At 43.0% G+C, this 922,746-nt stretch carries 875 protein-coding genes, 3 tRNA genes, 1 other RNA gene, 9 pseudogenes, 3 riboswitches and 1 other annotated feature (2 of these 892 running past the window's edge); of the genes and pseudogenes, 675 read left to right on the top strand and 213 right to left on the bottom strand.

Annotated elements, in window-relative coordinates; all coding sequences use genetic code 11:
* Positions 1-358, bottom strand: partial view of an RNA polymerase sigma factor gene (locus tag QNH28_RS09550; RefSeq protein ID WP_283911152.1) — the start only. Its footprint begins 617 nt before the window's first position; the window shows 358 of its 975 coding nt (coding positions 1-358); it begins with the start codon at positions 356-358; its stop codon lies beyond the left edge, outside the window.
* Between the two features lie 116 nt (positions 359-474).
* On the opposite strand from QNH28_RS09550, the gene clpP reads away from it, so the two are divergent.
* Positions 475-1,056: an ATP-dependent Clp endopeptidase proteolytic subunit ClpP gene (clpP, locus tag QNH28_RS09555; RefSeq protein WP_042126154.1), complete on the top strand. Its 582-nt coding sequence runs from the start codon at positions 475-477 to the stop codon at positions 1,054-1,056.
* A gap of 21 nt (positions 1,057-1,077) precedes the next feature.
* Entirely contained in the window at positions 1,078-1,284 is a 207-nt protein-coding gene (locus tag QNH28_RS09560) for a hypothetical protein (protein WP_060624458.1), read from the top strand.
* 39 nt (positions 1,285-1,323) lie between these two features.
* On the opposite strand, the gene QNH28_RS09565 is transcribed toward QNH28_RS09560, so the two are convergent.
* A complete protein-coding gene (locus QNH28_RS09565) occupies positions 1,324-2,319 on the bottom strand; it encodes a LacI family DNA-binding transcriptional regulator (protein ID WP_283911153.1) in 996 nt (331 codons plus the stop codon).
* 272 nt (positions 2,320-2,591) lie between these two features.
* On the opposite strand from QNH28_RS09565, the gene QNH28_RS09570 reads away from it, so the two are divergent.
* Positions 2,592-4,313 carry a glycoside hydrolase family 13 protein gene (locus QNH28_RS09570; RefSeq protein ID WP_283911154.1) on the top strand — a complete coding sequence of 574 codons (1,722 nt, stop codon included), beginning with the start codon at positions 2,592-2,594 and terminating at the stop codon, positions 4,311-4,313.
* Between the two features lie 64 nt (positions 4,314-4,377).
* Here QNH28_RS09570 and QNH28_RS09575 read toward each other — a convergent pair whose 3' ends face one another.
* Positions 4,378-6,267 (bottom strand): LTA synthase family protein, encoded by a 1,890-nt coding sequence (locus tag QNH28_RS09575; protein ID WP_283911155.1) that lies wholly within the window; start codon positions 6,265-6,267, stop codon positions 4,378-4,380.
* 352 nt (positions 6,268-6,619) lie between these two features.
* On the opposite strand from QNH28_RS09575, the gene QNH28_RS09580 reads away from it, so the two are divergent.
* From QNH28_RS09580 to nspC, 5 genes are all read left to right on the top strand, one after another.
* Entirely contained in the window at positions 6,620-8,107 is a 1,488-nt protein-coding gene (locus tag QNH28_RS09580) for an RCC1 domain-containing protein (RefSeq protein ID WP_283911156.1), read from the top strand.
* Positions 8,108-8,187: 80 nt separating this feature from the next.
* Positions 8,188-8,583: a GntR family transcriptional regulator gene (locus QNH28_RS09585; protein WP_283911157.1), complete on the top strand. Its 396-nt coding sequence runs from the start codon at positions 8,188-8,190 to the stop codon at positions 8,581-8,583.
* A 15-nt stretch (positions 8,584-8,598) separates the two neighbouring features.
* Positions 8,599-9,975, top strand: a complete 1,377-nt coding sequence (locus QNH28_RS09590) for a DUF5808 domain-containing protein (RefSeq protein WP_283911158.1) — start codon at positions 8,599-8,601, stop codon at positions 9,973-9,975.
* Positions 9,976-10,258: 283 nt separating this feature from the next.
* The gene (locus QNH28_RS09595; protein WP_042126167.1) at positions 10,259-11,458 is read left to right on the top strand and encodes a saccharopine dehydrogenase family protein; all 1,200 of its coding nucleotides are present in this window, start codon (positions 10,259-10,261) and stop codon (positions 11,456-11,458) included.
* A 9-nt stretch (positions 11,459-11,467) separates the two neighbouring features.
* Positions 11,468-12,604, top strand: coding sequence for a carboxynorspermidine decarboxylase (gene nspC / locus QNH28_RS09600; protein ID WP_283911159.1), 1,137 nt, complete (start codon positions 11,468-11,470; stop codon positions 12,602-12,604).
* Between the two features lie 67 nt (positions 12,605-12,671).
* On the opposite strand, the gene QNH28_RS09605 is transcribed toward nspC, so the two are convergent.
* Positions 12,672-14,192: a stalk domain-containing protein gene (locus QNH28_RS09605; RefSeq protein WP_283911160.1), complete on the bottom strand. Its 1,521-nt coding sequence runs from the start codon at positions 14,190-14,192 to the stop codon at positions 12,672-12,674.
* Positions 14,193-14,491: 299 nt separating this feature from the next.
* Between QNH28_RS09605 and QNH28_RS09610 the strand changes: the two genes are divergently transcribed.
* From QNH28_RS09610 to QNH28_RS09740, 27 genes are all read left to right on the top strand, one after another.
* Complete coding sequence (locus tag QNH28_RS09610; RefSeq protein WP_283911161.1) at positions 14,492-15,115, top strand: deoxynucleoside kinase; 624 nt, start codon at positions 14,492-14,494, stop codon at positions 15,113-15,115.
* Positions 15,112-15,765 carry a deoxynucleoside kinase gene (locus tag QNH28_RS09615; protein WP_283911162.1) on the top strand — a complete coding sequence of 218 codons (654 nt, stop codon included), beginning with the start codon at positions 15,112-15,114 and terminating at the stop codon, positions 15,763-15,765. The genes QNH28_RS09610 and QNH28_RS09615 overlap by 4 nt, the downstream gene beginning before the upstream one ends.
* A gap of 341 nt (positions 15,766-16,106) precedes the next feature.
* A complete protein-coding gene (locus QNH28_RS09620) occupies positions 16,107-17,462 on the top strand; it encodes a collagen-like protein (RefSeq protein ID WP_283911163.1) in 1,356 nt (451 codons plus the stop codon).
* A 157-nt stretch (positions 17,463-17,619) separates the two neighbouring features.
* The gene (locus QNH28_RS09625) at positions 17,620-19,029 is read left to right on the top strand and encodes an extracellular solute-binding protein (RefSeq protein WP_283911164.1); all 1,410 of its coding nucleotides are present in this window, start codon (positions 17,620-17,622) and stop codon (positions 19,027-19,029) included.
* Between the two features lie 570 nt (positions 19,030-19,599).
* On the top strand, positions 19,600-21,258 hold the full coding sequence (locus tag QNH28_RS09630; RefSeq protein ID WP_283911165.1) for an extracellular solute-binding protein: 1,659 nt from the start codon (positions 19,600-19,602) through the stop codon (positions 21,256-21,258).
* 109 nt (positions 21,259-21,367) lie between these two features.
* On the top strand, positions 21,368-22,333 hold the full coding sequence (locus tag QNH28_RS09635; RefSeq protein WP_481858361.1) for an ABC transporter permease: 966 nt from the start codon (positions 21,368-21,370) through the stop codon (positions 22,331-22,333).
* A 48-nt stretch (positions 22,334-22,381) separates the two neighbouring features.
* The gene (locus QNH28_RS09640; RefSeq protein WP_283911166.1) at positions 22,382-23,260 is read left to right on the top strand and encodes a carbohydrate ABC transporter permease; all 879 of its coding nucleotides are present in this window, start codon (positions 22,382-22,384) and stop codon (positions 23,258-23,260) included.
* Positions 23,261-23,324: 64 nt separating this feature from the next.
* Positions 23,325-24,389, top strand: coding sequence for a zinc-dependent alcohol dehydrogenase (locus QNH28_RS09645; RefSeq protein WP_283911167.1), 1,065 nt, complete (start codon positions 23,325-23,327; stop codon positions 24,387-24,389).
* On the top strand, positions 24,386-26,254 hold the full coding sequence (locus QNH28_RS09650) for a WD40 repeat domain-containing protein (protein ID WP_283911168.1): 1,869 nt from the start codon (positions 24,386-24,388) through the stop codon (positions 26,252-26,254). The genes QNH28_RS09645 and QNH28_RS09650 overlap by 4 nt, the downstream gene beginning before the upstream one ends.
* Before the next feature lie 31 nt (positions 26,255-26,285).
* Positions 26,286-27,353, top strand: a complete 1,068-nt coding sequence (locus QNH28_RS09655; protein WP_283911169.1) for a glycosyltransferase family 4 protein — start codon at positions 26,286-26,288, stop codon at positions 27,351-27,353.
* A gap of 47 nt (positions 27,354-27,400) precedes the next feature.
* Positions 27,401-28,306 carry a Gfo/Idh/MocA family protein gene (locus QNH28_RS09660; RefSeq protein ID WP_283911170.1) on the top strand — a complete coding sequence of 302 codons (906 nt, stop codon included), beginning with the start codon at positions 27,401-27,403 and terminating at the stop codon, positions 28,304-28,306.
* 32 nt (positions 28,307-28,338) lie between these two features.
* Positions 28,339-29,337, top strand: a complete 999-nt coding sequence (locus QNH28_RS09665; RefSeq protein WP_283911171.1) for a Gfo/Idh/MocA family protein — start codon at positions 28,339-28,341, stop codon at positions 29,335-29,337.
* Positions 29,337-30,341, top strand: a complete 1,005-nt coding sequence (locus tag QNH28_RS09670; protein ID WP_283911172.1) for a Gfo/Idh/MocA family protein — start codon at positions 29,337-29,339, stop codon at positions 30,339-30,341. The genes QNH28_RS09665 and QNH28_RS09670 overlap by 1 nt, the downstream gene beginning before the upstream one ends.
* A 42-nt stretch (positions 30,342-30,383) precedes the next feature.
* Entirely contained in the window at positions 30,384-31,040 is a 657-nt protein-coding gene (locus QNH28_RS09675) for an RraA family protein (protein ID WP_283911173.1), read from the top strand.
* A gap of 24 nt (positions 31,041-31,064) precedes the next feature.
* Positions 31,065-31,826, top strand: a complete 762-nt coding sequence (locus tag QNH28_RS09680) for an SDR family NAD(P)-dependent oxidoreductase (protein ID WP_283911174.1) — start codon at positions 31,065-31,067, stop codon at positions 31,824-31,826.
* Between the two features lie 21 nt (positions 31,827-31,847).
* Positions 31,848-32,741 (top strand): SMP-30/gluconolactonase/LRE family protein, encoded by an 894-nt coding sequence (locus QNH28_RS09685; RefSeq protein WP_283911175.1) that lies wholly within the window; start codon positions 31,848-31,850, stop codon positions 32,739-32,741.
* A 17-nt stretch (positions 32,742-32,758) separates the two neighbouring features.
* Complete coding sequence (locus QNH28_RS09690; RefSeq protein ID WP_283911176.1) at positions 32,759-33,529, top strand: SDR family NAD(P)-dependent oxidoreductase; 771 nt, start codon at positions 32,759-32,761, stop codon at positions 33,527-33,529.
* 20 nt (positions 33,530-33,549) lie between these two features.
* Positions 33,550-34,449: a fumarylacetoacetate hydrolase family protein gene (locus QNH28_RS09695; RefSeq protein WP_283911177.1), complete on the top strand. Its 900-nt coding sequence runs from the start codon at positions 33,550-33,552 to the stop codon at positions 34,447-34,449.
* Between the two features lie 12 nt (positions 34,450-34,461).
* Positions 34,462-35,301, top strand: a complete 840-nt coding sequence (locus tag QNH28_RS09700) for an amidohydrolase family protein (protein ID WP_283911178.1) — start codon at positions 34,462-34,464, stop codon at positions 35,299-35,301.
* Positions 35,302-35,350: 49 nt separating this feature from the next.
* Positions 35,351-37,138, top strand: coding sequence for an IlvD/Edd family dehydratase (locus tag QNH28_RS09705; protein WP_283911179.1), 1,788 nt, complete (start codon positions 35,351-35,353; stop codon positions 37,136-37,138).
* Positions 37,139-37,541: 403 nt separating this feature from the next.
* A complete protein-coding gene (locus QNH28_RS09710; protein WP_283911180.1) occupies positions 37,542-37,685 on the top strand; it encodes a hypothetical protein in 144 nt (47 codons plus the stop codon).
* A 450-nt stretch (positions 37,686-38,135) separates the two neighbouring features.
* On the top strand, positions 38,136-39,152 hold the full coding sequence (locus QNH28_RS09715; protein WP_283912102.1) for an NAD-dependent epimerase/dehydratase family protein: 1,017 nt from the start codon (positions 38,136-38,138) through the stop codon (positions 39,150-39,152).
* Positions 39,152-40,222, top strand: a complete 1,071-nt coding sequence (locus QNH28_RS09720) for a dihydrodipicolinate synthase family protein (protein WP_283911181.1) — start codon at positions 39,152-39,154, stop codon at positions 40,220-40,222. Before QNH28_RS09715 ends, QNH28_RS09720 begins: the two co-directional genes overlap by 1 nt.
* A gap of 126 nt (positions 40,223-40,348) precedes the next feature.
* On the top strand, positions 40,349-41,530 hold the full coding sequence (locus QNH28_RS09725) for a MalY/PatB family protein (RefSeq protein WP_283911182.1): 1,182 nt from the start codon (positions 40,349-40,351) through the stop codon (positions 41,528-41,530).
* 117 nt (positions 41,531-41,647) lie between these two features.
* Positions 41,648-41,956 (top strand): hypothetical protein, encoded by a 309-nt coding sequence (locus QNH28_RS09730; RefSeq protein WP_283911183.1) that lies wholly within the window; start codon positions 41,648-41,650, stop codon positions 41,954-41,956.
* Positions 41,957-41,998: 42 nt separating this feature from the next.
* Positions 41,999-42,949, top strand: coding sequence for a nucleoside hydrolase (locus QNH28_RS09735; RefSeq protein ID WP_283911184.1), 951 nt, complete (start codon positions 41,999-42,001; stop codon positions 42,947-42,949).
* 157 nt (positions 42,950-43,106) lie between these two features.
* Positions 43,107-44,360 carry a stalk domain-containing protein gene (locus QNH28_RS09740; RefSeq protein WP_283911185.1) on the top strand — a complete coding sequence of 418 codons (1,254 nt, stop codon included), beginning with the start codon at positions 43,107-43,109 and terminating at the stop codon, positions 44,358-44,360.
* Positions 44,361-44,532: 172 nt separating this feature from the next.
* Here QNH28_RS09740 and QNH28_RS09745 read toward each other — a convergent pair whose 3' ends face one another.
* A complete protein-coding gene (locus tag QNH28_RS09745; RefSeq protein WP_283911186.1) occupies positions 44,533-45,081 on the bottom strand; it encodes a hypothetical protein in 549 nt (182 codons plus the stop codon).
* Positions 45,082-45,210: 129 nt separating this feature from the next.
* Here QNH28_RS09745 and QNH28_RS09750 point away from each other — a divergent pair, with 129 nt between their 5' ends.
* The 4 genes from QNH28_RS09750 to QNH28_RS09765 all read left to right on the top strand — a co-directional run bounded on the left by QNH28_RS09750 (position 45,211) and on the right by QNH28_RS09765 (position 50,195).
* Positions 45,211-45,630 carry a hypothetical protein gene (locus QNH28_RS09750; protein WP_283911187.1) on the top strand — a complete coding sequence of 140 codons (420 nt, stop codon included), beginning with the start codon at positions 45,211-45,213 and terminating at the stop codon, positions 45,628-45,630.
* A gap of 165 nt (positions 45,631-45,795) precedes the next feature.
* A complete protein-coding gene (locus QNH28_RS09755; protein WP_283911188.1) occupies positions 45,796-46,743 on the top strand; it encodes a radical SAM protein in 948 nt (315 codons plus the stop codon).
* Between the two features lie 176 nt (positions 46,744-46,919).
* A complete protein-coding gene (locus tag QNH28_RS09760) occupies positions 46,920-47,945 on the top strand; it encodes a bile acid:sodium symporter family protein (RefSeq protein ID WP_283911189.1) in 1,026 nt (341 codons plus the stop codon).
* A 216-nt stretch (positions 47,946-48,161) separates the two neighbouring features.
* The gene (locus QNH28_RS09765; protein WP_283911190.1) at positions 48,162-50,195 is read left to right on the top strand and encodes a methyl-accepting chemotaxis protein; all 2,034 of its coding nucleotides are present in this window, start codon (positions 48,162-48,164) and stop codon (positions 50,193-50,195) included.
* A 155-nt stretch (positions 50,196-50,350) separates the two neighbouring features.
* Here the strand turns inward: QNH28_RS09765 and QNH28_RS09770 are convergent, their stop codons facing one another.
* Positions 50,351-51,631, bottom strand: coding sequence for a histidine--tRNA ligase (locus QNH28_RS09770; RefSeq protein ID WP_349655040.1), 1,281 nt, complete (start codon positions 51,629-51,631; stop codon positions 50,351-50,353).
* A gap of 352 nt (positions 51,632-51,983) precedes the next feature.
* Here QNH28_RS09770 and QNH28_RS09775 point away from each other — a divergent pair, with 352 nt between their 5' ends.
* Both QNH28_RS09775 and QNH28_RS09780 read left to right on the top strand, forming a co-directional pair.
* Complete coding sequence (locus QNH28_RS09775) at positions 51,984-52,637, top strand: HD domain-containing protein (protein WP_283911191.1); 654 nt, start codon at positions 51,984-51,986, stop codon at positions 52,635-52,637.
* Between the two features lie 85 nt (positions 52,638-52,722).
* Complete coding sequence (locus QNH28_RS09780; RefSeq protein WP_283911192.1) at positions 52,723-54,168, top strand: DEAD/DEAH box helicase; 1,446 nt, start codon at positions 52,723-52,725, stop codon at positions 54,166-54,168.
* Positions 54,169-54,767: 599 nt separating this feature from the next.
* Here the strand turns inward: QNH28_RS09780 and QNH28_RS09785 are convergent.
* The gene (locus QNH28_RS09785) at positions 54,768-56,483 is read right to left on the bottom strand and encodes an ABC transporter ATP-binding protein (protein WP_283911193.1); all 1,716 of its coding nucleotides are present in this window, start codon (positions 56,481-56,483) and stop codon (positions 54,768-54,770) included.
* Between the two features lie 268 nt (positions 56,484-56,751).
* Between QNH28_RS09785 and QNH28_RS09790 the strand changes: the two genes are divergently transcribed.
* A complete protein-coding gene (locus QNH28_RS09790; protein ID WP_283912104.1) occupies positions 56,752-57,975 on the top strand; it encodes a CynX/NimT family MFS transporter in 1,224 nt (407 codons plus the stop codon).
* A gap of 113 nt (positions 57,976-58,088) precedes the next feature.
* Here the strand turns inward: QNH28_RS09790 and QNH28_RS09795 are convergent, their stop codons facing one another.
* Positions 58,089-58,850 (bottom strand): class I SAM-dependent methyltransferase, encoded by a 762-nt coding sequence (locus tag QNH28_RS09795; protein WP_283911194.1) that lies wholly within the window; start codon positions 58,848-58,850, stop codon positions 58,089-58,091.
* Positions 58,851-59,120: 270 nt separating this feature from the next.
* Here QNH28_RS09795 and QNH28_RS09800 point away from each other — a divergent pair.
* The 5 genes from QNH28_RS09800 (at position 59,121) to QNH28_RS09820 (ending at position 64,397) form a co-directional block, all read left to right on the top strand.
* Positions 59,121-59,204 (top strand) — tRNA-Leu (locus QNH28_RS09800).
* Positions 59,205-59,704: 500 nt separating this feature from the next.
* Complete coding sequence (locus QNH28_RS09805; protein ID WP_283911195.1) at positions 59,705-60,034, top strand: PadR family transcriptional regulator; 330 nt, start codon at positions 59,705-59,707, stop codon at positions 60,032-60,034.
* Positions 60,031-60,588: a DUF2812 domain-containing protein gene (locus QNH28_RS09810; protein WP_283911196.1), complete on the top strand. Its 558-nt coding sequence runs from the start codon at positions 60,031-60,033 to the stop codon at positions 60,586-60,588. The genes QNH28_RS09805 and QNH28_RS09810 overlap by 4 nt, the downstream gene beginning before the upstream one ends.
* Before the next feature lie 221 nt (positions 60,589-60,809).
* Positions 60,810-63,899 carry a PAS domain S-box protein gene (locus tag QNH28_RS09815; protein ID WP_283911197.1) on the top strand — a complete coding sequence of 1,030 codons (3,090 nt, stop codon included), beginning with the start codon at positions 60,810-60,812 and terminating at the stop codon, positions 63,897-63,899.
* A 15-nt stretch (positions 63,900-63,914) separates the two neighbouring features.
* On the top strand, positions 63,915-64,397 hold the full coding sequence (locus QNH28_RS09820) for a NusG domain II-containing protein (RefSeq protein ID WP_283911198.1): 483 nt from the start codon (positions 63,915-63,917) through the stop codon (positions 64,395-64,397).
* Here the strand turns inward: QNH28_RS09820 and QNH28_RS09825 are convergent.
* From QNH28_RS09825 to QNH28_RS09835, 3 genes are read right to left on the bottom strand one after another with little or no spacing between them, the layout of a single operon-like run.
* Positions 64,390-65,265 (bottom strand): TIGR03943 family putative permease subunit, encoded by an 876-nt coding sequence (locus QNH28_RS09825; protein WP_283911199.1) that lies wholly within the window; start codon positions 65,263-65,265, stop codon positions 64,390-64,392. The genes QNH28_RS09820 and QNH28_RS09825 overlap by 8 nt on opposite strands.
* Positions 65,266-65,312: 47 nt before the next feature.
* Positions 65,313-66,323 carry a permease gene (locus QNH28_RS09830; RefSeq protein WP_349655041.1) on the bottom strand — a complete coding sequence of 337 codons (1,011 nt, stop codon included), beginning with the start codon at positions 66,321-66,323 and terminating at the stop codon, positions 65,313-65,315.
* Entirely contained in the window at positions 66,299-67,327 is a 1,029-nt protein-coding gene (locus tag QNH28_RS09835) for a CobW family GTP-binding protein (RefSeq protein WP_283911200.1), read from the bottom strand. Before QNH28_RS09835 ends, QNH28_RS09830 begins: the two co-directional genes overlap by 25 nt.
* Before the next feature lie 200 nt (positions 67,328-67,527).
* Here QNH28_RS09835 and rpmG point away from each other — a divergent pair, with 200 nt between their 5' ends.
* The 4 genes from rpmG to QNH28_RS09855 all read left to right on the top strand — a co-directional run bounded on the left by rpmG (position 67,528) and on the right by QNH28_RS09855 (position 70,254).
* Positions 67,528-67,677 carry a 50S ribosomal protein L33 gene (rpmG, locus tag QNH28_RS09840; RefSeq protein WP_076283195.1) on the top strand — a complete coding sequence of 50 codons (150 nt, stop codon included), beginning with the start codon at positions 67,528-67,530 and terminating at the stop codon, positions 67,675-67,677.
* Positions 67,678-67,727: 50 nt separating this feature from the next.
* Positions 67,728-68,939, top strand: coding sequence for a GTP-binding protein (locus QNH28_RS09845; RefSeq protein WP_283911201.1), 1,212 nt, complete (start codon positions 67,728-67,730; stop codon positions 68,937-68,939).
* Between the two features lie 133 nt (positions 68,940-69,072).
* A complete protein-coding gene (locus QNH28_RS09850; protein WP_283911202.1) occupies positions 69,073-69,498 on the top strand; it encodes a DUF6157 family protein in 426 nt (141 codons plus the stop codon).
* 15 nt (positions 69,499-69,513) lie between these two features.
* On the top strand, positions 69,514-70,254 hold the full coding sequence (locus QNH28_RS09855; RefSeq protein WP_283911203.1) for a GNAT family N-acetyltransferase: 741 nt from the start codon (positions 69,514-69,516) through the stop codon (positions 70,252-70,254).
* Positions 70,255-70,312: 58 nt separating this feature from the next.
* Here the strand turns inward: QNH28_RS09855 and QNH28_RS09860 are convergent, their stop codons facing one another.
* Both QNH28_RS09860 and QNH28_RS09865 read right to left on the bottom strand, forming a co-directional pair.
* Complete coding sequence (locus tag QNH28_RS09860; protein ID WP_283911204.1) at positions 70,313-71,116, bottom strand: MBL fold metallo-hydrolase; 804 nt, start codon at positions 71,114-71,116, stop codon at positions 70,313-70,315.
* 144 nt (positions 71,117-71,260) lie between these two features.
* A complete protein-coding gene (locus QNH28_RS09865; RefSeq protein WP_283911205.1) occupies positions 71,261-71,845 on the bottom strand; it encodes a helix-turn-helix domain-containing protein in 585 nt (194 codons plus the stop codon).
* A gap of 164 nt (positions 71,846-72,009) precedes the next feature.
* Between QNH28_RS09865 and QNH28_RS09870 the strand changes: the two genes are divergently transcribed.
* The 9 genes from QNH28_RS09870 (at position 72,010) to QNH28_RS09910 (ending at position 77,776) form a co-directional block, all read left to right on the top strand.
* The gene (locus QNH28_RS09870) at positions 72,010-72,297 is read left to right on the top strand and encodes a Dabb family protein (RefSeq protein WP_042126253.1); all 288 of its coding nucleotides are present in this window, start codon (positions 72,010-72,012) and stop codon (positions 72,295-72,297) included.
* A gap of 210 nt (positions 72,298-72,507) precedes the next feature.
* Entirely contained in the window at positions 72,508-72,948 is a 441-nt protein-coding gene (locus tag QNH28_RS09875; RefSeq protein WP_283911206.1) for a DUF86 domain-containing protein, read from the top strand.
* A 59-nt stretch (positions 72,949-73,007) separates the two neighbouring features.
* The gene (locus tag QNH28_RS09880) at positions 73,008-73,673 is read left to right on the top strand and encodes a helix-turn-helix transcriptional regulator (protein WP_042126257.1); all 666 of its coding nucleotides are present in this window, start codon (positions 73,008-73,010) and stop codon (positions 73,671-73,673) included.
* Positions 73,674-73,770: 97 nt separating this feature from the next.
* On the top strand, positions 73,771-74,229 hold the full coding sequence (locus tag QNH28_RS09885; RefSeq protein ID WP_283911207.1) for a YtxH domain-containing protein: 459 nt from the start codon (positions 73,771-73,773) through the stop codon (positions 74,227-74,229).
* 254 nt (positions 74,230-74,483) lie between these two features.
* Positions 74,484-75,290, top strand: a complete 807-nt coding sequence (gene racE / locus QNH28_RS09890) for a glutamate racemase (protein WP_283911208.1) — start codon at positions 74,484-74,486, stop codon at positions 75,288-75,290.
* Positions 75,291-75,500: 210 nt separating this feature from the next.
* Complete coding sequence (locus tag QNH28_RS09895) at positions 75,501-76,706, top strand: M14 family metallopeptidase (RefSeq protein WP_283911209.1); 1,206 nt, start codon at positions 75,501-75,503, stop codon at positions 76,704-76,706.
* A 110-nt stretch (positions 76,707-76,816) separates the two neighbouring features.
* Entirely contained in the window at positions 76,817-77,080 is a 264-nt protein-coding gene (locus tag QNH28_RS09900) for a hypothetical protein (protein WP_283911210.1), read from the top strand.
* 112 nt (positions 77,081-77,192) lie between these two features.
* Entirely contained in the window at positions 77,193-77,495 is a 303-nt protein-coding gene (locus QNH28_RS09905; RefSeq protein WP_042126263.1) for a HesB/IscA family protein, read from the top strand.
* A 41-nt stretch (positions 77,496-77,536) separates the two neighbouring features.
* Complete coding sequence (locus QNH28_RS09910; RefSeq protein WP_283911211.1) at positions 77,537-77,776, top strand: YuzB family protein; 240 nt, start codon at positions 77,537-77,539, stop codon at positions 77,774-77,776.
* Positions 77,777-77,862: 86 nt separating this feature from the next.
* On the opposite strand, the gene QNH28_RS09915 is transcribed toward QNH28_RS09910, so the two are convergent.
* The gene (locus QNH28_RS09915) at positions 77,863-79,833 is read right to left on the bottom strand and encodes an LTA synthase family protein (RefSeq protein WP_283912106.1); all 1,971 of its coding nucleotides are present in this window, start codon (positions 79,831-79,833) and stop codon (positions 77,863-77,865) included.
* 203 nt (positions 79,834-80,036) lie between these two features.
* On the bottom strand, positions 80,037-81,176 hold the full coding sequence (locus tag QNH28_RS09920) for a THUMP domain-containing class I SAM-dependent RNA methyltransferase (RefSeq protein WP_042186795.1): 1,140 nt from the start codon (positions 81,174-81,176) through the stop codon (positions 80,037-80,039).
* A 197-nt stretch (positions 81,177-81,373) separates the two neighbouring features.
* Between QNH28_RS09920 and QNH28_RS09925 the strand changes: the two genes are divergently transcribed.
* Positions 81,374-82,003, top strand: a complete 630-nt coding sequence (locus QNH28_RS09925; protein WP_283911212.1) for an O-methyltransferase — start codon at positions 81,374-81,376, stop codon at positions 82,001-82,003.
* Between the two features lie 7 nt (positions 82,004-82,010).
* Here QNH28_RS09925 and QNH28_RS09930 read toward each other — a convergent pair whose 3' ends face one another.
* Positions 82,011-83,231, bottom strand: coding sequence for an MFS transporter (locus tag QNH28_RS09930; protein ID WP_283911213.1), 1,221 nt, complete (start codon positions 83,229-83,231; stop codon positions 82,011-82,013).
* 280 nt (positions 83,232-83,511) lie between these two features.
* Between QNH28_RS09930 and hemE the strand changes: the two genes are divergently transcribed.
* The 10 genes from hemE to QNH28_RS09980 all read left to right on the top strand — a co-directional run bounded on the left by hemE (position 83,512) and on the right by QNH28_RS09980 (position 93,921).
* On the top strand, positions 83,512-84,573 hold the full coding sequence (hemE, locus tag QNH28_RS09935; RefSeq protein WP_283911214.1) for a uroporphyrinogen decarboxylase: 1,062 nt from the start codon (positions 83,512-83,514) through the stop codon (positions 84,571-84,573).
* A 35-nt stretch (positions 84,574-84,608) separates the two neighbouring features.
* Positions 84,609-85,565 (top strand): ferrochelatase, encoded by a 957-nt coding sequence (gene hemH, locus QNH28_RS09940; RefSeq protein WP_283911215.1) that lies wholly within the window; start codon positions 84,609-84,611, stop codon positions 85,563-85,565.
* Positions 85,562-86,983, top strand: a complete 1,422-nt coding sequence (gene hemG / locus QNH28_RS09945; RefSeq protein ID WP_283911216.1) for a protoporphyrinogen oxidase — start codon at positions 85,562-85,564, stop codon at positions 86,981-86,983. The genes hemH and hemG overlap by 4 nt, the downstream gene beginning before the upstream one ends.
* A 180-nt stretch (positions 86,984-87,163) precedes the next feature.
* Positions 87,164-88,552 (top strand): CapA family protein, encoded by a 1,389-nt coding sequence (locus QNH28_RS09950; protein ID WP_283911217.1) that lies wholly within the window; start codon positions 87,164-87,166, stop codon positions 88,550-88,552.
* Positions 88,553-88,573: 21 nt separating this feature from the next.
* Positions 88,574-89,305 carry a glycerophosphodiester phosphodiesterase gene (locus tag QNH28_RS09955; RefSeq protein WP_481858384.1) on the top strand — a complete coding sequence of 244 codons (732 nt, stop codon included), beginning with the start codon at positions 88,574-88,576 and terminating at the stop codon, positions 89,303-89,305.
* 36 nt (positions 89,306-89,341) lie between these two features.
* Positions 89,342-89,965, top strand: a complete 624-nt coding sequence (locus QNH28_RS09960; protein ID WP_042126285.1) for a fumarylacetoacetate hydrolase family protein — start codon at positions 89,342-89,344, stop codon at positions 89,963-89,965.
* A gap of 23 nt (positions 89,966-89,988) precedes the next feature.
* Positions 89,989-90,792, top strand: coding sequence for a DUF92 domain-containing protein (locus tag QNH28_RS09965; RefSeq protein WP_283911219.1), 804 nt, complete (start codon positions 89,989-89,991; stop codon positions 90,790-90,792).
* Between the two features lie 11 nt (positions 90,793-90,803).
* Positions 90,804-91,406 carry a TetR/AcrR family transcriptional regulator gene (locus QNH28_RS09970; RefSeq protein WP_283911220.1) on the top strand — a complete coding sequence of 201 codons (603 nt, stop codon included), beginning with the start codon at positions 90,804-90,806 and terminating at the stop codon, positions 91,404-91,406.
* A 54-nt stretch (positions 91,407-91,460) separates the two neighbouring features.
* Positions 91,461-93,398 (top strand): ABC-F family ATP-binding cassette domain-containing protein, encoded by a 1,938-nt coding sequence (locus tag QNH28_RS09975; RefSeq protein ID WP_283911221.1) that lies wholly within the window; start codon positions 91,461-91,463, stop codon positions 93,396-93,398.
* A gap of 52 nt (positions 93,399-93,450) precedes the next feature.
* The gene (locus QNH28_RS09980) at positions 93,451-93,921 is read left to right on the top strand and encodes a tetratricopeptide repeat protein (protein WP_283912107.1); all 471 of its coding nucleotides are present in this window, start codon (positions 93,451-93,453) and stop codon (positions 93,919-93,921) included.
* A gap of 237 nt (positions 93,922-94,158) precedes the next feature.
* On the opposite strand, the gene QNH28_RS09985 is transcribed toward QNH28_RS09980, so the two are convergent.
* The 6 genes from QNH28_RS09985 to QNH28_RS10010 form a co-directional block, all read right to left on the bottom strand.
* Positions 94,159-94,989 (bottom strand): hypothetical protein, encoded by an 831-nt coding sequence (locus QNH28_RS09985; RefSeq protein ID WP_283911222.1) that lies wholly within the window; start codon positions 94,987-94,989, stop codon positions 94,159-94,161.
* On the bottom strand, positions 94,973-96,013 hold the full coding sequence (locus QNH28_RS09990) for a M42 family metallopeptidase (protein ID WP_283912108.1): 1,041 nt from the start codon (positions 96,011-96,013) through the stop codon (positions 94,973-94,975). Before QNH28_RS09990 ends, QNH28_RS09985 begins: the two co-directional genes overlap by 17 nt.
* A 2-nt stretch (positions 96,014-96,015) precedes the next feature.
* The gene (locus QNH28_RS09995; RefSeq protein WP_042186819.1) at positions 96,016-96,327 is read right to left on the bottom strand and encodes a LapA family protein; all 312 of its coding nucleotides are present in this window, start codon (positions 96,325-96,327) and stop codon (positions 96,016-96,018) included.
* Positions 96,328-96,414: 87 nt separating this feature from the next.
* A complete protein-coding gene (gene pepF, locus QNH28_RS10000; RefSeq protein ID WP_283911223.1) occupies positions 96,415-98,205 on the bottom strand; it encodes an oligoendopeptidase F in 1,791 nt (596 codons plus the stop codon).
* A 205-nt stretch (positions 98,206-98,410) separates the two neighbouring features.
* Positions 98,411-98,581, bottom strand: coding sequence for a hypothetical protein (locus QNH28_RS10005; protein ID WP_167348490.1), 171 nt, complete (start codon positions 98,579-98,581; stop codon positions 98,411-98,413).
* Positions 98,582-98,587: 6 nt separating this feature from the next.
* Positions 98,588-98,821: a hypothetical protein gene (locus QNH28_RS10010; protein WP_036689271.1), complete on the bottom strand. Its 234-nt coding sequence runs from the start codon at positions 98,819-98,821 to the stop codon at positions 98,588-98,590.
* Between the two features lie 174 nt (positions 98,822-98,995).
* Here QNH28_RS10010 and QNH28_RS10015 point away from each other — a divergent pair, with 174 nt between their 5' ends.
* The gene (locus QNH28_RS10015; RefSeq protein WP_283911224.1) at positions 98,996-99,193 is read left to right on the top strand and encodes a cold shock domain-containing protein; all 198 of its coding nucleotides are present in this window, start codon (positions 98,996-98,998) and stop codon (positions 99,191-99,193) included.
* Positions 99,194-99,385: 192 nt separating this feature from the next.
* Here QNH28_RS10015 and QNH28_RS10020 read toward each other — a convergent pair whose 3' ends face one another.
* Positions 99,386-100,639: an MFS transporter gene (locus QNH28_RS10020; protein WP_283911225.1), complete on the bottom strand. Its 1,254-nt coding sequence runs from the start codon at positions 100,637-100,639 to the stop codon at positions 99,386-99,388.
* A gap of 201 nt (positions 100,640-100,840) precedes the next feature.
* Between QNH28_RS10020 and QNH28_RS10025 the strand changes: the two genes are divergently transcribed.
* Together QNH28_RS10025 and pfkA are read left to right on the top strand one after the other, a co-directional pair.
* Positions 100,841-101,923 (top strand): tetraprenyl-beta-curcumene synthase family protein, encoded by a 1,083-nt coding sequence (locus tag QNH28_RS10025; RefSeq protein ID WP_283911226.1) that lies wholly within the window; start codon positions 100,841-100,843, stop codon positions 101,921-101,923.
* A gap of 66 nt (positions 101,924-101,989) precedes the next feature.
* The gene (gene pfkA, locus QNH28_RS10030) at positions 101,990-102,961 is read left to right on the top strand and encodes a 6-phosphofructokinase (RefSeq protein ID WP_042126307.1); all 972 of its coding nucleotides are present in this window, start codon (positions 101,990-101,992) and stop codon (positions 102,959-102,961) included.
* A 68-nt stretch (positions 102,962-103,029) separates the two neighbouring features.
* Here pfkA and QNH28_RS10035 read toward each other — a convergent pair whose 3' ends face one another.
* From QNH28_RS10035 to QNH28_RS10050, 4 genes are all read right to left on the bottom strand, one after another.
* Positions 103,030-104,403 (bottom strand): MATE family efflux transporter, encoded by a 1,374-nt coding sequence (locus QNH28_RS10035; RefSeq protein WP_283911227.1) that lies wholly within the window; start codon positions 104,401-104,403, stop codon positions 103,030-103,032.
* A gap of 140 nt (positions 104,404-104,543) precedes the next feature.
* The gene (locus tag QNH28_RS10040; protein ID WP_283911228.1) at positions 104,544-105,752 is read right to left on the bottom strand and encodes a putative glycoside hydrolase; all 1,209 of its coding nucleotides are present in this window, start codon (positions 105,750-105,752) and stop codon (positions 104,544-104,546) included.
* A 230-nt stretch (positions 105,753-105,982) separates the two neighbouring features.
* Entirely contained in the window at positions 105,983-106,171 is a 189-nt protein-coding gene (locus QNH28_RS10045) for a hypothetical protein (protein ID WP_036689649.1), read from the bottom strand.
* A gap of 192 nt (positions 106,172-106,363) precedes the next feature.
* The gene (locus QNH28_RS10050; RefSeq protein WP_283911229.1) at positions 106,364-107,185 is read right to left on the bottom strand and encodes a YitT family protein; all 822 of its coding nucleotides are present in this window, start codon (positions 107,183-107,185) and stop codon (positions 106,364-106,366) included.
* Between the two features lie 332 nt (positions 107,186-107,517).
* Here QNH28_RS10050 and cshA point away from each other — a divergent pair, with 332 nt between their 5' ends.
* Entirely contained in the window at positions 107,518-109,164 is a 1,647-nt protein-coding gene (gene cshA, locus QNH28_RS10055; RefSeq protein WP_042186833.1) for a degradosome RNA helicase CshA, read from the top strand.
* A 120-nt stretch (positions 109,165-109,284) separates the two neighbouring features.
* On the opposite strand, the gene QNH28_RS10060 is transcribed toward cshA, so the two are convergent.
* Entirely contained in the window at positions 109,285-109,380 is a 96-nt protein-coding gene (locus QNH28_RS10060; RefSeq protein WP_042186834.1) for a hypothetical protein, read from the bottom strand.
* Positions 109,381-109,565: 185 nt separating this feature from the next.
* On the opposite strand from QNH28_RS10060, the gene QNH28_RS10065 reads away from it, so the two are divergent.
* From QNH28_RS10065 to QNH28_RS10075, 3 genes are all read left to right on the top strand, one after another.
* A complete protein-coding gene (locus tag QNH28_RS10065) occupies positions 109,566-110,390 on the top strand; it encodes a YesL family protein (protein ID WP_283911230.1) in 825 nt (274 codons plus the stop codon).
* 103 nt (positions 110,391-110,493) lie between these two features.
* A non-coding RNA gene (ssrS, locus tag QNH28_RS10070) (6S RNA) lies at positions 110,494-110,685 on the top strand.
* 159 nt (positions 110,686-110,844) lie between these two features.
* Positions 110,845-111,234: a DUF1499 domain-containing protein gene (locus QNH28_RS10075; RefSeq protein ID WP_036689295.1), complete on the top strand. Its 390-nt coding sequence runs from the start codon at positions 110,845-110,847 to the stop codon at positions 111,232-111,234.
* Between the two features lie 297 nt (positions 111,235-111,531).
* Here QNH28_RS10075 and tpx read toward each other — a convergent pair whose 3' ends face one another.
* The gene (gene tpx / locus QNH28_RS10080; protein ID WP_042186841.1) at positions 111,532-112,050 is read right to left on the bottom strand and encodes a thiol peroxidase; all 519 of its coding nucleotides are present in this window, start codon (positions 112,048-112,050) and stop codon (positions 111,532-111,534) included.
* A 116-nt stretch (positions 112,051-112,166) separates the two neighbouring features.
* Between tpx and QNH28_RS10085 the strand changes: the two genes are divergently transcribed.
* Positions 112,167-112,802, top strand: coding sequence for a rhomboid family intramembrane serine protease (locus tag QNH28_RS10085; protein WP_283912109.1), 636 nt, complete (start codon positions 112,167-112,169; stop codon positions 112,800-112,802).
* Positions 112,803-112,806: 4 nt separating this feature from the next.
* Positions 112,807-113,721, top strand: coding sequence for a glutamate biosynthesis transcriptional regulator GltC (gltC, locus tag QNH28_RS10090; protein ID WP_283911231.1), 915 nt, complete (start codon positions 112,807-112,809; stop codon positions 113,719-113,721).
* 36 nt (positions 113,722-113,757) lie between these two features.
* On the opposite strand, the gene QNH28_RS10095 is transcribed toward gltC, so the two are convergent.
* Positions 113,758-114,429 carry a zinc metallopeptidase gene (locus QNH28_RS10095; RefSeq protein ID WP_283911232.1) on the bottom strand — a complete coding sequence of 224 codons (672 nt, stop codon included), beginning with the start codon at positions 114,427-114,429 and terminating at the stop codon, positions 113,758-113,760.
* A gap of 35 nt (positions 114,430-114,464) precedes the next feature.
* Positions 114,465-114,899: a MerR family transcriptional regulator gene (locus tag QNH28_RS10100; protein ID WP_283911233.1), complete on the bottom strand. Its 435-nt coding sequence runs from the start codon at positions 114,897-114,899 to the stop codon at positions 114,465-114,467.
* Between the two features lie 547 nt (positions 114,900-115,446).
* Here QNH28_RS10100 and QNH28_RS10105 point away from each other — a divergent pair.
* The 3 genes from QNH28_RS10105 to QNH28_RS10115 are packed head-to-tail and all read left to right on the top strand — an operon-like array spanning position 115,447 to position 118,700.
* Positions 115,447-116,841, top strand: coding sequence for an ammonium transporter (locus tag QNH28_RS10105; protein ID WP_283911234.1), 1,395 nt, complete (start codon positions 115,447-115,449; stop codon positions 116,839-116,841).
* 39 nt (positions 116,842-116,880) lie between these two features.
* Entirely contained in the window at positions 116,881-117,954 is a 1,074-nt protein-coding gene (locus tag QNH28_RS10110; protein WP_283912110.1) for a DUF294 nucleotidyltransferase-like domain-containing protein, read from the top strand.
* Complete coding sequence (locus QNH28_RS10115) at positions 117,951-118,700, top strand: exonuclease domain-containing protein (protein WP_283911235.1); 750 nt, start codon at positions 117,951-117,953, stop codon at positions 118,698-118,700. Before QNH28_RS10110 ends, QNH28_RS10115 begins: the two co-directional genes overlap by 4 nt.
* Here QNH28_RS10115 and QNH28_RS10120 read toward each other — a convergent pair.
* The gene (locus tag QNH28_RS10120; protein ID WP_283911236.1) at positions 118,682-119,158 is read right to left on the bottom strand and encodes a M67 family metallopeptidase; all 477 of its coding nucleotides are present in this window, start codon (positions 119,156-119,158) and stop codon (positions 118,682-118,684) included. The genes QNH28_RS10115 and QNH28_RS10120 overlap by 19 nt on opposite strands.
* A gap of 151 nt (positions 119,159-119,309) precedes the next feature.
* On the opposite strand from QNH28_RS10120, the gene QNH28_RS10125 reads away from it, so the two are divergent.
* Positions 119,310-119,873 carry a TlpA family protein disulfide reductase gene (locus tag QNH28_RS10125; RefSeq protein WP_283911237.1) on the top strand — a complete coding sequence of 188 codons (564 nt, stop codon included), beginning with the start codon at positions 119,310-119,312 and terminating at the stop codon, positions 119,871-119,873.
* Positions 119,874-119,969: 96 nt separating this feature from the next.
* On the opposite strand, the gene cimA is transcribed toward QNH28_RS10125, so the two are convergent.
* The gene (cimA, locus tag QNH28_RS10130) at positions 119,970-121,589 is read right to left on the bottom strand and encodes a citramalate synthase (protein ID WP_283911238.1); all 1,620 of its coding nucleotides are present in this window, start codon (positions 121,587-121,589) and stop codon (positions 119,970-119,972) included.
* Between the two features lie 179 nt (positions 121,590-121,768).
* Here cimA and QNH28_RS10135 point away from each other — a divergent pair, with 179 nt between their 5' ends.
* The 3 genes from QNH28_RS10135 (at position 121,769) to QNH28_RS10145 (ending at position 125,072) form a co-directional block, all read left to right on the top strand.
* Positions 121,769-123,100, top strand: a complete 1,332-nt coding sequence (locus QNH28_RS10135) for a DNA polymerase IV (RefSeq protein WP_481858362.1) — start codon at positions 121,769-121,771, stop codon at positions 123,098-123,100.
* A gap of 160 nt (positions 123,101-123,260) precedes the next feature.
* Positions 123,261-123,503 (top strand): ferredoxin, encoded by a 243-nt coding sequence (locus QNH28_RS10140; RefSeq protein ID WP_283911239.1) that lies wholly within the window; start codon positions 123,261-123,263, stop codon positions 123,501-123,503.
* 135 nt (positions 123,504-123,638) lie between these two features.
* Positions 123,639-125,072: a L,D-transpeptidase family protein gene (locus QNH28_RS10145; protein ID WP_283911240.1), complete on the top strand. Its 1,434-nt coding sequence runs from the start codon at positions 123,639-123,641 to the stop codon at positions 125,070-125,072.
* On the opposite strand, the gene QNH28_RS10150 is transcribed toward QNH28_RS10145, so the two are convergent.
* On the bottom strand, positions 125,069-125,206 hold the full coding sequence (locus QNH28_RS10150; protein ID WP_167348489.1) for a hypothetical protein: 138 nt from the start codon (positions 125,204-125,206) through the stop codon (positions 125,069-125,071). The genes QNH28_RS10145 and QNH28_RS10150 overlap by 4 nt on opposite strands.
* Positions 125,207-125,417: 211 nt before the next feature.
* On the opposite strand from QNH28_RS10150, the gene QNH28_RS10155 reads away from it, so the two are divergent.
* The 10 genes from QNH28_RS10155 (at position 125,418) to QNH28_RS10200 (ending at position 135,408) form a co-directional block, all read left to right on the top strand.
* Positions 125,418-126,512: a quinone-dependent dihydroorotate dehydrogenase gene (locus QNH28_RS10155; protein ID WP_283911241.1), complete on the top strand. Its 1,095-nt coding sequence runs from the start codon at positions 125,418-125,420 to the stop codon at positions 126,510-126,512.
* A gap of 29 nt (positions 126,513-126,541) precedes the next feature.
* Complete coding sequence (gene yjbM, locus QNH28_RS10160) at positions 126,542-127,354, top strand: GTP diphosphokinase (protein ID WP_283911242.1); 813 nt, start codon at positions 126,542-126,544, stop codon at positions 127,352-127,354.
* A gap of 10 nt (positions 127,355-127,364) precedes the next feature.
* Entirely contained in the window at positions 127,365-127,796 is a 432-nt protein-coding gene (locus QNH28_RS10165) for a DUF309 domain-containing protein (protein ID WP_349655043.1), read from the top strand.
* 102 nt (positions 127,797-127,898) lie between these two features.
* Positions 127,899-129,419 (top strand): RsmB/NOP family class I SAM-dependent RNA methyltransferase, encoded by a 1,521-nt coding sequence (locus tag QNH28_RS10170; RefSeq protein WP_283911244.1) that lies wholly within the window; start codon positions 127,899-127,901, stop codon positions 129,417-129,419.
* A gap of 2 nt (positions 129,420-129,421) precedes the next feature.
* Positions 129,422-130,186: a pseudouridine synthase gene (locus QNH28_RS10175; RefSeq protein WP_283911245.1), complete on the top strand. Its 765-nt coding sequence runs from the start codon at positions 129,422-129,424 to the stop codon at positions 130,184-130,186.
* A gap of 273 nt (positions 130,187-130,459) precedes the next feature.
* Positions 130,460-131,260 carry a Cof-type HAD-IIB family hydrolase gene (locus tag QNH28_RS10180; protein ID WP_042186870.1) on the top strand — a complete coding sequence of 267 codons (801 nt, stop codon included), beginning with the start codon at positions 130,460-130,462 and terminating at the stop codon, positions 131,258-131,260.
* A 319-nt stretch (positions 131,261-131,579) separates the two neighbouring features.
* Complete coding sequence (locus QNH28_RS10185; protein WP_283911246.1) at positions 131,580-132,752, top strand: serine hydrolase domain-containing protein; 1,173 nt, start codon at positions 131,580-131,582, stop codon at positions 132,750-132,752.
* 49 nt (positions 132,753-132,801) lie between these two features.
* Positions 132,802-133,623 (top strand): ABC transporter permease, encoded by an 822-nt coding sequence (locus QNH28_RS10190; protein WP_283911247.1) that lies wholly within the window; start codon positions 132,802-132,804, stop codon positions 133,621-133,623.
* Positions 133,620-134,402: an ABC transporter permease gene (locus QNH28_RS10195; RefSeq protein ID WP_283911248.1), complete on the top strand. Its 783-nt coding sequence runs from the start codon at positions 133,620-133,622 to the stop codon at positions 134,400-134,402. Before QNH28_RS10190 ends, QNH28_RS10195 begins: the two co-directional genes overlap by 4 nt.
* Positions 134,403-134,424: 22 nt before the next feature.
* Positions 134,425-135,408, top strand: coding sequence for an ABC transporter ATP-binding protein (locus QNH28_RS10200; RefSeq protein WP_283911249.1), 984 nt, complete (start codon positions 134,425-134,427; stop codon positions 135,406-135,408).
* 5 nt (positions 135,409-135,413) lie between these two features.
* Here QNH28_RS10200 and QNH28_RS10205 read toward each other — a convergent pair whose 3' ends face one another.
* Positions 135,414-135,983, bottom strand: a complete 570-nt coding sequence (locus tag QNH28_RS10205) for a TetR/AcrR family transcriptional regulator (RefSeq protein WP_283911250.1) — start codon at positions 135,981-135,983, stop codon at positions 135,414-135,416.
* 163 nt (positions 135,984-136,146) lie between these two features.
* On the opposite strand from QNH28_RS10205, the gene QNH28_RS10210 reads away from it, so the two are divergent.
* From QNH28_RS10210 to QNH28_RS10220, 3 genes and pseudogenes are all read left to right on the top strand, one after another.
* The gene (locus QNH28_RS10210) at positions 136,147-137,082 is read left to right on the top strand and encodes a ketopantoate reductase family protein (RefSeq protein ID WP_283911251.1); all 936 of its coding nucleotides are present in this window, start codon (positions 136,147-136,149) and stop codon (positions 137,080-137,082) included.
* Between the two features lie 24 nt (positions 137,083-137,106).
* On the top strand, positions 137,107-137,748 hold the full coding sequence (locus QNH28_RS10215; RefSeq protein ID WP_283911252.1) for a histidine phosphatase family protein: 642 nt from the start codon (positions 137,107-137,109) through the stop codon (positions 137,746-137,748).
* Positions 137,749-137,763: 15 nt separating this feature from the next.
* A pseudogene (locus QNH28_RS10220) lies at positions 137,764-138,353 on the top strand (class I SAM-dependent methyltransferase).
* A gap of 70 nt (positions 138,354-138,423) precedes the next feature.
* On the opposite strand, the gene QNH28_RS10225 reads toward QNH28_RS10220, so the two are convergent.
* Both QNH28_RS10225 and QNH28_RS10230 read right to left on the bottom strand, forming a co-directional pair.
* Positions 138,424-138,516 (bottom strand): YjcZ family sporulation protein, encoded by a 93-nt coding sequence (locus QNH28_RS10225; RefSeq protein WP_218832587.1) that lies wholly within the window; start codon positions 138,514-138,516, stop codon positions 138,424-138,426.
* Positions 138,517-138,627: 111 nt separating this feature from the next.
* Positions 138,628-140,031 (bottom strand): RsmB/NOP family class I SAM-dependent RNA methyltransferase, encoded by a 1,404-nt coding sequence (locus QNH28_RS10230; protein ID WP_283911253.1) that lies wholly within the window; start codon positions 140,029-140,031, stop codon positions 138,628-138,630.
* A 157-nt stretch (positions 140,032-140,188) separates the two neighbouring features.
* On the opposite strand from QNH28_RS10230, the gene QNH28_RS10235 reads away from it, so the two are divergent.
* Genes QNH28_RS10235 through QNH28_RS10250 form a run of 4 tightly spaced genes read left to right on the top strand, consistent with a single transcriptional unit; the run spans position 140,189 to position 145,879 of the window.
* Complete coding sequence (locus QNH28_RS10235) at positions 140,189-141,325, top strand: glycosyltransferase family 4 protein (RefSeq protein WP_283911254.1); 1,137 nt, start codon at positions 140,189-140,191, stop codon at positions 141,323-141,325.
* 6 nt (positions 141,326-141,331) lie between these two features.
* Positions 141,332-142,642, top strand: coding sequence for a metallophosphoesterase family protein (locus QNH28_RS10240; RefSeq protein ID WP_283911255.1), 1,311 nt, complete (start codon positions 141,332-141,334; stop codon positions 142,640-142,642).
* The gene (locus QNH28_RS10245) at positions 142,632-144,446 is read left to right on the top strand and encodes an AAA family ATPase (protein WP_283911256.1); all 1,815 of its coding nucleotides are present in this window, start codon (positions 142,632-142,634) and stop codon (positions 144,444-144,446) included. Before QNH28_RS10240 ends, QNH28_RS10245 begins: the two co-directional genes overlap by 11 nt.
* 17 nt (positions 144,447-144,463) lie before the next feature.
* Positions 144,464-145,879, top strand: coding sequence for an ATP-binding protein (locus QNH28_RS10250; RefSeq protein ID WP_283911257.1), 1,416 nt, complete (start codon positions 144,464-144,466; stop codon positions 145,877-145,879).
* Here the strand turns inward: QNH28_RS10250 and QNH28_RS10255 are convergent.
* Positions 145,866-146,978, bottom strand: a complete 1,113-nt coding sequence (locus QNH28_RS10255; protein WP_283911258.1) for a YkvI family membrane protein — start codon at positions 146,976-146,978, stop codon at positions 145,866-145,868. The two genes, QNH28_RS10250 and QNH28_RS10255, sit on opposite strands and share 14 nt — an antisense overlap.
* 175 nt (positions 146,979-147,153) lie before the next feature.
* On the opposite strand from QNH28_RS10255, the gene QNH28_RS10260 reads away from it, so the two are divergent.
* The 3 genes from QNH28_RS10260 (at position 147,154) to QNH28_RS10270 (ending at position 148,480) form a co-directional block, all read left to right on the top strand.
* Positions 147,154-147,726 (top strand): xanthine phosphoribosyltransferase, encoded by a 573-nt coding sequence (locus QNH28_RS10260; RefSeq protein WP_283911259.1) that lies wholly within the window; start codon positions 147,154-147,156, stop codon positions 147,724-147,726.
* A 101-nt stretch (positions 147,727-147,827) separates the two neighbouring features.
* Entirely contained in the window at positions 147,828-148,145 is a 318-nt protein-coding gene (locus QNH28_RS10265; RefSeq protein ID WP_283911260.1) for a hypothetical protein, read from the top strand.
* A gap of 116 nt (positions 148,146-148,261) precedes the next feature.
* Positions 148,262-148,480, top strand: coding sequence for a hypothetical protein (locus QNH28_RS10270; protein ID WP_042186900.1), 219 nt, complete (start codon positions 148,262-148,264; stop codon positions 148,478-148,480).
* 74 nt (positions 148,481-148,554) lie between these two features.
* On the opposite strand, the gene QNH28_RS10275 is transcribed toward QNH28_RS10270, so the two are convergent.
* On the bottom strand, positions 148,555-149,001 hold the full coding sequence (locus QNH28_RS10275) for a YhjD family protein (protein ID WP_283911261.1): 447 nt from the start codon (positions 148,999-149,001) through the stop codon (positions 148,555-148,557).
* 187 nt (positions 149,002-149,188) lie between these two features.
* Here QNH28_RS10275 and QNH28_RS10280 point away from each other — a divergent pair.
* A tRNA-Leu gene (locus QNH28_RS10280) sits at positions 149,189-149,272 on the top strand.
* Positions 149,273-149,355: 83 nt separating this feature from the next.
* Here the strand turns inward: QNH28_RS10280 and QNH28_RS10285 are convergent.
* Genes QNH28_RS10285 through QNH28_RS10300 form a run of 4 tightly spaced genes read right to left on the bottom strand, consistent with a single transcriptional unit; the run spans position 149,356 to position 151,869 of the window.
* On the bottom strand, positions 149,356-149,886 hold the full coding sequence (locus QNH28_RS10285) for a hypothetical protein (protein WP_283911262.1): 531 nt from the start codon (positions 149,884-149,886) through the stop codon (positions 149,356-149,358).
* Between the two features lie 41 nt (positions 149,887-149,927).
* On the bottom strand, positions 149,928-150,611 hold the full coding sequence (locus QNH28_RS10290; RefSeq protein WP_283911263.1) for a hypothetical protein: 684 nt from the start codon (positions 150,609-150,611) through the stop codon (positions 149,928-149,930).
* On the bottom strand, positions 150,608-151,501 hold the full coding sequence (locus QNH28_RS10295; protein ID WP_283911264.1) for an ABC transporter ATP-binding protein: 894 nt from the start codon (positions 151,499-151,501) through the stop codon (positions 150,608-150,610). The genes QNH28_RS10290 and QNH28_RS10295 overlap by 4 nt, the downstream gene beginning before the upstream one ends.
* Positions 151,498-151,869 (bottom strand): GntR family transcriptional regulator, encoded by a 372-nt coding sequence (locus QNH28_RS10300; protein WP_076119637.1) that lies wholly within the window; start codon positions 151,867-151,869, stop codon positions 151,498-151,500. The genes QNH28_RS10295 and QNH28_RS10300 overlap by 4 nt, the downstream gene beginning before the upstream one ends.
* A gap of 341 nt (positions 151,870-152,210) precedes the next feature.
* Here QNH28_RS10300 and QNH28_RS10305 point away from each other — a divergent pair, with 341 nt between their 5' ends.
* Complete coding sequence (locus tag QNH28_RS10305; protein WP_283911265.1) at positions 152,211-152,333, top strand: hypothetical protein; 123 nt, start codon at positions 152,211-152,213, stop codon at positions 152,331-152,333.
* Here the strand turns inward: QNH28_RS10305 and QNH28_RS10310 are convergent.
* Positions 152,325-153,335, bottom strand: a complete 1,011-nt coding sequence (locus QNH28_RS10310; RefSeq protein WP_283911266.1) for a S8 family peptidase — start codon at positions 153,333-153,335, stop codon at positions 152,325-152,327. The genes QNH28_RS10305 and QNH28_RS10310 overlap by 9 nt on opposite strands.
* A 405-nt stretch (positions 153,336-153,740) precedes the next feature.
* On the opposite strand from QNH28_RS10310, the gene QNH28_RS10315 reads away from it, so the two are divergent.
* The gene (locus tag QNH28_RS10315; protein WP_283911267.1) at positions 153,741-154,112 is read left to right on the top strand and encodes a hypothetical protein; all 372 of its coding nucleotides are present in this window, start codon (positions 153,741-153,743) and stop codon (positions 154,110-154,112) included.
* A gap of 86 nt (positions 154,113-154,198) precedes the next feature.
* Here QNH28_RS10315 and QNH28_RS10320 read toward each other — a convergent pair whose 3' ends face one another.
* Positions 154,199-154,336 (bottom strand): hypothetical protein, encoded by a 138-nt coding sequence (locus QNH28_RS10320; RefSeq protein WP_283911268.1) that lies wholly within the window; start codon positions 154,334-154,336, stop codon positions 154,199-154,201.
* A gap of 154 nt (positions 154,337-154,490) precedes the next feature.
* On the opposite strand from QNH28_RS10320, the gene QNH28_RS10325 reads away from it, so the two are divergent.
* The 12 genes from QNH28_RS10325 to QNH28_RS10380 all read left to right on the top strand — a co-directional run bounded on the left by QNH28_RS10325 (position 154,491) and on the right by QNH28_RS10380 (position 164,479).
* On the top strand, positions 154,491-154,763 hold the full coding sequence (locus QNH28_RS10325; protein ID WP_283911269.1) for a polysaccharide biosynthesis C-terminal domain-containing protein: 273 nt from the start codon (positions 154,491-154,493) through the stop codon (positions 154,761-154,763).
* A 129-nt stretch (positions 154,764-154,892) separates the two neighbouring features.
* On the top strand, positions 154,893-156,164 hold the full coding sequence (locus tag QNH28_RS10330) for an alcohol acetyltransferase (RefSeq protein WP_283911270.1): 1,272 nt from the start codon (positions 154,893-154,895) through the stop codon (positions 156,162-156,164).
* Positions 156,161-156,835, top strand: coding sequence for a DUF6320 domain-containing protein (locus tag QNH28_RS10335; protein WP_076298519.1), 675 nt, complete (start codon positions 156,161-156,163; stop codon positions 156,833-156,835). The genes QNH28_RS10330 and QNH28_RS10335 overlap by 4 nt, the downstream gene beginning before the upstream one ends.
* A gap of 312 nt (positions 156,836-157,147) precedes the next feature.
* Complete coding sequence (locus QNH28_RS10340) at positions 157,148-158,185, top strand: ABC transporter substrate-binding protein (RefSeq protein ID WP_283911271.1); 1,038 nt, start codon at positions 157,148-157,150, stop codon at positions 158,183-158,185.
* Positions 158,186-158,201: 16 nt separating this feature from the next.
* Positions 158,202-159,191: a FecCD family ABC transporter permease gene (locus QNH28_RS10345; RefSeq protein WP_283911272.1), complete on the top strand. Its 990-nt coding sequence runs from the start codon at positions 158,202-158,204 to the stop codon at positions 159,189-159,191.
* A 1-nt stretch (position 159,192) separates the two neighbouring features.
* Positions 159,193-159,972 carry an ABC transporter ATP-binding protein gene (locus QNH28_RS10350; RefSeq protein ID WP_283911273.1) on the top strand — a complete coding sequence of 260 codons (780 nt, stop codon included), beginning with the start codon at positions 159,193-159,195 and terminating at the stop codon, positions 159,970-159,972.
* 45 nt (positions 159,973-160,017) lie between these two features.
* The gene (locus tag QNH28_RS10355; protein WP_283911274.1) at positions 160,018-160,545 is read left to right on the top strand and encodes a HugZ family pyridoxamine 5'-phosphate oxidase; all 528 of its coding nucleotides are present in this window, start codon (positions 160,018-160,020) and stop codon (positions 160,543-160,545) included.
* Between the two features lie 3 nt (positions 160,546-160,548).
* Positions 160,549-160,977, top strand: a complete 429-nt coding sequence (locus QNH28_RS10360) for a DinB family protein (protein WP_283911275.1) — start codon at positions 160,549-160,551, stop codon at positions 160,975-160,977.
* Between the two features lie 123 nt (positions 160,978-161,100).
* The gene (locus tag QNH28_RS10365; RefSeq protein ID WP_283911276.1) at positions 161,101-161,508 is read left to right on the top strand and encodes a MerR family transcriptional regulator; all 408 of its coding nucleotides are present in this window, start codon (positions 161,101-161,103) and stop codon (positions 161,506-161,508) included.
* 67 nt (positions 161,509-161,575) lie between these two features.
* Positions 161,576-162,487 (top strand): alpha/beta hydrolase, encoded by a 912-nt coding sequence (locus QNH28_RS10370; RefSeq protein WP_283911277.1) that lies wholly within the window; start codon positions 161,576-161,578, stop codon positions 162,485-162,487.
* Positions 162,488-162,956: 469 nt separating this feature from the next.
* A complete protein-coding gene (locus QNH28_RS10375; RefSeq protein ID WP_283911278.1) occupies positions 162,957-163,547 on the top strand; it encodes a TetR/AcrR family transcriptional regulator in 591 nt (196 codons plus the stop codon).
* Between the two features lie 188 nt (positions 163,548-163,735).
* Positions 163,736-164,479, top strand: a complete 744-nt coding sequence (locus tag QNH28_RS10380; protein WP_283912112.1) for an SDR family oxidoreductase — start codon at positions 163,736-163,738, stop codon at positions 164,477-164,479.
* 881 nt (positions 164,480-165,360) lie between these two features.
* Here QNH28_RS10380 and QNH28_RS10385 read toward each other — a convergent pair.
* Positions 165,361-166,098, bottom strand: coding sequence for a LytR/AlgR family response regulator transcription factor (locus tag QNH28_RS10385; RefSeq protein ID WP_283911279.1), 738 nt, complete (start codon positions 166,096-166,098; stop codon positions 165,361-165,363).
* Positions 166,099-166,568: 470 nt separating this feature from the next.
* Between QNH28_RS10385 and QNH28_RS10390 the strand changes: the two genes are divergently transcribed.
* The 12 genes from QNH28_RS10390 (at position 166,569) to QNH28_RS10445 (ending at position 178,597) form a co-directional block, all read left to right on the top strand.
* The gene (locus QNH28_RS10390) at positions 166,569-168,119 is read left to right on the top strand and encodes a radical SAM/SPASM domain-containing protein (RefSeq protein ID WP_283911280.1); all 1,551 of its coding nucleotides are present in this window, start codon (positions 166,569-166,571) and stop codon (positions 168,117-168,119) included.
* A 66-nt stretch (positions 168,120-168,185) separates the two neighbouring features.
* Entirely contained in the window at positions 168,186-168,401 is a 216-nt protein-coding gene (locus QNH28_RS10395) for a hypothetical protein (RefSeq protein ID WP_283911281.1), read from the top strand.
* 96 nt (positions 168,402-168,497) lie between these two features.
* Positions 168,498-169,751, top strand: coding sequence for an insulinase family protein (locus tag QNH28_RS10400; RefSeq protein ID WP_283911282.1), 1,254 nt, complete (start codon positions 168,498-168,500; stop codon positions 169,749-169,751).
* Positions 169,752-169,765: 14 nt separating this feature from the next.
* Positions 169,766-171,601 (top strand): ABC transporter ATP-binding protein, encoded by a 1,836-nt coding sequence (locus QNH28_RS10405; RefSeq protein ID WP_283911283.1) that lies wholly within the window; start codon positions 169,766-169,768, stop codon positions 171,599-171,601.
* 53 nt (positions 171,602-171,654) lie between these two features.
* Entirely contained in the window at positions 171,655-172,251 is a 597-nt protein-coding gene (locus QNH28_RS10410; RefSeq protein ID WP_283911284.1) for an RNA polymerase sigma factor, read from the top strand.
* Positions 172,187-172,972 (top strand): hypothetical protein, encoded by a 786-nt coding sequence (locus QNH28_RS10415; protein WP_283911285.1) that lies wholly within the window; start codon positions 172,187-172,189, stop codon positions 172,970-172,972. The genes QNH28_RS10410 and QNH28_RS10415 overlap by 65 nt, the downstream gene beginning before the upstream one ends.
* A 51-nt stretch (positions 172,973-173,023) precedes the next feature.
* Positions 173,024-173,914: an ABC transporter ATP-binding protein gene (locus tag QNH28_RS10420; protein ID WP_283911286.1), complete on the top strand. Its 891-nt coding sequence runs from the start codon at positions 173,024-173,026 to the stop codon at positions 173,912-173,914.
* A gap of 12 nt (positions 173,915-173,926) precedes the next feature.
* On the top strand, positions 173,927-175,165 hold the full coding sequence (locus QNH28_RS10425) for a DUF2705 family protein (protein WP_283911287.1): 1,239 nt from the start codon (positions 173,927-173,929) through the stop codon (positions 175,163-175,165).
* A 12-nt stretch (positions 175,166-175,177) separates the two neighbouring features.
* Positions 175,178-176,416 (top strand): ABC transporter permease subunit, encoded by a 1,239-nt coding sequence (locus QNH28_RS10430; protein ID WP_283911288.1) that lies wholly within the window; start codon positions 175,178-175,180, stop codon positions 176,414-176,416.
* A 130-nt stretch (positions 176,417-176,546) separates the two neighbouring features.
* Positions 176,547-176,999: an iron-containing alcohol dehydrogenase gene (locus QNH28_RS10435; RefSeq protein ID WP_283911289.1), complete on the top strand. Its 453-nt coding sequence runs from the start codon at positions 176,547-176,549 to the stop codon at positions 176,997-176,999.
* Positions 176,993-177,631, top strand: a complete 639-nt coding sequence (locus QNH28_RS10440) for a dehydroquinate synthase/iron-containing alcohol dehydrogenase family protein (protein ID WP_283911290.1) — start codon at positions 176,993-176,995, stop codon at positions 177,629-177,631. Before QNH28_RS10435 ends, QNH28_RS10440 begins: the two co-directional genes overlap by 7 nt.
* 105 nt (positions 177,632-177,736) lie before the next feature.
* Positions 177,737-178,597 (top strand): divergent polysaccharide deacetylase family protein, encoded by an 861-nt coding sequence (locus QNH28_RS10445; protein ID WP_283911291.1) that lies wholly within the window; start codon positions 177,737-177,739, stop codon positions 178,595-178,597.
* Here QNH28_RS10445 and QNH28_RS10450 read toward each other — a convergent pair.
* Positions 178,584-179,336 carry an N-acetylmuramoyl-L-alanine amidase gene (locus tag QNH28_RS10450; RefSeq protein ID WP_283911292.1) on the bottom strand — a complete coding sequence of 251 codons (753 nt, stop codon included), beginning with the start codon at positions 179,334-179,336 and terminating at the stop codon, positions 178,584-178,586. The genes QNH28_RS10445 and QNH28_RS10450 overlap by 14 nt on opposite strands.
* Positions 179,337-179,517: 181 nt before the next feature.
* Here QNH28_RS10450 and QNH28_RS10455 point away from each other — a divergent pair, with 181 nt between their 5' ends.
* Positions 179,518-179,706: a YqzE family protein gene (locus tag QNH28_RS10455; RefSeq protein ID WP_234541790.1), complete on the top strand. Its 189-nt coding sequence runs from the start codon at positions 179,518-179,520 to the stop codon at positions 179,704-179,706.
* A gap of 172 nt (positions 179,707-179,878) precedes the next feature.
* On the opposite strand, the gene QNH28_RS10460 is transcribed toward QNH28_RS10455, so the two are convergent.
* The 3 genes from QNH28_RS10460 to QNH28_RS10470 form a co-directional block, all read right to left on the bottom strand.
* Positions 179,879-180,910, bottom strand: coding sequence for a hypothetical protein (locus QNH28_RS10460; protein WP_283911293.1), 1,032 nt, complete (start codon positions 180,908-180,910; stop codon positions 179,879-179,881).
* Between the two features lie 155 nt (positions 180,911-181,065).
* Positions 181,066-182,130: a YqhG family protein gene (locus tag QNH28_RS10465; protein ID WP_283911294.1), complete on the bottom strand. Its 1,065-nt coding sequence runs from the start codon at positions 182,128-182,130 to the stop codon at positions 181,066-181,068.
* On the bottom strand, positions 182,127-183,872 hold the full coding sequence (locus QNH28_RS10470; RefSeq protein WP_283911295.1) for a DEAD/DEAH box helicase: 1,746 nt from the start codon (positions 183,870-183,872) through the stop codon (positions 182,127-182,129). Before QNH28_RS10470 ends, QNH28_RS10465 begins: the two co-directional genes overlap by 4 nt.
* A 397-nt stretch (positions 183,873-184,269) precedes the next feature.
* On the opposite strand from QNH28_RS10470, the gene QNH28_RS10475 reads away from it, so the two are divergent.
* Positions 184,270-186,930, top strand: coding sequence for an adenosylcobalamin-dependent ribonucleoside-diphosphate reductase (locus QNH28_RS10475; protein WP_283912113.1), 2,661 nt, complete (start codon positions 184,270-184,272; stop codon positions 186,928-186,930).
* A gap of 265 nt (positions 186,931-187,195) precedes the next feature.
* On the opposite strand, the gene QNH28_RS10480 is transcribed toward QNH28_RS10475, so the two are convergent.
* The 3 genes and pseudogenes from QNH28_RS10480 to QNH28_RS29730 form a co-directional block, all read right to left on the bottom strand.
* A complete protein-coding gene (locus QNH28_RS10480) occupies positions 187,196-187,540 on the bottom strand; it encodes a hypothetical protein (RefSeq protein WP_283912300.1) in 345 nt (114 codons plus the stop codon).
* Positions 187,541-187,577: 37 nt separating this feature from the next.
* Positions 187,578-187,883 (bottom strand): annotated as a pseudogene (locus QNH28_RS10485) (YheC/YheD family protein); the annotation flags it as partial.
* Between the two features lie 24 nt (positions 187,884-187,907).
* A complete protein-coding gene (locus QNH28_RS29730; protein ID WP_481858385.1) occupies positions 187,908-188,264 on the bottom strand; it encodes a YheC/YheD family protein in 357 nt (118 codons plus the stop codon).
* Positions 188,265-188,660: 396 nt separating this feature from the next.
* On the opposite strand from QNH28_RS29730, the gene QNH28_RS10490 reads away from it, so the two are divergent.
* Genes QNH28_RS10490 through QNH28_RS10500 form a run of 3 tightly spaced genes read left to right on the top strand, consistent with a single transcriptional unit; the run spans position 188,661 to position 189,864 of the window.
* Positions 188,661-189,116, top strand: a complete 456-nt coding sequence (locus QNH28_RS10490) for a hypothetical protein (RefSeq protein ID WP_283911297.1) — start codon at positions 188,661-188,663, stop codon at positions 189,114-189,116.
* Position 189,117: 1 nt separating this feature from the next.
* Positions 189,118-189,471, top strand: a complete 354-nt coding sequence (locus QNH28_RS10495; RefSeq protein WP_283911298.1) for a hypothetical protein — start codon at positions 189,118-189,120, stop codon at positions 189,469-189,471.
* 21 nt (positions 189,472-189,492) lie between these two features.
* Entirely contained in the window at positions 189,493-189,864 is a 372-nt protein-coding gene (locus QNH28_RS10500) for a hypothetical protein (RefSeq protein WP_283911299.1), read from the top strand.
* Between the two features lie 46 nt (positions 189,865-189,910).
* Here QNH28_RS10500 and QNH28_RS10505 read toward each other — a convergent pair whose 3' ends face one another.
* The gene (locus QNH28_RS10505; RefSeq protein WP_036689594.1) at positions 189,911-190,309 is read right to left on the bottom strand and encodes a cytidine deaminase; all 399 of its coding nucleotides are present in this window, start codon (positions 190,307-190,309) and stop codon (positions 189,911-189,913) included.
* Positions 190,310-190,575: 266 nt separating this feature from the next.
* Here QNH28_RS10505 and QNH28_RS10510 point away from each other — a divergent pair, with 266 nt between their 5' ends.
* Positions 190,576-191,535: a methylenetetrahydrofolate reductase gene (locus QNH28_RS10510; protein ID WP_283911300.1), complete on the top strand. Its 960-nt coding sequence runs from the start codon at positions 190,576-190,578 to the stop codon at positions 191,533-191,535.
* Between the two features lie 351 nt (positions 191,536-191,886).
* Positions 191,887-193,875 carry an elongation factor G gene (locus QNH28_RS10515; RefSeq protein ID WP_283911301.1) on the top strand — a complete coding sequence of 663 codons (1,989 nt, stop codon included), beginning with the start codon at positions 191,887-191,889 and terminating at the stop codon, positions 193,873-193,875.
* Positions 193,876-193,890: 15 nt separating this feature from the next.
* On the opposite strand, the gene QNH28_RS10520 is transcribed toward QNH28_RS10515, so the two are convergent.
* Positions 193,891-194,229: a winged helix-turn-helix transcriptional regulator gene (locus tag QNH28_RS10520; RefSeq protein WP_042126439.1), complete on the bottom strand. Its 339-nt coding sequence runs from the start codon at positions 194,227-194,229 to the stop codon at positions 193,891-193,893.
* Positions 194,230-194,381: 152 nt separating this feature from the next.
* On the opposite strand from QNH28_RS10520, the gene QNH28_RS10525 reads away from it, so the two are divergent.
* On the top strand, positions 194,382-195,293 hold the full coding sequence (locus tag QNH28_RS10525) for a DsbA family oxidoreductase (protein WP_283911302.1): 912 nt from the start codon (positions 194,382-194,384) through the stop codon (positions 195,291-195,293).
* Between the two features lie 52 nt (positions 195,294-195,345).
* Here QNH28_RS10525 and QNH28_RS10530 read toward each other — a convergent pair whose 3' ends face one another.
* Positions 195,346-195,861: a TetR/AcrR family transcriptional regulator gene (locus tag QNH28_RS10530; RefSeq protein ID WP_283911303.1), complete on the bottom strand. Its 516-nt coding sequence runs from the start codon at positions 195,859-195,861 to the stop codon at positions 195,346-195,348.
* Between the two features lie 98 nt (positions 195,862-195,959).
* Between QNH28_RS10530 and QNH28_RS10535 the strand changes: the two genes are divergently transcribed.
* Positions 195,960-196,784 carry an SDR family oxidoreductase gene (locus tag QNH28_RS10535; protein ID WP_283911304.1) on the top strand — a complete coding sequence of 275 codons (825 nt, stop codon included), beginning with the start codon at positions 195,960-195,962 and terminating at the stop codon, positions 196,782-196,784.
* Between the two features lie 163 nt (positions 196,785-196,947).
* On the opposite strand, the gene QNH28_RS10540 is transcribed toward QNH28_RS10535, so the two are convergent.
* Positions 196,948-197,844 carry a helix-turn-helix domain-containing protein gene (locus QNH28_RS10540; protein WP_283911305.1) on the bottom strand — a complete coding sequence of 299 codons (897 nt, stop codon included), beginning with the start codon at positions 197,842-197,844 and terminating at the stop codon, positions 196,948-196,950.
* A 141-nt stretch (positions 197,845-197,985) separates the two neighbouring features.
* Here QNH28_RS10540 and QNH28_RS10545 point away from each other — a divergent pair, with 141 nt between their 5' ends.
* The 23 genes from QNH28_RS10545 (at position 197,986) to QNH28_RS10655 (ending at position 235,620) form a co-directional block, all read left to right on the top strand.
* Entirely contained in the window at positions 197,986-198,606 is a 621-nt protein-coding gene (locus tag QNH28_RS10545; protein ID WP_283911306.1) for a DapH/DapD/GlmU-related protein, read from the top strand.
* Positions 198,603-199,955, top strand: coding sequence for an MATE family efflux transporter (locus tag QNH28_RS10550; protein ID WP_283911307.1), 1,353 nt, complete (start codon positions 198,603-198,605; stop codon positions 199,953-199,955). Before QNH28_RS10545 ends, QNH28_RS10550 begins: the two co-directional genes overlap by 4 nt.
* Before the next feature lie 62 nt (positions 199,956-200,017).
* Entirely contained in the window at positions 200,018-200,401 is a 384-nt protein-coding gene (locus tag QNH28_RS10555; RefSeq protein WP_283911308.1) for a VOC family protein, read from the top strand.
* A gap of 12 nt (positions 200,402-200,413) precedes the next feature.
* Positions 200,414-201,061 carry a sugar O-acetyltransferase gene (locus QNH28_RS10560; RefSeq protein ID WP_283911309.1) on the top strand — a complete coding sequence of 216 codons (648 nt, stop codon included), beginning with the start codon at positions 200,414-200,416 and terminating at the stop codon, positions 201,059-201,061.
* Positions 201,062-201,659: 598 nt separating this feature from the next.
* Entirely contained in the window at positions 201,660-203,660 is a 2,001-nt protein-coding gene (locus tag QNH28_RS10565; RefSeq protein WP_283911310.1) for an RICIN domain-containing protein, read from the top strand.
* A gap of 216 nt (positions 203,661-203,876) precedes the next feature.
* Positions 203,877-205,901, top strand: a complete 2,025-nt coding sequence (locus QNH28_RS10570; RefSeq protein ID WP_283911311.1) for a glycosyl hydrolase 115 family protein — start codon at positions 203,877-203,879, stop codon at positions 205,899-205,901.
* A gap of 235 nt (positions 205,902-206,136) precedes the next feature.
* On the top strand, positions 206,137-207,441 hold the full coding sequence (locus tag QNH28_RS10575; protein ID WP_283911312.1) for a glycoside hydrolase family protein: 1,305 nt from the start codon (positions 206,137-206,139) through the stop codon (positions 207,439-207,441).
* Positions 207,442-207,708: 267 nt separating this feature from the next.
* On the top strand, positions 207,709-209,709 hold the full coding sequence (locus tag QNH28_RS10580; protein ID WP_283911313.1) for an RICIN domain-containing protein: 2,001 nt from the start codon (positions 207,709-207,711) through the stop codon (positions 209,707-209,709).
* 53 nt (positions 209,710-209,762) lie between these two features.
* A complete protein-coding gene (locus QNH28_RS10585; RefSeq protein ID WP_283911314.1) occupies positions 209,763-210,833 on the top strand; it encodes a Gfo/Idh/MocA family protein in 1,071 nt (356 codons plus the stop codon).
* Between the two features lie 84 nt (positions 210,834-210,917).
* On the top strand, positions 210,918-214,052 hold the full coding sequence (lacZ, locus tag QNH28_RS10590) for a beta-galactosidase, LacZ type (protein WP_349655061.1): 3,135 nt from the start codon (positions 210,918-210,920) through the stop codon (positions 214,050-214,052).
* A gap of 270 nt (positions 214,053-214,322) precedes the next feature.
* Positions 214,323-215,240, top strand: coding sequence for an ABC transporter permease (locus QNH28_RS10595; RefSeq protein ID WP_283911316.1), 918 nt, complete (start codon positions 214,323-214,325; stop codon positions 215,238-215,240).
* 48 nt (positions 215,241-215,288) lie between these two features.
* Entirely contained in the window at positions 215,289-216,173 is an 885-nt protein-coding gene (locus tag QNH28_RS10600; RefSeq protein WP_283911317.1) for a carbohydrate ABC transporter permease, read from the top strand.
* A 144-nt stretch (positions 216,174-216,317) separates the two neighbouring features.
* Positions 216,318-218,045 carry a type 2 periplasmic-binding domain-containing protein gene (locus tag QNH28_RS10605; protein WP_283911318.1) on the top strand — a complete coding sequence of 576 codons (1,728 nt, stop codon included), beginning with the start codon at positions 216,318-216,320 and terminating at the stop codon, positions 218,043-218,045.
* Between the two features lie 106 nt (positions 218,046-218,151).
* Positions 218,152-219,600 (top strand): response regulator transcription factor, encoded by a 1,449-nt coding sequence (locus QNH28_RS10610; protein ID WP_283911319.1) that lies wholly within the window; start codon positions 218,152-218,154, stop codon positions 219,598-219,600.
* Positions 219,587-221,386, top strand: a complete 1,800-nt coding sequence (locus QNH28_RS10615) for a sensor histidine kinase (protein ID WP_283911320.1) — start codon at positions 219,587-219,589, stop codon at positions 221,384-221,386. Before QNH28_RS10610 ends, QNH28_RS10615 begins: the two co-directional genes overlap by 14 nt.
* Before the next feature lie 37 nt (positions 221,387-221,423).
* Positions 221,424-223,457, top strand: a complete 2,034-nt coding sequence (locus tag QNH28_RS10620; protein ID WP_283911321.1) for a hypothetical protein — start codon at positions 221,424-221,426, stop codon at positions 223,455-223,457.
* Positions 223,458-223,485: 28 nt separating this feature from the next.
* Positions 223,486-224,259, top strand: coding sequence for a sugar phosphate isomerase/epimerase family protein (locus tag QNH28_RS10625; protein ID WP_283911322.1), 774 nt, complete (start codon positions 223,486-223,488; stop codon positions 224,257-224,259).
* A gap of 34 nt (positions 224,260-224,293) precedes the next feature.
* On the top strand, positions 224,294-225,316 hold the full coding sequence (locus QNH28_RS10630) for a Gfo/Idh/MocA family protein (RefSeq protein WP_283911323.1): 1,023 nt from the start codon (positions 224,294-224,296) through the stop codon (positions 225,314-225,316).
* A gap of 308 nt (positions 225,317-225,624) precedes the next feature.
* Positions 225,625-226,929 (top strand): ABC transporter substrate-binding protein, encoded by a 1,305-nt coding sequence (locus QNH28_RS10635; RefSeq protein WP_283911324.1) that lies wholly within the window; start codon positions 225,625-225,627, stop codon positions 226,927-226,929.
* Between the two features lie 27 nt (positions 226,930-226,956).
* Entirely contained in the window at positions 226,957-227,877 is a 921-nt protein-coding gene (locus tag QNH28_RS10640) for a cache domain-containing protein (protein ID WP_283911325.1), read from the top strand.
* Positions 227,874-228,677: a sensor histidine kinase gene (locus tag QNH28_RS10645; RefSeq protein ID WP_283911326.1), complete on the top strand. Its 804-nt coding sequence runs from the start codon at positions 227,874-227,876 to the stop codon at positions 228,675-228,677. The genes QNH28_RS10640 and QNH28_RS10645 overlap by 4 nt, the downstream gene beginning before the upstream one ends.
* Positions 228,674-230,158 carry a response regulator transcription factor gene (locus QNH28_RS10650; RefSeq protein ID WP_283911327.1) on the top strand — a complete coding sequence of 495 codons (1,485 nt, stop codon included), beginning with the start codon at positions 228,674-228,676 and terminating at the stop codon, positions 230,156-230,158. The genes QNH28_RS10645 and QNH28_RS10650 overlap by 4 nt, the downstream gene beginning before the upstream one ends.
* Positions 230,159-230,337: 179 nt before the next feature.
* A complete protein-coding gene (locus QNH28_RS10655; RefSeq protein WP_283911328.1) occupies positions 230,338-235,620 on the top strand; it encodes a glycoside hydrolase family 97 N-terminal domain-containing protein in 5,283 nt (1,760 codons plus the stop codon).
* A 207-nt stretch (positions 235,621-235,827) separates the two neighbouring features.
* Here the strand turns inward: QNH28_RS10655 and QNH28_RS10660 are convergent, their stop codons facing one another.
* Positions 235,828-237,114 carry an MFS transporter gene (locus tag QNH28_RS10660; RefSeq protein WP_283911329.1) on the bottom strand — a complete coding sequence of 429 codons (1,287 nt, stop codon included), beginning with the start codon at positions 237,112-237,114 and terminating at the stop codon, positions 235,828-235,830.
* Between the two features lie 120 nt (positions 237,115-237,234).
* Here QNH28_RS10660 and QNH28_RS10665 point away from each other — a divergent pair, with 120 nt between their 5' ends.
* A complete protein-coding gene (locus tag QNH28_RS10665; protein ID WP_283911330.1) occupies positions 237,235-238,173 on the top strand; it encodes a LysR family transcriptional regulator in 939 nt (312 codons plus the stop codon).
* A gap of 132 nt (positions 238,174-238,305) precedes the next feature.
* Here QNH28_RS10665 and QNH28_RS10670 read toward each other — a convergent pair whose 3' ends face one another.
* The 3 genes from QNH28_RS10670 to QNH28_RS10680 all read right to left on the bottom strand — a co-directional run bounded on the left by QNH28_RS10670 (position 238,306) and on the right by QNH28_RS10680 (position 240,835).
* The gene (locus tag QNH28_RS10670; protein WP_283911331.1) at positions 238,306-238,737 is read right to left on the bottom strand and encodes a Zn-ribbon domain-containing OB-fold protein; all 432 of its coding nucleotides are present in this window, start codon (positions 238,735-238,737) and stop codon (positions 238,306-238,308) included.
* A gap of 17 nt (positions 238,738-238,754) precedes the next feature.
* Complete coding sequence (locus tag QNH28_RS10675; protein WP_283911332.1) at positions 238,755-240,029, bottom strand: thiolase family protein; 1,275 nt, start codon at positions 240,027-240,029, stop codon at positions 238,755-238,757.
* Positions 240,030-240,217: 188 nt separating this feature from the next.
* Positions 240,218-240,835 (bottom strand): TetR/AcrR family transcriptional regulator, encoded by a 618-nt coding sequence (locus QNH28_RS10680; RefSeq protein ID WP_283911333.1) that lies wholly within the window; start codon positions 240,833-240,835, stop codon positions 240,218-240,220.
* A gap of 302 nt (positions 240,836-241,137) precedes the next feature.
* Between QNH28_RS10680 and QNH28_RS10685 the strand changes: the two genes are divergently transcribed.
* The 4 genes and pseudogenes from QNH28_RS10685 (at position 241,138) to QNH28_RS10700 (ending at position 244,992) form a co-directional block, all read left to right on the top strand.
* Entirely contained in the window at positions 241,138-242,829 is a 1,692-nt protein-coding gene (locus tag QNH28_RS10685; RefSeq protein WP_283911334.1) for a CocE/NonD family hydrolase, read from the top strand.
* Positions 242,830-242,990: 161 nt separating this feature from the next.
* Positions 242,991-243,341, top strand: a pseudogene (locus tag QNH28_RS10690) (ZIP family metal transporter); the annotation flags it as partial.
* A gap of 63 nt (positions 243,342-243,404) precedes the next feature.
* Positions 243,405-244,343 (top strand): magnesium transporter CorA family protein, encoded by a 939-nt coding sequence (locus QNH28_RS10695; protein WP_283911335.1) that lies wholly within the window; start codon positions 243,405-243,407, stop codon positions 244,341-244,343.
* 166 nt (positions 244,344-244,509) lie between these two features.
* Positions 244,510-244,992: a DinB family protein gene (locus QNH28_RS10700; RefSeq protein ID WP_283911336.1), complete on the top strand. Its 483-nt coding sequence runs from the start codon at positions 244,510-244,512 to the stop codon at positions 244,990-244,992.
* Positions 244,993-245,125: 133 nt separating this feature from the next.
* Here the strand turns inward: QNH28_RS10700 and QNH28_RS10705 are convergent, their stop codons facing one another.
* Positions 245,126-246,736, bottom strand: coding sequence for a response regulator (locus QNH28_RS10705; protein WP_283911337.1), 1,611 nt, complete (start codon positions 246,734-246,736; stop codon positions 245,126-245,128).
* A 30-nt stretch (positions 246,737-246,766) separates the two neighbouring features.
* Positions 246,767-248,494, bottom strand: coding sequence for a sensor histidine kinase (locus QNH28_RS10710; protein WP_283911338.1), 1,728 nt, complete (start codon positions 248,492-248,494; stop codon positions 246,767-246,769).
* 402 nt (positions 248,495-248,896) lie between these two features.
* On the opposite strand from QNH28_RS10710, the gene QNH28_RS10715 reads away from it, so the two are divergent.
* The 3 genes from QNH28_RS10715 to QNH28_RS10725 all read left to right on the top strand — a co-directional run bounded on the left by QNH28_RS10715 (position 248,897) and on the right by QNH28_RS10725 (position 252,106).
* Positions 248,897-250,240, top strand: coding sequence for an ABC transporter substrate-binding protein (locus QNH28_RS10715; protein WP_283911339.1), 1,344 nt, complete (start codon positions 248,897-248,899; stop codon positions 250,238-250,240).
* A gap of 72 nt (positions 250,241-250,312) precedes the next feature.
* Positions 250,313-251,251: a carbohydrate ABC transporter permease gene (locus QNH28_RS10720; RefSeq protein WP_283911340.1), complete on the top strand. Its 939-nt coding sequence runs from the start codon at positions 250,313-250,315 to the stop codon at positions 251,249-251,251.
* Between the two features lie 15 nt (positions 251,252-251,266).
* Positions 251,267-252,106 carry a carbohydrate ABC transporter permease gene (locus tag QNH28_RS10725; protein ID WP_081392974.1) on the top strand — a complete coding sequence of 280 codons (840 nt, stop codon included), beginning with the start codon at positions 251,267-251,269 and terminating at the stop codon, positions 252,104-252,106.
* A gap of 99 nt (positions 252,107-252,205) precedes the next feature.
* Here the strand turns inward: QNH28_RS10725 and QNH28_RS10730 are convergent, their stop codons facing one another.
* Entirely contained in the window at positions 252,206-253,042 is an 837-nt protein-coding gene (locus tag QNH28_RS10730) for an AraC family transcriptional regulator (protein ID WP_283911341.1), read from the bottom strand.
* A gap of 188 nt (positions 253,043-253,230) precedes the next feature.
* On the opposite strand from QNH28_RS10730, the gene QNH28_RS10735 reads away from it, so the two are divergent.
* The 5 genes from QNH28_RS10735 to cls all read left to right on the top strand — a co-directional run bounded on the left by QNH28_RS10735 (position 253,231) and on the right by cls (position 261,035).
* A complete protein-coding gene (locus QNH28_RS10735; RefSeq protein WP_283911342.1) occupies positions 253,231-254,376 on the top strand; it encodes a DUF2264 domain-containing protein in 1,146 nt (381 codons plus the stop codon).
* 37 nt (positions 254,377-254,413) lie between these two features.
* Complete coding sequence (locus QNH28_RS10740; RefSeq protein ID WP_283911343.1) at positions 254,414-256,228, top strand: heparinase II/III family protein; 1,815 nt, start codon at positions 254,414-254,416, stop codon at positions 256,226-256,228.
* Between the two features lie 46 nt (positions 256,229-256,274).
* Positions 256,275-257,411 (top strand): glycoside hydrolase family 88 protein, encoded by a 1,137-nt coding sequence (locus tag QNH28_RS10745; protein WP_283911344.1) that lies wholly within the window; start codon positions 256,275-256,277, stop codon positions 257,409-257,411.
* An 8-nt stretch (positions 257,412-257,419) separates the two neighbouring features.
* Positions 257,420-259,303, top strand: coding sequence for a DUF2264 domain-containing protein (locus tag QNH28_RS10750; RefSeq protein WP_283911345.1), 1,884 nt, complete (start codon positions 257,420-257,422; stop codon positions 259,301-259,303).
* Positions 259,304-259,580: 277 nt separating this feature from the next.
* Entirely contained in the window at positions 259,581-261,035 is a 1,455-nt protein-coding gene (cls, locus tag QNH28_RS10755; RefSeq protein WP_283911346.1) for a cardiolipin synthase, read from the top strand.
* 86 nt (positions 261,036-261,121) lie between these two features.
* On the opposite strand, the gene QNH28_RS10760 is transcribed toward cls, so the two are convergent.
* Complete coding sequence (locus QNH28_RS10760) at positions 261,122-261,910, bottom strand: YheC/YheD family protein (RefSeq protein ID WP_283911347.1); 789 nt, start codon at positions 261,908-261,910, stop codon at positions 261,122-261,124.
* A gap of 59 nt (positions 261,911-261,969) precedes the next feature.
* Between QNH28_RS10760 and sbnA the strand changes: the two genes are divergently transcribed.
* Positions 261,970-264,288: a 2,3-diaminopropionate biosynthesis protein SbnA gene (gene sbnA / locus QNH28_RS29635; RefSeq protein ID WP_349655044.1), complete on the top strand. Its 2,319-nt coding sequence runs from the start codon at positions 261,970-261,972 to the stop codon at positions 264,286-264,288.
* Between the two features lie 31 nt (positions 264,289-264,319).
* Positions 264,320-265,285 carry a 2,3-diaminopropionate biosynthesis protein SbnB gene (locus QNH28_RS10770; RefSeq protein ID WP_283911348.1) on the top strand — a complete coding sequence of 322 codons (966 nt, stop codon included), beginning with the start codon at positions 264,320-264,322 and terminating at the stop codon, positions 265,283-265,285.
* A 72-nt stretch (positions 265,286-265,357) separates the two neighbouring features.
* Here QNH28_RS10770 and QNH28_RS10775 read toward each other — a convergent pair whose 3' ends face one another.
* The gene (locus QNH28_RS10775; protein WP_283911349.1) at positions 265,358-266,239 is read right to left on the bottom strand and encodes a LysR family transcriptional regulator; all 882 of its coding nucleotides are present in this window, start codon (positions 266,237-266,239) and stop codon (positions 265,358-265,360) included.
* A 151-nt stretch (positions 266,240-266,390) separates the two neighbouring features.
* On the opposite strand from QNH28_RS10775, the gene QNH28_RS10780 reads away from it, so the two are divergent.
* Positions 266,391-267,755 carry an MATE family efflux transporter gene (locus QNH28_RS10780; protein WP_283911350.1) on the top strand — a complete coding sequence of 455 codons (1,365 nt, stop codon included), beginning with the start codon at positions 266,391-266,393 and terminating at the stop codon, positions 267,753-267,755.
* Between the two features lie 52 nt (positions 267,756-267,807).
* Here the strand turns inward: QNH28_RS10780 and QNH28_RS10785 are convergent, their stop codons facing one another.
* From QNH28_RS10785 to QNH28_RS10800, 4 genes are all read right to left on the bottom strand, one after another.
* Positions 267,808-268,293 carry a hypothetical protein gene (locus QNH28_RS10785; protein ID WP_283911351.1) on the bottom strand — a complete coding sequence of 162 codons (486 nt, stop codon included), beginning with the start codon at positions 268,291-268,293 and terminating at the stop codon, positions 267,808-267,810.
* Positions 268,294-268,378: 85 nt separating this feature from the next.
* Entirely contained in the window at positions 268,379-268,999 is a 621-nt protein-coding gene (locus QNH28_RS10790) for a TetR/AcrR family transcriptional regulator (protein WP_283911352.1), read from the bottom strand.
* 44 nt (positions 269,000-269,043) lie between these two features.
* Positions 269,044-270,234, bottom strand: a complete 1,191-nt coding sequence (locus tag QNH28_RS10795) for a pectin acetylesterase-family hydrolase (RefSeq protein WP_283911353.1) — start codon at positions 270,232-270,234, stop codon at positions 269,044-269,046.
* A 172-nt stretch (positions 270,235-270,406) separates the two neighbouring features.
* Entirely contained in the window at positions 270,407-273,538 is a 3,132-nt protein-coding gene (locus tag QNH28_RS10800) for an alpha-mannosidase (RefSeq protein ID WP_283911354.1), read from the bottom strand.
* 249 nt (positions 273,539-273,787) lie between these two features.
* Between QNH28_RS10800 and QNH28_RS10805 the strand changes: the two genes are divergently transcribed.
* From QNH28_RS10805 to QNH28_RS10840, 8 genes are all read left to right on the top strand, one after another.
* On the top strand, positions 273,788-275,602 hold the full coding sequence (locus QNH28_RS10805; protein ID WP_283911355.1) for a sensor histidine kinase: 1,815 nt from the start codon (positions 273,788-273,790) through the stop codon (positions 275,600-275,602).
* The gene (locus QNH28_RS10810; RefSeq protein ID WP_283911356.1) at positions 275,602-277,167 is read left to right on the top strand and encodes a response regulator transcription factor; all 1,566 of its coding nucleotides are present in this window, start codon (positions 275,602-275,604) and stop codon (positions 277,165-277,167) included. The genes QNH28_RS10805 and QNH28_RS10810 overlap by 1 nt, the downstream gene beginning before the upstream one ends.
* Positions 277,168-277,505: 338 nt before the next feature.
* Positions 277,506-278,387 carry an ABC transporter permease gene (locus QNH28_RS10815; RefSeq protein WP_042193664.1) on the top strand — a complete coding sequence of 294 codons (882 nt, stop codon included), beginning with the start codon at positions 277,506-277,508 and terminating at the stop codon, positions 278,385-278,387.
* An 18-nt stretch (positions 278,388-278,405) separates the two neighbouring features.
* A complete protein-coding gene (locus QNH28_RS10820; RefSeq protein ID WP_283911357.1) occupies positions 278,406-279,329 on the top strand; it encodes a carbohydrate ABC transporter permease in 924 nt (307 codons plus the stop codon).
* An 84-nt stretch (positions 279,330-279,413) separates the two neighbouring features.
* Positions 279,414-280,931, top strand: coding sequence for an ABC transporter substrate-binding protein (locus tag QNH28_RS10825; RefSeq protein ID WP_283911358.1), 1,518 nt, complete (start codon positions 279,414-279,416; stop codon positions 280,929-280,931).
* Positions 280,932-281,043: 112 nt separating this feature from the next.
* Positions 281,044-282,363, top strand: a complete 1,320-nt coding sequence (locus QNH28_RS10830; protein ID WP_283911359.1) for a glycoside hydrolase family 125 protein — start codon at positions 281,044-281,046, stop codon at positions 282,361-282,363.
* Positions 282,360-285,509 carry a beta-galactosidase gene (locus QNH28_RS10835; protein ID WP_283911360.1) on the top strand — a complete coding sequence of 1,050 codons (3,150 nt, stop codon included), beginning with the start codon at positions 282,360-282,362 and terminating at the stop codon, positions 285,507-285,509. Before QNH28_RS10830 ends, QNH28_RS10835 begins: the two co-directional genes overlap by 4 nt.
* A 45-nt stretch (positions 285,510-285,554) precedes the next feature.
* Positions 285,555-288,308, top strand: coding sequence for an alpha-mannosidase (locus tag QNH28_RS10840; RefSeq protein ID WP_283911361.1), 2,754 nt, complete (start codon positions 285,555-285,557; stop codon positions 288,306-288,308).
* 96 nt (positions 288,309-288,404) lie between these two features.
* On the opposite strand, the gene QNH28_RS10845 is transcribed toward QNH28_RS10840, so the two are convergent.
* The gene (locus QNH28_RS10845; protein WP_283912115.1) at positions 288,405-288,842 is read right to left on the bottom strand and encodes a MarR family transcriptional regulator; all 438 of its coding nucleotides are present in this window, start codon (positions 288,840-288,842) and stop codon (positions 288,405-288,407) included.
* Between the two features lie 229 nt (positions 288,843-289,071).
* Between QNH28_RS10845 and uvrA the strand changes: the two genes are divergently transcribed.
* Positions 289,072-291,576: an excinuclease ABC subunit UvrA gene (gene uvrA / locus QNH28_RS10850; protein WP_283911362.1), complete on the top strand. Its 2,505-nt coding sequence runs from the start codon at positions 289,072-289,074 to the stop codon at positions 291,574-291,576.
* A 248-nt stretch (positions 291,577-291,824) separates the two neighbouring features.
* Positions 291,825-292,355 carry an HAD family hydrolase gene (locus tag QNH28_RS10855; RefSeq protein WP_283911363.1) on the top strand — a complete coding sequence of 177 codons (531 nt, stop codon included), beginning with the start codon at positions 291,825-291,827 and terminating at the stop codon, positions 292,353-292,355.
* Between the two features lie 136 nt (positions 292,356-292,491).
* On the opposite strand, the gene QNH28_RS10860 is transcribed toward QNH28_RS10855, so the two are convergent.
* The 3 genes from QNH28_RS10860 to QNH28_RS10870 form a co-directional block, all read right to left on the bottom strand.
* Positions 292,492-293,061, bottom strand: coding sequence for a YdeI/OmpD-associated family protein (locus QNH28_RS10860; RefSeq protein WP_283911364.1), 570 nt, complete (start codon positions 293,059-293,061; stop codon positions 292,492-292,494).
* 3 nt (positions 293,062-293,064) lie between these two features.
* Entirely contained in the window at positions 293,065-293,580 is a 516-nt protein-coding gene (locus QNH28_RS10865) for a DinB family protein (protein ID WP_283912116.1), read from the bottom strand.
* A gap of 79 nt (positions 293,581-293,659) precedes the next feature.
* Positions 293,660-294,571, bottom strand: a complete 912-nt coding sequence (locus QNH28_RS10870; RefSeq protein ID WP_283911365.1) for a helix-turn-helix transcriptional regulator — start codon at positions 294,569-294,571, stop codon at positions 293,660-293,662.
* Positions 294,572-294,717: 146 nt separating this feature from the next.
* Here QNH28_RS10870 and QNH28_RS10875 point away from each other — a divergent pair, with 146 nt between their 5' ends.
* Genes QNH28_RS10875 through QNH28_RS10890 form a run of 4 tightly spaced genes read left to right on the top strand, consistent with a single transcriptional unit; the run spans position 294,718 to position 297,632 of the window.
* Positions 294,718-295,344, top strand: a complete 627-nt coding sequence (locus QNH28_RS10875) for a TetR/AcrR family transcriptional regulator (protein ID WP_283911366.1) — start codon at positions 294,718-294,720, stop codon at positions 295,342-295,344.
* A 1-nt stretch (position 295,345) separates the two neighbouring features.
* Positions 295,346-296,200, top strand: coding sequence for an ABC transporter ATP-binding protein (locus tag QNH28_RS10880; RefSeq protein ID WP_283911367.1), 855 nt, complete (start codon positions 295,346-295,348; stop codon positions 296,198-296,200).
* Complete coding sequence (locus QNH28_RS10885) at positions 296,197-296,910, top strand: fluoroquinolone export ABC transporter permease subunit (protein WP_283911368.1); 714 nt, start codon at positions 296,197-296,199, stop codon at positions 296,908-296,910. Before QNH28_RS10880 ends, QNH28_RS10885 begins: the two co-directional genes overlap by 4 nt.
* Positions 296,907-297,632 (top strand): hypothetical protein, encoded by a 726-nt coding sequence (locus tag QNH28_RS10890; protein WP_283911369.1) that lies wholly within the window; start codon positions 296,907-296,909, stop codon positions 297,630-297,632. The genes QNH28_RS10885 and QNH28_RS10890 overlap by 4 nt, the downstream gene beginning before the upstream one ends.
* A gap of 1 nt (position 297,633) precedes the next feature.
* On the opposite strand, the gene QNH28_RS10895 is transcribed toward QNH28_RS10890, so the two are convergent.
* From QNH28_RS10895 to QNH28_RS10910, 4 genes are all read right to left on the bottom strand, one after another.
* On the bottom strand, positions 297,634-298,803 hold the full coding sequence (locus QNH28_RS10895) for a KamA family radical SAM protein (RefSeq protein ID WP_283911370.1): 1,170 nt from the start codon (positions 298,801-298,803) through the stop codon (positions 297,634-297,636).
* A gap of 136 nt (positions 298,804-298,939) precedes the next feature.
* Positions 298,940-299,083, bottom strand: a riboswitch (cyclic di-AMP (ydaO/yuaA leader).
* A gap of 48 nt (positions 299,084-299,131) precedes the next feature.
* Positions 299,132-300,799, bottom strand: coding sequence for an ABC transporter substrate-binding protein (locus tag QNH28_RS10900; protein WP_283911371.1), 1,668 nt, complete (start codon positions 300,797-300,799; stop codon positions 299,132-299,134).
* Between the two features lie 138 nt (positions 300,800-300,937).
* The gene (locus QNH28_RS10905) at positions 300,938-301,963 is read right to left on the bottom strand and encodes an ABC transporter substrate-binding protein (protein WP_283911372.1); all 1,026 of its coding nucleotides are present in this window, start codon (positions 301,961-301,963) and stop codon (positions 300,938-300,940) included.
* A 207-nt stretch (positions 301,964-302,170) separates the two neighbouring features.
* Positions 302,171-303,631 (bottom strand): alpha-L-fucosidase, encoded by a 1,461-nt coding sequence (locus tag QNH28_RS10910; RefSeq protein ID WP_283911373.1) that lies wholly within the window; start codon positions 303,629-303,631, stop codon positions 302,171-302,173.
* A gap of 119 nt (positions 303,632-303,750) precedes the next feature.
* On the opposite strand from QNH28_RS10910, the gene QNH28_RS10915 reads away from it, so the two are divergent.
* Positions 303,751-304,581 (top strand): AraC family transcriptional regulator, encoded by an 831-nt coding sequence (locus QNH28_RS10915; RefSeq protein WP_283911374.1) that lies wholly within the window; start codon positions 303,751-303,753, stop codon positions 304,579-304,581.
* A gap of 62 nt (positions 304,582-304,643) precedes the next feature.
* On the opposite strand, the gene lacZ (QNH28_RS10920) is transcribed toward QNH28_RS10915, so the two are convergent.
* Complete coding sequence (gene lacZ, locus QNH28_RS10920; RefSeq protein WP_283911375.1) at positions 304,644-307,757, bottom strand: beta-galactosidase, LacZ type; 3,114 nt, start codon at positions 307,755-307,757, stop codon at positions 304,644-304,646.
* A gap of 99 nt (positions 307,758-307,856) precedes the next feature.
* On the opposite strand from lacZ (QNH28_RS10920), the gene QNH28_RS10925 reads away from it, so the two are divergent.
* From QNH28_RS10925 to QNH28_RS10935, 3 genes are all read left to right on the top strand, one after another.
* A complete protein-coding gene (locus tag QNH28_RS10925; protein ID WP_283911376.1) occupies positions 307,857-308,696 on the top strand; it encodes an AraC family transcriptional regulator in 840 nt (279 codons plus the stop codon).
* A 206-nt stretch (positions 308,697-308,902) separates the two neighbouring features.
* The gene (locus tag QNH28_RS10930) at positions 308,903-309,808 is read left to right on the top strand and encodes a hypothetical protein (RefSeq protein ID WP_283911377.1); all 906 of its coding nucleotides are present in this window, start codon (positions 308,903-308,905) and stop codon (positions 309,806-309,808) included.
* Positions 309,809-310,049: 241 nt separating this feature from the next.
* Positions 310,050-312,431: an alpha-L-arabinofuranosidase C-terminal domain-containing protein gene (locus QNH28_RS10935; protein WP_283911378.1), complete on the top strand. Its 2,382-nt coding sequence runs from the start codon at positions 310,050-310,052 to the stop codon at positions 312,429-312,431.
* 117 nt (positions 312,432-312,548) lie between these two features.
* Here the strand turns inward: QNH28_RS10935 and QNH28_RS29735 are convergent.
* Positions 312,549-312,643, bottom strand: a pseudogene (locus QNH28_RS29735) (alpha-L-arabinofuranosidase C-terminal domain-containing protein); the annotation flags it as partial.
* Between the two features lie 210 nt (positions 312,644-312,853).
* Here QNH28_RS29735 and QNH28_RS10945 point away from each other — a divergent pair.
* The 9 genes from QNH28_RS10945 (at position 312,854) to QNH28_RS10985 (ending at position 321,225) form a co-directional block, all read left to right on the top strand.
* Entirely contained in the window at positions 312,854-313,141 is a 288-nt protein-coding gene (locus tag QNH28_RS10945) for an ArsR/SmtB family transcription factor (RefSeq protein WP_149644052.1), read from the top strand.
* Between the two features lie 135 nt (positions 313,142-313,276).
* Positions 313,277-314,287 (top strand): LacI family DNA-binding transcriptional regulator, encoded by a 1,011-nt coding sequence (locus tag QNH28_RS10950; RefSeq protein WP_283911380.1) that lies wholly within the window; start codon positions 313,277-313,279, stop codon positions 314,285-314,287.
* Between the two features lie 178 nt (positions 314,288-314,465).
* Positions 314,466-315,407 carry an ABC transporter permease gene (locus tag QNH28_RS10955; protein WP_283912117.1) on the top strand — a complete coding sequence of 314 codons (942 nt, stop codon included), beginning with the start codon at positions 314,466-314,468 and terminating at the stop codon, positions 315,405-315,407.
* Between the two features lie 14 nt (positions 315,408-315,421).
* Positions 315,422-316,309 (top strand): carbohydrate ABC transporter permease, encoded by an 888-nt coding sequence (locus QNH28_RS10960; RefSeq protein ID WP_042187049.1) that lies wholly within the window; start codon positions 315,422-315,424, stop codon positions 316,307-316,309.
* 119 nt (positions 316,310-316,428) lie between these two features.
* A complete protein-coding gene (locus QNH28_RS10965) occupies positions 316,429-318,066 on the top strand; it encodes a type 2 periplasmic-binding domain-containing protein (protein WP_283911381.1) in 1,638 nt (545 codons plus the stop codon).
* 92 nt (positions 318,067-318,158) lie between these two features.
* Complete coding sequence (locus tag QNH28_RS10970; RefSeq protein ID WP_283911382.1) at positions 318,159-319,502, top strand: glycoside hydrolase family 30 protein; 1,344 nt, start codon at positions 318,159-318,161, stop codon at positions 319,500-319,502.
* Positions 319,503-319,616: 114 nt separating this feature from the next.
* Positions 319,617-320,045 carry a hypothetical protein gene (locus QNH28_RS10975; protein WP_283911383.1) on the top strand — a complete coding sequence of 143 codons (429 nt, stop codon included), beginning with the start codon at positions 319,617-319,619 and terminating at the stop codon, positions 320,043-320,045.
* Positions 320,046-320,172: 127 nt separating this feature from the next.
* Complete coding sequence (locus QNH28_RS10980; protein WP_283911384.1) at positions 320,173-320,604, top strand: RrF2 family transcriptional regulator; 432 nt, start codon at positions 320,173-320,175, stop codon at positions 320,602-320,604.
* Positions 320,605-320,850: 246 nt separating this feature from the next.
* Positions 320,851-321,225, top strand: coding sequence for a DoxX family protein (locus tag QNH28_RS10985; RefSeq protein ID WP_283911385.1), 375 nt, complete (start codon positions 320,851-320,853; stop codon positions 321,223-321,225).
* Positions 321,226-321,314: 89 nt separating this feature from the next.
* Here QNH28_RS10985 and thiD (QNH28_RS10990) read toward each other — a convergent pair whose 3' ends face one another.
* On the bottom strand, positions 321,315-322,127 hold the full coding sequence (thiD, locus tag QNH28_RS10990; protein WP_283911386.1) for a bifunctional hydroxymethylpyrimidine kinase/phosphomethylpyrimidine kinase: 813 nt from the start codon (positions 322,125-322,127) through the stop codon (positions 321,315-321,317).
* A 132-nt stretch (positions 322,128-322,259) separates the two neighbouring features.
* On the bottom strand, positions 322,260-323,084 hold the full coding sequence (locus tag QNH28_RS10995; RefSeq protein ID WP_283911387.1) for a DUF4850 domain-containing protein: 825 nt from the start codon (positions 323,082-323,084) through the stop codon (positions 322,260-322,262).
* Positions 323,085-323,295: 211 nt separating this feature from the next.
* On the opposite strand from QNH28_RS10995, the gene QNH28_RS11000 reads away from it, so the two are divergent.
* Positions 323,296-324,390, top strand: a complete 1,095-nt coding sequence (locus QNH28_RS11000; protein WP_283911388.1) for a glycosyltransferase family 2 protein — start codon at positions 323,296-323,298, stop codon at positions 324,388-324,390.
* Positions 324,391-325,611: 1,221 nt separating this feature from the next.
* Here the strand turns inward: QNH28_RS11000 and QNH28_RS11005 are convergent.
* Both QNH28_RS11005 and QNH28_RS11010 read right to left on the bottom strand, forming a co-directional pair.
* Positions 325,612-327,222: a response regulator transcription factor gene (locus QNH28_RS11005; protein WP_283911389.1), complete on the bottom strand. Its 1,611-nt coding sequence runs from the start codon at positions 327,220-327,222 to the stop codon at positions 325,612-325,614.
* 14 nt (positions 327,223-327,236) lie between these two features.
* Positions 327,237-328,901: a sensor histidine kinase gene (locus tag QNH28_RS11010; RefSeq protein ID WP_283911390.1), complete on the bottom strand. Its 1,665-nt coding sequence runs from the start codon at positions 328,899-328,901 to the stop codon at positions 327,237-327,239.
* Between the two features lie 314 nt (positions 328,902-329,215).
* Here QNH28_RS11010 and QNH28_RS11015 point away from each other — a divergent pair, with 314 nt between their 5' ends.
* From QNH28_RS11015 to QNH28_RS11035, 5 genes are all read left to right on the top strand, one after another.
* Entirely contained in the window at positions 329,216-330,820 is a 1,605-nt protein-coding gene (locus QNH28_RS11015; protein ID WP_283911391.1) for an extracellular solute-binding protein, read from the top strand.
* 79 nt (positions 330,821-330,899) lie between these two features.
* Positions 330,900-331,823: an ABC transporter permease gene (locus tag QNH28_RS11020; protein WP_283911392.1), complete on the top strand. Its 924-nt coding sequence runs from the start codon at positions 330,900-330,902 to the stop codon at positions 331,821-331,823.
* Positions 331,824-331,841: 18 nt separating this feature from the next.
* Positions 331,842-332,765 (top strand): carbohydrate ABC transporter permease, encoded by a 924-nt coding sequence (locus QNH28_RS11025; RefSeq protein ID WP_283911393.1) that lies wholly within the window; start codon positions 331,842-331,844, stop codon positions 332,763-332,765.
* 45 nt (positions 332,766-332,810) lie between these two features.
* Positions 332,811-334,415 carry an extracellular solute-binding protein gene (locus QNH28_RS11030; protein ID WP_283911394.1) on the top strand — a complete coding sequence of 535 codons (1,605 nt, stop codon included), beginning with the start codon at positions 332,811-332,813 and terminating at the stop codon, positions 334,413-334,415.
* 20 nt (positions 334,416-334,435) lie between these two features.
* Positions 334,436-336,853, top strand: a complete 2,418-nt coding sequence (locus tag QNH28_RS11035) for a glycoside hydrolase family 31 protein (protein WP_283911395.1) — start codon at positions 334,436-334,438, stop codon at positions 336,851-336,853.
* A 74-nt stretch (positions 336,854-336,927) separates the two neighbouring features.
* Here the strand turns inward: QNH28_RS11035 and QNH28_RS11040 are convergent, their stop codons facing one another.
* The gene (locus QNH28_RS11040; RefSeq protein ID WP_283911396.1) at positions 336,928-338,271 is read right to left on the bottom strand and encodes a glycoside hydrolase family 30 protein; all 1,344 of its coding nucleotides are present in this window, start codon (positions 338,269-338,271) and stop codon (positions 336,928-336,930) included.
* Positions 338,272-338,348: 77 nt separating this feature from the next.
* Between QNH28_RS11040 and QNH28_RS11045 the strand changes: the two genes are divergently transcribed.
* Positions 338,349-339,200 carry an AraC family transcriptional regulator gene (locus tag QNH28_RS11045; protein ID WP_283911397.1) on the top strand — a complete coding sequence of 284 codons (852 nt, stop codon included), beginning with the start codon at positions 338,349-338,351 and terminating at the stop codon, positions 339,198-339,200.
* 50 nt (positions 339,201-339,250) lie between these two features.
* On the opposite strand, the gene QNH28_RS11050 is transcribed toward QNH28_RS11045, so the two are convergent.
* The 3 genes from QNH28_RS11050 to QNH28_RS11060 all read right to left on the bottom strand — a co-directional run bounded on the left by QNH28_RS11050 (position 339,251) and on the right by QNH28_RS11060 (position 342,200).
* On the bottom strand, positions 339,251-340,279 hold the full coding sequence (locus tag QNH28_RS11050; protein WP_283911398.1) for a glycosyltransferase family 4 protein: 1,029 nt from the start codon (positions 340,277-340,279) through the stop codon (positions 339,251-339,253).
* Between the two features lie 116 nt (positions 340,280-340,395).
* A complete protein-coding gene (locus QNH28_RS11055) occupies positions 340,396-341,217 on the bottom strand; it encodes a sugar phosphate isomerase/epimerase family protein (protein ID WP_283911399.1) in 822 nt (273 codons plus the stop codon).
* Between the two features lie 74 nt (positions 341,218-341,291).
* The gene (locus tag QNH28_RS11060) at positions 341,292-342,200 is read right to left on the bottom strand and encodes an alpha/beta fold hydrolase (RefSeq protein WP_283911400.1); all 909 of its coding nucleotides are present in this window, start codon (positions 342,198-342,200) and stop codon (positions 341,292-341,294) included.
* A gap of 353 nt (positions 342,201-342,553) precedes the next feature.
* Between QNH28_RS11060 and QNH28_RS11065 the strand changes: the two genes are divergently transcribed.
* The 9 genes from QNH28_RS11065 (at position 342,554) to QNH28_RS11105 (ending at position 352,563) form a co-directional block, all read left to right on the top strand.
* Entirely contained in the window at positions 342,554-344,623 is a 2,070-nt protein-coding gene (locus QNH28_RS11065) for a bifunctional aldolase/short-chain dehydrogenase (RefSeq protein WP_283911401.1), read from the top strand.
* Positions 344,624-344,663: 40 nt separating this feature from the next.
* Positions 344,664-345,422, top strand: a complete 759-nt coding sequence (locus tag QNH28_RS11070; protein ID WP_283911402.1) for a DeoR/GlpR family DNA-binding transcription regulator — start codon at positions 344,664-344,666, stop codon at positions 345,420-345,422.
* Positions 345,423-345,448: 26 nt separating this feature from the next.
* Positions 345,449-346,177 carry a (Fe-S)-binding protein gene (locus QNH28_RS11075; protein ID WP_283911403.1) on the top strand — a complete coding sequence of 243 codons (729 nt, stop codon included), beginning with the start codon at positions 345,449-345,451 and terminating at the stop codon, positions 346,175-346,177.
* On the top strand, positions 346,174-347,727 hold the full coding sequence (locus tag QNH28_RS11080; RefSeq protein WP_283911404.1) for a LutB/LldF family L-lactate oxidation iron-sulfur protein: 1,554 nt from the start codon (positions 346,174-346,176) through the stop codon (positions 347,725-347,727). Before QNH28_RS11075 ends, QNH28_RS11080 begins: the two co-directional genes overlap by 4 nt.
* A complete protein-coding gene (locus tag QNH28_RS11085) occupies positions 347,720-348,448 on the top strand; it encodes a LutC/YkgG family protein (protein WP_283911405.1) in 729 nt (242 codons plus the stop codon). The genes QNH28_RS11080 and QNH28_RS11085 overlap by 8 nt, the downstream gene beginning before the upstream one ends.
* Positions 348,449-348,475: 27 nt before the next feature.
* A complete protein-coding gene (rhaB, locus tag QNH28_RS11090; protein ID WP_283911406.1) occupies positions 348,476-349,963 on the top strand; it encodes a rhamnulokinase in 1,488 nt (495 codons plus the stop codon).
* 84 nt (positions 349,964-350,047) lie between these two features.
* On the top strand, positions 350,048-351,322 hold the full coding sequence (gene rhaA / locus QNH28_RS11095) for an L-rhamnose isomerase (protein ID WP_283911407.1): 1,275 nt from the start codon (positions 350,048-350,050) through the stop codon (positions 351,320-351,322).
* 119 nt (positions 351,323-351,441) lie between these two features.
* Positions 351,442-352,080, top strand: a complete 639-nt coding sequence (locus QNH28_RS11100) for a Vat family streptogramin A O-acetyltransferase (protein WP_283911408.1) — start codon at positions 351,442-351,444, stop codon at positions 352,078-352,080.
* Between the two features lie 111 nt (positions 352,081-352,191).
* Complete coding sequence (locus tag QNH28_RS11105) at positions 352,192-352,563, top strand: YkvA family protein (protein WP_283911409.1); 372 nt, start codon at positions 352,192-352,194, stop codon at positions 352,561-352,563.
* Positions 352,564-352,579: 16 nt separating this feature from the next.
* On the opposite strand, the gene QNH28_RS11110 is transcribed toward QNH28_RS11105, so the two are convergent.
* Positions 352,580-352,972 carry a winged helix-turn-helix transcriptional regulator gene (locus tag QNH28_RS11110; RefSeq protein WP_283911410.1) on the bottom strand — a complete coding sequence of 131 codons (393 nt, stop codon included), beginning with the start codon at positions 352,970-352,972 and terminating at the stop codon, positions 352,580-352,582.
* Between the two features lie 150 nt (positions 352,973-353,122).
* Between QNH28_RS11110 and QNH28_RS11115 the strand changes: the two genes are divergently transcribed.
* The 12 genes from QNH28_RS11115 (at position 353,123) to QNH28_RS11170 (ending at position 360,232) form a co-directional block, all read left to right on the top strand.
* Complete coding sequence (locus QNH28_RS11115; RefSeq protein WP_283911411.1) at positions 353,123-353,797, top strand: NAD(P)H-dependent oxidoreductase; 675 nt, start codon at positions 353,123-353,125, stop codon at positions 353,795-353,797.
* Between the two features lie 209 nt (positions 353,798-354,006).
* Positions 354,007-354,417 (top strand): CidA/LrgA family holin-like protein, encoded by a 411-nt coding sequence (locus QNH28_RS11120; RefSeq protein ID WP_283911412.1) that lies wholly within the window; start codon positions 354,007-354,009, stop codon positions 354,415-354,417.
* The gene (locus tag QNH28_RS11125; protein ID WP_283911413.1) at positions 354,417-355,103 is read left to right on the top strand and encodes an LrgB family protein; all 687 of its coding nucleotides are present in this window, start codon (positions 354,417-354,419) and stop codon (positions 355,101-355,103) included. Before QNH28_RS11120 ends, QNH28_RS11125 begins: the two co-directional genes overlap by 1 nt.
* 91 nt (positions 355,104-355,194) lie before the next feature.
* Positions 355,195-355,374: a hypothetical protein gene (locus QNH28_RS11130; RefSeq protein WP_042126589.1), complete on the top strand. Its 180-nt coding sequence runs from the start codon at positions 355,195-355,197 to the stop codon at positions 355,372-355,374.
* Positions 355,375-355,549: 175 nt separating this feature from the next.
* Positions 355,550-355,738, top strand: a complete 189-nt coding sequence (locus tag QNH28_RS11135) for a hypothetical protein (protein WP_283911414.1) — start codon at positions 355,550-355,552, stop codon at positions 355,736-355,738.
* Between the two features lie 161 nt (positions 355,739-355,899).
* On the top strand, positions 355,900-356,466 hold the full coding sequence (locus tag QNH28_RS11140; RefSeq protein WP_283911415.1) for a putative ABC transporter permease: 567 nt from the start codon (positions 355,900-355,902) through the stop codon (positions 356,464-356,466).
* A 145-nt stretch (positions 356,467-356,611) separates the two neighbouring features.
* Positions 356,612-357,076 (top strand): 2-thiouracil desulfurase family protein, encoded by a 465-nt coding sequence (locus tag QNH28_RS11145; RefSeq protein ID WP_283911416.1) that lies wholly within the window; start codon positions 356,612-356,614, stop codon positions 357,074-357,076.
* A gap of 418 nt (positions 357,077-357,494) precedes the next feature.
* Positions 357,495-357,968: an NUDIX domain-containing protein gene (locus QNH28_RS11150; RefSeq protein ID WP_283912118.1), complete on the top strand. Its 474-nt coding sequence runs from the start codon at positions 357,495-357,497 to the stop codon at positions 357,966-357,968.
* Positions 357,969-358,004: 36 nt separating this feature from the next.
* Entirely contained in the window at positions 358,005-358,574 is a 570-nt protein-coding gene (locus QNH28_RS11155; protein ID WP_283911417.1) for a histidine phosphatase family protein, read from the top strand.
* On the top strand, positions 358,571-358,996 hold the full coding sequence (locus QNH28_RS11160) for a hypothetical protein (protein WP_283911418.1): 426 nt from the start codon (positions 358,571-358,573) through the stop codon (positions 358,994-358,996). Before QNH28_RS11155 ends, QNH28_RS11160 begins: the two co-directional genes overlap by 4 nt.
* A gap of 3 nt (positions 358,997-358,999) precedes the next feature.
* Positions 359,000-359,416: a ribosomal maturation YjgA family protein gene (locus QNH28_RS11165; RefSeq protein ID WP_481858363.1), complete on the top strand. Its 417-nt coding sequence runs from the start codon at positions 359,000-359,002 to the stop codon at positions 359,414-359,416.
* Between the two features lie 24 nt (positions 359,417-359,440).
* Entirely contained in the window at positions 359,441-360,232 is a 792-nt protein-coding gene (locus tag QNH28_RS11170) for a lipid II flippase Amj family protein (RefSeq protein ID WP_283911419.1), read from the top strand.
* Positions 360,233-360,250: 18 nt separating this feature from the next.
* Here the strand turns inward: QNH28_RS11170 and QNH28_RS11175 are convergent, their stop codons facing one another.
* Entirely contained in the window at positions 360,251-361,027 is a 777-nt protein-coding gene (locus QNH28_RS11175; protein WP_283911420.1) for a hypothetical protein, read from the bottom strand.
* 198 nt (positions 361,028-361,225) lie between these two features.
* Here QNH28_RS11175 and QNH28_RS11180 point away from each other — a divergent pair, with 198 nt between their 5' ends.
* Together QNH28_RS11180 and QNH28_RS11185 are read left to right on the top strand one after the other, a co-directional pair.
* Positions 361,226-362,083: an SDR family oxidoreductase gene (locus tag QNH28_RS11180; RefSeq protein WP_283911421.1), complete on the top strand. Its 858-nt coding sequence runs from the start codon at positions 361,226-361,228 to the stop codon at positions 362,081-362,083.
* A 368-nt stretch (positions 362,084-362,451) separates the two neighbouring features.
* Positions 362,452-362,847 carry a DUF4265 domain-containing protein gene (locus QNH28_RS11185; protein WP_042187136.1) on the top strand — a complete coding sequence of 132 codons (396 nt, stop codon included), beginning with the start codon at positions 362,452-362,454 and terminating at the stop codon, positions 362,845-362,847.
* A gap of 138 nt (positions 362,848-362,985) precedes the next feature.
* On the opposite strand, the gene QNH28_RS11190 is transcribed toward QNH28_RS11185, so the two are convergent.
* Entirely contained in the window at positions 362,986-363,924 is a 939-nt protein-coding gene (locus QNH28_RS11190) for an alpha/beta hydrolase (RefSeq protein ID WP_042193683.1), read from the bottom strand.
* A gap of 207 nt (positions 363,925-364,131) precedes the next feature.
* On the opposite strand from QNH28_RS11190, the gene lepB reads away from it, so the two are divergent.
* Both lepB and QNH28_RS11200 read left to right on the top strand, forming a co-directional pair.
* The gene (gene lepB, locus QNH28_RS11195) at positions 364,132-364,629 is read left to right on the top strand and encodes a signal peptidase I (protein WP_283911422.1); all 498 of its coding nucleotides are present in this window, start codon (positions 364,132-364,134) and stop codon (positions 364,627-364,629) included.
* Positions 364,630-364,755: 126 nt separating this feature from the next.
* Entirely contained in the window at positions 364,756-365,793 is a 1,038-nt protein-coding gene (locus QNH28_RS11200) for an HD-GYP domain-containing protein (RefSeq protein WP_283911423.1), read from the top strand.
* A 62-nt stretch (positions 365,794-365,855) separates the two neighbouring features.
* Here QNH28_RS11200 and QNH28_RS11205 read toward each other — a convergent pair whose 3' ends face one another.
* Entirely contained in the window at positions 365,856-366,173 is a 318-nt protein-coding gene (locus QNH28_RS11205) for a MazG nucleotide pyrophosphohydrolase domain-containing protein (RefSeq protein WP_283911424.1), read from the bottom strand.
* Between the two features lie 97 nt (positions 366,174-366,270).
* Between QNH28_RS11205 and QNH28_RS11210 the strand changes: the two genes are divergently transcribed.
* From QNH28_RS11210 to QNH28_RS11230, 5 genes are all read left to right on the top strand, one after another.
* A complete protein-coding gene (locus tag QNH28_RS11210) occupies positions 366,271-366,849 on the top strand; it encodes an LOG family protein (RefSeq protein ID WP_283911425.1) in 579 nt (192 codons plus the stop codon).
* A 430-nt stretch (positions 366,850-367,279) separates the two neighbouring features.
* Positions 367,280-368,029, top strand: coding sequence for a GTP pyrophosphokinase (locus QNH28_RS11215; protein WP_283911426.1), 750 nt, complete (start codon positions 367,280-367,282; stop codon positions 368,027-368,029).
* 157 nt (positions 368,030-368,186) lie between these two features.
* Positions 368,187-369,812 (top strand): glycoside hydrolase family 9 protein, encoded by a 1,626-nt coding sequence (locus tag QNH28_RS11220; protein ID WP_283911427.1) that lies wholly within the window; start codon positions 368,187-368,189, stop codon positions 369,810-369,812.
* A 124-nt stretch (positions 369,813-369,936) separates the two neighbouring features.
* Positions 369,937-370,686 carry an ABC transporter ATP-binding protein gene (locus QNH28_RS11225; protein ID WP_283911428.1) on the top strand — a complete coding sequence of 250 codons (750 nt, stop codon included), beginning with the start codon at positions 369,937-369,939 and terminating at the stop codon, positions 370,684-370,686.
* Positions 370,683-371,429 carry an ABC transporter permease gene (locus QNH28_RS11230; protein ID WP_283911429.1) on the top strand — a complete coding sequence of 249 codons (747 nt, stop codon included), beginning with the start codon at positions 370,683-370,685 and terminating at the stop codon, positions 371,427-371,429. The genes QNH28_RS11225 and QNH28_RS11230 overlap by 4 nt, the downstream gene beginning before the upstream one ends.
* Positions 371,430-371,456: 27 nt before the next feature.
* On the opposite strand, the gene QNH28_RS11235 is transcribed toward QNH28_RS11230, so the two are convergent.
* Positions 371,457-371,726 carry an excalibur calcium-binding domain-containing protein gene (locus QNH28_RS11235; RefSeq protein ID WP_283911430.1) on the bottom strand — a complete coding sequence of 90 codons (270 nt, stop codon included), beginning with the start codon at positions 371,724-371,726 and terminating at the stop codon, positions 371,457-371,459.
* A gap of 188 nt (positions 371,727-371,914) precedes the next feature.
* On the opposite strand from QNH28_RS11235, the gene QNH28_RS11240 reads away from it, so the two are divergent.
* Positions 371,915-372,403, top strand: coding sequence for a hypothetical protein (locus QNH28_RS11240; protein ID WP_283911431.1), 489 nt, complete (start codon positions 371,915-371,917; stop codon positions 372,401-372,403).
* Between the two features lie 450 nt (positions 372,404-372,853).
* Here the strand turns inward: QNH28_RS11240 and QNH28_RS11245 are convergent, their stop codons facing one another.
* Positions 372,854-373,711: an alpha/beta hydrolase gene (locus tag QNH28_RS11245; protein WP_283911432.1), complete on the bottom strand. Its 858-nt coding sequence runs from the start codon at positions 373,709-373,711 to the stop codon at positions 372,854-372,856.
* A 172-nt stretch (positions 373,712-373,883) separates the two neighbouring features.
* Here QNH28_RS11245 and QNH28_RS29640 point away from each other — a divergent pair.
* A pseudogene (locus QNH28_RS29640) lies at positions 373,884-374,471 on the top strand (cupin domain-containing protein); the annotation flags it as partial.
* A 319-nt stretch (positions 374,472-374,790) separates the two neighbouring features.
* On the opposite strand, the gene QNH28_RS11255 reads toward QNH28_RS29640, so the two are convergent.
* Positions 374,791-375,786, bottom strand: coding sequence for an acrylyl-CoA reductase family protein (locus tag QNH28_RS11255; protein WP_283911434.1), 996 nt, complete (start codon positions 375,784-375,786; stop codon positions 374,791-374,793).
* 224 nt (positions 375,787-376,010) lie between these two features.
* On the opposite strand from QNH28_RS11255, the gene QNH28_RS11260 reads away from it, so the two are divergent.
* The 7 genes from QNH28_RS11260 to QNH28_RS11290 all read left to right on the top strand — a co-directional run bounded on the left by QNH28_RS11260 (position 376,011) and on the right by QNH28_RS11290 (position 381,391).
* On the top strand, positions 376,011-376,511 hold the full coding sequence (locus tag QNH28_RS11260; RefSeq protein WP_283911435.1) for a GNAT family N-acetyltransferase: 501 nt from the start codon (positions 376,011-376,013) through the stop codon (positions 376,509-376,511).
* Positions 376,512-376,595: 84 nt separating this feature from the next.
* A complete protein-coding gene (locus QNH28_RS11265) occupies positions 376,596-378,014 on the top strand; it encodes an NAD-dependent malic enzyme (RefSeq protein ID WP_283911436.1) in 1,419 nt (472 codons plus the stop codon).
* A 247-nt stretch (positions 378,015-378,261) separates the two neighbouring features.
* Entirely contained in the window at positions 378,262-379,491 is a 1,230-nt protein-coding gene (locus QNH28_RS11270) for a sensor histidine kinase (RefSeq protein WP_283911437.1), read from the top strand.
* Positions 379,484-379,930: a hypothetical protein gene (locus tag QNH28_RS11275; RefSeq protein WP_283911438.1), complete on the top strand. Its 447-nt coding sequence runs from the start codon at positions 379,484-379,486 to the stop codon at positions 379,928-379,930. The genes QNH28_RS11270 and QNH28_RS11275 overlap by 8 nt, the downstream gene beginning before the upstream one ends.
* 52 nt (positions 379,931-379,982) lie before the next feature.
* A complete protein-coding gene (locus tag QNH28_RS11280; RefSeq protein ID WP_283911439.1) occupies positions 379,983-380,426 on the top strand; it encodes a GNAT family N-acetyltransferase in 444 nt (147 codons plus the stop codon).
* 14 nt (positions 380,427-380,440) lie between these two features.
* On the top strand, positions 380,441-380,947 hold the full coding sequence (locus tag QNH28_RS11285) for a DinB family protein (RefSeq protein WP_283912120.1): 507 nt from the start codon (positions 380,441-380,443) through the stop codon (positions 380,945-380,947).
* Positions 380,948-381,004: 57 nt separating this feature from the next.
* A complete protein-coding gene (locus tag QNH28_RS11290) occupies positions 381,005-381,391 on the top strand; it encodes a YhfM domain-containing protein (protein WP_283911440.1) in 387 nt (128 codons plus the stop codon).
* 16 nt (positions 381,392-381,407) lie between these two features.
* Here QNH28_RS11290 and QNH28_RS11295 read toward each other — a convergent pair whose 3' ends face one another.
* Positions 381,408-383,099, bottom strand: coding sequence for an ABC transporter substrate-binding protein (locus QNH28_RS11295; RefSeq protein WP_283911441.1), 1,692 nt, complete (start codon positions 383,097-383,099; stop codon positions 381,408-381,410).
* Between the two features lie 111 nt (positions 383,100-383,210).
* Here QNH28_RS11295 and QNH28_RS11300 point away from each other — a divergent pair, with 111 nt between their 5' ends.
* The 10 genes from QNH28_RS11300 (at position 383,211) to QNH28_RS11345 (ending at position 396,659) form a co-directional block, all read left to right on the top strand.
* Positions 383,211-384,710: a DUF4153 domain-containing protein gene (locus tag QNH28_RS11300; RefSeq protein WP_283911442.1), complete on the top strand. Its 1,500-nt coding sequence runs from the start codon at positions 383,211-383,213 to the stop codon at positions 384,708-384,710.
* A gap of 24 nt (positions 384,711-384,734) precedes the next feature.
* The gene (locus tag QNH28_RS11305; RefSeq protein ID WP_283911443.1) at positions 384,735-385,259 is read left to right on the top strand and encodes a hypothetical protein; all 525 of its coding nucleotides are present in this window, start codon (positions 384,735-384,737) and stop codon (positions 385,257-385,259) included.
* Between the two features lie 110 nt (positions 385,260-385,369).
* Positions 385,370-386,068, top strand: coding sequence for a Crp/Fnr family transcriptional regulator (locus tag QNH28_RS11310; protein WP_076283011.1), 699 nt, complete (start codon positions 385,370-385,372; stop codon positions 386,066-386,068).
* 162 nt (positions 386,069-386,230) lie between these two features.
* Positions 386,231-387,925, top strand: a complete 1,695-nt coding sequence (locus QNH28_RS11315; RefSeq protein WP_283911444.1) for a methyl-accepting chemotaxis protein — start codon at positions 386,231-386,233, stop codon at positions 387,923-387,925.
* A 360-nt stretch (positions 387,926-388,285) separates the two neighbouring features.
* Complete coding sequence (locus QNH28_RS11320) at positions 388,286-392,182, top strand: discoidin domain-containing protein (protein ID WP_283911445.1); 3,897 nt, start codon at positions 388,286-388,288, stop codon at positions 392,180-392,182.
* A 152-nt stretch (positions 392,183-392,334) separates the two neighbouring features.
* Complete coding sequence (cysK, locus tag QNH28_RS11325) at positions 392,335-393,255, top strand: cysteine synthase A (protein WP_283911446.1); 921 nt, start codon at positions 392,335-392,337, stop codon at positions 393,253-393,255.
* 20 nt (positions 393,256-393,275) lie between these two features.
* Positions 393,276-394,235 carry a hypothetical protein gene (locus QNH28_RS11330; RefSeq protein WP_283911447.1) on the top strand — a complete coding sequence of 320 codons (960 nt, stop codon included), beginning with the start codon at positions 393,276-393,278 and terminating at the stop codon, positions 394,233-394,235.
* 245 nt (positions 394,236-394,480) lie between these two features.
* A complete protein-coding gene (locus QNH28_RS11335) occupies positions 394,481-395,299 on the top strand; it encodes a sensor histidine kinase (RefSeq protein WP_283911448.1) in 819 nt (272 codons plus the stop codon).
* The gene (locus tag QNH28_RS11340) at positions 395,296-395,961 is read left to right on the top strand and encodes a response regulator (protein ID WP_283911449.1); all 666 of its coding nucleotides are present in this window, start codon (positions 395,296-395,298) and stop codon (positions 395,959-395,961) included. Before QNH28_RS11335 ends, QNH28_RS11340 begins: the two co-directional genes overlap by 4 nt.
* A gap of 50 nt (positions 395,962-396,011) precedes the next feature.
* The gene (locus tag QNH28_RS11345) at positions 396,012-396,659 is read left to right on the top strand and encodes a DUF1775 domain-containing protein (RefSeq protein WP_283911450.1); all 648 of its coding nucleotides are present in this window, start codon (positions 396,012-396,014) and stop codon (positions 396,657-396,659) included.
* Positions 396,660-397,347: 688 nt separating this feature from the next.
* Here the strand turns inward: QNH28_RS11345 and QNH28_RS11350 are convergent.
* From QNH28_RS11350 to QNH28_RS11360, 3 genes are read right to left on the bottom strand one after another with little or no spacing between them, the layout of a single operon-like run.
* Positions 397,348-399,396, bottom strand: a complete 2,049-nt coding sequence (locus QNH28_RS11350) for a CotH kinase family protein (protein ID WP_283911451.1) — start codon at positions 399,394-399,396, stop codon at positions 397,348-397,350.
* A 29-nt stretch (positions 399,397-399,425) separates the two neighbouring features.
* Positions 399,426-400,154: a DUF4956 domain-containing protein gene (locus tag QNH28_RS11355; RefSeq protein WP_283911452.1), complete on the bottom strand. Its 729-nt coding sequence runs from the start codon at positions 400,152-400,154 to the stop codon at positions 399,426-399,428.
* A gap of 2 nt (positions 400,155-400,156) precedes the next feature.
* The gene (locus tag QNH28_RS11360) at positions 400,157-400,870 is read right to left on the bottom strand and encodes a polyphosphate polymerase domain-containing protein (protein ID WP_283911453.1); all 714 of its coding nucleotides are present in this window, start codon (positions 400,868-400,870) and stop codon (positions 400,157-400,159) included.
* Between the two features lie 217 nt (positions 400,871-401,087).
* Between QNH28_RS11360 and QNH28_RS11365 the strand changes: the two genes are divergently transcribed.
* The 3 genes and pseudogenes from QNH28_RS11365 (at position 401,088) to QNH28_RS11375 (ending at position 406,605) form a co-directional block, all read left to right on the top strand.
* The gene (locus QNH28_RS11365) at positions 401,088-402,329 is read left to right on the top strand and encodes a purple acid phosphatase family protein (RefSeq protein ID WP_283911454.1); all 1,242 of its coding nucleotides are present in this window, start codon (positions 401,088-401,090) and stop codon (positions 402,327-402,329) included.
* A gap of 367 nt (positions 402,330-402,696) precedes the next feature.
* Positions 402,697-405,819 (top strand): annotated as a pseudogene (locus QNH28_RS11370) (X2-like carbohydrate binding domain-containing protein); the annotation flags it as partial.
* Positions 405,820-405,834: 15 nt separating this feature from the next.
* Complete coding sequence (locus QNH28_RS11375) at positions 405,835-406,605, top strand: cellulose binding domain-containing protein (RefSeq protein ID WP_283912121.1); 771 nt, start codon at positions 405,835-405,837, stop codon at positions 406,603-406,605.
* A 241-nt stretch (positions 406,606-406,846) separates the two neighbouring features.
* Here QNH28_RS11375 and QNH28_RS11380 read toward each other — a convergent pair whose 3' ends face one another.
* Positions 406,847-407,587: an SDR family NAD(P)-dependent oxidoreductase gene (locus QNH28_RS11380; protein ID WP_283911455.1), complete on the bottom strand. Its 741-nt coding sequence runs from the start codon at positions 407,585-407,587 to the stop codon at positions 406,847-406,849.
* A 131-nt stretch (positions 407,588-407,718) separates the two neighbouring features.
* Here QNH28_RS11380 and QNH28_RS11385 point away from each other — a divergent pair, with 131 nt between their 5' ends.
* The 3 genes from QNH28_RS11385 to QNH28_RS11395 are packed head-to-tail and all read left to right on the top strand — an operon-like array spanning position 407,719 to position 409,708.
* On the top strand, positions 407,719-408,612 hold the full coding sequence (locus tag QNH28_RS11385) for a LysR family transcriptional regulator (RefSeq protein ID WP_283911456.1): 894 nt from the start codon (positions 407,719-407,721) through the stop codon (positions 408,610-408,612).
* Positions 408,613-408,661: 49 nt separating this feature from the next.
* A complete protein-coding gene (locus QNH28_RS11390) occupies positions 408,662-408,961 on the top strand; it encodes a hypothetical protein (protein WP_283911457.1) in 300 nt (99 codons plus the stop codon).
* A 42-nt stretch (positions 408,962-409,003) separates the two neighbouring features.
* Complete coding sequence (locus QNH28_RS11395; protein WP_283911458.1) at positions 409,004-409,708, top strand: SAM-dependent methyltransferase; 705 nt, start codon at positions 409,004-409,006, stop codon at positions 409,706-409,708.
* A gap of 103 nt (positions 409,709-409,811) precedes the next feature.
* Here the strand turns inward: QNH28_RS11395 and QNH28_RS11400 are convergent, their stop codons facing one another.
* Complete coding sequence (locus tag QNH28_RS11400; RefSeq protein ID WP_283911459.1) at positions 409,812-411,026, bottom strand: MFS transporter; 1,215 nt, start codon at positions 411,024-411,026, stop codon at positions 409,812-409,814.
* Positions 411,027-411,199: 173 nt separating this feature from the next.
* On the opposite strand from QNH28_RS11400, the gene QNH28_RS11405 reads away from it, so the two are divergent.
* The 7 genes from QNH28_RS11405 (at position 411,200) to QNH28_RS11435 (ending at position 415,494) form a co-directional block, all read left to right on the top strand.
* Positions 411,200-411,646, top strand: coding sequence for a GyrI-like domain-containing protein (locus tag QNH28_RS11405; RefSeq protein WP_283911460.1), 447 nt, complete (start codon positions 411,200-411,202; stop codon positions 411,644-411,646).
* Positions 411,643-412,605 (top strand): phosphotransferase enzyme family protein, encoded by a 963-nt coding sequence (locus QNH28_RS11410; protein ID WP_283911461.1) that lies wholly within the window; start codon positions 411,643-411,645, stop codon positions 412,603-412,605. The genes QNH28_RS11405 and QNH28_RS11410 overlap by 4 nt, the downstream gene beginning before the upstream one ends.
* Before the next feature lie 60 nt (positions 412,606-412,665).
* The gene (locus tag QNH28_RS11415; protein ID WP_283911462.1) at positions 412,666-413,151 is read left to right on the top strand and encodes a DUF3888 domain-containing protein; all 486 of its coding nucleotides are present in this window, start codon (positions 412,666-412,668) and stop codon (positions 413,149-413,151) included.
* Positions 413,152-413,292: 141 nt separating this feature from the next.
* Positions 413,293-413,595, top strand: a complete 303-nt coding sequence (locus QNH28_RS11420; protein ID WP_283911463.1) for a hypothetical protein — start codon at positions 413,293-413,295, stop codon at positions 413,593-413,595.
* 17 nt (positions 413,596-413,612) lie between these two features.
* On the top strand, positions 413,613-413,894 hold the full coding sequence (locus QNH28_RS11425; RefSeq protein WP_283911464.1) for a DNA polymerase III subunit beta: 282 nt from the start codon (positions 413,613-413,615) through the stop codon (positions 413,892-413,894).
* A 24-nt stretch (positions 413,895-413,918) separates the two neighbouring features.
* Complete coding sequence (gene dnaN / locus QNH28_RS11430) at positions 413,919-414,743, top strand: DNA polymerase III subunit beta (protein ID WP_349655063.1); 825 nt, start codon at positions 413,919-413,921, stop codon at positions 414,741-414,743.
* A 127-nt stretch (positions 414,744-414,870) separates the two neighbouring features.
* Positions 414,871-415,494 carry a DUF8426 domain-containing protein gene (locus tag QNH28_RS11435; RefSeq protein ID WP_283911466.1) on the top strand — a complete coding sequence of 208 codons (624 nt, stop codon included), beginning with the start codon at positions 414,871-414,873 and terminating at the stop codon, positions 415,492-415,494.
* A gap of 107 nt (positions 415,495-415,601) precedes the next feature.
* Here the strand turns inward: QNH28_RS11435 and QNH28_RS11440 are convergent, their stop codons facing one another.
* Positions 415,602-416,219, bottom strand: coding sequence for a nitroreductase family protein (locus tag QNH28_RS11440; protein ID WP_283911467.1), 618 nt, complete (start codon positions 416,217-416,219; stop codon positions 415,602-415,604).
* A 264-nt stretch (positions 416,220-416,483) separates the two neighbouring features.
* Between QNH28_RS11440 and QNH28_RS11445 the strand changes: the two genes are divergently transcribed.
* The 22 genes from QNH28_RS11445 (at position 416,484) to QNH28_RS11550 (ending at position 436,345) form a co-directional block, all read left to right on the top strand.
* Complete coding sequence (locus QNH28_RS11445; protein ID WP_481858386.1) at positions 416,484-417,326, top strand: DUF2785 domain-containing protein; 843 nt, start codon at positions 416,484-416,486, stop codon at positions 417,324-417,326.
* Positions 417,327-417,533: 207 nt separating this feature from the next.
* A complete protein-coding gene (locus QNH28_RS11450) occupies positions 417,534-417,977 on the top strand; it encodes a helical membrane plugin domain-containing protein (protein WP_283911469.1) in 444 nt (147 codons plus the stop codon).
* Positions 417,978-418,016: 39 nt separating this feature from the next.
* Positions 418,017-419,195 (top strand): NAD(P)/FAD-dependent oxidoreductase, encoded by a 1,179-nt coding sequence (locus QNH28_RS11455; RefSeq protein WP_042126690.1) that lies wholly within the window; start codon positions 418,017-418,019, stop codon positions 419,193-419,195.
* A 157-nt stretch (positions 419,196-419,352) separates the two neighbouring features.
* Positions 419,353-419,988, top strand: coding sequence for an SGNH/GDSL hydrolase family protein (locus QNH28_RS11460; protein ID WP_283911470.1), 636 nt, complete (start codon positions 419,353-419,355; stop codon positions 419,986-419,988).
* A 265-nt stretch (positions 419,989-420,253) separates the two neighbouring features.
* Entirely contained in the window at positions 420,254-421,174 is a 921-nt protein-coding gene (locus QNH28_RS11465) for a YhfM domain-containing protein (RefSeq protein ID WP_283911471.1), read from the top strand.
* A gap of 32 nt (positions 421,175-421,206) precedes the next feature.
* Positions 421,207-421,953: a type I methionyl aminopeptidase gene (gene map / locus QNH28_RS11470; RefSeq protein WP_283911472.1), complete on the top strand. Its 747-nt coding sequence runs from the start codon at positions 421,207-421,209 to the stop codon at positions 421,951-421,953.
* A 16-nt stretch (positions 421,954-421,969) separates the two neighbouring features.
* On the top strand, positions 421,970-422,551 hold the full coding sequence (locus QNH28_RS11475; RefSeq protein WP_283911473.1) for a DJ-1/PfpI family protein: 582 nt from the start codon (positions 421,970-421,972) through the stop codon (positions 422,549-422,551).
* A gap of 24 nt (positions 422,552-422,575) precedes the next feature.
* Positions 422,576-423,610, top strand: coding sequence for a phosphotransferase (locus QNH28_RS11480; protein ID WP_283911474.1), 1,035 nt, complete (start codon positions 422,576-422,578; stop codon positions 423,608-423,610).
* Positions 423,611-423,665: 55 nt separating this feature from the next.
* Positions 423,666-424,949 (top strand): DUF1963 domain-containing protein, encoded by a 1,284-nt coding sequence (locus QNH28_RS11485; RefSeq protein WP_283911475.1) that lies wholly within the window; start codon positions 423,666-423,668, stop codon positions 424,947-424,949.
* A 142-nt stretch (positions 424,950-425,091) separates the two neighbouring features.
* Positions 425,092-426,351, top strand: a complete 1,260-nt coding sequence (locus QNH28_RS11490; protein ID WP_283911476.1) for an MFS transporter — start codon at positions 425,092-425,094, stop codon at positions 426,349-426,351.
* Complete coding sequence (locus QNH28_RS11495) at positions 426,348-427,652, top strand: alkaline phosphatase family protein (protein ID WP_283911477.1); 1,305 nt, start codon at positions 426,348-426,350, stop codon at positions 427,650-427,652. Before QNH28_RS11490 ends, QNH28_RS11495 begins: the two co-directional genes overlap by 4 nt.
* 84 nt (positions 427,653-427,736) lie before the next feature.
* Positions 427,737-428,819, top strand: coding sequence for a nucleotidyltransferase domain-containing protein (locus QNH28_RS11500; RefSeq protein WP_283911478.1), 1,083 nt, complete (start codon positions 427,737-427,739; stop codon positions 428,817-428,819).
* 230 nt (positions 428,820-429,049) lie between these two features.
* On the top strand, positions 429,050-429,925 hold the full coding sequence (locus tag QNH28_RS11505) for a YitT family protein (protein ID WP_283911479.1): 876 nt from the start codon (positions 429,050-429,052) through the stop codon (positions 429,923-429,925).
* 122 nt (positions 429,926-430,047) lie between these two features.
* Complete coding sequence (locus QNH28_RS11510) at positions 430,048-430,470, top strand: Rrf2 family transcriptional regulator (RefSeq protein WP_283911480.1); 423 nt, start codon at positions 430,048-430,050, stop codon at positions 430,468-430,470.
* A gap of 323 nt (positions 430,471-430,793) precedes the next feature.
* Complete coding sequence (locus QNH28_RS11515) at positions 430,794-431,531, top strand: metallophosphoesterase family protein (RefSeq protein ID WP_283911481.1); 738 nt, start codon at positions 430,794-430,796, stop codon at positions 431,529-431,531.
* A gap of 57 nt (positions 431,532-431,588) precedes the next feature.
* Entirely contained in the window at positions 431,589-432,173 is a 585-nt protein-coding gene (locus QNH28_RS11520) for a GNAT family N-acetyltransferase (protein WP_283911482.1), read from the top strand.
* Positions 432,174-432,191: 18 nt separating this feature from the next.
* Positions 432,192-432,938: a Type 1 glutamine amidotransferase-like domain-containing protein gene (locus tag QNH28_RS11525; protein WP_283911483.1), complete on the top strand. Its 747-nt coding sequence runs from the start codon at positions 432,192-432,194 to the stop codon at positions 432,936-432,938.
* Complete coding sequence (locus QNH28_RS11530) at positions 432,935-433,300, top strand: hypothetical protein (RefSeq protein ID WP_283911484.1); 366 nt, start codon at positions 432,935-432,937, stop codon at positions 433,298-433,300. The genes QNH28_RS11525 and QNH28_RS11530 overlap by 4 nt, the downstream gene beginning before the upstream one ends.
* Before the next feature lie 30 nt (positions 433,301-433,330).
* A complete protein-coding gene (locus tag QNH28_RS11535; RefSeq protein WP_283912122.1) occupies positions 433,331-433,669 on the top strand; it encodes a low molecular weight protein tyrosine phosphatase family protein in 339 nt (112 codons plus the stop codon).
* A 143-nt stretch (positions 433,670-433,812) separates the two neighbouring features.
* Positions 433,813-434,688, top strand: coding sequence for a VOC family protein (locus tag QNH28_RS11540; protein WP_283911485.1), 876 nt, complete (start codon positions 433,813-433,815; stop codon positions 434,686-434,688).
* Positions 434,689-434,793: 105 nt separating this feature from the next.
* On the top strand, positions 434,794-435,687 hold the full coding sequence (locus QNH28_RS11545) for a beta-1,6-N-acetylglucosaminyltransferase (protein WP_283911486.1): 894 nt from the start codon (positions 434,794-434,796) through the stop codon (positions 435,685-435,687).
* A 22-nt stretch (positions 435,688-435,709) separates the two neighbouring features.
* Positions 435,710-436,345: an NAD(P)-dependent oxidoreductase gene (locus tag QNH28_RS11550; RefSeq protein WP_283911487.1), complete on the top strand. Its 636-nt coding sequence runs from the start codon at positions 435,710-435,712 to the stop codon at positions 436,343-436,345.
* Between the two features lie 76 nt (positions 436,346-436,421).
* Here the strand turns inward: QNH28_RS11550 and QNH28_RS11555 are convergent, their stop codons facing one another.
* Positions 436,422-437,177, bottom strand: coding sequence for an MBL fold metallo-hydrolase (locus tag QNH28_RS11555; protein ID WP_283911488.1), 756 nt, complete (start codon positions 437,175-437,177; stop codon positions 436,422-436,424).
* Between the two features lie 254 nt (positions 437,178-437,431).
* On the opposite strand from QNH28_RS11555, the gene QNH28_RS11560 reads away from it, so the two are divergent.
* From QNH28_RS11560 to QNH28_RS11570, 3 genes are all read left to right on the top strand, one after another.
* Positions 437,432-439,450, top strand: coding sequence for a Na+/H+ antiporter (locus QNH28_RS11560; RefSeq protein WP_283911489.1), 2,019 nt, complete (start codon positions 437,432-437,434; stop codon positions 439,448-439,450).
* A 132-nt stretch (positions 439,451-439,582) separates the two neighbouring features.
* A complete protein-coding gene (locus QNH28_RS11565; protein ID WP_283911490.1) occupies positions 439,583-440,044 on the top strand; it encodes a DIP1984 family protein in 462 nt (153 codons plus the stop codon).
* 520 nt (positions 440,045-440,564) lie between these two features.
* On the top strand, positions 440,565-441,461 hold the full coding sequence (locus QNH28_RS11570; protein ID WP_283911491.1) for a DegV family protein: 897 nt from the start codon (positions 440,565-440,567) through the stop codon (positions 441,459-441,461).
* Between the two features lie 91 nt (positions 441,462-441,552).
* On the opposite strand, the gene QNH28_RS11575 is transcribed toward QNH28_RS11570, so the two are convergent.
* The 5 genes from QNH28_RS11575 to QNH28_RS11595 all read right to left on the bottom strand — a co-directional run bounded on the left by QNH28_RS11575 (position 441,553) and on the right by QNH28_RS11595 (position 446,911).
* Positions 441,553-441,978, bottom strand: coding sequence for a threonine/serine exporter family protein (locus QNH28_RS11575; protein WP_060622204.1), 426 nt, complete (start codon positions 441,976-441,978; stop codon positions 441,553-441,555).
* Positions 441,979-442,006: 28 nt separating this feature from the next.
* Positions 442,007-442,771: a threonine/serine exporter family protein gene (locus QNH28_RS11580; RefSeq protein WP_283911492.1), complete on the bottom strand. Its 765-nt coding sequence runs from the start codon at positions 442,769-442,771 to the stop codon at positions 442,007-442,009.
* A 155-nt stretch (positions 442,772-442,926) separates the two neighbouring features.
* Positions 442,927-444,189 carry a DNA polymerase IV gene (locus tag QNH28_RS11585; RefSeq protein WP_283911493.1) on the bottom strand — a complete coding sequence of 421 codons (1,263 nt, stop codon included), beginning with the start codon at positions 444,187-444,189 and terminating at the stop codon, positions 442,927-442,929.
* Between the two features lie 80 nt (positions 444,190-444,269).
* Positions 444,270-444,878 carry a YitT family protein gene (locus QNH28_RS11590; RefSeq protein ID WP_283912123.1) on the bottom strand — a complete coding sequence of 203 codons (609 nt, stop codon included), beginning with the start codon at positions 444,876-444,878 and terminating at the stop codon, positions 444,270-444,272.
* Between the two features lie 1,166 nt (positions 444,879-446,044).
* Positions 446,045-446,911: a helix-turn-helix transcriptional regulator gene (locus QNH28_RS11595; RefSeq protein ID WP_283911494.1), complete on the bottom strand. Its 867-nt coding sequence runs from the start codon at positions 446,909-446,911 to the stop codon at positions 446,045-446,047.
* 166 nt (positions 446,912-447,077) lie between these two features.
* Here QNH28_RS11595 and QNH28_RS11600 point away from each other — a divergent pair, with 166 nt between their 5' ends.
* Together QNH28_RS11600 and QNH28_RS11605 are read left to right on the top strand one after the other, a co-directional pair.
* A complete protein-coding gene (locus QNH28_RS11600; RefSeq protein ID WP_283911495.1) occupies positions 447,078-449,042 on the top strand; it encodes a glycoside hydrolase family 127 protein in 1,965 nt (654 codons plus the stop codon).
* 95 nt (positions 449,043-449,137) lie between these two features.
* A complete protein-coding gene (locus QNH28_RS11605) occupies positions 449,138-449,446 on the top strand; it encodes a hypothetical protein (protein ID WP_283911496.1) in 309 nt (102 codons plus the stop codon).
* A gap of 89 nt (positions 449,447-449,535) precedes the next feature.
* On the opposite strand, the gene QNH28_RS11610 is transcribed toward QNH28_RS11605, so the two are convergent.
* Both QNH28_RS11610 and QNH28_RS11615 read right to left on the bottom strand, forming a co-directional pair.
* Positions 449,536-451,971, bottom strand: a complete 2,436-nt coding sequence (locus tag QNH28_RS11610) for a glycoside hydrolase family 94 protein (RefSeq protein ID WP_283911497.1) — start codon at positions 451,969-451,971, stop codon at positions 449,536-449,538.
* 183 nt (positions 451,972-452,154) lie between these two features.
* Positions 452,155-453,210: a LacI family DNA-binding transcriptional regulator gene (locus QNH28_RS11615; protein ID WP_283911498.1), complete on the bottom strand. Its 1,056-nt coding sequence runs from the start codon at positions 453,208-453,210 to the stop codon at positions 452,155-452,157.
* A 232-nt stretch (positions 453,211-453,442) separates the two neighbouring features.
* Here QNH28_RS11615 and QNH28_RS11620 point away from each other — a divergent pair, with 232 nt between their 5' ends.
* Positions 453,443-454,471, top strand: a complete 1,029-nt coding sequence (locus tag QNH28_RS11620) for an ABC transporter substrate-binding protein (protein ID WP_283911499.1) — start codon at positions 453,443-453,445, stop codon at positions 454,469-454,471.
* Positions 454,472-454,585: 114 nt separating this feature from the next.
* Entirely contained in the window at positions 454,586-456,181 is a 1,596-nt protein-coding gene (locus tag QNH28_RS11625) for a helix-turn-helix domain-containing protein (RefSeq protein ID WP_283911500.1), read from the top strand.
* Between the two features lies 1 nt (position 456,182).
* Here the strand turns inward: QNH28_RS11625 and QNH28_RS11630 are convergent, their stop codons facing one another.
* Complete coding sequence (locus tag QNH28_RS11630) at positions 456,183-456,374, bottom strand: DUF6199 family natural product biosynthesis protein (RefSeq protein ID WP_283911501.1); 192 nt, start codon at positions 456,372-456,374, stop codon at positions 456,183-456,185.
* Between the two features lie 550 nt (positions 456,375-456,924).
* On the opposite strand from QNH28_RS11630, the gene QNH28_RS11635 reads away from it, so the two are divergent.
* The 3 genes from QNH28_RS11635 (at position 456,925) to QNH28_RS11645 (ending at position 459,342) form a co-directional block, all read left to right on the top strand.
* Positions 456,925-457,821, top strand: a complete 897-nt coding sequence (locus QNH28_RS11635; protein WP_283911502.1) for an SDR family oxidoreductase — start codon at positions 456,925-456,927, stop codon at positions 457,819-457,821.
* 272 nt (positions 457,822-458,093) lie between these two features.
* Positions 458,094-458,399: a hypothetical protein gene (locus QNH28_RS11640; RefSeq protein ID WP_283911503.1), complete on the top strand. Its 306-nt coding sequence runs from the start codon at positions 458,094-458,096 to the stop codon at positions 458,397-458,399.
* Positions 458,400-458,529: 130 nt separating this feature from the next.
* Complete coding sequence (locus tag QNH28_RS11645) at positions 458,530-459,342, top strand: YncE family protein (RefSeq protein WP_283911504.1); 813 nt, start codon at positions 458,530-458,532, stop codon at positions 459,340-459,342.
* Positions 459,343-459,392: 50 nt separating this feature from the next.
* On the opposite strand, the gene QNH28_RS11650 is transcribed toward QNH28_RS11645, so the two are convergent.
* The 3 genes from QNH28_RS11650 to QNH28_RS11660 all read right to left on the bottom strand — a co-directional run bounded on the left by QNH28_RS11650 (position 459,393) and on the right by QNH28_RS11660 (position 460,766).
* Positions 459,393-459,620 carry a DUF2642 domain-containing protein gene (locus tag QNH28_RS11650; RefSeq protein WP_283912124.1) on the bottom strand — a complete coding sequence of 76 codons (228 nt, stop codon included), beginning with the start codon at positions 459,618-459,620 and terminating at the stop codon, positions 459,393-459,395.
* A gap of 138 nt (positions 459,621-459,758) precedes the next feature.
* Positions 459,759-460,436, bottom strand: coding sequence for a DUF1796 family putative cysteine peptidase (locus QNH28_RS11655; protein ID WP_349655045.1), 678 nt, complete (start codon positions 460,434-460,436; stop codon positions 459,759-459,761).
* Positions 460,437-460,517: 81 nt separating this feature from the next.
* Positions 460,518-460,766 (bottom strand): hypothetical protein, encoded by a 249-nt coding sequence (locus QNH28_RS11660; protein ID WP_283911505.1) that lies wholly within the window; start codon positions 460,764-460,766, stop codon positions 460,518-460,520.
* A 217-nt stretch (positions 460,767-460,983) separates the two neighbouring features.
* Between QNH28_RS11660 and QNH28_RS11665 the strand changes: the two genes are divergently transcribed.
* The 4 genes from QNH28_RS11665 to QNH28_RS11680 all read left to right on the top strand — a co-directional run bounded on the left by QNH28_RS11665 (position 460,984) and on the right by QNH28_RS11680 (position 462,741).
* Positions 460,984-461,469 (top strand): NUDIX domain-containing protein, encoded by a 486-nt coding sequence (locus QNH28_RS11665; RefSeq protein WP_283911506.1) that lies wholly within the window; start codon positions 460,984-460,986, stop codon positions 461,467-461,469.
* Positions 461,466-461,906, top strand: coding sequence for a hypothetical protein (locus QNH28_RS11670; RefSeq protein WP_283911507.1), 441 nt, complete (start codon positions 461,466-461,468; stop codon positions 461,904-461,906). Before QNH28_RS11665 ends, QNH28_RS11670 begins: the two co-directional genes overlap by 4 nt.
* A gap of 4 nt (positions 461,907-461,910) precedes the next feature.
* On the top strand, positions 461,911-462,177 hold the full coding sequence (locus QNH28_RS11675) for a hypothetical protein (protein ID WP_283911508.1): 267 nt from the start codon (positions 461,911-461,913) through the stop codon (positions 462,175-462,177).
* A 324-nt stretch (positions 462,178-462,501) separates the two neighbouring features.
* Positions 462,502-462,741, top strand: a complete 240-nt coding sequence (locus QNH28_RS11680) for a hypothetical protein (protein WP_283911509.1) — start codon at positions 462,502-462,504, stop codon at positions 462,739-462,741.
* A 98-nt stretch (positions 462,742-462,839) separates the two neighbouring features.
* Here the strand turns inward: QNH28_RS11680 and QNH28_RS11685 are convergent, their stop codons facing one another.
* Positions 462,840-462,980, bottom strand: a complete 141-nt coding sequence (locus tag QNH28_RS11685; protein ID WP_283911510.1) for a hypothetical protein — start codon at positions 462,978-462,980, stop codon at positions 462,840-462,842.
* Positions 462,981-463,491: 511 nt separating this feature from the next.
* On the opposite strand from QNH28_RS11685, the gene QNH28_RS11690 reads away from it, so the two are divergent.
* From QNH28_RS11690 to QNH28_RS11700, 3 genes are read left to right on the top strand one after another with little or no spacing between them, the layout of a single operon-like run.
* A complete protein-coding gene (locus QNH28_RS11690; RefSeq protein WP_283911511.1) occupies positions 463,492-465,477 on the top strand; it encodes an AraC family transcriptional regulator in 1,986 nt (661 codons plus the stop codon).
* On the top strand, positions 465,464-466,513 hold the full coding sequence (locus QNH28_RS11695) for a FecCD family ABC transporter permease (protein WP_283911512.1): 1,050 nt from the start codon (positions 465,464-465,466) through the stop codon (positions 466,511-466,513). Before QNH28_RS11690 ends, QNH28_RS11695 begins: the two co-directional genes overlap by 14 nt.
* Positions 466,510-467,517 carry a FecCD family ABC transporter permease gene (locus QNH28_RS11700; RefSeq protein WP_283911513.1) on the top strand — a complete coding sequence of 336 codons (1,008 nt, stop codon included), beginning with the start codon at positions 466,510-466,512 and terminating at the stop codon, positions 467,515-467,517. Before QNH28_RS11695 ends, QNH28_RS11700 begins: the two co-directional genes overlap by 4 nt.
* A gap of 328 nt (positions 467,518-467,845) precedes the next feature.
* Here the strand turns inward: QNH28_RS11700 and QNH28_RS11705 are convergent.
* The 3 genes and pseudogenes from QNH28_RS11705 to QNH28_RS11715 form a co-directional block, all read right to left on the bottom strand.
* Positions 467,846-468,103, bottom strand: a pseudogene (locus QNH28_RS11705) (GNAT family N-acetyltransferase); the annotation flags it as partial.
* A gap of 307 nt (positions 468,104-468,410) precedes the next feature.
* Positions 468,411-468,482 (bottom strand) — tRNA-Val (locus tag QNH28_RS11710).
* Positions 468,483-468,612: 130 nt separating this feature from the next.
* Entirely contained in the window at positions 468,613-468,915 is a 303-nt protein-coding gene (locus QNH28_RS11715; RefSeq protein WP_283911514.1) for a phosphatidylinositol kinase, read from the bottom strand.
* Positions 468,916-469,186: 271 nt separating this feature from the next.
* Here QNH28_RS11715 and QNH28_RS11720 point away from each other — a divergent pair, with 271 nt between their 5' ends.
* The 4 genes from QNH28_RS11720 (at position 469,187) to QNH28_RS11735 (ending at position 471,456) form a co-directional block, all read left to right on the top strand.
* The gene (locus tag QNH28_RS11720) at positions 469,187-470,263 is read left to right on the top strand and encodes a site-2 protease family protein (RefSeq protein ID WP_283911515.1); all 1,077 of its coding nucleotides are present in this window, start codon (positions 469,187-469,189) and stop codon (positions 470,261-470,263) included.
* 104 nt (positions 470,264-470,367) lie between these two features.
* The gene (locus tag QNH28_RS11725; protein ID WP_283911516.1) at positions 470,368-470,580 is read left to right on the top strand and encodes a hypothetical protein; all 213 of its coding nucleotides are present in this window, start codon (positions 470,368-470,370) and stop codon (positions 470,578-470,580) included.
* A 107-nt stretch (positions 470,581-470,687) separates the two neighbouring features.
* Positions 470,688-471,131, top strand: a complete 444-nt coding sequence (locus QNH28_RS11730; RefSeq protein WP_042187292.1) for a GNAT family N-acetyltransferase — start codon at positions 470,688-470,690, stop codon at positions 471,129-471,131.
* A gap of 85 nt (positions 471,132-471,216) precedes the next feature.
* Positions 471,217-471,456: a DUF3892 domain-containing protein gene (locus tag QNH28_RS11735; protein WP_283911517.1), complete on the top strand. Its 240-nt coding sequence runs from the start codon at positions 471,217-471,219 to the stop codon at positions 471,454-471,456.
* An 87-nt stretch (positions 471,457-471,543) separates the two neighbouring features.
* Here the strand turns inward: QNH28_RS11735 and QNH28_RS11740 are convergent, their stop codons facing one another.
* Positions 471,544-472,281, bottom strand: a complete 738-nt coding sequence (locus QNH28_RS11740; protein WP_283911518.1) for an MBL fold metallo-hydrolase — start codon at positions 472,279-472,281, stop codon at positions 471,544-471,546.
* 164 nt (positions 472,282-472,445) lie between these two features.
* On the opposite strand from QNH28_RS11740, the gene QNH28_RS11745 reads away from it, so the two are divergent.
* Together QNH28_RS11745 and QNH28_RS11750 are read left to right on the top strand one after the other, a co-directional pair.
* Positions 472,446-473,000: a copper amine oxidase gene (locus tag QNH28_RS11745; protein WP_042187298.1), complete on the top strand. Its 555-nt coding sequence runs from the start codon at positions 472,446-472,448 to the stop codon at positions 472,998-473,000.
* An 80-nt stretch (positions 473,001-473,080) separates the two neighbouring features.
* Positions 473,081-473,392, top strand: coding sequence for a DUF1292 domain-containing protein (locus QNH28_RS11750; protein WP_042187300.1), 312 nt, complete (start codon positions 473,081-473,083; stop codon positions 473,390-473,392).
* 130 nt (positions 473,393-473,522) lie between these two features.
* On the opposite strand, the gene QNH28_RS11755 is transcribed toward QNH28_RS11750, so the two are convergent.
* Positions 473,523-474,998 (bottom strand): aminotransferase class I/II-fold pyridoxal phosphate-dependent enzyme, encoded by a 1,476-nt coding sequence (locus tag QNH28_RS11755; RefSeq protein ID WP_042126789.1) that lies wholly within the window; start codon positions 474,996-474,998, stop codon positions 473,523-473,525.
* Positions 474,999-475,094: 96 nt separating this feature from the next.
* Here QNH28_RS11755 and QNH28_RS11760 point away from each other — a divergent pair, with 96 nt between their 5' ends.
* The 4 genes from QNH28_RS11760 to QNH28_RS11775 all read left to right on the top strand — a co-directional run bounded on the left by QNH28_RS11760 (position 475,095) and on the right by QNH28_RS11775 (position 479,770).
* Positions 475,095-476,384, top strand: coding sequence for an MFS transporter (locus QNH28_RS11760; protein WP_283911519.1), 1,290 nt, complete (start codon positions 475,095-475,097; stop codon positions 476,382-476,384).
* A gap of 290 nt (positions 476,385-476,674) precedes the next feature.
* Positions 476,675-477,271 (top strand): hypothetical protein, encoded by a 597-nt coding sequence (locus QNH28_RS11765; protein WP_283911520.1) that lies wholly within the window; start codon positions 476,675-476,677, stop codon positions 477,269-477,271.
* A gap of 267 nt (positions 477,272-477,538) precedes the next feature.
* Complete coding sequence (gene gndA, locus QNH28_RS11770; protein WP_283911521.1) at positions 477,539-478,954, top strand: NADP-dependent phosphogluconate dehydrogenase; 1,416 nt, start codon at positions 477,539-477,541, stop codon at positions 478,952-478,954.
* A gap of 267 nt (positions 478,955-479,221) precedes the next feature.
* A complete protein-coding gene (locus QNH28_RS11775; RefSeq protein ID WP_283911522.1) occupies positions 479,222-479,770 on the top strand; it encodes a shikimate kinase in 549 nt (182 codons plus the stop codon).
* 4 nt (positions 479,771-479,774) lie between these two features.
* On the opposite strand, the gene QNH28_RS11780 is transcribed toward QNH28_RS11775, so the two are convergent.
* Positions 479,775-480,080 (bottom strand): rhodanese-like domain-containing protein, encoded by a 306-nt coding sequence (locus QNH28_RS11780; RefSeq protein ID WP_283911523.1) that lies wholly within the window; start codon positions 480,078-480,080, stop codon positions 479,775-479,777.
* Between the two features lie 109 nt (positions 480,081-480,189).
* Between QNH28_RS11780 and aroA the strand changes: the two genes are divergently transcribed.
* The 7 genes from aroA to QNH28_RS11815 all read left to right on the top strand — a co-directional run bounded on the left by aroA (position 480,190) and on the right by QNH28_RS11815 (position 489,723).
* Positions 480,190-481,482 carry a 3-phosphoshikimate 1-carboxyvinyltransferase gene (gene aroA / locus QNH28_RS11785; RefSeq protein WP_283911524.1) on the top strand — a complete coding sequence of 431 codons (1,293 nt, stop codon included), beginning with the start codon at positions 480,190-480,192 and terminating at the stop codon, positions 481,480-481,482.
* A gap of 75 nt (positions 481,483-481,557) precedes the next feature.
* Complete coding sequence (locus tag QNH28_RS11790) at positions 481,558-481,992, top strand: CoA-binding protein (RefSeq protein WP_283911525.1); 435 nt, start codon at positions 481,558-481,560, stop codon at positions 481,990-481,992.
* A 424-nt stretch (positions 481,993-482,416) separates the two neighbouring features.
* Complete coding sequence (locus QNH28_RS11795) at positions 482,417-483,085, top strand: PDDEXK family nuclease (RefSeq protein ID WP_283911526.1); 669 nt, start codon at positions 482,417-482,419, stop codon at positions 483,083-483,085.
* Between the two features lie 860 nt (positions 483,086-483,945).
* The gene (locus tag QNH28_RS11800; RefSeq protein ID WP_283911527.1) at positions 483,946-485,832 is read left to right on the top strand and encodes a glucose PTS transporter subunit IIA; all 1,887 of its coding nucleotides are present in this window, start codon (positions 483,946-483,948) and stop codon (positions 485,830-485,832) included.
* Positions 485,829-487,598: a phosphoenolpyruvate--protein phosphotransferase gene (gene ptsP / locus QNH28_RS11805; RefSeq protein ID WP_283911528.1), complete on the top strand. Its 1,770-nt coding sequence runs from the start codon at positions 485,829-485,831 to the stop codon at positions 487,596-487,598. The genes QNH28_RS11800 and ptsP overlap by 4 nt, the downstream gene beginning before the upstream one ends.
* Before the next feature lie 174 nt (positions 487,599-487,772).
* The gene (locus QNH28_RS11810) at positions 487,773-488,303 is read left to right on the top strand and encodes a sigma-70 family RNA polymerase sigma factor (protein WP_283911529.1); all 531 of its coding nucleotides are present in this window, start codon (positions 487,773-487,775) and stop codon (positions 488,301-488,303) included.
* On the top strand, positions 488,296-489,723 hold the full coding sequence (locus tag QNH28_RS11815) for a hypothetical protein (RefSeq protein ID WP_283911530.1): 1,428 nt from the start codon (positions 488,296-488,298) through the stop codon (positions 489,721-489,723). The genes QNH28_RS11810 and QNH28_RS11815 overlap by 8 nt, the downstream gene beginning before the upstream one ends.
* A gap of 99 nt (positions 489,724-489,822) precedes the next feature.
* Here the strand turns inward: QNH28_RS11815 and QNH28_RS11820 are convergent, their stop codons facing one another.
* Positions 489,823-490,347 carry a type 1 glutamine amidotransferase domain-containing protein gene (locus QNH28_RS11820; protein WP_283911531.1) on the bottom strand — a complete coding sequence of 175 codons (525 nt, stop codon included), beginning with the start codon at positions 490,345-490,347 and terminating at the stop codon, positions 489,823-489,825.
* 206 nt (positions 490,348-490,553) lie between these two features.
* On the opposite strand from QNH28_RS11820, the gene QNH28_RS11825 reads away from it, so the two are divergent.
* The 3 genes from QNH28_RS11825 to QNH28_RS11835 all read left to right on the top strand — a co-directional run bounded on the left by QNH28_RS11825 (position 490,554) and on the right by QNH28_RS11835 (position 493,067).
* The gene (locus QNH28_RS11825) at positions 490,554-491,006 is read left to right on the top strand and encodes a hypothetical protein (protein ID WP_283911532.1); all 453 of its coding nucleotides are present in this window, start codon (positions 490,554-490,556) and stop codon (positions 491,004-491,006) included.
* A gap of 264 nt (positions 491,007-491,270) precedes the next feature.
* Entirely contained in the window at positions 491,271-492,281 is a 1,011-nt protein-coding gene (gene ccpA, locus QNH28_RS11830) for a catabolite control protein A (protein WP_042187330.1), read from the top strand.
* A 90-nt stretch (positions 492,282-492,371) separates the two neighbouring features.
* Positions 492,372-493,067, top strand: a complete 696-nt coding sequence (locus QNH28_RS11835) for a 5'-methylthioadenosine/adenosylhomocysteine nucleosidase (RefSeq protein ID WP_283911533.1) — start codon at positions 492,372-492,374, stop codon at positions 493,065-493,067.
* Between the two features lie 7 nt (positions 493,068-493,074).
* Here the strand turns inward: QNH28_RS11835 and QNH28_RS11840 are convergent, their stop codons facing one another.
* Positions 493,075-493,707: a GNAT family N-acetyltransferase gene (locus QNH28_RS11840; protein ID WP_283911534.1), complete on the bottom strand. Its 633-nt coding sequence runs from the start codon at positions 493,705-493,707 to the stop codon at positions 493,075-493,077.
* 160 nt (positions 493,708-493,867) lie between these two features.
* On the opposite strand from QNH28_RS11840, the gene acsA reads away from it, so the two are divergent.
* Positions 493,868-495,592: an acetate--CoA ligase gene (gene acsA / locus QNH28_RS11845; RefSeq protein ID WP_283911535.1), complete on the top strand. Its 1,725-nt coding sequence runs from the start codon at positions 493,868-493,870 to the stop codon at positions 495,590-495,592.
* A gap of 82 nt (positions 495,593-495,674) precedes the next feature.
* Here the strand turns inward: acsA and QNH28_RS11850 are convergent, their stop codons facing one another.
* Positions 495,675-498,587 carry a transglycosylase domain-containing protein gene (locus tag QNH28_RS11850; RefSeq protein WP_283911536.1) on the bottom strand — a complete coding sequence of 971 codons (2,913 nt, stop codon included), beginning with the start codon at positions 498,585-498,587 and terminating at the stop codon, positions 495,675-495,677.
* 145 nt (positions 498,588-498,732) lie between these two features.
* The gene (gene rpsD, locus QNH28_RS11855; protein ID WP_042126823.1) at positions 498,733-499,332 is read right to left on the bottom strand and encodes a 30S ribosomal protein S4; all 600 of its coding nucleotides are present in this window, start codon (positions 499,330-499,332) and stop codon (positions 498,733-498,735) included.
* Between the two features lie 399 nt (positions 499,333-499,731).
* Here rpsD and QNH28_RS11860 point away from each other — a divergent pair, with 399 nt between their 5' ends.
* From QNH28_RS11860 to QNH28_RS11880, 5 genes are all read left to right on the top strand, one after another.
* Positions 499,732-501,726 carry a sensor domain-containing diguanylate cyclase gene (locus QNH28_RS11860; RefSeq protein ID WP_283911537.1) on the top strand — a complete coding sequence of 665 codons (1,995 nt, stop codon included), beginning with the start codon at positions 499,732-499,734 and terminating at the stop codon, positions 501,724-501,726.
* A gap of 154 nt (positions 501,727-501,880) precedes the next feature.
* Positions 501,881-502,753, top strand: a complete 873-nt coding sequence (locus tag QNH28_RS11865) for a hypothetical protein (protein ID WP_283911538.1) — start codon at positions 501,881-501,883, stop codon at positions 502,751-502,753.
* A gap of 95 nt (positions 502,754-502,848) precedes the next feature.
* Complete coding sequence (locus QNH28_RS11870) at positions 502,849-503,964, top strand: aminopeptidase (protein ID WP_076282932.1); 1,116 nt, start codon at positions 502,849-502,851, stop codon at positions 503,962-503,964.
* A gap of 106 nt (positions 503,965-504,070) precedes the next feature.
* Positions 504,071-504,316 carry an HPr family phosphocarrier protein gene (locus tag QNH28_RS11875; protein ID WP_042126831.1) on the top strand — a complete coding sequence of 82 codons (246 nt, stop codon included), beginning with the start codon at positions 504,071-504,073 and terminating at the stop codon, positions 504,314-504,316.
* A 212-nt stretch (positions 504,317-504,528) separates the two neighbouring features.
* The gene (locus tag QNH28_RS11880; RefSeq protein WP_042126833.1) at positions 504,529-504,825 is read left to right on the top strand and encodes an Fpa/YlaN family protein; all 297 of its coding nucleotides are present in this window, start codon (positions 504,529-504,531) and stop codon (positions 504,823-504,825) included.
* Positions 504,826-504,919: 94 nt separating this feature from the next.
* Here the strand turns inward: QNH28_RS11880 and cax are convergent, their stop codons facing one another.
* The gene (gene cax / locus QNH28_RS11885; RefSeq protein WP_283911539.1) at positions 504,920-505,990 is read right to left on the bottom strand and encodes a calcium/proton exchanger; all 1,071 of its coding nucleotides are present in this window, start codon (positions 505,988-505,990) and stop codon (positions 504,920-504,922) included.
* Between the two features lie 154 nt (positions 505,991-506,144).
* Here cax and QNH28_RS11890 point away from each other — a divergent pair, with 154 nt between their 5' ends.
* Positions 506,145-506,510: an Asp23/Gls24 family envelope stress response protein gene (locus QNH28_RS11890; protein WP_042126837.1), complete on the top strand. Its 366-nt coding sequence runs from the start codon at positions 506,145-506,147 to the stop codon at positions 506,508-506,510.
* A gap of 91 nt (positions 506,511-506,601) precedes the next feature.
* Here the strand turns inward: QNH28_RS11890 and ftsW are convergent, their stop codons facing one another.
* Positions 506,602-507,846 (bottom strand): putative lipid II flippase FtsW, encoded by a 1,245-nt coding sequence (gene ftsW, locus QNH28_RS11895; protein WP_283911540.1) that lies wholly within the window; start codon positions 507,844-507,846, stop codon positions 506,602-506,604.
* Positions 507,843-508,190: a YugN family protein gene (locus tag QNH28_RS11900; protein WP_042187352.1), complete on the bottom strand. Its 348-nt coding sequence runs from the start codon at positions 508,188-508,190 to the stop codon at positions 507,843-507,845. The genes ftsW and QNH28_RS11900 overlap by 4 nt, the downstream gene beginning before the upstream one ends.
* A gap of 238 nt (positions 508,191-508,428) precedes the next feature.
* Here QNH28_RS11900 and QNH28_RS11905 point away from each other — a divergent pair, with 238 nt between their 5' ends.
* The 9 genes from QNH28_RS11905 (at position 508,429) to QNH28_RS11945 (ending at position 517,304) form a co-directional block, all read left to right on the top strand.
* Positions 508,429-509,610: a M20 family metallopeptidase gene (locus tag QNH28_RS11905; RefSeq protein WP_283911541.1), complete on the top strand. Its 1,182-nt coding sequence runs from the start codon at positions 508,429-508,431 to the stop codon at positions 509,608-509,610.
* A 62-nt stretch (positions 509,611-509,672) separates the two neighbouring features.
* On the top strand, positions 509,673-510,104 hold the full coding sequence (locus QNH28_RS11910; RefSeq protein ID WP_283911542.1) for a CBS domain-containing protein: 432 nt from the start codon (positions 509,673-509,675) through the stop codon (positions 510,102-510,104).
* A 186-nt stretch (positions 510,105-510,290) separates the two neighbouring features.
* Positions 510,291-512,003: a DNA repair helicase XPB gene (locus QNH28_RS11915; RefSeq protein ID WP_283911543.1), complete on the top strand. Its 1,713-nt coding sequence runs from the start codon at positions 510,291-510,293 to the stop codon at positions 512,001-512,003.
* Positions 512,000-513,934, top strand: a complete 1,935-nt coding sequence (locus tag QNH28_RS11920) for a helicase-associated domain-containing protein (protein ID WP_283911544.1) — start codon at positions 512,000-512,002, stop codon at positions 513,932-513,934. The genes QNH28_RS11915 and QNH28_RS11920 overlap by 4 nt, the downstream gene beginning before the upstream one ends.
* A gap of 15 nt (positions 513,935-513,949) precedes the next feature.
* Positions 513,950-514,387 carry a YlbF/YmcA family competence regulator gene (locus QNH28_RS11925; protein WP_283911545.1) on the top strand — a complete coding sequence of 146 codons (438 nt, stop codon included), beginning with the start codon at positions 513,950-513,952 and terminating at the stop codon, positions 514,385-514,387.
* Positions 514,388-514,427: 40 nt separating this feature from the next.
* On the top strand, positions 514,428-514,691 hold the full coding sequence (locus QNH28_RS11930) for a YlbG family protein (RefSeq protein ID WP_042126853.1): 264 nt from the start codon (positions 514,428-514,430) through the stop codon (positions 514,689-514,691).
* Between the two features lie 164 nt (positions 514,692-514,855).
* Positions 514,856-515,293 (top strand): hypothetical protein, encoded by a 438-nt coding sequence (locus QNH28_RS11935; RefSeq protein WP_283912126.1) that lies wholly within the window; start codon positions 514,856-514,858, stop codon positions 515,291-515,293.
* A 130-nt stretch (positions 515,294-515,423) separates the two neighbouring features.
* Entirely contained in the window at positions 515,424-516,323 is a 900-nt protein-coding gene (locus tag QNH28_RS11940) for a selenium metabolism-associated LysR family transcriptional regulator (protein WP_283911546.1), read from the top strand.
* 54 nt (positions 516,324-516,377) lie between these two features.
* Positions 516,378-517,304 (top strand): PHP domain-containing protein, encoded by a 927-nt coding sequence (locus QNH28_RS11945; RefSeq protein WP_349655046.1) that lies wholly within the window; start codon positions 516,378-516,380, stop codon positions 517,302-517,304.
* Between the two features lie 284 nt (positions 517,305-517,588).
* On the opposite strand, the gene QNH28_RS11950 is transcribed toward QNH28_RS11945, so the two are convergent.
* Entirely contained in the window at positions 517,589-519,478 is a 1,890-nt protein-coding gene (locus QNH28_RS11950) for an Rqc2 family fibronectin-binding protein (protein ID WP_283911547.1), read from the bottom strand.
* Positions 519,479-519,771: 293 nt separating this feature from the next.
* Here QNH28_RS11950 and QNH28_RS11955 point away from each other — a divergent pair, with 293 nt between their 5' ends.
* From QNH28_RS11955 to spoVM, 18 genes are all read left to right on the top strand, one after another.
* Entirely contained in the window at positions 519,772-522,600 is a 2,829-nt protein-coding gene (locus tag QNH28_RS11955; RefSeq protein WP_283911548.1) for a calcium-translocating P-type ATPase, SERCA-type, read from the top strand.
* 137 nt (positions 522,601-522,737) lie between these two features.
* Positions 522,738-523,574, top strand: a complete 837-nt coding sequence (dapF, locus tag QNH28_RS11960; protein ID WP_283911549.1) for a diaminopimelate epimerase — start codon at positions 522,738-522,740, stop codon at positions 523,572-523,574.
* A 220-nt stretch (positions 523,575-523,794) separates the two neighbouring features.
* Positions 523,795-525,666: a bifunctional homocysteine S-methyltransferase/methylenetetrahydrofolate reductase gene (locus QNH28_RS11965; protein WP_283911550.1), complete on the top strand. Its 1,872-nt coding sequence runs from the start codon at positions 523,795-523,797 to the stop codon at positions 525,664-525,666.
* Positions 525,667-525,704: 38 nt separating this feature from the next.
* Positions 525,705-526,598, top strand: coding sequence for a YicC/YloC family endoribonuclease (locus QNH28_RS11970; RefSeq protein ID WP_283911551.1), 894 nt, complete (start codon positions 525,705-525,707; stop codon positions 526,596-526,598).
* Positions 526,599-526,646: 48 nt separating this feature from the next.
* The gene (remA, locus tag QNH28_RS11975; protein ID WP_006209218.1) at positions 526,647-526,907 is read left to right on the top strand and encodes an extracellular matrix/biofilm regulator RemA; all 261 of its coding nucleotides are present in this window, start codon (positions 526,647-526,649) and stop codon (positions 526,905-526,907) included.
* A 19-nt stretch (positions 526,908-526,926) separates the two neighbouring features.
* On the top strand, positions 526,927-527,496 hold the full coding sequence (gene gmk / locus QNH28_RS11980) for a guanylate kinase (protein WP_076282916.1): 570 nt from the start codon (positions 526,927-526,929) through the stop codon (positions 527,494-527,496).
* A 52-nt stretch (positions 527,497-527,548) separates the two neighbouring features.
* Positions 527,549-527,749: a DNA-directed RNA polymerase subunit omega gene (rpoZ, locus tag QNH28_RS11985; RefSeq protein ID WP_036686188.1), complete on the top strand. Its 201-nt coding sequence runs from the start codon at positions 527,549-527,551 to the stop codon at positions 527,747-527,749.
* A gap of 229 nt (positions 527,750-527,978) precedes the next feature.
* Positions 527,979-529,214 carry a bifunctional phosphopantothenoylcysteine decarboxylase/phosphopantothenate--cysteine ligase CoaBC gene (gene coaBC, locus QNH28_RS11990; protein WP_283911552.1) on the top strand — a complete coding sequence of 412 codons (1,236 nt, stop codon included), beginning with the start codon at positions 527,979-527,981 and terminating at the stop codon, positions 529,212-529,214.
* Complete coding sequence (gene priA, locus QNH28_RS11995; RefSeq protein ID WP_283911553.1) at positions 529,214-531,745, top strand: primosomal protein N'; 2,532 nt, start codon at positions 529,214-529,216, stop codon at positions 531,743-531,745. The genes coaBC and priA overlap by 1 nt, the downstream gene beginning before the upstream one ends.
* 84 nt (positions 531,746-531,829) lie before the next feature.
* Positions 531,830-532,315, top strand: coding sequence for a peptide deformylase (def, locus tag QNH28_RS12000; RefSeq protein ID WP_094868543.1), 486 nt, complete (start codon positions 531,830-531,832; stop codon positions 532,313-532,315).
* Positions 532,316-532,319: 4 nt separating this feature from the next.
* Positions 532,320-533,255 carry a methionyl-tRNA formyltransferase gene (gene fmt, locus QNH28_RS12005; RefSeq protein WP_283911554.1) on the top strand — a complete coding sequence of 312 codons (936 nt, stop codon included), beginning with the start codon at positions 532,320-532,322 and terminating at the stop codon, positions 533,253-533,255.
* Between the two features lie 77 nt (positions 533,256-533,332).
* Positions 533,333-534,727, top strand: a complete 1,395-nt coding sequence (gene rsmB / locus QNH28_RS12010; RefSeq protein ID WP_283912128.1) for a 16S rRNA (cytosine(967)-C(5))-methyltransferase RsmB — start codon at positions 533,333-533,335, stop codon at positions 534,725-534,727.
* 151 nt (positions 534,728-534,878) lie between these two features.
* Positions 534,879-535,919, top strand: a complete 1,041-nt coding sequence (gene rlmN, locus QNH28_RS12015) for a dual-specificity RNA methyltransferase RlmN (RefSeq protein ID WP_283911555.1) — start codon at positions 534,879-534,881, stop codon at positions 535,917-535,919.
* A gap of 6 nt (positions 535,920-535,925) precedes the next feature.
* The gene (locus QNH28_RS12020) at positions 535,926-536,699 is read left to right on the top strand and encodes a Stp1/IreP family PP2C-type Ser/Thr phosphatase (protein ID WP_283911556.1); all 774 of its coding nucleotides are present in this window, start codon (positions 535,926-535,928) and stop codon (positions 536,697-536,699) included.
* Positions 536,699-538,990 carry a Stk1 family PASTA domain-containing Ser/Thr kinase gene (gene pknB / locus QNH28_RS12025; protein ID WP_283911557.1) on the top strand — a complete coding sequence of 764 codons (2,292 nt, stop codon included), beginning with the start codon at positions 536,699-536,701 and terminating at the stop codon, positions 538,988-538,990. Before QNH28_RS12020 ends, pknB begins: the two co-directional genes overlap by 1 nt.
* A 100-nt stretch (positions 538,991-539,090) precedes the next feature.
* A complete protein-coding gene (gene rsgA, locus QNH28_RS12030) occupies positions 539,091-539,996 on the top strand; it encodes a ribosome small subunit-dependent GTPase A (protein WP_283911558.1) in 906 nt (301 codons plus the stop codon).
* A 3-nt stretch (positions 539,997-539,999) separates the two neighbouring features.
* Positions 540,000-540,665 (top strand): ribulose-phosphate 3-epimerase, encoded by a 666-nt coding sequence (rpe, locus tag QNH28_RS12035; RefSeq protein WP_283911559.1) that lies wholly within the window; start codon positions 540,000-540,002, stop codon positions 540,663-540,665.
* A gap of 178 nt (positions 540,666-540,843) precedes the next feature.
* Positions 540,844-540,924, top strand: coding sequence for a stage V sporulation protein SpoVM (spoVM, locus tag QNH28_RS12040; RefSeq protein WP_020431362.1), 81 nt, complete (start codon positions 540,844-540,846; stop codon positions 540,922-540,924).
* Positions 540,925-541,026: 102 nt separating this feature from the next.
* Here the strand turns inward: spoVM and rpmB are convergent, their stop codons facing one another.
* A complete protein-coding gene (rpmB, locus tag QNH28_RS12045) occupies positions 541,027-541,215 on the bottom strand; it encodes a 50S ribosomal protein L28 (RefSeq protein ID WP_042187400.1) in 189 nt (62 codons plus the stop codon).
* 191 nt (positions 541,216-541,406) lie between these two features.
* Between rpmB and QNH28_RS12050 the strand changes: the two genes are divergently transcribed.
* From QNH28_RS12050 to QNH28_RS12065, 4 genes are all read left to right on the top strand, one after another.
* Positions 541,407-543,191 carry a DAK2 domain-containing protein gene (locus QNH28_RS12050; RefSeq protein ID WP_283911560.1) on the top strand — a complete coding sequence of 595 codons (1,785 nt, stop codon included), beginning with the start codon at positions 541,407-541,409 and terminating at the stop codon, positions 543,189-543,191.
* Between the two features lie 84 nt (positions 543,192-543,275).
* Positions 543,276-544,139: a DegV family protein gene (locus QNH28_RS12055; RefSeq protein ID WP_042187404.1), complete on the top strand. Its 864-nt coding sequence runs from the start codon at positions 543,276-543,278 to the stop codon at positions 544,137-544,139.
* 9 nt (positions 544,140-544,148) lie between these two features.
* Positions 544,149-546,200, top strand: coding sequence for an ATP-dependent DNA helicase RecG (gene recG, locus QNH28_RS12060; RefSeq protein ID WP_283911561.1), 2,052 nt, complete (start codon positions 544,149-544,151; stop codon positions 546,198-546,200).
* A gap of 66 nt (positions 546,201-546,266) precedes the next feature.
* Positions 546,267-546,554, top strand: a complete 288-nt coding sequence (locus tag QNH28_RS12065; RefSeq protein WP_283911562.1) for a stage VI sporulation protein F — start codon at positions 546,267-546,269, stop codon at positions 546,552-546,554.
* A gap of 306 nt (positions 546,555-546,860) precedes the next feature.
* On the opposite strand, the gene QNH28_RS12070 is transcribed toward QNH28_RS12065, so the two are convergent.
* The 3 genes from QNH28_RS12070 to QNH28_RS12080 are packed head-to-tail and all read right to left on the bottom strand — an operon-like array spanning position 546,861 to position 549,493.
* Complete coding sequence (locus QNH28_RS12070; RefSeq protein ID WP_283911563.1) at positions 546,861-547,718, bottom strand: YitT family protein; 858 nt, start codon at positions 547,716-547,718, stop codon at positions 546,861-546,863.
* A gap of 31 nt (positions 547,719-547,749) precedes the next feature.
* Positions 547,750-549,012 carry a cation:proton antiporter gene (locus tag QNH28_RS12075; RefSeq protein WP_481858364.1) on the bottom strand — a complete coding sequence of 421 codons (1,263 nt, stop codon included), beginning with the start codon at positions 549,010-549,012 and terminating at the stop codon, positions 547,750-547,752.
* Entirely contained in the window at positions 548,999-549,493 is a 495-nt protein-coding gene (locus tag QNH28_RS12080) for a cation:proton antiporter regulatory subunit (protein WP_283911564.1), read from the bottom strand. Before QNH28_RS12080 ends, QNH28_RS12075 begins: the two co-directional genes overlap by 14 nt.
* Before the next feature lie 791 nt (positions 549,494-550,284).
* On the opposite strand from QNH28_RS12080, the gene QNH28_RS12085 reads away from it, so the two are divergent.
* On the top strand, positions 550,285-553,011 hold the full coding sequence (locus QNH28_RS12085; RefSeq protein ID WP_283911565.1) for a cation-translocating P-type ATPase: 2,727 nt from the start codon (positions 550,285-550,287) through the stop codon (positions 553,009-553,011).
* A gap of 79 nt (positions 553,012-553,090) precedes the next feature.
* Here the strand turns inward: QNH28_RS12085 and QNH28_RS12090 are convergent, their stop codons facing one another.
* A complete protein-coding gene (locus tag QNH28_RS12090) occupies positions 553,091-554,026 on the bottom strand; it encodes a C40 family peptidase (RefSeq protein ID WP_283911566.1) in 936 nt (311 codons plus the stop codon).
* Positions 554,027-554,350: 324 nt separating this feature from the next.
* Here QNH28_RS12090 and QNH28_RS12095 point away from each other — a divergent pair, with 324 nt between their 5' ends.
* The 12 genes from QNH28_RS12095 to QNH28_RS12150 all read left to right on the top strand — a co-directional run bounded on the left by QNH28_RS12095 (position 554,351) and on the right by QNH28_RS12150 (position 568,097).
* Positions 554,351-555,421 (top strand): ABC transporter substrate-binding protein, encoded by a 1,071-nt coding sequence (locus tag QNH28_RS12095; protein ID WP_283911567.1) that lies wholly within the window; start codon positions 554,351-554,353, stop codon positions 555,419-555,421.
* 61 nt (positions 555,422-555,482) lie between these two features.
* On the top strand, positions 555,483-556,406 hold the full coding sequence (locus QNH28_RS12100; RefSeq protein WP_283911568.1) for an ABC transporter permease: 924 nt from the start codon (positions 555,483-555,485) through the stop codon (positions 556,404-556,406).
* Positions 556,399-557,193, top strand: a complete 795-nt coding sequence (locus QNH28_RS12105) for an ABC transporter ATP-binding protein (RefSeq protein ID WP_283911569.1) — start codon at positions 556,399-556,401, stop codon at positions 557,191-557,193. The genes QNH28_RS12100 and QNH28_RS12105 overlap by 8 nt, the downstream gene beginning before the upstream one ends.
* A gap of 182 nt (positions 557,194-557,375) precedes the next feature.
* A complete protein-coding gene (locus tag QNH28_RS12110; protein WP_283911570.1) occupies positions 557,376-559,151 on the top strand; it encodes a sensor histidine kinase in 1,776 nt (591 codons plus the stop codon).
* Positions 559,144-560,712 (top strand): response regulator transcription factor, encoded by a 1,569-nt coding sequence (locus QNH28_RS12115; RefSeq protein ID WP_283911571.1) that lies wholly within the window; start codon positions 559,144-559,146, stop codon positions 560,710-560,712. The genes QNH28_RS12110 and QNH28_RS12115 overlap by 8 nt, the downstream gene beginning before the upstream one ends.
* A 120-nt stretch (positions 560,713-560,832) precedes the next feature.
* The gene (locus tag QNH28_RS12120) at positions 560,833-562,170 is read left to right on the top strand and encodes an extracellular solute-binding protein (RefSeq protein ID WP_283911572.1); all 1,338 of its coding nucleotides are present in this window, start codon (positions 560,833-560,835) and stop codon (positions 562,168-562,170) included.
* A 142-nt stretch (positions 562,171-562,312) separates the two neighbouring features.
* Positions 562,313-563,233 carry a carbohydrate ABC transporter permease gene (locus QNH28_RS12125; protein ID WP_042132108.1) on the top strand — a complete coding sequence of 307 codons (921 nt, stop codon included), beginning with the start codon at positions 562,313-562,315 and terminating at the stop codon, positions 563,231-563,233.
* Between the two features lie 3 nt (positions 563,234-563,236).
* Positions 563,237-564,076, top strand: a complete 840-nt coding sequence (locus tag QNH28_RS12130) for a carbohydrate ABC transporter permease (protein ID WP_042126927.1) — start codon at positions 563,237-563,239, stop codon at positions 564,074-564,076.
* Between the two features lie 30 nt (positions 564,077-564,106).
* Positions 564,107-565,219, top strand: a complete 1,113-nt coding sequence (locus QNH28_RS12135; RefSeq protein ID WP_283911573.1) for a rhamnogalacturonan acetylesterase — start codon at positions 564,107-564,109, stop codon at positions 565,217-565,219.
* Between the two features lie 113 nt (positions 565,220-565,332).
* Positions 565,333-566,124, top strand: a complete 792-nt coding sequence (locus tag QNH28_RS12140) for an SDR family oxidoreductase (protein WP_283911574.1) — start codon at positions 565,333-565,335, stop codon at positions 566,122-566,124.
* A 181-nt stretch (positions 566,125-566,305) separates the two neighbouring features.
* The gene (locus QNH28_RS12145) at positions 566,306-567,022 is read left to right on the top strand and encodes an MgtC/SapB family protein (protein ID WP_283911575.1); all 717 of its coding nucleotides are present in this window, start codon (positions 566,306-566,308) and stop codon (positions 567,020-567,022) included.
* A gap of 85 nt (positions 567,023-567,107) precedes the next feature.
* On the top strand, positions 567,108-568,097 hold the full coding sequence (locus QNH28_RS12150) for an aldose 1-epimerase (RefSeq protein WP_283911576.1): 990 nt from the start codon (positions 567,108-567,110) through the stop codon (positions 568,095-568,097).
* A 92-nt stretch (positions 568,098-568,189) separates the two neighbouring features.
* On the opposite strand, the gene thrS is transcribed toward QNH28_RS12150, so the two are convergent.
* Positions 568,190-570,103 (bottom strand): threonine--tRNA ligase, encoded by a 1,914-nt coding sequence (gene thrS / locus QNH28_RS12155; protein ID WP_283911577.1) that lies wholly within the window; start codon positions 570,101-570,103, stop codon positions 568,190-568,192.
* Between the two features lie 471 nt (positions 570,104-570,574).
* Here thrS and QNH28_RS12160 point away from each other — a divergent pair, with 471 nt between their 5' ends.
* Together QNH28_RS12160 and QNH28_RS12165 are read left to right on the top strand one after the other, a co-directional pair.
* The gene (locus QNH28_RS12160; protein WP_283911578.1) at positions 570,575-571,243 is read left to right on the top strand and encodes a TraX family protein; all 669 of its coding nucleotides are present in this window, start codon (positions 570,575-570,577) and stop codon (positions 571,241-571,243) included.
* Positions 571,244-571,337: 94 nt separating this feature from the next.
* Positions 571,338-572,858 carry a copper amine oxidase N-terminal domain-containing protein gene (locus QNH28_RS12165; RefSeq protein WP_283911579.1) on the top strand — a complete coding sequence of 507 codons (1,521 nt, stop codon included), beginning with the start codon at positions 571,338-571,340 and terminating at the stop codon, positions 572,856-572,858.
* Between the two features lie 101 nt (positions 572,859-572,959).
* On the opposite strand, the gene QNH28_RS12170 is transcribed toward QNH28_RS12165, so the two are convergent.
* A complete protein-coding gene (locus QNH28_RS12170; protein WP_283911580.1) occupies positions 572,960-574,375 on the bottom strand; it encodes a metallophosphoesterase in 1,416 nt (471 codons plus the stop codon).
* Positions 574,376-574,583: 208 nt separating this feature from the next.
* On the opposite strand from QNH28_RS12170, the gene QNH28_RS12175 reads away from it, so the two are divergent.
* A complete protein-coding gene (locus QNH28_RS12175) occupies positions 574,584-575,183 on the top strand; it encodes a nitroreductase family protein (RefSeq protein WP_283911581.1) in 600 nt (199 codons plus the stop codon).
* 72 nt (positions 575,184-575,255) lie between these two features.
* Positions 575,256-575,450 carry a DUF2188 domain-containing protein gene (locus QNH28_RS12180; RefSeq protein ID WP_060622303.1) on the top strand — a complete coding sequence of 65 codons (195 nt, stop codon included), beginning with the start codon at positions 575,256-575,258 and terminating at the stop codon, positions 575,448-575,450.
* A 74-nt stretch (positions 575,451-575,524) separates the two neighbouring features.
* On the opposite strand, the gene QNH28_RS12185 is transcribed toward QNH28_RS12180, so the two are convergent.
* Both QNH28_RS12185 and QNH28_RS12190 read right to left on the bottom strand, forming a co-directional pair.
* Positions 575,525-576,694 carry a peptidylprolyl isomerase gene (locus tag QNH28_RS12185; protein ID WP_283911582.1) on the bottom strand — a complete coding sequence of 390 codons (1,170 nt, stop codon included), beginning with the start codon at positions 576,692-576,694 and terminating at the stop codon, positions 575,525-575,527.
* Between the two features lie 185 nt (positions 576,695-576,879).
* The gene (locus QNH28_RS12190; RefSeq protein WP_042126947.1) at positions 576,880-577,215 is read right to left on the bottom strand and encodes a hypothetical protein; all 336 of its coding nucleotides are present in this window, start codon (positions 577,213-577,215) and stop codon (positions 576,880-576,882) included.
* Between the two features lie 182 nt (positions 577,216-577,397).
* Between QNH28_RS12190 and QNH28_RS12195 the strand changes: the two genes are divergently transcribed.
* Entirely contained in the window at positions 577,398-578,504 is a 1,107-nt protein-coding gene (locus tag QNH28_RS12195) for a lactonase family protein (RefSeq protein ID WP_283911583.1), read from the top strand.
* Between the two features lie 124 nt (positions 578,505-578,628).
* Here QNH28_RS12195 and hfq read toward each other — a convergent pair whose 3' ends face one another.
* On the bottom strand, positions 578,629-578,850 hold the full coding sequence (gene hfq / locus QNH28_RS12200; protein WP_042126951.1) for an RNA chaperone Hfq: 222 nt from the start codon (positions 578,848-578,850) through the stop codon (positions 578,629-578,631).
* A gap of 110 nt (positions 578,851-578,960) precedes the next feature.
* Here hfq and QNH28_RS12205 point away from each other — a divergent pair, with 110 nt between their 5' ends.
* A complete protein-coding gene (locus QNH28_RS12205; RefSeq protein WP_283911584.1) occupies positions 578,961-579,602 on the top strand; it encodes a phosphatase PAP2 family protein in 642 nt (213 codons plus the stop codon).
* 32 nt (positions 579,603-579,634) lie between these two features.
* Here QNH28_RS12205 and QNH28_RS12210 read toward each other — a convergent pair whose 3' ends face one another.
* Positions 579,635-580,132, bottom strand: a complete 498-nt coding sequence (locus tag QNH28_RS12210) for a hypothetical protein (RefSeq protein WP_283911585.1) — start codon at positions 580,130-580,132, stop codon at positions 579,635-579,637.
* A 188-nt stretch (positions 580,133-580,320) separates the two neighbouring features.
* Here QNH28_RS12210 and QNH28_RS12215 point away from each other — a divergent pair, with 188 nt between their 5' ends.
* From QNH28_RS12215 to bcbE, 3 genes are all read left to right on the top strand, one after another.
* A complete protein-coding gene (locus tag QNH28_RS12215) occupies positions 580,321-581,367 on the top strand; it encodes an FUSC family protein (protein ID WP_283911586.1) in 1,047 nt (348 codons plus the stop codon).
* Between the two features lie 161 nt (positions 581,368-581,528).
* Positions 581,529-583,880, top strand: coding sequence for an RNA polymerase recycling motor HelD (helD, locus tag QNH28_RS12220; protein ID WP_283911587.1), 2,352 nt, complete (start codon positions 581,529-581,531; stop codon positions 583,878-583,880).
* A 129-nt stretch (positions 583,881-584,009) separates the two neighbouring features.
* Positions 584,010-585,323 carry a bacillibactin exporter BcbE gene (gene bcbE, locus QNH28_RS12225; protein WP_283911588.1) on the top strand — a complete coding sequence of 438 codons (1,314 nt, stop codon included), beginning with the start codon at positions 584,010-584,012 and terminating at the stop codon, positions 585,321-585,323.
* Between the two features lie 55 nt (positions 585,324-585,378).
* Here the strand turns inward: bcbE and fsa are convergent, their stop codons facing one another.
* A complete protein-coding gene (gene fsa / locus QNH28_RS12230; RefSeq protein ID WP_149644213.1) occupies positions 585,379-586,026 on the bottom strand; it encodes a fructose-6-phosphate aldolase in 648 nt (215 codons plus the stop codon).
* A 235-nt stretch (positions 586,027-586,261) separates the two neighbouring features.
* Between fsa and QNH28_RS12235 the strand changes: the two genes are divergently transcribed.
* From QNH28_RS12235 to QNH28_RS12270, 8 genes are all read left to right on the top strand, one after another.
* On the top strand, positions 586,262-586,714 hold the full coding sequence (locus QNH28_RS12235; RefSeq protein WP_283911589.1) for a hypothetical protein: 453 nt from the start codon (positions 586,262-586,264) through the stop codon (positions 586,712-586,714).
* Positions 586,715-586,720: 6 nt separating this feature from the next.
* On the top strand, positions 586,721-587,302 hold the full coding sequence (locus QNH28_RS12240) for a GNAT family N-acetyltransferase (protein WP_283911590.1): 582 nt from the start codon (positions 586,721-586,723) through the stop codon (positions 587,300-587,302).
* A 64-nt stretch (positions 587,303-587,366) separates the two neighbouring features.
* Positions 587,367-588,047, top strand: a complete 681-nt coding sequence (rpiA, locus tag QNH28_RS12245) for a ribose-5-phosphate isomerase RpiA (protein ID WP_349655064.1) — start codon at positions 587,367-587,369, stop codon at positions 588,045-588,047.
* Positions 588,044-588,523: a VanZ family protein gene (locus QNH28_RS12250; RefSeq protein ID WP_283911592.1), complete on the top strand. Its 480-nt coding sequence runs from the start codon at positions 588,044-588,046 to the stop codon at positions 588,521-588,523. Before rpiA ends, QNH28_RS12250 begins: the two co-directional genes overlap by 4 nt.
* A 3-nt stretch (positions 588,524-588,526) precedes the next feature.
* The gene (locus QNH28_RS12255; protein ID WP_283911593.1) at positions 588,527-588,967 is read left to right on the top strand and encodes a GNAT family N-acetyltransferase; all 441 of its coding nucleotides are present in this window, start codon (positions 588,527-588,529) and stop codon (positions 588,965-588,967) included.
* A 175-nt stretch (positions 588,968-589,142) separates the two neighbouring features.
* Positions 589,143-589,598, top strand: coding sequence for a MarR family winged helix-turn-helix transcriptional regulator (locus QNH28_RS12260; protein WP_076282879.1), 456 nt, complete (start codon positions 589,143-589,145; stop codon positions 589,596-589,598).
* Positions 589,595-592,756, top strand: a complete 3,162-nt coding sequence (locus QNH28_RS12265; protein WP_283911594.1) for an MMPL family transporter — start codon at positions 589,595-589,597, stop codon at positions 592,754-592,756. Before QNH28_RS12260 ends, QNH28_RS12265 begins: the two co-directional genes overlap by 4 nt.
* A gap of 296 nt (positions 592,757-593,052) precedes the next feature.
* Complete coding sequence (locus QNH28_RS12270; RefSeq protein ID WP_283911595.1) at positions 593,053-594,441, top strand: lytic polysaccharide monooxygenase; 1,389 nt, start codon at positions 593,053-593,055, stop codon at positions 594,439-594,441.
* 94 nt (positions 594,442-594,535) lie between these two features.
* Here QNH28_RS12270 and QNH28_RS12275 read toward each other — a convergent pair whose 3' ends face one another.
* Positions 594,536-595,207 (bottom strand): tetratricopeptide repeat protein, encoded by a 672-nt coding sequence (locus tag QNH28_RS12275; RefSeq protein WP_283911596.1) that lies wholly within the window; start codon positions 595,205-595,207, stop codon positions 594,536-594,538.
* Positions 595,208-595,456: 249 nt separating this feature from the next.
* Here QNH28_RS12275 and QNH28_RS12280 point away from each other — a divergent pair, with 249 nt between their 5' ends.
* The 5 genes from QNH28_RS12280 to QNH28_RS12300 all read left to right on the top strand — a co-directional run bounded on the left by QNH28_RS12280 (position 595,457) and on the right by QNH28_RS12300 (position 597,819).
* Positions 595,457-595,675 carry a hypothetical protein gene (locus tag QNH28_RS12280; RefSeq protein WP_283911597.1) on the top strand — a complete coding sequence of 73 codons (219 nt, stop codon included), beginning with the start codon at positions 595,457-595,459 and terminating at the stop codon, positions 595,673-595,675.
* Positions 595,614-595,799, top strand: a complete 186-nt coding sequence (locus tag QNH28_RS12285; protein WP_283912301.1) for a hypothetical protein — start codon at positions 595,614-595,616, stop codon at positions 595,797-595,799. The genes QNH28_RS12280 and QNH28_RS12285 overlap by 62 nt, the downstream gene beginning before the upstream one ends.
* 88 nt (positions 595,800-595,887) lie before the next feature.
* Positions 595,888-596,481, top strand: coding sequence for an LOG family protein (locus tag QNH28_RS12290; RefSeq protein WP_283911598.1), 594 nt, complete (start codon positions 595,888-595,890; stop codon positions 596,479-596,481).
* Positions 596,482-596,611: 130 nt separating this feature from the next.
* The gene (locus tag QNH28_RS12295; RefSeq protein WP_283911599.1) at positions 596,612-597,505 is read left to right on the top strand and encodes a polysaccharide deacetylase family protein; all 894 of its coding nucleotides are present in this window, start codon (positions 596,612-596,614) and stop codon (positions 597,503-597,505) included.
* Positions 597,506-597,654: 149 nt separating this feature from the next.
* On the top strand, positions 597,655-597,819 hold the full coding sequence (locus QNH28_RS12300; RefSeq protein WP_283911600.1) for a hypothetical protein: 165 nt from the start codon (positions 597,655-597,657) through the stop codon (positions 597,817-597,819).
* A 73-nt stretch (positions 597,820-597,892) separates the two neighbouring features.
* Here QNH28_RS12300 and QNH28_RS12305 read toward each other — a convergent pair whose 3' ends face one another.
* Positions 597,893-598,105 carry a hypothetical protein gene (locus tag QNH28_RS12305; protein WP_042187476.1) on the bottom strand — a complete coding sequence of 71 codons (213 nt, stop codon included), beginning with the start codon at positions 598,103-598,105 and terminating at the stop codon, positions 597,893-597,895.
* Positions 598,106-598,288: 183 nt separating this feature from the next.
* Between QNH28_RS12305 and QNH28_RS12310 the strand changes: the two genes are divergently transcribed.
* From QNH28_RS12310 to QNH28_RS12375, 14 genes are all read left to right on the top strand, one after another.
* A complete protein-coding gene (locus QNH28_RS12310) occupies positions 598,289-598,897 on the top strand; it encodes a manganese efflux pump (protein WP_283911601.1) in 609 nt (202 codons plus the stop codon).
* A gap of 119 nt (positions 598,898-599,016) precedes the next feature.
* Positions 599,017-600,372 (top strand): ABC transporter substrate-binding protein, encoded by a 1,356-nt coding sequence (locus tag QNH28_RS12315; RefSeq protein ID WP_283911602.1) that lies wholly within the window; start codon positions 599,017-599,019, stop codon positions 600,370-600,372.
* A 201-nt stretch (positions 600,373-600,573) separates the two neighbouring features.
* On the top strand, positions 600,574-601,527 hold the full coding sequence (locus QNH28_RS12320) for a carbohydrate ABC transporter permease (RefSeq protein WP_283911603.1): 954 nt from the start codon (positions 600,574-600,576) through the stop codon (positions 601,525-601,527).
* Positions 601,524-602,387 carry a carbohydrate ABC transporter permease gene (locus QNH28_RS12325; RefSeq protein WP_094868591.1) on the top strand — a complete coding sequence of 288 codons (864 nt, stop codon included), beginning with the start codon at positions 601,524-601,526 and terminating at the stop codon, positions 602,385-602,387. Before QNH28_RS12320 ends, QNH28_RS12325 begins: the two co-directional genes overlap by 4 nt.
* An 83-nt stretch (positions 602,388-602,470) precedes the next feature.
* Positions 602,471-604,195 carry a cache domain-containing sensor histidine kinase gene (locus QNH28_RS12330; protein WP_283911604.1) on the top strand — a complete coding sequence of 575 codons (1,725 nt, stop codon included), beginning with the start codon at positions 602,471-602,473 and terminating at the stop codon, positions 604,193-604,195.
* A gap of 31 nt (positions 604,196-604,226) precedes the next feature.
* Complete coding sequence (locus QNH28_RS12335; protein WP_283911605.1) at positions 604,227-605,573, top strand: ABC transporter substrate-binding protein; 1,347 nt, start codon at positions 604,227-604,229, stop codon at positions 605,571-605,573.
* Positions 605,574-605,589: 16 nt separating this feature from the next.
* The gene (locus tag QNH28_RS12340; protein ID WP_283911606.1) at positions 605,590-607,188 is read left to right on the top strand and encodes a response regulator; all 1,599 of its coding nucleotides are present in this window, start codon (positions 605,590-605,592) and stop codon (positions 607,186-607,188) included.
* Positions 607,189-607,359: 171 nt separating this feature from the next.
* Positions 607,360-608,424 (top strand): Delta(5) desaturase DesA, encoded by a 1,065-nt coding sequence (gene desA, locus QNH28_RS12345; RefSeq protein ID WP_283911607.1) that lies wholly within the window; start codon positions 607,360-607,362, stop codon positions 608,422-608,424.
* A gap of 161 nt (positions 608,425-608,585) precedes the next feature.
* Entirely contained in the window at positions 608,586-609,722 is a 1,137-nt protein-coding gene (locus QNH28_RS12350; protein WP_283912130.1) for a sensor histidine kinase, read from the top strand.
* On the top strand, positions 609,722-610,324 hold the full coding sequence (locus tag QNH28_RS12355; RefSeq protein ID WP_283911608.1) for a response regulator transcription factor: 603 nt from the start codon (positions 609,722-609,724) through the stop codon (positions 610,322-610,324). Before QNH28_RS12350 ends, QNH28_RS12355 begins: the two co-directional genes overlap by 1 nt.
* Positions 610,325-610,449: 125 nt before the next feature.
* Positions 610,450-611,535: an aspartate-semialdehyde dehydrogenase gene (gene asd / locus QNH28_RS12360; RefSeq protein WP_283911609.1), complete on the top strand. Its 1,086-nt coding sequence runs from the start codon at positions 610,450-610,452 to the stop codon at positions 611,533-611,535.
* Between the two features lie 122 nt (positions 611,536-611,657).
* Positions 611,658-612,056 carry a hypothetical protein gene (locus QNH28_RS12365; protein WP_283911610.1) on the top strand — a complete coding sequence of 133 codons (399 nt, stop codon included), beginning with the start codon at positions 611,658-611,660 and terminating at the stop codon, positions 612,054-612,056.
* A 114-nt stretch (positions 612,057-612,170) separates the two neighbouring features.
* On the top strand, positions 612,171-612,353 hold the full coding sequence (locus QNH28_RS12370) for a DUF3934 family protein (RefSeq protein WP_042187505.1): 183 nt from the start codon (positions 612,171-612,173) through the stop codon (positions 612,351-612,353).
* Positions 612,354-612,467: 114 nt separating this feature from the next.
* A complete protein-coding gene (locus tag QNH28_RS12375; RefSeq protein WP_283911611.1) occupies positions 612,468-613,160 on the top strand; it encodes a pseudouridine synthase in 693 nt (230 codons plus the stop codon).
* On the opposite strand, the gene thiE is transcribed toward QNH28_RS12375, so the two are convergent.
* Genes thiE through QNH28_RS12405 form a run of 6 tightly spaced genes read right to left on the bottom strand, consistent with a single transcriptional unit; the run spans position 613,141 to position 617,959 of the window.
* Entirely contained in the window at positions 613,141-613,806 is a 666-nt protein-coding gene (gene thiE / locus QNH28_RS12380) for a thiamine phosphate synthase (RefSeq protein ID WP_283911612.1), read from the bottom strand. The genes QNH28_RS12375 and thiE overlap by 20 nt on opposite strands.
* On the bottom strand, positions 613,787-614,617 hold the full coding sequence (gene thiD / locus QNH28_RS12385) for a bifunctional hydroxymethylpyrimidine kinase/phosphomethylpyrimidine kinase (RefSeq protein ID WP_283911613.1): 831 nt from the start codon (positions 614,615-614,617) through the stop codon (positions 613,787-613,789). The genes thiE and thiD (QNH28_RS12385) overlap by 20 nt, the downstream gene beginning before the upstream one ends.
* Positions 614,618-614,640: 23 nt before the next feature.
* A complete protein-coding gene (gene thiM / locus QNH28_RS12390) occupies positions 614,641-615,435 on the bottom strand; it encodes a hydroxyethylthiazole kinase (protein ID WP_283911614.1) in 795 nt (264 codons plus the stop codon).
* A 40-nt stretch (positions 615,436-615,475) separates the two neighbouring features.
* Entirely contained in the window at positions 615,476-616,510 is a 1,035-nt protein-coding gene (locus tag QNH28_RS12395; RefSeq protein ID WP_283911615.1) for an ABC transporter substrate-binding protein, read from the bottom strand.
* Positions 616,507-617,283: an ABC transporter permease gene (locus tag QNH28_RS12400; protein WP_283911616.1), complete on the bottom strand. Its 777-nt coding sequence runs from the start codon at positions 617,281-617,283 to the stop codon at positions 616,507-616,509. The genes QNH28_RS12395 and QNH28_RS12400 overlap by 4 nt, the downstream gene beginning before the upstream one ends.
* Positions 617,264-617,959, bottom strand: coding sequence for an ABC transporter ATP-binding protein (locus QNH28_RS12405; RefSeq protein WP_283911617.1), 696 nt, complete (start codon positions 617,957-617,959; stop codon positions 617,264-617,266). The genes QNH28_RS12400 and QNH28_RS12405 overlap by 20 nt, the downstream gene beginning before the upstream one ends.
* A gap of 258 nt (positions 617,960-618,217) precedes the next feature.
* Positions 618,218-618,321: riboswitch (TPP riboswitch) on the bottom strand.
* Between the two features lie 223 nt (positions 618,322-618,544).
* On the opposite strand from QNH28_RS12405, the gene QNH28_RS12410 reads away from it, so the two are divergent.
* The 3 genes from QNH28_RS12410 to QNH28_RS12420 are packed head-to-tail and all read left to right on the top strand — an operon-like array spanning position 618,545 to position 620,867.
* Positions 618,545-619,381 (top strand): amino acid ABC transporter substrate-binding protein, encoded by an 837-nt coding sequence (locus tag QNH28_RS12410; protein ID WP_283911618.1) that lies wholly within the window; start codon positions 618,545-618,547, stop codon positions 619,379-619,381.
* 51 nt (positions 619,382-619,432) lie between these two features.
* Positions 619,433-620,101 carry an amino acid ABC transporter permease gene (locus QNH28_RS12415; RefSeq protein WP_283911619.1) on the top strand — a complete coding sequence of 223 codons (669 nt, stop codon included), beginning with the start codon at positions 619,433-619,435 and terminating at the stop codon, positions 620,099-620,101.
* Between the two features lie 13 nt (positions 620,102-620,114).
* Entirely contained in the window at positions 620,115-620,867 is a 753-nt protein-coding gene (locus QNH28_RS12420; RefSeq protein ID WP_283911620.1) for an amino acid ABC transporter ATP-binding protein, read from the top strand.
* A gap of 95 nt (positions 620,868-620,962) precedes the next feature.
* Here QNH28_RS12420 and QNH28_RS12425 read toward each other — a convergent pair whose 3' ends face one another.
* Positions 620,963-621,625 (bottom strand): S-layer homology domain-containing protein, encoded by a 663-nt coding sequence (locus QNH28_RS12425; RefSeq protein WP_283911621.1) that lies wholly within the window; start codon positions 621,623-621,625, stop codon positions 620,963-620,965.
* Positions 621,626-621,946: 321 nt separating this feature from the next.
* Between QNH28_RS12425 and QNH28_RS12430 the strand changes: the two genes are divergently transcribed.
* On the top strand, positions 621,947-622,420 hold the full coding sequence (locus tag QNH28_RS12430; RefSeq protein ID WP_283911622.1) for a Fur family transcriptional regulator: 474 nt from the start codon (positions 621,947-621,949) through the stop codon (positions 622,418-622,420).
* Positions 622,421-622,566: 146 nt separating this feature from the next.
* Here QNH28_RS12430 and QNH28_RS12435 read toward each other — a convergent pair whose 3' ends face one another.
* On the bottom strand, positions 622,567-623,247 hold the full coding sequence (locus QNH28_RS12435) for a TIGR00266 family protein (RefSeq protein ID WP_042187527.1): 681 nt from the start codon (positions 623,245-623,247) through the stop codon (positions 622,567-622,569).
* 145 nt (positions 623,248-623,392) lie between these two features.
* Here QNH28_RS12435 and QNH28_RS12440 point away from each other — a divergent pair, with 145 nt between their 5' ends.
* On the top strand, positions 623,393-623,599 hold the full coding sequence (locus tag QNH28_RS12440; RefSeq protein ID WP_283911623.1) for a hypothetical protein: 207 nt from the start codon (positions 623,393-623,395) through the stop codon (positions 623,597-623,599).
* Positions 623,600-623,661: 62 nt separating this feature from the next.
* Positions 623,662-624,393 carry a class I SAM-dependent methyltransferase gene (locus QNH28_RS12445; protein ID WP_283911624.1) on the top strand — a complete coding sequence of 244 codons (732 nt, stop codon included), beginning with the start codon at positions 623,662-623,664 and terminating at the stop codon, positions 624,391-624,393.
* 86 nt (positions 624,394-624,479) lie between these two features.
* Here the strand turns inward: QNH28_RS12445 and QNH28_RS12450 are convergent, their stop codons facing one another.
* Positions 624,480-625,298 (bottom strand): AraC family transcriptional regulator, encoded by an 819-nt coding sequence (locus QNH28_RS12450; RefSeq protein WP_283912131.1) that lies wholly within the window; start codon positions 625,296-625,298, stop codon positions 624,480-624,482.
* 320 nt (positions 625,299-625,618) lie between these two features.
* On the opposite strand from QNH28_RS12450, the gene QNH28_RS12455 reads away from it, so the two are divergent.
* From QNH28_RS12455 to QNH28_RS12475, 5 genes are all read left to right on the top strand, one after another.
* Entirely contained in the window at positions 625,619-626,392 is a 774-nt protein-coding gene (locus QNH28_RS12455; RefSeq protein ID WP_283911625.1) for a sugar phosphate isomerase/epimerase family protein, read from the top strand.
* Positions 626,385-627,482, top strand: coding sequence for a Gfo/Idh/MocA family protein (locus QNH28_RS12460; RefSeq protein WP_283911626.1), 1,098 nt, complete (start codon positions 626,385-626,387; stop codon positions 627,480-627,482). Before QNH28_RS12455 ends, QNH28_RS12460 begins: the two co-directional genes overlap by 8 nt.
* A gap of 31 nt (positions 627,483-627,513) precedes the next feature.
* Positions 627,514-628,590, top strand: a complete 1,077-nt coding sequence (locus QNH28_RS12465; RefSeq protein ID WP_283911627.1) for a Gfo/Idh/MocA family protein — start codon at positions 627,514-627,516, stop codon at positions 628,588-628,590.
* A gap of 26 nt (positions 628,591-628,616) precedes the next feature.
* Positions 628,617-629,585, top strand: coding sequence for a sugar phosphate isomerase/epimerase family protein (locus tag QNH28_RS12470; RefSeq protein WP_283911628.1), 969 nt, complete (start codon positions 628,617-628,619; stop codon positions 629,583-629,585).
* A gap of 98 nt (positions 629,586-629,683) precedes the next feature.
* Complete coding sequence (locus QNH28_RS12475; RefSeq protein WP_283911629.1) at positions 629,684-629,941, top strand: DUF2164 domain-containing protein; 258 nt, start codon at positions 629,684-629,686, stop codon at positions 629,939-629,941.
* A gap of 20 nt (positions 629,942-629,961) precedes the next feature.
* Here QNH28_RS12475 and fabV read toward each other — a convergent pair whose 3' ends face one another.
* Positions 629,962-631,152 carry an enoyl-ACP reductase FabV gene (fabV, locus tag QNH28_RS12480; protein WP_283911630.1) on the bottom strand — a complete coding sequence of 397 codons (1,191 nt, stop codon included), beginning with the start codon at positions 631,150-631,152 and terminating at the stop codon, positions 629,962-629,964.
* A gap of 129 nt (positions 631,153-631,281) precedes the next feature.
* Here fabV and QNH28_RS12485 point away from each other — a divergent pair, with 129 nt between their 5' ends.
* The 3 genes from QNH28_RS12485 to abnB all read left to right on the top strand — a co-directional run bounded on the left by QNH28_RS12485 (position 631,282) and on the right by abnB (position 635,474).
* Positions 631,282-632,244 carry a phosphotransferase family protein gene (locus tag QNH28_RS12485; protein WP_283911631.1) on the top strand — a complete coding sequence of 321 codons (963 nt, stop codon included), beginning with the start codon at positions 631,282-631,284 and terminating at the stop codon, positions 632,242-632,244.
* A 507-nt stretch (positions 632,245-632,751) separates the two neighbouring features.
* The gene (locus QNH28_RS12490; protein ID WP_283911632.1) at positions 632,752-633,819 is read left to right on the top strand and encodes an ABC transporter ATP-binding protein; all 1,068 of its coding nucleotides are present in this window, start codon (positions 632,752-632,754) and stop codon (positions 633,817-633,819) included.
* 188 nt (positions 633,820-634,007) lie between these two features.
* Positions 634,008-635,474: an arabinan endo-1,5-alpha-L-arabinosidase AbnB gene (abnB, locus tag QNH28_RS12495; RefSeq protein ID WP_283911633.1), complete on the top strand. Its 1,467-nt coding sequence runs from the start codon at positions 634,008-634,010 to the stop codon at positions 635,472-635,474.
* Between the two features lie 88 nt (positions 635,475-635,562).
* Here abnB and fabF (QNH28_RS12500) read toward each other — a convergent pair whose 3' ends face one another.
* Complete coding sequence (fabF, locus tag QNH28_RS12500) at positions 635,563-636,801, bottom strand: beta-ketoacyl-ACP synthase II (RefSeq protein WP_283911634.1); 1,239 nt, start codon at positions 636,799-636,801, stop codon at positions 635,563-635,565.
* A 124-nt stretch (positions 636,802-636,925) separates the two neighbouring features.
* Between fabF (QNH28_RS12500) and QNH28_RS12505 the strand changes: the two genes are divergently transcribed.
* Entirely contained in the window at positions 636,926-637,780 is an 855-nt protein-coding gene (locus QNH28_RS12505) for a helix-turn-helix transcriptional regulator (protein ID WP_283911635.1), read from the top strand.
* A 75-nt stretch (positions 637,781-637,855) separates the two neighbouring features.
* On the opposite strand, the gene QNH28_RS12510 is transcribed toward QNH28_RS12505, so the two are convergent.
* Together QNH28_RS12510 and QNH28_RS12515 are read right to left on the bottom strand one after the other, a co-directional pair.
* Positions 637,856-638,143: a hypothetical protein gene (locus tag QNH28_RS12510; RefSeq protein ID WP_283911636.1), complete on the bottom strand. Its 288-nt coding sequence runs from the start codon at positions 638,141-638,143 to the stop codon at positions 637,856-637,858.
* Positions 638,144-638,343: 200 nt separating this feature from the next.
* On the bottom strand, positions 638,344-639,513 hold the full coding sequence (locus tag QNH28_RS12515; protein WP_283911637.1) for an MFS transporter: 1,170 nt from the start codon (positions 639,511-639,513) through the stop codon (positions 638,344-638,346).
* 138 nt (positions 639,514-639,651) lie between these two features.
* Between QNH28_RS12515 and QNH28_RS12520 the strand changes: the two genes are divergently transcribed.
* Positions 639,652-640,416: an exodeoxyribonuclease III gene (locus tag QNH28_RS12520; protein WP_283912132.1), complete on the top strand. Its 765-nt coding sequence runs from the start codon at positions 639,652-639,654 to the stop codon at positions 640,414-640,416.
* Positions 640,417-640,483: 67 nt separating this feature from the next.
* On the opposite strand, the gene QNH28_RS12525 is transcribed toward QNH28_RS12520, so the two are convergent.
* Both QNH28_RS12525 and QNH28_RS12530 read right to left on the bottom strand, forming a co-directional pair.
* Positions 640,484-641,926: a serine hydrolase domain-containing protein gene (locus tag QNH28_RS12525; protein WP_283911638.1), complete on the bottom strand. Its 1,443-nt coding sequence runs from the start codon at positions 641,924-641,926 to the stop codon at positions 640,484-640,486.
* Positions 641,927-642,013: 87 nt separating this feature from the next.
* Positions 642,014-643,150, bottom strand: a complete 1,137-nt coding sequence (locus tag QNH28_RS12530; RefSeq protein ID WP_283911639.1) for a VanZ family protein — start codon at positions 643,148-643,150, stop codon at positions 642,014-642,016.
* A 125-nt stretch (positions 643,151-643,275) separates the two neighbouring features.
* Here QNH28_RS12530 and QNH28_RS12535 point away from each other — a divergent pair, with 125 nt between their 5' ends.
* The 3 genes from QNH28_RS12535 to QNH28_RS12545 all read left to right on the top strand — a co-directional run bounded on the left by QNH28_RS12535 (position 643,276) and on the right by QNH28_RS12545 (position 645,847).
* Positions 643,276-643,647 carry a hypothetical protein gene (locus tag QNH28_RS12535; protein ID WP_481858365.1) on the top strand — a complete coding sequence of 124 codons (372 nt, stop codon included), beginning with the start codon at positions 643,276-643,278 and terminating at the stop codon, positions 643,645-643,647.
* Between the two features lie 165 nt (positions 643,648-643,812).
* Positions 643,813-645,045 carry an aminopeptidase gene (locus QNH28_RS12540; RefSeq protein ID WP_283911640.1) on the top strand — a complete coding sequence of 411 codons (1,233 nt, stop codon included), beginning with the start codon at positions 643,813-643,815 and terminating at the stop codon, positions 645,043-645,045.
* A 256-nt stretch (positions 645,046-645,301) separates the two neighbouring features.
* Positions 645,302-645,847, top strand: a complete 546-nt coding sequence (locus tag QNH28_RS12545; protein WP_283911641.1) for a cation:proton antiporter regulatory subunit — start codon at positions 645,302-645,304, stop codon at positions 645,845-645,847.
* 75 nt (positions 645,848-645,922) lie between these two features.
* On the opposite strand, the gene trpS is transcribed toward QNH28_RS12545, so the two are convergent.
* Positions 645,923-646,918, bottom strand: coding sequence for a tryptophan--tRNA ligase (gene trpS / locus QNH28_RS12550; RefSeq protein WP_283911642.1), 996 nt, complete (start codon positions 646,916-646,918; stop codon positions 645,923-645,925).
* 105 nt (positions 646,919-647,023) lie between these two features.
* Positions 647,024-647,311, bottom strand: a binding site (T-box leader).
* Between the two features lie 195 nt (positions 647,312-647,506).
* Here trpS and QNH28_RS12555 point away from each other — a divergent pair.
* Positions 647,507-647,932, top strand: coding sequence for a hypothetical protein (locus QNH28_RS12555; protein ID WP_283911643.1), 426 nt, complete (start codon positions 647,507-647,509; stop codon positions 647,930-647,932).
* Positions 647,933-648,081: 149 nt separating this feature from the next.
* Here the strand turns inward: QNH28_RS12555 and QNH28_RS12560 are convergent, their stop codons facing one another.
* Positions 648,082-648,456, bottom strand: a complete 375-nt coding sequence (locus QNH28_RS12560; RefSeq protein WP_283911644.1) for a winged helix-turn-helix transcriptional regulator — start codon at positions 648,454-648,456, stop codon at positions 648,082-648,084.
* A gap of 225 nt (positions 648,457-648,681) precedes the next feature.
* Here QNH28_RS12560 and QNH28_RS12565 point away from each other — a divergent pair, with 225 nt between their 5' ends.
* The gene (locus QNH28_RS12565) at positions 648,682-649,218 is read left to right on the top strand and encodes a sigma-70 family RNA polymerase sigma factor (protein ID WP_283911645.1); all 537 of its coding nucleotides are present in this window, start codon (positions 648,682-648,684) and stop codon (positions 649,216-649,218) included.
* Positions 649,211-650,332, top strand: coding sequence for a DUF4179 domain-containing protein (locus QNH28_RS12570; RefSeq protein ID WP_283911646.1), 1,122 nt, complete (start codon positions 649,211-649,213; stop codon positions 650,330-650,332). The genes QNH28_RS12565 and QNH28_RS12570 overlap by 8 nt, the downstream gene beginning before the upstream one ends.
* 434 nt (positions 650,333-650,766) lie before the next feature.
* Here the strand turns inward: QNH28_RS12570 and QNH28_RS12575 are convergent, their stop codons facing one another.
* The 3 genes from QNH28_RS12575 to kdpB all read right to left on the bottom strand — a co-directional run bounded on the left by QNH28_RS12575 (position 650,767) and on the right by kdpB (position 656,321).
* Complete coding sequence (locus QNH28_RS12575) at positions 650,767-652,767, bottom strand: pectate lyase family protein (protein WP_349655048.1); 2,001 nt, start codon at positions 652,765-652,767, stop codon at positions 650,767-650,769.
* Between the two features lie 180 nt (positions 652,768-652,947).
* On the bottom strand, positions 652,948-654,237 hold the full coding sequence (locus tag QNH28_RS12580) for a methyl-accepting chemotaxis protein (RefSeq protein ID WP_283911647.1): 1,290 nt from the start codon (positions 654,235-654,237) through the stop codon (positions 652,948-652,950).
* Positions 654,238-654,278: 41 nt separating this feature from the next.
* A complete protein-coding gene (gene kdpB / locus QNH28_RS12585) occupies positions 654,279-656,321 on the bottom strand; it encodes a potassium-transporting ATPase subunit KdpB (RefSeq protein WP_283911648.1) in 2,043 nt (680 codons plus the stop codon).
* 498 nt (positions 656,322-656,819) lie between these two features.
* Here kdpB and QNH28_RS12590 point away from each other — a divergent pair, with 498 nt between their 5' ends.
* Positions 656,820-658,391 carry an ABC-F family ATP-binding cassette domain-containing protein gene (locus QNH28_RS12590; RefSeq protein ID WP_349655049.1) on the top strand — a complete coding sequence of 524 codons (1,572 nt, stop codon included), beginning with the start codon at positions 656,820-656,822 and terminating at the stop codon, positions 658,389-658,391.
* Between the two features lie 2 nt (positions 658,392-658,393).
* Here the strand turns inward: QNH28_RS12590 and QNH28_RS12595 are convergent, their stop codons facing one another.
* The gene (locus QNH28_RS12595; RefSeq protein ID WP_283911650.1) at positions 658,394-660,199 is read right to left on the bottom strand and encodes a cache domain-containing sensor histidine kinase; all 1,806 of its coding nucleotides are present in this window, start codon (positions 660,197-660,199) and stop codon (positions 658,394-658,396) included.
* 6 nt (positions 660,200-660,205) lie between these two features.
* Positions 660,206-661,834 (bottom strand): response regulator, encoded by a 1,629-nt coding sequence (locus tag QNH28_RS12600; protein WP_283911651.1) that lies wholly within the window; start codon positions 661,832-661,834, stop codon positions 660,206-660,208.
* A gap of 293 nt (positions 661,835-662,127) precedes the next feature.
* Between QNH28_RS12600 and QNH28_RS12605 the strand changes: the two genes are divergently transcribed.
* From QNH28_RS12605 to QNH28_RS12635, 7 genes are all read left to right on the top strand, one after another.
* Positions 662,128-663,516 (top strand): ABC transporter substrate-binding protein, encoded by a 1,389-nt coding sequence (locus QNH28_RS12605; RefSeq protein ID WP_283911652.1) that lies wholly within the window; start codon positions 662,128-662,130, stop codon positions 663,514-663,516.
* A gap of 125 nt (positions 663,517-663,641) precedes the next feature.
* A complete protein-coding gene (locus tag QNH28_RS12610; protein WP_481858366.1) occupies positions 663,642-664,538 on the top strand; it encodes a carbohydrate ABC transporter permease in 897 nt (298 codons plus the stop codon).
* A gap of 12 nt (positions 664,539-664,550) precedes the next feature.
* A complete protein-coding gene (locus QNH28_RS12615) occupies positions 664,551-665,438 on the top strand; it encodes a carbohydrate ABC transporter permease (protein ID WP_081951104.1) in 888 nt (295 codons plus the stop codon).
* 59 nt (positions 665,439-665,497) lie between these two features.
* Positions 665,498-666,415, top strand: coding sequence for a dihydrodipicolinate synthase family protein (locus tag QNH28_RS12620; protein WP_283911653.1), 918 nt, complete (start codon positions 665,498-665,500; stop codon positions 666,413-666,415).
* Positions 666,416-666,432: 17 nt separating this feature from the next.
* Positions 666,433-667,104 (top strand): N-acetylmannosamine-6-phosphate 2-epimerase, encoded by a 672-nt coding sequence (locus tag QNH28_RS12625; RefSeq protein ID WP_283911654.1) that lies wholly within the window; start codon positions 666,433-666,435, stop codon positions 667,102-667,104.
* 19 nt (positions 667,105-667,123) lie between these two features.
* The gene (locus QNH28_RS12630; RefSeq protein WP_283911655.1) at positions 667,124-668,119 is read left to right on the top strand and encodes an ROK family protein; all 996 of its coding nucleotides are present in this window, start codon (positions 667,124-667,126) and stop codon (positions 668,117-668,119) included.
* Positions 668,120-668,316: 197 nt separating this feature from the next.
* Positions 668,317-669,720 carry a GNAT family N-acetyltransferase gene (locus QNH28_RS12635; protein ID WP_283911656.1) on the top strand — a complete coding sequence of 468 codons (1,404 nt, stop codon included), beginning with the start codon at positions 668,317-668,319 and terminating at the stop codon, positions 669,718-669,720.
* 323 nt (positions 669,721-670,043) lie between these two features.
* Here QNH28_RS12635 and QNH28_RS12640 read toward each other — a convergent pair whose 3' ends face one another.
* Positions 670,044-670,580, bottom strand: coding sequence for a GNAT family N-acetyltransferase (locus tag QNH28_RS12640; RefSeq protein ID WP_283911657.1), 537 nt, complete (start codon positions 670,578-670,580; stop codon positions 670,044-670,046).
* A gap of 242 nt (positions 670,581-670,822) precedes the next feature.
* Between QNH28_RS12640 and QNH28_RS12645 the strand changes: the two genes are divergently transcribed.
* Together QNH28_RS12645 and QNH28_RS12650 are read left to right on the top strand one after the other, a co-directional pair.
* On the top strand, positions 670,823-672,019 hold the full coding sequence (locus QNH28_RS12645; RefSeq protein ID WP_283911658.1) for a stalk domain-containing protein: 1,197 nt from the start codon (positions 670,823-670,825) through the stop codon (positions 672,017-672,019).
* A gap of 190 nt (positions 672,020-672,209) precedes the next feature.
* On the top strand, positions 672,210-672,398 hold the full coding sequence (locus QNH28_RS12650; protein WP_076121390.1) for a hypothetical protein: 189 nt from the start codon (positions 672,210-672,212) through the stop codon (positions 672,396-672,398).
* A 142-nt stretch (positions 672,399-672,540) separates the two neighbouring features.
* Here QNH28_RS12650 and QNH28_RS12655 read toward each other — a convergent pair whose 3' ends face one another.
* On the bottom strand, positions 672,541-673,827 hold the full coding sequence (locus tag QNH28_RS12655) for an adenylosuccinate synthase (protein ID WP_283911659.1): 1,287 nt from the start codon (positions 673,825-673,827) through the stop codon (positions 672,541-672,543).
* Between the two features lie 113 nt (positions 673,828-673,940).
* On the opposite strand from QNH28_RS12655, the gene QNH28_RS12660 reads away from it, so the two are divergent.
* The 6 genes from QNH28_RS12660 (at position 673,941) to QNH28_RS12685 (ending at position 680,794) form a co-directional block, all read left to right on the top strand.
* Positions 673,941-674,819, top strand: coding sequence for a LysR family transcriptional regulator (locus QNH28_RS12660; RefSeq protein ID WP_283912135.1), 879 nt, complete (start codon positions 673,941-673,943; stop codon positions 674,817-674,819).
* Positions 674,820-674,864: 45 nt separating this feature from the next.
* Positions 674,865-676,106 (top strand): molybdopterin-dependent oxidoreductase, encoded by a 1,242-nt coding sequence (locus QNH28_RS12665; protein ID WP_283911660.1) that lies wholly within the window; start codon positions 674,865-674,867, stop codon positions 676,104-676,106.
* Positions 676,107-676,293: 187 nt separating this feature from the next.
* Positions 676,294-677,079, top strand: a complete 786-nt coding sequence (locus tag QNH28_RS12670) for a hypothetical protein (RefSeq protein ID WP_283911661.1) — start codon at positions 676,294-676,296, stop codon at positions 677,077-677,079.
* A 13-nt stretch (positions 677,080-677,092) separates the two neighbouring features.
* On the top strand, positions 677,093-678,781 hold the full coding sequence (locus QNH28_RS12675; protein ID WP_283911662.1) for a vWA domain-containing protein: 1,689 nt from the start codon (positions 677,093-677,095) through the stop codon (positions 678,779-678,781).
* 24 nt (positions 678,782-678,805) lie between these two features.
* On the top strand, positions 678,806-679,945 hold the full coding sequence (locus QNH28_RS12680) for a toxic anion resistance protein (protein ID WP_283911663.1): 1,140 nt from the start codon (positions 678,806-678,808) through the stop codon (positions 679,943-679,945).
* Between the two features lie 126 nt (positions 679,946-680,071).
* A complete protein-coding gene (locus tag QNH28_RS12685) occupies positions 680,072-680,794 on the top strand; it encodes a sensor domain-containing protein (protein WP_283911664.1) in 723 nt (240 codons plus the stop codon).
* Positions 680,795-680,881: 87 nt separating this feature from the next.
* On the opposite strand, the gene QNH28_RS12690 is transcribed toward QNH28_RS12685, so the two are convergent.
* A complete protein-coding gene (locus QNH28_RS12690) occupies positions 680,882-681,670 on the bottom strand; it encodes a tyrosine-protein phosphatase (protein ID WP_283911665.1) in 789 nt (262 codons plus the stop codon).
* 217 nt (positions 681,671-681,887) lie between these two features.
* Here QNH28_RS12690 and QNH28_RS12695 point away from each other — a divergent pair, with 217 nt between their 5' ends.
* Complete coding sequence (locus QNH28_RS12695) at positions 681,888-682,709, top strand: DUF2785 domain-containing protein (protein ID WP_283911666.1); 822 nt, start codon at positions 681,888-681,890, stop codon at positions 682,707-682,709.
* Between the two features lie 90 nt (positions 682,710-682,799).
* Here QNH28_RS12695 and QNH28_RS12700 read toward each other — a convergent pair whose 3' ends face one another.
* On the bottom strand, positions 682,800-683,528 hold the full coding sequence (locus tag QNH28_RS12700) for an SDR family oxidoreductase (RefSeq protein WP_283911667.1): 729 nt from the start codon (positions 683,526-683,528) through the stop codon (positions 682,800-682,802).
* Positions 683,529-683,683: 155 nt separating this feature from the next.
* Here QNH28_RS12700 and QNH28_RS12705 point away from each other — a divergent pair, with 155 nt between their 5' ends.
* From QNH28_RS12705 to QNH28_RS12745, 9 genes are all read left to right on the top strand, one after another.
* A complete protein-coding gene (locus QNH28_RS12705) occupies positions 683,684-684,022 on the top strand; it encodes a winged helix-turn-helix transcriptional regulator (protein WP_042187604.1) in 339 nt (112 codons plus the stop codon).
* Positions 684,023-684,049: 27 nt separating this feature from the next.
* Positions 684,050-684,496, top strand: a complete 447-nt coding sequence (locus QNH28_RS12710; RefSeq protein WP_283911668.1) for a hypothetical protein — start codon at positions 684,050-684,052, stop codon at positions 684,494-684,496.
* 142 nt (positions 684,497-684,638) lie between these two features.
* Positions 684,639-685,001 (top strand): BlaI/MecI/CopY family transcriptional regulator, encoded by a 363-nt coding sequence (locus QNH28_RS12715; protein ID WP_283911669.1) that lies wholly within the window; start codon positions 684,639-684,641, stop codon positions 684,999-685,001.
* A 2-nt stretch (positions 685,002-685,003) separates the two neighbouring features.
* On the top strand, positions 685,004-687,067 hold the full coding sequence (locus tag QNH28_RS12720; protein ID WP_283911670.1) for a M56 family metallopeptidase: 2,064 nt from the start codon (positions 685,004-685,006) through the stop codon (positions 687,065-687,067).
* A gap of 1,137 nt (positions 687,068-688,204) precedes the next feature.
* Positions 688,205-689,218 (top strand): ABC transporter substrate-binding protein, encoded by a 1,014-nt coding sequence (locus QNH28_RS12725; RefSeq protein WP_283911671.1) that lies wholly within the window; start codon positions 688,205-688,207, stop codon positions 689,216-689,218.
* A gap of 13 nt (positions 689,219-689,231) precedes the next feature.
* Positions 689,232-690,248, top strand: a complete 1,017-nt coding sequence (locus QNH28_RS12730; protein WP_283911672.1) for a FecCD family ABC transporter permease — start codon at positions 689,232-689,234, stop codon at positions 690,246-690,248.
* Positions 690,241-691,278, top strand: a complete 1,038-nt coding sequence (locus QNH28_RS12735) for a FecCD family ABC transporter permease (protein ID WP_283911673.1) — start codon at positions 690,241-690,243, stop codon at positions 691,276-691,278. Before QNH28_RS12730 ends, QNH28_RS12735 begins: the two co-directional genes overlap by 8 nt.
* 19 nt (positions 691,279-691,297) lie before the next feature.
* Positions 691,298-692,098 (top strand): alpha/beta hydrolase, encoded by an 801-nt coding sequence (locus QNH28_RS12740; protein WP_283911674.1) that lies wholly within the window; start codon positions 691,298-691,300, stop codon positions 692,096-692,098.
* A gap of 19 nt (positions 692,099-692,117) precedes the next feature.
* Positions 692,118-692,861, top strand: coding sequence for an alpha/beta hydrolase (locus QNH28_RS12745; protein WP_283911675.1), 744 nt, complete (start codon positions 692,118-692,120; stop codon positions 692,859-692,861).
* Between the two features lie 57 nt (positions 692,862-692,918).
* On the opposite strand, the gene QNH28_RS12750 is transcribed toward QNH28_RS12745, so the two are convergent.
* Positions 692,919-693,452: an SRPBCC domain-containing protein gene (locus QNH28_RS12750; RefSeq protein ID WP_283911676.1), complete on the bottom strand. Its 534-nt coding sequence runs from the start codon at positions 693,450-693,452 to the stop codon at positions 692,919-692,921.
* Between the two features lie 18 nt (positions 693,453-693,470).
* On the bottom strand, positions 693,471-693,803 hold the full coding sequence (locus QNH28_RS12755) for an ArsR/SmtB family transcription factor (RefSeq protein WP_283911677.1): 333 nt from the start codon (positions 693,801-693,803) through the stop codon (positions 693,471-693,473).
* Between the two features lie 344 nt (positions 693,804-694,147).
* Between QNH28_RS12755 and QNH28_RS12760 the strand changes: the two genes are divergently transcribed.
* The 9 genes from QNH28_RS12760 (at position 694,148) to ltrA (ending at position 702,649) form a co-directional block, all read left to right on the top strand.
* Positions 694,148-694,786 carry a universal stress protein gene (locus QNH28_RS12760; protein ID WP_231573438.1) on the top strand — a complete coding sequence of 213 codons (639 nt, stop codon included), beginning with the start codon at positions 694,148-694,150 and terminating at the stop codon, positions 694,784-694,786.
* A 127-nt stretch (positions 694,787-694,913) separates the two neighbouring features.
* Positions 694,914-697,778, top strand: a complete 2,865-nt coding sequence (locus QNH28_RS12765; RefSeq protein WP_283912136.1) for a Na+/H+ antiporter subunit A — start codon at positions 694,914-694,916, stop codon at positions 697,776-697,778.
* The gene (locus QNH28_RS12770; RefSeq protein WP_076121569.1) at positions 697,778-698,113 is read left to right on the top strand and encodes a Na(+)/H(+) antiporter subunit C; all 336 of its coding nucleotides are present in this window, start codon (positions 697,778-697,780) and stop codon (positions 698,111-698,113) included. Before QNH28_RS12765 ends, QNH28_RS12770 begins: the two co-directional genes overlap by 1 nt.
* Positions 698,110-699,588 carry a Na+/H+ antiporter subunit D gene (locus QNH28_RS12775; protein ID WP_283911678.1) on the top strand — a complete coding sequence of 493 codons (1,479 nt, stop codon included), beginning with the start codon at positions 698,110-698,112 and terminating at the stop codon, positions 699,586-699,588. The genes QNH28_RS12770 and QNH28_RS12775 overlap by 4 nt, the downstream gene beginning before the upstream one ends.
* Before the next feature lie 5 nt (positions 699,589-699,593).
* Positions 699,594-700,067: a Na+/H+ antiporter subunit E gene (locus QNH28_RS12780; RefSeq protein ID WP_042187625.1), complete on the top strand. Its 474-nt coding sequence runs from the start codon at positions 699,594-699,596 to the stop codon at positions 700,065-700,067.
* Entirely contained in the window at positions 700,067-700,360 is a 294-nt protein-coding gene (locus QNH28_RS12785) for a Na(+)/H(+) antiporter subunit F1 (protein WP_042187626.1), read from the top strand. The genes QNH28_RS12780 and QNH28_RS12785 overlap by 1 nt, the downstream gene beginning before the upstream one ends.
* Positions 700,335-700,739 (top strand): monovalent cation/H(+) antiporter subunit G, encoded by a 405-nt coding sequence (gene mnhG, locus QNH28_RS12790; protein ID WP_283911679.1) that lies wholly within the window; start codon positions 700,335-700,337, stop codon positions 700,737-700,739. Before QNH28_RS12785 ends, mnhG begins: the two co-directional genes overlap by 26 nt.
* Positions 700,740-701,044: 305 nt before the next feature.
* On the top strand, positions 701,045-701,206 hold the full coding sequence (locus tag QNH28_RS12795; protein ID WP_179085742.1) for a hypothetical protein: 162 nt from the start codon (positions 701,045-701,047) through the stop codon (positions 701,204-701,206).
* Positions 701,207-701,386: 180 nt separating this feature from the next.
* On the top strand, positions 701,387-702,649 hold the full coding sequence (ltrA, locus tag QNH28_RS12800; protein ID WP_283911680.1) for a group II intron reverse transcriptase/maturase: 1,263 nt from the start codon (positions 701,387-701,389) through the stop codon (positions 702,647-702,649).
* Positions 702,650-702,748: 99 nt separating this feature from the next.
* Here ltrA and QNH28_RS12805 read toward each other — a convergent pair whose 3' ends face one another.
* Positions 702,749-703,126 carry a PilZ domain-containing protein gene (locus tag QNH28_RS12805; protein WP_283911681.1) on the bottom strand — a complete coding sequence of 126 codons (378 nt, stop codon included), beginning with the start codon at positions 703,124-703,126 and terminating at the stop codon, positions 702,749-702,751.
* 118 nt (positions 703,127-703,244) lie between these two features.
* Entirely contained in the window at positions 703,245-703,826 is a 582-nt protein-coding gene (locus QNH28_RS12810; protein ID WP_283911682.1) for a TetR/AcrR family transcriptional regulator, read from the bottom strand.
* Between the two features lie 327 nt (positions 703,827-704,153).
* On the opposite strand from QNH28_RS12810, the gene QNH28_RS12815 reads away from it, so the two are divergent.
* Positions 704,154-705,317 (top strand): MFS transporter, encoded by a 1,164-nt coding sequence (locus QNH28_RS12815; protein WP_283912137.1) that lies wholly within the window; start codon positions 704,154-704,156, stop codon positions 705,315-705,317.
* Between the two features lie 166 nt (positions 705,318-705,483).
* Here the strand turns inward: QNH28_RS12815 and QNH28_RS12820 are convergent, their stop codons facing one another.
* Entirely contained in the window at positions 705,484-707,049 is a 1,566-nt protein-coding gene (locus tag QNH28_RS12820; RefSeq protein ID WP_283911683.1) for a 4-hydroxyphenylacetate 3-hydroxylase family protein, read from the bottom strand.
* Between the two features lie 215 nt (positions 707,050-707,264).
* Here QNH28_RS12820 and QNH28_RS12825 point away from each other — a divergent pair, with 215 nt between their 5' ends.
* The 8 genes from QNH28_RS12825 (at position 707,265) to QNH28_RS12860 (ending at position 714,423) form a co-directional block, all read left to right on the top strand.
* Positions 707,265-707,642: a BlaI/MecI/CopY family transcriptional regulator gene (locus tag QNH28_RS12825; protein WP_283911684.1), complete on the top strand. Its 378-nt coding sequence runs from the start codon at positions 707,265-707,267 to the stop codon at positions 707,640-707,642.
* A 5-nt stretch (positions 707,643-707,647) separates the two neighbouring features.
* Complete coding sequence (locus QNH28_RS12830; protein WP_283911685.1) at positions 707,648-709,885, top strand: M56 family metallopeptidase; 2,238 nt, start codon at positions 707,648-707,650, stop codon at positions 709,883-709,885.
* Between the two features lie 227 nt (positions 709,886-710,112).
* Positions 710,113-710,442: a PadR family transcriptional regulator gene (locus tag QNH28_RS12835; RefSeq protein ID WP_283911686.1), complete on the top strand. Its 330-nt coding sequence runs from the start codon at positions 710,113-710,115 to the stop codon at positions 710,440-710,442.
* Positions 710,435-710,788 carry a DUF1048 domain-containing protein gene (locus QNH28_RS12840; protein ID WP_052404266.1) on the top strand — a complete coding sequence of 118 codons (354 nt, stop codon included), beginning with the start codon at positions 710,435-710,437 and terminating at the stop codon, positions 710,786-710,788. Before QNH28_RS12835 ends, QNH28_RS12840 begins: the two co-directional genes overlap by 8 nt.
* Before the next feature lie 11 nt (positions 710,789-710,799).
* Positions 710,800-711,744, top strand: coding sequence for an ATP-binding cassette domain-containing protein (locus tag QNH28_RS12845; RefSeq protein ID WP_283911687.1), 945 nt, complete (start codon positions 710,800-710,802; stop codon positions 711,742-711,744).
* A complete protein-coding gene (locus QNH28_RS12850) occupies positions 711,741-712,505 on the top strand; it encodes an ABC transporter permease (protein WP_283911688.1) in 765 nt (254 codons plus the stop codon). The genes QNH28_RS12845 and QNH28_RS12850 overlap by 4 nt, the downstream gene beginning before the upstream one ends.
* 404 nt (positions 712,506-712,909) lie before the next feature.
* Positions 712,910-714,163, top strand: a complete 1,254-nt coding sequence (locus QNH28_RS12855) for an MFS transporter (protein WP_283911689.1) — start codon at positions 712,910-712,912, stop codon at positions 714,161-714,163.
* Positions 714,164-714,237: 74 nt separating this feature from the next.
* Positions 714,238-714,423, top strand: a complete 186-nt coding sequence (locus QNH28_RS12860; RefSeq protein WP_283911690.1) for a hypothetical protein — start codon at positions 714,238-714,240, stop codon at positions 714,421-714,423.
* Between the two features lie 23 nt (positions 714,424-714,446).
* Here QNH28_RS12860 and QNH28_RS12865 read toward each other — a convergent pair whose 3' ends face one another.
* The 6 genes from QNH28_RS12865 to QNH28_RS12890 all read right to left on the bottom strand — a co-directional run bounded on the left by QNH28_RS12865 (position 714,447) and on the right by QNH28_RS12890 (position 721,002).
* The gene (locus QNH28_RS12865; protein WP_283911691.1) at positions 714,447-716,720 is read right to left on the bottom strand and encodes a preprotein translocase subunit SecA; all 2,274 of its coding nucleotides are present in this window, start codon (positions 716,718-716,720) and stop codon (positions 714,447-714,449) included.
* A 311-nt stretch (positions 716,721-717,031) separates the two neighbouring features.
* Positions 717,032-718,114, bottom strand: coding sequence for a hypothetical protein (locus tag QNH28_RS12870; RefSeq protein WP_283911692.1), 1,083 nt, complete (start codon positions 718,112-718,114; stop codon positions 717,032-717,034).
* 61 nt (positions 718,115-718,175) lie between these two features.
* Positions 718,176-719,579: a HAMP domain-containing sensor histidine kinase gene (locus QNH28_RS12875; protein WP_283911693.1), complete on the bottom strand. Its 1,404-nt coding sequence runs from the start codon at positions 719,577-719,579 to the stop codon at positions 718,176-718,178.
* Between the two features lie 2 nt (positions 719,580-719,581).
* Complete coding sequence (locus QNH28_RS12880) at positions 719,582-720,241, bottom strand: response regulator transcription factor (protein ID WP_283911694.1); 660 nt, start codon at positions 720,239-720,241, stop codon at positions 719,582-719,584.
* Positions 720,242-720,437: 196 nt separating this feature from the next.
* Positions 720,438-720,596 carry a hypothetical protein gene (locus QNH28_RS12885; protein ID WP_283911695.1) on the bottom strand — a complete coding sequence of 53 codons (159 nt, stop codon included), beginning with the start codon at positions 720,594-720,596 and terminating at the stop codon, positions 720,438-720,440.
* Positions 720,597-720,744: 148 nt separating this feature from the next.
* On the bottom strand, positions 720,745-721,002 hold the full coding sequence (locus QNH28_RS12890; RefSeq protein ID WP_042187657.1) for a hypothetical protein: 258 nt from the start codon (positions 721,000-721,002) through the stop codon (positions 720,745-720,747).
* Positions 721,003-721,677: 675 nt separating this feature from the next.
* Here QNH28_RS12890 and QNH28_RS12895 point away from each other — a divergent pair.
* Entirely contained in the window at positions 721,678-722,361 is a 684-nt protein-coding gene (locus QNH28_RS12895) for a hypothetical protein (protein ID WP_283911696.1), read from the top strand.
* Positions 722,362-723,424: 1,063 nt separating this feature from the next.
* Here the strand turns inward: QNH28_RS12895 and QNH28_RS12900 are convergent.
* The 3 genes from QNH28_RS12900 to QNH28_RS12910 form a co-directional block, all read right to left on the bottom strand.
* On the bottom strand, positions 723,425-724,261 hold the full coding sequence (locus QNH28_RS12900) for a sulfurtransferase (RefSeq protein ID WP_283911697.1): 837 nt from the start codon (positions 724,259-724,261) through the stop codon (positions 723,425-723,427).
* A 99-nt stretch (positions 724,262-724,360) separates the two neighbouring features.
* Positions 724,361-724,732 (bottom strand): hypothetical protein, encoded by a 372-nt coding sequence (locus tag QNH28_RS12905; RefSeq protein WP_283911698.1) that lies wholly within the window; start codon positions 724,730-724,732, stop codon positions 724,361-724,363.
* 130 nt (positions 724,733-724,862) lie between these two features.
* On the bottom strand, positions 724,863-725,234 hold the full coding sequence (locus QNH28_RS12910) for a hypothetical protein (protein WP_283911699.1): 372 nt from the start codon (positions 725,232-725,234) through the stop codon (positions 724,863-724,865).
* A gap of 198 nt (positions 725,235-725,432) precedes the next feature.
* Here QNH28_RS12910 and QNH28_RS12915 point away from each other — a divergent pair, with 198 nt between their 5' ends.
* The 5 genes from QNH28_RS12915 to QNH28_RS12935 are packed head-to-tail and all read left to right on the top strand — an operon-like array spanning position 725,433 to position 728,942.
* Positions 725,433-726,389 carry an ABC transporter ATP-binding protein gene (locus QNH28_RS12915; protein WP_283911700.1) on the top strand — a complete coding sequence of 319 codons (957 nt, stop codon included), beginning with the start codon at positions 725,433-725,435 and terminating at the stop codon, positions 726,387-726,389.
* Positions 726,382-727,128 (top strand): ABC transporter permease, encoded by a 747-nt coding sequence (locus QNH28_RS12920; RefSeq protein WP_283911701.1) that lies wholly within the window; start codon positions 726,382-726,384, stop codon positions 727,126-727,128. Before QNH28_RS12915 ends, QNH28_RS12920 begins: the two co-directional genes overlap by 8 nt.
* Positions 727,129-727,130: 2 nt before the next feature.
* Positions 727,131-727,505 carry a GntR family transcriptional regulator gene (locus tag QNH28_RS12925; RefSeq protein WP_283911702.1) on the top strand — a complete coding sequence of 125 codons (375 nt, stop codon included), beginning with the start codon at positions 727,131-727,133 and terminating at the stop codon, positions 727,503-727,505.
* 13 nt (positions 727,506-727,518) lie between these two features.
* Positions 727,519-728,220, top strand: a complete 702-nt coding sequence (locus QNH28_RS12930) for an ABC transporter ATP-binding protein (RefSeq protein ID WP_283911703.1) — start codon at positions 727,519-727,521, stop codon at positions 728,218-728,220.
* Complete coding sequence (locus QNH28_RS12935; RefSeq protein WP_283911704.1) at positions 728,214-728,942, top strand: hypothetical protein; 729 nt, start codon at positions 728,214-728,216, stop codon at positions 728,940-728,942. Before QNH28_RS12930 ends, QNH28_RS12935 begins: the two co-directional genes overlap by 7 nt.
* A 114-nt stretch (positions 728,943-729,056) precedes the next feature.
* Here QNH28_RS12935 and QNH28_RS12940 read toward each other — a convergent pair whose 3' ends face one another.
* Positions 729,057-729,437 carry a PilZ domain-containing protein gene (locus QNH28_RS12940; protein WP_283911705.1) on the bottom strand — a complete coding sequence of 127 codons (381 nt, stop codon included), beginning with the start codon at positions 729,435-729,437 and terminating at the stop codon, positions 729,057-729,059.
* Positions 729,438-729,560: 123 nt separating this feature from the next.
* Between QNH28_RS12940 and QNH28_RS12945 the strand changes: the two genes are divergently transcribed.
* The 6 genes from QNH28_RS12945 (at position 729,561) to QNH28_RS12970 (ending at position 732,918) form a co-directional block, all read left to right on the top strand.
* Entirely contained in the window at positions 729,561-730,169 is a 609-nt protein-coding gene (locus tag QNH28_RS12945) for a pentapeptide repeat-containing protein (protein WP_283911706.1), read from the top strand.
* Positions 730,170-730,756: 587 nt separating this feature from the next.
* Positions 730,757-731,566 carry a glycoside hydrolase family 73 protein gene (locus tag QNH28_RS12950; protein ID WP_283911707.1) on the top strand — a complete coding sequence of 270 codons (810 nt, stop codon included), beginning with the start codon at positions 730,757-730,759 and terminating at the stop codon, positions 731,564-731,566.
* A gap of 20 nt (positions 731,567-731,586) precedes the next feature.
* On the top strand, positions 731,587-731,871 hold the full coding sequence (locus QNH28_RS12955; protein ID WP_076282784.1) for a holin: 285 nt from the start codon (positions 731,587-731,589) through the stop codon (positions 731,869-731,871).
* Positions 731,872-731,982: 111 nt separating this feature from the next.
* Complete coding sequence (locus QNH28_RS12960) at positions 731,983-732,405, top strand: hypothetical protein (protein ID WP_283911708.1); 423 nt, start codon at positions 731,983-731,985, stop codon at positions 732,403-732,405.
* Positions 732,406-732,528: 123 nt separating this feature from the next.
* Complete coding sequence (locus QNH28_RS12965; RefSeq protein ID WP_094874345.1) at positions 732,529-732,633, top strand: sporulation protein YjcZ; 105 nt, start codon at positions 732,529-732,531, stop codon at positions 732,631-732,633.
* 126 nt (positions 732,634-732,759) lie between these two features.
* Positions 732,760-732,918 (top strand): hypothetical protein, encoded by a 159-nt coding sequence (locus QNH28_RS12970; RefSeq protein WP_283911709.1) that lies wholly within the window; start codon positions 732,760-732,762, stop codon positions 732,916-732,918.
* Positions 732,919-733,035: 117 nt separating this feature from the next.
* Here the strand turns inward: QNH28_RS12970 and QNH28_RS12975 are convergent, their stop codons facing one another.
* Positions 733,036-733,167, bottom strand: a complete 132-nt coding sequence (locus QNH28_RS12975; RefSeq protein WP_283911710.1) for a hypothetical protein — start codon at positions 733,165-733,167, stop codon at positions 733,036-733,038.
* 564 nt (positions 733,168-733,731) lie between these two features.
* Between QNH28_RS12975 and rsmD the strand changes: the two genes are divergently transcribed.
* Entirely contained in the window at positions 733,732-734,340 is a 609-nt protein-coding gene (gene rsmD, locus QNH28_RS12980) for a 16S rRNA (guanine(966)-N(2))-methyltransferase RsmD (RefSeq protein ID WP_060624086.1), read from the top strand.
* Positions 734,324-734,842, top strand: coding sequence for a pantetheine-phosphate adenylyltransferase (gene coaD, locus QNH28_RS12985; RefSeq protein WP_234541163.1), 519 nt, complete (start codon positions 734,324-734,326; stop codon positions 734,840-734,842). Before rsmD ends, coaD begins: the two co-directional genes overlap by 17 nt.
* On the opposite strand, the gene QNH28_RS12990 is transcribed toward coaD, so the two are convergent.
* Positions 734,814-736,040 (bottom strand): nucleoside recognition domain-containing protein, encoded by a 1,227-nt coding sequence (locus QNH28_RS12990; RefSeq protein ID WP_283911711.1) that lies wholly within the window; start codon positions 736,038-736,040, stop codon positions 734,814-734,816. The two genes, coaD and QNH28_RS12990, sit on opposite strands and share 29 nt — an antisense overlap.
* 152 nt (positions 736,041-736,192) lie before the next feature.
* Here QNH28_RS12990 and QNH28_RS12995 point away from each other — a divergent pair, with 152 nt between their 5' ends.
* A complete protein-coding gene (locus tag QNH28_RS12995) occupies positions 736,193-737,230 on the top strand; it encodes a SepM family pheromone-processing serine protease (RefSeq protein ID WP_283912138.1) in 1,038 nt (345 codons plus the stop codon).
* Here QNH28_RS12995 and QNH28_RS13000 read toward each other — a convergent pair.
* On the bottom strand, positions 737,220-738,458 hold the full coding sequence (locus tag QNH28_RS13000; protein ID WP_283911712.1) for a nucleotidyltransferase: 1,239 nt from the start codon (positions 738,456-738,458) through the stop codon (positions 737,220-737,222). The genes QNH28_RS12995 and QNH28_RS13000 overlap by 11 nt on opposite strands.
* A 223-nt stretch (positions 738,459-738,681) precedes the next feature.
* Between QNH28_RS13000 and QNH28_RS13005 the strand changes: the two genes are divergently transcribed.
* From QNH28_RS13005 to ftsY, 12 genes are all read left to right on the top strand, one after another.
* Positions 738,682-739,194 carry a YceD family protein gene (locus QNH28_RS13005; RefSeq protein WP_283911713.1) on the top strand — a complete coding sequence of 171 codons (513 nt, stop codon included), beginning with the start codon at positions 738,682-738,684 and terminating at the stop codon, positions 739,192-739,194.
* 69 nt (positions 739,195-739,263) lie between these two features.
* Complete coding sequence (gene rpmF / locus QNH28_RS13010; protein WP_019911234.1) at positions 739,264-739,437, top strand: 50S ribosomal protein L32; 174 nt, start codon at positions 739,264-739,266, stop codon at positions 739,435-739,437.
* A 422-nt stretch (positions 739,438-739,859) separates the two neighbouring features.
* Positions 739,860-740,456, top strand: a complete 597-nt coding sequence (gene fapR, locus QNH28_RS13015) for a transcription factor FapR (RefSeq protein ID WP_042127208.1) — start codon at positions 739,860-739,862, stop codon at positions 740,454-740,456.
* On the top strand, positions 740,440-741,429 hold the full coding sequence (plsX, locus tag QNH28_RS13020) for a phosphate acyltransferase PlsX (protein WP_283911714.1): 990 nt from the start codon (positions 740,440-740,442) through the stop codon (positions 741,427-741,429). The genes fapR and plsX overlap by 17 nt, the downstream gene beginning before the upstream one ends.
* Positions 741,430-741,437: 8 nt before the next feature.
* Complete coding sequence (locus QNH28_RS13025; RefSeq protein ID WP_283911715.1) at positions 741,438-742,427, top strand: beta-ketoacyl-ACP synthase III; 990 nt, start codon at positions 741,438-741,440, stop codon at positions 742,425-742,427.
* 37 nt (positions 742,428-742,464) lie between these two features.
* Positions 742,465-743,388 (top strand): ACP S-malonyltransferase, encoded by a 924-nt coding sequence (fabD, locus tag QNH28_RS13030; RefSeq protein ID WP_283911716.1) that lies wholly within the window; start codon positions 742,465-742,467, stop codon positions 743,386-743,388.
* Between the two features lie 52 nt (positions 743,389-743,440).
* Positions 743,441-744,190 carry a 3-oxoacyl-[acyl-carrier-protein] reductase gene (gene fabG / locus QNH28_RS13035; protein ID WP_283911717.1) on the top strand — a complete coding sequence of 250 codons (750 nt, stop codon included), beginning with the start codon at positions 743,441-743,443 and terminating at the stop codon, positions 744,188-744,190.
* A 223-nt stretch (positions 744,191-744,413) separates the two neighbouring features.
* Positions 744,414-744,647 carry an acyl carrier protein gene (locus tag QNH28_RS13040; RefSeq protein ID WP_036686493.1) on the top strand — a complete coding sequence of 78 codons (234 nt, stop codon included), beginning with the start codon at positions 744,414-744,416 and terminating at the stop codon, positions 744,645-744,647.
* A 218-nt stretch (positions 744,648-744,865) separates the two neighbouring features.
* A complete protein-coding gene (gene fabF / locus QNH28_RS13045) occupies positions 744,866-746,104 on the top strand; it encodes a beta-ketoacyl-ACP synthase II (protein ID WP_283911718.1) in 1,239 nt (412 codons plus the stop codon).
* Positions 746,105-746,116: 12 nt separating this feature from the next.
* The gene (gene rnc / locus QNH28_RS13050) at positions 746,117-746,821 is read left to right on the top strand and encodes a ribonuclease III (RefSeq protein WP_042127220.1); all 705 of its coding nucleotides are present in this window, start codon (positions 746,117-746,119) and stop codon (positions 746,819-746,821) included.
* Positions 746,822-746,992: 171 nt separating this feature from the next.
* Entirely contained in the window at positions 746,993-750,562 is a 3,570-nt protein-coding gene (gene smc, locus QNH28_RS13055) for a chromosome segregation protein SMC (protein WP_283911719.1), read from the top strand.
* 104 nt (positions 750,563-750,666) lie between these two features.
* Positions 750,667-751,668, top strand: a complete 1,002-nt coding sequence (gene ftsY / locus QNH28_RS13060; RefSeq protein ID WP_283911720.1) for a signal recognition particle-docking protein FtsY — start codon at positions 750,667-750,669, stop codon at positions 751,666-751,668.
* Between the two features lie 127 nt (positions 751,669-751,795).
* On the opposite strand, the gene QNH28_RS13065 is transcribed toward ftsY, so the two are convergent.
* Both QNH28_RS13065 and QNH28_RS13070 read right to left on the bottom strand, forming a co-directional pair.
* Positions 751,796-752,173, bottom strand: coding sequence for a DUF3658 domain-containing protein (locus tag QNH28_RS13065; protein WP_283911721.1), 378 nt, complete (start codon positions 752,171-752,173; stop codon positions 751,796-751,798).
* A gap of 153 nt (positions 752,174-752,326) precedes the next feature.
* Positions 752,327-752,592, bottom strand: a pseudogene (locus QNH28_RS13070) (DUF1835 domain-containing protein); the annotation flags it as partial.
* Between the two features lie 443 nt (positions 752,593-753,035).
* Between QNH28_RS13070 and QNH28_RS13075 the strand changes: the two are divergent.
* From QNH28_RS13075 to QNH28_RS13090, 4 genes are all read left to right on the top strand, one after another.
* Positions 753,036-754,499 (top strand): circularly permuted type 2 ATP-grasp protein, encoded by a 1,464-nt coding sequence (locus QNH28_RS13075; protein WP_042127226.1) that lies wholly within the window; start codon positions 753,036-753,038, stop codon positions 754,497-754,499.
* Positions 754,500-754,579: 80 nt separating this feature from the next.
* A complete protein-coding gene (locus tag QNH28_RS13080; protein WP_283911723.1) occupies positions 754,580-755,533 on the top strand; it encodes an alpha-E domain-containing protein in 954 nt (317 codons plus the stop codon).
* Complete coding sequence (locus QNH28_RS13085) at positions 755,530-756,396, top strand: transglutaminase family protein (RefSeq protein WP_283911724.1); 867 nt, start codon at positions 755,530-755,532, stop codon at positions 756,394-756,396. Before QNH28_RS13080 ends, QNH28_RS13085 begins: the two co-directional genes overlap by 4 nt.
* 138 nt (positions 756,397-756,534) lie before the next feature.
* Complete coding sequence (locus tag QNH28_RS13090) at positions 756,535-757,344, top strand: SDR family oxidoreductase (RefSeq protein WP_283911725.1); 810 nt, start codon at positions 756,535-756,537, stop codon at positions 757,342-757,344.
* Here QNH28_RS13090 and QNH28_RS13095 read toward each other — a convergent pair.
* Positions 757,336-757,812 carry an SRPBCC family protein gene (locus QNH28_RS13095; RefSeq protein ID WP_283911726.1) on the bottom strand — a complete coding sequence of 159 codons (477 nt, stop codon included), beginning with the start codon at positions 757,810-757,812 and terminating at the stop codon, positions 757,336-757,338. The two genes, QNH28_RS13090 and QNH28_RS13095, sit on opposite strands and share 9 nt — an antisense overlap.
* 1,317 nt (positions 757,813-759,129) lie before the next feature.
* Here QNH28_RS13095 and QNH28_RS13100 point away from each other — a divergent pair.
* Complete coding sequence (locus tag QNH28_RS13100) at positions 759,130-759,528, top strand: DnaJ family domain-containing protein (protein ID WP_283911727.1); 399 nt, start codon at positions 759,130-759,132, stop codon at positions 759,526-759,528.
* Positions 759,529-759,647: 119 nt separating this feature from the next.
* Here QNH28_RS13100 and QNH28_RS13105 read toward each other — a convergent pair whose 3' ends face one another.
* Complete coding sequence (locus QNH28_RS13105; protein ID WP_283911728.1) at positions 759,648-759,860, bottom strand: GNAT family N-acetyltransferase; 213 nt, start codon at positions 759,858-759,860, stop codon at positions 759,648-759,650.
* Between the two features lie 2 nt (positions 759,861-759,862).
* Complete coding sequence (locus QNH28_RS13110) at positions 759,863-760,030, bottom strand: hypothetical protein (protein ID WP_283911729.1); 168 nt, start codon at positions 760,028-760,030, stop codon at positions 759,863-759,865.
* Between the two features lie 280 nt (positions 760,031-760,310).
* Between QNH28_RS13110 and hrpB the strand changes: the two are divergent.
* The 8 genes and pseudogenes from hrpB to QNH28_RS13150 all read left to right on the top strand — a co-directional run bounded on the left by hrpB (position 760,311) and on the right by QNH28_RS13150 (position 768,573).
* Positions 760,311-762,802: pseudogene (gene hrpB / locus QNH28_RS13115) on the top strand (ATP-dependent helicase HrpB).
* Positions 762,803-762,898: 96 nt separating this feature from the next.
* Positions 762,899-763,483: a general stress protein gene (locus QNH28_RS13120; protein ID WP_283911730.1), complete on the top strand. Its 585-nt coding sequence runs from the start codon at positions 762,899-762,901 to the stop codon at positions 763,481-763,483.
* Positions 763,484-763,714: 231 nt separating this feature from the next.
* The gene (locus QNH28_RS13125) at positions 763,715-764,581 is read left to right on the top strand and encodes an NAD-dependent epimerase/dehydratase family protein (RefSeq protein WP_283911731.1); all 867 of its coding nucleotides are present in this window, start codon (positions 763,715-763,717) and stop codon (positions 764,579-764,581) included.
* A 26-nt stretch (positions 764,582-764,607) separates the two neighbouring features.
* Entirely contained in the window at positions 764,608-764,736 is a 129-nt protein-coding gene (locus QNH28_RS13130; RefSeq protein ID WP_283911732.1) for a hypothetical protein, read from the top strand.
* 369 nt (positions 764,737-765,105) lie between these two features.
* Entirely contained in the window at positions 765,106-765,387 is a 282-nt protein-coding gene (locus QNH28_RS13135; RefSeq protein WP_283911733.1) for a hypothetical protein, read from the top strand.
* Positions 765,388-765,492: 105 nt separating this feature from the next.
* Positions 765,493-766,869, top strand: a complete 1,377-nt coding sequence (locus QNH28_RS13140) for a winged helix-turn-helix domain-containing protein (RefSeq protein ID WP_283911734.1) — start codon at positions 765,493-765,495, stop codon at positions 766,867-766,869.
* Complete coding sequence (locus QNH28_RS13145) at positions 766,862-767,539, top strand: LuxR C-terminal-related transcriptional regulator (protein ID WP_283911735.1); 678 nt, start codon at positions 766,862-766,864, stop codon at positions 767,537-767,539. The genes QNH28_RS13140 and QNH28_RS13145 overlap by 8 nt, the downstream gene beginning before the upstream one ends.
* An 89-nt stretch (positions 767,540-767,628) precedes the next feature.
* On the top strand, positions 767,629-768,573 hold the full coding sequence (locus QNH28_RS13150; RefSeq protein WP_283911736.1) for a GNAT family N-acetyltransferase: 945 nt from the start codon (positions 767,629-767,631) through the stop codon (positions 768,571-768,573).
* 53 nt (positions 768,574-768,626) lie between these two features.
* On the opposite strand, the gene QNH28_RS13155 is transcribed toward QNH28_RS13150, so the two are convergent.
* Positions 768,627-769,517, bottom strand: a complete 891-nt coding sequence (locus QNH28_RS13155) for a GNAT family N-acetyltransferase (RefSeq protein ID WP_283911737.1) — start codon at positions 769,515-769,517, stop codon at positions 768,627-768,629.
* A 122-nt stretch (positions 769,518-769,639) separates the two neighbouring features.
* Between QNH28_RS13155 and QNH28_RS13160 the strand changes: the two genes are divergently transcribed.
* The 11 genes from QNH28_RS13160 to QNH28_RS13210 all read left to right on the top strand — a co-directional run bounded on the left by QNH28_RS13160 (position 769,640) and on the right by QNH28_RS13210 (position 778,850).
* Entirely contained in the window at positions 769,640-770,209 is a 570-nt protein-coding gene (locus QNH28_RS13160; RefSeq protein ID WP_283911738.1) for a GNAT family N-acetyltransferase, read from the top strand.
* A gap of 514 nt (positions 770,210-770,723) precedes the next feature.
* On the top strand, positions 770,724-771,083 hold the full coding sequence (locus QNH28_RS13165) for a replication termination protein (RefSeq protein WP_042187753.1): 360 nt from the start codon (positions 770,724-770,726) through the stop codon (positions 771,081-771,083).
* Between the two features lie 93 nt (positions 771,084-771,176).
* Complete coding sequence (locus QNH28_RS13170) at positions 771,177-771,563, top strand: DivIVA domain-containing protein (protein ID WP_283912139.1); 387 nt, start codon at positions 771,177-771,179, stop codon at positions 771,561-771,563.
* Positions 771,564-771,776: 213 nt separating this feature from the next.
* Complete coding sequence (locus QNH28_RS13175) at positions 771,777-772,649, top strand: PRD domain-containing protein (protein ID WP_076286418.1); 873 nt, start codon at positions 771,777-771,779, stop codon at positions 772,647-772,649.
* Between the two features lie 22 nt (positions 772,650-772,671).
* On the top strand, positions 772,672-773,178 hold the full coding sequence (locus QNH28_RS13180) for a PTS sugar transporter subunit IIA (protein WP_283911739.1): 507 nt from the start codon (positions 772,672-772,674) through the stop codon (positions 773,176-773,178).
* A 48-nt stretch (positions 773,179-773,226) separates the two neighbouring features.
* The gene (gene nagE, locus QNH28_RS13185) at positions 773,227-774,681 is read left to right on the top strand and encodes an N-acetylglucosamine-specific PTS transporter subunit IIBC (RefSeq protein ID WP_283911740.1); all 1,455 of its coding nucleotides are present in this window, start codon (positions 773,227-773,229) and stop codon (positions 774,679-774,681) included.
* 144 nt (positions 774,682-774,825) lie between these two features.
* A complete protein-coding gene (locus QNH28_RS13190) occupies positions 774,826-775,143 on the top strand; it encodes a hypothetical protein (RefSeq protein ID WP_283911741.1) in 318 nt (105 codons plus the stop codon).
* 173 nt (positions 775,144-775,316) lie between these two features.
* Positions 775,317-775,835, top strand: a complete 519-nt coding sequence (locus QNH28_RS13195) for a sigma-70 family RNA polymerase sigma factor (RefSeq protein ID WP_283911742.1) — start codon at positions 775,317-775,319, stop codon at positions 775,833-775,835.
* Positions 775,836-775,888: 53 nt separating this feature from the next.
* A complete protein-coding gene (locus QNH28_RS13200) occupies positions 775,889-777,010 on the top strand; it encodes a hypothetical protein (RefSeq protein ID WP_283911743.1) in 1,122 nt (373 codons plus the stop codon).
* Positions 777,007-777,969 carry an ABC transporter ATP-binding protein gene (locus QNH28_RS13205; RefSeq protein WP_283911744.1) on the top strand — a complete coding sequence of 321 codons (963 nt, stop codon included), beginning with the start codon at positions 777,007-777,009 and terminating at the stop codon, positions 777,967-777,969. The genes QNH28_RS13200 and QNH28_RS13205 overlap by 4 nt, the downstream gene beginning before the upstream one ends.
* Positions 777,966-778,850 (top strand): ABC transporter permease subunit, encoded by an 885-nt coding sequence (locus tag QNH28_RS13210; RefSeq protein ID WP_283911745.1) that lies wholly within the window; start codon positions 777,966-777,968, stop codon positions 778,848-778,850. The genes QNH28_RS13205 and QNH28_RS13210 overlap by 4 nt, the downstream gene beginning before the upstream one ends.
* Before the next feature lie 91 nt (positions 778,851-778,941).
* On the opposite strand, the gene QNH28_RS13215 is transcribed toward QNH28_RS13210, so the two are convergent.
* Positions 778,942-779,268, bottom strand: coding sequence for a catDE operon transcriptional regulator CatR (locus QNH28_RS13215; RefSeq protein WP_042127276.1), 327 nt, complete (start codon positions 779,266-779,268; stop codon positions 778,942-778,944).
* A 194-nt stretch (positions 779,269-779,462) separates the two neighbouring features.
* Between QNH28_RS13215 and QNH28_RS13220 the strand changes: the two genes are divergently transcribed.
* The 16 genes from QNH28_RS13220 (at position 779,463) to QNH28_RS13295 (ending at position 792,617) form a co-directional block, all read left to right on the top strand.
* Complete coding sequence (locus QNH28_RS13220) at positions 779,463-780,242, top strand: GTP cyclohydrolase II (RefSeq protein ID WP_283911746.1); 780 nt, start codon at positions 779,463-779,465, stop codon at positions 780,240-780,242.
* Positions 780,243-780,320: 78 nt separating this feature from the next.
* Entirely contained in the window at positions 780,321-781,376 is a 1,056-nt protein-coding gene (locus QNH28_RS13225) for an ABC transporter ATP-binding protein (protein ID WP_283911747.1), read from the top strand.
* Positions 781,377-781,503: 127 nt separating this feature from the next.
* Positions 781,504-782,253, top strand: a complete 750-nt coding sequence (locus tag QNH28_RS13230) for an ABC transporter permease (RefSeq protein ID WP_042193809.1) — start codon at positions 781,504-781,506, stop codon at positions 782,251-782,253.
* A gap of 6 nt (positions 782,254-782,259) precedes the next feature.
* Positions 782,260-783,045 carry an ABC transporter permease gene (locus tag QNH28_RS13235; protein ID WP_036686696.1) on the top strand — a complete coding sequence of 262 codons (786 nt, stop codon included), beginning with the start codon at positions 782,260-782,262 and terminating at the stop codon, positions 783,043-783,045.
* A gap of 113 nt (positions 783,046-783,158) precedes the next feature.
* A complete protein-coding gene (locus QNH28_RS13240) occupies positions 783,159-783,788 on the top strand; it encodes a hypothetical protein (protein ID WP_283911748.1) in 630 nt (209 codons plus the stop codon).
* 34 nt (positions 783,789-783,822) lie between these two features.
* Positions 783,823-784,293, top strand: a complete 471-nt coding sequence (locus QNH28_RS13245) for a GNAT family N-acetyltransferase (RefSeq protein ID WP_283911749.1) — start codon at positions 783,823-783,825, stop codon at positions 784,291-784,293.
* A gap of 191 nt (positions 784,294-784,484) precedes the next feature.
* Positions 784,485-785,162: a response regulator transcription factor gene (locus QNH28_RS13250; protein ID WP_283911750.1), complete on the top strand. Its 678-nt coding sequence runs from the start codon at positions 784,485-784,487 to the stop codon at positions 785,160-785,162.
* Positions 785,159-786,166, top strand: a complete 1,008-nt coding sequence (locus QNH28_RS13255; RefSeq protein ID WP_283911751.1) for a sensor histidine kinase — start codon at positions 785,159-785,161, stop codon at positions 786,164-786,166. The genes QNH28_RS13250 and QNH28_RS13255 overlap by 4 nt, the downstream gene beginning before the upstream one ends.
* An 83-nt stretch (positions 786,167-786,249) precedes the next feature.
* Positions 786,250-786,972, top strand: a complete 723-nt coding sequence (locus QNH28_RS13260; protein ID WP_481858367.1) for an ABC transporter ATP-binding protein — start codon at positions 786,250-786,252, stop codon at positions 786,970-786,972.
* Entirely contained in the window at positions 786,969-787,742 is a 774-nt protein-coding gene (locus QNH28_RS13265) for an ABC transporter permease (protein ID WP_283911753.1), read from the top strand. The genes QNH28_RS13260 and QNH28_RS13265 overlap by 4 nt, the downstream gene beginning before the upstream one ends.
* Positions 787,739-788,506 (top strand): ABC transporter permease, encoded by a 768-nt coding sequence (locus QNH28_RS13270; RefSeq protein WP_283911754.1) that lies wholly within the window; start codon positions 787,739-787,741, stop codon positions 788,504-788,506. The genes QNH28_RS13265 and QNH28_RS13270 overlap by 4 nt, the downstream gene beginning before the upstream one ends.
* A gap of 208 nt (positions 788,507-788,714) precedes the next feature.
* Positions 788,715-789,026 carry an ArsR/SmtB family transcription factor gene (locus QNH28_RS13275; RefSeq protein ID WP_283911755.1) on the top strand — a complete coding sequence of 104 codons (312 nt, stop codon included), beginning with the start codon at positions 788,715-788,717 and terminating at the stop codon, positions 789,024-789,026.
* Between the two features lie 81 nt (positions 789,027-789,107).
* On the top strand, positions 789,108-790,283 hold the full coding sequence (locus QNH28_RS13280; protein WP_283911756.1) for an MFS transporter: 1,176 nt from the start codon (positions 789,108-789,110) through the stop codon (positions 790,281-790,283).
* 168 nt (positions 790,284-790,451) lie between these two features.
* Complete coding sequence (locus tag QNH28_RS13285) at positions 790,452-791,072, top strand: thermonuclease family protein (RefSeq protein WP_283911757.1); 621 nt, start codon at positions 790,452-790,454, stop codon at positions 791,070-791,072.
* A 162-nt stretch (positions 791,073-791,234) separates the two neighbouring features.
* On the top strand, positions 791,235-792,011 hold the full coding sequence (locus QNH28_RS13290) for a (S)-benzoin forming benzil reductase (protein WP_283911758.1): 777 nt from the start codon (positions 791,235-791,237) through the stop codon (positions 792,009-792,011).
* A 150-nt stretch (positions 792,012-792,161) separates the two neighbouring features.
* On the top strand, positions 792,162-792,617 hold the full coding sequence (locus QNH28_RS13295) for an NUDIX hydrolase (protein ID WP_283911759.1): 456 nt from the start codon (positions 792,162-792,164) through the stop codon (positions 792,615-792,617).
* 74 nt (positions 792,618-792,691) lie between these two features.
* Here the strand turns inward: QNH28_RS13295 and QNH28_RS13300 are convergent, their stop codons facing one another.
* Positions 792,692-793,228, bottom strand: coding sequence for a TetR/AcrR family transcriptional regulator (locus QNH28_RS13300; RefSeq protein ID WP_283911760.1), 537 nt, complete (start codon positions 793,226-793,228; stop codon positions 792,692-792,694).
* 122 nt (positions 793,229-793,350) lie between these two features.
* Here QNH28_RS13300 and QNH28_RS13305 point away from each other — a divergent pair, with 122 nt between their 5' ends.
* The 10 genes from QNH28_RS13305 to QNH28_RS13350 all read left to right on the top strand — a co-directional run bounded on the left by QNH28_RS13305 (position 793,351) and on the right by QNH28_RS13350 (position 801,966).
* On the top strand, positions 793,351-794,451 hold the full coding sequence (locus QNH28_RS13305; RefSeq protein WP_283911761.1) for a hypothetical protein: 1,101 nt from the start codon (positions 793,351-793,353) through the stop codon (positions 794,449-794,451).
* Positions 794,452-794,624: 173 nt separating this feature from the next.
* Entirely contained in the window at positions 794,625-795,728 is a 1,104-nt protein-coding gene (locus QNH28_RS13310) for a PRK06851 family protein (protein ID WP_283911762.1), read from the top strand.
* A gap of 149 nt (positions 795,729-795,877) precedes the next feature.
* Positions 795,878-796,621, top strand: a complete 744-nt coding sequence (locus QNH28_RS13315; RefSeq protein ID WP_283911763.1) for an AzlC family ABC transporter permease — start codon at positions 795,878-795,880, stop codon at positions 796,619-796,621.
* Complete coding sequence (locus tag QNH28_RS13320; RefSeq protein WP_283911764.1) at positions 796,618-796,929, top strand: AzlD domain-containing protein; 312 nt, start codon at positions 796,618-796,620, stop codon at positions 796,927-796,929. Before QNH28_RS13315 ends, QNH28_RS13320 begins: the two co-directional genes overlap by 4 nt.
* A gap of 32 nt (positions 796,930-796,961) precedes the next feature.
* Positions 796,962-798,470 carry a MocR-like pyridoxine biosynthesis transcription factor PdxR gene (pdxR, locus tag QNH28_RS13325; RefSeq protein WP_283911765.1) on the top strand — a complete coding sequence of 503 codons (1,509 nt, stop codon included), beginning with the start codon at positions 796,962-796,964 and terminating at the stop codon, positions 798,468-798,470.
* Positions 798,471-798,576: 106 nt separating this feature from the next.
* Positions 798,577-799,551, top strand: coding sequence for an ROK family protein (locus tag QNH28_RS13330; protein WP_283911766.1), 975 nt, complete (start codon positions 798,577-798,579; stop codon positions 799,549-799,551).
* Between the two features lie 98 nt (positions 799,552-799,649).
* Positions 799,650-799,919 (top strand): PQ-loop domain-containing transporter, encoded by a 270-nt coding sequence (locus tag QNH28_RS13335; protein ID WP_283911767.1) that lies wholly within the window; start codon positions 799,650-799,652, stop codon positions 799,917-799,919.
* A 26-nt stretch (positions 799,920-799,945) separates the two neighbouring features.
* Positions 799,946-800,428 (top strand): GNAT family N-acetyltransferase, encoded by a 483-nt coding sequence (locus QNH28_RS13340; protein WP_283911768.1) that lies wholly within the window; start codon positions 799,946-799,948, stop codon positions 800,426-800,428.
* Positions 800,429-800,451: 23 nt separating this feature from the next.
* Positions 800,452-801,330 carry a serine/threonine protein kinase gene (locus QNH28_RS13345; RefSeq protein ID WP_283911769.1) on the top strand — a complete coding sequence of 293 codons (879 nt, stop codon included), beginning with the start codon at positions 800,452-800,454 and terminating at the stop codon, positions 801,328-801,330.
* Positions 801,331-801,432: 102 nt separating this feature from the next.
* On the top strand, positions 801,433-801,966 hold the full coding sequence (locus QNH28_RS13350; RefSeq protein WP_283911770.1) for a hypothetical protein: 534 nt from the start codon (positions 801,433-801,435) through the stop codon (positions 801,964-801,966).
* Positions 801,967-801,978: 12 nt separating this feature from the next.
* Here the strand turns inward: QNH28_RS13350 and QNH28_RS13355 are convergent, their stop codons facing one another.
* Positions 801,979-802,410 carry a DUF4395 domain-containing protein gene (locus QNH28_RS13355; RefSeq protein ID WP_283911771.1) on the bottom strand — a complete coding sequence of 144 codons (432 nt, stop codon included), beginning with the start codon at positions 802,408-802,410 and terminating at the stop codon, positions 801,979-801,981.
* A gap of 435 nt (positions 802,411-802,845) precedes the next feature.
* Between QNH28_RS13355 and QNH28_RS13360 the strand changes: the two genes are divergently transcribed.
* Together QNH28_RS13360 and QNH28_RS13365 are read left to right on the top strand one after the other, a co-directional pair.
* Complete coding sequence (locus tag QNH28_RS13360) at positions 802,846-803,415, top strand: TetR/AcrR family transcriptional regulator (RefSeq protein ID WP_283911772.1); 570 nt, start codon at positions 802,846-802,848, stop codon at positions 803,413-803,415.
* 49 nt (positions 803,416-803,464) lie between these two features.
* Positions 803,465-804,919: a DHA2 family efflux MFS transporter permease subunit gene (locus QNH28_RS13365; protein ID WP_283912140.1), complete on the top strand. Its 1,455-nt coding sequence runs from the start codon at positions 803,465-803,467 to the stop codon at positions 804,917-804,919.
* Between the two features lie 161 nt (positions 804,920-805,080).
* On the opposite strand, the gene QNH28_RS13370 is transcribed toward QNH28_RS13365, so the two are convergent.
* Positions 805,081-805,899 carry an SDR family oxidoreductase gene (locus tag QNH28_RS13370; protein ID WP_283911773.1) on the bottom strand — a complete coding sequence of 273 codons (819 nt, stop codon included), beginning with the start codon at positions 805,897-805,899 and terminating at the stop codon, positions 805,081-805,083.
* A 58-nt stretch (positions 805,900-805,957) separates the two neighbouring features.
* Positions 805,958-806,491 carry a PadR family transcriptional regulator gene (locus QNH28_RS13375; protein WP_283911774.1) on the bottom strand — a complete coding sequence of 178 codons (534 nt, stop codon included), beginning with the start codon at positions 806,489-806,491 and terminating at the stop codon, positions 805,958-805,960.
* Positions 806,492-806,724: 233 nt separating this feature from the next.
* Between QNH28_RS13375 and QNH28_RS13380 the strand changes: the two genes are divergently transcribed.
* From QNH28_RS13380 to QNH28_RS13395, 4 genes are all read left to right on the top strand, one after another.
* Positions 806,725-807,633, top strand: coding sequence for a hypothetical protein (locus tag QNH28_RS13380; RefSeq protein WP_283911775.1), 909 nt, complete (start codon positions 806,725-806,727; stop codon positions 807,631-807,633).
* 14 nt (positions 807,634-807,647) lie between these two features.
* Entirely contained in the window at positions 807,648-808,412 is a 765-nt protein-coding gene (locus QNH28_RS13385; RefSeq protein ID WP_283911776.1) for a M15 family metallopeptidase, read from the top strand.
* Between the two features lie 126 nt (positions 808,413-808,538).
* The gene (locus QNH28_RS13390; protein ID WP_283911777.1) at positions 808,539-809,288 is read left to right on the top strand and encodes a stalk domain-containing protein; all 750 of its coding nucleotides are present in this window, start codon (positions 808,539-808,541) and stop codon (positions 809,286-809,288) included.
* Positions 809,289-809,766: 478 nt separating this feature from the next.
* Positions 809,767-811,266, top strand: coding sequence for a DHA2 family efflux MFS transporter permease subunit (locus tag QNH28_RS13395; RefSeq protein WP_283911778.1), 1,500 nt, complete (start codon positions 809,767-809,769; stop codon positions 811,264-811,266).
* Between the two features lie 83 nt (positions 811,267-811,349).
* Here QNH28_RS13395 and QNH28_RS13400 read toward each other — a convergent pair whose 3' ends face one another.
* Positions 811,350-812,243 (bottom strand): DMT family transporter, encoded by an 894-nt coding sequence (locus tag QNH28_RS13400; protein ID WP_283911779.1) that lies wholly within the window; start codon positions 812,241-812,243, stop codon positions 811,350-811,352.
* A 129-nt stretch (positions 812,244-812,372) separates the two neighbouring features.
* Here QNH28_RS13400 and QNH28_RS13405 point away from each other — a divergent pair, with 129 nt between their 5' ends.
* From QNH28_RS13405 to QNH28_RS13430, 6 genes are all read left to right on the top strand, one after another.
* Positions 812,373-813,248, top strand: coding sequence for a LysR family transcriptional regulator (locus QNH28_RS13405; protein ID WP_283911780.1), 876 nt, complete (start codon positions 812,373-812,375; stop codon positions 813,246-813,248).
* A 110-nt stretch (positions 813,249-813,358) separates the two neighbouring features.
* Positions 813,359-814,459, top strand: a complete 1,101-nt coding sequence (locus QNH28_RS13410; protein WP_283912141.1) for a LacI family DNA-binding transcriptional regulator — start codon at positions 813,359-813,361, stop codon at positions 814,457-814,459.
* Between the two features lies 1 nt (position 814,460).
* The gene (locus QNH28_RS13415; protein WP_283911781.1) at positions 814,461-815,621 is read left to right on the top strand and encodes a Gfo/Idh/MocA family protein; all 1,161 of its coding nucleotides are present in this window, start codon (positions 814,461-814,463) and stop codon (positions 815,619-815,621) included.
* Positions 815,622-815,829: 208 nt separating this feature from the next.
* Positions 815,830-816,552 carry a ThuA domain-containing protein gene (locus QNH28_RS13420; protein WP_283911782.1) on the top strand — a complete coding sequence of 241 codons (723 nt, stop codon included), beginning with the start codon at positions 815,830-815,832 and terminating at the stop codon, positions 816,550-816,552.
* Between the two features lie 20 nt (positions 816,553-816,572).
* Positions 816,573-817,676, top strand: coding sequence for a Gfo/Idh/MocA family protein (locus QNH28_RS13425; protein ID WP_283911783.1), 1,104 nt, complete (start codon positions 816,573-816,575; stop codon positions 817,674-817,676).
* 75 nt (positions 817,677-817,751) lie between these two features.
* Positions 817,752-818,579: a hypothetical protein gene (locus tag QNH28_RS13430; RefSeq protein ID WP_283911784.1), complete on the top strand. Its 828-nt coding sequence runs from the start codon at positions 817,752-817,754 to the stop codon at positions 818,577-818,579.
* 64 nt (positions 818,580-818,643) lie between these two features.
* On the opposite strand, the gene QNH28_RS13435 is transcribed toward QNH28_RS13430, so the two are convergent.
* A complete protein-coding gene (locus tag QNH28_RS13435; protein WP_283911785.1) occupies positions 818,644-819,528 on the bottom strand; it encodes a helix-turn-helix domain-containing protein in 885 nt (294 codons plus the stop codon).
* A gap of 123 nt (positions 819,529-819,651) precedes the next feature.
* Between QNH28_RS13435 and QNH28_RS13440 the strand changes: the two genes are divergently transcribed.
* From QNH28_RS13440 to QNH28_RS13455, 4 genes are all read left to right on the top strand, one after another.
* The gene (locus QNH28_RS13440; RefSeq protein WP_283911786.1) at positions 819,652-820,539 is read left to right on the top strand and encodes a sugar phosphate isomerase/epimerase family protein; all 888 of its coding nucleotides are present in this window, start codon (positions 819,652-819,654) and stop codon (positions 820,537-820,539) included.
* Positions 820,540-820,557: 18 nt separating this feature from the next.
* On the top strand, positions 820,558-821,604 hold the full coding sequence (locus tag QNH28_RS13445) for a Gfo/Idh/MocA family protein (RefSeq protein ID WP_283912142.1): 1,047 nt from the start codon (positions 820,558-820,560) through the stop codon (positions 821,602-821,604).
* 78 nt (positions 821,605-821,682) lie between these two features.
* Positions 821,683-822,378: an HAD family hydrolase gene (locus tag QNH28_RS13450; RefSeq protein ID WP_283911787.1), complete on the top strand. Its 696-nt coding sequence runs from the start codon at positions 821,683-821,685 to the stop codon at positions 822,376-822,378.
* Positions 822,379-822,402: 24 nt separating this feature from the next.
* Positions 822,403-822,876 (top strand): GNAT family N-acetyltransferase, encoded by a 474-nt coding sequence (locus tag QNH28_RS13455; RefSeq protein ID WP_283911788.1) that lies wholly within the window; start codon positions 822,403-822,405, stop codon positions 822,874-822,876.
* A gap of 72 nt (positions 822,877-822,948) precedes the next feature.
* Here the strand turns inward: QNH28_RS13455 and QNH28_RS13460 are convergent, their stop codons facing one another.
* Together QNH28_RS13460 and QNH28_RS13465 are read right to left on the bottom strand one after the other, a co-directional pair.
* A complete protein-coding gene (locus QNH28_RS13460; protein ID WP_283911789.1) occupies positions 822,949-823,707 on the bottom strand; it encodes a hypothetical protein in 759 nt (252 codons plus the stop codon).
* 97 nt (positions 823,708-823,804) lie between these two features.
* Positions 823,805-824,299 (bottom strand): hypothetical protein, encoded by a 495-nt coding sequence (locus QNH28_RS13465; RefSeq protein ID WP_283911790.1) that lies wholly within the window; start codon positions 824,297-824,299, stop codon positions 823,805-823,807.
* Between the two features lie 147 nt (positions 824,300-824,446).
* Here QNH28_RS13465 and QNH28_RS13470 point away from each other — a divergent pair, with 147 nt between their 5' ends.
* From QNH28_RS13470 to QNH28_RS13535, 15 genes are all read left to right on the top strand, one after another.
* Positions 824,447-825,433 (top strand): phosphotransferase, encoded by a 987-nt coding sequence (locus QNH28_RS13470; protein WP_283911791.1) that lies wholly within the window; start codon positions 824,447-824,449, stop codon positions 825,431-825,433.
* Complete coding sequence (locus tag QNH28_RS13475; protein ID WP_283911792.1) at positions 825,430-826,191, top strand: class I SAM-dependent methyltransferase; 762 nt, start codon at positions 825,430-825,432, stop codon at positions 826,189-826,191. The genes QNH28_RS13470 and QNH28_RS13475 overlap by 4 nt, the downstream gene beginning before the upstream one ends.
* An 11-nt stretch (positions 826,192-826,202) precedes the next feature.
* Entirely contained in the window at positions 826,203-826,838 is a 636-nt protein-coding gene (locus tag QNH28_RS13480; RefSeq protein ID WP_283911793.1) for a pyridoxamine 5'-phosphate oxidase family protein, read from the top strand.
* Between the two features lie 20 nt (positions 826,839-826,858).
* Positions 826,859-827,716: a S66 family peptidase gene (locus QNH28_RS13485; protein ID WP_283911794.1), complete on the top strand. Its 858-nt coding sequence runs from the start codon at positions 826,859-826,861 to the stop codon at positions 827,714-827,716.
* A gap of 30 nt (positions 827,717-827,746) precedes the next feature.
* The gene (locus QNH28_RS13490) at positions 827,747-828,079 is read left to right on the top strand and encodes a DUF3024 domain-containing protein (protein WP_283911795.1); all 333 of its coding nucleotides are present in this window, start codon (positions 827,747-827,749) and stop codon (positions 828,077-828,079) included.
* A gap of 25 nt (positions 828,080-828,104) precedes the next feature.
* Positions 828,105-828,632 (top strand): ClbS/DfsB family four-helix bundle protein, encoded by a 528-nt coding sequence (locus tag QNH28_RS13495; RefSeq protein ID WP_283912143.1) that lies wholly within the window; start codon positions 828,105-828,107, stop codon positions 828,630-828,632.
* A 134-nt stretch (positions 828,633-828,766) separates the two neighbouring features.
* Complete coding sequence (locus QNH28_RS13500; protein ID WP_283911796.1) at positions 828,767-829,282, top strand: TlpA family protein disulfide reductase; 516 nt, start codon at positions 828,767-828,769, stop codon at positions 829,280-829,282.
* A gap of 10 nt (positions 829,283-829,292) precedes the next feature.
* Entirely contained in the window at positions 829,293-829,628 is a 336-nt protein-coding gene (locus QNH28_RS13505) for a hypothetical protein (RefSeq protein WP_283911797.1), read from the top strand.
* Between the two features lie 111 nt (positions 829,629-829,739).
* The gene (locus tag QNH28_RS13510; RefSeq protein WP_283911798.1) at positions 829,740-830,006 is read left to right on the top strand and encodes a hypothetical protein; all 267 of its coding nucleotides are present in this window, start codon (positions 829,740-829,742) and stop codon (positions 830,004-830,006) included.
* A gap of 9 nt (positions 830,007-830,015) precedes the next feature.
* Positions 830,016-830,456, top strand: a complete 441-nt coding sequence (locus QNH28_RS13515; RefSeq protein WP_283911799.1) for a hypothetical protein — start codon at positions 830,016-830,018, stop codon at positions 830,454-830,456.
* Between the two features lie 112 nt (positions 830,457-830,568).
* Positions 830,569-830,808 carry a DUF7674 family protein gene (locus tag QNH28_RS29740; RefSeq protein ID WP_481858368.1) on the top strand — a complete coding sequence of 80 codons (240 nt, stop codon included), beginning with the start codon at positions 830,569-830,571 and terminating at the stop codon, positions 830,806-830,808.
* Positions 830,809-830,862: 54 nt separating this feature from the next.
* The gene (locus tag QNH28_RS13520) at positions 830,863-831,504 is read left to right on the top strand and encodes a DUF5071 domain-containing protein (RefSeq protein WP_283911800.1); all 642 of its coding nucleotides are present in this window, start codon (positions 830,863-830,865) and stop codon (positions 831,502-831,504) included.
* A 35-nt stretch (positions 831,505-831,539) separates the two neighbouring features.
* Positions 831,540-832,433 carry a PhzF family phenazine biosynthesis isomerase gene (locus tag QNH28_RS13525; protein WP_283911801.1) on the top strand — a complete coding sequence of 298 codons (894 nt, stop codon included), beginning with the start codon at positions 831,540-831,542 and terminating at the stop codon, positions 832,431-832,433.
* Positions 832,424-832,858: an NUDIX hydrolase gene (locus QNH28_RS13530; RefSeq protein WP_283911802.1), complete on the top strand. Its 435-nt coding sequence runs from the start codon at positions 832,424-832,426 to the stop codon at positions 832,856-832,858. Before QNH28_RS13525 ends, QNH28_RS13530 begins: the two co-directional genes overlap by 10 nt.
* Positions 832,859-832,891: 33 nt before the next feature.
* Positions 832,892-833,107, top strand: a complete 216-nt coding sequence (locus tag QNH28_RS13535; RefSeq protein WP_283911803.1) for a sulfurtransferase TusA family protein — start codon at positions 832,892-832,894, stop codon at positions 833,105-833,107.
* A 2-nt stretch (positions 833,108-833,109) separates the two neighbouring features.
* On the opposite strand, the gene QNH28_RS13540 is transcribed toward QNH28_RS13535, so the two are convergent.
* Positions 833,110-833,994, bottom strand: a complete 885-nt coding sequence (locus QNH28_RS13540; RefSeq protein WP_283911804.1) for a LysR family transcriptional regulator — start codon at positions 833,992-833,994, stop codon at positions 833,110-833,112.
* A 174-nt stretch (positions 833,995-834,168) separates the two neighbouring features.
* Between QNH28_RS13540 and QNH28_RS13545 the strand changes: the two genes are divergently transcribed.
* The 9 genes from QNH28_RS13545 to QNH28_RS13585 all read left to right on the top strand — a co-directional run bounded on the left by QNH28_RS13545 (position 834,169) and on the right by QNH28_RS13585 (position 844,471).
* A complete protein-coding gene (locus tag QNH28_RS13545; RefSeq protein WP_283911805.1) occupies positions 834,169-834,858 on the top strand; it encodes a YeeE/YedE thiosulfate transporter family protein in 690 nt (229 codons plus the stop codon).
* Positions 834,859-834,922: 64 nt separating this feature from the next.
* Positions 834,923-835,150, top strand: a complete 228-nt coding sequence (locus QNH28_RS13550; RefSeq protein WP_283911806.1) for a sulfurtransferase TusA family protein — start codon at positions 834,923-834,925, stop codon at positions 835,148-835,150.
* A gap of 22 nt (positions 835,151-835,172) precedes the next feature.
* Entirely contained in the window at positions 835,173-835,733 is a 561-nt protein-coding gene (locus tag QNH28_RS13555) for a YeeE/YedE thiosulfate transporter family protein (RefSeq protein WP_256716256.1), read from the top strand.
* An 82-nt stretch (positions 835,734-835,815) separates the two neighbouring features.
* The gene (locus QNH28_RS13560) at positions 835,816-837,036 is read left to right on the top strand and encodes an FAD-dependent oxidoreductase (RefSeq protein ID WP_283911807.1); all 1,221 of its coding nucleotides are present in this window, start codon (positions 835,816-835,818) and stop codon (positions 837,034-837,036) included.
* 263 nt (positions 837,037-837,299) lie between these two features.
* Entirely contained in the window at positions 837,300-838,268 is a 969-nt protein-coding gene (locus QNH28_RS13565) for an ABC transporter permease (RefSeq protein ID WP_042127372.1), read from the top strand.
* A 29-nt stretch (positions 838,269-838,297) separates the two neighbouring features.
* A complete protein-coding gene (locus QNH28_RS13570) occupies positions 838,298-839,194 on the top strand; it encodes a carbohydrate ABC transporter permease (protein ID WP_042127373.1) in 897 nt (298 codons plus the stop codon).
* A gap of 72 nt (positions 839,195-839,266) precedes the next feature.
* Positions 839,267-840,952: an extracellular solute-binding protein gene (locus QNH28_RS13575; protein WP_283911808.1), complete on the top strand. Its 1,686-nt coding sequence runs from the start codon at positions 839,267-839,269 to the stop codon at positions 840,950-840,952.
* 173 nt (positions 840,953-841,125) lie between these two features.
* Positions 841,126-842,706, top strand: a complete 1,581-nt coding sequence (locus tag QNH28_RS13580; protein WP_283911809.1) for a response regulator — start codon at positions 841,126-841,128, stop codon at positions 842,704-842,706.
* 16 nt (positions 842,707-842,722) lie between these two features.
* Entirely contained in the window at positions 842,723-844,471 is a 1,749-nt protein-coding gene (locus tag QNH28_RS13585; protein WP_283911810.1) for a sensor histidine kinase, read from the top strand.
* Between the two features lie 85 nt (positions 844,472-844,556).
* Here the strand turns inward: QNH28_RS13585 and QNH28_RS13590 are convergent, their stop codons facing one another.
* The gene (locus QNH28_RS13590) at positions 844,557-844,763 is read right to left on the bottom strand and encodes a DUF1657 domain-containing protein (protein ID WP_036678243.1); all 207 of its coding nucleotides are present in this window, start codon (positions 844,761-844,763) and stop codon (positions 844,557-844,559) included.
* A 209-nt stretch (positions 844,764-844,972) separates the two neighbouring features.
* Here QNH28_RS13590 and QNH28_RS13595 point away from each other — a divergent pair, with 209 nt between their 5' ends.
* The 11 genes from QNH28_RS13595 to QNH28_RS13645 all read left to right on the top strand — a co-directional run bounded on the left by QNH28_RS13595 (position 844,973) and on the right by QNH28_RS13645 (position 859,203).
* Entirely contained in the window at positions 844,973-845,833 is an 861-nt protein-coding gene (locus QNH28_RS13595; protein ID WP_283911811.1) for a DUF421 domain-containing protein, read from the top strand.
* Positions 845,834-845,990: 157 nt separating this feature from the next.
* Positions 845,991-847,433: a spore germination protein gene (locus QNH28_RS13600; RefSeq protein ID WP_283911812.1), complete on the top strand. Its 1,443-nt coding sequence runs from the start codon at positions 845,991-845,993 to the stop codon at positions 847,431-847,433.
* The gene (locus tag QNH28_RS13605) at positions 847,430-848,584 is read left to right on the top strand and encodes a Ger(x)C family spore germination protein (protein ID WP_283911813.1); all 1,155 of its coding nucleotides are present in this window, start codon (positions 847,430-847,432) and stop codon (positions 848,582-848,584) included. Before QNH28_RS13600 ends, QNH28_RS13605 begins: the two co-directional genes overlap by 4 nt.
* A 20-nt stretch (positions 848,585-848,604) precedes the next feature.
* The gene (locus QNH28_RS13610) at positions 848,605-849,693 is read left to right on the top strand and encodes a GerAB/ArcD/ProY family transporter (RefSeq protein ID WP_283911814.1); all 1,089 of its coding nucleotides are present in this window, start codon (positions 848,605-848,607) and stop codon (positions 849,691-849,693) included.
* A gap of 140 nt (positions 849,694-849,833) precedes the next feature.
* Entirely contained in the window at positions 849,834-850,811 is a 978-nt protein-coding gene (locus QNH28_RS13615; RefSeq protein WP_283911815.1) for an AAA family ATPase, read from the top strand.
* A gap of 3 nt (positions 850,812-850,814) precedes the next feature.
* The gene (locus QNH28_RS13620) at positions 850,815-851,903 is read left to right on the top strand and encodes a DUF58 domain-containing protein (protein ID WP_283911816.1); all 1,089 of its coding nucleotides are present in this window, start codon (positions 850,815-850,817) and stop codon (positions 851,901-851,903) included.
* The gene (locus QNH28_RS13625; protein WP_283911817.1) at positions 851,900-853,234 is read left to right on the top strand and encodes an OadG family protein; all 1,335 of its coding nucleotides are present in this window, start codon (positions 851,900-851,902) and stop codon (positions 853,232-853,234) included. The genes QNH28_RS13620 and QNH28_RS13625 overlap by 4 nt, the downstream gene beginning before the upstream one ends.
* A 136-nt stretch (positions 853,235-853,370) precedes the next feature.
* Positions 853,371-855,956, top strand: a complete 2,586-nt coding sequence (locus QNH28_RS13630; RefSeq protein WP_283911818.1) for a hypothetical protein — start codon at positions 853,371-853,373, stop codon at positions 855,954-855,956.
* Positions 855,957-855,995: 39 nt separating this feature from the next.
* Positions 855,996-856,715, top strand: a complete 720-nt coding sequence (locus QNH28_RS13635) for an ABC transporter ATP-binding protein (RefSeq protein WP_283911819.1) — start codon at positions 855,996-855,998, stop codon at positions 856,713-856,715.
* Positions 856,705-858,084 carry an ABC transporter permease gene (locus QNH28_RS13640; protein ID WP_283911820.1) on the top strand — a complete coding sequence of 460 codons (1,380 nt, stop codon included), beginning with the start codon at positions 856,705-856,707 and terminating at the stop codon, positions 858,082-858,084. The genes QNH28_RS13635 and QNH28_RS13640 overlap by 11 nt, the downstream gene beginning before the upstream one ends.
* A gap of 30 nt (positions 858,085-858,114) precedes the next feature.
* Positions 858,115-859,203, top strand: a complete 1,089-nt coding sequence (locus tag QNH28_RS13645; RefSeq protein WP_283911821.1) for an efflux RND transporter periplasmic adaptor subunit — start codon at positions 858,115-858,117, stop codon at positions 859,201-859,203.
* 17 nt (positions 859,204-859,220) lie between these two features.
* On the opposite strand, the gene nagZ is transcribed toward QNH28_RS13645, so the two are convergent.
* A complete protein-coding gene (nagZ, locus tag QNH28_RS13650) occupies positions 859,221-860,291 on the bottom strand; it encodes a beta-N-acetylhexosaminidase (RefSeq protein WP_283911822.1) in 1,071 nt (356 codons plus the stop codon).
* A gap of 49 nt (positions 860,292-860,340) precedes the next feature.
* Between nagZ and QNH28_RS13655 the strand changes: the two genes are divergently transcribed.
* The gene (locus QNH28_RS13655) at positions 860,341-860,550 is read left to right on the top strand and encodes a hypothetical protein (RefSeq protein WP_283911823.1); all 210 of its coding nucleotides are present in this window, start codon (positions 860,341-860,343) and stop codon (positions 860,548-860,550) included.
* A gap of 96 nt (positions 860,551-860,646) precedes the next feature.
* Positions 860,647-861,150: a ferritin gene (locus QNH28_RS13660; RefSeq protein ID WP_042127399.1), complete on the top strand. Its 504-nt coding sequence runs from the start codon at positions 860,647-860,649 to the stop codon at positions 861,148-861,150.
* 43 nt (positions 861,151-861,193) lie between these two features.
* On the opposite strand, the gene QNH28_RS13665 is transcribed toward QNH28_RS13660, so the two are convergent.
* Complete coding sequence (locus QNH28_RS13665) at positions 861,194-862,528, bottom strand: outer membrane protein assembly factor BamB family protein (RefSeq protein ID WP_283911824.1); 1,335 nt, start codon at positions 862,526-862,528, stop codon at positions 861,194-861,196.
* Positions 862,529-862,843: 315 nt separating this feature from the next.
* Here QNH28_RS13665 and QNH28_RS13670 point away from each other — a divergent pair, with 315 nt between their 5' ends.
* From QNH28_RS13670 to QNH28_RS13700, 7 genes are all read left to right on the top strand, one after another.
* The gene (locus tag QNH28_RS13670; RefSeq protein WP_283911825.1) at positions 862,844-863,713 is read left to right on the top strand and encodes a cation diffusion facilitator family transporter; all 870 of its coding nucleotides are present in this window, start codon (positions 862,844-862,846) and stop codon (positions 863,711-863,713) included.
* A 142-nt stretch (positions 863,714-863,855) separates the two neighbouring features.
* Positions 863,856-864,266 carry a bacteriohemerythrin gene (locus QNH28_RS13675; RefSeq protein WP_283911826.1) on the top strand — a complete coding sequence of 137 codons (411 nt, stop codon included), beginning with the start codon at positions 863,856-863,858 and terminating at the stop codon, positions 864,264-864,266.
* A gap of 190 nt (positions 864,267-864,456) precedes the next feature.
* Positions 864,457-865,650, top strand: coding sequence for a metallophosphoesterase (locus QNH28_RS13680; protein WP_283911827.1), 1,194 nt, complete (start codon positions 864,457-864,459; stop codon positions 865,648-865,650).
* Positions 865,651-865,833: 183 nt separating this feature from the next.
* Complete coding sequence (locus QNH28_RS13685) at positions 865,834-866,511, top strand: response regulator transcription factor (protein ID WP_283911828.1); 678 nt, start codon at positions 865,834-865,836, stop codon at positions 866,509-866,511.
* 47 nt (positions 866,512-866,558) lie between these two features.
* The gene (locus QNH28_RS13690; RefSeq protein ID WP_349655051.1) at positions 866,559-867,884 is read left to right on the top strand and encodes a sensor histidine kinase; all 1,326 of its coding nucleotides are present in this window, start codon (positions 866,559-866,561) and stop codon (positions 867,882-867,884) included.
* Positions 867,885-868,007: 123 nt separating this feature from the next.
* Entirely contained in the window at positions 868,008-869,072 is a 1,065-nt protein-coding gene (locus QNH28_RS13695) for an ABC transporter permease (RefSeq protein ID WP_283911830.1), read from the top strand.
* Complete coding sequence (locus tag QNH28_RS13700) at positions 869,069-869,761, top strand: ABC transporter ATP-binding protein (protein WP_283911831.1); 693 nt, start codon at positions 869,069-869,071, stop codon at positions 869,759-869,761. The genes QNH28_RS13695 and QNH28_RS13700 overlap by 4 nt, the downstream gene beginning before the upstream one ends.
* 10 nt (positions 869,762-869,771) lie before the next feature.
* Here QNH28_RS13700 and QNH28_RS13705 read toward each other — a convergent pair whose 3' ends face one another.
* The 3 genes from QNH28_RS13705 to QNH28_RS13715 form a co-directional block, all read right to left on the bottom strand.
* On the bottom strand, positions 869,772-870,662 hold the full coding sequence (locus QNH28_RS13705; protein WP_283911832.1) for a LysR family transcriptional regulator: 891 nt from the start codon (positions 870,660-870,662) through the stop codon (positions 869,772-869,774).
* Between the two features lie 31 nt (positions 870,663-870,693).
* On the bottom strand, positions 870,694-871,125 hold the full coding sequence (locus QNH28_RS13710) for a GNAT family N-acetyltransferase (RefSeq protein ID WP_283911833.1): 432 nt from the start codon (positions 871,123-871,125) through the stop codon (positions 870,694-870,696).
* Between the two features lie 78 nt (positions 871,126-871,203).
* A complete protein-coding gene (locus tag QNH28_RS13715; protein ID WP_349655052.1) occupies positions 871,204-872,040 on the bottom strand; it encodes a helix-turn-helix domain-containing protein in 837 nt (278 codons plus the stop codon).
* Positions 872,041-872,195: 155 nt separating this feature from the next.
* Here QNH28_RS13715 and QNH28_RS13720 point away from each other — a divergent pair, with 155 nt between their 5' ends.
* The 23 genes from QNH28_RS13720 to QNH28_RS13830 all read left to right on the top strand — a co-directional run bounded on the left by QNH28_RS13720 (position 872,196) and on the right by QNH28_RS13830 (position 890,374).
* Positions 872,196-873,359, top strand: coding sequence for a Gfo/Idh/MocA family protein (locus QNH28_RS13720; protein WP_283911834.1), 1,164 nt, complete (start codon positions 872,196-872,198; stop codon positions 873,357-873,359).
* Between the two features lie 24 nt (positions 873,360-873,383).
* Complete coding sequence (locus QNH28_RS13725; RefSeq protein ID WP_283911835.1) at positions 873,384-874,145, top strand: sugar phosphate isomerase/epimerase family protein; 762 nt, start codon at positions 873,384-873,386, stop codon at positions 874,143-874,145.
* A gap of 31 nt (positions 874,146-874,176) precedes the next feature.
* Entirely contained in the window at positions 874,177-875,265 is a 1,089-nt protein-coding gene (locus QNH28_RS13730) for a Gfo/Idh/MocA family protein (RefSeq protein ID WP_283911836.1), read from the top strand.
* Between the two features lie 31 nt (positions 875,266-875,296).
* Complete coding sequence (locus QNH28_RS13735; RefSeq protein WP_283911837.1) at positions 875,297-876,298, top strand: Gfo/Idh/MocA family protein; 1,002 nt, start codon at positions 875,297-875,299, stop codon at positions 876,296-876,298.
* Between the two features lie 207 nt (positions 876,299-876,505).
* The gene (locus tag QNH28_RS13740; protein ID WP_283911838.1) at positions 876,506-876,766 is read left to right on the top strand and encodes a hypothetical protein; all 261 of its coding nucleotides are present in this window, start codon (positions 876,506-876,508) and stop codon (positions 876,764-876,766) included.
* A gap of 246 nt (positions 876,767-877,012) precedes the next feature.
* Positions 877,013-878,509: a malate:quinone oxidoreductase gene (locus tag QNH28_RS13745; RefSeq protein WP_283911839.1), complete on the top strand. Its 1,497-nt coding sequence runs from the start codon at positions 877,013-877,015 to the stop codon at positions 878,507-878,509.
* Between the two features lie 117 nt (positions 878,510-878,626).
* Positions 878,627-879,094, top strand: coding sequence for a DUF2691 family protein (locus QNH28_RS13750; RefSeq protein WP_283911840.1), 468 nt, complete (start codon positions 878,627-878,629; stop codon positions 879,092-879,094).
* A 133-nt stretch (positions 879,095-879,227) separates the two neighbouring features.
* Positions 879,228-879,623 (top strand): VOC family protein, encoded by a 396-nt coding sequence (locus tag QNH28_RS13755; protein ID WP_283911841.1) that lies wholly within the window; start codon positions 879,228-879,230, stop codon positions 879,621-879,623.
* A 202-nt stretch (positions 879,624-879,825) separates the two neighbouring features.
* Positions 879,826-880,308 carry a DUF2975 domain-containing protein gene (locus QNH28_RS13760; protein WP_283911842.1) on the top strand — a complete coding sequence of 161 codons (483 nt, stop codon included), beginning with the start codon at positions 879,826-879,828 and terminating at the stop codon, positions 880,306-880,308.
* A gap of 10 nt (positions 880,309-880,318) precedes the next feature.
* Positions 880,319-880,534 (top strand): helix-turn-helix domain-containing protein, encoded by a 216-nt coding sequence (locus QNH28_RS13765; protein WP_283911843.1) that lies wholly within the window; start codon positions 880,319-880,321, stop codon positions 880,532-880,534.
* Between the two features lie 222 nt (positions 880,535-880,756).
* Positions 880,757-881,413 carry a CatB-related O-acetyltransferase gene (locus QNH28_RS13770; protein ID WP_283911844.1) on the top strand — a complete coding sequence of 219 codons (657 nt, stop codon included), beginning with the start codon at positions 880,757-880,759 and terminating at the stop codon, positions 881,411-881,413.
* A 155-nt stretch (positions 881,414-881,568) separates the two neighbouring features.
* A complete protein-coding gene (locus QNH28_RS13775) occupies positions 881,569-881,805 on the top strand; it encodes a DUF3977 family protein (RefSeq protein WP_283911845.1) in 237 nt (78 codons plus the stop codon).
* Between the two features lie 14 nt (positions 881,806-881,819).
* A complete protein-coding gene (locus QNH28_RS13780) occupies positions 881,820-882,704 on the top strand; it encodes a GNAT family N-acetyltransferase (protein WP_283911846.1) in 885 nt (294 codons plus the stop codon).
* A gap of 36 nt (positions 882,705-882,740) precedes the next feature.
* Positions 882,741-883,394 carry a uridine kinase family protein gene (locus tag QNH28_RS13785; protein ID WP_283911847.1) on the top strand — a complete coding sequence of 218 codons (654 nt, stop codon included), beginning with the start codon at positions 882,741-882,743 and terminating at the stop codon, positions 883,392-883,394.
* A complete protein-coding gene (locus QNH28_RS13790; RefSeq protein ID WP_283911848.1) occupies positions 883,378-883,830 on the top strand; it encodes a CDP-alcohol phosphatidyltransferase family protein in 453 nt (150 codons plus the stop codon). The genes QNH28_RS13785 and QNH28_RS13790 overlap by 17 nt, the downstream gene beginning before the upstream one ends.
* A 477-nt stretch (positions 883,831-884,307) precedes the next feature.
* Positions 884,308-884,724 (top strand): GntR family transcriptional regulator, encoded by a 417-nt coding sequence (locus tag QNH28_RS13795; RefSeq protein ID WP_283911849.1) that lies wholly within the window; start codon positions 884,308-884,310, stop codon positions 884,722-884,724.
* Complete coding sequence (locus QNH28_RS13800) at positions 884,721-885,407, top strand: ATP-binding cassette domain-containing protein (RefSeq protein WP_283911850.1); 687 nt, start codon at positions 884,721-884,723, stop codon at positions 885,405-885,407. Before QNH28_RS13795 ends, QNH28_RS13800 begins: the two co-directional genes overlap by 4 nt.
* Positions 885,404-886,249 (top strand): hypothetical protein, encoded by an 846-nt coding sequence (locus QNH28_RS13805; RefSeq protein ID WP_283911851.1) that lies wholly within the window; start codon positions 885,404-885,406, stop codon positions 886,247-886,249. The genes QNH28_RS13800 and QNH28_RS13805 overlap by 4 nt, the downstream gene beginning before the upstream one ends.
* A 24-nt stretch (positions 886,250-886,273) precedes the next feature.
* Complete coding sequence (locus QNH28_RS13810) at positions 886,274-887,473, top strand: hypothetical protein (RefSeq protein WP_283911852.1); 1,200 nt, start codon at positions 886,274-886,276, stop codon at positions 887,471-887,473.
* 300 nt (positions 887,474-887,773) lie between these two features.
* Positions 887,774-888,301, top strand: coding sequence for a GNAT family N-acetyltransferase (locus tag QNH28_RS13815; RefSeq protein ID WP_283911853.1), 528 nt, complete (start codon positions 887,774-887,776; stop codon positions 888,299-888,301).
* Between the two features lie 107 nt (positions 888,302-888,408).
* On the top strand, positions 888,409-888,807 hold the full coding sequence (locus QNH28_RS13820) for an RrF2 family transcriptional regulator (RefSeq protein ID WP_283911854.1): 399 nt from the start codon (positions 888,409-888,411) through the stop codon (positions 888,805-888,807).
* Positions 888,808-888,881: 74 nt separating this feature from the next.
* A complete protein-coding gene (locus tag QNH28_RS13825) occupies positions 888,882-889,511 on the top strand; it encodes a class I SAM-dependent methyltransferase (protein ID WP_283911855.1) in 630 nt (209 codons plus the stop codon).
* A 56-nt stretch (positions 889,512-889,567) separates the two neighbouring features.
* Positions 889,568-890,374: a class I SAM-dependent methyltransferase gene (locus QNH28_RS13830; RefSeq protein ID WP_283911856.1), complete on the top strand. Its 807-nt coding sequence runs from the start codon at positions 889,568-889,570 to the stop codon at positions 890,372-890,374.
* A 56-nt stretch (positions 890,375-890,430) separates the two neighbouring features.
* Here QNH28_RS13830 and QNH28_RS13835 read toward each other — a convergent pair.
* Together QNH28_RS13835 and QNH28_RS13840 are read right to left on the bottom strand one after the other, a co-directional pair.
* Positions 890,431-891,764 (bottom strand): IS3 family transposase gene (locus tag QNH28_RS13835; RefSeq protein WP_481858369.1). Its coding sequence is split into 2 segments (ribosomal slippage): positions 890,431-891,375 and positions 891,378-891,764, totalling 1,332 coding nucleotides; the frame shifts between segments, so codons are not numbered across the junction.
* 131 nt (positions 891,765-891,895) lie between these two features.
* Entirely contained in the window at positions 891,896-892,804 is a 909-nt protein-coding gene (locus tag QNH28_RS13840; RefSeq protein ID WP_283911858.1) for an aldo/keto reductase, read from the bottom strand.
* A gap of 162 nt (positions 892,805-892,966) precedes the next feature.
* Between QNH28_RS13840 and msrA the strand changes: the two genes are divergently transcribed.
* The 4 genes from msrA (at position 892,967) to QNH28_RS13860 (ending at position 896,964) form a co-directional block, all read left to right on the top strand.
* Positions 892,967-893,479, top strand: coding sequence for a peptide-methionine (S)-S-oxide reductase MsrA (gene msrA / locus QNH28_RS13845; RefSeq protein ID WP_283911859.1), 513 nt, complete (start codon positions 892,967-892,969; stop codon positions 893,477-893,479).
* Positions 893,480-893,641: 162 nt separating this feature from the next.
* Complete coding sequence (locus tag QNH28_RS13850) at positions 893,642-894,832, top strand: cell wall-binding repeat-containing protein (RefSeq protein ID WP_283911860.1); 1,191 nt, start codon at positions 893,642-893,644, stop codon at positions 894,830-894,832.
* Between the two features lie 21 nt (positions 894,833-894,853).
* Positions 894,854-895,561, top strand: a complete 708-nt coding sequence (locus QNH28_RS13855; protein ID WP_283911861.1) for a response regulator transcription factor — start codon at positions 894,854-894,856, stop codon at positions 895,559-895,561.
* The gene (locus QNH28_RS13860; protein ID WP_283911862.1) at positions 895,558-896,964 is read left to right on the top strand and encodes a sensor histidine kinase; all 1,407 of its coding nucleotides are present in this window, start codon (positions 895,558-895,560) and stop codon (positions 896,962-896,964) included. Before QNH28_RS13855 ends, QNH28_RS13860 begins: the two co-directional genes overlap by 4 nt.
* A gap of 59 nt (positions 896,965-897,023) precedes the next feature.
* Here QNH28_RS13860 and QNH28_RS13865 read toward each other — a convergent pair whose 3' ends face one another.
* Positions 897,024-897,572: a PadR family transcriptional regulator gene (locus tag QNH28_RS13865; protein WP_283911863.1), complete on the bottom strand. Its 549-nt coding sequence runs from the start codon at positions 897,570-897,572 to the stop codon at positions 897,024-897,026.
* A gap of 152 nt (positions 897,573-897,724) precedes the next feature.
* Between QNH28_RS13865 and QNH28_RS13870 the strand changes: the two genes are divergently transcribed.
* From QNH28_RS13870 to QNH28_RS13880, 3 genes are all read left to right on the top strand, one after another.
* A complete protein-coding gene (locus tag QNH28_RS13870) occupies positions 897,725-899,173 on the top strand; it encodes an MDR family MFS transporter (protein ID WP_283911864.1) in 1,449 nt (482 codons plus the stop codon).
* 149 nt (positions 899,174-899,322) lie between these two features.
* Positions 899,323-900,003, top strand: a complete 681-nt coding sequence (locus tag QNH28_RS13875; RefSeq protein ID WP_283911865.1) for an HAD family hydrolase — start codon at positions 899,323-899,325, stop codon at positions 900,001-900,003.
* The gene (locus QNH28_RS13880; RefSeq protein ID WP_283911866.1) at positions 900,000-900,596 is read left to right on the top strand and encodes a GNAT family N-acetyltransferase; all 597 of its coding nucleotides are present in this window, start codon (positions 900,000-900,002) and stop codon (positions 900,594-900,596) included. The genes QNH28_RS13875 and QNH28_RS13880 overlap by 4 nt, the downstream gene beginning before the upstream one ends.
* A gap of 79 nt (positions 900,597-900,675) precedes the next feature.
* Here QNH28_RS13880 and QNH28_RS13885 read toward each other — a convergent pair whose 3' ends face one another.
* Positions 900,676-901,728: a 2,3-butanediol dehydrogenase gene (locus QNH28_RS13885; protein ID WP_283911867.1), complete on the bottom strand. Its 1,053-nt coding sequence runs from the start codon at positions 901,726-901,728 to the stop codon at positions 900,676-900,678.
* 326 nt (positions 901,729-902,054) lie between these two features.
* Here QNH28_RS13885 and QNH28_RS13890 point away from each other — a divergent pair, with 326 nt between their 5' ends.
* The 18 genes from QNH28_RS13890 to QNH28_RS13975 form a co-directional block, all read left to right on the top strand.
* A complete protein-coding gene (locus QNH28_RS13890) occupies positions 902,055-903,080 on the top strand; it encodes a LacI family DNA-binding transcriptional regulator (protein WP_283911868.1) in 1,026 nt (341 codons plus the stop codon).
* A 70-nt stretch (positions 903,081-903,150) separates the two neighbouring features.
* A complete protein-coding gene (gene cysK / locus QNH28_RS13895) occupies positions 903,151-904,089 on the top strand; it encodes a cysteine synthase A (protein ID WP_283911869.1) in 939 nt (312 codons plus the stop codon).
* Between the two features lie 247 nt (positions 904,090-904,336).
* Entirely contained in the window at positions 904,337-904,699 is a 363-nt protein-coding gene (locus QNH28_RS13900; protein ID WP_283911870.1) for an acylphosphatase, read from the top strand.
* Between the two features lie 70 nt (positions 904,700-904,769).
* Positions 904,770-905,282 (top strand): hypothetical protein, encoded by a 513-nt coding sequence (locus tag QNH28_RS13905; RefSeq protein ID WP_283911871.1) that lies wholly within the window; start codon positions 904,770-904,772, stop codon positions 905,280-905,282.
* Between the two features lie 129 nt (positions 905,283-905,411).
* Positions 905,412-906,971 (top strand): TPM domain-containing protein, encoded by a 1,560-nt coding sequence (locus QNH28_RS13910; protein WP_283911872.1) that lies wholly within the window; start codon positions 905,412-905,414, stop codon positions 906,969-906,971.
* A 175-nt stretch (positions 906,972-907,146) separates the two neighbouring features.
* Positions 907,147-908,262, top strand: coding sequence for a phosphodiester glycosidase family protein (locus QNH28_RS13915; protein WP_283911873.1), 1,116 nt, complete (start codon positions 907,147-907,149; stop codon positions 908,260-908,262).
* A gap of 122 nt (positions 908,263-908,384) precedes the next feature.
* Positions 908,385-909,317, top strand: a complete 933-nt coding sequence (locus tag QNH28_RS13920) for a LysR family transcriptional regulator (protein ID WP_283911874.1) — start codon at positions 908,385-908,387, stop codon at positions 909,315-909,317.
* A 16-nt stretch (positions 909,318-909,333) separates the two neighbouring features.
* Entirely contained in the window at positions 909,334-910,443 is a 1,110-nt protein-coding gene (locus QNH28_RS13925) for a 5-methyltetrahydropteroyltriglutamate--homocysteine S-methyltransferase (RefSeq protein WP_283911875.1), read from the top strand.
* 134 nt (positions 910,444-910,577) lie between these two features.
* Positions 910,578-911,705, top strand: coding sequence for a 5-methyltetrahydropteroyltriglutamate--homocysteine S-methyltransferase (locus QNH28_RS13930; RefSeq protein ID WP_283911876.1), 1,128 nt, complete (start codon positions 910,578-910,580; stop codon positions 911,703-911,705).
* Between the two features lie 165 nt (positions 911,706-911,870).
* The gene (locus QNH28_RS13935) at positions 911,871-912,590 is read left to right on the top strand and encodes a YebC/PmpR family DNA-binding transcriptional regulator (protein WP_283912145.1); all 720 of its coding nucleotides are present in this window, start codon (positions 911,871-911,873) and stop codon (positions 912,588-912,590) included.
* A 7-nt stretch (positions 912,591-912,597) separates the two neighbouring features.
* Positions 912,598-912,659: riboswitch (Fluoride riboswitch) on the top strand.
* Positions 912,660-912,728: 69 nt separating this feature from the next.
* Positions 912,729-914,039 carry a voltage-gated chloride channel family protein gene (locus QNH28_RS13940; protein ID WP_283911877.1) on the top strand — a complete coding sequence of 437 codons (1,311 nt, stop codon included), beginning with the start codon at positions 912,729-912,731 and terminating at the stop codon, positions 914,037-914,039.
* 442 nt (positions 914,040-914,481) lie between these two features.
* Positions 914,482-916,032 (top strand): ABC-F family ATP-binding cassette domain-containing protein, encoded by a 1,551-nt coding sequence (locus QNH28_RS13945; protein WP_283911878.1) that lies wholly within the window; start codon positions 914,482-914,484, stop codon positions 916,030-916,032.
* Between the two features lie 10 nt (positions 916,033-916,042).
* Complete coding sequence (locus QNH28_RS13950; RefSeq protein WP_283912146.1) at positions 916,043-917,248, top strand: MFS transporter; 1,206 nt, start codon at positions 916,043-916,045, stop codon at positions 917,246-917,248.
* Positions 917,249-917,579: 331 nt separating this feature from the next.
* Positions 917,580-918,035, top strand: a complete 456-nt coding sequence (locus tag QNH28_RS13955) for an RNA polymerase sigma factor (protein ID WP_283911879.1) — start codon at positions 917,580-917,582, stop codon at positions 918,033-918,035.
* Positions 918,013-919,638: a DUF4179 domain-containing protein gene (locus QNH28_RS13960; protein ID WP_283911880.1), complete on the top strand. Its 1,626-nt coding sequence runs from the start codon at positions 918,013-918,015 to the stop codon at positions 919,636-919,638. The genes QNH28_RS13955 and QNH28_RS13960 overlap by 23 nt, the downstream gene beginning before the upstream one ends.
* A gap of 89 nt (positions 919,639-919,727) precedes the next feature.
* Entirely contained in the window at positions 919,728-919,955 is a 228-nt protein-coding gene (locus tag QNH28_RS13965; protein ID WP_042187971.1) for a hypothetical protein, read from the top strand.
* Between the two features lie 544 nt (positions 919,956-920,499).
* Entirely contained in the window at positions 920,500-920,889 is a 390-nt protein-coding gene (locus QNH28_RS13970) for a DUF4265 domain-containing protein (protein WP_283911881.1), read from the top strand.
* Positions 920,890-921,598: 709 nt separating this feature from the next.
* On the top strand, positions 921,599-922,746 hold the 5' portion of the coding sequence (locus QNH28_RS13975) for an alanyl-tRNA editing protein (RefSeq protein WP_283911882.1). Its footprint extends 13 nt past the window's final position; 1,148 of the gene's 1,161 nt are visible here — the first part of the coding sequence; its start codon is at positions 921,599-921,601; the stop codon falls past the right edge of the window.

Raw genomic sequence — 922,746 nt, forward strand, 5'->3', positions numbered from 1 at the left:
GATTTGACTTGTTCATATGATCTGAATTGTTCAGTTTACCTGTATTGTTCAGTTTACCTGTATTGTTCATTTTGCCTGTATCGTTCATTTGGTTGTGTTCATTCATTTCCTTCGTATGTTCGGAAGTCTTCATATAGCCCAGTGCTTTGACCCACGTATCCTGAGCCAAATCTTCGGCTTCCCACGGGGATTGTGTCAGTGCAAGGCAATACCGCTTCAGGGCCATTTGCAAAGACGTGGTATGATTTTCATCCGGTTCATGGCCGGCGCTAAGCTTCTCAAGGCTGATCACTCTGCATAACCCCTTTTCCGGTAAAGTGCTTTCGGTTACTTCTAATAATAAACGAATGAGCTCCAAATTAAGATACGCAATAATAAAAATAATATTTTTCCCGCTTAACGTATCCTATCCATAGACTAATCCGTTTACAGGGTAGATTTCAAATAAAATAAACGGATGGAGGTCGCATACGCATGGCGTACATTCCTTATGTCATTGAACAAACGAATCAAGGGGAAAGATCCTACGATATTTATTCGCGGCTGCTAAAGGACCGCATTGTGTTTGTAGGTGCGGAGATTGAGGATCAATTGGCGAATAGTGTTGTTGCACAGCTGCTGTTCTTATCAGCAGAGGATCCAGATAAAGATATACACATGTATATCAATAGTCCAGGGGGCTCCATAACGGCGGGGTTCAGTATTTATGACACGATGCAGCTTATTAAACCGCAGGTGAACACGATATGCACAGGTATGGCAGCTTCCTTTGGTTCACTTCTATTGTTAGCTGGGGCCAAGGGCAAACGTTATGCTCTGCCAAACAGTGAGATCATGATTCATCAGCCGCATGGTGGGGCACAGGGGCAGGCCAGTGATATTGCGATTAGAGCTAAACGCATTTTGAAGCTAAGGGAAGTGCTTGTCCAAATTACAGCGGACCGAACCGGACAGACGGTGGAAAAGGTACTACAAGATATGGATCGGGATTATTTCATGACAGCCGATGAAGCGGTAGAGTATGGGATTATCGACAAAGTCATCACAAATCTGTAAGACGAAGGAGTGAAGTGAGTTATGCTGGAAGCTTTGCAGGGCAAAGAGGTAACCATTTATTTTGTAGATGGCTCTAACGCCAGAAAAGGCATTTTAGAAACGGTAAGTGAGAAGTTTATCAAATATCGGACAGAATTCGAAGAGCTGTATATTCCTATTACTTCCGTTTGCTCCATCACACTAGATACTAAAGGACGGGAACGCGCTCGAGTTGGATTTACACAATAAGATCATCAGAGAAAAAAATAGGGTTAGGGGATGTTTCCCCTAACCTGTACTTTCGCGAATCGCTAAATAATGAGCTACATTTGCATGATGCTGAATTTCTGTCTCCCCCTTGATTAGCTTGATCAAGGTTCGGGTAGCCGTCATTCCAATCTCCGTTCCGGAATATTCCACCGAGGATAACTTGGGCCGAATGACAGAAGCGATAAAGCTATTATCGAATCCGAACACCGCAACATCCTCTGGCACCCGGATACCGTTATCGTTCAGGAAATTCATCGCCCCTACAGCTATCCAATCTGTGGAGCAAAATACCGCAGTAGGTAGCTCCCCGCTATCCTTAATTCGGCGCATTGCGTCACTTCCATCTTCTACGGCCATTCCACTTTCTACTACCCATTCTTCTCTTAAGGTAATACCTGCATCCATAAGCGCTTGTTGATAGCCGCGATATCGATCGCCACCCACTGCATTATCTCCAGATACCCGGATCATGCCGATACTTCTATGTCCTTTTTGAATCAGATAAGTAACGGCTTCATAGGAAGCGGTAACATTATCCAGATGCACTGAAGGGATCGAATCAATCTGAGATTGTTCTCCAACTAACACGCAAGGTGATCCGGATCTCTGAATAATCTCCAAGTGTTCCTTACTCGGAACCGAGCCTACATATATATAACCCTCAGTCCCCATATGGTGGAATAAGTTCAAATAATGAAGTTCACTATTAACACTTCCGTCTGTTAATCCGACCAAAACATCATAACCATAAAGTTCGGCGAGATCACGTATGCCAATATTGAAATCATCAAGCACGGTATTACTGTTCTGCGGAATAATGACACCTATCAGAGGTGTATCCGATCTACCTGCATCTGAACCGATGACATTAGGACGGTAATTCATTTGTTTCATGGCTTCCAATACACGCTTACGGACTTCCTCGTTCACCGGTTTGCTGTTATTGATAACCCTTGATACGGTAGCTATCGAAACGTCAGCCATTTTGGCTATATCTTTAATTTTTACCTTCAAGAATATCACCATAACTTTCCAAGCTTGTATTCGTTCTAGAATATATCGCAAGCATATCACGGATAGCATCAAGAATCCAAAAGATTGTTATTGACCAGGAAAATAAAAGATCCTATAATGATCGCATAGGAAAATAATTTCCTTGAATAAATCCTGAAAAGATGATTTTTTGGTCGATAATCTTAAGTTTTATAATGAGAGTCACTAATTCGCGAGTTAATTAGGAAAATATTTTCCTGAGAGGGTATATGAATACGAAGGAGCTGCATACATTGAACAGAACATGGTGGAAAGAAGCCACAGCGTATCAAATTTACCCACGGAGCTTTATGGACAGCAATGGCGATGGGGTTGGAGATCTGCAGGGAGTTATCTCTAAACTTGATTATTTACAGGATCTTGGCATCAATGTCATTTGGATCTGTCCTATCTATAAATCCCCGAACGATGATAATGGATATGATATTTCGGACTACCAAGATATTATGGCGGAATTCGGCAGTATGGCCGACTTCGATCAGTTATTAAGCGAGGTTCATGCACGGGGCATGAAGCTGATTCTGGATCTTGTGATTAACCATACATCTGACGAACATCCTTGGTTTGTAGAAGCACGTTCCAGCAAGGACAATGCGAAACGCGATTATTATATTTGGAGAGATCCTAAGGACGGTAAGGAACCGAATAACTGGGAGAGTATTTTTAGCGGCTCGATCTGGGAGTTCGACCCTGCTTCAGAGCAATATTTCATGCATGTGTTCTCCAAAAGACAGCCTGACCTCAACTGGGAGAATCCTGAAGTACGTCAGGAATTATACGGTATGGTTAATTGGTGGCTGGATAAAGGGATCGACGGTTTCCGAGTGGATGCTATTTCACATATTAAGAAAATTCCAGGTCTTCCTGATCTGCCGAATCCACAGAATCTTCCATACGTTTCCTCCGGTGAGGGTCATATGAATCGGGAAGGAATACACGATTTTTTACAGGAGCTCAAAGAGGAAACCTTTGATCGTTATGACATTATGACTGTTGGTGAAGCTAGTGGTGTTAGTGTTGATCAAGCGGATATGTGGGTAGGTGAGGAGCAAGGTAAATTCAACATGATTTTTCAGTTTGAGCATTTAGCCCTTTGGAATAAGAGTGTTACGGGTGGCTTGGATGTTCTTGCGCTGAAATCAGCACTTTCCCGTTGGCAAAAAGGTCTTGAGGGTAAAGGCTGGAATGCACTCTTTATCGAGAACCACGATCAGCCGCGTTCAGTTTCTACTTGGGGTAATGATGGGGAGTACTGGAAGGAGTCGGCCAAATCGCTGGCTACGATGTATTTTCTGATGCAGGGAACACCTTTTATTTATCAAGGCCAAGAAATTGGGATGACCAATGTAAGATTCGATTCGATGGATGATTATGATGATGTGGCGATGAAGAACCTGTATCGTTTAGAGACAGCGGCCGGAAAATCACATGAAGAAGTCATGGAGGTTATCTGGAAGAATGGTCGCGACAACTCCAGAACGCCGATGCAATGGGATGACTCTGAGAACGCTGGTTTCAGTAGCGGAAAGCCTTGGATGAAGGTGAATCCTAATTTTACGGAGATCAATGTGGAGCGTGCGAAACAGGACCCACATTCCATCTACCATCATTATAAAAAGCTTATCGCTCTGCGGGCTGCCAATCCGATTACGGTTTATGGAACCTATGATTTGATTCTGCCTGAAGATGAGCGAATCTACGCTTATACTCGGACACTTGGCAATGAGAAATTGCTGGTCATGTCAAACCTTTCTTCAGAGGAAGCGTTGTTCGACCTTCCGTTTGACTTGGAATTTGACTCCAGTGAGTTGCTGTTGAATAACTATGAAGTTGACCCTGCTGAGAAAATCGAGACAGTGGCATTACGCCCTTACGAATCTCGTGTGTATATGCTGGTTAACGCACCTGTAGAGCAAGAGGCAATTCTTGAGAGTGTGCCTGCAACAACGGTTTAATTATTTTAATAAACGCAAGAATGCCCCTCGGCCAATGGCTGAGGGGCATTCTTTTTATTAAATATCAATTATTGCCCTGTTCGCCATCATCCGTAGAAGGTAAATCCGGCCGTTGCAGAATATAACTATTAGACATATTTAGAAGCCGCTGAACGGCATCAAATTGCGCTTGTGTCGAACCGCCCTCAGTTTCAGAGCCATCGATTAGGTTATAGTTGCTTCCATCATCATAATCTACACCAGTTAAGTACAAGCTTGTGTCATTAATAAAAGAACCAGTGGGAAGAAAGTGTCTAACAGGTAGCAGGTTGGTCTGTTGATTCATTAGGTCTTCTCCGAAGTGGAGCTGATCCTTCATAGAAATCCCTAGCAGATTTGCTACAGTTGGTAAGATATCAATCTGACCGCCAGTTTGCGTGTGCACAGTGGGTTGATCTACGCCTGGGGCATGAACTATGAAAGGAACGTTGAACATATCTGTATATCCATACTCGTGTCCGACCATTTCCTCCATTAATGATTTCTCATTGCCGTCAAGGGAATACAGTGATACACCTTGATGATCTCCATAGAAGACAATAACGCTATCTTCCCATAACCCGCTGGACTTCAATTGATCTAGGAATTGTCCCATAGCGTAATCCGCGTAATTTTGGGCTAAAATATAGTTACCGACTAAGGTCCCTTCGTACCGTTTAGGCAGCGTCATCTTATATTTTGATGCTGGCATTTTATAAGGGTGATGCGCGCTCATAGAGATGACCATCGCGTAAAAAGGATCGTCTTTAGCATCCATTTTGACTAATTCAGGAACGGTCTTGGCATACAGCACCTCATCAGAAGATCCAAATGCGATATGATCATCATCTCCATAGAAGGACTGATCGTAGTATTTATCAAAGCCTAGCACCTTGTATAAGGTTTTTCGGTTCCAGAACTCCACGCTGTTGGTGTGAAAGGTAGCCGTATTGTATCCATTAGCTTTCATCAGCTTGGGCAGGCTCGGAAGCTCCTTAGTCATATAGTTGGACGAAGTGGCTACTTCGTGATGAGGAACATATAGCGAGGTGTTCACTACAAATTCAGCATCCGATGTTGTTCCTTGCCCCGCATTTGTATAGAAGTTATTGAAATAATGTTCGCTTGCAAGAAGTTTATTTAGATTTGGAGTTACTTCCTGTCCGTCAATGCTTAAGCCAAGCAGGAAATTCTGAAAAGATTCCATTTGTACTACAATTAGATTTTTACCTTGAGCCGCTGCCCAATACTTTGGAGAGACTGGCTCCATAATTCCTTTTGTAGCGTCCACGGACTGCTGCGTAATTTCTTTGCTGTCAATCATTTCTTCCTTTTCCGTACTGTCAGCAAAGATGGTATATACCTCGTAATTGAGAATCCCCATACTCTCCGCTTTTTTATTTTCGTTCATACTGGCGTGATTCGGCCAAATATTAAAGACACAGATCGCAAGAGAAACGCTGATGATCCCAAGCAAAGCGGTTCGGTTCATGCGACGGTTCATGCCTCTTTCTTTCCAGATCGCAATATATTTGGGACGGAACATAAAGAACATGAAGACTACAATATCCACAAAAATGAATAAATAGTAAGGGTCCAGCAAGGAGTACGTGCTTTCACCAACCTTGGTTACTTTATCCGCTTGCTCCAAGGCATGGTAAGTAGCGATTACGCCATAATACTTGTAATACATCAGGACGGCAAAATAAATCACTGAAATCAATAGGTTCGCAATCATATAATACAGAAACTTCCGCTTGGAAGCCATCCACTCAATGAGTCCAAATACGATAAAGAAGAACGGAATCTCTGTGAGCAACATACTCCAATTTGGACCGTCACTAAATACCACAAACCAAGCCACTGCGCATTTTAAGAGCAGGATGAAGCTAAAAATTAGAAAGGGCTTGTTTTTGATTTGAAAATCTTTTTTCACTCGTTATCATCCTCTCTGGTGCAGAACACACTAATACCCTGCATAACCTTGTACGTTGTGGGAATCCGTTGCAATATGCCGATGCTTATTATGCTCTTGAAGTTTTCGTGTGTCAAAAGACGGACGAGAGACCTAGAGCGCAGCAACAAGCGATTTATGGCATATAAACAGGTGAAATCAGCTTCAATCCTAAACTACAGGTTAAACCAGTATAAATTGATTAAAAAAAATTACAGTTTCTCGCAACTTTACATAATATTCCACAGTCTATATAAGGAGAGTGAATACAGTGGAGGTCCAGTTGGTGCTGACCAATGGTTTGACGCCTCTAATTCTTAAGGAGTGATTTTAAGTGGGAAGAGGAACTTTAAACTCTAAGGTTCAGGTAAGACGGATATGCAAAACGGTTGCAGTGGCTGTAATTAGCTTAACTATGGTCTCTCCATTAATAGTAAAAGCGGACAGTGTTGTGAATTCACCTGAAGAAAAGAAATTATTGTCTGGCATTACTGGGCTGGACGCTGGTGATAGAAGTGCTTATGCCATCACTGCGGATGGAACAGCCTGGGCTTGGGGTGGTGGATACGGCTCTATTGGTAATGGGGCAACCACACCAGCGTATACTCCCGTCAAAATGCGTATCGATCATGTAAAGCAAGTTTCAGGTGGCTACCGTCATAACTTGATGTTGAAAGACGATGGAACAGTGTGGGCAGTAGGGGGGAATGAACATGGACAACTTGGCACTGGAGCGCAGTCCTTGACAGTCCTTGTAGAGCCGGTTCAAGTGAAGGGGCTAACGGATGTGATTTCTGTTTCGGCAGGAGACACACATAGCTTAGCGCTTCGAAAAGATGGAACGGTCTGGGCGTGGGGAGGCAATGAGCAAGGAGAACTCGGTGACAATTCGGGGAAAAATGGGCTAACACCAGTGCAAGTGAAAGGACTACCCTCTATTTTAGCTATAGCTGCAGGATCGAACAATTCAGTGGCGCTTGGTAACGGCGGAGAGGTGTGGGTGTGGGGATCTTCTAAAACTATAGGCATTAAAAAGGATACGGTCTTAAAGCCTACCCAAATTAAGGGGAGCGGGGAGTATAAAGCTGTAGATATTGATGGGCAGTATGGAGCAGCTTTGAGATGGGATGGTACCGTTTGGTTATGGAATAATTACACAGATATGAATCAGGGTGAAACTTTACAGCCGATTCAGATTCCAGGACTCACAAATGTTGTATCAATGACAACGGACTCCGCAGTAAAAGCTGATGGGACCTTATGGCAGTGGACAGTTGGTGATAAAAATAAGATGAATGTTAAGCAGATTGGTGGTATTCAAAATGCAGCTTCCATTACCAGCGGGAACAGAAATCATTATGTACTTTTAAAAGACGGTCATGTTCTTGCATGGGGAACGAATGAATTTGGACAGACTGGGTTGGGGGTTAGAGATTTTATGATTGACACGCCTCAACCCGTGAAGAAATCGATTCAGGTGCTGTTGAACAGTAGCGAAATGGAACTGACCATGCCCCCCTTATTGATCAATAATTCTACGTATGTTCCGTTAAGAGGAATATTTCAGCAAATGGGAGTGAATGTACGTTGGGACGTTCCATCGAGATCAGTTATTGCCGTGAAGGAATCTACATCTACTACGCTAATCTTAAATTCGGTTAATGGACAAACGACAGTGAATGGAAAAGTAATAGCCACAGACCAAAAGCCAGTCTTTATTAATGATAGTGTATATGTACCTTTAAGACTGGTCAGTGAAATGTTAGGCGCTAAGGTAGAGTGGGATGCAGAAGCTTATGCTGTTCAAATCCATTCGAATTAAATAGGGGTATTTTGACATTAAGTATTGTTTGTATTAGTGTAACTAATACAAACAATACTTTTTTTGAATGGAAGGATAAAATGATTATTACGCTTGATTTTAAAAGTGATACGCCAATCTATGTACAGCTTCGAAATGAGATCGTGATTGGAATAGGCTCAGGTGAACTGGCGGATGGGGAGAAATTACCGACGGTGCGCCAAATGGCTGAAGATTTAGGGATAAATGCAATGACCGTGAACAAAGCGTACGCGATTTTGAAGAATGAAGGCTTCATATCGATAGATCGCAGGCATGGTGCTACAGTTGCTCCTATAGGGAATGGACAGCCAGAGTTTAAGGAGAAGCTGGAAAATGAACTACGGCTAGTTATCTCGGAGGCAAGTGTAAAAGGGATTGGGCGGGAGGAGTTTATGCAAATGTGTGCTGGAATCTTTTCATCCGTATCGTTTAAGTCTGCATCCATCACGGAATAGGGGGGGGACACTCAGATGGCTATCGTCTTCTTTTGTATAGCTATATTTATTTTAGTTATTTTGTTTTTTACGTATATGAGTACTTTGAAGCCGAAGGATAATCTATGGTTTGGAGTTAGTCTTCCGGCGTTTGCTCTTAAGGATGAACGTCTGCGCGAACTGCAAAATTCAACTGAGAAGAGGTACAAAAAGTATGGACTCCTATCATTTCTGGCTTTGATTCCTATCTTGTTCTTAAGCTCCTATCTCTCTTTCACACTGATCTTTTTTTATGTTTGGACGTGTGCAATGATGCTCCTGCTTCGAATTCCATTTGTTAAGGCTCATCATGCAGCCGCAGCACTGAAACGAGAGAACGAATGGTTTGTGGGAGAGAAACGGATGGTTCGGATGGATACCAAGCTATCCCTGCTAAAAAAGAAAATGAGTCTTTCTATATACTGGTACATAATCCCTGCGCTAATTTCTGCGTTATCATTTATGATCCCAGTTCCGGCGGATAGTATTGAAATTCTGCGAGTGGCTGGCGGCACAGCGTTAGGGTTGACCGTATTTTTCTTTGTTATCGCTATATCCTTCAATAGAATGAAGCCTAAAGTATATACAGACAACACCGAGATCAATATTCAGCTTAATCAGGCTAATCGCAGGTACTGGTCTCTGCTATGGTTTGGCATGGCTATCATCAATAGCTGTATCGCCGTAATTACGGCGTATGCCTTATCCTTAAATGGAGCGGCTTCAACTATAGTATGGGGTTTGGGGATCTTTTTTTTCTCCGTTATTCCGGTGATAGGCATTTTTTATGTACATAATAAATTGAAACAACTTGAAGCTATGCTGCTTAAAGGTGAACATGAGGTACTGTACACGGATGATGATGAATATTGGATCCATGGGACAACGTATAATAACCCCAATGATCGCTCTGTTATGGTTCCGAAGCGTCTTGGGATTGGTACTACGATTAATATTGGGACAAAAACGGGTAAGAGTATATATTACGGCCTCTTTGTATTCGTTGCATTGCTGTTGATCGGGACGGGTTGGATGGGCGTTCAGACTGATTTCTCAACACCTACCTTAACTACAGATTCAAATGGAAGGGTTTCGATTGAATATCCGATGTACAATTACAGCTTCGCTATGAAGGATGTGCAAGAACTGACGCTTGTGGACAGCTTGCCAAGAGGTCGAAGAACAAATGGCGTAGCGACGGATACAGTAGCCATAGGAAACTTTAAGTTTGACGAGTTTGGAAAGAGTAAGGTCTACCTTGTGAAAAATTCTCCGCCGTACATTGTGATCAAATTGCCAGATATATATGTGCTCTACAACAATAAGGATGCCACTGAAACTGAACGTCTCTACGCGGATTTGAAAGGGTGGTGAGGTTTCTCATTGAGTTTAAAATAAATCGTATGAAGTAGCCCCCTATTGTGATAGAATAATCTAGTTGTCCTAGTTTCCGGAAATTCACTCCATTCCAGCCATTTTCATGAGATATATGGGTGGATAATCGAGGAAATATGAGCATTCAAGAGTATTAACAAGAATCCTTGAAGGTTTTACACAATAAACATCATTTTTTGTCGGTTTTTATTGATTTATTCAAAAATATTATGTATAATCAGCCTTGTTGATTTTGCAAATGGAATTTTAGGAGGTTTTTATTTTGGGAAAAGCGTTAATTATTGGCGCTGGCGGTGTTTCCAGTGTTGTTGTTCACAAATGCTGCCAGAACCCGGATGTATTTGAAGAGATCTGCATAGCTAGCAGAACTGTCGCGAAATGTGACGCTCTGAAAGATAAATTAGCCGGAGGCCGCACGAAGATTTCTACTGCTCAGGTCGATGCAGATAATACGGACGAAGTCATTGAACTGATCAAGAGCTTTGAGCCGGATGTCGTTATTAATGTCGCTCTCCCATATCAGGACCTGACAATCATGGATGCGTGCCTGGCAACAGGAGTGCACTATGTGGATACTGCCAACTATGAACCACAAGATACAGCGAAATTCGAATACTCCTGGCAGTGGGCTTACAAAGAAAGATTCGAAAAAGCAGGCCTTACCGCGTTGCTTGGTAGTGGATTTGATCCAGGTGTAACGGGCGTGTTCACAGCTTACGCTCAAAAGCACTATTTTGATGAGATTCATACCATTGATATTGTAGATGCCAATGCGGGTGATCACGGATATCCATTTGCAACAAACTTTAATCCTGAAATCAATATTCGTGAAATTACAGCCAATGGCCGCTATTTCGAGAATGGCGAGTGGATTGAAACTGCACCGCTTTCTGAGAAAAAAGTATACGATCTTCCGGAGATTGGTCCAAAGGATATCTATCTTTTGTATCATGAAGAATTGGAATCCTTGGCGGTTAACATCAAGGGCGTGAAGAAGATCCGTTTCTGGATGACCTTCTCGCAGAACTACCTAACTCACTTGAAAGTGCTTGAGAATGTGGGTATGACTTCTATCGAGCCTATCATGTATGAAGGTAAAGAGATTGTTCCTCTGCAATTCTTGAAGGCGATTTTACCGGATCCAGCTTCCCTGGGACCAAGAACAAAAGGTAAAACGAACATTGGATGTATCATCCAAGGAACTAAAGACGGAAAGCCAAAAACTTATTATGTATACAATGTTTGCGATCATGAAGAGTGCTATGCAGAGGTTGGCTCCCAAGCCATTTCCTACACTACAGGCGTTCCTGCAATGATCGGAGCGATGTTAATTATAAAAGGTATCTGGAAGAAGCCAGGCGTATTTAACGTTGAAGAGTTCGATCCAGATCCATTCATGGAAGCTTTAAATAAACATGGTCTGCCTTGGCAAGAAGATTTCTCGCCAACGCTGTTAGACTAAGGCGCGATAATGGATATAGATATCAGCGCAATCCCGTCACCATGTTACCTTGTAGATGAAAGATTGCTTACTCGTAATCTTGAGATTATGAATTCTGTACAGGAACGCACTGGAGCAAAGATTTTGCTCGCGCAAAAAGGCTTCTCCATGCATTCCTTGTATCCGTTAGTTGGGAAGTACTTGCATGGTGTAACCTCGAGCTCCTTGTTCGAAGCCAGACTTGGCTATGAAAAGATGGGCAAAGAGGTTCATGTGTACGCACCAGCTTATATAGATAGTGAATTCGATGAGCTTCTAGGATACTCCGATCACATTGTGTTCAATTCTTTTGACCAGTGGAATCGATTCAAGGATCGCGTTAAGAATGCACCGAAGCACATCAGCTGCGGCATTCGAGTGAATCCGGAATATTCCGAGATCGAAGTTCCGCTGTATGATCCGTGCTACAATTATTCCAGAATGGGAGTAACCCTCCCTAACTTCAGACCGGAAGAGCTTGAGGGCATTGATGGACTCCACTTCCATACCATGTGCGAACAGAATTCAGATACCCTTGAGCGTACGCTCAAGGTAGTCGAAGAGAAGTTCGGACCTTATCTCAAAGGAATGAAATGGCTTAATTTCGGGGGCGGTCATCATATTACACGTCCTGATTATGATCTGGAGACCTTGATCAAGTGCATTCTGCACATGAAAGAGACTTACGGTGTGGAAATTTATCTGGAGCCGGGAGAGGCAGTAGCTCTTAATACCGGATATCTGGTAGCTACCGTTCTCGATGTGATGCATAACGGAATGGACATTGCAATTCTCGACACCTCGGCAGAGTGCCACATGCCGGACGTACTGGCAATGCCGTACCGTCCGAACATTATCGATGCTGGACAACCTGGGGAATATCCTTATACGTACAGATTAGGTGGAATGACTTGCCTAGCTGGAGATGTTATTGGAGATTATTCCTTTAAGGAACCTTTGAAATACGGCGATAGACTCGTATTCCTCGATATGGCCCATTATTCCATGGTGAAGAATCATATGTTTAACGGTGTGAATCTGCCTTCCATTGTTAGTTACAATGAAGAAGAGGGAATCAAAGTAATCAAGCAGTTCGCTTTCGAAGATTTTAGCGGACGTTTATCTTAATAGTAAAAAGGTGTCCCTTAGTGGGACACCTTTTTTGATGTAAAGAAGTTATGCGTAGGATTACTCCTTATTGCATCGTAATGGCGATACGCTCCTCCTGCGGGAGCCACTCAACATTTGCTCCGAGTTGCTCACTTATAAAGCGAAGCGGCAGATACATCGAACCGTTTACGATGAAAGGGAGAGTAGGAAGATCCACGGATTTATTGTTCACCATCGTCGCTCCAGTTACACCGTTAATACTGATGGCAAGAGCCGGTTTATCTGTAGCAGAGCGTGTAATCATAATTTGTTTATCTATGGTTTTCGCTGCTGTAATGTTCTCTTTATAGGTAATTGTGGCTCCTAATTTTTCGAAAAGCGATCGAAGGGGGACGAAATTTTGTCCGTTTCGAGTAATAACTCCATTTGAGAGAGGGATAGATTCTCCGTTTAAGGAGATTGAAATCGGTTTTTGCACTGGAACGGGTGCATCATGGTTGAATTCATAGTCGCCGTAGCCCAGCTGTGCGTCCTTATTGACACCCCAGCCCCAGAGTGAGCCGTCTTTCTTTTGCATGATGATGTGTCGTCCGCCTTTCTTTAGGCTACTTACTTCTTTTTCGAGAAGTGTGAATTTTGAATCTGCGGGCATCATTTCGTTTTCAATAGAAGTTTGATAGACGTTTCCTTCCCCTGTTAATGCAACAATAGAGCGCTCTACGATGTAAGTATCGACTACATTTTTGATTCCTTTTAGAAGCATCGGTGGTTGCTCATGATAGGTTGTTCCGTCTGAGGAACCTGTAATGGTAGCGCCCCAGAACCATAATTGAGAGGCCCCATCAATGGCTAATAGGCTGTTCTGATTTCCTTTTAAACTCTTAATGGTACTGATTCCCTTGATTGGGGTCGCAGATAGATCTATTTGAGCTCCTTGGTTCTTGTAATAATCTTGGACTGGCCAACTCCATAAGGAGCCGTCCTTCTTAAGTGCAAGATTGTTTTTGATTTGAATAACATCCGTTAAATTCTGGATGGTTTCGAAGCTTTCAAAGTCATCGCGTGTAGTAGAAATAGTTCCATCTTTCTTTAAGAACACGTAACGTGTCCAGTTCTTATGAAGATCAGACTCATAGTAACCACCCACAGCTGCCACGTTGTCGACGCCGGAAACCGTTGTGAAATCAGAGGTTGTGAGGCCATCGGACGAAAGGGTGGCGCTCAGAATCGTCCCGTCTCCTTTAAGGGCTATCGTTCTATTTCCCACCGTGAACATATCGACCAGATTGTCTAGCTCTTGAACGGGGGTCACTTTAACCGTTTCAGAGTATGCCGATGTTCTCCATTGCCAGACCGAAAGGTCTTTCTTCATTACATATTGGGAACCAAAGTATGCTTGTACCTCATTCAGGTCATGGATTTGAGTAGGGACGGAGCGATTCCCTCCCCATACCCAGAAGGAACCATCCGTTTTGGTCAGATAATCCGCGCCATACGAAGTGAGGTTGGTAGTCGGGGTTGTTTTCTCTGCAACTGCAACTGCGCTTACATTAGAGGCGAAGCTTAATACTAGAAGAGCACTAACCATGCTGAGCCATTTTTTCATAGGAATACCTCTCTTTTTCTTATTAGATTATCTCAATATGAACATGCTATATACCATTATATTACATTTAGACGTTAGTACTACTGGAAAAGTTTCTTCATATTATCCGCTCACAAGAAAGGTCTCATGTGATACAATAATTTAGTCTGTTTTTTAAAATGTAAGAAAGTATAAGTTTCACACTATACTTTATTTTTATATTTCCCGCTTAAACACTTACCGTCCTTATAAGGACGCCGATGGCGTTTATGCTTGATTAGCTATTGAAGGGTTCGTATCTGAGGAGGAAGTCAGCGTCAATGAAACATGCACCGTTTATTGCAGTGGAAGGCCCAATCGGGGCTGGGAAAACAACATTAGCTTCTATGCTAGCAGAGGAATTAAATTTGCCGATCATTAAAGAGATTGTCGATGAGAATCCGTTTCTGGCTAAATTTTATGAGAACATGGACGATTGGAGCTTTCAACTGGAGATGTTTTTTCTCTGTAATCGGTATAAGCAGCTTGAAGATACCGTCACACAGTACATAGATAAAGGGATGCCGGTCATTTCGGATTACCATATTTATAAGAACCTCATCTTTGGAGAACGAACGCTGAATGGGACAAAACGTGAAAAGTATCGGCAAATCTATCATGTGCTTACGGATGATCTGCCGAAGCCGAATATCATTCTCTATATTAGAGCCAATTTAGATACGTTATTAACAAGGATTGAAAAACGTGGGCGGCCCTTTGAAGAGGGAATGGATACTGCTTATTTAGAGCAATTAATTAAAGATTATGATGACGCGATGGCCTCTCTAACGGTTCAGGAGCCTTCGACCGTAATTATTACCATTGATGGAAATGCAGTCGATTTCGTGGAGAATCCAGAACACTTCACTGAAATTGTCTCTTATATAAAGGAGCTAATGAAATGAATTCATATCATATCCCGGAAAATGCCATAATTACCGTGGCTGGAACTGTTGGGGTGGGAAAATCCACTTTAACAGGCGCTTTGGCTAAAAGACTTAATTTTCAAACCTCGCTAGAGCAGGTCGATCACAATCCTTATCTCGAAAAGTTCTATCATGATTTTGAGAGATGGAGCTTTCACTTGCAAATCTACTTTCTTGCTGAACGTTTTAAAGAGCAGAAGAAGATGTTCGAACTTGGCGGTGGTTTTGTTCAGGATCGTTCCATCTATGAAGATACCGGTATTTTTGCGAAAATGCATGCAGATCAAGGTACGATGTCCAAAACGGACTATGAAACCTACACCAGCCTGTATGAAGCTATGGTTATGACACCGTACTTCCCGCACCCTGATGTGCTGATTTATATTGAAGGCAGCCTGCCCTCCATCCTGACTCGAATTAATGAACGTGGTCGTGAGATGGAAATTCAAACGGATGTTTCCTACTGGGAGCATATGCATGGCAGATATTCGAAATGGATCAACGAGTTTACAGCATGCCCAGTGCTCCGTTTGAACATTGATGATTATGATGTGAATGATGAGACTTCGATGTCGGATATTCTTGTGAAGGTTGGCGAAGCGATTCATAAGCCTACTGATAAAATATAATAATTGATGATTAGAAGCTCCCAGGGTTTGGGGGCTGTTTTTTATGAGATCAGAAAGCGAACTAAGCGATATAAACTGAGTTTGAGGGGTGAATTGTAAAATAAAAAAAGACCCAAATCATAGATATGGGTCTAATAGGGAAGTGTCCGTTGTCCTAGTAATAAAATACGAAAAACAATCCAAATTGGTGTGGACATTGTAGTGTGCTCAAAGGTGACGGCCTATATTTATAGCCCTTTTTTATGGATATGTATTCCAGTCTAGTAAAAACTAGTTATTTGTCCATGACTAAAATTAATAAGATGCGTACACTGAACTATCTTTATAGGGAGGTGTACGTATTGAGTTGTCCAGACGATAAAAAATGTCATAAGAAAAAAATCGTCACTGTTTTTCCTTCGAAAAGAAAAAGAAAAGAACATCGTCGAAAAGTTATTAAGAAGATTGTGCAAGTCACATGTCCTCCACCTGAAGTGAACGTTACCACTCCAACAGTAGTTGGTGCTACAGGACCTCAAGGAGCACAAGGAATCCAAGGAATACAAGGGGCCCAAGGAGTACCAGGACCCCAAGGAGCACGAGGCCTCCAAGGAGCAGAAGGACCTCAAGGTCCCGCCGGTGGGCCTCCAGGACCCCAAGGACCTCAAGGTCAACCTGGGCCAGCGGGAGCAATGGGTCCACAGGGTGTAGCGGGACCCGTTGGTCCTCAAGGTGAGCAAGGAGTACCGGGTGCACAAGGACTCGTGGGTCCTCAGGGTCCACAAGGTATACCTGGTCCTGCTGGAGTTGTAGGACCACAAGGCTTTGTAGGAGCAACCGGAGCAGCAGGAGCGCCGGGAGCAGCGGGAGCGACAGGAGCAACCGGAGCGGCAGGAGCGCCGGGAGCAGCGGGAGCGACAGGAGCAACCGGAGCGGCAGGAGCACCGGGAGCAGCGGGAGCGACAGGAGCAACCGGAGTCGCAGGAGCGCCGGGAGCAGCAGGAGCGACAGGGGCAACTGGAGTCGCAGGAGCGCCGGGAGCAGCGGGAGCGACAGGGGCAACCGGAGTCGCAGGAGCGCCGGGAGCAGCGGGAGCGACAGGAGCAACCGGAGCGGCAGGAGCGCCGGGAGCAGCGGGAGCAGCAGGAGCGACAGGGGCAACCGGAGTCGCAGGCGCGCCGGGAGCAGCGGGAGCGACAGGGGCAACTGGAGTCGCAGGAGCGCCGGGAGCAGCGGGAGCGACAGGGGCAACCGGAGTCGCAGGCGCAACGGGAGCGACCGGAGCAGCAGGAAGTGTATTAGGATTTGCTGATTTCTTCGCCCTGATGCCCCCTGATAATGCAGCAACTGTAGCACCGGGCACAGACGTGAGTTTTCCTCAAGATGGTCCTACTAGTGGAACTACTATTACCAGAACCGGTCCTAGCTCTTTTAATTTAGCGGCAATAGGGACTTATCAGGTGATGTTCCAGGTCAGTGTATCCGAAGCGGGGCAATGGATATTAACGCTGAATGGTGCTGATCTGGCTAATACGGTGGCCGGACGAGCGACAGGAACTTCTCAGATCGCTGGGATGGGCCTTGTGACTACAACAGTCATCAACTCAATACTCACTGTACGAAATCCTGCAGGAAATTCAACGGCACTGACGATCACTCCTCTTGCTGGAGGAACAAGATCTGTTTCAGCACATCTCGTTATTACACAATTAGCTTAGCGAAATCTCTTGCGTATAGATAATTTGGAAGTTTGCCACCTTAATTAGGTGGCTTTTCTTATGGCATTTTCTGGTATTTTTATTTGACTTCAAATCAGAGTTGACGCAAAATAAGAAGGAGATGATGTAAAATTGAATTTTTCGGGGAGAATTGTACATGAATAATAAATCAGGTCGTCATTCCTTCCGAGAGCGACTGGATCATATGGTGGGTAAGCTTCGTACGGATATCCTAAGTGGAGTGCTACAGCCAGGTGCTTATCTGCCAGCAGAGAGTATGCTAGCCAAGCAATTTGAGTTAAGCAATAAATCGGTCAGAAGAGGGCTGGATGTGTTAGTCCAAGAAGGCCTTATCGTCAAAATCGACCGTGTCGGAAGCAAGGTTATGGAGTCCGTGCAGGAGAGAATCCGTATTCATTTTGGCTGCAGTGCCTCGCTGTCCAAGGACTTTCTGCTGGATGATCTAATTGGTGAATTTCATCGACTGCATCCCGGTATTCATATTCTTCCGCTGGCGCTGAATGATTTTGACCATGTGAATTCTGCCGTAGAGATGATCAATAATGGGATGCTTGATGCCGTATCTCTGAATAGCACGCAATTTCAGGAAATGGCTGAAAATGGCTCGGCTGAGCTGCTGGAATCGCTTGATCCTGATCCTGAATTATATCCAATCGCGACAGAAGCTTTCTATCATGAAGAACAGTTGTATGCTTATCCGATTTCCTTCTCCCCCGTGGTGCTGTGCTACAACAAGGCTCATTTTCGGGAAGCGGATCTTCCTGAGCCGGATAGCTATTGGACCTGGGATGACTTAATTGAAGCGGCTCGTCAGTTGGCAGAGAATCGTGGACGCCATGCTATTTATTTTGTGCCTGCTTCCGAGAACCGTTATTCTGTATTCCTGCTGCAGAGCGGGATTCAAACCGTGGCAGACGGGACCGAACACCGTACACTTAGTCCAGAGACGGCAAATAGTCTCAGTGTGTATAGCCGGCTCGTGAACAACCATCAGATTTTCCCTAAATATCTTGCTGGCAATCATGAAGATGAGACGATCTCCTTGTTTGTTCAAGAACAAGTTTCCATGATTCTGACGACATTTTTTAATTTAAATGAATTCAAGGAATTAACACTGGACTATGATCTTGCGCCGTTACCTAGGCTAAAAACAAAAGATCCACAGAAGACGCTGCTAGTGACGATCGGAGCGGCTGTAGTCGGAAATTCAAGACAAAAGGAAGCGGCTCGTCAATTCGTGAACTTCCTTGCATCCGTAGAAGCACAGAAAATTATCCGGGAACGCACAGTGAGCATTCCAGTTCGAAAGCGGATCGCTGAGATGAGCACTACGGATCATTTGAATCGTCCTTCGAGATATCTGATGTACAGAGAGTTATTTCCAACCTTCTCCTACCTTAAAGATTTAGGGCTTCCCATAGCCGTTCTAAAAAGCTTTCGTAAATTGTTGAACGCTTATTGGTCAAAGATGATTGATGAGGAAACGCTTCATGAGGAATTGAGTCTCTTAATTTCGGAACAGGGTGATACCGAGCAGAAGCTTTGAAAGGTGTTTTTCTGCGATGGATGTTCTCGGTAGAATAAATGTAACGCGTGATAATGGTGCTGGTGGGCCATTATCACGCATTTTTTTCAAAAAAAAAGAAAGTTTAAGTTGCGCGCTATATCTTATCTATATAAGATCAGAGTCGGCTTATTTGAAGCGTCTAAATGCAGGTGTTTTTGTAAGCGTTTTCTATTAAATTTGAGGGGTTTCTACATTTTGCGACAGGTACATGTTATATAAGGTTACACTTATTAGAGATATTTCTTATTATTATATTGACATCATGTAGGCTGGAAAATATAATAAAATACATCAGATATATATCAGTTTAGCGAAATGAAAGATCTGATGATCTGAAATGTAAATCAAAAAGAAGTCAGAACAGATGTTTTCGTCTAATTAAAGTAGAAAAAAAGCAGTTGAAAGGAGGATATCCCCTATAAAAGGTAATTTTTAGAGTGATTTCTCATTTAAAAATTTATTAATGTATCTTTGATTCCTTCTGATTTATGTTAGTGAATATATCATAATGATTATCTTATTTTTTAGTTATTAATAGGGGGTTGAATTATGAATGTTGCTAAAAGGAAATTAGTTCTGCTGCTGCCTGTCCTGTTGTCATTAGTTACACTCGTATCTGCTTGCGGCGGTTCGAATACTAAGACAGGCAATACCGCAGATCCTACTGCGGAAGTTCAGAAGGCTACGCAAGCTCCCGCTAAGGAAGGTAAAACAGTAGGTGGTCTGCAGCTCCCGATTGTTTCAGATAAGCTTGAACTGTCACTTTGGTCACCCAGCGGCGGCAATTTCAGAGGAACTAATTTTAATGAGAAATTATCCTTTCAGCAAATGGAAGAGAACACTAACATTCATATCAACTTTCAACATAGTACGGAAGCCAGTGCGGAAGCCTTCAGCTTATTAATGTCATCTGGCAAGCTGCCGGACATCATCTACAATGATCTGTGGGGCACGGATTCCGGAAAATATGGTACACAAGGCGCACTGCTTCCTCTGGAAGATTTAATTGAGAAAAATGCGCCAAACTTCAAGAAAATCCTCGACGACAACCCGGATATCCGGGGACAAATCACTTCGCCTGAAGGCCACATTTTTTACCTGCCTAATCTCGTTCTTGATTCACAGGATCTTACTCAAATGTTCCCGCAAGTGCGGAAAGACTGGATCGATAAGCTGGGTCTATCAATGCCAGAAACTACCGAAGATTGGTATAACATGCTCAAGGCTTTTAGGGAGCAGGATGCCAACGGAAATGGCAAGAAGGATGAAATTCCACTAGTCACAGTCAACTTGGAAAATATCATGATGTTATTCGCTCCTGCTTTTGGCGTCGACTACGGATTCTTCGTGGATAATGGTCAAGTGAAATATGGTCCGAATGATCCAAGATTCAAGGATGTCGTGACCTATCTGCACCGTCTTTATGATGAACAATTGCTTGACCCGAACTATCTGGTAGATACCACATTCCAGACGCTGACTGAGAAGGTGACTACCGATGTGGCAGGGGCTTGGTTTGGTTGGTCTGGCTCCTACATGGGGAACTTTACTACCCTAATGGAGGGCAAACATCCAACCTTTAAAATTGCACCAGCCATTCCACCTAAAGGACCGAACGGTGATCAACGTCATGTCTCCTTCCGCTGGCAGGCAGCAGCACACGGATTAGCGGTTTCCTCGCGGACGGAGCATCCTGAGGAAGTGATGAAATGGCTGGATTATCAATACTCAGAAGAAGGCATTCTGCTGAACAACTTTGGGGTTGAAGGCAAGTCATATGATCTGGTAAACGGAGAACCGATTTATAAGAAAGAAGTAACTCATCCGACCAATGGCCTCACGAATACACAAGAGCTGCTGAACCATACGATCGGGGGCGGAAGCTGGGCTACGGTAGCGGATACCAGATATGCTGAACAAATCCGAGAAGCTAACGGGCAAACGGAGAATCCGCTCGAGCTATACAGTGACTATATCGATTTTGATAGCAAGTTGCCTCCAGTCCAATTCACAACAGAGGAAAATGATGTAGTGGTTCCGTTAATGGCCGATATTCAGACTTATGTAGCCGAAACAATCAATGCCATGATCATGGGGCGCCAAAAGATTGAGGAATATGACAAAGTAACGAAGCAGCTTGAAAAGATGGGAATTAACGATGTGTTAAAAGAGTATCAGGTGGCATACGAGCGATTTAAAGGGAAATGATTCAGCTTGTGAGTAGTTTGTCGTGGGTCGAGCGGTTCAGAGATTGCTTTGTGACCGCTCGCCACATGACAGCTATGACAAACGCCAGTATCCGGGAGAGGAGAACTATATGGCTATACCTTTAAAAGTCGCTAAAGTTGAAAGCAGGAAGCTTCCGGTCAAAAGGAGTCCGATTCCCTGGAAGCGGATAGCCTCTAATCGCTATCTCTATCTCATGCTCCTCCCTACGGTTTTGTATTTTCTGATTTTTGAATACAAGCCGATGTATGGGGCGATCATTGCCTTTAAGAATTTCAACCCCTACTTGGGAATCACGGATAGTCCTTGGGTAGGCTTCAAGAATTTCGAGAAGTTTTTCGAAAGCTATTATTTTCTCAGACTGCTTAAAAATACCTTCTTAATGAGTTTCTACTCATTGATCTTCATTTTTCCTGCTTCACTTGCTTTTGCTCTGCTGCTTAATGAGCTGCGGCTCAAAAAGCTGAAGTCCTTTCTACAGACCGTGTCTTATTTGCCGCATTTTATTTCGCTGATCGTCATCTGCGGGATGATTATTGATTTCACCAAGCCCGGAGGGATTATTAACAGCCTGTTGCTTGGCATCGGCCTGATCTCGGAGCCTATTCAGTTCCTGATTCTGCCGGAATGGTTTCGAACGATCTATGTGGGTTCTGGCATGTGGCAGAGCCTAGGCTGGAACTCAATTATCTACTTAGCGGCGCTATCTGGCATCAATCCGAGCTTGTACGAGGCTGCCGTTGTTGACGGAGCAGGGCGATGGAAACAGCTAACGAATATAACGCTGCCCGGGATTCTGCCTACGGTGCTAATTCTCTTGATTCTGAATGTGGGTACCCTGCTGAATGTGGGCTGGGACAAAATTATATTGCTTTACAATCCAGGAACGTACGTCACTGCAGATGTTATTTCAACATTTGTGTATAGACGAGGTGTGATGGAGGCGAATTACAGCTTTTCTGCTGCAGTAGGATTATTCAATTCCGTAATTAACTTCTCATTGCTCGTTCTAGCCAACCGTATCAGCCGGAAAACAACTGAAAGCAGCCTATGGTGAGCATAAGCTTCCGATGCGAGTTTTGTACGATTTTTAGGAGGGTAGACAATGGTTGTGAAACGCAGTATGAGTGAAATCATTTTCGACAGCTGCAATGTGCTGTTTCTAATCTTGTGTTCTTTCCTGTTCCTGTACCCGATGTGGTACGTGCTGGTCTCCTCATTCAGCGATGCGCATGCGATTGCTGCGGGGAAGGTGAGCTTCTTTCCAATCGGCTTTAATCTAGATGCTTACAAGCTGGTATTTGAGGACACGCGGGTATGGACGGCTTATGGAAACACTTTCTTTTATGTCATTGCCGGTACGTTGATTAATCTGGTGCTAACTACACTTGGTGCTTATCCTCTGTCCAGAAAGAATCTGGAGGGGAGAAATGTCATTATGGCCTTCATTGTGTTCACGATGTTTTTCAGTGGTGGTCTAATTCCTGCATATCTGAATGTCCGTGAGCTTGGCTTGTATGATACGCGGTGGGCGCTGCTGTTACCTGGTGCGGTTAGTGCTTTTAATTTGATAGTGATGCGGACCTTTTTTCAGTCTATTCCTGATAGTTTGATAGAGTCTGCCAAAATAGACGGCGCCCACGATTTCAGAATTTTACTGCGGATCGTGCTTCCGCTCTCCATGCCGGTTCTGGCAGTGATGACCCTCTTCTATGCGGTAAGCCACTGGAATAGTTGGTTCTCGGCCATGATTTATTTACAGGATCGGAATTTGTTCCCGCTTCAATTGATTTTGAGGGAAATCCTGATTCAATCCTCTGCGCAAAATATGCTGGCTGGCGTTACTCAAGATGAGGTGTTTCGGATCAGTGAATCTATTAAATTCGCTACGATTATTATTGCTACCATACCGATTTTGATGATCTATCCATTTTTGCAGAAATATTTTGTAAAAGGCGTAATGATCGGTGCGTTGAAGGAGTAACAGCCATAGAGAAGATGCTGCATGTGACGGAATCGTTTCTGAAGCAGTCGGGAGGAGAAGACATATGAAGGCGGTAATATCTCAGGAAGGACAGATTCGCATGTCGGATGTTCTGACACCAGTCATTGAAGATGGATTTGTACTAGTCCAGACTGAATATTCGGCGATTAGCCCCGGAACGGAAATGATGATGAATGGCCTGCACCGTACGCAACAAATTGTACTTGGATACAGTGCAGCGGGTGTAATCCGAACACGTGGGAACGGAATGGAACACTGGCCTGAGGGGCTTCGGGTAGCTTGTTACGGCGGACCTTATGCGAAGCATGCAGAATGGCTGCTAATGCCTCAGCATCTGATGGTGCCCATTCCTGACCATGTTAGTTCGGAGGAAGCATCAACTGTAGGGCTTGGAGCTATTGCAGTACATGCAGTAAGGCAGGTTGCACCGCAGTTTGGGGAGACACTTGTCCTGATCGGTGCCGGAATTCTTGGGCAGTTGATTGCTCAAATTGCTAAGGCGGCAGGATGCCGGGTGATCGTCTATGATTTGCTTGCAGAGCGCTGTGAGATGGCTGAGCGCCTTGGAATTAGACATATCGCTACTAGCCCAGAGAAGGTTAAGGAACATCTTGCTAACCTGACGGAGGGCATGGGAGCGGATGCAGTCATCGTATGCGCAGGCGGTAAAACCGGAGACCTTATTGATCAAGCGCTAGAGTGGGTACGGGATCGCGGCAAGGTACTGTTGGTTGGAGATGTTAAGCCGGATTTCTCTCGTGATCTGATGTTCGGTAAGGAAGCCCAAGTGCTGATTTCTAGAGCCGGAGGTCCCGGACGATATGATCCTATCTATGAGCGGAAGGGGATTGACTATCCTTACGGCTACGTGCGGTGGACGGAAGGGCGTAATATGGCTGAATATATTCGGTTAATTTCTGAAGGGGACATTCAGGTGAAGCCGTTAATTAGCGCGATATTCCCGGTTGAACGCTGTGAAGAAGCCTTTCGGCGTTATGCAGAGGATCCAGTGGATCTGTTGGGAGCAGTATTAGCTTATCCTGCGGCAGTTTCAGGGGGAGATGCGAAGGTTAAGGAACAGCTGACGAAAGAAGGCGGAAGCAGATGAAGGCGCTGCGGATCGGTGAGCCACTGAACGGTCTGGCGGTTTGGGCCTCAGCTTATGGAACATGGCAAGGGGCAGACCGGATCTACGCTGTTTCTTCCGGGAGTCCTTGCATCTTATTTGTTCTAGACCCGAGCGGTGAACAAGCGGTGGAACGGTATGCGCTGGAAGGCTCGGATCATTGCTGGGGTGTAGTCTTAACAACCAGCGGAGTGTATATCGGGGGAAGTGGCGTTTTGTACAGGTACACTCATGAGAATGGTGTGGAGAACCTGGGTGAGATGATTCCCGGTGAATTCTATACGTGGCGGTTGGCAGCAGATACGCAAGGCAGGATCTATGGGGGATGTTATCCTGGGGGGAAAGTGTTCCAGTATGACCCAGCGACAGGAGTGTTTAGGGATTACGGTGCTATGGTAGCTGGAGAACAGTATGCGCGTTCTATGGAAGCATGGAACGGTAAGCTCTATGTGGGAGTTGGTACACAAACCCCACATATTGTTGTACTGGATACGGAGACGGGAGAACGCTCGGAAATCAGGCTACCAGATGAATGTAAAAGCGAGCAACTGGTGTATGACTTGAACATCGTTCAGGGCAAGCTTTTTGCTCGAATTACACCGTCTGCACGGTTGTACATTTATGATCTGGAACTGCAGGAGTGGGGAGACACTTTGGATCATGTGAGTGGACTTAGTGTTTCGCCGCCGGATGAGCTGGGAAATGTGTATTTCATTAAAGATGACTATTTGCAGCGTTATGATGTCCGGACTGGAAGCCTGTTCGTTACTTCACTAGCTATGCCGGAGCCTGCAGGTGATTATGGCTGGCTGAATAACCATGCTCTAAATCGGAAAGAGCGCTGCTTAACGGGTGTATACAGGGACGGGAGTTGCTGGATTTACGATCCGGCGACGGATCGGTATACGGTCAAAGACTTCGGCCTGCAAGGTCAATCGGTCCATTTGCAGTCTATGACCTATGGACCTGATGATGCTCTCTACATCGGAGGGTATTTCGCAGGTGGGCTGTCCAGATTCGATAAGGCAGCCGATGAGATCATTTCATATCGGGGCATTGGTCAGACGGAAGGTATGCTAGCTGGTAGAGATTGTCTTTATCTAGGTGTATATCCGCGAGCGAATATTTTCAAATATGACCCGAACGAAGATTGGAAGCCGGGTGAGAATCCAGAGCTGCTATTTTCCTTGCAGGAAGAGGAGCAGGACCGTCCTTTTGCTTGGGCTTGGGCAGGAGAAGTGCTGGCAATTGGAACGGTCCCTTCCTATGGTCGGCATGGAGGAGCGTTGACACTGTACAATCCTGCGAGCGGTGCGCGTGAGGTGTTTAGAAATCTTTTGTCGCAGCAGAGTGTTGTTTCCTTGGCGATTAGTGATCAGCTGTTGTTCGCTGGAGGGTCCGTTTGGGGTGGACTTGGAATTGCTCCTCAGCGTGCAGATGCGTCTCTAATGATTTGGGATATGCAGAAGCGCTGCAAAGTATGGGAAGGCGTACCTGTGCAAGGAGAAAGGGCTATTTCTGCTTTGGTTCTAGATGATGTAGGGCATCTTTGGGGTTTGACGGCGGGACTGTTATTTCGGTTCGATCCACAGCAGAAGCGGACTGTGAAGACTTATTCTTTGTTCTCCATGGACTGGAATGTGGTGACTCATTTTTGGCGTAGCGGCAATGAATTGCTCTACAAGGAAGGCTTGTTGTACGGGGTGTCGATGAATCGATTGTTCAAGTTTGATGTGCGGAGTGAGGAGCTTGAGGTGTTGAATGACGATGCGCGGCTACTGACGATGAACCGTGAGGGCGATCTTTATTTTGCAAGAACTACAGCATTATATCGGATGCACAAGTAAGTTTTGCACTATCCTTGGCGAAGGGTGAGGGATGATGAAAATCTTATATTTTTATAAATTCTGTATTCTAGGTGGGGTAACCACTCAGCTTGCAAATAGACTTAAATTTTTGCGCCACCACTCGGAAGTGCATTTTGCCTTTCTAGAGGATTACGGCGGGGCGAGCGCTTTTGAAGGCTATGAGCATGTCCGAATTCTGGGGACGGTTGAAGAAATTAAGAGCTATATTGAAGCCTTTGATTTCGATGTCATTATTACTATTGATACCTACGAGCTGTATGAAGCGCTTGGGCCTGTACAAGAGGGAAAGGTTATTATTCATGAGGTACATACCACCTATTCTGAACCCTTGCAGAAATTGGCCGCAACGAAAGATAGTCTGCCTTTTCACTATGTGATCACTCCATCTGCTTACATGAAGGATTATTTAGAGAGCATTGGCATAGCGGGTGCTTATCATATTAATAATTGCCTGGATACCAATTTATTCCGATATGAAGCGGGGATTGAGCAGGAGCCTGCCACTATTTTGTGGGTGGGTAAACTGGATGATCACAAGAACTGGTCGTCCTATTTGAACATTGCTGGAAAGCTGAATGCCAAGATGCCAGAGCTGCAATTTATGCTTATTGGGGGATATACTGCTCCCGATGAGATCAAGAAACAGCTGATGGTAAAGGTGGAACAGCAGGGGATTATGCATTTCAAGTGGATTCCCAAAGTGGAATACGATGAGATGTACCGCTATTATTCATCGGTTGCGCAGAATGGTGGGTTATATATTAGTACCACAACCAATGAATCTTTTGGGATGACTGTACTGGAAGCGATGGCCTGCAGGTGTCCGGTAGTGGTTCCGAGTGTAGGGGCGTTGCCGGAACTATTGGATGGTCTGATAAGTGTTTCCCTATACGAATCAGGCAATGAAGAGGAGTGTGTGGACAGATTGAGCGCACTGCTGGAGCAGAATAGTCTGAGGGAAGGCTTGAAGTCATTGGGAGAACAGAAAGCTAGAACTGCTTACAGCATCGAACAAGTGGGAAAAGAATACATGGAACTACTTGAGCGTTTCAGAGAAGAACGCTTATTTCCTAAATAAGTGGATCACTCCATGGGGTTGTCAACCGAATAAGAGGTGTTGTTGAAATGGAAGAGCTGCAGATCGGTATGGTAGGATTGGACACTTCGCATAGCAGGATCTTCGCGGCGCTGCTAAATGATGAATCTCATCCGCTATATATTCCGGGTGGCAGGCTACACTGCGGTTATCCGGGGGGGTCTCCTGATTTCGAGCTAAGCTATTCACGTGTGAGACCGATTAGCAGTGAATTGCAGGAGCGCTATGGGGTTGAATTGCTCGATTCTATAGCAGAAGTTGCGGAGAGATCCCATGCGATTCTATTGACTTCTGTAGATGGGAGAGTGCACAAGGAACAATTTGCGGTGCTGGCTCCTTACGGAAAGCCGGTATTCATTGACAAGCCGTTAGCGGTTTCTTCTGAAGATGCGAAGGTGATTGTGGAATTGGCGGAGAGGTATGGAACGCCATTTTTCTCCAGCTCTATGGTTCGATTTGGGGAACCGTTAGTGGCACTTTTGAAGGATGATAGCGCAGGTGCTATTCTGGGTGCGGATTGCGCTGGACCACTCGATCTACAGCCGACACAACCGGGGTTGTTCTGGTACGGCATACACGCTGCTGAGATGTTATACGCCGCCCTTGGAGAAGGCTGCCATTCGGTACGTGCCGTTAGTAACGATACGCAAGAATGGGTAGTCGGCCAGTGGAAGGACGGGCGAATCGGGACGATCCGCGGAAACCGTACAGGCGGCTCTGATTTCTATATCGTACTGCACCGTGAACGGGGGAGTAACGGAATTAACGCGCTCGGAGCAAATTACAACGCAGGACATCAGCAATTACTGAAGAAATTTATAGCTATGGCGCGAGGGGACTCTCCACCGGTACGATCTTCCCTAACATTAGAGTTGATTCGCTTCATCGAAGCGGCCAACGAAAGTCGGGTAAGCGGTGCTGATGTTCGTCTGTAAAGGAAAGCGCAATCTGAAAGGAGTGTAGTGTATTGATTAGGACAGCAGTGATCGGATGCGGTGGCATGGGGACTGTTCATGCGGATCGCTACAAGTCCATGCCCGAAGCTGAGCTTGTCGCCGTATGTGACATCGTTGAAAAAGCCGCTGAGGTGCTAGGAAATTTAGTGGGCGTTAGCTATTTTACATCTGTACAAGAAATGCTAGAGCAGGTAAAGCCAGAGGTGGTCAGTATTGCTGTGCCGACCTATTTGCATGTAGAACTGGTACGGATTGCGGCTGACCATGGTGCGCATGTGATCTGTGAGAAGCCGCTCGCACTCACTTCGCAGGAAGCGGAAGAAGCAATTCGTTACTGCAACGAGCGCGGTGTACGTTTGTTTGTGGGCCATGTCGTTCGTTTCTTTCCTTCTTACAGACAGCTTGCGGCGGGAATAACGCAGCTTGGCAGTGATCAAGGCGGAATATACCATGCTAAGCGGGCGGGTTCACATCCCGGAATCGTGCAAGAATGGTTTCGAGATCCACTCCTTAGCGGTGGTGTCATTATGGATTTAATGATTCATGATATTGATTACATTCGTGGGACCTTTGGAGAAGCCCGTGAAGTGTATGCATTCCAGCATCAGTCGGAAGATATAAATTATGCCTCAGCCACTTTCCGGTTCAAGAATGGAACCATTGCTCAGCTTGAAGCATTTTGGGGGTATCCCGGGTCGTTCCATTCCTCCTTTGAATATGCGGATGCGGAAGGGATCATCTCAGGTGGAACCGGCGATGGCGAAAGTCTGCATATTCGGAAGTCGATTACGACGGGCTCAACATCGGGATTTGTGGAGACGCCTTCGAGTGTGATGCTGAAGGATCCGTATTATTTAGAACTGGAGCATTTTCTAAGCTGTCTAACAAGTGGGGAAGAGCCGATAGTCACTGCACAGGATGCGCTGGAAGCTGTACGCTGGGCTGAAGCCGCTCAGCAATCGGCAATGACCCATCAACCAGTGAAGCTTGAAGTGAAGGGGGATATTTAATGAGCCGTTTGAATATTGGCATGATCAGTTTCGCGCATGCGCATGCTTTTGACTATTTGGCAAGTTTACTGCACATGTCTGAAGTGACGGTCATTGGAATTGCTGATGAGGTGCCGGAGCGCACACAGGCGCTCGCAGAACGCCATTCGATTCCCTATTATTCTGACTACAAGGAACTTCTGGCTGATGGGGATATAGATGCCATAATTATTTGCTCAGAAAATGTCTATCATGCTGAGTTAACCATCGCTTCGGCTCGAGCAGGCAAGCATGTACTGTGCGAGAAGCCGCTAGGTCTGTCAGTGGAAGAAATGCAACGCATGATTTCAGTCTGCTCTGAAGAGGGAGTGCAGCTTATGACAGCCTTTCCTTGCCGCTTCCTGACTCCGGTTGTGCGGGCTAAGGAAGCGCTAGAACGCGGTGATATCGGTGAAATTATTGCTTTTAAAGGCACTAACAGAGGTTCTTTTCCGGGACCAAAATGGTTCTCTGATGAAGCCTTATCGGGGGGCGGTGCTGTTCTAGATCACACTGTGCATGTGATGGACCTGATGAACTGGTTCTCTGGTTCTTCTGTAGAACAGGTGTATGCCTATGCGGATACCTTATTTGATCCAGAACGCAAGCGGACAATCGATGATGCAGGAATGGTGCATGTAACTTTTGAGAATGGTGTGTTCGGAGTGCTGGATCCTAGCTGGTCACGCAATCCCGGCTTCCCCACATGGGGGGATGTGACCCTAGAAATCATTGGAACTAAAGGTGTCATCTCCATTGATGCTTTTAACCAAAAAAACAATGTATTCGGAAGAGCATCTGGCAAAGGGAACTGGTCCTTCTGGGGAGATGACATGAATGAACTGATGCTGAAGGCTTTTGTACAGGCGCTTCTAGAAGGGGTGGAGGTACCAATTTCGGGAATAGATGGACTCCGATCCACAGAGGTTGCACTTACCGCTTATCAATCTGCTCATGCAGGCCAACCGGTGCGCTTAAATAAATGAGGATGCTGTAAGCACAAAACTTTGAGGAGGATGGAACCGCCTATGAAGGATCAGGAATTGTTCGACAGCATGTGTGAAAGACTCTACTCTGCGGTAATCTCTGATACGCTGGATCAACTGGGCTATCGTAATCAGGTGATGCGGGAAAATATCAACCCGATAGATCCTACCTGGATCGTCGCCGGAAGAGCAAAGACCATTCTGTCTGTGGATATTCATCATTTGCCGGAAGATCCTTACACGAAAGAGATTGAGGCTGTGGACAGCGTTAAACCCGGCGAGATTGTTATCGGGTGTACGAATGAGTCGCGGCAGAACGGACTTTGGGGAGAATTACTGTCTACGGCCTCGAAAATGAGAGGTGGCCGCGGAGCGATAGTAGATGGATTAATCCGCGATACTGCCAAAATTCTAGAGCTTGGTTTTCCTGTCTTTGCTACCGGGACCAAACCCGTTGATTCTCAAGGGCGGGGGATTGTTATCGACTATGACATTCCTGTGCTGTGCGGTGGCGTATTGGTCCATCCCGGAGATGTAATCTTTGGTGATCGTGATGGTATCGTTGTGATTCCGGGCGCCATCATCGATGAAGTGTTCCAATTAGCTATGGATAAGGTGACTCGCGAGAATCATACACGGGATGAACTGCTCGAAGGATACACCTTGCGACAGGTCTATGATAAATACGGGGTGCTCTGATCAAGAACCGTGGGAGTGATAAACATGAGGCTGTCTGGCAAAAGAGCGCTGATCACAGGTGCAGCAAGAGGAATTGGATTGGGAATCGCCCTTCGATTTCTGGAAGAAGGTGCTCAGGTGGTTTTGCTGGACCGAAGTGAAGAGGAGCTTCTTACTGCACTGGAAACCGTGAAGGATTATGGTGAAAAGGTTTCAGTGGAGGTGTGTGATCTTCGCGATGTGGCACAGCTGGAGCAATCTGTTGCCCGAGCCTTTGAAAGGTTTGGCGGGATAGATATTGTAGTGAACAATGCTGGAATCGCCTTTCGTGAACACTTTCTCGATATCTCGGCGGAGCACTGGAATGCAGTGTTTGATATTAACGTAAGGGCCGTTTATTTAATCGGTCAGCTTGCAGCAAGACAAATGATTTCTCAGGGTGGCGGAGGCGTCATTCTCAATATGAGCTCCAAAAATGGTCTGACGGCAAGCTCCGAGCTCGCGCATTACAATGCTTCTAAGGCTGCTGTTATATTACTAACCGAATCTATGGCAGTGGAGTTGGCGGCTTATGGGATCCGGGTAAAAGCAGTAGCACCGGGATTCGTGGATACGCCGCTTGACCGCAAGCTGCGTGAAGCTTCGAAGCTCCCAGCGTATTCGGAGCATACACCGATGAAGCGGGCGGCAACCATAAGGGAAGCTGCCAATGTATTTCTTTTTCTGGCTTCTGATGAAGCCTCCTATGTAACGGGAGAAACCATTCGTGTGGATGGTGGACATTTGGCTAATGGTAGTGAACTGTAAATAGAAGAAGGAGTGAATTTTTTGGAAAGTACAGAACTTCAGGCAGAATTGATGATTGATGCTCAGGCTGAGCTTGGTGAAGGACCGCATTGGGATGCCGAATCCAAACAGTTGTATTGGGTGGATGTTACGAGAAGGAAGCTTAGAATATACAACCGGATCACGGGTAATGAAGTAGTCCGCTCCTTCGACCGGATGATCAGCGCAGTGATTCCAACCACTGCGGGAGGACTTGCATTGGCCATGGAGGATGGAGTCTATCTCTCTCAAGCTGAGAATTCTCCTGTCTTATTGACTTCGATAGAAGCAGAGCTACCACTAAACCGATTAAATGATGCCAAATGCGATCGACAAGGCCGACTGTGGGTGGGAACGATAAGCTTGAACAATGATGCGCCGGATTCCGGAGGCTTCTACGTCGTGGAGCCTGATGGCTTCACTCGCCAAGTGTTATCTGGCATCGGCTGCTCGAACGGAATGGCTTGGGACTACTCGCGGAGCAAGATGTATTACATTGATACGCCGACTAGGCAAGTGGATGTCATTGATTACGAAGAAGAGTCTGGAAGGATAAGTAACCGAAGATTAGCGTTCCGAATTCCTACAACGACTGGCTATCCAGATGGAATGACAATAGATAGTGAAGGCATGCTTTGGGTTGCCCATTGGGGTGGTGGCTGTGTGTCACGATGGAACCCAGATACGGGTGAGCAGCTTGGACTCATTCGAGTTCCAGCACCACTGGTGACCTCATGTACTTTTGGAGGTGACGATCTAACGGAACTCTACATTACAACAGCAAGGATAGGGATGCACGAGAAGGAGTTGCGCGATTATCCTTTTGCAGGTGGTTTGTTTATGGTTAAGCCCGGAGTGAGCGGCTTGCTGCCCGGAAACTTTCAGGGTAAGGAGTAGGAGGAGGAGGCGAAGCGATGCGACTCAAAGATAAGATCGTCATTATAACCGGAGCAGGCTCGGGGATTGGAAAAAGCACGGCCGCACTATTCGCTTCAGAAGGAGCGACGGTAATCATTGCAGATGTCCAAGAGGAATCAGGAAACGCAGCTGTTGCTGAAATAGAAGCGTCGGGTGGGAAAGCGCTATTCATCCCCTGTGATGTTAGCAATGCTAGCAGTACTACTGCAATGGCTGATCAGGTAATCCATGCTTTTGGTCGAATCGATGTGCTTTTTAATAATGCTGGGATCAGCGGCGTAGGTGCAGTACATGTGGTCGACGAGGAAGTGTGGGAGAGGGTCATGCAGGTCAATGTAACAGGCGTGTTCTTAACCTGCAAGGCAGTTCTTCCTTATATGATGAAGAGCAAGACGGGTTCTATCATTAATATGTCCTCTGGCATCGCCGAAATCGGAGTCGCAGAGCGAGCTTCCTACAGTGCTTCTAAGGGCGCGGTTCTATCTTTAACTAAAGCTATGCAGGTCGATTATGCACCTTACGGCATTCGTGTAAATGCGCTGCTGCCAGGTACGATTATGACTCCGTTTGTAGAAGGTTATTTGAAGACTTCTCTGGATCCAGAGGCTTCGGTTGCGGCCATTAAGCGTAGACAGCTTAGTGGTGAGCTTGGCAAACCTGAGGATGTGGCACGAGCCGCATTATTTCTCGCTTCCGATGAGTCCGAGTTTGTGATGGGTTCGCCGCTATATGTGGATGGTGGCCTTGTCTTCGGCAAAAATGCATAAAGTGAAGGAGAGTTTTATAGATGAAGCTAATTACCTTTTTGCAAAAAGAGGATGATCATATGGGCATTCTAACCGACCTTGGGGTGGTGGATATTGAGGCGGCAAAGACTGCATTATCCACTCGGACGGAGGTTCCAGTAACGGTTAGGCAATTGCTTGACGGTGGGGAGGAAGCGCTTAACCAACTGAGGATGTTTGTGAATGAGCTGCCTGAAGGAGAAGTGAATCCATCCTGGCTCAAGCAGGAAGAAGATTTGACCTTCGGTCCCTGTGTTGCTGATCCTGGCAAAATCATCTGCATTGGCCTGAATTATCGCCGGCATGCGGAAGAGACTGGGATGGCTATTCCCGAATATCCCATCCTGTTCAATAAGTTTAACAATACACTAACCGGACATGGCTCAGAGGCTCCGCTTCCGCGGACCAGCCAGAAGGTGGACTACGAGGCAGAGCTTGGCATCGTCATCGGTCGAACCGCGAAATATGTGGCTGAGGAAGAGGCACTGGATTATGTCTTCGGCTATTGTACGGCTAATGATCTGTCGGCGCGTGATTTACAGATGCGGACGAGTCAATGGCTTGCGGGAAAGTCTTGCGATAAATTTTCACCCCTTGGGCCGTACCTAGTCACTGCGGATGAAGTGGGCGATCCAAATCAACTCGATATTCAGTGCACGGTGAATGGGGAATTACGTCAGAACTCCAACACTTCGGACATGATTTTTAATTGCAAGCAGATTGTCAGCTATGTGTCCCAGTGTATGACGCTTTCGCCGGGGGATATTATCTTGACTGGAACACCAGAAGGCGTCGTGATGGGTTACCCTCCAGAGGATCAGGTCTATTTGCAAGCTGGTGATGTGGTCACGGTGCAGATTGAGAAGCTTGGTGCCATTACAAATAAGATGGTTAGCGAATAGGAGGGACTTGGGATGATCTTCGATTGTCATACCCATTTGTTTGGACCAGGAATGGTTTCAGGACCTACGGATGAGGCGATCAAACGAGCTTGGGGGCCAGATATGAATATCGAAGCAACCCCTGAGCAGCACCGCCGTAATCTGGAAGGCTTCTCTGGTGCGATTGTACTGGCCTTGGCAGCGCATGCAACGGGACTTGTTGTGCCCAATGCGTATGTCGCAGATTACTGTCGCACGGATCCAAATCGGTTATTCGGTTTTGCTAGTGTAGATCCCAATCATCTGGATTGTGTTGCTGAATTTGAGACTGCGATCCGGGAGATGGGATTAAAAGGGCTGAAGCTTGCACCTATCTATCAGAATTTTTACCCTGATGATCCCAAGCATTATGCTCTCTACGCCAAAGCAGAACAGCTGGATGTACCTATTCTTTGGCATCAGGGAACCTCTTTTGTACCGGAGGGATATTTGGATGCTTCAAGGCCGGCGATGCTGGATCCGATTGCCCGTGCATTTCCGAAGCTGAAGATGATTGTGGCACATATGGGCCATCCCTGGATTGATGAATGTATTTCACTGGTGCGCAAGCATCCTAACCTATATATGGACATTTCAGCGTTAGGAAGCAGGCCTTGGCAATTCTACAATGCACTGGTATCTGCGATGGAATACGGGGTGCAAGATAAAATACTGTTCGGGTCGGATTATCCTTTCTTTGGGACACAGAAGATGCTAGATGCTCTCTACCATATCAATGATCTAGCGGAGGGAACGAAGCTGCCACAAATACCACAAAAATTTATCGAGGACATAATACATCGTCTAACACCGGAGATTATTGGTTTTACATGAGGGATTTATGCTTGGTTTATAAGCGAGGTTGTTAAAAGGAGATGGGGTCATGGCGGAGTGCAGGGACAGCGAGGAGAGTGTGGCTGAATCCGGTGATAAGTTGAAGAGCGAGTTCTATTTTCAGGAAAAAGATTTATGGGGATTTATCCATCGTTCCTTCACGAAGTCTATGGGGTACACCGAAGAAGATCTCCGCAAGCCAGTGATCGGTATTTGCAACACGTTCAGTGAGCTGAATAAATGCCATTCCCATTTTAATGAATTGGTGGATTATGTGAAGCGTGGTGTTTGGCAGGCAGGGGGAGTGCCGATGGAATTCCCGACGATCTCGATTGGTGAGCCTTATGTGAAGCCTACAACGATGCTGCTGCGTAATTTGATGGCGATGGATACGGAAGAAATGATGAAAGGGCATCCCATTGATGGCGTAGTGCTGCTAGGGGGTTGCGACAAAACGGTACCCGCTCAGCTGATGGCAGCCGCTAGCGCCAATATTCCAGCCATTGTGCTGACAGGTGGCCCTATGCTAAACGGTCGATTGGGCGGCCGTAGCCTTGGAGCGTGCACGGATTGTTATGGCTTTACGCTGGAGCATAAAGCCGGAAATATAAGTGACGAAGAGCTGGCTGTTGCAGAGAATGCAATTTGCCGCAGTGATGGTCACTGTATGGTGATGGGCACAGCCAGCACGATGGCCTCGATCGCCGAAGCGATCGGCATGGCGTTACCAGGCTGTGCAGCAATCCCGGCGCCGGACAGCAGACGCAGACATATGTCCGAGCGAACGGGCAAGCAGATCGTAGAGCTGGTTCGCCAGGGCATCCGTCCCCGCGACATTATGACGGCGGCGGCGATCGAGAATGCGATCACAGTTACGATGGCGAGCGGCGGATCGACGAACGCTATCATCCATCTCATAGCGATCTCCCAGCGGCTGGGGATGAAGCTGCCTTTAGAGACGTTTGACCGGATTAGTAGCCAGACACCGTTCATTTTGAACCTGCGTCCTTCGGGCAAATATCAGATGGAGGAGTATTTCGAGGCAGGTGGTGTCCCCGCGCTGATGAAGGAGCTGGAGCCGCTGCTGCATGGGGATTGCTTGACTGTAACGGGCAGAACGGTTGCAGAAAATCTGGTTCAGGCAGTAACGCTGGACAGAGATGTGATTCGTACCTTGGAGGAGCCGCTGGACAGCCAAGGTGGGATTGCCGTATTGCGTGGGAATCTGGCGCCGGATGGGGCGTTGATTAAGCAAACCGCTGTATCCGCTCATCTCAAAAAGCATATCGGACGCGCAGTAGTGTTCGAGAGTCCGGCCGATCTAAATGAGCGAATCGATGATCCTGATCTGGTCGTGGATGAGAACAGTGTGCTAGTGCTAAAAAACGCAGGACCGAAGGGGGCTCCAGCGATGCCGGAAATTGGGCAAATCCCGATTCCGCAAAAGCTGCTGAAGCAGGGCATACGCGACATGGTCCGCATCTCTGACGCGCGGATCAGCGGTACTTCCTATGGCGCATTGATTGTACATGCGGCTCCGGAAGCGGCTATTGGCGGAACGCTGGCTCTTGTGCAGGATGGCGACGAAATCGAGTTGGATATTTCCGTGAGGCGCTTGGAGCTGAAGGTGTCGGATGAGGAATTGGCGCGACGGAGGGTCTCATGGCAAGCGCCTAAGCCGCACTACGACAGGGGTTATGGCTTACTGTTTCATGAGCGGGTACTTCAGGCCAACCTTGGTTGTGATTTTGATTTTTTACTCCCTGCTGAGCTTAGGGAAGAGTTGCTGGGTGAGATGGAATCAGTTCGCAAGATGGAGTCACCGAGACTGAATTAATCTAATGCTTGTGAAGATGAAATAGCTGCACTTTATACAACTACAGTTTATCGTAATCGTCTAATTTAGATTTTAATTGCACTTCATACAGTTAAATCTTATCAAATCGCTGTTTTTAGGCTCATTTTGGATTTTTAATTGCAGAAAGTACAACTAAATTGCTATCTATGGGAACAGGAGTTGATATAAGTGTACGAAATACACTTATATCGCACGAATTGCACGAATTGCACGAATTGCACGAATTGCACGAATCGCAAGTATCGCACGCATGGTACGTTCGCACGTATCGAATGTATCTGAGGCGTCGGAAGCAGCTATTGGCGGAACACTGACCCTTGTGCAGGATGGCGATGAAACAAGTTGGATATTTTCTCGAGGCGATTAGAGTTGAAGGTATCGGATGAGTAACTGCCCTAACGTCGGTTTGCGTGGCGAGCGCCTAAGTTACACTACGACAAAGGTTAGTATGAGTTTCCTGGATTGTCTGACTAAACTGGATGGATTGAATGGATTGATTAGGCTGGATTGGACTGAGCTGGGTTGATTGTTTTGCTTTACGTTGCTTTAAGTTGATTGTACTTTCTGCAATAGATCCCGCTTTAGAGAGGCTGGATTTTGATTCTATTGCACTTTCTGCAATGGAATTTCAGATAATCATCACTATACGAGCTTGTGGCCAGAATCTGATGTATGAAGTGCAATAGATTCATTTTTTAGCGATGTATTGGGAGATTCTATTGCACATTCTGCAACCAGGGAGATAGTTTCTGATTGCGGCGAGCTTGGTTTGTGAATGTACCTAGCTAGTTTTCTGAATGTAGCTAGCTTGGCTTACGATGGCGGCTAGCTGGTTTTCGAATACGGTGAGTTTGGATTGTGATTACTGCGATTTTGGTTTCCAATTACAGCATGTATTGTTTTCATTTACACCAAGCAATAAGGTCGTTTGTGGCAAAAGCAACAAACCAGAGTCAATGGAGAGGAGAGTTCAATGATGCGAACCGTTCAAGAGTTGGAGGAGCGCTTGGCAAGTCCGTCCACAGCACTGATTGAGGAGCTTAGCCAGCTCGATGGAGATATTATGCTTCTAGGCGTGGGGGGTAAGATGGGACCCAGTCTTGCAAGGCTAGCGGTGAATGCAATTCGCCAAGCGGGGCTAGACAAAAAAGTCATCGGTGTATCCCGCTTCTCTAATAAGGAGCTAAGACGAGAGCTTGAAGAGGCTGGTGTCGAGATTATCTCCGCTGATTTGTCTGACGATAAGGCGCTGCAGGTACTCCCTGAAACCCAAAATATTCTCTACATGGCCGGAAATAAATTCGGCACAACCGGGAATGAACATTTCACTTGGATGATGAATGCCTATCTTCCGGGACGCGTTGCAGAACGGTTCCGTAATTCACGAATGGTTGTGTTCTCGACAGGCAATGTTTACCCTTTTACTCCGGTCAGTCAAGGAGGCGCAACGGAGAGAACTTCTCCGAACGCAAATGGGGAGTATGGGCAATCCTGTCTGGGACGGGAGCGTATATTTGAACATTTCTCTCATGAAAATGGAACGCCGATGTTCATTTATCGGCTGAATTACGCCATTGATCTGCGGTATGGCGTGTTGCTGGAGCTTGCTCGGTCGGTTAGGGAAGGACTTCCCATCGATATCACGATGGGCCATGCCAATGTGATCTGGCAAGGGGATGCGAATGAAATCGCATTGCGAGCACTGCTACGTTGCAGTTCGCCGCCTAATGTCATGAACATTACCGGGCCTGAGACATTATCCCTGCGCTGGGCAGCGAATGAATTCGGCCGAAAGCTAGGCATAGAGCCTATCTTTACAGGTATAGAAGCGCCTACTGCGCTGCTAAGCAACGCAGCGAAAGCCGCTGCCGCCTTTGGCTATCCACGGGTATCGCTGGCCGAAATGATCGACTGGATTGGCGATTGGGTAGGACGAGGCGGAGAAACCTGGAATAAACCCACGCATTTTCAGGAGCGGGAGGGCAAATATTAATGACACTGACAAGAGTACCTTTGACTTCGGAATTACATGCCGCGCTTCATGATGGGTTGGCTATTCCCGCACATCCTCTCGCCTTAACGAAAGAGCGCAAGCTGGATGAGCGACGTCAACGGGCACTTACCCGTTATTACGTTGCTTCTGGAGCGGGTGGAGTTGCGGTAGCCGTACATTCCACTCAATTCAAGATCAGGAATCCAGAAGTAGGGTTGCTGGAGCCTGTGTTACGTCTAGCTGCGGAAGAGGTGGAACGAGCTCAGTTAGATCGACCTTTCATGAAAGTAGCGGGTATTTGCGGTGGGACGGAGCAGGCTGTTCTTGAAGCGCGCCTTGCTGCAAGCTTTGGTTATGAATCAGGACTGCTCAGTATGGGAGGCTTGCAAGACTTAAGCGAGGAAGAACTGCTGGAACGAACACGCAGAGTGGCGGATGTGATTCCGGTATTTGGTTTCTACCTTCAGCCATCGGTGGGAGGACGGATTTTAAGCTTTGATTTTTGGAAGGCATTTGCTGAAATAGAAGGCGTAATCGCCATCAAAATGGCACCGTTCAATCGTTATCAAACGCTGGATGTAGTCAGAGCCGTACTTGAATCCAGCCGCCGCGAAGAAATTGCCCTTTATACAGGAAATGATGATAATATTATCAGCGATCTGCTCACGACCTTCCGATTTAAGGTGAACGGCAAGACCGTTGAGAAAAAAATAGTCGGCGGCCTACTTGGCCACTGGGCGGTCTGGACGAGCAAAGCAGTGCAGCTGCTTAATGAGATTAAAAAGGTCAGAAATGAACCCTCGCTGGCATCCAATTGGTTGACGCTTGGGGCTGAAGTGACGGATAGCAATGCGGCGATATTTGATCCCGCGCATCATTTTCATGGCTGTATTCCGGGTATTCATGAGGTGCTTCGCCAACAAGGATTGCTTGAAGGCTTATGGTGTCTAAATCCGGAGGAACGATTATCCCCGGGGCAAGTAGAGGAAATCAACAGAGTGCGCAGAGACTATCCCCAGCTGGTGGATGATGAATTTGTGGCATCGCATTTGGAAGAGTGGCTGCAATAACACGTAGTTGTGTAAAAGTTAAGGAGGGCGCACTTTCGACTAGTGCGTTCTTTCTTATCCAGAGTGCGATATCCTCCTCCTCATGATACAATAAGGGACAAGTTTATAAGGATGAGGTGACTTTAATTGAAGTATGATTTCGATCGCGTAATTGACCGCCGTAATACACGTTCTTACAAGTGGGACCAGTCCGAGAAGTTGTTTGGTGAGAAGGATATTATGCCACTTTGGGTGGCAGACATGGATTTTGAAAGTCCTCCCGCAGTGAAGGAAGCGATTCTGCGCCGCGCAGAACAAGGGGTTTACGGATATAGTGTACCTAGTGACTCTTATAAAGAAGCTATCACGTCGTGGTTCAGAAGACGGCATGATTGGGAAATTAAACCGGAATGGATTTCGGATTCTCCCGGAATCGTAACCTCCTTAAGTTTTTCTGTAGAGCTGTTTACCGAGCCAGGGGACGAGGTTATTTTACAGTCGCCAGTTTACTATCCCTTCTATGATGTCATCCAAATGAATGATCGCAAGGTCGCCAAGAATCCGCTTGTAGTTCGTAACGGACGCTTCGAAATGGATTATGAGCAATTGGAAGGGCTGATGCAAGGTGGAGCCAAGCTGCTGCTCTTATGCAGTCCGCATAATCCGGGTGGTAGAGTATGGGAAAGAGAAGAGCTGCTGAAGCTTGGTGAGCTCTGTCTGCGTTATGGAGTGACCGTAATCTCTGATGAGATTCATTGTGATTTGGCGCTTCCAGGTTATGAGCATATCCCTTTTGCATCCTTATCTGAGGAAATTGCGAATATTACAATAACCACACTTGCCGCGACCAAAACCTTCAATCTACCGGGGTTACAATCTTCTTTTATCGTGTCTTCCAATCCGGAATTGAAGCTTAAATTTGATCGAAAAATGAAAGCCTTGAGTTTACATATGGCTAGCTTCTTCGCCCAAGGTGCAGTAGAAGCTGCCTATAATGATGGTGAAGAATGGTTGGATGAGCTTTTAGAGTACGTGTCAGGCAATGTGGACTATGCGATTAGCTATTTGTCGGAGCATTTACCACAGGTCCAAGTGATGCAGCCACAAGGCACATACCTGCTATGGGTTGACTGCCGCGGTCTGAATCTGGATATTGATGGACTTAAACAGCTGATGTACAAAGAGGCTAAAGTTGCTTTTAATGAAGGCTCTGTCTTTGGAACTGAGGGACAAGGTCATCTGCGGATCAATCTAGCTTGTCCTAGATCTATTCTAGTTGAAGCGTTAGAACGCTTTAGTCGAGCGGCTGTAGCTTATACTGCGAAATAAAAGGTATGCCTGAAGCTTGATGATTCCTTCTAAGGGGATCGTCGAGCTTCTTTATTTTGCAAAAAGGTAAAAAGAATAATAAAATGGAGTCCATTACGTCAAGCAGGAGGACTTCAAATGAAATGGGTAGCTCAGCTTCCGTATTATAAGATACAGCGAGAAATTAAGGATGGAGAACAACGAAGTTTTCCATGTAATAGGCAAATGTATCTCTACAAAGATAGAGTCGTGACTCGTCATCGTGAATTTCCAATAAAAGATATTTTAGATATGTCCTATCGCTCAATGGGAGGTTCAGAGGGGATGTTCTATTTGTACACGAGTAAGGGTGTATATTCTTATTTGGTAGAGTGTGATCCTGAAAGCTTTATTAATACTTTTAAAGAACAGCAAATGAATAAAATTGAGCGTACTGGTAGGCCGTGATATGATAATCCATAAGACATTGCAGGGTGGGAGAGAACATAAATGAGAAAAACACGAATTATTATTGATGCAGACACAGGTATTGACGACGCACTGGCGATTCTATATGCCTTACGCGCTCCAAACGTAATTGTAGAAGGAATTACAACTGTTTTTGGAAATATTGATGTCGAAAAGGCGGCGGACAATTCACTGCGACTGATTGAGCTTGCTAAGCCCGGCTATGAGATTCCTGTAGCGATCGGAGCATCCAAGGCACTCGTTCGTGAGAGCTCAGGCTACGCCACTCATGTGCATGGTGAGAATGGTATCGGTAATGTGGAAATTGCTCCATCCAGCCAGCGTCCCATTAGCGAAACTGCACCTGAGTTTATTGTCCGGATGGCCAATGAGAATCCCGGAGAGATTGTATTAGTTACACTGGCACATCTAACCAACCTTTCGATGGCGCTTGATATGGACCCTGGTATTAAGAATACTTTGAAAAAAGTAGTGGTGATGGGCGGTACGATCTTCAATCCCGGCAATAGAACACCGGTTGCGGAAGCGAATATTGCTGGAGATCCAGAAGCTGCTGATCATGTATTTACATCTGGACTTCCCATTATGATGGTGGGGCTAGACGTTACGCTTAAGACGCGGATCACCCAAGAGCATATCGATTTATTAAACCGTTTTGGACGTGAAGAGAATAAAGCGATCATTTCGTTTATGGAACAATCGCTCACTCATTATTTTAATTTCTATCGTGAAGCGAACTTTTTGATTAACAGTGCACCGCTGCATGATCCACTCGCGCTTATGGTTGCGCTGCAACCAGATCTAGTAACCTATAAAGAGATGAATGTTCGTGTGGAGCACAAAGGTGAGTTTACATCAGGAATGGTCGTAGCGGATTTGCGGGCTCAGCCAAAAGTGGGTAAACCCATACAAGTTGCTGTGGATGTAGATGTTGAACGAGCAGTGGGAACCTTTTTGAGTGTGTTTATGTAGTTAATCGATCTTTTCTAATATGAAAAATAATCTCGAAGCTCATAGATGACAATCTATTAATTTTACAATTGGATAATCTTTGGTAAAATGGTAGAAGACATATAAAGAGTTTAATAGATTACACTTCATATCATGGAAGATGGGAGACTTAACAGTCATGAACAAACGGATTGGTAAATTAGTCTTATGTCTGGCGATTTCGCTAGGCGGCACCACAGCTTTATTCCACAATACTTCACAAGCAGCCTCCGCAGGGGGAGTTAGTATTGTGCTGGATGGTTATGCACTACCGTTTCCAGTAGAGCCTGTTGTGATGAACGGAACAACGATGGTTCCATTCCGGGCGATATCTGAAGCGCTGGGAATCAATGTAGAGTGGAATCAAGCGCTTAAGAAAATTACCGCGACCAAGACGGATACAGCGGGCACTAAAGTGGTAACGTTGACCCTTGGTAGCAAAAATGCAGGCGTAAACGGCGAAATTGTGAAGCTAGGGGTTGCCCCGCAAACGATCCGTAATAACACGATGATTCCGCTCAGCTTCTTCGGACAGCAGTTTGGTGCGGGCGTAGCTTGGGATCAAGCGACGAAGACGGTATCGATCACCTCACCGAAGACGGATATGTACAAGCTGGGTTTCTATGCGCTTAGCTCATACAGTGAAATTTCGTTACTTCCTAGCTTTGATGCTGTAGCTTTTGGGTGGAGCGGGATTGATAAGAGTGGACAATTCACCACGACAGGTACTGACTTTAGATGGCCTCAAGCAGCTGGAGATGTAACCCCAGAGTCTATTATCTCGAATGCAGCAGCAGGTGGCACAGCACCTTATCTGATGGTCTTTTCTGGTGATACTGCATCCGAGCTGACAAAGAACCTGGAAGATAAAGTGCTTCAAGAGCAGACGATTTCAGGAATCGTTGATCTGGCTACACAAAAGGGATTCCAAGGCATCACGCTGGATCTCGAGGGACTGGGTCTAACGGGAGATAAAGCAAAGGTGCAAGCCGATTATAATGCTTTTGTGAAGAATCTGTCTCAAAAAGTACATGCAGCAGGTCTTAAGCTCACGGTTATTCTTCATCCATTAAACAGCTCTTATAAAGGTTATGATTACAAGACGCTAGGCAGCCTGGCTGACGATTTGGTCATTATGGCATATGATTATTTGCAAGAGAAAAAAGTTCCAGAGCCGATGAGTTTAGTTGATGAAGGCATCCGGCTTGCACTTCAGCAAGTGAGTAAGGATAAGCTGATTCTCGGCATTTCCGTTTATAGTGAAAATGAAACTTCAGTAAATTCCAAGGTTGGGCTTGCCAAACGTTATGGTCTTAAAGGGATTGCGATCTGGCGTGTGGGCTTGATTGGACAGCCTGTCTGGAATGAGATGGGCAAGTCGGTGGAGTTGTAGGGGATTTATGATACGTTATCAAAAGAAAAGGGCTGCCATTTGGCAGCCTTTTTTCTTGAAAAGAAAAAAATTATATGCTTGCGCAATAAATTATCCTTATCTTTCTCACATAAAGCTAGTATGTAATGGATAGGTGGCATAAATGATCTTTCTCTTACGGAGGGGGATATGCCTATTCATACGTACCATTCTCTATGGACTCGATGGTAGTGAACATCCGTGAGTATACATCTTTAATGTTGGGTTCATTTACTTTGCCGTTGTAAAGTCCGTATCCCCAAGTTTTATATGTTTCACCAGTTTGAAGATAGCAAGTAACATACATATCACTATTAAAATTTGTTAAAGATGAGTGCTCATACGATACATCTTCAAGAACAAACGGCATAAAAGATTTCGTAGCTCCAATAAAGAAGAAAGGAACATCTGCATTTGTATATACTTTAACAAACTTGTTGTCGTCCGCTTCTTTCAGATGCTCTTTCGTAATCACTACGGCATCATATTGGGAGGAGAGCTTTGTATAATCTGCTAATTCATCAAAGGAAATACTTGTGAAGTGCACATGTTCTTCTCTTATTTTAGGGACCTCACGAACAACACCTATAAATAAGCTTTTCCCTGAGTACAGCGGTGTATCAACCGTATCGGCATTAGATGTACAGCCTGTAACAAAAATGACGATTAAAATAATGAGTGCGTTTAGGATGATTTTCCTCATCTTTTGATTCCTTTCAAGCGTTCTGCATGAGTTGTATCTGCTTACAATAAAGTATTATAGTGGAAATTATTGGTGCAGACCAGTAAATGGGTCATGGACCTCGAAAGAAGCCTGATTCAGAGGAGGGTTATGTTGCATCCAATTACTGCAATAGAAATCATATTTTCGGTTGTTTTTGTCCTCATTATATTTGGAGTAGCCTTGTTTTTACCCCGTAAGATTAGGAAGTCTGGTTTAATTATAGTATCTTCAATAACTGTATTTTTGCTATTATCGTTCGCTATTCGCCCCTACTGGATTGATTATCAAGTATCCCGAAAAACAGAACAACTCAATCACTATTTGGAGGAGAAATACCCTAATCAAGAATGGGAAATTAGTCGACAAGAAGGTAGACAATATAATCCTTATCATTTACAAGTTAGATTTAAAAACGAAGAAGGTTGGATTTATATTTATTCAGTCATAAATGAGAAGAAAATTCACCAGAGTGTGTGGATACCATCAGGTGGCAACTCTTTCGAAGAAGGAAAGCATTACGAAAAATGAGATCAGCTGAGTAGTGACGAAGTTACGTCCGAAAGCTGATGACGTGGATTTCTTAAACACACTTCGACTGTTATAAACCTCACATTAACCTAAGCCATATACCTTTATAATCTCTAAGGTTGAACCCTTGAACCAAAATCATTTTTTTCAGGAGGACTTTAGCGTATGAGATATAAAGCATTGGAATTAGACAAACCGCTTACTTATGAGCTGGAAGGCTTAGAAATAGGAGTCACCTCGAACTGTAATTTCCGCTGCGATTATTGTTGTGCATATAATAGAAATGATGGACAAAGCATCAAAGCTAAAGAGGTTATCCGAATTCTTGAAGAGCTTCCTGGTCTGAAAAGAGTACGCTTGTCAGGTGGCGAGGTCACTTTAAAGTTTGATGACTGTGTGGAGGTTGTAAGCTACTGCTCATCCAGAGGGATTCAGACGCAGCTTAACTCCAACGGCAGTCTTTTAAATGCTGAACGAATTGATCAGCTGGTCGCGGCAGGACTAACGACGATACATATTTCCTTCAATTTTACTACTGCGGACGCTTTCTCTCGTTATTATAATATTCATCCAAGCATCTATGAAAAAATAAGAGACAACATTACTTTGTTCGCGGCCACAAGTGTAGATACGGTGCTGGAGACGCTGTTGTTCAGCGAAACTCAGGATAACATGAAGGAAATCAGCGATCATGTCTACGCGATGGGTGTTAGAACACATGAGATTCAGAACAGTATTATCATGGATCATACAGGCTGGAAGTCTATAGCTGCCCGCGAACAATTAAAGAATGCCGTGAGTGAACTGATCGCTATGAAAAAAGAAGACACGATCTTGTATTTTACTTGCATGGACCGTTTTATGGATGCGCTTGGTTTTGAAGAGCAGCCGGGTGTTTATTTTCCACACTGCATAGAGGGTAAGAAACAGCTTCATTTACATGGAAATGGGGACATTCTGATCTCTGAATTATGTCATCCCGTTTTTATTGGCAATATTTATCAGGGAACCTCACTAAAGGATCTGTACATTAACATGCCAGCGCCATTGGCTCAGTTCCTGGATAAGCTGCCATGCCCAGCGCTGGATGCATTGTTTCCACAAGGGGTTTAAATCGTTAAGTATTTTCTATAAAAATTACTACTAGGAGCCAATTTAAATAATTGGTTCCTTTTTGTGTAGTAGATTTATGGAAAGTCCTGTATGATTTCTGTAAGCTTATAGAGACTGCTACAACTTAAAATAACGGATAAGGAATGTATGACATCCATACATAAGGTGTGCGACACATGCTTACGAATATAAGAAATGGACTCATCAAATCTAATGTAGTTCTCGAAAAAATCATGCCAATATTAACACCTACTGCCATCGTGGTTGGCGTGCTTAATGAAAGCAGACTACTGCCGTTCACATGGCTAGTTCCTTGGATATTCGCCTTCATGACATTGATCGGAAGTTTGAAGTCCAATCTCAAAGATCTGCTGGGCGTACTGTTGAAACCACAAAAGTTGATAGTGTTGCTGATTATTCTCCATATCGTGATGCCGCTCATTGGTTGGCTCGTTGCAAGTGCTGTTTTTCCGGGAGATCCCTACACAGTGACTGGATTTGTACTGCTATTTGCGATCCCTACAGGTGTTGTTAGTGTGGTGTGGGTATCTATATACGGCGGGAATATTGCACTGACTTTGGCACTTATTCTGATCGATACGCTCTTGTCACCGATTGTTGTTCCGGGTACCTTGTATTTGCTCATGGGAGCGAGTGTGGAAATTCAGCTAGGGGAAATGATGAAAGGTCTTCTATGGATGATTGTGATTCCTTCGGTGGTCGGGATGCTTCTGAATCAATGGACAAAAGGAAAGGTGAATACGGTATGTGGACCACCGCTTTCCCCATTTGTAAAGGTTGGCTTGTTCATGGTCGTTTCCATTAATGGTGCTAGCATTGCACGATATCTGAAACACCCGGATAGTAAATTAGCGATTATTATTGGAGTAACCTTTATAACCGTAGTTCTTGGATATGTAATCGGGGCAATGGTATCACACCGCTTCCACTTTAGCTATGAAGATTCTGTGGCCGTTCAATTTAATTCCGGTATGCGTAATTTAAGCGCGGGAGCAGTACTCGCAGTAAAATATTTCCCTCCAGCAGTTGCGCTCCCTGTGATTTCAGGAATGTTATTCCAGCAAATTCTTGCTGCAATGTCTGGTCTGTTTTTACGTAGCAGAACTAAACAACCCATAACTGATGGTGCAATAACGCAAGTTACTCCTTCATCCCAGTCAGAACCGCCTATTTCATCATAATAATAAAACAGGTCTTATTGACTATTCTATAAAAGATGTCCGAACTAGAAGAACTAGATTTTTCTACATTTATATGCAAAAATTCGACATTTTTTGATATTTTCCGTATTTTCACTTAGACGATATTCACTAATTTACCATCATATCCGATAGTAGTTGTATTATTTACAATTGCATTGTTCTCAAATGAACAAGTAGTCGGAAGGGTGAAGAAAAATGAAGATTCGTCTTAAACTATCACTTATGATGATAGGTGTGACCCTACTATGTATTGCAGTAATGGGGGTTTTTACATATTTAAGGTCAACTCAGGCAATTGTGAGCCTTACTGAGAATTCTATGAAGCAGGTCAATACGAATAAAGCTCAGACCATATCATCCATGATTTCGAAAGAGCAGAGAAGTATTGAGCTTATTGCCGGAAGGTCGGAAATTGTCGAATTATTACTCCAAGCAGAGAACGGTGGAGTCGCAAAGGGGAATGAGCTACAGAATGAGGTAAATATCAGCCTTCAAGAAATTGTGAAGGATGCTGGGAACCTTGAACATGCTTTTGTCAGTGATATGAGAGGCATCGCTGTGGCTGACAGTGATATTAAGCTTATAGGTACGGATTTTAGCGAAAGAAATTATACGAAGAAAGTAATGGAGACCGCGGCGCCGGTAATTAGCGAAACGCTGAAATCAAAATCTACTGGGGCTTATGTGGTGGCTTTTGTACATCCGGTTAAGAGTAACGGGAAGATGATTGGATATGTGGCTTCAGCGGTTTCCGCAGATAGTATGATTAAGTATTTAGCAGATGCAAAAGTAGTGAACACAACGACCTCGTATGCTTATCTTCTCGATGAGAATGGGAATACACTTTACCATCCGGATAAGAAGCAAGTAGGACAACCCGTGGCGAATGATCAGATCATGGCTGTTGTAGAGCGTGTGAAATCTGGTGAGAAAGTAGAAGATAGCCTGCTAAACTATACATATAATGGTGTGGATAAAAAATCAGCCTATACAGTTATGCCGGAGACCCACTGGTTGCTTGGGCTTACGGCTAATTTAGATGAAATTACGAAACCAGTGAATGAAATGAGAAATTTTAATCTGGTGCTTGGTGTGGTAAGTTTGATTATAGCTTTGCTGATCGCTTTATATTTTGCCAAAAAAATCTCCTCACCGATTATTAAACTGACAGAGTTGATAAATAGAACGGCAGAACTGAATTTGACGTATGACTCCCAGTATGAGTATCTGAAGAAAAACAATGATGAAACAGGTACGATAGCCATAGCAATGCTCCGAACACGGGTTATTCTTCGTGATATGGCGGGTAGTCTAATCACAATCTCTACCAAGGTGCTAGATAATGCGGAAACTCTTGAAAAGCTATCTATAGATGTACGTGAGAATGCTCACGATAATTCGGCAACTACACAGCAGCTATCGGCAGGCATGGAGGAGACAGCAGCTTCAACACAAGAGATGACGGCAGCGATTACTGAAATTGATATTAATGTGTCCGAGATCTCCAGTAATGTGAAGGAAGGCTCAGAAGTTTCCAAACAGATCAGTGAGCGAGCGATGGCGTTACAAGATGAGGCGTTAGAGTCTACGGATAATGCTAAGCGAGTGTATGAATCTGTTCGTGTCGATATGGAAAAAGCAATTGCGCAGTCGAACGCGATCTCGGAGATTAATGTACTGGCGGATACGATTCTATCGATTACTAGTCAGACCAATCTGCTTGCTTTGAATGCAGCGATCGAAGCGGCTAGAGCAGGTGAGGCAGGTAGAGGGTTTGCTGTTGTAGCTGGTGAGATCCGTAAGTTGGCTGAGAAATCGTCAGAGACCGCTGCTGGGATCCAAGGGGTCGTTTCAGGTGTATATGCTTCTGTTGAACTAATGAAGGAAAATTCAGAGGCGTTACTTGCTTTTATTGACCAGAATGTTCTTGGAGATTATGAGCGGTTAACGGAGGTAAGTCAGCAGTATAACAGAGATGCTACTACAGTGAATTTGCTGATGAATCAATTCGAGACCGCAGCTGATCATCTAAGTATGGCGGTATCTAGTATTTCTATAGCGGTCAATGAAGTGGCTGCTACAGTAAACGAGGGAGCTATTGGGATTCAGGATATTGCGGTGAAAACGGCTGATATCGTGGAAAAAACATTCTTAGAGGTTACTATGGCTGATGAAAATACTCAAAGTGCTAAAGAGCTTCAGGGATTGGTAGACAAGTTTAAGATCTAAACTGTAAGAATTATTAAGGGTATCCTTATCTTTTTTTCATAAAATATTAAGCTTGCAAGGTTATAGTACATATATAACCTCCCTTAAATATAAACCTTGCCCCGCCGGCCGTCGGCGGGGTCTTTTTTATGCTTGGCAGTATTTAAGGATGCTCTTTATCCGGTGATGAGGTAAATAGCTTCATCCAGTGGAACGATAACCTCTGTTTGTTCCTCCATATCTTTCAAACGTACCTTCTCAACACTTGATTCGCTTTCGCCGATCAGTATAACGTATCGGATGTTTTTGGATGAGGCTGTGGCGAGCTGCTTTTTTAATTTTCTTTTACTGGATACGAGAGTGGTTCTTATAGAACAGGCACGCAGCTCGGCTGCTGCAATTAAAGCTTGTGGTAGTGTCTCACCAATGGGAATGACCATAACATTAGCTGCTTTATTTTCTTCGGTAGGTCTTTCTGCTAGGAGCGCCATGATTGACTCCATACCAAAAGACAACCCAACCGTAGGATATTGAATATCTTCTCTACCCACTAGCTGTCCGATAATCGCGTCATATCTGCCTCCACCACCCAAGCTTGAGGTAAAGGAGCCGGAAGCATCGAAGATCTCGTAGACTGTTCCAGTGTAGAACGAAAGGCCTCGGGATAAGAAAGGATCAAAGCGGCAAGTATCCTGTAATCCAATGTCTTGGATTAGATTTTGTAGGACGAGAACCTCTGACGCACCCGGTTGTGCTGTGAGATCGTACTTTTGGCATAACTGTTCAAAGCTTGGATTGTCCATTTCGATAAGCGCTAGAATCGCTGCGATGGTTGCAGATTCTAGCCCTTTGCCAATCAACTCGTTCTTCACTCCACTAAGGTTGATTTTCTCAAGTTTATCAAGGGTTAACATAACGGATAGTTGCTCCTCAGCGGGTACGCCGATGGACTCCAGAATCTCACCGAGAAAACGTCGGTTGTTCCATTTTAGGATGATAGGGATGTCTAGCTTGCGGAAAGCTTCGGTAGCTAGTTGCATTAGCTCAGCTTCAGCCTCAGGGCCGGAAATGCCGACCACATCGACATCACATTGCAGGAATTCACGCAGACGCCCACGTTTCACAGGTCCATCTCGGAACACTTTTCCGATCTCATACCGCTTGAATGGAAGCTCAATTCCAGGGTTTAAAGCGATGACTTTGGCAAAAGGGATGGTCAGATCATAACGTAACCCTAGCTTGCGGTTGCCTTGATCTGTGAGTTGGTACATTTCCTTGAGGATTTCGTCCCCGCCTGCATATTTTGAGGTTAATAACTCCAATTCATTTAATAATGTCGTATCCATCGATTCAAAATCATAGAGCTCGAACAAGTCCTGCAGCGTATTTTGAATGTTCTTTCTGAGCGCTTGCTCTTGACCGAAGTAATCATAAGTTCCTTTAATGTTTTGCATCATTAGTAGCTCCTTTGAATTGGCATAGTTTAGAAAATAAAAAAACGCGCAGGACCTCTTGGTCCTGCGCGTGATCTATGCCGCAGGGAGGCCAACGCGAGTAGCGTTAGCCTCCCTGAAAAATTCAGGAATGCTAACGCTGTTTGTGATAATAATGAAGTTGATTCAGCATGATTGTATTTGTATTCATCAGAACCAATTCCCTTCGAAATTTAGATTACTGCCGATTATAGCGGATCATTTGGAGTCGTGCAAGTAAGAATTTATAATTGGTTCGTTTTCTTGTGGGCGAATGGACAAGTTATCAGCTATAATAGGGCTTCGATATTCCTTAAGGAAAGGGAGTTTTTCTACGATGAATGAATCTTTAATTATAGCTCGGACCGAAGATTTTGTTAAAGAACAACTTGGACAAGATACTACGGGGCATGACTGGTGGCATTCCGATAGAGTGCGCAACACCGCCGCTGAAATTGCTAAGATCGAGAGCGCAGATGTATTTGTCTGCACAATGGCTGCTTTGCTGCATGATGTTGCTGACGAGAAGCTTAATCCGTCTAAAGAAGAAGGTTTGCATAAAGTACGTACTTGGCTTTCTTCAAACCTTACAGATGAGGAACAAATTAATCATATTATGATGATTATTGAGACGATGTCCTTTAGTGGTGGCGGGGGAGAACCGATGCAGACGCTTGAAGGCCAAGTGGTCCAAGATGCCGATCGACTTGATGCGCTTGGTGCGATTGGCATTGCCAGAACCTTTATTTTCTCAGGAGCAAAAGGTCGTCCAGCTTATGATCCGGAAGTGTCTCCAAGAGATGAATCGCTTCAGAAGGAGTACAGGGATTACAGCAAAGGGACGGCTATCAATCATTTTTATGAGAAGTTATTAAAATTAAAATATCTGATGAACACAGCCTATGGACGCAAGTTAGCAGAAGAACGGCATGATTTCATGTTGAATTTTCTGGACCAGTTCTATAAGGAGTGGAATCAAGGGAACCAATAGCTGTTATAATGATAAGTATGCACAAGATGAAGGATCGCGGAGTTTCCGCTTTAACCAGAACAATCGGCATAGAAGAGGTTGAACAATGAGTGAATTGCAATTTAGAGATTATGAGTTAAACGAAGACATTATTAAAGCGCTGGATGTCCTGAAATATGAGACGCCAACAGAAGTTCAAAGCAAAGTGATCCCTGTAGCGCTCCAGCAAAAGGATCTGATCGTTAAATCGCAAACGGGTAGCGGAAAGACGGCAGCTTACGGAATCCCAGTCTGTGATTTGGTGGATTGGGCGGAGAATAAACCGCAGGCTTTGATTCTTACGCCTACTCGGGAGCTTGCCATGCAAGTAAAAGAGGATATAACCAACATTGGACGATTTAAACGGGTTAAGGCCGTGGCTCTTTTCGGTAAGCAGCCTTTTGCTCCACAAAAAATTGAACTTACCCAAAAAACACATGTTGTCGTAGGTACGCCTGGCCGTGTGTTCGACCATATTGAAAGAGGCACGCTTCCGCTAAATCGGATCAAGTATTTGATCATTGATGAAGCAGACGAGATGCTGAGCATGGGATTTATTGAGCAGATTGAGAAGATCATCAAGCAGCTGCCAAAAGAACGAGTGACTTGTGTTTTCTCGGCTACTTTACCGGAAGTGATTAAGAATTTATGCCGGAAATATATGAGCGATCCAACGGAAATCGAGATTCAGGCAAGTGGAATTACCACTGCTACAATTGAGCATGCTCTGATCGAAGTGAGACAAGCTGCCAAGTTCTCGTTACTGAGCGATATTATTACGGTGGAGAATCCAGATAGCTGCATTATCTTTTGCCGTACGCAAGAGCAGGTAAATGCCCTGTTTAGAGGTCTGGCTGATTTGGAATATCCTTGTGATAAAATCCATGGGGGTATGGAGCAGGATGAACGTTTTGAGGTCATGAATGCTTTTAAAAGAGGGCAGTTCCGTTACTTAATCGCTACCGATGTGGCGGCAAGAGGCATTGATATCGAGAACATCACGCACGTGATTAATTACGATATTCCGCTGGAAAAAGAAAGCTATGTGCACCGTACAGGCAGAACCGCACGTGCAGGCAAGACGGGTAAAGCGATCACTTTTGTCACTCCGAATGAGCAAAAGTGGGTCAAGGAGATCGAAGGCTATATTGGCTTTACCATCCCGAATATGAAAGCTCCTTCGGACGATGCTGTTGCTTACGCGAAGGAAGCTTTCGAGCAGAAGATTAACAAGCAGCCTGTCCGTAAAAAGGACAAAAGCGAAAGCTTGAACAAAGAAATCATGAAGCTGTACTTCAACGGCGGTAAGAAAAAGAAGCTAAGAGCCGTGGACTTTGTCGGTACAATCGCGAAGCTTGAAGGGATGTCTGCGGAAGACATCGGGATTATCTCGATTCAAGACAATGTGACTTACGTGGATATTTTGAACGGTAAGGGTGCAATGGTGCTGCAAGCGATGAGAGAGACGACCGTGAAGGGCAAGCAGCTTAAGGTGCATATTGCGAAGAAATAAACGGTATAAATCCCGTATATTAAGCTGATTTGGCTGGAAAAGCTGAAAAGAACGGTATAAATCCCGTAGATTGAGCTGATTTGGTTGGAAACGCCGAAATGAACGTTAAAAATCCCGTAGATAGAAATCCCGCATATTGGGCGGGCAGGTAGGGGAAACTTCGGGGGAATAAGAGCCGGATACACAAGCCGGATTGAATATAGTTACTTTATCGGTGCGGAGAGTTGCTATAGTGTACAGATCCGTGTTTGTGTATGGTTTTTAGGGAAAACCTCCCTAAAAAATAGCTGATTTCGCTAGATTTTAAGCTTTTTAGGGAATTCCTCCCTAAAAATTACCTAAAATCCACTGTTATGAGCTAATTGGGTGAAATTAAGGGGAGGAATTCCCTAATCTCATCCCCACGAATCCATAGAAGCATAACTCCCTAGTACTTTGTAACTCCAATACTCCCTAACTAACCAATTTAGCATCTCATGCTGGAAACACATGAGAAGCACGAAAAAACAAGCCCAGTCACCATTAATATGGAGACTGGGCTTGTTATTGTTGAAAATCCCAGCAGCTGCATCAATCTGCAGAAGCTCTGGATAACGCCCTTAGGCGTTATACTGCGCCTGATGCAGCCGGCTGTATATGCCACCGGCATGAACTAACTCTTCATGGCGGCCTTGCTCAGCGATGCCTTCTTCATTCACGACCATGATCCGGTCGGCATTTTTTATCGTCGTCAATCGGTGGGCGATGACGAGTGTGGTTCTGCCCACGGACAGATCCGCCAATGATTGCTGAATCGCTGCTTCCGTTTCTGTATCTAGCGCGGAAGTGGCTTCATCCAGAATCAGGATTGGTGGATTCTTCAGGAACATGCGGGCGATCGCTAAGCGCTGCTTCTGTCCACCGGACAGCTTCACGCCTCGCTCGCCGATCACTGTATCCATGCCTTCTGGCAGATTCTGAATGAGATCTTCCAGATGGGCGCGTCGAGCGGCTTCCCAGATTTCAGGCAGCTTCGCATCGAGCTTTCCGTAGGCAATATTCTCTCGAATCGTACCCGAGAACAGGAACACATCCTGCTGCACGATCCCGATCTGCTTACGTAACGACTCCAGCTTCATGTCACGGATATCGATGCCATCTATGGTGATAGCCCCGCCTGTGACATCATAGAAACGAGGGAGCAGGCTGCAAATAGTTGTTTTGCCAGCGCCAGAAGGTCCAACAAAGGCGATCGTTTCGCCGGCTTTTACTTTCAGGCTAATATTTTGTAGAACCGGACGGTCCTCGTCGTATCCAAAAAATACATTCTGGAAGGTAATATCACCGCGCAAAGCATTGATCTCCACAGCATCTGGCTTGTCACTGATGTCAGGTTCCGTGTCAATGATCTCCAGATAACGTCTGAAGCCGGCTATTCCTTTTGGATAACTCTCGATGACGGCATTGATCTTTTCGATCGGACGGAAAAAAACATTGGACAACAGAATAAATGCCACAAATTCTCCAATTTGGAGCTCTCCATTGATGAAGAACCACGCACCGCTGATCATCACAAGGACTGTAATGAGGCGGGTCATCATATAGCTGACGGATAAGCTTTTGGCCATGAATTTATAAGCAAGAAGCTTTGTTTTACGGAACATTTGATTATCTACTGCGAATAGCTCTTGTTCATGCTGCTCATTGGCAAAAGATTGCACGACCCGGATTCCACCCACATTGTCTTCGATACGGGCGTTGAAACTACCTACATTTCCAAAAAGCTGGCGGTAGGTGGAAGTCATGTTGCGTCCGAAGTAGATGATCACCCAAGCCATAATTGGAACGATAATAAAAGTAATAATTGCTAGCTTCAGATTAATATCAGCCATAAGGATGAAGGCACCGACAAGTGTCATGATGGCGATAAACACATCCTCAGGACCGTGATGCGCCACCTCGCCGATATCATTTAAGTCGTTGGTGATGCGTCCGATGAGGTGACCTGTTTTATTGTTATCAAAGAATCGGAAGGATAGTTTCTGGATGTGGTCGAACATTTTTTTACGCATATCGGTCTCGATGTTAATACCAAGCATGTGACCCCAGTAAGTAACGACATATTGCATCACCGTATTCAAGGCGTAAATAGCTAGAAGCGCGACACAAGCAATAAGAATTAGCGGCCAATCTTGACCTGGGAGCAAATCATCAATGAACTTATTGACAGCTACCGGAAAAGCTAGTTCTAGCAGACCTGCAAAAACAGCGCAGGAGAAGTCCAATATAAATAGTTTTTTATACGGACGATAGTAGGAAAAAAACCTTCGAAGCATTCTGTTCACTCTTTTCTATAGGATTATGTAGGCGTTCGATTGAAATTGATTCTCAATTGACCTGATTATATGGATACTAAAGATACCGTTCGATTTTGTCAATAATTTGGATATAAAATTACTTAAGGGTTGTAACTTTTATAATAATAGTGGATGATAGGTCTTAATGCCATGTAATAAACATTTTTATATTTCTGGCTTAATCGCTCACCGTCCTTACAGGGATGTCAAAGGCGTTTATGCTTGTTGCAATTTAGGAGGATACATGATGAAAGCATCGCAACGAGAAGGAAACATTCAGAATAGAGGTTTAACGGATACCAAATATGATCGCTGGCTGCTAGTGTTGGGGATTGTATTTATCGCAGCGGCACTTAGAGCGCCTTTCACATCCGTCGGTCCACTGGTACAAATGATTCAGGATGATTTAGGCTTATCGAACACTTTAGCAGGAGCTATTACCACTCTACCATTATTGGCTTTTGCCATCTTGTCCCCGTTTGCTCCAAAGCTAGCCCGCCGCTTCGGCTTGGCTAATGTGCTATTAATTGCCATGGTTATGCTCGCAATGGGGATTCTAGTTCGGTCGGGGGCGGGAACGGGACTTTTGTTCACAGGTACGGCGATACTCGGACTTTCTATTGCAGTATGTAATGTGCTGCTTCCGGGTCTGATTAAAGGGAAGTTTCCTCACAAAATTGGATTAATGACAGGTGTTTATACCGTTTCTATGAATTTATGCGCAGCCGTCGCTTCAGGTATAAGTGTACCGCTGGCCAGTAATGCTGGATTTGGCTGGAGAGGGACTCTGGCGATTTGGTTTATGATCGCTGCGCTAGCAACCTTGTTCTGGATTCCGCAAATGCGCAAGCTCGATCAAGGGACTGGAGCGAAGGGTTCGGTCTCTAGTGGAAATATGTGGCGCTCTTCGCTTGCTTGGAAAGTAACGATTTTTATGGGCTTACAGTCGCTGCTCTATTATGTCTTTATTGCTTGGTTCTCTGTTCTCCTTGGTGAGCGAGGGATGTCATCAAGCCATGCAGGCTGGTTACTATCGCTGATGCAAATGGCGCAGCTGCCGTTTACTTTCTTCGTGCCGTTGTGGGCAGGACGGATGAAGAACCAACGCATTTTAGTAATAATCACTGCTATACTGTATTTCATCGGAATAAGTGGGATTTGGCTGGGCAGCAGCGCTTTAATGGCTGTTTGGGCGATATGCTTTGGGATTGCCGGAGGCTTTGCCTTCGGTCTTGTGATGATGTTCTTCAGTCTACGGACCAGAAGCACTCAAGAAGCAGCGGAGCTGTCAGGAATGGCTCAATCCGTAGGTTATGTGCTTGCTGCAATGGGTCCAGCATTATTCGGATGGCTGCATGATGTGACGAATAGCTGGACAATGCCGTTAGTTTTATTGCTGGGGGCAAGTGTATTGCTGCTGGTTGTCGGACTTGGTGCTGGTAGCGATCGATATGTGGGAGATAAAAGATAGATGGTCGGTGGCTTTCAATTTTATCACCATGAACAATTTGAAAAGAGTGTATTGGCGCGGATACTGCACCAGTACACTCTTTTTTATGGCATAGGAAGAAACGCCCCTCATTCTTAGGCTCGTTTATAAGCGACGACCCGGATTCTTCGATAATCCATCACCCAGCGGCCATCCTGAAATAATGTCGGTCTAAGTTTCTGTTCCATATAAGAGAGGACTTCTTCTCGTTGAGATGGTGTTAGGACACTTAAGATTCCATTTGCAAAAGTGTTCAGCCAGGACTGGAACCCTTGCTCTCCAGCCTCTAGTGGGGTTGGACGGTCGAAACAAAGGGCGAGGTCTACAGTCAGTCCGTGTTGTTCTAGTAGTGTTGCATATTGTCCAATGCTTGGGAAGTACCAAGGCAACTGAAGTTTACCACTACATCCTATAGCGGCAAAAGCATTTGGAAGTTCAGTAACGATGGATGCGATATTGCCCAGCCCACCGAATTCAGCGACAAAACGTCCGCCTGTTCGAAGGCTAGCTGCAATAGAAGCGGCAGCTCCATTCGCGTCGGTCAACCAGTGTAGAGCAGCGTTGCTGAACACAGCATCGACCGGCTGTTCCGCAACATATCTTTGTCCGTCAGCTAAGACGAAGCTTTGCTTGGGATGCTTGGTGCGGGCAGTCTGAATCATTTCATCAGAGGCATCAATCCCTGTTACAGTGGCACCACTGGCAGCGATGGCTGCTGCCAAATCGCCAGTTCCGCAGCCCCAATCTATAATTTGTTCACTAGGCTGGGGCCGAAGAAGCTCAATCAAAGATTCTCCAAACTGAGACACAAAGGCCATGTCAGTATCATAGGTTCCGGTATTCCACTGCTGGTTCATAAGTATTCGTCCTTTCTAGTTTAGAATTATAGTGACATTTCTGATGTAGCTTCATTCTTTAATTATGTTGTATCATACCAGTCTCTTATAAGTGAAATATATAAACTGAATAACTGTGATCGGTTATGCCTATGGACATTTGAATTTGTTATCTCGCTTATATTGCTACAGTTAATTTCGCAGTATATCGTTTTAAAAATATATTGCTTTTTATCTGAAAAAGGAGTATATTATTATTTACGGTGATTATTTCACTGATGTACATAATGTGCGGTCGTGGCGGAATTGGCAGACGCGCACGGTTCAGGTCCGTGTGGTAGCAATATCGTGGAGGTTCGAGTCCTCTCGACCGCATCATCAAATAGGCTTATACAATTGCTCTTGAGCAGGTGTATAAGCCTATTTTTTATTTCTGAAGAAAATTTTGCTGGTCTTACTGATCAAATACTTGCTGTAACTAAACTTCGTAGAATGACATTGAGACGATATCGGACTGTAATGCAGCTATATTTGCTTTTTGGCTCATTTCTCTGGGGTTATGGACCGTATAGCTCTTATCGGGCTTCATTTGCCACTATATGGAACTTTTTTGGGTGAATAGCTTCATCATGAGTCCCAATGCATGCTAAAACCCCGTATTTTTAGAAAATAGGGGCTCTTCAGTCCGAAACAACTAAATGAACTATCTTTAACCGTCCATAGCTATGTACTATAGGCGGTTTTTTTTTTGCGTTCATGATCGGATTAGAATACAAAAATTAGGTATTTTTGTATTGACAGTTATATCGGCTTCCGTAATAATGATATTACGGTAACCGATATATCGCTAACAGTAATAGAATGGAGATGGAATCATGCCTGAAAGCTCAGAAAGAGGAGCCTTAACGGAAGCAGTATTTTACATTTTATTGTCTCTATACACCGCAATGCACGGATACGCGATTATGCAGAATGTGAAGGATTTGAGTCATGGGCGAGTGGAGCTTGGAGCGGGCACTTTGTACGGAGCTATTAACACCTTGCTTGAGAAAGACTGGATAAGAGCTGTAGAGGGGGAAGAAGGCTCCCGAAGAAAGGAATACGAAATTACTGAATTAGGGAAGACGGTGATTCAGGGTGAGCTTATCCGCTTGGAAGAGCTGATTGCCAATGGAAAGAGAATAGCTGGAGGTGAGTCCAAATGAAACATATGGTTCGCAAGCTGTTTTGGGATTTTGAGAAGGAAGAAGAGTGGCTTAATGAAATGTCTGCCAAAGGGCTGGCCCTTTCAAGCTACTCATGGTGCAAATATGTATTTACTGAGTCGTCTAAGAACGAGTATACGTATAGAATTGAGCTTTTAGATAATGTGCCTACTCATCCGGAAAGCATTGCTTACATCAAGTTTTTAGAGGAAAACGGAGTGGAATTTGTTAGCAGCTATGTTCGTTGGATTTATCTACGCAAGAAGTCATCCGAAGGTGCGTTTGATATTTACACGGATCTGGAATCTAAAATAAAACACTTTAAGCGAATCAACACGCTATGGAATTCTGTTATGTGGTTAGAGTTCATTGTTGGTTTAGCCAACATTCTCATTGGGGTAACGAATTATTTCAATTCATCCAGCAGCATTAGTTTGGTAAACGTTATTCTAGGCGGATTTTTAATCCTTTTAGGACTTGTTTTTTTTAGAGCTGGAGCTCCTATTCGTAAGAAAATTAAGAAGCTTCAACAAGAAAATTTAATAAGAGAATAGTCCTTAAAACTTGTGAGTTGTACTAACAGCAAGCTTCCTGATCGCTCGGGACTTGCTGTTTATTTTATGTCTATGACGTTAACACGCAATCTCGTTGATTTATACCAATCTATCATTTAGGACTCAACTATCAAGCTTAATCACCGAAAAAAAGGTATACTGGAATAGATCATGAGACTGTACAAATGTTTGTCCCCATCTCAAAAGAGGAGGCTGCACAGGTGTCTGAATTTCTTTTTAAGCAACTATACTTACGGTCTTCTATAGGGGTTGCTGTAGTCTCTCCCAAGGAAGGGACCTTGATTCAATCCAATCCAGCGCTTTGCCGTATGCTTGGTTATTCTGAAGAAGAGCTTTTAAATATGCATTATCTAGATCTTATTTATCCAGACGATGAAGCTGATGATGATCATTACGTTATCCTGAACAATCTCTTATTAGATCCTGAGACCGCAATTGAGTTAGAAAGACGGTTCTTACGTAAGGATGGTGAGATAATCTGGGTAGCACAACATATATTTCTGATTCTTCAGGAGGACTCCAGTGAACCTCTTGTCTTGATCTCAGAACTAACAGATATCACAAACAGAAGGCTTGCTGAAGATAAGATTCAGGAAGATCAACATTTATATAATTTGATCACACAAAATACGCCAGATATGATTTCTTTTGGCGGACCTGACGGTACACTGCACTATGTATCTCCTTCAGTGGAGTTGTTACTAGGATATCCACCAGATGAAATGATCGGCACGAAAAGACCTGAGTATTATCACGTAGAAGATGCTCTAGAGATGACAGAACACGGAAAGCTCTATTCTGATACGGATGTGTATACACGCAGGGCCCGGCATAAGAACGGGCATTATTTGTGGATTGAGAGCAGTTCACAGGTGGTACGTGATGAGCTGGGGGAAATTAAGCAGATATTAACCATCGGCCGCGATATTACGCAGCGTAAGAAATATGAGGATATGTTGGCCCAAGCCCAATACCTTGCGAAAATGGGATCTTGGGAATGGGATGCGACAAAAACGCGGTTGACGGTTTCTAGAGAGATGCGTAATATTTTCGGCTTTTCGTTGGACGACAGCAATCATTCCTATTTTGATTACAAACGTGTTCTTTCCTGTATTGATCCAGCTGATTTCATAAGACTTCAAAAGCTAGTTCACCAATCTTTAGCGAATGGTACGAATGGCGAAGCTATGGTTCGAATTAAGAGCGCGGATGGGAAATTGAAGTTTCTTTATGCACACTGGGAAGTGGTTAAAGATGAAGAAGGAAGAGTGCTGCTGATCAGCGGGATTGCCCAGGATGTGACGGAACGTCATCGAATGGAGGAACAGCTTCGTGATAGCGAGCAGAATTACCGTCTTCTCTCGGAAAATTCTATGGATTTCATTTCACGAAATACAGCGGACGGACACCTCACCTATCTGTATGCATCACCTATTTGCCAGACTATGTTCGGCTATACACCGGAAGAAATGTACGAAACCAGAGGTATAGATTACATACATCCTGAGGACAAGGAGAAAGTGGTGTCGTATCTTAGCAGTTGTATGGAAGGGAAGAAGCTCGAACCTGTAACCTTCCGGTTTCTGTGCAAAGATGGAACGTACATTTGGACGGAGACAACACTTCGATATATCTACTCCGAGACCTTTGGAGGTCACGAGCTAGTGTGTGTGACCCGTGACATTGCGGAGCGGACGCGTCATTTTGAAGAAATAGAGAAGTTAAGTAACGAGCATGCTCTAATATTGAATTCGGTATCTGAAGGTATATTTGGGATGAACCTTGAAGGGAATACGATGTTCATCAATCCTGCGGCCATTACTATGCTAGGATATGATCCAACGGAATGGTTGAACAGCAAATTCCATACGATTCATCAGACCTGGCTGGATAACGAGCCATTTTTGGGAATTCAGAAGACGCTGATTCCCTCACACTTCAATAATCGCTCTATTGATGAGAAGGAGGGCGTATTTTGGAGGCAAGATGGTTCCAGCTTTCTGGTCAGATATCGCATGACTCCACTTTTTGATAGTGATGAGCGGATCGGGGCTGTCGTGGTTTTCCGAGATATCACTGAAGAGAAGGAGATTGTGCGAGCGAAGGAGTCTGCTGAGGAAGCGGACCGGGCGAAATCGGAGTTTTTAGCCATTATGAGCCATGAATTGCGTACGCCTATGAACGGTATTATCGGAATGGCAGACCTGCTCTCAGGTACAGAACTGGATGAAGAGCAGAGCTATTATACACAAATCATTAACAGTAGCGGGGAAGCATTGCTTCATATTTTGAATGAAGTGCTGGATTTCAGCAAAATTGAAGCAGGCATGATGACGCTTGAACTGCAAATGGTGGATTTGCGTGAAGTGATTCAGAACGTTAGTGAGCTATTCTATCCGAAGGTCAAAGAAAAAGGCTTGTTATTGACTATTGATATTGCAGCTGATCTTCCATTTGTCATTGTGACGGATGAGGCGAGATTACGCCAAATTCTCGTAAACTTGGTCGGGAATGCGGTGAAATTTACGGAAACAGGTGAAATCAGTATTTCTGCCAGCCTGGAGGCTTCACAAACGTCAGGAAATATTATCGTGAAATTCATGGTTAAAGATACGGGTTTGGGTATCCCAGCTGCCAGTCAGGGGTTATTGTTTCAATCGTTCTCGCAATTGCATCCTTCTATCAATCGTAAGTATGGGGGAACCGGACTTGGACTGGCCATTAGCAAAAAGCTGGTGGAGCTGCTCGGAGGAACGATTGGTGTGAGGAGCTGTGAGGAACATGGCTCAGAGTTCTATTTCACAGTGGAGGTCTCTTTGCCAAAAGAGGAGTGGAACCAGAAGATTTCAGTCCACCCTTCAGTGAAAGCAGACAAAAGCGATATACCTAACGCGATAGCGTCTGTTAAGGGACAATATGGACCGATGTCCATTCTCATTGCTGAAGATCATCCTGTGAATCAGCAACTGATGCTGGCTTATCTGAAGAAACGGGGATACGTTCCAGACATCGTAACCAATGGCGAGGAAGCGGTTCGGGCTGTGCTGTCCAAGGACTATGACCTCGTATTTATGGATGTTCAGATGCCTATTATGGATGGGATAGAAGCAACAGGAATCATACGTGAGAAGCTCGGGCTGTCTCCGATTATTATTGCGGCCACAGCCTTTGCCAGAAATGAAGATAAAGAAATGTGTCTGAGAGCAGGAATGCAAGATTTCATATCTAAGCCTATTTCAATCAAGGAGCTCGACAGAGTATTAAAAGATTGGTCTACTCGGATTCAGTAAGGATGAGGAGTGTCATTGACAAAAAGAGTAATGATTACTATATTATTAATCGTAATAATTACGTATATTAATGTCGATGAAAGGATCCATACCTTGTTAAAAATGAAGCGCGGCGATTTTGTAATCATTTTTTTAGCTCTATTCGCAGCTGGTTTGATTTACGGAATCAAGTGGTGGGACACACACAATGAACAGTATCAGCAAGGAGATTTGAAAGCTATAATTACGGTCGATGGTAAGGAATACAAGACCGTTTCTTTGACTAAAGAAGAGCAAATTATAGATATTCAAACGAAGTTTGGCCACAATACTTTAAAGGTATTTGATTACGGGATCCAAATGACGTATTCTGACGCTCCTTTACGAATCGCTTTGGAAATGGGGTTTATTTCTAGGCCAAAGCAGCAAATCATCTGTATACCGGCCCGTATTATGGTTGAAGTATTTAACCCTAACCGATCTGTGAATGATGAGGATGAGCTGGACGCAATTATTTAGTAGGGTTAGCCGTACTCTGCAAAGCTTTCCATGCGGCTATGGAGTCAGCACTCGTGTAAATGTAGGGTGTTGTTGGTTGCGCGATAGGTGTAATTGCTTCTGCGCGTATTTGCATCATTTCTTGGCCCTTGTATTGCACAACTTGAAGCTTGCCACGGACCTCTATCCAGGTATCCGTGGGCAAGCTTTTTAATTTGCCGGAATCAACTAACATCCCAAACGGAGTAGCATCGGCGGTACAGCACTGAACCAGAAATCTGCCAATGGCAAAAGCATTCTCTGGCGTTTCACTGTCATCGCGATATAGAAAACCGGATACGGAAATCTCTTTACCTTCAAATTGCTGTTTATACAAGTCAATAGCACCTAGTGTTTCAGAGAAAATATCAGAATACACAGGAATAGTAGGCTGCGCATATAGAAGCTTAGCTAGCTCGGTGAGCTCCTCATGATAAGGATCAATCGATTCGAATCTAACAGCGTTGTTAATCTCTGATGGTGATGAGGTTAATGAAATCCCCTTTTTGCTAGCGGCCATACTCCCCAAGGCTCGGTCAGGAAGTGCAAATCCAAGCAGCAGCGGAAAAAGAAATAATCCATAAAGCGCTGTGGTTTTAAAAAAGGAATGTGGGAGGCGATGCTCGCAGTCACATAGCACACTTCCCTTACCAAACAAGGCCTGAATGGCCAAGCTGAGCGCCATAAGAGTCAAAGGAATCGGACATAATTGAACCCAGCGTGCTAGCTTGGGCGCTACATAATAATGCAAAGCGTCCTGCTGCACTAGATGCCCAATATAGAGAGCAAAGGCGAGCAGAATGACCGCCCTTAATAAATAATGAAATCGGATGCTTCGAGCGTCATTCATGCTCTTCCTCCTAACAATGCGGAAGCCTCTGTTTGCTACCTCTATGATTACAGCCATAAGGACATGACTACAGCCCCGATAAATACGCTCGAAAAGATAAGAAAGAACAAATAAAGCGCAAATTTGGTCTTAAACAGTGAGAGTAACATCAATGAATTTTTGAAATCCAGCATCGGTCCAAATACCATAAAAGCGAGCAGTGCTCCTCCCGGAAAAGAATGTACAAAGGTGGAAGCTACAAAGGCATCTGAGGTGGAACAGAGCGAAAGCACAAATGCCAGTCCCATCATGAAAAAATAAGACCCGAGCGGCTTGTCTCCGATTGCAGCCAGACTGTCCTGAACCATAAACGTCTGAATGCCAGCGGTCAATAGGCAGCCGATGATTAAGTATTTGCCCATCTCAAAAAACTCATCCGAGGTGTGCACAAAGACAGCGGCTAACTTTCCTCCACGTGAATTATTGTGATGAGAATCCTCGGTTTCGCGCTGAACGCTTAGGCGTATTGGGGACTTTTTTACCGTTGCATAAATAATCAAGCCTATAATACAGGCGACAGCAAAAGCTAGCCCCATCCGGGCATAGGCCAGTTCTGAGTGGTTGCGAAATGCTGTCAGTGTTGCTCCATAGACGACTGGATTTAGGATCGGTCCGGATAAAATAAACACGATCGCTACGTAGACCGGCATCCCCTTATGGATTAGTCGGCGGACAAGAGGGATCATTCCACATTCGCATACCGGAAAAATAATTCCGAGCAGGCAAGCGAATAAAATGGCCGGAAGCGCCTGCCGTGGAATCCAGCGGGAGATCATTTCATCTGGGATAAAGACGCGAAGCAGCGAGGACAATAAAGCTCCTGCTAATACAAACGGCAAGGCTTCTAACAAAATCCCGATAAAACCAGTTTTGAACGTGTCAATGTAGGCGTTGTCGAGTAACGCCAGTTGATTCGGCACCCATATAAAACCAATGATAAACAGGAATGAGATTGGTAGGAGCAGCGGCAGTATTTTTAAAGGTGAGAGGGTAGTCAAGGTGCGAATAAGGCGGTCCACCGATCTGCCAGCAGTTCCTCATCTAAATTTAACCCGATGAACACCACATAAGGCATTCCAGGGTAACGTGACGCTTCCCAGCTCGTACGCATTCCCGCATATTGGACAAGTTGAACCGGCTCCTGTTCGGACAAAAGAATATGCCCTTTGGCACGGAGCAGGTTGTCACCCCATTCTTGAAAGAAAGCCTCAAGCTGTTCTTTGGTAGGTATTGTAGTTCCTGCTTGTGGAATGGTTAACGTGATGGCGGTCACTTGAGAAAAAGAAGTATGGGGCTCTTCTTGCCGTTCTTTTACAGCTGTAGCTCCCTGATCTGAATTCATTTGTTTAAGTGTTGCGCCTTTAAAGGTTTGAGGTGCTCGTTGTGGCGCGGGAGCGATGATTTTACGTGGGATGATTCCTGATAATATCGGAGAAAGGTTGATCTCGCTGTAATGGGTATATACGATTTCAGCCTCTGTATTTTGTTTTCGGACTCCCTTTTCAATTCGCCATAAGGTTTCAGGCTCTACAAGATCGCTCTTATTAACAACAATGAGATCGGCGGTGGACAGCTGCTTGCGAAGGGTACGAACCAGCTGTTTGTCAGAGGAAAGTCTGCTGTTATATTCCAAGGCATTTTCTGCATCCAATAAGGTGATCGTAAAATGCAATTCGACTCTATCCTGAAGAGAGGTCTCTTGAAGTGTTTTAGCGATTTCTTCAGGATCTGCAACGCCAGTAAGCTCGATATAAATAGCATCAGGCCGCCCTCTTAGCAGTACCAGCAGGCTATCCGCTAGATCCTCTTTACGGCTACAGCATACACATCCGTCCAGCAGCTTAGTCACGGTTGTACCCGTGTGCTCCTGCAGAATATACCCATCTACATCTCTCTTTCCCAGCTCATTCATGACTACGCCAGGGTTCAGACCTCTTACCTTGCTCTCTTTCAGCAGGGACAACAGCAGAGTTGTCTTCCCGCTCCCCAGAAACCCGCTCAAAATAATTACTGGTATCTTCATGATCTCCACTCCTGCCTGATTCTCTTGGAATTACAAGAATCATATTTTTATATTTCCATCTATACGTGATTTGTCCGCAAGAAAGACCACAAAATTAAGAGAGTTGGAATTTTTACAAGACAATAGTTGACAGAGTGTGAATAAAACGTGTACGATATGTTAATCGTAATTATTACGATTTAAAAAAGGAGATGGAACCGATGAGAGTAATCATTACTTTGGCATGCACGGAAACAGGAGATCGTAACTATACCACTACCAAGAATAAGCGAAATCATCCAGAACGGATGGAAATGAAGAAGTATTGTCCACGTCTGAAAAGAGTTACATTACACCGCGAAACCCGGTAAGAGCTATGAATGACAAACCTAAACGCTAATTCATAATAGGAGTGATCTGAATGAAAAAAATCCCCGTTACTGTACTCAGTGGCTACTTAGGCTCTGGAAAAACAACACTGCTAAATCATGTCTTGCACAACCGTGAAGGCTTGAAGGTTGCTGTTATCGTAAACGATATGAGTGAAGTGAATGTGGATGCCAATCTGGTGAAGTCCGGAAATACGCTGTCTAGAACTGAAGAGAAATTAGTGGAGATGTCTAACGGCTGTATCTGCTGCACTCTCCGTGATGATTTGATTGTTGAAGTGCAAAAGCTGGCTGCTGAGGGTCGTTTTGATTACATCCTCATTGAATCTTCTGGCATAAGTGAGCCTGTGCCGGTGGCGCAGACCTTTACCTATGCGAATCCCGAGCTGGATATCGATTTAACTACCCTTGCTCAATTAGACACGATGGTTACCGTTGTGGATGCGGGCCGATTCTGGCATGACTTCTCTTCTGGTGATAGTCTGATGGATCGTAGTCAAACGGCTGGCGAAGACGATTTTCGGGATATTGTGGATTTGCTCATAGACCAGATCGAAACTTGTGATGTGTTGCTGCTTAATAAATGTGATCTGCTGGAAGAAGAAGAGCTCAACAAGCTTGAAGCGGTTCTCCGTAAACTTCAGCCGAGCGCCAAGCTGATCCGAACGGTTAACGGAGTAGTAGATCCGAAGGAGATTCTTAATACAGGACTGTTTGATTTTGAAAAAACAAGCTTATCCTCCGGTTGGATCACGGAGCTGAATAAGGATTCGCATACGCCTGAGACGGAGGAATACGGGATATCTTCTTTTGTTTATCGCCGGAGAACACCCTTTCATCCGCAAAGGTTAAGCTTGTTCTTTAGTCATTGGCCGGAGGAAGTTGTCAGAGCGAAAGGGATTGTATGGGTTGCCGCGGAGGGTGATCTTGCAGCGAGTATCAGCCAGGCTGGACCCTCTATTCAGTTCGGACCTGCCGGCTACTGGCTAGCTACAATGCCTGAGGATGAGCAGCTCGAGGTACTGGAAAGCGAACCTGAAATGAAGGCCAAATGGGACAATCAGTGGGGCGATCGAATGAATGAAATCGTGTTTATCGGTGTTAGTATGGACCCGGCACAGATCGAAGGCAGATTAGATCGATGTTTGTTGACGAAAGATGAGTTGAAGCAGGATTGGACAACGTTTAATAATCCGCTTCCTTGGCCCGTTGAGGAGCTCCTTGCGGCAGCGGCTGAGGAGTAGAATTCTAGATGAAATAGCAGGTAGGAAATCCGGAATCCAGGAGGCTGAGATTCCGGATTTTTGCTGTGCAATTATAGTGACTATGAATTATCATAGAAGGAATATATTTCAATTGAAAATAGAGGTGATGTACATGAGTTATACAAACACTTTCGTTCGGGTTGCAGAAGATTGTCCGGAGGAAACGGGGATACCCCCAATGTCTTGTCGTACACTCCCGCCTGCGCATGTAATTCAATATGAGCTGCTTATTAATGAGCCTTACAAATACAATCATGAAGAGCTTCTATTTGAGGTTCATGTACGTCATAAACAAATTCCGCTAGAAGATCGTGTGACCCGGAGGGAAGAAATATGGAAAGAGCTATTCTCTAGAAACCATCCATGCCTACGAGCCTCTCTACTTCCGAAGCGTTTCGGTTGGGGTGTCCATTACAACAATGAGGGGAAAATAGCTATTTATGGCAAGGAGTCTCCCGAATACGACTATTTTACTTCAGATGGTGATGAAGCGGTGAAGCTGCTGCCAGCGATGCGGAATAAGCGGGGAAGTAGCTGATAAGGGGGGGATAGCATGTATAAATCGATAGAAGAAATAACACTTAATACTTGGCCAGCAGAGCAGAGTACTCTCCTAAATGGCTGGATTCTGCGCACGGCTGCTGGATATACGAAAAGGGCCAATTCGGTCAATCCGTTATATGGAGAAGAAAGCTCTCTTACCGATCTTACAAACCAAATTAAGCTGGCTGAGCAGTACTATAAGGCTGCTGGATTAAAGCCAGTGTTTAAAATAACACCGTATATCCAGCCTGCGAACCTGGATGAGGTGCTTGCAGATCGTGGATACACAATCGTCGAGCCATCATCTGTAAGGCTACTAGATCTGGAGGGATTAGCTGCTCCTGATCTTCGTTATGAGATACAAGTTCAGGAGAGCTTGACTGAAGAGTGGCTAAATGCCTTCACAGAGCTCTCTGCGCTCTCATTTGACAATCGGAGCACATTAACTAAAATGTTATCAGCTTCGTATTTACAGCAAGGCTATGTCCTATTATTTAACGATGGCGTTCCTACAGCTTGCGGTCTTGGTGTTATTCAGAACGGATACATAGGTCTCTTTGATATTATCACTGCTTCAGATCAGCGTAGACAAGGTATGGCGGAACAACTGCTGCTTGCATTGCTTCACTGGGGGAAGATACAGGGAGCGACAACGGCTTTTTTGCAGGTCGTACAAGCTAATGCTGGTGCTTCGGCTTTGTATGACAAGCTCGGTTTTAAGGAGATATACCAATATTGGTATAGAGTGTAGTCTTGCATGAAGCGGGGTCGCACTGGCTGTTTCAGCGAAATGAGACCCCGCAAGGAAATTAAACGAACTTCCCTTGACCCGGTAACGCCATTTCTTTGAAATTTTTGCATAAATGAGCGAGCTGAGTAGATAACTTCTCACCTTCCATGGGCACCCCATGTCCAGAAAGAACGATGTGAGGATCTAGCAGTGCAAGGGTACGGACTGACTTTTCCGCGTCTTCCCAGTCCGTCGTGAAATAGGAGGGAGGGCCGTGTACAACCTGATGCTGTGTAGCCACTGCGAATACAGACTCTTGTTTGACTGTAAGAAAGGTATCACCAGCAATCAGAACCTTATCCTCTGGTCTGAATAGGGAAATATGTCCTGGACTATGTCCAGGTGTATGGATCCATTTCCAGCCTATCGCGCCAGGGACGGTTCTGTCTTCCGGCAATGGATGTATGGCTGATCCAAGGTCGATGCCATGATGTGAAAATAAGGAGGACACCATACTCATCAGCCCGCCGCCTACGGCCGGATCCGCTGGAGGATAATCCGCTTTACCTGTTAGATAAGGAAGCTCTAGTGGATGAGCGTACACAGGCACATTCCATTCCTCAATAAGCTTTTTTACGCCCCCGATATGGTCAAAATGCCCATGAGTCAGGATAATTGCCACCGGAGGCTTCTCGTACTTTTCCTTAGCAAAATCAATAATACTGTTAGTGTAAGAGCTGAGTCCCGTATCTACAATGATCCAGTCCGAATTGGGCTGGCCGATGAATGCACAATTTACGAACATGGTTCGTAGTCCGATGACACCGGGGGCCACGTTCCAAGTATCGGTGTAGCCTTCAGATAGTATTCCGTCAAGTCTCATCTTACGCCTCCTGTTCCGTTCTTAAGTTCTGAACAAAGTACCTAAACAGTAGTATGACCCGTTTTCAAGAAAAAAATATGGCAAAAAACCCTTCTCCTTATTAAGGAAGAAGGGCTGACATTGAACTTATTAAGCGATATCACATTAGAGCGTTCCGCAGTCTGCAAATAGAATATGGCGTGGAATCCGGAAGAAGGTCTCGGCTTTTTCCTGCAAAGCAGGGGTAGGTAGATGGCTGCTATGCAACCATTTTCTAAACGTTCCGGGATGAATCCCTATCCAAATACTTACATCGGTTACGGAAAAATCATAAACCATACAGAGGCCGGTCAGAATCACATTGCTACGAGGTGAACTGGTAATACTTCTTTTCATAAATCGTGAAGGTGTTGGTTGACATACAATTGGACTTTGACGAATCAGTGCTTCATTGAACAAAATGTGGGGCGGGTACCCGAGTAGGCGGCAGGTCTTGTCAATGTTATTGTTGGAAGGGATACGACCTTCGTATACCCAGGCGCTTACACTGCGTGAGGATATACCAAGATCTTCTGCGAGTCGTGAAAGTTTGATATCCTTAGCCATCAATACTGCAAGTAACACACGGTTTCTAATCTGGCTACGCTTTGGACGGCGGAATCTTTTTACACGAACGCCTTGTCCAAGATATTTGCGGTTGATCAGAGACCACGCCTGGATATTATGAGTTTCTTGTTGGTTACTAGGCATAATTCCTCCGATTTTTTAAAAATATACTACAACACTTTCATATCAGACGGCAATGGTTAATGCTTCTATTTCTGACATCACTTTTTAAGTTTCTTTCAGAACGCGTACGCTTATGATATATTTTTAATATCTAATTACAATATTACAACAGGGAGCGAGATAGAATGATCAAGCATATTGTGTTTTTTAAATTGAAGGATCGGTCCGAAGAAAGCGTTGCGGCAACGGTAGCCGTACTGCGAAATATGGAAGGGAAAATCCCGCAGCTCCTTTCGATTGAAGTGGGTGCTGATATCATTCATTCTGATCGGTCCTTTGATATTGCTTTAGTTACGGTCGTAGCTTCTCTAGATGATTTACAGGCTTATCAGGTTCATCCGGCGCACAAGGAAGTTATAGCTCATATTAATGAAGTTAAAGAACTTTCAATTGCAGTGGATTACGTAATTTAAGGTATCTACTGAATAAAAAGCATCATCATTTTATACCGGAAGCGGTGACAGGAATGCGTGAGCTCGAGTATCCGATGGAAGCGTTAACTTATTTGGTCGTTTTTCTTGCGGCATGTTTCATTATGTTCTTCTGGCTGAAACGCCGCGGCAAACGCGGTAAGTAGGGATAATGCAGATTTCTCTAACTATTTTCGACATGGGGGTATTGCTGTGTATTATGTCAACCGCAAACAAATCGAAACCATTCTTGCTCAAATCCCAGATATAACCACGGGTCTTCGGACTGTAGCAGCTTCATGGGATGGCAATACTTTAACCGGACTAATACAGGAACGCTGCCTTCATCTGGCGATAGAGGTGGTAACGGACGTTGGCAGTTGTCTGATTGATGGTTTTATTATGCGTGATGCTGGAAGTTATGAGGATATTATTTCTATCATCCATGAAGAAAAAGTGCTAGGTAAAAGTGAGATCTACGAGAGATTGATAGAGCTTGTCGCACTTCGTAAACCGCTCGTGCAGGATTATTTTGCTTGGGAAAGAGATACACTACACCCACTCACACCAATCCTTTCAGAGGTGCTAGAGCAGTTTGCTTTTGAAGTAGGGAATTATTTGGATCAGGAACTTGGGTCCGGTGTAACGCTATAATAGCATAAGATAGAATCATATAAAATAGGCGGTAGCCGTGAAAGAGAGGGGGTTCCTTTATGATGAAGATGGGGCAGGAAAATGGATCGACAAGGCACTTGATTATGACGCTCCTGAAGACGAAAGGACCACTGACCATCGGCGCGCTGGCAGAAGAATTGGGAATAACAGAGATGGGTGTCCGTCGTCATGTGCTACAGCTGGAGCAGGAGGGGCTTGCTAAGACTAAAGTGGTTCGGCAAGCAATGGGGCGGCCTTTACATATGTATTCTTTAACGGAGAGGTCCGAAGATTATTTTCCAAAAAGCTATCACAATCTGGCGTTGGAGCTTCTGCGTGAATTGGATTATGGCAGTGGGTTGGAAGCTGTTAATACATTATTTGAGGGACGCCGTCGCCGGATGCTCACCCAGTATGCACCGATGATGGAACGCCGGAATTTGGAAGAACGAGTAGCAGAATTATCGTCGATCCAAAATGCTGGTGGATATATGGCGGAGTGGAACCGTGAAGAGGATGGCTCGTATGTCATAAGAGAATACAATTGCCCGATTCGCCAGGTAGCTACTCAGTATCGTAAAGCTTGTCAATGCGAGCATAGCCTGTTTGAAGAATTGCTGGATGCTAAGGTTACGCGCAGTGAATGTATGGCAGAAGGCGGACAATGCTGCCGATACGCTATTGCACCCAAAAATGTAACAGACAAAACTTCAGAAAAGTCGTAATAATTAGTCACAAGACAAACTCCTGCTGCTTATGATATAGCAGATATAGGCATTAGCCCGGTAGAGCGGGAAGCAATGAATTCAAAGGAGAGATGAAATGATGAAAAAGGACACTAAGGGTTTGTTATGGGGAGCTTTAGTCGGAAGTGTGGTTGGATCGGTGACAGCACTTCTGTTTGCGCCTAAACCAGGTAAAGAGCTGCGCAAGGATATTGCGGAAGGAACAGCTGCTGGCATTGAAAAGGTACAGGGAATTGCCGTGCAAGCAGGTGACAAGAGCATCGAGCTGTATGACAAAGCTAAGGATTCTATAGGTCATGTAGTACATGAGGTCCGCGAATGGAGCAAATCATGTTCGAATGCTGTTGATGAAGAAGATACAGCTACGGTAGCTGTAAGTGGAATTGCTGCTGAAGAGACTATTCAAGAGGCTGCGGCCACTTTGGAAGAGGTAACGGAGCTAGAAGAATCGTTTGTTGATGATGAAGCAAGTAGTGAAGAAGCTAGTCTTGAAGATGCTCAGCCAGAAGACAAGGACAATAACGAAATCGCATAATGAAACAGTGGATGGAGTGTTTGGTTTTAAGGTCAAAAAGTACTTATTCTCTTTTAATAGAGCCGCTTTTTCGCATTGGGCGGAAGGTGGCTTTTTTATTTCATTCTTATAGACATGTCAAATGATGGAAAAAGTCTTGGCTTGAACTAAGAGTACAAAAGGAGTATTATCTGCAATTGGGGCTGAAAGTCAGGTACATTTTGTTTTCGGCTTACATAAGCTACACAAAACAAGTAAAAGGAAGCGGTGTGTTCGTGCAGCAAGCTATTGCAATATTAGACTCAGGTGTGGGAGGGCTAACAGTTGTCAAAGAAGTGATGAGGCAACTCCCGCGGGAGAAGATCATTTATTTCGGAGATACGGCCCGAGCTCCGTACGGACCCCGTTCGACCGAGGAAGTAACACTCTTTACAGAACAAATTGTAGATTATTTGATCCAGTTTAATCCTAAAATGATTGTTATCGCTTGTAATACCGCAACAGCTGCGGCACTCGATTATATCTCGGCCAAGGTTTCTATCCCTGTCATTGGGGTGATCCATCCTGGAGCCCGTGCTGCAATTAGCGCGACCAAAAGCGGACATGTCGGTGTGATCGGTACAATAGGAACTATCAGCAGCGGGGCTTATACTAACGCACTAAAGCAGCTGTCTCCTTTTGTTGAGGTTGTAAGTCAAGCCTGCCCAGCGCTTGTCCCGCTTGTTGAGCAAGGCATGTTCCGCTCAGAGAAAAGTTATGATATTGTAGAGCAGGCATTGGAAGGCATTAAAGATAATAACATCGATACTTTAATTTTAGGATGCACTCATTATCCATTTCTTGTTGAGCCTATTGGAGAGACCATGGGACCGGGAGTCAAACTGATCAGTTCTGCAGATGAGACAGCTCGTGAGATCAGCACGATTTTATATGATAAAGGCAAGCTGTCCATCGGGGATGAAAGTCCAATTCATCAGTTCTTTTGCAGTGGTGATGCTGAAATGTTTCAGAGAATTGCCCGAGACTGGCTTGGAGAACAAATTAGACGTACCCCAGTAGTATGGCAAGTATCTACGTTATAAGCAGAGCGATGTTGAATTGAATAGGGACAAACTCCATGGAGTGTAAGATAAAATAGGCTGGGAAGCACATTTCCCAGTCTATTTTCTTGTTGTGATTCATTTCTCCTTCATGCAGGGTAGTGGCGCTTGCATACAATAGAGTTAAGTGCTGTTTGCTGCTATTTTTGTATCCACCGTATCAGCAATTTAAGGCCGAGAGGATGAGACCTAATGCGACAATACATTGCAAGCAGGGGAGATACCGTAAGCCGAATTGCCGCCCTGCATGGATTAACCCCTGAGCATGTTATTCAAGGCAATCCATGGGTTGGGAGACAGTCTTATTTATATCCCGGTCAGGTTTTATTTCTACCGTCTTCACCACGTAAACGGTATGCGGTGCAAGAAGGAGACGATCCTGAACGCATAGTCTCATTATTCAATGTGAGCTTAGATGATTTGGAGAAGCTTAACCCAGGTGTGACCTCAGGGCGCTGCACACCGGGAAAAGTGCTCGTCATTCCACCTTCAATTCCAGAGCGCGTGGTATTCTTGCGTGGAGAGTATGGCCCGGTTGATCTTGAGAACGACATCAGCAGTCTGATTACGCAATATCCTTTTATACAAGCGCATCCGATTGGCAACAGTGTGCTTGGTAAGCCAATTCATGTGCTTAAAATAGGCAATGGAACCCGTCATCTACATGTTAACGCCGCTCTGCATGCTAATGAATGGCTGACCTCGCCTTGCCTGATGTCGTTTATAGAAGAGTACGCAACAGCTTATGCTGAAGGTGTGGCATGGAATGGTCATCGGCCAGAGGAATGGTACAATAACTGGACTCTATGGGCTGTACCAATGGCCAACCCTGACGGCGTGGAGTTAGTACAGGAAGGTGTTTTGCCTGGCCACCCTTATTATGCGGACCTTATGAAATGGAACGGTGGACGGCGTAGTTTTCGCCATTGGAAGGCCAATATACGCGGTGTGGATCTCGGCGATCAATTCCCCGCGCATTGGGAAGAGGAACGTGAACGCCGTGGTGTAAAGCTGCCCTCTCCGCGTGATTACAGTGGTCCTGAGGCGCTTAGTGAACCAGAAGCAGCCGCATTGGCAGAACTTGCTGAGAGCGTACCAGGAGAAGCTGCAGTGTCTTTGCATAGCCAAGGGGGAGAGATCTACTGGAACTACCGGGGATATGAGCCTCCCGAAAGCCGCGAATTAGCAGCACGGCTGGCCACTGCGAGCAGCTATCGTGCAGTTGAATTAACTGGCAGTGATGCTGGATATAAGGATTGGTTCATTCAGACCTTTCGCAAACCTGGATTTACAGTAGAGCTGGGAATCGGTAAAAATCCGCTGCCGATGGCAGATTTTGAGGATATGGCACTAGAAACGGGTCTAATTTTGGGAACGATACTATCCAATGTGAAATAATTATGAAACAATTACAGTAAACTTGCGTAACATAAACCATAGGGTATGGCCGCTGTCGTCTCTACACGTTATCCGCGGCTGTATCCTTTTTACTTGGGAGGAGGGCAACTATGAAACTGAAGAAACTGCTGTCACTGAAACAATGGTCTACTATCTTCAGTAGTTCCTGGCGATATGTAATCTCCCCTAAAGTCGCAATTGGGGACAAGCTATTATTCACAATTCCAGTGCTGCTCTACTGGGTGCTGCCGGATTTCATGCCTTTTTTGCCGATCGATGATATTGGTGTGACGATGCTTCTTATGGGCTGGTTCGTGTCACGAATGGGACGAAAATACCCGGCACTTCAGGTCGGGAATGAGGCAATTAAGTAAGATTCGCTTCGGATTGTGTATCTAATTTGTTAATATAGTTGCTTTTAGATATCATTTACCTTTAAAATAGGTAATTGAGTATTTAATTTAAGTACTAGGAGATGGATGATAGATGAAGGTCAAAATTACCCGCAATGCGGCTAAAGTGATAAAGAAACAAATGGAACTTGAAGGAAACAGCGAGTTGAAGCTTCGCGTAGCGATTACGCATGCTCACGGTGATCATGCTCACTACGGACTGGATTTGGACACGCCTAACGAGAATGATGTTGTTGTCTCGACAGATAAAGAAATCGATGTTATTCTTGATCCGAATCAGCCGCTCCTTGATGGTGTGGTCGTTGATTATTTGTATCTTCCTGAAGAAGGTTTTGTCATTACTAATCCGTCTAAAGGTAATCACGGCGATCACTAAACGCTTCGCCTTAAATTTGGGACATAAAGAAGGGTTGCTCCATGGCTAACGATATACAAGTGTGCGATGAATGTAATTTTATGAAATTGAAGAGTATCATACCCAAACTGCAAAAGATGGCGCCTGATGCTGAGATCAAGGTCGGCTGTAAGTCGTACTGTGGTCCTTGTGGCAAACGGGCCTTTGTATATGTTAATGGTCGTTATGTGAGTGCTCCAACAGAGGAAGAAGTGTTGAAGAAGGCTGAAGCTTTTATCAAACAACCGGCCGTTCAGAAATAATGCAGAGGTCTTATCCATCAACTTAAAAAGCCCTAAACCCGTGTTGATCACGGAGTTTAGGGCTTTTAGTTTATAAAATGAAATTTTTATGGTGTAGATTCTTCTTTTCGGAGCATCTTGATGCCATCGTATTTCATGATATCGTCTGAGATTTGCAGCCGTTGCTTGCTTGTCTCGAACCCGGTGCTGCAACCCGCAACATCAATGGCTTCGCGGCTGTCAAGGCTATAACAGGTGCCGCTGTCGAATTGTCCATTTTCGCTGGGGAGATAGGATCTCTTTGCATCGGCAAAGGCTCCGGTTCGCAGTGTCACAAGTCGATCTCTGCCACTGAACAGATTATTACCCATAAGATAATAAGGATCACTTGAGATCCCCAGCAGATGGAGTAAAGAAGGTGTGAGATCCATTTGACCAGCCGGATTAGAATCAATGGCCGAGGTTTTAGTGCCCGGCAGATGAATGAGCAATGGAACTTGGTGCATGATTTGATGCATGTCGAGCTTACTTAGGCTTTTGCCAAGAAATCGTTCGTAATAAGAGGTCTCTTGGATGGAGTTATCATGATCCCCATAAAAGGCAAGAATCGTATTATCCCACAGCCCACGCTGTTTCATATCGCTTACTAATTCCCCTAAAGCTTCATCCGTATAGTGAACAGCCTGCAAATAATCTCCGAAGATGGTTCCTTTAAATTCGCCGGTATCTAGCCCTTGCTTGTCCGCAGGGAGAGAATAAGGATGATGACTAGATAGTGTAGTCACAAAAGAGTAAAAAGGCTTCTGTATGGATTCTGCAGTATCCATAATATTCAGTGATTGTCTTAAGAACGATTTATCTCCCAATGACCAGCCTAGTGGCTCGTCGATCTTATAGTCTTTTTTGCTATAAAAATGGTCATATCCCATCGCCTTATACATGATCTGCCGATTCCAGAAGCTTCCCTCATACGCATGGAAGGCATTGGTGCTGTAGCCCTTGGACTTCAAAATGGCAGGCAGCGTATCAAATTGATGATCCGGGTAACGGACAAATACCGAGCCGGAGACCAGTGGATACAGTGAACCATTCGAGGCGAAATCTGCATCGGAGGTTCGTCCTTGTGAGGTCTGATGATAATAATTACTGAAGTAGGTGTTCTCTTTGATTAGCGCGTTCAAATTAGGTGTGACCTCTTGTCCATTGATCGAACGTCCTATTACAAAATTCATAAAAGCTTCAGCTTGAATAACAACGATGTTGCTTCCGCTGTATTTTCCAAAGCTGTCGTTAATAGCACTTTGCTCAGCGTTGTGTTCATTGAACCAGAGCTTCATGGAGCTGGCTTCCTTTTGTGAAAGCTCAGGCTGCGGGCCTAAATGATCTTTGGCATACAAGTAAATATCATAACCGTGAAATCCAATGAGTCCTGTGACGTTATACATCGCCAAGCTCCACCAGTTCCCTGTGAATAAGCTCTTGGCCCAGGTAGTGGCATAAGAGTGGATAGGACCAAAGGTCAGAATGCAGCCCAGTACCAAGGCTACGATCCCATTAGCGCTTCGTTTCAGTACTCTCATTAAGCGTGAAGAGGTGCGGAAATGACTTGTACGAGCATAATAGGAAGGCTGCCCATTGTTATAGTTATGGGTGTTCCGGAGGAATAACGCTACGCCAATGGTGTAAACCAGAAACAGCAGCCAATCCGCGAACAAGTAGAGATCAGAAGGACGGAGCAATGCAAAGATACTTCCGCCAAGTGCATCCATCTGTCCGGCTTGAAATAGAACGGGAACAGTGATGAAATCCTGAAAGTAGCGATAGTAGACAATATCAGAATATATAAGTAGTGTCAGGAGCAGGTTTATACATACCAAGGCTATAGTTTGTCCACGTCGTGGGAGCCATAATACCCAAAAAGATAACAGCATAACTGAGCCGAGAGCAATCAGCTTGTCGAGACGGTTCATATCAATATTAGGGGCATGCAGCCCGCTGTGAAGAAACATTAGCTTCGCGAACATAATGCCAAGAAAAAGGATATAACCGATATAACGGGAACGGACAATTGTGATCATTCTATCCGTTAAGGATGAATTGCTCCTAGTAAGTGGATCTCGTGACACATTAAAGCCTCCTAGCCTTGTAAATGAGTATGTAAGAAGAAACGGACACCGTCCTCCATTCGAGGTAGATGTCCGCTCTTAATTTAAAATATAAGAAAGTATAAGTTTTACACCATACTTTATGTCTTATATTTCTCGCATAATTGTCTTCCAAATTATTTTGGATTTCTAGGTGGAAGTGGACCCAGGTATTGATAATATTGACACTCAATACGTCCGTTATACAGCTTACGGCGCTTGTCCGCTTTACGGCCGTAATATTGTTCGAATTCCTTATAAGGACTAATCGCGAAGAATGACCAAGTCGGTAGATACAACATCATTTCACCAAATTGGCGAGTCAGCTTCTCAACCTCTTTATCATTACTGATCCGTTCACCATATGGCGGGTTGGTGATGATACAACCATATTCGCCTTGGGGTCTTGCTTTGGCGGCAGCCATCACGGTGAAGGTGATCTCTCCGGACAGACCGGCGCTTTTTGCAGCGGCTTCAGCAATTTCTATAGCAGCAGGATCGATATCCGTGCCGGTTAGCTGCAACGGATAATCATCTCGCACGGCATCAAAAGCTTCTTCGCGAGCTTCTTCCCATAGATGCTTAGGAATGACTGGCCAATGTTCCGAAGGGAAGGAGCGACGTAGTCCCGGTGCGATGTTCCAAGCGATCATAGCGGCTTCGATCAACAGTGTTCCCGAACCACAACAAGGATCATATAGGGGTCGGTGGCCATTCCAGCGGCTAAGTTGAATTAGCGCAGCAGCCATCGTTTCCTTCAGTGGCGCTTCTGTTGCCTGTCTGCGGTATCCACGTTTGTGAAGAGCAGGTCCAGTGGTGTCTAGTGTAATGAGCGCGATATCGTTTAACAAAATCACTTCGATCACATATCGCGGTCCATTCTCTGGAAACCAATCCGTATGATAGGAGAGCTTCAGCTTCTCGACGATAGCTTTTTTGACAATCCCTTGGGAAGCGGGTACACTCGTTAGTTGTGATTTATGGGATCGTCCTTCAACCGGAAATTCTCCATTCTCGGGAATCCAGTCTTCCCAAGGCAGTGCTTTAACACCCTCAAATAGCTCATCGAAGGTTTTGGCGGGGAATTGGCCCATTTTTACTAATACGCGGTCGGATGTACGCAGCCATAAATTACAGCGACAGATGTCGATATAATCACCGCTGAACAATACACGACCGTTCTCGACCGTGGTCTCATAACCCAGTTCGTTTAATTCGCGCGCTACTACAGCTTCTAATCCCATAGGGGCAGTAGCGATTAATTGTAATTTGCTCAAATACTCTCAACTCCGTTTAACTTGTAGATAAATACAAAAAACCAGTACAATAAGAAAAGCCAGTACCATAAGAAAAGCATCCATACAAGTATAGGGGAATGTGGGACACATCACAATGCCCAGCATTCCATAAACCATAAAATCTTGCCCGTCATCCCTTCATTCGAGAAAACGGGGATCATCAAAGGAGAATTTTTATGCTTACCCAAGAAGAATATAGTGAACAACTTTATACCGAGGATGAAATTCTGCTTCAAGTAAAAGAAGCTATCGTCCAAGCAGGTATGCCGGAGGTGTCTGTCGAGCCGGGGTACGGAAGACTGCTCACCATGCTTGTTAGACTGTCCCGCTCCAAGCATATTTTGGAGATTGGCGCACTTGGCGGCTACAGCGGGATTTGCTTATCTCGCGGTTTCGCTGAAGGTGGCACGCTGACTTCGCTAGAGCTGAGGGCCGATTATGCCGAGCTTGCTCGCCGTAATTTAGAGCTGGCCGGATTCGGGGATTCTACAGAGTATAGAATCGGTCCTGCTATGGACAGTCTGAAGGTACTGGAAGCAGAGGGTGCTAAATTCGATTTCTTTTTCATTGACGCAGATAAGATGAACTACCCTAATTACTTGGAGTATGCCATCAAGCTGGCTAACCCAGGAGCGATTATTGCTGGCGATAATATCTTTCTCCGCGGACGGACGCTAAATACAGATCGAAATGGACCTGCCATTTTGGCTGTACGGCATTTCAACGAAATGATCGCCACCGATGACCGTTTGATCAGCACTTGTCTACCAGCTTATGATGGACTGGCGCTGGCAATGGTGAAATAGCAGAAGATTAGCGAAATAGCCGTGGCGGAGTAGCTTTGTATAGCTTAACCCGGACCCATACGGTGTTTAACAGCAACAAGCTTCCGGAGATGATAAAGAGTCCCTCAATACCAATATAACCAGATAGAAAGCCGCCTATGATAGCTCCCAGCATATTGCCCAGTGACAATGTGCTGCCGTTGAAGCCGAATGCGCGGCTTTCTTTCCCGTCAGGGGTATAAGACCGGATAAGCGCATTTACGCTGGGCAATAGGCCGCCCATAAAAATCCCCATAAGAAAACGGACAATGATTAGCTGCCAAACGCTAGTAACGAATGCCTGCGGAATCAGGAACAGTGAAGCCCCGATTAACGCGTAGGTCAGAATGCGATGTGCACCGACTTTATCACTTAGCTTACCGAGTAAGGGGGAAGCCAGCATGTTGGATATCCCTGTAACTGCGCTGACCATTCCGGCTAAAAAGGCTATATTCGCAGCAGGCCCATTTAACTTTTCAACATAAAGTGGCAGCAAGGCCATGGGGCTGATCATTGCAAATTGCAGCAAAAAGGTTACACCAAACAGCGCCGGGAGCTGAGGGATTTTGATCAATTCCTTCAGGCCCTCCATTACTGAAACCTGTGGCTCTTGTGCGGCTTCAGCACGATCGAATTTCTCTTTAACGAGAAATAACGCCAGCAGTGAGGCGATAAAGAGCAAAGCGCCAACGACATAAAAGATCGGACGAAATCCGATTAAATCAGCAAGAAAACCACCAATAAGTGGTCCAAGAATGGTACCTGCAACAGAACCCGACTGCATCAGCCCCATCGAAAAACCCATACGTGCTTTCGGAGTAGTACCCGAAACGAGTGCGATGGAAGCGGGATTGAAGCCGGAGATTGTACCGTTTAGCAGTCGCAGTAAGAGCAGCTGCATAGGGGATTGTGCGAAGCCCATCAATACCATAACGATAGCCATGCCAAAGCTGGAGCGCAGGAGCATGATTTTACGTCCATATTTGTCAGCAAGTTTCCCCCATAGTGGCTGGAAAATGAAAGAAGTTAAAAAGTTTGCGGCAAAAATAAGGCCCGCCCAAATTCCAATTTCATGCTCACCCTGAACGCCAAGATCCTTAGCAAGATACAAGGTCAGGAACGGTGTAATCATCGTCATTCCGGCATTTACCAAGAATTGTCCGAACCAAAGCACTAAGAGGTTGACCTTCCATGTCTCCCATTTCTTCAAAGTGCTTTCACTTCCTTTCAAAGAATTTCAGAAAATACATGATTCACAGAAAAATAGACATTTTATCAGTATATCATTTTTTTAGCTTCAAAAGTGCAATACATGTCATAGTAATGTCATAGGATTGTCATTCCAAGATCTTCGATTTGCTTGTTACAACCTTTTAAAAAGGGCATAATAGTAAGTATGTCGATCAAGCATAAACGCCATCGACGTCCTTATTAGGACGGTAAGCGTTTATTTTTTAAAAAATCTTATAAAATATAATGGAGATCTTATCATGACCTACAACGACACTTTTATCCGCGCCTGCAGAAAGCAGGATACGGAGCACGTTCCCGTATGGTACATGCGGCAGGCCGGCCGTTATGATCCCGAGTACCGTAAAATCAAGGAAAAGTACTCATTGCTTGAAATCTGCAAACAGCCTGAGTTGGCGGCTGAAGTAACCTTGATGCCTGTGCGCAAGCTAGGTGTGGACGCGGCCATTTTGTATTCAGACATTATGAATCCGGTCGCTTCTATTGGTGTGAAATTTGATATCGTCAAAGATATTGGCCCTGTGATCGAGAATCCGATTCGCTCTGCAGCAGATGTCGAGAGACTGAAGCCCATTGATGTTGAAGGCGATCTCGGACATATTTTGGAGACGATTGCCATTCTGGATAAGGAGCTGGACGTGCCCTTGATTACTTTCGCAGGCGCACCGTTTACAATTGCCAGCTATCTGATCGAAGGCAGACCTTCCAAAGGATATATTCGTACTAAAGAGCTAATGTACAGTGAACCCCGTGTATGGGAAATGTTGATGGACAAGCTCGGCGATATGATTATCGCTTACCTCCGCAGCCATGTACGCAGTGGTGGAAAAGCGTTTCAATTGTTCGACAGCTGGGTCGGTGCTCTTGCGCCACGTGATTTTGAGAAATATGTGTTGCCGACGGTTTCTCGTATTTTTTCCGAATTATCTGATCTTGATGTACCGAAAATATATTTTCCTGGCGTAAGCTCTGGAGAATTACTACCTAGCCTTACGAAGCTTCAAGCGGATGTGATCGGGGTCGACTGGCGTGTAAGCTTGACTGAAGGTCGACGGAGAACGGGCGGAAAATTTGCGATTCAAGGAAACTTGGATCCATATTTACTTACAGCGCCGATGGACGTCTTGAAAGAGCACGCGAAAGATTTGATTGATGAAGGAATAAAGGAGCCTGGATATATTTTCAATTTGGGTCATGGCTTATTCCCAGAGGCTTCCTTAGAGAAGCTTAGAGAATTAACGGAATATATTCACGATTATTCACAGGAAGTATTGAAAGAATCAGCAAAACTGCGTTCTTAAAGGCAACCTATTAAATCTTAAAGGGGATGGAATCCGTGACAGCAAAAATAGGTGTTCTCGTCATGTCGTATGGCACTCCTAAAAGCTTAGAAGACGTTGAAGCATACTACACACATATTCGGCGAGGGAATCCGCCGACAGCGGAGCAACTTAAAGAATTAACAGATCGCTATGAAGCGATCGTCGGGGGCGTATTCCCTCTGCGGGAGAACACAGACCGTCAAGTAGCAGCATTACAGGCAGCACTAAACGCGGATAAAGCTGGGGCAGATGTTGAATTTGTCTGCTATCAGGGGTTGAAGCATGCATACCCGTTTATTGAGGACGGCGTGGAGGCGATGGCGAAGGACGGCATTACCCAAGCGGTTGGTGTTGTGCTTGCCCCTCACTATTCAAGCATGAGCGTGGGTGGCTACATCAAACGTGCTCAGGAAAAGGCTGATGCATGTAAGATCGACATGGGATTTGTGGAGAGCTATCATATGCACCCAGTATTAATTGATGTTCTAAGCCGGAGAGTAACGGCGAAACTGGATCAATATATCGAAGCAGGCGCTACTCGCGATGAGATACGGGTATTATTTAGCGCTCATAGTCTCCCGGAGCGTATTCTAGCTATGGGGGATCCGTATAAAGATCAACTATTGGAGACCTCAAAGGCTATTGCGGATCAAGCGGGGATAACCAATTGGCAGTTTACGTGGCAAAGTGCAGGACGGACCGCGGAACCATGGCTTGGGCCGGATATTCTGGATACACTTCAGCAGCTTAGCAAGGAACAGGTAGAGTATGTTCTAGTGGCACCAATCGGGTTCGTATCCGATCATTTAGAAGTGCTGTACGACCTTGATATCGAGGCGACAGCCGTAGCTTCAGAGCTGGATATGCGTCTTATGCGGATTGAATCATTGAACAGCGATCCTGCGTACATGTCCGTATTAAGCGATGTTGTTCGTACAAGACTGAATCAAATGTCGGCCGGCCAGTCATGACTGGTCCCTCTAGGCGAATTGTAATCATAGGCGGTGGGCTGAGTGGACTCAGCGCCGCCTTTTACATTCGTAAGTTTTACAAAGAAGCTGGCATGAGGCCTGATATTGTACTGCTAGAGAAAAATAAGACTCTTGGTGGGAAGATCGAAACATTGCATCGGGATGGATTTGTGATTGAGAAAGGCCCGGATTCTTTTTTAGCTAGCAAAACAGAGATGATTGAACTGGCTAAGGAATTAGAGCTAGATCACGAGCTGGTGAACACAAATCCAAAGGCAGAGAAGACCTATATACTGCAGCGGGACAAGCTTCATCTTATGCCTTCCGGTCTTGTGCTTGGAATTCCTACTGAACTAAAGCCATTTCTATCAAGTGCTCTGGTTTCATTCGGTGGCAAAACACGCGCGCTGATGGACTTAATCTTACCTTCTAAGCGGAGTAATGAAGATGAATCCCTTGGACAGCTGATTGAGCGTCGTTTAGGTACTGAAGTGATGGAGAATTTGACCGAGCCGCTATTAGCCGGAATGTATGCTGGAGATATACGAAAAGTCAGCCTACAGGCTACCTTTCCGCAATTTGGAGAAGTAGAGCGGCAGTATGGTGGTCTTATTCGTGGAATCATCAAAGAGCGAAAGTCGACCAAGGCAAATACGAGCACAAAGAGCAGCACTTTTCTGACCTTTCGAAAAGGACTACAAAGTCTCGTGCATGGCTTGATTCATGAACTACATGATGTAGAACAACGAACTGAGGCTGCTGTGGTCTCTATACATGCTATAGAAACTAATGCTCCTCATTATGAGCTAGAACTGGAAAGTGGCGAACGGCTGCTTGCGGATGAAATATATATCACCACACCAAATTCTTTTGCTGCCGAACTGTTGCGTCCACATGTGGATGTCTCAGCACTCGATGCGGTAAATTATGTTTCGGTTGCGAACTTAGTCATGGCCTTCAACAAGAAGGATATCCAAATTGATGAGGATGGAGCAGGTTTTCTTGTGCCACGTAAGGAAGGACGCAATATTACTGCCTGCACATGGACATCTACGAAGTGGCCGCATACGAGTCCTGATGATAAAGTGCTTATGCGCTGTCATGTAGGTCGTTCAGGAGATGAGCAGAATGTTCAGCTTCCGGATGAGGCACTTACGGAGCTAGTGAGTAAGGATTTGCGAGAGATTATGGGGATTACAGCGAAACCCATATTCACGGAAATTACGCGTTCGGAACATTCGATACCGCAGTATCCTGTAGGACATCTTGACAACCTTTCTAAATTTCATAGGGAGCTTGAGACAACACTTCCTGGGATATATGTCTTTGGAGCTGGATATGATGGAGTGGCAATGCCCGATTGTGTTAAGCAGGCTAAGCTTACAGCACAAAGCGCTGCTAAGCGCATATCGAATTAAATGTACATGTACGATCAATCTAGAATTATCAATTGAACGGTGAAGCGAAGATTATTTTGCTTCACCGTTTCTTTTTAAATATTAGATTATACTATCTTAATGGACTCTCGTATTTGGAGGGACAGGTGCTAGGTATGCTATAATAGAACCAATTTGAGAGTAGAGGAGATCATAGAATCAATGTATCCGCCGCGATCGCGTTCTAGACAGAAGAACAAACATAAGAGCAAGCGTAAGCGCAGAACGGCCTGGATGTGGATCAATGCAGGTCTTCTTCTGATGATTATTGTGGCGCTCAGCTATAGTTTTATGGATGACAAATTCAAGGGGAGTTCTGAGCCGCCTCCGGTGGCGCAAGTCACAGCTTCTCCTACACCGGAAATTACTGCTCAGGAGACAGCGCCTACAGTGACTGTAACGCCTGAAGCCACGGAGTCTCCCGTGCCTTCTCCTACGGCAACCCCTAAGGCTACACCTACACCAGAGCCAGAGAAGGAAGAGATTGTTGAAACACAAGCGCCTGAAGCAACTGAGCCCCCTTCGTCAGATGAAGGTAGCTCCCAAGTCGCAGATGGTGGTTCTGTGTCTGGACTTCCATCGGATGATCAGGCTGCTGGCAATACAGTGACCTTGAATTTTGGTGGAGATGTTATTTTTTCGGGGAAAGCCGGGGAATTGCTTGAAAAGAAAGGCTACGACTATTCGTATGCTGCGCTCGATGGAATGTTCAAAAAGGATGACCTTACGGTCGTGAATCTGGAGACCCCTGTGACCACGGGTGGGGTTGGCGCCGCTAATAAACAATATGTATTCAAAGGCTCACCGAAAGCGTTAGATGCTCTTAAGGCAGCCGGAGTGGATGCAGTAAATATGGCGAACAATCATACGCTGGATCAAGGGGAGGAAGGTCTGCGAGACACGCTTAGTCATCTCTCGGAAAGAGGCATTCCTTATGTTGGTGCTGGACTCAACAGTAAAGAAGCATTCTCGGCGCAATATTTTGAGCGTAAAGGGATTAAGATCGCCTTGCTGGGGTTCACACGCGTGATTCCTGCATCGGATTGGATGGCGGGAAAGAACAAACCAGGGCTTGCTTCAGTATATGACAGTAGAGAAGGACTTAAAGCGATCGCTGCAGCCAAACAGAAAGCCGATTTAGTAGTCGTAGTTGTCCATTGGGGCAAGGAACGGGTAGAGCAGTTCGATAATATCCAGCAGACCCTTGGACGTAGCTTTGTCGATGCGGGAGCTGATCTTGTCATTGGTGGTCACCCACATGTATTGCAAGGTGTGGAGCCATACAAAGGCAAGTGGATCGCCTACAGCACTGGTAATTTTATTTTTACGAGATCAACGGTACCTGCCACTTGGGAAACTGCTGTTTTTCAGGCGGAATGTAGTAAAAAAGGTCAATGCTCATTACAGCTGAAGCCTATGACTGCTGAGCTAGCTCAGCCCGTGCCAATGAACCAGGTGAACGGACAGCTTTTGCTGAAAAAAGTAGAGTCTTTATCTGCTGGTCGAGTTAAGATCGACAGTGACGGAAAAGTCACTCAAGTTACAAAATAGGGTTCCTGGGAGGTCCTTATGATGAACAATTTATGTGTTGCCCATCGGGGATTTTCCGGTAAAGCTCCGGAGAATACATTAGCAGCAATCCGGATGGCCATTGCCATGCCATTTGTGCACTGGATGGAATTGGATGTCCAGCTCTCCAAGGACGGTGTTCCTGTTGTTATTCATGACTTTACGCTGGACCGTACAACCAATGGTCATGGTAAGGTGAAAAACATGGATTGGGAGCATCTCCGTCGTCTCGACGCGGGTAGCTGGAAAGGGCGTTCTTTTCGGGGAGAGCGGGTGCCTTCATTGGAAGAGGTGCTCACATTAGCCTCCGGTAGACTGCATCTGAATATTGAACTAAAAACAGTGGGCGATATGTATCCTGACATCGAGAAGAAGGTGACAGATCTTATTTCCTCTAAAGGCATGCGGGACGACGTGATTTTGACCTCTTTTGACACAAATGTGTTGAAAAAAATCAAGGCAATCGACCCCCACTTTCGCACAGGCTTAATTTTTGATTCAAGGTTTGGTAATCCTGCTCGAAGGCTGCATGAACTGGAGTGTTCTCTTTTATCGATCAGCTTTTCACGTCTGAATCCCAGATTGGCTAAGCTTTTGACGGCGCAAGGTGTGAAGATTATGGCTTGGACTGTGAACAAAGGGAAAGAGATGCGTCGCTTAGCAGATATGCATTCTGATATAATGATTTGTACAAACCGTCCGGATATTTGGGGCGATACATTTCTAAAAGTATAAACAATCCAATTCGATGGGAAAGAGAGCTGATTGTCTGTGTGCGCTGCTGTTAATAATTTGTATTGTGTTGGACGGAACTACAAGCTACATGCGGAGGAATTAGGAAATAATATTCCCGTGGAGCCACTCATTTTTTTGAAGCCCTCACATGCGGCGGTTTCCCTCGATAAAGCAGTCATTCAGCTTCCAAAGGATTCAGGTCAGGTTCATTATGAAGGAGAACTTGTGCTACGTATCGCGCGTGATTATGTACCGGGTATGAGTGTGGAGGATCTGGTGGATGTTATGGCTCTGGGACTGGATTTCACACTGCGTGATGTGCATAATGATCTGCAGAAGAAAGGGCTACCTTGGACGCCAGCTAAAGGCTTTAAGAACGCTGCTCCACTTACACCTTACATCGCCTTTCCTGACAAGGAAGAGCTGGAGGGAACAGATTTTACAGTATTGAAAAATGGTGTGGAAGTTCAGCGAGGTAATGTCAAAAACATGATTTTTTCGCTCCAAAAAATTGTCGATTTTATCGCTGCGCGTTACGGGCTGGGTAAAGACGATGTGATATTCACGGGAACACCAGCAGGCGTAGGTCCTACCGTATCAGGAGATTCGTTTGAATTATACTGGGGTGACAAGCTGATGGGAACTTGCCTGATCGGCTAAAAACATCTGTTGGAGATGAATCTATGCTATGGATTATTGGCGCTCTTGGCGCTTTGTTAGTTGCGGGAGCGGCTTATAGGAAACAATCCTTAAGCCTGTCCGGTATGCTTGCCGCGGTAGCGATGGGGACCATTTATTTTGGTGCTGGAAATGCCTTTTGGTTTGGAATATTGTTGATTTTTTTCATCTCATCAAGCCTGCTGTCTAAGCTTCATCATGACAATAAGGCTGAGCTTGAGCTGACTTATGCCAAGACAGGTCGCCGAGATGCTGGGCAGGTCTTTGCTAATGGTGGGCTCGGGATGGTTTTTGTTCTACTGAATGCGATTGTTCCGATGGAACTTTGGGGATTTTTATTTATCGGCGTTATGGCAACGGTAACCTCTGATACATGGGCTACGGAGATTGGTACACTCAGCAAGAAGCCACCACGGTCGGTCCTGACAGGGAAAATACTTCCGGCAGGTGCCTCGGGTGGCGTATCCAGCCTTGGTACGCTGGCGGCCGCCGCAGGAGGCGCACTTATTGGTGCAGCTTCATGGCTGCTGCGGATGATATCCGGCATGCCGGATCAATCCTTCATGCTGCTTACATTGGCTGGACTCGCTGGAGGACTTGCAGGTGCGTTCACGGATTCTATTCTAGGGGCAACCGTGCAGCAGATGAATCGCTGCACGGTATGCGGACGCGAAGTGGAAAGTACACATCACTGCGGTAAAAAGGTTGAATACGCACGTGGCTGGAAGTGGATGACCAATGATGCAGTTAATGCTATCAGCTCTATCGTTGGAGGGGCCATTGCCTTACTGTGTGGGATGATGATTTAAAGGAGGAACCGATGAGCAGCACGTCCAATCATAAACATACTGCTATTCTGGATGCCGCATACGAGCTCTTCGGTTCAGGTGGATTTTACGAAACGAAGATGTCGGAAATTGCGGAGCAGGCAGGGATTGCTAAGGGCACCGTTTATTTATACTTCAAGAGTAAGGAAGAATTGTTCATGGCGGTAACTCGCCGGGATTGTGAGGGATTCCTCCAGCAATTGCAGGAAAGGCTGAAGGCTAGTGATACTTTAGCGGGTAAGCTGTCCATCATCGCCAAACATCATCTTTACTATTATTTTGAGCGTAAGCGACACACGAAGCTCTTTTTCCGCGCACCTAACAATAACCCAGAGCTTGTGGCGTATATGACGCTTTTTATGGAAGAATATATGCAAGCAGTGGTGAAGGTATTGCTGGAGGGCGGAGCGTCCGAGCCAGAGCTCATGGCGCAGTCCTACATAGGGATGTTGGATCGACTGAAGATGGATATTTTGTTCGATCCGTCTTTTAAGGAAGAGGACGCGTATAAACGCGCTGGTTTCGCTGCTGGTCTTTTTATTAAAGGGGCTATGGATTACTTGAATTTAGGTCAGGATGATAGACCGGTGGAATAGCAGTCCTATGCTGCGACCGGTTTTATGAAAATATAAGGCAAGCGAGGAAATAGCATGAATATTATGACCGTGGAACATCTTTCCAAGAGTTATGGAGAGAAAGTACTCTTTAGTGATGCTTCATTTGGTATGGACGATCGGGACAAAATTGGCTTGATCGGTGTAAATGGAACGGGTAAATCTACATTTTTACGTATTATTGCCGGTCTGGATACCCCGGATGGCGGGCAAATTGCGATCGGAAATAATGTACGAGTGCAGTACTTGGCACAGAACCCTCCTTATGAGCCAACAAACACGGTACTGCAACAGGTTTTCGCCGGAGATGATCCAGATCTTGCTACCATGCGTGAATATATGGAGATCATGTCTCGTCTTGAAAAAGACCCAGGCAATGCAGAACTTGAAGGCAAGCTGGTGCGGATTGGGCAGGCTATCGATGCAGCAGGTACTTGGCATTTGGAGAGTGAAGCTAAGAGCGTGCTAACTAAGCTAGGCATAGTGAAGTTCGATGCGCTGATGGATACGCTGTCTGGTGGTCAACGAAAACGTGTAGCACTTGCGGCTGCCTTAATTACGCCATCTGAGCTTCTTATTCTGGATGAGCCTACGAACCATATTGATACGGACTCCGTGGCTTGGTTAGAGCAATATTTACAGAAACGGCGCGGCGCCCTCTTAATGGTAACGCATGATCGTTACTTCCTGGAGCGTGTCGCAAGTGTAATGCTGGAGCTGGACGGAGGGCAGTTATACCGTTATGAAGCCAACTATTCCCGTTTTCTAGAGCTAAAAGCCGACCGCGAAGAGCGTGAAGCCTCTGCGGAGCAAAAGCGTAAGAACCTGCTTCGTACGGAGCTTGCTTGGATTCGTCGTGGAGCTAAAGCTCGATCAACAAAACAAAAGGCGAGAATCGACCGTTTTGAGAAGCTGAAAGAAAGTACAGGAAGCAGTTCGAACGGTTCGCTGGATATTTCGGTGGCATCCACACGTTTGGGTCGTAAAATCATTGAAATCAATGAACTGTCGAAATCGCTGGATGGTCGTCAGTTGATTAAAGATCTAACTTACATTGCTGTACCACAAGATCGTGTAGGTATCGTAGGTCCTAATGGTAGCGGTAAATCAACACTTCTGAATCTGATTGCAGGTAAGCTGCAGCCGGATAAGGGAGAGGTTCAGCTCGGCGCGACGGTTAAGTTGGGGTACTTTACGCAAGAACATCAGGATATGGATGACAGCATGCGAGCCATTGAATATGTGAAGGAAGAAGCGGAAATCATACGTACGGCTGATGGTAGTGTCATTACGGCAGGCCAAATGCTCGAACGGTTCTTGTTCCCTCCTGCCATGCAGTGGACGCCGATCTCCAAACTGTCAGGTGGCGAAAAAAGACGCCTATATCTACTTCGTGTATTGATGGGAGCACCAAACGTATTGCTGTTGGATGAGCCTACGAACGACTTGGATATCGGCACGTTGGCTGTGTTAGAAGACTATCTGGATGAATTCCCGGGCGTCGTCTTTACAGTATCCCATGACCGTTATTTCCTGGATCGTACTATAGATAAGCTGATCGCTTTTGAAAATGGTGATATCCGGATTCATGTTGGCGATTATACGGAATATGAAGAATGGCTGGCCAAAAATGTTTCCTCACGCAATGCAGAATCTAACAAAGATGACGGAAGTGCAAAGCGTAAAGAGACAACAGATACGGATAGTAACACTGCGGGGGCATCAGCACCCAAGACTAAACTCAAATTCAGCTTTAAGGAACAGCGTGAATATGAGGGAATTGACGAGCAGATCGAGCTTGCAGAGCAGCGCTTGACGGATATTAGTGTGGAGATGGAAGCAGCGTTTGCTGACTCAGGCAGGCTCCAAGAGTTAGTGGAAGAACAGCGTCTTGCTGAAGCCGAGCTGGAGCGTCTAATGGAGCGCTGGACCTATCTGAATGAGCTTGCAGAGAAAATCGCTGGTAAAGCATAAACAATTTGTCCTTAAATGACAATAAGGAGGGCTCAGTTTGGAAAATCAACTCATGGCAGCTGTAGCCCTGCGAAACGAAGGTAAAGCTGAAGAAGCCAGAGTGATGCTGTTAGAGCTATATGAGCAGAATGGTAATAACGTAGAACTTCTGTATCAATTAGCATGGACACATGATGTGCTTGGTCGGGAGCGTGAGGCAGTACCCTTTTATGAGAAAAGCTTAGCTCTAGGCTTACCTTCGGAGCAGAGAGTCGGCGCTCTATTGGGACTGGGCAGCACCTACCGAACACTCGGAGAATATGAGAGCTCCAAAGCAATACTGGAGCAGGCCGTTTTCGAGTATCCAGAAAATAAGGAATTTCCAGTATTTCTAGCGATGACTATGCATAATCTTGGAGATCATAGTTTGGCTATGGGGATGTTGCTTAAATTGCTGGCTGAAACCTCAGCGGATGAAGGGATAAGAAGCTACAGTAAGGCCATTTCATATTACTCAGATAAGCTTGAGCAAGTCTGGGATTGAATCTGCGGACAGAAGCCACTACTCGGACACAGTTGACCTTAAATACAGGATTATCCCCAGTTTGTTATGCTATCGGACTCCATAGTCGCTATTTGCGAATAACTTCATCTGAGTCCGAAGCATTAGCGATATTATGACGAGCTTACTGCTAATAAATAAAAAAACAGAGTAGAGTTCTCCGGTTATTGGAGAATTCCTACTCTGTTTTTAATTGCAGTGGGCTGCCTCAGCATTACTTTATTTCGTTCCGTCCACGGCTATCATTTGCACCACAGCACGAGAGTCACCGGGTAAGATGATTTCATCAGCATTCATCTGAGAGGAGCCATCTCCATCTAGAAAGATACCTTCGAGACCTTCAGCAGGAACGGTCTGTAGGAGGGCTGAGCGGAACTCTGCCGCCGTCGAGGGCGTTGGCGTAACAATCAGCCACAGCTTGCCATTATCGTCATACAGCATGCCTGAGCGCATTCGTTTCTCATCCGCATAAGGAAGATGTTCTTTCTCTATCACATCTTCCCAGATATCCTCATTCTGCAGATTCATACTAATGCCACCTTGCGCAAAATAATGCTGGCGATCCGTAACGTTTAATTCTTCTCCTGAAGAGACAACTTGCACGGAGAAGCTGCGACTGGCACCATCCCAGATCAGGGTTCCGCGCGCATATTTAGCGTTAAACCAGCCTGAGCCATATGCTTTTTTAGCACCGTTAGTGGGGATGTCATTCATGATAGCAATGGAGAGAAGTGCATCTTCATAGAAGAAGCCTCCATTAATCCCATAAGCAATCACTTGCTGAAGGGGGGCACCTGCGGCTCTGAGTTTAATATCTTCTGGCGAAAGCGACATCATATAGAGTTGTACATTTTCTGGACTCACGGTCTCAAAATAAGTGTAAGCGTGTGGAAGACCGTCAAAGGGATCTTCGTTGTGACTTTTGGATAACAGGAACATCGAGATCGCTGATGCTGCTATCAGGAGCAGCAGAAGTGAAACGATTAGCCATTGTCTACGTCTCCAGAGCTGCTTTATCTTGCTGGTGTTAGACTCAGTTAGTACCCACATAAGCAGCGAGAAGCTTAGCAGTGTTTACTACAGCTTGCTTATGTGTGCGTTCCATGGAGTGGGAAGCGTGTACGCCTGGGCCGATCAGTGCGGCACGAATATTGTTGCCGCCTCGAAGGGCAGCGGAAGCATCGGAGCCGTACATAGGATAGATATCAACGGCATAAGGAATTGTGAGTGCTTCGGCCAGCTCAATCAAACGGCCAGTCATAACATAATCGTAAGGGCCGGAAGAATCTTTTGCACAGATGGACACATCGGTTTCTTTACAGCTAAGATCGTCGCCCATGGCGCCCATATCGACTGCTATCATTTCATTAATCTCGCCAGGAATCCAAGCTGTGCCATGTCCTACTTCCTCGTAGTTGGAGATGAGGAAAGAAAGGTTGTGGAGCGGTTTCCAGCCCTCACGCTTCATACTTTCCAGCAGGCCAAGAAGGGCAGCAACGCTTGCTTTGTCATCCAGATGTCGGGATTTAATATACCCGCTAGGTGTAATCACCGCACGTGCATCGAAGGAAATGAAATCACCAACGGAGATGCCGAGCTTAAGTACATCTTCTTTGTTAGATACTAGCTCGTCAATCCGTACTTCCATGTTCTCCTCAGAACGCTTGAAATCACGAGCATCTGGATATACGTGAACGGATGGATGGCTGGTTAAGATGGTTCCAGTATAGGTTCTGCCGCTGCGGGTATGGATCACACAGTATTCATTCTCGATGCTGTGCATAGTGAAGCCACCAACAGAGGTCAGTCGCAGTGTGCCATCAGATTTTATAGAGCGAACCATGCCTCCAAGTGTATCCACGTGAGCGCTGATGCCGATTGTGCGTGAAGGATCTAGGCCCGGAACGGTCAGAATTACGCCGCCTTTTTCATTCCAGCTTAACGGTACGTTCAGCGCAGCTGCTTCTTCGGCAACTAGAGTCATTACCTGTGCTGTGAAGCCGCTAGGACTCGGTGTATCAAGCAATTTTTTAAGGATTGAGAGTATGTAATCTTCGTTTGGATGAATAGTAATCATTAGTTAAGTCCTCCTGTTAGGCCATCATTGTCTGTGTTAAAAGAATCTAAAGAAGTGTCGGCATCACGAAGTTTGGTTAGCTCAGCATTTAAACTTTTAATTTGTTTTTGTAGTTTGTACTGGCGAAAAATACCATAAGAACCCACGATGATTCCACCAATTAACGCGCAGCCCAGAATAACTAGGATCAGCGGTATATTAACTACATCAAAACCAAAATTGACTTGAACGGGATCTACGTTGATGACTGCAAATATGGCTGTTAGCAGCGCGAAGATTAGACCTGCAATTAAAGACCATTGAATTCTCATTGAATTCTTCCTCCTCAAGGGATATAACAGTATAAAATCCCTTGCCCAGATAGGGCAAGGGATTAATGCAATACTAAGCTCTCTGCCTTATTTGGTCAACTGTTCCATTTGAGCGATAACATCTTCGAATACACTCATCGCTTCGCGAATCGGCTCAGGAGAAGACATGTCAACGCCAGCTTTAGACAGAATATTAATAGAGTAGTCACTGCCGCCACTCTTCAGGAAGCCGAGGTAACGATCCACCGCCGGTTTGCCTTCTTCAAGGATTTGTTTGGCAAAGCTAGTCGCCGCTGAGAAGCCGGTTGCGTATTTGTAAACATAGAAGCTGTTATAAAAATGCGGAATCCGTGCCCATTCCATTTCGATATCCTGATCTACAACCATATCTTTACCGTAGTATTTAACATTCAGGTCGTAGTAGATGCTCGAAAGATCTTGCGGAGTAAGCGATTCGCCCTCTTCCACACGCTGATGAATGATTTTCTCAAATTCTGCGAACATCGTTTGCCGGAATATCGTAGTACGGAACTGATCTGCATAGTAGGTGAGCAGATACATTTTTTCCTTAGGATCTGTAGACTTTTTGAGTAAATAATCCATAAGAAGTGCCTCGTTAGTAGTAGAAGCAACCTCTGCTAGGAAAATCGTATATTGCGCATCCCGATAATTAAGAGCGTTATCCGAAAAATACGAGTGTAATGCATGGCCCATCTCATGTGCCAGTGTAAACATACTGTTAAGATTATCATTATGGTTCAACAGTACGAACGGATGCGTGCCATATGGCCCCCAGCTGTAAGCCCCGGACCGTTTGTTCTCGTTCTCATACACATCGATCCATCCGTTGTCGTAGCCTTTTTGCAGCACATTCAGATAATCTTCACCGAGCGGTTTGAGACCCTCTTTAGTGATTTTCTTGGCTTCTTCATAGGTGATATCTAATTTATACTCATCAACAAGTGGTGCAAACAGATCATACATATGTAACTCATCGACACCCAGCAGCTTCTGACGCAGTTTCATATAACGGTGCATCAATGGAAGGCTTTCGTGAATCGTATCAATCAAGTTGGTGTAAACCTCTTTAGGAATGTTATCACCATACAGTGACATTTCCATTACAGAAGGATATTTGCGAATACGTGAGTAAAACACATTTTTATTCACATTGGCGCTAAGCGTTGCTGCGATAGTATTTTTCTGCTTCCGGTAGGTATCGTAGACTGCCTTAAAAGCATTTCGGCGAACCTCACGGTCGTTACTTTCGAGAAACTTGATGTAGTTGCCATGAGTGAGCTCAACTTCTTTGCCATCTTCATCTTTAATCTTAGGGAATTTCAGATCCGCATTGTTCAGCATACTGAAAATATTCTGAGGCGCTTGAGCTAAATTTCCTACCTGAGCTAGCAATGCTTCTTCAGTTTTAGAAAGCACATGGGCTTTTTCGCGTTTCATTTCAGTTAAGGTGAATTTATAAGCGGATAGATTCGGATCAGCGATGAACTGGTCCAACTTCTCGACAGGCAACGCCAGAATTTCTGGGGTTACAAAAGATAAGGCTTCACCTGCTTCAATACCAAGCTTTTTCGCTTTGGAGGACAAAGCTTGATAGTCAGGATTAGCTGTGTCTTCATCTTGACGCATATGTGCATACACATAGAGTCGTTCAGTTAGGATGGACAGCTTGTCATCCAGCTCAAAACATTTTTTTAGAGCATCCGCGGAATCTAGTGTGCCCTGAAAATCAGCAGCTTTTTTGATTAGGGATTTAGACTCAGCAAATTCTGCATCCCAATCCTTCTGAGAAGCAAACACATCTTCAAGCTTCCAACGATTCTCAGCAGGTACTTCGCTTCTCTTCAATAATTGTTCCATAGAAACCCTCCTAGAATGATGAGATGTAGTAGGCATAATCTCCCTCGGCAATACTGTAGATGATAAATCACCCGGTAGCAAGCTGAGCACAAGTAGAAGAGGGATGGACTTTGATAAAATAGGCATAACGTCCTCCTCTTGAAAAGTAGAGTCAGCTTATTATGCCCTGTTAAGTCCTGATTATTAATATTTACTTGTATGGTAGTTATGCCAATAAGCTATAAATAACAAAGATGAAGGCAAACAGAATCATAATGACTGCAGTTAAGGCCATGCCCCGCTTAAACTGCGGCGGGACACGATCCTTGGTCATAATTAGAACTGCGCCTAGACATAAGACTAGGACAACATAAATCGCGATATTTTCTGTATTCATATTCTGTTATACCTGTTTGAAAGCTGCGATAATATTTTTGTACTCTTCTTCATTATCTTTATAAGATTCTTTGTTGAATCGGTTGTTCACCCACTGCATCATAGCTGGACGACTAAGAAAAGTATGTGTTTCTTCTCCCCATTGATCGGAGATTTCGCGAAGTACGATATAACGTCCTTGAACTTCTACCGTCATCATATTCCATTTGTCTGTTTTGTATATTTCATGTTTTTTGATCATTATCATTACCACCCTGGCGATTTTTGGCTTTTGGCTCAATGATAACGCACTGGTCAAGGGAAAAGCAAATTAAATCACATATTTAAAGGTCCAGAAAGATTGATTTGAGCAGAATGTTGCAGTATAATATAGTTATACGCCATATATGGCGGTTATTTTTAGGAGGTTGTTTAAGTGAAAGGTACAGTAAAATGGTTTAACGCAGAAAAAGGTTATGGTTTTCTTCAAGTAGAAGGCGGCGAAGATGTATTCGTACACTTCTCAGCAATTCAAGGTGACGGATTCAAAACTTTGGACGAAGGTCAAGAAGTAGAATTCGATATCACTGATGGTAATCGTGGACCGCAAGCTGAAAACGTAGTAAAATTATAAGTAACGGCAAAGACAGTTAAGCTGTCTGCTATAAATATATAATTTACTTGGCAAGCCCTTGCAAGAGTGGTTACCAACTATAGAACACAGTTCTTTCGGGAACTGTGTTTTTTTACGTCTAATAGGCGTTCACCTGGATAAAAAAAGGTCTCCGCATTCCCAAGTGAAGGGATAGCAAAGACCTTTTCTATATTATAGTGAAGCTTTTTTGTTCTTATTCTTGAAATAGCGTATTGAATCTCGATATGTATCCAATAAATGCTGTCCTAAAAAGCCTACAAAAGCAAGAAGGCTGAAGCCAACCGCTACCATATAAAAGATGAAGCGTCCAGCTTCCTGATAGATCATTCCACCAAATGTACCACTTAGCAGTCCAGCTGCACTTGACCAAACAACCGTGTAGATTGCAAGACCGGTTGCTCTGAGACGATCAGGAATAATCCGAGTGATATAACGGACACATGTTACAAAAAAGACGCCAAATGTCAGGCTATGCAAGGCTTGAATCGCGATTATAGAGCCTGGATGATCGGCGAGCGCCATTAGTAGAAAACGAAGGGCATACATGAGACTGGCTAAAACTAATAAGGGCAGTTCTTTAAATTTGTCGCCGTATTTGCCGAGTATAAATAATACAGGGATTTCACTTAGTGCTGAGGCAAGCAATGCCCAGCCGATCACTTCCTCACCAGCACCCAGGTTCTTTAAACTGATGGTGAGAAAAGCTTCGTTCATTCTATGGCCCAGTGCGAGTACAAAGACACATCCGAAGAACCACAGCACTTCTTTTCGCAAAAGGATATCTTTAAGCCCATGCTCTTTCTTGTCTGGTTTGGTAGTAACAGCTTTCTGATTGGGGAGCTCTAGCTCTGGAATAGGCTTTTTGACATCCTTTAGGCCAATTGTAATTAGAAGTGCGATTATAATGATAATAATACATAAGGTAAGACTCCAAGTAGCACCTAAAGCTCTAAGCGCATAACCGACTGTTAGAGCAAAGAAAGAATAGCCTAATGAGCCAAATACACGAATGGTAATGAAATTCCGTCGGTGACGTTCTGCGATTTTAATGGCCATTGTATCAGCAAGCGGAAAAACAGGGTAATAGAAGAAGTAGAAAAAGGACAAAATAAGCATTACGGAAGAAAATTCGGTCGCTCTAGCTAATAGAAGTCCGGTCACTAATTGCCCCGCGAGCAAAATAAACATGATTTTTCGAATGGTACCTAGCTTATCGCTCATCATACTCCAGAAGAGATTGGATAGGATGGAAATGAGGGGACCGAGGGAATACAAGTAACCCACCTGAGAACTGCTAAACCCCAGATGTGTGTAAAATAAAGGAAAATAGGATACTACAAGAACGCTAGTGCCATAAATCGTAAATAGAAAGGAACGAAGCCAATTCTGATCACTGTAAGGGCTTCCGGTCCGTTTTGAAAACATGAAAGTGCACTCCTCTGAGATTGAAATATGGCTAGTATAGCATAAAGCAATGGAGGGTTATGTGTTTTATTCTTGAATTGCGTTATTTCTGAATCTTTCATAATTTTACGAAAGTGATTTTGTTGTTTGTACAAATACGTCTGATCATATTATAATAAGTGGTGATTTGGATAAGGAGACAACAATGTGGAGGCACTATCATTGAGTGAATTAGAGCAAGGCCGTTACCTTAGCCCGCGTGGCCCTATTGGGCTTATGAACAGGGTCTATAAGTACGTGCTGCCTGAAGTGAGAGAAAGTCTGCACTTCTGGCGCCAAGATGCGAATGGGATTCCCGATCCCGAGCTCCGGAAGCAAGCACTTGCCAGCATTGAAACAAAGGAGTTTCATTGCATAGGTGGAGGTATTTATGCCGCCGGCAATTTATCGATGAGACATATACTTATTCCGCTTATTGTTGCTTATCAAACTATCAGTGATTATCTAGATAACTTATGTGATCGCAGCACTTCGCTTGATCCTGCAGATTTCAGGCTGCTGCATCAATCTATGCTGGATGCCATTGATCCAAACGCTGAACCTGTCAACTATTATGCGCTTCGCGATGAACAGAATGACGGCGGGTACTTGTATAGGCTAGTTCGAAAATGCCAGGAGATGATCTCTTTGCTGCCAGGTTATTCCGCTGCTGCAGCGGAGATTCGTGACTTGGCTGTGCTGTATACAGATTTGCAGGTATATAAGCATATCCGCCCGGAACTCAGGGAAACAGCCCTGAAGGAATGGTGGGAGCAGCAGGGTAGCCGTGCTCCGCATCTGCACTGGAACGAGTTTGCGGCTGCGACGGGCTCTACTTTAGGCGTATTCATGCTTTTTCTATCCGCATGTGATCCGAAGCTAAGTAAGTCTTCTTCGGAATCGATTCGAGCTGCATACTTTCCACATGTGTGTGGATTGCACATTATGCTGGATTATTTGATTGATCAGGAAGAGGACCGAGCAGGCGGCGATCTTAATTTCTGCAATTATTATGACGACACGGATACCATGTTAAGTCGGATCGCTTCCATGGTTGAGTGGGCCCGTAAGGATGTACGTGAACTTCCGGAATCATCTATGCATCGTATGGTGATTGAGGGATTGCTGGCACTTTATTTATCTGATCCGAAAGTTAGCGAACAGCGGGAAGTTCGCACTGTGTCTAAAAGCCTGATGAGAGGAAGTCCGCTTACAAGGCTGTTCTTCTTCGCTAATAGCCGCTGGATACGCAATCGTTTTTTGTAACAATGCTGCGAAGCTTCACCTATACAACGGATGGGGCATTGCACAACTTTAAGGAGGAACAACAGAATGTCAAAAATCAAAAAAATTGCAGTACTGACTAGTGGTGGAGATTCACAAGGTATGAACGCCGCTGTTCGTGCGGTTGTAAGAAGTGCACTTTATTACGGTATTGAAGTTTTTGGTGTGCAACGTGGATATCAAGGACTTTTGAATCGCGACATCTTCCCAATGGATCTACGTAGTGTCGGCGACATTATCCAACGCGGGGGCACAATTCTGCAGTCAGCAAGATGTCTGGAGTTCACTAAGCCAGAAGGCCAACAAAAGGGCGCAGATATCCTTAATGAAATGGGCATCGATGGCCTAGTTGTTATAGGTGGAGATGGTTCTTATAAAGGTGCTAATAAACTAAGTAAACTGGGTATTAAGACGATGGCTCTGCCGGGAACTATTGATAATGATATTTCCTATACGGACTACACCATTGGATTTGATACAGCGGTTGGTGTCGTTGTAGATGCCATTAACAAGCTGCGTGACACAATGTCCTCCCATGAACGCTCTTCAATTGTAGAAGTTATGGGTCGTCACTGTGGAGATATCGCACTGCATGCAGGTCTGGCTTCTGGAGCAGAAACAATTCTTGTACCAGAAATGCCATATGACTTGAATGAAGTTGCGGATCGGATGCGCGACAACTTTGTCAGAGGTAAACGTCACAGTATCGTCATCGTTGCTGAAGGTGTAGGTAAAGGCGAAGACGTGGCCCAAGCCCTGAAAGACCGTCATGCTTCTTTGGATGCACGTGTTACTGTGCTTGGACATATTCAGCGTGGAGGAACACCAACCCCTGGAGACCGGAACCTAGCTAGCCGTCTTGGTGATTTTGCCGTTCGTAAATTAATTGAAGGTGAGTCTGATAAAGGTTGCGGAATCATCAAGGGAGAACTGACCCTTACAGATATCGATCTAGTAGTGAATACAAAGAAGGATTTTGATGTGGAGTTGTACGAGCTTGCATCCCGTCTTTCTCAATAATTAGCTACACAAAAAAAGGAACAGCTGCGAATTTCGCACTGTTCCTTTTTTTTGTTTGTTTTTGATTATTAATGGAGTACTTGAGTGTCTGTATATTGTGTAGCATAACGGCGTTGAACTTTTACAAGTCGAGTCAAGAGCAGTGTGGCACCAATGGCAAGGCCGGTGATCAGGCCAATCCAATAACCATATGCCCCTAGATCCGTGTAAGTAGCAATTACATAGCCGGTAGGAAGCCCTATAACCCAATAAGCAATAAAACAAATAATGAAGGCTGGGTTAACATCCTTATATCCACGAAGCGCCCCTTGTGTAGGTGTGGCAATCGCATCGGAGATCTGGAAAAAGATCGCGTAGATTAAGAAATGCTGGATTAATGAAATGACATCAGGCTCATCAGTGTATAAACCAGCTACAAGGTGGCCAGCAAATAAGAGTAGGAGTGCTGTTGCCAGAGAGAGAATAGTCGCTAGTCCAATTCCCATAGTGGCATATTGACGGGCATCCTTTTGTCTACCAGATCCAGTCTCGAAGCCGACAAGAATAGTAAGGCTCATACAGATACTGAGCGGAATCATATATAACGTAGTTGCAAAATTAATGGCAGCTTGATGAGCTGCAATCGTTACGGTGTCGAACCGACTCATCAACAAGGTTACAGCAGAAAAGACTGCAGTTTCAAAAAAAATCGAGAAGCCAATAGGTACACCGATCTTCAGTAGGTCTTTGAAGCTTTTTAGTGATATAAAGTAGAATTTTCGGAAGATTCTAAGGCTTGCAAAGGGTTCAGCTCGATAAATGAACAGCAGGGCAACGGAAAAGATTACCCAGTAGGTGATGGCGGATGCCACCCCAGCGCCAACACCACCAAGTCGAGGAAATCCGAATTTCCCGAAGATCAGCAAGTAGTTCAAGCCAACATTCACGGGTAGGGCTATTAATGTAATCAACATGGATACGCGCGTTTGCCCAAGAGCATCTATACAACTACGAAGAACCGTATATCCAAACAGCGGGATAATTCCGAAGGAGATCGCACTAAGGAAACGAAATGCAACATCTCTTACAGTCGGCTCCAAATTCATAAAATTAAGGATAGGTGACAAGGCGAGGCTGCCGATTAGTAAGACAATTACAGAGACGATCAGTGATAACCAGATTCCCTGCGTGACTTGATAGGCTACATCCTTTTCTTTTTTGCTTCCAATGAGCTGAGAGACGATGGGGGTAATTCCCATAAGAATACCACTTAAGCCCGTTTGAATGGGAATCCAGAGACTGGTTCCTATCGCCACGCCTGCCAGATCGGCTGTTCCAAATTTACCTGACATGTTTGTATCAAAGAAGGTTATCGCCGATAAAGCAATTTGTGTAACTAGAATTGGAAATAAAATATGAAAAAATTGTCCTGCTTTTTGTTTTAAAGTGGTGGTTTGTATCATAGTTCTTTGCCTCATTCTTTATTGGTTTTAAATGATCATAGTAAAAGTTCCTTTTTTCTCCATTAAAAAACCCGGCAGACGCCGGGCCTTTATGGTGTATTATACCTGATTTCAATTATAAATAATAAGGGCTGTATACATTATTTCTCATAATCGACATCGGAGGTATAGCGGTTATTGGCGTTCCAGAGTAGGAACTCCTCCACATTTTCATCTTTTAAAGCGCGAATTTGATCTTCCACCTGTTTTTTGCCGTATTTAATATAATGACCTTTTCCGAGCCAGCTTGCTGTAAAGTCTTGAATCCAAGGACGAATAACGGGTTTGTAGCTGCCCAGAGGATCAAGCTTCTTATGAGTATCAACCATGGAGCCTTTAATGGTAGCATACGGATCTAAGTCAGGCTCTTTTACTCCAAACCATCCTGTTGAATAATGACTTGGATAAACCATCGGACTGATGACATCCACATTCTTGGATATTTTAACAAAGTCTTGTCCTATACCCTCAGCAGGGGCAGATGCTGCATATCCAAAAATATCTACGGATACACGAACACCCAGTGGAGCAAGCTCTGCTTTGGCGTATTTCACAAAATTAGAAATGATATCTACGCGAGAATCGCTGGTTTTGGTGTATTTAAGTGTATCTGCACGTTTTTCGAATCCTTCTGGAAAGCGCACATAGTCGAATTGAATTTCTTTAAAGCCGAGTTTGACAGCTTCTTTAGCAATATCGACATTGTATTTCCAGACATCTTCATTATAAGGATTAACAAAGCTATCGCCGCCTTTATTCTTCCATACTGTGCCGTCTGCATTAATAAAGGATAATTGCGGATTCTTTTTGGCGAGTATAGAGTCTTTAAAGACAACAATTCGAGCAATAGGATAAACATCATGTTTTTTCAATCTTTCCATAAGCTTGTTGATGTCCCCAATAAATGGCTGCGGATTACCGAGTTTCTGAAGTTCAGGATTATCGGTTTTATACGTGATGTAACCTGCATCATCCTTAATGTCGATGACCATAGAATTTAATTCCGTCTGATCAAGTAAAGAAAGAAGCTTTTCCATTCGTTCTCCACCGGCACTGTATGCGGTAACATAGATGCCTTTTACTTTTGGTGCATCCGGCTGAGGATCTGCGTGTAGCATACTTTGTGAGTCGTTTGTCTCTGTTGTAGCATTTGGAGCTGGAGTTGTAACATTTGAATTATTGTTTTGTGTAGCGATGATGGGGGGATTCATGGCGGACTTCAATGCGATTGCCACTTCAGCGTCATGTTGATTCTGTTGCACGCCTACACTTCCCAAGGCCATCATCAGTAGAGCCCAGGTGATGTTCATTCGTATTCTCTCCCTTTATGTACATTTCCTAAATTATATAGGAACGTTTGCTCCAAAAAAGAACAGTGTTGTAACAATGTTGTCTCAGAAGGAGTCTGAAAAACGATCCTTGTTGTTTATAACCGGGACGCACAATTTCTAAACGTTTTGTTAAAAAGTAAATGCCGCCTCAAATCGGCAACATGGCCGAACTTAAGGCGGCAACTATCAAGACTTCTCTTGCGGCTTACTCATTGAAGATACGCAGAATTCTGATGTTCGCAGATACTGTAATGGATGATATCCATGGCATCCGCAGGTTCCAGAATACTAAGCCCGTCACGCAGAACGATTACGGAATTTAATTCGTCCTGCTTGAGAAACGGCATCATATCAGGATACCACCTCATGACGATTGCTGACAGCTTTACCGTTTCCATTTCCACAAAAATCACCCTTTCCTTTTTCGATAGGTCTGAATGGAATTCAGTATTCATCGGAAAACGAAGTGCTTGGAAAAAAGAGGGGTAAATCTCAATCTTTATGAAATTGTTAGGGTTCTGCGTGATTATAATATATCACAATTCTTTGATTGGTGCATTTTCCAATTCAATCCTGTTTATTTCCAAATATTATCTTTTCCGGAAGGAACCCATAACGCCAACTGTCTCGACAATATTTACAAACGCTTGAGGATCTGTCGTGCGGATAATACGTTGCAGTTCAGCAAGTTCGTAGCGGGTTGTTACTGTCATTAGCATGTCCTTTTCAACATGAGAATAAGCGCCTTCTGTTTTAATCTTTGTAACACCACGCTGGAGTCCCATTAGATGCTGCAGGAGCTCATCTGTACGATTTGTTACTATATATACGGTTACCTTTAAATGACTGATGTGAATCATGTCCAGAACTTTACCAGTTACGTATATAGATACCATCGATGCAAGAGCCAGGTTCCAGTTGTTATCAAAATATGCCGCGGCAAGAATAACGAGTCCGTTTAAGCTTACTACCACGTTTCCAACGGGGAAATCGCGGAATTTAGTGATGATGGATCCCAGGATATCAAAACCTCCGGATGAACCACCTGCACGGAAGCTGAAGCCGCAGCCAATACCGACCAATACTCCACCAAATACAGAAGAAAGCAGCATATCAGTAGCTACCAAATATTCGGGAATGATCGTCAAGAACCAGGTTGTTGCCACAACGGATAACATGCTTAGCATAATAAATCTCCGGCCCAGCTGGAACCAACCAGCTACAAGCAAAGGAATATTAAAGAGCAAGTACAAAAGGCTTATGTTTAATGGTGTAAAGTAACCAACTAACATCGAAAGCCCAGATACTCCTCCGCTGAGTAAGCGATGAGGGATTAGAAAAAGATTAAATCCACTGGCAATCAGCGCTGCTCCAAAAATCACTGCAATACAATTCCAAATCTGTCTTAACAAGCAAATCCACCTCTATAAATAAATTTAAAAATAAACCATGTATGCAATGAAAAGAAAGGAACCCACTGGTATTCCTACTTAGAGTTGTGATATAATGTACAGGATATTCTTGAGTAGGACGTTACAATGGTATTTTTGCATTGCATCGGATGTAAAGCTACAGTTGCTCAGGTACAATGAAGTACCTGATGAAAGGGAGGCTTTTCGTCCCAAAAGCGCTATATCATGCAGAAAAAAGAGCATGATTGGACAGCATATAAATGTGTTTACCGCTACTTAAGAATACAGACAAGCATGTGGAATGTCCACTGTATAGAAGGAGCATGAATAATTTGAAAACATTCGCAGAATTTGGCTTGGAGCCAAAAGTGCTACAAGCAATCACAGAGTTAGGATTTGAGGAGGCAACACCGATACAGGAGCAGTCAATTCCATTGGCATTGACTGGGTCGGATCTGATCGGTCAAGCACAGACTGGTACAGGTAAGACTGCTGCTTTTGGTATCCCCCTCATTTCGAAGATTAATCGCGAAGACGAAAAAATCCTGGCGCTTATTATGGCACCAACACGTGAGTTGGCCATTCAAGTATCAGAAGAAATCGGTAAGCTAAGCCGTTTTAAAGGTCTTCGCTCGTTGGCAATTTATGGCGGACAAGATATTGGTCGCCAAATCCGTGGTCTTAAGAAGAAACCGCAAATTATTATTGGTACACCAGGACGCTTGCTTGACCATATCAACCGTAAGACCATTCGTTTGGACGATGTTCAAACAGTTGTATTGGATGAAGCAGATGAAATGCTGGATATGGGCTTTATGGAAGATATCCAGACAATCCTCAAGCTCGTTCCTGAAGAGCGTCAAACTATGTTGTTCTCGGCTACAATGCCTCCAAACATTCAACGTCTTGCACAGCAATTCCTGAACAACCCGCAACACGTCTCCGTTATTCCGAAACAAATCAGTGCTCCGCTGATTGATCAAGCATATGTTGAAGTACCTGAACGTCAAAAGTTCGAAGCACTTAGTCGTTTGATTGATATGGAATCTCCTGAGCTTGCAATCGTGTTCGGACGTACGAAACGCCGGGTTGATGAGCTTGCAGAAGCTTTGCAAAAACGTGGATACTCTGCTGATGGATTGCATGGCGACCTGTCTCAGAACCAACGTGATGCTGTAATGCGTAAATTCCGTGATGGCAGCATTGATGTGCTGGTAGCTACTGACGTAGCGGCTCGTGGTTTGGACGTATCCGGCGTTACTCATGTAATTAACTTTGACTTGCCACAAGATCCAGAAAGCTATGTACACCGTATTGGTCGTACTGGTCGCGCTGGTAAAGAAGGTACAGCTTGGTCTTTCGTTACTCCACGCGAAATGGATCACCTGCATTTGATCGAACGCGTTACTCGTCATCGTATTACTCGTAAACCATTGCCAACTATGGCTGAGGCTATTGAAGGTAAACAACGCGTAACAGCTGAGCGTTTGCTTGAGATGGTTGAGAACGGTGAATTGAACGAGTACAAAGGTATTTCTATTCAATTGCTTGAGCAATATGATTCCGTACAATTGCTGTCGGCTGCAATGAAGCTTCTGACTGGTGATAAGAAGGATTCTGCAATTGAGTTGACTCCTGAAGATCCAATCCGCGCTAAACGTCGTGGGGGTAAGAACGACATCCGCAGTGGCCGTAAACCTAATGGTGGTTATGGTGGCAACCGTGGTACTTCTGGTGGCAGCACTGGCGGATACCGTGGAAACCGTGACAACAACGGTGGCGGTAGTCGTGGTGGCTACAGCAGCGGTGGCAGTAACTATGGTAGCGGCAGTGGCGGTTATGGCGGTGGCTATAAAGGCAACCGTGATGGCGCAGCAGGCCGTGATGGTGGAGCGAATCGCAGTGCAGACCGCAAACCATCTACTCGTCCAAGCAGCACAAGCACACGTCCTGCAAAACGTGAAGATTTCGATAATTAATACTTGATCAGAACCTTAGGGTGATGATTTATCAAGATACAAAGAAGACGAGATGCCGAATAGCGGTTCTCGTCTTCTTTTTGCTTAAATATAAGGGTGTTTATTGAATTAGTAGCTTATTTAAATGAAAGTACGAGTGATGATAACGAGCAGGATAAACAATACGAGGATCGTACCAGTGGAAGTCCAGCCGCCGTAGCCAACAGGTGAGGACATACAATAACCTCCTTTAAAATGTGGTGATTTTGAAATTCTTCTGATTACAATCCCAATATATGGACTTTATAGCCATAATGTATAGACGATGACCTAGAATTCAGAAAGTTGGGCTATGGAAAAGAGTAGGTCATATGAGGTATAGTTAAGATAAGCAGTATGCAAGAGACAGAGGAGGAAGGGAATTGGAGTTTAAAGGAGCAATGGGCGGTTTATACCGCATCACAGAATGGATTACACGTATCGCAGCTAGTAATATCTTATGGGCACTATGTTCCGCCCCGTTTTTGTTTTTTGGATTAATGAAATTGATGATGTTTGGAACAAACTCAGGTGGAGTGAATGAACAGCTCACATTGAACTGGGCTATGGGGATTCTGGCGCCATTCACAGTATTTCCTGCTTCGGCGGCTTTATTTACCGTTGTGCGCAAATGGGTTATGGGGAACACGGATGTAGGAACTTTTCGTACGTTTTTTCAGGGGTATAAAGAGAATTATTTAAAAAGTATGCTCGGTGGAATTATCTACACATTGATGTTCGTTATTATGTACGTCGATGTAACGGTTTACATGACACAAATGCCTAACTTCAGAATTGTTGGTATTTTGATGTTAGTGCTGATGATTATTTTGTCGGTGTCTATGTTTAACTTCTTTTCTATTGTTGTTCATTATCAAATGAGCTTTAAACAAGTAATGACTAACTCGATTTTGCTGACTATAGCACGTCCAATTCGTGTGTTCTCAACTTTGATTGCGGCTGGAGTGCTAGCTTATATTGGTCTTAGATATCCAGCACTGTATTTCATCTGTATTCCATCGTTGATTGCGATGGCTGCTTTCTTTAACTTCTATGCTACCTATAATAAACTGCAATTGCAGGTGGAGCAGAAGAAACTGAAAGAGGAAGAAGAGCGAGAAGCTGCTTTGAACAATCAAGATGATGACGACGACGATGACGATGATTATGAAGATGATGTTACGGATAAAGATGTAAAACGTATTTAATAAAGACAAGCTTTGTGCTTAGGAAATCGTCAGTAATTTAATTCCAGTATAAAATAAAGCGCATACAGGTTTACTTTTTCGTTAAAACGCAATATAATAATAACAAATCCTGCGATGTTCGTTACGGTTGCTCGTTGTTTTGAACCAATGATAATGTCTTGGGAGATCTATACGAAGCGCAGCTGAACAGCCCTGTCTATATGACCTGGGGAATTCAAAAACGTTTTCTGCGGTCACCCACCTGCTATAGCAGGTTCAGAAGACACTGTAGCCGGACGGCATAAGCGGGTTTTCCATTGTTTAGGCCAAGCGCCTCTGTTTCCCGTGAAAGTTGGGAGCGGGCGCTTTTTTGTATGTCTGGAACAAGGAGAAAGTGAGTAATACCCTTTTGTTCCTGAGACAAGAGTGTTACACTTAGAATAATGAACTTGGGATTTGTAGAGGGGGAAGAATTTTGTCGTTAAAAAGAACCTTGGTTGGTTTATTCCGTAGTCATGATGGAACAAGCGACCGCGCAAAAGATCCGACATTGAAAACGCGTTATTACAATCTTACGAAAGACAAAGCTTGGGAGGAAGTTTCATCAACGCTTAAGAAGGTTCCTGGATTCAAGGTGCTTCATGAAGTAGAGTCAGTAGGTGAGATTACTCTGGAGAAGAGAACGGCATTCGGCCGTACACTGGACATTACCGTCTCAGTGCTTAATACCACACCTGTACGTTGTGGCGTAGATATGTACTCTGCATCTAGGGGTTCGCTAGGTGATCTGGGTGCTAATTACCGTGTGATTCAGCGGTTGTATGCGTCTTTGGATAAAAAATTAGGAAAATACAAAGCAGACTAATTTTCAGGGATCCGTATAAAACCTTCTTACTTAGGAATAGTATGAATGCGTTTACGCAATTGATGGCTGCTCTGGATATTATCGATAAATCTTTCTATTACAAAAAAAGCGGGAGAAGGATGGACCTTCTTCCGCTTTTTTCAAAATATAAGAAAGTATAAGTTTTATACCTATACCTTATGTCTTATATTTCTCGCATAAACGCTTGTCGACCTTATAAGGACGACAAGGGCATTTATGCTATCAGTGATAAGTAAGTATTGTCGAAAATGGCCGCTAACTTACTGTTCTAAAGAATTAGAGCAGACTCTTCACAGCGGCTATAGCATCTTCATAGTTAGGGTGCTCAGTCATTTCACTCAAATATTCAACATAGGTGAGTGTGTTGTTCTTGTCTAGTACAAAAATAGAACGCATATCTAACCGGAATTCTTTGATTAGAACGCCATAAGCTTGTCCGAATGAGGCTGCTTTGTGATCGGATAGTGTGATTACGCGATCGATTCCTGCAGCGCCACACCAGCGGGCTTGAGCGAATGGTAGGTCCATACTTACCGTAAGGATAACTACATCGTCACCTAGCTCTGCAGCTTCGCTATTGAACCGGCGGGTCTGTGCATCACATACACCAGTATCAAGAGAAGGTACAACACTGATCAGCTTGATTTTACCGGCATAATCGCTAAGAGATACTTCTTCCAGTAGATTCTTACTTAGAACAAAATCAGGAGCGGGATCACCAGCTGTAAGCTTGGGTCCTACGAGAGTGATGGGGCTGCTTTTGAAAGTAGCTACGCCTGTTCTTTCTTGCGTCATATCCTTGTTTGCCTCCTCGAATTGTAATATTGGCTCTTCCTGCCACAATAAATTATAATCTTATTTACAGGGAGATGTCCAACAGGGCAAGATATAAATGTAAAGGGATGGGTGTAATGATATTTATTCGGTATGAAAATTGGAAAAGTTATCTCCGGTATTACCCGGTAACATGTCTTCTCATTGTGGCTAACGTGATTATGTTTGTGCTCATGACGTTCAATGGAGGATCCACCAATATACAAACGCTTGTTGATTTTGGTGCTATAGTTGATGTTAGTCCGTATAAAGAGGAACTGTGGCGCTATGTAGCGGCTGTTTTTTTACATAATGGGTTTTCCCATCTATTCTTTAATAGCTTCGCTCTGCTGGTATTTGCACCGCCTCTGGAGCGCCTGCTTGGCTGGTGGCGATATGCGATTCTTTATGTGGTAGGTGGAGTTCTAGCAAATATTCTAACGATTGCAATCAGCAGTCGCTCAGCATTAGAGGTAGGCACGGTCTCGGTAGGTGCTTCTGGAGCAATCTACGCCGTCTACGGCGCATTTTTATACATTGCTGTTATTCAACGGGCGATGATGGATGAAGGATCACGAAAGACGTTATACGGATTGCTTGTAATCGGGATCATTATGTCGTTTGCAACACCAAATGTGAATTGGGTTGCACATATTGGAGGCTTGGTTTCTGGCTTTTTCCTATATGGACTTATTATTCGGATATTTAATAAAAGCCTAAGACAGGGGCGATGATGGAGTGGAGTTAAGACAGCTGCAATATTTTCTAAAGGTGGCCCAAAAAGAACATGTAACAAGAGCGGCGGAGGAACTGCATGTAGCGCAGTCAGCGGTAAGCCGTCAGATTCATCAATTGGAGCAAGAGCTTGGAGTTGACTTGTTCATGCAAAAAGGGCGTAATTTGCAGCTTACGCCGGTTGGTCAGCTCTTTTGCAAACGGGTGGATAGTATTCTTAAAGAATTGGAACATTCGGTAAATGAAGTGCATGAATTCTTGGATCCTGAACGTGGAGAGATTCGTATAGGATTTCCTCACAGTCTTGGAACGCATCTTATCCCGACGATCGTTGCAGAATTCCGCCAATTCTATCCCCATGTTAAGTTTCGTTTTAAACAAGGGTCTTATCCTTCTTTGATAAAGGATGTATTATCTGGTGAGGTGGATTTAACATTTATTTCGCCTTTTCCAGAAAATGATGAGCATGTCTCTGGAGATATTGTGATGACTGAAGAGTTATTTGCAATCCTTCCTCAGAATCATCAGCTGGCAGGAGAATCTGAGATCCGACTGGAACAGCTTCAAAATGAAAAGTTTGTGCTATTCAGTCAAGGCTATTCTCTAAGACCGATCGTTTGGCAAGCGTGCTTGCAGGCGGGATTTCAGCCGCAGATTGCATTCGAAGGTGGGGAGACCGATACCATACGTGGTTTAGTGGCGGCAGGGATGGGTGTAAGCCTTCTTCCGGAGATGGCGTTCTATCAGACAAATCCTCTCCAACCAGCTCAGGTAAGGGTTGTGGAGCCTGCTGTGACGAGGACGGTTGGTTTGATTTACCGAACAGATAGTAAGTTGCCGCTGGTTGCGCGTTCGTTTCGGACTTTTTTGATATCCTATTTTAAAGCTAGACAAAACAATACCCCGGTTGGCTCTTAGCCTTCCGGGGTTTCTTTTTGTAAGGTTAGTTTTGTATTAGTCGCGGTTACCTAAAAAGACGGTAATCAAGCGAAGCAGTTCGAGTAAGGAGACTAGCGCGGCGGCAACGTACGTTAATGCAGCTGCGTTTAGGACTTTGGCTACTCCGCGTTCCTCTTCGTTACGAATGTAGCCTTGCTCTACCATGACTTGACGTGCCCGGTTGCTGGCATTGAATTCAACAGGCAGTGTCACAAGCTGGAAGGCAACGGCGGCCGAGAAGAAGATGATACCAAGGCCTACAAGATTAAAGTAACCGAATATGAATCCTGCCATAAGCATGAATGGTGCTATACCTGATGCAAAATTAACTACTGGGAACATCCGGTGACGGAGTGTTAACATTGGATAACTTACTTTATGCTGAATGGCATGACCCACTTCGTGACAAGCGACAGAAACTGCTGCGATAGAACTCTCATAATATACAGGTTCTGATAAGCGTACAACTCTGTGAATCGGATCATAATGGTCAGAAAGCGTACCTCTTACAGGCTCAATCGGAACATCGTGAAGGCCGTTTGCATCGAGCATACGTCTTGCTGCTTCATATCCTGTCAGACCGTTTAAGTTGGGCACCTTGGACCATTTGCTGAATGTCCCTTTAACTCTGAACTGGGCCCATAATGAAAAAATAAAAGCGATAATTACTAATAGATACATTCCCATAGCTGCATTCCTCCACTGTATTGTAAATATGGTATTTACATTGGCGGTCCTTGCGTAAGCAATAGAAGCCGAATCGCCTCCATGCAGGCCACTCCTTGTGGGAGCAAGTTAGAGAGCGCGCGTCTGGCCTGTCCCGGCTTCAAACCGCTTATAATTGGTTCAAGTGCCTTTACTTCACGTTCTAGTCGTTGCATATGCTGCTCAAGCTCGACTAATTTATCAGATACGTCAGTTTCAGGAGTAGCCTCGCTCCATTTGCTCATCATGGATTTGATTTCTTCCAATGAATACTTGTCATGCTTTAATTGATTAATACGTTCTAAGGCGACCAAGGTTTCATGACTATATAGTCGGTAATTTTTGGTGCTTCTTGACTCTGGGGAGATTAACCCCAATTTCGTGTAATAATCAATGGTTCGCTCACTGATCTGAGCAGCCTTAGCTAATTCTCCAATTCGATATAGAATCATATCCCCATGCTACCTCGCCTCACTAATCGAATTCGACTGTCCATAAAGGGTAGTCGTCTCCTATATTGGTGGTTTCTTTTATGCTATCTGTAATGATAACAAACTGGAAACCATACAGTCAAACGTCATACTTTCATAAAGTATATGCATTAAAGAGAGGTTAATTCATGAAAGGTGATGCGCTGTTTATATACAATACACTCAAACTCCCCGTGATATCAAATTTGGAGCGTTTATAATCATAAATATAGTCCGACTATAAACATGACATTAAATGTTATGTTTATTATAGAATTAATAAGGGGAATTCTCTAAAAAGTAATATCAGAGCGGATATTCAAGTATTTTTTTAAAAATGGGATCATAGCTAAATAGGCTTAAATTAATGAGATAGTCCAAGCGTACTATGAAGAATTTGTGAGCTTGATGAAAATAAAATAAAAACATTCCCAAAAATAGTCTTGTCAATTTACCTGACTTCTGATTATAATGACATTAAGAGTTTCACGCTTTGTTAGAAAATATAACATTGGGGAGTGGGGTAAAGATGAAAAAGAAATGGTTGATGATGTTACTGGCCATGATTACGCTGATGGTTTATCCGGTAAGTGCTTTTGCGGCGGACGGTCCAACAAATGCAGATTTGCAGGTAGGGTTGGACACCGCGTTTACCTTCCTGGCATTCATCTTAGTTTTCTTTATGCAAGCAGGGTTCGCGATGCTTGAAGCAGGATCAGTTCGAATGAAGAATGCAGGTCACGTAGCCGGTAAGACGGTACTGACTCTGGCCATTGCGAGTGTTTGTTTCTGGGCCGTTGGTTTTGGACTTGGCTTCGGTAACGGTAATAGCTTCTTCGGTACTACAGGCTTCTTGTACGGCGGAGATTCAACAGCATCTTCATTTGAATCACTTGCATTTTCTGATGTTACTTTAAATGTTAAATTCTTATTCCAAATGGCCTTTGCAGCAGTTTCCTTAGCTATCGTATCTGGAGGTATGGCAGAACGTGCAAAGATTAGTGTGTACATTATATTCGGAATTTTATTCTCAATCGTAATTTATCCTGTCGTAGCACACTGGGTATGGGGCGGCGGTTGGTTGGCTGAGCTGGGAATGCAAGATTATGCAGGTTCCACGGTTGTCCATCTAACAGGTGCCACTGCAGCAGTAGTAGCAACCATATTGCTTAAGCCACGTCTTGGTAAGTTTAATAAAGAAGGCAAACCTGTTATTATTCCAGGACATAACCAAGTATTCACTGTACTCGGTGTGATTATCCTCTGGTTTGGTTGGTTCGGATTCAACCCAGGTAGTGCTTTGTCTCCAATGGGAGGTTTCTTCGGACACGTGGCATTAACCACGAATATCGCAGCAGCAGCAGGCGGCTTGGCGGCATTGATTGCTTCTTGGTTGTATTTTGGTAAATCTGATATTCCTGCAATGCTGAATGGTGTTCTAGCTGCACTAGTTGCGATCACTGGAGCATGTGCTTACGTTGAACCATGGGCAGCGATTATTATTGGACTAGTAGCAGGTGCGTTCACATTCATGACTTCCCAATGGCTGGAACGTGCAGGGCTTGACGATCCGATCTATGCTTTCTCGGTACATGGTATTGCAGGGATGTGGGGTGCGGTTTCTACAGGTCTATTCGCTGCACCGGACCTTATTACTAAAGGTGCTTTGGTAGGGGAAGCAGGATTGTTCTACGGTGGAGGTTTCCACCAACTGGGTGTTCAAGTGCTTGGGGTAGTAGGAACTTTTGCTTTCGTAGCCGTGCTTTCGTTCATTATCTTATATGTAATGAAGGTAACAACAGGACTTCGTGTTACGGAGGAAGAAGAATTGATGGGTCTGGATATCAGTGAGCATGGTACTTACGGATACCCTGAACAAATGAAATTAATCGCAGAATCGGAATCCAAAACCCTTAAACAATAATATGAATCCTCAGATAGGGAGGCGGACCGTGTGGCATCGATGGAGTTACCGGATGGGTATGATGAAGAAAGCTTTAGGACCATCGTTTTAGCCGGTTCGCCACAGGAACTTAGGGAGAGGCGAATTGCCTGCCAAAGTATTCTAATGGAACAGTTGAATGTAATTCCAATTGAGGAATGGATGTTCCTTGTGAATACGATGCATGATCTTATTGCACAGACTGCAGTACTCATATGTGAGGCGCAGATGAAAGAGGCGGGCTATGGCCCGCCTCCCTGTGCTTATTCCTTTATTGTGTTCGGCAGTGGTGGAAGGCGAGAAGCCACACTGTGGAGCGATCAGGATAATGGTTTGATCCTTGAGGGTGAACCGGATGGAGAGAAGAATAGATACTTTGAATTTTTTGGAATGATGTTATCCGATCTGCTTGAAGAAGTAGGATATGAGAAATGTGCAGGCAAGGTAATGTGCTCCCAAGGGATGTGGAGGAAGACGTTATCTGAATGGAAGGAGCAGCTGAAGGAATGGAGAACCCAGTTGGAATGGGAGCCAATCCGGTATCTTATCATTTCTTCGGATATGCGCCATGTTGCGGGAAGTACGGAGTTATCAGCATTGTGGCAAGAGGCTTTCTATGAGGGTTTTATTGACAATGAGCAGTTGTCTGTGGCTGTTCTTCGCAATACGGTCCGCCATAAAGCGACTTTAAATCTGCTGGGACAGGTGTTAACAGAGCGCTTTGGGGATTATGCAGGTGGATTTGATATTAAGTATGGGGTCTATATCCCCTTAGTTAACATTGTTAGACGCTTGTCGTTATTGCATGGTATTAGAGCTAGCTCGACGTTAGACCGAATTGAAGAGCTTGAAAGGCTTCACAAGTATCAACATTTGGATGATATTCGGCGAGCTTTCTTGTTGGCGATGCGGATGCGAGTGAACACGCCATTTAGTGTCCAGAATGGCTTGTTAATCAGCAGTGATTATATTGCTGAGAGTGAACTGAAGAATAAGCAGCTGTTGTCTGAGCTGCGTGAAGGTCTGCTGCTTGTTAGACGCCTTCATCGGGTGTTGCAGCGTCAGCTCCGCTCAGCGGAAAGGTGGCGAACATGAGGGAGCCAAACAAGAATGGAGGATTCTGGAATAACCTAAGGCAAGGTGGAATGCCGTCGGCAATCGCTTCGATGAGAGGTGGAGAAACGGCTCAACAGACTGCGCAGCAAATGGCTTATCTCCGATCACTTATGCGTGAGAAGCGTCGTCCTGAGGTGTTACGTACTCCGCTGTCTGAACTGGAGACGGTTATATTTGATTTAGAGACGACGGGATTTTCTCATCAGCATGGGGATGAAATTATGTCGTTTGGTGCAATTAAGGTTGTGGGACAGGTAATTAAGGAAGATGAAATCTTTTATACCTTGGTGAATTGTCAGACGGCGATTCCAGAGGATATTACAAGGTTAACAGGGATAACGGAAGAAATGACACAATCCGCCCCCTCCTTAATCGATGGTCTTCATAATTTCATGTCCTTTGTCGGGCAGAATGTGTTGGTAGCACATGCAAGCTCACATGATAAAGCTTTTCTAAATGCTGCGCTATGGAAAACTTCTAAAGTTCAGCTAACACACCGGGTGCTGGACACGATGATGCTTGCACGTTGGCTTGAGCCACAGCGAAGTAACTATACGCTCGATGAGCTGTTATATGTCCATGAAATTCCGATTCGTGGACGTCACAATGCGTTAGAAGATGCCAAAATGACTGCCCAGCTGTGGGTGGCTTATCTTCGAGAAATTTCGGAGCGGGGCCAAGTAGATACCTTAGGTGATTTATATGCTTATTTAAGTAGAACGTGAAGCGGGGCTTGAGTTAGTTCAGGGAAAGAGCTTCCTTGTTCATTTGGCAACCGCTCAACATAAAATCCATTCAGAAATGGAGAGTGGCCATCTTCAGTTCTGGGAGAACCAATAAGGTAGACCTTAAATTCAGGCCCTAGTGCTGCTAATCCTTTATAATCGGCGACCGAAGGTATAGGTTCTGAATTTGGGTGGGAATGAAATAAACCGATGAGTGTCGGCTCATTGTAAAGAACATGAATCCACTCTTCGGGGTGAGGAGTAAATGTGTGCAGCGGGTCTGGCGCTACGTTGCGCATAGGTACGTAAGTATCAATGAGCATGCCACCCGCTGCGGCAGCACCCAGCAGGACTCCACATGCTTCATGAGGATAACTGGACAGCAGGTGCTTCCCCAGTGCTTGCTGTACGGAATATTTCAGTCTTATAGGCTGGACATTTCCCTGTGCTGCTGCCATTTGTTTACCCCTCTCTCTTCATTAGGGTTTCGTCGCTGACGAAGCCCTCTTTTTATATTTCTTTTTTGTCTAAAAAATGGATGGTTTGAAATTGAAGTTAATGGGGGTACAATAGTAGAAAACTATTCCATTAGAAAAGGAACAGATCCCTATGAAAGCAGTCAATAAATTGAATATCACGATAGTGATTCTTATTGCATGTGTGGCTGTGTTTGCGGTGTGGCATAATCGTGAGCCGAAGGCTACCGCTGTTTTTGGACAACAAGATGAGCCACCAATGAAAATAGGGCCTAAGGCCGGACTGCTCGCTCCTTCATTTTCACTCCAAGGAACGGATGGGACTACCTATGTAGTTGATGGACCACGAGAGAAGGCGGTCCTCGTTAATTTCTGGGCATCTTGGTGTGATCCCTGCCAGCAGGAGGCTCCAGAGCTTAATGCCATGGCTACTAAGTATAAGGATGTTCTAGATATTTACGGGATTAATGTGAGTAGTCAGGATTATAAACCTAATGCAGAACGTTTTATCAAGAAATACGGTCTTGTATTCCCGGTTATGTTTGATGTGAAAGATGAAGTGTATAGCAAATATAACGGAGCTGTATTTCCTACCAACGTGCTTATAGACAAGAATGGCGTGATCTCAGAAATTATTCTGGGCATTCTTAGTGCTGAAGAGCTGGAGAAGAAAATTATCAAGCTTACCGAATCATAAAGAATCTACACCTAAGCATTATAAAAGGCCCCCTTCATTACAGTTAGACTGTTGAAGGGGGTTCTTTGTCATATAAATGCTTATGAACGGTATGAATTAATGATTTACCAGGCCTCTAGGTTCATTACTGCCAGACTTTTCATTCTCCAGCGAGAGCTGATTCAGTAGTGCGTAACGCATACTGTCAACAAGCGCCTCCCAGCTGGCTTCGATTACGTTACTGGAGACGCCAACGGTACTCCAGGTGTCTGTGAAATTCTTAGATTCAATCAATACCCGTACCTTCGCAGCAGTCTGATCCTGTTCATCTATTACACGGACTTTATAGTCGGATAGATGCATATCTTTCAACTGCGGGAAGTAGGTCTGCAGTGCTTTACGAAGAGCGTTGTCGAGTGCGTTGACCGGACCGTTACCTTCAGCAGCGGTATAAAGGTTCTCATTGCCAACCTTCAGTTTAACGAAGGCTTCGGATACTACTGGATGCTCTGCGTTTTTTTCGACTAACATCTTAAAGGATTCAAAAGTAAAGGTTTCATTCATCTCGCCAGTAGCTTCACGAAGCAGCAGCTCCAGTGAGGCGTCGGCACCTTCAAATTGATAACCTTGATGCTCCATCGTTTTGATCTTCTCGATCACCCGCCGAGCTTGCTCGCTGCTTGGGTCTAAATTCAAACCCATGTCCTGCGCCTTGGAGAGCACATTGCTCTGTCCAGCCAGCTCAGAGACTAGCACACGTTGTTTGTTCCCAACAAGCTCAGGAGCGATGTGCTCATAGGTCCGTGAATCACGCATGATAGCGGAGACGTGGATTCCGCCTTTGTGTGCGAAAGCTGCATTTCCGACATAAGGCTGATTTACCGGCAGATTAACATTCGCGACTTCGCTGATGTAGCGGGCGGTGTTGGTAAGCTGTGGTAAAGAATCACCTGGAATACAGTGGTATCCCATTTTGAGCTGAAGGGTAGGGATGATAGAACATAAATTAGCATTGCCGCATCGTTCACCGTAACCATTAATGGTACCTTGAACCTGCCGTGCTCCAGCACCGATAGCGCTAAGAGTATTAGCTACCGCCAGCTCACAGTCATTGTGAGTGTGAATTCCGAGATTTGCCCCAGGTAATTGCCCAGCCAAAGCAGTAACAATCTCATGAATTTCAAAAGGTAACGTTCCACCGTTGGTATCGCACATTACAAGCCAATCTGCTCCGGCTTCCCGGGCTTTGGACAGAACGGCCGCTGCATATTCAGGATTGTTCTTGTATCCATCAAAGAAATGCTCGGCATCAAAAATTACTTCAAGGCCTTTACGTTTCAAGTAGGATATGGAGTCGCCAATCATGGCGAGATTCTCCTCAAGTGTAGTCTGTAATGCAGTGTGTACATGAAAATCCCAAGATTTTCCGACGAGTGTAGCAGCAGGAACTCCTGCATCAATCATACGTTTTAAATTGTCATCGTTTTCGGCCAAGGAATTCTTCCGCCGTGTGCTGCCAAACGCTGTGATTTTGGCGTTCAGATGAAGCTCCTTGACTCTTTTGAAAAATTCAATGTCTTTATTGTTGCTTCCCGGGATGCCACCTTCAATATAGTGCACACCCAGATCATCGAGCTTCTTGGCAATCTTCAGCTTGTCGTCAGCCGACAGACTGATGCCTTCACCTTGGGTGCCGTCGCGTAATGTAGTATCGAAGATGGAGATGGACTTAGACATGAGTGTCCTCCTAAAAGTTTTGTAAGCTTCGTCTTCCGGATTCACTTCGTGCAAAACTCACATCGGAAGCATTGGCAAGGGAAATGAATTTATACATTATAGCATTTTTACGCGGGAATGTAACAAAGAACTTTACAGCCTCTTAAGTTGACCTAACCGCAGCGTAGAGGTATTCTAAATTGGACAATAGAGACCCTGAGGATAAGAAGGTAGATATTGTGCAGAATGTTGATCAGTATTATCCAACGAGTGGCAGGGTTATCCTGCATGTGGATATGAATGCTTTTTATTGCTCAGTGCATGAGGCAGAGGACCCCGACCAATTCAGAGGTAAAGCTACAGCGGTTGCAGGTAGTGTTGAATTACGGAAAGGGATTATTGTTACTTGTTCGTATGTCGCCCGCAGATTGGGGATTTCGACGGGTATGCAAGTTCAGAAGGCGCTTCGTATTTGTCCATCGCTTATCGTTATTAAGCCGGACTTCCATTTATACCGTAAATATTCTAATGCGTTTATGCAGATTGCTTACAGCTATACACCGTTATTGGAAGCAGTGTCGATAGATGAATGTTACTTAGATATAACCGGCTCCAGGCAATTCGGTACTCCCATGGAAATTGCGGAAACCATTCAACGCCGTATAATGGAAGAATTGGGCTTGCCATGCTCCATTGGTATTGCTCCAAATAAGCTCCTGGCGAAGATGGCCTCGGATTTAAAAAAACCAAATGGCATTTCGGTGCTGCGGCTGCGGGATGTACCTAAGATTTTATGGGACAAGCCATGTAATGAAATGTTCGGTATCGGTGGAAAAACGGCAGAGAAGCTCCGTAAGCTGGGAATTTACAGCATTGGTCAATTAGCGGCGTCTGATGAGAAAATGCTGGTTGAGAATTTTGGAGTTATGGGCTCATGGCTAAAGCGTGCAGGGAACGGCATCGATCATGGGATAGTAAATCCTGAGCGAGAGCAAAGTAAGTCGATCGGACACACCACTACACTACCGCGGGATGTTATTGGCCTTGCTGAGGTACGCCCCATTTTGCTGAATCTAAGTGATCAGGTAGCGCGGCGCTTGCGAAAGCAAGGGCTTGTGGCTTCAGGTGTGCAGCTTACCATTCGGACGCCGGATATGAAGACGATTACTCGTTCGCGGCAGCTTGAGGCGCCTTCAGAGAGTGGAGAAGATATCTACAAGTCTGTCTGTGACCTGTATGTTCGACATTGGAATGGCGAGAAGCCAGTGAGACTGCTTGGTGTGACCTTGCAAGGATTAATCGCAAAAGAGGATTCTGCAATTCAGCTGGATTTGTTCGATTACGAACAGCAGCCTAAGAAAGAGTCACTGACCAAGGCCATGGATATGCTTCGCAATAAGTTTGGTGAAAATGCAGTTTTGACCGCTGGGATGTTAAGTGACACCCATTCTGCAAGACTCCGAAATCATAAGGAACGGGGTACCTCGCTGCAAAAGGATAACCTGCTGTCTGTAGAGTCAGATAATGAGTGACAAGAACGTTCTGCGACGTGTCGAAATAGAGGCTTCAGAATGCGTCAGAAATGCAAACGTATTGAAAATCAATTGAAATTGTATGCTTTTTATATTAATATGAGAAAAATAAGACGCTGGTTCAACAGCGCAGTATTGCTTAACGGGAGGCAGAGAAAAAATGGCTAAGTACACTTGGGTCGAAAAAGACACTTGTATCGCTTGCGGTGCATGTGGCGCGACGGCTCCTGATATTTTTGATTACGATGATGAAGGTTTGGCAGAAGTTATTTACGAAAATGACAGAAACTGCGGTATGACAGCGATTCCGGACGATTTGTTTGATGATCTTCAAGATTCCTGTGATGGTTGCCCAACCGACTCCATTAAAATTGCGGACGAACCTTTTAACAAAGAAGGTTAATTACTCGATAAAGAGTAACGTGCGACACCACATAAAGACATCTCCTGCGAACTTTTTTGTTCAGCTAGGGATGTCTTTTTTGCTATGTCTGACCGATATTAATAAGGAAGGAATTATAAACTCTCGGAGGTACCGATGAAGAACTCACAGCACCTCAAAGCATATGTACAGATGCACCCAGATAATAAAATGGCATGGTACTTGCTGGGGAAGGAATACTATAAGAACGGTCAACATGGAAAAGCTAATTATTGCTTCAATCAGGCCGGTGAAGTGTATGAGGCTTTCGAGCATAGTAAGGTACCTGCTGAAATGCTACGCGAATACGAAGAGGGATTGCTGCAGGCGAGTCGCCAGCGTGAGCGCGGCCAACATAGATTGAGATACATATCACTGGCGCTAATGCTTCTTATACTATTAATGGTACCTTCAGCAGTGGCTCCAGGTATTGGTGTTACAGAAGACCAGGAAGTGTTTCAAGATACGCCTGTTTCAGAAGTCAAGAATCTGCCAGATCCAAAAGACTCCGCCCAAGAGCCTGTTATCGAGGTGGAAAAAGTGAGATATACAGCGCAAGAGAATGTAGCTGCGGCTTCGCAAGGGAAGGTAATGGCGAAGATGCTGATGCGTAAAGAACCTTTTCAAGCTGCTGCATTAGGGCTGGGGCGAGAAGGAAAGTGGCTGCTCTGGAAGGAGAAGCTTCCGCTAAATTTCACGCTGCAAAAGAATGGAAAGGGACGGATGGTGTACCAGTCTTACGATCCTAAGACATGTGCTTGTGAGCCGCCAGAGCAAGGGCAGCTCGCCAAGGATGCAGCAGAATGGCAGGGTGATCAAGAGGAGCTTGCCACACTATGGAGTGCAATCCGGGCTTATCAAGATGATAAAGGGAAGCTTCCAAATACATTAGCGGATTTGACAGGATCTTTTCCTGAGAACTGGATTGGTGGAACGACTACCGTCATGAAGCGGGAATTCAGCCCTCTTAAAGCGGTGGCTACGAACAAAATGGCATTGGGAACAGAAGACACAACGGAGCCTCCAAGCTCAACTAAATATGGTGTGAGGGGTATACCGACAGCATTAAGTGTGAGTGGAAGTGTTGCGAATGATGTTCCTTTTTTTGATCAGCCGCTAAGGGTCGTTGTGGATAAACAAAATCATCGATTGGCCGTAGTCAGCGGTTCTATTATTCTACGAAATTATGCGGTAGGACTTGGCGGAGATAAAACACCGGAGGGTAACTTCGTTATTACAGATAAAGTAGTCAATCCGAATGGTCGAGATGATGGGGATTTCGGAAGCAGAGGACTTCAGCTTTCGGATAGTAATTATGCTATTCACGGCACGAATGAACCTGAGAGTGTTGGGAAGGATGAATCCCTTGGATGTATTCGAATGGGGCGAGAAGATGTGGAGGAGCTATTCGCGCTGATTCCTAAAGGTACAGAAGTAGTAATTAGTAAAGGGGTTCTGCCTGAAAAGCAGATTGTGCCGGCTAAACGATTCAGCTCTACTGCTAAGCATGATCAGACCAACCCCCACAAAGTATACCACTGGCTGAATTAGTTTCCTGCAACGATAAACAGAACGATGATTAGAAGAATTAGTAAAGTTAAACTGACGCCAATCCACATCAGCGCTTTACGGTTAACTTCTTCTTTCTTTTGCTGCAAAGTTGGTGGTTTACGTTTAGTTGACATACTGGGCATACCTTCTTTCTCTCTTAATCGCTGATTACACCTATATTGTAATGCGTTTACAAGAAAATTACTATACTCTCCGTTATGTACTCTGCATACTCGCACTGTAAAATACTTTTCTTTTGTTCAAGAAAAGGCTAAAATTAAGAAGAAACCTACAGAAACGGGTAGACACGTGGATTAGTGAAGTACCCCTTAAGGAGCGAGAGCGGTGTTGTATCGTAATTTTGGTAAACCAATTTTCTTCAAGATTGATCCCGAGAAGGCTCACCATCTCGTCATAGGTGGATTGGATAAATCGTCATCAGTACCCGGCGGAAGCGCGGCGCTACGTTTAATGTACGGAGTTCCTGAAACGGCGGATTTAGCGGTTGATTTGTTCGGTACGCATTTCCCAACACCAGTTGGACTTGCTGCAGGCTTGGATAAAAATGCCGAAGCTGTACTCGGATTCTCTTCGATCGGGTTTGGATTTATGGAAGTGGGCACGGTTACCCCTAAGGGTCAACCGGGTAATGATAGCCCACGTTTGTTCCGTCTTCCTTCGGATGAAGCACTGATTAATCGAATGGGCTTCAATAATGAAGGGGCTGATGCTATGGCACAGCGTCTGAAGAAATTAAAGAATCGGAGAATTCCTATAGCAGTTAATATTGGACGGAATAAGATAACTAGTAATGAAGCGGCTCATGAAGACTATCGTCAGTGCATCCGTACGCTTTATCCGTACGGTGATTTTTTTGTGGTCAATATCAGCTCGCCGAATACACCTGGTCTACGCAATCTCCAGCATGGCAGTGAATTATCGTTCCTGCTGGCTCAAGTGAAGGAAGAAATGGAGATTCAGCGTAAAGCGACCGGGATTACCAAAAGCTTGTTGGTTAAGATAGCACCAGACGTAAGTGACGAAGAGCTGGAGTATATGGTTCAGACACTGACAGAAGCTGGTATGGATGGTATTATTGCTACGAATACTACATTGAACCGTGATGGACTTAGTCATGAAAAGGCTAATGAGACGGGGGGCTTAAGCGGCAAGCCGCTGCGCGACCGCTCAACGGAGATCATTCGCAGTATTTATCGCCAGACCGAAGGGAAGATGCCGATCATAGGATCAGGCGGCATTTTCACCAGTCAGGATGCGTATGACAAGATAAGAGCAGGTGCAAGTCTGGTCGAAATTTATACAGCTCTCATCTACGAAGGACCGGAGGTTAACCGCAAATTGCATGCCGGATTACGGCAGCTCTTACGGCGGGATGGATTCAGTCATATCTCTGAAGCAGTGGGCGCTGATCATCACTGAGGAGACGAAAGGACAGGAGGACGAAGGCGATGGACGGCAGGGACTGGGGAACTTTTTTGCTTCCATATGAACAGACTGTGGAAGAATTGAAAGTTAAATTCAAAACAATGCGTTCGGAGTTGAAGAAAAGAGAGGAATACACGCCGATAGAATTCGTAACTGGACGTGTAAAGCGGCTGTCAAGCATTCTGGAAAAGGCTAAACGGCTGAATGTGAAGATGGAAGATCTGGAGACGGGGATTGAAGATATTGCAGGAATTCGGATCATGTGCCAATTCGTCGAGGATATCCGCAGAGTGGCCGAATATATCCGGGCCCGTAAGGATCTTGAAGTACTCTATGAGAAGGATTATATCACTAATTATAAAGAGAGCGGCTACCGCAGCTTCCATATGATTATTAAATATCCTGTGCAGACAGCACTTGGTCAGAAAATTGTGCTCGCGGAGATCCAAATTCGCACGCTAGCTATGAATTTCTGGGCAACCATAGAGCATTCCCTGAACTATAAATATCGGGAAAGTCTACCCGATGAAATGCGTGTTCGACTAAAGACGGCAGCTGAAGCAGCATCGATCCTCGACAGCGAAATGTCCAGTATTCGGGAAGAGATTCTGGAAGCACAGAAGACATTCGAGGAAAACTCGAATATGACCACTCAGATTCTCAAAGCCATTCATCAATTGTATTTCTATCACTTGGTGAATGAGGCTATAAATACGCAGGCTCGCTTTAACGAAATATGGCAGGTTCAGGATATGGAAGCGATGAAGGAGCTTCTGGATCATGTACGGGGACTTCTTTCCGCAGCTAAAAAGGATAGTTTGCCGGATGGCTTATGAACCGTTGTACTTGGAATACCTAGTGTACTTTAATCGTGACAGGGATTATTTCGAATGTCACGAGGTGCTCGAAGAACTGTGGCTTGCGCAGAAACGAGATCCTTTGTACAAAGCTCTTCTCCAAGTAGCAGTAGGGCTATACCATTTTCGCAATCAGAATGTGCGAGGTGCAGCTATTATGCTGAGTGGAGCTTCTGCCAAACTGGAGGAATATCCAGCGGCGACACTCGGCATTAATCTGGCGAAGCTCGTGGAGGAAGTGAAAGATTATGTTCGGCGCTTAGCGTCATATGATGAGCGGCCATTTTCTTATTACGATCTGACCATAGATATTATTGATCCAAGTCTAGCGGACCAAGTGGAGACTGCAGCTGTAGCTATCACACCGAATAACCCTCAACGACGCGGTCCTCAGAGACCGACATCCTTTCATCGTAAGTAATAGATCCTCTATATATGAGTATTGTATAAGGGACACCCGTAGGGGTGTTCCTTGAATCTTTAAACACCTAAATTTTTGCAATACTATCAGGAGGACGGCATCATGGCGGCACAATTGCCCAGTTCTTTCAGCGAGCGTATGATGGAAATGCTGGGAACAGATTATAATCAATTTGCGGATTCCTACAAGGAGACCCCTTACGGAGGCGTCCGTGTTAACACATTAAAAATTTCCGTGGAGAGTTTAAAAGCCATAACTACTTTAGGGTTGGAACCTATTCCTTGGTGTCCGACAGGGTTTTATACAGAGACTGGGGCTAGACCTGGTAAGCATCCTCACTACCATGCGGGATTGTATTACATTCAAGAGCCAAGTGCGATGGCACCTGTGGAGCTGCTTAATGTTGAGCCGGGAGATCGTGTACTTGATTTATGTGCCGCCCCTGGAGGAAAATCTACACAGATTTCTGCCAAGCTGTTAGGTGAAGGGTTATTGGTTAGTAATGATCTTCATCCAGAACGGACTAAAGCCCTAGCCAAAAATCTGGAGCTGTATGGGGTTCGAAATGGTATTGTACTGAACGAAAGTCCAGATCATATCGCGGCTGCATTCCCGCTTTTTTTTGACAAAATCTTAATTGATGCTCCCTGCTCTGGTGAAGGGATGTTCCGTAAAGATGAAGACATGGTGAAACAGTGGGATTCGAATACACCTGCCAAATACGCTGCAATGCAGAAGGATATTTTACGTTCAGCAGCAGCGGCGCTGGCACCGGGAGGTAGACTTGTCTATTCAACCTGTACATTTGCTACAGAAGAAAATGAGGAAATTATAGCGGAGTTTCTGTCTAGTCACTCACAATTCTCGGTGGTAAAGGTAGGCGGTACAGGCTCATTCGCTCCTGGCTTCGGAGAACTCTCAGGAACGGCAAGATTGTGGCCGCATAAGGTGAAAGGCGAAGGACATTTCATGGCTGTACTGCAACATGAGGGAGCTAAGCTTTCTATGGAGGAACGTGATCATTTAGAGGTCAAGTTAAATGAATCTACAATAAACACTACTCCAAAAGGTGCAGCACACGTTAAATCATCCAATAAATCAGAAGGAAGACGTGGGAAAGAAGGGAAACCTTCTCGCAAACCTACCGGTGGAGCTGACCGTGGCCGTCAGGGCTCAGGGGAAGAGCAAGCGTTGGCTGCATATGGTGATTTTATAAAAGATCAGCTTGGCTGGGAGCCAAAAGGGTATCCGATTTTCTTCGGTGATCATCTGTACATCTCCCCATTATCTAAGGAAAGATTAAATGGTTTAAAGACGATTCGTCCGGGATGGTATGTAGGACAAATTCGTAACGGAAGATTTATTCCAGGGCATCCGATGGCTACAGCTTTGCATCCGGGTGAAAGCTGCCGAAGTGTCTCACTCTCCAGCACGAATCATGAAGCTATTTCCTATCTTAAAGGAGAGACGTTGTCGATTGCTCAAGAACGTCTCTCTATTAGAATAGGAAGTGCCCAAAAGGGATACGTTCTGGTCTGCATTGATGGCTACAGTGCAGGCTGGGGTAAGTGGCAGGATGGCATACTCAAGAACGAATATCCCGCAGGCTGGAGGTGGATGTAACGATGAGCCAATCAGGAAAGCCCGCTAAAAAACAACGTTTAGATAAAGTGCTGTCCCATATTGGAGTGGGGTCGCGCAGTGATATCCGTAAACAAGCTAAACAAGGCTTAATATTGGTGAACGGGACAGTGGTTAAAGATAGTGGGTTCCATGTGGATCCTTATGCCGATAAAATAGAGGTAGGGGGAGAGGTTGTTACCTACCGTGAATTCATATATCTTATGATGAACAAACCCCCGGGTGTCCTGTCAGCAACGGAGGACAAGCGGGATCGGACAGTCTTGGATCTTTTAAAGCATGAATATGCACAATTTGAGCCGTTTCCTGTAGGAAGACTAGATAAGGATACTGTGGGCCTGCTGCTGATCACTAACGATGGGAAGCTTGCCCATGAATTACTGTCGCCACGTAAGCATGTCCCGAAAACGTACGAGGCAACCATCGAGGGCGAGGTAGATGCGGATGATGTCGCGGCCTTTGCAGCAGGGGTGGAGCTGGAAGATGGCTACGTTACTTTACCTGCACACTTAACCATTCTTGGAAGAGAGCGCGGAAGTAAAGTGATTTCTCATATTTCACTTATCATCACTGAGGGGAAATTTCATCAGGTGAAGCGTATGTTTCAGGCGGTTGGCAAAAAAGTCACTTTTCTGAAACGTGTATCTATGGGAGAATTGAAGCTGGATGAAAGTCTGCCGCTGGGAGCTTGTCGGGAACTGACGTTAGAGGAACTGGCACTCTTAGGCACAGATGGGTCAGAAGGATAGTAGAGAAAATGATATATAAATTGATATATATATATTGAATTTGGAAACTTGGGATAAGAGAAGGGAGAGACGGAGGGGAATTTTGGAACTGTAAGAGCGATAGCGACCGCCTTTGTTTCCGGATTTCATCCGCTTTTAAACGGTATAAATTAAGAAATCTGGAAACAACAGCGGCTGGAAGTCCAAACATTCACCATAGTTGCGACTGACACTTAACACAAAAAGCCTCAAGTTCAATTATATATAGAAAAAGAAAGACAAGGATGGTGGAGTATGAGATACAAACTGATTGCACTAGATGTGGACGGTACGCTATTAAATGATGATCACCACTTAAGCTCTGAGAATAAGGAAGCTATTGCTGAGGTTACACGTCTTGGCGGTCAAATCGTATTGTGTACGGGACGCAGTCCACAGAACTCGATTCCTTTCATGGAGGAAATGGGGCTGACTGGTTACGTGCTTGGTCACAATGGAGCAGCGACGGTACGAGTGGAAGATCGAGAAGTGCTGCACCAATATGGTATGGATGCACGTGGTCTTGACCCCTATATTGACTATTGCCGTAAGCACAATATTCATTATGATGTGAATACTGCTTTTGATATGTATGTTGATAATGTAGAGAATCTGACTAAAGAAGCTAATTATATGTATGAGCACTTCCGTATTGTGCCAGCGACGCTGCCCGCATGGGAAGATTTCCGTGAACCGGTTGTTAAGTTTACTGTATTTACACAGCCAGAAATCCTTGACGAAGCTGAACGGGAATGGCGTACTTGGGCTCCTGAGTACAATATTTTGCGGAGTGGTGAATTTTTCGTTGATTTGATGCATCCCGAATCTTCTAAGGGAAACGCATTAAGAAATCTCGCTGTGAAGCTGGGAATTCCGCAAGAAGAAGTCCTCTCAATCGGTAATTATTTTAATGATATTTCTATGCTTACCTATGCGGGGATGGGCGTGGCGATGGATAATTCTCCTGTAGAGGTAAAAGCGGCAGCGAATGCTGTTACGGGTTCGAACAATGAGCATGGTGTGCGTGATGCGCTCGTTAAATATTGTTTATCCTAATCTTTTTGAGCTTGTAAAATAAGTTTACATGCAAAGCATAAAGCGGACTGAAGTCTGTTTTATGCTTTTTTTTGCTCGATTCATGGCAGCAGCGAACTGGAAGTGAGATCCGTAAAGAATAGTTAAATATAAAATCGACCTACCAATTATTAGGGTTTTAGTACATGCTATTTATGTGATTAATAATCTGAATGAATTTAATAGTGTATGAAATATCATGTTGTAACTATTATATTGAAAAGGTATTATAGGTTAGGTGTAAATTTACATTTTTGAGAATTAACTATTCTTTTTAATGAATGATAGGGGAGTGCGAATCATGTTATCATCCACAGAGCTTAGCAAGCTGAACGAAGTGAATTACAGGGAGGACCGATTAGAGGCACTTAATCATTTTTATGAGGATCTCTGTAATAAGAAAGTAGCCGATGGCTATATTTATTCTCTTAGTCGTTATGGAAAAATATTTGCTAATGGAGCGGGGGGACGCTTCAGTTACGAAGAAGATAGCGACCAAAAGTTGAAAACGGATACAATTTTTCGAATCGCTTCTATTACTAAGCTGTTTACGGCAACAGCGATCTGGCAGCTAGCAGATGATGGTAAAATTTTTATGGGGCAGCCAGTTAGTTCTATTCTTCCGGAGTTTGATGCCGATCCTTTTAAGCCGATTACAATTGCTCATTTACTGACTCATACCTCCGGCATCGCACCTGATCATGGCACTATAAGTGATACCTACTATAAAAGTGCATGGTGGTATATTTATGAATCAGAGCTTGGAAAAGAAAACTGGATTAAAGCTGGACTTTCCTATGGCATTCGTTTTCCGGTAGGGACTCAATGGATGTATTCATCGTTCGGATACGTGGTTCTTGGTGCAATTATCGAGAAAATAACAGGTGTTTTTGCAGAAGATTACATAATGGACAACATTGTAAAACCGTTAGGCATGACAGATACTTTCTTTGATATACCGCCTGAGAAAGCTGGTAGGATCGCTATTCGTTCGGAAGAGGCCAAGGAATATCTTCAGAAGCTGCAAAACGGGGCAATTACGGATGAAGAACAAAGGTCTGAGGAAGAAATCAAGACACCCGGAACTGGTGGGGGACTGTACTCAACCGTTAATGATCTACAGAGGTTCGGAATTATGCTGCTTAACCAAGGGGAATACGAAGGTGGTCATATCTTAAGTCGAATGGCTGTTCAGAGAATGACCAAGCGGTTCAATTCTGAGAAACTTCCAAACTACGCATGGGGAGATGGAGGAGCGGATAGACCATACGGTCTTGGGCCAGACCTTCGATATAATGAAAGTACTTCTTATTCTGAAGGTACTTTTTTTCACGAAGGATGGGGGTCTTGTTCCTTGGTCGTTGATCCGGTAGAAAAGCTGATTGCCGTTTGGTATATCCCTTTTCATAAAAATATATGGGACGGTAGAGGGATTTTCGGCACAAACAATGTGATCTGGTCCGGACTCGAATAAGAAAAAGGTTAAATGTTGTGAGATATCAAAGATGGGCAGGATGTGACTTATGTTTGAGATGATAAAGCACCGCTTTCGCGTTATGAGAGCGGTTGCTTTTGTTACGTATAAGGAATGGAGTGCGTACAGAACGCATTCGATGGTTTCTATTTTTGTAGGCCCGGTATATTTTTTAGTGCAGTATTATATATGGAGCGCTGTTTATAGTGGGGAATCCTCTATTAACGGGATGTCGCTCTCGCAGATGCTCTCTTATTTTTGCGCCACGATGTTGATCAACTACTTGACCATGGATTTTGCCGATTGGAACTTGCAAATGCTCATTCGCACCGGGAAATTCATTACGTTCTCTTTAAGACCAATGAATCATATGTTCTATGCATTGTCTCAGAAGGCAGGACATAGGGTACTTGGGCTTCTATTTGAATTTATACCCTGTTTTATGATCTTCTTCTTTATTTTTCATATTGATGTTTTACCCGCAAATTTACTATACGCAATGCTATCGATAGCTATGGCGTTCATGATGAATTTTTTCATCCACTATAGTATTGGAATGGTGGCCTTTTGGTTGGTGCAATCCTCCAGTATTCGTAATTTTTTCAGTCTTTGTGAGGGGATATTCTCAGGATCACTGATTCCATTAGTCTTTTTTCCAAAGTCCCTACAGATGGCTTCCTTTTTCTTACCGTTTCAATATACGACCTTTCTGCCTGCAATGGTCTATACGGGTAGCTATACTTTAGCTGATATAACCTTACCTATTCCTCAAGTTTTGTTACTGCAGTTTGCAGCCGTTATTATTGCTGGAATAGTCTGCCGGGTGCTGTATGCGGTATCGCTTAAGCATTTTACGGGGGTGGGTGCATGAAACGTATATATCTAATCTACAAAACTTGTATGAAGGCGAATATTGCTTCTGCGATCACCTATCGCGTGAATTTTATTCTAAATAGCCTTATCATGCTCATAGGGAATGTGTTGTTTCCGCTAGTAACGGTGTTCATCTATAATTCGAATGCTTCATTTGAAGGATGGACCTTTAAAGAGGCACTATTAATTCAATCGGTTTTCATTTTGTCTACGGCTTGTGCCGGGATTTTTTTCAACGGAATCATGTGGAATACGATGTCCCATGTAGTAGAAGGGACTTTGGAAGTGGTATTAATTAAACCAACCTCGAGCCTTTTTTTACTGTTGGCCAGATCTTTTGAATTCGAAAGTATCGGGCTTTTAGGTGGAGGAGTAGTCATGTTCGTATATGCACTTAGTGGAATCGAAGGGATGACTTTTAGCTCTTGGTTGTTGTTCCTATTGTTGTTTGGAGCTGGGCTATTGGTCATGTTTGGCGTGGCGCTCATTGTTGCAGCGATTTCCTTCAAATGGGTAGCAAATTCTCGTTTGCCGGAGATGTTTGAGAGCGTTAAATCTTTTGGACGGTATCCGGGGACGATTTTCCCTAAAGCAGTCGTAGCCGTAAGTTCGTTTTTGTTCCCGGTTTCCATGATTGCCTATTTTCCAGCTTCTACACTGATCGGACGGTCGGAAGGTTATTTTTTCATAGCGATTATTCCTTGTGTGTTATTTGCTGCCTTCGGAATTTGGCTCTATACGTACATGCTTCGTAGTTACAAAAGTGCCGGAGGATGAATTTGTATGAAGGAGAATTACATTGGACATTATCACCGTCAAGAACTTAACTAAACAATATGAAACCTATCACCGTGGACAAGATGCTAAAAGCGTATTTAAAAGTCTGTTTCACCGTGAAAAATCGATTATCACCTCTGTAGAGGATCTTTCGTTCAGTGTTGGAAAAGGAGAGATCATTGGCATTCTGGGGCCAAACGGTGCGGGGAAATCTACGACGATTAAAATGCTGACAGGCGTTCTCTATCCCACATCGGGAGAAATAAATGTTCTAGGATACAACCCTCATAAGCAAAAAAATCAATATGTAAAACAAATCGGGGTATTGTTCGGACAGAAATCGCAGTTAATATGGGACATACCCCCTTTGGATAGCTTTTATATGAACAAGGAAATTTATGATATTCCTACGAATGACTTTCGTACAAGACTAGACCGATTTGTAAGTATGTTTGAGATTGGTGATATTATCACTAAGCCTACGCGCACCCTTTCACTGGGGGAACGAATGAAATGCGAGTTTATTATGGCAATGCTTCATTCTCCGCCAGTGGTTTTTTTGGATGAGCCGACGATCGGGCTGGATGTTATAGCTAAACAAAGAATCAGAGAATTCATTAAGCAAATGAATCAGGAAGGCACCACATTTATTCTAACGACACATGACTTGGAAGACGTGGAGCGTTTGGTGCAAAGAGTACTAATTATTCATCAAGGTAAAAAAGTATATGACGATAAGTTCTCTGAACTTCGACTTCATCTAGGTGCTAAAAAAGTGGTCAGGCTCTCTGCAGCTACACCGATTGGAGATATTGACCTGCCTGGGACTCTGATATCGGAAAGAATATCGGATTACGAAGTGGAATTAGAGATCGATACCGAGCAGTGTAAAATGGGGGAGTTTCTTCATATTCTTAGCGAAAAGGTAGAGATTCTTGATATATCCATTAAGGAGATCCAAATTGAAAAGATCATCAGCTCCATTTATGAGATGGATAGGGGATAACATTTTCAAGCTTGAGAACGGATCATTTGCAGATTCAGATCGAGCATTGACCATAACTTTTCAGTAATTTCTTTTGCAGAACAAGGATTACTATGGGTAAACCACCATTCAATCACTCCGACCGTCGCCGAACTCAAAAATTGTACAGATATATCCTTACTCCATCCATCTAGGTTTAAATTGTTTTCTGAGAATTGTGCCTTGATTTGCTCATTTATCATTTCTTGTAATTGGTTTCTAAAAGAGAGCAAAGCTTTGTTTCTTAATAAAGTCTTATAAAAGAAAGCATTCTCCTCCAATTGTTCCAGCGTGCGGAGCAATGACGCCTTAGAGGGATTGGGTTCGGTTTCATCTTCCATTGCGGAGCAGCTTTCGATTAGTTGTTGGAGCTGAGCTTCCAGGCATTTATCCATCAGATCGTATTTATCCGCATAATGGGAATAAATCGTTCCGCGGTTTACATCAGCGCGCTCTGCAATTTCGTTAATCGTTATTTTTTCAAAATCTTTTTCAGCCATCAGTTGAATTAATGCATTCATGATGGCTGTTTGGTTTTTTTTAATTCTTCTATCCATGGTAATACTCCCTTTTTATTAAACAATGTATTGTATTCTGTTGGAAAATCAACAAAACCGATCAAACTAACGATTGAACCCTACCGGGGATGTGATAATCTGATTTTATCGAACAGTTGATCGAAATTCAACAAATGTCTAAAAAGGGATAGAGGAGTTAAACATGAGAATATTAGTTTTCGGAGCGGGAGTTTTAGGCAGCTATCTTGCGCATGTTCTAGTGCGTGGAGGAAATGATGTCACCGTGCTTGCCAGAGGGAAGAGAGCAGAGCAATTGACGAAAGACGGACTAGTTCTTCGCCATTATTTTCAATATAAAAACACTGTGGATGCTGTAAAAGTCATCTCTGAGCTTCAACCGGATGATCGCTATGATCTTATTTTTGTTGTTATGAAATACAATGATTTTCCGGCGGTATTACCTATTCTAGCTAAAAATCAGAGTCAGAATATAATTCTTGTAGGTAATAATGGCGATGCCCATGGAATGCAGACAGATTTACAGGAAATGAGCCATGTGAGGAAAAATATAGTCTTTGGATTTCAGCTTAGTGCAGGAATTCGTGAATCGAGTGGTCGCGTTATCAAAATACACGCAGGAGGGCAAATGGTACTTGGCAGCTTAGATGGTGAGATTCCAATAAAGCCTGTACTGGAAAATGCCTTTAAAAACGTTAAGTATAAGTTAACTTATCATGAGGATATGGATGCTTGGCTCAAAAGTCATATCGTGCCTATAGTGGCTTTGAACTCCCTTAATTATCTTCATGACGGGGATTTGAAAAAGGTATCTAAGGATAAGAAGCTATTAAAACAAGCCATTTCAGTAATGGACGAAGGATTTCAAATGATGGAGAAGTTAGACTATACGATTACTCCAGCAGGTCAAGTTGACTTTGTTCGAAAACATAAACATGTCGTATACTACGTTTTGAAAGTAATTCATAAATTACCGTTTATGAAATTAGTGGACGGTTCTTTCAGCGAAATAGCAGCTTTGTTTGATTCGTTCGATATTTTGAAGCAACAAGCAAACATTTCAACGCCCCATTGGGATCAACTTCAAAACCAAGCGATCTCGAAGTTAAAAGCAAAATAATCATTTTTTGGAGGTATGCAAGCGATGGCTATGTATTTTATACGGCATGGAATAGATGATGAAGGTTATCGTGGGGGTTGGAGTCAACGTGGACTTGTCCTAGAGGGATATAGACAAGCCGAACGACTTGGTTGTTATCTTAGGGAAAATCAGTCTTGCTTTAACATCACTCGTATTCTTAGCAGTGATTTGCAGCGTGCGTTAGATACAGCAAATGAGATCGCCAGAGAGCTTAGCTTGCCTGTTGAAAGCAGCCAGTGTTGGAGAGAAACGAACAATGGTGTAATTGCTGGAATGCCCCATGAAATTGCAAATGAACGATACCCGGGTCTCTATTTTTCTGCTTTAAGAATGGATGAGAGATTTCCAGGAGGAGAAAGTCCTCAGGAATTTTTTACGCGAATAAGTTCAAGTTTCTCGAAACTATGTAATGAACTGGAGAGTACTGATCCAAATGAAAATGTAATTGTGGTCACTCATGGTGGCGTAATCAATGTTATATACCATATTTTAAAAGGGCTAACATGGACGAATAAGAATGCCCATTTCCCGACTTCATATACTAGTATTCATAAAATAGAGTATCAAGTAGATGAGTGGTTAGTTACAGCTGAAAATCTTACGGAACATATATCAAGTGGTCAGGTTACCGGTATGGCCAATTGATGGGGAGGTACAAATATGGGATTATTGAATACGCTGATCGATCAAGCCAAGAACCCGAGAGGGCTCGTGGGGAATATCATGATCAAGATCATGAACCAGGCACATACCAGCATAACAGCGTGGGGATTAAAAAAATAGAAATGATAAACAACGCACCTATTTTGGACATAGGCTGTGGGGGCGGTCAAACTATACATACGCTTACAAAACAAAATAATCAACATGAAATTTACGGCATAGATTATTCACAACAAGCTGTAGAGACGTCTATTCAAAAAAACAATAAAGCTGTCGCCGCTGGTAGGGTGAAAATTAGTCAGGGAGATGTGTCGACGTTACCGTTCAACGATGGATTTTTCGGGACGATTACGGCTATTCAGACGCATTATTTCTGGCCCGATCTTGAACATGATATCAGTGAAGTGTTTAGGGTGCTGAAGGCAGGCGGAACGTTTGTTATTATTTCTGAAATCTATAAAATCAATTATCACATGAATCAACACACAAAGAACGAAGAGATAGATCAGCTTTTTCGGAAAGCTGGATTTCAAACGGTGAATATTCACGAGAACAATAAATGGAGATGTTATATCGGAAAGAAATAAAGCGGCCGCACCGCCCTAAAAAGGACGACACAGCCGCTTTAATTTCACCGACTATTTAGCCGGGTTGGTATTAAACGAACAACGAACGGGAGATGATTACGAGCAAGATAAAAAGTACCAAGATCGCACCAGTCGAAGTGAAGCCTCCTCCAAATTCACCCATGATATATTCCTCCTTAACGTATGACTTATTCTCATTGCTGCGGCGGGTGTCGCAGCTTTCTGAGATAATGACATCATATGCCAAAGTGGACTAGATGAACTGGTCAATGGCCTATTGCTCGTCAATATGGGCTTTTAGGATGCGAAGTCCTTTAGGAAGATGATTCTTAAGTTGGCCTGCACTCGCTTTGCCCCAACTAATCGGCAAACCATCTAAAGTTACAAGTGTCCAACCATGTAATTCCACGGGCACAGGTAAGCTTTCGCCCCGGAGCCAAGCATGAATTTCTAGCCCCCCACTACTGAGATCAAAACTACGCGTTACTTGTGTGTCTTGAATCGCCATTGCAAGGGCGTGAGCAGGCTCAATCCGATTTTTCTTCAAATGGGCAATATGTAGCCCGGCTCGTGGAATACGCAAACCATCCAGCAGCCCAGTATGGAGGTTGCCATTAAAGGATTCAGGTAGCAAATAAAGGGATTCTCCGAACAATAGAGGGACGCCTTGATATGAGAAACCAGGCAGTTCTACCGCTGCCCAGTCTTGGAATAACTGGTACGCATCGCGAACGGAAGAATTAATTTTTGGGTTACTTTTGCCTCGACGTTTATTGGTGCTGCGTTTGGCATCATCATTAACGTCGTTTTCGATGTCACTTTGTTTACGTAGGAGTGCAACAAAGTGGCCTTCGCCTTTTTCTAAATGTGGCCAAAGGCGCTTGTGGGTAAGAAGTTCCATATCGGGGTATCGATCCGTCAATCGGGAAATGATCTCCTCATTCTCTTGGCGGTTAAAGGTGCAAGTAGAGTAGGCTAGAGTCCCCCCAGGCTTAAGCATCAGGTAGGCGTCTTGCAGAATGTCCCATTGTCTCGCCGCACACATAACCACATGATCAGGAGACCACTCTTGAACGGCTTTTGGGTCTTTTCGGAACATGCCTTCTCCTGAGCAAGGTGCATCTAACATAATACGGTCAAATGCTTGCGGGAAGCGCGAAGATAGCTGTTCTGGCGTTGCACAGGTTACGAGGGTATTCTTAATGCCTAGACGTTCTACGTTCTCAGCTAGGATTTTTGCGCGTTCCGGATGAATTTCATTAGAGATTAAGAGACCTTGTCCTTGCATTAAACCCGCGATATGCGTAGTTTTACCTCCAGGGGCTGCTGCAAGGTCGAGGACGGTTTCCCCGGGTTTAGGCGCAAGCAGTTCGGCTGCGGACATTGCGGAAGGCTCCTGAATATAATATAGTCCAGCAGCATGGTAAGGATGCCTGCCTGGTCGAGCGGGTTCTTCATAATAATAACCAACTGGACACCATGGGATAGGTTTCAGATTAAATTGTGAGACCGTGCGCTCAACTGCGACTTGACCTGCATCAGAGATACTTTTCAGTGGATTAAAACGAAGTCCCTGCGTTCGTGGTGCTGAATAACTTTCTAGAAAAGCATTTGCCTCTTGCCCCAGCATTTCTTGTATATATGCGGTGTAAGAGGCAGGCAGCTGTTCTTCCTTCATAGATCATTCTCCTTTTTCTTAGTTGCTGTTTCATGTTTATACCGATAAAATCAAGGTATGGGGAACGTAATCGTACCTGAAATCCTACATATACACAACTATATCATAATTGCCAAGACTTACTGTACGTAAGGCAATTGTAAAGGGGATGTACCATATGAATTTGCTGCAAGCGCTCTTCTTCCCGCCGGAGCAACCCGGTGGTGTATCATCCATGATCCCTTATCTTCAGGAAAGATTCCGTTCAAGCCGTTGGGAGATGGATTTGTTTTGGTTGCCTAAGCGGATTCGCAACAAGGGGCATGAAGAAGTTCTGTTTGAGACCTTTGATTGGACTCAGTTTGGGGAAAGTCCGATCGTTCAGAAATATATTCAGACTTATCGTGATTATCTATGGTGGACTAAACTGCGGATGAGCAAGACATACGATCTTATCCATTCCCATCATCCAATTGCTGGTTTAGCGATGAAAAAAGTGTTTCCAGATACTCCGTTAATTCAAACCTTGCATTCCAGTTATGAGCGAGAGCTGATTCTGAATGGAGCTATTTCTGAGGGTGGGCTGGAGCATCAGTTTCTAGTTTCGCTATACCGTGAACTCGAGCATGTTAGTGATCGGTTAATGACTGTGTCGCAAGCTTTTGCAGAGTATGTGGCGCCTTATATTCTAGATCCTTCTAATATAGGAGTAATACCGAATGGTTTTGATGAGAAAAGGTTTAAGCCAGTCCCGCATGACAACGCTGTACCCCAGCTAGTGACTGTGACACGTCTAGTACCAGCCAAAGGAATTGATACTTTACTCAAGGCTTGTGCTGAGCTTAAAAATCGCGGCCATGAATATGTACTGCATATTATTGGCGACGGACCTTCCCGTGCGGATTTGGAAAATATGGCTAAGCAATTAGGGATTTATAATGAAACGATTTTTTATGGATATACGCTCCATCCGGAAGAATTCATGCCTTTCTTTGATATTTTCGTGCTGCCTTCTCGGGCGGAGGCCTTCGGATCGGTGTTTGCAGAAGCGGCGCTTAGCTGCTTGGCTTTAGTTGGGACGAATGTAGGCGGAATACCGGAGCAGATTGAAGATGGTGTGAATGGCCTGCTCGTCAGTCCTGATGATGAGATTGCTCTTGCTGACGCTTTAGAGAAGGTGATATCCGATCCGGCTTATCGTTATGAGCTTTCCCGTTCAGCTTGGGATAAAGCGAAAAGCTTGTATTCGCTGACTCGTGTCGCGAATGAACTTAAAAAGACATACTTACAGTATCCCTCAGGAACGAAAGGGTGAGCAGCTATGATTCCATTTCGATTTCTACATGCTGCTGACTTACATCTGGATAGCCGTTTTGCTGGGCTGGCGCATATTTCGCCAGCCATTCGTTCTTATTTACGTGAGTCAACCTTCGCCGCCCTCGGGCGGCTTGTCCGCGTTGCCATCCAAGAGAACGTTGATTTTATTGTCATCAGTGGAGATGTGTACGATGTTTCTGACGCTTCCTTACAGGGTCAGCTCCGATTTCAGGAAGCACTCAAGGAACTTGGTCAGCACGGAATACATGTGTTTCTGATCCATGGCAACCATGATCCACTTGACGGATTGCGTCTGACAATGGAAATGCCAAAGCATGTTACTGTGTTTGGCGGGGAGAAGCCAGATCACGCTACAGCTTATCGTCGTAAAGATGGCCAAGAAGTAGCCGTTGTTAGTGGGATTTCCTATCCGACAGCGAAGGTAATGGACAACACAGCAGTGACCTTTACTCGAAAGCCTGGCAGCCGTTTGTTTCATATTGCTATGCTGCATGGAAATGTAGACGGTGATTTGTTACACGAGACTTATTCGCCTTGCAGTCGTAGAGATCTTATCGAACGGGGTTTTGATTATTGGGCACTTGGACATATCCATAAACGTAGTGTATTGCATGAAAAACCGGCGATTATATACCCGGGCAATATACAAGGACGTAGCATTAAGGAAACCGGACCAAAAGGTTGTTATGTTGTGGATGTTGATGAGGCTGGAAGTGCCACGCCCCAGTTTCATGAGCTTGATTATGTCCGCTGGCAGGTACGGGATCTATCCATTGAGGGATTGAGTAATGAAGCAGAATGGATACAAAGGGTGGAGCAGGTGATTGACGATATCAGGGAGGAGCTCCCGGAGCTGATGTCAGTGGTCAGATTTCGTCTGATCGGACGCGGGGACGTACATAAAGTATTAGCTGAAAAAGGAGCGGCAGAGGATCTGCTATCTGAGCTCCAGCGCCGTGAGGCGGTTCGGGCTGAGCGTAAAGATTATAAGGGCCTTGTCTGGGTGGAAGGATTCGCTGTAGAGTCCGGGTTAGCTATTGACCGTGAACGGTTATTAAAGGAGGATAGCTTTCTTGGAGAAATGCTGCGAATTACAGAGCATACGGAACATTCAGCAGAAGCGCTTGAAGAATTAATAAACAGTGCGCTTAAGCCGCTCATGGAGAATCAGGAGCTGCGACAGCTGCTCTCGGTGACGAGTCAAGAGGAGAAGTTAAGTTGGCTTCGTAGCGCAGCGGAACAGGGAATCACAATGCTCGGTGGAATGGAGGGTGCTCCAGAAGATGAGAATTGAACATTTGCAGATCCATGGCTTCGGACGTTTGCATAACCGAGAGATTGATCTAACGGATGGAGTTACTACACTCTATGGACGTAATGAAGCAGGAAAAAGCACGACGTTGCAGTTTATTCGCTCCATGCTGTTTGGAATTCCAAGTCGTGGTAACCCTACGGAGAGGTATGAACCTATGCAAGGCGGATTACATGGGGGAATACTGAAGGTACGTGATAGTAATGGTGCCCTATGGAGCATTCGTCGCCATACAGCTGGTGGTGAGGGTTCAGGAAGAAATGAGAAGCTGAACATCACGGTTAACCAACCGAATGGAACCACGCAAGAGCTAGGACAAGCTGAAATGGAGCGTCTTTTGCTTGGTGGTATCTCTCGGAGCATGTTCCATCAATTGTTCGCGGTCTCTCTCGATGAACTGCAGGAGCTTGCTGCGCTTCAATCAGAAGAGATGAGCAGCTTTCTCTTCCATGCGGGTATGGGCGGCGGTGGAACGATCATGCGGGCGGAACGCCGATTGGTACAGGAAGCTGAGAAGCTATATAAGCCTCGGGGCAAGCTGCAGGAAGCTGCTAAAATCGTTCAGGCTATTGAGAAACTAGAGCGCCAGATGGGGGAGAGCCGCTCTTATCTTCCACGTTATAACGGTAATATAGCAGCATTAAAGGTTACGGAATCTGAGCTAGATCAATTGGAACAGCAACGTAAGCTTACTGGAGACAAGCTCGTGATGCTTCGCAAAGCTCAGGATGTTCGTGAATTGTGGTTAAAATGGAGCGATGCGACGTTAGAGCTGCAAGGTCTGCCAATGATTTCAACCTTTCCTGAAGATGGAGCGACTCGATTTCAGGCACTTGAAGGAGAAATTCGAAATGCTCAAGGAGCTGTAGCTCGTTATGAACGTCTACAAAGTGAGCTTACGGCTGAGCTGGCACAGAATCCACCGGATGTAGTGTTGACTGTGCAGGGACCTGCTCTGGAGCGGTTGGACCGTCATCGGAGCAGCTATGAAAACCTGCGAGCGGAAAGACAGCGGCTGGAAGGTGAATTGACCGCGCTGAATGAGCATTTGCGGCGAATTCTGCGAGGCATTGATGTCAGCTGGAGCGCGGCAGAGCTGACTGCATTTTCCGGTGCAGCCGCAGATCGTGAAGCTGCACGGAGGTTTGCGGCGGCGTTCGCGAGTTATGATCGCCGGATGGAAGCGGAGGGCGCAGCGCGGCAGACGCTGCGATCCCGCTTGGCTGCTGCCTCAGCTTCGCTGCAGGCAGCAGAACGGGCGCTGGCGCGTGAGCACGCTACCGGCGCCGAATCTTTTGCGCAGCTGGCTCCGCGCAGCGCTAGAGAAGTGCTGCAGCTGTGGGACGAGCTGCAGCAGGCGGCCGAGCGCTGGCGCGAAGCGCAGCTCAGCGAAGGGCCGCAGCGCGGCCCCGGCGCCGGAAGTGACGGCCTTAGCGCGCAGCGCATGGCCGCGCTCTACCGGCGCCTGCTGTGGGCTGGGGCAGCACTAACTGTGCTGCTGCCCACAGCGCTGTGGCTGACCGGTGCTCCGCCGGTCAGCGCAGTGCTCGCGATCGGCCTGCTTGGCGCGGCCGATCTGGCCCTTGGGCCGGCCTCAGCGGAGCGCGCCGGCCGGAAGCGTCCCCGCCAGGGCATGGCGGGGACGTGGGCACAGCCGCAGCCGAGATGCTACGGCTGCGGGGGCAGCTGCTCTCCGGGGCGGAGCCGGAGAGCGCGATCACCCCGGGGCGGCGATCTGCTGCCCCGGGGTCCAGCCCTGACGCAGGCGGGCTGGAGGCCTCCATGAGGGAGCTTCGCAGGCTCATGGAGGCTTGGACAGCATGGCGGCAGCGCATTGAACGCTATGCGGCTGAGCGGGATGCCTGCCGCACGGAGCTGGAGACGCTGGCAGGCCAAGAGAAGCTGCTCGCCGAAGAAATGAGCCGAGCGGAGCTGGCTTTCACGCAAACTGCTGAGCAATATGAAGAATGGCTGCGTGAGCGCAAATTGCCCGAAGGGTTGTCTCCGGAAGGGCTGCCGGATATCTTCGCTATGGTGGAGCAGGGAAACGAACTGCTGCGCCAAGAGAATAAGCTCTCTTTACGACTGAAAGAGCTGGAAGATGAGTGTAACGTGTTCGAGGAGGAGCTGCTTGCCCTTATTTATGAATCAGGTACTGATCCTTTAGGTGAGTCTGGCGTAGCGGCAACTAGCTTGGATATGGATCCGCAGGATGGACAGCGACGATCTGCACTAACATTACTAAGCTGGCTGGAGCTTCGAAAAAGAGCTTGGGATGAACTGAAAAAGGACCTGATTCGCCGGGAAGGTATTCAGTCACGGTTACAAGAGCTTCTGGAAGAGCTTAAGGAGAGTCATAGGGTATTAGGTGAACTTAGAGAACAGCGTGACCTACTGTTGCATGAAGGTGGAGCAGCAGGCGGAGAGGATTTCTTGCGAAGATCGGCTGCTGTACAGCGGCGTAGTGAGCTGAATAAATCCATTCGTCAGTGGGAACTGGCTATGTTTGGAGGCTGGGAGGATGAGCGGGTTGCCGCCCTCCAAGTATTATTAGATCATCATGATGCCTCAGCACTCCAGAAAGAGCGGACGGCGGCTGAAGAGCTAGCTGCACGAGAGGAAGAAATGTGGAACAGTCTGCTGGAGCAACGAGGGAAGCTGCTTCAGGAAAGGGAGTATTTGAAAGAGCGGTGTATGGAGGACTCTGTTATTCAGCAATTGGAAGAGCAGAGAGCCGCCCTGCGAATCGTGGCTGATAAATATGCGGTAGCAGCCTTAACTGCCGAATTAATCGGAAGAACCCGCCGTATTTATGAGCAGGAGAAGCAGCCGCAGGTACTACTACTTGCATCTGAATATTTCTCCAAGCTGACTCAAGGGGAATACAAGAGAGTAGTTATGACTTTAGGCCATAAAGAGCTTAAAGCGGAACACAAAGATGCTGGACTGCTCGACAGCGGACTGCTTAGCCGTGGGACGGCAGAACAGCTGTACCTTTCCATCCGCTTGGCATTAGCAGAGACGATGTCCCGGCAAGTATCGCTGCCACTGCTGTTCGATGATCTATTCGTCAACTTTGACGAGGCTCGTCTTCATGCTGTGCTTTCACTGCTTGGTGAACTGTCGGTCTCCCGCCAGATTGTGATGATGACCTGTCACAAGCATGTGGCGGAAGCGGCAGCACGAATTATTCCAACAGGAGCAGTTATTTCCGTGTAACTGGTTTTATGGATACAAGACTGTTCCCTTTGCCACTCGAACCCGATGAGGAATCGATACGTGGTGGAGTAGACCATGGCGTACGTAGTAACATGACAGCCCAGACCAGTGACAAAGCTCCGAAGATCGGGTAGAACACGGAGAGAAGAGAGCTAAAGCCAAACTGGCTCAGTAAATAGCACAGCAACATCAGAATCGGCGTAATCAATGCGGGTTTAACGGGAATTCGTTGTTTAAGCTGCATGGTGACGCCATAAATGTCGGCGACAAAAGTGCTAAAGATCTCCAAAAAGATCAGCAGCAAATATATAGTTTGCACTACGGTACCCAACCGGATGGCGATGTTGCCCATAGGGATTTCAAATTGGAGAATATCAGGCATCTGTGAGCTCATCGCGAAATGCGCGGCGATCAACATAAAACCGATTCCCGCACCACCAAAAATACCGCCCCAGACAAGAGATTTTTCTTCCTCTGTATGACGAGCCATTGGAACTAATACGGCTTGAGCCATACCTAAATTGAAGGCGGTGTAGAGCAGCGGCGACATCCAAGCTCCAAAGATAGACCGATCCGTTTCTAGGAAAAAGAACCGTTCAGCACCTGGAATTTGAAAGGTATTAAAAATAATGATGAGCGACAGCGTAAGCATTAATGGTACGATCAGACTGTTCATTTGCAGAATACCGGAAATTCCCCGTTTAAGCAGAAAATAAGAACCAACCAGCGTCAATATTAGCCCTGTTTGATAATGAAATCCAAGATGCTCTTGAAAAATAGCACCAGCCCCTGCAAGCATAATACTGTTGACACCGATCAGGATGACCATCGTGAACAAACTGATGGTGCTTCCGACTTGGTCACCAAAGAGGTGACGGTTAAAGTCCTCATAAGACTCTGCTTCTATGCGCCGAGCGATGACCATCATTTTCGTACCCAGCCATATGAACAGTATAGTAGAGAGCAGGATGGTCAGAACTGCCCAGTGTCCGTAACGAGTGAAGAATTTTAAAATTTCTTGTCCGGTGGCGAATCCGGCTCCTACAATGGTGCCAATGTAAGTGAAAGCGATCTGTAATGTTCGGACATGTGATTTCATGGCTCCCCTCCTAATAGTTTTAAGAAGCAAAAGAAAAATCATAAAGCGTGCTATGCAGGATTGCCTTGTGCACTCTGTATAGTACAGGTTATGATGAGGATCAGTAGGACATGACTTCCGTGATTCATTTGTACGGAGCGTCTGCGATTATAAAGGGTATTGGAGGTTCAAAATCATGGAAGTGTTGAAACAGCGGATTTTGGAGGAAGGTGTCGTCGTTTCGGATGAAGTGCTGAAGCTGGATGCACTGTTGAATCATCAGGTAGATCCACAGCTTACGATGGAAATGGGACGGGAGTTTGCCGGGAGGTTTGCGGACTGCGGAATTACACGTATTGTGACCGTGGAATCCTCGGGCATTGCCGTGGCATTTGCCACCGCATATGAGTTAAAGGTGCCGTTAGTTTTTGCACGTCGCAAAAAAACGCTATTAGCAGATCCGGACGCACTTTGTGAAAGAGTTCCTTCTTTTACGAAAGGCATCGTTACCGACATTATGTTGTCTCGCCAATTCATCTCTCCAGAGGATAAAATCCTCTTTATCGATGATATTATTGCTAATGGTGATGCAGCGCGTGGATTAATTAAGATCATTCAACGCTCTGGCGCTGAGCTGGTAGGTCTTGGTGTTGTAGTGGAAAAAAGCTTTCAGGCTGGAGCTCGGACGATCAAAGAACAAGGCATCCGACTGGAGTCACTCGTAAGAATTACCTCTCTTACTGGAGGCACCATTGAATTTGGGGAATAACCCGAATTATAAATAAGAACATGCCTATTTTTAAAACAACTGCTTTTCACCCTATAGATTTTCCTTTATAATAAAATCAGACATAGGGAGGAGGCGTCACAATGGGGAAAGAACCGGTGACTGAGCAATTTTTTATTGATAAATTAACCGAGGCCAAGGATCACTTCGAGCGTGCGCTGGATTGCAAACACACGGATTTCGACGATCTGTATCCCTATATGATTGAACATCCTCAGTTTTTTTGGTACAAACGCTATGTAGCTTGGTCAGAGCTTCTGACAATTAAAGGTTTATGTGAGGAACTTTCCTTCCCTTGGAGGGAGAAATTCACAACGAACCAAGTGGAGTATCTGGAGCAACGTGTGATGTCCGCTAAAGTTCTTGATTTCTGGTTTGAGAAGAATGAAGCGCTGATATAAGAATGCTTTAGTAGACATGCAATTGGTCAATTGCTTATATGAGACCCAGATGATTTTTCATTTGGGTCTTTTTTCTTAATGAAAATAGGATAAGCTATATAGAGGGAGGGATCATGATGATTAGCGATGAACAATTGGATGCGTACCGAATTTCCGGCGAGAAAATTCGTGTGGTGCGCGATGGCATAGAAAGTAATGATGTAAAAGGAATTGTTCTGGCTTGGGATGATTCGCAGGTGATGATACGTCGTCAGAATAGACGAGTAGTAAAGCTAGATCGGAATTATTTATTCCAACCCTTCAGCGAACCAAGGAAAGAACCTGATAATATATAGTTTCCGCAGCAAAAACAGCTCCTTACCCAAATTGGGTGGGGAGCTGTTCTGCTAACATCTATGCCTCTGACGGATTAAATACTTAAAGCTAGCTGGGAGTCGCTTTCTTCTCTGGAGAGTATGGAGAGCTCTGTGGACAGTCCGAGATACGCACGCATTCGCAGCATCATCTCTCTACGGAATCCTGGCCATAATATATTCATCTCACCTTGATATCCTCTACAGGAGTACAAGGCCTCGACTCCTCGTTGATCTTGGCGAACGGTTGTGATCTTCAGATCATGTGAGCTTAATTCGCGCGTAACCTCTTGGAGCATTAATGAGGTCTTCTTAGTGGCGCCAGACACGAGCTCCATATAAAGCTGAGGGGTCTTAAACAGGCCACTCTTGCTGATTACACGGCAGTCACGCTCGAAAACTTTATGAATAAACGTTAGCAGCAAATAGCTTCTGACCAGGGACAGTTCTTCTTTAGTAATATCTTCATCAACAATGGATGTCTTCAACTTTGTAGTCGCCATTATAAATCACCTCATTTATATTATGCGAACTTTTGTTCTCATTATACCTTATATTCGGAAGTAAAAGCAATAATTATCCATAAAATAATGATCGATAAGAAAAATCGGAAAATATATTGACGCTTTAATCTCAGCATGATATGATATTTCTTGTGACCGCAAGATTGATATGTAGTCATTATGATGTGCGGTCGTGGCGGAATTGGCAGACGCGCACGGTTCAGGTCCGTGTGGTAGCAATACCGTGGAGGTTCGAGTCCTCTCGACCGCATCACTAGAAACTCCCTTGAGAAATCAAGGGAGTTTCTTTTTTGTGAATATAATTATTCCAAGATAACTTTAGCATAATCGTATCTAGATCGATAAATATCGAATTAACCCTAATAGAGCGAAGGCGAACAAAACTGTCCCAGCACCCATGCCTGTAATTGCACTGTTCGCGACCTTAAGTTTTCTAGATATGAATAGTGAAGCGATAGACACTGTAACAAGAAGCGCTGCTAAAAGGTATAAACTAAAATCGTTAAACACACTTTTTAAGCCAATAAAATGAATACCTACAACAAAGGCAATCCAAGGAGCAACGTAATCATTATACTTACATTTCATCAATATAGAAGCTCCGGCACCAGCCAAAAATAATTCAATATAGACAGAAATTAGATAATTATCAAAAGAGGTCTTGTCATTTAATACGGAGGGAGCATCCCAGTTCGTCACACTTAAATAGACACCAATCAAGCAGACGAGAAGGGATACACCAGAAGCTATGCCAATATATTTTCGCCAGCTGGATCTGGGATTTTCTTGTGCCCAGCCAAACCAACTAAAACTAAACATACCGAATATAGAAGCATACATGGCGTAATCCCTCACATAATCCATACAGTACCCCCTATAATATTAACAATATTCCAGGCAGCGTCTTATACTGTAGACTTCCGAAGCATCCAGAACGATAAGAGGGCATACAAGACCGTCAAGGGCATGGTCCACAAGGCAAGTTCAAATGCGGTATGGCTAGCAAACCAGTTAAATAGATCTCCCCACCACTGATAATATGTCATTAACAATCCAGCGACACTGTACAGAATAAACATGACTGCTGCGAAAATGAATAGGCCACTTCTACCAAATCTACGGAAGATGCTGGATATAACAAATCCCCAATAAAACATATGCAACATAATCATGAAATAGATCCACAGCTGCTCTAGGACAGTACCATCATTCAAGTATGGTATGTGAAAATAATGTAGCTGCACACCCCATCCAGATGTTAATTTGGTTTCTACAATAGATAGCAGGAACAAAAGGAGTGAGAAACCGGCACTTGTTAAAACGGCCATCAAGGATGTGCCGATGAAATAATCTGTCCTCCGTAGGCTTAAGCCCAAGGCAAAGGGGAAGGTCTGTACTAAAATGATGATACCTATGACAAACATATAAATAAAGATTGAGACTAGGCCGCCGGTATACATTGGTTCTTGCAGGAAAAAAGCTATGACAAGATTAACCAAAAAGCTGGACAATAATATAATCCAAGGCATAAACAACCAAAACCATTTATCCTTATAGTGCATTTTTAATATCCCTGTCATTTGGTTCATTGCACTGCAACTCCCTTCCCTTGGGATTTTCTGTTTGTAAGATGAACAATTAACTGTTGTAAAGATATCGGGGAGATCTCCAGACCAAGCATCTCAGCACGTGATAGATCTGTTGAGTTTAAGCTAATAACAGTGGCAGAAAGTAATCCGCCAAAGGATTCACGAGAGATGATCTCTTTACCGGTGATTAAATCTTCGACCTTCGCAGCCGCACCGATAACTTTAGCAGCCCGCCCGCGAAGAGCTTCAGCATCCTCATTGATAATCAGCTTACCGTTGTCGATAACAATGACATGCTCTAATAGCTGGCTTACCTCGTCAATTAAATGTGTAGACAAGACAACTGTTCGCGGATATTCTGAATAATCCTCAATTAATCGATCGTAAAACAGGCTTCTTGCCACAGCATCCAGACCTAAATAAGGCTCGTCAAAAATAGTCAGCGGAGCGCGGCTAGCTAGACCTATTACAATACCCACCGCCGAGAGCATTCCTCTGGACAGCTTCTTCATTCTTCTTTTTAGGGGGAGATTGAAGTCCTTGATTAAGGAATGGGCGTAGTCTCGATCAAAGTTAGGGAAAAATAACGCAGATACCTCTAGAACGTCGATAATACGGTACGTATCCGGATACTTTTGGCTTTCCTTAATGAAGCAAATCTGATTGAGTACGCGGTTATTCTCGTAGGGATGTTCCCCGAATACTCTAAGCTCACCACTTGTAGCGAATAACTGTGCTGTAATCATGTGCATGATCGTTGTTTTTCCTGCACCATTTCTGCCAAGCAGACCATAGATTTTGTTCTTTTCTAAAGAAAAATTAATGTCTTGGATGACGGTTACCTTTCCATACGACTTGGTCAGTCCCTTGACCTCAACGACTTCATTCATGACCGATTATCTCCCCTCTGAATCATCTTCGTTAATTGATCCAACGTAATTCCTAATTTCTCTGCTTCACGGATCATAGTTACAACATATTGCTCATAAAATTGTTCTTTTCTCTTCTCCATCAATACTGCGCGCGCTCCAGAAGCTACAAACATGCCAATTCCTCGCTTTTTGTATAAAATCCCTTGATCCACAAGCAAATTCACACCTTTCGCAGCCGTCGCCGGATTGATCTGGTAGAAAACAGCAAACTGATTTGTTGAAGGAACCTGTGATTCCTCCAGCAGCGTTTCTTCGATGATGTCATTTTCTATGCGTTCGGCGATCTGCATAAATATCGGTCGAGTATCATCCATTAAGCTTCCCATGTATTCACCGCCAAGTTCTTTGGTTAGTTAGTTATGTAATTAACCATATAGGTAATGGACTCATTTGTCAATGATTTCTATGTAAATTGGTCGATTCACCAAGCCCAAATACAGCGTGTTCAGACGTATCGACATACAAAAAAAACTGTTCGGATTTGCTCCAAACAGCCTTTTATTGATACGTTTAATGTTGAGCAAGAGCCATTATCTTGGCAGCTTAAGGTTAATGAAGTAGTGAAACACTGGTTTTACCAAGTTATTCAATCACATGGACCTTGGATTCGATTCTTGGAAATTTGTATTCCACATCCTATGCTTCAAAGCGCTTATTTGGAGATCACTTGGAACGATTTAAAGCGGATTTGAAATCTTCTTTATTAGAAATTGAACCTACGGGTAAATTTACTGAAGTGTTATCAGTTTCTGTTATCACAGCTTTAAAGAAGGAAGCAAAATCACAATAAGAATCTTGCATTGATCTCACCAGAGCCCGCTGTGTTAGGGGGGAGTTTCAGAGAGAATGTGTTCTTTTTCAATATGTTTTTCACTTGCTTAGGAGTTAGTGAGGGATTTCTCTGCAGCAATTGAGCAATGACACCAGAGACTATAGGTGTTGAGACACTGGTACCGGACAACACATAGTAATTTTTAGCGATTCGCAAGTAAGGAAGCTCGCGATCTAGCTTGGAGCGAGGAGCGCGAAGAGAAATAACGGTCTCGCCAGGAGCTACGAGGTCCGGTTTCTTCCGTCCTCCGGGTGCAGGCCCACGGCTGGAATATGAGGTAATCCGGTCGTCCTTTTGTGTGAGCGTACGGCGATCATCCACTGCACCTACAGTAATTGCAGAAGGACTAATCCCAGGCGATTCGATCGTCCTGCGTCCAGGGCCGCTATTTCCAGCTGCTATCACAACAGTGAGTCCGGCCTTAATTGCTTTTTCTACGGCTTGGCACAAAGGGTCGTCTGCACAAGTTGAATTTACCGTACCCCCTAATGACATTGAAAGGATACGCAGTTTTAGCCGCTTTCGATTCACAATACACCACTCGATTCCTTTAATAATCGTGGAGTCATATCCGTCACCATTTTTATCAAGTACTTTAACACCAACGATCCCTGCCTTTGGAGCAGGGCTTTTGTATTTTCCTTTACTCATCCATCCGTTGCCTGCCGCGTCCCCTGCGATATGAGTCCCATGGCCGTTATCGTCGTAGGGAAGTTTTCTGTGATTGATAAAATCTTTAAAAGCTACGATACGGTTACAGGGCTGAATCAGATCAGGGTGCCTATACACTCCTGTGTCAAGAATGGCAATGTTGATTCCTTTTCCAGTAAGTCCCTGTTTCTTTTGGATGGTGGTAGAACCGATGGAGGGCGTCGCTATATAAAGTGATGTTCTTTTTATTCCGTCTACATAGATTTTCTCGATCCCATGCCAACTGCACATCTGTTTCAGACATTTCATTGAAACTCGTGATGATACAGAATTTAGTATGGGGAGATGATGTTTGATAGGAAAGTTGTGTGATTCTAGATGTTTTTTTAATGACTTCAGCTGTGCTGGGGCCATTTTTTGTTTGAATTTGATAATGATAGGAATTTTAGCGGATGTACCGCGACGGACTTGGGAGTGTTGAATTCTTTTTCTTAGCGCGCTATGGATCCTTGAACTATATTGCTCTATCCACAATTGTCGGCTCATTTATTAATGGATCACCTCACAAGTGCATTATATGCACCACCGATCCAGTGGGTACGAATCTATGAATCTAGGAATAAAGTACATTTCTAAAATCGTAGGTAATAGTGAGGTCAGGAAGCGCCAATCTCGCATCTACTATCGTATCCTAAAAAGAAAGTGGTGAAGTAAATGGCAATGATTAATAAGCCAGTCAATAAACAAGCCGTTATGGCGGCCAAAGCCCTCGCAGCTAAAAGAGTGAAGGCAGCTGCAACCCGAAAGAAACGGAGAATCAGACAGACATTGGACAGATTTGTGGTTCTCGCTACAAGTTTAGGTACGAATAGCAGACCTAAAGATTCTTCGGGCTGGACCGCTACATTAAAAAATGGTACCACAACTGTGAACGCTGATTTCGATGATTTCGGTGTGGCCAGATTCCCTACGATTAGCACATTAACTTCAGTACCTTATCTGCTGACAATAAGAGACGAGAATGGAGTAGTTTTGAAGAGTTTTAACGTCCCAGCAGACCGTGAATTTTTTGTCGCTAGATTTTAGTTTGGACAAGTCAGCTTTAATTCTGTAGTAAACAGCACGTGTCGATCCTATTTCGCCGCGTGCTGTTTTATTTGTCTTATTTTAGATCATGCAGATTTTAACCATACTTGAATCTCATAAACCCACTGAAACATTCCGGTGAAAATGACTGTCTGGATGACAAATGGAATCTCCGTATTATATTCGGCTTTAGCATATGCAGCGATATTCTGTATCGTTTCCATTCTCTGCTCCTCCGAGCAATAACCATAGAGATAAATTCCTTTAGGTAATATTGAAATACAGCCGGCCTGTTCAGGGTATTTCTCACAAACTACAAAAAAGACAGATGGATTCTCACTTGGCTCTAAAGTTGGAGCAAATTCAGTGCTTTTTTCTATGGTTGTTGATTACATACAGACTTTTGGTGTATTTGTCGTGCCTGTAATTTTTAATATTTTACTTGGTATTTCATTGCAGTCTATGGGGAAACCTCAGCTTTATATGGTTGGTAATTTACTGAGTGTAGTCTTGAAAATCATCTTGGATTTGATTTTTCTCTGCGTTTTCGATATGGGGATTACCGGTGCTGCTTTGGCATCCGATTTTGGCGATTTTACGGTATGTCTTGTTGATGGGGAATTTCTTTATCCTTCCTTTAATGCTTGGTAACATCGGCTTATGGCTTTCCTTTGTAGTGGCAGAGATAATCTGTGTCGTGGTAAGCTATGTTTGTTTGAGGAAGACAATGCAAAAGTGGAGTATCAACCAGTAACAGCAGAATAATAGAGGAGTTTTGAAGTGAAAAAGTGGTACAAACTTGATAACGCAGCAAAACTATTTCCATCCGTTACAAACACAAAAAACACTTCCGTTTATCGGATCTCAGCTGTTCTGACAAATCCTGTAGATGTGGATGCGTTACAGCAAGCCGCCGATACGGTATTCGACAGATTTCCGATGTTCACTGTGAAGCTTCGCAGGGGTGTGTTTTGGAATTATTTAGAGTCTAGCACGGATAAAATTGTGATCGCTGAGGATCAGCAGTATCCTTGTCGTAACATTGATCCAACTACAAACAATGGATATTTATTCAAGGTTTTATACTACAAAAATAGAGTCTCTGTTGAAGTGTTCCATGCGCTTACGGATGGTAATGGGGCTGTCGAGTTTTTAAAATCACTGCTGTACTATTATCTAATGTATATGGGACATGAAATTGACACTGAGGACCGGATTTTACTCGCTGATTCAGGCGTGGATATCCATGATATGGAGGATGCTTTTCGCAGATACTACAAGGATTGTTATGTTGAATCGGTTAGAAACAGCCGAGCGTACCACATTAAAGGTACAGCTTTCGAACAGTTCGGAAATAACGTGGTACACGGGGTCATAAGTGCCTCCCAATTAAATGCCCTCGCTAAGCAAAAAGAAAGTACGATCACTGCTTATTTATCCGCATTACTGAGTTATTCTATTTATCAAACAAGAATTAAATATAGCAAAAGTAATGCTCCCGTGGTTATCGCAGTGCCTGTCAATTTGCGCAAAGCATTCCCTTCACGTACTCTTCGTAACTTCTTTGGCGTAGTTAATCTTGGCGCGCGGATTACGGAAGATACCACACTGGATGAATTAATTTTTAGAATGAATGAGATGCTGAAGTATAAGACGGGGAAAGAAAATTTGCAAAATATCATTTACAATAATGTGGCGCTTGAACGGAACAAAGCTACGTTGTTTGTCCCGTTATTTTTGAAGAACTGGTTCGTGAATTTAGGGTTTCATATGCTTGGGGAAAGTAAAAGAACACTGACCTTGTCCAATATCGGCAATATTATGTTGCCACAGCAAATGTACAAGCACGTAGAGCTAATCGAGGCATTAGTCTATCCATCCAATAAAAGCCCTATGAACTGTGGGATCAGCTCAGTCAATGATAAGCTGGTGATCACGTTTACCAGAAATATAGTGGAATCCGATATATTGCAATATTTCTTTTCGACCTTAGCGGGTGAGGCTGGACTTGAAGTTAAAATCTACTCAAACGATTGGGGGATTAGCGAATGACCAAATGTATTCGTTGCAACGTGACGGTTGATAATCAACATTATCGTTGTCCACTATGCTCCAAGCCAATTAAGATCAGGGGAGAGAGCACGACAGAATACCCGTCCTATAAAGAGATCTATCAGGAAACCAAACCATTTACGGTAGCTAAATTGTTCCTCTTTTTGACTATATCTGCGATCGTGCTTTCGATTACAATTAATGCGTTGACCTATCATATCAATCCGAGAATATGGTCAATTATCGTAAGTACAGGTCTTATCTATGCGTGGATCGTTGTTAAAGACACCATTTTATCTAATAAACATATCGGCAGAAAAATTTTATACCACTATGTCATGTTGTCCATTTTCCTTTTGGTGATCGATATATTTGTTGGTTTTAGGGGATGGTCTACCAACTATGCAATCCCACTGTTTGGAGTGGCAGCTACATTTATTATGACTGTGCTCGCAATTGTTCAAAAATCATTATGGCGTCATGATATAGGCTATATTTTAGCGATGTTTTTTATTAATTTATGTCCAATGCTTCTATTTGTATTTAATTTGTCTCATGTCATTTGGACCAGTGTTTTCTCTATCGTATACTCACTCCTAACCATTATTGGGATGATAATTTTTTCTGACCGGAAATTTATAAGCGAAATCAGAAGAAGATTCCATTATTAATAATCGAGATAGATTTATTCCAATCTATAATTAAATATTTAGGTTTATTATGCATATTGACCACGTCCTTTGGATGTGGTTTTTTTGTGGATTTAAGAAAGTGAAGGGTTCATACGACACCGAATTCCTATTTTTCTACAAGAAAGGTTGTACTTTTTAATGGGATGTTTAAGGCATTTTTTCTAGTTTAAAATTAAAATAAAATTCTTGACACTTCCTAATGATAACCATTATCATAGGAATGGTAGATGAAAATGAAAATCATTATCACTACTTGGAACGTATAATTATACATACTCGGAGGGATAGATTTTGAAGAAATTATTAGTACTTCTGGTTGTTGCAGCGCTTACTGCAATGACTGCATGTTCGTCCACCAATACAGCGGACAATCAAACCAAGAATGAAGCCGTAACGAATACAGCTGCTAATGAAACGAAAGAAGCAAATGCAGCGAATACAACAGAAGCAGCGAAAACAGCGGATGCTGGAAAGGAATACAGTCTGGAGAATGATGGTGTAGATGAAGCATTGTTCAATGAAGCATTAAGCCAGTTTCCAGCCACAGTTCCACAGCGAATTGTAACTACATCTGTACCATTAACAGAAATGCTCTACTTGCTTGGAATCACACCAGTTGGGGTGCCAACCTCCACCAATCCAATCCCTGCTGATTTTGAATCGATAGATAAAATTGGTTCGCCAATGGCACCGGATCTTGAAGTAGTAACAAAGCTTGAGCCAGACTTGCTGCTGGGAGCAGAATCACTTCGAAGCACACTGGATAAGACACTGGAAGGCATGGATTTGCAAAAAGCGTATCTACGCACAGAATCCTTCGAGGATTTAAAGCTTAGCCTTAAAGTATTAGGTACTTATTTTAATAAAAAAGATGAGATGAATGCGGCTTTGAGTAAGATATTGGATAAAGAAAATGAGCTAAGTAAATTAGCCGAAGGAAAAGAACTGCCGAGCGTGATGCTCGTTATTGGAACCTCTGATTCCTTCATGGTTATGAGTGAGAAATCTTATCTAGGTAGTTTGGTGAAAAAGCTTGGCGCTGATAACATTGCTACATCTGTACTTAAAGTTACGGACACTTACTCCCCGATTAATATGGAGAACATTGTAGCCGCTGATCCAGACATTATTCTTGTACTCGCTTCAGGTGATCATGGAGCGACAAAGGATAAGTTCAAAAAAGAAATCGAGAAGAATGAAACTTGGACCAAGCTCTCCGCTTATACAAACGATAAAATTCACATGTTAGATTACAGCGTGTTCGGTGTGACTTCGATTATTAATGCAGAGACAGCACTAACTGAAATTGCAAAATACTTCTATGAATAATTAAAGGAGACGGCAAGTGATAAAAACATCTCGTAGCAGAATAGTTGTTATTGTAACGGTTCTATTAGCGCTCGTTGCCGCGATTATCGCAATCGGACTAGGCTCTGTATTCATTTCGGTATCTGACATACTCAGCACGATCTTTAGTTCATCGTCTAAGGCGGTGAATGCCACCATCATATGGGATATTCGATTACCACGCGTATTACTGGCGATGGTCATCGGAGCGAATATAGCGATCTCGGGCGCACTGCTGCAAGCTGTGATGGGTAACCCACTTGCTGATCCTGGATTGACAGGTGTAACTAGTGGGGCTGCTGCATGTGTTCTTGTCATAATGCTTGCTGCACCACAGTATACTCAGTTCATTCCGATTGCTGCTTTTGTTGGTGGACTAATCGCTGCCGGCATTGTATATGCATTGGCGTGGAGACGAACCGGCATTTCGCCGGTTACCATTATTTTATCTGGTGTTGCTGTGAATGCGCTCTGCGGAGGCGTTATCGGACTCTTAACCATCATGTACAGCGATAGACTTCCTGCAGCGGTTCAATGGCTTAACGGTAGTCTTGCGGCTAAAGGGAATAATGCCTTGATGATGGTTTTGCCCTATGCCATTGTAGGTTGGATCTTATCGTTCTTCGCGATTCGTAAGGCAAATATCATTCGTCTGGGTGATCAGGTGGCTTCGAATCTGGGTGAGAATGTGAACCGAATTCGTATCTTACTCTCCTTACTGGCAGTATTTCTAGCGGCTATTTCTGTAGCAGCCATTGGAATGATTGGATTTGTTGGTCTAGTTGTACCGCATATGGCGAGAATGCTTGTTGGTTCTGACTATAAATATCTTTTGCCGATGAGTATGGCTCTTGGCGCTTTAGTACTGTTGATTGCGGATACAGGTGGTCGTACTCTATTTGCACCACTAGATATTCCTTCGGGTATCCTTATGGCTGTGATTGGTGGACCTTATTTTCTATACCTGATGAGAAAGAAGGCATTCTAACATGTTTACTGTCGACTCCATTTCGATTCGGTATGAGCAGAAAAGCGTGATTAACAACTTCTCTTTTTCCGTAAAAAAAGGCGAGATCGTCTCGATCATAGGACCAAACGGCTCCGGTAAATCCACTTTGCTCAAAGCGGTATCACGGCTAATTCCTTATCACACGGGTACGGTCATACTCGATGGTACGGATCTGAAGACCATGAGCGCCAAACAAGTCGCACGAAAAATGTGCATGCTGAGCCAGAAGAATCAAGCGCCGAGTGATATGACTGTGATCGATCTGGTCTCTTATGGCAGGTATCCACATAAAAAGTGGTTCGAAAGATTGAACCAAGAAGATATGGATATTGTACAGTGGGCTCTTGAGAAGACACATTTGATGGAATATAAGGACCGAGCCGTAGCTTCATTGTCAGGTGGAGAATCACAACGTGCATGGATTGCAATGGCTTTAGCACAACGCCCTCTGATCATGTTGCTTGATGAACCGACCACGTACTTGGATATTTCCCATCAGCATGAAGTGCTAGAGCTTGTTCGTGAGTTAAATCAAGATATGGGTATGACCGTAGTGATGGTGCTGCATGATCTCAATCAAGCTTCTACTTATAGCGATAGTATTGTTGTAGTGCAGGCTGGTGAAAAAGCGATGTATGGCACACCCAATGAAGTCATGACAGCAGACATGATCCGGGATGTCTACCGAATGGATGCGGAAGTCCAGTATGTGCCTACAGAGAAGAAACCTCGTATTCATTTGTTGAGTACCGTTCGATAGATTCTTAGTGTTATTACATAACCTATTCATGGAGGGATTTTTTTAATGAAGAAGCCTGTAGATGTAGAAAAAAATAAAGAAAATTACTTACAATTTATTAATAAACGTAAAAATCTGATTTTGAGTTTAATCGATGATGAAGGTAAGCCTTTTATTAGTTATGCGCCTTTCGTAAAGAAAGATGGCAAGCTGTATATCTATATTAGTAAGATTGCAGAGCACTATGGCTATATGGAAAATAATGATTTTGTAGACGCTTTTCTAATTGCGGATGAGTCTGAAACAAATAATAAATTTGCAACTGAGCGTGTGCGTTGGAGTTGTACCTCAAGCAATATCGGCAATGATGGACATGAGGATATTTTTGAGTTGTTCAATGCGGATCATGGTGAAGCTATGCTGAAATTGCTGCGTGGACTGGATTTTTCATTGTTCGAACTGACCCCATTGAAGGGTCGTTATGTTGTAGGATTTGGATTGGCTTTTGATATTGATGTGGATGCGAATATATTTAATCACGTTGTTATTGATAAGAAGAAAGACGAAGAAGCAACTGTACAAGGGAGCAAATAGCCGATGACTATTACTTCAGTACTGCCTATCTGGCAAGCGGTTCAAGAGCGATTTCATAAAATGGTGAAGGCATTGCCGGAAGAAGACTTAAATCTTAAATTAGGCAATTCGTCCATCGGAGGTTTGATTTCTCATAATGCCGAGGTAGAGTTTATGTTTGCAGAGTGGTTCTTTGGTAGACCTAAACCCCAAGCCGATGATGCAGCATATACTACATTAAGTGAACTGGTGGATCTGCTAACGGCCTCCAATGAGAATTTAATTGCAGCGATGCGTGAGCTTCCGGAAGATGCTTGGCATGTGAGTGTAGAGTCGTCTTTTGGCACATCTACTCCGCTTGAAGCGGTAGGAAGACTTATGTATCACACAGGCATTCATGCCGGACAGATTTCTCTGATTCAGAAAAATGCGGTTCGAAGTGAAGCGCTGTAAGGTAAAAGAGTAGAGTAGACATGGGGAAACGGCAGAAATGCCGTTTTTTTTGTGCGTTCTTTTGAAGTCCTATGTAACCTGTTGATTTGGTATAATATAGGTGATTCCAAGGGGGCGTAAATCATGACGGAGTACTTGCGAGGACAAATGGCCAAGATGGCGAATGTGAACATGGAGACGTTAAGGTATTATGAAGAGCTTGGACTGATTAGCATACCTTTACGATCGGAAGCGGGGTACCGTCTCTATTCGGATGAGGTACTTAGCCGACTTGTTTTTATACAAAATGCTAAACTCTGTGGATTCACATTAAAGGAAATCAAAAAGGCGCTCACAAAATCGGAAAGCAGCGGCATTAGCATAGATGATTTTGTAAACGTTGTAGATAAAAAAATGGATAAAGTTCGTAGCGAAATTGCTAAACAGGAAATAAAGCTCACTGCTCTTGCAGATTTGCGAAAAAATTTGTTGGCTGCAGATAAGCATCCAGGCGTGCAGTCAACGCTAGAAATATTAAAAATGGAATCTTAACTTGACCTTGTAGTCACCTACAGGCTTTACACTCTGAGTTGAAAAGACCTGTGGGAGGGATCGAGATATGGAAAAAACGAGTGTAGAACAGCTTGCAGCGATCAAAAATTATTTGAAACAAACAAATCGGTTTGAAAGTAAGTCTGTAGAGCAAATTCGGCAAGAAATGGTTGAAGCGGCTGCGAAGCTGCCCAGTCATACCGATGTCACAGTTGAACGGGTCATGATTGGGCCATTAAGCGGAGAGTGGATCATTCCTATGGAATCTGATCCACCTGATGATAAAGTGATTCTTTATTTTCATGGTGGTGGTTTTATTTCAGGAACCTGTGAATTTTATCGCGATTTAGCAGCACGAATTGCAAAAGCTAGTGGCATGAAAGTACTAATTATTGAGTATCGCCTTGCGCCTGAGTATCTTTATCCCGCTGCTAATGAAGATTGTATAGGGGCTTACCGGTGGTTGCTTGCGAATGGATATTCTGCGAGTGATATCGTGTTTGGAGGAGACTCTGTTGGAGCCAGCCTTGCGCTGATGACACTGATTACTTTGCGGGATGAAGGTAGGGAGTTACCAGCAGGTGCTTTTTTAATCTCACCGCATACTGATCTTGTCCATTTGGATGGTGAATCGTATCAGAGTCGTGCGGAGCTTGATCCGACAGGTAGCTTGGAAGGGAATAAGTGGATACTTGATGCATATGTAGGTCCTCGAACAGAGTCGGCTCCTATATTATCGCCGTTAAGAATGAGTTTGCAGGGATTGCCTGATTTACTCGTTCAAGTAGGCGACCATGAGGTGCTATTAAGCGATTCAACGAGGTTGGCTGAACGGGCGAAAGTAGCGGGTGTTCATGTAGAATTGGAAATATGGGAGAAGATGTGGAGTGTTTTTCATTTCTTAGCGTACATGCTCCCAGAAGCTCAGCAAGCGATTGCGAAGATCGGTAAGTTTGTTAGAGAGAAGTTAGACGAGTGAGAATAAATAGATGAAATAATGTACCTTCACCTTCTTGAGAGATCAGGGAGGTTTTATTTGTTGGGGGATGGTAGGTACTCAGGGGTTGGTTGCTATAATTCTTCAATGTTACGGACCGTATTGCAGCTATTTGCTCATTTCAGCGCGTTTGGCTAACTATTCGGACTGCATAGCTCTTATTGGCACTTAAGAACGCTGAAAAGGAGGGGATTTGGGTGAAAAGCTGCATTTGAGTCCGAAAGTGATACGAATTGGCCAGATTTTCGAAAATAAGGGCTCCTCGGTCCGAATCATTTCGTACAGGTGCTAATGTTTATGGGATACCAAACGAGCTCCTAGTTTAATAAATTAGTGCGCGTCTATACTGATAATGATTTTACGAATGACAAAGTGATGATATTGTCAGTTTGTTTTTGATTGTTATATGCTATGATAATTACCATCAGAGATAGAGCGAGGGGAAATACAGATGTCGAATGATCTTCCATTATCTAAAGAAAACATTTTGGATGCAGCTGAACAAGTGCTCCGGCGTTTTGGTCCGGATAAGACTTCAGTTGTTGATGTAGCGAGGGTACTGAAGGTTAGTCATGGTACGCTATATAGACATTTTTCCAGTAAAGCAGCTTTGCGCGAATCGGTAACCGAAAGATGGTTGCATCAAAATATTTTAGCCCCATTGAAGGACGTTACTGAGCAATTTGATGGGAATGCCAAAGAGCAGCTACGTCTGTGGTTAGATACTCTAATTCGCAATAAACGGAGCTATGCTGTAGATGATTCCGAAATGTTTGCTATGTACGCCTCTGTAACTTTAGAAGTCGTAGATATGATTACCCAACACGTAGATCAATTAATTGGGCAACTCGCACGCATTCTTGAAAAAGGTATACAAACCGGGGAGTTTAAAGCGTTGGAATCAGAGGTTGCGGCAAGAGCTATTTTTAATGCAACATCGCGATTTCATCATCCTGCTCATGCGAAAGAGTGGCAGTCGGCTATGATTGATCAGGAATTCGAAGCGGTCTGGGAACTGATGCTTTCCGGAATTTCGTCATAAATTCTTATGGCATATTTCATAATAGAAAAATGATGGACTAAACCTTTTGATGAAGATCGGAAGGTTTTTTTGCGTCTGGAGAACAATTATAACAAATGACAAAAAATTATAATTGTCACTTGTTATTTGTGAGTGTTCGATTTATAATCAGACCAACAAGAAAGGCAACCGAATAGGAGGAATAAATGATGGATCAGAATTTGGTTGGAAAAGTTGCATTAGTGACTGGAGCTTCAAGAGGTATGGGACGGGAAATTGCGGAGAACTTGGCGTTACATGGTGCGAAGGTTGTTGTTAATTATGCAAGCAGTCCAAGCAAGGCAGAGGAAGTTGTGAACAAAATTAAGCAAAAGGGTGGAGAAGCTATCGCTATCCGAGCGGATATCAGCCAAGTGGCAGAGCTAGAACAATTATTCCAAGCCACATTGGAAGCTTATGGACAAATCGATATTCTCGTTAACAACGCAGGCATTATGATCACCAAGCCGATTGCCAGTATTACGGAAGAAGACTTCGACAAACAGTTCGCTATCAATGTGAAGGGTACCTTTTTTGCTTGCCAGCAAGCGGCTAAACATATGAGTGAGAACGGACGGATCATTAATTTCTCGACATCGGTTACAGGTCAGATGTTCCCAACCTACAGCATTTATGCGGGAACAAAGGGAGCAGTGGAACAATTCACTCGTCAGTTAGCTAAAGAATTTGGACGAAAAGGAATCACGATTAATGCGGTTTCGCCAGGTCCTGTTAATACGGAGCTTTTCACAGTTGGGAAGTCAGCAGAAGAGATTGCGAATGTTGGGAGTATGAATTCTTTTGGATGCTTGGGTGAGCCTGAGGATATCTCGAGTGTAGTGCTGTTTCTAGCCAGTAAGGAATCACAGTGGGTTACGGGCCAGACGATTCGTGTGAATGGGGGATTTATTTGAGAGGTTAGAAAATTTTATTTATGTGTAAAATGGCTTATCGGATGGGTGTTTACACTTGGAAAACCATACCTATCTCACCCCTTTACATACAAAGAGTAATGTCTTGTAAATCGAATCGTTAAAGACGTAGCAAATAATCAATGTATAATCATCGGTCATGTCTGCGAATTTGGAAAAGAGACCGCTGTGTTTTTCTGCAGCGGTGTCGAACAAACTAAGAATAGTGTTGATACCATTGGCATATTCAATCTAGCACAAAAGAAAATCAAATGGAACTTCCGCCTCGACACTAAGTACTGTGGCGGTTATTGTGTTGAGTAAATATAAGAGTAAAAGTAATTTTGTTTAGGTCAGGATTACACATGTTAGAGACTATTTAATATATCATGAAGATAAAGCAAGAATGAAACTTCAGCCCTCTTGAAAAATAACATAAGGAGGACGTGCTTGAAGGTGATGAAATTCGAATACTCACAACTAAAGTCTAAAGTCGCTGGCAGCGTCTCAATAGGCTCTTTGTGCTGTGCAAAATCAATCAAATGGAGTGAGAAGCGACGAGACCATTGGTTCTCATCGCTGTAAGCATAATCACGAATGGTTCATGATGGCTTTAAATCCATCACTGTGAACAATATAAACAGTCAACGTCTCTTTTCTAATATTGTACCTAATGATATTCTGGCTTTTAATTTGTAATTTTCAACCTCTATTATAATAATTCGATAGCCGAAATTTAATAAAGACTGTCGTTCTTATTATGTGCCTGTCTCTGAGGGGGAAGTATAAGATTGTTTGCTGAATTAAAGTGGTTGAAAAAATGCTGATCCAATATAACTTGAAAAAGAGAATTCTAATGACCGATCTTTGTATTCACATCATTACTATACTCTTTGAAAAGTATGTTCGCAAAGAGTGCTCGTATGAACTTCTATCACATCCTTCTTATACAATCGACCCAAAGGAAGTATGTCCTTGTTTGTCATTACTACTTTACTGGAGGTGAATTTTTGAATATGCTTCAGGTTAACAATGGCAGATTTATGTATCTGATAGAAATTCATATCGAGTCTTTCTGAGAGCTGAGTCAATGTTATCGCAGAATATAATACCTGATCCAGGGTGGTTATTTTAACATGTAGTTTATCTACTTTGACCAATGATATAATTTCAAATGTTTGTAGAATTACCTCTCCATCCGTTGTTTTTAGCTTAATGTGAGGGTAGATGGCGGTATTTATATATACGAATGCTCTTTGCAATAATACTTGGAACGTTTCGTAAACCAAGGGTTTTAACTGATAATAAAATGGTTGTACATTAAAACTATCGATCATATATTCAGGAGAATCAGCTAGAAAAATGATCTGGACGTTATAGTCTGGTTCAGCGCGAATTTTGAGTATAGTGTCTATCCCGCTGATGCCGGACATTTCGATATCTATAAGGATTAAGTGGAAGGTATATCGACCGGGAAGACTATAATAATATAATAATTCCTCTCCCGACGGAAAATATTGTACATAAAAGATAGATGAAGAATTTTTTGAAAATTCTGAAAAAAATTTCTTGAACTGCTGAAGCGTTTTTTCGTCATCATCGCATACTGCTATATGCAACAACAAAATCAACTCCTTTAATATGAGAAATAATCCAATTAGTGGTCATTATACCAGAATGATTATCTTAAATGCAATTTACTAGTTTAAACAAAAAACTGATTGATAACGGTTTCATGTCTGATAACTCATCCAAAAAATGTAAATTAAATCAAAAACACGCTGTTCATATCTTTGAAATGGAATTATATCCAATTGCTTCCATTTTATTAGTTTATATGTTATATTGATTTTGGAAGAGGCAATATTGCTAGAATACTTTGTGAAAAAAATCTCATGAATCTTTGATTTAAAAGTAAATTACCAGTATTGAGTACGAAATCCCTAGTACTATGGACTACAGCCGTAACTGAGAAACTAGAAGTCTTTTCACAGCTATCTGTATTTATTTTGAACATGACATGATTTGGAAAATGAAATGGTAGTAGAGAGATTAGAAATATATAGATTGATTCTAAGAAAGAGGTGGGAAAATGAGTACATTAAAGTGTCATGAGGAAATCGAGCGTTTGTTTGGAATAAAACATTATAGTGGGATTCATCGTTTGGGTAAGCTCTTCTCAACGGGGCAGAATATCTACTATTATGACACCGGAACGGGAAAGGTGCTGCAGTTGGAAGATGATGCCTTAAAGATCATGCAGTCCCTCTTTGAATTACCTGATGTTAATAATGTCAATGAATTGATGAGAGTACAAGGGATATCGATCTCAGCGATCAATGATTTTTGCCAAACGGTAGTCGATGAACATCTGTTTCGAGCATTTAAGCCCGACCGTTTGTATACTCCTGGCCATAACGAGCTTTTAGAGGAGCGGGTTAACAATGAGTTATCTCAAGTGATTCTAGAATTAACCGGTCGTTGCAATTTGCGCTGTGGATATTGCATTTACAATGAAGACTGCGACTTGAACAGAGATTTTAACAACAGTGATATGAGCCTGGAAATTGCGAAGGCAAGTATTGATTATGCGGCAAAGCATTCTGGAGAGAAAATAGCCGTTACTTTTTATGGCGGAGAACCGCTACTGAAGTTTGATTTATTGAAATGGGCAGTCGAGTATTCATTGGAAACCCTAAAGGGAAAAAAAATAACCTTTTCATTGACTACGAATCTGACTTTGGTGACTAAAGAAATTGCGGATTACTTGGCATTCGTTCCAGGAATGGGGGTTGTTTGTAGTCTGGATGGGCCGGAATATGTACAGAATTCATATAGAAAATATGCTAATGGTGAAGGCAGCTACTCACGGGCTATTCGTGGCCTGAAGCTGATGAGTGATTCGTTTTCAAAAAGTGAAAATGCACTTTCCATTAACGCTGTATTTGCGCCCCCATATTCGCATGACAAGTTGAATGATATTAACTCTTTTTTTGCAGATTTGGATTTCTTGCCTCCCAACGTAGACATTAACATTGGTTATGTTGCGGAAGGTAGTCTTCCTAATGCAGAAATAAAACTGAAGAACAATCATAATGTTAATCCGCAGGTCATGGATCCTTTGTGGTCGTGGTTGGAAGAACGTGCTTTGATTCGCCCTGACATTAGGGGTGATATTAATGACATTTCTTCGTCTGGTATTGAAAGCTCGTTAATCAGCATAGAAAAGCGTTATCTTACGGATTCCCCCGGTGAATTTTATCCGTTTAATGGCTGCTGTACTCCTGGTGCACGTAGACTTTATATCACTACTAATGGCGAACTATATGTTTGTGAACGAGTAGGCGCTTCTCCTTCCATAGGAAATATCGTGGAGGGCATTGATTTTGATCGTCTGAAAAAATATTATGTTGAAGACTATTCCGAAGGTTCGATAGAGCAATGCCAAGACTGTTGGGCGATTAGATTGTGCTCTGTGTGTTATGCCCATAACTATACAGAAGAAAAATTTGATTCTGTTGAAAAAAATAGAAAATGTAATTTGCGCAGAAGTGTCCATCTCAAGGATTTGGTCCTTTATCATACACTACGGGAAAATTCACCTGAAAAGTTAGAATTCTTGGAACATACTGAAATTTATTGATGATATTTTTCCTCATATTATGAGGATCAATATAAATGAATTAACAATAAAGGAGGTGAATAGATCATGTTAGTAATCAATCCCTTGTTTCGCAATCAAGATGATGCTGTGACAGCTGCACATAAGTGTAACTGTATATGTAATGTGGACACTCCTAATCAACATGATAATACTGGAGACAGAGCATGGTGGTGGGGTGTTCCGGATTGTGGCTGCGGATGCAACAGCAATATTACTGATAATAAAGAACGTAATACCTCTACAGCAAGTAATGGATCATAAATGAATTGAATTTTGAAAAAGGTGATCTAACTTTATGTTAGCTCACCTTTTAATTTAATATATTTATATTCTCTTATTAAGGAGATAGGAATAGGAATGAAACCTAAATTATCTTTATCTTTTCAACAAGAAAAAAATATATATTTTGTTAACGATGAATGTGAAGAGACACTGGTAATAGTGTGTATTAAAGCTGGATGTGGTCAGGAGCCATCGGGTAAAAATGGCATAGCTCATCTAGTTGAACATATATGTCTTTCATACCGTAAGTATATTCCTTCATCATGCAATAGTTCCCTTATTTTTAATGAGATTCGTTCATCAGGATTTACTAACTATGGTCAAACAATCCTAATGTTCTCTTTTCCATCTCACATGGATAATATCAATATGTTCCACCAGATTTTAATGATAATTCTTAGTAATGCTATTATAACTAACAAGACTTTTGAGATATCAAAATTAGAGCTATTGGCTGAATGTAAACAGAAAGGATCTCAGTGGTACTGGCAACAGGAACTCATTTCTTTTATTACTAATAGCCAGATCAACGAGCTTCCGGTAGGTAAGGTTGATGAGATTGTGCAATTACAGATGAAGGATGCGGTCACATTTATTCAAAACAACTACACTAACGATAATTTAGCACTAATATATTTTACCGGACTTCAGGTGCCTGAAATTATATCAAATCTAAATCAAACAATACCATGTGTAGATACTGTAACTCCTAATTCATTAAATCATCATGAGTTAGGCATCAGTTACGGAGTAGAACAGCAAAAGTTTAACTTGTCAATTTGTAGACTGGAGCATCCTACTAATTTAAAAGTCGTAGACTTCTACTATCAACAAACCTATCAATCAGTGAATCTCAAAGAAAAATTGACAAGGATGTTATTTGAAATCATTACAAAGATAAGTATTGATGAATATGTGTCTGTATCCCCTTATGCTAATAGATGCTCGGACGTTTCAGTAAAGGATAAGCATGTGTCAGCTTATTTTTATTATGCTGTATTTACACTAACCTTTATTTCCATAGATGACACAATATCTACTTTTGCAGAAGACATTGCTTACTATTTGAAACGATTATTGATCACAGAAGAGAAACTGAAAGCATCGAAAGAAAGTATTTCTCCTTTTTTGTGTGAACCAGAACAGCCTAGCAGAGTTGAATTATTCCAAAATATATCCTCGCATTTTTTTTATGGTGAACCTATTCATATTACGTGTGAACATTACAATCAGTTAAAGGAATTGCTAGATAAAATAGAGGTAAGCGATTTAATGAGTTACAAGAACTGGATTTTGAATGCTCCTTGCAAAATAGTAATCTCTACCTAAAGGTGATGATGAGCTTGATTAAAAAAGCAAAACTATTGAAGCGAAATTTAAGGGTTTTTTCAAAAACCATTGTTCTTCTTTGGAAGACAAGTCCAGCTACTTTTCTGTCAATTCTTTTTATAGATACACTTATCGGATTGACAGTTCCAGGGAAGTTATGGGCATGGAAAGAGTTCATAGATGCGGCGACTGAAATTTTGTCTGTTCCTTCTACCTCTTTCAAAAAGATGTTTTTATGGTTGGCCGTAAATTTTCTTCTTGTACTGCTAGGCTCCGTCTTGGGTAAAGTGTCAAATTTTGTGCAGAATTTATTTTCAGCGCGATTGAATAAAGCTATAACAGATAATATTTTGCATAAAACAATGGCTTTGGATATGAAAGATTTTGATGACTCCGAAACTTACAATCAAATTCAAAAGTCTAGTGACCAGTCGTTGAATCGAAGTATAAGTATATTGCAAACAATTGTAAGTTTTATAAATAATATTACGACTCTTTTTGGTGTTATAGGAATTCTTGTGTTTCTAAAATCTTCCATCGTATTACTGTGTCTTATTTCAGCAGTCCCGATGTTTTATATCAGTATCAGAATTCTTAACAAATGGTTTGGTGTGTTCAACGAACGGTTTGAACAAAATCGATTTATCAAGCATTTGAAAACAATATTAATCACAAATAATTATGTCAAGGAACTAAAAATTTCCCGCTCAGATCAATATCTCACCAAGACTATTCTTGATATATTGGAGAAATACATACATGAGGATACAAAAATTAGAAAGCGTTTTTTAATAGAGACATCCTTGGTTGATATCATAGATAATGCGATAATGTATATCATTAAGATTTTGGTAATTATTATTTGTGTGAACAGCAGGTTAACAATTGGATCTTTAACAATGTATGTAACCGCAGTAGATAATCTAAAAAATGCTGTATCTAATATTCTCTCGTTATTATCGATGGCTTATGAGAATTGTCTGTATATGCAGAGTATATTTCATTTGCTGGAGATCCCAGAAGAGTATCAGGATGGCAAAAGGGAATTCCCTTCTCCATTTGAGCGTATAGAATTTAGGCAAGTTTCCTTTAGGTATCCTGGTACGCATCATTATGTACTTAAGAATATCAATGTGGTGCTTGAAGCAGAACATTCCTACGCACTTGTGGGATTGAATGGATCCGGAAAAACAACGTTTATTAAGTTGCTGCTGAATTTATACCAGCCAACTGAAGGAGAAATATTTGTAGATGGTATAAATATTAGTGAATTTAATCGTTCGAGCTTGTTTCTGAATGTCGCCGCGGTATTTCAGGACTTTATACAGTATCCTTTTGATATAAAAACTAATATCGGTTTGGGAAATTTGGAAGAGGTAAACAATCTGGACAAAATAATTGACGCGGCAAAAAACTCGGGAGCAGATGAATTTATTGCCCAACTTCCTGAGAAATATGAGACCAGACTAAAAAAGGAATGGTCCGGCAGTGTCGATTTATCGCTGGGACAATGGCAGAAGCTGGCCATTACGCGGGCGTTAATGAAGCCCTCCGCTATACTAATTCTGGATGAGCCAACTGCATCATTGGATGTGATCTCAGAACATGAAATTTTCATGCGTTTTCAGGAAATGAAATTCAGTAGATTATGCATAATGGTAACTCATCGATTTGTTAATACCAGAGATGTGAATAACATCATTGTTCTTCAGTCGGGAGAGATAAGAGAATTAGGCACGCACGCCGAACTGATCCAGAAAAAAGGAGTGTATGCGAGTCTGTACAGGATGCAAGCAGATTCGTACGAAAAGGAAGCGTCTGAAGAATTTCACGAAAAAGTCACAATGTAACTTCATTTTTTTTCTGTATAAATCAGTTAAACATAATAGAGAGGAGGGACGTAGTGGATGAAGTGGAGTGGATCCGGCGAATACATGAGGGGGAGACGCAGTACTTAACACCGCTGATCGAAAGGTATTACCCCGGAATCCAGAAGTATTGCTACTACAGGGTTCGAAGTGAGGAAGAATCGAAGGATCTGACCCAAGAAACTTTCTATCGATTTTGCAGATATATTGACAGATATAAGAATGCAGGAAAATGCCTCGCATACTTATACACAATCGCTCGTCACCTGTGCAATGATTATCTGCAAAAACGGTATCCGTTGTGCTGTGTGCATGTGGAGGAAGCAGAAAAACCGTTTTCACAGCCAAACGGCTCCATTGAAGAACAAGTAGAAGGAGAGCATCTGGTTCATGAGCTGCTTCTACTTCTGCCTGAAGAGCAGCGGGAAATGGTTTTTATGCGGTTTTGTCTGGATATGACCTTCCGCGACATAGCTCGTGTTACGGGAGTAAATGTATGCATGGTTCAATATCGAGTGAAGCGTGGGCTAATTGTTTTAAGAAGCTATTTGGAGAGGAGTGAATTCGTTGAAGAAGAAGCAGCGACAGTCCATAGTAACTACACTAAGAAACTACCCTTCGTTTCCCGTTGATCGGGGGCGGTTAGAGGAGACCATTCATGAGGCAGCTATAGAACTGCGCCAAGCACAGGCTACACAGAGAACCTCATTTACAGAGTTCTATAAGGCTCAACTTCGCTTCATCAGTTGGAAGGTATGGGCATTACAGCTGTTAATTGTTGCTGGAATGGGGTTACTTCTGCATAACTTCATTAATCATCCTCACGGAAATATCCAAATTGTCATGCTAGCATCTATTTCAGCTCCATTACTGGTGATCACGGGGCTACAGACACTGACTCGATCTTTAACCTTTCATATGCTGGAGATTGAATTAAGTACTCGGCATGTACTAGAGAAACTGACGCTGGTGCGTATGAGTTTGCTTGGAATAGCGGATCTTATCGGCTTGACCTTGCTGGCCGTTCTATTGAATGTTTGGATACAGACGGGGATTTTGAGCCTCCTACTGTATCTGCTGGTGCCCTTCAATATTGCTTGTCTTGGTTCCCTTTGGTTATTGAACCGGATTCGTACATCAAATTGTGGATATTATTGTCTCCTTTACTGTGCTCTGTTGGTAATTGTGCAGATTATATTTACATTTAATTATTCCTTCTCACTGTTTTTATCATCAGTAACTGGATTATGGCAGGTATTACTGGTGCTTTCTACGGTTGGAATTGTTTACGAGACTCGAGGGGTATGCAGGACATGCAGAAGCCTGGAAACGGCCTCAAGAATACAATTTTAAGATTGTGTGAGACAAGTCAAAACAATAGAGAATAAAAGGAGGAAGTCTGGAATGCTCGAACTGACTTTAAATCAGGTGAGTAAGCATTTTTCCGCCAAAAAGGCGGTAAACGGAATCTCAATCCGACTTACCAGTGGTGTCTACGGTTTACTGGGGGCAAACGGCGCTGGAAAAACAACATTGCTTCGGATGATCTGCGGTATCCTAAACCCTACTTCGGGAACGATACAGATGAACAATGAGGAAATTGGTCGTATGGGGGAACGCTATCGCGATTTGCTTGGTTATCTACCTCAGGACTTCGGATATTATCCTGATTTCAGTGCAGAGGAATTTCTGTGGTACATAGGTTCGCTAAAAGGATTGACGCTGGCGGCATCAAAAGGGAAAGCTCGAGAACTACTCGGCACTGTGGCTCTGGATGATGTGGCTCGGAAAAAAATCCGCACTTTTTCCGGAGGGATGAAACAGCGGCTGGGTATCGCACAGGCACTACTTAATGATCCCCGCTTGTTGGTACTGGACGAGCCGACTGCAGGACTTGATCCTAAAGAACGGGTCCGCTTCCGCAACCTTATCGCCGATTTGGGTAGGGACAAGATTGTTATTCTTTCGACACATATTGTATCCGATGTGGAATATATTGCTGATCAGATTCTTGTAATGAAGAAAGGTAGTTTGCTGACAGCCGGCACGGTGGATCAGCTGACGGCAACGATGAAGAGCTTCGTATGGTCATGTCGTATCCCAGTCCGGGAGGCTGAGGAATGGAATGCCCGTTATTGTGTAAGCAATTTGCGGCATGAAGGGGATCAGGTGGAACTGAGAATTGTGTCCGCAGAGAAACCTATTGAGCAGGCGACATCGGTCGTGCCAACGCTGGAGGACTTCTATTTATACCATTTTCAGGAGGAAGAAGATATTACGGCTATTGAAAAATAGGGGGCATGACTTATGGATATATTGACCCGTTTCGAGCTGCGAAAGATCATGCGCCGAAAATCATTTTATGCAGGAATTGTAATCTTGATAGTGGCGGCGTTATTCTTATCCATTATATTAGTCGCAAATATACAAACCACAGGAAAAGATGGTAAGTTCTTGAATGGAGTGGCAGCTATCCAATTAGAAAGAGAGTACAATCGGCAGCTTGCCGGTCCGTTGACCATAGAAAAGATGGAAGCAGCGGTTAAAAGACATCAAAAATTACTTCGTGACCCTGAGAACCTTGATGAAAAAGGTGAGATGACCGTCGAAGCAAATGCCAAATATGACGTTAAGGATAATCAAATTCAATTTTTGATTACAGATGCATTTTCTCCTGCAAGCGGATATGATTTTTACCTTATAAACAAAATAAATCCTGAAGACGTTAAGGAATTTTACCAGAAACGGATGGAAAAAGTCCAAGGATTTTTAAAAAGTAATGACTCAGGTAGCAATTACACAGTCAAAGAGAAAGCTTTTTTCACCAAAATGAATGAGGAAATTCCGGTGCCTTTTCAAATGAACTATGTTACTGGTTGGAAAAATGTATTTGAGAATTTGCCGAGTCTCTTACTAATTATTGCATTTGTCATTGCGGTCTGTCTCGCTCCCGTATTTGCAGGGGAATATCAGAAAGGAACAGACTCCATTGTGTTATCTACTCGTTATGGTCGCAGCAAAGCCATCGCTGCCAAATTGAAAGCAAGCTTTATCATATCTGTAGGACTTATTGTGTTAGCAATTGGGATTTATACATTCTTAATTCTAGGGGTATTTGGATTCGATGGAGCGAATGCCAGCGTGCAGATGATTAAATTTTTGGCTCCTGTTCCCTACACGGTGATGCAAACCTATATGTGGGCGGTAATTATCGGTAGCCTTGCTTGTCTATTGGTGGGAGCGCTGACACTTTGGCTCTCCAGTCGGATGGGCAACTCATTTTCCGTTATTATAGCCGTTGGAATTCTTCTTGTAGGTACCCAGTTTATTCCTGAAAATAAAAATAGTCGTCTATTTAATCATCTTATAGAATTGCTGCCAGGTAGTATGTTTGACAGCTTTAGTAAAATAACAGGTTATGAAGTATTCCAACTTGGGTGGCAGTTGATTCCTGAGTATAAGATAATGGTTGGATTCTCGGTAATAACTATAACACTATTGCTGCCTTTAAGTTATCGGGCATTCAAAAAGCATCAGGTTATATAGGAGGCATAAATCATGGACACGCTGACGCGGTTTGAACTGCGGAAAATAATAAGGAGCAAGTTGTTTTACGTCGTAATTGCGATTGTAATAGCAGTAGTCCTACTTTTAGCTAACATGAGGGTCACAGGGGCATACATAACGGGTAAGGATGGTGAGGAATTAAAAGGATTGGCTGCAATTTCCCTCCAAAGAGAATACGGACGTCAGCTTGCCGGTCCCTTAACGACGGAAAAATTGGGAAATTCGATTGAACGACACAAAAAGGCTCATCTCGATCCGAACAATATTGATGATAAAGGGAATTTAAAGAATGAAGCTTATGCTAAATATGAAGTCCCGGATGAACAGATCAATACTTTAATTCGTTACGCATTTTCTCCTTTGAGCAATTATGATTATTCTGTAATGGATAGATTGCAACCAGATGATGCTAAAATGTTTTATGAGAAACGGATTGAAAAAGTTAACGGTTATTTAAATTACGATTATTCTTATGGTAATTATTCAGTCAAGGAGAAAGCATTCTTTAATACAATGAACGAGCAGCTTCATGTTCCATTTCAGATGGACTATGTTACTGGATGGGAAAAAGTATTCCAAAATCTTCAAAACCTCTTTTTAATTATATCTTTGGCCATTGGAATATGCCTCGCTCCCATGTTCGCCGACGAATATCAGCGGGGTACGGATGCGATCATTTTGTCTTCTCGTTATGGTCGCAATAAGGTCATCACCGCCAAATTAAAGGCTGGCTTTATTCTATCTATAGCACTACTATTGTTAGCGCTCGTGGCATACACGCTTTTGCTGCTCGGAATATTTGGATTTGAGGGTGCGAAAGCAAATGTGCAGATGATTGACCTTTTGGCTCCCGTTTCCTTCACAGTCTTCCAAGCGTATCTGTGGGCGATCCTCATCGGTAGTCTAGCCTGCCTGATGGTGGGAGCATTGACTCTGTGGCTGTCCAGCCTTATGAGTAGTCCCTTTTCTGTTATCATTGTCATAGGAATATTGGTTATTGGTCCACTGTTCATTCCTGCCAGCAAGAGCAGTCGACTGTTTAATCATCTGATAGATTTGCTGCCAGGTAATATGTTTGACGGTTTTAAAAAAATAACCTCATATGAATTGTTTAATCTGTTTGGTGTTTTAATTCCAGAATATAAGGTCATGGCAGGCTTCGCTCTTGTTGTTATAGTGCTACTACTGCCTCTTACTTATAGGGCATTTAAGAAACATCAAGTGGCCTGAATTTGAGAATATTTTGAAATGGTTTACTATTTATACTCATAGATGATTTTTCGCGATAGATCTTTTTTTATAGCCAGTCTGAAGCAACACTCCTTAGAATAAAAGAATATACAAAAAGAGGAGTGAAACCATGACGCAGATCATATGTTCACCGACTAAATATATTCAGGGGTATGGCGAGATTCGTAAGCTGGGAGATTATTGTTTGCAGCTAGGATCGAACAGAGCTTTTGCGATTGTAGATCCTTATATTTTTTCCATGTACAAGGAGGATATCTTACACAGCTTTGAAGTGAACGATATTCCCCTTATAATGCGCGAATTCAAGGGTGAGTGCAGCCGTAATCAGGTGGATGAGATAGTGTTAGAACTTGGCCTGAAGGACGCTGAAGTTATCTTAGGAATCGGTGGCGGCAAGACCTTAGATACGGCAAAAGCATTAAGCCACATGGCGGGTCTCCCGGTAGTTATTGTACCCACAGTGGCCTCGACGGATGCACCTTGCAGCGCTTTATCAGTGTTGTATACGGACGAAGGTGACTTCGACTATTACCTTCCATTAAAAAAAATCCTGATATGGTGATCGCAGATATAGATATCATCGCTAAAGCCCCTGCAAGATTGCTGGCGGCTGGAATGGGTGATGCTTTGTCCACCTATTACGAAGCAAGAGCTTGCCGTCAATCAAGAGCGGTTACTCATGCAGGCGGGACTAGCACAATCGCAGCGTTCTCTTTAGCACGTGCTTGTCTGGACACACTTCTTGCTGAAGGTGAATCCGCACTCCTGGATGTTAAACAGGGGATCACCTCTTCTGCAGTGGAACATATCGTTGAAGCTAATATTTACTTGAGCGGCGTTGGGTTTGAGAGCGGTGGGCTTGCTGCAGCCCATGCTATTCATAACGGACTGACCCTGCATGAGGAATGCAGGAATGTGTTACATGGTGAGAAGGTTGCCTTTGCTACGATCGTGCAGTTGGTCTTGGAGAAGGCTTCAGAAGATGAGATCGCTCAGGTCATTGCTTTTTGCAAAAAAGTCAGCCTTCCCGTTACACTTAAGGAGCTTGGGATCACCAGTAGCGATATGGATAAATTAATGGTGGTTGCAGAAGCTAGCTGCTCCCAGGAAAGCCCAATGAAGAATATGCCATTTGAAGTTCAATCTGTGGATGTGCTGGAAGCAATCCTTGCCACAGACAAGCGCGGGTATTAGCAACAGCTCTATTGTAAATTATTGCGAACCCTCCTCGTACATATTTAACCTTCGTGAACCAAACAATGAGAACAATTGTTTAAGACGAAGGAGGCGTTCCTCTTGATGAAGGACAGTCGAAAGGTTAAACGTTACTTACTAAATTGGATTGCTGTTGCTGTAGTAATGATTACCACAATTGTTCCGGCGACGCCGGCTGTCTCTGCTGCCACGTCTAAAGACAACACTACAAATACGCAGCTTGAAGAGAGTGCACCCAAACGTAATAAGGTCGCTATCATTATTGACGATTTCGGCAATGGCATGAAGGGGACGGATGAAATGTTCTCGTTACCGATAAAGCTTACTGTAGCTGTCATGCCTTTTTTGCCTACATCCGTGAAGGATGCCACGCGCGCGCATGAACGCGGAGATGATGTTCTGGTGCATTTGCCGATGGAGCCGCGCCAAGGAAATCCTAAATGGCTTGGACCAGGAGCCATATTGGCCAAGATGTCCGATGAGGAAGTGCGACAAAAGGTTGAGGCAGCACTCGATAACGTTCCTTATGCGATCGGGATAAATAACCATATGGGCTCGAAAATTACCGGGGACGAGCGGATTATGGCGGTGATCTTATCCGTATGCAAAGAACGGGGATTGTTTTTTGTAGACAGCAAGACCAACTACCGTTCCGTTGCTGGCAATATGGCTTATCGTATGGGGTTGCCACGCGTAGAGAACCATATCTTTTTAGATGACACACATACAGCAAGTCATGTTCTGAAACAAATGGGTCTCGTCAAAGACATGGCGAAGGATCAACGATTTTGTGTAACGATTGGTCATGTTGGTGTATTTGGGAAAGAGACCGCCGCAGGGATCCGCAGCGGTGTTGAGCAAATGAAAGACAGTGTTGAATTTATAGGGATTTCTGATCTGGTTAAAAACGAGATGAAATGGAGCTCCCACCCTACACTTCCATAAGATAAGCTACAATTCCATCAGCGATGGCTTCAGCGATTTGTTGCTGCCCTTTAGGGGTGCACAGCTTTTCGCGATCGGTCGGACTGCTTACAAAACCCGCCTCAACGATAACGGTTGTGGCGGTTATTTTGTTGAGTAAATAAAAAGGCTTGCCTGGTCTTGGATGAGCCTCGACATCGTAAAGATTGTTTAATTGATGCTGAATGGATCTAGCAAGGATGAAGCTACGGCCCTCTTGTCGATACAACACGAGTGGTCCATGTTTTGAGGGTGAAGGTGCCCAGTTAATATGGATGCTTACCACTACAGTAGCAGGTAATGTCTCAGCAAGCTCTTTACGCTGTGCAAGATCGCGCAGATGTCGAGATTTACTACGCAGCCAGCGGTTCTCATCACTTGGGGCATAATCTCCATTGCGGTTCAAAGCAACGTCAAAGCCATCGCTGCCCAGCAGTAGAAATAATCGGCGTGAGATATCTAACGTGATATCTTTTTCAAGAATATTACCGAAGGAAGTTCCACCATCGATGCCTCCGTGTCCCGCATCAATTAGGATCATACGGTGTCCGTGACCTAATAAATGCTGACGGTCATCCTTCATCACGGGTTTCTCTGGTGTTGCAGAGACAAAGGAGCTCCCCATAAACAACATTAGTAGTCCAACGGTAGTTAGAGTGATACAAAAGCCAAATACAGCAGCTGCTGTTCTGGGAAAGATTAGTTTTCTCCAGTGGTTCAAGTGAACGCCTCCTTGCATGTGAATAACGTGCCCTGGATTCTTTGTTAGATTGTGCTTTATTAGGTAAACCTATTCGACAAATCAGAAGTCTGTAGTTTAGATCTAACTGGAGTGGTGCACACTAAGAGCATGGGATGGACGTTGATCATCTAATTTCACTTACAATATAGGAGGTGTTACAATGGCTTCCGGTGGGGATGAACTTGTAAAGTATATAACGGAGAAGGTTGTCGTCTATATCGAGGATCCGCGTGCCATACATGCCCGTAGAGCAGCTACGAAGCAGCCATGGTCACAGAAATGGTTCGGCATGCTTCCGCTTGGGTGGTCTATCTGGCGAAGCAAGTGGAGTCATGATAAAAAAGAATAAATGTCTAAATAGCAAATAACCTTCCAGTGCCTTTGTTCATGGGTGGCAGTGGAAGGTTATTTGCATTTGTTTAAATATAAGAATTTATATGCTTACGTTATAAATTATACTTCTATTTCTCGCATAAACACTTACCGTCCTCATAAGGACGCCGAAGGCGTTTATGCTTGTGTTAACGATTATATCCGAGTGTTTTGGTAGTTCTGTCAGGCAGCTTATGCAGTGTTCCATTTTTCTGTAGTGCAGTGAGAGGTAAGTATCGTTTTCCTTCAGGGCCTGACGCCACGTAAACGGTAAGCTTGTTGTTCTCAGATTGACCATGAGAAGGCTGCCAACTCTGATAACCTGTAATCATAAAAGGTGCCCCAACAAGGTCGTTTCGCCCGGTTGCTTGATAAGCGATGCTTTCTTTGGGTCTAATCAGAAGCGCGATATTGTCGCCGCTGACTGTGGTTAGTTTAGGAGCAGTCAGCCACAGGATATCTTCGTACGGATCATCTGACCCTCCACTATTGAAAGCCGATAGCGGTAATATATCAGGATTAAGATTAGTGATTACATCTGTTGCTGGAGGCTGCTCTTTAAGAACTTCGTCCGCTTTGCTGAGTGTCCAAGGTAGAATTTGTGGCACAGAAGCATTGATGTAAACCGTCTTTTCGTCAATGGTTAGTTTCCAGACTGGTAGAAGCGGTGCATATAAAGCAGTAAGATTTATTGTTCCTGAAAAAGATGATGTAATGAGACCCTTCTGCACCAAAAACTGGCGCAGATCATTTAAACTGTATGGGAGTCCGTAAGTGCCGGCTCCATATTCACTTAACATATATCCGCCTGTATCGGTGGCGGAAATGATCATGTATCCAATCCGCTCTTCACCCTTCATTACATTTACAAGCCAGCCATGTGTACCTGGACCAAGGGGATAATATTCTATCCTTGCATCCTTCCAGGCTGTAAATGGAGCTTCTGCAGCGAGCTTGTTCAGTGTAGCCTTAGCGAATTCTTGGACCGTACTCGGAGAAGGTAAGGTACTCATCTTCAATACAGGAATTGTATCCTGCGTGACTGACTGGATCACACTTACTCTAGCCAGCGCCAGCGCTGAAGGGGAACCAGAACTGGATACAAACAGTCCAAAGCTTAGAAGCAGGAGGAGGCATCCTTGACCCGCAAGTTTCAGCCTCCGCCGCAAACTTATTTTCATGGCGTCGTTCACCTTTCTTTGTTAAGAAATGTCAGGAAGGTTAAGCTTTACTCTATTGTAGTGGACAGGCTATAAAAAGGCTGTTGCTTGCTGTCGCGCCTGAAGGCGGAAGTTCTCTTGTTTTTTTGCCTGCTTTTAGCGAGTAGGGTCGCATTCTACAGGCTTCGCAGATGAAACAGTCCATAGGTTATCGCAGAAACTGCAATTTGCGGCTCATATTGCCAAATGGTCTCCTGTCGACGACGGTTATACTGTTCCTGAGTGCCTAGACGTTTTTCTTCATCCGGCTCTTTCAGCAGCTCTCCGTAATAAATATCAATGATAGCCAGCTCGATTCTAAGACGCTCACGTGCCTGTTCTGCCCAAGTGTAATCAAGTTCGGCTAAATGAGAGGTAAGATGAGCCTCTAATAAATCTGTAGCGGCTTTCACTGTTAATTCATAAGGCTGAATATGGACGTTTTCCGGTAAACGGGGGGTCATCTCCCGCGAGGCTATCTTAGCGTTAAAGTCATCTATGATGGTCCCTTTTGTCAGAGAGATTCCGAGATAATGCAGTTCTTCCCGTTTCAAATCGCAGCTCATCTCCACTTTATAGCAGACACCGAGCCACGGTTCATAGGCTGCTGAGAAGAGTGTGTTACGCTGCCTGCTTCCAGGATCCTCAAATAAGTAAAGGCATTTCCCTTCATCTTGGGCTGCACTCCAAATTTGCTGCAGGCGCTTGCTTCCATAGATGATATCTTCACGTCGTATCATACCGGGCCCAATTCGAGGCAGAGCTGGTACAATCCCGAAGTAACGGGCAAGGATACTGTCTTCAGGATTTGAGGAAGGGACATGAACGACATTTGATTCAGGTGATGCTGGGTTCAATAGATCCGCGCTAGCCTCGGCATCAGTTGTAGCACCCATCGCTGAATTTCCGGTAATTGGCGGGTTCAATGCTCCGATGCTGCGATTTACTGTTGGCGGAGCTTCTATAGCTGCCTGGCTGTCGTATTTTTCCGGATCAAAAACAAAGGTGAAAGAGAGTGTCTCCGGATCAACACCAGTACGTTCCACGAATCCCCAATAATAAGGTCGATCTGTAAGCATTCTGTCCGCTCTTGGTGATAGCTTTACAGTTACGTGAATGGGCGATACTTCAATAATGGAGCATTCTGTCGCCTCCAGATAGTCCATTACATGTTTACGTACTTCCTGTGAGTTGAGGGTCATGTCGCAGTCTCACTTTCTTTTTTAATACCCTGAGTCAACTCACTTAGGGATTCACCGATATGATCTAGCTCATGTCGCAGCTCTTCATCGGAGCGGGATTCGAGCATGATTTTGTATAAACTTTTCTCCAGCGATTCTTTCTTCTCAAAACGCTCCAGAATCACATCCAGCCCGCCAATGACCATTTCGAACATATTGATTTTCTCGTGTAGCAGATGCAGAATATGTTCTTCAATCGTGCCCTGCGTGGATAAATTATAGATAACCACATCATTTTCCTGACCTAACCGGTGAACTCGCCCGATCCGCTGTTCTACTCTCATGGGATTCCAAGGCAGATCGAAGTTGATCATATGGTGACAGAACTGCAGATTAATGCCCTCACCACCTGCCTCGGTTGCGATCATGACTTGAGCGCGACCGCGGAAGAGATCCATCATCCAGTCCTTTTTACCACGATTCATCCCGCCGGAATAAGAAACACACATTAGCCCATGTTCGCGGAAATACTGAAGCAAATATTCTTGAGTCGCGCGATACTCCGTAAAAACGATGACCTTTTCATTCATTTCTTGAATGAGAGATAGTGTTGTTTCGGCTTTGGTATTGGTCTTAACCGTACGAAGTGTGTGCAGTAGCTCCATCATCCGATCGCGTTTCGGAGAATCTGCGGGCAGCTTCTTGATCAGATTAACTAAAGTGATAAAGACGGCATCCCGACTGCTGCATACCTCACGCTGAAGCGTTACCAAGGAAAGCATGCTGCTGAGATTGCCCCCCGATTCCTGATACTGATCTTTAACAAAAGAAGTGACAGCGTCATATAATACTCTCTCTTCCTGTGAAAGAACTAGCGGAATATTACGGACTTTTCGTTTCGTAAAGTTAACGGGACCTTCGCCACGCCGATTGCGGATCATCACCTTCGATAGCTCGTCCCTTAGCTGACCTTCATTCTTAGGCTGACGTTTATCAACGACGAAATTCGAAGCAAAATCGCCCTGATTTCCTAGTTGCCCTGGCTTCAGTAAAGTGATCAAATTAAATAGCTCGCCCAGATCATTCTGAACGGGAGTGGCGGTTAGGAGCAGGCAATATTTTTTTCGTAATTGCTGTACAAATAAATAATTGGTCGATTTTTTATTTTTTAGCTTATGGGCTTCATCAATAATCAACATGTCATATTCATTTTCCAGCAGCATTTCTTTATGTGGATCGCGTTTCGCGGTGTCCATAGATGCGACGACAATCGCATTTCCCCAGGAATATGCTTTTTTCTGTGCAACAGCAGATATGCCAAACTTGGCATTCAGCTCGCGGACCCACTGCAATACGAGGGAAGCGGGTACCAGTATAAGCACTTTAGAGACGAGACCGCGAACAAGATATTCCTTGAGTACAAGTCCTGCTTCAATCGTCTTCCCAAGTCCAACCTCGTCTGCAAGAATCGCACGGCCCGACATCTCAAATAAAACCTTATGCGCGGTATCGAGCTGATGAGGAAGCGGGGATAATCCGGATAAATGCTTCATGCATTGCAGCTCATCGAAGCTGGTTACTAGACCCGTTTGTTCACCTTGCACAGCAAGCTTGGACAGACGGTAGTCTCCCCACGGACCACCTTTATCTAGTTTGAGTTCTAGATCCTGCAGCCAATTCCGGTCAAAAGAAAGAGGAACAGGCAGTATAGGCGCTGACTTTCCACCTTTGTGAGGTAGAGAATTACGGAATAATTGCGTCAAGGTACAGCCTCCTCAGGTGCTATTTCATATCATCATTCGTAGGAGTAGTATGCTCTTAAACAAGAGAATTCATAACCTTCTATTTTTCTTGATAGCCTTTAAAAAAGAGAGTAAAAGCGAGAAAACGCGGCAAGGTTTGCGATATTTCGGCTGCTTAACTCTATTTTCGAAAAAGACCTTCGATACAATATGTGGTATAGTTTAAAAGCTTACGCACACAATATATTGTGACAAAAGCATGAAAATGTGATTTTTTAAAGTGCGTAGCTGCTATTTGTTATTGACAAGATGAACTTCCTACATACACCCGTAAGACGGAAGATAAGTGTAAGGAAGTTTTTGTTGTGGGTCACAAAATGTACGCCCACACCTTGAAATGGAACTGATATTTACTACAATGCGGGAGGTTTTTCTATTGGGTAAAGTGGAACGGAAGCAACGCCTTGAAGGGCTAAGTGAAAAAATATTTTTGGATCGTTATGCTTGGAAGGATGCCGACAGCAATAATGCTAAAGTGGGCGATGTTGTACTCGTTCTAACAAAGGATGATCCGAAGTTTCCCACGAAGGAAGTCGGAGAGATCGTAGAGCGTAAAGGCAGAATCGTAACCGTAAAGACACGCAGCGGCGAACTTGTGAAATCAGATGTTGAAAAGCTGACGCTTAATATAGAAAAAACACCAGAGGAAATGTGGGATCGTCTGTCTACAGCTATGGCTTCTGTGGAGAAGACGCCTGAGCTTCGAGAAGAATGGGCGGGTAAATTCCGTTCGATCCTGGATGATTGGAAGCTCGTACCGGGTGGACGAATTGCTGCTGGTGCAGGCGCTAGTGAAGAACTAACCCTGTTCAACTGTTATGTAATTCCTTCTCCAAAAGATAGCCGTGGCGGCATTATGCAGACGTTGGCTGAAATGACAGAAATCATGGCTCGTGGTGGCGGTGTAGGCATTAACCTATCCTCACTACGTCCACGCCGTGCAATTGTGAGAGGTGTTAATGGTTCTTCCAGTGGTTCTGTATCTTGGGGCGGTCTGTTTAGCTATACCACTGGATTAATTGAACAAGGCGGTAGCCGCCGTGGTGCACTCATGCTCATGATTAATGACTGGCATCCAGATGTGGAGGACTTCATTACCGTAAAGCAAACGATGGGTCAAGTGACGAATGCGAACCTTTCGGTATGTGTGAGCAATAGCTTTATGAAGGCTGTAAAAGAAAATCTAGATTGGGATCTCGTATTTCCGGATACTACAGATCCAGAGTACAACGATGTGTGGGATGGCGATCTAGACAAGTGGAAGGCTGCGGGAAAAAACGTTATTCATTATCGTACCGTTAAAGCGCGTGATGTGTGGCGCACCATTATTGAATCCGCTTGGAAATCCGCGGAGCCAGGCGTTGTGTTCATGGAATACTACAATCAGATGTCCAACAGCTGGTATTTTAATCCGATCATTTGTACGAACCCATGTGGGGAGCAAGGACTGCCAGGCTGGGGAGTCTGCAATTTGTCCGCTGTGAACCTGTCTAAATTCTACGATGAGAAGAATCATGATGTAGACTGGGAAGATCTCGCGACTACGACGCGTTATTCCGTACGTTTCTTGGACAATGTCATTGATAAGACGCCTTATCATTTCCCGGAAAATGAAGCAAATCAGAAAAACGAACGCCGTGTGGGTCTCGGAACGATGGGTCTTGCTGAGCTGATGATCAAATTGAACATCCGTTACGGTAGCCCGGAATCTTTGGCGTTTCTGGACAAGCTGTACGGCTTTATGGCTCGTGAAGCGTATCTTGCATCCGCAGAGATTGCTGGTGAGAAGGGATCTTTCCTCGCTTTTGATACCGAGAAATACTTAATGAGCGGCTTTATAAAAAATATGCTCGAAACGTATCCAGAGGTTGGCGAAGCGATTCGCAAACATGGCATGCGTAACGTTACAGTAATTACTCAAGCGCCTACAGGTAGCACAGGTACAATGGTAGGCACTTCGACAGGTATTGAGCCTTATTTCGCCTTCAAATATTTCCGTCAAAGTCGCCTTGGCTACGATGAGCAGTTCGTTCCAATCGCTCAAGAATGGCTTGAAGCTCATCCAGGAGAAGACCTGCCAGATTACTTCGTGACCTCGATGGATTTGTCGGCTAAGGATCATATTCGTGCGCAAGCAGCGATTCAACGCTGGGTAGATAGCTCGATTTCCAAGACAGCCAACTGCCCGTCTGACTTCACTGTAGAAGAGACGGCTGAGCTATATGAAATGGCCTTCGATCTGGGCTGTAAAGGGGTTACGATCTACCGTGATGGTAGCCGTGATGTGCAGGTTCTGCAAACCTCGAAGAAGGAAGATGCAGCTAAAGAGGTAGCTCCAGCAGTTGAAGCTGCAGTTGCTCCTGAAGCAAGTGCAAGTGTTGTAGCCGCAAGCCCAGCACCTCAAGCTCCTACTAAAGAGCTGGATAAACAATACAAGAAACGTCCGCAGGTTCTACGCGGCGCAACCTATAAAATCAACACACCTTTTGGCATGGCATATATTACGATCAATGATCTAGATGGCACACCGGCAGAAATCTTCCTGAATGTAGGTAAAGCAGGTTCTGACGTCTTTGCGATGGCAGAAGCACTCGGTCGTGTCTGCTCCTTGTTCCTCCGTTATGGAGATCATGGTGAGAAGGTAGAATTGTTGATCAAACATTTAAAAGGTATCGGCGGATCAGGCGCTATCGGCTTCGGTGCGAATCGAGTTGAATCCATTGCTGATGCTGTAGCTAAAGCATTGGAAGCTCACGTGCTGAGCAACGCTCAGGATGATCATGTGCCTGCACCTATCGCAGCAACTTTGGAGCTAGAGGATTTCAATGAAGCTTTAAATGCGGAGTTGAAAGCGAGTGTTCCTGCGGCAACATCTACCGATGATGGCCATGGTGGACATGGCGCGCATAACCACACTAGCGCTTCACGTGATCTTTGCCCATCTTGCGGCGGCGCTTCGCTGATTAATATTGAGGGTTGTAAGACTTGTGGCAATTGCGGGTATAGTCGGTGTGGGTAAGTATTTGACATAGAATAATTTGAATAACTTAGTGTGATTTTTCATTTTAAATGAGAAAAATTCGTTTTAAACGAGAAAAATCATTGATATTCAAGTGTGTGCATATTTATGCATTAGAACTAAGTTTTTAAGTCGGTAAGCCTTTCTGTTAAGGTTTATCGGCTTTTTATAATAAGCCAAACAGAAACATGAGTTGTTGTTGGTTTGTCATTGAATATAAAGTACAAAGCGGATAACCTGCCCTTAGTTGCAAGAATTAATACATCTAGAATAATATTTGGAGAATTGCATTTGAAAGACCTTCTAATGGCAATCCCTTTGCCAATGGTGAAAAGGCTATGGATACTATTCCTTCCTCCTTCAATACATCCTGCACCCCATTTTCTATCCATCTATCGAACATTTCTATATTGCTGACCGAGCCAACCTCGTCACTGCCATATTTAGCCGTACAGATGAGGATCGGAGCCGTCCTAAATTGGCCGGAGGTACCATTATTAAAGATTTTTTCTGTACGAATGTCGATAAAATGAATATCATCCCATACGCCATTCCCTTGGTCATGATCCACGCTGTCACCCCGATAGCCCTGGATCACGTCAATATTCATAAACCAATATCGCTGACCGCAGCTCGTACTTGCATGCCTACCTTGGTACCAGCAGATTCGGTAAAGGCAACCGGATTTTTGTATACGACATCCAAGGGGCCCCTTTATTATTATATAGCCATAATGCATATTCCATAGGGCGTACTAAAGCTTTACGATAGGTGCTGCTGTCCCCGGATCGGGCGAATACTTCTCGGGCAGGCGTCGGGTTGACCTCTAAGACATAGATCCTTCCTTCACGATCGATGGCTAGATCAAGAGCTAATTCACATAATACACCAAAGCTTTCTTCTAGAAAGACAGCGGCCTCAAGACCTAGCTTTTCGGCAGTTTTCATAACCTTCTCGGTTTTCTCTGTGCTACCTAGCTACTCTTTCAATAAGGTCTCTGCACGAACCGCGTGACCACCACCATGAAGATTAGAGGTTATGCTTCGTGCAGCACATACTCTTGCGGCCCTTCCAGTTAGCAGTGGAATGCCCTGCTGAATAAGGAAGCTTCCTCCGATACACCATTGACGAACAATCGATTCCAGTCGTGAGGCTGAGACCTTCCGAGGGGCTATGATACGGCGATCCTGCCGACTGCCTTGGATATCAAAGACGCCTTGTTTATCCTTCTTTTTCTCTATTCTAAAAATACCACGTCTATCCGTACCGTTAGCCGGTTTGATATAGACTACTGGTGTCTGTTTAAGCGGTACTATATAGATGTGGAAAAATATTCAAAAGATTCTCACCGCAGTAATAACCAAACTATCGTGTTGTTTATTACATGTGTTTGTAACCAGCTTTACGATCTATACAGCTTTTCTAAGTAATTTGAACTCAAAGGGTCTAATGAAAAGGGTTGTACTTAACTTCTACTTTGTTCTTTGTTCATAAACTTTAAATCAGTTCAAATAAATTATCTAATCTTGACTTGGAAGAGGGGGTTTCTATTAGTTTTCGCCTTGAAATTCCCGATGATTACATTATAAGGATATTTAGTGTTTTAGTTAAAATTAATCCATATAATTTCAGGGGTCTTATATAGGTGCTTGAAGCAAGAAGAAAATCTCGATGAAGGGTGATGATATCATTAGAGCATTAAGTGAACGAATGGAAAAGGGGGGCGAAAGATGAAGTCATTCAAGACAGGGCTACAAGCCACTCTTTATGTAATACTGGTGGTTGGACTGCATCTGATCTTAATCTATTTTTTAAAGATAAGAATAGAGGGATGGGGAACGGAGTTATTAAACAGCTCATTTAAGGTGTACTTTATACCACTTTTATTATGTTTTATTAATTCTTTTTTGATTATAAGGACTCAGAGGATAAAGTACAATGCTATTTGGTTTTTGGTAACTATGTTATCCAGCCTCTTACTTCTTTTATTTTTTAATGCAACGCAAGATGACAGTGATAGTGATGATGGAGTTGTCGTTTCTATTTTATTTTTTCCAAAATATCAAGTGGAAATGCTCATTCTGCTTCCTTGGAGTATTTCTATTATACAATTTATCTTAACTCTATATTATCTAATCAAAATAAGGAAAAATCTAATCGTTAGAAATAATAAAGGGGGAATGTAATATGAAAAGAATATTTTCATTAAGTATAATTATTACAGCTTTTGTTTCTTTATTTAGTCCAACTGGAAAGCTCCAAAACTGTACATATGCTAATTCAGTTCATGAATCTGTATACAGCAATAATCCAGTCGAACAATCTTCGATCGGAATATTGAGTACATCAGTATACCCAGATAATGCTGTCGTGAAATATGGAGAAAAGATATACATCAATTATAGTTTCAATGATAAGGCTCACCCAGTACTCATTAATATTTATAAAGATGGAATAATATTTTTACCTGGAATAATGGGAAGTGAGTTGTTTCTGGGCGATGAGCAGGTATGGGAAAAAAGAATCAAAAATGATAGATAATCATTGAGAGGTTTTAACTATATGAGTTTGATAATTAGTGTAATTCAAAAGGGAAGTATAATTGTAGATACTAATTTTTTGGAGGAGCAGGTACCCGCACCACATAATAATTTGTTTGGTTTCGAATCATGTAGAAAAACTCTCTGGGGAAATGATTTAATTAGTGAACTCGGATGTGAGTTAATATATTCTTTAAAGAATACGAATATTTTTGCGTTTGATGAAGGAATAGAAAAACTGGAAAGTGAATTCCTTATTTTGCTTGATAATTTAAATACTATAGAACTACATACAGACTATGATAAAGAATTTATTGAATTTAGGGTAAGGAATGCTTTGGAAATGATAAAAGTAAATAAGCTTTTAAACACAAAAACACGCGTACTTGTCTAACACAGGTACGCGTGTTTTTGATATTCCACTATGGTAGGTATTATTTTTACATATCTAAATTTTTGAATGCGTAAGGCAATAAATCCCTTAAACTCAGCTCTAAGATTTCTTTTTTCTCATTGGTTAAATAGACAGGCATGTCGGGCAAACAGAATTCCGATAATACTTGTCTGCAGATACTGCATGGCGGCAGAAAATCCATTGTGTCACCTGCTACAGCTATAGCCTGAAAATCACCTTTAGTATAGCCCTTTGTAATAGCTGTGAAGATTGCTGTTCTCTCTGCACAGTTAGTAGCACCAAAAGATACATTTTCTACATTTACTCCATTAATAACATTTCCATCTTTAAGTAATAAGGCTGCTCCAACTGGAAATTTAGAATAAGGGGCATAAGCAGCTTTCTTTGTGTTACGTGCGCTTTCCATTAATTCTTCTTTATTCATAATACTCACCCTTTTTAAATAAGAATGAACCTTTCGGTCCCCTTATCGCCAACTTTAAGGTTGGCAGGACTTCTAATATTATAGTCAGACCAAATGGTTGTCAACATTAAAATCTAGAAGTTCCTCCTCCATGATGTACTACTCGATAAGTACCAATAGGGAATCATAGCTTTAAGATATAACTAGATATAGTAAATATAAGTTATACATATTAAGCCTGCCATGGTAGCCTTAACTTATAAGAGACGAGTAGAGGAGTTTTTAATTTGGGAGCGGCAGGGAGTACATTTAAACAAAAAATATTGAGCAAGAAACCTGGTATTTTAACATATGGAATGACACCACCGAAGGCAAGCCATTCACCAGAAAAAATATCAGAAATTGCACAGAAACAGGTTGAAAGACTTAAAAACGTTGATTTAGATGCTTTAATTCTTTACGATGTCCAGGAGGAAGCAGAAAGAGTTGATCATGAAAGACCTTACCCATATTTACCAACGATTGATCCGGCTGTCTATGGTGATAAATATCTAAGACAAGTGGAGGTCCCGAAAATAATTTATCGGTGCGTCGGTAATGATACAAGAGCTTCGTTCGCGGATTGGATTAAGACTGACGAAAGTGAAGACAGATTTTCAGTGTATGTGGGTGCTTCGTCAAGTAAGCAAGAGGTGAAATTGAATTTACCAGATGCTTATAAGCTAAGCAAACAGTTAAATAGTAATTTGAATTTTGGAGGAGTTGTCATTCCTGAAAGACATATAAAAAAGAATGATGAGCATATACGGGTTGTCGAAAAGATTAACAATGGATGCAGCTTTTTTATCACTCAGGCAACTTATAATGTAGAGGCATCAAAGAATTTACTGTCTGATTTATATTATTCCTATACAAATCAGGGTTTTGAAATGGTTCCTATTTTATTTAATCTTGCACCATGTGGCACAGCGAAAACATTACAATTTATGAAATGGTTGGGGATTAGTATCCCGGGATGGTTAGAAAACGAGTTGAAATACTCGAACGACATTTTGGATAAATCAATTCAGCTATCTCAAAAAATATTTGAAGAACTATTTGAGTTCGGGCTTGAGAAGGGAATTCCTATTGGATGCAGCATTGAAAGTGTTTCAACAACTAAGTTGGAAATTGAAGCATCTATACAGCTTGCTAAAGATGTAAAGGCATTTCTAGATAAAAAGCTGTTGAGTCTAGAAAGTAGATGATTTATTGTTTTAAGGAGATTAGAAATATAAACGTTATCGCATTGAATAAACTACTAGTGAAGAGCTTATAAAGGGTTTTCTAACGGTGAACTCACGTTTAAAATGAAAAACCACAAAAACTAACTATTCATTGAGCCGGTAATCCTTTCTGTTAAGGGTTACCGGTTTTTTATAAGTTAATAGGGACATGATCATCATCTCAATAGCTTGTCATCGAGGATGGTTATGTCATTGGATAATATGGATCTTCGGGCGTTACCGTATGCTGTCGGTGGTGAGAGATTCTGTACAAGCTACTAGATTTCGGCTACGATTCTTATATAACAGATTGACTGAATGGATGGTAGAAATATGTATTGTAAACTGTCAGAAGCATCACCAATCACCATCGGACTGCTAGCACATGTTGATGCCGGCAAAACCACCTTCGCAGAGCAGCTCCTATACCATGCTTCCGGAATTAAGACTCGGGGGAGAGTCGATCATCAGGATGCCTTTTTGGATAGTCATGAGATGGAGCGGGCACGGGGGATAACGATTTTTGCTGACCAGGCGGTGATGAAATATAACGAACAATCGTATCAGCTCATTGACACACCGGGGCATGTCGATTTTTCAGCTGAGATGGAGCGCGCTTTACAGGTCATGGATTATGCGGTACTCATCTTAAGTGCTGTGGAGGGCATTGAAGGGCATACCGAAACGGTCTGGCAATTGCTACAGGAATATGGCATACCCACTTTTATATTTATTAACAAAATAGATCGTACCGGTGCTGACGTCCAGCGTGTGCTAAAAGCGTTAAGGCAGCAATTTTCGCCGGATATGTTGTATTTGGCAAAAGGTCTAGATCAGAGCATACTGCCTGAAGAGGTTATTACCGCCGTTGCTGAGCGAGATGAAGCCTTGATGGAGGCATATCTCGAAGACAACATTGATCCTGGGCAGGTATTGGCTACGCTGAAACAAATGGTTAAAGAACGGGTGGTTTTTCCCGTTATGAGTGGAGCAGCTCTATTGGATCAGGGGATTGCGGAATGGATGCAGACGATGCAACTACTAATGGAATCGACTTATGAAGTAAACGCAGTATTCGGGGCACGAGTATATAAGGTGCGTCATGAGCCGCAAGGCACGCGACTGACTTTTATGAAGATATTAGCTGGAAAATTACGGGTACGGGAGGATCTCTGCTATAGCACTTCAGAACATGAGGAGTTAAGCCAGAAAATCACTTCTATTCGTATCTATCATGGGGGGAAATATACTTCATGCGATGAAGCCTCCGCGGGACAGCTTGTTGCCGTTACGGGCCTAACCGATGCGGCCATTGGACTGGGTATAGGTGATCATTCTGATCGAGTAGAATCCCGTCTTGAGTCAGCGTTGAAATCCAAAGTTGTATTCAATTTGGGGATATCATCCAGAGAAGTACTACGCTTTTTCATGATCCTGCAAGCCGAAGACCCTACGCTGCAAGTGACATGGGAGGACAAGCTGGAGGAGATTCATGTTCATGTGATGGGAATGATCCAGCTAGAGGTACTTCAGCAGGTGATGTTAGACCGTTTCCAGCTCAAGGTAACGTTCTCAAAGCCAGAGATATTATACAAAGAAACAATTGCAGAGACTGTGATTGGCTGTGGGCATTTCGAACCTCTTAAGCATTACGCAGAGGTGCATCTCCGGCTTGCGCCTGCGAAACGTGGTGAGGGAATTATATATCGCAGTACATGCCATGTGGAGCAGCTCAGTACTGGGTATCAGCATCTCGTCGGTCAGCATTTACTTGAAAAGGACCATCGTGGAGTTCTTACCGGCTCTCCCGTCACCGATCTGTATGTAACGCTTTTAACCGGGGCAGCGCATCAGAAGCACACTCATGGCGGTGATTTTCGGGAGGCGACACTGCGGGCACTGCGGCAGGGCTTGGAGCAAGCGAACAAGATTCTACTGGAACCCTATTATCTATTCAAAATCAAAGTCGATGCAGAGCTTATCGGACGCGTAATGTCTGATATACAGCTGGCCCATGGTGAATTTGACCCGCCAGAAATGCTAGGTGAATCGATGTTTATTCAGGGACGTGCGCCTGTCGCGACGTTCATGCATTATGCAGTAGAGCTTGCTTCATTCACGAAGGGCAAGGGAGCAATCTCGATGAAGTTAGGCGGTTATCAGCCATGTCATAACCCAGAACAGGTCATCGCAAGGATTGGATACGACCGCAGCGCTGATCCTGAGTATACCTCCAGCTCTATGTTCTGTGCAAAGGGAGCGGGATATAGCGTTCCTTGGGATGAAGCGCCTTCGTATATGCATTTGGAGATTCAGGAATAGGAGTGAGAAAGCAGTCTAGGAATTATCCTTCACCCCAATATTTCTTTGTCCCCATTCAACAACGGATTCAATTAAAGGCACTAATTCTTTTCCAGATGAGGTTAGAGAATACTCAACTCTTGGTGGCACTTCGTTATACTGCTCCCGATGAATGATTCCATATTCTATAAGATCCCTTAGTGAGTTGGTTAAGGTAGTCCCTGTTATTCCATGCAGTCTTCTTTTTAACTCGTTATAGCGTATGTTGTCGTTCTCACTAAGAATGGCTAGGATCGGGAGGTTCCACTTTCCGCTGATTACATGGAATGCGAAGGTTGCAGGACATAATTGATCAAGTCTAAATTCGTATTTCATACATAACTCCTGTCCAATAGTATTATTAAAGATACTTAGTATTAAAAATAATCGTACTTGTTTGAATTTGTATTGGTATTATAATACTCCCATACAAAGAACTTCTACAAGAGGGCACTTTCTTTGATTCTCCAGCGAAAGGTGATTTATATATGAATAATTCAAATATGATGTGTGACCTTAAAACCGGTGTCTGTGGGCCAGGGGATGAAGAGCAAATGGAAATGATCGACTTTAATCTACAGTCCCCCAAAATCACACTTTACTATGCAACAGATCCGATCTGTTCCCACTGTTGGGCGCTTGAGCCGGTACTCAATCGTTTTATTCTGCAGTATGGTCAATATTTTAACGTGAAGACGATTATGGGTGGTTTGCTTTCTAGCTGGCATGGTTTTGCAGATGTCTCCAATGGCATTCAACAGCCTTCAGATGTTGCGGAGCATTGGAGAGAAGTCGGTTTACATTCACGTATGCCTATCGATGGTTCTTTGTGGAAAAACAATCCGATTCTTTCTTCGTACCCGCCATCTAGAGTATACAAGGTTATACAAAATTTATATCCGGGTAAAGAAAATGAGTTTTTGCGTCAGGCAAGAGAAGCTGTATTCGCCTTCAATCAGAATATTGGAGAGGAGAAAATATTAGTTGATATAGTCAACAACATTGGGCTAAATGGCGAAGAAATAGTGGCGGATGCTGCTCTTGGATCGGCACAAGATTTGTTAGAGCAGGATTTTGAGTTAGCAGGCAGACTTGGTGTACGTGGATTTCCAACCATTATCATGGTGAATGAAGAAAATAAAGGTGTTAAAATTGTGGGGGCACGATCATTAGAAGCCTATGTCGACGGACTTCAACAAGTTTACAATGGAGATGTAAAAGCTGAAAATGTTCCACCTCTCTCTGAACTTATCAAGGAAGGAAACATTCTGTTCTCCAAGGAAATTGAAGTGTTGTATAATATTGAATCTAGTGATATGGAGTCATTTATAGCCACGGAAATGATAGAGGGGTCATACAGTATTAAGCGTGTTTTAGGTGAATCATACGTCGTATCTTGATTATAATGAAAGAAGCCAGTAACCCAAAGAACTTTGGATTTACTGGCTTCTTTCAAGTTAATTTCATTTTTAAATTATAGGTCCAATCGGTGAACCCGATTTTCAATAGCTTTTCCGCTGCTTCCCCCGGACTAATTACGAAATCATTCCTCACCCAAAAACTTAGGTATCCTATGGTGCCATAACTAGCGAAGATTGCATAATCCTGATCGCCAAAGGCACTCAATAAATGCGCCGCCAGCTGATCAGACAATTTTCTGATTTCATCTGCATTACCAAATTCAATCACATAAAATGAGCGATATTTTAAAATATGTCTACATAAGAAATAAGGGGTGCTTGGTGTGTCTTTTAATAAAGAGTCTTGTTTGTAAAAAGATAAAAATAGGTCATTAAGAGTTTCTCTCACATACTCCATTAGTTCAAACTTATCAGTGAAATGCAAATAAAAGGTAGAACGAGAAATCTGTGCTCTTTGAACAATTTCTTTTACAGAAAGATCTTGAAAACTTCTCTCACTTAACAACTCTAAAAATGCTTCACATATTGCTTCTTTTGCTGTTCTCAATTGTGACACTCCTCTAGACATTTATATCGAAATTGTCTCGTTATGGCTTTAATGAAAGCGATTATAATACAATCAAATATGATTTTGGAGGTTGCGAAATGACAAAACATGTGTATGTAATCACAGGTGGATCGGGTGGAATGGGTAAAGCAACTGCTGAAATCGTTGGGAAAAAAGGGACTGTTCTATTAGCAGATATATCGGAAGAACGCTTAATTCAAACGAAAGAAGAACTTAATGCAAAAGGTATTACAGAAGTATACTACCAAACCGTTGATATTACTTCAAAAGAAAACGTTGCTGCTTTAGCGAAAAGAGCGTCTGAATTAGGTACGTTAAAAGGGTTAGTACATACAGCGGGTCTTTCCCCTACAATGGCGGATTCAAAGCGGATTACAGCAGTTAACCTAGTCGGTACAGGTATTGTGTTAGAAGCGTTTCTACCACTCGCTACAGAAGGAACTGCAGTTGTTTGTATCTCTTCCATGAGTGGTTATATGGCACCTCGTCAAGGCCCTTATGTGGAAGTATTAAAACAACCATTAGCAGAAAAGGTCGTGGAAACCATGGAGCAATTTGCACAAGGGAACTCAGGAGCAGCTTATACGCTATCTAAATTAGGTGTGCAATTAATTGTTGAAGATCAGGCATGGGTATGGGGAGAAAGAGGAGCCCGCATTACGTCACTATCACCTGGAACAATCAATACAGCAATGGGTCGCCAAGAAGCAGATAAACAAAAAGAGATGAAATTAATGCTTGATATTACACCGTTACGCCGCGAAGGCGAAGCTTCTGAGATTGCAACAGCTATTGCGTTTTTACTGAGTGATGATGCTTCTTATATTACTGGCATTGACTTACGAGTAGATGGTGGAACCGTTGCGAACATTGAAAAAGCAAAAATAGGTGTGAATCATTAGATTTGACAGAATATTAGTGGAGTAGATTTCCGGAGTGAACGAAGCCAGTAAGCCAAAGGTTACTTTGGAATTATTGGCTTCTTTGGCATTCGCGAGGGTGGATTTGAGGTCGCGAGTGCCAAACCGAAAAATAAGCTATTCTTGGGAAGCACCCGTCAATAAGCTAATTTGAATGGGAAGGTGTTCGAGATTTCTTTCGGTAATTCTGAGGCGTCAATCCTGTCTCATTACGAAAAACAGATGAAAAATAGCTCGCACTTTGAAATCCGCAGTTCATCGCAATTTCACTAATCGATCGATTAGTTCCCACCAGCATCTCGGAGCTCTTTTGGATACGGTATCGTACCAGATAAGTATTAGGCGTTTGGCCAATGTATGTGCCAAATAACTCGCAACATTTACTCCTGCAAACAGACCCAGCGGTAGCGATGTCATTTAGAGTTACTCTAAGGTCAAAATGATGATGAATAAATCCTGTCATTTTCCAAACGGCAATCCATGACTGGTCATCATTTATCTGCCCAGGAATCCTCTGTATTTGATCTCCGACGTCTGCACAAAGTGATGTAGCCAGTGAAAGAAGACGTAGTGGCTTGCAAGGAGTGCTGTTCATTTCTTCATAAATCCGATGTAAGGAATGCAGGATTTCCTTTCCCCACGTGCTTTGCGGAGTAATCATAATATAGTCTTCAGTATTAGAACCGAATTTCTCATCCCAATATACTTTGCCTACATGTGTGTTTTCTCCGAGTAGTGAAGGATGGATAACAACGACAATGAATGTACAATCTAATTTTTTGGTGGAAAAACCGTAATGCATACGCTTGCTATTAACGAATATCCCATTTCCTTGTTCAATCAGTACAATTTCTCCATTTACAAAATACTCCATCTCGCCATCTAGCACTAATATAAATTCCAAGTCCGGATGCCAATGGCATGCTGCTGCATATTTATCGAAATGATTAAGTGCTCCTTTTCGTACGTATAGTGGAAAATCAGGAAGATTATAATTTAGTTCTTCCGATAAATCAGAGAATACTTCCAGCTCTGCACTCACAATCACATCTCCCTCAAACAAAATACGATTTTAATAGAATTATATTTGATTTCGGTGGTTAGGACTACTAAGAAATTATACAATTTTGATATTGCTCGACAAGAATACAAAATCCAAAAGATTTTATAAGGAGCCAGAAATATGACGATGAGAGAACGTATTGCCTCCGGTAAACTATTTACTGATTACTGTGAAGGACTGCCTGAAGACAGACTACAGGCGAAAAGAAGAATGCATGCCTTTAATATAACAGCGCCAGATAATCTAGAAACACGTACACAACTCATTCAAGAGATATTTGGTAAAGAAACGAAGGTGTGGATTGAGCCGCCCTTTTATTTTTGCTATGGTACGAACATTGAGATTGGAGACGGAACGTACATTAATTTTAATTGTAATTTTGTTGACGACACTAAAATTATTATCGGAAAAAATGTTATGTTCGGTCCATCTGTAACAATTGCTACAGTAGGACATCCAATCCATCCAGATTACAGAGGATATATGTATGCTGATCCGGTGAAAATTGAGAACAATTGTTGGATCGGGGCGAATGTTACAATTTGTCCAGGGGTCACAATTGGAGAAAATACCGTTATTGGTGCCGGCAGTGTTGTAACAAAAGATATTCCGGCTAACTCTATTGCTGTTGGTAATCCATGCAGGGTGATGCGCACCATTAATGAACACGACCAAAAATACTATTACAAAGACAAAGAGATCACTACGGAAGATCTGGATGAAGAAGCACGCTTGCGATGAGAGATAAGTATTTCAATCGTCAATTGCTTAATTTGGTCATTCCGATTGCTTTACAAAATCTCATTTCATCGTTAGCCGTGACAATAGATATATTCATGTTAGGTTTTATAAACCAGTCTACAATGTCTGCTGTATCATTGGCCGGGCAAATTACATTTGTTTTAACACTGTTTTATATGGGATTGGCTGCAGGAGTAGGTATTTTGACTGCTCAGTATTGGGGAAAGAAAGATTTAATGACCATTGAACGAGTCTTTAGTATCGGATGTACGATGTCTATTATTATATCCGCTATCTTTTTTGGGATATCGCTGTTAATGCCGAATCAATTAATGAGGTTTTTCACAACTGACGTCGAGTTAATTCAATATGGATCGAGTTTCTTGCGAGTGATCTCGTTCTCCTATCTGATAAGCGGAATATCCCAAATGTACTTTAGTGTCATTAGAAGCATGGAAAATGCCCGTGTCAGTGCCTGGATCAGTTCTATGTGCCTTATATTGAACATTCTCTTGAATGTAATAAGTATTTTCATACTTTATCCGGGTAATTCAGAAAAGGCTATAGTGGCAGTTGCTTTCTCTACAGTTTTGGCACGTATCGTTGAATTTGGTTGCTGTATCATCCACTCGATCAAATCAAATATAAAGTTTAGGTTACCTTTACGTGATATGGTTCAGCGTAATTTGATTAAGGATTTTTTGAGGTATACACTACCTGTCCAAGGAAATTATATTGTTTGGGGATGCGCATTAACTGTGACATCTGCAATTATTGGACATGTCAATGCAGATATGGTCGCTGCAAATTCAGTTGCCTCGGTCGTTAAGAATCTGGTTATTGTATTATGTGGAGGCATTGCAAGTGGTGGCTCCGTCCTTGTTGGTAAATATCTAGGCAATGGCGAAATTGAAATGGCTAAAAGAGCTGGGAAAATATTAAATGTATATGCTATCTTGTTTGGCATCGTTGCAGGTATTACTTTGCTATTACTGAAGCCTATAGTGTTTCTACTTGTCAATTTGGATGAGCAAGCACAAATATATTTGAGTGGAATGCTTCTTGTCTGTGCTTATTGTTGTATTCCGAAATCGATAAACTCTACGACGATTGGAGGAATATTTGTTGCTGGAGGGGATTCTAGATTTGGCTTTTGGTGTGACACGATTGTAATGTGGGGCATCATATTACCATTAGGATACATGAGTGCATTTGTGTGGCATCTCTCCCCTCTAACGATATTTATTATCATCAATTTAGACGAGGTTATTAAAGCCCCGATTGCCTTCATGCGTTATTTTAAATATAAATGGCTAAACAATATTACGAGGGATCTCTCAATGGAGTAAGTGTTGATGAAGGTTATGTTTTGCATAAAAAGGAATATTAATAAAATGAAAAGGAGATTTTTATGAAAATTGAACATATTGCTATGTATGTACAAGATTTAGAAAGCTGCAGACAATTTTATATTCAATTCTTTAATGCTAAGTCAAATAGACAATACCATAATCCCAAAACGGGATTAAAAACCTATTTTCTCACGTTTGAGGGCGGCGCTAGATTAGAGATTATGAGCAGACCGGATATGGTAGAAGGAGTCCATGATCTGTTGCGCACGGGCTTAACTCATTTAGCTTTCAGCTTAGGCGGTAAGGAACAAGTCGATCTGCTAACCAAGCAATTGGCAGAAGCGGGATTTAGAACGTTAAGTGGGCCACGGACCACAGGTGACGGATATTATGAAAGCTGTATTTTAGGACCAGAAAACATTCAAATTGAACTTACTGTCTAAAAATTTAAAGAGGTGAAGAATTTGACAGAAGAAGAGCGAATATTCAAAGGGATATTATACAATCCAGGTAACACAGACCTAAAGCGTAAAAAGCTTCTCGCGCACAATTTGAGTAGTCAATATAGTCGAACATTTGAGGATCAGACAGAGGAGCGGGAAGCGATATTGTCACAGTTACTTGATAGCATAGGGGAGCATTGTTTTATTCAAGGTCCCATTTTTTTTCATTATGGTGTTCATACAAAAATCGGTAATTATTTTTTTGGAAACTATAACCTTACAGTCCAGGATGATGCACAGGTTACAATAGGTGATCATGTGAGTTTTGGTCCTAATGTAACAATCGTTACGCCTATTCACCCATTCGTTGCCTCCGAACGTAGACAAATGCTTGATCAGAATGGTGATGCTTCGTCATTATGCTATGCTAAGCCTGTTAGCATTGGTAACGATGTTTGGCTCTCAGCAAATGTAACGGTATGTGGAGGTGTTACGATTGGTGATCGATGCGTAATAGGTGCAGGTAGTGTCGTGACTCAGGATATCCCAGAAAATTCTTTTGCTGCAGGTGTACCGTGTAAAGTAATCCGTAAAATAACCAATTTGGATAGCATGCGCCATAAACCGGAAATACTTTCAGATTGCGATATAATCGAGTAGAAATGTAGCATCCCATGACGCAGGATTAATATTGTTCTTTCCGAAGGCACCCGTGAGGGTGTCCTTTGTTTGTGTACACCTAGTATGGGCGCCAACTAATGCAAAATGGACTAACTGCTTCCTTAAACAAACAACATAAAGAATTAATTCTTCAATAAATGACTTTATCAATAGAGAATTCTCGTTTGAAAAATCTATTAAAGATGAATGATCAGTATGGTTCATGCCCATCTAGATAATTCGATATTATCATGAACGAATAAAGTACATAAAAGAAACGATTTAAATTCATTTTTCCGGATGAATTTGTCCAATACAATAATAATTGTCATTTGAATCAGTAAATATCCTAATTTTTGAAAGCGTTTTATTTATGCCGGGTTTTTATTAAATATTTGAAAAATGGTACAACCAGTTCTTCCTATCCCGGTATCGGTCGTCCAGTCTGTCTTCGTGCAAACTGGAAGAATAAGATTACATGCACATGCTTTTACGAAAGGAGGCTCTTTTATGTAATTAATTTTAATTTCAACAGGATTGAACAGGGTTACTAGTATGATTTATGATCGTTGGCAGTTTATTAGGAGGCGAAATAATTATGCATGATAGAAAAGTGAAAACAGGTATCGGAAAATTGTTGACGAAAATGATCGTTGTTATTACCCTAATGTTCAGTTTCTCTATCCCTTTGGCCACATCTGCATCTCCTGCATCCGTAGTGTCTTACCCTACTCCTTCCTACTTCGCTACAAGTTCGGCTTATTCTCTGCTTGTAGATTCGACTACTGTCAAAGTTGTTAAGCATTTTGATTATTCATTTGCACAGTTATCTTATTCTGGTACAGCTACATTCAAAGTGACAGCCAGTCAAGCAATTACTTCCTACGATATCAGCCCTCACAGCTATGGCATTGAGGCAACCGTAAGCGGTAAGGAGCTAACGTTCTCCCTTTCCCAAGCCGGATCGCGGTACTTGGTGATCAAGGTCAATAATCTGGAAAATCTAGTGATCATGACTGACCCTCTAGAAACTGGAGCCCCTGTGCCCAATGGCGGTAGCGTGAAAAGCATCATGGATTATTCTGGTGTAGACAATACAGGCAGCAATCTGATGACTTCCAAAATCCAACAAGCCATCAATGATGCCAACGCTCGCTCTGGCGGCGGCACCGTATATTTTCCTGCTGGTATTTATAAGATTTCTCAGTTTGAGCTGAAGAGTAATGTCACGCTATATTTAGCTGCTGGTGCTGTTCTTCGCGGATCAACGACATTAAGCGATTATGATTTTACTGATACCAATTTTAAGCAGTCCAACATACGTATCGTAGGGGCATCTAATGTAGCAATCAAAGGGAGAGGGATGATCGACTCCAATGGTACACTGCTTACAACAAATGATTTCGGGCCGAACCGTGAGAACATCATCCGTTCATATAAAAATTCTGCGGGAACAAAGCCGAACAATCTAACCTTTGAGGGTATCACCTTAAGGGATGGAACAACCTGGAACTTTAATATTGAGGAATCAACGAATGTTAAAATCACCAATGTGAAAATTTTGAATAATGTTCACTGGGTCCATGGAGATGGCTTCGATCTTGTTAATACGTCCCACGCTGTAGTGGATCAATGCTTCGCCTATACTGGCGATGACGTATTTGATGCGAAATCATCGACTGAAGAACCAATGACGGATGTTGTTTATAAGAACTCAGTTGCCTACACGGAATCTGCAGGTACCAAGGCAGGGGTTGCCGGACAAGGATCGTTAACCGATCTTTGGTTTATCAATATTGACGTGATTCTGGCCTATCGAGGTATTAGTTTGAGCCATGATGAAGGAAATGGTGTATGGGACGATATTCATTTTATCGACATCCGTACAGAAAAGATCTTCAATAATGGGCCTAACGGTCAATTTAGGACGGCTCCGCTCCTTATTTGGACGGCCAAATATGGCACTCAGGTTGGCCCCATCAGCAACGTAGAATTGACCCGTATTACTTTTGAAAACATTAACAATTATCATTCTATTATTCAAGGTTACGACAGCTCAAGCAAAGTTTCCAATGTAAACATCACTAATCTAAAGATAAATGGGAACATGATCGCTGACCCTTCCCAGGGGTTAATTGATATAGGTGCGAACACGTCTAATATTACTTTTAACACTGCAACCACGAATTATATGATTACCAACGTAAACTCAGGTAAAATTGTCGAAGTTTTCGGTGGTGGCACGACAGATGGTACAAAGGTTGTTCAATGGGATTATCACGCTGGAAAGAATCAACGATGGGAGCTTGTCGATGCTGGCGGTGGTTATTACAAGATTAAAAATGTCAAGAGTGGAAAAGTCCTAGATGTGACTGGCGGTTCTACAGCTAATGGAGCCTTAGTCGTTCAATGGACGGAGAACGGCGGGGATAATCAACAATGGAAGATCGTTGACGTAGGTGGTGGATACGTTAAACTCATTAATCGCAATAGCGGTAAAGCACTAGATAGCACCGGGTCGACGGCAGACGGAGTTCAACTCACCCAATGGGAAGATAATGGCGGAGACAATCAGAAATGGCAGTTGTTTTCGCAGTAATAAGAAAATTATCGAGGTGTTCGGTGTGGCCGAAGAGCGGACTTTGCGTGCTTCGGCCACACTTGTTATTTCCAATTAAAGAGGCTTCATAAACGAAAAAATCACATAAAAGAAACGGAACGAGTACATGTTTTCAGATGAATTTATGAGATATAGTAAACTCGATAATCCTCGGGAAAGTGGATTGCTCCAAAGAAAAGCAGAGGGGTGGTAAGATTGGCGTTACAGGCTAAGGATATAGTAGAGATCCAGATGGACACTCAGGAACATCAAGGGATTGGGTTAGCTATAAATGATTTAATCAATGATTTGCGCAAAGTAATGGACATTCAGGGCGTCTGCCGAAAATACCTTTCAGAAGTAGAGGGGTTTTCCATTTCAGTAGGAACCTTAAGTAATCCTACGTTTTCGGAATTCTTAAAAAATAGAGGATTCGATTTCAGCAATATCGATGGAAAAAAAGAGCATTACCTCATCAAAAGTACTGAGGATGAGGGGCGTCATCTCTTTATTGTAGGCAATGATACCCGAGGGGCGATCTATGGCATCTATGAATTTAGCCGAATAGCTCTTGGCGTCAATCCCTTGTATCTATGGACAGGCCATACCCCTGCGGTTAAAGAAAGTCTCGATTTTAGCAATATCTCGTTGACTGACGGACCTCACACCTTCAGATACCGTGGTTGGTTCATCAACGATGAGGATCTATTGCTAGGGTGGACCGGTAAATTCGATACGAATTTTCAAAACAATGCATTCACGAAGCATGCGGGTTATGCGGATGCACTGGAACCGATTATGGAGACCGCGATGCGGCTTAAACAGAATCTGTTGATCCCATGTTCCTTGTTGGATATTCTCGATCCATCGGATGAAGACTTGGTTCGACGGGTGGCGGAACGTGGAATGCTTATTACCCAGCATCATATCGAGCCGTTAGGAGTATTCCCAAGGCGTGTTCAACGCTACTGGCAGGACCGAGGAAATAGTGAGCCTCTGTCCTATACGAAGAACCCAGAGAATTATGAAGAGGTCTGGCGACTTTATGCAAGTCGTTGGGCGAAATATGACAACGTGGTTTGGCAGCTTGGCCTTCGTGGCATGGGTGATAAGCCTGTTTGGGCAGATGATCCTTATGCGCCAGATACAGATCGTGGGAGAGGTCAGTTGATCACTGGTGCCATTGCTAAGCAGCTTGAGATTATTACTGAAGTAGTGGGTCACAACAACTTCGCCTCGACGGCTACTTTATGGATGGAAGGAATGGAGCTTCTGAAGGGAGGACATTTGTCATTTCCGCAGGAAACGATGATTATCCATGCGGATTTCGGTCCGACCCAGATGTTAGGTGAAAGTTTCTATGAGGTGAAACGGGAGCCGGGAAGGCAATATGGCGTATATTATCACGTCGCTTTCTGGAGTGACGGACCTCATCAGGTTCAAGGAACATTACCTCAGAAAATTCATTACAATTTGCAAGCAGCTGTTCAGCAAGGGAATACCGACTACCTTGTCGTTAACGTAACGAATGTCAGAGAGATGCTTCTTGGAACTCAATACACCGCCGCCTTAGGCTGGAACTTTGAAAATAATCAGCCGGAACAGTTTATGCAGAATTGGGCAGCCGAGCATTACGGGCAGCAAGGCAGTGTGGCACCGGTACGGGCCTATCAAGCTTATTTCGCAGCATTCCATTCGCTAGACAATCGGGGATTTGCTGGCCGGATGCTCCTGATGGATGGTATGTGCCGAAGATTAATTATCAAACTGATAGCCATTTTGAATGGTCAACCGTTCACCAAAGACGAGATCCAAAACAAAACTCTATTGGCATTTGATCAAACAGCGGACTTCGTAGTGTATTACAAAAATGCCACTGAAGTGGCCCTTCCGAAGTGGGACATCGCTTTGGACAAGGCTTATCAGGCTTTGCAGGAGATTGAAGAGGAGCGCAGAGAGTTCTTTACTACCAACCTTCTGGTCCAGTTATCTCTCATCCGCGGATTATACCGAGCTGTTCATCAGCTAGCTAATGCCGCAGAGTCTGTACTCGCTGGCTCTATAAAGGAAGAGATCCTCGTGCGTGACCGAATCCTGGAAGCGGCAGCGGAACTTCAGCAGGCATCCATCATCCGCTTGCATGCTGAGAGAGGAAAGTGGAGGGGGTGGTATGATGGCGATGTATTGCTAAACCTATCAGACCTCATCCGCCAAATAAGAGAATGTGCAGGGAATGATTGAGGAGTAATAAGAAATTTCACATTCAGAAGGGCGATGTGTTGCTATCATAATTACTTATACGAAACCCGCTTATACGACGACAAGTTCGGTTTTCTATTTACATGTAGACGACGCCGCTGTCTTTGTTGAAACGTTTTTGGACTACCATTATGCTCATTTTTCTTGCTCGGGAACATCTATAGTAACGGTCACGGCAAATCAGCCAATTACAAGCTATGATATAAGTCCTCACAGTTTGAGGATCACCGGGACAGTAAATGGGAATCAACTGACGTTCTCTATTGACAGTAATGCCGAGAAGCCATCCTATTTGGTTATACAGATAAATAACTTTGAAAAGCTGGTAATTCTGGTTGACCCTTTGGAAAGCAATGCTCCGCCATCCTCGGGAACAGGTGTTTATAATATAACTAGATCACCTTATTATGCTGACAATACGTGGGTGAACGACGTTACCAGCATCATACAACAGGCAATTGATGATGCATCTGCCGCAGGCGGAGGAGTCGTCTATGTACCCGTAGGTGCATATAAAGTGAAGGATATTCTTTACATTAAGAGCAATGTCACCCTGTACCTACAGGGCGGGGCAGTCATAAAGTCAAATCCGGACAGAACCCTATATGAGTATACGACCAGTAGGGAGGGGAAAATATTTATTGATCCCATGATAAGGATTGACCATGCACCAAATGCTAAAATATTGGGGCGTGGTGTATTGGACGCCAGTGGTATCGAGATTATGGATACGGATCGTGCATCATCAACCTATCTCGGATATAGAAGAAATGTTATTGTAGGTAATTTTTCTAATCATGTAACGATAGAAGGCATCCTGATAAAGGATTCAACAACTTGGACAATTAACGGTATTCAAGGTGGCGACGGATTTACGGTAAGACATGTAAAGATTATTAATCACAAAAATGCAGACCAATATAAAATTATGAATGACGGTATAGATCTATGCGGAACAAGAAATGCCGTCGCGGAAAAAAACTTTGTCATGACTGTAGATGATGCTCTCTGTGCGAAATCAACGATTACTGACTTTGCCATGTATAATGTGCGTTTCAAGAACAATATTGTATTTTCATCTTGTGCTGGCCTCAAAGCAGGTTTACAGTCATTAAGTCCCATGTATGATGTATGGTTTGAAGATAATGACGTCGTACAGGCACGGCGTGGTATCGTGGCAGAAGCAACCTCGGGGACTCAGCTGATGAACGATATCCACTTTGTAAATACAAGGGTGGAAAGCTATGTATTTACTTCCATGGGTAAAAGTATTCCTGTAGAAATTGATGCGCAAACAGCACCTATTTCAAATGTGTATATAGATGGCGCTTTATTCGAGAAATTAGCATTTAACCCCATACATATCTACGGCTCAAGTAACACGTATGCTGTAAAGAATGTTACGTTTACCGATCTAAGCATGTGTGGTGATGTCATAACAAATGTCTCGGAAGCACGAATCATTGAGGGCAACTATGCAGCGGGTGTAAGTGTGACATCCATGTCTAACAAAGAATTATAGATATAAGTACATTTTAAAGAGCCTCGCAAGATTGCGGGCTTTTTTTGCTATATATGGACATCTCTCAACGAATATTTTTCATAAAAGAAACGAATCTAATACATTTTTATTGATGAACCGATGCCATAGAATAAATATGATTGAAAACGCTTACTGAAATGGAGGCTGTTCAATATTATCTATTTCAATTATGGATAACATCTTTGATGCGTATTGGTTACAGGACAAAGGATGATCAATTACAAGTAAACGGGAGGCGAAATCATTATGTATTTCAGTAAAAGAAAATGGCGATTCGGAAATTTGTTGACGAAAATGATTCTTGTTGCTGCCCTCATGTTCAGTTTCACTATTAGCTTGGCTAGACCTGCATTCGCTGCGACCGTAGCGACTTATCCTTCTTACTTCGGTACAAGCTCGATCTACTCTTTGAAAGTTGATTCGACTACTATCAGGGTTGCTAGGCAGTTTGATTATTCCTTTGCCCAATTTGCTTATACCGGTACGGCTACATTCAAAGTAACAGCCTCAGAAAACATCAATACCTACAACATTAGTCCTCACAGTTACGGCATCGAGGCAACGGTAAACGGCAAGGATCTAACTTTCACCCTTCCCCAAGCCGGTTCGCGGTACTTGGTGATCAAGATCAATAACCTGGAGAACCTGGTCATTATGGCTGATCCTCTAGAAACAGACAGACCATCGCCCAATGGCGGCAGTGTGAAGAGCATTATGGATTATCCGGATGTGGACAATACAGGCGGCACTCTGATGACGTCCATAATCCAGCAAGCCATCAATGATGCTAACGCTCGTTCCGGCGGCGGCACTGTTTATTTCCCAGCGGGTATTTATAAGTTCTCTCAACTTGAGATGAAAAGTAACGTTACGCTCTATTTAGCTGCCGGTGCGGTACTTCGCGGGTCATCGGATGTAAACGATTATGATTTCTCCGGGGACGATTTTCCCGCGGCCAACATCCGTATCGTAGGGAAATCGAACGTAGCGATCAAAGGAAGAGGGATGATCGACTCCAATGGGACTACGCTTACAACGGGCGATAGCGGACCAAACCGTGAGAATATCATCTCTTCTTCCAAAAGTGGAGGGGGAACAAAACCGAATAATTTAACCTTTGAGGGTATCACTCTAAGGGATGGAACAACTTGGAATTTCAGGATTCAGGACGCTACTAACGTCAACATTAAGAATGTGAAAATTATAAATAACGTTCACTGGATCCATGGCGATGGCTTTGATCTCGTCAATACGTCCCACGCTGTTGTAGATCACTGCTTTGCCTATACGGGTGATGACGTATACGATGCGAAATCATCATCAGAAGAACCGATGACGGACGTCGTATTCAAAAATTCGCTTGCCTATACCGAATCTGCTGGTACTAAGGTAGGTATGCAAGGACAGGCATCGCTGAGCGATATTTGGTTTAAGAATATTGATGTGATTTTGGGATATCGGGGCATTAGCGTAGATCATGACCAAGGAAATGGGGTGTGGGACGGGATTCATTTTATCGACATCCGTACGGAGAAAATCCATAATAATGGCACCTCAGGCCAGTTTAGGACGGCTCCGATCCTCATCTGGACAGCCAAATATGGGAGTTCGGAGGTAGGCCCCGTCAGTAATGTAGAACTGACCCGCGTCAGCTTTGAAAATATCAATAATTATCATTCCTTCATTCAAGGTTACGATAGTTCAAGCGAGGTTTCCAATGTATCCATCACCGATCTGAAAATGAACGGTAACCTGATCACAAACGCTTCCCAGGGATTAATTGATATTGGTGCGAACACGTCTAATATTAGTTTTCACACTAGTGCCAGTTATAAGCTTAGCAGCGCAAACTCAGGGAGGTTTGCCGATGTAGATGGCGGTTCTCTGGCGGATGGAGCACAGGTCATTCAATGGACGGATAATGGTGGTTTGAACCAACATTGGGAACTTGTCGATGCTGGTGACGGATATTACAAGCTCAGAAATCGAAAAAGTGGAAAAGTCATGGATGTGACTAATGGTTCTACAGCCAATGGAGCTGCGATTATTCAATGGGCGGACAATGACGGGAATAATCAGCAATGGAAGGTAGTTGACGTTGGTGGAGGATACTCCAAACTTGTTAACCGTAAGAGCGGGAAAGTATTAGATGTTGACGCACGATCAACGGAAAACGGGGCTCAACTCATCCAGTGGACAGATAATGGCGGAAACAATCAGAAATGGAAGTTAATTGAACAACAGTAGAGCTGTACACCACTATTAATTCAGAAACATCAAAACAAATAGGAGTGGAATGCATGAGTTCAAACAAACATACTGTAGTCATCATTGGATATGGTGGCATGGGAAAATTTCATGGTCAATTGATCAGCGAGAACGAGCATCTGGAGGTAGCGGGTACGTTCGACCTATTAGAAGCGCGGCGGGAAGCGTCCACCCAGGCTGGTTTCAAGGCTTATAAGAGCTATGAAGAGGTGCTTGCTGATCCCGCTGTCGAGGTCGTACTGATTGCCACACCTAACGATGTCCATAAAGCAATTGCCATCCGTGCGCTTGAGGCCGGCAAGAATGTCATCTGTGAGAAGCCGGTAGCCATGTCTTCGGCGGAGCTTAAGGAGATGATTGCAGCAGCCGATGAAGCCAGTCGTGTGCTGATGGTCCATCAAAACAGACGCTGGGATGAAGACTTCCGTGTAATCAAGAAAATGTATGAAATGGAAACGATAGGAGCACTGTTCCAGATTGAATCCCGCGTACATGGAGCGAACGGTATTCCCGGCGATTGGCGGCATGTCAAGGAACAGGGTGGAGGCATGCTGCTGGACTGGGGCGTGCATTTGCTCGACCAGCTGTTGTTCATGATCGATAGTAAAGTGACTAGCGTCTCTAGCACCTTGAGTTATATTCTCGGCAACGAAGTCGATGACGGTTTTGAAGCAGTTCTACAATTTGAAAATGGCATCAAAGCCATCATAGAAGTTGGCACGACCAACTTTATCGCTTTGCCAAGATGGTATGTGAAGGGGACGGAAGGTTCAGCCGTAATTGAAGACTGGTCCCTGACCGGAAGAATCGTCACTCGAAACAGTGAAAGCGAGCACCGGGAGCCGGCTCCGATCCGCGCCGGTGTAGGTCTTACTAAGACGATGGCTCCGCCTAGGAAAGGCTCGACGATTACTAAAGCGCTGCCTCCAGCCGCCGAACTGCCGGACAGATTCTACAATAATTTTGTAGCTGTAATTGAAGGCACAGCTGAACCAATCGTAAAGAACGCGGAAGTGCTGCGTGTGCAGAACCTGATTGAAGCAATCTTTGTAGCGGCTGCCAGCAATGAAGTCATTAAAGACTTTGACACTTACGGAGCATAAGAGCATTGAATTAGAAGCCTTACGCCTCGTCGCGGCAGAAGACAACCATGTTCAACTTAATTTTTTGGAGGTATGAAATTGGCTATGAAGAACGATTGGGAAAATCACAGACTGCTGCATCGAAATAGACTTCCGGCAAGAGCTGCATTCATTCCCTTCGGTGATGACGAAAGTGCTCTATACAATGAAAGTAATCTATCACCGTACTTTGTACCCTTAAACGGTAGTTGGAAATTTAGCTATTCACCGACACCTGCGCATGCTCCAGCTGAATTCCATCTTGAAGCTTTCGACGATAGCAACTGGGACGATCAGAACGTACCCTCTTGTTGGCAGATGCACGGCTACGGGCAGCCTCATTATTCAAACGTCGTCTATCCATTCCCGGTTGCACCGCCGCTTGTGCCGATCGAAAATCCAACGGGATCCTATCGACGTGAATTTGTGATACCAGCCGTTTGGAGTGGAGAGCTAATTACGCTGAATTTTGAAGGCGTGGATAGTGCATTCTTCGTTTGGGTTAATGGACAAGATGTGGGCTTTAGTAAAGGAAGCCGCATGCCTTCACAATTCGATATCACCGATCTTGTTCACGAAGGGACGAACATCCTTGCGGTTCGCGTCATGCAGTGGTCCGATGGATCCTATATTGAAGATCAGGATATGTGGTGGCTGAGTGGTATTTTCCGTGACGTTTATCTGACAGCTGCGCCGCAAACTCATCTGTACGATTATACGGTTCGGACTCTTCTTGATAGCGACTACCGTGATGCAGCGCTTGAGGTCAGCTTGCAATTGCGCAGTGTGAATGCAGCAGCTCAAGACATTCGAGTGGAGCTGCAATTACTGGATGCATGCGGGGAAGTAGTGGATGGTGGCTATACGGAGCAAATTATAACTAGTGGTGAACTGGCGCAAGAATACAAGACGAACTTTACGCTCCCAATGGTTAACCCGAGAAAATGGTCTGCGGAAGATCCTTATTTATATAAGCTATTGATTCGGGTAATTAGCGAAAATACACAGGTAACGTCAGCGCGCGTTGGATTCCGCTCCATCGAGCTGAAGGATGGCGTGCTGCTGGTTAATGGGGTTCCTATAAAGTTCAAAGGTGTTAACCGACATGACCATCATCCCGACCTTGGACGAACCATACCGCTAGATACGATGCAAAAAGACGTCCTGTTGATGAAGCAGCATAATATTAACGCTGTTCGCACCTCTCATTATCCGAACGATCCGCGCTTCTATGATCTGTGTGATGAATACGGGCTTTACGTCATTGATGAAGCCGATCTAGAATGTCACGGCTTCCATCGGACAGATAACTCCAATCAACTAAGTGATGACCCGGATTGGGAAGCTGCTTATTTGGACCGGATCGAACGGATGATCGAGCGTGATAAGAATCATCCTTCTATTATCCTTTGGTCACTCGGCAATGAATCCTATTATGGCTGTAATCATGCAGCGATGTACCGATGGGCCAAGGAACACGACCCAACTCGCCTGGTCCACTATGCAGAAGATAGAGAGGCTGCGACCGCTGACGTATTCAGCACCATGTACAACAGAATTTGGCAGCTGCACGAGCTTGGTCAGCGTGAAGATCTGGGCAAGCCCCACATTGTTTGTGAATATGCACATGCCATGGGAAACGGACCAGGTGGTTTAAAGGAATATTGGGATGTTTTTTATACCTATAAGCGACTACAGGGCGGCTTTGTTTGGGAATGGGTCGATCAAGGCATTCGCCAGCGAACGGCTGACGGCAAAGAATTTTTCGTCTACGGCGGCGATTTCGACGACCATCCGAACGATTCGAATTTCGTCATCGATGGTCTCGTGAACCCGGATCGTGTTGCCTCGGCGGGACTGCTGGAGCTAAAGAAGGTGATGGAGCCGGTTGTGATCGAAGAATTGGATGTGCAGGCTGGGCAGTTAAAGCTTACAAATCGATACGATTTCATTTCCTTGGATCATCTGCAACTTGTTTGGCATGTAGCGGTAGATGGAGAAGTCTTATGCTCGGGCACAAGTAAGCTTCCTAATATCGCCCCTGGTTGTTCGGACATCTTGAACATCAATTTTACGTTGCCAGAGCAATTGCAACCAGGAAGTGAGTATTGGCTGAATGTTAACGTGCTGCTTGCCGCTGATACGATTTGGGGTGAAGCAGGCTTCGAGATTGCGTGGGCCCAGTTTGAACTGCCGAATAAAGCGGAACTAGAACCAACCGTAGAACTATCCCCATTCGCGCCGTTGTCCGTGATGGAGAATGGGGTGTTGTTAGTGGTGCAAGGAAGTGATTTTTCGATTAAGTTTGACCGAGTTTATGGAGTTATCGCTGGATGGAAACATGCCGGTATCTCTCTTCTGGAGGAAGGACCAAGGCTCGATTTATGGCGCGCCCCAACCGACAATGATATGCGACCCATCGGTGATTGGAGGACCTCCATCGATAATGACCAACGTGCGACGGTTTTATGGAAGAAAAGTGGGCTGCACTGGCTCCAACATCGCGTCATGAGCTTGGACTGGAACAGCGACACCAATGGATCGACTGTAACAATTACCTGTAGGGTACGTGTGGCTCCGCCGATACTGAAATGGTCGGTCGACACCCTTTACACGTACACGATTTATGCTAATGGGGATGTATTGGTCGACATAAGCGGAGTGATTGACGGCAGCGGTGCTCCAGAGACGCTCCCGCGTATCGGGCTGCGGATGGCGCTGCCTAATGATTGTGACTTGGTAGAGTGGTATGGCCGTGGACCTGGCGAGGCTTACGCGGATTCGAAGCAGGCGGCGAAGTTTGGTATCTACCAGAAAACCGTGCGTGAGCTGTTCACGGAGTACATCGTGCCACAGGAAAACGGCAACCGTGCGGATACACGCTGGCTCGCGATAACGAATCAGCAGGGCGTTGGTTTGCTCGCGGCAGGATTGCCGCAGTTTGATTTTTCGGCTAGGCGTTATACGAGTGAGGATCTGGAGAAGGCACGGCATACGGTTGATCTGAAGGAACGTGACCGGGTCTACTTACATCTCGATCTAGCGCAGAACGGTCTTGGCAGTGCAAGCTGTGGCCCCGGTGTGCTCCCGGAGCATGTGCTAAAGGCGGAGAACTTCCGCTTCCAGGTCCGTCTTACACCGCTGTCTGCCGGAACAGGTGCACCTGTTCAACTTGCTAAACATGTGCCACAAGCACGCTAACAGCTAAATCTTATCTCTCTTAGTGCGTTTCTTCACCGGTTACGAGAGAGCCCTTGCAATTTTTGCAAGGGCTCTCGTTTTCATTGAAAACATGATGATTTCATGCCAGCCCAATCCTTTCATCAATGAAGATTTTCCATAAAAGAAACGAGATTATTACATTTTTCTTCATCTACGTATGCCATACAATAAAAACATCATATGACGCTGGTACACATTCAGTAAAACGCTTTCAAAGTTTTGAATTTATCGCTGCAGGAGGAAACCGAATTGTTAAATACTGAGAAACTTCGTAGAAGAGTAAGAATTAAAGAAAATATACCTTTATACGCCATGTTGATAGGTCCCCTTTTAGTGTTTCTTATCTTTAGTTATGTGCCGATGTTAGGCACGGTGATTGCCTTTAAAGACTACAGATTTATTGATGGTATTCTCGGAAGTGATTGGGTGGGACTTCGTAATTTTAAGATGATATTTGCACAGCCGCAGACTGTATCGGTCATTCGAAATACTTTTGTGATAAGTTTACTTACTCTCATAGTATCGTTTCCGTTCCCGATTATGCTAGCTATTCTTTTGAACGAAGTGAGAAGTAAATGGTTTAAAAAAGCATCACAAACTGTTCTTTATTTGCCACACTTTTTCTCCTGGATTATCGTTGGAGGGATTATTATCAACATCTTCTCCGTTAATAATGGCCCTATCAATTTTATTATTGAATATTTTGGCGGGGAACCCATTCAGTTTATGTTTAACCATCCGGCATGGATGTCCATCTATCTGGGAAGCGGAATATGGAAGGATACAGGATTTAATTGCATTATCTACTTGGCTGCACTATCGAGTATTGATCCTACCTACTATGAGGCGGCAGTTATGGATGGTGCTAATAAGTGGAAGCAGATTACAAAAGTCACGCTTCCATGTTTGTTACCAACGATCATTCTAACCTTTATATTAGCTACGGGTAAGATCATGGAAGTCGGGTTTGATCGCATATATGTGCTCCAGAATCCAATGGTCAAGGACATCTCAGAGGTCGTATCCACATTTATCTATGATGTTGGTATCCGTTCTGGCGATTTCAGTTTAACTACGGCTATGGGATTATTTGATTCCGTCATCAGTTTAATACTTGTACTTACGGCCAATCAAATCGCCAAGAAATCAGGAAATGCGTTATTCTAATCCATTAATGAATTAGCAAACTAGATATGTGAAAGAGAGGAACGACCTTTGAAGATTTCAACTGGAGAGAAAACATTTTATAGCATTAACAATATCGTGATTTTCATTGTATCCATTACATGTATGCTACCGCTACTATATATCGTTGCTACTTCATTCAGCAGTGGTTCAGCTATTCAATCAGGAAAAGTATATTTGTGGCCGGTTGAATTCACACCAGCTGCTTATAAAGTATTGTTTGTATCCACGGACATATTTAAATATTTTTGGAATAGCGTCGTCTTAACTGGGGTTGGGACAATACTTAGCTTGGTTTTTACGATCCTTTGTGCTTATCCCTTATCAAAAAAGAAATTGTTTGCTAGAAAGAAAATAACCTTTTTCGTTGTTTTCACTATGCTGTTCGCTGGTGGTATGATCCCATCGTACCTACTAGTGAAATCACTTGGATTAATGAATTCTTATTGGTCTATTTGGTTAACGATGCTGATTAGTCCTTACAATATGCTAATTATGAAGTCTTTCTTTGAAAATATTCCGGAAGAGCTGGAAGAATCTGCTCGAATCGACGGTTGTTCTGAATGGCGGATTTTGCTGCAGATGTATCTTCCACTTTCTAAGGCTGTAATTGCTACGTTATGTCTCTTTTATGGGGTAGCTTATTGGAATAATTTCCTGAAAGTATTGATGTATATCAATGATTCCAAAGGTTTTACATTACCTGTGCTCATTCAACAGATGGTGTTCCAACTAGAACAGATAAAACTTGGTACTAGTACAGATCTGGGTGCGGTAGCGGGTTCAAGTGAGGTCATATCGGAATCCGTTAAGTCCGCTGGGGTTGTCGTGTTGATATTGCCAATGCTTGCTGTATACCCATTCATTCAAAAATATTTTGTAAAAGGCGTTATGCTAGGTTCGGTCAAAGGTTAGGAAAACTTACAATTACGGCCAATGTAGTATGCAATATTGGAGACTGTAAAGAGTACGATAACAAATCGTACTCTTCACATACATATCGAAAGCGGTTACAATTTCGATACTGTTTTTTCTAAATAAAAGGGAGGCAATAAGAGAATGAAGAAAAAAATGTCAGGTTTGGTTGCATTATCACTATTGATGGCCATATCTACTGGTCTCACAGCATGCGGCTCTTCGAATAATGAGTCTGCAAAGAATAACACAGAGAAAACTAACGCAGCAAAGAATGACACTAAGGCGGCAAATCTTACACCTGATGGCCAAGAAAGAAAAGGTAAAGTCTCTGTTATGATTTATGACCGCGGACAAATTCCAGCATCAGAAGGTACGTATGATAATAACCGTTGGACCAAATGGATTCAGGAAAATGCGCCGTTTGAGGAAGTGAAATTTGTTATTGTACCTCGAACAGAAGCTCCGCAAAAAATGAACATGTTATTTGCAGCCGGAGAAGGACCGGATGTCGTAGCTAACTATGAAGATGTGGGCCCTTTTATTGCCAAAGGACAGGCATTAGAAATCACAGATGATTTGCTGGCTAAAATGCCTAACTATAAGAAGGTGTTAGATGAGAATCCAGCACTTAAAAAGCTCACTACAGTAGATGGGAAACTTTACACTGTAGGAACAATATCTCCTATTTCACCAAATCACACTGCGATTATTCGTGAAGATTGGCTGAAAAAGTTAAATCTCGAGGTGCCGAAGACACCGGAAGAGTTACTTGCTGTAGCAAAAGCATTCACAGAGCAAGATCCTGATGGAAATGGAAAGAACGATACCTATGGAACAACGATGAACGCGGATTCACGGAGAGTGCTTTCCCACATGTATGGCTTTGGCAATCCAGAGATTTATGCGGTTGAGGATGGCAAGCTGACACATGTTTGGGATCGAATGCAAGATTGGCTTACCTTTGCTAAGCAAATTGTTGATGCAAAGGTTGTAGATCCTGACTTCTTACTTGATAAAGGGGATAAAGCACTTACGGATTTCACCAATGGTAAGGTTGGTATTTTCCTTACAGGGAAATTAAGTCAACTGAATTCACCGACATTTGTGAATTTTAAAAAGAGTAATCCAACGGCCAAACTGGAAGCATTTGAATTGCCTGCGACAAAATATGGTACCTTTGAAGGATATGTCAATGGTGGACCATCCATTGTAGGTTTTATTAATTCAGCAACCAAAGATCCTGATGCTGCCGCTAGGTACATTAACTGGCTGACCGATCCTAAAGTCTCCAACTATTTGGTGAATGGACCTGATGGCGTATACAAAAAGAGAGATGCTGAAGGTACCGTTGTAGTTGTGGATCCGGAGAAAAATAAAATCGAATACGATTATGCAGCAGATTACAGTATTATTAGAACTTTTGATTTAACTGATGACTCAGTTAGTCCTTTGGCTAATGAATATTATAACTCGTATCTCAAATCGAGTGACCCTCTTTTACAGGAATTTGGAGTGTTGTACTATAAAATGGCACAAATTGTAAACAAGCCAGGTGCTATAGATCCAAGAAAATGGCAACAAACTTTGCCGGCACTTTCCTCTGAATTGCTATTACAGGAAACAAATGGATTAAAAGCGGTTGATGATCTTTTCTTAAAATCACTTGCAGATACAGGTAAGACAGCAGAACAAGCTATTGCAGAAGCGAAAGAGCTTTGGAAAAAAGCTGGTGGTGAAGCTGTAGACACCTACTACAATGAGTATTATGCAGAACATAAAGATCAAATGTTATCAACAGAAGATTTTGAGGGACTAAAACGCGAACCAGAATTATTACCTTCAGCAAAAGCGAATTTTGACAAGCAATAAGAGTGGTTATGTTATATTTTAAATAGTCATGAAAAGGGAACTCTTTGTCCAAGTGATAAAGACTTCCCTTTTCAGATACTAACGGCAGAAATGTGGTGAAACCTGTATGTATCGTGTAGTCATCGTGGACGATGAACCTTGGGCTTTGATTGGCATACGAAAATTAATAGAGCGCAACGGCAACAAATTTAAAATTATTTGCGAAACAACGGAGCCACTTAAAGCTTTAGAGGTGATTTGTGAAGAATACCCCGATGTCGTTTTTGCGGATATTCGAATGCCTGAAATGACGGGAATTGAATTGATGCAAAGGACTAGAGCACAGGAAAAAGACGTTGATTTTGTTGTAATCAGCGGGTTTGCAGAGTTCTCTTACGTGCAGCAAGCACTGCAAGAAGGTGCGATGGACTATCAATTAAAGCCTTTGGATATGGAAAAGGCACAGGAAATGCTAGATAAACTCTATAAAAAGCTAGAGAACAAACGCAGCACCAATGATTTAAGCTTTTATATTTCCTTGCGTGAAGATTTCAAAGATATTCAGCAGCTTTTGAACTCTCGTTTGCGTCATAAATTTTACAAGAGATATCAGGTCGTAACGGTGTATTTTAAAAGCGGTGAATATGATGATGAGGGTTTATTAGAATTAGAAAGTAGGGTACAACTCACAACCTTGAAATTAGGTCCAAAAAAATGTGTGTTTATTATTAATAGTGAAACAGATCAAAGTGAGTTCATTTATCGCAGTCTTGCCGCCAAAGAAAGTATCGTGGATCGAGCAGGGATTAGTTTATCTAGCGATAAAGAAGATCATATACCTATGCTTTTAAAAACTTCTGATATCGCGAGTGATGATTGTTTTATTGATACTTCGCGGCGGATCTCACAATACATTAAGGGCAAAAAAAATCTGATCAAACAATTTGTAGAAGAACTTATAGAGGCACTCGAAAGAGTTCAATACAAAAACGTGAAAGACTTTACATCGGAGATAGCGGATTTTTTTACTATAAACCAATTAGGCATTGAAGATGCCGTGTTTTTATGGAATGAACTAGTCATGCACACATCAAAGGATAACGAAAGCAGTAGTAGAATAACAGACTTTGAGTTTTTGGATTACAGTGAAATGAAAGAAAAGTTCATGAATCTGGAAATGCTAGGTGAATATGTTTTTGAACAATTATCCTACCCGGAACGAGATCAGCTTGGAGATGCAAATAAAAAATTTAAAGAACTGCTCGATTATACCAATAAGCATTTTCATGAAGAATTATATTTGAAGGATTTGTCCACAAAGTATTTTATTAATGTGAGTTATTGCTGTGAGCTGTTTAAAAAGGTTACCAATATGACGTTTTCCCAGTATATGACGGATTTGCGGATGAAAAAGGCTGTTGAATTGCTCCAGAACAGTAACCTGTCTATTGCAGACGTGTGTAAGAATGTTGGTTATAGTGATTATTTCTATTTTAATAAGGTATTTAAACGGAATATAGGGTGTACACCTTCCAAATATCGTAAAACGAGTGGAGATATGAATGCGCTTAATTAGGAATCTGAAGCTGAAACACCAAATATCCCTGTTGATTCTGATTGCACTGATTATGATGATCCTGATGCAGAGTATGTACAATATTTTCTTTAATTCGCTTACTCGGGAACGTGCGGCTAAGTATGCAGGTAATCTCATGGAGCAGGTAGCGCTAAATGTAAATACAATTGCGAACAATGTGGAGAGAGATTCCGTTACGATTAGTTATAGTAAGTACGTGCAGGAACTGATGGTGTCGAAGAATATTCTTCGGAAAATAGAATTAAACGACTATGTCTCCGAAATGTTTACGCATACAAGATCATCCAATCAAAATATTTATAGCATTCTTCTCTTGAGTAATAACGATATGCAAATCTCAGACGCACTACATTATAACAATGATATCTTGAAAACATTAGAAAAAATATATAATTTCAAAAGCGAGGATTTTAGAAAGCCTGTATTTTCTTCGATTGTGAGAGACCGCAGTGATGCGTTCTATTATTATTCCTATATTTCACCTATCTTTTCTTCTTTTGATAACTCCAAAATCGGAAACTGCATTTTTCTTTTAGATACGAGAGAACTAGAAAAATTAGTGAATACAACGGAATTAACGAAGAATTCACTCTTTCTGATCCTTGATTCTGACAATCGAGTAATTGCAAGTAATAAAGGGTTAAAAGCTGGAGAGTACTACGATAATATTTTTTGGCAAGAAGGAACAAGCAGTACAGCCAAAGATGAAATTGTGTATGAGGGCAAAAAATCCCTTGTCCAATATAAGAAAATTGAAAGTACGGATTGGAAAATCATCAGTGTTCTTCCTATCGCAGAGCTTACGAGTGATATGAAGCCTATTGTCACCATGGGAATCTGGTTAGGTGTCATCATGAGTATCTTGCTGACCATCATAGGAAGTGCATTTATGTACAATACAACGCGTCCCCTTATGCTGATCGTGAGATTTCTATCCAGAGTGGGTGATCGGGATTTAAATTATAGGTTAAAAATGCCATCCACTAATGAAGTGGGTATTATTGCTACCCATATCAATCAAATGCTAGACAATGTAGAAGAAATGACTCGAAATATCGTTGAGAATCAAACGTCTCTGTATGAAGCTGAATTATCCAAAAAACAAGCGGAACTATCTGCACTGCAACACCAGATTAATCCTCACTTCCTTTATAATACGTTGAACTGCTTGAGTAGCATTGGTTTGGCTTATGATGTGAGTGAAGTCGTTAGCATATCATCCGCGATGTCGCGCATCTTTCGATATAGCATTAAAGGTCAGGATTTAGTAAGTATTAAGGACGAAATGAGCAGCATTAAAGATTATCTGTTAATAATGGACATCCGGTACAAGGGTAAATTTGAGATTGTCATTGAAATGGAAGAGTCTTTTCTAGAAATGAAATCTTTGAAAATGATTCTTCAACCGATTGTGGAAAACGCGATGTACCATGGCTTGGAGATGAAAACAGGGGTTGGACGTCTGTCCATTAAGGGTTTTATTTCTGAAGATGGCTATATGCAGATCGATGTCGAGGATGATGGAGTAGGAATGACGGAGAATCAGTTATCCGAATTACGTAAAGGGATTCGAGATGATGAAAATATGGAGCAATTAGGTACGGATAAAAAAAGTATTGGGCTTAGCAATATTAATAAGCGGATCAAGCTACGATTTGGAGCACAGTATGGTCTGGATGTCGTTAGTGAAGCAGGTAAGGGAACGAAAGTCACTCTCATCCTGCCTATTATCGAACCAACAGGTAAAGTGCATCTATTAACTTGAGTCTTGTTAAGTTAGTAAAGGGAGGACAATTCAATTCATGGATTTATATGTGAAGAACAACGGGGAAAGTAAGCTTGGTATTGAGGTGTGCTACAACAGTGGCATCATTACGAACAATGCTGTTGCATTGTTGCTAGGGGAATGGAAGGATGAGTATCAGATTAGCGACCTTCAGCTACATTCCGAACCAATGGAAGGAAATCGTATTCGCATACTTGAGCCTAAAGGTATAGAAGGTAAGGATGATCAGACCTTTGTTATTTCTACTGAAATAGCAGATGAATATTACTATATCAATCTCTCAGGTACAAGTGAAAAGGCGATCCTCTATGGCATATGCGAAATTCTCGATCAGACCTATATCCTGGATCAAGACGTGCGGTTGCCCCAATTAAATATGACGAGTACACCGGATGTGAAAAAGAGAGGTGTCGAGCGACATTGGGGCCCGTCCATGACAAGAGCGGACAGTTTGGATGAGAACCTCAAGTTGATCAAGCTTTTAGCAAGAAAAAGAGTCAATCATCTCATGTGGATCGATAGTTGGATTAATTTGAGCTGGTATCCATTTCTTGATTTTAGGTATTTCCCCGTACTTCAACGAGTGGATAAAGAAGGAAAGATTAAGCTCGCGAAGGAGTGCCTTCGTACTATTATTAATGAAGCAAAAAAATGGGGGATGGATTTTTACTTATCCTGCACAGAGTTTAATATCCCTGAAGATCTTTTACAAAAATGCCCCGAGATGTTTTATCAAAATCCGGAAACGGGATTACACGTACTGCGGTTAGATTATGAGGATACTTGGTTGTTTTATAAAGCTAAAATCAAAGAGGTCATGGAGGACTTTCCTGCTCTTTCTGGAATTGAGCTATGGACAGGGGAGGCTATGGAAATATACCAGTGCTACCGTCCTGAATCAGATACAAGGTCGATTGGTGAGCTTTTCCTTATGATGTATGATTATGCTCTTGAGGCGATGGACGAGGTAGGAAGAAGTGATGGACGTGTTATTTGTTCTAGCTTTACCCATCATCCAGACTCTGAAAAATTATATGAAGATATATTAGGCAAATTACCAGAGCGTTGTGACTCACGTAGTAAAATGCAGGTGGAGGATTACTACCGTTATCATTCTCCCGCGACACTTCCAGGCAGGCTGTCACCGGGCAGGGAATGGGTCGAGTTTGATCTTGGAGGCGAGTACAGAGGGGATTGGGCCGGATGGATTACCTGTGCGCTTGCGTTTATACCAGATCGCATGAGGTATTACTATGATAAGGGTGTAAGCGGTTTCATGTGCAGGATACGCGGATATGCCCTGGGTCCTAACACCACTTTTATCGGAGATTATGAGGTTCTAAAAGGATTACAGTCTATTAAATATGATATCTATTTCAAATCCCTGTGGGACATGAATATCTCACTAGTCGATGTATGGCGTATGTGTAAGAGACGTAGCTTCTCCGATCAAATGTTGGAGTTCTTTCAATTGTCGGAAAAAGTGGCGGAACAAGCGCACTATGCCAATGAATGCATCGTGAATAATTTCCATTCCTCTTTTATAGGCTCGATTGAAAGATACGAGTGGCAGCTGGAATATGTAGATCACGTTTATAATACGGCGGGTATGGAAAGAAAGTGGATTTTAGAGCCTAGTGAGAATAATTTATCGCTCATTATAGATGAAAAAGAACAGGCTGTTCAGAATGTTTTAAGAATGAGTGACATCCTAGAACAGTGTAAACAAGAGCTCATTGAAGAGGACTATATTGCTTTGAGAAGATGTATGGACTATCAAATACAGGTTGTTAAAGTGTTTAAAGTGCATACTGAAATGTTCTTTAGGTACCGGGTACTCATGCTAACGAAGCTGGAGAACAGGCATAAACTTCTTGTGGATAGCATGAGAAGATGTGAAGAGGAAGTGGCTCAGCTACGTCTTTTTGATGAATTACAAGCCAAGCATGCTTATGCTTTGATTTCCGACATTAAATGGAGACTGAGCTGTGATATGCAAAAATATTATCATGAGCTAGCTTATCATGGTGTTTGTAAGGTAGCTGAGTGAAGAACATTTTCTTGGAGGGATAAAAGCGATGAGAAGAATGGGTATTGGTTTGCAGATGCATACTGTACGCGGGGAATTGGCTAAAGATTTTACTGGTACACTTCGCCGTGTAGCTGAGCTCGGCTATGAAGGGGTAGAATTTGCAGGTTACGGTGGTTTGTCTGCGGAAGCGCTGAAGGAACTGCTGCAAGAATTGAACTTAAAAGCAATTGGCGCTCATGTAAGTATTACCAAAATGAAGGCTGATTTGAATAAAGAAATTGAATATTTGTGTGCTATTGACGCTCCTTATCTCATTTGCCCGCATATTGCTGCTGTGGATCGCCAAACACCTGAAGCATGGCAAAGTTTGTTCGCTTTTTTTGCGGAAACAGGCCAACAGGTGAAGGAGAAAGGGCTTCAATTTGCTTACCATAACCATGCGTTCGAATTTGAGATGAAAGTAAACGATCAGTACGCATTCGATGCCATATATGCATCCGTTACTCCAGAGGCGCTGCAAGTGGAGCTGGATGCAGGCTGGGTTCAATTCGCAGGTCTGAACACACTGCAATACATTGCGAAATATGCAGGCCGCTTGCCGCTGCTTCATGTGAAAGATTTCAAAGGTGTCGTGGATGGAGATATCAATACGGTTGAGTTAGGTGAAGGCGAGATCGATCTGCACTCTGTAATTGGCGCCGGCTCGGACGCGGGTGTTGAATGGATTATCGTAGAGCAGGATCGTTGTGCGAACCCGCCTCTTGAAAGTGTTACTGCCAGCTACAACTGGCTGAAACAAAATTATTTATCCCAATTTTAATTTAAATACCATCACAAAAGGAGTCGAAACAGACATGAGCAAAATTAAGGTAGCAGTAATAGGTTGTGGAACAATTTCTAAAAAGAGACATATTCCGGAATACGCGGCGAATCCAAACGTTGAACTCGTAGCCTTTTGCGATCTGGTTCTTGAGAGAGCCGAAGTCTATGCACAACAGTACGGAGGTAGGGCCTATACAAGCTATGAAGAAATGCTAAAGGCGGAGAAGCCCGATGCCGTCAGCGTATGTACGCCGAACGTGCTGCACGCTCCATGTGCGATTGCAGTAGCGAATGCAGGCGCTCATGTACTTGTGGAAAAGCCGATGGCAACGAACACTCCGGATGCTTTAGCTATGATTGAAGCAGCAAGAAAGAACGGTGTGTTCTTGATGGCGGGGCAGAACCAACGTCTGATGCCGCCTCATCAAAAGGCCAAAGAAATTTTGCAAACAGGTAAAATGGGTAAAGTCATTTCCTTCCGTACGTCCTTTGGTCATCCGGGACCTGAACGCTGGAGTATTGATGGCCGCGACAGCTGGTTCTTCCGCAAGGAGGAAGCCATCATGGGTGCGATGGGCGACCTTGGCGTTCACAAAGCTGATTTGATCCGTTGGCTTCTTGGCGATGAAGTGGCTGAAGTCGCTGCTTTCGTGAACACGCTGCACAAAGAAGGAACCGATGTAGATGATAACGCGACCTGCATATTGCGTATGAAGAGCGGAACGGTCGGCACGTTAGTTGCCAGCTGGACGTATTATAAAGGCGGCGACAACAGCACGGTATTGTGGTGCGAGAATGGTGTTATGCATATCGGTACGCATCCGGTTGATCAAGTTATAGTCGAGCTTCGTGACGGCTCCGTTGAGAAGTATCAGGTCGGCGCGATGGCGACGAACGAGAAGCAAGTGCCTAGCGGCATCATGGACGCTTTTGTGGAAAGTATTGTAACGAATACACCACCGAGCATTTCCGGCGAAGAAGGACTGAAGTCGCTCGAGGTCATTCTGGCTGCTTTCGAATCGCAGGATTCGAAAAAGGTTGTTTCTTTGTCCTGATGTTATCCTACTCCCAAACTAAGGGGTGTTCCAACCAGCCATTTCACGGCTTTAGGGACACCCCTTCTCTGTATATTGCAACGGCCCCTTTATCTTATTACAGTAGAATTCAAGAATAACACATGAGAAAAATGGATGTACATTGACTTGGAAATACAATAGGATGATTGAAATGGTAATATAAACCACAATAAATTGAAAGATTAAAAATTTAACGATGATTAAACGTATTTTTTTGTAAGCGTAAACATTACTCTATGTTACTCTGTATGAAGAAAATTTCTAATACATGTGGAGGCAACGTGAAAATGAGAAGATACTGGATTACGGCATTGGGTTTGCTGCAAATCTTAGCTCTTGTGCTCCAGGCCTGCTCTGCTCCAAATTTTAAGGCAACCGCCAATAAGTTAAATGAAGTAAGAATCGGTGGTGGTTCCAAAAAAGAGGATTCCAGGCAAGTGAAGCTGTCCGTCTACATGTACGTTACGGATGTTAGGGTGCAGAACGTGTACTATGCGATCTCCCGTGCTTTTGAAGCAAAGAACCCGGAGATTCGGGTAGAACTGCAATTTCCTGGTTTTCAGTATGAGGAGATTCTAAAGGTTAAGCTGTCCACCAATGAACTACCGGATATCTTTGATACACATGGCTGGGCCAAGATACGTTATGGCAAATATCTTGAGGACCTTAGTGATGAACCGTGGGCGAAGCAGCTGACAGATACGATAAAGTCGGCAGTGACCGATGAACAAGGGAAGGTGTATGTGCTGCCAGTCAGCGAGGCAAGAGATGGTTTTTCATATAACATTAATGTTCTGGAAAAATACCATATTCGGGTTCCGAAAACTTATGATGAATTAATGGCTGCGGCAGATATCATCGTGAAGGAAAGCCATGGGCAGGTTGTTCCATTTTTTTTCTCTGGGGTCGATTCTTGGACCATTGGACAATATTTTGATTATTTCGCAAACGGATTTTTGGAGAATTCGGGAGCTGAAGTAAATACACAACTGAAGAATTCGGGAGATGACTGGAAACAGTGGGAAAGCATTGCTGTAATATGGAAGGAAATGTTCGATAAGGGTTATATCAATAAAGATGTTTTAACGGTGAAATACAGTGAGCTACCGAAATTGTTTGCGGAGGATAAAGTGGCTTTTTCCTTTGCTTCACCCTCCTTTGCAGACGATGCATATGAGATTAATACCGGTACCAAAATCGGCATAATGCCAGTTCCCTCTATGAATGAGCGAGCGGTTCCTACTTTTTCGGGAGGGGAGCGCAACACGCTTGGTATCTGGGAAAATTCCAGTCATCTAAAGGAGGCAAAGCTGTTAGTCAATTTTTTTGCTCAGCCGGACAATATGAAAAAAATTGCAGATGTCGTCAAAATTCCACCGGGCTTAAAGGGGATCACACCTCAGCATGAATTTATGCCATTTTATAAACAGTATAAGGATGTCCCTGTAATTCCGTATTTTGATCGTATTTATTTGCCTAACGGGATGTGGGAAGTGGTGCGGCGACTAGGCATAGAGCTGCTGGCAGGTGAAATTACTCCAGTGAAATTTGAGCAAGTTATGAAACAGGAAGAGGAGCGGCTGTCCAACTAACAGCCAAGCGAAGGGGGACAAATAGAGATGAGACCGGGTTCTTTTCGTTTCAAGCTGGTGATGCTTTACTTCTGGACGATTGTCATTCCAATCGTAATCATTGTATTCTTTTTTCCAAATTATTTTCAAAAATTAATGATCAAGCAGAATACACAATACGCTGAGAGCATGTCCGCCTCCTTCACGAAAAATATAGAGACGTATCTCAATGAATTGGAACGGTTGACCTTAACACCGTATTTCGACAGTGACATTATGAAGGCACTAAAATATAAGGCCAAGCAAAACGATGAAATCCAGCTCACGCCGATAGAAAAGCTGAGGATGGATAATGCACTGAATGAAAAGTTTCACAATTTTATTCGCATGTCGCGCGAGGATATTTCAGGGACAACATTGGTCACACCCGACGGCTCTATTTATGCCAAATCAACAGATTTGACCACACCGGTAGACAATTACCCTTTTACAGCTACCAAATGGTACCGTAAAGCGCTTGAGGCGAATGGTTCTGCCGTATTTATTGGTAGCCACAAGCAGGATTATTTGAAGCAACCGCTGCTTACGGATGTTTTTTCCGTTGCCAGAATAATTAGAGATCCCGATACGGAGATGCAGCTTGCCGTTATTATTGCCGATGCTGATACTCAGGTGCTCAAGAAACTGATCCAGGATTTTCGCTTCAATGTCAATTCCACGATTGCAGTGCTTGATGACGAACATCGCGTGGTCTATTCCAACGCAGAATTGACGCCTTCTATGCTAGAAAGTGTAGACAAATCCTCAGACAGTGTAAGCGATGACAAGGATACATATCAAGTAATACAACGGGACATTGGAACATCTCAATGGAAGCTGGTTTTTTTTTGCCGAATTCCGAAATCATCAATCAGCTTAGGTGGATCTATGTTATTGGCGTCTTGTTCGCGATCTGCGGCTTATTCTTGACAGTTATTGTATTTTTTCTTTTATCTAAATGGATTATTCGTCCCTTCCAAGAGATTATCTCTACGATGAAAAAGGTGGAGCTTGGTAGGTTACAGACACGCCTGCAGGTCAGGGGCAAGGATGAGGTGGCCCAGATCGGATTAGCTTTTAACCGGATGATCCATCAGGTCGAGGATCTTATTGTGAGAGAATACCAGGCGAAATTCAACCAGCAGCAAGCGGAGTATCGCTCACTTCAAGCCCAGATCCAGCCCCATTTTCTATACAATATTCTGAATGGATTTATTGGACTTAACCGGATTGGTGAGCGGGAAAAGCTGGAAGAATCGATTATTCACCTCAGCAAAATGCTTAGATATATTCTTGGACAGCGGGACTGGACGAGTATCAAGGAGGAATGTGATTTTCTTGCCTGGTACTGTCAGTTACAGAAACTCCGCTTTCATGACCGTCTTCAATATCATATTACTTTTGATACAGCGTGTATGGATATCCAGATTCCAAAGCTACTACTGCAGCCACTGGTCGAGAATAGCATTATTCACGGGATTGAACCTCTAAATTATCCAAGAGAAATGAAGGTCAATGCTCAAATCCATGAGGACTCATTTCTCTCCATCACGGTAGTTGACAATGGCATAGGCTTTAACATAGATAACACTGACAAAAGTGTAGGTTTGACTAATGTTAAGGATCGCCTGTTGCTTGCTTTTCCAAATGGGGAGTTTGAGCTAGTTAGCAGCGTTGGGGACGGTACAAGCATTCATATTAAAATTCCGATGAAGGACGTGTTTAGATGAAGATAGTGATCGCGGATGATGAATTTCTGGCCCAGCAAACACTCCTCAGTATGATTCGTGAAATCAAGGGTGACTGGGAAATCGTTGGTGTCGCAGGCAGTGGGATTGAACTGCTAGATATTGTATTAGAGAAACGTCCTGATATTGCCTTTGTGGATATCAAGATGCCTGGTATGAACGGAATTGAAGCCATTCGTCGAGCAAAGGCAGGCTCTGCTGATACGGAGTGGTTCATTCTGTCGGGCTATTCGGAGTTTGCGTTTGCTCAAGAAGGGATCCAGCTTGGGGTCAAAAATTATCTGCTCAAGCCTTTGAGTCTGGGTGAACTGCGGGAGGCGCTTTTGATGGCACAGACTGCGGTGCAGGAGCGCCTAGCCAGCAAGCAAAGACTGTTCGCGAATACTATATGGAATCGTAATTACGGTCTTGAAAGTGCTGAAGCTAGGGTGAAGGAACAGGCAAGCATGCAAGTTCAATTAGCAGTCGTGTTCGTCGACAGCTATCTTCTCGATGAGAGGGCAACTTCCATACCGCTTAAGCAAGTTTATACCTATATCAATCAGATTATCGAAGAGTTCGCGAATCAAGGACTACTTCTAACCTGGATGATCCTTCCAGGTGGTCATATTGCTGTGGTTGGGGCCTCGCGTCATGGAAACCATGACAAGGAATTGCTGGACGGTTTCTTTCAAGAGCTGCAGCAAATGATGGATGATTCCGATATATCTTCAGAAATTAGGCTGACAGTGGTTTCCTCACAGGCACAGCTAGCACTTGATGAAATCGGCGAGCAGGTGGACGAAATCGTTGATCGCGGGATTTACCGTATGCTGAAGGGATTGGGGAAGATATGGAATGCGAGTTCCTTCCGACATTTCAACGGAGAACATTATGAGCTGTGCAGCAGAATGGCGCATCTGGTCCAGATGTACAAAGAAAAGAAATATACCCGATATATGGATGAGTTGTTTGAGATGAAACAGTATACTACGGTACGACGGCATGTCTTGGAGGGCAACGGCATCAGGGAAGCACTGTATGATTACCTGAATACGACACTATGTGTGCAGCTAGAGCCTGCGGCTTCTTTTGCAAAGAATATCATACTCTTGAAGACGCACGGGAATAGCTTGCTTCAACGGATGAACAAGGATGAACCGCCTCAGGATATTGTATATAAGGTTATCCAGTACATGAAGTCCAACTACAGGGATGAAATCGGAACCACAAGGATTGCTGGACATTTTCAGGTATCACCGAATTATCTTAGCACGGTATTTCACCAGAAAACCGGGTCTACGATCATGCGTTTTCTAACGGAGCTGCGTATTAATAAGGCCAAGGAGATTCTTGCCGTAGGTGATTTACAGATTCAGGAAGCGGCGGAACTGGTGGGCTATATTAATCCTGCGTATTTTACGAATTTGTTCAAAAAATTTGAGGGTTGCTCTCCTACTGAATATAAGCAAATGCTGAGGTAATAAGAGAATGAGTCATCCATGGGTTGGATAAAAGAAACTAAGAGGACCATAAAAAATAGTGGGTCAACCTTAATTATCTTACTCATGTAAGCGGTAACAATTGTGCTAAACTCTTGCAGTAGAAGCCAATCAGGGATTACCCAGTGGCGGAATAACATATAAGAAAGAGGAGGATTAGTGTGAAAAAGAGAAAAAAGAAAACTTTAAAATGGGTCTTGGCGCTTGTCTTGTCTAGCCAGATGATTGTGGGTAATGTAGTGCCCGCACTTGCGGTGGAGCCGCCAGCTGCGGAAGAAGCAAGCATGGTGCTGGATAGTGCATGGGAAGTAGAAAACCCGACAGTAGGAAACCTCGTTGTTAATAAGGATGGAAGTATTACGATCACAACTGAAGGTGGAGCAATTAATGATGCAACAGGAATGAAAAACATTCTTTATTACAAGCTTCCGAACCTGACTGACTATGATTTTACTGTCAAAGTAAATGGGAATTTTACGGCAAACTATCATGGGGCTCAGCTGATGATCGCAAGCGGAAAGAACCGTGCAAATGCTGTTGGTGTGATTCGCAGATATCATGGATATCTTGGTGGAACATATGGAACAAACATGCTCATGGGCGTTATGCAGAATGGTGGTACACCGAACGAGTACTATGAAGGTGCTTCAACCATCGGCAATGAGTTTTATCTGAAACTGCAGAAGCAGAACGGAAGAATCACCGGTTTCTATGCAGCACAGTACAGTGACAACAAAGAAGAGTGGAATCAGATTATTGATACCACTGGCGGTAAAAATTATCAATATATAGATAAGGGTAATGCACTCATTGAGCCTGAGAACATTTATTTAGGAATCGCTGCGGCAAACGGTGGCGGGGCTACACCTACAAAAATTACGTTCTCTGATCTGAGAATCGGTGGTGAACCGGTACCCTTCGCTATAAATTCAAGTGCATTAAAATCCGTTGTGCTTTCTGGTGAAGCGAAAATGGGTGTAGGTGCTGCACATAAACAAACGCTTAACGTGACAGGTGCAGATTATGATCAAAATGAAATCACAGCCTTTGATTCAGTAGTCTACACAAGCAGTGATAAAGATGTGGCAACGATTAATGAAGACGGAGTTGTTACTGGTGTACGTAACGGCAATGTAGTAGTTACTGCCGAAGCAACATTGGGCGAAGTTACAAAAATAGCTACTCTGGCCATTCAAGTTGGAGATATTGAGACAGAAGAATCATGGGAACTTTCATCTCCAGATGGCAATACAAAGATGACGGTAGAAATGATCACAGGTGGAGTTCTTCAATATACTGCGGAAAAGAATGGCGTAGAGAATATTGGAACATCACCACTTGGTTTAGTAACCAGCTTAGGTGACTTTTCGAGTGGCCTTGTATTAAGAGAGGCTTCAGAAGTGAAAGAAACCAACGAAAGCTATAAGGTGCTTTCCGGTAAGAGTGATGAATATACAAATCACTATAATGAACAGACGCTTACATTTGCAAAGAAAAATGATGATTCTGTTAAATTTGACTTGATCATCCGCGCATATGATGATGGAACGGCATACAGATATGCTGTCCGCACAGATGGGAATAAAGAAATTAAAATCAGTGATGAAGTATCAGGCTTACAGCTTCCGAAAACAGCAGATGTATATTGGATGAACTATACTTCGGCTACATGGAACTATGAAGGTCAGTATCAAGTAACTACTACGGAAGGATTAACAGCGGGCTCTACTCCCTCCATACCGTTCTTATATGGAAAAGATGGTGTATGGACGCTGTTCTCAGAAGCAGACCTCAACGGAACTTACACGGGTTCTATGTTTACAGTAAAAGAAAACGGGTTGTTAGATGTTTCATTCTCTAAGACACAAGGGACGAAGGCTGTAGTGACAACAACGCCTTTTAAATCTCCATGGAGAGCGGCAATCACAGGTACTCCGAAAGACATTGTCGAAAATACAATGATTGAAAACCTGAGTACTCCTGCAGATTACGAAACATATGACTATGAATCATGGGTAGACCCAGGTTTATCTTCCTGGTCATGGGTAGCTAACTGGGGAAGTGGAATCAGTGATCAGTCGAAAGCTGAAACGCATTTGAACTGGATTGAATTTGGAGCTGAAATAGGATGGGATTATTATATCCTTGATGAAGGATGGAGTATGGGCGGTCGCGGAAAAGTTAGTGGTATGCGTGAATGGTGGCCGCAAGTAAAAGAGTTTGCAAAAGAAAAAGGAGTTAGATTGTGGGCATGGGTACATGTAAGCGATATTGATACACAGGCAGAACGCGACAAGCACTTTAAAGAATGGTCTGAACAAGGTATCGTAGGCATTAAGCCGGACTTCTTTGATGGGGAAGGCCAGAGTAATATGCAGCTTTATGATGATCTGTATAAAGATGCGGCGAAGTACCATCTCATGGTTCTTGCACATGGTGCAAATAAACCAACCGGTGAAATTCGTACTTATCCAAACGTATATGGACGTGAAGCAATCCGTGGGCAGGAAGCAGGAGGTATTACTGCGGAACAGTACACAATGATTCCGTTTATCCGAGCGGCAATTGGACCGGCAGAGGTTACTGAAGAGATCAGATCTAAGGATTATAACAAGACGACTATGGGATTCCAATTCGCATTGACAGCGTTGATTGAAGACGGAATTCATAGTATGGGTTCTGCGCCAGATGTTTATAGAAGTATTCCGGAAGGAATGTCCTACTATAAAAATTACCCGAAAAAATGGGATGCCACAGAATTTGTTGGCGGTGAAATTGCCCAATATGTGAGCATAGCAAGAAGAGCCGAAACTAACTGGTATGTTTCTGGAATCAGTGTGAATCCAAGAACGATACAAGTTCCATTAAATTACCTTGACGCAGGCAAAAAGTATACGGTATTGCTTTACAAAGAAAACGACAGACGGGACGTAGATATGAGTATTATCCCGAATGTTACAAACGAAACAGTATTAGACATCAATGTACTCTATGGCGGTGGATATGCATTACGTGCAGTTCCGACAGCAGAGTTGGATAGCATCACTTCAATCGTTGTCAATCCGGCAGAAGTGACAGTAGAAAAAGGATATTTATCTGATCCGGTTGCAGTTACACTCAGTCCGCAAGCTGCAGAATTCAAAGATGTTATATGGAGTGTTGCAGACAAAACAATCGCAACTGTAAATCAGAACGGTGTAATCAGAGGCGTTGCTAAAGGTGAGACTACAGTAACGGTGTCTTCTGCATACGACAGTACTATAAAAGCAGAAATTAAAGTAACGGTTACACCTCCAAGGTATGTTCTTGATAATGATAAATGGACAATTCTTAATCCAAGTGAAAATGTGATTATCAATAATGCCGATTCTGCAACAATCACAACAGAAACGGGAGTCCTTGGCGCTAATAACTGGAAAAACATGTTCTCTATGGACGTACCGGAAGGCGATAAAGATTTTACTATCACAGCTAAGATTTCCGGCGGCCTTAAGGCAAATTATCAGGGTGGATTTATCACAGTCTTTAATAAAGCGAACCCAAATAGCTTATCGGTAGCAGCAGGACGGCGTTATCATAGCGGCATCATGGGAGCTCACCCTCAGGCGTTCGGCGTAATGTCAACAGCCTCAGGAGCTACCAATGAATATTACAACACAGATGATAATTATAATAATGATGCTTACGTTAAGATTCAAAAGGTTGGAAATAAATTTATTAATTCCTATAGCTATGATGGTGTAAATTGGACAGCAATTACCAACAAAGGAACACCTCAAACTACTACAAATGCAAATTTAGCAGCAAGTGCAAATCTTTCTGTAGGTTTCTATGCAGGTTCCGGTGGGGGACAAACAGCAATTGATGTCAAAGTTAGCGATTTTACTTACAATGATGTGAAGGTACCGATAGCAATTGACACCTTGGAAACAGAAGTTGTTGATAAAACGGCGCTGAATGATGCAATAGCATCTGTAGAAGCATTAAAAGAAGCAGACTACACAGCGGACAGCTGGGCAGAATTAGTAGCTCAATTGAATGCAGGAAAAGATGTAGCTGCAAAGGAGAATGCTACAGAGCATGAAGTGGCTGAAGCAATAGCAGCAATTAAAGCAGCAGTAAAAGCACTAGTATCAGTAGATCCACAAGTTGTTGATAAAACGGCGCTGAATGATGCAATAGCATCTGTAGAAGCATTAAAAGAAACAGACTACACAGCGGACAGCTGGGCAGTATTAGTTGCTCAATTGAATGCAGGAAAGGATGTAGCTGCAAAGGAGAATGCTACAGAGCAGGAAGTGGCTGAAGCAACAGCAGCAATTAAAGCAGCAGTAGAAGCACTAGTATCAGTAGATCCAGAAGTTGTTGATAAAACGGCGCTGAATGATGCAATAGCATCTGTAGAAGCATTAAAAGAAGCAGACTACACAGCGGACAGCTGGGCAGTATTAGTAGCTCAATTGAATGCAGGAAAAGATGTAGCTGCAAAGGAGAATGCTACAGAGCAGGAAGTGGCTGAAGCAACAGCAGCAATTAAAGCAGCAGTAGAAGCACTTACTAGAGAGGCTGGGACACCAACACCAACACCAACACCAGCGCCAACACCAACACCAACATCAACACCAGCGCCAACACCAGCGCCAACACCAGCGCCAACATCAACACCAGCGCCAACACCAGCGCCAACACCAACATCAACACCAGCGCCAACACCAACACCAACACCAACACCAACACCAACACCAGCGCCAACATCAACACCAACACCAACACCAACACCAGCGCCCGTTCAGCCGGGAGTGCAATTCATGAACAATGTCGTTGATATTGCCAATGTGCTAACCAGCTTCGCCCAAAAAATTGAAGATGCCAAGTCCAATCCGGAACCACTGAAATTTAAGGATACTTCCTCTCATTGGGCTGACTCCACCATTGGTATCTTTACGAAGTTAGGATTGGTTACTGGTTATCAAGACGGCAGCTTCCAGCCGGATACAAGCATCACCCGTGCGGAGTTCGCTACGATTCTTGCTAAGGTATTTGGCTTTGCAGGCAACGCTGGCGAAAGCTCCTTAAGTGATATTTCCGGTCACTGGGCCGAAGCTTCAATTGCCGCCCTGAAGCAAAAAGGTGTAATTTCCGGCTACCCGAACGGCACATTCCTGCCTGATCGGGAAATCAGCCGCGCCGAGATTATTGCAATGATCTCCAGGATCATTAACCTGAACAGCGTTAATGCAGCGTCCTCCAGCTTCACGGATCTGGATAAGACATGGAATAAGGAGCAGATCGAGCAAGCGGCGGCAGTCGGCATCATTAGCGGGGTGGGAAATGGTATGTTCCTTCCAGCCAAGCAGGCTTCCCGTGCCGAAGCGTTAACTATTGTACTGCACATTCTAGAGACTAATCTGGAGCTTAAGAACCTTCTGAATACCCTGAAATAAGCTAACCATTGGTTTTACTAAGGGGACTTGTCTAAATAAAAGCCCGCCCAGCCATTACAAAGGCCGGAGCGGGTTTCTTCTGTGTGCAAGAGGGCAGTCACGGCCTTTTACCAATCAATAAACTTAAATGTAACTCTCGAAAACTTTAAGATCCGGCTTAAGCTTTTGCATGCAATCTAGCATTGCTCGGTGGAGAATCGGATATCTTTATGCTTTATTTTCCAGGCCGGATGCCTTTTCCATTTCAAGGAACGCTTTCGGCTTCTTTGCAACGACGATGAGCACCGCGGATACGGTGAAGACGATGACTGCGACCCAGAATGCTACTCTATACCCTGCTGTTTCAGCGATCTTCGAGATCGTTGGGACACCAACTGTATCACCACAGATTGATCGGATAGCAAAAGCTAGTCCCCAGAGCGCGCCGAAGTTCATTGGACCTACCAGCTTTATAATGACAAGAGGAACGGCAGAAGCCCAGATCCCCATGCCTAAGCCGAACAGGATGCCATAGGAGACTAGCCAGCCGTACCCGGAATCCGGCTCAGTGTAAGTAAGGATGATGGTAGCGGCTAGCAACAACATGTTACCAAAACAGAATACAAGCTTAGGATTGATTCGGTCCGACAACCATCCGAAGAAGATTGTGCTGACGCCACCGGATAAACCAATGAAACCGAGTGCAGATCCTATAGTTTTCGTGTTAAACGTTAGGTCGCTTAAATAAGCGGCTGCGTTCTGCATGACGCCGATCTGTCCGAAGCCGAGCGCAGCAAATGCGATACAAACAAGAATCATGGCAGGTGTCTTCATGGCCTGATTGCGAGTGAGTCCAATGAGGACTGGGCGTTTCTTGGTCGGTGTCGCTTCGAAATCCTCTTGGGTAAGCCCATCAGGCAGAAGACCGATGTCCTGAGGCTTCGTTTTCACCAACAGCAATGCAATGAGAAGCAGAACGATTACGATCGCGCTGTTAGCGAGATAAGCAGCCCGTACTCCCGACGAGTCTATTATGGTAGCGAGAAAGGATGGCGCAAATATGGCACACACGCTGGCACCACAGCTGATAATGCCTGTGGCGAGACCGCGGCGTTTATCGAACCATGCTGTCGCCAGCGTACTGGTTACTGCTGGTCCCGTAAAAGCGCTACCAATACCGACAAGTGCATAACAAATATAGTACACCGGGAGCGAGTTGGTGATAGAGAGTAGAGCGTTTCCGCCCCCAAGCAGAATCACTCCAATAAGAATGAGCTTCTTTACCCTGCCTTTGGTGACCTGGTTGCCTACGTAGGCGCTGACCACGCCCATGCATATGGTGAAGATTGACGATGCCAATGCAATCGAAGTTCTCGGTACATCCAGCGACTCAGACATAGGGACTAAAAATAAGCTGAACGAATAAATCATCAACCCTGTTGAAGCGAAAGTGCATAGGAAAGCTGCAAGCACTACGAACCAACCGTAATAGATTTTCTTTGTTGTCTTTTGCATCTTCGTGTCCTTTCTAATTAACAATAAATTAGATATAATCAAACTATGTAAGGTTTGAGGTACTCTTTTTAGTTTGATGAATCTAATTGTGTATTTTTTCACATAGAGAGGGAGTTACGTATGAATATATTGAGTTTGAGATATTTCATTTCTGTAGCGGAATACTCAAGTTTTACGAAAGCATCCGAGTACCTATATGTAACACAGCCAACTTTAAGTCGACAAATATTGGACCTTGAAGAAGAATTGGGGGTGCAACTTTTTGTGCGCGGCAGGCACACGCTAACTTTGACAGAGCAAGGTAGTCGGTTTTTGCATGAAGCCACGGAAATCATCAGAAGATGTGATAATCTTCGGGATATCGTGAAGCAGGGACAAGATGATGGAAACATCATGGGATTGCTAAGTGTTGGTTATCAAGGATTTCTTGATACTAAGCTCATGCAGCATGCGCTGAAATCTATAACGAAAAAGCACCCGCGTGTTGATTTTTCACTTTCACAAGGTAGCCCAACTGAACTAAGACATCATCTTTTATTTGATAAATGTGATTTGGTATTTGCCTTAAATACTTGTATTGATTCTATTCCAAATATAGAGTGTATAAAGCTTCGAGAGAATAAATTGCAAATTGCAGTTCCACGGAACTGTCGTTTATCAAAATATGACTCTATTGATATGAAGGAATTAGCGAATGAGAATTTTATAATGCTTGAACGTAAAATTTCTCCATTTACTGTAGATTATGCTACCAGTTTGTGTATGAAACATGGATTCTCACCGAATGCTTCATGTTACGTTAATGATGCAGAAAAAGCATTACTTTTAGTGGGTTCAGGCAAAGGTATTACATTTCTGCACTCAACAAACAATATAAATAGCCCCGCTGAAACCTATGATATAAAGGTATTAAACATAGAAGGACTTGATAACGATTTGGATTTCGTATTAGCTTTTAAAAGAGATAACACAAATCCAATCATTCCGCTATTTGTTTCTGAATTAATGAGTTCCATCGAACTGAACAACTCACGTGAGTGTGACCTGATTTCTGTGTAAACTTTACAGGTTGAACATTGAGCAAGATATAATGAGGGCTTGGAAGGCGGAAGGCTTCCAAGCCCTTAGTCACATATCGTGGCTGTAAATTTTGATTTGGGTGATCCAGAATTGAGAGCTGAGAGTGCCTAACTAATTTTTAATTCTGAATCCAACGGATTTGAAGCCGCCGTCCATTTGAATAAACTCTACCTTGGCGGTAAGTGGCAACGAGCTGATCAATTCAGCCACATTATCTTCGTTTACACCATATAATGCAGCATGAAATTGATTTCCGTCTTCGAAGTGCCCAATGCTAATACAGTAAGGCTCTTTATTTACGAAATTCTGATTAGCTTTTGTGAAGGTATAATCGCCCTTCAGATTGGTATTTTCAAAGATGATTTCATCAATTGCAGCTTCATCACCCATATCAAACCATTCCAAATCAGTGCTACCACACTTCTGACAGGTAGGTAGGGGACGCCATACAACATCTCCACATTCCTGGCATTTCATACCAAGAACTTTACCTTCTTCGAGTGCATCATAATAAGTTTTCAAAATTGGTCGTAGTTTAAACATATCTAAATTCCTCCTTCTTACTTTTTCTCAAGAATGATACCAACAGTGGTGTGACCGCCACCCATGCCGCGTACCAAGCATTTTTGTACATCTTTTTGAACTTGACAGTCTCCAGCTTCGCCGCGCATTTGGAGAATAGCTTCGCTAAGCATATTGATACCAGAAGCACCAAAGGCATGACCAAAGCTAAGGTCGCCACCGTGTGGGTTAATAGGCTTATCCCCATCGAAACAGGTTCTACCGTCTAATTCATACTGGTAACCCTTACCTTCAGGTAGATAACCAAATACTTCAGCACTATCGAGCTGCTCACCCGAAGTCATAACTGTAGTAATCATTAAATCGAGTTCATTAGGATCGATATCATCTTTGTAAAGGGCATCACGAACATCTACATTCATCTGATGGAAACAGTAAGGGAATCTCTGTGTATTAGATGAGCTCGCATAGTCAATAACCTCAATTGGTTTCTGACTAAACTTCTTAGCGATATCAGAAGAACACACAACGATAGCTCCAGCAGCTACATTGTGAAGAACACTACCTCTTTTGCGAATAAAGCGAGTGATCTTACGATTGTGCTCCTCAGATCTCATGTATTCCATAACATCGTCAAAACCATTTTCTTTAGCGATTTCTGCAAACTCACGTCTTTCAGCTGCACGAGGATTCCGCGAAGCATTACGACGAAGATTGACTGCCATAGCGTTATAGGTGTCATCAATGGTTTCCTCAGAAACGCCATAGTTCTTCATATAGAGTCTTGCCTGCTCATCAGTAAGCAAGTTATCGCTAACACCGTCAAAACGATAATAAGTAGTGTCAAACAAAGCTCTACCTGGTGACCACCACTCTTCATACTCAGCAATAGGACGTATCATATGTGCTGGTTGATTTCTTGCATTGAAGTGTTTCGGAGTTTCAATTCCTGCAACCAAGACAATGTCACATTTGCCTGAAGCAACAGCATTACATGCTTCCATAAAAGCAATATAGCCGCTGGCGCAAGCCTGTTCGATATGAATGATAGGCTTTCCAGCCAGTCCGATCCATTCCTCCAGAGTACCTACCATGCCTAGCACATTACCAGCAGTTACATAATTGGCCATCTGTGAATATACAATTTTATCAACATCGCGAGGTTTAACTCCTGCGTCCTCCATTGCCTGATGGCAAGCACATGCCCAAAGTTCATAGATAGAAAGGCCTTCATACATAGGATCATCAAAGTACCTCTGAGGAAGAGTGCTAGTACCGATAATTGAGACAGAACGTGCAAGTTTTTGTTCCATAATTTGTATCTCCTTTCTTTGTTATGAGATGACTATATCCCATAAACAAAGTCCTGTTAAATTGTCTTTTTGTATATGTGAATAGCATAGGAACTTCGTATTCATTTATTGTATAGCACGTATGTAATATTTGAGAAAAAGCGCCGCCATCCCTTAATCAGGTACTGGCGGCGCTTTGTTTTAAGCCATTATTTTTTTAAACCAGCTGCAAAGTAGGGGCCATTAACCGTAATGGTCGTTAGGATACGGGCCATTTCTAGAGGAGATTCTTTCGTGCCACTTTCCAACCATTGTTGTATGACCCCTATGATTGCAGTTCCCATATAAGCAGCTAAATATTGCCCTGGAACAAGAAGATTTTCTTCCTTCATAAATGCGTTTGGATTATTTCCATAGAGTGTTTCCCACATGAATTCCTTCCATCTTGTTTGAAATGTTAAATCCCCTTTTGGACCTAACACAGCTTTCATAAATCCACTATTTAAATTTAAATACTCAAATATTGAAACGGTAAAGGAAAATGGCGTCAGAGTCTCTGAGTCAGTTTCAAGTGCGGCAATAACAGTCGGGTAGTTTTGTTTGGTAAGTCTGGACATATCAAGCATAATTTCTTCCTCACATTTAGTCATTAAATCAAATTTGTCTTGATAGTGTGCATAAAACGTACCCCTATTAATATTCGCCTTGGTTGTTATGTCTTTCACCGTAAGTGCTTTAAAACCTTTTTCATTTATTAATTCTACTAGTGCGTGTCGAATGGATTCTTTTGTCCGAATGACACGTAAATCCGCATTTATATTACGCAAGTAGATCCCTCCTTAATTTTATCCAACACAATTATTAAAGGTGTTCCATTACCAACACATTGCTCATTTTTGATTATTGAACAGATGCTAATCCTATCCTATACTTCGAATTGTAATAAACAACAGGTTGTACGTTATTTATTATAACTTAACATTCAGGAGGAGGGACAGACAAGTTATTAACGAAAAAAACACAAAAAGATTAGTTATTCATAAATCCTATTTTACTCAAAGTCGGGGAGACTGATTATAAGCTAAAAGAACTTACAACAATTAATTCTTTGTGAAAGGAAGTAATATTAATGAACAAATTTCTGGGCCGACCTGATCTGAAACCGACACATCCTAGTGAGACTAAACCAGGTTTGAACAACATAGTCATGACTACTGCGCATTATGGAAATCAAGAGGTAATCATGGAAAAGGATGTTCCCATCAAAATGCGGGATGGGGTCAAAATATACGTCAATGTTTTCCGTCCGAATAAGCCTGGGAAGTTTCCGGTGGTAATGAGCATGGATCCATATAATAAAGATGGCTTACCTCCCTATGAAATGTTTCGTCAAGTCTGGCCGACGGTAGGTACTATCGTTACATCTCTTTATGCGCCATTTGAGTCACCTGATCCCGGTTTTTGGGTACCAAACGATTATGTATTGGTTAAAATCGCAACGCGGGGGAGTTCAAATTCGGAAGGTGACCTCTATCCTTGGACGGAAACGGAAACGCAAGATTATTATGAAATCATCGAATGGGCCGGCGTTCAGGAGTGGAGCGATGGCAATGTGGGACTAAACGGTGTGTCATATCTGGCCATGACCCAATGGCGGGTGGCTGCTAAGAATCCGCCTCATCTGAAGGCGATTATCCCGTGGGAAGGGACTTCTGATCTGTACCGGGAATGGTACTTTCACGGCGGAATACCGGAAACGGTTTTCTCAGCTGATTTCGAGAAGTTGCAACATACCCGGTGGCCAAATAACAACATAGAAGAAATGGTAGCGGAGCAAAAAAAGCATCCTTTAATCGATGAGCATTGGGAGGAAAGACAGGTTACATTGTCCGATATCAAGGTACCTATGTTTGTTGCCGCCAGTTGGTCCACCCAAGGGTTGCATAACCGCGGTACCTTTGAAGGCTTTAAACAGTCTTCATCCAAAGACAAGTGGCTGCTGGTTCATGGCCGCAAGGAATGGGAAACCTACTATTTGCGTGAATCGCTGGAACAGCAGAAGGATTTCTTCGATTATTTCCTGAAAGGCATTGAGAATGATTGGATGGATACGCCTCGGGTACGCTATGAGGTCAGCGAGAAATTTTATAAGGGACATATTCGTATTTCAAATGAATGGCCGATCCCCCAAACCCAATATTCCGAATATTATCTGAATGGAGAAGAAATGTCTTTGCAGCACACTCCCGTTCAGAACGAATCGAAACTTACCTATAATGCTGAGCCCGGTCAGACAGAAAACAGTGATTTACAGCTTAAATTTACCGCTGACGAGGACATGGAGCTCACCGGAAATATGAAGCTCAAGCTCTGGGTCTCCACCGATGACGCAGATGATATGGATCTTTTTGTCGGCATTAAGAAGTTCGACAGACGCGGCAATGAAGTGTATCTGCCCGACTTTAACCATCTTGAAAACGGTCAGGTGGCTAGCGGATGGCTGAGGGTTTCCCATAGAGAGCTGGATCCTGTAAAATCTACTCCTTATCAGCCTGTACTTAAGCACAAGAACTTGTTGAAGCTTAATAAAGGCGAGATTGTACCGGTAGAAATTGAAATATTGCCTTCAAGCGTATTCCTCAAGAGTGGGGAAAGTCTAGTGCTGGTCATAAAAGGCAGCGACATAATTGTCGATGACAACCCGACAGGCTCAAGAGGTTATGGGCACAGCGACACAGTGAACAAAGGAACCCATAAGGTTTATGCCGGAGGAAAGTATGATTCTTTCCTTTTGGTACCGGTGATTCCCTTGAGAGATTAGTGAAAGTTCCGAGTATTGGGGTTTAGCGTAAGAAAAAACGCTAAGTCGTTCATAATTGAAGGCTTAGCGTTTTTTCTATTTTTTGATTAGAACCAAAATTATCCTATCAGAAAACATTTTGGTTCTAATCAAATTAGAGTGTTTAGAAAGGATACCTTCAAATAGTTAATTTCTTCCAGAATTTTAATCCTATAGCACAAGCATTTATAGCCACCTTATTTACGTGGGGAATGACTGCGCTAGGTGCTACGCTTGTTTTTGCAACGAAAACAATAAATCAGCGATTATTAGACAGTATTTTAGGGTTTGCAGGTGGTGTAATGATTGCGGCTAGTTATTGGTCTTTGCTGGGACCAGCAATCGAAATGTCGGAGTACCATGCCATAGGAGCTTGGTTTCCAGCAGCATTTGGATTTTTATTAGGTGGGTTATTTTTATGGGGAATTGATAAAATCATACCTCATCTTCATCCAAATACGCCTCTTAGAGAAGTGGAAGGGCTTCATCCTAAATAGTTAACTTGAATTTTCACTTGCGTAATAACTTAGATAAGTAATTGAAAGGAGTGATGTAGGATGTTGATTACTTATAAAACTTCCCGTGATGGAATGCTGGAAATAAGAGAAAACTTCGAAAAAAATAGCTGGATAAATATGACTGCACCGTCAAAGGAAGAACTTAATGAGGTATCTCAACTTTATAATATCCCAATTGAATTTTTAGAAGATCCGTTAGATCTAGAAGAAAGTGCTCGGATTCAATATGATGAAGATACGAATTGTACCTTGATTATTAATGATTTTCCTATTATTGATGTTAATAACCATCAATTTGTTTCTTATATTACCATTCCTATTGGAATAATCTTAGGAAAGGATTACATTGTTACGATTTGTAATCAATCGATTAACTCTTTAGAAAATATTATCAAGAAAAATGTTAACACCTCGATGAAGAATCGTTTTGCATTAGAGATATTATTCTCAATTTCAACTCAGTATATAGAAAAATTAAAACTGCTCAACAAACAACGCCTTAAAATAGAGAGTCATTTGCGTGATTCATTAACGAACAAGCAACTTTATGACCTAATGGATATTGAAAAAAGTTTAGTTTATTTTCTCACATCATTAAAGGCTAATGCGGATGTTATAACCAAACTGTTTCGTACCCATTCCGTAAAGTTATATGAGGATGACAAAGATCTTCTAGAAGATGTAAGAATTGAAATTAATCAAGGAATTGAGACCACAGAATTATATACAAGAATTTTGGATAGTATTACGGGGTCATATTCTTCACTAATATCTAATGAATTGAATAATACAATGAAAACTCTTACGATTTTTACAGTTTTTTTAACTTTGCCTACACTTGTATTTAGTTTCTTTGGTATGAATGTTTCCTTACCTATTGCCGATAAAGATCCCTTCTCTTGGATTGTTACACTGATAATAGCGTTGATTTTTGTTATTTGGATCGGATTGACACTATGGAGAAAGAAGATATTCTAAGTGTGCGGGTAGAAACGTGAAGAGATTCTGAATTAAGTTTGTGCAGCTCTTCTTTAAAAATCACATCAACCTATATAGATTATTTGTAACAGGTCATGTGACAGGTTATAATTTAATTTGTATGACTAAGTAATCGTTGCTTAACGACTAATAAAGGGGATTTCAAATGTACAGAACAGTTCAAGATTTTCTAGGAGAATGGACAAGCGCTTCTGCAGGGACAACTCGCGTTCTTGAATCGCTTACCGATGACAAATTAGATCAGGTAATTGTTGAAGGCCACAACTCATTGGGATGGTTAGGTTGGCACTTGGCAACCTGTCCGATGTTTTTTGGTGGTCAGGTTGGGTTAACCCTTACTCCAGTAGGCAATCCGAAGGAAGTTCCGGCTCATGCGGCTGTGATTGTTGAAGCTTATAAGAATATCGCGGCTAATATTGCTTCTGAGGTTGAGAAATTAACGGACGAGCAAATGGTTGAGAGTGTACAGACCTTTGCTGGATTAATGCCTCGTGGTGCAATGCTTAGATCGCTTGTAGATCATCAGACACATCATCGTGGTCAAATGACTGTTCTCTTACGTCAAGCAGGTCTTCGTGTACCTGGCGTAATTGGTCCTACTAGAGAAGAACAAGCTCAAATGAAATAGTTACTTGTGCTTACGATAAAAATCTCGTTTCTTAGACATTTGTCTTGGAAACGAGATTTTTTGTTGTCGGATGGAGCGTCACCTATTATTGCTAAAGGATGCAGCTGCTTTTTGGAGGGGGCGGCGATCACTATTAGCCTGCTTCAATTTGTTGCATATATTCTCTGGGAGAGATCCCCGTCACTTTCTTGAAGACCTTACTGAAATAGAAGGCACTTTCGTAACCAAGTTTTTGTGAGATTTCGTAAATACGACCTTCGCCGCGCACCATCATTTCCTTGGCCGCAGTGATTTTAGTCTCTGTGATATATTCTACATAATTGACCTTAGCGACTTTGGAGAACAGATGGCTCAAATAGTTTGGACTGAAATTGAAGACATCTGCCACTTGATTCAGTGAAAGCTTAGTGCCGAGATTTCTTTTGATGTATTCCTGGACATTTTTTACGATTTGTTCTTTATAGCTTTGTCTTCGAGTAGAGAGAATTTCCGAGCAGCCGTCACGGAACTGAATCAACCAGCCAGCGATCTCTTCAATTGTATGCATCTGATAGATGGCCCGATAGCCTTCCGGCTCATTTTCGAAGATATGCTCTACAATGTTTTCTCCATCTGCAAGAAGCGAAGTGGCCATATACAAAATATTGCAGGCAGCATCGGTGGCGGGCACCAGTAAGTCAGGTCGGTCTTCGAAGATTTCGATCATTTTGGAGATGATGGTGTATAAAGCAAGGGTATCTAGTTCTTCAAAAGCACGGCGGATCTCTGAACGAGATTCAGAGAAATCAAACAATGGATGCTCCTGTTCTAGAGGTTCATTCTCATCGAAGAAAACAAAAGACCGTTCTTGCACGGCAACTGGCAATGCCTTTCGAGCTGCCAGGTAGCTCTCCCGCAGTAAATAAGGGTCCTCGACGGCAAACCCTATGGCACCAATAATCGTTACATTGAAATAGTTATGTAATACGGATGCCATGTCGGTAAGTTGCTTCTCAATGTCAGACATCCAGTGACGGGGATCGACTTCGGGGACAGGTAGAGCAACGGCGAAATTACGTAAGTCAAGACTGGTGACATAGCAGGGTTGTATAGAAGTAAGCGTGTCCTTTGCCATTTGCACAGTGCTTGAGCATAAAGCAACCAGCTTATCTCCGCGGGGAGGGACAGTGTCTGGGCCTAGAATGCGGCAGGTACAGACCAGGTAAGCAGGCTCGGAAAAATCTAACGCCAAATCCTCTTTCTGCAGGAGATACTGGTTCTTATTCTCGAACAGGTTATTGAATAGACGAATGAAGAATTTATCACGCTGCGCCTGAAGATTGCCACGGTGAACAAGCTTTGGGTAGCTTTCCATTGTCTGGTAGCTCTCTAAAAAGGAAATGGCCTTTCGGATGGATTCGGCCAGTGCTTCCGGAGTGAGTTCCAGCTTTACTAGATAATCGGTGGCCTGCACCTCTATAGCTGCGCGTGCGTATTGAAATTCTTCATAACTAGTCAACATAATAAATAGCGGAAGTCGACCATATTTTTGACGTATTGAAGCTGCAACCTCTAAACCGCTCTTAATTGGCATTTTGATATCGCTGATTACGATGTCCGGGCGGAGAGTGTCAATCATCTCTTCTTCTTGGGCACCATTGTGCGCGATACCGACAATCTCTATATTATATTGCTCCCATTTCAGCATAGACTGCAAGCCGATACAGACTAGAGCCTCGTCGTCGGCAATTAATAATTTAATCAATTTGACCACATCCTTTCTAGATTTGCCATTCTACTCTTTTTGCATAAATGGTAGAAGAATTTTCATTAGAGTATACTGGCCCATTTCACTTTCAATCGAAAGACCGTAATTCTCCCCAAAGGTTAGCCGTAAACGCTCATTTACACTACGGAGTCCAACGTTCTCGAACACTCCCTTAGTTCCATCCTCCGAGTCACACAGAATGGTGGAGATTTGTTCTTTCATCATGCCTACACCGTTGTCCTCAATCGTGACCAGGATATCGGCAAATCCGCTTTTTTTCACCGTGATGAGAATATCTCCTCTACCTTTGGGCTCGATGCCATGGAAGATAGCATTCTCAACCAGAGGTTGTAACGTGAAACGGGGGATCAGGCCGGAGAGCAGTTCCTCATCTTCAATCTCCTTCACCATCGAGACTGTACTACCATATCGGTATTTCTGAATCAGAAAATAGTCATCGAGCAGGCTTAACTCATCTTTTAGTGGCATTAGCCTACGGTTGTCTTTGGCGATGCTGCGCAGCAGTCTGGAGAGTGAGGTAGTCATTTCTGCAATGCCGGTAGCATTCTGAATCGTAGCCATCCATTTGATCGAATTCAGTGTGTTGTACAAAAAGTGGGGATTGATCTGACTTTGCAGCATCCTGTACTCCAGCTCCTGCTTCTGCTTCTCGTCAGCAAGCTGGCTATCCATGAGTGCAACGATGTCCTGTGATAGGCGGTTGATGCCTCGTCCGACATCACCTAGTTCACTGTTCCATTCGATATTGCGGTCCAGCAAGAAGTTACCCTGGGCAATCTTATCAATTCGCTTCTTTAATTTCTCTACCGGAAGACTGATGTTTCGGGTTAAGTACAAAGTAATAATGCCGCTTAAGATGATAACTAGTAAACAAACGCCGAGCATTACCATAATCCATATATTTGCTTTGGGAGCAAACTGGTCATTGGATAAGGTCTGCGACAAAATCACTCCATTACGCACAGGATAAGAGACCACGATTTGGCTTTCTTCATCCTCCAGCTTGATCATAGAAAGCTCGGTTTGTGGACCGACAGGCTTATCATCGGTATAGGCCACAGGTTCATACGGCGTAGTCATCGCAGTCACTTTATCGCCAATGAGCTGATAATGATGATTGCCAAGCGTCAGCAGCAATCGGGAGTTTTTTGGCAAGGAATACCCTTTCAGCTTATCAGTAATTACAGAAGTATTTGCTAGTAAATAGACCGTTCCAATCCGGGCAGCACCATCTCCGTAAATAGGTAGAATAAAAGGAATACCGTTCGTGGTGGAGAGCGGGTCTTTGATTACTTGTTCCCACTGCTCCACAGCATCTTTATTTAGTCCAGGAATTTGCCCTATATTGTGTACAGTAAGTGGAATTGAAGTACTGACGGAATTATCCAACTGGAGAAACTTTCCGTTGTTACCCGTAACAATCAAGCGGCGGACATAGCTATTGGAGCGATTGATCCGAAAATCCTCTTGCATAGAGTTAAATACATTAACAGCATCCTTGGCACTTGCCTTTGGAGATACAAAATAATCAGTGAGTAATGTATTGGTGGACGAGTTGGTGCTGCTGGTCATCGCCAAAAAGGAAAGATTAATTAAATCTTGTTCAATAATATGGGAAACTAGCTGCAGATTGAACTCGGTCGCCTGGATCGTTGTTTTACGCTGATAATAGGTAATCAATTCATAGCTGAAAAAGGATAGCAGAGCGGCGATTAGGAGCGCAAAGATGGTCATGATCAGAATAATGCGGCTCTTAATGGTTGATTTTCTTCCCGTGTTGAACACTCCTCTACAAAATGCAGAAAAATATAAAGCGTTTGCAAAAATATCTTTCAATTAATGCATGTTCAAAGTTAATCTTCTATTTATAATATGCTTAACTAGTTTACCGATATCCATATTAACACCATAGCATATTCCTGCAATTCCATACAGTGGAAGGCAGAGGAGCTGAGAAATTTACATGTTTTAAATAGGATTTTACAGGTTTGAAGCGAGGAGGAAGAGAAGAACAAAGAATAGTGAATGAACTGAGTTTGAAAATACATGCCATTCTAGAAGGGAAAGTTTTAAACTTTGAAATAGATCGGAAGAGCCGATCAGTGTAAACAATCAGAAGGAAAAGGGGATTTTTATATGAAATTGAAAAGATTCTATGGCATGACTTTTGCCACAATACTCTCCCTAAGTGCGCTAGCCGGATGTTCCGGTAATAACAACAACGAAGGCAGTGCTGCAACAGCTGCTCCAGAAACGGGCAATACTGCAAACGCTTCCGCTGAACCGAAACAGGATCCTGTGACCTTGAAATGGGCTTTGTGGGATTGGGAAGCCACAGCATATTATCAGCCGTTGATCGATGCCTATAAAGCTGAGCATCCGAATGTAACGATCGAATATGTCGATCTTGGTTCCACGGACTATATGACAATGCTGAGTACACAGTTGTCCGGCGGTGCCAATCTGGATGTTCTTACGATTAAGGATATTCCTGGATACTCAAACCTCGTGAAACAAAATCACTTGGAGCCGCTCAAGGGCTTCATGGGAGACAAAAACATTGATCCATCCGTTTACGGCGGTACGGTAGAACAGATCGAAGTGAACGATGAAGTGTATGCGCTTCCTTTCCGGAGTGATTTCTGGGTCGTCTACTATAATAAGGACTTGTTCGATAAAGCAGGAGTGGAGTATCCAGGTAACGATATGACATTCGACCAATATGATGAACTTGCTAGAAAAATGACCTCCGGCAGCGGTGCTGAAAAAGTATACGGAGCCCACTACCATACTTGGCGGAGTGCTGTTCAATTGTTCGGTATTCTAGACGGCAAGAACAACGTTGTTGGCGGCAACTATGATTTCCTGAAGCCAACCTATGAACGGATCTTGAAAGAACAGGAAGATGGAATCGTTATGGATTACGCCACACTGAAGACTTCAAGCACGCATTATTCCGGTGTGTTCTACAACAATTCCGTTGCGATGATGAACATGGGCAGCTGGTTTATCGCGACTCAAATAGAAAAAGTGAAAAGCGGCGAGTCCCAATCGACCAACTGGGGAATAGTGAAATATCCTCACCCGGATGGTGTGGAAGCGGGTACAACACTGGGTACAATTACTTCCCTCGCTGTAAATCAGAAATCCAAAAATAAAGAAGCGGCACTTGATTTCATGAACTTTGTGACTGGTGAAGAAGGTGCTACGGTCATTGCTTCCACCGGAACCATTCCAGCGATTAAGAACGATGAAGTTATCAGTTCCATTACTTCCATTGACGGTTTCCCTACGGATGAGAACAGCAAAGCGGCACTGACTACGGTTCAGACGTATTTGGAAATGCCAATGCATGAAAAGAGTGCGGACATTGAAGTGATCCTGAACGAAGCTCACGATAACATTATGACTAAAAACGCTTCGATCGACGAAGGTTTGAAGGATATGAATACTCGCGTACAGCAGCTCTTGAACAATTAACCTGAAGAGAGTTGGCGAATTCTAAGGGCGGGTGAAAGCCCGCCTTTTATAGAAAGGTTTGGAGGAGAAAGAATGCAGAACGAAACCATATTGGATACAAAAAAGATCCCTAAACGTCATTTGTCAAAAGCTGTCCGGGAAAACCTGGTAGCTTACAGCTTCATTGCGCCGAACTTTATCGGATTTGCTGTGTTTACACTGGTACCCATGTTTTTCGCCTTTATCCTAGCTTTTGTGAAATGGGACGGGGCCAATCCAATGAAATATATCGGACTGGACAATTTCACTCGGCTTATTAAAGATACAACATTTCATAAAGCATTATGGAATACCATTGTTTACACTATTGGCGTAGTACCGTTCACCATGATTGTTGCGCTGGCGCTGGCGATTTTGCTTAATCAGAAGATCATGGCGCGCAATTTCATGAGAACCGTATTCTTTTTCCCATATGTGGCATCCTTGGTAGCCGTTGCTGCCGTATGGAACTTTATCTTCAGCCCTACGATGGGGCCGATCAACAATATTTTGCATACCCTTACCGGTATCCCACTGGAGGATCTTCCCCGCTGGGCGGCGGATAAACACTGGGCGATGTTCACAGTAATACTGTTCACTGTGTGGAAAAACATGGGTTATTATATGGTCATTTACTTGGCAGGTCTACAGGGGATCAACCCTGAGCTGTATGAGGCGGCTGAACTTGATGGTGCTAACGCCTGGAGAAGATTCCGCAATGTGACGGTCCCTCAGCTGGCGCCTACATCCTTCTTTGTACTGATGATTCTAGTCATCAATTCGTTCAAAGTCTACGATATTTTTATCAACCTATTTGCCGGCGCTGACAACCAGTTGAACGATTCTACAAGGGTTATGGTTTATCAAATCTACAATACGGCGTTCCGTTCGCTTGATTACGGATATGCCAGCGCCATGGCCATTGTATTGTTTCTGCTGGTACTTGGCATCACCATCGTCCAGTTCCGCGGCGAGAAGAAATACGGACAATAGGAGGATTCAAAAGATATGGTGGGTACAAATAAAGGAATTAGAATCGGCACGATGGTGCTAGTGTATATTTTGTTGTTTGCGACAGTGCTCTGTATGCTTGTTCCGTATATATGGATGTTGTCTTCTTCGCTCAAGCTGAACAAGGATGTGTTCTCATTCCCGATGCAATGGATTCCGGCGAATCCGCGCTGGGGAAATTTCGTGGATATCTGGACCCGTATTCCACTGGACCGATTCATTTATAACACGGCGAAATTATCAATTATCGTAACGATTTTGCAGCTACTGACTTCAAGTTTTGCTGCGTACGCATTCTCCAAACTGCAATTCAGAGGGAAAAATGTTTTATTCCTTGGATATATCGCTACGATCGCAATTCCTTGGCAGGCATATATGGTGCCGCAATTTATCTTGATGCGTTACATGGGACTGAACAATACCCATCTGGCAATCATTCTATTGCAGGCATTCTCGGCTTTCGGAGTATTTCTGATGCGCCAGTTCTATCAAGGAGTCCCAGATGAATTATGCGAGGCGGCCCGTATCGATGGCTTGAGCGAATATGGGATTTGGGCGAGAATCATGCTGCCACTATCCAAGCCGGCTTTGTCCACCTTGACGATTTTTACCTTTGTTGCCACTTGGAATGATTTCTTGGGGCCGATGATTTATTTGACGGATACGAAACTGAAGACTATACAAATTGGACTACGAATGTTCATTTCGCAATATTCCGCCGAGTACGGTCTGATAATGGCTGCAAGTGTGGTTTCCATTATTCCGGTTGTGATTGTTTTCTTGGCACTTCAGAAGTACTTCGTTCAAGGCGTCGCAGCATCTGGTATTAAAGGCTAGACAGTATGAAACCTGGCAGCTGCATTTAGCGGGTTGCCAGGTTTTTTATAAGTTCAGAGAAGGGGTTATACAATTGCGAGGCGTCGATACTCGGCAATGTCAGCTTTTTTTGCCGTATTTTCCAGGTGGAATGCCTGTGATGTTCTTGAAAGTACGTATGAAATTGGCATAGTCATTGAAGCCGGATAGATAACAGGTATCGGATACGGAGTTTCCGGCGGATAAGAGCTGTTTGGATAATGCGATCTTTTTAAGCAGGACGTAACGGTAGATCGTTCCTCCTGTCTGCTGCTTGAAGAGGTGACTAAGATAATATTTATCGATGTTTAATTCACCAGCGATCTGCTCGAGAGAAAGATTCAGATGCAGATGGTTATCGATATAGCGCATGGCCGATTGAATATGCGAAGAAATAATACTGGGTATGGTGGAACTAGTACGGCTATATAGCTCATTAATGAGGACCAGAATCTGGATCAGATAAGTTAAAGCCAGAACCTCGCTGCCGTATTGAGGATTCTCCAAGATTGTAATTAGGCGAAAGGCAAGGGCCATATACTCTGCAAGCAGTGTTTCATCCATTTGTGCGAGATTCTGCTCTCCGGGCTGACGGTTCTGGAAACAGGCGAGTAGATTTGTAGTTGCGGTACAGAAGGGATATACGAGTGGAGCTTTGAAATGAATTGTTAATCGTTCGTAAGGCTCGGGAGATATATTAATGATTTTATGAATCTCGTGATTGTTAAATAAGAGCACATTGCCCCGTTGAAGCGGATAGCTGTACTGATCCACAAATCCGTTCACCGTGCCGCCTAGAAATAGGAAGATTTCATAATGATCATGAATGTGAAAATCTTTGGTGGGTGAGATCGGTGAATTGCCGATGCCCGCCAGTATGTCGCCTTCGAACGGCTGATAATACTGGGCGTGTTTCATCCGGATAGCCCCTTTCAGATTAATAGCAACAAACGCAATAAATAATCATTAATCGCAAAGACATTGCAATAATACAACACTAAACTATAGATTAAGATTACGCAATAAACCAAGTATATACTGGTCAGAACAAGAGTAGTAAGGATCTGCATCTGCTGAATAGAAGCAATTGAAAGGGTGTACTGTGTATGAATGGTACGAAACATCGTAAATATTGGCTGGATACGATGCTACAGATCGGGGACCCGGTACTTGATGCTTTGTCGCAGAGAAAATTAAAGGAACGGCTGCCCACCGAGTTTCATAGTGACAGGAGCAAGTTTGCGCATTTGGAGGCATTCGCCAGGTTGGCCTGTGGAATGGCCCCATGGCTAGAGCTTGAAGGGTTGGAGGGTGAAGAAGAAGAGCTCAGGGCTCGTTATGCCATATTGATGCTGGAATGCATCGATGCCGCTGTCGATCCATCTTCACCTGACTATATGGATTTTAAGTCCGAAGGCCAACCACTGGTCGATGCGGCATTCCTCGCCCATGCATTGGTGCGTGCACCGAAGCAGCTTGCCGGGCGGCTGAATGAGCAGGTCAAAGGTAATTTAATAACAGCCTTGAAGCAAACGCGTCGGACCGCGCCCAGCGGCAGTAACTGGCTGCTGTTTAGTGCAATGGTAGAAGCAGCTTTATATATACTCGGCGATTCAGAATATGACCGGATGCGTGTTGGATATGCGATCCACATGTTCATGGATTGGTACAAAGGTGATGGCATATACGGGGACGGAAAGGACTTTCACTGGGATTATTACAATAGCTTTGTCATTCAGCCGATGCTTGTGGATGTGGTTACACTCTTTGAACGGGACTTGGAGCAATACTCCGCATTGAGGCCATTGATTCTGGAGCGGGCACAAAGATATGCAACTGTTCTGGAACGGATGATTGCGCCGGACGGAACGTATCCGTTTATCGGGCGCTCTATCGTTTACCGTTTTGGTTCGTTTCAGCTGCTATCACAAGCGGCGCTACAGCATTTTCTGGAGGATGCGCTATCACCCGCACAGGTACGCTGCGCCTTGACCGCTGTAATCTCACGGACTATGGGATTTCCGGGGACGCTGGATGAAGCCGGGTGGCTACGTCCGGGGGTATATGGTTACCAGCCTGAGCTTGCAGAGAGCTATATTAATACGGGAAGTCTCTATTTATGCGCTTCAGTATTTCTTCCTCTAGGGCTACTTCCTGCAGATCCTTTCTGGGCAGGGACAGAATTGAAATGGACAGCACAAAGAATCGCAGCCGGAGAGGATGTTATGAGAGATCATGCTTTGTGTAAATAGGGCGATCTGATTGCTCAAAAGGAGGGAGGAAGAGAGCATGAATAGACAGGAGCTTTTCGGAATTGTCCAACAAATGAAGTCAGCAAATCTGAGCTTGTATTATCCTAATGGTGATTCGGATGCTTTTTGGAAACTGGCCTCATCATCCGAGACATTAAAGGAAGATATCAGCGAAATCCGCGCGGAGGCTCAAAGATTAGACAGCCAGCCTATATCGGAGCTGACGGATACGCTATTTTCAATTTTTGCGCGCACGGGTTCGAGATTGGAATATGAACGGGTCTATTTCGAACGGAGAAGAAGGTTAAACACATATGTATTTATGACCTTGCTTGAGCCGGATAATGTCAGACTTCTGGAGAACCTGGAAAATATACTATGGTCTATATGCGAAGAGTACACATGGTGCCTACCAGCCCATCTTCCTTCAGATCATACAGTGAATATCAACCAGTTTATTGATCTATTCTCCTCGGAGACTGCTTTTACACTTACTGAAATTTCTCTATTACTGGGGGAACGACTTCCACAGCTTCTTCGATCCAGAATCAGACATGAAGTAGACCAGAGAATATTTCGACCTTTTATTGAATGTGGTCCTTATGAATGGGAGACTGCACGGCATAATTGGGCAGCAGTCTGCGCAGGTTCAATCGGGGCAGCCGCCCTGTTGATGTTGGAAGATCCTGCTGCGCTGACGGATATCCTGCTGAAGACAGAGCGCAGCATGAGTTACTATCTAGAAGGTTTCGGGGACGATGGGGCCTGCCTGGAAGGTCTGAGTTACTGGAACTACGGATTTGGCTATTTCACGTATTACAGCGATCTTCTCCGGGCAAGAAGCGAGGGAAGAGTAGACTGGTTTGCAACGGACAAAGTGCGAAGCATCGCTCAGTTCCAGCAGAAAAGCTTCATCGGTGGTAATTTTGTTGCCAATTTCTCTGACTCAGAGCCTCAAATTAACATACATATGGGCTTGTCCCATTATTTAGCTGATACCTTCCCAGAAGTCGAATGTCCTCCGCCTGCGCTTCGCGCTCCTTATGCTAAGGATCACTGCAGCCGCTGGGCTCCGGCTTTTCGAAATCTCATCTGGAGAAGGACCGGTGATGAGAAACAGGAACAGGATTGGGGAGCCGCCAGCTATTATCTTCCCGATGCGGCATGGCTCGTTTCGCGTTATAGATCGGAAGGGAGTTCATTCGGCTTTGCAGCCAAGGGAGGGCACAATGCTGAGCCTCATAATCATAATGATCTGGGACAGTTCATTCTGCTAGGTGGAGGCGAAATCTATGTAGCTGATCTAGGCAGTGGAGAGTATACGGCTGATTACTTTGGGGCTGGCCGTTATCAATATGATTGCAATGGCTCACAAGGACATTCAGTTCCTATCATCGGCGGCCAGTATCAACTGGCTGGCAGGAAGCATAGTGCTACAATTCTGCACGCGTCGGCTGCGGTTGAAAAAGATGAACTGAAGCTGGAGCTGTCTCAGGCATACGAAGCGGAAGAGCTTCAATCCCTGATCCGCTCTATGGTTTGGTACAAGGGGCAGCATCCTCGCTTGGAGTTAGTTGACGAGTACCAGTATAACGGTAAGTCAGTGAGCTGGACAGAGCGGTTCGTTACCTGGCGTCGTCCGAAGATCCTTCGTTCTGGCGTCGTGCTGCTGCCCGGAACCGAAGTCGGCGGAGTTGAAGTGACCTATAATGCCCAGATCGTAGAACCGGAGATTACCGCACGTGAGTACCAGGATCATTTTGGCAGGGATACGGTCTGGTATACGCTCGACTTTCATGCTCTTCAGCCCGGTTCTGAAGGGAAATTAGCATTCACCTTTCAATTTATATAAATGATGAAAGAAATAGAGAACCATTCGAAGAAGGCGGTGTTTGAAAATGAATATAACGGAAAAACAAACTTGGCTGGATGAAGCTTGGAGCAAGGCACTTGAAAAGACAAGATGTAACAGTCGGAAAATCGGCGCAGAATTTCCACATGCGAGTCAAGGCGGTAAATACTTGCTTGAAGCGCCGAACTGGTGGACAGCAGGGTTCTGGCCGGGAATACTCTGGCAGTTTTATTCTGAGAGTGGGGACGAAAGTCTTAAAATGATCGCGGAGCGCTGCGAAGAGAGACTCGACGAGGTACTGGACGGCTACGTTAAGCTGGATCACGATTTAGGCTTCATGTGGATTCTTACCAGTGTGGCGAATTACAAATTGACGGGTAGCGAGGAATCGCGAATTCGAGCATTAAAGGCAGCCAACTACCTGGCAGCCCGCTTCAATCTGAAAGGATATTATATTCGGGCTTGGAATCCATGGAGTGAAGGGGAGGACAATAGTGGAGTTGCTATTATCGACTGCTGCATGAACACCAGCCTGTTGTTCTGGGCTTCCGAGACAACGGGTGATCCCCGCTATCGTCATATCGCAGAGGCGCATATGGATACTGTGCTGGAGCATTTTATCCGACCGGACGGCTCCGTGTACCACATCGTTAAATTTAACCCGGAGACGGGTGGAGTGGTGGAGAAGCTTGGTGGGCAAGGTTTTGCGCCCGAATCGGCTTGGTCACGCGGCACGGCTTGGGCTATTTACGGCCTAGCGCTTGCCTTTCATCATACGGGAAAGCAGAGCTATCTGGATGCAGCTAAGCAGATAGCGCATTTCTTCTTGACCCGTCTGCCGGAGGATCACGTTCCGCATTGGGATTTCCGCGCTCCCGGTGAAGTCGGCGAGATTCGTGATAGCTCCGCTGGTTCCTGCGCGGCGAGTGGATTGCTGCTGTTAGCCGACCAGGTGGATGATTCGGAGTCCCATGTGTACAGGAACGGGGCTATAAGAATAGTGGAATCACTCTACAGGAATTATGGCAGTTGGGACAATACAGATGAGGAAGGGTTGCTGCTACATGGTACAAGTAACTACCCTGAGGGTCGGAATATAGATGTTCCGCTTATCTACGGTGATTTTTTCTATGTCGAAGCACTGGCTCGAATTAAAGCAGCAGGACCCTTCTATTGGGAGTAAGGGTGATTATGATGAACAAGGAGAAATCATTTTCTCGGATTGGCGATAATCCGCTGAAGACCCGTGAGGATCTGGTGATCGCCCTTGAGCAGCTTACAGATCCGCTTCGGCCGCACTACAGCAGAGGCGGCGCACGACTTAAAATCGGCAAAACAGGGGCGAGCTATTCGGCAGCAACTGCTGAAATGGAAGGGTTCTCTCGGGTGTTGTGGGGTTTGGTACCCCTGCTCATTGGTGGTGGAGACAGCGAACTCTGGGACATCGTGCTGGATGGCATTCGGCATGGCACCGATCCTTCTCATGAAGAATATTGGGGAGAGGTGAAGGATTACGACCAGCATTTGGTCGAAATGGCGGTCTTCGGCTTCGCATTGGCAGCCATTCCGGAACGGATTTGGTCGCCGCTTGCTCCGAAGGAGCAGGATCAATTATACCGTTGGCTGAATCAAATAAACGCCCATCCTTGCTATGACTGCAATTGGCTGTTCTTCAACGTTCTAGTTAATATCGGATTCCGCAAAATCGGTCGTCCCTACGACGCAGGGCAGCTAGAAAACAATTTGAAGCGCATGGATGATTTCTATTTGGGAGAGGGCTGGTACAGCGACGGGATTAATGGCCACAGCGATTATTACGTACCTTTTGCTATTCATTACTATGCACTGCTGTACGCAAAGCTGATGGAGCAGAAAGACCCCGAACGTTCCCGTGTGTTCAAAGAACGGGCTCGATTGTTTGCTGCCGATTTCATCGGCTGGTTCGCACCCGACGGCTCCGCACTTCCTTATGGACGTAGCTTGACTTACCGCTTTGCCCAGTCGGCATTTTGGAGCGTCATTGCCTATGCAGATGTTGAAGGATTTCCCGCTGGCGTGGTAAAAGGTCTGGTGCTGCGAAATCTGCGTTGGTGGTTCAGCCAGCCGATTGTTGACCCCGATGGCGTACTGACCATCGGGTATACTTACCCGAATCTGGTCATGGCGGAGAATTACAATGCTCCCGGTTCTCCGTACTGGGCGTTAAAGACTTTCCTGCCGCTGGCTCTAGGGGCGGATCATCCGTTCTGGAAGGAAGAGGAACTGCCGCTACCGGCCATTCCGGCTGTCATGGTTCAGAAGCCTGCACATCTTGTCATCGTCCGCGAGCCCGCTTCCGGTCATGTGGCAGCCTTCAACAGCGGACATCTATACACGAATGAACATACCCATACCTCGGCCAAATACGAAAAATTCGTGTATTCAACAGGCTTCGGCTTCAGCGTGCCCCGCTCCGAATGGGGGCTCTCCCAAGGAGCGTTCGACTCTATGCTTGCGCTGAGCGAGCGCGGAGACAACTTATACCGGGTACGACGCCAGAATATAGAGTCTGAGATTATAGACAACGTCCTTCGTTCCGCCTGGAAACCGTGGGCCAATGTCGAGGTTCAGACTTTGGTTATCGCCGGACTCCCTTGGCATATTCGGATTCATCGAGTGGAAACTGGACGGTCGCTGGATACCGCGGAGGGTGGATTCGCACTTGGCCAAGAGAATGAAATGATATCGAAGATCGATGGGGCTGGTGCGATGGCCTCCACTTCTTGGGGAACCAGTGGAATCAAGGATTTGCTAGGTTATCGGAAAGGTGAGTTGGTCTGGCCGAACGCCAATACGAACCTGCTTCACCCTCGAACAGTGCTACCGATGCTGACGACCACCCTTGAGACGGGAATTCATTGGCTCGTTTCGGCCGTCTATGGTTGTCCTTCAAAGGGGGCTTTGGATATTCAGGCTGATCAAGCTGATGAGGTCCTCAAGCATTCACCTGAGCAAGATTTGAAAGTTAAGTTCAGCGAGGGAACGTTAACCATGGTCACTCTTTCTGGGAGAGAAATCGTCCTTAATTTACAATAAGTTATTTAAATATTTCTCATATGAATTGAAAATTCACAACAACAGCCCTGATGCAGTACTACTGCATTAGGGCTATTGTTTTTAAGTGAATATTTATGATTTTATCTTTTAATTATTGAGTTTTTTATCAAATGTTTTCTTAGATGGACAATTATGCTATAGTTCACTATCTAGTCATTTACAGAAGTATTGATTTATCAGACGATGGATAAACTGACTTTTGGCAAAACTAGAAATACCGACATCTTTAGAAAGATAAGAAAGGCAGGAATTCCTTATGGACAACGGCAGTCTGGTCACGTGGATACTTTCATTTGTTATGATTATAAACATATTGCTCTCTGCTGGTTTTTTATTTTTTGAGAGGAGAGATATTGGTTATACTTGGGCATGGCTTATGGTTTTTTATTTCATTCCCATTTTGGGCTTTATTATTTATCTCTTTCTTGGTCGTAATTTAGCAAAAAAGAATTTCTTTGGCCTTTCTGTTGAAGAAAGGAAATATCTACAATCCGCTGTAGATCATCAATTAGCCACATTGAAGGATACGCGCGAGGATCTGAATCCTTTACTCACGAAATATGCTGATTTGATCCATATGAATCTTGTTTCATCGAATGCGTTAATGACAACAGATAACGAGATATTTATTTTTAGCGATGGTAAACAAAAGTTTGATTCTTTATTTAATGATATTAGAAATGCCAAAAAAGAGGTCAACATTCAATATTACATCATCCAGCCTGACGATTTAGGGACAAAATTAAGAGATGAATTAACCAAAAAAGCCAAAGAAGGCGTAAAAGTGAGAGTCCTCTATGACGAAATCGGCTCCAAGAGACTTTCTCTTAAGTTTTTTAAAGAACTACTTTCTTCTGGTGGAGAGGTAGAGGTATTCTTTCCTTCATTGCTTAGGCCGATAAATTTTCGAATGAATAATCGAAATCATAGAAAACTATGTATCATTGATGGGGAAATTGCTTATATTGGTGGATTTAATGTAGGAAATGAGTATTTAGGGATTGATAAAAAGTTTGGCTATTGGCGGGATACACATTTTAGAATGAAGGGAGGTTCCGTTAATCAAATTCAAGGCAGGTTTCTTCTGGATTGGAAACATGCCCGGAAACACGAGCAGGTAAGCTTCGATCAATTTTCCTTTACTACTGGAAGTCATGCCGGATCAAGTCCCGCTCAAATTGTGTCTAGTGGTCCTAACTCGCTAGTTGAGCATCTGAAAAACATGTATATTAAGCTGATCTTGAACGCCAAGCGGAGTGTGTATATTCAGACGCCATACTTCATTCCAGATAGCAGTTTTATGGATGCATGTAAAATTGCACTCCTATCCGGTGTGGATGTACGGATTATGATTCCAAATAAGCCTGATCACCCTTTTGTATACTGGGCAACTTGGGCGTATGCAGGTGAATTATTGAATTATGGAGCGAAAATTCTGTTATATGAAAATGGTTTCTTGCATGCCAAGACGATTGTGGTAGATGAAGAAGTAGCGTCCGTAGGGACAATGAACATTGATTCCCGGAGCTTTAGACTCAATTTCGAAGTTAATGCAATTGTTTATGATGAGCAAGTTGCTAAACAGCTTCAAGAATTGTTTCAGGAAGATAGCCAGTTAAGTACAGAGCTTACCCCTGAGCGTTATAGAGAAAGGTCCCTTATAATCAAATTTAAAGAGGGGATTTCTCGTCTTTTTTCGTCTATCCTCTGAATACACAGACCCTATACTCCGTACAAAAAGCGAGCTGTGGACTTGTAAATTCACAGTTCGCCGCGGCACATGGATTCTACTATGCTTCACACCATCCCTTGTTTTGATTTCACACACTTTAGATTGTATGTGCGACCGTATACTTTTGCATATCTGACAATTCGGTCAATCATACGGGTGTCTTTCAGCTTAGTGAACGGGCATGGATCGGGTGCTGTATTCACTTCCAAAATCCATGACTTAAGACGTTGATCTAAGGCAATATCCACACCGATTTCCTGAAGGCCAGGATAGACAGTGCTAAGCTGCCTGGCAGACTTGACTCCAATTTGCTTCAGGGATCGGATGAATATTTTACAATTCTCTGCGCTTGTGTAGCCTTTCAATAATTCCTCCATCGGATAAATCGTTCCTCCTTGACTCCCGTTTGTAACTACTTTGCGAGGATGCGCCACGCGTCCTGCAACCCCTGTTGCTTCCCACCCACCTTTAGAATTTCGCTGCACCATCACCCGGATATCGAAGGGGCGGCCATCGTACACCAACAGTCTGATCCCCTTTTGAACTAAATAGGACTTCCCTTGGGCTTCTCGTAAGAGAGCTTGATATGCAGTGTCGTAATTAGAGAATTTGTGTACGTGGGTACCGGACTGATAGCTGTATTGTGCACGAGCAAGTTCAACCCGTATCACGCCCTGTCCTAAAGATCCGCAGCAAGGCTTAATGTACACCATCTTATATTTTTGTAGCATCTCATAGAGCGTGTTCTTATCCATTTTTCTTGTAAGCGGGACATGTTTGTTTAACTCTTGATTTCTAACCAGCACCCTCGTCTTCGTTAGCTTATTAGATATACGACTTATCTGCTTCATCATTTTGTCCCTCCATCTCCAAATGTCCATAGGCTATATTACGAAAATGCCGTAGCTTTTGATTGGGCAACCATCGAATCGCAGAACACTATGAAAGAATTCTACATATGATTATTGTAGGTATTCATCTACGGGCTGCAGCATGCGGTCAACAGGAGGCGGCCATCATGCTGCTCGACAAAGACAAATTGCAGGATAAGTTGCTTGAAGTAATTGAGGTGTTTCCCTGGTATAAGGGGCTAATCAGCGGCGAAAGAACAAATTATAGCTTAGAGACGCTCCCGCTTATGACGTCCACAACGCTAGATACCTATTATTATAATCAACCCATTGATCCTTCTTTGACCATATACAGGACATCGGGTACAAGCTCAGGCCGTCGAAAAGCCATACTTTACTCTAAGGAAGACGATAAGCACTATATAGATATTAAAACGAAGCTGTACGGTGATCTTATTGCGGGAAGCGGATGTGTTAGCGCTTTGGCGGATATGGGTACTGGGCATGCGGCGAACACTGCGCTGTTTATTTTTGAGCGGTTAGGATTGGAACATCATTCAATTCCCTTCGAATTACCGATCGAGCAGCATATTGAACAGCTTCAAACCTTCAAGCCTGACTTACTCTACACAATGCCTTCCATCCTTGATCATATCGTACATGCTACTAGAGATCCGCGTGCTTTTGGAATCCGCAAGATTATTTTGGTTGGGGAAATCGCCTCATTAGGGTGGCAACGGAATATGGCCGGTCTGTTCGGTCTTGAACCGCACGACATCATTGATACGTATGGCTCCATTGAAATGGGCACGATTGCTTATTATTCACATGATCTTGGCAGGTATATTTTTGCTGATGGGATTTTTGCGGAAGGGATCGGGACGCAGGAGATTGGCGAAGAACTAAGTCCGCTTAGTAATGACGAAAGTGTTCTTGTGCTTACCTCAACTGTGCGCAAAATGCTACCAGCTATTCGTTTCGTTACCTATGACGTTGTTAGGGATTTTAGGTCTGTGATGATAGATGGTGTGGAGAAGCAGAGCTTTAGTTCCATCGTCAAACGAGTGGGACGGGAGCTGAAGCATGGCGAGAAAATCAGCCTGTACGATATCGAGCAGGTTGTATACCGTCATATAGAAGATGCGATCATCCGGGTCAAAGTATGGAAGAACGCGCTGACCGTTTACATCAAAAGTAAATCTGTGGATAACACCATTGTCCCGAAGATCAAAGAGGAAATTAGGGAATGCATTCCGGAAATCGGCATGATGATTCGAAACCATCTGCTGGACGATATTGAGGTTATTATAGTAGCCAAAGACGTGCCGATGGACAGCGGAAAGGTTAAGAACAAAAAGCTATATTACCAGAAAGATAAAGATCGCGTAGAGAGGGACTTCACTGACGGTATTTTGTCGACTATCGGAAATACGCCATTAATCAAGCTGAAGAGCTTGTTCTATAAAAGTGAGTTTGATGTCTATGCAAAAATGGAGCTGATGAACCCGGGGGGAAGCGCAAAAGACCGTCCCGCCCTGCGGATGATCCAAGAGGCATGGAAGGAAGGAACAATAGGTCCGGGAACCACCATTATTGAATCGAGCTCTGGAAATATGGCGATCAGCTTGGCCATGATTTGCAAGTATTTAGGAATGCGTTTTATCAGCGTTATCGATCCTAGAACCACAGAAACGAATCTACAAATTCTGAAGGCGTTGGATGCCAAAATCGATTATGTGGCCAATCCCGATCCCGTAACAGGTGAGTTTCTTCCTGCTAGGCTGAACCGTGTACAGCAGTTATTGGCGGAAATACCGGGCAGCTACTGGCCGAATCAGTATGCGAATGCAAATAATTATTTAGCCCATTACCATACGACAATGAAAGAAATCGTGACTGAACTTGAACGAGTGGATTATTTATTTTGCAGCGTTAGTACATGCGGCACCATTCGGGGCCTTGGGGAATACGTAAGAGATCACGGACTTCGGACCAAGATCGTGGCTGTCGATGCAGAGGGAAGTGCGATTTTTGGAGGCAATCAGGCAATACGGCGGTTCCCAGGGCTGGGTGCTGGTATCGTACCACCCTTCTGCAGATCAGATCTAATCGATCATATCGTGCATGTCTCGGATTCAGATATCGTAAAAGGTTGCCGGATGTTGGCGGAGAACGAATCCATTTTGGCAGGCGCATCTTCCGGTGGGATCATTGCTGCAGTCAAGCAGATGGAGCCAGAATTGGCTCCGGGAGCTGTCTGCGCAATCATTCTGCATGATAAGGGAGAACGCTACCTCGATACCGTATACTCTGACTCATGGATTCAGAGCCAGTTTGGACGGGAGCTTTTGACTGAAAGCGGCGATCTTCCTGAGATTTAAGAAAGGATATGTTTCATAAGGAGGTGACGGTATGCTGTACTTAAATGATCGAGATATACGGGCAGTAGGTGTTGATTGGCCTGACCTTGTGGAGTCGGTAGAAACTGCAGTAGGTATCATCGATTCAGGTGATTACGCGCAGCCGGTAAAGCCTTATCTCAGGTATAAGAATCCTCAAAACCGGATTATTGCAATGCCCGCGTACGTAGGGGGAAAGGTGAATACTGCAGGGATCAAATGGATTTCTAGCTTTCCGAATAATATTTTGACTGGTCGTCCCCGTGCACATAGCATTATTGTATTGAATGACCACAGTACAGGGCAGCCTTCAGCCGTCCTGAACTCACCACTCCCCAGCATCGTAAGGACGGCTTCCATCAGCGGACTGATGATCCGTTACTATATGCAGGCGCGGTCGTTGGAACAGATTCATCTCGGTATTATCGGCTGGGGCCCGATTGGCCAGTATCATTGTCAAATGGTTACGGCTCTGTATGGAGATCGAATCGAACGTATCCGTATTTACGATATCAAGGGAGTAGATTTGTCAGGATTCTCATCTTTATACAGTGATAGAATAGAAGTGGCAGAGACATGGGCGGATGTTTATCAGCATTCTAATATCTTCATTACTTGTACCGTATCAGAACATCGGTATATCGATCTCCCCCCTGAAAAGGGTAGCCTTCTGCTGAATGTTTCACTTCGTGATTATAAGCCGAAGGCTTTAGCTTCGGTAAAAGCCATCATTGTCGACGATTGGGATGAAGTGTGCCGTGAGAATACGGACATTGAGCAGCTTCATCTGAAACAGGGGCTAACTCGTGACGGCACTCGACGGATTACCGATGTCGTCTTTCGCCACAGCCTAGCTGAATTCAGCGAAGATGAACCGATCTTCTTCTGCCCGATGGGGATGGCCGTCTTCGATATTGCTACAGCGGTGTATTATGTGAAGCAAGCGAGGGAAAAAGGGATAGGAACTGAGCTGGAGTAGGAGAAGCAAGAATGAGAGCAATTCTGTCCATATAACAGTGAAAACCCGCTTATTGAGCGGGTTATTATTATGTTATGAATGATAGGTATCTTTAATAAATTGAATAAAATGTGCAGTGGCTGAGCTGAATAGCTTATTTTTTTTCCAAGCCAATACATGACTTGTAGTTCGTTCAGGTTCAAATGGAACAAAACAGGTACGATCACTTTCCCGGATAGAATATGAGCCACTCACACAAATGGCATAGCCAAGCTTTTGTTCTACTAGAAGCATGGCGTTTGTCAAAAGATTATGTGAGGCAAAGATACGAAGGCTCCCATTCTCGACCCCAAGCCAGCTTGCGATCTCATTTTGTACAATCGTACGTCGAGGTAGAATTAGCGGTAAAGTAAGAATATCCTGAATGCCAATAGAAGTTTTCTGGGCGAGAAGATCATCTCGTCGCATAAGAATGCCCCACTGTTCCTGATAAGGCAAGTGAATATAATCATATTTGGCGGCTTCAATGGGCTCTAATAATATACCGATGTCGATATTTCCTCGGTCTAGCTTCTCTCGAATATCATCCCCATCAGCACTGTACAATTCATATTGTACCTTAGGATGCCGATTGGAGAATTCCTCTAATAACTCCGGCAACGCCCGGGATACCGTGGACTCTACACAGCCGATAGAGACTACGCCACCCACCAGATCCTTTTGTTCCGCCAGATCTCTTTCTGTTTTCTCCAATAATGAAACAATCTCTTTTGCACGTTGCTGAAATAAAAGTCCACTGTCTGTTAATGTAATCTGCCTTTTTCCCCGAGTAAACAAGCTGGTCCCCAGCTCATCTTCCAGATCCATAAGCTGCCGGCTTAAAGTTGGCTGGGTAATGTGGAGGATTTCCGCCGCATTGGTTATATTGCCTACCTTAGCAACTGTTAAAAAATATCTGAGAACACGAACATCCACTATTTTAAACATCCTTCCATAATACATCTGATAGATTGGACTTCTAAACCATACATATTAGGCATGATAAGCGATTTAACATAGGTATTAGATATTTTTCACTTTTGAATTTACCATAGATTTAAAACCATTACAAAACGGGGTTAAACAAATGAGTGAAATGCAAACGGCGCTTACGAAACCAAGATTATTTTCAGATAAGCAATTAATGAAATTATTCCTCCCCTTAATTGTAGAACAATTATTAGAATCTCTGATGGGCTTGGTCAATTCGATCATGGTAGCTTCCGTCGGTGAATCAGCAGTATCGGGTGTATCCTTGGTAGAAATGGTTATGTTACTGCTGATCAGTTTATTTGCAGCGTTAGCAACCGGAGGGGCTGTGATTGTTGGTCAATATCTTGGAAAAAAACAGGAGAATCAGGCCAGAGAGGCAGCGAATCAACTCGTTTGGTTTGCCGGTGTTGCGGGACTTGTGATTATGGTTTTGATTTATTTGTTGAAAGGATTTATTTTACACGGGTTATTTGGAACGATTACAGAAGAAGTGTATGGACACGCGAATACTTATTTATTAATTATTGGGGCGTCTGTTCCTTTTCTGGCGCTTTATAATGCTGGTGCAGCGATATTCAGAACGATGGGGAACTCCAGATTGCCTATGAATATTATGTTGGTTATGAATCTTGTGAATATCGCAGGGAATGCTTTGTTGGTTTATGGGCTTGATATGGGAACTACAGGAATTGCTATACCAACCCTAATCTCCAGGATAGGTGCTGCTGTTTGTATTATTGTGCTTGTATCTAACCCAAAGAATCTCTTATCTCTGAAAAAGACCCTGCGGCATAAATTTGATGGCAGGATGATCAAGCAGATTATGAGAATTGGTGTACCTTATGGACTGGAAAATGGAATGTTTTATATTGGACGGTTATTAATATTAAGTTTAGTCTCGACTTTTGGAACAGCGGCTATTGCAGCGAATTCTGTAGGGAGTACGATTGCTTCCTTGCAGGCGTTACCCGGAATGGCCATCGGCTTAGGGATGTCTGTTGTGATTTCCAGATGTGTAGGTGCTGGAGAGTATGCTCAAGCTAAGTATTATACGAAAAAGATTATGGGTATAATCTATTTGGCACAGGTGGTTAGTTCCATTGTGAGTTTAGCTTTGTTTCCAAGTATACTGAGTATTTATCATTTTTCACCAGAAGCGGAGCTATGGGCAACAAGGATTGTATGGAGCCATGCGATCGTCATGATGTTGATCTGGCCTTTTGGGAATGCACTACCAACCGTTTTTCGTGCGGCCGGAGATGCGAAATTCCCTATGATCGTCAGCATGATTACGATGATGGGTTGTAGAATTCTGTTTGCTTATGTATTGGTTTATTGGTTTCATATGGATATGTTTGCAACGTGGATCGCAGTCTATTGTGATTGGTTGATTAAAGGGGCATTATTTATTTGGCGGTATATTAGTGGGAAATGGACAAAGTTCCAGGCGATACAATAAAAACAGCCCCGATGAAGAATACATCGGGGCTGTCTTGCGACTGGTCAACTAATTAAAGAGTATAACTGAAGCCCAGTATAGTAAAACACTTGTCCCGATCTTCGGGTGCCATTCTGATTTCTATCAGATGCTCACAGCTAACCTCGTTTTGATATAGTATTACCGGATTGCAATGTGTCCAGTTGTTCACGTGAGGATTAGCGGTGACTACAAGGCTGCCGTCTACGAAAATATCCGCCTTGCCGAACTCGCTGCTGCCAGAATCCTTGTATACGAGGATGAGATTTCTGCTCGTTATTGTCAGCTTGAAGCTCTCTTCCCCTGATGCCCTTGAATGCATCCAATTATGAGGGAATTCCGGAGTTCCGTGAGGTTCGGCATCCATTTCTACCCGCTGCAAATCGGTATCGATCCCCGAAAATCCACCTACTGTGATCTTACCTGCGTCAAAATAGTTTTTTCGATCCAGCAGGAGGGTTCCAGCAAAATCATTCCCGATGACCGGGCGCTGATCTAATAAGATATCATCTTCAGCCATTGCTCCTTCCATATAACTAGAGCCGTACGAATACCGATTGGTATATTATGCAGAAATGAAACCTATTACGAAAAGACTCTATTAATCATCGGGAATGCCGTACGCCATGCATAATGAAATCCTTGAATTGTCGGTCCGTTGCACGGTCTTCCTCGGTAACCACACCGCCTCGCTGATGGGTAATAATAACGGCTTTTTGTAAATACATGAAATACAGGTGGGTGGACTTCTGCAGAATGCTCAGCCACTTATTTTTTTCCTCCGGGGCCAATGGTATTGTCTCAAGCCGTATAAGCCGCGCATACCAGCCTTCCATGGCCTTCTTAAAGTCAGGCAGTTCCGCAGGATTCTTAGAAAGGGTGCTGTAGTAAACTCCAAAAATGGCATCATAGTAAATCAGTGACTCCTGATGATCTCGTAGCGCCAAATATTTATCCAGAATGTTCTCCAGTGATTGTACCGGCTGTTCAAAATCAAAATCAAACAGTAGCTGTCCAAACATCCGCTCCAGGTTAAGGACATAGATTTGAGCGGCTAATTCTTCTTTGTCCTTATAATGATGATACAAAGTGCGCCGGGAGACACCGGCTTGTTCCGCAATCTGAGCCATATCCGTGCGCTCAATACCTTGAGCACAGAACAAGCTGAGCGCTGTATCCTTAATGATCTCCCTTGTCATTTGCATCTGCTTTTCACGCAAATTCATTAATTTTCTCTCCTGCCTTGTGCGAGTATTTCGCTAATTCTATGCTATTTCTGAGCGGTCTTCGATGTCATGAGGAACTTGCTGCCCACGGAATAGGGTTTCTGATGGTTGACCGCGTCACCTAACCATTTCAGAAGCTTCACACCATCTTGTTCAGCCTGAAAGAAGGTCTCTCGGGTTGCAAAAGTGTGTGGGGTTGTCCCCGTCTTAGCATTTAGTCCATAGTCGGTCAGATAGTAATAGTAATTAGGTAAAGTGGCAGCCAAAGAAGATACAGATTGCCGCATTTCCTGTGACCATTCATTAATAATGCTTTGATCTCTGGGCCCCTTGTAATCGTTGATGTTGTTCTGAAAGTGGATCAGAATCTCGTCAAATACCGAGTAGGATTGCAATATTACCGCATTCGCAGGCAGTAGATGACCGTTCGCTTTAAATGCTGCCCCGATGATATCCGCTTCGGGGGTATACCCAAAGTTCTTAACGAAGTCTGCCTGCCATTCCTTATTCACAACATTTGGCCACTTGTCTGATTTCAGGAAGGAACTGTCTGAATATTGGAAGATCTCGGAGTCTTTGTAATGAGAGGCGATCTCCGGAGCCCAGAAGGCGGACCCGAATCCACCAGCACTTTCGCCTGCAATCAGCAGTTTGTCGGGCTTATCCACGTTGGCATATATCCAATCAAGGCTGCTTCGCACGTTATTGCTGCCGTTATAACGCATTGTAAAGGTGCTGCCGTCCTCTTTTTTATATTCAACCGTACGGTTACCGATATGGAAATCACCCGTCGAATAGGGAAGGTAGACCACATTCCAGCCATGAAAAGGATTGGCAGGGTTATCCGTATCCATCATGCCTCTTAGCAAGGTCAGCATATAGAAGGGAATGTTGGGGAAATAGTTGCCTGTATCTCCACCTTTAATGAAGTTCATGAGCTTGATTGGGTGCGCGGCGCTTTGGGCATCCCAACTGGCCCCGCCCCCGGAAAAGAAGATGATCCAGTTATTAGTTTCGCCCTTTTTATTCCAGATAAAATACTCTGATCCATCACTTGAAATGACATTTTCGTCCAGCTTGACTTTATTCCACTCGTAAGGCTTCACTTCCATGATTACGGGGGTGGTGGTTTCCGGTCTCTTGATTACAAAAGCGCTAATCGCAAGAATAGCAATCAAAACAAGGCTCAATAATCCAATGCTTGTGAATATCGTGATTTTCCCCATTCTTCTCATCTGCATCTCTCCCTTACTCAGAGTATACGCTAAGTTAACTCGTTGCACAATGTGTATACTTAAATGTGAAAGAAACAATCATAATCGAAAATAAAACGGGGTGTCCTCGCAGCCTTTTATCCATGGCTACAGGGACACCCCGATTTTGTATGTTACTTCATTTAATTAGCTTCTACACTTCGATTTCAAATGTTCTAATTTCGTAAGGTTCAAGTATAAAGGTAATGACAGGTTCAGTGTGAACCTCACCCTCAGGACGTTCCATTAGATTACACTCTTGCCATGAAATGATATTCAAGTCGCTCGTCATCTCAATCTGCTGGCGGCTTCCGGAATAGTCATGAACACGTACGATTAATTTTTGACCATCCTCAGATTTCTTAAGGGCAGATACCATTACCGTATTCGTAGAAAGACGAATCACGGACTTTGTTTCCACTTCAGCTTGCCCCTTGGTGCTCCGCAGTGGATTGTTGATGGACCAAGCTTGACGGACGGTATCACCTTGTAGCCAATCACCAGTATGAGGCAGGATAGAGTAGGTGAATGAATGCTCGCCTTGATCCGCTTCAGGGTCAGGGTGTGTTGCTGATTTGATTAGAGATAAACGCATCACATTATCCTTGATGTCGTAGCCATACTTGCAGTCGTTTAACAAGCTAACGCCATAACCACGATCTGATAAATCTGCCCACTGATGTCCCACGGTCTCGAATCTAGCGTAATCCCAGCTAGTGTTCCAGTGTGTTGGACGCTTAACATTACCGAACTGGATATCATAAGTGGCTTCGGTAGCTCGTACCGCAACAGGGAAAGCTACTTTCATTAGCTGCTTTTTCTCATGCCAGTCTACGTTCGTCACGAAGTCGATACGAGGATGCCCAGCGTGTAAGATCATTTGCTGTTTAATCGTGGAATCCATATAGCTCCATGTGAATTGTACAACACAACGCAATGAACCATTTTCTATGACTTCAATGCTACGGCAATCGATCACTTCGCGCATTTTTTGCTGATAGTAGATGTCAATGTCCCAAGCTTCATGTGCTAATGGTTTATCCTCAAACACTTGGAACACGTTACCGTGGCTTCCGTTAGCTAATACTTGACGCTGTTCGTGTTTATCATAGATGGATGACAATTGACCTTGCTCGTTCCACGCTATTTCAAGGTGAGGCGTTGAAATTCCTGATTCATTCAGCTTGAATGGCGTGCTTAGTGGCTCAGAATTCACATCTTCTACGAAGGAGATGGTGGTGTATCCGAGTGAAGGGATGTTGGATACTTCAACGATCCAATGGTTACCTTCACGTTGAGCTTGTAGTTGTTTACCTTCTGAACTTATCCAATGTCCTGTTTCCATACCAGTCTCTACAGTAATTTCTACGAGCTCAGTCAATTCCCAAGAAGCGTTGTTCCAGATGGTATATTTACCGGCTTCACTTCCGTTCACAAGTGCCTTCGTAGATTGTTCCCATACAGATTGACCAATGGCTTCGGCTTGAGCATATTCAATCGTACTGTCTTCATACACTTCACGAATCGAAGAGCCTGGAATAATATCATGGAATTGGTTACGCAAAATAATTCTCCAGCCTTCGTCTAGATCGGTCTGACGATAGTTCGACCAATCTTCAGAAACAACACTTTGCAGTGCGTTTAGCCATTCCGCTTCGCGGTATAGCAGTTCAAGCTTGCGGTTCATCCGCTTATTGTAGGCTTGGCTAGTGTACGTGCCACGGTGATATTCTAAGTAAAGCTCGCCATCCCATACATGGACATAACGATCTGTATTAGCAACGGTCTCTTGCAGATTACGGAAGTAATCTCCCGCTGTTCCTGTTTCAATCTTCGGTAGACCTGGGAGATCGTTGAGTCTGCGGCGCATCTCTAGCATTTCACGGTTAACCCCGCCGCCACCGTCTCCATATCCGTAAGAAAGCAATAAATTGCGATTCACTTCTTTATCCCGGTACGTATCCCAAATGCCTTTTACAGTCTTAGGAATGATGCGGCCATTATAGGTGTAGAACCAAGAATCTTCTTCAGACCAAGGCTCTGGTGTTGTAATGAAGTGTGTTAATACTTCAGTGCCATCAATACCGCGCCATTGGAAGGTATCATGTGGCATGCGGTTGTATTGATTCCAGCTAATTTTCGTGGTCATGAATGTATTGATTCCTGATTTTTTTAGAATTTGTGGCAAGGACCAGCTATAGCCAAATACGTCCGGCAGCCATAAATAATCACATTCAACACCAAATTCATTACGTAAGAAGCGAGTACCATATAGCAATTGACGGACAAGAGACTCACCTGAGGTCAAGTTGCAATCTGCCTCGAGCCACATACCACCGCCAGCTTCCCAGCGTCCTTCAGCTACACGTTCACGAATCTTCTCGTAGATTTCTGGATAATCATTTTTGATATATTCATAGAGCTGAGGTTGAGTCTGTAAAAAAGTGTAGTCCGGGAACATTTCCATCAGACGGAGTACGGTCGAGAAGGAACGCGCACATTTCTCACGGGTATGCTTCAATTGCCATAACCAAGCGACATCAATATGGGTATGACCAATACAGGTAACAGTAACTGGCGAAGACTTTTCCATTTTATTAATTTCATCACGCAAATAATTACGAGCTTCCCCGATGGAAACGTAGAACTCTTCAGAACCTGGACGAGACCAGTCGATCAAAAGAAACGAGCGGTCCACTGTACTCAACAGCTGTGTATACTCTGGTGTTTTGGCATCGAGTACGTTCAGCGTCTCAACAACAGCAAGCGCGGTAAAATAGAAATCATCTGTTGCATCATCCAGCCAACAAATTTCAGCCATACGAATGCCATGTGTCTGATCTTTCTTAGGGCCGCCGCCCTCAAGTCCCGACCATAAACGGAAGGTCAGTGGAAGATTAGTGCCTACCGTTTCATCCGGCAAGAACACTTCTGTATGATTGGAATCTACACCTTGATAGGGCTTGCCGTTGTAGAAGAATAATGATTCAAAACCGGAGTTGTTTCCAGCACCCGTCTCTCCAAAATCAAATCGGCCTAGTACTCTGCGTCCTGCCCATGAGGCGGGTACGTCTATCTGTGTCGTTAGCCATAAATACAAATCGCGGCCTTTCCAGGTATCGCCAACTTGTAGCTTAGACCATTCTCCATCCACGGGTGGTTCCGCTGCAATTTCACCTTGTTCGTCAATCATAGAATTGAAAAAAGGAATGTGTATACGATCCCGGTAACGATATTCGGAAATCTCGTTTAGTTGGGAGTTGAGTTTACGTTTGGTTAGAAACATGAGTAATAGCCCTCCATAATCTTAATGGGGGACGAGGAATATAAGACTTATAGGTTATTTACAGGTTTGTTTGGGGGGTAGAAACCAACTATAGACGATTTTAAGCGAGATGTAAACTCATGATAAAGAAAAAATAATGTGAGGTGTAAAGATTTACATCTAAAAATGAATGCGCTCCCATTGCACAATAAGAAAGGTGATGTTAAGCTTCTAATCCTAAAGGCTAGATTTTGAAGGAAGGTGTATTTGTTGAATATAAAGAAATTTTATCAAAATCATTTACAAAAAAAACTGTTTAATAAAATTTTAGCTATATATTCATCCATCATCATTATTACGCTCATTGCCTCTTCCATTACCGTTTATAAATACTATGAACAGACGATCACGCGTCAACATGTGGATGCCAATCGAGAGGTATTGGATTACGTGAGCTTATATATGAATCAGCAGTACGAAGGGATCCAATTGGCCATCCAACAAATTTATAGTGATGCCTCTGTAAGTGAGGATTTATCATACTTTTTGCAACATGATTATGGAGATTATCTTAAATATCGTTTAGATCAATTTGCTGAAATTGGGAGCTTTGTACCCCATACATTCGATACTTATTTCAAAACGTATTTGAATCAGAAAAGTGGTATTTCTGACGTTATTTTATACAGCACCGAGAAAGAATTTTATTATTTATATAAAAATAATACACGACAGCTCTACAACAGAGATATAGATATTTCGGAGCAAAAAGCACCTATACCCAAGAATGGCTGGGTCTCGCATGAGAAAAAATTATTACTTAAGGAAATTAGGGAAGACAACAACAATTTGTATACCATGACCAGGGAACTTAAAGATCCGATTTCGTTGAAAACGATCGGTATGCTCATTATAGATTTTGATGCTGAACTAATATCAAAATGGCTTGGTACGAAAGGTACAGAGAATAATGGCCAAGTATTGGTTCTAACACCAAGCGGTGACGTCATATATGATTCCTTAGGAAGGTATATGGGACAACAGTATCCGCATATCGATAGTCTTTATTCAGACGGCTGGACTGCACTAGATGGATTATCCAAGATTAACTTAAATACAACGAATAGCTCTGGTCTTATTGTGGCAGGCATCATTCAGAAGTCGCAGGTCAATAAAGAAATGATGGTTGTACGAAATTGGATTATCGGGATTACAGCAGCACTAATTGTTGCGGCAATGGCGATTACATACGGAATCATTTTACGCTTCTCTAAAAAAGTGAAGATCATTGTCAAATCTATGAAGCGCTTACAGGAAGGCGACTTAAGCACACGGATTCACCTTAATCGTGAGGATGAATTGCAGCTCATTGCCAACAACTTTAACTATATGTGTGAACGGCTAGAACTATATATTAATAAAGTTTACATTTCAGAAATTACGCAAAAAAATGCAGAACTTGTGGCGCTTCAGTCGCAGATTAATCCGCACTTTTTATATAACACGCTTGAAGCTATAAGAATGCGGGCCATCTCGCAAGGTGCGAAGGATGTAGGTCAGATGATTTACATTTTATCAACATTATTCCGAACGATGATTAAGAAAAATATGGTTGTTACCCTCGCTGATGAGATTGAATACTGCAACCTGTATCTGGAGTTGTTTCAGATTAGGCATAAAGATAAGCTTCAAATCGAGTCGCGAATAAGTCCAGTAGCCATGAATTGTTCTATCGTTAAATTGCTGATTCAGCCGGTCATAGAAAATTATATTGTTCACGGATTTAGGCCTGAACGCTTCGATAACCTTATACGTATTGAAGTTACTGAAGCAGACGAGAGAATTCAAATTGCTATAAGAGATAACGGAAATGGGATTATTCCGAGCAAGCTAACAGAACTACAACAAATGCTTCAAGTCAGTATGCGAATGGATGCACCACCTTCCTCGCTTGGACTATGTAATGTGAATGAGCGAATTAAACTTTATTATGGGACTGAATATGGATTAGCGATCGCTAGTGAACTAGGTGAAGGAACAACAGTCATCATGAATATACCAGTGGTAAGGGAGAGTACGAAATAATGCACAACATACTTATTGTGGATGATGAACCTTTAATTCTTGAAGGATTACGTTCAGTGATCGAATGGGAAGATTATGGATTAAGAATCGCAGGCCAAGCGGGTAATGGGGAAGAAGCTTTAGAGTTTCTACATCACCATAACGAAGCCATAGACATATTAATTACAGATATTACAATGCCAAAGCTTACGGGACTTGAACTGATTCAACAAATCAAGCATTTTGATTCAAAAATGAGATTTATTATCTTAAGTGGATATGAACAATTTGAGTATCTAAAAGCTGGAATGAGTCTAGGCATTGAGAATTATATTCTTAAACCGATTAATATAAAAGAATTGGAATCGACCATTGAGCAAATTGTTGAAGTTCTCAATCAAGAGGATGTTGAACAATTTCATGCGAAGGAGGATCAGCAAGTATTACGTAACAATATTCTGAACCGCTGGGTCACTGGAAACATCGATCGACAGGAGCTTTTGCATCGTTCAAAAGTGTTGAATATTTCGCTGGACTGTTCTTTTTTTACGGTGGCTGCGATTCGACTTATTACAGAACAGGAAGAAGAAGAGAGTCAGCATAATCTGCAACCTAACCAACTTGTGGAAGAATGTTATCGTATCGCTGTGCAGTCCGTAGCTGAGCGCGGTACAGTTATTGCATTTATAGATATGGAAGGCGATCTTATTCTTATTGTTGCGGAGTCGGCTGAGGATGAGAACAAAGAAGAGATGTATTGTATGCTGGAACAGGTTCAATCTGCGATTATGCATGAATTAGGAAAGTCTGTCTGGATCACGATCGGAAGCAAGGAATATACTTTTCAAGAAGTACCACAAAGTTATAAAAAAGCGAAAAGTTTATATGTGGAGCATCTGATGTTGCCGGGCTACCCCATTATAGATGTGGATCAACTATCGAAGATGGTTTTACACGAGGACAAGCTTGAAATTGATTATGAGGCCTTTACGAAATTATTATTATCGGGTGAGCGTGAGGCTGCGAATCAATTTATCGAGGAAACATTCCAAAAGCTGTTCGGCTGTGGCATGATTACCCGCATTGATAACTACAACGTAGCGATTGAATTAATGTTGATCGCTAAGAACATGGAGAAGAACTCTAATTTTAGTGCCGTGTTTAATCCTTTACTACGCATCCATACCATTGAGCAGCTGCTTCATCATGTGCAGGATAGTGTGAAAGAAACGCTGGATCAATTATCGTTAGTAAGTGATGAACTGAGTCCGAATATGAAATATATGGTGGATCAAGTAAGTAAGCATTATAGAGAAGAGCTATCTCTGAAGACGCTTAGTCAGCGAATGAATATGCATCCTACTTACTTGGGACAGCTATTTCAGAAGGAGATGGGGCGAAGCTTCTCTGATTATGTGAATCAATTCCGAATTGAAAAAGCAAGGCAACTGCTGCTTCAAACTACGTTATTAACCAATGAAATTGCAGCTGAAGTGGGGTATCTAGATCCAGCGTATTTTTATCGCCAGTTCAAAAAATCAGTAGGGATATCTCCAACTGAACTTCGAAAGATGTATAAAAAATAAAAGTTTTAGAGTAAAGGAAATGTTCCCGGGTATCACGTTCAAGTGGGGGGTTCACGAACGTTGGTCACGAGAATGTTTCCTTTTTTTTTGTTCAAATCTTAAGGAATTTCAAGCCTCGCGGAGGTCATTTTTTCTTGCGATCTTTAATTTTTACATATCATTCTGGAGTTTTTCAACTTTATGAAACCGCTTTTATAGCGCAGAATTAAAGATAGTTAAAGGGGCAAGGAAATAAGATCGAAAGGGAATTACGGGGATTGTTTGGGGATAGAGAAGGGGGATGTAGAATAGTGTCTGCATTTTTCAAAAGCTTAAATAAGGATAAAGTACTGTGGTTTATGGTATTGCCAGGGACAATATGGTTCCTAATCTTTTGTTACTTACCGATGTTCGGAACTATTATCGCATTTAAGGATTTTAAGATTCATCGGGATGGATTCTTTGCAAGCGTTTTAAATAGTAAGTGGGTTGGCCTTGAAAATTTCAACTTTTTATTCTCGACGGAGGACGCCTACATTATTACAAGAAATACGATACTGTATAACGTGGCGTTGATCTCCCTCGGTTTAGTTCTTGCAGTGGGCATTGCGATCACCTTGAACGAACTTGTGAACAAACGGATGGCCAAAGTTTATCAAACGGCGATGTTTATGCCTTATTTTCTTTCTTGGGTTATTATTAGTTTCTTTACGTTCAGCTTCCTAAGTGTAGATAAAGGGATTTTGAACCAAGTGATTGTGTACTTCGGAGGCGACCCTGTTTCCTGGTATGGGGATACTCGCTTTTGGCCATATATCCTAATTTTCATGGGGATTTGGAAATCCATCGGGTATTCGAGTGTTGTTTACTTAGCAGCCATAGCAGGTATCGACAAGTCCTACTATGAAGCGGCTATGATTGATGGGGCTAGCAAATGGCAGCAAATTAAGTTTATTACACTTCCTTTGCTTAAACCTTTAATGGTGACGCTTACTATTCTAGCGATTGGTGGTATCTTTAGATCGGACTTCGGATTGTTCTATCAAATTCCTCGGGATTCCGGTGTTCTATACTCCGTAACGAATGTTATCGATACTTATATTTATCGAAGCATGAGTACGACAGGTAATCTAGGAATGAGTACAGCAGCAGGCTTATATCAATCGATCGTTGGCTTTATCATGGTGATTGTAACAAATTCTATTGTGAAAAAGATCAGCAAAGAAAATGCGATATTCTAGAAAGGAGTCATTGACGTTATGGAATTAGTCAAACGTAAGCCAAAAGAAATCGACAACAACGCCATTACTCCTTTTTGGAATGTGGTACTCAATATTGTGATTGGAATTTTCGCTTTTACTTGTGTGTTTCCGTTCTTGTTTGTCATAGCTATTTCTTTTACGGATGAGAAAGTACTCGCTTTAAATGGATTCAGCTTGATCCCAGAAAAATTTAGTTTGGCGGCGTATCAGTTTGTTTTTAACACAGGGGATCAGTTACTTCGTTCCTTTGGAGTTACCTTGCTGGTTACTGTACTAGGTACGCTCATTAGTTTATTTCTAATTACAACTTACGCCTATGTTCTTTCTCGAAGATCATTTCGCTATCGTAATTTTTTCAGTTTTTTCGCCTTCTTCACGATGTTATTCTCAGGCGGAATGGTTCCGAACTATATTGTGGCTACGCAGTTTTTACATTTGTACAACACGATATGGGCTTTGATCTTGCCAATCGCAATGAATGCATTTTTTATTCTAGTGATGCGGACCTTCTTCCAGACAACCGTACCTGATGCACTAATTGAGGCAGCGAAAATTGACGGTTCAGGGGAGTTTCGGACATTCCTGCAAATTGTACTCCCGATTTCTTTGCCGGGGATTGCAACGATTGGATTGTTCTGTACGCTGGGCTATTGGAATGATTGGTTTAATGCGCTGCTGTATATTGATGATGCGAGTCTTGTGCCACTCCAAGCGATGCTGATGCGAATTCAGAATAATATGGAGTTTGTCATTCAGAACAGTATGCAGATGGGATCAAGCTTTGAGATTGCTGCGACCTTGCCGACTGAAACCGTTCGTATGGCGATGGTAGTACTGGCGACCTTGCCTATAGCACTAGCGTATCCGTTCTTCCAAAAGTATTTTGTAAAAGGCTTAACCGTTGGCTCTTTAAAAGAGTAACGTTACTAAGATGTATTTATTCGAATCGCTAGAATAGGAGTCGATATAAATAAAGAGTTAATTAAACTAAAGGGGGAAATAGAAATGAAAGCGAAAAAAAGTTTAACGCTCGCTCTTGTAGGAACAATGCTTTTGTCTGGCCTTCTTGCTGGATGTGGTTCGAATAATAATACAAATGCGGCGAAAGAAACAGATAACTCAGCGGCAGCAGGGAATTCAACAGGGAATACATCGGAATTAAAGCCATATGAGCTGAAGATGTATTTAATTGGTGGACCTCAAAAGGATTTGGATCTTGTATTAAAAGAAGTTAATAAATATACCAAAGAAAAAATTAATGCAACGTTGAACATTACGATGTTCGATTGGGGTGATTACGATAAGAAGATGCAGGTCATCACCGCTTCTGGTGAGCCTTATGATATTGCCTTTACCTCTTCTTGGACAAATGATTTCCGCCGTAACGCAGCTAACGGTACCTTCTTGGGCCTGAACGATCTGCTAGATAAGTATGGAAAGGAAACGAAAGAAGTTTTGGACCCACGTTTCTTAGAAGGCACTAAGATTAAAGGTGAGATCTATGGTGTTCCTGTAAATAAGGAGCTTGGACAGCAATGGGTATGGCGCTTCAATAAGAAATATGTTGATAAATACAACATGGACATTTCCAATATTCGTACATTGGATGATCTAGAGCCACTTCTTAAAACGATTAAAGAGAATGAGCCTGCGGATATTACACCGCTAGCTGTTCCTAAAGGCTTTAAACCATTCATGCCATTTGACTATGTACTAGGTGATGAGCTACCTATCGGGGTCTATATGGATTCCACAGATGGCAAGGTTGTTAATATTCTGGAGACACCTGAACTTGCAACATCGTTAGATACGATGCGTAGACTTTACACAGCAGGTTACTTACGCCCAGACGTTGCAACACTTGAAGGTATTGATAACATTAAGACAGGTAAATGGTTTGCCGATCGCGAAATTACACAGCCTTATGCAGAAAAAGGTTGGTCTCGTTCCGCAGGTTATGAAATTGTAACTTCGCCTATGCATGAGCCTTATGTGTATACACAGTCCGCCGCTGGTTCGATGCACGCTATTTCCGTAACCTCAGGTGATCCTGAACGGGCTATGATGTTCTTGAATCTTTTGAATACAGATAAGTACTTACGCAATTTGCTCAACTATGGTATCGAAGGCACTCATTATAAGAAAATCTCCGAGAATGTCATTGAAGATCTGCCAGCTATGCAAGATAGCTATGCAATGCCAGGCTTCACACTTGGAAATATGTTACTGACTTATCTGCATGCTGATGACCCTGCTGATAAATGGGATGCTTTCAAGAAGTTTAATGATTCGTCAAAAGAAGCCCCAACCTTCGGTTTTGCATTTGATCCTACACCTGTAAAAACAGAAGTAGCGGCCATCAACAACGTAACTAAAGAATTTATGCCAGCGCTATACACAGGTTCTGTTGATCCTAAAACATATCTGCCAAAAGCAACTAAGAAATTTAAAGAAGCTGGACTGGATAAAGTCATTGCAGAAGTTCAAAAGCAGCTTGATGAGTGGAACCAGACAAAGAAATAAGGCTATGAACGTAACAAAACGCCTACGATTAATCTAAAGGTAACACAAATAGGATTAGTGGAGACGGGCAGCTATGCTGCCCGTCTCTCTATCTTCATGAAGGAGTGAGAATATGGAACAATTCAGATTGCCAACCATCTCCATGCCGAAGCTGCCGCTTCCACAAGCTATTCAAGAAGTATTGAATGAAGCAGAGGAAAAGTTAGCTCATCGGCCTAAACTATTGCAGCTTTTCAAGAACTGCTTTCCTAATACACTAGAGACAACTACTAAGCTTATGGATGATGGAACAACATTCATCATTACTGGAGATATCCCTGCTTCTTGGTTGAGAGACTCTGTGGAGCAGGTTATGCACTACGTACCTTTTGCTAAGAACGATCCGGATCTTCAACGTATCATTAGCGGTCTCATTAAGCGTCATATTCAGTATATACATATTGACCCTTACGCTAATGCGTTTAACGAAACAGCGAATGACTGGCATTGGAGTACTAGCGATATTACGGAAATGTCCCCATGGGTGTGGGAGCGTAAATTTGAGATCGATTCCCTATGTTTTTCCATGCGTCTGGCTTATACCTATTGGAAAGAAACGGGGAAGGCTGATATATTCGACGCCGGATTTAAGGCAGCAATGCTCAAAATATACAACTTGTTTAGAACGGAGCAACGTCATTCTGAACTATCCCCTTACCGCTTTACGCGTAATAATGGAATTCCTGAAGATACCCTGCGCAACAACGGTCTTGGTATGCCTGTGAATTACACAGGGATGGTCTGGTCCGGGTTCCGATCAAGCGATGATGCTTGCGACTTCCATTACAATATCCCAGGCAATATGTTCGCTGTTGTTGCATTACGTCATATGCAGGAATTTGCAGAATGGGTATTCCGTGATCTTGAATTTCTAAAAGAGCTTAAAGCATTAGAAGCGGACATTGATCATGGAATCAAGCTATATGGTATTTATCGTCATCCGAAATTCGGTCCAATCTACGCCTACGAGACCGATGGTTATGGCAACTACTGTTTGATGGATGATGCGGGAACACCAGGACTCATGTCGATACCTTACCTTGGATATGTCACGGCAGATGATGAAATTTACCAGAATACGAGACGATTTGCTCTGAGCAAGGAGAATCCTTTTTATTTTGAAGGAACAGCAGCGAAAGGGATCGGCAGCCCGCATACCCCGAAAGACTATATCTGGCATATGGCATTATCCATGCAAGGTTTGACGGCTTCCACGAAGGAAGAGAAGCTGGAGATGCTTGCGATGCTAGAGGCAACGGATGCGGATACTGGCTTTATGCATGAAGGATTTCATGTCGATGACCCGAATATATTCACTAGAAAATGGTTTGCCTGGTCTAATAGTCTGTTCTCTCAACTAGTCTATAAATCGATGAAGGAAGGACTACTATGAGCAGACCTGTAATCATATTCTATGATTCTGATTTTCCAATTTCTAATTCGATTCCTAGCGATGCGATCAAGTCCATGCGTGAGTTCGGTACGATCGCGAATGCGAATCAGCTTGCAGCTGCGCTTAAGGAAACCGAAGGTGGATGTTTCATTAATCTGCATGCACCCTATTTCCCAAAAGCTGCATGGATAGACATTCTAGCCTATTTACAAAGAGGTGGCGGGTTGATCAGTATCGGAGGTGCTCCCTTCAAACAACCCGTTCGCTGGAAAAATGAACAATGGCATGTGGAAGCTGAGCAGACTTCTTATCATCAGGAGCTGTATATTCATGAGGCACTGCGTGTTGATTGTTCTCGCAACCAGTCCTTGCTTGCATCGGATGTCATTCCACTGCTTAAGGGGCAAGAAGCTCTTTTTCAAGTAAGTGCAGAGACATGGAACCTTGTGCCACATACGACGAAGACGAGTGATCTACCCCATCAAATGGGATCGGCAGGTCCGATGAGCACACGGATTTACCCACTTTTGAAGGGAATTACGCATGAGGGTCGGGAAACTGCTGCTCCAGTAGTTCTTTGGGAGAATACGATTGGTTTATTTGCAGGCTCACGCTGGCTGTTCGTAAATACGGCTGCAACGGCTTCTTTATGGAAGGAACAAGGGCTGCCTGCGATATCTGAGTGGGTTCGTTTCTGTAGTAAGGGTGTAACGGAAATCTGGGTTAAGCCGAATTACGCGTCATATGAGTCAGGAGAACGAGCTTCTCTGACACTTCAGATTCAGCAGCTTGAGCGGGTAAGACCTTCTTTGCGAAATGAAGCCAAATGGAAGCTAACAATTCATGTTGAGCATGAATCCGAATCCTCCTTGCGTTGGTCACATAGTTTAGAGATGAAGGCTAATGCTGAACTTAACATCGTTCGTGTGCCTATTCCTCTGGAAATTAGGAGTGGCCTGTTCCAAGTGGTCTGCCAAGCGGAAGCCAGTGATGGTGAAGTCCGCATTCTACGTCAAGGATTCTGGGGGCATGCCCCTGAACTTCTGGCAGCAGGTGAGCCGGTAACGAGTGGAAGAGATTATTTCATAAAAGATGGGCGTCCGTTACCTGTTGTGGGGATGACTTATATGACGAGTGATGTGGCACGTAAATTTCTATTTCTGCCGAACGTTGGGGTATGGGATCGCGATATGGGTCAAATGCGGAAGGCAGGGATTAACTGGATCCGAACAGGAATCTGGACCGCTTATCGTAATGTGATGCAAGACGATGGTCATGTTTCAGAAGAGGTACTGCGAGCGATTGATGCCTTTATCATGACGGCGAAGAAGCATGATCTTCAGGTGACTTTCACGTTCTTCTCCTTCACACCGGAAACGTGGGGTGGGGTAAATCCTTATTTGGACCCACAAAGTGTTGAGGCTCAGAAGCGGTTCATTCGTTCTATTGTATCTCGTCATAAAGCGTCTTCGAATGTAGATTGGGATCTTATTAATGAACCGTCGATGTTTGATCCGGCACGGATTTTCTCGGATGGTCCGAGTTCATGTCATGATCGCTTCGAGCAACAAGCTTTCATAGAATGGCTTCGACATAGACATGGGGAAATCGAAGTACTACAGGAACGTTGGAATATGACACCCGCACAGCTTCCTGACTTTGAATCGGCAGGGCTGCCAGAAGCGAAAGAGATGAACTTCGATGTACAGGATATGCACAGTGCTAAAAGAGGGACGCGTTGGCTTGATTATTGCTTGTTCTCCATGGATATGCATAACCGGTGGGTGAAGCAGTTATCTGACGCCATTAAGGAGCAATGTCCAGATCAGATGGTTACGGTCGGTCAGGATGAAGGGCTAGGGGCACAGCGACCTTCGCCGTTCTTCTACGAGGAGGCGGTGGATTACACCACTGTACATTCCTGGTGGTTTAATGATTATCTGGTGTGGGACGGCATCTTTGCCAAGACACCTAATAAGCCAAACCTAATTCAAGAGACTGGCGTCATGTATGTAGAAACTCCTGATGGACGAGCCAAACGTTCGGAGCTGGAGCTGCGAAATCTACTCGAGCGCAAATATGCCTATGCGTTTGGAACTGCTGGTGCGGGGGCCATACACTGGATTTGGAATACGAACTTCTATATGGATAATGCGAATGAGTCCCATATCGGAGCATTGAGAGCAGATGGAACCGAAAAGCCAGAGGCGGATGTCTCTTATGACTTCGGGAAATTTATAGAAGACATTCGTGACGTATTTGGAGATCGGAAACTGGAAGAGATTGCTGTGGTGTTTCCGTATTCGAATGATTTCTCTAACCGGAAGCTGGCTTTCGCGGCTACAACAGAGCTTACCCGTATTCTTTCTTATGATCTAAAGATGCCTTTTAGAGGGGCTTCTGAATACCACCTAGATGATTTGGAGAACCATCCTGTGAAGCTTATTATACTGCCAAGCGCGCATAACTTCGATGATGCAGCGATGGAAAGGTTGTTACACATCGTTGAAGAGACAGGTGCGGTATTGCTTGCTACAGGCCCGCTCGACATTGATGCTTACTGGCGTTCTTCAGAGCGCTTTAATGATATTCTTGGCAAGCGTGAATTGCGGAATGTGCGCCGTGAAGAAGTTCTTAGCCTTCAAGGCCAAGAACTCCCCGTCTCCTTCGGTCACAGACGGATTGCTGAGGTATCGAAGGAAACGATGATTCACGAATCCGGCGGAAGCGGAAGCTCTACTATAGACTCAGTCATAAACATCCCGCTTGGCAAGGGTCGTCTCCTATGGAGTCCACTGCCCGTTGAATTGAGCGACCGAAGTGATACTACGTCTGCACTGTATCGCTACGCGTTGAATGCTGCTCATGTGGAGTGTGACTTGGAGTGGATTAGCGGAGGGGACTTAGTAGGTATCTACGGACGAAAATTGAGCTTTGCTACAGGAGCTCTCTTCACCTTCGTATCGGAATATGCTCAGGATGCGAAAATCGAAGTGAAGGATTCAGCCACTGGCCGAACCTACGCTTTCTTGTTGGAACAGGAACGTTCAGTCCTGTTTGCTACGGACTATAAAGGTGATCTTCTTGGTGTGTATCGCCAGCAGGAAGTTGAAATTCATATAACTTATCCACATCTACTACATTAAGCATCTTAGTAGAGAGTACGTATTGCATATAAGGAGGTCTTCACATTGGATCGTTCAGATAAATCTATTAAACCTCAGACTGCCCATATTATTTCTCATACTCACTGGGACCGGGAATGGTATCTTCCATATGAAAAGCATCATGTACGCCTTATTAAACTGGTCGATGAATTGCTGGATCGATTGGATGAGGATGGTGAATTTAAGAGTTTTTATCTTGACGGACAGACAATCATTCTGGAAGATTATCTTCAAGTTCGCCCCGAGAATCAAGATCGTCTACAAAAACATATTACGGAAGGTCGTCTACTGATTGGACCTTGGTATATTCTGCAAGATGCTTTCCTTACCAGCGGAGAGGCAAATGTACGTAATATGCAGATTGGTCATCAGGATTCGAAGCGGTACGGTGAACCTTCTAAGATCGGTTATTTTCCGGACACCTTTGGTCTAGTGGGTCAGACTCCACAATTAATGAAGCAATCTGGCATTGATAATGCCTTTTTCGGTAGAGGGGTAAAGCCGACTGGATTCAATAATACAGTATCGGACGGTGGATATGAATCTTCGTTCTCGGAGCTGATATGGGAAGGTCCGGATGGATCGAAAGTGCTTGGAATTCTATTTGCGAACTGGTATTCGAACGGAAACGAAGTGCCAGTGAATGAAGCAGAGGCAAAAGAATTCTGGGAAAAGAAGTTAGAAGATGCTCGGAAATTCGCCTCTACAGGTGAGCTACTCTTCATGAACGGTTGTGATCATCAGCCGGCTCAGCTGGATTTGCCTGAGGCTATCGAAACTGCGAAGCGGCTCTATCCAGATATGGAGTTTATTCATTCGAACTTCCCTGATTATCTTAAGGCTGTAGAGGACGTTATGGATCGCAACAGCTTGTCTACCGTAAAGGGTGAACTGCGGAGCCAGCATACCGACGGATGGGGGACGTTAGTGAATACCGCGTCTGCTCGTGTCTATTTGAAACAGATGAATCAGGAAGGGCAAGTCTTGCTGGAAAAGGTGGCCGAGCCACTCGCTTCATTCGCACATTTATTAGGCAATGATTACCCTCATCATCTGTTCACCTATGCCTGGAAGACGCTAATGCAGAATCATCCTCACGACAGCATTTGTGGCTGCAGCGTGGATGAGGTTCACCGCGAAATGGTAACCCGTTTTGATAAAAGCCGTCATGTAGCAGAGACCATTGTTGATGATAGTAAGCGCGTGATTGCTGAAGCTGTGGATACGTCCGGATTTACAGCTTATGGTGAAGAAGTGCTTCCGTTAGTAGTCATGAATACGACAGGTTGGAGTCGCACGGGTACAGTGAGCGTAGAAATTGATGCGGCACGTCTATATTTGCGAGAAGGCTTCTCTCTGGAAGAAACGGCTAGCCGTATGAAGGGGATTGACTTGAACGGTCGTGTACTAGTTGATGATCAAGGGAATTCCATTACATGCCAGATGAAGGATTTAGGTCTTCAATTTGGTTATGATTTACCTGATGATAAGTTCCGCCAGCCCTATATGTGTCGACGCGTAAGACTTACCTTTGAAGCTGCACAAGTTCCGGCGCTCGGTCTTCGTGCTTATGCGTGGGTTCGCCGTGCAAACGCAGGGTTGCCTACATCACCGGAATCTTTGCTTCAAGGCGATCGGGTGCTGGAAAATGAGGCCATCAAGGTAGTGATCCATGATAATGGTTCATTTACGCTTAGTGACAAAACCAGTGGCATGACCTACCGGGATCTTGGCGTGTATGAGAACACAGGTGACATCGGGAATGAATATATGTACAAACAGCCAGAAGCCGAACAAGCTTTAACGACCGAGGGACTACAGGCAAACATTTCTGTTCTGGAAAATACGCCTTATCGAGCATCTGTGGAAATTAAGCATGATTGGGAGATTCCAGCCTCAGCAGATGATAAGCTGGACGAGGAGCAGCGTGCTCTTGTGTACTACCCGGAGCGCAAAGCACAGCGCAGTAGTGACACAGTGATTCTTAAACTTCGTACCGTAATTAGCTTAGAGCGGGGTGGGAAGGGGCTGCATATCGAAACGACGATAGACAATAAAGCCAAAGATCACCGGATTCGTGCGTTGTTCCCGACAGATTTGAATGTCGCCACACATCGTGTGGATTCGATGTTCGAGGTTGCGGAGCGGAATATTGAGCCAGCTACAGAATGGATGAATCCGAGTAACACGCAGCATCAGCAGGCCTTTGTTGATGTCAGCAATGGAAAAGCAGGTCTAACCGTCGCTAACTTTGGTTTAAATGAATATGAAGTGTTGCGAGATGGTCGAAACACTATTGCGATTACACTGCTCCGTAGCGTGGGTGAATTGGGAGACTGGGGTCTGTTCCCAACTCCAGAAGCGCAGTGTCTGGGAGAACACGTTGTTCGAATGGAGCTCATCCCACACACGGGTGAAGGTATATCCTCAGGTGCTTTTGCTGAAGCTTACCAATTCCAGATTCCTTGGATCGTATGTCAGACTGATGTACATGAAGGAGCGATTGCTCCCGTGTATACTCCATTCGAATGGGAGAATCAGGAGCTCGCATTTTCCTCTCTAAAAATGAACGAGCAGACTGGAGATTTGCTGCTTCGCTGGTATAACATGAGTCAGCAGCGTACCGACCTGACCTTCCGTTCAACGATCCCGCAGCAGTATTTCTATAAGACAACAATCCTGGAAGAGGAGAGCCAGCCAATCTCTAGTGAGGATAAGGGTAGTGTGTCCTTACAGATCGGTCCATGCGAAATTGTAACGATGGGTATTCGGCAATAAAGCGAACATATAGTATCTTATAATTTGAAAAAGGACGAAATCCAATAGTCATTCGACTTATTGGATTTCGTCCTTTTATGTTTATAAATATGAGCTTCAAGAAGATGACTTACTGCGCGTTGAGGAACCGAGACGATCAATCTGCTCTTCTAAAACGTTGCTTGCTTTACCTAAAAATTGCGAAATGAGTGCAAGTTCTTCATCCGTATAGGAAGCAGCCAGTTTAACCATAGCGGTATGAAGCGGCTGGTAGGTGTCAATAACATCCTCTTTATTTTCATACAACGGGACAATAATCACTTTACGCCGATCATTAGGGTCATTTTGTCTGCGAACATATCCGTTTTTCTCGAGTCGATCTATTAATGCTGTAACGCTGCCTGTGGCAAGTCCAGTTAATTTGGACAGTTCTCCAGCAGTGATGGGTCCTTTTTCACGTAAAATATCCACGGATAAGAAATCATTATTGTATAACCCTAGAGAGGCGGCTACGTTCTGCTGATATACCACCGTTCGGGTTCCCAGACCACGCATGAGTAAGGTGAATTGTTCTTGCTCTGGTGTAGGTTGAGCTTGTTCTTGGCTTGACAAAGGATAACGCCCCTTTTAAAATCTGTATATCTCGTCAATCGAGATATTCGATTATGAAGTTATTAGAAAGTATGTTATTTTACAAGTACATTCTATCGAAATCAGTATGCTTTTGCAAAAAGAAAAGTAAAACGGCAGTATTGTGGTTGCTTTATTTGAGAGGGGAATCGTTGTGAAAGAAGCTATTGTTATTAAAGGTGCACGAGAGAACAATCTAAAGAATGTCTCGCTCACGATTCCAAAGTATAAGCTAGTTGTCCTGACGGGACCTTCGGGATCAGGGAAATCGACGTTAGCGATGGATACACTTCAGCGGGAATGCCAAAGACAGTATTTGGATTCCATGGGCATGACTTCAGATACGATCAGCAAACCAAAGGTCGAGTCCATTGTTGGACTATCTCCATCCATTAGTGTTGGACAGCATGTTACGAATCGTAATCCACGCTCGACAGTGGGGACGGTAACTGACATTTATACCTTTGTCCGGTTTATTTTTTCTAGATTAGGGGAGCGGATTTGCCCTTCCTGCAGTGGTAGCATACCACCTTCCTTTGAAGCGAGGGGTCTATTAATAGAGGAAGACGAGGAAATGGGTGATCCGTCGATGGGCTGTCCGCATTGCGGAGCTGAGCTTGAGAAACTTGGCATGTCACACTTTTCCTTCAATAAGCCGGAAGGGGCTTGTGAAGCTTGTGGTGGACTTGGGTCTGTGGCGACTATAAATGAAGCAGCGGTATTTAATCCTGAGCTTAGCATGAAAGAGGGGGGAGTAGCCTCACTGAATGGCGTTCATCGGGATATACAGATGCGGATATTAGTAGCGGCGGGAAAACATTTTGGATTTGAGTTTGACCCGGATCAACCGTTGAAGGATTATGGTGAAGTTCAGCGTGATCTGCTGTACTACGGCGTGGACAGTGAAGCGTTTAAACGTCATTTCCCTAATATTAAGCCGATCCAAGGGACTAAGTTTGAAGGCGTTATACCGGGTTTGTGGCGGCGTTATAAGGAGAAAGAAGGGGAGTCCGGTGGGCAGGAGAAAGACGGAGGTTTTTTTCATGAACAGCAATGCCGGGAATGTCTTGGCGCTCGTCTGAAAAAAGAAGTTCGTCTAGTGCAAGTAGCTGGTGCTTCGATAACGGAAGTATCAGATTGGTCATTAAGCGATGTATATGAGTGGACGAAAGGGCTGGAGGCGGCCTTGCCTGCCGAAGGACTTCATCTGCTAGAACCGATCCTTCATGATATGCCTACTAGACTAAAGCGGATTATCGATGTTGGCCTAGGTTATCTTTCCATGAACCGGCAGACAGTCTCTCTATCTGGTGGGGAAGCACAGCGCCTGCGTCTAGCATCACTTCTGGGTTCAGGTCTGACTGGTGTGTTATACATTCTGGATGAACCGACGACGGGTCTTCATCCTCGGGATACGGTGGGCCTCATTCGTGTGCTTCAGGAGCTGCGGGATCTGGGTAATACCGTGCTCGTTATTGAACATGATATTGAGATGATGCGTGCTGCGGATCATATTATTGATATGGGTCCGGGTGCTGGATTGCACGGTGGAACCGTTGTGGGTGAAGGTAGCTTGGAAGACTTGATGGCAAGTGAGCTTTCAGTTACTGGAGCCTATCTCAGAGAAGAGCGTCTTGAAGTTCCCACACGTGTTCGCCGGAAAGGGAACGGAAGGCAGATCACCATCCGGCAGGCACAGTACCGGAACATTGATATTCCGGAAGTCTCCATCCCTCTGGGCTGTCTTGTATCGGTAACAGGGGTTTCCGGTTCAGGGAAATCTACACTTATATTTGATATCCTTGCACAAGGTAGTACTAATGGACATGAACAAACAGGCTGTAAGGAGATTACGGGTCTAGATGAAGTCGGAAACATTGTGATCTTTGACCAATCACCCATGGGTAGAATGCAGCGTTCTAATGTAGCGACCTATACCGATGTATTTACACATCTGCGTCAGTTATTTGCGGCTTTGCCAGAGGCGAAGAAAAGAAAACTGACCTCCAAACATTTCTCCTTTAACACACCGGGTGGACGCTGCGAAACCTGTCAGGGACTTGGTGTATTGTCCGTAGACATGAACTTTCTGCCTGACTTAGAAGTGAAGTGTCACGCCTGCAAAGGAAGAAGATTTACGGATGAGGTCTTACAGGTGAAGTATGATGGCTTCTCTATTTCTGATCTGTTGGACATGTCTGTACAGGAAAGCTTACCGATTCTTAAGTCGGAGGCCAAAATGGCCGGTATTATTGAGACGTTATGTGAGGTGGGTCTTGGATACCTTAAATGGGGACAATCTGTCAAAACCTTATCAGGCGGCGAGGGACAACGGATTCGGCTGGCCAAAGAGCTGAGCAAACCATCTAAACATCACACACTCTATTTGCTCGATGAGCCAACGACAGGCCTTCATCCGTCAGACATCAAACAGCTCCATACGTTACTGAGCAAATTGGTGGATACGGGAAATACCGTCGTAGTCGTGGAGCACAGCTTAGAGCTGATTCGGGAATCCGACTGGGTGATCGACATCGGCCCTGAAGGAGGCACAGTTGGAGGTAAGCTTGTAGCTGAGGGCACACCGGAGCAGGTCGCTGAAGTACAGGAATCTTATACGGGTATGTTCTTGAAACGGATTCTGGCTGAGGGGCTTTAATCCACTTTTAATCAGATATCCATTTGGAAAATAGAGAGTGCGCCGAAGCCATACAATCCATGGCTTCGGCGCACTTTTTGTGTGTTCCGGCATATTCACTAAGCGTAAAAAATGAGCGCCAGAAGATGAAGGCATCTAAGCCTCTAAGAAATATGAATTGAATTTATTGCTGTCGTCATTGTAACATTAGGTTAAGCGCTCTATCATTGCAGCTCACCCATTAAATAAAGAGGACGGTTATTGAGAACATGGACCAGAAAAGGTTAATTATCTTTTTTGACAGTGGAGACACCATTGTTGATGAATCGACTGAGGTTAGGGATGTAGAAGGAATCGTACGGAGTGCGGATCTGATTCCGGGAGCAGATACCACAATTCAGACCCTGCATGAGAGAGGTTATACGCTTGCTCTGGTTGCAGACGGTGATACGCAATCCTTCAAAAATGTATTTAAGCAGCATGGGCTTAACGATTATTTCAGCGCTATGATCATTTCCGAGAATATAAAAGCAGTCAAGCCAAGCCCACGCATGTTCAAGGCAGCTATTGGCGCGCTTGATTTGTCTGAAGCGGATTTCTCCCGTACCGTTATGATTGGTAACAATCTTAGCCGTGACATGAAAGGGGCAAATGCGCTAGGCATCGCTAGCATTTTTCAGAGCTGGACGCCCCGTTATCCTCATGAACCGGCAGATGAGTCTGAGCGTCCGACGTATACAGTCAGTGAGCCGCTGCAATTGCTAGAGTTGATTGAAAGGCTGAACGCTGAGCTCAAGTAAGCTGGAAGTCGTTCATTATGTTATTTTTCCATATCTAAATACAAAAAGAGAAACCCAAGGTCATGAAAATGACTGGGTTTCTCATCTTTTTTAATCAATCTGCAAGAGTGACGAAGCAATCTCATGATCTGGTAGCTTAATAATCTAGAAGTCGTCCATGATCATGCCATTGACCGTACATTTTATTTTCTTTAGTGTTTGCTATGAATTTATCTAGTTTACTCTTAAATAATTCTGGTTGATGTTTATTGCTTTGAATTGTGTCGATCCGAACTCTTTTATAAAGAGCTGGAAAGGCTAAGAAATTCTCATATACCTGCTGTTCCTCTTTTAGCCTTTGTTCTATAACCCTATCGATTAAAAACGAATCAGGGTCCATATCAGGAAGTACCTTTCTTCCTTCATCACTCATTAATCCCAGCTTTTCGAGACGGCGGACACGTTCTTTATTCAATTCTGTCCAAGAGCTTCGTTTGCTTCTGGGAGACAGTCGCTGCGCCAGCTTCGTTTCAGAAACTTTCTTTTTCACTCCATCGATCCATCCAAAGCACAAACATTCCTCAACCATATCCAAATATAGCAATGTTTCTGGGTTTGGCGTCATACTTACGAGTACCCAACAAGATTGTTCATTCTTACAATTCTCCTGAAGCCAAGTTCTTAAATCTTCTCTCGATTTTACTGTAATTAGATTTTCAATCTGCATAAATTAATTAGCTTCCGCAGGCACTTGATACCAAAAAAAGGAATAGTCATTCATGGTGGAAGCGTGTCCTAACTGACGTAACATAGTAGATATATTACCTCTATGATAAGTCCCGTGATTGGCGGCATGCAGCACAATTTCTGATAGGCGTGTTTGGCGGATGCCAGCGAATGGATTATCAAGTAGAATAGTCTGCTCCAAATTGGTTTGGTTTTGTAACCATTCTTTGTATTGTTCCGATAGCAGTGCAAAAATATTAGCGTATTCATCCACAGAATCTAGAATGTTCTTTTGGAGCGGTATACAGGCTTGAAACGCCTCTGGCATACCAGTACCTGTTAAGACCAGATACCACATCTTATCCACCGCATAGATATGACTAAGGGCATGGGCTATGGTGGGGAAAGAGCTGTTCACTTCTTGGCTTAGGACAGAGGGAGAGAGTTCCTTGATTCTCCCCAAGATCGTTTGGTTCGCCCAAATGTGGTAATTAAACATTTCTGCTGGATGATTGGTCATTGTATGATCTCCTTTTGCGTGGTGATAGATTTTTTTGTAGCTGTTGTTAATATAAAAGAAGAAGTATGACAACAGACTGTCATACTTCTTCATAAAGATTTAGGGTATTTTGTAGCTGCTCTTTTATGATACCTCGCAGTGCAAGAGGCTCTAGGACTTCGGCGCCGCTGCCCAAACTCAGCAGAATTGACAAAAGCCAGCGGGCTTCCAATGGTTTATACACAGGAATTCGCATTGTCATGCTCCCATCGGTATGAAATTCCTTGTCCATCTGGTTAAAGTGATCCAACGCTTCTGCCAAAGCCTCAGGTCCCACCCGGATTACTACCTCCTCAACCTGATCTACCCTGTTTGAATAATCAGCCTCGATGGGTACCTCATGTTGTGATGGAAAGGTATCTTGAGTCAGAATTAAGTTCATCATTCGGGATAGCCGGAACTCTCGATAATCCTGGCGTTCCCGGCAATAACCATAGATGTACCAGTTGCTATATTTAAAATGAAGCTTTACTGGTTCTATATCACGGGTTGTACGTTTGTTTTTTGCATTGATGTAATCAAAGCGGACGATATTTCGTTCCGTAATAGCCGTACGTAAAAGAGAAAGTGCGTCGGGATCCATACGGCGAGTTTCAAAGTCTACCGCTAGACTAGAAGTTTGTTGTTCCGTTCCAATCGTTTGCAGCCGTTCAATGGTTCCTTGTGCATGCTCGTCTTCAAACACGGAAGAGAGGCTGTTCAGCACGGTAATCAAAGAAGTGACATCATACGAACGGAGCAGGCTTTTATCCATTTTATATCCGTCCATGATGCCATATCCACCTTTAGTTCCCTGATACGATACGACCGGGATGCCGGCGGCACAAATGACATCGATATCCCTATAGATAGTTCTCTGGGATACCTGAAACTCTTCAGCCAGCTTGGAGGCAGATAAAACTTCGTGGTTCAACAGCTTGTAGATCATAGAAATCAATCGTTCCAATTTCATTTGTGTATTCCCACCCATTAGTCCATTTCGTGTTACTGCATGATTATAGCATAAAGAAAAATATTGACAAAATATGGATGTATGGGTTAACTTGTGAATATAAAATAAAATCATTCATAAAACCACGAAAAAGAGAGTTGACTTATATGCCCAAGAAATTCACGGAACAAGAAAAAGAATGGATAAAACATAAATTGTTAACAGAAGGACGCCGCTGTTTTGAAATACATGGCATTAAAAAAACTAGTGTTGAAGAATTAACGAAAGCTGCCGGGATTGCGCAAGGTTCGTTTTACATGTTCTTTGGATCAAAAGAGGAATTGTTCTATCACATATTACTTGAAGAGGAACAACGAATTCGTAGTACCATGTTCGATTCATTTAGCGTAGGCGTACCTGTAAGCAAGGAAGAGATCAGACTATTTTTACTGAAATCTTTCCGCATGATGGAAGAGAGTCCGATCGTACGCCAGATGTTCGTAAGAAGCGAAATGGAGCAGCTATTAAGAAAGCTACCTAATGAATTATTGGAACAAAATTTTACAGAGGATAAAGACTTTTTTATTCCTTTCATAAAGTCATGGCAAGCCGAAGGTATTATGGTTGGGGTTGATCCGGAATTAATCGTGAGCATGATTCGCTCTGTAGTCCTTTTAACTTTGCATAAAGAAGAGATCGGTGATGACCGATATCAGGCAACTATAGAGCTATTGATTGGGGTTCTGGCTGAAGGGATGACTTCTTTAAAAGATAATAAGACTGGGGGAGAATGAAATGATCGAAGTGAAGGAGCTTCATTTTACCTACCCAAAAATAAAAGAGCCGACCCTTAGTGGGCTTAATTTTTCCATTCCTCAAGGAGAAGTGTTTGGTTTTCTCGGTCCTTCGGGAGCGGGTAAAAGCACAACTCAAAAAATTCTAATTGGAGTCTTAAAAAATTATCTCGGCAGCGTTAAAGTAATGGGCAAGGAAATAAGAAATACCGGATCGGAGTATTTTGAGCGAATAGGGGTAGCTTTTGAGTTTCCAAATTTCTATTCGAAGTTTACAGCGCTGGAAAATTTGCAGCTATTTCGGTCTCTGTATTCAGGGAGAACAGCGGAACCGAGGTTTCTCTTGGAGCAAGTAAATCTCGCAGAAGCGGCTAACATGAAGGTCTCCCAGCTATCCAAGGGGATGAAGATGAGACTGAATTTCTGCAGATCACTCTTAAATGACCCACAAATTCTATTTCTGGATGAACCTACTTCCGGGCTCGATCCCGTCAATGCCAAAAGAATGAAGGATTTAATTCTGGAAAAGAAGGCATCTGGGACAACAGTAATTATAACAACACACAATATGCAAGCCGCTGAGGAGCTCTGTGACAGGGTCGCTTTTATTGTAGACGGGCAGATTAAGTTGATTGATTCTCCTCGTGAGCTTAAGCTTCTTAATGGAAAAAAACGAGTGCGGCTGGAATATCGCCATCATAATGAAGTTAGAAATGAGGAATTCTCACTTGATGATATAGGGGAGAACGAATATTTCTTAAAGCTTGTTCGTGAGCATCCAATAGAAACCATTCATTCGCTGGAGGCGTCTTTGGAACAAATCTTTATTGACGTAACTGGGAGGCAGTTAACATGAGATTCAGATCTGCGTTTGCCTTTGACATCCGGTTTCAATGGCGGCATGGGTTTTATTGGATCTACATTATTATCTGTACGTTCTATTTGGTATTGCTGCATCTTATTCCTGATCATTATCGGGAACAAACGATGCTGTTATTGACCTTTAGTGATCCGAGTGCTTTGGGGCTTATTCTCGCAGGGGGGATTGTTCTGCTAGAAAGAGATCAGGGTATCCATGATCCTTTATTCGTTACTCCGATTCGTATTAGGGAATATTTACTTTCAAAAGCTGGCTCATTTTCTGTACTGTCCCTGTTAGCCGCATGGGTTATTCATGTAGTAGCGAGCGGAATTCCGCAATCGCCGATGGGCTTTTCTATTGGAATCATTCTAACATCTAGCTTTATGACGCTATTGTCGATAGGAGTTGTGGCTCGTTGCCGAACAATTAATGGATTCATTCTACTCTCGCAAGTATTCGTATTACCTTTTATACTGCCATTGCTTGGTTACTTTAAGGTGTGGAACTCCAAGCTTTTTCTCTTGTTTCCTACAGAAGGAACACTTAGATTGTTGAGTTCGGGCACCTCATCTTTGTCATTTGGCAATTACATGTATTCCATATCGATATTACTGCTTTGGAATGTAGTGATATACGTATGGGCAAAAAAGTCCTTCGTGCAACATGTAATGATGCGCATAGGTAAGGGAGGAGGCGGGAGATGAAGAAGTATCATACGCTTTTTATAAGCGATATCCGGCATGCTGGGTTGGATCCGGTGCTTATGGTCGGCATCTTTGCTCCTTTAGCGCTTCTAGTGGTCTCAAGGTTTGGATTTCCAATGATTGCCGATTGGCTGACGAATGGTTATGCTTTCGATTTATATAAATATAGTAGCTTTGCTGCGATTTTTTTAGGCGTGACCTTTCCTATGCTAACCGGTATGATGACAGGTCTTTTAATGCTTGATGAACGAGATGAGAATGTCATCTCTTATTATGCGGTTACGCCATTAATGCGCAGAGGATACATGGTGTATCGACTATTCCTTCCATCTGTACTCTGTACACTTCTTTCATCGCTATATTTTATAGTTTCCGGCTTATCTAGCTTTCAATTAGAGCATATATACATTCTTTTATTATTAGCCATTGAAGCACCTTGCTTTGCTCTATTTCTTGCTTCATTCGCTGCAAATAAGGTAGAGGGCTTAGCTTTATCCAAGATAGGTGGTTTGTTTATAGCAGGGCCAATCGTAGCTTATTTTGTTCCATCACCATGGCAATTTACCGGTGCGTGGATTCCTACGTATTGGCCTGCTAAGTTATTTTTTGTTATAAATGCGGCTAGTAGTTTTAGTGTGCTTGCATACTTTATGGTGGGGCTTTTATTTCATTTGAGTCTTCTGAGTATCATGGTCAGGATTTTTATTAAAAGAGTTGATTGAATTATTTACAGATCAGATCCGCAGACTTGTCTGATAACTCATTAACAGAAATAATGGCATCGTTCTTTTTCACAGGTGGGGTCCAATATTCCTCATTCCCAGGCAGGTCATCGAACCATTCTGCTTCCTTAGGGCAATCTAGAATCATAAACTTTCCGTATTCCTGATCTCTGGATTGATGGTATTTGAGATAGGCTTTTCCGTTATTAATTGCGAGAATTTCTATCTTTCCGGAGGTGTGTGACATGGATAAGCGTACTCTTTTGCCGAGTCCTGAGGTTCTGGCTTTGGCTTCTTCTACAATTTGATAGACCTGTTCAAGAGGCAATACAAAATCTCGATTTCCGGCAACTGGACGATTCACGAAAAAGTAGTAAGGGGTAACGCCAGCCCAAGAGAGTCGGTCTAGTAATTCTCCCAATATAACGGGATCATCGTTGATGCCTTTAAGGACTGGGGTCTGATTTACGACAATTGCCCCAGCGTTGTGGAGGGCTTTAAATGCTTTTTTGGCTTCAGGTGTGATTTCACGAGGATGATTGATATGCGCCATAACATAGATTCGCTTGTCTTCGGTAGAGTAAGTGCGAATCAGCTCCAGCAGTGCTTCGTCTTCAGAGATCCGCATCGGATTAAACACGGGAATCTTCGAGCCTAATCTGATAATCTTGACATGCTCAATGCTTCTCAATTTTTCAATAATGGATCTTAGCTTAGGTGTGGATAGAATTAAACTATCACCGCCGGTAAGAAGAACGTTGTTAATCTCAGGGTGGTTCGCAATATACTCCAGCCCCGGAGAGACATCAGACATGGCTTCCTTCACGTCATTTCGGAACAGTCGTTTACGGAAGCAGTAGCGGCAATAGGCTCCGCAGACCTCGGATACAATCAGTAATGCTATTGTTTGATACTTGTGCTGACAACCCGGTACAACATAATTGGTGTCTTCATCTGAGGCATCCCAGCGTCCATATTCCAGCAGTTCACCTTCGTTAGGGATAACCAGCTTACGAATGGGATCATCTGGATCGTCCCAGTTGATCAAAGACAGATAGTAGTCATTCACACGAAAAACAAATTTGTCGGTAATTTCTTTCTGATTCTCTTTTTCCAGCTCAGACAACATAGCGATTTTGTTAATATCCGTGAAGTATTTTACCTTTTGCACTTACATCTCTCCTTTGTCCCTTTGTGTGAGAAAAGAGGGAGCCTTAGTGTCAAAGGCCAATCTACTGCCAGCAGGGTCCAAAAAACACAAAAAGAGACCCTTAGCAAGGGTCTCTGGTTATGTAAATAACAGGAAAAGCAGACCCATCCACTGCTGACGAGGTTAGCTGACGGACTCGGGTAAGATGGTACCCTACATTCAAATGCTCAATGATTCGCCCCAATTAACTGGTTCCCCCGCTTTTCAACTGTAAAAGTTGGAAATTAAGCGTAGATAAAGTATACCCTATGAAGTTTTAAAAAGTCAAAAGAGAATCCTAGACCCAGCTTCAGGTGCTAGTGGAACTTCCTCCTAGCAGTTTAGGCAATAATGTTAGTAGCTTCTCCCGAGTTAATGCGTCACTAGAGTTCCATTTACTACCGTCGAGCAGATACACCTGTCCGTGACGTACTGCCGGGAGACTTCTCCAAAGTGAGCTGTCTAGAAGCTGCTCCATAGCGGCTCGAGAGTTTTGCTCTTCGGGGATGAGCATAAAGATATGATCTCCGGCGTAGGCAGGAAGCCGCACGGGATCAACTTCGGCGAATCCTAATCCTTCATCTAATATAGCTTGGATGTCCTCGGTCGGTTGTAGACCACACGGAGCATAAAGTGCACTGGAGAATCCGGACATTCCCATAGCATACAGATGATTTCCATGGTCATAGACCAAAGCAGAGGCGGTCTCTCCAGCTTGGAGACTAGTCCCGTAAAGCTGCTGCCACATGGCAGCGTTTTTGATTGTAAATGACTCTAGCCACGCTTCGGCTTCGTGTTGTTTACCGAGCCAACTACCGAGTATCCGCATTCGACTTTCGAGTGGTGCAAAGGAATCAAAGGTGACTGTCGGAGCGATGCTGGAAACAGCTCTGTAGGCTCTTTCATCACTATTGGCCATAATGATCAAATCTGGATTTAGTGAAGCGGTCAACTGCGGGTCCAGCGGAAAACCAACATTGGCGAGCTTCTTAAGCCGATGTTTATAGACGCTGTTCCGTGCGAACGCTTCATCTCCTCCGATGGGCTTCACGCCTAGCGCGAGAAGATCACCAAGTGTCTCCCCATGATAGACAATACGTCTCGCTCGCTCTGGAATCTCCACCTCATGGCCTGTCCAATCTTTTACAGTGAGCTTACGACCTCGCTGATGCGCATATTGTCCGGGGGTAACTCCGGTTTTTTGCCGAAAGCGGCGGCTGAAATAATATTCATCGGAAAAACCGACCAGTCGGGCAATTTCCCGCAGCGGTTCAGTCGACTCCAAGAGGAAGCGCTTGGAATGACTAATGCGCAGATCGGTCAGGTACTCAAGGGGCTTTTTGCCGGTAAGCTGTTGAAAGATCGGTGTATACTGCCAGAACGATATCCCCGCCAGCTCAGCCAACTGCTTCACGGTGATACTCTCTGTATAATGCTCCTCTATGAATTGTATAGTCATTTCTACGGATTCTGTGGGACTTGGCAGGTGCTTGGAAGGATAATTATGCTCAAAAAATAGCAGCATCAATTCTTGGAATTTCAATTGTCGCTTGAATTGCTGTACATCATCGGAGCTATTCTTGTTCATAAGTAGATCTTCCACAAGGCGGATTACTTTGGTAAACGGATGGACAATTAATTCGCGTCTGCCTGAAAGTAGTTCACCAGAATAACGTTCCGGCTGCACTTTTGTATAAATTGCTGTAAAAGTGATGAGATAATAATACATGGTCATTTCCTGATTGCTCGTACTATAGGAGATTCCGGGAGCTAGTAGATAACATTTATCTGAAATCAGCGTCACGCTCTGATCATCGAGGTTCAGGTGCCCGTTCCCCCCAGTAAAAACGAGAAGGGTATAGTCATGAGTTGTACGTGATACAGAGCTTGAATCGGCAGCTTGAAGTATCAGTTCGGCATCGATCAGCTGAAACAGCAGAGAGTGGAGCGGGGGGCAGGATAGTGAAGTTTGCAGCATAGTTCAGCCTCCGTCTTTTGGTGAGAATGATTATCAATGAATTTATTGTATATAAAACAAAGAAGCATATCAACAACTGTTGATATGCTTCTTGCAGTTTTCTATCAGCCGTGTGCTAAACACTCGAATCATGGAGGGTTATTTCATTTTTAATAGCTGAGGAATTTCTCCGAGCAGCCAATCTCTCGTTGTTGCATCACTGGAGGTCTTCATGATGTCTTGTGTATAGACATATTCGTTCTTGACGGCGGGCAGGCTTTTCCAGATAGGACTTTTTAATAGATTTTCTGTGGATTGTTTTGCTTCATCCGCGACTGGAGTCAAGAGGAATATCCGGTCTCCGGCATATTCTTTCAGGACTTCCATAGATACTTCCTGGAAGCCTTTACCTTCATCCAGTACCTTCTGAATAGCTGGAGTTGGCTTGAAGCCTTTCTCCCCATAAAGGACCTGTGAAAGTCCGGTCGCCGCCATTATAAACAGTCTGTCTCCTGGATAATAAGTGAAGACCGCAGCTGTTTCACCTTCTTGCATACCAGCGGACTTCAATTGTTTCCACATGGCCTCTTCAGCGGTTTTATACTGGGCTAGCCATGCTTCTGCTTCTGTTGTTTTACCAAGAATTCCACCAATGTCCAGCATTCGTTCTTGTAATGGGGCAAAGGTATCAAAAATGATTGTAGGTGCGATTTTGGACAGCTGCTCAAAATCAGTTTCATCTGTGCCCGCATAAATAATCAAATCAGGTTGAAGTTCCAGCGTCTTTTCCAGATTGATAGGGAACCCTACATCCTCGACACCTTGAAGCTGATCTTCAAAAACCTGACCCTCACCCATGGAAAGTGGATATCCTACCGCTTGCACACCAAGAGCGAGTAGATCACCATAGGTTTCTCCTGAATAAATCACGCGCTTAGGGTTAACAGGAATTTCTACGGTATGACCTATGTAATCCGTGTAGGAGCGAGTAGTTGCCGCAGTTTCATTAGTGTCCTTGTCGGATGTTTCTGGAGAAGGTGCAGTGGTAGCTGAAGTATTATTTCCGGCTGCGTGAGACGCATTGTTCTTGGCTGGTTGTTCTTCCGAGTTTCCGCACGCGAGTAGTAATGTAGTCATCAGTAAGAGTACACATAACACGGCGAACGGTTGTCTTACCTTATTCATATAATATTGCCTCCCTAAAATATGTAGCGATCACCAATAATGATAATCATTCTCGATGAAAACTATCATAATTTAAAGTCTTCTTTTACTCAATGGACAAAACACATTATGGCTATTTGATTTGTACAAGCCTATTGTTCTGACGTGGCTCAAAAAGTCCTAATGTAGAGTAACTACAATAGGACTGCTGAGCAAACACTTTTTGTCTTAATCCAATTCAATTCGCAGAACAACCGGAGTCTCACTGCGTACGGAGGTTGTTTTTATAACCAAGGCTTCCTCCGTTCTGTCCCAAGTAGGCCGTTCATCAAAGCCTAAGATATGGATATCTTTTATCATCCCATGGAAGTGAACGGACTTTTCTTTAAGAGATTGGATATGAACGATCCCATTCTCTGGATATACAAGAACGGTAGCGTAAAGATAACTGCCTTTCACCGTAAAGCGGATATCTTCACTTGTGAAGTTTTTTGTGGTTCCATCCGTGAATTGACCTTCGATGATCTTCGTAGGACCTTCACCGAAGATGCGCCAGTAAGTCGTGTCATAGATCGCTTCACCATTCACCTTTAGCCAATCTCCGATGCCAAGCAGAATCTCCCGATCCTCTGCGGGAATGCTGCCATCCGCTTTAGGACCTATATTCAGCAGCAAGCTGCCATTTTTACTTACGATATCTACTAGATCTCTGATGATTTCTTCAGTAGATTTATAGTCATTATCCGCTGTATAACACCATGAATTTTTGGCTACTGCTGTATCCGTCTGCCAGAAATAAGGCTTAAGCTCAGCAAAATGACCTCGCTCAATATCCGGGATCGCTGAGCCAAACATAAATGCATCATGCTTATAATTAATTGCAACCGGAGTTCCCCATTCCTCTCCTTTATTGTAATAGTAAGCGGCGAACTTTTTGAGATAGGGTTTGAAGGCGGCTGTATGAATCCACCAATCAAAGTAAAAGACCTTCGGCTGATAATTGTCCACCAGCTCACAGCAGCGAATTAACCAATCCTCCAGAAATTCTTGATTGGGCGGGGAGCCGAATAAATCTTGATGGTCTGGTTCGGGCATAGCTGGCCAATAGAAATCACCACATACAAGCGGTTCCTGGATATCGGAATCAAATTCCTTGCCATGAGACAGAAAGAACCAGTGCTCAGCTCTATGGGAAGATACACAAAACTCTAATCCCTGCTGCTCAAAGGCGCTTTTCATTTCACCCACTAAATCCCGCATAGGACCCATTTCATATGTGTTATAGTTGGAGTAAGCGCTTTTATACATTTGCAAGCCGTCATGATGCTCTGCGACTGGCATTACGTATTTGGCACCAGATAATTTGAAGAGATTAGCCCATTCCTCAGCGTTGAAGTGGTCGGCCTTGAACAAAGGAATAAAATCCTTATACCCAAAAGCTTTATGCTCTCCATAAGTAGCAAGGTGGTGCTCATATTCCCGTGATCCCTGGATATACATATTTCGGGGATACCATTCATTGGCGAAGGCCGGAATAGAATAAAGACCCCAATGAATGAAAATACCAAACTTGGCTTGCTGATACCACGCAGGTACTTGAAATTGACTTAGAGAATCCCATTCGGCTTTGAATCTTCCATTCGAGATTGTATCTTCGATTACTTTTAAATAATTGCTTTTATCCATCATTTTGTGCTCATCCTTTCAACGTTTATTTCTTCTTCATTGTAGGGTTTGGATGGGGGAATCAAAATGTAGGACATTAACTTTTAGATGTACAAAACTAACCTAATAAGGCGGAATAAGGGATGGGTAACCAGGCTTTGCTTACAAATTATTTATCCAATTTAAAGGTTGATTTATTTATGGCTGACTACAATCTTTGTGGCCTAGACTGGAGAGATATTGACTATACCCCTGACTATAGTAAATTTTATTTTATTTGCGCGGGGGAGGGCTGGTTAAAAATTGGGGATCAAGAATATTATCCTAAGCCTGGTCAGCTTTTTTTGATGCCTGAGGGAGTTAAGCAATCTTATTCTTGTATAAGTGATCAACCCTTTGAGAAGTATTGGTGCCATTTCAGTGCAAAAGTCGGAGACCTTAATCTGTTCAAAATGATTGAGTTAAGCCATGTATGTAGAGATATAGATCATCAAGTAATCCAAGAGATATTCAGCAGCCTGACAAGTCATATGAAGTCTGATGCTGTGTATGCACAATTGTTAGCCAAAAGTAAGTTAATGGAGTTATTTTCTTATTTTATTATGAATACCGATGTAGACGATATTATCTTTAGGAATTTGGCCTCTGTTGAAAAATTAACAAAAATCTTAGCATACATTGATGCCCATATCGAGCAGAATCTCACCATACATGAGCTAGCGGAGATGGCTTATATGCATCCCAACTATTTTATTCGTCTATTTAAACAGCAAATCGGAGTTCCTCCCATTCAGTATATCACCAGAAAAAAGATTGCTAAGGCCAAGGAGCTACTGAGGAGCACACAAAGCACTGTCGGAGAAATTGCACAGGATCTCGGGTTTAGTGATCTCTATTATTTCTCCAAACAATTCAAGAAAAATGTAGGGCTGAGCCCTTCGGAGTTCAGACAAGGAATGTTAGCCCTGAAATAAATAGAAAAAGGCCGTCCTGTTTGGTAGAATCCAACCAGGACGGCCTTTTTTAATCGATGAAATTAGAGTGGAGAAAGGGTGAAGCGGAAGGCATATGGGCGATTAGCCGGCAGAGTGAACTCTTCGTGTGTTGGTGCACCCCAGCTGTCGTCACCGCCAACTCCCATTTGCTTGTAGTTGACTCTCAGTACACTTTTGTTCGAGACTGGCAATTTATATACGTGATCATGTGTTTCCAATTCCTCGGGTTTCCAAGGCAGAGCATTAATCTCCATAGGGATTGCACTATCAAAATAGAGTCCTGTTCCATCATTGCCCTCTGTAATTGAAGCAAATCTGACGTCAGTCTTGTTGCCGCACTCCTGCGGTCTAAGATAAGGGGTGAACTGGTCACTGACTTTGCCAGTATAGCGCCCAAGTGGTGCTCCGGTCTGTCTATCCCAATAATTCTCATGGGGTCCGCGGCCGTACCATGAAAGAGTATCGAGTCTTCCGTCAAGCACGAACATCATTCCGAACTCAGGAATTTCTGGGAGGTCGCTACTACCCGGATTCAGTTCTTGCAGGATCTCTAAAGACCCGTCAGGGCGAATTTCATATTGAACCAGAAGGGTGGAGTACGGATTCGTTGGCAGAAGGTAAGTAGTGGAAACGAAACAGAGATTCCCTTCGGTTCTATATACCATGCTCACCAGATTCCGCTCATTAGAAGCTTGCTTCCACACTGCACAGCGCTTTTGCAATCCATTGCCAAGATCATTATCCGTGACCGCTCTCCAGAAGTTAGGTCTTACGGGCTCAAGCAGATGTTCTTTACCTGAAGCATTGTATGAGCATAGCTCACCTGTTGTCGTATTAAAGGTCAGAATGAAATTCCCACCTTGTACGCTCAATGTATCTTCATGTTCCTGCACATGTAAAGTCCCATCTGTTGTCTTAGGAGCCATTGTTACGATACGTGGGGACAGAATGAACTGTTCCCAAGCGATTTCGTGGTTAGCATCAGCCCAAGAAGTTGCAGAACGCTGAATGAAGGAGAGATTCAGAATAGCTTCGTGATCGCCTCTATGTGAAATCAGTTCATAAGGGATAGTGCATTCAACGATTTCTCCTGGTGCAGCAGAGATTTGCATTATGCCGTCTTGAGCTGTTACTCCGTCTAAAGTTACCTCCCATTTAAGTTCGTACTGTTCAATGTCGGTAAATAAAAAGTTATTGCGAATCTGAAAGAGACCTTCACGGATATTTAAAGCAGTCACTTTAATATTTTGATAGCATTTTTTGACCTCAAATAGCTTTGGAGTAACCGAACGATCGGCAAAAAGTAATCCGTTACCGCTAAAGTTTCCATCATGAGGTGACTCGCCGAAGTCTCCGCCATATGCAAGATATGGGGTACCTTCAGACGTTTTGGTTGAGATGGCCTGATCCACCCAATCCCAAATAAATGCCCCTTGAAAAATATCGTACTTGTCAAACATGTCCGTGTATAAGTGTAGTCCACCACAGGAGTTCCCCATAGCATGGCTGTATTCGCAGATGATATAAGGCTTCTGAGGATGACCCAGTGCATACTTTTCAATATCATGCGGTTTAGCATACATGGTCGACTCTATATCACTAGCTGCTTCTGACTCTCTGCAATGAAAGATCCCTTCATAATGAACAGGTCTTGATGGATCGGTTTCTCTGAGATAGTCATGCATGGCGATGAAATTATCGCCGCCGTAGGATTCATTCCCCAGCGACCAGATGATAACCGAAGGATGGTTCTTATCTCTTTGCATCATGGAGTTGCAACGGTCAATCACATTGGCCCGCCATTCCGGTTTGCTTGCAGGTACATTTCCCTCATGTATTCCTTGTTGCCCATACTGCCAAGTGCCGTGCGTTTCCAGATTGGTTTCATCGATTACATAAAGACCGTATTCATCGCAAAGTTCGTACCAAACGGACTGATTTGGGTAGTGGGAGGTCCGAACAGCATTAATATTATGTGTTTTCATCAGTTTAATATCTCGGATCATGTCGTCTTTGGATAGCGCACGTCCTGTGTCACAAGAGAACTCGTGCCGGTTAACGCCTTTAAGTACGATTCTTTTGCCGTTGATCTTCATAAGTCCGTCTTTGATCTCAAAGGTGCGAAACCCAACCTTACAGCTGACCGTTTCAGTAGTGTTCCCTTTATCGTCAATCATGGAGAGAACCAATGTATAAAGATACGGTGTCTCAGCACTCCACTTATAGGGCTCTTCTACATGCTCAGAAAGCTTGAAATGCTGAACGCCCTCTTGATCAAAGGAAGTAAGTGTAGATATTGGAGCGTCCCATACAGGCTGATCCTCTTTATTGTATAGCTGCATTTGCAGTGTATAAGGGTTTAGCTTCTCGTTAAAATAATTCTCCACTTTGATGTCTACGTTTAAATTCGCATGTACGAAATTTTCATCAAGCTCGGTTTGAACGAAAAAATCAGCAACATGAACGGAAGGGGCTGTGTACAGATAAACCTCCCGAAAAATACCGCTAAGCCGCCAAAAATCTTGATCCTCCAGCCAACTGGCATCACACCAACGATAGACCTCAACAGCTAGTTTATTATCACCAGCAATTAAATAAGGGGTAATATCGAACTCCGAAGGTGTAAAGGTGTCTTCACAGTATCCGACCCGTTCACCGTTTACCCACACATAGAAAGCGGATTCAACCCCCTGAAAGCTAAGATACACGGGTTGACCGTTCCAGGTCTCAGGTACAGTAAAGGTTCGGATGTACGAGCCTACGGGATTATATTTTGTCGGAGCAAAGGGTGGCTTGAGATCGGGCTCGGATTCCGCCCAAGGATATCTTACATTCGTATATTGCGGGTAATCATAGCCATGGAATTGCCAATGAGAAGGTACAGGAATCGTAGCCCAAGTGCTGCAATCGAAATCAGCTTTATAGAAATCCACGACCCGTAGATCCGGCGTTTCGGAAAAGGAAAAATTCCAAATACCATTAAGCGTTTTGTAGTATCGCGAGGTTTCTTTATCGCTTACCAGGGCTTGGGATAGATTGCTATAAGGAATAATGGAAGCATGAGCCTCCAATCGATTCAGTTCGAATATTTCCGGATTATTATTCCATTCTGGATAACCGTTTGCAGGAGGTTGATAAACAAATTTTGCTCGCATGAGTAAATCTCCTTTATAATAGTGATGTTATTATATTCATATTATAAAATGGAGTAATGTTAAGAGATATAAAAGATTTTTCATCATTAATAACAAAATATGAAACGAGTGATTGTGTTGGAGAGCAAGATTATTTTTTGCCAAACGGAAGATACGAACATGCTGCCGCTGTATGCTACAACGATAGGCTTTTGGGAGCATCAGGCAGAAACCATACGTCCTACTGGATTTCCGGATTATCAAATACATCAGATTCACGAGGGCAAAGGGGAACTTGTCATTCATGAGAAACGATATATTGTCGGTCCAGGGGATGTTTTCTTTTTGTTCCCGAATATTACGCATTCGTATGCGCCAATCAGCAGTAAGTGGAAGCTGTCATGGATTTCATTCAATGGTAGAGAGGCCGGTCAAATGCTGCTATACGCAGGAATCCGTGAATCAGGACCTGCAAAATTGAAGGAGGATAAGTGGCTAAATCCTTTTAAGGAAATGCTCAACTTGTCAGATAGCAATGATCTGGAAACGAATCTGGAACGATCCAAACAACTTTATGCGCTGCTGCTAGATTTAAAAAGCAACCTAGTCTCTCCTCTAAATGAGGCTCTGGAATTGGAACGAATAAAACCTGTGCTTCATCATATAGAAAGTAATCTACATAGGGCGCTTCCATTAAAGGAACTTGCGGAGGCTATCGCGGTGTCGCCACAGTACTTATGTAGGCTTTTTCAAAAAACAATTCATGATCGACCAGTAACCTATATCAACAAGCAACGTATCAACTTGAGTAAACAGCTAATGTTTAATGAACGAGATAAAAAAATGTATGAAATTGCTCAGTTAGTGGGCTTTGAAAATGCCAGCTATTTTTGTTTAGTCTTTAAGCGGTTGACCGGGATGAGTCCTGAGCAATTTAAACAGCTGCATGGTTTGGACTAGAGAGATAGAGTTGCCTCTTGGCCTTATGATAAACGCTTACTTGTTAGCGTCTAGCACTCCATGATATAGTTTAATTGAGTTCATATGTTGTTTATTTCACGAATTCGCTCATTCTTTTGCATAGTTAGTATGTTCACCTGAAATCAATACATAGAACCAAATTTATGATTAGATATCCAGTTAAGCATCAGGAAGGAGACATCAATTTGAATGAGAAGTTAAAAGAGGCCTATGAACGTTTGGACTTGCCTGAAGACATTACCCGGGAGGAACTGAATAAAAAGTTTGATTTGCTCTTAAAACGTCGTAAATCAAACTCTTCAGAAACTGAGGCGGCAGCCTATGAAGAAGAATTTCTGGCTTTCAAAACGATCCTAGACGGGTTGGATCAGCAGGAAATTCAGGAGGCGGAGGATAAGCGGCTAGAGAAATGGGGAGCATTTTCCGGCATAGCGCGTAAATCGGAGAATTTTTTTAGGCTTTATAAGGTCCATACTTTTGTGTCTATCATCGTGCTGTTGGTGCTAATCTTTGGAGGTAACGCTCTTTATAATCAATATCAAGCTAAAAAATATGAAGCTTCACTTCCGCCAGTGGATGTAACTATCATGTTCCTAGGAAACTATGAATCCCAGGATCCATCAGGTAAGGATGAAGAGCTTAAACAAGAGATAGTCAATCGTTATCCAGCTTGGAAGCGTGTGAAGACGGAAGTAGTATACCTACCCTCAACAGGTGGAGAAGGTGGAGGCGCGTTAGACATGACTTATATCCAGCGCGCGATGGCGATGCTGGCGGCGGATCGTCCGGATATTCTTATTTTGGATGATGCTACTTTTGATTGGATCGGACAGCAGCAAGGACTTAAGAATCTGGAACCGTTTGTGAAATCAGCGGGACTTCCTTCAGATGATATTCGTTTGAAACGTATTAAAAATACGGAGAACGGCGAAGAATGGATCACTGGCGTAGATATTACAGATACGAAGTTTGCTACAGATCTTCCGATTCACTCACGTAAGATGATCATCGGGGTGTTTGGAGAAGGTGAAGATAAGAACAAATCAACTGATTTTGTTGAATTCTTAGTGGGGCAAATGACTGCCAAATAAATGAGTATGTTATAAATGGACTTGTGTTATAAAGGTCGATGTCGTATGGATTCTCATACGATATCGGCTTTTTTGTTGTTCATATCAAAGGAGTTCATGATATTTATGATCTATAGCCCTTGCGATAAGTCTGAATTGACGGATGCGAACTGAAATCACTATAATAATTTATATAGATATGAACTAAGTAATATAAATATAAACTAAGTTGAATTGAATTCGATAAGGGAGTGATGAAAGAATGAAGACAAAAGAAACTCTGACCATACATACACAGAAGCGTGGTGCAGTATTAGATGATTTATTCGGGATTTTCTTTGAGGATTTAAATCATGCGGCAGATGGTGGACTTTATGCTGAGCTGGTTCAGAATCGATCCTTTGAATTTGATCCGATTGACCGGGCCGATTATCATGCGTTAATGGCTTGGGAGCCAGTGGAACGTGGAGATGGAAAAGCCGTAATCACCGTGGAAGATAGCGAGCCCTTGAATGATCGTAATCCGCATTATGTAGCCGTTGATATTGTGGCTGAGGGTGACGGCGTTGGGCTGATGAATCTGGGATTCAATAGTGGCATTCCAGTAAAAGAGGGCGAGAATTATAAGTTCTCGATATATGCTCGTCGAGAGACAAGCTTTGATGTATCCCTTATCGTAACCATTGAAAGTATTAATGGCACCGTTCTTGGTGAAACGGAAATAGGCATAAATAACTCTGAATGGACACGATACGAAGCAGTAATTAAGGCTAATGCTACGGATAATAGCTCACGTCTTGTAATCGTTACCAAAGGGAGCGGAAAGGTATATCTGGACATGGTTTCTCTCTTTCCAGAGAAGACCTTTATGAGCAGACCCGGGGGTATGCGTGAAGATATTTCACTGTTACTCGCCGATTTAAAGCCTAAATTTATGCGGTTTCCGGGAGGTTGTCTGGTGCATGATGGTTCTTTGAATCCAGATGACAGAGATTCCATGTATAGATGGAAGAATACAATTGGCGATGTGGCACAAAGGCCGGCAAGGCGGAATAACTGGTCCTACAATCAGACGCTTGGGTTAGGATATTTTGAATATTTTCAGTTCTGTGAGGATATTGGAGCTAAGCCGATTCCTGTTCTTCCGGGAGGCTACGATCCGCATCATAAACGTATGGTGCCGCTGGATGAATTGATGCCCTGGGTTGAGGATGCACTGGATTTGATCGAATTTGCCAATGGTGACCCTACATCCAAGTGGGGCAGCATACGTGCGGAGCTTGGTCACAGGGAACCTTTTAACCTAGAGTATATCGGCATCGGCAATGAAGAGGTAGGCGCACCCTTTTTCGAGCGATATCCTTACTTTCATCAAGCCATTAAAGAGAAATATCCAGAAATTAAGGTCATTAATTCGAGCGGTCCATTCTCTGCAGGTAAGGAATATGAACGGGGCTGGACATCGGCAAAAGAGAATAGGTCTGATCTCGTAGACGAGCATTACTACTGTACTCCAGAATGGTTTCTGGCAAATCATCATCGTTATGATGACTTTAAGGCGGATGAACCGAAAGTATTCTTAGGCGAATATGCTTCATGGGGCAATACCTATTATAACGCGCTAGTGGAAGCGGCTTTTATGACGGGACTTCAGAACAACGCTCATGCGGTTGGCTTGGCATGTTATGCGCCTATGCTCTGCAATGTGGATTATATTAACTGGAAGCCGGATCTAATCTGGTTTAATAATCATGAGGTGTACGGAACTGCGAACTACTATGTTCAAAAGCTATTCATGAACCATCAGGGAGATCAGCTACTGGAGATAAAAGCGAACGGCTTCACAGCACCCGAGGAACGCAGAAATGAAGCGATCACAGGAGCGGTTAGCTTGGGCGTGGATGCATCCGCTGCTCGATATTCAGATATCACATTGGTGAACAATATTACGGGAGAAGTGAAGACGTATTCTGATCTGTCAGAAGAAGTATCAAACCTGCCTGAGCCTGCTCAGAATGGAACGGCCACAAGAACAATAGAGCTTGGAGAGACGAACTGGGAGAGCTATACCTTGAATTTTAAGGCTACGAGAACTGCAGGGAATAAAGGGTTTGTGTTCTATTTTGGCAAAGCTGATGATCAGAATCATTTGTATTGGGAACTAGGTGGCTGGCAGAATCAGGATTCCATTGTGGCCTCTATCATTAACGGGAGAAACTCAGTCCTGACGCATTCAATGTTTACGGTTGAAACAGACGTAGAATACGATCTGAAGCTAGAAGTATCAGGCAGACATATTCGTACTTATATTAACGGAGAGCTGATCAATGAGACGGAGGACAAACTTCCGGTCATCGAACCGCTGTATTACACAGCAAGTGTGGAGGATTCCACAGGGGATATCATTCTTAAAACAGTGAACGTACAAGAGAGCAGCGTTTCTGCTGAGATTATATTAGAAGAGTTGGCAAAAAAGGACTTGTCCGTCGCAGTATATGTACTGTCGGGATACAAGCTTGAGGATGAAAATAACTTCGAGAATAAAGAGCTTGTCTCCCCTAAACAAAGCAATTTTACGACAGTGGGCAGCAGCTTTACTTATGAGTTTCCGAAGCAATCCGTAACGATTTTTAGAATAAAATAAAAATTATAAACGCCTCATTGAATCTTTAGTGTTACAAAGATCCAATGGGGCGTTTCTGTGATTCTTTATGGCGGTGTCTAGCCGTTCACCCGCAGACGAATCACATTCCAGGATATTCTCGGTCATGATCGGTGCAATACCATTAATAGCTGGCCGATGCAGACCATCTTTACACGGTTCACATGTTTTAGTAATGTAATGAGACAGCAGCCACGACCAGTGTTCTTCTAGTGTGTATACATCTTCGAACTCTAATTTTCTTCTTGCTCTTTTTCTTAGCTTGAATATAATCACAGGTAGTAGCTACAATGCATCCATACTTATCTCGTTTATGTAAAATCAATGATTAATATTATTGTTAACTAAGAAATTGATTTGTGAATACATAAAAATACTAATTCAAAGGCATAGGAGACAATAAAATGCACTTAACTACAGATACAGAATCGCTTCGAGTCTATGAAGCACTTGCAAGTGAAGTCAGGTTAAGGATTATCGAACTACTAGACCGAAAAGAGATGCATATTAAAGAACTGGCTGCCGAGCTCTATCTAAGTAGTGCGATGGTTAGCACCCATGTTGCCAAGCTGCAAAAAGCAGGCCTGATTAACTCTAAAATGAGACGTGTGGATGGAGGCACATATAAGTACTGCTCACTGTCTACGAACTGCCTGCAGATTAAATTATCAGGATCTAGGGGAATCTGCTAATCAGATATTATGAATGATGCGAAATAGAGAAATAATAAATAATAAAAAATAAAAAAACATATTGTAATGAAAACGTTTTTATGGTAATTTAAATCTATAAAAACGTTTTTATTTGTAAAGGAAGATTGAATCATTATGGAAAAGGTAACCATCAAAGACGTTGCTAGAGAGGCTGGAGTATCCATTTCTACAGTTTCCAACGCACTAAATGACGTTGATGTATTAAATCCGGAGACGAAATCACATGTGCTTAAGGTCGCAAAGCAATTAAATTATGTTCCAAACCTAAATGGTAAGCTCCTAAGGAACGGAAAAACTAAAATGCTAGGTTTTTTCACGACAAGTGTAGCGGGCCCTTACTTCTATAAGCTGGTGGAGTCCATGTCTCGTGAATGTGATCGGTTAGGTTATGGGTTAAACGTATTTGTCACAAAGGATAAACAAGTAATTATGAGCAATATTCTAGGCCGACGTGTGGATGGCGTCATTATCTACGAAGAGCTAAGAATAGATGAAGAAGAAATTGCCGCAATGGTGAAAGACAAAATCAAGGCTGTGTTTCTGGATCGACCACTTAAGAATGAAACGATGGGCAGCGTGATCTTTAATTCGTTTGAATCTGCTTACGAAGCAACTAAATATTTAATCAGTCTGGGACACAAGAAAATTGCTTACATATCTGGTGTAGATGAGATGTATGACAGTGTTCAGCGGAAAGAAGGATACTTGGCCGCCCTGCGTCAATATCAGCTTCCGACGAACGAAGAGTATATTATACAAGGATATTTTGAGGAAGAGAGCACCTATAACGCTATAAAGTCTCTGGTTCATTTAAGTCCTGAAAAAATGCCTGATGCTTTTCTAGCGGGGAATGATTTGAGCGCCATTGGCTGTATTCAAGCTTTGAAATCGAATGGATATGAAGTCCCGCTAGATATTAGCGTTATGGGGTTTGACGATATTGATATCGCGCAGTATTTCTCACCGCCATTAACGACGGTAAGAAATCAAATTGCCAGACAAGGTATTCTATCCGTTAATCACCTAGTTCGCATGATTCAGAAGAAGGAACAAGGCGAAATGATGAAATTGCCAGGCGAACTAATCGTTCGTGGTACTACTCAAGTGAAGATTGATCGGTACTAACACTTTTAAGAAGTACAACAAGAGGCTTACCGATCATTTTTTTATAATTTTGTTGCTTTTAGGAGGTTTTTTTTAAAAAGAAATAAAAACGTTTTTATTGTTATGGGGATCATGATTTGGAGGGGAGAAGAAAAACGTGGATAAATTAGCCGTAGTGCCAGTGAACGGGAAGAATCCAATGAACAGCAAGAAACCGATGGGACAGAGGGTCAAAGAATTTGTGATTGATTATAAGAGACAATGGGAGATCCAGTCCATGGTCATCCCGGGAATCATTTTTATGATTATCTTTTGTTTCATTCCTATTTACGGATTGACGATTGCTTTTAAGAGTTACACCGTAATAGACACGCTCGATTCTGCACCATGGGTGGGGCTTGATAATTTCAGAATTATTTTATCAGACAAATATTTTTGGGATGCTGTAGTCAATACCTTGGGGATCAGCTTTCTGAAATTAGCTATAGGTTTTGTTATTCCAATTATTCTATCCGTCATGATTTATGAATTAAGCGGTGGACGCTTTAAGAAAATAGTACAGACAATCTCTTATTTACCACACTTTTTGTCCTGGATCGTACTGGGCGGGATGTTGATCGCTTGGTTCTCTTCCTCCGGTATGTTTAATGAGATTCTGCTCAATTTGGGGATCATTTCGAAACCGGTAAATATCTTGCTTGATGCGAACAAGTATTGGTGGATTGCAACGTTATCTGATATTTGGAAAGAGGCAGGTTGGGGAACGATTTTATACTTAGCCATCATGTCCAAAATTGATCCTACGTATTATGAAGCTGCCAAAATAGATGGGGCAAGTCGTATGAGACAAATTTGGAATATTACCCTACCTAACATGAAGCCTATTATCAGCTTAAATCTGATTCTAACTGTAAGCGGTTTATTAGGATCGAATCTGGATCAAACCTTGGTCTTGATGAATTCTCAGAACCGTGTCAAAGCAGAAGTAATTAATTCTTATGTGTACCGTATGGGTATGACGCAAGGTGACTTCTCTTATGCTACTGCTGTGGGTCTAGGTGTCTCCATTGTTTCTGTGATCCTACTGATTAGTGCGAACAAAGTATCCAGCAAATTAAATGATAATCAATCAGTTCTGTAGAAGGAGGCATTTCTGTGAATCGTACGGTAGCTAAAGAAGATCTCGACAGTCGAATCTTTAATACTATAAATATTATTTTACTCTGTATCTGTACTGTAATTATCGTTGTTCCTTTATGGAATGTGGTCATCTCCTCCTTAAGCTCAGGTAAGGCGCTCGCGGAAGGCGGATTTATATTCTGGTCTACTGATTTCTCCTTAGAGAATTATCGCGCAGTATTTAATGATGAGACGATTGGACTAGCCTTTCTTGTCTCCATTGCCAAAACGTTCATCGGGGTTATTACCCATGTATTCTTTTGCGCGATGATCGGTTATGGCTTGAGTAAAAAATACATACGTGGCCGCAAGCTATACGTTGCCATGGGTGTAATCACCATGTTCTTCTCGGGTGGTATGATTCCAACGTATTTATTGATTAAATCACTCGGTCTATTGAACAGCTTTTGGGTTTATATTATCCCAGCCCTATTCAGTTATTATGACGTAGTTATTCTAATGAACTTCTTCAGAAACGTGCCGGATTCACTTGAAGAGTCAGCCAAAATCGATGGTGCGGGTGACTGGCGTATATTCCTGAAGATTTTTATCCCTCTTTCCATGCCGGCTATGGCTACGATCGCGTTGTTTAACGGGGTTGGGCAGTGGAATGACTTTATGACCACTAAATTATACATTACCGATCAAGCACTCTATCCGCTGCAGATGAAGCTCTATGAAATTATCGTTCAGTCGCAAACGCAATCCATGCAAAATGTCGGTGGATCTGCCATTATCGAAACAACAACTAAAGGGGTTCAACTAGCAACAATTGTCATTACAACTTTGCCGATTGTTGTGATGTATCCAATATTACAGAGGTACTTTATTTCAGGAATGATGATGGGGGCGGTGAAAGAATAGAAAGATTGGAGGGGTTTATAGCAAACAGTTATGTGCGAAATGATCCATCGGAAGTGTAGCTAGCACAATCAGATCTACACTTCCGTTACTAACAAAACTTTTTTAGGGGGAAACAAGGGATGAACAAAGCATTTGGGAAAAAAGGACTCAAACTTTGTACTGCACTTATGGCTGTTGTATTAGTATTCACTGGGTGTGGATCAAAAGGTAATTCTGATAGTTCCAGTAAAGAATTAAGCTCTATTGAAGGGCGTTATACGATAGATCCAGAAACACCGGCATGGAAGCTGGATAAAAAAGAGGAAACTACGGATCTCACTTGGTACGTGAATGCAGACTGGTGGAATACTGATTTCGGTAAAGACCTCGTTACTAAAAAAATTAAAGAGGATCTGAATATCAACATTAAATTTATTAAAGGCGATGACACTAAGCTCAATACGATTTTTGCTGGTGGTGAAATGCCGGACTTGTTGACTGTATTTGATTCTAACTCTCCTGTGGTACAAAAAGCGGCTACATGGGCGCTGCCTTTGAATGATCTAGCTGATAAATATGATCCTTATTTCAATAAAGTGGCTGAAAAGGATACGATGAACTGGTTCCAGTTAGCAGATGGCAAGACTTATGGATATCCTAACTATTCCAATACGCAAAACGATTATGATAGCGGTAACATCCCTGCTAAAACGGCATTCGTCATCCGTAAGGATGTTTACGAAGCGATTGGAAAACCAACCATTGGTACTCCGGAAGAATTCAAGAGCGTTATGCAGCAAATCAAAAAGCAGTTCCCAGAAATGATTCCTTTTGGTTTTAACTCCATTGGTAAAGGTACTGGTTCTTTGGGAGATGTACTACAGGACTTCATCGGCGTACCGATGGAAACTGAAAATGGCGAGTTCTACAACCGTAATCTGGATGAGGACTATTTGACTTGGTTGAAAACATTAAATGAAGTCTACAGAAATGGTGACATCAGTGATGACAGTTTTGCTGATGATGGTACTGCCTTTGAAGAAAAAGTGAAATCAGGTAAATATGCAACAATGCTGCTCGATGGAACGCCTCAACAAAGTGGTAACTTGCAAATCTTCATGACTGGAAATCCAGGTAAGGAATATATCGCTATTGATGGACCGCAAAGCACAGTTGGTCATGAGCCAACGTTGAATCAGTCAGGCATTACAGGCTGGATGATCACCTACGTTACTAAAAAAGCTAAGGACCCTGCTAAAGCGATTCAAATCTACACTTATCTATTGAGTGAAGAAGGACAAAAGCTTATGAACTATGGTATTGAAGGAGAAACCTATAAAGTTAATGAAGCCGGTAAAATTGAATTCTTGCCTGAAATCAAAGATCTTCAATTGAATAATGCTGATAAATTTAAAAAGGATTACCGGATGGGTGAATTTATGTTCTTCGGACATGACCGTGATAAAGCATTGAGTAATGATGCATTCGCAGAGTCGATTAAACAAATGCAAGAATGGGGCAAAGGAAAGATGAAACCGCACTTCATTCTAGAAAATATCAACCCTGCTCAAGGAACGCCTGAAGCGCGTAGTCTAACTGCAATTGATGCTACTTGGAATACTACTCTTGTAAGTTTGATTCGTTCCAAAGATGATGCTACTTTCGATAGTAACTTAGCGGCTTACAAAACATTCTTGAATGATAACAGCTGGGATAAGATTGTAGAAGTTCGTTCTGAAAAAATGAAGAATAACAAAGAAAAATTAGGTCTTAAATAAGTAGCAGGCTGGACAGGGCCCCTTTCCCGGGGCCTCATCATTACAGGAGTGATAAACACAGAAAAATATATAGAAAAGTGGAGGGAAACAACATGACAAATCTTAAAATTTATCAATCTACAGGGGAGAATGAATTGTTCGTAGAGCAGACGCTAGAACAATTGACTCCAATGGCTTCTGATGAGACTATTACCACAATAACCCTCGATGAGAATCAAACCTTTCAGGAAATGGATGGCTTTGGGGCATCCTTTACAGATTCATCCGCCTACTTGATTAACCGAGTCCTGGACAATGAACAGAAAAAAGAAGTCATGAGCAAGCTTTTTGATTCCCAAGACGGAATTGGCTTGTCCGTATTAAGAAATCCAATGGGAGCATCGGATTATGCTAGAGATATTTATAGCTATGACGATATGCCTGCACAGGAAACCGATACAGAATTAACTCATTTCTCCATCGCACATGATGAAGCAGATATTATCCCTTTGTTACAACAAGCACTGGAGCTTAATCCTGAGATCAAGCTGATGGCTTCACCTTGGAGTGCACCAGGCTGGATGAAGACTAGCGGATCTATGATTGCTGGTGAGCTTAAACATGAACATTACCAGGCTTATGCCGATTATTTTGTACGATACATTCAAGCTTTTGAAAAGCACGGTCTGCCAACTTATGCGGTAACACCGCAGAACGAGCCTCTTTTTGAACCAAAGCATTATCCAAGTATGTTAATGCTGCCTGAAGCGCAAAGAGATTTCATTAAAAACTATCTGAAGCCTAGCTTCGTGAAGCACAACATCAACACAAAAATTCTTTGCTACGATCACAACTGGGACCGTCCAGATTATCCACTAACGGTGCTGGATTATGCGAAGGATGAAGTGGACGGTGTAGCTTGGCACTGGTATGGCGGGAATGCGTCAGCACAATCAGAGGTTCTAAAAGCATTTGCAGATAAAGAAGTCCATTTTACAGAAGGTTCTGGTGGAGAATGGATTCCTCCGTTTGAACAAGCCTTCTCGAATGTAATGAGAACAGGGATTGATATTCTCAGAAATCATAGTAAATCCTTTGTCTTGTGGAATATGGCCTTAGATGAGAAAAACGGTCCAACTGTACCGGGCTTTGGCAAAAGTACTTGTCGCGGTGTGGTGACGGTCAACCAAGAGACTAAAGAACTTACGTATACGTTGGACTACTATGCACTGGCACATTTCAGCAAATTCATACGTCCTAAGGCTGTACGTATTGACGTTTCCACTAATCAAGAAGTGATTCGTTCCGTAGCTTTTAAGAATACAGATCACTCCATTGCGGTTGTTCTGTTCAACGATAGTGAAAAGGATGAGAATTTAGCTGTGAAATTGCAGGGCAAGGATGATCTATCGTTCCGTTTGACCTCTAAAAGCGCCTTATCTATTTTAATAAAATAATGTGTGTATGAAGTGCTCGAATTTAGATTCGAGTACTTTTTTTTGCCGAAAAACGCATAAAAAATCAGTGTTCGTTAATCTTAAACGCATACCTATAGCGAGGAGATATGAGCATTGAATAGAAAGCTTTTACTGACACTGCTAGTTCTGTGTTTAATGATTACTGGTGGTTCTAGTATTTTCGCTGTTACAAGTGTTTTACCCTTAAAGAATGAAACACTCAAATGGGCGGTGGAGCTTCATAAAAGTAAACTGCCTTCGCCACAGCCGGAAAAATATAAGAGCTACGAGCTATTAGTCACTAACTTAAGTGAAGATATCATAGATGTAACGTTTGAGTTGTACCGACCAGTGCAGGATCCTAATCAGGAGCAAATCATCTTAGTAGATCCATTTAGCTATGCTATGCAGCCGAATGAGACGGTTAGCTTTAGCCATTTTTTTATAATGAATGGGGCAAAAGAACTGGAAGTCGTTCTCTCGTGGAAAGATCAGAATAGACGTAAGCATAAACAAAGTATTAAATTTACTGGTTTTGAATAGTTGATCGGAGAAATACTAAATATTACAGGGCATTTTCCAATGGGATGTGCCCTCGTTGGTTTGCTCCATCCCTTGTTATACTCTATAATGTGCTTTATATAATTGCAGTTGAAAGGGGAGATGGGGCATGAGTACAGCTAATCGCGGAGTGAACATCGGACCTCCCCGTTTTAAAATAGCGGTACATTCCATCGTTTGGCTGGCTAAAAGCGGAAGCATTTTATCTAGTGCAATGATTGCAAGCCAAGTCAATTCACACGCGACCTTTATGCGTAGAGTGATGCAGTCTTTGGCAACTGCGGGAATCGTGGAGTCCAGAGGTGGAAGAGAAGGTGGGTATGTTCTTCGGAAACCTGCCGATGAGATCACACTGGGCGAGATTTATGAGGCAGTTAGTACTACGGCGGAGGAACTCGAAGTGGATATGGGGTGTGGAGCAAGTGCTTTGCTCGATGTGGAGCTAGAAAGAATTCTCCAAGAGACCGAACAACGGACCATTGAGTATTTACGTCAATATACGATTACTAATGTGATGGAACGGGTAGAGTTTTTTTGTTAATAACTTTATCCATAAAAAAAGTGCTAGTCAATTGTTTCTCCAGCTACTATAATGTGCTTATCATAGTTGCAGTTTATCGCTGCAACTTTTATTTTTAGTGGTATTGTGCTTGAGATGAGCACATATAATAACAAGGGGGAATAAACGAAGCGGAGTAGTGTATGTATCATCTATTGTTTATTAGAGAATTCATTTACTTTAATATGTGCTTGCTGTAGTTGCAAATTATTTTAGGGAGAGATGATTATGAATATTGTATCCATCGTATTGCAAAGTTTGTTGGTGCTTGCTTTTGTTATGGCAGGATCGGGAAAAGTAGCGGGTTCAAAAATGCACGTGGATAACTTTAAAAAATGGCGTTTACCACAATGGTTTCGGGTAGTAACGGGACTAATAGAGTTTGTCGCTGCGACGGCATTGATTGTTGGCTACTGGGAGCCTAGTTGGGCAGCAGTAGGTGCACTTATACTTGGCGTGACTGCCATCGGCGGAATTCTGATTCATATTCGCGAAAAAGATTCGTTCAAACATACGTTTCCAATCATTCTACTTGGTGTATTAGCAGTAATCGTGTTTTTTATCCGTCTTTCTGATCTGGCTGACTTTCCAGGGTTTAAGTAATTATACTCGCAAAATAAAAATGGCAGTTCAGAGCTGAATTTCAGCATCTGGACTGCCATTTATGTTTCTGGATCGTTAGCTTAGGGGTTCTAACGTTCTAAACGATAGCCACCATGAAATACAGGACCCACATATTCATTGAACGCAAAGCCATTGCGAATGGCTGCGGAGACAAAATCTTTAGCTTTTGCTACAGCTTCATGAACGGATAGACCGTTAGCTAAACCGCCTGTAATGGCAGCGGCAAAGGTACATCCAGCCCCATGATTGTGAGCAGGCTCGATTTTGGCTGTTTGAAATACGGTGTACTCAGAACCATCGAAGAAGACATCAATGGCTTGATCGCCCCCAAGTGCTTTGCCGCCTTTAACCACGACATTACGGGCACCGAGCTTATGAATCAGACGAGCAGCTTCTTTCATATCCTCTAGGGTAGAAAGTTTGCCTAGACCTGAAAGAACGCCTGCTTCAAACAGATTGGGTGTAACCACAGTGGCTAGTGGCAGCAGTAAAACGCGAATAGCCTCCGCGCTGTCTGGGTTCAAGACTTCATCTTCGCCCTTGCAGACCATGACTGGATCAATCACTACATTGGTCTGTAGATTTTCTTTGATTGCTTGCTCAGCAACACGCACGATTTCAACACTTCCCAGCATACCCGTCTTCATGGCATTTACTGGACCACCTGCGAAAATAGTCTTTAGCTGCTCAGCAACAATGGAGGCATCAATTGGATAAACATTATGGTGCCAGCCGTTGTCCGGGTCCATTGTAACGATAGTTGTCAAGGCACTAAAGCCGTAGGTACCATACTCTTCAAATGTTTTTAGATCCGCTTGGATGCCTGCGCCACCACTGGAGTCGCTGCCTGCAATAGTTAGAGTTTTAATAATTTGAGTCATGGTAACGTCCCCTTTATATATGTCTGAATTCATAAACAACGCATTGCATTGATTATAACAAAAAATAGCACCTACGTCTTTCTAAATGCAGAAGCAAACTTTGAAAATATCTTCATCAAGAATTTCACATGATTAGTCCGATTTATCACCGTTTGGATCAGCAATGAAAAGTGGTCCTTGATGATCTGTAAAAAACTTCATCAGGGTCTCTACCACTTCCTGCTGTGGGGCTGTTTGCGATTGATGCATTTCAATATTGCGGAATAAATAACCCCATTCACCTTTATCGTAATACGCGGCACCTTCGGCTTGATAGCCGTCTGTGTCTACTGGAAGTGTATATCTGACAGTACGAGCTTCAGCTCCTGCCGGGCCTAAAGTATGCCGTTCACTGAACTTAAGGGGATTATAAATTGTAAATCCCATCTCATCGGCCCATTCGGCTTTATTCGGAAAATAAGTCCCAATTCCAGTGATGGCACAGCCTACACAACCCCAAGCATTATCTGAATAGTTCATGTTTTGTTCCGGATTGTTTGGATCCTGAAAGGTAACCCCATAAGAACCGTTAGCACCGACAACCGCGGTAGCCTGCCATCCAGCAGGAGCGAGTAGAAGATAACCCCCACCCATATCAGGTCTATAGACGAGCGTTGCCTCGACTTGGTTTTTCATTTTTTGAGATAAGGCAAAAGTCATTTCAGGAATAGGGGGAGCTTCTGTATTTACAGTTTCCTCACCGCTATCGATACTTAACTGCGCCAGCGTGGTATGCAGTGGAATGAGGACTGGTTCATTGTTGGGATCGCTGCTAGGAAATTTGAGCACATTTTGAGAGAGGGGAGCTTCGTTATTAGTGAAGCCCTTATATCCAATCAACAGTACTATTGCCATTACGACACACAATATTGAAGCTAAGATCCAGCCTCTTCTAACGAGTCTTCGTTTCGATTTCATATATCGGTACCTCCTTTGATCATATCTATATAGACCTATGAATGAAGTGGAAAGTTTCTTATGAAAATAAAAATTATAAGATTCACACTATACATAGCCCTTATTTTCTGAAGTTCTTCATTATCGGCCGGGATAGATAGGGATTCCATTTCACTAACCCTGCATATCAATATAGAAAGAAATTTTAAACAAAACGCTTAGGAGGGCGAGTATGGTCACGATTAGCTTATGTATGATTGTACGAAATGAAGAAAAAAGCTTGCATAGATGTTTGTCTAGTATTGCAAGTCTTGTAGAAGAAGTGGTTATCGTGGATACAGGCTCGACGGATAAGACGAAAGAGATTGCATTGTCCTTCGGAGCTGTGATTTATGATTTCGAATGGATCGATAATTTTAGTGCCGCACGTAATTTTGCCTTCAGTAAAGCTACTCAGGAGTATATTTTGTGGCTGGATGCGGATGACTATATAAAGGAAGCGGATCAGATTCTGTTTAAAAAGCTAAAAGAGATTCTGCCAAAACATATCCATAGCGTGAATATGCAGTATAATCTGGCTTTTGACGAGGCGGGAAATGTCACAGCTAGCTTGCGTCGGAATCGGCTCGTTCGCCGGAGCTGTAATTTTCAATGGATTGGTCCAGTACATGAATATTTAGAGGTAAGTGGTCCTTCATTCAGTAGTGATGTTTGTGTTACCCATGAGAAGGATAAGGAATATACAGACCGTAATTTGCGGATTTACCAAAAAAGAGTGGCCGAGGGTGAAACATTCTCTCCAAGAGATCAGTATTATTATGCGAATGAATTACGGGATCATGCCTTGAATGAAGAGGCTTGCAAATACTACGAGCTGTTTTTGACGGGTGGGCAGGGCTGGATAGAGGATAATTTTCAAGCTTGCTTAAGACTTGCCGAATGCAGGGAACGGTTGGGGGATAAAGATGGTGCATTTGAAGCGTTATGCAGAACGTTACAGTACGATAAACCACGTTCAGAGTTCTGCTGCCGACTTGGGGCCCTTCTTCTGGAAAAAGGGCAGTTGCAACCAGCGACATATTGGTATGAGCTTGCGATAAATCTGCCGCGGGATAACGATTCGATGGGCATGAAGAATGGGATATTTTATACCTGGCTACCGCATCTTCAATTGGCACTCTGTTATGATCGTCTCGGCCAACACGAGGTAGCAAATCATCATAATGAAATGGCGCTGAACTTTTATCCGTCTCATCCTAGCATGTTATATAATCGCACTTATTTTAAAAATTTGCTTGGCGATAAATATGTAGCGTTTCAAGCTTAACTTAGTAAAAGAGGTGCCCCAGCTCTTAGGATTATAACTGCTGGGGCACTTACATGTTTTTGGAGCTTGTAAGATTACTGGTAGTGGAGAGCCTTCCCATGTTCCCCGGCAAGCTTCGCTGATTAGCTCCAGATTTCCGCGTACGAAGTAGCTATCGGACTCAGCTGACCTTAAACGCGCCATAATGCCACATTTGGAAATCTATCGGACCGCATAGTCGCTATTGGACTAAAACACACCCGATTTGAAGCAATTTCGAAGGAATAGCTGCACTGGAGTCCGAAACTGTGCTCAAAAGGCGATAAATGTGCAAATAACGTCATCTGAGTCCGGAAGCATGATGGGGTGAGCGCGGGGCGGGTGATTACTGGTGGTGTGGTGCTTTTCCCTTGATCCGCGGGCAAGCTTCGCTGATTCACTCGGATTTCCGCGTACGAAGTAGCTATCGGACTCAGCTGACCTTAAACGCGCCATAATGCCACATTTGGAAATCTATCGGACCGCATAGTCATTATTGGACTAAAACACACCCGATTTGAAGCAATTTCGAAGGAATAGCTGCACTGGAGTCCGAAACTGTGGTTAAAAGGCGATAAATGTGCAAATAACGTCATCTGAGTCCGGAAGCATGATGGGGGTGAGAGCGGGGCGGGTGATTACTGGTGGTGTGGTGCTTTTCCCTTGATCCGCGGGCAAGCTTCGCTTATTAGCTCCAGATTTCCGCGTACGAAGTAGCTATCGGACCCAGCTGACCTTAAACGCGCCATAATGCCACATTTGGAAATCTAACGGACCGCATAGTCGCTATTGGCCTGAAACACACTTGATTTGGAGCTGTTTCTAAGGAATAGCTGCACTGGAGTCCGAAACTGTGGTCAAAAGGCGATAAATGTGCAAATAACGTCATCTGAGTCCGGAAGCATGATGGGGGTGAGCGCGGAGCTGGTGATTACTGTGTGTAAGAGTAAGGTCAGTAGTGTAAGATTCCGGCAGCGTATAAGTAAGGGCGTGGCGGATGATTAATGTGGAGTAAGGTCAGTAGTGTAAGATTCCGGCAGCGTATGAGTAAGGGCGTGGCGGATGATTACTATGTGTAAGAGTAAGGTAGGGGTAACTGATTCCCGGCAGCGTAGGAGTAAAGGTAGATGGTAATTAATATATTTAAGGTATCCAAAAGAGGATAAGCCAGCAACCATGAACTGGTCGCTGGCTTATCCTCTTTTAATATGCTGGATTGTATTGCTGTTCCTTTTTATAGTCGTTGGGAGGAAGGCCAACCTCTTGTTTGAAAAGCTTGGAGAAATAGGAGTAGTTGTTATAACCTACTTTGTTTGCGACGGTGTAGACAGACATATTTGTGGTTTCCAATAGATGCTTAGCGGCCGTGATTCTAACTTGGATGACGTAGCTGCCTAATGAAACACCCGTTTCTCGTTTAAATATTCTTGCCAGATAATCAGGATTAAGATATACAATTTCGGCTAAATCATTTCGCGTCAGATCATCGCCGTAATGGGAATGAATGTATTGTTTGATTTCTTCTGCGACGGATTTGGTCTGTGCAGCAAAGTCACGGTAGTTCATAGCTGTTGTGACTAGATATTTAAGATATTCTTCCATATCCTCAATCGAATTCAGAGAGTGCTTGGTTAATTTATCGTTAGTCTTGCCGGAGTATAATTTGTGCGACCGTATCCCTTTGAGGTTGAGAAATGAATAGACTAGCTGAACAATATCTAAGCGGAACAAGCTAAGAACAGAGGTCTCCAGTGTTCTATTGTTCAGCATAACCTTTAAATAGTGCGTAACTTCCTCAAGAAAAATAGTGAATTGATTCTGGTTCAGCAGCTCTTCCAAATGGGCAAGATCCGGTGGCGTGTAGCCTGTTTTATTTTGATAGAGATAGGCTTCCACCAAAAAGGTCTGATTTCTGCACCGCGTAATTTCTTCATCCATAGTCAGAGATTGTTTCAGAACATTTCCCACATGATTTAGTTTATCGTATAAACCAATATTGCAGCAGACGTCACACTTTAAATAAGGATTAGCCTTTTGAATAAAGGAAGTGCATAATTCTTCAAGCAACAGCGTGTCTGGTGCCTGATTCCATTTTAATAAGGCGATCCAATTATAATCTTTATATTCCAGAATGCTCTCAATGGTAAAGCAAGGACTCTTAAACAATTCGTATAATACGTTCAGCAGGGCAAAATCAAAAAGATCCTTCTCTTCTTTTCCCATGCTGCCGTTGTATGGAAATAAGTTGAAGATTAAAGGCTGCAGGGTATCACTCATTTGATAGGAGAGGTTTTGTTCTTCAATCGCTTGGGTGATGTCTGCTAATTTAATCGGAAATGATGTACTCCCACTAACCAGTTTGCGCCAAAAATGCTCGAGAATCTTCGCCTGATTTTTTTGCCAAAAGTAACCGCCTTGAATGGCTTTTTCGTTTCTTTGCTGTTCTTTTGCCTGTGTGATAGCTTTTTGGATGATCAGCATCAGCTTATCAAATTCGATGGGCTTCAGAAAATATTCAAAGCTTTGCAATTCAATCGCTTTCTGCGCATAGTTGAAATCCGCATAATTGGTAAGAAGAATCGTCTGAATACTATAATTCCCCTCGCGAATCCACGCCAGTAATTCCAGGCCGCTGCCCTGCGGCATTTCAATATCCGAAATCAGAATTTGAACAGAATGCTTTTCTATTATTTCGCGTGCTTGAGCGACATTATTAGCCGTATAAACAGTATCTATATGTAGCGATTCCCAATCTATTCTCTTTTGCAATGCGGCAATAACATAAAAGTCATCATCAACAAGCAGTACATTCATAGTTAGCTCTCCATTCATTTAGATTTATTAGGAAGCTCCGGAAGAGATAAGATTACACTAGCGCCGCCGCTCTCCAAATTGGAGAAGGTGATGGTCGCTCTTTTTAAATACAGATATTCCAGTCTTTTAAGCGTATTCATAATGCCGATCTGGGTACCGTTGATTTGATCTAAGGGCTCTCCAAGATTAAGCTTCTCTAACACTTGCGGTGGAAAACCGGGACCGGTGTCGGTGAGCTGGATAACGAGCATTTCTTCCTGTTCCATCTGTAATCGTTGTACGGAAAGCCTGATCTCTACTTCATGTTCTCGTGAAATCGCATATTTAATTGAATTTTCGATGAAGGTTTGCAGTACTAACGGTGGAATTTCCACACGGCTTGCCTGATCCTCCTGATCAATATAGTAAATAAATGCATCCTGATAACGTTGCTTTTGAATTTCTAGATAAGTCCGGACATGCTCAATTTCATCCTCTAGCCGTACAAAATTCTCACCATTTTGAAAAATATAACGGAAATATTTCGACGTAGACAACGTCATATTCTCAATTTCTTTATACATTTGAATTTGGGCCATGCTATAGATGCTAGTCAAGCAGTTCAAGAAAAAGTGGGGCTTGATCTGAAGCTTCATATAGTCCAGCTGTATCCGCTGCTTCTCCAGTTCCTGCTCGTACATAGCGATCTTAAAGGTTTTGATTTGTTCAATTAATCCTTTAAACTGTGTATTTGCCTGCTCTAGCTCTATGATCTCACTGCTTTTAAAATCTGCGGGCTGCCCAGCTTCATTAATGAATGCAAGGTTTTCAGAGAAGCTTTGAATTGGGCCCAGTACTCTTTTTTTGAAAAAGAGTAGAACGATGCATAAAGTGGAGGTCACGATGAAGAAGAGTAGCATAATAAGCAGCTGAGCAATCATGATTTTTTCGAATATGCCATATTTAATGACCATTTTGGTGCTGAAAGTGGTGTCCGAGAACGCGCTGTTGATTGTTGTACGCGATTGCAAAAGATTAGAGAATCCCCCATTTTCCGTTATCAGCTTTCCGCTGTTGGATATCGGACTGGTTAAAGGCCGTTCATGCTCATCCACGAGAGAAACATACCCATTAGCACCAAGATTAATCTGACGTAGAGGACGGATCAGATTATCGGCAGAGATCAGTCCAATTAAATACCGATTGTAATAGGGAACGATATTAATTACATAGTAGTGGTTGTTTACAAGGATAGGTGTCCATTTGGAATAAAACTTCTCATACATCTCCTTATCATCAATATAAGAAATAATCTTCGTTTTGAGCGCTCTGTAATCCGTATACGTCACGCTGATCGGTGCACAATTTAAAAAGTAGTTCTCATTTTTCAAATAGTAGAAGAAGTTATACTCATGTCCGTAGTTTTTTTGCAGCTCGGTAAAGCGTTTATGCAGATTATCATTTGCCTTCAAGAACTCGATACTATTGACCCCGTAAGTATTCATCGCAAGTAAGCTCTCATCGTTACCAAGCGTCCAGCCCATGTAATGATTAATATAGGCAAAATCATGATTGATACGATTGATGTAGAGTGCAGCGGTATCCTGTAAATTTCGAGTGGACTGCTGCTTAACGATGGAAATGGAAGTAATGCTGATCGCTAAATCCAGAATAAGGACTGTGAATGAAACCAACATCATGACTTTTATATAATGGCGAATGGGGTAGGTTTTGTGTTCCGCTGTTTTTTTGGTCATAAAATCATTATAAAACCTCTGCGGAAAAAAAACAGGAGAACTCTCGAACGATTTACTGTAAAGTCCGGAAAGCACATACAGAAGTCGGAATACTGTTATGAAATATCCTTAAGCGAAGGCTTTAGATTTTGTATTTTTTGTAAGCGGATTCAAAGGTCTGGATAACCATCTTAAAGTGTCCGGAATACGAAAAAATAAGTAGTTATGATTAAGCTATTCAGATGCACTTTGATTAATTGAAATGGGGGATTAAGAAGATGAGTCAACACAGTAAGAAAAAGACGGCAAAGAAATGGACTGTGGGTCTACTGGCTGCTGCTATGGTATTTGGTATTGCTGGCTGCGGCGGAAAAGACGGGAATAATGCTGCGACTAGTGAGACGAGCAGTTACAACAAAGAAGGGCTGCCGATTGTAAATGAGCCTATAACTCTTAAGGTACTGACCGTACGTTGGGGAAGCATGGGAGACACGTTTACGCAGAATCAATGGCTAAAGGATCTGGAAAAAAATACGAATGTCAAAATCGAATGGCAAGTGATGTCCTCCAATGACTGGGCCGAACAGAAGTCCATTCTGCTGGCTAGCGGTACACTTCCAGATATTATCCTAGGCAATCAAACCTTCGGAGATTCCGATATCGTTAATAATCTAAGTTTTTTCCGCCCGTTAGATGATTATATTGATAAAAATATGCCAAATCTTAAAGCGGCCATGGAAGAAACGCCTGAACTGAAAAAAATTAGCACCTTCCCTGATGGCAAAATCTACTCTCTGCCAACAAGACTTCCATCGCGTCCAAAAAGCTCACGTCAGCCTGTAATTAACAAGACCTGGCTCGACAAATTGGGTTTGAAGGTACCTGAAACGATTGATGAGCTATACAACGTGCTAAAAGCCTTTAAAGAACAAGATCCAAATGGAAATGGCAAACAAGATGAGATTCCATTTATTGAAATTGGTAATGATTTGATCAGTCCTTTCGGAATTGCCGACTTGAATAACAACAATATGATCATCAAGGATGGAAAAGCGATATATTTCCCTGTTTCGGAGGAGTTCAAAGAAGGTCTCAAATGGGAAAATAAATTGTATGCGGAAGGGTTGCTAGACAAAGAGGTATTTACACAGGATGACACGATGAGATCAGCCAAGTTCCAAAATCCGGATGCTCCTATTGTGGGCTTTACTTACCAGTGGACCCCGGACGCTGTATTTGGTAAATGGAGCGATCAATATGTGACGATTCCGCCGATTGCTGGACCGGATGGTAAACGTTATACGATTGGTAATCCAATTGGGATGAATCTTAATCGTAATGAATTGCTGATTACTACTTCGAGTAAGTATCCAGAGGTTGCTGCGCGTTGGGCAGATCAGTTCTACACGAACGAAGCGAGCATTCAGAATTTCTGGGGTGCAATTGGAACTGTAATTAAGAAGAATGATGACAGCACCTATACATTGATGGATCCACCTGCTGGAACCAGCGCAGATGCCTGGTACTGGGATCAGTCTCTTCGAGATTTCGGGCCGAAATATGTGAGCCCGTCCTTTGAACAGAAAATTGTTCTTAATCCTGAAAGTGGGGATGGACTGAAGCTGCAGCTAGATAAGCTGGGTAGTGAATTTGTAACAGAGCCTTTCCCTAACGTTATGTACACCTCCGAGGAGTTCGAGGAGCTGCCAACCTTGACCACGGATATCGACGGTTATGTGAATACAATGCGCGCCCAATTTATTAGCAAAGGTGGAATTGACGAAGGCTGGGATGATTATGTCAAACAGCTAAATAAAATGGGGCTTGAAAAATTAGTTAAGATTCGCACAGATGCGTACAGTCGTTACATGAGTGTGAAATAAACTATTGATCTTTCGAAAAAGGTGCTGCCCTGCATAAATTTGTAGGGTAGCATTCTCTATTTAAAAAGGAGGGGATGTCATGAAATCTGATCCAATTCGTTTGAGTCGGAAATTCGGACAAATCAAACAAAACTGGGGTCTGTATACTTTGCTTTTTCCTGCAGTAGTCCTTACGTTGTTATTCGCATATAAACCAATGTATGGGGTGCTCATAGCTTTCAAGGATTATAGCCCGGCATTAGGAATTGGCGGAAGTCCATGGGCCGGATTCAAATACTTCGAGAAGTTCTTTAATTCCTATCAATTTTCAGCAACCATTAAAAATACGCTAGTCATCAGTGTGTACAGTCTGATTACGTTTCCGATTCCAATTATACTGGCGCTGATGGTTAACCAGATGAGACCAAACCGTTTTAGACGATTTTTTCAGACCGTATCCTATATGCCACACTTTATCTCCACGGTAGTTATGGTGGGCTTAATGATGATTTTGTTCTCACCTAGCACCGGTCTGCTGGGGAATATGTATAGTCTTTTTGGAAAAGAAGCGCCTGATCTTATGGGCTCTGCCGGGTTATTCAGTAGTGTGTACGTCTGGTCGGATGTGTGGCAGCATGTTGGCTGGGACAGTATTATCTTTATCGCTGCGCTCTCCGCTGTTGACCCTAGCTTGTACGAGGCCGCAACCGTGGACGGCGCAAGTCGGATGCATAAAATTCGTTATATCGATATTCCGATGTTGATGCCAACAGCGATAACATTGCTTATCCTGCGGGTCGGGGGACTGCTTGGGGTTGGATTTGAAAAAGTGTACTTAATGCAAAATGATTTGAACATCACTTCAAGTGAGATTCTGTCCACATATGTCTACAAAATTGGTCTGCTCAGCAGCCAGTACAGCTTTTCGTCGGCGATTAACTTGTTCAACACGGTCATTAATTTTATTTTATTGATTATGGTCAATCAGATTTCTAAAAAATTAAGCGAAAATAGCTTGTGGTAGAAGGGGAGGAGCATTGAAATGGGAGGTTTAGAGACAGCGACTAAAGGAAATGTAGGAAAAATAAAGAAGAATCGCTCTTCGGATACTATAATGGAAATAGTGATGTATGTAATATCGGCAATTTTTCTAGTTATCCTGATCTATCCGCTGTATTTTATCGTCATTGCTTCGTTCAGTGATCCTTCGGCGGTAGCAGGAGGTCAAGTCTGGCTATTTCCTAAAGGGTTTACATTTGATGGTTACAAAGAGCTACTGCGGCATGATAATATTTGGATCGGGTATTGGAACACCATCCTGTACACGGTGGTTGGGACTGCAATCGGCTTAGTAGTAAATATCTCAGCAGCCTATGCGTTGTCAAGAAAGGACCTTGTGGGGCGGAAATATATTTCGCTGTTTTTCATCTTTACAATGTTCTTTAATGGGGGGTTGATTCCTACCTTTTTAACGGTTCGTGATTTTCATCTATATGATACTTTCTTAGTTATGGTACTGCCTTTCGCAGTGGGAGTCTTTAATATCATAGTGGCACGAACTTTTTTCCAGACAAGTATTCCGGGAGATTTATGGGAAGCAGCGCAAATTGATGGTTGTGGCAATCTCCGTTATTTTGCACAGATAGTTTTACCGCTGTCGAAGGCTATTATTGCAGTGTTGGGTTTATGGATCGCTGTCGGTTACTGGAATTCATATTTTAATGCCTTGATTTATTTGAAAAATCCTAATATGTATCCTTTGCAGCTGATTCTGCGAAATATTCTGATCACCAATCAGATGCAATCTGGTATGGGAACCGGTGAAGCTGCACAAATCGCACTACGGCTTGCCAATATGATGCGGTATTCAGTTATTATCGTGGCTACTGTTCCAATTATGTGTGTATACCCATTTGTGCAAAAATACTTTAACCAAGGCGTAATGATCGGCGCAGTGAAGGAATAATCTCATATACTTTTCTACTAACATTTGTGAGGGAGCAAGACCGTAATGAATAAGCAACCCAAAAACAGTATCTATAGAACAATCACCGTCATTCTTCTAGTGACAACGTTGCTTGCTAGCCTTACAGCCTGTAAAGGGGACAAAGAAGTAAACGCTGTTGAAACTGATCCGGGTCAATTTAATAAAGAAGGTTTGCCAATAGTGGATAATCCCGTGACGCTGAAAGTTCTAACGGTTCGGTGGGGAAGCATGGGAGATGATTTTATTCAGAATCAATGGCTCAAGGATTTGGAAAAGCACACGAATGTCAAAATTGAATGGCAGGTGATGTCTTCCAATGATTGGAGTGAACGGAAGTCGATTATGCTGGCAAGTGGTACACTTCCAGATATCATTTTAGGGAGTCAGACTTTCGGGGATTCGGATATCGTTAATAATTTAAGCTTATTTCGGCCACTCGATGACTATATCGAAAAGCATATGCCTAATCTCAAAGCAGCTATGGAAGAAACACCTGAAATGAGAAAAATCAGCACTTTTCCTGACGGGAAAATCTATTCTCTGCCTGCAAGATTACCCTCACGTCCTAAAAGCTCGCGCCAACCTGTGATTAACAAAACCTGGTTAGATCATTTGGGATTGAAGGTTCCCGATACGATTGATGATCTCTACAACGTGCTTAAAGCGTTCAAAGAACGTGATCCGAATGGGAACGGACAACAGGATGAAATTCCTGTTATCGAATTAAGTAATGATCTTATCAGTCCCTTCGGGATCGCGGATTTGAATAATAACTTTATGGTGGTCAAAGACGGAAAAGCGGTTTATTACCCGATTTCAGAGGAATACAAAGAAGGGCTTAAATGGGAGCATAAATTATTTACTGATGGGTTGCTTGATACAGAGCTATTCACTCAAGACGAGACAATGAGGTCGGCCAAATTTCTTAATCCGGATGCTCCGATTGTAGGCTTTTCGTATCAGTGGACCCCGGATGCCGTGTTTGGCAAATGGAGCGATCAATATGTGACCATTCCTCCGATTGCAGGGCCGGATGGTAAGCGCTACACCGTAGGAAATCCGTATGGAATGAATCTGGAACGCAACGAGCTGTTGATCACCACTTCTTGCAAATTTCCAGAGATTGCCGCCCGCTGGGCCGATCAGTTCTACACTAATGAAGCAAGCATTCAGAATTTCTGGGGAGCGATAGACACCGTTATTAAGAAAAATGACAACGGTTCGTATACATTGATGGACCCACCGGCTGGCACCAGTGCTGATGCCTGGTATTGGGATCAGTCACTCCGGGATTTCGGACCGAAATATGTTAGTCCAGTGTTTGAAAAATCCATTTTTCTAAACCCTAAAACCGGAGATGGACTGAAGCTGCAGCTCGATAAGCTGGGAAGTGAATATACAATTCCACCTTTCCCTAATGTAATGTACACCGCAGAAGAGTTTCAGGAGTTGCCGACCTTGGCCACCGATATTGATAGTTACGTAGATACAATGCGCGCTCAGTTTATAATTACAGGTGAAATCGACGAGGGCTGGGCTGATTATGTGAAACAACTGCGGGGAATGGGGCTGGATAAGCTGGTTAAAATTCGAACCGATGCTTACAGTCGTTATGTGAATTTAGAATAGAAAGAAGAGAGGGTCACCCGATGGAACATACGATGAAAGAGCCAAATCCTTTGGCGATCCCATTAAAGCTGCACGCTGAACCATGTGGTAAAGCTGACGCGATTATTCAGGGGGAGTGTTATCGATTCACTGTATTAACTCCTGAACTTATCCGGATGGAATACAGCGAGAAAGGGTATTTCGAAAATCGGGCTTCGCAGACCGTTGTGAATCGCAATTTTCCCGTTCCAGAATTTCGTGTAATTGATCTGGGAAACAAGCTTGAGTTGATTACAGACCGCCTGCATCTATCTTATGATAAGAAGCCTTTCTCCAGGCATGGCCTCAGTATTCGAGTAAGAAACGAAGCGGGTCATCTAATGAGTGTCTGGAATTACGGTGATCCAGTACAAGACTTGAGAGGGACGGCACGCACACTGGATAATGCTGATGGTGTTATTCCACTAGAGCACGGACTCCTCTCGCGTTCCGGATTTACGTTAGTGGATGACAGCAGCTCCCTTGTACTTGAAGAGGATGGACGGGTCGAACTGCGGTTACAGGAAGGTCTCGACTTTTATTTTTTTGGCTATGGTCATGATTATTTAAAATGCTTAAAGGATTTCTATCATCTTTGCGGTCGTACACCCCTATTGCCACGTTATGCACTTGGCAACTGGTGGAGCCGATATTATCCATATTCAGAAGTAGAATATAAAGCGTTAATCGAACGTTTTGAGCATGAGCAAATTCCTTTTTCCGTCGCAGTTATGGATATGGATTGGCATCTCGTTCATATCGATCCACAGTATGGCAGTGGCTGGACGGGCTATACATGGAACAAGGAGCTGTTCCCTGACCCGCAGGAATTTCTATCATGGCTGCATGAAAAAGGGCTTCGAGTGACGCTCAACGTACATCCTGCAGATGGTATAAGGGCGTTTGAAGATCCATATTTAGCGATTGCTGCGGAGATGGGCATGGACCCGGAAAAAGGGGATGCTGTGGAATTTGACATCACGGATCCGAATTTTTTACGGGCATATTTTAAGTTTCTACATCATCCACTAGAGGATGAAGGTGTGGATTTCTGGTGGATTGATTGGCAGCAGGGTGGAGTGACTAAAGTACCGGGACTAGATCCGCTCTGGATGCTGAACCATTATCACTATCTAGACAGCGGTCGGCGAGGGAACAGGAAGCTTACTTTTTCCCGTTATGCAGGTCTAGGCAGCCATCGTTATCCTGTGGGATTCTCTGGAGATACCATTGTGACTTGGGAGTCGCTGAATTTCCAGCCTTATTTCACAGCCAATGCCGCAAACGTCGGTTATGGTTGGTGGAGTCATGATATCGGTGGCCATATGAACGGTTATTTAGACGATGAATTGGCGATGCGCTGGGTACAATTCGGTGTGTTTTCACCGATTCTACGGTTACATAGTTCTGCTAGTGCCTTCAACAGCAAGGAGCCGTGGCGGTTCAACAAGATTGCCGAAGATGTAATGAAGGATTGCCTGCGCTTGCGGCATAGTTTACTTCCCTATCTGTATACGATGAATCGTTATGCCAGCCGCGATAGTCTTCCGCTAGTTCGGCCGATATATTATCATCATGCGCAGCGGAATGAAGCCTATGAAGTGCCAAATGAATATTACTTCGGTTCTGAACTCATTGTGTGTCCCATTACCCAGCCGGTCAACTCCAAGGTAGGCGTTGCCGAATTCAAGGCTTGGCTACCTGATGGAATCTGGATAGATTTCTTTAACGGAAGGGTGTACGACGGTGGAAGAAAGCTTTCTCTTTATCGTAATCTGGAGAGCATTCCAGCATTAGCGAAAGCGGGTGCTATCGTTCCTATGGCGGATCTGACGGAATATACCTCTTCAGTCGATAATCCGAGGCATATGGAGGTCCGTGTGTTTGCTGGAGGCAATGGTCATTTTCATCTCTGGGAGGATGCGGGTGATACTGCAGAGGACCGGGATGAGCAATGGTGCGACACGGAAATGGTTTTGGAAATAGAAGAGAGAGCTAGCTTCAAGATACTTCCTGCCCGGGGAAACACAGAAGCTGTGCCTGAACGACGGTCATGGAAGTTATCCTTTGTCGGCTTTGCGGATACAAGGGTCCAGGTCTTCGTTGGTGGTACAGAAATCACAGCAGAAATGGGATACGACGAAGCTACACACACACTAACGGTCATGATCTCGGATCTAGCGGTGGACCAAGCTCTGGAGGTGAAGTTCGCAGATGCTCGGATAGCTGTGAATTCAGTAGATGATGAGGTGTTCAACCTACTGAACCGTGCGCAAATTCTTTTTCAATTGAAAGAGCAAATTTACCGTGTAGTCAAAGAATCAGCAACACCGATGGTAGCACTGGGATCTCTTGCTTCAATGGAGCTTGAACATACGCTGTACGGAGCATTATGTGAGATTCTGACGGCTAGGCTATAACATCTTTTTTCACTTATTAAACAAAAGGAGGTTCTTTCTATGCGATTGGCATAGGGAGAACCTCCTTTATCTTTTTACTTTATTAGCAGTGTTTGAATGGCATGAGCCGGAATCATGTTCTCAGCCAAGTTGTCATGGAAGCGCAGAGTGAATGGAAGCTCTTGTTCTGTGCGATTCATAACGATAACAGCAATAGTGCCATCTGGGTTACGGAAAGCTGTAGTTTCAAGCTTATCGGTATATTTGGAATGACCAATGCGTTTAGCACCCGGACGAATATATTTACTGAAATGCCCGATGTAATAGAAGGAGCTCTCAAATGTAATTTCATCGTTTTTCGTATCCCCGATAATCGGAGCATCGCAGTAGTTACCAACATGGTTAGGTCCACCTTGCTCGTCCAAAACAATATTCCAGTCGGTCCAGCTCGACATCCAGTTATTCAGATTGCCAATGATGTCATGGCCGTAACGTTCACCGGTGTTCCATGAGCCGAGATGAACGCCACCTTCTTGACAGCCTTCGCTGAAGAAAAGCTTTTTGTCCGGAAAGCGATCATGTACGGCAGATAGGGCTTCGAAGTGATCGCCGGAGTACCAGTGGAAGCAAATTCCCCAAATGTATTTGGAAGCTTCTTGATCTTCGAACGCAACCTTGGCACGGTCATACACGCGCTCCTTGTTATGATCCCAGATCATCACCTTTACATGAGTCAAACCAGCTTGTTCCAAGGCAGGTCCCAAGTAATCACGAACAAAATCCTTTTCTTCTTCGGCGGTATAAAGGCAAGAATCCCATATTTGTACAGCCTTTGCTTCGTTCTGAACACTAACGGCCCAAATATCGATGCCTTCAGCCGCGTAAGCCTGAATATATTTTACGAACATGTTGGCCCAAGCCTCACGGTATTCAGGCTTAAGTGCTCCACCACCGTTCATTTGACCGTTCGTCTTCATAAAAGCAGGTGGACTCCAAGGGGAAGAGAACAAACGGAAATCTTCACCAACAGCTGCTGCAGCATTTTTAATTAGGGGGATAATTGACTCTTGATCTCTGGAAATACCGAACGAATGCAGTTCAGCATCACCTTCTTCTACATAAGCATAGTTGCCCAGTGAGAAGTCACAGCTCTGGATATGCGAGCGGCAAAGAGTGTACCCAATTCCGTGCTCAGGATCAAAATAAGCGTCGATGATTTCTTTCTGTTTAGCTTCACTTAGTTTAGCGATGGTAACAGCAGAAGCCTCTGTAAGTGCACCACCGAAACCTTCAATTTCCTGATACTCCAGATCATCATAAATATTGATGAGCTCTGATTCGACGCCTGACGTATCGGGAATGAAGATCAGAGGGTCTTTTTCTGTCAGACGGTCGGTAGTTTCTTTTGCTGTTTGAATGACGCGAACAATTTTACTCATAAGGGTTGGTATCCTCCTGTACATATAAATTCTGTCTTTATTATAGAAGGAGATTCATTGCCCTTTGAAGAAACAATATGGCTAAGAACCTCAACAATCTGGTCATCACTACTATGAGAAGAGGATTAAATGCTATGGAAACTAATAGTGTCCAAATAAGTCTTTGCGGCTTTATCCGTCATACTCAGCCTTTTCGGCAATTATATCGCAGTGGGCTGGATACCTATATCATCAGGCTGCAAGCAGAAGGGGAATGTGAAGTGCTGATCGATGGAGACATGGTAACCGTGGTGCCTGGTGATCTGTTATTATTTAAGCCCCAAGATATATATGATTTGAGAATCGGTGAAAAGAAAAGTCCTCTGGGACATAGTGTGGACTATTTTGTAATGTGTACAGGGGAATGGGTGGATCACTGGTGGAACCTGCGTGAAAGACCGAAGAAAATTAGAATTGCGGATGATGGCAAGCTGCAAAGTATATGGCAACAGCTTGATTTGGAGAATAGAAGACTAGATGGGGGTAGCCCAGAAATACTTGAAGCGCTGTTTAAAGCGTTATGTTTGCTATTAGATCGGGCCATTGAAGAGGCTCCTGCTTCATCATCAGCGTCGCTCCTACACGGACTTAAGATGAAGAGTTATGTGGAAGAGCATGCTACATCAGAGTTCAGGCTAAAGGACGTAGCTGCTCATGCCGGAATTAGTGTAACGAGGGCCGTACATTTATTCAAAATTCAATTTGGCTACTCTATTATGCAATATGCTGGGCAAATTCGCCTTGCTATGGCACTAAGGTTGATGGACAATACCAATTACACCTTAGAGCGAATTGCAGAGGAGACGGGGTTCGGAAGCTACACCTATTTCCACAGAGTATTTCGGGAACGTTATGGTGTCTCGCCAGGCATCTATCGAAAGAGAGAGTAGGTGTAGAATTATAAAAAAACAGCAAATCTCATCCAGAGACTTGCTGTTTTTTATAATATATCTCTAATCGCTTCTTCAAATAACTTGACACTATTTTCCCATGTCCATCTGTGTGAAGATCTTTCGCCCTGTGCTGCTAATTTTGTTCTTAAGTTTGGGTCTCGAATTAAACGGATGACATCTTCACCAAGCCGATTCTCATAACGATAAGAGAGTAGACAGTTCTTCTCATGACGTGCGTATTCCATATTACCACCAGAATAAACACAGACAAGAGCTGCGCCACACCTCATGGCTTCAAGTCCTGGTAAAGAACCCGTATCAAAAATACTTGAACTAACAAAGATATCCGCACCGTTGTAATGGTAACAGAGCTCCTCATCATTCGCTGGCGTGAAGAATCGATATTTGCCGGTGGCTTTCATTCTTTGGAGAACTTCTGAAGTGTTGAACTCATCGGGCGGACTGATAAAGTTAATATTTACATGGGGACATTGATTTTTCACGTGATCCAGCTGCTCTATAAGATAGTCTTGCTCACGGTGCCATGAGAAACCACGTTCTGCTTTTCTTAAGATAGCTGTTATGTTTAAAGGCTCCTGAAGACTGTGACGAATATTTATATTCTTAAAGGAGGAGCTAATGCCAATCGGTACGATGTTGCCTGTAATCCCATGATTTAAGCGAATCAACTCCTGCTGCCAATGCGATAAAACGATTAGATGTTCGGTGACATGATAAGAAGGAAACGACAGTGAACTATCTGGTAAAAAAGGTGGTTCATAACATAAAGACAATCTTACATGAATTCCTTTTCCTTGATTACTAGCTGCTTGAGAGGTAGGGACTGTCGTATAAAAATTAGAAACAATAACGTCCCCTGAGGGATAGTCTTGTTCTTGAAGTGTCATATGTGTGGTACGGATTAAGGTTGAGTTGACAGCATAGGATACAACACCATCCACTGGCATGAGGATAGTAACCTGATGCCCCATAGCTGTTAGCCCATTGGTGAGCTCTACCAGCATGCGTTGAGCCCCGCCATGAGATAAGGTCAGAATAGGGAATGTGAATCTCATCGATAATCCCGTCCCTTCCAAGTTAGGGCTATAATCGTCAAGCGATGTGATTCAATCGTTATGTTTCTTATTTTATTCAATTCGCTTAGAAAGGTACCGATATAGTTTGAAAAGCATTATTTTGCCATAGGAGCTAGTTTCTTTAGTAAAGCAACAGTATCATTAATCTCATGCCCCTTGATATCCTCTAATGACACGTCGATCATTGGCTTGAATTTTTGGAGTTTGCTCAGGAAAGCTTCGGTATGAAACTGCCCTCCACCAGCCTTACCGTGGTAAATTCTCTCTCCATCTTGATAGATGTCTTTTAAATGTGCCAGAATAATCCGATCCCCGAACAACCTGAAGGCGTCATCAACAATTAGATCCTGCGTATCTACAGCGTCACCAATAAAATTGCATGGATCCAAGACAACGCCAATATTGCTTGAGGGAACTTCATCTAAGATGCGGCGCATCTTGTCTGGTGAAGAAAGAGTATGCGTGCAGACCCCCTCGAGCCCCAGAAAAACACCCCATTTTTCAGCTTCCTCCGCAAGCTCTTGTACAGTGGCCCTTAATATATCCCAGCCGATATTTTCGTAATGGAGCGGATCTTGTGCTTGAAAAGTAGTCAGAGCGCCCGTTTCCGTAGCGACCATAGGTGCACCGAGTTGGCGGGCATACCGCAGATGCTCTTTAAAGCGATCTATTTCTAATCTCCGAAGGTGAGGATCTGGGTGGATGGGATTGATGTAACAGCCTAAGACTCCGATACGTATCCCTGCTCTGTCAAATTGTTCGCTAATATAGTTTGCGAGACCAGGACTTAATTTACCTGTGGAAGTGTCAATGTCCTGAATGGCTTTTGACAAAGCCAGTTGAACAAAATCGATATCATAATTCTGAAGCGTCGCAGTCAAAGATTTGAGGGGTAAGCAACCAAATGTATGCGCCAAAGTTCCGTATCTAATGGTAATCATCTCCTTATGTAGGTTGGGTAAGCTTAATTAAAAACATAATAGTAGCGCTTTCATATAGATGCAAGTGATTTATCATTATCGTCAGTCAGGAAATTGATGATCTCAGTGTTTACTCTATCCGGTTGCTCGTGATTAATCCCGTGTCCCGCATGGGGGATGACTTGGTAATGGAACTTTCCATCTTCTAAAAGATTTATGAAATCCTTCGATTGTTTTAACGCGTGTTCTCCAACTAGAAAATAGAGCTTATCTCTGACTGCAACTGCGGCGTTTTTATCGTATGGATGAAGCTTATGCACAAACATAGCTTGTTGATTATGAGTTCGCATTAAAAGGATCAGATGAGCAGCTATTGCTGGATGGTTGTCAAATAAAGGGGAGTTAGGTGCGCTTAACTTCTTCAGTACTTTTAGTAAATTGCGATCCGTTGGAATTAGAATCTCCGGGAACATCATCATTATGGTTTGGATCATGGCTTTGATCGGCGCAGTAACCATCCCGCCCTCCAAACATATGACACGGTTCACTTTGTCCGGTTGCTTGGTCGCATAATTAAAAGCAATATAGGCGCCATTGGATACACCCGCGATATTAAAGAAGTCTATACTTAGATGCGTCACTATTTCATTAATCCATTCCACCTGCTCAAACTTCTGTTTGTTAAAATGCTCGTTAGGTATGCTTTTTCCGGGTCCGCCCAACGTATCAACTGCGATGCAATAAAAATGCTTCGATAAGTCCTCGATGTTTAAAATCCACATGACCGCCGAGTTATCACCAACGCCATGAAACAGTAGTAAAGGTGGATTACTCTTTTGACCAGTAAGGATACAATGCGTCAGCCCATAGGTAGTGGGAATATCTATCTCCTCAAGGGGAATAGGCCACTGCTCAACCATCTGCTCATAGGAGTGCCACACTCGTTCTTGCGCCTGGGCATTCTTAAAGCTATTTACCATCACAAACCTCCTTATTCAAAATACAACATTTTCATCTTATGCCAATTAGTATACTACGAGAGTGCGGAAGCGAGAGAGAGAAATAGAAACATTACTGTGAAAAAGAGGGGGAAGAGGATAAGTGTATTTTGTCGTTGTACTGAATAGTGGGGGTGAAGGAGTTGCTAATTGGCAACTCTTTTTTTGTTTTTAATAAAGGAATTTCAGTTCATCCAAGAAGGATTCGTCTGAATTGTGAAATAAATTTTAAATTTTGTTGAAAACGCTCTATTCAAACAGAAACAAATAGATTAAAATCAAAACAAACAAAAATAAACAGAAAAATAAACATTCAAAAACGGAGGTATTCACAAATGGTACAAAGTTTATGGGATTCTGCACGGGAAAAAGTCATCAGCGGTGGTCTGGATGCACTGGTCTATCGCTCCAACCTGTTGGGTGAAGATCGTAGAGTCTGTAATTTTGGAGGAGGGAATACCTCTAGTAAGACAATAGAATTGGATTTCCGTGGTCGTGAAGTAGAAGTAATGTGGGTGAAGGGTAGCGGCTCTGACCTGGCTACGATGAAAGCAGGCAATTTTACCGGATTGCGGCTTGAGGATATTGCGCCTTTGTTTGATCTGGAGGAAATGCCTGATGAGGAAATGGTGGCTTACCTCGCGAATTGTATGATTGATCCAAAGCATCCGCGTGCTTCTATTGAGACGCTGCTGCATGCTTTTTTACCATTCAAACATGTAGATCATACACATCCTGATGCGATTATCAGCTTGTGTTGTGCTCATAACGGGAAAGATATTGCGCGGGAAATTTATGGGAACCGTTTCGTATGGGTGCCTTACATCCGTCCTGGGTTCACTTTATCCAAAATGATCGCTGAAGGCGTACTTGCTAATCCACAAGCAGAATTGGTGTTGATGGAGAAGCATGGTCTGGTGACTTGGGGAGATACGCCGGAAGCTTGTTACGCGAAGACGATCTCTATCATTAATGAAGCGGAGCGTTACATCCAAGATAGAATTGAAGATGAGAACCTGTTCGGAGGTCGCAAATCGGAAGCACTTCCGGAAGAAGAGCGTCGGGCTGTAGCGGCGGCTGTAATGCCACTGATTAGAGGCGCAGTTAGTGATGAGCGTAAAATGATACTGACCTTCGATGATGCAGAGGATGTGCTGCGTTTTGTAGGTGGAGTTAACTCGGAGAAACTATCCAGTGTAGGTGCAGCTTGTCCGGATCATTTGGTACATACCAAAATGCTTCCATTATTTGTGAATTGGGAACCGAATGCCAATGATATTGATGGCTTGAAGAAGAAGCTGAAAGAAGCGATTACTGCTTACAAAGAGCAGTACAAAGCTTACTTCGATCGTAATAAGCATGAGGGAGATGTAATGTTCGAAGCCGCGCCGCGTGTGATCCTGATTCCCGGAGTTGGAATGATCAACACTGGAAAAAGCTGGAGCAACTCCAAGATCAGCGGAGCCTTGTATCACCGTGCGATTGCTGTTATGCGCGGAGCTACCGCACTGGGAGATTTCGTCTCTCTTAGTGAGAACGAATCGTACAATGTGGAATATTGGCCTTTGGAATTATATAAATTGTCACTGGCACCAGCAGAAGCAGAATTCTCACGTAAGGTTGCGTTCATTACGGGTGGGGCAGGAGGGATCGGGAGCGAAACCGCTCGTCGTCTAGTGTCCGAAGGGGCGCATGTTGTGCTGGCTGACCTCAATCTGGAGGGCGCCCAGAAAATTGCCGCGGAGATTAATGATAAATACGGTGAGAATCGTGCGTTCGCTGTTAAAATGGATGTAACGCAGGAGGAGCAGGTTACCGCAGCTTATGCGGATACAGCACTATTTTATGGCGGAGTAGATATTATTGTGAACAATGCAGGGCTTGCAACTTCGAGTCCTTTTGACGAGACTTCATTAAAAGAGTGGAACTTGAACATTTCCGTGCTAGGCACAGGTTATTTCCTCGTTGCACGCGAAGCCTTTAAGGTGATGAAGGAACAAAAAATTGGCGGAAGTATGGTATTTATTGGCTCGAAAAACTCCATATTTGCTGGGAAAAGCGTCTCGGCTTACAGCTCTGCCAAAGCACTCGAAGCACATTTGGCTCGCTGTATTGCAGCTGAAGGTGGAGAATTCGGTATTCGCGCCAATACAATTTTGCCGGATGCTATTCTACAAGGCTCTGCGATTTGGAATTCGAATTGGCGGAATGAACGCGCGGCTGCTTACGGAATTGAACCGGATCAACTAGAGGAGCATTATCGTAAACGCACAACACTGCTTGTAAATATTTATCCACGTGATATTGCTGAAGGCGTTGCCTTTTTCGCTTCATCCAAGTCAGAGAAGACTACGGGCTGCATGCTGACGATTGACGGTGGAGTGCCGGCAGCTTTTACTAGATAACAGGAAGATGGAATATAGATAGACATAACGGAGGGAAGCCATGCTGATTGCAGACAGATATGAAAGAATCGTAGAGCTAGTGAATGAACGTGGCAGCATCCGTGTCTCGGAACTGAGTACATTATGCCAAGTGACGGAGGAGACCATCCGCCGGGATCTTGATCGCTTGGAAAAGGCGGGGAGGCTGCTACGCTCTCATGGTGGTGCAGTCAGTCTGCGTGATCGTCAACCAGAGACGCCATATGCTGAACGTGAGATTATGAACGCAGCAGAGAAGCAGCGGATTGCTCGTGAGGCTGTGATGATGATCAAGCCGGGAGATCGGATTTTGCTGGATGCTAGTACCACTGCATGGTATATGGCCTCACATTTGCCGGATATGCCACTAACTGTACTGACTAACTCTATTAGGGTAGCTGCGGAGTTAAGTGGGAAGGAACGCATAGATGTGATCTCAACAGGTGGTCAGCTGAGCCGCAGATCGATGTCCTTTGTTGGACATTTAGCAGAGCGTTCGCTTGAGTTGTATCATGTGGATAAGATGTTTTTTTCCTGCAAAGGATTTCATCTCGAACGTGGCGCGAGTGAATCGAATGAGCTGCAAGCGATGGTGAAGCGAAAGATGATTTCTATCGCGGAGCAGGTCATCCTACTTTGTGACTCCAGCAAATTCGGAATTCAAGCGTTCACACATGTTGCTGCAACTAGTGAACTGGATGTTGTGATTACGGATTACAGCCCCGGTGCAGACCAGCTAAAGCAGCTACAGGAGCTGAACATCGCAATAACGACCGTTTAGAAAATAGTGTTGCAGGAGGTGGAGCCATGAAGGTATCGATGTTTATTACATGCATCAGTGATGCTGTGTACCCAAAGGTCGGAGAAGCGATGGCACGTCTGCTTGCCAGATATGGCGTACAGCTGGAATTTCCCGAAGTACAGACCTGCTGCGGACAGCCTGCATACAATAGTGGCTATTGGAATGAGGCGCGTCAAGCAGCGCTTACGATTCTGCAGGCCTTCGAAGACAGTGATTTTGTCATTGCTCCTTCTGGTTCTTGCACCGGCATGCTTCATCATTACCCGAAACTGTTTCAGGATGATCCGATTAATTTGGTCAAGGCGCAGAATTTACAGCGTAAATCCTACGAATTCAGTCAGTTTATGGTACAGGTGCTTGGTGTAACGGATCTAGGGGCAGTATTTCCGCATAAAGTTACCTATCATCCTTCCTGTCATGGCACTCGGATTCTGGGGATTCGCGATGAACCAATGCAGCTTATGCATAATGTGAAGGCGATGGAGCTAGTGCCACTACCTTTTGCCGAGGACTGTTGTGGGTTTGGCGGAACCTTTGCCGTGAAGATGTCTGATATTTCCGGGGCGATGGTCACCGAGAAGTCAGATCATGTGCTGGAGTCGGAAGCAGAGGTCCTAACGGGGCTGGATATGGGCTGCCTCATGAATATTGCTGGGAATTTGCGTTATCGCCAGAAGCCGGTCCGAGTCATGCATTTAGCTGAGCTACTGTATGAAGGGGTGAGTGGACAATGAGTCAGAATGCCACCCAGATTAAATCGGAATCGAATCATATGAAGCCAGCTACGGTAAAACAGCGTGCAGACTTGGCGCTGAATAATGATTTTTTGCGCAAAGCGGTTCGCTTTACCACGGAAAGGCTGCGTGACGGGAAACAAAAAGCAGCGAACGATCATGGTCACTGGGAAGAATGGCGCGAACGTGGGCGGCAAATCCGCCTGCATACGATCGCTCATCTGGACTATTATTTGAATTTATTTGCGGACAATGCAAGAGCGAACGGCACGCATATTCATTTTGCGGCAACGGGTGAAGACGCAGTGAAGATTGCCTTAGAGATAGCGCAGCGTAAACAAGCGGCTTCCGTGGTTAAATCCAAATCGATGGTGACAGAGGAGCTGCATTTGAATACGGCCCTGGAATCCATTGACGTGGAGACGATTGAGACAGATCTTGGTGAATATATTATCCAGCTTGCCGGAGAAACGCCGTCACATATCATTATTCCAGCCATCCATAAGAACCGCTATCAGATTGCAGAGCTATTGTCCAAGGAGGCAGGGGAGGAGCTTTTGCCTGAGACTACAATCCTTGCAGGATTTGTAAGGCGTAAGCTACGGGAGAAATTCCTCGAAGCGGATATCGGGATGACGGGATGCAATTTTGCGATAGCAGAGACAGGTTCTATGGTGCTGTTCGAGAATGAAGGTAATGCTCGCATGGTCACCACCTTGCCGAAGACGCAAATCACCTTGATGGGGATGGAGCGGATTATTCCCTCTTGGAGTGATCTTGAGGTGATGGCTACATTGTTGCCCCGTTCGGCAACCGGCCAGAAGTTAACAGTATATATGTCCGGTATTTCGGGACCCCGTAGGAAGGAAGACGGAGACGGACCGGAAGAGCAGCATATTATAATCCTTGATAATGGTCGCTCAGAGCAGCTTGGCGATCCGGAGTTTCAGGAGCTGTTGAACTGCATCCGCTGTGGAGCCTGTCTGAATGCCTGCCCTGTCTACCGTCATATTGGCGGTCATGCCTATGGTGGAACTTATAGTGGACCGATCGGAGCAGTGTTGACCCCAGCGCTGAACAAAAATGTAGAGCAATGGGATGATATCGCAGGTGCATCGAGTCTATGCGGTGCGTGTTATGAAGCCTGTCCAGTCAAAATCCCTCTGCATGATATGCTTATCTATTTACGTCGGCGTAAGGTAGAGCGAGGTTATGGAGACAAAGCGGAAGGTCTCGGCATGAAAGGCTTTGGTGCGATTATGGCGAAGTCACAGCGATTCAGTAGTGTGATGAAAGTAGGTAGAATCGGACAGAAGCTGCTTGTGAGAGACGGTGGAATTCCGTCAAAGCTTGGGCCGCTAAAGGGTTGGAATAACTACAGGATTGCTCCGAAGCTGGCGGATGAATCCTTCCGCGAGAGCTGGAAAGAGCTGCAGGAGGAGCTAGACAAAAATAGTCGCGAGATGGACCCGGCGATACAGAAGCGGATGGAAGATTTATTAGCGAAGCGGAAGCGGGAAGAGCTGGAAGGAGGAGCCGGACATGACTGAGGAAACGCATAATGAATGGCTTGAGCGTATGGAACATGACTCTCGTGAGAAGCAGCAGGCGTTCATGAACGATATCGCTCGTCGCTTGAAACGGCCAAGAACGACAGTGGCTCCGGTACATCCTTTTCGCGGCGCTCCAGATTATTGGCAAGAATTCCAGTGGAGTCCGGATGAACGCATCGATCAATTTACTGCGAATTTTCAAAGTGCAGGTGGACATGTGTTTCGCATGGCAAGTATGGATGAAGCTAAAGCTTTCATCGTCAATAAAGCGAATGAGATGCTCGCCCGTTATATTCTTCGGCAAAATGTAGAAGAGCTTGCGGCACTTAGGCTAGAAGAGGAGCTCGCTGAGACGCGGGTATCTATCTGGAATACAGATTTGCAGGAAGCTTGGAAAGCTAGAGCAGCGGAAGCTGATATTGGAATAGTGATCGCGGATTATGCAGTTGCTTATACTGGCTCTATTACAGTGTTATCTTCTGCGGATAAAGGGCGCTCTGTCAGCCTGTTGCCTACTGCATTAATTGCTATCATTCCGCTAGAGCGGCTGAAGACTCGTCTGGGTGAGGTGCTTCTTGATTTTGATGAAGCGGGGCAATCGGGTCTACCCGCAGGTATTCACTTTATCTCTGGACCGAGTCGTTCAGCGGATATTGAGAATGATCTGACGATAGGTGTGCATGGTCCAGGAATCGTATTCGCCTTGCTGGTAGGCTGATAGGGAGATAAGGAGTGTTGTTTAAGGATGAATGCTAGGGCGCATAAACACGGCCAGAATCATATTGCTATTGATATCGGAGCCTCTAGTGGGAGAGTTGTCTGCGGAACCTTGCAAAATCCGGGAGGAACCTTATCATTAACAGAAATTCACCGTTTTAGTAATGGGTTCTCTGAGAAGAATGGTAATCTTTATTGGGACGTTGATTATTTATTTGCTGAAATTGTAAAAGGCTTGCAGAAGGCGAAGTCAAAAGGAATCGAGCATTGTACCGTGGGAATTGATACTTGGGCCGTAGATTATGTGCTTCTAGATCAGGAGGGTACACGGATAAATGAAGTCTTTTCTTATCGAGACTCCCGAACAGATGGAGCGGTACAGAGTTTGCATCGCAATATATCAACTGAAAGCGTTTACGAAAAGACGGGAATACAAGTACTCCCGATTAATACGTTGTACCAGCTGTTTGTACATGATCCGGTAGAGCTGGAAGCAGCACATTCAATTCTGATGGTCCCTGATTATCTCTACTATCGGCTTACGGGACGCAGAATTAGCGAAGTCACGAATGCTTCAACTACAGGTCTACTGAATCTGCATACTCGGGATTATGATACGGATCTTCTGGCACTGCTTGGTCTTTCAAAAGAGCAATTTCCTCCCTTAACGGAACCTGGGGAACAAATTGGCGGATTGACGGATGACTTGGCCGCACACGGTGATCTACCAGTCTGTGAGTTCATAGCAGTCGCCACTCATGATACAGCATCAGCTGTACTAGGCGTTCCTGCAAGTAGTGACAAATGGGGATTTCTCAGTAGTGGTACTTGGTCACTCATAGGGATGGAACGAGCAACAGCAATCACAAGTCCAGAGGCAATGGAACGTAACTATACGAACGAATGGGGCGCCTTCGGCTCGTTCCGTTTTCTTAAGAACATTATGGGGATGTGGCTGATCCAAAAGGTTCGTGAGGAATATGACGGGCAATACAGCTTCGGTGAACTGGTGGAGCTGGCCGCGCAAGAGATTCCTTTTAGATCCATCATCTACTGCAATGATGAACGATTCATGAATCCAGCGAATATGATCAGCGAGATACAGAGCTATTGTGCGGAAGCAGGACAGTTGGTACCACAGACACCAGGTGAGATAGCCAGATGTGTGTTTGACAGTCTTGCCCTTTCTTATTATTTCTACGTTCAGGATCTTCAGCTATTGACCGGCGAGAAGTGGAAGCGGCTGCACATCGTAGGTGGTGGGGCGAACAACGCACTAGTATGTCAGATCGCGGCCGATTTGCTAGAGATGGAGATTTACGCTGGGCCAACGGAATCCACCGCGTTTGGTAACGTAGTTATGCAAATGATCAGCGTGGGTACGGTCGCAGATATTAAAGAAGCAAGAGAAATTATATATCGTTCATTTGATGTAACCACCTATCTTCCACAAGTGATGGACCTCACTCTAAAAACAGCGGCATTAGCTGAGTTTGCTCGACTGCAGGTCGTATAAGAGTAACCAATACGGAAAATGAGCCAAAGAAGGGTATAAATCCCCCTAAATGAAATTACTAAGACAATATCAGGAGGCTCAAGCATGGAGCAGAATACAGAAAGCTTTAAGAGCATTCAGACGAGCTATAATGAGGCGAAAAAGCTCTACGCACAGCATGGCATCGACGTAGATAAGGTATTAGAGCAGCTTGCAGCAATCAAGATTTCATTGCACTGCTGGCAAGGAGACGATGTAAAGGGCTTCATGAATAAGGAAAAGGAACTAAGTGGCGGAATCGCGGTCACGGGCAGTTACCCGGGGCGAGCTAGAAATCCGGAGGAGCTGCGCCGTGATTTGGAGCAAGCACTAGCACTTATCCCTGGTCGTCATAAAGTTAATTTACATGCTATTTATGCCGATACGGAAGAGACAGTAGATCTTGATGCGCTAGAGCCTAAGCATTTTGAAAGATGGGTGCACTGGGCTAAGGAGCAGGGGCTTGGATTGGATTTCAATCCCACTTGCTTCTCTCATGAAAAAGCTAATGATGGCTTCACACTAAGCCACTCGGATCCTGAAATCCGCAACTTCTGGATTGCTCATTGTAAGGCTTCACGCCGAATCTCCGAATCTTTCGGTCAGGCACTAGGTCAGCCTTGTGTAACCAACTTCTGGGTTCCAGATGGATATAAAGATACACCGATCGACCGTCTGTCTCCAAGGGTACGACTTCAGCAATCACTGGACGAGATCTTCAGCGAGGAGATCGATCAGCAATATAACATTGATGCTGTAGAAAGCAAGCTGTTCGGAATTGGCTCAGAAAGTTATGTGGTAGGTTCGCATGAATTTTATATGGGTTATGCACTAAGTCGGGGCAAAGCGGTTTGCTTCGATGCTGGGCATTTCCATCCGACCGAGACCATCTCGAATAAATTATCCTCTTGGCTGTTGTTTGGTGATCAATTGCTGCTGCATGTTAGCCGTCCAGTGCGTTGGGATAGTGATCATGTGGTGACTATGGATGATGAACTGCTAGAGATTGCCCGTGAACTAGTAAGAGGTCAATTTCTAGACAGAACTCATATCGGACTCGATTTCTTTGACGGAAGTATTAATCACATTGCCGCTTGGGTGATCGGAACACGTAACACAATCAAAGCCCTGCTACGCGCGATGCTGGAACCGATAGAGCTTTTGAAGCAAATTGAACTGGATGGGGATTATACTACTAGACTTGCACTTGTAGAGGAATTGAAATCTTATCCGTTCGGAGCTATTTGGGATTATTATTGTGCGACGAATGGTGTGCCTGTCCGAGAAAGTTGGCTGAGCGATGTGAAGCAGTACGAAGTAGATGTTTTATCAAAGCGATAAAGTAGTTGTAATGGGCGGTTACCAATCGGTGGCCGCTTTTTTATGTTCATAAATCGTTCTTATTTGAAAAGAACTCTGATCTCTGCTATGTTTTATCCAAAAGAGAGGGAGGCGTTATTATGGAGAAATATGGACCGAATCCGAATGCGCTCTATCCGAATGAACAGATCAAAAGCATCTGTTATATCAAAAATGTGATTACAAGAAAAAATATTATGGTTGGCGACTATACGTACTATGATGATATAGACGGTGCGGAAAAATTTGAGGAGCATGTGAATCATCATTATGATTTTATTGGTGACAAGCTTATCATTGGGCGATTCTGCGCAATTGCCAAAGGTATTGAATTTATTATGAATGGTGCGAACCATCGGATGAATTCTGTTACGACCTACCCTTTTAATATTATGGCCAGTGGCTGGGAGCATGCGGTTCCAGAACTATCAGATCTACCCTTAAAAGGAGATACGGTGATCGGAAACGATGTGTGGATTGGGCAGAATGTTACGGTTATGCCGGGTGTACATATTGGAAATGGAGCCGTCATCGCGGCTAATTCAACGGTTGTGAAAGATATCCCGGCTTATAGTGTGGCTGGAGGAAATCCCTGTAAAGTGATCCGACAACGTTTTGATGATGAGATGATCGAATATCTAGAAGCGCTTAAGTGGTGGGATTGGGATGCCGAGCGTATCTTTAAGAATCTTGAAGCGTTATGCAGCAGTGATTTGAATAAAATCAAAGAAATTAAATGATATTGTGTAAGTTTCATAGAACGAGCTATAGTTTATCTTAAAGATATAATCAATAGCTAAGGGTATACTTACCCTATGTACTTCATATGAACCTTGCGGAGGGAATATCTAATGAAGAAAGATGAAGACAAAATCACTGCGGAACTCACAGCAGAGAAGTTTCCATACAGCAAAGAAAATGAGGAAATGGTGACGCGGAATTTTTGGACAAAAACTAAAAAGTTCGCAGGCAAGATCCCATTTACTAAAGATGCTATTGCGATGTATTATTGCGCGATCGATGCGAAGACCCCTTTATGGGCTAAAGGAATTGCCTTCGGAGCGTTGGCTTATTTCATCTCCCCGATTGATGCGATACCGGATGCGCTTCTCGGACTTGGATTTACGGATGATGCGGCAATTATTGCAGCAGGCATCAAAGCGATCTCAGGTCAGGTTACGGATGAACATAAAGAAAAGGCCGAAGCATTTTTTGAAAAATAAAAGGTGCAGCGTTGAGCTACACCGTAATATTTGTATCTTCTGGACAGCTTTCTGCGGAAAGCTGTTTTGTTTTGTAAACCTCGCCCCAGTCTTTCATAAGTTTAATAATAGGGGTTAGTGTCTTGCCAAATTCGGTTAACGAGTATTCGACTTTCGGGGGAACCTGATGGTAGACCTCACGGTGAACAACTCCATCTTCTTCCAGCTCTCTAAGCTGCAGGGTCAGCATACGTTGAGTAATTCCGGGGCATATCCGGCGAAATTCGTTAAAGCGTTTCGTTCCATCCATCAAGTGATAGATGAGAATCCCCTTCCATTTTCCTCCTATAACATCGAGCGTAAATTCCACAGGGCAAGCTTCCTTATTGCCTCCTGGGCAATCTCCGAATCCACCTTTTCGATCACGCATAACCGTTCAACTCCCATAGTATCATTTTGTATACTACATAACATTAATGTGCGTACTTTTAAAGAAGTGATATATATTCTAATATTAAGCATGTGAACGGCAACAGTCAAATGGGTCGTTGATTCTAAACAAATAAAAGGAGTGTTAAATATGGAAACTTTATCTTTAAACAAGAATGAAATCCTGTCTGCCTACCAGTTCAGACATGCAACTAAAGAATTTGATAGTCATAAAAAAATTAGTGAGTCGGACTTTCAGTTTATTCTGGAAACAGGACGTCTGTCCCCAAGTTCATTCGGATTCGAGCCTTGGCGTTTTGTCGTAGTACAAAGTCCAGAAATACGTGAGAAATTACGTCCTCATGCCTGGGGAGCACAAAAGCAATTGCCAACCGCAAGTCATTTTGTATTGATTCTCTCCCGTCTTCCTAAAGATATGGTTGCTGATTCTGATTATATTAAAGGAATCATGGAGCATGTGCAGGAGCTACCTCCGGAAGTGATGGAAGGGAAAGGTGCAATGTACGATAAGTTCTTGAAGGTTGATTTCGAATTGATGGAGAATGAGCGTGCAATGTTCGAATGGAGCTGCCGGCAGACTTATATAGCCCTTGGTAATATGATGACATCAGCCGCTTTAATCGGAATCGATTCTTGCCCAATGGAAGGTTTCGATAAGGCGAAGATAGAGCAAGTTCTTACCGAAGAGGGGATTATGGATGCTGAACATTTTGGAATCTCCTGTATGGTAGCCTTTGGGTATCGTTTGAATGAACCACGTGGAAAAACAAGACAAAGCGCAGAGCAAGTCGTTCAGTGGGTTTAACTAAGCTGGAATCTCATTTTTGAGCTGCATAACGAAAATAAATAACCTGCAAAGTCTCCGACGTTCTGGAGAGCATGCAGGTTATTTTTGTTTAATTCTTACAAGATTCGAAAAGTAATTGAAATTTTCATGAAAACTCTGATACTCTTATTGAGGTGACCCATTTTAAGCTTTATCGAGTTAATTTAATAATGAAGGGATCCTGCATCATGAAAATCATTCGCATAATTATCCAAGTGTTCCTGCTTTATTTGTTCTACTTGGCTGGAGACTTCCTGCAAAAGCAGCTGCATCTTCCCGTTTCTGGGAGTATCGTCGGATTACTGCTGCTCTTTGTTTTATTGTTATTCAAGGTTGTACCAGTGAAGTGGATTGAAGATGGTGCAACAACAATCTTAGCTTATCTTCCGTTATTTTTTATTCCAGCGACGGCTGGGATTGTGAAGCATATGGATATTTTTAGTGGGAGAGGTTTGCTGTTAATCTTGATTCTTATCGTTAGCAGTGTGCTCACCATTGCAGTAGCAGCACATACGAGTCAATGGCTTTCAACCCTGAAAGGCAAGAGCAAGGCGGGCTGGAGCAGCAAGAGCTTAAGCGAAAAGGGGAAGGAAATATAATGTTTTTTATCGCGACAGGAATTGTCCTGCTTAATGTTGCTATTTATTTGATGATGTCCGTTATATATAAACGTTTTCGGTTTCCTGTACTTATTCCCGCGCTAACAGCAACAGTCCTTGTTGTAGCAATACTTCTATATTTTCATATTCCGTATGATACATATATGATAGGCGGTCAGTGGATTAATCAACTGCTCGGCCCTGCTGTAGTGGCGCTAGCCTACCCATTGTATAAACAACGTAATGTGTTAGTTGAGAATCTTCCGGCCATCCTGGGGGGAGCGATTGTAGGTCTGTTATTAGGAATGTTCAGTGGTTTGCTTTTGGCAGCAGGCCTAGGATTCTCTAAATTATATGTTTTGTCCATACTGCCAAAATCGATCACAACACCTGTAGCGATACAGATCTCAAATGGTTTAGGTGGGGACTCCTCGCTAACCTCCGTATTTGTAATGATTGCTGGATTTACGGGCGCAATTGGCGGACCTCTCATTATTAAGCTTTTTAAGATTCGAAGTGAGGTAGGGATTGGGATCGGCTTAGGAACGGGTTCTCATGCACTTGGAACTGCAAAGGCGCTGGAATATGGTGAACAGTCAGTTTCAATGAGCTCAGTAGCGATGACCGTTTGTGCTATTGTCGGTTCATGTATCGGTCCGGTGGTAGCTTGGATTATGTATCCCTAAATTCATTCGTCGTAACTATGTTTGCAAAACACTCCATCGGGTAACTATAACTAAGGAACCAAAAAAGCAAAGCACCTGAGGAGGATTTCACATGTCAGATTATTCTCAAGATGAAGCGGAAATCCGCAACAAGGAAAATAAAGATGGCGATTCATTAGCTGAAATTAAGAAGATGGAGAATGGTGTGGATATCGAGCCAGAAGCAGACGATTGGGTAGCCAAGCCTGCAGAGTCCTCCCATCCTGATCCGCTTCCTAACGATTTGGACTAAATGATTCGGAAGACAGACTGTCCTTCAATGGGCAGTCTGTTTTGCTTGAGACCAATTTAGCAATTATTGTATAATGAATTCAGGTACAACCTCATCAGAGAGTTTCTCCAAGCTCCTAGTTGCTTTTCGCAAATTTCACAGATCTCAGCCATTCTTGTAGCAGGGAGGAAATGAAATGCGTAGTCGGAATGAGAACAGTCGATATCGGCAAAAACGTGGTGAGGCCCTTGCAGGCAACTTTGAAAAAAAGTATGGTTCGAACTTTGGTGTACGTAGTGAGCTTACGATGGATACCTTAAAGAAACAACACGACGATCAGTCGCTAATACAGGATCAGAATCATGAAGAACAGCTTAAACAATGAGAGTGGAAGGATATAGACTCCGCTTCACTCCTTATACTTTGTAATGAAGGCATAACCTTTGGGTTATGTCTTTTTTTGCGCATATCTCCTGAAGAATTAAGGCATAATAGGGCCGGATGGATATCTAAGAAAATAATGACAACTAGGAGTGAAGTATAAATATGATGACTTCTATATTTTCTTCAAGCGGAGATACTGCGATGGCAGTGGCAGGCCAATATTTCTTTTATTTTATGATCTACTCTTTTTTAGGCTGGGTATTGGAAGGTACATATAACTTATATAGTAATGGAAGCTTTCGCAAAGAGGGGTTTCTAAAAGGTCCTTTTAAACCAATGTATGGATTCGCACCACTGCTTCTATTGATTGCAAGAGACTTAAACCTGCCTTTCCTAATTTTCCTCCTGCTTGCGTTGGTGGTTCCTTCAGCTGTTGAATACGTAAGTGGGTGGCTGCTAAAAACTGTGTTTCAAAAGCAATGGTGGGATTACTCAGGGATGTCTTATCAATTGCAAGGGCATATTTGCCTTCGATTCTCCCTATATTGGTGGGCGCTTTCGGTAGCCTGCGTATATGGGATTCAGCCGTTTATGGAGCGTTTATATTCACGAGTCCCAAACGTATGGGGAATGATATTTCCTTTGGTGGGTCTTTACCTTATGGCGGATTTATTATGGACTTGCTGGAGTCGGTACCGGAGTGAGAAGACCCCCCAATATCAAGATTAATGCGTTCTATATGATCATTATGAGCATTTTTTTGTATATGAAGCACAAACATTTCAGGGACAAGCCCTTCAATCTTGCATAACAGTTTCGCGACGTAAATAATATAGCCATATATTAAATACTAGACGGACTGGTGGAGATAACGATGACAGGGAAGATTCTAGTAAGTGCATGTCTGTTAGGACATAAAGTGCGCTATGATAATGGTGATGTTCCGTGTCTCGATGCTCGTTTCCTGAAGTGGTATGAGGAAGGACGTTTTGTCCATATTTGTCCTGAGGTAGTCGGTGGGTTGTCAACGCCTCGTCCAGATGCCCAGCGGCAAGGTGAGCGGGTGGTGACTGGCGCAGGTGCAGATGTAACGGAGCCCTTTATGAAAGGTGCTCAAGCAACGCTGAAGCTCGCTACAGAACATCAAGTCGCGTTAGCTATTTTAAAACAGGATAGTCCTTCTTGTGGTAGTCTGTATATTTATGATGGAACTTTTATGGATACAAAGATGTCTGGAGAAGGTACAACTACGGAGTTATTACGGCAGAATGGGTTTAAGGTGTTCGGCGAAGATCAGCTGGATGAAGTGGAGAAAGAACTAGCTCGAATGGAAGGGTAAGTTATTCTTCAAGTAATAAATGGAACTCATGTTACATAGTGTGTATAAGGGGAACGAAGCTGTGTCCTTGGGAGAGGAACTGCCGTCCGAAGAGCCATCCTTCATTTTGGGATTGGAGGCGGACGCAGATGAGTATTGATCAGCTCATTTCATTGCTCGTTCTTGTCATCATGATCGTACAGCTTGCCGGCAACAAAGGGAAACACTAAGTTTTAAGTCTCACCTCATTGTAATTGCTTCCGGATCTCAGTATTTTTTGAGTTCGGAAGCTTTTTTTGTTCCCTGCGCTAAGCATATTGCGGAATCTAAAGGATTCCGTCACAAAGATGTCTAATATATACATAATGTGGGTTTTTGGGAAGTGAGAGGAAAACATGATGATGTTCTACTAAAAGATGTGAGAGGGTGGATGAATAGCGTGCCGATGTCTGAGTATTATCAGGGGATCCGAGGTAAAGTGGGTTCAGAGTTATTAATGATGCCTTCCGTAGCTGCAGTAATAAGAAATAAAGAAGATGAAATTCTGTTTATTCGAAAACCTGGAGAGTCCTTGTGGGGATTGCCAGCAGGAGCCATCGAGCCAGGGGAACGTCCGGGAAGAACTTTGCGCAGAGAAGTATATGAAGAGACGGGATTAATGGTGCACCCCACTTCCATTCTTGGGGTTTTTGGTGGAGGGAAATATAGATACGAATATAACAATGGGGATCAGGTGGAATATACAGTCATTGTATTTGAGTGTTCTATCATCCGTGGAACGCTGAGAGCGGTGGATGGGGAAAGCGAAGAATTTAAGTTTTTTAAAGAGAGTGAGCTTCCCGAGATGACCATTCCTTACCCAGTGGAGATTTTCAAGAAAGAACGCGAGGTAGTAAAAACGATCTTTGAGTGAGCTGGAGAGGAGTAACTCATGAAGACTTTTATTTACATGATTAGGCACGCAGTATCACCTTTTGTGCTTGGGGATGAGCGGGAACGAGGATTATCCGACAAAGGGCATGAGGACGCATATAGAATTAAAGAAATATTGGCGGAGGAAGAAATCACACATTTTGTCTCCAGTCCTTATAGACGAGCCATTGATACGATTAAGCATTTGGCTGAAGCTTCGGATCAAAAGATTGAACTGTATGAAGAACTTAGAGAAAGAGCCATCGCAAGCATGGAGATCGAGATCAGCGAACAAGAAATTCTTCAGGGTATCCAGACATCATTCACAGACTTACAGTATAAAATGTCAAATGGAGAGAGTACTCAGGAAGCGCAAGAGCGTGCGATTCCCATCCTGAAGCAATTGATCCAGCAAAATAAAGGCGGCAAAATTGCACTTGGTACACACGGGAATATCATGACCATTATCCTGAATTACTTCAATAAAGAATATGGTTATGAGTTCTTTGAACAGACTTCCAAACCAGATATTTATAAGCTGGAATTTAATGAATTAGAGCTTACTAGTGTGGAACGAATGTGGAACCCCGAAGTACTGAGCAAATGAAATATTTTATTAAGCTTAATGCATTAAGCACAATTTATGCCTTTATGTTGTTTGTCGTAATAGAGCTACTAGTAAATATTTATCGTATTAGTAGAATTTCTGGCTTGGAGCTGGATAAAGTGAATAACTTGCTGCATATCTTCATATTTGTGTTATTTATATTTTTTTCTATAGGGTTTGTTTGGATGACAAAAAAATATTTGAGCGGTAACAAATCCATGTATTTCACTACGATCCTGTGGTTTCCCTATTTGGTTCTGTTTATTAATTTATTCGCAGCATGGTTCCCAATTACAGAAGCTGCGGATAAACCAGTCCCGGTAACAGGGTTAATCATAATAGGGGCCATGATTATTTATCCGTTTTATATCGTGATGATTAATATTATAGAAAGCATAAACTTCAAGTCAGACGCAGGATAGAGGATGGAAATGAGAGTCAATGCTTTAAAAGAAAGAGTTATTTATGGATGCATCTGCCTAATTGTTATTGTACTGGGGTTATGCTCTAGAGCATTCTCGGAACAGCTCCCCTTGTTTGTATCGAGACATTTTGGAGATGCGCTATGGGGAAGCATGGTTTACTTTATGTTTCGCGTACTGCTAGTGAATCGGAGGCAGTGGATCGCTTTTGTATGGAGTCTGATGTTTAGCTTCAGCATAGAATTTAGCCAACTATATCAAGCGGAGTGGATCAACAGCATTCGTGCTACCATACTGGGCGGGCTGATTCTCGGCAAAGGATTCCTATGGGTTGATCTTGTTAGATATACTGTTGGAATCATGCTTTCTTATGGATTGGATCAATACTTCCGTCCAAAACTGCACCGAATAGATAAATAGCTTTCAATGGAGATGAACCTACAAATGATAAATAGCTTGATTGTAGTATGCTTGCTAACAATGATTATTCACACAGCAGAAACTTTATCCTATTCGGTAAGATACGCCGGAGTGAAGCTGAACAAGATAGCGATTGCGCTGTCTCTGACAGGCATTATAGTTCTCGTATCAAGAACTGCCAACATGATTCAAGCTCCACTAACGGCTAAATTCGTAGACTATGCCAAAATACATTCTGATTTCCCACTTCTTAATTATTTGAGAATTATATTATTAGCTTCTTCATTAGGGACATTAATAGCCATAGCTATTTTCCCTACCTTTGTAGGCTTGTTTGGAAGAATCATCTCTAAGCTTGAAATCGAGGGTTCTATTCCCAAGCTGCTTACCAGCGTAACGATCGGGCAGTTAAAGAATACTAGAAAATACATAAGAAAACCAAAAGTAAATCTATATAACTTTAGATATCTGGGGATTCCTAAACGTTTTATTATTATGAATGTTTTTGTTACAGCCTTTTACACCGTAGGTGTCATATCATCTTTGTACGCTGCTCATCTAATGCCTCAATATAGCACGACTGCTTCTCAAGCCTCAGGATTGATTAACGGAATGGCGACTATAATGCTGACCATATTTATCGACCCACAGCTTGGTCTTATTACTCATAAGGCCACTGAAAATGTAGAATACCGTGATCAGCTAGGAAAAATATATGTGGTATTGATGGGTTCACGATTTCTAGGTACTATACTTGCTCAGCTCCTAATTGTGCCCGCAGCCCAACTAATTAGCATGTTAGTGAAGCTGATATGAGTCGGTAAGGGCGAATCATTATGGAAGCTTAGACTCTGCTGCGCGTAAAGCTAGTGCAATCTTCTGCTCCCAGCTGTAAATATTCTGCTGCATGGAATGAATTCGTATCATTTGCTCATAGGATGCTCTCATTTTTGTAGCTGCCGTGATAGCATCCCCTTGTTTTACAGCCGATTTATAGAGTTTATCAGCTTCTGAGCGAACTTTCTGTGCTACAGTGATATTTTTGTTCTCGGCGGTAATTTGCTTCTTCAAAACTGTGATCGGCGCCAGCGCATCTTTGGTAGGCTTGAGCTTATTAGCGGTCTGCTTGCGGGCAGTTGCCAACGCGTCTGCCTTCTCTTTAACTTCAGTTCGTGCGATGGTTACCGCAGCCTTGAGCTTATTACGTCTCAGATCAAGGAGAGTGGCTGTCTTAAAGTCTTTAGCTTTCTTCGCTGCGGTAGACTGCTTACTGAGTGTGCTGTATTGTTCCAGTAGGGGAGCGTGTTTCTTCTGAGCTGATGTGGCTTCAGAAGATAAGCGACTCAGCAGAGCCTTGTCTGTTGACGCTATGACAGAGTGAATAGATTTCAGCGTCTCATTGTTCTGCTTACGTAGCGTTTGGATTTTTGAACTATCAGATTTGAGGGCTGCTTGAAGCGAGGTATAATTGCCATGGAGGCCATTAATGTCATCTAAGGCAGAGTCCCAATCTGTACCTGCAGAAGCCATTGTAAGGTTGCTGTTTAGTAGAGCTACTACAAGGATTAATTGGACAAGCCTCTTTAAATACCTAAATTTGTGAATTGACATTCGTTTCAGCTCCTTAATTAGTTTATATGCGCAAAAAAGCACCTCCAAGATAGGCATGAATGCCTGTCTTGCGAGGTGCTTCGCCCGCACAGAAATATAAATGATGCACTTAATATAACTTGAAATGAATGGATAGTCAATTGTGAATAGAACATTTGTTTGCTTTTTTGAAATAATGAAACATAAGGAGAGTCAAAGATGAATTCACATCTAGATCGAATGCATGATCGAGTGGCCTTAATAACCGGTACCTCTAGTGGATTTGGACTGCTCACAGCCCTCAAACTAGCTGGGCAGGGATTCAAAGTTGTAGCAACCATGCGCGATTTGAGTCGTAAAGGCGAGCTTGAACAGCAGGCAGAGCAAGCAGGACTCTTGAAGCAGCTTCATTTTATGACCATGGATGTTACTGATAGTGATTCTATACAGGCTACTATATCCTCAGTGCACGAAACATTCGGAAGAATTGATGTTTTGGTAAATAATGCAGGCTTTGCTATAGGCGGCTTCATAGAAGAGATATCCATGGAGGAATGGCGCCAGCAAATGGAGACGAATTTTTTCGGATTAGTGGCGGTGACAAAAGCTGTGCTGCCAGTAATGCGAGAACAGAGAAGTGGTACGATTATTAACGTGGGGAGTATAAGCGGGTTGTCCGGTTTCCCGGGATATGCACCCTATGCAGCTTCCAAATTTGCAGTAGAAGGATTCAGTGAAAGTCTGCGTCATGAAATGTCTCCTTATGGAATACGTGTAGTATTAATTGAACCTGGCTCCTTCCGTACCCTGATCTGGGGAAAAGGAATGGCACAAATTCGTCAAGTCGAAGATTCTCCTTATAGAGACCGTCTGGACGCTGTGCTACGATATTCCAAGCATACCGCTGAAACTGCACCTGATCCAAAGCAAGTAGCAGATCTTATCGGTCGTATTACTGAAATGAAGTCACCAAGGCTTCGGTACCCTATCGGCAAAGGCACCCGGATCTTGATCTTAGGCAAAACGCTGCTCCCGTGGAAATGGCTGGAGAGAATTATTGCGAAAGAATTGAGGTGATGGAATGGAGCAATCCATAAACTTAACAATCATTAAACTCATTGGATATGTATCCAGTTTGATGACCGTTTTTTTATGGTTTATATTTATATTCATTAATCCGTATGCTGAGGTTACGAATCAATCCAGTATTATAATAAGTATGGTAATGTTGGTGTTGCCTGCCGGATTACTTGCGATAGGTGTCTCTTTAAACAGAAGCCTTCTCATGCTTCTCGCCTTTATTTGGAGTTTTCCATACAGTTTATATATGTTTTTAACGCCGGGAATCTTCAGGTTGTTCGGGATTACAAGCTTAATGTATTTATTGTGTTTTGTGTTATTTAGAATCATCAAGATCAGATTTTGAATAGAATTGAGGTGTGCTGATGCTAGATTCGTCAGGACTACATATTTGCTTCGATCCAGCAGGCCGTGAAATAGAAATCCTTGATGTTACTCCAGTCGGTAAAGATAAATACCGCATCGAAGAGACGCCGATCTTTAATCCAAGTGTTACAATGGGTGATATTATACGGGTGAAAGAAGAGCTAGGGATCTATTACTATCAGGAAACTGTACAGAAATCTCATTTCAAAAGGTACGCTTGGCTCCTCAGTAAAGAGGCTGTTGATTCAGCAGCCATTTCTGCTTTTAAACAACGGATCACAGAGAATGATGGGAAATGTGAACAGATCTTTGGCGGTTTGTTGGTCATTCATATTCCTAAGAATACTTTGATGGACGTAGATGGGGAAATGAATCGCATTATTGAGCGGTTTTAAAAGTGTGGGTACGTAAATATTAACGAGTATGAATAAAAAAAAATGCTGCGGCATGAAATGCAAGGAAGCTTGCACATGATGCAGCAGCATGGAGAATAGGTGAAACGGTTTAGACAATCTGAGCGATACAATCTATCCTTATTTTATTTCTTTCATAAATGTCTTAAAATTTTCGGCGATTTCTTTTGATTTGGTATGGTGCAGATAATGTCCTGCATCAAGCTTTACCAATTTTCCTTGTACGGAATTTTTGACTTGCTCTTCATGCAATGATATCCAATCTTTTAAGAGAGTATCATCCCCTTGAACAAAGAGCAAAAGGGGGAGATCCTTTGGAAAAGTTGAATTTAGAGCCCCTTTATAATTAGAAGACATATGTTCCACTTCATTTAAGTTAGTGTAATTATAAGTGTTTCTAAGCGTAAGCAATCTCAATTGTTCTTTAGTTTCATCATCAAACGGCAATTCAGCATAGGGATTTCCACTTGATTTAAATAACAATCTGCCCAAGCCTGATTCTCTAAGTAGTTTTAATTTTCCTGTTGGTATTTTAACACCTATTCTGTCTTCCGTTGCAATACTATTATCAATCCCGACAAATGCACTCACTTCGTTTGGATATTTGTTCACATAATTCAAACTGTACATACCGGAAATAGAGTGTGCCATTAGAATATAACGGTCAATATTAAGCTGCTTTACAGCTTCATGAATTTCACTCACAATGTTTTCTGTGGTTCGCTCTTTTTCAGTTCTATCACTTAATCCATAACCGAAAGGCTCAATCACGACAACTTTGTAAAATGGAGATAGTTCATCTATTAACAGCTTAAAATCAAGTCCCGGTGCCACCGTTCCATAACCAGGTAAGAGCACGACTGTCTCTTCACCCTTTCCTTGAATCAAAACGTTCATATTTTTACCATCGACGCTTACAGACTGACCATAGGGTTTTATTTTAGCTTGGTCCGATTTATTGAGGAAAATATTAGCGACAAAAACAGTCACTAGAAAAAGTACTATTGCAGTAGCTAAAGCCCCTATGGAAATAAGTATAATTTTAAGCGGTTTATTCATCCTTTTTTTAATAACCTCTTCTTCTGGTTTCACTCGTATCTTCTCCTGTTCTAATCGCTTTATTTTAGTACCTTAACGAATTGCTAAAGGAAGCTTACCCGATGAAGATGAACTATACATGACGACAATATGAACTGAATATGAACGAGCGAAAAAAGCTTCTGCACCGATCAAAGAGTTTATAAAATGAATATGAGGTGAGCAATTATGTTGAAATTTATCAAACAATATTTGCCTAGTGTTGCTATCGCAGTGGTTATTTCTTTGTTTGTAAGAACTTATGTTGCTGAAGCCATGAAGGTTCCTACTGGCTCTATGATCCCTACAATTGAAATTAATGACCGTCTAATTGTTGAAAAAATGTTATGGATGACCAAACTTGATCATGGAGATATCGTTGTGTTTACGCCACCTGTAAAAGGTGATGAGAATAAAAGATACGTAAAACGGTTGATAGGGCTGCCGGGTGATACCATTGAAGTTAAAGAGGGAGCACTTTACAGAAACGGAACGGAGATCAATGAACCCTATCTTAATGAGCGGATGGACTATGCATTTGGACCCGTTACAGTTCCGGCGGATCATTACTTTTTTCTCGGAGATAACCGGAATATAAGCTATGATGCTCATCTCTGGGCTACTCCTTTTGTAGCGAAGGATCAGTTGATTGGAAAAGTGATAGCGGACTTTAGTATTCCTTTTTAGGTGATGTAGCGGGGGTCTTTTGAACTAATTGATAGTGTTAATGAGACTTTAACCATATTGTGACTTTGGAATAATTTAGCTATCCTTAAGGTAAAATATACCTATTGATAGGAAGGGTGCAGAATTTTGAAAGCTCATGTCACGGATCTCAAACATGGCGATTGTCTTATGCTTGACACTTTTAATAGTGTTGGTCTACACGTGCTCCCAAAAGGGACAATTGTTTACCAAGAAGAAATCACCCTCCTGATGAGACATCGTATCGATTATGTCGATATTGAACCTCGCAGCAATGCGATGGATAATGAGGGAACAAATCTGGCGTTAAGCCTGAATGGAAACTTTGATCTAGCGATACAAAATTATGAGTCTATTTTTCTAGAAGCACTCAGCAAGGGCAGTTTCACGCAGTCAGATGTAGATCTTACGTTGCAGCCCTTACTGGAAAAAATGGATGAACATAAGGATGTAGTTTCCCTATTGCTGTTGCTTGAACGAGAAGACGTTGGTACATACAATCATTCTTTGCAGGTCGGACTGCTATCTTTTTACATAGCGACTTGGTTAGGTTATACCAAAGAAGAACGTTATGAGATCAGCCGAGCAGGGTATTTACACGACATAGGAAAAAGTCAGATCGACCCTTATATTTTAAATAAAACGGGGACCTTAACCCCTGAGGAAACTGAAGAACTGAAGCGTCATACTACATATGGATACGACATTATTCTTAAATCTATGAATGACGAGAAGACCGCTTTGGTGGCGCTTCAGCATCATGAATTTGAGGATGGGACTGGTTATCCTAATATGCTTCGTAAGGCGGAACTGCACCCGTATACACTGATTGTGGCTGTCGCTAACGCCTATGTTGGGATGACCTCTGCAAGAGTGAATCAACCCAAACAAGGGCTGATTACTGTTCTGCGCAAGGTGCATGAGTTGGGCTTTGGCAAGCTGAACGGGAATGCGGTACAAGCTTTGATTGGACACTTACTGCCGAACTTCGTAGGTAAAAATGTTCAGCTGAGCAACGGAGAGCAAGGTACGATTATTATGAACAACCCTTTGGATATTTTTAAGCCATTAGTGAAAGTAGATGAAACTACGTTCAGAGATTTATCCAAGGAGCGAAATTTGACTGTTGAGGAAGTATTTATTTAATAATTTGATAAAGAAGGGTTACAATTCGGTGATGCCGATTGTAGCCCTTTTTCTACTTCTCCTTAGGAATTAAATCGCTTAACTAATTTTTCTTTATGTGCTGTAAAAGCCTCTTCTAAAGTGATTCCATACAAATCTGCTAACAAGGCTATATTTCCTAGCACATCACCAATTTCCTCAATCAAGTCGTTTCTCAGTTGCTCTGGTGGAGGGGTAGATTCATCTGGGCGGTCTCTTCCGATTTCATAGGAGCGTACTGCCCGTGCAACCTCACCGGTCTCTTCCATAAGAAATCCAACCCGTATAAAAGGACCGTAATTGGTCCAGCCTCTTTGTCCATAAAAGCCTTTAATCCATTTCTGCACTTCATTGATCTCCATATTATGTAGCACTCCCTAATCTTTCACATGATTTATTCTCCAACATATAGTATATTAGATGTCAGATATTATCAATATATAGTTTGGGGATGAGGATTTGAAATCAATTTGTGTTTTTGCAGGATCGAATTTAGGGGCGCATGAGGAGTATAAAGCTAAAGCTGTTGAACTTGGAAACTATATGGCTATGAACAATTATCGCTTAATTTACGGAGGATCAAAAATTGGATTAATGGGTGAAGTAGCCAATGCTGTTTTGAACGGTGGAGGTGAGGTAATCGGGGTTATGCCTAGAGGATTGTTTAACGGAGAGATGGTACATAGAGAATTGACGCAGCTAATAGAAGTAGACGATATGCATGGACGTAAAGCAAAAATGGGAGAATTGGCGGATGGATTTATTGCTTTACCCGGCGGTTTTGGAACGTATGAGGAGTTGTTTGAGGTTTTGTGCTGGTCACAAATTGGCATACATAAGAAACCGGTAGGCGTACTAAATATCAGGAATTATTTTGATCCTCTGATGAATCTAATTCAAAACAGTATACAAGAAGGCTTTTCTAATTCTTCGCATCTCAGTCTGCTAAACGTATCCAACGAGCCATTGGAACTCTTGACTCTATTGAAGGAGTATGTTCCACAAACGCTTGAGCAAAAGTGGAAACAACTCAACTGAATAATAAAACTTTCAGTTTAATGATCGGGTACACTGTGTTCCTGGACGTAAACCAACTGAAATCAGGCATTAGTTTCTCCAACACCTTCACCGCTGAGCGTTCGGACTCAGAAGGCGTTATTTGCATGTTTATCTCCGTTTGAGCAGGGTTTCGGACCCAGTGACCTTATTTCGTATGAAGAGGTTCATATTTTGTTTTTTTTGCCAATAGCGATTATGGAGTCCGATAGCATCCCAATTATGGGATTATACTGCGTATAAGGTCAACTGGGTCCGATAGCGACTTCGCAAGTGGATTCGCCGCGCAAAAGGTACGTAATCAAACGAAGTGTGGGGTTTGGATTACGGATACATTACCGCTGAATTTGAATTTCACTAGTGGATTGGCTATGATAAATATAGAGAAAAGCTACAAGAGGAGAAATGGATAATGACCCCCGAGAATCAAATCGAACAATTTAAGAAGCTTAAGCACGAGATCACCCGTTTTATGTTGATTTATAAATTTGCACTGGATGAGATGGAGACGAAGATTGAGATCCTCAAACAAGAGTTTCAGTCTCTGCACGATTATAGCCCTATTGAACATACCAAATCGAGAATCAAGTCTCCCGAGAGTATTATGAACAAAATGCTCCGCAAAAATGGAGAATTATCTCTAGATTCTGTAAGAAATTGCATTAAAGATATTGCAGGTCTAAGAATTACATGTTCTTTTATCTCAGATATTTATCATGTAAGTGAAATGCTTCAGAAGCAGGACGACCTGACAGTTCTTGAAGTGAAGGATTATATTAAGAATCCTAAGCCTAACGGATATCAAAGTTTACATTTGCTGATTCAGGTTCCTGTATTTATGTCCGATCGTCAGGAGTTAGTGTGCGTTGAGGTACAAATTCGTACCATTGCTATGGATTTCTGGGCAAGTCTCGAACATAAAATTTTCTATAAATATAATAAATCAGTACCTGAGAGTATGACACGTGAATTGAAAAATGCAGCGGATGCCGCTCATGCACTTGATTTGCAAATGGAGCGACTGCATCGAGACATTAAAGAAATCAAAGACGAAGATGAAGATGATGATCTTAGTTCCTTTGAGGAGCTTCGCCGTATAGTGATTCATAATCAGCAATTCACACTTCCAGCTAACTTTATTAAGCTGCTCGGAGACAAATAAGCTGATCACATCACCTAGAGTTGCCGTTTTCGGTTAACTCTAGGTTTTTTTATTATATTATCATTGCTTCTAGTCTCTAGAATGGAGTATTCTCAACTAGAAAGAGAGACTTGTAATTATCGGCTTCATCAAATTAATTAGATTAAGGAGAATGAAGATGAGCGAGCGTACACTCCGAACGATTACTGTAAATCAAATCGGATATCCGGTGGATGGAGAAAAGATTGCAGTGTTTACTGGTGCTGGACATGACTTTCAGGTTGTTGATGTAGATCATGGAAATGTTGTATTCGAGGGAAAGTCAGGTGCTCCAAGATTTGATAAAGCAAGCGGAGACACTGTACATACAGGTGATTTTTCTGAGGTTCATGCTGTGGGTAGATACCGGATTGAGCAAGGCGATGGGATAAATTCGGCATCATTTATAATCTCAGATAAACCTTATCACGAGCTTCAACAAGGCTTGCTGAAGGCCTTTTATTATTATCGCTGCGGGGTTGAGTTGACGGAAGAGTATGCTGGAGATTGGAAGCATAAGGCATGTCATACAGCAGAGGGAATTGTATATGGTGAAACGGAGCGTCGACTAGATTGTTCTGGAGGCTGGCATGATGCCGGTGATTATGGAAAATATAGTGGACCCGGAGCCAAGGCTATCGCTGATCTTTTGCTAGCCTATGAGTTATATCCATCTGCTTTTGTAAGCGCTATTCCGATTCCAGAAAGTGATGGGCATACGCCAGATGTACTGCTGGAATGCAAAGTGGAGCTGGATTGGCTGTTCAAAATGCAGGACATTGTAACAGGTGGAGTGTTCCATAAACTGACTACGCTGAGCTTTCCCGATCTGGATGTCATGCCTGAGGAGGATACATCAGATCTATATTTCTCACCGGTGTCAGCCACCGCCACTGGGGATTTTGCTGGAGTCATGGCCATGGCAGCACGAGTCTATCAGCCATTTGACTCAGCTTATGCGAAGAAATGTCTGAATGCCGCAACACTAGCTTGGGAATGGCTTGTTCAACATCCAGATGTACCAGGTTTTACGAATCCGCCAGAAATTAGCACCGGAGAGTATGGAGATCGGAACGACAAGGATGAGCGGTATTGGGCAGCTGCGGAGCTCTATCGTACGACGGGGAACGAAGAATACCATCAAGCTGTTCTGCAGCTGGCGCAGTTGTCTTTTCCAAAGTACAGTCTAGGATGGGCAGATATGGGGGGCTATGGCACACTTGCGTATCTGTTAAATGGCGAAGATCAAGCAGACCGCGCCTTGTATGCCTCCTTAAAAGAAGGACTTATAGCTGAAGCGGAGCGATTAGTGAAACTGAGTCGTGAAGATGGTTATAGGATCTCCTTAAAAGAGGATGACTATATTTGGGGTAGCAATATGCTCGTAATGAATAATGCGATGCTGCTGCTGCTGGCTGAATATTTTAGTGACGATTCGAGTTTTGCGGACTGTGCGTTAGATCATTTGCACTATCTGATGGGTCGCAATGTACTGGATATCAGTTATGTTACCGGATTTGGCGATCGTCCAGTGATGCATCCGCATCATCGTCCATCTGTTGGTGACCATGTGGCAGATCCAGTCCCGGGTCTGGTATCTGGGGGGCCGGATCGTGGGCTCCATGATGAATATGTAGTAGAACATTTACAGGGAAAACCAGCTGCGCAGTGCTTCGCCGATCATGAACTTAGTTATTCTACGAATGAGGTAACGATCTACTGGAATTCCCCAGCAGTGTTCGTTACAGCTCGGTATAATCAATAAAATTAATTAGTTGAGAGAAAGGCAAGTCTCGTATGGGAGATGCCTTTCTCTTTTTTTATGTAGCTAAAATGCTATAATACGAGATGGTATGATATTTTTGCGCGTGGCAATAGGAGGTAAGGTATTGAGTCATATTTTTGAAATTCAAAGACTCGCAAAACTGAACTGGAAAAGCAGTGACCAAGCTTCGAAATATTTATTCTCGGACATCTCCGCAGAAATATCTGAATCGGATCGAATCGCTCTGATTGGTGCCTCAGGTCAAGGTAAGAGTACGCTCCTAAGAATAATGGCTCTGCTGGATGCTCCGGATGAAGGGGATATGCTTGTTAATGGTACTTCATTCAAAAGCATGGATTCAAGGCTGTGGAGAATGAAGATAGGGTTTGTGGCTCAACAAGCGATTATGTTGCCTGGCGGTGTGGAGGATAACCTAAGAACCGTCAGTAAGCTGCATGACAGACCTTATGACCTTAAACTTGTACAGCGACTATTGGAACAACTAGGGCTGGAACAATTGGATTTAAGTAAAAAAGCAGCAGATTGCTCAGGTGGTGAGAAGCAGCGAATTGCTTTGATTCGGTCATTGCTGTTGCGGCCTAATGTTCTACTGCTCGATGAAATTACTGCATCACTAGACATTGACAGCACTCAAAGGGTGGAGGACTTACTAGAACAGTGGCATAAAGAAGAAGGGACTTCAATCATCTGGGTGACCCATGACCTTAAGCAGGCTAGCCGAATAAGCACTACTACATGGTTTATGGGAAAAGGTAAGCTGGAACAACACTTGAGTGAATCTTTTTTTGCTGAATCTGCAGATGTTTTGGCCAAAAGGTTTATTCGTCCGTTAGAAGGAGCGTCATTCATATGAGTTATACGGCACTGAGTTTTACGCTTCTGTTTGTGCTAGGGACGATGTTGGTATCGGTATGGCAAAAGCTCGGACTAGAAAAAGATATTATTGTAGGCACGATAAGGTCGGCGATTCAATTACTTGCGGTCGGATATGTCTTGCAATTTATTTTTAAAACCGATCAGATGAGCTATGTCATTTTGATAATAATCTTCATGATAAGTGTAGCGGCATGGAATGCAGCGAAAAGAGGCAAAGGACTGCGTGGATTAGTCTGGAGAATTGGACTTGCGATCGCTACTATGGAGCTTCTAATGATGGGGATTCTGCTCGGCTTACATATTATTGAGGCGACTCCGCAATATATCATTCCCATTAGTGGCATGACCATTGGTAGCGCTATGGTTGTCTCGGGTTTATTCATTAATCATATCAAGCATGAAATACAGCAGAGTAAAGGTGAAATAGAGACCCTGCTGTCACTTGGTGCAACGGTTCCACAGGCCATCCATGAAGTTAGAAAAAGATCTGTGAAATTCAGCATGATCCCTACCATCGACGGAATGAAGACAGTAGGACTTGTCCAGCTTCCAGGTATGATGACAGGTATGATTATTGCTGGCGCTGATCCAGTAATCGCTGTTCGGTACCAGATTCTGATTGTGTTCTCATTCACCGCTTCTGCGGCAATAACAAGTATACTGCTTAGTGTACTGAGCTACCGACTCTTTTTCACGCCAGACCTACGGCTTAAGCAATAGATATGGAGCAGGAGTCAGGGGTAAATCTTATTTTTCACAAGCGATTCCGTCTTTATCACGGTCGCTCTTTTTGTTGGCTTCATAGAGCGCCTTCGATACAAAAGGTTTATATTTCGTTTTTCCACCTTTGTTCTTGGTTGAGCTGGAAATGGCGACTCCACCTTTGTAAACTTTGTTTAGCTCTGTACAGTTTTTGTAAGTTTTGACCTTGGATTCAGCACTTACTGTACTTACGGTACCGATGGATAGAGCGAGCAGCAGACCTGCCGATAGACAGTACTTTAAGTATTTTTTCATGGGACATCTCCTCTAAAGTTTAGTTATTAAAATAACCTCTCTTTTTATATTACCAGTTTATTGCACAGGGGGGTATATTATGAAAAATCTAGACAGGTAGTCCTAACATACATAATTATCAGCGACGACGGGGAATAATTAGAATTCAATTCAGATGAGGTGAAAAAGCTTTCTATGAGGTGATTCTAATGAGCACAAAGAAATTGGCAGCCACCCTAATCGCAGGGCTGTTGCTTCTGCCGGGAATCGCAATAGGTGCGCCTGACAACAACGGAACGGTGATCCAGTCTAATGGAAAGCTGCTCTCAGCCATGCCTTTGCCAGCCCCGGAGTCTAAACGAATCATATTGCCTTCTGCATTTCAAGCGGCTGAGCTATATGGATTCGGTTTGCTGCACCGGAACGCGTCGATTCAATATTCGATCTTTTCCAAGGAGCTCAAAAAGGTTATGTATCCGCAGTTTGTTGAACTGAATTGGGTAACGGGCGTATCCAGTCCGTGGATTACAAAGTACGAGGTTACTAAAGAAACAGTAATTAACCCGAATTCAGAGGTCATAGAAATGCGCATAGATTCCGCAACCTCAAATGGTCCAGAACCATCCATGCTACTGACGATCTCACTTGTTAAAGACCATAATAGCTGGGTGATTACCGGAGTGAAGCCGAATCCTTAAATGTCATGGGGAGAATTGTAAAAAGAGCAAGCGTAGTAGGGAAGTTTCCCTTACGCTTGCTCTTTTTTATAAGATTTGAAGCACTAGCGATCAACTGCACGCATGTCTCATCATAAACAATTACCGTACGCTGATGACCACTCAAAAAGTATCGCTTTACTCGAATATTGCGGACCGTATTGCAGTTATTTTCACTTTTTAGCTCATTTTGCAAGGAATACGGACCGTATAGCTCTTATTCCCCTTCAATTCCGCATTATTGGAGCAATTTTAGGTGAATAGCTGCGTCTGAGTCCGATAGCTTCGCTAATTTGCTGGATATTTGAAAATAAGGTCTCCTCGGTCCGACCAGTGCTTTGATTTATCCACAGCCACTAAGTTTACATCAAAGGCGTACAATGACCTGGTGAAGTATTTCACTACTGACTGAAATATTTCGTTAGAACGTCTCTAATCTCTACCCGCCTTGACCATCAATTCCGCCATCATTTTTGGCTCGGTTCGGACAGTGGTCATATGATCACCTTTGCCCTCGATGAAGCGGAACACACCCAAATGACTGGACTGAGTCGGGTGAAATCCATATGGGCCTTGTGGGATAGCCGTGTCTTCCGTCAAATAAAGATAACTTTTAGGGATTTTGAGACTGTAGAATTTCTTTAGATCCAGCTTTTCAAATAGTGGAGTAGCCGGCTCGGGTGGAGCTTGTTTATAAAAGGCTTTTGCTTCCACAAGACTGGCAGTGTTGACGAATGTATCCCGGAAGAGCGGAAATGGGAGCGTGATAGTGTTATTACCAGAAGCGTCTCTTAGCTGTTCAAAGGATTTAAGTGACTCAGCAGGAAACTGATCCGCCACACTTTGCCCGTCAAGCGGCGCGAAGGCATCGAAGAACACGATCCGCTTGATCCGATCAGGTACTTCCTGGGCAACCGTTTGAATGACTGATCCCCCAAAGCTATGTCCGAGCAGAATAAAATTCTTCAAGTCTTTTTGTTTGATATAGTCGACAAGGGACTTCGTGATTTGCGCATGTGTTACGTTATTATTCTTATCCGCGCCATGTCCGGCATATTCCGGTGTATAGACAGTGTGCCCTAACTTACGAAGCTCGGCTGCTGTTTCATCCCAAAAACCTGCTGTAGCCCAAGAGCCATGAATCAGAACAAAGGTTAATGGAGTCTGTTTGGTAGAGGATTTGTGGTCAGCGGCTGCAACCGTGGAGTGTTGATTCAAAGGCTGCAACCCCATAATGGTGAAGAGAGAGATACATAACGCTAATACTATTTTAGTGTGAATTGATTTCATACTTTGCCTCCTGTGTAGTGTGAGAATTTAACACTTTAGAGGATGCCCCGTTTAACAGGGAAAGATGAATTTTTATTGGATTCAGTGTATCTCCAGCACCTAGGCATAGGCAAACGCATATGTTGTTCTAGGAAATCAAAAATTTACAGGAACAGAAGGGTAGGAATAAACAGTGACTTCATACATGGATTATACGTCCCCTGATACACAATTTACGTTCGATGTGAACACTAATACTCTATTTAAAAAGGATGCCAACAACTACATTAATTTGCTATCGATTAAGCAGTTGAACACACTGGAGAATATTTCGCTCCTAGATATTTTTCTTAGTAAATCGAATGTGGTGGAGCCTCATTATCATCAAAATGCGGCAGAGCTTGTCTATTGTATCTGTGGATCAGCAGTAGTGTCTATACTCAATCCGTTTACAAATGAACTTCTTCATTTCCCAATATGTCCAGGTCAAGTGGCGAATGTGCCGCAAGGCTGGTGGCATTATGAGGTGGCAACCGTCGATAATACACATTTGCTCGCGATTTTTGATGCACCTATTCCAGAGGTCATATTAGGTTCGGATCTCCTGAGTAAAACCCCTGCAAATGTATTGGCCCATACTTACTGTTTGAATGAAGCCTTGGTTAAGGAAGCGTTAGCTCCTATTAAACCGGGCACCTTTATCGGCCCACCTGCCGACTGCTGTGAGGAAGATAAAGTAAAGGGAGTCAATAATATGGCCCCAAATATGGCTCCTAATATGAAACCAAATATGGCTCCAAATATGAATATGCATGCAAATATGAAACAAAACATGCAGCCTAACATGCATCCGAACATGCAGCCATATGCTCATATGCAAGCTCAGCCCATACCCATAGCTTCACAAATGCCTCCAGCGACGCAAGCATTTAATTATCAGCCTTACCCAATGCAAGGATACTACACTCAAGGCTATGAACAGCACTTTCGCCAACAGCCTTATGTACAACAACAGCCGAATTATCAATACTCAAATAATCAAGAGTAACAACAAAAAACCTCCTGAGATTAACTCTCTCGGGAGGTTTACTTGGTATGGCTTAAGATAAACGGACAAGCACTCTGCCTCGTGTGTTTCCTTGCAGAATATCTTCCAATGCTTGTGGCAGTTCATTTAAGGTTACTTCACGATCTACAAGGTTCTCAAGCTGTGCAGGCTTCAAATCAGTCGCCATCCGTGCCCACACCTTTTCGCGTAGCTCGGCAGGGCACTCTACGGAATCAATACCGAGCAGGTTAACTCCCCGAAGAATAAAGGGAAGAACGGTAGTTGGAACAGAAGTACCACCGGTCAGGCCGCTTGCAGTAACGGAACCTCTGTAGGAGATTTTACTCAAAATCGATGCAAGTGAGTTTCCGCCAACGGAATCTACAGCACCTTGCCAAAGCTGTTTCTCTAATGGTTTGCTAGATCCACCCGTAACCTCTTCGCGTGAAATGACTTCTTCCGCACCCAGAGCTTTTAGATATTCGTTAGCTTCCGCATTACCAGTGCTGGCGACTACGCTATAGCCGTTTGTACTAAGCATGGCGATAGCCGAACCACCCACACCGCCGGTCGCTCCCGTTACGAGCACTTTGCCTTTATCCGGTGATAAGTCATTGTCTTCTAACGCTTGAATGGACAAGGCTGCAGTTAATCCAGCTGTACCATAGATCATGGCTTCTCTTAGTGTAAGTCCTTCTGGAAGAGGGGTAATCCAAGCAGCAGGAATACGTGCATATTCGCTAAACCCTCCAAAGTGAGAGACACCCATACCATATCCTGTTGCAATGACTTGCTGTCCTTTATGGAACCGATCGTCAGTGGAAGACACCACAATACCGGATAAGTCGATGCCTGGAATAAAAGGGTAGGATCTTACAATTTTCCCGTTAGGGATACTGGCCAAACCGTCTTTATAGTTCACACTGGAGTATGCAACCTTTATTAAGACTTCTCCAGCGGGTAGATCTTCTAAGGTAACTGGTTTAACAGCGACGGAGAACAAAGATTCTGTTTTGTCGACAACCAAGGCTTGAAATGATTCTGTCATAAGTGTAAGCTCCTTCAACTACGTTATAGGTGAGACATGTATATAATATTCATTCTGCCCAATTAACTTGTCATTGTCTATGATATAACGCAAGTGAGGCTCAGTGAAGGACTTTTTAAATGTGTATTGCAACATTATAATCAAACTCTCCATGTTATTTGTGCAGTGGACATGTTAAGTTCAGACTGCTGATACATAACTTGTTTTTGAGGGAGAATTGTTGAATGTCTATTATAAAATTAATTCGTGAACATGAGATCGAGCCGTATTTGGATCTCTTAGCAGAGGTTGAGCATATCCATTTGGATAGAAACAATCCTAACCATGAGCAGTGGCTGAGACGCCGTATACAATCACATTTTGAGCGGGGGGCATTGTTTTATGCCTATCATGAGAATGAACAATGCGATGCTTTTGGTATTGTTGCCGTTTTGCATGAGGAGGCACCGATTGGTATTCCCGCGCTTGGCGCAAGAGCCGAAGTCCTAGACATTGGAGTAAGTAAAGAAAATCGTAGAAAAGGAATAGGAGGTATTTTACTACAGCATGTAGAAAAGGTTGTTAAGAGTAGGGGAGCTTACTGTTTACTTATGCTGACCTATGCAGAAGATTATGATGTGATCGCTTTTTACGGTAAAAATGGCTTTGTGCCCGTTGCTACGATCCCTGATGTATTTGGTCCTGGTGCCGAAGGGAATACTATATTAAGAAAAATACTAAGGTGATCTATTCAATAGGGTGAAAGTTTGATTAAATGGTATAGTATAGTGTATTTGAAATCTTAGGGTTGAAGAAAGAGAGGCTAATTCATGGCTATTGCAACAACGATGATTGTCAGGCTCGAAATTCGGAAATCGGTTGCTTCTTTTGGTGATGTTGCTTCAGGAATTGCCACTGCAGGTGGAGATATCGTCGCTATTGACGTGATTCGTGCAGGTAAGGATGTAACAACTCGAGATATAACAATAAACGTGCAAGATGCCTCGAATGGAGAAATGATGTCTATACTATCGAAGATGCCAGGGGTCAAAGTAATTAATGTGTCAGATCGAACATTTCTAGCTCATCTAGGCGGGAAAATTGAAATCACACCTAAAATGCCAATCAAGAATCGGGAGGATTTATCGCTGGTGTATACGCCGGGGGTTGCCCGAGTGTGTACGGCGATTGCCGAAGATCCTAATAAAGCGTATTCTTTGACGATGAAGCGGAATACAGTAGCTGTCGTTACAGACGGTACGGCTGTGCTTGGACTAGGGGATATTGGACCGGAAGCGGCTATGCCTGTTATGGAAGGTAAGGCTATGCTGTTTAAGCAATTGGCGAACATCGATGCTTTTCCACTATGCTTAAATACGAAAGAATCAGATGAAATCATTAATATTGTAAAAGCAGTATCTCCTGGATTTGGGGGAATCAACTTAGAAGATATCAGTTCTCCGCGCTGTTTCGAGATTGAACGTCGGCTTGCCGAAGAGCTGGATATTCCAGTATTTCATGATGATCAGCACGGTACATCTGTTGTAGTTTTGGCAGGTCTTTTGAATGCGCTTAAAGTAGTAAATAAATCTATCGAAGATGTGCGAATTGTCGTTGTGGGTATAGGTGCGGCTGGTGTGTCCATCTGTAATATGCTTCTGGCAGCAGGAGCTCGCAAAATCTATGCGGTAGATCGTGAAGGTGTTCTTAGAAAAGATCTTCAGTATGATAATCAGGAATGGCGGAAGCTTGCTGATGCAACTAACCCGGAAGGTATTGAAGGTGGACTGACGGAGGTTATGCAGGGAGCAGATGTCTTTATTGGGGTGTCACGTGGTGGAATTCTATCCGTCGATCATCTCAAGAGCATGGCCAGCGATAACATTGTGTTTGCAATGGCTAATCCGACACCGGAGATTGATCCAGAATTGGCCGAGCCTTTTGTTCGCGTGTTAGCGACAGGTAGAAGTGACTATCCGAATCAGATCAACAATGTGCTGTGTTTTCCGGGTATCTTCCGTGGTGCACTGGATTGCAGAGCAAAAACAGTGAATCTTGAAATGAAGCTGGCTGCCGCAAAAGCGATTGCATCGGTCGTTCATCCGGATGAAGTTAATGAGCAATACGTAATCCCAAGTATTTTTAACGAAAAAGTAGTAGAGTTAGTGCGTCTGGCAGTAATCCATGCAGCTATTGCAACGGATGTGGCCCGCCGGATCCCTAAGGATATTGATAAGGATATGGAATAAAAGCGATACTATAAATGGACTGCTCTGCTTTGTGAGAGAGTGGTCTATTTTTTATACATTGACACGTAACTAAGAGTCGTATCATAATTAGGGCTAAAAGTATTTATTCCCATTTTAGTAAAGTGGCTGATATAATTACAATAATGTATGAGATGTAGAAAGGGCATCCAAGTGGGTGCCCTTAAATTTTGCCTCTAGAGAGGGTAGTATCCAAAAAAGGGTTAAATAATTTAGAAGTGGTGAATTCATGAAAGAGTTTTACAGTCAGGTGAATCGAAAAATCTATTACATTGTAATGTTATTAAACATTGCCCTTATGATATCTGGATTAATACTGTCTACAACAGAATTAAATGGGATTAGATTTGGATACATTGTACATTTTTTTTGTGTGTTGATTCTATCCATTTGTTTATGGATCTATCCTAAGTATGAAACATATACTTTTAGGAAGATCATCATTCTTTTTGGATTTGCTTACTTCTATACGCTTTTCTTTTTATATCCTCAAACTTGGACCACCTATATTTTGATTTGTCTTATTCCGGCACTTTCTATCCTATTTTTCGATTTAAAATTGTTCTACTTTTCCTTTATTATAAATGGGATATTAATGGTAATTACTTTTACTTATGTCATCTTTATTGATAAAGGTGAATTATATACTTATTTACATCATGACATTATAGGCAACGTCATAAATATAATAGCTGTTCAAGTGTTATTATTTTTCATTTTCCATTTATCATTTAAGCGGATGAAAAAGCAGCAACTGTATTATGAACAATTACAGCAATCCGAGCGTTTAAAGATGGTAGGACAATTAACAGCTGCTGTTGCGCATGAAATCCGAAATCCAATAACTGTGGTTAGAGGTTTTTTGCAATTGTTCAAAGAAGACGCTTCATTTGATGATTCTAAAAAAAGTAAGTTCAACTTAATGATAGATGAATTAAACACAGTAGAACAGATTATCTCCCAATTTCTAACCTTATCCAAACCAAATGGAGATCAAAGACTAGAGAAAGTGGATGTGAAGGAGGTTCTTCAAAGTGTTACGAGTCTGCTTCATTCCTATGCCATGCTATCTGATAATCAAATCGATATAAGGGTAGAGGAAGACTGCTTTATTTCCATTAATAAAATTGAGTTTAAGCAGTTACTTATTAATATTATAAAAAATGCACTAGAAGCTTCGGATGTAGGGAAATCCGTCTCAGTTATAGCAAATAGAAATAATAATTTTATCGAGATTATGATCACCGATGAAGGAAGTGGAATGTCCGAGGCGGAGGTTAAGTCGCTGGGCACACCTTTTTATTCATTAAAAAGTAATGGAACTGGTTTAGGGCTAATGATTTGCTTTAATATTGTAGAAAAATATGCTGGGGAAATTTATTATAATAGCTCTAAAGGTAAGGGGACAACAGTTACAATTCGCTTTTTATCAGAATCAGGAGGGATCTATAATGATTAAGAAGTTATCCGCACTGATACTGTCTGGAATGATGATCGTTCTTCTTGCTGCCTGCAATACAACTACGTATAAACATAACTACACCTTCTCAGGTGAAGGAGACGTTTGGTCGGCAGAATATGTTCAAAAGGCAACGGAAAAGTTCATCGATAAAAAGGGTGTAAGGTCAGATTATGAAACCTGGTTTGATTCAACCATCGAACTTAAGTATAAAGGTGAACTTACCGACCTTGATAAAATCAGTTCTTTTAAATATAGCTTCAAGGGAACATCAGGTGGAGGAAGTAAAACCTTAGAAGATGTTAAGGGAGTAAGAAAAAGTGAGTTGAAGTCCGAAAGAGCTGGAAGCGGGGCGTTTGAACATGAGGACTCGATCATTAAGGTCGTTGTTGAGTGGGATGGGCAGAAGGATGAATTTGAACTGAAGGTACGTAAATAGTGGACTATGTATGAAATAGATTCTTAAATTAAAGAAAGCAGGTTGAACATTCATGGTCGTTATTAAAGAAATAGAATTGGAGTCTCTCCATGAACTTGGTGATTTATATCAGGAGCTGATGGATCAACCATCGGATCTTAATAAACTAGAAGAAGTATTTAAAGTAATTAAGGCAGATCGTCGGTACATATTGTTGGGCGCTTTTGTGGATGGAGAGTTAATGGGGTCTTTGATGGGGATTGTCTGTCATGACCTAGTAGGAGATTGCAAACCGTTTATGGTGATTGAGAATGTGGTAGTTTCATCGCGGGCCCGACGTCAAGGTGTGGGCAAAAAACTGATGCTCGCCATTGAAGAAATGGCTCAGGAGAAAGACTGCTTTTATATCATTTTGGTCTCTGGAGAGAAGCGTAAGGAAGCGCATATTTTTTATGAATCGTTAGGGTATAGAGATGAGAAGGTAGAAGGATACCGAAAATATCTAAGTTCCCATTAAAAGGAGGCCTTGATCTGCAAACATTCTTTCAATATAACTGGATGGTTCGTGAACAATGGTACGAGTGGTGTGAGAGTATTTCTGAGGAAGAGCTTCTTAGGGCACGTACTGGTGGTGTAGGCAGCATATTGAAGACTCTCTTTCATATTGTTGATGTGGAGTGGAGCTGGATTCAAGTGTTGCAAGGTAAACCAGATTTTCAGGAGGACTTTGAGCAATACAAGTCATTGCAGCTGGTAAGAGAACTGGATGCGAAATTCCGTTCCGATGTGGAGCCCTTTGTACTTTCTTGGCATGAGGGTTTGGAGTGGAATGTTTTGGAGGATCACCTTGCGGAAGGTCGGGTCGTGACTGATGCTTGGGGCGAAGTGATGCGCCATGTGATCGCTCATGAAATTCATCATGTCGGACAGTTGTCAGTCTGGGCAAGGGAAATCGGGAAGAAGCCAGTTTCTGCTAATTTGATTGGAAAAGGGCTTATGGATAGCCTGCCTGGTAAAAGATACTCAAATGAATTATAAAATTATTTTGGAGACTGAGTGATCAGCCTCCATTTTTCTTTAGTAAGGAGGTAGTTTATGAAAAAATTTAGTCTCCTTTCATTTTCACTTATAATTTTGCTGATTTTATTATTTGTATTTGTCAGATCCAAGCAGGAGATCGTCAGCGTTAGCCTTGTGTCCGAAGCAACGGAAATCACTTATACTGACAGTGAAAGCATTGAAATATTTGAAAATGTTATAAGAACAACAAAAAAAGTACCCGGGGCTGTGGATGTGGGTGGTCCACCAACTTATCGAATGACTGTTTCTTACGCTGATTCTGAGGTTGTTAAATACAGCCTTTATATGGATTTTGAAACTAAAAATGGCTTCCTGATTAAAGATAGTAATAGCGAAAGGATGCTGGATTTAAAAGATAAGAATTCGGAAGAGCTAGCTGATCTGTTAAGTAAAGAGAAATAGAGAACTGCAAAACCAGTCATAGGGTCCCACTGGAAAGCAGCGGCGGGAACCACAAATGACGAAGATCAACCCAGCCCTGACTATTGAAGCTTACACCACGGACAGAGGGGAGGTAAGCAGTCTGGGTGGGTTTTTCATACAAGATGTGCAGATGATGCTCCTCGAGAAGACGGTTCTCGATAATACTAAAGCTCTCGGATCTAGCCTCAGGATTAGGTTCCCTTGCAATGGTATAGAGCCAACCTTCAATATCTGCCCTGGTATGCGGTTCTATGTGCTGAGAGAGCGTGAGGTATAAATCAAATAATCGAAGCTGTTCATCCTCGTCTCGAAATAAAGAGAAAACAATCAGGTCAGATTCCAGCCGGACGGGACCTTTGAATTCCTCTGGAGACACGGAAACAACCGTACATGAATACCCTTGACGCCCTAGCTTGGTAGCAATAAATTCAGCATCGCTAGCATATTGCGGAATAGTGGATATTTGCAGGGTGACTTCTTGAGCATCCATCGACTTATCCATTACAGCTGCGAAATCGTCTTTTAAACAGGATACGATCTTTGCCCGAAGAAGGGGGTCGCTTAGCGGTCCTTTTTTTTGCGTATTGCAGGTAACAAATTTACGGATGTAGGACTCCGAATGAATCCGGCTCCAAGACGAAGAATTGGTGGATGAAGGATTCTGAATCACATGAAAAGCCGAACCTGTATCTGAGGACCCTGTCTCGGTATCCCATGGGACATAAAGTATTTCGACGCGATCTAAATGAGCTCGTCCTTGAAAATAATAAGGAAAAACCTCCAGCACACAAGTGTCCTCATTCATGTCCACAACCTTAAAAGGTCCTGTCCCCACCGGTCTACGACCAAAGCTAGGTTCGTCCATGCCTTCTAAATCACGCGGAACAATAGCAGCTCTGCTCGTACACAAAAAAGGAAGGAATAGCTCATTGGGCTGCTTAAGAGTAATTTGTACGGTGGATGGATTTAGCGCGGTAACCCGCTGAATTTCTTTGAAAATATAGCTGTAGAGTGTCCGCTTAGAGGTTCCCATCAGCCGTCCCAAGGAATAGACTACATCTTTAGCTGTCAGTACTTTTCCATGATGGAACAATACTTCCTTACGCAGAAAAAAAGTCCAGATCGTACGGCTGTCATCCACTTCCCAGGCATGAGCAAGACTAGGTACTATCTTATCCCGTTCCCCGCTGCGTCTCACTAATCCGTCGAAGACATGACTGGAAACAAAAGACTCTGCCAAAAGATTCATATGGAGCGGATCGAAGGTATGTAGCTGCTGCGTAATAGGAAGCCGCAGGGTATCAATTTGTTTGTCACTACGGATTTCGGAATGATGACCAAAATAGGTCAGCAGCCAACCTTGTAATGTATCCTGCAGTGAGGAGGAGCTGGCATGGGTTTTGATGCCTTCAATGGCTTTGTGAACATCTTTACGGCTAATAGCCTGCATCATGGATTGCAGTGCAATTTCTTCAGAGGGGACAAGGAACTGTAATAAGGAGCGACTACCCCGTCCACGCTTAGGTGTCCATTGTACCCATTCGAGCTGTATCATTTTATTCACAATGTGCATGGCATTACGATGTGTGCATCCGAAGGTCGATGCTAGTTCATCCATCGTTACTGTGATTTCTGTCGCTCCCCCAAACTGAGAGTGTAGTTTTAAATATTGGCTATGCAGCTTCATGGTTTAGATCCCTTCAGAAAATAGGAAATTATTAAAAATATCTTTCTCTTTTTTTTCTTATTTTATCATTTAGAATAAGGATAAGAAAGTAAGAATATGGGGGTGTTTACCATGACCGATGAAACGGAGCTTAAGCTTAATCGATCACTTGCCGCTTTAATAGTGGCCTTCTTACTAGCGATTGTTCATCAGTTGTTGTTCTACGGAAAGTTGCCGGGTGTATCTTATCCTATCTTTGTTTGTCTGTTTTATGCGTATATGCTTTATTTTGCTAAGGCTAAACTGCGCAAACTCAACAGACTTAGTTACTTCTGGTTCGGAGCGATTTTTCTACTCTCATTGACCTATGTGTTATTTCATAATCTGTTCTACTTTGGGCTGAACTTATTAGTAATCCCGGTGTTGATTTTATTACATATGACTTATTTGCTAAGTGATAAACGCCCCTCTTGGAGTCAATTCAGAATGCTTTGGGATACGCTGGAGCATGTGATTCCACAGAACTTTCGTCACTGGGGGACTGCGTTCAAGGACATCAAAAGTAGTAATAATAGTAAGGTGAAGGATGAGCGTAAGCAAGTGTTGGGGAAAGTGTTGACAGGACTTGCGATCTCTTTTCCGATACTGCTTGTTGTGATTACTCTGCTTGCCTCGGCCGATGGGGTATTTCATCATGTGCTTATTTGGCTGCCGAATATGCTGGATCGGATTTCATTTGGTGAAATTATTGTGCGGACACTGTGGATCATCCTGATGGGCATGGGCTTGTTCGGCTTAGCATGGGGCTTTGTAGATTCGAAGATCTATGATTGGAATGTTCAGCCTAAGGAGTATGGTCCTGTACTGGCGCCTGTCACCTTTAGGGTCGACCCTGTAATTATGACGACAATTCTTTTTGCCATTAACACGGTATATGTTCTGTTCGTAATCGTCCAATTTTCTTACTTGTTTGGAGCTTGGGAAGGGATGTTACCAGAGGGCAGTTCCTATGCTGATTATGCTCGTAGTGGATTCTTCGAACTAATTATGGTGACCGCGATTAATTTCGTGATTCTAATGCTGGCATTGGGAACGGACGGAAAGAGGGGCGGGCTGCTCCAAAAAGTCATTAATATTCTGCTATATATCTTGGTCGGCTGCTCAACGGTCATGTTGTATTCTGCCTATACTAGACTAACCCTCTATGAAGAGGCGTATGGTTATACTACGATTCGATTCCTAGTTCATGCATTTATGATTTTTATGGGTTTGCTGTTGATTCTTGCAGCAGTGCGGATAGTTGTTCCGCGTTTGCCGCTGGCCAAATGTTATATAGTGCTAGGTCTAGCTTCTTACGTTGTAATGAACTATATCGGAATGGATGTCATTATAGCGAATAAGAATATGGAGCGTTATGAGGTAAGCGGTAAGCTGGATGCAGATTATTTGGTCGGTCTGTCACCGGAGGTCATCCCTTCTCTGATTAAGTTCAGTCGTAAGGAAGATGGGATGCTGGATCAATTTTTGAGAAACGAATGGTGGGACGGTGCACAAAGAGAGCGGAAGTGGCAGTCCTTTAATTTCCCGGAATATCGGGCGCAGCGCGAGCTGGAGAAATATTTTGCACAGTAAAGGTTAGAAGAAGGTGTGAGGACAGTGAGAAAGAAGCCATTTAGTAAAGGCTGGTCATTTATCATCATTTTTATTACGGTAGGTTTAAGTTATGGGGTTTATCATGTTTATTTATACAATGCCCCAAGACAAAGTCACTACTCTCGCGTATCCAGCAGCAATCTAGAACAGGAACGTCTGGGAGATATTCAGCTGCTTCAGAGCCTAGAATCGCTTACGCAAGAACCTAAACCCCGTGACGATATTGAACGGTATCAATATTATAATTTGGATAACGAGACAACAGTAGCCGCAGCGCGTGGTGATGATAAAATCATTCTAATTAGCGTTTATTCCGATCAGAAGATGAGCACTGCGAGAGGTATTCATGTAAGTTCTTCTGCTGATGATGTGATAGAAGCTTACGGTCCTTCTTATTATAAAAGAGGGGAACAAGGGGCTGATATTATCGGGTACGTAGATAAGATCAATCATCGGAGTTTAGAATTTTGGTTACAAGATCAAAAAGTGAATATGATCCGATATAGTGTGGACTCTGTTGTGATGTAGGATGGTGTGAAACTTATACTTTTTTTATATTATCAAAAAGGACATATGTCCTTTTTTTGTGGGGTATTCTAAATTACACTTATTTGAGCAAACAATAGAGGGGGCACCACATGCAAACGATAAATGACCGTGAAGCTGTCCGTGCCTTGGCAGTGAAGAACGGTCTGGACGGAATTTTTAGCCCGCTAGTCACATATAAAATGGAATTGAGACGTTATACGGATGAAGAGAAGCTGTGTTTGGTTGGCGATCAGTTGGATGGGATGTTCATATTGGTTGAGGGCAAGCTCAAAATTCAGACACTGCTGCCGAACGGCAAATCTATGCTGGTGCGGTTTACAAATCCGATATCAGTGATTGGGGATGTGGAGCTGCTTCATCGCTTTCCTGTTAAGAATCAAGTGGAGTCTGTGGGTGAGAGCTTGATTCTTTTTGCCGGGAGAAGATTACTGCTGAGAGAGCTTGAGGAAAATACAGCTTTGTTACGTTTTCTCGTAGGAGAACTTAGTCACAAATTGCATACGCTCGGCCAAGCCTCCGCACTTAACCTGTTGTATCCGGTCGAGAATCGATTTGCCAGCTATTTGATGTCTTTATTCGCCGATAAAAACGGTGACCGACGTGTGGAGGAGATTCGGACCTCTAGCCTTATAGAGACAGCAGAGTTGTTGGGTACAAGTTATCGGCATCTTAACCGGATCGTGCGTCGGTTCATTGATGAAGGAATTATTACACGAAATCGTGGACGCCTAAGCGTACTGGACGAAGGGAAGCTCGCTGAGCTGGCAAACGGAAATTTATACGAATAAAAAGATCTCTAAAGACCATTAGTTCCAGCCTGGGGCCGGAAGTAGGGTCTTTTTGTTTTTTTAGCAAATATTCAGTTCAAATTCAGAGAAGCTTAAGGGAACGATAGTAGGATAAAAGTACCAAATCGAGACCTACTATACATATAGAGATGAGGAACAACGATGTTCAGAAATATCCGTGGGAAAATTGTTTTGGGTTTTACTGCTGTGATTGTAGTTTTTCTAGTGGCCATAGCAGGAAACACATTGTTTCAGGGAAAGGTTACGATGCTGACAGATCAGGTCAATCGCAACTGGAACAAGCTGTCGCTTGTTCAGGGATTAACGGATAAAATTCGTACCGCAGATGAGCTCGGGGCTCGTTATGTGATGAGCAACACAGATGCTGAGCGGAAATCTTATCTCTCTAAGTATGAAGAGACGCTCCCATTGATTGAGAATGCGATCACGGAGCTGGAGAACGCCAGATTAAGTGAAAAAGAACTTAAGGGTGTAACCGAGCTGAAGGGGAAATGGAATGATTATTTGATCGTTTTGAAGGAAGCCTTCGCCTTAGCCAAGGACGGAAACTTCCCGGAAGCGCAGAAGAAGTTTACAAATTTATCATTAGATTCAATGATTGAATCTCAGATTGTATTCCAGAGCATCCTCATGGAGGAAATACAGAACGGGCAGAGTCAAGCAGAAGCCCATCGTAACAACGCTTTAATTACTGGCTTTGGTGTGACCGGATTATCGGTTGTTCTTGCCCTAATTCTTGCACTATTAATATCTGGACGAATTATTAAACCGCTTCGTGATGTGAACACACAGCTGAAGGAGATTGCAGATGGAGATGCCGATCTTACTCGCAAGCTAAATGTCCGGTCAAAAGATGAGATTGGTGAACTGGCGTTTAATTTTAATAAAATGACAGAAAATTTGGGCTCGATGATTGAGCAGGTGAAGCTATCGGCGAATAGTCTCGCGAATTCCTCTACAAATCTTACCTCGGATAGTGGTGTGACAGCTGGCGCCACAGAACGTATTTCGAATATTATGGGTGAAGTAGCTTCGGGAACAGCTAAACAGATGAATGATCTACAGACCAATACAATAACAATTTCAGAAATATCGATAGGAATCGGTCAAATTGCCTCCAGCGTTCAGGATATTTCTGAAGCTTCTCATCGTTCTGCGTCGTTTGCTATTGCCGGAGATGAATCACTTCTGGCCGCAGGTCAGCAGATGGAATCCATTAACCGATCCATACAGTCTCTGTCACTGCAAGTTCAGGGCTTCGTAAATCGATCACAGGAAATTGGCAGTATTGTAGGAGTCATAAAAGGGATCGCTTCGCAAACGAATATGCTAGCGTTAAATGCGACCATTGAGGCAGCCCGCGCTGGTGAGCAAGGGAGAGGCTTCGCTGTAGTTGCCGACCAGGTTCGTAAGCTGGCAGAGCAATCCGCAGAATCCGCTAATCAAATTGCGAAAGTGGCGAGCGGTATTCAAAGTGAAGCGGATGATGCGATGAAGGTTATGATGAGTAGTATGGGTGAAGTAAGGGAAGGCACGGAGATTATTGAGCAGGCTGGACGATCTTTTGGTGAGATTCGGTTATCTATAGATTCACTAGCTGAACAGGTTCAGGAAGTATCCGGAGCTGTGGAAGAGATCACAGCGGCTACGGAAGAGATTGTGGAATCGCTTCGAAGTGTTACGACAATTGCAGAGACTACTGCAGCTAGTACACAGCATGTGTCGGCAGCATCGCAAGAGCAAATGGCCTCGGTGGAACAAATTGCTTCCTCTGCAAGTGAATTAAACTTAATGGCTCATGGACTACAAGGGTTGGTAGCTAGATTTAATATATAGTGCGAGCTTCAGAGAGTTAAGGGGGAATCTCCTAATGCTCTTTGAAGCTTTCTTTGTTTGAACGTAATATCCGACATACTAAGCATAGAAATCGCCATCGACGTTCATCTTCCTATAACTTATATTATTACCATTATTAGTTAGTTTGTGGTCAACCTCTTGGAACAGATCAAAGACTTATTGAAGTGAAAGTCAAGGAAGCAGGAGGATGACGGGCAGCTAATAATGAAGCGATTGTTAAGTCTCGTTAGAACACTATCTGGTTCATTTTAGGAGGCGAATGTCTATAACAACACTATTTTGAAAGCGTATTCTTAATAGTCTGCATAGCTTTACAAAACTTTGGGAGGTGGATCTCTAATGATAGCAGCTTCTAAAAAATTTACGGGTAAGTCGGCAGTAATGTATTTTTTGATTGTAATATTATTTGTAGGCCAATTAGCGTTATACCCCTCGGTGAGTTTAGCTGCGGGGAATTTAGCCCAGGGGAAGAGTATTACTTCAAGCTCATTCGGTGATGTATATGTATCAGCTAATGCTAATGACAGTAACCCAGGAACGTATTGGGAAAGTGCAAGCAACGCATTCCCTCAATGGATTAAAGTGGACTTAGGTGACGTAAGCAGCGTCAATCAGGTAGTTCTAAAGCTACCGACGAACTGGGAAACAAGAACCCAAACATTGTCGGTACAGGGGAGCTCAGATGACTCTACTTACACGAACTTAGCGGCCTCTGCCAATTACACATTTAATCCTGCAAGCGGATCTAATACTGTAACCATTGATTTTACGGCTGCAAGCGCTAGATATGTTAAATTGAACTTCACAGCAAATACGGGATGGCCAGCAGCACAGTTATCGGAATTTGAGATTTATGGCAGCACAACAACACTCCCAACGGCAGGATATGAAGCCGAGAACGCTGCTTTATCCGGTGGCGCCAAAGTGAACACAGATCATTCAGGGTATACCGGAGCCGGTTTTGTAGATGGCTACCTAGCTCAAGGAGCAGCGACTGCATTTAGCGTTAATGTTGCCTCTGGTGGAAATTATGATGCCGCATTGAAATATGCAAATGCTTCAGGCAGCACAAAAACAATTAGTGTTTATGTAAATGGTACGAAAATAAAGCAAACTTCGCTTTTAAATCTGGCCAACTGGAACACATGGTCAACAAAGATTGAAACGCTAGCCTTGAATGCTGGTGCTAACACGATTACTTATAAATATGATGCTGGTGATTCTGGAAATGTGAATCTGGACAACCTGATCCTTACCCCATCTTCGGCACCGACAGCAACACCAACACCAACGGTAACACCGACGCCAACCCCAACACCGACGCCAACAGCAACACCAACGCCGACAGCAACACCAACACCAACACCAACACCAACGGCCACACCAACACCGACAGTAACCCCAACACCAACGCCAACACCAACACCAACACCTGGGACGGGTTCTAATCTGGCGTTGAACAAAAGTATAACAGCGTCGTCCTCTGTCTTCACCTTTGTGCAGACGAATGCGAATGACGGTGATGTAACCACTTATTGGGAGGGGGCAGGGGGAAGCTATCCGAACACATTAACTGTTAATTTGGGCAGCAATGCTGATGTTACATCGGTTGTTCTCAAGCTGAATCCTGCATCGGCCTGGTCCACACGTACTCAGACCATTCAAGTGCTTGGGCATAATCAGAATACAACGGCTTTTACTAGTCTTGTACCTGCGACCGTGTATACCTTTAATCCGGCAACCGGCAATACAGTGACGATTCCAGTAACGGCTACGGCTAGTGAATTACAGCTGAAGATCACCACTAACTCTGGTTCAAGTGCTGGACAAATCGCTGAATTTCAAGTGCTGGGTACACCATCTGCGAATCCAGATTTGACGGTGACGGCTCTTATTTGGACACCTGCAGCTCCAATAGAGACGGATGCCATTACTCTAAACGCAACCGTTAAGAATATCGGCACCCTTGCTTCTGCAGCTACTAATGTAAATTTTTACTTGGGCACTACACTTGTAGGCACTAGCCCAGTGGGGGCTTTAGCAGCTGGCGCATCAACGAATGTGCCTCTTAATATCGGGGCAAAAGATGCAGCAACCTACTCATTAAGTGCAAAGGTCGATGAGAATAATACAGTGATTGAATCAAATGAGGGGAATAATAGCTTCACTAGCCCGACTTCCCTTGTTATTGCTCCTGTGTCCAGTTCTGACCTGGTTGCTTCCTCCGTCAGTTGGACACCTGGCAATCCAGCAAGCGGCAACACTGTAAGCTTCTCAGTTGCCATTAAGAATCAAGGTACAGCAGCTTCCGCGAGTGGTGCACATAACATAACTCTGACGGTTTTAGATGCTACTACTAATGCGGTGGTTAAAACTCTAACGGGTACCTATAACGGCGTAATTGCAAGTGGGGTAACCACAGCGCCTGTAACTCTTGGCAATTGGACTGCAGGAAATGGCAAATATACTGTGAAGAGTGAAATTGCAGTAGATGCTAATGAGCTGCCTGTGAAACGGGCTAATAATATTCAGACGCAGTCACTGTTCATCGGTCGAGGAGCTAACATGCCTTACGATATGTACGAGGCTGAGGATGGGGTTATTGGCGGTGGAGCCGTGAAGCTTTCTGCCAATCGGACCATCGGCGATCCTGCAGGTGAGGCTTCAGGCAGAAGAGCAGTCACTTTGAACACCACAGGTAGCTATGTTGAATTCACGACAAAGGCTAGCACGAACACTCTGGTTACTCGTTTCTCGATTCCAGATTCAGCTAGTGGTGATGGCACAAATGCTACGCTTAACATCTATGTTAATGGTGTCTTTAACAAGGCCATTAACTTAACCTCTAAATATGCATGGTTATACGGTTCGGAGACAAGTCCTGGCAATTCGCCAAGTGCAGGTTCTCCACGGCATATTTATGATGAAGCTAACATTATGTTTGATAGCACGATTCCGGCAGGAAGTACGATCCGCTTACAAAAAGATACAGCTAACACTTCTCAATACGCGATTGACTTCATCAGTCTGGAGCAGGTTTCACCGATTGCAAATCCAGATCCGGCTAAATACACTGTTCCTGCAGGCTTTACGCATCAGGATGTCCAAAATGCGCTTGATAAGGTGCGCATGGACACTACAGGAAATCTCGTAGGCGTGTATTTGCCACCAGGCAACTATCAGACCTCTAACAAATTTCAGGTCTATGGCAAGGCAGTGAAGGTCATCGGTGCGGGTCCTTGGTATACAAGGTTTATCGCTCCAACTAACCAAGAGAATACCGATGTAGGATTCCGAGCCAGTGATACAGCTAATGGATCTACCTTTGCGAATTTCGCATATTTCGGGAACTATACTTCACGAATCGACGGTCCTGGTAAAGTATTTGATTTCTCCAATGTGGCGAACATTACGATCGACAACATCTGGACCGAACATCAGGTATGTATGTACTGGGGAGCCAATACAGATAACATGGTGATTAAAAACTCCCGTATCCGTAACACCTTCGCTGACGGCATCAATATGACGAATGGGAGCACGAATAACCTAGTATCCAATATTGAAGCGCGAGCAACAGGGGATGACAGCTTTGCATTGTTCTCGGCGATTGATTCCGGCGGTGCTGATATGAAGGATAATGTCTACGAGAACCTCACTTCAATCTTGACATGGCGTGCTGCTGGTGTAGCTGTCTATGGTGGATACGCAAATACCTTCCGTAACATTTACATTGCGGATACACTTTGCTACTCCGGGATTACGATCAGCTCGTTAGACTTTGGGTATCCGATGAACGGCTTCGGAGCTTCACCGACTACGAATTTTGAGAATATTTCTATTGTTCGTGCAGGTGGGCATTTCTGGGGGGCGCAGACCTTCCCGGCGATCTGGGTATTCTCGGCCTCCAAGGTCTTCCAAGGTATCCGAGTCAATGATGTGGATATCATTGATCCAACCTATCATGGCATCATGTTCCAGACCAACTATGTAGGTTCCACTCCACAATTCCCAGTAACAGATACCATCTTTAATAACGTTACAATTACCGGTGCGCAGAAGAGCGGCGATGCTTTTGATAGCAAATCCGGAGTGGGCATCTGGGTGAATGAATCTGCTGAGGCTGGTCAAGGGCCAGCTAGAGGCTCAGCAACCTTCAACAATCTGAAGATTACGAACACGGTAACGAATATTAAGAATAATACATCTACTTTTACCATTAACGTGAATCCGTAAACTGTATTCAGTAGCCAGTAATAATGAAGCCGCCTACCCATTAGTACGGGAGGCGGCTTTTTAATTTAGGGAGACTAGAAGTTCCAGAATCGACAGGAGATGGCTCTCCAGTTACAATGAATGGTATGTAAAGTAATGAAGGAGGCTCTAGGATGACATCCCTTGTTGTTAACAATATAACTGAGCTGATTGGGAATACACCGGTTGTACGAATAAATCGGTTAACCACACCCCAAGATGCAGAACTATATGTGAAGCTGGAACGCTTCAATCCCAGTGGCAGTGTAAAGGACAGAGCAGCTTATAATCTGATTCTGCAAGCTGAACTAGGTGGGCAGCTGAAACCCGGAGGAACCATCATAGAGCCGACAAGCGGAAATACAGGCATAGGCTTGGCTATGAATGCTGCTGCAAAAGGTTATAAAGCGATTCTTGTCATGCCTGACAATATGACAAAGGAACGAATCAATATTCTAAAGGCTTATGGCGCTGAAGTTGTGCTGACTCCTGCAGCGGAGCGGATGCCGGGTGCTATAGCGAAAGCAATCGAGCTGGGGAAAGAAGTGGCGAATAGCTTTATTCCACAGCAATTCGAGAACAAAGCGAACCCCGACATTCACCGAACTACGACAGCTCTTGAAATTATGGAGCAAATGGAAGGGAGGCTGGACGTGTTCGTTGCTTCTTCGGGAACAGGAGGCACGATAACTGGAACTGGGGAAGTGTTGCGTGAGCAGCTTCCAGATATTCGGATTCTAGTTGTTGAGCCACAGGGCTCGCCAGTGTTATCCGGGGGAAAGCCAGGACCGCATAAGCTGGTTGGAACCAGTCCGGGCTTTATACCCGCCATTCTGAATATGAAGGTCTATGATGAAATCGTTCAAGTTTCGGATGAAGATGCACTGAATACCGTGAGAACGCTGGCTGCACAAGAAGGGATTCTGCTTGGGCCATCAGGTGGTGCCGCAGTATGGACAGCATTGCAGGAAGCTCGTCGGCTCGGGCCCGGCAAGCGAGTACTATGTATTGCACCTGATGCGGGAGAACGTTACCTGAGCATGGGGATATTCTAACTTCGTTTGGAGGAATAAGAATGAATAAGCTCATGCTGAGTATCTTTATTGTTCTTATGTTGGCGGGTTGTTCTAGCAACAACTCTTTGACCAGTGATGGCGAGCATGTTGAGTCTACACCGGAACAAAGTGCGGAAACTGTACTGCCTTCACCAACTCTTCCTCCCAGCGCAGGACCATCACCAACTTCAAGCATGGAGCAGACAGAAGCTTATCTAGATGCTGCGAAGCTGAGATCGAATTTCGGCTTTGCGGACGCCGAGGGGCGGAATATTCTAGTAACCGGGCATGAAAAAGGGCTGGATCAGGAGATGGCACAATTAAATGAGGCTATTGGTGATCAGGGTAAAGTGTTAAAGGTTAAATTTAATAAATGGCAGGATGGAACAGAGAACAGTAATGGCCGGGAGATGGCGCATAATTTTGAGAATCTGGCGGGTTATCTTTATACGGTGGAAGAGGAAAATGCGACCCCGGATGAAACCTACTATTTGACAGATCAAATAGACTTTAAGGTTGATGCGCTTTTGCCTATTGAATCTTTAGAGGGTCAAGAAGCTTTGTCTACTGTGGAGGAAAGTGTTCGACAGCGTATTGTAGATACAAAAAATCGTGAAATCCAGCAAATTTGGAAGCTAGCAGACCTATCTACAGATCGGCAGCTATATCTCGTTCAATTTGTAAGGCTGGATCAGGATATGTTATTTAGTCTCGTCTGGAAAGAAAAAGATGAACTTACCTTCATGGACTATCCAGCGGTGATTCAAGGTGATGAATATTCAGTCTGGCGGGTTGACGATGGCGGAGAGGTTATACCTGAAATGTTCTCCATTCTTTTTGCTGCTGAAACCTCAGAAGGTCCACTACTTGGCATGAATTGGTGGGGATCAGAGGGAGTAAATACATTTCTTCTGAAAAAAGAAGGAGACTCGTTTAAGGAAATGGACATTCAATATGGACGTTATACTTCACCACTTTAGGTAGGACTTTGCAGTAAAAGTAGAAATGGTTAGGTGCATCGTAAGATGTATCTTTTTTTTGCTACAATATAAGAAAGCTTGCTCATGATATTATAAATGTCAGCAATCACCTTTTAAAATACTTAAATTTGTAACATTAATGAGTCTATATAGCCCGATCGAGTCATGTAGGTGGGATGAGACGGTGATAATGTTAAGCATAAGATGTGCAGGAGGGGACGGCAACGTATAAACAAATAAAGTATATGATCCTGTTACTGCCAACGCTAATGGTGGGTATCTGGGAGATTGTGCGTCACCAGTTTCTAATGCCTTATATTTCTATGGACTTGGGGAACTATTTGACGCCGGTTCTTGTGTTTTTGGTCAGTCTCGTATTGCTATTCCCTCTGTTCTCGCTTATGGAGCGGAATCAGCGGGAGCTGGAGCAAGAACGTGCGCTTAAGGATGCAATGAAAGCTCGGGAAGGACTAGCCAAGGAACTGCATGATGGGATGGCGCAATCTTTATTTCTCTTATCTGTCAAAATCGACCGACTAGAAGCAAGCCGCAAGAACGGTGAAGTCAGTGAGGAAAATGTGGATCAGATCAAAAAGACGGTCCATGAGGTGAACCGTTATGTGCGGCAGGCCATTGCCAATCTGAAGATTCCAGTCTCTGAGCAGAGTTCTTTCTCATTGGAACAGTCGGTAAAAGATCAGCTAGCCCAGATGGCAAATGAGATTATGATCGACGCCTCTCTCAATTGGAGTCTGCAAGATGATGCGCTCTCCGCTTCAGAGAAATCTGAATTGTTATCCTGTATACGAGAAGCGATCATTAATGTTCGTAAGCATACACGAGCGGGACTGGTTTCAATTACTGGCGCTGGCGATGAGAAGAGCTGGAAAGTAGTTGTTGCAGACAATGGAGAAGGATTTCAGCATGATCCCTTTAAAGTGAGTGGCAGCTACGGACTTCAAATTATGAAGGAGCGTATAGAGCGAATGGGATGGCAGCTTACGCTGACTTCTGGTGACACAGGCACCCAGGTTAAAATTACGAAAGGGGATGTCAGTCTATGAGCCGCTACCGGGTTTTAGTTGTGGACGATCATGCGCATGCACGTGAAGCGATGTGTGAGATTTTGTCCATGGATGATAGTTTTGAGGTCATTGGTGTAGTGGAGAGTGGTGCTGAGGCGATCGCTTTCACAGCCCAATGGATGCCTGATCTCATTCTAATCGACATACAGATGCCGGAGATGGACGGGCTGGAGACTACTCGCCGGATCAAGCAGGAATATCCCTATGTCAAAATCGTTATCGTTACCGTATCGGACGAGATTTCCCACCTCCTCGAAGCACTGAAGCAAGGAGCACAGGGGTATTTGCTAAAGAACCTGGCACCTTCCACCTGGATTCAATATTTGCAGGCCATTGTTAATGAAGAAGCACCGCTTAGTCGGGAACTGGCTTTTCAAATCTTGAAGGAGTTTACCGTGCCCTCAGTAACAGATGAAGGGGAGTCATTGACGGCAAGGGAGAAAGAGATTTTAAGCTGTGTATCTTCTGGATCGAAAAATAAAGAGATTGCCTTGAGCTTGGGAATTTCGGAGCATACCGTAAAAAATCATCTGAAGAATATCCTCCAAAAGCTTCAACTCCAAAACCGAACGCAGCTGACGCGTTATGCCTTGGAGCAAGGGCTTGCTTCACGTAAACGAGATTTTTCGAAAGATGTATAGTAAGAAGTTAAGGACGAAGTTATATAATTATTGATGAGAAGAGGCTAACTATGAACAGATTATCTCGCAAAATAATGACGCTATTCGCACCAGCTGCCGCAACACTGTTGTTGTTTGCAGCCGTGGCTAGCGCGCACGTAACCGTGGCACCAGCACAATCTAGCACGGGGGCATGGGAAACCTATACATTAAAGGTTCCTTCGGAAAAAGATGTGGCAACTGTACAGGTTGATCTACGAGTTCCAGCAGGTGCAGAGTTCAAACAATATGAGGCTACACCAGGATGGGATGTTACCATTGAAGGGAATAAGGTTAGCTGGATAGCTAATGGTGAGGGCATTCAGAAGGGGCAATTCCAACGCTTCTACTTTACGGCCAAGAACCCTGATGCTGCTGGTGACATCGCATGGAATGCTTATCAACACTATGCCGATGGAAGCTTGGTGCAATGGTCCGGTGAAGCTGGAACAGAGAATCCGCATTCCATTACTACAATTGTACAAGCTTCCGGTGGGGATGAACATTCTCACGGTTCCAATGTTAAGAGCGATTCCATGAGCATGGAAGAGCATAATGCTATCATGAAAGATGAGGAAAAATCAAATAGTGTTAACCCAATGGTCTACATCGCAGTCGGCATATCTTTACTAGCCTTTCTAATAGCGGCTATAAGTATATTACGCGGGCGGAAAGAGTAATAGGGGAGCATTATATTCCTTGATCAGAGCTGGATACTTTGATTAGAAAAAAAGTTTGATCATATAACTGTGAACAGTTTCGAGTGAGGTGGAACTGTTCACAGTTTTTTTGTGGAGATTTCTGCATTTTGAAGCTTGGTGGAGCTTAAGACACTTCACACGGATACAAGAGCAGTAAATATATTAAACTGAAACAGGGCGAGTCAATGACAATTACTGATCAAAGACTACCATGCCCGGTATTTAATTTTATCTACCTTGATTGGCTTAGTGCCTTATATCGTCCATCATCTACTTTTAGTTTCATTGGAACAGACCAGCAGTTAAAATCTTGTCTGGAGATGGGGTTCTAATATAGTTATTGTTGCCTCTGTTAGTTCCTTCTGCTGACTGGTTTCTTCTTGCTCCTGTGTGTACGGACTCAGATGCAGCTATTTGCGCATTTTAAGCCTTTTGAGGCGATCTGCGGACTCGAGGGTCACTATTCATGGAAAAAAGCAGGTTTAAGGTGTTATTTCAGTCGAATAACGTCCATGATGTCCGATAACATTCCAAAACAGCGGAAAAGTTACAGATAAAGGCGTTGGTGTCCGAAAGTAACTTTACCGTCATTAAAATAGAAACGCCTTCGTCGTTCATATAGAACAGACGAAGGCGCTTATGTCTTAAGAATAAGTGCTTTACTTATCTATAACCGTTTCCGCTTATAGAAGGTCACAAAGAATGCAGTCAACAGTAAGAGTAGTATTGCGACCCCAGTAGTGATGGCTTCACTCGTGCTGCCTTTTTGCTGCATAGCGCCAGCACCGCCGCCAAAATCACCACCCATACCACCGGGCATACCGCCACCCATGCCACCACCGCCAGGTCCGTTCCCGCCTTCAGGGATAGTTGGGCCACCCATAGCACCTGGTGCACCGCCAGGTCCGCCGGTGAATCCACCTTGAGTTGCCTGTCCGTCAGTATTGGTTTGACCACCCTGAGTGGCTTGCGCATCGGTGTTAGTCTGCGCACCTTGCACAGCCTGCCCGTTGTTATTGGTCTGCCCGCCAGCTGCTGCTTGCGTGTTACTGCCAGGTACCGCACCGGCATCAGGGATAGCCGGTCCGCCCATGGCGCCGGGCTCGCCGCCTGCGCCGCTCTGAGGAGCCTGCCCATCCGTGGCAGCTTGCCCGTTTTCGGTATTCGGTGCAGCAGCAACCACGCCGCCAGCACCTGTACTTTCAGTTCCCGCGTTAGCACTGCTCGCACCGCCAGATCCTGTGCTCTGAGCGGTCCCCGTGTCAGTACCGCCCGCGCTCTGGTTCGCCCCCGCGCCAGTCTGCTGTTTACTCGCACCGTTCTCACCTTGTCCAGCACCTGCACCAGTAGCACCAGCGGCACCTGCTGCTGCGCCATTCCTAGCGCCACCACCAAAACCGCCGCCGCCCATGCCACCACCCATACCGCTTCCCGATCCGTCACCGGAGGAAGGGATGGTTCCGTCGAGCTGCTGCTGGATATTTTCAGCCATGTTCGACATGAAGGTCTTAACAGATTTAATCCCTTCTTCATATTGCTCGAAGGTGTAGAAAGCAGAAGGATCCGCCTTGACATAGCTGGAAATCATCGTGTCCAGCTGATCCATTCTAGTTTGGAATGTGTCACCTGCTAGATAGCCATTAATCATCTCGCTGACAATCTCGTGATATTTCGCTTTATATTCGTCGTTAGCAAGTAGCTTTGCAATCAGAGGACGTTCAGCCAATGCGCCTTGAGTTGGCTCGTTAATCAGCACATCTGCGCTGCCCATGCCGCCAAAAGCCATATTATAATCCCACGGCAGGATCGAGAAGACGCCTTCGTCTTCATATAAGTAATAGTTTTGTTTATTACCACCTAAATAACTGTCCATATTTGCCGTGACCGCATTTAGAGCGATATACTTCAGCGATTCCTCTACGTCGATGTATTTTTCATAATCGGTGCCGTTATTAAGCTCATTCAGCATATCGATCAGAATATCATCGTTGGATTTATCCGACTTCATTACTAATCCGGTATAAAGGGAAGGATCGTCACCAAGCCAAGTTAAGTCACTGCCCTGACCGGTCATTTCCCCTTTATAAAGTGCACCATAAGAGTTTCCGAAGTTGCGTTCCAGATAAGCGTCGCCGATCTGTTCTACCGCGAGGTAGAAGCCCTTTAGCTCATCGTTGACGTATACATTGACGAAGGAATATTTCGGCGTCGGAAGTCCGACACTTTCCGCGAGCTCGTAGGTCAGAAATTCACGCATATAAGAAGCATCGCTGTAATTGTTATTCAGGTTGATCTTAGTGATGCCGAATAAGTTCTGGTTCACATATTCATCAAAAGAAATTTTGAAGCTGTAGCGATCAGAGTCCGTCATCTGTACTACACTTCTGAGACTAAGATTACCTTTGGTCCGCACGGCAACGTTATCGAACTTAACGCCGTTGTACTCAACCGAAGCGGCTTTATATTCTTCCGCGCTGGCATTATCCAGCATATCCTGAAAATCATCCGGGTCCAAAGTGATTTTGACATCGACGACCTTATCTTTTGGAAAGACCTGCTCGTCTAGATTTTTCTCGTCGCTCGAGACTACCTTATCCTTAGAATCTGTTGCAGTTTCGTTTGTTGCCGATGGACTTGCGTTCTGGCACCCAGCTACAGCGATGACCAGCAGCAGGCAACAAAGACTCAGCAGGATAGATTTACCTCTTGCTTTCATCTGGGGCACCGCCTTTCATCTTATTGTGTTTAGGATACATAGTCGCCGCTATAGCTAATCAGAAGTGCATTTTTAACACCCTTTAAGTCGGAAACGGTATTGACAAAGCCACCTACTTTATCATCCAGACGAAGCTCCAGTGTTAATTCGATATTGTTTGCAGATACTGTTTTTTGCTTCACGTTGTAGCGTTTCACAGATTTGGTGATATGGCTGTGGACTTCACGTTCACTCTCGTCGCTATCACAGTTAATGACTAGCAAATATGGTGTTTCGATAGAAGAATGTTTGATGAACAGGAACAGAATTAGACCAATGATGATTGAACCAACAATAGCCAAAGTGAAGAAGCCAGCGCCAGTTACAATCCCTGCAACTGCTGCCCAGAATAAGAAGATCAGATCTGTTGGATCTTTGATCGGCGTTCTGAAACGAACGATGGACAATGCGCCGACCATACCGAGGGACAGCACAAGGTTAGAGTTGATGGCAATAATGACAGTCGCTGTAATCATGGTCATGCCCATTAGGGAAACGTTAAAGCTTTTAGAATATAACACTCCGCTAAATACACGTTTGTAGAGCAGATAAATAAAGTAGCCAATCAGAAAAGCCACACCTAAGGTGATGAGCATTTTCGAGATGCTTATATCGGAGACAAAGTTGTCTATCACCGAGTTTTTAATGATATCTGAAAAAGTATTTGTGGTTGTATCTGTTGTTGCGGTTGCTGCTAGTGTTGCTAGTGATGCATTCATAATCAATAATCCTCCCAAGTGTTGGTTTTTAAGAATTTGCGGCAGATCACATATTTTGAAGCGGACTGTCTGTTCAGCCCCTCTAACTGCAGCGCAATTTTAATGTATTCCGGAATGTACTCATCGAATTTCACTTCAAAAATAATAAAATTCTCATCAATCGCCTGAATCGGATGCAAATCCTTATCAAAAATATCCGTCGAATGCAGACCAGTACGTAAATCCTTATCGAACGTGATCCGCACATTGCCGTTGTGGCAAACATAGGGCTCGCGAACGTAATCCACGATGACCTTCGGCCGAAGCAGGTTATGACGCATCTGATTGTATAACTCCATGAACAGTGGACTGTCCGGGACATTCAGCACCTCATAGTTGCCTGCCATGATCTCGTCGTACATCTGACGGGTCAGTGGCTCTTTGATTTTGGCGATATAATCGTCCATTTTGATTTTTTTCTCAAAGTGAATGATATTGTCTTGAACGTTGTAGATACGAATACGATATTTGGCGCGTTCTCTGAGACCTCCGAGTTTGTCGGCAAGCGCCGAGTTGTTGATGTCGTCAAAATACAAACTGCGAATATGATATTCGCCACTCTCATTGGCGTGCTGGTCTGTATCAATCAAGCTCTGTAATCGCTGACGCAATATAAGGTATTGATGATAGTTAATGAAGAATTTTAGCTCATGCCGGAATTGAAGCTTGTTACTCATTTTCCCACCTCGTTTCTATCTCTATCTCTGTCATTGGTTATCCTTCTTGCACAACTAATTCTAGGAGACAGACCTTATGCTTAACTTAAAATAGACTGAATGTTAGCTGAATGTTTTACACTGCGTTAACAAAAGTATGGGTATAGATTTGACTTCTGACTTTCTGGAAGGCTATCTTAGTTAGAAGAATAGAGAGAAAACTTAAGGAGGAACCGTGATGAAAGACTATAAATTCGCCATCATCCTAGGGGTAGTAGTGATTGTTCTGATCTTGGTGGCTATAGGGATGGAGTGGTCCAAATCCGGGAGCTCCGCGAAATCATCAGCCCCGTATGATCTTGTTACCACCTTTAAGGGAGATGCGAGCACGAGTCGTGCGTTTACTTGGTATACTAACGATTCAAATACCGCAGGAGTTCTGGAGTGGGTAAAGGGACAGGTGACCTCTTTTGCAAATTTAGATGTACTAAGAGTAGAAGCAAATAGTAGCGCCATAAAAACAGACAATGGTACCAGAGGTGTTCATAAAGCGGAGGTTACAGGTCTTGAACCTGGGACATTATATTCTTACAGAGTGGGCAGCGGGCTTGAGGGAGAATGGAGTTCAGTTGCGGAATTCACCACGGAAGAGGCAGGATTAGATAGTGTTACGTTTATCAACGTCGCGGATTCCCAAGGGGAAACATCGAATGATTTTAAACTGTGGGGGAAGACATTGAGCAAGGCCTTTCAGACCTTTCCAGAGGCTAAGTTTATTGTGCATAACGGTGACTTAACGGAGAACCCGGAGGATTCGGCGGGCTGGGATCAATTTTTTGGTAACGTGCAAGGCTTGATTTCTGAGATACCCTTAATGCCTGTTACAGGAAATCATGATGAGGTGGATGACGATGCGGCGGACTTTACTTCCCATTTCAATCTGCCGGATAACGGGGCAAAAGGTTCTATTGCAGGCACCTCGTATTCCTTCGATTACGGTCCTGTACATGTGTCTGTATTGAATACGGAGAGCAATTTGAAAAAGCAAGCCGAGTGGCTGAAGCAAGATTTGAAGAGCACGGATAAGGAATGGAAGATCGTTGCGATGCACCGTCCGGCATACGGAGGGAATTCATATAAGAAGGTTGAAGATTGGACGGATATTTTTGATGCGTATGAGGTCGATTTGGTGCTGCAGGGTCATAATCATGAGTACTCCAGATCTTACCCGTTACGGGCTGGGAAAATCGTTCCTGAAGGTGAAAATCCGGTAGGTGCTAAAAGAGGTACGGTATATGTTGTGACCAATGCATCTGGTGGAAAGTTTAATGAGAAAAAAGAAGATCAGTTCTATCATGCGGTGCATTTTCAAAACTACAGGCAAATGTTCGCAGGGATTAGTGTTACCGAGGATAGTTTGACTTATCAGGCTTATGATGTGGATGGTAAGATGCTGGATGAATTTGTGCTCACACATTAAGCAGTAGTAGCTTTCTTCGCCGTTAGGGTGGAGAAGGCTTTTTTGAGTTTTCTGGATTTTTGATTTTACACTCCTCTTAGGGGAGGCATTTATGCTTGTGAAATGTAATCTATGGTGTGAAAATGGTACGATTTTTAGAGACAAACTTCATGAAAATATAACCATTTTCTATCGATTGTGAAAAACATTACCATTATAATGAAAGCGTTATCAGTAAATTTTAATTAGTTATGTTTATGGGGGGGAGGAGAGAAGCAGGGAAACAGAGTAGGAGGAAAGCAAAAGCAAACCAATAAAATTGTAGGAGGCGTAAAACGTGATTCGTAATCGTATCCGAAAAACTGGATTGTTAATCCTGCTTGGCGCGATGGTAGGCTCTTTATTCTCTGCATTCCCAGCTACTACTCATGCAGCCGCAAGTGAACCTTACAATTGGAAGAGTGTTGTAACGGGAGCAGGCGGTGGTTTTGTACCCGGAATTATTTTTAATCAGTCCGAACCCAATTTAATTTATGCGAGAACAGATATCGGAGGTGCCTATCGCTGGAATCAGGCTACATCTAGTTGGACTTCGATTAGTGATTCCGTAGGCTGGGTGGATTGGAATAAGAATGGTGTTGATGCTCTTGCTACAGATCCTATTGATCCGAACAAAGTCTATATGGCAACAGGTACTTATACTAACTCTTGGGATAATAACGGTCAGATCATGCGCTCTAGTGACCGGGGAAACACTTGGCAAACCACTCCACTGCCTTTTAAAGTAGGTGGCAATATGCCGGGTCGCTCTGCGGGCGAACGCCTCGTCATCGACCCGAATAAGAATAATATTTTATTCTTCGGAGCTAGAAGTGGTAATGGGCTCTGGAAAAGTACGGACTCCGGTGTTACTTGGTCGAAGGTAACCTCTTTTACGAATGTAGGAACATATATTCAGAATCCGACACTGGATTACGGAAATGATCTTGTCGGCCTATCCTGGATTACGTTCGATAAAAGCACAGGAACACTTGGCAATGCGACTCAAACGATATATGTAGGGGTTGCCGATACAGCAAGCAGCGTATATCGAAGTACAGATGGAGGCGTAACTTGGACAGCTCTGGCAGGACAACCTACAGGCTACTTGCCACATCATGGCGTGCTTTCATCTACTGGCGATCTGTATATTACTTATAGCAATGGTGTAGGTCCTTATGACGGAAGTAAAGGTGAGGTTTGGAAATACAATAAAACAAGCGGTGCATGGACGAACATCAGTCCTTCAACCGGAACAGATAATTGGTATGGCTTCGGTGGTTTGGCGGTGGATGCTCAGAATCCTAACACAGTTATGGTATCCAGTTTAAACGCTTGGTGGCCTGATGAAGTGATTTTCCGCAGTACTAACGGTGGTGCAACATGGAGCCGAATTTGGGATTGGGGCAATTATCCAGAACGAACTTATAAGTTCAGTATGGATATCACAGCAGCACCTTGGCTCGATCACGGAACGACTTCGACCTCTCTTGATCCGTCACCGAAACTGGGCTGGATGATGGGCGATCTGGAAATTGATCCTTTCAACTCTAACCGGATGATGTATGGTACGGGGGCTACCATTTATGGCTCAAACAATTTGAACTCATGGGATACCGGAGGCAAGGTGAATATCTCTGTTATGGCAAAAGGTGTGGAGGAAACTGCAGTATTAGGGTTGATAAGCCCGCCAACGGGAACCTCCCATTTGATCACTGCACTTGGTGACGTATCTGGTTTCCGTCATGAGGATTTGTCGGTAGCGCCAACTAAATTCCAGACCAGTCCTTCATGGGCAACAACGATGAGCATTGATTATGCAGAGCTGAGTCCATCCTATATGGTTCGGGTAGGCAGTGCGGATAAAGAGAAGACACCAAGTATGAAATCTATTGGTATCTCTAATGATGGTGGAGTGAACTGGTACATGCCAAATTCCGAACCGTCAAATGGCACCAAAACAACAGTGGGGCATGGACAAGTAGCTGTGTCAGCAAGTGGGAACTCCATTGTGTGGAGCACCTCGGATATTGGTGTGTACTACTCCAAAACAACAGGTAACTCTTGGACAGCAAGCGCCGGATTACCTGCTGGGGCAAAAGTAGCCTCAGATCGAGTGAATGCTAACAAATTCTATGGATTTTTTGCTGGAGTCTTCTATGTTAGTGTCGATGGTGGAGCTACATTTACTGCCACTTCAGCTTCAGGTTTCCCAACCAATAATGTGGCTGGATTACAGCCGAATGAAGCTCAGATCAGCATGAAGGCAGTACCGGGTATTGAAGGCGACATCTGGTTTGCAGGAGGGAACACGACTGAGAATAAATATGGTTTGTGGCACTCCACGAACTCTGGTGCGAGCTTCACGAAATTAACAAACGTACAAGAAGCTGATCTCATTGGTTATGGAAAGGCTGCGCCGGGTCAAACTTATATGGCACTGTACACGGTAGCAAAGATTGATGGCGTACGGGGTGTGTTCCGTTCTGATGATGTTGGCGCAACTTGGGTTCGTATTAATGACGATGCCCATCAATACGCTAAGATTAATATGGCGATTACTGGTGACCCAAGAATTTACGGACGTGTGTATCTCGGAACGAATGGCCGAGGCACATTGTATGCTGATCCTGTAAATCCACCAGCTACAGGCTCAACCATTACTCCAACAACAGCAAGCTTTGATAAAAAAACTGCGAATCAAGCGGACGTTGCAGTAACGCTTACGTTGAATGGAAATACGCTCAGTACGATCAAAAATGGAACGGCCACCCTTGTAGCTGGAACGGATTATACGGTGAGTGGCTCAACGGTAACGATTAAAAAAGCGTATTTAGCAACACAAGCAGTTGGAACGACAATGCTGACGTTCAGCTTTAGCGCAGGAGCGACGCAGTCCTTAGCGGTTGCGGTAACGGATACGACAACACCTATATCCAATTCAACGATTACTCCAACAACAGCAAGCTTTGATAAGAAAACAGTGAATCAAACGGACGTTGCAGTAACGCTAACGTTGAATGGAAATACGCTCAACACGATCAAAAACGGAATTGCTACCCTTGTAGCTGGAACAGATTATACGGTGAGTGGCGCAACGGTATCAATTAAAAAAGCGTATTTTGCAACACAAGCAGTTGGAACAACTACGCTGACTTTCAGCTTTAGCGCAGGAGCTACACAATCCTTAGCGGTTGCGGTGACGGATACAACAACACCTATATCCAATTCCACGATAACGCCAACAACAGCAAGCTTTGATAAGAAAACAGCGAATCAAGCAGACGTTGCAGTAACTATGACGTTGAACGGAAATACGCTTAGCACGATCAAAAATGGAACGGCCACCCTAGTAGCTGGAACGGATTATACGGTGAGTGGCGCAACGGTAACGATTAAAAAAGCGTATTTAGCAACACAAGCAGTTGGAACGACCACGCTGACGTTCAGCTTTAGCGCAGGAGCTACACAATCCTTAACGGTTGCGGTGACGGATACGACAACACCGATATCCAACTCCACGATAACACCAGCAACAGCAAGCTTTGATAAGAAAACAGCGAATCAAGCAGACGTTGTAGTAACTATGACATTGAATGGAAATACGCTCAGCACGATTAAGAATGGAACAGCGACATTGGTTGCTGGCACAGATTATACGGTTAGTGGTTCTACAGTAACGATTAAGAAAGAGTATCTGGCAACCCAAGCGGTGGGAAGCACTACGCTGACCTTTGAGTTTAGTGCAGGGACCACACAATCCTTGGCTTTCACAATTTCGGATACGACAGTAGCTCCAACAGCAGCATTAAAAGTACAGATGTATAACGGTACATTGTCTGCTTCCGGAAATACGTTGAATCCAAAGTTTAAGCTGGTGAACACGAGCACAAGTGCAGTTGCACTCTCCGATGTGAAGTTAAGATACTATTACACTATTGACGGTGAGAAGGCACAGAGCTTCTTCTGCGACTGGTCACAGGTTGGAAGCGCGAATGTAACAGGAGCATTTGTAAAATTGCCAACAGCTAAAGCGAATGCGGATTATTATCTAGAGGTTGGCTTCTCGAGTGCAGCGGGTTCACTTGCTGCGGGTGCGAGCATCGACATCCAGGTGCGTGTGGCTAAAGAGGACTGGACGAATTACACTCAAACCGGAGATTATTCCTTTAATGGAGTAGATACCAATTTTGTAGACTGGACAAAAGCGCCAGCCTACATCTCGGGTAATCTGATTTGGGGTAGTGAACCTAACTAAAGACATCACCAATATTTATGCAATAGAGGCTGTCCTAGAAGTAGAGTATTCTACTTTTGGGGCAGCTTCTTTCTTTATAAAATAGACCAAACGACGATCGTGTGGGGTAGAGAGGAATTAGGGAATTCCTCCCTAAAAATCAGGAAAATTTCTTTATTTTCCAGCAAATCAGATAAATTATAGGGAGAAATCCCCTAATTATTCTATCGGCGCTTCAATTGATATGTCATTTGTTTAGTTGTTACAACGTTTGACCACTATCTACAGTAATGATCTGTCCGGTCATTGCTTCCTGTTCCAGTGTTGCGCAGACGAATTGAGCGATATCTTCAGTGGATGATATACGCTGGAGCAGCAGATTAGGGGCTAATTTATGCATCTGCTCTTCTCGACCAGACCACCATCTAGTGGCAACGGCTCCCGGTGCGATGCAGTTGACTCTAATAGTTGGAGCCAGCGCATGGGCTAGAGATTTCGTAAGACCATGAACAGCAGCTTTGGAGACTGAATAAGGAAGGGAAGAGCCTAATCCAGTTTGTCCGGCGATGCTACCGAGATTGACGATGGCGCCTGAACCGCTCAGGTTCATATATGGTGCAACTGCTCTGGCGCAGAAGAACATTCCTTTCACATTTACATCATAAAGCTCATCCCATACTTCCTCTGTTGCTTTTTCCAGATCCCCTAGCGCAATATGTTTAGTAATACTGGCGTTATTCACCAGCAGATCTACCGTCCCAAAATGCTGAATAATCGAATCGATCATACTCCGTACTTCCTGATCCTTAGAAACATCGGCTTGTACTGCTATGGCTTGCCCCCCTTGATTTATAATCGTATTCACGGTTTCATTAGCTTCTGCCTCGGATCTAGAATAGTTGACTGCAACAAGGGCTCCGCGTCGGGCTAATTCCAGACTTACAGCCTTGCCAATTCCAGTACCTCCACCAGTTACTAAGGCTACTTTATTGTTAAGATCCATCCTCATGCACTCCTTAGGTTGGCGTATGTTGTTGATATAGAGTATTCTATAGTGATTATTGAATTTGGTATAATTGAATTAATTGAAGGTTTGGTTCAATTTATTTGAACTAAGTAGTGGAGGTCACTAGAATGGATCTAAAAACAATAAAAACCTTTCAAACCATCGTGATGTCAGGAAGCTTTAACCGTGCAGCAGAGGACTTGAATTATGCCCAATCCACAGTCACGATGCAAATGCAGAGGCTGGAATCCGACTTAGGCTGTCAACTCCTTGAGCGGGGAAAACAAATCAGCTTAACAGAAGCTGGCAGATTGTTTTATGAAGAGAGCTTACATATTGTAAAGGATATGGAGCGGCTACAGAGCCGTCTGGCTGATTTAAAAATAGGAGAAGCTGGCAACATCCGCATAGGGGTAACAGATCCGACGGCGAGCTATCGTTTGCCGCAGCTGTTAAGCAGTTTTATGACGCAGTTTCCGAAAGTGAAAGTCTCCGTGGAGATCGCGGGAACCGCAGCACTTAGTGAACTACTTTTGCGGGGCGAAATTGATATGGCTGTATGTTCAGCGCCAGAGCTGGGTAAGGAGCTTTTTTTCGAACCCTTATTTATGGAGGAATTTGTGTTACTTATGCCAGAAGAACATCCGCTAGCTTCCAAGGAGAATATCACCCCAGAGGATCTACAGGATCATCGGTTACTTATAACGGCAGTGAACTGTCCTTATCGCAAAAAATTAGAAAGTGTGCTGCAGGAATCAGGTGGAGTGCCATTCGATACTATGGAGATTGGAAGCATGTCGGCTTTGAAATATTTTGTGGAAAGTGGCTTAGGTGTCGCTCTTGTCCCTGAGATTGTGCTGAATCCGGTCCCTGCAGGAACGGTTGTGCGGAAGCTGGAGGGAAAGGTTATTGATATGACCTGCGGTATCCTATGTAAACTTTCGGATTATCCGCTCAAGCTAGCGAGCGCCAGATTGTATCATTTTTTAAAGCAGGAACTATCCGCGACAAGGATATTTTGAATTTTAAACGAATTGTATGTATTAGGAAAAAAAGAGAGGGCGGTGCTTGATGTTTTTAAGGAGAAAATTCAGTTTCTGGTTTTCGATTATTAGTATCATCATCTGTCTAGGTGATTATTTCAGGATTGAGATCGCAAACATTATTCTTGTACGACTTAATCCAATTATAGATACGCTGATCTTCATGAAGCCCTTTGCAAACTGGATGGTTGATGTTAATAATACGGAATGGGCTGCAAGCAGTATATTAATCAGCGTCAGATTTCCCACGTATGTAATTCATTTTGGGACGTTCCTGATTCTAGGACTTCTTATAGATTATCTTATACATATATTTAAACAGAAGTAAAAAACGAGCAGCATTAGCCAAGATGAGGAAAGGTGAGATGAGATGAGCGGAGCAGAGGGAAAGCTTGAGTTGGAGAGGATTGTTTTTATAGGAAGGACCTTTGAGGAATATTTGCAGATGTTCAATTTGAAAGAAGCGGATCTTGTAGGCCAGAGGATTTTGGACTGTCCTGCCGGTGCCTGTTCTTTTACAGCGAGATCGAATCAGCTCGGGAGTGACGTTACAGCTGCCGATATTGCTTATTATTACTCTACGGATGAGCTTGCGGATAAAGGTGTTCAAGATATTGTGCATGCTATGTCTGAAATGGATAAGGTGCAGGATAATTTTGTTTGGGATTACTTCGAGTCCATAGCGGATCTGACACAAGTGCGGAATAAGGCTTTAAACGATAACATCAAGGATCAGAGACTAGCCCCGGAGCGATATGTTCCAGTGGTTTTACCTGATCTGCCGTTCAATGACGAGGCGTTTGATCTGACGTTGTCTGCACATTTCCTGTTTATGTATAGTGATCGGTTGGACTATGATTTTCATCTAAAGTCTGTTAATGAACTTATGCGGGTGACGAAAGAGGAGCTTCGTATTTTCCCATTAGTTGATCTGTCCTGCAAAAGATATGCGCATTTAGATCGCCTTATAGATGAGCTGGTTCGCCAAGGTTTCGCTGTGGAGGAGATGGTGGTGCCTTATGAATTTCAAAAAGGGGCAAATCAGATGCTAAGCATTAGAAGGATGAAGCCATAAGATAGATAATTATAGTTTGTAAAAAGAAAAAACGAGGGCGTCCCTAAGCCATTTTCATCGCTTTGGGCACACCCTCGTTTTTTAAATATTGCTCTATAAAAAATTAAGCCACTTTCTCTTTACGTTCTGCTACATAACAAGCAATTCCAAGTACCAGACCGAGTCCTACCAGAACGGCACCGACCCATGGCAGCGAAGTAATCGCAAGATGAGAAATGACCCAGCCACCAATGAAGGCACCTGTTGCGTTTCCGAGATTACCTGCGGAATGACTGGTCGTTGAAGCTAGTGCGGGAGCGGCCTGAGCCAGACTCATAATCCGTATTTGTAATCCTGGCATGACCGCGAAGGAAACCATACCCCAGAAGAATATTGTAATTACAGCAGCGATTGGACTATGCATCGTAAAGGAGAAGATCGTAAGAATAACACTCACTGCAAAATAAAGTCCCACGAGAGAAGGCATCAGCTTCCAATCTGCAAGCTTCCCGCCAACGATATTCCCGATGGTTACACCACAGCCGAAAAGAACTAAAATCCATGTCACGCTATGCTCGGCAAAGCCGGTAACTTCCATAAGCAATGGTGCTATATAAGTGAACACCGTGAACAAGCTGGCGTTACCAAGCGCTCCGATCAGTAGGAATAGAAGCAATTTAGGATTAGCTAGCGCAGAAATTTGCTGGATTACACTAGCAGGTTTGTCTTGTTTAATCTTTGGAATGAAAATAAGAATGCCGATTAGTGCTGCGACGCCCATGACTGCAATCGCAGCAAATGAGGCCCGCCAGCCCATATTTTGTCCAATAAATGTCCCTAGAGGAACACCGACGATATTAGCAATCGTTAGACCCGCCATCATAATGGAAACGGCTCCGGCCCGCCTATTGGGCTTGACCAGATTAGAAGCGATCACTGCGCCAACGCCAAAGAAAGTCCCGTGTGTCAAAGCTGTAATGATACGGGCTACCATTAGAACGGCATAGTTTGGAGCAAATACAGAGATTCCGTTGCCTAGAATAAATAAAACCATGAGCAGGCATAACAGTTTCTTTTGCGGAATTCGTTGCGTAAGGATGGTTAGAATAGGAGCACCGACGGCTACCCCAAGGGCATACATCGTGATGAGCTGGCCTGCCGTTGAAATACTAACCTGTAAATCCTTGGCGACATTTGGTAAAATACCCATGATGACAAATTCAGTCATTCCAATCGCAAAAGCGCCTACCGTAAGCGAAAGAATAGAGATGGGGAAAGGTTCTTTGCGTGTTTTTTCCACACGGGCTGGTTCCTTGTTGAGGTTTGGAATTGCGTTCATGGTGCCGATGTTCAACCTTTCTTATGTCTGTAATGAAGCTCCACCCTTATTAAGATGATAGATCCGACATGTAGTACTGCTTTATATTATTTAGTTTTCTGAAATTATTTTCAAGAGAAATATTTATTTCAGATATTTTTCATTTTAATAATCATTGAAGGGATGGATTGTTCATGATGGATGAAGCCCAAGTCCAAGTTCTTGAATTACCGGAAATGAAGCTGATAGGCTTGAGTATTACTTCTTCTTTTGTAGGGCACGAGCCGGAAAGAGTGGAAGCGATGAAGCGAGAATTTAATAGTAGAAAAGATGAAATCAGCAATATCATTCACCCTGAACGATACCTTAGTCCACATTTTACTTCGGAGAATTTATTTACCTATATGATCTGTATGGAAGTGGAGGAACTCACGAATGTTCCTGAAGGGATGCTTGGTTTTACGATCCCGGCCCATCGGTATGTCCAGGTGAAATCCAAAGGCGATCCTTATGAGGTTCTTCATACTTATGTGAGAGAAAATGGTTTGCAGAGTAATGATCGTGCATTGGCTATAGAAATCTACCAGTTTAGTAATCCTACGTGGCCTGATGAGGTTGATGTGTACATTCCATTGCGATGAGAAACAACTATAAGCAAGCAGCTTTGATGGCGCTTCAGCACTTTGACCTCGATTGGACGCAGATTCGTTTTAACCAACTATCGGACACCTGTACCTTTGTAATAGAGACGAATAAAGAAGGAACTTTTTTGCTGCGCCTTCATTCGGGGAGATCCAAAGAGGAAATTAACTCCGAAATTGCGTGGCTGGAGCTTTTGAAGAGTAAAATCGATGTGCCCCTGCCAAAAGGTGTTCATGATCGCACTGGTTCTGTTACATTCAAAGTGGAGCAAGCTAAGGGGGAAGGTGTATATGCATCGTTAATGCGCTGGGTTGAAGGCGAACATGCGAACGAAAAACTTACGGAAGAACAAATTTACAAAGAAGGCGTACTATTAGCCAAGCTACATAAAGCGGCACAGGAGCTTGAGTTACCCCCAGGCTTTAATCGTCCCGTGTGGGATGAACATAGCTTTAGAAAAGCGATGATTCGTTTAAAACTGCACTACCATAGTTTTCTTACGGATGATGAGTTCGTGCTGTATCAGTCTGCGGCTGAGCAATTATACGGCTGGTTAAGCAAGCAGCATAACAAGAAGAACAGAAGGACTTATGGGGTTATCCATGGTGATCTACATCAAGGGAATATCATATTTCACCAAGGCGATCCTCGAGCGATTGATTTTGGAAGATGTGGCTGGGGCTATTATCTTTATGATGTTGCACATACGATTTTGGGAATATATCCTCTGCAAAGAGAACTAGTCATCAAGGGGTACGAGAGTGTTAGCAAGCTTGATGGAGAGTGGGTTCAGACGTTGGAGAATTTTACGGTCATGGTTATGATCGAAAATTATTGCCATCATGCACCTGATCCCAGAGAAACCGAGGGTCTGAAGGCAGAACAGCCTTATGCGCAAGCGATCCTAAGGAATTATCTGAAGGGAGATCCCTTTCTTTTTAATACAATTGAGATTTAGCGTATAAAAATAGGGCCTCATTGGGGAATTTATAAAAAGTTCCCTAAGGAGGCTATTTTGATGAAAAAAAGCTGGATTGCTCCTCTTCTTATCGCAGTCATGCTCTTGCTGGGTCAACAACCTTGCTCCGCTATTGGGTTAGTTCAACCACAATCCGAGGCTCCGTCCAGAGCTGAATCGGAACCGAAGCTTCCAGATCAGGATTCGCGCGAGCTCATGTACAAAGACACTCTGATGCTCTTTCTTTTACCCCATATTGAGAAAAAAATGGCTGAGATTTATGCGCCTCTTCTAACGATAACTCCGACAGTGTATCCTTATTTAGTAGATGTTACAGATATGAAGCGAGTGAATGGGTTTCGACGGTTTGATTTCTTAATTACACTCAACATACACCCTACAGTAGGTCCACATCTATCCGTTGGAGAGGATACTATGACTTTTAGAATCACTCCGGGTCCTAAGGTGAAGTTAGAATCATTCAAGCATTTGAGAGACCCGCGAAAGTCTGACCTTACACCAAATTATCAGAATATCTTGAGATAATATAACCCGGAGCCACTTCAATTTATTGGAGTGGTTTTTATTTTTAGAGAGGTAGTGGAATTTTGGCATGTATGGTATTATGAAAATAACGGATAAATTGATTGAGGTTACTTAATTCAATCAAGTGAGGTGCATAGGTCATTGAACTATAAAGAAATTGAAGACGATATCAAAAGTGAAATCAAGGGCAACACCAAACATGATAGCAAGAATAAAGTCAAAGTAGGGGTATCTACGAAAGACGGGCAATTAGGTTTTCTTTTTACAAGGGGAGGTCTTCGAGAAGGAGCAGGCAGAAAAAGCATAGGTGTGACTAAGAAGGTATCTTTGACGTTAACAGAGGAAATATGGCAGGAGATTGAAAGCGCTTGTGTGGATCAGAACTTATCTCGCTCCCAAGTGTTCCGTACTATTATTGAGTCTCATTTTTCAAAGGAATCCTAAAGAGAGAGGTGAGTTTTTTGCTATTCCATGTATCTAAAGATTCACTCAGCGCTGCATTACAGGTTGTATTAAAGGCTGTATCTGCGAATAGCTCCATACCCTTACTCTCGGGAATAAAAATTCAAGCCCAAGCTAGTGGCCTGATTTTAACAGCAAGTAATATAAGTATGACCATCGAAAATAAGATTCCTGTGGAAATAGAAAAGCTGACAGTGGAAAAAACAGGTGAAATTGTTGTACCTGCACGTTACTTCTACGAGATCATCCGTAAGCTTGATTCTGGAAGGATTCGTCTGTAAGTTGTAGAGTCATTAACGCTAAGCATTCAATCAGAAAATACACGATTTCGTTTGTGTGGAATGGACGCCACAGAGTTTCCTAGAATTCATTACATAGATCATCCGCTTACCCAAAAGATAAGCATGAATAATACTCTTTTAAAGCAAATCATAAAGCGGGTTGTTTTTGCTGTCTCCACTTCTGAGACTAGACCCATACTAACAGGAGTTTCTCTACAAATTGATAATCATTCGATTAGTGTGAACGCGACGGACGGCATTCGACTTGCACAGCATATCGAGCACTTGGATATTCCTATGGTTACTAGCTTAAATGTTGTCATCCCAGGCAGTACCCTATACGATCTTTCTAAAATGTTATCCGAGGGAGAAAACAACACCACCGAAATAGAAATTGGTAATAAGCAGATTAGATTTGTTTCCAACGGACTAACAGTTCAGTCTGCTCTATTGGAAGGCGCTTACCCATCCATCAAAAACTTAATTCCCCCATCCCACCTCTCCGAAGTCATAGTAAATACAGGCGTCTTATTACGCGTTGTTGAACGTGTGTCTATATTGGCTGGTGAAAATGTAACGCTAAGTGTACTTCCTGCCCATAAACTTCAATTGATATCCAAGTCCGCAGAAGTTGGTGATGTTAAGGAGGAGATTCCGCTGGAACAGATGGAAGGTGAATATTTTAAGGTGTCTTTTAATGGGAAGTACTTCAGGGATATCCTTCGTGCGATAGACAGTGAGAATCTTAGAATAAAGTTTGCTGGGAAGGAAAGACCACTGGTGATACAGCCTGTAGACATGACTTCATCGACTCTTTTCCTAATCACACCTATGAGGACACAGGATTGAGGATTGCCCAGTGCTCAAACTAACTATGGCGCGAAACTGCGAATCTGTGGTAAGAAGACAAAATCGAGCTTGCTAAGAAGAGTTCTCTTTGCTGTAAAACATTTCATTAAAACACTTGGAGGATTGAATGATGAATCTGTTTAAAATAGAATCAAAACTGCTGGGGACCGAACGAATCACTGCATTTTTAGAGGATAATTATGTGAGTATCGGCTACCCGGGAATTGGAGATTTGGAGAACATTAGTATGGAGGAAATCCGTGATCGGTTGCTTCGTACTTACAAATACAGTGAACTGGAGCTTACAGAACATATGCAAGCCATTCAACTGTTCGTACATACGATGCAGGATGGCGATTATGTGCTGGTGTGTGATGGAGATTGGGTACATCTAGGTGATCTTGGCGATTATTTTTACAATGAATTATTTGACGCGTCAGACATCGGTACATGCCATCGACGTGGTGTAACTTGGTTGAAGAGTCTTCCTATAATCGATCTAAAAGCTGGGATAAAAGAGTTTCTTAGCGACAGTAGTGCGGTTAAACAGTATAAGGGGCCGATGCCTAGTGCTCGTGTGGATCTGTGGATTACAGGTTCGTCTGATTCAGAGCAAGCGGTGAGTAATCGAGTGCATGTGGATGAAGAGACACTATCTATGGCGCTCGGTATTTTGAAGGAAGCTCTTGTCAGTGAGGATGCCGAACGACGGGAACGAGCCGCGATTGCAATTCTTCAATATGCTAAGTAGTGGAGATAGGTTTCAGATACCATATACACATTAAAAAGCGTTCCATCCGTGATTCAAACATCGGATGGAACGCTTTTGACATATTTACTATTATCTTCGTATGGTACTCAGATAAATTCTACGAATTCATTGACCGGCTTACGATAGCCACGTGGTCTGATCTTATGTTTCTTGTCTTTGCCGATTGTGATCAGCATAACAGGTACCATATGATCGGGTAAATTTAAAGTGGATTGAATGGCTTCCGGATCAAAGCCGATCATCGGGCAGGTATCCCAGCCTTTATCTTTGGCAATCAGCATGAAGTGCATGGCAGACAGGGAGGCATTCCGTATAGCCTCATCTCTTTGGAAAGCATCATTTCCTCTGTATGCATTGTTAATCGTTTCTATCTCAGCATCATAATCCTCTTGACTCATAGCCCCTAAAGTTTTAAGTCCTCCGAAGATTTCTGGAGCTTTCAGATAAGCATTCTTATCACCGAGTACTACAATTACCGCTGAGGCAGAGTGGATTTTATATTGACCGTATGCCGCTTTACGAATCTCTTCTTTTAAATTCTCATCAGAAACCACTTTATAATTGGTATGTTGAAGATTATAAGCCGATGGTGCCAATCTGGCGTACGAGAACATTTCCTCTAGTTCATTCTGAGGGATCTTTACCCCTTCAACAAAATTCATAGCAGACCTGCGGGATTCAATCAAATCTGTAAAAGCGCTCATGAGTTATTCCTCCATATGTTATGTATTTGCTTGTTAATTATAAACAAGTGATATTTATAAATAAACTAACTATTAGTTACTAACTCAAAATATCACAGTTGATTATATTCGTCAATAATTAAATTCACTTCATTTAGATTCAGCTATCTAAGTATTTTGGAGTGTGCGAAGAATAAATACTATGTTGTAAAATATTAGGATGTAAATTAGGATATTAGGATATGAAAAATTTAAACTTCTTTTATTAATGAAAGGGTGGGAATGTTGAACGATACTAGAGAGCAGTTGATAATAGACCTGAAAAGAATTGAAGAGAATGATTACGAGCTTAGAAGTGGGGAGCAGCTAGGGGATTATGTGAAGCTGATGCTTGAGTACATAGGAGATCCACTGCCGGAGCTACGAGATGACTTGATCTATTCTACCTTCTACAAATGGATTAAAGAGAAACAATGGTTTAGAGATGCAGAGCTTCGAGAACTTCTCTTAATTCTCCTAGACGAGGAGCATTTGTTCTATCACATTGGCAGTAAAGAAGATCAGGCTGTGTTCACAAGAACATTTTCGGTGCTGGTCGTTGCGCTTATTCTTCAGCGGCATAGGGAACAGGCTTTTTTAGATAGCGCTGAGTTTACAAATGTGAAGGAAGCTCTGATTAGATATTATGAGGAAGAACAGGATTTACGGGGATTTATGCCAGAAGAAGGCTGGGCACACGCTGCAGCTCATGGAGCAGATGCTTTGGATGAACTGGTACTCTGCTCGGAGAGTGATGCGCCAATCCGGGAAGAGGTTCTGGCAGTCATCCAAAGGATGCTTTACAACGAGCAGTACATATTTAGCGACGAAGAAGATGAACGGATCGCTACGATTGTAGCTACAATCGTAGATCATCATTTACTTCCACAACAGTCTATTGTCGACTGGATCGGCAACTTAGAGCAATGTGGGGGGTGGCCGAGAAGCCGCGGCCAGTACGTTGCTCGTGCGAACACCAAAAATTTCGTTCGATCTCTGTATTTTAGATTGCTGCCCATGAATAACAATCCGGATATGGTCGAGGCTTTAGTGAAAGCGGAGATGATTTTAAATAAATTTACACCCTAAGTTTTTAATCACCTAAGGTGTATAAATAATATCGAAAATTATGACTAATTTATTTTAATGTAATAAAAATCACAAAACTTTAGAGGAATTCAAAAACTTTGTGACATTTATAACTTGATAAGTGCTATAATAGAAATATGGCGTTATAAGTTATTATTTTTTTATTACTATTATGCAGCAAAGTTTATTTGCAGAGGAGATTCGGATATGTCAGAAACAATCACTCAAACAACCCCTGAACAAGAATCACCAAAATTAGCTGTCACTCAAGAACAAATGAATGTTCTAGAGCAGCTATTGAAGCCTGAAGTTCAGGAATCGTTAACTGTCTTAGTGGAACAGTTGCCAAAATTAACAGAGCTTGTCGGCGTGCTCACAAAGTCCTATGACTTTGTTCAAACTGTCGCTGCGGATGAAGTCTTGAAAAGTGATACGGTAAGTGCAATTAAAGAACTTGCTGAACCTGTTGTGCATTCTGCGAAGAACATGGCAGCTACAGTGATTGAAGCACAGGACCGTGCGAATGAAAGTAACGATGTGATCGGTGTATTTGGTCTTATGAAGATGATGAAAGATCCTCAAGCACAGAAGCTTTTCCGTTTCGTAAATGCTTATCTTCAAGTTGCCGGCGAACGCAGTCAGCAGAAATAATATTTTTTATATCTCATTCGTAAGGACGGAGGAAACATCATGTCTAAACATATTGTCATTCTAGGAGCGGGTTATGGTGGTCTACTAAGCGCCTTAACTGTACGCAAGTACCTGAAGAAAGACGAAGCTAAAATTACAGTCGTTAATCAATATCCTACTCATCAAATTATTACAGAATTGCATCGTCTTGCAGCGGGTAGTGTTGCAGAAGGTGCTGTTGCTATGCCACTTGCTAAGCTTTTTGCAGGTAAAGATATCGACCTGAAAATTGCAAAGGTTAATTCTTTTTCTGTTGAGAACAAACAAATTACACTATCTGATGGTGTGACATTGTCCTACGATGCTTTGGTTGTGGGTCTTGGAAGCACTACGGCTTATTTTGGCATTCCAGGTCTTGAGCAATATAGCATGGTATTGAAATCGGCAGCAGATGCTAACAGAATTCATCGTCATATTGATGAGCGTATCCGTGAATATGCGAAGTCAAAAAATCCAGCGGATGCAAGCATCCTAATCGGCGGCGGTGGCTTAACAGGTGTTGAGCTTGTTGGTGAAATCGCTGATGTGTTGCCAACGCTCACTAAGAAATATGGCGTGGATCCTAAAGAAATTAAACTGATGCTGGTTGAAGCAGGTCCTAAGATTCTTCCAGTATTGCCAGATGCACTGATCGAACGCGCAGTGGCAAGCTTAGAAAAACGTGGTGTTCAATTCTTGACAGGTCTACCTGTTACGAATGTGGCAGATAATGTAATTGACTTGAAAGACGGTCAAAAAATTGTTGCTAACACCTTCGTATGGACGGGTGGCGTACAAGGAAATCCACTGATTGGTGAGTCCGGTCTTGAAGTGAACCGTGGTCGTGCAACGGTAAATGAATTCTTGCAATCCACATCACACAAAGATGTATTCGTTGCTGGCGACAGCGCAGTTGTCTTTGCCGAAGATGGTCGTCCATATCCACCAACTGCACAAATCGCTTGGCAAATGGGTGAATTGATCGGGTACAATCTTTATGCATACTTGAAGGATAAATCATTTGAATCCTTTAGTCCGATCAACTCAGGTACGCTTGCGAGCTTAGGCCGTAAAGACGGTGTAGCTATTGTTGGTGCTAGCTCAACTCCGCTAAAAGGATTACCTGCAACCTTGATGAAGGAAGCAAGTAATATTCGTTACTTGTCCCACATAAAAGGATTGTTTAGCTTAGCTTATTAATTTTAGTATTGGAGAACCTGCTCAGATTTGAGCAGGTTCTTTTTATGTTTTTAAGGATTATCCATCATTATTATCAACGTTTTTAGTAGGCTGTATTCATTGTTTTTTGATATAATAGATTGGCTAATATTAACAAAAGGGAATAGAGGAGGATTACATGATGTTATTCCGACAAAACGATGTCATTCTGTTTCAAGGCGACAGCATTACGGATTGGGGTCGTAACTATGAAGATGCTTCATCGCTTGGTGTAGGTTATGCATTGATGGTCGCCGCTCGTCTGGGGCATTTATATCCTGAGAAGAATCTTACGTTCTATAATCGTGGCATTAGCGGCAACCGTGCAGTAGATTTGCAGGAACGCTGGGAGAAGGATTGCCTGAATCTGAAGCCGACTTGGGTGTCCATATATATTGGGATAAATGACACTTGGCGCCGCTTTGATTCTGGTCAGGAAACAACGCCTGAACAATTTGAAGCTGCGTATCGTGACCTGATCGAACGTACGCAGCATTCGCTGGCTGCTAATTTAGTCTTAATAGAGCCATTCGTGTTGCCTGTCCCAGAAGATCGTAGAACTTGGCGCCAGGATCTGGACCCTAAAATTCACATCGTTCGTGAACTGGCACGTGAATATGGTGCATTGCTTGTTCCACTGGATGGCCTGTTTGCTGCGGCATCCGTGAAAGCAGAACCTGCTTATTGGGCTCCGGATGGAGTACATCCATCACCTGCGGGCCATGCACTTATTGCAGAGGCTTGGCTTAAGACGGTAGGGGCAATTCAAGCTTAATCGTTTGATCACATCACTACATATTTACTTGATTTTATAAGACTAGAACCACTCATTAAAGGAGCAGGTTATAGTCTTTTTTTATAGTGATTCGGAAAGTCGATTTCTTTATATTTATGGACGCTGTTATAATTAGGTTATGTTTCTTTTCTTGGAGGTGGTTCGCATTAGGAAATTACTATGGGTTGTACCCTTGTTCTTGGTTGCTCTTTTAAGCGGGTGTAAGAATGATGTGGGCTTCATCAATGCAAGGTGGATCGCCGGAGTGTCTTTAACTCCTGTAACAACTAGTGATCAGAACCAAGTTGATCGACCCGAACATTTTGAGACCCTAATACTGAAGGACTCCGCTCTGATTAAGGCGCTTTCGGAGGCTATGAACAAGAGTGAAAAATTATCAGGTGAGCTAGATTGGGCTCCTGATTTCGATATGGAGCTTGTTTATGGTGATGGCTACTCGGAGGATTATTACATAGCAATAGGTAATGAACTTGGCTATAAAGGTTTATTTACTACAGCTGAGAATAGTGGTCAGGGCTACTCGATTCCGGTGAAGAACGCAGATCAAATCAGAAAACTCATCTATGGAACAGCAGATCAGGCGAACATAGAACAGACGGAGTCGCTGGAGTCTTCTGTTAAGGTTACAGGTCCAGTAACGATATCACATAATAATCTCTATCCCTTAACTAATAGAACGGGATTCTTGAATCTGCAGCTTTTAGATGGAACATACAGCGAGGATTGGACAATACCAGGTCCGTTGTTGGGAAGAAATTGGAGTGGCAGATTTGGGCTTACAGTTATCGACGATCAAGGGAGAACTTTGAATAGCTTTCCACTCAGTGAACATTTTGAGGATCCCATAATATTTAATGATTTTTTTCAAATTCAGTTTGAGGACTATAATGGGGACGGCGACCCGGATTTTACGATTGGTCAGTTCGGAGCCAGTAATGGTTACTTCTACAAGCTATTTACGCTTAGAAAAAATAACGTTATAGAGGAATTAGGGATCAAGCCCGGCTCTGATTTGTTTATCAGTAGTCCTAAGGGGTATTCGATAAAGCTTGATAAAGTCGATGACCATAGCTTCAAGAGAAGTTATTACGATAACGCTGCGGGTAAACAGCTGGAAGATATTTTTCAGTGGGATGGAACTGTATTTCAGAAATTAGACAAGTGATTCATACCAGAAGTGAGAGGAATGTGTGATAGATGACGAGTGATACCATACAAGATTTAGAAGGGCTAAAAGCCATAGGGAAAGTGGTAGGACATACCATCGCTGAGATGAAAAAGAAAGTAACTCCTGGTATGACAACAGCGGAGCTTGATAGCATTGGAGCTGAAATCCTAGCGCAATTTGGAGCATCTTCAGCCCCTATGAAAGCGTATAATTTTCCAGGCAGCACCTGCATTAGTGTGAATGAAGAGGTTGCTCATGGGATTCCTGGTCCTAGAGTGATTAATCCTGGTGATTTGATCAATATTGATGTATCTGCTGAGCTGAATGGTTATTATGGGGACGCAGGAGTTTCTTTTCAATTACCACCATATAATGATGACATTCTGCGTCTATGCCAGAGTGCAGAGGAAACTATGATGAGCGTGATCAATCATCTGAGAGCAGGGATGAAGGTCAATGAGATCGGCAGAATGATGGAGCTCGAAGCTCGGAAACGCGGCTATAGAGTGGTACGTAATCTGTGCAGCCACGGCATTGGGAAATCACTGCATGAGAAGCCGTTCGAAATCTTACCTTTTTATAATCCAAGAGTGACTACAGTGTTAAAAGAAGGACAGGTGATTACGGTTGAACCCTTCCTCTCTACTGGAGCGGATTACGTGGAGCAGCAGTCGGATGGATGGACACTGAGCGTTGTAGACAATGGCCGTGTAGCACAGTTTGAACATACGATCATCGTGACTAAAGGTGAACCTATTATCCTAACCAAGCCATAAAGAGGAGAGTGCGAATTTGAAAATTGCCTTTGTACTTTTTAACGGAATTACGTTCTTGGATTTTGCCGGGTTCTATGATGTTATTTATCGATTGGGGCAATTTGAAATAGGTAAAGAGTTGTCTTGGGATATTTGCGCAGCTTCGGAAGAAGTGACGGATGAGTTAGGATTCACAGTTAAAGTTGGAAAAGTGCTGCCTGAGCTTTCTGAGTATGACATGGTATTTGTACCTGGAGGAATGGGGACGCGTAAGCTTCGTTATGATGAAGGGTTTGTCACTTGGATTGCAGGTGCTCACAATGTTCCTTATAAGGTATCCGTATGCACAGGCTCACTGCTGCTTGGGGCTGCGGGGTTGTTAGAAGGTAAAAAAGCCACTACCCATCCATCTGCCTATGAATTACTAAAACCTTACTGTGAAGAAGTTGTGGAGACTCGTATCGTGCATGATGGTAATGTGATTACAGGTGGTGGAGTTTCTACTTCCATTGATCTGGGGTTATATCTGATTTCACACTTGGCTGGAGAAGCAGCAATGAATTCGGTGAAAAAGCAGATTGATTATCCATACCAGATGCAGGGGATTGTTCAAATCTAAAGATAAACACCGGAGGAAGCACAGATGAATTTGGAATCTGATATGATCATAATCGCTCAAGGTTTAGCCGAAGTACTTCAACGCGGAAAGGTTTGTCATATAGAGCAAGGGTTAATGACAGAAGCTGAACGTGGCTGGTCGGGTGCAGAGGTGCGTCGTTTAGAGATAACCTACGACAATGGTAAAAAGGAAAATGTGATATTTAAAGAAGCGGCTCTAAAAGAACGCATGACGATGAAGAGGTTAACTGATCAGGGACATCGGAACACGCCCGCGTCTTTTTCACTGGATATAGCAACAAATGAGCCAAAATGGATGGCGATAGAAGATGTGGGAAGTGTTAAATATCCTCCGCCTGGGGAAGATTGGTCGCCAAGGGTTGCGGAGGCATTAGCGAGAATCCATGCTCGTAATATGGGTAGCGGTTCTGAGATGCCGTGGCTCCCCCATGCGGATCGTCAGTATTGGGAGAATTATTTAGTTACGCAAGTGTCTGTGGACCATTTTGAAGACCTTATGGAGCAAAACTCCGAATTCTACAGGGAATTTGGCGCGTATCTGCCATCATTACGTGAAAAAGCTAATGCTTTTGCGCGTGATATGGCGGCTTTGTACGATGAGAAGGAAAGTCTGACGCTCACGCATGGAGATTTGCAGACGATAGATGGTTCCCACATCCATTATCATAATGGAAACCCCTATATTATTGATTTCGGGTGGTGTTATTACGCCCCTTTTTATATTGACCTCGCTAGTTATTTTAACCTTGAGGATGCTAACCACTATTACAATGAATTAATAGCAAACGGCATATCCCTTAAGTATGATGATTTTTATGAAAGGGTGAGAGCGGCCTTTCGTTACTCTGGTTTGATATATCTATGTCCGAGTATTAGACAATGGTCTCTTGGGCCTACTGAACTAACAGGTAAACGTCTGCTTCAGATGCTGAAGATTGTGCTTACAGGTGAATTTCCTGAACGTAGAATTGATTACTCAAGTAGGCTTTTCGCAAAGCTGCTCAAGGAGCATAAGAACGGTATACTACATAAGCTTTAGACTGTTTTGTCTAAAACCGGCAAGCAGAAAAAATATGTAAGACAGGAGGGGTACGATGAGCGAGCGACTGCCCTGCCAAACCGCAGATTGTAAGGCGAGTATTCTTCCTGCAACTTCTTTAAAAACAGGTGGGATTTGCATGCCATGTCATCAGAGGAAGATTGCTCTGGAGAAACAGGCGTTTATTGAACAGAATCGAACAGATGTTGATTTGTATGCAGGCGTGAATGATCCGGTTGAAATTCTTAAAATCATGCATAAACCGCGGAAGTACAATCCGCTTGAACACGAAATCCTCTTCCACAAAACCGCGCAAGAATTGTATCATAAGCTGACTGAAAGCGAACAGGAGCGATTGGAGACTTTCGCGATTGAATTGCTGGAAGAAGATGATTTTGACCAGGCTGAAATCATTCTGCTGTCGCTTGCATGTTTTTCAAATGCACGTATTGAGCGGGGGCTGGAGGCCTTTTTTCGCAAAGGGAAGTATTATCCTGGCATTCTCTATAAGGATGCAGGTCAGGATATACGCGATAAGCTCATTCATCAATTGGAGTTCGATTCGGCTAACCGTAATCACGTGCTGCTTGCTCTCGCCTGGATTGGTGATGAAGAGGCTGTTCGGCTATTCGAGACATGGCGGCAGCATCCGCCTAGATGGGCATCGGAGTTAAATGTGTCTCCGGAAAGCTATGCCCACGAGGCAGGGTGGGAGTTAGATAACGATGGCGGAAAAAGACTGCTTTTTTACCCCGAGAGTTATCATTTTAAAGTATGCGGTGAAGGAAAAGAAGGGATAGATCGAGCTCCTTCGGCGGTAGCGGCATTGCAAGCAGGTGAACAGTCATGCCCTTGGTGTGGCAGTAAATTGACAGTACTATTTGATTACAACCTGCAGAACCCGTTGGTTCAATTTATGAAGCTGCCTGGTCAGCGGCTAAGGATTGCAGCTTGTATGCACTGTAATTGTTATGGCACCGTGTTTATGAATGCAGATTTGGATGGCAGGTATTCGTGGAGTGAATATAATAGTTTTCCTGATTTTTTGCCTGAAAATGAACATATGGAGCAATTCTCATGGCAAGTGATGCAGCTATCGGAACGGCAGATGGGAGCCTATGATAATGCATATTGGATGCTTGAAGCGCCTGCCTCGAAGATTGGTGGACATCCGACCTGGATTCAGAATGCGGAATATCCTGAGTGCCCTTGCTGTTCGGTGACGATGAAGTTTATTGCGCAAATGGACATGGAACAGGCCGAGGACAGCGAGGGGATTTATTATGCATTTCTGTGTGAGGCTTGTCTGAAGGTAGCTGTGAACTACCAGCAGACGTAAAGGGATTAACCGGGATTGAACTTTGAAAAAAAGGATGTTTCCTCATACAACCTTCAGTCAAACGTAATTTTACATAAATTTAACATGCCACATATGCTTAAGTGATATAACAGAAGGAACTAGGTGAAAAGGTGGCTGTTAGATGAAACTAAGTAAAGAGGAAAAATCATGGATTTTATATGACTGTGGAAATTCGGCTTATTCGATGGCGGTTACAACGGCTTTACTGCCCATTGTTTTTGGGATGTTTTCGAACGTGAACAGCAGCATGGATTTGGGGTATTTTAATTCCATAGCGAGTATTCTGGTGGCTATCCTTAGCCCGATTTTAGGGACGATGGCAGATTACAAGGATAAGAAAAAACGTTTCTTCATATTTTTCTCATTAATCGGCGTGATAGCTACAGCTTCGCTGGCATTCGTTGCACCTGCAAGTGGGCAATGGCAGTTATTGATTGTATTTTATATTTTGTCAGTCATAGGTTTTGCAGGAGCCAATATTTTTTATGACTCTTTTCTGGTGGATGTAACCACGGATGAAAGGATGGATAAGGTATCCTCAAAAGGCTTTGCTTTTGGATATATCGCCAGCGTCATTCCATTCGGTATCAGCCTACTGCTGATTCTATTTATGGGGATGGATAAATCGATCGGTTATCAGATTGGATTTATAATCACTGCGCTTTGGTGGGGACTCCTGACCATGCCTATGATCAAGGATGTGCAGCAAAGATATTACATAGAACCTGAACCAAAACCGATCATTAATAGCTTTAAAAGACTGGGAGACACATTCAAGAATGTCAGACAGCATAAAGTGGTATTTGTTTTCTTAATCGCCTATTTTCTCTATATTGATGGGGTAGATACGATTATTAAAATGGTAGTGCCATATGCCACATCGGTTCTGGGTGCGGATGCTTTTGACACTTTTACTTTACTGGGGATCTTATTAGTTATCCAGATCATCGCATTTCCGTGTGCTATCCTGTACGGTAATCTTGCCAAAAAATACTCAGCTAGAACGATGATCATCGTGGGGATTTTTACATATATCATTTCCTGCATCGCGGCTTACTTTATTACTTCAGTATGGCATATATTTATTCTGGGAGCGCTAATTGGTTCTGCCCAGGGAGGGATTCAGGCACTCAGCAGATCTTACTACGCGAAGATTATTCCTAAGGAAAAATCCAATGAATTCTTTGGATTCTACAATATTTTTGGCAAATTTGCGGCGATTGTGGGTCCTGCTGTGATGTCTTTAACGACTACCTTAACAGGCAATGCGAAATTTAGTATTTTAGCGATTATCCCACTATTTATTATTGGATTCTTCGTATTTATAACTTTACCTAAAGAGAAGCTTGAACAAGATGAACCGAAGGGACTTATCCTATGAAGTCAAGCAAAGAACAAACGGCAATAGCGAAACATCTGATTGTCATCTCTTACGATGCCTTTTCAGAAGACCAATGGGAAATGGCTAGGCGTCTTCCTAACTTATCGGAATTGATTAAGAGCGGAGCGCATAGCAATCAATTAAAAAGTGTTTATCCCACGCTCACTTATGTGGTACACACTACGATAGCAACGGGCGTATATCCAGATAAGCATGGTATTCATCACAACAATCCATTTCAGCCGTTTGTGAAGGAAAAGGAGCAAAGCTGGTTCTGGTTCAGAAATGCGATAAAGGTGCCCACGATTTACGATGCTGCGCGCAAGCATAACATGAGTACGGCTGGAATCCTCTGGCCGGTATCAGGGAAATCCTCAATCCAATACAATATTCCTGAAATTAGAGCCATCAAAAAAGAAAATCAGGCACTGAAGGTGTTAAAAAGCGGGAGCCCCTTATATTGTATCGAGATGGAGCTGAAATACGGCCGGCTTCGAAAAGGGATTGAGCAGCCCTATCTGGATGACTTCACGACAAAGTGTGCGATAGAAACGATTAAGCGCAAAAAGCCTAATCTTCTCATGATGCATCTGATTGATCTGGATGACGCCAAGCATGTTTATGGGACTGACAGCGACGAGGTGAAGCAGGTAATCACGCGTATGGATAAACGGTTAGGCGATATTATGCAAGCAGTGGATGAAGCTGGAATAAAGGATGATACGATTTTTTTGGTATTGGGTGACCATGGTCAGTTCAATGTTAGATACAAAGTACATCTGAACAACCTTTTGCAGGAAAAAGGCTTAATCTATGAAGAGAACGGCGAAATGAAGTGGAGGGCTTACTTTCAGTGTGGGGGCGGAGCCGCTTATCTGCATATCAAACAAGGGGATGAAGAAGCTGAGCAATTAGCTTTAGCTGCGATTCGGGATGAGATGAAAGTAGATGCTTCTGGCATAGAGGAATTGTATGCTAGAGAGGAGCTAGATCAACTTCATGTAGGCCAATCCACCAAGTATATGCTTGAAGCTAAGAGAGGCTATTGTTTCGATGAGAGCATGGATGAACCAACGATTGTCGATTTGGACAAACAGGGTGTTAAATATGCAACTCATGGCTATTCTCCCAACAAAGAGGATTATAGATGCAACATGGTGATTTCAGGGAATAAGGTTAAAAGTGATTTCAATATAGGGGATCTGGAAATGGTAGATATAGCCCCTACGATGGCAAAGATTTTAGGGATTGATTTTAATCAAGGTGACGGAAGAGCTTTAGATGAAATTTTCTTGGTATAAATTAAATATAGATAAAGTCGGAATATTTACTTGAGCAATATCCATATACAATGGAATTAAATTTAGTTTAGAGGTGAATTGGATATGGATGCTGATATTAGACAAAAAATTTTAAATAAAAATGACAGACTTATTAGTATGGTTATTGAACGTGCTAAGAGAGATTTTCCTGATGACATTGCAATCATTGGACTTACAGGTTCTTTCAGTACCGGAGATTTTCATGAAAAAAGCGATCTTGATCTAATTATAATTAATAACACGCCCAAAGGCTGGGGGATATCTTCGTGTTTTATTTTGGAGGATGTTGGCTACGACATCTATTGTACGCCATGGGAAACAAGGATAGAAGATCAAGCGAATCTTGAGAGCCCGATGATATCGTGTCTGATAGATTTAGAGCTGTTATATTGTGCGAAGCCCGAATATCTGGAAAAGCTAAATGTATATAAACAGAGAGCACTCGATGCTTTAGCAAAGCCTATAGGGAGTGAATGCATTAGTAGAGCGAAAAAGAATATAGACATAGCAAAACAAGAATATACGAATACATTACTTTCTGAAGATATCGGAGCAGTGAGGTATGCTTCATGTGAAGTTGTATACAATTTGGTAAATGCTCTAACACATTTGAACAATACCTATTTTAAAAGGGGACTTAAGAGATATCCGGAGGAAATAGCTACGTATCGTTATGTTCCTGATGATTTTGAAAATATATATATGGCTGTGATCGATGCGAAGACAACCGTTGAAATCAGAAGTACATCCTATAGATTTTTAGAAAGCATCAATGATTTATATAATAAAATGTATAAGGATTTTGTGATTCAGCCTGTCCCAACCTATGATAATCTTGGTGGTACCTATGAGGAAATGTGGTGTAACAGCCGTAATAAGGTTATAGCTAGTGTGGAATTAAATGATAAATCTTATGCTTATTATGCAGCCATGGGCATACAAAATTTTCTTGATGAAATGACAGAATCAAGGGGAACAAAAAAGGTTGATATGATGCAGTATTTTGATTCAGATCATCTACCTTTATTTAAAGAGCAGTTTCTGCAGATCATGGATGAATATCTGGAAGAATACAATAAGGTAGGAAGGAAAGTTGAACGATACGATACTTTTGAGGAATTATATAGCGAATATATGAAGGTATGATAGAGAAGAATACCAGATTACGAATTTTCGTAGTCTGGTTTTTTCATTTTTTTATGGAATGATAAAATTATTTTAAGTCATATGGGTAAAATAATAGATCATCATACTAGTGGTGTCTGATTTGCCAAAGTGGTGACATTTATTATAGACTATTTTTTATCGGCTTTTGTCCAGTGGATGTTATTCACTTGCAGTGATATGAAAAAAATAATTTGAAGTGGGGAAATGGAATGCATGGAATAAGACAGCATCAAAAATCAAATAAGCTAAAGATATTTTCAAAAGTCATATTAATTATTATAGGGGCACTTATTACTTCATATGGTCTGGAATCCGTATTAATACCTAACAATGTTTCAGATGGTGGTGTAACAGGCCTAAGTATCGTTGGTTCACAGCTGTTTGGATTACCGTTAGGGCTGCTAATTGTTGTAATTAACATCCCTTTTGTTTGGTTAGGATATAAGCAAATTGGTAAAAGCTTTGCTATTTATTCTATTATCGGTATTGCCTCATTAGCCATTGGTACAAGCCTTATGCACCATGTGCCAACGATTATCGAAGGAGACACATTATTAATTACTGTTGTTGGCGGGATTATCATTGGTTTCGGTATGGGGTTAGCGTTACGTAATGGTGGGGCGTTAGATGGGATCGACATGTTGGCTGTATTACTTTCACGAAAAATACCTTTTGGGACGAGTGATCTAATCTTATTCCTAAACATGTTTGTCTTTATTGTTGTTTCAACTGCATTTGGTCTACAAGGGGCGATCCTATCCGCACTTGCTTATTTTATTGCTTCTAAAGTGATTCATATCGTTGAAGAAGGTTTGAGCGGATCTAAAACGTTTAAAATCATCACCGTTCAACCGGAGATCATGGTAGAAACTATTCGTGACCGATTGGGACGTGGGGCAACCTATACTGATGCATACGGTGGTTACTCCAATGAACAATTCAAAGAAATCACCTGTGTAATTAACCGTCTGGAAGAAAGCAAAATCAAAGAAATTATTCATGAAATTGATCCTAACGCTTTTGTCGTAGTATATGATGTAGCAGAAGTTAAGGGCGGTAATTTCAAAAAGCATAATATTCATTAATTACGATCCTGAAGTGCATCTCCTTAAGTGTTTGACAAATGCATAAAATGTAACTATTATTGTTGCATCTGATTAATGCACTTGTTAATTGCACGACAGTAAGGCAGAAGGAGGGATTTCCAATGAACATTAGCACCCGATTTGCGGTAGCCATTCATATATTAACGTTAATCGATAGTAATAAAGAGGGCAAAAGCACCTCGGAGTGGATAGCTGGTAGCGTGAATACAAACCCTGTAGTTATCCGCCGGCTAACGAGTATGCTGCAAAAAGCAGGACTGGTAACGGCCCGCCCCGGAGTCGCAGGAGCCTCACTTTCACGTAGTAGCGCTGAGATTACACTACTTCAGATTTATAAGGCAGTAAACGCGGTGGAGGAGGATTCGTTGTTCTCGGTTCATGAGCACCCTAACCCGGATTGTCCAGTCGGCAAAAATATAGCGAGCTCCATTGTACCGGTATTCTCGCTCGCGCAAAAGGCGATGGAGAATGTCCTTCAGGAGGTTACTTTGGAGCAGATTGTGAATGAAATGCCTGAAATATAACCACTCCATATCGCAACGTAGAATGAAGACCACAACATGTGCTAACGTGATTGTGGTCTTTTTTTTGCAGGAATTCTTTCACGCCATTGCAATCTATATTTTAAATTCACATAACCAAAAGACTGTTCGATGGCTCGGATATGAAGAGTAACGATTCAAAGGAGGGAAGTAAGATATAATAATAGAATCTGTATTTAGAAGGCGGAGAATAGATATTATAAATATGATGGAGTGATTCATGAAACATATTCTTGATAAGAAAGTCTAAAACTTAATAAGAATTAACTTTTTCTAAAAAGATCAATTTATACGGAGGTTCTACAGTGGAACAAATCGCATTAATCTCAGATATTCATGGAAATATCCCGGCTTTAACAGCCGTATTAGATGATATTAAGCAGCGTGGAATTAGCAGGATATTTTGCCTAGGGGATATTGTTGGAAAAGGACCAAACTCCGATCTAGCCGTTGATATCATTAAGGAAAATTGTGAAATCAGTGTAATGGGAAACTGGGATGATTTAATGAATCAGGATGTTGATTTTGAAATGGCTCGGTGGAGTCGGAAATTGTTAGGTAAAGACCGTCTTGCTTATTTAGGTACATTACCGTTCTCGATTGAGTTTATGATGAGTGGTAAGTTTATTCGATTATTCCATGCTTCACCGCGGAGCTACTATGAACGGATTCAGCCCTGGGACGATTATGAGAAGCGACTGTCTATGTTTGGGTGTTCTGATCTCTGCCAAGAGAAGCGACAAGCGGATATCGTAGGTTATGGGGACATTCACAATGCTTTTATACAACATTTAGAAGGGAAGACTTTATTTAATGTAGGCAGTGTGGGGAATCCTCTTGATGTCACTCAGGCATCTTATGTGATTTTGGAGGGGGAATACGGAGGAGTGACAGAAGCTCCTTTGAATATACAATTTGTAAGAGTTCCTTATGATATTGAGTTAGCCATTCAACAAGCCATAGATGCGGTTATGCCAGCTACAGAGCCCTATATTCGAGAGCTTAGAACTGCGCAGTATAGAGGGAATGCCCGGGATAAATAATGAACTTTCGAACTGCAACGCTAATCCATGCCATCAAAAAGTAACGGAGGGAAAGAATTGAAGCTTAGTCATGTATTTGAGCAATTCCCTACTTTGGAAACCGAGCAGTTAACACTGAAAAAAATTGAAGATAGTAATCTTGAAGAGGTATTTGGCATTTATAGTAACGATCAAGTGTTTGAGTACTGCGGAATTATTCCGAAACATAATAAAGATACAGTAAAGAATATGATCGGACATTTCGAGCGTGATTTTAACAAAGGAGTAAGAGTGAAGTGGGGGATTTTCCGCAAAAATAATCCTTACATACTGCTAGGTATCATCGAAGCTATGGATTTTAATCAAAAGGTGGATATGGTCACGATCGGCTATTTTTTGGCGGAGACTTATTGGGGAAAAGGGATTGCAACTCAGGCCGTTCAAGCGGTGAAGAAATATTTATTTGAGACGGCAGAGGTCAATCGAATTCAAGCTGAGGTCATGCCTTTTAATGAGCGGTCTAAGCGTGTTCTTTTGAAAAGTGGCTTTATGAAAGAGGGAACGTTAAGGCAAGCTCATGTATGGTCAGGTAAAGGGCTCGTTGATTTGGACATTTACAGCATTCTAGCAGAGGAATACGGAAAGGGAGAAATCGAATCCTAGTGAAAGTAGGGGAGAGTTATGGGGACTATCGTGGTAATCGGTGGGGGAGAGCTAATCGATCTAGAAACGCTTGAAATGGATCGTGAAATTGTGAAGTTAACCCGAAAAGCTAATCCGAAAGCGTTATTTATTCCAACAGCTAGCAGTGATGCACCAGGTTATTGTGATACGTTCAACAAAGTGTACGGTGAGATTCTAGGATGTGAAACAAGTCATTTATTGCTTGTAAGCCAAAACTATACCCATGAAAACATTGCAGAGTTAATTATGTCGGCTGATCTGATTTATGTTGGTGGGGGCAATACCCGAAAAATGCTGGAAATTTGGAAAGATACCGGCGTAGATGCTCTTCTAAAAGAAGCTTACAACTCGGGGACTATTATGGCAGGTCTGAGTGCAGGTTCCATTTGCTGGTTTGAATATGGGCATAGTGACTCTGAAGCGTTCGATGACCAAGGGGAGTGGCAGTATATTAAGCTTGAAGCGATGGGGATTCTACCTGGCATTCATTGTCCACATTATAATGAGGATATTCGGGTTGAGGATTTTTCACGCATGGTTAAAGGTGGGGGTGTGACTGGAATCGCTGTAGATAATAACTGTGCCATCATCTACAAGGATAATGAATATAAGGTGATGTCAACCAGAGAAGAAGCCAAAGCCTATCGTGTGTTGGACTCTGAGCAAGGTGTTGTCGTTACGCCAATCGAAGAATATCCAAGCTACAGACCTCTTTATGAAGTGTATGGTGGAGGTGATCAATGAAGTCTAATCAAATCTCAATTATCGTGGCGAGTTTTATTCTAGGGATTTCATTTATTATTGGATGTTCAATAACTAATGGCGATAAAGAGTTGGAAGTTGATCAAGACCAGACTCCATCCATAGTAACGGCAGATAAGCTTTTGATGGATATTAAAGAGACGGCCTTATACTTAAATCTGACTGAAGCTCAGGTGATGAATATTATTACAACCGAGCATAGTAAGTTTGGTACTTTTCCTGGAACTCCTTTTCCTTATATAAATGTAGATAATAAATATCTTTTTAACAAAGACTTATTATCAAATTGGGTTGCGGAAGCCTCCTTAAATAGGAGAGTTTATCTGAATGGACAAACGAAATAAGGTTATACTCGGATAAGGAAGGTGCTCTCTATTAAACTACTGTTTGTCTGCAGCCAGAATCGCTGGCGGAGCTTAACTGCGGAGAAGATATTTCAAGGAATCGACGGTCATGAAGTGAGATCTGCTGGGACAGAGGAACATGCCAGAATAAAAATTTCTGAAGGGCATGTGGGCTGGGCAGATGTTATTTTTGTGATGGAGAAGAAGCATGTTCGAAGAATTCAAGATAAATTCAGAGATAGTGTAATCGGCAAAAGAATAATTTGTTTGAATATATCAGATGATTATAAGTATATGGATGAAGACTTAATTGGACTTCTTGAATCCAGTGTATCTGAATATTTACAGGAATGGCACTCCTTGGGATGAAGTGTTCTTATGAATCATGTTTGGCTGTGAATCAGTCAGCATGATTTTTTTTGTTGGTAATTGACAAACATATAGAAGGTAACTATACTAAAGATAGTTAATTTGTAACTGATTAAGTTACAGGAATGGTGGGAGGAAACATAATGACAACTAAAACAACACTTCATCCGGACGTAGAGATTGGTCTGGTGCAAATTAGAGTAAGTAATTTAGAGCGTTCGCTCACCTTTTATCAGAACGTGGTGGGGCTAAGTGTCTTACGGCAATCTGGCGGTGAGGTGGAAATGACTGCTGATGGTCAGAATGTGTTATTGATTCTGCGGGAGATTGAGAATGCAAGGGTGCTTCGTCCGAACTCTGTGGCTGGATTGTATCATTTTGCTATCCTTGTTCCGGATCGTCCGAGCTTGGGACTCGTAGTGCGCAATTTGATCGCTTCGGGAATTGAAGTGGGTCAGGGAGATCATTTGGTGAGTGAAGCGCTGTATATTCAGGACCCGGATAACAACGGAATTGAAATTTATCGAGATCGTCCTAGAGATACATGGAAGTATGATGCGGAAGGGCATGTAATGATGACAACGGACCCAGTGGATGTAGATGGATTGTTGGCGGCTTCTGAAGGTTTACAATGGAACGGGCTGCCAGCTGGAACGGTAATTGGACATGTACACTTTCATGTGGGCAATTTAACTAAGGCGAAGGAGTTCTACGTTGGTTTGCTTGGTTTTGATCTAGTAGCTAATTATGGCAGTGCGGCAATGTTTATCTCTGCAGGTGGGTATCATCACCACATTGGATTGAATGTTTGGGCGGGGCAAGGCGCACCTGTAGCACCTGCTGATGCAGTAGGAATTGATTATTTCACCTTACTTCTTCCGAATGAAGAGGAGCGTGCAGCTATAGTGGAGCGTGTTAAGCAGGCTGGTTATACCGTTGTAGAAGAGAATGGAGCCCCTACATTCAAAGATCCGTGGAACATTGGAATCAGACTTATAGTGAAAATTCATACGAAATAACTAATCTCCAACCGAATTCACCTTTATCTGGATAGAAAGAACTATCCATTTTCGTCCATTTATTTTATAATATTTGGAAAAAGATGGGCGGAAGGGTGAAGGTTGTTGGAATCATTTAAAATGGCGTATGTGATCCTTTGTCACAAAAATCCTGAGCAGATCAATATGCTAATCGATAGTTTAACTAATGACTCCGTCGAGTTTTTCCTACATGTCGATCAGAAAAGTGGTATTGAAGCTGACATTACTCACCGTAACGATATTCATCTTGTGAAAGAGCCTATTGATGTATGGTGGGGACATTACAGTCAGATTGAATGTATTTTGAAGTGTTTTGCGCTGATCAAAGAACATGGGAAATTCAATTATATTAACATCATAAGTGGTCAGGATCTGCCCTTAGCTTCCAACGAAGTTATTCTTGATTTCTTTAAGGAGAATCAGGGGAACGAATTTGTGAAATATCTGCAATTACCGAATGCTTCTGAAACGTGGGGATGTTATGAGAGGGTGTCCGTTTATTATCCTAGATTCCTGATCTCAAGAACTAGACGTATGGCAGCTATTAGGATGAGGTATATTAAAGTAGTAATGAGCGTTCCATTCTTGCAAAGAAGGTTGGGTGCTCTGCCAAAAGCTCTGTATAAAGGCTCGAACTGGATGTCCATTACAGGTGAATGTATGGAATTTATCATGGAGTTCATTTCTACTTCTCCGGAGTATGTTAGATTTTTTAAGAACACATTATGTGGAGATGAAATCTTCTTCCATACGATTATTTTGAATAGTGCGTTTAAGAACAATGTACAGAGTGAAATTAAGAGGTATACAGACTGGGAAACAGGACCGGATTATCCTCGAACACTAACGATAGAAGATTATGAACGGATCACTCATACGGGTTTAGAATGCTTTTGGGGGAGAAAGTTTGATCTCGATATCGACAGAACCATCGTTCAGGATCTTCTTGATATAAATACTAAAGTAAAAACATCGTAAACATATACAGGAGGACAAGCTTATGAAAATCGCAGTTGTTGGAGCAAGTGGAAAAGCCGGAAGCCGAATCACTCAGGAAGCGCTAGATAGAGGCCATGAAGTTACAGCCATTGTACGGGATGCATCGAAAATTGCAAAGAGTAAGGCAAAGGTCATCGAAAAGGATGTGTTTGCACTTACCCCGGAAGATTTGAAAGGTTTTGATGTTATTGTGAATGCTTTCGGAGCACCGTTTGGTCAAGAGCATCTGCATGTGGATGCCGGAAATGTACTTATTGAAGCATTGAAGGATGTTCCTAATACAAGATTGATTGTAGTTGGAGGCGCGGGAAGTCTGTATGTAGATGAAGCTAAAACGCTTAAAGTGGTGGATACCCCCGATTTCCCTGACTTTATCAAACCAACGGCTACGAATCAAGGAAAAAACCTGGAAATTCTGCAAGGTACAGACTCACTGTCTTGGACTTTCGTTAGTCCATCCGCCAATTTTGCAATTGGGACAAGAACGGGTTCTTATGTGAAAGGCAAAGATCATCTGCTTGTGAATTCCAAGGGCGAGAGCTATGTTAGTTATGAAGATTATGCGATTGCTATTGTAGACGAAATTGAACAGCCCCAGCATATTCGTGAACGGTTTACAGTTGTTTCGGAATTATAAGTGAGTATAACGAGTAGGGAATATATATATAAAAAGAAAGCAGAGCCAGATAAGGGCTCTGCTTTCTTGCATCTGTTTATTCTCTTGCTTCCGCAATTTCGGCAATCCGTTTATTTGCATTTCCGCGATAGATGCCGCCATGATAGCAAATGACCGTATCAATCTCATACTCGGCGAACTTCGTCAGAGAGGATAAAGCTAACTTCATGTCAGGCGTTGCCGAAGGAGTGGGGCCATGCAGCTCACCGCCTTGAACGGTTAGAGCATCCGCGGCAATTAGCGTACGGCTATCATGATGGTATAAACTCAGATGTCCTGGGCTATGGCCCGGCGTATGGATAACCGTAATGCCACCAGCAAAAGGCAGTATTTCCCCGTCTTCTAGGGTTTGATCTACTCTTCCTTTAGGGGGATGGGATAACACGGACAGGAAAGCTCGGCGCCATTCCTCTGGGACATGAGGGGGGATCATAGCTTCTGCCGCAGCTAAAGCTTCAGGGGTATGTTTAAGGAGCATTCGCTCTCCTTCAATATAAGGCTTCTCGACTTCGTGAGCTAGAACAGTCAGACCTAGACATTCTTCTGACAGTAGAGCAGGTAAGCTCCCGATATGATCTAAATCTTGATGTGTGATAATTATGGTACGTAGTTGTTCCCAAGGCACGTGGGCTTCTGTTAGAGCTTCTTTAAATTTTGGGAGCAGGCCCGGAAATCCAGTGTCGACGAGTACAGCAGAATTTTCATCCCAGAGCAGTGTGGGGTAAATGGTGTCATTTCCATCCATAACTTGTGCTGTAATTTCTAACATTTCTATTCCACTAGCAATATGCATAAGATCCCTCCGTGATTAGTGATAAGAGCGATGCCGTTAGGCTAATGCATATGATACTCAAAATAAGAATCTATTTCAATAGTTTAATTTATTATTATAACATAAATAAATATTTTTGTCAATATGATTCTGATGTATTTTTTGTGGAATTTCTAGGGGAGAATGATCGTTAAGATCATTCTTCGCTTGATTTTGCCCTCACCTAAAGCTTTGCGATATAATAATCAAATAAAAAAAATGGGAGCTGATACGGTTTGGAGACTTTTCTAGTTGTACTCGTCCTACTGGGGCTTATCGCAATATCCAACATCATTAACCGATTCATTCCCTCTGTACCGATACCGTTAATACAAATTGGTCTGGGTGTAATGGTTGTATTAATGCCTTTGGGAATACATATGACACTGGAACCAGAGCTGTTCTTCGTATTATTTATTGCTCCGCTTTTGTTCAATGATGGGAAGCGGACGCCAAGAAATGAATTATGGAACTTACGGGGTCCGATATTAATGCTAGCGCTGGGATTGGTTTTTGCTACTGTGCTTATTGCTGGTTATTCGATAAACTGGATGATTCCAACGATCCCGCTAGCCGCTGCATTTGCTCTGGCAGCGATTTTATCACCTACAGATGCGGTCGCGGTCAGCGCAATCGCTGGAAGGGTACATCTTCCTAAGAGTATTCATCGCATTCTAGAGGGCGAATCATTAATGAATGATGCCTCCGGACTTGTTGCTTTTAACTTTGCCATCGCTGCAGCAGTGACGGGTGTGTTTTCATTACCGAAAGCCTCCATTAGTTTTGTAGTTATTGCTGTAGGCGGGTTGATCGTCGGCGCATTACTGGCATTTCTTCTGATTCGGCTGAGCGTAATTATTCGCAGACTGGGGATGGAGGATATCACGGTACATGTACTTCTACAAATCCTAACCCCTTTTATTATCTATCTGATCAGTGAAGAGATCGGGGTATCTGGCATTTTGGCAGTGGTTGCAGGGGGGATTATTCATGCGGTGGAGAAGGACCGTGCTGTATCTCCGCAGTATAAGCTTCAACTGGTATCTGCTAGTACATGGTCTGTTCTGCTCTATATATTGAACGGTCTGGTCTTCCTTATTCTCGGCTTATCTATTCCAGACGTTATTGAAGTGATCTATCGTGATACGGCCGTGGATAATCTTATGGTAGTTGGTTATGTATTAGCCATTACTGTTCTGCTGTTTGTGTTGCGGTTTGTATGGGTGTATGTGTTCTCTATGGTGGGAGCTCGTCTGCGAAAAATGGAAAAATCGTCTGTTAAGTCACTATTAATCCTAACCATTTCAGGAGTACGTGGAGCGGTTACCTTAGCAGGTGCTTTTTCGATTCCCTTTTTTCTTGGGGATGGCTCGCCATTTCCTGAGCGTGATTTAATCATCTTTATCGCTGCAGGGGTTATTCTAATGTCGCTGCTGATCGCCAGTGTCTTTTTGCCAATTCTAGCAGGTAAAGAAGAGCCTGTTGCCGAATCAGGTGAGACAGAAGCCGAGCAGGCGGCCAAGTCTAAGGTTATTGCTGCCGGCTTAACTATGCTGCAAAGTATGATGACAGAAGAGAGCAAGGAATCTGCATTGCCTGCTTTGAGTGAATTTAGAGAAAAGGTTTATAGTTTAAACCGTGAGGACCAAGCGAATGATCCTGCACTCGAGGACTTCCGTCGACTGGGTGTTGAAGCAAGGATTGTGGGTCTGCAAGCCGAGCGTAAAGAACTGAACCGATTGCTGGAGAACAATGAAATTCCCGCCTCAGTGGCTCAGAAGCTGGAAGAATTCTTGAATCATAGTGAAGTTTTTCTAGCCAGAAGTCTGAATTCGCAAATCAGAATATCGATTACCGAGATTAGACGGCTGTTTGCGGGGATGTTCTCAGGACAGAATGAAGGGGAAGCTGGCCAACAAATGCTTGAGCAGGCTGAGTGTGCCAGAGAGGCGAAAATTGCTATGGCCCATGCAGCTATAACTGCTATTAATGCGTGTAAGAACGAGAATAACCGAAGGGCAGCCGAGAAGGTTGCATGCAGTTATGAACAGCTGATTTCACGCCTAGAGCAGGGGAAAGGCTGGACAAAGGATGGGCTTGTTGATGATCAAAAGCTTGAAATGAAGCTGAAAGCTATTCAAGAGCAGCGTGATAAGGTACAGCAGATGTACCAGGATGGAACCATTAACCGCAAGCTAGCAGCTAAATTACGCAAGTTCGTAGATCATTTGGAGACATCGATTTGGGAGGATTAGCTGTGCTGAACACCACGGTATCTTCTCACACAGATGAAATATTTGAAACCAGCTTATGTGGGTAAAAGAATAGGACAGCATGCATTACGCTTTATTCGCCAGCTATCAGAAAATCTTAGGGGGAATTCAGATATGAAACTCGCGGAAGCGTTAGTGAATCGAAGTGATCTAACCCGTAAAATCGCTCAGCTAAAACAGCGGCTGGAGCGAGTTGTTAAAGTTCAAGAGGGTGAGGAGCCGGCTGAACAACCTGAAGCACTTTTGCAGGAGCTAGAAAGAGCAGTTAATGAACAGACGATTTTGATCCGAGCGATTAATCGTACGAATTCATCCGTGGCTTTCAATGAGAATTGGAGTATTGCCGATGCGCTAGCGGAACGGGACAAAATGTTACAGCTACGGAAGCTGTTTAGCGATTTGCTCGAACAGGCTTCCATCACTCAGGATCGTTACAGTCGCTCGGAGGTTCGTTTTCAGAGAACGGTGGATGTCGCTCAGATTCAGAAGCAGATGGATGAGCTGTCCAAGTCTTACCGCGAGTTGGATTTTAAGATTCAGGAGAAGAACTGGACGGTACCCTTGACTACACCGTAAAAGATTTACCACAGCAGAAGGTAACTGATCTTCATAAAGGTGAACGCAGCCCGCCAACAGGGGAAGTTGGAAAATCGACAGATGCCGGGCCATATCTGACCAAATTATAATTTAGCCCCGTACTGTTACAAATGTAAAGTGTACCTATTAATGTAACTACCGCGCGTTGATTTATGGAAGAACAGTGAGGGTGGGGACGGGGATATTTTTGCTGTGTTTTACCTTTTTCATAACATGAAGTAGCGCTATTAGGATAGGTATATTCGTCATATATAATGTGAAAAAATGTCGAATAATGTTGAATTAAATGGATTAAAATTTGCACGAACGGCCTGTTTTGCCTATATTTACGCTTGTTATCCTGTATAATTTACGAATACGCGGAGTCCTTAACCGCTGTTCAATTCTTAAGTTGATTATTCAGGGTGAGCGTGTGATTCACTGGTCGTAAATTAGTGGCCCTTGTCTCCTCATTCATTCTACTATTCCTTTTTATGAGAGAGAGAAGTGACAAATGACCATGAAATCAATTGCCTGGGTAACCGACAGTACAAGTATCATAGATCCGGAGTTCGCTAAGAATAATCATGTGTATATTATTCCGTTACGGATTATTATCAACAACGAATGTTATAAAGAAAATATAGATATTACGATCGATGACTTCTATGAGAAAATGCGCGAGCATGAAAAGGTAGGCAGCTCACAGCCTCCAATCGGTGAGTTTATCGAGCTATACGAACGGTTGAAGGAAGAGTACGATGAGATTATCGCTGTACATCTATCTTCAGAGCTCAGCGGCACGTACAATGCTTCGATGCAAGGCGCCGAAATAGCAGAGGCCAATGTGATTGGAATTGATGCGAAGGTAGGCGCTTATCCGATCCGAGAAATGATCATGCGCGGTATACATTGGCAGAAGAAGGGCTTTTCTGGACTAGAAATTAAAGCGAAGATTGAAAATATTATTGAGAATATGTCCTTTTACTTAATTCCTGCAAGTTTGACACAGCTTCATCGCAGTGGACGTGTTTCTGGATCACAATTTGTGCTTAGCCAATTGCTGCGCATAAACTTGCTGCTTCGTTTTGACGAAGGGAAGGTCGTTGTTGTGGAGAAAATTCGGACGATGAAGAAGACACAACAGGCGCTTTTGGAGATATTTAAGCAGGATGTAGGACTTGTTAACGATGTATGTATCATGCATTCTAATAATTTAGAGATGGCACTCAAGCTGGAAGAGGACATCAAAGCAATGGCGCCTGACTTACGTACAGAGATTATGACATATATTCCTGCTGTGGCTGTTCATGCGGGTGAGGGTACTGTAGGGCTGTCCTGGATCAAGAACACTAGCATCAATAGTATTCTTCCGGACGCTACGCCTGTAGCCTTCCCTGAAGCAGTATTTGCATAGAGATGAATCAACAAAGAAATCGCTCCTTGGGAGATGGATGGGTGACCACCATTGTACCAAGGGGCGATTTCTTTTTTTTAAAAGTAGATTGTTATTTGATTGCACGACGCCGGAACATTTGTCCAATTACATCACTTAGCACGAGTCCAGCTGCAATGGCTCCAGAGAGCATTAATGCCCGAACAGCGATTTCTACAGCCAAAGTATAGTCTTCTTCCACAAATTTACGCATAGCATCGTAAGCGAGACCACCCGGAACAAGCGGGATAATACCACCTACACTAAAAATAATAACCGGCATTTTGAAGGATCGTGCAAAAAATTGGCTGACGATGCCCACTATTACACTAGCTGCAAATGTAGCTACTACAGGCCCGAACTCTACATCAAGCAGCACATACACCATCCAGCCCACCATTCCGGCAAAACCACACTGCAGTAGTGAGCGCTTAGGCGCATTAAATAGAATACAGAAGGTTGCCGCGGCGATAAAACTGGTTATAAGTTGCAAAATCATGAAGGGCTAACCTCTTTCACATGGAAAATTAAAATAGTGATAGTACAAGCCCGATACCTGTACCGATTGCAAAAGCAGTTAGAAAGGCATCGGCTCCTTTGGATATGCCTGACACCAGATGACCGGCCATCAGATCACGAACGGCATTAGTAATGAGTAGACCGGGTACTAGAGGCATAACGGAGCCGATAATGATTTTGTCCATTTCTTGGCCTATTCCCAGCTTTACAGAATAGAAGGCTAGAAGTCCGATCAGGAAGGATGCAGAAAACTCTGCAAAGAATCTAGTCTGCACTAAACGATGCAGATAGATGACCGCAGCGAAACCCAAACCGGAAATGGGCAAGGCAGGGAGAGCATCCCATAAACTGCCCTTAAACATAACTGTGAAGCAGGCACCAGTGAAGGCGGCTGCTAAGATCTGCAGCCATACGGGATAGACATGTGAGGCTTCATCAACTTCTCCTAATCTTGCACGAGCTTCCTCAGCTGTAATCTGACGTTCGCTCAGACGCCGAGAAATATCATTGACCTCCGATACCTTCTGCAGATCCGTTGTTCGCTCCGCAATTCTGTATAACTTAACAGGTTCTATTCTATTTGTGGTGAACATTATAACGGTTGGTGTAACATAACTATGTGCCCCCGGGAACCCGAGAGATCCAGCCATTCGCGTCATCGTATCTTCAACTCTGGATGTTTCTGCACCATTCTGCAGCATGATCTTGCCAGCTAGAAGACAGAGATCAACAATTTCATAATAGGTAGTGTTAGTGTTGCTCGTGCTCTCCAACTTCTCCGGTCCTCCTCTGAATGTGAGTATCTATGTTTACATATTTCGATTGTCGCTTCATCTACGTGAAAATAACAACCCCAATATAGCATTATAAACGATATGGTGTGTATTTTAATATAGTTTACAAATAAAAATGTATAAGCATGCACTATTTATTTATAGTGTCCGCCGATCTTTCCGGATCTGTCCTTAAGCTGCCCGGCATCTGTGAAAGAAGCTGCTCGCCCGATGATTGTCTCCCCGTATTTATTCTTGAGCGCATCGGTGGCCCGTTCGAGTTCACGATAGCGAGGGCGAGACTCAAAAAGTGTTAGCTGGTACTGGCTTTCGTCAGATAGATTGGACAAGCTTAAGTGGATTCTACGTACAGGCTGACCGTCCCAGTGTAGATTGAAGAGAGAAAGAGCAGCCTCATATACCAGCAGGGTGGCATTTGTAGGATCGCTCATTGTAGTCTGTCTTGAGAAGCCTGTGGGGTCATCAAAGCTGGCACCTTGGCAGCCAACAGACACGACTGCACCATGCACATTCAATTTGCGGCAACGTCTGCACACAAGCTCAGACAGCTCAAGAATGATGGTCTTAATATCTTGCAGCTTATAGTAATCCCGTGGTAGCGTCATTTGGTGCCCAACACTCTTGGGTGCGACTTCATAGGTGCTTGGGCTCACAGGGCTGTCATCGATGCCATTGGCTATCCGCCAATATAGCTCAGCGTCGATATCACATTTTTTGTGGAATTTCTCCCGCATGCGCCATTTCAGCTCGCTTAGCGGCATCTGTGCCAAATGGCCAATTGTCGTGATGCCCATACTTTGGAAGTGGGCGGACATACGGCGGCCTACCATGAACAGCTCGCTAATGGGGAGGGGCCAGAGTAAATTTGGAAGCTCCTCGTGAGTGAGGGTGAATATACCATCCACGTTCTTCTTGGCCCACAGGTCGCAGGCCATTTTGGCGGTAACCTTAGAATATCCGATACCGATGCGTGCACGCACGCCTGTACTTTTACGGATCAGATCCTGAATGGCGATAGCTATCTCCCTTGGACTGCCGAATAAGCTGAGGCTACCGCTGACATCAATAAACTGCTCATCAATAGAATAGGGTTCTACCTGGTCACTGAATTTGCGTAGAATGTCCGTGATTTGGGAGGAGACATCGATATATTGCTGCATATGTGGTCTGACCACGATGACTTCGGGGCATTTTGCCAGCGCTTCCTTCAACGTCTCGGCGGTAGTTATGCCAAATGATTTGGCTAAAGGACAGGCAGCCAACACAATACCGCTCCGTCTAGCCGGGTCTCCTGCGACGATAAGCGGCTTGTTGCTATACTGCGGATTAGAGGCTTTCTCCACGGAGGCATAGAAGCTTTGGCAATCAGATAGCATAATGACACGCTCTTTATTCATAGATTCACACGCTCCAGGTGAGGTAGAGATACGTAAGATTTTTTTCCTTTATTATAATACGAACATATGATCGTGTATATTCATATTTTTTTCCATTTACTTTGAGTTTCAAGGGTGCACAGACCCGTAGCCACCCCCCCAGAGACAATCGTGAGGATGGAGTGGAAGAAGGTTTCCTTGGAAATCAGGAGTCCCCCCGCGCCGATAATCATAAAGTCTGTCAAAAAAATAATGAATCCAAGGTTCAGCGGGACATACTTTTTTATAAATTGAGCGAGCAGATCGGTGCCACCCGTACTTGCTTTAAACCGCAGCATAATCCCAAGACCCGTTCCCATTAAAAAACCGCCAATAATGGCGCTAGAAATGGAACCGAACTCAAAATAATATAGAAAGTGATATTGTAGAGGACCGAGAAGCTCGATCAGAAATGATGAGACCAATAGACCGAGTACACTGTTGTAAAAGATATCGCGTTCCTTTAGCCAAGCGAGCAGGAAGATAGGGAAACTGCAGAGAATTATAGCTACGCCAATTTTAGCGTCGGATAAATAATTGATAATGAGGGCTATCCCTATTATTCCCCCATCGAGGATTTTATATGGTACGAGAAAAAAATTAGTTCCCGCAGCAACGAGTAAGCTTCCTAAAAGAATGATAAGGTATCTTAATGGCCGCATATTTAACATCTCCACATTAAAGGCATGTCTATAAATATGCTTGTCACTTCCAAAAAATTGCAGTTGAACAAAAAAACCTGATTGTAAATCAGGCTTGAAGATTCTTATGTTACATAGTGTGTGAGGGATCGCGTCCCTAACTCTGAAAAGAAACCAAGTAACTCGCTGCACAGATGTCATGCGGACACAGGGGACGTTATTCCAAAGATTTGAGTCATTTTTTCGACCTATCAGACTCAGTTGCAGCTATTCGCATAAAAGTAGCCCAATAACGAGCAAATCAGGGGCAATAAGTGCTATACAGTCCGAAACTGGCGCAAAATGAGCTGAAAATTGAAATAGCTGCAAAGGGGTCTGCAACTACGGCATAACCCAATAGACCAATAGACAATTAGACCAAAGCTCAAAATGACTCCCAAAAAACTCCAAAAATACATCAGACCCCCAAAAATAGTTGTAATCCGGTCCGCAACGCTCGATATTTACCAAGTAACTCGTGGTACAGACCTCTGCGGACACAGGGGATCTTATTTCGAAGATTTAGGGTGTTTTTTCGATCTATCGGACTCAGTTGCAGCTATTCCCATAAATGTAGCCCAATATCGAGTAAATCAGGGGCAATAAGTGCTATACAGTCCGAAACTGGCGCAAAATAGGCCGAAAATCAAAAATAGCTGCAATGGGGTCCGCAACGCTCGATATTTACCAAGTAACTCGTGGTACAGACCTCTGCGGACACAGGGGATCTTATTTCGAAGATTTAGGGTGTTTTTTCGATCTATTGGACTCAGTTGCAGCTATTCGCATAAAAGTAGCCCAATATCGAGCAAATCAGGGGCAATAAGTGCTATACAGTCCAAAACTGGCGCAAAAAAGGCTGAAAATCAAAAATAGCTGCAATGGGGTCCGAACACGCGCGTTGGTTACCAAGTAACTCGTCGCTCAGATGTCATGCGGACCCATGAGACGTTATTCCGAAGATATGAGTCATTTTTTTCGATCTATCGGACTCAATTGCAGCTATTCCCATAAAAGTAGCCCAATAACGAGTAAATTAGGGGCAATAAGTGCTATAAAGTCCGAAACTGCCGCAAAATGGGCCGGAAATCAAAAATAGCTGCAATAGGGTCCGCAACTTGTATTAGATACAAAGTACGCAAGACCAAGTAGTCCGCTTAACGGGAGTAACGCTTGCGGAAGCGAAGCGGAGAGATTCCAATCTGCTGAGTAAACCGACGCGAGAAGTAGGCGGTGCTCTCGAAGCCGGTACGTTCTGCGATTCCAGCTATAGAGAGTTCTGTCTTAAGCAGCAATAGCTTGGCCTGTTCCAAACGGTAATCCGTCAAATACTCCATCGGAGTCAGTCCATATACTCGTTTCATGCAGCGAGTAAGGTAGTTATAGTGAAAATGCAGCGCATTCGCCAAGGAGGTATTGGAGAGAGGCTCCGCATAATGATTGCGGATGTAAGTTTCCGTCTGCTCGGCGATTTCCACCGCATGACTTTCTGAAGTATCATGCTGTGCTAAATCCATTATCCGCAGCATTTCTTCAAATATCCGTTGCTGCTGCCAAACTGCGCTGGAACGCCGATCCGTAGACAGCTGCAACAGAATCTCGGCTTGTCCCTTAAGTTCAAAGGGGTCAGGTAGGGGAGCAAACTGTGGCACTCGAATGGTATACGGATGAGTAAGAAACTCCCGAAAATGTGTTTCACGGTTAATATACACGGGTTCACCCTCGGAGCTGGACCAATCTGCAAGGGTATGAAAATGAATCCATATGAATGAAGTAATCTCTTCGCATGGCATAACGGAATAATGATAGCGATTGGGCAGCAGGAGCAGTGTATGTCCAGCCGAAACCTCCCATTGATTATTCTCCTCACCGATAAATAAACATCCCTGTTCTACAATAAGTAGATCAAATACACCAATATGGCTTCTATTCGGATGCTGATCTCCGGGTTGATAAACCGTGCGATTGCATTCGAGAAAATAAGGAAATGGCGGCGCAGCGAAATGTATAAATGAAGGGCCCATTATGTATTATCGCTCCTTTTTATATTGGTTCCAACTTGAATTATTCTTCGGAGTTCGAGTGTGAAATAGTACAAAAAAGGGGTTGCTTCTGATCGTATTTTTTATCTATTCTACCCTCTATAATTGTAATTAGCGAGTATAAAATAAGGCTGAGGGGAAGATGAAGATGAACAAAACAATCCAGGATCAGCAAGTTGTAAAAGATCAAACCGTTAACATTAAGGATGATTTTTGGGGTGAATACATTAGGCTGGTACAGGATGTTGTAATCCCGTATCAATATGAGGCATTGCACGACAAAGCACCGGGAGCTGAGCCCAGTCATGCCATTGCTAACTTTGAGATTGCTGCGGGCCGGAAGAAAGGCGAATTTTATGGTTGGGTTTTTCAAGACAGTGATGTGGCCAAGTGGCTGGAGGCCGTCGGTTATTCTTTAAGCATCAAAAGGGATTCCGAGCTGGAGCGTCAGGCGGATGAAGTGATTGACCTCGTTGGAGAAGCGCAGCAGGAAGACGGCTACTTAAATACTTATTTTACGATAAAAGAACCGGGCAAACGCTGGACCAATCTGAACGATTGCCACGAGCTCTATTGTGCTGGGCATTTCATTGAGGCCGCCGTTTCTTATTACGAAGCTACCGGCAAAAGAAAACTGCTCGACATCATGTGCCGAATGGTTGATCATATTGATTCTGTGTTTGGACCGGAAGAAGGAAAAATACGTGGATATGACGGGCATCAGGAGATTGAACTCGCGCTCGTTAAGCTGTATCGGCTCACAGGTGAAGAACGTTATTTGAAGCTGAGCAGCTTTTTTATTAATGAGCGAGGCCAGCAACCGAATTTCTTAAAGGAACAATGGAATAATCTGGGGAACATTAATTTTTTCACAGGTCAGAAAGAGAATTTGGATTTAAAATATTACCAAAGTCATCTTCCAGTAAGAGAGCAGGAGGTTGCCGTAGGTCATGCTGTGCGTGCAGTTTATATGTATACTGCTATGGCGGATCTAGCTGCTATTACAGGAGATGAGTCACTTCGCGAGGCATGCGAGAGACTGTGGAATAACATTACAAACAAGCAAATGTACATTACTGGCGGGATCGGTTCTACACATCGAGGGGAGGCATTCACCTTTGATTATGATCTGCCTAACGATTCGGTGTACGCAGAGACTTGTGCCTCTATTGGGCTGATCTTTTTTGCACAGCGTATGCTGAAAATATCACCGGATGCACGTTATGCCGATGTCATGGAGCGGGCGCTTTATAACAATGTGCTGGGCTCAATGGCACAGGATGGCAAGCACTATTTTTATGTGAATCCACTGGAAGTATGGCCTCAGGCGTGCAGCTGCAACCCGGATAAACATCATGTGAAGTCCGAGCGTCAAGGCTGGTTTGGCTGCGCCTGCTGTCCTCCGAATGTGGCACGTCTGCTGACTTCGCTCAATCAATATATTTATACGATCCATGGTGATACACTCTACACACATTTGTATATTGGCAGTGAGTTGACCACAAAGCTGGGTGGAACGGAGGTCGCGATACAACACGAGAGTAACTATCCATGGGAAGGTACAGTCTTGATGAAGATTAATCCTGCAGCGGAAGCTGAGTTTGGGATTGCCTTGCGGATTCCATCGTGGAGTGAAGGTATGGAGATCAGAGTCAATGGTGAGGCCTTGAATACTGCTGAGAACATTGAGCAGGGATATCTCGTTATTCGGAGACTGTGGAGCGCTGGAGATATAATCGAAGTGCATGACCCTATGGAGGCACATCGTATCTACGCACATCCAAATTTGCGTGCAGATGCTCAAAAAGTATCGATTCAGCGCGGACCGCTTGTGTATTGCCTTGAAAGTACCGATAATGGGGAGCCTTTAAGCTCTATCTCTTTAAAAGAAGACGGTGAATTCACTGCGGCTTTTGATGAGACTTTACTTGGTGGCGCTGTTGTTATCGAGGCGGATGGACTGCGTGTAGATCAAGAGAGCTGGAATGGTGGACTTTACAGCAGAGAGAAAGCATCCCTTCAACCCGTTAAGGTTAGAGCGGTTCCATATTACTTATGGGGAAACCGTGGTAGTGGTGAAATGAAGGTTTGGATTTCAGAAACTAGTATGTAAGGTTTAGGATAGCTGGGATTTACGCTTTATTGTATGCTATATTTGATCGGGACAAGGTAGCTGATTATTTTACAGAAAATATTGGAGGCATCACAATGAGCAAACGTTATCGAATCACAAGAGCTATGCAAAATGATGGAGGGTCAGCACAAACGATATCTTTAGAAGAGTGCAAGCAGTATTTCGCGTCCAAACCTGATTTCACCTATACATCAGTTTATACAGTAGTAGGCGCCACTACGATGACCATTGAGGGAGATTTCTTTATGTGGAGCTTTGGCGAGGCTACAATCCCATTTCGGCATTATCAAGGTGATATTTATGTTTCTGGCGCCAATGAAGCAGTGATTCCGAGAATGCTTGAGGTTGCGAGTGATTTAAGAGCAGATGTTGTGGAAGGGTAAAAAAAGATAACTCCTGGAGAATTTAGAAGTTATCTATCGTTAATTATAGATCCGCCCAATCGTTCAAGTGAACGGTTGGGCGGATTTTTTTAACCCAGTACTACAACTACTTGGTGTACAGCACCATCTCCAACAGGAGCGATGATGTTACCTTCTACAGCTGCGCCATCCAGGGTAAGACTAGCTACACCTTTGGATACATGGTTCGGGTTCTTGATTTGAATCACGTAAGTATCTCCACGGAAGACACGTGTAATTTCAAAGCTGTCCCACTCTGTAGGAATACAAGGATCGATCTTCAGACCATTGAAATCGGCTTGAATACCAAGGATAGATTGTGTAATGGCTACATAGTTCCAAGCCGCAGTACCAGTCAACCAGGAGTTTTTAGCTTCCCCGTGACGAACGGCATCTTTACCTGCGATCATTTGGGAATAGACATAAGGCTCTGTGCGGTGAATTTCGCTGATATCCTCCAGGTAAGCAGGAGCGATTTTAGCGTAAATTTCAAACGCTCTGTCGCCATGTCCAAGTACAGTTTCAGCGATCATAATCCAAGGGTTGTTGTGGCAGAAAATACCCGCATTTTCTTTGTAGCCCGGAGGGTACGTAGAAATTTCACCAAGATTCAGATAGTACTTGGAATACGGTGGTTGTTGCAATACGATACCGTATTTAGTGTCCAAGTGCTCTTGAACAGAGGACAGCGCTTTTTCAGCTTGACCATCTTCCACACCGATACCAGCCATAACACAGATGCCTTGTGGCTCGATGAAGATTTTGCCTTCTTCGTTTTCTTTGGAACCGATCTTGTCGCCATAGTGGTCATAAGCGCGCAGGAACCAATCGCCATCGAAGCCGTGCGTCAATGTGATTTCACGCATGTTGTCAATCTTAGCTTCAGCATCCACTGCTACATCGTTAAGTCCGCGCATCCGGCAGATTTCAGCATAGTCCGGACCAACGAAGACGAACAGACCCGCGATAAATACGGATTCCGCAACGCGGCCTTCAATGTTGGCAGTCGTTTGGAAAGATTCGCCTGGTTCTGTAGAGAAGCAGTTCAAGTTCAAGCAGTCATTCCAGTCTGCGCGGCCGATCAGCGGCAAGCCGTGAGGTCCGAGATTGTTAGTTACATGCTCGAAGGAAAGTTTCAAGTGCTCAAACAGCGTAGCGGTGTTATTCGGATCGCTGTCAAAAGGAACCTGCTCATCAAGAATCGAAGTATCACCAGTTTCTTTAATGTAAGCCGCCGTTCCTAGGATTAACCAAAGCGGATCATCGTTAAAGCCGGTGCCGACTTCGTTGTTACCTTTTTTAGTGAGCGGTTGGTATTGGTGATAAGCACTGCCATCTTCAAATTGTGTAGCAGCGATATCGAGAATACGTTCTTTAGCACGTTCAGGGATTTGGTGCACAAATCCGAGCAAGTCTTGGTTAGAGTCACGGAAGCCCATACCACGGCCAATACCGGATTCAAAGTAGGAAGCTGAGCGGGACATGTTAAAGGTAACCATACATTGATATGGATTCCAGATGTTAACCATGCGATCCAGTTTCTCGTCGCCACTTTGGATTTGATATTTGGACAGCAGGTTATCCCAGTGAGCAGCAAGTGCAGCGAGTGCAGCATCTACTTGAGCGTCTGTAGCAAATTGCGCGATCATAGCTTCTGCTGGTTTTTTGTTGATTACGTTCAGGGATTCCCATTTATCTTCTTCAGGGTTCTCGATGTAGCCGAGTACAAAGATGAAGCTTTGTTCTTCGCCTGGTTCAAGCGTAATGTTCAGTGCGTGTGATCCGATAGGGGACCAGCCGCTAGCTAAGGAGTTAGTAGGTTCACCTGCAACTACAGCTTGCGGGCTTTCCAGACCGTTGTACATGCCTACGAAAGCTTCACGGTCAGTATCGAATCCGGCGATTTCTTTATTTACAGAGTAGAAAGCGTAGTGATTTCTGCGCTCACGGTATTCAGTTTTGTGATAGATAACGGAATCCTTCACTTCAACCTCACCGGTACTGAGATTGCGTTGGAAGTTGGTCATATCATCTTGTGCATTCCAGAGACAGAACTCGGCAAAAGAGAACAGTTTCACAGTTTTTTTAGCGGAGCTAGTGTTCTTCACTACAAGACGATGTACTTCAGCATTATGACCCATAGGTACAAAAGCAAGCTGGTTCACAGAAATTCCGTTCCGTTCGCCAGTAATGGAAGTGTAGCCAAGACCATGACGGCATTCGTAGAAGTCTAGATCACGTTTTACTGGCATCCAGCCTGGGGTCCAGAAATCACCATCGTCATAAAGATAGTAGTAGCGGCCGCCAGTATCCAGTGGGATATTGTTATAACGGTAGCGGGTCAATCTTCTGAGACGAGCGTCTCTATAGAAGGTGTAACCACCAGCTGTATTAGAAATAAGTCCGAAAAATTGCTCGTTACCGAGATAGTTAATCCAAGGGTAAGGTGTTTTTGGGGTGTTAATTACATACTCTTTACGAGTGTCGTCAAAGGTTCCGAATTTCATGTGAGAAAGTCTCCTTTCGATTGTGAACGCGCGTTTATAAGTTTCAGAAAAAATTCCCTCGAGGGAAGGGAGTTTTTTCAATGCTTTTAAGCAGGACAATTAAAGCAGTAGGTTCGATACCGAATCATATAGCAGCTTCACGGAAAAATATGTGGATTTCTTCAGCGAAGGATTGATCTTAAGCTATTTCTTCGGCGGTTGACAGGAATCTCTCTCTACTAAACGAGCTGGAAAGCTGATCGTGCTAAATGTCGGCTGCTGTGAATCACATAGCTCGATTACTTTTTCCACTGCAGCCTTAGACATTTCATAGATCGGCAAGCGTACAGAGGTCAGCTTAGGCTGAATACGGGATGCTAGCTGAATGTCATCAAAGCCGACCATGGAGAGATCTTCAGGGACAATGATTCCGTGTTCGGAGAACGCTTCCATCGCTGATATAGCCATATCATCGTTGGAGGAGAAGAAGGCTGTTGGTAAAGATTCTCCAGAAGCAAGAAGCTTCTTAACCTCTTCGTAAGCAGTCTCTTTCAGAAAATCACCTTTCAGGATAAATCTCTCATTGATAGGCAAGCCATGCTTCTTCAGTGTATCTTCATAAGCCGTATAGCGCTCTCGTCCAGAGTACGTATTCATCTGTCCACAGATAATACCAATCTCTTGATGACCTAGAGAGATCAAATATTCAATCGCTTCTGTGGTGCCCTCGTAATCTTTGGAGTTCACAATGGCCAGATGATTGCGGTCAAGATGTTCCGACATAATCTCAGAAATATCGTAATCAATTAATACGAGAGGAGAGTCGAGCCCTACCATTTCTCGGACGATATTAATATCCTTCTGAGTGCCGACAATGATACCGCCGTCAATCCGTTTTTGAAGAAAAGCTTGCTTAACCTTGATAAAATCGTCGGGAGAGTACACCGTATGAATCAATACATAACATCCGCGGGCATTCGAGGTGTCGACTACGGCATCAACGAATGGAGCAAAGTAATTGTTCTGATAGATTCGGGTAGTATTCTCCTTTTCGTTCATACTGATGGCGAAGAGGCCGATCGTATCGGTCTTCTTACCGGCTAAAGCTCTTGCAAAGCTGTTCGGTTCGTACTGATGTTGCTCAATGACCCGCAGCACTTTGGCTCGGGTCTCTTCAGGGACGTTGGAATAGTTGTTGATCACGCGGGATACCGTGCTTCGGGAAACCCCGGCCAACTTAGCTATATCTTCGCTGCGCATGTTTCCCCTCTTTTCATAAACGCGCGTTTATGAGTTTATTGTAAGCGAAAGCTAGGTACAAATCAATCGTAAATAAAAAGAAATTTGTGAAGAAGTGAAGAAACTAGTTAATAGTTTGTATAAGATTTTTGCGGAGAAAGTGCATTGAAAGCTATAAAAGTCATGCTACTATTGTGTTAATGATTATTGAGAATGATAATCAATGAAAATATAGCACTGGAGTGAAGGGATAATGGTAAGATGGGGTCGGAAGTTTTTGTGGGCAGCAGTACTTATTGTGGTAATGACCGCGCTGGCGGCATGCGGAACGGATAGCAGTACTACGAAAGATAACGTTGCTAAGACAGAGAATGCAGGGGAATCAACCTCAGCTATCAACAACAAGCCAACCGAAGGAAGTGGAAATGCCTCAGCCTCAGAAGAGGGTGCAACTCGGACGATTACAGGAGAATTTGGAGATGTTGAGATTCCAGTCAAGCCTAAACGGGTGGCCGGGATTTACGTTGAAGATTATTTGAAGGCTTTGGGGGTTACCCCGGTGGTCCAGTGGTACCATCCAAGCTGGGGCAAACAGGATTATTTGAATCTGGATGTACCAGAATTTGATATCACCGGAAGCATGGAGGTGCTTCTGGAAAAAGACCCTGACTTGATCATTGCGGACGGAGGGGCGGATGCGGCGAGGTATGAACAATATTCCAAGATAGCACCAACTTATCGTATACCTGAGGCGGCGCTGCAGGACTCAAGACAAGTGCTTACAGCGATTGCTGATGCGCTCGGCATTCCGGAGAAGGCTGAGGCTGTGCTCGCCGAGTATGATCAGAAGGTTGCAGACGGGAAAGCTAAGCTGCAGCAGGCCCTGGGTCAGGAAAAAGTAGCAGTGATCCGGCTCAACGTAGCGGACAAAACCTTTGCTCTATTCGGTGTTAAAAACCGTTTTACTGGTGTGATTTATTCTCAATTTGGCCTAACACCCGTGCCTATGGCTGCAGAAATGACCGAATATCAATCTATTATTTCCGAAGAGCTTATTCCTCAGCTCCAAGCGGATCACATCATCGTGTTCCCTGACAACGGAGGATGGGATACTGAAGGGAATCAGGAAGCGATCCAAATCCTTGATGGCCCGTTGTGGAAGAGCCTGCCTGCGGTGAAGAAAGGGAATATTTATAGAATGGAACGTTCCCACTGGCAGACTGGTGCCATAACAGCCAATTCGATGAAGCTTGATGATTTGCTGAAAGCTATGGTGAAATAACCGGAAGCTGCTTTAAGGAATAGCAAAAAGAAGGTCTATCAGCACCCTTGATAGACCTTCTTTTTTGTTTTAAACTGAAGTGAATGAAAATGGTTCTCAATTGGGGGCGGGAAAATGGCAAAAGATGTGCAAGACAGCAATAGAAGAAAGCTGTTCTATAGCTTGATTAATATAGAAACCCAATCTTTGTCAGGAAGCGGACAGAGTGAGGTGTTTCAGGATCACACTCTAATCATTGTATCGGAAGGACAGGGGTACGTTGAGGCTGAGATGAGGCAGTTTCCACTGGAAAAAGGTGCTGGGTTCTTGTTCGAACCAGGGCTATTAAGCAAAATCAGTGCTGAGGAGCGGGGACTTAGCTTTTATCGGCTTACTTTTGAAATCATCGAAACCGGGGAAAACAGGCAGAGTGAAATGGAAAGAAGGACTAAAGAGGACATCCTTCGATCTGGTTTGCTAAGCTGTAAACCCTTTTCACAAAGTAAATTACTGCTAGAGGCTATCTATCATAGTCGTAGAAGCACGGAAGAGATCGAATGGTTCGCAGGGCATACGCGTTTTCAGGAACTATTACTGCTAATCATGCGTGCAAATTCCTCTGTCGTTCAGATCACGGGTGATCATGAGGCAATACAGCGCTCCATTCACTATATGGAGGAGCATTATAACCAAGCGGTAACCGTCGATCAATTGGCGGAAGTTGCAGGCATTACACGTGCACGCTACACACAAACTTTTAAAGAAGTGACAGGGCGGATTCCCTTGGAGCATTTGAACGGGCTTCGTATTGAACGGGCGCAGCAGCAGTTGCTGCTCACGAATGACCGCTTGCATGAAATCGCGTTATCCGTCGGATATAGCAATGAGTATTATTTTAATCGGCGTTTTAAAAGATCGGTGGGTGTTACGCCCGGCCAATACAGAAGCTTCCATCAGGATGGACTGAGGGTGTTCGCTCCTTTTTTAGAAGATTATCTGCTGGCTCTAGATATTACTCCTGTGGCGCAATATTCTCACGCCGAGTGGGGGAAGCAAGAGTACTTGGCTCTCCATGATGTGCCTGCGGTAGATATTTCGACTCGTAATTGGCAGGAGCTCTCCCGGTACACGCCCGAATTGATCTTGCTGGATAATGGCTTTCATCGCTGGCATCTGGAGGAGTGCAGCCGGATCGCTCCGTTGTTCAAGCTGCCTTTTCATCAAGAGGATTGGCGTGCCACTTTGTATTCCGCAGCAGCGGTCTTTGGCAGAACGGAACGTGTCCAGGAAGTGATCGGCAATTATGAGCATCAGGCACAGCAAGCCAAACGGGTGCTCACCCGTTCCGTCCATAGTCAGACCATAGCTTGTTTAAGAATATCAGCCTATGGAATCACTCTTTATGGATGTGAGCATTTGGGATATACAGGAAGCGTGCTCCATCATGATTTGGGTTTACAGCCCCATAGCTTGGTTCGGAAGTTGACCCATGGAAAGAATCGAGTGAACCTGACAAAAGAAGAGCTTGCAAATCTGACAGCGGATCATTTGTTCATTACCTTTGATCGGATTGAAGGAGGAGGACGGGAACTGCTGGATACCCAACTCTGGCGCAGCTTGCCTGCTGTGCGTAACGGCTGCGTATATGAGGTGGATTTTATGGCCTGGATGAATTACGGCGTATTGTCGCATCAGCGCAAGATTGAGGATGTGTTAAGAGCGTTAGGATAAGTCAGAAACTAGACCAGATAAAAAAGAGGACAATAAGTGCCACTATACTGCTGACACGGGTCATTAATAAATAAGCCTCACTCGGCTCAACGTCACCTTTGACCATCCAACCGTATCTCATGTACCATCCGAATCGTGGAAATAAGATGTTAAGTAGCGCTAACAGAACAAAGAGGAAAATAAAAAAGCCCATGATTTATCACTCCTTTATGTAATGTATACGCGAGACTGTATGGAGGGTTCCCCCGCTCAAAAGTGAGTTTCCATATATTTATTTAAGCTCATGCAATATAGACTGATAAAAACTGCAAATTGCTTAAGGAGATGATAAATCGTATGGAACATTCGGGTCTTTTTTTCGGAGGGGGAGTAGGTGTTTTGTTCTTTTTAATTTGGTTGCTATCAATTGGATTGGGGATCTACTTTTTCGTCCTGCTTGTAAAATTGGCACGTAGAGGAATAGTGGCCTTAGATTTATACATTTACGCTAAAAATCGTGAAATACGTACTCGTTATGAGTCGGTTCAAGAAAGGTCAGAGGAAAATTAAGGCCATTAAATGATCAATGATACTTAGAGTATGTGATACCCTAGCCACCTTATCAGGTAGTTGGGGTATTTTTGTGGAAATATTCAGGACTATGCTATCAATGAGGTATGTTTAGCGGTGTACTGTTGTGTTTACATAAAAAAGAGTTCGTTAAATAAAAAATGTATTTCTAAAAATAAAGGAGGAATTGATCGATGTCTAACCAATATACGATGCAAGATCCTACCACTCAGTACACCAAGGCCGGACCTGAATTTCAACAGCAACAACAAGAGCCAGGACTACAGAAGAAGATGAATCCCGTACCTGATGCAGGTGAAGATACCTATCAAGGCACCGGACGTCTGACTGGACGAAAAGCGATTGTTACCGGGGCGGACAGCGGTATAGGTCGTGCTGTTGCGATTGCTTTTGCTCGTGAAGGCGCAGATGTTGTCCTATCCTACATGCCAGAGGAAGAAGAAGATGCAAAGCAGGTTCTCAAACTAGTGCAAGAAGCAGGACGTACCGCAATCGCCATCCCGGGTGATCTTAAGGATGAGGAATACTGTGAACAGCTCGTCGATACTGCGGTCAAGCAGTTAGGTGGGATTGATATCCTAGCCAATATCGCAGGCAAGCAGCAATTCGTGACAGATATCGCTGATCTCACCACAAAGCATTTTGACGATACATTTAAGACGAACGTGTATGCTATGTTCTGGCTGTGCAAAGCGGCAGTGAAACATATGCAGCCGGGTAGCACCATCATCAACACTTCTTCCATTCAAGCCTATAATCCTTCGCCGATCTTATTGGACTACGCGACGACTAAGGCTGCGATCAACACATTCAGTAAATCTCTCGCCCAGCAAGTCGCTGATAAGGGGATTCGAGTTAATGTAGTGGCGCCAGGTCCTGTATGGACACCTCTTCAAGTGGTGGGTGGGCAACCAGAGGAAGTGCTGAAGGAGTTTGGTGCGAGCACACCACTAGGTCGTCCGGGACAGCCTGCAGAGATGGCTCCGGCTTATGTATTTCTTGCTAGCCAGGAATCGAGCTATATTAGTGGTGAAACGCTAAATGCCAATGGCGGAACTCCAACTCCATAAAAATACTCAGCGGAACATGGATATTGTAAAATATCAGCGAATCCTACAAAAGTACCCTACTAATTTCAGCTGTGGGGTGCTTTTGTTTTTATATAGAGAAAGGAGTATTATAGAATTTGAGACTTTTTATCCCATTATTTTCATGGAATATGATCTACAACTGATCAAGATTGTCGAATACATAGATTTCCTGCGATTACCCAAGAAATAATTTGAGTTGGTACCGTGTTAAGAGTTTAGTGTAAACCATAGAAAGAACTAGGGGCTGTGTTATGCGTAAAAAGAAACTAGCAATACTTATCATTTCCTTTGTCCTAATTATAGTGTGTTTTCCATCAGGAGCAGTCTTTGCGGATAAAGAAAATGGAGCTGTAATGGATAGTGGAACAAAGGAAAGGCTGATGGAAAAGTATGATCTTGTAGAGCCTGAACCTGCAAATCCATCATCACATTGGAGTCAAAATGATGTTGGAGTCAGTAACCCTATTGCTATATTTATAAGTATCAGTAGGTTGTATCTGAATCCATATGTTTTTGCTGCGCAAGAAATGATTGATTATTTGCTCGAAGAAAACTAATGGTTTGTAATCGCAAAAGTATTAATACGGTGAAAACACAAAAAAATTATACTTGAAAGTGAACTCTTGTACTTCAGAATAGAAAGTACTAAGAGAATTAAAACATAATGATTTACATATAGGGGGCGCCGTGAAGAAAAACATCGTTATTTTATGCCTTGCATTTGGTTTAAATGGGCTTTTATCTTCTCACTCCCTGGCTTTTGAGAGTTCTTATGAAGGAACAATTAAAATGAAGAAACCATTTAGGGCATGGCAGGGTGTGGGATCTAATGGGAAGACCGTGTATGTCACCTCAGATCGTTCGGAGAAGTTCACCCTTTCGAATACAATTTCTGTATATGATCTTGATGGCAATTATATAAAGGAGTTAAAAAGAGCATACACCGGAACGGACAAGCATAATCGGTTTATGTCATTTGGTGATTGTTATGTTTCTAGTGGTTTTTTATATGCCACTGTTTATAATTTTAATTCAGCACCACCAGAGAATGAGCGAATTAGTAGAATAGTCAAGTACAGCTTGGCGGATTTAAAACAAGTCCATGTATTCGATATCGGTGATGGAACGGCAGAATCGTTAGCGAAATTTAAAGGATTTTTCTGGATAGTATATCATGACAAAAATGAGATTAGAAAATTTGATGCCCATTTCAGACTGCAAAAAAGATACCCACTTTCAGGAATATTTGGAGATGAAGGTGGATATCAAGGCATTTTTTTTGATGGGGACAATCTTTATGCAAATCTACATGGCTCAAATAAATTTGGGGAGAAGTATGCTCAGGGGTTAGATAAGTATTATTTTGATGGTGATTCTTTCAAGTTTATAGAGAGGATTAAACCACCTACCTATGGAAGTGGACAAGGTGTAGAGAAGGTCGGAAATTCAATTTTCTGGGTAGATCGCCCTGGTAATCGAATCATTATTCAAAAATTATAAAGACGTGTCAGTGCAAAAAGGAGCTGTTTCCAGCTCCTATAGTCTTTGATCTATTCTGGCATTATCCAAACAATCTCGCAAATACGTACAAAAAATCTTCTGCCTCGCGTATCTAAAACTACATGGTCTGGTTTAACATCAACGACACATCCGCTGATTCCGCCACGAGTGGTTTCTAGAACAACTTGTTTCCCAATTACGCTTTTTAGAGTTTCTACGACGTAGGCATCAACAGGGTAGACTATAACAGATTGAGGCATTTGGTTCATTTGATGCATTTGAAAATTATTCAATGGATTACCTCCCAGTATTTTATACGCTATTCTATGCACCCGCCCAATTAATGTTCTAGGCAGTTTATTATGTAGTCATATACAACAAAAATGACCCGGAAGAGGGCCATTTTTATTCTGATTTTAAGGGTTAGTTAATTGCATATCTTTCAAAATATAATCCCAGCTATCATAATCGTTCATATCATCAGGAAATTCTAAGACGCAAATATTATTAATATTCCAGTTGATTTCTCGTACAGATGTTAATTCACTCACGGGATTAAGGATTAGGACAGTGAATTCGTTCGGTGTTAAAATTTCAGACAAAATCGCTTGTAGCTCTACAGCCTGTTCGTATGTGGCGAACCATCTAATGAATAAAATTTTTTTACTGCTTATTAATTTATCCCAAAATCTCTTAATTCGTAAATCCAGCTTTGCTTTATAAGATGGATAGGTCGTAGACCAATGTTTCCCCAAGGCGATTGGAAAATCATGTACAGAGATAATGTTATAAAAGGTATCACGAATAAAATACGATTTCACTAAAGCATTCTTGTTTCCATTAGGATAAGCGGGCACTCCATCCTCCAGAAAAAAATGTGTCTCATCGAGCATTTGCAGATTTGTTAACTCCATGAAATTCTGAAATCTGTTCTTATAAAGTCTATTAACATCAGTTAATGAATAAGTAATCATCCAGTCGAGAGGCATAGAGAATGTTCTCAGGTTACTTCTTTGCATATTTATAGCAGGTGCACAAGACATACCTAAGCTTACGATTAAATCATAGCTTATCCTCACATCTTGTAATTTCATGGACTCACCTAATTTCAATCAGATTCAGGTTTTATTCACCGTTAAAAAAAGAGCAGCACTAAAACTGCCCTCTGAAAAATATTAATGGCGTTGTAACAGCAAATAGCCGCTAATACTTGAATTTTTTTTACGAAACACCACTTTAAAACCAACGTCGTTGTCTAATAAACAAGCTAAGGCAGTGTTAAGTAATCCATTGGGTCTCAAACTAGGTCGACAAGGCTCGGCATTTCCAATGATGCGGACAGAAGTAATCCTACGTGCAGATCCACGAACCAAAGGATTTCTACTCCAAGTGATCAATACTAAATCAGGCTGACGAGTTGCCATTATGATCTACCCCTTTCTATTAAGCTTCTCTATATAAAATGCACAATAGATTTTAATGTGCTGAACAGAAGCGGAGTGAGTGGGAGGAAATATGAATAAGTTACTACATTAAATAGCGAATTTGATTCATAACACCGTACGCTTGGGCGGAGTATTTGATCAAAGATCAAATGCTTTTTTATTTTCATTTATGAGAAGCTAAATAGGGGGGGACACGATGAGGAAAGGGAAACCGATTAAAAAGAAGGTATATGGATTTATTTTGCAAGAAAATGAAGTTGGAGAAAAGACCTTATTAGTTTATCTTAATGTACAAGAAGTACCTTTTAGATTGGTAGGTGGAAATGTCGATGACGGGGAAACAGAAGAAGAGGCGTTATTTAGGGAAGTTCAAGAAGAAAGTGGACTTAAACATTTTAAATTAGTAAAGAAGATTGGAACACAATATTATTATAAAGAGTTTATAGACGCAAATGTTGAAAGACATGACTACCTTTTAATTCCAGAAACAAGATTACCTGAAAAGTGGAGTTTCACTGGAGAAGGTGAAGGAGAGGACTGTGGAACTGTTTTTAACTACCAGTGGATAAAACAAGATGAAATATACTTATTAGATAAAGAGTTTAGAGAATATATGTCGGAAAAATATATACAAGAATTGTTTGGTGATCAAGTCCTAAATGATTATTCGAAGCAGATTTGAAAAAGCATAAAATTGGTGGGATTACTTTGCGTGTAGTTGAGCATATCATGTTATGGTTTGTTTCGACGATTTTATTCACCTTGGCCTTTTTTGGATTAGAGCTCTTGGAAGGACATAAAATCAGTACGACCGAATACTACGGGTTTCAAAATATAGGGTTTGTTTTTATTTTCTTAGCTTTTCTTTTTTCAGCCGTTCTTTACCCAATTGTAATTTTTCCTTTATCTTGGGTTGTTCGGATGATTGCAAATCCTTTAATTAGCCGCATATTGATATTGCTTCTGAGTGGTATCGGGGGATACATTTTCTTTTACAAGGTGTACGATGAACGCTTTATACGGGAGTATCATTTGAATAGTAGCATAGCCATTATTCTTTTTGGTATTGCCGGTTCCATTTATGTCTTGGTGGATTATTATCTTGATAAGAGGAGTTGAACTTATGAGCTATTTTGAAAGAGTTAATAAGATATCCAACATCTTATTTTGTGTTTTTGGATTATTTTTTATTTTGACTATAATTTTCTTTTCTACTAGCAGCTTCTCAGAAATATTACGTTATAATTTCACAAATGACTTAAGAGGAGCAATGATTACAGTAATTAGTTTTATGATCTCTTTATTTTCACTTGTCTTGGGCATTACTTTGAAATGTCTTGTAAAAGACTCTGATGAAACGACTCAGCTACTTGCCGCACGAATAAAGTAGTTGTTGAATTCTGAAGCGTGCATAAAAATACCTGCTAACCTGGGTGGTGGCATCATTTGCACCCCCTAAATCACTGAAACCATTATATTGGATATTCGTATTCCTATAAAATGATGCTGAAAGGTCGTGCGTGATGGATAACGGGTATTTTGTTGGATGGGGTACATTAGCATTAATAAATGCTGGGTTAGCGCAAGGTAAAAATAGAAGTGGTTTAAACTGGTTTTTAATTTCTTTGCTTTGTGGCCCATTGGCTACATTTTTTCTTGTAATATCGAGTAAGCTGCAAATTCATTAGCCCATTATATTTCGGGAGGGGATTTTTTGCTGAAAGCACTAAGGCTGCTCGGTATACTATTTAGTGCAGCAACAATCATTCTGGTGATAATATTTTTCCGTGGTGAGGATCAAGTCATAATGTCTTGGACAATGCTGGGGATGTGCGGAGCTCTGATTTTTAATGGAGGAGCTACCTATTTTAAAACTAAGGATAAAATGGCTGCTCTGTCTTTGATTGTTGGGATTGTACTCTTAATATTCTCGCTTACTCAATTTCCGTTTTAATAAAAAGCCCCATCAACCAATAAGGTCGGTGGGGTTATTTTATGTTTTTCCCTTTTTTTCATTAATAACGTGTTTCAGCATGTTGCTGCAGGCTATCCTTATTTCTTTTTCTTCTTTGTGGGTCCGATCTGGCGCTTTACTTTATTGTTCTCATCTACCTCAATAATATAGATGTCCTTCACAGTACCGGAAAGAGTAAACCATTCACGTAGAGCATCAGCTTCAGTCATTGGTCCCAATATTCGTTTCCCCCTATAACATATAAAAAACACTCCTACTCCTTAGTGAGTTTGCGAAAATGCAATAATCCTCATAACGATTCTCATTAACTATTTTCAGTGAGTCTCATTATTTTATATTAATGCTAAATTATAGGAGATGCAATGTTGAGAGATTGTTCCTGTTAGTTCAAGTAACGTTTATATAAGGAATCATAGGCATGAGGCACCATAAGGAGAGTAAACGGTTCCAGAAGAATAGAAATCAACGCTAAGCGAATTTGAGGTCATCAAAGAAGGTTATTGGAAAGGTTGGGGGCACCTTAGACCAGTGGTTTTAGTGGGTGTTTATAGATCCATGATGATGTTATTTTTGACTTTTCGAAGTTCATGCGAAGCTATCAGCAAGCACGATACCAAACAGCGATTGACAAAATAGAAGAGCTGCCTAATACTAATTGATAATCATTATCATTGTTAAAGATGTAATTAACTTAAATAGATTGTGTAACGGATCGGAGTGAAATGCAAGATGAAGTTGGAAGATCATATTGCCGCATGGAATTATGCAGCCGTTAAAGTGCTGGATATTCGACATGCTGTGATGGAGCCTGGGGACAAGCTGCAAGGCTATATATTACCTGCATGTGGATTTATCTACTGTGTGCGGGGTGCGGCTAGCTTGAATCTCAACGGCATAGATTACGATGCAGACCGTCATTTTATTGTGCATGGTGGCAAGGGGATGAGACTGAGCATAGAGGCAGGGAAGATTTTTGAATACTATTTATTATTCTATAGAGCCTCTTTACCAGGAAGAAAGGATTTAGCAAGACTTTTGGAACGTAGCAATCCATTTCGGATGCAGTATGGCTTCGAGTCTTTGGAGCCATTGCCACTACACTATCAACTAATGGCAATGGAACAACTCTGGGCACAAGGAAGCTTATTGGAAAGAATTCAAGTTAAAGGCTTGTTCTATCAGTTTATACATGAATTATTGAAGCAGTTTACAAAGGATGGAATTAACCTCAGGCAACCAGATGTCATTGGGCAGGTTGTCCGTTATATTGAGGAGCATTATCGTCACAATTTATCACTAGAATCTATAGCCGAGCAATTTAATTATAGCCCTCGTCATTTATCAACGCGTTTTAAAGGGGAGACGGGGTTCAGCTTGATTGAATATTTGATACGATTCCGGCTTAAACATGCAGAAGAGCTATTACGATGTACCGATGCTCCACTTCGCGAAATTGCAGAAGAAGTTGGATATAGCGATGTATATTACTTCAGTCGTATGTTCAGTAAATACAATGGTCAATCTCCCATCCGATTCCGCAAGGAAAGCAGGCTGGTGAGCTCATCGGACAATCGTCCATTTACCACCGCCAAATTCTCCATTGGCGAGCACATATCCTCCCGATATAATGTTATTGAGTATGATAATCATTATCATTACTATTACCATAATGAAATAACCGGAGGGTCTTCAACTATGAGATTAACAAAGACATCAAGTTTTATTGTAGCGATGCTGCTTAGCTTTACCTTGCTTTTAAGTGCATGTGGATCTGCAAGCGTTGGTTCTAATGCCACGAATTCTAATGGATCCAAAGCTTCTGAAGTTACATCATCACCAGCAAATAATTCAACTGCAACTGACAATGCCAATAAGGAGGCACAGACAAGAACCATCTCTACAATAAAGGGAGATATTGTCGTTCCAGCTAATCCAAAGAGGGTTGTCGTGTTATACCTTCAAGGGGATCTTGTTGCCCTCGGCATTAAGCCAGTAGGTACTTCAAGTGTCTTTGAAGGAGCGGCCTTTGCAGAAGAGCTGGGGGGGATTGAAGATCTAGGTTCATGGTATGAGCCTAATCCAGAGGCTATTATGGCAGTAAAGCCGGACTTGATCATAGCTGCTTCTGAAGAAACTTACGAAATCCTTAAGGATATTGCACCGACCATTCCAATTCCTTATGAAAAAATGGCGACGGATGAACGTATAATGAAGATTGGCGAGGTATTTGGCAAGGAGCAGGAGGCACAAGCTTTATTAGATAATTTCCACGAGAAGTTGGAGAGAAGTAAGCAGAAGCTTGATGAACTTGGAATTTTAGATAAGACAGTAACCATTATCGAGGGCGGCAAAAAAGAGATGGCGGTGATCGATAGCAAGCTTTACGGAAGAGGCTCTCAGATCATTTATGAATATTTAGGACTAAAAGCACCAGAGATTCTTCAGAAGAAGATTGATGGCAGGGAGAAGGCTACTGGAGGGTTTGTTTCCTTAGAAGTGTTACCTGAGTATATAGGAGACTTCGTGTTCCGCTCTGTATGGGATGGGGCTGATGATTTGTCGGACAACCCCATTTGGAACAGCATTCCAGCAATCAAAGAAGGTAGATTGATCGAAATTGGGTTTGATTTTTCATATTATTCCGATATCTACTCTCTTGATAAGCAGCTAGATTTTGTAGTTGAGAAGCTAGTGTCAGCGTATGAAAAAAAATAGAAAGCTAGATGATAGAACAACTGTTATCCCTAATTTAAGAGGGAAATCGTATTTCGGTCTGTTTTTACTCTTAGGGATATTGCTGCTGCTGCTTTCAGTAGCAGCTTCTATCTCTTTTGGTTCTGCTTCCATGAGCCTGAAGATGGCATGGACAGCGCTTTTTAATTTTGATCCTGAACTGACCGAGCATCAGATTATTCATGCCCTTCGTATTCCGCGTACGGCGGCTGATATTATTGCGGGCATGTGTCTCGCGGTAGCAGGAGCGGTTATGCAAGGCTATACGCGAAATCCCTTAGCCGATTCGGGATTAATGGGAGTAAATGCAGGAGCTGCTCTTGCAATGGCCGTTACATTAGTTTTCCTTCCAGGGCAATTGCAGACGACAACCTTGCTAGTTAGCTTTATTGGCGCAGGACTTGGTTCAGGATTAACGTATCTTGCTGCTTCAATGAATCGTTCAGGAATGACACCTCAACGATTGGTGCTAGCTGGAATATCAATTACAATGCTATTTGGAGCTGTGGGATCATTTATCTCATTAAACTATGGAATTGGTCGTGCCCTTGCTTATTGGACTTCGGGTAGTGTGGCTGGAGCAACATGGATGGAAATTAAGCTAGTTATTCCTTGGTTTTTAGGTGGGCTGGCTTTATCATTATTCATTGCACGCTCTATCACTGTTTTAAACTTGGGGGAAGAGATTGCGAAAGGCTTCGGGCAACGGATCGTTCTCGTTAAGATGATAGCTACGCTTGCGGTCCTTTTACTAGCGGGTGTAGCTGTTGCACTTGTAGGGCCAATCGGCTTTGTAGGGTTGATTATACCGCATATCATGCGTTTTTTTGTAGGTGTAGATTATCGTTATATTATTCCGGCATCAGCCATTTACGGTGGCGCACTTATGGTTGTGGCAGATATTGCAGGAAGGCTGATTAATCGTCCGGCAGAGACAGCACTGGGCATTATTTTTGCAATGATTGGTGTTCCTTTCTTCTTGCTAATTGCGAGCAAAGAGAGGAGAGCCTTCAAATGAATGTTGTTAAATCGCATAAGGCTACAATATGGATTCTTTCTCTCATAATACTGCTTATTGCAGGAGCTATTCTTAGTCTTAATATGGGAAAGGTATCTCTGAACCCACTTGAAGTATTTAAAGTATTGCTTGGACAAGGTCCAGAGGAGCATAATCTCGTTGTTTATAAGTTTCGTCTTCCTCGGATCGTATTAGCGATACTCGTTGGATTTGGGATGGCACTGGCAGGTGCAGTTATGCAGGCGTTGCTGCGCAATGATCTGGCTGATCCCGGCATGCTTGGTATTAGCTCAGGTTCAGGTCTTATGGTGTTGCTGATTATCTCAACTGTAAGCATTCAAGGCACCGCTATAACATTATTACTGCCGTCTATGGCATTCTTAGGTGGTTTGCTGGCAGCAGCTCTGATCTATATTCTAGCCTATAGAAAACGTCGTATGATTTCTTCTACACGACTTGTCTTGACTGGTGTTGCGATCAATATGGGGTTTAGTGCGCTGTCGTTATTCCTAACTTTAAAGCTTGATGATCAGAAGTATGAGTTTGCGCAGCGTTGGCAAGCAGGATATTTATGGGGGGACAAGTGGTCTTATATCAGTTTGCTGGCACCTTGGGTATTGCTGCTATTCGCATATATTCTTTCCAATTTTAGGACATTGAACGTCTTGGTGCTAGGCAACGAAATTTCGATAGGATTAGGAGTCGCTGTAAAGAAGAAATTTTTGCGTCTGGCGATTGCGGCTGTAGGCATTGCTTCTGGCTGTGTAGCGCTCGGGGGCTCGATCTTCTTTATTGGATTGATTAGTCCGCATGTGGCGCGCAAGCTGGTAGGTCACGACTACAAAGTACTTCTACCAACTTCTGCACTTATTGGTGCACTATTGCTGCTTGTAGCGGATACGATTGCTCGAACGGTCAGCTTTAAGTCGGATATTCCCGCAGGGATTATTGTAACAATGCTGAGTGTGCCTTACTTCCTATATCTATTGATGCGTTCAAAATAAATATCAGAGTTCTTTCCAACGTATAAAAAAGCCTTCTTTATGGGTTTTGCCGCGAGCCCTTATGAGGCTTTTAAAAAACAAAAAACCGCGAAGATCCTTGATTATACAAGGCTTTTCGCGGTTTTTAAATTTCTCTTCTTGGACTTATCTTCTGCTATCATGCAACCCCAATGCTTGGTGTACCAAGTAGAATTACGACTGAGTGTTAGTGGAACAGTGTCGCAGTAGACGCAAACTGTGCAATAAAAAATAATGAAACCCACTCATTGTTATCGCATATGAGCGGGTTGTATTAAGCCTATTACTTTAATGCAAAGAAATAATAAGGTTAGTGATTTGGATTTAATATTGCTAATATCTGATGATCTTCCCAACGGCCGTTAATTTCAACATTTTTAATTGCTATTCCTTCTTTATGAAAACCAGCTTTTTCTAAAACTCGCATGGAACCTAAGTTGTCTGGCATAACTCCAGCTTCAATTCTATGTAAATTGAGTATTTCAAAAGCATAATTAACAACCAGATTAACAGCTTCGGTAGTATAACCTTTTCCATTATGTTCTTGGTCTAAGGAATTAAAAAACCCATTGATATCACTCCTTTTTGGGATTATAGCATGATCTGCCCGTTTGTATAATTCGAATAGTTTCAAATAATTAAGTAATAAAGGGGAGTACTGCGATAGAATTGAAAGGATTGTAAGCAGGAAGGGAATTATATATCATTAAAGCGGTATTTAGGAATTGGTTGGAGGGTAGAAGCAATGATGTTTTCCCAGAGGATCAGAAGAACTGATACGAAAGTAAATCGCGATTCGTATCACAGGGGTTTTTAATAGAATGATAAGTGAAGAGAAAACAAAAAAAGCCTTGAAATTCAAGGCTTTTTCGATATAGGACGGATGGGGTTCGAACCCATGACCCCTACCCTGTCAAGATAGTGCTCTCCCGCTGAGCTACCGTCCTGCGACGAATTTCATAATACCATATGATAGAGTAGGATGGCAATTCTTTTTTTACAATCTATAGGGATGATAGTTTACATAGTCTTTAAAATAAGAAAAAAGGGGATGCCCGACATCCCCTTTGCACCATCTTAGATAAAGAACGGAAGCAAAAACAAATCGCTTATTCCGTAAAAAGGAATGCGTCGTGGATAGAAGCGGCGTCTTGGGTAAAAGCCTGGACGGAAGCCAAATTGTCTATACGCCGATTCTTTTGTAGGCATTCCGCTCATTTGTTCAACCATTTCATTGCTTGGAACCGCAAGGGTAACATAATTTTGATCCACATGAGCAATAAAGCCATCAAATGATTGACCGTCAGTCATTGTAACACCAACGTATTTGTTCATACAATTCCAACAGACCTGTTGATGAAAATTTGTATTTGATTCCATGGATATCCTCCTCAATTGTTTAAATCCTGATAACAGTCTATGGCCCTTTGCCTACAACGTTCACGGCGTTTGCCTAGAAGGTAATCATAAAATTGAGGAAATAGGAGTAAAAATTACCCATTATTTGTTTGACGCTGAAACGATTATAAAAGTTGCGTCGTATACTTAGCCAAGTGCTTTTTTTTGGAAATACTGCTTAAGCGCTTATGATAAAATGGGTGGTAATGTACAGTAATTAGATAAAAATTGAAAGAAAAAGGAGCTTGAGATCTTGCCGCAAAATGAGCAGAAAAAGAATTCTTCCTCGCCATGGAAATGGTTAGGGGGCGGGGCGGCGATGCTCCTGTTTAAAGGAAAGGCGATTTTGTCCCTTCTGAAAATAGGTAAAATTGCCGGACCGTTAATTTCAATGATGATTTCGATATGGGCGTATGCTTTGATTTATCCTTGGGGGTTTGCCGTGGGTTTTGTCCTGCTCTTGCTAGTCCATGAATTAGGACATGTAATAGCAGCGAAACGAATCGGGCTTCCAGTCAGCGCTCCACTGTTTATCCCTTTTTTGGGAGCTTTAATTACAATGAAAAAACAGCCGCTGGATGCCCAGACGGAAGCTTATATTGCTTTTGGAGGTCCGATCTTAGGAACCATTGGGGCTACAGCCGTTTTTGGGGCGGCTTATTATATGGATAGTCCACTTCTCTATTCCTTGGCTTATATTGGTTTTTTACTTAATTTGATCAACTTGCTGCCGATTCACCCGCTTGACGGTGGCCGTATTGCTACTGCGGTTACGCGTTGGCTGTGGCTTGTGGGTCTAGTGGGCGGTTTAGCCATCATCATCTATATGCGTTCGATCTTATTCTTTATTATTTGGGCATTATTTGCTTATGATCTGTACAACAAATATGTTAAGAGACGTACAAACAATCGCCTTTATTCTGTAACCAACAGTTTCTTAATTCCAGTGGAACCACTCAGAGATGCAGGCTACATGATTCCAGGACCTGAGCATAGAAGAGATTTACCTTTTACCACTTACAGTGATTTGGATAGACAGCAGTATGTTGGGGTGAGATGGGATCAACTGAACTACATTGGTAGAGCTACACTTCCGCAGCAATGCATAATTGAAAAGGTACGGATCTCGCAGCTAGAGCCTGTGACCCTGGAGAATGGGCTTCATCTTAAGATGAATTGTGATATCAGCTATTCAGTCTACGAGAATGATAAGTATTACGATGTGCCAGCCAGCTCACGCTGGAAATACGGTATTGCTTATTTTGTATTAGCTGGATTTCTGGCAGGAATGATGTATATGGTTCATGCCGTTGGAAATGTGAATCTTTAAAGGGAGGAATCAGGCAATGAAGTCCTCCAATGGTTTATAAAGCTCCTGAACCGTCAAAGCTGTAATGAGAATAACCGCAGTTGAACGGTGAAAGGAGTAAAACCATGCCTAAAATTTTGAAATGGGAAGTCGGCGTTTCTCTTCTGTTGCTGATGATTGTGGTAGGGTGTTCCGAGGCGAAGCCAACAAAAGTTATGGAAATCAATGAGATGACCAACCTAGATGGAAAGGCGAAGGGTCAGTACCCTCCATTGTCGCCAGTGATGCAAGACACATACAATCGTTCGATTCCTGAAGAAGTATATTCTGTAGATTAGGTAGCGACAGAAGATGATTTCTCATGTTCAGGCTTTTCTTTCTAGTCAAATTTTTATATAATAGACAACTATCGTTGGATACATAGAGAGAGGAGCTTGGGACTAACATGGCGGCAGAAATCTTACGGGTAACTACAGAGGAACAGCTTCAAATGGGGCTGGATATTCGTACCAAAGTATTTGTAGAGGAACAAATGGTACCAGCTGAGGAAGAAATTGATGAATACGATGTTATCGGTCCGAATGCGCACCATATTCTAATTATAGATGAAGGTGTACCTGTGGCTACGGGAAGATTGATTTATTACAAAGCAGGTACCGCCAAAATGCAGCGTATCGCCGTCCTGAAAGATTATCGAGTCAAAGGATACGGACGTGTTCTGTTGCTAGCTATGGAAGAACTTGCTCGGGAACTTGGACTGGAAGCTTCGATTCTTGATGCACAGTGCCAAGCTGAGAATTTCTACAAAAAGCTAGGTTATGAAGTGATTTCTACGGAACCTTTTTATGACGCAGGTATTCTACATGTACGGATGCAGAAAACGCTTTAAGATTTGCGCACATAATTTACCGTCCCATTACGCAAGCTAGGATGTGCCTTATGATGGCAAATCCAAGTGCAAGGGGCGAGCTGAAGTGTCAAATAACGAACGCGAAAGTTTCGTAGCCGTACAGAAAAATGGAGACGGAGATTTAACGAGTTTCCAGACCTCTACAGGACGTGTCCTGGCGTATGACCAAGCGCTTCAAGAAGTGGAGGCCGGAAATATTGCCGGAGTGAATGCTTTTAAAGGTAAAGATGGAGGAACTTATATTCGCGGCGATGCGGATGGGGACCCAACCAACAATTTGGACAATCTTCCGAGTTTCTCATAGTTCAAAAGGTAAAGACCGTACATACGTCATCGGACGTCATGTACGGTCTTTTTTTAATTTATAGGAAGTATAAGCATCACACTATAGTCAGAGTTTATAAATTACGTGCTGCTCTATAAACTCCAACTCTCCTGTAAGCCCGACGAATTGAGGTTGTTCATCGCTATAATGCATAAGCTTGATGATTCGTCGAACATCTTCAGGTAAAGACATTAACTCTTCCAGGGTAGTGTGAACAACACCTGATCCACCAAGCTGGCAGTCATGCAGAATCATTCGGATGCCGCGCTCGCGTACAAGGCTTATAAGTAGATCCGGCTGAAAAGTCATATCTGCACTGTAGAAAATTTCGTTATTTATTAGAAGGGAATAGCTATCTTTGCCTGGAATATGCGGCGTATGTATGATCTCGAGCGAAAGGGATGGAGCGAGCTTGTACGTAATTCCGGGTTTCATAGGTGTAACCTCGAAGACATCGGTCAAGGATGTTACAGCATCTTTTTGATATAATCCACCCTTTAAGGTGTTATTCCATAGAGGCTCAACAAGCGTCTCAGGTAAATGTAATCTCATTTTTTTCCCGTACACGTGCTTTAGCGTGAGCGCTAGTTCTTCCAGACCGCCTACATGATCCGCGTGGATATGCGTAATTAGAGTAGCGTTCACGTCACAGAAGGATTTTCCAATGGTATGCACGGCAAGCGGAGCTGTAATCCCGCAATCAATCAGTAGGGTATAATCATCAGCTACTAGCAAGCCATTATTGTTAAAATAGTTTTTTGCAAAAGCGTTGCCAGTTCCTAGCATTTGTAGGCTCAGACTCATAAGAAAGTACCCTCCTGAAATCGCTGTTAGCTAACATATCAACTTTGAACAAATCCATAATATCATTTTTCGCAAGATGAATGAAATATTTACCTACAACTAGCGCAACTTGCTGAGACAAAGTAAGTATACATTAATAGCATGAATTATTTGGAGGGTTTCAAATGAATAGATGGAAAAAAGTCACTTTATGTGTGTTTGCTTTTTCCTTGATGGGTGGCTCCTTATTGTTTGCCGATTCTGTGAGTAAGAAAATCAGGGTATGGAACAACGGGACGGAAATTGTGGACGGCGGTTATTTGATTGATGGAAAAACATATATTCCCGCTAGAGAAGCAGGCGGGGTTGTGAATTGGGATGGATCTGGAAAAGTGACGATTCTTAAGCCTAATGTTCATATTGTTCTTTTTAAGGATAATACGGTTTTTGGTAACGTAAACGTAGGCAAGCTTAAGATTAAGATATTAACCCAAGTAGATAGCTTAACAGAAGAAGTTTCAGCTGTGAAAGTAGCCATAACGGACCCATCTGGTAACGTTAAGGATATTCAGTCGCAGGAGCTTGAAGGCTCGCAGAAGGATAATTTCTGGTTTCCGACCTCGGAGTTTACTTATGATTTTAAAGAAACCGGCAAATATCGGGTAGGCTTCTACATGAAAGCTTCCAAAAATGCGGATTACGTTCTTGTGTCAGAAAAGGTAATTACAGCTCTTAATTAAGGGTTCTAAATTGACCTGAACTAATCTAACGTGGTAGTATACCAGATGTAGGATAATACAATTCAAAGTGAGGTATTACAATGAGCGATCACAAACATGAGCATGGTGAAGCATGCGGTTGCGGGCATGATCACGACCATGAGCACGAGGAGTTTGTGCTGACCTTGACGAACGAGCAGGGCGAAGATGTAGAAATGGTATTGGTTGAAACTTTCGACATCGGTGAGAAACTATACGCGCTGCTGTTAGAAAAGGAAAATCCTGAAGCGGATGGCATTATTCTGCGTATGGAAGAAGAAGACGAAGAAATGGTATTGTACAATATCGAAGATGAAGAAGAATGGAAAGCTGTTGAAGAAGCTTACAACAATCTGCTTGCTCAGCAAGAATAGATTTTAGCGACTAAATTAAGCTGTTCTATTGTGTATATGACAGTTGATGTTTATATACAGAAACCCGATACTTATTATGGTATCGGGTTTTTGTATAAATGAATGAATTTTTTTAGGAAAATGATGGGTCTTAGGAAATAGGATCGGCTTCAACAATTACTTTTATGTTAGTGATGCTGCGATCTTCAGGACCTTTAACCGGAAGTCCGATCTCCACATGGTCAATAATATAATCGATGTTATCCTGAGTGATAACTTCGCCAGGGAGAAGAATAGGAATCCCAGGCGGATATACATATATAAACTCTGCAATAATGTAGCCAGCAGATTCACGGAATGGAACTAACTGCGTATCCGCATAAAAAGCGTCCCTTGGAATCAGAGCAAGCTGTGGAATTTCTGGAACCTGAACCTTAAGTTCGTAGATTTCACCCTTGCTATAATGAATGGCGGATAACACCCGAAGTGCAGCTAATAATTTATCTACTGATTCTTGGGTATCACCTGGGGTAATAAGGCAAAGAATATTATACATGTCACTTAGTTCTACTTCGATGTTGTACTTCTCGCGTAGCCAGTTTTCGGTTTCGTAACCTGTGATCCCTAAATGGCGCACATGAATGTTGAGCTTAGTTGGGTCATGATCAAATGTTGCTTCTGTCCCAAGGATTTCTTTTCCAAAGCTGTACAGGCCTTCGATCGTATTGATCGTTTCGCGTGCGTAGTTAGACAGTCTGATGGTTCTTTCCGCCATTTCATGACCGTTCAGCGCGAGATTGCGTCTTGATGTATCTAAAGACGCTAGTAAAATATATGAGGTGGATGTTGTAGTCAGCATGCTCATAATGGTCTGTACCCGTTGCGGGTTAATCAGACCCGTCTTAGCATTCAGATTCAGTACCGAGCTTTGCGTCATGGAGCCGCCAAGTTTATGCACACTAGTGGCAGCTATGTCCGCTCCGGCCTGCATGGCCGATACCGGCAGATCCTCGTGAAAATGAATCAGTACTCCATGTGCCTCGTCCACCAGTACGGGTACACCGTAACGGTGAGCCAGGTCGACAATCGAACGCAGGTCGGCGCATACACCGAAGTACGTGGGATTGATTACTAGAACTCCTTTGGCGTCTGGATGACGCCTTAACGCTCGTTCCAGCGAACTGGTCGTTATGCCGTGATCTATCCCGAGATTCTCATCCTGAACAGGCGAGACAAACACAGGCTTGGCTCCGGAGAAAATAATGGCCGACATTACTGATTTGTGAATGTTACGCGGCACAATTATTTTATCACCCGGTGAGCAGACAGAGAGGATCATCGTCATGATGGCATTGCTCGTGCCCTGTACGCTAAAATACGTATAGTCGGCGCCGAAAGCCTTCGCAGCCAGCTTCTGAGCTTCCTGGATTACTCCAGTTGGCTGATGTAGATCATCAAGCGGTGCGATGTTGATTAGATCGATGGATAGAGCGTTATCGCCGATAAACTCACGGAATTCGGCATCGGTTCCTAGCCCCTTCTTATGCCCCGGAATATGGAATTGAACGGGATTGCCGGCGGCATGCTTTTTTAAAGCTGTGAAGAGGGGAGTACGGTGTTGATTCATTTAATGCTGTCACAACCTTTCGCGAATATTAAAATTTAAGGCAAGCATCAGTATAACAAAACAATCTACAGAATACTAGGATTTGGATGTGATAGAATGTCCACGAAAGCTGCGCAACGTACACATATCAGTTTGACGTCGCCATTTATCATGGAGATGTGGGTAATTATTTTTTTAGTTGAATTTGTGAAAGGGTCACTACTTGTCGCTTTGTTACCCGTGTATATGGAGAATATTTTGGGCCTATCTGTTACAGTAGTAGGCTTTGCCTTTGCACTCCAGTATTTGGGGGATAATCTATTCCGCAGTCCTTCTGGCTGGGTCATGGAACGCATAGGATTTCGCTGGACCATGACAAGCGCCTTGTTGTTGATCCTAGTAGCTGTTGGGATGATAATATATGCCAAAACAGCAGTTACGCTCTCGATTGCCTGTCTTATTCTTGGAATCGGGACATCCCCGCTTTGGCCTTGTGTGATGACCGGAATAACCGAATTGGCGGGATCTACTAAAAGCGGCAGCAGTGGTGCAGCTATGGGGGCAGTTGAGATGGCCTCGCTCGCAGGAACGGGAATCGGTCCGATTGTAGTAAATTTTTTGATGGATCATGGGGGACAAAGCTATCGTGTAGCTTTTTTAGTCCTGCTAGGATGTGCTGCTGTAGTAGTTGTGGTTGCCCTATTTCTACCTAAGAGAATCTCGACAAGTGGAGCTCATGCAGTTGTAAGGGACATGCAGGGGCTCGGCGGAGCAATTGAGCGTAAAAAAATCAGTCCATTAGAGAGTATAAAAAGAACACTACATCAGGTCAGAACGACGCTTAAAGTCAGTCGCCTACTATATCCGGCCTTATTTCTTCAGGCTTTTGCCATTGGCTTGATGACCCCTGTTGTTACCTTGTTTGCACGTACGGAGCTGCATGTTAGTCCAAATCAGTTTAGCCTACTTCTGATTGCAGGTGGTGGGATTACGGTGCTCGCGCTTATTCCAGCAGGCAAGCTGGTAGACCGAATAGGAACAACAGCGTTTTTGAATATTGGCTTTTTGCTCGCCGCCTTTTCGCTTGCCCTGTTCTCACAGGTACGCTGGCTACCGCTTGCTTTTGTAGCGGTGGCATTGGTCGGTATAAGCTACGCGCTTATTCTCCCGGCATGGAATGCCTTTCTGGCTAAGCAAGTCCCTAAAGGGGAACGTGGGACTGTGTGGGGCCTATTCCTGACCCTGCAAGGCTCAGGAATGGTGGCAGGGCCGGTGATATCAGGGAGACTCTGGGATCATGTAGGTCATGGTGTCCCTTTCCTGGCAAGTGCAATTGTAATGCTGCTGCTCTTCGGGCTGCATCTGCTAATTGTGCATAGAACGAAGCTGAAATTTAAAGCTAGTTGACCTGAAATATGAAAAGCCGCTGACAACCCGAGAATTAGTTGTCAGCGGCTTTTTTAGGAATTAAAAGGACTAAATGAAATGAAAAAATCAATCAGCGTTTGGAGAAAGTGTGTTGCGGGTAAAAATAGTCAATAAACCAAGTTACCGCTACATAAACTGAAGTATAAAATAAGACTAAGACGTACGCAAAAAGTAGTCTATTACATGAAGAGGTCCGGCAGCCATAAATACTCTGGTATTGAACGAATGGTCTTGACTTTGCAGATGTGAAGTAGTTAGGGGGGAGTGCCGTGAACAAAAACGACGAGGTAGAGTATTGTAACCTGGAGCTGCGTTTCGACAGACAGCATATCCAGGACCTGATCAAGGATTTGATTCAAAAAGGTTATTCCCTATATTGGAGCGAGAACGAACAGGTCTTTGTGATTTCGGTCCGTACGGGTCGTAAACTGGTGAAATTACGTTTTCAAAGGATCAAAGACGGCTATAAACTCGTGGGTGACTATATGATTCGCGATGCTCGCTTGTCAGAGTGGATGGAGAAATTAATTGGGGATATGCGAGGCCATGCCATTGTAAAGCGTTTCCGGGATCGTCAGATTATTATTGAGAATATTTTGTTCGGCGAAGTGATTCGTCTTGTCGAAATCTCGGGTTATCAGCAGCGAGTATTATATCAGAAGGGGCCTATGCTCACAGACGAGGAGCTAACCAAGCTCTATTATTCTGTTGAAGGGGAAGAGCGGATTCGCCAGCGTAGGATTGAAGTGGATGAGCAGCTGGATCGTTTAAATGATGCACTTAAAGCTGAAGATACGGTTCGCGTGGACAAATGCCGAGCTCAGCTCACCTTTTTGACGAAGGAATTGTATATGTTAGAATGGTGAGCAAGGTGTCGGGCAAATGTTGCTTAGGGGCACCCCGAACTTCGGGGTGTCTTAGATTTGTTTGAGAACTTGCAGACAGGGGTTCACTTCTGACGCTAAAAACGTTAAAATAGTCATTGTGATCATTTTCATGTTGGCAATGATTTTGTCAATGAATTTGATCTCTGTTCGCAGGGCAGGCTTTGCTGTCTCTGATAAAGGGTGGTATTCTTATACTGCGAGAAATGGATTTCCCAAAAATATAGGGTGCAAAGGGTGGAGGACCAGATGGCAAAACAACAAATCGGCGTTATTGGCTTGGCGGTAATGGGCAAGAATTTGGCTCTAAATATCGAAAGCAAAGGTTTTTCCGTATCCGTGTTTAACCGCTCACCGGAGAAGACAAATGATCTTCTTGCTGAGGCGGAAGGTAAAAACCTCGTAGGCACATTTTCCGTTGAGGAATTTGTAGCTTCGCTGGAAACACCGCGCAAAATTCTGATCATGGTTCAGGCTGGTAAAGCTACTGATGCTACCATCGAGCAACTGCTGCCGCATCTTGATCAAGGCGACATTATTATCGACGGAGGAAATGCTTATTTCCCTGATACGGTTCGTCGCAGTAAATATCTGGAAGAAAAAGGTTTCCGCTTTGTTGGAACTGGCGTTTCCGGTGGCGAAGAAGGAGCACTTAAAGGACCTTCCATTATGCCTGGTGGTCAAGAAAGCGCATATAAGCTAGTAGAACCAATCCTAACGGCAATCTCAGCTAAAGTGGGCGGAGAGCCTTGCTGTACATATATCGGACCAGACGGTGCGGGACACTATGTTAAAATGGTGCACAACGGTATCGAATATGGTGATATGCAATTGATCTGTGAAGCTTACCAGTTGTTGAAAGACGTTCTAGGTCTGGATGCAAAAGAACTCCACAGCATTTTCAAAGAGTGGAATAGCGGTGAGCTCGACAGCTACCTGATCGAGATTACTACAGATATTTTTGCTCAGTATGATGAAGAAACTGGTAAACCAATGGTTGACGTGATCCTTGATTCCGCTGGCCAAAAGGGAACTGGTAAATGGACAAGCCAAAGCTCACTAGATCTTGGTGTACCTTTGTCCATGATTACCGAATCCGTATTCTCACGCTTCCTGTCTGCAATGAAGGATGAGCGTGTAGAAGCAAGCAAAGTGCTTAACGGACCAGAAGCTACACCATTTGATGGTGACAAAGCTGAATTCATCGAGAACGTGCGTAAAGCATTGTTCGCAAGTAAAATCGTATCCTATGCTCAAGGTTTCGCTCAACTTCGCGTAGCTTCCGACGAATATGGTTGGGATCTGAAATATGGCGAGTTGGCTAAAATTTGGCGCGGTGGCTGCATTATCCGTTCCCGTTTCCTACAAAACATCACGGATGCTTACGAGAAAAACGCAGATCTTAAGAACCTATTGCTTGATCCTTTCTTCAAGGATGTTATGGACAATTATCAATCCGCATGGCGTAAAGTTATCGCTTCAGCTGTAACGATGGGTGTTCCAGTACCTGGATTCTCCAGCGCATTGGCTTACTACGATAGCTATCGTACAGAAAGACTGCCTGCGAACCTGCTTCAGGCTCAACGCGATTACTTCGGCGCACACACGTTCAAACGTGTAGACAAAGAAGGCGTTTTCCACCACAACTGGATGTCTGCAGAATAATCTAGTTTGTTACAGTTACAAGCAAAAACGCCTTAGGCGTCCTAATGGACGGTAAGCGTTTATGCGAGAAATATAAGTATAATGTATAACGTGAAACTTATACTTTCTTATATTTTAAAAAAGTGGCCCGAATTGCTTCACCAGAAATGGGGAGGCTTTCGGGCCTTTTTTGTTGAAAAATTGATGTATGTTTACTATGGAAAGCAGATTGTCTAATGTTTTGACCCTGTGTTATGATATGACAAATATCGCGGTTGGAGGATAGACATGGCTGGGGATACAGAAGAATTTAAAAAGTTGAACGAAGAGCAAAGAAATAAGAACATTATTTTAGTAGGAATGATGGCAACGGGGAAGTCAACGGTAGGAGCTATTTTGGCCGAGGAACTGGGCTACGAGCTGGTTGATTTAGATCATGTCATTGTTGAAACTGAAGGTCGAAGCATTGCAGAAATTTTCGCAGAAGATGGAGAGCAATACTTTCGCAGCGTGGAAACAGCAGTACTGAAGCATATGCTAGAGTCCGAGAATAAATTAATATCTACTGGTGGTGGCGCGGTATTGGCGCCGGGGAATACAGATTTAATGCTGAGTAAAGGGCATGTAGTTGCGCTGACAGCTACAGAAGAAGAGATTATTGCCCGCGTTAGTGGAGATCAGAATCGTCCGTTGCTCGCCGGCAATGCAGAAGAACGGGTTAGACGAATCATGGAAGATCGTCAAGATGCTTACCTGTTCGCGCATTACACGGTCGATACAACAGGACTGACTGCGGCAGAAGTGTCGCAACATATTTTAATGCATTACCGCGGCTGAGCTTTTAAGAGAGTGTCTCATTCCATTCAATCATACCGCCGTTTAAATTTGTAGCGTGAATGCCAAACTGCTGTAGATATTCGCAGACACGCTGGCTCCGAGCACCGGAACGGCAGATAAAGATTACTTTAGCATCACTTGGAATTTCCTCTGTGCGATGTGGAATTTCTCCCATGGGGATATGCTGTGCACCGGGAATCATCCCGAAGGCAACCTCTTCGTCTTCACGAACGTCGATGAGTACAAGGTCTTCACCTGTCTCTAGACACTGCCGCAATTCTTGCGGTGTGATTTGTGGAACATTATTCATGGTAGTGACCTCTTTTCATCAGAAGAATGGTTTAATGATAACACAAGCATGGAATACCCTGTCAAACGAGCACTACATACAACTATATCTACTAAGGAGAGTTTATATTATGGACGTTATTGTTAGGCCAACGCCATCCCTGCATGGAGAATTTGGGGCCCTCTCTTCCAAAAACTATACCACTCGTTATTTGCTGGTTGCCGCATTATCAGAAGGCGTAAGTACAATTTATCATCCGGCACATAGTGAAGATAGCGATGCAATCCGGCGTTGTATTGCAGATTTGGGAGCTGTACTCACAGAGGATGATGAGAAGATTGTAATTCAAGGCTTTGGGCGTAAGCCTAAGGATGTTAAGGAACTTAATGTGGGCAATGCTGGAGCAGTACTACGTTTTCTAATGGCTGTAGCTGCTTTAAGCCCTGAGGTTACATTCGTAAATACGTATCCTGACTCCTTGGGCAAACGTCCACATGACGACCTGATCGTGTCCCTAGAACAGCTGGGTGTGAAGGTAGAGCATAACGAAGGAAAGCTTCCGATCACGATCCGTGGTGGCAAACCTGTTGGAGGTAAAATTACAGTTTCCGGTGCAGTCAGCTCTCAGTTCCTAAGCGCTCTACTATTCCTGACGCCATTGCTTGAAGAAGATAGTGAAATTATTGTCCTTGATGATTTGAAGTCGAAGGTTGTCGTAGGTCAGACGTTAGAAGTGTTGGAGCAGGCGGGAATTGTGGTTCATGCGGCAGATGATTATATGTCCTTTAAAGTGCCGGGTCGTCAAGCCTATGCGGCAAAGACATATACCGTTCAAGGTGACTATCCAGGCTCTGCGGCTATTCTTGCGGCGGCTGCTGTGACAAAATCGGATGTAAAGGTTCATCGACTTGTGGAACAAAGTAAACAAGGAGAAAGAGCCATTGTCGATGTGCTCCGTATGATGGAAGTACCTCTTACTCATAATGAGGGAACGGTACATGTACAAGGGAACGGTGTTCTAAAAGCCGTTGAATTTGACGGTGACGCTGCAACCGATGCTGTACTGGCTATGGTAGCTGCTGCTGTATTTGCTGAAGGCACTTCGAGATTCTATAACGTTGAGAACCTTCGATATAAGGAATGTGATCGCATAACTGATTACTTGGCAGAGTTGACTCGTGCAGGAGCCCGTGTTGAGGAACGCCGCGATGAAATTATTGTTCACGGGATGCCGGAAGGCGTCGAAGGTGGTGTGACCATCAACGCGCATTACGACCATCGTGTAATTATGGCGCTGTCTGTAGTTGGTTTACGAGCGCGTAAACCACTCTTGATCAAGGATGCTCACCATGTTGCTAAGTCGTATCCGCAATATTTTGATCATCTGTGTGCGCTTGGTGCGAATGTGGAGTGGGTACAATAGAAGTAAGGGAGCTAGCGAATCTAGCTTCAGTTAAATAAGGATCCTAAAGTGTAACTATGGAAAGGGGCACTATGTATGAGCTTTGAGAATCCAAGTCGGGAGCAGATCGGAGATATCCTTGCTTCTGCAGGTAACATTGCTGTTGTTGGCTTGTCTGACAAAACAGACCGAACCTCCTATATGGTTGCGGGTGCTATGCAAAGTCGGGGATATCGGATCATTCCTGTAAACCCTTTGGTTGACGGCGAGATATTGGGAGAAAAGTGCTATCATACGTTAGCGGAAATCCCAGAGCCAGTGGACATTGTCAATGTGTTCCGTCGAAGCGAATACTGTGCTCAAGTCGCACAGGAGGCTGCTGACATCGGCGCACGTGTGCTCTGGCTACAGCAGGGGATAATCAGCCAGGAAGCCGCTGAAATCGCCGCTGAACACGGTATGACGGCGATTATGGACCGTTGCATCAAGGTCGAGGAAGCGATCACGATGCATGGGCGTAGTCGGGCGTAGGGTTTGGTGGTTAAACACTTTATATGACTATCGATAAAGTGTACGATCAGAGCGTGTAATCGACAACATTCATACGAATGAACCGACGCACGAGCAAACAATGAACTGACGAGCTTACGAGCCGATAACGAACCAACAACGAGAGAACAAAGAACCGGCGAGCATACGAGCCGACAGAAAAAAGAACGAACTAACAAACCAGCGAACTAAATTTTTTAGCGCTGAAGTAGTTGCAACTCTTTAATGTTAAAGAACAGCCAAGATGGTAAGTATCAGTTGATTACGATTGGCTGTACAGGCTGAACAATTTCTAATGCAAGTCACCAACTGAGCTTGTTATACTGAAGTTAGACGAAGAACGTCCTTTAACCGCATGATTTGCGGTGAAGGGCGTTTTTTTATTTTATTGGAGGAGGATACTTTTATGGAATTTGAAGAAGCGCATGGTTTGTTCATGGACAAGCATTTGACGGAAAGATCAGGAGAAAGGAGGGGGAGGCTAGTTAGAGGGCATAATTATGCGGAGAAGCTGTTCTTGCAGAATGTTTGGTGGCCGTTGTTTGAGAGTCTCGATGATTTGTATCCAGAATACGAAGTGTACGACTGGAACCGTAAATCTCAGTTTCTGGACTTCGCTTTTCTTCCGCAGAGCGGCGGCAGCCTCGGGATTGAGTGCGACGGGTTTCAAAGCCATGTGAAAGACATGGACCGAGAGAGATTCAACTATGCAGTTAATCGGGACACTTTTCTGACAGGAATGGGGTGGAAGATGATCCATTTTTCTGTTGACGATCTTCAGCACCGCCCCGAGGTGTGCCGGATGCTTTTACAATTGGTGCTGGCACCTCATTTGGCGCGCAAATCTGCAGGCGTAGATATTTTGTCCGAAGAGAAGGAGGTCTTGCGTTTGGCTTGGCGGCTGGGTAGGGCGATTCGTCCAAAGGATGTGACCGCGCATTTCAGCATTAATTTTCGGACTGCGCGCAGATTGTTACAATCGTTAAGTGAGAAGGGGCTGCTAAAGCCAATCGTAGGTAGGAGAGGAGTTAGACATTATGAATTACGGCCAATGCACCCTGAACAAATTTGGTGATGAGTGATTTTAGCGTTAGATTGCATTATGTGCAATAGAATCTTCGTTTAACTTAGAAAAAATTAGGTTCATTGCATTTTGTACAATCAATAAGAGCAATAGTTCCTTAATAGAGTGATTTAGGTTATTTCTATTGTACAAGGTGCAATCAGAGCTATTTTCCGTGAAAAATAAGCTCATTCTATTGCACATAATACATTAGAACAAGAAACCTCCTAGGGGTCTTTAATCCGAAGCTATAAAAGTCTCCTAAGAGAAATTTTGAGAGATGAAAGTGCTATAGTTTATACTTAGCGCTTCAGATCAGATTCCAGTGTCTTATAAGTTTTAGTATGTCAGAGAAATCAGCTCATTTTATCGAATTTTACTTCAGTTTAATGGTGATGAGTGATTTTAGCGTTAGATTGCACTTCGTACAATAGAATCATCGTTTAACTTAGAAAAAATTACGTTCATTGCACTTTGTACAACCCAAAAGAGTAATAGTTCTTTAATAGAGCGATTTTGGGGATATCTATTGTACAAAGTGCAATCAAAACTATGTATCGTCAAAAATAGGCTTAATCTGTTGTACAAAATACATTAGAATAGGAGAATCCTAGGGGTCTTTGAACCTAATCTATAAAAAGTTTTAAATGCTATAAGAAGCTATAAAAGTCTCTAAAAACCTCCAAAGAGCAACTTGAGAAATGAAAGGTCAATTTTTTATGCTAAATTCTTCAGAACTTCCGCGTGATATCTTGATACGGTAAAAGGTTAGTGAAATCAGCTTAATGCATCGGAATTTTTCCTTCAGTTTATTTTGACAAAAACCCCCGCAGCGCTTACCATTCAATATAGAAAGAAAGGAGAGGGTAGCCTTGAATTGGCTCGGATCATTGCAGCAATTGGGCAGAGCCATAATGCTTCCTACCATGGTACTGCCGGCGGCAGCCATTTTGCTTAGTTTGGGCAGCTTACCTTGGTCTGCATGGGGACTTTCTTCGGTATCCGAAGTGGCGACATACGCTGGGCAGGGAATCTTTTATTTTATGCCTTATTTGTTCGCTGTGGGTGTAGCATGGGGATTATCCAATCAAGCTGGAACGGCGGGGCTTGCAGCACTGGCCGGAATGTTCACTTACGACCGGATTGTTACCCATATGGGAGACGGGCTTGTACAACCTGCAACACTTATCGGTATTTTGCTGGGTATAGTCGCCGGTATCGCTCAAAACCGGTTTAAAAATATCAAGCTTCCAGAGGCGATCCAGTTTTTTGGAGGGTCGCGGTTTGTTTTGCTGTTCATGGGATTGTTTTCGGCTGGCTTTGCATGGGTGATGTTAGGGATCTCTCCACTGCTGCAAAGAGGGCTGGATGATCTTTTTCAAGGGATATTGCAGACAGGCGGATTTGGCGTATTTATTTATGGAGTGCTATATAGAGTACTAACAGCCTTCGGTCTTCACCATATTCTAAACAATGTGTTTTGGTTTCAGTTTGGAAATTTCACAACTCCTGATGGTAGCACTGTCGTTCAGGGGGATTTGCCACGTTTTTTTGCAGGCGATCCTACGGCGGGGATTTTTATGGCAGGTTTGTTTCCGATTATGATGTTTGCACTGCCAGCCATTGCTTTTGCAATTATTCAGGAAGCGCGCGAGGACTTGAAGCCTAAGATTAAAAAGACTTTTGTGCGGGCGGCTTTGGTCTGTTTTCTAACCGGGGTTTCGGAGCAGATTGAATTTGCGTTTTTGTTTGCTTCTCCCTACTTATTTGCGGTACATACTGTAATGTCAGGTCTCGCTATGGTGCTGACCTATATGCTGGGAATTCATCACGGGTTCTCTTATTCGGCAGGAGCCATTGATTTCTTTTTGAATATGCATCTGTCCCAGAGGGCTTGGTTGTTGATTCCGATCGGTATAGCTTATGGGATTGTATATTATAACTTGTTCCGCTGGGCGATTCGCCGTTTTCAGATCCCAACACCAGGGCGTGAAGAAGGTTCAGAACTCGGTGATTGGGCAGGCAACATCCCTTATCAGGCACCATTGATCTTGGAGGCGCTTGGTGGTAAGGAGAATATCGTACAAGTACAATCCTGTATCACTCGTTTGAGGCTTACCGTCCATAATGATCGATATATTGATACCGGAGCGCTCAAAGGTCTTGGCTCTGCTGGGATTATCAAGCTTGGTGGTGGGAATGTTCAGGTAGTATTTGGTACGTATTCAGAGCTGATCCGCGAGGAGATTAATAAGCTAATGCTTCGTGATTTGCCGCAGGTGCTGTTCAGTTCTCCGATGCAGGGTAGAATGATGCCCATTGAGGAAGTACCGGATCACATCTTTGCAGCGAAGCTAGTGGGTGATGGGGTTGCATTTTTGCCGGAAAAAGGGGAGCTGACATCACCTGTATTCGGGAAGGTTATGCACGTCTACCCTACCATGCATGCCGTTGGTATTGCTACGCCGGAAGGGCTGGAAGTACTTATGCATATAGGGATCGATACCTCGCAGCTTAAAGGGCCATTTGAGGCGGTTGTAAAAGAAGGCGACAGCGTGGAGCCAGGTCAATTACTTGTTAAATTCGACCTCGCTTATTTGCGTGAGCATGCGGCTTCACTGGCAACACCAATGGTGATCACGAATCCTGATCGAGTAAAGTCATGGAGCTATGCTCCATTTAAAAATGTTAAAAAGGGGCAATCTTCAGTAATGTCCGTAGTCTTACATGAAAGTAACGTTGGAGGGATAGAAGGATGATACAAGGCATAGGCGCAGCAGCAGGTGTAGCTATCGGGAAGGCCTTTGTCTTACCGAACTGGGAGTGGAGCTTACCAGACACACAAGTGAACCCAGTGGATCTAGCTAAGGAGTTTGAGCGTTTATACGAAGGTATCCGTACCTCTAAGGATGAGATTGAATTCATCAAAAAAGAATTCAGAGAGGTAGTCGGTCCGGAGGAATCCAGCATTTTTGATGCTCATCTGGCGATTTTGGATGATCCGGTGTTCATGAGCGAAATCCGGGGGATTATTGAACGCCAGTATAAGGCGGCGGAAGTGGCTGTTAAGGAAGCGATTGATCATTTTGTAGCGATGTTTGATCTGCTAGATGATGAATACATGAAGGAGCGGGCGGTTGATATTAAGGATGTCGGTAACCGTCTGTTAAAGCATCTTTTAGGTGCTCCTGAGGTCACGTTGCCATCGGATACACAGCCGTATATTCTCGTTGCGAAGGAGTTATCTCCTTCCCAGTTAGCTCACTTGAACCCAACTTATGTTCTAGGTATTGTTACCATGATGGGCGGTAAAACCTCACATTCCTCCATTATGGCTCGTGCGCTGGGCATTCCGCTCGTAGCAGGTTTGGAGAATAATTTATCTAACCCAATTCAGACCGGAGACATGCTCGTGATAGATGGAGATACCGGATCTGTGCAAATTCATCCTGATGAGGTAACGATCAATGAATATGTTTCTCTTCGGAATAAGCAGCATAAAAAGAAAGAACAACTGGAATTGCTTGCTACAGTCGATGCCGTCACTAAAGATGGCGTTAACCTGCGATTGGCCGGTAATATCAGCTCAGTCAAAGAACTGAATTTAGCGCTCAAGTATGGAGCCGAGGGTGTAGGTTTATTCCGTACAGAGTTTCTTTACATGGATCGCAGTTCTTTCCCAACCGAGGATGAACAATTCGAAGTCTACAAACAGGTTGTCGAGAAGGTAGGCAGCAATATGGTTGTGATCCGTTCGCTGGATATAGGCGGGGACAAGCATCTGGATTACTTCCAGCTACCAGAAGAGCAGAATCCGTTCCTTGGCTATCGTGCCATTCGAATCAGCTTGAATCGACAAGATATGTTCAAAACTCAGCTAACCGCCATTTTGCGGGCGAGTGCATATGGGAATGTAAAGCTAATGTTCCCAATGATATCTTCCGTAGAAGAAGTACAGGCGGCAAAAGCTGTATTGGAAGAAGTGAAGGCTGAACTGGAGCTACGGGACATACCGTTTAATCGGAATATTCCAGTCGGTATTATGATTGAAGTTCCAGCTGCGGTTATGATTGCGGATTTACTGGCTGAGGAAGTTGACTTTTTCAGTATCGGTACGAACGATTTGGTGCAATATGTACTAGCCGTAGATCGTATGAATGAACAAATTGCGCATATGTATCATCCATATCATCCGGCGGTTCTGCGAATGATCCGTATGACTGTAGAAGCAGCTCGTAATGCAAAAATAGACATAAGTGTATGTGGTGAAATGGCGGCAGATGAGCGTTCTTTGCCACTTTGGCTGGAGCTTGGGATTAGTGATCTTAGCATGTCGCCGCAGGCACTGCTGAAGGTTAAACACCGTACCCTGAATACACTGGCTATAGATGCTACAAGGGTTGCTAAAGCTTGCTTCCATCATCGTACAAGCTCGGAGACGGAGGAAATCCTAAGTGCTTATGCTCAGAAAAGCGGTATTACGCTTGGAACGAGCGTGGAAACAAAGGAGAAAGCTTCTTCATAGTTATCAAGTGCTACATTATCAAGTCCACATCAAGGTTCGGCATTCTTGCCGGGCCTTTTTCTTTTGTATTTTATAAAAAAACAAAACCGTTTGCGCTTTGGCACAGTCAATACATAGAGAGAGTTGCACAGGATTGATTAATGCGTAAAGGCAAGGGGGGAGGACAGAACGAGCATGGAACACATTATTAATGACGAAATGGAAATAGTCGCTACGGATGAAGACATATTTTATGAGCTGGTAGCTGAACAGAAAAGAAAGCTATACAGCATTGCTTATAGCTATTTGCGAAACGAAGCGGATTCGTTGGAAGTTCTACAGGAGGCAACCTGCCGCGCATGGATTAACCGTAAAAGCTTAAAAGACTCCGAGAGATTTGCTCCATGGCTAACACGTATTCTGATCAATTGCTGTAACGATGAGTTGAAGCGCAGAAAGAGGAACGCTGTCACAGAAGCTGCTCGAAGTGATATAGGGATTATGGAGATGAAAAGCGATCGCAGATTGGACATGGAACAAGCATTGGAAGGGGTAAAGCCGAAGTATCGCCAGGTGCTTGTACTCAAATATTACAAGGATATGACCCTTGCAGAAATTGCAGAGGTTCTGGATAAACCCGAGGGTACCGTGAAGACTTGGCTCAATAAAGGTCTGAAACAACTGCGTGACAGAATGAAACGGAAGGGGGAGCTATTTTATGGCTGAGTCTGAAGAAAAGCTGCTTAACGATTATTTTCAGAGAATCGATGTTGAGGCTGAGGAAATACCGGATGTTAAGCTGGACGCCGCGATTCGCAAGGGGATGCAGCAAGGTAGCCACAAAAGGTTGTCTTTTAGAAAAAGATACGCTGTTGTTGCGTTGGCAGTCCTAGCTATCGCTTTATTAATTATTGTACCTTGGGCACATCAGATGGCCAATCCTGTTCGTGCGCAGTTACCACCAAAAAGCTGGGGTCAGCTTGAATTGTTTAGACCCATTATTGCTGATAATCTGACGATTAAATCAGCACTTGATGCAGGTATGCTGAAGGAGGTAAATGTCTCTTCTCCAGAGATTGATGGGATACAATGGACAGTTAACGGAATCATGGCAGATCATAGAGGTATTGCTGTGCTTTATACAATCCAGAATAATACAGATCAGAAGATGCAATTGATGGGCTTGTCTTTGAAAAAAAATTCAGAGGATAATTACGACCTCACCGGATATAGCGGGTTTAGCAATTCTAATGCACAAGAGGCAGGTTCACCTGGGACGACCCGCATGTTAGAACAAATCGTCTGGGATAAATATCGAGAGGATCTGACAGATGAGTTGAATATTACATTATCTCTATATCCAGAATCCAAGGACCCTTCTAGGTCGAGCATGGATATTAAAAAGCTAAGTGTTAAAATTCCGCTGGAAGACGATAACAACTATTTTAAGGGAGAGATTGTTGATCTGAAGGATGGTCTGTCTATTGGTGGACAGAAAATCAAAATGGATAATGTCTATATTGGACCTACGGGTATTTACATGCGGGAAACCTTTGACAAAGAGAATACAATGAGGATTTTTAATATAATTTCACCTAAGCTGGTTATCGGGAAAGGGGAGCATCAAGAGGAGTTAATGCGGGTAAGAGGTACTTCCTCAGTAGTAGGGGGCTTGAAAACTTATATATTCAACAATGACAATATGAGACCTACTGAACCAATCAAACTAGAAGTTGAAGGAATATCCGCTCTAGATCAATCAAAGGTCGAGCTCGTGATTGACACGGAAACACAGCAGATTCTAAAGGCACCGGATAACAATCTAACGATTTCAAAGCGGATGGAGAACGAAGAACAGGGATTTCTGGTTTTGGATTACTTTATTCCTAAAGATGATATGGAGGCGTTTGCTGATAGCGGTTTTGCATTGGACGATAATTTTGTGGATAGCACTGGTAGTGGGCATTGGTTAGGATGGGTTAAAGATGGCTACTCAGGATATAAAGAGTTTAATGAAGATAGCAGGGGAACTACAGTAACCTTTTTCTTTAACGTAGGGAAGGAAAAGCTACCCCAACCTTTGACTTTCAAATTTAATTCTTATCCAACCTTATTCAAGGAGAAAGCGTCCCTTCGGATTAAGTAATGAACTCTGATGTAGAGCGAATCAAATCAAAAGCCCTGTTCCTCAAATAGTGAGAAACAGGGCTTGTTTTATTTTTAACCAATATATTTGTACAGTACCCTATTCCCCTGCAAGTGCATCGCAAAAAGCTTTGCCATACGGCGGAAGATCCGGCGGGCGCCGAGCGGAGATAATATGTCCATCCGTAACCACAGCTTCATCTTTCCAGATCGCTCCGGCATTCTCCATATCATCACGGATGCCTGGTGTGGAGGTGACAGTTACACCTTCCAGAATTTTAGCGGAGATTAATACCCAACCTGCGTGGCAAATCTGCCCAATAGGTTTTTTAGCAGTATTGAAATCCTGTACAAGCTTTAGTACGGCACTGTATCTACGGATTTTATCCGGAGCCCAGCCGCCTGGAACCAAAATCCCATCATAATCAGCAGCGTTTAAATCGTCCCAGGAGTACTCTGCCTTTGCAGGTACACCATATTTGCCGATGTATGTTTTATCTTTTTCCAAACCTGCCAAGTGAACCTCAGCGCCTTCTTCTCTTACTCGGTACACAGGATACCAGAGCTCCAAATCTTCAAATTCATCGTCTACGAGTGCTATGACCTTTTTGCCAGCTAGTCTCATTTTGTTAAGCTCCTTTCGTATCACATAATCCTTCATATTCTATCAAATTTAAAATACGAAGTCATCTGAAGGATTGTAAATTATAGACGAATTGCCAATTTAATCATTATATGCAATTAAGGAGGGTTTTAATCGAGGGGAGTCGAATATAGAAATTGAAAAGTCATACTTTGTACTTAATTCATTTCTTGCAAGAGGTGTAGAAGATGTATACAGATAACTTAATGGAGAAGTTGTGTAGCTGTGGTGGCCTCATGAACTTACATATGCATTCATTGATTTTTAATACGAGAGTGAAGATTACACATGTCCCTGTCTATACTTGTCCGAAATGTAATAGTTATGAACCCTTGTCGTTTATTAAAGCAGATCTAGGAAGGTTAGTGAAAGAACTGAACATGAATGTGCCAAGAAAAGATTTTTCGTTTACAGAAAGAAGTGAATTAGCTAGTGTCCTAAAAGAATCTTTGACAGAGGTTATGGTCGGTGGATTTCAAGAATTAGAGTTGGCTATCCGAGAGACAATTCAGGCTAGAGTGGATATATTGCTCGATTTATACCGATTAGCTGAGGGGCTCACTGACCAGAATTGGATGGAAGAAACTAGTCGAAGACTGTCTCAATTGACGTTCCAAACGACTAAAAACGCAAATTATTAAAACATTCTGTGAAAATAATGAAAAACTTTCACGGAATGTTGGATTTTTCACTCACTTTTTGTTACGATAGATAGAAGTTACATTATTGTGCTCGTGAATAGGGAAACCTACACTAGTCAAAAATTGTAATTAAGGGTTACGTCTTCAGCCTTGAAAGAAATTTTGAAAGGAAAATGAAGCGTTATCATTGCACAATTGTACAAAGTGTCGTATCATATTTTTAATTAGTCGAACGATAAAATTTATCGCAATGGAGAGAGTAATTTGACGGTAACCATTTACGATGTAGCTCGAGAAGCAGGCGTATCTATGGCTACGGTATCACGGGTTGTGAACAATAACCCTAACGTGAAACCGCAGACCCGGAAGAAAGTTTTTGAAGCGATTGAACGTTTGGGATATCGTCCCAATGCCGTGGCGAGAGGACTTGCCAGTAAGAAAACGACAACCGTTGGGGTTGTCATCCCTGATATTTCAAACTCGATATTTGCAGAAATTGCACGTGGGATTGAAGATATCGCGAACATGTATCATTACAATATCATATTGTGTAACGCGGATAAGCGTAAAGAAAAGGAAATCCGTGTCATCAATACCCTTTTGGAGAAACAGGTCGATGGTCTGCTCTTCATGGGTGGTACAGTAACTGAAGAACATATCCAAGCTTTCCAGACTTCTGCAGTTCCGATTGTCCTATGTGCTACACGGGATGAGAAGGGAACTTATCCTTCCGTTGACATCGATCATGAAACCGCTGCTTTTGATGCAGTGAATACTCTGATTCGTCACGGCCACCGTGAAATCGCAATGATCAGTGGTACATTGCAGGATCCTGCGAATGGATATGCGCGATTCCATGGTTATAAGAAGGCCCTTGAACAGGCTGGAATTGAGTATCAAGAGGATTTAGTTCGTATCGGTAATTACCGCTATGAATCTGGTGTCGAAGCCATGAAGTATTTCCTTGGACTCAAGAAGAAGCCAACCGCTATTTTTGCCGCAACTGATGAAATGGCAATTGGTGCAATTCACAGTATTCAAGATGAAGGTCTGAAAGTACCGGATGACTTCTCCATCATTAGTGTGGACAACATCCGTATGGCTTCGATGGTTCGTCCATTGTTGACAACAGTAGCTCAGCCTATGTATGACCTAGGCGCAGTAGCAATGAGACTTTTGACGAAACTCATGAAGAAAGAGACGGTTGAGAATCCGCGGGTTATCCTGCCTCATGAAACGATTCTCCGCTTGTCTGTTAATCATCTGAATAAGTAAATTTAAGAACTAAACAGGTATTCCGTAAAAAGCTCCTTTTGGAGCTTTTTATGTTTTTTACAGAGGAAATTATCGAAGGAGGCGTCAGTTTTGCGTGAAATTATCGGATTAATTGGTGCGATGGATGAAGAGATTAAGCTACTGCTGGAAAGGATGGAGAATAGGGAAACGAAGGTCAAAGCAGGAGTACGATATTACATAGGAAATATATTAGGAAAGTCAGTAGTGCTCTGTAAGTCTGGGGTAGGTAAAGTGAATGCAGCAGTTACGACTCAAATTCTGATTGATACCTTCGGTGTGTCACGAGTGCTGTTTACTGGGGTTGCTGGAGCTGTGCATCCTGAATTGAATATTGGTGATATTGTTATATCGTCTACTTGCGTCCAGCATGATATGGATGCTACGCCACTTGGTTTTTCGAGAGGTGAAATACCTTACCAAGAAAATTCCGTCTTTCAGGCTGACCCTGCATTGATAATCCTTGCTGAAAGGGCGTGTAGCGAGCTAGGCCAAAAGTACTTGGTAGGCAAAGTACTTTCAGGTGATCAATTCATTTCTAATGCGGAGATTGTAGCCAAACTAAGAGAGGAATTAGACGGAGCGTGCGTGGAGATGGAAGGGGCGGCGGTTGCACAAGTATGTGTGATGAACGCCACTCCCTTTGTTATTATTCGTTCGATGTCTGATAAGTCTGATGGATCAGCAAATGTGAGTTTTAAGGAATTCACGGTAGAAGCCTCACAGCGTTCACATTCTATATTAGAATTTATGCTCCAGCACCTCTAATACTCGTTTAGTACATGAAGCGTTGCCTAAAGCGTACCCTGTCGAAGGTCTCCTGTGAGGACATAGGTACCTCTTGTCCAATACGAACCATTAGGCAGTTCGCTGGATGTGAACAGATTTCGGGATCATCCGTAGCATACCAAACCATATTTACAGTTTTCATTAACCGCTCCATCATTTGACGATAAGCCCAAACATCAAGCCCACTTCCTTTTAAATCCCAATGCCAATAATACTCCGTTGTAAAGATGATACAATTCTCTAGTTGCTCCCGCTCAAAAGCAGTAGATATCAGCAGCCGGCCAAGTCCGGCTCCTCTATAATCATTACTCACTTCTATAGCCCCAAGCTCAATTAGATCCATCATTCCACCCTGTGACCATAGTTCCATTTCATCCGGATAATGAAAGGTTACATAGCCTACTATAGTGCCATTCTCCACAGCAGTTATTATACGTCCTTCTGGTAGGCTAGCAATCTCTATGAGAGCTTCTTGCTGTTCTATCGGCTTGCGGAAGGCATCAAGATCATGATGCATATGGAGGACTTCTAGGTCCTCTGGAGATCGGGGGCCACTTACTGTAATTGTTCTACCTTTATATGAAAGCGTATGGGAAACAGGGATTTTACGATGTTCCATAGCCGTGCTCCTTTCAGGTGATAAAATATGGAATGTAAACGTTTGCTATGTTATACTAATTCAGACATAAAAAATTCACATTCATTGCATTGACATCATTATCTAAGAGAAGAGTCTTACCCTTAAAGCTTAAATCAAACGAGTGAGGGAGGCAAGAGTGATGGGTCAAGTCCATAGCGAAATTTTGCCAGGCCGTGTGCAGAGCTCCAATATGTCTGATTACACCGAGGCAGTAGCCAATTTTAAGTGGGAGGATGTTGAACGTAACTTCTCATGGTATGACACTGGCAAAGTAAATATGGCACATGAAGCAGTGGATCGCCACGTTCAAGAAGGACGGGGAGCGGCAACGGCCCTGCTCTACAGTGATGCTGTGCGGGAAGAATCCTACACATTTGCCGATCTGCAGGAACGTTCGAATCGGTTCGGAAATGTGTTGCGTAAATATGGCATCGGTAAAGGAGATCGGGTATTTATTTTTATGCCTCGCCAACCGGAACTATATTTTAGTTTACTAGGCATTTTGAAGATTGGGGCAATAGCAGGACCTCTGTTCGAAGCCTTTATGGAGACAGCAGTTAAGGACCGGCTGGAAGATAGCGGTGCCGTTGCTTTGGTTACTACACCTGAACTACTTCATCGTGTAAAGCGAGATGAGCTCCCGAATTTGCGTCATATTTTTCTAGTAGGCGGTACCACTGATATCGAGCAAGGTAACTTAGGTTTCACGGAGGAGATGGCTAACGCATCTTCTGACCTTGAATTGGAATGGCTTGACCTGGACGATGGCCTTATCATGCATTATACATCTGGTTCTACGGGAAAACCTAAAGGCGTTTATCATGTGCAAAGAGCAATGATTCAACATTATTATACAGGTAGAGTGGTGCTGGATCTACGTCCAAATGATATTTACTGGTGTACAGCAGATCCGGGCTGGGTGACTGGAACATCTTACGGAATATTTTCTCCATGGTTAAATGGAGTAACGAATGTCGTGAGAGGGGGGCGTTTTAGCCCTCAGGATTGGTATAAGACGATTGAACGAAATAAAGTTAGTGTTTGGTACAGTGCCCCAACAGCATTTCGTATGTTGATGGGTGCAGGGGAGAGTTCAATACAGGGCATTGATTTGAGCAGTCTGCGCCATGTACTGTCTGTTGGGGAACCGTTAAATCCTGAAGTGGTACGGTGGGGAGACAAATTTTACAATCAGCGCATTCATGATACTTGGTGGATGACAGAGACGGGGGCACAACTGATCTGCAATTATCCTGGAATGGATATCAAGCCTGGCTCTATGGGTCGACCGATACCGGGAGTTGAAGCAGCAATTCTAGATGACCGGGGCAATGTTCTCCCACCGTTCTCTATGGGGAATCTTGCGATACGGACTCCTTGGCCATCTATGATGAATTCGATCTGGAACAATCCGACGAAGTATGAGGAATATTTCCGTATTCCTGGTTGGTACATTTCTGGAGATTCCGCTTATATGGATGATGATGGGTATTTCTGGTTCCAAGGACGAATTGATGACGTTATCAATTCTTCTGGCGAGCGTATTGGCCCCTTTGAAGTGGAGAGTAAATTGGTAGAGCATCCAGCTGTAGCAGAAGCGGGTGTAATTGGTAAACCGGACCTGGTGCGAGGAGAAATTATTAAGGCTTTCATCTCGCTGAGAGAAGGTTACACTCCTACTGCTGCTCTGAAAGAGGAGATCGCAGCATTTGTTAAAGCTGGATTGTCTGCTCATGCTGCACCGAGAGAGATCGAATTTAAGGATAAACTTCCTAAGACTCGATCGGGTAAAATCATGCGGCGTGTATTAAAGGCTTGGGAGCTTCATCTCCCGACTGGCGATTTATCAACGATAGAGGACTAGATTGGAGTATAAAAAACACCGTTCCCTTATGAATTCAAGGGAACGGTGTTTTGCTGTGTGTAGTTATTTTGTTTACTACTTGTTAATGGTTTCCAGACGTATTGCCGGCTGTACCACTATTACTGTTCCCGCTACTGTTACCTTCGCCAGATGGCGCTGATGTAGGCGTAGGTAGAATAGTTCCTGGAATCTCGATATCCTCTCCTGGTGTGCCTTCAGTGTCTGTAGGAGGCGTTGTTTCCGGTTGCTGATCCGGAGATGGTGTTGCTTCCGGTGTTGGTGTAGTGCCTCCAGCAACGCTACCAGAGGCTGTCTCATTACCTGCGACATCAACAGCGCTAACATAGAATGTTGCATTGGCACTCGCAGGTGTTCCTGGCGAGAACACCTTACTCTCGTCAGCCGTAATTACAGCTTGCTTCTGGAAAGACCCGCCGTTTAAAGAACGGTATAAGCGGTATCCTACTACATCAGGAGAGCCGCTTGGGGAGAAGCTGATCACAGCTTTTCCAGTGCTGTATGAGACACTAACATTTCCAGGAGCAGAAGGGGCGGAACCATCGTCCACGCGTGGATCGACTTCAGTAGGGAAATCTGTCTTAGCATCGGCTGGCATATAATACTCCAGCGATTTATGCTCCTTCATCTTAGGGAAGGCTGCCAAGAGCTCCTTAACTAATTCCTGGATCGGTTTTTCCCGTTTAACTACGATTTTTTCCTTCAGAAAATCCTCCGGTGTACCTTCGAGCGGGATATAATTGACACCATTGTAAGTAATGTACTTAGCTTTGGAAATACCGTCGTCACTCTCTGTAGGTACATATTTCGCATTGAAAAGATCCGTTGTGAATTTGTCAGTTAGATCCGTTGGCAGTTTACCGCTGTATGCGGAAACTGTCTTTTTGACAATTCCCTCAGGTTGTGTGAATTTGTCTGTTACAAATATGTCCGGCTGCTTATCGATAACAGCATTCATGACTTTAGCCCATAAGGTCTGTGCTTGTCGTTTTTGTGTATCTCCTGTAAGGGTATTGATTTGTTCCTTATAACCAACCCACATGCCAAGTGTGACATCAGGGGTGTAGCCCATGAACCAGACATCTCCATAGTTCTGAGTGGAACCAGTCTTACCTACAATCGGTACGTCTTTAAAGTGTTTATAATCTCTTCTTACTGTACTTGCAGTACCTTCTGTGATTACCGTACGGAGCATATCGGTCATTAGATAAGCAGTTTGTGCAGAGAATACTTGTTCAGGGTTAACCTTGTGCTGATATACGATCTTGCCTTCCGAATCCACAATCTTCTCGATCATGTAAGCATCATTAAATGCTCCCTGATTGCCAATGGCGGAATAGGCATTCGTTAATTCTTCAACGGATGTACCGTATCGAAGACCACCTATAACCCCAGTCTGCGCTCTGTAATCATCTTCGGTGAGGGTAGTAATCCCTAGCTTTTTAGTAAAGGCCCAAGCATCCTCTATTCCGACCTTCTCGTTAAACAGTTTAAGCGCCGGCAGGTTGAGTGATTTGTTAAGCGCATAACGAGCCGTAACTAAGCCCTGATAGCGATTGTTAGCATTTTTAGGGATATGGAAGCTTGTTCCGCGATCCTTCAAAATGATTGGAGCATCATCCAAGATCCCAGCAGGTTGAATCAGTCCAGCGTCCAAGGCAGGTAGGTAAGCTGAAATCGGCTTCATCGTTGAACCAGGTTGCCGGACCATTTGGGTTGCGTAGTTCATTTGCTCGATATTAAAATCGCGGCCCTCAATCATACCGAGAATGGCTCCGGTCTTGTTGTCGATCAATATGCCAGCCGTCTGTTCGATGCCTTTTGTTTTGCTGTCCTTGGTGAAATTACTACTATCTTCGGAGATACTGTGCATTGCACTGTATACTTTCTTATCAATCGTGGTGTAGACTCTGTAACCACCAGTCATTAACTGTTGTCTTGCTTCCTCAAGAAGCACGGCATTATCACTAGAGCTAGCAGTATCCGTTGTACTGTTTTTCTCTTCATTTAGAGATAGAATAATCTCAGCTGCTTTACGCTCCGTTTCCATCATCAGGTATGGATATGTAGCATAGGCTTTTTTAGTATGAGGAGCGAGGGAACTTTTAATATCAAATTTGAGTGCTTCATCATATTGGGAAGTAGTGATCTTATTCTCCTCTAGCATGCGACGAAGTACAAGTTGTTGACGATCCATAGCTCTATTGAACGCCTTTGCGTTGAATTCTCCAACGCCATTGAATGCTGAATAAGTGGATGGAAGCTGTGGAAGACCGGCCAAATACGCCGCTTGGGCAATATTCAACTTGTCCAGATCATCCAGACCGAATATACCTTTGGATGCAGCTTTAATCCCAAATACGTTGTAGCCATTCGAGCCATTACCGAACGGAACCTTGTTCAGATAAGCCGTTAATATCTCTTGCTTGGTCAAGAAGCGCTCCAGTCTAAGTGAGAGCAGTATTTCTTTTACTTTACGATCTTCTGTCCGATCCAGATTCAGGAATACACGTCTTGCAAGCTGTTGAGTAAGTGTACTGCCCCCGGTCTGTACGGATTCGTTTAATAACTTTTGTTTGACAGCACGTAAGGTGCCTTTGAAATCCACACCATTATGCTCATTAAAATTATTGTCCTCTATAGCTAGAACTGCATCAATAATAAGCTGGGGGATATCGTTGTATTCAATGAGCCTTCGGTCTTCTTCTGTACGAAGCTGGCCGATTGGGGCACCATCACGGAAGTATGCGAATCCGGTGATAGCATTTTGACTGACTTGCTGTTGAATCATTTCCTCGGAGCGAACAGGATCATCTTTCACAATGGAAGTGACATATCCTGCTACAGCACCGCCGGCGAACAGAATGCCTATTATGCCAAGAATAAACATCCACTTAACTACAGAACCAAACCTGCTGAGCCCGGATCTGCGGGGTGAAGGCTTCTTTACGTTTTTTTTCTTGTTCTCTTGAACCATCGACGATAATTCCTCCTTTTAACGGAATTATTATAGCACAAATTGGCGATTTTGGATGCAGTCGCAGTGTTCATTACCTATTAGAATAACAAAAAGCCTCCGGATAAATCCGGAGGCTTTGGTCATACTCGCTAAAAGCGAGATATTAACGGTTGTAGAACTCGACGATTTGTTTCTCATCGATATCCTGGGAAAGCTCGGAACGTTCTGGCAAACGAATATATTTACCTTCGAAAGATCCTTCAGCATATTCCAGGTAAGCTGGAAGGTGGGAACGGTTAGCAAGAGCTTCTTTGATGGAAGCCATGCTTTGGCTTCTTTCGCGAAGACCGATAACGTCGCCCAAGCTTACACGGTAAGAAGCGATGTCGACTTTTTTGCCGTTAACAGTTACGTGTCCGTGGGATACCAACTGACGTGCACCAGCACGGGAGTTAGCAAATCCAAGACGGTAAACTAGGTTGTCCAAGCGGCTTTCAAGCAAGAACATGAAGTTTTCGCCCGCAAGACCTGGAAGCTTTTGTGCTTTAGTGAAGAGAGTTTTGAATTGTTTCTCTCCCAAACCATACATGTGACGCAGTTTTTGTTTTTCCAAAAGCTGCATTCCGTAGTTACTTACTTTTCTGCGTTGGTTAGCTCCGTGTTGTCCTGGTGGAAAAGGGCGTTTCAAATCTTTTCCTGTACCGCTAAGGGAAATTCCCAGACGGCGGCTGAGTTTGAATTTAGGTCCGGTGTAACGTGCCATGTTATAGTAGACTCCTTTATAATTGAAATTTCAGGGTAGGGCCTATTTGCGCCGCATTTCGTATCCGTGATTAGCATTAATGGCTTCCACACTGCCAGGGAAGTTCAGCCGCTGCCCTGGCAGTAACGAAATGCGTGAGGGTGACACAACGTTACGCCCAAGTAAGACTTGTTACAGTCTTGTTCAACAATAAATATTATATGAATACAGTATATAAAGTCAAGCGCTTATTAAAAGAGTTTTTGTCAATCTTTGTCGATAGTTCTTTGGTCCTAAAAAAAAGTCCCGGAAATGATGAAAATATAATGCAATGCACAAAGAAAGGGAGTAAAATATAGTTAATTAGTTGTTAGTAGGGAAGATAGTTTTCTTAATCAAGATGCAAAGGGGATCTTCGTTATGTCAGAGCAGAAAGCATACGTCCATAAAGACAGCCGTATGCTGTTACAGGACAACATACAAGCTAGTAGAGATTCCGAAGATCCCACCGCTTGGCTTAGGGAAACGGAAATAGTAACGCATGACTTCCCTTATCTAGCAAATCTGATTGCTGACAGTTTCAATGAATGGTTTGGTGGGCTCGACGTCCTTCCATTCTCCAGATCATGGGAATGGTGTGTGCTGAATTTTGAAGGTAAATATTTAAACAATAGTATGGATCAACAAGAACTATGGAGGCAACAGTGGGAACAGGCGGCGGCTTCTAGCTTGATTTCAGAAACAATCTCTGCCGTTCCGTTAACCGTAGAAGGTAAGGATATGAGTTTTTTTACCATACCGCTATTCACCCGCGTCGACAATGAAATTTTTGCATTTTTGGGCTGTTCTATGCCTACGCAACAATATGAAATGGGTGGACGAGATACTGCAGAAGCTATGTCGCTGCATTACCGCACCTGTTTTTATCATAAGTTTGAACATATATTTGTAGCTGATCTTGCAAGTACCCATATTCATGCAGAACGTGAAAGCAATCGTCGTTCATTGTTATTTCAGATTGTCCAGCGGATGCATGACAATATTGATGTAGATGCTGTACTTTCGGAAGTCATCGATAGCATCTCTGCGATGTATCCTGGAGCCAGACTCGACCTGTATATGTCACAAGATCATCGCAGCACTAATCCGCAGGTCAAACCCTTACCTTTCCACATGTCCAGTGATGATGTCTGTGCCAGGGCGTTCAAGGATGGTCGTGTTGCACTGCGCACTAGTGATGAAAATCACCGAAATGTAGAAATAGGGCTTCCGTTAGGTGGTAAGCAGGGGGTTTATGGGGTATTCCATATGGTGATGGATAATCCAATCTTCCCTGACGTTGATTTACGGTTTCTCACAATGGTAGCCGATACGGCAGGGACTGCTTTTGAGAATGCCAAGCTTTATGAGCGCTCCAATCAGTTAATCCGTGAGCTTCGCATGAGTAATGAGCTTACCCAGCGTTTGAATCAAAGCTTGCGTTTAGGTGATATTTTTCAATTTGCGTTTGAGGAGCTACTTGAAATGTTTGGTGCGGATTACTGCTGCATCTTACATATGAATGAGGAAAAGGGTGGTCTGGAAGTTATTGCCTGCAATCATCCCTCTTTGCAGAACGAAATTTTAGAAGTAGGGGCAGGCTTAGGAGGAAAGGTATATTCCACAGGAGAATCACTGATTATGTCTGATTACATAGATAATCCTAAGACAACTTCCCGGCTTATGAATGCTACCGGCTCGCAGTCGCTGATTGCTACTCCTCTTAGTGTGGGTGGTGAAATACGTGGTGCGATCATGTTGGCACATCGTGATGCACATTATTTTTCATATGACAATTACAGGTTGCTGCAGGCGATGGCGGGACATATTGGTTTAGCGGTAGGCAATGCCAGGCTACATGCTGAAGTCAGACGTCTTGCGAACAGAGATAGCCTAACTGGACTTTATGCTCGTCATTACTTGGACGAAGAGATAAAAGAAAGACAGTCTACGGACTTTTGCGGCTGTTTAATTGTTGTGGATATTGACCAGTTCAAGATTGTAAATGATACTTACGGTCATCAAAAAGGCGATAAGATTCTAAAAGAGGTTAGTGATATTGTGAAAACCTCCATCCGTCAAGGCGATATTGCCGCAAGATGGGGTGGGGAGGAGCTCTCCGTTTATTTACCGTTAATGGGGATGCAGCAGGCGGGTTATGTAGCTGAGCGTATACGCAAACGCGTTATGGAAGAAACTGAACCTAGTGTAACGGTATCCTGCGGAATAGCGGAATGGAGCTGGATGGACGATCGAGTAAGCGTCGAGTCATTGTTTTATCGAGCGGATATGGCACTGTATAAAGCCAAGCATAATGGTCGTAACCAAGTAGTCTTTGATACGAAAGAAAATGTTAACCATGCGAAGAACCCTTGAGGCTTGCCTCAGGGGTTCTTTTTTTTTTATATAAAAAAGAATAAAGTGATGCACATTTATTCTGGCTCTAATTGCGGTATAAGGCTTGCAGGAAGGGAGAACCCTATACGTGGGTTGTACTTAAGTAAAATACTCCTAGAAAGGCCTGAGGTCCGTGAGAAAGCTATTATTACTTAAGGGAGTAGTCCCTGTAGTTCTGACACTGTATTGCCTGTTATGTAGCGGCTGTAGCGTCATAAGAGATAAACCTGCGAAGGAAGATTTAAGCTTGGCGTTGGCAGGGATGGCGGGAAGTGATGAGGTTGTTTTTGAAGGGGCGAATATGCTGACACGAGGGGGAACAACGGTTCCTGAATCCTTATTGTTCTACGGAGGCACAGTGGAGGACCATAAAAAGGTAAAGCTGTACACCCTTCTTCCAGATAAATCCACGATCCAAAAAAAAGCTGCTGGTGGCGCTAAAGATTTAAAGAATAGCACTAGCACCTATGCACTGAAACCTTACTACAGTCAGCTAGAGAAAAAAGAGGGCAGATGGGAACTTCAGACTACCGAAAATACCTCGGAGGTGGGAAATCCTTTACCTGCGCTTAATCCGCTGAAACAACTCGAGGAGCTTGAGTCCATGGAGAAGAACGTAACTGAAGAGGCTGGGGCTGGCAGAGGGACAAGTGTGCTGCGTATCGAATTGACGCCTTCGGAGGCTAGAAAGCAGCTGTCTGCTGAATTGGAGAAAGAAATGCAGAACCTTCGACCTAAAGTTCCCGAATCGGCTGAGAACAACACAGAGGCTGATCAGGCAGTAGCGAAGGCTTTGGATAAGCTGTGGCAGAAGAAAAATAATGAATTACAGCAAAAGCTGAAAGAGGCTAATATAGAAACGGTCTACCACCTAACGGTTGATAAGAAACATAACCTGCCTAGAAGACTTACCTTGAATCGAAAAGTAAGCTATTCGGGTGAAATGATGAATAAATCTGAAAATGAAACTTATGTTTCTAAGGTGGATTTCACAGGTTACCGTTAATCTTTACATTGTTATGCAGGTCTTGCGCTCCATAAAGGGCGTGCTACAATAGAACAGCATGCTTATTTTTCAGACAGAGGAAGGAAGAGTACACAATGAAAGATCCCAGAATTCAAAAGCTGGCGGCAAATCTTGTAGGTTATTCCGTAGATGTTCAGCCAGGCGAGAACGTGCTTGTAGAAATGATTGGCAACGAAAGAGATTTAATTAAAGCTGTTGTTGAGGAAATCGGCAAGGCCGGCGGTCATGCTTTTGTACAGTTGACAGATCGTACAGTCCTACGCAGCATGCTTAAATATGCAACGCGTGAGAGTCTTCAGACATGGGCTGAAATTGACTTGAACCGGATGAAGCAAATGGATTGTTATATCGGCATCCGTGCAGGTGAGAATGTAAATGACCTGTCCGATGTTCCAGAAGAAAATATGAAATTGTATAATTCTTTGTATTCCCATCCAGTGCATAGTGAACAACGCGTGAAGCATACGAAGTGGGTAGTATTACGTTATCCCAATGCGAGTATGGCTCAGCTTGCAAATATTAGTACAGAAGCATTTGAGGACTTTTATTTCGAAGTGTGTAATTTGGATTACGCCAAAATGGACAAGGCTCAGGATGCATTGGCTGATCTCATGCGCAGAACAGATAAGGTACATATTTCGGGTCCAGGAACAGATCTTAAGTTCTCTATTAAAGGAATCGGTGCAGAGAAATGCTCTGGTCAAAAAAATATTCCGGATGGTGAGGTTTACAGCGCCCCCGTTCGTGATTCTGTAAATGGAACGATCAGCTATAATGCACCATCTGTATATAACGGAGTGACTTTCGAAAATATCAAATTCAAATTCGAGAACGGCAAAATTGTTGAAGCGACAAGCAACGACTCTGCTCGCTTGAATGAAATTCTGAATTCAGATGACGGCGCACGTCACATCGGCGAATTTGCCATAGGCTTTAATCCGTACATTTTGCACCCAATGAATGACATTCTGTTCGATGAGAAAATTGCAGGCAGCCTGCACTTTACACCAGGACAAGCATATGATGTTACAGATAACGGAAATCGTTCCTCGATTCACTGGGATCTTGTATTAATCCAACGTCCAGACTATGGCGGCGGAGAAATTTATTTTGATGATGTATTGATCCGTAAGGATGGAATCTTCGTGTTACCAGAACTGGAAGGTCTGAATCCTGAAAACTTGAAATAAGCTGTAAAAGTAAGAAAACACCTTGCACAAGTAAGCGGATTCAAGGTATCATAAGAAATGATTACAAATGACTTATGTTTCATAATCAAGTTGCGGAGGGATTTCTATGTCCAGTAACAATGCGGCAATCGTTGATATTGCTCAAACGGCAGGTCAGTTCAACTCTTCAATCGTTCTTCAAGCGGACAACAAGTACATTGATGTTAAGAGTATCCTTGGTTTGTTCACGACTTTGGTATCAAGCCAAAGCTACGAGCTTCATGTTCACGGAACAGATGCAGAAGAAGCTAAGAAGGCAATGAGTGAAGTTTTTGCTAAACACGGTTTGAACTTTACAGTTGTAGCTGAGTAATAGTTGTATGTAAAGACGTCCTACCGATTTACGGTGGGGCGTTTTTTCTAGAAATAGATGAGGAATTAACGCCATCCCATATAAACAACATAGCTGCTTCTTTCAAATAAATGGTTAGTATAAACAGAATTGTTGTATTGATATCCGATTTCGACTAATATTAAGTAAAATAGTAAAAGCAGCTTAACTTTTGGACATGGGGGGGAAGAGGCATGACTTCGTCGGAATTACAGGAACAGTTTAATCTTAAAGCGATCAATCTTCTACAAGAAGATGCCGATAAAATTCAGCAACTTATTGAAGTGCAGATGGAAAATCTGGCAACACGCTACTGCCCTCTCTATGAGGAAGTGCTCGATACCCAAATGTACGGTTTCTCAAGAGAGGTCGATTTTGCGGTTAGAGCAGGTTTGGTGCCAGAGATTACCGGTAAAATGGTGCTGAGTAAGCTGGAGCGGAATTTAGCAGTACTCTATGAGGCATTGAATAACAAAGCAAAAGAAGAATAAGTTTTGATTTATAGTATTCATAGAAACGCACATGAGGACAGATCGTCACTCATGTGCGTTTTTTTTGAGAATTATAGAATGAATAGGGAAGTATTTATACTAGATAAAAGGAGACTCCGAGAATTAGATAGACCGTTAACAGTAATAGACCCTCATACCAGTTGGTCGAACCATCCTGAGTGATTGATTTGGCAATAAAGACGGCGACACCAATGGCGACGATTTCGATCGTTGTAAAAACAATGTCCATAGTATCACCCATGAAATAACTGGCGAAGATAAGTACAGGCGCTACGAATAGTGCAATTTGAAGACTGCTCCCGACGGCTATTTCTACTGCCGCCCCGATTTTGTTCTTCATGGCTAGCATAATGGCTGCACTATGTTCTGCGGCATTACCGATGATTGCCACGAGGAAGGCGCCTACAAACAGTTCACTAAATCCAAAGCGCTCAGTTAGTGTTTCTAGCGTCCCTACCAGCCACTCACTCACAAAGGCTACCATCACAGTAGCAAGAAGTAGATAAAGGATGGATCTGTTTCTGGACCACTTAGGCGCATGCTCATGAGCCATTTCATCCTTGTCGGCTTCTGTAACGTCCTCTAGATGTTTCTTATGCGTAATCATAGAGAAGACTAGCCAAGCCATGTACGAGGCGATGAGCAGCCCAGCAACGATTAAACTTAGCACGTCTGTATCTTTTTCAGTTATGGAATGGGTATTGAAGAACATAGCCGGAACAAATAAGGCGATCACCGCTACGATCATAAGGGAACCGTTCATACCGGCAAGGGTTACGTTAAAGTTCTGCACTTTGAACTTCATCCCACCGGCGAAAATACTTAAACCTAGGACAAGCAGCAGGTTGCCGATAATGGAACCGGTAAGACTGGCTTTCACCATGTCGAACAGTCCTTCCTTCACTAGGAAAAAGGCAATGATTAGCTCTGCGGCATTTCCGAAGGTAGCGTTTAGGAAGCCGCCTAACCGCTGTCCAGCATAATGAGCTACACTTTCTGTGGCGCGGCCCAGAAATCCAGCTACAAACACAACAGCGACTGCAGAGAGAACGAACTGAAGCGTGTGGTCCCAATCTGCATAATGGCCGATAGCACTAAGGATAAAGGTGATTGCCAGCAAGGCTGGTGAAATCCATTTTTTCAATGTAAAGTACACTCCAATCTATGTATTCAGGATCAATTCATAATCAATATACCCAAATTATTCCTAAGTGTAAACGAGAAAGCGAGAAACTGATTTGCTTTTTAGCCTGTTTAGGAATTACAATAATTGATAATGAGTTAAGGGGGGATATGGCATGGCAGAACAACTTCAATTGGAAATGGGAAATATACGAATTTCAAATGACGTCGTCTCGAAAATTGCCGGATTGGCTGCCTTGGAGACTCCAGGAATTGCAGCCATGTCAGGTGGCCTATCAGAAGGCTGGGCGAAACGTTTAAGTGGTAAGAACGTCCAAAAGGGCGTTACCGTTGAAGTGGGACAGCTAGAAGCAGCAGTAGACCTGCGTATTATAGTTCTCTATGAAACACCGATACATGAAGTGTGCCGGATGCTTCAACAGAACGTACGCGAAGCTGTGGAGAGCATGACTGGACTTCATATTGTTGAAGTGAATGTCAAAGTTGAAGGCGTAGCCTTTAAGAACGATGAAATCGCTTAATGTAAAAGAGCTTGTACACCAAAAAAGCAGCCCAAGATATTTATCTTGGACTGCTTTTTTATATATTCTAGTAGATCTGGATTTATGAATCTTACCGGGAACGAACTTTTCTAACTGTAGTTACAGATTTCGTAACTTCCTCTTTAGCTGGAAGATTGGTTTCTCTTGAAATGCTCAGCATAATTCCCATGGACAGCATACTCACAAGAAGTGAAGAGCCGCCATAGCTGATAAATGGCAAAGTTACTCCGGTAAGCGGAATCGTCTTTGTTACACCACCAATATTGACAAAGGCCTGAATGGCAATGAGGCCCATAATACCAATGCCCACTAGTGTGCCAAAGGGATCCTTACACCTTAATGCGATTAAAATACCTCGCCAGATAAAATACAGGTATAACATCAGAAATAATGCCGTTCCTACAAAGCCGAATTCTTCACCGATCACGGGGAAAATAAAGTCCGTATACGGGTATTTAAGATAATCCAGCTTTTGAATGCTTTTGCCAAATCCAGAGCCACTGACTCCACCTTGTCCGAGAGCGGTCAAAGACTGAATAATATTATACCCTTCACCTTCAGCATCCTGATAGGGATCTAAGAAAGCTTGAATACGACCTTTTTTGTAGTCCTGATTGGCGGCTACTTTGTCGGATGCGGGGGAAAGGGAATCAATTGCTGCTTTAGCTCCCAAAACAATCCCTACCCCTAGCACCAAGAGTGCGATAGAGCCTAGGATATGCTTCATGCTGGCACCGCCTGCATAAATGACAAGTCCACTGGTAGCCACAAGAATAAGGCAAGAGCCCAGATCTGGCTGCATCATAATAAGACCGGCAACTATACCTACAATGACCATTACAGGGATATATCCTGTACGGAAATCTCTAAACCGTTCACCTTTTTTGGTAATCAGTGCAGAGAGATACAGGATAATCGATATTTTGGCCAGTTCGGTAGGTTGGATCCCTAGCTTCCCGATACTTAACCAGCTCTTGGCGCCATTGATTCTTTCGGAGAAGGCTACAATTAGCAGTAGGATTATGGTGATGATGAAGATAGGTACATACCACTTCTTGAATTTACTGTAGTGAATATTCATGGATGTAAACATAACAACGATTCCAAGTACGATCCAAATCATTTGGCGTTTCATGAAATATAGAGGGTCATTACCGAACTTCGAGCTCGCTAAGGTCAAACTGGAGCTAGCACTGAAGACCATGACTAGACCGAAACCCACAAGTAGTAGTGTTAAGATAAGTAGTTGGAAATCGGGTGTTCCTCTTTTGGGCAGGCTGACATTTTGTTTCGTCTTTCCCTTTCTGTTACTCAAGCCTCCAACAGCTGCTTTAATTCGAGAATCCGAGTAGCAGCAGTGTCCAATACTGGTTTAGGCACCGGGGAGTCATACTCCAGGCCATGGGGGAAGGTTGCTTTCCCTAAGTATACGGCTTCAATTGCAAGTACGGCATCAGCTTTCTCCAGCTTCCCCTCGACAGCGCGAGTGTTGATGCGTAGAAAGTATTCGCCACCATCCTGTGGGTCTTCAATTTTGCAGTCGTAAGTGGCACGATAGTATTCCCATTGCCAGCGAATGAAGCCAGCCTTTGTCGCACTCTCGTCCAGATAGAGAAGATCACTCTTCAATCCTACGAGGCCCGTGTTCTCAAAAATCATAGCACGCATATCCCCCTTATGAAGTATAATGATGAATTCATGATCCGTTTGCTGATGTTCTACCTCATGATAGTATGTTTCTAAACGTTGTGCAAGAGTTGGTACCTCCTAACGATACCCAGTTTTTTGCGTTTCTGCTACAATAAAAGAATTATAGCCGTGTGCGGCAGGAACAAAGTGAACAGGACTGCTGTCGCATGCTATTGATGCGGGTTTAAGAAGAAGGGATGGAGAATGTATGAAGAGCTTAGCGGTAGATTCGCTCATGCCGGAGATCGTGGAATGGAGACGCCATTTACACCGTCATCCGGAGTTGTCTTTTCATGAAAAGGAAACGTCATCATTTATAGCAGACAAGTTAGCAGAATTCGGTATTGAAGTTAGAAGAAGCACGTCTGGGTATGGAGTAACAGGTATATTACGAGGACATCGGCCGGGGAAAACGGTGGTCCTTCGCGCGGATATGGATGCACTTCCTATTAAAGAGGAAAATAAGAAGGATTACGTTTCGCAAAATGAGGGGGTTATGCATGCCTGTGGGCATGATGGACACACTTCAATACTGCTGGGTGTAGCCTCTTACTATAGCAGCCGCCTTGATGAGATAGAAGGGGAGCTGCGTTTTCTTTTTCAGCCAGCAGAGGAGGTATGCCCAGGTGGTGCGCAGGGGATGATTGCCGAAGGCATGCTGGAAGGCGCGGATGCAGTGTATGGTTTGCATTTGTGGACTCCGCTTGCAATGGGAACCGTGGGGAGTGCGCCTGGCCCTCTTATGGCATCTGCTGATGAATTTTTCATTGATATCATCGGCAAGGGCGGACACGGTGGTATGCCGAATCGCACGATTGACAGCATTGTGGCCGGGGCGGCACTTGTAACTCAGCTTCAGAGCATCGTAAGCCGCTCTGTGAACCCGCTGGAGCCCGCTGTTCTGAGTGTAGGGACCATTCAAGGGGGATTCGCCCAGAATGTCATTGCTGAGCATTGCCGGATTACAGGGACCGTGCGAGCGTTCGACGAGGAGACCCGTTATCTGATTCGCAGCAGGATCGAAGAAATGACAGTTTCAATAGCTGGTGCATACGGTGCGGAGGCTAAGATAGATTATGTTATGGGATATCCGCCACTCGTAAATCACGAAGGGGAATATCAACGTTTTACTGAGGTAGCACCAGAAGCACTAGGAGAAGCCGTTCAAGTGATTCGGATGGAAAAGCTGATGCCAGCTGAAGATTTTGCCTACTATGTAAAAGAGATTCCTGGCTGCTTTATGTTCGTAGGTGCTGGGAATCCAGATAAAGATGCAGTCTATCCGCATCATCATAGCAAATTTGATTTCGACGAGGATGCTATGCTACATGGGATGAAATTACTAATTGCTATGGCAAATTCCTGTCTGCAAGAGAAGATAATCGTATAATTTCTTTTCATAGAGGAGAACCTATTCCATAACATGGAGATCATGATTAGGAGGGGACATCCTTGAAGACAGTGAAAGAGGTTATGACGAAGGAACCTGCAGCAGTCACGTTACAGGATAACGTGTATGAAGTCGCTGTTAAAATGAGAGATCATGACACTGGATTTATACCGGTCATCGATAATGAAGAAAATAAGACTCTGCTCGGAGTAATTACAGATCGTGATCTAGTGATTAGAGGGTATGCAGCAAAGCACCCTGGATCAACTTCTGTGGAAAAGGTAATGAGTAGTGAAATTCAGACCGTCTCAGAGAATACTTCTGTAGATGAGGCTGCAGAACTCATGTCGAACTGGCAAATTCGCAGATTGGCTGTGACCAGTGGTCAGAAGCTGATTGGTGTTGTATCCATCGGTGACTTAGCGGTGCGCAACATTTTTGCGGACGAGGCTGGCGAAGCACTTCATGATATTTCGCAGCAGCATTTACATTAAATAGTTTGATAGGGAAGCTCATGACCGTTATGCGGGGATGAGCTTTTTCCTGTTCAAATATCCTTATATTTCTCGCATAAACGCTTACCGTCCTTGTGGGACGTCGAAGGCTTTTTTGCTTATATGAATGTAAGCAGATTACATAACGCAAGCTTGGATGAAATTAATGATTGGGGAGGGAACATTATGAATGAGACAGGGGCTTGTATTGTACGCAGGGATCGAACGATTCTACTGGAATGCGCACATCGCGGTTTTGAGAAGGCGAGGAAAGAACTAGGAACCTTTGCAGAGCTCGTAAAGAGTCCTCCGGCTTATCACACCTATAGAATCACTCCATTATCACTATGGAATGCAGCCTCGCTTAATTATACAGCGGAAGCGATTATTTCAAGTCTGCATGATCTCGCGCGCTGGGGTGTTCCTGCCGGACTGGAGGAAGAGATCGGAACTCTTCTCTCTAGGTATGGGAGGCTGACCCTTCACGGACAGGAAACTTCGAATGAAATCATTACGCTTAGGGCTGACACAGCTGAGATTCTGGATGAACTAGGGAATGAATCAAGTCTAAAGGAATTAGGTTTGCAGAGAATAAATCCACTAGAAAGCTCGTGCTCTGCGGAGTACAGGGGACTTTTAAAGCAAGAGCTGATGAGACTAGGCTATCCTGTACTGGATTATGCTGGTTATCATGTGGGACAAGCTCTAAGCTTGGCCTGGAAGGAGTCTTGCAATACCTCCGGGGATGGAGCGAAAGGTGGATCATTTGGGCTGCGTGAATACCAGCAGGAGGCCGTTCAGTTGTTTCAAGGGACAGAAGGGCAAGGCGGCAGCGGGGTAGTTGTGTTGCCTTGTGGAGCGGGTAAGACGGTAGTGGGGTTAGCCGTTCTTGAAAGTCTACAATGCGAAACACTGATTTTAACTTCAAATACAACTTCAGTAAGGCAATGGGTGGATGAGCTGCTTGAGCGAACCGATTTGGATGATGAGTCTATTGGTGAATATTCCGGCGAAAAAAGAGAAGTGCGACCAGTTACTATAGCTACCTATCAGATATTAACGCATCGTCAAGCCAAAGGCGGACCTTTTCTCCATATGAAGCTGTTCAACGAACGCAACTGGGGCTTGATTATTTATGATGAGGTCCATCTGCTTCCAGCTCCAGTATTCCGGGCTACAGCAGATATTCAGGCTACTAGAAGACTAGGTCTCACTGCCACTCTGGTAAGAGAAGACGGGAAGGAAGGGGACGTATTCTCTTTGATCGGGCCTAAGCGTTACGACATGCCTTGGAAGGAGCTGGAGCAGCAGGGCTGGATCGCAGAGGTGGAATGTGTCGAGATGATCGTACCGATGAGCTCTGAGCTAAGACAGAAGTACTTGTATGCGGAAGCCAAAGAGAAATTTCGTATGGCCTCATGTAATCCTGCAAAAGCTGAGGTTGTAGTAGAGCTTTTAAAAGTCCATCAGGGCTCATCGGTTCTGGTTATAGGACAGTATCTCGACCAATTAACTGAACTGGCGGATAAGATCGGTGCACCTCTGATTACTGGAAAAACGAAGCAGCGAGAAAGAGATGAGCGGTATGCAGCATTTAACGAAGGGAAGATTCAGGTGTTGATTGTATCTAAGGTGGCGAATTTTGCGGTGAATCTGCCAGATGCGTCGATTGCTATTGAGGTTTCAGGAGCTTTTGGATCAAGACAGGAGGAGGCACAGCGTTTGGGAAGGATCTTGCGTCCGAAGGCGGGTGAGAACAAAGCGTACTTCTATTCGCTGGTATCTGAAGATAGTCGAGAGCAGGATTTCGCTATGCGCCGCCGGATGTTTTTGACAGAACAGGGGTATGAATATGTCGTTAAAATGGTGCCGAGCGGAAAGGGGCGAACGATCCATTGAACCAGTTATCAGCGGAAGCGTTAGAGGTCTTAAAGCGATTATGTGCTGCTTACGCGGCCCAGCCCTTTGACGAAGGGAAAGAAGAGCGTTTGCGCCCTACGACGCTCTGTCGGGCAGAGCAAAAGCTTGCAATGAATGAACTGCGGCGCGCGGGGCTGTTAACTGCAAGGCATAAAATATTGGGGGAAAAGCTGTACCAGATTCCGGTTGAACAGCTATCAGCGCTAGAACAAGAATTCTTCCCTTACCAACCAAAGTTCTTAGAGGGTTATTCAGTGAATCTATCCATGGAGGCGGGAGCTGGACTGACAGTAGATTTGTTTCGGGCTTTGCTGTTCACTGCTCGTGAAGGCTTGCCTTTGACCGCTAAGGGAATTATTTATAAAAAAAATCTAAATCGCTTAGCGGCTCAGCTTTCTTTTCAGGAAGAACATTTACTGGGGCTCTCAATGGGCAGTCCTTCGGATGAAATGAATGAACTGCCAGCAGCTCTTATGGTAGATATCATGTTGTGTCTTGGGCTTATTACCAGACTAAAAACAGGCTATAGACTTGACCAGGATATGCTGGAACGTTGGTTGCAACTACCTGAGGCAAGGATGACTGACATCCTGTATGGGATTGCGATTCATCGCTTTGGAAGCATGGGGCCTGCCGATCAGCATTTTCGTTATTTGATATCTAGCACTTCTATTGTACCAGAGAAATGGCTGGAATTGCCTGAGCTTCTGGACTGGATGGGAGATATGAATTTAACCGGAAACGTCGCTCGAAATGAGCTGGAACAATCAAGCTTGCACTGGCTTCGTTGTCTAACAGGCTTTGGGTGGTGCGAACTGGGGAGCACGCCTGAGGGTATTCAGTGTTTTCGCTGGACGGCTGCAAAACCAAAGCTGATGTCGGGTAGTGTGTCTTTCTCTGATTCAATGGCAGAGAATTCGAATGTGCAATTTATTGTGCAGCCTGATTTTGAAGTCCTGATTCCACCGGAGGTATCCTATATTGTTCGCTGGACTTTAGCTGAATGCGCTGAACTACTGCAAACGGATACGATGTGGAGCTTTCGACTGACTCGTGAGATGCTTGTACATGCATCAGAGCGAGGGATGCCTCCACAAGAAGCGATAGCTTGGATAAGAGATCATGCACTGGGTGGTCTGCCCTCTGTGGTGGAGCTGTCTTTAGAGCAATGGGGAAAAAGCATTGGCCGAACCTCACTCTCCGAAGTGATTTTGCTGACTTGCCAGAAGGAAGAGGATGGAGCGGCTATCGCAGCTCATCCGCGTCTGCAAGATAGCCTTAAGCGTATCGGCCCGCTTCATTTCCTTGTATCTCCAGAGTCTGTGGAGCAGATGCGCAAGGAGTTGTTCTTAGCAGGATTGGCTCCTTCTAGGATGATTGGAGGACGTGAGGAGGAGGAAGCTGACGCTGTTTGGACTTCATTGCATCAAGAAGTAGAAACTGAGCAAGAAATGTATTCACTCCCAGCACTAAATGCTGAACTAAGGCTGCTTCACAGCGGGAATCCATTTTTAAACTTACCTGTTATTTCTCCTGAGCAGGAGGAGGATATCTTATTAGGTGGAGAAAATATACCACAGATCTGGAGTAAGGAATGGCGCCATTATCATAGCTCAACCGCTCAGAAAGTAATGGAGCAAGGGTTGAGATGGGGAATTAAGGTGCGTTTTTCCTTAAACGACCAAATGTTGGATTTCATCCCCTCCCGAATAAAAGGGAATCCTTGGACAGTGGCAGGGCATCTGCTGTATAACGATGGTGAAAAGGTTGAAGAAATAGAGCTGACCCCTGAAGACTGGAAGGAAATGAAGTTAGTTATTCCCAAAAGGCGAAGAAATTCCTCTTCTGCTGAAGCGAGTGATTATGGTATGATAGAAAAGTCTACTGAATTCGGTAGAACATTAACGTAGAAAAGAGCTGAGTTCATGAGCGTAGCGGAATTAAATACGGTCGATATGGCTGAAGTGCTGACATACGCCTATGAATTAGGCGATATGATTAATCAATCCGCCGAAGTGTCGGATTACTTATACTGGAAAGGACGGGTTGATTCGAACCCAGAAATTCAGGCCATGGTCAAACAACTTCAAGCCAAGAAGGAGTTGTTTGAAGAAACACAACGATTCGGACATTTTCATCCGAACTATCATTCAGCGAAGGATGAGGTTTCGGCAGTAGAAGCGGAATTGGAGAAGTTTGAAGAGGTCGCTCTTTTTAAGCAGGCGGAGAAGACTCTTGATGACATTCTGCATTCCATGTCGGAAGCGATTGCTTTTTCAGTATCGGATAGCATTAAAGTACCGAGCAATGATCCTTCCCCTAAAGGTGGATGCGGTAGCGGGGGAAAATGCTCCTGCGGATAAGCTTCCCTTGGGATTTAGAGAGAGAAAGGCGGTTTAGCTTATGTTTGCGGAACGGACAGGGTACATCATTTGGGTAAGTGACGTTAAAGCGGCACGTAACCTTGAGAAATACGGAACATTACATTATGTTTCTCGGAAAATGCATTATGCTGTGATGTATGTAAATGCAGAACGTGCCGAGGAAGTTATGAAGAATGTCCGCAGACTCTCCTACGTTCGTAAGATCGAAAGATCCTATCGTAACGAAATTAAGACAGAGTATACCAGTAATGGGCCGGACAAGTCCCGTAATTACGGTATGTAATTTTTGGAGATGAACAGGTGCTTAAGCAGCGCCTGTTTTTTTATGCGCAGATCTCGAGTAAACGCGGTTTCTCGCGTGGGCTGGAACTTGTACAACTTTCAGCAATGAGGTAAGATGACAACATTAAGTACATACAAAGACCCTTATGGTGGAGTGTGATGATGATGCGCAACAAAGGGACGGATTGGCCCAGCACTTACGAGCCCTTCCACATCATGCTGAACGACTACAGGGTCGCTGACATCGTTATAACAAATCATGCGAAGCGTCGTTATTTGGACCGGATCAGTATAGGTGTAAGCAATGACGAAGAGGTCGCCGCATGGATGTGGCAGTGCCTGATGCAGAATCGGCTCAAGCCCTTTTCAGACAGTGATTTTAACGCGTATTTAATTGACGATGACTCTGTAGTAATCGCTGAGTTTACCGAATTGACAGGTGAAAAAGATATTTCAGGTCAGCCATTATATTCTATGATCATCGTTACGTTTCTTGGGAGAATCTCTGTGACACCACAGTTGAGAGATTTAAAGACTTACTTTTCACTGCTGCGCAATTCCCGCCGCACTAAGCTAAGGAAGAAGAAGCGTAAACGCAAATAGTGTATAAAAAACGGACAGGAGGCATGCGGCGATGGCTGCATGTCCTTTTTGAAAATATAAGAAAGAAAAAGCTTTAAACCATACATAATCCTTAAGTTTCCTCTACAGATAGCACAAGGAGTTGCAGAGCATGAACTTTCATCAATTACATATCTTTTATACGGTCTTAGAGCGGGGGAGCTTCTCGGCAGCGGCGCAGACACTGCATATGACTCAACCAGCAGTGACCATGCAAGTACAAGCGCTAGAGGATTATTTTGGAACCAAGCTCTTCAATCGTTCTACCAAAAAAATCGTGCTCTCTGAAGCAGGGCGTACTCTAATGCCATACGCATTGCGCAGTATTCAATTGATGCGTGAGACAGATCAAGCGATGTCGGCGTTTACACATATGTTGGAGGGGCGCTTACAGCTTGGAGCAAGTCTTACCATTGGGGAATATGTGCTGCCACGGCTGTTAGGTCCTTTTGGGAAGCAATATCCAAACATTTCAATCATGATGAAAGTCATGAATACCTCGCAAATTATGGAGGAAATCCTAAAGCATCAATTGAATTTCGGTTTAATCGAAGCGCCGGTGACACATCCTGATATGGTGATTGAGCCAGTGATGGGGGATGAGCTGAAGTTGATTGTGCCCCATGATCATCCGCTGGCAGAGCAGCAAGAGGTTACTCTGGAAGACGTGCTTAAGCATCCTTTCGTATTGCGTGAGCAGGGTTCAGGAACACGGAGTGTTATGGAAGAGCAGCTGTTCTCGAAGGGGCTTGATCCGGGAACGATGAAAGTAGTGATGGAGCTTGGTAGTACGGGAGCTGTGAAGTCGGCAGTGGAGGCTGGACTTGGGATTACAATCATCTCGACCTCTTCTGTAAAGCATGAGGTGGCGCTTGGACTTCTGAAAATCGTGAATATCTCGGATGCCTCATTTAAAAGACAGTTCTACGCTATTCATTTAAAATCGACACTCTTGCCGATTTCTGCAGTGACATTTCTGACTTTTTTGCGCGAGCATTCGAATGATAACTAAAGCTTGATTGACTAAAAAATGGAAACTTAGAAACTAGTGTTAGAGGTGATAGAAATGGAGAATGAAACTAGACTAGAAGCACTGAAGGGCGACAGATCGGAGCATGTTGGAGTCGGACGATGTGATCTCCATACGCATACTCAAGCCTCTGACGGTATGCAGCCGCCGGAGGAAAATGTACGTCTCGCTAAAGAGAAGGGACTAACCGCTGTTGCCATTACGGATCATGATACTGTGGCTGGTGTGAAGGAAGCTCTCGAAGCAGGAGAGAAGTACGGAATTACTGTTGTACCGGGTGTAGAGATCAGCACTCGTGCTGGTGGAAAAGATATTCACGTCCTTGGTTACTTCGTAGATCCAGCAAATGAATTGTTTCTAGCCCGCTTGGAAGGTCTAAGAGATACCCGGGCACTTAGGAATGAGGCAATCATCTCTAAGTTGCGTGGGCTTGGGATTGAGATTACGCTTGAGGCAGTTGTCGCGGGGATTGGACGGGAACTGAAGCCTGATGAGAGTATCGGTCGGCCACATATTGCTGATGAGTTGGTTCGTCTTGGAGTAGCTACGGATATGAGAGATGCGTTTAATAAGTATTTAGCCGAAGGTGCAGCAGCTTACGTGTCACCCCCACGTATCATGCCCGAGGAAGCCTGTGACTGGATTATCGAGGCAGGTGGATCTCCAGTTTTGGCGCATCCAGTCCTATATGGTGACGATCAGTTGGTACGAGGGATTTTGGAGAGGGGTACTTTTAAAGGGATTGAGGTCTATCATTCGGATCACGAACACGCTGATTCAGAGCGTTACCTAACCATGGCTGAAGAGTATGGTTTGATTATAACTGGTGGCTCGGATTTTCATGGTGCCCGCCAAGGTGTTATATTTCATGGAGATATCGGTAGTGTTACGGTTTCTGCTAATGTGCTGGAACAGTTGAAGAAGGTTGCTGAAATGCTGTTCAAATCAAAAAGTGATTTTTAGCTTTAGATTGTACTTTGTGCAATAGAATCTTCGTTGAAGCTTGAAAAAAACAAGTCTATTGCACTTTGTGCAATGAAAAAGAGGAATGATCCCTCGAACGAGCGATTTTGAGGATTTCTATTGCACGAAGTGCAATCAAAATCATTTAGCGCCAAAACTAAGTTCATTCTGTTGCACATCTTACACTAGAATATCTTCATGAGTAATTAAAGGTCTTATATTATTGCAGAATACAAAAACCGGCTGTCATCCACACATGGACGACAGCCGGTTCTTTTTGTTATTTAGCTTCTCAACGTATTTGGAAGACTCTTAATGCGATCTTCATCTGGCGTGACAAACAACGTCTTCTGATGATCATAGATCACAAATCCGGGTTTGGAGCCACTCGGTTTGCGGACATGGCGGATCAGCGTGCAGTCTACAGGTACACTGCTTGACTGCTTCGCTTGACTGAAATAAGCGGCCAGCTGCGCTGCTTCTTCCAGTGTGGCATCTCCAAACTCCTCGCTTCGGATGACAACGTGAGAACCAGGGATATCCTTGGTATGTAGCCAAGTATCATTAGGTGAAGCCAGTCGATTGGTGACGTATTCGTTCTGTAAATTGTTTTTTCCGACATAAATGTCGATGCCTTCAGACGAGGTGAAGACCTGCAATGTAGGTCTGGTTGCTTTTTTCTTTTTCTTGCCTTTTTTACTTCGGTCGCGCAGGTATCCTTGACTTACAAGCTCATCGCGGATTTCCTCAATATCATTCAGTGAAGCATGGGCAAGCTGCTGAAGCAAACTTTCCATGTAGGATATTTCCTCATGGGTCTTAATCAATTGCTCATTAATTACAAGAAGGCTGTTTTTATATTTGTTGTACTTTTTAAAATAACGTTGTGCATTATCCGATGGGCTTAATAAAGGGTCAAGGGGGATGACCATTTCTGCCTGATTTTCGTCATAATAATTGACCAATGAAGCTTGCTTATCTCCTTTGGATACGGCATGTAAAGACGCAAATAGCAACTCACCCCAAATGCGGTAACGATCTGCGTCCTGAGCTTCGTCCAGATCTTTTTGTAGATTGGCAAGCTTCTTGACGTTTTTGCTACGTTCGTTGCTCAGGAAACGGATCAGATCACTTACCCGTTGCTTCACCGTATCTCGTTCGGCTTTATCCCCGTAATAATCCTCCATACACTCACTAATCGTGTTATATTGCTTCGTATTTTCACCCAATAGAGATAACGGAATTGCGGAAAATATCATTTTCCCTTTCGCATTCGCACCTGAAACTGGAGAAAATTCGAAATCATGCACGGATCCCATTACAGACTGGAAGGCTTCCCATAACTTTGTTGGGAATTCTGCTGTAGATTCCTGTGTATCACCTATCGCTAGGTCATTTCTGAGACGAAGAGCAATCTCTCCGGCAACAAGTGGACTCATTCCGCTGAAGGCATGCACCATCCAGCCAATCGGGTCAGCTGATGGGGAAGGACCGCCTGAGCCGTCAGGCTTCTGCTCAACTTCTTCTTTTGTAATCAGGTTAGCGAGCTCACCTTCAATGATTTCTTCCGGTTCGGTTTCCTTCTCATCTTCTTCCAGTAGAGCGGATTCTTCAGCAGCTGAGATCAAATTGAGAAATCGTTCTTTGCCGATCTCCAGTGGGTTCAGCTTGTGTTGCTGTGGAGGCTCTGTGTAAGCGACGCCGGGCATTACGATCCGGTAGCTACTGATCGAAGGAGTAACATGATGAATGCCGTCTATGATCGTTCCGGTGCTGAGATCTGTAAGGATGATATTACTATGCCGCCCCATGAGCTCTATGATGATCTTTTTGGCGGAGACGTCTCCAAGCTCATCTCTAGTCTTAACATTTATGTGAATAATTCGTTCCATGCCTACCTGAGTGATACTCTCGATAGTCCCACCTTCACAATGCTTACGCATGAGCATACAGAACATAGGTGCTTCGGATGGGTTTATGCTGCTTCGTTCTGTAAGATGCAGACGCGGATATGTCGGATTAGCAGAGAGCAATAGCTTACCGCCGCCGCCGGCACCCCGCAGGTTAAAGATAAGATCGTGATTGTTCGGTTGATATATTTTGCCTATGCGCGCACCGATGAATGATTGCAGTTCGTGCACGATAGCTCGGGTAACAATGCCGTCTAATGCCATGATAAAGCTCTCCTGTCGACGTGAAATGAATTTTTAAAAATATAAGAAAGTATAAGTTTCACATCATACTTTATATCTTATATTTCTTGTTTAAACGCTTACCGCCCTTATAAGAACACCGAAGACGTTTAAGCTTACCTCTCTATGATGCCATACTTTGGGACATTCGCGCAAAAGGGGAATTGGTTAGGCGGTGATATTATTGGACGACCTTGAATACACTTGGTCATGAACAGGTGGAAAAGCTGTGCGCCGCCGGAAGTCAAGAAACGACCGGGAGGGAAAGAAAAGTCATGGAACAAAACAGTTGGCACCGGCTCGGTGCAGAAGAGCTGCAGAAAATGTTCAATGTCCATCCGAGGACGGGCCTCAGTGGAGAGGATGCCGCGGAGCGACGGAAGCAAGATGGGTACAACGAGCTGTCCGAAGGAAAGACCGTATCCCCGTTTACCCTGCTGTTGAACCAGTTTAAGGATTTCATGGTGCTTGTGCTTATGGGTGCGACGCTCGTATCCGGTTTGCTTGGCGAATATTTGGATGCCATCACGATCATCGCGATTATCCTTCTAAACGGAGCCCTTGGGTTTGTCCAAGAGTTCCGCGCCGAACGTTCGCTAAGAGCTTTAAAACAGCTCTCCGCTCCTTCTGCCAAAGTACTGCGCGGGGGGAATAGCGAGGTCATTCCAGCGAAGATGTTAGTACCTGGTGATATTGTCTTGCTGGAGAGTGGTGATCGTATTCCCGCGGATATACGATGGCTGGATTGCAGTTCTCTATATGTGGAGGAATCCGCGCTTACCGGGGAATCACTGCCTGTCTCGAAGCATTCGGATGTGATCCACGCGGAGGAGATTCCGCTCGGCGATCAAAAGAATCTCGGGTTCATGGGCACAATGGTAACCAGAGGTACTGGAAAGGCTATCGTGATTCGAACCGGAATGAACACAGAGATGGGTAAGATTGCGGACCTGATTCAGAATACGGAATCTCAGGAAACTCCGCTTCAGCATCGACTCGAGCAGCTAGGGAAAATTTTGATCTATGTATCACTAGGTTTAACTATTGTGGTCGTAGCAGCCGGTATTTTACATGGACAGCCTGCCACTGCTATGTTCTTGGCTGGGGTAAGCTTGGCGGTCGCTGCGATTCCTGAAGGGCTTCCGGCTATTGTAACCATCGCACTTGCGCTGGGCGTGCAGCGGATGATCAAACGTAAGGCTATCGTTCGTAAATTGCCTTCGGTAGAAACCTTGGGCTGCGCATCCGTTATCTGTTCGGACAAGACGGGCACGTTGACTCAGAATAAAATGACGGTGACCCGATTATGGACGGGCGGACGTGGGCTTGAAGTAACAGGTGAAGGTTATGCTCCAAACGGACAGGTTCTGGAGAAAGGTAAGCCTGTAGATCTCAAAAATGATCAAAGTTTACGGCGGATGTTACAGGTGGGTGCTCTGTGCAGTAATGCGGAGATTATCGAAACCTTCCCGACCGAAGTTCGGGGTATTCGGGGTAAACGCAAAGGGAAGGATAAGGACAGCGTAGTTGATAAATCATCTGACAGCTCATCCATCTGGGAACTCAAAGGCGATCCAACTGAAGGGGCTTTAGTGGCTCTTTCAGGGAAGATGGGTCTGACCGCCCAGACGCTTGCCGTAACCTATTCCCGAGAGAAGGAATTTCCATTCGATTCCGAGCGGAAATTAATGTCAGTTATTATTGGTCATCCCGGCGGGCGGATGGTGTGTACGAAAGGCGCGCCTGATGTGCTGCTTAATCGCTGTTCGTATATGCTCTGGGAGGGCGGTGTCGTGCCTTTAACGCCAACATTGCGGCAGAAAGTACTCGATGCCAATGAGCAAATGGCTTCAGGTGCTCTTCGTGTATTAGGAATGGCTTATCGTGATATGCGCCCAAGTGAAAATGTGGATAGTGAAAAGGATGCGGAGAGCCAACTTGTCTTTATCGGATTGGCTGGAATGATTGACCCACCGCGCCGTGAAGTCCGTGATGCCATTAGCGTCACACGCCGAGCAGGGATTAAGACTGTAATGATTACTGGGGACCACGGAACGACTGCAGAGGCCATTGCTCATCAATTAGGGATTCTGCAACGTGGGGGCACAGTATTAACAGGAGCTCAACTGACTCGAATGGATGATGATGAGCTGGATAAAGTATCGGATAATGTGTACGTATTCGCCCGCGTATCTCCAGAGCATAAGCTTCGTATCGTGAAGTCTTTGCAGCGTCGTGGTCATGTTGTGGCTATGACCGGAGACGGTGTCAATGATGCTCCGGCCATTAAAGCAGCAGATATAGGAATATCTATGGGGATCACCGGCACAGATGTGACCAAGGAAGCATCTTCATTAGTTCTAGGGGATGACAACTTTTCAACCATTGTTGCTGCCATTGAAGAGGGTAGAAACATCTATGAGAACATTCGTAAATTCATTCGATACCTGCTCGCATCAAATGTAGGGGAAATCTTGACCATGTTCTTTGCTATGATGCTCGGCCTGCCTCTGCCGTTAGTGCCCATCCAAATTTTATGGGTCAACTTGGTGACAGACGGTCTGCCAGCAATGGCGCTTGGTGTTGACCAGCCTGAGAAGGACTTGATGGAGCATAAGCCACGTGGCGCGAAGGAAAATATTTTTGCCCGTCGTTTAGGATGGAAGATCATAAGCCGGGGATTTTTAATTGGTTTATGTACGTTAGGAGCATTTTGGCTAACCTTACGTGTGGCACCAGAGAATCCAGCGCAGCTGATTAGAGCACAGTCCGTAGCTTTTGCGACACTCGTTATGGCTCAATTGATTCATGTCTTCGATTGCCGCAGTTCTCGTTCGGTGTTCCATCGAAATCCGTTCCAGAATAAATACCTAGTTCTTGCTGTATTGTCATCCGTGATTTTGATGCTGGCTGTTATGTATATTCCATTTCTCCAGCCCGTCTTCAAAACAGTGCCGCTTAATTTCCGTGAATGGTGTCTAGTATTTGTAACAGCGGGGATTCCGACCTTCTTGATGGGGGCTGGCAGTGTTTGGGGCGGTAAACGTAATCGTGGTCGTAGCGGCAGTAATTCGATGATAAAAAGTACAAAAATTTCGGCATAAAGTTAATAGTATTGCTCCATTCCTAAAGGTATACTTGTTGCAGTTAACAGCTCGTATACGTGTGAAGGGCTATATTACACAGAATATTACGCTTAAGCGAATGCTAACATAACATAACCTTTAGGAGTGGACTTTCAATGGAATTCACAAAAATGCACGGTCTCGGAAATGACTTCATTGTAGTTTTCGGTGAGCAAGAGCTACCAAGCAATGCAGCGGATCTTGCTGTAACGTTATGCAATCGGTTCTTCGGAATTGGTGCTGATGGACTAGTATACATCCTACCATCTGAACGTGGCGATTTTATGATGCGAATTATGAATTCTGATGGTTCGGAAGCGGAGCAGTGCGGAAATGCCATACGCTGTGTATCCAAATATGTTTACGATCATGGCTTGGTAAACTCCGAGCAGATTGTGATTGAAACGATTGGTGCCGGAGAACAAAAGGTTACCTTGAATGTAAAAGATGGTGTAGTGGAAACTGTAACGGTTGATATGGGCGAACCTGTATTGTCTGGCCTTCAAATACCAGTGTCTATTGATGCAGAACCCGTGCTCTCACAGCCGATTGAATCGGATGGAACCGAATTTAAGTTTACTGCAGTATCTATGGGTAATCCTCATTGTGTTATCTACGTAGAAGATGCCGTATCTTTTGATCTTGCGACATGGGGACCTAAGCTAGAAGTACATCCATTGTTCCCAAGAAAGGTAAACGTCGAGTTCGCGACGGTTCTGGATCGAGGCAGAGTAGATATGCGGGTATGGGAACGTGGAGCTGGACCAACACTTGCTTGTGGGACTGGAGCTTGCGCAACTTTAGTGTCTTCTGTTCTGAATGGTCTGACAGACCGGGCGGCTTGGATTAGTCTAAAGGGTGGCGATTTGTATATTGAATGGAATGAAGAGGATAACCATGTGTATATGACGGGACCCGCTGAGGTTGTATTCACAGGCAGTGTAGCACTATAGAAAAGAACTATAAAAGGCAGTTCAAGAGAGCATTCTTGGGCAGCCTTTTGTTGAAGAATAAGATAGTATAGGTTTCATAGTATATATCATTTTTTTATTTCAAATAGAAACGGTAGTCGCCTTTTATAGACGACTGCCGTTTCTTCTTTTGAAAGCTTATCAACCATACCGATTTATGATACATTAGTATGAAACTAAAGTATCAGGGGAGGATCTTGCAGTGAAGCCGGATTTACGTTCCGCATGGGGAAACAAAGTATTGGTCGGAGACGGAGCGATGGGTACCTATTTATATCAGAAGGGTTTCCCTGTCGGTATTTCCTACGAGGAATTAAATTTGACCTCTCCGGGGGTTATCGAAGATGTCCATCGCAGCTATATCGATGCAGGGGCAGTGCTGCTAGAAAGCAACACCTTCTCAGCGAATTTTGACAGGCTGTCCAAATATGGTTTGGAGTCCAAGGTTGAAGAAATTAATCGCGCCGGAGTAAGAATCGCTCGTAAAGCTGCTGGAGATACTGGCTATGTATTAGGTGCTGTAGGCTCTATTCGCGCAGGTAAGCGTGCAAATCTCTCATCAATAGAGTTGAAGAAGTATTTTACACAGCAGATTACAGCATTGTTAGAAGAAGAAGTAGACGGCATTATGCTAGAAACCTTCTACGATGTCGAGGAATTGCATCTTGCACTTAGAACAGTACGTAAACATAGTACTCTCCCAGTCATTTGCCAATTTGCTGTGGATGAATCGGCACGCACATTAGATGGATTGACGTTACCAGAGGCTTTCCGGATCTTAGAAGGTGATGGAGCGGATATCATCGGATTTAACTGTAATACTGGTCCAAACGGAATTAAGAGAGCACTAAAAGCGGTACAAGGCAATTTAATTCTGCCTACCTCAGTCTATCCGAATGCGGGCGTTGCGGATTATGTAGACGGAGAATATCGATATGGGGCTTCTCCGGAATATTTCGGACAGATGGCAGTGACTTTTGCAGAAATGGGCTGCAGAATTATTGGCGGCTGCTGTGGTACTACTCCGCAGCATATTGCTGAAATTTCTTCCGCATTGAAAGGTTACGTACCACAGCCACTTCCAGAACCGACGCTTCCGACTGTGGAGCGTGTATCTTTGCAGGAGCATTTTGGCGAAGATGAGGGAAGAGATGGTCGTGAACCGAACTTGGTTGATCTAGTGAAGGAACGCCATACGGTTATCGTTGAGCTAGATCCACCCCGTGATCTGGATATCGCCAAGTTTATGCAGGGCGCGGAAGCGCTGAGAAGAGCAGGCGCGGATGCACTGACGCTCGCCGATAACTCACTGGCGGTTACACGGATGAGCAATATGGCTTTGGGCCATTTGGTGCATGCTAAAACTGGACTCCGTCCACTAGTGCATATTGCTTGTCGCGATCGTAATCTGATTGGTACTCAATCACATTTGATGGGTTTTGATGCGCTAGGAATCGATCATGTGTTAGCGGTGACTGGAGATCCAGCGAAATTCGGAGATCTTCCGGGCTCAAGTTCGGTTTACGACTTAACCTCTTTTGAGATTATTCGTATGATTAAGCAGTTGAATGATGGCATTTCCTTCTCAGGCAAACCTTTGAAGCAGAAAGCGAATTTTGTTATCGGTGCTGCTTTTAACCCGAATGTTAAACATTTAGATAAGGCTGTACAGCGACTGGAGAAGAAGATTGCCTCTGGTGCAGATTATATTATGACCCAGCCTGTCTATGATCAGGAGCTTATCGTGAAGATCGCTGAGGCAACTGCACATTTGGATATTCCCGTCTTTATTGGTGTGATGCCACTGGCTAGTGGGCGTAATGCAGAGTTCCTGCATAACGAGGTTCCGGGAATCCAGCTTACGGATGAAGTTCGGAACCGCATGAAGGGACTTGAAGGGGAAGCAGGAAGAGCTGAAGGGGTCGCCATCGCTAAAGAGTTGCTAGATGTTGCTACAGCCCATTTCAATGGGATCTATTTGATGACCCCGTTTATGTTCTATGATATGAGTGCACAGTTAATGGAGTATGTATGGGAGAAATCAGGACGTAAATTGTCCCCCTTGTTTCGCTAGTAATAATCAATTACAATAGTGTAATGGATGTGATTCCGTTGTCATTTAGCATGACCGGATACGGTCAATCGTCCCTGCAATTCGGCGGCTACAAGATTATGTTCGAAGTGAAATCGGTGAATCACCGGTACTGCGAAGTTGAACTGCGGATGCCCCGGGATTGGACGGGTTATGAGGATGTGCTGAGAAGAAAGGTTCAGCAGCACGTCAAACGGGGAAGGATAGATGTTACCATCAATAGAGAGCACGAGGAGTCGTCTTCCGAACCGGTTCTGAACCGCACTGCTGTCATGACCTATCTTAAGGCAGCAGATCAGCTTAAGAACGAGTATGGTTTGTCCGGTGAGTTGACTCTACGTGATATACTTTCTATACCCGGTATTATGGAAAGCAAAGATGAGGCTGCGGGTGCCGTGTCCGCGGCCTTAGAAGACTACTCTGAAATGTTGGAGACGGGACTTGAGCAGAGTTTGCAGTCTCTGCTGGAGATGCGCGCCCGTGAAGGCAGTTTTCTAGCCGCTGATATTGAACAGCGTCTCAATCATCTCGAGACGATGCATGCTGAAATGGTCGAACTTGCACCTGTTGTAATCATTGAATATCGTGACAAGCTTCGTCATCGATTAAATGAGTTAAATGATGGGACGTTCGCTTTTGATGAGCATAAATTCGGGATGGAAATCGCTATTTTTGCTGATCGCTGTAATATTGATGAAGAGTTGACCCGGTTGTATAGTCATTTCGAACAATGCAGAACCCTCCTGAAGGGGAAAGGGCCGGTAGGACGCAAGCTGGATTTTCTCATTCAGGAGATGAACCGGGAGACGAATACAATCGGATCAAAATGTAATCATCTAACTCTCGTGGGTCTTGTGCTAGACATGAAAGCAGAGCTGGAGAAGATTCGAGAACAAGCGGCAAACATAGAGTAACCGGGAACAGGTAATAGCATAGAACTTTATGGGGGGAACTACCGGAACATGGCAATCAAACTTATCAACATTGGCTTTGGAAATATTGTGTCCGCCAATCGCATTATTTCCATCGTCAGTCCGGAATCTGCACCAATCAAACGTATTATCCAGGAGGCTCGAGATCGACATATGTTGATCGATGCCACCTATGGCCGACGGACTCGTGCCGTAATCATTACAGATAGTGATCATGTCATTCTGTCGGCTGTACAGCCGGAGACTGTGGCGCATCGCTTATCCAGTAAAGATGACGACAACGACGAATAACAACTAAATGGAGTGTATTATGTCAAAAGGATTGCTCATCATATTATCCGGACCTTCCGGCGTGGGTAAAGGTACTGTATGTACTGCGCTACGACCGAAGATGCCCGAACTTGTCTACTCAGTTTCTGCTACTACTCGCAGTCCGCGTGCGGGTGAGGAAGACGGCGTGAACTATTTTTTCAAAAGCAAAGAGGAGTTTTCGGCTATGATAGAAGCCGACCAACTGCTTGAATATGCGGAGTACGTAGGTAATTTTTACGGTACTCCACGTGATTTTGTAGAGAGAACTCTCAATAGCGGTAAAGATATTATTCTCGAAATTGAGGTTCAGGGAGCTCTCAAAGTCAAAGAAAAATTTCCTGAAGGTATTTTTGTGTTCCTTCTTCCGCCTTCTATGGATGAGTTGAAGGACCGCATACGCGGACGGGGTACAGAACATCCAGATGTGATCGATCACCGCATGACTGTAGCGGAGGATGAGATTAATCTAATGCAGCATTATGATTATGCTGTTGTGAATGATGAGATTGATCTGGCCTGTAAGAGAATAGAAAGCATTATTATCGCCGAACATTGTAAAGTTAGATAATGAATGCTGTAAGGCTGAAGGTATTACCAGTAAACTATGAAGAGGTGTCCCTGTGCTATATCCATCAATTGATGAAATGATGACCAAGGTTGACAGTAAGTATTCGCTCGTTGTAGCCGCAGCACGTCGTGCTAGACAATTGCGTGAGGGTGGTAAGACAGATGTGAAGAACCCTAGATCGCATAAATTCGTCGGTGTTGCTCTTGAAGAAATTTATGAAGATCGCATTACGCTTACCCGCGGTGAAGAGTAGTCTCAAGCCTATTCAGATATGACCTTTTGTAGAAACGGATACCGCCTATTTGTAATTAGGCGATGCCGTTTCTTCTTGGGTTATGGAGCAATTATGGGTCTTTAATGAATGCTGATAGCCCAAGACCGGGCAGTTTCTGACAACCGGAAGGTTGTTATTTTTTTCTCAAAATATAAGAGGTTTAAGAAATAGATCATTCGTTGTAAGAGTAGGGAACAGGGGGGAGATCATGTTGAAGAGCTTGAAGGGGAAGACTATTTTACTTGGGATTACAGGAGGAATTGCCGCTTACAAAGCAGCGAGCCTGACCAGTAAGCTTGTCCAAAAAGGAGCCGAGGTTCATGTCATAATGACAGCTTCGGCAAAGCAGTTCATTACAGAATTAACTCTACAGTCACTGTCGAAGCAACGAGTATATAGCGATACATTCCAGGAACGGGACCCATCCTCCATCTCACATATTGATTTGGCTGATTCGGCGGACCTTGTGATAGTAGCACCAGCAACGGCTAATATTATTGCTAAAATGGCGCACGGAATTGCAGATGATATGTTATCCACAACGTTACTCGCTACTACTGCACCTATAATGGTGGCGCCGGCTATGAATGTTCATATGTATCAGCATCCCGCTGTACTCAGCAATTTGGATACCCTCGCTAAACGAGGTATTCAATTTATTGAGCCTGGAGAAGGTCTGCTGGCATGTGGTTACGTGGGTAAAGGACGTTTAGAGGAACCGGAGACCATAGTAAGTTATGTTGAGGATTTTTTTGCGTTGCAAGAAAGTGTGAAGTCTAGCCCACTCAAGGGCAAAAAGATCGTCATCACAGCTGGTGGTACAGTAGAACGGATTGATCCGGTACGCTATATCTCCAATGATTCCTCCGGTAAAATGGGTTTTGCATTGGCACGTGCTGCACGTGCTATGGGTGCTGAGGTTACCTTGATTGCTGCGCGAACAGATGAGCCGCCTCCGCAGGACCCCGATATAAATGTCATTCGTGTTCAATCTGCACAGGAAATGTACGAAGCAGTTACCGCACATTGGGACAGCTGCGATATCATGATCAAGGCGGCTGCTGTATCGGATTACCGACCTAAGCACAGTGAGCCTTCTAAAATTAAAAAAAGTGGAGATACGCTGACTCTTGAGCTTATAAAAACAACGGATATCCTGGAAACGCTAGGTAAGAACAAGGAAAAGCAGTTCTTGATCGGCTTTGCTGCGGAGACGGGAAATACAGAATTTTATGCAAAGGACAAGCTGGTCCGCAAAAACTGCGATCTCATTGTTGCAAACAATGTAGCGGCTGCAGGAGCCGGATTCGGATCGGATACGAATATTGTATCGATATATGATGTAGATGGATTGGTGCTCGAATTACCACAATTGTCTAAGGATGAGGTCGCTCGTCGTTTGCTGACACTCGTGGCAGAGCGGATTACTGGAGCTTCATTATAATGGATATTGCCAAGGTCATTGTGGATGTGCCTGTACGCAGCACTGACCGGCCATTTGATTATAGTATTCCAGAATCCTTGAAGTTATGGATTGAAGTGGGCAGCCGAGTAGCGGTTCCGTTTGGGCATCGTACGGTGCAAGGCTTTGTCGTTTCATTGGAGTCAGGAGAAACAGTAGTGAATCCTGGTCTTAAGCCAATTCAAGAAGTGCTAGATTTGCTTCCACCTTTATCTCCTGAATTAGTTGAGCTAGCGGACTGGATGAGTAAGAGATATGCATGTAGACGAATTTCAGCCCTGCAGGCGATGCTACCTACCGCTCTAAAAGGGAAGGCAGAACGACTGATTTCGCTAGGAGAAGTAGAAGAAGAAACAGCATTTCCTGATGATGAATTATTCCCTATGTTTGCCGATTCAGGGGATGAGGAACGACTAATTACTGAATTTATTGGACGTAATGGCGAAGTTTCCATGAAGCAGCTTACCCGTGCATTTCCTGAAGCCGCTGAGACGGTGAAGTTTATGCTGCGGCGTGGAGTGCTTGTAGAGAGCCAATCGATCAAAGATAAAATGGGCAAGAAGAAGCTGAAAGCGGTAGATCTTGCGATTGGGATTACGGCTGCTCGTGAGGCGTTGAACAAATTCCCCAAAAAGTCTGCGCGACAGAAGGAAGTATTAAGCTTTCTGATTGAAAGGGAAGCTACACTCCCAATGGCGCTTAAGGAAGTCTTGTCGGCACTTCAAGTTACGGCAAGTACCGTGAAGGGGCTAGAGGAAAAAGGCTTTATCGAAATCAGCGAAATTGAAGTCTATCGCGACCCTTATCAAGGACGTGATTTTAAGCCCACTACGCCTCTACCGCTTACAGCAGAGCAAGAGATTGTATACACTCGTATTTCACGAACGCTAGAAGAGCAGCTTCATGAAGTATTTCTGTTACATGGCGTTACGGGAAGCGGGAAGACAGAAATCTATTTGCAATGTATCAAACGTTGTTTGGATCAGGGTAGACAGGCTGTAGTGCTCGTCCCAGAAATCGCATTAACACCACAGATGGTGGAGCGTTTTAAAGGGCGTTTTGGAAGTGGTGTCGCGGTAATGCATAGCCGATTATCTGTTGGTGAGCGTTACGATGAGTGGCGCAAAATCCGTGAAGGTAAGGCTACGGTAGCCGTTGGTGCCCGATCAGCGGTGTTTGCTCCGTTCTCTAACCTAGGTTTGATTATTATGGATGAAGAGCATGAGACCTCATATAAGCAGGAGGAAAATCCGAAATATCATGCCCGTGATGCTGCGATTCGCAGAGCGGAACAATGTGGAGCAGCCGTGATTTTAGGCTCCGCCACGCCTTCGTTAGAAAGCTATCATGCTTCCAGAGCGCAGAGCGATATTCATTTTTCACCAGTACTTCTAGAGATGCCTACTCGCGCACTTGGCAACGAGCTACCCAAGGTAAATGTAGTGGATATGCGGGAAGAGCTTAAAGAAGGAAACCGCTCGATGTTCAGTCGAAAGCTTCATGCTGCATTGGCTGAAAGACTGGAACGTGGAGAACAGACGGTGTTATTACTTAACCGTAGAGGTTTCTCGACGTTTGTCATGTGCCGGAGTTGTGGATATGTAGCAGGCTGCCCGGAGTGTGATATTTCATTAACGTACCATAGTCGTAGTGACAATTTGCGTTGTCATTATTGTGGCCATGCCGAACCAGCACCTAAGCTTTGTCCAGAGTGTGGAAGTGAGCATATCCGATTCTTCGGAACGGGAACGCAGCGGGTGGAAGAAGAGCTTGGTAAGTTGTTCCCTGGTATACGGGTGATTCGTATGGATGTGGATACAACGACCGAAAAGGGTTCACATGAGAAGCTGCTGAATCAATTCAGAGACAAAAAAGCGGATGTTTTGCTAGGCACTCAGATGGTAGCGAAAGGTTTGGATTTTCCTGACGTAACGCTTGTTGGTGTAATTACAGCAGATTCAGCGTTGAACTTGCCCGATTTTCGTGCAGCGGAGAAGACCTTCCAATTGCTTACGCAAGTTGCTGGACGAGCAGGTCGGCATCAGCTTCCGGGTGAGGTCGTTGTTCAGTCCTATACACCGGAGCATTATTCTATTATTCATGCCAGCGGGCATGACTATCTCTCTTTTGTAAGGGAAGAGCTGAAGCATCGCAGAGGGCTGCATTATCCACCTTATTGTAGACTGATACTCGTTACATTATCCCATGAGCAGTTGCCGCTATTACTCCGGATGGCAGAGAATTACGCTATGAATCTGCAGGGGAAAGCCAGAAATCTAAGATGGTATGGGAGTTTGGATAAGTTAACAACTGATGTACTCGATCTGTTAGGTCCTGTAGCTTCACCGATCCCTCGCTTGAAGGGTAGATATAGATTCCAATGTATGATAAAATGGCGCGGCGCCATCGATGTGATTGGGCTTGTTCGGCAAGTGGCTGAGGAGTTAGAGGATTCTGTAAGGGATACAGGACTCCAAATCAGCATTGATGTTGATCCGCAAATGTTGATGTAAATTGTTATCATGTTACAATGTAAAAAAAGAGCTAGATCAATAAACTCTAAATATAGAGATGTACAGAACGGGAAGGTGTTTGTAATGGCGATACGTATGATCGTTAAGGAACCGGATGAAGTGTTGCACAAAATAGCTAAAGAAGTAACTGTAGTTACACCTAATGTGAAAAAATTGCTTGATGATATGGCTGATACAATGTATGACGCTGAAGGCGTAGGCCTGGCAGCTCCGCAAGTTGGTATTTTGAAACGCCTAATTGTAGTGGATGCGGATGAAGAGCACGGGCTGATCAAAATGATTAATCCGGAAATCATCGGCACAGAAGGCGAGCAACTCGGACCTGAAGGATGTCTAAGCATTCCTGGACTGAATGGTGATGTGCGTCGTGCAGAGACAGTAACCGTACGTGGTCTTAACCGTGAGGGAAAAGAAATTACGATTACCGGCAGCGGTTTACTTGCGCGGGCTTTTCAACATGAGATCGACCATTTGAATGGAGTACTGTTTACGGATATCGCCGAAAAAGTATACGAGATGACAGCTGAACTGAGCGAGACTGAGGAGTGAGGATATGAAGATTGTATTCATGGGAACCCCAGCTTTTGCGGTGCCAAGCTTGCAAATGCTGATGGATGAAGGCTATGAAGTGGTAGCAGTCGTCACCCAACCAGATCGACCGCAAGGACGAAAAAAGATCTTGGCTCCTTCACCAGTTAAAGAAGCCGCATTATCTCTCGGTTTACCTGTGCTCCAGCCTGAACGGATGCGTAAACCTGAGGCTGTCGCAGAGCTAGCTGCTTATGAGCCTGATCTGATTGTTACCGCTGCATATGGTCAGATTTTGCCTAAAACGGTATTGGATTTGCCGCGTAATGGTTGTGTGAATGTTCATGGTTCACTGCTTCCGAAATACCGGGGTGGCGCACCGATTCAACGCAGTATCATTAACGGTGAGAAGGTTACCGGCGTTACCCTGATGTATATGGCTGAAGGGCTAGACACTGGAGATATGATCTCGCGCGTCGAAGTGGCGATTGAGGATGAAGATACTTCAGGCACGATGTTCGAGAAGCTTAGCCTTGCTGGACGAGATCTCTTGAAGTCTGAAATGCCGCGATTAGTAAACGGGCTTGTTCAAGCGACTCCGCAAGACGATAGTCAAGCAACCTTTGCCCCTAACCTAAATCGTGAGGATGAGCGTTTGGATTGGAACGCTGGCTCACGTGATAACTATAATCGAATTCGTGGATTAGTACCTTTTTCGGGCGCGTTTACGCTCTGGAATGGCGAGACCTTTAAAGTATGGGCTTCTAAAATTCCCGTTGAGCAAAAATCCACTGACAGCACGCCAGGAACGGTACTTTCGGTTACTGAACAAGGTGTTGAGGTTAAGACGGGTGACGGAAGTCTGCTGCTAACTACAGTTCAACCTGCTGGTAAGAAAGCGATGAGCGCTGCGGACTTTAGCCGTGGCGGTGTCATGAAACCAGGGACGGTGCTAGGTTGAGCGCGGGTGGTAACGGTGCAGACCGAACAACAGTAAATCATAATTCTGGTAACAGAAACGGTAAAGATCATAAAGCAATGAGTAGTAAAAAAGGCGGTACAGGAAATAAAGGCAAAGTTGCTATAGCCTCTGCCCGGGATATCGCACTCGACATACTGGTTAAGGTCGAACAGCAAGGCGCTTACAGCAACTTACTGCTGAACAGCAGTCTGCAGAAGTCTGCACTCAGTAGAGAAGATGCTGGACTAGTTACAGAGCTTGTATATGGTACCATCTCTCGGATGAATACCCTTGATTATGTGCTCGAGGAATTTGTTAGCAAAGGGATCGCTAAATTGCAGCCCTGGGTGCGTAATTTAATGCGTCTAAGCCTATATCAAATTATGTACTTGGATCGCATACCGTCTCATGCAGCTGTAAACGAGGCTGTTAATATAGCTAAGAAAAAGGGCCATCAAGGAATCTCGGGTATGGTTAATGGCGTGCTTCGTAGTGTGCTGCGCGCTGGAGATCTACCGGTTATACCTGATGGATTAAGTCCTGCGAAGCGGATATCGATTCAGTATTCTCATCCTTTATGGTTAGTGAAGCGCTGGATTACTGAGTATGGTGTTGACACTGCGGAAGCTATATGCGCTGCCAACAATGAGCCACCTGCTGTCAGTGTACGCGTGAATACAACGATGATTAGCCGAGAAGCGCTGCTGAGTCAGATGATAGAACAAGGTCTGCAAGCTTCTGCTTCTGAAGTTAGTCCCTTTGGTATTGTTGTAAAAGGCGGCGGTAACCTGGCTCTTTCTTCCTGGTATCGGGAAGGATATTTATCTGTTCAGGATGAAAGCTCCATGCTTGTAGCTGAAGCTGTTGCACCTGAGCCTGGAATGAGAGTGCTTGACTGCTGTGCCGCGCCCGGGGGCAAAACAGCGCATATGGGCGAGCTGATGAAAGATGAAGGATCTATTTTAGCTAATGATCTACATCCTCATAAAGCTAAACTTATCTCGGATCAAGCTGCGCGGTTAGGTCTTGATAGTGTAGTAACAGGCAGTGCAGATGCGCTAGAGCTGGAGCATACGCTAGAGCATCATTCCTTCGACAGAATTCTATTGGACGCGCCTTGCTCTGGGCTTGGCGTAATCCGCCGTAAGCCAGATCTCAAATGGCGTAAGCAGCCTGAGGATGTTGCGAGTGTAGCATCACTACAGGGGCAACTGCTGCAGTCGGTTTCTAAGCTGTTGAAACCGGGCGGTGTTCTGGTTTATAGTACCTGTACGACTGAACAAACGGAAAATAGTGAAGTAGTAGCTGCTTTTTTGAAGCAAAATCCTGATTTCACTTCTATTACGTTCGATTCTCCATTGTGGGATAGATTGGAAGGTACTGCGCTGGCTGAAGGTGAGGGAATTCAGTTATTGCCACATCATTATGGCAGTGACGGGTTCTATATCGCTAAGCTTCAAAGAGTCTTGTAATATAGCAAATTTACTAACAATTGTTGTATCATTCGCCCGCCGGGCTACCGTACGGCGGGCTATTTCTTTTACCGTCTCTGAAATTTGTGTTAAAATAGGAAGAATGAGAAATAATACGCATATCCTTATGAAAGAACAGGTGCTAATAATAATGAAACCTTTAATATATGATTTTTCTTTAGAAGAGTTACAGCAGTGGGCGAAAGATAACGGTGAGCCTGCTTTTCGTGGTGGACAGATTTTTGATTGGTTGTATGTAAAACGTGTAAGTGACTTCGATGCAATGAGCAATTTGTCTAAGGGACTTCGTCAGAAGCTGAACGAGCAATTCTCCATTGCAGCGCTCACTGAGATTACTAAAATGGAATCAAAAGATGGAACTGTAAAATTCCTGTTTGGATTGCATGATGATCATGCGATCGAGACAGTTATCATGAAACATAATTATGGCAATAGCGTTTGTGTAACTACTCAAGTAGGCTGCCGAATCGGCTGTACCTTCTGCGCTTCTACGCTTGGTGGATTGAAACGTGATTTGACTGCGGGTGAAATTGTAGCCCAGGTTGTACGTTCCCAACAGATCTTGGATGCGCGCGGCGAACGTGTCAGCAGTATTGTTATCATGGGTACTGGCGAGCCGTTTGAGAACTATGATGCAACAATGAGATTCTTGCGTCTTATGATTCATGAGAAAGGTCTAAATATCGGACAACGGCATATTACTGTTTCCACTAGTGGTATTGTGCCGAGCATTTATAAATTTGCAGAAGAAGATACACAGATAAATTTGGCGATTTCGATTCATGCACCTAACGACAAACTGCGTTCGAAGCTAATGCCAGTTAACCGCCGCTTTCCGTTTGATGATGTGATTGAATCTTTACGTTATTATCAAGCTAAGACGGGTCGACGGGTCAGCTTTGAGTATGCATTGATCGGCGGGGTGAATGATCAGCCGGAGCATGCTGAGGAATTAGCAGGTGTGCTTAAGAACATGTTGTGTCACGTGAATTTGATTCCAGTAAACCACGTGCCAGAGCGGAAATATGTACGTACTTCACGTAATGATATCTTTGAGTTTCAACGTATTTTGGCTGACAACGGCGTGAATGTTACCATTCGTCGTGAGCAAGGCCATGATATCGCGGCCGCATGCGGACAGCTGCGTGCCAAACATATGGAGTTGGGGTGAGGATATTTGATCAGAACAGTTCATGCCAGCGATATTGGCCGAGTGCGCTCTGTCAATGAGGATTCGGTCTGGATCGGCGCGACGCGCCACGGTTATACACTCGGCATAATTGCCGATGGGATGGGTGGACATCAGGCTGGTGAAACCGCGAGTAGGCTTGCTTTGGAGACGATGAGGAATACCCTTGACGGGTTGCAGCCTGAGCTTCAGGACGAGGCCCTGCGTGATGCGTTATCAGCTGCTATTTTGGAAGCTAACAGCACTGTCTTTAAGGAGGCTTCCAGCGACGAAAAGTACCACAATATGGGTACTACTGTCGTTGCTGCCCTGATGAATGGCTCAAACGGATATATTGGTCATATCGGTGACAGCAGAGCCTATTTAATCAAGGACAGTGCAGCAGTTCAATTAACCGAGGATCACACGCTAGTCAATGAGCTGTTCAAGAACGGTCAGATCAGTGTGGAGGAATTAGATAATCATCCGAGACGGAATGTGCTGCTGAGAGCACTTGGAACAGATGCTGAGGTCGAGGTTGATTTAGTGCCTGTTACCCTGCTACCTGGGGAGCTTTTGCTTCTGTGCAGTGATGGTCTAAGTAATTTTGTTAACAATGAGCATTTGGGCAAGGTAGCGGGTATACATGAGATACCGTTAGAGGAAAGAGCGGACCGCTTACTTCAGTTGGCACTGCTTGCTGGCGGCGGCGATAATATTAGCGTCGCTTTGTTAGAACATCATGGAGAGGCCGCTGTGCCCGAAACAAAGGAGTGGGATTGATGATCGGTCACGAATTGGGCGGCCGTTACCAAGTCATCGAACGGATCGGCGGAGGTGGAATGGCGCTCGTCTATAGAGCACATGACATTCTTTTAAACCGAAACGTCGCCATTAAAGTATTGCGTAATCAATTTGTTCATGACGAGGAATTTATCCGCCGTTTTAGGCGTGAGGCGCAATCAGCTGCATCTTTGTCTCATCCGAATGTGGTTAGTATTTACGATGTAGGACAAGAAGACGAAATTCATTATATTGTTATGGAATATATTGAGGGCAAGAATCTTAATGAAATTATAAAAGAACGTGCGCCATTACAGGTTGACGAGTCCGTAAGGATCGCTTCACAAATCTGTGATGCCCTTGATCATGCTCATCAGAATCAAATTATTCATCGAGATATTAAGCCGCATAATATATTGATTGGGCGCAATGGCCGGGTGAAGGTAACGGATTTCGGTATTGCTCGTGCGGTTACGTCTACAACCATTACTCAGACAGGCTCTGTAGTGGGTTCCGTGCATTATTTCTCACCAGAGCATGCTAAAGGTGTTTCAACAGGAGAGAAGTCCGATCTGTATTCATTAGGGATTGTACTCTATCAAATGCTTACCGGAAGTCTTCCATTCTTAGGGGAGAGTCCGATTAGCGTAGCTCTAAAGCATCTTCAAGAAGAATTTGAAGAGCCAAGGCTCTTGAATCCACTTATTCCGCAAAGCGTCGAGAATGTAATTCTAAGATCGATGCGTAAGAATCCGGAGGAGCGCTATCAGTCTGCAAAGCAAATGCTGCAGGATTTAGAAACCTGCTTGTTGCCTGAACGGCGTAGTGAAGCAAAGGTTCTTTTTAACGATGAGGAAGACGAGGATCGAACGCGGGTGATACCGGCGATTAAACCGATCCAAAGAAGCAATGGAAATCGTAATCATCGTCACGACCGGATGGATAATGATGAAGATGACGATGACGATCCGGTGCCTGTGAAAAAAGGTAAAAAACAATGGACTAAACCTGCATTATGGATTGGTTTAACTTTAGTGTTACTGCTGGCTATGGCCAGTCTCGTGTGGTACGTTAAATCCCAATTAGTTGTTCCTGAGGTATCGGTTCCTTACGTGGTCGGTAAACAGCTGGAACAAGCGAAGACTGAACTTGAGGATTTGGGGCTTGAGGTTGCTGATCCTATACTGTATGACTACAGTCCGAATTTTGAAGAGAATGTGGTCATGAAGCAAAGTAGGGAAAAGGACGCCAAAGTGAAAAAGGGAGCCTCCCTAATTCTAACTGTGAATACGGCGAAGCCATTAACTAAGATGCCAAATGTTACGAATTACACTTTCGACGAAGCGGTAAAAGCACTGATGGCAAAGGGTGTACCTCAAAATCAAATTAAGAATGAACCTCTCTTCGATGAAAATACGGCGGTGGGTAAGGTTATAAAATCAGACCCAGCCTTTGACAGCGAGTTTGATCCAGAGACGGTTTCAATCATCCTTTACGTCAGCAAAGGGGAAGAAAGTGTCACGATGCCAGACCTCATCGGTAAGACGGAGAGTGAAGCTAAGGCGCTTTTGGAAGAATCCAAGCTGGTCTTAGGTGATGTTAAGGAAGAATCCAGCTTCACAGTTGATGAAGGTAAGGTAACGAAAACTTGGGCTTTTGAAAAAGGAACCGCGGTTCCTCCTGGAACAGCCATTACGATATACTTAAGTACAGGTTATCCACCTGAAGCCCTGAATTATACCTTTAATGTACCAGTAGCTCCTGCACAGGATGGCAAGAAGAGCAAGATTCGAATTGAGTTCGTTGATGCGCGCAATAATGGTGAAAAACAAGATTGGGGAACGCGTACCATTGGAAAGAGCCAAGTGTTGTCCGTTAATCTAGTGCTTGCTCCGAATAAAGATGGCTCTGTTATTGTTACCCGAGATGGTGTGCTTTTAGACACTTATGTGATCCCATATATTGATGCGAAGAATGGCACGGTGCAAGAACCTGAACCACCGACGGTTCCGACTCCGAAGCCGACTCAGACACCGATAGATCCTACACCTACTGCTGAACCGACCATTGAACCTGAGATCCTGCCTCCAAATTCAGACAACGAAGGATCTACTAATACTGGCTCAGTCAATCAGACGGGATTCCTTACTAACAATTCGGTGAATAATGAATCGACCAATAACGGTAACAACAAGAACAGTAATAAAAATGATGACAAGCATAATAATAAAAACAACGACAAATCTAAAGATAAAAACAACGACAAATCTAAAGATAAAAGCGATAACTAATCAGGGTAGAAGTACATGAATAGTTGTGGCAGCGAAGTGACCCGGGGATTTTCAAACTTGGGTCATTTTCGCAAAATCAGGAGAGGAAGGCTCACTATGTATGCCTGAAGGAATAATAGTAAAGGCGTTAAGCGGATATTATTACGTAAAACCGCTTCGTGAAGGATTAATTGCAACAGAGGAAGATTCAGTTCAATGCAGAGGCCGAGGCATACTTAAGAAAAGGGGGATCGCTCCTCTTGTAGGTGACCGCGTGATCTATATGCTAACTGAGCATGGTGAAGGGATGGTGGATGAGCTTCTTCCTAGAGAATCTGAGTTAATTCGTCCACCTGTAGCGAATGTAAGCCTTGCCGTTCTATTATTTTCTGTGCGGGAACCTGATATGAACCTGAATCTATTGGACAAGTTCCTAGTTCATATTGAGCATTCAGGACTGGAACCCTTAATTGTTCTGACCAAACAGGATTTAGCTAATGATAATGGTGAAGCTACTAAGTATGTTAAAGAGCTCTATGAAGATATTGGTTATGAAGTGATGGTTACGAGCTCACTTACGGGAGCTGGCAGTGATGAACTAAGAGAACGGCTTACTGGTGGCATCAGTGTATTTGCTGGACAATCTGGGGTAGGGAAGTCGACCTTATTGAATCGAATTGTGCCAGGACTTAAACTGGAGACAGGTGAGATCAGCTTACGTCTGGGCCGTGGTCGTCATACTACTCGACATGTAGAACTGATGGATATTGGCGGGGGTGGCTTTGTAGCGGATACCCCTGGTTTTAGTCAGCTTGATTTTCTTGAGCTTGGCGTTGAAGAGCTTTCTACTTGTTTCCGTGAATTTGCTAACTATGCTGGGGTTTGTAAATTCCGTGGTTGTAGTCATCAGCATGAACCAGGCTGTCGAGTCATCGAGGCATGGAAAGCTGGAACTATCGCTGATAGCCGGTATGAACATTACAAATTATTTTTTAATGAAATGAAAGATAAAAAGCGGAGGTACTAAGTCATGATAAGAATAGCACCATCTATATTGTCGGCCGATTTCGCAAGATTAGGTTCAGAAGTTGCAGAAGCTGAGGTCAGTGGTGGAGATTGGATCCATGTAGATGTAATGGACGGTCATTTTGTGCCAAATATAACGCTTGGTCCACCAATCGTAAAAGCGGTCTCGGTACATACCAAGCTTCCACTTGATATTCACTTGATGATTGAGTCTCCAGAACGGTATATTTCTGATTTTGCTGCAGCGGGTGCTAGTGTGATCACTGTACACGCTGAGGCTTGCGTTCATTTACACCGTGTGGTGCATCAGATCAAAGAACTGGGTGTTAAGGCAGGAGTAGCTATTAATCCGGGTACTCCGGCTTCAGCGGTGCGTGAGGTGCTGGAGGATGTGGATATGGTTCTCGTGATGACCGTCAATCCAGGTTTTGGAGGCCAAGCATTCATTCCTAACACTTTACGCAAAATCACTCAAATTAGAGAATGGGCGAATGAAGTCAATCCAGATTTACTTATTGAAGTCGACGGTGGCGTTTCAGAAGCTACAGCGCCTTTGGTTGTTGGTGCAGGAGCGGATGTTTTGGTTGCAGGAAATGCTGTCTTTGGCCGGAGTGATCGTGCTGCAGCGATCCTTGAGATTCGAGAAGCAGCGGAAGCGGCACGCCGTTAAAAAAAATAGGCTATTGCTTCTAAAGGTATAGGCCAAGTCCTTGACGCATAAATATGGTTACATGAGCAGAAATCTCATGTAGCCTTTTTTTGTTTTGGCAGGGAGGACTGCAGTACGTTACCGTTAGAACAAGAAGAAAGTCTCCTGCGTACGGCATGAATTGATGGGAGGGTAAACCATGAAATTTTACACGTTTAAGCTGCCAAGGTTTTTGGGAGGTTTTGTTAAAGCAATTTTGAACACATTTCAGAAGAGTTGAGCTTGGAACAGAAAAGAAAACATGAAAAAAAGCACCTTACAAATGTAAAGGGTGCTTTTTGCTTCATATGAGTGATCGCTCGGTCTTTAAAATTGCAAAAGACTAAACGCGTTCAACTTTACCGGCTTTCAAAGCACGGGTGCTGACGTACACGCGTTTTGGTTTACCGTTCACGAGGATACGGACCTTCTGAACGTTAACTCCCCAAGTACGACGGTTGCGGTTATTTGCGTGAGACACGTTGTTACCGCTGCTCGGTTTCTTGCCTGTTACTGCACATTTGCGGGACATAGATTACACCTCCTTATTCCTAACACCTGCATAAAACAATACTTATCTATAATATCACAGCAAATTTTGCTACGTCAACCGATTCAAAAACATTTATTTCTTTTAATACTTATAGTACAATGTAAATTAGTGCATTATGTCCTGTTAATCATAGAATGATTAGGCATGAAGTTAGGAAGGGGAATTCTCAATTGAGTAAGCGTTCTATAAACGGAACAGATTTTACCGCTATGGTATTGGCTGGAGCGGATAAGCTGCAACAGCATGCAGAACACGTCAATTCCCTAAATGTTTTTCCGGTTCCAGACGGAGATACCGGAACGAACATGAATTTGACGATGACCGCAGGTGCGAATGAATTGAAGAAAAATAATACAACGTCTGTTGGTCAATGTGCAGGTGTACTCTCTAAGGGCTTATTAATGGGCGCGCGAGGGAACTCCGGTGTTATTTTGTCTCAGTTGTTCAGAGGTTTTAGCAGATCTGCAGCCCAACATGATGAGCTGAACACACAGCAATTCGCTGCTGCACTGCAAAGCGGAGTGGACGCAGCTTATAAAGCAGTTGTTAAGCCTGTGGAGGGAACTATTCTTACAGTGGCTAAAGAGGCTGCAAAACATGCTGTCTACTATGCTCGCCGAACTACAGATGTTACAGAGCTCATGACAGAGGTATTGGCCAAAGCAAAAGAAGCCTTAGCCTATACACCCGAGCAATTGCCTGTCTTGAAGCAAGTCGGAGTCGTAGATTCTGGCGGCCAAGGTCTGGTCTATATTTATGAAGGGTTTCACCAGCATCTGACGAGCGGAAGCTCCGGAGTGTCTGAACCTGTAAAAGGACAACCTCAGGCACCAATCATGCCAGCACCTGTACCGGTGTTAAAGAAACCTGAAAGCGAACTGTCTTCTGTACAGTCTTCTGCGCAATCACAGCTTTCAACAGAGGACATAGAATTTCTATATGATATGGAGTTCTTCATTAATCGCCAGTTAGGCGGTAACGTGAGAACGGACTTTGATGAGGAAACCTTTAGGAAAGCGTTGTCAGTAAATGGAGATTCCATTATTGTTATTTCGAATGATGAAACCATTAAAGTGCATGTGCATTCCAAGGCTCCAGGTGAAGTTTTGAATCTGGCACTCCTTTATGGGGAAATTACGCAGATTCATATTCTCAATATGCGTGAGCAACACCGTGACTTGTTAACTGCAGGTATGGATATTGCACCTATGCCAGATGTTTTCGCGGATATGCCGGATGAGCAGAGCCGTGTACAAGCAGCTCCAGCTGAACCACCAGCAGATGATTTGGCGCCTTACGGCTTCATCGCAGTATCATCTGGAGCTGGGATTGCAGATATTTTCAAAAGCCTCGGTGTGGACGTAGTCCTGGCTGGAGGTCAGACTATGAACCCTAGCACAGAGGATTTCGTGAACGCGATTTCTTCCATCTCTGCGAAGCATGTTTACATTCTGCCGAATAACTCCAATATTGTTCTTGCTGCTCAGCAAGCTAAGGAGCTCTTAGAAGGCGAACGTGAGATTACGGTTATTCCAAGCAAAAGCATTCCTCAAGGTATCGCTGCAGCCTTCGCGTTCCAAGAAGAGGATTCCGTGGAGACTAATTCTGGGAATATGCTAGAAGCAATCTCACAGGTTAAGTCAGGACAAGTAACGAATGCTGTCCGTGATACAAGCTTTGACGATCTGGAGATTAAATCCGGGCAATTTATCGGAATTTCCAACTCCAAAATCGTCGCTGCGGCAGATGATCTGCTAGCTGCTAGTCAGGCACTGCTGTCCAACATGCTTGAGAATGGCGATGAAATCGTTACGATCCTTATTGGAGCTGAAACCGATTCTGCGGTTACAGATGCCTTAAGTGAGTGGCTGGAAGAGACTTATCCTAATGTGGAAGTAGAGATTCATGAGGGTGGCCAACCCCTTTATTATTATCTTTTCTCCGTAGAACCATAGTTAGAAGCTGAAGGTTCTATAACTGTTCAAGAGCAATCTGCTAATTACGTAGTTGGCAAAATTATAGTATGGGGGAGATAATCCATGAATCGTACCATTATCGTCACCGACAGCACATCTGATATCCCACCAGCAATGGCGGAAACGTATGGCATTGAGGTCGTCCCTTTGACCTTAATGTTCGGCGAAGAGGCTTTCCGGGACAATCTGGATATGACTCCGGAGCAGTTCTATGAGCGACTTCCCCGCTCGTCACAGTTGCCGACTACTTCTCAACCTTCACCGGTTGAATACATGAATGTGTACCGTGATATTCTGGAACGTTACCCGGGAAGTCCTATTCTTTCATTTCACATTTCTTCAGGACTGAGCGGTACTTATCAATCTGCACTATTGGCTAAATCGATGTTGGAGGAAGAGGGAGAAGGGATCACTGTAGTTGATTCTCTCTCCGCTTCTTACGGTTTTGGATTTATGGTGGTGGAAGCTGCTAGATTAGCTGCTGAGGATAAGAGTCCCGAAGCGATTCTTGAGGCTGTAGAAAGTCTTCGTCAATCGCGTAAGCTTTACTTCTTGGTAGATACACTTGAATATTTACAAAAAGGCGGGAGAATCGGAAAGGCCTCGGCCATTCTAGGAACGCTTTTGAATATTAAACCGATCCTGTCTATTGATGCAGAAGGCATAATATATGCGGTGGAGAAAGTTAGAGGCCGTAAGAAGGCTATTGCCCGTATGATTGAACTATTCAAGAAAGATATTCAAGGTGTAGACAAAATCAATGTGGCCGTGGGTCATACGGCTGAACCGGCTTCCGGTGAAGAGTTCCTGAAAGAGCTGTCAGGTCATTTCACACTAGAAGAGAAAGTGCTGACGAACGTCGGCCCTGTCGTGGGCAGCCATGTCGGAAACGGTACGTTAGCTGTATTCATTTGGCCTGCAAAATGAGGGATGAATATGACACTGTCATTAAATCAAATTGAAGTGAAAAATATAACTGGCGTGAGTGCTCAAAAGCAAAGCGAGCTTCACGCCTTTGGCGTCTTTACAGTAAAGGATTTGTTAGAATATTATCCGTTCCGTTATGAGGATTATCGACCCCGCTCGCTGAGTGAAACGAAACATGGGGATAAAGTGACTACTGAGGCTAAAGTGATCGGGATTCCTGTGCTGCAGCGTTTTGGAGGCAAGTCACGACTTAGCTGTAAGATGGTTGCGGAGCCTTGGATGTTCACAGCAACATGGTTTAATCGTCATTACGTACGAGAGCAGCTTACTGTAGGACGAGAAATTGTACTCACAGGTAAATGGGATCAGAAGCGAAATCAAATTACAGTGACGGATTATGAATTCCCCGATCGCGGGGAAGGAAAGACAGGAACTCTACAGCCGGTCTATTCCGTAGGTGGTAAGATCACGCAGTCTTGGATCCGGAAAAGTATTAATCAGGCACTTCAGCAGTATGGAGATCTAATTCCCGAGATACTACCACATTCTATTATGCGACAATATGATTTTATGCCCCGTAAACGGGCGATTGCTACCATTCATAGGCCAGAGGATACACGTGAAGGTCAGCAGGGACGCCGCAGGATGGTGTATGAGGAGTTGTTTCTGTTTCAGTTGAAGATGCAGGCGTTCCGGGTACTCAATCGCGGCAGGATGGACGGTGTAGTCCATACCGTAGATAACGCAACCGTTCGCCAGTTTGTTCGCAGCTTACCTTTTGAGCTTACAGATGCTCAGAAACGTGTGGAACTGGAGATCTTACATGATCTGCGATCGCCATATTGCATGAATCGTCTGCTTCAAGGTGATGTTGGTTCCGGCAAAACGGTACTAGCGGCCGTGGCGCTTTTTGCTACAGTAAGATCTGGTTTTCAGGGCGCACTCATGGTGCCTACAGAGATTCTGGCAGAGCAGCATATGCGCTCACTTACGAAGATGTTTGAGCCGTTTGGAATTACGGTTGGACTGTTGACGGGAAGTGTAACTGGAAAGAAGCGCAAAGAATTGTTAGCTTCACTACAAATGGGGATGCTCGATATCGTTGTAGGTACACATGCTTTAATCCAGGAGGATGTATTTTTCCGTGATCTGGGCCTTGTTGTTACGGACGAGCAGCATCGGTTTGGTGTAAACCAGCGAGGTGTATTGCGGCGTAAAGGATATAATCCGGATGTGCTTACAATGACTGCAACGCCAATTCCACGTACACTCGCGATCTCTGTTTTTGGAGACATGGATGTATCCACTTTATCGGAAAGACCGAAAGGCCGAGTGCCAATAACCAGTTATTGGGTCAAACATGATCTCATGGATCGTGTCCTGAATCTGATTAAGCGTGAAATAGAGCTGGGACGTCAGGCATATCTGATCTGTCCGCTCATTGAAGAATCGGAGAAACTGGATGTGCAGAATGCTATAGATTTACATATTCAAATGAGCCAAGCTTTTCCTAACTATAAAGTTGGGCTTTTACATGGGAAGATGTCTCCTGCTGAAAAAGATGAAGTGATGCGAGCATTCTATAACAATGAACTGCAACTCCTAGTGTCCACAACGGTTGTAGAGGTGGGTGTAGACGTTCCTAATGCCACGCTGATGATTATTATGGATGCAGACCGGTTCGGATTATCGCAGCTACACCAGCTGCGTGGACGGGTTGGTAGAGGCCAGCATGCCTCTTATTGTGTATTGGTGGCTGATCCAAAATCCGAAATCGGGCGTGAACGAATGACTGCCATGACCGACACAGATGATGGATTTGAGATTTCACGGAGAGATTTGGAGCTGCGTGGTCCAGGTGACTTTTTTGGAACTAAGCAGAGTGGATTACCCGAGTTCCGCTTGGCGGATATGACCGCTGACTTTGAAGTGCTGGAGCAGGCGCGTGATGATGTGGCAGAGCTGCTCAAGGATGAGAAGTTCTGGACATCTCCTGAATATGCACCTCTTCGGCATTATTTACAAGGAGAGCAAATTTTCCAAGGGGAATTAATTGACTAAGTAGGCACATCTAGCACCTAAGCCTCATATACTATGAAAGATTGGATATGACGGGAGGTGCTACACTTGGGTTATCAACAATTCGGAATTAGCCCTCAGCTCGTGGAACGCATCAAGCTGAAGATGAAAAACGCGACTGTCAAAGATCGTATTAAAAATATGATTAACGGCGTCTCGAAACAAGAATTACAGGACACTGCGGTTGTTCGCAGGCTGGTACGGAATGCGTCAGGTGTACTGAGCGAGAAATTGACCTCGACACAGGAAGACCAAATTGTGAAATTTATTATCGCTCAGAAAATTGATCCGAACAACACCTTCCACTTGATCCGTTTGTGGGGAATGTTCCGCTAGGAAAGTGTGCTAGCGAGTATAGGTAGATCTGAGGTTGACTCTCAGCTAGCTAAAGAAGTGGAAGCTGTCTCAAAAGTAGTGAATGCTACTTATGGGCAGTTTCTTTTTTTGCTGCAAAAGTAATTTTATAGGGAGATTTTCCCTAATTGTCTATAGAGAGCCCGATCCGTTACCCAAATCCAGCTGAATACACAAAGGAAGAGCTTCTCCAATAACAGGAGAAGCTCTTCTTTACTTAAACGGCTTTTAGAATAAAGGCTGCCTTCGAACAACGAAGATAAACATATCGGACAGCCCTACTTGTTATTAGTGCAGGTTACTTAATCTTCGATCACTAGTAGCTGATTTGAACAGAATTTGGCTGTCAGGATCACAATCAAGGACGATCGACCGCAACTGATGTTCTTCCATTCTGCTGATGAGACAGAACAATGTGCTAAGCTCTCCATTCTGCCCCGAGCCTTCAGCGAGCCCAACTTCTCGACGTAGTGAGTTTTCGAGCGCCTTCTGGATATCCATGCAACGACTGCTGGTAATCCATGCAGCACGAGAGTCGGATAACCCTCGGAGAGAGAATCGCACACCTTCGAACGCCAATAAGTACGCAAGAATGGAGTACATTGCTTGCTCCCAGCCAAATAGTGTGCCTGCAATCAGCAAGATCGCACAGTTCAGAATCATAATGACGACTTCGGTTGACTTTGGAGGTCCACCACTCAGCAGTGAGTATCCTTGGTCACTGGCATGCTTGTTCACACCACCGAATCGGACAGAGATTCCGATACCGAGTCCTAGACAGATGCCACCTGCCATTGCAGCAGGTAAAGGATCACTAATCACTGCAGGAAAACGGTGAAGAGCAAGAGAAGCAATGGTCAAGCAAGTTAATCCTAGAACGGTATACAGTGCAAAGCGAAGATTGACTTGCTTTCGAGACATAAATATAAAAGGCAGATTGAACAGAAACAGAAACAATCCAAGCTGCATTTCAGTAGTATGAGCAAATAATGCTGATAAACCAGTGATTCCACCAACCACAAGCCCATGTGGCATGAGAAATAATTCTAATCCTACAGCGGCAAGCAGTGCTCCCGCGATAACGGTGAGAACTCGGAAAACCGAATTCTTCCGTAGTTGTTTATGTTGCTTTGTATTAGTTTGCAATCTTTTTCCTCCTTTAACAGGGGAAACAACTTTATTCATGTTCGCATGCTACGGCAGCTTTTTTGGACATTTTTGCAGCATACCGTTTCTCGAATTTGAATACTTTATCCAATATTTTATAGATCCATTTAGATTCCTTCGTTAGAAGAGGTCCAAGGATAGCAAGCATGAGTACATACATAGCTGCAAATGGCTGTAAGATAGCCAGCAGTCCCCCTGCTTTACCCAAATTGGCCATAATAATCGAGAACTCGCCACGCGAGACTATGGTTAATCCAATATTGGATGAAGCTCGCGGGCTTAGTCCAGCGCTGCGACCGGCCAGCATACCTGCAACGAAGTTGCCGATTAGTGTAACAATGACTGCAGCGAGGGAGTACCAGAGCGCCTCACCACCCAAGGTGAGTGGATCTATCGTCAGTCCGAAGCTAAAGAAGAAGATTGCCCCGAAGAAATCACGAAAAGGAATAACGAGCTTCTCAATACGCTTTACATGTTCGGTTTCAGCAAGAACAAGACCAAATAAGAGTGCTCCAATCGCTTCTGCAACATGAATGGTTTCGGAAAATCCAGCAATAAGAAAAAGCGCGGCAAATATTACTAAGGAGAACAATTCACCGGATCGGATGTTTAGAACGCGGTTCAACCAGGGCACTAGCTTTCTACCGACAATGAGCAGTGCGAGCATGTAACCAAGAGCGGTTAATGCAGAAAGTAATACTCCGCCTAGAGAGGAAGAGTCACTAAGCACAAGACCTGAGAGGATAGAGATATAGACCGCCAAGAAGACGTCCTCGAACATAATAATGCCTAGAATCATTTCAGTTTCCGAATTTGCTGTTCGTTTTAGATCGACTAGCACTTTGGCGACAATAGCACTTGAGGATATGGTTGTGATCCCAGCGATAACCAATATTTCCTCAATTGGAAATTGAAGTGCCCATCCTAGAATAAGTCCTAAAGTGAAATTGATTAGAAGATAGATGGTACCGCCTGTGACAATGGAGCGGCCGGATTTGACTAATCGACCTACGGAAAATTCCAACCCAAGGTAAAATAAGAGGAATAAAACGCCAATGCGACCTAGAAACTCAATCAGGGTTGCACTTTCGATAAAGCGAAAATCGAGGTGCCATATTTTGAAAGCATGGGGTCCAACCGCCATACCAACTAGTATATAAAAAGGTATAACCGAAAAGCGGAGTTTCGTGGCTATGAGACCTACCATCGCTATAAGGGCAATGGCTAGACCCACTTCAAAAATAATGTAGTGACTCATCTTAACCACATCCATTCCGCAAAATGTGCTTGAATTGCTTATGTTGATGTCTTTCCCCTGCAGCAATAATCGTACACTCCGCGCTAAAAATTACATCTGGGCCCGGATTGACTTGTTTATTATGATTTTTTTCAATTACGGCAATGATGGTTACACCTGCTTGAGCTCGAATGTTCAATTCACCAATGCTGCGGCCAACACACTTGAAACCAGGCTCCAGCTTATACCATTCGATGATTAGGTCATCAAGGGCGACTTCAATAGATTCCAAAGCTTTGGGTTTATATGTGACTCCGCCAACGATGGCAGAGATATGTCTTGCTTCATCATCATCGAGTGTAACCATAGAAATGCTCTGATCTGGGTCATCATAATCAAAGTGATACAGCTCACGTCTTCCGTCATCATGTACGATGATCACAAGCTTATCGCCGCTACGGGTTTGCATAACAAATTTTTTACCGATTCCCGGTAAATCCGATTCTCTATAATTCATGAAAGTCTAGCCCCCAGTTAGGTGTCTTATAATTATCTCGTTAATATCAATTTATTATCAAAAAAATTGAGTAGTGTGCAAATCTACGAAATGAGAAGTGAATTTTAGCACGTACAGCCGCAGTCGAAGCATAAATTTATAAATCACCGGACGGAATATGATTGAAAGTAAAGGGAGTATTGCGGTTAAAGCAATGGAACGTTGTCCCCACTGTTCAAATATTTTGATAGCTCCAATTTGTGGGACGCTTTTGGGAGCTGTCCGGACTGGAGGAATAAATTTGCGTTCATAGTGTTCAATTTCGGGAGTTGTATGTTCTTGCTTAGTAGTCGTTAAACTTCCAGACCAAGTGGTTGGAAATGAGAAAATCAACCCCAGAACTAAAAGTATTCGAAGAAGCCAGAGCAATGACATACGCGCTATATATTGCACTAAAATAACACCTCCCAACTGTATGTAGTATAAAAAGCATAACATACCTTTTTGCATGATTCCAAATTATTTTGTGAAAAAGGTTCTTTCAAAGGTGAAGAAAACAAGAAATTGACGAGGATAATTGACGTAATTCGTAGTAAATATATCTTTTGTTATCAAGTTTAACTCAGGAGGGAGAAATTTGAGCAAATCACGGGATTTTAAAGGTTTTTTTCAGGAAAGTCCTTATGACAACTTCATTCGTGAAATACCCTTCTAAAATTGTACATAACGTTCTAGAATCACCATGCCTTTTTTGGGTAAGACTCATATGAGAGGTTTTACCAGAATCTCAATCCCGGAAGGAGGCTATTGTCTTGAATTCAAATGATCCAAAATCGCAAGGGCAGGTACCCTTTCATACATTAAGCGAGGAAGAAGTGCTAAAGAGGCTGGAGACTCGAAAAGATGGCTTGTCTTCCGGTGAAGCCGCTAAACTTCTAGAGCAGTATGGGAAGAACGTACTTCAAGAAGCAAAGACCAAATCTCTGTTAGGAAAATTTATTGAACAATTTAAAAATGTAATGATCTTTATTTTGCTAGTGGCGGCAGTATTGTCTGGGATTTTGGGAGAATGGACAGATACAGTCATTATTTTGCTGGTGGTCATCCTGAATGCAGTACTTGGCGTTATTCAGGAAAATAAAGCAGAACAGGCGCTAGATGCCCTGAAAAGCATGTCCTCTCCACATGCCAGAGTACGACGAGGAGGTCAGGTATCTGAGATCAAAAGTGAAAACCTCGTACCTGGAGATATCGTATTGCTGGAAGCTGGTAATGTAGTACCGGCGGATATTAGGCTTTTGGAAGCTGCTTCTTTGAAAACAGAGGAAGCCGCACTCACCGGAGAATCATTGCCCTCAGAAAAGAAGGCAGGTGTACTTGAGGGAATTGATATTGTTATCGGGGATCGGACCAACATGGCTTACATGAGCAGCAGTGTGACTTATGGTAGAGCGGTTGGTGTTGTAACAGCTACAGGAATGCAGACAGAAGTCGGCAGGATTGCCGGATTTATCTCGGAGGAAGAGAATGATGTAACACCGTTACAAAAGAAACTGGATGAGCTAGGCAAATATTTTACCTTTATTATTCTTGGTGTCTGTGTGGTCATCTTTGCCGTAGGAATATTTGAGGGTAGAGAGCTGCTGGATATGCTACTCACTTCGATCTCACTTGCGGTAGCGGCTATTCCTGAAGGGCTGCCAGCGATTGTTACAATTATCTTGGCACTAGGAGTACAGCGGATGGCTAAACGAAAAGCGATCATTCGCAAGCTCCCCGCTGTAGAGACGCTCGGAAGTACCGAAATTATATGTTCTGACAAGACTGGTACTTTGACACTAAACAAGATGACTGTCGAAAAAGTGCATGTCAATGGAACTACGAAAGAATCAGCGGAAGGACTTGAAGGGACACCGGGTGGGGACCTCTTGCTTCAGGCCATGACGCTTTGTAATGATTCCAGCATTGACGAAGGAAAGTCCCCTAAAGAGTCTGGTGGGAATGAAGGAGCTAAGGACCCACAAACGAAGAGTGGTAAAGCGATTATTGGCGATCCCACGGAAACTGCGTTAGTGGACTACGCGCTCAGTATAGGTACTGACAAAAGGGATTTAGAAAAGAAATTCCCACGTAAAAATGAGCTTCCATTTGACTCCGATCGCAAGCTGATGACGACGATTCATGAAGTTGAAAATGGACGCTATCGTGTGTTAACGAAAGGTGCACCAGATGTACTTTTGTCCAAATGTAGCCATATATACTTGGATGGAGAAATCGTACCTTTTAAAGAGGAACATTCACGGCATATCATGGAAAGTAATACAATGCTTGCAAATGAAGCGCTGCGCGTGTTGGCATTTGCTTTCAAAGATGAGCAGCAGCTGCCGACTAATCTCTCACCGGAAACTACGGAGAAGGATCTTGTGTTTATCGGTTTAGTTGGTATGATCGATCCACCACGTGAGGAAGTGCGGGATGCGGTAGCTATCTGCCGTAAAGCGGGGATAAGACCTGTAATGATTACAGGTGATCATCGGGATACAGCAGCAGCCATAGCCAAAAGATTAGGCATTATCGAAGATGAAACAGGTGTATTGACCGGTAGTGAGCTCGATAAATTCAGTGAAGAGGAATTTGCTGAGAAAGTCACTGATTATTCGGTTTATGCACGTGTATCCCCTGAACATAAAGTTCGTATCGTTAAGGCTTGGAGGAAAAAAGGGAAGATCGTTGCCATGACTGGTGACGGTGTGAATGACGCTCCTGCGCTTAAATCATCAGATATCGGTGTGGGAATGGGAATCACAGGAACGGATGTAGCCAAGGGTGTCTCAGATATGGTACTAGCAGATGATAACTTCACGACCATAGTTGTTGCTGTTGAAGAAGGACGGAAGGTTTACAGCAATATCCGTAAGGCAATCCAGTTCCTACTCTCCGCCAATCTTGGGGAAGTGCTTACACTATTCATTGCGACAATGATCGGCTGGCGTATTCTCGAGCCGATTCATATCCTATGGATTAATCTTGTTACTGATACCCTACCCGCACTTGCCCTTGGGCTTGAGAAGGCAGGGAATGATCTGATGTCGAAGAAACCACGTAAAGCCAGTAGCAGTATCTTTGCTGGTGGTGTAGGAATCGGGATCATCTACCAAGGTATATTAGAGGCGGCGCTCACCTTGCTTGTGTACCAGTGGGCACATACGCATTACAATGAGGGAATTGCGGTTACGATGGCATTCGCCACACTAGGATTACTGCAAATTTCTCATGCATTTAACGTCAGATCCAATACGAAATCGTTGTTCCAGATTGGCTGGTTCAGCAATCGGTATATGCTGTGGGCTTCACTGATCTCTACACTTATGCTGGTGCTGGTGATCATCATCCCAGGACTGAATGACTGGTTTGGTGTCTCACATTTAAGTGGTTTACAGTGGGGAATTGTAATTGCTGCAGCACTGGCGATTATAGTGATTGTAGAGTTTGTAAAGCTGTTTGTACGTTTAAGTGGCAAGGGCAAGAACTGGGATTAAGAATGCCGCTATATGATGCAACAAAGAAGCCTGAACCCTTCCATAGCGGAGGATTCAGGCTTTATTCATAGGTTGTGGGTTACAGAATGCGCTGCATATGCAGGATTACGTTGCTCCAATACCCTGAGTCGAGCTCACTGATCTGAACCCCGGGGTCCCCCCAGGTGTGAATGAACTTTCCGTCCCCAATGTAAATCCCGACATGCCCAGGTATAGCGTCACTTTCAAACCGACCGGGGACAGTGAAGAATATAAGATCGCCTACATCTAGTGCACTACGTTGTACACGAGTACCTAAATTATCTTGATCCTTGGCTAGGCGCGGTAGGGTTACTCCGAATTGTTTAAATACATGCCTTGTAAAAGAAGAGCAATCAAATTTCTTAGTCTCTTCATAAGGTCCGGTACCGAATTCATAAGGCACACCCAAGAATTTTTTGGCATAAGCAACTAATTCCTTTTTGTCTGCTTCAGAAATACTTTGAATGCGTAATGGCTTAGATTCATTTAATGATTTAGCAGATGGAGATTTTATAATATTTTCATGATCGGTCGGAGTGGCAATATTGATTTCACCAGACTGAGGATTCCAACCTACTTCTGTTTGAAGAAATTTGGATAAAGCTAAAGGTGTGATATAGATTTGACCTTCTTGTCGTCTAGGTGCTTGCGGCAGTGTTATTTTTTCACCTAAGGAAAAGACCTGAGGAGAGCCAGGGCGCAGCATATACATAACATCACTGTAGCCGATTTTGGTGTATCCTCCATGAGTAGCATCATCTTTCATTCGATATCCGAGTGAAGCAATCGCAGGTTTGAGTGGAATCCAGTACTTTCCTTGAGCATCGGTGATGGAGGACTTCTCATAATAACTAGAGGCTTGCATGCCATCGGGAGTTACAGCGTTTACCTTAGGTTTTTGTGATTCTGAAGAGTAGCCGCATGCGGTACTTGATAAAACGGCAGCGAGCAATACAGTAGTAGTGGATAGCAATTTTTTGTGTTTATTAGGCATATGACACGCTCCATGTTCAAACTGTAGGTTAAGTTTGTGCAGGAAGCTTTTTTTTATGTAAAAATGACTAAGGCAATCACTGTAAGACATAACCAAGACCTTCCTATATTGGGGAGTTATACACTATGAAATTTGTAATCTATGGAAGTAGGATAAGTGATTGACGGATAAACAACCTCCATATAATATAGGTTTAATAGATTTCCATCATTACTGTGAGGTACGTGTAAGCTTATGCTTTAATGCTTTCATCGATAAACGTGATAATGCTGAGTCGCTCACTTTGATGCACGCGTTAATAATCTAATGAAATGGGGTTTTTTAATGAAAAAGAGAAACATTTTGGCGGGTTTAAGCTTATGCTTCATGCTAGTAGCTGCTGGCTGTGGGAACAATAATGCCGCTGTAGACTCAGGCAATGCAACAAACACCGGTAATACATCAACAAATGCTGGAGCCGCTGATTCCAAAACGTACAAAATTGCAATTTCGCAATATGTAGAACATCCATCACTTGATGCTACACGCGAAGGTATTCTTGCTGCTTTGAAGGATGCCGGGCTTGTTGAAGGAGAGAACCTCAAGGTTGACCTTGAGAATGCTCAAGCTGACCCAGCGAATAACTTGACCATTGCACAGAAGATTGCTGCAGACTCGAACGATTTGGTATTGGCAATTGCGACACCTTCTGCTCAATCAGTTGTTCAAGCACTTAGCAAGTCAAGCAAGGATACTCCAATCCTGTTCGCAGCAGTGACAGATCCACTCGATGCAAAGATCGTTACTGATCTAGAGCACCCAGGTGGAAATGTTTCTGGTGTTTCAGACACGAATCCTGAAGCTATCAATAGATTAATGCAATTCATTGCTACTCAATTTCCTAATGTGAAGAAGCTCGGTATTGTTATCAACGAAGGTGAACCTAATGCTGTAATTATGGCGGATATTGCTAAGAAAGAGCTTGATAAGCATGGTATTGAGCTTGTGAAGGCAGCCATTACGAATACTTCTGAAGTGAAGCAAGCTGCTGAATCACTTGCTGGTCGTGTAGATGCATTCTACATTACTTTGGATAATACAGTAGTAAGCGCTGTCGATACGATCATTCAAACGGCTAATGATAAGAAAATTCCGTTCTTCTCCAGTGACCGAGATACCGTTGAAAAAGGGGCTTTTGCAACCGTTGGTTTCAAATACTTCGATCATGGTTACCAAGTTGGACAAATGGCAGTCGACATCTTGAAGAATGGTAAAAAGCCAGCTGATATGAAAGTAACGATGCAAGAAAAGCTTGATCTTATCCTTAACCTTAAAGCCGCTGCCGCACAAGGCATAGAAGTTACGGATGCGATGAAAGCAGAAGTAGCCGATCAAGCTAACAATATTATTCAATAAGACATTATAGTGGGGCGATTCCGTGAGGACGCCCCTTGCCGCTTGAAAGGAGAAGACTTCTATGTATGATTCAATGCTCGGGGCTGTGGAAATGGGGTTGCTCTACGCATTTATGGCTTTAGGGGTGTATATTACTTTTCGCATTTTGGATTTTCCTGATTTGACTGTAGATGGAAGCTTTACAACTGGCGGTGCCATTGCTGCAGTTATGATTACTAATGGTTATGCACCATGGTTAGCTACGCTAGCTGCTATTGCAGGTGGAATGCTGGCAGGAATGTGTACGGGTCTATTACATACGAAGGGCAAGATTAATGGATTGTTATCCGGAATTCTAATGATGATCGCACTTTATTCCATCAATCTGAGAATTTTTGGTGGTAAGCCTAACTGGTCACTAATGGGTGATACCACGTTGTTCTCGTCCATTAATCCACTTCTTGTGCTTCCTTTTGTTGTTTTATTTGTGAAAATTCTAATGGATTTATTTTTGCGTACGGATCTTGGGCTTGCTTTAAGGGCTACCGGAGATAATGCAAGAATGATTCGTAGTCTAGGTGTCAACACAGATAATACAACTATTCTCGGCGTTAGTTTATCCAACGGAATGGTGGCACTCTCAGGTGCGTTGATCACGCAGTATTCTACTTTTGCGGATTCCTCAATGGGCATCGGGATGATTGTTATCGGCTTAGCTTCGGTAATCATTGGTGAAGCCATATTCGGTGCTGGAAATGTATTCCGTGCGACATTGGCGGTTGTTCTAGGGTCTATTGTTTATCGAATCGTAGTTGCACTAGCCTTGTATGTACCATGGTTGAGACCTTCGGATCTTAAGCTAATTACGGCGATTATCGTTATTTTCGCACTTGTATTCCCATCGATTCAGCGTTTCTTGAAGCAGAAGAATATGGCGCGTAAGCGTTCGCTTGAATTAGCAGATCACGCGCTTAGCAGCAAGAGAGGAGGCAGCATCGATGCTTAAGCTTGATAACGTATCTAAGCTGTTTAATCCTGGTACACCGGATGAGAAGATCGCGCTACTTGGCATTGATTTGGAGCTTCTTCCCGGCGATTTTGTTACGATTATTGGAAGCAACGGCGCTGGTAAATCGACGCTCATGAATATTATTTCTGGAGTTATGAAGCCGGATCTCGGTTCAGCAAGTATTGAGGGCAACTCGATCAGCCATTTGGCAGAATATCAGCGCAGTCGCTGGATCGGACGGGTTTTTCAGGATCCTATGGCAGGTACAGCTCCACGGATGACGATTGAAGAGAATTTAGCGATGGCTTATAAAAGAGGGAAGAGCAGAGGCTTATCCTTTGGTGTAAACGCAGCGAGACGATCGTTGTTTCGTGAGGAGTTAAGTCGCCTTGGCATCGGACTTGAGGATCGCCTACGAGCAAAGGTAGGTTTATTATCTGGTGGGGAGAGACAGGCGCTGAGTTTGCTAATGGCAACCTTCACCCAACCGCAAATTTTACTGTTAGACGAACATACAGCTGCACTTGATCCTTCAAGAGCAGAGCTGATCACAAAGCTGACAGAGTCTATCGTCCGTGAGATGAAATTGACTACGCTTATGGTTACCCATAACATGGAGCAGGCTATCCGGCTTGGTAATCGTCTTATCATGATGGATAAGGGACGTATTATTCTTGATATTGACGAGACACGCAAAAAGGATCTTACGGTAGAACGCTTACTCGGAGAATTTGAGACCATCAGTGGTCATAAACTGGCAGATGATCGAATGATGCTTGGTTAGACATCTGCAGCAATGACATAGGCTCATGATAAGGACTTGAAGTGAAGTCAGATTTCTGATTTAACTTTAAGTCCTTTTTGTTGTAAGTTTTCCCAAATGCTGCAACATCGTTTATGATGGGATAGAAAAATAATAAATTTTACTTCCTAGAATAAGGGTCTAGAGTGAAATGGAGGATGCTGATGATTTGGAAGAATGTTAGCGCTTACAGGAGTTCTGGTATTTTCAATAAAATGATATTGATCATTTCATTTTTGCTGCTACTGTCCTTTTTGTTCTCTTTAACCGTCCTACAGTATGTTTATCGAATTTATGACAAGCAAATCTATGAAAAGGCATCTGAAGTGCTGGGGATGTCATCTATCAGTATAGAGAGTACTTTAAGAGAATTGGAACAATTGTCTTTCACAGTGGTCTCTGATGAGCAAATTCAGGAATGTCTTCGTCAGTTACAGGATGATCCTCAACCGTATGAGAGACAGGTCCTACATAACAAGATCATTAACAGATTAGTTGCTTTTGCAGGCGCAGAGAAATACGTCTATTCCATGATGCTGTTGGATACAAATGGTGGTGCTATGACCGCAGGGAATCGTGAAGGCGTATCACAGGATCTTCAGGATCAATTAAAGCCTCTGGCTAAGGAAGCTAGCGGAAGCATTGTGTGGTATCCCCAAGGAAATAAAAATTCACTCTTGGCTGTTCGGCAGATTAAATCCTACACCGGATCAACCTTTACGCTGGACGATCTAGGAACGTTAGTCATCCGTATCCGAATTGATCGCATTATAGCAGATAGCACAAGTAACACTTCGGATGGCGATCAGTTGATTGTTGTTGATGCGATGTCAGGGCTGGCGGTATATCCCCAGACTCCAATCTTGCTGCCAAATGAGCTTAAAGAGGAAACGGAGCGGACTGAGCTCTATCGGACAGCCAAGTATGAAGAAGGCACTTATTTTATAACGAAGACTAAATCATCTTATATGGAATGGATGTATATCAATGCGACCCCCTTCAATGAGATGTTCAAACATATTACTTTTGTTAAAAAACTGGTTGTCATCATATTCGCGCTTATATTACTAATTGGACTGCTCTTAGGCTATCGATTAGCCCGCAGTATTGTACGTCCGATCTCAAAGCTGACCAAAAAAATGAAGCAAATTGAAAAGGGAGATCTGGATAATCTGGAGGAACAGTCTTTGGGAGTAGTTTCGCAAACGGCACAGGACGAGGTAAGTCAGCTTAACCGAACCTTTAAAATGATGATCCGCAGAATTAGAGAACTCATCGATGAGAATTATGCGAAGCAGCTCATTATTAGAGAGACCGAGCTCAAAGCTCTGCAGGCGCAGATTAATCCGCATTTTTTGTACAATACACTGGAATCGATCAATTGGTTAGCGAAGATGAACAAGCAAGCTAAAATCTCAGAAATGGTAGAAGCTCTCGGTTATTTATTTCGCAGTTCTATTGGTCTTAAGGACCCTTTGATTACGATTGAAAAAGAGCTCACCATTGTGCGCAATTATGTCATTATCCAGAAGACACGTTTTGACGATAGACTTGATTTCCGCCTGGAGTTTCCCGAGCATTTGCATGACGCTTTAATTCCGAAGCTGACACTTCAGCCGTTGATCGAGAATGCGATCCGATATGCATTGGAACCAAATATTGAGCCTTGCACGATTTCTATAACCGTGATTGAGGAGGAGCATGGACTTGATATCCGTGTTAGCGATAATGGACCGGGGATGAGTGCGGAGTTCATCAAAGATTTGCAGCAGGGTAGAGTCAAGACACGTGGCGAAGGCATCGGGTTAGCAAACATCGCAGAGCGTATTCAAATCGTGTTTGGTCCAGAATGGGGTACAGTGATAGAAAGTGAGCCAGGTCAAGGAACGACAATACATGTACGAATACCTTATTTAAAAGGAGTGCTAGAGAATGTATAAGTTACTGCTGGTTGATGATGAACGGTTGATACTAGAAGGCATATCGCAGGTAGTGGACTGGGCACAGGCAGGAACAGAACTTGTGGGTACTGCGCGAAACGGGATTGAAGCCTTGAAGAAAATAGAGGAGCTTCGTCCTGAAATAGTGATCACTGATATTTCTATGCCCGGTTTGGATGGACTTGGCCTGGTGCAGAAATGCAGTGAACGGTTTCCTGAGATAAAGTTTGTTATGTTGACTGGTTATAAGGATTTTGACTACGCCTGTATCGCTATGCAGCACGGAGTGAAGCATTACCTGCTTAAGCCGTGCAATGAGAATCAAATACATGATGCATTGGTTGAACTGGTAGCAGAGCTCAATGAACTTAAGGGCAAGACGGAATTTGTAAATGACATGAAGCAACGTTTTACGAAAGTGCTACCGCATGTGAAGGAACAATTTTTGAAGGAATGGATCTCTAACAAAACATACGGAAGTCAAGATCTAGAGTATTATCAGGAACTGCTAGGCATCGAACTAAATGACAAAGTGGTGCGACTGATCCTGTTCCGACTGGAAGGTTCTTATGAATATGAGCAACTATTCGCTTTGCAAAATATTGCACAGGATATGCTTCGAGAAACGCTTCTTAGTACAAGGATAGGCGGATTTATTCTGATACTAATGGAAGTCGAAGGAGAAACCGCGCTGAATAGTTCACTGCTAGAGCGAATTTCTGAAGTAAGGAAAGTGTTCTATAAGTTTTATAAAGTGGACGTAACCATTGCGATTAGTGATGCGGACTTCATGATTCATTCACGGAGATTGTATCGTCAGACCCTGCAATGCCTTAACCACTGCTTTTATATGGAAGAGGGAGGAATGATTACAGGAAATGATCTTCCAAATGATGAATTAGGCGGAAGAAATGATATTGAGCTTGATGAAGAGCAAATTTGTCTGCTTATTAAGGCGGGCGAGCAAAGTGCAGTAGAGTTAGAATTAGATCGACTTTTTAACCTGCTTGCTGAACAGCGTGTGGATATTAATGTAACGCGATCTTATGTTTTGCAATTGTATTCCGCAATGATACGTTTAGCCGTCCCTGATGAAAGAAATAGCTTTACATCAAGTATGGCGGAACTAGCTGAGATTCGGACATTAGGTGGTCTTAAAGCCTATGTAAAAGATGCAGCTATTCGTCTGACTGCGATGTATGATCGTCATTTTCGGAGCCGCCAATCGTTAATCGTAGACAAAATGTTCAAGATTATTGCTGACGATTATAAAAATGCGGAACTGTCCCTTAGCTCAGTAGCTGCTGAAATGTTATATATGAATCCTGATTATCTTGGGAAGATATTCAAGAAAATTACAGGGGAGAAATTCTCTAATTACGTTACAAATTACCGGATTACTAAAGCATCGGAACACATCATGCAGAGTGGTGATGTAAGAGTGTTTGAGCTCGCTGAAATGTTCGGGTTCGGAGGGAATGCACAATATTTCAGTCAAGTTTTTAAAAAAGTAACTGGGCAGACACCCACAGATTTCATGAAACCCCCTCAAGCGAACTGATTATTGAACAAACAAGACGGTTTTTTGTATTCAACAATCACTGAATATTTGAGAAGATTTATACATGAAAGCGCTACCTAAAGGGATCAGAGCCTTTATACTATTATAGGAAAAGGGGACATGAATTTGAAAAAGAGATTCGCTTTACTAGCTGTACCATTGTTGTTGTCATCGATGTTAGCTGGTTGTGGTGGAGGTAATAACAATAATAGTGCTGCCGCTACGGATTCCGCTACAAACACGCCTTCAGAAACGAAACCCGCAGCTATAACTTCAGCAGAACCCGTAACTCTGCGTATAGCTTGGTGGGGTGGAGATACACGGCATTCTTATACACAACAAGTGATTGATATGTATGAAGCCAAATATCCGAATGTAACGATTGAACCTGAATATGCTTCATTCGATGATTACTGGAAGAAGCTTGCCCCTCAAGCAGCGGCGAATCGACTTCCTGATATCGTTCAAATGGATATTTCTTATATTAATCAATATGGATCTAACGGACAGCTCGAAGATTTGAAGCCTTATTTGAACTCTCAGATACAAGTCGGCGATGTGAATGAGAACGTACTTAGTACTGGGGTAATCAATGAGAAGCAATTCGGAATTCCATTAGGCGTTAACGTACTTGGTTTTCAATATGACCCAGAATTGCTAAAGAAGGCAGGGGTAGATTCCATTCCTGAGAACTGGACTTGGGATCAATACAAAGAAATTGCAGCGAAAGCTAAATCGGCTGGACTGTATATCGACGGTTCAATGGCAGCTGACGTATTCTTCAACTATTATTTGCGCACAAAAGGGCTGGCACTATATAACAATGATGGTTCAGCGCTTGGATATGAGGATGATGCCTTATTCACTGACTTTTTCGGAATGCTGTCTGGTTTAATTAAAGATGGAGCGGTTCCATCCCAAGACAAACTGAGCCAAAACAAAGGCGTTATCGAAGAGTCGGATATTGTTAAAGGAACAGGTATCGGCGTATGGCAATGGTCGAACCAATATGTTGCTTTGCAAATCGCTGTCAATCGTCCTATGGCACTGGCACAAATGCCTGGTCCGGATATGGAAAAAGGACTCTACATGCAGCCAAGTATGTATTGGTCGGTTACTTCTAACTCAAAAGTGAAGGAAGAAGCAGCGAAGTTCGTTGATTTCTGGATTAATGATCCCGATGCCAACAATTTAATCAAAGGCGAACGTGGTGTGCCAATTTCAAGCAAAATCAAAGAATCTGTAGCCTCACAATTAACGGATTCCGGTAAGCAAGTATTTAAATTCGTAGCTGACATGGAGCCTACTACTTCTCCAATGAGTCCGCCAGTTGGATCGCCAGAGGTAGTAGCACTCCTTACAGACCTTGCTGAACAAATGAACTTCGGGAAAATTGACCCAGCCGCCGCCGCCGCACAGTTCCGAAAAGAAGCGAACGCTATTCTCTCCAGCCGGTAATAGAAGGTAACAGATAACTATACTGCGTCTAACATGGGAAACGGCGTGCCATTTGGTTAGGCGGCAGTCCGTTTCCCTTATTATTCACATAAAAAGGAGTTGGAGACCCTTGGCATCCACGAATCCCCTTCCTTCGAATTCGCTGGCTTTTAAGAAAAAGAAGCTAACAGGCCGGAGCTTACGAAGCAACCTTACAGGATATGCCTTTATCAGTCCATTCGTCATTGGCTTCCTTTGCTTCACACTGATCCCGATGATCATTTCTCTTTATCTTTCTTTTACCAAATACAATTTGTTCGCTCCACCTAAATGGATCGGATTTGATAATTACATCAAAATGTTCTCGAATGACCCGAAGTATTTACATTCACTAAAGGTGACGCTGCTTTACGTATTTATTGGTGTACCTTTACGCCTCACCTTTGCATTATTTGTGGCCATGATTCTAAATACGAAATCACGCATGATCGGAGCCTATCGTACAACTTATTATTTACCTTCTATTATAGGAGGCAGTGTGGCGGTATCCATCATGTGGCGCAATATTTTTAGTGATACTGGAATTATTAATGGCATGCTCGGTTTCTTCGGCCTTGGACCAGTAAGTTGGTTTGGTAATCCGAGCGCTGCGCTTATTATGTTGATTACTTTATCCGTGTGGCAGTTTGGTTCGTCGATGTTGATTTTTCTGGCGGGCCTAAAGAATATTCCTGGTGAAATGTATGAGGCAGCTAGTGTAGATGGAGCAGGCTTTTTCAGAAAGTTCTTCAAGATTACAATGCCCCTCCTAAGCTCAGTTATTCTGTTTAATCTAGTCATGCAGACAATCAGCGCATTTATGACCTTTGTTCCAGCTTACATTATCTCTAAAGGTGAAGGCGGACCAATGGACGGCACCATGCTGTACTCTCTCTATCTTTTCCGTCAGGCCTTTATGTTTAATAACATGGGTTATGCTTCGGCTATGGCGTGGGTGATGTTGTTGCTAGTCGGCATCATGACCGGAATTTTGTTCAAGACATCCAAATCGTGGGTCTTCTACGAATCGGAAGGAGGAAAATAATCCATGGCGAAAATGAAACTGAAATGGCCGCTGTATCACATTCTTATCGGTGGCCTCGCTATCATTATGCTGTATCCGATTTTGTGGATGATCATGAGCTCTTTCAAAGAGAGCCGGCTTGTATTTGTTACTGCTCAGCAGCTTCTTCCCGATCCATGGGTATGGGGGAATTATGCTAAAGGCTGGGAAGGGATTGCCGGATACTCCTTTGGTGTCTTTATAAAGAATTCATTAATTATTGTCGTAGTAGCCACTCTAGGAGCGGTGGTTTCATCTTCACTGGTAGCCTTCGGATTTGCACGTAATAAGTTTGTAGGGCATGGCTTATGGTTCGGTATCATGATGATGACGCTTATGCTTCCTTCAGATGTTGTGCTAGTTCCGCAATATATTATCTATGCAAAATTGGAATGGCTCGATAGTATCAAGCCGATCGTAGTTCCACAGTTCTTCGGTGTTCCGTTCTTTATTTTCCTAATGCTGCAGTTTATTCGGACAATACCTGTTGAACTTGACGAAGCGGCTACGATTGACGGGTGCGGGAAATTTGGCCTGTACTTCAGAATCATTCTCCCACTCATCCGTCCTTCTATGGCTACTGCAGCGATCTTTTCCTTCTATTGGCGCTGGGAAGACCTGCTTGGGCCAGTGTTGTACCTGAACTCTCCATCTAAATATACAGTTTCTATGGGGCTGAAAATGTTCCTGGACAGTGAGTCTGTGTCCAACTGGGGACCGATGTTTGCTATGTCCGTTCTTAGCTTGGCACCCGTCATGATTATTTTCTTTATCTTTCAAAAGCAGATTGTGGAAGGAATCAGCACCAGTGGCTTGAAAGGATAAAATATCTAATGAAGAAAGGTGCGGCTGAATTTGGATAGCTATCATTTTGACTTTGGGATTAAAGATACAGCGCCCGGCTACACCAAAATTCGGCCGGACTCACGATACTCTCCGGATGCGCGATTTGGTTTTACTTCAGATTCGACAGTATTCGGGCGTTCCAGGGGAGGAGCAGATACATTAAAAAGTGATTTCTGCATTCCGCAGAGGGCAGTCTTCCTTGTAGATATTCCTGATGGGATTTACCGGATTTCTTTGTTACTTGGTGATTCCTTAGCAGATACGAGTACAGTAATTCGAGCGGGTGATGGTAAGTACGTATTAGATACATTGAACGTCCCGGCAGGTCAATATGTACGAGAATTCTTTGCGATGCGAATCATGGGTGGCCAGCTTACGCTCTCGTTCTCGGGTGCTGCACCACGAATAAATGCAATCGACATAGATCCTGATAATGAAGCACTTGTCTTATATTTGGCTGGTGATTCTACAGTGACTGATCAAGGAGAAGCTGGTTATCCTTATGCTGGCTGGGGACAGTTACTGCCACGCTGCTTCAAAGCAGGTCTTGTAGTAGATAATCGGGCAATTTCAGGACGTAGCTCGAAGAGCTTTATTGAGGAAGGGCATTTGGACAATATTGCCGCGGTGCTTCGGCCCAGAGATTATATGTTCATACAGTTTGGTCATAACGATTCGAAAGGGGATGAGCATAGACATACCGAACCTTTCACTACATATAAAGAGTATTTGCTGCGGATGATTACAGTCGCTAGGGAAGCGGAAGCCTACCCCGTACTGGTGACCGCTGTACATAGGCGGAGATTTGATGCTGCAGAAGCTATAGTAGACAGCCATGGCGATTATTTAACGGCGATGAAAGAGTTAGCCGAGACGGAGCAGATCCCACTGATCGATTTGGCAGAGAAAAGTCGTAAGCTTTTTGAAGCCTATGGAGTGGAAGGAACGAAGGATCTGTTCATGTGGAGCTATCCTGGAGAATATATCCTGCATCCAGTTGGTGTACAGGACAATACTCATTTTCAGATTTTTGGCGCTCGACTGCTCGCTGACCTTATTGTAGAAGGCATCCGTGAAGCTGGATTAAATGATCTCATCATTCATCTTCGACAAGGCGAATAATTAATTCTTTGGGCTAAGTAAAGATCTATCGATTCAACTTCTGTATGCGAGGTTAAGGTTAAGGAAAGAACTTAACTGGAAGGCTTGCATGATAAGAAGGAGGATACTTAAACATGGCAGATAAGAAGCTGGAAGGCAAGGTAGCTATTGTAACTGGAGGAGGTTCCGGTATTGGACGAGCGACCGTGCTTGAGTTTGCTCGAAACGGGGCCAAAGTTGTATTGCTAGATAGAACGGTTGAGAACGCAGAAAAGGTTAGAAAACAAGTGGAGAAAGAAGGCGGAGAAGCCTTCGTAATTGAATGCGACGTTGCTGAACCACCTCAAGTGGAAGCAGCAATCAACAAGGCGGCCGCGAAATGGGGGCGCCTTGATATTGTTTTTGCTAATGCAGGGATTAATGGAGCTATGACGCCCATTGAAACAATGGATATTGAGGCTTGGGACCAGACGATTCACATCAACCTTCGTGGAACCTTCGCGACGGTTAAATATGCGATACCGCATCTAAAAGAGAGCGGAGGCAGCATCCTGATTAACAGCTCCATTAACGGAAATCGTGTCTTTTCCAACATCGGTTTCTCTGCTTACAGTACGACAAAAGCAGGCCAGGTTGCTTTTATGAAAATGGCAGCATTAGAACTCGCTCAATTTCAAATTCGCGTAAATGCAATCTGTCCCGGGGCTATTAAGACCAATATAGATGACAACACTTTCCCATCCGAGGATCTCAAAGAGGTAAAGATCCCTGTTGAATTTCCGGAAGGGGATCAACCGCTAGAGGAAGGTCCTGGACGTCCTGATCAAGTTGCAAAGCTGGCACTTTTTCTGGCCTCCGAGGATTCAGATCATATTACAGGAACTGAGATTTATTGTGATGGTGCAGAATCGTTACTCCATGGTTAAAAAATCGTAAATAATCGCTTCCATTAAAACGGATTCTATCCTCTTCGTTATGCGGATTTTATAAGCTGTCTGCGCATATACATGGAGGATAGGAGTGCCGTTTTTTTGCTGTAAAATAAAGCTAATCATAATCTCCGTTTTCCGTTATAATGGAGTATCTGTGGAGAAAGGAGAATGAACTATGGATTTTCATATTGAATCATTAATTAAGCTGCTAGTGGCCATGCTGTTCGGGCTGTTCATCGGGATTGACCGACAGATCAAGCAGAAACCGCTGGGGATTCGGACCAGTATGGTCATTAGTATTGCCTCTTGTCTTGTAACAGTAGTATCTATTCATGCCTTTGATAAGTTTGCAGGTCCAGAGCATCCGAACATGGATCCGATGCGTCTCGCTGCTCAAATTGTCAGTGGGATAGGTTTTTTGGGTGCTGGTGTTATATTGCGTAGAGGCGGTGATGCAATTTCGGGTCTGACCTCGGCAGCACTTATCTGGACAGCTTCCGGAATCGGTATAGCTGTGGGCGCAGGATTCTATATTGAAGCAGCATATGCAGTTATTCTTCTGATGTTTGCGGTGAATTTGGTTCCTCATTTAATTCGTTCAATGGGTCCTGAGGTGCTTAACAAGCATGAGGTTTCGGTAAGAATCATCATGGAAGCTAATTTTGTACTTACTGAAGTGATTCAAAAAATCGAGCGACCTCAAGTTAGCACCCAACGTAGTACTAGAAGTCCATCCCGGGCGATCCGCAGAATGAAAATTAAGGATTTGGAAGATGGAAGACAAATGATCGATATGGTGATCTCAGCACCGGATAAAGATTACGCAACAGAGATCTATTATGATGTGAAGAAAATTGATCATGTCATGAGCGTTGAAGTGGAACAGCTGTAAAAAAGGGCATGTCACGTCATGACCAGATGTGGTAATCTATCAAGTAGAGACAATTATCAGACACTGGAAGGGAGAACACATTATTATGTCTATCACAGCATATGAAGGACAATATGAAGGAGAAGCAGCCATCTGGTTGAAAGCTGGCCGTTATGAGGCAGCTATACTACCAGGCATCGGCGGCAACTTGATCTGTTTCCGTGATACCGAAAACGGTTACCGTTTCTTGCATGAACCGGGAGCTGAGGAAATGGAAGCCTTCAAGGCAAGTCCAGGCATTCATGGTATTCCTGTATTATTTCCTCCGAATCGTTATGAAGATGGCAAATTTCCATGGAATGGTCAAACTTATCAACTCCCAGTAAATGAAGTCGCAACGGGCAACCATTTACATGGATTTTTACATACGGCAGCTTGGGAAGTGGAAGAGTTCGGTAGTGGTAAGACCGAAAGCTTCGTAACCGTATTCATCAAAGTGGATGAGAATCATCCTTCGTATCAGTACTTGCCGTTTAAATACACAATGAAACTACGTTATACCCTTGGTGAAGGTGGCTTATCACAACAGGTCCAAATACACAATGATGGTGATGCTGTGATGCCTTGCTTGCTGGCATTCCATACCGCGATTAATGCACCATTCGCACCAGACAGCACACCGCAAGATTATCTTGTAAAAGCTACCATCGGTAATCGCTGGGAGTTGAATGACCGTATGCTACCTACTGGTAAATTCCAAGAGCTGGAGCCGGGCGAAGCTCAGCTTCGTGATGAAGGAGTAAATCCTTATTTCGCTTCGATGGACAACCATTACACAGCTGTAGCTCAGAATGGACGTAACCGGATGGAGCTTACCGACAGCAAAGCTGGAGTCACTTTAGTTTATGACGTAGGGACTTCGTACAAGCAGTGGATGATCTGGAATAATGGTGCCTCTGAACAGTTCTTCTGCCCTGAGCCGCAAATCAACTTGGTTAATGCGCCAATGGTAGATCTGCCAGCGGATGAGATCGGCTTGTTCAGCCTCAAACCAGGAGAATATTGGGAAGAAAGCAGCCGTCTGTACGTGAAATAGTGTTTTCTTGTGAATAATTCAAAGAAAGGGCTGTCTTGTTCGTAGATTTCTACGAATAGACAGCCCTTTAACGTTTAATTAGGAGCAGAACTTTATTTTTTACTAGCTATTTCTTCATTAATCTGCACAATAATCTCTTGGATACTCTTTGAACCAAGATCACCCTCACCACGTTTTCTTACAGATACACTGCCAGAGTTCTTCTCATTCTCACCGAGAACGAGCATATAGGGTGCTTTTTCCAGCTGGGCTTCACGAATTTTGTATCCCAGCTTCTCATTTCGGATATCAACCTCCACACGAATGCCAGCTTGTTCTAAGGATTGCTTCACCTGAAATGCATAATCAACGTAGTTCTCAGAGACGGGCAATAATTTCGCTTGAACGGGTGCTAGCCATAGCGGAAATGCTCCGGCATAATGCTCCGTAATAATCCCCATAAAACGATCAATCGACCCATAAACAGCGCGATGGATTACGACCGGGCGGTGCTTAAGATTATCTTCCCCGATGTAAGTGAGATCGAATTTCTCTGGCATTTGCCAATCTAGTTGGATGGTTCCACATTGCCAGCTTCGTTTTAGCGCATCTAAGATATGGAAATCAATCTTTGGTCCGTAGAACGCGCCATCACCTTCATTCACACGATACTCGATCCCGAGATTGTCTAATACATTTTGCAGTGATTGTTCAGCCTGATCCCATAATTCTTCAGATCCCATATAATCTGCCGGTCGAGTAGATAATTCAATCTTATACTCAAAGCCAAACACTTGATAAATATGGTCTATCAATGAGATTACCCGGTTTATTTCATCCTCAATCTGCTCTGGCAATACGAAGAGATGGGCATCATCCTGACAGAAAGTACGAACACGCATCATTCCGTTAAGTGCTCCAGAGAACTCATGGCGATGCACTTGACCAAATTCCGCAATACGAATGGGCAGCTCTCGGTAAGAATGTAGATTATTTTTGTAGATCATCATATGACCTGGGCAGTTCATCGGTTTGAGTGCGAATTTTGTTTCGTCTACATTTGTGAAATACATATTGTCTTTGTAGTGATCCCAGTGCCCGGATTGCTCCCAAAGCCGATTGTTCATCATCAGCGGTGTACGAACTTCATCGTAATCTCTCTGTCTTTGTAATTCACGGGCAAAGTTTTCAAGCTCTGTACGAATTGTCATTCCCTTGGGAAGATAGAAGGGCATGCCTGGCGCTTCTTCAGAGAACATGAACAATTCCAATTCCTTGCCGAGCTTACGGTGATCACGTTTTTTAGCTTCTTCAAGAAAGAGTAAGTGCTCTTCAAGTTGAGCCTTCTTAGGAAAAGCAGTGCCGTAAATACGTTGCAGCATTTTATTCTTGGAATCCCCACGCCAGTAGGCACCTGCTACATTCAACAGCTTAAAGGCTTTGACCAAGCCAGTAGAGGGAAGATGTGGCCCTCGACAAAGATCCGAGAATTCTCCTTGATCATAAATAGATAATACTGTGTCTTCCGGCAGATCGCGAATAAGTTCCAGCTTTAAGGGCTCATTCATCGCTTCAAAAAGCTTAATGGCTTCAGCGCGAGAAACCACACGGCGGACAATAGGGTGATTCTCTTGGATGATTTTCGCCATCTCTTGTTCGATTGCAACTAGGTCATCCGTGGATAAGGGTGTCTCAATATCAATGTCATAATAAAAGCCATCTTCGATTACTGGCCCTATGCCAAGCTGGACACCCTTGTCTCCATATATACGTTTTATGGCCTGAGCCATGATATGTGCTGTGCTGTGTCTATAAATTTCTAGGCCGTCTTTGCTATCCAACGTAACAATTTCGAGCTGGCAATCATGTTCGATCGGTTGGTTTAGGTCAACAGATCTACCATCTATTTTTCCAGCTACAGCATTTTTTTTCAGACTGGTACTTATGGCACCTGCTGCTTCTTTAATCGTCGTTCCTTGTAGTACCTCTCTAATTGTTCCGTTTTGCAGTGTTACCTTGATCTCCATGATTGTTAGCCTCCATTTCTCAAAAATTGTTAGTGGTGAACGCAAAAAAACGCATCTCTCCCAGAAAGGGACGAGTGCGTTCAGCTCGTGGTTCCACCCTAATTCGACCTATCACAAGGATAGGACCTCATTGGTATCCTGTAACGTGGATAAGTCGGTGCCACATACTACCGCGAATTAGATCTACGGATTCAGCGCCACGGCTACAAAGGGGTAACTTCACAATCGTTTACTGGAGAAGCTTTCAGCTAGGACCTCTCTCTCTGGACAGTTCGTATAGGAAATCATGTCTTTGATCATTGCCATATGATGTTGCTCGTTCATAGTACTCAATTGCACCCCATAAAGTCAAGAGGCAGGAAACCAGAAATTCAGATCTCTTTTATTGCAGTCATCATTTACGTATTGGCAAAGGAGAAGATATACTCGTTGGCGAATGTATGATATCAACCTATTTTAAGGAGGTTTGATATGCAGATTCTCGCCATGCTGACGATGCTAATCGACCATATTGGCTATATCTTTTTTCCAGAGGATATTGCTTGGAGATATGTAGGAAGAATAGCCTTTCCAATCTACTGTTACGGGCTTGTGCAGGGGCATATCCATACATCATCCAGACCGAAATATTTGTTCCGGCTGCTCTTAATCGCTATTATTGCTCAGATTCCATATAATTTAGCGATTAATCCTGGTGGATGGAATGTGGTGTTTACGCTTTTGTTATCTGCAATCGTATTAGTTATTTTGGATAAACTGCCTACTATATGGCTTGATATACCTGTAGTCATTGCAGCTATCGCGTTAATGGATTATTTCCCGATAGATTATAATGCGTACGGCCTGCTGCTAGTATTGATATTCCGTTATACGAAGTCATACTGGCTTGTTGTAGCACATTTGGCACTAAATCTGTTCTACATGTTTTATAATTATTGGGTTGTGCAAATGCTCAGTATTTTACCGACGCTGTTGATTGCTTTGGCGCCTGCACTTTGGGGATATTTAGAGCGTCACCGGGTACCACGCTGGGTGTGGTGGTCTTTTTATCCTGCGCATTTACTGATTTTAGCGATATTTAAGGGCGTAATATACAATGAATGGGTTTCTATCGAATGGCGAACTTTGTTGAATTTATAGTAATTTTACAATAAGTAATACTTTGATTTACAAATGTTGCCTTTGCTGAGATAATGGATTGATTTCAAAAAATCTTAAAAAAAGGAGACTTGCTATGAGGAGAATGAAAGCTAGGGCAAAATGGTTTATTCCTTTTGTCGCACTGCTGCTTGTTCTGGCCGGTTGTCAATCGGTTGGAGGTTTCGATGTTAATAAGGCATTGATCGGGGATGTCGATGTTAAATCATCAGAATCCAGCATGACTTTTTCTATGAACGCTGAACCTTCAGAAGGAATTAGCGCAGAAGATAAGGAAATGGTAGATCTCATAAATTCTTTTTCCCTGAGTATTAGCAATGCAAAGCTACAAGAGAATGGTAATGTATCTGCCAATGGAACGATTGGCTATAAACAATTGAATATCCCTTTCTCATTGTTTATGGACAAACAAACTTTAGTCTTTACGGTAGAAGGAGCAAAACAACCGTTTTACTTCCCGGTTCAAGGCTATGATGAGGTCTTAGCTGAAGTTGGATTGGATCTGACTAAAGCTGAAGATCTTAGTAAGCTGCTAACGAAGTTTGTGGTGAAGAATCTTCCTAATCCAAGCGCAATTAGCGTAACACCAGTTAGTGAGGCTGTGTATGGCCAGCAGGTGAATATGACGAAGTTACATACCGAAGTGACGGGTGATGAGCTTCCTGCATTGTTAAAAGGATTCCTGAAATCGATCTCTAAAGATACGGAAGGCTTTACAGAATTGGTTGGTGGTCTATATGACTATCTGTATCCTGTGATCAAAGCTATGGACGAAAAAAGCTCCGGTGATTACGAAATTCCAGGTATTGGAGTAATTCCTCTGGGTGATAAAGAAGCGGTTGTAACCGTACTGCATGATGCAGCAAAATTGGCTGTGGATGCGTTATTGCTGGTTTATGACAATCAACTAGACAGTCTTTACAAATCGACCCCTGAGCTTAAGACAGTTCTGAGTAAGGATACGAAGCTTGCTGTCGACATTTTTGTAGACAGTGGACTACATGTTCGTAAACAGAATGTTGATCTGAAAGTGGCGCTTCCAGGTACTGAAGATATGCCATTAAAGAGTTTCTCTCTTAAGGCTTCCAGTCAGATTTGGAACATTGGTGGTGCTGTAACGGCAGATCCAATCAGCACTGAAGGAGCACTTGATGTTTCTTCCGGTAACCTGACTCCTGGAGAGACTTTGAACAATTTCGATCCGAATTCTAACGTTTATCGTATATTGAAAGACGATCTTGGTATCACCAAGAGAACGATTGTCATCGAGCCGGACGACGAATATTATTATCCGATCGTTGACAATAATACTACGTATATTCCTCTGCGTTATTTGGCAGAAGATTTAGATGCAACTGTGGAATGGGATACAGTCAATCGTGCCATTATTGTAACGGATGGTGTGTACGGTGATAAGCTGGTATTCAAAATCGGTTCTTCCGAAGCAGTGATTAACGGTGAAAAAGTGAAGCTTGCAGAGCCTGTATTTGTTGACGAGTATGGTGATGCCTATGTATCGCTACGTGTGCTTGCTGAAGCACTTCATGCTACTGTGTACGTAGATGAAGATGGTTGGATTACTATTACACGTAAATAGTTAGTTCGATCCTCATGGCTAAATAACACAAGCAAACCCAGCTTCTAACTTCGCAGAAATGCGAGTGGAGCTGGGTTTTTTATATGAAATATGGCATCTTTTTATTGCTTCGTTAAAACCACCTCTAGGTCGACATTACTTAACGCTTTTTCTTCAGCCATACTTTGGACATACCCTCCCAAGAAACCATCCTGCTGTCCCTCCCAAAGCTTGTAGCCGGGCAACGCTTTAATATCCTTAGCAAAGCTACCCGCAGTTCCTGCGAAGTACTGTACATTCAGCTTGGACATTACCTTCGCCTTGGATTCTTTTTCAGACTCCGTTAAAGGACTCTCCTTAAGACTATCCATAGCTTTGTCATAGGAGTTAGTAGCAAAGGCTTCTTCGGTATATGTCTTGAAGCTTAAAAGATTGTGATCTGTAATCTGGTTAGCTTCAGCCCAACCTTCCACGTTCAAAGATGCTGTTTTATAATTTACGGTTCGCGAGACGGGATCGAAGGTCATGGCACCATATTGATGTGGATTGACGGCCATTGCACTCGTAGCGATATCATAGATTGGCATTGGTTCAGAGGATGCTGTGTCTTGATTCGCGTCTGCTGGATCTACTTGAATGTCCTGCATATGAATATGTCCTGAGAGAACTAGATTAAGGCCATTTTTCCGTAAGGATTTTATAGCTTCCTGGCTGTTATTAAGCTTGAATCCTGAAACAGACATAGAAGTGTGACTTAATAAGTTATGATGCATCACGGTGATCACAGAAGCGTGCTCTTTGGCTGCAAGCTTAACGGATTCATCTATCCATGAAAGCGTAGAGGAAGCAATACGCCCATCGGTTTGAGGGAAACCATATTTCTGATTATTAAGGTATTGGCTACTGTCTATCATGAGAATCCATAAGTTGGGAGCCGCCTTGACGATATAGCTTAGTGATTCTTTATCACGTGATACAGCCTCTTTATAGCCGAAATCAGTATACATTTTGACGAAGTCCTTGTCCGTAATTGAATCCGTAAGGAGCTGTTTATCGCCACTGAAGGATCTAGCCCAAGGATTAAATATGTCGTGATTGCCTGGAATGACATATACAGCAGTCCCTAGTTGTTCAATTCGTTTTAACTTTTCGGTTAACTTTTGATGACTGCTGCGTTCTCCATTATTAGTTAAATCGCCACTGAGGATGATAAATGCAGGTTTTTTCTGTTCAGCGTCATAGAGTAGAGCCTCAGCCATTTCATCACTGTAGGGCAGCATTTTTCCATCGCCTCCAGTGACATAGGTCTGAAAAGCCTGCCCACCATCCTGAAGATCCTTATCTAAAAAATGAGTGTCTGTGGCTACCCAAAAAGATACAGGTTTAAGTTCGGCTTGATTAAGTTCCACAGCGTTTAAATTAGACGATTTTGTGTCTTTACAGCCAGTAAGTGCCAAGCTAAGAAAAAAGAGCACTACACAAGAGAATATGACCGTTTTTTTATGTAGAATAAGCGCTTTATCTATTGGAAAATTCATTTATATAACCTTCCTTCTGTACTTTTGCTGCACTATTGTAGCTTATTTTTAGCTGAAATGTATATCGGAAAAGTGAAGGGGAGATGTTACTAACCGAGGCTAATTGTATATCCGACCAAATAAGTTGAGAATAGATGTTGTATTTTCAGAAAAAAGGTGATAAGATGTACAAAAGTAAGTTACTTAAATAAATGGAGGTAGTTATTCTATGTCTAAAAATTTTCTTGAAGCAGTTAAAGGAAGACGTTCCATCTATGCCATCAGTAAAGAATCTACTGTAGCCGATGCTCAAATTATTGAAATCGTTGAGCAAGCGGTGTTGCATAGTCCAACTTCATTCAACTCCCAAAGCTCCAGAGCGGTTGTTCTTTTAGGTGAACAGCATGATAAATTATGGGATATCACTACGGAAACTTTGCGTAAAATCGTTCCAGCTGAACAATTTGAAGGAACAGCGCAAAAATTAGCATCTTTCAAAGCAGGTTACGGCTCCGTATTGTTCTTTGAAGATCAAGCGGTAGTGAAGAACCTTCAAGAAAACTTCGCATTGTATGCCGAGAACTTCCCAGTTTGGTCTAACCAATCTTCAGGCATTCTGCAATTCGTAGTATGGACTGCACTTTCTGAAGCAGGTTTAGGTGCATCCCTGCAGCACTATAACCCACTAATTGATGACGAAGTGAAAGAAGCTTGGGGCATCCCGCAAGACTGGAAACTGATTGCCCAATTGCCATTTGGTAAGACTGTAACTCCAGCAGGTGAGAAACAATTCCAACCGGTTGAAGATCGCGTTAAAGTCTTTAAATAAGCTTAAAAAGAGCGTTTAAAACCTCCTTGACCAGGCTAAGTAATTATATAGTCTGGTTAAGGAGGTTTTTGTATGCCGTGGAATAAAGACGATTATCCTGATTCACTGAAAAACTTCACAGCACCTGTTCGTAATAAGGCAATTGATATTGCTAATGCACTTCTAGAAGATGGATATGAGGAGGGAAGGGCGATCTCTATTGCTACCGCACAAGCGAAAGAGTGGGGAGAGAACCGTGATAAGCAGATCCGTAAAAAAGGACACTGATCATAAGGCTCTGGATAGGTACAAAAAAAGCAGGACAGCGTCTATTAACGCTTGTCCTGCTTTTTACAGCCGTATTATTTAGTGGATTCAGTTCCTGCTTCTGCGCTTGCAGATGGCTCAGGAGAAGCTGTTGCTTCTTTTTTGGCATCTGTAAGTGAATTTGTAATTTTTGCTTTGGCAGTTGTATCTGACAACCAAGTGGTGGAAAGAGTGGAAACCTTTTGAGACACAAGGGTCTTTTTGATCTCATCTTTCTTTTCTTCCAGGGTGTAGTTTTTAGCGTCTTTGTGGTCGGTTACTTTAATGATGTGATAACCGTAATCGGATTTCACAGCACCGCTAGTTTCCCCAACTTTAAGTTTAAAGGCTACATCGGAGAATTCAGCTACCATATCTCCACGTTTGAAGAAGTCTAGATCTCCACCATTAGCCTTGGAACCAGTATCCGAAGATTTTTCTTTAGCTAGTTCAGCGAAATCTGCTCCATCTTTCAATTGCTTCAGAATTGCATCAGCTTCTTCTTTAGTCTCAACGAGAATGTGGGAAGCGCGAACTTGTTCTTCTTCATTGAAAGTAGCTTTATTTGCTTCATAGTAGTCTTTGATTTCTTGATCCGTTATAGTCACTTGCGGCTCAAGAATCTTCCGTAGTTTTACTTGCAGTGGCATTTGCTTCTTCAAGTCATCAACGGTCATTGAGCTTTGTTGCAATGCAGCATTAAATGCAGCTTCTCCGCCGAATTGTGCTTTAAGATCTTCTAATTCAGCATTGATGTCTTCGTCAGTAACGGTTACGTTGGCTTTTTTAGCTTCTTGGTCAACGAGTTCTGTTGTAATCATAGCTTGCAGCGTGCTTTCTCCGCCTGCTTCGATCAATTTATCATAAAGTTGTTCTTTAGTAATGTTAGTTCCGTTAACGCTAGCAACAGCTGTGTTGCTGTCGTCCTTTTGGAATGGAGGCTTAATCAGTACAATGATGAGCGCCGCAGCCAGTACCACAGAGGCAATCATCCAGCCCTTGTTACCTTTAGGAGAAACTGGTGGAGTAGGTGGCGTCGTATTATTGTTACTGCCGACTTTGTTCATTACTGGAATACTATCCTCTTTAGTTGTATTCACAGGTGCTTCAGCAGCTACGACCTCCACTTCATTTACTTCATTGGTATTCTCGGTAGTGTTCAATTCTTCTTCCGGAGTACCGTTGTTTTCTAAGTTCTCATTTCCATTCAGATCTTTTTTGTCCATTATTAGTAATGACTCCCTTCAATATAGGTGTTGCTTGTCTATTTACAACTTTAACAGAAATCCTGATCCTAAACCTTAAGAAAGTATAAAAAAAGATAGGATCTTTTTAAGTTTCTATTAATAAAAAGCAAAAAGCCGGAAATGGCATCGGTAACATGCCCTTCCGGCTTATGGGAATAAGATGTTTACTTCAGTCCTTTCAATAGATGACGAATACTTTCTTGTTTCCGTCTTGGGACCCGTACGTTTTTAGCGAATAGGCCCTTTTCTCCGAAATAAATGCAGTCGTCTTCGATAGAACTGATCTTGTTTAGATTGACATAACAGCCACCGTACACATGATAGTAAGTTGAATTGGATAACAATCGTTTTAATTGCTCGGCAGTCATTCTCTTTTTTATGTTGTAGTTTCTGCCGTGAAAAATGACCAAATCATGGTCCCCGACCTTAAAGAACAGAATGTCTGTTTCCACCTCGAAGTCCTCGTATACATTTCTGGCTTCCAGCAGGATGCTACTCATTCATGTTCCCCCTTTGTACTTAATAAAAGACTAATGTTAGCGCTTTCATTATAACACAATCCCTAATCCTTGGAAAGCCTTATTTTTGAACTATTTGTCACACTTTTTACTTTATAGTTTGTCTTTAACGTTTAAAAACTGTAAATTATATAATAGCAATACTTTGGAGGAGGAATATAGAGATGGAAAAGCAGACTAAGTTATTGCTGTTTACGGGTTCCTATGCAAGTGCCACGGATAATGGTGTGCAGGTATTTGAATTCGATGGCGAAGCAGGAGGTACGTTAAAATTAATCGACTCGGTTCAGGGCCTAACTAACCCAACCTTTGTTAATGTGGATGCTGCAGCCCTGCGTTTATATGCCATAGGAGAAAAGCCAAATGGTGAGGGTGGAAAAGAGGGGGAAGTCGTTACCTTTGCTATCGATGCTAAGAGTGGGAAATTGAGCGAATTGAACCGAATAGGCTCAATGCCAGCCTCAGGGAATGGTCAAACGACCACATGCCATATTTCTAGAGATCTAAACGATGAATACGTTGTTGTATGTAGTTATCATGGTGGCAGTGTAGGCTTGATCACATTAGATGAAGGAAAAGTTGCTAAACAACTGACGGATGTCGCGATACATTCCGGTCATGGTCACCATCCTGAACGTCAGGATCGCCCGCATCCCCATTCAGCTATTTTCAGTCCAGACGGGCAGTATTTGTTTGTTTCTGATCTTGGGCTTGATATCATTCGGTCTTACAGAATTAACAGAGACTTGAACAAACTAGAAGTTCACGGTGATACTGCGCTTCATCCAGGAGCGGGACCTCGTCATTTTACTTTTCATCCAGATGGAAAGTCTGCTTATGTTATAAACGAGGTGGATTCCACGATAACATCGTTTACATATGACAGTGCTACTGGAACTCTACACACGGTAGATACAGTTTCAACTTTGCCTGAGGATTTTAAGGAAGAGAATACTTGTGCCGAAATTGCTACTTCAATAGATGGAAAATATCTTTACGCTTCTAACCGTGGAGCGGATAACATCGCAGTGTTTGCAGTGGATAACGCTACTGCCAAGCTTACACTAATTGAATATGTATCTACTCGTGGAGGGCATCCACGACACTTCTCATTAACTCCGGATGGGGCTTATCTTATTGTTGCGAATCGTGACGCTAATAACCTGGTTGTGTTCTCTATCGAAGCGACCAGTGGTCGTCTCGTATTTACTGGGAATACAGCTGATGTATCCAAGCCGGTGTGTGTGAAGCCTGTGATTTTCCCTATATAAAAGAAACTCTCTTACAAGAGTGAATAAGACAGTTTAAGAAAATAATAAAGGGAACACCGGAGATGTAGTCCGGTGTTCCCTTTATTTTCAAAAATAGGATGAAGAAGTGTAACGAGTGTGTGAACTATTTGAGTGAGACGGGCTTAAGAGGTACAATAGTGGATACTGCAGATTTAAAGAGCACATTCTGTCTGCCATCACCTTGACCCTGTAAAGTGATTGTGAATGCATCATACGAGGTTACGACGCCTTGCATTTTCACACCATTTGTTGTGAAAATGGTCACGGGCACCTTTGTGGAAATAAACTGGTTCAACAAACGTTCCTGCAATTTTAGACTCTCCACTTTGGCAGCACTCCATCTTTTTGTATATTTATTTCTCTATAATTATAGCACGGGTTATAGCTTCTCAGGAAATGTGATCGACAGGCACAAAATTAGACACGGAGGTATTTATGCTTTATTATCAGAACTGGTCCAGAGGTTTTCGTTATTTTATAGGGTTTGCTGCTTGTTTCGTCCTTATTGCAATTCTAGTTCATATGAATAAGGTATCATCATTTGATAACTATATGATGCATCTGGTTCAATCCGCTGAATCACCTGGACTGACCACATTCGCCAAAGGACTATCTCTGATTGGTTCCTCCAAGGTAGCGATTGGCATATCTATTGGTACGATGGCACTGCTCTATTTTCTGCTGAAACATCGGCTTGAGCTAATTCTGTTCCTATGGGTTGGACTAGGCTCTCAGCTATTGAATACACTTATGAAGTTATGGTTTCAAAGGGAGCGTCCGAATTTCCATCGTATTGTCCAAGAGATCGGTTATAGCTTCCCAAGTGGACATTCCATGGCAGCCTTCTCTTTGTACGGGGTAATAGCCTATTTACTGTGGCGTCATTTGCCGCGAAGAAGTGAAAGAATCCTGTTAATAATGTTTGCAGTATTCATGACTGTGGGCATTGGCTGGAGTCGTATTTACCTGGGAGTTCATTATCCTAGCGACGTTATTGGTGGTTATGCTGCAAGTGGTGCGTGGCTGATGTTATCCATCGGTCTATTTGAAGCCTATAAAAAACGGATATCCTCATAAGGAATGAAGATACCCGTCTTTTTGTGGATATTTTAAGGGGTCATCACGTGATGTTCCGAAGATTTATGATCTTGGAAATGACCCATTTTACTTATTTTTTTCTTCAGCATAGAAGGAAGTCCAGCCTTTAGCTTTTGGGCTTCGTCTTTCGTTAGACTTCCTTCGGTGATAGCTTGATCCAGCCGCTTACTTGCGGATTCGCTGAGCTTCTGAATATATTGATCTTCCGTCCAGCCTTTCTTCTCAAGGGCAAGCTCGGGGAGCGTTTTGCCAGCTTTAAGGCTTTTAATTAGCTCCGTACGATCCATCTCAAGCAGCTTGGCTGTTTCGAAAATAATGAAATGTCCGCCGGCTCTGAATTTCCCGTCTTTCCCTGAAGGGGGTCGATGACCTTTTTCAGAAGGCCCAGAATCAGGTGCAGTTGAGGTTACATTCTCAGCTGACGCGCTCTGAATAGGAGCAAGAGCTGGAGACAAACTGAGGAAAAGAACTGCTGTGATGGTCACTATTTTTTTGATGTTGTTATTCATTCACTCACCTCGTATGTTATATGTGATAGGTACTTACTTGAATTAGTATTCCCTGAAAGCTGAAAGAATCATGAGTGAGAGCTTAAATGATCTTAAAATTCATCAACTCTAGGCTTGGGTAATTAAAAGAATGAGGGATTCGCAGATGTCCATATTGCAGAGTGGGCCAATTTTTAGGGGGGATATTTTTGGCTTTTGGAGCTCGCATATTTAAAACAGGAATGGCAGTCACGCTTGCCTTGTATTTAGCCGAACTGCTACATTTTCCATCTTCTGTGGGCGCTGCGATCGCAGCAATTTTCGCTATGCAGCCATCTATTTATCGCTCTTGGCGTTATTTTCTTGATCAGCTCACAACGACTACAATGGGCGCGGTACTCGCTCTTCTGGGAGGCATGCTGTTATCCAATAGTCCAATTGCGGTTGGGTTGGTCTGCATTCTTGTCATTATGATCAGTATGAAAATTAACCGAGCGGATACAATTAGCCTGACACTCGTCACCGTTATAACAGTGATGGAGGCTTCTGGAGAATGGCAGTTCGCGCTGAATCGTTTCTTATTAACATTGACAGGGATTGTTTCTGCATTTCTAATCAATATTATAGTAGTTCCTCCGAAACCACGGAAACAGTACATCAAGCAAATTGAGAACGTCTTTGCCAGCCTTTCCTTGCTGCTAAGAACGGCTGTATCTCATGAGATGAAGGAAAGTGTGTTTCGTGATGAAAAACTTGCACTGGAGTCATCCATAAAATCTTTAGCGGATAAGTACGCTTTGTTTGAGGAGGAGCAGAAACAGCTAAAGAGGGCGAAGTATAGCCAGACTAGACAAATGGTTGTCTATAAAAATTTATTATCTTCTTTGCAAAAAGGCTTCGATGTCCTTGAGGCTGTGGATCGGCATTATTTTCAAGCGGATCGAAGTGAAGAGACAGATGCCTTGTTTGACAGTCATTTGGAGCAGTTAATCAAATATCATCAACTGATCTTGTTGAAATTTGAAGATAAACTAAAACCGAACACCCACGAATCGGAACCCTTGGGAGACGAAAATGATGAATTTTTGAATTCAACGATCCTGGGGTATAATGCGGAGAAAATAGGTCAACTACGTTTGTATGTTGTAGCCGCAGCTATTTACGATTACGGATATCAATTAGAACGACTGGATAAAGTGGCAGATCAGATGAATCGTATAGTAACTGAGGAAAAAGAAACGGACCGCGAAGCATAAAACATAACCTTGTGGAGTGTAACATATAAGCTTAAGGATTATGTTCAGCGTGAAACTTATACTTCTTATTTTGTTAATAATCCGGTCCCAGAGGGGCCGGATTCATCTATTAAGAATATCCTCACTTGAAATATCAACCTTCCAAAAGGGGATGAAATGTAGTGGAGAATCATGAAATTGAATGGAAAGAGGAACAGCAACGGGTTGACGGAGTGACTAAGCTATTGTCTGCCCATATCCGGCGTTTATCTGAGGAACTTGGACTCCATCGTAGCGATGTGGTCGATATGCGGAAAGACTTCTGGGAAGAGGTAACAGTAAACTTCAGTAGTCCAGATGATTTAGGGGAAACTTCAACAAGTCTGCGCCAACAGTCCCAAATCTTGAATGAGCGCGAACGCCATCATTTACAATCAAGCAAGGCGCTAAAAAAATATAAAAAGCTGCTCGTCTCACCATACTTTGGGCGCATTGACTTTACAGAAGCACCAAATGGTGAAAAGGAAAAGATTTATTTAGGGATTGGATCCTTGATGGAGGATGATGGCACCTTCTTAATCTATGACTGGCGGGCGCCTATTTCCAGCTTATATTATGACGGTGCTCCTGGCCCCGCAGCTTATGAAACACCGGGTGGACTTGTTTCAGGCACAATGAATCTTAAACGTCAGTTTGTGATTGTTGATGGTGTTATTGAAGTAATGTTTGATACTGGTGTAACGATCGGCGACGAGCTTCTACAACAGGTGCTTAGCCATAGTGCTGATGATCGAATGAAGAGTATTGTAGCTACCATTCAGAAAGAGCAAAATGCGATTATCCGCAATGACAAGAGCCGTATGCTGGTTGTTCAGGGCGCAGCAGGGAGCGGGAAAACCTCCGCTGCGTTGCAGCGGGTAGCTTATCTTTTATATAAATACCGTGAAGTTCTACAAGCAGATCAGATGCTGTTGTTCTCGCCGAACCCACTGTTTAATAGCTATGTTTCTACCGTGCTTCCTGAGCTAGGTGAAGAAAATATGCAGCAAACTACCTTTCAGATGTATCTAGAGCATCGTCTTGGACATGAATTCCAGCTGGAAGATGTCTTTAGTCAGACAGAAAGTCTACTGAATGCCCCTGATGGTCCTGAGGTGGGAATACGCAGAGAAGGCATCGCTTATAAATCATCCGTACCTTTTCTGGATGCGATTCGTCGATATGCTACGATGCTGGAACATGAGGGAATGCTGTTCAAACCCTTAATGTTTCAAGGAAGAGCCGTAGTCAGTAAAGAGGAAATGGAGCGTCATTTCTATGCCTATGATCCAGCCATTAAGCTTGCGAACCGTGTAGACCTAATGACACGTTGGCTACTGAAGAAGATCGCTGATTTTAGCCATGAGGAAAGAAATGCTTCATGGGTTGAAGATCAAATTGAGCTATTGGACTCCAGTGATTACCATCGTGCGTATCAGATGCTGCGACGTAAGAAGAAAGCCACGCAGGATAGTTTTGATGATTTTGATACTGAAAAAGAAGTGTTATCCCGTTATGTAGTCAGCCAACGCTTAAAACCGCTGCGAGGGTGGACTAAGCGAGGTCGTTTTGTGGATGTTAAAGGGTTGTACAGCATGCTGTTCACTGATCGTGAGCTTATGGAACGTCTAAATGGCGTCAATTCTCTGCCGGAAATATGGGAAGAGATTTGTGAACAAACGCTGAAATCTATCGCGGTGAACGAGCTGGCCTATGAAGATGCTACTCCGTTCCTTTATTTGAAGGAATTAAGCCAAGGGTTCCGTACCAACACGCTGATTCGACATGTGATTGTGGATGAAGTTCAAGATTACTCACCTTTCCAATTAGAGTTCATGCGCCGTTTATTTCCAAGGGCAAAAATGACTGTGTTGGGTGATCTGAATCAGGCGATCTATGCACAAGGTGAAGTGCTTGGTGATTTGTCTAGTTTGGTAAGCATTTATGGTGAAGAGAATACAGAAGTGATCTCGTTAACCCGAAGCTATCGCTCCACTTATGAGATTGTGGAATTTACCCGGGCAATGATTCCTGGAGGGGAACGAATTGTACCTTTTAATCGACGAGGAGAAGAACCTCAGTTAAGCGTGGTGTCTAGCGAGGATGAGCTTCTGAATGCAGTCGAAAAAGATATCCGGAATTTACAATCCAAGGGGTATCATTATGTGGCGGTCATCTGTAAAACAGCAGAGGAAAGCGCACGAGTTCATGATGAACTACATAGTAGGCTACCGGTAAGACTCGTTACGAAGGAAACACCGAATTTCCAGAAGGGAACTCTGGTGTTACCTGCTTACTTAGCTAAAGGTGTGGAGTTTGATGCTGTCATCATCTACGATGGTTCAGCTGAACGCTATGGCAGAGAAAGTGAGCGTAAACTGTTCTATACAGCTTGTACTCGAGCGATGCACCTGCTTCATATTTTTAGTCTAGGGGAACCGAACCGATTCCTTCCATCTGTAAAAGCGAAGCCCATGATTGCAAATTCGCTGTAAAACCTAATCTTCTAATCAAAGATCGTCCTTTCGCCTAGGCGGGGGACGGTCTTTTTATATGTATGAATAAAGAGGGATGAACAAACCACAATATAGAGAGTCGCAAACAATGACAAAGGTGGTCAGTTCATGAAGGAAAGAAAATGGGATCTGCTTGCTCTGGCATCCATCCCACTTATAATGACCCTCGGTAACTCCATGCTGTTACCTATTTTGCCACAGATTTCTAAAGAACTCGGCATTAGCGCTTTTCAGGTGAGTATGCTGATTACTGTTTATGGATTGATGGCTATCGTGATGATCCCAATTGCAGGGTACCTGTCTGATGCTTATGGCCGAAAAAAGGTGATTCTTCCAAGTCTGATCATTGCTGCTATTGGTGGTGTCGTCTGCGTGATGGCGGCTTGGTTTATGAAGGGCATTAGCGCATATTGGGTCATTCTAGCTGGACGTTTGTTACAAGGGATCGGTGCGGCAGGTGCTTTTCCCATTGTGTTGCCCTTCGTTGGTGATTTATTCAAGGAAGAAGAGGATGTAAGCAAAAGTCTGGGAATCATTGAGACCTCTAATACCTTTGGTAAAGTACTCAGTCCGATCCTTGGTGCTTATCTTGGAATATGGCTCTGGTTTGCACCTTTTATCGCTATTCCTGTTCTATGTCTAATCTCATTTGCTTTAGTTCTGTTTCTGGTTCGAAAGCCAGAAGCGAAGGAACAACCTGAGAAACAGGGGATAAGAGAATTTTTATCCGGAATTGTGAGCATTTTGCGTGAAAAGGGACGATGGTTGTATGCTATTTTTGCCATAGGCGGCATCTGTATGTTTGTGACCTTTGGCGTTCAATTCTATTTATCAGAAATGCTGGAGTCTAAATTTAATATGCATGGGGCAATGAAGGGATTTGTTCTAGCAATACCATTAGCCTTGTTATGTCTGTCTTCATATGGAACAGGAAAGATCATTGGTCAGAACAAAATGCTAATGAAATGGCTGGGCTTTGGTGGGATGGTATTACTAACTGCAGCAATGATCTTCGCGGGGTTCAATAAAGGTATTTATTTCTTAGTTGGATTTATGGGCTTAGGTTGTGTTGGAATCGGGATTGTGCTTCCTTGTATGGATGCTTTAATCACGGAGGGTATTGAGAAGGAGAACAGCGGTACGATAACCGCTCTCTACAGCAGTATGAGGTTTATAGGAGTAGCCGCAGGACCGCCAGTGGTATCGCTGCTGTTAAGCAGTGGTCATTGGGTATTATTCGCTTTGATGGCTACAGTCGGCGCAATTGGGGGTTTGCTGACCTTATTTGCAGTAACGCCAAGCAAGGGTAAAAAAGGGGAGCCAGGCGTTAAAGACACAGAGAAGAGAATTCATTCGGTCTTGTCGAAGCGTGTTCGTCAAACCTCTGCAATGTCTCTGGACGGAAAAAAGAGCTATCCCTAAGCTGCGTCACCGTAGCTTGTAGGATAGCTATCTAGATAAAAGAATCTAAAATATTTTATGCTTGTGGTACAGATTCCCAATCCTTCAGGAAGCGTTCAATACCGTTATCTGTCAGCGGATGCTTCCAGAGGGTAGGCAGGAGCGAACCTGGGATAGTAGCAATGTGAGCACCAGCAAGAGCTGCTTGCTCAACATGCGCAATGTTACGGATGGATGCTGCAATAATTTCAGAAGTCATACCGTAGTTAGTTAGGATGGTCTTCAGATCCTTGATCAGCTTCATTCCGTCAACACCGATATCATCCAAACGTCCTACGAAAGGAGAAATATAAGTTGCGCCTGCTTTTGCAGCCATCAAGCCTTGAGCCGCTGAGAAGACAAGCGTTACGTTAGTTTTGATACCTTTTTTAGTAAGCTCATAACAAGCTTCCAAGCCATCTTCAGTCATAGGGAGTTTAATGACAACGTTTGGAGCCCACTCAGCAATTTCGTATGCTTCTTTAAGCATTTCTTCTGCTTTAAGTCCGATTACTTCTGCGCTTACTGGACCTGGAACGATTGCTACGATTTCTTTGATAACATCTTTAAACAATCTTCCTTCTTTAGCGATGAGCGACGGGTTAGTCGTAACGCCATCCACTAATCCGAGGCGAGTAATACGTTTGATCTCTTCAATATTTCCGGTGTCCAAGAAAAACTTCATTTTAAGTTTCCTCCCTTGATTTCCATATGGATTGACAAACAATATTCATATTTTCATTATGAGACATGTCAAACGAAGTTTCAACTGTTATTTTGAATATTTCAAAATAACTTTATAGATTGAATATCGCTCACACATGTTAAAGTGTAGATAATATAGGATTGGTCTATGCAGTTATCCATGATAATATATAAACGGTATTGTTATTATGGAGTATTGGGTGGGATGTGATGAAATGTATTCGATATTAGTTATTTTGCTTGTGCTCGTGTTGACTGTTGCCGGATTCTTGGCCTACCAGAACAGCAAATTGGTATCTAATCAGAAAAAATTAGGAACTTTATCACGTAATCCTGCACTAATGTATTCTATCTTTGACCAATCTTGCGCTGCTAGTGTGGAAGATCCAGACGTAATTCCTTTAATGCAATACACTGTTTTTGTGGAGTCCGGCGGGCAAGTTCTTGTGAATAAGCCTTTAGCAATCATTAATCTATGTAGAGTTAGCGCGGGTAGAGGAGATTTAGTTCTGGCAGATGTCGAACGTAGTGTACTAGAGCACATTAAATTGATATCCCCCTCGGATGCATTCATTGAGCATAAGGCTTACTTACATAGGGCTGCTAACCACGCTGAAAAAGAGATGATCCTAAATTTAGAGGATGTAGTGAAATTACAATATACATAAGGCAGAATGAAGAATATTGATTTTTTGGGCTGCAAGAAGGATAATACGAAATTGGATACAAGAAAAGAGGGAAAGTTTGTGTCACCCGTAACGGAAGTGAATTTTGAAGTAGTTGATCCAGAGAACACTGATTTAAGAGAGCTTATTACGTTTCTGGATGAGGAACTGAAGATACGTTATCCGCATGAGACGATCTATGTCGTAGATTTTGAGGACCCCAAAGTAAAAGAAATGACTTTCGTTGTAGCCTACTTAAACGGAAAACCTGTGGGTTGCGGTGGGCTTCGTCCACTGGATTATATCGGAATAGAGATTGCAACGATGGAGTTGAAGCGCTTTTATGTAGATTCTAGTTATCGTAAAATGGGCATAGCAACAAATATGCTGTTATTCCTTGAAGCACAAGCAATAGCAGCAGGGTTTAAGGAGATCCGATTGGAGACCGGCATTAAGCAGCCAGAAGCGATTGCGCTTTACGTCAAGCATGGCTACCAACCGATTGATTTGTTTGGACCCTATTTAGGTGATCCGGATAGTCTCTGTTACGGCAAAATCTTGGATGTCGATGCTCTACCGGAATCCTTCTGATAATAGTGATTTCAAGTTTACTATAAATCTTTATAACGGATAACATGGAGGTATTATAATGAGTATCAATGTTAAACAATTAGCAGCAGAAAAAGCAGTGGAATACGTTGAAGATGGGATGAAGCTTGGCCTGGGTACGGGATCAACTGCCTACTGGGCAATCCGTAAGCTTGGTGAACGCGTCAGTGAAGGCTTGAAAATTACCGCAGTAGCTACTTCACGCGCTTCCGAGGAGCAAGCACGAGAGCTAGGGATTCCACTGGTAGCTTTTGGTGATATTGATAGTCTGGACCTGACCATTGACGGAGCGGACGAGCTAGACAGCAGTCTGCAACTAATTAAAGGCGGCGGCGGCGCTTTGCTTCGTGAGAAGATTGTAGCTAGTAATAGTACTCGAATGATTGTGATTGCTGATGAAGGTAAAGTAGTAGATACGCTAGGCAAATTCCCGTTGCCGGTGGAAATCGTTCCTTTCGCGTGGGAATGGACTGTGGCAGAGCTTGCCAAACTGGGTTGCCAGCCTGAATTGCGCCGGAGCGGAGAAGAGTTGTATAAGACGGATAATGGCAATTACATTGCAGACTGCCGATTTGAAGCGATAGAAGCTGCACCGAAGCTTGCGCTGACCATTCAAAGCATCCCGGGTGTTGTAGATCATGGCCTATTTATTGGAATTGCAGCGATGGCAATCGTAGGTAAACATGATGGAAGTATCGAAATTATTGAAGCTCAATCTAAGAATTGATTAACCGCAGACTTAAAGAAACTAACCGTTCATGGCCGCTAAAAGGATTGACACGAGTAGTGCTAACTCTGTATAGTGCTACTGTTATCTATTGGATGTTTATCGGATTTGGACGTGAAGTACATACCGGAGGTCCTCTTCAGTATAATTTGGTTCCATTTCGTACGGTGTCACTTTATTTCAACTTGGATAACGGGTTATCGCTGATCAATCGGCTAGTAAATCTGCTAGGAAATGTTGTAGTTTTTATTCCATTTGGTTTTCTTTCGCCATTAGTAAAGACACGTCCGATTTCTTGGCCTAGGATCTCGCTATATGCTGTCCCTTGCATACTGCTTTTGGAATGCTTGCAAATGCTGCTGCATGTGGGAAGCTTTGATATTGATGATTTACTATTGAACATGCTGGGTGTGTGGACAGGCTACGGATTGTTTCGAGTGATTAGCTTTAGAAGGAACAAAGAAGGAGAAATGTGAAGAATGTTGATTGATCTTAAACCCCTCATTGGTACACCAGAGGTGAATGAGCTGTTGACCTATGCGGTCATAGATGATCCTAATGCCCTACAGCAGACTTCGTCTGAGTATAGCGAACAAGCCGGGCTTAAGTTATATGGCTGGGAAGAGGAAGAATTACTGCTTGGTCTTGTGGGCTTTGAAGAGACAGAAGATGGCTCTTTGGATATTCGCCATATTGCTGTATTGCCAGAGAACAGAGGAAAAGGTTATGCACGGGGGATGATTCTGGAGCTGCTTACTACGCGTCAGCCGCGCTATCTGGTAGCTGAAACCGAGGATGAGATCGCTGCAGACTTCTACCGTAGTCTTGGGTTCATGGTGTACAGCCTCGGCGAGAATGCAGCAGGTATTGAAACGCTGAGATGTGTCTATGAAGTAGAAGAGATTGAGGATGAGGAATAAACCGTTTTTAGAAGACATACAATGGCAGGTCGAGATGAAATCTCGGCCTGTTTTTTTGTTGGGTACACCTTCAATTATTCCTCAGAATTGTAATGTTGACTTTTGAAATAAATGGGATTATAGTTTGATAATGAAACTGTTCTACAGTCGAACTATATTTTGGAGGTAGGAAGCGTTGGAAGATGAGGTTCAGCATTGGATAAACCGCTATATGGATGCCTATATGATGGTGACAAGACAAGTAGCCGCAAGAATTAAAGATAGTATTGCTGCAGATACAACGAATGATCAGTATCAAATTCTGCGTCTGATTAATGCTCAGGAACAATGTACGTCTACATATCTAGCAGAAACTTTTTGCGTGGGTAAAAGCTCCATTACAGCGATAATCAACAGACTGGTGCAAGCGGGCATTATCGAGCGAACTCGTGACGAGAATGATCGTCGTCAGGTGTATTTATCGATGTCAGAGCATGGCAAAAGAGTATTTGAAGCAGCTGAATCGCAAGTACATGAAGTAGTGGCCCCGTATTTGTTTCATTTTGAAAAGAAGGATATTGAGACATTCATCATGATGTTTGAGAAGCTGGCGAGTCTAATTCAGAATGATAATGGAGGGAAGAGCCAATGAAGACGATTCTAAAAGCAAGATGGGCGGTCATCGCAATCTGGCTCGCTGTAGCGGTGGTGCTAGTGATGACGGCCCCATCGTTCTCTGATCTTGTCCGTGAGAAGGGGCAGGTTACCGTTCCAGAGGGATACCCTTCATCAAGAGCAGCAGAAATCATGAAGGAAGCGGCAAGTGACAAGGGAGGCGAATCACTCCATCAAGTAGCCCTTGTGTTCAATAACCCGAAGGGAATCGGAGCGGAAGAAACAGCAAGTATTCAACAAGGCGTTGAGAAGCTGGCTGCGAATAAGGAAGCTCTGCAGTTAGATTCTATTACCGATCCTTTTTCACAAAGCGAGCTTAAAGATACGCTGATTGCCAAAGATGGCAAGACCATTATGGTGGCGTTGTCCGTAAAAGGTGAAGGGGAGGCTGTTACTGCCCTACCAGATAAAGTGGATGAGATGCTCTCGGGTGTTAAAGCAGATCATTATTTGACCAGTGAAGGCTTGATTACAGAGGATATGATCGCAAGCTCAGAAGCAGGGCTAAAGAAGTCGGAGTATATTACAGTTGTCTTTATTTTACTTATTCTATTCGTCGTGTTTCGCTCGTTCGTAGCGCCTTTTGTACCGCTGCTGACCGTAGGTATCAGCTATATTGTATCCCAATCTGTTGTGGCTTTTTTGGTGGATCGTTATGATTTTCCTTTATCAACGTTTACTCAAATCTTTATGGTTGCGGTCATGTTCGGGATCGGTACAGATTATTGTATTCTGCTGATCAGTCGCTTTAAAGAAGAATTGATGACCGCAGAAGATACCAAAAGTGCTATTATTGCAACTTATCGAAAAGCCGGAGGAACGGTGTTCTATTCGGGCTTAGCGGTGTTCGTAGGTTTTGTAGCGATTGGTTTATCGAAATTTATCCTTTATCGTTCAGCAGTAGCTGTTGCAGTTGGTATTGCAGTTATGCTATTGGCACTTGTGACGATTGTCCCATTCTTTATGGCTGTTCTAGGCAAAAAGCTATTCTGGCCCTCCCGTGGCAAGCTGGAGCATAGTGAGAGCCGTATTTGGGGCTGGGCAGGTTCCTTTTCTTTAAAAAGACCGTGGGCCGCTCTTCTAATCGTTGCAGTAATCGTATCCCCATTCCTAGTCACCTATAGCGGTAAGCTGTCCTTTAACAGCTTGGAGGAAATTGGTTCGGAATATGCTTCGGTAAAAGGTTTTAATATTATTTCGGAGAGCTTCGGACCAGGTGAATCGATGCCTGGAAAGATCGTAATCAAGAATGATGATCGTATGGACAATTCAGAATATTTGGGACTTGCAGAGAAAATTAGCCGCGAGCTGGAAAAAGTGGATAGCGTAAAATCTGTTCGGAGCATGTCACGTCCAACAGGTGAGCTGATTAGTGATTTCTTGATTCCGAATCAGGTGGGTACACTCTCTGATGGATTGGATCAGAGTAACGAAGGACTGACCAAGATTCAGACCGGTCTGTCTGAAGCAAGTAAACAGCTTAGTGATAATGCTCCTAAACTTACAGAGGCTGTTGCAGGGAGTGCTAAGCTGACAGAGGGCACAGCTGATCTCAAAGACGGAATCGTTGCTTTAGGCGCTGGTCTGACCCAAATTGAGAGCGGGATTAAGAGTGGCTCAGCGGGTGCAGGAGAGATCAAAGCCGGTCTTCAGCAGGCAGCAACAAGCGCTAAACAGCTAGCAGATGCTAATGTGAAGCTACTTGAGGGCTATAAAAAAATCGGAGGCGGCTTAACCCAGCTGGATGAAGGACTCGGGCAGCTTCCGAAGCAGCTACAAGGTGTAGCAGAGGCATTAAAAGGACTGGACGGTTCCTTTACTGGCCTAGAGAGCAGTTATCCGGAAATTGTTCAGGATGTAAATTATTTGACGATCAAAGGTACAGTAGCACAAAGTGGTACAGGTACAGCACAGCTAGCAGCAGGTATTGGTCAAGTTTCAGAACAGCTTAAAGGTGCAGCTACTGGCTTAAATGAGGCGAATGCCGGTTATGCCAAAGCTGCGGCTGGGCAAACTGCTCTCGCGCAAGGTTTAGCTAAGCTTGTAGCTGGAATCGGTCAACTGCAAGCTGGACTTGATCAGGCGGCAGCCGGTCAAGGGCAGATCGTAGATAAGATTCCATCTATCACAAGTGGTCTTGATCAATTGCAAGGCGGACAGAAGCAGCTCGCGGATGGCTTTGGTGAATTGACAGGGCAGATTGGAGCCTTGACCACTGGACTAAGCGATAGTGCTGATGGATTGAAGCAAATAACAAACGGTCTGGGCTCGGCACAAGAATACCTGAATCAGATTCAAGCGGCTAAGGATGAAGAGCTGAGCGGATTCTTCGTACCAGCTGAGGCACTTAATGCTGAAGGTATGAAGCAGGTTTTTGATACGTACTTGTCTGATGACCGTAAGGTGATGACTTTGGACGTGGTATTCACCGAGAATCCTTATAGTTCAGAGGCTATAGACAGTGTGGGTGATATTCAAGCAGCAGTAGATCGTGCGGTTAAAGGTACGAAGCTTGAAAATGCTGAAACAGCCATTAGCGGGGTTACAAGCAGCCAACGCGACTTGCGGAACATTTCGAATGAAGACTATACGCGTACTGTAATCTTGATGCTAAGCGGTATTTTCATCATATTAGTGTTGCTGCTTCGTTCAATCGTAATGCCGATTTACCTTATTATTTCACTTTTGATCACTTACTTTTCAGCGTTGGGCGTTACAGAGGCTATATTCGTTAACCTTCTGCACTTTGAAGGAATTACCTGGACGACGCCATTCTTTAGTTTTGTTATGCTGATTGCACTAGGTGTGGATTATAGCATTTTCTTAATGGCCCGATTTAACGAAAATAAAACTTGGGATGTAAAAGAAGCGATTCTACACGCTATGCGCAATATGGGTACAGTTATCCTTTCAGCTGTAGTTATTTTAGGTGGCACCTTCGCTTCGATGTATCCTTCAGGGGTATTGTCGATGATGCAGATTGCTACAGTGGTACTCGTAGGATTAGCCTTGTATGCATTAATATTCCTACCGTTCTTTGTCCCTGTTATGGTACGGATTTTCGGTCGTGGGAATTGGTGGCCATTTTCAGTTAAACAGAGCGGGGAAGCTAACAAACAGGATTTAAATATGTAAATGGGACTAAACTCCATTTATGAATCAGAAGTCATAATAAGTAGTTTTTTTGCAGCCAGCCACCGATAAATTTATCGGTGACTGGCTTTTTGTTGAGTAGAATGAATCGCTTTGATAGGAGATTATTAGCGGGAGAAGTGCGGACCCGTTCAATGGTCATAGGTCTTTTATCTATTGTCGTCTGGTTCTTTAGGTTATTGTTATTATGTTTTCGGAAAATTATAATAACTCTGGATTCGTTTTCAAAGTCTCCAAACTACAACTAGAAAGCGAGATGATGAATGATGAAAGTAAACATGAAGAACAGGAGTATCGCAAAGAAGGTTGCTCCATTTGTTATTACAGCGGGGGTTATTGCTGGAGTAGGACTTATCGATACCGATAAAGCATTAGGACACGGTTATGTATCCGAACCAGCAAGTCGTGCGAAGCTTGGTGCAGCGAATAATGTGGGTTCTGTTCAATATGAGCCACAGAGTCTAGAGGCACCAAAGGGCTTCCCATTGGCGGGTCCTGCGGACGGGAAGATTGCATCTGCGGGTGGCATGTTCGGAGGAATTCTGGATCAGCAATCAAGTGATCGCTGGATCAAGCACGATATGGTTGGCGGAGTAAATGACATCACTTGGTATCTTACAGCACAACATAGAACAACAAAATGGCATTACTATATTACGAAAAAAGATTGGAACCCTAATGCGCCAATTAAACGTTCCGATTTAGAGCTTATTGGAACATTTGAGAATGGCGGTAAACAGCCCGAGCGTTCTGTGACACATAAAGTAAATGTCCCAACTGACCGAAGTGGATATCATGTTATTTTGGCCGTGTGGGATATTGATGATACGGCGAATGCCTTCTACCAAGTGATTGATGTGAATCTAAAGAACGGTGATTCAGGAACTGGGGTACAACCGGACACGGAGAAGCCGTCAACTGTAACGGGGTTACACACGATGAGTGTGGAATCAAGCAATGTAGATCTTATGTGGAGTGCTGCGACAGATAACGTAGGCGTAGATCATTACATGATTTACCGCGGGGATAGCGTCGGTATAGCGAAACAAATCGGAACATCCTCAACAACTAGCTTTAAAGACATGACTGTAGAACCAGATAAAATTTATACATATTATATTGTTGCGGTGGATCGTGCAGGGAACACGTCAGGCTCAAGTAATATTATTGTTGTTAGCACACCAACACAGGAAGTGGTTATACCTCCAGTGGAAACACCAGATACTGTGAAGCCTTCGATGGTTGAGGGGCTGCATACCATGTCAGTGAAGCATAATAGTGTTAATCTGATGTGGAACACCGCCCAAGATAATGTAGGTGTTGATCATTATATTGTGTATCGAGATGGTGTTGAATTGACCCAAACCAATGGAACTTCCTTTACGGATTTAACGGTGCAAGCTTCCACTACGTACAATTATCATGTGAGAGCTGTAGATGCTGCGGGTAATGTTTCAGATAAGAGCTCTACGTATACAGTCACAACTCTTATGAAACCCGTATTACCAGATGTAGCAGCTTGGAATGCAACCGGGTTGTACATTGTAGGAACAAAAGTTGAATACAAGGGTAACCTTTATGAAGCTCGATTGACATTTAGAAGCTATGGTGATAACAACTGGAATCCTGAGTCGGCATTATCACTTTGGAAATTAGTAACGAACTAATAATATCGTTCACCCCCAATTTATTAAAAAAAAACGGAGATCATTTCTGATAATAAGAAATGATCTCCGTTTTTTGGTTAAGGAGTCGTCAGACTTATTTCATCTTGGCGAAAAAGCTGCGCAACGCCCAACCGCGCTCCTGACGTTTTTTATATTTAGGCAGTGAACGATAAACAGTGGTGGATTCATCGAAAGCTCGTTTCGCATCCTCTGATCTACCAAGCGCTTTATACATGGAGCCAGCTAGATAGTACGCCTCAGAAGAAGAAGACTGGATTTCTTGATACTGAGTAACGTAATGTAATGCTTTATCATGATTCGTATGGCGGAAGGTTTCCGCTAACCATAGGTAAGGCTGTCCATATTGAGCTTTACGGTTGATCTCCAGACCACGAAGCATTTGTGCTTCGCCTTCCTCCAAAGCGCCTAACTTAAGATTCACATGTCCGAGTTCTACCCAATATTCGGCAGATTGTTCATAACGGTCCTCGATTTGGAGTAGGAGATCCTTCGCTTCCCTGTATTTTTTACGTTCTGCCAAACTCCGCGCTAAATCAAATTTGGATGAAACATCATTAGGATTTAAAGAAATGGTTGTACGCAGCTTGGAAATTTGACGCATTCTTTTGAAGGGCTTTGTAATGCTGGGGAAGATGCCCACATATCGCCGATCCAAGAAATACAAGATAAGAAGCAGGATGAATATAGCCAGAAAAGGGTTGCCCACTAATCTGAAGAGCAGTAAAACACCTATAAATTTAAGCATAACTTCCCTCCATAATCATTTGGTTCCGGTATTGCGATTGAAAAGAGTAGATCTAAGGCAGCGTAATTATAACATAATTCAAAGCAATCTGAATCCCGGGATTTAAAAATAATACAACTTTAAGCCGCTTAATAGCGTCTTAGTGTAAGATGAATAATAATTACAATAATATCATAAGAAGGGAAAAACAAGATGAATTTATTAACTAGGAAGCTAAGGCTGTTTAGTTTGCTTGTTTGTTCTACTTTTATGGCTGCAACGTCAGTCCCGCAAGTAATAAGTGCGGATTCATCATCCGCGCCGTTGAGTGGAATTAAGGGAATTGTTGCTACGTCTGGCTTTTGGGGCGGAAGCTCCTTCGCTTTGAGGACCGACGGAACCGTTTGGGCCTGGGGTAGTAATGTTTTTGGACAGTTTGCCAATGGTACTTATGACCCTCTCGAAAGAAGGAAAGAAAATCATTTTTAAAGAAGGCGCCATTAAAGTAAGTTATACATCACTTGTTCCAGCGGCAGCTTTGGCTAAGGCGCTAGATGTTACTGCAGAGTGGAATAGTAAACTGTACCAATTAACGATACAAACAAAAAGATGACTTTCATTTAACACTTATTTTAATATTCTGATGTACAATAAGTGAATTATCTCAATTGAACCATAATAACCAGTCTGGAGTGATAGGTATGGCTTTTACAATATGTGTGTTCGCCGGATCGAATCCAGGTCTTAATTCAGAATATACGGAAATGGCTAGAGAGTTGGGTTATCATATAGCTGCACAAGGTTGTAGGCTGGTTTATGGAGGCTCGAGAAATGGTCTGATGGGTCAGGTGGCAGACGGAGTGTTGGCAAATGGTGGAGAAGTCGTCGGTATCATGCCAGTGGATCTTTTTAAAGATGAAATCCGGCACTCCGGGCTAACGAATCTGATTGAGGTCTCTAGTATGCATGAACGTAAGGCCGTTATGAGCGGTATGGCTGATGCGTTTATTGCCCTGCCGGGTGGTCTTGGAACCTTTGATGAGTTATTTGAAATTCTATGCTGGATGCAGATTGGGATTCATCAGAAGCCTATAGGTCTGCTGAATATAAGAGGTTATTTTAATCCACTGCTAGCCATGATCACTCATAGTGTAAGTGAAGGGTTTGCCCCAAAAAATGCGTTAAAAATGTTAGATATGAACTCTGATCCCGAATATTTGCTTGAACTGATGAGAGGTCAAGTTGATCATAGTGATAAAGGCTTTGGGAACGCTAGATTTCCATCACAGCGCTAGATTCAAGGTTTTCGCTGCTCTAGAGAGTGAATTAACGATACGCTTTGCACAACAAGGACACAAACACTTCACGGGGTTTGTGTCCTTGTTTTTTTGCTTTTCATATCAATTACTGACAGGAGGAAGATTTATGATTCGGAAATTAGGTTTTGCGGCTGAAGACCGTTTGTTAATTATTAATGCAGACGATTTCGGAATGACTAAAGGAACTAATGAAGCCATTGTTAACTTATTTGAAAAAAACTCAATAACATCCACATCTATTATGATCCCTTGCTTAGACTCATATGAAGCAATGGAGATAAGCAATAAGAAAGGAATAAAGAACATTGGAATACATCTTACTCTAACAAGTAGCGAGAAACATCCGTATAAACCAGTATTCCAAAAAAGAAACTTAAATAGTTTACTCACAGCAGAAGGATATTTTCATCATGATGGCACTCTCATGGAAAGAAATGCCGATGATGACGAGGTACGATTAGAAATAGAAGCACAGATTCAAAGCGCAAATTTACATGGAATTGATCCAACTCACTTGGATAGTCATGGGGGAAGTATTATGGGGTTATTCACAGGAAGAGATTTTTTAGAAATAACTTTTGATTTATGTGAAAAGTACCGTCTACCCTTTAATTTACCTATTAGGATTTTAGAACAACCATTTTTTAATAATGATCAATTGAAATTATTTCAAAATAGAATTTCTTCAGCAAAAGACAGAAAAATCTTATTAATCGATGATATAGTTTCTCTTCCATATTGCTTTAATCCCGCTGCTGAGTATAGCAACATGAAAATGAAGTTAAGCGAACTATTAAAAAATTTAAAACCTGGAATAACCCAGTTAACTTTACATCCATCTACAATATCAGATCAGTTAATAGCAATAACGAACTGTTATACAGAAAGAGAAATGGAATATCGTCTTCTAAATGATATTGAGATTAAGCAATTGCTTAAAACTGAGCGGATTAAACTTATTTCGTGGAAAGACATTCGTGATTTACAAAGATGCATTTAGAGGAATGGAAAAAGCGACCGTTTAACATTGTGTATTCAGAATGTAATTACAATGTTTAGGCGTAAGCAATACTGGGTAACTAATTGTAAAGTAGTTATAGGTAGCTTCACAAATTACAGGAAATGATTACCAAAGGAGGTTGGAATTCAATGAATGTGATGGTACATAATCTTATGGCTTACAATCATCAATTTTTTAGACCTCAGCCCGTGGTCAATCCTAAGCAAGAGAGATCTAAGAAGAAGAAGCAGAGTTTTCAAGAAGTCTTGAATGAGAAAATGAAAATGCATGGCACATACAAAAATATTAAGTAAGAGCTACTACATATGGCTGTTGAAAAAATCCGGAACGTAGTGATCCCAAGGGTCACTGTGTTCCGGATTTTTTTTAGGGTCTAACCTCATAGAATTGGCAACTCTTACGAGCGTAATAAGTCAGATCACTAACCCTCGACTGAATAACTACATCAGAATCAGTGAAGCGGACAACCGTGGCTCCAGAATTCACTAAATGATCGTCCTGAAACACACGAACGGGTAGTTTGCGGTCAACGGCTTCTTGGAAATCGCTGTCTGTTAGCAGCGGGCGGTTAATTGGCATAAGTGTTTAACTCCTTTTGATCATTTTAATGAAGGTAGAAATAAAAATAGTATACCTGCGGAAGCACGAGAAATCCAATATAAGTGAAGCTGACGAACATTTTATGAGCAACACATTTGGACAAAATTCTATACTCCCATCTCAGACATAACATAGTTATGAATGTATTAAGGGGGTCTAGCTATGCATTGGCTTTCTATCATCATTATTGGGTTGGCTTCAAATTTGGATAACTTAGGAATAGGTGTTTCCTTTGGCGCTAGGTCTACAAGAATTACACCATTTTCTAATCTGATCATTGCAGTTCTGTCGATGCTGGCTACATATATCTCAATAACCTCAGGTGAGTATGTGTCAGAATATTTTTCTGAAGCGAATGGAAATGCCATTGGAGGGTGCTTGATTCTGTTTATGGGAATCTGGAGCATCAGAGCCGTATATAAGAAACCAACATCGACTGAAACAGCACAGAGTGCGATGGATGGCATAGAGTCTACTCCCTTAGTTACTTCTAATTCAGATAGTGGCTACCGGCAAGTGCTCGAATGGCAAGAATCGATTTGGCTTGGTGTGGCGTTAGCTATAAACTGTATTGCTACAGGCTTTGGAGCAGGGATAAGCGGCGTGAATGCAGCGTTTACAGCGATCTCAGTAGGCGTATTCTCTTTTATTACTGTAGCGGTCGGCTTGAAAATAGGAAATCGATTCTCCAAAACCTGGTTCGGAAAACATTCTGAACTCATCGGTGGTTTATTATTAGCAGGCATTGGTCTGTATGAAATATTTATTTAAGCTGAACTTGAGTTCGTAATTATTTCCACCATAAATCGGAAGTTTGCCTCCTCAAAAAAAGAATATAAACCCTGTACACTAAATCTTGTAAGAGAAACCTTTGAAAGGGGTACAGGGGAATGAATAAAATAAAACACTTGGCGCTTTCGTTAGTCGCTATCATGCTCGTAGGATCACTAGCAGCATGCGGAGGCAACAACGCCGAGAACAATGCATCGAGTAAAAATACAGGTAACAACGCAGCAAGCACAAGTGAACCCGCAAAAGATGAGGGCACCGAGCCTGCTGAGAAAATCGAACTTTCTTTCTGGACACTCGGTAACGTGAACTACGAGGATTTAGCAAAAGAGTACACGAAGGAACATCCAAACGTAACGATCAAGGTTCAAAATACCGGTGACCAAACGGCTCACCATAATAATTTGACCACTGCTTTATCGGCGGGATCAGGCGCACCTGATATTTTCCAACTTGAAATCGGTTTCATGGAGCGTTTTATTAATGCACAGGATAAATTCTATAACCTGAATGATCTTGGGGCCAAAGATATTCAAGCGAACTATCTGGATTGGAAATGGAAACAAGCCTCTTCTGTAGATGGCAGCTTCCAACTGGGTCTTCCTACAGATATCGGTCCAACGGTTGTATATTACAGAACAGATTTGGCTGAAGAAGCTGGATTACCAACTGACTCCGAAGGATTCGGCGCAGCAATCGATACTTGGGATAAGTTCGCTGCTGTAGCCAAAGCCTTCAAGGAAAAGACAGGCAAACCGTTTGTAGACCTTACTGATCTGACATTTAACGCATTGCGTGACCAATCCGCGGATGAAATCTATTTCAGCAAAGCGGATGGCAGCTTTATCGGAGACACCAACCCACAAGTTCGCAAAGCTTATGATTTCACGGTCAAGGGTATCCAAGAAGGCTGGATCAGCAATGTAATGCTCTGGTCTCCTGAATGGGGCCAAGGCATGAACGACGGATCGTTTGCTGTAGTTATGGGACCTGCTTGGATGGCAGGAAATGTTAAGAGTAACGCGCCAGACTCCTCTGGTAAATGGAAAATCGCGCAGCTTCCTGAAGGTGCGGGTAACTGGGGTGGTTCATTCCTGACACTGCCTAAAGAAGGTAAACACTCGAAAGAAGCTTATGACTTTATCGCATGGATGGATAACAAGGATAATCAACTGGAATCATTCAAAACAAAAGGGTTGATGCCTTCAATTCCTGCCCTGTACGAAGATCCTGCATTCGTAGATTTCAAGGATGAATTCTTCGGTGGCCAACAAACGGCTGTTGAATTTGGTAAAGCTGCTAATCGTGTAAAACCTGTATACTACGGTCCACTTCATGACCAAACGGATACCTTCTTCAAAAATGCACTGAAAAACGTGCTGGAGAAAAAGGCTGATCCGGCTAAAGAGTGGGATGAAGCTGTAAAACAAGCGAAGACACTGGCTGAACGCAGCTAAGACTTCTAACTTAGTAGCTCAATTTCTTGAAGGTCCGGATTCATGGAGAACATCATTCTCTATGAATTCGGATTTAATTATAAAAAAGTATAAGTTTCACGCAATACTGTATCCTTATAATTCTCGCATAAACGCTTACCGTCATTATAAGGACGCCGAAGACGTTTATGCTTGACACGTTATATTACCTGGAGGTGTGACATGGCACAACCTGTTATTTCGAGTCCGCATGCCGAGAGCAAGCGCCCCTTTTTAACTGAACAAAGAAGGAGCCGCATCACTGCATATACTTTCATTTCTCCTTTTTTTATTCTGTTCTCGATATTTGGACTATATCCAATCTTTTTTACGATTTACCTCTCATTCTTTAAATGGGATGCGCTGAACCCTATGAAATTCGTAGGGATGAAAAATTATGATTTGGTCACAAGCGACCCTACCTTCTGGATTTCTTTTAGCAACACATTAATTATGGGACTGCTCGGAACTGTTCCACAGATCCTATTGGCGCTTTTGATTGCCGTTTTGTTGAATTCGGGGATGACTCGGTTCAAGAAAACGTTCCGCGTTCTCTTTTTCATGCCCAATATTACATCTATCGTTGCGGTTACACTGGTATTTAGTACGCTGTTTGGGAACAACGGGATGATCAACTGGCTGCTTAGCGGTTTAGGACTGGATAGTGTGGCCTTCAACTCTGGCTGGTGGGGGGTCAAGATCGCGATCTCAACCATGGTGATGTGGCGCTGGACAGGGTATAATGCCATTATTTTTCTATCAGGACTTCAAAGTATTCCCACGGATTTGTATGAAGCAGCCCGAATTGATGGAGCGAACAGAAGGCAACAATTAACCTTCATTACTTTGCCACTACTGAAACCGTTCATCGTATTTGTCACTTTGCTCTCGACCATAGGTGCCTTGCAGCTGTTCACTGAGCCTTATGTATTCTTAGGACAATCAGGAACGGGATCTACACGTCAGGAAGGGATCACTATGGTTACCTATTTGTACAGCGAAGCATTCCGCAATGGATTCTTCGGTACGGCGGCGGCTACGGCAGTTCTGCTGTTTGTAGTCACGATTATATTCTCTGTCCTTAATATGCTGGTCTCAAGCCGCATGGGTGGAGATACAGGAGGGGGTAAAGCGTGAGTACAGTGCGTCTATTAAAAAAAGATCCGGATGATCTTGGGATTTTCGGCAAAGTAGGATTTTATCTCATTCTGATTCTTGGTGCGCTCGTGTCCATCTTTCCTTTTTACTGGATGTTTGTGGTTGGCACAAATGATAGGGGCGCAGTATTCCATGTACCCCCTTTGCTTACGGTTGGGAACCAGTTTTTTGACAATTTCCAACGGGTACTGGATAAAACAGATTTCTTTCAAGCCCTTGGAAACTCATTATTCGTCTCGTCCATGGTAACCATCTCAGTCGTATTTTTCTGTACACTGGCTGGTTATGCTTTTGCTAAATATGAATTTCCGTTTAAAAATATACTGTTCTACTTTGTAATTGCCACTCTATTTGTACCCCAGCAGCTTGGTGTGTTACCTACTTACGTAATTATGGCCAAGCTCCACTGGATCGACTCTTTTAAGGCACTGATTGTTCCGGCTATGGTTAATGCCTTCGGGATCTTTTGGATGCGGCAGTATATCTCTACAGCTGTACATACGGAACTGATCGAAGCTGGACGGATCGATGGTGGCGGACATTTCCGGATCTTCTGGAACATCGCCATTCCAGTTATCACACCAGCTATGGCGACTCTAGGTATTCTGAATTTTATGACCGTATGGAATGACTTCTTTTGGCCTTTGGTCGTGTTGAAGAACCAAGAGCATTTTACAATACAAATCGCACTCCAGCAGCTATTCTCCAATCGTGACGGTCTGGATTATGGAATGATCATGTCAGCTACGTTTACGGCGACCTTGCCACTGCTGATCGTATTCCTGTTATTTAGCCGCTGGGTGATTGCGGGTCTTACTTCAGGGGCCATTAAGAGCTGATCTTACTTTTAACCTTTACAAGGGAATAGGCGGTTTCGTGAAGAATATTAGAGGACAGAGACAGCAGGGGGAAGGGGAATACCATGAAGCTCCGCCGTAAAATCTTGTTCGCTATTATTCTTCTCGTCTTTATTCCAGTGATTCTGATGGGGATCGTTACATACGTTAACTTCTCTAATGCAATGGAGAAAAAATCAAGCAACTTCTATTGGGTTTCACTGCTCGAAACGGATCGGAAGCTCAAATTCGCTCTTAGTGAAATCTCCTCGATCACGAACTCTGCGATCACACAGCCGGTGATTCAACAATCCCTCAAGCAGACGAACTTTGTGCTCACCTATGATCGCAAGCAGGAGCTTAACAATTTACTCATTAATCATCCGATGATTACTTCATTTAGTTTATATAGTAAAGATCGGTTGCTCTATCAATATAATGCGCCGATGTCCTTTGAGGAGCTGAAGAAGCAGAGTTGGTTTAATACGATGGAAAGGGCTGAGGGACGGCCTGTATGGTCAGGACCCGGTGAGAACGGCTCGGCGTTATCCGGCCATCCGGCACTTGTGCAAGCCAGAGTGATCAAAGATTATTATTCTCTTGAAGATATAGGCTATTTGGTCGTTAATGTTAAACCTGATTTACTGGATCAGATTTTTTGGGAGGCAGCAACGCTCAAGAAGGGAGATATTCTGCTGGTGAACAAGCTTGGGAATATCGTTTTTAACAAATCTGGTGAACATATTGGGCAGCGCACGGAGTTCCCTTTTTTAGAAAATGAATATGCCAAGGAACAAAACTATTACATCGACAACTATCAGGGAGAAAAATCACTCATAACCTTCCTTCCTTCACATAATAAAGACTGGTATTTGGCAGCGATTACACCAATGAATCTAATCTCTTCGGAATCCATATCTATTCGTAATATTGCGATTATTTTGAGTACGGTTTCATTGTTATCTGCCTTTTTGTTTGACCGATATTTTGTTAGAAGGCTCGTTTATAGCATCAACAGCGCGGTCAACGGGATGAAGCGGGTGAAGCAGGGGATTTTTACTCCTATCACTACACGTTATCGTGCCGATGATGAAAGTGACTTTCTAATAGATGGTTTTAATCGGATGAGCACACAGATCAACGAGTTGATTGTGCAGGTGCAGACGGAGCAGGGGCGGAAGAAGGAAGCAGAAATGCAGGCATTAATGGCGCAGATTAATCCTCATTTTATTTATAATTCACTCGAATCGATTAATTCGATGGCCGTGCTGCAGGGCAATAAAGATATTAGTAAAATGGTCATTTCACTAGGCAAGCTGCTGCGAATCAGTATTAGTCAGAATCAAGAGCTGATTCCGCTGCAAATGGAGTTTGAGCATGTCCGTCATTATCTGGATATTCAGAAGTTCCGTTTTGAGGATAAATTCTCGTACAATATAAATCTTCCTGAAGGTCTTAAAACATTTATGACTCAAAAGCTGATCGTTCAGCCCATTGTAGAGAATGCATTGTACCATGCGATTGAGCCGATGGAAGACCCTGGAATCATTGAAATCACAGCCTATGAAATGGGCACGGATATGATCATTATCGTAAAAGATAACGGTCCGGGCTTTGACTTAGCCAAGATGATGAATCTGTGGGACAAAGAGGGAAGCGGCCAGAGGAAATATAGCGACAGCGGTGTAGGGCTTAAGAATGTACATGAACGCCTGAAAATCCGATTTGGCAGTCCATACGGCCTACTTGTGTGTTCATCCCCAGGATTTGGTTCAACGATTCGAATCCGAATCCCAAAAATATTGCCATAATCGATCATACAGAGGAATAGGGGGGATTGATATGAAGTGGGTATTGAAGTGGGGCTGGATGTGGATATATCTAGTACTGATATCTGGCGCTGTTTTATTTATTACGTTAGGAGATCAGGAGCCGATTGAAGATAATTCACCAGAAAAAATAACGCTGACTTTTCGACATTTCTGGAACAAAGAGCATGACCGGCCACTGCTGGCTATCTTTGAAGAGATCGTGGATAAATACCAGATTGCGCATCCGAATGTGAAAGTTAATTTTGAAGGAATAGACCAGACGATACACCGCGAACAAAAGCTGAAAAGCGAGATGGTTACTGGTACACCACCAGATATGTTTGTCTTATTTGGTGGAGCCGAAATAGAGCCATATGTGCGCTCTAATCGTCTGGTTGATTTGACTGATTTTGTTCGAGAGAACGGTTTAACCAATCAATTTAAGGATCTGCATTTATGGACCTTTGACAACCATATTTATGGATTGCCGATTGAAGGAAATGCTGAACCCCTATATTTCAATAAGACTATATTCAACAAGCTTGGTCTCGTGGCACCTACGACGCTTCAAGAACTCGATGATGTGATACTGGAGCTCAAGGCCGCAGGATACATTCCGTTTGCACTCGGGAACGAAGATCGTTGGCCTGCCGGGATCTTTGCACATTATTTAATGGATCGTTATGCGGGCTCAGAGCTGTTTCAGAAGCTTATTACAGGTGAAGATCAGGCGAGCTTTCAGAATGAGTCCTATTTAAAGGCTTTTGAGCATTTGAATCAATGGATAAAAGAAGGAGCCTTTAGTCCCCAGTCTAATGATCTCTCAACAGAAAGTGCGGTCAATTTGTTTACAAGCGGAAAGGCTGCGATGTATTTAAACGGGAACTGGGATATCAATTTATTTTCAGGTACTGCGGCTCCAGTTGATTTTCAGAATGAAGTAGGGGTTATTCCATTTCCTGCTTTAAAGCAAGGAGAGGAGCCTTCGATTGCGGGGGGATATACCATTGGCATTGGTCTTTCCTCTGAACTAAATGGAGCTAAACGGGAAGCTGCTTTGGATCTTATGAAGGCTTTTTACACACAGGAAGTGCAGACAAGAATTGTATATGAAGGACTGAGAATTCCATCCATTCGTATTGCATTTGATCCGGAGAAGACGGGGCCGGTATTCGCGCAAGTGATGGAAATGATGGAAGTGAACCGCAAAAGCTTTGTGCCTTACGATAACGTATTATCACCTGAAGTTAAGAAAACGTTCCTAAGTGTTATCGAAAAAATGATTAACCAAGAGATGTCTGCGGATAAGGCTTTAAAGCAAATGCAGGCATCGTCGATGCAATACTGGAATCTGATCCAAAGCTCAAGTGTTCAATAAGCATGGAGGTGCTGGAATGGATGAGTTACAAGAGAAATATAAAGTACTTCTCGTAGACGATGAGCCGATTATTCTTCGTAGCCTAAAGGTAGCTATTCCATGGGATGAGCTTCAGATGGAGATTGTGGGAGAGGCTCGAAATGGAGAACTAGCCCTCCGATTAATAGAAGAAACTACGCCGCATATTATAATCAGCGATATCCGCATGCCTGTGATTGACGGAATCACTTTGATGAAGGAAGTCCTACCAAAGAATTCTAAGCTGGTATTTATTTTTATAAGTGGATATGGGGAGTTCGAATATGCGAGAGAAGCTTTGCGTCAAGGAGCCTTTGATTATTTGCTGAAACCCATTGACCATGACGAACTGGTTGAAATGCTATACCGAGCGAAAACGAGGCTGGATGAGCAAAAAGAGAACGATCAGATGATGCATTCCGTGCAGATGCTGTCGATGCTAGCACGTGAAAGGATGTTTGCTGAAATCACTTTGGGAAATGCAAGGCCGCTTGAGCATCTGAAATGGCTGGAGAACAGTGAACTTGAGAGCGGATATTTTATGGCTGTTGTCCAATTGGATGATTATTCTGTGCTTACTGGGCATTGGAGTGTGGAAGAAAAACGGCTGTGGCTGTTTGCGATCCGTAATATTGTTGAAGAGTGGTCGTTAGAGCATGGAGTGCTTACGGTCTTCCCTTTTCATAACGGAGAGTGGGTATTGCTTTTTCCTGGATCTTTAAGCGCAAGTAGAAGAGAACTCGGTGAACAATTGATTACAGGGATCAAAAGATACTCCAAGCTAAGTTGTTCTGTAGGAATCAGTCGCTGTACACAAGGGATTGATCAATTAAGCACGGTGTATCCTTTGGCAGCGAAGGCTTTGTATCAACGTTTCTATTCTGGTCTTGCCGGGGTGTTTATAGATGAGGAAACAACTTTCGCAGGCAATAAAGAAGTTAAATATCCAAAAGAGCTGGAGACCTCGCTGATTGAGAGTATCCGCACATTAAACAGAAACAAAATGTCATCTTTGTTTGATGAGTTGGGACTATATATTGAAGCACAAGCTATTCCTAAGGAGATAGCAGAACGTCTTCTTGTGGAAATGGTTGTCGTGCTATACAGACATTTTGAACATTTGAATCTAAATTCGGATTGGTCTCTACATGGATTATTAAGCAGGCTGCAACATTTGGGTACCTTGAGTGAAATGATGTCTGCGTTGAAGGAAGAATTTGGGGAGCGATTAGATCAAGGTAGTAAACCTGTAAATCGTGAGGATACACGCAGTTCCATCGAGAAGACGAAACGTTATATCGAGAGTAATTATCATAAAGACTTAAGTATTGAAGAGGTATCGGAGCTTGCCGATCTTAGTGTTAGTCATTTTTGTACTTTATTTAAACAAATAACAGGGTATACCTTCTTGGAGTATGTTACTCACTGTCGAATGGAGAAGGCGAAGTATATATTGCAGAGCAGTAATGTAAAGGTGTACCAGATCGCTCCACTTGTTGGTTATCAGGATCCACGATATTTTACTCAAGTCTTTAAGAAAGCTAGTGGTCAGACGCCTACGGAATACCGTGAAGAGCATGCGAAGCAAGCTAATTAACGAAGAACTACTCGGAATGCATAGCTAAATGGGTAAAAATAGAGCAAAAGTATGACATTTATCATACTCTTTACTTGATATTTATGACTTATAGGATGACACTTTATCTCCTATACTTAGGATAGATAAAAAAGATCCTTAGCCAGACACATCAAGGAGGAAACGATAAAGATGACTACAAAACAGACATCACAGCTCTCCAGTCTTAAAAAGAGTGTAGCCCCTTACGAAAAAAACGACCGCAACGCGAGCATAAGACAGCTCATTAATACTTTAGGGCCACTTGTGCTGTTATGGGGCGGAGCTTATTTCTCTTTATCCGTTTCCTACTGGCTCACCCTTTTGTTGGCCATTCCTGCAGCAGGATTTGTAATCCGAACTTTTATTATTTTCCATGATTGTACGCATGGATCGTTCTTTAAGAATCGCAGAGCGAATGACATTATCGGAACGATCACAGGTGTATTAACGCTTGTTCCTTATCGGCAGTGGAAGCATAGTCATTCCATTCATCACGCCAGCTCCAGTAACCTCGATAAAAGAGGGATTGGCGATATATGGATTATGACTGTTGACGAATATGAAGCAGCTTCATTCTGGAAACGTCTGTATTACCGGATTTACCGTAATCCAATCGTGATGTTCGGTTTAGGACCCATTGCTGTTTTTATGATTCAGTATCGGTTTAATGCTAAAGGCGCTAGACGTAAAGAGCGCATGAATACCTATTTAACAAATGTATCTATCGCAGCTCTCTATGGTTTGCTTATTTGGGCGATCGGCTGGCAAGCCTTTATCATGGTGCAATTGCCTATAGCTTTTGTATCCGGTTTTCTCGGAATATGGTTGTTCTATGTTCAGCATCAGTTCGAGGATTCCTACTTCGAGAATGAATCGGAGTGGAGTTATGTTATGGCTGCAGTAGAGGGAAGTTCATATTACAAGCTGCCTAAGCTATTGCAATGGATCACAGGGAACATCGGGTTCCACCATGTCCATCATTTAAGTCCGAAGGTACCCAACTATAATTTAGAAAAAGCACATAATGCTACGCCACCATTGCAAAAGGCGACGACTATAACGCTTAGCACTAGCCTAAAGGCTCTACACTTCCGTCTTTGGGATGAGGAGAATAAGTGCTTCATCAGCTTTAAAGAGGTAAAGTCGAGACTAAGCAAACCTAAGGTAGCGGGAGAAGTTCTGCAAGTTCATAAGACTAGACTCCAAGGAGAATAATAATTATCGGCTCGAACAAAATAAGAGTACAGTGAAAGGTTAGAGCCGGAGAAATCATTCGTGGCTCTAATCTTTTTCTGTTTAGGGGAGTAGATCGACAGATTTTCACTGAATTTGTGCTAGAATAAGGAGAGCAATGTATGGTAAAAAGGAGCGCGGTCATGCAAAAGTGGCATCATATCTTTCATAAAAGTACAGGTCTAAGCCCTTATGTGTGGGTCGTTTTTTACATTCTACCGTTTTATTTTATATTTCGCTCCTCCTCTACCTATCAAGTAGTTTGGGGAATCTTGATGATCGCTGTATTTTTTGTTTGTTATGTACTTTCTTTTGTTTCTAAGGGCTGGCTGGTTTATTTCTGGACGAGTGTTCAAATTTTAGTGTCTATAACGATGACGCTTTTGTTCGGATATATGTATTTTGCGCTTTTTTTAGCCTTTTTTATTGGAAACATACAGAATCGAGTAGGGTTCTTCACTCTGTACTCTATTCATCTGTTAACTACGATCATTACGATCAATTATGAGCTGCTTTCGCGTAACTCAGTGTTTATTAGTCAGCTCCCGTTCGTACTTGTAAGTATGATTGCAGTGATTCTACTTCCAATCAGTACGTACAACCGAAATAATCAAGGCAAGTTACAAGATCAATTGGAGGATGCGAATAAGCGAATCTCCGAACTCGTTAAGATTGAAGAACGTCAACGGATTTCGCGAGATCTTCATGATACATTAGGTCAGAAGCTTTCATTAATTGGTCTGAAGAGTGACCTGGCAGGAAAGCTAATTGACTCTAATCCTACACAAGCCAAAGCAGAGATTAATGATGTACGACAGACAGCGAGAAGTGCGCTGAAAGAGGTTCGGGAAATGGTTACGCGAATGCGCGGCATTCGGCTTGAAGATGAACTTATCCATATTCAGCAGTTTCTTGCTGCTGCTGAGATTGATTTTATTTTGGAGGGGAATCCGAAGCTAACCAATACCTCATTGATTACGGAAAATGTACTCAGCATGTGTATAAAGGAAGCTGTCACTAATGTTGTGAAGCACAGTGGGGCAAAGTCTTGCTCTATTTTGATTAAACCCTCTCGTACAGATCTAGTCATTAAAGTGAAAGATGATGGGACCGGGATTCCCGGGAATGATCTTTATTTTAAAGGTCACGGGCTGCAAGGCATGAGAGAGCGTCTTGAATTTGTAAATGGCTGTATGGATATCGTGAGAGATGGTGGTACTACGATCGTGATTAAAGTACCTAATGCATTCCAGCATCAGAAACAGGAGGTCATCCTATAATGATTAAAATTGTAATCGCTGAGGATCAACGAATGCTCCTCGGGGCTCTGGCTTCTTTGCTCGATTTAGAAGAGGATATGAAGGTCGTGGGCCGAGCAAGTAATGGGGAAGAAGCTGTTGCGTTGGTTCAGCAGCTTAAACCAGATATTTGTATTATGGATATTGAGATGCCGGCGATGAGTGGTCTCGACGCTGCAGAGGCGCTGAAGAATAGCGGCTGCAAAACAATGATCTTAACGACCTTTGCTCGGGCGGGATATTTCGAACGTGCGCTGAAGGCGGGTGTTCATGCCTATTTACTGAAGGACAGTCCTAGTGAAGAGCTGGCACTTTCAATCCGGAATGTAATGGCAGGCAGACGTATGTATGCACCGGAGCTGATGGATGAAGCCTACAGCGGTGAAGTGAATCCGTTGACGCAGCGGGAGAAGGAAGTGCTCGGACTGATCGCCGATGGCAAAAATACGAAAGAAATTGCCAGTGAACTGTACATTACCACGGGTACGGTACGGAATTACATCTCTGTTATCCTCGATAAGCTGGATGTGGGTAATCGGATTGAAGCGATCACTCGATTTAAGGAAAAAGGCTGGTTTAAATGAATATAATAAATTTTTTAATGTTATTTTGATGTTTACACTCGCCAAATGTTCTCGAGCCGTATATCATTAATTATCGGCCTATTATTCACAATAGGACAGTTAATCAAAAGGAAGTGTATTTTCTGATGTCAAGAAAGCTAAGAGCCGGCATAGTTGGCGGCACAGGTATGGTAGGACAACGTTTTATTGCCCTTCTAGAGAATCATCCTTGGTTTGAAGTAACTGCGATTGCTGCCAGTGCTAAATCTGCTGGGAAAACGTATGAAGAATCGGCCAAGGGCAGATGGAAGCTATCCACTCCAATGCCTGAGAACGTGAAGAATATTATGGTTCAAGATGCTTCTAAGGTAGAAGAAGTAGCTGCGGGCGTAGATCTGATCTTTTGCGCAGTAGACATGAAAAAAGATGAGATTAAAGCGCTCGAAGAAGCTTATGCTCGTACGGGTACTCCAGTAATCTCCAATAACTCAGCGCATCGCTGGACGCCTGACGTGCCTATGGTCATTCCTGAGATTAATCCAGAGCATCTTGAGGTTATTGCGCAGCAAAGAAAACGTCTCGGAACTGAGACTGGTTTCATTGCAGTTAAACCTAACTGCTCTATTCAAAGTTATGTGCCTGCGCTTCATGCACTCAAAGCATTTAACCCATCTAAGGTTGTTGTCACAACCTATCAAGCGATTTCTGGTGCAGGTAAGACTTTTGCTGACTGGCCTGAAATGCTGGATAACGTGATTCCTTACATCGGTGGCGAAGAAGAGAAGAGCGAGCAAGAGCCTTTGCGGATCTGGGGAAGTGTTCAAGACGAAGGTATCGTAAAAAGTGAAGCACCAACCATTACTTCGCAGTGTATCCGTGTGCCTGTAGCGGATGGACATATGGCTGCTGTATTTGTTTCTTTTGAGAAAAAGCCATCCAAAGAAGAAATTCTAAACCTTTGGAAGAGCTTCAAAGGACGTCCGCAAGAGCTTGAGTTGCCTAGCGCACCTAAACAGTTCATTACTTATTTCGAAGAGGAAAACCGTCCACAGACCAAACTAGATCGTGATATTGAGAACGGTATGGGCGTATCGACAGGCAGACTTCGGGAAGATGCCATCTATGATTACAAGTTCGTGGGTCTCTCCCATAACACCCTGCGCGGAGCAGCTGGCGGTGCTGTATTGATCGCTGAGCTTCTGAAAGCAGAAGGTTATATTCAGCCTAAATAACATGTTTGAGCTTGTAAAGCTGATTCGAAATAGACACCTCATCAAAGCTTAGTCTTTGGTGGGGTGTTTTTTAATGGATTGATTTGGTAAAATAAGTTATCACCTGAGAAGGAGGAATTTAATTGAAGAAGTACTTATTTACTTTTATTTTGCTGTCATTATCAATCTTAGTAACTGGATGTACATCATCAACTCAAGAGGTACAAGAGTATGGAGTATCTTCCATTAATGCTGAAATTCCTATTCCTAAAAAAGCCAAGGAAATCGAAGTGACAACAACTTCAAGTAACCCCAATATAAAAATAGGTGTAAAGTACGAATTGGATAATATAGGGGGAGAACAAGGTCTCTATCGACCTGACCACTACTTTAATAAATTAGAGGATGCTGGCTGGGTGGAGCTGGAGGACAAGCGGTTAGGGCATGTACAATTTTTTGAAAAAGAGGACACGGTGATCGCCATCTCAATCCATGAGAATACCTTTGATATTCATGAAATGATTAAAGATGCTAAATTCTAACAGAGGTTAGTTAGATGAAGCTGAGCTATTAGTTTAACAGAAAGGTTGAGAGTGTGGTAAAATAGATGAAGTGTATAAACTATACGAATTCTGAATGACTGACGGAGTGATATGATGGGTGCAAAAAGTAAAGGTGGCGGCACGGGCAGAGGTACGGGGAGTAAGGGCTGGACACGCTGGAACAAAACAGCAAAACCAGTTAAACCTGCAAAAGGTGCTCCAACTACGGGTCCAGGCGCTAAAGATGCAAGTGGAAGCAAGGGCAATAACGTGAAAAAAAGCGGAAGCTCGAAATAGCTCCCTTGAAATCAATTATTCCTGAAGGTTAACATCTGATTTTGATCGTTAAAATCAGGTGTTTTTTTATGGATAGATGCAAGTATCAGTATCAGATGGAAAGTAGGAGCATTATTGAGAATTGATAAATATATAAGTGAAACAGGCTTTTGTTCCAGAAGAGAAACGAAAAGACTTATTGCAGCAGGCCGAATCGCTGTTAATGGTATCGTCTGTGATGCGAATATTCTTTTAGAGCCAGAGGATATCGTATGGATTGATGGAGAGCCGATAACAAGCAGCAAAGGGGAGCCGGTATATCTCGCCCTTAATAAACCGATAGGTATTACCTGTACAACTGCCCCAAATGTAGCCGGGAATATTATAGATTTTGTAGGTTATCCCTCACGGATTTTTGCGATCGGCAGATTAGATAAACACTCGGAAGGCCTCATTTTGTTAACTAACGATGGAGATATTGTAAACAAAATGATGCGTTCCGAAAATGGGCATGAAAAAGAATATGAAGTTATTGTAGACAAGCCGATAACGTCAGCGTTCATACAGGCAATGTCTAGTGGTGTGGATATTCTTGGCGTCACAACAAAACCTTGTGAGGTCTCTCGGATCGCAGAATATCAGTTTAGAATTATCCTAACTCAAGGCCTTAATCTGCAAATACGCAGAATGTGCAAAGAGTTAGGATATAGAGTACTAGAGCTAGAGCGTATAAGAATCATGAATATTACACTTGATAGTTTGGAGAGAGGACAATGGCGGCATTTGAGCGTTGAAGAGCTGAGTGAGCTTATGTCTCGCTTAAAATAACTTCGTGAACAAATCCTCTGGCTGCCAAGGTGATGTCTTCAGCACCCGCAATAGCTGAGATCACGGAGATACCGTCCGCACCTGCAGCTAATACAGGCGCTGCATTGTGTACCGTAATTCCTCCTATGCCGACCAAAGGAATCGTAATGCCGCAGTTTCGTATTTCCTCAATAACTGATGTACCTCGAACAGCTTGGGCGTCCTCCTTGGAAGAGGTAGGATAAATAGGTCCAATGCCTAGATAATCGGCTCCATCCGCAATCGCCTGCTGAGCTTCGGCGAGCGAATGAGCGGATACACCAACGATCTTATCTTCCCCAAGCAGCTGCCTAATCGCCAGCGCGGGAGTGTCATCTTGTCCTACATGAATGCCATCCGCATCAAGGGCGATTGCCAAATCAATATCGTCATTAACGATAAAAGGTACTCCGTTTTCACGGCATATCTTTTGGAGCCGTCTCCCTAAATTAAATCTAACTTGGGCAGTTAATGCCCCCGTTCCTTTTTCACGAAATTGGAACATCGTTATGCCTCCAGCGACGGCTTCTTTTAATACCTTGGCTGGGGATTTAAGGCAATTCACGCTGCCCATAATGAAATAGACTTTTAATAATTCCCGTAGTTGATCACTGTCTATTCGTTTCAAGGTTCATCCCTCGCAATCTATTCTTGTAAGCAAAATGATTTGTAGGCCCATGTCCTGCCCCAATGCCCAGCTCGTCTTCAATCGCCGCTTGTATAAAAGTCTTAGCGGTGTGAATAGCTTCAGGAACGGATTTCCCCTTGGCAAGCTCGGCGGTAACTGCTGCTGAATAAGTACAGCCTGTACCATGCGTGTGCCTTGTCTGAACTCGTCGACTCTCCATAAAGATGAACGCTTGACCATCATATAGGAGATCCACAACAGCCGTAGTTGAGGTATCATGCCCACCTTTTAGCACTACATAGTTAGAACCCATGGCATGAATGAGTTTAGCAGCTTCTTTACGATCGTCTATTGTATTGATGCTCCTGTTTGTAATCATTTCAGCCTCTGGAATATTGGGAGTCGTCACTAAGGCTAGCGGGAGGAGATGATTGATTAAGGATTGAACAGCTTCTTGTTGTAGCAGCGTGGAACCCCCTTTAGCAACCATTACAGGATCAACTACAAGATTACGCCAGCCGTATTGCTGGATCTTTTCTGCTACGATACGTATGATGTCACTGTTAAAAAGCATCCCGGTCTTCACAGCATCCGGTTTCAGATCAAGTCCAATGGAATCAAGCTGCTGAGTAATAGCGACTAGTGTCAACGGATATACTCCTTGAACTCCTAGTGTGTTCTGGGCTGTCACAGCTGTAAGTGCAGACATGCCATATACAGATAGCTCTTGAAAGGTTTTTAGATCTGCCTGAATCCCAGCACCACCCCCGCTATCCGAGCCGGCTATGGTTAAAGCTTTGGATATCATCATTAGGTTCACTCCTTTGTGTGTCGTTATCTAAGCTGCTTGATTATTGATTTCTCTTTATAGGTTTCAGGTGTGACCAAGCTCAATTGATTTAGGAACTCGATTTGAAAGCTCCCCGGCCCTTGATCAAATGTTAGCTCAGCAGCGATTTCAGCAGCTACTCCGTAGAAGGAGAGAGCTTCCACTGCGGCCTCAAGAGACGCTCCTTCACTTACCGCTAGAAATGCCCCGACTACTGCACTAAGCAGACATCCGGTTCCAGTTACTTTCGTTAGAATAGGGTGACCGTTGCTGGCAATGTAGGTGTTATCTCCATTGCTGATCACATCGTCTTTTCCGGTGATGATAACTACACAACCTAACTTCCGCGCGGCAGTCTCAGCCAAGATGACTACATCGCCTTCCCCCTCGCCTGCGTCCACCCCTTTAATAGACCAGCTCTCACCAATGACATTGGCAACTTCCGCTACATTGCCACGCAGAGCGGTAATTTGCATCTCACTCACTAGCTTTTGAGTCACAGTTGTTCGAAAAGAAGTTGCTCCCGCACCCACTGGATCAAGAACTAAGGGAACGCCGTGCTTATTTGCAGATTGTCCCGCGAGCACCATGGATTGAATGGCGTAGTCATTCAGTGTGCCAATATTTAGAACTACTGCACCCGAAAATGCGGCGATATCTACAACTTCTTCGTGAGCATCTGCCATAAAAGGGGAGGCACCAAGTGCCAAAAGACCGTTGGCAGAAAAATTAGCTACGACGATATTGGTGATATTGTGGACCAGTGGATTGGATTGCCGGACTTTGGATAGATAACTCATGATAATTCCTCCTCAAGTGTTATGAGTAAGTATCTAATGTTTAAAGATTGATAAAAGCATCCTTAGCTTTGATGTCAGTAGACAGTAAGTTATTGTCGGATAGCCACTGTCGTACCTTCTCCCAAGACGCGGGCTCTTGATATCCAAAATCTTTGTCACCCGCATTCATTAGCGGAAGTAGAATTTCCAGACTTTTCTCCTCAATTTGCTTATCGAGTGGAGAGGTCGCATCTTCGTGTGCAAGCAGCAAATTTAACGCTTTTTCCGGATTCTCTTCTACGAATTTCTGTCCTTTAGTAATGGCGTTGAGAAATTTTTTGAAGTAGGACTCAGAATTTTGTACTCCCTGATCGCTGGCGACAAGTACTAGCTCGTAATAATCAGGGACTCCGTAATCGGTGGGATTGAACGAGAGGACGGGATGACCTTCTTTTTCCAGGATTAATTGTTCGTGGTTAATGAATCCACCCATAATGGCATCCACTTGCTTGGTCGCAATCGCCGGAATAAGGTCAAAGCCTACGTCTATTAATTTGCTGGTATTTGGGTCACCCCCATCGTTTTGGATCATCGTACGAATCATGGCTTCGTAAAGAGGGATGGAAGAGTACCCAATCTGTTTACCTGTGAGGTCTTTGGGACTATGGATATCCCCGGCCTGAGGTACCATTAAATGATTAAGCGGATGTCTCACAATCGCTGCAATTGAACGTACTGGAATGTTCTCACTGCGTGCCATGAGCACCTGAGGTTGATAACTAAGCGCTAAATCGACTTGATTCACTGCCACAAGTTTCAGTGCATCATTGCTGTCGGCGGGCATTTGGATCTCTACGTCCAGACCTTCATCTTTGAAATAGCCATTTTGCTCAGCAGCATATAAAAAAGAATGAACGGCATTGGGATACCAGTCGAGCATAATCGTCAGCTTGTGGGTTTGCTTATTTTCGTTATTAGAAGAATCAGCAGAAGGATTACTTATGTTGGATGCTTTTCCGCAGCTGCTTAAGATTAAGACAGAACAGATGAGAAACATGGGAAAAACCCATTTTATTTGGGATTTTAAATGATTCATCGGTTAGAGCCTCTTTTCTTGAAAAAAATTACTTCGAGTAGAGCTATCATCAGAAACAGTACTACACCGAGTGCGGATAAAAGAAATACTGCGGCGAACATTTCAGCACTTTGCATATTCCCAGCCATTCTTCGACTAAAGTAACCGAGTCCCTTGCTGCCGCCGAGCCATTCGCCGATGGTTGCTCCAATCACGCAGTACACAATGGATAGCTTTAGTCCTGAGAAAAAAGAGGGCAGCGCCAGCGGAATTTGGGTTTTAACAAGCAGTTGCCAGCGGTTTGCGCCGAATGTTAACAATAAGTCCTTGTATGCCTGACCACTTGTACGAAGACCATCATATGTACTCACTACGACTGGGAAAAAAGCAGTTAGAAACACAACAGCGACTTTACTCCACAGCGTATATCCGAACCACATAATAAAAATGGGGGATAGTGCGATTAACGGAATCGTCTGACTGATAATAAGGAAGGGATAGATAGCCTTTTCAAGTGGTCGAAATAAGAACATCCCTGTGCCCAGCAGCGCACCACAGATTACCGAAAATATAAAACCAACCAATATTTCCTGCAATGTCGCTAATAAATGCAGACCAAATAATAATTGTCTGTGCTCGATCAATGCGATACCTATTGAAGAAGGTGCAGGGAGGATAAAGGCTGGAATCAAGTGAAGACGAACAGCTGACTCCCAGATCACGAGAATAAACAACACCAATAGAATGAAGGGGCCATAACGGTCTAGATGTTTTTTAAAAGGTATGGGTTGCATACATTCTCCGCTCCAACTCTTCACGCAAGGCTATAAACCGGAGTTCATAGTTCATCTTGTAATGTCTTGGCCTTGGTAAATCAACAATAATCTCCTGTAATTCGCTATGCACGCCTCCAGACAATAAATAAATTCGATCGCTTAGCAATAGCGCCTCCTCCAGATCATGGGTGATGAGCATCACCGTTTGACTCAGTTCATCCCAAAGCTCTAAAAGCCAACGGTGCATCTCTCGTTTGGTCATAGCGTCGAGCGCTCCAAATGGCTCATCTAGCAGTATAAGACGGCCGCCGGCGCCAGCCACTAGTGTTCGCAGAAATGCGACCCGCTGCTTCATGCCACCCGATAGCTCATGAGGATATGCCTTCTCTACATCGGCTAAACCGAAGCGTGATAGCATTTCACGAATATGAGAGATGGTCTGTTGTTTATTGGACCTTGGCTTGATTTCCCAAGGCAAAAGACAGTTGTCGAGCACTGTTCTCCACGGCAGCAGCAAATCCTGCTGCGGCATGTAAGCGATCTGACCTAAGCGATTTGATGCTGATGGGCTGGAAGGAATCATTATTTTCCCGTGAGTCGGTTCGAGCAAGCCTGCTATGGTTTTGAAAAGCGTACTTTTTCCGCATCCGCTAGCCCCAATGACAGAGACAAACTCTCCTTGACTGATATCCATGCTTAAGTTTGTAAATACAGGGGGCTGTTTTGATTCTGGAAAAGAGTAGGCTAAGCCTTGAATGGATAGGATTGTCGTGATGATTTAACCTCCTAAAAGTTTTGAATAGCATAGGCTACCTGAGAAGCTTCGTACAAAACTAGCATCGGAAGCATACGCTAAAAGTTTGTAAACAAATAAAGACCCATTCATTTCCGGTGGGAAATAAATGGGTCAAAAAGTTCATTCTGCATAGGAACACTAAAAAATGCATGGGATGAAAATTCTGCTCCACTTCCCTCCGCTGGTATGATCCAGATCAGGTTCCAAGGGTCCGGAGCTTGAAGCTCCGTCTCAGTCGGCCGACTCCCCTAGTGAAATAACAGGTCCATATTTAATTTGTTTATAAATATACCATATCTTTCTGAGATGTAAAGAGAGGATCTTGTGAAGGATTATTCTAAGAATGGGTAATATAAGGGTAGAGATTTACCTAATATTACAATTCCGATGTATATAATCGGAAAAAATCATTGACGGTAAACAGAAGCCAGTGTAGTATACAATTTACCGGAATAATTCCGGGTAAAGAGAGGGGAATTAGTAATGAGAAAATTAAGTTTAACTATTCTGCTGGCATTAACCGTGGTGTTAGTAGCGGCATGCGGCAATAATTCGAATACCGATACTTCTAAGAACTCTTCAGCTGGAACTAATGGTGGTGCAGCATCTACAGCGCAAAATAGTCTGGAAGCTGTTAAAGCTAGCGGCAAATTGCGGATAGGAACAGAAGGGACCTACGCACCCTTTACTTATCATGACGCTTCGGGTAAACTGACCGGTTTTGACGTAGAAATTGCTGAGGAAGTAGCGAAGCGTCTCGGTGTTGAGCCTGAATTTTTTGAGACACAGTGGGATGGTATTTTTGCCGGGATGGATGCCAAGCGGTTTGATGTTATTTTTAACGAAGTATCCATTAATGAAGATCGTAAAGTGAAATATGATTTCTCTGAACCATATATCGTATCTAAAGCGGTATTGATTGTGAGTGAAGACAATAATGATATCAAGACCTTTGCAGATCTTAAGGGTAAAAAAGCCGGACAATCTCTAACCAGTAACCTGTCCGATATCGCCCGTAAGAACGGCGCTGAAATTGTAGCTACAGACGGCTTTAATCAAGCGATGGACCTACTGACCTCGGGTCGTATTGATGCGACTGTAAATGATGGCTTGTCTTATCTGGATCTGAAAAAACAGAAGCCTGATGTGAAAATTAAAGTGGTGGATGAGATTCCTGAAGGTTCGCAAAGCGCTGCTGTGTTCTTGAAAGGTAACGATGAGTTGGTAAAAGCAGTTAGTGATGCAATTGTTGAAATGAAGAGCGATGGCACGTACTTAAAGATTTCTGAGAAATACTTTGGTGCTGACGTTTCAAAATAATACAAGGTTTCAGAAGCTAACTAGCTTGGAGCCAAAAAAGGATGTCTGAAAATGGATGACCGTAAAATACAAATTTTCTTAGATTCACTGCTACCCCTGCTAAAAGCCGGGGTGGCTTTTACCATTCCTTTGGCATTGATATCATTTGCTCTGGGATTGATATTAGCGATATTGACTGCATTAGCTCGGCTCTCCCCGTGGGTGCTACCGAAGCTAATCGCCCGCTTTTATGTATGGGTCATTCGCGGAACCCCATTGTTAGTACAGCTATTTATTATATTCTATGGTTTACCCGCAGTTGGAATTGTGCTCGACCCATTCATAGCCGCGACCATTGGATTTACTCTTAGTGTAGGAGCATATTCATCAGAAATCGTACGTGCTGCTATCCTGTCGATACATAAAGGCCAATGGGAAGCGGCCTTCTCCGTTGGGATGACTCGTGCGCAAGCGTTGCGCCGTGTTATACTGCCACAAGCTGCCCGTGTTTCTGTACCGCCGTTATCGAATTCCTTTATTAGCTTGGTGAAAGACACTTCACTTGCAGCGACCATTACCTATACGGAGATGTTCAGAACAGCACAGCAGGTTGCTTCCACCTCCTACGAGCCACTGCTGATCTATTGCGAAGCAGGATTGTTCTATTTACTATTCTGCTCTGTTTTATCAGCACTGCAAAATTACTTGGAGAAACGACTGAGTCGTTACTCTGCGAGCTAAGGGAGAGACTGTTATGATTGAAATACTTAATTTGCATAAATCCTTCGGTGAGCTGCAGGTATTAAAGGGCATTGATCTTAAAATGGAGCATGGTAAGGTGCTAGTTATTATTGGTCCATCGGGATCTGGTAAAACAACGCTTTTACGCTGCTTTAATCTGCTTGAAGTTCCTGATCAAGGAAGCTTATCGCTCAGTGATATTAAAATTAATTTCACGGATCATAAGAAAATCCCCCAGAAGTCCATTTTGGCATTACGACAAAAAACAGGGATGGTCTTTCAATCCTATAATCTTTTTCCGCATATGACTGCATTAGGCAACGTAATGGAGGGGCAGGTGACGGTCCAGAAACGATCCAAGGACGAAGCCCGCGAACGTGCCCTTCAGTTGTTAACAAAAGTAGGCTTGGCAGAGAAAGCGGATGCATATCCGCATCAGCTATCAGGTGGACAGCAGCAACGGGTTGCTATCGCTCGTGCCATGGCAGTAGATCCAGAGGTGCTACTGTTCGATGAGCCTACCTCGGCGCTAGATCCTGAGCTGGTGGGGGAAGTGCTAAAGGTTATTAAACAGTTAGCGGCAGAAGGAATGACGATGGTGATTGTGACCCATGAGATGAAATTTGCTGCTGATGTGGCTGACCGAATCATTCTGATGGATGGAGGCCATATTCTAGAGCAAGGGACACCGCAAGAAGTTCTTGAGCATCCGAAGCATCCTCGTGCTTTGCAATTTCTGAACAGAATTAGCGGTGAAGAAGGTTAGAAGAAGATCAAAACGCAAAAAAAAAAGCAGTTCAGGACTATGCCTGGGCTGCTTCTTCGTGTTTATCGTTCAGATTAGTGGTGTATCGTTTTAGGCTAGGATTTAATGCCAGTTTTGAGGAATTCCAAAGCGTTAAAGAGCATAATCGCAGCTTCAGCGCGTGTGATTTCGCTTTTCGGATTAAACTTTCCGTTAGCGTCTAAACTATTGATCTTGTATTTAAGCGAACGTTGAATACTGCCTTGATAAGAGGGGTTCAGCGCAGCGTCGTCAGCGATATCTACGGGCACTATATTAATCATTGGCAGATTCCCAATGCCTTCGACCCCTTGTACTAGGTAATTTGTGAACTCTTCTTTGGTTATTGTTTTGGTAGGATCGATATCCTTAGGAAGCTCGACACGATTGTAGTACGCATTGATAAAAGCCTCAGCATACCAAGCTTTATCTTTGACTTTCGTGAACAAGCCGCTAGCAACAGGAGCTTTGTTGAAATCAATGGCCGCGAGGCTAAGCTGGAGCCCGCCCGATATGAACTGGATCCCTTGTGCTGTTGTTACTTTGGAGCTAGGCAGGAATTGGGATTCAGTAACCCCTTTGATTAAGCCTTGAGTTTTTAAAGAAATGATTTTTTCTTTGCCGTTTATGTTATCAATATCCTTAAAGGTGTTTCCGGCTGCAAATATTTGGCCACCCAAAGAGAAGGAGAGAATGCTAACGGTTGTAATCGCGGCTAACGTTCTTTTTTTCATATTCATGGTTATTTCACCTCGTTGTAGGGATAGGCCTCGTGGCCGCTATCACAAACTTAAACGCAGAAAAATATGGAAAGGTTGCGGTCAAACCTATAATATTTCACGAAAAAGTAGATTTTGGTAGAAAAATAGGCAGGATTGGGTGAAAGAACTTTGGATAAGAGAGCTGAAATGTTATAATGATGTCAGGCTCTATTCATTCGTGATTATTTTTGATATGATTATATCGTAACGATTACTATTTACGTTTAATATTTTGATGCATAAATGGGTGCGTCTCAGTGGATACGGATGTTAAATCATTCCGGGAAGGTAGGAGAACAAATGGATCAAATTTCAAATATCAGTCAGCTGTTTGCTGCGCAAAAGTATAAATTAACGCCCCAGCGTGAAGCCATAGTGAACATATTGCTCGACAATGAGAAAGATCATCTTAGTGTAGAAGAAGTATATATGCTCGTTAAGAATAGCTATCCGCATTTAGGGCTAGCAACGGTATACCGTACACTTGAGCTCTTATGCGAGCTTCACATTGTAGAAAAGATGAACTTCGGAGATGGAGTCGCTCGTTACGATCTGCGCGGAAATGATCATTCTCACATGCATCATCATTTGATATGCAGTGTGTGCGGCAGGTTGGAGGAAATTAAGGATGACTGGCTGGTGGAGCTGGAGAAAAGAGTGGAACGTGAATATGGCTTTAACGTCACGGATCACCGCCTTGATTTCAAGGGCACTTATGGCACATGTAAACGTACCGGCTGTAAAAAAGAAAAAGCAAACAAAGCGGTCTCATAAGCCCGCTTTCTAATCAAAAGAAGAGGCTGCCTCAGAAGTAGTAAATGCTACTCATGGGGCAGCCTCTTTTTCGGAGAGTAATTAGGGGAGAACTCCCTCTAAATAACTGTTAAAGGAAATCCTCTTATGGGATAGCCTGCGTCTTTTTAGCTTCGAGTGGGCACGAAGGATTTAATCCATGTTCCGAAGCTGCCAGGGTTACGGCTCTGAACGAGGATGACACCTTCTCCGCGGAATCGGCAGACGAGCGCTTCACCACTGGTTAAACTGTTTAACCAGCCAGAGGCTGCTTTTTCTACCTTGTAATCCATATAATCTGGCCAGGCCACGAGATGTCCATTATCGATAATCATCTCTTCACCAGGTGCTAAATTAATGGCGTGGATCGCTCCGAAGGAGGATAGGAATACTGTTCCTCTACCGCTAATTTCTACAATGAAGAAGCCTTCACCGGAGAACAGTCCGCGCGTTAAATTTTGCATTTTGGTATTTACTTGAATGCCTTCCGTTCCGGCTAAGAATCCGTCCTTTTGAACTAACAGCTTATAGGATCCATCTAATTCGATAGCTTGGATATCACCTAAAGATCCAGGAGACAGTAGGACCTCACTTTGACCACGGATAGCTCTGAGTTCCTGGAAGAAGAACTTTTCACCGCTCAGCATTCTTCCCAGACCCCGCATTACGCCTCCATCAGCCGTTCCTTTTAATTCTACGTTAGGAGACATGGCAACCATTGCGCCCATCTCAGCTTTAACGCTTTCGCCGGGGTCCAAATATACCTTCAACATAGCAAAAGCACCCTCGTACAAAACATCGTATTTCATCACTAAAAACCTCCGAATCTATTTAGATAAGTTAGAAAACTAGCAGTGATCTCATTGTAACGGAATTCTGGCTGCGCTCATAGTCTGTATTATGTTAAACTGTAGTTGTCTGATAGTTCACCAATGAATAGGAGAGTGGTGCCACATGGCACGAACCAAAACTCAAAAAGCCTTGCTAAAGGCAGAGCGCTCAGGAACCTGGTGCGCAGCTCAAAGTCGAAGATCCAATGGAGATTATGGCGCCATTTCACAGCATGTACGGTTAACGCCGAGCAAGCAGCAGCAACTGAATAAGAATAAATACAAGGAGCAGATCTTCCAAGATGATGCTCCTTTTTATTTGGCCATTTGAAATGAATATGTCACTAAGAATATACTGGTTGAAGACATAAAGGGATAGGAGATGTGTAATTAATGAAACAAAACAAATACGACGATACGAATTTCTTCTCAGCCTATAAACAAATGCCTCGTTCCATTGGTGGACTTGAAGCCGCGGGGGAATGGCATGTATTACAACCTTTGATCCCAGACTTACATAATAAAAGTGTACTTGATTTAGGCTGCGGTTTCGGCTGGCACTGTTTATATGCACGTGAGCAGCATGCGAGTTCCGTCATTGGCGTAGATATCTCTGAAAAGATGCTTCAAGAAGCACGTGAAAAAACAGACGACCCTGCTATTTCTTATATCCAGATGCCGATTGAGGACATTGAATTTGCGAGCGAACAATTTGATGTGGTTATAAGTTCATTGGCCTTGCATTATATCGAGTCCTTTGAAGCCATTTGCCGCAAGATACATGCTTACCTTAAGCCGGGTGGCAGCTTTATCTTTTCAGTGGAGCATCCCATCTTTACTTCTCGAAATGAACAGGACTGGTACGTGGATGACGAAGGCAATCGGCTACATTGGCCTGTAGATTATTATCAGTCAGAGGGATTGCGCGAAACCAAATTCTTAACAGAAAATGTGATTAAATATCATCGTACGATCTCTACCTATTTCAATGATCTGATTGGAGCAGGATTTGCAATAAAAGCTGTAAGGGAGCCTATGCCATCCGATGAAATGAAAAATGATCCATGGATGAAGGACGAGGATCGTAGACCGATGTTCCTAATTATTTCAGCTGAAAAACAATAATCTCACTACCATGAGTTTTGTTTGAATATAGAAGCAGGGGCTATCCTTGAAGTAGTTTATCTACTAAAGGGATAGCCCCATCTTGTTCATACTTGGGCTCTACTGTGTACACGGTACTGTCTAGGGGACATGCCGAAACGACTTCGGAATACGCGATGAAAATAAGTATAGTTCGCGAAACCGCAGGTTTCTGCTACTTGCTCCAGCGGCATAGGGCTGAAGGTTATTCGTTCTCTTGCCATCTCTAGCCGGACATCATTTACATATTTAATAATACTTGTACCGAAAGCTTCCTTAAATAAATGAACGGCACGGGAGACGGATATATCTACATGAGCTGCAACATCCTCCAACAGAAAAGGCAAGGTTGCATGTTCCTCGACATATTGCTTCATGCGGTAGGCCAGATAACCTTTTGGAGTAATTGCTGGCTGATCTGTAATAAGTCGGTCGATTTCCATACATAGGATTTGCAGATAACAGGCGGATATCGCTGGTGAGAAATCGGATAGACGTCTGTGCTCAAGAATCAGTTGACGAAACAAGCCGAGGAAATTCTCGCTTAGTGGCACGCTTAAGAGTGCGGGTCTCTGAGCGCGTTGCCACCATTCAACAATCCATGTCCCTTCACAAAAAATATGATAATCTCCGCTTTCAATCCGCGGTTTGCCTACAGGATACTCTTCCTTATCAATAATTAAATAGTATGGATCATTAGGAGCAAACAGCATAATGTCGCCGCTTTCCACAGGAGTCATTACACCGTCGATCATAGCGCGACTACGTCCTTCGGTTTGTAGACGAATTAAAAAGTTCTGATTCCCATGACTATGTGACATATGAAAAGGTTTGCGGTGAAAGGAAAATCCAGCTGATAATACGTGACAGGTAGTTGATTGAGTCATAGGTCCTCCTTGATGTGTAGAAATGATAATCAGATTGTTCATGTTTTAATCATATTATTCATTTTATTATATACGCTTTCATATTACTATGTACCTAAGCAATAAAGAAAGAAATCGACCATGTACGCTATACGGAGTCGATATTAGCTATGCAAACAAGAGTGGATGTTAATGGAAACTAATGGGAATCAGATTAGTCAATTCTGCAACAGCATTATTGTTCAAGTGATTGCTGCTATTGATCTCATTGGGGACGAGCAGCGGAAAAAAGTCTATACGAATTAGTAAGCTAACCCTAAACCCATTGGAGTGATTAGAAAATGCTGAAGATAGGTCTGCAATTGTATACGCTTAGAGAAGAACTGGAACAGGATTTTGAAGGAACACTACGCAAGGTAGCAGCCCTTGGATATAAAGGGGTAGAGTTTTTTCACTATTTCGGCCGTACCGCAGCAGAAGTTAAACAATTGCTAAATGAGCTTGGACTGGTCGCGCTCGGCGCACATCGTCCTTATGACGCATTGTTGAATGATACAGAAGCAGAAATCGCTTACAATCTTGAGATTGGAAATCCTAATTTGATTGTTCCTTATCTCTCAGAAGAACAACGGAACTATGAAGAAGTTGCCGCGAATCTGAAGGTTATTGGAGAAAAGTGCAAAGCGGGCGGAGCAGTTCTTCTGTATCACAATCATGATTTCGAGTTAACGGATAAATATGGTGATAGTGACCGTACTGCTTTTGATGGATTGTTTGACGAGGTTCCGGCTGATCTACTGCAAGTGGAAATGGATACTTGCTGGGTACATCATGCAGGCTATGATCCAGTTGAATATATCAACAAATACGCAGGTCGACTGCCAATCATCCATCTGAAGGATTTGAAGAAAAATGAAGATGGAACTCCGGAAACAGTTGTACTGGGTGAAGGTGAAGTGAACCTTACTGCAATTTTAAATGCAGCTGTACAGGCAAATGTGGAGTGGGCGGTAGTAGAGCAGGATTTCTGCAGTCGTTCACCATTAGAAAGTGTTGAAGATAGTTTGAAATGGGTAAAAGCATACGCAAATCAAGGAGGAAAAGTTCATGTCTAATAAGTTGAAAATTGCTATTGTAGGTTGCGGTGGTATCGCAAATGGAAAACATATGCCAAGTTTGTCACGTCAGAAGGATGCTGAAATGGTAGCTTTCTGCGATATCGTTGAAGAACGTGCACAAGAAGCAGCTAAGACTTATGGCGCTGAAGGCGCTGTTGTTTATACAGATTACACCGAGCTTTTGAAAGCTGGCGGATTTGATATTGTCCATGTCTGCACACCGAATGACAGTCACTCCGTGATTACCGTTGCTGCTTTGGAAGCTGGCAATCATGTAATGTGTGAAAAGCCTATGGCTAAGACCACAGCCCAAGCTCAGGAAATGCTTGATGCAGCCAATCGTACAGGAAAGAAGCTGACTGTAGGTTACCAGAACCGTTATCGTTCGGATAGTGAGTACCTTAAAGCGGTCTGCGAAAACGGCGAGCTTGGTGAGATTTATTATGCAAAAGCAATTGCGCTGCGTCGTCGTGCAGTTCCTACTTGGGGCGTATTCCTGGATGAAGAGAAACAAGGCGGCGGTCCACTGATCGATATCGGAACACATGCACTTGATCTTACTTTATGGATGATGGATAATTATAAACCACGCAGTGTTATGGGTTCGGCTTTTCATAAGCTGGGCAACCGTCAGAACGGTGGTAACGCATTTGGTCCTTGGGATCCAGAGCAATTTAAAGTAGAAGATTCTGCTTTTGGATTTATTACCATGGAAAATGGTGCTACAATTGTATTGGAGTCCAGTTGGGCGCTTAATGTATCTGAGTATAGAGAAGCTCAAACGCTTCTGGCAGGTACTGAGGGTGGTGCAGATATGAAGGATGGCCTACGCCTAAATGGTGATCGTGGTGGACGTCTGTATGAGACCAAAGTAGACTTGTCTGCTGGCGGTGTAGCTTTCTATGATGGAGGTCAAGAGAGTGAATCCGATCGTGAAGCTCGCCTATGGCTTGAAGCGGTTAGAGAAGACAAGGAGCCTGTCGTTAAACCTGAACAGGCCCTCGTCGTTACTCAAATCTTGGAAGCTATTTATGAATCTTCACGTACAGGTCGCGCTGTGTATTTTGACGGCACATCAGATAATTAAGATAATTAATTGAGAAACAGGAGTGGAAGTCATGAGCTCAAACATACATTCCGTAGTCATCGTTGGCTTTGGAGGAATGGGGAAATATCACGCAGAATTGATTAAAATGAATAATTCCTTAGAAGTGGTAGGAACGTACGACGTGCTTGAAGCACGTCGTACGGACTCCATCAAAGTTGGCTACAAGGTATATGAAAGTTATGAAGAAGTATTAGCAGATCCTGGGGTTGAGATTGTTCTTATTGCGACGCCAAATGATGTGCACAAAGAAATTGCTATACGTGCGCTCCAAGCTGGCAAACATGTAATTTGTGAGAAGCCGGTCGCGATGTCGAAGGTAGAGCTTCAAGAAATGCTGGCCGCTGCGGATGCAGCAGGGCGTGTGTTTATGGTTCACCAGAATAGACGTTGGGATGGAGATTTCTTAACCATCAAAAAGATTTATGATCAGGAGACGGTCGGCTCGTTATTCCAGATTGAATCCCGTGTACATGGGGCGAATGGTATTCCCGGGGACTGGCGTCATGTCAAGGCACAAGGTGGAGGTATGCTGCTGGATTGGGGCGTTCATTTATTGGACCAGCTCTTATTTATGATCGACAGCAAAGTCACCAGTGTGAGCAGCAGTCTGAGCTTTATTCTAGGAAATGATGTAGATGATGGTTTTGAAGCGATCCTGCAATTTGAGAATGGGATAAAAGCTATCGTTGAGGTTGGCACAACTAACTTTATCACACTGCCTAGATGGTATGTGAAGGGTATTGAAGGAACGGGTATTATCGAGGATTGGTCTTTAACGGGTCGTTTGGTCACTAGAAACAATGAAGGTGAAAAGATCGAGCCTAAGCCTATACGCGCAGGTGTTGGTTTAACCAAAACTATGGCGCCTCCTTCGGAAGGGGCTACCATTACTGAAGCTTTACCTAAACCAGCGGAACTAGGCTCTAGCTTCTATGACAATTTCGCAGCCGTAATTGAGGGAACAGCCGAACCAATCGTTAAGAATGCCGAAGTAATGCGTGTTCAGAATTTGATTGAGGCTATTTTTGAATCCGCAGAGAAGAATCAAGTGCTGAAAGACTTCGATATGTATGGTGAAGGTAAGTAAACTACTAGTAAAAGAGGTGACTTACAGTGAAACTTGGAGTATTTATGGTCTTGTTTGGCGGTCGCAAGCTGGAGGATGCTCTTGATTATGTTGCGTCCAAAGGACTAAAGGCGGTAGAGATTGGTACAGGAGGCAATCCTGGTAACAGTCATTGTGATCCTAAGATGCTTCTCGAGAATGAGACAGCATTGAAAGAATTCAAACATGCTGTGGAATCCCGTGGATTAACGATCAGTGCACTGAGCTGTCACGGAAATCCCCTACACCCACAAAAAGAGCTTGCCCAGAAGGACCATGAGGATTTTGTCAACTCGGTCAAATTGGCACAGAAGCTAGGTGTTCCAGTTGTTAATACCTTCTCTGGTTGTCCAGGTGATCATGAGGGTGCCAAGTATCCGAACTGGCCGGTAGCTCCATGGCCAAATGACTATCAAGAAATTCTGGATTGGCAATGGGAGAATAAAGTGATTCCTTACTGGACTGAATGGGGAGCCTTTGCGGCAAAGCATGATGTGAAGGTTGGTCTTGAACTGCACGGCGGATTCTCCGTTCACACACCGGGTACTCTCCTGCGTTTGAGAGAAGCTGCGGGTGAAGTAATCGGGGCGAACCTTGATCCGAGTCATATGTGGTGGCAAGGAATTGATCCGGTACAGGCGATTCATATTTTGGGGCGCCAAGGTGCAATCCATCACTTCCACGCTAAAGACACTGTCATTGATCCAGTTAATGTTAATATGCATGGTTTAACCGATATGCAATCCTATACCAAAATGCTTGACCGTGCTTGGCAGTTCCGTTCGGTCGGCTTTGGACATGATCTTAAGACTTGGGCTGACATTATTAGTGCTCTTCGTTTGGTAGGATACGATTATGTAGTAAGTATTGAGCATGAAGATGGGTTGATGTCTGTGGAAGAGGGCTTCTCCAAAGCAGTAAGTAATCTGCAACAAGTATTGATTGAGGAGCCACTGACAGAAATGTGGTGGGTTTAAATTATTTGGTTTAGACATAAGAAATGACGTGCGCAAGCACGTCATTTTTCCTGTATCAATACTGTGAATCTTAAACCATACTAATTGGAGGACGATCCATGCAGCCGATAAAAATACAGAGAGAACATAAACTTCAGATTACATCCAGCATTCAAGATTATTTTGATACGGAGTTATCTAGCGAAATTGGCCAATTAGCAAGTGAGAATCTTCTTGATTTTATGCTCAAAGAACTCTCACCTTATATTTACAACCAGGCACTGGCAGACGCCCGCAAAGTAATTGAGCATAAGATGATTTCCATTGAAGAAGAATTGTATGCACTTGAGCAACCCATAACGTCTGATAGAAGATAGTCCGTAACATAATTTTTTGATTACCGCTGATTGGAAATCGTTACGTCTGGATCAGTCTCTGCCTCATAATCTACACCCTCAGTCTCGAAACCAAATAACTGGAAGAACTCCTGTTTGTAGCTTTCTAGATCTGTCAATTCATAGATGTTGTCTGTAGTGAGTTCATCCCAGATTTGAGACACTTGATTCTGTACAGCCGAGGACATCTCCCAGTCATCTATGCGGATGCGGCCTTCTTCATCCACAGGGGTCCCCTCAATTGCATAGAGACGCTCTGCAAACAACCGATAGGTTTGCTCTATACAGCCTTCATGAAGACCTTTCTCTTTCATAACTTTGTATAGTGCAGAAGTATATAGGGGTACGACAGGAATTGCCGAGCTAGACTGTGTGACGAGTCCTTTCGTAACTGCTATATAAGCTCGACCGTTTATACTAGATAGTTTTTCGGTAAGTGTATGTGCTGTTGATTCTAGATGATCTTTTGCACGTCCAATCGTTCCTTTGCGATATACGGATTGGGTGATTTCTGGCCCGATATAAGAGAAAGCAATTGTGGTCGCATGATCGGCCAAAGCTCCCGCTTGATGGAGTGCTTCAATCCAAAGCTGCCAATCGTCACCACCCATGACTCGAACGGTATCATCAACTTCCTTGTCGGTAGCGGGCTCAATAGATATCTGGCTGACCTCACCCGTATGAAAGTTTACGGTTTTATTCGTGTAGGTATCCCCTATAGGTTTAATTACGGAGTTATAAACTTCACCCGTCTCAGGATCTGTTCGGCGAGCAGAAGCAACACTGTAGATGACTAGATCAACTTGTCCCAATTCACTGCGAATCAGCTGTATGGTTCTATCCTTCGTTTCCTTGGAGAAGGCATCACCGGTTACACTGAAGGATTGAAGCCCAGCTTTCTCTGCAAGCTCTTCAAAAGCTGCTGAATTGTACCACCCAGCAGAGGCTGTACGGGCTCCATTGCTGCTGCTCTGGCGGTAGACGCCTACTGTGCTGGCTCCAGCCCCAAAGGCGGCTGTAATCCGTGAGGCGAGGCCATAGCCTGTAGAGGCGCCAATGACAAGCACCTTACGTGGTCCTTTGATCTCGGGTTGTGTCTGGATATATTCGATTTGCCGCTCTACTTGACGAGCGCAACCTTGCGGGTGTGCGGTAGTACAGATAAAGCCGCGTGTTCTAGGTTTAATAATCATGTTAATGGTTTCCTCTCTTTCATGAAAAGCAGGCTAATGATACACGTTAGTTCTAATTTTAACAATTTTCAATCAAATGGAGAAGGCTTGTTTATCGTTTGATACATATTTCATTATGGTGGTGAGATCTTGGAGAGCTTTACTAAAACAAAATTAACGACAGAGCAACAGAATAATTTGGTAGGTGCTACTTTTGGAAGTCATGTGAGCATTAATCGAAGTACTGAACTGACTGGTGGCTATTTTAACGCAGCATATGACCTTCTTTTATCAGACGGAAGAGCCATGATTCTTAAGATAGCACCATCTGATGAAACAGACACCCTTAATTACGAGCAAGACATTATGTCTGTAGAGGTTACGGCGATGAGACTGATGAAGTCAAAAGGGACAGTGCCTGTGCCTGAGGTATACGCTTATGATAACAGTAAAGAAATGATTTCGAGTGAGTTTTTTTTCATGGAGAAAATAGTCGGTCAGCCCTATAATGAAATTAAGGAAGAACTAAGTCTGCAGCAGAGAATAAGTATTGAGGAAGAGTTAGGTCGTTATTCCCGGTTAATAAATGAAATTCCTGGTGAACGTTTCGGATTATTTAGTGCGTCCACACTTGTAAAAGGGAATTCATGGAGGGAAGTTTTTAAGCATTTGATTATAAACCTGCTTGAAGATGCACGTCGTTTAAAGGCAGAGATGCCCATTCCGTTAGAAAACGTTGAGGCTGAAATCATAAGTCGCTTACATGTTATGGATGTTGTCACTGAACCTCGCCTAATACACTGGGATTTATGGGATGGCAATGTGTTTGTGCGAGAGGGCCGCATTGTTGCATTGATTGATTGGGAACGGGCTCTTTGGGGCGATCCACTTATGGAATATTATTTTCGCTATATTGAGAATTCAGAGCATTTCTGCAGAGGTTACGGGAATAGCTTCGACAGCCCAAATGAATGTGCCCGCAAAAAACTCTACGACTTATATATCGACTTAATTTACTTCATCGAGTATTATTCGCGTAAATACGATAGCCAAGGCCACCTTAAGTGGGCGCGTGATAATCTGCTTGAGGGCTGGAAGCGGTTTATGAATTAACACATTTTTGACACAACTACATCATAAAAGATAAGGAGGCTGAGCAAGAGTAGGGGAGAATTCTTATGTTTGAACGGTTGAGTGTACATATTGATACTGTAAGTTTGCTGTAGCAGTTGTCGATACTACTTATGTTCATGATCATTTATACACAAATTGCATCGCTTACTGATCCACAAGATCACATGTTACTTTGCTTTGGATGTGTTATTCGTGTATATTTTGATAGTGGGCATTAGCTTCATGGCAGTATTCTTGCCATACCATTTATTGTATTTAGCTGGACCTAGTAGTTATTCTTTATTTTCTATTAGCGTATTTTAAAGTGGATCTATCGCAGCTATTGAGCACGCAATAAATTGATCTAGTACTAAAGTGTGGGGTTAGTCGTATTTTTTTCAGAAAAATCTTGACTAGAACCCTTAAAACTAGATAAAATAATACTTATTGCTTACAACATTCTGAGAATCATTATCATAATTGACGAGGAAATGAGAGGGTGACAAGATGGAGCGCCTTTTAGAGGTAAAAGACTTAGCGATATCATTCAAAACACACGGCGGAGAGGTACAAGCGATCCGTGGTGTTAGCTTCCATGTAGATAAAGGTGAAACTCTAGCGATTGTTGGGGAGTCAGGTTCCGGTAAAAGTGTAACCTCACAAGCGGTTATGAAGCTAGTTCCTACGCCACCAGGAGAATATAAACGCGGACAGATTCTGTTCGATGGACAAGATTTGATTGGCAAGACAGAGAAGCAGATGCAGAAGATCCGTGGTAAAGAGATCGGTATGATTTTTCAAGATCCGATGACCTCTCTGAACCCAATGATGAAGGTCGGCAGACAAATTACTGAAGTGCTGCTCAAACATGAGAACATCTCCAAAGCTGATGCGAATAAACGTGGGATTGAGCTTCTCAATCTTGTAGGTATTCCTTCTCCAGAACGTCGCTTCAGTCAATATCCACATGAATTCAGTGGTGGTATGCGTCAACGTGTTGTTATTGCAATGGCACTTGCTGCGAACCCTAAGCTTCTGATTGCGGATGAGCCGACTACAGCGCTCGACGTAACTATCCAGGCACAAATCCTTGATTTGATGAAGGAATTGCAGAAGAAGATTGATACCGCTATTATTTTTATCACCCATGATCTCGGGGTTGTAGCAAGAATGGCAGATCGTGTAGCTGTTATGTATGCCGGACAAATTGTCGAAATGGGAACAGCGGAAGAGATCTTCTACGATCCAAGACACCCATACACTTGGGGCTTGCTGGCTTCCATGCCAAGTCTAGAGAGCAAAGGTTCTTTGCTTACAGCGATTCCTGGAACACCTCCAGATTTGATCAAACCGCCTAAGGGCGATGCTTTCGCACTACGTAGCACTTACGCTATGCAAATCGATATGGAGAAAGAGCCTCCAATGTATAAGGTTTCGGATACCCATATGGTGAAGTCTTGGCTAATGCATCCGATGGCTCCTAAGGTGGAACCGCCGGCAGTTGTTAAGAGCAGACAACGTGTGCTTAAGAACGCTTATCCAGAGCCAGTTTTGGTGCAAGAAGGCGCTAATTAAAAAGATTATTTTATGTAAAATATAAAAGGAAACGTCAGGCCATTTCGATGGCTTGGCGTTTTTTTTATGTCCAAAAGTTCACTATTTATTTAAATAAATATAAATTAATACGTACTTAATTAAATAAAAGGATTGACTATTGTTCGTTTTCGTTTCAAAATGAAAAGGCATACATAGGGGGTATAACGATGAGAAAAGCAATTATGACTACAATGATCAGCGTTTCATTATTAGCAGTAACCGCGTGCAACGACAATTCTTCTAGTTCCAGCAATATAAATAACGTAGCTGACTCTGTGCAGCCTGTCTTCAAAAATGTATCTGTACATGATCCGTCAATCATTATGGCAAATAACAAATTCTATGTGTTCGGCTCTCATTTAGCATCTGCTAAATCAAACGATCTGATGTCTTGGACTCAGCTGTCCTCTGGGGTGGTAGAAGGAAACGTACTCATTCCTAATGTCAAAGAGGAGTTTGCTGAAGCATTAAAATGGGCACAGACGGATACCTTATGGGCACCCGATGTTATCCAATTGGCGGATGGCAAATACTATATGTATTACAATGCTTGTAAAGGGGATTCCCCGTTGTCTGCACTAGGCATAGCTGTGTCGGACAATATTGAGGGACCGTATAAGAATAAGGGCGTCATTCTGAAGTCAGGTATGATGGGTATGGGTGATGATGGAGAAATATATGATGCCACTCAAAAGCCGAATGTAGTAGATCCGGATGTGTTCTTTGATAAAGAAGGAAAGTTGTGGATGGTCTACGGTTCTTATTCCGGTGGTATTTTCATTATGGAACTAGATGCTGATACAGGCTTCCCGCTGCCAGATCAAGGTTATGGCAAAAAGCTGCTGGGTGCGAATCATGCTCGGATAGAAGCTCCATATATGCTGTACAGTCCGGAAACGGATTACTACTATCTGTTCCTATCTTATGGGGGGCTGGCTGCAGACGGTGGATATAACATCCGTGTGGCTCGTTCAAAGGCTCCAGATGGACCTTTCGAAGATTCTGAGGGTCAGGATATGGTTAATGCACAAGGATCGCCTACTGTATTGTTCGATGATCCAGCATATGCTCCTTATGGAGTGAAGCTAATGGGGAATTTCGAATTCTTGAATACGGATGACGAGCTGCCAGTGAGCGGAGAAGGTTATGTATCACCAGGTCATAACTCAGCGTTTTATGATGAAGAGAATGGCAAGTATTATCTGATCTTCCATACACGGTTCCCAAATCGTGGAGAAAAGCATGAGGTAAGAGTTCATCAAATGTTTATGAACAGTGAGGGCTGGCCAGTTATAGCCCCACACCGTTATGGCGGAGAGACCATTGAGAAATACACAAAAGAGCAAATTTCAGGCGAATATAAATATGTGAACCATAACAAAGACATTACGGCTGATATCGTGCAGTCGGAGCTGATTGAATTCACTAAGAGCGGTAAGATCAAAGGAGCGGCAAAGGGGAAATGGAAGCTTATCGATGATCATACTGCTGAGCTTACCATTGACGGTTCTACTTATAATGGGGTGTTCCTGAAAGAGTGGAATGAAGCAACAGCTAGTAACGTTATGACGTTTACTGCGCTTTCCAAGGAAGGTATCTCTATCTGGGGGAGCCATGTATCAACGATGGAATAATAAATTTTTTTGAAAATTGGCAGTAGAAACGGGGTTCCAATTAGTCATGAGAATGACTAAACTGGAACCCCGTTTTATGGATGAATGGTCAGTCTTCAAACTTTCGAATCACAATGACAGCATTATGCCCACCGAAACCAAAGGAGTTAGACATGCCTATGGTAAGATCAGTTTTTCGTGCAATGTTCGGGACATAATCCAGATCACAGATGGAATCTACGAACTCCTGATTAATGGTAGGAGGGATGATTCCTTCTTGAATACTCTTAATCAGGGCTATGGCTTCTAAGCCACCGGCCGCCCCTAAAGCATGGCCGGTCATAGACTTATTAGCTGTTACGGGAATTTGGTAAGCCTGATCACCGAATAACTTCTTTATCGCAAGGGTCTCGGAGCGGTCACCTACTATTGTACTGGTGGCATGAGCACTAATTACATCCACCTCTTTGGGCTGGAGATTAGCTTCATTCAGAGCCAGCTTCATCGCTTGATAAGCACCAATTCCTTCTGGATGGGTGGCGACCATATGATAGGCATCAGAGCTGGCGCCATAACCGATAACCTCTCCGTGAATTTTGGCGTTTCTACGCTGCGCGTGTGAAAGTGATTCTAGAATAACAATTCCGCCGCCTTCTCCGATAACAAATCCATCACGCTCCCCATCAAAAGGTCGACTTGCCTTAGTCGGCTCCTCATTTCGAGTGGATAAGGAGGTGGCATTGCCGAAACTAGCTAAAGAGATTTCAGTAATGGCTGCTTCTGATCCACCAGCAATTACTATGTCCGCACCTCCATAACGGATCAACCGGAAGGCTTCACCGATTGCTGTATTTCCAATAGAGCAGGCAGTTACTGGAGACATCGTAGGACCTAAGGCTCCTAATTTAATGCTGATCATCGCCGCAGCCATATTGGAGATCATCATTGGAATTAAAGTGGGGCTGACCCGATCTGGTCCACGGTCCTTTAGCACACTCCCTTGCTCCATCAAGGTCTGAATCCCACCAACGCCTGAGCCTACGTAAACTCCGAGACGTTCCTTGTCAATCTTATCAAGCTGTAGACCGGAATGTGTCCAAGCATCCTCAGCGGCTGCGAGGGCGAACTGGCTAAATCTATCCATTCTGCGGGCTTCTTTACGGCCAAATCTGGCCTCCGCATCGAAATCATGTACGATTCCCGCGATCTTTGTCTTAAAGTTTGAAGTATCAAATGAAGTGATTGGGGAAATACCCGACTCACCAGAAACTAGACGATCCCAGAATTGCTCTATTGTATTTCCAAGGGGCGAAATTAAGCCCATGCCTGTAATAACTACGCGTTCCATAATGAACCTCCTCAAGAAGTGTATATAGGTATTTTTCCACTTTTTTTATCCTATTACAAGTTATCGTTTATCCTAGTATAATTTGTACTATACTAATGATTGTTACAGAGAGGAGAGGGAGCAAATGGCTAATCAGACGAGATTGCAGGCATTATCAGATTTCTTAAAAGCACGCCGTGCTGCCATCTCACCCAGCTCTGTTGGGCTGCCAGAAGGCACACGCAGGAGAACGCCTGGGCTTCGCAGGGAAGAAGTTGCCCAGCTAGCGGGAGTAAGCAGCACCTGGTATACGTGGCTAGAACAGGGCAGGGATATTAAAGTATCTTCGTCTGTTCTGGATTGTATTGCGACTGCCCTAAAGCTAACTAATGATGAGCGGAAATATCTTTTTGCACTAGCACTAGAGACTGGAACAGGGAATGTTCTATTTCAGCAAGAGGAATCCTCTGTAATAAGTCCTTCTCTACAGAAAATTTTACAGGAGCTGAGGACTTGTCCTACGATTATTTCAGACCGACGTTGCGGGATTGTAGGTTGGAATGAGGCTGCAGCACATGTGTTTCTTGATTTCTTCAAACTGCCCATCGAGGAGAGAAACATGATTCGTTTGTTATTTGTTCGCAAGGAATTCAGACGTTTAGCCGTAAATTGGGAACAATTCGTAAGTGGATATCTATCCATCTTTAGAGCGTATTACGGACAATATGTAGAGGATCGTTGGTACGATGAATTTATTGAGGAATTAAAGGGACTTCATCCAGCGTTTAATGAAATGTGGGAACAAAGTCGGGTCAGCTCTGCTCCTGATGTACTTCTGGAATTCAGACATGCCAAAGCAGGAAAAATGTTATTTCATTTAACCTCATTACAGGTTCAAGGTAGCACAGATTTACGTTGTAGTATTTATACTCCAGCCGCAGATTCGAATACGGAAATTAAGCTGAAGCAGCTTATGGAACAGCATAAAGAATCACTTTAGTAGATTTCCATGAGAAAGCATCTCTAGCTGAATTATCAACTAGAGATGCTTTAGAGTATTGTGAAAATGAATCTATTAGAAATCTGATGTTGAGATTTCAATAAATCCGAATGTTGTGCCCGCAGGAGTACTTAAGAGTGCTGCGACCAGCAGTGCATGAACTTGAAGTGTAAGACTATTGAATGCTGGAATCGTGTAAGTGATAACTGGAGCATTCACACGGGTTAATACTAGTTGTACCGGCTGGTCCGAGATATTGTTTACTGTAACTGCAGCATTAATACCACCTGCAAGGTTTTCATAATATGATTTGCCAATGACGGGTTCTAAAACAAAAAATTGTTGCGGTAATACGATGGCCATAGTAACGACCTCCTTTTCATTTGATAGGATATACTATGCTGTAAATCTATTGATGGGAGAGCGAATGACACGGGGAATTAGCACTTTTTGATAGGGGACAAGGAGATTGTGTTCGGACACTACGATACTTATTCACAGAAAACGGGAGTGTCCGGTAGCCATCTACATGGCATGGACACTCCCGTTTTATTGTTGGAGGATTAATGAGTTGCTATATTCTTTTTATTGGCGTGTTTACTTCCATAGATTCTGTACAATATCAATCCGAACAGCATGCCGATAAATGACATCACGGAAATCGTTAAGTAAAGGGCCTTACCGCCAAAGGCTTCATACAATGCTCCGCCAGCATATGAAGCGAGTATGCCTGATACACCGAAAAACAACAGCGCTAGTACAGTTTGACCTGTAGCACGCCATTCTTCAGGCACAATACTGTACAGATATTGAATAGCTGCGGAGTAAAACACCGGGAAGGTAAGAATTTGTAGAATCTGTAGATAAGCTAACAAATGCGGATCAGTAATCCAGGCTGAAATAAAGAATCGAAGAAAATAAAAGGCTCCAGAAATTGATATTATGATAAGTTCTTTTCCTTTGCGTAGCCACCAAAAGCTTAAGGCAAAGACGATAATTTCACTCATTGCGGCGATAAAGAACGATTGACCTACTAATTCAGGACTACCACCAAGCTCACGGATATAAACACCAAGGAAGGTATCATTCATTCGTGCAGGAACGGAGCTAATAAATATGAGCACTAGAAACAGCAGTGTTTCTTTGTTGCTAAGAAAATGCTTTAAGCTGTCAAGTGTAACTGGTTTACCGGTGACTGGAGCATCTGGCATGAACCAACTGACGATAAAGCTTGTAAGGCTAATTCCAACGAACAGCATGGCCATCCCTTGGGAGCCGAAATAACTCAGCACATAACCTGTGAGCAAAGCCATTACACCGTATCCTAACGCACCATATGTACGGATCGACCCATAGCTGATTCCAGCTGCCTCGGAGATCCGGAAATTCAGGCTTTCAGCAAGCGGATCGATAGGCATCAAGAAGAAATAGAGCAGCATCGCAAAAAGAATAAGTCCGACATAGCTGTTGGAATCGAATAAAAAGTAGCCCGTCACCGCAGAGCATAACAGTAGAACTAAAAGTACTTTGCGGATTGTTCTTGTTCTGTCACTAATCATCCCCCATAAGGGTTGAGCAATGATGGTAACAAACCCTCCTGTACCAATAATGAATCCGATTTGTGCCGGGTTTAGACCTTGCTCCCCTAGATAGACTGGCAGAAAAGGAATGAACATGGCCAGCAGGGCAAAGTACAAAAAGTTAAACCCTCGTAATAGTGTTGGTGCTTTCATAATTTTTTTACCTCACGTATTAATTAATATTTGTATAGAGTCAATTTTGATATTGTATCACGGATGTTGAATGATTAGGATATAAAACTATGATAAACTGAGAATAATTAAAGCGAAATGCAAGGAGAAAAGCCGATGATAAAGCTGGTATCATGGAATGTTAATGGCCTTCGGGCCTGTGTGAAAAAAGGATTTAATGACTATTTTAAAGAAGTGGACGCTGATATCTTCTGTGTTCAAGAGACTAAGCTTCAGGAAGGGCAAATTACACTGGAGCACGGCGAAGAATATGATCAATACTGGAATTACGCAGTGAAAAAGGGATATTCCGGTACGGCAATATTCACCAAAATCAAGCCTATCTCTGCGAGATATGGGATGGAAGAAGATGAAGAAGCAGAAGGTCGGATCATTACATTAGAGTTCGAACATTTTTATATGGTCAACGTCTATACACCAAATGCTAAACGAGATTTGTCTCGATTGGAATATAGAATGGAATGGGAGGACCGTTTCCGTAATTATCTCTTAGAACTGGACAAGCGTAAACCAGTTGTTGTCTGCGGAGACCTAAACGTAGCCCATGAGGATATTGATATCAAGAATGCAAAGGCTAACCGTGGGAACTCCGGTTTTACGGATGAAGAGAGAGGGAAAATGAGTACGCTGCTAGAGTCGGGCTTCATAGATACGTTCCGATACCTTCACCCGGAGCTAGAAGGAGTATATTCATGGTGGTCTTATATGCCGAAGGTGAGAGAGCGGAATGTAGGCTGGCGGATTGATTATTTCCTAGCTTCTTCTAGACTTGCACCTAATGTAATTGATGCCCAAATCGATTGTCAGATCATGGGCAGTGATCATTGCCCGGTAATCTTGAAGCTTGCTGATTTTTCGGAATAAAATAAAGTGATTTAAGGCCGCTAAGTTCCCGAAAAGAACAAAGCGGCCTTTCTTTTATTAACTATACCTATTGTATGCTTCCAATGATATCATCGAATTCAAGCGGTCCCATATTTACATTGATCCGCTGCTTAAGGATTAGCGTATTCTCTAAAATATTAATATCAAGTGTAATCAAGAAAGGCATTTCAACAAACAGCAAGGACAACTGAAGCTGGTCTTCAGAAGACCAAGTAAAGCTGGACATAATTCGGTTCATGGAAGGCTCCAGGATCAGCGCAAAGCTTTCGAGCCATTGTCCTCGGCCTAATCGAATGACATTGTTCTCACCCAGTTTAGTTATTAAAGTAACCTCAGCTTCATCATTGTTGAAGGAGATAGAGATGGTAGCTAGTGAAAATTGGTTGTCATCGAGTGTATAGGTTATGCCATTTATTTGATCTTCTAGAATAGATGACCGCTGTAATTGTGGAGGGTCTATCGATAAATTCTTTAATTGGTCTGCCAATTTGGCTGCTAATGCTTGATCTTCCAGAAGAGGAGCATCCTTCATATTGGGTAGTAAATGCTCCCACACTGCATTCAAAATTCCTTGAATACTATTTGAAGCGGCAGTAATAGCAATTACCGCATCTTGATCAGGAAGAACAACGCAGAGTTGTCCGAATGCGCCATCGGCGCGGTAGGCTCCATGTTGGCATCTCCAGAATTGATAACCATATCCGAGCGCCCAGTCATGATCGCCTTCGCCATTGGAAATATGTTTGGATGTAGCTTCTGTGATCCACTCTTCAGGCAGCAGGCGCTGATGATTCCAAATGCCTTTTTGCAAGAATAATTGTCCGAATTTAGCAATATCTTCAGTGGTAATGCTTAAGCCAAATCCCCCCGTGTTAATTCCACGTGGACAAGACTGCCAAGTTGCTCCGTGAATACCAAGCGGAACGAACAGACGCGGTTCTAGATATTCTAGCAGTGTTTGGCCAGTAACTCTTTGAAGGATCGCGGACAACATGTAAGTGGCGCCGGTATTATATAGGAAATGTGTACCTGGTTGTTTCTCCACTGGGACTGAGAAGAAAGCTTTAACCCAATTCCCGTCTGCACTTTTATGAAGTGTGTCCATAGTATCCACGACATGCCCGGTACCCATCATCAATAGATGTCTGATTGTCAGGTTGGATAGATTGTCAGTGATAGTCGCAGGAGCCTCTTCAGGGAAGAAGGAGATGACTGAATCGTCGAGTGTGATTAGCTTTTCTGTGACCGCAAACCCGATTGCAGTTGAGGTGAAGCTTTTGCTAAGGGAAAATAGCATATGTGGAAGATCGGACTTATAAGGAGACCACCAGCCTTCAGAGACCACATACCCATGCCGAAGGAGCGTGAAGCTATGCAGACCTAAGCTTTGGTTCTCTACTGCATCAATAAAGGTGGATATTGCGGCTGATGATATGCCCTGCTCTTCTGGAAGACTTCTAGACAACTGCAAGCTACTTGTAGTTTCCATTCATTCATCTCCTAAATTTTGAGAATTCCTACCTTCCTATTCTATAATAAATTCCATTGTATAAATACTATATAAAAATGAAGATTTTTAATCCTCTATAGAGCTGCTGTTTGAGGTATCGGTATTCAGTCTTTTCTCAGGCCATGAAATAACATGCGAGGTTCGGCTTAATTGCTCATAGATTAGCTGGTCATTTTTTTTGAATACCTTAATGACTAAATGAATAAAGAAAGCTAGATCGACCAGTAGAACAATGAGGTAAGCGACCGTTCTCAATGGTGAAGATAGAAGCCCAGTCACATCAGAATCGATAACAAGAGCGTGAAGTCCAAGTAATATCCAATATAGCAGACCATATCGGATCATAAGCGCCCAGAAAGAAGCTCGATTACCTTTGCTCGTTACCCGAATACGTACAATCCATTTGCCTAAGGTCCGCCCACCAGTGAAAGCTGGAATCAGGATGAAGTAAATCCCTGTTACAATCCAGAAAGCACTTTTTATATCGAATCCATAAAGTACACCAAACCCGATGATCCACACCATACTATCGATGAAAAAAGCAATTCCTCTGCGGGTATAGGAGACTCTTTTGGCAGAACGGTCGATATTCGTATCCAGTTGTTCTATACGTGGCAGCAACCCATTAATCCATATAGCAATCCGAAATCCAAAGATCCCTCCCAGCGTGTTGGTAATAAGATCATCGACATCAAATAGGCGGTAGGGATGGTCAAAAAAGCCGTAGATACCTGTAACCTGAGTGACCTCAAAAGATAACGAAAGTATGAAAGACAAGAGAATACACATTCCCCAGCGCGCCCGAAAATAGTAGCCCAGAAATAATCCAAACGGCACAGTCAAAGCGATGTTAAATATCACCTGTAAAAAAGCAGGTTCACGCAGTAACGACCAATACGTTGAAATCTGATCAGGTATGATCTTAGAGCCATCTATAATATCTTGTATAAATTGTAGAGGGATGAGCTGCATGATGCTCCCTGAAGGCGCCATGTTATGTCTAGAGGAAGGCATCGGAAGCAATACGAGAAAGTAAGCGTTCATAAGATAGAGCAGCAATAAGTATAGGATTAAAGCTCTAAGCTTATGGATGTAGCCGTGTCTACGGTATTGCACGATTAGAAAAGGGAGTGTGAAGATCAATGCCGCTATAGGAAACATCATAAAGGCATAAGAAATTGGGAAAAAGTAAGAATGAAACATAAGTCACCTGCCGAATCATTGTTTTTGTGGAAGAAAGGAGTCTGCTGCAAACTAGCTTTCCCGGCTCATTATAAAATTTTATGATAGGGAACTCAACTTATTTATTTAGCGCTTCCGGCATACATATGTCTATAGAGGAGCGTGAAGTGATGGAGAAAAAGGTGCAGCAGTATTATCGACTGAAACAAAAGCAAAAGGAAATCGAAAAAGAATTGGGTGAGCTGCGGCAGGAAATTCTAAGCTATTGTAGTGAGCAGGGGGCAACCGAGACTGAAATCGGAAGCTACAAAGTGAAGCTTGTGATGCAAAATCGCAAAGAATATGATGATCTGAAGCTATATGAAACCTTATCAGACCCCGAAGTGTGGCGTATGCTCTCCAAATCAGACCCCGCGAAGGTAGCAAGCTTGACCAAGCTTAATGTAATCTCTGAAGACAAGATTATGCATACCTATTCTTTAAAGACCGTAACCTTGCTGCAGGTGGATAAAAAATAAAGATTTACGTGAGCGGTCCCTTCATGGGGGCCGCTTTATTATATCGAATCGCAACTCTTAGCGTTTTGCGTTAAAATAAGAAGTGAAGCTGACCGTCTGCTGTTAAGGAGCTCCGGTGCTTTGGTGCGACAGTAAAGCAACCATAGAGATGGAGGAAGAGAATTCATGAAAGATTTTGAGGTAATGTTAGAGAAATATGCGAACCTGGTTGTAAAGGTAGGGGTAAATGTACAGCCTGGACAAGTCTTAATGGTGCATGCACCTATTGAAACTGCAGAGCTTACTCGCTTGATTGTAGGTAAAGCCTACGAAGCAGGTGCTAAATATGTAATTGTAGATTGGGACGATGAAGCGACTACACGTATTCGTTACGAAAAAGCTCCGGAAGATTCCTTCGATTACTATCCACAGTGGCAAGCAGAAATGATGGAGAAGTTTGCGGAAGAGAACGGCGCCATTTTACATATTAAAGTACCAGATCCGGAATTGTTCAATGGTATTGATTCTTCCAAAGTATCAAGAGCGGTCAAAGCGGCAGCGGTTGCTCGTAAAAACTACTCCAAATATACCCGTAATAGTAAAATCAGCTGGTCCCTCGTCAAGGCTCCAACGCGTGCTTGGGCAAACAAGGTGTTTGCTGATCTTCCAGAGGAAAAGCGAGTGGAGGCAATGTGGGAAGCGGTATTCCAGATGAATCGTGTAGGAAGCGATGATCCTGTAGCTGCTTGGAGAGAACATATCGGTCAATTGAAAGAAAGTCAGGATAGAATGAACGCTAAGCGTTATAAAAGCCTGCATTACCGCGCTCCAGGAACGGATCTGCATGTGGAGCTTCCAGAAGGTCATCTATGGCGTGGAGGCGGCGGAGAGAATGATAAGGGCGTGTATTTCGTGGCGAATATGCCAACGGAAGAGATCTATTCCATGCCTAATCGTACTGGAGTGAACGGAACTGTTAGAAGCACACTTCCATTGAATTTAAACGGACGTCTGGTCGAAGGGCTTTCATTTACTTTTAAAGATGGAAAAGTAGTAGCCTATGAAGCTGAGTCCGGACGTGAGCATCTGACCTCGCTTCTAGCAACGGATGAAGGTGCATCTTATCTAGGAGAAGTGGCTTTAGTGCAGCATGATTCTCCAATCTCTCGCTTGAACCGAATTTTCTACAATACAGGGATTGATGAGAATGCCTCCTGCCATTTCGCGTTGGGAAGTGCCTATCCTGTCAATATTGAAGGCGGTACAAGGCTTACGAATGAAGAGCTTGTGGCACGAGGTGCTAATGTAAGCTTAACGCATGTCGATTTCATGATCGGTTCGGCAGAACTGGATATCGATGGAGAACTTGCGGATGGCACGATTGAACCGGTGTTCCGTAAGGGGAATTGGGTGCTGTAAGGTATAAATGTAAGGTCGTAATCTCGCTTTAGGGAGTTACGGCCTTTTTTTTGGTGAAAGGATTTATGTTATAGAAAGTATTTTAATTCCTATGTGTTTTTGGTTAGGGTTGTTTCCTTTTTATAAACTGGTAAGCTTATGGTAGACCTTCTTAGTAGAAGGCCTATATTTTTATGCAAAGGAGACTTAGCCATGAATCATATGTCTTTATTAGTTATTAGAGATGGACGGAGAGCTGATGGGAGGGAAATCTACTATGAGCCATAGTTTTTGGGGAACAGGTGGGGGAGAAAGGGGAAGTGAAATGGATATTAGAGAAGTGGATTTGCCTGGCATTGGACGTAAATATTGCATGAATACACGCTCGGGAGAGAGCTTAACCATTGTTATTCATAATGATGAAAGACGTGAGATGTATCATTTAACTGATGGAGGCAACGAGACCCTGTCCAATGTGACGTTAGATGATGAAGAGTCAAGAACTGTATCGGCAATACTTGCTGGTATTACTTATAAGCCTAAGGCAGTCGAAGTCGAGGAAAATTTGTTTGAGGACCTGATTGTAGACTGGTTGCGGATTACTCCTGCTAGTCCTTTGATTGGAAGAACCATAGGGGAACTTGAGATTAGAGAACGTACGGGCGCTGCAATCATCGCTATTGTAGAAGCGGACAAGCGTAAATTCCTAAACCCTGGTCCAGAGTATAGCTTCAAGGAGGGATCGACACTTGTAGCCGCAGGGGACGCGAAGCAATTTATTGCCCTGAAGCGGTTGATGTCAGAGGATGTCCTTAGTAAATAATATTTTCTTAAAAAAACAGCCGGTGCTCTCTTCAATGGGGAGTCCGGCTGTTTTTTATTGCCCATACGAATCGTTTTATTTTGAAAAATAATTAAGACCCATGGCCTCGCGTACTTCGGTCATCGTGTCTTGTGCGATGCCGCGGGCACGTTTAGTTCCGGATATTAAGATATCCTCGACAACCTTGGGTCTGGCAGCATAATAGGAGCGACGCTCACGCATTGGTTCAATTAGCTGGTCTAGAGCTGTCGTGATAAGCTGCTTGCAGGCAGAACAGCTTATAGTGCCATTTTCACAGCCTTCGCGAATTTCTGGGGCGCCATGCGAACGAACAGCGCGATGATAGGCATAAATGGGACAAATATCTGGATGCCCAGGATCATTTTTATGAACGCGGGCCGGATCGGTTGTGGCTTTACGGATCTTGAAGGCAATCTCTTCTTTCGTGGAGTCCAGCTCGATGGCATTACCTAGGCTTTTACTCATTTTAGCATTGCCGTCTGTTCCCACTAGTCTTGGCATCTCGCTGATGAGCGCTCTGGGCTCCACAAGGATGGGGCTGTACAGCTCGTTGAATCTACGTACGATTTTGCGAGTCAACTCCAGATGGGGGAGCTGGTCTTCTCCTACAGGAATAATCGTCGCTTTACAAAAGGTTATATCCGCAGCCTGGCTAACTGGATACCCAAGAAAACCGTAGTACAGTTCATCTAAGCTGGAGTTCTTCGATTCGGCTTTAATTGTAGGATTATGCCGCAACGAATTCACAGTGACAAACATGGAGAATAGGACGGTCAGCTCAGCGATCTCAGGAACCATAGATTGAATAAATATTGTTGCTGTATCTGGATTTATACCCGCTGATAAATAGTCCAGTGCGATTTCATTTAAGTTTTGACCAAGTAGTTGAGGACGATCAAAGTGAGTCGTTAAGGCCTGAATATCTGCTAGAAACACAAAAGTATCGTACTTCTGTTGTAGATCCACTCGGTTCTGTAAGCTGCCCACGTAATGGCCAAGGTGAAGCTTTCCGGTCACTCGATCTCCAGTTAATACACGTTCTTTTATCATTTGAATTCCTCCTGTTTTGTTGCTTCTGATTCATACGATTGAGTCGCCACCACCAGCCATCATCCATGGCCATCACCTCCTTAAAATGACAAAAAAACCTCATCCAATAAGGACGAAGTTGTCGTGGTACCACCTTAATTGATCGTGTCACCATACGTTTCGTTGGCTTTACGATCTTCTCTTACCTGTACGGAGAGGGTTAAAAGATAATCTCGATACAGATCCCTTGATAACGGCGGGAACCCCGGCTATCCCTACAGCATCCTATCAAGATGGTTCGGAAGAGCAACTCTAAAGGCCATTCGATCAAGCGTTGGACACCGGTTCGCAGCAACCACCGGCTCTCTGAAGTCCATGTTCGTTTGTCTACTTACCCTTTGTCAGCGTTGTTCATGATATTTGGGTAATTGTAATTCTGATGCGTGAGTTTGTCAATAGGTGGAATAGAGGGTGATATCCGAAGTAACTGGGTTTTATAATCTAGTAAAAGTATAACTTAAATGTTTATAATCATCAGGAATTAAGTCCAATCTATCATTGCGGATTCACAATATACTATTCTATAACCTTGAAATGGAGTGATGATAAATGGCGACAATTATAAGTTATGGGTCACAGGCAAAAATCCCATTAGACCCGTTTACTACCGCTATAACGGTTGCAGGGATTCCTGGAGCTGGAGCGGGTCTAGCCACGGCGCAAGTAAATATTAGTCCGGCTAATCCGGCTTCTTTCTCCAGCAGAGTCGAGTTAAATGGTAGTTTTAGTCTTACTGCACTTGCTAACAGCCAATTTCTTGTTTTAATCCGACGTGCTGGAGTCGATATTTATAGCTCCTTTTTTCGTTTTACTACACAAACTGATATCCAATTAAATGTTCAGTGGGTTGATGGTCCTTATATTGGTATCCACAATTATGAATTGGTAATTCAAAATGATAGCAACTTGCCTATAAATCTATATGGTCCTATTTCATTCACAGCAACTGCTATTGGAGGAGAGGGCGTAATTTAAGTTCTGGAACAGTTAAATCGATCTGATTTAGCTGTCCTTTTTTTCAAGGGCGTATAATTAGTACCTCAACTTTCGCAGCATAAATCTACAAACAAACCCCAACCATTAAGGAAGGGGTTCTTAAAAGAGTGAACTTATAGTTCCTCTTGTTATTTATTCAAAATGCTATCCTCTAACACAGCATATTTATCGCCATACTGCTTAATGATATGCTGTTCTCCCCAATTACATAGAGAAGTCAAAATGTCACTTAAACTATCCCCATACTCACTAAGCTCATATTCCACTTTAGGTGGAACCTGATTGTATACGATCCGGTTGATGATTCCATCGGCCTCTAGTTCTCGAAGCTGTTGTGTTAACATTTTTTGTGTGATTCCGGGCATCAACTGTTTTAGTTCCGATGTGCGTTTTTTGCCATGCGTTAGATGACAGAGAATCACACATTTCCATTTCCCGCCAATGACTTCAAGTGTGGCTTCAACGGAAATATTGTATTTTTTCTTAATGGTTGTTGTTGTCATGATTGCCTCCAATGTATAGGTACATTTTTGTGCCTATGGTACTTTTAAGTGCGTACTATTGATTATGTCCAATTTTACCTATCATAACATTTATCGTTCAATTTTTATAGAATGTTATAATCTTAGAGTGCTCAGCCCCAAAAAAGTTAATACAAATAAAAACCGTTTCTATACCCTCCCCGTCTTAATCTATGAGAGGTTTAGGAGAGGGGGCTAAGAAAGGATATGACGATGACTAATGCAGAAATGAAGAAAGTGACGATTCTTGATACTCGGAGCGAGACGGATTTCTACGATTCCATATTGGTACATAGAGAGCAACTATACAGTATAGCCTACAGCTACTTGCGAAACCGGAATGATGCGCTTGAAGCGATGCAGGAAATGACTTGCCGGGCCTGGATCAAAAGAAAAACGTTAAAGGATCCCAAAGCGTTCAAATCATGGATTATTCGGATTCTGATTTATGTCTGTATAGATGAACAAAGACGCAGAAAACGTTCCATGCCGCTAGTAGATGAGAGATTAGGGGAGCAGATCACACATATTGGCCATCATCGGATGGAAATGCTGTGGGCACTCGAACAGGTTAAGCCCAAGTATCGCCATGTGCTGCTACTTAAATACTACAACGATATGACCTTGAGCGAGATCGCTAACATTCTGAGTAAACCTGAGGGAACGGTCAAGACATGGCAGCATAAAGGACTAAAGCAGTTAAGAACTATCATTAAGAATCGGGGTGATTGGAACCATGAGTAGTCAGGAGGAGCTTGCCATGTTAAGCGATGCTGAACGGATCCCGCAGGAACAAAAAATGGAGAGTGCTGCCGCACAAATCTATGCCATACAAGCAGGAATTGAGCTGGGTAAGAAGCGCGGTAAAAAACTAATGTTCGCCAAAAGCACGATGGCTGTAATGACTGCCGCTGTTTTGATCGCAGGATTACTCTTCTTCAATCCATCCCAATGGCTGCCTCAACAAGCCTCTACAAGTATTGAATCAAGTGATTGGGGGATGCTGGAACCTTTTAAGAAGTTGGCTGAATCTGACGTTGATGCCCTTACATTAGAATCTGCTATTCGAAACGATTATGTGCAAATCATCAATAAAAGCGCTGAGAAAAACGGGTATAAAATTACTCTGAATGCTGTGATCGCTGATGAAAATAAAATCATGCTGCTGTATACAGGGACGACAAGTGATGGTCAAGAAATTTACAACGTGAATAGTGTGTGGCTGACAGATGCGGTAACTGGACAGAGTATAGTAGACAAAAATGGGAATCGAAGTGGAATGGGATCACATGCTGAGGATAGTATTTATACTTGGCTCGGAAAAACTATCTATCCACTAGATAAGAATAAAGCATTTCCAAAAGAGGTGGTGGCGAATTTTCAGATCGCTTCAGTGGATCCAGGAATGCTAGCAAAACCAAAAACGGGAACGAATCTAGCTGACATGCGCTATTCTGATCGTTTAAAGGTGAGCTTCGCTATTGATCCAAAATTTTGGGAACAGAAGACTGAGATAGTAGTTATTAATAAGCCTTTTATGATTGACGGACATGAAGTGAATCTTTCACAGGTGGAGCTATCTCCATTAAGTATAGTAGTTAAATTTACGTTAAGTGAAGCATTAAAAACCGATTGGGAGATCAGGAATGAAATATTTGAAAAGACCCCCAGTACGTTGATTTCACAGGTTGGAAAGCAAAAAGTGGAAAATAAATCGATTGGCGGAAGTGGTAGTGAGGATGGATTTATAAGTAATTTTAGCAGCAACGTATTAGATCATCCGAAATCCATTCGTTTGAAGCTTGATACGGGGCCTGATCGCGAGAAAGAAGAGTATATTGATATCTTGAAAAAATAAGCAGCAAGAGATACGAGCTGAATTTGCAAAAATATGTATCGGAACACGCAATACAGACAAAAAGGCCGCAGATAGCGGCCTTTTATGTCTTTTGAAATAGTATGCAATTTTTGAAAATGACTTTATCACTAAACCTTACAAACCATTTGGACCGTATCGCAGCTATTTGCGTTGTTTAGTCCATTTTTCCGATCTATCGGACTGTATAGCACTTATTAGTCTATTTTCACACCGAATTGAAACATTATTGGATGAATAACGGCATCTGAGTCCGATAGCGTTGTGAAATGCCGTGAATCTTCGAAATATGGGCTCCTGAGTCCGATTCATCGGATGCTTGCGCTTTGAGCGTAGCGTAGAGTTACCACCGTCTGATTCACCGTTCGATTCGCTAGGTTTTCTATAGAGAGAATTTAGACCTCAAGTATATTCTACTAGTTACTGTAATTAGTCTTCAACCATTCCTCGTTTGACCAAGATAGTTTGCCAGCCCCCGAGCCGTAAACAGCTGTTAGTCTAGACTTCAGACTAGTTGGGTCATCTGTTGTATAGCTATAAGGAAGTGTTGTGAAACCGTTCCATGCGAATGCTTTAATCGCAGCAGGTACAGGTGATAGAGGACTATTAGCAAAAGTGCTGTCTCCACGGAATGTTGCTCCATCCAGGGAGTAGACCGTGTCTAGCGCCGCTATTGCCCCGGTATACTTACTATTGCTAGCATCAGCTTGATTGTTCCGAAGGGGATACACCACATCGATAATCACTGAACTTTCAAGCAATACTGCCCCTCCTTCAGTAGAGATTGCCCCGTTACTTGTTACACCGAAATGGTAGCCTTTGCTCGAGATAGCTTTTTCCATAGCTGATGTAAGACGTTTCTTAGCCAACCGAGTGTCTTCGTTATCCATTACAATATTATAGGCATGCGCATTACCGCTCCGAAGACGAGGCATACGATCTTGTATATCTTTATAGTAGTTGTGATGGAGTGTCACAGAAAGAAGCGCATTATCAGCTGCGAATTCTGTTGCACCTATTAAATGTCCCTTTTTTTGACTGGCAGCAATTGCAATGACATCGTCTTTACTTAGGCCAACTGAACTGCTTCTTAAGTAAGCATACATTGGATAAGCTGACTTGTTAGCTTCCATTGCATTTATTTGCTGAGTGACCCAGCTAGTTGCGCTTCTATCATCACCCAAGAAGGAGGACCAGGAAATAGTAACGCCGCTGCTACCTTTTTTAACATCCACTACGCCGTCATAGGATTTATTGAATGTACAATGGTCGATCCATACATTATTACTATTCTCTATAGTGATGTAGTCCCAGTCGTTTTTATCGTAATTTCCTTTAGTTGCTTCATCCCATTCCCATAGTTCATCAAATTCAAGGTTACGGATGATGACGTTTGAGCTTCTTTTGAAGGTAAAGGCTGCGTGTTTAATGGTTGCGCCATTAGCAGAGAAAATGGTCAATCCGTCGAAGTTGTCTACGGACACTTTGCTGACACCAGACTCCATTAATACAGGATGTGTTAATGCACTATTATGAGCGCTAAAAGGGGATACCTTTGCTGCTGCAGAAATCTCGTTCCACCCCAAATCGAGATCGTTCATGATTTCAATGACCTTAATTTTAGAGCCTTTTCTCAGTGCAACAGCAAGATCCTCAGCCGTATACACCTTTTTATAGAGTGGACTATCTTCTGATATATTTCCACCACCCGTGGTACCTTCGGCAAACCCCGCCAAATTATATTCGCTAGCATGCACCGGTGTAGGTGTAGGTGTAGTAGTTGGCGTTGGTGAAGCAGTCGGCGTCGGTGTAACTTCATTAGTGTCCGAAACGATTACGTTATCGAACATCGCAAGCGTCTTAAAGGTAACGAGTCCTGCTGCGCCTTTTTTTAATTTAGAATCAGAGGCAGTAAGCTCCAATTTGTCATTCACGTACATATTGATGGTGTTTCCATTCATTTCGAGTTTGATATGATACCAAACCCCAGCTTCCAAAGCGTAGGATTTACTGGCTAAGGTTGTAGTGGATCCAGAAAATTTCTTTCTGATTTCTAGCATTCCATCATTGTTATTATACAAAGAAGCTGCATAAAAATTATTCCCATCTATGTATCTGCCTGCAACATAAGTTCTGTTCGAGCCATTGAAGTCCACTACATTTACATCAGCCTCCACAGAATAATCGGTCCAGGATGGATCCCCTGCTGAAGTACGTCCTTCTTTCGAACTGGATTGATTATAGACCTGATTTCCATTCTGTTCGACTACAGACCAGTCACCACTAGTAGCTGTCCAATGACGATCTCCTTCTTCAAAGTGGTCTTGCAAGAACGTAGACGCACTGGCAGGATGAACAATAAATAATGAGAAAATTAAGGTGATGCTTACAGCTAGACTTACATTCTTCTTGATCAAATTTTACAAACGCATGGTTGTTCCTCCTTATGTATTTATAAATTTATATTAATATAAATACATATATCGGAAAAATTTATTACTATTTAAATGATTATAAAGTCTATAAAAAATAAGGACAAAGTTAATGGATAGAGACAGCATGGTGGGAATTATGCTGTCTCTATCCACTTGTATCCCTTACACATCAAACCTACGGATCAAATCCTGTAGCTCTTGAGACATCTTTTGCAGCGCGGCTGTTTCATGAAACAGCTGACTGGTAGTATGAGCCTGTTCTAATGTCGCTGCTGCTGCCTCGCCTGAGCTGGTGTACGATTGTTTGGCTATGGTTTCCAATTGTTTAACCGCTAAAGAAATATGATTAGCATGAGAGAAGGCGTCCTGAGTAATATCTCTTACTTGCTTACTATGTACAGTTACTTGATCTATCGCATTTGTGATCTTCATGAAGGCACTGCCAGCATCAGAGATGATTGTAATCCCGCTACTTACCTCAAGACTGCTGTCCTGCATCGTTGTTACTGCTTGCAATATTTCTTTTTTTATATCATTTAGTAGTAAGGATATTTGATCAGCGGCTCTTTTGGATGCATCGGCAAGTTGTTTAACTTCGATTGCAATGACAGAGAATCCACGCCCGAAATCTCCTGCATGTGCTGCCTCGATAGAGGCATTTAATGCTAATAGATTAGTTGTATCAGCAATGCCTCTAATGGTCAGTGCGAAATTAACAATTTCTTCGGAACATTCACCTAATCTTTGAATAGTTTCTGCAGTATGACCGAACGCAGACGCTATAGATTTCATTTGCTCCATACTTTTGGAAATCACGAGATTGCCCGCCGTAGCTTCTTTAGCAGCTTTTATAGAAGAGGTGTCCACAGTAACGGCATAATTTGCAATATGCTCAAGACCAGTATTCATTTGGTTTACAGAGGAATTGGTGTAAGAGACCTCTTTCACTTGTTGTTCCGATCCGAGTGTAACGTTCTGTATCACTTTTTCGATTTGCTGAGCGGTTAGACTGTTCTGCTCGGCAGTTTCGTTCAACCGGTCAGCTGCCAAAGATACCTGGTGAGAAGAATCGCTAACTCTGCGAATGAGGACGCGTAAATTACTAGTCATTGTGTTTATCGATTTTGCCGTATCCTCCAATTCATCTCTGCTGCCGAGTGTGATTTCAGGGCCGTTCAGTTGGCCAGCGGCAACTTCCTCAATAGTTAATGCGATTTGGCTGATGGGACGGGAGAGCATTCGGGAAAGGGCCATTCCAATCCCAAGGATTAGTGTGAAACAGCCAACAGTGATCGCAAGGGCTTCCATCATGCCGGAGGTGTATTCACTCGTGTTTAACTGCTCTTCATGCAGCTTCTGTGCGAAGCTATACCATATTTGGCCTGTTATCCCCAGAAGAAAGGCGGCTAAGGAGAACCCTATCATTAGTTTGGTTTGTATCGAATATCTCATAAGCAGCCTCCAGCTTGTATCTATGAAGATTTTAGTTATTTTTATATGTACAAATAGAAAACCTGAAGAATGATATCAATGATTTTAATACCTGCGAAAGGTGCGATTACACCTCCGAGACCGTACACCATAATGTTTCGTAGCAGCAGCTTATCCGCATCGATTGGGGAGTATTTAACACCTCTCACTGCAAGTGGAATAAGAGCAGGAATAATCAAAGCGTTAAAGATTAGGGCGGCCAGCAGCGCTGACTCTGGGGAGTGAAGATTCATAATATTTAAGATTTTCATCTCGGGAATGGCAAGGGTAAACATGGCTGGAAGAATCGCAAAATATTTCGCAAAATCATTAGCGATACTAAAGGTTGTCAATGCTCCACGAGTTATTAGTAGTTGTTTCCCGATAAAGACGACCTGAATTAATTTGGTGGGATCGGAATCCAAATCGACCATATTGGCGGCTTCCTTAGCGGCCACTGTACCACTGTTCATAGCAATTCCTACATCCGCTTGTGCAAGAGCAGGTGCATCGTTAGTGCCGTCACCCGTCATGGCGACCAACTTCCCTTGGGATTGTTCCTCAATAACAATTCGTATTTTATCTTCAGGTTTGCATTCTGCTATGAAAGTATCTACTCCAGCTTCTTTTGCAATGGTTGCTGCCGTTAATGGGTTATCACCTGTACACATAATTGTTTTTATGCCCATTTTATGTAACTCAGCGAATTTCTCTTTTAACCCTGGTTTAACGGTATCCCTTAAATCAATAAAACCTAAAAGTAAGTTTCCTCTACACACGGCCAAGGGAGTACCGCCCTGCATCGCAATTTCATCATTGATGAGAAGCGCTTGTCTATCGAAGACTCCACCCAAACCCTTAACGTGCTCGAATATTTCAGCGGCTGCTCCTTTATAATAATTCTGATCATCGGTGACTAAACCACTCATTCGGCTTGCAGCTGTAAAGGGAACAATCTGGCTATTGGAGAAACTATCGTGATTCCATTGAAATCCCTGACTTTTCGCAAGATCCAACACGGATTGACCTTCAGGAGTTTCATCATAGATTGAGGTTGCTACGGCGGCTTGTAATAGTTTTTTATCAAGGATACCGGGCATTGTTATAAAACTCCGAGCCATCCGGTTGCCGTAGGTAATCGTTCCTGTTTTGTCCAGAATTATTGTATTGATATCCCCAGCGGCTTCTACAGCCTTGCCTGACATCGCAAGCACATTAAATCTTGTCACCCGATCCATTCCAGCAATACCGATAGTAGACAACAATGCTCCGATGGTAGTTGGAATGAGACAAATAAGCAAAGCGATCAGTGTTGAGACTTCAATGTTAACCCCTAAATATCCCGCTATTGGGACCAGTGTAATTACAACGATAAAAAATATGATCGTAAGTACAACTAATAGGGTATTCAACGCAACTTCATTAGGAGATTTATGGCGTTTAGCGCCTTCTACCAGCTTAATCATTCGGTCGAGGAAGGTATCACCTGGATCTGCAGTGATTTTGACTTTGATCCAGTCACTAATGACAAGGGTACCGCCCGTAACGGAACTGAAGTCACTATTTGCCCTTTTGATGATCGGTGCAGATTCACCTGTAATTGCAGATTCATCAATAGCGGCTACGCCTTCAATAATTTCACCATCCCCAGGGATGATTTCTCCATGGTTAACAAGGATCAAATCGCCTCTGCGAAGTTCTGTAGATGACACTTCCTGAAAGCTACCATTTTTTGTGTAACGTCTAGCGGTTGTAGATTGTTGTGTTCTCTTTAAAAAATTTGCTTGTGCTTTGCCTCTACCTTCAGCTAAAGCTTCCGCAAAGTTGGCGAATAAAATAGTGAAAAGTAATATAAAGAATACAGCGGTGTTATACCCTTGTTTCCCAACGGTGTTAAAAGTAACAGGGAATACAATCATCAGTAATACTAATAAGGCACCGGCTTCGACAACAAACATAACGGGAATCTTTACCATGTAAACGGGGTTAAGCTTAAATATGCTTTCGACTAATGCTCTTAGTAAGACTTGTCTGTTTATGCCTTGTTTCTGATTATGCTGTTGCATCTAAATTGCCTCCATTATTAAATCCGTTTCTCTAGAATCTCTCGATATTTAAAAGCGCATAGCCCAGATAGAACAAAAGAGCTGCAGCAAATAAACAAATAATAATCATAACGTACCTCCTTGTTGCAAAGTTTAAAGCGACTCTTTTTAGCTGAAATGATGAATTAAATCGTACGGCTTGCACATTTTTTTGTAAATCAAAGCAAGAAGCCGAATTTGGACGCCATATGACATTTTATGCTGTAAAAGCTATAGTTTCATTTAATTGCTCTATCCTAGATCTTCAATGCACAGTCCTAGACAAGTTCGTTGCAGAAATGCAGCAGGAAGGTAGCAAATGAATAAAAGACAAAGATAAACACGCTTACATGAAGCAAGATGACCGATAGGAAAGAAATCATGCTGTTGATTCTTTACCAGTAACTGATCACCGAGGGAGAGCCATGAGGAGGGTTTAGTGTTATAATCACCTTTGATTCAACTAGAGGAGTGATAGATTTGAGCGTAATTCGTATGGAGAACGTAACTAAGAAATATGAGAATACATTGATTTTTCGAGATATTTATTTTCGAGTTAGCAAGGGTGAACGAATTGGGTTAATCGGACGAAATGGTGCGGGCAAATCTACTGTTTTTAAACTGATGCTGGGAAAAGAGGAGCCAACAGCAGGGAAAGTTGAGTTAGATCCCAATGTGAAGATCAGTTATTTCTCTCAATTCTCGGAGCTTTCCGGCACCTTGTCTGTACAGCAAGAGTTAGAATTGTGTTTTGAGCAAGTAGCGCTTATCGAACAAGAGCTTAACCAAATCGGGGAACAGCTTGGGCAAGTGACGGATGATGATCAGATGAATACTCTTTTAGAGCGGCAAGCGGCGCTTTTTGAACAAATGGATCATTTGGATGGCTGGAATGTATCCGTTGAAATTAACACTGTTCTGACTAAATTAGGATTCAATGAAAGATCACGGCATCAACCTGTCGATGAGTTATCCGGAGGCTGGAGGAACCGTGCAGCACTGGCTAAAGTCTTAATTGAAATGCCCGACGTTGTATTGCTCGATGAGCCTACTAACTTTTTGGATATCGAAGGGATCGTATGGTTAGAGCAGTGGCTGCACCGTTTTAATGGGGCGATGATTCTGGTCTCCCATGACCGGCAATTTATTGACAGAGTAGTCACGCGGACGATAGAAATCGAGAATTATCATTTTCAGGAATATGAAGGCAATTACACTGACTATGTTCGTAAAAAGAAGATGCGCAAAAAAGTGCTTGACCGTCAGTTTGAGTGGGAAGAAGAGCTTCTGCTTATGGAGTCTGAGGCCATTGAAACCCGTGGGAACAAAAAATCCTCTAAGGATCGCCTATCACGTAAGCTGACAGATATGAAAAAGCGTGTGGAGCCTCATCCAGTGAACGTACTGATCACCGATATCTACAGTAATTTACGGTTTCCGGACAAGCTTGGTGAAGTGAAGGGAATCGGACAAAGCTATGACGGTCGGACGATATTCCAGAACATAAGCTTCGATATTCAAAAGGAAGATCGGATAGCTATTGTGGGACCTAACGGCAGCGGGAAGTCGACACTCATAAAAGTATTGACTGGGCAAGAAGAGCCTAAAACGGGTGGTGTGACTTGGGAACGTGGGGTCAGCTACGCGTACTTCAATCAGATGTGGGACGAACTCGATGTTAAAGATACTGTCAGCCATGCCGTAAATGTGTATGGGCTGGGACTCGATGCTCCGCGTAAAAAAGTGAATAAATTCTTATCGATGCTGCAATTCTCGGAAATGGATCTAAGCAAAACGATCGGCAGTCTGTCAGGTGGACAGCAGGCCAGAGTAGCATTAGCGAAATGTCTTCTCTCTGGCGCGGCTGTCATTATTTTGGATGAGCCAACGAATCATTTGGATTTGACGAGTATTCAGGTGATGGAGCAGGCGCTTATTCATTTCCCGGGAGCCGTAGTTACCGTCAGTCATGATCGCTTCTTCATCGATAAAATAGCTACCAAAATGCTTACCTTCGACCCTGAAGTAGGGATTACTGAGCAGAATGTCTAGGATTATACTGGTAGTCGGATGATCACGGTCGTCCCTTCACCTACTTGACTGGTGATTTCAATTCCATAGGGTTCACCAAAATGAAATTGAATACGATCATGAACATTTTTTATACCAATATGATCTTCATCTAGGGTGTCTGATGGTTGAGAGAGACGAAGACGTAACTGTTTAAGTTTCTCTTCATCGATGCCAATCCCATTATCTTTAACGATAATTAGCATGTCTTCCCCCGAAATCATCGAGGAGACTTCAAGAAGACCCGGTTCACTTCGACACTCCAGTCCATGCACAATAGCATTCTCTACGATGGGCTGAAGGGAAAAGTGCATGACTTTAACCATTTCGGTATTAGGTTCTAGCTGTTCAACATATTGAATTTTATCCCCGAAACGTAATTGTTGGATTTTTACATACAGCCGGACGTGCTCAAGCTCTTCTCGCAGGGTTACGGTTATCTTGCCGGTCTGGATATGAATCCGAAACAATCTACCTACAATCCCCACCATTTCGCCAATCTCTCTTTGTCCATTGATGATGGCTTTCATTTGAATAGATTCAAGTACATTCGCTAGGAAATGTGGATTGATTTGGCTTTTAAGGGCACCGTACTGAGCTACTTTTTGCTGTGCTTTGGCCATTGAAGATCGCTCGATATAATTTTGCAGGTCTTTCACCATTTTACGGATTCCATTGTATAGAACACCAAACTCATCTTGACGATTACTATACAAATCCACATCAAAGTTCCCCATCCCCACCAGCTTGACCTTTCGGCTTAAAAGAATAATGGGCTTAGTGACACGCTCCGATAAGATATACATGAATAAGATCGCAGTGACAAGCGATAAGAGCGCTAATGTTAAAATGATTTTTCCGAGAAAAGTGGCCTGCTTCGTCATCTCTTTCTCATCAATATACTGAATGACCTTCCAGTTGGAATAGGGAGACGTAACAAAGTTAATGTACGAGTCTTTATCATCAAAAGTACCATAAAAGCTCCCCGTATCATTGTTCATGAAAGTATTAAGCGCCTGAGGTTCTATAGGGATAGGTTGTAAAGGTGAGGTTTCCATGATGTCAGAGCTATATACACTACCACCCTTATCGTCTAAGATAATGAATTTTCGTTTGCTATTCTCCGAGAGCTTTAAGATTTCACGTATTGAATCCAAGCGGATATCGATTAACATGACACCTATGGGCTGCTTGCTTCCTTTTTTATTAATGACCCGGGCGATAGAAATGACGGATTGTTTGGAATTGGTACGATAGAAGGGGACATGACTGCCAAATAGAATCACTCCGCCTTTTTTCTGCTGGGTCTGTAAATACCAATCCTCCTGGGTATAATCCTTCACATCATAATCCGCACGATTGAAATTGGCAGAGTAGAACACACGAGACCCCGAAAAAATCTGTACACTATCAACATTTTTTATCGTCATCTCGATCCCGCTGATGAAATGTTCAATCGTGTTTCCGTACTGAATATTCTGGTCATTACCGACATCGTCTTTATGGATCGTCCAGTGCTCAAGTGCGGTTTGGAGCTGGCTATCTACCTGTGCATTCAGTGTACCTTTATCAATACTTTGAAGATATTGGTCAATATTGAACGAGAGGTTATTAAGGATCAGATTAGAGCTGCTCTGGTATTCATTTTTGACAGCTTGATTTGAAAATATATAAATGATTGCGGATATGATCAGGAGTGGAATGGTAATAGTCAGAATCATCAACACAAAAATTTGACGATTGACATGTCGCATCCGGTAGCGTCGCTTTGGTTGCTCAATCTGCATCATTTTAGGTCACCAGCCTGATTGTTTTCTATAGTCTGATGGGGTCATGTTCGTGATGCTTCGGAAGGTTTTAACGAAATGCTTATAGCTTTTGTAACCACACATCGTACAGACATCGGTCACTAGAATCTCCGGTTTTTTTAAGCATTCCTGCGCATATTCCATCCGAATCTCGGTTACAAATCGCATGTAGTTCTTATCGAGTTTCCGCTTGAACAGGCGACTTAAATAAGACGGATTATAGAAGAATCGATCTGCTACCATCTGCAGAGTCACTTCTTGATCAATATTTTCTTTAATGAAGGATTTAATATGCTCGAATATGATCACATCCTGTTGGTGGTTGTGCGTCAATCCTTCGGTATAAACAATCCCCAAATGAATCATCCATCTGCCAAGCCAGTCAAAAAGCGTCTCAAGTGAATCAAAATCATCCACAAAGGTGAGGTTCAAGAGCTTTTCGCTGTACACGCCTTCGATATGGATGTGGTTTTTATTGGCGAAGCGGATTATAACACTTATGATTTCCTGAAGAAATGCGAGCCAGTAATCAGGAGAAGCGACATCGGTTTTACTCAAAATATCTTGAGCCAGGCGGTGCATCAGCTGGAGCGTCTCTATTTCGTTAGAACTTTCGATACAGGAGATCATCCGTTTCTTATCATTCTCATCTAGTTGAATTAGGGATGGTTTCAGAGAATTTGAGTTTTCTATCCATTGTGGCACATAGAATAACCTGCAATCTCTCTTGTAGAAGCGTTGATATAACATTCGATCGGACTCGTGCAGCAATGCATTTATTTGTGCCGGACTCTCCGTCGTCTTACCTATAACTAAATAGAGGCCAAGATGATGTTCTAGCGTAAGCGTCTTCAGATATTGGTCGATTCGTGTCTGCACTTGAGCCTGAAGAGGGAAGTTGTCAGTAGAAGACGGAGATCCTAATACAATAAGTCCATAGAGCTTAGTTTTAGATGAATATGTAAAAATAGAGTGCGGTGTAGAGGCATGAAGATACTCATCCACAGCATTATGAATGAACTTCTCCGCATATTCTCTCATCCACAGGGTGGATGGAGTGCGCGTTTCTCTCATAGGGATCCCTGTCAAAACAAAGGGGAGATAAAGATAGTAGTTACTGTTGAAATTACATAGTTCATGGATAACAGCATCATCTATTACTGAATGTTCTTCCTCTAATAACAGCTTTACAAGTTGTGCCCCTTCCAGATTAGAACGTTTTAATCTATCCTGTCGCTTTAGTTGGAGCTTGCTCATACACTCTTGTATCACTAAGAGGCTTTCCTCGTATTCCAAAGGTTTGAGCAAAAAAGCATGTACATTCCCTAGTTTAATAGCCTTCTGCGCGTATTCGAAATCGTTGAATCCTGTCAAAATGATAAATAATGTATCAGGAAGCAGATTGCGAATCTGCTCAATCATTTGAAGACCATTCATTTCGGGCATCCGGATATCGGTGATCACCAAATCGGGCTTCTCGCGCAGTGCGGTGGCCATACCTTCTTTTCCATTTTCTGCTTCAATAATGCTGTGAACCCCGAGCTCCTCCCAAGCAAAGTAATGTTTTAAGCCCGTTCGTATTAATGGTTCATCCTCTACAATCATTAGTTTGTACATGAAATCCCTCCAGAAGACTAGAATTATAGTGGATCACTCGTAAGAGAATACCATTAGATGTAAGATTAAAAGGGTTACATTAAGGCGAAAAAGTGAAAAAATATAAATTCAATTGTTAATAGGTGGAATATGTAATGTATTATAACATTGAAGAGGGGTGGATTGAAGGGATATGTCAGAAATGAACCCTAAAAGTAAAAGGAGTGGGATTCTCCTAGATTTACAATTGATTTATGATTAGCGCAAGGAATGAGAGCGGTACTTATTCCACAAAAAATAATTGGGGGTAGCACATGAAAGCAATGAAAAAAGGGCTTATGAGTATTGTTGGTGTCGCACTTTTAGGTACACAGTTAGTTGCATGTGGAAATACGAACACAGCGAATTCAGCAGTTACACCAAGTAACGCTGACAAGACAGAGCCCGCAGCAACTGAGGCTGCTGCTAAGCCAGTAGAAATTACATGGTGGAATTTTCCAAGCTTTCAAGCTTTAGATGGTGAAGTTGGCAAATATGAGAAGGAAATCATTGCAGCTTTTAATGAGAAGAACCCTGAAATTAAAGTCAATCTTGAGATGATCACCTTTGAAGGCGGCCCTGAAAAACTGAATGTCGCAATTGCTTCGAATACCGCACCGGATGTGATCTATGATGCACCTGGACGGATTATCGATTGGGGTAAAAAGGATTTGCTTGCTCCGCTTAACGACATGGTGACTGATGAAGTGAAGAATGATATCTCCGAAGCTTTCTGGAAGCAGTCAAGTGTAAGCGACAACATCTTTATGTACCCGATCAATACAGCACCATTTATGATGGCTGTTAATAAGACTATTTTTGAAAAGATTGGCGCTCTAGATTTACTTCCTTTAGATAAGGAAGATAGAACTTGGACGTTTGAAGAATATAAAAAGGCATTGGAAGCTGTGAAAGAAAAGGCTCCGGATGTTATTCCTACAGGATTCTTCGCGAAGAGCCAAGCTGGAGACCAAGGTACTCGCGCTTATCTTGCTAACTTGGGTGTATCCCGATTCTTAAATGAAGATAACTCAGCAGTCGCAATCAATACAGATAATGCTGCTAAAGCGTTAGACTGGATTGTCCAAGCTACGAAAGATAAACTCAGTGTCTCTGGTGCAGCTTCACTTGCGGCTGCTGACGTGAACGATTTGTTTCTACAAGGGAAATTGGCCTTTACACTTAACTATTCCGCTGTACTAAAAGCACAGAACGTATCCAAAAAAATGGTTCAGTTCGAAGATATTCTCCTTCCATTCCCAACACTAGATGGATCGGAACCAAAGCTTGAACCTTATCTGGGTGGTATGGCTGTATTTAACAATGGGGATGAAGCTAAGATTGCAGCTTCCAAAAAGCTGATTGATTTCATTGCTAATGATCCTGTATGGGGTAAGAAAAACTTGATTCAAACAGGCGGACTCTCGGTTCGTAATTCGATTACTGGTCTTTATGACGATCCAGAGTATAAATACGCTGAATATGCTCGTAAATTTACGACAGATGCACCAACGATTGCTGATGGATATGCAGATATTCGTACGTTCTGGTTCCCTGAATTACAACGTGCTTTAACGGGAGGCGCAACCGGCAAGGAAGCTTTGGATAGTTTTGCTACAAAGGCTAACGAAGCTATTACTAAAGCAAAAGCAGCTATGAAATAAATAGTGAATGGTGTTTAAAAGAATAGAGTGCGGGAAGCACTCTATTCTTTTTAAAAAAATGAAAATTTTCAAGACACGCACCTATAAATATCATTATTTTTCATCAGAGAAATGGGGAGAAGGTTGTGGGGACAACGGTACGCAAAATTAAAGGTTATGTGATACGTGACTGGATGATGAGTTATCTTTTCTTATTACCAGCGTTTGGATTCTTTCTTCTGTTTGTAGCCTACCCGATGATAAAAGGGGTCTATATTAGTTTCTTTGATTACTCTTTGAGAGATTTTAGCTTTATTGGTCTCGATAATTATATTTCATTATTTAAAGATGATAATTTCATAAAGTCCATGGGAAATACTTTATTACTCGTAGTGATCACTGTACCGATCGTGATTATCTTTTCACTGTTTGTTTCCATGAACATTTATAAGAAAAAAGAGTTTGCTAGATCGTTTTTCCGCGGAGTGTTCTACTTGCCAGCCGTATCATCGGTTGTAAGTATCACAGTGGTGTGGGGCTGGATTTACCATCCCAACTACGGGATTCTGAATTATTTAACAGGTTTGTTTGGAATGGAGCCTGTTTCGTGGCTTGGGGATACAAGAACCGCATTACTTGCAATTATCGTGGTTTTAATAACGACCTCTGTAGGGCAACCGATCATTTTGTATGTGGCCTCCATTGGTAACATTCCTACCTTTTACATTGAAGCAGCAGAGATTGACCGAGCAACCCCGTGGCAAATTTTCCGAAAAATATTATGGCCGATGCTGATGCCAACGAACTTATATATTATCGTGATTACTACGATTAATACTTTTCAATGTTTTGCGCTGATTCAACTTCTTACCTCAGGTGGACCTGTATATAGCACTTCAACCGTTATGTATGGTGTATATGAACAAGCCTTTATGTTAGGTCATTTCGGTTATGCCTCAGCAATGGGTGTCATACTTGCGATTGTGATTGGGATCATTTCTATCATTCAATTCAAATACTTTGGCAGCGATGTTGAGTATTAAGGAGGGGACATCATGAATTCAACGAATCCATTAGAACTGAAATCACCTATTATCCAGTCTAAGAAAGTAAGTGCATGGAAAAAAGAATTAACGATTCCAAAAATTATAGCTACAATCCTATTGATTTTGGCTACATTATTTTTTATCTTCCCTTTTTATTGGGTAGTTTCGGGGGCCTTTAAACTTCAAACCGTGGCAACGACCATCCCACCGGAGTGGTTTCCGTTAAAGCCTACGTTACAGAACTGGACAGAATTATTTAAGAATCCAGTTGAACGCTGGATGTTTAATAGCTTTATTATTGCTTTTGCAGAAATGGCTGCGATCTGTATTGTCTCCTCTTGCGCCGGATATGTTCTCGCAAAGAAATCATTTCCCGGACGAGGAATTATCTTCACGATGTTTGTTGCCGCCATGGCATTGCCTAAGCAAGTTATTCTCGTTCCGCTGTTTACGATGTTAGCAGACTTTGGTTGGGTCAATACGTATAAAGGGCTTATTTTACCGGCGATTGGCTGGCCATTTGGCGTGTTTCTGATGAAGCAGTTCGCTCAGACAATTCCGGGAGAACTGATTGAAGCGGCAAAAATTGACGGTAGCTCAGAAATTCGATTGTTTGGAACGATCATTTTACCGTTATTGAAACCAGCGGTTGGTGCATTGGCTATATTCACCTTCATCACTTCATGGAACGATTATTTCAGTCAGCTTATCATGACGCGATCCACTTCGATGATGACATTACCACTTGGGGTAGCGACACTTCGAGGCGAATTTACAACAAACTATGGATTGCTTATGGCGGGTGCTGCATTAGCCTCAATTCCTATGATTGCGATTTTCCTAATGTTTCAAAAGGCATTTACACAAGGGATTACGATGGGTGCTGTTAAGGGTTAAATATTCTTATAACAACGTAAATTAATGAGCTGTGACTTAAACGACGGAGGCTGTTATTTATGAAATCAACTGATCTTGAAGCTTTTAAAGGCATTATTATCGCTTTGTACTCCAGTTATGATGCCGAGGGGAACATAGATAAAGAAGCGGCGCGGAATTTAGCTCGGCATTATGCTTCTACTGGTGTGAAAGGACTTTATGTTGGCGGAAGCTCGGGCGAAGGCATGCTGCAATCGGTAGAAGAGCGTAAACAAATGCTCGAAGCAGTTATAGCGGAAGTAGGAGATGAGCTTACGATCATTGCTCATGTAGGTGCTCCATCTACAAGAGATAGTGTTGAGCTAGCTGAACATGCTGAATTAGTAGGCGCACATGCGGTATCGGCTGTTCCGGCAATTTATTACCGGTTGTCTCCGGACAGTGTTGAAAGCCATTGGCAGGCGATCATCGATAGTACTTCACTTCCATTTATTATCTACCACATCCCGCAAACGACAGGCTTTCATTTATCGAAAAGCTTGTTAATGAAGATGGCTACGCAGGATAAAGTGATTGGCGTGAAGATTTCAGCAGAAAGTACATTTGAGCTTCAGCAGTTTAAGGCAGCAGGTGGAAATGATTTTCTTGTATTGAATGGACCGGATGAGCAGTACTTAGCTGGTCGCAGCATTGGAGCAGATGGTGGGATTGGTGGAACCTACGGGGTTATGCCCGAGCTATTTTTAAAAGTTGAACAATGTTATGTGCAAGGGGATATGGCTGAGGCGCAGAAATGGCAGTTCATCATCAATGATCTCATTGTAGAATTATTATCCTTTCCATCTTTATATGGAGCATGTAAAGCGATTCTCAGTTTGCGGGGATTTGAAACGGGCCAACCAAGAAAGCCTCTTCTACCCATAAAGGCTTCGGATCAGGAGCGAATGGAAGCTTTGAACAATAGAATATTAGATTATATTCTTGAAGCGAAGGGATAGGGTTAATGATGACTCGAATGAGCGATATCTTTCCGATGAAAGGTCTGATCGTATCATGCCAGGCACTTGAGCATGAGCCGCTTCATGGTGGGGATACAATGGCAAAAATGGCAAGAGCAGCGGTTCAATCAGGAGCTATTGGTATCCGGACGAATGGGGTTCCAGATATTGTAGCGATTAAAGAAGAGGTAAATGTACCGGTTATTGGACTTATAAAACGGGATATTCCCGGATCTGCCATATTTATTACGCCAACCCTGGATGAAGTGAAAGCGATTGTCTCCGCAAAAGCGGATATTGTTGCATTAGATGTTACGAATCGGGAGGGTCGCTTAGCGTCGGTTAAGCCTTTAATCGCATATGCCCATCAAATGGGTGTGCTTGTAATGGCGGATATATCGACTTTGGAGGAAGGATTGGCAGCGGAAGAATTGGGTGTAGATTTCATTGGTACAACACTTTCAGGCTATACACCATACAGTACTCAACAAGAAGGACCAGATCTTGTCCTGCTTCAGCAATTATGCGAGTTCGTGAATATTCCCGTAGTTGCGGAGGGACGTATATGGACTCCGGAAGATGCGGTGAGAGCTAAGAATGCTGGAGCATCTTATGTCGTGGTAGGAAGTGCGATTACAAGGCCACAATTAATCACATCACGTTATGTCAAAGCCGTGAGCGATTGTTGAGATAGAAGGAGGCGAGTCCGTGTTAGAAGGATATGATCCTCTAATGGAATATGCTGTCGGAGTGGATATCGGTGGAACGAAAATTAATGCTGGACTCGTTACACCACATGGGGACGTAGTACATACTGTAAGTCTGAGTACAAAGGCTGGGTTCACGAAGACCGTGGACCGAGCTTTTCAGGCTATTCAAAGGTTAATAGATGAAGCTACAGCCATGCATGCAGGCGTTCAGATTAAAGGGATTGGTGTAGGAACGGCAGGACAAATCGATTGGGAGGCAGGGAGTATTCGCTCGGCCTCAGAGCTTATTCCTGGATATGCTGGGACAGCCTTGAAAGCGTTGCTTCAGACTCAATTCCAGCTTCCAGTAATCGTAGATAACGACGTGAATGTACTAGCATTAACAGAGAAATATCTAGGTTCTTGTATAGGTGTAGAAGATTTTATCTGTCTTGCACTTGGCACGGGTGTAGGTGGAGCCATTGTTGTAGAGGGTCGTCTTGTCCATGGTTCTTGGGGTGGGGCTGGAGAGTTAGGGCATATGTCTGTAGATTTCAAAGGGCCTCCATGCGTTTGTGGCGGGAAAGGCTGCTTGGAACATTATGCTTCAGGCACAAGTATTGCTCGTCGCATGCGTGAAAAACTAACTTTAAACAACGAGCCACTTAATAACTTAGAATCACGAGACGTGATCGCGAAATGGAGGGAAGGAGACCGTCTAGCTACAGAAATAATGGAAGAAACAATCGCTGCACTTGGAGCTGCTATCGCTTCTTTTATTCATATCTTTAACCCAAAGGTTATTGTTATTGGTGGTGGAGTGGCTGAAGCAGGTGAGCTATTATTCGAAGGAATAAGAAGAGAAGTGGCTACGAGAACGATGCCATCGATGCTGGAAGGGATCCGCATTGAAGCAGCCTATCGTGGCAATTCCTGTGGAATGATTGGTGCGGCATTACAGATCTGGGAGTACGGAGTCCCATCCCTTTCATCTAGTAATGGAGGCTTTATCTAAATCTCTTGATTAAATAGAATAATTTACCGATAATGTTAAAGGGGATGAGAGTAAAGGTCAAATCTTTCTGGGGTCCCTAATCCGTTTATAAGGAGTGATGATGTTTGATTACCAACAACACCACAATGAAGTCCGAGAGAGGTCAGTATTCGTAAGGGAAGAACACCTCTCAATGACTACGGGAGGCACTATCGGAAATGATGAATTTAATGAACATGGTACGGGGAACAGAGAACGATCTACCCGCCAAAGAGATGATCAAGTACTGGAATCATGAGCCTGGAACTTTGAAGCTTGTGAGAGCAAGTAGCAATTTTATTTATACGTTTCAATGGAATAATAAGCACTATTATTTAAGGTTTACTCATGAAGAGGATAATACCGCAGAGAATATTCAGGCTGAACTAGATTTTATGATGTACTTATTGGAACAGGGCTATGAGACCGTAGCGCCAGTACGCTCCAAGCAAGGAAAGTGGATTGAGACCCTTTCAACTGGAAATGGCAAATATCACGGGGTTGTTTTTGAACAAGCCCAAGGGGAATACGTTCCACTTGAAGAGATGTCGGAGCTGCAGTTCCAACATTGGGGTCAAACGCTCGCGAGATTGCATAATTTATCAGAAACTTATGCTCCGAGCACACCCGCTCGTAAAAGCTGGGTCGATTCACTTCAATTTATTTTATCCGTATTAAGAAGACACCCCGAGGAGAAGGCGCTTAAGGAATATGAGCGAATTGAGGCGTGGCTAAGTGAGCTCTCTTTTGGCGTAGGACATACGGGGCTGATCCATTTTGATTTTGAGACAGACAATATCTTTTATATGAAAGATAAATCTCGTTTTTGTGCGATCGATTTTGATGACTCAATGTATCATTGGTTTGCGATGGATATCACATCAGCGTTAAGAGATTTATCCAAGCAGAATGATGAGGAGAGCAAGAAGAACATCGATCTCTTTATTAGTGGATATAGATCAATAAAGCGGCTGGATGATGAATATATCAAGCTATTGCCAGAATTCCAAAGATTCTCTGACTTATATGGATTCGTCAGGTTGCTTCGAAGTTTAGAGAATTTGGACGCTTCTATTTGTCCTGAATGGGCACTACAGCTTAAAGCTAAATTAGATAGCATCTGTGATCGTATTCGGGATGGCTTTCATCCTCATATGGTGCTGAAGACAATCAATGAGACTAACTGGTATGCGTGTACTCAGTTAGAGGTATCCAATGAGCAAAAGGCAGTTTTTCCTGTGCCCGTTGTTTATTGGTTGGCGGAATCGGCTTATTGTGGGATGACTCCATTGGCTTTGTACGCAGATGATGAGTTGGTAGGGTTCTCTGTATATGCCGTAGATCCTGAGGATGGTAGTTATTGGATTATGGCTTATATGATTGATCAGAAATATCAGAATAGAGGATTCGGTAGAACCGGAATGGATGCCTTGATTCGAACTATAAAAGCCGAACATCACTGCGATAAAATCGTTATTGGGCATCGAATAGAGAACGATCGTGCTTCGAACTTATATACATCCCTTGGATTCGTTGAAGTAAGCAGGGATGAGGTTGAAGTTATACGTGAGTTGATAGTGTAAAGAGAAAAGAAGCCGTTCCAAAAGTAGTTTTTAACTACTCGGGAGCGGCCTCTTCTTGTTATCATGTAAAGGATGTTCCAAATGATGATCCAAGTGAAGCTCGAACTTGAAGGGCTAATTGCACAATTAGGGAATTTCTCCCTCTATTTCTGAGATTATTGGTTGCCAGACATATAATTAGGGAAAACCTCCCCTAAATTCGTCTGATTTGATGAAAATCAAAGGGTTTAGCCTGATTTATTGGGAGAAATCCCCTGATTTCATTCATTATTAGCGAATATCGACTTTTTATAGGGAGTTTTTCCCTAATCAGTTTTAAACCATCAAATATAAGTCCACTCCTGCTCTAAAGAGGAATAGATGATCTCATTGCACCATTGCTGATTACAGAATCTAGTCTCCCTAAGAACCCCGTCTTTTAACATTCCTGCTCTAATCATTACTTTCTCAGATTGCACATTCTCAGCGTTGGCATAAGCAACAACCCTATGTGCATTAAGAGAGCTAAAGGCATAACCTATCAGGGACTTCACGGCTTCAGTTGCATATCCCATTTTCCAATAGTCCGGGAGTAGGGCCCAACCAATTTCCCATTCTCTGATTTCTTTCCAATTTAACTTAATGCTGACATTACCTATGGGCTTCATATCCAGCTTCGTACATATAGCAAGATCATAATATTCCCGTGGATCGCTTGTTGCTTGAGATAAAATCGAAAGGAAGTCATCTTTAATTCGTTTTGCATCAGGTGCGGAGTTCTCATATTTGTAGGATAAAGGATTTTGCTCTAGTTCTTCATAAAAAGAAGAATCACTGCTTGTATAATCTCTTAATATTAATCTGTCGGTTACTATTTCCACGAATGTTACACTCCTAGTCTAAGACTTTAATTGTTCTTCAGTTGCTACCGCCAAATACGATTACATAGACTCTGTAGTGCCTATTTTGTAACTTCTTGTAGACCCATGTGTTTCCCTTTATTTTTCTTAATATTTACACATTATAAAAATATAAGCTTAACCACCTTCCATTTTTATCTACTAAAATAGTGGAATTGTGATACAGTAATAGTGGTTTATTTACTAGAGGGGGATTTTGGAAAATGAAAGCTATTAAATGGAGTATTGCAGCAGTACTAGCAGTATCTATGTATGGTCCAATTCATACAGCGAAGGCAGCAGATGCGAATAGCACAAATGTAGTGAACGAACAGTCGATTTCCAGCACGGATGATTTGATTTTTCAAATGGATTATACGGAAATGACCGTTGGGGATAAGGTTCCAGTGCAGATTTTTGCAAAAGGACCTGATGGCTCATCGGAACGTATTCCACTGTCTCAAGCAGATATGGTAATTGAGAAGCCGTATTTATTGCAAAAGCTGCCTGATGGTTCAATAAAAGCATTAGCCGTTGGCGAAACAAATGTAACCGTACGTTCAGGAGCTAATTCCAAAACGTTAAAGTTATCTATCAGTGCTGATAAGGACATCGAAACAGGTGTATTAATCAATGGCACGATGTATTTGCCTGTACAAACTACCTTTAAGAGTTTAGGTGCAACTATTCAGACGAATACAGCCACTAAGACTTTTAGTATTCGTGTAGGGGATTTGCCTATTCAGCTTCAACTGGGCAGCGATATTGCTATGGTGAATGGGAATAAGGTGAAAATGAGTGGTAAAGTGCAAACCGTGGATGGAGGAGCAGTATTCCCTGCTACCCTCTTAAAAACAGCATTGGGAGCAGTATTGGACTTTGGTGCTCATTATGAGTCTTTGAACATCAATTTCGGTAAAGCTGAGTTATTTGCGTACACAAAAAATACGTTAAAAATATCCAAAAGAGAATCTCAAGGGGATCTCGCCAAGCTAATCGGAAAGACTTATTGGTTCAACCAGTATGATTCCGACTATAAATTCCAAAAAGCAACGATTGTTGATATTCTTGTGAACGACGATAATGAGTTTTCGATTTCTTTTCAATTGGCATCAGGTAAAATTGTGAATTCTTATGATATGGAATACGATCAGGTCACTCGCGATCTGGCAAACAAAGAGTATTTCTTTACGTCTGATCCTACCAAAATCTATAAATGGTCAAATGCGATTTGGGCCAAGATCAAGGCAGGTACAATTTCGACAGGGATGACGAAGCAGCAAGTAGAGCTGAGCTGGGGCACTCCAATTGATAAATCAAGTCTATCCGGCAGTGGAATTACAGTTGAGACTTGGCAATATAGAAATTATAATTACGTAACCTTTACAAATGGTGTTGTCTCTATGATTTACACAAATTAATGTAAGGGAACTATAACTTCATTTTAAATCAAAGGACGCCTTAAGGTTCATCATCGGGCGTCCTTTTCATATATTCGAACGCCTCATCATTGATTTAGTCATAGAGCCTGTCTCTAAAGCATATCTTTTGAAAGAAGCACTTTCAGAATGAAATGTTGACTATTTATTGACCGAAATGAGGGGTTTATTCATGGCAAAGTCAAAACGTGGACATGCACTGTGGAGTTTACCATCCAGGGGTAGGGGGACTTGTCCGGTCTGTCAGAGCACACGGATCAAACTGCTTTATCCAAAAAGAAAAACGGACGGATCAGTCGTTAAGGTTTGTAAGCGTTGTGACAAGGCGCCTCAGACGAAAGTGGATGCAGTGTTGGTGTAAAAGATTAACGCAAGGATGCCTAGTTGCAGCTATATGCATATTGCATGTAGGTACAACTAGGCATCCTTATTTTGTATTTCTCGCATAAACACTTACCGTCCTTATAAGGACGCCGAAGGCGTTTATGCTTGACATGAAATTATTACAGCGTACGATGAATGACCTGATCACGTCTAGGTCCCACAGAAACAGTAGAAATACGTATTCCAATAGACGTTTCGATAAAATCTACATAACTTTTAGCTTGCTCTGGCAGATCGTCAAAGTTGGTGATATGCGAGATATCATAGTTCCAGCCAGATAAATGCGTTATTATCGGTTTTGCTTTGTTCAGCTTACTTGTTGCTGGAAACTTGTCGGTGATTTCCCCATTTTCAAGTTCATAGGCAACGCAAACCGGAATCTCATTTAAATAACCAAGAACATCCAGATTGGTCAGCACAACCTCCGTTGCACCTTGCATCAGGCAACCATAACGTGTAGCTACTGCATCAAACCAACCCATACGTCTAGGACGACCTGTTGTCGCTCCAAATTCCCCAGCATCGCCACCTCGTGTGCGAAGTTCATCCGCTACAGGGCCTTCTAATTCAGATACAAAAGGTCCGGCACCAACACAACTGGAATATGCCTTCGTTACAGCGATAACATTCGTGATGGCAGCCGCTGGAAGACCCGCGCCGACAGGTGCGTATCCGGCAAGTGTCGATGAGGAGGTAGAGTAAGGATATATACCGTGATCAGGATCACGCAGAGCGCCTAATTGCCCTTCAAGCAGAATTGTTTCTCCTTTTCCATAAGCCTCTTGCAGTATTTCTGTTGTGTTGGCTACGTATGGTGCCAATTGTGCAGCTTCTTTTTGTAACTGAGCCATTAATTCCGAAACTTGGATAGGGGCTTTCTTATATAAATGCTCCAGTAATACATTTTTTGAAGCAAGTAATTGTTCGAGACGTTTCTCAAGTCGGGCAGGATCAAACAAATCCGCTACTTGTATCCCGAGCTTCGCATATTTATCCGCGTAGAATGGCGCTATCCCCCGTTTGGTTGAACCGAACCCTTGTGACCCAAGTCGTTCCTCTTCCAGCTCATCAAACAAACGATGGATCGAGAGTACGATTTGAGCGCGCTCCGATACGAACAACTTCGGCTTTGGAACCCCTCTATCTGCTAACGCTTGTAATTCCTTTACTAATACTTCTGTATCAAGAGCTGTTCCTGGTCCAATAATGTTTGTAACTGATGGGTAAAATACACCAGAAGGCAGCATATGAAGTGAGAATTTTCCATACTGGTTAATGATGGTATGACCAGCGTTACTTCCACCTTGAAAACGAACTACATAAGAGGCTTGAGCGGCTAGTACATCTGTCATTTTTCCTTTGCCTTCGTCTCCCCAGTTAGCTCCTACAATTGCGATTACGGTCACGCGATTACCTCCCAAGCTTGTGATTGGCTACAGGTCTAAGTATAATGCTAGATAGAGCATTAGAAAAATTGATATACGTAATATCTATTATAAGGTGAGGTAATGACGTGGGGATGGACATCAACTTGGAATGGTATCGCTCTTTTTATTGGGTAGCGCAAACAGGCAGCTTAACTGCGGCAGCAGAACGACTGAATATAACACAACCGGCAGTGAGTCATACGATTAAGCAATTGGAAGAAAAGATGGGCGGACCCTTATTTTTTCGTACCTCTAGAGGGGTGGATCTAACGACAGAAGGCAAAGTACTGCTGCGGTTCATTGAGCAAGCCTTTCAGAATGTGGAGATGGGTGAACGAGCGATTGCCGAAATGAACAATTTAAATAGCGGGGAGATTCATATTGGTGCTAGTGATACTCTCTGCAAATATTACTTGTTGTCTTATCTCGAACAATATCATGAGCAATTCCCCAATGTCCGTATTCATATTACGAATCGAACAACACCAGAGACACTTGCGCTTCTAAAAGAAGGGAAAATTGATTTCGGTATCGTTAGCTTACCGGCATCTGACAAACAGATTGAATTTCGTAAGAGTACAAGGCTTCAAGATTGTCTTGTCGGTGGCAAGGGCTTCCGTCATTTGGCGGACAAGACAATGCCGCTTTCAGACATCAAGCAGTACCCCTTGTTGTTTCTAGAGCAAGGAGGCAGCACAAGAAAGTATATAGATGGGTTTCTTGCCTCCAATCATGTGACGATAACACCAGAGTTTGAATTAGGCAGTGTAGATCTTCTTGTTCAGTTCGCTTTGCGTGGCTTTGGTCTTGCTTTTGTTATTCGTGATTATGTTACGGAAGAATTAAAGAGTGGAGAACTTGTAGAAATCCCTTTAGATCCGCCGTTTCCAGAGCGTAACATTGGAATTGCGACTCTTCGAGGAGTTCCACTCTCTGCTGCTTCAAAGTCCTTTCTAACCTTATTGGACTAAATTAAATCGGGTGAAGGATCATTCACATAAGGAGGAGGCTAGGCTATGAGCGGTATGCTTGGTCGGCTACGCAAGGGATACGGGAAAAAACTGCGGACACTACATACCTGGAACGGCTGGATCGTCGTGATATTGGCCTTGACGGGGCTAGTGCTAGTAGGTGGTTTTTGGCGAGGTTTCCTTGGTGAAGGCAGGGTATGGATTAAAGGTCTGCATATTGTGGTAGGAATCGCATCTATCCTTCCAGTGATCTATTATCTTCTATTGGCAAGTAAACATTGGAAACAGCTAAAGGAGAAGCCTTGGCAGCGGTTCAATGTACTTGTCGTGCTTTTCCTCTTACTTGGCTGGTTCATTTCGGGCGTGTTGTTATGGCAGTTCCGTAGAGTTGGACCGCAAGTATCTAATCTTGCTTTGGTCGTTCATGATGTCCTGACATGGGCTGGTCTGCCTTACATTATCTATCACTCACTGACTCGTGTGAAGTGGCTGAAGGAGCCGAATCGTCGGACTATCAAGAGCGGGAGTGAGTTGAGTAGCAATTCAACATATCAAGATACACCTCAGCCAGTCTATACACGTAGAGCTTTCATTCGAGGGACGATCGGTGTAGGGCTTGCCCTTACAATCGGACCCTCATTTGTAAAATGGCTAGGCAGCTCGATTGGAAACATCGGTGGCAGCGAAACGATCGATAAATTAATCGAGAATGACCGCAATCAGCTGTTGCCAGCACCGCAGCCACTGGCGGCATCGTCACCGCCTCTTGGAGGTGGGTCGCAGGGTCAATTCCGTGTTTATACTGTAACCCCTATTCCTGAGTTCACGAACGATAATTGGTCCTTTAAGTTGGATGGTCTTGTTGATCAGAGCTTTACATGGAATTGGGAGCAATTCGTTCAATTGCAACGGACGGTTCAAGTGAGTGATTTTCACTGCGTGACAGGTTGGTCTGTCTACAAGAATACCTGGGAAGGCATCAAGCTGAAGGATCTTCTACAACAGGCTGGTGTGAAGTCCACAGCAAAAACGGTGAAGTTCTACTCTGGGGATGGAGTATATACAGATACTCTTACGCTGGAGCAGGCGGATATGGACGATGTTATGGTCGCGGTGATGCATGATGGGAAACCGATTCCGAGCGATCTCGGTGGACCGGTTCGGCTAATTGTCCCCAAAATGTTCGCTTACAAGTCAGTAAAGTGGCTGAACCGGATTGAACTGATCGAGGGAGAGCATACAGGATATTGGGAGCAGCGTGGCTATTCGAATGATGCTTGGGTATAAATGAGTTTACTTAACCTTAATGGGCTTGGGGCCTGTTAAGGTTTTTTTGCGATTACGGACGTAATCACAGAAATACTTCCATATATATAGAAGTGAATCAACGAGAGGTCAGAGATCTTCTGCGGAAAATTAGTTTTTTTGTAAATAAAAGGAGTATAGCGTATGGGTTTCTGATAAAATAAAGCAAATGAAGGAAAAAGTTACCGGATCGGTTAAGGAGGTGTGTATGTTGAACGGTGCGAGATCCGTAAAGCTATTAGGGCTTATCGTTGGCGTGGTGTTAGTGAATATTATGGTTTTGTCACCAGGGTTACTAGGGGTCGAAATTGGGGGAGTAAGCGTTCTAGAGACTTCCTTTGGTGTGACATTAGTAGTGATCAGTCTTCTTGTTGTTCTTTATGGAAGTTATAGTTTGCTGTTTAAAGCTTCGGTGGTTCCACCTGTAAAAGAGATAAAGACGCATGAGGATTATATAGCAGCGCTCACGCAATACAGAAATATAAAGGTGCTGAAGAAGGACATTACGCTGGCTTTGGATCAGATCACTCGGATGGAGAAGAAGAAAAATACGTTAGTGGATGTCCTAAGTCAGCGATTCGAGCAATCAGAGCTAAGCTTCAAGAAATTTGCTGCGGTCAGTTATGAAGTAGAGAAGCTTTTCTATCTGAATATCAGAGGAATACTTAGTAAGTTAAGTGTTTTTGACGCTTCGGAATTCTCCCTTTTTGCCAGTCAGCAGAGACCTGCGCAGTTCTCGGATAAATTGGTGCAGAAAAAAACAGCGCTATACAATGAATACTTGGCTTATGTAACAGGTTATCTCGGTGCAAATGAAGAGATTTTGCTGAAGTTAGATCAATTGCTACTCGAAATATCGTTACTAGACAGCACGAATTATAAAGATGTTGAAGATATGCCTTGTATGAAGGAGATCGATGATTTGATCAAACAGACGAAATTCTATAAGCAATGAAAGGAAGATGCGAATGGCTAGGAAAGGGAGAACATTTTTAGTCCTCGGGATTATAACAGTGATCGTTTTTGCACTCGTATACTTTGGGATCAGCTTAACATCTAATTTAGGTAAAACCACTACTGAGGTTTCATCAGAAGATGCAGGAAAGCGGCTGGAAAAACTTTATAAAAAAATTAACGTAAATATCGCGGAGCAAGTTAAAGGACAAATCGACCTTGATCCTGTTGCGATTGGCGACTCCTTGCCGGATATTTCAAAATTTCCTATATCAGTGACCAATACAACGGATAGCTTTGTCGAAATCTTCTCATCTACAGAGAAATCTGGAACGGGGAATGATGGATGGCTCAATGAAGTGGCGACAGATTTTAATAATTCCAATATAGAGGTTAATGGAGTTCCCGTTTCAGTTAAAATCCGTAATATTGCTTCAGGTACAGCGACGGATTACATAAGGTCTGGAAAGTATATACCAGATGCGTTTACACCATCCAATGAGTTATGGGGCGAGATGGTAAAAGCGAACGGCATCAGCACGCAGCTTATAACCAATCGTCTTATAGGTAATGTAGCCGGTATTGTTACGAATAAAACGAAATATGATGAGTTAGTAGAGAAATATGGTTCTTTAAACGTGAAGACGATTACAGATGCGATAGCGAATAATGAATTATCTATGGGTTACACAGATCCTTTTGCCAGCTCAACAGGTTTGAACTTTCTTGTGACTGCACTTGGGACGTTTGACAGCTCTGATTTGCTGGGAGAACAAGCGGTTCAGGGCTTTGAGAAATTCCAAGCGAATGTACCTTTTATCGCCTCGACGACTTTACAAATGCGTGATGCGGCTAAAACTGGGAAGCTGGATGCTTTTGTTTTAGAGTACCAAATTTACGCAAATGCCCCAGAGCTAAAGGGGAGCTATGTATTTACTCCTTTTGGTGTAAGGCATGACAGCCCCCTTTACGCATTAGGTGATCTACCACAAGAGAAGCTGGACATTATTAAGAAATTCGCGGAGTTTGTTGAACAGGATAAATATCAGCGTTTGGGTGAAGAAAAAGGTTTTAACGGACTGAATGATTATCATTCGGAGGTTAATCCAGTGGATGGTAGTCTTTTAACCTCGGCACAAAAGCTGTGGAAGGAGAAGAAAAACGGAAATAAACCCATTGCGGCAGTATTTGTAGCCGATGTCTCAGGTAGCATGAACGGGGAGCCTTTAAATCGCTTAAAGCAATCATTATTAACAGGACAGAAGTACTTGGGCAAAGATAATAGTATTGGTTTTGTTTCCTACTCCGACAACGTTACGATAAACCTTCCTATTGGTAAATATGACACGAATCAGCAGTCAATGTTTGTTGGGGCGATAGATAGTCTTCAGGCGAATGGGGGTACAGCTACTTTTGATGGCATTGTAGTTGCACTTAAAATGCTTCAAGACGAAATGAAGATTAACCCGGAGCTTAAGCCATTGATCTTTGTGTTAAGTGATGGAGAGACGAATGAAGGTCATTCACTTAATGATATCAGGGGCTTAATTGAAACCTACAAAATTCCGATTTACACCATTGGGTATAACGCGAATATTAAAGCACTGGAGAGCATTTCAAGTATTAATGAAGCGGCTAACATCAACGCGGATACAGACGACGTAGTCTATAAAATCGGAAACCTGCTTAATGTTCAAATGTAAGTTACAACTTTTAGGAGGGGTTCTATGTCTTTTACGATGGAAGTGGTAAGTCCGGAGAAATTGAAATCAGCGATTGAAGAACAGGTTAAACCTGAGCCACAGGAAGTAACGCAACTGAAGGAAATGGCGATAAGCAATGTCTCGACGATTTTGGAGCTGGATTTAGAATCCTTGGAGAAGCGAAAAGAAGTGCTGCAATCCATAGACAGCTTCGGAATGAGCACCATGAGATCGTCTTCAGACAAGAACTCTCTTTTGCAAGTTTCTGTAGGGAATTTATCAAAAACAGGGGATGAAGGCGGGCAAGTAGCTAAAGGATTAACGGAACTAAACCTCCAGTTGAAAGATTTAGACCCAAGCGCAGTGGATTTTGCTAAAAGTGGTCTTCTAGGGAAGTTCTTTAACCCATTGCGGAGTTATTTTGCGAAGTATCAAAAAGCGGATGCTGTGATCTCAGATATTATTATTTCTTTAGATAAAGGTAAAACCGTATTGAAAAACGATAACACTACATTAGAGTTTGAGCAGCAATCGCTTAGAGAGCTGACTAAAAAGCTGCAGAAAGAGATTCAGCTAGGAATGCTGATGGATCAGGAGATTGAAGCTCAACTAGATGCAGCCAAGCTACGTAATGAGTCCGAAGAAAGGGTAAAGTTCATAACAGAGGAGGTATTGTTTCCTCTGCGCCAGCGTGTGATGGATCTGCAACAGATGCTGGTAGTGAATCAGCAGGGAATTATGGCGATTGAAGTGGTTATACGAAATAATAAAGAGCTAATCAGAGGGGTGGACAGAGCTAGAAATGTTACGGTTTCTGCCCTGAAAATATCCGTTACGGTAGCCAGTGCACTCTACAATCAACGAATCGTTCTGAAAAAGATTGAACTCCTAAATCAAACGACCAACACGCTAATAAGCGGCACCTCAAAAATGTTGAAAGATCAGGGGGCGGCGATCCATAAGCAATCCCTAGAATCTAGCATTTCAGTAGATACATTAAAACAGGCATTCACCGATGTGCTATCCGCTTTAGATTCAATAAGTACGTATAAGCAGGAAGCTCTTCCTAAGATGCGTGAAACCATTAACCAGTTCAGAGAGCTGGCAGATAGCGGAGAACAGCAGATCGTGCGGCTCGAGAAGGGAAATAAGCTGGGCTTGTAGCTGTTGTGAGTCTAAACCCATCCTAGCCTTTAGTCTGGTAAGACTCCGGTCCTAAGACTGTTTTGAGCCTTCTCTTTCTCACGTATAATGAGATTAATTGATAACGTGAGAGGAAGGACATAAGAAATGAACGATAAGTTGTATACAATGCCAATCGGAGCGGTAGATTCCATGCAGATTCCCTTAGAATCGAAATCACAATCTAAACCCGGCAAACGTCGATCAAGTCCCAAGACCTATCGGAGTATGTTGTATTTTATAATCTCTTTGCCGATTACGATAGTATATTTCGTGTTTATGGTGACAGGATTAGCATTATCGATTGCTTTAACACCCATTTTCATCGGTATACCCTTGTTTTTCGCAGTAGCTAAAGGGCTAGATTACATTGTGAAATTTGAGCAAGAGTTAGTAAGATCACTGCTGGATATCCCTAGACCGAGTGAAGAGCGTAGAACGGATATGAAGCAAGAGGGAGCAGGCTTCCTGCAACGAATGAAGTTAGGTTTTGATGGTGCAAAGTTCGCACGTAACATCATGCTGATTATGGGACGATTCGTATCCAGCATTATCTTCTTTTCACTAACGATAACTGTGGTAGCAGCTGCGTTAGGTCTGATTACACTACCTGTGCTTCATCAGATTTTCCTGCAAACGATGGATTTGAACATTTTGGAGAATAGTGTTTTTGCCTTATTTAATATCGACTGGACTTTATCTCAGCAATACATTTCTTATGTTGTAGCGGGACTCGTCGTTGCTGTGATCGCAACATGGGTGATTAAGTCGTTGATGGATGTACAGCGTAGAATGTTGTTTGTATCCTACGAGGAAGAACGTCAGTATTAAATAGAAAGAAGCGTAGCTCTTGGAGAGTTACGCTTCTTTCTATTTTTATTTCTATCTTAATGAATTAGTCCATCGCTCAATAGGTTATTAAGCTTCTAAACAGTAGGCTTGTAGCTGCTTGCGCTTGTCAGCAGTCATTCCGAATTCCTGTTCGAGGAAAGCATCCACACTTTTATAGCGCTCGTCGATGGCAGAGAAAATGGCTTCCATAAATTCTCTGCGCAATATAAGCGCAGCCATAACAGTATCCACTTCCGTAGGGGATAGATGTTGTGAGGCTTGCTTTTTTATTTGTTCATTCATAGGACCGAGTGTCTGATTGGAGAGCAGGTAGTCTTCTATAATTGTCTCTCTCGGAACCCCGAGTGCGAGGAAGATAAACGCTGATCCAACGCCAGTGCGATCTCTTCCACCGGCACAATGATGCAGGATACTGAATGCCTCTGGAAGCATAATGGTTGCCATAAGTCGCTTAAAGGAAGGGTTATTAAAGGCCATATCCAAATACATATTAACCAAGAAATCTGTCGTGAAATGTTCAAGGAATCCAGAACGAACCACATCTCTCATGTCTCCAGGAACCTCTTGTTTTAAAGCAGGTACACAAATGTTATTGACCCCTGGAATGACCGGATCTGGTTTTAAACGAACTTCTTCTATCCCTCGATAATCAAATATGGTCTTAATTCCAAGTGATTTAAAGAGTTTTATATCATGATCGGTCATTCCTGTTAATTCAGCTGATCGAAAAAATAAACCGTATTTGACTTTACGGCCATCTGAGGTGGTGTATCCGCCCATATCTCGGAAATTGAGGACGCCTTTAAAGGGGAGAACACGACGCTTAGAATCTGTTGTTTCTAGTTTCTGGTTCATTTTCGTACCACCTTTGGTTGGTTATTGAATAGGCTATTCTAAAATGTAGAAAGGGTGTCGCTTAACATTAAAGTTTGCACTTAATACTATATATAGTACCATGATAAATGCCAACAAAAAAACATAGCAAAAAGGTCACCTTTTCTGTAAAATCGTTTGCAATATCATGTCGCGCTATTGCGCTGCATACGGAAAATTTCTAGTAGGAGTGTGTAAAATGAATTTAAAAGAAAAGTTGATAGTAATAAAAGAAAATGGCTACCAAGCACCTCCCGATACATTCCAGTTGATCCAAGAAATGATACATAACATCGGTTCTGTGGATGCCGAGCTGCGTGATGACCTAATTTATACAACCTTATCACATTGGATACCTACTCATTCTCTAACTGTAAACGAACTAGAACAACTTCTACCCGTTATTTTGGATAATAACCATTTGCTTTTTAAGCTTGGTGAAACAAATACAGACTCTGTCTTTACTCGATCTTTCTCAATGCTAGTCATACCACTCGTCTTAGTGAGACATAGAGAAGCACCGTTTCTCTCAAGAGAGCAAATACATCAGATAAAAGAGAAAGTATTTTACAATGTACAAGAAGAGCGAGATTACCGTGGGTATGACGAAGAAAAAGGCTGGGCTCATGCCATAGCCCATGCAGCAGATGCTTTAGACGATTTAGCTCAATGTTCCGAACTGGATAACAATGACCTCATAACGATTCTCAATTTGGTTTACGAAAAGATGACCATAACAGATCGAATTTACTCCGATGGGGAAGATGAGAGAATGGTAAGACCCATAATTAGTGTTTTAAATAGAAAAATACTTAGTCAGACTTATGTAGAGCAATGGATTCAAAGTTTTGGTGATGTGGAGAAAAATCCCGAATTTCTTCCCGCCTTTAGGCAAAAAAATAATATAAAGAACTTTTTGAAAAGCTTATACTTTCGAGTTAAGTTTTATAAAGTAGATGCCGATCTCTGCCCAACTATTGAGCACACATTATATAAAGTAGAAAAAGTATACTATTCCTAATTAAGAAACAAGAGAGGAACGGATTCTGGTGCATACATAGGATCAAGTTTATTAAAAAAAGCCCACAAATATATGGGCTTTTTAATTTTTTTATCGCAAAATATAACCCCCATCCGGAAACAAAGTGCTTCCTGTTGTATAGTTATTAGTCATCAAATAAATGGTTGTATGTGCTGCTTCGTCCGCATGGCCGACCCTCCCAAGAATATTTATATTCGTATATTCGTCGTAAGCTTTGTCTCTAGTTTCCTGTTCTGCACCTTCCCAATTAAAGTTGGTATGAATGGTGCCTGGGGAGATGACATTTACCCGAATCGGAGCTAATTCTACAGCCAATGCTTTTCCCAGACTCTCAATTGCACCGTTACAAGCCGCGTAGGAGGCACCGTCTGCAAGGGGTCGTTGGCCGAATGCGCCAGACATCAGAACAATAGAGCCAGTTGGACTTATATATGGGATCGCGTATTTCACAGCATTATATTGAGGCCAGAACTTTGCATTAAAGCAGCTATGCGCAATCTCTAAGCTTGAAGTAATCGGTCCTCTAACATAAGAGGCGCCGGGAGTGAACAAATGATCGAAGCTGCCGATTTTTTCAAAAAAAGACTTTAAGTCTTCTTCATTTTGATTATCAAGCGAATGAGTTTCGGTAGATTCGGACCCTAGAATTTGTTGAGCTTTTTCTAATTTATCTTGTGAACGCCCAGCGATTATGACATATGCGCCTTGTTCAACAGCTTGTTTGGCAGTCGCGAGCCCTATTCCGGAGCTTCCTCCTATAATGACGATTCGCTGGTTTTTTAATGAAATACTGGACATTTTTATCTACTCCGTTCATAGTTAAATGGACTTTTAAGTTCTGTTTTTTATTATTAGGTATAAAAGAAATTCTGCACAGTACGCACTTTTTTCGTACTAGGTACGATTGTTCGTACTAGCTGTGAAATAGATTAACTATCGAAAGAGATGATCACATGGATTTACTGGAGCCGAGATTGGCCGGAGTGCTTACAACGCTTGATAAGATCGGTGGAAAGTGGAAGCCGCTCATTTTATTTATTTTATTGATAGATGGTACCAAACGATTTGGCGAACTTCGACGGATTATTCCAGATGTCTCTCAAGGGACATTAACTAAGCAACTACGGGAGCTTGAAGAGGATCAACTTATCGATCGTGTGATTTTTCATGAGCTTCCATTGAGGGTGGAATATAGTATTTCAGAACATGGCAAATCACTAATTACTGTTTTGGATAGCATGTGTGGCTGGGGAAGGATGCATCAGGAGTATTTAAATAATACAAACAAGTAAGGGGCGGACATTATTATAAATACTATTTTGCAGGACCCAACGGGTCAGGCCTATAAGACGCTGATACAGGTAGCTATGGAAGTGTGTGATGAATTTATTTTGGTCAAACGGGATCAGATGGAGTTAGAGCCAGAAGGATATGAACTATTGGAACGGTTACAGCCTTTTCTCAAAGAGATCGTCAAAGATGATTATTGGCCGGGAACTCGGCTTATGGGACATTATGCAGATGTTTATTATTTTAGATGTTCACCGGATGCGGTCGATATCCTACTATCCTATTCTACGAGCTTGTACTCATGGGTGCAGACTAGAGTGCCCGATGATCTTTGTTTTTTAAGACAGGGGCGACCGTGGTTAATCAATACAGCCCATGAAAGAGAAGGCCATATTGTAACGGATGTAGAAGAGGAGCTTAACAGACTGGAAGAGAGCGGATTATTGTTCCGTGACTTATCTGTGTTTTACCCTTAATAAAGATAACAATGAGGCGATGTTTGCAAAGACATAGTCTCTTTTTGTGCTGGAAATTTTTTGTAGACAAAATGGTCTACAAGTTGTAAACTCTAACTCAAATGGAAGGTCTAGGATTTGTAGACCAACGGGAGGTGCAGACATGAAGGATCTCAGATTGACCGAAATGGAAGGGAAATTTGCAGAGTTAATATGGGAACATGAACCGATCCCGTCTGGGAATCTGGTGAAGTTGTGTGAATCCGAGCTGAACTGGAAGAAATCAACGACGTATACGATGTTAAAACGACTTGAAGCTAAAGAGATTTTTATCAATGATAATGGTGTGGTAGGTTCTCTTATCAAAAAGGATGACTTTTATGCGGAGCAGAGCAAGGCTTTTGTGAAGGAAACCTTCGGCGGTTCGTTACCCAAATTTTTGGCTGCTTTCACAAAGAGCCGGAAATTAAGCGACAGCGAAATTGATGATGTTCTAAGACTAATCCATGAGCATAAGGAGGAGTAACGGTGGATCAGCTGTTTGAACAACTTTTAAACATGAGCATTACGGGAAGTTATGTGATTGTGTTTATCATCATGGCACGGCTGTTCTTAAGAAAAGTTCCCAAAATCTTCTCCTATGCCTTATGGTCTGTGGTTTTGTTCCGACTCCTGTGTCCGTTCTCTATTGAGAGTATATTTAGTTTTATTCCATCTGAAGTACAGAACTCACCTCTGAATAAGCAATTTACACAAATACCCCAAATCCAAAATGTAATCAACTCATCCGACATTATATCAACCGTACCTATCCCCGTACCCGCTGACCCCGCCACCTCTGTTAGTATTACTCCTGCAAATTCAACAGACGCATGGATTAACATTGGCCAATATATATGGCTGGTCGGAATTGCACTGCTGCTCATCTACAGCATTGTTGCCACTGTTCAGCTTTCAGGAAACTTAAGAACGGCAACCCCTCTTTTCGAAAATGTATATGAGCATAACGGCATTTCCACACCTTTTGTATTCGGCTTACTTAAGCCTAGAATATACCTACCAAACGGTCTTTCTAATCATGAAAAAGCTTATATTATCAAACACGAGCAAGTGCATATTCACAGGTACGATCACATCATAAAACCTCTCGGGTTTGCTGTTCTGTGTATACATTGGTTTAATCCAGTGGTGTGGCTTGCTTTTTATCTGATGAGTGATGATATGGAGAAGTCCTGTGATGAAAGCGTCATAAGACAGATGGGCAGCGGAATCAAAAAAGAATACTCGACCTCACTTTTGAACTTATCTACCGGAAAACGATTTATGAGCGGTTCACCACTTGCCTTTGGCGAGAGCAATACAAAAGGGCGAATTAAGAACATTTTAAATTACAAAAAACCTGCCTTTTGGGTTGTTCTAGTCGCAATTATTGTCGTGGGAGCGCTGTGTGTCGGACTCATAAGTAATCCGAAAAATGATCCATTAACCGTAAAGGATTATGCTCAGCAATTTATGGAGCAGAACATTACGAGCTATGAGAACAATTCAGATATTAAAGTGATTGACAGTAAAATTACTAAGCTTGAAAAAATAGCATCGTTCGACGATATGATTGCCACACCTTTGGAAATTTGGAGTTTAGAATATCGCTTAAAACCGGATGATCCAAATAAGCTGACGATGGCGGAAAATATGGTCGATGGATTTATTACCGAAGAAGGAAGCATGGGAAAGCCGATACTTATTTTTTCCATTATGAATTCAACACTACAGTATCTTGGCATCATCAGGAGTGGAGAAAATGATATGTCTACACCAGCCGGTCAAGAAATGGCAGTGCGTGTGTTTCTTGAAGCAAACCATCAGCTTCCGCATGAAACTTATAGTGGGAAGCACATTTTAGTGAAATTCCCCTTAACGACAGGCGAAACAAGCCAATTGTTGTTATCTCAGCCAGCTGTTCAAGGAAAGACAGGAATTTGGAGTGTAGAACGCTGGAAGGATTCGAATGGAAATGAATATTACAATACACCTCAAACCGATGTTACGATAGCTGAATATTATACCCGTCTGCAGACATTAGCTGATCAGGGGGAGGAACGAGCACTACTTGATCCATTACAGGTCGCCATAAATTATATAAGCAATGATATTGGAATGGGACAGCATATTAAGCTGGATCAGCTAGTGGTGAACTATAAGGCTACAGCTGATGATTATGCGATCACGCCCGAGAGTGCATTAATGGGCTATGTTTTAAATCTTAAGTTAGAGAGTAACTCCTTTGATTTTGATAACATTGAATGGCTAACGATGGAGGATTCTGCTCGTTTTAAGGGGTTAAATATTAATCCAGACGAGGATATGCCCAATGGATTTTATATTCTCAACAAATATACGTATACCGACCCGTTAGAGGTTACAGATCAGACGAGATATTCCATAGTGGACGCTAATATGGGTGCTCTAAAAGAGGTAAGCAAACAGGAGTTTATTGAATATTTTAAGCAATATACTGATATTGTACCCCCGTGTGTGATTACTAAAAAAGACGGATATGTTACCAGCATTGCTGAGAAATATATGCCGTGATATATTCGTTGATGAAAAAAAGTTGAACCTGTATTTATAGCATAAAAGAACCCGCATTTGGTGCGGGTTTTTCTGCATGTTCTTCAGCGTGTGTATCGGCGCTGGCTCGTTTACGTTACCTTCGGCAAATTGAATTCGGTTTTTCACATACATTTGGCTTATTACGTTACCTTTGGCAAATAGTATTCGGTTTTTCGCATACATTTGGCTTATTTACGTTAGCTTCGGCAAATAGTATTCGGTTTTTCGCATACATTTGGCTTATTTACGTTAGCTCGGGTTAATTGTATTCGATTTTTCACATACATTTGGCTTATTACGTTACCTACGGCAAATTGTATTCGGTTTTTCGCATACATTTGGCTTATTTACGTTAGCTCGGGTTAATTGTATTCGATTTTTCACATACATTTGGCTTATTTACGTTACCTACGGCAAATTGTATTCGATTTTTCACATACATTTGGCTATTTACGTTACCTTTGGCACATTGTATTCGGTTTTTCGCATAGATTTGGCTCGTTTACGTTACCTACGGCAAATAGTATTCGGTTTTTCGCATACATTTGTCCGTAAGCTCGACTAAAACATGTATTCTAAGGATTTAAGGTCCGCTCGGTCCGTCATCCCAAAGAGGCGTGTGCTTAATTAAAAACAGGGCCCCCATGGCCAATAGTTGAATATAGGCCCATCCCTTGAGTTCATTTCACATTTCTCCGCAATCTAGGAATTTTAAAAATTCTATTATAGCAAGCATAAACGCCTTTGGTGTTCTTAATAGGACGGTAGAGTCTAGGCCATTGGCAGACCCAACTGTTTACGAAACTTATTCCGAACTACGACAGAAAGTGCATCTAGCTTGACAAGCTCTGCCTGAGCGTACGCCTCTTGAAGACCAATCTGCATAAGATGCAGTACATGTGATACGGATGCACCGCCAGCTCCATTTTCTTTTTTAACAATTACGTTACCTGCGAAATTTCTCCCCTTTATACTGATCTGACAATTTACAAAATTTGATATATTTAAAGAAATCTATTGATAATTATTCTCATATGATTTAATATGATAACGATTCTCATTATCATTACTTTGCTATAAAGAATGATAAATAAAATAGAGACAGGGAGAGAGAAAATGAATCAGAAAAAAGTTCTATTAGCAGGGGTATCAGCGGTCTTAGCTTTGAGTTTGGCGGCTTGCGGTAACAATGAAAAGGATAACGCAGCTTCAAAAAGTGCAAATAATTCCGCCGTAGCAGCAGAGGGAAATGCAAACAACAAAGAAAATGCGGCTCAGGAGGCAGTTGCCACTGAACAAACCATTACATATCTAGGTAAGGATTATGTAGTACCTGCAGAGATTCACAATATCGTAGCTGCAAGTCTGGAATCTATGGAAGATGCAGCAATCCTAGGAGTGAAACCTGTAGGCGTGCTAGCAATAGCAAATGCTATTCCAGGTTATCTATCATCTGAATTAGCGGGTGCATCTTTAGTGGGGGATAAATTTGCTCCAAGTAATGAGGCGATCCTGCAGCTAGATCCAGATGTTATTTTAGGGTCTTCCAAGTTTGGTGAAGATGTGTCAGGTGCGCTTAATAAAATTCAAACAATGATTCCTTATTCACATATCTCAACGAATTGGAAAGATAACTTGCTCTTATTGGGTCAATTATCTGGTAAGACTGCAGATGCAGAAAAGATTATTAGCGAATATGAAGCTAAAGCCGCAAGTGCAAAGGCTGAAGTAGGAGAAAAACTGAAAGATCAATCTATTTTAGTTATTCGTATTCGTGAGGGTAGTATGTGTGTGTATCCTGCGGGCGTATATCTGAATCCGGTTATTTACGAAGATTTAGGTGCTACTATTCCTGAAGTTATAACAAATACTAAAGCTCAAGCTGAGCTTTCGCTAGAAGCTTTAGCGGAAATTAATCCGGACTATATTTTCTTGCAGTTTGAAACCAGTGAAAATACTGATAATGCAACAGCACTTGATGATTTAATTAAGAATCCGATCTTCAAAAGTGTAAATGCAGCCAAAAACAATCATGTCTTTGTAAATGCTGTTGATCCGTTGGCGCAAGGTGGTACGGCTTGGTCTAAAGTAAGATTCCTGGATGCTGCAATTGAAAACCTGTTGAAGTAAATCCGAAGGTGCGATGAATAAGATGAATACAAAAAATTGGAAAGTTATTTTGATCCTATCAACTTCTCCATTATTCATCGTCTTAGCAATGGTTGTATCCGTCTTATATGGTGTTAAGGATATTGGAATAGTAACAATCTGGCAGGCGATTACACACTTCGATGCGAATAATGTGGACCACAACATTATTATGACATCAAGATTATCGCGTGTAATCGCCGCTTTATTGGTTGGAGCGGCCCTGGCTGTTTCAGGGGCGTTGATGCAAGGCGTTACACGTAATTATCTTGCATCACCATCGATTATGGGAGTAAATGACGGATCGGCATTTGTTATTACGTTGGCTATGGTGTTTTATCCTGGATTATCGAATGTGCATATGATTCTTTTATCTATGGTGGGTTCTGCTATCGGAGCGGGATTGGTTTTCGGATTTGGCTCATTGGTCAAAAACGGCTTATCTCCACTCAGATTGGCCATTATTGGTACAGTAATTGGTACATTTTTAAGTAGTATTGCCTCTGCAATAGCGATGTTTTTTCAAGTTTCACAAAATGTTAGCGTGTGGTATAGCTCAAAAATACATACCGTGAATCCAGATATGCTAATATTGTCCATTCCTTTTATAATCGTGGGTCTGCTCTTGGCGGTTAGTATTTCTAAATCTGTAATGGTTGCTTCCTTAGGGGATGAAACGGCAATTAGCTTGGGTCAACGGACAAAATGGGTGAAAATCGTCAGCATTTTATCTGTTGTATGTCTAACCGGAACAGCAGTAGCTTTAGTCGGTAAGATAGCCTTTGTGGGTCTAATTATCCCTCATATTACACGTTTTATCGTTGGTATCGACTATCGTTTCATCATTCCTTGCTCAGCAGTCATTGGGGCTGTTTTTTTAGCATTTTGTGATGTCTTAAGCCGGTATATTAATTTTCCGTTTGAGACGCCAATAGGCGTTGTGACAGCCTTTATTGGAATCCCGTTCTTCCTTTATTTAATTCGGGTTAAGGGGGGAGAGCAACGTGGATAGAGGCAAAATACAGTTTAGTCGCTATATATTGACGCTATTAGCTTTTATCCTGCTAACACTTGTGGCGGGGTATTTTCATCTTACGAATGGCGCTTTTGATATGTCTGTCATGGATGTGATAAAAACGCTGCTGCGAATAGATCCCAATCCTAAATTTGACCTGGTTATTTTTCAATTTCGACTACCACGGATCATTATTGCGTCATTAGTAGGCATAGGTCTGGGGATGGCTGGAACGGTCATTCAAGGCATTACCCGAAACGGGCTGGCTGATCCAGGTATCCTTGGGATTAATGCCGGTGCCGGAGATGCCATCGTTGCATTTATGTTTTTCTTTCAGATGTCAGGGGTTACTTTTTTTAAAGAAAGCTGGTTTTCGATACTAGCCATGCCACTCTTTGGTTTTGTGGGGGGGCTTGCCGCAGTTGTGGTGATCTTTATTTTCTCTTGGCGGAATGGTGCACTTGATATGCAACGTTTGATATTGACAGGGATCGCGATAAGCAGTGGTTTTGGGGCGTTGTCGTTGTATCTTTCTCTAAAAATGAATGCAAGTGATTATGAAATGGCTGCGGTATGGAGTGTCGGAAGTATTTACAGCGCGAATTGGACTTATATCATAATGATCACGCCTTGGGTGCTGATTTTAGGATTTGTGATGTATCGAAAAAGCTATTTGCTTAATTATTTTCAATTGGAGGATTCCAGTACAAAAAGCTTGGGGATCTCCGTAGAAAAAGAAAAACTGATCTTTCTGTTATGCAGTGTGGGGATTGTAAGTGTCTGTGTATCTGTATCTGGTTCTATAGGTTTTATAGGATTGATGGCTCCTCACATCGCCAGAAGATTAGTAGGGATTAATCACCGCTATATTATGTTATCCAGTGCAGTGGTTGGGATGTTTTTGCTTGTGATCTCAGATTATTTTGCCAAAACATTATTTCAGCCAGCAGAGTTACCCGTGGGTATAGTCGTTTCGATTATTGGGATTCCTTATTTCTTATATTTATTAGCCAAGTCAAGAGTGTAGGGGAGAGTGAGCAGCACAAATGTCAACACAAGTAGAGCTCGAACACACAGAATCATGGAAGCTAGAATCTCACTATATGGGATACACGTATGATATAAAGGTTTCTCTACCAAGAGAAGAAGCACCCGAAAATGGGTTTCCCGTCTATTACATGCTCGATGGTAATTCCTACTTTCAATTGGGTCGGGATGTCGTGAAGTTGCAGTCAAGAAATGCGCCGAAAACATGGATTGCACCAGCCATCGTGATTGGTATTGGACATTATGGTTCAGATGAAGAGTTCTCTAAAAGAAGGTTTTATGATTTCACGCCTCCTGCAGAGCACTATGTATATCCGGATCGATTGAAAAATGCTGATATAGGCCCACATGGTGGTGCTGAAAAGCTCCTATCTTTTTTAGAGTTAGAATTAATGCCGCTGGTTTCTGAAAAATATAATGTCGATCAGCATAAGCAAGTTTTGTTTGGTCACTCATTAAGCGGGTTATTTGTTCTCTGGACGCTATTCACGCGTGCGGAGCTATTCCAGTATTATTTGGCCTCTAGCCCTTCGATTTGGTGGAATGACCATGAAATCCTGACGTATGCGGAGCAGTTCTATAACAAGGCTCAAACGATAAGACTAGAGAAACGAAAGCTATTGATCACCGTGGGCAGTGAAGAGGCGTTTATGGTCGATGATGCTAAAGGATTATTTTCAAAATTGCATGAGTATTCATTGCCTGATTTACAGGTTGAGCATTATGTAGCGCCAGATGAAAATCATGCGTCAGTAGTGCCGACCATCATGAGTAGAGCGTTCCGTATGTTGAACCGTTAGGGAAGGGGAAGTGACGAGGATGATGGTAGGAGAACTTACTGCTTTCGAACATATGGAGCGACAAATTACTGTGTATCTCCCTAAAGAATATCATTTCTTTACGGATAGGAAGTTCCCAGCGGTTTTCTTGCAGGATGGTGATTTCTTGTTCAAAGAGTCGATTGCAGCTATAGAGAACGACGTGGAAGAGGGAATAACAGAGCCGGTTATTTTTATCGGGATTGACTCTCAGCTGCGGAATGATGAATATACACCTTGGGAAATGCCTGCTCTTTTTAAGGATTGGTCCTTTGGGGGCAAGGGGGATGACTATTTGGATTACGTCTATAAGGAGCTGGTTCCGTATATGACTCGTTCCTTTCGCATCTCTCATGAGTCTAGCAAATTGGCATTAGGTGGTGTTTCACTAGGTGGATTAATAAGTCTATACGCGATGTACAAAACGGAGTCTATTTTTGATAACTTTATACTCATATCTGCGTCTGTGTGGTTTAAAGATTTTATACAGTACATGGAGACTTCAAAGTTAGATAGGGAATGCAGAGTTTATATGTATGTAGGTGAACAGGAAGGTATCCACAAGACGAATGCACAGAAGGACATGGTGCCTAACAGCAAGCGCGTTTATGATATTTTAAAAGATAAGATAGACGCTGCTGATCAGCGTTTGAAGTTTGAGACAGATCCACTGGGCACGCATAATGACACGTTTTTCCTGCAATATTTTCCAAATAGCATCAGGTTCTTATTTCCCGCAAAATAAATAAAAGGACGAGCAGGAGAGAGTATCCTTGCATCGTCCTATTTATCTTATCTTCTTTTAGCTATGTTTCTGTAAATTCTCAAGATGTACGTCCAAATTATCAAAGGTTTGTGAAATACCCGGTAGCATACCCATATCAATTACTTGTTGTACCGCTTCTGGTGATGCGTATTTCCCGGTGTTAACCAGCTTCGTTTGACCATCCAGCTCGATAAAATCTAGTTGGACAAGCGTTTCAGGCAGATCTTCTGAAATATTACCCTCTGCATCAGAGAACCAGTCCGTGTAAATAATTTGCTCCGGAATCGTAATTTCCCGATAAAGCGCCTTGCCCCAAGACTCCATGCCATAGAAATCGCCTTGATTCTTATCCTCACATTTCATGCAATAATGCCAAGTGCCCCCTGGACGAAAATCGACATGGCACACGGGAAGTGTCCAACCTTTTGGCCCCCACCAGTGCTTCAAATGCTCAGCCTCAGAAAAAGCTCTAAAAACTAGCTCACGTGGAGCTTTAAAAATACGCTCTAATATTAGAGTACTGCCTTCAACTTTGGATACTAGCTGGTTGGTTTGGTTAGAATTTGTCATTGGATAAATCCTCCTCGTTTACTTTTCCTTATCTAATTCCTCGCTCTGTAGCTTCTGCAAATAATCATCCAGCCGATCGTATCGTTCCTCCCACATATGGCGGTAGGATTCTAACCAAACGTCTAATTCCTTAAATGGATCAGGGCGGAGCTTGCAAATGCGCCGGTTAGCAATAGCTTGAACTTCAATAAGTCCCGCTTCACTGAGGACACGCAAATGCTTGGACGCTTGAGGCTGCCGCAGCTGAAGACTATCCGCGATCTCTCCAACAGTTAAGGGATTCTCGCGTAATAGCTCGACGATCTGCATACGATTAGGCTCAGCTAAAGCACTCATTACGTTAGTATTCATAAACAAACATCACTTCGATTCATTGAATTCATTCGTATTTCATATGACGAGGCGAGATAGAACGACTCAACAGCGCCTACTTCCTTGTATTTCCTATTCGTATTTACAATATACCACGGAGTGAATATTCCTGTAAAGGGATATATAGAGTATTCATTGTATGATAACTTCAAAAGTAGGGCATAGTACAAGCATTACGTAGAAATATGTTCCATGATAACCAGTAAACTTTACAAAAAACATAGGAATAGATATAATTAAGCATAACTTATCGGTTTTAGATGTACGCAAGGGGCCTAACGCCAGTAGGCTCCTTTTGTATTTCTTGGCCATGTTACAGGAGGGTGAAGGTCATACACAATGAAAAGATTATGGTTTGTGTTCATTATGGTCCGCATGGGGAGCGTTTAATCCGGCGTGGTGTGCAACTGTCTGAAATAATAGGGGCCCCATTGTTTGTATTAAATGTCGATAGTTCGGACAATGATGAATATAATCAGAGCAAAGAAATGTATATGACGGTTTGGAAACGTCTTGCCGATGAAGCTGGCGCAGAATTTATCATTCGGAAACGTGAAGGCCGAAAAACAACTGATATTATTGTAGAAGTAGCTGAAAAGAATGAGGTTACACAGATCGTCATTGGACAATCTGCTCAGACTCGATGGCAGGAGCTTACCAAGCGCAATTTCATCAATGAACTCATTGGTAAAATGAAAATGATGGATCTGCATGTCGTGGCTGTTCAGCGGATGCGTGCCGGACTGGAAGAGACCCATGAGGAAGGCGTAATCGCCTACCTGGTCAAAATCGGGGATGAGTATCAGCTCAGTGATGAACCTAAGGGAGAGTATTCGCTTAAAGGAAAGTTCTTTCACGAACTACACACAGAATTTGAGAACGGTTTATTCAGAATTGAGCAAGAAGATGGAAAGGCTAGATATTTGCATATTTGTGATGGCACATTGACCGATTCTTTATAATCGGGCGTGCCCTTATCTTCATGAGGGCCTATTATTTAGGGCCCTTCCAATCATATGATCTTTGGCTTTTGGTAAAAAAGTAAGTACTAAAGTTCACAACTTGATAAGCTCAAGTGGAAAAGGAGGACTGCCTTTGCTGCATGTAATCATACTTGTTCCGTTTCTAATGGCCTTAGTAATCGCACTTTTGACCAAGAGAGCATCCAACCTTCATAGAGGATGGCTTGTTTTCCCCGGTTCGCTCGCATTGTTTGTATATTTTTTAACCCGGATTCCCGTTATTAAGGGTGGGGATTTGGGATATGAAACTATTTCATGGATTCCTTCCCTAGGCATTGATTTGGTTTTCCATCTGGATGGATTAAGTTTACTGTTCGCTTTGTTAATCACTGGAATGGGTAGTCTTGTAATTATCTATTCGATTTATTATCTAGACAAGCGAAAAGAAGCGTTGACCCCTTTTTATATTTATTTAATGTTGTTTATGGGAGCGATGCTTGGCGTTGTGCTCTCGGATAACTTGATGGTGCTATACGGTTTTTGGGAATTAACAAGTGTCTCGTCATTTCTGTTGATTGCTTTTTGGCATCGGCGGCAAAAATCGCGGTATGGTGCACTGAAATCTATGTTGATTACCGTATTCGGTGGTTTAGCGATGTTTGCCGGCTTTTTAATGCTGTATGTGATGACAGGCACCTTTAGTATTCGGGAAATTTGGAGCGAAGTTGGCGATATTAGTGGTCATGCTTTGTTTATTCCAGCAATGCTACTAATACTGTTAGGCGCATTCACCAAATCAGCTCAGTTCCCGTTTCATATCTGGCTGCCGGATGCCATGGAGGCACCGACACCCGTCAGCGCTTATCTTCACTCGGCAACGATGGTTAAAGCTGGATTGTACCTTGTCGCCCGTTTCAGCCCTATTTTTGCGGGGCAATATGAGTGGTTCTGGATTGTGTCAGGCGTCGGTTTGATCACCTTGATCTATGGTTCGATCCAGGCGATGAAGCAGACGGATCTGAAGGCTCTATTAGCCTATTCAACAATTAGTCAACTTGGACTGATTATGGGATTGCTAGGAATGGGATCGGCAGCGGCATTTTATATAGGGGAAGAAGCTGTCTTTTTTACTGCTGCAACAACAGCGGCTATCTTTCATCTTATTAACCATGCCATCTTTAAAGGCTCGTTATTTATGATGGTCGGTATAGTTGACCATGAGACGGGTACCCGCGACCTGCGAAAGCTGGGCGGACTGATTTCCATTATGCCGGTTACCTTTACGGTAGCGATGATCGGCAGTTTCTCTATGGCTGGTTTGCCGCCATTTTCGGGATTTTTAAGTAAAGAGATGTTTTTTACAGCTGTCCTGAATATCCGAAACTTGGATATATTTTCTATTCCCTCGTTGTTTACGCTCTTCCCGGTTTTGGCCTGGATTGCCAGCGTGTTTACTTTTGCATACAGTATGATTTTGGTATTCCACACCTTTTTCGGAAAATATCAGCCTGAGAAGCTGGACAAAAAACCGCATGAAGCCCCATTTGGACTTCTGCTTGCCCCGTGCCTGCTAGCAGTGCTGTCTATAGTTATCGGGTTTTTCCCGAATATATTATCTAATACACTTATAATCCCTGCAATGAATGCTATTCACCCTATCTTGCAGACCGGGGAACCTTTTGTTGTGAATATCCATTTCTGGCACGGCTGGACACCAGAAGTATGGATGACACTTGGTGTTGTGATTCTTGGTATTACTGTATACCGAATCTATGGCCGCTTAAGTCTGGTCGATAAAGAATGGGGCAGTGGCTACACTTTAAATCAAGTCTATGACGGAGTAATCCGGCTGGTTGAGAAATTGTCTAGATGGGTGACTGGTTCTTATATGACTGGTTCCATGAGACATTATTTAATGTATATTTTTTCCTTCTTGATCGTAACGATTTGCGGTGTCGTCTGGTATTCAGATGGAATTACACTTGGTACGACTGAGTATACTCCGTTTTCTTTGTTTGAAGTTATTGCTGTAATGGTTTTGCTTCTAGGTGCTTTAGCTATTCCGTTTGTGCGTTCCAGAATAACAGCCATTTTGTTAACAGGAATGGTTGGTTATATGGTTACTTTGCTGTTTGTTCTGTTCAGAGCGCCTGATCTGGCGCTTACGCAAATGATTGTTGAAGTGGTATCTGTTACATTGTTCCTATTATGTTTCCGGCATTTGCCTAGGCTGGAAAAAGAGAAGCTCAAACCTCGTGCGCATTTCCTGAAACTAATTATTTCCATCGGGATGGGCGTAACGATGACATTGGTTGCACTTGCTGCTCTAGGCAGTAGTCCGTTCGAATCCATCTCGAAATATTATGTGGAGAATAGCTATACTTTGGGTGGCGGTAAAAATATTGTCAATGTTCTGCTCGTTGATTTCCGCGGCTTTGATACCATGTTTGAAATAACAGTACTAGGCCTCGCCTCACTTGCTATTTATTCCATGATCAAGCTGCAGTTGGATGGAGAGGGTACAGCAGCCCAACTGAAGAGGGTTGTTCCCTATAATAAGCCTCGTTATTCCCGAAGTGATGATGTGTTACTGCAAGCGGTAGCTAAAGTAGCATTCGTTATCATTCTGATATTTTCGTTGTTTTTGTTTTTTGCCGGTCATAATAATCCGGGAGGCGGATTTATTGGGGCTTTGATGGCTTCTGCAGGTTTGGTGCTACTTGCTATTACTTTTGGGATGGATATGGTTGAGAAGGTGCTGCCTATTAATTATCGTAAGTTAATTGCGATCGGGATTTCAATTGCTTTTCTTACCGGGGTTGGCTCATTTATATTCGACGTACCCTTCCTGAGCCAAACGTTTGGATATTTCCAATTGCCGCTTATGGGCAAAACAGAATTAACCACTGCAATGTTCTTTGATCTTGGTGTTTATCTAGCTGTTATTGGTGTCACTATGAATATCATACTTACGATCGGGAGGGATAACTAATGGAGCTTGTTGTTGCCTTGGCGATCGGCGTATTGTTTTCCGTAGGGGTTTATCTAGTCCTTTCCAAAAGCTTGCTACGTATCCTACTGGGTACTAATTTAATTACCCATGGTGTTCATTTACTGCTACTGACGATGTCGGGTCTCAAGACAGGTGCTCCACCATTGCTAGGTGAAAAAGCGGAGGCGTACGTAGATCCGTTACCGCAGGCGCTCATTTTGACCTCTATTGTAATTAGTTTTGGAGTAACAGCATTCTTCATTGTTTTGGCATACCGGACTTACCGTTCGACGGGCACGGATGATGTGGAAGGAACCAAGGAGGAGAGACAATGAACAACTTGCTAGTGCTGCCTCTGCTGATTCCGGCCTTTACGGCAGTTATACTGATTTTTCTAAAAGAACGAGTGGATCTGCAACGTATTATCAGTGCCGTCAGTGTGTTTTTAAATATCTTGGTTGCTGGAATCATTGTGTACCAGGTAAGTACAAAGGGCATCCAGACCCTATATATGGGTGGATGGCTTCCACCTTATGGCATTGTGTTTGTTGCCGATATGTTTGCGGCCTTACTTGTGCTAGTCGGTGCTATTGTTGGTGCGGCATGTCTATTTTTTTCCTTCGCCAGCATTGGGGAAGAAAGAGAAAGGTTTTATTACTATCCGTTTTTCCATTTTCTATTAACTGGGGTATTTGGCTCCTTTCTCACCGGAGATTTGTTTAACTTGTTCGTCTGCTTTGAGGTCCTGTTAGTTGCCTCGTACGCTTTAATTGTACTTGGTGGCTCCAAAGGTCAACTGAGAGAGACGTTAAAATATGTATTAGTTAACGTGATTTCCTCTTCCTTGTTCGTAGCGACGCTTGCTTATTTATATGCCGCGACAGGAACGCTGAATATGGCACATCTATCTATGCGCGTGGCAGAGGCTGGACAAGGTGGTGTAATGAACGTCATTGCGGTCCTACTGCTGATCGTATTTTCGATAAAGGCAGGTTTGCTGCTCTTTTTCTGGCTTCCGGATTCATATAGCGCACCACCTGTGGCTGTTAGAGCACTGTTTGGGGCATTGTTAACGAAAGTGGGATTGTATGCAATTACGCGTACCTTTACATTGATTTTTATTCAAGAACCGGGACTCACCCATTCACTGATTGCCTGGATGGCGGGAGCGACGATGATCCTTGGTGCAATCGGTGCACTGGCTTATAACGATTTGGGCCGAATATTTAACTATAATATAATCATCAGCGTTGGATTTATCGCTTTTGGGATTTCTGTCGCGACTCAGGATTCGTTAAATGGTGTAGTGTTTTATTTAATGCATGACATGGTTGCCAAAGCATTATTATATTTCCTGGGCGGGATGATTATCTCAGCATCGGGCACTGACCGCTTAAAAGAAATGGGTGGTTTAATCCGACGCTATCCGTGGACCGGCTGGATGTTCTTCGTACTGACTTTGGCGTTGGTTGGTGTTCCGCCTCTTAGTGGTTTCGCTGGAAAAGTGATGATGGTACGTAGCGGATTTGGACAGAATCATGTGGCTCTGGCACTAATTGCACTTGCATCAAGCTTCATAGTGTTATATTCCTTAATCAAGGTATTCCAGCAGGTATTCTGGGGTGGCGAGAAAAGGGAAGAACAAGTCAAACCGCTTCATTATAAAGCTATGATGGCACCGGCAGCTGTTCTGTTCGCGATTGTAATTCTGATGGGTGTAGGTGCTGAGACGGTAAACGGATATGTCAGCCAAGCCGGAGCCGTACTGGCCGATCCAGCACTATACATTAACGCTGTCATGAAGGAGTAGATACTATGGCTTTTCAACTATTATTGAATTTCATGATAGCATTCCTGTGGATGTTTCTGCACAATGATTGGACTGGGCCACGTTTCGTCATTGGTTTCCTGCTCGGTATACTCATTCTGCTCGGAATGCGACGCTTTTGGCCCAGGTTATATCTTGGAAAAGTGTGGGCGATCATTAAGCTAATCCTGTTGCTGCTGCGGGAGCTGGTCGTTTCTAGTTATGTAGTGGTAAAAGCCGTTTTAAGACCGGAGCTTAATATACGTCCAGCTATCCTCAAATATACTACAGAGCTGAAATCGGATTGGGAAGTGGCAACGTTAATCACGATGCTCTGCCTCACTCCTGGATCGGTAGTGCTTGAAGTGTCGGATGATAATCGGACATTGTATATTCATGCTATGGATGTTGATGACCCTGCACAGTTCAGAGCAAATATACGTGATACCTTTGAGCGAGCGATACTGGAGGTGACCCGCTAATGATTCATTTTATTCTTATGCTATCCATTACGATCATGGCTTTAGCTATAGGCGTATGTGCTTGGCGTTTGGTGAAAGGACCTTCTTTACCTGACCGAGTCGCTGCACTAGATACGATTGGAATTAATCTGCTAGCAATGGTGGCCGTGTTATCTGTCTTTCTACAAACGCAGGCTTTTATAGAAATTATTTTGTTGATTGGAATACTTTCCTTTATTGGAACGACAGCCTTTGCCAGATATATCGAAAAGGGAGTGGTGCTAGAAAATGGAAATGATCAAGACTACAGGTGAGTTGCTGTTTGCCTTGTTAATTCTTATAGGGGCATTGCTTAGCGCTGTAAGTGCTATTGGTTTGATACGGCTACCTGATGTTTATCTAAGATCTCATGCTGCCGCTAAAAGTGCCACTCTTGGTGTTTTATGTGTCTTGGTTGGGGCATTTCTATATTTTGCATTTTTTCAGGATCATATTAGTGCAAAGCTATTACTAGGGATTGTCTTCGTATTTATAACTGCACCTTTATCCGCCCACCTAACAGGTAGATCGGCGTATCGCTCCGGTGTTCCTCATTGGGATCGAAGAATTCAGGATGATTTAAAAGAGGTGCTGGAGAAAGAGCAAGTTATACCAGTAACCCCTGAACGAGATGTACCTCAAGAACAAAGTTAGAACTGGGAATTAATTCTAATTTTCAATAACAGCAGCAAAAACTGTAACAAACCCGCGTCTACACGCGGGTTTGTTTTTTTTAGTGCGCCCAGCATGGGCGCTATCTATAGGGTTGAAGTCCCGAATGGCGAAGGCAGTAGTAGCCATTAGTCTAAGGCAAGGGTGTCCACCGTGAGGTGGAATCTGAAGGAAGCCGGCGGCAAATCTCCGGTCTGAGGAACACGAACTTCATATAAGGCTAGCGTACGTTGGGTGAGGTTGCTAAACAAACTAAAACCCTTACTGCCAAAGGTGTGCGAGAGTAAATGAAGCAGATAGATGGAGAGGAAGATAGCGTTCTTACCTGGGGAGATCTGTACGGAACGCGGAACAACTTCCGTAACCTTACCTGTGAAGGTAAGCTGAACGTACAGAAGTCAGCAGATGCCATAGTACGCCCCGTGGTGCAACACGGGCGGAAGGGCTGAACATGAAATAGGTATTTGTATATCCAGGCGTTCGAGATGAGTGATGAAAGCAGAAAAAAAAAATCCGTAAGGACCTAACTGAAGAAGGAAGCGGTGAATCCCGTGGGGGACTTCAGCAGGGCTGAATTCATCTTTGGCACAAGAGGAAGATGCAAATCACGTAAAGAGAGGTAAAAAAAAATGTTGGAGCAGTTGCTGTCACGGGAAAATCTTCTGCAAGCCTTAAAGCGTGTTGAAGCCAATAAAGGAAGCCATGGCGTAGATGGCATGTCCGTAAAATCCTTACGAAAACACATCGTACAAAACTGGCAAACCCTACGGCATGCGATAGAAGAAGGAACCTATGAACCGAGCCCCGTACGACGGGTCGAAATCCCGAAACCGAACGGCGGAGGTGTCCGGATGTTAGGGATACCTACCGTGACAGACCGAATGCTTCAGCAAGCCATTTCGCAGGTGGTAACCCCATTGTTCGATCCACAGTTTTCCGAGCACAGTTATGGATTTCGTCCCAAAAGGCGGGGACATGATGCGGTGAGGAAAGCTAGAGAATTCATGAAAGAAGGATATCGATTCGTAGTCGACCTAGACTTGGAGAAATTCTTTGACCGCGTCCACCATGACCGTCTTATGTTGAAGATTGCGGAGAAAGTGAAGGACAAGAAGGTCCTCTTACTTATTCGTAAATATCTTCAATCGGGCGTGATGGAGAATGGATTAGTAAAGCCGACATTAGAAGGAACGCCGCAAGGGGGGCCCTTGAGTCCGTTATTAACTAATATTGTACTGGACGAACTGGATAAGGAACTGGAGAAACGTGGACACCGATTTGTGCGCTATGCGGACGACTGTAATATCTACGTGAAAACTCCGAGAGCAGGTGAACGAGTCAAAGCATCCGTCACTGGGTTCATTGAGGGAAAGCTAAAACTCAAGGTAAACCAAGGCAAGAGTGCGGTAGACCGCCCCTGGAAACGGAAGTTTCTGGGTTTTATTTTTAGTGTGGACCAAGTGCCAAAGGTGAGGATAGCACAGCAATCCTTGCAGAAAGCGAAGGTTAGAATTCGAGAGATAACCTCTCGAAAGAAGCCGATGAAGATGGAAGAGCAAATCCAGAAACTAAACCAATATCTTATGGGATGGTGTGGGTACTTCTCGCTAGCGGATACACCAAGTAGCTTTCGAGACATGGATAAGTGGATACGAAGAAGGCTAAGAATGTGCCTATGGAAGCAATGGAAGAACCCGAGAACCAAAGTCAAAAGACTAATATCCTTAGGCGTACGCAAGGATAAAGCGGATGAGTGGGGAAATACCCGAAAAGGGTACTGGCGAATTGCAGGGAGTCCAATTTTGTCACGAGCATTGAATAACCGATACTGGGAAACCAATGGACTTAAGAGCTTAATGGACAGATACAACTTACTACGGAATATTTCATGAACCGCCGTATACCGAACGGTACGTACGGTGGTGTGAGAGGTCGGGGGCTCACCGCCCCCTCCTACTCGATTTCATGGAGTTTTATTTTTTGTTAACATCTCAACGAACCAATATTTTACCTTCTCCAGCGAGCCTGCGTAGCACCCTTGGAAGACACTCAATGTCTGCTTCAGGAATGTCTAATTGAATACCGTAATGGAAACAGTCCTGCTGTTCTCTATTCCATTTCAGGGTTCCTTCTAAGTAAATAGATTCATCCGTAAGATTCATTTCCATACCAATCCGTACTAGGTTATTTTCTGGATTAATGTTGAGGGGTAACGATAAGTGGCAGCCTGTTCGACTGATGTTGAACAACACAGCTCTTACAGGCTTAGAAGGCACCTGGATTCCGTTAATGCTAAGAATATGAAGATCAAGGGTTACAGGCTCTTTAAGGGTGTATCGAAAAGGTTCAGTTCTGCGATTAGTGTTCATATGCTCCTCCATACTTTTCCATCTACTATAAATTATCGACAGGAAAAGAGGATTAGTTAAGAGTTATTTAACATAATAACTCTTCAAAGTTATTAAGCTGCATAACTGGTTTTTGATTTTATCGCAACAATGTAAGTATTTCTTTTACAGAATTATCTACAAAGGATCTTTCAGGACGAGATTTCATGAACACGGTAAGTCCAATTAATGATATGACTAGTGTCTGCGCTAAACTTTTTGCGTTAATAGCGGGATCAAGCTCACCTGAGCGCAAACCTCGATCAATCGTTTCTTGAAAGATTACGGAGAGATACATCTGATGTTCTCTAGTTAGGATCTCAAATTTCTCATCGTGGGGTGAAAGCTCAACCATCGAATTGATGCAAAAGCATCCCCAGTTAGGATGTTGTCCATATTCTTTTACAACCATATTTTCGAAAAAGGCACGGAAAGCCTCTTTAACAGAAGAACTGTTTTGGAGCTTGTTACGAACATTGGCAGCATGAGAACTCGTATATTTCCGCAACGCAGCTTCAAATAGACCTTTTTTGTCTCCGAAGGTTGAGTAGATGCTAGGCCGCTGAATACCCATTCTTGATGTCAGGTCGCTTAAAGAGGTAGCCTCGAACCCTTTTTCCCAAAATACTTGCATTGCTGCATCCAATGCTTTTTCCTCATCAAACTCGCGTGGTCGAGCCATAGTAATTCCCTCTTTTCGTATCGAACGGTATGATACTATTTTATTGTGTACAGATTATTATGTCAAATACGAAAGGGATCTCTAAGTAGTTAGTTTCTACTTAAGCTTGTCCTATAAAGTAATCTGTTGACAGTTATCTTTTTTTGGAGTTATATTTGTCAAACATAATTAAGTACCGATTGGTATGTAATTTATGAATTTGATAAAAGTTAATCTTAGGGGGCGTTATCTTTGGGGGAATCTGTTAAGGAATCGAAAGCTATTATAGCGGATCAAACAGACAAAAAAGCTGAAAAGGTACAAGGAGGGGTTAGAGCATCGGAATCCGTGCCCATATCATTAATTTCTCGTAATGTGGCACTCTTATTTTCCATCGCCTGCGGAATAGTAGTGGCTAACATATATTATGCGCAACCTTTGCTGGACGCTATTTCGAACGAGTTTGGTATTTCTCATTCATTCGTCGGAGTTGTTATTACAATCACTCAAATTTTTTATGCACTTGGACTGTTATTGCTAGTGCCTTTGGGCGATTTATTAAATCGACGTTGGCTGATTGCAGGACAGATGCTGCTATCCGTATTGGCCTTGATTGTTGTTGGTACTGCCACCAGCAGTATGGTGTTATTCATAGGAATAGCAGTGGTTGGGTTTCTTGCTGTAGTGACACAGACGCTCGTTGCGTTCGCGGCAACTTTAGCTGCTCCAGTCGAACGTGGACGTGTCGTTGGTGTTGTGACAAGTGGAATCGTAATTGGTATTCTACTGGCACGAACATTCGCTGGCTTATTAATGGATTTAGCAGGCTGGCGTTCTGTCTACCTTGTTTCTGCGGTATTAACACTAATCATGGCATGTGTATTGTTTCGGGTGCTGCCACATTATGAGCACAAAAGAGAGTCATTATCTTACCTACAGTTGATTCGTTCAATGTTCACATTGTTTGCTCAGGAACGAACCCTTAGAATCCGCGCTGCATTAGCCATGATGATTTTTACTGCTTTCAGTATATTATGGACTTCTCTGGTATTACCGCTCAGCGCCCCACCGTTTTCTCTTTCACATACTGCGATTGGAGCATTTGGTCTCGCAGGTGTTGCAGGGGCGCTAGCGGCAGCGCGAGCAGGTCGCCTCGCCGATCGAGGTTTAGGACAGAAGACCACCGGAGTGGCCTTGATTCTTTTGCTCATATCATGGTTGCCAATAAGTTATGTTCAAAATTCGCTTCTTGCATTAATCGTTGGTATTATCCTTCTTGATCTTGCAGTGCAAGCCGTACATGTCACCAATCAGAGCATGATCCTTACTTTGCGACCAGAGGCACGTAGTAGGCTTACTGCCGGTTACATGATTTTCTATTCCATTGGCAGCGCCACTGGGTCGATCGCATCTACCAGCATCTATGCTTACTTCGGCTGGAACGGAGTGAGTTTGTTAGGTGCAATAGTAAGTGCTCTGGCTCTTCTTTTTTGGTCATTAACAAAGGAGTAACCCGAAGGGATGAGATATTCGTACGAAAAAATTATAGCGCTGATCTCGTATAATTAGATGCAATTTCTAAGTCTTAACGCTCCTGCCAGGGTTATAGTGTTTCATCTCACCTGGCCGTGGGAGCAATTCGAAAAGGTTAATTCCACATGAAGAATAAACAAAAAGCTCAATTAGAAACTACATCTGTTGTTGAATTAGGGAGGGGGTCTTCTGGTGAAATGAATTCGTGAATGATTTGACGGAAGTAATCGTGATTATCGTAGCTATTGTACATACGCCAGGCCATTGTTTCTGAATTCCCAAAAAATAACCGCTCAAATTGGGTTTGGCGGCCACCGAATGCACCCGCTCCTAGTTCCCATGCGACCCGGAATAAGGCATTTCGGTACCGAGCATCCGAGACATTACCCTTCAAATACTGATGGAGGTATGAACCGGCACTTGAACTGAAGTCCGATTCAGAGGTGATCATGATAAGCCCGCTTGAACTGAGATTTTGAACCATTTCAACCATCTTCGGATAAAACTCTGAAAAGTGAATGGTTGAAGCTAGAAGGGGGCCTTTATCGGGAACAAGAAATCCAAATTTATCATGGGATGCCCCTAATTCAGAAGCCAGTCTTAACGCCCTGAATGTTTCTAGAAACGTTAGTATTCTTGAAATAGGCAGAATAGTGAAGGGCTCAAGGACGACATTTTGTTCTTCCGCTAAAGACTCTAGTACACCAAGAAAGAACTCAGTCTTTGCAATATAGCGGGTGATGATTTGGTGACCAATATGGGTATGAAAGTGACTCTCACCGAACAATCGGGCACAGTAGATCTCATCTCCGTAATAAAATATACGATCATGAGGGATGAGTACGCGGTCAAATATAACAAGCGTATCCATTTCCTCATATCTAGAACTTAAGGGATGATCGTAAGATGATGGGTCGGAGTAACTTTCACGGCAAAAAAAAGTCATCCCAGGCAGATCATTAGGCACTGCAAAGGCAAATGCGAAGGGATTATCATCATCTACAAGGGATGGTGAAGGAGTAGGAAATACTAGCATTTCATCGCATGTAGCCCCTTGTGTTGCCATCATAAAAGCACCGGTTACAATCATCCCTTCGTCCTTGATTTCTACAACTTTAGCAGCGATAGAATCCTCTGTAGCATCAACCTGACCGGATATTTTACTTGCTTGAGGCTGGATGAATGCATGGGATAAAGTAATGTCATGATCTCGGCAGTAGGCATAGTATTTCCTGAGGTTCTCAGCATATTTAGGATGAAGGTCCTCAAGGATATCGGCAGCAGTAAACAGAGACATGATCGCCGTATTCATATAATCTGGGGAGCGTCCTAAAAAACCGTGATGTCTGTTTGACCAAAGTTCAATCATTTTTCTTCGACGTTCTAAATCTTCAACACTTTTGGGTGGGAGAAAAGATAGACCAACAAGCTCTCCAGTATCAGGCGAAGGGTAGGTCATCTGCGCTAAATAACGTTCATCACACTGCATGCTGTACATTTCGGCTTGTGTTTGTATGAGGCCTTGAAATGCAGGATGCTTGGATAAGGGGCCTTCGATACGCGTTCCTTTGTACCAGATATTGATATTTTGCCGGTCGATTCGTTCGATGTATTGATCACCTGTTTTAATAGGCACACGTTCCACCTCTTTGGAAAGCTGTATTATTGTTTTTAATGTACGTAATGATATTTCTTCTTGTACATTGTCCATACACCTCATCTGCGTTCATTGTTAATAGTGGTTCGTATTGTTACGTTCACACGGCTTACATTCAATTGAACTTGGATCAAGTGAATCGCAGCTGCCCGAATGGGAAGTGTTCCTCTTGTGACTTTTTAAGGTTGACATAAACGAGACTTACTTGTATATTTTTGGCATTGGATTACAAATGTAGTCATACGGTGGATAGAAAGGCGGATAGGATTATGTCTACGGAAATTCCAAAAATCTCGGATGCCGAGTGGGAAGTAATGAAGGTGCTGTGGACTGGAGCTCCGCGCACGGCAGGAGAGATTGTTGAAGCTCTGGAGGGCAGCCGGGATTGGAACCCTAAGACGGTACGGACGCTGATTAAGCGCCTGACAGAGAAAGGGGCCGTCGGTTACAACCAGACAGGAAGGGTGTATACGTATTACCCACTGGTGCGGGAAGAGGAATGCGTCCAAACAGAGACACAATCTTTTCTTAAGCGGATCTACGGTGGAACGCTACGCCCGATGCTGGTCAACTTTTTACAGGATGAGAAGTTGTCCCGAGAAGATATTGAAGAATTGAAGAGAATTTTGGATGAGCGAAAGGACTGAGCCGCTTGCTGGAAGCTGCATACAATCTGTTCGTTAAGATATTGTCACTATCCGCTATGGCGAGCGTGCTGGCTTTGCTGATCCTGGCGACCCGGTGTTTATTTAAGAATCATTTGAAACCGACCTGGACGTATCTTCTGTGGATGCCGCTGATCGTAAGGTTAGCCATACCTTGGACACCAGAAAGTACGTTCAGTATTTTTAATTTGTTGTCGCTGGAGAAAGAAGCAGCTCAGACTACCTATATTCCTTCTGCGCAGACGTATGTAGGTGGTTTGCCTGTGCCCGGGATGAACATTCAAGAGCTGGACTCGACCACGGTCGCTGAAAAAACAGGAACAGGAACTTTAAAGCAAGCTGCGGCATCAGAGAGTATGACACAGGTGACTCCGAAAATATCCGATCCTTCTGAGACGTCAAATGCAGGTTGGACGCCGATGCATTTGCTGGTTCTGGTGTGGCTTAGCGGAGTAGTGGCGGTGCTGGGACTGTCCGTTCGTGAGCAATTGAGATTCGCGGCACGGGTTCGTTGGGAACCGGAGATTCATTCCGCAGATATCCTGCTGCTGTTCGAAAGCTGCCAGCGGGAGATGCAGATGTGGCTCCCGGTGAAGCTGATCGAGACGAAGCAGATTGCTGTTCCAACATTGCTTGGCGTTATGCGCCCCAAGCTGCTGCTGCCGATAACCATGTTGCACACGCTGGAGGCAAACGAACTGCGCCATATATTTCTGCATGAGCTGGCGCATGTGAAACGTCGTGATATTTCACTGAATCTGTTGACAGCTCTGCTGCTGGCCTTACATTGGTTCAACCCGTTTCTTTGGTATGCCGTTACCCAAATGAAACGGGATCAAGAGGTTGCCTGTGATGCGCTGGCTTTAAAGCATCTTGCATCGGAGCACCACAAAGACTACGCACGGACTCTTCTTAAACTATTGGAAACATTGACTGGTCCAATCCGAGTGGCTGGTGCAGCCGGCATTTCAAGCAGCAAAAAGGAAATGGAAAGAAGGATAGCCATGATCACCAGGCATAAAAAAAACACAACAAAAAACACGTTGTTAGGCCTAGCTGTAATTATGGTTTTAAGTGGCTGTACCTTGACAGGGGCAAAGCTGAGTTCTACATCAGCGCCTGAGAAGAGTGTTGTTATCCCGTCATCTTCTCAGGCTAAAGATACACCTGCAATCGATTCTAAAGGAACCCTATTAGCGGAGAAGAACGGAATTACTGTAACTGCAAAGCCCACGGCTGAGCATGCACTTTTGCATGAAGTCACGATAGATGTACGTGGTGAAGTTAGCAGAACGTTTTTGTGGGATGCCGCTGAAGATGAAACGCGGCCTCCCTCCATTGAAGAAGCGGATCTTAATGGGGATGGTACTAAAGAAATCTTTATTCGTATTACTACCGGCACTGGAACAGGGCTCTCAATGAGTGAGATTCATGTGCTCAAGCCTGTCACTCTGGAAGAGCTTGTGGTAGAGGATCCGGTCGAGGCGCTAAATCGGAGGCTGAAATCCTCCATTACACACCGGAATAACCACACCTACGTATCCGCTGAACTAGACGGTAAGCATTTGACTAAAGTATATGATTACACTGAAGGAGCTTGGGGCGAGAAGATTGGTTTTGGCGCCGTAGTTTCGTATGAACTGGTAGGAGATCGTATTGTAGCCCGTTTGGCAGGTGCAGCATCCATCTCTGAGTTTCCGCTTGAAGTTATTGTCGTTTACGGCAAGGAACTGACCATTGAGAGCGCACAGATGTACTATGGCTCGTTTATTTCTCCTCCGCTTAGTGAACAGGATATTAAGTCCTTACTGGAAAAAAAGCTCCCTGCTAGCGGCTGGACTTTTGCTAAAGAAGGCGATCAATACAGGATTGATTTTATGGATCCACCGGATGGCGTAGGGGAAGGCCTTAGCTATAAAATTAATCCGCTTACCGGAACGGTTCATGATGTAACTTCTGGCAGTCCAGTAAGAAGCCTTGTGAATCGAGAAGCAATAGATCTGTGGGACATATCTAACGGTACGGAATACCAGAAGGAGCTGTATAAGTTACTTCAGCCAATCTTTGATACAGAAGGCTTCGAGTCAACAGATGTGGATTGGATTTCCGGCTTTATTGGAGATGGTTATTTGTTCAGTAATGTTAGGCAAGGCGGCAGGGAGTTCACGATAAAAGTGGATGTCTTCACCGGTCAATGGGAAGAGATTGCAGACCCGTATAAATAGTTATGTCGATGTTGAAGAACCTCGTAGCAATAAGAAAGCCCGCGCCCAGCGCGGGCTTTCTTTATTATTACTGACCTAAAGCAATTGCTTTCCCATCGCACAAAAATCAATCCCTGCAACTGTCGTATTTATTTTCAGCAATCCCTTTTCCTCCTATTTACAATTTAGCTACTCGGTGATACTATATAGTGGTACTAAGCAATACAGAGTAGCATTGGAGGATTTAAATGGATAACCTAACAGAAATGCTGAAAGGAGTTTTGGAAGGCTGCGTACTTGAAATCATCAGCCGGAAAGAAACCTATGGGTATGAAATCGTAAAAACGCTAAATGCGCTCGGTTTCGAAGATGTTGTTGAAGGTACGGTATACACCATCTTGATACGGCTAGAAAAAAATAAACTCGTCGATATCGAGAAGAAACCATCCGAAATAGGACCGCCAAGGAAATTTTATAGTCTAAATGAAGAGGGATGGCGGGAACTGTCCATATTTTGGGAGAAATGGGGATATGTTTCGTCAAGACTTACTCAACTGAAGGAGGACAGCCGTGTATAAGAACATGCTTGCTAAATTTAAAGATTTACGTGAACAAAAAAAGGCTTATAAAGAGTGCGTAAAACGTTCCAAAGCGCTCCCGAACGATTACCGAGAAGTTTACAATATCGCATCGCGCTACATGCTGAATTTCTCAACTAACGATTCTAGCGTCATCAACCTGTTTCCCGAAATGCTTGACATGTTTGAGATGGGAGCTGCTGAAGGTCGAGATGTTCTGGAGATCGTAGGGAATGACGTAATGGCGTTCTGTGACGGGCTGCTCGAGGACGTTTCCGCTCAGACTTGGACAGGGAAAATGCGAGCCAAAATGAACGAGTCCATTCACAAAAAACTTGGAAGATAGGGGGGATTAGGATGACATCGAACAATTGGGCGATTGAAGTAATAGGCCTCAAAAAATCCTATAAGAACGTTGAAGTGTTGCGGGGGGTGGACTTCACTGTTCAGAAGGGTTCAACCTTTGCTCTTCTAGGGTCCAACGGTGCGGGTAAAACCACTATGATCAAAATTCTTGCCACCCTGCTCCAGCCCGACAACGGAAGCGCAAAGATTAATGGAGACGACGTAACTAAGCAATCCGAGCAAGTACGTAAGGAGATCAGCCTGACAGGACAAAGCGTCACCGCTGACTATATCCTGACCGGACGCGAGAATCTGCGAATGATGGCCAAACTCCGCCATTTGCCCGATCCTGACAAACAAGCCGAGGAGTTATTACGTCGTTTTGACTTGCTCGATGCCGCCGATCGCCGAATATCCACGTATTCCGGAGGGATGTGTCGGCGCTTGGATTTGGCCATGAGCTTATTGGGTAACCCCTCGGTCATTTTTCTCGATGAGCCGACCACCGGACTTGACCCGCAAGCGCGTCTTGCTATGTGGGATATGATCAAGGATTTAGCGAGTTCAGGTGTCACTGTTTTTTTAACTACGCAGTATTTAGAGGAAGCTGACCATCTAGCCGATCAAATCGCGATCTTACATGAAGGTCATATCGTGGCAAGCGGCAGTCCCGCGGAGCTAAAAAATAGATTGCCTAAGGGTCATATCGAGCTTCGATTCGACAATGAAACAACGCTAAATCAAGCACAAGATCTGTTAAAGGAATTTAACGCGACTGCAGATTCGAACAATCTCACGCTCTCCGTCATTACAGACGGAAGTACGAGACAGATGATGCGACTGCTAACGAAAGCAGCGGAAGCTGACATAGAAATTGCCGAGTATGCGCAGAAACTGCCCTCGCTTGAGGATGTTTTTCTCGCGATCGTCACTAGCAAAAAGGAGGACTCCCGATGAAATTCATTCATTTTCTAGGCGATACCGCCGTCATGAGTGGGCGTGTCATTCGCCATTCCACACGTAGCATCGACACGATTATTACCGTCATCGCCATGCCGATCATGATCATGCTGCTCTTTGTTTACATCTTTGGCGGAGCGATGAACACCGGTGATGTAAGCTATATCAATTATATTGTGCCCGGAATATTGCTCTTTTGCATTGCTAGTGGCGTGGCTTATTCTTCTCTTCGTATCAATAACGATCTCACGAAAGGCATATTCGAGCGTTTCCACTCCATGCCGATCGCAAAAGCCTCTATTCTAGGCGGTCATGTGGTTGCTTCATTAGTTTTTAACGTCATTTCATTGCTTGCTATTTTCCTTGTTGCCTTCGGCATGGGATTTCGGCCGAAAGCGGATGTGCTCGGTTGGGTGTTAGCCATTGGTATTTTGTTGCTTAGCGTACTTGCGTTCACTTGGATTGCTGTCACCTTCGGCTTGCTTGCTAAATCATTCGAGGGAGCCGGAGTATTTTCTTACATTTTGATGTTGCTTTTATTCGTTAGTTCAGCTTTTGCCCCGACCGACAGCATGCCCGCGGCGATCCGCGTATTCGCGGAGTATCAACCCATGACACCGCTTATCGAGAGTATTCGTTCTCTTTTACTCGGAGGAACAGCGGATAAAACTACGCTTGTGGCGGTATTATGGAGTTTAGCAATACTTGCGTTCTTCTGGGCTTCCGCCATGCGGGTGTATAAACGGAGGATGAAATAAACGTAAATAAAATACCGGCAAACAGCTTGTAGACTTCTAATGGAGTATGGTCCATTTGTCTGCATAAATAGGAGAGATAATGGTGAGAAATGAATTAGTGTTACACAAAGGCCGGTAGCCTCTCGAAAGAGGGCATACCGGATTTTTTTTTGTGCACAGACTTACAAGCGTATGCTTAATTCCACACTTCGTGTAGATATCCACGGTATATGGAGAAGAGACAATATTTTTGGATTGGTAAATGAAAAGGTCTAATTTTAAAATATTTCTATGCTATTCTAGAAACGTGGATTTATACAAAATTTTTGTACATAGAATTAGAGATGCCCGGACTTGGTAATTAATTTTAATAAGCGAATAGGAAGAATAATATTATTTTTTTAGAAATGGGGGAGTAAGTTATAGTGGAATCAACTGAAGCACAAAACAAAAAACATTGGAAACGGGATATAATTATCTTTCTAAGTAGTCAAACATTTTCGTTATTCGGCTCTGCATTAGTTCAATATGCAATTATGTGGTACGTTACACTCACAACAAAATCGGGTATGATGATGACGTTATTTATTATTTGTGGATTCATTCCTACCTTTCTATTATCTCCATTTGCAGGTGTATGGGCGGACCGCTTCAACCGGAAATATCTAATTATCATAGCAGATGCCATGATTGCCTTTGTCACACTGATTTTAGCCATTACATTTTTGTTAGGTTATGATGAGATATGGTTGTTATTCGCCATTGCTGCAGTTCGCGCCCTCGGAGCTGGGGTTCAATCACCTGCGGTTGGGGCAATATTACCTCAAATCGTACCAGAGGATAAGCTGACGAAAGTAAATGGGATTAACGGAAGTCTTCAAGCACTAATGATGTTTGTTGCACCTATCGTTAGCGCGTCATTGCTTTCATTGGCAACAATTGAGGTCATTTTCTTTATTGATGTTGTCACAGCGGCGATAGCGATCTTTACATTATCTTTCTTTTTGAAAATATCTTTGCATAAAAAAGCGACTGATAAGCAAACGACTAGTTATTTGGAAGATTTTAAACAGGGTTTAAGCTATATTAAAAACCACAGCTTTCTCAAAACCTTTTTCATTTTTTTCGCCTTTTTCTTTGTATTGATGGCGCCGGCGGCATTTTTAACACCGCTACAAGTGACGCGCAGCTTCGGAGATGATTATTGGCGATTAACAGCCATTGAAATTGCTTTCTCTATCGGTATGATGGCTGGTGGAGCAATTATTGCCTCATGGGGCGGCTTCCGCAACAAGGTATATACGATGACTTTCGCTAGCTTAATTATGGGTGTATGTACGTTAGCTTTGGGTGTTGTACCTGTATTTTGGATTTATTTAGCTATGATGGCTATATTCGGCGTAGCTATACCCGTCTTTAATACACCGACAACCGTAATGCTACAAGAGAAGGTAGATCCTGATTACTTGGGACGTATATTTGGAGTATTCGGTATGATATCGACTTCCATGATGCCAATCGGAATGTTGATATTCGGTCCGCTCGCGGATGTAATTAAGATTGAATGGCTCCTTGTTGGAACAGGGTTACTCACTGTAGTGCTGTCTATTTTCTTCATTCGTAACAAACGTTTGGTTGAAGCTGGGATGCCGTTAATAAAGGAAGCATCACAAGAGTAGAAAAAAAGAAGCTCTCCTGAAGTTCAATTGAACTTTGTGGAGGCTTTTCTTAATTAGAAAAAAGGAGACCGACAATGACTTATTCACAGATCTGGAACAACTCAGGAAATGAAGCTGAAATTCTCTATTTGGAACAGCAGATTGAAGCCGTTAAAAAAGAAATAAAACGAGCAAAAGCCGCAAAACAACAGGAGATATTGGATCAAGCGAATCGTAAGCTGGCTGAACTGGAAGCGAAGCTGGATGAGCTAGAGGAGTAGAGGCTAGCAGTCCCTACGTTGCATCAATATTTTGACAGCTTGAATATCGGTTTTGCAATCATACGAAGCCAATAAGCAAATACGGTCGTTCCGGTCCATGAGGTTCGCTTATTCTGTAGGTATTGATCGTTGATAATATAAGTCCGGGTGGAAGCAGGGCTTTTCAGACCGAACTTTTCCCATTCTGCCGGATCATTCGAACCTTCGAGCCTTTCAAGCATATCCTCCGACGCGCTATTTATTTTAGAAGGAATTTGCTCGTAGGCTTCGGTGATTTGCGAATGAAATTCGTCGATCGGATTGCGGCTGGCAAGGCTCTCCAAGTGAATGCCTTCGCGAAGGTAAGAAACGTATGCAAGATGGTCAGCCCAGAGCTCGTCGATATAAAAAAGCCGTACCCGCTGCTCCGCTGGGCTCAACGGCTGCTCGCCTTTTAAAATTCGGAGCCGCTCCGCGTATAGAATTCGCCTCTGATCCTCCACCATATCCGAATAACCGTTCAGTTCCTTGTGGATATCGAAGTTTTGGCCCATAACAATACGCTGAATACTTGTGATCTTGCTGCTGAGCACCTCTTCAAGAGCCTCATCCTGCTTGGGAGCGCGAACCGTTTTATGGATGCCGAAGCGAAGCATCAACTCGTCCTCCAAGCTTACATAAAAAACAGAAGCTCCCGGGTCGCCTTGGCGGCCGGAACGCCCGCGCAGCTGGTCGTCGATACGCACGCTTTCGTTCACATGGGTGCCAATCACGTACAACCCGCCCAGCTTGGCGACTACCTCTGCTTGCGCGGGATCACCGCCGCCGAGCCGGATGTCGACGCCGCGTCCCGCCATATTTGTAGACACCGTCACTGCGCTGATTTCTCCCGCCTTAGCGATGATGCCAGCTTCTTCCGCATCGTTTTTCGCATTCAGGACATGGCAAGATACGCCGGCAGCCGCTAGCGCCTCTGCCAGCATATCTGATTCCTCGACGCTTGACGTACCAATGAGAATTGGACGTCCCGTCCTATGGACGGCCGAGATTTCTTGTACGAGTGCCTTAAGCTTGGCTTCTTTATGGGTATAAATCCGGTGCGGATGGTCGATTCGAATGTTTGACCGATTCGGCGGAATTTGTACGACCTGCAGCGCATAAATATCTTCGAAGTCCATTGCGGAAGCATGCGCGGTAGCCGTCATTCCGCAAATCTGCGGATACAGGCTGATGAAGTGTTGAATGGTGATCGTCCCGAGAATTTTTCCGCCGGCTATAGATTGCAGCCCTTCTTTGGCCGTAAGCGCGGCTTGCAGCCCGTCCGGCAAATATCGGTTCTCCGCCACGCGGCCGGTATATTCTTCGATCAGCTCGATTTTGCCGTCCCGGACAATGTAGTCGATGTCTTTTTTTAGTAATGATTCCACATGCAGCGCGCAATTTAATGCCGTTAACAAATGACTATTATGGCTATCGTACAAATTGCCGCATCCCAGCAGCGATTCCGCTTTCGCAGCGCCTGCTTCATTTAAATAAACGTTCCGCTGGAACTCGTCGAAGTCGTAATGCTCAGCTTGCTTGAGCTGCCGAGCCACTTCTGCGAAACGAAAGCTGTCGCTCCTGGAAGAGGGCGAATCACCGCTGATGACTAGCGGCACCCGCGCTTCGTCGAGAAGCAGCGAATCCGCTTCGTCGACGATGACGTAATGGAAAGGGCGATGCACGGTATCGGCTTCGCTTAGTGCGATTGTGTCGCGCAAGTAATCGAATCCCGCTTCTTTGGCCGTAACATAGGTTATATCCTTGGCGTATGCTTCCCGTTTCTCGGACAGGCTCATGCCCGCTTGAGCCGAGTTTACCGTTAACCCGAGGAAACGATAGATCGGGCCCATCCACTCCGCATCCCGTTTGGCCAAGTAATCGTTAAAAGTCAGAACATGAACACCTTTGCCGGTCAGTGCATTTAGATATGCAGGCATAACAGCAGAAAGTGTTTTTCCTTCACCGGTATGCTGCTCAATCAAGAATCTCTCGTGCAGAGCGATGGCAGCCATGATCTGGACATCGTAAGGCTGTAATCCGAGCTTTCTCTTGGCTGCCTCGCAGACTAACGCATAAGCATCGATAAGCAGCTCATCTAAAGGGGTGCCCGATTTTGCTTCTTCTTGCAGCCGGAGGGATTCCGCTTGAAGCTGTCTATCGTCCCATGCTTCCAAATCCCGTTTCCTGATGAGCTCCACTTTGTCCTGATAAACTTTCAGCTTATTCTGGGTATCGCGGTCTTTGAACTTTTGCATCAATTTGACGGCTATATTCATAGAAAGTTGATCTCCCCTCGATAGAAATACGCTTAGTTTTGAGCAATACTTGCGCTGATCAGTCGCTTAACGCGTCCTTGATTCAATCTACCAAAATATTCTATTAAATGCAATTTGGCCAAATGATAGAGACTATTAAAACGTGGATGCTTCTAGGTACTCTGCAAGTATTATCATCTTCGAGTTCTTGTTTGTAGATTGTTTTGCAAAAGAACGCAAAAAGGACTGAACCGGGATCTTACTAATGACCCAGTTCAGTCCACAAAACTACTTATCCAAATTCCTCTATGAGATGAACCGCTAGAATAATCCTATTTGCCAGCTTCTGCTTCTTCATAGATAAGGCATCGAAGAGTCTGATCTGGGTAGCGTAGCTCTGCAGTATAACTGCTGCCATCTTCGAGCAACATTTTGACCGCTACCATGCCGCGTTTATTATTTACGTCAGTGTCTGTCAGGGAAGCCATGACGATTTTTCGGGTTTCTCCTTGTCTGTCTGTAACTATTTTTGTAGCCTCGTTAATCCAGGTTGCATCCTTTTGGACAGCGATGGCAGCTTCAGCATTGATCGGGGTTCTTGTGAGTGAAAAATTAGCTGCGGTCGTATCTACTACCGTCCGGGTGGAGGGATCAATAATTACGGTATATTGCCAAAATTCCTTACCTTGTCCTCTTAAGGTGTTGGTTTTATAAGGGGTGAAGATTACCATCCAGGTCTTTTTCTTTGATAGCATGGATTCTCCTTGGCTTGCTTTTACTTCAAGCTTGGAGACGTCAGCTCCGAATATTTTACGCACGCTTGAAGCAGCCATGGCGACGGCGTCGGTCTGGCTCAAATTCCCTGTGTCCGGAGGGGTTACAATCTTCCGCTTGGACAAGGCATAAGCCTCCCGGTAGAACCAGTCAATATATTGTAACAGTTCCTCGTCAGTCAATGTCCGATTCGGATACTTGAGCGTGTTTTTCTCCAAGTCTAAATAAAACTCCGCTTGTCCCGATTTTAACGGGAACAGCTGCTTGGGACGAAGGCCGTCATACACATACTGGTCTTCCAATATCAGCCTCCGGTTTATTTCATCCTCGGTCATCTCCCTTCCGATGGTGATAATTTCGTTATTGGGCTTGTCCGCAAAATCGTAAATTTGCTGCATTTCTTCTTGGGTCATCAGCTGCTCTAGATCTCTGTTCACAGTAGATACCGGAGCTTCTGCTTCTACTTTTAATACGGGTGCCTTGCTGCTGGTCAAGGCTAGATTGCCCGAGTTTTGTACTGCAGGAATGCTCTTGGCGGCGGTGGTATTCACAAATCCTGGGACAATCATTGCGCTCACCGCTAGCACGCTTCCAGAGAACAAGAGTACAGTGAGTGTAGCGGAAATCTTGCTGTTCTTCATTTAACTTAACCTCCATTGGGATCGGATGATGATGAATCTTCCTAACCTTAATCTAAAGATGTTATAGAGTAGGAGGGCAGTTGTTATAGAGTTGTAAAAAGAGTTTGATGCTAGTTCCCTCGCCGAGGACAGAGTTTAAGATCAGCCTGGCCTTATGCGCTTCAGCAATTTGCCGACATAGGGATAATCCTAGTCCTGCGCCGCCGTATTCACGTGAACGAGCCTGGTCTCCCCGGTAGAACGGTTCAAACACACGTTTAGCCATCTCTGTGGTGATTCCGGTTCCCGTATCACGGATTTCTAGCACGGCTTCTCCATCCAGCTCATAGGCCAGCATGTGGATTTCGCTGCCTTGCTTGGAGGCGTGAATTGCATTCTCAACCAGATTTACCAATAATGAAGCTAGTAAATCGGGATCTGCCCAGACATTTAGAATCGTATGGTGGACATGAAATCTTATGCCAGCATCCGTCAATTTTGGACGCTCCGTCTCTTGGATAGCTTGAAATAGTTCCGAAATATCCACCTGCTGAAGATCCAACGGCTGATGCCGGAGGACAGACAAATCCAGCAGCTTGAAGGCCAGATTCTTGAGACGAAGGGTTTCACTAAGAATATAGCCGCCCGCAGTTTGCTGTTCTTCCTGTCCAATATTGGCCGTGGTCAGAAACTCGGCGAATCCCTGCATGCTGGTCAAAGGCGTGCGTAACTCGTGGGCCAAATTATCCACCATCCTCTGTTTCTCTTCCGCCATGTCCGAGAGTTCGGTAACCCGCTGCTCCACGGCCTCCGCCATCCGGTTGAAGTTCAGGGCCAGTTCGCCAAATTCATCTTTGCTGCGCAGCTGCACCCGTTTCGTATAGTCGCCTCCGGCGATCGTTTTGCTGGTCTCTGACAGGAGCTTTAGCGGTTTGCTAAGATGCCGGATTAGCAGATAAAGAAGTAGTAGGAGAACGGGTCCCACGATCCAGTTAATCATTACAAAAAAGCGGTTTAGTTCCTGTTGCTTATTGAAGAGCTCACTGATATCACGCTGATAGACAAGCAGCACATGCTGGTAAGGAGCAGGAAGCTGAGTAGAGAGCTGAATAGAGCGTTCGTCTGAGGATTCAGGCTGACTGCCTTTTCCAAAATCTGATTTCCCGAATTGACCTTTTTGGGGAGGGTAAATCATTCGGTCGTTCTCCCATAGCTGTAAATAGATTCCCTGCTTACGGTAGTAATCTCCATAGGACTCAGAGACGCTGGCCAGTAGAATAGGGGTCAATGCCGTTCCCCGCGCTTGAATAGAATTAAGGTTCTCATAAATATTGTTGGCGATTAACAATTGCTCACTGGATGCTCTCTGCATTTCACTATCCATGTTTAGCTGCCAGCTTTTTTTCATCACCATAATGACACTTACATCCAGAGCGGCAATAAAGAGAGCGAGTACCGACAGTAGAATCTTATGCCAGAATCTCATGATTAGCTCTGAACTTCCAGGCGGTAGCCTAGCTTGAAAATGGTTTTGATCCGTTCTTCCCAGCCCAGCTTTTTACGTAGCTGCCGGATGTGAACATCCACGGTGCGGGTGTCGCCCTCAAAATCATAGCCCCACGCCAATTCCAGCAGCTTTTCCCTCGACAATGCAATATTCCGGTTCCGAATTAACACCTCAAGCAGCTCGAATTCCCTAACGGTCAAATCAACCGGTGTCTGATCTACTAAAACTTGCCGTTCCAGGTAACGCACCTCAACATTATCGCAAATGAAGCTGGAGGTACCTTTTTCACACCTGCGCAGGACTACATTGATTCTTGCCAGCAATTCGAGGATTTCAAATGGTTTAATGATATAATCATCCGCGCCCAGCTCGAAGCCTTTAATGCGGTCAGCCAAAGAATTCTTGGCGGTGATCAAAATCACTGGAACCTGCAAATGTGCAATCTGTTGCATCACCTCAAAACCATCCAATTCCGGAAGCATAACATCCAGCAGAATCAAATCAGTTTTTTCACGCTCCAGAATTTCGAAAACCTCCGGTCCACGGTAAGCCTTGCTATATGTATGTCCAACCAGCTTGAGATTCATTGTAATTAAATCACTGATCGCTCGTTCATCTTCTACTACCAATATATTTGCCATTCCTAATTTCTCCTCCTAGTACCTTACTTACTATATGCCACTTCCGCTATACACTATATACAACTAGAGGAAGGATTGTCCAGAAGGTTGATAGTTTCATCAGGCGATAATACCTACTAGAATAGAAAGTATGTGCTGAACTGTTACCTTAACAGTACAAACTGTTATATTGGTCTTCCATCTATCATGAAAATATTTACAAATATAAACTGTTGATATCGAATACATCTGAGAAACTCCAGTATGAGGTATACGGGCCACCTGCAGCACCGCCAGCACATTCGGGCAGTCGTGACGCACAGGAGCTAGCTCTGTACTCTAATGGTTTACTTGGCACAGACAAGGTTAGCGTCATAGAGTGATATCCTCAGGTTGCTGGATAATACGAACGTTTGGATTTTAGAGCGTTTGCTTCAGATGTTGGCGACGAATTGATTGTACGTAAAAAGCTGCCCAAACTTCCCGGGCAGCCTCTCATATTCTTACGCGTACGTCTTCTGAGATCAAGCCGTTTGCGCCTCATGTTTGCGAGCTGTTACAGTGTCTTCTTTTTCCGTGGATCCGTTGTCCTGACGCTTAACTGCTTCCTCGTCTCGTACCCCATTCAATTCATGCTCGTTCTGATGAAATTCCTTGAGTATATTCTGGTAAATATGAGCCTCTTGAAGGTTCAGTCCGTCGCGATTTTCTTTCAAAACCCAGTTCTCGACCGTTTTCTTCAAGATTTCGCTCTTCCGTTCCAGCAGTTCCGTATAACTCAATTTACTTCATCCTTTCCGGTTCATGGTTTCAAACGCCGGATGGACTTTGTTTACTTGTCAGTTCGTGCGTTTAACATCACATCCGACGTAACGTTTACCATTATACAGAAAATCCTGGTCGAACCCAACGCGGACCAACCGTCCTCAGATAGGGTGAGCGCTACTCAGAATGGAACGGGAGTCCTCAGCGGACCGTTTCGCAGAAGTGCGGCCGGATACTCCGGTATGCTGACAGTTGCTTCTCTTTCATATAATCGTTTAATCAGATATAAAGCACGCGCTTTTAACTCTAATCTCCCTCAAGAGCAACCGTAATTCCCATACGAATCCCAATCACTCTAACTTACTGCATACAGTTGTATATTCGTATATCCTGCCTTCTCCAGCCTTCTCCAGCGATAATACCCCCGGGCGGCCAGTTGATGAAAATGGAAAGTAAACTCTGAAATTGGAAATGATGATGTATGCCATATGAAAATGTATTAATAGTGAAAATATTAATTGTTTTGAATGATCCTGCCGATTTCCTATTGTGCATTCTAATGATAATGTGGCACACTATGTATAGATAAAACCAAACGAGGCAAAGAATGCCCCGTCTCCTTTCCTTTTGGAATAGAGGCGGGGTTTTGTATGATTAAAAACATATTTCGTTGCAGAGCGAGGGGATAGGTAATGGGTTTCGAGAGGGAGCATAATGAATGGTTATGTAATCATCTTAAACAAAGGAAGGGAGAACGGCTCGATGCACTTAAACGCGGTCATGGTTACGGAAACCGCTTGTTTGTCGAGCGGGTGTGGTGGCCTCTAGCCGGACATTTTCACGGATTACACCCAGAATATGAAGTTAAGGACTGGCGCGGCAGATCCTATTTTGTGGATGTATTGTGGGAGATCGGAGCCTCGCGTATTGCATTTGAGATCATGGACTATGGCTCACATGGAACGGATCGTAGCAAATACCGGATGGACTTGAACCGCGGGCTTTTTCTACAGTCTCAAGACTGCACGGTGCTCTATATCTCGCTGGATGAGCTAAAAGAAAATCCATCCTTCATTCTCTCCGCGCTGCAGAACATTCTCTTTTCTTATTTGTTAGCAGAAAAGTCTCCGAAGATAACCGCTGAGAGAGCCTATTCCAGAATCGAGCGTGATCTGATGCGGGCAGCCATTCGGCACCATCGTGTCCTTCGCCCGGCTGATGCCGCGAGAGAGCTGGAATTGCACACGATGACGATCATTAAATACTGCCGTCAGCTGGTGGATAAAGGTAAATTTCGCCCGGTGGCAAGAGGTTCATCTCAGCGGATCATTTACTATGAATATATTGGCACACTACAAAGTCCAGATTTGGTTTGAAGATGAAGTCCGTCGTGAGAATGTGAATGGAAAATCGAATACAATATGCCGATGGTAGGTAAACGAGCCAAATGTATGCGAAAAATCGAACACAATGTGCCGCCGGCAAGTTGAACGAGCCAAATGTATGCGAAAAATCGAATACAATGTGCCGATGGTAGGTAAACGAGCCAAATGTATGCGAAAAATCGAATATAATGCGCCGCCGGCAAGCTGAACGAGCCAAATATATGCGAAAAACCGAACACAATGTGCCGCCGGTAGGTAAACGAGCCAAATGTATGCGAAAAACCGAATACAATGTGCCGGCGGGAAGTTGAAGGAGGCATGTGTATGCGAAAAACCGAATACAATGTGCCACCGGCAAGCCGAACGAGCCAAATGTATGCGAAAAACCGAATACAATGTGCCACCGGTACCATAAACGAGCCAAATGTATGCGAAAAATCGCATACAATGTGTCGCCGGTAACGTAAACGAGCCAAATGTATGCGTAAAATCGAATACAATGTACCACCGGTACCATAAACGAGCCAAATGTATGCGAAAAATCGAATACAATGTGCCGACGGTAGATAAACGAGCCAAAATAAACGAGCCAAATGTATGCGAAAAACCGAATACAATGAGCCAACGGTTGGTAAACGAGCCAAATGTATGCGAAAAACCGAATACAATGAGCCACCGGTACCATAAACGAGCCAAATGTATGCGAAAAATCGCATACAATGTGTCGCCGGTAACGTAAACGAGCCAAATATATGCGGAAAATCGCATACAATGTGCCCCCGGTACCATAAACGAGCCAAATGTATGCGAAAAATCGAATACAATGTGCCGCCGGTAACGTAAACGAGCCAAATGTATGCGGAAAATCGAATACAATGTGCCACCGGTACCATAAACGAGCCAAATGTATGCGAAAAACCGAACACAATGTGCCACCAGCAAGCCGAACGAGTCAAATATACGTGAAAAACCGAATACAATATTTTTCCAGTATGGTAAATCGGGCCTCTGATTTCCAGGGAATCACAAGAATCCGCGCCGCGGGTTCTTTATTCTATTCTTTTCCTATCGCCACCGGATTCTCCTCATACGAAATCCAATCACTCCAACTACCCGCATACAGCTTCACATTCCTATACCCAGCTTTTCCGAGCGCGAGCACATTCGGGCAGGCGCTTACACCTGAACCGCAGTACACGATAATCTCTTGCTGAGGATCAATTCCCTCATAATGCTCTTTCAGCACCTCAGTTGATTTCCAGCGCCCTTGCTCATCCAGCACTTCTTTCCAGAACTTATTGATCGCCCCAGGAATATGACCTGCTTTCGGATCAATCGGTTCTTCCAGCCCTTCATAGCGACGGGGCTCGCGGGAGTCAATCAATAGTGCGCCACCGTCGTTAACTACGTTTTGCACATCTTCCATGCTAGCAAGCATGTCTTGTTGCACATCTGCTTCATAATGACTCGGAATCCGCACCGCTTGGTGATCACTGACAGGGAAGGAGCCATTTTTCCATGCAGAGTAGCCTTCATCCATTACAAACACACGTTCATGCCCCAAATATTTAAGCATCCACCACAGACGGGAAGCGTAGGCACCACCTTGATCATCATAAGCAACGACAATACTATTTCTGTTGATGCCAACCTTGCTAAGAACGGTGGTTAGCTTCGAGATCTCAGGTAGTGGATGACGACCACCATGTTCGCTTACTGGAGCGGAGAGTTGTTCTTCCAAATGAAAATAGATTGCACCGGGAATATGGTCCTCCGTATAGGCTTTACGTCCAGCTTCCGGATCCGTGAGTAAAAAACGACAATCGACTATAACTAATTCAGGCTCGTATAACCGAGCAAGCAGCCATCGAGTAGAAACGATTGGTTCCATAAAGTTACCTTCTTTCTATTGATATGTATGGAGTCATTATAGCGGAAAATAAAAGAGGACGCACCTTAAGCTTATAGCTTAAACTGTGTCCTCAAGTGATTAGATCAAACGATATCCCGAAGGCAAGCTACCAGTGCGCTGAATGGCGCGAACCTGCGCCGGAGTCAGCCGCTGATTGCTTGAAATGAGCGATTCGACATCTCCTCTTCGGAGAAAGTCATCCAGTTCGCGCATGCTGCGGTTGCCTCGCAGAATTACGAAATTGTCACGGAAGCGTGAGCGATCGAACAACACAAGCGTAGCGTTCGGATTCGTGGAGAAGAAGCGTAAGCTTTCTATTCCTGTAAGGACTGAATCAATATCTGCAATACCCAGGTTACCGCGATAGGTTCTGCGCAGTCCACGAAAGTTCTCCTCACTATATACTCTTAGTCGGGGATAGATTACTGACGCTGCTTTTATTGTTACCATAGTTTATCTCTCCTTATTGGATTGACTTGGCAGGTTAATCTACTAACTACTTGACCTCAGAATATAACTAGGAAAAAGGAGTAACCTGGGCGCTAGCTCCAGATTGCTCCTTTCTTGTTGTATGAAGATGTTAGATCAAGCGATATCCCGCAGGCAAAGTGCCGCTGCTGCGGATATTGCGGATCTGCTCAAGAGTTAATCTCTGATTGGTTGAAATAATGGATTCTACGTCATGGCCGGAAATGAAGTCATCCAAATCACGGATGCTGTGGTTTCCACGGAGCACTCGGAAGTTCCCTCTAAACCGAGTTCTTGTGAACAAAACTAGAGTTGCATTGCTGCTAGTAGAGAAGAATCGAAGACTCTCGATACCATCTAAAATGGTATCCGTATTACGAATGCCAAGGTTGCCGGTAAAGATTCTACTTCTGCCCCTAAAGTTTTCTTCATTGTAAACGGTCAAGCGTGGGTTAGTCTGAGATACATGAACTTCTTTTTTCATTTGTCATCCCTCCTTTGCTATCTAATCTATGTTCATTTCAATTTTTGGTTTGGCAGATAGTCTAATAGAAAGCCCTTATTTTGCGTAATCCATAATTTCGGGCTTTACATCAATATTATATTAGTGTACTATTCAACTATAACACCGACACAATAAAATGAACTCATCAATAATAACAAGATGGCAGGGAGGATTATCATGAATCAGGGAAGTGACGAACGCATGCAAGATTCAATCGTGCTGCAAATGAATGGGGTAAGCAAGATCATTAAAGGGAAATCCATTGTGGATAAACTGACATTTGATATTCGTAAGGGAGAAATTGTTGGGCTATTGGGACCAAATGGTGCTGGGAAGACAACAACGATCCGGATGATGACGGGGCTAATACGGATGAGTGAAGGCGATGTGATTGTTCAAGGTCACAGTGTTAAGAATGATTTTAATAAAGCTATTGGACATATTGGTGCGATTATTGAAAATCCAGAGTTCTATCCGTATATGACAGGGCTTGATAATCTAAAGCAATATCAGAGAATGACAGATAATATTGAGGCCGGTAGAATTGAAGAGGTTGTGGAATTGGTAGGGCTTCAGGAAGCAATGAATAAGAAAGTGAAGGCCTATTCGCTGGGTATGCGTCAACGTCTTGGGATTGCTCAGGCATTATTGAACCGACCAAAGTTATTGATTCTAGATGAACCTACGAACGGTCTTGACCCAGCAGGAATACGAGAAATGCGTGATTATATGCGTAGGATTGCAGAATTTGAAGGGATTTCTATTCTAATCTCCAGCCACTTACTGACTGAAATTGAGCAAATATGCCATCGCGCCATCGTGATTCAGAACGGTAAGCTGGTGACCGTTACAGCGATTGGTGGGGAGCAGGAAGCAACTTCAGAAGTGAAGCTGACGATTCGTGTAGGCTCAGTAGAATCAGCAATTAACCTCTTGGAAGGGTTAGAATACGCAGAGTTATTGTCTATGGATAGTGCTCGTTCTGAGGTGACGGTAAGTCTGCATGACAGTAGAGTGCCGGAGCTAGTGGCGACATTTAGTAATAAAGGGGTAGGTATTTTCCGGATTGCAGAGAATAAACAAAGCCTAGAGGAAGATTTCTTGAAATGGACAGGAGGTAATCGCATTGCGTAGCTTTAATAATTTGGTGGTTAATGAATGGCTCAAGCTCTCGAAGAAACGTACGTTTTTCGTACCCTATTTAATTTTAATCTTGTTATCCCTACTGATAGGGTACATTGTGCATTCCGTGTCTCCAGACATGTTTGGATCAGCATATGAGTTCTCATCGGTAATGTTGCTTTCTCAAGGGATTGGTCAAGTTATTACTATTCTTGCAATTATCGGAACAGCGGGTATTGTCTCAAAAGAATATAGTCAGGGCACCATCAAATTCCTTCTAATCCGTGCGAGAAGCCGTACAGCAATACTTGCGTCCAAATATGCTGTTGTGTTGATTTATGCATTCTCAGTGGCAGTTGTCGGCATGTTGGCGGTTTTTGCATCAGGAGCTGTATGGTTTGGCTTGAGTGGTGGTGAGGCTGGTGTTCGTGAGATGTTAACCAGTATAATGTATAACTCTGTTAGTACAGTTGTATATTCAACACTTGCTTTTATGATTGGAATATTGACGACTTCAACGGGCGTAACCATAGGGGTTACTATGTTTATGCTGATGATAGACAAATTGGTTATTTTTCGTGAATTTTATAAATATGTATTATTCCCAAACCTAAATTTAGCTGCTTATGAAGGTGGAGGAGCACCTATGCCTGGAATGACGCTCACCTTTTCCATTGTAATGCTAGTCTTATACTCAGTTGTCTTTCTACTTATAGGCTTTTCCGTCTTTAGACGAAGGGATGTTGCTTAATCATGACAATCGAATTCGATAACAACCTGCCGATTTATATTCAGATTATGAACTACATCAAAGGAGAAATCGTCACAGGTAAGCTAAAACCAGGAGATAAAATCCTCTCGGTGCGAGAGCTTGCCAGTGAACTGCAGATTAATCCGAATACGGTACAAAGAACCTTTCAAGAACTGGAGCGTGAAGAAATCGTGGAGACCCGGCGTGGAATGGGAAGATACGTTACTAGTAATGAAGATACTATTTTGACCATTAAAAAAGAAATGGCAAAAGATGTGCTGGATCGTTTCATTCGTGGTATGCAGGATCTTGGTTTTCAAGGTGAAGATATTTTAGCGGCAGTAGCAGAGAATATCCGAAACAAGGATGGAGAATAGGGGGATAAGCAAGTTGGAAAATATACTTGAGATTCATGACGTTACAAAAAAATATAGATCCAAGCACGCCCTCCGTGGAGTATCCTTTAATCTGAGTGCGGGTAAAATCACGGGACTGCTGGGCAGTAATGGCAGCGGTAAAAGTACACTTATGAAAATCATCGCCGGTCTGACACAGCCTACTTCCGGTCGTGTATCCATTATTGGAGGGTCCGTAGGTATAGATAGTAAAGCGGTGGTGTCATTTATGCCGGATAAGCCGCTTACAGAATCCTGGATGAATGTTACCGATGCTCTAAAGTTCCAAAGTGATTTCTATCCGGATTTTGATCAGACTAAGGCCTCGCGAATGTTGGAGTTTATGAAGCTAAGATCGCAAGATAAGGTAAAGGATCTATCCAAAGGGATGAATGAACGTTTACAGCTTACACTTGCCTTATCACGCCGAGCTAGCCTTTATTTGCTTGATGAACCCATCGGTGGTGTAGATCCAGTAGCTAGAACCAAAATTCTTAACGCGTTAGTAGAGTTTTATGAAGAGGACAGCACCATTCTCTTATCGACCCATTTAGTATCGGATATTGAGCGGATCTTTGATGATGTGATTTTTATAAAAGAGGGAGAAATTGTGATGCATACGGCGGTAGAGGATATCCGGCTGCGCCATGGCAAAAGCATAGACGAAATGTTCAGAGAGGTGTACGCAGAATGCTAAAGCTAGTGAAATATGATTTTAGACGAGATAGGGATAAGTTTCTCGCTGTTTTTGTAATCACCATTCTTGTGCAGTTTGTGATAGGATTTACTGTTCATTCAGATCAAGACATGTTCATGATGAACATCACTTCCTATGCCGTAGCAGGTGTAGTGCTTCTCTTTTTTAGTCTGCGCACCTTCGGTCAGAACCTGAGATTATTCAATCGGAGGCTTGTGCCAGTACCAGTCCTGTATACCGTTCTCTCACCGGTAATGCTGTTTTTAGGGTCGTTACTCGGTTTATTTCTAGTCGCTTATATTCATTTAGCAGTCGATATTATGATGTTTTCAACTTCGTTTTTACCGGAAAAATTTTGGCTGATTTCTGCATATACAGTGCTAATAGTCTTTTGGGCTTCCGCCTACTCTATGTTGCTCGTGATGTTCTCCATGACTGTTGCAATGAGTGTGAGAGTGAAAGGAAGAGTATGGATTGGAATAGCCGTTTTTTTTGTAATACAGTATATAATTTCTTTATTAGAAACATCGATGTTCGATCATAAAAATGTCACTTTGGAAAGAGCTTTTCGATTTGAAGTGACGGATGAGGCCGCTAAATTAAATGATATTGAGATCTCTCAGTATGTTCTTGGCTTACTTCCTACCCTGTTCGAAGCTGTGATTATTGCGATTCTAGTATTTGCTATTGTTAAGCTCGTTAAAAAAAGAGTGGAGTCCTAGGTACACGGTGAAATAACGTTTTTTTAGAACGGAGGCAGAGCGATTAAGCTTTGTCTTCGTTTTTATGCAAAAAAAGACGCCTTTCCATGAGAAAGGCATCTGTTATGTAGAATTCTACAGGCCCTCAACATTTAGAGAGGCTGTCCATATATCGAGTTCTCTAAGTAGCCGTTCTTCTTCGTCCTCGTTCAATTTAAGCTTAACACCATATTGGTACTGGCCGAGTCCGAACATCCAGCCCCAACGAACGCTACCTACGAGTTGAAGCTTTTCTTCATTTAATTGAAGATGAATTACTAGCTTTGTATCGCCCGTAGTGAATCGGAGATTTAGGGGAGTGCGCACTTTGCAGCCAGATCGGCTAAGATCAAGTAACACAGCTTCTGTTAACTTTCCGGCCCCCGGACCGCTACTACTCATTGGAACTTCAATCCAGCATTCAAGCGGCTGGTTCATTACATATCGGAAAGGTTCTTTCCTGCTGGACACATCCATAATTTACCTCCATATCGTTTATTTGCTATTATATCGAAAGGGATTGTTGAGAACAATCTACTAAAGTGCTATTTTTAATAAGAATAAATTTATTTAATCCTAATGAAGGTGATGAGACTCAATATGTACCAATACCTTAATGAAACGTTCCAAAAACACAATTTTGACCAAGGAAGTCTGCAGGATGGGGAGCTAAATAACTGTACATTTGAGCAGTGTTCCTTCAAAGGAAGCTCTATGGAAGAGATGACGTCCATCGGTTGCCGATTTATAGATTGCGATTTTACTGGAGCCATGCTCAATGCATCACACCATAAAGGCTCGGCTTTTACTAACTGTAAATTCACGGGAGCGAATTTGTTCGTATCGAAATTTAAAGATTGTAAAATGGTAGGATCTGATTTCTCAAATGCTTATTTGGACGGAATCACACTGATTGGTGGGGACTGGTCGTATACGAACCTAAGACATACCAATCTTAGCAGACAGGATCTGCGGGGGATTCGATTTACAGAAGCGGATCTAATGGGCTGTAATTTGCAAAAAAGTGATCTTCGTGGGGCTGATCTGAGCCGTGTACAGCTGTCTCAATGCAAGCTTAAGGGGGCTGACCTACGGGACGCCATTGTTGAAGGAATTGATCTAAAAAGTTTGGATCTACAGGGCGTTCGTATGGATATAGATCAGGCTGTACTGTTAGCACGCTCATTTGGGGCTAAGGTAGGAAACTAGGAATAGGGGCATCAGCTGCTAATGTCGTAGCGGTCGATGCCCCTTTAGTTTGTTATCAAGAAATACATATGCACATTGTATGAAACTTGTTATGTATATTTACTTTCTTAACGGTTAACGTAATCTTTTTCTGGGTTTGGACCACCATTTAATCCAAAGAAATCCTTCGTCATCACGGAAAAATTTAATGCCTACCCAGCGCAAGGGTGTCCATAGTTCTCTAAAATAATATGAAGGCATAGTCTATTAGACCCTCCTATATAGTCAATTAATACTATATGTTACGCTAGTTTTAATGAAACTTCAAGATAAATTTACTTATAATTACATATTATGAATCTAGCAGAAGAGAAATGCTCATGTGAGCAGGACCAATAGTACTATGTGATTTGCATGCTTCATTTTTTTCTTTTCAGTTACTTATGTCACATCCGAATCCTCGAATTCCTAACACGCGCTCTTTGAGCGCGTGTTTTGACGTTTGTTTGTTATGAATGGAAAATCTAGCAATAACCGCTCTATCAGTAGGGATAAGCACAATCATCTCGTTATGCTGAGCATTTAATGAAAGGAGAGGAAGTGATGAAATGACGGAGACTGAGTTTATTGCGAAGATCGCAAATTTTGCAGTGAAGGACATGCAGATCAGTAAGGTTCCGGCATCGCTAACGATAGCTCAGGCGGCTCTGGAATCGGGTTGGGGCAGCAGCGGCTTGACAGTAAAGGCAAACAATTTGTTTGGGATTAAAGGCAGCGGACCAGCCGGCAGCATTACTGTGCAAACTACTGAATATGTTAATGGTAAAGCTGTTAAAGTAGAAGCTTCTTTTCGTGCCTATAACAACTGGGGAGAATCTGTTGCGGATCATTCCGCGCTGATTGTGAATGGTGTTTCGTGGAATCGTAACCTTTACAGCAAGGTGCTTGGTGCTAGTGGCAAAGTAGCCGCACAAGAAATTGCTGCCGCTGGCTATGCTACTGACCCAAACTATGCAGCAAAGCTAATCCAAATCATGAATAGCTATAATCTATATCAATATGATGACGAAGCCAATGAAGGGGATGATGAAATGTCGGCAGAGGATAAAAAAAAGCTGGTTAGTCTGGAAACGGAAATCAAGGAACTGCGTGCTCTTATAGTGAGCCTTACGGAAAGCAAGGATACGCTAAAAACAGGCGTGCAGGAACAAGGTCAGTCGATTACTAAGCTTTCGGATCGGGTGACTTTTATAGAAGGTCGTGCTGTGATGAACGTACCCCCATGGGCTGAAGCGGCAGTAAAGGCAGCGAGCGCTGCGGGCCTGTTAGATACACCATCAGGTGGCAGTTATGACTTCTATCGCATAATAACAGTGCTAAACCGTGCAGGCTTACTTGCTCCTGGTAGTGGAAAATGAAATAAGGAGGATTAAACACCATGTATAATGATGCTCTCAACAGTGTGCTTGCCTTTGCTTCCGTGCTGGCTGTTTTTGTAATGGCACTTGTACAACTTGTGAAGAATAGCGTGCAACTTCCGCGGAATATTGTACCGGTAGTTGGATTAGCTATTGGCTTGCTGGTTGGAGCAGTTGCCTATCCGTTCACTGATATGAACCTTATCCTACGGCTTTGGGCTGGAGGGCTAGCGGGACTTTCGGCAACGGGGTTATTCGAGCTTGCTTTTAACAAAAGGGATGGAACCAAAACAGATGATAAATAGACTCAGCCTATGAGTTGTATAAAACAATCGTTTTATACTGGTATTGTGACTATGCAATCTATCGAGAACCCTAATATATTATCTTATGTCAATTATAAAGGGGGTGCAACGATGGGAACTTATCTTGATGGAAGAACGTCGCAAAATGCCAGCCTCGCCAACTCTATAGCTATTCCTATAACAGTTCTAAATACTCCACAACTGTTTGGACAGATTGGGTTGTTGACTGCTGGAGTGACTACAAATCCGCGTGTGCTGCTTAAAGGAACGATCTCTGTAATGCTTCCTTTAGCTTTAGTAGGAATCACAATTACGATTGTAAGAGGGACCTTGCCAACCGATCCGCTTATATATTCTGCTACTTCAACTTTTGGTCTAAGTATATTGGCTCCGCAAGTCATAACCTTTTCAGCAGACGATTTCTTACCTGCAATCACACCTCAACTCACTTATACAGCATTTGTATCTTCTAACCTTCTTGGAACAGTGCGTGTGGGTCCAGAAAGCTTTGATGGTATTTTAGTTTCTGATTAATCGCAAAGCAATTAACCTCACTGGTTCCCCAGTGGGGTCTTTTTTTTTAACCTTTCGCCCAATCTTCTAAGAAGATAATTACATATCTTATGGTGTATTCTAAAATACGGAGGAGGTCTTCTCATGGGTGCAGAATTTGGTGGGGTTGGTGGCGCTTTTACTAATACAGGCGCAATCTTAGTGTTGTTCATCTTGTTAGTTATTATTACGAGCGCATGCATATTCTAGAGATATAAAAAAGTCTGCTTCTGGCATTCATGCTGGAAGCGGACTTTCTTTATGGTACTATGCCGATTTATGCCATGCAAAACAATAGTCGTTAGGATTCTACTCTCGTATTGAAGTACATAAAAAATGCTGATCGGGATTTCTTCCATTATTGTACTATTAATCATTGTCGTAACGGTGGAAACGGAGCTGGTACATACGCTATATGAGAATAGTCCGGTGGAGAAGGAGCGTATATCGTTCCTAAAGCGGGTCATGGTGAAGCTTTCTGCATGGACCCAGTGAAATATGAGAGCGTAGTGAGTGTTTTCCCATATTTGGGATTATCAAAAGCCCCATCAACCTTAAGTGGTCAGCGGGGCTATTTTTTTGCGTTGTTATTTAGTCGAAGGATGCATTGTCTCAATAAGCATCTGCAATAGCAGGGATGTCATCCGAAATAAAATTATCCCAAACAATGTTCTCTCTTGTTTCAGGACTGAATTCTGTCTTCATCACAACCTTCATGGATTGTTGCCCGAATTTATCTTGCATTGGGAATAAGATTGAGAATGCTATGATACCCCAATTAATAGAAATATTCTTGCAGTGTCTTGAAGATATCATATGAATCGGTGATTGGCTTAATCCCCAAAATCATCAGCTTTCACATCGTATCCATGATTTTTTAAGGCAGAGATAACTTTTTGTTTGTATGTACACCTATCTATGAAAAGTAGAATGGTCCGAAACTTGTAATCTTGTATTGGTTATTACACATTTATCAATAACCTTTAATTTAAGAGTCTTTAAACATAAATTCGGGGCCCTATCTCTAGGGCCCCTTTCATGGGAGAGGAGAAACCGGACGAAGAGCTTATGGGGAAACGTAAGCCTGCTCCGCGGTTGTCTACGACATTTGTGGTGTCGATAATTACATGATGTCCCTGGAAGACCAGTCTTATACATAAGGAAGACTTATTTATCGGAATAGTCTTGATCTTTCCATATTTCATATCTAGACAAATTTTTTATTTCATCGCGCAAATGTGTTACGATAGGCGTGGACTTATGCCCTTTTGGGTATAACAAACAGAGACATAGAGCGGGTGATTGACGGTGAGAGTGGTATCGGGAAGTGCAAAAGGAAGACCACTAAAAAGTGTACCAGGTAGCGGAACAAGACCTACAACCGATAAGGTGAAGGAAGCTGTATTCAGTATGATCGGTCCATATTTCGAAGGTGGAGCGGTGCTAGACTTGTTCGCAGGTACAGGTGGTTTGGGTATCGAAGCTTTAAGCAGAGGGATGGAAAGCGCCGTATTTGTAGATATGGATCCCAAGAGTATTGACACGATTCGTGCCAATTTGAAAGCGACTAATCTTGAAGCGAGTGCGCAAGTGTACCGAAATGAAGCAGGAAGAGCGCTGAGTGCATTGGAGAAGCGGGGACGTGTTTTTGATTTAGTCTTTCTAGATCCTCCCTACCGATTAAAGCACGGTGATGAGCTGATGCTGTCTATGGTAGAAAAAGGAATGCTGCAAGAGGACGCAATCATTGTTCTGGAGCATGAATCAAGTTATGCCTATCCTGAGGATATCCCAGGATTTTATAGGCTGCGTCAGGCCGTATACGGAGAAACGACAATTTCTATTTATCAGTATGAAGCTAATCCTTCAGTGGAAAGCGAGACTGGTGAGGAGGTAGAGAATGAGTCAGCAAATTAGAAAAGAACGTGTCGCCATCTATCCAGGCACATTTGATCCCGTGACTATGGGACATATGGATATTATTCGGCGCGCATCCAAGCAATTTGACCGTTTAATCGTAACGGTGCTTAATAATTTGAGCAAAAACCCGCTGTTTACTGTAGAAGAGCGAACAGAGCTTTTAAGACAGGCAACCGCTGATATTCCCAATGTGGAAATCGACAGCTTTCGGGATCTGCTAGTCAATTATGTTCGTCAAAAAGATGCTCAAGTCATTGTTCGTGGTATTCGTACCGTAACTGACTTTGAATATGAACTGCAAAATGCATCCATCAACCATAGTCTGGATCCGGATGCGGAAACGATCTTTATGATGACTAATCCGAAATATTCCTATCTAAGCTCCAGCGTTGTAAAAGAAATTGCCCATTTTGGTGGGAATGTGTCCGATTTCGTGACGCCTGAGGTGGAACAAGCGATGAAGCTTAAATTTAATCGAGTCGATGGCGAAAAGCACTAACGAGATAGATCACTGCGGATAATGCTAATAGGATGATGAGTAGAAGAGATTGCAAACTAAGCAATTGTGGAAAAGAGCTCCATATGGCAGTTACATTAATGGTTCTGTTTGGTGTGGATTGTGAATCAGCAAGGGCAGGTAAAGCAGCTTCACTTATAGCCAACAGTGGTTTCCATAGCAGTATTGTTAATAAAAAAGCATAAGCTCCATGCATCAGGCGAACCGCAGCATAGGGAAGGAATCGGACATTTGCTTGTTTAAGCAGCGTCAGCACCTGTAGCTGGGCGCAAACCCCGCTCCAGCCTAGTGCAGCAGAGAGTAAGGCCAAGCCTAGTACTCCTGATGATCCAGCTCCGATGCTCGAGAGCCCTTTGCTTATAGCGTCAGCTCCTAAATGAATCTCGAGCAAGCTTGCTGGCAGAGCGGCTGGCAATGCAGGAAGTACAGTAGTAATGATATTGATGACCACGGCGAACATAATCATGTAACCGCCCACAACCATCAAATTTTGTACCGCTGTAGCTACTGACTCCCCAAGGAGTCTACCGAAGCTTCGCCCATCTCTTGATCTGGCTTCAGTGGCTGCAAGCTGGACACGACTGTATAAAGAAGACCGTTTGGTGTTCGTGCTTTCCTTTAGAGAAGGTCGCGGATTGTCTAGCCGGCCATTTAACAGAGCATCTGTATAACTGGCCAGAAATCCTGAAATCCAGTGGATAGCAAGCAGAAAGTAGCCTGCTGTAGGATTATGTAGGAAAGCTACACCGATCACAATGAGTAGGGTTACTGGACTGGCGAAATGCGTAAGTGAGGCAAGACGAGCGGCCTCCTTGTCCGAAATACTGCCTTGCTTGTGAAGCTGCATTACACCTCCGGCCCCGCCTGGGAATCCAGCGGTGATTCCAAGCGCCAAAGTCCAACCACTTGCGCCAGGAAGTCGAAAGACCTTTTTCATTAATGGTTCCAGGAGTACTCCGAAACCATGCACGAAACCCGAAGCGGTTAGCATCTCAGACAGCATCAGGAAGGGTAAAAGTGCTGGGAATACGAGTGTCCACCAGAGCTTTAATCCTTGGAGAGAAGCCTCGAAAGAGCTCTCTGGTGAGATGATGATTGCGATGGCTAACAGGATTGCGATCGCCCCGGATAGAAAAGGTGTGGAGCGATTAGCTAGCCGGCGAATTTTAATATTGTTCATTTCTAGAATCACCTCTTCATAACTTAAGGCATAGCAGATGTGTTATCAATTTATGCAGAGTAGACAACCATCATGCCAAACCACTAGTCGAAGCGGTAATGAAGTTCAAACATTCAACTCCTAAATGTGCCGTGGGAAAGAAGGGAAGAGCAGTGAAGCAGCTGAAGCATCGGCCGGGATTCCGCGCCACAGCTTACCTCTTTACGTTTGTAGTAATCGTGTATGTATTTGTGTTTATGAACACACCGTACATTGTATATCAGCCGGGTAGTGCGTCTGAGGTCGCCCCTATGATTAAAGTGGAGAATGCTGATCCAGCTGAAGAAGGAACCTTCATGATGACTACAGTATCCGCTAGTTATGCTAATGTGGCCTTGCTGGTCGCTTCTGTTTTTAACTCCAATTCAGAGGTTGTGCGGAAAGAAACCCGGTTAGGAGATAAATCTGAAGACGAGTATGCTGCGGAGCAGGTTTTTTATATGAATAGCTCGCAATCTTACTCCGTTCAGGCGGCCTATCACGCTGCAGGAATTCCGTATGAGGATGTAGTGGATTATTTGTATGTTTTTTCGGTTCCGGTTGCAAGTAATAAAGGCCAATTCCAGCCAGGCGACAAAATCATAAGTGTAGAAGGACAGAAGGTACCAGATCCAGAAGCACTTTCTGCTTTACTTTCAACAAAAAAAATCGGTGATCAGGTCGCTGTTGTTTTGCAAAGAAACGGTAAGGAAGTTAAGGAGCAGGTGACACTGGTCGAGATCAAAGATAAAGAAGGTACTGCCGTTCGACCTGGTTTTGGAGTCACTATCGCCGCAGTTCAAAAGGTAAAACCTAAAGAACAAGGAAAAGCGGTCAGCTTTGTGGATACGAATGTTGGCGGACCTTCAGCAGGACTGATGTTTACTATGGAAATTTACAACCGTCTGACGCCTGGTGATTTAACCAAAGGGCATAGGGTCGCAGGAACGGGCACGATTGACGCTGAGGGTGTGGTAGGTGCTATCGGTGGAGTGAAGCATAAGATTGTTGCTGCGGATCGAAAGGGGGCGGAGATTTTTTTCGTACCTGTTAAGAATTACGACGAAGCCAAAGCGAAAGCTGATAAAATCGGCACATCTATGAAGCTGGTGCCAGTATCTACGCTGGATGAAGCGCTGAAGTATATGGAGGAACTACCGGTCAAACCATGACCGGAGGTTCCAAATAATCGCGATACATATCGGTTCTGTGAGGTTCTCGAAAAGCTCCAGCGAAAGCAGACGCGGCTTGAAGGTCTCGCTCAAGTTGGGGATGGGAGCACAGTGACGGCCGCATGACGATGGGTAAAGTTGCTTTTTGTTTCATCTCTTTAAGCAATGCTCGTCCACTTTCTCTAAATCCAAGGATTCGAATATAACCGGGCCCCTCTGCTAGTACAGAAGGGGTCATTTCTTCCTTTGTATGATTTAGCAAAATGTGTAGTAGCAGACGTTGCAGACGTGTATGCGTGTAACGCTTGCTCTTAAGGGCTTGTAGCAAACCCGAAATAGTGAATTGCTCAAGCTCCGGCATAAGACGAAGAATTCTATTCTCTAAGCCTTCATTCATGTCCTGGATTGTTCGTAGCTCGGCAGCAGTACGTGTAGAGAGCAGGTGACGGAGTGGACCTCTGAAATGCTCCAAGTCCAGAGGACCTCTACCGGCTGCATGCTCTCTTTCTAATATGGACACGCTATATTCCGGCATGTAAGCAGCTGGAGAGCCACCTTCTTGCAGTAGCTTGCGAATAGCAGTGGCGCTTGCGATAGAAGAGCCAACTTGCAAAGGATCATGGAATCCGGCTGCCGTTCGCGGAACGGTTAACGGCTCGATCTTGCTATTTAGCCGCTGCAAGGCGATGAGATAATGCAAGCCAAGGCTGTTATTCGGCTGGCGCAGGAGCTCGCCAGCGTCGCCGGGACTCTCCTCGTCATGGAGAGTCCCTTGCCAAGCCACCGCCGCCGCTGCGCTGTACGCGGCGGGGAAGCTCGCTCCGAGCGCCATGCGGCGGCGGATCTCGCTCTGAAGTTCGCTGCTTTCCTCTGCCAGATACTTGGCCAGAGGAAGCAGCGAACCCAAAGTGCCAGCTTCGGAGCCGAAGCACAAGCTGTCCACGACCCCGGTCGCTTCCAGCAGTGCAACTGCTCCGAAGGCGAACCATTCTGCCGGCTGTACAGCATAGGCCACCGGCAGCTCAATGACGAGGTCTGCGCCCATTCGTAGCGCCATCTCCGTCCGGGCCTGCTTGCTCACTGCTGCCGGCTCGCCGCGCTGGGTAAAGGGACCGCTCATGACGACGATGACGCGCTCAGCGCCTGATAGTCTTTTGGCTTCGGTGAAGTGATGGACATGTCCGTTATGTAATGGATTGTATTCTGCTATTATTCCAACCGTTGTCACTGCTGCTTCCCTCCGTATGTAACCATTATTTAAAATATAAGAAGGTATAAGTTAGGCACCTATCCTTATCTAGAAACTCTGTTCGCATAAACTGTCGTTTTGATTTACACTAATAGTTATATCATAATTCTCTCCAATTCCTGAAACAATATAAAGGGAAAATGGTTGACAAAGGTATATAATACTAGGTATAATAAATTTTGTTTGTTTGGGAGTGATAAGTATGCAGATTCACTTTCGCAAATTAGCGAATGCCGACGAACCGTTACATATTCACGATGTTGTGGATGTCAGCGAGGTAGTCAAAGGGCGCAAGGATATTCTATCTGTTGCTCCGCTCTCAGTGGACCTTAAAGCGCTGCCCGCGGGAACCGATTGTGTGAACGTGGTGGGAAAACTGAGTGGAGATGTGGACATGTTATGTTCACGTTGTCTCACGGAGGTCAAAAGTGATTTGAACATTCCTTTTGCTGAGACTTTCAAGTGGCTTAAGCAGCCGGTTCTTCCAGATGATGACGAAGATGAGGAACTCATTTACGTCAAGGATGAGGTTGTGGATCTTATCCCGTATGTGGAAGAAAATTTCGTACTGCACTTACCGGATTCGGTATTGTGCAAGGCAGACTGTCTTGGTCTTTGTCAGAAATGCGGACAGAACTTGAACGAAGGCACCTGCAGTTGCGACAACACAGTGATCGATCCTCGACTCGCTGGGTTGAAAGACTTTTTCAAATGAAACATTACAACAAAACACATTCTGCTCTGAGGAGCAGGCTGACAGAAATATCACAAGGAGGTGGAACACATGGCAGTACCACAACGTAGAACGTCTAAAACACGCCGTGACAAACGTCGCACCCACTTTAAGTTGGTTGTGCCGGGCATGGTGAAATGCGAACAATGCGGAGAGTTGAAATTGGCTCACCACGTATGTAAAGTTTGCGGAACTTACAAAGCAAGAGAAATCATCAAACAATAGTTTCAGAATAAGTAGTACTTCACTATCGGTGAGGTACTATTTTTTTTGAAATATAAGAATACATAAGTTTCACACTATTACATTTTCCTTATATTTTTCGCACAAACGCTTACCGTCTATTAGGGACGCGGAAGGCGTTATGCTTATCCAAACATAAGCCGCCCAGAAGTCAATGCTTTATTTTTGGTGCGGCATGCTTTATACTACATATTAGTACCTGGTTCTAAAAATGATTTCGATTATTTGACCTAATATAACAGCGGCCATTTAAGCGGCCGAATGCTTTCTTTAAAATATAAGAAAGTATAAGTTATGCACCTATACTTGATGTCTTATATTTCTCGCTTAAACGTTTATCGTCCATAAGGACGCGAAGGCGTTTATGCTTGGCACGTGCCAGGAGGTGAGCCGCAATCGAGCGGATGTCCAAGAAAGAACGTCAGCAACAGCTACTACATATAATCGCAGGTAATCCTTTTGTAACGGATCGGGAGTTGACTCGTCAGCTGAAAGTTAGCATTCAGACGATTCGGTTAGACCGAATGGAGCTGGGGATACCGGAACTGCGTGAACGAATGAAGCAAATGGCAGAGCACTCCTATGATCAGGTGCGCTCTTTGCCTGCGGATGAAGTCATCGGAGACATTGTGGATTTACAATTGGACAAGAGTGGGATTTCGATATTTGAGATTCGTGAAGACCATGTGTTCTCTAGAAATGGGATCGCTCGTGGCCACTATGTGTTTGCTCAAGCCAACTCGCTTGCGGTTGCCGTAATCAACGATGAAATTGCTCTGACCGCTTCAGCCGATATACGTTTTGTACGCACAGTTCAGCTAGGTGAGAAGTGTATTGCCAAAGCACAGGTGCGGTCACTCGCCGGTAGGGGTGGCAAAGCAGAGGTGGACGTATTCACCTATGTCGGAGAAGAACTAGTGTTTCAGGGCCATTTTATAGTGTATCGGTCCGCAAATGATGAACACAGTGAAGGGGGTAACCATAGTGCTGATCGCCATTGATGCCATGGGCGGGGACAACGCTCCTGAATGTAATGTCGAGGGGGCGTTGTCCGCGGCCGCGGAATGGAAGGATACGCAGATTGTACTCGTTGGTGACGAGGCCAGATTAGAGCCGCTGCTGAGGGACAAGCCGTCCAATCTGACAATACGTCATGCAGGAGACGTCATTGGTTCTGATGAAGAGCCGGTTAAGGCAGTTCGTCGTAAAAAAGACTCATCCATGGTTGTAGCTGGACGAATGGTGCGCGAAGGTGAAGCAGATGCTATGATTTCGTCAGGTAACACGGGTGCGCTTATGACCACGGGACTCCTCGTAGTTGGCCGGATGCAGGGGATTGAACGTCCTGCACTGGCGCCTATGATTCCAACGCTTGACGATGTTGGGGTACTGGCTCTTGATCTTGGTGCTAACATGGATGCGAAGCCTGAACATCTGGTACAATATGCGCTGATGGGCAGTATTTACCGGAGCAAGGTGCATGGTATAGCTAAGCCGCGTGTGGGACTTCTGAATGTAGGGACGGAGCCTGGTAAGGGTAACGAACTGACGAAAGAAGCATATCCGCTGCTTGAGAACTTGCCAGGCATTCATTTTATCGGTAATGTTGAGGCACGTGACGTGCTGACAGGGAACTGCGATGTGCTTGTCTGCGATGGATTTGCCGGTAATATTTTGCTGAAATCTCTAGAGGGTACGGCGGGTGCTTTGTTTTCTTTGCTCAAGGAGCAATTTAGTCGTTCTCTGAAGACTAAGCTTGGCGCGGCTATGCTGATGCCGGAGCTTAGAGCTCTAAAGGGTAAGATGGATTACAAAGAGCACGGTGGTGCACCACTACTTGGTCTTAGCGGATTGGTAGTTAAGGGGCACGGATCTTCTGACGGAAATGCGGTTAAGAATGCGGTAAGACAAGCGCGGATTGCTCTGCAAGCCGATCTTGTGCCAAGTATATCCAAGGAAATTAGCGGGAAGTGAGTGACGACATGAGACAGTTGCGACCGGTTGGCATTATAGGAACTGGGAAATATGTACCTGAGAAAATATTAACAAATAGTGATCTGGAAAAAATAGTGGAGACTAACGATGAGTGGATCGTCAGTCGGACGGGTATCCGTGAAAGACATATTGCTGCGCCTCATGAGGCAACTTCTGATCTATCATATGAAGCAGCACTCAAGGCACTTGATTCCGCGGGAATGAAAGCCGAAGATTTGGATCTTATCATTATTGCAACAGTAACACCTGATAGTGCCTTTCCTTCTACAGCCTGCATTTTGCAGGATAAACTAGGTGCTAAAGGTGCTGCGGCGTTTGATTTGTCAGCAGCCTGCTCTGGTTTTGTATACAGCTTAGCTACAGCGGTTGGATTTATTCAGAATGGAATGTACAATAATGCACTTATTATAGGTGCGGATACTTTATCCCGCATCACAGATTATACGGATCGTAATACTTGTGTCTTGTTCGGCGATGGAGCAGGCGCAGTAATCATTGGTGAGGTTCCAGAAGGTCGTGGTTTCCAATCCTTTGATCTGGGTGCTGAAGGCTCCGGTGGGAACTTGCTTAAGCTTGAAGCCGGCGGTTCACGCTTGCCTGCCTCTCAGCAAACCGTTGAAGATAAGAAGCATTTCATTTATATGAATGGCCGTGAAGTGTTTAAGTTTGCAGTTCGTGTGATGGGCTCGGCTACAGAACGTGTGCTTACTAAAGCTGGTCTGGGTAAGGAAGATATTGATTTGTTCGTACCACACCAAGCGAATGTTCGTATCATTCAATCCGCTATGCAGCGTCTTGATTTGCCACCGGAGAAATGTGTAATCAATGTTGATAAATATGCCAATACTTCGGCTGCCTCCATTCCACTAGCTCTTGTAGAAGCTGCGGAAGAAGGACGTATGAAAGAAGGCGACACCGTCCTGATGGTTGGATTCGGCGGTGGCTTGACTTGGGGCGCATCTGTATTGATCTGGTAATAAGCTAAGACCGTTATACGGGAAGGAGTTCATACTTATGAGTAAAATTGCATTTGTCTTTCCCGGTCAGGGAGCACAAGCAGTTGGAATGGGCAAGGATGTTTATGATGCTCTTCCAAACAGCCGTGCAGTGTTCGAGAAAGGGGATGAAGTTCTCGGATTTCCACTGAGCAAGCTGATTTTTGAAGGACCGGACAGTGAATTGAAGCAGACAGTAAACACGCAACCAGCGCTTCTTACTGCTAGCGTAGCCTATCTTGAAGCTCTACGTGATCAAGGTTTGAAGCCGGATTATGTTGCAGGACATAGCCTTGGTGAATACAGCGCACTAGTAGCTGCAGGTGTATTGTCTTATGAAGATGCAGTAACGCTTGTGCGTTTAAGAGGCCGTTTCATGGAAGAAGCTGTTCCAGGGGGCCAAGGTGCAATGGCGGCAGTGCTTGGTGCTGAACGTGAAGCGTTGGCAGCATTATGCCAAACTATCTCTGAAGAGAGCGGTGTTGTAGAACTGGCTAACGTTAACTGTCCAGGTCAGATCGTTGTTTCCGGATCTCAGGAAGGTGTTAATGGTGTGGTGCAGCGTGTTAAAGAAGCTGGTGGCAAGCGGGCAATTCCACTAGAAGTAAGTGGGCCTTTTCACTCTTCTATGATGAGAGTTGCTGCAGATCGTTTGGCAGAAGAGTTGAAGAAAGTAACCTTCAATACTCCAAGTGTGCCTGTCATCGTTAATGTCACTGCATCACCGGTGACGGATCCCGAAGAAATTCGCGAACTGCTTGTTCGTCAGGTGTATTCTCCTGTGCTTTGGCAGGACAGCATTGAATGGTTGATTGCGGATGGTGTAGACACTTTTGTGGAGATTGGTTCTGGTAGTGTTCTGGCTGGTCTAATCCGCAAAATTGACAAAACAGTCAAAGTAATCAACATTAATACACTTGAAAGTGTCCAAACTGTTTTGTAAGAAATGGTTTAACATTTAGACAACAGCATCATGATTGAGAGGGGATTAAACTATGTTCTCAGCATTGCGGGGCCAGACAGCCCTTGTAACTGGCGGCTCACGTGGCATTGGTCGTAGTATCGCGCTTGCTCTTGCAGAGCACGGCGTAAAGGTGGCCGTGAACTATGCAGGAAGTGAAGCGGCGGCACAGGAGACTGTGGCTCGTATTGCCGAGCTTGGCTCAGAGGGGATTGCTCTCCGTGGAGATGTCGGCAATAGTGAACAGGCCGAGAGCCTTGTGAAAGAGGTTCTTAATACCTGGGGACGTATTGACATTGTTGTCAATAATGCCGGCATTACCAGGGACAACCTGATTATGCGCATGAAAGAGGAAGAGTTCGATCAAGTGATCGAGACGAATCTGAAAGGTGTGTTTAATTGCCTTAAGGCAGCTACACGTCCGATGATGAAACAGCGCTACGGTCGAATCATTAATATTTCCTCGGTTGTGGGTGTGACAGGTAACCCTGGTCAGGCTAATTACTCTGCAGCTAAGGCTGGTGTCATCGGTTTAACGAAGGCATCGGCTCGTGAGCTTTCTTCGCGGGGCATCACCGTCAACTGTATCGCTCCTGGTTTTATTGATACAGATATGACGCGTGAGCTCTCAGAAGAGGTTCGCAGTGAGCTAGAGAAGGGCATTCCACTAGCTCGCCTTGGGCGTCCGGAAGAAGTAGCTATGGCAGTTGTTTTCTTAGCTTCTGAAGGCGCCGCTTATATGACCGGCCAGACACTACACGTGGATGGCGGGATGTATATGTAATTCTCCTTTGAAAATATAAGAAAGTATAAGTTCACACTATACTTTATCCTTATATTTCTCGCTTAAACACTTACCGTCCTTATAAGGACACCGAAGGCGTTTATGCTTAGGAGAAATTACACTGTTTTAAAGATGAAATGTGAGGGATCAGGAAAGCGTTTTTTGCGGTCTATGGTATTTTGACCTCATATCTCGTATAATACCAAAAGAGGAGGTGAACCGGATGTCCGATGTATTAGAGCGTGTAAAACGCATTGTCATCGACCGCTTAGGTGCCGATGAAGCTGAGGTAACATTAGAAGCGTCTTTCAAAGATGATTTAGGTGCTGATTCTCTTGATGTAGTAGAATTGGTTATGGAATTGGAAGATGAATTCGACATGGAAATCTCTGATGAAGATGCAGAGACGATTACGACCGTGGGTGAAGTTGTGAAGTACATACAATCTCATACCTAGAGTCATATGATTGAGAGTCCCGTTCCAACTTGGGCGGGGCTTCTCCTCATTTATACAGCAATAAAGATGCATTACAGGTTGCCTTGCGCAGCTTTATAGGGATTATAACAGAACCGCAGCAGCTTTAATGATGCGGTGACCGCTGTTCATATAGTAATAATTCGCAGTATATAAGTACTGAATATAATGTATACAGCCTATAGATGGGGTGATTGTGTTTGAGTCATAGAGTGGTTGTAACCGGGATGGGCGTAATTACGTCACTGGGGAAAGACTTGGAGACGTTCTGGGATAATCTGATGAGCGGTAAATCAGGTGTGTCGATGGTTGAAGCCTTTGATGTCAGTGAATACACTACGCGAATTGCTTCATCCGTTAAAGACTTTGATCCTGAGGCGCTTTTTGGCCGTAAGGAAGCCCGCAAAATGGACCGTTTTGTACAATTTGCAGTGGCTGCCGGTGAAGATGCGTTGAGAGACAGCGGACTTAAGATCGGTGAGGATATCGATGCTGAACGGATCGGTGTATCTGTTGGTTCGGGTATCGGAGGTCTTGGTACTTGGGAAGACAATCATAATTTGTTGCTTGAAAAAGGGCCGAAACGGGTTAGCCCGTTCTTTATCCCGATGATGATCGCTAACATGGGGTCTGGACAGCTGTCCATCAATCTCGGCGCAAAGGGACCTAATACGACTACAGTGACAGCCTGTGCTACAGGAAGTCATTCCATTGGGGAATCATTCCGTCTGATTCAGCGTGGAGATGCAGATGCTATGATCTGCGGTGGTTCGGAAGCGACTATTCGTCCAACAGGAATGGCAGGTTTCTGTGCTATGAGAGCTATGTCCACTCGTAATGATGAGCCTGAGAAGGCAAGTCGTCCGTTTGATGTGGATCGCGATGGTTTTGTTATGGGAGAGGGCGCTGGAATCTTGATTCTGGAATCGCTTGAACATGCTGAGAAACGCGGAGCGAAGATTTATGCTGAAGTTATCGGTTATGGTCTGAGCGCTGATGCTCACCATATGACTGAACCAGATCCAGATGGTGCAGCTCGCTGCATGAAGATGGCAATCCGTGATGCTGGTATCTCTCCTGAAGATATTGATTACATCAATGCACATGGTACTTCAACACCTGTAGGAGATAGATCAGAAACGGCTGCTGTTAAGAAAGCATTGGGCGAACACGCCTATAAAGTAGCTATTAGCTCAACGAAATCCATGACAGGTCATCTTCTAGGTGCTGCTGGTGGAGTAGAAGCTATTATCTGCGGACTCTCTTTGCAAAAGGGTATGATTGCACCAACGATTAATTTGGACAACCAGGACCCAGAATGTGATTTGGATTATGTACCAAATGTGCCACGTAAAGCGGATCTTGATATTGTAATGTCGAATTCGTTTGGATTCGGGGGACATAACGCAACAGTTATTCTAAAAAAATATAATCAGTAAGGGGACAGCGCGGTGAAAGGAGAACTGAAGCAGTTACAACAGCAACTTCAAATCCAATTTCACGATTCTGTGCTTCTAAAGCAGGCCTTTACCCATGCATCCTATGTGAATGAACACCGTTTCAATCAGCATCAGGACAATGAGCGTCTCGAATTTCTAGGGGATGCTGTACTGGAGCTGACGGTTTCTGAATATTTGTACAATCTGTTGCCAGATCGACCTGAAGGGGAACTGACCAAGCTACGTGCCGCTATCGTATGCGAGCCTTCGCTGGTTAAGTTCGCTGAGAGTTTAGGGTTTGGCCGTTATGTACTGCTGGGAAAAGGGGAAGAACTTACGGGCGGACGTACTCGCCCGGCCCTGCTGGCTGATGTGTTCGAATCCTTCGTGGGAGCGCTTTATCTCGACCAAGGACTGGAAACTGTGCGGTCTTTTCTTGATAATCACGTATTTCCACTTGTGGAGACGGATGGGAAACTGCAAATGCAGATGACCGATTATAAGACGGAACTGCAAGAGCTAATTCAGCAGCACAATATGGGTACGTTGGAATATCGGATCATTGAAGAACGGGGACCCGCGCATGAGCGTGAATTCGTCTCTGAAGTGTTAATGACTAACCGTTCTCTTGGTAAAGGGAGCGGCCGCTCGAAGAAGGAAGCGGAGCAGCAAGCTGCAGCAGCTGCACTGTTGCATCTGAAAGAAGATGGTGCCTGAATTTTGCATCATGTGGACAAGCGGAGGAGAGCAGCAAAGGTCTGAATACCGGCGTTTAGGCGGAGCTCAGACCGTTGCTGCTCTTTTTCGAAAGAATAGCCAAGCTTCATTTTGAAGCTATTTTAGGCTAATAAACGCTATGGTATAATGGGTCAGAGGTGATTGGCAAGTATGTTTTTGAAACGGATAGAATTAGCTGGTTTTAAATCATTTGCCGACAAAACAGAAATGGAATTTGTGCGCGGAATTACGGCCGTAGTGGGTCCGAACGGAAGCGGCAAAAGTAATATTTCTGACGGCATACGCTGGGTACTCGGCGAACAGAGTGCTAAATCACTGCGCGGTGGCAAGATGGAAGATATTATTTTTGCCGGTAGTGACGCGCGTAAAGCAGTAAATTATGGTGAAGTATCACTAACACTAGATAATGAGGATCACACGCTTCCACTGGATTTCAGCGAAGTTACAGTGACTCGGCGTGTTCATCGTAGCGGTGAGAGTGAATATTTAATTAATAAGCAATCCTGCCGACTGAAGGATATCACAGAGCTGTTCATGGATACCGGTATCGGGCGTGAGGCTTATTCGATTATCGGGCAGGGTCGGATTGAAGAGATTCTGAGTACTCGTTCCGAGGATCGGCGAGGCATCTTTGAAGAGGCATCGGGTATTGTAAAATATAAATCACGTAAAAAAGATGCAGGTCGAAAGCTCGACGACACGGAGCAAAACTTGCTTCGGATTCACGATTTGATTAGTGAACTTGAGGACCAGATTGGTCCGCTAAAGGATCAGTCGGAGAAGGCGATTCGCTTTAAAGAGCTTCGGGAACAACTGAAGCATCAGGAAATCTCAGTCTATGTGCACCAGATTGAAGGCATTCATACGGCTTGGCAGGAAGGTAACGCTAAGCTCGAAACTTTAAAGGATGAGCAACTAGAGCTATCTACAGTTGTCTCTGCTCATGATGCGAAGCTGGAAAGCGGACGTGCTGAACTGCGCTCGTTAGAAGAACAGATTGAGAAGCAGCAAGAGCAATTGCTCCGTTATAGTGAAGCTTATGAGAAGAGCGAAGGTTATGGGGAAGTCCTGAAGGAGCGCAAGCGTAATCTAGAGAGCAACCGTGAACAGTTAATGCTCACATTAGGTTCTGTAGGTGAGCGTTCTGCGGATCGACAGCGTGAGCTTGGCGATTTTGAATCTAAGCTCGAAGCGTCCCGGCTTAAGCTTGTTGAGCTTCGGAAACAGATCGAAGCGGAAGAGACAAGGCTCGAAGGTGTCGCTGACGGTATTAGTCAGAGCCAGGAGGAAAAGCTGAAAAGTGCTCTCCTGGAGTTAATGAACCTTATGGCAAATGCACGTAACGAAATTCGTTACTCTGATCAACAGAAGGAGAACCTGGAGCGTCGTATGAGCCGCAGTGAAGAAGAAAGCGGCAAATGGACTGCGAGGCACGAAGAGTTGTCTGCCAACCAAAAAGGGCTAAAAGACAAGATTGCTCAGCTTGGCAAAGAACTAAGCAATCTTCGTGGTGCTTATATTACGGAAAGTGAACAGCTTAGTAAACGTCAGAAGCTGATTGAAGAGACTCAGTCAGGCCTGCGGAAGTGGGAACAGAAGCGGGAAGCACAAGTCTCTCGTCATGAGACCATGAAAGAAATGCAGGATGATTTCGATGGTTTTATGCTTGGGGTAAAAGAAGTACTCAAAGGGGCTCGTAAAGGACAGCTTAACGGGGTGCATGGTGCGGTTGCTGAACTCATCTCCGTTCCAGAAAAGCTGGAAATGGCTGTCGAGACTGCGCTGGGTGCCTCGCTGCAACACGTAGTAATGGATAATGAGAGCGTGTCTCGTCAAGCGATATCTTTCCTGAAGCAACGTCAATTGGGACGAGCTACTTTTCTACCACTCGATGTTATCCGTCCACGCCAAATCTCCGGTAGCGACCGTGGAATGGTGGAAGATGCTGAAGGTTTTGTTGGAATTGGTTCCGAACTCGTTGGATTCGATGATAAGTATGCTAGTATTATTGGCAGTTTGCTTGGCAATGTAGTTATTGCTGAGAGCCTGGAGCAGGCAAACCGTATCGCCGCTAGATGCCAGTATCGTTATCGTGTGGTTACGCTGGAAGGTGATGTAGTAAATGCCGGGGGTTCCATGACCGGAGGTAGCCAGCATAAAAAGAATAATAGCTTGCTTAGTCGTAAACGCCAGCTGGATCAGCTGAGCAGTGAGATCGAAGAGAGCGAACGTCAAATTGTTAAGCTGAAACAAGGTATAGCCAGACTTCGTGAAGAGCAGGAGAACGCTAGCGTGAAGCTAGAGGACCTGCGCCGTGATGGTGATGAGAAAAGACTGGAAGAGCAACGCGTTTCTGGCGATTTGAAGCAGCTTGAACAGGAGCTTCGGCATGTGCTGGAACAAGTGGAGAGCAGTGGCGCGGAACGGAGTGGCTTTGAGACTGAGGTCCGCGCGCTTGAAGAGACTCGGAAACAAGCCTCCGCTGAGCTTGAGCGCCTTGAGAAGGAAGAGAAAGAAGCCCATGAGGCTATTCGTAATGCCGAATCTGCGCGTAAAGCGAATGAATCGGCTAAGGAAGAGCTTCAAGGTAAGCTGACCAGTATGAAGGTTTCGGAAGGCAAGCTCGATCAGGAGATATTCTCCCTGGAGGAGCAATTACGTCGTCTAAGACAAGATGTGGGCTCACAGGATAAAGAGCTGCGCCAGAATCGGAATCTGTTACATACGATCGAACAGGATTTGGCTAGTAATGCTTTGGAAACTGTGAAACAGAAAGAAGATTTGAATAGTTATCGTCTGAAGAAGGAAGAGACAGCCGGTACTTTGGATTTAGCTCGGGCGGAACGTTCAGCGTTGACCCGTAAGCTGGAACTAGAGGAGGGCAAGACTAAGGATCAACGTCAGGCACTTAGAGTTGTGGAGGACAAGCTGCGATCCACTGAAGTTTCTGTGGGGCGTCTCGATGTTGAACTTGATAATATTCTTCGTAAGCTGAGTGATGATTACGAGCTGAGCTATGAACTAGCGAAGCAGCGTTATCCTGTGCCTGAAGATGTGCCTGCCGCACAAGCGGATGTACAGCGTCTGAAACGCAGTATTTCTGCTCTGGGCGAAGTCAACTTAGGTGCGATTGAAGAATATCAACGTGTTCATGAGCGTTATACCTTCCTCAGTGGGCAAAAAGATGACCTAGTCGAAGCCAAGACTACTCTTTATCAAGTCATCCGTGAGATGGAAGATGAAATGTCCAAACGCTTCAAACAGACCTTTGATGCGATCCGCAAACAATTCGGCACGGTATTCTCGAAGCTGTTCGGAGGCGGTCGAGCTGATCTCATGCTGCTGGATCCAGAACATATGCTTGAAACAGGTATCGATATCGTAGCCCAACCACCGGGTAAAAAGCTTCAAAACCTGCAGCTCCTGTCCGGCGGGGAACGCGCCTTAACTGCGATGGCCCTCTTGTTTGCCATCCTGCAAGTGAAGCCAGTTCCATTCTGCGTATTGGATGAGGTAGAGGCTGCGCTGGATGAAGCGAATGTCGTGCGTTTTGCACAGTATTTGCGTGAGTTCTCGGAACAAACGCAATTTATCGTCGTTACACACCGCAAAGGAACGATGGAAGAGGCGGATGTGCTCTACGGAGTGACGATGGAAGAAGGCGGAGTATCGAAGCTTGTCTCTGTACGTTTAGAGGATGAGGAAGCGGAGATCGCTTAACGGCTTGCCGAAATGGTGATTTTTTAAGCATCTGCTTTCGAATTAAGTTTTGTACAAAGTTAAATCAATGAAGTTTTGCTCACAAAACTTTTAGGAGGAAACAAATGAGCTTTTTCAGGAAGTTAAAAGAAAGTATTTCCGGCAAAACGGAAAGTGTAACCAAACAATTCCGCGACGGATTAGAGAAAACCCGTAAAGGCTTTGTCGAGAAGGTAGCAGACCTGATTATCCGCCGTAAAAAAATAGATGAAGAGTTCTACGAAGAGCTGGAAGAAATCTTGATTGGTGCGGACGTAGGTGTTAATACAGTAATGACACTTGTGGAGGATCTACGCGCCGAAGTGAAGCAAAAGCGAATTGAAGATGCAGCTGAGCTGCAACCCATTTTGTCCCGTATGCTCATGGAATTGCTGCGCGGCGATGATGATAACAGCCTGAAGGAGAACCCGAACGGGATTACCGTTATCTTGTTCGTTGGGGTAAATGGTGTAGGCAAGACGACTACAATCGGTAAGCTTGCGCATCGTTACAAACAAGAGGGTAAAAAAGTTCTTTTGGCCGCAGGGGATACGTTTCGTGCCGGAGCGATTGAACAGCTCGAAGTTTGGGGTCAACGTGCAGGTGTAGACGTAATCAAGCAACAAGCAGGCTCTGACCCAGCGGCTGTTATGTTCGATGCTGTACAAGCGGCTAAGCAGCGGAATGTGGATATCTTGATTTGTGATACCGCAGGTAGACTTCAGAATAAGAGCAATCTGATGGAAGAGCTCAACAAGATTTTCCGTGTCATTCAAAGAGAAATTCCTAGTGCTCCGCATGAAGTACTGATGGTGCTAGATGCAACTACAGGTCAAAATGCGCTAACTCAAGCCAAGCTATTTGGTGAAAAGAGTGGGGTAACAGGTCTAGTCTTGACGAAGCTGGATGGAACAGCTAAAGGCGGAATTGTGGTAGCCATTCGTCAGGAAATGAACTTACCGGTGAAGCTCGTAGGGCTCGGAGAAAAGATGGAAGACTTGCAGCCATTTGATTCTCAGCAGTTCGTGCATGCTCTTTTTGCGGGATTGATTGCCGAGGAAGAAGAGTCAGAAGAATCGGAAGAGTAAGTATAATCAAGACCAACAAATGATTATTAAGAAGTCATATTTACAAGGAATGTCCTCGAAGCTATATTTAGTTTATGAGGGCATTCCTTTTTTATAAAATGCTTGTTAGTTATTGATGTAGTAACCTCTAAGGGATTCTTAAAAAGTATAAATGCATCGCGTAAGGTATCCCTTTAAATAACAGTTTCCCCTCACTAATTAGCCTCCAGAAGCGATATTCTATAAACGAAGTACTGATAAATAAATTCCACTGTCCTATCATTGTACCTACAATAAGTCCAGCATTTACGTAATGATTTCCTTCCTCATTCTTTTGTATTTGCAGAATTAAGGATAGAATGTCTTCGTCATAGTATGTTTCAGGAACATTCGTCAGCTGACCATTAGACCAGACTCGAAGCATCTCCTTGGTGCTGCTGATTTTTTGCCACTCCAGTTCATACTGTTTTCTTTGTACGGAGGTAAGGGGTTGCGTAATTTCGGTGTTTTTAATAAGAGTTTGCACAGCTTCGTTTGGGAGCTGACCTAGGGACTGAGGAGTTAAGCCAATACTAAATTGTTCGGCAATCCCGGGAATTTCCCAATAAGCTTCGATTGGATTTATAACATGAATAGGTTGCTTCCTCTCACTAAGAACAGAAAGTGCAAATCGTAAACCTGTCTGATCATGGGAGTTGTCTCCGCACCAATAGTGATTTTTTTATCCTCAGGAATTTCTTTTAAGGTTTGAATCATGGCTTCCAGTTTATGCTGGGGATTGAGATGATAACCCTGATCCGGAAATCGTTCCTGAAACCATAACTCACGGGCATGAAACCCTTCATCATTATGTAATTTACACAGCGGCCCAGCAGAGAACATCTCATTAAATGAAAGTACTCTTATTAAATGACGACAACCTACACGACTAAGTGCTACCTTCATCGAACCAGCTTCTGACAAGCCGAATAATTAATAAATGTGATTCCGCCTAGCCTCTTCCTGCTCTATTGACATAGTATATTTGTGCTCCATATTTCACTCTCCCATCGCACCAAATTATACCATACTCAAAGAATTCACATACTCAGGAAACTATATTAAAAATACAATATATGAAAAATTCATAATAGTAATGCTTGTCACTACTCCAGCATACAATTCAATGAAGAAACTACATTTCAGCTCCGGCTACCTATATAAGAGAGAAAGGAAGCGATTCCAAAACTCGTAAATATTCAGAGATCACATTTCTCTGTTATATATATTGACATCGGCAATAGAATTTACGTATTATGGGAATACAAAACAATAATTTCATGGATATTTTCAGAAATAAAAGTATGGATTGTTAGTAAAGATAACATTTATCGAAAGGAGTCGGGCTCATGTCCAAATTAGATCCTCTGCCAGGTCTGTCTCCGTATCCGCTGCAACATTTTTTCGATGAAATGTATGCAGACAAGAGAAATGTCCGGCCGCACTACAGACATGTGAATCGCATGTTTTCCGGAATGAGCTCCGAAGAGCTGCAGGGTAAGCAGAATTTGATGCAGCGCAGGATGATGGAGGAAGGAATTACATTTACGCTTTACAATCCGGCTCAGGATCATCCTATGGAGCGAACGATCCCCTTCGATATGATTCCACGCATTATTCCTAAGAATGAATGGGAGAGGCTAGAGGCTGGAATTATTCAGCGTATCACGGCTTTGAATTTGTTCATTCATGATATCTACCATGAGCAGTACATCGTAAAGGATGGAATAGTCCCAAGGCGTATGATTATTTCCAACTGTTATTTCCGGCCAGAAATGGCGGGTCTAAGGGTGCCTGGTGGAGCCTATATCACAACTTCGGGAATCGATCTCATCCGCCATCATGATGGGCAATATTATGTGCTTGAAGATAATCTACGAACGCCTTCAGGTTTTTCATATCTTTTTAAAGGCAGAACCCTTATGAATCAGCTATTTCCTGAATTGTCCTTTGCTAGCTCCATCCGAGATGTTGATCATAGCTTGAATCGCTTCTTATCCGTTCTACGTAGTTTATCACCCTCACGAAAGTCAGATCCGGTTATAGCACTCCTTACACCTGGGGAATACAATTCTGCTTATTATGAGCATGCTTTTCTAGCACAACAGATGGGAATACATTTGGTTGAAGGTCGAGATTTGGTTGCAAAAGATCACAAAATATATTTGAAAGAAATGAACGGACTTCGCCGTGTAGATGTGCTGTATCGACGTTTGGATGATGATTTCATCGATCCGTTAGCTTTTCAGCCAGATTCACTTCTAGGGGTAGCAGGTCTGATGAATGCGTATCGGGCAGGGAATGTGGCGATTGCTAATGCTCCGGGGACTGGTGTTGCAGATGATAAAGCGATGTATGTCTATGTACCGGATATGATTCGTTATTATCTGAATGAAGAACCGATTCTTGGGAATGTCCCGACCTATTTGCTAGGCAGACCTGACGAACGTTTATATGTCCTTGAGAACCTATCTGAAATGGTTGTTAAGGAGACTTCATTATCAGGGGGATATGGAATGTTGATCGGAAGCGAAGCTACGAAAGAAGAACTCGCTGAATTCCGAATGAAGATTATCGCAGATCCGGAACGCTATATTGCACAGCCTATTATGTCTCTGTCCAGAGCACCGGTATTGTCTGGTGGGACTATGGCGCCTAGACATATCGATCTTCGGGCGTTTGTGTTAATGGGTGCTGACCGGAAGCCGCATGTTATACCTGGAGGATTGACACGGGTAGCCATGAAAGAAGGGTCATTGGTCGTCAATTCCTCGCAAGGTGGTGGCGTAAAAGATACTTGGGTCATGGCTTGATGGCTTGATACAACCTAGTGAGGCTTGTTGATGATTAACAAAATGCAGCATCAATTTATTAAATAAGGGAGTTGCTGGAGATGCTGAATCGAAATGCTGAAGCTTTGTTCTGGATCGGCAGATATATTGAAAGGGCAGAGAATCATGCACGGCTAATCAATGTTCATTATCATATCCAGCAGGAAGAGGATTTTCATGAAGAAGGACATAAATGGTCAAGGCTGATCGATGCGCTAGGCGTTCGTGGTGAATATATACAGCAGTTCGAAACCTTTTCCGAGCAGGATGTGCTATCTTTCATCACACTTGATTTAGGCAATTCTAATTCATTGTTCTCCTGTGTACATCATGCTAGAAATAATCTGCGCACCCTCCGTCAGCAGCTTCCAAGTGAATTATGGGATGTTGTAAACAGCTTCAACCTATGGCTTGGTGAGCGATCTGTTGCAGATATTATGAGCGGCCCACATCAGTTCTATCAGCAGGTCAAGGAGCGTACAGCCATGTTTCTCGGAGCTGAGCAGTCGGTAATGCTTAGGGGGAATGAATGGCATTTCATTGAGAGTGGACGGTTTCTAGAGCGAGCAGAGAATACAACTCGTATCTTACAGGCGGTTATTGCCTCATGCCGATTTAAGGAGCTTAACGCGGTTTATACTCAGTTGCAGGCGGTGCTTAAATCCGTTAGTGGGTACCAGGCGTTTCGCCGTTATTATGCAGATGCTATGTCTCCGGAGAGCATTTTAGATTTCTTGATTGCGAATCCCAAATTCCCTCGATCGATCCGGTTTTCTTTTCATCAGTTGGAGGAGCATTTAGCAAAGCTTGAACTGGATTCCTCAGAAAAAGGCTCAGGCCATGAGAAGGTCATTCGTCAAGCAGGTAAGCTTAAAGCGGAGCTGGATTACATGGAAAAAGAAGAAATGTCCGGCGAGCTGGTGGAAGATGTGCTTAAATCGCTGGTGATATCCTGTCAAAAGCTTGGAAAAACAATGGAGGGCGCCTTTTTTCGGCGAGAAGGAGTGTCTGTATGAAGATTCAAATCAATCATACCACCACATACAGCTATCCAGAGCCGGTTACGGACAGTGTCAATGAGATCAGACTCACGCCGCGCACGAATTATCGCCAATCCTGTTATCACCATGAAGTGGATATTTATCCGCCAGCCAATCTATTAACCTATGAGGATTTCTTCGGGAATCGGGTCCATGCCTATTCGGTCAATAAGCCGCACACGGAGATGGTCATTCATACTAAAGCTACTGTAGTAACGTTGGATAAGGCTCAGGGAATGGATCTACCGAGAACATCCCTTGCAGAACAAGTTAAATTGTTAAATGATGAGAAATTCCAGAACCGTTATATTGAGTTTATTTTGCCGACCCGTTATACCGAGGTGACGCCTGAATTAGTGGAGTTTGCTTCACAGTATCCTTTTAATGAAACGGAGGATATGTATGAATGGATTCTCAAGTTATCTGCAACGATATATGAACAGTTCACCTATGACCCTGAGGCTACAAGTGTAAATACTACGGTAAAAAAAGCACTGAAGCTCAAACGTGGTGTATGTCAGGATTATGCTCATCTAATGATCGCTGTCTGCCGTAGCGTCGGTCTGCCGTCCAGATATGTAAGTGGATATCATTTTGTAGGTGATCTGCAAGGGAGTAATGCTAATTTTGAGCAAGCCTCACATGCTTGGGTGGAGACTCACATTCCGGGTACAGGTTGGCTTGGTTTCGATCCGACCAATAATGTTGAGGTCAATTGGCGTTATATTAAGTTAGGTCACGGACGGGACTACAAAGATATTGTACCTGTAAAAGGTGTATATCGTGGTGGAGCAGGCACTCTGACCGTGAAAGTGGATGTGCGGAAGCTGGACAATTAAATGGATAGATCTAGATGAAACTCTCAGTTCAAGCTTTTGAACGGGGAGTTTTTTTGTGAAGATGATTCCAGTATGCATGTATTTGGGTAATCTTGATCCATAGTACATCACTAAGAGATCTTAAGGGAGAGATTACATATGAGTCCAAACATAGCTAAGAAACAAAGATTTATTGGAAAAACTACAATTATAACAGGAGCGGGCTCAGGAATTGGTCGGGCCACTGCTATTAAGCTGGCGAGGGAAGGTGCTAATGTAGCGCTTTTTGATTTGAATCTTGAACGTACCTCATCTTTGGCGGATAAGCTGAACAAGTTTCGCAAAGATTGTGCATTGGCCATTGAGGTAGATACTTCGGATGAAAAAGGCATGGAGGAAGCCGTTCGCAGAACCGTCGAACAATTCGGTGGCTTAGATGTAGTATTCGCTAACGCGGGAATTAATGGTGCGGTGGGACCTATAGAGGAACTTAGCTTGAGTGATTGGGAGCGTACGATGTCGGTGAACTTGACGGGGACCTTTTTGACCTTGAAATATACGATCCCTTATTTGAAGGATAAAGGGAAAGGCAGCATTATCATCACTAGCTCCATCAATGGGAACACTAGATTTGCCAGCTTTGGGTGGTCTACTTATAGCACTACCAAAGCTGGACAGGTGGCTTTTGCCAAAATGGCTGCACTTGAGCTAGCTAAGTTTAAGATTCGAGTGAATGTGGTATGCCCAGGAGCGATTGCTACTAATATAGATGAAACAACTGAAATGAGCGAGGAAGTAGAAGCAATTGTCATTCCAATTGAATTTCCCGATGGTGCGCAGCCCTTGGCGGACGGACCGGGCAAGCCGGATAATGTTGCCGATCTCGTTGCTTTTCTAGCATCCGATGAATCTATTCATATTACAGGTGCACAAATCGTGATTGACGGTGCGGAGTCCTTATTATCCTAATTTAGAGATCGCTTCGCGGTATTGCTCGTACCAAACGTTCCATTCAGCCTCACGTGACTCCAGTGTCGTACCATCCAGAAGATGCTGGATCACGTCCAGACATACATGCCAGCCAGCTAAATCTCGGGGTGTGTGCGGAGTGAACGTTTGGAGCGTTTCATTCAAGACGAGTAAGCAGCCTTTTGAATTAGGATATAGCTCAAAGCGAACGGAATCTTCAGCCCACGTAAATTCAAGAACAGATTCATGTTGCAGGGCGGTAATCGTCATTTCCTCAAAGGTTCCGTTTTGCATATCAAACTTGATTAATCCACCTTCACGCAGGTCTTCAACACGTAATTCAGTGAACCATAAAGCCAGCTTCTCATTTTCTGTCAAAAAGGACCAGATTTCAGATGCGGAATGTTTTAATTGACGTTCGAAACGAGCGACATAATGATCATCTGCTTTTTTGATGTTAGCTATCATGTTATATTTCTCCTTTGGACTACTGTTGTAGTCCTTTTTTTTATTGAGTTGAGGCTTATTAGAACGAGTATAACAATTGTTCGTATGAAAAAAAACTATTGTATGGTTTGGTTAGGCGTCTGTACTATGTTGCGGACAGGGTGCAGAGAATGATGGTGTAGCAGAATGAACTGAATTTGGGAATAGGGGTTGCTGAGTCCTGAGCGATTTACGGTGATGACGCCGAGTATGCGCAGACGTTTCGGACTGTATTGCAGCTATTACGAGTTTTTGGTGCTTACTTTAACGGTATTGGACTGCATAGCTCTTATTGCCACATTTTCTATCAAAAGTAGAGTGGATTTGAGTAAATAGCTGCAACTGAGTCCGATAGCATAGCAAAATGGCCTGAATTTGCGAAATAAGGGCTCATGAGTCCGAATGATTCACGTTGGCGAGGATGTACTGACGTTTCTATGACGCCGAGTATGCGCAGACGCTTCGGACTGTATTGCAGCTATTACGAGTTTTGGTGCTTATGTTAACGGTATCGGACCGCATAGCACTTATCGCCACAGTTTCTTTCAAAAGTAGAGTGGATTTGAGTAAATAGCTGCAACTGAGTCCGATAGCATAGAAAAAGGCCTGAATTTACGAAATAAGGGCTCCTGAGTCCGGTTGATTCACGTTGGCGAGTATGTGCTGACGTTTCTATGACGCCGAGGATGCGCAGACGCTTCGGACTGTATTGCAGCTATTACGAGTTTTTGGTGCTTATGTTAACGGTATCGGACCGCATAGCACTTATCGCCACAGTTTCTTTCAAAAGTAGAGTGGATTTGAGTAAATAGCTGCAACTGAGTCCGATAGCATAGAAAAAGGCCTGAATTTACGAAATAAGGGCTCCTGAGTCCGGTTGATTCACGTTGGCGAGTATGTGCTGACGTTTCTATGACGCCGAGGATGCGCAGACGCTTCGGACTGTATTGCAGCTATTACGAGTTTTTGGTGCTTATTTTAACGGTATCGGACCGCATAGCACTTATCGCCACATTTTCTATCAAAAGTAGAGTGGATTTGAGTAAATAGCTGCAACTGAGTCCGATAGCATAGAAAAAAGGCCTGAATTTGCGAAATAAGGGCTCCTGAGTCCGGTTGATTTACGGTGGCGAGGAGAATTCATAGAGCGGAGAAGCATCGCTTTTTATAAGAGTACATTGCGGTACCTTGGTGTATATAGACAGTTTTTATGCTAAAATAGACGCAATTCTGCTTACCATACTTTTGCTTTGGCGAGGAAGATCATAGGGAGTGGCATTGGTGAAGGAGGCTGCGTATATGGGAATGATGTCCTGGCTGGTGGAGCAGCGGATTCAGGAGTCTATGCGTAATGGGGAATTTCAAGATTTACCTGGGCATGGCAAGCCGCTGGAGCTCGAGGATTTATCAGGTGTGCCAGAAGAATTGCGAATGTCTTTCAAAATCATGAAGAACTCCGGGCTAGTGCCTGAGGAAGTATCTTTGCGTGCGGAATGTGTTACCCTCGAAGGGTTCCTTGCAGCATGTCACAACAGCGGAGGTACTGAAACTAGTGAAGGCAAGGCAATCCGGGCAAAGTTGTCTTTGAAAAGGCTGCGTCTGCAAGAGCTGCTGCGTGAACGAGGCTTAGATAGTAACCCTGCTTTTATACAATACAGTATGCAAATACACGAACAGATGATTAAGGAAGAAGAATAACGCTAACTAATGTCCTTTCGTGTAGACATACGTATAAATAGTGTAATATAAAAAGGCATCTCTAAGTCGATTCAGACGAAAGAGCTGCCTTTTACATGCAATGCTTCACAAGCGTATTTTCATCTTACTTGCTTGAAATATACCCATTCTGGATCGCCATCATCTAAATTCTCAATGATTCCACTCCTTACAAAACCTAAAGAAAGACAGACCTGCTGCATGATCGTATTGGATTCATTAGTGGAGGTAAACAGCTTGGGGGTTGGAGAATGTTCTTCAATGTAACGAATAAGTGCACCGGCAATTCCGAGCCGTCTAAAATTGGGGTTCACAATTACGAGCTGAATAAAACAGCATTCAAAAAAGTGGTATCGTAATAAGCAAAACCGACAGGCTCATTGTTAATCGTTGCTACAACACATTGTTCATTTAGAATATATTGTTCGATTTTAGGTTTACGAATTTCGCTGCCAATGACCATACCGTCGATCTTACTGAGCATAGATAAATCTGAAATAGTGGCTTTTTTAAGAGCATCTTAGCAAGTCTCCTTTTTTAAAAAAATATGAAAGTATAAGTTTCAACCTAAATATTATATCTTTATATTTCTCGTATAAATGTTAACCGTCCTTATAGGGACACCAAAGGCGGTTATACTTGAAAGGGTAAAATGATATGTATAGTTTGTCTTGATCTTTGAAGTTTTTTCGCACATGATAAATAGGGTTTAGACCACATCAAAGGAAATCATAACATATTATTACAAACGATGGAGAGATACAATGAAACAGCTTCCAATTATACAGGTACTTCCAGACCTGAAAAACATACTTCGCTCATCGCGGGCGGCTATTCTGATCGCAGAACCTGGAGCGGGCAAAACAACAGGAACGCCTCCAGCATTTCTGGACGAGCCATGGATGGCTGGTAAAAGTATTCTTATGCTTGAGCCTAGAAGACTTGCCGCTAGATCAGCTGCAACTTACATGGCGTCCAATCTTGGAGAAAGTGTTGGACAAACGGTAGGTTATCGGATGCGGAACGACACTAAGGTAGGTAAGAATACACGAATTGTTGTAGTGACTGAAGGTGTCTTAACGAGGATGCTTCAGAGTGATCCATCGCTAGGGGATGTGGGTCTAATTATTTTTGATGAGTTCCATGAGCGTAGTCTTCATGCGGATCTGGGACTTGCTCTGGCGCTGGAAGCGCAGGCAGTGCTGCGTGATGATCTTCGGATTCTGATTATGTCAGCAACACTGGATAGTGAACGGGTCTCGGCTATGTTGGGCGATGCGCCAGTAGTTGATTGTCCGGGGCGAACCTATCCGGTGGAAACCATCTATGCCCCAACTACAGGGAATCTTCCGATAGAAAAATCGGCCACAGCCGCAGTGAGACGTGCGCTTGCTGAACAGCCGGGAGATGTACTTGTATTCTTACCGGGTGAACGGGAGATTCGCAGAACCCAAAATGAGTTGGAGCAAGGAAAACTACCTGATGGGGTCGTGCTGCGACTTTTGTATGGACAATTACCACAGGCTATGCAGGATGCTGCAGTGGCTCCTTCCATAAAGGGTGAACGCAAAGTCGTGCTAGCGACCTCCATTGCGGAGACAAGCTTGACGATCGAGGGCGTGCGAACGGTAATTGATACAGGGCTGCGTCGTACGCAGATCTTCTCACCACGTACAGGAATGCCTAGTCTTACGACGGTTCCGGTATCGAAAGCCTCGGCCGATCAGCGGCGAGGACGAGCCGGGCGGACAGCTCCAGGCGTATGCTACAGGCTGTGGAGTCAGGAAGAACATCATCGCCTTCCGGATGACAATGTGCCGGAGATTATGGAGACTGACTTAGCACAGCTCGCTTTGGAGCTGGCGCTGTGGGGCGTGCGCGATCCTGCCGCGCTGGCTTGGCTTGACGCGCCGCCCGCTGCGCCTTATGCGCAGGGCACCGCGCTGCTGCGCCAGCTCGGCGCGCTGGACGCCGCCGGCGCTATCACGCCGCACGGCCGCAGCATGGCCGCGCTTGGCGCGCACCCGCGAGCCGCGCATATGCTGCTGCGCGCGGCAGAGCTTGGCGCAGCACCGCTCGCCTGCCGGCTGGCGGCGCTGCTGCAAGAGCGGGACCTTTCAAGGGTCCCGCGGCACTAGATTGCGACCTCACGCTCCGCGTAGAGGCGCTGCTCCGGTTCGAGCGCTCCGCCGATACGGGCGGAGCGGACCCTGCGGCTCTGCGCGCGGTGGTGCGCGAGAGCCGCAATTTCCTGGCGCAGCTGCAAGCAGCGCCGGGCGAGACCGTAAACGACATCAGCCTCTGCGGGCTGCTTCTGTCGTTCGCCTATCCCGACCGTATTGGGCAGAAACGCGGCGATGGCGCGTTTCTGCTATCCGCCGGTCGTGGCGTGGCCATGCGGGAAGGGCAGCCGCTGGCACGTTCCGCTTATATTGTGGCTGCTTCCGTTGACGATCGAGCCACACAAGGTGCAATCTTGCTGGCAGCTGAGCTAGAAGAAGGACAACTGCTTAAATATCATGTGGATCGCATCACTGAGGATTCTGACGTGTATTGGGATAAAGAAAGTGGAAGTGTGAAGAAACGCCGCCGAACGATGCTTGACGCTCTTGTCTTAAAAGAAACGTCACATGAAAGACCCTCCGCGGAAGAAACAGCGAAAGTACTGCTAAGTGTAATCGCAGTAGATGGGATTAATATCTTACCGTGGGAAAAGGGAACGCTGCAGCTTCGTGAGCGGCTAATGTTTATGCACGCCTTACGTTCGGATTGGCCGGATGTCTCTGATGAAGCATTAATTGAGACGCTTGATGAATGGCTATTACCTTATATTCACGTTATGCGTAACTTGCGCGACCTTCAGCGAATCCCGTTATCTCGTGCGCTTGAGGGGTTGCTGGACTGGAATCAGCGACAGATTCTTGAACAGGAAGCACCGACACATATAACAGTTCCTAGTGGTTCGCGTGTGCCCGTGGACTATGCTAATCCAGCTGCTCCCGTACTCGCGGTACGATTACAAGAGATGTTTGGACAGATAGACACCCCTAGAATTGGTGGGGGAAAGGTACCTGTCTTGCTTCATCTTTTGTCACCGGCAAGAAGACCCATGCAGGTGACTTCTGACCTTGCAAGCTTTTGGCGTGGCACTTATTTTGAGGTTAAAAAGGATCTAAAAGGACGGTATCCTAAGCACTATTGGCCAGACGACCCTTTGCAAGCTATTCCGACCAATCGAACACGTCCCAAGAAATAACAGGGTCCTTCGTGCACTTGAAATTTTAATTAGATGTTTTGTCTTCAGCTTACAGGGTAATTAACTAGCGAAGACAATTACTAAGGAGGGCTTCAAGTGACTAAAAAAATCGTAGGTATCTTTGATACAGAACAAGAAGCAACCAGAGCAATTGAAGGACTTCACAATCAAGGGTTCAGTAATGATGAAATATCAGTAATCACACGTGATCGCGATGAGCTAAGACATATTTCGGATGATACAGGCACAAAAGCTCCCGAAGGTGTTGCAACAGGTGCAGCTACAGGCGGCGTATTGGGTGGTGTTACCGGACTGCTAGCAGGTATCGGAGCGCTCGCAATACCGGGGATTGGTCCTATTCTGGCAGCGGGACCTATTGTGGCAACGTTAACAGGAGTAGCCGTTGGTGCAGGTGCAGGTGGCTTAGTTGGCGGCTTGATCGGTCTTGGCATTCCTGAGGATGAGGCAAAAGAGTACGAAGGATACGTTGAAAGTGGCAAGATCCTTGTGCTTGTTGAGGATAATGGACGAGGGTATCAAGCGCATGATGTGTTCCGAGACAATCGCTCACTAAATGCTCAGCGTTACGAAGGTGTCTATAACGAAGACACTCGACTAGGTAATTCGATGGCTAACAGAGCAGACCGAACGGCTGAAGTCTACAACCGCGATAAAGTTTAATTATGTTATTCAAGCTACTTCTAATATAAAAAATATATAAAGACTGCACCTCCTAGCGTTAAGCTATGAGGTGCAGTCTTTATTATGTATATGGTATGATATGGATAATAAACCAAATTATTAATAGGTATTTTAGAGATAACGGAAAATGAATAAAGTAGATACCAGGGCAGTTTTTTCTGATAGATAGCAATGTTTATGCTTTAGGAGCTGTTCTAAAGGAGGGCTTAGATGAAGATATTTGTAGCTGGTGCAGCGGGTGTAATTGGACGACTATTACTACCCAAGTTACTAGAAGCCGGGCATGAGGTTATCGGACTGACCCATAAGGAAGAAAATAGAGCATTTATTGAGAACTGTGGAGCACAAGCGGTAATCGCGGATGTCTTCGATCGTGAGGCCATATTTGCATCCATTCACAAAGCACAGCCAGAAGTGGTTATCCATCAGCTAACTTCACTAAGTCAGCGGAATTTCTCAGATAATTCTAGGATAAGAATAGAAGGAACACGAAATATTGTGGATGCTTCTCTTGCAATTGGCGTGGAACAAATGATTGCACAAAGTATCTCATGGGCATATGAAGCTGGAGAGGAGCCAGCTACGGAGAAAACTCCATTAGATGTGAAGGCTTCAGAGCCACGGAAAAGAACGATTGAAGGTATATGTTTACTAGAGAAGGCAGTTGCCGAGATCCCAAATCATGTGATCCTGCGATATGGTATGTTGTACGGTCAAGGGACTTGGTATGACACGAATGGCTTTATGGCCGAGGAAATTCGTCAAGGGAGAGCGACAGCGACTGATGCAGTTATGTCTTTCCTTCATGTGGAGGATGCAGCTAACGCGGCGGTGCTTGCTCTGAACTGGCCATCAGGCCCTGTGAACATCGTAGACGATGAGCCTGCTAAAGGAATAGATTGGTTAACAATCTATTCAGAAGCTATAGGTGCTCCTGCTCCTATTGTTCAAGAGGGCAGAGAAGGATGGGAACGCGGAGCCTCCAATACGAAAGCTCGAATGGATTATGGATGGAGTCCACTGTACCCGTCATGGAGGTCAGGGTTTGCTCGAAGCTTGAATGTTCAGAAAGAATGAATTCAGCTACTGAAAGGAAGTGTAGTATGGGTTTACTTCTTGTGATTTTGTTCTTTATTGGTTTAATTATGATGATTAGCAATCAATATGCGATGTTCAAGAAAATGGACGAAATGAATGAGACGTTAAGTGAAATTAATAATAAACTTGGTTAGCTAAAGTTGAAAAGGAGTGATGACGTGGGCTTGATTAAAAATTTCTCTTTAGTGGTCGTTAGTTTAATCGCGGATCTATGGTTTGGAATTGTACGAAAACCTGAGTTCTATGATAATCACGCGGTCACTACAACAAAGAGAGGGTATGTCCTATTTGTAACCCTTGCAGGTATGATAGCTGTGGGAACCGCCATTTGGCTATGTTACAGAATATATTAAGAAGAAAGCTGCCAATAGGCAGTTTTTTTTATGTAATGGACGTCAGCTTGCTAGAATGTTATGTTAATAATTACCAAAGTCTAAAAATTAAAACATTGAAGCCGCCTCTTACTTTGGGAATAACTAAGACATATACAAAGGAAGGATCCCATGAATTCTCCCTCTCAGCCCCCAATCGCGTTAACTTATTCTCAACAATCAATCATTGCCTCACGTGTCACTATCCCAAAGCAAGCATCCTATTATGTTCAACGCACAAGATTAATGTCCAAATTTATGGATGAAAATCGTGCAAAGGTGACGCTTATTGCTGCTTCTGCAGGCTTTGGCAAAACAACACTTGCTGCAGAATGGGGGCGCGTATCCATGCGGATGAAGTGGCTTGGTTATCACTGGATATTGCAGATAATCATCTCGTCCGTTTCTGGTTAAGTATACGTGCAGCTATTCAGAGAATCGCTTCGCCCTTCTTAAGTCGATTCGAATTGTTCCTCCAGTCTGTTCGTGATGGTTCAGTAGACTGCAATATCACTTCTATTGAATGAACTTTATTCCCTTCCAGGTGCAATTACACTCATTGTGGATGATTATCATACGATTACCAATCAATCGATTCATGAGAGTATGGGCTTTTTCATTGGGCATCTCCCAGCGAATGTGAAGCTTGTAATATTGAGTAGAACCCTCCCGCCGCTCGCTTTGTCCCGCCTAAGAGTTCAACAAGAGTTACTTGAACTGAGCCATGACGACCTGAGGTTTACGTTTGACGAAATGGATGAACTTCAGACTCAATCCTTGAGAGATCAGCTTACGTCGGAAGAGTTAGTATTACTCGAGCAAAAGACAGAAGGATGGGCAGCAGCTGTGATGGATCAATCCGATGCGGAGATTCTATTACAAGAGGCTGAAGAAGCGCGTCTTTTTATCATACCGTTAGATGACAATAGATCGTGGTTCCGGTATCATCATCTATTCGTAGAAATGTTAAAAACAAGATTATACAAAAAAATGAATTCAGCAGTAATTGCAAACCTACATAGAAGAGCAGCAATTTGGTACGACAAAGAAGGATTAGCCTTGGAAGCCATCCAGCATGCGTTTGAAGCAAAGGACTATGCGCTTGCTGCGTCCTGTATGGATCGACATTTTAATTCGATTATTAAAAATGGCGATGAATCTATATTGCTAGAATTACTGGACATGTTGCCTATGAAGAATATGATCATACATCCTGACCTGTTCTATTTTCAAGCGGAGTCGATGGCTGTTTCTGGACGAACAGATGATGCCAAACGCTTTTTACACAAGGTCGAGGGATTCATGGAAGAGGAATTCTTAATTCCAGAAAAAGAACAAGCTCTAATTCAAATGCGATTGGATCTTTATCGTGCTTCTATTGCCTTTTATCAGGGGGGCGTAGATACGTTCATTGAACTGTTGGATCAGAACAGAGAAGGTATAGAAAGACTTGCTTCTATAGTAAAGGTAGTGAATGTAGGGGAAGCCCTTTTACTACGTGGCCCGATAGGATTCGGTGGAAGATTAAAGAAGATGGCTTATTTATCAGCTAAAGTCTCAACATCTGAGGAAAGAAGAGCATTGATTCATTTTGCATTACAAGGACATGGGTTTCTATTTTTGTCGGATTTATTTTATGAATGGAACCGTCTTGATGATGCTGGAGTCCAAGTGGACAAAGCGCTAGTCATGTGTAATTCCTCGGATCAAGTTAGCGTATGGGTGCCAGGGGTTATTTTACAATCGAAAATTCTAAAAGCTTTGGGTCACGGTGAAGAAGCGATAGACACATTGCAAACTGCTATAAAAGAACTGAAACACATCATTCCCACGCTGGGAAAGGTTGCTCGAGGCTGCACATATTCGGAATTTACTCTCACAAGGTCTTGTGAATAGTGGGGAAGAATGGCTTGCGAAAAGTCATATTAGTTCGACCGATAAGCCTAATGTCACTCGGGAATATGAACAAATCACGCTCGCGCGTATACTGATGGCACGTCAAGCGTTTACTGAAGCGATCCCTTGGCTTAACAAGCTGCTAAGTGAGGCTAGACGAACAGATCGAATCGGCAGTCAGATAGAGGTTTTGTTGCTACTTGCCGTGTCTTATGAAAGCCTAAGTAAGGATAGTCTTGCGTATAAGGCTTTAGAACAGGCCTTTGAGCTTGCTGAGCCAGAGGGTTATATCCGAATTTTTCTGGATGAAGGCGTGCCACTCATACGGTTGCTGCAACGCTATTTATCAGATCGGAGCGCAGCATCTGGTTATGATTATGTCAATCATTTACTTCAGGCTTATAAGCTGGAGCCGTTAAATAACATCAATTCTAAGGCTATAAGAGCGACGGATTCTTCGATACAGTTCCACTTTACAAAAAGAGAGCAAGAGCTCATGTATTACATTGTCGAAGGACTTTCTAATGATGAAATTGCAAGTCGTTTATTCCTTTCTCCAGGAACCGTCAAAAGATACATTCACAATATATATCAGAAATTAGATGTTAAAAATCGTGTGCAAGCCGTTTCTATGATCAGAGAACAACAATTGCTGAAGTTTAGTAAATAATCATTATAAGTGTTTATTACCAATCATTTACTTAAAGAAGTGATACTATGAAAGATAGAAGGTGAAGTAGCAACGAGGAGGAATTGTACATGCAATTAATGGGATGGTCTGTGGATGAAATATCTTATGATTTAAGTAATGATTATTCAATTCGTAAGGCTGAATCGGAAGAGTGGGGAGTGTATTGCTCCATTTATTATAATATTCAATATATTGGATTTTTTAGAGAAGATGGGTTCAATTCTGCCCAAAGGAATGCTTTTTGGATCTATCAAGGGGAGTCTAAAATAGGTGGAGTAAGGATGTCGCCTAATCGGATTTATCATTTATTTGTTATTCCACCGTTTAACGATACATTTGTGGTGCTTAAACTTCTAAAAAGGCTTTTGATCTATTGGTCTGACCGAACGGAGCCTATAAAAACCTTCGAGGTTCTACCGGATCAAGTTCATTTATTTGCGCGGGCAGGATTTTGGCCTGATGAGTTCAGATGTCGCTGGATGCAGCGTCCTACAGATCATTTCGAGGTGGAATGGAACGAAGAATTTAGAATTGAAAGTCCACAGATCGAAGATGATGGAAAAGGAGCTAAACGCTTTATTCTTGAAGATCAGATCGCCGAGTGTAACTATGCAAGCTTTGATGGAAGTCTTGAGGCGACTAGAAGAAAACACTTCTCTTATGAAGATTTTATTCCTAGTGAAGAACCGAATTATACTAATGAAGCATTACTTACGGCGTCAACGCTTGTGTATGATAGGAAATCGGGACAGTTAATTGCGAATTGTCTCTTGGGTTTACAAGGCGATTACGCAGCAGTTTACAGCATCGGTGTAATCCCTTCTTATAGAGGTAAAGGGATAGCGACATTGATGTTGAAAAGAGGACTCAATCTCCTTAAAGATAAATATCCTTTCCTTAGATTATATGTCATGGAAGGTAATGATGCGGAGTCTGTTTATTTAAATCTGGGATTTGTTCCTGGAGTACAAGAGATACAGAGTATGTATATTCCTGTGAACGATCAAGCATAAACGCCACGTTTTTTAATAAAAGGGCTGCCGGATGGCAGCCTTTCTCATCCTATCTAGCCATGTGAAGTTATGGGAAACATGAATTGTTTAGGTAGTTCTGTTAAAAATGGACGCACAAATAACGTATCCTCACTCTGGGGAATTAATTCTGCCTTCATGTGATCTAGGGCATAATCTGGTGTGAAATAAAAATGTATAGCCTCAGTTTCAGGAGAAATAATGCTATTCAATATAGCGTTAATATCTATACTTTTAGTACTGATAATATCAAAAATATGAAGCTGATGATCCTCATGTCTAAAGATCACTACGACGTCGGCTTCTTCAATATAGTAAAAAGAATCATGGAAAGGAAGGATAAAATAAAACAGCAGCTGATGTTCATTGTTTATAACGCTGAGTATAGAGGACACAGGTACTCTTTCTTCGGCGAACTTTTTTATCATGGTCAAATCAACGGAATTATTCATTGCTAATTGCTGCACAGAGTGGGTTTTAGACGTTTGATTTCTAAGATGAGAAGCGTTAATCGAAAAGCTACTTTCTTGCATGCGTTCAAACCCGAATTTAGGATAAAAGTCCAAAGCACTGTCGTTTGCAAATAAGTAGATAAAATCACATTCCTGTTCGTACATAGCGATAATATGATCGATTAATTTTCTCGATAGTCCTTGCATGCGATAATCAGGATGTGTCATTACGGTGCCAATTTGAATGGCGTTATACTCTTTTTGATTTAAAATAATGGTCATTTTATTTATGGACGCATTCGCTATCACCTGATCCTTATCGATAAAGGAATAACAAATATACTTGTCATTCCAGCCCCCTTGTTCAACCCAAGGCGTAAAATCAATCCCAAAGATCGATTTAGCTAAGGCATTGAAGCTTTCTCTATATTTTTGGATATGTTTATAGTCGCTGACCAATTGATAATTGCTCATAAGTAAGCCTCTTTTCCAAAGTATTTTTTCATAGTCACGTTTAATGGTTATATCTTACTACATGGTTATAAAGTAATGTTTATTATAAAAAAACTATCCCAATATTACTTGGAGGCCAGAAAATGAGAGAGATAGATTATAGCAATTATTACTGGAAAGATGACCAAATTAGATTGCGATCAATACAAGAAGGGGATTGGGAAGGCTATTATACGAATCGATTCGATACTCCAGCGCGGCGACTGTTACAGTGTGCTGTTGAACTACCACCCACCATTGCCGAAGCCAAAAATTTTGCGGAAACCTACGCTGAGTTCTCATCCGATAGACTAATGTTTACGATCGAAGATTTGCATGGTGAAAATGTTGGTGGAGTAAATCTAAATAGCATTGACGAGAAAAATGGGACGTTCAGTATCGGTGTGCAAGTGGATAAAGACCATAGAGGTAAAGGATATGGAACGAGAGCTATAACGATCCTCTTAAAGTATGCTTTTTTCGAGCGACGGCTAAATAAATTCAATGAATGTGCGCTTGAAGGCAATGAAGGTTCTATAGCGATGTTAGAGAAGGTCGGCTGCGTTCAAGAGGGCGTGCGGCGAAAAGTCATTTACACGAATGGACGATATTATGATTTGATATTGTTTGGATTGACGAAGGATGAATTTATGGAGAGAAACGTTATGGAATAGAGGATATAGATGCTAGGATAACCCAACGGTAAAGTTAGCAGAGTGACTTATAGACAATGAACTTCGCCAGCTAATGTCTGGCTCGATTAACTGTTGAAGCTAACGGACCCAGATGGTCTTATTTGTGAAATTTTAGCCTTTTGAGCATAGTTTCGGACTCCAATACAGCTATTCATAAGGAATAGCTGTATTTTTGTTGTTTTTTATGCCAATAGCGTCCGTGGGGGCCGTTAACAAACCAAAAGGGGGAAAATGAAGTGCTTAGGGTCATCTGGGTCCAATAGCGTTTTCCGCACTTTCATCATATGAAAAATTCACAATAGAAAAGTGAAAAAATAACTCTATCTAGTTACTTACATAAAACTCATCATCCATCTCTACTAAATTTCTATACTAATCGGAAAAAGTGAACCCACTATCACATTTCAGGTTGTGAAAGTTGGAAAATAGTGCTTATACTAGAGTTATAGAAGGTAAGATTAGCCAATAAGGATACAACATGAGGAGGGTTTATATGGCGTTTATGATTGCTCAACGGGCTTTTATCAAGGTGTATCTTATAACAATGGTAGAACAACATCGCGGGTATGGATACCAAATGCTTGAGGATTTACGTAGAGATTTCAAGGCACATGGATATTCCCCTCCACAGAGCGAAATCTATCGCGCCCTGCATGAGCTGGTACAGCAAGGGATTTTATATCGTACTAAACAGCTGAAAGGGAATGACCCGAAGGTGGATTTTCAAGAGATCGTCTTATATCATTTTACAACTGATGGAGAAGAGAAAGCGAAGCTATATAAGAAGCAGGTGAAGACGGACCTAGATCGCTGCTTAGGTATTTTGAACAAGGCTGTTGCGGATAACTTCTAGAACTGGAACTATAGTTATATTTTCAGGATGCTCTCACCCTGTTATAATGGTTACTGCCGGATAATTGGAGTATATACTTGGAGGTAACAAATGATGGATGAACATATGAAACGTCGATTAGACAAACAACGCAAGCTCTTCAGCCAACTTGGCATCACTTTAGATGCTCTGACCATACATGAAAAAGAATTCAGTATGAAGCTTCGTGGTTACGATGCGGAGGAAGTGGATACATTTTTAGATAGCGTAATCAAGGATTACGAGCGTTTTTATGCAACGATCGCTGATCTGATGGATAAATGGCAAGAGCAGCAGCTGGAGATGCGAGAATTGAAATCAGAAACTAAAGTCACTGAGGTTATTCAAGTTCCAGTGCTTCGAGGCATCGATCCAAAGGAATTAGAAGAGGTCATTCTAAAACTGGAGAACAATGTTCGTCAGCTTAAAGATAAGCTTCCCCAAATTGAAAGCTATTTATAAGTAATGAATTTTGAGTTCAGGAGCTGCGCTTGACATTTATAAATTTACCATTGACGAGTTAGCAGTTCATGACTTATGATATGTTCATAAATGATCATTTATATTTTAGTGGCGTGTTACCGTTAAGGGCATGAGCCAAGGATTGTCTTCATCTCGATGAGACATTTCTTGGCTTTTTTTGTTCCTAATTGACGATAATATGGGAAAGGAGTGATGAGCTTGTCGCGGGAGATCGAGCAATTTCAAGTACAGCGTGTGATTGGGAACAACGTTGTAATGGTTCAGGGAAGCAAGAACGGCAAGGAATATGTCATCATCGGTAAAGGCATTGGCTTTGCTGTGAAAGGTTCAGGTGTAATTGAAGGAAACGATCCTCGTATTGAGAAATTGTTTCGTCTAGAAGACCGCGAATCCTGGAGTCAGTATCAAATTTTGCTGGAAGACATAGATCCCAAAGTGATGAAAATAACTGATGAAATAATTGCTGATATCCAAAGTCAATTTCCTGACAAATTAAACGACAAGATTTATTTGGCACTCCCGAGCCACATTCAATTCACCATTTACCGTCTGCGCAACGGGATGGATATTATTAATCCTTTTTTACAAGAAACTAAGATGTCTTTCCCGAAGGAATTTGATATCGCTTACAAGGCATCAGAGAAGATCAATGCTGAATTTCAGGTGCAAATTCCCGAAGACGAGGTTGGATTTCTTACTTATCATGTGTACTCCGCAGTTAACAATGTATCGGTGGGTCAGCTAGTAAAAGCATCTAATATCGTGAGTGAACTTCTAGACATGATTCAGCAAGAACGTAATATAACTTTTGAGCATGGCAGTATGAATCATATTCGATTAATGATCCACTTACGGTTTTCACTGGAACGTATTTTGAAAGGATCACTAATAGATAATCCTTTTGTGAAACATATTAAGAAGGAATACAAAGAGGAATACAAGTTATCTCAAAAGCTCGGTAAAGTGATGCAAAAATCTCTTGGTGTAGATATTCCGGAAGAAGAGCTGTGTTTCCTGGCGATGCACTTACACCGATTATTTCAGACTTTAGTGAAACAAAACTAACATCTTAAGAGGAGTGGAGCATATGTTTTCCAAATGGAAATCAAAAAAAGAAGAGAAACATACTGGACATACAATCGAAATCATGGCACCAATCAGCGGAGAAGCTGTTTCATTATCAGAGGTTCCCGATGAAACCTTTGCTGGTGGTCATATGGGTAGCGGGATTGCGATCAGACCTTCCGAGGGGATACTAAAAGCTCCTTTTGATGGCACGGTTGCTCATATCGTGAAATCGAGTCATGCAGTTATTCTGGAACATTCCTCCGGTGTGCAATTGCTGTTACATATCGGAATCGATACTGTCAGTCTTAAGGGCAACGGATTTGTCAGTCATATTGCCTCTGGAGATCAAGTGAAGGCAGGTCAAACCTTAATCGAATTTGATCTGGACGTTATTCGCGCAGCAGGCTGTGACACAATTTCACCTGTAATCGTGACTAGTACGGAGGAAACACCACCTCAAGTGAACGGACATTATGGTCAGGTTACAGCAGGACAGGATCTGATTCTTACAGTGGCTTCAAAGTAATAGGCTGATACAGCATTACTACTATTGAATTGAAAGGATGAAATTGTTATGTTGGCTTTTCTACAAAAATTAGGTAAGTCGCTTATGCTTCCAGTTGCTACTATGCCTGCGGCAGCTATTCTTCAAGGGTTTGGATTGCTTGACTATGAAAAAGATTTACATCTAGGATCAGCAGTTGGGGGATTCCTGAACCAATATTTTGCTCCATTTCTAAACGCCGGTGCGGATGCTATCTTCGGAAATCTTGCTTTGATCTTTGCAGTTGGGGTCGCCATTGGATTTGCCAAGGACGCGGTAGCAGCCTTGTCAGCAGTAATTGCATATATGGTACTGACCAAGATTTTGGCTGTTGTACCTCTTCAGTTCTCCTTCATCAATGATGATGTGAAGTTGAATATGGGAGTACTTGGTGGTATTTTAACTGGTGCTTGGGCGGCATTTCTGTATAAGAAATATCATAATATAAAGATGCCAGATTGGCTTGGCTTCTTTGCAGGTAAACGTTTTGTTCCAATCATTACAGCAGCATCCACGATGGTCCTTGCGGTATTGATTGGTATGGTCTGGAGCCCTATACAAGATGTAATTAGTGATTTCGGAAACTGGGTTGTATCTTTGGGAGCTGTAGGAGCTTTCATCTTTGGTACAGCTAACCGCTTATTGATTCCGATTGGACTTCATCACGTACTTAATACGATAGCTTGGTTCCAAATTGGTGACTTTACGAATGCAGCGGGTGAATTGGTACATGGTGACTTGTATCGTTTCTTCGCTGGAGACAAAACGGCTGGAATGTTTATGACTGGATTCTTCCCAATTATGATGTTTGCGCTTCCAGGTGCAGCACTTGCATTTATTCATACTGCTAAGCCGGAAAAACGTAAAATGGTTGCTTCCATCTTCATCGGTTCTGCCATCGCTTCTTTCTTAACAGGGATTACAGAACCACTTGAGTTCTCCTTTATGTTCTTGGCACCAGTGTTGTACTTAGTGCATGCTTTACTTACTGGTTTCTCTATGGCGTTAATGTACATTCTAGATGTTAAGCTTGGTTTCGGCTTCTCGGCTGGTTTGATTGACTACCTAGTGAACATGAAGCTATCCACTAATGCATGGATTCTTATCCCTGTTGGTCTGTGCTTCTTCGTTCTGTACTACGTGTTGTTCCGCTTTATCATCACGAAGTTCAAGCTTAAGACCCCGGGTCGAGAAGATGATGATGATGCACTTGTAGCACCAACTGGAGGTAACGGAACAGGTTCAGCTGCTTCTTCCAAGGCTGCTCAAATTCTTGAGCACATCGGTGGACCTTCAAACATCGAGAATATCGACGCTTGTATTACACGCCTACGTCTTATCGTTAAAGACGACAAAGCTGTTAAAGATTCCGCACTGAAGCAACTCGGCGCTTCAGGTGTAATGAGACTTGGTCAAGGTGCTGTACAAATCGTATTTGGTCCGAAATCGGAGCAATACAAAGAAGAAATCGAGAAGTTATTATAACTTAACATACTCCGTTTAAGTTTATTAGCAAGGGCTAGTCCGCATACTAGCCCTTGTTTTTTTGTATACTTATAGGGAAAGTGTTGCAATATACACAATACCTAGTATAATACTTGGTATAAACATGCGAAGGAGTCGGTACATATGTCAGTCGACGATTATCTGGACCTTTTAAATTATGCCAAAGCAATTAACGATGGACAGTGGCAGGCTGACATCATAGAGAGTTTAAAGAATCTTAACACAGTATCGGAGGAACCTCAGGTTCAAGAAGAAAGTGTGATAGAATTATGGTCACAGTTTGATTCCGTTAACATATTGATCATGAAATTGTTTGAGAAGCTCCGTAAGAATGAAGAATCAGATGAAGTGTTACATTGGAAAGAACAGCTGCTAGAGCTTAAGCTGGAGCGGAATATATTGTCCAAGAAGATTCTTAACCGTTATATTCGAATTCGATAATTGGGATCAAAATAGATAGGTATGACAAATAATGAAGACAGTTACCTTATTAATTAGGGGCTGTCTTTTTGTATGTTTTAAGATGGGTTATGATAATTCTGAAGAATTCTGATACAAAAATGTACTGACAGTCGTCTTACTTATAGCTGCAGCTGATAAGGAGGATTTACACGATGGCAATTCCGGAATCCGAAATTTTTAAAACAATATTTTATGAACATTATCCTGTTGTCAAACGTAAGCTGACCGCTTTAGTACGCGATGAATCGGCAGCAGATGATTTGGCTCAAGAAGTTTTTTTGAGATTGTACCGCAATCCACCAGATGATCCAGCAGCGCTGGGTGCCTGGCTTCATAGAGTCCTTACCCGCATTGGATATGATTATCTGGACAAAAAAGCGAGGGAACGGCGGCTGCAAAATAAACAAGAGCAGCTATATGATGCCAGTGAATCACCCCCCTCGGGTGAAGAAATTATTATTAACAAGCTGGATCAAGAGGATGTACACATCTGGCTGAATGAACTGCCTGAAAGAGATAGACAAGCGCTTCTCCTTCGGTACTCTGGTTACAGTTATGTGGAAATCGCGGGAGAGCTTGGAATAAGACCTCCAGTAGTAGGAACCTTGCTACACCGAGCGACAGAGAAACTAAGACAAAATGCAACGAAGGCGATACCCCAGACAAAGTAGACATTACTCGAAGAGCAGCTACGAAGTAATCTTTTAATTCAGGAGGTACAATAATGACTAATTATTCAGGAAAGCAAGATAAAGATAAGCAAAGTACAGATGAAGCCTGGGCCAAGCTGCAGAGCAAGTTAGAGAAAGAGTCTTATAATCCTCAATGGGCAAAATGGAGTCAAAATACGGAGACTAATACTGAGGATGCTATTAACTTTAGTCAGCCAGCAAAAGTAGAGAGTGTTGAATCAGAGTCAACACCAACGGTAGTACAGGACATACTTGTAGCAACCCATGATAAGCAAGTAAAACGTCCGCGTAGATTGCGTATGAACCGTCGCCGTAAGTTTGGAGCAGTTGTAGCAAGTGTAGCTGTTTTTGCAGTCATACTCGCGACTCCGATAGGCAATACAGCAATGGCATCCCTTCTGAATCAGTTCCGGATGGAACAGGTTACGGTTGTACACGAGAGTGATCTGCGTAATATTTTTACACAAGTCGCTGAAGACGGTGAACTCAATCGATCAATTAATCAATTCGGTGAGTTTACAAACGCTAGCGGGGCTTATATTGGTGAGTTGCCTGCAGATGAGCTGAAGGCAACCCTAGGCTATCCAGCGAAAAATGCTGCTTTAGGGGAAGGGAAGAATACAGTTACGGTAGGTGCTTCACAAGACATCACGCTTAATCTTAAGGTTGACGAAGTGAACAAAGCCTTAAAAAAAATTGGAGCAGAGCATTTGCTGCCCGAATCGATTGACGGCAAACCAATTACACTTCATATCCCAGAAATTGTGAATTACAATCTCTCGTCAGACGAAACGCACTGGGCAAGTCTGTCGCAGATGAATACACCTGTACTTAACGTTGATCCTTCTATTAAAGTGGAAGAAGCTTTGGAAGCTGTTGTAAATTTTCCGCTGCTGCCAGATTACTTGAAGACTAGCTTAATGCAAAGCCGGGTCTTATCCGGAGAAATCCCAATGCCGTTAATCGCTGGAGAAAATACGGAGCAAATAACTGTGGGTGATACTTTGGTTATTGTTGACAATTATGAATACAGCCGCGGTCCTGTATATCAAGCTACATGGATTCAGGATGGACAGCTATTCAATTTGTCAGGTGAGCTCTATTCGAGTAAAGAGAAGCTTATGACCAAGGTTCAGGAGCTGATTGAATCATGAGTACCGCAGCAATAGAAGCCAAGTCCCTAACTAAAGAATATGATAACGGGCGCGGTTGTCGAGATGTAACTATTACTGTAGGGAAAGGGGAAGCCTTTGGCTTCCTCGGCCCTAACGGTGCAGGTAAAAGCACCTTTGTAAAAATGCTAGTAGGTCTTATTCATCCATCAAGTGGCAGTGCGAGTCTGTTCGGTCATAAAATTGGTTCAACGGAAGCTAAATCAGTTATCGGATATTTGCCGGAATTGTATCGTTATCAGGAATGGCTGACGGGTGAGGAGGTTGTAAGGCTTCATGCAAGATTATGCGGAATGCAGCGGTCTGTAGCAGATAAGAGAATTCCACAACTTCTTGATGAGGTTGGGATTGGTAAGCGTGGACGAGACCGAGTGAAGCATTACTCTAAGGGAATGCAGCAAAGACTGGGATTAGCTTGTGCACTTGTTAATGAGCCGGCTATCGTATTTTTGGACGAGCCCTCATCGGCACTAGATCCAATCGGACGTCAGGAAGTCCGACGTATATTACAGAATCTAAAAGAAAAAGGGGTTACGATATTTCTAAACTCTCATCTTTTAGAGGATGTTGAAGTACTTTGCGACCGAATGGCGCTACTGAATAACGGAGTTATTCTCCGGCATGGTAAAGTGTCCGAGGTGTTAAACAAGCGTATGAGCTGGCGATTTAAAGTAGGCGGCTATGCGCCTATTTTATTGTCGTGGCTAAAAGATCAGACAGGCTTGCAGATCCGGGTGTCTTCCCATACCGAAGAATCCTTAGACAGTAGTAGGGTTTGGTTGGAAGCGGAGCTGGAAAGTGAAGAGCAGGTGGGCTGGCTAAATACACTAATTGTCGAACAAGGGATGACCTTATATGAAGTTTCCCGTCAGCAAGAACGTCTGGAAGAGTGGTTTATGAATGCTGTATCAGGACTAAGCCACAGAGGTGAACACGAATGAGAATTATTATAGGTATGACCTGGAAGGAACTACTGCGCAAAAGAGTAATGGTGCTGACATTACTTATGACCGTGGTCTTTCTTATTGGGTTTTGGTTCATTGCGGGTACGATCGGGCAAAGTTCTATGTCTCACGGATCAAGTATTCCTAGCGGAGAAGAACTTCTTATTCGTTTTACAAATGGTTTATTTATTTTATCGTTTGGATTTTTCTTCGGAGCCTTTGTAATTGCTTTTTTAGCTATTTTTAGTTCATTCTCCGCCATTTCAGGTGAGGCAGAGCAGGGAGTGATGCAAGCCCTGCTTCCAAGACCCATTCCACGCTGGAAATGGTATGCAGGTCGCTGGCTAGGTTATGTAACACTGGGAATAGGCTATGCGCTTATCTTATTTATTTCTATATTGCTAATTACGCAAGCCCATGCCGCAGTTCCAAGAGATGGATTAGCGTTATTCAAATCATTTCTGCTCTTTTCTTCCATCGTACCGTTGCTAATAACTGTTTCTATGCTGGGTTCAGGATTCTTCTCGGCCCTTGGAAATGGAGTCTTTATGACGATGCTTTATGGGGCAGGATGGCTAGGAGGAATGATTGATAAGGTAAGTAGTTCTTTATTATCTGAGCCCGAAGCACTTAGCACTCTAAATAATATGACGGGTATAATGTCCTTACTTATGCCTGTAGATGGGCTACAGCGCAGAATGACTGCTGAACTGTTTAGTATTAACGAAATGAACGGGATGTTTAATGCTTCCAATCGTCTATTTGGATTAGATAACTTCACCTCAGTCCCATCTAATACCTTTATCGTCTATGCGATCTTCTATACACTATTCGCGTTCTTAATCGGATTGTATCGTTTTCAACGGAAGGATCTGTAGCAGTTTAACAATACATCGAAGAACTTAAAATGCCCTTTTTGTTGCCGGATTTACGGAACAAAAAGGGCTCTTCAAGTTAGTATTAGCCGGATTAATTTGTAACACCAAGCTCAATCCAGTCCGTAGACCAATTTCCAATTTCACCAAGTATAGGAGCCAACGCTGTACCTTTTGGAGTAAGTGAGTACTCAATACGTACTGGCATTTCTGGATATACGGTTCGCTCAATAATACCTTCGATTTCCATCTCTTTTAGTCGGTCAGATAATACCTTGCCACTTAGATTGGAAAGACAGCTTTCAATTTCGCCAAAACGACGTGGACCTGGCATAAGCACGAATACGATCAGCGCGACCCAACGTTTACTTAGCAAGTCTACCGCTTTTTCAAAGCGAGGACACATGTTGAAATCATTCATAATATCACCTCGACATTCATTATATCATAAACTTACATAAAGTAATTATAAATATTTAAAGATATATTATAACTTGACGAAGTTATATTACAATGATAAACTTACTTACAAATAGTTACTTATATTTTAACTAATATTCGATCCTTAAGTTTAGCTATTGCTAAGCATCGATGGACATTGAGGAAGGTGTACCCATGATTAAACCAGATATTATTTCTATCCTACAAAATAAAATTACTCGAATTCCTTTAGAAAACAGTACAAATATATTAGTTGGACCGATTACTTTACCCGTGAATTTAGACGGAGAGACCGTTACTTTTAAATGGTACAACTGGCTAAACACGACGGATGTAGAGCTTCTTGGTGATAATAGTGAAGCAACCGCCGCTTTGATTTCAAAGTTACCATCCATGAGCCTCGCAGATGGTCAGCAATCCAGTGTTTTAGTATATGGTGATTTCGAAGGTTCAGATGAAGCCTTGATTCGGATGCACAGCATTTGTCATACCGGCGATATTTTTGGCAGTAAACGTTGTGATTGTGGCTTCCAACTGCATCAGTCCATGAAAATGATCGTCGAACACGGTTCAGGTGCGTTATTCTATCTTGCTAACCATGAGGGTAGAGGCATTGGACTGTTTAGCAAATCTTTAGCGTATCTTTTACAAGAAGAAGGATACGATACAGTTGAGGCTAATTTAGAGCTGGGTTTTGTTGATGATTCAAGAAATTATGAAGAAGCGATTAGCGTTCTACAACATCTACGTCATAAACCAGTCACGTTAATTACGAACAATCCGAAGAAACTGGAAGCTCTCAAGGCTGCAGGAATGAATGCTGTGAAAAGAGTAGCGCTGTGGGGAGATGTATCTTCTTTTAACGAGAAATACTTACGTACCAAAGTGGCTCGTTCAGGACATTTAGAGGCAGTGAAAGAAGCGAATCCAATTGTAGGAAGACTGGCTAAGTAAAAATTGAGGTAGTGCTTTTGCACTTCTTCAATTATAATGGGTTACTGGAACCCAACATTAAGCTTAGTGAGGTACAATATGACTGCTATTCAAGTACAAGACTTACGCAAAACATTCAAAGTACAAAAAAACCGCGAAGGTCTCAAAGGGGCCTTCGCTGATTTGTTTAAAAGGGAGTATACGGAAGTAACTGCTGTGAAGGATATTTCCTTTTCCATTCCCGAAGGTGAAATATGTGGTTATATCGGCGAGAACGGTGCTGGAAAATCAACCACGATCAAAATGCTCACGGGTATTCTCGTACCAACTTCAGGAAATCTTACGGTAGGTGGTTATGTTCCTTATTTGGAGCGCGAGAAATTCGTGAAAAATATCGGTGTGGTGTTCGGGCAACGCAGCCAGCTATGGTGGGACATCGGGGTGATTGAATCCTTCCAGCTGCTGCGCAAGGTATACCGGGTATCTGAACAAGACTTCAAGAAACGGCTGGATGAATTGGTCGAAAGATTGCAGCTGCAAGAACTACTGAATCGTCCTGTTCGTAAGCTCAGTCTCGGTCAGCGGATGCGTTGTGAATTAGTCGCAGCATTACTTCATAATCCATCGATTGTATTTCTGGATGAGCCAACCATTGGCTTAGATATTGTGGTGAAGTCAGAGATCCGTGAATTCCTTAAAGATATGAACCGTGAGCATGGAACAACCATACTGTTGACTACACATGACCTGCAAGATATTGAAGCCCTTTGCTCGCGGGTGATTATGCTTGACGATGGTCGAATTATTTATGACGGCGGACTAGAAGATCTGAAACAGCGCTGGGGAACTGGACGTGAAGTTCAATTTCAATTCGGAAATGCAACGAAACGGCAATTGCTTGAGCTTTGGACTGAAGGGATGCCGGTTACTTGGTCTGCAGAGAACGATCTTGGAGCATCGGTTTGGATACCGCTGGATATAAATGTATCCGATGTTTTGGGACGGGTAGTAGGGAAAGCCGACATTACTGATATCAAAATCATTGAGACCAATACAGACGATATTGTTCGTAGTATTTATCAATCCGGGTCTGCGGACAAACCAGATGAAATGGCAGCCGCTCTGAAGGATGAAAGAGAGGCTTTACATGTCTGATAAGCTTAATACTGCAACAGCAATGTCTTCGACCTCAGGAGGTTCATCTTCAGGTGGTCCTCCAGAGAATAGTCGTAGATTACTATTTGGGGCGTACTTAGATTTTATACGCATCCGGTTCCTTACCATGCTTGCTTATCGGATTAACTACTACTCAGGTATTCTTATCTATTCACTGAATATCGGGGTTAACTATTTCACATGGATGGCCATCTATGGAAATGGAGATTCGCTGGGGGGCTTTACCGCAACACAAATGACGTCTTATGTCGCAGTTTCTTGGATGGCTCGCGCGTTTTATTTTAATAATCTAGACCGTGAGATCTCTACGGATATACGAGACGGAAGTATCGCTATTCAGTTTATAAGGCCTTATAACTATGTTTTAGTCAAAATGATGCAAGGACTTGGAGAGGGAATGTTCCGCTTCCTCTTATTTATGATTCCTGGTATGGCTATAGCGATGTTGTTGTTCCCGGTTCAATTACCGACAGCACCATCTGCTTGGGCGGGTTTTCTTGTAATGCTCTTTTTCAGCTTTTTGATTAATTCACAGATCAATATTATTACTGGGCTCTCGGCTTTCTTTGTTGAGAATAATGAGGGCATGATGCGTATGAAACGGGTAATTGTTGATCTGTTCTCTGGTCTGATCGTGCCGATCAGTCTGTTTCCTGACTGGCTCTCTTCTATACTTAAGGTGCTGCCGTTTCAGGCGATTACTTACTTGCCAGGTTCTGTATTTACAGGACGGGTGCAAGGGGTTGGGATTTGGAATGTACTAGGGATTCAGATCGTTTGGTTCCTAGCCTTACTGATTCCAATTGTCTGGTTATATCATGCGGCGCGGCAGCGTCTCTTCGTGCAGGGAGGTTGAGGAAACATGTATTACCTTGGATTATTAATTGAATACATTAAAAACTATATGAAGTCCCGACTCACCTATCGTGCAGATTTTTGGGTAGAGGTCATTTCAGATTTGCTCTTTCAAGCTACAAACTTTATCTTTATACTAGTAATCTTCATGCATACGGATAGCCTAGGCGGCTGGAATCAGAACGAAGTAGTGTTCGTTTATGGGTTCTTTATGGTGCCTTTTGGGGTGTTTAGTTGTTTTGTGAATCTATGGGGATTCAGCGAGCGTTACATCGTTAAAGGTGAGATGGACCGTATTCTGACACGTCCGGCACATAATCTGTTCCAGATCTTTTTGGAAAATGTTGATCCACCAGCACTTATGGGCTCATTCATAGGTATTATTATTATGGCCATCAGTGGCAGCAATCTGGGACTTCCCTTTGAATGGTGGACGATACCGGCTCTGATCATACTTACGTTAAGTGCGGTCGCAATTTATACTGGGATTTATACAACATTGACTTCATTGTCTTTCTATTCGGATGCTCCAACGGGTATTCTGCCGCTAATGTACAATATTCAGACCTATGGGCGTTACCCTGTAACGATCTACAATCGTGCTATTCAGGTACTTCTAACTTGGATTATCCCGTTTGCATTCGTCGGGGTATATCCAGCAGCGCTTTTCTTGCAGCGTGAAGAAATGACTAGCCTTGCTCTGATGACACCAGTTGTAGGTGCTATATTCCTTGGAATTGGTCTGTTAGCTTGGAGCTATGGAGTTAGAAGATATAAGGGTGCGGGATCTTGAGTTAAGCTTGTGTTTTGTTATGTTGGAAAGGCTACCTTCGGGTAGTCTTTTTTTTACTCCTAATTCATCAATATGCTAAAATCATTAATGAATACAATAGGGAGGAATCATAAATGAATGTGATAGATACTTTACCAGAACCCGAAAACTTAAAAAAACTTTTGAAAATACTTTCTTCTCTAAATATTGTCCTATGTCCAGAGGAATGGCTTCGCTATCATAGTTTTGTTTCTGAATTCGATAAGAATGTTTCCTTAGCATCGATTGATAATGGATCAGGTGATAATTTGTTTATTGTTTTTGCACCTCAAGGAACGATAATTAAAGGATTTGATCATGAGTCAGAAGTAAGTCCATATGCGCGCGACGAACATGAGGTTTGGCCAGGAATCTATGAAGAAGTCCCAACCTCACTATTGTCTTTACTGGAAGATGAGGCGATAACTAAGGAAGATGTTACTTTTTGCTTTTGGCGTGAAAATAATGACTTGACGTGGCAGCAGGGGGAGGTAGAGATTCCAGCGGGAGTAGAAGATGGTTCGGACTTTTTACTAGGAACTATTTTCCGCACAGCAGAGGATTTTGTGGAATTTGCCGAAGGTTATTTTGAACTCACACTCCCCTTAGAGGTTGTTGCACAAGTTTATGAGGGTGCAGCCATTACGAAAGAGATGATCAAAGCGTTAAATCCTGATGGTGACATAGAGCAAATCCTTCGGGATTTAGCGGAGTTAGACTCATAGGTGCTTATTGATTTTGAACATAAGGTGGTGCGAAATGAAACTTTACATGGAAAAGCTGAATGCTGATGTTGCAACTGATATATTAAGCTGGCGATATGAACAACCGTATGATTTTTACAACAATGAACAAACGCCTGAAGCCATAAGTGAAATGCTTGCAGAATCATATTTTTCCGTATTTGATGATAACAAAGAGTTAGTAGGGTTCTTCTGTGTGGGAAACTCGGCGCAGGTCCCAAATGAGTTATATACATATTCTCAGGATTTTATTGATGTGGGTTTAGGAATGAAGCCTGAGTTAACCGGACAGGGAAATGGGACTCTATTTTTCACAGCTGTTCTAAGCCAAATTGATACAATGTTCGGGAAAAGCTCGAAACGTCTGACCGTGGCAAAGTTTAATGACAGAGCGATACGATTGTATGAAAAACTTGGATTTAGCCGGAAAGCTGAATTTATAAAAGGAAGTACTGTATTTATTGTTATGATTAATAGTTCAGATTAGAAGGAGGAGATCTTATATCTCTTTCCCCAAACATCGCTTTACGAGAGTAAGCCCTGCCACAGAAACAAAATAACCTCAGCCCTTTTATGAAACTCTATTAACGAATCGTAAAATTGTCTTAACTGGAAACTATTCTTTAGATTGTGTTAATCTGTCTAATAGTGAGCTCAATTTAGAGAGAGGGTTGTTACTTGAAAAGAAACGTTTTATATATTGAAGATAATGAGAAAATAGGCAGCTTTCTAAAAGAAGAATTGGAAAAGCGAGGATTTTTAGTTCAGTGGCTGCTTTCTGGTGAAGGAGCCGAAAAAGAAGTGAACCAGCACGAAATAGTTATTTTGGATATCATGTTACCCGGTTTAGATGGATTTACTGTGGGAAAACGATTAAAAAAGGCAGCTCCAGCTGTTCCTATTTTGCTGTTATCTGCTCGAACATCGATAGATGACAAGGTAGATGGTTTACAATTTGCTGATGACTATTTAACGAAACCATTCCATACGGATGAATTAGTTGCAAGATTAGAAGTATTAATACGTCGAAGGGGTGTAACTCATTCCGAACGCATTTCATTAGGTAATTATATTGAAGTAGATCGAGAAGTCCAAATGGTATTTGACAAAATCTCAGGAGAAGAAATTATATTGACAGGGAAACAACATCAAATTTTAATGTACTTCTTACGCCACCCTAATCAAGTTTTACCAAAAGAAAAAATCTATGAAGCAATTTGGGAAGAAGCATATATCACTGGCGATAAAACATTAATGGTACATATCCATCGACTGCGACAAAAGTTGGAGCGTCATCCAGATTCCCCAGAGATTATTGAAACGTTGAAGGGGATAGGCTATAGGGTGAAACTATGAAACAAACTAGATCATTATTTCGTCATTTTCTAAAAGGACATTTTCTATTTATCTTTTTGCCTCCAATTATACTTATTTTCTTATCTGCGTTCATTGAATCTCCTATTAATGGAGAAGAGCTGAATACGTTAAATCTATTTTACGTTGTACTACTTTTGTTTGGTTTTATTATTGTCGCATTTGTTGTAATATCTTGGATTTTCTTCTTAAGACTTCGTAAACGTCTCACCCTCTTACAGGAAGTCATGTCATTTTCAGCTAATAATAATTCATTTCCTAAACCAATATCTGTTCAAAGTGATCGTATGGATGAAATAGACCAGTTAGGCAATTCTTTTAATTGGATGATTCAGCAGCTTGAAGACAGTCGCAAGCGAGAACATGAAGAGGAATTGTTACGACATCGACTCATAGCGAATTTATCTCACGACTTACGAACGCCACTTACCATTTTGAGAGGACATGTCACCCGATTAAATAAAGAATCAATGAGTCTAGAAGGACAAAACTCATTAACAGAGATGAATCATACGATTACAAGAGTCGGAGATCTAATGGATGATTTACTTTCCTATACATTGCTTACATCAGGGAAACATCCTTTTGGGCCTACTTCAACAGATATTGGACGTTTAGTAAGAGCATCTATTGCTGCGTGGTATCCTGTATTTGAAGAACAAGAAATTCAGTTGGATATTGATTTACCGGTAGAAGAGACTTTTTATTGGGAAGCAGATCCTAAATGGATGACACGGGTTCTGGATAATTTATTTCAGAATATTCTTCGTCATGCAGCAGAGGGCAAATATGTAAATATTGTGGTTGATGTAGAAAAAGAACAGATTATTGTTGCAGACAGAGGTCCAGGTATGGATAACTCTTCCTATGAGCGTGGAGCGGAGATTGGTTTATCGAGTTCGAATTATATGTTGAAAAAAATGAAGCTGAAAGCTGACTTTACATCAAATGAAAATGGCACAAGAGTAGCTATTGGTAGAGCTTAACCTAAAGTTAACCCAGAAGTAAACAGCATGATAACCGAGATGTAACTTTGCTACTTTATAATTAGAACCATAACAGAAAGGAAGTGTTATGGTTGCTTACAATTAATAGCTTAGTCAAACATTGCGGAAATCAAGAAATCTTATCAGGTATCAGTTTTAAAGCTAGACCAGGCAGAGTAACTGGTTTCTTAGGTCCAAATGGGGCAGGTAAAAGTTCTACACTTCGTATCCTGCTTGGATTAGATCGTGCCACCTCAGGGAGTGCGCTAATTAATGGAAGGCCATTCGCAGAATTACATAATCCTCTAGCAACAATAGGTGCTGCACTTGATGGATTTGGAGCTCACCGTATGCGAACAGGAAGGGCACATTTGCGTTGGATTGCTCGTGCCGCAGGATTGCCTAACTCACGTGTCGAGGAAGTTCTGGAAATCGTAGGTCTTACTAATGCTGCTGGGAAAAGAGTTGGGAAGTATTCCCTTGGCATGGGGAGAAGACTTGGAATCGCAGCTGCACTACTTGGTGATCCAAAAATATTGGTTTTAGATGAACCCGTAAATGGACTCGACCCGGAAGGCATTCGGTGGATTCGGATATTTTTACGTGAACGAGCTGAATCTGGAAACACGGTGTTACTATCAAGTCATCTAATGGGAGAGCTTGCAGAGACGGTTGATGATGTGGTGATTATTAAGCTTGGAACCATCGTTGCAGATGGAACATTGGAAGAAGTAATAGGTAACTATTCCACGCTGGAGGAAGCCTTTTTTGCCCTGACATCTGAAATTGCAGGTGATGTTGTATGAGAGCATTTAATGCGGAACTATCTAAGTTGTTCTCCTTACCGGGTATTTGGCTTGCTTTTCTCATTGGAGCGTTTGCACCAGCGCTTATTGCTGCCTTGGACAGCATAGCACAAAAAGAGGAGATTATAGCTGGAGTTAGCACGCGGCTATCTGAAGTTGGCTATATCGGATTAGTTCTTGGTGTGCAAGGTGTCATTATTCTTGGTGTGCTTGCTGTCAGCAGTGAGTATTTGACAGAAAGCAGTGAATCTGGTGGAGGACAACAGATAACAACGAGCTTAACTGTTATTTCATCCCGGTTTCATTTTTTACTGGCAAAAGCAGGTGCTGTGACTGTGATCAGCATACTGCTTTGTATTGTTGCGATTATGACAACTGTGTCAGCAACGCATCTTATACTTGGTGTATATGCCCCCGCATTTGAATGGACCAGACTTATCGGTGCAGTTTGTTACTGGACATTTACTGCTCTTTTAGCACTTGGAATTACTTTTCTAACTAAGAATGGCATCCTCCCGCTTGCTGTGCTCATAATAAATTCATCCGTTGTATCCTTTAGTGTCCTGCTTTATAGGGTTACAAAGTTGGCGTTTTACTTACCAGATAGGGCTGGCGCTGAAATGTTTATGTTTACGAGCGACACGTTCACAGGCAGTTTATTCGACAGATATCACACCCCGTTCACAGGGGGGTTAGTCATGTTTGCCTGGGTAGTCGTTATTTTCATTGTTGCAGCTATTGTATTCCATAGGAGGGACGTTACAGCATGAATGTCTCATCTAGTAGAAAGATAACACAAATCCTTGGTGCTGAACTGGATAAATTAATTACATTACCATTGATATGGCTCACTCTTATGGGTACATTCATTCTTAATTTAGCTTTAACTGCAGCTTTTACTTCTGCTGGTCTGCAAGGGGCAGCAGGAACACAAAGTATATTGAATATAGGACTTGCTTCTATGGGATATCTTCAAGCAGGGTTCATTATTCTTGGTATCTTAGCTACTTGTTCGGAGTATACTGGTGGACAGATTCGAACCACTTTAACTACGATACCTTGGCGTGGGTTTCAATTATCCACGAAGCATTTGGCATTGGCGATTATAACCATTCCTGTGGCGTTTATTATTACTGCATCAGGTGTACTCTATACTTTTATTATGATGAGAGACACAGCAGTAATGTTTGAAATAGACACAGTGATAACAACATTAGTAGGTGCAACAGGCTATCTAACATTAACCACACTTCTCAGTGCAGCTATAGGTGCTTTATTAAGACGAACCACCCCTGCTTTAGTGGTACTGCTTGGTTATTATTTCATTGTCAGTCCATTGACGAGAGTTTTTCTACCTAGTATTAAAAATTATTTAAATTATTTTCCGGATACGGCAGGATCTTATATGTATATGCCGTCTTCCTCTGATGAAATAAATGTCCTTACACCAATGCAAGGAACAGGTATTTCAATTTTATGGACACTGAGCTTTATTACAGTAGCTATTGAATTTTACCGTAAGCGAGATGCCTAATTTAGGTTTCATCATTTTGAGAAAATAAGGAAATGAATTTACCCCTCTGGTAAAGGATTGGCTTCGAGCTACTCAAAAAAAATCGATGAAAATCCACTTCATTTTCATTCCATAGTTGAACTATGGTTCTACATAACGATATTGCAACAACAGAGATACCGGCATTTTTTATATTTACAAATCTATAAAAGTAGATATAATAATAGACATGGAACCTTTATTGATATTTAAAGCTTTGTCTAATGAGACTCGTAGTCAAATTATGATGTGGTTAAAAACTCCGGAGGAATTCTTTGATGAAAAGCCTTATTTACAACAAGGCCTGAATTTTCGAATTGGAATATGCGTGGGAGATATTCAAGCTAAAGCGGGACTTGCACAGTCTGTAATCTCGAGTTATTTGTTGACTATGCAAAAAGCTGGATTGTTGGAATCTGAGCGAATTGGAAAGTGGACGTACTATCGCCGAAACGAAAAGACAATTCAGGAATTTTCCGAGTATATTAAAAAGAATCTATAAACGAGAGGGGGAAGGTGTTTTTTTGGAATTACATATCTACAAATCTATATATGTAAATATGATTGGAGGATTACATTTAATATGAAAAAGGTTAACCCGTTGCTTATCATTATTCTGGCTTTAGGTGTATTTGGTATTATCACTACGGAAATGGGGATTATAGGTGTTCTACCGCAGATAACTCAAAAATTTAATATATCGACTTCACAGACTGGATGGCTTGTAAGTATATTTGCTTTAGTCGTTGCGATTTCAGGACCATTTTTGACATTACTCGCTTCTGGTATTAATCGTAAATTTATTTTATTAACGGCAGTGCTTATTTTTGCGATATCAAATATTGTTTATGCTTATACATCCATGTTTGAAGTAATGTTGATTTTCCGTATTATCCCTGCTATATTTCATCCCGTCTTTTTTTCGGTAGCTCTTGTGACCGCAGCCCAACTTGTCCCTCCAGAACAGAGTACCAAAGCAGTTACAAAGGTTTTCGCCGGAATCACAATCGGGTTTGCTTTTGGTGTGCCTTTGACTTCTTATCTCGCGGACAAAATATCATTAGAAGTTGCTTTCCTGTTTGGTGCTGTTGTAAGTATAATTGCCTTTTTAGGGATACTCGCTTGGCTTCCTTCCATGCCTGTTAAAGAAAAAATGTCTTATGGAAAGCAGCTTGGGATATTACGCAAACCCTTATTATGGTTAAATATTGTGACAGTTATTTTTATCTTTGCAGCTATGTTTTCTGTATATAGTTACTTTGCTGAGTATCTTGGTCAAGTAACACATATGAACGGGTCATGGATAAGCATCATGTTGATGGTCTTTGGTATAATCATGATTTTTGGGAATTTTTTATTTGGGGGCCTTTTGCATAAAAGTATTACAAAGACCGTCATCATGTTTCCTCTGCTATATGCGGTAACTTACTTTTTCGTTTATTATCTAGGATCTTATTTTATTCCGATGGTTATTATCATAATCATTTGGGGGGCAGTGCATTCCGGCGGACTCATTGTCAGTCAAGCATGGTTAACGACCGAGGCAAAAGAAGCTCCAGAATTCGGTAACAGCTTGTTTATCTCATTCTCCAATCTTGGGATTACTATAGGAACTTCTATCGGTGGCTGGTTTATTTCTCACTCGGGTATACATGAACTCCTCTGGATTGGAATTATGTTTTCACTGCTTGCTTTCTTAACGATCATAGTCAAAATTAAAATTTCTAGATCTAGTGTAGTCGAAGTAAATGTACATTAACGGGAAAAGATATTCATAAAAAAGCGATAGCCAAGTATCTTGATTTCCAGGTACAAAGCTGTCGCTGTTTTTTTCATTAAGTCTCTTGTCTTGTGTTTTTCACTGTTTTGCTTTATTTTAATTAGACCCCATGAAGCTATTACATATGTAAAAGAAAGAGGTTTATCCATGAGTAAAATGTATCTAGTAAAAATCTGCTTAGCTATTACCCTCCTACTCGGAATAACTACCGGTTGCACAATCACCGAGCAGTCTACTCCGGATCAAGCTCCATCTATAACAACAAGTCCTAGCCCTAAATCTGATGCTACCGCAAAGAATACAGAAGGGGACAACAAACGTTTATTAGATGCTAAGGTAACACGGGTAGTTGATGGTGACACCATGAAGCTGACTATCGACGGTAAAAAAGAAACGATTCGTTTGTTACTAGTTGATACTCCTGAATCCGTTAATCCGAACATTCCTGAGCCACAGCCATTTTCCATAGAAGCCTCAGATTATGCCAAAAAGATGCTTACTAATAAAGATGTGCAAATTGAACTAGATGTATCAGAACGAGATAAATATGGTCGTCTGCTCTGTTATCTCTATATCGATGGCAAAATGTTTAATGAGCTTCTGCTAGAGCAGGGCTATGCACGTGTGGCATATGTATTTGCACCTAATACGAAATACGTAGATCAATTTAGAGCGATTCAGGATAAAGCAAGAGAGCAGGGAATCGGTATCTGGAGTATTGAAAATTACGCGCAAAACAATGGTTTTCATGTTCCCAAAACGCAATAAAGATCTAATAATATCAGCATTTATAGAGCTACCATGAGGTAGCTTTTTTTATATTAGGAAGAACATTCACCTAATGGATGTATTTGACAAGTTGATGCTTTAAATGTGATACTCTAGTAGTTGGTACTAGTATCAGGTTACAATTCGAGGAGGATTGCCCTTATGAAATACTTCATAATTACAGGAACTTCAAGAGGAATTGGAGAGTCTATAGCAGAACAACTAGTCTCTGCTGATCACTATCTGTTTTGTATCTCACGTGAAAGAAATGAGAGTTTAGTAGGTAAAAATAGTAATATAACCTACTATGAATTTGATTTGAATCACATTCATCTGATTGAATCTCTGATGGGGAGTATTTTCAATTCTATTGACGTGTCAAAAGCGGAGGGAATCTACCTTATTAATAACGCTTCAATGATTGCTCCTGTCTCATTTATTGATACGGCTAGGATTGATGAAATAACGGGAAATATAAATGTGAATTTATTAGCGCCCATTATACTAACCTCAATGTTTATAAAATATACGAATGGTCATCTAATCGACAAAAGGATCTTAAATATATCATCCTCTTCTGCTAAGAATCATCATCCTGGTATGAGTCTGTATTCAGCAGCAAAAGCGGGGCTAGATGTTTTTTCACAATGTGTGGGACTAGAACAGAATCACTCCAAAACACCAGTTGGAATTGTATCCATCTGGCCAGGAATGATTGATACCAATCTGCAAAAAGAGGCTAGAAGCCAGGATAAATTAACATTTCCATCAGCAGAGATATTTGAGGTAGTTAAGGATTCTGGTATGCTCACAACACCACAGGAAACAGCACAACAAATCATTGAGTTTTTGTTTAAGCCTAATTTTGAAAACGGAGCTGTTGTGGATATTTACGATTATTCAAAGCTTCAACAGCATTTAAGTGTATCTACAGAATAAAACAACTACTTTCTGGAGGGTATTATGCGAGCTATAGACTGCAGCAATTATTATTGGCAGGATGATGATCGGATCTGGGCTTACTAAAGATGAGTTTCTGGAAAAAAACAAAGCAATATAAGCCGTTAAGGAGAGAGAGGATGCTGTTTAATGAGCAATTATATTATGGAGCTAAGAAAACTAGTAGGTTCGAGGCCGCTTATTATGGCAGGAGCCTGTGTTTTATTATGTAACGAGCAACAATTACTATTACAACGCAGAACGGACAACGGTTGCTGGGGATTGCCAGGTGGCTCGATGGAGTTAGGAGAGACTTTAGAAGAGGTTGCTAAAAGAGAGCTTTTTGAGGAGACAGCTTTACTAGCCAAGGGGCTTGAATTGTTCGACATGTTCTCTGGACAAGAGCTTTATTACAAATATCCAAACGGTGATGAAGTATATAATGTCGTAGCTGCTTACCTATGTACAGAATTTGATGGGGCGCTTAAAGAAGACGGAATTGAAGTCCAAGAAGTCCGTTTTTTTAATTATGGAGAATTGCCCAGCGAGTTGTCTCCTCCAGATGTTCCAATCATTAAGAGATTTATGGATCGTTTCGTGAAGTAAGGTAGGACGTTGTTTGAAATAATAAAAAGGGCTGCCAAGTGGTAGCCCTTTTTTCAGCATAATGATAAACATTTCTATACATTAAAAAAATCTAAAGTCATTTTGGCCATTTCCTCTGGCGTTTCAATACAACCACGAATGATCCACTTTTTCAAAATGCTCCATAGGCCTCCGGCCATCATGGTTCGCATATATTCCTTCTCAATTTCATTCTGGTATTCTCGTCTAGTGCCCACAAGATGATCCATCACCTTTAAATAATGAACATACTGGTCATTAAGAAGGGCGAACAATTGATTTTGGATCAAGATGTTAAGAAAGTCTTCGTGTTTTTTCCAATAAGTGAAATAGACTAATGGCATTTCATGAGGGCCGAAGTTCTGAACCTTAATATATTCATAAAACTCTTCGAACATCAAATCAATGATGGCTACGAGCACAGATTCTTTAGATGTAAAGTGACGATAAAAGGTTTTTCTTACAAGTCCCGCTTTATCACATATCTCTGTAATGGTGATGCTGCTATAGGTTTTCTCTTGTAAAAGCCCAAGCATTGCATCACATAACCACTTCTTTGACCGCTCCGCAATAGGATTAACGCGAGTGGACATGTCACAAATCACCTCCTATGTGTAACCTGAGTCACTATTATTGACTGTCTAATATAGACCCAAGTATAATCGACCCTATCAAGTTACACAAGTGTGACATTTATATAGATTAGGAGGGTTTTATGATGAGCGATAAGGTAACCTTAGCAAATCGTAAAGAAGATTATCAGAGACTAGGAATCACAAAAAAGCCTGCCACCTGGGAAGATGGAATGAGAACAAACGGACAGGCGGGAACTTTTGAGTGGTGGTATTTTGACGCTGAATATACAGATGGTAGCAAGGTTGTTGTTGTATTTTACACGAAGGATGGGTTCGACATTAAAGGTGAGGCTTGTCCATCGATAAGATTTGAACTGACATTGCCGGATGGAAGAAGCATTACGAAATTATTATCTGAAAAGAAAGGTAGCACCATTCGAGCTTCCAAGGAAAAGTGTGATGTGAAAATTGATCGAAGTAGCGTCCAATATTCGAATGGACAATATTTGATTCATTTTGTAGATGACGAAATTGATTATCGCTGTACTATGAAATCAATCTTACCAATGTGGCGACCTAAAACAGGATATATGTACTTTGGAGAGAAACAAGAAGACTTTTTTGCTTGGTTTGTTGCCCAGCCTTCCGCTAAATTGGAGGCCGTACTGACTCTAAATGGAGAACGACGTGAATTAGTAGGAAACGGTTATCACGATCATAACTGGGGCAATGTTGAAATGAATAAGGTAATTAATCATTGGTACTGGTGTCGTGCGAATGTCGGACCCTATACTGTGATTTCATGCGATATCATTGCAGAGAAAAAATACGGCTATAAGCGCAGTCCTATAATCATGATTGCAAAAGATGGTGAGATCCTAGAGGATCAAGAAGAACATACAAAGATCGAGCGTAAGGACACAATTAATCATCCCTTTACAAAAAAATTCATGGATAACAAGTTGAAATTTACTCAATCGTCGGGACATAACACATCGTATCAAATTGAATATCACCGAAAAGATGATCTTGTTGCGAGTTCTTTATTAGCTGGAATGAAGCTTTCCCTCCCCCTAAAGATCGCTATAAAGGTATTGAAAATGAATCCAACGTATGTGCGCTGTATCGGGACAGTCACTTTGAGAGTCAATAAGAATGGGAGAGAAGAGGTATATGAGCAAGAAGCTTTGTGGGAACAGATGTTTTTTGCTAAGAATAAACACGCTATTATTCATGAATAAGAGGAAACTTGTAAAGAAGTATTTAGACAAAACAGAGAAACGGTTTGCTGCACTCTAATCTCCAGGATTAAAGCAAGTGGAAGTTACTATCTTACGCCAAGTGTCACCTTTCCCATGGAACATTAATACGATGGAACATGAACCATGACATTAGCCCGGAAAGGTGTGCGATTATGAACGGAACAATCCTCAATTTCTTTGCTGGCGGCAATACGGCTCACGGCTTCTACAGCCTCTATGAGTCATCATTGCAAAATTTAACTCGTTTGTATGTTTTAAAAGGGGGCCCAGGTACGGGGCAGGCCAAACTGATTAGAGAAATCGGAGAGCAGTTGAATCAACAAGGTTATGAGATCTGGTTCATCCACACTGCATCAGATAACGATTCATTCGACGGAGTGATTATTCCCAAATTAAATATAGGAATTGTGGATGGAACAGCTCCGCGTGTAATAAACCCTGAACTGCCTGAAGAGTCTATCGTATTCGTAGATTTGGAGCAGGCCGCCGATCAGTTCCAGTTGAGCCAGCAGAAGCTGGAAATCGATAATTTAGTTGGAGCAATTAAACAAGAACATGAATTGGCATATGCTGGCTTTGCTGAAGCGCTTCGCATTCATGACGAATGGGAAGCGATTTATATCGTGAAAATGAATTTCCAAGCAGCCGATGAGCTGACGCAGGAGTATATTAAGCTTCTGTATGGTGATCAGAAATCTGAAATAAACAGCCGGGTAGATCATCGTTTTTTAGGTGCTGCGACGCCTAAGGGAGCAGTGGATTTTGTCCCTAATCTAACCGCAGGCTTAAAAAGATATCTGGTTAAAGGACGTGCGGGCTCCGGAAAATCCACACTGTTGAAGAAAATAGCGGCTGAAGGCATCAAGCGTGGTTTCGATGTTGAAATTTACCACTGTGGCTTCGATCCAAATAGCCTGGATATGATTATTGTACGTGAGCTTGGATTTGCCATTTTTGATAGTACGGCTCCACATGAATACTACCCAGATCGCGCCACTGACGAGATCGTCGATATGTATTCCCGGTGTATACAGCCAGGTACAGATGAAGAGTATTCCGAAGCTATAGCAGGCATTAAAGAACGATACTCCAGCACCATGAAACAATCCACACAACATCTGACAGATGCAAAGGTATTCCTAGGTGCGTTAAAGCAAATCTATGCTTCAACCGTGGATTTTGATCGAGTAGATCAGATTAGATCGCAGATCATACAGGAAATCAACGACATTGTTGAAAGTCCACTGGAGGTTTAAATCTTCATTTAAGATCGCTCTCTAAAGGGCGGTCTTTTTTTATGAGAACAGAAATTGGTATGGTACATACGCACCAATGCGGTTATTTCCACTGGAACTGTATCCAAGTATGCTCTTTCTAGGAACAACGATAAGGGAGAGAGAAACTTATGAATGATCAGAAAGTGATGTTTAAAACAGGGCTAAAAGATTCAGTCGCAATAGTTGCGGGATTTATCCCTGCTTGCTTTACGTTTGGATTGGTCGGTAAGGGGTTAGGTTTGGGAAGTCTGGAAGTGTTCTTATTGTCAGCGCTTGTATTTGCGGGGGCTAGTCAATTTATTGGCGTGAAAATGCTTGCCGCAGGGGCAGCGGCTCCAATGATCCTGCTACTTACCTTAATCATTAATTTGAGATATTTGTTTATCAGTTTATCCTTTGGAGGGCAGCTAAATCGTAATATCAGTGTACTAGCGAGAACTTGGATTGGCTTCAGTTTAACAGAAGAGGTATATGCAGTTAGTATGATCCCTCGAGAGGAAGGAAACCGTAAATCGGAGAATGAAAAACCTAACCAACCCTTAGGACTTCCATATCTACTTGGACTTCAAATTCCTCCTTATGTGGCCAACCTGTTAGCAACGGCTTCGGGGATAACCCTTGCTTCCTATATCCCAGCTTTATATTTACCGGCACTAAACACTTCATTATATGCCTTGTTGATTGCGCTTGTTGTTCCTCAATTGAAGGGCAGCTTACGAAATATGGCTATATGTATATCAGCTGCAGGATCATCATGGCTACTGTACTCCTTGCTGGGAAATTCTTCAATTCTAATAGCTATGTTGATCGGCATGGCAGTGGGTTCCTTATTTAAAGCGCAAGTCAAAGCCGAGAAGGGGGTATCCGTATGACCATCTTAATCATTATAGGTATGGCTGTTATTACATTTTTATTTCGATTTGTGCCTTTACTGCTTACGAATCATACGAATGGTTCTTCCAAAGTCCAAGCGCTGCTGGAGTATTTGCCCATAGCGGTTCTTAGTGCGTTAACGGTACCTGGAATCATTCAGGTAGATCCAGATGTTAATCTTGTGGGTATCGCAGCAGGGACTGTCGCTGTTATACTGGTATTAATTAGAAAAATTCCGCTGCTCCTCGTGATTCTAGGCTCTGTTTCCGCAGCACTACTCGTAAAAATGCTTACCCTGTATTTTTAAACAAAAGTCGGAACAGAAGGGGAGGACCTCTTATGAAGCATGATTTGCTGATCACACTCGATAAAGAACGACAAATTCCATTTAGCCGTCAAATTTACGAGCAAGTTCGAAATGCTATCCATTCTGGAGCTTTAAGTGGGGGTGACCCCCTGCCTCCGTCTAGAACTTTGGCCAATCAGCTTGGAGTATCCAGAAGTGTGATCCTTCAATCCTATGAGCTACTTCAGGCAGAAGGGTATCTGGAGATGAGAAAAGGGGCGGGAACGTTTATTGCGGAGCTGACCTTGGAGGAGAAAGTTATAAAAGATTATGAGAGCCCTTACAATTTTATAACGAAGGGACCTGATTTCCTTACGCTTAATCCTCCTTCTACTTGTGAAGTTGATCATTTGAACCCGGTATTCTGTGATTTTCGCCATGGTGTACCTGCTTGGGATGCGTTTCCTATGGATCTGTGGCAAAAAGCTCTAATGAACGCTTGCCGACGCGCCTCACCGGATACTTTAGGTTATGGTCCTGCGGAAGGTTCCCTGGGACTGCGCCGAGAGATTGCACGTTTATTACGTTCCACACGATCCATGCCCGTTGTTCCTGAACAAATTGTGATTACCTCTGGAGCTACGCAAGCACTCGATATTTTATCGAGGATTTTCTTATTTAAAGGTGACCATGTCATTGTTGAAGATCCATCACATAGCGTTGTACGTGAAATTTTTTCGTTTGCTGGGGCAGAAATCATCCCTGTTAAGGTAGATCAAGATGGCATCTGTGTGGAAGAAATTCAAACAAATAGTGATAACGGTAAAGAAGGTAATCATAAAAAATCACCAAAGCTAGTCTATGTCACTCCCTCACACCAGTTCCCTTTTGGGACGACACTGTCCTTGAAACGAAGAGTTCAGTTGTTGGATTGGGCCAAAGCTAATCATGCTTTTATTATTGAAGATGATTATGACAGTGAATATAGGTACGAGGGGCCGAAATTATCCGCGCTTGCGGGTCTAGATGTAGAAGGTAGAGTGATTTATGTGGGCAGCTTTAGTAAAGTATTATTTCCTTCTCTGCGGATAGGTTATGTTGTGTTGCCTCCGGCTTTGATTCAGCCTTTTTTGGCCGTTAAATGGATTACAGATCGTATGTCTTCTGCTTTGGATCAGGAAGCGTTAGCGGAATTTATTCAGAATGGTCACTATGCAAGGCATATTACACAGATGGGAAAGCTGTATGCCTCTCGTAGAGCTTGTCTCGTAAACAGCTTGAATACTGAATTTGGGAGTCGTGTACGATATTATGGCGAGGAAGCCGGGCTGCATTTACTGATTGAGCTGGAGTCGAATGCCGAAGAGAATCGCATTGCTGAAGTGGCGCTCCGTTACGGAGTTCGCGTATATCCTGCATCTTCTTATTTTATGGGGAGCAGACCTAAGGGACCAGTGTTTCTACTAGGCTATTCTAATCTCACTGAAAATCAGATTAAGATGGGTGTGAACAGCCTAATGTTAGCCGAAACCGAAGCCGCAGTTAATAGTAGTCATTTGTAATAAAAAAGTTGGAACTTTATCATATAACTTGCAAGTTCCCTCTATAGTTTCAGCCTTCAGGCATTCATAATGAAAGGTGAAGTTATTTCTAATTCTGGAGGTTCTTATGAAACGCTACATTATAGGGATTGATCTCGGTGGAACGAATATCAAAGCAGGGGTATATGATACCGATTTTATAGCTGTGAAAGAAATATCTACACCTACAGAAGCTGCTAAAGGCCCATTACATGTGCTGGGACGGATTAGAGAAGCTGTACGTTTGATTACTGTGGAAGCGAATATTTCATTAGATCTAGTAGTCGGTATGGGAATCGGAGTGCCCGGATTGCTTGATCCGGTTGTTGGGATTTCTTTTTTCTCACCGAATTTTCCGGATTGGGAGCATGTACATGTTGTTGACGAGATGAAGCAGTTTTACGACTTTCCTATTTTTATAGATAACGATGTAAGGGTTAATCTTTATGGTGAATGGCAGCAAGGTGCAGGCAGAGGTTACAACAATCTAGTTCTGATTACCTTGGGAACGGGATTAGGATCGGGAATCGTGAACGACGGAAAAGTGATCTACGGCACATCTTATAGCGCTGGTGAAATCGGGCATATGAATATGTACAGGAATGGACGTCCCTGCAAATGTGGAAGCTCAGGCTGCTTAGGTCGATATGTGTCTGCGATTGGCATGGTGAATACTTTTAAAGAGAAGCTGAAAGAAGGCCGCACCAGTATGATTCAGACCTGGACTAATGATCAAGCAGAGGAAATTACCGCACTAATGATATCTGAAGCCTACGAACTCGGAGATGCTCTCTCTATGGAGGTCATGCAGGAGACTGGAACTATACTTGGATTTGGATTAGCGAATGTGGTGAATATTCTCAACCCTGATCTTATTATTGTAGGTGGGGGGATGGCAGCGGCGGGCGATAAATTGCTCCAACCTGTAAGAGAGACTGTGAATCAGCATGCGTTGAAGCTTTCTGGCAGTAAGTGTGAAATTGTTCAAGCTGAGCTAGGAAGTCGTGCTGGAACTATTGGTGCCGCATCTTATGCATATAGTAAGCTTAAAGAAGCAGAATAGCTGATTGTTGCTTAGTGTTTTTCGTTATTTTGACATAGATTGGAACCAGATGGAGCCGCCCGGAATACAACAGTAATAAAATCCGTGGAGGTGCTCATATGTTTGCAATCATGCAATTAATAGGCGGAGTGATCCTGTCTTTAGGCTGGATTCCTCAGATTGTTCAGATCTTGAAATCAAAATCCGTAGCCGATTTAAATTTGAAGTCGTATTTGCTTATGCTGCTCGGGATTAGTCTAATGGAAGCTTATGCGATCAGTTTGGCGGTTACGGGGGTGGGTTTAGCTTTTTTGATTACGAATACGATGTCCTTATGTGTTGTGCTGCTGGTTATTATTCTAGTGATTAAATATCGAATAAGGTCATGAATGAAACATAGAAGGAAGGAAACAAAATGACGTACAGTTATCGAAAGGCCGTATCTGCGGACTATGCCGTAATATGTGCTTTTCCTAAAGATTCAATGGAAGTGTTCTTTATGTCGCCTAAGCTGGAATATCCGCTTACCTCTGACCAATTAGAGCAGGCTGCACAAGGCAGGGAAAAGCTAACAGTGATCCTGAATGAAGATGAACAGGTTATCGGATACGCCAATTTATATTACGAACAAGAACGAGATTTGTACTGGCTAGGAAATGTTATTGTTTCACCCGATTATAGAGGTAAGGGAGCCGCGAAGTTTTTGATCCGTACCATGCTTGCTGCTGCCAAAGAGGACTTAAAGCTTCGAGAGTTACATCTAGTTTGCCATAATGTGAATACAAAAGGGATGTTATTATACTCCAGATTAGGGTTTAAGCCATATGAAATTGTCAAAAGAACAGGTCCTCAGGAATCAACCATCGCCGGGATTTTTATGAAAATAGAGCTAACTTAGGTTAGTAAATTGCGGAGGTACATTTGAGCGAAAAATATTTTACATACGAAATCGATGCAGTAACTTTTCAATTACAAGCGCCTTGTGATTTTGCATGGTTATCTAAACTTGGTAGGGTGTTCAAGGTGTTCGACCAGCAGGATTCCGGAAATCTTTCTTTTGGTGTGGAGAAGGATGGTGATCAGAAGTATTTTGTGAAGTTTGCTGGGGCAAAGCCTTTGACTTACGATGGAAATCCCATGGATGCTGTTGATAATTTGATTAAAGCTATTCCGTTGTATAATGAACTTGAATCTGAAGCACTGATCAATCTAGTGTCACACTTTGAAGTTGGAGCGGGATATGCAGCGGTGTTTGAATGGTTTGAAGGTGAATGTTTACATTCGCATTGGCTTTTTGCGGGTGAAGCTAAGCTGAGCCATCCCGAATCGCCTTTTTACCGCTATAAGCAACTATCTGTTGAAAAACGTTTAGCGTCCTTAGACGTAATCTTTTCGTTTCATAAACATGTTGAGTTGCAGGGTTATGTAGCTGTCGATTTTTACGATGGAAGTATTCTTTATAATTTTGAGAACGATGAAACAAGGATTTGTGATATTGATTATTATAGACCTAAGCCAACTGAAAATGATCTAGGAGTGAACTTCTGGGGTTCAGCAAGATTCAAGTCACCGGAAGAGTTTATCTTGGGTGCACCGATTGATGAAGTAACCAATGTATTCAATATGGGCGCAACAGCATTTGTTCTTTTAGGAGGAGCCTCCGACCGATCGTTAGCAAAATGGGAAGTGAGCCAAGCGCACCACGAGGTTGCTTTACGGGCGGTTAGCCTGGAGCGGGAGCAGCGTTATCAAAGTGTGGCGGAATTTAAATCAGCTTGGGATAGAGCAGGAATTGTTTGAGGCGTTGGGAAGTGGGAACTGCTTAAGCTGCAAGATAAGAATGATAGCCCTGCTGTTGTCACATGATATGATTATTAAATAGAACAAGCAGGAGGGGTTTCATTGAAAAGAGACATTCAGCATGTTCCCTACGGCTATGAGCCACCGGTTGAACAACGCAAAGGGACGTTAGTATTTTACGATTCTTTTGAACATATATCCGATCATGAACTTGAAATCGCGGCAAAAACGGCAGCAGATCGACGTTTCACTAAGCTTGTGCTATATCCACTGCATGAGGAAACGGTGAGACGGATGACCAAAGAGCCGGTGAGCGCTTATTACAAGCGTGAGGACCGGCTGCATGAATGGAAAAGGGAGCAAGGACGTAGCTTTATCACGGTAGAGAGTTTGGAGGGGAAGCGAAAGAAGTATACTCCACTTGATTCTGCGCTTCGGCATCTTGTTGAGATCTATCCTTCACCGATTTTTTTGTATTTAACACCTGAAGTGGCGAATCAGTTCGCGTCTTATTCTTCTTTTGAAGAGTGGATTGTAAAAATTCGCTTATTGTTGCCATCTGCACCTTCATCACTACATCCAAGGCTTTTAAAATTTCGCCATCGCTGGGATGTTGTTGGAGAAGAACGAGATTAAGGCTTAACCAATTTAATTTGTGCTCTGTTTACGTCTGTAATTGTACATTCTCCACTGATAATGGATAAAACATCCGATGCAAAAACCAAGAATCGCAACAGTGGCGGCTACTGCAACGAGCGCGGTGAAAATATAAGCAGCAATCGTCCAGCCCGCGATGAAGCTGATTAAACCACCTGTGAGGCAGAAAACAGCAATGGTTTGATTAAACTGCTGCTGTGACCAGTCTTCGAGTACATAGTGCGAACGTTCTTTTCTCAGAAACTTTGCAGCCAGTTTAATGATGGGATTATAACCGAACAAGAGTCCGAGTAATCCGGCGAACAAGGGCAGCGCAAGTATCCAGTGCTGTCCTGTTAGCCATGTCAATATTACAGAAATGACGATAAACGCCTGATTAGTCTTTACTAAGGGTCGTGGGATTCCTTTGGGGACGTTTTGCATTTTATTCACACCTTTCTCATTGGAATAATTATAGTATACGCTGAGGTTGAGGGAATGGGAAGTAGATAATTTCGAGCTTGTAGAGGTGGGTGAAGAGCTATCGGACCCAAGAGACCTTATATACTCTAAAAGCAACCTTTTGTGTGATTATCGGACTCCAATGCAGCTATGCACAGAAATGTGGATGAAAACAACCTCTTTTGAGTGAAATAGCGCCGCTCAGGTCCGATAACGTGGGAAAAAGCCTGATTTAGCACAAATAGCTGCATCTTAGTCCGATGGTAGGATGGCTATAATGTACTTGGCGGCTAGAGTACACCCCAACTCTTTTCCACCAAATTACTTTTAATTTAAGTAATTTATATGTTGACATATCTCTTAAAAATATGGTTTTATTATGTAGACCAATTGTTATAATGCAAAGGAAGTGTCAGCGTGTCGAACAAGCCGAATATGCGTGAGGCGATTCTGGACACCGCTTCGAAATTATTTTTTTCTCAGGGATATCATGCAACAGGACTGAATCAGATAATTAAAGATAGCGATTCACCGAAGGGGTCTCTTTATTATTACTTCCCACACGGTAAAGAAGAGCTGGCTTTAACATGCATTAACCGGACTAGTCTAACAGTCGCTCAGAAGCTGAACTGTCATATGGAGAATAGCAATAGTGCAGCTGAAGCAATGGAGGACTTTATTCTCGGAATGGCTATGGAAGCAGTAGAATCTTCATTCGAGGGGATCGTTCCGTTCAGTTTTTGGTTAGCGGCGGAGACCTCTTGTATTAGTGAGGAGCTGCGGACTGCATGTAAATCTGTGTTTATGGACTTGCAGGATGTGATCAAGAAACGCCTTCTGGAAGAAGGTGTGGAGGGCAACACTGCAGCCGATAAGGCTTCAGTAGTAGTCTCATTATTTGAAGGAGCGCTTCTTCAGACGCTGACTTTACGGGATGAACAGCCGCTTCTCGCGGCGGCGAAGATTATCCCAGCAATACTTGGTTAGAGAGAGACAATAGATAAGAACATCAGGGGGATTAAGAGTGGAAGCAACTATGCAAGGAAAGCAACAAAAGGAAGTAAAGAAGTTTAAAACCATTCCGATTCTAGTCTCATTATTACTTGCAGGATTTATCGGAATGTTCAGTGAAACCGCACTAAATGTAGCTTTAAGTGATCTTATGAATGTCCTTCAAATTACTCCAGCAACAGCTCAATGGTTGACGACGGCTTATCTGCTTACACTGGGAATTCTAGTACCGATTTCGGGTATGCTGCTTCAGTGGTTCTCGACTAGACAGTTGTTTGTTGCTGCATTATGTTTTTCAATACTTGGAACGTTTCTAGCTGCAGTATCACCTAGCTTCGAGTTCCTATTAACAGCGCGTGTAGTACAAGCAATGGGTACAGCGCTCCTATTACCACTTATGTTCAATACGATCCTTATCATCATTGCTCCTGAAAAACGTGGGGCTGCGATGGGGATGATTGGTTTGGTTATCATGGTTGCTCCAGCGATCGGTCCTACTATTGCTGGACTTCTAATTGAAAGCCTAAGCTGGCACTGGATCTTCTGGCTGTCACTGCCATTCCTGGTGATCGCATTGATATTCGGAATCCTCTTCATGCAGAACGTAACGAAGGTTACGAAGCCGAAGATTGACATCCTCTCCATAGCATTATCATCAATCGGTTTTGGTGGTATTGTGTTTGGTTTCAGTAGCGCCGGTGAAGAAGCTGGTTGGGGAAGTCCAAAAGTAATCATAGCTATCGTAGTAGGTGTGGTATCACTCTTATTGTTCGGTTTGCGCCAAATGAAGATGAAGCAGCCTATGATTAATCTGCGTGCTTTTAAATATCCAATGTTCTCCATTGGTGTGGCTATGGTATTTATTTGTATGATGGTTATCCTGTCATCCATGTTGATTCTTCCAATGTATCTTCAACAGGGTCAAGGGTATACGGCGTTCAAGGCAGGTTTGCTGCTACTTCCAGGGGGGATTATTAACGGATTGATGTCCCCAATCATGGGTCGTCTGTTCGATAAATACGGTCCAAAATGGCTCGTTATTCCGGGTCTGATTATTGCAGCAACAGCTTTGTGGTTCTTCTCCAGTATTACTGTAGCTTCTACGGTCGTATTCGTAATCGTACTTCACAGTACGCTTATGATTGGTGTGTCGATGGTATTTATGCCTGCACAAACCAACGGAATTAACCAGCTGCCGCTAGAATTATATCCAGATGGTACAGCGATCATGAATACATTGCAGCAGGTTGCTGGTGCGATCGGTACTGCATTAGCTGTCAGCATTATGTCCGCAGGTTCTAAGAGTTATATGAAGACTGTGGCCGATCCAACCGATCCAGCGAATATATTGCCTGCGTTCACGAACGGTGTACAAAATGCATTTATTTTTGGAATGAGTATGGCTATTGTGGGTCTAATTCTTGCTTTCTTCGTGAAAAGAGTAGTTGTGAATCATAAAATGAATACACCAATGCATTAAACATTAAGCTTGTAAAAATCCCCTTACGGTAGATAGTGGAGAAGGTTCATGTACGTATGAACATACCACTGTTAATCGGAGGGGATTTTTTTACTCATAACAAGAAAGAGGGGCCTCTCCCCGATAGAATACCGAGAAGCGTTCACCACCTAACTTCTTTTTTAAGAAAAATGCTGGGCTATATTAGTCAGATATTCTTCTTCATCTGTATTTTCTTTCATATGAATGAGCATTTTTGCATCTTCTCCAACAATGTACCGGAATTGACTTGTCCCATCTGTGGCGGCTTGATATATTGTTTCCGCAACAATTTCTGGAGGCGAAGCATAGGAGGGCTGTTTTTCCATCTCACCCAATTTACCCAAAAATGCTGTAGTGAAGGGTTTATAATCCGTTAATGCATCATTAAAAAAGAACTCCATCGATCTTCCACCAAAGTCTGTTTGAATAGCACCTGGTTCAATTAACTTTACTTTGATGTTTTGTGATGCCAATTCATAAGATACGGATTCAGAAAAACCTTCTACGGCGAATTTAGTGGAATGATACAGAGACATCGTAGGAAAGGTTACTTTCCCTCCCATAGAAGAGATATTGATCAGTAAACCATCTTGATTAGATCGAAAATGTGGCAATATGGCTTTAGTCATACTGATAAGACCAAACACGTTCACTTCAAACTGTCTTCTGATCTGCTCATCTGTAGCTACTTCTATAAGACCCATGGTTCCATAACCAGCATTATTGAGAAGAACGTCAATTTTACCAAACCGCTTAATCGCTTCCGCTAACGCAGGTTGAATTGTGTCTGATTTCTCAACATCAAGCTGTAAAACCAATACATTATCAAGTGTAATAAGTTCACTTTCTTGTTCAGGTGAACGCATCGTGGCTACGACGTTCCATCCTCTTTCAGCAAAATGTTTTGCTGTAGTTCTCCCAATGCCAGACGAAGCACCCGTTATAAAAATTGTTTTCATTAACAATTCCTCCTAAAAGTTATCTGAGCGTTACATCTTCACTTGGTACGTACAAAACTTACTTCGTAAGCACTAACTGCTCCATGTTTGACAACCCTTCGGCAATGATTTTGAGTTTTGCTTTATATTCTTCAATGCCAATTTGGATACAGATGATCTGTGCTGGATGCATTTCATCTTTATAAAGTGAATACTGCTCAAGTAACTGATCTAACTTATGTTGTGATTCCTCCTGTACCTGCTTCAACCAAATAATCACCTTGTCATACCCAACAAATTCACCAAAGTATAGCCTCATCATAAAATCAGATTTCTTAATACTGTCAGCCTCTAGTGGGGCTAGTAAATAGGCGTTAAAACTATCTCTTCCTTTATCCGTGATGTTTAAAAGATTCTTATTAGGCTTACCTTCCTGCTGCACATTTTCCTTAGTTATCAAACCCTCCTTTTCCATGCGAGCAAGTGTGGGATAAATCGTTCCATAACTAGAACTATAGAAATTAGAGAATACATCCTCCAATAACTGTTTTATTTCGTAACCAGTCTTCGATTCTTTCATAAGCATGCCTAAAATAACATCCTGACTGTTCAAAATAGAACCTCCTTGTTATTTAGAAATATTTGTATATCACGCTTATAATATATCGTACCAATATATATTGTGTCAATATATATTATTTTGATACAGGTAACTTCATAGAAATCATAAATCTCTTGTGCCTTGAGGAATGTTTGGAATGGGTACTATGAACCAATTCGTTTCAGGTTATTTCCGTATGTCCAAATATTAAGTACAATTACACATATGGCAAAGGAGGTCATTAATTGAACTGGAAAAAATCAGGCTTGTTAAGTATTGCTATAGCCCTTGGTTCAGTGACAGGATTCAGTACTTTTGGTATAGAGCCAGTATCTGCCGCAACGGCAACGGAATCTGCAAGCGCCTATAATCAATTCCAGCAGTATGTACAGAAGCCGACAACTCTTGCTAGCGCACGTAATTATTTAATTAACCATATCAAAGAAATGGATACCTGGAGAGCGACTCAGATGACACTTCAGCTCGAGAATGCACAGAAGGCTCATTTATCTGTATACTCAGAAAAGGTTTTTCCGGACAAGATGCAGAAAGAGATAAATAGTGCTTTTTCCAAAAGCAAAAATCTAACCTATACCTCACTCCTTAATACGATCAAAGATGCCAACGTACGCAATGTGTTAATTGAAGGACGGGATAAGGGATATAAGCTGGAGACAAGCGAGGGCATGTACTATCCGGTGATGCATTATGAGGGTTTCAAAAGCTTTAAGCCTTATGTTACGAAGGACATCGCAGCTTATATTGATATCATGGCCACAGAATCTAATCAACCGAGTATATCTGATGCAACGATTGTGATTAGTTGGACCGAGTTAACGAACAGGGCGCTTGCGCTGGAGGATTTTGTAACCCAATATCCTGCTTCTAACCGTTCAACGGCTCTTCAAAAAGAACTTCTGATTGCAACTTCACGCCTATTGTATGGAACAAGTAACACACCTGCATATGACTATGATGAGCAAGTAATCAAACCAGAAGTAAAAAAGGCGTATGAGGAGGCACTAAAAAATAGCAAAGTTGATACTAGAATCCTTACGATTTTAGAAAAGCTGGTACAATTACTTAATGCCACAAATAATAAATTCACACCTGAAGTAGAAAAATTTCTAAATCAAACAGTTAACTCGAAATGAATAGGCGGGATCAATTGAGAATAGGATCTAGAGGAACAAGAATTGCAGCTTTCGCAGTTGTGCTGTTGTTGTGGACAAACACTATGTTTATGGGCAGTGCTGATGCTGCTTATGTCGGCACTTCAACAGACTCTGTGCTACAGCAGATGCAATTGGAGAGGAAGAACCATTTACCGCAAGGTTTTGTCTATCTGGATGAAGTAATTCCTACGGCACAATATGAGATTCGATACTACGGGGATAACAATTTTGTAGGGAAGCGGATTGATGGCTATAAGGCGCCTTTAGCGATATTCTCGCGGACAGCGGCAACGTCTTTGAAAGCTGTAAGTGAGGATTTAGCAAAGAAAGGGTATATTCTTAAAATCTATGATGCTTACCGTCCGCAGACGGCTGTGAATCATTTTGTGAGATGGTCACAGAATGCCATAGATACTAAGATGAAACAGCAGTATTATCCGCGACTAGATAAACGTAATCTCTTCAAACTAGGATTTATAGCTAAAAAATCGGGCCATTCCAGAGGTAGCACCGTAGATTTAACGATCGTAAATAAAGAGACGGGAGCTGAAGTAGATATGGGCAGCCCGTTTGATTTTTTCGGAGACATCTCTTATTACGATACGTCCTTAATTAACAAGACTCAGAAAGCAAATCGGGCAATCCTCAAAGAGGCGATGGTAAAACAGGGATTTAAACCTTACAGTAAAGAATGGTGGCATTTTACGTTGATCAAGGAACCTTATCCTAGACAATACTTTGACTTCAAAGTGGAATAACCTAGAACTTGAATGTCCATGTAAGAAGCGATTCACTTTTTTTGTAGAGCTTTACTACCATTAGGATTAGCAGATGCTGGAAACGCACATAATACTAATAGTCAAAAAAAGGGAGGTTTCGAACGGATGAACAAAATCGCGGTTGTTGTGGTGTTAAGTGTACTGTTATTGGTAAATGGATTTGGTGGAACTACCTATTCTACAGCTTGGGCAGATTCTAGTGAAGTGAAGGTAGTTTTGAATGGTCAGGTTCTGAAATCAGATCAATATTCAGCGTACCCTAACGGTTCTACGGTCATGCTACCCCTAAGAGAGGCATCAAGCGTATTGAAATATCAAACTACTTATCAAAAAAGTACGGACACCATTACATTAAGTGGAGTCAAACAAAAGATTGAATATAAAGTAGGAGACGACCATATTACCATTAACGATACAGAGAAAAGAGATTTTAAGGATAATGTTGTGTTTAAAAAGGAACACTTATATGTCCCGCTTTCTTTTTTCACTAGTGTAGGACTGGTAACCTCCTATAATGCTGACGCTAATCTAGTGGAAGTTTATGCGCCCGAGGTTACAGCAAGTGTGATAGCTGGACTGCTGAGCACTGGACAATTCCAGGAATTAGAGAATCGATTCTTTAGCGATGAGATGAAGCGTTCACTTTCCGCAACGGGTTTACAGAAATATTGGGCTGACTTTACTGCACGAGCTGGTACTTACCATGGTATAAAGTCTACTGAAAGTAGTCAAAAAGAAGATCAAATGTCAATACAATGTGTACTCGGCTTCGCTGTAACGGATGCATCCCTTGAGTTTGTTCTGAATAAGTCTGGTAAGATTGTTGAAATAAAGGGAAACCTTCCTTCCATTTAGTCTGGAGAATATTAATGATATAGTTTAAGGCAAAAGGCTATGCGTGTGTTCCTTAAGAAGAATTTTCTTATTGGGACCATGCCTAGTCTTTTTTTTGGTTTTCATTAGATATTCTGGGATTTAAAGGGGGGTATTGTAGTATGTGCAATAGAATCTCTCTTTTTTACACGAAGATAGTGTTCTACTGCACTTGGTACATTAGATTCAGACAAAAACCCTCTGAAAGGGTAATTCTCACGTTTCTGAGTGTAAAGAATGCAACAGAATGTGTATATCACCTCTATAATCGAAATTCTATTGCACAAAATGCAACGTGAGAATACACAAACTTCATTTCATCCATCGATCGTAAATGTAATGTATTTTTATTGTAAAAAAGGGTTTTATTTGTTGACTTTCACATTCATCGAAGGTAAATTAAAATTTGAAATAATCGTTAAAGCATTTAACTAAATTAGAGAAAAGAGTGGAGTACTGGATGACAAAATCAATTACTCAGAGTAGCCCGACAGAAGAAAGGCCATTCTCACTAAGAGCTATCCTCCCCCCGCTTCTTGCTATTATCGTCGGAATGATTATGGTTATTTTGGATGGAACCGTCGTGAATGTGGCTATACCCAAACTGGTGGACTATTTTTCTTCAGATCTAAAAACGATTCAGTGGGCGATTACCGGTTACACGTTAGCTTTAGCTGCTGTAATACCTCTCGCAGGCTGGATGACTGATCGCTTCGGGTCAAAACAGGTGTTTCTAGTGACGCTCACGTTGTTCATTCTTGGCTCCATGTTATGTTCCGTGGCTCAAACTTCTTCGCAGCTTGTTATTTTTCGTGTGATCCAAGGACTTGGTGGGGGGATGGTAGCTCCTATTGGGATGGCTATGGTGTTTAAGTTAGCTCCAGCAGAACGAAGAGGGTCGATTATGGGAATGCTTGGGATTCCCATGCTGCTTGCTCCTGCACTTGGTCCAATATTGTCCGGATGGCTTGTTGAATATGTTAGCTGGCATTGGATCTTCTTGATTAACGTGCCAATTGGGATTGTTGGTATTATTCTTGGTGTTAAGTATTTGCCCAAGACGGAGAAGATCGGTAAAGGCAACCTCGATATACTAGGCATTATACTGGCTCCGATTGCGTTCTCCATGCTGGCTTATGGGGTAAATGAAGGTGGTGCGAATAGCTGGTCATCCACTCCAGCGATCCTCGGTTTATCTGTTGGGGGTGTTGCACTGATTCTATTTATAATCGTTGAACTGCGGCATAAACAGCCTTTGCTGGATCTTCGTGTTTTTCGCTCCTCAGATTTCACCCGCGGCATTATTTTAACATGGGTCATGCAAGCCGCATTGTTTGGTTCCATGCTGTTCGTGCCGCTATACTTACAGCAGATTCGGACTTATACACCCCTAGAGACGGGGCTAATTCTGCTTCCGCAAGCTTTAGCTTGTGTAATCGGCATGCCGCTTGGTGGGAAATTGTTCGATAAGATAGGGGCGCGACCACTGGCTTTTGTGGGTCTGAGCATCATTACGGTTACCTTGTTCCTCCTATCGGGGATTACGATGACAACAAGTCTAAACACAATTATGGTGTATCTTGCATTATTAGGGTTCGGGATGGGTATAGCAATGATGCCGCTCAATACACATGTTCTGAATGCCGCGCCGCGTGAATTGGTAAGCCGTGTCACATCTCTTACCGCAGCGGCACAACAGGTGGTTGTGGCTTTTGCCGTAGCAGGCTTGACGGGCTATCTGACAAGTCAAATCACTGTGCACATGGGCGCTTTAAAAGCAGGAAGCAATCCTTTGACAGCTGCAGTTCTGGGCTTTGATGATGTATTCTTCCTATCTGGCTGTATAGCTGTACTCGGTGTACTCATGAGTATTATCCTGCGCAAACCGAAGCTTTCCTCAAATGATTCCTCCTCTGAAGAGAGTCAGAAGGCAGATGCGGCAATGATGATGGGACATTAGTTCATACATTATTCCTAGATAATATAAAAAGGGGTCGTTTAGCTTGTTAGCTAACGACCCCTTTTTTGTATGAGAAAATCATCCTATAGATGTTCTGGTTTCTTCTGAGCCAACCTAGGGCTGAACGTAACTTTACCGAGTAGCTCCGAGGCTATAATCCCCAGTAGAACAAGGGCTGCACCAGCATATCCTTGCATCGATAGCTTTTCAGCGGCGAACCAATAGCCAAACAGCGCGGCGAATACCGGCTCAAGGGAGAAGATCAGTCCGGTGCGTGTAGGCGAAGTATATTTTTGAGCAATGGGTTGTAGGATGAAGCCACAGGCACTACACAGAATCCCAAGTGCGAGGATCGCTGCCCATGCCGGTAAAGTCGAAGGAAGCGAAGGTGTCTCGAACAATGCAGATAACACTAAAGCAAACCCTCCGGCAAAACCTAACTGTAAGATTCCAATATTCAGTGAATCACACTCTTTTACCGCCTTACCAGTAAATAAGATCTGTACCGCATAGAACACCGCCGAAAGAATACAAAGGAAGTCACCTGGCCCAATTTTCAAGGTAGCATTCAATGTAAGAAGTCCAATACCAGCTATAGCGAGTACGGAGCCGAAGACTTGCGGAGGTGCGACTCTTTTTTTGAAAAGTATACGATCTAGTATCGGTACAAATATGACTGTCAGGGCTACTAAAAATCCAGCGTTGGAGGTTGTTGTGGTCTTCAGTCCGAACGTTATACATGTAAACACGCCGAGGAGTAAGAATCCTAGTAGAGCACCATATTTTAATGTTTTGATGTCGACTTTTCTTAAACGTTTGTGGAAGATCATTGCGGCTAATATAAAAGCAAGTCCGAAGCGGAGTGCAATCAGATTGAATTCGCCTAACGTGCCTAACCCCATTTTCATAAATATGTAGGAGGAACCCCAAAATAATGTTACAACTAACAGCATCAGCTCAGCTTTGAGCGGTTTCATCTCGTCATCCATCCTTCTTCATTTTCAACTCAATTTAGTATAATACGGCTCTATACATAAGGTAACTGAATGTTTATCATAGGATACATGAGTAAAACTTATGTAATTAATAAAGGTGAGGGATAAAGGTTGAGCATTAATAAATATGAGATTTTTCTCAAGGTTGTAGAGCTAGGGAGCTTAACAAAAGCAGCAGAGGTGCTGGGCTTTACGCAATCTGGAATTAGTCACACGATTAGTAGCTTGGAAATGGAGTTTGGTTTCACGTTATTAATTAGAAATAGATCTGGCGTTAAATTGACGGTAAATGGAGAGCAAGTACTACAGCCTATCCGTGAAATTCTAAAGTGGAATGAAAAATTGAAGCAAGAGGTAGCAGATATACATGGGCTAGAGGTCGGGACCATTACCATCGGTACATTCACCAGTGTATCTGTGCATTGGCTGCCAGGGATGATTAAGCAATTTCGCAGGGAGTACCCCTATATCGAAATCAGGTTGATGGAAGGTGGTTACTTAGAGGTTGAGCAATGGATCGAGGCTGGAGTCGTTGACTGTGGTTTTATTTCTCTGCCTACGCGTGAGAAGTTCGAAGTGATTCCTTTAAAAAAGGACCGGATGCTAGGCATCGTAGCCAAAGAAAATCCGCTTAGTGCAGAACCGTTTCTGTCCTTATCCCAAATTGCTAAAGAGGATTTTATCATCCCGAAGGCAGGTTCAGATTATGATGTTAGACGTGTGCTGGATAAGGCGGGCATCAAACCGAATATTAAGTTTTCAGCAGGTGATGACTATGCCATTATGGCCATGGTGGAGAAGGGGCTTGGAATTAGTATTTTGCCAGAGCTTGTATTAACTCGTCAGAATTATAATGTAACGATGCTTGAATTAGAGGAACGTAGTTTCAGATCACTGGGGATTGCTGTACATACCATGAAATACGCCTCTCCTGCCACTAAAAAATTCCTGAAGCATGTACAAACGTGGTTGTTGGGGAATCCCTGAACACAGAGAGTACACCGTTTCGATGAGCAAATCCCCTGATTAATTCAGGGGATTTGCTCATTCGTGAATATCCAAAATAAGGGTTGACGAAGGGCATGGTTCATGAGAGAATGTACGCGCGTACATCAATTGAATGCGCTTTCGTAGGAGGGATTTCTATCGCCAGCCGTAAAGAGGTTGCCGAGCTTGCCGGAGTCTCAGAAGCTACAGTCTCTCGCGTGTTAAACAACGTAGGACCGCTCAAGGAAGAAACGAAGGAACGTGTGTTGGCAGCTGCGCTCAAGCTTGGATATACCCCTAGTTCACTCGCTCAGAGCTTTGCACGTAGAAGGAGTGGAAATCTCGGAGTTGTAATGCCTTATTTGCCAAAAGCTCGCTTGTTATCCACTTATTATTTTTCAGAAATATTAAGTGGAGTTGGGAGTAAGGCGCGAGAAGAGGGTTATGATCTGTTAATGCTGTTTCGAAATGCCGAAGAGCTAATGGACTATAACGAATTGTTTAAGATGCGGAAGATTGATGCGTGTATTGTACTCGGTGCAAAAGAAGAGCCGGGTGAGATAGCCTCACTTCGCCGTTTGAAGGAGGAGGGTCATCCGTTTTGCCTGATTAATCAGCATTTTGAAGGAGAGGCTTTTCACGAGGTGGATGCTGATCATGTCGAAGGAAGCTGGCAAGCAGTCAGGCACTTACTGGATCAGGGCTTTACGAGGATTGCTTTTCTAAACGGGCCAGCATCTTATTCGAACAGTCGAGATCGCTTAACTGGTTATTTGCGCGCTTTGGAGGAGTCTAACCTTCCTTTGGATGAAACACTTCTATTTGAAGGTAACTTCAGTCGTAAAAGCGGTGCTATTGCTGCCAAGGAGATGTTGCCTCTGCTGAATGAGATTGATGCGATTGTAGCTGCCAATGATCGAATGGCTATTGGGCTGCAGCAAGGTCTGCAGGAGTTAGGCATCCCAAGGGATCTCATTCCAGCCATCGTGGGTTATGATGATTCAGATGCGGCTGAACTTACTACACCAGCCTTAAGCAGTGTGCGTGTTCCCTTTTATGAACTAGGAGAAATTGCTGTAACTAAGGTACTAGAGTTGCTGGGTTGTAGCCTCTCAGATTCAGCAGCGACCTCTCAAGTCATCCAAATTAAATTACCGACTATACTAGTAATTCGAGCTTCATCTAAATCTAAGAAATCTGAGGAGGAATAAGATGAAACAGCTTCGCGTTGGAATGATCGGTTATAAATTTATGGGCAAGGCGCATAGTAATGCTTACCGCAGTTTGCCAATGTTTTTCCCGAAAGCGCTTAAACCTGAGATGTCTGTGATTTGTGGACGGAATGCTGAGGCGCTTGAAGAGGCTGCTACTCAGTTAGGATGGTCGGATTGTGTTACGGATTGGAAAGATCTAATCGCTCGTGAGGATGTTGATCTTATTGATATAAATGCCCCTAGTAATGCACATAAGGAGATTGCTCTAGCAGCAGCCAAAGCTGGCAAACATATTTTTTGTGAAAAACCACTCGCGCTGACCTTGGCGGACTCCCGTGAAATGCTACAAGCCGCTGAAGATGCAGGGGTTACACATATGGTTGGTTTTAATTATCGCTTTTCACCGGCGGTTAGACTTGCTAAGAAGCTAGTAGAGAGCGGGCGGCTTGGGAAGATCTATCATTTTCGTGCTTGGTTCCTACAAGACTGGATTATTGATCCGGAGTTCCCGTTAGTGTGGAGATTGCAGAAGGAGATTGCGGGTTCAGGCTCACATGGTGATTTGGGTGCGCATCTCATTGATCTGGCACATTTCTTAGTAGGTGATGTGAAGGAAGTAATCGGCATGAGTGAAACCTTCATTAAAGAACGTCCACTTGCTGCTGAAATGACCGGATTAAGTGCCAAAGGTGATAAGGATGCGCCAAAGGGCAAGGTTACTGTAGATGATGCCACATTGTTTTTAGCCCGTTTTGAAAACGGTGCCTTAGGTAGTTTTGAAGCTACAAGATTCGCAGCAGGTCATCGATCTACTAATTCTTTTGAGATCAACGGAAGTCTTGGTAGTGTGAAATTTGATTTCGAGCGAATGAATGAACTTGAAGTCTATTTAACCTCAGATGCTGAGGATGTACAGGGCTTCCGCCGTGTTCTAGCAACTGACCCTGCTCATGAGTATGCAGAGGCTTGGTGGCCGCCTGGCCATACGATTGGCTTTGAACATACGTTTATTCACGAGATGTTGGAGCTTTCCAACGCGATTGAAGAAGGACGTCAGCCTGTACCTAATTTCCATGATGGAGTGAAATGTCAAGCTGTGCTAGAAGCAGTAGAACGCTCTATTGAACAGCGCCGATGGGTCGATATCTCTGAGATGTAATCAACAAAAATGCGTGTTCAAAAAGTACGGTTTTCAGCACCAAGAAGATTGAAATAAGGCAGAAACTGAGGAGCGGAGCGTAGTGGAAGCTACGTGAGCACCGGAAGTTTCGCCTGAATTCAATATTCCATGTCGAGTAAGCTTCTTGGGCTATTTCGTGATCAAAAGCGGACTTTATGAACAACCTCTATTAGAAGGAGTGCTGAAGATGAGAAAAGCATTGATAGTATGGGGCGGTTGGGACGGTCATGAGCCTGAACAGGTAGCTGATATATTCGCTAAGGTACTGCAAGAGGAACAGTTTGAAGTTGAGGTGTCGAATACACTTGAGGCTTTTGCCGATGCGGAGAAGCTTCTTGGACTAGATTTAATAGTTCCGGTATGGACGATGGGTACAATCGAACAGAATCTTGTGAATAATGTCTCTGCAGCTGTTCAGAACGGAACGGGTCTTGCGGGTTGCCATGGCGGGATGTGTGATTCTTTCCGAAATAATGTAGATTGGCAGTTTATGACAGGAGGGCAATGGGTAGCTCATCCCGGCAATGACGGAGTTAACTATACCGTAGAGATTCGTCAAAGCTCAAGTCCTTTGGTAGATGGAATAGAAGATTTCACCGTGTGCTCAGAGCAATATTATCTGCATGTAGATCCCGCTGTAGAAGTACTTGCAACGACTCGCTTTCCAGTTGTTGAAGGCCCACATTCCTTCAACAAAGCCGTGGATATGCCAGTAGCTTGGACTAAACGTTGGGGTCATGGCAGAGTGTATTATAATTCACTCGGACATCATGCCGATATTGTAGCTATGCCACAGGTAAAGGAAATGATGCGCAGAGGACTGCTATGGGCTGCCGAGGGTAAAGCTCACGCGCAATCCCATATTTCAGCGGTTAGTAGTAGCTATAGCGGAATGGCAGACAGTCAATAATCTCTGGGAGCGATCATCGAATGGATAAAGTCAAAGTAGGCATTATCGGATGCGGTAAAATCAGTAGTATCTATATGGAGAACTGTCAGAAGTTCGAGATTCTGGATCTAGTTGCGTGTGCGGACTTGGACTTGGATAGAGCGAAGGAACAAGCCGATATATACAATATTCCAAGCGTTTACACCACAGAGCAATTACTGAATGATCCAGAGATAGAGATCGTTATCAATTTGACGATTCCAGCTGTTCATGCGGATGTATGCCTGAAAGCTATCGAAGCGGGCAAACATGTGTACGTTGAGAAACCTCTGGCTGTGACGAGAGAAGAAGGACGCCAAGTTCTGTCTGCGGCACGAGAAAAAGGCGTGCTTGTGGGTAGCGCACCGGAAACTTTCCTCGGAACCGGCATTCAGACGGCGCTCAAATTGATCGATGAGGGTGTAATTGGTCACCCCGTTGCAGCCACCTCGTTTATGATGGGTCGTGGACATGAGCATTGGCATCCAGATCCTGAATTCTACTATGCTGCTGGAGGAGGTCCAATGTTCGATATGGGACCATACTATTTGACTGCATTGGTGCAGTTATTGGGTCCAATTCGTACGGTTAGCGGGATGACTGGAAAAGCGCTAGAAGAACGTACGATTACAAGTGAGAAGAAATCGGGTAATAAAATTCCTGTTCAAATTCCAACTCACGTTGCCGGAACATTAAGATTTGCGAATGGTGCCATTGCAACGGTGATTACAAGCTTTGATATCTTTGGCGGAAGTAATCTGCCGCATATAGAAATCTATGGAACACTTGGAACGATACAGGTTCCAGATCCAAATAACTTTGGAGGTCCAGTGAAGTACCGCCTATTGGGTGAGAATGACTGGACGGAACAGCCGCTACTACCTGGATATGACCAGAACACACGGGGGATTGGTCCAGCAGATATGGCTTATGCCATTCGCACAGGGAGAGCACATCGCGCCAGTGGCGAGCTTGCTTATCATGTGCTGGAAGCGATGTGGGCATTCCATGATTCTTCAGATGCTCATTCATTCTACGAAATGGAGAGCACCTGCACTCGACCTGAAGCTCTTCCGATTGGACTCGCACCTTATACATTGGATTAGAGTGTTCTTGCTGAATCTGCAACCTATCACTTCCAATCTCCGTTTGAGAAGATAAAGAGTGAGGGAGTGATAAGGATGCATAAGATGATTAGTGGCTGGATACGGATTTCAGCTGTTATCCTGTTCATAAGTGGTTGTTCAGAAGATCAACAATCGAATAAGGAGCCGGCTCCAGCTGCTGCAATTACTGTAACTCCAGATGTGTTGGCTACTGCGAGCGCTGGAATAGAAGATCCTGAAGCTGAAAAAGTGCTCTACTCCAGCGATCCTGAAGCGGTCAAAGCTTTTCTATCGGCTCAGAAGATTCCTAACGGAGATATTTATCTACAGGATAATAAGGTTCATATCAATATCGTGGGTTTGAACTCGCAGATTGAGCAGTGGTTTGCTCAGACTTTCGCGGCAGGTACTTATGAGCTCCATGATGTCAAATATTCGATGCAAGAGTTATTAGCCGCACAAGAGCTTTTGCATAAACAAGAACTCTACCAGAAGCTTAATCTATACGGTTCCGGTGTGGACACGATTGGTAATAAAGTAACGATTACAATTCCGTCTGATTATGCTGAAACGGCCAAGCTTGAGATAGAAAAGCGGATCGATCCGGATATGTTGATCTACGACATTTCAGAGCTAGGCGAACCACATGTAGTAGGTCAAATCGTAGATATCGATACTAAACAGAAGAAACGGATTCTCATCCTTGAACCTGGCATGGAAGATCCCTCTTACTGGTTCTCATTTAATCCCAAGTCAACAATATTTAATGAAGCTGGAGAATCGATTAGCTTTAAGAATTTGAAGGTTGGACAGCAGGTTGAGCTATGGAGTACCGGTATGGTGGAAGAATCCTTTCCCGCGCTTGCAAATGTGCGGAGGCTAGAGCTTGCTGCTACGGAATAATCCTATCAGCACCGTTTGCGAGAGGCGAACGGTGCTATTTTTTTGTGCACAGAGACCGAATCTCCTATTTCCGAACTCTTGAAGGGGTAATGCCTTTATACTGCTTGTACAGCTTGGTAAAATAATTGGGATTGTCGCAGCCCACTCTCCCGGCAATCTCAGTCACTGTGAAATCTGTCTCGAGCAGCAATCGTTCCGCTTCATTTACTCGACAAAGATTAACATAATCGATAAAGGTTCGGCCCGTTAGCTTCTTAAAGGTTTTGCAGAAATGATAAGGATTTAGATTTACGGATCTAGCGGCGTTTTCTACAGTCATTTTGTCATCGAAATGGTTCTCCAAGTACTCTAGAAGTGGCTTAAAACGCTCGCGATTAAAGGAGTGACGCTCATTCGTTCTACCGGATACTTGTTCAGGCAGGAAAGTGCGAGAGAGCAGCACAAAGAGTAAATGCAGTTGATTCTTGATGACCAGTTGAAAAGCTGGCCCTTTCTGCAACACTTCATCAACAATGGTATCCAGAAGAGAATAATAAGTGGAGCAGGTCGGTACAAGCTCTGTAGGTTTGACTGGCAGCTGATAACGATTCTCTAAATAGGGGACTACAAACTGCTCATGTTGAGGATCTTGCTTCCAATCCTTAAATAAAGAACTATGAAATACGACGGATATAAAACGGATATGATCATCTCGCAGACTGTACCCAACATGCAATCCTCCAGAAGGAACAAACAGTACCTCTCCGGGATGCAGTTCGTAGGGTTTACTGTCCACATGAAAGATAGCGCTACCTTCCTGCATGATGATGATTTCGAAATGCTCATGCCAGTGCAAAAATAGGATATTCTGGCCGATCTTTGCGTTCTTGCATTCATTAAAAAATAATCGGAATGGGTATGTTTTTTCTTCTAATTGAGGATATTCTTTAAGATCATTAGGGTAACTCATATTTCGCACAACTCCCACAAGATACGACTATATAAACACAAGATTATAAGAGTTTTAAGCTCAGAATCAGTATATACTCGGGTTATAGCACTTACTATAAACCAATATTGGAGTGGTCACAAGATGAAGGATACAATGCGAATTGGAACATTAGTAGGCGGCGGAGATGCTGTCAGAGTGATTCCGCAAATTGTAGGACATGGATTTGAATCTTTTAGCTTAACCTTCTGGCAAACTACAGGAAAAACAGATCTCGTGGAAACTGGAAAGCGTGTGCAAGAGCTAGCAGCAGAACATGACTTCGTGATCTCATCTATTGGGATCTTCGGCAATCCTTTGATGAATACTGGTGATAATTCCGATGCAATTGCGAGCTGGGAGCGACTGATTGATCATGCTCATTTGTTCGGAACGGATATGGTATCAGGTTTTACAGGAAGGCTGCCAGGGGTGTCCATTGATGAATCCATTCCGAAGTTTACCGAGGTATTTGGAGAGTTGTCCAAAAGAGCAGCGGATCGCGGTTTGCGAATCGCTTTTGAGAACTGTTCCATGGGTGGAGACTGGGGATCGGGTGACTGGAATATTGCTCACAATCCATTAGCTTGGGAGAAGATGTTCAATGCTGTGCCTGTTGATAATATAGGGCTCGAATGGGAGCCATGTCATCAGATGGTCCAATTGATTGATCCGATTCCGCAGCTTCGTAAATGGACGGACAAGATCTTCCATGTGCATGGTAAAGATGCCACCATCGCTTGGGATATCGTAAAAGAATACGGTATCCACGGGCCAAATCCTTATGTATGGCACCGGACTCCGGGCTTTGGAGATACGAACTGGACCGATGTAATTTCTATTTTGCGTCAAGCAGGCTATAAAGGCACAATTGATATTGAAGGCTGGCATGATCCTGTTTATCGGGATGAGCTGGAAATGATGGGACAAGTACATGCTTTGAATTATTTAAAACAATGCCGGGGCGGTAGCTTTGTACCTAATCCGCTGTAACCGTAGAGGGGGAGAATGATGACAGCACAGTACCGTGTAGCGGTTGCAGGTTGCGGAGGGATGGCTAACGCCTGGATTGAATACGTTTTATCACGTTCGGATACTCAGATTGTTGCTCTTGTAGATATACGATTGGAGTCAGCACAAGCAATGGCAGCAAAGCATGAGATTTCCTGTCTAACGTTTACTGACATTAAAGAAGCGATTCAGGCGACTGGAGCTAATCTTGTGTTTGACGTTACAGTTCCGGGAAGCCATTACAGCATTTCTAGCACTGCATTAGAACTCGGATGTAATGTGTTTAGTGAGAAACCACTGGCCGAGACTATGGAAGAGTGTACTAAGATTGTTGAGATCTCAGAAAGAACCGGAAAAGCTCATGCTGTGATGCAGAATCGGCGATATGATCCGCGTATTCGTTCTTTACGCAACTTAATCGAGTCTGACACCATTGGGAGAGTAGGATACATCAGTTCTAGCTTTTTCCTCGGCGCTCATTTCGGAGGGTTCCGTGATGTCATGGAAAGTCCTCTGCTGCTGGATATGGCGATTCATACCTTTGATCAGGCCCGTTTTATAAGTGGAGCCAATCCGATTTCCGTTTACTGTCAGGAGTTTAATCCTCTGGGATCATGGTATAAGGGGAATGCGTCGGCAGTGTGTATCTTTGAGATGTCGGACGGGTCCGTATTTACTTATCAGGGGTCTTGGTGTGCAGAAGGTGCCTCTACCTCTTGGGAAGCAGCTTGGCGTCTGAATGGGGAAAAAGGAACTGCGATTTGGGATGGTCATGATATGCCATATGCAGAGGTAGTCGTAGCAGGAGATCAGAGTGATAAATTTATTCGTGATGTAGAGCGTGTAAATGGAGAAGCTGTTGATATGGACAAAACCTTCCATCAAGGATGTTTGGAGGAAATGTTCCTGTCACTAGCAGAAGAGCGTCCAGCAGAGACAAATTGTAGAGATAATCGGTATAGTATGGAAATGGTATTCGGAGCGCTGGAAAGTGCTAAAACAGGCCGAAAAATTGATCTAGTGGAGTTCATGTGTACCTCAGAGTGATGAAAACATTTTGTTAATTTTATCCAAACTTTAATGTTCATGTTATGATAGATAAGAACATTATTCGGGGAGGATATTATGTACAAAGCCATTATATTTGATCTAGATAATACATTAATAAATTATAGTACTTGTGAAATCGAAGCGATGAAAAGAACCTGTAACGATCATAATCTCTTCGTAGAAGATATTGAGGCGTGGTCTTTATTTTATGGAGAGTTTTCAGGTCATAATTTTCGCCATTGGATGAACTTTGTGGGTGGTGGTGAGGTGAAGACTATAGGAGAGGTATTGAGGTATTCTTTTAGAGATACCCTTAAACAGGAGGAGCTTTTTCATAGCAAACTGTCAGATACTTATTGGGATTATTTTTGCAATTCCTGTTATTTTGAAGAAGGAGCGGAACAGATCTTAACTTCATTTAAAGATAAGTATGCTCTGGGGATTATCACCAATGGGATCAGTGAGGCACAAAGAAAAAGACTGCAAGCCGGTAAGATCTATGAATTATTCAAATCCATAATGATCTCTGATGAGGTAGGCATCCGAAAACCTGATAAAAAGATTTTTGAAATGTCTTTAATAGATCTACAGCTAAGCAATCATGAAGTGCTGTTCGTTGGGGATTCTTTACAAGATGATTACCATGGTGCTATGAATTCTGACATTGACTTCTGCTATTACAATCGCCAGAATATAGAGGTTCCTAAAGACCTCAAGCCTAACTATATGATTAGTTCTCTTCTGGAGCTTAAAGATGTAGTGGGGTTGTAGCAATGCCAGCAAGGAGAACACATAATGGAAATTAGAGCTTATCAAGAATCGGATATAAGTCAGCTTATCTCATTGTTCTATGAGACGGTTCATTCCGTAAACAAACAACATTATTCACAAGAACAGCTTGATGCTTGGGCACCTAAAGAGGAAAGGGCACTCAAGCTTAATGCTTGGAGCACTTCTTTACTTCAAAATATTACTTATGTAGCCGAAATGAATGGATGGATAGTTGGCTTTTCAGATATGACGGTGGAAGGACACTTGGATCTTCTATATGTCCACAAAGATTTCCAAGGGCAAGGCGTAGCTTCTGCTCTCGTGAACAAGCTTGAAATGGAGGCGAGAGAGCTTGGTCTACATGAAATGGATACCGAAGCAAGTATTACAGCTAGGCCATTTTTTGAACGACATGGATACCCGCTTATTATGAAACAGTGTGTGGAACGAAAAGGGGTATTTTTAGTTAATTATCGGATGCGTAAAAAGTTAATTTAATCAAAAAAAGCAGATTGCTCTAAGGAGCAATCTGCTTTTTGTATCTAATGAAGGAGGATCAATCAACAAGCTTTATTTGGATGAAGAAAAACGATTTATAAAATTAGCGATTCCATTTGGAACGAATTTGTTAACTTCATTATTAAACAAGTCTATATAGTTTGCAGTGATAACTTTACTTGGTACTAACGTTAAATTTGAAAAATATTGCTTATACGCCTTATCATAGGTGGATTTATTCACTTCTTTTTGATTTACATAAAAGCTTGGCATATCATCCGTTTTTTCTTGGTCTGGTATGTCTGCCAAGAAGATCTCTTTATCATTAAATTTGGTTCCTTGAAAATTAATCTCGAAAACCTGCAGATAAGAATTGTACGAGCCACTGCGATCTACAAAAGAAATATAATGTAATGTTCCATCCTTTTTGTTCTTATAGAGATGCAGGCCCCGATTTTCATCGCGCGGTAGAAATCCACTCATACCTGCATTAAATATGCTCTCTGAAATATCCTTCAGTTTTCCTTGGAAATTGAATGGAATGATTTTTCCATTTTGGATGGTTAGAGCAATGTTGATGGGCTGAATGAATCGAAAAGAATACCCCTGTATAAGTTCAGGAGTACCATCAAAGTTCAAATCTACTAAAGTGAAATAATTGTAGTTATCGTCATAAGACCTGTCTCTAGTAGCATCCATTAACGTTTTCTTGATGTACTCAGAGTAAAGTGTGTTCCATGATTTTGCAGTTGCTGCTTTTGCTGACGCAGTAATTGGAATACTCCCCAATAATAAAAGTAATGTTACTATGATCCATGCAGTTCGCTTCATGACTCATTAGCTCCTTATCATATTACTATGTACTGGAAATTAATATTACTATTGTTAGATAATATGTTCCAGTAATAATATGGTATATGAAGGCTGTTTAGTCATAAATCAATTTCATTAAAGCCTCCGTGTCAAAACGATCTCCTTGCACTAACCATTGACCATCCACATCAAACATAGTCATGATGCCTTCCAATGGCACACGATTACTTTCCTTATCCTCTTTATCCAACAGTACAAGATCACAAGTATATTTTAACTCAACAATATTTTTCTTTTGTTCGGAAAGGGTGAACTTTAGATTTTCTGGTTTTAAAGAAAGCTTTTGTTTATTCGCGATTTGATATGGAATAGTTGTGATTCGGCTCCCTATAGCTTTTTCGGTATAGTATTCTGTAAAATACGGTTTCATTTCTTCATTTCGCGCTAGAATGGATTCATCAGAAAATAAATCATCAGAAACCTTGACGGTATATTCAACATTTTTGTACTTCTCAGCAGCTTTAGTGGCATCATCCACTTCTGAGCTACATCCCATAATTAACGTTAATGATAATAAAATTATACTCAATATCAACGGTGATTTGCGCATTCGAGCACCCCCATGTATTTGATTCTGTATTATTATACTTATATTACCATGCATTGGTTTCGCGAATCCAATAAGGAAATGATTCAATTCCCTAAATATGGTATGGTGTAAATAGTACTACCAATAACCTAAAGGGATGGGATACACTTGAGTTTTTTTCCTGTTACATACTCACTCTTGGCAACAGACGCATTATTATTACATATTAAAGATCATTATGAGATCCCAGAACCACTACAGCTGCAGTATTTTCTTAGAGGCATGAACGATACATATATCTTAGAAACAGTATTGGCAAAATACATCTTTCGTGTTTATCGTGCGGATAGACGGAGCAGATCGGACATTGATTTTGAATTAGAATTGTTGAACGATTTGCACGAAAAAGGTGTAAACGTCTCCATTCCTATTCTCCGAAAAGATGGGATGATGATTAATGAATTCTTGGTGCCTGAGGGTGTGAAGTATGGCGTTATGTTTAGTTTTGCTGTTGGAAATGAAAAGCCTATTCATGCGGTGGAAGACAGCTACTTATTTGGACAGGCAGTTGCACAAATCCACAAAGCTACGGATAACTTTAAGAGTGATCATGTGAGAGGCAACCTTGATTTTGAACATTTAATCGAGAAACCGCTTCAAACGATCAAACTGCATATGAACCATCGACAAGAGGATTATCAATTCCTGTATGACCTTGTCATACAATTAAAAGCGCAGATTGAAGTACATCTGGAATCGGGGCTCGACTGGGGCATCTGCCATGGCGATTTGCATGGAAATACGAATGTGACTTTCACGGACGAAGGGAGATTAACGCATTATGATTTCGATATTTGTGGTTACGGATGGAGAGCCTATGATATCGCTGAGTTTAGATTGGCAAGAGAGATTCATAGCGGCCATGATAAAGATGAAGTAGAACGGTTATGGGCAGCTTTTTTAAATGGATATAAAAGGTTAAGAGATCTCAGTGACAATGATATTAGTGTTGTACCTATGTTCGTTGTGCTTAGACAGCTTTGGTTATTTGCTTTATGTTTCAGTGAAGGAGAGCTTATTGGTGCAGCTGACTTTGACAATGGATTTATCGACAGTAAAATGGATTATTTCAGAAATTTAGAGGTGATCAAATGAATGATGAATTGGGTAGTAAAGAAGCCATAAAAAGATGGGATAAATACGCAGAACTAATCTCATCTTCGTACGGGGAAAACGGGGATATCCATCGCGAAATTTTCTTGAATCCAGCTTTATTCAGTCTCATAGGCTCTGTTGAAAATAAGAAGGTGCTAGATGCAGGCTGTGGTGAAGGATATTTAAGCAGAATGATAGCTAAGTCAGGAGCCTCAGTCACTGGAGTTGATTATTCGCAGAATATGATAAAGCTAGCCTCGAAAAAATCATCAGAGGCGTTAAAGATAAGCTTCCATCATGGCAATTGTGAAGAACTTAGCTTTCTTCAAGACAAGAGCTTTGATTTAATTGTCTCCAACATGGTGATTCACGATTTATCCAATTATGAGATGGCGATTCATGAAATGTATCGATTATTAGTTGATGGTGGAACGTTTATATTCTCAATTCCACACCCTTGCTTTGTAACCCCTGGTAGCGGATGGGTGAAGTCCGATACTGGAGAGAAAATTTATTGGAAAGTAGATAATTATTTCTACGAGGGCACTTATAATCAGAACTTCCCTATAGATCAAGAGGAAAAGTTTCTGATTTTTCATAGGACGTTATCCAGTTATGTAAATACGATTGTACGGGCTGGCTTTCAAATCAAAGAAATGATTGAACCGAAGCCCTCTGCTGAAATGCTTGCGAAATATCCGTCTTTTGAAGAGGATTTTCGTTGCAGCGATTTTTTGGTTTTTAAACTGCGAAAGTAGGAGGGAGAAAGATGAACTATAACATTTTTAAAGAGGTTATAGACTCTGAAGAAGAGTTAAGGTCAATGTATGGGTATCCCAGTGAATTGGTAAACAACAAAAGTATAACCCTCATCGATCACCATTGTCGAGATTATATATCTAAATCACCGTTGCTCTTTATAGCAACAAGTGATTCATCTGGCAATTGTGATGTGTCTCCGCGTGGAGATGCTGCAGGGTTTGTGTATGTGTTAGACGACAAACGTTTAGTCATTCCTGAACGCCCTGGTAATCGACGGTTTGATTCTTTGCGCAACATCCTTTTAAATTCAAAAGTGGGCTTGATATTTATTATTCCCGGACTTGAAGAAACCTTAAGAATAAATGGACATGCAAGGATTATCAAAGATCAAGAGATCATGGTTCATATGGAGGCTCAAGGTAAACTACCAAAATTGGGCATTGCCGTTGAAGTTGAAGAGTGTTATATGCATTGCGCTAAAGCTTTTAAGAGATCACATCTATGGGATGAAACGTATTGGCCGTTGAAAGCAGAGCTGCCTAAACCTTCGGTTATCATAGCAGATCATGCAAAAAAGCTGGGGCTATCACAAGAGGATGTATCCAAATCTTTAAAGGATAGCTATGAGAATCGATTATATTAGAAGTGAAAGGATTAACAAAGATGAGCAATGACTTAAAACTCACTCCCGGGAATAAAGTAGGACTTATCGCTTGTTCCGATGGTGTGAGAGTGGAGAACCTGCCTAAAGTAGAAGAATTAATTATAATTCTGAATTCGTTTGGCCTAGAGGTAGTGAGGTCTAACACCTTGATTAGAAGAGATGCTTATTTCAGTGGCAATCCTAAGGAAAGAGCAACGGAGTTGAATCTACTTTTTAAAAATGATGAAATTCGTGCGATTTTTGATATTTCAGGTGGGGATTCCGCGAACCAGATCTTGGAGTATATAGACTACGATAATATACGTTTGCATTCGAAGCCTTTTTTCGGAATGAGTGACTTGTCCGTTATTTTGAATGCTTTATATACGCAAAGTAATTCGAAATCCTATCATTATCAGTTAATGAATCTCGTATCTTCTGATGGGACGGTGCAGCAAGCTGCATTTTATCGAACATTCTTCGAAGGGCAAGACGATCTATATGATTTCAAATATCATTGGATTCGTGGGAACCAGATGAGCGGTATTGTATTTGGTGGGAATATTCGATGTTTTATGAAGCTGGCAGGAACAAGTTATTTTCCAGATCCTTCGAACAAGATATTATTCTTAGAGAGTTTAAGTGGCAGAGCGAACAAAATCGTCTCCTTATTTGCACAGCTGCATCAAGTTGGAACTTTTGATACATGTGCTGGGGTGATTCTTGGATCGTTTACTGAGCTTGAGAGCTATAATGAATTTTCAATCATAGAAGCGTATTTGAAGGAGATCAGCGGGATTCCTATCGTGAAGACGAACGAGATCGGACATGGTAGTGACAGTAAGTGTATAGTTTTGGGTGAGAATATAACTTTATAAGATCAAATTTACTACTAAGAGGGTGTTCAGTTGCTGGATTCATTTACTAAAAAGAGAATTGAAAAGATATTGTCGACTTACATTGAAGCGAAGGTACCAAAGCACATTAGAAACCAAATCAGGCTTAACTATAAGTTCAGAGGGGATAGCGTTACTTTAAATGAAGAAAGGCCCGCATATATGAGCGAAGTATGGGTAGAGTTACCTATCGCACAATTTCGATTGGAAGAAAATAAATGGACAATCTATTGGCAAGATAGCAAGAAAAAATGGCATTTTGTAGATGATTTTGCCCCTCAAGATGATTTTGAGAAGCAACTGGAAATTGTTGATAACGATAGTAGAGGCATGTTCTGGGGCTAACAAAGGATCATAAGGGGGAGTTATGATGTCTACACGCGACTACCCATCGAAAGAAGCTTTGAAAAATGCTATACATACGGCCTATCTGTCTCTTGATCATGAATTTGAGGGCATTGAGAATGCTCAAAAAGACATTCGAATGGAAGGGGCCGATCGTACTCCAGCAGAAATCCTTGCCTACCAATTGGGATGGTTGAACCTTGTGATGAAATGGGATAGGGATGAAAAAGCAGAATTAACCGTCGTTACGCCTTCACCGGACTATAAATGGAACCAACTTGGCGGATTATATCAATCGTTTTATCATACATATGCTACCTATTCATTAGATGATTTAAGATCTTTATTTAAAGAGACAGAACAGCAATGGCAGAACTGGATTGATTTTCTAAGTGATGAAGAACTCTTTACACAAGGAGTCCGAACATGGACAGGGAAAAATCCGAGATGGCCTATGATCAAATGGATTCATATCAATTCCGTTGCATCGTTCAAGACTTTTCGTTCGAAGATTCGTAAATGGAAAAAGCTTAATGTAACTAAGGAAGTATAAAACAAGCCCCCGTCTAAGAGAAATCTCTGAAGCAGGGGCTGTTTTGAGCTGTTCAAGATCAATATGGAGGATATAGGATTAGTGGAAGAGAATGTATAGCAGTAGATGAATAGATTATAAAGGACGGATTATTTTTGAAGAAAATATCTATTATTGTAAGTGCATTTATATTATTGATTGCATTAAGCTCGATTATATTTGTCGTGGTAAACAACTCTTCCAAATCCATCAGGAGTCCTGAGAACATTGAACTAAAAGAGTTGTCGAACGGTAACAAAATACAAGTGAACTTCTCGGAGAAACCCACGGTATTCGTATTTTTCACCTCATGGTGTCCCTATTGTAATGACGACGCTCCTAAGATTGTCTCATTGTATGAGAAATATAAAAATAGAGTGAACATATACGGAATCAATTTGCTTTATCAAGATGATCTTTCTGAAGTAGAACAATATGTGGAGGATTACAACATTAATTATCCCGTTCTCCTAGATGAAACAGGCGATCTCCATAAACATTTTGGTGAACAAGCTTTTCCTGCGTTGTTTTTTATGAACTCTGATGGCAAGGTTATGGATCAAATTATTGGCTCGACTGATTTTGACGCTATTGAGAGCTCGTTTAAGATTTTCATTAAAAACTATGATTAGTGTGAGATATATGAAATCAAAGAAACCCATAATCATCATCACCGCATTTCTTTCCTTTTTACTTCTGATGCTGATTGTAGTCTATATGATAAATCCTCAACCTGTTAATACAATGATGGTAGAATTTTCTAGTATGGAGAAGCAAGGTAAGCATGTTTATGTAGAACCAGATATTTCAGAGGTCACAACAACGATACTTTTGAACGATTTCGAACAATCGAGGGAGAGGGTTTCTGGGTTCTTCGAAGATTTAAAAGACAATCCAACCCTTCTTTTTGTTCAATCTCCACACGCTCTTGAGAAGTATGCTCAGAAGAATCGAACGGGCCAGACTTATTATACTTAATGGGGAAATTACATTATTATTGGTCCAGACGGATTTAACGCGGATGTAATCGCCCATGAATTGATGCATAGTGAGTTAAGAAAGAGGTTGAAGAATAAGGATAAGGTTCCTGTGTGGTTTGATGAAGGTTTGGCTACCTTAGTTGACTATAGATATAACAGCGATAAGTTTATAAGTTTTGACAAGATAAATGAGCTAAGTAGTAGAGATGTCTTTTATGAACCCTCACATGTAAAAGAAAATTATGAGATGGCCCATTCAGAAATTAATAGATGGTTTGGAATCGTTGGAAAGTCAGGTTTAGTGGAGCTTATTGATGGATTAAATAATGGAAAAGAGTTCAAAACAATCTATAAATCAATCGAATCCCAAAGCTAGGAGGTTGAGATGAAGAAATTCATTATTGTAATTCTAGCCATAATTGCTTTATTGCCATTACATGCGGTTTCCGCGGATTGGGCCGGTTCGTTTGTTGTTTATTCAGGTGACATCTACGAAATATCAGACGATGAACTCATCCCCTCGGAAGAAATCGATAAGAAGATAGGGCATGTAACTAAATATTCCGATGAGGAAGGCACATACAGGGGGAATTTCTCGAATATTTATCCTAAAGGTACGCCCTACTATTCAATTATCAATACCGATCCAAAAGATTACATTGCTATTAAGACCCAAGAGGGTATCTTTGTAAAAGCTTATAATAAAGGCCATTATCCAAATGATGAATTGGTTAAAAAAATGATTTGGATGTATTTCTTATTGGGGACATCGGTTATCGTCTTATTAATAATTTGGATAATAAAGCGGAAGAAAGCAGTGTTGTAACTAGAACGGCGTGGTGAAATGAGATAACTCTGTACTTGTTTTTTTTTTTGTTTGTGTAATTATTTTTGCATTTCTTTGGGTTTACGTAGAGAGAAAGGAATAAGCGATAACTATGAGTGCGTGGAGGAGAATTGCCCAAGAATTGTTTTATGATCTCAGGTTTCATTTTAATCATAAAGATGATTTCATCTATTCTTTATTGGTATTTCTACGAGATAGAATTATCGAAGCGCATAGAAATAATGATTTGTCAGAACAGGAGAAAATTTATAATTATGCGGAGTGGTGTTTTAACCAATATAAGCGAAGTCCTTATATGCATAATGCTATTTGTGTTGGCTTTTATGAATAGAGTGAATAATACTGATTTTGATAGCTAAAGAATTCAAATTAGAAGGTGAATCTAGTGGATGAAGATCTTCATTTATTAGTGCAACCTATTTCAAAAGAATACTGGGATGGAGCAGCAGAAACAGTCATACGTTTAGGATATCCACGTGTGAAAAGCATATTGTCGGGTTTACTTGAATGGATACAAGATATAAATTGGCCAGGTGCGGGGGAAATAGCTGTTTTTTTACTTGAAATAGGGGATCCGATGATTCCATATGTTAAAGATGTACTAAATCAACACAGTGATGATGAAGAATGGGTGTACAGGATTTTTAATGATTTAATTGATCATAGGAATACGGCACAAATCCTACAGATACAAGCAGAATTAATTAAGATTTCACAGGAAAAAGCCATTGATCTTTTGGCATTAAGAATCTTATTAACTCACGATATATACGCAAAAGATGTGGTCTGTGAAATAATCCAGCGCAAAAAAGATGTCCTTGTATTTGAACTCAAGGAACTTCATGATACTCATCCTGAAATTGATTGTGAAGCTCTTTATACAGAATTCTTCAATCAGCAGCCTAATGTAATTAAACAGTTTCATGAGCACAATAAAGAACGTTTTTATATACGTAATGCGATATCAAAGCGCCAAGAGTATTTAAGTGAGATTGAGATTTTCACAGCTGAGTTTCTCACTTCGTGAAGTTATACTGAAATAAATTGAAAGGAGACTTACCAGTGAACAACATCAAAGTGCTTCATTATGATGCGTTTTCTCCCTATCCGAACAAAGGAAATCCAGCTGGTGTAGTATTAAATGCGGCTCATTTGAGCGAAAGTGACATGCAATCGATAGCTCATAAGGTTGGCTTTAATGAAACAGTTTTTGTAGTCCCATCAGATGTAGCGGACTTAAGACTTAAGTATTTTACGCCAGGCCATGAGATCAATCTTTGTGGACATGCTACAATGGCATCTTTATTTGCTTTAAAAACAAAGGGGATCCTTGGAGAGGCTAGCTCGGTAAAGATCGAAACAAATGTGGGCGTGCTGCCGATCCAATTTAGCTTCGATAAAAACAATCAAGTAATGATAAAAATGAAGCAAGATCAACCGAAGTTTATTGAATTTAACGGCGATAGAGCGAAGCTTGCGCACTCCATAGGCTTATCCCTTGACGAGTTGGAAGAAGACATGCCTATTGTTTATGGCTGTACTGGTGCATGGACTCTATTAGTCCCAGTTAAGAGTATAGATAGCTTTAATAAAATGAAGCCGATAAATTCATTGTTTCCAGAGATTTTAACGCAGCTTCCAAAAGCATCTGTACACCCATTTTCACTCCAAACTCTTGATCCGCACGCTTTAATGCATGCTAGACATTTCTCATCGCCTTTTTCGGGAACCGTTGAAGATCCAGTAACAGGTACAGCATCGGGAGTTATGGGGGCTTATTATTTAAAATATATTGATCCGCACATGGACTCGATCCAATTTGATGTAGAACAAGGACAAGAAATCGGTAGAGATGGGAAAGTAAATGTAGAAGTGTATCGATTAGATTCTGATAGAATGGATGTGTTTATTTCCGGAACTGCGGTGTTTGTGGGGGAGGTAGATTTATGGAAATGATAAAATATACTCATCTTGGAGTGTATGGAGTCTTAGTGAAGAACGATAAAGTATTACTAATTAAGAAAGCAAGAGGCCCTCATACGGGAAAGTGGGACTTTCCAGGTGGATCTATAGAGTTTGGAGAGGAGCCTTATCAGACCCTTAAGAGGGAGTTTTGGGAAGAGACCGGGATTAGAAGTTTAAAAGGATTGCTTCATGATTCCATTTCCTATACGCTAATTTATCCATACAGTGACACCCAGTTAGAAGAATTACACCATATAGGAATTATATATAATGTTTCATTGTTAGATTTGAACTTTGAGCTTAAGACCGATGGGGACGGACAAGATTCTGATGGGGCACAGTGGATAGAAATTGAACAATTAGACAGCCTTGCATTGACACCTTTTGTGAAGAAAATAATGCTGGGTCATTATTAGAACTCTAATGATCTATGGAATGGAGGCAGCTTCATGTTTGAAATTGATTGTTTGGGAGAAATCTGTCCAGTCCCAGTAATGATGTTAAAAAAACATCAAAAAGCTATTCAAAATGGTGAAAAGGTGATGCTAGTTACTGATCATAGCTGCGCAAGAGTTTCCATCACGGATTACTGTCGTGGTTCAAATTTGAAATGTTCCATTCAAGAAGTCATTAATGGGGTATGGGAGATTACGATTGAGATATAGGTTCAACATAATGTATCAATCAATGTCTTTTCTATATAACGAATTAATTGTTTCGTATCATTGTCACAACGCCGATTGTGTTTTTTTACCATGTAGACATCGTTAATCACTTGGAACTGATCAATAGGAATGATCTTGAGTTGTTTACTATACAACTCTTTTTTTATGGACATATAAGGAAGGAAGGCGACACCATGTCCTCTAATGGCAGTAAGCTTTACCGCCTCAAGGGAGTCCAGATTAAAAAGTATATTTAATTTAAGCTCCCCCGCTGATACGTTGTTTAAAGCCCTTTGCACACAATGAAGCTGTGAGGACCAGATTAAAGGATATTTAGGGAGCTCATTCAGTGTGATTTTATCAGGACAAACGGTCGTACTGCTTGCCACCAGCATAACTTGATCAGAAAATACCATAGTGGAGCTTAATTCGGATTTCGGGGAAGGGCCGGATATAAAGCCAACATCACCTTCTTCAAGTAGTAAACGTTCTTCCACTAGAGACGATGCCCCTTCGTTTAGACTGATATGGCAATTGGGAAAATGTTTTTTTACCTCATATAAGGTGCAGGGCAGGGCATAATTACAGACTTCTGGAATCGCATAAATAGATAGCTCATGTTGTGTTGGCTGTAAATGATTGATCTCTGTGACCATATCATCATACAATTTACAGATTTGCTCCACGTACTTCTCCGCAATAATCCCCGCTTCGGTTAGGCTAGCACCTTTATTACTTCTCACAAAAAGTTCAGAACCCAGGGTATTCTCCCATGATTTTAACTGCTGACTAAGTGCGGATTGGGTGATATGAGATTTCTGAGCGGCTTTAGATATACTTTTTAACGAAGCAATATCTAAAAATAATTTAAGCGTTTCCAAATTCATACTTATTCCCCCTGTTGCCCGCTGTTAGTGCACACTATAGCATACTTGATTACGCTCCATCTGTGCCATTAGTAACACTTATACAGCATAAAGAAAGCAGATAACCACAGCTCGAATAAGTATGTTACTATTTTCACATAGTCAATTACATAAAAACGATGGAGGTGTTAGACGATGGGGCAAACCGTAAGTCCCGAAACGAGGTCAACCCGAACCAGAGCTCCTAGAAAACCAAAAAAGAGTCAGTTGCCCATCGCGTTGCTGGTCACCGTTCTTATCATTGGATTTGGTTTTTTCCTAGACCAAGCCCACGATAAAATGGTTGTCTACTTGCTGTTCGGTATTTCGTTTGGCGTTATTTTGCAAAGATCACGCTTCTGCTTTACGGCATCTCTTAGAGATCCATGTATTACAGGCAGCACATCGGTTACAAGAGCGGTACTGATTGCTTTTTCCCTGGCTACGATCGGATTTACAGCCATTAAGTACCCAGCATTTCTGGAAGGGAAACCGATTCCTGGGATGGACAATGTGGGTCAGATCAGCTTCGCTTTGATTATTGGTGCTGTATTATTTGGAATTGGCATGGTTATTGCGGGTGGTTGCGCTTCTGGTACTTTGATGCGTGTAGGTGAAGGTTTTACGATGCAGATGTTGTCACTTGTATTCTTTGTCATTGGTTCACTTTGGGGATCACATGATATGGGGTGGTGGAGAGCTAACGTTATAAAGGATGCACCAACTGTATTTTTACCAGACGTATTTGGTTGGCTTGGCGCACTTGTTGTTCAGTTCCTGATCATTCTTCTGTTGTACATCGCTGCAGTTAAATGGCAAGAGAAAAAGATGGGGAGCGCAGATTAGTTTAAGAAATTACGTGAATATTTTCACTATTTAAGTCCAAAAAAAGATAAAGGTGGTTATTAAAATGGCTGAATTTACACTTGATTGCATGGGAGAAGCTTGTCCGGTTCCGTTAATGAGAACAGAAAAGAAAATGACTGAACTCAATGTTGGTGATGTACTAGTAGTGGCTATAGATCATAGCTGCGCAATGAAAAACGTTCCAGAATGGGCGAGAAAACAGGGACATCATGTGGAAATCGAAGAGGTAGATGATGGCGAATGGGAAGTTATTATTGAGAAGGTAAAATAAGATCGGTTACTAGGAAAGGACGGTGAATGAAACGGTGAACGAATTCTGGTTGAAGATATCGTCTAACCGCTTTTACAAGCGCTTGCTCAAAGAACCGTTTACTTATGTAACTGGAGCTGTACTTCTCGCTGTGTTTGCTACAGCACATCTAGCCGTTTTCTCTAAAGGATGGGGAGTAACTAGCGCTTTTGCGGATTGGGGAGCATGGCTGTATCGATTAGCAGGCGGAAATGTAGATCAATGGGCTTATTTTAGTTCAGAAAAAGCACAAAAAACATTATCTTCCGGATTTTTGAATGATGGTGGTTCGATTCGAAATCTAGGAATTATCTTAGGTGCTTTAGCAGCGACTTTGTTTGCTTCCGAATTCAAGCTGAAGAAAATTAAGTCCAAAAAGCAAGTTGTGGCGGCGGTTCTTGGTGGCTTACTTATGGGGTACGGCGCTAGACTGGCAAATGGATGTAATATAGGTGCATTGTTTACGGCTATAGCTTCTTTATCTCTTTCAGGATGGATTTTTGGATTGTTCCTGCTGGTTGGCGCATTTATAGGCAGTAAATTATTAGCCAAATTTTTTATGTAAAAGTGAAATAGGCTGAGCTTGTAGCGCTGACGAGAGTCAGCCTATTTAATTAAGGCACAGACTCACTGGAGGGACAAACGGAATGGAAAAGAAGACAGAACACTATGATGTCGTCATTATAGGTGGAGGAGCTGCTGGATTAACAGCGGGAATCTATTGTGGACGAGCGAAATTAAAGACTCTTCTCTTGGAAAAATCACTGGTAGGTGGTCTTGCCACCTATACTAATGAAATAGAAAATTATCCTGGTTTTCCTGAAGGAACGACCGGTACAGACCTTATGGGATTATTTCATAAACAAGCTAAGAAATTTGGTGTGGATTTTAAAATGACAGATGTAAAATCTGTTTCGGTAGCGGAAGATATTAAGGTAGTGGAGACCTTTCGGGTTCGTTATGAGTGCAAGGCCATTATTATAGCTAGTGGGGGAAAACCAAGAATTACCGGGGCAGCTAATGAAAATATGTTCTTATATGATAAAGGAATTTCATTCTGTGCAACCTGTGACGCTGCGGCCAATACGGGAAAGACGGTTATGGTCGTTGGCAGTGGTGATGCTGCTATTGAAGAAGGAATGTTTCTGACCAAGTTTGCAGATAAAGTGATCGTTTCTGTTATGCATGATCATGGCAAAATGGATTGTAATGAAATTGCCAAAACTCAGGCGCTAGAAAACCCTAAAATGGAATTCATGTGGAATACGGTGGTAAGTTCTTTCGAAGGTGAAGAACGCTTAAATTCCGTCGTCCTCAACGATTTAAAATCTAATAAACTTCAAAACGTAAAGGTTGATTCATGTTTCTTATTTATTGGATATACGCCGAACACAGAAGTTTTATCAGGTGTAGTAGATTTGAATCGAAATGGATATATACGTGTCAATGAAAAAATGGAAACGAATATACCTGGTGTGTTCGCAGCAGGAGATGTGTGTGATAAGCTCCTTAAGCAAGTGGCTACGGCTGTCGGTGATGGTGCCATTGCAGGATATGGTGCAGAGAAGTATATCTCTGAATGTGAGATCTATGAGCATCAAATTCTAAATCAAGGTAAACTATCCGTTGTCTATTTATGGAATGCAACCGATCCTTCTTGCCGGGAGCTATTACCACTCTTTGAGGCGTTTGAGCAATCCCATCCTGAGATTAGGGTCACAAAAGTAGACGTATATAAGTCACCCGGACTTGCCGGCAAGCTAGGAATAGATTCAGTACCTTCTATTGTCTATTTAGATGATGGAAAGATCCAAAAGGTAATTACAGAGAAGATATGTGATGAAATAATGAATGCTCTTACGAATTGATGAACAAAGCCACATGCAGATATCTCTGCATGTGGCTTTTTTTCATCAAGCTTAAGTAATATCGGACGAGCCATATCAAGACAGTGTCAAAGTATCAATAATAGTTGTTTTGTCATATACCTTTGAAAGCGCTTAGATATTAAGATTGATTCATAAGGTCGCAAACCAACGGAGGGAGAGTAGGAGAAACCAAGGCTGCAAAAAGAGAGAAAGCCATGAAAGATGCTTTATTTATAAGAATCTAGGTTTAGGAGGACTTACATATGGCGAACGCAAGCGTCGCACCAGACAAGACATCAAGACCGAATCTCGGCAAGCATCGGACCAGCGGGATAAGACGCTTTTTTAAGCAAATAGATCTGCAGCTTATGGTATTGCCAGCACTTGTTTTAGTTTTTATTTTTGCTTATATCCCCATGTACGGTATTCTTATCGCTTTTCAAGATTACAAGTTAGGCAATAGCTTTATTAGCAGTGATTGGGTTGGATTAAAACACTTTATTTACTTCTTTAATGCTCCTGAATTTGAAGTGGTTATGAAAAATACAATCATAATCAGCTTGCTGAAGTTCTGTTTTGGATTTCCTGCACCGATTATTCTGGCGTTAATGCTGAACGAAGTTCGGAAGATGTTCTTTAAGCGAGTTATTCAGACCGTTACATACTTGCCTCACTTCTTATCTTGGGTAGTTATCGGCTCAATGGTTACCTCGATGCTATCCGTAGATAACGGCAGTATAAATATGCTGCTTGAGAAATTGAGATTTATTGATGAACCGATTAACTTCCTTTCTATGACCGAATATTTCTGGGGCATTCTAGTTACAACCAATGTATGGAAGGAAATTGGATTTGCATCGATCGTCTACTTAGCTGCTATTGCTGGTATTGATCCGCACTTATACGAAGCTGCTTCGATGGATGGTGCGAGTCGCTTTAAACAGATATATTTGATTACGTTGCCTTCCATTATGCCAGTTGTGATCATCTTTATGATTCTGGCAATCGGTAATCTGGTGAATGCAGGATTTGAAGATATTTTGATCCTTGCTTCCAATCCGGCTCTACGAGAGGTATCAGATTCAGTTGATGTATATGTTGTACGTGTCGGTATAGATAACTTCAGGTACTCCTATGCGACTGCTATCGGATTGTTCAAGGCCGTTATCAGTGTGACATTACTTACCTTTGCAAATTTCATTGCCAGAAGAGCAGGAAACAGCTTGTGGTAATGAATTACTCAATATAGGAGGACTGAATTATGAAACGTACTAACATAGGAGACCGATTGTTTATTGGATTCATATATGTATTCTTGACCTTACTGGCATTCTCCGCGTTTTATCCATTTTGGAATTCACTTGTGATTTCTTTTAATGAGGGGATGGATACTTCCAAAGGCGGAATTACTTTCTGGGTTCGTGAGTTCACACTAGAGAATTATAAGATCGTATTTGAAGATTCTCGTTTAATGGGTGGATTCGTCATTGCAACATTGCGGACGGTAATTGGTACAGTAACAGCGATATTGGCCACTTCGATATTTGCTTATGGGATGTCGAAGCGTGAACTGATGGGTCGCAAATACTACATGATTATGTGTATCATTACTATGTATTTCGGTGGGGGACTCATTCCGTCATACATGCTTATCAGAAGTTTAGGTCTCTTCAATTCATTTTGGGTGTTTATTATTCCTGCACTTGTCAGCGTATGGAATATGATCATATTCCGGACCTTCTTCCAAGGTCTTCCGCAAGGTTTAGAAGAGTCAGCGAAGATTGATGGTTGTGGATATTGGGGAACTTTTCTCCGAATCGTGCTTCCCTTGTCGGGGCCAGTCATCGCAACATTATCGTTGTTCACAGCAGTCAATCACTGGAATGAGTGGTTCGTAGCGAGTATCTACATTACGAAAGAGGAGTTAATGCCGATTCAAACCATCTTGAGACAGATATTGTTCTCTAATATTGCTTCAGAACAGCTGTCTAATGTAGATGCAAGTTCCATTGCTCATATTAACTCGGCCAAGAAAATAACCTCGAAGTCGTTAACGATGGCTACGATCATGGTTGCAACCATTCCGATTGTATGTGTATATCCATTCCTACAGAGATTCTTTGTTAAAGGGGTCTTAGTCGGATCATTGAAAGAGTAGGATGATAGAATGAGATGGGGTTTAGAGCATATTGCTTTGAACATAGATTACAAATTGAAAGGGGAAAATACATTGAAGACTAAGAGAAAGATGCTTCTCGGAACGTTGTCTACCTTGCTATTGACGACTGTGGTGGCGGGTTGTGGTGGCAACAATTCTAGCGCTCCAGCTGCAACTGCTGAACCAGCGAAAGAAGGAGGAACAGCAGTTAACACAGCAACTGAAGCTCCAGCGGCTGATCTGTATGAGTTAGGGAAAGAACCGCTTGAAGTATCATTCTACGGTAACTACGGCTGGTATCAAATGCCGAAATGGGGCAAAGATGCTGCTTCTAAATGGATTTTAGATAATTTGAAAATCAATGTCACTGGAATTAGCTCAGGTGGTAATAATGCTCAGAAGCTGCAAACGATGATCGTTGGTAATGAGCTACCGGATATTGTATGGACTGAGAAAGGTGCTGACGTAGAGCGTCTTCGTCAAGCAGATATGCTAGTTCCTTTGGATGAATACATTGATAAATATCCAAACTTTAAAAAGTACTTAACAGCTGGACATTTGGAATTGCTTCGTTCTCCTGATGGAAAAATCTATCAGCTGCCGAATTACTATACAACACAGCCAAACGGTAATGCCGGTTATGCTATCAATAAGAAGATTTACAAAGAACTCGGTTCTCCTAAGCTAGAGACTACGGATGATTTGTATGCTTACTTAAATGCTGTTAAAGCGAAGTTCCCAGATGTTATACCGTTTGAGACTGGCTTAGCTAAAGATGGTAACGGTATCGATCAGTTGTTCTCCTCTTTTAAAGAGAATAACCTTTCGTATACTAGAATATACGCTGTACCTGATGGCGACAAAATGGCTTCCATTTACAAAGATGAAGGGTTCCGTGAGTCCGTTGTCTTTGGTGCTAAATTAATGCGTGAGAAGCTAATGACGCAGGATGCGAACACCCAAACGGAAGACCAAATTAGAGAAAAAGCGATGAATGGTAAGTTTGCAGTAATTGCGACATTCGATCCGATGAAATTGCTTGCTACTGCTGATGAAGAGATGAAGAAGAAAAATCCGGAAGACGGTTATATGTTTATTAAACCAATTTACAAACCGGGCTTGGATCAAAGTAAGATCACTCCGGGAACGTACAATCAGTTAGGCTGGAACGTTGCTACAATCACTAAAAATGCTAAAAATCCAGAAGCTGTATTCGCTATGCTTGACTGGATGACAGGACCAGAAGGTTCTATGGTTCTGAACTGGGGCCCTCCAGGACCAGACGCTTACTGGGATGGATTTGAAGCAGATGGACTTACTCCTAAATTTAATAAAGAAAAATATCTAAATGAGCCAGAAGCACTGTCTGAAATTAGTGGCAAGGCTGGAGACTTGGTATGGGTAGGAAATACGGTTTTCTTGGATAATACGAAGAAAATGATGTTGCAAACCCTTCCAGCTGACAAAATTGACTTTAGTAACCGTTGGCAGATGGAAGTAACTTGGGCATCACAAGGCGACTTTACCGAGTTCCTAAATTGGGATCCGGCTCCAGACAGTGAAGAAGGTATTATCAGACAGAGTGTCCGAGATATCTGGTTAACTGCTAGAGCGAAATCAATGTATGCGAAGACTGATGCAGAAGCATTAGCTATTCTTGACAAAGCGCACGATGATTCCATGAAGGTTGGTTATGAGAAATTCCTTGATTATGTTACAAAAGTATGGACTGAAAACAAGAAAGCTTTAGGAAAATAATAATTAGTAATGCGAAGGTTTGCTACTAGGCAAGCCTTCGTTTTTACGTTCTATTCTGATGACTCATTGTTTATAAGCTGTTAGACAAATTAATGAATGGTATACTGGAAAAGAATGAATAATGCTAGAATTTACAGGAATAGATTGAATCCATTTCAAAGGAGGACTTGTTGATGTACAACGTATTATTAGTAGACGATGAGATGCTTGATCTAGAAGGTATGAAACAATTCATTCCTTGGAATGAGCTTGGTATGGAAGTTGTGGAGACAGCAAATAACGCGTTTACCGCGTGCGATATTTTAGATCAGCATGTTATTGATATTATTGTTAGTGATGTGAATATGCCGAATATGTCGGGTCTAGAGCTGGCCCGGATTGCCATAGAGAAAAAAAAGGATATACGCGTGATATTTGTAAGCGGTTACCAGGATTTCAGTTATGTTAAGCAAGCCCTGTCGCTAAAGGCGTATAGCTACGTCCTTAAGCCAATGGATGACAATGAACTCATTGCTGCGCTTCAGAAAGTAAGACAGGATTTAGACGATGAGTGTAAACGTCGTGATGTCGAAGAAGCTTATCAGCATATGATTCCTATGGCCAAAAATGATTTGTTGATACGATTGTTTGAAGGGGAATGGGATGGGGGCGACCAGACCGGAATGTTGTCGCTTGTGAAGTCATACGGTCTGGATCAGCTGAATTGGCCTGTTCGTGTAGCGGTATTGGAGCTTGATTATTTCAATTGGCTTCAAGGACAGGATAATCTCTCCAAGCATCAAATGTCTAAGGACTTTCTTTATGAAGTGAATAGAGTCGGTCAGAAGCATGGTATGCCACATTGCTACAAGGTATCATCCTATCGGATCGCGTTATTGATTAACGAACAGGAAATGGAAAAGTTCATGGAGGATATTTATGCCTCGATTCGCGCCAAGTTTCCAGTCACAATGACCGTGGGTGTAGGGAAACCAACATTTGCGATGGAGCAGGTCCATCTCTCCTATCGACAAGCGATGGAAGCAGTAGACGGAAAGATGTTTATTGGCAAAGGTAATCTTATTATGTATGAAACCGTTAGCAGTGAACCTGGGATGATCGATGCTCGTATGTTAGATACCCGCATGGATACGCTGTTTAAAGCGATGAAAGAGTATGAGTTAGTTCTTATTTATGATGAGATCGACAAGCTGTTCCGCTCTGTAAGTAGTTTAAGATCCAAATTCACTATTCATAATCTGGCAATGTATATCATTTGGAAGCTGGATCAGCAGTTGAAGGATGTTAGTGAGGATTTATTTGAAATTTTAGGTATGGAGATACATAGTTTAGATGTTTTACACCAATTCGATACGATTAGTGATATTCGCTCTTGGCTTGTACTCAAAACATTTGAGATCTCAGAGTACCTGCGTAGCAAATCAGATTCTGTGAACCATAAACTCATTAGAGAAATTATCCAAATGATGCAGGACAGAATGAGTGATAACTTTACGCTTAAAGATATTGCGCAGCAATTCTCTTTCTCTCCTAACTATTTGGGATATCTTTTCAAAGAGGAGACTGGTAAAACATTCAGTGAAGTACTCACTCAGCTTAGAATGGAGCAAGCAGGCAAGCTTTTGAAAGATCCAACATGCAAAATCTATGAAATCGCGAGCAAGGTAGGCTATCGTTATCTCCCTTACTTTAGCAGACAGTTCAAAGAGGCTTATGGTATGACACCTATGGAGTATCGTAAGCGCGACAAGTGACGGGGGATGATGTTCTATGAAAAAGCGAAGAAAACATAAGTATGTACCAATTGGGTACAAATTAATGCTGACATACATGTTTTTTATTATTATCCCTGTATCCCTGATCGGCTTCGTCTCTCATTCCATGTACAATAATTCATTACGCGAGCATATCGATACGAACATAAAAGGGACGTTATTGCAGATTCGCGATAATATTGATTATAAAATGAACGAAGTTACTCGAATATCGACACAATTATATAGTGATTTTGATTTTTATCGGAATCTTCGTAGTTATGAAGAAGGCTGGGAAAATTACGATCGGATGTCTAAGAAAGTGCTTCCGAAGTTGGACGTAGCCATTCAATCTACAGGTATGAAGATTGGGATGTCGCTATTCTTAAAGAATGAATCGATCCCGGAAATCTATTCGAATTCACTTGAGGGCTATCTGGATAATAGTAGCTTTTATCATCTATACCATATGAAACGAATTGAAAGGAAATCTTGGTATTATGATTTTCCAACTGAAAAATATGCTGAAACTATGAAATGGTGGCAGATAGAGAGCGATGTAGAGAATAATCGCATATCGTTACTCCGTAGATTAATTGATACCTACGAACCTCTTGAGCCTAAGGAGATTGGGTTCTTGCGGATTAATGTAGGAATTCCAGATCTATTTGACAGTGTCAATTATACGAAGATAGGAAAAGGAAGTAATCTAATTATTAAGAATGAGTTTGGGAGAACGATGTATCAATCGGGTGAACTACCGAAAAACTATGCCGATGAAGCCGAACTTAATAAGGATTACCTTACAATTAGAGAAACAGTTATGGTTTCTAACCAAGCATGGCAATTAATTGCGCTTGTTCCGACTGCAATCCTAGAAAAGGATGCAGTGAAGGTACGTCTGTTTATTATTTTAATGTGTCTCATATGTTGCGTGGTCTTTAGCTTCGTGGGCATATTTATATCCCGATTTTTTTCAATTCGGATTAATAAGTTCGTTTATGTGCTTAATGCCTATCGGGAAGGTGATCTTCATAAGCGTATTAAATATCGAGGCAAGGATGAGTTCTCTCAGATTGCTACTGCGCTGAATGATATGGGAGAGAATATCGATATGTTGATTAAAGAGGTGTATTTGACGCAGCTTCAGAAGAAGGAAGCGGAGCTTGAAATCCTTCAGTCGCAAATCAATCCACATTTCCTGTACAATACTTTGTCGTCTATTATTCAATTAGCCAAGTTTGGGCAAAATGAGAAGCTGCAGAAGATGGTACTGGAATTAGCGAAGTTTTATCGTCTAACACTTAATGAAGGCCGTACGATGATTCCGGTTCCAACTGAAATTGAGCAGGCAAACGCCTATTTAGAAATCCAGAAAATTAAATACGGTGACCGCTTGGAGGTAATGTTTGATTTTGATACAGAGATCTGGCCTTATGAGACCATTAAACTGATTCTACAACCCTTTATCGAAAACGTGCTGAAACATGCTTGGTGTGGCGATCACATTCATTTACGCATTGTTGGCCGTAAAGAGGGCGATAATATTCTGTTCCGTATCATTGACGATGGTATAGGTATTAGACAAGAGCGTATTGATCAAATTTTCGACTCGAAGGGGCATACAAACACAGGTTATGGCGTCCGTAATGTGGATCAACGTATTAAACTGCAATATGGACCTGAGTATGGTGTAACTATTTTTAGTCGTGTTGGGATTGGTACTTCGGTTCAGATTCTGATTCCTGCTAAAAAAAGAAAGTAAGCAGTATTGGAGTTACGATATAACGAAGGGGTCTTTAAGCTAGCAATAACTAGCTTAAAGACCCCTTCGATTGTTGAAATGATAGTTAGAAGCCTTTGTATTGAGGTTCTTCAGACTCTAATTCGGTTACCCGATTTTCAACCTGTGTTACGATTTGTTGCGTTTGCTCAGCTGCATTTGTGAATAAAGTTTTTGCACTTTCGTTTTGTGTTTCAAGTGCAAATTGCTCCAAGCTCGCTTGAGCGCCTTTTAAAGAAGATAAACATGTTTTTACTTGTGAGGCTACTGTCATTAGGTTTCTCTCCTCTGTTTTTAAGTTTTAGCATGACGTTTCGTATTGTCCTCAACTGCCACTTTAGTTATGCAGGAAAAAAATTCAAGCGTTTCACTATAATAGATTTTCCATAAATAAGTAGTGTAATTGCGGATTGAATGGACCTTTTTTGACAAATAATGAGTGTTAATAAACAAGGGTTGATTCAAAAAAGGAGGGAAATTGTGATGCCGGAGTGGTTGGAGGTTGTAGTACGAACACTCTTTGCTGTGGTTGTGCTTTTCTTTTTAACTAAATTACTGGGGAAGAGACAAGTATCGCAGCTTTCGTTCTTCGAGTATATTACGGGGATAACCGTCGGCAGCTTAGCTGCCTATATTTCAATGGATACGGATAAGTATTGGCATCTAGGCCTCATTGCACTGGTTGTATGGGTCGCTTGTTCTTTAGGGATTGAATATCTTCAGACCAAGAGCAAGAAAGCGAGAGATTTTATTGATTTCAAGGCCACTATCCTTATTAAGGACGGCAAAATACTCGAGGACAATTTAAAAAAGGAACTTTTGACTACAGACGAATTATTGGCGAAACTTCGTGCCAAAGATGTATTCAACATATCTGAAATTGAATTTGCGATTATGGAGTCTGATGGAGCGATTAATGTTCTGCTTAAGAAGGAGTATCTTCCTCTATCGGCAAAAGACCTGGGTGTGAAGGTTGCCCCACAGAAAGAGTCACAAGCCGTTATTATGGATGGGAAAGTATTAGATAAACCGCTAGACACCTTAAATCTGACACGCAGCTGGCTTGATGGAGCGCTTGAGAAAATGGGGCTAACCGTCGAGAATGTATTTCTCGGTCAAGTTGATTCTTACGGTGAATTGACGGTTGATTTGTATGCTGATAACTTTAAAGTTCCACAGCCGCAAGATAAACCACAATTATATGCTTTGCTCAAAAAATGTGAAGCGGATTTGGAAATGTTCAGTTTGTCGACTGAGAATGAAAAAGCTAAAAAAATGTATGAACAATGCTCAGAGCAATTGCAAGCATCACTCAAAATATTAAAGCCTCTAATCCAAAGCTGATGTGCTACAAACCTCATACAAAAAAACAAGAAAGAGCCGGTTATTTGCACCGGTTCTTTTTTAGTCTACAGCTAAATGGAGGAGTTAGTATAAACCTCGTATACAATTGGCAAACTAAGCCAGATTGGCAAGTCACATCCCAGGGGGTATAAAGCATATGTCAGGAATTCTTGAAACCATTAAAGATCAGCTGGAGGGATGCAGTGATGCGGTGTATCAGTCCATTTCTGTTCATGGGCATACCTGTCTTTTGATCTATATACCCTCCATCATCGATTCCAAGACACTTCATGAAAGTATTGCTTTGCCACTAAAAACAGAAGCAGAAGCAAAGCTGGAATGGTCGAATTTTTTAGAACGATTAGATCAAGGAATGGTTTTTCCTATCCAATATCTCAAGGCATTTGACTTACAGAAGATTGTAGATCTGATCGTGGCTGGAAAAGTAGTGCTTTGTATAGAGGACCTTCCTTATGTTTATTATTTTGAAATTACCCAATATCAAAAAAGATCAGTGACCGAATCACAAAACGAACTTGTAGTGATTGGTCCCCAAGAAGCTTTCATTGAAGATATTGAAACGAATCTCTCTTTGATTCGACATAAAATTAAACATCCGGATCTAAAAACCATTCATTATTCCATTGGCAAATATACAAAAACTGATGTGTATGTGGTCTACATTGAAGGACTTTACAAAAAAGAAGTTCTTGCTGAGATAAAACAGAAACTAAGTGAAATAGATATTGACGGGATACTAGGGATTAGTTATATATCAGAATATTTAAGGGATGGTAACCTCACGCCATTTCCATTATTTCAATATACAGAACGTCCTGATTCGGTGGCAGCTTCTTTAATGGAAGGCCGAATCGGAATCATACAAGATGGTACACCTACTGCAATGCTCGCTCCGACATCTTTTTTTACCATGCTGCAATCCTCTGAGGATTATTACCAAAGCTTTTATGCAGCAAGCTGGATTCGTATTGTTAGATTTCTGTTCTCAATCATATCCATGATTCTTCCATCGCTTTATGTAGCGATTACAACCTTTCATCCTCAAATCATTCCACCGAATCTGTTAATTACGATTGCTTCAGCAAGGGAGAACATTCCTTTCTCAGCGCTTACGGAGGCTTTAATTATGGAGCTTACCTTTGAAGCGCTTAGAGAAGCTGGGACTAGAATTCCAAAGCCTGTAGGGCAGACGGTTTCAATTATTGGGGGTATCGTTATTGGTCAGGCTGCGGTCCAAGCAGGAATTGTATCCGCTCCAATGGTTATTGTTGTTTCTATTACCGGAATTGCCACCTATATCATTCCCCATTATGAGCTAGGTCTGACTTTCAGACTACTTCGTTTCCCCTTACTGGTTATGGGTGGAACAATGGGGCTGCTAGGGGTATATATTACAGCTTTTTTGATTTATGGACATTTAGCTAATTTAAGACCATTAGGTGCTCCATATTTGCAACCCGTTGCCCCACTTGTGTTACAGGACTGGAAGGATACATTAGCTCGCTTCCCCTCAAACTTTATGAAGAAACGCAGCAACCTCTATACAGATAGGAATAAAAGGAGACAGAAAGAGAAATGAGAATCCTGAAGATAGGAGCTATTGTAATCCTGCTCCTAAATATAACAGGCTGCTGGTCATCCAAGGTAGAGCTGGATGAACTAACATTTGTATACGGAATGTTTATCGATGAAGGCAAAGAACCAAATACTGTTGAAATTACGATTAACTCACCTTTGCCCAATCGTCTTAACGCAGCTGGGCAACCTTCGAATGGCGGTGGAGGAGACGGAAATACTTATTCTACAGTTTCTAAGACCGCAGGAACGATTGCAGATGCCATGCTGTTAATTCAAAAAGACTTAACACGTCAGCTTAGTCTTGCTCAATTAAAAGTAATTGTCTTAGGGAAGACCTATGCCGAACAAGGAATCAGCGAACTACTATTATGGATTGAAAGAGAACCAAGTCTTCCTCTGGGTGCTTTTGTTATGGCTAGTCCGGGAAGTGCAAAAGAGCTGAATACTTTAACACCTATTTACGAGCAAATACCCTCGGATGTACTAAGGAACTTTGGATCAGAGAGATATTTGTTTTCAACTACGATTAAGGATTGCTTGTATGCAGCGGCATCAGGTGTTGGGTTTGCTATAAACAATCTTTCATTTGGTAAAAAAGAAGAAACATCGAAAGAGGGAAAGCCGGAGTACTGGGCAGGAATTTCAGGGGCAATGCTGTTTCACAAAGATAAGATGAAGGGAACACTTAAGCTTAAAGAGGGAAGGGCATTAGCCTGGGCGACAGGCAGTCTTAAACTGGCAGTTTACTCCGTCGATTGGGATGAGGGAAAAAGTGCTGCAAGTGTAGTATTTGTAAGCACAAAATCATCAAAAAAGTTTGATCAAACGGATAAAGGGCCTGTGTTCACAGTGGATTTAAAAGGGAAAGCAAGCGTTATTTATTTAAGGGACCCTAAAAATAGGGATGCAGAGGAACTCGGCCAGATTATTATTGCGAAGCTTAAAGAGGAAGTCTCTGATAATCTTAACAAAGCTATTCGTAATACCCAAAAAGCAGGGGCCGATATTTTGCAACTCGGATTATTACTGGAATGGAATGATCCAAAGCAATGGAAACAGCTTAGAGAGCGGTGGGAGAATTATTATGCTCAAGAGGCTGATATTAAGGTGAAGACAGACTTTAGCATTGTAGATTTTGGAACAGCAAAATAAGACGTTTAGAGGGAGAAGTTATGCGAACATCAAAATGGCAGCTGTTCCGTTTTTTTATTATATTCTTCAGCTCCCAAACCACTATTTTTTTGATTCCGACTCTAATTGCTACTTCATCCTATCAAGGCTGGATTGGATTATTAATGGGGTCATTATTAGGGTTGATATTATTGTGGTTTACTTTCCGCGTCGGTATGCTGCGGCCAAATCAGCCATGGGTAAGCTTTGGAAAAGATATCATAGGTAAATGGCCGCACAAGTTCATGCTTCTTTTGCTCTTATGCTGGTGTGTTTATTATGCATCTTTTGATATTGAGAACTTTGTGCTATTCTTTGGCTCTAATTATTTGAGAGGAACCCCGCCTCTATTTATTCAGTGTGTAATTGGGCTAGTGATTATGTATACGGCAAGTTTAGGCTTTACAACGATAGCGTATATGGCTGATGGACTTTTTCTTATTTTTTTCATAACGATGATCATTTTATTTAATTTATTTCTCCCGAATGCGGACTTCAATATGCTACCCGCCTTCATTCATTATCATGATCCCGGGATTGCCCTGAAGGACTCTATTGTAGTCATGTCATGGTTTGGAGAATGGATTGTCCTCTTGTTTGTTGTGCCCGATCTGAAGCTTGAAGCGAAGATGCTGAAAAGATTAATACTTACGGCGATATTTGTCTTAGTCACTGTCTTAATTGGTTGGTCGCTGACGATGATGAGTTTTGGTCCACATTTGGGTCGGGAACTGCAATATCCTTTCCTTGAATTGGTGCGTAGCGCCAAACAAGATAATCTGCTAGGCAATTCGGATCCGCTTTTAATTGGAATATGGTCGTCTTCTATGTTCATACACAGCTCATTCCTTATCTATGTAGCCTCCAGATGTGTATCCAGCTTGTTTAATACAAAAGCTAGAAGAATGTACATTCCCTTCTTAACAATAGCTTCAATAACGATAGCTTTTTTGTATTCACGACACATAGGCAGTTATTATAAACACTATAATAGTTTTGCTATTGTTGTCATTTGGCTAATCGTTGAAAGCATCCCGATCTATTATGCCATCACGGCTTTCTTTCGATATCGGAATAAAACTACGAAGTAAATGATAAATGGAGGATGAATTTAGGTTCTGTCTTTTTTAATGGGCAGGGCTTTTTCTTATGAATTATATATTGGATACACTTTCTGTTATGATTAAAGAACTTATTACATTAATTTCCTCGGATTGGATGGTGTATTTACATGAATCTTCAAGAAGTGACTGAACTCATCAAATCTATTAGAAACAATCTAGCTAAAGTTATTGTAGGAAAAGAGGATGGAGTAGACCTGCTTCTAACCGCATTGCTTGCGAATGGCCATGTTCTTCTGGAAGATGTTCCGGGTACAGGTAAAACCTTGTTAGCCAAAGTCCTTGCTAAGTCTTTGGATTGTTCATTTAAGCGCATTCAATTTACACCGGATTTGCTGCCTTCAGATTTAAGCGGGATTAATTTTTACAATCAAAAGTCCGGAGAATTTCAGTTTAGACCAGGTCCAGTATTTGCGAACATTTTGTTGGCAGATGAAATTAACCGTGCAACACCCAGAACACAATCCAGTCTACTGGAATGTATGGAAGAGCGACAAATCACGATCGACGGTGTGACTCATAGTCTAGAAGCTCCATTTCTGGTTATTGCTACTCAGAATCCAATTGACAACCAGGGTACTTTTCCTCTGCCGGAAGCTCAGTTAGATAGATTTTTAATGCGGATTACTACGGGTTACCCATCCTTTGACGAAGGAATTCATATTTTACAGCGCTTCCGCGAAAATAATCCACTCGAAGAGACTGTTGCAGTGGCTTCCGCTCATGATATTCAAGCAGCGCAGCGTTTAACTGCTTCTGTAAGTGTTAGTGATGATTTGCTAGCTTATATCGTTCGAATTACGGAAGCTACACGGAAATCTACGGCAGTAAAACTAGGCGCGAGTCCTCGTGCAAGTGGGGCTTTGCTTAAATCCTCTCAAGGATATGCTCTTATTCAAGGTAGATCTTACGTAACACCAGATGACATTAAAGCTGTAGCCGTTTCGGTGCTTGCCCATCGTCTACTTCTTCATCGTGGATTGGGTTCAAAAGAGGGGCAGGCTGCAGATATTGTGTTACAAGTGCTTCGTGAGGTAGAGGTGCCGACCGAACTCGTAACGTCCTTAAGAGGCGGAAAGGTGGAGTGAGCTATGGCTTTGCCTTGGTTCATTTTCATTACAGTAGCTCTCCTGTTCCTTCTTGCCGTTATCTATGAACGGAATGGTCTGAAAGCGCTTAGCTATACCCGGTACTTTTCGACTAAGGTCGCTTATGAAGGGGATAACCTTGAGATGATCGAGGAGATCGTTAATGCGAAACTTCTCCCATTACCATGGCTTCGGCTGGAATCTAGTATTGCCAGAGGTTTGGAATTTGGAAGTCAGGATAATCTCGGCATCAGCACGGGTGAAATCTATCAGAATCATATCAGCTTGTTCTTTCTTAAATCTTATCGTCATATTAAAAGGCGTCATCAAGTCACTTGCGAGCGGCGTGGGATATACCGTTTGGAGTCTGTCACAATGACCACTGGAGATCCCTTTGGTTTGATCCGGAAAAATAAGACTTATCCACTCCAATTAGAGTTATTGGTTTACCCTAATCTGTTGAACCTGGATGATCTTCCACTCCCGATACATAGTTGGCTGGGTGAACTTCCAGTAAAAAGATGGATCGTAGAAGATCCTTTCCTGACTGCAGGTATTCGCGAGTATAGCTCAGGAGATTCTTTGGGACTTATAAACTGGAAGGCTACAGCACGTACAGGGACTATGCAGGTACATAAGAAAGACTACACTGCGGATTCCAGACTCGTCATTTGCTTGAATATAGAGGACAGTGATTCCATGTGGAGAGCGGTAACGGATGTAGAACGTATCGAGCAAGGGATAAGGTATGCAGCCACTATCGCCGAATATGCCATGCGTCATGGAATTGAGACGGGATTCATCTGTAACGGTAGACTGGAGAACGGGGGCGATAGAGACCCTGTTGAAGCAGAACCTATGGCTGAGCTGGAAGACTTGCTAGAGCTGTTAGCTAAGCTGGAGCTAGACAGAACGCTTCCTATGAGTCGATTGCTAGACCTGCAAGCCGAGAGCGGAATAAGTGATACAGACTTTCTGATCATTAGCTGTCATAGAGGAGCAGAATTACAAGAGGCTGCCGACCTCCTAAACTTGCAAGGTAATGGTGTGGAATGGCTGGATATTCCGGAACAGGGGGGAAAGGGCGCATGAAACTTCCGTTATCTGGTTACGTATGGAATACGGTCAAACTCTGGATCCTCTCTATCCTAGAACTATTATTAGTTTTACCTGTTTGGATTTTATTTCAGGTTTATGTTCTGCCCAAGCAAGTTGAACCTATGTGGCTGACCGCCATACCACTAATATCATTAGTAGGTATTCTGCTACGAAAAAAGTGTAGTGTTAGATGGAAGCAACTGCTGGCTGCTCTAATCCTTGGGACGGTGATTGGGGCTTTGTCATCAGGAAGTCTGTCTATCGAGAGTCTGCCTTTAGGTGTCGCAGGTTTTATATGCGCTTTTCTCGGAATGACTGCTGACTCTCGAGATCAGTCCGGTAGGAAGTATTGGATAGGTATTGTAATCTATTTTGTTGCGACCATTGTCTTTGGTAGAATTCCCGATCTGGAGGAAAGTGTTACACTACTGACCTGGTGCGGTAGTTTGTATCTATTGCTCACACTATTTATTTCTAATAGTAGCTATTTACAATATAGTACGCTTTCTCAAGAGGGCAAAGCTTTGCCAAAAGGATTACAAAGGAATAACCGTATTTATGTCATTGGTATAGGAATTGTTGCGGCCGTGTTAGCGGCAGGGGTCGGAAAAGCTATAGGGACACTGCTATGGAATATGGTACGTTCGTTCTTCGGATGGATTAGTAATTTATTCTCTGGGTCAAGTGAGCCGCTACCTCCGCCAGTAGAACAGCCTCAAGCGAGTCCGGAGCTACCTTTTGTTGGAGATGAAAAGCCTGGTCTACTAGCTGCTATATTAGATGTTGCTTTATATGTTGCTGGAGCTGTGTTAGTGGGCGTTGCAGCTTATTATGGACTTCGGTGGTTGTACAGAAATGCCGGAGGGAAATTGAAGAGAGCCATGGATGCCTTGCTATCCATGCTACGAAGGGAACATACTCCAAAGGACAATACAACTTATCTTGATGAGGAAAAAAGTGTATTTACATGGGAACAAACGCTTCAAGGTCTAAAGGATTTCTGGAGTACTCGCCTTACGCCAAGACATCGAAAAGACCGCTGGGAGCAGATGAATACTGAACAGGAACGTGTTCGTTGGTTATATCGTCGTTGGCTTCACATGAAGCACGATCATGGTTATGAAGTTAAGAGTTATCTTACGGCGAAGGAAACAGAGGACGATATTTTAAAATGGACTGCTCTTAACAAGGCTAAACACAAGGGCGAAGAAAGCACTGTTAATACGTCGAATTCATTGATTGAATTATATGAAAAAGCTAGATATGGAGAAGAAAATCCTTCTGCTAATGATGTGGCTGCATTGAAGGATGAATTGAAATTATAGAATAGAATATTCTTCAAATTCGTGCAAATAGGAACAAATTGGTTACAAACGGTCCAAAAGTGTTACAACATGGATACAATTGGTTTTGCTCTTGCCACTATAATAATTCTAGCAAAATACTCGTGGAGGGAAGTAAATGAGAAAGCATAGCAGTACATATGTTGTTTTACTATTAAGTACCTTTGTCATCAGTCAACTGACTGGACATACCGCTTCAGCGGCATCCGCTAATGCTGTTCGTAGCAATGCAGCTGTAGCTGCGGCGACAGCAACAGCCCCTAGCAATCTGGGTTCCATTTCTTTAGGAGCAAATATCAAAGCTACATTAGAAGATGTCAATATTTGGTCACAACCTGGTGGAAATATTTTAACCTATACCCTGAATTATTCGAATGGGAGCAGTAAAAACGCAAACCTTATGTATTATTTTTCGAGAGTGACGACGCCAGGGGGTTCGGTTATTCCGGGTAACCCACTGAGCGCTGACGCGACTAAGAAGAAGATTGGTGCTAAAGAAAGCTTGCGGGTTACATATTACGTCAACATAGGCAAGACCAATTCGTTAAAAGGGATTAAGATTCCCATGTATGTATGGGATTCCAAAACCAAAGGTTATTTAAAGCATGCAGGAAGTTTTACTGTACCAGCTAATTATTCCCCAACTGCTGTAAATGGAAAAAATGTTAGCACCACAATGAATGACATTCCTGTCATCGCTAAAAGTGAGTCCTTGGAGCTCTATAAATATAATGGGAAAGTTTATGCCAAGGTGGGTATAAGCCTGACCAATAAGGGCAGTAAGGTACTCAGTGATCCGGGTTATGCGGCTTATTTACTCTCTGCAGGTGGCAGTTCGTATGAATTAGCACTTGATCGTTCTCAGATTAGTTACAAGATTCAGCCGCAGGAGAAGAAGACTATCTATTATCTTGCCGAGATTCCTCCTTATATGAAGACGGATAATATGAAGCTGCAATTTACGCAAAAGGATGAAGCACTGAAGCTTGAGATCGCTAAATCCTCGTACAAGCTACCGGCAGCTACAACCCCTAATTTGGTGGTAGGTAAAGGTGTGACCAAGAAAATCACCATTAATAATAATCCGATAGAAACTCAGTTAAACAACGCAAACGTATACGCTGAGAATAATAAAGGGATTTGGACCTTCCAGCTTCGAGTGAAAAATGTAGGGAAGACGGCCGTTACGTTGCCAACGTATGAGCTTGCCGTCAAATCTTCAACAGGGACAACCTTTCCGATCAATGCGAAGGGATTGAGCGGCTTAACCATAAAACCTTTGGAAGAAAAAATCATTCCACTTACCGCACAAATTCCGCTTGAGGTTGAGCAGAGTTCGCTGCAATTGCAAATGATAGAGGCTGTTTCAGCTCCAGCTAATCCAGATACGAGCAGTACAGGCGAGGGAACAGGATCTGAAGGGAATAATGTAAGTACGGTCAATACAGCCAAGCTGACAGTACCTGTTGCTTACTACACAATTTCCTATACATTACGACCTGAGATTCAAAAAGGCGTGGAGTATAGCACATCGAATGAATATGGCTCTTTCACTTATAACTTGCTGTCATTACAGCGCTTTCCTTGGAAAGATGATGACATCGTTGTTGCTAGAATAAATATTAAGAATTCGCAATCGGTAGCTTTAACGCTTCCAGAATTAAAAGGATCTGTGCAAGTAGACAATGATGATGTGTCTTCCTCTACAGAACTGTTTATGGACAAGGAAACCTCGACGATTGCGCCAGGAAAAAATGCGGAGATCTATGTATTTGCCAAAATTCCTTACACGCAAGAGTTCGATAAATTAAAAGTGAACCTCTATTCAACGGTAAAAGAAGAGAAGAGCTCGTTCCTGTCGCTTAGCACGAACAGTACGATGAATGCTGTAGCGACTATTGAACGTGGGGGAAGTTATGCAATTACCGGTAAAGGCAAGAACGCTAGTGTTCAAGAGAACAAAACCATTATCTATGAAGGTCTCAATTCTAATATCGTATATACAGAGCTACTGCTTAGCAGTGAGGAAAAAAGACAAAGCAAAATGGCTCGCCTTCAAGGTTACTTTAAAACGGGAGATGGCCAGCTATTTGAAGCAACAGTGAATCAGCCAGATACTTCAGCTACACCAGGTGGTAAGCAATTAATTACGTACTGGGCAAAATTGCCTAAATCCGTTATTCCATCTGACGTTAGTATGTATCTAGGTCCAGGAATTACTGGAAATAAGCTGTCTGAGCCTGGGCAGGAACCAACGGGGTTCATTAATATTGCTTCATTGAGTTTAAATCCAGTTTCTACTCCACCGGAGAATAACTTGACGAAGGTTGCGCTATATCCGTACACGATGTCTGTTCTAAGTTCGGAAGGGCGATCGATGCAAGGTAGTAACACAATAGATATCGTTATGAATTACAACCTACTTCGTGACAGTACCTATGACATGGGAACCTTCACCCATAAGCTGGTGCTCAAAATGACAGATCCATATGGTCTATCACAGGAACGAAGCTTGAACATTGGTACTGAACTTCTTGAAGGGAATAACAACTCGTATACTGCAACATTCAGCAATAATATGTATAAAAACTTGTCAGGCGGCGCTTATAGAATCACGCTGTATGATGAGTTCCAAGGAGAACGGATCGAGCTGGCCAGTCAGGCATATAGCATAAAGATCGATAGACAAGTAACTGAGAAGTAGGAATTCATATCTATTAATGTACGAGAAGGAGCAGCTCCAATGTTGCGAGTGGAAAATGTAACGCATTCTTTTAAGAATGGTAATGAAACGACGGCAGTCCTTCATCAAATAGACTTTTCTGTGAAAGAAGGGGAGATGGTTGCTTTACTGGGGAGCTCGGGTTCCGGTAAATCAACCATGCTGAACCTGATGGCAGGTCTGATGAAGCCTACGGAAGGCCACATTTACATTGCTGACCAAGATATTGTGAAGATGAGCGAAAACAAGCTATCTGAATTTCGTAGGAAGCATATCGGGTTTATCTTTCAAGCCTATGAACTGATTACTAGCTTGACCGTCCGTGAAAATGTAGAGTTGCCGCTAGTGTTCCAATCCGTTTCACCATCAATACGTAAGCAAAAAGCTCTAGCCTTGCTGGAAGGGGTCGGCATTCCGGATAAAGCCGATCTGTTCCCTTCACAGTTGTCTGGTGGACAGCAGCAGCGGGTTAGTATTGCACGTTCCTTGATCACAGAACCGTCCGTTATTTTCGCAGATGAACCGACCGGAAATCTGGACTCGAAGACAGAAGAGGAAATTATCAATATCTTGCTTAACCTGAACAAGAAGATGAAAACCACCTTCATCGTTGTAACACACGAGCTCAAAGTTGCAGAACAAATGCAACGGATTTTCACACTTCAGGATGGATATATGATTACTGAGAAACAAACTTCTTCGGATACAGAACTCGAAGGGGGTAAACTCATTGAGGATTAGTGATATTTCACGTTTGGCTTGGGAGCAAGTCAAACGACGGAAAGTTGTCACAGGTCTTTGTATGGCAGGTATATCGATAGGCTGTGCTGCTATTATTGTTGCTTTAAGTATAGGAGATTCCGCGCAAAGCTATACGGAGCGGGAAATTAACCGTAATTTCAAAATGGATGAAATTACGGTGACTCCGAACAGCGGCATCCCTTCACAAGGGGGCGGAGAAGGAAAAGAAGCCTCTGCCTCTGATGCAAAGCTCGACCCCGGCAGGCTGACGGCCCAGAAGCTGAAAATTGTTCAAGGCCTGCGGCATGTTACCGCAGCAGCACCTTTTCAAGAGCTTGGCTACATACAAATGACTACTATCGATAATAAAATTACGGATGTACAGCTTATCGGAACAGATCTTCGGTTGCTAACGAAATACGATAAGACGTTTAAGCAAGGTGGTCCATCTGATTTGATTGGAATGGCAGTGCTAAACTATGGAGCAACTGTAGGATTGATAGATGTCGAGACTCGGCAGCGTCTTTTTGAACAGCTGAATTCAGATCCGTACAATAATAAAATCATGGAACAGTACAACAGTTTAAGCATGCTTCCGTCGGATATGTACAAACAACAGGTTCAATTGCAATCATATGACCCTACTTCTCAAAGTGGACAGTCCCTAGTCAGCTCACCCATTCAAATTGTTGGGATATTGGATAGCGGTGGGAACCCTGATATGGCGATGTACGACAAGAAGATGTACGTGTCGTTAGAGACGGGTGAGCGACTGGTAGAACAACTGAAACTAATGAATGGAACCGTTGGGCAGAAGGATGTTTTTAACTCAGCCATTGTAAAGGTAGACAATACGGACAACATTGTGCAAGTGGAGAAGCTTATCCAGAAACTCACACTAAATACAAGTACGAATTTGTATCAAAAAGAGGCGATGGCTTCTACATTCAGTATGTTCAAGAAAGCAGCGCTTGGTATTGGTATATTTATTCTAATTATTGCTTCGATCTCAATCATCGTTGCGATGACCATGTCCACACATCAGCGTCGTCGCCAGATCGGTATTATGAAGGTGCTAGGCGCCAATATGGGGCAAATCCGAAATATGTTCATTACAGAGGCGGCATTGCTCGGGATGCTGGGTGGGTTGCTCGGTATAGGCTTTTCGTATTTGATTGTGTTTGGCATAAATAAGCTGATTGGTTCCACAGGAGGAATGGGGATGGGTGAGCCCTTGGTAATCACTATTCCTCTGATGACCCTTCCAATAGGGATCGCATTTGCAGTGATGACAGGCGTTCTATCGGGAATCTATCCGGCGATCAGCGCGTCCAGAACGAATGCACTCACGGCGATAAAACGGGATTAGCTATTTTTTAGTTGAAAGGAAGCAGAAGTGATGAAGAGGAGAATCAAGTGGATTGTATTAGTTTTGATCATTATTGCAGCAGGTTATTTTGTATACAGCAAGATGTATAAAACCGAGGCACAGCTAGAACCTGTTGAACCACCACAGGCGATAACTTTTGAAGTGACACAGGAAACCATCACCAACTCCGTTCAGGTCAAAGGGAATTCACAATATGAGCAGGAAACGCTTGTATATGCACCGTATGCTTCAAAGGTAACCAAGTGGAAGGTTGAGAACGGTGGGCAAGTAAAGAAAGGGGATTTGTTGTTTACCCTTGATCAGGAAGCCTTAAAGAATGAGATTGCTACACAAGAGGCGACTATTCGAAAGGCGCAGCTAGAAGCGGAATTAAATGAATTTGTTAGTCAGCAGGACGAGGAGAACGCAGCCCTTGGTGCAACAGAAGCCGAACGTATAAAGGCACTTGCAGCCCAAGAAACAACACGCCTAGGGGATGAGCTTAACCAAGTAAATGCTGAAATACAGGCTCGTGAACTAAAAGAAAAGAAGGCTAAGCTAAATACAGCCCTCTACCACGCTCCAGCAACTGGTGTTTTTCTATTTGACAGTGCGAGTGAAATTCCACAAACGGTAACAGATAATCAATACATCGGCAAAATAGTAGATATGAACAAGCTTGAATTCATAGCGCTTGTAGGTGAACAAGATGTCTTCCGTATTAAGACGGGAATGAAAGTTGATGTTAAAATGACAGCTTTAAAAGATTTAAAGCTGTCTGGAGAAGTGACTAAGGTATCTAAATTTGCTAAGACTGCTTCGGGTCAAAATACTACTGCTACTTCGGTTCCACAATTTGAAGTGGTAATCTCACTGCAGCCTAACGAGCGCTTGATTGGTGGACTAAGCTTGAGTGGAGAAATCGAGACGGTCCGCAAGGAAAATGCCATCGTTGTATCCAGCATCGCAGTAATGCATGAAGGAGATCTCTCCTACGTGATGCTGGATAAAGGTAATGGGGAATATGAACGAAGAGATATCAAAGTGGGCATGGAGACGGCTGACAAAACAGAGGCCGTCTCAGGGTTAAAGGTTGGAGATGTTGTTGTGCTTCAATAGATTGAAATAGGCTAAGCCTATTTCTCAATCGTGCGTTTCCAAGATTTAATATCTTTGTTTAGCTCGGTAAGGTCAGGAACCGGAACTGGCTCGTCGGATAGATTATATTTAGCTTTCAATGCTAAAATCCGATAGACGCTCTCATCAATCCGTGTTTCCTGTATCTTACCTTTTTTTACATGGTCCAGAAGCGACTCTATTACACGTTTCTCATTATCATAGCCGTGAGCGATAAGTAAGATATCACTCCCTGCATTTATGGTATCTACCGCCGCTGTGGCGAGGTCGTAATTCTTCATGATAGCACCCATAGTTAGATCATCTGTGATTACGATTCCTTGATATTTCATGTCTCCGCGAAGTAGCTCACCAATGATTTTACTTGATAAAGATGCCGGTTTATCAGGATCAAGTTTTGGAAACAAAATATGAGCGACCATAACGGCGTCGGTTCCTTCTTTTATCGCAGCTTGAAAAGGGAGCCATTCTAATTTAGCGAGTTCTTCAGCGGTCTTATTCACAATCGGCAGCTCAAGGTGGGAGTCGACAGAAGTATCACCATGACCAGGGAAATGTTTGACTACGGGAACAACATCTTCGCTCTCAATACCCTTCATTTCGGCGATCCCTAGTGTACTGACTAGTTCAGCGGAATTGCCGAAGGAGCGATCTCCTATTACAGGATTATCGGGATTACTATTGATATCAAGGACGGGAGCGAAGTTCATATTAAATCCGGCTGAAATCACTTCTCTTGCGAGCAGCTTACCCATCATTTCGGCAGCGTCAGCATCATTACGGGTACCCACCGTTCCATTAGAGGGGAAAGAAGCATACTCCTTAGGCATCCGGCTGACTTTTCCACCCTCCTGATCGATACTCATAAATAAAGGGGCAGGGTTGCCGCTGTTACTCTCTTTCATGGAATTAACAAGGCTGACCATTCCCTTCAGGTCTTGAATATTATCCTTATAAAGGATGATTCCACCGACTTTGTCTTCGGCAATCATCCTTTTTGCTTGATCATCTAGAACGGTTCCATCAATACCAACCAGAAGCATTTGTCCAATTTTCTCTTCAAGGCTCATACTGGAAACCTGAAGAGCAATTGGATCACTTTCTGAGGAGGGAGCAGGCGTGGAACTGGTAACCGGAGATGATGTGGATTCGGCAGTCGGTGAATTTGTAGCGACAGGTTGGGAATTGTTACTGCTATTGGAGCAGCTAGTTAACAGAAGCATAGATACCATAGCAGAAGCCATTAGAAGGCTGCCTGAGTATTTAGGTCTAAGGATGTTACGTGTGAATCTGGTCATTAGAATAGTCGTCCCTTCGTTGCTTATTTAGATGTCAGAAGGATGAATCCTTGCTGACTTAGGTACACGGTGATAAGATGAACTTAAATCTTTACATATTAAAATTGAATTATGAGGTGACTGTCAAATGAAAGATGGATTAGTGAATGCCCTTAATGAACAGATGAATTTTGAGTTTTATTCCGCTCATGTTTATCTAGCTATGGCTGCCTATTGTTCCGGTGAAAGTCTGGATGGTTTTGCAAACTTTTTCTTGATTCAAGCAGAAGAAGAACGATTCCATGCCATGAAAATCTATAAGTTCCTTAATGATCGCGATAATCGGGCAACACTTGAAGCTCTACCAGAGCCGAAGAACGAATACTCTTCGATGCTGGATGCCTTTGAACATGCTTTCGCGCATGAGCAACAAAACACGAAACGCTTCTATCATTTAGCTGATTTGGCGCTGGATGAGCGTGAACATGCAACGATCTATTTCTTGAAATGGTTTATTGACGAGCAAGTAGAAGAGGAAGCGCTCTTTAGCAACATCATTAGTAAACTGAAACGAATTGATAAAGATAGCAACGCCTTCTACATGCTGGATGCTGAATTTGCTGCACGTACTTTTACAGCTCCTGCTGAGTAAGTGAAGTTACTGCAGACCAGAAGCCTGAGAAATCAGGCTTTTTTTATTTAATTGATGAAGGCAGTTTAATAGCCAGCAGCTGATTATCCGTTCGGATCATCAGCATGCCTCCGGTTTTAAGCGAAGGGGCAAAGTTACGAGATCCTGTATTCACGGTAAAAATAGGCTTCAAAGTCAACATATCATAAGCGTGAAATAGGCCATCTGATTGTCCACTATAAACCACGTTTCCAAAAAGATCCGTCTGAACAACAGGATTCTCCCCATTATTGAGTACTACAGCCTGCCCATTTCCAAGTTTAAGTGCGGATAGCGTACCCGTATCATAATTGGAATATAACATTCTTTGTTGATGGACTTGGTTAAGTGGATAATCCTTCTCTTTAGCCATAGAGGTCCAGGTTTGAACTGGTTTACCTTCCGCTGAGTAATTCCAGAAATTATATTTCACAATCTTTTTTCCCTGAAAAATATAAAAGTCATTTCCATCCAAGAACGCAGTCCCATTTACACCACCAAATGTGAATACTCCATCTTTATTCTCGGTATCTGTCCATTTATATAAACGTTCTCCTTTAAGTTCACCCGTTTTTACGTTGAATACAGAAACTTTTACATTACGGTTTACAGGGTTATCATCAAGCATTAACGTATTGGTAATGGAGTAGAGAAGACCATCCTTTACTGCTAGTGGCCACCATTGTCGGGTCTGGTCCCATAGCTTTTTGCCTGTCAGACTGTCATAAGCGGCAAGAGCGGCAGTTGTTAAGGCTCCCTGAGAGAGATAACTTCGAATAACAACCCCGTCGGTTTCCATAAGTTCTGATAAGCCTGTAAAGTTATTGCTCTCCTCAACAGCCTTCCATTTGATCTTCCCACTGACAGCATCGACGGCGGCCAGTTGACTCTCTTGTGTTACATAAATGGTGGAGCCTAACCGTTGTATATTTGTAGCTTTAGGTAGTGATAATGAAGCTGACCATGCTTTTTTACCTGCTTCATTAACGGCATATAGGGAGCCGCTTTGGGTCAATCCGTAAATAAATCCATTACTGTACGTGAACAATGGGGCTAATTCACTTCCGAATTCCCACATTTTTTTACCTGTTGTAGCATTCAATGCAACTAATTTTTCATTACGCTGTAACGCAAAGACCTTCCCATTCTCCGCAAGGGCTGTAACATTCTGCCCAGTGATTCTATCTTCCTTTAAGATGGCGAGCGGTGATGACCATACAGGTACAAGATTGGGTGCTTTGACTTCATTGTAATAGGGATAGCTTGTACTTATGACTGCTTGTTCCGCGGAAATGACGGATAACGATCCGGTGTAAGCTATTGGGGATGCAATACTTGCAACAGCTAAAACTTTAATCATTGTCTTGTGCAAAGACTGAATCATCGTTTCACGCTCCTCAAAAATAGTGATTACTATAATTAGACATTTCAAATAGTAAAAAGTTACTATTCCAGTAGAACTAGCAAAATCGCCTTCGGCATCCTTATACTTTCTTATATTTAGGAGGTAAAGTTGAACTGAGGCAAACTATGTTACGTTCCGCAAAACAGTTACGACCTAGCAACTCTATTTGACAGAGGGAACTATTACGCCTCTTAGCAACACTGTTTCTCTAGACCCACCCGAATCTCGGAGTGTAGTATAGAACAATACTATTCTTTGGGGGTTCTTTTTTTGGAAAATTACAACGATATCAAACAAGGTGAAAAAGGAGCATGGCTAAGCATAGTTGCTTACATATTCCTATCCGCCATCAAACTATTTATTGGTACGGTCGCGGGATCTCAAGCGCTACTTGCAGATGGCCTGAACAACAGCACGGATATTATCGCTTCTATCGCCATACTAATCGGCCTTAAGATTTCCAGGAGACCGCCGGATTCCAATCATAGCTACGGGCATTTCAGAGCAGAGACCGTGGCATCCTTAATTGCTTCATTTATTATGATTGTGGTAGGACTTCAAGTGTTGTACCAGGGCGTGAACAAATTTATTCAACCCGAACTGGAAAGTCCAGATCTTATAGCAGCGTGGACGGCAGTTTTTTGTGCTGTGATAATGATGGGCGTATATATGTATAACATTAGACTGGCCCGCTCTATCAATAGTAACGCTATGCGAGCAGTAGCACTAGATAATCGATCAGATGCTTTAGTTAGCATAGGCGCTTTTGTCGGAATTATAGCTTCTGGATTTGGAATTCCCTGGCTTGATCCGCTTACAGCAATTATTGTTGGCCTGATTATCTGTAAGACAGCATGGGATATCTTTAGTAAAGCTACGCATGACTTAACAGACGGCTTTGATGCGGAAGAGCTTGAACTCATGAAAGAAACTGTTGCTGAAATTGACGGCGTGCAATCCATTAAAGATATCAAAGCTCGCATCCACGGGAATAACGTGCTAGTTGATACAACTGTATTAGTAGATTCCGAGCTTAGCGTGGTGCAGAGCCATGATATTACGGAAGAAATTGAAGAACAATTGAAAGATAGGCACCAAGTATCAACTGTGCTTGTCCACATTGAACCGGGGCTGAAGTAGAGGCAGACACGTAAGTGCGATTTTTCTCTGGATGGATATGGAATTTATCTTGTGATGTTATTAATAGATCTATTGTGCGGAAAGGTGGAAAATTAATTGTATTTATCGATATGTTAATTTCAGGAAATGGAATGGTGATTTTGTGATTGAATGGAAGGATTCTTATAATATCGGTGTAGAGAAAATAGACTGTCAGCACAGACAGTTGCTTACGAAATTGAATGAATTTTTTGATGCTTGCAGCAAGCAACAGGGGAAAGAGAAAATCGAAGAAACGCTGAAATTCTTGAAGGAATATACTATCGAGCATTTTAGCAATGAAGAGCAATTGATGGAAGAGATCGATTTTCCTGAATTGGCGGAACATCGTAAGACGCATGCTAATTTTGTAAAAGCCGTTCTTGAATTAGAAGAAACTATTAAAACCAAGGGGGTTTCCGTTCTCTCAACGATTAAGCTTAACCGTACATTGACCGATTGGCTTCTGAATCACATTAATAAATGCGATAAGCTAATTGGTGAATGTATGGCTACGCGTGAAAGAGCTGTATAACTGTATACCTCCTCCAATGAAGATGCCGACGGGCATTTTCTTTTTTTTGACGGGGAATGTGATAAAGAATTGTGGTTCGTTATTTGCTCCGTTTTCCGAAGACGGCACTGTAATTTATACTGGGTTAACGGTTTGTGTTATGATTTGAGATAAGACGTATAGAGTTAGTACCGTAAAGGGGAGTGGAACGATGAAAACATTACGAATGTTAGCTTCAGGGTTTGCAATGCTGCTTATTCTGGGACTTGTTAATTTTTACATTGGGTATCACGGTTGGTTGCTTGTTCATGAATGGTTCTCAGGTGCTTCCACCGGTTTGTTCTGGACATTATTCCTGCTTGTTGCCTTTGCGTATGTCATTGGAATGATACCGTGGCCTACAATAGTGAAGCCGTTAGCTAGATTCTTTAAAGTAATTGGATCGTATTATCTAGCTTGCATGGAATTTGCTATTATCATGTTGCCACTAGCTGATTTGTTGTATGTATTGCTGGGATGGATGGGTGTAGATCGAACGCACTACATCTCAGAAGCGGGAGGTACACTACTGATATTACTGGTTGTTTTTCTAGTCTGGGGCTCAATCAATGCTTGGAGTACAGTGATCCGTACGCATCCCATTCCCATCGATAAGTCCATCGGCACTAGTACGCCACTTACAATCGCTGTAGCATCCGATCTGCATTTAGGAAATATCGTCGGCAATCGGCATCTCAAAAAAATGGTTGCACAAATGAACGCTATGAAGCCTGATGTGATTTTGCTGGCTGGGGATGTACTTGACGATAGTATTGAGCCTTTTATTCGCAATAGTATGAGTGAACAGCTGAAGCAATTAAAAGCGCGCCATGGTGTATACGCAGTGTTAGGCAATCACGAATACTACGGTGGTTCGATTAAGGAATATACTGATTTGATGAGTAGCATAGGCATTAAAGTCCTACAGGATGAGGTTGAAGAAGTGGCGGGAACGTATATTGTCGGTCGAAAAGATAAGACTGCCGAATCGATGGAAGCCGGTGGTAGAATGAGTGTGAGCTCCTTGTTGAATGGTCTTGATCTGACGCGTCCTGTGATTATGATGGATCATCAGCCTACCGGATTTGATGTCGCTGCCCAAGAAGGGGTAGATATTCTGCTCTCCGGCCATACACATCGTGGACAGATTGCTCCTAATCACTGGATCACTAAACGTTTATTCGAACTGGACTGGGGTTACCTCCGCAAGGATAAATTACATGTCGTTGTTTCCTCTGGTTATGGGACCTGGGGACCTCCAATCCGTTTAGCCAGCCGTTCGGAGATTATTAAGCTTGAAGTGGTGTTAGAAGGGACTAAACAATACAGTGAAGAAGCCATGTCTACAAAGACGGTGTTAATCTAACCTATTACCCAAATCATGAGAGGCTGTCTACCAGTAGATTATTTCTACGCGGTGAGGCAGCTTCTTTTTTTTGAAAATATAAACGTATTATATTGTTTACTTGATTGGCAATTATATGTGTAGTTGTTCAAACCCTTTAAAGTTGATACTATGGGTTCATCCGTTATTCAGGGAGTGTAAAAGATGAAAAAAATTTTAGTAGCAGATGACGATAGCAATATTCGAACTTTATTAAAGCATGTATTAACTAGAGAAGGTTATCAAGTTATGGAGGCCAGCGATGGTCGGGACGCGATACATAAACTAAAAGAAAGCATTGCGGATCTAGCCATCGTGGATGTGATGATGCCACATGTGGACGGATTAGAGCTATGCCAGCATATAAGGGAAACGTATGATATTCCAATCATTTTGTTAACAGCCAGGCAGCAACTTAGTGATAAAGAGCAGGGTTATTTACGGGGAACGGATGATTATGTAACGAAACCGTTTGAACCTGAAGAATTGCTGTTTCGGATCAAAGCTTTATTTCGACGTTATTCCATCGCTTCAGATGATCGGATTCGCTTGAATTCATTGGTTATCGATCGTAAAAATTATGAGATCACGGATGGCGACGAAGTTCTGTTGCTACCGGTAAAGGAATTTGAACTACTCGCACAACTGGCACAATATCCAGGAAGACTGTATTCACGAAGTGAGCTGATTGAACTAGTATGGGGAATGGATTACGAAGGTGATGAACGCACGGTGGATGTACATATCAAGCGATTGCGTCAGCGATTTTTGGATTATCAAAATGACTTTGTGATTCGGACAGTACGGGGAATCGGCTATAAATTGGAGATGATGAACTCGTGAAGTCCCTGTATGTAAGGATGTGTATTCTTTTTTGTTCGGCTATTGTTGTGAGCAGCCTTCTTGGTTTCTTGGTGTCTAATATTTATTATCAAGCTCAGATTAAAGCAAAGAACGATACCAAGCTTACGGGGATGGCCATTGAAATCCAACGGTTTGCAGAATCTCACCCAGATTCTATGGAGGATTATCTGCGAAGTGTAGCTGTACTAGGATATAAGATCTATTTAACCGATGCAGAAGGTCAATCCCGATTCTATGGCAAGCCATTTCGGAAAGAGGACTTGGATCAGCAACAGCTTGAGAAGGTCTTGAGTGGACAAGTGTATCATGGTGTAGCGGAGTTTCCTGATAGTGCATTTATAACAGGATTTTTTGATAACCAATTAAGCAATACGATAGGTGTGCCTATTGAAGTCAATAATGAGACTTTTGCGTTATTCATGCGTCCAGATGCAGAGGTTCAGTTCGGTGAACTACGCGTGTTTTTTGCTGTCATCATCGGATTTACCGTATTGTTCAGTCTAGGATTCGTCATGATCAGCGTACTGCATGTGGTCAGACCTATTATACGTTTGACAACGGCAACTAAACAGATTTCAAAAGGTAGATATGATATTAAATTAAATACTTGGCGCCGGGATGAGATTGGCCAGTTAGCCTCACACTTTATGATTATGAGTCGTGAGCTGGAACGGACCAATCGTGCACGTCAAGAGTTTGTTGCGAATGTATCGCATGAAATCGAATCGCCATTAACTTCTATTCAAGGATTTGCCCAAACCCTTAAAGATCCTACATTACCTGAGGATGAACGGATACAGTACCTCAATATTATTGATCAAGAAAGCCATCGTCTATCGATGCTTAGTAAACAGCTGCTAACGTTATCTTCTCTTGATTATGATCCGGATTCCTTGCAGAAGAAATCTATAGATTTGCGGGCACAGCTGCGACAGGTGGTGCAAATCATGGAGTGGAGATTAACAGAGAAGCAATTGGCTGTAAGACTGAGTCTTGCCGATATTAGCGTACATGGTGATTCCAATCTATTGTATCAGGTGTGGATGAACCTCATTACTAATGCTATCAAATATACACCTGCTGAGGGATCTATTATGATTTCCGCAAAGCTTGACGAGGGGAACTGTGTAGTAACCTTTTCGGATACGGGGGAAGGTATTCCTGCTGACGAATTACCACTCATCTTTGATCGTTTTTATAAAGTCGACCGCGCACGTACACGAGAAACACATAGTAGCGGTCTTGGACTAGCGATTACGCAAAAAATTGTTGAGACACATAACGGAACCATAGAAGTATCCAGCACAGTTGGCAAAGGCACGACCTTTACCGTAACTCTTCCGCTTTTGTAACTCGTTATTCATACTCCGTTCATTTTCATCTTCTAAACTGTGACTATACAGATTAGAAGGAGTGGTAATATGTTTCTAGCCTTAAGGGAAATGCGACATTCTAAAGCCAGATACCTGTTAATAATGGTGATCATGTTATTGGTTTCCTTTCTTGTGCTTTTCGTAACAGGACTGGCCAGAGGGTTAGCGTATGCTAACATCTCAGCAATAGAGAATATGCCGGCAAACTATTATGTGGTGCAGAAGGATGCGGATCAGACGTTTAGACGTTCTCAGTTAACGGATACGGAGCTCAATAGTGTTCGAGCGGTAGTAGGAGACAATAATGCTTCCTCACTCGCTCTACAGATGAGTACAGTGACTACGAACGATGCGGATACCAAAGCAGACGTAACTTTTTTCGCAGTAGATATGAATGGTTTACTTGCTCCAAAAGTGATTGAAGGTGACAAGATTACGAATGACACGCAGGGAAGTGTCATCGTTGATCGTGACTTGGAGCAGTCAGGCATTAAGATTGGTAGTACGATCCAAGATCAGGCAACTGGGAAGGAATTTAAAGTTACAGGATATGTTGAGAATAGCTCATACAGTCATACCCCGGTAGTCTATATTAACAATAAAGATTGGCAGGAAATGAGACAGGGTGTTAATCAAGGTAGTGAGGCTACATCCGGAGTTCCTTTTAATGTAATTGCGCTTAATGCAAACGCAGGGCAAGTGGATAAGATCTCTGCAAATACGAAAAATGTGGAAGTTATTACGCAAAAAGAAGCGATCTCTAATATTCCGGGTTATTCATCAGAACAAGGTTCCCTGCTTATGATGATTGCGTTCCTGTTCGTAATCGCTGGGTTTGTTCTAGCTGTATTCTTCTATGTCATTACAATTCAGAAAACAAGCCAGTTTGGCATTCTGAAAGCTATGGGTACAAAAATGTCTTACTTGGCCTGGAGCGTAGTTGGGCAGGTTATGATATTGGCCATTGCAAGTCTTAGCATTAGCTTGCTACTAACCTTTGGAATGAACCAGGTATTACCAGACACCATGCCATTCCAACTGGAACCTTCAACGATTCTATTAACCAGCGGCTTGTTCGTGGGGATGTCTCTTTTAGGATCACTTATTTCTGTCGCTAAAGTGGCTAAAGTAGATGCATTAGAAGCAATTGGGAGGGCTGGAGCATGAGTGCGAAATTATTGATGAAGCAAGTGACCAAAACCTACGGTGATGGCGATACAACGGTATCTGTTCTAAACAATTTGAATCTTGTAGTCAATGAAGGGGAATTCGTTGCCGTCCTTGGACCTTCGGGAACAGGAAAGAGTACATTCCTATCAGCAGCGGGTGCGCTTCTTACGCCAACCAGTGGTGAGATTTTCATAGATGGAGAATCTCTTACAGATAAAAGTAAAAGTGAGCTGACCGAGCTACGATTAGAAAAGATAGGCTTTATGTTCCAAAGCGCACAGCTATTGCCCTACTTGAAGGTAGAAGAGCAGCTTCTCTTTGTTGCTAAACAGGGGAAGATGAGTTCTAAGGAAGCTAAGGAACGGGCAACAGATTTGATGAAACGTCTGGATATCTGGAAACGTCGAAATCATTATCCTGAGCAGCTATCTGGCGGGGAGAAGCAACGTGTAGCGATCGCAAGAGCGTGGATGAATAAACCCGCCATCTTGTTTGCTGATGAACCAACAGCGAGTTTGGATTTCAAACGAGGTAGAGAAGTTGTGAAAATGATTGCTGAAGAAGTAAAGAATGAGGGTAAAGCTGCGGTAATGGTCACTCATGATGAACGGATGCTCGAATGGTGTGATCGCGTGCTGCATCTGGAAGATGGACGTCTGGTTGAATACGAGTTAAGCAAAAAATAGTAAGAAAAAACTACTTGTCTTTTCTAGAGACAAGTAGTTTTTGAATAAAGACATTGGTAGCCATGGAGGAGGGGCTTTCTTTGTGGCGGATGATGGAGAATTGTCTTTCAAGATGATGGTGTCTGATGGGGAGCTCATAGATTTCGCCGCTTGCTAATTCTTTGCGCACAATCCATCTGGAGAGCATAGCGATTCCCAAACCGGAGGAGACCGCTTCCTTAACTCCCTGGCTACTGTTGAAGACATAAGATCTTTTGACACAAATCTCTTCTTCTTGAATAAAGTGATCGCTGAAAGCACGCGTTCCAGAACCAAGCTCTCGCAGCACCCAAACCTGATTTTGCAGCATCCCTTGCTCTACAGAGACCATTTTTGACAAAGGGTGGTTGGCAGGGGAGATGATAATCATCTCGTCCTTCATGTAAGGCGTGACGATCAGATCATTCTCATGCGCTTCTCCTTCGATGAACCCAATATCCAATTCATTGGTTCTAACCCCACCAATAATTTCTTCAGTATTACCGATCGTCACCTGAAGTTTGACATGCGGGTATTGATTTGCAAATTCCGCAAGTCTTGAGGGCAATATATACTCTCCAATCGTAAAGCTCGCACCAATATGTATACTGCCAGTAACCTCATCCTGCAGCATTTGTATTTCCTGATGAGCTTCTTCGAAGTGAGCCAATATTTGTTTGGCATGATTATAAAGAATTGTACCTGCTTCGGTTAATTTCACTTGTTTCGAAGATCGGTGTAGAAGCTTTGCGCCTAGTTCATTCTCAAGATTCCGGATATGTAGACTGACACCGGGTTGAGATAGATTCAGTAATTCTCCTGCTTTAGAGAAATGACTTTGCTCAGCAACTGTAACGAAAACCCGTAATGTATCCACAATCATAAAATTCCCTCACTAAAAGTCTCGAATGTAATCAAAGTTCCTTATCAAGCACGAACTGAGCTTTCTTCTGCGAAAATCCAATACGTGTATAGAAACGTACCGCATCTTCTCTAGTTTGGTTGGTGCGCACTCTTATTTTGTTCACTCCAATTTGTGCTGCCCAGCGTTCACAGGTATCAACAAGTTGTCTGCCGACCCCTTCTCCGCGATACTGCCCATCGACCACCAAACCACAAATTTCAACAAAGGGTGGAGATTCAATTAACATTCGCACATTGGCGTGAATCCATCCGATTAATTGGCTATCCGACTCTGCTACATAAACAGCATGATCTTTACGATTTCTGATATCTTGAAGTCTATCTGCCAGCTGTTCGATATTTAAAGGATATCCGAGCTCACTGGATAGTCTTGCAATTTCTTGCGTGTCGCTAAATGAAGCTGTCCTAATATGTATGATCATCCCCACCTTAAAATAATGATGTGTCATGCTGTTTCTTTATTATAGTTCATTCCATTCAGAGGGATATCTCTATTTAAATTACTTCGTACTATTCCGATAAGCGGATGGGGAAAGACCCATTGCCTTTTTGAAATATTTAGAGAAATGAGCTAATTCCATGCCGACTTGTTCCGCAATATCCGAAATGCTGTAATCTGTGTAAGAAAGCTGTCTTTTAGCGTGCTCCATACGTTTCAATTGAACATAGTGCATTGGAGGCACCCCCATGAATCTTTTGAAATAAGGAATGAAATAGTTTGGGTGCAGGTGGACAAGCTCTGCTAATTCATCAATCTCTATGGGCTTATTCAGATATTTATCGATGTAATGGAGCACATGAGCCAGCTTGCCTTGGTCACCGGTGTGTATGAATTGCGTCATAAAATCTGTATGACTACTGTCGCTTGATTCAAGACAAGTGGCAATGAGATTCAGCAAACAAGCCTGAGTGCGAAGGATAGATAAGACATCGTCCTTTTGAAATTGTTCGATCATCTCCACGAAGATTGCTCTTATTGAATCTGGATTAGGTGAATCGCAGATGTATAACTTTTTTTCCGCATGGAATAAGGGCCATTCTCCAATGTCAGCATCAAAGTGGCAGTAATAACGGATATATGGATCATCCATAGAAGTTTCAGTAGTTTGTGTGCTTCCCGCAGGCATGATCATTAGCTGACCTGGCTTCGGATAATAGGTAATCCCATTTATAATTACTTTTCCTTCACCCCCATCAATAAAATACAGCCGATTAAAAGCGGGAGTTTCCAGCGTGCGGTTCCATCCGGGATATCGATTACTAAGTTGAGCATGGGTCACAGTAACCTTGAGATTCTGCAGGAGACGTCCTGATAAGTTACCTGGATTGTTCATCATTTAACTCCTTTAAGGCTTTAATATCCTCATTATAACGGTTCTATTTAACTAAAACATCTTACTCAAATACAAATAAACCTTAATTTCGCTCATGTTCATGTCCTTAAATTAAGTATATCCTCTAAGCATAACCATTAATAAGGAAGTGATCAGGGATGAGTACAGTTCGTTATGGAATTATTGGCATTGGAAATATGGGAACCGCACATGCGCAAAGTCTGCTGAGTGAGATTAAGGGGGCTGAGCTTACAGCCGTATGTGATATAAGGGAAGAACGTTTGAAATGGGCTGAAGAGCAATTGCCCGAGAACGTAAGGAAGTATTCTACTCCGATGGAATTATTCGAGTCACGTGTCATGGATGCGGTATTAATCTGCACTCCGCATTATGATCACCCTACACTTGCGATTGAGGCTTTTCAACATGGTTATCATGTATTGGTCGAGAAACCTGCAGGAGTATATACGAAAGCTGTTCAACAAATGAATGATGCAGCAGCGGAGTCTGATCGCAAATTTGGAATCATGTACAATCAGCGTACTAATCCTTTGTATCAGAAGCTGAGAGATCTTATTCAGTCTGGTGAGTTAGGTGAGATCCGCCGGACGAATTGGATTATTACCGACTGGTATAGATCGCAGAACTACTACAACTCTGGTGGCTGGCGGGCGACATGGGCGGGTGAAGGTGGTGGGGTATTGCTTAATCAAGATCCTCATCAGCTAGATTTATGGCAGTGGACGACAGGCATGATGCCGAAGCGGATAAGAGCATTTTGCCACTTTGGAAAATATCGCAACATTGAGGTTGAAGATGATGTAACCGCTTATGTGGAATACGAGAATGGCGCTACAGGTTTGTTTATTACTACAACTGGAGAGGCACCGGGAACTAATCGTTTTGAAATCAATGGCGATAATGGAAAAATCGTAGTGGAAGACGGGAAGCTAACCTTTTGGCGTTTACGTACACCGGAGCCGCAGTTCAACGCAGAGTTCACGGGAGGTTTCGGTAGTCCAGAATGTTGGAAATGTGAGATACCCGTACATGATGGCGTAGGGGAGCAGCATAAAGGAATTCTACGGAACTTTACGAATGCCATTTTACATGATGAAGAGTTACTTGCTCCCGGGGAGGAAGGGATTAAAGGGCTAACCCTTTCGAATGCCATGTATTTATCGGCTTGGACGGACAATTGGGTGGAGCTACCGATGGATTCGGATTTATTCTACGAGAAGCTGATGGAACAAGTGAGAAACTCGACTTTTCAAAAGGAAACCTCAGAGTCTAAAACATTGAATGTTAAAGGAACTCATTAAATCGAAGGAGAGAGGTTAAATTCTATGAAACGTTCGACGATTGCAGCTCAAATGTACACTTTGCGTGAGTTTACTCAAACCGCGGAGGATTTAAGATCAACTTTTCAAAAGGTATCGGCAATGGGTTATGAGAGCATTCAGATTTCATCCATTGGGCCGATCGACCCGAAGCTAGTTAAAGCATATGCGGATGAAGCAGGATTGACTATATGTGCGACCCATGTGTCCTGGGATCGGTTAGTGAACGATTTGGAGGCTCTGGCCACAGAGCATAAGCTCTGGAATTGCAAATACATTGGACTTGGAAGTTTGCCAGAAGAATTTCGTACTGGGCTTGATAGCTACCGGAAATTTGCGAAATTGATATCTGAAATTGCAATAACACTAAAAGAACAACACGGTCTGCAATTTGTCTATCATAATCATGATTTTGAATTCGAACGCTTTGAGAGTATTACCGGGATGGAAGTGCTGCTTAATGAGACTGATCCTGCAGTTGGTTTCATACTAGATTTATATTGGGTTCAGGCAGGTGGCGCGAGTCCAGAAGAATGGATACGTAAAGTGGAAGGCAGAATGCAGGTTGTACATTTAAAGGATATGGCGATTGTTGATAGGAAACAGGTCTTTGCTGAAATTGGTGAAGGAAACATGAACTATGATGAGATCATTACTGCATGCCGAGAAACAGACATTGAATGGTATGTAGTGGAGCAGGATGTTTGCCGTCGTGATCCTTTTGAAAGCTTGGAGATTAGTCTGCGCTATCTGCTTAACCTATTATAGAATCGATTAGAAGTAATTTAGGAGGATTCTGATGAATATAAAAGATGGAATGAACTATGCCCCCACGTATGAAGCTAAACCAGTAGTAAAGCCAGGTGAATTCATATTTGCTGCGATCGCGCTAGATCACGGTCATATTTACGGGATGTGCAATGGGCTCGTTGAGGCAGGGGCAGAGCTGAAATGGGTATATGATCCGGATGAAGAGAAGGTTAAAGCGTTCATAGCCAAATATCCGGGAGTTAGGGCTGCTGGGTCTATGGATGAAATATTGGAAAATCCTGAGGTCCGCTTAATTGCGGCGGCGGCAGTTCCTTCAGAACGTGGCCCTTTAGGAAATAAGGTTATGGCTCACGGGAAGGATTATTTTACGGATAAGACCCCTTTCACAACACTTGAACAGCTGGATTCTGCTAGAGCTATGGCAGCAGCCACCAATCAGAAGTATATGGTTTACTTTAGTGAACGACTTCATGTTGAAAGCGCAATCTATGCGGGACAGTTGATCCGTCAGGGGGCTATTGGTCGTGTACTTCAAGTTATTGGATTAGGTCCGCATCGTTTAAATGCTTCTAGCCGTCCAGAATGGTTCTTTGAGCGGGAGAAATATGGGGGGATTCTCTGCGATATCGGCAGCCACCAAATTGAACAATTTTTGTATTATACAGATTGTCAGGATGCTTCAGTTGTTCACAGTAAGGTAGCTAATTATAATCATTCTTCATATCCTGAATTGGAGGACTTTGGTGATGCGACGCTTGTTGGGGACAATGGGGCAACTCAGTATTTCCGAGTAGATTGGTTTACGCCAGACGGGCTCGGAACCTGGGGAGATGGGCGTACAATGATCATGGGTACTGAAGGCTACATAGAGCTCCGCAAGTACAGTGATATCGGGCGTTCAAATACACCGGATCATGTGTACTGGGTGAACGGAGAAGGAGAGCATTATGAGCATGTGGCTGGAAAGGTCGGATTTCCGTTCTTTGGTGAGCTTATCCTTGATTGTCTGAACCGGACGGAGCAGGCCATGACACAAGCACATGTCTTCAAGGCAGCTGAACTATGTTTGAAGGCTCAAGCCCAAGCGACTAATCTAACCCCTAATCAACTTAAATAGCGAATGGAACGATGAATGGAGGGTGGTATAGATGAACCAACTTGGAGTTGCGATCATTGGCTGCGGGGCGATTTTTCCTCTCCATGCTAAATCAATATCGTCTATAAAAGATGTAAATCTACTTACAGTTGTAGATATAGATGCTGATAAAGCTACACGTGCCGGAATAGAATACGCCTGCCATGCCACTGATGATTATAGGGAAATACTAAACGATAAACGTATTGATGTTGTACATCTCTGTACCCCTCATTATCTTCATGCAGAAATGGCTGTAGAGCTATTACGTGCAGGGAAGCATGTATTAACAGAAAAGCCAATCGCCGTCGACCTGCCTTCAGCCAAGCTTATGCTGGAAGCAGCGGAAGTGAGCTCTGGCCAGCTTGGTGTGGTGTTCCAGAACCGCTATAATGATGCTTCCGTTTATATTAAGAAGACTATAGATTCTGGTGATTTAGGGAAATTGCTTTGTATGAAAGGTGTCGTAACCTGGCATCGAAACGAAAGTTATTACAAAGATAGCAACTGGAGAGGACGATGGTTTTCGGAAGGTGGAGGTGTTCTAATCAATCAGACCATTCATACCTTGGACTTACTCCAGTGGTATGGGGGTGAAATTACTTCCGTGAAGGGCAGTATAACCACGGATGTGTTGGATGGTGTCATTGAAGTAGAAGATACTGCCCATGCTTGTATCGACTTCACCAATAATGTTCGCGGGCTGTTTTATGGTACGAATACCTATCTTGAGAACTCACCGGTGGAGTTGGAGTTAGTTTTTGAAGAGGGGACTCTTAACCTCCGGCGAGACCACTTATATCTTTGGAAAGATGGAAAGGAAACCTTGGTTTGTGAACCTATATTCAGTCCTACGGAAGGTAAATCGTATTGGGGGACTGGGCATAAGAGACTAATTGAGGACTTCTATGGCCATATTTTGAGCGGACGAAAGTTTTGGTTGGACGGTACTGAGGGGATAAAAGCGCTGAAGCTGGTGAAGGATATTTATAGTTCATCACAGAGGAATAAGTAAATCACTAACATAGCTAAGGCTGTTCCAAGAGTAGAATTATCTACGAATGAGGCAGCTTTTTCGTGTTTAGGGACTTTCCATATTGGGTTAAACACTAAGAAGACTACGGCTTACAGAGGGGGATGGATTTGATTAATTCTCCTTAGTGGAATAATCTAAAGAAAGTATAGGTTATAAAAAGCAAGATAATTGGAGGGCGCATACAATATGGGGAAGATACTACAGAACATTAGAACGAACACCAAGCTAATTTCCATTGTGCAGACCATTGTGTTTTCCTTTGTCATATTATACGTACTGATGTTTCTTTCTGGTGGATTATTCACCACCTTTTTTATTATGCTCATTGCTTGTTTCGTTAGCGTAATCGCAGCTTTGCTCATGCTAATTCGAAAGAACTTCTTATGGGCAATTGTTGATCTTGCTGCTGCGGGCAGCATGTTTATTTATTTTATTAATAATGCTTAGCTGTTATTAATCCTTGCATGAAGCGGGTTTATGGCTGTAGCTTAAGTTCCTTAACCTTGAGGACTTATTTCTCTCTTTTTTGCAAGCTTTTAAATAATTTATTTTTTTCATATAATAGTAGATATTAAATTTATAAATAATTGTAATACACTCGGATAAGGGTATAATTGAGTCAGAAAAGGTGTGACGCCTAAGAAGGAGCGCCCACATCCTTTCTGCAAAATTCAGGGGATAAGGATGGTAATAATGGGCAAAAGTGCAACTGAAACAGACGTCATTTTAATTGGTGCTGGAATCATGAGTGCGACTTTAGGAACACTTTTAAAAGAATTAGTACCGGATTGGAAGATTAAAGTGTTTGAAAAGCTCGAAAATGCAGGTGAGGAAAGCTCTAATGAATGGAATAATGCAGGAACTGGACATGCGGCGCTCTGCGAGCTTAACTACACTGTCGAAAAATCCGATGGAACAGTAGATATAAGTAAAGCTATCCAAATTAATGAACAGTTTCAGCTTTCAATGCAATTTTGGTCTTATTTGGTAAATCGTAAGCTGATACATAATCCGCAGGACTTTATCATGCCCTTGCCCCATATGAGTTTGGTACTAGGGGAGAAGGATGTAGCTTTTTTGAAGAGAAGATTTGAAGCGCTGTCAAAAAATCCTTTGTTTCAAGGTATGGAATTCTCTGATGACTCAAGTAAACTAATAGAATGGATACCGCTTATTATACAAAACCGTCCATCGAATGAACCTATAGCTGCAACAAAAATTGACTCTGGCACAGATGTTAACTTTGGTGCTTTAACGCGCATATTATTTGATCACTTAAAGAGTAAAAATGTAGATCTTCATTATAAACATAGTGTGAATGGAATCAAACGTACTAGTGATGGATCGTGGGACTTGAGAGTTAAGAACGACAGCGGTACCATTGAACACCATACTGCAAAATTTGTCTTTGTTGGTGGCGGGGGAGGAAGCTTGCATATCCTGCAAAAATCCGGTATACCTGAAGGCAAACATATTGGAGGATTCCCGGTAAGTGGAATATTTATGGTGTGTAATAAACCAGAGGTTATAGCGCAGCATCATGCAAAAGTATACGGTAAAGCTAAGGTTGGAGCGCCTCCAATGTCTGTTCCACATCTGGACACTAGATTTATTGACAACAAAAAATCGTTGCTATTTGGACCGTTTGCTGGCTTCTCGCCAAAATTTTTAAAAACCGGTTCAATGTTTGATTTGATCACTTCCGTAAAACCGGATAATCTTCTAACGATGTTGTCAGCAGGTGCGAAGAACATGTCTCTGACCAAATACCTGATCGAGCAAGTATTGTTATCGAAAGAAAAGCGCATGGAGGAATTACGAGTGTTTATCCCTAATGCCAAAATCGAGGATTGGGATTTAGTCGTAGCAGGCCAACGCGTGCAGGTTATCAAAGATACAGAGGATGGCAAAGGTATTCTCCAATTTGGTACAGAGGTAATTAGCGCCGCAGATGGTTCGATTGCAGCATTGCTTGGGGCTTCTCCAGGTGCTTCTACAGCTGTTCACGTAATGCTTGAAGTGCTTAACAAATGTTTCCCTCAGCATATAAAAGAGTGGGAACCGAAAATTAAAGAAATGATTCCTTCTTATGGCCTTTCACTACTGGAAAATCCAGAGCTATTACATGAAGTGCATACTTTAACGGCAACAACATTGGGTCTAGGTGGAAAAGAGCGAGTGCATAGTTAAGCGATGATCAATCACTCGAAAGCATGATAATTGACAGAGATTTTCTTCAAAAAAGCCTATGGATTTTAATTCATAGGTTTTTTGTATAGGGAAATTGAACAGAAAAGTGGGGTATATATGAAACGAGGAATCACTTTTAAGATTCCAAATGATTACGGGAAAGTACTTGGAGATCTATTAAAGCCATTTAATACGGAGACATTCCATTGGTATATAGGTGGCGAGGAATCTTATTTTATTCAAAACGATACGTTAGGTGAAGCTCTGTTCCACGAAGAAATCTATGGGATGGACGGCAGGGTTTTGAAAGAACTTTTGGAGAATAATGAATATTATATTATCTTTGCGAACTTCAAGGCTTTTCCACAAGAGAAGGACGTAATAGATGTTCAGACCTATGAGGAGTTCTTACATAGTGATTGCCAGTTTGTACTTTTAGTCGTCGATTGTGAATATGCTTCGGTTTATTGTAAAGACCAGAGGATGCTTGAAGCACTGTGTCATAACGCAATTTCAAATGGATATGATGCTGTGCAATACATTACGAATGAAAATGACTTCAGAACAAGATTATCTGTATGGTAGAACAATGAGGTTAAATATTAAATAGATGCTCAATAAATAAATTAAAATAATTTTTCCCTTTGTCGATTTAAGCATTCTTTCTTCGTCGTGTTTATATAAAGACAAATTCAGATGGAAAGGTTGTTGAAATTTTATGGGAGCACAAATTAACTCTTATTTGATGTCGGAGGATGCAAGAGGTCAAGCGAATTTTTATGTGGAGTCACTAGGTGGCGAAATTCAGTTTTTCACCACATATGGTGAGACTCCGGAAACACCTGAGGCGATAAAAGATAAAATCATGCATTTGGCTTTGAATGTGGCGGGATCGAATACATTAATGTTTGCCGATTCCTTCGAGCCTGTTTCGTATAACCGCAACATCAGCCTTTCTTTGAACTATGATGATGAGACAGAAGCTAGAACGGCATATGCCAAGCTAAGCGAGGGCGGTGAAAGTAAATATCCATTCTCTCTACAGCCTTGGGGTGCTTTTTATGGTGAAGTCATCGATAGGTTTGGTGTGACGTGGATGATTACCAAGCAGTAAGCTAAGGGTGTACATGATCGATCTCTAAAATAGCGGCAGCTCAGGACTGTGATTTCTAGTCCATGGCTGTCGCTGTTTTTATTATTCACTCTGTTGAATAACTAAAATAATTGAAGTGTATTAATAAACAATCGAAATATATTGTGAAACGATAAATTATATGTTAAATTCAATTTGAAAATAACTTTGTGAGGTGTATTTTATGAAACAAGGATCAACACTTTTTTTAAAGATAGTTATCGTTCTTATTGGAATTCCAGTTCTTGCTTTGTGTATATTTTTAGTACCTGCAATAGCGAATTATGCAGTAGAATTATATCCCGATTATAGTTTTATTAAATATCTCATTTTCATCGATTTGTATGCATCGGCGATACCTTTTTACATTGCGCTGTATCAAGCTTTTAAACTGTTAGGCTATATTGATAAGAACAATGCTTTCTCGGATTTTTCTGTAAAGGTATTAAAAAATATAAAAAATTGTGCGATTACAATCTGTGGTGTGTATGTGGCAGGGATGCCACTCTACTATCTCATCAGTGAGAAAGATGATGCCCCAGGAATCATAATCATCGCTATGGTTATGATTTTTGCTTCCATGGTGATTGCCGTTTTTGCTGCAGTTCTCCAAAAGCTTTTGAAGGAAGCTATTGATATAAAATCAGAAAATGACTTAACGGTCTGAGGAGAAAACAATGGCGATTATTATAAATATTGACGTGATGCTGGCTAAAAGAAAAATGAGCGTAACCGAACTTTCGGAGCGGGTTGGAATAACCATGGCTAACCTGTCTATATTGAAAAATGGAAAGGCAAAAGCGGTTCGATTATCTACTTTAGAGGCGATTTGTAAGGCTTTAGATTGTCAGCCTGGGGATATTTTAGAGTACAAAAGTGACGAGGATGCTTAAGGAATAAATGAATAAAGCCGTAAGACGAAATATTCAAAATTAATTGAGTTTAGACAGAGAGGTTGATTTGACGAACAAATCATTCGTTTGTTACAATGACCCCATCAATTAGGAAAAGGATGAGGACGATGGTTCGTCGTTTGAAACGGTTTAAGAATGTCGCTACTGTATCAAGCTTCTAAGTATAAACGCTATAAATTACTTAGAAGCGAGGAAAAGAAAATGAAAAAACATCAATTTAACCACTGGTCTGAAATTAAGTATTTAAAGGATATTGTCACCAACCCATTGATTGAGGTAGGGGAGTACTCTTACTATTCTGGTTATTACGATAATCTTGATTTTGAAGATGGTTGCGTCAGATATCTTTGGGGAGACGAAACATCGAGAAAGTTATTTAACCCGATCGAAGATTATGGTTGGCATTTAGATAAATTGATTATAGGAAATTATGTTTGTATTGCAAGTGGTGTAATTATTTTAATGGGTGGAAATCACAATCATCATCCTGAATGGATTACCGTATATCCTTTTGCAGACCAGATCGAGACCTCTTATGAACCCAAAGGGGATACGATCATAGAAAGTGATGCCTGGATTGGGATGAATGCAATGATTATGCCAGGCGTGAAAATAGGTGAGGGTGCTATTGTTGCGGCAGGCTCGGTTGTTGTGAAAGACGTTCCACCATATACGATAGTAGGCGGCAACCCTGCTAAAGAGATCAGAAAACGATTTACAGATCATGAAATCGAAATGTTAAAGGAAATGCGATGGTTCGCTTGGAAACGCGAGAAAATTGAACAAGCCACGTCTATCTTTTCGAGTTCATCGATTGATCTATTATATGACTTTTATCAGAGGGAAATAAAATCATAACACACTCACAACAGGCTGCCGGAATTATTCGGGAGCCTGTTCTTTTATCAGATAAGGTAGTTTTACAATATTTATTATTTACCAGATTAAACCTAATTAGTATGATGATATGAATGGGCTCATCTAATTATTTGGGAGGAAAGTGAGCTAGATATATGAAATATATTGAATGTGGTCTCGGCAATACATGGTTTATTAGAACTGAAACGGAGTTAGAGGATGGAACTGAATTTGAAGAAAAAGGAATTGTGAAACCGATAAGGTTCCGTTCGCTATATATTAGGATTTGGATTGGCAAAACCGTAGTTATCCTCGACTTAAAGCAAGGTTTTAAAAAAAGTAAGAAAAGTTATAACGCGTTTAAAATTATTTTTGGTATAACAAGTCTCTAGAATGGAGGAGCAAGATGCCCCCTTTTTTAATACACAAATATAGTCCGCTAAGAGATAAGGAGCAAATCGAACGATTGTTAGTTCACAATAATGATCTATTGAAGATTTTTTGTCAGGATGAAGGGATCAACAAAGATAATATTTTGGTTGCCCTTATTAAGGATACACTCATAGGCTTTCTTTCATTTAATGGGTTCGGAAGAAAACCACAAGCGACCCTATTTGTCAGTAAAGAGTATGACATAATGGATGTTGGATCGAAGTTAATAGAAGAATATGAAAAAGTGCTTATACATAATGAATTAGTAGAGCATACAGTATTCAATGTTCTTTCTAGCGATGTTGAATTAATCACCGTCTTGGAAAGAAATGATTATCGCATATACTTTACCTCATATATTATGGAACGAATGGGCGACCCTTTTCCTTCTGAGAATATTGTGGTTAGAAATTATGAGGAGAATGATTACTTTGAATGGGACAGAGTTTGCGAATTAGCTTTCTATCATATGCGTCAACGTATAGGTATGTATCCTTCGTTTTTTTATACACCCGTGGAATGGGAACGGGAACAGTTTAAGAAAAATAAAGACAATATGTTTGTAATGACAGTTGATGATACTATAGTAGCTATAGGAAAAATAGCAGGAAATAAAATAAGTATTGTTGCTATTTCGATAGAACATCAATCACGAGGTTATGGTAGAGCTTTTGTTAAATTTCTTGTTAATGAGATTATTCGCAAGGGCGAGGATAAGGTCAACCTTGAAGTAGTCAAAGGCAATTTTGCAAAATCGTTATATGAAAGCCTTGGATTTGAAGAGACAGAAATCTACCATAACTATATCAAGTATTTTAGACCAGACACTAGACTTAGTGCCCCGCCCGAGAATTATTAATAGGTTCAAATATATAACGACAAGATGGAGGGAACTATGGATAAAATATTTAATGAAATAGCCAATTTGATTAGTGCTGAAGCGAAAAGAGTCACCATTGGGATTTCGGGTCATGGTGCTGCTGGTAAGACAACGTTTGCCCATAATCTTTTAAAGCTTCTGGGTCATGAGGGCGTAAATTATATTAATACTGATCCCTATATTATCGGCTCTCATCTTAGAAAGTACACTTTAATCGAGTATGAGTATAACAATGAAACTCATCATAATAAAATGACAGCTTGTCATCCTGCTGCTCATAATGTATCCGCTTTAGAGAGAGATATTCGAATGATGCGAGAGGGTTTAGATTTTTATACAATAGACACAAATTATTTAAAGAGTACTTTAATAGCTTCACACAATAGAATGAATATTGTAGAAGGCATGAGCGTTGCTTTTTCAGACCCGAATTTGTTTGATCTGAAAGTTTACTTATATACAGATGGAGAAACTGAATTGATGAGAAGGAGTCTACGAGATGTCTCTGAAAGAGGAACAGATATTAATGATTTAAGAAAATCTCATGAAGAGCGTAGAATTCAATATGAGTTATTTATGCATCCTTATCATCGAAACTTTGATATCGTTTTAAAAAATTCCAATGAAGGTTATATACTCGAAGGAGGGAATTATGAATCTTGCAAATAGAATAACAATCGCCAGAATATTATTAATCCCTATCTTTATAGTGCTTTTCACAAAATACCCTGATTGGAAGTTACTTGATCCATTAGCGGATAAGTTACTCATATCTGCAGCGTTGATCCTACTAGTAAGTCAGCAGATGTTATACGCATGGGTTGCTTTAGTTATTGTAGCAAGGGAAGTTATCATTACAGGAATTAGACTTGTCGCTGCTTCTCAGAAAATAGTTCTGCAAGCTGATCAATACGGTAAAATTAAAATGGTATCTCAAGTAGTAGCAATTACCGCAGTTATGTTTGCAAACCACCCATTCACCTTTTTTACGAATATACCTTTCGATCAAATCCTTATCTATATTGCATTAATCATAACTGTCTATTCTGGCTTTAACTACATAAAAAATAACTATCGTTCTTTAAAATTAGAGAGATGGGGATAAAAGTCCGCCATCACACGCATGTTTAGTTATAATTGTTTATTACCCTCGATATCTTTTCTGAGATGCTATACTTTTAAGCAAAAGCTGCCACACGGCAGCTTTTTTTGCGGTTTATGGAATTATCAATACTTAAACTAGTGGATACAACTCAACTTTACGTTCCCATTGCAGATTGTACAATAGAAATCACTATTCTCGCTCATTAACTACCATCTACTGTACTTTGTGCAATCAAACTACGGGAAATGTGCTATAATGGGCAATTTTCATTGGATCGATTGTACAAAATACAACAGAAGTATCATTCAGCTCGATTTAAATAAGTTCTGTTGCACAAAATACAATGGCTAAGAACGATAACCCCAGAATCCTGTGCTCAAAATTAAACTATTGACACAAAAGTGTATTACACGTATAGTACATGCATAAGATGTATGAACCACTTAGTACACACACTTAGTATATGGAGTTGGTTGTATGACAGAAGAACAGAAATCAGGCGTCAGCTTTAATATTCGTGAGCCGGTATATATTCAAGTTGTGCGTCATTTCAAGGAACAGATCGCCACAGGGCAGATCGGAGCGGGAGACAAAATTCCTTCACGGCGTGAATTGGCATCATTAATGAAGATTAATGCGAACACGGCGCAGAAGGCATATAAGGAAATGGAGGAACAAGGTTTGATCGTTACAGAAGGAAATTCCCCGAGTCGAATTACACAGGATCAGCAAATCCTAAGCTCGATTCGAGCTGAATTAATCGAAAGTGCAGTGGATATATTCATCGGTTCCATTCGGAATATTCAAATTCCAGTTGAAGAGCTGGTAGACATTATAAAGACAAAATATACATCCGAGCGAAAGTTATCTCCAGAGGGTGGTGACACAAGATGATTCAAGTGAATCAGATGGTGAAGAATTATGGATTCAAGAAGGTACTAAATGGCGTTAGCTTCACTGCTGCTAAGGGAGAGATTACCTGCCTGATCGGTATCAATGGTGCCGGGAAGTCAACGGTGCTGAAGTCCATCATGGGACTGACACCATACAAAGGTGAAGTCTTAATCGATAATGCACTACTTACACCTGAGATGTATGAGAAAATCACTTTCATTCCAGACTCGTTAACGATGCCCTCCAATATGCGAATTACTGATTGCTTGAGCTTTATGGCTGACTTTTATCGGAATTGGAATGCTGAACGTGCAGAGGAATTGCTTAAGTTCTTCGAACTGAGCTCTAAAGATCGCGTGTCTTCATTATCGAAGGGGATGGCTGCAAAGTTAAATTTGTTGCTTGGACTTGCTTTGGATTGTGATTACATCCTAATGGACGAACCTTTCTCAGGGATTGATATGTTTAGCCGCGAGCAAATTACTGATGTGTTCACGAGTGAATTGATCGAGGATCGTGGTGTGATTATTACAACTCATGAAATTAACGATATTGAGCATTTAATTGATAAAGTGGTCTTGCTACAGCACGGGAAGGTAGAACGTGAATTCTACTGTGAAGAAGTACGCGAGCAGGAAGGTAAGTCCATTACGGACGTAATGAGAGAGGTGTACAAGAAATGAGAGCTTTTGTGAAGCTGTTGAATTTTGAAATGAACCGATTTGTCAAAATATATATTGGGCTCATAGTGCTGACAGTCGCCTTGCAACTTGCAGCAGTCACCATCGGTGCTAATCAGTGGCTGGATTCTGCGAATAAGGCAATGAGAGTGAATCAATGGACCCTTGAGCAATATCACAATGTGACTGGATATATTCAGCTAAATAGTATGGTGTATGATTACTATAATGGACTTCTATATTTTGGACCCATATTTTTGAGCATCACAGTGTTGCTAATATATAGCTGCTTCATCTGGTACCGTGACTGGAGAGGTAAAAATACGGTAGTATATCGTCTGCTCACGTTGCCATCCAATCGGGCGAATTTGTATTTTGCCAAGCTGGTTACGATCTTGCTATTCGTATTTGGACTTGTCGCCCTGCAAATTATCCTTGTTCCACTGGAGCGTTTGATAGCACAGTCGATTCTTCCTACTGAATTATATCGGAATATCTCGGTATTTGATTTTTTGAAGTATCCTACTGTACTTAAATTTCTGGTTCCGCCCTACTTTTCTGAGTTTGTACTATACTATGGACTGGGCATTACGGGCTTGATCGTCTTGTTCACAGCGATTCTAATGGAGCGGAGCTACAGACTGAAAGGGATAGGTTTGATCGTACTATACTTAGCGGTTCTAGCTGGATTAGCCTCAATACCCTATCTTATGGGTTATAGCAGATACGATAGCTACTTCTATCCAGGAGAAATTATAGGCGCTTGTTTTGGATTAATAGTGATCATTGCTGGAGGTTCGCTTTGGTACAGCTTGTATCTATTGCGTAAGAAAATATCGGTATAATTGAAGGGGTATGGAGGTTAAGGAATGAGAAAATATATGGTTACCGCCGTTCTTGTAGTGTTTGCAGTTGTTACAATCGGGACGTATTATGTACAGGCTTCACAAGAGATACCACCCAATTATAAGCTGACGACGGTCCAAGGGGATGCTTCCTTCGTTGAAGGTATAGCTGTATACGGAAATTACGTGATTAAGGATAGTACTTTTGGCATCAAACGAGCTTATATCACGACAAATGGTACAGATTATCCAGATGAAAAGTCTGCGATAAGCCAAAGCTTAAATCGAAGACCAATGAAAACGCAATTGGATCGGTGGATTGAAGAGCATCGTCAGTTCATGCGCGGTAAGACGAACACATCTGGTTTCTATGAGAATGAGGAAATGCTTGCTTATGTTAATGCGACAGTAGATACGAAGCGATCAAATGATACATCAGCGAAGAGAAATGCAAAGCTTAGTATTTCTGTACTCAATAAGCAGAAGAACAATACGCTTGAAATCACATCCGATATTAATATAGATCATGATATTTCAGATATGTATGTACAAAATGTACAGCTTGTTGATCAGCAGCTTGTTGCTATGGTGTTTATGAATCACAATGCCTCAGGTTATGTATCTGAACCGCAGATCATCCGTGTTAATCTAACCACAAAAGAGATTAAGAATGAGCCGTTCGCGTTACCAGGCGATAAATCTGTAGCAGCAGATGGGGATACTCAATACGCATGGCTAGCCAATCAAAATCTGGAGCACACGGAGCAATGGATTTTAAGGATTAGCAAAAATAATCATAGAAAGGCATATCAAGTAGATGTCAAGACAGGGCAAATCTCGCCGCTCACGTTCCAAGGGCATGAAATGTTATTGAATAATATTATGAATGCCTATGGACAGAAAATTTATTTCCTGCAAAAAGCTGAATCGAGTAAGGAAAATATAGGATTCACTGTTATTTCTTACGATCTCGTGAGTAAAGAATATGAGACTACTCTGAAGAATACAAATATAGATTTAAGTGAAAACATTACCTATGCTTTTAAGCAAGACCATCTCTATATTATGGGTTATAAGAATTTCAAAGGTAATCGTCTATATGTATTCAATTTGACAAGTGGTAACCTTGAATACGAAGGAAAAGCAGTATCAACAGAGGCTACAAATCAGGCTGAAGATGAAGCTAACATGGATTTGAATTTTATCGATCTCGGTCAGTTCTAGTATTTTTTTTAGAATAGAAAATTAGATATAAAGAGACATGAAGAGATATGAAAAGGTGAAAAAGGTCGAGCTAATGACTTCTAATAGTCAAGTAGCTCGGCCTTTTAGTTGGTAATATAAAACATCATTATGAGGAGGAGATGAGATGGAATATACAAATTTAAAAGAATTGCAAGATGTGCTTTTCTTTGGTCTAATAGAGCCAGAGATAAATCAACTACGGTGATCTTTTTGTAATATGGGATCTGTTGGGTTGACCATGTCGTTGATATTATTTTAAATAGAGATGGAGGGGAAAAGATGAAAGATATTATTAACATTACAAGACTTACCACAGTTGAAGAAGCTGAGATGCTTGATCAAAAATTTGCTGAACAATTTGCATGGTATCAACGAGGAAGTTATTATCACGAATGCCTTGGAGAGAACCAAACTAATAACCGGGTAACATTAATAGCCTATTATAATGATTCCGTAGCAGGGTGTTGCCATTTACTCTATGAATCAAAATATCCTTTTTTTCATGACGACCACATCCCTGAAATTAATGATTTGAATATCTTTCCCGAGTATAGAAGAAAGCAGATTGCGAGTAAATTATTTGATGAACTAGAACATATTGCGGCTAAGACATCTGGATTTATAGGGTTAGGAGTAGGGCTCTACAAAGATTATGGTAATGCACAAAGAATGTATACTTCTCGTGGTTACATTTTGGACGGTAGAGGGATGACGTATAACAATGTTCCGGTCATACCAGGCCAACCAGTCATGGTCGATGATGATTTATTACTTTATTTAATCAAGGACTTGCATAGCAAAAAGTAAGTTGTACGAATACAGCTTGAAAAACCGATGGCGCACAATGCACATGCTTGTCTTTTTTAACGATTAGAGTTATTATGGATTTTCAAAGTCGTTATTGGAGGTGCTGAATGAAATATTCCCAAGCGACAGACTATGCGCTTCATGCAATGCTTTATATGGTAACGTCAGCGTCCGATAAGCCCGTAGGCGTTCAATTGCTTGCTGAGAAGCTGGGTGTTTCACAAACCTATCTGTCTAAAATGATGACCAAGCTAGTGAAGGCTGGACTGATTCAATCTGCGCCAGGCGCAAACGGTGGGTATCGTCTCAGACGGAAGTCCGAAGAGATCTCTTTTCTGGATATTATCCATGCGATCGAAGGGACTGCATCTTTGTTCGAATGCAGCCTGGATCACGGCAGCGAGTGCCTGATTCAACAGGTTGTGATTGACGCTGAAAGACAGATGGAGCAGTACTTGGAGAACAAGAAAATTGCAGATTTGGCGAAAACAATGAAGACGGAGTAAAGATCCGTTCTTTTTTGGAAACAATTAAAGATAATATAAATCCGTAATGACTTTAATATAAAGGAGAATGAAGGATGACGGAATTCTGGGAATCAAGCTTTATTGAAAAACAAACGATGTGGGGATTTGAACCTACTGACTCCGCAATCGTGACTAAGGACTTTTTCATTGAGAAGAATGTTAAGGACATACTGGTACCAGGTATTGGATATGGGAGAAATGCAAAGGTTTTTATTGAGAACGGGATAAATGTAACAGGTATTGAGATTTCCCAAACAGCGATTGATTTGGCGAGGCAAAATGGAATTGATATTAGCATATTTCATGGATCAGTAACGGACATGCCTTTTGACAACAAACGCTATGAGGGTATATTTTGCCATGCCCTTATTCATTTATTGAATCGTCAGGAGAGAGAAAAGTTTATTCAGGGTTGCTACAATCAGTTAAAGCCAAATGGGTATATGATTTTTACAACGGTTTCAAAAAAAGCCCCAATGTTTGGAACGGGCGAACAATTAGATAAAGATTATTTCCAGACGAAGGATGGCGTGAAAATGTTCTTTTATGATTCTGACACCATCACACGAGATTTCGAACCATATGGACTGGTCGAGTATTCAGAAATGGATGAGCCTAATAAGAACATGAAGAATAAACCTTCAATCAATTTTATAATGGTAAAATGTAAGAAAGAACTATAGAAAAATTTCGACATATCGAAGATAATATACTTCAAAAGAAGGCGGGTGTTATGTAGATGAGCAATATTATTGATTATTACTCTAGCTTTGACGAGTGGGGTAGGCTGGATAGAGAACCCTTAGAGTTCATGATTAATCTGCATTATATCAAGAAATATATGCCATCAGCTGGGAAGGCGCTGGATAATGGCGCAGGACCCGGTAAATACGCCATGGAACTGGCAAAGCTCGGCTATAAAGTAACCCTTTCAGACATAACACCTAAATTGGTTGAAGTAGCAACGGAAAAGGCAGCTGAACTAGAATTATCTGAGCAATTTGACGGGTTTCATAACTTGAATGCGATAGATTTAGAAGGAATACCTGATGAGAATTATGATGTTTCCTTGATGCTCGGTCCTTTGTATCATTTGCAGAAGGAAGAGGAACGAGTTTTAGCAGTAAAAGAGTTGCATCGCGTGACCAAGCAGGATGGCTTAGTATTTGTGGCTTTTCAAAGTCGAATGCGAATGACCATTAATTCTTTACAATCCCCGCAGCAATGGAAACCGAACGATAATATGAACACCATCAATGAATTCTATGAGAGCGGAATCTTTAATCATAGTGACAAGGGTCGATTTACAGGTGCTTATTATTTTAACATTGATGAGATTCAGCCTTTCATGGAGAGAAATGGATTTGAGTCGATAGATTTAATTGGTTCTTCGAGCATTGCAGCCATGTTAACTGCCGAACAGCAGCAGTATTGGACCCAACATGAGGGAAATGAGAGCTTGATTAACTTCCTCATATCCAAAGCTAATGATCCCTCAATCTTGGGCATTTCATCACATTTGTTATACATCGGTAAAAGAAAATAAAAAAGAGCGTCAGTTACTTTAAACTGTACCCTATGTAAAGGACATTTAAAAAAAGTCTAGGCAGATTGAAGAAGATGATCTCTGTATTGAACAGGGGTCATCTTTTTTAAATCCCATTGATACCTGTAGTGGTTATAGTAGGTCATGTAATCCTTAATCTCCTGTTTTAACTCAATCAAAGTCAAACAAGGCTTAATGGAAGCTTGATCTTTAAAATGACCAAAAAAAGATTCTTGTGGGGCGTTATCCCAGCAGTTTCCCCGCCTAGACATAGATTGTTTCAATTTCATTTTCTTAACCATTTTTTGAAAATAAGGATGTGTATAATGAGATCCCTGATCAGAGTGAATGAAGGCACCATCAGCTCTTTTAAACCTTTGGTTTTTCTTAAGCTTTAGGAGAGTATCTGTCGCAAGATCCATTGTGATTCGATCTGACACGTGATATGCCAAGATCTCATTGGTTGAACTATCTTTGATTGTGGATAAATAGGCTTTTTTACCCGATCCGTAAAATAAATAAGTGATATCCGTCAGTAACACCTTACCTGGAATGTTCTGCTTAAACTCCCGGTTCAGCAGGTTAGGAACGACCCTATGCTCCTGAGTAGCCTTCATCATCCGTTTATAGGGATTGGCCCTCCTAAAGGGGCATACAATGCTGTATTTCTTCATAATCCTCCTAATCCTTTTCAAATTGTAGATCACCTTAAACTGGCCCTCCAATGTCATCTTGATGGATCGGGCACCTTTCTTTCGTCTTTTGAAATGAAAAGCTTTTAGAATGACTTCTCTTAGTTGCTCATCTTGCTGTTTCTTCTGGATTCTCTTTTGCTTTGCTTCGGAAGACCAATACCTGTAATATCCACTCCTGGAAACCCCGGATACTTTACATAAATAGTTGACCAAACGGGAGAGTTGATATTTCTCGATGATGGTATGAATAAGGACAAATTTCTGGCTAGATGAAAGTACTATCCTTTGTTTTGCCTCCTTTCCATGAAACGAATCTTTTTTAACAGTTCATTCTCCCCTCGCAGCAAAGCATTCTGAGCTTCTAGCTTGGCATACTTCTCTTCGAGCGTTAGCTCCCGTTTAAGGGGTCTTCCTGAGGCGTGGCTTCTTGTATCCTGCAAACCTAAGATTCCGTTCTCTTGGTAACTCGCACGCCATCTCTTTGCTGAGGATTCGACTCTTTGGAGCCCAATGACAGTTACGTCAAAACCACATACTTCAAATATTTCTCTCGGCGGCTTCCCCTTATTATTCTCTGAGATAAACAATTGCTTAAACGCATCCGTATATGTAATTGCCTTTGAAGATACGGACCTCACATTCGGATTGTTAGATAACTGCTTGATCACTTTATCTGTAAATATTTTCTTGCTCATACCATTCCTCTTCCCTATCTTCTTCTTTATAAACAAAAATACCCTACCGAGAGACTTTTTAAAAGTGTCTACTCGATAGGGTACAGTTTACTTCACTGGCGCTCTTTAATTTTATAAATGATGAACTACCTCTAAAGGTGTAGTGTGTAGCGGTTCGCTTTACTCAACTCTCGAATGATTTCGATTTCCTTCGAAGTTAATGGGGCTGCCTTAGCAGCCGCTACATTGTTCTTCAATTGCTCCATGCTGCTCGCTCCTGGGATGATAACCGCTACAGATGGATTAGCTAGAGGATAATGAAGTGCCGTTTGTGCTAGGGGGCGAGAGTGACTCGTTCCCTGCACAAGCTGATCGTGCAACTTCAGAAGTTCCTCACTACCGTAATCTAAGTACTTTTTCTCTGCCTTGCTGCGGCCATTCTCCGAAAGGATGCCACCCGCCAAAGGTCCCCGGGCAATAAGACTGATTCCATGCTCGGCCAACAGGGGGAGAACTTCTTCCTCAGGACGTTGATCTAAAATACTGTATTGGCTCATTACACTGATTATGTTTGATTTTTTCACATATTCTCTAATAACATTAGGTCGAATAGAAGAGATCCCATAATATCGGATTAGCCCCTCTTGTTTAAGTTCTTCAAAGGCTTCTATGGTCTCATCCATCGGATCATCAATCGTCCCGCCATGCAGCTGATACAGATCGATATAATCGGTTTGGAGCCGTCTTAGACTGTCTTTGACTGCGGATTTAATATAGGATTTTGATGGATCCCAGCTCCAGCCTTCTTGACCCGGAATTCTGCGGTTACCCACTTTTGTACTCAATATTACATCTTCACGGCGGTGGCGAATCGCCTTACCAATGATCTCTTCATTATGACCCTCATCATACAGATCGGCTGTATCTAAAAAGTTAATGCCTTGATCGAGCGCTTCATGGACAATGGAAACGGCATTTGCCTCATCCGTACCTAAGGACATGCACCCGAGTCCTACTTCACTTACATACAAATCAGACTGACCCAAGCGATTTTTATTCATAGGTTATTCCTTTCTAATTCCGTTATTTTTATATTATAACCCCTTAAAGCGTTGAATTCGAACATAAATGGATGATTTCCTTTGACTTTATAACCTGGAAGCATTATCGTCATAGCATATGTTATTTACTAGATGATGATGGATAGGGAGAGACTTGAACATATGGAACAGGCAATGTTTGCAGGTGGATGCTTTTGGTGCATGGTTACACCGTTTGAGGAGCTACCAGGTATCCAAGGGATTGTATCGGGATATGCTGGAGGATTAACGGAGAACCCAACATACGAAGAAGTCAAAACAGGAACAACAGGACATTACGAGGTGGTACAAATTACGTTTGATCCGGTGCTATTTTCATACGAGAAGCTGCTTGAATTATATTGGCCTCAGATTGATCCCACGGATGATGGGGGACAATTTCAGGATAGAGGAACACAATATCGGACGGCTATCTTTTATTATAACGAAGAACAACGTTTAGCGGCCCTTGCTTCGAAGGAGCAGGTTGCTGTTAGTGGCAGATTCTCAGGACCCGTCGTGACGGAAATCCTTCCGGCGCCAACCTTTTATCGAGCGGAAGAGTATCATCAGGACTATCATCACAAGAACCCTAAGCATTACAAAGAGGATCGTGAGCAATCCGGACGGGATTCCTTCATCGCTAAACACTGGTAATCTCTAAATGGAATAAGAGCATTCCTAAGTCGTTCGTGGCTTACGGGTGCTCTTTTTGTATCATACACAAATTTTATATATTTTAAATTCTACATACTTTCTACACATTTATAGACTAAACTACTCTAAATCAAGCGAGATATTCAAAATGGAGGGTTTAGGATGAAAAAAATCATACCCATACTTACTGTAACCTTGCTACTGAGTGCAGTGTTAGCTGGCTGCCAATCGAGCAATAAAGCCCCAGCTGAATCAGATAAGCAAGCTGTCACATCATCACTGAATCAACCCTGGATCGCAACAAAAAACACAACACGTGTTAACACTTCTGACCCTATTGAGGCAGTAGTTATCGTCTCACAAACCCTATGGACCGCACAAACGAAGAACAACAGACCTTCAAGTGTAGTGTTAACGGATGTGAGCAATTGGCAGATTGCCGCGGTTAGTGCGGATTTGATCCATCATCCGAATAATGGTCCCATTTTGTTTACAACGAAAGACGGTGTTCCCGAAGCGACGTTAGCAGAGCTAAAGCGATTGAATCCCTTAGGCGCAGAAGGTAATAATGGTGTACAAGTAGTGCTCGTCGGTCCCATGGCTTCCAATGTCGAAGAACAATTAAAGACACTGGATCTAAAAGTAGACCAAATTAAAGGGGACGAGCCGGGAGCTGTAGCTCAAGCCATTGATACTTATTACGCAAAAGCTTCTGGTGAGCTTCCAAAGGCTGTTATCGTCGGTTCTATGGATAGTCCTGAATACACGCTACCTGCAGTGAACTGGATCGCTCATATGCCTGAACCGCTACTCTATGTAACAAAAGATGAAATTCCAGCGCCTACGGTTGATGCTTTGAAAGAGCGTGGAGGTTCGGCTACGATTTATATCTTAGGACCAGAAGACATTGTATCTACAGCAGTAGAAAAGCAATTACAGGAATTCGGTACAGTAACCCGTATAGCTGGAAAAGACGCTTATGAGAATGCTATTGCTTTTGCTACTTTTAAGGACGCTAGCAACGGATTCGGCTGGGGCATAACTACGCCTGGACATAACTTGTCTTTGTTGACAACTGACTCAACGATGCTGGCGATTGCCGCTGCTCCTTTTTCACATTTAGGGAAACATGCACCGCTTATTTTTACGGAAAAAGACGGGTTGCCAGATTCCGTGATGGAATATATGATGAGCCTTCAACCTAAATTTCAAGATTCACCAGCGGAAGGACCGTATAACCATGCTTGGTTAACTGGTGACATCAATGCAATAAAAGAGAGTGCCCAAAGCGAAATCGATGATATGCTGGAAATCTCACCGGCTGCAGGAGGCAATCCACATTCCGGTCACTAGGCCACGAAGAGGGTGAACAACTTGAATAAGCTTCAGGTACTGATCGTTGACGATGAATGGAACATGCGGAATTTAATTCGGATTTATTTAACGAAAGAAGGAATGATGACTAGAGAAGCGTCAACGGGACATGAGGCACTCACTTTGCTGAAACAACAGAACTTTGATCTAATCCTGCTGGATGTGATGATGCCAGATATGGATGGCTGGCAGGTTTGTAAAGCCGTTAGAGAGGTTAGCTCTGTCCCCGTTCTAATGTTAACAGCTCGCTCGGAAACCAAAGATAAGGTACGTGGTCTTGGTATAGGAGCGGATGACTATCTCACCAAACCGTTCGAGCCGGAGGAATTAGTGGCAAGAATTTATTCTTTGGTACGGCGTTCAATGCTTACATCGACCCAGCCACCTCTGAAAAAGGTTCTGAGCTACCCTGAGCTAGCGATTTACCCGGATGCTCGTGAGGTACATATTCTGGATACAGCAGTTGAATTTACACTCAAGGAATTTGATCTGTTAACGGCCTTGGCGCAAAATGCTCACCGTGTCTTTACGAGAGAAGAGCTAGTGGAGCGTTTATGGGGTAATGATTACGAAGGTGAGAACCGTGTCATCGACACACATATTAAGAACATTCGCGAGAAACTACATAAGGCTGGCCTGTCTTATAATCCTGTTCAAACGGTATGGGGGTTAGGTTATAAATTTGAGATCCCAAGTAATCATCTATGAAGAATAATATTATCGGACTGAAGCTCGGGTCAGTCATTATGTCTGTTTTTTTAGTTGTTTTGCTTATTCTTGGGATTACGATAGACCGAATGTTTACCAGCTTTTATTACAACGAGATGCAAAAAGAAACCGAGGAGCTAACCTCACATTTTATCGGAATGGCTGAATCGCCGGATAGTTCAAACGAGGAGATGATGAGTACTTTTGCAGAGTTTTCGGACGTAAGTATTTTTAATATCTCAAAAGACGGTAGTGTTATTCTTCATTCGGGTGTTCATGACCGCGCAGATCGTTCATTTATAAATGCTTCGGATATTAGTCGGATTTTTTCCGGGAAAAGTGTGAATTTTGAGTATAAAGATCCTACAGGACATAGATATTTCATCACTGGAAAACCAATTTCAGATGGTCACACCATTCAGTCTGCACTCTATGTAATGTCCTCTACAGAGAACATGAAGCAATCTTTGGCTTCTATCCGTAACCTACTGCTGCTCGCAGGGATTGGGGCTTTTATATTGGCACTAGGGATTACGGGAATAATTAGCTTGCTGTTATCAAGGCCGCTGATTAAGATGCAGAAGGCGACACGAAAAATCGCTGCCGGTGAATTGGAAACGAGACTTTCCATACGGAGCAACGATGAGATCGGATTTTTGGCGGGGGCTATTAACGACCTTGCTGTAGATCTGCAAAGATACAGGGATACGCGTCAGGAATTTCTAGCCAATATTTCTCATGAACTGCGAACACCCATCACCTATTTGAAGGGATACACCAAGGTCGTAAAGGATAGACTTTATGAGACCGAAGGGGAACGAGATCTGTATTTGGATATTATTCACGAGGAAGCGTATCGGCTTGAGCATCTGGTAGAAGATTTATTTGAACTGGCAAAGATGGAGGAAGGTAAAATCACACTTACGCTGGACTGGATAGATCTTAAGCAAATGGCAGAACAAGCGGTACGCAGAGTGGAATTGAAAGCCAAAGAAAAGGGACTTCAGCTGAAGATTACGTATCATGGAGATTCGTATAGATTTCGTGGAGATGAAAAACGTATGGAACAGATTATGATGAATCTTCTAGAGAATTCGATCCGTTATACGGATGAAGGTGAGATTACTGTCCATGTGAATGAGGAGGTTGATGAGGGTTCTGCTGTATTTATTGTAGAAGATACCGGAATAGGCATCCCTGAGGAAGAACTGCCTTATGTCTTTGAGCGATTCTACAGAGTTGAGAAATCACGATCCAGGCAATATGGGGGTACAGGTCTTGGACTATCCATTGTTAAAAAGCTTGTAGAATTACATGGCGGTAAGATTCAAATTACAAGTCAGCCGGGAGTTGGGACCCGTTGCGAGGTACAACTGCCAAAATTACCAAAAACCGAAAAGTAAGAGCCAAAAGAGACTTCGCGTGCTTACGTGAAGTCTCTTTTTACTTGCAATCAGCTAAGCTATTCTGTCGGCTCAAGCTCTTCAAGCGCCCATTCGCAAAATTGTATAGAGCTCTCCATATCCAGCACTCGTTTCCGAATGAGTAAATAGCGTCCAAAAGTCGTTGCTTTTAATTCACGAGTCTCTCCTCGTTCATCACGTAAGACTTCGTTAGCTTTCAGCAAGACCTTGTATCGTTCTAGCTCGCTTTTACAAAACTCCGCTCGTTTTTGTAGAAGTTCTTTTGCCTCCTCGGGTTTGGAGAGCCATAGACTATACAGCTTAAAATGTAGCTCGTCCCGTAGAACTGGAGGCTCAGCTGGAGTTTCCACCCATCTCCGCAATTGCTCAAGTCCAGCTTCCGTAATGGAGTATTCCTTTTTATCCGGCTTATCCGACTGCTCAATTAGCTGATATGAAATGTAACCTTGCTGCTCCATGCTCATTAGAAGAGGGTAGATTTGACTATGTCCTGCTCGCCATAACGGTTTGATATTCTGTGTTAATTCATATCCAGACAACGAGTTAGCACTAAGTAAAGTAAGAAGTCCATAAGACAGTGTATTCATTACTCTGAAGCCCTCCAGTTATTATATATCCGTTATTTTTGTGATTTTTAGGGATATGTCATCATTGACATATATTCAATATGATTATAACATTATTTAAGTTAAATTATATATGTAAAAGTAGACATATAAAAAAGATAAGGAGAGGTAGCGTGGACGTTAAACAAGAAAGTAAAATTCATTTTTGGCCTATTATGATTGCCATATTCTTCGGAAACTTCGTCTCTGTCTTAAGTACAACGACCATCAACATAGCTGTTCCTCTTTTAATGAATCATTTCCATTCGAACCTGAACACTATGCAATGGATGGTTACAGGTTTTATGCTGGCTACGGGAGTAACTGCACCACTTGCCGGATATCTGGGAGGCAGATTCAGCTATAAGCGACTGTATCTATTCGCTTTGATGGGATTCACCATGTTCTCCTTACTCTGTGCAATAGCTTGGAATCCAACCTCTCTGATTGTATTTCGAATGCTTCAGGGCTCTTGCAGCGGGCTGATTATGGCCTGTACGATGACGATTATATTCCAAGTGATTCCAGCAGAACGCAGACCTTTCGCTGTGAGCTTATGGTCGCTGTCCGCGATGGTTGCTCCAGCCATTGGTCCGACATTTAGCGGATGGTTACTTCAGTATGCTAGCTGGCATTGGTTATTTTTAATTAACATTCCCATTGGATTTATAGCTATTATTCTTACCGTAACGTTAATTCCATACTATCGAATGAATGTTCCGAAATCATTTGATATTCCTGGCTTCCTTACCGTTGTACTGGGGAGTTTATCTTTGTTAACCGCATTTAGCCAAGGCAACAGCTGGGGATGGAGTTCATGGAGAACCTTGTCATTAATACTTGTGGGGATCGTTCTGCTAGTTTTCTTCGTCTTGCACGAGCTGAAGACGGAAGTACCACTGCTGAATCTGCGTGTCTTCCGAAATCGCCGCTTTACAGCCATGCTTAGTATCTATAGTTTGGTGACAATAGCAATGTATGCTGGAACCTATCTAACTCCATTGTTCTTACAAACGGTAGAAGGAGCAACAACGCTTAAAACGGGGCTTATTTTATTGCCATCTTCGATTCTTCTTGCTTTGCTTAGTCCAATCGTGGGTAAGTTGTATCCGAGGTTTGGGCCTGTGAAGTTAATTTCTGCAGGTATTTTATTTATTTTTATCGGTTTATTCATGATGAGTCGGCTGCATACGAACGTTTCTTACAGCTTCATTATGTGGGCGATGGTCGTTCGCAATCTAGGAATTGGATTAGCTAACGTTCCGAGCAGCACGGCGTCTATGGAGGAAATTCCAGTCGAATGGTCAGGTCATGCTACATCGATCAACAACTGGGTTCGGAATGTGTTAAGCTCACTTGGGATTGCGGTGTTCACGTCTATTTTGTCCACAAGATCCTTACTGCATTCTAAAGAATTGATCAGTTCAGGTGCAGGTAATACAGATTCGATACGATTACTATCGTTTACGATGGGGGTAAATGATGTATTTGTAGTCGGCTCAATCATTGTGTTGTTTGGATTACCACTTATGTTATTGTTGCGCAAGAAGCGTAGTGTGATTTCTGTTCAAAGTGCGGGATAACTATCGCGTCCTATTAGAAAAGCAGACCAAGGGCTAGCCTTGATCTGCTTTTTTTATGTTTTTATATGTGAGAAGTATGTGGAAAGTATCTTGAAACGAAGGTATTATAAATACATCCATTAATAACAATTGAGGGGAGCAAGACAGCAGTGGGAAGAGGACTACAAAGTATCTTATTTGATTTGGATGGTACATTAACAGACCCTAAAGAAGGGATAACAAAAAGCGTAGAATACGCATTGAACAAATTTGATATTCAGATCGAGCATTTGGATATGCTTCTTCCTTACATAGGCCCACCTCTTTATGATTCATTTATTGAGCTGCATCAGTTCTCAGAAGAACAAGCACGACAAGCAGTTGTGTTCTACCGTGAGCGTTATAGCACTGTTGGGATGCTTGAGAATATGGTGATTGAGGGTATACCGCAATTGCTGGAAGACCTTAAGAATAAAGGATATTCATTGTATGTAGCCACCTCCAAGCCTACTGTTTTTGCAGAACAAATTCTTGCGCATTATAAACTAGATCATTATTTTGAGCATATCGGTGGTAGTAATCTAGATGGCACCCGTTCTAAAAAGAAAGACGTGATCCAGTACGTACTCGATCAGAATGCTATTCTTCCGGAGGAAGCTGTGATGATTGGGGACCGAGAGCATGATATTATCGGAGCTATAGGTTGTGGAGTAGAATCTATCGGTGTTACGTTTGGTTACGGACCTAAAGAAGAACTGGAGAATGCTGGGGCAGATCATATCGCTTATCGAGTAGAAGAAATTGCGGATATCATCCAACATATATCATTAAGAGAGCGGTGTGCGAAATGAGCCAACCTCGTCATTCAATCTTGGAGGGCACTACAATCAAGCTGGTTCCAATGGATGAAAGTCATGTAGAAGGGCTAGCGAGAGTATTAAGAAATCCCGATATATGGGAATTTACTTGGCGAAAAATAACGTCGGACGAGCAGGTGCACGATTTAATCACAACCGCATTCACGAATCAAAAAAATGGATCGCAAATTCCCTTCGTCATCATTGAACAAGCTTCTGGACAAATCGTCGGGACTACTCGTATAATGCATCCGGATTTGGTTCATCGTAATGCTGAGATCGGATGTACGTGGGTCTCTCCTGAATATTGGAGAACTAGTGTGAACACCGAGGCTAAGTCATTACTGCTTCACTATTGTTTTGAAGAGCTAAAATTGATTCGTGTAGAATTTACAGTGGTGAAGACTAACTTGAGGTCACAAAGAGCAGTAGAACGATTAGGGGCTGTAAAAGAAGGGGTTCTGCGCCAACATAGAATCAGATCTGATGGTTCGATTCATGATAATGTTGTCTTTAGTATTTTGGATAAAGAATGGCCATCGGTAAAAGAGAATCTGCACTATTTATTAAATGAGAAGTACTCATAATTATATAAAAGAAGCCAAGAGTCCCTCTCTTAAGGAGAAGGACTCTTGTTCTATAGATCAGCCACTTGGCTGCTTATGGTTATTGTTTAGGACTTACAAGAATTTTCACTTGATTTTTTTCTTTCAAAAGCGCCTCGAACCCATGTTCAATCACTTCGTTCAATTGGATTCGCTTAGTCACCAGCTTGTCCGCAGGGAAGTAACCTTGTTCCATGAGACTAATTACTGCCGGGAATACATCACGGTATCCGATAATACCAGTTAAATTACGTTCTTTAAGCACGATGTTGTTTGGAGTAATCGTAGCATCTTTTTCAAAAATACTAACGATCATGATTTGACCACTCAATTTAGTGGAGTTGATAGCTTGTGTTAGAACGGGAGGGACACCTGTGACTTCAAAAGCAACATCCACACCGCCATCAGTACGCTTTTGAATTTCTTCAACTACATCATACTGTTTAGGATCGATTACAATCCCACCAAGCTCTTCGGCTTTAGTCTTACGTTCTTCTGAGAGTTCAACAACATAGATTTCTGCTGCACCGGAAGCTTTCAAAGCTTCAATCACGAGCAAACCGATTGGGCCAGCGCCGAATACTACAGCTTTATCTCCAACCTTTAATTGACTGGAACGAACAGCATGTAGAGCAACAGCAGAAGGTTCTACTAGAGCGCCTTGCTCATAGGACAAGCTGTCAGGAATTTTGTGGACCATATGTTGGTCTGCTGCAACGTATTCTGAGAATCCACCGCCGCCTCCAGCCAAACCTAGGAAGCCCATTTTTTCACAAAGATTGTATTTGCCTTGTCGGCAAGCTACACATTCACCACATGCAAAGACTGGTTCAACGACAACTCGATCACCAACATTAAACTTGCTAACGCCTTGACCTACTTCAACGATTTGTCCAGAGAATTCATGTCCCATTACGACTGGCGCTTTTTCACCAGTAAGGGGATGATCTGTACCTTGGGGAATAAAAATAGGACCGGCAACATATTCGTGAAGATCGCTACCACAAATCCCGCACCATTCTATTTTGATTTTCACTTTTCCTGCAAGGGCTGCTGGTTCTTCAATCGTTTCTAACCGTAGATCTTTGACGTTATGCCATCTTAATGCTTGCATATCATTCATCTCCTAGATTAATTAATTGATAATAAATAGTGTATTTTATCCTGGAAAAGAGGAAACGTTTCCGAGAACAAATATGTCACATAATTTTCATATTGTCAAATTTAAATACTAAAAAATAAATATCGAAAATTAGTGAAATTTTTCACCTAAATCTAGTGATAGCAGGATTAATTGGATTAGTTCTACTTGCTTTAAGTGCTTTTGTAAGCATATTTATGTTATAATATAGACATTCGAAAAGCGGCTTAAATTAGCCGGATAAATATAATAATAGCTATGATTACGGAAACGATTCCGAAAATGAGGGGACTATCAGCGTGGCTAATAAAAATAAAGTAACCATAGAGGATGTGGCGAAACGAGCGGGAGTAGGTATTGCTACGGTTTCAAGAGCGATCAATAATTCAGAGGGAATTAGTGCCAAGACTAAAGCATTAGTGCTGCAAGTGATTGAGGAGATGGGTTTTACACCTAATACCTCTGCACAAAGTCTGAAGATTCGCCAAACGAAGCAAATTGCTTTAGCCGTTCCCGACATTCGAAATGCCATTATTCCAGATATCGCCTGGTCCGTGGAGCAAGCCGCTAAACAGGACGGTTATCGAGTCATTCAGATTAATACTTCCGGAAATCCACGGACAGAGCTCGAAACGATTCGTGAGATCAAAAAATTACATGTCGATGGACTCATTATCATGCCTCTTGCTTATCCGAAGACTATGGTAGAGCTAATCAATAAAACGAGTGTTCCTGTCTCCATCATTAACTACGGGAAGCGAATTACAGAGAATGTGAAAGCAGATATCGTTAGCCTGTCACGTTTGGAAGGCCAGCTTATAATGGAACATCTAACCAGTATTGGTCGAACTAGAATTGCTTACGCTGGTGCACAGAAGGATCTCATTGAGGATCGTTATCTTGCTTATCAGCAGGCGTTAAATCAAGTGGATATTTCTTTGGTTTATTTTGGAGAGGATTTCTCCTTGCAAACGGGGGTACAAGCTGCAGATTATTTCTATAGCCTGACCCATATGCCAGATGCAATATATGCAGTGAATGACATGGTCGCTATAGGGATCGTAAACCGGTTTAAAGAGTTAGGCGTTCGTGTTCCTGATGATGTGGCAGTGGTAGGGGTGGATAATAACGCATGGACTACGATTTCAAGTCCGCAAATTAGTTCGGTTTCGATTATGGGAAATGAAGTAGCTCGATTAGCTACGCAGCTTCTTTTGCAACGTATTCAGGATAATATTACGGGTGACTACCAAAGGGTGCAGCTTGATCCGCGTTTGATTGTGAGAGAGTCTAGTGTTTCGGTTAAACGTAGTACGACAGGTTGAAAATCCTCTAAATCCTGTTAGACTTAATACTAAGTAAGTTGATGGGGGAATATGAAATGAGGAGATTATTATGGCTAATATATATAACAGCGTAACAGATTTGATTGGTAATACACCGTTATTGGAAATTTCGAAATATAGTAAATCTCAGAACGTTGAAGCGAAAATCCTTGCCAAGTTAGAGTCTTTTAATCCTGGAGGTAGCGTCAAGGATCGTATAGGTTATGCGATGATCAAAGATGCTGAGGATAAAGGCTTAATTCATAAAGATTCTGTAATTATTGAGCCAACAAGTGGCAATACCGGCATTGGCCTTGCAATGGCTGCGACCAGCCTTGGGTACCCGTTGATTATCGTACTTCCGGATACATTCAGTATTGAACGCCGTAAGGTAATGGCTGCACTTGGTGCTAAGCTTGTATTAACACCTGGAGCTGAAGGAATGAGCGGTGCTCTGAAAAAGGCGGAGGAATTGGCAGCGGAAATTCCACATGCATTCATTCCACAACAGTTCAGCAACCCAGCTAACCCTGAAATTCACAGAACGACAACTGCAGAGGAAATTTGGCGGGATACTGATGGAAATGTAGATATTTTTATTGCGGGTGTTGGTTCTGGAGGCACCATATCAGGGGTTGGGGAAGCTTTGAAGGCTAAGAACCCTTCGGTACAGATCGTCGCTATCGAACCGTTTGATTCACCGGTATTATCTGGTGGCCGGCCAAGTGCGCATGGAATTCAGGGGATTGGGGCTAACTTCATTCCGGAGATTTACAATAAAGAGGTTGTTGATGAGATTTTTCAGGTGAAGAATAAAGACGCATTTAATGTAGCGCGTGAAATTGCCAAGACCGAGGGATTACTAGTAGGGATCTCGTCTGGCGCCGCGGTATATACAGCTACAGAAATTGCTAAACGTCCAGAAAATAAAGGGAAGACGATTGTGGTGATTTTGCCGGATACTGGTGAACGTTATTTAACAACTACTCTGTTTGATTTTAACGAATAAATTGGTTTGACCTACGATATTGCAGAAGAAGTGGCTAGAATTAACGAATTAAATCAAACCCATCGGATGGGTGCAGATCCGGAGTATTTTCTTTTCTAGTACTGAGGTTAAAACAAACAAGGAGGCTCAGCGGAATGCTGAGTCTTTTTGTGTATTTAGTAATTGAAGAGTGATCAATTCAGCCCCTTATTTTACCAACGGCTATGGTACAATATAGCATAAATCCTAGTAGTTCTAAAAAAGGAGTATGAAACGTGTGAATGTGTTTAAAAAAGTTAGAAATAATTATGTGATTTGGCATGCAAATCGTATTCAGTTACTGGATTTTCCTTCAAGCCCTGTCGTTAGAAAGAAAGTGGTTTTCTCGGGTAGAGTTCAAAAGATAGGATTCCGCTTGGAAATATATACGATTGCTGAAAGAATGAAATTAACGGGTAGGGTAAAAAATTTAAACGACGGAAGTGTAGAGGTAGAAGTACAAGGAGAAGAGCAGCGAATCTCTTTTCTAGTTCATTGCATGAAATCATTGAAACGGGCATCTGTAAAGAAAGTAACTATGAGTGATCTGCCTCTTAATGAGAGTGAGAAAGATTTCACGATTGTAAAATAAGTACAAATGGATTAGTGGAATTAAGAAGTGGATTGTTTTTTCTGGATCAGGAAGATAGAGGAGAAAGAATATGAATAGATTAATTGGGATTAAAGTTTCTCAGTTTATTCTTCTGATCATTCTAACTATAGCTTGTTTTATATATGGTGTTGATGTATTTGATAAATTCGATGGGAAATTATTCAGCCACGGGGCTGTTCCCTTTGGGTCTTCTTTGAGTTTTCTTTGTTTGTTGATTAGTGTTGGAATAATGCTTGGATTTTTAATTGAAGGGACATTCGTGTTCAGTACAATCATTTTAATGTGGCCTTTAATACATATTGGTATCGTAATCTTCTCTTTTTTTGTTGGGCAGTTGCTTTGGGAATTACTCTTAGTAATAGGACTTTATTCGTTTATAGATTTACCAATCAATTTAATTGGTGAAGGGATATCATTAGGATTTCAGATAAATCGATTATTATTCCGTAGAGATCAAAATAAATTATCAGAATTTTTGATAGCGATACTTATTAACTTGGTGATTATCATTATTATTATAATTGCTATATCTAAATATCAGCATGTTGATCTTATTATGTAAGATTTTTCAGTTATAGGCGGCTGTATCTTAATTAACAGTAAAATTTATAGATTAGAAATAAATGGAACTATTGCTTAAGCCATGCGTAACCGATAAATAAAAGAGATTATGATAGAGCAGGAGGTACATATGAACTACAGAATTTTTAGAAAAATGCTTCTTACCACACTTGCCACCCTGATGTTAAGTGTTTTGCTTCTTCCGGTTTTAACTTCAGCCAAGACAGCTGTACCTAAGCATACTGGGTCATTTTATGTGAATGATTTTGCGAATGTGATCGACGAAAAAGCTGAGAATTACATGGTGAACTATGGGATTCGATTACATCAGGATACGGGCGCTCAAGTCGTAGTGGTGACAGTCGATTCTACAAATGGAGTTTCGATGGAAGAGTATGCAACTTCTCTATTCAATAGCTGGGGCGTAGGCGCTGCGGATAAGAATAACGGGCTTCTATTGCTGCTTTCTATAAAAGATGATGACTACTGGGCGGTACAAGGTAAGGGTATTGAGGACACGTTACCTAACAGTAAGATTAAAGAAATTCTCTCTCAATATCTTGAGCCGGATTTTGCAGCTAAAACTTATAGTAATGGTGCACGTAAAACTTATGGCGCTTTTATTCAAGCTATGGGTGGGACCTGGGTGGAAAATGTCGGCACCAAAAACTATGTATCCGATAATGCCGGTGTACTCAAAAAAGTGACAAAGGATTATTTGAACGAATCTAGCAATAGATATAAAACTACAACTGGTAGTGGGATTTATGTGGTTACTGTTAAGAACGCAGGAGATAAAACACTTCAGGATTATACTTACATGAAGTTTGCCTCTGTTGCTGCTGGCCCTAAGGATGTCATGCTCGTACTAGACATTGGTGGAGACAACTATCATGTTCTGCAAGGGAAGGACATCGACAAGGTTCTAACTAACGATGCAATCAGTAATATTTTGAATACCGTACTTGAGCCCCAATTTGTGAAAAAAGATTACGGAACGGGAGCTACGGCGACTTCCAATGCTTTGTACAGTTTCTTGTTGGCAAGAGCAGATCATTCCGTTGGAGCGACGGGAGCTACAGGAACTACTGGAAATAGTGGAGGCACTACTGCATCCAATTCTTCCTCTACAACCACTTCAGCAAAGGAGACCAGTGTTAGTGTAGGCAAAGGTCTTCTAATTTACTTATTGATATTTGCTCCGCTCATACTGTTCGGATATGGTCTTTCACGTCGCAATAAATATATTGAAATGTACGGTTTGCCATTTAATCCGTATAGCCCAAGAAATATACGTCGATATGGGAATTGGTACGGTCAAGCAGATTACGGTTATGGTAGACGTTGGCACAGACGTTATAATCAACGTCAACATCATCATCATAGAAACACATCATCAAATAACTCACAGTCAAGCTTCTGGGGAAACAGTGGAGGAGGAGGATCTACTAGAGGTGGTGGTGCAGGACGTTATTCCTCAAGTAACGAGAACCATGGTGGTGGAGGTTCCAGCAGTGGCGGAGGTGCAGGAAGACATTCTTCAAGCTCTTCAAGCTCTTCAAGCTCTTCCAGCAGTAGTTACTCTGACGATGATAGAGGTTCATCAGGTGGAGGAGGTTATTCCGGCGGTGGCGGATCATCTGGTGGTGGAGGTAGCGCTAGCAGTGGTGGCGGAGCGGGTAGACACTAAAAAGTTTGAAGATGAGCAGGTTTCCGGGTTATCCGAAACCTGCTTGTTTTGTTTTAGGAGGTTACTTATTTGTTTTAGGTTGTTACTTAATAGTAACTTTTCATAAAATTTATCGTCTATGATAAAGTTAGACATTTATTTTCAAATTCCGTAATAGTCAGGGAGGAAAAAAGAAGTGAGCACTTCATCATTACCTCAACGTTCCACCGTACGCAAAAAGAAGCCAACAAAAAAACGTAAGAAACGGAGCTTTTTCCGAACACTATCCAAAGTGTTTTTATTCTGCTTAATTTTGTTGATTGCTGGAGGCGGTTGGTTTTACTTTGCACCTTCGGCTAAAAATCTGCGCTATTCAATCGCTGATACACTGATTACAACACAGCACCGCTACATGGCTAAATATATTATTGGTGAGGACGGATTAAAGAACAGAGTGACTGAATATAGTGCCCAATTTGAAGAGATGGGGGTCGAAAAGGACACACATACCATCACTCCTGAACCAGAAGTAAAAGAGAAACCACTGGTCGAGATAGAAAATGTCTCAGGTAGTGGATATTCCGGATATGTCATGATCGTTAATGATCCTACTAAAGTCCGTTTGGGAATTCCAGATAAGGTAGGATCAGGTGAGAAAGTAACTAGCATGGTGAAGCGTACAGGTGCTATTGCGGGCGTTAACGGTGGCGGATTCGCTGATCCCAACTGGAAAGGTAACGGGTTTAAACCTATCGGCATTGTGATCTCACAAGGTAAGTTATATTACAACGGTCTCGGTGGCAAGAAATCCACGCAAATCGTAGGTCTTGATAAACAAGGGAAGATGGTTGCTGGAAATTATACTTTAGACGAGATCAATAAAATGGGTGTTCAGGAGGCAGTAACTTTTAGTCCCCGTCTAATCGTCAATGGAAAAGGATTGATTAAGAACGCGGCTGAAGGTTGGGGAATTGCACCAAGAACAGCGATGGGCCAGCGAGCTGACGGAGCGATTATATTTGTTATTATTGATGGAAGACAGCCCACTTATAGTATTGGGGCAAATCTATACGATGTGCAGCAAATCCTTCTTAAGCATGGAGCAGTGATTGCTGCCAATTTGGATGGAGGTTCTTCTACTGTGCTGGTAAAAGACAACGAGATTATGAACAAACCATCCTCTCAGTATGGGGAACGATACTTGCCTACGGCTTTTCTGGTATTTGAGCACCCAGAGCAGATTGATATGCCGAATATTTGGAAGGGGCTTGACCCCTCCAAAATTGATGCTGCTAAGAAGCGTACACGCTAAAGCACTCTTAAGCAGTAAATAAGATAAGGATTATCTTGGATTGCCATATGAAAATATGCTACGATATCACCTAGCATGAAACAGAATACAGAACTAACAGGTCTGGAACAGGGGGAATAGGAGTGACGTTGCAACAACTCCGCTACGCTATCGAAATTGCAAATAGTGGCTCCATGAATGAGGCAGCAAAGAAGCTCTTTGTTTCTCAACCGAGCCTGTCCAATGCCATTAAAGAGTTAGAAAGTGAACTGGGGATTACGATCTTTGAGCGAACTAACCGTGGAATCAGTATTTCCGTTGAGGGAATGGAATTCCTGGGTTATGCCCGCCAAATCATTGAACAGACAGAGCTTATGGAGAATCGTTATACGGGGAAAAAACGCAGTCCGATCTATTTTTCCATCTCCACGCAGCACTACGCTTTTGTGGTTGACGCCTTTGTAAATCTCATGAAGCACAATGACGTCTCAGAATACAATTTTAGCTTAAGAGAGACGCAAACCTACGAGATTATCGAAGATGTACGTACCTTGCGTAGTGATTTAGGAATTCTTTATATTAACGAGAGTAACTATAAGCATATGAATAAGCTGTTTAGTGATGGTAATCTGAAATTCACACCACTCTTTAATACCGATCCACATCTTTATGTTCGAACCGGACATCCGCTTGCTCATAAGGAAGTCATTACACAGAATGATATTGTGCCGTTCCCTTATATTACTTTTGAACAGGGTGAGAACAATTCACTGCATTTCTCGGAGGAAATGTTAAGCTTTTCACAAATTGAGAAGAATATTAAGGTGAATGACCGGGCGACACTGACCAATTTATTAATGGGTACAGATTGCTATACGGTAGGCACAGGAATTCTGGCATCTGATCTAAATGGAGATGGACTGAAGACGATCCCTTTTGAGAGCAATGAAGTATTTACGGTTGGCTGGATAGCGCATAAAGATCGCAGACCGAGTGTAATGGCATCTAAGTATATTGAGATTTTGAATGACCTGGTTTCAGGAAGTTATTTTGATCTAAATCATTTTTTACTATAGCAGTAGGAGGATCGGTATGATTAGACCCGTAATTGGCACCCAGAGAAATGCTCCACCCTTTCGCTACGATATCGTTGGCAGCTTCTTACGAACGGATGAGATTAAAGCGGCCCGCCTCCAATATGACAATGGTGAAATCACGGGCAGTCAGCTTCATGAAATAGAGAATCTTGAAATCACCAACCTACTGGAACTACAAAAAGAAGTAGGCTTATTGGCGGTTACAGATGGCGAATTTCGCCGTTCCTGGTGGCATCTTGATTTCTTTGTAGGGATTAAAGGGACGGAGAAGATTAACTTAAATCAAGGAAGAGCGGAAGCGGCTCAGCGCGCGGAATCTTTTCGAATTGTGGACCGAATTGCCTTTGAAGATCATCCGATGATCGAGCAATTTATCGCTCTGAAGCAAATGGCTGGAGACCGAATTCCGAAAATGACGATCCCTTCACCTGCTTTATTTCACTTTGTGGAGGAGTTTAACGGGAATGAGGTTTACCCGGATCAGGAAACCCTATTCCAAGATATTATTGCTGTTTACCGTACTGCAATCCAAGCGTTTTATGATGCGGGCTGCCGCTACCTTCAGTTAGACGATACAACTTGGGGAACGCTGTGCAGTGGCAGACATCGAGCACATTTACGAAGTAGAGGTACAGATCCAGATCAATTGGCTAAGGATTACGTTAGGCTGATCAATGAGAGTATTGCCAATCGTCCGGATGATATGACAATCGCGCTTCACGTATGCCGAGGGAATTTTCGCTCCACTTGGTTCGCTGCTGGTGGTTATGAGCCTGTGGCTGAAGAGCTTTTTTCGAATACTAAAGTGGATGCTTTCTTCTTGGAATATGATAATGAGCGGGCGGGTGATTTTGAACCCTTACGTTTTATTAAAGATCAATTTGTGGTATTGGGACTAGTAACTACGAAACATGGTGGTCTTGAGAGCAAAGAACAGCTTAAAGCGCGTATTGAAGAAGCGGCACAATATGTTGATATTGAGAAGCTTTGCTTAAGTCCTCAATGTGGATTTGCTTCCACCGAGGAAGGAAATATCCTAACTGAGGAAGAACAGTGGGATAAAATACGTCTCGTAATTGAAACAGCCCAAGAGGTTTGGGTATAAATAAATGATCTCTGGTGGCCTGCTATAGCGTAAGCTTATGGTAGGCCATAGTTTTTAGGAGTTACCTGCCTTTGATGCTGAAGTGCTATAGTGAATGCAACAGAACAAGCACAGAAATCAAGGAGGCTGACCCCATGAGTACGATTCAAACGGGAAAACAAAGAACGGAAGTACCCTTTAGAGTAGATATAGTAGGCAGCTTCTTACGCCCGGAAACGATTAAGAGAGCTCGCGTTCAATTTCAAAACAATGAAATCACGGCAGACGAATTGCGTAAGGTTGAAGATACGGAGATTGCCAGAGTCGTAAAAAAGCAAAAAGACGTAGGATTAAAAGGGGTAACAGACGGCGAATTCCGCCGTTCTTGGTGGCATTTAGACTTCATGTGGGGTCTGGAAGGCGTAACTAAGAAAGTTAGCAAAGAAGGCTATCTATTCAATGGCATTGAGACTAGAGCGGAAACGGCAATTCTATCAGGCAAGATTCGTGGGACGAATCATCTTATGATAGACGATTACAGACAACTAGTTAGTATTGCTGGGAAGGATGTAGTAGCGCGTCAAACGATTCCTTCTCCAGCACAATTTCTTGCTGAGCTACAGCGGAATCATCAGACTACTGCAGCTGTTTACGACAACCAAGATGAACTAGTTGCAGATATTGCAGCAGCATATCGTGAAGTGATTCGCGACTTCTACGAGGCAGGTTGCCGTAATCTGCAGTTGGACGATTGCACATGGGGCATGCTCTGTGACAAAGGGTATTGGGAAGCCCGGCAAAAGGAAGGTGTGAATGTTAACGAAATTGCTAAATTGTATGCTTTAGTAAACAATGAAGCGATTAAAGATCATCCTGCTGACATGGTCATCACTATGCATGTATGCCGTGGAAACTACGCTTCCACATGGGCGGCTTCCGGTGGTTACGAGCCAATCGCAGAAGTGTTATTCGGAACTGTAGATGTAGATGGGTTCTATCTGGAGTTTGATACGGATCGGGCGGGTGATTTTGCACCATTAAGATTTATTAAGGACCAACAGGTTGTTCTCGGCTTGTTCAGTTCGAAGACAGGTGAGCTTGAGAATAAAGAAGAGATCGTGGAGCGTATTAAAGAAGCGGCACAGTATGTTAACATCAATCAGCTGTGCCTAAGCCCGCAATGTGGTTTTGCTTCTACCGAAGAGGGAAACCATTTGACAGATCAACAACAGTGGGACAAACTGCAATTTATTAAAGAGATTGCGGATGAAATTTGGCATTAATTTAATAAATACTAGCAGGCTCCTGACGATTCAGGGGCCTTTTTTATGCGTGTATTTTGACAGCTTAGAGGATTAACCTACCAGCGGACTTTACTAGAGCTATTAAACAAGGGTATAATAAGTAACAATTGTTTTTAATTCATGTTGAAAGAGAGCGGGAACAATATGGGTCGTAAGTGGAATAATATTAAGGAAAAAAAAGCCTCCAAAGACGCCAACACAAGTCGCGTTTATGCAAAGTTTGGTGTTGAGATTTATGTAGCAGCCAAGAAAGGTGAACCCGATCCAGAAGCAAACCGGGCCTTGAAGGTTGTATTAGAACGTGCAAAAACTTACAATGTACCAAAAGCGATTATTGACCGCGCGATGGATAAAGCCAAAGGCAGCGGTGATGAGAATTATGAAGAGCTTCGTTACGAAGGATTTGGACCTAACGGTTCGATGATCATCGTCGATGCACTTACGAATAACGTTAATCGTACAGCACCTTTGATCCGTTCTACCTTCAGTAAAAATGGCGGTAATATGGGCGTCAGCGGATCCGTAGCTTACATGTTTGACTCCACAGCTGTTATCGGTGTGGAAGGTAAAACTGCCGATGAAGTGATTGAGATGATGTTCGATGCTGAGCTTGATGTACGTGATGTACTGGAAGAGGATGAAGCGGTTATCGTGTATGCTGAACCTGATCAGTTCCATGCCGTACAAGAAGTGTTCAAGAATGCAGGAATCACCGAATTTACTGTTGCTGAGCTTAACATGCTTCCACAGAACTATGTAACGCTTCCTGAAGATGCTCAAGCCCAGTTCGAGAAATTGATTGATGCATTAGAAGATTTGGAAGATGTTCAACAAGTGTATCATAACGTAGATTCTGAGGACTAAGAATAACATATAACAAGGCGATGGAGTTCGCCTCAACTGTCTTTTCAGACTAATGACTCCTACCAGAGTGAGCTTCACTGGTAGGAGTCTGTTTTGTTGCCAGAGACTAATTTATAATTGACTTTGGGAGTTGCTGTTATGAATCAATGGTCTGCACGATGGTATGAATTCGTTAAGAAAAGAAGTCATTTTGCACTTTGGAGTACCTTTATCAAATGGATTGTACTCGGAAGTGTGGTTGGATTCTTATCAGGAACTGCCTCGGCTTTCTTTCTAAAAAGCTTAGACTACGTAACAGATGTACGTTTAGAGCATCCATGGCTACTTTACTTGCTGCCCCTTGGAGGGGTACTTGTTAGTTTCTTATATATGCGTTATGGGAAAAACAGCGCTAAAGGAAATAACCTTATTTTAGAACAAATTCAAGATGGTAACGAGACCATTCCTTTACGGATGGCACCCTTAGTATTGTTCGGGACACTAGTAACTCACTTGTTTGGCGGATCTGCCGGGCGTGAGGGAACAGCTGTACAAATGGGAGGAAGCCTCGCGGAGTGGTTTGGAAAGCTGATCAAAATCAGCCCGCTGGATCGTAAGATTCTGTTAATGTGCGGGATTAGTGGAGGCTTTGGCTCTATTTTCGGAACACCGCTGGCTGGAACCTTATTTGGTCTAGAGGTAGTAACCATTGGACTTATCAGCCAACGGGCATTACTTCCATGTTTTGTAGCTAGCTTTGTTGGTGATTTGGTGACCACTCGATTCTGGGGCGTTCATCATACTCACTATGTAGTGAATGAATTTCCAGCCTTAAGTTTAATGATTATTCTAAAAGTGGTACTTGCTTCTGTAATTTTTGGAATCGTGAGTATGCTTTTCAGTGAACTGACTCATTTTCTAAAAAGAACCTTCACCGCCATGATAAGCAATCCAATGATAAAAGGTGCTGTAGGTGGATTAATTATCATTGCGTTAGTATTCCTTGTAGGGTCCCGTGATTACTTGGGCCTCGGAATTCCATTAATCAAGGATTCTTTTGAGGGAGATGTCTCGCCGTTCGCTTTTTTATGGAAGCTGATCTTTACCGCCTTTACCTTAGGAACAGGATTTCAGGGTGGTGAGGTTACCCCGCTATTTGCGATTGGTGCCACACTAGGCAATGCTTTGGCTGGAATCTTACATGTATATGGACCGTTTTTGGCTGCCCTCGGTTTTATTGCTGTTTTTTGTGGAGCTACGAGCACGCCTATCGCTTGCTTTTTAATGGGGATCGAGCTGTTTGGTTCAGAGGGTGCTGTATACATGTTCATTGCTTGTGTGGTGAGTTATTTATTCTCCGGGCATAGTAGTATTTATACTTCGCAGCTTATTGGTGTATCGAAGAGTCAGCTCATTCCAATCCCTCAAGGGACTAGGATAAGTAATGTAAAACGACCTCGCAAAAAATAACAACATTTCCCCCTCTAAGTTGACAAGTAACGGCATGCGTTTTAAACTGTTACCAAACGAAGGGATGGTTTAACATGATTCATGTAGAAACTGTAAAGTTATATACCAGAGGCTGCTCCGAACAAACGGATACAAACGATGAAACGTTGTCCGGAGCTTAATCAAAAGCGTATTGCTTTTATATCATCGAATGATAGCGGGTCCGAATTAGCGTGAAATGTCATGCTTGTTTGGTTATGCTATCTTTCGATGTTAATGATTAAGAGGCTGTAGACAATTTTCGTCTACAGCCTTTTGTGTTATATTGCTCAGTTTCTACACTGACATTTATATGTTTGTACCGTTCATTTGTGTACTTACAAGCAGAAGGCTTGCACCTAAGGGTGCAGTGTCTTCTGCTTTTTTTGCGTTCTTAATTAATTTCAGAAAAGAGGAATAGGAAATGAGTTTACTTGAGGTTTCAAATTTATCACATGCCTTTGGAGATAAGGTTCTATACAAGAATGTTTCTATGGAATTGTACAAGGGTGAGCATGTAGGCGTGGTTGGACAGAACGGAACGGGGAAAAGTACGTTAATTAGCATCTTGACGGGCGAAGTAATTCCGGATGATGGAATGATAAAGTGGCAGCCCAATATTACAATCGGTCATCTCGATCAACATGCTGCCATGGATGGAAACAGTACGGTTCATAATTATTTAAGACAGGCTTTCTCAGAATTATATGAACTAGAACGAAAAATGAATGAGCTTTATGAGGAGTGCGCTGTAACTGGCAACGAAACGTTATTACAAAAGGCTGCAGACTATCAGGAACGATTAGAAGCGCTAGACTATTATTCGACGGAGAGCAATATCAGTAAGATGGTTATGGGTCTTGGGATTAACGCAATTGGAATTGACCGTCCCATCGAGCAGTTAAGTGGGGGGCAGCGGACGAAAGTCATACTGGCCAAGCTTTTACTTGAACAACCTGATGTGCTATTGCTCGATGAACCGACTAATTATTTGGATACGGAACATGTTAACTGGCTCGCTGAGTATCTGGTTGCTTTCAATCAAGCGTTCATTGTGGTGTCTCACAGCTATGCCTTTCTCGATAAAATATCCACTAGTATTTGCGATATTGAGGGCGAAACGATAAAAAAATATCATGGGAAATACTCAGATTTTGTGAAGCAGAAGGAACATTTACGAGAGAGTCATATCCGGCAATATCATGCACAGCAGAAAAAAATCGAAACCACTGAGCAATTCATACGAAAAAACGGTGCGGGTGTCAATTCCAAAATTGCCCGTGGTCGTCAGAAACAGCTGGATAGGCTGGAACGAATCGCTGCTCCGACTTTTGTCTCAAAAGCGTCTATTCGCTTTAAGGAGCTTCCTTGCACGTCACAAGTAGCGCTTAAAGTAGAACACTTAGTCGTAGGTTACGATAAGCCTTTGTTGCCTAAATTGAAGTTCTCCATCCGTGGGGGACAAAAGCTGGTGATTTCCGGGTTCAACGGAATCGGAAAATCAACATTGCTCAAAACATTGGTTGGAGAAATTCAAGGGATTTCCGGTAGGTTTCAGTTTGCAGAACAAGTCAAAGTCGGTTACTTCGAGCAAGATTTAACATGGGAAGACGATAAGATGACACCTATTCAGGTGATTTCAGCTTATGATCCCAAACTGACTGTAAAGGAAATACGTCGCCATCTAGCGCAGTGTGTTGTTAAAGATAACCTTGTAACACAATCTATCCGTACGCTCAGCGGCGGGGAGCAATCTAAAGTTAAGCTGGGCCTATTACTGCTTTCAGAATATAACTTTCTAATTATGGATGAGCCGACCAATCACTTAGATGCCGAAACGAAAGACGCTTTACAGAAAGCTCTAATTCAATTTGGTGGAACTGTGATTCTTGTTTCTCATGAAGAACAATTTTATCAGGGGTGGGTCGATCGTGTGCTAAACATAGGAGATGAAACCAATAAAGGAGTTAAATAAGCTAATGCAAATCATTAATGAAAATTGGAAAAGAGAAATAACCCTATTTCTAACGGCTCAAACCATATCTTTATTTGGATCTTCGCTGGTTCAATATGCGATTATTTGGTATATCACCCTGACAACCTCTTCAGGGGTAATGATGACGATATCAACCGTCTGCGGCTTTCTCCCGCAGATGGCGATCTCACTGTTTGCTGGGGTATGGATCGACCGTTATAGTCGTAAAAAAATGATCATGCTAGCGGATGGGATGATAGCGATCGCTACACTTATCCTCGCCGTGATATTTTTTATGGGTTATAAAAATATTTGGTTGCTATATGTAATTTTGCTGATCCGAGCAGCAGGTACAGGCATACAGGTTCCTGCTGTGAACGCACTTATCCCTCAGCTTGTTTCAAAAGATCAGCTTATGAAGGTGAATGGAGTAAATAGCAGTATTTCATCTTTGATGATGTTTCTAGCTCCAGCAGCAGGGGGAGTGATTCTATCGATTAGTACCATAGAAACTGCCTTTTTTATCGATGTGATTACTGCAATTATTGGGATCGGTATGATGTGTATAATCGTTGTTCCAGTTCATGCTAAGTTGGAGGAGGTTCAGAAATCAAATGTACAAGATATTAAGGAAGGATTTAAGTACCTAAAGGATCATGTCTTTATTAAGCAATTACTAATCTATTTATTTGTCGTAATGATACTGATTAGTCCAGCGGCCTTCTTAACCCCTCTAATGGTGAGTCGATCCTTTGGTCCAGAAGTATGGAGATTGACCGCAAGTGAGATGACTTTTAGTGCTGGGGCGTTAGTTGGAGGGATTCTGATCGCATCTTGGGGCGGCTTTAAGTCTCGTATGCATACCAACATTCTAGCATGTACTCTCTACGGTTTGCTGATGGTTGGACTTGGCGTCGCTCCTATGTTTGCAATGTATTTATTGTTTAACTTGTTGATAGGCGTAACGATGCCTTGCTTCAACGCTCCGTTGACAGTGTTGTTGCAGCAGAATGTGGAGCCGAATATGCAAGGTAGGGTGTTCAGTCTTGTTCAAGTAACGAATTCATGTGCTTTGCCACTCGGGATGGTGCTGTTTGGTCCGCTAGCGGATAGCGTCCAAGTGAAGACTATTTTTGTACTCGCTGGGGTTGCGGTGATTATATGTGCTTTGTATGCAATGAATAAACTTCTTGTCCTAGCAAAGGAGTACGTTTAACATGAAGTTATTCCAAATAAATACAAGGACAGTTTTAGAAATGGAAGGTGTTAATTTATATTTTGAACTTAAACGCAATGTTTAGATAACAGAGTGGGTCTTCAATACAATTGAAGATCTACTTTTTTTTGTATAAAGTGAGAGTTTTTCTGATAGGGATCGTCTATATAGTATCGTGCTTCAAGGAGGCTTAAGGGTGAAGGGACAAGTACCGAAAGTTGAAAAAGAGGATGAGAGGCAATGGATTCAAAATGTTCTGGATGGACATAAGGAAGACTATTCGTATCTTGTGAATCGATATAAGAATAAAATCTAAGGTCTTTTGAGAGGGATGGGGGCCGATCACCAAGACGCGCAAGACATCACTCAGGAGACTTTTATAAAAGCTTATCGTAAGCTGGGTTCACATGATTTGGATAAAAACTTTGCGGCTTGGCTGTATACGATTGCGACTAATTTATTGAAGGATTTGTGGAAAAAAACTCGCCCTACAGCGAGCTTGCCAGACGATCTTCCAGAACTTTCTCTTTCAGATAATCCAGAAGAAGAATTCATTCGATCGGAGCATCGCACAGAGCTGCATCAGTTAATGCAGAAGCTACCGCCTAATTATCGGACGGCTTTGTTGCTTCGTTACACCAATGATTTAAGCTATGAAGAAATGTGTACGCTCTTAGAGGTCCCTTTAAGTAAGATCCAAAATGACCTTTATCGTGCAAAGCAGCGATTGAAGCAAATCATGACACCCCAGGAGGTAAAGAGCGATGAAGTGCTTAAGTCCATTTGAGATAGAGCAATATATCCTAAGTACACCGACCTCCCGGCCTTTGGAAAAGGTTGATCATATCGCTGCTTGTGCTCATTGCAATTTAATCTATCATGCACTATTAGAAGAACAAGAGGAGTGGTCGCAAGCATTGTTTGAAGAGAAGCTTCCAGATTCTTTTACTGCTCAAGTTATGGCTTCAATAGAATTCGTAGAACTAGAGAAAGTAACGGTATCTGACAGGAAGCGAAAGCACCCGAAGATACTTAAATCACTAAGAATAGCCATGGGAGCGGCTTTGTTACTTGTTGTTCTGAGTGCCGTGATTTTATATTCTGTACCCACATTGGCAGAAACTTTACGTTCTCTTTTTGTAAAAGATAATGTGGACATTGGCCTTCTACGTGCACAAGAGTTTGGGTTAGTAGAACATCCTAATATTAAGGTGAAGGATAAAGGCTATACGATAAAAATAGATGAAGCTGAAGCGGATCCTACACGGGTAATTATTGCTTTACAGTTGTTCGGACCGGATGGAAAGCATGACAAAAAGCGGTTGGTCCTTAATGAAGGGAATAGTATTGCGATTAAGGATGATCAAGGGAAGATCGTAGGGAATTTATCTGATATAGGATTTACCAATGACTTTTACTATTTAATCGTTAATTTCTCTGAACCTCTGCAAACTGATCGAATTACGGTCGAAGGTCATGTTACTGAATTGGGGAGTGAACGAAAAAACATTCCTATTGTTCAAGGGGATTGGAAATTCAATTTTTCGATGGATATGACAGAAGCTAATAAGCAAACGACCTCTATGCCACTAACGGGTAGCTACACCTCCCCGGACGGTTTAACTGTGACCCTGAAAAAATTAACTCATATGGTGCAAGGTGTTCGTTTTGAGTTCGATACTCAATTGAGTGAAGAGGCGTTGACTCGTTCTCCTGGTGAACTATGGAAGCAGCAAGGCATGAAGTTCCATTTTGAGAATAGCGCGGGAGAAGAGATTCAGAGTGTCAATCCTAGAAAATCTCCGAGTAAGAGTTTCGTAATGTCAAGTTCTTCGATTCCAAGTGATAAGTCTGGACAAATGCATTGGAGCTATACGTTTCCAACTTTACCACAGGATACACCATATAATTTCGTGTTCGATGGATATTTTGTTCCTGAGAAGGATGGTTCGAGCGTGCAATTTGAGCCTTCCAAGTTGAAGGAACATCCGATTCCCTTTGATTTTGATGGCGATGAGCTGAAGTTATTTGACTTTACAGTGGAATCGCCACCAAATACCAATAGCAACGAGAAGGAGGGTTCATTACACTTTAGTGGAAAATTCAGAAATGAGTTTATGAACAGTGAGTGGATATTTAAGGATGTCGCTGGCAAAGAGTGGCCTCTTACAGGAAGGGGTGCTTATTCTCCCCGAGGATCTGGATGGAAAGATGGATATATTGAAATTGTTGAATCACAATCAGATAACAAAAAGTATTTTTTTCAGTTCCGTGCGGCTGGTCTTACTAAAATCCCTGATCAGCTTCAATTAATACGTACGATAGTCAACCGATTGTACACCAATGTAGATTGGTCCGTTCCTATCATGGAAGCTAGCAAAAAGCAGTAAAATCAATCATTTAACTTCCGGATTGTACAAGCAGATAGGAGCTCTGTCGCATCTCATATACTATCACAATCGAAAAGAGGTGGTAGTTTATGACTGCTGCAGAGAAGAGAAGAATTCAAAGAGCTTTGAATGCTTTGCGTAAGCAAAGAGTGGTTCTGAAAGAAAGCCTTAAAAGAATTGAAGCATTGCTTTGCAGATTGCCTATTGGCAGTCGTGAAAGATTTGAATTGTTAGCAGTAAGAGATTCAATCGTAGAAGCGCTCCGACTCAATGCTATTGCTATACGAAATTTAAAAGACGTTACTTGTGCTTGTTAATTCGTTGAACTTCTGAACCTTCTGATCCTTGTATCAACGATCAAAGTAAAGCTTTTTCTTGTCACATTAGGAGGATGCTGTTTTTCTTTCTTATTGATCTGACGGGTAACGATAGCTCAATAAACACGATAAGGCAGCCGGTCAGTCAATGTGATCGGCTGCCTTTATTCAGCAAACGGGCAGGATAGTTGAAGTTCAAACGCGGGAAAACGTATCATAAATAGGGTTTAATCCCTAAGATGACTCTTAGTTTTTTTATATGACTTAATACAACAATATTTACAAATTCATGATACGATATTGCTAAATCAGGAAATAGATGCTCCATATGTAAGATAGAATTAATTATTGATGGAACTGTTGAAGATGATTCATAACAAAATGATTGATGATCAACCAAGGACGTTTACTGAAACTATTCCCTTTCAAAAAAAGAGGAACCTCCTTTATTATCGACACGTTGAATTACAAGCGATAGCGGATACATGAAGGATGTAATCTCAAATCTCATACATTAAAAGAGACAGTTTTGAGGAGTGTTCGTATGGAACATAAATTAACCTTAATTAATGTTTTTGCCGGCATAAATTCAGAGGAAGCAGTCTTTGAAGAGCTTCCTGCAGAATGCATAAGCGATAAAATATTCAAATTATGTGCATCTCCTGGGCTGGCTCTAGGGCTTGCGAAAGGAGATACAATAAAACTCCATCCCAATGGAGAGTTTGAATTAATAAAACATGGTGGAAACTTCTGCATTCAAATTTACAAAGAGGAGCTCGTTAAAGAAAAGATAGAGACAGCTGAATCTATAGTCAAACGAGAGCTTTCCGGTTCTTTAGATGGATTTCATAATGGCTCGCTTGCCTTCACCGCGCCCATCAGGAATGGATTTCATGCCACCAATATGGTTTTCAATGTAATTAGAGATTATTAGAATCGGAGTACTATTACTCTAATATTTACGAATATCCATATAACTTTGACGATGAAGAGTTAGTTAGCTGGGCTAGAGATCTGGATTAATCGCTTCAAAATATCAGTTCTCCGGCGAGATTTGCAAGACTGAAGTTCAAGTCAATTGATGAAATAATAAAGATTCTTGACGAAGAGAATGTATCCTACAGCATTAATGATCATGCCGTAAGAAACGAAAAATATTTAGCAACCTTTCATCTGGATGCCTTGAATGAACAAGGTAGGCTTAAGGAAGGATTCAAAGACACCCTATTCAAAGGAACTGTTCACAACTTTAAAACCAAAAGGGAAGAAGCAGTCTTAACCCTCTATAAATACATCGAATACCCTGAAAAAATCAATAACAAAAAAATATAGAAAAACTCCAAGACATCGAATGTTTCGCCGAATTGGAATTATCCTTAGGGGATGAAAGAATTCTAAACCAAAAAACCAATATTGAAAAAAGGTGATGGATGTGCAAATCAATAAAGAGTCATGCCGAGGGATCATTCTGGAATTCGACATTAGGAGAACAATTATTCTCAATTTATATATTAAAGAATGGTCTATGCCAGAATATAGAGTCATAACGCAAGGCGTTTTTCATTGTGCAGTTTGTCTTTGAAATCCGTTATGATACTATAAGCTTAATGTGCCATAAACGTATAAAAGAGAGGGATACATACATGACCAACAAACTATACTACAATTCTACATACCTTACTGATTGGGAGACCTGTATTACTGAAACCATAGAACGAGAAGATGGACTCTATGTTATTTTGGAGAAGACCGCTTTTTATCCGCATGGCGGTGGGCAGCCTTGTGATTTAGGGACTATTGGGGATATTCCGGTACTTGATGTAATCAGTGAGGAAGATCTTGTCCTGCATAAGCTGGAACGTCGGCCTGATGATTTATCCGTCACTTGTCAGATCGATTGGAAGAGAAGATTTGATCATATGCAGCAGCATAGTGGACAACACTTGCTCTCAGCCATCTGTCTCGATTTGTACCAGTTTATGACTCTAAGCTTTCATTTGGGTGAGGATTATTGCACCATTGATATAGAAGCGCCAGAACTGTCGCCTAAACAACTTCATTCCATAGAGTGGGAGGTTAATCGGCAGATTTACCAGAACCATAGTATCCTGAGCTATTTTGTAACAGGGGAAGAGGCTTCACAGCTTAAATTGGTCAAACAACCTAAAGTGACGGAGAACATCCGGATTGTAGAAATTAAAGATATGGAGTATAACGCTTGCGGTGGTACGCATGTATCTTCTACTGGTGAGATTGGTGTGATTAAGCTTTTGAAAGCGGAGAAACAAAAAGGCAATACGCGGATCTATTTTAAATGTGGATACCGTGCGCTGGAGGAGTTTAATAGCAGTCTGCAAATCCTTGGAGCTCTATCTTCCAAGTTCAATACGGGAAAAGATGAAATTATTGATCGCATTGAAAAATGGGAGAATGAACAAAAGCAGCTGCAAGCTGAAATTACCCTTCTTAAAGAGAAGAATGATGATTATGTCGTACAGGAGCTTTTAGCACAACAAGAAGGAAAGCTGATCGCAAAAGTGTTCGAGGATAAATCGCTGAAAGATTTACAAAGTTTAGCTAACAAGCTTACAGCGAAATGCGATGTTCCTGTTTTATTGGCTAGTTCTGCTGAGAATAAGGTTGTATTTGCACAGAATGGCAGCGCGGAGGTCTCCTGTGGAGCTTTTTTCAAAGAGCATCTTAGTACCTACAATGGAAAAGGCGGAGGTAGTGATAAACTAGCGCAAGCAGGATTCCCAACATGGGAGGACGCTTTGGAGTTTTATGAGTT

Source organism: Paenibacillus sp. G2S3, from assembly GCF_030123105.1.
Lineage (GTDB): Bacteria > Bacillota > Bacilli > Paenibacillales > Paenibacillaceae > Paenibacillus_AQ.

Coding starts and splice junctions, on each gene's coding strand:
- clpP (WP_042126154.1), top strand. CDS start 475: ATGGCGTACATTCCTTATGTCATTGAACAAACGAATCAAGGGGAAAGA.
- QNH28_RS09560 (WP_060624458.1), top strand. CDS start 1,078: ATGCTGGAAGCTTTGCAGGGCAAAGAGGTAACCATTTATTTTGTAGAT.
- QNH28_RS09585 (WP_283911157.1), top strand. CDS start 8,188: ATGATTATTACGCTTGATTTTAAAAGTGATACGCCAATCTATGTACAG.
- QNH28_RS09590 (WP_283911158.1), top strand. CDS start 8,599: ATGGCTATCGTCTTCTTTTGTATAGCTATATTTATTTTAGTTATTTTG.
- nspC (WP_283911159.1), top strand. CDS start 11,468: ATGGATATAGATATCAGCGCAATCCCGTCACCATGTTACCTTGTAGAT.
- QNH28_RS09605 (WP_283911160.1), bottom strand. CDS start 14,192: ATGAAAAAATGGCTCAGCATGGTTAGTGCTCTTCTAGTATTAAGCTTC.
- QNH28_RS09610 (WP_283911161.1), top strand. CDS start 14,492: ATGAAACATGCACCGTTTATTGCAGTGGAAGGCCCAATCGGGGCTGGG.
- QNH28_RS09615 (WP_283911162.1), top strand. CDS start 15,112: ATGAATTCATATCATATCCCGGAAAATGCCATAATTACCGTGGCTGGA.
- QNH28_RS09625 (WP_283911164.1), top strand. CDS start 17,620: ATGAATAATAAATCAGGTCGTCATTCCTTCCGAGAGCGACTGGATCAT.
- QNH28_RS09630 (WP_283911165.1), top strand. CDS start 19,600: ATGAATGTTGCTAAAAGGAAATTAGTTCTGCTGCTGCCTGTCCTGTTG.
- QNH28_RS09635 (WP_481858361.1), top strand. CDS start 21,368: ATGGCTATACCTTTAAAAGTCGCTAAAGTTGAAAGCAGGAAGCTTCCG.
- QNH28_RS09640 (WP_283911166.1), top strand. CDS start 22,382: ATGGTTGTGAAACGCAGTATGAGTGAAATCATTTTCGACAGCTGCAAT.
- QNH28_RS09645 (WP_283911167.1), top strand. CDS start 23,325: ATGAAGGCGGTAATATCTCAGGAAGGACAGATTCGCATGTCGGATGTT.
- QNH28_RS09650 (WP_283911168.1), top strand. CDS start 24,386: ATGAAGGCGCTGCGGATCGGTGAGCCACTGAACGGTCTGGCGGTTTGG.
- QNH28_RS09655 (WP_283911169.1), top strand. CDS start 26,286: ATGATGAAAATCTTATATTTTTATAAATTCTGTATTCTAGGTGGGGTA.
- QNH28_RS09660 (WP_283911170.1), top strand. CDS start 27,401: ATGGAAGAGCTGCAGATCGGTATGGTAGGATTGGACACTTCGCATAGC.
- QNH28_RS09670 (WP_283911172.1), top strand. CDS start 29,337: ATGAGCCGTTTGAATATTGGCATGATCAGTTTCGCGCATGCGCATGCT.
- QNH28_RS09675 (WP_283911173.1), top strand. CDS start 30,384: ATGAAGGATCAGGAATTGTTCGACAGCATGTGTGAAAGACTCTACTCT.
- QNH28_RS09680 (WP_283911174.1), top strand. CDS start 31,065: ATGAGGCTGTCTGGCAAAAGAGCGCTGATCACAGGTGCAGCAAGAGGA.
- QNH28_RS09690 (WP_283911176.1), top strand. CDS start 32,759: ATGCGACTCAAAGATAAGATCGTCATTATAACCGGAGCAGGCTCGGGG.
- QNH28_RS09695 (WP_283911177.1), top strand. CDS start 33,550: ATGAAGCTAATTACCTTTTTGCAAAAAGAGGATGATCATATGGGCATT.
- QNH28_RS09700 (WP_283911178.1), top strand. CDS start 34,462: ATGATCTTCGATTGTCATACCCATTTGTTTGGACCAGGAATGGTTTCA.
- QNH28_RS09705 (WP_283911179.1), top strand. CDS start 35,351: ATGGCGGAGTGCAGGGACAGCGAGGAGAGTGTGGCTGAATCCGGTGAT.
- QNH28_RS09710 (WP_283911180.1), top strand. CDS start 37,542: ATGAGTAACTGCCCTAACGTCGGTTTGCGTGGCGAGCGCCTAAGTTAC.
- QNH28_RS09715 (WP_283912102.1), top strand. CDS start 38,136: ATGCGAACCGTTCAAGAGTTGGAGGAGCGCTTGGCAAGTCCGTCCACA.
- QNH28_RS09720 (WP_283911181.1), top strand. CDS start 39,152: ATGACACTGACAAGAGTACCTTTGACTTCGGAATTACATGCCGCGCTT.
- QNH28_RS09730 (WP_283911183.1), top strand. CDS start 41,648: ATGAAATGGGTAGCTCAGCTTCCGTATTATAAGATACAGCGAGAAATT.
- QNH28_RS09735 (WP_283911184.1), top strand. CDS start 41,999: ATGAGAAAAACACGAATTATTATTGATGCAGACACAGGTATTGACGAC.
- QNH28_RS09740 (WP_283911185.1), top strand. CDS start 43,107: ATGAACAAACGGATTGGTAAATTAGTCTTATGTCTGGCGATTTCGCTA.
- QNH28_RS09745 (WP_283911186.1), bottom strand. CDS start 45,081: ATGAGGAAAATCATCCTAAACGCACTCATTATTTTAATCGTCATTTTT.
- QNH28_RS09750 (WP_283911187.1), top strand. CDS start 45,211: ATGTTGCATCCAATTACTGCAATAGAAATCATATTTTCGGTTGTTTTT.
- QNH28_RS09755 (WP_283911188.1), top strand. CDS start 45,796: ATGAGATATAAAGCATTGGAATTAGACAAACCGCTTACTTATGAGCTG.
- QNH28_RS09760 (WP_283911189.1), top strand. CDS start 46,920: ATGCTTACGAATATAAGAAATGGACTCATCAAATCTAATGTAGTTCTC.
- QNH28_RS09765 (WP_283911190.1), top strand. CDS start 48,162: ATGAAGATTCGTCTTAAACTATCACTTATGATGATAGGTGTGACCCTA.
- QNH28_RS09770 (WP_349655040.1), bottom strand. CDS start 51,631: ATGATGCAAAACATTAAAGGAACTTATGATTACTTCGGTCAAGAGCAA.
- QNH28_RS09775 (WP_283911191.1), top strand. CDS start 51,984: ATGAATGAATCTTTAATTATAGCTCGGACCGAAGATTTTGTTAAAGAA.
- QNH28_RS09780 (WP_283911192.1), top strand. CDS start 52,723: ATGAGTGAATTGCAATTTAGAGATTATGAGTTAAACGAAGACATTATT.
- QNH28_RS09785 (WP_283911193.1), bottom strand. CDS start 56,483: ATGCTTCGAAGGTTTTTTTCCTACTATCGTCCGTATAAAAAACTATTT.
- QNH28_RS09790 (WP_283912104.1), top strand. CDS start 56,752: ATGAAAGCATCGCAACGAGAAGGAAACATTCAGAATAGAGGTTTAACG.
- QNH28_RS09795 (WP_283911194.1), bottom strand. CDS start 58,850: ATGAACCAGCAGTGGAATACCGGAACCTATGATACTGACATGGCCTTT.
- QNH28_RS09805 (WP_283911195.1), top strand. CDS start 59,705: ATGCCTGAAAGCTCAGAAAGAGGAGCCTTAACGGAAGCAGTATTTTAC.
- QNH28_RS09810 (WP_283911196.1), top strand. CDS start 60,031: ATGAAACATATGGTTCGCAAGCTGTTTTGGGATTTTGAGAAGGAAGAA.
- QNH28_RS09825 (WP_283911199.1), bottom strand. CDS start 65,265: ATGAATGACGCTCGAAGCATCCGATTTCATTATTTATTAAGGGCGGTC.
- QNH28_RS09835 (WP_283911200.1), bottom strand. CDS start 67,327: ATGAAGATACCAGTAATTATTTTGAGCGGGTTTCTGGGGAGCGGGAAG.
- rpmG (WP_076283195.1), top strand. CDS start 67,528: ATGAGAGTAATCATTACTTTGGCATGCACGGAAACAGGAGATCGTAAC.
- QNH28_RS09845 (WP_283911201.1), top strand. CDS start 67,728: ATGAAAAAAATCCCCGTTACTGTACTCAGTGGCTACTTAGGCTCTGGA.
- QNH28_RS09850 (WP_283911202.1), top strand. CDS start 69,073: ATGAGTTATACAAACACTTTCGTTCGGGTTGCAGAAGATTGTCCGGAG.
- QNH28_RS09855 (WP_283911203.1), top strand. CDS start 69,514: ATGTATAAATCGATAGAAGAAATAACACTTAATACTTGGCCAGCAGAG.
- QNH28_RS09860 (WP_283911204.1), bottom strand. CDS start 71,116: ATGAGACTTGACGGAATACTATCTGAAGGCTACACCGATACTTGGAAC.
- QNH28_RS09865 (WP_283911205.1), bottom strand. CDS start 71,845: ATGCCTAGTAACCAACAAGAAACTCATAATATCCAGGCGTGGTCTCTG.
- QNH28_RS09870 (WP_042126253.1), top strand. CDS start 72,010: ATGATCAAGCATATTGTGTTTTTTAAATTGAAGGATCGGTCCGAAGAA.
- QNH28_RS09880 (WP_042126257.1), top strand. CDS start 73,008: ATGATGAAGATGGGGCAGGAAAATGGATCGACAAGGCACTTGATTATG.
- QNH28_RS09885 (WP_283911207.1), top strand. CDS start 73,771: ATGATGAAAAAGGACACTAAGGGTTTGTTATGGGGAGCTTTAGTCGGA.
- QNH28_RS09895 (WP_283911209.1), top strand. CDS start 75,501: ATGCGACAATACATTGCAAGCAGGGGAGATACCGTAAGCCGAATTGCC.
- QNH28_RS09900 (WP_283911210.1), top strand. CDS start 76,817: ATGAAACTGAAGAAACTGCTGTCACTGAAACAATGGTCTACTATCTTC.
- QNH28_RS09905 (WP_042126263.1), top strand. CDS start 77,193: ATGAAGGTCAAAATTACCCGCAATGCGGCTAAAGTGATAAAGAAACAA.
- QNH28_RS09910 (WP_283911211.1), top strand. CDS start 77,537: ATGGCTAACGATATACAAGTGTGCGATGAATGTAATTTTATGAAATTG.
- QNH28_RS09915 (WP_283912106.1), bottom strand. CDS start 79,833: ATGATCACAATTGTCCGTTCCCGTTATATCGGTTATATCCTTTTTCTT.
- QNH28_RS09925 (WP_283911212.1), top strand. CDS start 81,374: ATGCTTACCCAAGAAGAATATAGTGAACAACTTTATACCGAGGATGAA.
- hemE (WP_283911214.1), top strand. CDS start 83,512: ATGACCTACAACGACACTTTTATCCGCGCCTGCAGAAAGCAGGATACG.
- hemG (WP_283911216.1), top strand. CDS start 85,562: ATGACTGGTCCCTCTAGGCGAATTGTAATCATAGGCGGTGGGCTGAGT.
- QNH28_RS09950 (WP_283911217.1), top strand. CDS start 87,164: ATGTATCCGCCGCGATCGCGTTCTAGACAGAAGAACAAACATAAGAGC.
- QNH28_RS09955 (WP_481858384.1), top strand. CDS start 88,574: ATGAACAATTTATGTGTTGCCCATCGGGGATTTTCCGGTAAAGCTCCG.
- QNH28_RS09965 (WP_283911219.1), top strand. CDS start 89,989: ATGCTATGGATTATTGGCGCTCTTGGCGCTTTGTTAGTTGCGGGAGCG.
- QNH28_RS09970 (WP_283911220.1), top strand. CDS start 90,804: ATGAGCAGCACGTCCAATCATAAACATACTGCTATTCTGGATGCCGCA.
- QNH28_RS09975 (WP_283911221.1), top strand. CDS start 91,461: ATGAATATTATGACCGTGGAACATCTTTCCAAGAGTTATGGAGAGAAA.
- QNH28_RS09980 (WP_283912107.1), top strand. CDS start 93,451: ATGGCAGCTGTAGCCCTGCGAAACGAAGGTAAAGCTGAAGAAGCCAGA.
- QNH28_RS09985 (WP_283911222.1), bottom strand. CDS start 94,989: ATGTGGGTACTAACTGAGTCTAACACCAGCAAGATAAAGCAGCTCTGG.
- QNH28_RS09995 (WP_042186819.1), bottom strand. CDS start 96,327: ATGAGAATTCAATGGTCTTTAATTGCAGGTCTAATCTTCGCGCTGCTA.
- pepF (WP_283911223.1), bottom strand. CDS start 98,205: ATGGAACAATTATTGAAGAGAAGCGAAGTACCTGCTGAGAATCGTTGG.
- QNH28_RS10005 (WP_167348490.1), bottom strand. CDS start 98,581: ATGAATACAGAAAATATCGCGATTTATGTTGTCCTAGTCTTATGTCTA.
- QNH28_RS10010 (WP_036689271.1), bottom strand. CDS start 98,821: ATGATCAAAAAACATGAAATATACAAAACAGACAAATGGAATATGATG.
- QNH28_RS10020 (WP_283911225.1), bottom strand. CDS start 100,639: ATGTTTTCAAAACGGACCGGAAGCCCTTACAGTGATCAGAATTGGCTT.
- pfkA (WP_042126307.1), top strand. CDS start 101,990: ATGTCAAAAATCAAAAAAATTGCAGTACTGACTAGTGGTGGAGATTCA.
- QNH28_RS10035 (WP_283911227.1), bottom strand. CDS start 104,403: ATGATACAAACCACCACTTTAAAACAAAAAGCAGGACAATTTTTTCAT.
- QNH28_RS10040 (WP_283911228.1), bottom strand. CDS start 105,752: ATGAACATCACCTGGGCTCTACTGATGATGGCCTTGGGAAGTGTAGGC.
- QNH28_RS10045 (WP_036689649.1), bottom strand. CDS start 106,171: ATGGAAACGGTAAAGCTGTCAGCAATCGTCATGAGGTGGTATCCTGAT.
- QNH28_RS10060 (WP_042186834.1), bottom strand. CDS start 109,380: ATGTCCTCACCTGTTGGCTACGGCGGCTGGACTTCCACTGGTACGATC.
- tpx (WP_042186841.1), bottom strand. CDS start 112,050: ATGACGCAAGAAAGAACAGGCGTAGCTACTTTCAAAAGCAGCCCCATC.
- QNH28_RS10085 (WP_283912109.1), top strand. CDS start 112,167: ATGATATTTATTCGGTATGAAAATTGGAAAAGTTATCTCCGGTATTAC.
- QNH28_RS10095 (WP_283911232.1), bottom strand. CDS start 114,429: ATGGGAATGTATCTATTAGTAATTATCGCTTTTATTTTTTCATTATGG.
- QNH28_RS10100 (WP_283911233.1), bottom strand. CDS start 114,899: ATGATTCTATATCGAATTGGAGAATTAGCTAAGGCTGCTCAGATCAGT.
- QNH28_RS10105 (WP_283911234.1), top strand. CDS start 115,447: ATGAAAAAGAAATGGTTGATGATGTTACTGGCCATGATTACGCTGATG.
- QNH28_RS10110 (WP_283912110.1), top strand. CDS start 116,881: ATGGAGTTACCGGATGGGTATGATGAAGAAAGCTTTAGGACCATCGTT.
- QNH28_RS10115 (WP_283911235.1), top strand. CDS start 117,951: ATGAGGGAGCCAAACAAGAATGGAGGATTCTGGAATAACCTAAGGCAA.
- QNH28_RS10120 (WP_283911236.1), bottom strand. CDS start 119,158: ATGGCAGCAGCACAGGGAAATGTCCAGCCTATAAGACTGAAATATTCC.
- QNH28_RS10125 (WP_283911237.1), top strand. CDS start 119,310: ATGAAAGCAGTCAATAAATTGAATATCACGATAGTGATTCTTATTGCA.
- cimA (WP_283911238.1), bottom strand. CDS start 121,589: ATGTCTAAGTCCATCTCCATCTTCGATACTACATTACGCGACGGCACC.
- QNH28_RS10140 (WP_283911239.1), top strand. CDS start 123,261: ATGGCTAAGTACACTTGGGTCGAAAAAGACACTTGTATCGCTTGCGGT.
- QNH28_RS10145 (WP_283911240.1), top strand. CDS start 123,639: ATGAAGAACTCACAGCACCTCAAAGCATATGTACAGATGCACCCAGAT.
- QNH28_RS10150 (WP_167348489.1), bottom strand. CDS start 125,206: ATGTCAACTAAACGTAAACCACCAACTTTGCAGCAAAAGAAAGAAGAA.
- yjbM (WP_283911242.1), top strand. CDS start 126,542: ATGGACGGCAGGGACTGGGGAACTTTTTTGCTTCCATATGAACAGACT.
- QNH28_RS10170 (WP_283911244.1), top strand. CDS start 127,899: ATGGCGGCACAATTGCCCAGTTCTTTCAGCGAGCGTATGATGGAAATG.
- QNH28_RS10175 (WP_283911245.1), top strand. CDS start 129,422: ATGAGCCAATCAGGAAAGCCCGCTAAAAAACAACGTTTAGATAAAGTG.
- QNH28_RS10180 (WP_042186870.1), top strand. CDS start 130,460: ATGAGATACAAACTGATTGCACTAGATGTGGACGGTACGCTATTAAAT.
- QNH28_RS10185 (WP_283911246.1), top strand. CDS start 131,580: ATGTTATCATCCACAGAGCTTAGCAAGCTGAACGAAGTGAATTACAGG.
- QNH28_RS10190 (WP_283911247.1), top strand. CDS start 132,802: ATGTTTGAGATGATAAAGCACCGCTTTCGCGTTATGAGAGCGGTTGCT.
- QNH28_RS10195 (WP_283911248.1), top strand. CDS start 133,620: ATGAAACGTATATATCTAATCTACAAAACTTGTATGAAGGCGAATATT.
- QNH28_RS10205 (WP_283911250.1), bottom strand. CDS start 135,983: ATGGATAGAAGAATTAAAAAAAACCAAACAGCCATCATGAATGCATTA.
- QNH28_RS10210 (WP_283911251.1), top strand. CDS start 136,147: ATGAGAATATTAGTTTTCGGAGCGGGAGTTTTAGGCAGCTATCTTGCG.
- QNH28_RS10215 (WP_283911252.1), top strand. CDS start 137,107: ATGGCTATGTATTTTATACGGCATGGAATAGATGATGAAGGTTATCGT.
- QNH28_RS10225 (WP_218832587.1), bottom strand. CDS start 138,516: ATGGGTGAATTTGGAGGAGGCTTCACTTCGACTGGTGCGATCTTGGTA.
- QNH28_RS10230 (WP_283911253.1), bottom strand. CDS start 140,031: ATGAAGGAAGAACAGCTGCCTGCCTCTTACACCGCATATATACAAGAA.
- QNH28_RS10235 (WP_283911254.1), top strand. CDS start 140,189: ATGAATTTGCTGCAAGCGCTCTTCTTCCCGCCGGAGCAACCCGGTGGT.
- QNH28_RS10240 (WP_283911255.1), top strand. CDS start 141,332: ATGATTCCATTTCGATTTCTACATGCTGCTGACTTACATCTGGATAGC.
- QNH28_RS10245 (WP_283911256.1), top strand. CDS start 142,632: ATGAGAATTGAACATTTGCAGATCCATGGCTTCGGACGTTTGCATAAC.
- QNH28_RS10250 (WP_283911257.1), top strand. CDS start 144,464: ATGGAGGCTTGGACAGCATGGCGGCAGCGCATTGAACGCTATGCGGCT.
- QNH28_RS10255 (WP_283911258.1), bottom strand. CDS start 146,978: ATGAAATCACATGTCCGAACATTACAGATCGCTTTCACTTACATTGGC.
- QNH28_RS10260 (WP_283911259.1), top strand. CDS start 147,154: ATGGAAGTGTTGAAACAGCGGATTTTGGAGGAAGGTGTCGTCGTTTCG.
- QNH28_RS10265 (WP_283911260.1), top strand. CDS start 147,828: ATGGGGAAAGAACCGGTGACTGAGCAATTTTTTATTGATAAATTAACC.
- QNH28_RS10270 (WP_042186900.1), top strand. CDS start 148,262: ATGATTAGCGATGAACAATTGGATGCGTACCGAATTTCCGGCGAGAAA.
- QNH28_RS10275 (WP_283911261.1), bottom strand. CDS start 149,001: ATGGCGACTACAAAGTTGAAGACATCCATTGTTGATGAAGATATTACT.
- QNH28_RS10285 (WP_283911262.1), bottom strand. CDS start 149,886: ATGGATTATGTGAGGGATTACGCCATGTATGCTTCTATATTCGGTATG.
- QNH28_RS10290 (WP_283911263.1), bottom strand. CDS start 150,611: ATGAACCAAATGACAGGGATATTAAAAATGCACTATAAGGATAAATGG.
- QNH28_RS10295 (WP_283911264.1), bottom strand. CDS start 151,501: ATGAATGAAGTCGTTGAGGTCAAGGGACTGACCAAGTCGTATGGAAAG.
- QNH28_RS10300 (WP_076119637.1), bottom strand. CDS start 151,869: ATGGGAAGCTTAATGGATGATACTCGACCGATATTTATGCAGATCGCC.
- QNH28_RS10310 (WP_283911266.1), bottom strand. CDS start 153,335: ATGAAATGTCTGAAACAGATGTGCAGTTGGCATGGGATCGAGAAAATC.
- QNH28_RS10315 (WP_283911267.1), top strand. CDS start 153,741: ATGGCAATGATTAATAAGCCAGTCAATAAACAAGCCGTTATGGCGGCC.
- QNH28_RS10320 (WP_283911268.1), bottom strand. CDS start 154,336: ATGGAAACGATACAGAATATCGCTGCATATGCTAAAGCCGAATATAAT.
- QNH28_RS10325 (WP_283911269.1), top strand. CDS start 154,491: ATGGTTGTTGATTACATACAGACTTTTGGTGTATTTGTCGTGCCTGTA.
- QNH28_RS10335 (WP_076298519.1), top strand. CDS start 156,161: ATGACCAAATGTATTCGTTGCAACGTGACGGTTGATAATCAACATTAT.
- QNH28_RS10350 (WP_283911273.1), top strand. CDS start 159,193: ATGTTTACTGTCGACTCCATTTCGATTCGGTATGAGCAGAAAAGCGTG.
- QNH28_RS10355 (WP_283911274.1), top strand. CDS start 160,018: ATGAAGAAGCCTGTAGATGTAGAAAAAAATAAAGAAAATTACTTACAA.
- QNH28_RS10360 (WP_283911275.1), top strand. CDS start 160,549: ATGACTATTACTTCAGTACTGCCTATCTGGCAAGCGGTTCAAGAGCGA.
- QNH28_RS10365 (WP_283911276.1), top strand. CDS start 161,101: ATGACGGAGTACTTGCGAGGACAAATGGCCAAGATGGCGAATGTGAAC.
- QNH28_RS10370 (WP_283911277.1), top strand. CDS start 161,576: ATGGAAAAAACGAGTGTAGAACAGCTTGCAGCGATCAAAAATTATTTG.
- QNH28_RS10375 (WP_283911278.1), top strand. CDS start 162,957: ATGTCGAATGATCTTCCATTATCTAAAGAAAACATTTTGGATGCAGCT.
- QNH28_RS10380 (WP_283912112.1), top strand. CDS start 163,736: ATGGATCAGAATTTGGTTGGAAAAGTTGCATTAGTGACTGGAGCTTCA.
- QNH28_RS10390 (WP_283911280.1), top strand. CDS start 166,569: ATGAGTACATTAAAGTGTCATGAGGAAATCGAGCGTTTGTTTGGAATA.
- QNH28_RS10395 (WP_283911281.1), top strand. CDS start 168,186: ATGTTAGTAATCAATCCCTTGTTTCGCAATCAAGATGATGCTGTGACA.
- QNH28_RS10400 (WP_283911282.1), top strand. CDS start 168,498: ATGAAACCTAAATTATCTTTATCTTTTCAACAAGAAAAAAATATATAT.
- QNH28_RS10420 (WP_283911286.1), top strand. CDS start 173,024: ATGCTCGAACTGACTTTAAATCAGGTGAGTAAGCATTTTTCCGCCAAA.
- QNH28_RS10425 (WP_283911287.1), top strand. CDS start 173,927: ATGGATATATTGACCCGTTTCGAGCTGCGAAAGATCATGCGCCGAAAA.
- QNH28_RS10430 (WP_283911288.1), top strand. CDS start 175,178: ATGGACACGCTGACGCGGTTTGAACTGCGGAAAATAATAAGGAGCAAG.
- QNH28_RS10435 (WP_283911289.1), top strand. CDS start 176,547: ATGACGCAGATCATATGTTCACCGACTAAATATATTCAGGGGTATGGC.
- QNH28_RS10440 (WP_283911290.1), top strand. CDS start 176,993: ATGGTGATCGCAGATATAGATATCATCGCTAAAGCCCCTGCAAGATTG.
- QNH28_RS10445 (WP_283911291.1), top strand. CDS start 177,737: ATGAAGGACAGTCGAAAGGTTAAACGTTACTTACTAAATTGGATTGCT.
- QNH28_RS10455 (WP_234541790.1), top strand. CDS start 179,518: ATGGCTTCCGGTGGGGATGAACTTGTAAAGTATATAACGGAGAAGGTT.
- QNH28_RS10460 (WP_283911293.1), bottom strand. CDS start 180,910: ATGAAAATAAGTTTGCGGCGGAGGCTGAAACTTGCGGGTCAAGGATGC.
- QNH28_RS10465 (WP_283911294.1), bottom strand. CDS start 182,130: ATGACCCTCAACTCACAGGAAGTACGTAAACATGTAATGGACTATCTG.
- QNH28_RS10475 (WP_283912113.1), top strand. CDS start 184,270: ATGCGGGAGGTTTTTCTATTGGGTAAAGTGGAACGGAAGCAACGCCTT.
- QNH28_RS10480 (WP_283912300.1), bottom strand. CDS start 187,540: ATGAATATTGACGTGATCCAGGGCTATCGGGGTGACAGCGTGGATCAT.
- QNH28_RS10490 (WP_283911297.1), top strand. CDS start 188,661: ATGAAGTCATTCAAGACAGGGCTACAAGCCACTCTTTATGTAATACTG.
- QNH28_RS10495 (WP_283911298.1), top strand. CDS start 189,118: ATGAAAAGAATATTTTCATTAAGTATAATTATTACAGCTTTTGTTTCT.
- QNH28_RS10500 (WP_283911299.1), top strand. CDS start 189,493: ATGAGTTTGATAATTAGTGTAATTCAAAAGGGAAGTATAATTGTAGAT.
- QNH28_RS10505 (WP_036689594.1), bottom strand. CDS start 190,309: ATGAATAAAGAAGAATTAATGGAAAGCGCACGTAACACAAAGAAAGCT.
- QNH28_RS10515 (WP_283911301.1), top strand. CDS start 191,887: ATGTATTGTAAACTGTCAGAAGCATCACCAATCACCATCGGACTGCTA.
- QNH28_RS10520 (WP_042126439.1), bottom strand. CDS start 194,229: ATGAAATACGAATTTAGACTTGATCAATTATGTCCTGCAACCTTCGCA.
- QNH28_RS10525 (WP_283911302.1), top strand. CDS start 194,382: ATGAATAATTCAAATATGATGTGTGACCTTAAAACCGGTGTCTGTGGG.
- QNH28_RS10535 (WP_283911304.1), top strand. CDS start 195,960: ATGACAAAACATGTGTATGTAATCACAGGTGGATCGGGTGGAATGGGT.
- QNH28_RS10545 (WP_283911306.1), top strand. CDS start 197,986: ATGACGATGAGAGAACGTATTGCCTCCGGTAAACTATTTACTGATTAC.
- QNH28_RS10550 (WP_283911307.1), top strand. CDS start 198,603: ATGAGAGATAAGTATTTCAATCGTCAATTGCTTAATTTGGTCATTCCG.
- QNH28_RS10555 (WP_283911308.1), top strand. CDS start 200,018: ATGAAAATTGAACATATTGCTATGTATGTACAAGATTTAGAAAGCTGC.
- QNH28_RS10565 (WP_283911310.1), top strand. CDS start 201,660: ATGCATGATAGAAAAGTGAAAACAGGTATCGGAAAATTGTTGACGAAA.
- QNH28_RS10580 (WP_283911313.1), top strand. CDS start 207,709: ATGTATTTCAGTAAAAGAAAATGGCGATTCGGAAATTTGTTGACGAAA.
- QNH28_RS10585 (WP_283911314.1), top strand. CDS start 209,763: ATGAGTTCAAACAAACATACTGTAGTCATCATTGGATATGGTGGCATG.
- lacZ (WP_349655061.1), top strand. CDS start 210,918: ATGAAGAACGATTGGGAAAATCACAGACTGCTGCATCGAAATAGACTT.
- QNH28_RS10605 (WP_283911318.1), top strand. CDS start 216,318: ATGAAGAAAAAAATGTCAGGTTTGGTTGCATTATCACTATTGATGGCC.
- QNH28_RS10610 (WP_283911319.1), top strand. CDS start 218,152: ATGTATCGTGTAGTCATCGTGGACGATGAACCTTGGGCTTTGATTGGC.
- QNH28_RS10615 (WP_283911320.1), top strand. CDS start 219,587: ATGCGCTTAATTAGGAATCTGAAGCTGAAACACCAAATATCCCTGTTG.
- QNH28_RS10620 (WP_283911321.1), top strand. CDS start 221,424: ATGGATTTATATGTGAAGAACAACGGGGAAAGTAAGCTTGGTATTGAG.
- QNH28_RS10625 (WP_283911322.1), top strand. CDS start 223,486: ATGAGAAGAATGGGTATTGGTTTGCAGATGCATACTGTACGCGGGGAA.
- QNH28_RS10630 (WP_283911323.1), top strand. CDS start 224,294: ATGAGCAAAATTAAGGTAGCAGTAATAGGTTGTGGAACAATTTCTAAA.
- QNH28_RS10635 (WP_283911324.1), top strand. CDS start 225,625: ATGAGAAGATACTGGATTACGGCATTGGGTTTGCTGCAAATCTTAGCT.
- QNH28_RS10640 (WP_283911325.1), top strand. CDS start 226,957: ATGAGACCGGGTTCTTTTCGTTTCAAGCTGGTGATGCTTTACTTCTGG.
- QNH28_RS10650 (WP_283911327.1), top strand. CDS start 228,674: ATGAAGATAGTGATCGCGGATGATGAATTTCTGGCCCAGCAAACACTC.
- QNH28_RS10660 (WP_283911329.1), bottom strand. CDS start 237,114: ATGCAAAAGACAACAAAGAAAATCTATTACGGTTGGTTCGTAGTGCTT.
- QNH28_RS10665 (WP_283911330.1), top strand. CDS start 237,235: ATGAATATATTGAGTTTGAGATATTTCATTTCTGTAGCGGAATACTCA.
- QNH28_RS10670 (WP_283911331.1), bottom strand. CDS start 238,737: ATGTTTAAACTACGACCAATTTTGAAAACTTATTATGATGCACTCGAA.
- QNH28_RS10675 (WP_283911332.1), bottom strand. CDS start 240,029: ATGGAACAAAAACTTGCACGTTCTGTCTCAATTATCGGTACTAGCACT.
- QNH28_RS10685 (WP_283911334.1), top strand. CDS start 241,138: ATGAACAAATTTCTGGGCCGACCTGATCTGAAACCGACACATCCTAGT.
- QNH28_RS10695 (WP_283911335.1), top strand. CDS start 243,405: ATGTTGATTACTTATAAAACTTCCCGTGATGGAATGCTGGAAATAAGA.
- QNH28_RS10700 (WP_283911336.1), top strand. CDS start 244,510: ATGTACAGAACAGTTCAAGATTTTCTAGGAGAATGGACAAGCGCTTCT.
- QNH28_RS10710 (WP_283911338.1), bottom strand. CDS start 248,494: ATGACCATCTTTGCGCTCCTAATCGCCGCTCTGCTATCCTTTTTCAGC.
- QNH28_RS10715 (WP_283911339.1), top strand. CDS start 248,897: ATGAAATTGAAAAGATTCTATGGCATGACTTTTGCCACAATACTCTCC.
- QNH28_RS10720 (WP_283911340.1), top strand. CDS start 250,313: ATGCAGAACGAAACCATATTGGATACAAAAAAGATCCCTAAACGTCAT.
- QNH28_RS10725 (WP_081392974.1), top strand. CDS start 251,267: ATGGTGGGTACAAATAAAGGAATTAGAATCGGCACGATGGTGCTAGTG.
- QNH28_RS10730 (WP_283911341.1), bottom strand. CDS start 253,042: ATGAAACACGCCCAGTATTATCAGCCGTTCGAAGGCGACATACTGGCG.
- QNH28_RS10735 (WP_283911342.1), top strand. CDS start 253,231: ATGAATGGTACGAAACATCGTAAATATTGGCTGGATACGATGCTACAG.
- QNH28_RS10740 (WP_283911343.1), top strand. CDS start 254,414: ATGAATAGACAGGAGCTTTTCGGAATTGTCCAACAAATGAAGTCAGCA.
- QNH28_RS10745 (WP_283911344.1), top strand. CDS start 256,275: ATGAATATAACGGAAAAACAAACTTGGCTGGATGAAGCTTGGAGCAAG.
- QNH28_RS10750 (WP_283911345.1), top strand. CDS start 257,420: ATGATGAACAAGGAGAAATCATTTTCTCGGATTGGCGATAATCCGCTG.
- cls (WP_283911346.1), top strand. CDS start 259,581: ATGGACAACGGCAGTCTGGTCACGTGGATACTTTCATTTGTTATGATT.
- QNH28_RS10760 (WP_283911347.1), bottom strand. CDS start 261,910: ATGATGAAGCAGATAAGTCGTATATCTAATAAGCTAACGAAGACGAGG.
- QNH28_RS10770 (WP_283911348.1), top strand. CDS start 264,320: ATGCTGTACTTAAATGATCGAGATATACGGGCAGTAGGTGTTGATTGG.
- QNH28_RS10780 (WP_283911350.1), top strand. CDS start 266,391: ATGAGTGAAATGCAAACGGCGCTTACGAAACCAAGATTATTTTCAGAT.
- QNH28_RS10785 (WP_283911351.1), bottom strand. CDS start 268,293: ATGGCTGAAGATGATATCTTATTAGATCAGCGCCCGGTCATCGGGAAT.
- QNH28_RS10790 (WP_283911352.1), bottom strand. CDS start 268,999: ATGAATTTGCGTGAAAAGCAGATGCAAATGACAAGGGAGATCATTAAG.
- QNH28_RS10795 (WP_283911353.1), bottom strand. CDS start 270,234: ATGAGAAGAATGGGGAAAATCACGATATTCACAAGCATTGGATTATTG.
- QNH28_RS10800 (WP_283911354.1), bottom strand. CDS start 273,538: ATGTTTCTAACCAAACGTAAACTCAACTCCCAACTAAACGAGATTTCC.
- QNH28_RS10810 (WP_283911356.1), top strand. CDS start 275,602: ATGCACAACATACTTATTGTGGATGATGAACCTTTAATTCTTGAAGGA.
- QNH28_RS10815 (WP_042193664.1), top strand. CDS start 277,506: ATGGTATTGCCAGGGACAATATGGTTCCTAATCTTTTGTTACTTACCG.
- QNH28_RS10820 (WP_283911357.1), top strand. CDS start 278,406: ATGGAATTAGTCAAACGTAAGCCAAAAGAAATCGACAACAACGCCATT.
- QNH28_RS10825 (WP_283911358.1), top strand. CDS start 279,414: ATGAAAGCGAAAAAAAGTTTAACGCTCGCTCTTGTAGGAACAATGCTT.
- QNH28_RS10830 (WP_283911359.1), top strand. CDS start 281,044: ATGGAACAATTCAGATTGCCAACCATCTCCATGCCGAAGCTGCCGCTT.
- QNH28_RS10835 (WP_283911360.1), top strand. CDS start 282,360: ATGAGCAGACCTGTAATCATATTCTATGATTCTGATTTTCCAATTTCT.
- QNH28_RS10845 (WP_283912115.1), bottom strand. CDS start 288,842: ATGCGTGGTCTGGGAACCCGAACGGTGGTATATCAGCAGAACGTAGCC.
- QNH28_RS10855 (WP_283911363.1), top strand. CDS start 291,825: ATGGACCAGAAAAGGTTAATTATCTTTTTTGACAGTGGAGACACCATT.
- QNH28_RS10860 (WP_283911364.1), bottom strand. CDS start 293,061: ATGCAGATTGAAAATCTAATTACAGTAAAATCGAGAGAAGATTTAAGA.
- QNH28_RS10865 (WP_283912116.1), bottom strand. CDS start 293,580: ATGACCAATCATCCAGCAGAAATGTTTAATTACCACATTTGGGCGAAC.
- QNH28_RS10870 (WP_283911365.1), bottom strand. CDS start 294,571: ATGAAATTGGAACGATTGATTTCTATGATCTACAAGCTGTTGAACCAC.
- QNH28_RS10875 (WP_283911366.1), top strand. CDS start 294,718: ATGCCCAAGAAATTCACGGAACAAGAAAAAGAATGGATAAAACATAAA.
- QNH28_RS10880 (WP_283911367.1), top strand. CDS start 295,346: ATGATCGAAGTGAAGGAGCTTCATTTTACCTACCCAAAAATAAAAGAG.
- QNH28_RS10885 (WP_283911368.1), top strand. CDS start 296,197: ATGAGATTCAGATCTGCGTTTGCCTTTGACATCCGGTTTCAATGGCGG.
- QNH28_RS10890 (WP_283911369.1), top strand. CDS start 296,907: ATGAAGAAGTATCATACGCTTTTTATAAGCGATATCCGGCATGCTGGG.
- QNH28_RS10900 (WP_283911371.1), bottom strand. CDS start 300,799: ATGCTGCAAACTTCACTATCCTGCCCCCCGCTCCACTCTCTGCTGTTT.
- QNH28_RS10905 (WP_283911372.1), bottom strand. CDS start 301,963: ATGAATAAGGTAAGACAACCGTTCGCCGTGTTATGTGTACTCTTACTG.
- QNH28_RS10910 (WP_283911373.1), bottom strand. CDS start 303,631: ATGATGGATAAAAGCAATTATTTAAAAGTAATCGAAGATACAATCTCG.
- QNH28_RS10915 (WP_283911374.1), top strand. CDS start 303,751: ATGGGTAACCAGGCTTTGCTTACAAATTATTTATCCAATTTAAAGGTT.
- lacZ (WP_283911375.1), bottom strand. CDS start 307,757: ATGCGAGCAAAATTTGTTTATCAACCTCCTGCAAACGGTTATCCAGAA.
- QNH28_RS10925 (WP_283911376.1), top strand. CDS start 307,857: ATGAAACGAGTGATTGTGTTGGAGAGCAAGATTATTTTTTGCCAAACG.
- QNH28_RS10935 (WP_283911378.1), top strand. CDS start 310,050: ATGAAGACAAAAGAAACTCTGACCATACATACACAGAAGCGTGGTGCA.
- QNH28_RS10945 (WP_149644052.1), top strand. CDS start 312,854: ATGCACTTAACTACAGATACAGAATCGCTTCGAGTCTATGAAGCACTT.
- QNH28_RS10950 (WP_283911380.1), top strand. CDS start 313,277: ATGGAAAAGGTAACCATCAAAGACGTTGCTAGAGAGGCTGGAGTATCC.
- QNH28_RS10955 (WP_283912117.1), top strand. CDS start 314,466: ATGAACAGCAAGAAACCGATGGGACAGAGGGTCAAAGAATTTGTGATT.
- QNH28_RS10965 (WP_283911381.1), top strand. CDS start 316,429: ATGAACAAAGCATTTGGGAAAAAAGGACTCAAACTTTGTACTGCACTT.
- QNH28_RS10970 (WP_283911382.1), top strand. CDS start 318,159: ATGACAAATCTTAAAATTTATCAATCTACAGGGGAGAATGAATTGTTC.
- QNH28_RS10980 (WP_283911384.1), top strand. CDS start 320,173: ATGAGTACAGCTAATCGCGGAGTGAACATCGGACCTCCCCGTTTTAAA.
- QNH28_RS10985 (WP_283911385.1), top strand. CDS start 320,851: ATGAATATTGTATCCATCGTATTGCAAAGTTTGTTGGTGCTTGCTTTT.
- thiD (WP_283911386.1), bottom strand. CDS start 322,127: ATGACTCAAATTATTAAAACTCTAACTATTGCAGGCAGCGACTCCAGT.
- QNH28_RS10995 (WP_283911387.1), bottom strand. CDS start 323,084: ATGAAATCGAAACGAAGACTCGTTAGAAGAGGCTGGATCTTAGCTTCA.
- QNH28_RS11000 (WP_283911388.1), top strand. CDS start 323,296: ATGGTCACGATTAGCTTATGTATGATTGTACGAAATGAAGAAAAAAGC.
- QNH28_RS11005 (WP_283911389.1), bottom strand. CDS start 327,222: ATGAATGTACTGCTTGTTGATGATGACTTTTATGTTATTGCCGCATTG.
- QNH28_RS11010 (WP_283911390.1), bottom strand. CDS start 328,901: ATGATGTTGGTTTCATTCACAGTCCTTATTCTGGATTTAGCGATCAGC.
- QNH28_RS11015 (WP_283911391.1), top strand. CDS start 329,216: ATGAGTCAACACAGTAAGAAAAAGACGGCAAAGAAATGGACTGTGGGT.
- QNH28_RS11020 (WP_283911392.1), top strand. CDS start 330,900: ATGAAATCTGATCCAATTCGTTTGAGTCGGAAATTCGGACAAATCAAA.
- QNH28_RS11025 (WP_283911393.1), top strand. CDS start 331,842: ATGGGAGGTTTAGAGACAGCGACTAAAGGAAATGTAGGAAAAATAAAG.
- QNH28_RS11030 (WP_283911394.1), top strand. CDS start 332,811: ATGAATAAGCAACCCAAAAACAGTATCTATAGAACAATCACCGTCATT.
- QNH28_RS11035 (WP_283911395.1), top strand. CDS start 334,436: ATGGAACATACGATGAAAGAGCCAAATCCTTTGGCGATCCCATTAAAG.
- QNH28_RS11040 (WP_283911396.1), bottom strand. CDS start 338,271: ATGAGTAAAATTGTTCGCGTCATTCAAACAGCAAAAGAAACTACCGAC.
- QNH28_RS11045 (WP_283911397.1), top strand. CDS start 338,349: ATGGCTAAGAACCTCAACAATCTGGTCATCACTACTATGAGAAGAGGA.
- QNH28_RS11050 (WP_283911398.1), bottom strand. CDS start 340,279: ATGAGATTCACATTCCCTATTCTGACCTTATCTCATGGCGGGGCTCAA.
- QNH28_RS11060 (WP_283911400.1), bottom strand. CDS start 342,200: ATGGTAAATAGCTTTAAGAATGCCCAGGCGCAAGAACGAGTGTGGCAC.
- QNH28_RS11065 (WP_283911401.1), top strand. CDS start 342,554: ATGGTACAAAGTTTATGGGATTCTGCACGGGAAAAAGTCATCAGCGGT.
- QNH28_RS11070 (WP_283911402.1), top strand. CDS start 344,664: ATGCTGATTGCAGACAGATATGAAAGAATCGTAGAGCTAGTGAATGAA.
- QNH28_RS11075 (WP_283911403.1), top strand. CDS start 345,449: ATGAAGGTATCGATGTTTATTACATGCATCAGTGATGCTGTGTACCCA.
- QNH28_RS11080 (WP_283911404.1), top strand. CDS start 346,174: ATGAGTCAGAATGCCACCCAGATTAAATCGGAATCGAATCATATGAAG.
- QNH28_RS11085 (WP_283911405.1), top strand. CDS start 347,720: ATGACTGAGGAAACGCATAATGAATGGCTTGAGCGTATGGAACATGAC.
- rhaB (WP_283911406.1), top strand. CDS start 348,476: ATGAATGCTAGGGCGCATAAACACGGCCAGAATCATATTGCTATTGAT.
- rhaA (WP_283911407.1), top strand. CDS start 350,048: ATGGAGCAGAATACAGAAAGCTTTAAGAGCATTCAGACGAGCTATAAT.
- QNH28_RS11100 (WP_283911408.1), top strand. CDS start 351,442: ATGGAGAAATATGGACCGAATCCGAATGCGCTCTATCCGAATGAACAG.
- QNH28_RS11105 (WP_283911409.1), top strand. CDS start 352,192: ATGAAGAAAGATGAAGACAAAATCACTGCGGAACTCACAGCAGAGAAG.
- QNH28_RS11110 (WP_283911410.1), bottom strand. CDS start 352,972: ATGCGTGATCGAAAAGGTGGATTCGGAGATTGCCCAGGAGGCAATAAG.
- QNH28_RS11115 (WP_283911411.1), top strand. CDS start 353,123: ATGGAAACTTTATCTTTAAACAAGAATGAAATCCTGTCTGCCTACCAG.
- QNH28_RS11120 (WP_283911412.1), top strand. CDS start 354,007: ATGAAAATCATTCGCATAATTATCCAAGTGTTCCTGCTTTATTTGTTC.
- QNH28_RS11125 (WP_283911413.1), top strand. CDS start 354,417: ATGTTTTTTATCGCGACAGGAATTGTCCTGCTTAATGTTGCTATTTAT.
- QNH28_RS11130 (WP_042126589.1), top strand. CDS start 355,195: ATGTCAGATTATTCTCAAGATGAAGCGGAAATCCGCAACAAGGAAAAT.
- QNH28_RS11135 (WP_283911414.1), top strand. CDS start 355,550: ATGCGTAGTCGGAATGAGAACAGTCGATATCGGCAAAAACGTGGTGAG.
- QNH28_RS11140 (WP_283911415.1), top strand. CDS start 355,900: ATGATGACTTCTATATTTTCTTCAAGCGGAGATACTGCGATGGCAGTG.
- QNH28_RS11145 (WP_283911416.1), top strand. CDS start 356,612: ATGACAGGGAAGATTCTAGTAAGTGCATGTCTGTTAGGACATAAAGTG.
- QNH28_RS11155 (WP_283911417.1), top strand. CDS start 358,005: ATGATTAGGCACGCAGTATCACCTTTTGTGCTTGGGGATGAGCGGGAA.
- QNH28_RS11160 (WP_283911418.1), top strand. CDS start 358,571: ATGAAATATTTTATTAAGCTTAATGCATTAAGCACAATTTATGCCTTT.
- QNH28_RS11165 (WP_481858363.1), top strand. CDS start 359,000: ATGGAAATGAGAGTCAATGCTTTAAAAGAAAGAGTTATTTATGGATGC.
- QNH28_RS11170 (WP_283911419.1), top strand. CDS start 359,441: ATGATAAATAGCTTGATTGTAGTATGCTTGCTAACAATGATTATTCAC.
- QNH28_RS11175 (WP_283911420.1), bottom strand. CDS start 361,027: ATGTCAATTCACAAATTTAGGTATTTAAAGAGGCTTGTCCAATTAATC.
- QNH28_RS11180 (WP_283911421.1), top strand. CDS start 361,226: ATGAATTCACATCTAGATCGAATGCATGATCGAGTGGCCTTAATAACC.
- QNH28_RS11185 (WP_042187136.1), top strand. CDS start 362,452: ATGCTAGATTCGTCAGGACTACATATTTGCTTCGATCCAGCAGGCCGT.
- QNH28_RS11190 (WP_042193683.1), bottom strand. CDS start 363,924: ATGAATAAACCGCTTAAAATTATACTTATTTCCATAGGGGCTTTAGCT.
- lepB (WP_283911422.1), top strand. CDS start 364,132: ATGTTGAAATTTATCAAACAATATTTGCCTAGTGTTGCTATCGCAGTG.
- QNH28_RS11205 (WP_283911424.1), bottom strand. CDS start 366,173: ATGGAGATCAATGAAGTGCAGAAATGGATTAAAGGCTTTTATGGACAA.
- QNH28_RS11215 (WP_283911426.1), top strand. CDS start 367,280: ATGACCCCCGAGAATCAAATCGAACAATTTAAGAAGCTTAAGCACGAG.
- QNH28_RS11220 (WP_283911427.1), top strand. CDS start 368,187: ATGAGCGAGCGTACACTCCGAACGATTACTGTAAATCAAATCGGATAT.
- QNH28_RS11230 (WP_283911429.1), top strand. CDS start 370,683: ATGAGTTATACGGCACTGAGTTTTACGCTTCTGTTTGTGCTAGGGACG.
- QNH28_RS11235 (WP_283911430.1), bottom strand. CDS start 371,726: ATGAAAAAATACTTAAAGTACTGTCTATCGGCAGGTCTGCTGCTCGCT.
- QNH28_RS11240 (WP_283911431.1), top strand. CDS start 371,915: ATGAGCACAAAGAAATTGGCAGCCACCCTAATCGCAGGGCTGTTGCTT.
- QNH28_RS11245 (WP_283911432.1), bottom strand. CDS start 373,711: ATGAAATCAATTCACACTAAAATAGTATTAGCGTTATGTATCTCTCTC.
- QNH28_RS11255 (WP_283911434.1), bottom strand. CDS start 375,786: ATGACAGAATCATTTCAAGCCTTGGTTGTCGACAAAACAGAATCTTTG.
- QNH28_RS11260 (WP_283911435.1), top strand. CDS start 376,011: ATGTCTATTATAAAATTAATTCGTGAACATGAGATCGAGCCGTATTTG.
- QNH28_RS11265 (WP_283911436.1), top strand. CDS start 376,596: ATGGCTATTGCAACAACGATGATTGTCAGGCTCGAAATTCGGAAATCG.
- QNH28_RS11270 (WP_283911437.1), top strand. CDS start 378,262: ATGAAAGAGTTTTACAGTCAGGTGAATCGAAAAATCTATTACATTGTA.
- QNH28_RS11275 (WP_283911438.1), top strand. CDS start 379,484: ATGATTAAGAAGTTATCCGCACTGATACTGTCTGGAATGATGATCGTT.
- QNH28_RS11280 (WP_283911439.1), top strand. CDS start 379,983: ATGGTCGTTATTAAAGAAATAGAATTGGAGTCTCTCCATGAACTTGGT.
- QNH28_RS11290 (WP_283911440.1), top strand. CDS start 381,005: ATGAAAAAATTTAGTCTCCTTTCATTTTCACTTATAATTTTGCTGATT.
- QNH28_RS11295 (WP_283911441.1), bottom strand. CDS start 383,099: ATGAAGCTGCATAGCCAATATTTAAAACTACACTCTCAGTTTGGGGGA.
- QNH28_RS11300 (WP_283911442.1), top strand. CDS start 383,211: ATGACCGATGAAACGGAGCTTAAGCTTAATCGATCACTTGCCGCTTTA.
- QNH28_RS11310 (WP_076283011.1), top strand. CDS start 385,370: ATGCAAACGATAAATGACCGTGAAGCTGTCCGTGCCTTGGCAGTGAAG.
- QNH28_RS11315 (WP_283911444.1), top strand. CDS start 386,231: ATGTTCAGAAATATCCGTGGGAAAATTGTTTTGGGTTTTACTGCTGTG.
- QNH28_RS11320 (WP_283911445.1), top strand. CDS start 388,286: ATGATAGCAGCTTCTAAAAAATTTACGGGTAAGTCGGCAGTAATGTAT.
- cysK (WP_283911446.1), top strand. CDS start 392,335: ATGACATCCCTTGTTGTTAACAATATAACTGAGCTGATTGGGAATACA.
- QNH28_RS11330 (WP_283911447.1), top strand. CDS start 393,276: ATGAATAAGCTCATGCTGAGTATCTTTATTGTTCTTATGTTGGCGGGT.
- QNH28_RS11335 (WP_283911448.1), top strand. CDS start 394,481: ATGATCCTGTTACTGCCAACGCTAATGGTGGGTATCTGGGAGATTGTG.
- QNH28_RS11340 (WP_283911449.1), top strand. CDS start 395,296: ATGAGCCGCTACCGGGTTTTAGTTGTGGACGATCATGCGCATGCACGT.
- QNH28_RS11345 (WP_283911450.1), top strand. CDS start 396,012: ATGAACAGATTATCTCGCAAAATAATGACGCTATTCGCACCAGCTGCC.
- QNH28_RS11350 (WP_283911451.1), bottom strand. CDS start 399,396: ATGAAAGCAAGAGGTAAATCTATCCTGCTGAGTCTTTGTTGCCTGCTG.
- QNH28_RS11355 (WP_283911452.1), bottom strand. CDS start 400,154: ATGAATGCATCACTAGCAACACTAGCAGCAACCGCAACAACAGATACA.
- QNH28_RS11360 (WP_283911453.1), bottom strand. CDS start 400,870: ATGAGTAACAAGCTTCAATTCCGGCATGAGCTAAAATTCTTCATTAAC.
- QNH28_RS11365 (WP_283911454.1), top strand. CDS start 401,088: ATGAAAGACTATAAATTCGCCATCATCCTAGGGGTAGTAGTGATTGTT.
- QNH28_RS11380 (WP_283911455.1), bottom strand. CDS start 407,587: ATGGATCTTAACAATAAAGTAGCCTTAGTAACTGGTGGAGGTACTGGA.
- QNH28_RS11385 (WP_283911456.1), top strand. CDS start 407,719: ATGGATCTAAAAACAATAAAAACCTTTCAAACCATCGTGATGTCAGGA.
- QNH28_RS11390 (WP_283911457.1), top strand. CDS start 408,662: ATGTTTTTAAGGAGAAAATTCAGTTTCTGGTTTTCGATTATTAGTATC.
- QNH28_RS11395 (WP_283911458.1), top strand. CDS start 409,004: ATGAGCGGAGCAGAGGGAAAGCTTGAGTTGGAGAGGATTGTTTTTATA.
- QNH28_RS11400 (WP_283911459.1), bottom strand. CDS start 411,026: ATGAACGCAATTCCAAACCTCAACAAGGAACCAGCCCGTGTGGAAAAA.
- QNH28_RS11405 (WP_283911460.1), top strand. CDS start 411,200: ATGATGGATGAAGCCCAAGTCCAAGTTCTTGAATTACCGGAAATGAAG.
- QNH28_RS11410 (WP_283911461.1), top strand. CDS start 411,643: ATGAGAAACAACTATAAGCAAGCAGCTTTGATGGCGCTTCAGCACTTT.
- QNH28_RS11415 (WP_283911462.1), top strand. CDS start 412,666: ATGAAAAAAAGCTGGATTGCTCCTCTTCTTATCGCAGTCATGCTCTTG.
- QNH28_RS11435 (WP_283911466.1), top strand. CDS start 414,871: ATGATGAATCTGTTTAAAATAGAATCAAAACTGCTGGGGACCGAACGA.
- QNH28_RS11440 (WP_283911467.1), bottom strand. CDS start 416,219: ATGAGCGCTTTTACAGATTTGATTGAATCCCGCAGGTCTGCTATGAAT.
- QNH28_RS11450 (WP_283911469.1), top strand. CDS start 417,534: ATGTCAGAAACAATCACTCAAACAACCCCTGAACAAGAATCACCAAAA.
- QNH28_RS11455 (WP_042126690.1), top strand. CDS start 418,017: ATGTCTAAACATATTGTCATTCTAGGAGCGGGTTATGGTGGTCTACTA.
- QNH28_RS11460 (WP_283911470.1), top strand. CDS start 419,353: ATGATGTTATTCCGACAAAACGATGTCATTCTGTTTCAAGGCGACAGC.
- map (WP_283911472.1), top strand. CDS start 421,207: ATGACGAGTGATACCATACAAGATTTAGAAGGGCTAAAAGCCATAGGG.
- QNH28_RS11480 (WP_283911474.1), top strand. CDS start 422,576: ATGAATTTGGAATCTGATATGATCATAATCGCTCAAGGTTTAGCCGAA.
- QNH28_RS11485 (WP_283911475.1), top strand. CDS start 423,666: ATGAGCGAGCGACTGCCCTGCCAAACCGCAGATTGTAAGGCGAGTATT.
- QNH28_RS11490 (WP_283911476.1), top strand. CDS start 425,092: ATGAAACTAAGTAAAGAGGAAAAATCATGGATTTTATATGACTGTGGA.
- QNH28_RS11495 (WP_283911477.1), top strand. CDS start 426,348: ATGAAGTCAAGCAAAGAACAAACGGCAATAGCGAAACATCTGATTGTC.
- QNH28_RS11500 (WP_283911478.1), top strand. CDS start 427,737: ATGGATGCTGATATTAGACAAAAAATTTTAAATAAAAATGACAGACTT.
- QNH28_RS11505 (WP_283911479.1), top strand. CDS start 429,050: ATGCATGGAATAAGACAGCATCAAAAATCAAATAAGCTAAAGATATTT.
- QNH28_RS11510 (WP_283911480.1), top strand. CDS start 430,048: ATGAACATTAGCACCCGATTTGCGGTAGCCATTCATATATTAACGTTA.
- QNH28_RS11525 (WP_283911483.1), top strand. CDS start 432,192: ATGGGGACTATCGTGGTAATCGGTGGGGGAGAGCTAATCGATCTAGAA.
- QNH28_RS11530 (WP_283911484.1), top strand. CDS start 432,935: ATGAAGTCTAATCAAATCTCAATTATCGTGGCGAGTTTTATTCTAGGG.
- QNH28_RS11540 (WP_283911485.1), top strand. CDS start 433,813: ATGACAACTAAAACAACACTTCATCCGGACGTAGAGATTGGTCTGGTG.
- QNH28_RS11550 (WP_283911487.1), top strand. CDS start 435,710: ATGAAAATCGCAGTTGTTGGAGCAAGTGGAAAAGCCGGAAGCCGAATC.
- QNH28_RS11555 (WP_283911488.1), bottom strand. CDS start 437,177: ATGCATATTGCTAGTGGAATAGAAATGTTAGAAATTACAGCACAAGTT.
- QNH28_RS11565 (WP_283911490.1), top strand. CDS start 439,583: ATGAAACTCGCGGAAGCGTTAGTGAATCGAAGTGATCTAACCCGTAAA.
- QNH28_RS11570 (WP_283911491.1), top strand. CDS start 440,565: ATGAAATCAATTGCCTGGGTAACCGACAGTACAAGTATCATAGATCCG.
- QNH28_RS11575 (WP_060622204.1), bottom strand. CDS start 441,978: ATGATTTTGCAACTTATAACCAGTTTTATCGCCGCGGCAACCTTCTGT.
- QNH28_RS11585 (WP_283911493.1), bottom strand. CDS start 444,189: ATGAATAAAGAGCGTGTCATTATGCTATCTGATTGCCAAAGCTTCTAT.
- QNH28_RS11590 (WP_283912123.1), bottom strand. CDS start 444,878: ATGTTAAATATGCGGCCATTAAGATACCTTATCATTCTTTTAGGAAGC.
- QNH28_RS11595 (WP_283911494.1), bottom strand. CDS start 446,911: ATGGGCCCTTCATTTATACATTTCGCTGCGCCGCCATTTCCTTATTTT.
- QNH28_RS11600 (WP_283911495.1), top strand. CDS start 447,078: ATGAACAAAACAATCCAGGATCAGCAAGTTGTAAAAGATCAAACCGTT.
- QNH28_RS11605 (WP_283911496.1), top strand. CDS start 449,138: ATGAGCAAACGTTATCGAATCACAAGAGCTATGCAAAATGATGGAGGG.
- QNH28_RS11610 (WP_283911497.1), bottom strand. CDS start 451,971: ATGAAATTCGGAACCTTTGACGACACTCGTAAAGAGTATGTAATTAAC.
- QNH28_RS11615 (WP_283911498.1), bottom strand. CDS start 453,210: ATGCGCAGCGAAGATATAGCTAAGTTGGCCGGGGTTTCCCGAAGCACG.
- QNH28_RS11620 (WP_283911499.1), top strand. CDS start 453,443: ATGGTAAGATGGGGTCGGAAGTTTTTGTGGGCAGCAGTACTTATTGTG.
- QNH28_RS11625 (WP_283911500.1), top strand. CDS start 454,586: ATGGCAAAAGATGTGCAAGACAGCAATAGAAGAAAGCTGTTCTATAGC.
- QNH28_RS11630 (WP_283911501.1), bottom strand. CDS start 456,374: ATGGGCTTTTTTATTTTCCTCTTTGTTCTGTTAGCGCTACTTAACATC.
- QNH28_RS11635 (WP_283911502.1), top strand. CDS start 456,925: ATGTCTAACCAATATACGATGCAAGATCCTACCACTCAGTACACCAAG.
- QNH28_RS11640 (WP_283911503.1), top strand. CDS start 458,094: ATGCGTAAAAAGAAACTAGCAATACTTATCATTTCCTTTGTCCTAATT.
- QNH28_RS11650 (WP_283912124.1), bottom strand. CDS start 459,620: ATGCATCAAATGAACCAAATGCCTCAATCTGTTATAGTCTACCCTGTT.
- QNH28_RS11655 (WP_349655045.1), bottom strand. CDS start 460,436: ATGAAATTACAAGATGTGAGGATAAGCTATGATTTAATCGTAAGCTTA.
- QNH28_RS11660 (WP_283911505.1), bottom strand. CDS start 460,766: ATGGCAACTCGTCAGCCTGATTTAGTATTGATCACTTGGAGTAGAAAT.
- QNH28_RS11665 (WP_283911506.1), top strand. CDS start 460,984: ATGAGGAAAGGGAAACCGATTAAAAAGAAGGTATATGGATTTATTTTG.
- QNH28_RS11675 (WP_283911508.1), top strand. CDS start 461,911: ATGAGCTATTTTGAAAGAGTTAATAAGATATCCAACATCTTATTTTGT.
- QNH28_RS11690 (WP_283911511.1), top strand. CDS start 463,492: ATGAAGTTGGAAGATCATATTGCCGCATGGAATTATGCAGCCGTTAAA.
- QNH28_RS11695 (WP_283911512.1), top strand. CDS start 465,464: ATGAAAAAAAATAGAAAGCTAGATGATAGAACAACTGTTATCCCTAAT.
- QNH28_RS11700 (WP_283911513.1), top strand. CDS start 466,510: ATGAATGTTGTTAAATCGCATAAGGCTACAATATGGATTCTTTCTCTC.
- QNH28_RS11715 (WP_283911514.1), bottom strand. CDS start 468,915: ATGGAATCAAATACAAATTTTCATCAACAGGTCTGTTGGAATTGTATG.
- QNH28_RS11725 (WP_283911516.1), top strand. CDS start 470,368: ATGCCTAAAATTTTGAAATGGGAAGTCGGCGTTTCTCTTCTGTTGCTG.
- QNH28_RS11730 (WP_042187292.1), top strand. CDS start 470,688: ATGGCGGCAGAAATCTTACGGGTAACTACAGAGGAACAGCTTCAAATG.
- QNH28_RS11740 (WP_283911518.1), bottom strand. CDS start 472,281: ATGAGTCTGAGCCTACAAATGCTAGGAACTGGCAACGCTTTTGCAAAA.
- QNH28_RS11745 (WP_042187298.1), top strand. CDS start 472,446: ATGAATAGATGGAAAAAAGTCACTTTATGTGTGTTTGCTTTTTCCTTG.
- QNH28_RS11750 (WP_042187300.1), top strand. CDS start 473,081: ATGAGCGATCACAAACATGAGCATGGTGAAGCATGCGGTTGCGGGCAT.
- QNH28_RS11755 (WP_042126789.1), bottom strand. CDS start 474,998: ATGAATCAACACCGTACTCCCCTCTTCACAGCTTTAAAAAAGCATGCC.
- QNH28_RS11760 (WP_283911519.1), top strand. CDS start 475,095: ATGTCCACGAAAGCTGCGCAACGTACACATATCAGTTTGACGTCGCCA.
- gndA (WP_283911521.1), top strand. CDS start 477,539: ATGGCAAAACAACAAATCGGCGTTATTGGCTTGGCGGTAATGGGCAAG.
- QNH28_RS11775 (WP_283911522.1), top strand. CDS start 479,222: ATGGCTGGGGATACAGAAGAATTTAAAAAGTTGAACGAAGAGCAAAGA.
- QNH28_RS11780 (WP_283911523.1), bottom strand. CDS start 480,080: ATGAATAATGTTCCACAAATCACACCGCAAGAATTGCGGCAGTGTCTA.
- aroA (WP_283911524.1), top strand. CDS start 480,190: ATGGACGTTATTGTTAGGCCAACGCCATCCCTGCATGGAGAATTTGGG.
- QNH28_RS11790 (WP_283911525.1), top strand. CDS start 481,558: ATGAGCTTTGAGAATCCAAGTCGGGAGCAGATCGGAGATATCCTTGCT.
- QNH28_RS11795 (WP_283911526.1), top strand. CDS start 482,417: ATGGAATTTGAAGAAGCGCATGGTTTGTTCATGGACAAGCATTTGACG.
- ptsP (WP_283911528.1), top strand. CDS start 485,829: ATGATACAAGGCATAGGCGCAGCAGCAGGTGTAGCTATCGGGAAGGCC.
- QNH28_RS11810 (WP_283911529.1), top strand. CDS start 487,773: ATGGAACACATTATTAATGACGAAATGGAAATAGTCGCTACGGATGAA.
- QNH28_RS11815 (WP_283911530.1), top strand. CDS start 488,296: ATGGCTGAGTCTGAAGAAAAGCTGCTTAACGATTATTTTCAGAGAATC.
- QNH28_RS11820 (WP_283911531.1), bottom strand. CDS start 490,347: ATGAGACTAGCTGGCAAAAAGGTCATAGCACTCGTAGACGATGAATTT.
- QNH28_RS11825 (WP_283911532.1), top strand. CDS start 490,554: ATGTATACAGATAACTTAATGGAGAAGTTGTGTAGCTGTGGTGGCCTC.
- QNH28_RS11840 (WP_283911534.1), bottom strand. CDS start 493,707: ATGGAACATCGTAAAATCCCTGTTTCCCATACGCTTTCATATAAAGGT.
- acsA (WP_283911535.1), top strand. CDS start 493,868: ATGGGTCAAGTCCATAGCGAAATTTTGCCAGGCCGTGTGCAGAGCTCC.
- QNH28_RS11850 (WP_283911536.1), bottom strand. CDS start 498,587: ATGGTTCAAGAGAACAAGAAAAAAAACGTAAAGAAGCCTTCACCCCGC.
- rpsD (WP_042126823.1), bottom strand. CDS start 499,332: ATGGCACGTTACACCGGACCTAAATTCAAACTCAGCCGCCGTCTGGGA.
- QNH28_RS11860 (WP_283911537.1), top strand. CDS start 499,732: ATGTCAGAGCAGAAAGCATACGTCCATAAAGACAGCCGTATGCTGTTA.
- QNH28_RS11870 (WP_076282932.1), top strand. CDS start 502,849: ATGAAAGATCCCAGAATTCAAAAGCTGGCGGCAAATCTTGTAGGTTAT.
- QNH28_RS11875 (WP_042126831.1), top strand. CDS start 504,071: ATGTCCAGTAACAATGCGGCAATCGTTGATATTGCTCAAACGGCAGGT.
- QNH28_RS11880 (WP_042126833.1), top strand. CDS start 504,529: ATGACTTCGTCGGAATTACAGGAACAGTTTAATCTTAAAGCGATCAAT.
- QNH28_RS11890 (WP_042126837.1), top strand. CDS start 506,145: ATGGCAGAACAACTTCAATTGGAAATGGGAAATATACGAATTTCAAAT.
- QNH28_RS11900 (WP_042187352.1), bottom strand. CDS start 508,190: ATGATTTTTGAGAACACGGGCCTCGTAGGATTGAAGAGTGATCTTCTC.
- QNH28_RS11905 (WP_283911541.1), top strand. CDS start 508,429: ATGAAGAGCTTAGCGGTAGATTCGCTCATGCCGGAGATCGTGGAATGG.
- QNH28_RS11915 (WP_283911543.1), top strand. CDS start 510,291: ATGAATGAGACAGGGGCTTGTATTGTACGCAGGGATCGAACGATTCTA.
- QNH28_RS11925 (WP_283911545.1), top strand. CDS start 513,950: ATGAGCGTAGCGGAATTAAATACGGTCGATATGGCTGAAGTGCTGACA.
- QNH28_RS11930 (WP_042126853.1), top strand. CDS start 514,428: ATGTTTGCGGAACGGACAGGGTACATCATTTGGGTAAGTGACGTTAAA.
- QNH28_RS11935 (WP_283912126.1), top strand. CDS start 514,856: ATGCGCAACAAAGGGACGGATTGGCCCAGCACTTACGAGCCCTTCCAC.
- QNH28_RS11940 (WP_283911546.1), top strand. CDS start 515,424: ATGAACTTTCATCAATTACATATCTTTTATACGGTCTTAGAGCGGGGG.
- QNH28_RS11945 (WP_349655046.1), top strand. CDS start 516,378: ATGGAGAATGAAACTAGACTAGAAGCACTGAAGGGCGACAGATCGGAG.
- QNH28_RS11950 (WP_283911547.1), bottom strand. CDS start 519,478: ATGGCATTAGACGGCATTGTTACCCGAGCTATCGTGCACGAACTGCAA.
- QNH28_RS11955 (WP_283911548.1), top strand. CDS start 519,772: ATGGAACAAAACAGTTGGCACCGGCTCGGTGCAGAAGAGCTGCAGAAA.
- dapF (WP_283911549.1), top strand. CDS start 522,738: ATGGAATTCACAAAAATGCACGGTCTCGGAAATGACTTCATTGTAGTT.
- remA (WP_006209218.1), top strand. CDS start 526,647: ATGGCAATCAAACTTATCAACATTGGCTTTGGAAATATTGTGTCCGCC.
- gmk (WP_076282916.1), top strand. CDS start 526,927: ATGTCAAAAGGATTGCTCATCATATTATCCGGACCTTCCGGCGTGGGT.
- coaBC (WP_283911552.1), top strand. CDS start 527,979: ATGTTGAAGAGCTTGAAGGGGAAGACTATTTTACTTGGGATTACAGGA.
- priA (WP_283911553.1), top strand. CDS start 529,214: ATGGATATTGCCAAGGTCATTGTGGATGTGCCTGTACGCAGCACTGAC.
- def (WP_094868543.1), top strand. CDS start 531,830: ATGGCGATACGTATGATCGTTAAGGAACCGGATGAAGTGTTGCACAAA.
- fmt (WP_283911554.1), top strand. CDS start 532,320: ATGAAGATTGTATTCATGGGAACCCCAGCTTTTGCGGTGCCAAGCTTG.
- rsmB (WP_283912128.1), top strand. CDS start 533,333: ATGAGTAGTAAAAAAGGCGGTACAGGAAATAAAGGCAAAGTTGCTATA.
- rlmN (WP_283911555.1), top strand. CDS start 534,879: ATGAAACCTTTAATATATGATTTTTCTTTAGAAGAGTTACAGCAGTGG.
- pknB (WP_283911557.1), top strand. CDS start 536,699: ATGATCGGTCACGAATTGGGCGGCCGTTACCAAGTCATCGAACGGATC.
- rsgA (WP_283911558.1), top strand. CDS start 539,091: ATGCCTGAAGGAATAATAGTAAAGGCGTTAAGCGGATATTATTACGTA.
- rpe (WP_283911559.1), top strand. CDS start 540,000: ATGATAAGAATAGCACCATCTATATTGTCGGCCGATTTCGCAAGATTA.
- spoVM (WP_020431362.1), top strand. CDS start 540,844: ATGAAATTTTACACGTTTAAGCTGCCAAGGTTTTTGGGAGGTTTTGTT.
- rpmB (WP_042187400.1), bottom strand. CDS start 541,215: ATGTCCCGCAAATGTGCAGTAACAGGCAAGAAACCGAGCAGCGGTAAC.
- QNH28_RS12055 (WP_042187404.1), top strand. CDS start 543,276: ATGAATCGTACCATTATCGTCACCGACAGCACATCTGATATCCCACCA.
- recG (WP_283911561.1), top strand. CDS start 544,149: ATGACACTGTCATTAAATCAAATTGAAGTGAAAAATATAACTGGCGTG.
- QNH28_RS12075 (WP_481858364.1), bottom strand. CDS start 549,012: ATGGATGTGGTTAAGATGAGTCACTACATTATTTTTGAAGTGGGTCTA.
- QNH28_RS12080 (WP_283911564.1), bottom strand. CDS start 549,493: ATGAATTATAGAGAATCGGATTTACCGGGAATCGGTAAAAAATTTGTT.
- QNH28_RS12090 (WP_283911566.1), bottom strand. CDS start 554,026: ATGCCTAATAAACACAAAAAATTGCTATCCACTACTACTGTATTGCTC.
- QNH28_RS12095 (WP_283911567.1), top strand. CDS start 554,351: ATGAAAAAGAGAAACATTTTGGCGGGTTTAAGCTTATGCTTCATGCTA.
- QNH28_RS12100 (WP_283911568.1), top strand. CDS start 555,483: ATGTATGATTCAATGCTCGGGGCTGTGGAAATGGGGTTGCTCTACGCA.
- QNH28_RS12105 (WP_283911569.1), top strand. CDS start 556,399: ATGCTTAAGCTTGATAACGTATCTAAGCTGTTTAATCCTGGTACACCG.
- QNH28_RS12110 (WP_283911570.1), top strand. CDS start 557,376: ATGATTTGGAAGAATGTTAGCGCTTACAGGAGTTCTGGTATTTTCAAT.
- QNH28_RS12115 (WP_283911571.1), top strand. CDS start 559,144: ATGTATAAGTTACTGCTGGTTGATGATGAACGGTTGATACTAGAAGGC.
- QNH28_RS12120 (WP_283911572.1), top strand. CDS start 560,833: ATGAATTTGAAAAAGAGATTCGCTTTACTAGCTGTACCATTGTTGTTG.
- QNH28_RS12130 (WP_042126927.1), top strand. CDS start 563,237: ATGGCGAAAATGAAACTGAAATGGCCGCTGTATCACATTCTTATCGGT.
- QNH28_RS12140 (WP_283911574.1), top strand. CDS start 565,333: ATGGCAGATAAGAAGCTGGAAGGCAAGGTAGCTATTGTAACTGGAGGA.
- QNH28_RS12145 (WP_283911575.1), top strand. CDS start 566,306: ATGGATTTTCATATTGAATCATTAATTAAGCTGCTAGTGGCCATGCTG.
- QNH28_RS12150 (WP_283911576.1), top strand. CDS start 567,108: ATGTCTATCACAGCATATGAAGGACAATATGAAGGAGAAGCAGCCATC.
- thrS (WP_283911577.1), bottom strand. CDS start 570,103: ATGGAGATCAAGGTAACACTGCAAAACGGAACAATTAGAGAGGTACTA.
- QNH28_RS12160 (WP_283911578.1), top strand. CDS start 570,575: ATGCAGATTCTCGCCATGCTGACGATGCTAATCGACCATATTGGCTAT.
- QNH28_RS12165 (WP_283911579.1), top strand. CDS start 571,338: ATGAGGAGAATGAAAGCTAGGGCAAAATGGTTTATTCCTTTTGTCGCA.
- QNH28_RS12170 (WP_283911580.1), bottom strand. CDS start 574,375: ATGAATTTTCCAATAGATAAAGCGCTTATTCTACATAAAAAAACGGTC.
- QNH28_RS12175 (WP_283911581.1), top strand. CDS start 574,584: ATGTCTAAAAATTTTCTTGAAGCAGTTAAAGGAAGACGTTCCATCTAT.
- QNH28_RS12180 (WP_060622303.1), top strand. CDS start 575,256: ATGCCGTGGAATAAAGACGATTATCCTGATTCACTGAAAAACTTCACA.
- QNH28_RS12185 (WP_283911582.1), bottom strand. CDS start 576,694: ATGGACAAAAAAGATCTGAATGGAAATGAGAACTTAGAAAACAACGGT.
- QNH28_RS12190 (WP_042126947.1), bottom strand. CDS start 577,215: ATGAGTAGCATCCTGCTGGAAGCCAGAAATGTATACGAGGACTTCGAG.
- QNH28_RS12195 (WP_283911583.1), top strand. CDS start 577,398: ATGGAAAAGCAGACTAAGTTATTGCTGTTTACGGGTTCCTATGCAAGT.
- QNH28_RS12205 (WP_283911584.1), top strand. CDS start 578,961: ATGCTTTATTATCAGAACTGGTCCAGAGGTTTTCGTTATTTTATAGGG.
- QNH28_RS12210 (WP_283911585.1), bottom strand. CDS start 580,132: ATGAATAACAACATCAAAAAAATAGTGACCATCACAGCAGTTCTTTTC.
- bcbE (WP_283911588.1), top strand. CDS start 584,010: ATGAAGGAAAGAAAATGGGATCTGCTTGCTCTGGCATCCATCCCACTT.
- fsa (WP_149644213.1), bottom strand. CDS start 586,026: ATGAAGTTTTTCTTGGACACCGGAAATATTGAAGAGATCAAACGTATT.
- QNH28_RS12235 (WP_283911589.1), top strand. CDS start 586,262: ATGTATTCGATATTAGTTATTTTGCTTGTGCTCGTGTTGACTGTTGCC.
- QNH28_RS12240 (WP_283911590.1), top strand. CDS start 586,721: ATGAAGAATATTGATTTTTTGGGCTGCAAGAAGGATAATACGAAATTG.
- QNH28_RS12255 (WP_283911593.1), top strand. CDS start 588,527: ATGTTGATTGATCTTAAACCCCTCATTGGTACACCAGAGGTGAATGAG.
- QNH28_RS12265 (WP_283911594.1), top strand. CDS start 589,595: ATGAAGACGATTCTAAAAGCAAGATGGGCGGTCATCGCAATCTGGCTC.
- QNH28_RS12270 (WP_283911595.1), top strand. CDS start 593,053: ATGAAGAACAGGAGTATCGCAAAGAAGGTTGCTCCATTTGTTATTACA.
- QNH28_RS12275 (WP_283911596.1), bottom strand. CDS start 595,207: ATGCTTAAATTTATAGGTGTTTTACTGCTCTTCAGATTAGTGGGCAAC.
- QNH28_RS12280 (WP_283911597.1), top strand. CDS start 595,457: ATGGCTGCAACGTCAGTCCCGCAAGTAATAAGTGCGGATTCATCATCC.
- QNH28_RS12290 (WP_283911598.1), top strand. CDS start 595,888: ATGGCTTTTACAATATGTGTGTTCGCCGGATCGAATCCAGGTCTTAAT.
- QNH28_RS12295 (WP_283911599.1), top strand. CDS start 596,612: ATGATTCGGAAATTAGGTTTTGCGGCTGAAGACCGTTTGTTAATTATT.
- QNH28_RS12300 (WP_283911600.1), top strand. CDS start 597,655: ATGAATGTGATGGTACATAATCTTATGGCTTACAATCATCAATTTTTT.
- QNH28_RS12305 (WP_042187476.1), bottom strand. CDS start 598,105: ATGCCAATTAACCGCCCGCTGCTAACAGACAGCGATTTCCAAGAAGCC.
- QNH28_RS12310 (WP_283911601.1), top strand. CDS start 598,289: ATGCATTGGCTTTCTATCATCATTATTGGGTTGGCTTCAAATTTGGAT.
- QNH28_RS12315 (WP_283911602.1), top strand. CDS start 599,017: ATGAATAAAATAAAACACTTGGCGCTTTCGTTAGTCGCTATCATGCTC.
- QNH28_RS12320 (WP_283911603.1), top strand. CDS start 600,574: ATGGCACAACCTGTTATTTCGAGTCCGCATGCCGAGAGCAAGCGCCCC.
- QNH28_RS12330 (WP_283911604.1), top strand. CDS start 602,471: ATGAAGCTCCGCCGTAAAATCTTGTTCGCTATTATTCTTCTCGTCTTT.
- QNH28_RS12335 (WP_283911605.1), top strand. CDS start 604,227: ATGAAGTGGGTATTGAAGTGGGGCTGGATGTGGATATATCTAGTACTG.
- QNH28_RS12340 (WP_283911606.1), top strand. CDS start 605,590: ATGGATGAGTTACAAGAGAAATATAAAGTACTTCTCGTAGACGATGAG.
- desA (WP_283911607.1), top strand. CDS start 607,360: ATGACTACAAAACAGACATCACAGCTCTCCAGTCTTAAAAAGAGTGTA.
- QNH28_RS12350 (WP_283912130.1), top strand. CDS start 608,586: ATGCAAAAGTGGCATCATATCTTTCATAAAAGTACAGGTCTAAGCCCT.
- QNH28_RS12355 (WP_283911608.1), top strand. CDS start 609,722: ATGATTAAAATTGTAATCGCTGAGGATCAACGAATGCTCCTCGGGGCT.
- asd (WP_283911609.1), top strand. CDS start 610,450: ATGTCAAGAAAGCTAAGAGCCGGCATAGTTGGCGGCACAGGTATGGTA.
- QNH28_RS12370 (WP_042187505.1), top strand. CDS start 612,171: ATGGGTGCAAAAAGTAAAGGTGGCGGCACGGGCAGAGGTACGGGGAGT.
- thiD (WP_283911613.1), bottom strand. CDS start 614,617: ATGATGATATCCAAAGCTTTAACCATAGCCGGCTCGGATAGCGGGGGT.
- thiM (WP_283911614.1), bottom strand. CDS start 615,435: ATGAGTTATCTATCCAAAGTCCGGCAATCCAATCCACTGGTCCACAAT.
- QNH28_RS12395 (WP_283911615.1), bottom strand. CDS start 616,510: ATGAATCATTTAAAATCCCAAATAAAATGGGTTTTTCCCATGTTTCTC.
- QNH28_RS12400 (WP_283911616.1), bottom strand. CDS start 617,283: ATGCAACCCATACCTTTTAAAAAACATCTAGACCGTTATGGCCCCTTC.
- QNH28_RS12405 (WP_283911617.1), bottom strand. CDS start 617,959: ATGGATATCAGTCAAGGAGAGTTTGTCTCTGTCATTGGGGCTAGCGGA.
- QNH28_RS12410 (WP_283911618.1), top strand. CDS start 618,545: ATGAGAAAATTAAGTTTAACTATTCTGCTGGCATTAACCGTGGTGTTA.
- QNH28_RS12415 (WP_283911619.1), top strand. CDS start 619,433: ATGGATGACCGTAAAATACAAATTTTCTTAGATTCACTGCTACCCCTG.
- QNH28_RS12420 (WP_283911620.1), top strand. CDS start 620,115: ATGATTGAAATACTTAATTTGCATAAATCCTTCGGTGAGCTGCAGGTA.
- QNH28_RS12425 (WP_283911621.1), bottom strand. CDS start 621,625: ATGAATATGAAAAAAAGAACGTTAGCCGCGATTACAACCGTTAGCATT.
- QNH28_RS12430 (WP_283911622.1), top strand. CDS start 621,947: ATGGATCAAATTTCAAATATCAGTCAGCTGTTTGCTGCGCAAAAGTAT.
- QNH28_RS12435 (WP_042187527.1), bottom strand. CDS start 623,247: ATGAAATACGATGTTTTGTACGAGGGTGCTTTTGCTATGTTGAAGGTA.
- QNH28_RS12440 (WP_283911623.1), top strand. CDS start 623,393: ATGGCACGAACCAAAACTCAAAAAGCCTTGCTAAAGGCAGAGCGCTCA.
- QNH28_RS12445 (WP_283911624.1), top strand. CDS start 623,662: ATGAAACAAAACAAATACGACGATACGAATTTCTTCTCAGCCTATAAA.
- QNH28_RS12450 (WP_283912131.1), bottom strand. CDS start 625,298: ATGACTCAATCAACTACCTGTCACGTATTATCAGCTGGATTTTCCTTT.
- QNH28_RS12455 (WP_283911625.1), top strand. CDS start 625,619: ATGCTGAAGATAGGTCTGCAATTGTATACGCTTAGAGAAGAACTGGAA.
- QNH28_RS12460 (WP_283911626.1), top strand. CDS start 626,385: ATGTCTAATAAGTTGAAAATTGCTATTGTAGGTTGCGGTGGTATCGCA.
- QNH28_RS12465 (WP_283911627.1), top strand. CDS start 627,514: ATGAGCTCAAACATACATTCCGTAGTCATCGTTGGCTTTGGAGGAATG.
- QNH28_RS12475 (WP_283911629.1), top strand. CDS start 629,684: ATGCAGCCGATAAAAATACAGAGAGAACATAAACTTCAGATTACATCC.
- fabV (WP_283911630.1), bottom strand. CDS start 631,152: ATGATTATTAAACCTAGAACACGCGGCTTTATCTGTACTACCGCACAC.
- QNH28_RS12490 (WP_283911632.1), top strand. CDS start 632,752: ATGGAGCGCCTTTTAGAGGTAAAAGACTTAGCGATATCATTCAAAACA.
- abnB (WP_283911633.1), top strand. CDS start 634,008: ATGAGAAAAGCAATTATGACTACAATGATCAGCGTTTCATTATTAGCA.
- fabF (WP_283911634.1), bottom strand. CDS start 636,801: ATGGAACGCGTAGTTATTACAGGCATGGGCTTAATTTCGCCCCTTGGA.
- QNH28_RS12505 (WP_283911635.1), top strand. CDS start 636,926: ATGGCTAATCAGACGAGATTGCAGGCATTATCAGATTTCTTAAAAGCA.
- QNH28_RS12510 (WP_283911636.1), bottom strand. CDS start 638,143: ATGGCCATCGTATTACCGCAACAATTTTTTGTTTTAGAACCCGTCATT.
- QNH28_RS12515 (WP_283911637.1), bottom strand. CDS start 639,513: ATGAAAGCACCAACACTATTACGAGGGTTTAACTTTTTGTACTTTGCC.
- QNH28_RS12525 (WP_283911638.1), bottom strand. CDS start 641,926: ATGGAAACTACAAGTAGCTTGCAGTTGTCTAGAAGTCTTCCAGAAGAG.
- QNH28_RS12530 (WP_283911639.1), bottom strand. CDS start 643,150: ATGTTTCATTCTTACTTTTTCCCAATTTCTTATGCCTTTATGATGTTT.
- QNH28_RS12535 (WP_481858365.1), top strand. CDS start 643,276: ATGTCTATAGAGGAGCGTGAAGTGATGGAGAAAAAGGTGCAGCAGTAT.
- QNH28_RS12540 (WP_283911640.1), top strand. CDS start 643,813: ATGAAAGATTTTGAGGTAATGTTAGAGAAATATGCGAACCTGGTTGTA.
- QNH28_RS12545 (WP_283911641.1), top strand. CDS start 645,302: ATGAGCCATAGTTTTTGGGGAACAGGTGGGGGAGAAAGGGGAAGTGAA.
- trpS (WP_283911642.1), bottom strand. CDS start 646,918: ATGATAAAAGAACGTGTATTAACTGGAGATCGAGTGACCGGAAAGCTT.
- QNH28_RS12555 (WP_283911643.1), top strand. CDS start 647,507: ATGGCGACAATTATAAGTTATGGGTCACAGGCAAAAATCCCATTAGAC.
- QNH28_RS12560 (WP_283911644.1), bottom strand. CDS start 648,456: ATGACAACAACAACCATTAAGAAAAAATACAATATTTCCGTTGAAGCC.
- QNH28_RS12565 (WP_283911645.1), top strand. CDS start 648,682: ATGACGATGACTAATGCAGAAATGAAGAAAGTGACGATTCTTGATACT.
- QNH28_RS12570 (WP_283911646.1), top strand. CDS start 649,211: ATGAGTAGTCAGGAGGAGCTTGCCATGTTAAGCGATGCTGAACGGATC.
- QNH28_RS12580 (WP_283911647.1), bottom strand. CDS start 654,237: ATGAGATATTCGATACAAACCAAACTAATGATAGGGTTCTCCTTAGCC.
- kdpB (WP_283911648.1), bottom strand. CDS start 656,321: ATGCAACAGCATAATCAGAAACAAGGCATAAACAGACAAGTCTTACTA.
- QNH28_RS12595 (WP_283911650.1), bottom strand. CDS start 660,199: ATGATGCAGATTGAGCAACCAAAGCGACGCTACCGGATGCGACATGTC.
- QNH28_RS12600 (WP_283911651.1), bottom strand. CDS start 661,834: ATGTACAAACTAATGATTGTAGAGGATGAACCATTAATACGAACGGGC.
- QNH28_RS12605 (WP_283911652.1), top strand. CDS start 662,128: ATGAAAGCAATGAAAAAAGGGCTTATGAGTATTGTTGGTGTCGCACTT.
- QNH28_RS12615 (WP_081951104.1), top strand. CDS start 664,551: ATGAATTCAACGAATCCATTAGAACTGAAATCACCTATTATCCAGTCT.
- QNH28_RS12620 (WP_283911653.1), top strand. CDS start 665,498: ATGAAATCAACTGATCTTGAAGCTTTTAAAGGCATTATTATCGCTTTG.
- QNH28_RS12625 (WP_283911654.1), top strand. CDS start 666,433: ATGAGCGATATCTTTCCGATGAAAGGTCTGATCGTATCATGCCAGGCA.
- QNH28_RS12635 (WP_283911656.1), top strand. CDS start 668,317: ATGATGAATTTAATGAACATGGTACGGGGAACAGAGAACGATCTACCC.
- QNH28_RS12645 (WP_283911658.1), top strand. CDS start 670,823: ATGAAAGCTATTAAATGGAGTATTGCAGCAGTACTAGCAGTATCTATG.
- QNH28_RS12650 (WP_076121390.1), top strand. CDS start 672,210: ATGGCAAAGTCAAAACGTGGACATGCACTGTGGAGTTTACCATCCAGG.
- QNH28_RS12660 (WP_283912135.1), top strand. CDS start 673,941: ATGGACATCAACTTGGAATGGTATCGCTCTTTTTATTGGGTAGCGCAA.
- QNH28_RS12665 (WP_283911660.1), top strand. CDS start 674,865: ATGAGCGGTATGCTTGGTCGGCTACGCAAGGGATACGGGAAAAAACTG.
- QNH28_RS12670 (WP_283911661.1), top strand. CDS start 676,294: ATGAAGGAAAAAGTTACCGGATCGGTTAAGGAGGTGTGTATGTTGAAC.
- QNH28_RS12675 (WP_283911662.1), top strand. CDS start 677,093: ATGGCTAGGAAAGGGAGAACATTTTTAGTCCTCGGGATTATAACAGTG.
- QNH28_RS12680 (WP_283911663.1), top strand. CDS start 678,806: ATGTCTTTTACGATGGAAGTGGTAAGTCCGGAGAAATTGAAATCAGCG.
- QNH28_RS12685 (WP_283911664.1), top strand. CDS start 680,072: ATGAACGATAAGTTGTATACAATGCCAATCGGAGCGGTAGATTCCATG.
- QNH28_RS12690 (WP_283911665.1), bottom strand. CDS start 681,670: ATGAACCAGAAACTAGAAACAACAGATTCTAAGCGTCGTGTTCTCCCC.
- QNH28_RS12695 (WP_283911666.1), top strand. CDS start 681,888: ATGAATTTAAAAGAAAAGTTGATAGTAATAAAAGAAAATGGCTACCAA.
- QNH28_RS12700 (WP_283911667.1), bottom strand. CDS start 683,528: ATGTCCAGTATTTCATTAAAAAACCAGCGAATCGTCATTATAGGAGGA.
- QNH28_RS12705 (WP_042187604.1), top strand. CDS start 683,684: ATGGATTTACTGGAGCCGAGATTGGCCGGAGTGCTTACAACGCTTGAT.
- QNH28_RS12715 (WP_283911669.1), top strand. CDS start 684,639: ATGAAGGATCTCAGATTGACCGAAATGGAAGGGAAATTTGCAGAGTTA.
- QNH28_RS12725 (WP_283911671.1), top strand. CDS start 688,205: ATGAATCAGAAAAAAGTTCTATTAGCAGGGGTATCAGCGGTCTTAGCT.
- QNH28_RS12730 (WP_283911672.1), top strand. CDS start 689,232: ATGAATAAGATGAATACAAAAAATTGGAAAGTTATTTTGATCCTATCA.
- QNH28_RS12740 (WP_283911674.1), top strand. CDS start 691,298: ATGTCAACACAAGTAGAGCTCGAACACACAGAATCATGGAAGCTAGAA.
- QNH28_RS12745 (WP_283911675.1), top strand. CDS start 692,118: ATGATGGTAGGAGAACTTACTGCTTTCGAACATATGGAGCGACAAATT.
- QNH28_RS12750 (WP_283911676.1), bottom strand. CDS start 693,452: ATGACAAATTCTAACCAAACCAACCAGCTAGTATCCAAAGTTGAAGGC.
- QNH28_RS12755 (WP_283911677.1), bottom strand. CDS start 693,803: ATGAATACTAACGTAATGAGTGCTTTAGCTGAGCCTAATCGTATGCAG.
- QNH28_RS12770 (WP_076121569.1), top strand. CDS start 697,778: ATGGAGCTTGTTGTTGCCTTGGCGATCGGCGTATTGTTTTCCGTAGGG.
- QNH28_RS12775 (WP_283911678.1), top strand. CDS start 698,110: ATGAACAACTTGCTAGTGCTGCCTCTGCTGATTCCGGCCTTTACGGCA.
- QNH28_RS12780 (WP_042187625.1), top strand. CDS start 699,594: ATGGCTTTTCAACTATTATTGAATTTCATGATAGCATTCCTGTGGATG.
- QNH28_RS12785 (WP_042187626.1), top strand. CDS start 700,067: ATGATTCATTTTATTCTTATGCTATCCATTACGATCATGGCTTTAGCT.
- mnhG (WP_283911679.1), top strand. CDS start 700,335: ATGGAAATGATCAAGACTACAGGTGAGTTGCTGTTTGCCTTGTTAATT.
- QNH28_RS12795 (WP_179085742.1), top strand. CDS start 701,045: ATGAAGCAGATAGATGGAGAGGAAGATAGCGTTCTTACCTGGGGAGAT.
- ltrA (WP_283911680.1), top strand. CDS start 701,387: ATGTTGGAGCAGTTGCTGTCACGGGAAAATCTTCTGCAAGCCTTAAAG.
- QNH28_RS12805 (WP_283911681.1), bottom strand. CDS start 703,126: ATGAACACTAATCGCAGAACTGAACCTTTTCGATACACCCTTAAAGAG.
- QNH28_RS12810 (WP_283911682.1), bottom strand. CDS start 703,826: ATGGCTCGACCACGCGAGTTTGATGAGGAAAAAGCATTGGATGCAGCA.
- QNH28_RS12820 (WP_283911683.1), bottom strand. CDS start 707,049: ATGGACAATGTACAAGAAGAAATATCATTACGTACATTAAAAACAATA.
- QNH28_RS12825 (WP_283911684.1), top strand. CDS start 707,265: ATGTCTACGGAAATTCCAAAAATCTCGGATGCCGAGTGGGAAGTAATG.
- QNH28_RS12835 (WP_283911686.1), top strand. CDS start 710,113: ATGGATAACCTAACAGAAATGCTGAAAGGAGTTTTGGAAGGCTGCGTA.
- QNH28_RS12845 (WP_283911687.1), top strand. CDS start 710,800: ATGACATCGAACAATTGGGCGATTGAAGTAATAGGCCTCAAAAAATCC.
- QNH28_RS12850 (WP_283911688.1), top strand. CDS start 711,741: ATGAAATTCATTCATTTTCTAGGCGATACCGCCGTCATGAGTGGGCGT.
- QNH28_RS12860 (WP_283911690.1), top strand. CDS start 714,238: ATGACTTATTCACAGATCTGGAACAACTCAGGAAATGAAGCTGAAATT.
- QNH28_RS12865 (WP_283911691.1), bottom strand. CDS start 716,720: ATGAATATAGCCGTCAAATTGATGCAAAAGTTCAAAGACCGCGATACC.
- QNH28_RS12870 (WP_283911692.1), bottom strand. CDS start 718,114: ATGAAGAACAGCAAGATTTCCGCTACACTCACTGTACTCTTGTTCTCT.
- QNH28_RS12875 (WP_283911693.1), bottom strand. CDS start 719,579: ATGAGATTCTGGCATAAGATTCTACTGTCGGTACTCGCTCTCTTTATT.
- QNH28_RS12880 (WP_283911694.1), bottom strand. CDS start 720,241: ATGGCAAATATATTGGTAGTAGAAGATGAACGAGCGATCAGTGATTTA.
- QNH28_RS12885 (WP_283911695.1), bottom strand. CDS start 720,596: ATGACGCTAACCTTGTCTGTGCCAAGTAAACCATTAGAGTACAGAGCT.
- QNH28_RS12895 (WP_283911696.1), top strand. CDS start 721,678: ATGGGTTTCGAGAGGGAGCATAATGAATGGTTATGTAATCATCTTAAA.
- QNH28_RS12900 (WP_283911697.1), bottom strand. CDS start 724,261: ATGGAACCAATCGTTTCTACTCGATGGCTGCTTGCTCGGTTATACGAG.
- QNH28_RS12905 (WP_283911698.1), bottom strand. CDS start 724,732: ATGGTAACAATAAAAGCAGCGTCAGTAATCTATCCCCGACTAAGAGTA.
- QNH28_RS12910 (WP_283911699.1), bottom strand. CDS start 725,234: ATGAAAAAAGAAGTTCATGTATCTCAGACTAACCCACGCTTGACCGTT.
- QNH28_RS12915 (WP_283911700.1), top strand. CDS start 725,433: ATGAATCAGGGAAGTGACGAACGCATGCAAGATTCAATCGTGCTGCAA.
- QNH28_RS12925 (WP_283911702.1), top strand. CDS start 727,131: ATGACAATCGAATTCGATAACAACCTGCCGATTTATATTCAGATTATG.
- QNH28_RS12935 (WP_283911704.1), top strand. CDS start 728,214: ATGCTAAAGCTAGTGAAATATGATTTTAGACGAGATAGGGATAAGTTT.
- QNH28_RS12940 (WP_283911705.1), bottom strand. CDS start 729,437: ATGGATGTGTCCAGCAGGAAAGAACCTTTCCGATATGTAATGAACCAG.
- QNH28_RS12945 (WP_283911706.1), top strand. CDS start 729,561: ATGTACCAATACCTTAATGAAACGTTCCAAAAACACAATTTTGACCAA.
- QNH28_RS12950 (WP_283911707.1), top strand. CDS start 730,757: ATGACGGAGACTGAGTTTATTGCGAAGATCGCAAATTTTGCAGTGAAG.
- QNH28_RS12955 (WP_076282784.1), top strand. CDS start 731,587: ATGTATAATGATGCTCTCAACAGTGTGCTTGCCTTTGCTTCCGTGCTG.
- QNH28_RS12960 (WP_283911708.1), top strand. CDS start 731,983: ATGGGAACTTATCTTGATGGAAGAACGTCGCAAAATGCCAGCCTCGCC.
- QNH28_RS12965 (WP_094874345.1), top strand. CDS start 732,529: ATGGGTGCAGAATTTGGTGGGGTTGGTGGCGCTTTTACTAATACAGGC.
- QNH28_RS12970 (WP_283911709.1), top strand. CDS start 732,760: ATGCTGATCGGGATTTCTTCCATTATTGTACTATTAATCATTGTCGTA.
- QNH28_RS12975 (WP_283911710.1), bottom strand. CDS start 733,167: ATGCAAGATAAATTCGGGCAACAATCCATGAAGGTTGTGATGAAGACA.
- coaD (WP_234541163.1), top strand. CDS start 734,324: ATGAGTCAGCAAATTAGAAAAGAACGTGTCGCCATCTATCCAGGCACA.
- QNH28_RS12990 (WP_283911711.1), bottom strand. CDS start 736,040: ATGAACAATATTAAAATTCGCCGGCTAGCTAATCGCTCCACACCTTTT.
- QNH28_RS13005 (WP_283911713.1), top strand. CDS start 738,682: ATGCAGATTCACTTTCGCAAATTAGCGAATGCCGACGAACCGTTACAT.
- rpmF (WP_019911234.1), top strand. CDS start 739,264: ATGGCAGTACCACAACGTAGAACGTCTAAAACACGCCGTGACAAACGT.
- fapR (WP_042127208.1), top strand. CDS start 739,860: ATGTCCAAGAAAGAACGTCAGCAACAGCTACTACATATAATCGCAGGT.
- QNH28_RS13025 (WP_283911715.1), top strand. CDS start 741,438: ATGAGACAGTTGCGACCGGTTGGCATTATAGGAACTGGGAAATATGTA.
- fabD (WP_283911716.1), top strand. CDS start 742,465: ATGAGTAAAATTGCATTTGTCTTTCCCGGTCAGGGAGCACAAGCAGTT.
- fabG (WP_283911717.1), top strand. CDS start 743,441: ATGTTCTCAGCATTGCGGGGCCAGACAGCCCTTGTAACTGGCGGCTCA.
- QNH28_RS13040 (WP_036686493.1), top strand. CDS start 744,414: ATGTCCGATGTATTAGAGCGTGTAAAACGCATTGTCATCGACCGCTTA.
- smc (WP_283911719.1), top strand. CDS start 746,993: ATGTTTTTGAAACGGATAGAATTAGCTGGTTTTAAATCATTTGCCGAC.
- ftsY (WP_283911720.1), top strand. CDS start 750,667: ATGAGCTTTTTCAGGAAGTTAAAAGAAAGTATTTCCGGCAAAACGGAA.
- QNH28_RS13075 (WP_042127226.1), top strand. CDS start 753,036: ATGTCCAAATTAGATCCTCTGCCAGGTCTGTCTCCGTATCCGCTGCAA.
- QNH28_RS13080 (WP_283911723.1), top strand. CDS start 754,580: ATGCTGAATCGAAATGCTGAAGCTTTGTTCTGGATCGGCAGATATATT.
- QNH28_RS13085 (WP_283911724.1), top strand. CDS start 755,530: ATGAAGATTCAAATCAATCATACCACCACATACAGCTATCCAGAGCCG.
- QNH28_RS13090 (WP_283911725.1), top strand. CDS start 756,535: ATGAGTCCAAACATAGCTAAGAAACAAAGATTTATTGGAAAAACTACA.
- QNH28_RS13095 (WP_283911726.1), bottom strand. CDS start 757,812: ATGATAGCTAACATCAAAAAAGCAGATGATCATTATGTCGCTCGTTTC.
- QNH28_RS13100 (WP_283911727.1), top strand. CDS start 759,130: ATGGGAATGATGTCCTGGCTGGTGGAGCAGCGGATTCAGGAGTCTATG.
- QNH28_RS13110 (WP_283911729.1), bottom strand. CDS start 760,030: ATGCTCAGTAAGATCGACGGTATGGTCATTGGCAGCGAAATTCGTAAA.
- QNH28_RS13125 (WP_283911731.1), top strand. CDS start 763,715: ATGAAGATATTTGTAGCTGGTGCAGCGGGTGTAATTGGACGACTATTA.
- QNH28_RS13130 (WP_283911732.1), top strand. CDS start 764,608: ATGGGTTTACTTCTTGTGATTTTGTTCTTTATTGGTTTAATTATGATG.
- QNH28_RS13135 (WP_283911733.1), top strand. CDS start 765,106: ATGAATTCTCCCTCTCAGCCCCCAATCGCGTTAACTTATTCTCAACAA.
- QNH28_RS13150 (WP_283911736.1), top strand. CDS start 767,629: ATGCAATTAATGGGATGGTCTGTGGATGAAATATCTTATGATTTAAGT.
- QNH28_RS13155 (WP_283911737.1), bottom strand. CDS start 769,517: ATGAGCAATTATCAATTGGTCAGCGACTATAAACATATCCAAAAATAT.
- QNH28_RS13160 (WP_283911738.1), top strand. CDS start 769,640: ATGAGAGAGATAGATTATAGCAATTATTACTGGAAAGATGACCAAATT.
- QNH28_RS13165 (WP_042187753.1), top strand. CDS start 770,724: ATGGCGTTTATGATTGCTCAACGGGCTTTTATCAAGGTGTATCTTATA.
- QNH28_RS13170 (WP_283912139.1), top strand. CDS start 771,177: ATGGATGAACATATGAAACGTCGATTAGACAAACAACGCAAGCTCTTC.
- QNH28_RS13175 (WP_076286418.1), top strand. CDS start 771,777: ATGAGCTTGTCGCGGGAGATCGAGCAATTTCAAGTACAGCGTGTGATT.
- QNH28_RS13180 (WP_283911739.1), top strand. CDS start 772,672: ATGTTTTCCAAATGGAAATCAAAAAAAGAAGAGAAACATACTGGACAT.
- nagE (WP_283911740.1), top strand. CDS start 773,227: ATGTTGGCTTTTCTACAAAAATTAGGTAAGTCGCTTATGCTTCCAGTT.
- QNH28_RS13190 (WP_283911741.1), top strand. CDS start 774,826: ATGTCAGTCGACGATTATCTGGACCTTTTAAATTATGCCAAAGCAATT.
- QNH28_RS13195 (WP_283911742.1), top strand. CDS start 775,317: ATGGCAATTCCGGAATCCGAAATTTTTAAAACAATATTTTATGAACAT.
- QNH28_RS13200 (WP_283911743.1), top strand. CDS start 775,889: ATGACTAATTATTCAGGAAAGCAAGATAAAGATAAGCAAAGTACAGAT.
- QNH28_RS13205 (WP_283911744.1), top strand. CDS start 777,007: ATGAGTACCGCAGCAATAGAAGCCAAGTCCCTAACTAAAGAATATGAT.
- QNH28_RS13210 (WP_283911745.1), top strand. CDS start 777,966: ATGAGAATTATTATAGGTATGACCTGGAAGGAACTACTGCGCAAAAGA.
- QNH28_RS13215 (WP_042127276.1), bottom strand. CDS start 779,268: ATGAATGATTTCAACATGTGTCCTCGCTTTGAAAAAGCGGTAGACTTG.
- QNH28_RS13220 (WP_283911746.1), top strand. CDS start 779,463: ATGATTAAACCAGATATTATTTCTATCCTACAAAATAAAATTACTCGA.
- QNH28_RS13225 (WP_283911747.1), top strand. CDS start 780,321: ATGACTGCTATTCAAGTACAAGACTTACGCAAAACATTCAAAGTACAA.
- QNH28_RS13230 (WP_042193809.1), top strand. CDS start 781,504: ATGCTTGCTTATCGGATTAACTACTACTCAGGTATTCTTATCTATTCA.
- QNH28_RS13235 (WP_036686696.1), top strand. CDS start 782,260: ATGTATTACCTTGGATTATTAATTGAATACATTAAAAACTATATGAAG.
- QNH28_RS13240 (WP_283911748.1), top strand. CDS start 783,159: ATGAATGTGATAGATACTTTACCAGAACCCGAAAACTTAAAAAAACTT.
- QNH28_RS13245 (WP_283911749.1), top strand. CDS start 783,823: ATGAAACTTTACATGGAAAAGCTGAATGCTGATGTTGCAACTGATATA.
- QNH28_RS13255 (WP_283911751.1), top strand. CDS start 785,159: ATGAAACAAACTAGATCATTATTTCGTCATTTTCTAAAAGGACATTTT.
- QNH28_RS13265 (WP_283911753.1), top strand. CDS start 786,969: ATGAGAGCATTTAATGCGGAACTATCTAAGTTGTTCTCCTTACCGGGT.
- QNH28_RS13270 (WP_283911754.1), top strand. CDS start 787,739: ATGAATGTCTCATCTAGTAGAAAGATAACACAAATCCTTGGTGCTGAA.
- QNH28_RS13275 (WP_283911755.1), top strand. CDS start 788,715: ATGGAACCTTTATTGATATTTAAAGCTTTGTCTAATGAGACTCGTAGT.
- QNH28_RS13280 (WP_283911756.1), top strand. CDS start 789,108: ATGAAAAAGGTTAACCCGTTGCTTATCATTATTCTGGCTTTAGGTGTA.
- QNH28_RS13285 (WP_283911757.1), top strand. CDS start 790,452: ATGAGTAAAATGTATCTAGTAAAAATCTGCTTAGCTATTACCCTCCTA.
- QNH28_RS13290 (WP_283911758.1), top strand. CDS start 791,235: ATGAAATACTTCATAATTACAGGAACTTCAAGAGGAATTGGAGAGTCT.
- QNH28_RS13295 (WP_283911759.1), top strand. CDS start 792,162: ATGAGCAATTATATTATGGAGCTAAGAAAACTAGTAGGTTCGAGGCCG.
- QNH28_RS13300 (WP_283911760.1), bottom strand. CDS start 793,228: ATGTCCACTCGCGTTAATCCTATTGCGGAGCGGTCAAAGAAGTGGTTA.
- QNH28_RS13305 (WP_283911761.1), top strand. CDS start 793,351: ATGATGAGCGATAAGGTAACCTTAGCAAATCGTAAAGAAGATTATCAG.
- QNH28_RS13310 (WP_283911762.1), top strand. CDS start 794,625: ATGAACGGAACAATCCTCAATTTCTTTGCTGGCGGCAATACGGCTCAC.
- QNH28_RS13315 (WP_283911763.1), top strand. CDS start 795,878: ATGAATGATCAGAAAGTGATGTTTAAAACAGGGCTAAAAGATTCAGTC.
- QNH28_RS13320 (WP_283911764.1), top strand. CDS start 796,618: ATGACCATCTTAATCATTATAGGTATGGCTGTTATTACATTTTTATTT.
- pdxR (WP_283911765.1), top strand. CDS start 796,962: ATGAAGCATGATTTGCTGATCACACTCGATAAAGAACGACAAATTCCA.
- QNH28_RS13330 (WP_283911766.1), top strand. CDS start 798,577: ATGAAACGCTACATTATAGGGATTGATCTCGGTGGAACGAATATCAAA.
- QNH28_RS13335 (WP_283911767.1), top strand. CDS start 799,650: ATGTTTGCAATCATGCAATTAATAGGCGGAGTGATCCTGTCTTTAGGC.
- QNH28_RS13340 (WP_283911768.1), top strand. CDS start 799,946: ATGACGTACAGTTATCGAAAGGCCGTATCTGCGGACTATGCCGTAATA.
- QNH28_RS13355 (WP_283911771.1), bottom strand. CDS start 802,410: ATGCAAAACGTCCCCAAAGGAATCCCACGACCCTTAGTAAAGACTAAT.
- QNH28_RS13365 (WP_283912140.1), top strand. CDS start 803,465: ATGCAAGGAAAGCAACAAAAGGAAGTAAAGAAGTTTAAAACCATTCCG.
- QNH28_RS13370 (WP_283911773.1), bottom strand. CDS start 805,899: ATGAAAACAATTTTTATAACGGGTGCTTCGTCTGGCATTGGGAGAACT.
- QNH28_RS13390 (WP_283911777.1), top strand. CDS start 808,539: ATGAACAAAATCGCGGTTGTTGTGGTGTTAAGTGTACTGTTATTGGTA.
- QNH28_RS13395 (WP_283911778.1), top strand. CDS start 809,767: ATGACAAAATCAATTACTCAGAGTAGCCCGACAGAAGAAAGGCCATTC.
- QNH28_RS13400 (WP_283911779.1), bottom strand. CDS start 812,243: ATGAAACCGCTCAAAGCTGAGCTGATGCTGTTAGTTGTAACATTATTT.
- QNH28_RS13410 (WP_283912141.1), top strand. CDS start 813,359: ATGTACGCGCGTACATCAATTGAATGCGCTTTCGTAGGAGGGATTTCT.
- QNH28_RS13415 (WP_283911781.1), top strand. CDS start 814,461: ATGAAACAGCTTCGCGTTGGAATGATCGGTTATAAATTTATGGGCAAG.
- QNH28_RS13420 (WP_283911782.1), top strand. CDS start 815,830: ATGAGAAAAGCATTGATAGTATGGGGCGGTTGGGACGGTCATGAGCCT.
- QNH28_RS13425 (WP_283911783.1), top strand. CDS start 816,573: ATGGATAAAGTCAAAGTAGGCATTATCGGATGCGGTAAAATCAGTAGT.
- QNH28_RS13430 (WP_283911784.1), top strand. CDS start 817,752: ATGCATAAGATGATTAGTGGCTGGATACGGATTTCAGCTGTTATCCTG.
- QNH28_RS13435 (WP_283911785.1), bottom strand. CDS start 819,528: ATGAGTTACCCTAATGATCTTAAAGAATATCCTCAATTAGAAGAAAAA.
- QNH28_RS13440 (WP_283911786.1), top strand. CDS start 819,652: ATGAAGGATACAATGCGAATTGGAACATTAGTAGGCGGCGGAGATGCT.
- QNH28_RS13445 (WP_283912142.1), top strand. CDS start 820,558: ATGACAGCACAGTACCGTGTAGCGGTTGCAGGTTGCGGAGGGATGGCT.
- QNH28_RS13450 (WP_283911787.1), top strand. CDS start 821,683: ATGTACAAAGCCATTATATTTGATCTAGATAATACATTAATAAATTAT.
- QNH28_RS13455 (WP_283911788.1), top strand. CDS start 822,403: ATGGAAATTAGAGCTTATCAAGAATCGGATATAAGTCAGCTTATCTCA.
- QNH28_RS13460 (WP_283911789.1), bottom strand. CDS start 823,707: ATGAAGCGAACTGCATGGATCATAGTAACATTACTTTTATTATTGGGG.
- QNH28_RS13465 (WP_283911790.1), bottom strand. CDS start 824,299: ATGCGCAAATCACCGTTGATATTGAGTATAATTTTATTATCATTAACG.
- QNH28_RS13475 (WP_283911792.1), top strand. CDS start 825,430: ATGAATGATGAATTGGGTAGTAAAGAAGCCATAAAAAGATGGGATAAA.
- QNH28_RS13480 (WP_283911793.1), top strand. CDS start 826,203: ATGAACTATAACATTTTTAAAGAGGTTATAGACTCTGAAGAAGAGTTA.
- QNH28_RS13485 (WP_283911794.1), top strand. CDS start 826,859: ATGAGCAATGACTTAAAACTCACTCCCGGGAATAAAGTAGGACTTATC.
- QNH28_RS13495 (WP_283912143.1), top strand. CDS start 828,105: ATGTCTACACGCGACTACCCATCGAAAGAAGCTTTGAAAAATGCTATA.
- QNH28_RS13505 (WP_283911797.1), top strand. CDS start 829,293: ATGAAATCAAAGAAACCCATAATCATCATCACCGCATTTCTTTCCTTT.
- QNH28_RS13515 (WP_283911799.1), top strand. CDS start 830,016: ATGAAGAAATTCATTATTGTAATTCTAGCCATAATTGCTTTATTGCCA.
- QNH28_RS29740 (WP_481858368.1), top strand. CDS start 830,569: ATGAGTGCGTGGAGGAGAATTGCCCAAGAATTGTTTTATGATCTCAGG.
- QNH28_RS13530 (WP_283911802.1), top strand. CDS start 832,424: ATGGAAATGATAAAATATACTCATCTTGGAGTGTATGGAGTCTTAGTG.
- QNH28_RS13535 (WP_283911803.1), top strand. CDS start 832,892: ATGTTTGAAATTGATTGTTTGGGAGAAATCTGTCCAGTCCCAGTAATG.
- QNH28_RS13540 (WP_283911804.1), bottom strand. CDS start 833,994: ATGAATTTGGAAACGCTTAAATTATTTTTAGATATTGCTTCGTTAAAA.
- QNH28_RS13545 (WP_283911805.1), top strand. CDS start 834,169: ATGGGGCAAACCGTAAGTCCCGAAACGAGGTCAACCCGAACCAGAGCT.
- QNH28_RS13550 (WP_283911806.1), top strand. CDS start 834,923: ATGGCTGAATTTACACTTGATTGCATGGGAGAAGCTTGTCCGGTTCCG.
- QNH28_RS13560 (WP_283911807.1), top strand. CDS start 835,816: ATGGAAAAGAAGACAGAACACTATGATGTCGTCATTATAGGTGGAGGA.
- QNH28_RS13565 (WP_042127372.1), top strand. CDS start 837,300: ATGGCGAACGCAAGCGTCGCACCAGACAAGACATCAAGACCGAATCTC.
- QNH28_RS13570 (WP_042127373.1), top strand. CDS start 838,298: ATGAAACGTACTAACATAGGAGACCGATTGTTTATTGGATTCATATAT.
- QNH28_RS13580 (WP_283911809.1), top strand. CDS start 841,126: ATGTACAACGTATTATTAGTAGACGATGAGATGCTTGATCTAGAAGGT.
- QNH28_RS13585 (WP_283911810.1), top strand. CDS start 842,723: ATGAAAAAGCGAAGAAAACATAAGTATGTACCAATTGGGTACAAATTA.
- QNH28_RS13590 (WP_036678243.1), bottom strand. CDS start 844,763: ATGACAGTAGCCTCACAAGTAAAAACATGTTTATCTTCTTTAAAAGGC.
- QNH28_RS13595 (WP_283911811.1), top strand. CDS start 844,973: ATGCCGGAGTGGTTGGAGGTTGTAGTACGAACACTCTTTGCTGTGGTT.
- QNH28_RS13600 (WP_283911812.1), top strand. CDS start 845,991: ATGTCAGGAATTCTTGAAACCATTAAAGATCAGCTGGAGGGATGCAGT.
- QNH28_RS13605 (WP_283911813.1), top strand. CDS start 847,430: ATGAGAATCCTGAAGATAGGAGCTATTGTAATCCTGCTCCTAAATATA.
- QNH28_RS13610 (WP_283911814.1), top strand. CDS start 848,605: ATGCGAACATCAAAATGGCAGCTGTTCCGTTTTTTTATTATATTCTTC.
- QNH28_RS13615 (WP_283911815.1), top strand. CDS start 849,834: ATGAATCTTCAAGAAGTGACTGAACTCATCAAATCTATTAGAAACAAT.
- QNH28_RS13620 (WP_283911816.1), top strand. CDS start 850,815: ATGGCTTTGCCTTGGTTCATTTTCATTACAGTAGCTCTCCTGTTCCTT.
- QNH28_RS13625 (WP_283911817.1), top strand. CDS start 851,900: ATGAAACTTCCGTTATCTGGTTACGTATGGAATACGGTCAAACTCTGG.
- QNH28_RS13630 (WP_283911818.1), top strand. CDS start 853,371: ATGAGAAAGCATAGCAGTACATATGTTGTTTTACTATTAAGTACCTTT.
- QNH28_RS13635 (WP_283911819.1), top strand. CDS start 855,996: ATGTTGCGAGTGGAAAATGTAACGCATTCTTTTAAGAATGGTAATGAA.
- QNH28_RS13645 (WP_283911821.1), top strand. CDS start 858,115: ATGAAGAGGAGAATCAAGTGGATTGTATTAGTTTTGATCATTATTGCA.
- nagZ (WP_283911822.1), bottom strand. CDS start 860,291: ATGAGCCTTGAAGAGAAAATTGGACAAATGCTTCTGGTTGGTATTGAT.
- QNH28_RS13660 (WP_042127399.1), top strand. CDS start 860,647: ATGAAAGATGGATTAGTGAATGCCCTTAATGAACAGATGAATTTTGAG.
- QNH28_RS13665 (WP_283911824.1), bottom strand. CDS start 862,528: ATGATTAAAGTTTTAGCTGTTGCAAGTATTGCATCCCCAATAGCTTAC.
- QNH28_RS13680 (WP_283911827.1), top strand. CDS start 864,457: ATGAAAACATTACGAATGTTAGCTTCAGGGTTTGCAATGCTGCTTATT.
- QNH28_RS13685 (WP_283911828.1), top strand. CDS start 865,834: ATGAAAAAAATTTTAGTAGCAGATGACGATAGCAATATTCGAACTTTA.
- QNH28_RS13695 (WP_283911830.1), top strand. CDS start 868,008: ATGGTGATCATGTTATTGGTTTCCTTTCTTGTGCTTTTCGTAACAGGA.
- QNH28_RS13700 (WP_283911831.1), top strand. CDS start 869,069: ATGAGTGCGAAATTATTGATGAAGCAAGTGACCAAAACCTACGGTGAT.
- QNH28_RS13705 (WP_283911832.1), bottom strand. CDS start 870,662: ATGATTGTGGATACATTACGGGTTTTCGTTACAGTTGCTGAGCAAAGT.
- QNH28_RS13710 (WP_283911833.1), bottom strand. CDS start 871,125: ATGATCATACATATTAGGACAGCTTCATTTAGCGACACGCAAGAAATT.
- QNH28_RS13715 (WP_349655052.1), bottom strand. CDS start 872,040: ATGATGAACAATCCAGGTAACTTATCAGGACGTCTCCTGCAGAATCTC.
- QNH28_RS13720 (WP_283911834.1), top strand. CDS start 872,196: ATGAGTACAGTTCGTTATGGAATTATTGGCATTGGAAATATGGGAACC.
- QNH28_RS13725 (WP_283911835.1), top strand. CDS start 873,384: ATGAAACGTTCGACGATTGCAGCTCAAATGTACACTTTGCGTGAGTTT.
- QNH28_RS13730 (WP_283911836.1), top strand. CDS start 874,177: ATGAATATAAAAGATGGAATGAACTATGCCCCCACGTATGAAGCTAAA.
- QNH28_RS13735 (WP_283911837.1), top strand. CDS start 875,297: ATGAACCAACTTGGAGTTGCGATCATTGGCTGCGGGGCGATTTTTCCT.
- QNH28_RS13740 (WP_283911838.1), top strand. CDS start 876,506: ATGGGGAAGATACTACAGAACATTAGAACGAACACCAAGCTAATTTCC.
- QNH28_RS13745 (WP_283911839.1), top strand. CDS start 877,013: ATGGGCAAAAGTGCAACTGAAACAGACGTCATTTTAATTGGTGCTGGA.
- QNH28_RS13750 (WP_283911840.1), top strand. CDS start 878,627: ATGAAACGAGGAATCACTTTTAAGATTCCAAATGATTACGGGAAAGTA.
- QNH28_RS13755 (WP_283911841.1), top strand. CDS start 879,228: ATGGGAGCACAAATTAACTCTTATTTGATGTCGGAGGATGCAAGAGGT.
- QNH28_RS13760 (WP_283911842.1), top strand. CDS start 879,826: ATGAAACAAGGATCAACACTTTTTTTAAAGATAGTTATCGTTCTTATT.
- QNH28_RS13765 (WP_283911843.1), top strand. CDS start 880,319: ATGGCGATTATTATAAATATTGACGTGATGCTGGCTAAAAGAAAAATG.
- QNH28_RS13770 (WP_283911844.1), top strand. CDS start 880,757: ATGAAAAAACATCAATTTAACCACTGGTCTGAAATTAAGTATTTAAAG.
- QNH28_RS13775 (WP_283911845.1), top strand. CDS start 881,569: ATGAAATATATTGAATGTGGTCTCGGCAATACATGGTTTATTAGAACT.
- QNH28_RS13780 (WP_283911846.1), top strand. CDS start 881,820: ATGCCCCCTTTTTTAATACACAAATATAGTCCGCTAAGAGATAAGGAG.
- QNH28_RS13785 (WP_283911847.1), top strand. CDS start 882,741: ATGGATAAAATATTTAATGAAATAGCCAATTTGATTAGTGCTGAAGCG.
- QNH28_RS13790 (WP_283911848.1), top strand. CDS start 883,378: ATGAATCTTGCAAATAGAATAACAATCGCCAGAATATTATTAATCCCT.
- QNH28_RS13795 (WP_283911849.1), top strand. CDS start 884,308: ATGACAGAAGAACAGAAATCAGGCGTCAGCTTTAATATTCGTGAGCCG.
- QNH28_RS13800 (WP_283911850.1), top strand. CDS start 884,721: ATGATTCAAGTGAATCAGATGGTGAAGAATTATGGATTCAAGAAGGTA.
- QNH28_RS13805 (WP_283911851.1), top strand. CDS start 885,404: ATGAGAGCTTTTGTGAAGCTGTTGAATTTTGAAATGAACCGATTTGTC.
- QNH28_RS13810 (WP_283911852.1), top strand. CDS start 886,274: ATGAGAAAATATATGGTTACCGCCGTTCTTGTAGTGTTTGCAGTTGTT.
- QNH28_RS13815 (WP_283911853.1), top strand. CDS start 887,774: ATGAAAGATATTATTAACATTACAAGACTTACCACAGTTGAAGAAGCT.
- QNH28_RS13820 (WP_283911854.1), top strand. CDS start 888,409: ATGAAATATTCCCAAGCGACAGACTATGCGCTTCATGCAATGCTTTAT.
- QNH28_RS13825 (WP_283911855.1), top strand. CDS start 888,882: ATGACGGAATTCTGGGAATCAAGCTTTATTGAAAAACAAACGATGTGG.
- QNH28_RS13830 (WP_283911856.1), top strand. CDS start 889,568: ATGAGCAATATTATTGATTATTACTCTAGCTTTGACGAGTGGGGTAGG.
- QNH28_RS13840 (WP_283911858.1), bottom strand. CDS start 892,804: ATGAATAAAAATCGCTTGGGTCAGTCTGATTTGTATGTAAGTGAAGTA.
- msrA (WP_283911859.1), top strand. CDS start 892,967: ATGGAACAGGCAATGTTTGCAGGTGGATGCTTTTGGTGCATGGTTACA.
- QNH28_RS13850 (WP_283911860.1), top strand. CDS start 893,642: ATGAAAAAAATCATACCCATACTTACTGTAACCTTGCTACTGAGTGCA.
- QNH28_RS13860 (WP_283911862.1), top strand. CDS start 895,558: ATGAAGAATAATATTATCGGACTGAAGCTCGGGTCAGTCATTATGTCT.
- QNH28_RS13865 (WP_283911863.1), bottom strand. CDS start 897,572: ATGAATACACTGTCTTATGGACTTCTTACTTTACTTAGTGCTAACTCG.
- QNH28_RS13880 (WP_283911866.1), top strand. CDS start 900,000: ATGAGCCAACCTCGTCATTCAATCTTGGAGGGCACTACAATCAAGCTG.
- QNH28_RS13885 (WP_283911867.1), bottom strand. CDS start 901,728: ATGCAAGCATTAAGATGGCATAACGTCAAAGATCTACGGTTAGAAACG.
- cysK (WP_283911869.1), top strand. CDS start 903,151: ATGGCTAATATATATAACAGCGTAACAGATTTGATTGGTAATACACCG.
- QNH28_RS13900 (WP_283911870.1), top strand. CDS start 904,337: ATGAAACGTGTGAATGTGTTTAAAAAAGTTAGAAATAATTATGTGATT.
- QNH28_RS13905 (WP_283911871.1), top strand. CDS start 904,770: ATGAATAGATTAATTGGGATTAAAGTTTCTCAGTTTATTCTTCTGATC.
- QNH28_RS13910 (WP_283911872.1), top strand. CDS start 905,412: ATGAACTACAGAATTTTTAGAAAAATGCTTCTTACCACACTTGCCACC.
- QNH28_RS13925 (WP_283911875.1), top strand. CDS start 909,334: ATGATTAGACCCGTAATTGGCACCCAGAGAAATGCTCCACCCTTTCGC.
- QNH28_RS13930 (WP_283911876.1), top strand. CDS start 910,578: ATGAGTACGATTCAAACGGGAAAACAAAGAACGGAAGTACCCTTTAGA.
- QNH28_RS13935 (WP_283912145.1), top strand. CDS start 911,871: ATGGGTCGTAAGTGGAATAATATTAAGGAAAAAAAAGCCTCCAAAGAC.
- QNH28_RS13940 (WP_283911877.1), top strand. CDS start 912,729: ATGAATCAATGGTCTGCACGATGGTATGAATTCGTTAAGAAAAGAAGT.
- QNH28_RS13945 (WP_283911878.1), top strand. CDS start 914,482: ATGAGTTTACTTGAGGTTTCAAATTTATCACATGCCTTTGGAGATAAG.
- QNH28_RS13955 (WP_283911879.1), top strand. CDS start 917,580: ATGGGGGCCGATCACCAAGACGCGCAAGACATCACTCAGGAGACTTTT.
- QNH28_RS13960 (WP_283911880.1), top strand. CDS start 918,013: ATGAAGTGCTTAAGTCCATTTGAGATAGAGCAATATATCCTAAGTACA.
- QNH28_RS13965 (WP_042187971.1), top strand. CDS start 919,728: ATGACTGCTGCAGAGAAGAGAAGAATTCAAAGAGCTTTGAATGCTTTG.
- QNH28_RS13970 (WP_283911881.1), top strand. CDS start 920,500: ATGGAACATAAATTAACCTTAATTAATGTTTTTGCCGGCATAAATTCA.